A 918,260-nucleotide genomic window follows, 5' to 3' on the forward strand; every position below is an offset into this window, starting at 1 on the left:
GACGAATACTACTGGGGGTAGAGCACTGTTTGGACTAGGGGGTCATCCCGACTTACCAACTCCATGCAAACTCCGAATACCAGTAAGTACTATCCGGGAGACACACGGCGGGTGCTAACGTCCGTCGTGAAGAGGGAAACAACCCAGACCGCCGGCTAAGGTCCCAAAGTTCTGGTTAAGTGGGAAACGATGTGGGAAGGCTCAGACAGCTAGGATGTTGGCTTAGAAGCAGCCATCATTTAAAGAAAGCGTAATAGCTCACTAGTCGAGTCGGCCTGCGCGGAAGATGTAACGGGGCTCAAACCAGGCACCGAAGCCGCGGATTCACACTTATGTGTGAGTGGTAGGGGAGCGTTCTGTAAGTCTGCGAAGGTGTGTCGAGAGGCATGCTGGAGATATCAGAAGTGCGAATGCTGACGTAAGTAACGATAAAGGGGGTGAAAAGCCTCCTCGCCGGAAGACCAAGGGTTCCTGTCCAACGTTAATCGGGGCAGGGTGAGTCGACCCCTAAGGTGAGGCCGAAAGGCGTAATCGATGGGAAGCAGGTTAATATTCCTGCACGACTTGTAATTGCGATGGGGGGACGGAGAAGGCTAGGTGGGCCAGGCGACGGTTGTCCTGGTGAAAGTGCGTAGGTGGTGTTTCTAGGCAAATCCGGAGACACAACACTGAGACACGAGACGAAGCCACTACGGTGGTGAAGCCATTGATGCCCTGCTTCCAGGAAAAGCCTCTAAGCTTCAGATTACAAGTCATCGTACCCCAAACCGACACAGGTGGTCGGGTAGAGAATACCAAGGCGCTTGAGAGAACTCGGGTGAAGGAACTAGGCAAAATAGAACCGTAACTTCGGGAGAAGGTTCGCTCTTGACAGTGAAGTCCCTTGCGGATGGAGCAGTTGGGAGTCGCAGTGACCAGATGGCTGGGACTGTTTATCAAAAACACAGCACTCTGCAAACACGAAAGTGGACGTATAGGGTGTGACACCTGCCCGGTGCCGGAAGGTTAATTGATGGGGTTAGCGCAAGCGAAGCTCTTGATCGAAGCCCCGGTAAACGGCGGCCGTAACTATAACGGTCCTAAGGTAGCGAAATTCCTTGTCGGGTAAGTTCCGACCTGCACGAATGGTGTAACCATGGCCATGCTGTCTCCACCCGAGACTCAGTGAAATCGAATTCGCCGTGAAGATGCGGTGTACCCGCGGCTAGACGGAAAGACCCCGTGAACCTTTACTACAGCTTGGCACTGAACATTGAACCTACATGTGTAGGATAGGTGGGAGGCTTTGAAGGCGTGACGCTAGTTGCGCTGGAGCCGTCCTTGAAATACCACCCTTGTATGTTTGATGTTCTAACGCAGGGCCCTGAATCGGGCTCGCGGACAGTGCCTGGTGGGTAGTTTGACTGGGGCGGTCTCCTCCCAAAGAGTAACGGAGGAGCACGAAGGTTGGCTAATCCTGGTCGGACATCAGGAGGTTAGTGCAATGGCATAAGCCAGCTTAACTGCGAGACGGACAGGTCGAGCAGGTACGAAAGTAGGTCATAGTGATCCGGTGGTTCTGAATGGAAGGGCCATCGCTCAACGGATAAAAGGTACTCCGGGGATAACAGGCTGATACCGCCCAAGAGTTCATATCGACGGCGGTGTTTGGCACCTCGATGTCGGCTCATCACATCCTGGGGCTGAAGTCGGTCCCAAGGGTATGGCTGTTCGCCATTTAAAGTGGTACGCGAGCTGGGTTCAGAACGTCGTGAGACAGTTCGGTCCCTATCTGCCGTGGGCGTTGGATGATTGAAGGGAGTTGCTCCTAGTACGAGAGGACCGGAGTGAACGAACCTCTGGTGTTCGGGTTGTCACGCCAGTGGCACTGCCCGGTAGCTAAGTTCGGAATCGATAACCGCTGAAAGCATCTAAGCGGGAAGCGAGCCCTGAGATGAGTCATCCCTGACCCCTTGAGGGTCCTAAAGGGCCGTTGGAGACCACAACGTTGATAGGTGGGGTGTGTAAGCGCGGCGACGTGTTGAGCTAACCCATACTAATTACCCGTGAGGCTTAACCATACAACACCCAAGAAGTGTTCTGGGCCTTGTAGCAAGTGCATGAACTACTCAAATTCAGTGATAGTGATGAAGCAAACTAGCTAAGTCGTTATTCACGTCAGCTTTCCGGATGAAGTTTTTTGCCTGGCGGCCATAGCGCCGTGGAACCACCTGATCCCATGCCGAACTCAGAAGTGAAACGCGGTAGCGCCGATGGTAGTGTGGCATTCGCCATGCGAGAGTAGGACACTGCCAGGCACCCAACACGAAAAACCCCGCTCATCGAGCGGGGTTTTTTATTGCCTGAAAATCAGTGTGTTGACTGATAATTGACCTCGAAATTTGACTGCTTGTTCCCTCGACCCAAAAAACCAGCCCCTTTTCTGTTCGATATTCATCCATCGGCGCCGAGTGCTGGATATAAAAAGCACAGAATGTGATGACTCTACCTTTCTTGTGATGCCCGCTCTGCTTTAATTCGTCTGCCCAGGTTCGATGGGCCAAGGAATCACAATAATCTGAGGAATGGACACATGTTCAAAAGAACAGTAACGATGATGCTGGCGGCGGGAACCCTGGTATTAGGCGGTTGCGCATCCAATGGTGGTGCAGAGCAGGCGGCAGACAACAGCGACTTCGGTGGCAAGTCCATCTACCTGCGCGGGGAGATGAACGACTGGATGGCGACCGATGAGAGCAAGGTGGTCAAGGTGGCCGACAAGCTCTACATGGCCAAGGGCACGCTCAAGAAAGAGTGGGCTCCCTACAAGTTCAAGTTCGCCGATACCGGCTGGAGCTGTGGCACCAACTTCGGCTACAAGAGCCCGAGTGACGGTGTCGCCGTGCTGGGCGGAGAACCTGTGCCGGTCAACCCCTGCTCCAAGTATGAGGACATGAAATTCTCGCCGGATGAAGACGGCGTCTACGAGTTCTATCTGAATATGGCGGGTGAGACGCCGAGCGTGTACGTCAAGAAGCCCTGAGATCCCCTCTCCCGTTAAATTCATCGGGAAATGAACCGGTTAAATGCCCTGGCCCAAATATCTGCTGGCCGGGGCATTTTTTTAGGATAGAATCTGCGCCCCGTGAGAGAGATGCTATATATAGTGTTATCTGGTTGATATGAAACCTATAGGTTGTGTTTTTGACTCTGTCATGACGTTGTTGCATTCACATAAGGTGGCTTGAAAATGGCTAAATCCAACCCTGTGCTGGAGAGTGGACCCGGCTCTGCCCTCATCCCCATGCAGGAAACCTCCCTCGAGATCTGGGACAGCAAGTATCGCCTCAAGAGCAAGGATGGGGCGCCTATCGACGGCACCATAGACGAGACTTATCAGCGGGTTGCCCGTGCGTTGGCGGCGCAGGAGAGCGAGCCCGATGCATGGTATGAGCCCTTCCTGTGGGCGCTGCGCAATGGGGCCATTCCAGCGGGCCGCATCACCTCCAATGCCGGGGCGTTTGAGCACAAGCCTGCCACCTCGACCATCAACTGTACCGTCTCCGGTACCATCGAAGATTCGATGGATGACATTCTCGGCAAGGTGCACGAGGCCGGTCTGACCCTGAAAGCGGGCTGTGGCATCGGCTATGACTTCTCGACCCTGCGTCCGCGTGGTGCCTTCGTCTCCGGTGCCGGGGCCTATACCTCGGGCCCGCTCTCCTTCATGGATATCTACGACAAGATGTGTTTCACCGTCTCGTCGGCGGGCGGTCGCCGTGGCGCCCAGATGGGCACCATGGATATTCGGCATCCCGACGTGATCGAGTTCATCCAGGCCAAGCGGGAAGATGGTCGCCTGCGCCAGTTCAACCTCTCCCTGCTCATCACCGAAGAGTTCGTCAAGGCGGTGAAGGAAGATGCTCCCTGGCGACTCATCTTCCCCTACACCGCCAAAGAGGTGGAGCAGGATGGCATTGCGCTGGACGATCCCGCTCAGGTGCTCTGGGCCGACTGGCCGAACAAGGAGGGGGTGGTGATCAACGAGCTGGGCCAGGTGGCTTGCAAGGTCTACAAGACCCTGCCCGCGCGCAAGCTGTGGAACGTCATCATGACCTCCACCTATGACTATGCAGAGCCCGGCTTCATCCTGATCGACAAGGTCAACCAGATGAACAACAACTGGTTCTGCGAAGAGATCCGCGCCACCAACCCCTGTGGCGAGCAGCCCTTGCCCCCCTATGGCGCCTGCCTGCTGGGGTCGGTCAATCTGACCAAGTTTGTGCGCGAGCCCTTCACCGAGCGGGCCGCCTTCGATTGGCAGGCGTTTCGCAAGGTAGTGGCCATCTTCACCCGCATGCTGGACAACGTGGTAGAGATCAACCAGCTGCCGTTGCCCAAGCAGCGCGAGGAGATCACAGCCAAGCGCCGTCATGGCATGGGCTTCCTCGGTCTGGGCTCGACCCTCACCATGCTGCAGATAAAATATGGCTCTGCGGCTTCTGTTGCCTTCACCGAGCAGGTCTCCCAGGAGCTGGCCATGACAGGTTGGCAGGAGTCCTTGCGTCTGGCCAAGGAGAAGGGCCCGGCCCCCATCATGGATCAGGAGTTCGAGGTGACCGGCAAGATGCTGCGGCTGCGCCCCGAGATGGCGGCCGATGGCATCAAGCTGGGTGACAAGGTGAAGGGCAAGGTGCTGCATGCGCGCTACAGCCGCTACATGCAACAGGTGGCCGAGGTGGATCCCGCCCTGGTGGCCGCGCTGGCCGAAACCGGTGGTCGTTTCACCCACCACAGCAGCATAGCGCCGACCGGCACCATATCTCTGTCACTGGCCAACAACGCCAGCAACGGCATAGAGCCGAGCTTCGCCCATCATTACAGCCGCAACGTCATCAAGGCGGGCAAGAAGAGCAAGGAGAGCGTGGATGTCTACTCCTTCGAGCTGCTGGCCTACCGGGAGCTTATCAACGCCGCTGCCATGCCTTACACCGAAGATGATGCCTGCCGGCTGCCGGATTACTTCATCACAGCCGACGACATCAGTCCGGCCCAGCACGTGGACATCCAGGCGGCGGCCCAGCGCTGGATAGATTCGTCCATCTCCAAGACGGCCAACGTACCGACCGACTTCCCGTTCGAGCAGTTCAAGGACATCTACATGTATGCCTCGGACTCCGGGCTCAAGGGCTGCACCACCTTCCGCTTCAACCCCGAGGCCTTCCAGGGGGTACTGGTGAAGGAGAAGGATCTGGAGAACACTCAGTACGAGTTCACTCTGGAGGATGGCTCCGTCATCACGGTGAAGGGGAACGAAGAGATCGAATACGATGGCGAGCTGCACACCGCCGCCAACCTCTATGACGCCTTGAAAGAAGGCTATTACGGCAAATTCTGAGAACAGATTATGGTCAAGAAGATCGACAGGAAAATCGTCGCCTACAAGGTGAAAATCCGGGATGAGCCGCAAGAAGCGCCGGCCCCCGAGGATGACGTGGTGCACATGCACGAGACTGTGCTGCGTCCGGAACGGCTGATGGGCACCACCTACAAGCTGAAGACGCCGGAGCATGTCTCCGAGCACTCGCTGTTCATCACCATCAACGACATCATTCTCAACGAGGGCACAGTCCACGAGACCCGCCGTCCGTTCGAGATCTTCATCAACTCCAAGAGCCTGGAACACTACCAGTGGATAGTGGCGCTGACCCGCATCATCTCCGCGGTGTTTCGCAAGGGCGGGGATGTCACCTTCCTGGTGGAGGAGCTGAGATCCGTGTTCGATCCCAAAGGCGGTTACTGGAACAAGGGCAAGTATGTGCCGTCGCTCATCGCCGAAATTGGCAACGTGATCGAGACCCATCTCACCGAGATAGGCATGCTCAAGGCCACCGGGCTGGATGAGCACCAGCAGGCGTTTCTGGCCGAGAAGCAGGCACAGATGCAGGCTGACACCGAGCAGTCAGGCAGCGGCTTCCCGGCCAGTGCGGCGCTCTGCTACAAGTGCCACACCAAGGCGCTGGTGCAGAAGGATGGCTGCATGACCTGCCTCAACTGTGGCGATTCCAAGTGCGGCTGACAGGCGCGGCCTGACAGACAGAAGTGAAAAATGACCGGCCAGAGTGCCGGTCTTTTCATTGCTGCTTTTATGTTCGAACGAGACTGCCTTGCAAGCGATTTGTTGCGCAGCGGTAAAATCGGGCGTAGCGTTGGGGGTAATAAAACTGTCACGGCCGTGTGGTTTCAATGACATCTGAGATTCACACACGTGGCACCTTCAGTGCCAAGGAGGATGCTTATGGACAACACGGACCGAAAGCTGTTTATCCTGGATACCAACGTTCTGCTTCACGAACCCCTCGCCATTTACTCCTTCAAAGAGCACGACGTGCTCATCCCCATGACGGTGCTCGAAGAGCTCGACAACATCAAGGATCGCCAGAAAGACGTCAGCCGTGATGCCAGGGTTGCCATCCGCGCGCTGGAAGATGTGTTTCGCGACGCCAACCCCGAACAGATAGTGCAGGGGGTGGCGCTGGCGGGCGAGGCGAGCGGTCATATCTCCATCTTCAGCGATCACCATCTGCCTCAGGATGCCGAGGTGTTTACCGACAAGGAGGCGGACAACCGCATCATCAACGCGGCCCTCTACCTGCAAAAGCACGAGATGAAACGCCAGGTGGTGCTGGTGACCAAGGACATCAACATGCGCCTCAAGGCCAAGGGGGCGGGCCTTGCCCATGTGGAGGATTATCGCAGCGACCAGCTGATCGACGACATCCGGCTGCTGGCCAAGGGCTTCCAGGTGGTGCCTGGCAGCTTCTGGGAGCGGGTGGGCGAGTGCGACAGCGAGACCCATGGTCGCGACACAGTTCACGTGATCGACTCGAACCTGCTGGAGGGGGTGCACGTCAACCAGTACCTGCTGGACGAGGAGAACTTCTTCGCAGCCAGGGTGCTCAGCCACGATGGCAACAAGATCCGCCTGAAAGATCTGGGCCGCGAGCGACTGATGTCACGCAAGGCCTGGGGGGTGCATCCCAAGAACATCTATCAGGGCATGGCCCTGGATGCCCTGCTCGATCCGCACATCGATCTGGTGATCCTGACCGGCCCGGCGGGTTGCGGCAAGACCTTGCTTGCCATGGCGGCGGCCCTGGAGCTGGTGATCGAGAAGGGGATCTACGAGAAGGTGATCGTCACCCGCAACACCCCGGAAATTGCCGAGAGCATCGGCTTCCTGCCCGGCACCGAGGAGGAGAAGATGATGCCCTGGCTGGCGGCGGTGACCGACACCCTGGAGGTGCTGCACAAGCAGGACGAGAACATGAGCGGGTCGCTGAGCTACATCATGGAGAAGGCCAATATCCAGTTCAAATCCGTCAACTTCATGCGCGGGCGCAGCATCCAGAACACCTTCGTGCTGCTGGACGAGTGCCAGAACCTGACCGCGTCCCAGATCAAGACCATCATCACCCGCTGCGGCGAGGGGACCAAGATCGTCTGCTCCGGCAACCTGGCCCAGATCGACTCCAACTACCTGAGCCCGGTGACCTCGGGTCTGACCTACATAGTCGAGCGTTTCAAGGACTTCGACGGCAGTGCCAACATCTTCCTGAACGGGGTTGTGCGCAGCCGACTAGCTTCGTTCGCCGAGGAAAATCTCTGATTTAACGCAATCTCTGCATGAGAAAGGGGAAGCCAGCAGGCTTCCCCTTTTTTGATCCCGTTCCCGTCATTACCCTTGTGTACGGCCAAGGTAGCGCAGCAGCCCGGGGTGCTCGCTGTCTTGCAGTATGTCGGGTTTGCCCTGCAGGGCGATGCGGCCCTCGTCGACGAAGAGCACCTGATCGGCGATGAGCTGGGCATCCTCAGGGTTGTGGGACACCATGAGCACTGTGATCCCCTGCTCGCAGGCGAGGCGGGCCACTTCGGCCAGCATCTCCCGGCGCAGGGCGGGATCCAGGGCCGAGAAGGGCTCATCCAGCAGCAGCAGGGGTTTTCCCCGCACCAGGGCGCGGGCCAGCCCCACCCGCTGTTGCTGGCCACCGGAGAGCTGCTCCGGCAGGCGGCTCAGCATGTCGCCAAGACCGACCCGCTTTGCGCCCTGTTTCACCTGCTCGCGCTGGGCCGGGCTCAGGCGCAGGCCCGGGTGCAGGCCGATGGCAATGTTGTCGAACACCGAGAGGTGCAGGAAGAGGTTGTGATCCTGAAACAGGGTGGTCACCGGCCGCTCGGCGGGGCCGAGCGGCAGCAGATCGACGCCATCGAAGCTGAGACTGCCGGACTCCACCGGCACGAAACCGGCGATCATCCCGAGCAGGGTGGACTTGCCGGCGCCGCTTGGCCCTATCAAGGCGGTGATCTCCCCCCTGGGCAGGGTGGCGCTGAAGCTGACGCGCCAGTCCGGGTAGCTGGTGACCAGCTCATCGATGTTCAGCATTTTTTCCTCTCAAAGAGTCCGTTCGACCAGCCAGAACAGCCGCAGAAACGGTAGCGCAGGGTTTGTACCTCAATGCTCGCCATTTTTTCCTCCAAGACCTCGCTCAACCAGCCAGAACAGGGAGAAACAGAGCGTGAGCAGCAGCAGGGCTGTGGCGGCCGCCTCGGTCAGCCGGTAGCTGCCAAGCTGCTGATAGAGCAGCCAGGGCAGGGTGGTGAGGGCCTGGCTGCCGAACATGGCGATGGCGCCGAGATCCCCGAGGGACAATATCATGGAGAGCGCCATGGCCAGCGCCAGCGGGCGGCGCAGCAGGGGCCACTCCACCAGCCGCAGGCGATGCAGACCGCGCACCCCCAGGCTGTCCGCCAGCCGGTCGTATTGACGCACCACCAGCTGCATGGGGGCGCTGAGGGTGCGCAGCACATAGGGCAGCGCCATCAGGGCGTTGACCAGTACCACCAGCCAGGGGCCCAGGGCAAAGACGTCGGCAAAGGGCATGAACATGATGAAGAGCCCTGTACTCAGCACCACAGCCGGGATCATCAGGATCATGGAGCCGCTGGCCTCCCACAGGGCGGCGGCTCGCCGCTTGCGCCCGCGCACCCTCAGGTGGCGGCTGGTGAGCAGCAGACCGGCGCCGAGCAGGGTCGCCAGCGATCCGGCAGCCAGGGCGATGGCCAGGGATTGACCGCCCGCCTGCCACAGTCCGGGGGATGCCAGCGCCGTCAGCAGGCCGGGGTTGAAACCGGCCACGACTATGGCCAGCAGGGGCGGCAGGAAGATGGCTAGCCCGGTGCAGAGCGCCACGGTATCCACCAGGCCTGTCCCCGGCTGATGGCGATCCGGCCGCAGGCAGGGGCGGCGGCTGGTGAGGCGGCTGGCAGGGGTGGTCTGCAGCCTGTGTTGCAGCAGGAGCAGGGCGACGGTCAGCAGTAGCTGTACCAGCGCCAGGCCGCCCGCGGTGGCGAGATCGAAATCAAAGCGCAGTGCCTGATAGACGGCGACTTCCAGGGTGGTGGACTTGGGGCCGCCGCCCAGCGCCAGCACTGTGGTGAAGCTGGTGAAGCAGAGCATGAAGATGAGGCTGGCGAGCCCCGGCAGTATGCCGCGGATGAGCGGCCACTCCAGCAGCAGGAAGATGTGGGATGAGCGCATGCCGAGCTGGCTGGCGAGGCGCCAGGAGGTCTCAGGGACGCTCTCTATGCTCTGCAGCATGAGGCGCGCCGCCAGCGGCATGTTGAAGAAGACATGGGCCAGCAGTATGCCGAACAGGCCGTACAGGTAGTTGCCAGGATCCAGCCCCAGGCCGCGCAGCAGCTGTGGCAACCAGCCCTGGCGGCCGTGCACCGCGACCATGCCGAAGATGGCGATGATGACGGGTAGCACCAGGGAGAGGCCGAACAATTTCAGCAGCAAGGCCCTGCCAGGGAAGCGGCGCCGCGCCAGGGCACGGGCCACCGGAATGGCGAGCCCCAGACTCAGCAGGGTGGAGAGCAGGGCCTGCCCCAGGCTGAAGCCCAGCACATGGCGCAGATAGGGATCGGCCAGCAGGGTGCGGGGAGACAAGGTGCCCGCCTGCCACAGCAGGGCCGCGAGCGGCCCGAGGGACAACAGCAAGATCAGCAGGGTGGCCGCACTGCCCGGCAGCCACCAGAGGGGACGAGAGCCTGCGTTCACTGGGTGACGGCTTGCAGCCATTCGCGGATCCAGTCCTTGCGATTGGCGGCCACTTCATCGGCGCTGAAGGCGAGCGGTTTGGCCACTGTGATCATCTGCTCGAAGCCCTTGGGCAGCGGCTGGTCGATCACCGGGTACATCCAGTTGCCGGCGGGGATCTCCTGCTGGAAGGCAGGGGTTATCATGAACTGCAGGAACTGGTCCGCCAGCTTGTCCTGGACAGCGCCTTTCAGCTTGGCGGCCACTTCCACCTGACGGTAATGCCCCTCTGCGAAGGCGGCCGCCTGATACTGGGGCTTGTTCTCGGCGATCAGATGATAGGCCGGGGAGGTGGTATAGGAGAGCACCATGTCCGCCTCGCCGTCGAGGAACATGCCATAGGCCTCGGACCACCCCTTGGTGACGGTGACCGTCTTCTTGGCCAGCTCTGCCCAGGCGGCGGGGGCCTGGTCGCCATAGACGGACTTCATCCACAGCATCAGCCCCTGGCCCGGGGTGGAGGTGCGGGGATCCTGATAGATCACCTTGAGATCGGGCCGTTCCACCAGCTCTTTCAGGCTCTTGGGGGGCTGCTTGAGTTTGTCCTTGTCGTAGACGAAGGCGAAGTAGCCGTAGTCATAGGGGACGAAGGTGTCATCCTGCCAGCCACCCGGCACCTTGAGGGCGTCTAGCCTGGTGTGATGGGGGGCAAACAGGCCGCTCTGCTTGGCCTCGCTGACCAGGGCATCGTCCAGCCCCAGCACCAGGTCCGCCTTGCTGTGCTGGCCTTCAAGCCGCAGCCGGTTGAGGATGGCGACACCGTCTTCCAGAGCCACCAGGTTGAGGGTACAGCCGCACTCCTTCTCGAAGGCTTGCTTGATCTTGGGACCCGGGCCCCATTCGGCTGCAAACGAATCGTAGGTGTAGACGGTGAGGGTGTCGGCGGCAAATGCCTGGGCAGAGAGCAGGCCGGTCGCGAGCAGCAGCAGGGTCTTCATCAATGGCACTCCTGTGGGTACTGAGGTGCCATGGGCAGCGGTCTGCTCATCAATGGCACGTCTCCTGTGGTGAGGGCCAGCGGATGAGGGCACAAAAAACGCGCGCCATGCCTCAAATTCCTCCGCCAGCATTATCTGGATCAGGTTCACGGGTATAATCTCAGCGGTAAACCGCACCCCGTTTGAGCAACGAACCGCATTGTATTGGCCTTCTTTGGGGGAGGCCAGCACTATGTTTTACGGGTCGCGCCGTGCGAGCCACCACCAAGGAGGATGCCCCCAGTGATCACCAGCACCAAGGAAAGACGTGCCTTCCAGCGCATGGTCATCAACGCCCCCGTCACCCTGTTCCAGCGCCAGCAGGTGCTTGAGGGAGTCTGCCGGGATCTCAGCGCCAATGGCATGGGGGTTGAGGTGAATGAGCATGGCTTCGATCTGGCTCACCCCATCAGGGTGAGCCTGGCCACCAGCAGCAACCTGCTGCCCCCCTTCGAAGCCCAGGCCCGCATAGTGCGGGTGCTGGAGGAGGAGGGCGGGCTCTTGCTGGCGCTGGAGTTCCTGCCGCTGACCTGAGCCCGCACGCCACCCTGTTCCATCGACCAGCCACCGGCTGGTCGATGCATTTTCGGCCCGGGCCAGCCTTGTCTTCCCGCCCGGATTGCAGCCCTGGGGGCCGCTCAGTTGCTGGCCAGCACGGGTTGGACGCTCAACTGCTTGCTGTCGACCAGCGTCTTGCTGGTGGGGGCGAGCTGGCCCATGGGAAGCTGGGCGGGGCCGGTCGGTTCCAGCAGCAGATAGCTTTCCCCTTGCCAGCTCAGGGTCGCCTGACCCGGGCCGGCCGGCAGCGCCACCCCCAGCAGGGCATGGCCCGGCACGAACACCATGGCCTGCTTCAGCTCGGGAAAGCGCTGGGCCAGCAGGGCCGCCATCAGGGTGACCTTGCTGTCACAATCCCCCCGGTTCTGCTCCAGCACCTGGCGCGGGCTCAGAAAGCCCTTGCCCGAGCGCCCCGACTGGCTGTCGAGCAGTTGATAGGGGATGGCCTGGATGAAGTCGAGCATGTGCGCCACCGTCTTCTGGCGCGCCTCCGTCTCTGTGGCTCCCTCCTGCTTGAGCTGTTCGGCCAGGGGCGCCAGTTCGGCGCGGCTCTCCAGGGCGATGCGCACATGATCCTGCTTGATGGCGGGGGCGCCGTCGGGCGGGGTGAAGGGCTGGAAGTAGTGCTGCTTGAGCCACTCTGCCTCCAGCCTGGCCTGCTCCGGCTTGACCCAGAGCGAGGCTTCCCTGGCCTTGTCGGCGTTGCGGCTCTTGAGGCTGAGGGCGAGGCTGGGACGGGAGAGGGAAAATTGCACCTCGGGGAACTCAAGGGCAGCCTGCTGCAGCAAGGTCTGCAGCACCTCCTCCTGCATCCTGGCCGGGCGATAGGCGATGAGCGGTGGCAGCTTGCCCGCCTCCAGCCGGTAGCTGAGTTGCTGGGGTTGGCCCTCCCTGTCCTGCCAGCCGACGTTGAGCTGACCGCCGTTGCTGTTGAAATAGGTCTGCCCGGCGCTGGTCGGGAGGGCGAGCAGCATGCCAAGCAGCAGGGAGAGGGAGCGGGTCGTCTTCATCATCCTTTCCTGTCGGTGAGCCCACTGTGCCTGGGCGGGACTGAGAATAAAACAGGGAGCCTGGGCTCCCTGTGGATTCTACTCGTTTTCTTGCCGCTGGCGCGTCAGATCCAGCTTGGCTGCCTTGGGTTGTCTCGAAGACGCCGATGCTGGGTTTGAGTGTACTTAGATCCAGCTCGGCTGTTTCGCCTCAAAGGCGCTGATTGCGGCCTCGTGCTGCAGGGTCAGGCCTATGGCATCCAGCCCGTTGAGCAGGCAGTAGCGACGGAATTCGTCGATCTCGAAACCGAAAGTGAGGGCACCGGCGCGCACCTGGTTCGCCTCCAGATCCACTTCGATCTGGGTGCCCGGATTGGCCGCGACCAGCTGGAACAGGGCCTCGACCTCTTCTTCTTTCAGGCGTACCGGCACCATGCCGTTGTTGATGGCGTTGCCGTAGAAGATGTCGGCAAAGCTCGGGGCAATGATGGTCTTGAAGCCGTAGTCCGCCAGCGCCCAGGGGGCGTGCTCGCGGCTCGAGCCACAGCCGAAGTTCTCCCGGGCCAGCAAGATGCTGGCGCCGGCGAATTGCGGCTGGTTCAGCACGAACTCGGGGTTGGGCTGCTGGCCAGCGTCGTCCAGGAAGCGCCAGTCGTGGAACAGGTGCTTGCCAAAACCGATGCGGTTTACCTTCTGCAAAAACTGCTTGGGAATGATGGCGTCGGTGTCGACGTTGGCGCTGTCGAGGGGGACGACGATCCCCTTGTGTTGCTTGAAACCTGTCATGTTAACTCCCTCTTACAGTGCGCGAATGTCGGCAAAGCGACCGGTGACGGCGGCGGCGGCGGCCATGGCCGGGCTCACCAGATGAGTGCGACCGGCACGGCCCTGGCGTCCTTCGAAGTTGCGGTTGCTGGTGGAGGCGCAGCGCTCCCCCGGTTGCAGCCGGTCGTTGTTCATGGCCAGACACATGGAGCAGCCGGGCAGGCGCCACTCAAAGCCCGCCTCGAGGAAGATCTTGTCCAGCCCCTCGGCCTCGGCCTGGGCTTTCACCTGCTCGGAACCCGGCACCACCAGGGCTTGCACCCCGGCGGCGACCTTGCGGCCACGAGCGATGGCGGCGGCGGCACGCAGATCCTCGATGCGGCTGTTGGTGCAAGAGCCAATGAACACCTTGTCGATGGTGACATCACAGAGCTTCTGGCCCGGCTGCAAGTCCATGTAGGCGAGTGCCTTGCGGGCGGACTGCTGCTCCATCAGATCGCTGAAGGATTCCGGTGCCGGAATGGGTTCATTGATGGCGATCACCTGGCCCGGGTTGGTGCCCCAGGTCACCTGAGGCGCGATATCGGCTGCGTTGAGCACCACCTCGGCATCGAAGGTGGCATCGGCATCGCTCTTGAGGGTCTGCCAGTAGGCGATGGCCTGCGCCAGTGACTCGCCGGTGGGGGCGAATACCTTGCCCTGGATGTAGTCGATGGTGGTCTGATCCGGGGCTATCATCCCCGCCTTGGCGCCGAGCTCGATGGCCATGTTGCACACCGTCATGCGCCCTTCCATGGAGAGACCCCTGATGGCATCGCCAGCGAACTCCACCACGTAACCTGTACCGCCGGCAGCACCGACCTTGCCTATGATGGCCAGCACCACGTCTTTGGCGCTGATCCCCTCGGCCAGCTTGCCGTTGACCGAAATGCGCATGGTCTTGGCCCGGCCCTGCTTCAGGGTCTGGGTCGCCATCACGTGTTCCACTTCGGAAGTGCCAATGCCAAACGCCAGCGAGCCGAAGGCGCCGTGGGTGGCGGTGTGGGAGTCGCCGCAGACTATGGTGGTGCCGGGCAATGTGATGCCGAGTTCAGGCCCCATCACGTGGACTATGCCCTGGTATTTGTGGTTCAGGTCATAGAGCCGGACCCCGAACTCCTTGCAGTTGGCGGCCAGCGTCTCCATCTGGATGCGGGCCATCTCGCCGGAGGCGGCGATGTCCTTGGTGGTGGTGGAGACGTTGTGATCCATGGTGGCCCAGGTCAGATCCGGGCGGCGCAGCGGGCGCTTCATGGCGCGCAGGCCGTCGAACGCCTGCGGGCTGGTCACTTCATGCACCAGATGGCGGTCGATGTAGATGAGGGGGGTTTCCCCTTCCACTTCCCGGACCACGTGGGCGTCGAACACTTTCTGATAGAGGGTCTTGGACATTGCTCTGTATTCCTTGTTATGTGCTGCGTGGCTCAGATCCGTGCGGCTATCTGGCTGCCCATCTCTGCGGTGCTCTGCACCGGATGCTGTGCGCTACCCTGATGCAGATCGGCGGTGAAGTAACCCTCGGCCAGGGCCTGGGCCACGGCCTGCTCTATGGCCTGGGCGGCGGCTTCCTGGCCCAGGCTGTAGCGCAGCATCAGGGCGGCGGAGAGGATCTGGGCTATGGGGTTCGCAATCCCCTTGCCGGCGATGTCCGGGGCCGAGCCACCGGCCGGTTCGAACAGGCCGAAGCCGGATTCGTTCAGGCTGGCGGAGGGGAGCAGCCCCATGGAGCCGGTGATCATGGCGCACTCGTCGGAGAGGATGTCGCCGAACAGGTTGGAGCAGAGCAGCACGTCGAACTGGGACGGATCCTTGATGAGCTGCATGGTGGCGTTGTCGATGTACATGTGGTTCAGCGCCACGTCCGGGTAGGACTTGGCAACTTGCGTCACCACCTCGCGCCACAGTATGGAGGAGGCGAGCACGTTGGCCTTGTCGATGGAGGTGACCTTGGCCTTGCGTACCCGGGCAGATTCGAACGCTATCTTGGCGATGCGTTCGATCTCGAAGCGGTGATACACCTCGGTGTCGAACGCCTTCTCGGTGGCACCTTCCCCTTCGCGCCCCTTGGGCTGGCCGAAGTAGATGCCGCCGGTCAGCTCGCGCACGCAGGCGATGTCAAAACCGCGATCCGAGATGTCGGCACGCAGGGGGGAGAACTGCTCCAGACCGGTGTAGATACGGGCCGGACGCAGGTTGCAGAACAGTTTGAAGTGGGCACGCAGGGGTAGCAGGGCGCCGCGCTCCGGCTGATCGTTCGGCGGCAGGTGCTCCCACTTGGGGCCACCGACCGAGCCGAACAGCACGGCATCGGCTGCCTCGCAGCCGGCTATGGTGCTCTGTGGCAGCGGGGTGCCGTGGTTGTCTATGGCGATGCCACCGACATCAAAGCGATCATAGTCGAGGGAGAAGCCGAATTTGGTCTGCACCTTTTCCAGTACCTTGATGGCCTCTGCCATCACTTCCGGGCCAATGCCGTCCCCCGGCAATACTGCGATCCGATAACTGCTCATACTCTCTCCGTCCTGATGTTGTGTTGAGTTCCATCTGTCCAGTGACCCGATACTGCGATCCTCTACCTGTTCAGACTGTCTCCGTCCTGATGTTGTGTTGAGCTCCATCTGCCCAGTGACCCGATACTGCGATCCTCTACCTGTTCAGACTGTCTCCGTCCTGATGTTGTGATTGCATTCCATCCGTTCAGCGAATCGATCGCTGTTCAGACGGTTTCCGATTTGATGTTGTTATTGCGTTCCATCTGCTCGGCGACCTGATCGGCGCGCCAGATGCTGTTGATGACATGGACCAGGGCCTGGGCCGAGGACTCTATGATGTCGGTGGCCAGCCCCATGCCATGGAATTTGCGACCCTTGTACTCGGCGACTATGTCAACCTGGCCGAGGGCATTCTTGCCTTCACCCTTGCCCTTGAGTTCGTACTTGTCGATGCGGATCTCGTAGCCGGTGATGCGGTTGATGCACTGATAGACAGCATCCACAGGACCGTTGCCGGTGGCCGCTTCGCAGATCAGATCCTGGCCCACCTTGAGCTTGACCGAAGCGGTGGCGAGCACAGAGCTGCCGCTCTGCACGCCCAGATACTCCAGCTTGAAGTGCTCGGGCTCCTCGTGGATCTGGCTGAAGAAGGCCAGCGCCTCGAGATCGTAATCGAACACCTGCCCCTTCTTGTCGGCCAGGGTCAGGAACTTGCCGTAGAGGTGGTCGAGATCGTAGCTGCTCTCGGCATAACCCATGCTCTCCATGCGGTGCTTGATCACGTGGCGGCCGGAGCGGGAGGTCATGTTGAGGTTGTTCTGGGTGAGGCCGATGCTCTCGGGGGTGATGATCTCGTAGGTGTTCTTGGCCTTGAGCACGCCGTCCTGGTGAATGCCGGAGCTGTGGGAGAAGGCGTTGGCCCCGACGATGGCCTTGTTCGGCTGCACCGGCATGTTGCACAGCTGGCTGACCAGCGTGCTGGTACGGTGGATCTCGTTGTGGCGGATGTTGGTGTGCACCCCGAGCAGGTCGGCGCGGGTTTTCAGGATCATCGCCACCTCTTCCAGAGAGCAGTTGCCCGCACGCTCGCCGATGCCGTTGATGGTGCACTCTATCTGGCGCGCCCCCATCTGCACGGCACTGATGGAGTTGGCCACCGAGAGGCCCAGATCGTCGTGGCAGTGCACCGAGATGATGGCCTTGTCGATGTTGGGCACCCGGTTGAACAGGGTGTGGATGATGCCGGAAAATTCGGTCGGTACCGTGTAGCCCACAGTGTCCGGGATGTTGATGGTGCGGGCGCCCGCCTTGATGGCGGCTTCCACCATGCGGCAGAGATTATCGATCGGCGTGCGACCCGCATCCTCGCAGGAGAACTCCACGTCATCTGTGTAGCGCAGGGCGTGCTTGATGGCGCCGACCCCCATCTCCAGCACGTCTTCGAAGCTTTTCTTCAGCTTGCTCTCCACATGGATGGAGGAGGTGGAGATAAAGGTGTGAATACGGAAGGCCTCGGCAACCCGCAAGGCTTCGCCTGCAGCATCGATATCCTTGGGCAGGGCGCGGGCGAGGGCACAGACCCGGCTGTTCTTGATGTGACGGGCTATGGTCTGCACCGATTGAAAATCACCGGGGGAAGAGACAGGGAAGCCCACTTCCATGATGTCGACACCGAGTCGTTCCAGCGCCTGGGCAATCTGCAGCTTCTCCTTGACCGTCAAGCTGGCCGACAGCGCCTGCTCGCCATCACGCAAGGTGGTATCGAATATGATGACTCGATCTGACATGTGACTTCCCTCTTCCTAAGTTCGGTGCGTGCATCCTGCATTGGCATAAAAAAACCCGTGCGGGGTGCACGGGTTTTTGTAAATTCCGGCTATGCCTTAGCCCGGCTACAAGGATCCCGCGCGAGGAGTCGCGATTAGGGGGAGCAGTAGTAGCAGAGCGGCAATATGCATGATGACTCAATCCTTCCAGTCGATAACGCTACTACCAATATCGAGATTTTTATGCTGTGTCAACTCGAAAGGACAGGTTCAATTCACTGTGTTATTTAATCGGATTGTAAAGGAGTGCAAATTTCCTTGTCCCATATTCGGTTCATGCCTGATTATCTGGTCGTTCCTGCTGTACTCGATCACCCGCACAATCAGATCGACTTATCAGCCCTTGCTGAATTATCTGAGGTATTCCATGGAAAAGCGCAGACCTGGCCGTCCGGTCGGACGTTCCGACATTCGTGACAAGCTGCTCGCCGCCGCACGCGAACGTTTTCTCAACACCCCCTACAGCAAGGTGACGACCCGTGAGATCGCCGAGCTGGCCGGCTCCAATCTGGCGATGATCCACTACTACTTCGGCAGCAAAGAGGGCCTCTACAAGGCGGTGCTGGGGGATGTGGCCGAGCCGCTGGATCAGGCCTGGCATGACGAGAGCAGCAACCGCAGCCTGACCGATCTGCTCAATACCTACTATCAGGTGATGGCGCCGAACAGCGAGCTGACTTCCGCCATCTCCAGCGCATTATCAACCGAAAAAAGCCCAGGGCGGGATTTTGTATTGAATCGTCTGCTGGAGCGTCAGCTGCCCCAGTTCGATGCCCTGCTCGAATCCATGCGCTCCAATGGTCAGCTGGGTGACAACCTGGATCCCGAGATGCTGAAGATCTCCTTCCTCAGCATGATGTGGCAGCCCTTCGTGATGAAGGATCTCTACGAGCAGGTGTTCGGCCTGACGGTGGACGAGAGCTTCATGAGCCGGTTGGCGGCCCACAACTGCCAGTTGATGGAGAACGGGCTGCGCGGTTCCCTGAACTGAGTCTTCCCGGGTAATAGCTGAAAAAGGGCCGCATGGCCCTTTTTTGCATGGTTCATGTCACAAATCTGTTATCTCTCCTTCAACCAAGTGTCACTGCGCCGCCCTAGTCTGCATTCAAGACTCAAGGGAAGGGGGCGTGATGAACAAGATCCAGCAATGGGACCTGCGGGTGTGCCGTGTCTGTCTGCTCCATCCCTACAACCGGCCACAGGCCAGGATCAGTCGGGTCATTTCTCGTACCGGTGACGGTCCCCTTTACGCCGTGCTGGCCGCCTTGCTCTGGTGGCAGGGGGAGGCGCAGCGGGAAGTGGTACAAGTCGCCCTGCTGGCCTTTGCCGCCGAGCTGCCGCTCTATCTGCTGCTCAAGAATGCCCTGAGACGCCAGCGCCCCGTGGGCTTGCCGGTCTTCATCACCCCCTCCGATCGCTACAGCCTGCCCTCCGGCCATACCGCCGCCGCCTTCCTGATGGCCACCGTGCTGGCGGCCAGCTTCCCGCTCTGGGCACCGCTGCTGTTTCTCTGGGCCATCCTGGTCGGGGCGTCGCGGCTGCTGCTCGGGGTGCACTATCTGAGCGATCTGGTGGCTGGCGCCCTGCTCGGGGGCGGCTGCGCCCTCTGGGCCCTTAACTGGAGCCAGGGATGAGGATACTGTTTGGAGTACAGGGAACCGGCAACGGTCATATCAGCCGCAGCAGGACTCTGGCGCGTGCCCTGAAGAGCAGGGGGATAGAGGTCGACTACCTGTTCAGCGGGCGCGCCGCCGACGGCTACTTCGAGATGGGGGAGTTCGGGGACTATCGCACCTTCCCCGGCATCAGTTTCGTCAGCCATCAGGGCCGCATCTCGGGCTGGCGCACCCTCAAGGGACTCTCTCCCCTTCGCTTCTGGCAGGACATGCGGGCCCTCGACTGCCGGGATTACGATCTGGTGATCAGCGATTTTGAGCCACTCAGTGCCCATGCCGCCCGGCGCTGGCAAAAACCCAGTCTGACCATCAGCCATCAGGCCAGCTTCGACTGGCCCATTCCGCGCTGGGGGGAAAGTGGTTTCAACCGCCAGCTGATGCGCCACTTCGCCCCGGTGCGCCGCTCTCTGGGGCTGCACTGGTTCCACTTCGGTCAGCCGCTGCTGCCCCCCATCATAGATCCCATGACCCCGGCCCCGGACAACCAGCAGATCCTGGTCTATCTGCCATTCGAGCAGACAGAGCAGATAGCTGCGCTGCTGTCGCGCTTCAACCAGCAGCGCTTCGTCTGCTTTCACCCCGGCCTTCGCAAGGCCAGCCAATGGCGCAACATCCGCTTCGAGCCTGCGGCCCGGGAAGGGTTCAAGCTAGCGCTGGCCGGTTGCCGGGGTGTCATCAGCAACGCGGGGTTTGAACTTGCCTCGGAGGCGCTGTCGCTCGGCAAGAAGCTGCTGGTCAAGCCGCTGGGCGGCCAGTTCGAGCAGCTGACCAACGGCAGGACCCTGGAGCTGATGGGGCTGGCCCAGTTGATGGAGACGCTGGATGCCAATGCGTTGAGAACCTGGCTCGAGGCACCGTCACCCGGGCGGATCCGCTACCCCGATGTGGCGGGGGAGCTGGCCGACTGGCTGCTGGTTGGTGCCAAGGAGGAGCTGGCCTCTCTCTCCCGCCGCCTGTGGGCCAGGACCCTCTTCCCGGAGGAGGTGTGCGATCGCCTCAGCGAACTGGCGGGCAATCCGGCATTGGCCCGTCCCTGGTTATCGCAACTCAGCGCCTTTGACTAGACTGAGTTGATCCCATCAAGGAGAGGACGGACAACATGCGCTTTACCAATGAAAACGGCGACACCATGACACTGGCAGACAATCTCACCCTGCATGAGCTGCTCGACATGGGGGTCAGCATCTCGGTCTGTGAAGAGGCGGATCCGGATCAGCAGATCTGGCTGGTGGAGCCGGAAGACGAGCACTAAGACGGGATGGTTTTGACGGCCCGCCCTCTGGGGCGGGCCATTTATTTCCATCCCTGCCCAGATTGGCAGCATGATCCGCTAGTTTCCCCCCCATACTCCCCGCTTTGTTTCCGGTCTGGTGACCAAGTCACTGAATGTTAATAGCTGTTTGAAATTTATGACTGTTCTGGTCAGACAAAGCCGTGGACAAGCGTTCACAAGCGGGTTAAGTTGGTTTTTCACCCGCTTTTCGGGTGAATGATGGAAAAAACCTATTTTTCTACTATCGACGGCTCCGAACTCGCCTGGTCTGGATGCAGACAACAACAAGAGACGGATCGGCGCTGCCGGGAAGCAGCGGACTGTCGGTAGCTTTCGCTTAACGGAGCAAAGCCTGGAGGGCTTTATCATGGAGATGTTATCAGGCGCCCAGATGGTGGTTAGAGCGCTGGAAGATCAGGGAGTTGAGCATGTCTTCGGCTACCCTGGTGGCTCAGTGCTCGACATCTATGACGCTCTCTTCGAAAACGGCAAGATGGAGCATGTCCTGGTGCGGCACGAGCAGGCCGCGGTGCACATGGCGGACGGTTACGCCCGCTCCACCGGCAAGGTGGGCACTGTGCTGGTGACCTCGGGTCCCGGCGCCACCAACTGCATCACCGGCATCGCCACCGCCTACATGGACTCGATCCCCCTGGTGATCCTGTCCGGTCAGGTGCCGACCAGCATGATAGGGGAGGACGCGTTCCAGGAGACCGACATGATCGGCATCTCCCGCCCTGTGGTGAAGCACAGCTTCCTGTGCAAGAAGGCCAGCGAGATTCCCGACGCCATCAAGAAGGCCTACTACATTGCCGCCAGTGGCCGCCCGGGGCCCGTGGTGGTGGACTTGCCCAAGGACGTGCAGAACCCGAAAGAGAAATTCCCCTACCAGTATCCCGAGTCCGTTTCCCTGCGTTCCTACAATCCGACCAAGGCCGGACACAAGGGCCAGATCAAGCGGGCCGCCAAGCTGCTGACCGAGGCGAGCCGCCCCGTCATGTACGTGGGCGGTGGCGCCATCAACGCCAATGCGGATCACCTGGTGACCAAGCTGGCAGAGCTGTTGAACCTGCCGGTGACCACCACCCTGATGGGACTGGGGGCCTTCAGCGGCACCCATCCGCAATTCATCGGCATGCTGGGGATGCATGGCACCTTCGAAGCAAACAAGAGCATGCACAACGCGGATCTCATCTTCGCCGTGGGTGCCCGCTTCGATGACCGCGTCACCAACAACGTGAGCAAGTTCTGCCCCAACGCCACCATAGTCCACATCGACATAGACCCCACCTCCATCTCCAAGACGGTACAGGCCCATGTGCCCATCGTCGGCTCGGTGGAGACCGTGCTGGAGCAGATGCTGGAAGTGATCCGCGAGTGCGGCTTCGACAACGACAAGCAGGCGCTGGCGGACTGGTGGAGCCAGATCGATCAGTGGCGCTCCCGCAACTGCCTGGCCTACGAGACCCACCCCACCCTGATCAAGCCGCAGCAGGTGATAGAGGCGCTCTACAAGGTGACCAAGGGGGAGGCCTTCGTCGCCTCCGACGTGGGTCAGCACCAGATGTTCGCCGCCCTCTACTATCCGTTTGCCAAGCCACGCCAGTGGATCAACTCCGGGGGCCTCGGCACCATGGGCTTTGGCATTCCGGCCGCCATGGGGGCCCAGTTTGCCAACCCGGATGCCGTGGTCTGCTGCGTCACCGGTGACGGCTCGGTGCAGATGAACATTCAGGAGCTCTCCACCTGCATGCAGTACGGGGTGCCCATCAAGATCATCTCCATCAACAACCGTGCGCTGGGCATGGTCAAGCAGTGGCAGAAGATGTTCTACGGCGGCCGTCACAGCCACTCCTACATGGAATCCCTGCCCGATTTCGTCAAGCTGGCGGAAGCCTATGGCCACGTCGGCATCGCGGTGAGCGATCCGGCCGAGCTGGAGAGCGCCATGGAGAAGGCCTTCGCCATGAAGGATCGGCTGGTGTTCATGGATATCTCGGTCGACCCGGATGAGCACGTCTATCCGATGCAGATCAAGTTTGGTGCCATGGACGAGATGTGGCTGAGCAAGACGGAGAGAACCTGATGAGGCATATCATTTCAGTACTGCTGGAGAACGAATCCGGCGCCCTGAGTCGCGTGGTAGGTCTCTTCTCCCAGCGCGGCTACAACATCGAGACCCTGACGGTGGCCCCCACCGAGGATCCCACTCTGTCCCGCATGACAATCGTCACCATGGGTGACGAGCGGGTGCTGGAGCAGATCCAGAAGCAGCTGCACAAGCTGGTGGATGTGCTCAAGGTGTGTGACCTGAGCGAAGGGGAACACATAGAGCGGGAGATCGCCCTGGTCAAGGCGCGCGCCGCTGGTGGTGCCCGCGACGAGCTGAAACGGCTGGCGGACATCTTCCGCGGCCAGATCGTCGACGTCACCCCGGAGCAGTACACGGTGCAGCTCGTCGGGACGAGTGAGAAGCTGGACGCCTTCATCAAGACTGCCGCCCAGACCAACGAGATCATCGAAGTGGTGCGCTCCGGCGTTTGCGGTATCTCCCGGGCCGACAAGTCCCTGCGTCCCTGATATCAGGGGCTGGTAACCTATCCCATAGGGGCTCTTCGGAGCCCTTTTTCATGGACGCAAGGGAAGGAGGGCGCTGGCTAGCGCTGTCATTTTCTTTCAAATGATCGGTAAACTATCCACAAAAGCTGTGGAAAACTCTGTAGATTAGCGGTGTGTCTGGCGTTAGTTAGCTGATCTTAAAGGGATATTCTGATTTGATCCTGACTGGATCGCAATTGTGCAATCCCCCTGCGCGGGTGTGAGTGTTTGCTTATCGCCGGCCCCTTGCCAGGAGGCGTTCGCGGCCAGTCCGGCGGATCCTGCGAGGATCCGGATTTGATCTCGCCGATCAACAGATCCCTGTCCGCCATAAAAAAACCCGCCTCTCGGCGGGTTTTTCACAGGGTCAGCGCTGGGCGATATTACTCGGCCTGGGCTGCCTGGATACCGGTCAGGGCTATGGTGTAGACGATGTCGTCTACCAGGGCGCCACGGGACAGGTCGTTGACCGGCTTGCGCATGCCTTGCAGCATGGGGCCGATGGAGACCAGTTCTGCGGAACGCTGTACCGCCTTGTAGGTGGTGTTGCCGGTGTTCAGGTCCGGGAACACGAACACAGTCGCTTTACCTGCGACTGGTGAGTTCGGTGCCTTGGACTTGGCCACGTTCTCCATGATGGCCGCGTCGTACTGCAGCGGGCCGTCGATGATGAGGTCGGGGCGCTTGGCCTTGGCCAGCTCGGTCGCTTCACGCACTTTCTCTACGTCAGCGCCGGCGCCAGAGGTACCGGTGGAGTAGGAGATCATGGCGACGCGCGGCTCTATGCCGAAGGCGGCAGCGGAGTCGGCGGACTGAATGGCGATCTCGGCCAGCTGTTCGGCGCTCGGATCCGGGTTGATGGCGCAGTCACCGTACACCAGCACCTGATCAGGCAGCAGCATGAAGAAGATGGAGGAGATCAGGGACGAACCCGGGGCCGTCTTGATGATCTGCATCGGCGGACGAATGGTGTTGGCTGTGGTGTGCACGGCGCCGGAGACCAGACCGTCCACTTCGCCACGCTCCAGCATCATGGTGCCCAGCACCACGTTGTCTTCCAGCTGTTCGCGGGCGACCACTTCGGTCATGCCCTTGTTCTTGCGCAGCTCGACCAGACGCGGCACATAGCGCTCGCGCACTTCCAGCGGGTCGATGATCTCGACGCGATCGGTCAGTACCACACCCTGCTGTTCGGCGACGCGACGGATCTCTTCCGGGTTGCCCAGCAGCACCGGACGGGCTATGCCACGCTCGGCACAGATGGCGGCAGCCTTGATGGTCCGCGGCTCTTCCCCTTCCGGCAGCACGACGCGCTTGTTGGCCTGACGGGCCAGCTCGGTCAGCTGATAGCGGAACGCCGGCGGGCTCAGGCGACGGGAGCGGGTGGACTTGGCAGAGAGAGACTCGATCCAGTGCTTGTCGATGTGGCCAGCCACATAGTCCTGCACCAGTTCGATACGCTCGCGGTCATCTTCCGGGATGTCGACGTTGAAGTTCTGCAGGCTGACGGCGGTCTGCCAGGTGTTGGTGCCGGTGATCATGATCGGCAGGCCGGTGGCCATGGCCTGTTGGCACAGGGCGATGACTTGCGGCTCAGGGTGGTAGTTGCCGGTCAGCAGCAGGGCACCCAGCTTGACGCCGTTCATGGCGGACAGGCAGGCGGAGACGATGACGTCGGAGCGATCGCCTGAAGTCACCAGCAGGCTGCCCGGACGGAAGTGCTCGATCATGTTGTGGATGGAGCGGGCACAGAAGGTCACGGTCTGCAGGCGACGGCTGTCCAGCTCACCCTTGTGCAGGATCTTGGCGGCCAGGTGCTTGGCGAGATCCTTGGCGCGCGGGGCGATCAGCTGGGTGTTCCAGGGGATGCAGCCGAGGATGCGCAGCGGGCTCTTGCCGAACACCTGCAGCACTTCCAGGTTGTGGGCGGTGTCGGAGGTGTGGTGATGGGCCTCGAACATCTCGGTCAGATCGGGGCGGGTCACGCCGTGCTCGTCAACCGGTGCACCCACCTTGTTGATGACGCAGCCCACGATACGCGGGTTGTTGACGCCACCGAAGTTGGAGCAGGCCAGCTCGATGCGCTCTTTCAGCTTCTGGCTGGAGTCATTGCCCGGATGGGTCACGAACACCATGTCGGCGTCCAGCGCCTTGGCGACGTCGTAGTTCAGCTTGTTGGCAAAGGGCTGCTTGTCGGTCGGCACCAGGCCTTCGATCACCACCACTTCGGCACCGCTGGTCTTCACATGCTCTTCGAAGCGAGCCACTATCTCTTCCAGCAGGATATCTGTGTTGCTGGAGGTGATCATGTTCTCGGCATAGGAGAGGGCGAACGGCTCGGGCGGGTTGATGTTGGCGGCGGCGCGGATCACGGCGGTGGAGCGCTCGGTACCGGTTTCACCCGGACGCGGCTGGGCAACCGGTTTGAAGAAGCTGACATTGACACCGTGACGTTCCATGGCGCGAACGACGCCAAGGCTCACGGAAGTTACGCCGACACCAGTGCCGACCGGGATGAGCATAATAGTGCGTGCCACTTATTACCCCTTGTTCATTTTTTGGGATCAGGAAAAGGCCGCCCTGGGGCGGCCTTGCTCTACAGCTAATTTATGCGCCGACCAGTTCCAGCGCGTCGTGGGCGATGACCCACTCTTCGTTGGTCGGGATAACCAGGGCCTTGGTGGAGCCAGCCTTGGTGATCTCGCCACCCTTGCCGAAGCGTGCCTTCAGGTTGGCGTCGTGGTCGACGTCAAAGCCCAGCAGGCCCAGCTTGTTCAGGGTGATCTCACGGATCGGGGCGGAGTTCTCGCCGATGCCGCCGGTGAAGACCACGGCATCCAGACGACCGTCCATGGCGGCGGCGTAAGCGCCGATGTACTTGGCCAGACGGTAGCAGTACACGTCCATGGCGCGCTTGGCTTCTTCCTTGCTGTCGTAGTTGTCTTCAACGAAACGGCAGTCGGAGGTGACTTCGGTCAGACCCTGCAGGCCGGATTCCTTGGTCAGCATGGTGTTGATCTCGGCGACGCTCATGCCCAGCTTGTCGTGCAGGAAGAAGATGATAGCCGGATCGATGTCACCGGAACGGGTACCCATCACCAGGCCTTCCAGCGGGGTCAGACCCATGGAGGTGTCGACGGATTTGCCGTTCTTGATGGCGCAGACGGAGCCGCCGTTGCCCAGGTGGCAGTTGATGATGTTCAGCTCTTCGACCGGCTTGTTCAGCTGCTTGGCGGCTTCCAGGCTGATGTAGTAGTGGCTGGTGCCGTGGGCGCCGTAGCGACGGATGCCGTTCTCTTTGTAGAGCTTGTACGGCAGGGCGTACAGGAAGGCTTCTTCCGGCATGGTCTGGTGGAAGGCGGTGTCGAACACGGCGACGTTCTTCTCGGCCAGCTCAGGGAAGACCTTGAGGGCGGCACGGATGCCGATCAGGTGAGCCGGGTTGTGCAGCGGAGCGTAAGGAATAGCGGCTTCGATACCGGCGATCACGTCTTTGCAGATCCGCACGGAAGAAGTGAATTGCTCGCCGCCGTGTACCACGCGGTGGCCGATGGCAATCAGGTTCTTGGACAGTTCAGGGTTGAGCGGCAGGATCTTGTGGACGATGTAGTCCAGTGCTTCCTGGTGAGCGGCACCGGCACCCAGATCGGCACTGCCCTTCTCGCCGTTGAGCTTCCACTTGATGCGGGCGTCGTCGAGGTTGAAGCACTCGGCCAGGCCGGACAGCAGATCATCACCGGTGGTTGCGTCAATGACAGCAAACTTCAGGGACGAGCTGCCACAGTTAAGAACAAGAACCAGCTTACTCATGAATAAATCCTATCGCAGATTGGGTTGGGTTGGAGGATGCGCCGGACGCGGTGCGCCCAAAAACTATCAACTTATCCTTATGAGGGTTGGCAATCTGTTGCTTGCCCCTTGTATAGTGATACAAGACCCGGAATTCTGACGTCCCTGACAGGCCAGCAGCAAACCACTGGCGTAAAAATTGGGCGTACAAAGGATAACCTGATTGTTGAAAAATAACAAAGTCATCCTCAACCTTTGTTATTGCCTCTCAAATATTGTCGAGGTTTTGCCGTTAATACGTTCAAAAAGAGCTCGGAGGTAGTATGAGCATGAACATTTTTGGAACTAAATTACAGCAAGGCCGTCATTATATGACTCTTTGGCCGCGCCGTCCCGAGCTTAATTCCATGTTCCCGGAGAATCGGGTGATCAAGGCCACCGAGTTCGCCCTCAGGGTCATTCCGGCGCTCGCCGTGCTCAGCGTCATGCTGCAGTTTCAGTTCGGCGAGTTGCACTACTGGCCCTCCGTGATGGCCTCTGTGTTGTTCCTGCTCAGTCTGCCGCTGCAAGGCTATTACTGGCTCGGCCAGCGTGCCGATACCCGTCTCCCGCCCTCCCTCGCCAACTGGTACAGGGAGATTAACGGCAAGATGAACGAGCAGGGCGGTCATCGTCAGCTGGTGGCCCGACCCCGTTACGAGGAGCTGGCCGACACCCTCAACGCCGCCTTCAAGCAGCTGGACAAATCCTTCCTCTACGAATAGCCCCGGCAGGGGAGCAAAAGGCGCCACCAGGCGCCTTTTTCACATTCAGGCGGCCAGTACCTTGCTGATCTCCTGGATGGAGAGCTTGTACTGACGGGGGCACTGACGCCAGGCCGCCAGCATGCGCTGGTACTTGTCGCGCATGGCGATGTCGCTGGAGAGCTCGTCACAGGGGCAGGGCAGCTCGGGGAAGCGCTTGTCCACCTCCAGCAGGAAGCAGACATAATCCGCCAGTTCCCGCTCCTGGCTGCGGCTGTAGCCGTTGAAGGCCAGGCGACTCTCGTTCACCTCGGCCCGGGTACCTGCGTCTAGGTTGCCCCAGGAGATGGCCAGCGCATGGTGCAGTTCCAGGGTGTCCAGTACCTCCTGGCAGGTGGCGAGATCCAGATGGCCGAAGCTCTTCTCCAGCTCGAGGATCTGCAGGCAGTAGCCACGCTCGACTATGGTGCTGGCCCGCTGGTAAAACGCCGCCTTCTCCGGGTTGAGTTTGGCCAGGATCTCGTACTGATTGCTCAGGATCAGGCGTTCGGTATGGCTCATGTTCATGGGCTGTCTCACTGGAAAATGAATCTGGGGCCACGTTAACCCATATCCAGGATGAATTTTTTGATCTGATAGGGGAGGTTGGCGAGAAAAACGGGGAGGAGGGCGCAATAGGGGCGCTGCTTTTGGCAGGAGATTCCCGGCGCTTGCGTGGCAGAATGGGGGCAAATGAACAGGGCCTGCATCTGCAGGCCCTGTTGTCGCCTCTGGACTGGCGGGGGTCAGCCCTTGACGAGGTCGAGCACCACCTGATGGTGATCGCTGGTCTTGAACTTGTCGAAGCGATGGGCCACCTTGCCCTCCTCATCGATGAGGAAGCTCAGCCGATGGATGCCATCGTACTCCTTGCCCATGAACTTCTTCGGGCCCCAGACGCCAAAGGCATCGGCCACGGCGTGATCCTCATCGGCCAGCAGCCGGAAGTTCAGGCTGTCGCGCTCCTCGAACTTCTTCAGGCGCTTGGCCGGATCCGGGCTGATGCCGAGCACGACCACGTTGAGAGCGGCCAGTTCGGCATTGACGTCCCGCAGGCCGCAGGCCTGGGTGGTGCAGCCCGGGGTCATCGCCTTGGGATAGAAATAGATGAGCACCTTCTTGCCCCGCAGGGAGGACAGACTGACCTGCTGACCATCCTGATCGGAGAGGGAAAAATCGGGGGCCTGAGTACCAACTTGTAGTGGTTGCATGGGGTCTCCTCGGATAAACGCCGTCAGGCGTATTTGTGATTGACGATGAACTCGAATGACTCGGCACCCAGTTCACGACAGAAATCGGCGAAGGCCGTTTTCGAGTCGGCCGCCTCGCCCTGCTTGGCCTGATTGAGCTGGAAATTGGCCTTGAGCAGGTTGAAGGGTTGCTGCTCGAGGGTGACGGTCTGCATGGCCTGGATGTCCCAGCCGTGATCGCTGAAGAACTGGGTGCACTGGCTTACGATGCCCGGCTGATCCCGGATCAGCACCTCGGCGCTGGCGCTGATGTCATATTGCAGGGAGTGGTGGCGCTCGGTGCGCTTCATCATGGTGATGAGATCCCACTCCTGGCTGCGCAGGGGGAGGCTTATCTCAAGCTGCATCAGGCTGTTCCAGTCACCGGACAACAGCATGATGAAAGTGAATTCGTTACCGAAGATGCCAAGACGGCTGTCGACAATGTTGCAACCGCAGCCACTGACGTGACGGGTAACCTCATTGACGATGCCAGGCCTGTCCGTGCCGATGGCCGTTACGACCAGGTAGTGAGTCATAAATCGTCTCTCGTCCATTTATTGCGAATGCGGTGAGAGCGAGCGCCTGATGGGCATGACGCCCTGCTCCGGGCCCTCTCCTGCCCTCGTGCATCCATACGTTTTGTGGCGGATGGTAACACGGCTTCTCCCTTGCCTCCCTTGTTTTTCAAAAGGGGCAGCTTTACCATTACGCCCCTGAAAATCGGGAGAAATATCCATGTTACGCGGTAGTATTGTTGCGCTCGTTACCCCCATGCTGGCCTCGGGTGACATCGATTGGACCAGTCTGGCAGCCCTGGTGGAGTATCATGTCGGTGCCGGCACCAGTGCCATAGTCGCGGTGGGCACCACGGGAGAGTCGGTCACCCTGAGCGAGCAGGAACATATCGCCGTCGTGGAAAAGACCGTCGAGTTCGCCGCCGGTCGCATTCCGGTCATCGCAGGTTGCGGCTCCAACAGCACTGCCCACGCCATCGACCTCTCCCGGCGTTTCGCCCAAACCGGCGTGGTGGCGGGCCTCTCGGTGACCCCTTATTACAACAAACCCACCCAGGAAGGTCTCTATCGTCACTATTGTGCGATCGCCGAGGCTAGTGGTCTGCCTCAAATTCTCTATAATGTGCCCGGTCGCACCTGTTGCGATCTCAAACCGGAGACCGTGGCTCGTCTGGCCAAGGTTCCCGGCATTATCGGTTTGAAAGAGGCGACGGGTGATTTGAGCCGCACCCCGCTGCTGCGCGAGTTGTGCGGGCCGGATTTCGCGCTTTATAGTGGCGATGATGCCAGCGGATGTGATTTTATGCTGCAAGGGGGCGATGGCGTCATTTCGGTCACCACCAATATTGCGGCGCCCCAGATGGCCGACATGTGTCGTGCTGCGCTGGCCGGTGATGCCGGGCAGGCTCATGACATCAACAATCGATTGATGCCGTTGCATCAGACTCTGTTCTGCGAACCGAGTCCCATCCCGGTGAAGTGGGCCTGTGCCCGACTGGGATTGATGGCGACGGCGACCTTGCGCCTGCCGCTGACCGACCTCACCCCCGAGGGGGAACAGGCGATGGCGCGAGCACTGACGACTGCGGAGTTGATGGCGAGTGTTTAAAGCAAATGGAAAGGGAAATGCAGTGCGCCTGGTGCTGAGTGTCGCGACTGTTGCCGTGTTGGCAGCCTGTAGCTCACCCCAGGATCGCAAGATGGCCAACCGTGGCTTCGAGTATGAAGAGAGCCGCCTCGAAGGTCGCGCCTTCCTCGTGCCCGCCGGGTTGAGTACCCCCGCCTTTAACAGTAATTTCGACATTCCGGCCCTGCCGGAGAGCAGCCGCGAAGGTGCCATCGGCGCCAAGGTGGACGTGCGTCCGCCAGCCCAGCTGCTGACGGTGGTCCCTGGCAGTCAGGTGGTGGCCAAGGCCGGCGAGCCTACTCTGGCCTTCTATGCTCTGAGCACCAGCCAGAGCGTGGAGCGCGATACCTGGGCCTTCCTGATGAACTTCCTGGCCCAGCACAAGGTCACCACAGAGAAGCTGGATCAGCAGGCCGGCGTGTTGCAGACCGGCTGGTTTGACAACTCCGCCGCCCTCGATGGCTGGGCGGAGGAGGACGAAGACTTCCGCATCCGTCAACGCTACCAGTTCACCCTCAGCAACGACCTGCAGCGTCACGCCGTCAACATGTCGGTACGGGTGCTGGATCATGAAGAGACCATAGACGGCGAGACCAGCACAGTGCTGACCCCGGCCGATGCCCAACGTTATGCGACCCGGGCGCTGAACCAGTTCTCCCTCTACTACGACAAGCAGCTCAAGGCCCGCGAACAGCACAAGTCCACCGATGGCATGGGCCTGGAGCTGGGTCTGGACAACAACGAGCTGAGTGCCTGGATCGCCGATGGTTCCTTCGAGCAGGTCTGGCGCCGTCTCAATCAGGTGTTGCCGGCCTACGGTTTCACCATCAAGGACACCCAGCAGTCCCTGGGCTGGATCGACGTCGAGTATGACGAGCCTAATGCCGAGTTCTGGCAGGCCAAGGGGGCCGAGCCGTTCAAGCTGGAGGAAGACCAGTATCGCTTCCAGCTGGGCGAGATGGCCGGAGGCAAGACCTCCATCACCCTGTTCGACAAGGACAAGAAGCCGGTCGCATCCGGTGTCATCTCCCAGATGTATATCAGCCTGTCCGAGGCCTTTGCCAAAGGCGTGGCCGATCAGGCCGCTAAAGCAGAATAGAAACAGGGGCCTGGTGCCCCTGTTTTGTTATGCGGAGTCCGCGCCAAGGGCCCTCCTGGGAGCCTGCCCCGGCAGAGGGGCCTAGCGCTGTTTAGCTGAATGAATCCCTCGTAGACAGGAGCCTGATGCGCCTGTCTTGTCAGTCCCACAACAGGAAGTGTTATTAGCCATGAGTCTTGCAGATCAAGTATTGGCGGTGAATGACGATTTGCCGATCCGTACCGATAAACCTGTCCATTCCGGCAAAGTGCGCAGCGTCTACTGGTTGACCCCCGCAGACAGTGCCCGGCTCATAAGAGAGAAAGGCTATGATGTGCCCGCGGATACGCCGCTCGCCCTCATGGTGATCAGCGACCGCATCTCGGCCTTCGACTGCATCTGGCAGGGTGTGGATGGCTTGAACGGCGTGCCGGGCAAGGGGGCTGCACTCAATGCCATCTCCAGCCACTGGTTCAAGCTGTTCAAGGAGAAGGGACTGGCGGACAGCCACATCCTGGATATCCCACACCCCTTCGTCTGGATAGTGCAAAAAGCCCGCCCCGTGATGATTGAAGCCATCGCCCGCCAGTACATCACCGGCTCCATGTGGCGTGCCTACAAGGACGGTGAGCGGGAATTCTGCGGCATCACCCTGCCGGAAGGGCTGAAGAAGGATCAGAAGCTGCCCGAGATCCTTATCACCCCCTCCACCAAGGGTGTGCTGAAAGGGCTGGACGGCGTGCCGGAAGCGGACGACGTCAACGTCTCCCGTGCCGACATAGAGCGCCACCATAATGCCTTCGGCTTCCGCTCCCCTGCGGACATAGACAGCTATGAAGCCCTGCTCAAGGACGGTTTCAACGTCATCAGCGAGGCTCTGGCCGCGCTGGATCAGATCTTCGTCGACACCAAGTTCGAGTTTGGCTATGTCCAGGATGCCGCCGGTCGCGAGAAGCTCATCTACATGGACGAAGTGGGTACCCCCGACAGCTCCCGCATCTGGGACGGCGCCGCCCTGCGCAATGGCGAGATCGTCGAGAAGTCCAAAGAGGGCTTCCGCCAGTGGCTGCTGAACCACTTCCCGGATCCGGACATCCTGCTCAACAAGAACCGCATGCCGGAACGCTTCGCCCTGGCCCGGGACAACAAGCTGCCCACCGAGGTGATGATGGACATCTCCCATACCTACGTGGGGATCGCCGAGAAGGTCATAGGTCACAAGCTGGTGCGCAGTGCCAATCCCAAGCAGGAGATCATCGAGGTGCTGCGCGAGCAGTACGGTCTGATCGACTGAGGCTGACCGCCTTTTTTTGCCTCCGGCGCACAAACGTTTGCCGGTGGTGAAGGCAACAAGCCGACAAACAGGCGGGCCCCATGACTGGGGCCCGTTTTTATTGGCGTCTGGCAGTGGGAGGCGGCGGCCTCAGCCATTGACCCTGAAGATCTGGCCGGTCTGTACCCCCAGCACCGACTTCTGGTAAGCCTGCGCCACCCTGGCGGCGGGCACAGGCACGAAGCCCGGGAAGAAGTCGGCGTATTTGCCCATGGACTCCTCCAGCACGGTCGGGCTCACCACGTTGATGCGCAGGCCCCTCGGCAGTTCGCAGGCGGCCCCCTTCACGAAGTGCTCTATGGCGCCGTTGATGGTGGTTGCACTGACCCCCCAGTGGATGGGCTCCTCGCTCAGTATGCCGCTGATGAGGGTGATGGATCCCTTGTCGTTGAGATAGGGAATGGCGGCCCGGGTCAGGTTGATCTGGCCCATCAGCTTGCTTTGGAGCCCCAGTTGCCACTGCTCGTCCGTCATCTCGGTCAGGGCGTTGAAGGCGACGCTGCCGCTGGCGACCACCAGGGCATCGAACCGGCCTATGCCCGCAAACAGGGCGGCGATGGAGGCGCCATCCGTCATGTCGACGGTGGCATCCCCTCGGCTGTGGCCGACCCGGATCACCTCCTGGTCTCTGGCAAGCAACTCGCTGACGGCGGAACCTATGGTGCCGGAGGCACCCACAATCACAATTTTCATCTTGGTCACTCCTGATGGGGATGTGTTGATGATAGCTGGATGAAAAAGGAGAAAAAGCGCTTAAGATGAACCCATTGTTTCCATATTGGAGCTAATGGATGGACATCGCCCATCTGAGCAGTTTCTACGAGGTGGTGCAGCGGGGCAGTTTCTCCGCCGCCGCCGATGCATTGGGGGTGAGCAAGGGGATGCTGAGCCGCCACGTCAGCGCCCTGGAGTCCGCCCTCAATGCGCAACTGTTGCAGCGCACCACCCGTCGCCTCAGCCTGACCGAGGCGGGCAGGACCCTCTATGTGCAGGCGGGTCAGATAGCCGCGCTGGCACGGCAGGCGGAGCAGGACATCCAGGCCCTGACCGAGGAGGACAGTGGTCGCCTGCGCTTCACCTGCCCGGTCAGTACCGGCGATCGCATGGTGAGCGAGCTGCTGGCGCGCTTCGCCGAGATCTGCCCCGGGGTCGAGGTGGAGCTCAACTTCACCAACGCCATGATCGACATGAGCCAGGGGGAGAATGACATCGCCCTGCGCGCCATGGATCAGGTGCCGGACAACCTGGTGGCGCTGCCCCTCGGGCAGCTGAAAGACGTGGTGGTGGCGAGCCCAGCCCTGCTGGCCCGGGAGGGGGTCCCCGCCACCCCCTATGAGCTGGGAGGGCGCCCCTGCCTGCTCCAGGGGCACAACCCGGCCTGGGAGCAGTGGCATTTTCGCAAGACAGGGGAAGAGGCCCACATCCTGGTGCAGGGCAAGATGCGGGCCAATCACTACAGCACTGTGCTGCAACTGGCCCGCTCGGGCATGGGGTTTGCCAAGTGCCCGCTGATGCTGGTGGAGACGAGTCTGGCCAGGGGCGAGCTGGTGGCGGTGCTGACGGACTGGCAGACGGCCCTGCACCCGCTCCACGTGCTCCATGCCCAGCAGCGCTGGGTGCCGCGCAAGATACGGCTGTTCAAGCAGGTGCTGTCCCAGTGGTTTGCCGAGCGGCCCCACTATCTGCTCTGAGCCCGTTATTTTTCTGTCATCTTTGGCTGCTAGCCTGCGCCCATCATAGCGAGCAGAGAGAGACAGGGAATGAAGGGTCATCAGGGTTGGGTTGGGGTCATGTTGCTGTGTGCCGGCTTGTCGTGTGTCAGCTCGGTGCAGGCCGAGGTCAGGGTCGAAGTACCCGGGGATTTCCAGATCCTGGCGGTGAGCGACGGCAAGGTGCAGGACGAGCAGCATGGGGTGCTGGCCGACGGGGCGCAGCAGTTGCTGGTGCGCTATGAGGGGGTGATCCCGAGTCGCAACAGCAGCGACAACGATCGCCAGATCCGCTCCGAGCCCCAGGTGATCCGCTATGAGGCCCGCGGACAGTCGGTGCGCCTGCAGGCCGCGGTGCCCAGCGATGAGAAAGGCATGGAGCGCTACGCCAAGGCGCCGGTCGTGAGCCTGCTGGCGGGGGACAAGCCCCTGAAGGCGCAACAGGAGGCCCTGGTGGTCAACGGCATGCAGATCGGCATGGACTGGCACGCCAGGCTGCAAGAGTACAACCGCGGCACGGGCAAGGCGGTGCTGGCGACCGGCGCCGTGGCGACCACGGCAGCGGCGACGGCGGCCCAGGCCCCTTCAGTACCTGCCAGCGAGCTGGAGGGGCAGTTGCAGCAGCTCTTCCTGCAGGCGGACCCCGAACTTCGCAAGCGCTTCATCGGTTGGGCCGTGCCCCGGCTTTAAGTTTGCCCCCCGTTGCAGTAACGTGGGCACACTCATCTCCTGATGTGCCCATGTTGACCAGCGAGGCCCCATGTTTGAATTGCATCCCCGCCTGCAGGCGGATACCCAGATACTCGGGGATCTCCCACTTTGCCGCGTGCTGCTGGCCAAAGACAGCCAGTATCCCTGGCTCATCCTGGTGCCCAGGGTCGCCGGGCTGCGGGAAATCCACCATCTCCTCCCCGAGCAGCAGCAACAGCTGATGCAGGAGTCCTGCGCCGTCGCCACCCTGATGGAGCACGCGCTCAATCCGGACAAGATCAACGTGGCGGCGCTTGGCAACCTGGTGCCCCAGCTGCACCTGCACCATGTCGCCCGCTTCAGCACCGATGCCGCCTGGCCCGGTCCCATCTGGGGTGCACACCCTGCCATTCCCTATCAGGCACAAGATTTGCGACAGCAGGCCGATAACTGGCGAGCCCGGTTGGCCACTCTGGGTGGATTTCAGCCGTTTCTGACTGACAATACGGTCAAGTGAGAGGCGGCTCGCGGTTTCAGCACCGGGATCACGCAATCTGTTAGCGTATCGGACGCGCGCGTGATGACATGGGCGGTGAGACAGACAAGCCTATTTTTTCGATCAGCAGGAAGGTTCCATGATAGTAACAAGATCCGAGGATGATGCCGTATTGACGACAGAGGACGTGCTGCTGAGCCTGTGCAATTCGGTCACGGGCGTCCTGAGCGCGGCGACCCAGACCCAGGTGCGCTTCTCCGGCATGGTGCAGCGGATCAGCAAGACCTGCCTCAAGCCGGATATCGGCTGCTTCGTGCTGTTTGATGGCGGCTTCTCCGGGCTGGTGGTGATCAACTTCTCCGCCGCCGCGGCCATGGAGCTCTACCAGAGCTACATGCTCAGCATGGGGCTCTCCAAGGAGGATCTCGCCATCTCCCACACCTCGGACGAGGTGAGCAACGTCATGGGCGAGCTGATGAACCAGATCCTCGGCAGCTTCACCGGCAAGGTGGGGCGCGAGCTGCAGACCCACATCACTCAGAACCAGCCCAAGATGCTGGCCCTGAACAAGCAGGTGATGCTGAGCGTGGATACCAACCTCGACAATCCCGAGACCCGCAGGGTCACCTTCTTCACTGCCAGCAACAACATCTTCTATCTGGAGCTGGCGATGGACGGCACCGAGTTCATTCGGCTGCACAACGAGGGCAGGGATCAGGAGGAGATTGACCCCGATGCGCTGATCGCCCAGACCAAGCTGGCGGCGACCAAGCCGGCCCCGGCGGTCGCGCCTGCGAGCAACGAGCACGACGATCTGCTGGATTCCCTCGGCATCTGACGCCGTCAGGAAGCGAAAAAGAGCGAGGCCACCCCTGGGGTGGCCTCGCTGTTTCCGACAGGGTTCGGCTTAGAAGTTGTACAGCAGGCCGGTGCTGAAGCGGGTGGCCTGGGTATCGTAGAAGTCGATGTCGGAGTCGGCGCCTGAGTAGGCTGCGGTGAAGGTCGCGGCCAGGGCCTTGACCCCGAACAGGTTATGCCAGAAGAAGGTGCCGTTGATGGCAAACTCGTCTGCATCGGCACGCTGGCCGAACAGGGGATTTGCCTCGTCATACTTGCGCTTGCCGGCATAGAGGTTGCTGACGATGGACCATTGCGGGCCCCGCTTGGCGTAAGTCAGCTGCAACCCTGTGTTGTCGAAGCTCTCGGCACTGCCATCCAGCCTGGCCTGCTTGTAGAGGATCGCCGGCTCCAGCAACTGGTTGCCGCCGAAGTGGAACTGGTAGGAGAGCGCCATGTCGTGCACCTTGCCGTTGCGATCCAGCATGGCGGCATACTGGGTGCCGTGGGTCTGGTCATACTGCTGACCGCTGCGCTCCTCGTCCAGATCCACTTCCCGGGTGGTGAGGGTGCCGTAGAAGTTGCTGCCCCAGATCTTGTCCCAGGCAAAGCGCACTCCCTTCGACTTCACGTCGGTGGCGCTGCGATCTACCCCGGTGGCGAAGGGATCGCTCCACAGCTCCACCGGCATGGCGTTGAACACCAGGGAGGTGGCCACTATGCCCTTGTCGCCCATCTCCTGGCGCAGGCCCAGCTGCTGGGTGAAGTCGAAGCGCACCGCATCCTGGATCAGGTTGCCGAGGAACACCTGGGTGCGGGTGTCGGCGAAGGTGTAGCGGATGTCGGCGTTGATAAGCGGCGTCAGGCCGCTCTCGCTGTCGGGAGAGCCGAGGTCGTTGATTCGACTGTGGTTGTCATCGCCGGCGTAGAAGTTGGACTCGTAGCTGACGACATTGACCCCGCCGAGCAGGAAACCGGACCAGCCGGACTCTCTGGGGATCTCGCCAAGATCGGCGTGGGCGGCATTGGCGGCTAGCAGACCAAGACTCAACAGGACATGATTGCGCATGGGGTGTGCTCCTGACACAGGGGATGACAAGGGTGGCAGTGCGGCTCGGGATCCTTTGCTGAACCGGAGCTGACTGACTCAGGCGGGAATGCTACCCCAGTCGGAGTGTGACGTTAATCAATAATTTAAGGCGCAAGGGGCAAGAGTTCAGGGCGCCGTACTGGTATTCTGTTTGCGCAATAACGGGGAGAAAACAACGAGATGAAGCAAATCAAATCCTGGGCGCAATACTATGTCGACCTGATGACCAAGCTGGGACTGGTGCGCTTCAGCATGTTCCTGGCGACCGCCATCATAGTGCTGGCGGTCTCCATCCAGATGGGGGTGACCCTGTTTCTGCGCGGCACTGTGGACATAGTCGACCTGGTGCGCTCTGTCTTCTTCGGCCTGCTGGTGACCCCCTGGGCCGTCTATTTCCTCTCCATAGTCGTGGATCAGCTGGAAGACTCCCGCCAGCGGCTGACCCGCATGGTGCGCAAGCTGCAGGACATGCGCGAGCGCGACCTCGAGCTCAACAGCCAGTTGCAGGAGAACATCAGCCGCCTCAATGCCCAGATAGCCGAGACCAACAGGGCCGAGACCCTGCGCCAGCAAGCCATAGAGGATCTGGAGAACGAGGTGTTCCAGCGGGAGAAGGCCCAGCTGCACCTGGGGGAGCGTACTGCGCTGCTGCGCTCCTTCATCGACTGCTCCCCGGATCTGGTCTACTACCGCAACGAGGACGAGCAGTTCTCCGGCTGCAACCGCGCCATGGAGGAGCTCACCGGCAAGGTGGAGGCCGAGCTCATCGGGCTGACCCCGTTTGATGTCTACAAGCAGGAGATAGCCAACAAGGTGGTGGAGACCGACAAGCAGGTCTTTGCCAGCAACGAGCCCCTCACCTATGAGCAGTGGCTGGAGTACCCCGATGGCCGCAAGGCCTACTTCGAGCTGCGCAAGGTGCCCTTCTTCGACAGGTTCGGCAAGCGGCTCGGCCTGCTCGGCTTTGGCCGCGACATCACGGAGCGCAAGCAGTATCAGGACAAGCTGGAGAAGGCGAGCCGGGACAAGACCACCTTCATCTCCACCATCAGCCACGAGCTGCGCACCCCGCTCAACGGCATAGTGGGGCTGAGCCGCATGCTGATGGACACCCCCCTCGATGCCAAGCGGCAGCAGCAGCTCAAGACCATCCACCTGAGTGCGGTGACCCTGGGCAACATCTTCAATGACATCATCGATCTGGACAAACTCGATCGCCGCCGCCTCGAGATAGCGCCTGCCCCCATGGATCTGCCCGCCTTCCTCGACGAGCTGGAGATGCTGTCGCGCATCCAGGCGGAGCAGAAGGGGCTCTATCTGCATTTCGACAGGGATGGCGACATGCCGCAGTTCGTGATGGCGGACGGTACCCGGCTGCGTCAGGTGCTGTGGAACCTGGTGGGCAATGCGGTCAAGTTTACCGACGAGGGCGGGGTGACGGTGCGCTGTCTCGCCCACGCCGCCGATGAACCGGGCAAGCTGGCGCTGCACTTCGAGGTGGAAGATACCGGGGTCGGCATTCCCCGCGCCCAGCAGGAGAAGATCTTCGCCATGTACTATCAGGTGCAGGGCAAGAAGCACGCCACCGGCACCGGCATCGGCCTCGCCGTCTCCCGCCAGCTGGTGCAGGCCATGGGTGGTCAGCTCTATGTGGACAGCGACCCGGGCGAAGGCTCCTGCTTCACCGCCGAACTGGAGGTGGATTGTGTCGCGCCGCAGGCGACCCCGTCTGAGCCCGAGATGCCCTCCCTGGATATTCTGCTGGTGGAGGACGTGGAGCTCAACGTCACCGTCGCCTGCGCTCTGCTGAACAAGCTCGGCCATCAGGTGCAGGTGGCGCGGGACGGCACCCAGGCGCTGGCCATGGCCAACCCGGATGACTTCGACCTCATACTGCTGGACATCCAGCTGCCGGACATGACCGGCTTCGACGTGGCGGCCCAGCTGCTTGCCCGTTACGGCGACAGCCTGCCCCCCATGGTGGCACTCACCGCCAACGCCACCGGCGATCGCCAGTACTATCGGGATCACGGCATGCAGGATGTGATCAACAAGCCGCTCGGCTCCAAGGCGGTGCGGGAGGTGATAGGCCACCTGTTCGCGGATCTGGCGGACGACGAGGCCGATGAGCAGGCGGACGCGGGCAACCAGGATGCACTGCTGGACCTGCCCTTCCTCACCGATTACGCCAGCACGGTCGGCAAGCCGGTGCTGCTCTCCAGCGTCGATCTGTTCGAGAAGATGATGCCGGACTACATGGCGGTGCTGGACTCCAACATGATTGCCAAGGATCAGGCCGGTGTGGTGGAGGAGGCGCACAAGATAAAAGGGGCGGCGGGCTCCATCGGCCTGCGCCGTCTGCAGCAGACGGCCCAGCTGATCCAGAGCCCGGATCACCCCGCCTGGTGGGAGAACGTGGAGGACTGGATTGAGACACTGCGCCGTGAATATCCCGGCGACATCGCCCGCTTGCGGCGCTGGTTGTTGTCGTGAACCTGACGGACGTCGCAGGCAAGGAGCCGCACCATGTATGACAGTCTGATTACCCCGGCGCGCATTCACCCCTGGGGCAGCGAGGAGCTGCTGGAGGCGACCGAGCAGGATCGTGCTCGCATAGTACAGGCGGCGCCGGTGCGCCGGTTGCAGCAAAAGACCCAGGTCTTCCCGCTGGATGTGAAGGCCTCGGTGCGCAGCCGCCTCACTCACTCCCTGGAGGTGCAGGAGACGGGTCGCCAGATCAGCCGGCGCATCCTGGCGGCCCTGCCGGCGGGCACCGTCTGCGAAGGGGCTTTCATCAATCTGGTGGAGATGGCCTGCCTGCTGCACGACGTCGGCAACCCGCCGTTCGGCCACTTCGGCGAGCAGGTGATGAGCCAGTGGCTGGCACAGTCGCTGGATGAGCTGTTCGCCAGCGCCCATGAACAACTGCCGAGCCCGCAGTGGGCCGAGTTGCGCCAGGACCTGCTGGTGTTTGACGGCAATGCCCAGAGCCTGCGGCTGGTGCACAGCCTGCACGAGATGAACCTCACCCTGGGCCAGCTGGCGGCCCTGTGCAAATACCCGCAGCAGCCCCTGCTGCACAGTCCCCAGGGCTATGGCCAGCACCATGGCTGGACCAGCAAGCGCGGCATCTTCTTCAGCGAGCAACCGCTCTACCGCGCCCTCGGCCAGAGTCTGGGGCTGGCGCCGGGATGCCGGCATCCGCTGGTCTACATCATGGAGGCGGCGGACGACATCTCCTACTGCATCGCCGATCTGGAGGACGCGGTGGACAGGCGCATCCTCACCCAGGGGGAGCTGCTGGCGGCGCTGCGCAGTGCCGATGAGGGAGACTACATGGCCACCTTGCTCGAGGAGGCGCTGGCCTCGGAGCGGGGCTTCTTCCCCCATTTTCGTCAGCACCTGACTCGGGATCTGGTGGCGCTCGCGGCCCACACCTATGTGAGCGATCACGAGGCCATACTGAGCGGCGCCTACCCCAGGGCGCTGCTGCACGGTCAGGCCCCGGCGGCGCAGGTGCTCGACACCCTCAAGCAGGTGGCCCGCGAGCAGGTATTCATGCGCCCCGAGGTCGAGGCACTGGAGCTGGAAGGCTATGCCGCCCTGCGCGGTGTGCTCTCCACCTACGCCTGCCTGCTGGCACTGCCGGCCGCTCAATTCGAGCGGCTGCTGGCCGGTAACGGCGGGAGCGAGCTTTTCTTCGCCTGGCGGTTGTTCCACCGGTTGTCGGCCCGCCACCTCAAGGCCTACCGGCTGGCGGTGGCCAGCCGGGATCCGCGCTTTGACAATGGCGCCGAGCAGGAGTGGTACTACAGGGTGCGGCTGCTGCTCGACTATGTCAGCGGCATGACGGATACCTATGCGCTTGAGGAGTTCAGGCTGTTGTCCGGGATTTGACCGGGGCCGGTTCTGGCCGCATTCCACCCATATGGGTGGGGGAGATATTGCGTAAAATTCGGTGTTTTTTTAGACTGTGGCAACTTGTTCAACTTTCACACGGTAAGGAGACGATCATGCAACATTCCATGTTCAACGTTGCGTTCGATCGCTGCAATGGCAGCGCGAAGACTCGTGCTCTTTATTTACCGCGTGGAGGGAACAGGTAACACCTGCTTTTTCATCACCCGCGGTTGTCCCGCAGGGTGATGCCTCTCTCCGGGAGAACCGCACGTTCAACTGGAGAATATTATGTCTATCGAACTCGCCCTGCTGCGCCGCGTCGAAACCCTGGTTCAAAAACGGATCACCCGGCTGGAACGTCGCGTCAGCTATCTGCATCTCTCTCCCGCCCTGCTCAAAGACATCGGGCTGGAAGGGCACAATGTGCAGGTCGCCCACCTCCGTGAGCGGGAGTTTCAAACCGGTTTCCGACTCGGGAATCGAATAACCTGAGGCGAGGGGCTCCGGCCCCCGACTCCTGGATGGCAGGCCTCGGCCTGCCATTTTTCTTTCCTGATGAGCATTATCTCAATTTTGTTGTCGCACATTTAGCCAGACACATTATGATCCCCCTCCTATCCATACGGGAGTTAACTATGCTTTGCCGCTGCTATCGCCTCATCCTGTTGTGCTGGCTGGCCTGCTGTAGCCAGGGGGTGACAGCGGTCGAGACGCTGCTGGACAGGAGCGCCTTCGCGCCCTCCGGGCAGCAATGGCTCTTTACCCACGATGAGCTGGTGGTCGGCATGCCGGCGACGGCCTGGCCCCCCTATATCTATACCGATGGCCGGGGAAACTTCACCGGCCCCCTGGATGCCTTTGCCTCGCAGATTGCGGGCAGCCTGGGTCTCGAGCTGCGTTATCGCACCTATGCCAACAATACGGCGGTCCAGCAGGCGTTGCTGGACGGCAAGATTGACATGGTGATCGGCGTGGCCCCCAGCCCGATCCGCAAGCTGCAGATGCTGTTTACCTCAGAGCTGATGGCGCTGCCCCGCGCCGTCCTGTTGACCGGAGGGCGGGAGAACCTCTCCCTGGAGGAGGCCTACGGGGTGCGCTGGGTCTGCGTCTTCGGTGTCAGCGCCTGCGATGAGCTGCTGCGCCTTGGCATCTCGAACCTGGTGACGGTGGACAGCCGGGATGAGGCGATCTTCATGCTCAAGGAGGGGAAGGCGGACGCCTATCTGGCCGAGCTGCCCATGTTGAGCCGCCTGCAGGCCATGGCGGGCATGGCGGTCACCACAGTGGACTGGATGAAGGATACCTCCCTCGCCATGGCGGTGGCGCCGGGCAACGAGCCGCTGCAGGAGCTGCTCGAGCGGGCGCTGGATGACATCTCGCCCGGCGAGCGTCGCCGCATCCTGGAGGCGGGGGGCATAGTTGACTATGAGCTGGTGAAGGGCAGCAAGGAGGTCGTCTTCAGCGCGCCGGAGCAGGCGTGGCTGCAGCAGCACCCTGTGCTCAAGTATGGGGTCGCCCCGGACTGGCCCGGGATGAGCGAGATCGACGACAAGGGCCGGCTCAAGGGGCTGGTTGCCGATCTGCTGGCGATGTTGAACCAGCGCGCCGGCCTGCAGTTCACCCTGGTGCAGACCAGGAACTGGGCCCAGACACTCGAGCTGTTCCAGGCTCGCAAGCTGGATGTCATCCCGGCCATGACCCCGACCATGGAGCGCCAGCAGTTTGCCCGCTTCACGCCCAATTACGTCTCTTTGAATCGAGTGATAGTGGGCAGGCATGGCATGGCGGAGCTGACCAGTCCCAGGGAGTTGAAAGGGTACAGGGTGGGCATGGTGGGGGGCTCGGTGGAGAAATCCCTGCTGAGCGAGGTGGGGGCCGAGGCCGTGACGGTCGCAAGCGATCCCGAGCTGCTGCCGCTTTTGGATCAGCAGAAGGTGGACTATTTGCTGATGAGCATGACCACCCTGGAGCAGTCGTTGCAGCGGGGCTTCAGCGATCGCTATCAGGTAGTCTTCTCCGGCAGCGAGTTGCGGGTTCCCATCGCCATGGCGGCCCACCTGCATGATCCCATGTTGCAGCAGATCCTGACCAAGGTGCTGCTTTCAATCCCCCCGGCGGAGCTGGTCGCCCTGGAGAAGAAGTGGCTCTCCCTGACCATACAGACGGGGTTGGATCCGCGTAAAGTGCTGCTCTGGTCCTCCCTGGGCGGGGGGATTTTTCTGCTCTTCCTGCTGCTGTTCGTGGGCTGGAACCGGACTCTGCGTCGCCAGATCAGTCAGCGGCGGGAGGCGGAGCGCCGGCTCGAAGAGCAGCTGGTGTTTGTCCAGATGATGCTGGACGCCCTGCCCAACCAGGTGGTGCTGACCAATGAGCACTATGAAATCGCGATGACCAACCTGGCATATCGGCAGATGTTCCTGGGGGGCGAGAACCTGAACGGCTCCTATGAGCGCTTGCTCAAGGACCGGCTGCCGGAGGCCATTCGGGCCAGGGTGATCGAGGAGGATGCCAGGGTCTGGGAGAGTGGCGAGGAGCTTCACGGCCGCGGCGAGATCCAGCTCGCCGACGGAGTCGAGCATCAGATGATCTACACCAAGCGGCTGTTCGTCGGCCCCGACGGCAAGCGGCTCGGGATCCTGACCGTACTGACGGACGTCACCGAGCTGAGGCAGGCGCGTTCCGCGGCGCAGGAGGCGCAGACCCGACTGACCCAGATCACCGACAGCATGCCGGGGCTGGTCTATCAGTATCACTGGCTGGGGCCGGGCAACGGCAACTTCCTCTACACCTCCCAGGGGCTCAAGGAGATGCTGGGATCCGAGGAGGCCGACGACAGCCTTCTGGGGCTGACGGGGCAAGCCCTGCATGACTTCGTGACCGCGGTGGAGCGCCATGCCCTGACCATGCAGCCGCTGGATCTCGAGGTGGAGATCAAGCGCCAGGGACAAGCGGGCTACCTGCAGATCCGGGGCCACTTCGTGCGACAGGAGGGGCTGGAGGGGGTCATCCTGAACGGGGTGGTACAGGACATCACCAAGCTCAAGCGCCAGGAGCTGGAGCTGCGTGAGGCTAGACGGGTGGCGGAAGACGCGACCCAGGTGCGCAGCCGGTTCCTCGCCACCATGAGCCACGAGTTGCGCACCCCCATCTCCGGCATGCACGGCATGCTGGAGCTGCTGCAGATGAGCTCCCTCGATGACGACCAGCGTTACATGCTGCGCAACATCTCGACCTCCACCAATCACCTGCTCTATCTGGTGAACGACATCCTGGACTTCTCCAAGATGGAGGCAGGGCAGCTGCAACTCAATCCCCATCCCTGCCGGTTGACCTCTGTCATCTGCGACGTCATCCGGGGTCATGCCACCCTGGCCTATGGCAAGGGGCTCAACGTGACGCTGGCGTGGGGGCCTGAGGTGCCGGATCACGCCAGCATGGACGCGGTGCGGGTGGGTCAGGTGATCTCCAATCTGCTCAACAACGCGGTGAAGTTCACCGAGGCGGGGGAGATTGCCATCCAGGTGGGCTATCAGGACCATCGGCTGACATTGAAGGTGCGGGATACGGGGATCGGCATAGCCCGGGAGAAGCAGGTCAATCTGTTCACCCCCTTCAAGCAGGTGGAGTCCGACATCACCCGGCGTTTCGGCGGCACCGGACTCGGGCTCGCCATCTGCCATCAGCTGACCCTGAAGATGGGGGGTAGCCTGGTGCTGGAGAGCGAGGGGGGGGTAGGCACCACTGTGACCTTCGCCATTCCCCTGGCCGAGTGTCGGTGGGATGCCCCGCCGCTGGCAGGGCAGAGCTGGTGGTGGTTCGGTGAGGACGAGGTACTGCAAGCCGTGATGGAGCAACTCGGCGCCACACTTCACCCCCTGACCGCAGATCAGTGGCGTCATCCCCTTGAGGGCTACCTGCTGGCGCAGGAGAGCCGCCTGGAGCAGGCCCTTGGCAGTGGCTGGTTGCAGCATTTGCAGCAATCTTCCCTCAAGGGCATAGTACTCTCCCCCCATGAGGCATTGCGTGGCCGCATGGGCAGTGACGCCTGGTGGCGGATAGGCCAGTCTCCCATCTACCCGGACCTGCTGCTGGAGACCTGTCGCCAGCTGTCGAGCGAGCGGCCGAGCCAGCCGATGCAGATGCAGGGAGAGCGGCTCAGGGGCAGGGTGCTGGTGGCGGACGATCATCCCGTCAACCGCGCGCTGCTGACCCGCCAGCTCGCCATCCTCGGCATAGACCCCGAGGTGGTTGATGATGGGGAGAAGGCGCTGCGCGCCTGGCAGGGGCAGGAGTTCGCCCTGCTGCTCACCGACTGCCACATGCCGGTGATGGATGGCTATACCCTGGCGCGCACCCTGCGGGCGGCCGGTGACGAGGCGCCCATCATAGGTGTCACCGCCGACACCTCGGAGGAGGCCAGCCAGCAGATGCTGGAGGCCGGCATGAACGACATGCTGTTCAAGCCCTACAGCCTGGAAACCCTGCGCCAAACCCTGGTTCGCTGGCTACCGGCGGCCAGCCCGCAACAAGAGACAATGGCTCCCCGGCAAGCAGAGGTTCAGGCACCGGGAATAAGCTGGTTGACCCTGTTCGGGGACGAGGCGGTGGCGCGCAGCATGGGGAGGGAGTATCTGGAGGCCAACCGGCAGGATGGCGATGACATGATGCTGGCGCTGGCCAGACAGGATACCCAGGCGCTGGTGGAGACGGCGCATCGCATCAAGGGGGCCGCCCGCATGGTCGGGCAGCAGGCCCTGGCGACCGAGGCCGCCCAGCTTGAGGCGGCGGCCAGGTTGAAGCAACTGGACAGACTCGACGAGCTGGGCCAGACGGTACAGGCATTGATGGACTCTATCAGAGGTGAAATGGAGTTATGGCTCGATGAATAGTGCACGGCATGAGTTGGTGATCATGGTGGTGGAGGATCACAACTTCCAGCGCAAGGCCCTGATGCACCAGATCCGCGGGCTTGGCTACGGCAACCTGCTGGAAGCCCAGGACGGAGAGGAGGCGCTGACCCAGTGTCAGCACCATCAGGTCGACATCCTGTTCTGCGATCTGCGGATGCCGGGCATGGATGGCATGGCTCTGCTGCGCCGCCTCTCCCTGGGTGGCTTTCGCGGCGGCATAGTGCTGTGCAGCGCACTGGAAGACGATGTGGTCGACGCCGTGCTGCGCATGAGCCGCGCCTACGGCCTGCAGGTGCTGGGGCGCATCGACAAACCCGCCAGTCATCAGCAGATAGCCCAGTTGATCGGCGCCTGGCAGCCCCAGCAGGCGCGCAGCCAGGAGGAGGACGGCCACAGTCTGAGTCTGGATGAGCTGTGCCGGGCCCTGGAGCAGGACCAGCTGCTGCCCTGGTATCAACCCAAGGTGAGTTTTGAAAACGGTCAGTGGGTCGGCATGGAGGCGCTCGCCCGCTGGCAGCACCCCGAGTATGGGCTCATCTCGCCGGCCCGCTTCATCCCGCTGGCGGAGCACAACGGGCTCATGGATCCGCTGACCGAGGTGATCATCGGCAAGTCACTGCGCGACGGCCACCTGTGGGAGAAGACGGGGCTCTCCCTCAACCTCTCGATGAACCTCTCCACCACCTCGCTTATCGAGGGGGATCTGTGCAATACCCTGCTCAATCACTGCCAGCGCTGGAGCATCAACCCCGAGCTCATCACCCTGGAGGTGACAGAGAGCGCCTTCGTCAAGGATCTCGGCAAGTCGCTGGAGGTGCTGACCCGCTTGCGGATGCACGGCTTCGGCCTCTCCATCGACGACTTCGGCACCGGCTACTCCTCCATGCAGCAGCTCGCCCTGCTGCCGTTCACCGAGCTGAAGCTGGACAGATCCTTCGTCGATCGCTGCTATGAAGATCCCTCCCGCCTCGCCATTATCGAATCCAGTATCGAACTGGCGCGCAAGTTGGGGTTAAAATCGGTGGCAGAGGGGGTCGAGGACGAGGCCACCTGGCTGCTGCTGGCCAGGCTGGGGTGCGATCAATGCCAGGGGTTCTTCTCCGCACGCCCCATGCCACGCGAGGAGTTGCTCGTCTGGCATGACACCTGGCGCGAACGATTGCCCGCATTGATCGGGCGCTAATCAAGGGCAGGATGCCCGCTGCGACACAAGGATGGTCATGAAAATATCAAGCAAGCTGTTGTTGAGTTTCTGTTTTATCAACCTGCTCATCATTCTCTCCTCCGCCCTTGTCTACCATCAGCTCGGCCGGATTGAAGCCTCCCAGGAGGCCTTGCTGGGCCAGGCCCTGCCAGCCCTGCAACGGGACGAGGCGAGCCAGAAGGCCCTGATCGCCACCGTCTCCTCCCTGCGGGCCTACCTCATCCTCGGCAAGGATCCCGCGCAAGGTGCGCGCATCAAGCAGGAGTGGGAGCAGGCCTGGCGAGCCATAGAGCAGCAGGGATTCACGCCCGCCCTGAGCCGCTCCCTCAAGAGCTTCAAGGGGGCGCAGGAGAAGGTGTGGGCCCTGGCCCATACCGAAGAGAACCTGCCGGCCCACACCCTGATGCTGCTGGAAGCCGGTCCCCTGGCGGAGGCTGCCCTCGATCAGCTGCAATCCATTGCCAACGAAGAGGTGGCGACGCCCCAGGAGACGCTGCCCGGCGATCGCCGCCTGCTGCTCAAGCAGGTGGGGGATGCCTACAACGGGCTGGCCAATGCCCTCTCCGCCCTGCGGGACTTCCTCATCTCGGGGGACAAGGAGTATCGCGACAAGTACCAGGACTACTACCAGTTCCATCTGCAGCGGGTGGCCGAGCTGAAACAGCAGCAGGCCAACTTCACCGAGGCGCAGAAGGGGTTGTGGACGCTCTTTGAGGAGATGTCTGCCCCCTTTGCCGAGCTGGTGGGGCAGGTGATCGCCAGACGGCAGGCGCCGGACTGGGATCAGGCCAACCACCTGATGGCCACCGACATTGAACCTGCGTTGACCCAGCTGGCCAGTCAGCTGGCGAGCCAGGTGACCCAGACCCGGGGAGAAGTGGACAAGATAGCTGGCAAGCTGGCCGGTGCCAGTCAGGCCATCCACCGTACTCTGCTGCTGGCGACCACCAGCGTCATCTTGCTCGGCACCCTGGTGGCCCTGCTGTTCAGCCGCCGCCTGACCCGTGACATCGCCAGCCTGGTGAACCGGGCCGGGCAGGTCGCCGATGGCCGCCTGCCGAGGGAGCCCCTGCCGGTGTTGCGCCAGGACGAGCTGGGCGGATTGACCGGCTCCATCAACCGGATGTCGAGCCAGCTACGCCAGCTGGTGGGGGAGATCCAGGGGGCTGTGGCGCAGGTGGAAGGGGCCGGCCGCGAGGTGGGTCAGACCACCAACGCCATAGTGGACGATCTGGCGAGTCAGAATCAGCGGCTGGATACGGTCGCTGCCGCCATAGAGCAGATGTCCGCCAGCACCCGGGACGTGGCGGGCAACATCGCCGACGCGGCCGGCGCGGCGCGGCAGACCGAGCAGCAGGCCAGGCAGGGGGAGCAGGCCCTCGCCCGCATGAGCGTCACCATGGCGCAGATTGCCGCCATGATCACCCAGGCCAATCAGGCGATGTCGCTGCTTCGCAGCCAGAGCGAGCAGGTGGGCCGCGTCACCGAGGTGATCGCCACCATAGCCGAGCAGACCAACCTGCTGGCGCTCAATGCCGCCATAGAGGCGGCGCGCGCCGGGGAGCAGGGGCGGGGGTTCGCCGTGGTGGCGGACGAGGTGCGCCAGTTGGCCAGCCGTACCAGCCAGTCGACGGCGGAGATCAACCAGACCATTGCCAGCATACAGCAGCAGACCCGGCAGACGGCCGATACCGTGGGCAGCGGCACCCTGTTGGTGGAGCAGGGCAGGGGCGCCGTGGCCTCGGCCACCGAGACCCTGGCGGCCATGTCGGCGCTGGTGCAGGATCTCTGCGGCCAGCTCGCCGCCATCGCCACCGCGACCGAGCAGCAGTCCAGGGTGGCCCAGGAGGTGGCGGGCACTGTGGAGGAGATCGCCGGGCTCAGCCATCAGTCCAGCGAACACAGCCAGCAGGGGGAGCTGATCGCCGCCAGACTGACCCGGGAGACGGGCCAGTTGACCGCGGCCATCAGCCGCTTCGAGCTGGATGCCTGAGCAAGGCAGGGATGACAGAAAAGCGGGGCAGGCCTATGGGCCTGCCCCGTTTTTTTTCAGTCCAGACGCTGGATGGTTAGTCCAGACGCCGGAAGGCCTGATTGTCGACGCTGCTGCTGGTTTCCTGATTGAGCAGGCTGACCAGCAGGGGTATGGGCGCTTCTCGCTGCCAACTCAGACCTGATGCTGGATGGTTAGTCCAGGCGCCGGAAGGCCTGGTTGTCGAAGCTGCTGCTGGTTTCCTGATTGAGCAGGCTGGCCAGCAGGGGTATGGGCGCTTCTCGCTGCCGACTCAGTCCAGACGCCGGAAAGCCTGATTGTCGAAGCTGCTGCTGGTTTCCTGATTCAGCAGACTGACCAGCAGGATGGCCCGCTTCTCCCCATCCGGCTCCAGGTAGATGGCCTCGAACCCGGCCAGGGGGCCAGATTCGATCAGTACCTTGTCCCCTTGCGTCGGCAGGCAGGCGTAGCTGGCGCGCGCCTCGTCGCTGTCGTCCCGGCTCATCAGCCGGTAGATCAGCTGGCTGCTGACGGGGCTCCACTCCTTGCCGAAGTGAATGATGCGGCTGATGCCGCGGGTGGACTTCAGGGTGACCGGGGTGACCACTTCCAGATCCACGTAGATGAACAGGTAGTTGGGAAACATGGGTTCACGCTGCGGGACCCGTTTGCCACGCCGCAGTTTCTCCACTTCCACCATGGGGTAATAGGATTCGACGCCTTGAGCCGCCAGATGGGCGCGGGCGCGGGCCTCTTCCTTGGGCTTGCAGTAGGCCAGATACCATTTCTTCATTGTTGTTCTGTTTTTTCGTGTTGCCGTGCTTCTGGCTATGATAACGGGGGCAAAAAAAAAGGCCACGCTTGGCGTGGCCTTTTTTACAGAGTGAGTGATTACCAACCTTTCACCAGGCCGCCCTTGAACAGCTCGGTTCCCTTCTTGTAGACCTCGTCGGTCTGGAAGGCCTGGACGAACTCCTTGACCTTCTCGTCGTCCTTGTTGTTCTCGCGGGCAACGATCAGGTTGACGTAGGGGGACTCCTTGTCTTCGACGAAGAGGCCGTTTTCGGTCGGGGTCAGGCCAATCTGACCGGCGAAGGTGTTGTTGATGATGGAGAGATCAACATCTTCCAGGGAGCGGGGCAGCTGAGCGGCTTCCAGCTCGACGATCTTGAAGTTGCGCGGGTTGCTGGCGATGTCCAGCACGGTCGCTTCCAGACCGGCGCCTTCCTTCAGCTTCAGCAGGCCCTGCTTCTCCAGCAGGATCAGGGAGCGACCCAGGTTGGTCGGATCGTTCGGCACCGCGATCTGGGCACCGTCTTTCAGCTCGGACAGGGCCTTGATCTTCTTGGAGTAACCGGCGATCGGGTAGACGAAGGTGTTGCCAACCGGCACCAGCTTGAAGCCGCGATCACGGATCTGGGCATCCAGGTAGGGCTTGTGCTGGAAGGCGTTGACGTCGACGCTGCCGTCGTTCAGGGCCACGTTGGGAGTGACGTAGTCGGAGAAGGTGACGACCTCGACGGTCAGGCCGTATTTCTCCTTCGCCACCTTGGCCGCAGTCTCGATCAGTTCGGTCTCGGGGCCGGCGATGGCGCCGACTTTCAGGGTCTTGCTCTCTTCCTTCTGACCGCAGCCGACCAGTACCAGAGTTGCCAGCAGCGCAGCTGCCGCGGATTTAATGCCCAATTTCATAAAAACCTCCTGTCAGAAATCGACGATTAACGATGATCACATTGTTTGACCAGGCGCTCACCCGCGCTCTGGATGAGTTGAACCAGTACCACCAGAATGACCACGGTGACCAGCATGACGGTAGGGTCGAAGCGCTGGTAGCCGTAGCGAATACCCACATCACCGAGACCACCACCACCGATGGCACCGGCCATGGCGGAGTAGTTCACCAGCGTGACCAGGGTGATGATGATGCTGTTGAGGATCCCGGGCAGGGCCTCAGGCAGCAGCACCTTGGCAATGATTTGCAAGGGTTTGGCACCCATGGCCTTGGCGGCTTCGAGCAGGCCGTCCGGCACTTCCATCAGGGCACCTTCCACCAGACGGGCGATGAAGGGGATGCAACCGACGGTCAGCGGCACTATGGCGGCTATGGTGCCTATGCTGGTGCCGACGATCAGCCGGGTCAGCGGAATGATGGCAACCAGCAGTATGATGAAGGGCACGGAGCGGCCGACGTTGACCACGATGCCGAGGATCTTGTTCAGCAGCGGGTTGGCCAGGATCTGGCCGGCCTTGGTCACGTGCAGTGCCACGCCCAGCGGCAGGCCGAGCAGGCAGCCGAACAGGGCGGAGGCAAACACCATGATCAGGGTGTCGCCGAGGGCTGTGATGAGCAGATTAATCATGGCTTCGGACATAGCCCATTACCTCCAGCTGAATGTGGTTGTCGATGAAGAACTGCTGGGTGGCCTCGCACTGGGCCTCATCCCCGAACAGTTCCGCCAGCAGGAAGCCGAACTTGACGCCACCGGCGTATTCGATGTCTGCGCTCAGTATGCTGATGTCGATGTTGAAACGGCGGCTCACCTCGGAGATGAGCGGCGAATCGACGGTGGCGCCGGTGAAACCGAGCTTCACCAGGGGATAGCTGTTGGCCACCCGCTCGCGGCTCATCCTGTCCTGATACTCCTGGGGCACTTCCAGGTGGATGGTGGAGTGGATGAAGTCACGGGCCAGCTGGGTCTTGGCGTTGCTGAAGAACCAGGCCACTTCCCCCTGCTCGATCAGGCGACCGTCGCTGATGATGGCCACTTCGTCACAGATCCCCTTCACCACGTCCATCTCGTGGGTGATGAGCAAGATGGTGAGCCCCAGCTTGACGTTGATCTCCTTGAGCAGGCTCAGGATGGATCGGGTGGTCTGGGGGTCGAGGGCCGAGGTGGCCTCGTCACACAGCAGTACCTTGGGGGCCGGTGCCAGGGCGCGGGCGATGGCGACGCGCTGCTTCTGGCCGCCGGAGAGCTCGGACGGATAGGCGTGGGCACGGGCTTCCAGCCCGACCAGGGCCAGCAGCTCGTCGACCCGGGCCTGGATCTGCGCCTTGCTCCAGCCCGCCAGCTCCAGCGGGAAGGCGATGTTGGCGAACACGGTGCGGGAGGCCAGCAGGTTGAAGTGCTGGAAGATCATGCCGATCTGGCGGCGAGCCTGGGTCAGATCCCGCTCGCTCAGGGCCACCAGATCCTGACCATCGACGATGACCTGCCCCTGGGTGGGGCGCTCCAGCAGGTTGACGCAACGAATCAGGGTGCTCTTGCCGGCCCCGGAGGCGCCGATCACCCCGAAAATCTTGCCTTGTGGCACATGCAGGCTCACGTCACGCAGGGCGTGCACGGCGTCACTGCCTTTACCGTAGACTTTGTTGAGACCGATCAACTTAATCATGGATTCTTCCGTGCTAACAGCCTTAAAGCACAGGGCGCTACAGGCGGGTGAATTGGGCAGAGGTTTCACTGGGTTGCTCTGCCATCATGGAGGATGATGCTAAGATGTCCGGATGGCTGTGTCAACGCATGTTTCTACGTCTAGACGTCTAAAAAATGGATAAGGATTCCCGCTTCCTGACTAAGGGAAGAGGGGTAAACCGGCGGCTTCAATATTAGATTCTGATTTGAATTCATCCGTCCGAATATAACCTGGATAATCCTCCTTAACTCGATGATTCCCCCGTTTTGTCACGACCTCTCCCTGGGCGCTGGCGGCCAGTTGCCAGCATGACAGGGAGGAATCTCTTCGCCCCTTTCTCTTCGTTTTCTCCTTTTTCTTTCCCATCCCTTTGATGTAGAACAAAAATTGACCGCTTTTATCCGGGGAGGGGGCGGCGTTTTTTTATACTGGCAGGAGGTGGACGGCAGGAGGAAGCCAAGATGCGATTTCAACAGATCAAGGACCTGATGCTTTACCTCGAGCAACTGCATCAGCAGCAGGGGCGCAGTTACGGGCGCCTGATCCCCCAGGTGGATGGGGAGCGCAGCCGGATGTTGCTGGCCTATCTGCAAGGGCGGGAGGACGCTGCGGCGGCCCACCTGCACGACTATCGGGAGCAGATGGGGAGCGGGGTCAAGGAGACCTGGCTGGATCAGGGATTTGGCGTGGATCTGCTGGCCGATTGCCCGCGTCTGGCACTGCCCGCCGGTGCCCAGCCCGACGAGATAGTGACCCTGGTGTCGCGGCAGGAGGAGAAACTCGTTGGGGAGCTGGGGCGCCTGGCCCGGGAGTGCCCCACGCCGGACACGGCCGCGCTGCTAGCATCACTGGCGTCCATGGCGCAATCCCGGTTGACCCGGCTGGTGCACGGGGCCCATCGGCTCGACGACCTCTAGGGCGCCATGGCAGAGGCCCGCTCAGGGCCTCTTGCTCCTTTGCTGGGGTAGGCTTAGCCCTCTTGCCGGGCCGCGCCGTAGAGGGCGGCCCCTATGATGCCGGCCTGGTTGAGGTTGGCCGCCGCCACCAGGGGGGCCCGGGTCTCTATCCGGTCGATGAACTTGTCGAGCTTGGCGGCGCTGCCGCCTCCCAGGATGAAGAGATCGGGGGAGAAGAGGAACTCGAGGCGGGCCAGGTACTTGTTGAAGCGCTTGCCCCAGCGGTTCCAGGAGAGATCCTCGCGCTTGCGCACCGCATCCGAGCAGTAGTGCTCGGCGACCATGCCTTCCAAGATGAGATGGCCCAGCTCGGTGTTCGGCAGCAGCTGGCCGTTGACGAACACCGCAGTGCCTATGCCGGTGCCGACGGTGATGAGGATGATGACCCCCTTGCGATCCCGGCCCGTGCCGAAGCGCATCTCGGCCAGCCCGGCAGCATCGGCGTCGTTGAGCACGTGGCAGGGCAGGCCGGTCACGTCGGCGAACAGGTGGGCGGCGTCTGTCTCGATCCAGCTCTTGTCGATGTTGGAGGCATTCTTGGCGATGCCGTTGTGGATGGTGGCGGGGAAGCCGCACCCTATGGGCCCCTTCCACTGGAAATGCTCGACCAGCGCCTTGAGGGTGTGCGCCACGGCGGCCGGGGTGGCCGGTTGCGGCGTGGCAATGCGGTGGCGCTCGCCAATCAGTTCGCCAGTCTCGGTGTCCACCAGGCAGCCCTTGATCCCGGAGCCGCCAATATCTACTCCCAACATCTGCATCCGCATCTTCCTTTTATTGTGCCTATGGTCAATGGTCGGCAGAGCATGAAAAAAGTGCTGTCATCCGGCAAGGGCCAGATCACTTATGCGTGATCCGGCAGGCCTTTTTCGATGCAGCGGATCAGCAAACGGGTCTTCTTGTTCTCTTTCTCCTGGCGCGCGGCCAGGGTCGCCAGCGCCCATTCGATGTGTTCGGCCACCATGGGCTCGGCGCCGGGAAGCGCCTGCTGCAGGGCCGCCATGGCATCGCTGCTGGCCGGGCCGTTGCCCAGCGCCACTGCCAGGTTGCGGCGCCAGCGTTGATAGCCGATGCGGCGAATGGGGCTGCCTTCGGTGTGCTTCAAAAATGCCGCCTCCGACCACTGCCAGAGGTCGAGCAGGGGTGGGCGGTGCAGATTGGGGCGGGGACTGAAGTCGGGCTCGGGGCTCGCATCCGCATAGCGGTTCCAGGGGCAGATGAGCTGGCAGTCGTCACAGCCATAGATGCGGTTGCCCATCAGCGGCCTGAACTCTTCCGGGATGGGGCCGTCGTTCTCTATGGTGAGATAGGAGATGCAGCGCCGCCCGTCCACCACATAGGGGGCGATGATGGCGCCGGTGGGGCAGATGTTGATGCAGGCCACGCACTTGCCACACTGCTCTTTTTCCACCGGGGCATCGACGGGCAGCGGCAGGCTGAGCAGCAGCTCCCCGAGAAAGAAGAAGGAGCCGGCCGATTCGCTCAGCAGCAGCGAGTGCTTGCCCACCCAGCCCAGCCCCGCCTTGGCCGCCAGGGGGCGCTCCAGTATGGGGGCCGAATCGACGAAGGGACGCCACTCCCCCGGGGTTTCCTGCGTGGATGGCAACAGCGCCTGGCAGCGCTGCTCGATGCGCTCCCCCAGCTGCTTGAGCCGGTTGCGCAGCACCTTGTGGTAGTCGCGTCCCAGGGCATAGCGGCTGATGTAGCCCAGGGTCGGGTCCTTCAGAGTGGCGGCAAAGCCCGCCTCGAAGGGGAGATAGTTCATCCGCACCGACAGCACCCGCAGGGTGCCCGGCAGCAGCTCGTGGGGCCGGGCCCGCATCATGCCGTGGCGCGCCATGTAGTCCATGGTGCCGTGATGGCCCGCATCCAGCCAGGCCTGCAATCTGGGCTCCTCAAGGGCGAGATCCGTGTCCGTGATGCCGACCTGGTCAAATCCTAGCTCCCGTGCCCAGAGCTTGATATCGTGGGCCAGTTGCGCGAGTTCGGCGGCCGTCATTGTGTCTCACCTGCCTGCTGGCAGCGGCATGGCGCCCGCGGCATTGAGGGTAACGAGGGCCGTGCGCCGTCATGGCACGCCATATGCCAGGCCAGGAGTCGGGCCAGTGGATGATGAAGGTGGGGAGCCGTCATGGTACAGGTTATCGAGGACGCTATCGGCAAAAAACAAGGCATCAGTCTAGCACAGCCCCTGTGGCGGGCCGAACAGATCCGCAAGATGGAGCAGTGCTGGGCCGAGCGTGAGGGGCAAGCCCTCTACGCCCTGATGGAGCGGGCCGGTGCCGCCCTGTGCAACTATGCCCGCCATCACTGGCCCCAGAGTCACCACTGGTGGATCTTCGTCGGCCCGGGCAACAACGGGGGGGATGGCTATGTGCTGGCCCGCCTCGCCCGCCGACTCGGCCTCGAGCCCCTGGTGATAGCCGCCCGGGCGCCAGGCTTGCTCAGAGGGGACGCCAGGCGGGCCGCCGACGAGTGGCTGGCGGCGGGGGGAGAGGTGATGATGGCCGATGCGCTCGAGGGGGCGCCGCTCCCTCCGCCGGATCTGGTGATAGATGCACTGCTCGGCACCGGTGTCCAGCTCCCCCTCTCCTCGCCAATGACAAAGATCGTCGCAACAATCAATGGCTTGAATGCTCCGGTTCTGGCGGTGGATCTCCCCTCCGGGCTCAATGCCGACACCGGCCGCGCCATGGGGGCCCTGGTGCACGCCACCCGCACCCTCAGCTTCATCGGCATCAAGCAGGGCATGCTCACCGCCGACGGGGTGGACGGCGTCGGCCAGCTCGACTGGGATCCCCTCGGGGTGATGCCCGAGGCCGACCAGGTGCCCGCCGCCGAGCGCCTGGATTATCCCCGTATAAAGAACCTGCTCACTCCCCGTCCCCGCTCGGCCCACAAGGGCAAGCACGGCAAGGTGCTGCTGGTGGGGGGCAACCTGGGGATGCAGGGAGCCATACTGCTGGCGGGGCAGGCCTGCCTGCGGGCGGGGGCGGGTCTGGTGCGACTGTGCCAGCATCCGGACTCTCCTCCCGCCAGCCTGGTGCAGCCCGAGCTGATGGGATGCCCGGCCGGGAGTGACGAGGGGTGGGCCACTGTGCGGGTTCTGGGGCCCGGGCTCGGTCAGGATGAGTGGGGAAGGGCCCAGTTCGAACACTACCTCAGCGCCAGTCTGCCCCTGGTATTGGACGCCGATGGATTGAATTGGCTGGCGCAGGCACCCCGTCATCAGGATAATTGGGTGCTCACGCCCCACCCCGGGGAGGCGGCCCGCCTGCTGGGCTGCGCCGTCGCCGAGGTTGAGGCGGATCGTTTCGCCGCCGTTTCCCGGCTGCAGCAGCGATACGGCGGCGTGGTGCTGCTCAAGGGGGCGGGCTCGCTCATCTGCGATGGCCAGTGCATCAGCCTCTGCGATGAAGGCAACCCCGGCATGGCCAGTGGCGGCATGGGGGATCTGTTATCTGGTATAATCGCCGCCCTCCTGGCCCAGGGCTGGTCTGCCAGCATGGCCGCGCGACTGGGGGCCGTGATCCACGCAGAGGCCGCCGACCTGGCCGCCGCCGAGGGTGAGCGGGGCATGTTGGCATCGGATCTGCTGCCCTGGATCCGCCGTCTGGTCAATCCGACACCGTAACAAGTAACAAGAAGAACATGGCAAAAACCTTGATGATGACACTGCCGGACGAGGCAGCAACTGTGGCACTGGGTGGCCGTCTGGCGCAGGCGTGCCAGCAGGCCACTACCGTATTTCTGCACGGCGCCCTCGGGGCCGGCAAGACCACCCTGACCCGCGGCTGGGTGCAAGGGCTTGGCCATCAAGGCAAGGTCAAGAGTCCTACCTATACACTGGTGGAGCCCTATGAACTGGCCGACTGGCAGGTCTATCACTTCGATCTCTATCGACTGGCGGATCCGGAAGAGCTGGAATTCATGGGCATTCGGGACTATTTCGGCGCCGACACCCTCTGTCTGGTGGAGTGGCCGGAGAAAGGGGAGGGCTGGCTGCCATCCCCCGATCTCGAGATTACCCTGACGTATGTGAACGAGCAGCGCGAGGCCCTGATTGCGGCCCGCACTGCTATTGGCGAAGCCATTCTGGAACGGTTGTCATCTCAGTGCGCTTGATCCTTGTTATTGCCCTCTCCCTGATGGCCTTACCCTCCTGGGCGAATCAGCTCAAGAGTGTGCGGGTCTGGCCATCACCGGATAACACCCGGGTGGTGCTCGACATGAGCAGCGCCCCCAATTTCAACTACTTCACCCTGAGCGGCCCGAGTCGCCTGGTGATCGATCTCAAGGGGGCGAGCAACGCCGCCAACCTGGCTCGCATCGAGAACAAGAGCGAGCTGGTGCGCAAGATCCGCGAGAGCACGCCCCTCGAGAAGGGCAGTATGCGTCTGGTGCTGGATCTCAGCTCCGCCATCAAGCCGGTGGTGTTCCCGCTGGCACCGGCCGGCCCCTATGGCCATCGCCTGGTGATCGATCTGCCTTATGAAGAGAAGGGCGGCGCCACGGCGCAGCCCGCTCCCGTCGGCGGTCAGGGCAAGGCCATCGTCATCGCCATCGATCCGGGCCATGGCGGGGAAGATCCTGGCTCCATAGGCCCGCGCCGCACCTACGAGAAACGGGTGACCCTGTCGGTGTCCCAGAAGCTGGCGGCGCTGATCGATCGCGAGCCGGGCATGCGTGCCGTGATGACCCGTCGTGGTGACTACTTCGTCGACCTCAACAAGCGCTCCGAAATCGCCCGCAAGGCCAAGGCGGATCTGCTGGTGTCCGTGCATGCGGACAGCTTCCACAACTCCACGCCGCGCGGCGCCTCGGTCTGGGTGTTGTCGACCAATCGCGCCAACCGCGAGATGGGCAGCTGGCTGGAGAAGCAGGAGAAGCAGGGGGAACTGCTGGGCGGGGTGGGCAAGGTATTGGCCGAATCCGACCCCAATCCCTATCTGGCGCAGACCTTCCTCGATCTCTCCATGGACAAGTCCAGGGCCGAGGGCTATGAGGTGAGTCGCCAGATACTGCGCTCCATGGGACGGGTGGCCCGGCTGCACAAGAAGGCACCGGAGCACGCTAGCCTGGCGGTGCTCAAGGCGCCGGACATTCCCTCCGTACTGGTGGAAACCGGCTTCATCTCCAACCATGCGGAAGAGAAGCTGCTGGCTACTGCCAGCTACCAGGATCAGCTGGCCCGGGCCATCTTCGAGGGGATCCGCAGCTACTATCGCAGCCACCCGACCAAGGGCCCCATGATGACCGGCAAGGGGCAGCGAGTGGCCAGCGCCAGCCAGCCTGTGGCGAGCAAGGCGGCGGTTGCCCCCGCGCCCCGGCAGCAGGTGACCAACCGCATGCCGGCGACAGTGCCGAGCCGCAGCAGTGATGGCGGCGCCCCGGTCAGCAGCGTCGGCAGCGCCTCCGGTGCCGGGGTGATCAAACCCTATAAGGTGGCGGCCAAGGAGCCGAGCGTGCCGGTCGCAAGCGTGCAGAGCGACGACAAGTCCCAGATGATCCGCCACGTGGTCACCCGCGGCCAGAGCCTCTCCCGCCTCGCCGAGAAGCACGGCGTGAGCCAGGCGCGGCTGGTGGAGATCAACAAGCTCAAGTCACGGGATATCCAGATAGGGCAGGTGCTCTATATCCCGAAATAAATGGGTTGTTTTAGTGATTGTTCGGGCGGATAGCCCATCGAAAACACTGTTGTCGTTGGGCTAACCCCCTCCCAGCCTCCCCCTTCAAAGGGGGGGAGTCTTGTGCTCCCTCCCCTTATGAAGAGGAGGGCTGGGTGAGGTTGATGTGTTCATCTTTTCCATGTTGGGCTTCGCTCAGCACCAACCTAGATCCCCAAGGTTAAAAAGCAGGAGTCAGCCATGCCGATCCGTATATTGCCTCCTATCCTGGCCAACCAGATTGCTGCCGGCGAGGTGGTGGAGCGGCCCTCCTCGGTGGTGAAGGAGCTGGTGGAAAACAGCCTTGATGCGGGGGCCGACCGGGTCGAGATCGACATCGACAAGGGGGGCGCCAAGCTCATCCGCATCCGTGACAACGGCAGCGGTGTCGCCAGGGACGAGCTGGTGCTGGCGCTGTCGCGGCACGCGACCTCCAAGGTGGCGACTCTGGATGACCTGGAAGGGATCAACAGCCTCGGCTTTCGCGGCGAGGCGCTCGCCTCCATCAGCTCTGTCTCCCGTCTCACCTTCACCTCCCGCACCGCGGAGCAGTCCGAAGCCTGGCAGGCCGAGGCGCAGGGACGCGAGATGAACGTCACCGTCAAGCCGGCGGCCCATCCGGTGGGCACCACAGTGGAGGTGGTGGATCTCTTCTTCAACACCCCGGCGCGGCGCAAGTTCATGCGCAGCGAGAAGACCGAGTTTGCCCACATCGACGAGCTGGTGCGCCGCATCGCGCTCTCCCGCTTCGACATCACCCTGATCCTGCGCCACAACGGCAAGGTGGTGCGCCAGTACAAGGCCGCCAATACGGTGCCTGAGCAGGAGCGTCGCCTCGCCGCCGTCTGCGGCACCCCCTTCATGCACCACGCGCTGGCGGTGGAGAGCGAGCACAGCGACGTGCGTCTGTGGGGCTGGCTGGCGCTGCCCGCGGGGGCCAGACCGCAAAACGATCTGCAATATACCTATGTGAACGGCCGCATGATGCGCGACAAGCTCATCAACCACGCCATCCGCCAGGCCTATGACGAGCTGCTGCCCGCCGGCAGCTTCGCCGCCTATGTGCTCTACATAGAGCTGGATCCCCGTCAGGTGGATGTGAACGTCCATCCCGCCAAGCACGAGGTGCGTTTCCATCAGGCGCGGCTCATCCACGACTTTATCTTCCAGGCGCTCTTTACTGCTCTGCGCCGGGAAGGGGCGGGAGCCAGCGAGCAGGACGGGCCGCTGGCCGAGAGCCTGGTCGAGCTGCCGGCCAGCCCGCAGATCGAGTATCCCGGCCAGGCGCCACGCCCCGAGTGGTATGGCGCCGAGCACAGCTATAGAGCCCCCGCCCAGACGCGGGATGGCGGTGCCGTGCGCGAAGGTGCCGGCCGCGCGGGCAACTACCAGCCCCCCGAGCCCCCCAGCCGGGAGGCGATGCGCGGCATGGGCGCCCTGCTCACCACATTGCCGGTGGTGGGGGAGGCGTCTCAGGCTGCTCCCGTCACCCCGGCCGGTCTGTCGCCCCAGGGGACTCGCGCCCTGACCCTGGTGGAGCAGGCCTATCTGCTGATCGAGCGGGAGGGACAACTGGCGCTGCTCTCTCTGGTGCGGGCCGAGCGGGTGCTGCTGCGCCACTGGCTGCTGGAGACCTGGGGCCAGGGGCTGGCGGCGCAACCCCTGCTGCTGCCGGTCTCCTTCAAGCTGCCAAAGAACCTGATTGCGCTGGCAGAGGAGCAGGAACGTTTGCTCAAACGCATGGGGCTGGAGTTGAAAAGCGGGGGGCGCGACACCATGATCCTGACTCGGGTGCCCGCCTTGCTGCGCCAGACCGATCTGGTGCGTCTCTTACCCGAATTGCTGCAATTGATCGAGAGCGGATATGACAGTGATGCCGACCAGCAGGCTGAAGTACTATGCCAGTGGCTGGTGGAGCAGGGGATAAGCACCGAAAAAATATATGATTTTTCAACGGCCAGCCGGCTGCTGACGGAACTTGTGACCGATTACGGTGACCAACTGGCAGACATTCGCATGGTGCGCCCTCTGTCGTTGGCGGCCGTGCTGGAGGGGTTTGCACGGGGCGATTGAACCGCCGGGGCTGACCTCTTCAACTAATTGAACACTATTTGCATGGGGCGCCTCCCGACGGGGCTACCGTGCCAGAGGAACATGAAAGTGGCTGACTTGCCGACTGCAATTTTTCTGATGGGGCCGACGGCCTCCGGCAAGACGGATCTCGCCATCGCTCTGTGTCAGGCCCTGCCCTGCGACATCATCAGCGTGGACTCCGCGCTCATCTATCGCGGCATGGACATTGGCACCGCCAAGCCGACTGCCGCCGAGCTGGCCCAGGCCCCTCATCGCCTGATCGACATCCTGGATCCGGCCATGAGCTATTCGGCAGCGGATTTCTGCCGCGATGCCCTGCGCGAGATGAAAGAGATCGCCGACCGCGGCCGCATCCCGCTGCTGGTGGGGGGCACCATGCTCTACTTCAAGGCGCTGCTGGAGGGGCTCTCTCCGCTGCCCTCCGCCGATCCGGCCATTCGCGCCGAGATTGAGGCAGAGGCCGCTCGCCTCGGCTGGCAAGCCCTGCACGACGAGCTGGTGCGCATCGATCCTGTGGCCGGCGCCCGCATCCACCCCAACGATCCGCAGCGGCTCAGCCGGGCGCTCGAGGTCTATCGCATCAGCGGCAAGACCCTCACCGAGCTGACCCAGGTGCAGGGGGAAGGCTTGCCCTACCGGGTACACCAGTTTGCCATCGCCCCCTCCGATCGCGCCGTGCTGCATCAGCGCATCGAGCTGCGTTTCGACAAGATGCTGCAGGGGGAGTTCGAACAGGAGGTCAGGGCGCTCTATGAGCGGGGTGATCTTCACCCGGATCTGCCAGCTATTCGTTGCGTTGGCTACCGCCAAATGTGGGACTACCTGGCAGGGGAAGTGGGATATGATGAGATGCGTTATCGTGGCATCGTGGCCACCCGTCAGCTGGCCAAGCGCCAGATGACCTGGTTGCGTGGCTGGCCCGACCTGACCTGGTTGGAATCTGGTGAGTCTGGCAATGTGGCCAGGGTGGTCGCCCGAGCTGGTGCGGCTTGACACTCCCTGTATAATCAGGTTGTTATATTGATATCCGGTGTTTAAAAACAACAAACTATAAGGAAAAGAAAGATGGCTAAGGGGCAATCTCTCCAAGACCCGTTTTTGAATGCGCTGCGCCGTGAGCGGATTCCTGTTTCTATCTATTTGGTGAACGGCATCAAACTGCAGGGTCAGATCGAATCGTTTGACCAGTTTGTCATTTTGCTGAAGAACACCGTGAGCCAGATGGTCTACAAGCACGCCATTTCCACCGTGGTGCCGGCCCGTGCCGTCAACCATCACCAGCACGCCCCGGGCGCCGCCGGTGAAGAGCAGGGTGAAGCCGAGGCGTGATATCCCGCGGCGAGCCCACTCGCCAACTCAGAATCATCATGATACCTGTCAAGGAGCAAGCGCTTGTTTGACCGTTACGAAGCTGGTGAACAGGCCGTTCTGGTACATGTCAACTTCAGCGATGAGGGTGAGCGGGAGGATCTGGACGAGCTCAAGATGCTGGTGAGCTCGGCCGGGGTCAATGCGCTGGGGGTGATCACCACCAGTCGCAGCGCGCCCAGTGCCAAATATTTTGTCGGCAGCGGCAAGGCGGAAGAGATCGCGTCCCAGGTCCAGATGCTGGGTGCGGACGTGGTCATCTTCAACCATGCCCTGACTCCTGCCCAGGAACGCAACCTGGAGCGTCTGTTCCAGTGCCGTGTGGTGGACAGGACAGGCCTCATCCTCGATATCTTCGCCCAGCGCGCCCGTACCCACGAAGGCAAGTTGCAGGTCGAACTGGCCCAATTGCGCCATCTTTCTACTCGCCTGGTGCGAGGCTGGACCCACCTCGAGCGTCAGAAGGGCGGCATAGGTCTACGCGGCCCGGGTGAAACCCAGCTTGAAACTGACCGACGCCTGCTGCGAGAGCGCATCAAGGCGATTTTGCGCCGGCTCGACAAGGTGGCGAAGCAGCGGGAGCAGGGTCGTCGCGCCCGTAACCGCAACGAGGTGCCGACCGTGTCGCTGGTGGGCTACACCAACGCCGGAAAGTCCACTTTGTTCAACCAACTTACAGATGCCAGCGTGTATGCTGCCGACCAATTGTTCGCAACTCTGGATCCCACCCTGCGTAAATTGGTGATCCAGGATGTGGGTGATGTGATCCTGGCGGATACAGTTGGATTTATTCGGCACTTGCCCCATGATCTGGTCGCGGCCTTCAAGGCGACGCTGCAGGAGACCCGCGAAGCGGACCTGCTGCTGCACGTCGTGGACTGTGCCGATGAGCAGATGCAGGAGAATGTCGATTCGGTGCAGACAGTCTTGGCCGAGATCGAGGCGGACGACCGTCCCCAGCTGATGATCTGCAACAAGATCGACAAGCTGACCGATCGTCCGGCCGGTCTGGAGCGGGATGACGAAGGGCGCCCGCAGCGGGTCTGGCTGTCGGCCCAGACAGGTGAAGGCAGTGAATACCTGTTCCAGGCCCTGACCGAACTGCTGGCCGGATCCATGGTCCATCACACCCTGCAGTTGCCGCCCTCGGCCGCGAGATTGCGCAGTGCGCTCTATCGGCTGAAAGGCATCGAGCAGGAAGGTTTCAGCGAGGAGGGGGATTTTGTCCTGGAGGTACGCTTGCAGCTTGCCGACTGGAACCGCCTCATGAAACAAGAAGGTGAGAGTTTACAACGCTTTATCAGGCATTGATCCGGCGATGAAGACAGACTTCGTCAAGGGTTGATGGTCCGATAGAGATGATATCCATCCGCATGTATTAATGGAGACGCTGATGGCTTGGAATGAGCCTGGTAACAACGGCAAAGACCGTGACCCTTGGGGGAACAACGGCAAGAATCAGGGACCCCCTGATCTGGATGAGATGCTGCGCAAGGTGAGCCGTCGTTTCGGTGGCCTGTTCGGTGGTGGCAAATCGGGTGGTGATGTGGGCAAGTTTGGCCTCTCCATCGCCCTGGTTGTGGCCGTGGTGGTGTGGGTCGTCAGCGGCTTCTACACCATTCGCGAAGCCGAGCGGGGCGTGGTGCTGCGTTTTGGGGAGTACTCCCATAACGTGGATCCGGGCCTGCGCTGGAAGCCGACCTTCATCGATCGGGTGATCCCGGTGGATGTGGAATCGGTGCGCTCCCTGCCTGCCTCCGGCTTCATGCTGACCCAGGATGAGAACGTGGTCCGGGTCGAGATGGACGTGCAGTACCGCGTGGTCGATCCCGAGCAGTATCTGTTCAGCGTCACCAATGCCGACGAGAGTCTGAGCCAGGCCACCGACAGCGCCCTGCGCTATGTGGTGGGTCACACCAAGATGGATGATGTCCTGACCACAGGTCGGGAAAAGGTCCGTCAGGAGACCTGGCAGGTGATCGATGGCATCATAGAGCCCTACCAGATGGGTCTGCAGATCGTCGACGTCAACTTCCTGCCGGCGCGTCCGCCGGAAGAGGTGAAAGATGCCTTCGATGACGCCATCTCCGCCCAGGAAGATGAGCAGCGCTTCATTCGTGAAGCAGAAGCCTACGCCCGTGAAGTCGAGCCCAAGGCCCGTGGTCAGGTCAAGCGTCTGGAGCAGGAAGCCGAAGGCTACAAGTCCCAGATCGTGCTGAAGGCCAAGGGTGAAGTCGCTCGCTTCAACGAGCTGCTGCCCCAGTACCAGTCCGCCCCCGAGCTGACTCGTGAGCGTATCTACCTGGAAACCATGGAAGAGCTCTATCAGCAAGCCAACAAGGTGCTGGTCGACATGCCTGCTGGCAACAACAGCATGATCTACCTGCCGCTCGACAAGCTCTCCGGCAAGGCGAATGCCGTGCAACCGGCGCGTCCGGCGGGCACACCTGCGGTGGAGCCGGCCCAGCCGTCCAACGAAGGGGCCAATTCCACTCCGACCCCGCTGCGTGGCGGTGATCGTTTCAGCACAGGGAGAAACTAATAGATGAAGAAAATAGCTATTGGTGTCATCGCTGTGGCCGCCATGGTCTGCTTCTCTTCCGTCTTCATCGTCGATGAAGGTCAGAAGGGCATAGTGGTGCAGTTTGGCAAGGTGAAGCGGGTTGACTCCGGCGAGCCGCGCCTCTACGAGCCGGGCCTGCACTTCAAGGTGCCGCTCATAGATCAGGTTCGCAAGATGGATGCCCGCATCCAGACCCTGGAAGGCCAGGCGGATCGCTTCGTCACCTCAGAGAAGAAAGACCTCATCATCGACTCCTACGTGAAGTGGAAGATCGAGGACTTCTCCAAGTACTACCTGGCAACCGGTGGTGGCAACAAGATCCAGGCCGAAGACCTGCTCAAGCGCAAGATCAACAACGGTCTGCGTTCCGAGATCGGTAACCGCACCATCAAGGACATAGTCTCCGGTGAGCGTAGTACCGTGATGGAAGATGCCCTGATGAAGATGGCGCGCTCCTCCGAGCTAGGCATCAAGGTGGTGGATGTGCGGATCAAGCAGATCAACCTGCCGGTGGAAGTCTCCAGCTCCATCTATCAGCGGATGCGTGCCGAGCGGACTGCAGTAGCCCGTGAGCACCGCTCCCAGGGTCGCGAGCAGGCCGAGATCCTGCGTGCCGACATCGACCGCAAGGTCACCGTCATGATCGCCGACGCCGAGAGTAATGCGCGTCAGCTGCGTGGTGAAGGGGATGCGGAAGCCGCCAAGATCTATGCCGACAGCTACAAGAAGGACCCCGAGTTCTTCAGCTTCGTGCGTAGCATGGAGGCCTATCGCAAGAGCTTCGCCGGTGGCAACGACCTCATGGTCCTGAAGCCTGACAGCGAGTTCTTCCGCTACCTCAAGTCGCCTCACGGTGACAAGCAGTAAGCAGGCATAGCGCCATAACCCAAAGGGCCTGATGATTCAGGCCCTTTTGCTTGATGAGACAAGGGCCCCGAGGGCAGGAGGAGTCATGCTGACAGCCATCTTGATGGGAGTGGGGCTGTTGCTGCTGTTTGAGGGGCTTGGCCCCTTGCTGGCGCCTAGGGCCTGGCAGCAGATGCTGAGACTGATGAGCGATCAGCCGCCGGAGCAGTTGCGTCGCATCGGCGGCTGTCTGGTGGTGGCGGGTGCCGTCATCCTCTGGGCGCTGGCCCATTGAGCAGTCAAGAGAGTGCTGACGCCTGAGCGCAAAGCGCAGACCATAAAAAAGAGGCCTATGGCCTCTTTTTTCTTGGATGCTGACACATTGACTCAGGCGCTGCGCTGTACCGCCATCTGGGCCAGGGTCTCCAGCGCCTGCCTGTGCTGGGAGTCCGGCAGGATGGCGAGGGCGGCAATGGCCTTGTCGGCCTCTTCCCGGGCTCGCTCGCGGGAGTACTCCAGGGCACCGGTGCTATCCAGGATGGCCAGGATGCGGTCGAGATGCTCCATGCCGTTGCGGTGCTCGATGGCGTCGCGGATGAGCTGACGCTCTTCCGGGGTGCCCACGGCCATGGCGCGCAGCAGTGGCAGGGTGGGCTTGCCTTCGGCCAGGTCGTCACCGACGTTCTTGCCCATCTCATCACTCTGGGAGCAGTAATCCATGACGTCGTCGATGATCTGGAAGGCGGTGCCCAGGTACTTGCCGTAGTCGGTCATGGCCTGCTCGACGGGCTCGGGCTGATGGGTCAGCACGGCGGCGAGGCGGGTGGCGGCTTCAAACAGCTTGGCGGTCTTGCAGTAGATGACCGTCATGTAGCTCTCTTCCGTGGTGTCCGGATCGTTGCAGTTCATCAACTGCAACACTTCCCCCTCGGCTATGGTGTTGGTGGCATCCGACAGGATTTCCATCACCCGCAAGTTGGAGAGCTCGCTCATCATCTGGAAGGAGCGGCTGTAGAGGTAGTCACCGACCAGGACGCTGGCGGCGTTGCCGAACAGCGCATTGGCGGTCTCCCGGCCGCGGCGCAGGTCGGATTCATCGACCACGTCGTCATGCAGCAGGGTAGAGGTATGAATGAATTCGATGATGGCGGCGAGCTTGAGATGGTCCTGACCTTGGTACCCCAGTGCGCGGGCGGCCATTACCGTCAGCATGGGGCGCATCCGTTTTCCGCCTGCACTGACAATGTAGAAACCCAGCTGGTTGATCAGGCTGACATCGGACTGGAGTCTGGCCAGGATCAGTTCATTGACCGCCGTCATGTCGGCGGCACAGAGCGCACGGATAGTCTGTTGGTCCATAAGTCTCGTAACGTGACGGCAGCAATTACTGCGTTTTTAGCAATGGCGGGGATTCTACACGATTTCACAATGGGTTACAGTTAAGCGTTTATTCACGGCGGCAGATATGCGCACAAAATAAACTTTTTGCTAAATTGGCCTTGCCTAGGCAAATCGTTCTGCGTAGAATGCCCGCCCATTGTTATAGGTTTTTGCGCGTGTCTGGCCTTGAGCAAAAGACACGCCTTTACGGAGTTAATCAAATGTACGCGGTATTCCAAAGCGGCGGAAAACAACACCGTGTGGCCGAAGGTCAAATCGTTCGTCTGGAAAAGCTGAACGTTGAGACTGGCGCTACTATCGACTTCAACGAAGTTCTGATGGTTGCTGCAGGCGACACTTTTAAAGTAGGTGCTCCTTTCGTTGAAGGTGGCAAGGTTGTAGCTGAAGTTGTGGCTCACGGCCGTGGCGAGAAAGTGACTATCGTCAAGTTCCGTCGTCGTAAGCACCATCGTAAGCAAGCGGGCCACCGTCAGTGGTTCACTGAAGTCAAAATCACTGGCATCAGCGCTTAATTAGAGGAGTCCGATAAATGGCACATAAAAAAGCTGGCGGTTCATCCCGCAACGGTCGCGATTCTGAAGCTAAACGCCTTGGCGTTAAGCGTTTCGGCGGCGAAACAGTTCTGGCAGGCAGCATCATCGTTCGTCAACGTGGTACCAAGTTCCACGCTGGCACCAACGTTGGCCTGGGCACGGATCACACCCTGTACGCGAAAGCGACTGGCAAGATCCTGTTCGAAGTTAAAGGTCCGCTGAATCGTAAGTACGTCAGCATAGTTGCTGAGTAATTACGGACCGCAAGGATCCGAAGCCCCGCCAACAGGCGGGGCTTTTGTTTTTCTGATGAGTTTGACGAAAAAACGGCACGCGGATGAGCCGGCGCAGACGGGCCTCATCGGCCAGTTGCGTCTCGCCCCAAGGGGCCTGTACCACTATAATTGCGTATCGGTTTTTCGAATTAAGGTGACGGTTACCTATGAAGTTTGTTGATGAAGTCCAGATTCGAGTCGATGCCGGTGACGGTGGTAACGGTTGTGTGAGCTTTCGCCGTGAAAAGTACATCCCGAACGGTGGCCCGGACGGCGGTGATGGTGGTGACGGCGGTGATGTCTATCTGATCGCCGACGAGAACCTGAACACCCTGATCGACTACCGTTTCGAACGTTTCCATGCCGCCGAGCGTGGCGAGAACGGCCAGAGCGCCAACTGTACCGGCCGTCGCGGCAAGGATCGCACCCTGCGCGTCCCGGTCGGTACCCGAGCCAGCGATGAAGATACCGGTGAACTGCTGGGGGATCTGACCACCCACGGCCAGAAGCTGCTGGTCGCCAAGGGCGGTTTCCACGGCCTTGGCAACACCCGTTTCAAGAGCTCGGTCAACCGCGCCCCCTATCAGAAGAGCAACGGCACCCCGGGGGAAGTTCGCACCCTGAAGCTGGAGCTGCTGCTGTTGGCGGACGTCGGCATGCTGGGTCTGCCCAACGCGGGCAAGTCCACCTTCATTCGCGCCGTCTCTGCCGCCCGCCCGAAAGTGGCCGACTATCCCTTCACTACCCTGGTGCCGAATCTGGGTGTGGTGCGTGGGGAGAACTCCCGCTCCTTCGTGATAGCCGATATCCCGGGTCTGATCGAAGGTGCCGCCGAAGGCGCTGGCCTCGGTATCCGCTTCCTCAAGCACCTGGAGCGTTGCCGCGTGCTGATCCACCTGGTGGATATCTGCCCGGTTGACGGTTCCGATCCGGCTGAGAATGCCGTGACCATAGTCCGGGAGCTGGAGAAGTACAGCCCCGAGCTGGCAGGCAAACCGCGCTGGCTGGTGTTCAACAAGATGGATCTGATCCTGGAAGAAGAAGCCCAGGAAGTAATGGACAGAGTCAAGGCCGCGCTGGCCTACGAAGGCCCTGTCTACCAGATCACCGCCATCAGCAAGGAAGGTACCAAGAAGGTCTGCTACGACATTCTGGACCTGCTGGACACCATGCCCCGTCAGCTGGAAGCCGATGCCAAGGCCGCCATCGAGAAGGTCGAGTTCAAGTGGGACGACTACCACAAGAACCAGCTGGCTCAGGCCGAAGCGGAAGCCCTGGCAGCCTCCAAGGCCTTCGATGAGGCGCTGGACGAGGACGACGACTGGGATGACGAAGACGACGACGGCGTCGAAGTGATCTACGTACGCGACTGAGCCTCTCTCTCGTGACAAGACCGGAGCCCCGACAGGCTCCGGTTTTTTTATGGGAGGATCGACGGGATCACCATATAGATATATTTCTCATGCCACTTATTGCCTGCCAACCGCAACTGATTATACTGCGCCCCTGAACGTAACCAATTTGAAACATTATGCTAACCAGTAAAACTGAATTGATATGCATGACTGTTTTGGTTTGTTCTTATGGATGGTTCGCCTGATAAAATATTTATGCTTGAAATAATCCATTAAAAGCTTGTTTGTGCAGTTTTTTGGGTTATTCTTGCGCCCGTTTGCCGGGCGAGGGCATGAATATGCAGGCTGCCTGGCTGAAGGAAAAGTCATATTTAAGGCTGTCTATCATGTTGGAAAAGACCCTGGAAGCACCGGCGATCCATACTCGCCGCAACGTGCTGATGTTTTTGATCCCGTCGCTCATCGGGATCCTGCTGTTCATGACTCCCGTCATCTATGACGGCAATGTCACCATCCCCGTCGCCGTGCTGGCGAAGCTGGTACAGACGGTGTTCGCCGACTATCTGGTGGCCATGGTCAGCGCCATCATTACCACCACCATGCTGATGACGTTGATCGCCTGGTTGTTCAAGCCGGCGATCCTGGTGAGACGCCCCTTCCTCAACAGCCTGTTCAACGTCTCCCCCTTCTGGGCCTGCGTGCGGGTGCTGGGGGGCCTCTTCGTGCTGCTGACCTTCTTCGAGGCCGGCCCCGAGGTGCTGCGTTCCGGGGCGACCGGTGGCCTGGTGCTGCACGATCTGCTGCCGGTGCTGTTCTCCGTCTTCATCTTCGCCGGCTTGCTGCTGCCGCTGCTGCTGGACTTCGGTCTGCTGGAGTTTGTCGGCACCATGATGACCCGCATCATGCGCCCTGTGTTCCGCCTGCCGGGTCGCTCCGCCGTGGATTGCTTCGCCTCCTGGCTGGGGGACGGCAGCGTCGGCATCCTGCTCACCAGCAAGCAGTACGAGGGCAAGTTCTACACCCAGCGTGAAGCCGCCGTCATCGGCACCACCTTCTCGGCTGTTTCCATCACCTTCTGTCTGGTGGTGATCTCCCAGGTGAAGCTGGAGCACATGTTTGTGCCCTTCTATCTGACCGTCTGCCTGGCCGGCGTGGTGGCCGCCATAGTGGTGCCGCGCCTGCCCCCGCTCTCCTGGAAGAAGGATGTCTACAGCGACGGCACCCCCCTGTGCCGCAAGCAGGAGGCCATTCCCCATCAGCACAGCGTGCTGAGCTATGGCTATCAGCGTGCCCTGGCCAAGGCCGACAGCATGACGGATCTCGGCGCCGTGGCGCGGGAAGGGGTTAAGAACGCCCTGGACATGGTGTTTGGCGTGTTGCCTGTGGTAATGGCGATCGGGACCTGCGCCCTGATGCTGGCCGAGCATACCCCCATCTTCAACTGGCTGGGTGCTCCCTTCGTGCCCTTGCTGGAGTTGCTGCAACTGCCGGAGGCCGAGGCGGCGTCCAAGACCATCATGGTCGGCTTCGCCGACATGTTCATCCCGGCTGTGCTGGCCTCGACCATAGAGAGCGACATCACCCGCTTCGTGATCGCCGCCATGTCGGTGACCCAGCTCATCTATATGTCGGAAGTGGGCGCCCTGCTGCTGGGCAGCAAGATCCCGGTCAAGCTGTGGGAGCTGTTCGTCATCTTCCTGCTGCGCACCCTGGTCACCCTGCCGGTCATCGCCGGCGTGGCGCACCTGCTGTTCTAAGGGCTGCCTGGAGATGAAAAACGGTCAACCTCGGTTGACCGTTTTTTTATGGGCGCTCGGGAATAGCGGCTAGCGCGGCTCCGCCAGCAGGGCCTGACAGGCTGCCTCGTCCAACTGCTCGGGGGCGAGGAAACGCAGGGCTCCGCTAGCAGGGCCTGACAGGCTGCCTCGTCCAACTGCTCGGGGGCGAGGAAACGCAGGGCATAGTCCCGCCAGACACCGCTGTCGACGAAGAGCTCGAAGAGCGCCCCGTCTATGTGCCGCTCCTGCACCATGCGCAGCATTATGGTCAGCGACTGGGAGACCGTCTTGCCCGACTTGTAGGGGCGATCGCTTGCGGTCAGGGCCTCGAAGATGTCGGCGATGGCCATGATGCGGGCAGGAATGCTCATCTGTTCACCCAGAAGCTGGCGCGGGTAGCCGGTGCCATCCATCCGCTCGTGATGGCCCCCCGCTATCTCCGGCACCTTGCGCAGGTGACGGGGGAAGGGGAGCCGCTCCAGCATGCGGATGGTCTGGATGATGTGATCGTTGATCTTGTAGCGCTCCTCCTCGGTGAGGGTGCCACGAACGATGGCGAGGTTGTAATGCTCCCCCCGGTTGTAGAGATGGGTGGGGACCCTGACCTTGAAGCCCCAGGGATTGTGCCTGGCCAGGTTGTCGTGGACGGGGCGGGGAATGAGGTGGACCGACTTGTCGGCCAGCAGCGGCTCGCGGCAGGGCAGCGGAGCCGCCTCCCCGGGATGGCGTCTGAGTTCCTCCGGGCTGACGCCGAGGCGATCATCCAGGGTTCGCAGCCAGGTGCGGCTGGCGATGGCATCGAGCCGTGCCAGTTTTTCCGGTGCCATCCACTCGCCCCCCAGATTGCACTCGGCGACGAAGGCGAACTCCTGATCCAGCATCTGCCAGGTCGGGGCCACGGCCTCGAGGGCTGCCTGTTGCTCGGGGGCAGGTAATCGGGCCGCCAGCGCCTCTATATGGGCGTCGCGCTTGAGCACCTCGAAGCGGGTGCGGATCTCGTGGATCCTGTCGTAGATGGTCTCCAGCTTGGTGGCCTTGTCCACCACGAACTCAGGTGTGGTGACCTTGCCGCAGTCGTGCAGCCAGCTCGCGATATGGATGGCCTCCCACTCCTCGTCGTTGAGGGTGAAATCGCCAAAGGGGCCCTGGCGTTGGGCGCAGGCCGCCTCCGTCAGCATGCGGGTCAGCTCGGGCACGCGCTGGCAGTGGCCTCCGGTGTAGGGGCTCTTGGCGTCGATGGCGCCGGCGATGAGCTCGATAAAGGCCTCCAGCAACTGCTTTTGCTCCTCCAGCAGGCGCTGATTCTCGATGGCGGAGGCGGACATGCCCGCCAACGCCTCGATGAGGCTGATGCGCGACGCCAGCTCCCGTGGCGCGCAGTCCGGCAGGATCAGCAACAGGCAACCGATCAACTCCTGGCGGTGGTTGTAGAGGGGCTCGGCCAGCAGCTGGCGGGGGCCGGGGAAGGGGCCCCAGTCGGCGAGGTAGTGCGACCACTGCTCGGCATCGAGGGGCAGGCTGAGCCGCTCGGAATGATAGAGGCCGCCGAGCAGGGACTCCTGCCAGTGCACCCGCTCACAATCCAGGGGCTGCCGTTGCCAGATGGCCTGAACCGCCTTCATCTGCTTGTCCTGGGCCAGATAGAGGCAGCCGCCCTCCGCCTGGGCCGCCGCCACCGTCTCGTGCAGTATGCGGCTGAGCAGGGAATCGAAGCGGTGCTCGGCCGCCAGCGCCAGACCCATGCTCATGAAGTTGCCCAGGGTCAGCCGCATGCTCGACATGGCGCGGGCGAGATCGTCTATCTCGCGGATCGCCGAGTCAGGCCGCTCGCTCTCGCCGAAGTCGAAGTGCTGGATCCGCTCGGCCTCTTGCGTCAGTGCCAGCAAGGGGGCGGCGGTGCGCCTCGCCACCAGCCAGATGACGGGCAGCAGCAACAGCAGACCGGCCAGGGCCCAGGCCAGGTTACGCAGGGCATCGTGGCGGGCCGGGGCGGTGAGCTCGTCCGCCGGTACCAGCAGGGCCAAGTAGAAGGGGGAACCCTCGTCGAGGGAGGAGAGGTTGACCAGCCAGTCGCTGCCATCCTCGGCGGCCAGGGTCAGCTCGGTCGGCGCGTGCAGCAGGGTGGGCCTGGATGCCATCTCCTGCTGCAGCTTGGCCAGTATGGGGTGCTTGAGCGCCGACAGCATGGGCAGGCGACTCAGCTGTTCGAAGCTGGGCAGCCGCTTGGGATCCGTCGCCAGCAGGGTACCGAACTCATCGAACAGCACCAGCTGGCAGTGGCTGGGCAGGGGCAGCTCGCCGATGAGGGAGGAGAGCCCCTCCACGCCGGCATCCAGCCCTATCACCGCCCGGCGATCGTCGCTTTCCACCGCCAGCGTCATGCCCGGCTCCCTAGTGGTGAAGAAGAGATAGGGGTGGGTCACTATGATGCCCGTGCCCCAGCGAGCCTCCTTGTACCAGCCGCGATCGCGGGGATCGAACTGGTAGTCCGGCATGGGCCGCCGCTCCAGCAGCCGCAGGCGCTGGTTGAAATAGAGGAACTCTCCCCGGCCCTCAGTCAGACTCTGCACCAGCAGGTGGCTCCCGGGAGGGGGGGTGTCCAGCACCCCCCTGGCCCGCTCGGTCAGCTTGCGTACCAGGAAGAAGTCGCCGTTCTCGTAACCGGCATAGATGGCGCCATAACTGGCGCTGTTGGCCAGCACCTCGGCCAGCTGGGGCAGGTAGCCGAGGCGGGACTCCAGGCTGGTCATGGCGGCCAGCTGGCCACTGCGCAGCAGGCTCAGGGACATGCGGGCCGGGCGCTGGTTCAGCTTGATGGCGAGCGCCAGCTGTTCCCTGTACTGCTGGAAGTTTTGCCGTTCGTGCTCCAGCCCCTGCTGCATGCCCTGCTGGAACTGCAGCATGATGAGGGCGCCCCCCAGCACGGAGAACAGCAGTATGAAGAGGGTGGCAATGTGCACGTAAAAGGGCTTGCTGCCGAGGCTTGCTTTTGTCATGGACCTATCCTTGTCCTAGGGGCGCTCCCCGCGATGATCTGCCAACAGTGTGCTCGCAAGATGACAAAAAGCATAGGAGGTGGGGGCCAGAAGAGGAACCGTTATCTTCCGGCGTTCCCCTTGTCGCGAGCTGCATGGCGCGGGTCCTGACAGCCTGGTCAGGTGATTCATTCAGATATCTCGTGCTACATTGCTCCACTGGTGAATCGCCTGTGAATCAATGGAGTGTCCCATGTCTGCCATCCCCTATTCCGTCCTGGATCTGGTGCCCGTCCCCGAAGGAAGCCAGCCGGCCGAGTCGTTTCGTCATTCGCAGGATCTGGCCCGCCATGCCGAGCGCTGGGGCTACCACCGCTACTGGCTGGCGGAGCACCACAACATGCCGGGGATCGCCAGTGCCGCCACCTCGGTGCTCATCGGCCATCTGGCCGGTGCCACCAGCACACTGCGGCTGGGGGCCGGCGGCATCATGCTGCCGAACCACTCCCCTCTGGTTATCGCCGAGCAGTTTGGCACCCTCGCTTCTCTCTACCCGGATCGCATCGATCTCGGTCTCGGTCGTGCGCCCGGCACGGATCAACGCACCATGCAGGCGCTGCGCCGCCAGCGCAGCGGCGAGGTGGATGACTTTCCGGCGGACGTGCGCGAGCTGATGGGCTACTTCGGTGACGAGGTCGGCGCCGTGCAGGCGGTGCCCGGTCAGGGGCTGCATCTGCCGATCTGGCTGTTGGGATCCAGCCTCTACAGCGCTCAGCTGGCGGCTGCCATGGGGTTGCCGTTCGGCTTTGCCTCTCACTTTGCCCCCGGCCTGCTGTTGCAGGCACTCGAGATCTACCGTACCCAGTTCCGCCCTTCCGCGCGCTGGCCCAAGCCTTATGCGGTGGTCTGCATCAATGTGATCGCCGCCGACACAACCCGGGAGGCCCGCTTCCTGTTCACCACGCTCCAGCAACAGTTCCTGCGCCTCTATCGGGGGGATGCCGGCAAGCTGCCGCTGCCGGTGCAGAGCCTGGGAGAGGAGTGGTCGCCCCGGGAGCTGATGGCGATGGAGCAGACTCTGGCCCGCTCCCTGGTGGGGGATCCGGATCAGGTGCGTCACGGCCTCAAGGCCCTGTTGGCCGAAACCGGGGCCGACGAGCTGATGTTCAACGGTCCCATCGTCGATCATCAGGCCAGGTTGCGCTCTTTCGAGATCGCCGCCGAGCTGATGCGGAGCCTGTGAAGGCCTGACCGGGCGCGCTGGTCTGTGCGCCCGGGCATAGGTACCAATCCAACAGCTAGTTACAACTGATTGATTTTAAAGAATAGTCAGGTGGATGTCGGCCCTCTGTCGTGTCACCTCTGGCCTCACCGGCCCTATGCTGGCCCTGTCAGTCACCACAAGGAGTTCGAGATGATCGTCAGGAAGTTGAGATTGCAACGGGGTTGGTCCCAGGATCAGTTGGCGACCCTGACTGGCTTGAGTGTCCGCACCATACAGCGGATCGAGCAGGGCCAGCAACCTGGACTGGAATCCCTCAAGGCCCTGGCCTCCGTCTTTGAGCTCGATGTGACTCAACTGCAGGAGAGCGAGATGAAAGGGAACGAGACAGATAGTCAGGGGACAGTGCATGTGGCCAGGGATGAGCGGGAGGCGATGAAGTTCGTCGAGGGGCTCAAAGGCTTCTACGGCCACCTCATCAGCTATGTGCTGGTGATAGGGGGGCTGTTTGTCATCAACTACCTGAGCAACCCGGACTATATCTGGGCCTGGTGGCCCATGCTGGGCTGGGGGCTGGGCCTGATATCCCACGCCATCAACCTGTTCCAGCCGTTCAAGCTGTTCGGGCCCGACTGGGAGCGGCGCCAGGTCGAGAAACGGCTGGGGCGCAAGCTGTAAGCCGCTACCTCACCCCATAAGGAACGGGCCCGGCAATGCCGGGCCCGTTTTATTGTCCGTCTATCGCCTCACTCGGTGCAGGCTGGGCGGCTGCACCGACGGCTTATTTGGCGTAAGCGGGGCAGGGGGTCGCTATCAGGGCGTCGTCTTCATACCGCCACATAGTGAGGCTGTTGCCCCAGACGCAGCCGGTGTCCAGCCCCTTGATGTCTGCTTTACCGGTGGCCCCCATCAGGGCCGCCCAGTGGCCGAACACCAGTATGGGATCGTCCACGTGGTGCTCCCGCTGCTCGAACCAGGGGCGCAGGCCAGGGGTGGACTCCGTGGGCCCCTTCTTGCACTTGAAGTCGAGTCGGCCATCGAAGTAGCAGAAGCGCATCCGGGTGAAGGTGTTGATGATGTAGCGGTAGCGCTCTATCCCCAGCAGATTTTCGTCCCAGGTATCGGGCTGATCGCCATACATGTTGTGCAGCAGCCAGCTGTACTGATCGCCGCGCAGCAGCGTCTCCACCTCGCGGGCGCAGCTGCGTGCCGTGTGGGCATCCCAGGCCGGAGAGAGACCGGCATGGACCATCATGATGGGCAAGTCCGGGTGCTCCGCCAGCAGGGGACGGTGGCGCAGCCACTCCAGCAGCTCGTCCCGATCCGGGGCCTCCATCAGGGCCTGCAGCTTGTCTTTCTTCTTGAGGGGGGCGACCCCATGAGCCACCGCCAGCAGGTGCAGATCGTGGTTGCCGAGCACGGTCACGGCGCGGCTTCCCAGTGACTTGACGAAGCGCAGGGTGTTGAGAGAGTCCGGTCCGCGGGCGACCAGGTCGCCGCACAGCCAGAGGGTGTCGTTGTCGGGGTCGAATTCGGCAAGATCCAGCAGACGGCGCAGATCGTCGTAGCAGCCCTGGATATCACCGACGAAACAATTCGCCATGAAACCTCAGTTGATAATGTTGGGAACGGCCAGTGTGAAAGGGGCTATGGGGGCCTCAAACTGCTGCCCCGATTCGTCTTGCAGGGTGTAACTGCCTTCCATCACGCCGAAGGGGGTGGCCAGCGGGACGCCACTCTGATAGCTGAAGGTCTCGCCGGGGGCGATGAAGGGCTGCTCGCCCACGACCCCTGGACCTTCCACTTCCAGCATCTTGCCATTGGCATCCGTGATGAGCCAGCGCCGGTGCAGCAGTTGCACCTTGCCCGGCCCCAGATTCTCTATCTCGATGAGATAGAGAAAATGGTAAGGATCCTCGGTGCCCGCCACATAGCTGGGGTGCGGGCGAACCACTATCCGGGGGGATGCCATGGGATCAGGCCTGCTGCTGATCGGCCAGCCAGTTGGCTATCATGACGAACTGCTCGAGGGAGAGGTTCTCCGGGCGCAGGTTGCCATCTATGCCAAGCTCGGTCAGCTGAGCGTCTGTGATGAAGTTGGAGAAGCTGTTGCGGATGGTCTTGCGACGCTGGCCGAAGCCCTCGGTACAGACCCGGCTCAGGCAGCGCAGATCCTTCGCGACTATGGTCGGGTTCTTGTGTGGCACCAGTCGCACCACGGCCGAGTCCACCTTGGGGGCCGGCTTGAAGGCACCCGGGCCCACTTCCAGTACCGGGATCACCTGGCAGTAGTACTGGACCATGACGCTCAGGCGGCCATAGGCCTTGCTGCCCGGGCCTGCGCACATCCGCAATACCACTTCCTTTTGCAGCATGAAGTGCATGTCCTCCACCCGGTCGGCGAACTCGCACAGGTGGAAGATGAGCGGGGTGGAGATGTTGTAGGGCAGGTTGCCGAAGATGCGCAGGGGCGGTTTGCCTTCTCCCATCAGGGTGCCGAAGTCGAAGCGCATGGCGTCGGCCTCGATCACCGTCAGCTTGTCCTTGAGGGTCGGGTGCTCGCGCAGGCGAGCCGCCAGATCCCGGTCAAGCTCGACCACAGTCATCTTGTCCATCTGGGAGGCGACCGGTTCGGTCAGTGCCGCCAGACCCGGGCCGATTTCCACCAGGTTCTGACCCGGCTGCGGGTTGATGGCGGCGACTATCTGATCGATCACATAACGGTCGTGCAAGAAGTTCTGACCGAAACGCTTACGGGCCGTGTGGCCCATGTGCACCTTGTTGCTCTGCACCTTACTGCTCATATCTTTTTTTCTCTACCATCTGGATGGCGTGGTTAATCGCGGTGATCAGGCTGCCTGAGTCTGCCAGGCCCTTGCCTGCCAGATCCAGCGCTGTGCCGTGATCCACCGAAGTACGGATGAAAGGAAGTCCGAGGGTGATGTTGACCGAGTTGCCAAAGCCCTTGTATTTGAGCACCGGCAGCCCCTGGTCGTGGTACATGGCGAGTACCGCATCCGCATCCTTGAGGTATTTCTCCTGGAACAGGGTATCGGCAGGCAAGGGGCCGACCAGATCTATCCCTTCCTGGCGCAGACTGGCCAGGGCAGGTTCGATCACGTCGATCTCTTCACGGCCGAGATGGCCCCCTTCCCCTGCATGGGGGTTGAGGCCGCAGACGTAAATTCTGGGGTGTGCTATGCCGAACTTGCCCTTGAGATCCGCATCCAGGATGCGGATCACCTTGGCAAGGCGCTCCTGGGTGATGGCCATGGCCACGTAGGCCAGCGGAATGTGGGTGGTCGCCAGCGCCACCCGCAGCCCTTCGGTGGCCAGCAGCATCACCACGTCTGCGGTGTCTGACTGCTGGGCGAAGAATTCGGTGTGGCCGCTGAAGGAGACGCCCGCCTGATTGATGATCCCCTTGTGCACCGGACCTGTCACCACGGCGGCGAATTCGCCGCTCAGGTTGCCGTCGCAGGCGCGCTGCAGGGTGGCCAGCACATAGGCGCCATTGCCCTCGTCGAGCTCGCCCGGCACCACGGGGGCGCCGAGAGGGATGGGACACACCGTCAGGGTTCCCGCCCGCTGACCCCTCACGGGGGCAGCGGCATCATAGGGTTCCAGCTCTATGGGCAGCCCCAGCAGGGCGGCGCGCTCGCGCAGCAGCGCCGGGTCGGCGATCACCACCAACTGGTGCGGCCAGTCCCGCTGGGCTATCTGCAGCACCAGATCCGGGCCTATGCCGGCGGGTTCACCCGGGGTGATGGCAAGACGATGGCTGTTCATCTGCTCATCGCCCATTAATTGGGTTCAATCTGGATGTAGGCTTCGTCGCGCAGCTCATCCAGCCAGGCCTGGGACTCTTCGGTGAAGCGGCGGTTGAAGATGAGCTGATAGGCGCGCTGCTCCTGGGCCTTGCCGGTGGCATCCTGGCTGCGGCGATCTTCCAGCTGCACTATGTGCCAGCCGTGGCTGGTGCGGAAGGGCTCGCTGATCTGGCCCGGTTGCAGGCGGTTGACCATGTCGCGGAACTCAGGCACATAGACGTTGGGATCGGACCAGCCCAGCTCGCCACCCTGCACCGCAGAGCCCGGGTCTTCGGAGTACTTCTCCGCCATGCTGGCGAAGCTGGCCTTGCCGCTCTTGATGTCATGCAAGATGCCGTCCAGGGTCCCCTTGGCCTTCTCCTCGCTCAGTATAATGGAGGGCTTGATCAGGATGTGGCGGGCCTTCACCTCGGTCTGCATTACTTGCTGCTGACCCTTGGTGTCGAAGATCTTGATGATGTGCAGACCGGCGCCCGAGCGCAGCGGCCCGACAATGTCACCCTTGCCGGCGCCCTGTACCGCCTCTGACATCAGGGTGGGCATCTCCTGCGGGCTCATCCAGCCCCAGTCACCCCCTTCCAGGGCCTTGGGACCGTTACTCTCTGCGATGGCCAGCTTGCGGAAGTCTGCCCCTTCCTTCAGGGCGGCAAGGATGCGCTCTATCTTGGCCTTGGCGGCGTTGAGCTGCTCGGCGCTCGGGTTGTCAGGCAGGGCAACCTGGATGTGGCCGACGTGGTATTCGGTCTGTTGCTGACCCTGCTTGCTCAGGGCCTCGACCACCTGCTTCACCTCCTGCTCGGAGATGTTGATGCGGCGACGCACCTGGCTGCGGCGCACCTCGTTCATCAGGATCTCGCGGCGCACCTCTTCCCGGTACTGGGCATAGGTCAGCCCTTCCCGTTCGAGCTGGGCACGGAGCTGCTCCAGGTTCATCTTGTTGTCGGCGGCTATGCTCTGGATGGCCTGCTCCAGCTGGGTGTCACTGATCTTGAGCCCCTGGCGATCCGCCAGTTGCAGCTGCAGGCTCTCCTGGATCAGGCGATCCAGCGCCTGCTTGCGCAGGGTGACGTCATCGGGCAGGGATTGGCCGCTCTCCTGGGCAGAGGCCTTCACCTTCTGCACCAGGGCTTCCTGCTGACTGGCCAGCACCACGTCCTTGTTGACCACGGCAAGCACCTTGTCCACCAGTTCGGGCGCGGCGAGGGCGCCCTGGCTCATGACTCCAAACAGGCCTGCGGTCAGCAGGGAAATCAACGTCTTCTTCATATCCATCTCTCAAGGCGTTTGCCAGACCCGTTATTGGTCTCGCAGGTTAAACGGACGAATGTAAGGCAGTGCTTCGGTGTCAAGGGAGGTGCCCTTGGAGCCGGTACCCACGCTACCCAATCCTTTCATTTCAAATTGAATGCCGAGGCTGCGCTCGGACGTCGGGGCCAGGTTCACGTTGTCCGGCGTATTGACCCACTCCAGGTTGAAGTTGATGCTCCAGCAGCAGGAGTCATATTTCAGACCCACCTTGCGGTCAACTTTGACGTTCTGGTCGAGCTCCTGATAGTAGCCGCCATAGAGGTGCCACTGATCGTTGAGCGGTGTGGTCAACAGCAGGCCGATCTGGTTGAGATCCGTCACCTCGCCCTTGCGATCCAGATCGTAGTTGGCGTCCCGTACGAAGCGGTGGCTCAACTGGCTGATCAGCTTCTCGTGACGGTATTCCAGGGCGCTGTTGGAGGAGCTTATCTGACGCTGCTCCAGGTCGTATTGCGCCCCGGCATGGGCATACCACTGTTCGTTGATCTTGGCGTCTCCCTCGAACGAGAGCGGGGAGCGGGTATTGGTGCTCAGCGCGTCGCTGGAGTAGAGCTTGACCCTGGGGGCCACGAAGTCGAAGGCTTGGGCAACGGCCAGCCGAATTCGTTCATCCCCGGCCGGATCATAGATACGGGTGGTGACGCCGACCGAGAGCCGGTTGGAGTCGCTGATGCGGTCCAGGCCGGCGAAGCGGCGATCGCTGAACAGGCTGTAGTAGTCCTGACGCATGGTGGTGGAGTCGTAGACACCTATGTTGTCCTGATCCTTGTAGGGCACATAGAGGTACTGGAACTCAGGCTCCAGGGTCTGGCTGGCCCCTTCGCCGAACCATTGCTGGTTGCGCTCGAAGGTCATGCCGCCCTTGAGGCGAAACGAGGGCAGAACCCGGGTGATGATGCCCTCTTCCAGGGTGACATCCCCCCCACCTTGCGGGGTGAACCTGTTGGTGAAGGTGCTGCTCATGTCATCCGGCACCGTCTGATCGTAACGGGTGTACATCAGCTTGTACTGGCTGTCGAGGAAGTAACCGGCTTCGTCGATGAGCGGTATGGTCAGAGTGGGCGCAGTGTAGACCCGGGTGCCCGTGTAGGCGCTGCCCTTGTTCTGCTCGATAGCCTGGTCGTTGTTGTAGCCAAAGTTGGTCAGCTCAGTGTTCCAGGCCAGATCGTACCAGTTGCCCTGCTGGTAGTAGTTGTGGTTAATGCGCGGCATCAGCTCGTGGGGCTGCTGGGCGCTGGCCAGCAGAATTTGGTAGGTGCGCACCTCGGCATTGAGGTTCCAGCTCTGCTGGTAGTAGCCGGCTCTCAGGGATTGCTGCAACTGGTTGTCGACCTGGGTCCCCACCTTGGGGGAGAAGTCGTTGAAGTAGTTGTAGTCCTGATCCCGCACCTTGGTGTAGTCCACCGACACCCGCATGGCGTTGTCCATGAACATGGAGGTGTGGCGGGCACTGAGCAGATAGCGGTGACCGTCCGAGAGGTGATCGTTGAGGCTGTCCGTCTCGTCGTACTGCTTGTCATCCGCCAGGTTTTCGAAATAGAGGCTGCCCACGTGGGCCGGATCCGGCATGTAGCGGAACTCGACCTGCTCCATCAGGCCTCGCCTGTCCATGAAGCGGGAGGTGATGGTCGAGTCGTAGTTGGGGGCTATGTTCCAGTAGAACGGCTGGGTGATGTCCATGCCGTTCTTGGAGCTTTGGGTATAGCCCGGGTAGAGCAGGCCCGTCTTGCGCTCATCCTTGATGGGGAAGTTGATATAGGGGAAATAGAAGACCGGATAGTCATAGAGCCAGAGGCTGGCGTTCCAGGCTTCCCCGAACACCTCGGACTGATCGATATCTATGCTGCCGGCTTTCAGGGTCCAGGCTTCCTGACCCGGTGGGCAGGTGGTGTACTGGGCCCCCTCCAGGGTGATGTTCTGGTTGTTGTTGGTCATGGTGACTTTCTCGGCAAAGCCGCGCACCGGTGACCCATGCACCTGATACTTGCCCTCTTCCAGCTCGGAGTTCTTGGTGTCCAGGTTGGATTTGAGGGTCTTGTCGCTGGTGACAGTAATCTGGCCATCGTTGTAATAGATGTTGCCGATGGCGATGACATCCCGGCTCTTCTGATCCAGCTGGGCGTAGTCGGAGTCAAACTTGCGCACGCCCTGACGCACCTTGACGTCACCTTCATAGACGGCGGTACCGCCCTGCTTGGCCTCCAGGCGATCGGCATCCACTTCGACGGGCTGGGCATTGGCGTCCTGACTCGCGCTGGGTTTCTCGACCTTGGGGACATAGTCATAGCAGAGGCTGTTGAGGATCCCGGTGGCCGGTGGCGCGTTGAGGGGCGCCGCCTGGACCGTGAGCGGACTCAGGGCAGGAACAAGGCTGATGGTCAGGGCGATGGGATAAGAAGACCCCAGTGTCCATTTTGTCATGTGAAGGGCTCGCGCAATCCGTAGTAAAAACGGTTGATTCAGGGCATGCATTTTATGTCAGGATCCATCGAGTTGACATTGCATGTCATTGCTTTATGTTAGCCGGCAATGATAAAGCATTATTGCGGCCAGGGCTAACAGCCAAGTGCTGCTTTCCAATTTGGTTCCCGACTCATGCACGATCGCACTTCCCTGCTATTGCAATGGGCACGCCGGATTACCGGTGATGCCAACCTCCAGTTGACCCTGATCTCCGGTGACGCCAGTTTCCGCCGCTACTTCCGTGGTGGTGGCCTGGTGTGGGTGGATGCTAATCCGAAAACCGAAAAAAATCATGAATTCGTTCGCAATGCGGCCGCCCTGCACGCCGTGGGGCTGCTGGCTCCCGAGGTCAGGGCGGTGGACTACGAGCAGGGCCTGCTGGCGGTCAGTGACCTTGGCGATACCCAGCTTATCGGCTGCCTGAACGATGGCAACGTGCTGGCCTGGTATGGCAAGGCCATAGGGCTGCTGCCTCGGCTGGGAGCTGTCGGGCTGGCGCTCGATCCCTTCGACGAGGCCTTCATGGCACGCGAGAACGCCATCTTCCCCGAGTGGCTGCTGGGTCATCACCTGAACCTGAGTCTCGACGAGACCGAACAGCAACTGCTGGACGAGATGTTCGCCTGCCTAACCGAGAACAACCTGGCCCAGCCCCAGGGGGTGATGCACAGAGACTTCCACAGCCGCAACTTGATGGTGTGTGGCGGCGATACGCCGGACGACAGCCGGCTTGCCGTCATCGACTTCCAGGACATGGTCATGGGGCCGCTGAGCTACGACCTGGTCTCCCTGCTGAAAGACTGTTACGTGCGTTGGCCCGATGAAGTGATCGAACAGGGCATGGGCCATGGCTTCGACACCCTGAGCCGGGCGGGCCTGCTCGGCGGGCTCGATTATGCCAGCTTCCGTCGTCACGCCGACCTGACCGGCATGCAGCGCCACCTGAAGGCGGCCGGCCTCTTCACCCGTCTCTACCATCGCGACGGCAAGTCTGGCTACATCAAGGACATCCCCCGCACTCTGGGCTATGTGGTGGATGTCTGCCACACCCATGGTGCCGAGCATCCGGTGCTGGCCCGCTTCGGCCTGTGGCTGGAGCAGGTGGTGCTGCCCGGTCTGGCACGCACCGGGGTGGCCTCATGAAGGCGATGATCCTGGCCGCGGGTCGTGGGGAGCGGATGCGCCCGCTCACCGACCTGCTGCCCAAGCCGCTGCTGGCGGTGGGGGGCAAGCCCCTCATCGTCCACCACATCGAGAAGCTCAAGGCGGCCGGGGTGACCCGGCTGGTCATCAACCACGCCTGGCTCGGCCACAAGCTGGTGGAGGCGCTCGGCGATGGCCGCCAGTTCGGGGTCGAGATCCTGTGGTCGGCGGAGGAGAGCGCCCTCGAGACCGCGGGCGGCATAGTGCAGGCATTGCCCCTGCTGGGCCCAGAACCCTTTCTGGTGATCAATGGCGATACCTGGATTGACGGGGATTATGGCGCTCTGGTGAATCAGTCGCTGGCGGATGACCAGGCACATCTCTGGCTGGTGCCCAATCCGCCCCAGCACCCTCAGGGGGATTTCTCCCTGCAAGGCGGCCGGGTGCTGGATGCGCCGGCCCTGACCTTCAGCGGCGTCGGCCTCTATCACCCGGCGGCTTTTGTCTCCCTGCCTTACGGTGCCCGCAAGCTGGCACCCCTGCTGCGCGACTGGATGGCGCAAGGCCGGGTCGGTGGCAGCCTGCTGACCGGCGAATGGCGTGACATAGGCACCGTCGATCGGCTGCGCGAGCTGGATGACCAGCTGCTTGCCGGCACTCATTAACATCACGAGGTCTTGAACCATGCGTATTTGGGGTAAGGTGCTTGGCGCCTTCTTCGGTTTTCTGCTCGGCAACATCTTCGGCGCCCTGCTTGGCCTCTGGATCGGCCACCGCTTCGATCGGGGCATGGGCATTCGGGGGGCGTTCCAGCGTGCCCCCAGCCAGCAGCAGCAGGCGGTCTTCTTCCACGCCACCTTCGCCGTCATGGGCCACATCGCCAAGGCGAGCGGTCAGGTCACCGAGCACGAGATCCGCGTCGCCTCCAGCCTGATGGACAGGATGCGCCTCTCCGGCGAGCAGCGGGTGCGGGCCCAGGAGTCGTTCCGCCAGGGCAAGGAGAGCGATTTCCCGCTGCGGGAAACCCTGGCGGAATTCCGCCGTGCCAGTCTGGGGCAGCGCGACATCTTGCGTTTCTTCCTCGAGGTGCAGCTGCAGGCCGCCTTTGCCGATGGCAAGGTGGAGGCCAACGAGCGTGCCATATTGCAGACCATAGCGGACGAGCTCGGCTTCAGCCGTATAGAGCTGGGGCGGATCCTGGCGATGGCGGAGGCGCAGATGAACTTCTTCCACCGCCAGCAGCAGGGTGGACAAGGGCAGCAATACCGGCAGGAGGCCCCCTCCCAGGATCGCCTCAAGGATGCCTACCAGCTGCTGGGGGTGAGCGAGAGCGACAGCGATCAGGAAATCAAGCGCGCCTATCGCAAGGAGATGAGCAAGCATCACCCGGACAAGCTGGCCGCCAAGGGGCTGCCGCCCGAGATGATGGAGATGGCCAAGGAGAAGACCCAGGAGATCCAGCAGGCCTGGGAGTGGATCCGCGAGGCCCGCGGCATCCGTTGAACCTTGCCCTTTGCCAGCCATAAAAAATGCCCGTCGATGACGGGCATTTTTGTGTGCGCAAGCCGGGGTTAGTGGCTGTCGACCCAGACGAACTTGAGCACGAACAGCAGGGCCACTACCAGCACGCAGGGGTTGATCTCGCGCCAGCGGCCGGTGCCCGCCTTCATCACGCAGTAGGAGATGAAGCCCACGGCTATCCCCTCTGTGATGGAGAAGCTGAACGGCATCATCACCGCTGTCATGAAGGCCGGAACCGCTTCGGTCAGGTCTTCCCACTTGACCCGGGTCAGCTCGGAGCACATCAGCACGCCCACGTAGATGAGGGCCCCCGCCGCGGCGTACGCCGGCACCATGGCGGCGACCGGGGAGAAGAAGATCGCCAGCAGGAACAGCACGCCGACCACTATGGCGGTCAGGCCGGTACGGCCGCCGACGGCCACCCCCGAGCTGCTCTCGATATACGCCGTCACGGAGGAGGTGCCCATGAAGGCGCCGCCCACCGAGCTCACGCTGTCCACCAGCAGCGCCTGCTTCATGCGCGGGAAGTGGCCCTTGTCATCCGCCAGCTTGGCGCGGTTGGTGACCCCGATCAGGGTGCCGGAAGAGTCGAACAGGTTGACCAGCATGAAGGAGAAGATGATCCCCGCGAGACTGATGTCCAGCGACCCCATCAGGTCCAGCTGACCGAAGACGGGGGTGATGCTCGGCGGCACAGAGACGAAGCCCTTGAAGGTCACGTCGCCGAACAGCCAGCCCAGGGTGGTGGTGACCACTATGGCGATCAGCACGGCGGAGTGCACGCCGCGGGCGGAGAAGATGCAGATCAGGAAGAAGCCGAGCAGCCCCAGCAGGCAGGGCAGTGAGGTGAGGTCGCCCACCGTCACCATGGTGGCGGGGCTCGCTACCACTATGCCTGCGTTGTGCAGGCCGAGCAGGGCGATGAGCAGGCCTATGCCGGCTGTGATGCCGACCCGCAGGGTGAGCGGGATGTTGGCAATCAGCCAGTAGCGCACCCGCAGCAGGGTGAGGATCAGCAATCCTAAGGCACCCCAGAAGATGGTGCCCATGCCGATCTGCCAGGAGTAGCCCATGCCAGCCACCACCACGAAGGCGAAGAAGGCATTCAGTCCCATGGCGGGGGCCAGGGCGATGGGCAGGTTCGCCAGCAACCCCATGAGAATGCTGCCGATGCCGGCGATGAGGCAGGTAGTGACGAATACCGCCTGGGTGTCCATGCCCGCCGCAGAGAGGATCTGCGGGTTGACGAACACTATGTAGACCATGGTCAGGAAGGTGGTGATGCCGGCGATGACCTCGGTGCGGGCCGTGGTGCCATGGCCTTTCAGGGCAAACAGGCGCTCGAGCAATCCTTGCCCGGCGGCCTGGCTGGCAGCTTGGTGTTGTTGATTCATGTTGGATTCCAATGGGTGACGTGAAATAAGCAGCAGGCGAACGGCCAATCCCATCCATGCGGGGTAAATGGCCCTGTTTCTGGCGACTGAGTGACCAGACTCGTCCTGATACCGTGACAGCGCGCACATTTTTACACAGGCCGCGACGTTTACAAACCCCGGATCTGCGAGGGGGATCAATGAATAGAGTAAAAATTCAAACGTTTGCCCATCGAGAGGTAAAAACAAGGTTCGATAGAGGCTTGTGCTGCGATGGCGACCCTCAGAGGCTCTTGAGGTAGCGCTCCACCAGCTGGGCCAGCACGGCGTCGCTGTGCTCCTGCAAGGTGGCGAGCGTCAGCCCCATGCGCTGCAGCAGCAAGCTGGCCTGCTCTTCGCTCAGCTTGCGCCCCTCAATGAAAAACTCCTGTTCGGGCAACTGCTTGTCATGACGCGGCAGCAGCACCCAGCTCACCCGTTCGGGTTCGATGGCGGCAAAGATACGGCCGGCCGCAGCGCAGAAGGTATCGATGTGGCGCTTGCCATCCGGGCCCAGGCAGCCGGGTTCGATCCGGATCTGGATGGTGAGTCTCTTCGGGGGGGCGCTGGTCTGGGTCATCGGTGAGTGCCGGTAGGGGTAAGCGGGAAGATTGTAAGCGAAAAGGCAAGAGAAAGGGGAGCCCGGGCTCCCCTTGTGACGTTGCAATCACCCCGATGGGGCGATGCGCTTGTCTATCTGGAGCGGTGCGGTTGGTCCGCCTCACTCCATCGCCAGACGCAATTACTTGGTAATGCGTTTGTACTTGGCGCGGTGTGGCTGAACCGCATCGGCGCCATAGGTCTTCTTCTTCCACTCTTCGTATTCGGTGAAGTTGCCCTCGAAGAAGGCAATCTTGCCCTCGTCCTGATAGTCCAGGATGTGGGTGGCGATACGGTCGAGGAACCAGCGATCGTGGGAGATGACCATGGCACAGCCCGGGAACTCCAGCAGGGCGTTCTCGAGGGCGCGCAGGGTTTCGATGTCCAAATCGTTGGTCGGTTCATCCAGCAGCAACACGTTGCCGCCGGTCTGCAGCAGCTTGGCCAGGTGCAGACGGCCGCGCTCGCCACCGGAGAGCTCGCCGACCCGCTTCTGCTGATCGGCGCCCTTGAAGTTGAAGCGACCAATGTAGGCACGGCTCGGGAACTCGTAGTTGCCGATGCGAAGGATATCCTGGCCGTCGGCGACCTCTTCGAACACCGTCTTCTTGTCGTTCATGCTGTCGCGGAACTGATCCACGGAGGCCAGCACTACGGTATCGCCCAGGGTGATGGTGCCGGAGTCCGGCTGCTCCTGGCCCGACATCATGCGGAACAGGGTGGATTTACCAGCGCCGTTCGGACCTATGATGCCGACGATGGCCCCCTTCGGAATGGCGAAGGAGAGATCGTCGATCAGCTGCCTGTCACCATAGGACTTGCAGAGGTTCGCAACCTCGACCACCTTGTCGCCGAGACGGGGTCCGGGCGGAATGAACAGCTCGTTGGTCTCGTTGCGTTTCTGGTAGTCGTTGGTGTTGAGCTCCTCGAAGCGAGCCATACGGGCCTTGGACTTGGCCTGACGGCCTTTCGGGTTCTGACGAACCCACTCCAGCTCCTTCTCGATGGACTTGCGACGGGCCGCTTCCGAGCTGGCTTCCTGAGCCAGACGGGCGTCTTTTTGCTCCAGCCAGGAGGAGTAGTTGCCTTCCCAGGGGATACCCTCGCCGCGGTCCAGCTCCAGGATCCAGCCCGCCACGTTGTCGAGGAAGTAGCGATCGTGGGTGATGGCGACGACTGTGCCCTCGTAGTCGTGCAGGAAGCGCTCCAGCCAGGCCACGGATTCCGCATCCAGGTGGTTGGTCGGCTCGTCCAGCAGCAGCATGTCCGGCTTTTCCAGCAGCAGACGGCACAGGGCTACCCGGCGGCGCTCACCCCCGGAGAGGTGCTTGATCTGGGCATCCCAGGCCGGCAGGCGCAGGGCGTCGGCCGCGCGCTCCAGCTGGTTCTCCATGTTGTGACCACCCTGGGCGGCTATGATGGCTTCCAGCTCGCCCTGTTCGCGGGCCAGCTTGTCAAAATCCGCATCCGGGTCGGCATAGGCCGCATAGACCTCATCCAGGCGAGCCATGGCGCGTTTCACCTCGCCGACCGCCTCTTCCACCGCCTCGCGGACTGTCTGCTCCGGATCCAGCTTCGGCTCCTGGGGCAGGTAGCCGATCTTGATGCCGGGTTGCGGACGGGCTTCCCCTTCGATCTCGGTGTCTATTCCCGCCATGATGCGCAGCAGGGTGGATTTACCGGCGCCGTTCAGACCCAGCACACCGATCTTGGCACCCGGGAAGAAGGAGAGGGAGATGTTCTTGAGGATATGACGCTTGGGCGGCACGACCTTGCCGACCCTGTTCATGGTGTAAATAAATTGAGCCATTGGCTAATTCTCTTCCTTTTCAGCAGCTTAATGTCTTTGCATTAACAAACTGACGTCGTGGTGGGGCCTGGTCGGCAGGGGCCGACCCGGTTCCAAAAAACCCGTCGATTGTAAACCAATGGGAAGAGGGCGGCAAAGTGGACAACCGGGGGCATGTGGTGCAGGGAACCCCTCCGGCAGAGGGAGGAAAAGAGGCAGGCATCTGGCAGGTGGTCGATCAAGGTTCCGGGTCGAGCTGGCTTAAGACTTCCTTAACTCTGGCTCGATAGGATTCATCAGCTGACCTTGAAAAGCCGTGGGGTCAGCGGGGCTGCCTGGTGCTCTTGGCCGGGTCCTGCCCCGAGTAGTAGAGCACCCGCTGCACATACTCCTGGGTCTCCTGGTAGGGCGGTACGCCGCCATGGCGGATCACGGCCTGTTCGCCGGCGTTGTAGGCGGCGCTGATCCTGACCCAGTCGGGGCCAAACTGCTTCTCCAGCCACTTCAGGTAGATCATGGCGCCGCGGATGTTCTGCTGGGCATCGAAGGGGCGGGTCACGCCGAAGCGCACCTGGGTCTCGGGAATGAGCTGCATGACCCCTTGTGCCTGCTTGGGGGAGACGGCTGTGCTGTTGAGATTGGACTCGGCGATGGCGATGGCGAGCGCCAGCTGGGGATCGACCTGGTGACGGTGGGCGGCCTGGCGGATCATGACGGCCAGCTTCTGTTTGGTGAGGGATTGCCGGGCCAGATAGCTATCCTGATCGAAGGGGGTGCTGGGGCGTACCCAGGGTGCGCCTCCTCCGCCCCCGCCGATACCGCAGGTGCCCAGGGGGGCATTGCCCACCCGCTCGTTGTAGTAACGAGCCGCTTGCTGATTGCCAAGGCGCATGGCCATGGCGAGGTAGGCGTTGGCGTGGCGGGGGCTGCGGATCCCCTGAGGCCCGCGAGCCAGCAGGCGGCCGATGCGATAGTAGGCCTCCGGGTTACCCATGCTGGCCGCGGTGCAGTAGTGGGCTATGGCTCGCCGCGGGTTGCTCTGTTCCATGGCGGCGCCCTGGCGCAAGGCACTCATCGCCTTGGGGGCCTGACGAAAGGCGTCGGCATGGGTGTAAGTGGCAAGCAGTAGCAGGACTCCCCAGCCCCAGGTGCAGAGTCTCTGCATGATGGATACCTCGAATTTCGTATCCGCAAGATATAGGCCCGATATGGGGGGGACGCCAGCCAGGGGATGGAACATCTGGTTATGTGTCAGGCCATCAGAGATGAAATCGGTCTGGAACTTTTGGCAGAGAAAAAAAGGCGCTCTTGGTGAGTGTGAAGGGGAGCCTAGTGGTTGTGCGACCAGGCCCTCTGATCGCGGCACAACTCAAATTGATAGATTTATTACTTTTGGGGCAATAAACTGCCGTGCTTGCTGTCTAACGCCTTGTATTTGCATGATGTTAGTCCGCTTGTCGAGAGAATGTTAATGAGGAAGGCGGTCGAGGCGACTGCGTTCCTCGTCATGGTCGGGAACTTCATATGCTTGATTCAATCGATGTCTCTGTCGTCGTGCCCGCCAAGGATGAGCGGGACAATCTGGCCCCCCTCATCGGCGAGATAGATGCCGCGCTGGCGGGAAAATACAGCTACGAGCTGATCTATGTGGACGATGGCAGCGAGGATGACAGCTACGCCGTCTTGTGCGAGCTGAAGAGACGTTATGCCGGGCTGCGCGTGATCCGCCATGCCAGGGCCGTCGGCCAGAGCATGGCGGTGCTCAGTGGCGTGCGCCACGGTTGCGGCGACTGGCTGGTGGTGCTCGACGGGGATGGCCAGAACGATCCGGCCGACATTCCCGCCATGCTGGAAGAGGCCAAGCGCCGCTTCGCGCAGGATCCCACGCAAGTGGGACTTATCGGTCACCGGGTCAATCGCCGGGATGATTGGGTCAAGCGACTCTCCTCCAGACTGGCCAACGGGTTTCGCGATCTGCTGCTGCGGGACGGCATCCCGGATACCGGCTGCGGTCTCAAGGTGGTGCGGCGCGACTGGTATCTGCGCCTGCCCGGTTTCAACCACATGCACCGTTACATTCCGGCTCTGATCCAGGCCCAGGGGGGCCGCATGTCCCCCTGGCCGGTCAACCACAGGCCACGGCAGGCGGGTGTCTCCAAATACGGGGTCTGGAACCGGCTCTGGGTCGGGCTGGTGGACGTGGTCGGTGTCTGCTGGCTGCAACGCCGCTCCAAGGTGGTCGAAGTCAGGGAGACACTCGAGTGATCGACTCTCTGCTCTCGATGCCGTTGGAGTGGCTGATATGATCGATGCCCTGCTCTCCATGGAGCTGGCCTGGTTCGACTGGACCGGCCTGCATGTCACCGGCTGGAAGCTCATCGGCTACACCGGGGCGCTGATGTTCGGCGGCCGCTGGCTGGTGCAGTTCCTGGCCTCCAAGCGGGCCGGCAAACCCGTCATACCCCGGATGTTCTGGTACATGAGCGTGCTCGGCAGCCTGATGACCCTGAGCTATTTCGTTTTCTCCCCGAAGCAGGACTCCGTCGGCGTGCTGCAGAATCTCTTCCCCACCTTCACCGCCCTCTACAGCCTCTACCTGGATATCCAGCACCGGGGTTGGAAGCGGGACAAGCTCGTCGATGACAACGAGATCCACCATGGCAAATGAGCATGTCCTGATCAGCCGCTTTCCTCTGGTCATCCCGCTCCAAGGCTGGAGACGTGGCAAGCTCGTCGATATCAATGAGGTCCGCCATGGTAAATGACCGCTTCCTGCTCAATCAGAGCTCCCTCGGCTGGCTGCTGCTGATCGCCCTGATAGTGCTGGGTGCCGGCCTCGGGCTGCGGGATCCCTGGCCCGCCGACGAGCCGCGCTTCGCCCTGATCGCCAAGGAGATGGTGGAGAGCGGCCAATGGCTCTTCCCCATGCGTGGCGGCGAGATCTACCCGGACAAGCCCCCCCTGTTTATGTGGGGGATAGCGATAGGATATTTGCTGACCGGCTCCATCAAGGTGGCTTTTCTGCTGCCCTCCCTGCTGGCGGGTCTGCTGACCATATTGCTGGTGTGGGACCTGGGCCGCCGTCTGTGGAACCCGGCGACAGGCTTCATGGCCGGGCTGCTGCTGCTGCTCACCGTCCAGTTCACCCTGCAGGCCAAGACGGCCCAGATCGATGCGCTGGTGACCTGCTTCATCACCCTGGGGGTCTACGGTTTCGTCCGCTTCCTGCTCTGCGGGGGAGGCTGGCGCTGGTACTGGCTCGGCTGGTTTGCCGCCGGGCTCGGCATCATCACCAAGGGTGTGGGGCTGCTGGCCCTGCTGATCCTGATCCCGGCTGTCTGGACCCACAAGGAGAAGATCCGCGCCGCCTCCCGTGCCGACTGGTTGAAGGCGCTGGCGGGGCCGCTCTTCATGCTGCTGGCCATCGGCCTGTGGCTGGTGCCCATGCTGAGCGCCGTGGCCCAGAGCGGGGACCCAGTGCTGCAGGCCTATAGAGACAACATACTGCTGCGCCAGACGGTGACCCGCTATGCGAATGCCTGGCATCACGTCAAACCCTTCTGGTACTACCTCAGCTCGGTGATCCCGCCGTTCTGGCTGCCCCTCTCCCTGCTGCTGCCCTGGCTGGTGCTGGCCTGGCGCAAGGCTATCCAGGAGCAGGACAAACGCATCATACTACTGCTCGGTTATCTGGTGCTGGTGGTGCTCTTCTTCTCCCTGTCGCCGGGCAAACGCGGCGTCTATGTCACGCCGGGCACGCCGGCCCTGGCCCTGCTGACCGCTCCCTACATGGGGACGCTGCTGGCGCGGGTCTGGCCCGGGCGTCTGCTGGGCGGGCTCGGCTGGCTGCTGGGGATCGTCTGCGTGGGTGGCGCCGGTGCCCTGGCCGTCAGCGACAAGCTGGCGAACCGGTTGGGGGATCTGGGACCGGCCCCCTGGCTGCCTCTGCTGGTGCTGGGGGCGGTGCTGCTGCTGGTCAATGTGCTGCTGCGCTGGGCGCCGCTCAGCGCCATCCTCTGTTCGCTGTCGGTGGGTTGGCTGCTCTACTCCTGCTGGATCTGCGTGCGCCTCAACGACATGCGCACGCCGCAGGGGGTGATGGCGCTGGCGGCCCAGAAGGTGCCAGCGGGGGAGGAGCTGCTGCTTGCCGGTTTCAAGGAGCAGCACCTGCTGTTCGCCCGGCAACCAGTGCAACATTACCCCTACCTGCTGGGGGATGGGGAGCAGGCCCGCGAGGCTGCGGCCTGGGTGGCGGCCGCACCCAGGCGTCATGTGCTGGGCAGCGCAGATCTGATGGTGCAGTGTTTCGAGCCCGAGAAGATGGAAAACCTCGGCAACCGCCATCGCACCGACTGGCTGCTGGCGGGGGCTGAGGCCCTCAAGCCCGCATGCCAGGGGCTGACTCCCAGGCTCGAACCCTTTCGCTATACCCCGGGCCCCTGAGGCCGGGACCCAGCAAAAGGGGCTGCCACTGGCAGCCCCTTTTCATCTCGGGCGATGGGGTCAGACCCCGTAGTAGGCCCTGTACCAGTCGACGAAGCTGGCAACTCCCTCTTCAAGCCCGACTCCGGCTCTGTAGCCGGTGGTATCGAACAGCGCCTGGGTGTCGGCCCAGGTCGCCAGCACGTCCCCGGCCTGCATGGGCAGCAGGTTGCGGATGGCCCGCTTGCCGAGCGCCGCCTCTATGGCTTCCACGAAATCCATGAGTCGCACCGGGCTGCCATGGCCGATGTTGAAGAGGCGGTAGCGGGCCGGGCTGGCATCGGCCGCTCCCTGCCAGGCCGGGTCGCCTTGCGGGGGCCTGTCCGCGACCCGGATCACCCCCTCCACTATGTCGTCTATGTGGGTGAAGTCCCGGCTGAGCTGGCCCTGGTTGTAGATGTCGATGGGCTCACCGCTCAGGATGGCGCGCACGAACTTGAACAGCGCCATGTCCGGTCTCCCCCAGGGGCCGTAGACGGTGAAGAAGCGCAAGCCCGTGGTGGGCAACCCATAGAGGTGGGAGTAGGAGTGGGCCATCAACTCGTTGGCCTTCTTGCTCGCGGCATAGAGGGAGACGGGGTGATCCACCCCGTCCGAGGTCTTGAACGGCATCTGCTCGTTGAGGCCGTACACCGAGCTGGAGGAGGCGTAGACCAGGTGCTGCACCCCATGGTGGCGGCATCCCTCGAGGACGGTGAGGGTGCCGTTGAGATTGCTGTCGGCGTAGGCAAAGGGGTTGTCCAGCGAATAGCGCACCCCGGCCTGGGCCCCCAGGTGGATCACCCGATCGAACCGCTCGCGGGCAAAGAGCGCCGCCATGGTTGCGCGATCGGCGAGATCCATCCGCTCGAAGCGAAAACCGGGCAGTGGCAGCAGCAAGGCCAGCCGCGCCTCCTTCAGGCTCACCTCGTAGTAGTCGTTGAGGTTGTCCAGGCCAACCACCTGATGGCCGTCGCGGCAGAGCCTGCGCGCCACATGGAAGCCGATGAAGCCGGCGGCGCCGGTGACCAGATATTTCATTGTTGTTGCTCCTCGCACAGCCCCGCGGCCAGGCTGTCGCCCCGGCCTATGGCGTAGTAGGTGAAGCCGCGCTGGCGCAGGCGGGCCGGGTCATAGAGGTTGCGGCCATCGATGATGACGGCCTGCTTCAGGGTCTGCCGCACCAGCTCGAAGTCCGGGGCGCGGAACTGCTGCCACTCGGTGCAGATGAGCAGGGCGTCGGCCCCCTTGAGGGCGGCCTCCTGGGTACCGCACAGGGTCAGATCGTCCCGCAGGCCATAGAGGCGCTGGGCCTCGCTCATGGCCTCGGGATCGAACGCCTGCACCTTGCCACCGGCGGCCCAGATCGCCTCCATCAGCACCCGGCTCGGTGCTTCGCGCATGTCGTCGGTGTTGGGCTTGAAGGCCAGCCCCCAGAGGGCGAAGGTCCGCCCTGTCAGATCGGCACCGAAGTGCTGCCGCAGGCGGGCCATGAGCTTGTGTTTCTGGCCGTCGTTGACCCGCTCCACCGCGTGGAGCAAAGGGGCATCACAGCCAATCTGGCTGGCGGTGTGGATCAGTGCCTTGACGTCCTTGGGGAAGCAGGAGCCGCCATAGCCGCAGCCGGGATAAATGAAGTGATGGCCGATGCGGGGGTCGGCGCCTATGCCCTTGCGCACGGCTTCGATGTCGGCCCCGAGTTTCTCCGCCAGGGTGGCCATCTCGTTCATGAAGGAGATCTTGGTGGCCAGCATGGCGTTGGCGGCGTACTTGGTCAGCTCGGCGCTGCGGGTATCCATCTGTATGATGCGATCCCGATTGCGGTTGAAGGGGGCATAGAGCTCTTCGAGCAGGGAGATGGCGTGGGCCGAGTCTGTGCCTATGATGATGCGATCCGGCCGCAGGCAGTCGGCCACCGCGGCCCCCTCCTTGAGAAACTCCGGGTTGGAGACCACCTCGAGGGGCAAGTCGACCCCGCGATCGCGCAGGATGGCTGCGATATGCTGGTGCACCCGGTGTGCGGTGCCGACCGGCACTGTGCTCTTGTTGACCACCACCTTGCCGTCCTGCATCAGCCGCCCTATGGTGCCGGCCACCGCCAGTACGTGCTGCAGATCGGCCGAGCCGTCTTCATCCGGCGGGGTGCCGACCGCGATGAAGATGAGCTCGGCGAACGCCACCCCCTGGGCGACATCTGTGGTGAATTGCAGGCGACCGGCTTGATGGTTGGCCTGCACCAGGGGGGCGAGACCGGGCTCGAAGATGGGGATCATGCCCTCTTTGAGGCGCTCGACCTTGGCGGCGTCCACGTCCACGCAGGTTACCCTGTGGCCCATCTCGGCGAGCACGGCGGCCTGAACCAGCCCCACATAACCTATTCCGAATACGCTGACTCTCATCTGCTGTCGCTCCGCAGCCTGTGGCAAGGGGTTCATTTTAGAACGATTCCCGCCTGCTGGCAGCGAGATAGCCCGGGTTTTTCAGGCGCGCTTCAGGCTGGCTTCAGCTTGAGAGGGGGAGGGCGTGACATATTTTGGTGCAAGGGTTGTAACGCGGCGCTGACGCGCACCATTTCGGCGCATTCGATCCCGTACTTGTGATCCGGGTCACTCAAAATGGACACTGTGACCATAACGAAGTCCCGACTCACGGGGCTCGCGCCCGTCACCGGGCCTCAGACACTCTTTTCACTTCGCTACTGGACATAAGGTTATGGACAACACCCCCCGTTCGGCTCATCCGCTCTATGAGGATGTGCTCGCCCTGCTGACCGCGGCAGGCTTCGTTTCCCTCGGCATCTTCCTGTTTCATCAGGTCGGTCTGCTCACCGGCGGCACCGCCGGGCTGGCGCTGCTGCTGCAGCAGGTCACTGGCCTGAGCTTCGGTCTGCTCTTCTTCGCCATGAACCTGCCCTTCTATGCCCTGGCCTGGCTCAGGATGGGGCCGCGCTTCACCCTCAATACCTTCGCCGCCGTGGCGACCGTCTCCTTCATGACGGATCACCTCAACGCCGTGCTGCAGATAGGCAAGATAGAGCCCGTCTATGCGGCCCTGATCGGCGGCACCCTGATCGGTATGGGGCTGCTCATCATGTTCCGCCACAAGGCGAGCCTGGGCGGTTTCAATATCCTGGCGCTGTTTATTCAGGACAAGTTCGGCATCCGTGCTGGAAAGCTGCAAATGGGGCTGGATTGCGCCATCGTCATCGCTTCCTTCTTCGTGGTCTCCCCCTGGCTGCTGGCGCTCTCCGTGGTCGCGGCCATCATCTGTAACCTGGTGTTGACACTCAATCACAAGCCGGGCCGCTACCAGATCGCCTGAGCCCCCCTTCACTTTGCAAACAAACAGAGCGCCTTTGGGCGCTCTGTTTGTTTCTTCTCATTAGCTAATTGCACCACCATGGGTTGCTCCGTGTCGGGACGATGGCTGAACGGCTCACACCACCATGGGTTGCCCCGTCTCGGGGTGGTGGATCACCTGGGCGGGATAATCGTAGAGGCGGGCGATCAGTTCGGGGGTGAGCACCTCTGCCGGGGAGCCGTCAGCCATCAGCCTGCCCTGCTCCAGCATCACCAGCCGATCGGCGTAGCGCGCCGCCAGGTTGAGGTCGTGCAGCACCACCAGCACGGCGGTGTTGCGGGCGGCCAGGGCGCGGGCCATGGTGAGCAGCTGATGCTGGTACTTGAGATCGAGGGCCGAGGTGGGCTCGTCCAGCAGCAGCAGCCGCGGCTGCTCGGGATCCGACAGCCGTCCCGGTGACGGCTCCTGCCAGATCTGGGCCAGTACCCGGGCGAACTGCACCCGCTGGCGCTCCCCTCCGGAGAGGCCGGGATAGAGGCGGCCGGCCAGGTGCTCGACCCCGGCATGGATCATGGCGGCCTGAACTATCTGGTCGCGGCGGCTGACGGGCTCGCTGTGGGGCAGCCGCCCCATGGCCACCACCTCCTCGCACAGGAAGGGGAAGCTCAAGGACGAGCTCTGGGGCAATACCCCGACTCTGTGGGCCAGGGCATCGCTGGCCCACTCTTGCCGCTTGCGACCGAACAGGGAGATGGTGCCGTCATAGGCCAGCTCGCCGGTCAGGCACTTGAGCAGCGAGCTCTTGCCCGCCCCGTTCGGGCCGAGCAGGGCGGTCAGGCTGCCCCCATGCAGGTCGAGATCCAGGCTGTCCAGGATGAGGCGATTGCCCCGGGTGAGGCTGACGCTCTGGCAAGTGAGCGGGGGGGAGGGGGATCCGGGCAAGATGGCGTTCTCCTGTTACAGCGTCCGGCGACTCTTGACCAAGAGCCAGATGAAGAAGGGGGCTCCCAGCAGGGCCGTGATGATGCCCACCGGCATCTCGGCCGGCGCCAGCAGGGTGCGGGCCAGCATGTCTGCCCCCAGCAGCAGGGCGGCGCCGAGCAGGGCGCTGAGCGGCAGCAGCCTGACGTGATTGGGGCCGGCCAGCAGCCGCACCAGATGGGGCACCACCAGACCGACGAAGCCGATCATGCCGGCCACCGCCACCGCGACGCCGACCCCGGCGGCGGTGAGCAGAATGAGGCGCCGCTTGAGGCATTGCACATTCACCCCCAGATGCCGGGCCTCACCTTCCCCCAGCAACAGGGCGTTGAGGGGATTGGCATCGCGCATGAAGAGCCACAGCAGGGCGGCCAGGGTCGCCAGCGCCAGCCCCACATCCACCGGCTTGCCGGCGGCCAGGGAGCCCATCTGCCACAGGCTCAGGTTGCGCAGCATCTGATCGTCCGCCAGGTAGGTGAGCAGCCCTATCACGGCCCCTGACAGCGCCGTGATGGCGACGCCCGCCAGCAGCATGACGGTGACCGAGGTGCCCCCCTCACGGGTGCCGAGCAAATACACAAGCGTGGTGGTGAGCGCCCCGCCGAGGAAGGCGAGCAGGGGCAGCAGACCGAGGCCGAGCAGGCTCTGCAACTGCTGGCCGAGGGGGGCCAGCAGCACTATGGCCAGGGCGGCACCGAGCGCCGCGCCGCCGGAGACCCCTATGATGCCGGGGTCGGCCAGGGGGTTGCGAAACAGCCCCTGCATCACGGCGCCACAGAGGCCGAGAATGCCCCCCACGGCGATGCACAGCAGGGTACGTGGCAGGCGGATCTCCTGCACTATCAGCAGCTTGTGTGCCTCTATCCCGCTCTCTTTGCCGGCAAACAGGGCTTGCAGGCTCTCGGCCAGGGAGAGCGACATGGGGCCGGTGGCGAGGGAGCCGACCAGCAGCAGGGCGAGCGTGCAGCCGGTGAGCGCGAGCAGCCAGGGCAGCGGCAGACGCATCATGAACCCTGCTTGATCCACTGGGCTATCTGGTTGGCCTGCTGCAAGGATCTCAGGCTGAGACCCCCTTGCAGGGCGTGACCGTCGATGGCGTGGATGGCCCTGTTCTTGCCTGCCGGGGTGGCGGCCAGGGCCGGCACCTGGGCCAGCACGTTGTCGACGCTCTGGTATTGTTGCCAGTCACGGCCGCTCACCAGCACCAGATCCGGCTGCAGTTCGATCAGGGATTCGGTGGCGACGGGCTTGTAGTCGTGCAAGCGGGCGACCGGGTTGACGCCGCCGGCCAGGGTCACCAGGGCGCTGGCGGTGGTATTGCCACCGGCTATGCTGGTGGGCTGGCCCTTGTGCAGCAGCAGGAAGGCGACCTTGAGGGGTTTGTTCTGTTTCGCCAGGGCCGCCAGCTGGTCGCTCTGGACGGCGATCTCGGCCTTCAGCCTGGTGCCGGCGGCTTGATTGCCCAGCAAGCTGGCCAGGGTGTCGATCCGCTCGTTGAGGTTGGCCAGGGTGGGCGCCGTCGGTAGCACTGTCACCTCGACGCCGGCCCGGCGCAGCTGTTCCAGGGCCGGTGGCGGCCCCATCTCGTCGCTGCCGACCAGTCGGGTCGGGGCCAGACTCAGTATCCCTTCGGCGGCCAGGGCGCGGTGGTAGCCGACTCTCGGCAGCCCCTTGGGTTCAGGGCTGCTGACGTCGGTGGCAATCAGGCTCTGTTCGCCCCCCAGGGCCATAATGAGCTCTGTGGTGGCCGGGCCTATGCTGACGATACGTTCCTGCGCCACGGCAGGCAGGGAAATGGCTGAACAGCCGAGCAGGCTGAGTGCGAGGGCAAAGCGACGGCCCATGCGAACCTCCGAAGGGTGTATGAGAGTGGGATTGCCGCCGAGAATATCAAGCCGGTGAAAAAAATGCACTGATAATGAAAGCGATTATCAATTGCGTTAAGGGGGCCGCTTTATTACAGTATCCGCCGCGAGACTGAGCACCATCGCCAGATCATCCAGGGAGAACCGATGAGCATTGCACAACGCATTCATGCGCTGCTGGAACAAGATCCCAGCGCCCATCCTTCCAGCATTGCCACCGAGCTGGCCGTCAGCGAATGGGAGGTGGTGCGCCACCTGCCCGCCGAGCTGATGACGCTGGTGCCGAGCGATCAGGCCGAAGCCCTGCTGGCGGATCTGGCCAGCTGGGGTCAGGTGACCACCATTGTGGAGTCCGACGGCTCCATCTTCGAGGTGAAGGCCCCCTTCCCCAAGGGCAAGACGGCCCGTGGCTACTACAACCTGATGGGTCGGGACGGCGAGATGCACGGTCACCTCAAGCTCGACAACGTGGTCGGCATTGCCCTGGTCAGCAAGCTGTTCATGGGCAAGGAGGGGCACTCCTTCCAGTTCTTCGGCCACAGCGGCCGCTGCATTTTCAAGATCTACCTGGGGCGTGACGAGCAGCGTCAGCTGCTGCCTGACCAGGTGGAGCGTTTCAAGGCCCTGCGCCACCAGTATCAAGAGGAAGTGAAAGCATGAGTGAACGTCAGGAGCGTCTGCAGAACCGCCTGCAACCGGAGATCCGCGAATTTCGTGACGGTTGCCGTACCCTGCAGCTCGCGACCGTGGATGGCGAAGGCAACCCCAATGCCAGCTACGCCCCCTTCGTGCTGCAGGAAGATGGCTACTATGTGCTGATCTCCGAGATAGCCCGCCATGCCCGCAACCTGCAGCAGGTGCCCAAGGTCTCCCTGATGCTGATCGAGGACGAGACCGGCGCCCGTGAACTGTTCGCCCGCAAGCGGCTCACCTTTGACGCCGTGGCCGAGGTGGTGGCGCGGGATGACGAGCGCTGGGGCAAGGCGATAGCGGCGCTGGAAGGGCGTTTTGGCGAGATCGTCAAAGGGCTCTCCAACCTCAAGGACTTCGTGTTGTTTCGCCTCAAGCCCGAGCAGGGGCTGTTCGTCAAGGGCTTCGGCCAGGCGTTCCGGGTCTCCGGTGACGAGCTGGTGGACTTCGTCCACCTGGTGGAGGGGCACAAGCGCGTCGACAACGGCGCCGAGTTGACCAGCGAGACGGACGCACCTGTCTGAGGATCGAGGTCATGAGATGAAAAACGGGCAGCCAGGGCTGCCCGTTTTGTTACCTGTCCCCAAATCGGGATCACTCCTGCCAGGAGGCCTTGTTGGGGAAGGCGTCGCGATCGGCCTGGGTGGCTGTCTCGTTGCACTCCCCCCGGATCTTCCAGGAGGTCTGGCTGAGGACTATGTAGCCGGTGCGGCAATAGTTGCGCGCCGCCAGCGTCTCGGTCAGTTGCTCGTCCTGCAGGGCCTCGCGGCGCTCCAGCAGGCTCTTGCTGTTGCGGCTCAGCCGACTGTCATCCTCCTGCAACCGACTCGGCAGGACGTCGAGGGGAGCGGCTTCGAAGGTGAAGCGCTTGCTCCCCTCTTCGTTGATGTTGGTATGAAACAGGGGGGCCGGGCCGTCGGGCGTGGTGCCCGGCATGCCGGAGCAGGCAGTGATCGCCGGTAACAACAGCACAAGGGCAACGGCAGAGAATAGACGCACGCAAGACTCCAATCAGGTGATCACTTCAAGGCGGGCAGATTAGCACGCCAGCGCGGGTTGAGCCGCCTCGAGCAGCTGATCCGTGGTGAGCAGGGTTATGCTTCTGCCCTCTGGCAGGCTCAGGTGCTGCCACATCCAGTTGTGGTGCTCGATGATCTTCTCGGCGCTCAGGTGGGGACGATCGGCTGTGGTGTGACCATCCTTCAACACCAGCACCTCAAAGCCATGAGCTGCGGCACTGCGTACCGTGGTATCGACGCAAAAATCGGTGTTGCTGCCACAGAGGATCAGCCGGTCGACGGACTGCTCGGCCAACAGGAAGGCCAACTCGGTCTCGAGGAAGCTGTCGCACGCCGTCTTGCGCACCCGGCTGTCCCCCTTGGCGGGTTGCAGCGCCGGGTGAAGTTGCCAGCCCGGGGTACCGGGCTCCAGCTCGTCCCCTGGCAGGTCGTCATGCTGGATGTAGATGACCCGGCCATGATGCTGTCTGACATGGGCCGCGGCCCGGTTGATGTTGGCCAGAACTTGTGGCTGTTGGTGATGGGTCGCTTTCATGACCCCTTGCTGCACATCGATGATCAGTAACACGTCCATATTTTACCCGCCGTATCCTGGAAGATTAGGGTTGCAGCCACTGGCTGCAGTCACGGCTGCGGGATTGATGCAGCGCGCCCATATCTTGCTTCATTTCCTCTGCATTTAGCCAGCGTTCCGGCAGGGGGGCTATGTGCACCCGCACGTCGGCACTCCGTCCGGGGGCGGCCTTGCCATCCTGGGAGCCAGTCTCAGGCACAACAAGGGCGACTTTCAGCGCCGGATTGCGGCTGGCGATGCGGCTCGCGATACCCAGCCCCCCCTCCACGTGGAAGTTGCCGGCGATGTGCATGATGCGCCGGCCGGGATGCTGCTCGAGATAATCGACCATGCTCTCGGCCATGGTGTCGTCCCAGCTGGTCTGGGCGGCGAAGCGGCGGGCATTGCCGTCCGCATCCCCATGATGCATGGAGGCCATGAACTTCTGGCGATAGGGATCCTCTCCCAGGGTGAGCTCGCGGGCGAGCTGGCTGCGGCGGCTGGCGGGCAGTTTGTCGAGCCACTCGGGGCCTTCCTGACCGACACAGCTCACCAGCGGCTTGGGGGCATTGGCGGCGATCACCGTCAGCTGCTGCGCCTTGGCAAATTCCACCAGGGGGCGGTAGTCGCTCGGGTAGTTGGGCCAGGCATGGCCCTCGCGGATCAGCGTGGATTCGCCGATGCGCCCGGCCAGGTAGGCATCCAGCACGGGTTGATCGGCGCGGGTGAACTGCTCCATGGAGAGTACCAGCCCCCGGCCATCGGCGCGCGACATCCCGGCAAGCTCTGCCAGCAGGTTTGCCTGCAGCAGGTGCACGGCCGGGTGGCTGTGGAGCTCGCCCACCAGCACTATGTCGGCATCCCTGACCTTGTCCACCGCCTGGGCGAGGCTGAGGGGCCTGTCGTCCGTCCCCTCGCCAAGCTGGTAGTGATAGAGGGTCTGGGGAGGCTGGTTCTGCGGCGGGGTGGCGCAGGCGGCCAGCAGCAGGGGCAGGGCGAGCAGGGGGAGTCGTCGAGTCATGGCATCTCACTCACAGAGGCAGAGATTGGCAAAGGCACTGCACCATACGATGGCAGCATGGCGAGCAGGAAAAAAGAGGCGCTAGTGTAAAACCGTTTAGAAGCAAAAGAAAATGAGAATGATTCACTTTATTATTGATCTTTGTCGCGGGCTGGGTAAGATGCCGTTCGGTTGATAATGATTCTCAATAAGGACTTTGCAGTGGCGCACAACAACACCCCCTCTCTGATTGCCCTCGCCGTGGCGGCCGGGCTGGTATCCCCTGCTTTCGCCGCAGACAAGAAAACGGATGAAGTCATGGTCGTCAGCGGCTCCCGCATGGAGCAGAAGCTGGAAGACGTCTCCGGCCCCATCGCCGTCATCACCTCGGAGCAGATCGAGGAGCAGGTCGTCAGCAATGTCGCCGATCTGTTCCGTTATGAGCCGGGCGTGAGCGTGCAAGGGGGGGCGGGGGATGCCCAGACCTTCACCATTCGCGGCATGAGCGAGAACCGGGTCAAGGTGGTGCAGGACGGGGTGCGCCAGAACGATGCCTACAAGAACGGCGGTGTGGGCCAGACCTACTTCGACACCGACATGATCAAGCAGGTGGAAGTGGCCAAGGGGCCGGCGTCCGCGGCCTACGGCTCCGATGCCCTGGGGGGCGTCATCGCCATCACCACCAAGGATGCCGGCGACTTCCTCAAGGGGAAGGACAGCTATCTGGACGCGACCACGGGGTATGCCTCCAGCAGCCACCAGAAGATGGCCGGCATCACGGGGGCGCTGCGCACCGGCGAGTTCGAGAACCTGTTGCGCTACACCTGGCGTGATGGCGGTGTGACCCAGAACTACGACAGCGACAAGGACGAGTTTGACATCGTCAGCCAGGCGGTGCTGCTCAAGAGCAAGTGGAACCTCTCCGATGATCAGTTCCTGAAGCTGACGGTCGACTACTTCACCGAGGGGCAGGATCCGGATGCCATCGATCTGACCAAGGCGGGCTCCGTCTTCAATCAGCCGATCACCGACAAGGAGACCGACAACCTCTCCCTGGTGCTGGATCACGGCCTCGCCCTGAACGCCCCCTGGGCGGATCGGGTGGACAGCAAGATTTACTACACCCGTACCAAGCAGACCCTGGATCAGTACGCCTCCTCCAAGTATCCGGTCAATCCGGGCAACCCCTATGTGACCAAGAACTCCCTGGATCACAACGGCTTCGAGCAGGAGAGCCTGGGAGCCCAGGTGAAGTTCAGCAAGGCGCTCGCCAACCAGCGTCTGGCCTGGGGTGTCGAGTATGAGCACACCGACAACGAGCGTACCCGCTTCAAGGGGCCGACCACCCCGGGTGACTTCGTCGGTTACAGCGAGCTGAGCTTCCCCTCCACCACCAGCGAGCGCAGCGCGCTCTGGGCCTTTGACGAGATCAAGTTTGGCGAGCGCTGGGTGCTGACCCCGGGTGCCCGTTACGACTACTACAAGATGACCCCGGACCAGGATCCCGCCTACACCGGCGAGAACATGCAGAAGATCTCCGAAGGGGAGTTCTCGCCCAAGCTGGGGCTGGTGTTCAAGGCACACGAGGCGGCCAACCTGTTCGCTCAGTACAGCCACGGCTTCAAGGCGCCCATGTATGACAACGCCTTCTCCACCCTGAACCATCAGGCCTACGGCTATCGCATCGAGCCGAACCCTAACCTCAAGCCCGAGAGCAGCGACGGCATCGATCTGGGGGTACGCGGCAGCAGTGGCGGCTTCAGCTATGAAGTGGCGACCTTCTACAACCAGTTTGATGACTTCATCGAGCTGACGGCCGTGGGGACCGAAGGGCGCACCGCCATCTATCAGTACCAGAATCTGGACAAGGCAACCACCAAGGGGGCCGAGGTCAAGGCGGACTACTGGCTGAACGAGCTGGTGAACGTCTGGGGCAACCTGGCCTACATAGAGGGCAAGGACGGCGACGGCAACTACATCAACAGCCTGAGCCCGTTCAACGGCAGCCTGGGTGTGCGTCTGGAGCAGCCGAACTGGAACATCAACACCGTACTGCGCTTCGCCGACGACATGGACAAGGTGGGCAAGGACGCCAGAGGCAACGACAACATCAAGAGCGCGGGCTGGGGCGTGGTGGATATCTACGCCCAGTTCAAGCCGATGCAGGATCTGCAGCTCAACGTGGGTGTGTTCAACCTGTTTGACAAGGAGTACGTCAGCTACGAGAGCATCACGGGCCTCGCCGCCACCACGGACACCAGCAACCAGACCGAGCCGGGCCGCAACCTGAGCGCAAGGGTCAAGTACGTGTTCTGATCTTTGCCAACGACGATGATGAAGGGGCCCCAGGGCCCCTTCTCTGTTTCTGGCGGCTCAAACCGGCCCCAAAAAGAAACCCGCCAGGGGCGGGTGTAAGGATTGCAACACTCATCAGGAAGCGGTGTTAACCAATAGACAGGGGGATGTGACAAAGGTTCAACTTTATTGATATTTATCGTTTTTATCTCTTCTTACCCCTGGGGATCCCCGCGCCAAAATCGGTTATCATTTGTGCCCCTTGTCCCGCTGCCGAGCCCCTATGCCCGCCTTCTCCTGGTTAGCCCTGTTCTTTGGCGCCTTCTACTTCGTCTACGGCGCCTATCTGCCGTTCTGGTCCCTGTGGCTCGAGGGCAAAGGGGTGAGCGCCGAGCAGATAGGCTTGCTGCTGGGGGTCGGCATGGCCATCCGCTTTGCCGGCAACCTGATGGTGATGGGACGGGTCAAGGGGGCCGGTCAGTTGCTGCCCGTCACGCGGCTGCTCTGCCTGCTGAGCCTGCTGGCGTTTCTGGGCTTCTACCTCAGCCACAGCCTCTGGTGGCTGGTGCTGCTGACCCTGGTGGCGAACTTCATCTACCCGACTCTGATGCCCATGGGGGAGGCGCTCGCCACCCGCATGGTGGTGCAGACGCACCTCGACTATGGCAAGGTGAGGCTGTGCGGCTCCTTCGCCTTTATCGTCGCCTCCACCCTGGTCGGCGCCCTGGTGAGCAACTTCGGCAGCGACTGGGTGCTGCACACCATGGTGGCGGGACTGCTGGCCATGCTGGCGCTGAGCGTGCTGCCGCTGCGGCCGGTGCCCCAGGAACTCAAGGGGGAGCGGGCTCGGGCCTCCCTGCTCGTTACTCTCAAGTCGGCGCCGGTGCGCCGCTTCCTGCTCATCACCGCCCTGTTGCAGGGCAGTCATGCCGCCTACTACGGCTTCAGCGCCATGTACTGGAAGGGGGCAGGTTACAGCGGCACCCTGATCGGCTACCTGTGGGCCCTGGGGGTGGTGGCGGAGATCGCCGTGTTTGCCGCGGACAAGCGCTTCTTCCACCGCTTCGGGGCCCAGACCCTGTTTCTGGTGGGGGCTGTCGGCTGCGTGGTGCGCTGGGTGTTGCTCGGCGCCTCCACCGAGCTGGCGGTGCTGGTGCTGGGTCAGCTGCTGCACGGGGTCACCTTCTGCATCAGCCACCTCGGCGCCGTGCGCTTCATGACCCGGCAACTGCCCGCCGAGCAGCAGATCCCCACCCAGGCGCTCTATGCGGCGCTCGGCCTCGGCATGACGGTGGCGGCCCTGATGGCGATCTGCGGTGTGCTGTTCGAGCCGCTTGGTGGGGGCATCTTCTTCATCATGGTGCTGGTGGTGCTGCCGGTCTTCGTGCTGCGGCTGCGCGGGGAGCATGAGGGCGCCGCCGCCTGAGCGGGCGCACTTAATGACGGTTGCCCGTCGGCACGCTGAGCCGGCGCGGCGTTCAACACATCTGAACAAGGGAAGAATGTAGATGCACCAAGGATGGCTGCTGATCGGGTTGTCGCTCGCCTATCTGGGCTTGCTGTTCCTCATCGCCTATGTGGCGGACAAGAGCAAGCGCCGCCGGCTCAAGGGCCAGCCCCTGCTCTACAGCCTGTCGCTCGCCGTCTATTGCACCTCCTGGACCTTCTTTGGCACAGTGGGCCAGGCCAGCGAATCCCCCTGGTCGCCGGTGCCCATCTATCTTGGCCCCATGCTGGTGTTCCTGTTCGGCTGGCGCCTGCTGGCCCGCCTCATCCTGGTGGCCAAGCGCGAACACATCACCTCAATCGCCGACTTCATCGCCGCCCGCTATGGCAAGTCCCAGCGTCTGGCCATGGTGATCAGCCTGATCGCCGTCATGGGGATACTTCCCTACCTGGTGCTGCAGCTCAAGGCCATAGTCACAGGGCTGGATCTGCTGATGGCCAACTCGGTGCCGGCGGGGCCCACGGGCAACACGGCCGAGCTGGCCCTCGGCGTCGCCCTGTTGCTGGCGCTGTTCAGCATACTGTTCGGCACCCGCAACCTGGATGCCACCGAACACCATCGCGGCATGGTGGTGGCCATCGCCTTCGAGTCCGTGGTCAAGCTGCTCGCCTTCATGGCGGTGGGGGGCTTCGCGCTCTGGCTCATCATCGCCAGGCCGAGCGAGGCCCGCACCCTGGTGGCCACCGACTTTCTCGATGCGGTGGTGGCGGTCACGCCGGGCAGCCTGCTGGAGCTCGCCATCTATACCCTGGTGGCCATGTGCGCCGTCATCTGCCTGCCGCGCCAGTTCCACGTGACTGTGGTGGAGAACAATCAGGGCCAGGATCTGCACTGGGCGCGCTGGCTGTTCCCGCTCTATCTGTTCCTGATGGGGCTCTTCATCTGGCCGCTGGCGCTGGCGGGCAAGCAGTGGGTGGGGGCCGACATGGCCTCGGATACCTATGTCATCAGCCTGCCCATGTCGCTCGGCTTCGACGGCATGGCGATGCTGGCGTTTCTCGGCGGCACCTCGGCGGCCACCGGCATGGTGATCGTCTGCACCATAGCCCTGGCCATCATGGTCAGCAACGATCTGGTGCTGCCCGTGCTGCTGCGCCGCTTCTGGCAGCAGGGGCGGGATGAACGCCTGATGCGGCTGCTGCTGCAGGTGCGCCGGGGCGCCATTTTGCTGATCCTGCTGGCGGCCTGGGTGCTCTATCTCTGGCTCGGGGACCTCACCAGCCTGTCGCGCATCGGCTACCTGTCGTTCGGCGCCGTGGCCCAGTTCGCACCGGCCCTGCTGCTCGGCCTCTACTGGCGGCACGGCAATCGCAAGGGGGTCTACCTCGGGCTGGCGCTGGGGGTCAGCCTCTGGTTCCTCACCCTGCTGGCCGAAAGCGGCCTGCTGGCGGGCTCGCCCCTGGAGGCGCTGCTGGCGCCCCCTGACTGGCCCGCATTCCGGGAGCTGAGCCTGGGGGCCTGGTGCATCTTCCTGAGCCTCTTGCTCAACCTGCTCGGCTACGTGGCGGGCTCCTTGCTGTCACGGGCGGCGGTGAGCGAGCGGCTGCAGGCCGCCAACTTCGTCGGCAAGCCGAGCCGGGACACCACGGCGCTCTACCAGGCGCGGGTCTCGGTCAAGGAGCTGGAGATGCTGGCGGCCCGCTTCGTCGGCTCGAGCCGGGTCAAGCGCGCCTTCGGTCGCTTCGCCGGCGAGCACGGCGGCACCCTGGCGCCCCAGATGCAGGCGTCGGCCGATCTGATTGCCCATACCGAGCGGTTGCTGGCCGGGGTGTTTGGCACCTCGTCCGCCCGGCTGGTGCTGGCCTCTGCCCTGCAGGGGCGCAACATGCAGCTGGAGGAGATAGCCACCATAGTGGACGAGGCCTCGGACGTGTTCCGCTTCAACCGCGGCCTGCTGCAGGGGGCCATAGAGCACATGGGGCAGGGGATCTCTGTGGTGGACAGGGAGCTCAAGCTGGTGGCCTGGAACCGGCGCTACATAGAGTTGTTCCATTATCCGCACGGGCTCATCCAGGTGGGGCGCTCCATCGAGGAGATCATCCGCTACAACGCCGAGCAGGGGCTCTGCGGCCCAGGGGACATAGAGGCCCAGGTGGCGCGCCGGGTCGCCTTCATGAAGCGGGGCAGCCCCCATGTCTCGGCGCGGGAGCGACCGGATGGCCGGGTGATCGAGATGCAGGGCAATCCCATGCCGGCGGGGGGCTTCGTGATGACCTTCACCGACATCACCCCCTTCCGGGCGGCGGAGCGGGTGCTGCGCGAAGCCAACGAGCACCTGGAGGCGCGGGTGGCCGAGCGTACCCACGAACTCTCAGAACTCAACCGCCAGCTGCTGCTGGTGAACCAGCAGGTGGAGCGGGCTAACCACTCCAAGAGCCGCTTCCTGGCGGCGGTGAGCCACGATCTGACCCAGCCGCTCAACGCGGCCAAGCTGTTTACCTCCTCCCTGCTGGAGATGCTGCCGCAGGGGGGAGGGCAAGGGGAGGAACAGCGAGCGGAGCAGGTCCGCATCGCCCGCCACATCGACGATGCCCTAGGGGCGACCGAGGATCTCATCACGGATCTGCTGGACATCTCGCGCCTCGAGGCGGGCAAGTTCAAGGCCAGGAAGCTCGACTTCGCCCTGAGCGACGTGCTGGGCAACCTCAAGGCGGAATTCGGGGTGCTGGCCCAGGCGGGGGAGATCCAGTTCTCCGTGGTGGAGAGCCGCCTCGCCGTTTACAGCGACGTGCGCCTGCTGCGCCGGGTGTTGCAGAACTTCCTCACCAATGCGTTTCGCTACAACCCGGGCGGCCGGGTGCTGCTCGGCTGCCGTCGACTGGGGGACAAGGTGCGCATCGAGGTGTGGGACAATGGCCCCGGCATACCGCTGGACAAGCAGGAGGCGATCTTTGACGAGTTCTCCCGCCTCGATCACTCCCGCACCGCCAGGGAGCAGGGGCTTGGCCTCGGGCTCGCCATCGCTCGCGGCATCTCCCAGGTGCTGGGTCATCAGCTCTCCCTGCGCAGCTGGCCCGGGGCGGGTTCCGTGTTTGCCATCACCCTCAACCTCGCGACCCGGCCCGTGATGCCGAGTCCGGTGGCGGTGCCCGCCGTGCGGGACAGCCAGCTGGAAGGGGTCAGGATCCTCTGCATCGACAACGAGGAGGAGATCCTCATCGCCATGGCATCCCTGCTGGGACGCTGGGGCTGCGAGGTGCGCTGCGCCCAGAGCCTGGAGCAGGCAGAGGAGATCATAGGGGCTGGCTTCCTGCCCCGGCTGGTGCTCTCCGACTACCATCTGGATGACGGCAAGACGGGGCTGCAGGCGCTGCACATGATCCGGCTGGCCCATGGCAACGGCATCGGCGGCATCATCATCAGCGCGGATCGCAAGAGCGAGCTGCAGACCCAGATCCGCGAGCATGGGTTTGGCTACGTCAGCAAGCCGGTCAAACCCCTCAAGCTGCGGGCATTGATGAACAGCCTGCTGCTGCCAATAGAGTGAGGCAGTTCACAGAATCAGCAAGTGGAATGCAGATGGTGGATCTGGGTTTTAAGCGGTGTATCGCCACTAATGTCGCCACATTCGCGTAATATGGCGGCGTTTTGCATGAATCACCACCCATCGGTGTCATTTCTGCCAGGTGGTGGTGCCCGAAGGCTCATCTATAGTCATTCGGCGATTATTTTTGTCGCAAATCAAGTTGTGCAAAAAGGCAAACCGGACGAAAGTCCGGGACGCAAAGCCTCCGGTCTAAGGGTCAAAGTACCTAGGATAGCGGGGTCACCACAGGTTGTATCGTCCATGGGCCAAGCCATGGTGGCGATGATGTCTGCGTTACCTGGCAGGTTGCGTTGCCTTTTTCGTTGTTAATTCCAATAACGAAATAAGGAAGTTCAAATATGTTAAGTCCAAAACTTTCCCTGCTGGCGCTCCTGGTCGGGGGACTCTGCGCTACCTCCGCCTTCGCCGCTGCCCCGGGCAAACCCACCATAGGTTCGGGCCCCACCAAGTTCGCCATCGTCGAAGTCAATCAGGCTGCCTCTGCCTACAACCAGCTGGTGACAGTCCACAAGGATGGCGCTCCCGTCAGCGTGACCTGGAACCTCTGGTCCGGTGACGTCGGCCAGACCGCCAAGGTGCTGCTCGATGGCCAGGAGGTATGGTCAGGCCCGGCTTCCGCCGCAGGCACCGCCAACTTCAAGGTGACCAAGGGGGGCCGCTATCAGATGCAGGTCGCCCTGTGCAACGCCGACGGCTGCACCCTCTCCGACAAGAAGGAGTTGATGGTCGCCGATACCGACGGCAGCCACCTGGCGCCGCTCAATGCGCCGCTCAAGGAGAACAACAAGCCCTACGCCAACAAGTCCGGCAAGGTGGTGGGGGCCTATTACGTGGAGTGGGGCGTCTATGGCCGCAAGTTCACCGTGGACAAGATCCCGGCCCAGAACCTGACCCATATCCTCTACGGCTTCACCCCCATCTGCGGCGGCAACGGCATCAACGACAGCCTCAAAGAGATCTCAGGTAGCTTCGAGGCGCTGCAGCGCTCCTGTGCCGGTCGTGAGGACTTCAAGGTCTCCATCCACGATCCCTGGGCGGCTGTTCAGATGTCCCAGGGTAACCTCAGCGCCTGGGATGAACCCTACAAGGGCAACTTCGGCAACCTGATGGCCCTGAAGCAAGCCCATCCGGACCTCAAGATCCTGCCGTCGGTCGGGGGCTGGACCCTCTCCGATCCCTTCTACTTCCTGGGGGACAAGACCAAGCGCGACACCTTCGTCGCCTCGGTCAAAGAGTTCCTGCAGACCTGGAAATTCTTCGACGGGGTGGACATCGACTGGGAGTTCCCAGGCGGTCAGGGGGCCAACCCCAGCCTGGGCGGCCCGAGCGATGGCGCCACCTATGTGGTGCTGATGAAGGAGTTGCGGGCCATGCTCGACGAGCTGGAAGCCGAGACCGGCCGCCAGTATGAGCTCACTTCGGCCATCAGCGCCGGCGGTGACAAGATCGCCAAGGTCGATTATCAGGCGGCCCAGCAGTACATGGACCACATCTTCCTGATGAGCTACGACTTCAGCGGCGCCTTCGACCTGACGAATCTGGCCCACCAGACCAACCTCTTCGCCTCCAGCTGGGATCCGGCTACCAAGTACACCACCGACAAGGGCGTCAAGGCGCTGCTGGGTCAGGGGGTGACACCGGGCAAGATAGTGGTGGGGGCGGCCATGTATGGCCGTGGCTGGACCGGAGTGAAGAACTACCAGGCCGGCAATCCCTTCACAGGTACCGCCACCGGGCCGGTCAGCGGCACCTGGGAAAACGGCGTGGTGGATTACCGCGACATCGTCAACAACCGCATGGGCGCAGGCTGGGAGCAGGGCTATGACGAGTCGGCCGAGGCCCCTTATGTGTTCAAGGCCAGCAGCGGCGATCTCATCAGCTTCGACAACGATCGTTCGGTCAAGGCCAAGGGGCAGTACGTTCTGGCGAACCAGCTCGGTGGCCTGTTCGCCTGGGAGATAGATGCGGATAACGGCGACATCCTCAACGCCATGCATGAGGGGCTGGGCCACGGCGAGGGCACACTGCCGCCGGTCAACAAGCCGCCGGTGGCCAATGCCGGCAGCGATCTGAGCGTCACAGGCCCGGCCGAGGTGACCCTCAACGGCGCCGCCTCCCACGATCCGGAAAGCGGCGTGCTGACCTACAGCTGGAAGCAGGTCTCGGGTCCGCAGGCTGGCTTGCTCGATGCCACCCAGGCCAAGGCCCGGGTAGTGCTGGATGCTGCCACAACCGACGTCAATCTGGTGTTCGAGCTGACAGTGACCGACGATCAGGGGCTCTCGGCCAAGGATCAGGTGGTGGTGACCAACAAGGCGCCGCAGCCGAACTTGCCCCCCGTGGTCAGCGTACCGGCCAGTGCGACCGTCGAGTCCGGCAAGCAGGTGACCATCAAGGCCACGGCGTCCGATCCGAACGGTGATGCCCTGAGCTACCAGTGGAGCCTGCCAGCGGGTCTCACCGCCACCGGCCAGGACAGCGCCACCCTGGTGGTCACAGGCCCGAGCGTCACCAGCGACACTGTCTATGACCTGACCCTGATGGTGACAGACGGGGCACTGGACGCCAGCGCCAGCACCCGCCTGACCGTCAAGCCAGCGAGTACAGGTGGCGGCTGCGAGGCAACCGATCCGGATGCGGCCAACTGGCCGGCCTGGAGCGCCGGCACCGTCTACAACACCAATGACAAGGTGAGCCACCAGCAACTGGTGTGGCAGGCCAAGTACTGGACCCAGGGCAACGAGCCAAGCCAGAGCGCCGATCAGTGGAAGCTGGTGAGCCAGGTGCAGCTCGGCTGGAATGCCGCTGTGGCCTACAACGCCGGGGATCTCACCAACCACAACGGACGCAAGTGGAAGGCCCAGTACTGGACCAAGGGCGATGAGCCCGGCAAGGCCGCCGTCTGGGTAGATCAGGGGGCTGCCAGCTGCAACTGATGGTCATAAGGAATGGGGCCTGGGCCCCATTCCTTTCTCCTGTGGCGCTTGGCGGGCTGACCTCAGCTCGGGGCGGATCAACCGCCAGCCATGGCCATCAGCGTCAGCCTTTTCTAAGAAATTAATCATCCCCCTAAAGTTGAAAAAATATTTTCATCTTGAAATCGCTTTCAAGAGAGTGAGTTAGATGGTTGACATCCGCTCTCACGCCGAGCTTAACCCTGCCTTCAGGGGCATTTCTTGATAGAACACCCAGTCAAGATCCCGCTCTGCCATTTGCAGTGACTGCGCCTATGGAGAATAATCGCGACGCACTACTGATTAATTTGTGTATAAGGGCAAACCGGTCGAAAGGCCGGGACGCAAAGCTTCCGGTCTAAGGATCCATGATCTAGGACAGCGGGGCCGCCACAGGTCGTATCGATCTTCTGCCAAGGGAAGACCCTGCCCATCTGCTGGTTGCCTTGTCCTTATCGTATTGACTAATAACGAAAAGGATTATTCGCCATGCAAAGTCCACCCCTCTGTATTGTCGACCACCTTGGTTGGCGCCTCCTTCCTTTATGTCGCCTCTCCCGGCAAATCCGACCTCGGCTGGGGTGAGACCCGGTTCGCCATCACCGGGCTCAACCCGTCCGCTCACGCCCCCGGTCAAGGTGATCGCCGCCAGTGGCGGCAGAGGAGGGGATTGAACTCTGTGTTCATGTCAACGCAATAACAACGACGCGCCTGCCACCTTGGCAGGCGCCAATAATAGGGAAATCACGGAATGCAGATGAAGAAGAACAAGGGATATCTGGCGGTGCAGGGGGGCGTGCTCGCCCTGCTGGCCGTGGGTACCGGTGCCATGGCAGAGTACAACACCGTCACCGGGGAGTGGCGCAAGGATCAGACGCCGCCACGCCTCTACAACCAGCAGGCCTGGGTCAACAACTTCGCCCTGCAACTGCCGCTCGGAGCGACCTTCGCCCCCCAGATGACGGCCTGGGACGAGAACGACGGGGATCTCAGCGGCCGTATCAAACAGGTAGGCAGCGTGAACACCCAGCAGGTCGGCAGCTATCTGGCGAAGTTCGAGGTTAGCGATAATGGTTTACCCAAAGGGGTGGGCTATATGGGGTGGGGTTTTCGCACCACGACCTTCTCGTTGCCCGTCACCGTCTATGATCCCGCCGTGGCCGTGCCGAGTCTGATTCAACCGCTGAGCACCCTCTGGCAGGAGGCCCCTGTCGGCAATGGCCTGCTGAAACAGCGTCCCGGTCAGAGCCTGAGCCGAACGATCCGTATCACCTCAACCGAGCACCCCCTGAGCGGGGGTGAACTGGAGATCACCCTGTTCAGGGTGCAGGAGGGGCTCTGGGGCGGTAACAACCGCCAGTTCAGCCTGCGCCTCACCGACAAGGAGAGCGGCGAACCCGCCTACGAGGGCAGCGTTTTGCTCGGCTCGGGCAAGGTGTTGACCCCGACCGCCCCCATCAAGGTGCGGGCGGATCAAGACTATGAGTTCCGTCTGACCTATGTTTCCGGTCCGAGCGAACAGGGCTTTCGTGCCAACGAGGAGGGGGAGCTCTGGCTGGCGGCTGAGGGGCGGCAGGTGCATGAGGCGAACCCCTATGCCCAGGTGTTGCCCGATCCAGCCAACAAGCTGGCTTTCGACCCGGGCTTAGACTCAGCCATGAAGCAGAAGCTGCTCAGCAGCCAGGGCGTGCCGGAGGCGCTGCTGATCGGCAAGGTGCCGAACCAGCAGGTCGCGCTGAGCTATCGCATTGCCAACCCCGCGCTGGCGAGCCTGCAACTGGTGCAGGGCGAGATCCAGGATCGGCTGCAACTGCAGGGGCTAACAGAAGGAGAGACCTGGCTCGAGATCCTGGCAGATGGCCAGCTGGTGGAGCAGGTGCGGCTGTTTATCACCTCCCCCAAGGCGATCAGCCTCTCCTATAGCTACATCGCCTTCCCTGGTGAGCGCAAGAGCCACCTGTGGGACGACGGTGCCATCATAATGGCGGACATGAGCCGCCGCTTGGCCCCCTACAACATTCGGGTCAACTGGGTGGACAACGGCGTGCTGGTGCACGAGTGGGACAAGAATGGCAATGGTCAGGCTAACGAACCCGATCGCTCGGAGATGGAGGCTCCGTTGAATGAGGGCTGGATCCCGAATGCGGATCAGGTCTTCTCCAACCTCTATGTACTGCGCGGCTACAAGAATGACGCCAAGGCGTGCAGTTACATGGGGAGTGCTTCCTCCATCGGTATGGGAGCCACCGACGGTGCGCCGCGCGTCGGTTATCGATACGCCTGTCCCGGCAACCTCACCGTCCATGGTCAGTCGCTGACCTTGACCCATGAGCTGGGTCACAATCTGGGGCTGTGGCACACAGGGGATGAGGAGCCTTACCGGGCCAGCAACCTGATGACGGCGGGACGGTTCGAGGGGGTTTTCTTCGCTGACCAGTGGCGCACCATGCACCAGACCATAGAGGCCAGAATCGCGGCCGGAGATGCCGGTGTGAGCGAGGTGAATGCCGAGCCAGAGCTGCCGCCACCAGCCACCAATCAGCCACCCCTGGCCAACGCCGGTGGCGATATGCGTACCACGGGCCCGGCCGAGCTGGTGCTCGACGGTTCCGCTTCCCGGGATCCGGAGAACGGTGCCCTGCGTTATCAATGGCGCCAGGTCGGCGGTCCGCAGGCCTCCCTGAGGGATGCGGAGCAGGCACGAGCCAGGCTGAGTCTGGGCACCATCGCTCAGGATACCCAGCTGGCGTTCGAGCTGACCGTCACCGATGAGCAGGGGCAGGCAGGTGTGGACAGCATGGTGGTGACCCACCAGGCACCACCGCCCAACCAGCCACCCGTGCTGGCGGCACTGGCTCCCGCCTCGGTACAGGCGGGCAAACAGGTGAGCATCACCGCCAGCGCCACAGATCCCGATGGGGATGCACTCAGCTACCAATGGACTGTTCCGGCCGGTCTCAGTGCCAGCGGCCAGAACAGCAAGACCCTGGTGGTGACAGGCCCGAACGTCGCCAGCGACACCCTCTATGACCTGACCCTGATGGTGACCGACGGGGCGCTGGACGCCAGCGCCGGCACCCGTCTGACCGTCAGGCCGCTCAGCTCGGGTGGCGGCTGCGAGACAAGCGATCCGGATGCGGCCTACTGGCCAGCCTGGAGCGCCGGCACCGTCTACAACACCAATGACAAGGTGAGCTACAAGCAACTGGTGTGGCAGGCCAAGTACTGGACCCGGGGCAACGAGCCAAGCCAGAGCGCCGATCAGTGGAAGCTGGTGAGCCAGGTGCAGCTTGGCTGGCATGCCGCTGTGGCCTATAGCGCCGGTGAGCTTGCCAACCACAAGGGTCGCAAGTGGCAGGCCCGCTACTGGACCAAGGGCAACGAGCCCGGTACGGCCGACGTCTGGGCCGATCAGGGGGTTGCCACCTGTCACTGATTGTCTGCGGGAGTGGGGCCTGGGCCCCACTCCTTTATCCACGCCGGTGTCAGTCTGCGGTCATGGCGCCGCAGGGCAAGCTGAACCGAATTCGCCGGGTGCAGGACCCGGCAGCCGGCGTCCATGCTGTCACGCTTCCTGCAACAGGGCATGTGGACATGCCCATCACAATGAGAACCATAACAATGAAAAAAACACAGTTAGCCAGCCTCATCATGGCCGCCCTGGCGAGCGGCCCTCTGTTGGCTGCCGTTCAGGCTCCCACCTCCTTGCCCTTCAATACCCAGCCACCGACCAACGATCTGCAAGGATCCTTGGCGGCGCAGGTTCAATTAGCCCAGAGCCAGATCCTGCCGGCCCATGCCGCAGAAGGGGACAGCCAGCCCAGGCTGACCGCCCTGCGCAAGAGCCTGCTGCTGGTCAGGCCCTTGCAAGCCGAGACCGGCGTGCCTATGACGGTGACGGCGCGAGATGGCGCCGGACAGACCCTAGGGACGCTCAGCCTCAACCCGCCCGAGCAGTTGCCGAAGACGGCCTATTACCTCGATGGTTCGCCGGAAGAGGGGGTCGACTTCACCCCGGCGGCGGGGACCACCAATGTCATCAGCAGCAGTGCCGAGTTGGCCCGGCTGGGTGATGCCACTGCGACCTTGCTGCGGGATCGCCTGGGGCAGCATGCCCTGGTGGAGGTGAAGACCGCCGATGGCCGATGGGTCAGGGATATCTATCTGCCAGAGGGTGCCGCCCTGGAAGGAAAGATGGTGCGTGCAAGTTCCAATGCCGGTTACACCTCGACGGTGCGCTACAGCGGCCGCCAGGTGACCCTCTCCCGCGGTCAGACGCTGCAATTCAAGTTCGTGGGCGGCCAGTGGATCCGTGAAGGGGAGCTCGAGAACAACGGCATCCGCTATGCGACCGACACCTGGAGCGTCGTGCTGCCAGCGGACTGGATCCGCCCAGGCCTGAGCCTGCAGTTCAATCAGGGAAGCCTCAGCGGCGAGCTGACGGACTTGCAGGTCGGTGCCCCGAGCGAGCTGCTCATCCACACCATAGACCTTGGCATGCTGACTACTCCCCGAGATCAGTTTGCCTTCGCCAGGGATCCCGAAGCCCATCGCGAGTACTTCCAGACGGTGCCGACCAGCCGGCTGATTGTCAGCCAGTATGCTCCCCTGTCGCTGCCGGAGGTGATGCTGCCAAACGGCACCCTGCTCACCGACTTCGATCCCGGCCAGGGCGGCTGGCACGAGGGCACAATGCGCCAGCGCATCGGCAAGGAGCTGATCTCCCACGGGATAGACAATGCGAACTACGGCATCAACAGCACCGCCGGCGAGGGGGAGAGCAGCCATCCGTATGTGGTGGCCCAGCTGGCGGCCCATAACAGCCGTGGCAAGTACGCCAACGGCGTGCAGGTGCACGGTGGTTCGGGCGGGGGCGGCATAGTCACGCTCGACGCCTCTCTGGGCAACGAATTCAGCCATGAGGTGGGCCACAACTATGGCCTAGGCCACTATGTCGGCGGCTTCCAGGGCTCGGTGCACCGCAGCGCCGAGGCAGTCAATTCGAGCTGGGGCTGGGATGGGGATCGCAATCGCTTCATTCCCAACTTCGGCGTCACCCGCAGCGGCCAGAGCGCCTGCCTCGACGGTCAGTGCCAGCCGCCTTTCGAGGGGCACTCGTTCGGTTTCGATGCCATGGCGGGTGGATCGCCCTTCTCCGGCTTCAACCGCTTTACCCTCTACACCCCGAATTCGGCCGCCATCATCCAGCGCTTCCTCGAGAGCAAGGCGGTGTTCGATGCCGCTTCCCCGACCGGATTTCGCAAGTGGGATGCTGCCACCGCCACCATGGTGCCCTATCAGCACAGGGTCGAGCAGCTGGAGCAGATCAGCGCACCTATCAAGGATCTGAGCGAGGTGAAGCTGGCGGCCCTGCTGGCGGAGTATGATCTGGTCAAGGTAGCCATGTGGGACGGCAACTGGACGCGCAACATCCAGGTGCCCCCTGCTGCTGCCGGGAATGCGGGGCGTATCCTGACCCTGGAGCACGGTGCCGGCTACAACAGCATCCTCTTCATCAACGGTCAGCAGATCACCCTCTCCCGCGGTTTCAAGAAGAGCTACACCTCGGACGGCAGCCGCTGGAACGAAGGGCCGGTGGCGGATGCACGGGTATCGCGTAAGCCACAGGCATTCGGGGTGCCGGTGACGACCCTGGTGGGCTACTACGATCCTCGCGGGCTCTTGCCGAGCTACCTCTATCCGGCCCTGCATGGCGCTTACGGCTTCAGCTATGGGGATGACGGCGAGCGGATCGGGGCGGGAGATTGCCAGCTGCAGGTGGAGACCCGAGAGGGCTTGCTGCACTTCCGGCTGGCCAATCACCGGCTAAATGCCAACCTGATGAACAAGTTCCATGTCAATGTGCCCACGGCCAGCGAGCCACGGGGCGCCGCCGTGATCTGCGCCGCCGGGACCCTGGATCAGAGGCCCGTCTCGGCGCCGGAAGTGGATCTCTCCTTCACCGTCAACGGGCGCCCGCTCGAGTAAGGGGGTCGCTCCTTCATTGCCGTGAGAGAACGCATTGCCACTGGCTGAGACGCCAAATAAAAAAAGGCCCGTACGGGCCTTTTTTCATGGGATTCAGAGCGGTTTTTGCCACAGGCTCAGCAGCAGATCCTGTTCAAGCTCGTCCGGCCCCTGCTGGGTGAAGGCGTGACGCTGTTCACCGCCAGCGCGCCAGCCGAGGCGGCTGGTTTCCAGCACATGGGCGCGCAGACTCTGATCCATGGTCATGGAGAACTGGCAGCGTTGCCGCTCGACGGGGACTAGCCCGGCCAGGGCTGGCCAGCTGAGGGGGTGCTCCATGCTCACCGGGTTGAGGCTGACCCTCAGCTGCCACTGGTGGCGCGGGCCGGGTTGCAGGTGAAGCAGGTAGCCGCCCGGGGTCAGCAGGCTGACCAGCAGCTCTGTCTTGATCTTGAGGTCGTTGACCAGCAGCACCTGGGCTGAGCCGGCCAGCAGCGGTGCCTTGGCCGGATCGGCAATGACGAAATGGCCGTCGGGTTGCGCCTTGTTGGCGGCGAAGATGGCGTTCTTGGCCAGATCGAGGCCGCCAAATTGCCAGCCCGGCAGGCGCTCTGCCAGGGCGCGGCAGTAGTACCCCTCACCACAGCCGAGATGGATCAGTTCGCGCTCGCCGAGCGGAGCCAGCAGGGTCGCCATGGCCTCCACCAGAGGCAGCTGGTGTCCCTGCTCCAGGAAGCGGCGCTTGGCGCGCAGCAGGGCACGGCTGTCGCTGTCCTTGGGATCCTTCTTGCCCGGGATGAGATCCAGATAACCTTCCGGGGCCGGATCGAAATGGTGCTTGTTGTCGCAATAGACCCCGCGGGAGGCTTCATGAAGATGCAGGGGGCTGCGGCACAGGGGACATTGAAGTTGCATACACACTCGCTTGGTTGAAGCCGGGGAAGGGCGTGCGGGATTATAGGGGAGGAGATCAGAAAAGGCTGCCGTGGCAGCCTTTTTTATCCAACGGCCCTGTGCTGAGCCGTCGGGGAACCCGGTCAGCGGGTGCCAAACACCACTATGGTCTTGCCGTGGGCCGAGATGAGCTCCTGCTCTTCCAGCATCTTGAGGATGCGGCCGACGGTTTCGCGAGAGCAGCCGACGATCTGGCCTATCTCCTGGCGGGTGATCTTGATCTGCATGCCATCCGGATGGGTCATGGCGTCCGGCTGCTTGGCCAGGTTCAGCAGGGTCTGGGCAATCCGGCCGGTCACGTCCAGGAAGGCGAGGTTGCCGACCTTCTGGCTGGTGTGCTGCAGGCGCTTGGCCATCTGGCCGGAGAGGCGCAACAGGATGTCCGGGTTGACCTGGATCAGCTGGCGGAACTTCTTGTAGGAGATCTCGGCGACTTCACAGGCGCCTTTGGCACGTACCCAGGCGGAACGCTCCGGATTCTCGTTCTCTTCGAACATCCCCATCTCGCCCAGGAAATCCCCCTGATTCAGGTAGGAGAGGATCATCTCCTTGCCCTCGTCATCCTTGATCAGGACGGCGACTGTACCCTTGACGATGTAGTAGAGGGTTTCCGCTTTTTCACCGGCGTGAATAAGGGTGCTCTTGGCGGGATACTTATGAATGTGGCAATGCGACAAGAACCACTCGAGGGTGGGATCGCTTTGCGGTTTGCCAATGATCATGAGACTTCCTCTGTAGTGTCATTTTTATGGACTGTGCGTCCAGGCAAGTTGCCAAGCTTGCCATTCCTTAGTCTTTGGTCGCAGTAGAATAAGAGCCTTTGTCTGTGCTGACAAGGCTTTGGGACTTTGGTGTCCATCTGTGTGCATCGATCTGCTGCGCCATCCGGGCCATTCTAGGCAAGAAGGGGGGGAGATATGTTGATTTCGATCTATTTCCTTCAGGGTCTGCCGCGGTTTCGGAACAAGTCGCGGCGCCGGGACTCGGCGGTCATGAAACCGGGAGTGGCGCAACGTGACGGGGCATGTGCCACTCGACCCCTGCTTGAGGTATGCTATGGGCGTCAGAACCGTCGTCATTGAGAGGAAATGTGAGATGAAAGCCAAGGTCAGCTGGGTGGAAGGCATGAAGTTTGTGGGCGAGAGCGAGTCCGGTCATCAGGTGACGCTGGACGGCGCCAACCCGGGCGAAGGTGCCAGCCCGATGGAGATGATCCTGCTGGCTGTCGGTGGCTGCAGCTCCATCGACGTGGTCTCCATTCTGGAGAAGGCGCGCCAGAGCGTGACCGCCTGTCATGTGGAGCTGGAAGGGGCCCGTGCTGACTCAGTGCCCCGGGTGTTCGAGAAGATCCACCTCAAGTTCGTCGTGACCGGCAAGGGGCTGGCCGAGAAACAGGTTGCCCGCGCGGTCGACTTGTCGATGGAGAAGTATTGTTCCGTTTCCCTGATGTTGGAAAAAGCGGTAGAAATTACCCATAGTTATCAAATCGTTGAAGCTTGATAGTTGTAGTTTGTCCCGTCGATAACGCCATGACATAAGGAAAGTGCGATGAAAAAGATAATGATGTTGCTTCCCCTGTTCGGGCTGGCTGCCTGCAGCATGCCGCAGCCCACCCAGTATCAATACAGCCAGTATCAGTGCGGGGAAGAGTTGTTGGCCATCACCTATGATGCCCAGGCCGACATGGTGCAGTTCCCTTATGCCGGGGTCTATCACAAGCTGAGTCGCATCGAGTCACCCAAAGAGACCGCCAGCTATTCCGATGGGGTGACCACCTTCTCCCACCAGGAAAAACAGGCCACCCTGGTCAAGAACGGCGTGACTCTGCTGACCTGCGAACTGAAGTAATCGTCATGCCGTGCAACGGCGTGTATCCACAACGGCCTGCTTGAAGCAGGCCGTTGTGTTATGGGGCGCTCATTGAGCGGGCAGGGAGTCCAGGAGTTGAGCGGCGAGCTGCTGGCTCAGCTGGCTGCGCTCGTCCTCGGCGACGGGCACGTCGCTGGCGAGCTGGATGGCGCTGCTCCAGACGCTTTGCTGGGTGCGCCTGTCGATCAGCAGTATGGCCAGGGTGCCCTTGCGGGCATCGGCGGCGGCATTCAGGCCAGGGGTCATGCCGATGCGGGAGAATATCTCCCCATCGCTCATGTCCTGGCTGCCCGCCACCCCGATGGCGACCCAGACGTCGGCCTCATCGAGGGGCACGCTGCGCCAGCCCTTGCCATCGAGCGCCTGGGTGACGGCCTGCTGCACCGGTTCCAACCAGGGCGCGGCGCTGTTGCCCGCGTACTGGAACTGCTCCGCCAGCGCATAGCGTGGCGTCGCCCCGTAGGCCCAGTTTTCTGCCGGACGGACCACCATGGTGCCCGTCTCGACCGTGGGGGCGGCGGGGCCAGTGCTGCAACCGCCCAGCAGGGCTGCCAGTGTGAATGAGAGAAGTGCACCGCGCATCATAAGCTCCTTGGCTCAGGTGATCTTGCCGGTTTCTAACAGTTGCTGGATCAGGGGACGCAGGATCAGCTCCATCGCGAAACCCATCTTGCCCCCCGGCACCACTATGGTATTCATTCTGGACATGAAGGCCCCGTCTATCATCGACAGCAGATAGGGGAAGTCCACCTGCTTGATGCCCCGAAACCGGATCACCAGCATACTCTCGTCCAGGCTGGGTATCACCTTGGCGCTGAAGGGGTTGGAGGTGTCCACCGTCGGCACCCGCTGGAAGTTGATGTGGGTGCGGGAGAACTGCGGGGTGATGAAGTTGATGTAGTCATCCATGGAGCGGACTATGGAGTCGGTCACCGCCTCGCGCGAATGCCCGCGCTCCGAGGTGTCGCGAATGAGCTTCTGGATCCACTCCAGGTTGACGATGGGCACCACGCCGATGAGAAAGTCCACGTGACGGGCCACATTGTGTTCGCCGGTCACCACGCCGCCGTGCAGTCCTTCGTAGAACAGCAGATCCGTCTCTCCCGGCAACCCCTGCCAGGGGGTGAAGGTGCCCGGCATCTGGTTGAAGGGGACTGCCTCGTCGAAGCTGTGCAGGTAGCGTCTGTACTGGCCGCTGCCGCTCTGACCGTACTCCTGGAAAAAGGATTCCAGCAGGCCGAAGTCGTTGGCCTCGGGACCGAAGTAGCTGATGTGGCGCCCTTGCTCGCGCGCCTTGCGGATCGCCACGTCCATCTCGGGCCGGGTATAGCGGTGAAAACTGTCCCCCTCGACCACGGCCGCCTTGTATCCGAGCTGATGGAACATGGAGCGGAAGGCGTTGGTGGAGGTGGAGGTGCCGGCACCGGACGAACCGGTAACCGCAATGATGGGATGCTTGGCCGACATAGAATTCTCTCTTCCTTGGGAGTTCCGTTATAAAGGCAGGTTCAAAGTGCGGTCAAGTGCAGCCTTGCTGCGTGGGCGCCATCATGAGCCCCCATGCCCCTCGGCGGCTGGTCTCCATCGGCGCCGAGGCAGTCGGTGACGGAGGCAAAAAATAAGCCTATTTGAAACGCCAGCCTCATCGGGCGAGCCGCCCCTCTTCCCCCTGAACTGAGCGCCGCACCGCTGTGCTTGGCGGGGCCCGTGCCGGACGTTGTTCAGCTTGAGTTCCTTCTCTTGTGTCATTCTGCCGGAAAGTCGTCGCTCGGCGCATTGCTCAAATGCGTCTTGGGCACGACGTTGACACTCTCGTGCAACTCGCTGTAGACGAGCACGGCACTACCTTGTAGTAATTGTTGTCTGACCTCTTCAACCTTGTCGGCCAGGCTGACATCCTGTTCGCCGTATTCGGTGCCTTCTTGCAGGACGAAATGCTCGAGCAGGTTGTTGAGGGTATCTGGATCCAGTTCTTGCCAAGGGATAATCATGATTTCATCTTCAGTCATAGCGATACGGATATTGTCGGTGTCTGACCGGCAAGCGCAAGGAGTTTATCTGGACCTGAGCGAGGGTTCCCATGGCATCAGCTGAACAGCGCCGCCCCACCAGTCAGTTCGACCAGCACCTTAATGATACGCGTCGGCGTGCCCTGAGCGCAGGGCTGCGCTGGTTCTGGGTCATCAATCAGCTGGCGATCCTCTATCTGCTGGCGCGCTTCTATCTCTATCAGGATGCCCGGCTGGTGGCGATCAATGGGCTGCCCTGGCGCTATGAGTATCAGATTGCCCTGGTGCTGCTGGCGAGCGTGCTGCCGCCCCTGGGCTGGCGCTGGTTCTCTCGCCAGGGAACACAGAGATGGCAGCCCTGGCTCTGGGGCTGCGCCATGTTGTGGGGACTGGCCTGGGCGATGACGGCCTATGCCATTGCCACCATAGAGCTCAGAGGGGGGTTCAGCCTGGCATTCAACATGGTCAGCCTGTTGCTGCTGACGGCCCTGATCGCCTTCTATTACGAGTGGCGCGTCTTCTATAGCCTGAGTGCCCCGCCTCTGATCTTCCTGCTGTTCGAGGAGCACTGGGTGATGGTGCCGTCCGTCACTGTGCACTGGCTGGCGGCCGGTGGCTTGTTGATCATCCTGGAGACGGGGCGGCGGATGCTCAACGGCTGGTTCGAGCTGGCGGTGTCGCGCGAATATGACAACCTGATGCTGGCGCGCAAGATGAATGCCATGGCCCACAGGGATCCCCTGACCGGGCTCGCCAACCGCCGACACTTCGATCAGGTCTGCAAAAACGCCATCGCACAGGGCACGACGCTGGAGACACCCTTCACTGTGATCCTGCTGGATGTGGATTTCTTCAAGCGATACAACGACCACTACGGCCATCAGGCGGGAGATGAGTGCCTGATCCTGGTGGCAGAGTGCCTGGAGGAGAGCGTGCGGGAACCCGGCGATCTGGTGGCCCGTTACGGCGGGGAGGAGTTCGTGGTGTTGCTGCAGGAGACGGACCTGGCCGCCGGCGAGCGGGTCGCACAGCGGATCCGCGCCACCCTGGCCGCCCGGGCGCTGCCTCACGCAGCCTCAGAGGTGGATCCCCATCTCACCCTGAGCCAGGGGATAGCCCAGTGGCGTCAGGGGGAGAGCCTGGTCATGCTGCTCGAGCGGGTGGATGGCGCCCTCTATGAAGCCAAGGGGGCAGGGCGCAACTGCTACCGCCGGGCATCCTGAGTCTGTTCCCGCAGCCACTGGCTGATGCGCTCCTCCAGCCAGAAGCGGGGGCGCCAGGGGGTACCGTGCAGGAAGCCCACGTGGCCACCGCGCCGGCTCAGCTCGTAGCGCACCATGGGAGAGAGCTGCTCCGGTCTGGGGATCACGGCCCCTGTCATGAAGGGATCGTCGGCGGCGTGGATGATCAGGGTCGGGATGGTGATGCGGGCCAGGAGATCAAGGCCGGAGCAGGTCTGATAGTAGTGATCGGCGCTGTCGAAGCCATGGAGCGGGGCCGTGACCTGCTCGTCGAAGTCGCGCAGGGTAGCGATGCGACTCACCTGCTCCGGTTGCCAGCGAGCTGCGGCTTGTTGGCGGATCTTGCGCAGCAGATTGGCTCTCATGGTGCGCAGCAAGTAACTCTGATACACCCGTGAGAACCCCTGATTGACCCTGTCGGCGCAGCTCGCCAGCTGCAGCGGCGCCGAGATCACCACGGCGGCGGTCAGTTCATCCGGACAGGCCCGCGCCAGCAGATTGACCAGCATGTTGCCCCCCAGGGAGTAGCCGATGGCGACCAGCGGCTTGCCGGGAAAACGGCGACCCAGCTCGGCGATCAGCGCCTCTGCATCCTCGATGGCGCCGGAGTGATAGGCCCGCAGCAGCCGGTTCGGCTCGCCGCTGCATCCCCGAAAATGCATCAGCACGGCGTCGTTCCCCTGCCGCTGCAGATGGGCAAACAGTCCCTTGGCATAGTGGGAGTGAATGCTGCCCTCCAGACCGTGAAACAGCACCAGCAGCGGCCGCTCATCCTGGCTGATGGCCCCGCTCCAGGCGAGGTCGACGAAGTCCCCATCCGCGAGTTCGAACCGTTCCGGGATGAAGCGGGCCGGCGTGCGGCGCAGCCACTTCGGCAAGATGGTCTGCAGGTGGGCATTGCGGGCCCACCAGGGGGCGTGGAAGTGGCTTTCTGTCAGCATGCAACGACTCGGGGCAGCAGAAGAGGAAAGGGGCGGCGAGCCCATGGCCCGCCGCGGTATCAGGCGGGCAGGCGGTCGTGGTGTTCGGCGCCGCGCAGCATGGCCTGGATCAGCTCGTTGGCTTCAAACTTGGTCAGCGCCTCGTGGGCGCCGACCTGATGGGCCCGCTCCACGCTGATCTCGCTGGAGAGGGAGGTGTGCAGGATGATGTAAGCCTCCGCCAGCCTGGGATCGCTCTGCACCTCGAAGGCCAGCTCGTAACCGTCCAGCCCCGGCATCTCTATGTCGCTCACCAGTATGTCTATCCGGCTGCCCTGGGCGACCCTGGCCTGCATCAGGCTGAGGGCGTCGCGCCCGTTGGTGCACACCTCGTAGGGAATGTTGATGTAATCGAGGGCCGCCATCAGCTGGCGGCGGGCGACGGAGGAGTCGTCCACCAGCAGGATCCGCATCGGCTTGAGCCGTTCGCGCTGCACATCGGTCAGCACTGGGTAGAGGTGGCTGGGATCGTCCGGATAGACCCGGGACAGGATCAACTCCACGTCCAGCAGCTGGATCAGCTGCTCGCCCACCTTGGTCACCCCGGTGACGAAGACGTTCTGACCGAGGGAAGGGGGCGGCGGCTCTATGTCACGCCAGTTGCACTCGGTGATCTTGTCGATGCCCCGCACCAGGAAGCCCACCAGGGTGCGGCGGCAATCCGTGATGATGATGAAGCAGTTGGGCATCTCCTCCCGGCTGATCGGGCGATAGCCCACCGCCATCGCCATGTCGATCACGGGGATGGTGGTGCCCCGCATGCTGGCCGCCCCGAGTACGGTCGGGTGCGAATGGGGCAGGGCGGTGAGCTGGGTGTAGGGGACGATCTCCTTCACCTTGAGGGTGCCGATGGCGAAGGATTGCCTGGCAGAGAGGTGAAACAGCAACATGCCCTGGGATTGGTTGGCCTTGCTCGTCATGGCGGATGTCCTGTTGATCTAATCGGTGACGGTCAATCTGGTGTTCAGCATAGAGGATGGTGACAAGGATGACTCCTTTGTTATTAGCGACCGCGAGCCGCAAAACTGGACCCTGTCACCACCATTTATTTTCTCGTCCGGCTCACTGGGCGTAGGCCACCGCCTCCAGCGTCAGTCCGAGCCAGCGCTGGCACGCCTGCGCCAAATCCTGTTCATCCCGGTAACCGAGCTTTGCCACCACCTGGGCTGGCTTGCTGCCACTTCTGAGCAGGCGTACCCCCTGCAGCAACTGCCACTGGGCACCGAGCGCATCGGCCGCCAGGGCGGGATCCTCGATGCCGCGCTCGGCGAGGCAAGCCTGCCAGGCCGCGGCGCTGCCTTCAGACTGACTGGCCAGGGCGCGCCAGGCACCTTGCAGCGGCTGATCCGCCTGCGCCAGGATGGTGCACGCCTGCAGCTCGTCCCCGATGACCCGCAGACGGTGGCCATAGGCCTCCTGCCAGTCACGGGGCCTCGACCAGTTGGCCAGGCTGTCCAGCAGGGCGTCCATCAGCGGGGTGGGTTGCAACCAGCCTGCCTGGGCCGGTTGCGCCACCCGCACCGAGCAGGTCAGCCGATCATGCTGACAACCCGCCAGGGGAGTGAAGGCGGCGAGGGCATCGGCGCACAGCCAGAAGTGGCTGCCCGCCGTCAGCAACAGCTCATGGGAGCCGAGTCTCAGCAGTGCCGCACCCCGGGTGACGCGCAGCAGCTGACCCAGGGGGGAGCGTTTGCGGGGGCCGACCTGCAGACAAGGAGTGGAAAAATGCTGATATTCGATGGCGTGATGCATGTAAAAACCCTGATATGATGCTGCCTGGAGGTAACAAAAATGGAAACCAGACGTAAAAAACGCTTCATTGCCGGTGCGGTTTGCCCGGCGTGCGGCAAGATGGACACCATGATGCTGTATATGGAGCATGGAGTCGAGAAGGTGACCTGTGTCGACTGCGGGGATACCCAGGTGCAGACCCAGGCCGAGGTGGACAAGGCGACCCGGGAGGCCGAACAGGTCATAGGGGTGTTCCGCCCCGAGTAAGAGAGAGCCGGATGGCCGAGGTTGACAAGGCTATCCGCGAGGCCAAACGGGCAATCAGCGTGCTTAGCCCCGAGTGTTGGGCCTCTTGGTAATACCCGGGGTGGGACAAGGCTCGTTCTGGACTGCTGACTTTTTCAGCATGGCGGAGCGGGGCAGATCATATGCTTGGCCACCTTTTTAAGGTATTCTGGGCCCGTTTTTTTCTATCCGCAGGATCCCTGACATGAAAGTAGCTCCCCTGAGCGTGGTTACGCTGGAATACACGGTCACCGACGAACACGGTGAAGTCATCGACACCACTGTCGGTAAAGAGCCTCTGGTGTATCTGCACGGTACCCGTTATCTGGTCTCCGGCCTCGAAGCCGAGCTGGAAGGCCGCAGCGTGGGCGAGGCGTTCGACGTCACCCTGACGCCGAGCCAAGCCTATGGCGAGTATGACGAGAACCTGGTGCAAGAAGTGCCCGGCGAGCTGTTCGATGGCATGGAAGTGTCTGAAGGGGATACTTTTGTGGCCGAGACCGACGATGGCCACCGTCCGGTGACCGTCATCGAAGTCTCCGAAGAGTTCATCAAGGTGGATGGCAACCATCCGCTGGCCGGTGTGACCCTGGGCTTCAAGGTCGAGATCAAGGACGTGCGTGCCGCCACTGCTGAAGAGCTGGCTCACGGCCACGTGCACGGTGCCGGTGGCTGCGGTCACGATCATGGCCATGGCCATGGCCATGACCACGGTCACGATCACGATCACGACCATGACCACGGCGGTTGCTGCGGCGGTCACGGCCACGATCACGGTCATGACCACGGCGACGAGCAAGGTCACGGCGGTTGCTGTGGCGGCGGTGGTTGCGGTGGCAAGGGCCATCAGCACTGATCTGCCGACTGGCAAGATGAAAAAACCCGCTGCGTGCGGGTTTTTTTATGGCGGCGCACTCAGTAGTGCGGTGGGGGCGTCTCTTCGGCCATGCTGGCGATCTGGCTCGGCTGCACGCTCTGCAGCTTGTCCACCAGCAGCTGGATCTGATGCTTGAGCCGATCGAGTTCACGGCCCTGGGTGGTCACCTCTTCGTTGAGCTGCTCCACCGTGTATTCGGCATAGGCGAGACGGCTTTCCAGGGTCTCGAGACGATCGTTAACTTGCTGACTCATGGGCCTTTTGGTCCTTACTTGATAGTCCAGATTTCGGCCAGGCCACTGGAGCTGGCGCTGACGAGGTGGCCATTGTCGCGCAAAGCCACGCCATAGACCACAGCGCTCGGTGGTTTCACCTTGGGATGGGGAGAGACGCGCCAGCTTTGCAGCAGGCTGCCATCGCTCACCCGCCACAGGGAGAGCTGGCGGGAGGGGGCGCCGGTGACGAGCCAGTCGCCATCCTTGACGAACCGGGCGCTGGTGTAGACCTCGAAGCGGTGATCGAACTGCAGCCGGCTCACCTCCTTGCCTGTCTTGAGATCCCAGATGCTGGCCTGACGGCTGTCGGCGGTAAAGGCGAAGCGCCCCGCCGGATCCAGCCTCGCCATCACCACCCGGCCACCATGGTTGAAACGCCACACCACCTGGCCGCTGCGGGTATCCCACAGATAGGCGCTGTAGTCGTTGCCGCCGGTGAGGGCGTAGCGGCCATTGGCGGAGAGATCCACCGTATTGACCTGCTCGGTATGGCCGAGGAACTGCAGCCTGCGCCCGGTGCGGGTATCCACCAGCTCCGCCTTGCCATCTTCGCGACCGATCAGCACCAGACGGCCATCGGCCGAGAGTGCCGCATCCCTCAGGCTGGATTCAGGAAGTGAATAGTAGCCTTGGGAGCGACCATCTTGCAGGCGCCAGATGGCAAAGGTGCGCTGGGTGGCCGTGATGGCGTGGCTGTCGCCCGGGGAGAAGCGGGTGAGGGTGACGAACTCTTCCTGGTCCTCGCTCTGGCGCCAGCGCCAGCGCTCCTTGCCCTGTTCCAGATCCCACACCACTGTGCCCTGGCCCAGGCTGGAGACTATGGCCTGCTTGCCGGAGCTCGCGAGATCAGCACTCAGCAAGCCCTGGTTGGCGAGGCGGATCTGCTGGCCGGGAAGTGAGCTCTGTTCGCACCCTGTCAGCATCAGGCAGATACCGATGAGATAAATGGCACTTTTGATCATTTTTCCTGTCTCATGCTTTCGTTACCTGCGATCACGGCGTTAGTATAAGGCGCTTATCACGATAAACCTCTCATTTCACGAAGGAACCGAGAGCGGTATTTAGAGTTTTGGAGAAACTGATGAACAATTTTCTGAAGGTGTCCCTGTTGGCTGCGGCCGTTGCCGTGAGTCTGACTGCTTGCCAAAAAGATGAGAAGCCTGCTGCCAATACCGCAGAGGTCAAGGCAGAAGCCAGCAAGCCGGCAGAGGCCCCCAAGGCAGCAGCCAAGAGCTTTGAAGAGCAATCCGGCTATGCGATCGGCCTCTCCATGGGTCGTTATATCGCCAATACCCTGGAACGTCAGCAGGAGCTCGGCATCAAGCTGGACAACAGCGTCATCCTCAAGGGTGTGACCGACGGTCTGGGCAAGGAAGCCAGCATGACTGACGAGGAGATCCAGAAGGTCCTGCAGGAATACGACGCCAAGATCAACGAGTTGACCAAGGCCAAGGCTGACAAGGATGCGGTGGACAACCTGAAGAAGGGTGAAGAGTACCTGGCCGCCAACGCCAAGAAAGAGGGCGTGAAGAGCACCGAATCCGGCCTGCAGTATCAGGTCGAGAAGATGGGTGACGGCGCCAAGCCCAAGGCCACCGACATCGTCAAGGTACACTACACCGGTACCCTGACCGATGGCACCAAGTTCGACAGCTCCGTCGATCGCGGCGAGCCGGCTACCTTCCCGCTCAACCAGGTGATCCCGGGCTGGACCGAAGGCGTGCAGCTGATGCCGGTCGGTTCCAAGTTCAAGTTCTTCCTGCCGTCCAAGCTGGCCTATGGCGAGCACGGTGCAGGCTCCATCCCGGCCAACGCCGTGCTGGTATTTGACGTCGAGCTGCTGGCCATCGAAAAGCCGGCTGCCGATGGCGCCGATGCGAAGAAATAAGCAGTCGATGCGATAAAAACGGCTCCCCAGGGAGCCGTTTTTACTTGTGTCGCGCCAGGATAGGCCGGAGAAAGCAGGGACCCGTCTTGAGTGTGTGGCGGCTAGCCCCCAGAATAGACAACAAAATCAATCGCAAGGATGGATCTCGTGGCTGAAAGCAAACCCCGTGTCCTGCTGGTGGAAGATACCCGCAGTCTGGCCGTCGTCTATGAGCAGTACCTGGTTCAGGATGGCTATGAGGTGCTGCTGGCCGATTGCGGCCAGCAGGCACTGGCGCAGTTGCTGACCAGCCCGCCCCCCGTGGTGCTGCTTGACCTCGAACTGCCCGACATGTCCGGCATGGCCATATTGCAGCAGATCACCGAGCAGCAACTGCCCTGCTCAGTGGTGGTGATCACCGCCCACGGCTCGGTGGACGTGGCGGTGGAGGCGATGCGCTGCGGTGCCTTCGACTTCCTGACCAAGCCGTTCGACGGCAAGCGGCTGTGCGCCACCGCCCGCAACGCCTTCAAGCATCAGCAGCTCAGCTCGCTGGTGGCCCAGTACAGGGAGAACTTCGAGCGCAGCTCCTTTGCGGGCTTCATCGGCGCCTCCATGGCGATGCAGGCGGTCTATCGCATCATAGAGAGCGCGGCGCCGAGCAAGGCGACCGTCTTCATCACGGGGGAGAGCGGTACCGGCAAGGAGGTCTGTGCCGAGGCGATCCACCAGTGCAGCCCGCGCCGGGATCAGCCCTTCATCGCGCTCAACTGCGCCGCCATTCCCCACGATCTGATGGAGAGCGAGATCTTCGGCCATGTGAAGGGATCCTTTACCGGTGCCCAGGGGGATCGCAAGGGGGCGGCCAGCCTGGCGGACGGCGGCACCCTCTTCCTCGACGAGATCTGCGAGATGGATCTCGACCTGCAAAGCAAGCTGCTGCGCTTCATCCAGACCGGCACCCTGCAGCGGGTCGGCAGTGGCAAGGTGGAGACGGTGGACGTGCGTTTCGTCTGCGCCACCAACCGGGATCCCCTGGTGGAGGTCAAAGCGGGGCGCTTTCGCGAGGACCTTTACTACCGGCTGCACGTGATCCCGCTCTCTCTGCCACCCCTGCGCGAGCGCGGCGAAGACATACTGCTGCTGGCCCGCGACCTCCTGCTGCGATATGCCAAGGAGGAGCACAAGCGCTTCCGGGATTTCGATGCAGACGCCGTGCGGGTGCTGCTCGATTACCCCTGGCCCGGCAACGTGCGCGAGCTGCAGAACGTGGTGCGCAACATAGTGGTTCTCAATGATCGCGAGCTGGTGAGCAAGGAGATACTGCCGCCGCCGCTCAACGGCGGCCGTGCGCTCGCGGTGCCTGCCCCCGCCGAGGACCCCCCCGAGACTCTGGCCGAGCCCATGTCGATCCCGCTGCCGGTGCGCCCGCTCTGGCTGGTGGAGAAGGAGGCCATAGAGCAGGCTATCGCCAGCTGTGACGGCAACATCCCCAAGGCGGCGGCGCTGCTGGAGATCAGCCCCTCGACCATTTATCGCAAGAAGCAGGGCTGGGAAGAGGCGAGCCTGGCTTAGGGCTTAAGGCCGCGAGGTTGGAGATCTACCCTTCACTCCCTCATTTACCGCAAGAAGCAGGGCTGGGAGGAGGCGAGCCTGGCTTAAGGCCTAAGTATGGCTGGGCTCAGCCCTTCCTTTATCTATCGCAAGAGGCCGAGTCGGGAAGGGGGGCTGGCCTGAGTGACGGGCGGCGTGAGCCACCCGCTCTTTTTGTGGCGCGCAGTCAGAGCTTGGCGAGGCGCTTGAGCCTGGCCAGCCGCTCCGCCTCGTTGGCCTGCAGCCAGCCATCCCGCGAGAGCAGGAACCAGGCGCGGGCGAAGTATTCGGGGGCGGCCGGATCGTCCAGCATGAGGCCGTTCTCCCCCAGCTCCTCGAACAGGTAGCCATCTTCCGGCGCGCTGGCCTCGGCCATGTCGGCCTTCAGCTGGCTCAGCTCGGCCATCGCCTGTTCGTGCAATCCCTGCGCCCGGCTCAGCCGTGCCAGGCTCCAGCGGGCGATAAAGGCCTTGTTCTGATTGCTGTGTTGCTGGTGCCAGGCCAGGCACTTCTGCTGGCAGGCCCTGGCCTCCTCAAAGCGACCCAGCTCAAACAGGGTCCAGCCCTGATTGTTGTAGAGGCTGGGCAGCCAGCCGCGCACCTTATCGTCGGCACTGCGCTCGGCCAGGGTCATCGCCAGTTGATGCCAGCGGCTCTGCTCCTCCAGCGGGGCGGCGATGGCCACCATGTGGGCCGCGTCTATGGCGAGCCCTGTCTCCCCCAGCTTGAGCCCGAGTTGCCACCCCTGCTCGAACAGCGTCCTGGCGCTGGCCTTGTCGCCGGCCGAGTTGAACGTCCGCCCCCGTTCCAGCAAGGTGCGCAGCCGTGCTCGCGGCGTGGCGTCGGTGAGGCGGGGTTCTATCTCGTCGAGCAGTTGGTGCGCCTGTGCAAACTGGCGCTGCAGCGAATGGGTGCGGGCCAGCTGGGTCAGCAGCTCCAGCTCGTATTGCAGGTCGTGGTGCACCTCTTCGAGCAGGCGTCGAAAACGCAGGGCAGTGGCGGCGGGATCCTGATAATCCCACTGCGCCATGAAATCGGGCGGATTGTCCATCTGGCCTCCTGGCTGGTTACCCTCTCACCAAGATGCCTATCGCCCATTGTTTGTACAAGGGGCGCCCGTCACAGGGCGCCCCTCAGGTCATGAAAAAGCTAGTGCAATCGAAATCAATAGACCATGGCCAGGCTCATCAGCATCAGGCCCAGGGCGGCGAAGGCCCCCTCCTTGATGGCCAGGCGCGGCACCAGCGCCTTGGGCAGTGCCGGGAACAGGCAGAGCGCGAAGCCAAGCCCCGGCATCAGCCAGTGAAAGCCGGGACTGCGCAGGGTCGGATCTGCCGCCCCGTTGATGATGATGAGCAGGATGAAGAGGGTGAAGGCGGGCAGGATAAACCAGCGGGCGTTGCCGGCGGCGACCGCTCTCAGGGGCGAGATGCGATAGAGCACCAGGGTCACGATAAAGAGTACGAGGGGGGCCAGCAGATAGAGGGGGGCCGGATTCATGATGGGGGTCTCCAGACAACGGGGGGAAGAGTGTAAGCAGCCGGGGCTAGGGATGACCAGCGCGCCAGCCCCGGGCTGTGAGGCCGATCCCAGGGCAAAGGTTTGCCTGGCAAGGGATCAGCGCAGCCAGATCCAGGCACAGCCAAATGCCAGCCAGCTCAGCACCAGCAATACCCATGGCAACGGGTGCTGGCGGCTGATCTCGACAAGCTCTATCTCCTGGGCCTCTTCCTCATGCTCGCCCTGCTGTGGCTGCTTCGTCCTGGCTTGCTGCTTCTTCTGGCGGCTCGCCTCCCTGGCCCGCGCCTTCATCTGTTTCTTGTATTCGTCTATGCCCTTCTGGATCCCCTGGGCGATCAGCTGGGTCTGCTCCTTGGTCTGCCCCGGTTTCTGGTTGGCGCGGGCTACCTTCATCGCCTCCTGCTGGGTCTCGGGGGAAATTTTGTCGTACTTTGCCATTCACGGCTCTCCTTGGCATCGATTGGCGGGAAGTATGCCATAACTGTTTCCGGCAGGCTGCCATCCCTGCGGGGGAAATGAGGCGGCAGGAGATTGGCTAGTGATGGAAATATGAGGAGACAGGTTGCGTTGGTGATCACATTTGGCGGAATTTGTGAGTCACCGATGAAAAAGCGTCACATGTTGTTTGTTATATTAGCGCCCGACCTAATGGCTTGGGTCGTCCAATAACAAAATAACAAGGTGATATGGAAATGAATTATAAATTTGTCAAAGGAACTGTCGCGCTGGCTGTGCTAGCCGCGCTGAGTGGCTGTAATACCTCACAAAATGAAAGTGTCGCCCCCTGCAGCGAAAATGTCTGCAAGCTGACCATTTTGCACACCAATGATACCCACGGTCGTTTCTGGCACAACGACAAGGGTGAATATGGCATGGCCGCCCAGAAGACCCTGGTCGAACGCCTGCGTGGTGAGGCCAAGGCTGCGGGCAGCGAGGTGCTGGTGCTCTCCGGTGGCGACGTGAATACAGGGGTGCCGGAGTCGGATCTGCAGGATGCGGAGCCGGACTTCATGGCCATGAACAGCATCCGCTACGATGCCATGGCGGTGGGCAACCACGAGTTCGACAACCCCCTGAGCATCCTCGAGAAACAGCGTGAGTGGGCCAAGTTCCCCATGATCTCCGCCAACATCTACGACAAGGCCAGCGGCAAGCGCTACTTCGACCCCTACAAGGTGTTCAAGCTGGAGAACGGCCTCAAGGTCGCCGTGCTGGGCCTGACCACGGAAGACACCGCCCAGCTGGTGGATCCCAACAACGTCCAGACCCTGGAGTTCCGCGATCCGACCACGGAAGCGGCCAAGCTCGGCAAGCAGATCCGCGACAGCAAAGAGGCGAACCTGGTCCTGGCCATCACCCACATGGGTCACTACGAGAATGGCCAGCACGGCAGCAATGCCCCTGGGGATGTGGAGATGGCGCGCGCGCTGCCGGCCGGCACCCTGGACGCCATCATAGGTGGTCACTCCCAGAACCCGGTCTGCATGGAGCCGGGCACGGCGGACAAGTACGCCGACTTCAAGCCGGGTGACGATTGCCTGCCGGATCAGCAGAACGGCACCTGGATCATGCAGGCCCACGAGTGGGGCAAGTATGTGGGCCGCGCCCAGTTTGACTACCAGAATGGCAAGCTGACCCTGACCCAGTACGATCTCATCCCGGTCAATCTGAAAGACACTGGCGGTGCCTTCATTCAGGAAGAGATCACCAAGGATCCAGAGCTCTACAGCACCCTGCTCACCTATCAGGAGAAGGGTCAGCAGGAGCTGGGCGTGGTGATAGGCTCCACCGACGGCGTGCTGGACGGCGAGCGTGCCAACGTGCGCAACAAGCAGACCAACCTGGGTCGCCTCATCACCACGGCCACCGCCGAGAAGCTGAGCACCGACTTTGGCATCGTCAACTCAGGCGGCGTGCGTGCCTCCATCGCGGCTGGCGACATCAGCTATCGCGACGTGCTGACAGTGCATCCGTTCGGCAACACGGTCAACAAGGCGACCATGAGCGGCAGCGAGCTGGCAACCTATCTGGGCCTGGTGGCGACCAAGACAGTCAACACCGGCGGCTATGCCCAGTTTGGTGGCATCAACATGGCGGTGGACTGCCAGGCCAAGAGCGTGACCATCACCAGCGTGGGCGGCAAGGCCTTCGATCCGGCGGCCAGCTACAGCTTCTCCATCCCGAGCTTCAGCGCAGCCGGTGGCGACGGCTATCCGAAGATCAATACCATCAACGCCGGTCTGGTGGATGCCGGGGTGTTGAAGGATTATATCGCGGCGAAGAAGACCATACAGGTGGCCGATTATCAGCCGGCCGGCGAGGTCAGCTATGTGAATTCCGCCTCGACTGATGGCTGCAAATAATAGATCGGCCTTGGGCCAATAACAAAAGAGAGGCAGCCATGGCTGCCTCTCTTTTTTATTTTCAAGGTCATCAGCATGGGCTGAAGGCGATTATTCTCGGCCCCTCACAGGGAGGGGGGAATATTCCATTGCCAGCTGTGATGAGTGCGATGGCAATAAAAAGGCGACCCTGGGGTCGCCTTTATCATGCTTGCCGGACGAGCCTGCTTAGAGCTGCTCGATACCTACGATGTGCCAGGGGGCATTGTCCTTGGCCAGGTTGCGCTCGAGGTGCCACACCTCCTTGATGTCCTCCTCGACCTGCTCCTGACGGTCCATGTAGCGACCGCTGAAGCGCACGCTGACCTGGGCCCAGTCGCTGCCGTAGTCGGCACGCACCAGCTGGGTGTCCACATACATCACTTCGGTATGCTGCTCGCCGGTCAGTTCGGCGCGCTCGGCCTGAAGGTGCTGGAACAGCTCCGGGCTCACGTACTCGCGTACCTTCTCCAGATCGTTCTTGTTCCAGGCCTCTTGCAGGGTGCGATAGTGATCGCGGGCGCCGGACAGGAAACCGTTCATGTCAAAGCCTGGCGGCAGGCGGAAGGGGACGTCGCTGTCGGCAAAGCCGGTCGCCTGCGGGGCGCCGTTGCTCTGCTCGAACTGCTGCGGTGCCGACGGTGGCTGATAGCCCGCATAGGCCGCCTGTGGTGGGGTCGCAGCCGCCTTGTTCTTGCGCAGGGCGCGGATCAGGAACACGGCACCGAGCGCCAGCAGGGCGATCAGCAGGAAGTCCATGCCCTGCAGGCCTTCGAAGGCGCCGCTGCCCAGCAGGTAGGCGAACAGGCCACCGGCCAGCAGGCCGCCCAGCAGGCCACCCATCATGCCGCTCTTCTTGGGCGCCGCAGCCAGGGTAGGGTTCTTGCCATTCACGGGAGCTGCAGTCGGAGCCGGTTGGGCCGGTGCCGTCTTGTAGCTCTTGCCAAAGGATTTGCCGCCACCAAATTTCTTGGCCTCGGCTATGGGTGCCCCAAGGCCAATGGCCAGGATCACGGCAAACAGGGTCAGCATCTTTTTCATTTTGACTCTTTCACTCTCATGTAGGTGGGGGCATGCTCTGCTTGTGCAAGCTCAGCGAGGCGCATGGCAGGCTGCCGGTCCCTTTTTGTGTTGCAGCTTGCGGGTATGATTAACATGTCTGGCATGAATTATTCATGAACAGATTGCCCCTCCCGGGGGCGCCAAGGAGGATGCCCATGAGAAACAGACGACCGAGTCGTTCGGTGCGCAGACTGCGCAACAAGCTCAAATCCAAGGCGAAGGATCAGACTCTGGTCTGGCCCTTCCTCGTGCTGTGAGGGGCAAGGAGGTCCCCAGGACCCGATGAGCCGGCCACCCGGAAGCAGGCAGGCCAACGGATGAGGTGAATAGCGCGCATTAGCGCTCGCGATGGCGGGGTTTCTTTTGTAAAATTCCCGTCCCCTTCCCGCTGCGGTTTTTATGTGTATGGCAGAGCAAGTGACGGCGAAAAAAGACGCCAAGACACAACAGCTGAAAGTTCCCCCCCACTCTTTTGAGGCCGAGCAGTCCGTACTGGGCGGCCTGATGCTGGATAACGAGGCCTGGGATCGGGTGGCCGAGCGGGTAATCGACAAGGATTTCTACAGCCGTCCCCACCGCCTGATCTTCCAGGCCATGACCCGCCTCTCCAACGCGGGCAACCCCATCGATCTCATCACCTTGCAGGAGGAGCTGGAACGCTCCGAGCAGTTGGAAGAGTCCGGTGGCTTCGCCTATCTGGTGGAGATCGCCAAGAACACCCCGAGCGCCGCCAACATCAATGCCTACGCCGAGATAGTGCGTGAGCGGGCCGTGGTTCGGGAGATGATCTCGGTCGCCAACGAGATAGTCGAAGCGGGTTACGAGCCCCAGGGCCGTACCTCAGGCGATCTGCTGGATCTTGCCGAGAGCAAGGTGTTCCAGATTGCCGAGCAGCGCTCCAGCGCCAACGAGGGCCCGCAGCCCCTGAAGCTCATTCTGGAGCAGACGGTCGACAAGATTGAGGAGCTGTTCAAGACCCCTCACAACGGGGTGACCGGGGTTTCCAGCGGTTACGGCGATCTCGACAAGATGACCGCCGGTCTGCAGCGTTCGGATCTGATTATCGTGGCGGCCCGTCCCTCCATGGGCAAGACCACCTTCGCCATGAACCTGTGCGAGCACGCAGCCCTCACCGCCGACAAGCCGGTGCTCATCTTCTCTCTGGAGATGCCCTCCGAGCAGATCATCATGCGTATGCTCGCCTCGGTGGGGCGCATCGACCAGACCAAGGTGCGGACCGGCCAGCTCGACGACGAAGATTGGGCGCGCCTCTCCTCCACCATGGGGCTGCTGCTCGAGAAGGGCAAGATGTACATAGATGACGCCTCCGGCCTGACCCCGACCGACGTGCGCTCCCGTGCCCGGCGCATCGCCCGCGAACACGGCGGCCTCTCCATGATCATGATCGACTACCTGCAGCTGATGCGGGTGCCGGCGCTGTCTGACAACAGAACTCTGGAAATCGGTGAAATCTCCCGCTCCCTCAAGGCCCTGGCGAAAGAGCTGCAATGCCCTGTGGTGGCGCTCTCCCAGCTGAACCGAAGCCTGGAGCAGCGGGCCGACAAGCGGCCGGTCAACTCGGACCTTCGTGAATCAGGCTCCATCGAGCAGGACGCGGATTTGATCATGTTCATCTACCGCGACGAGGTGTATCACGACGACAGTCCCGACAAGGGGATTGCCGAGATCATCATCGGCAAGCAGCGTAACGGCCCCATAGGCCGGGTGCGCCTCACCTTCCAGGGCCAGTTCTCCCGGTTCGACAACTATGCCGGTCCGGCGTTTGATGATGACTACTAAGCCGGGGTCGAGATCGCCCCGGATACCAGACACAGTTTTCCCGGTTCGACAATTCTGCCGGTCCGGCCTTAGACGATGACTATTAAGGGATGACACCACTCGGTGCCTGGCGCAGGTGCGCCATCATGCCCTCGTAAGGGAAAACAGATGAAAGCGGCTATTGCCCAAATCGATACCTCGGCCCTGCGCCACAACCTCGCCGTGGTCAAGCGCCACGCTCCTTCCTGCAAGATCATCGCCGTGGTCAAGGCCAACGCCTATGGCCATGGCCTGCTGCCGGTGGCCCGCACCCTGGTGGATGCGGACGCCTATGCGGTGGCCCGCATCGAGGAGGCGCTGATGCTGCGCTCTTGCGCCGTGGTCAAACCCATAGTGCTGCTGGAAGGCTTCTTCTCGAGCGCAGACTTGCCCGTGCTTGCGGCCAACAACCTGCAGACCGCGGTACACACCTGGGAGCAGCTCGAGGCGCTGGAGCAGGCCGAGCTGCCGGCCCCCGTGGTGGCCTGGCTCAAGCTCGACACCGGCATGCACCGGCTCGGGGTGCGGGCCGAGGAGATGCCCGCCTTTATCGAGCGGCTGGCCCGCTGCAAGAACGTGGTGCAGCCGTTCAACATCATGACCCACTTCAGCCGCTCCGATGAGCTGGATCAGCCCACCACCCGTGAGCAGATCGATCTCTTCAGCCGCCTGACCGCGCCGCTCAAGGGTGAGCGCGCCATGGCGAACTCGGCGGGCATCCTGGCCTGGCCGGACTCCCATTGCGACTGGGTGCGCCCCGGCGTCATCCTCTACGGCGTCTCCCCCTTCCCGAACACTGTGGCGGCGGATTATGACCTCAAGCCGGTGATGACCCTCAAGACCCAGCTCATCGCGGTGCGGGATCACAAGGCTGGCGAGCCTGTGGGCTATGGCGCCAACTGGGTGTCGACCCGTGACACCCGGCTCGGCGTCATCGCCATCGGTTACGGCGATGGCTATCCCCGCATGGCGCCCAACGGCACCTCTGTGCTGGTCAATGGCCGCATAGTGCCCCTGGTGGGCCGCGTCTCCATGGACATGACCACAGTGGATCTCGGCCCAGGCGCCACCGACAAGGCTGGCGACGAGGCCGTGCTCTGGGGCGAAGGTTTGCCAGTGGAGCGGGTCGCCGACGAGATTGGCACCATTCCCTATGAGCTGATCACCAAGCTCACTTCTCGGGTATTTATGGAGTACGTTTAACCCCCCTCATCCCCAACCCTTCTCCCGCGAGGGGAGAAGGGAGTGACGACCACAGTTTTCTCTCTGCTGGGAGAGGGATTAATCAATGAAAAGGCCGCTCGCGTGATATCGCGAGCGGCCTTTTTGATCGGCGAAGGATCATAAAAAGCCCCGCGTCTGCGGGGCCTGGGTCTCTTTCACTATGTGGCGCTTAGCCTATGGTCATCAGGCTGGCGTTGCCACCGGCGGCGGCGGTGTTGACCGAAAGGGCGTGCTCGATCAGCAGGCGCTCCAGGGGGATGTCGGTCTCGCCACGGTGCAGGCCGTGCACGCCGACGATGGCGCCAGCACGGGCGGCGGCAAGCTTGGCCACTTCCCGCAGCTGATCCGAGTCGCCGTGGTGCAGCAGGGCATCGAAGCCAACCTCGCTGTTGGCCCAGTCTGCCACCAGCTGGATACGCCCTTGTACCTCGCTGGGCAGGCTGGCCAGCAGGGTGCGGTTCTGGGCATTGTCCTGCCACAGCACTTGCGTCCCGACCGCCAGACAGGCTGCCAGCTGGGCCAGCAGATCTGTTTTGGCTTCTTGATCGTCGGCGGCCAGACAGAGCACCCGCTCCCGGGGTAGCAGGCTGTAGCTGTTGCGCTCGCCGGTGGGGCCGACCAGCAGTTGGGTCAGGCCGCTCAGCGCCAGCTCGCCGTAGCGATCGCACAGGGCCACCAGTGCCGGGGCCTGCTTGGCTGCCCAGCCACGCAATGCCTGCAGTGCCGGTTTGGCGGCCTCGGCTTGCGGGGTTGCCCCCTGCTCCTGGCGAAGCTGGCTGGTCACCGCCTCCTGAGGGCGCGCCCCAAGCAGACGGTACATGTAGAGCGGGCCGCCCGCCTTGGGACCTGTGCCGGAGAGCCCTTCGCCGCCGAACGGCTGCACCCCGACCACGGCGCCCACTATGTTGCGGTTGACGTAGAGGTTGCCGACTTTGGCGGTGTTGACCACCTGGGCTATGGTCTCGTCGATGCGGGTATGGACCCCCAGGGTCAGGCCGTAGCCGCTGTCATTGATCTGCGCGAGCAGCTCGCCGAGCTTGGCGCGGGGGTAGCGCACCAGGTGCAGCACCGGGCCGAACACCTCTGGGCCCAGCTCATCCAGGCTGTCGAGTTCGATCAGGGTCGGCAGCACGAAGGTGCCGCGGTTGCAGGCGCCCTCTTGGGTGCGGGCAATCTGGTGCACCCGGCGACCCTTGTCCCCCATGGCCTTGATGTGGCGCTCTATGTTGGCCTTGGCCTCGGCGTCGATGACAGGGCCTATGTCGGTGGAGAGGTGCTCGGGGCTGCCGACCTTGTACTCGGCCATGGCGCCCTTGAGCATGCGGATCACCCGCTCGGCCACATCGTCCTGCACGCACAGCACCCGCAGGGCGGAGCAGCGCTGGCCGGCGCTGTCGAATGCCGAGGAGATGACGTCCATCACCACCTGTTCGGTCAGGGCGGAGGAGTCGACGATCATGGCGTTCTGGCCGCCGGTCTCGGCGATGAGCGGTATGGTGCGGCCCTGGGCGTCGAGGCGACCGGCCAGGTTGCGGGAGATGATGCCCGCCACTTCGGTGGAGCCGGTGAACATGACGCCACGGACCCGCTCGTCCGCTATAAGGGCTGCGCCCACGGTTTCACCGCGGCCAGGCAGCAGTTGCACCGCACCGGCGGGGACGCCGGCCTCACGCAGGATGCGCACCGCCTGGGCGGCGATGAGGGGGGTCTGCTCCGCCGGTTTCGCCAGCACAGTATTGCCGGCGGCGAGCGCCGCGCAGACCTGGCCGCTGAAGATGGCCAGCGGGAAGTTCCAGGGGCTGATGCAGACCACGGGGCCGAGCGGTCTGTGGCTCTCGTTGGCGAAGTGGTTGCGCGCCTGGGCGGCGTAGTAGCGCAGGAAGTCCACCGCCTCGCGCACCTCGGCGATGGCGTTGGCGAAGGTCTTGCCGGATTCGCGCACCAGCAGGCCCATCAGGGGTTGCAGCTCGGATTCCATCAAATCGGCGGCGCGCTCCAGTACGGCGGCCCGTTCGGCCGGCGGAGTCGATTGCCAGATCTGGCCGCTGGAGAGAGCGCAGGCGAGGGCCTTGTCCACCAGCTCTACCGTGGCTTCGCTCACCTGACCGACGACGTCGCGGTGATCAGCCGGGTTGACGACGTGCTGGAACTGGGTCGGTGTCTCGGTGTCGCAGCCCGGCTGTTCATTACCCAACATGGGCACGGCCTGATAGACGGTGTTGGTGCTGGCGAGCAGGGCGGCGGACAGCGACCCGAGTCTGTGCTCGTTCGCGAGATCCAGACCGGCGGAGTTCGGGCGGGCTTCACCGTACAGCTCACGGGGCAGGGGAATGCGCGGGTGGGGCAGACCCAGGCTGCCTTCACGGGCCGCCATCTGCTCGATCTGCTGTACCGGATCCTGCACCAGATCCTGCAGGGAGATGCTGTTGTCCGCGATGCGGTTAACGAAGGAGGTGTTGGCCCCGTTCTCCAGCAGGCGGCGCACCAGGTAGGCGAGCAGGGTCTCGTGGCTGCCGACCGGCGCATAGATGCGGCAGGGGCGACCCAGCTTGCCATCGGCGACCTTGCCGACCACCTGTTCGTAGAGCGGCTCACCCATGCCGTGCAGGCACTGGAACTCGTACTGGCCCGGGTAGTAGTTCTGCCCCGCCAGCTGGTAGATGGCCGACAGGGAGTGGGCGTTGTGGGTGGCGAACTGGGGATAGATGGACTCGGGCACCGCCAGCAGCTTGCGGGCGCAGGCGAGATAGGAGACATCGGTGTAGGGTTTGCGGGTATAGACGGGGTAACCCTCCAGGCCATCCTGCTGGGCGCGCTTGATCTCGCTGTCCCAGTAGGCGCCCTTCACCAGCCGGATCATCAGGCGGTGACGGCTGCGCTTGGCGAGATCGATCACATAGTCGATCACATAGGGGCAGCGCTTCTGATAGGCCTGGATGACGAAGCCGATGCCGTTCCAGTCCGCAAGGGACGGGTCGAAGCAGAGCTTCTCCAGCAGGTCAAGGGAGATCTCCAGTCGATCGGCCTCCTCGGCGTCTATGTTGATGCCGATGTCGTACTGCCTGGCGAGCTGGGTCAGGCCCAGCAGGGTGGGGTAGAGCTCTTCCATGACGCGATCGTACTGGGCGCGGCTGTAGCGCGGGTGCAGGGCGGAGAGCTTGATGGAGATGCCCGGGCCCTCATAGATGCCGCGGCCGTGGGAGGCCTTGCCGATGGCGTGGATGGCCTGCTCGTAGGAGGCGAGATAGCGCTTGGCATCCTCCTCGGTCAGGGCCGCTTCCCCCAGCATGTCGTAGGAGTAGCGGAAGCCCCGGTTTTCCATGTTGCCCGCGTTCGCCAGCGCCTCGGCTATGGTCTCGCCGGTGACGAACTGCTCCCCCATCAGGCGCATCGCCATGTCCACACCCTTGCGGATCAGCGGCTCGCCGCCCTTGCCGATCAGCCCCTTGAGGGAGCTGTTGAGGCCAGCCTCGTTGTGGGTGGCCACCAGCTTGCCGGTGATGAGCAGGCCCCAGGAGGCGGCGTTGACGAACAGGGAGGCACTCTGGCCCAGATGCTGGCTCCAGTTGCCACCGCTTATCTTGTCGCGGATCAGGGCATCGCGGGTCGCCTTGTCGGGGATGCGCAGCAGCGCCTCCGCCAGACACATCAGGGCTACCCCTTCCTGGGAGGAGAGGGAGAACTCCTGCAGCAGACCCTGCACCAGGCCCTGACGGCCGCTGGCGCTCTTCTGGTTGCGCAGCTTCTCGGCGATGCCGAGGGCCAGCTTCTGGGTGGCCTCGGCCTTCTCCTTGGGCAGGCGTGCCTGCTCCAGCAGCATGGGCACGGCCTCGGTCTCGGGGCGGCGATAGGCGGAGGTGATGGCGGCACGCAGCACGGACTGCGGCAAGATGCTCTCGGCAAACTCGAGGAAGACCTGGATCCCCTGCTCGGTGAGGGTCTCGATGGCCTCTTCCCCGGCGGCAGCGGCCAGACCGGACTGCTCGGGCGGGGTCAGGCCGCGCTCCAGCTGCTCCAGATAAGTGAAGATCGCCTGCTTGATCAGCCAGTGGGGGGTGCGATCCAGGGTCTGGGCGGCCTGCTTGAGACGGTCGCGGGTCGCTTCATCGAGTTTAACGCCGAGGGTGGTAGTGGCCATGGGACTTCCTGTGTCTAGAAGGTAACAATATTACCGGACGGTTAAATTTTGCCGAGAATGGCGCAACCAGGTGCAACCTTCAAGCAAGAAATTTTAATGTCCTGGCTACATTGTTGAATTTTCCTATGGCAAATGACTCGGTGGATTGAGCCTATGAATAGGACTCGATACAGGTTTTCACCGAAATATTAATGGGTTGTATACATGTTTTCGGGATGGGTAACGAGGTGCAACCCTCGGTGGGGTCGGGTTGCTCTTTTTTCATGAAATATCAGCCAGGTACTCATGGGGAAACGAGGGAAACCACCAATCAGGACTCACTGGTGTAGTGAACGACCTGGGTGGCGTTGGCTCTTCTATGCTGATAGCTGGCCTCGAAATCCGCTATCAATGACCAAGGAGCTCATCATGGCGCGTGTCAGTACCTATCTCAATTTTGCCCGGGAGACGGAGGCGGCCTTCCTCTTCTACCGCGAGGTGTTCGGCGGCGAGTTCAACGGCCCCCTCCACAGATTCAAGGAGTCCCCCGGCTGCCCGGGTCAGCCGCCCCTGTCACAGGAAGATGGCGATCTGGTGATGCATGTGGAGCTGTCCATCCTCGGCGGCCATGTGCTGATGGGCACGGACGCCCCCGCCAGCATGGGATTCACTCTGGTGCAGGGCAACAACAGCTACCTCAACCTGGAGCCGGACAGCCGGGCCGAGACCGACCGTCTGTTTGCGGCCCTGGGGGAGGGCGGCCAGGTGGAGATGGCGCTGCAGGAGATGTTCTGGGGTGACTATTTCGGTTCTCTGGTGGACAAGTTCGGCACCCGCTGGATGTTCAACTGCCAGAGCAAAAGCTGAGACGGCTTTGCTAATGAAAAGGGCGCCTTGGCGCCCTTTCTGTTTTTAACCGCCTCCATTTACCTGGTCCCACCATCTGGGCAGGCACCGGCATCTGACTCCCGGGGGCTGAGATGGCCTATGGCTGCCGTCCTACCATGTCGGCGGGCACCACCCAGGCATCGAACTGCTGGGCCGTGAGGTGGCCGGAGGCGATGGCCGCCTCCCGCAGCGTCAGCCCCTGGTGGTGGGCTAGTTTGGCGATCTCGGCGGCCTTGTCATAGCCGATGTGGGGGTTGAGCGCCGTCACCAGCATCAGGGAGCGGGCCAGCAGCTCGTCGATGCGAGCCCGGTTCGCAGCTATGCCGAGGGCGCAGTGATCGTGGAAGCTCTGCATGCCGTCCGCCAAGAGCCGCACGCTCTGCAGGAAGTTGTAGGCGATCATGGGCCTGAACACGTTCAGCTCGAAGTTGCCGCTGGCGCCGCCGATGTTGATGGCCACGTCGTTGCCCATCACCTGGGCACAGAGCATGGTGAGCGCCTCGCTCTGGGTCGGGTTGACCTTGCCCGGCATGATGGATGAGCCGGGTTCGTTCTCCGGAATGTTGAGCTCCCCGAGCCCGCTGCGGGGGCCGCTCGCCAGCCAGCGCACGTCGTTGGCGATCTTCATGAGAGAAGCCGCGAGCGTCTTGAGGGCGCCATGGGCATGAACCTGAGCATCGCTTGCCGCCAGGGCCTCGAACTTGTTGGGGGCGCTCACCAGGGGCAGGCCTGTCTGCTCGGCCAGGGTTTTGGCCACCGCCTCGGCAAAGCCGGGCGGGCAGTTGAGACCGGTGCCGACCGCGGTACCGCCGAGGGCCAGCTCACACAGATGGGGCAGGGTGGCACTCAGGTGGCGCTCCCCCTGAGCGAGCTGGGCGACCCAGCCGGAGATCTCCTGACCCAGGGTGAGGGGGGTGGCGTCCTGCAGGTGGGTGCGGCCAATCTTGATGATGTCCTCGAAGGCGGCAGCCTTGCTGGCCAGGGTCTGTTTGAGGGTGATGAGAGCCGGCAGCAGCTGGCCGGTGATGGCGGTGACGGCCGCCAGGTTCATGGCGCTCGGGAAGACATCGTTGCTGGACTGGCTCTTGTTCACCTCGTCGTTGGGGTGCACCAGCCGCGCCTCTCCCCGTGCGCCGCCGAGCAGCTCGCTGGCCCGGTTCGCCAGCACCTCGTTGAGGTTCATGTTGGTCTGGGTGCCTGAGCCGGTCTGCCACACCATCAGGGGAAACTCGGCGTCGTGCAGGCCGCACAGCACCTCGTCGGCGGCGGCCATGATGGCCTGGGCCTTGCGGGCGGGCAGCAGCCCCAGGGCGTGGTTCACCCTGGCGCAGGCGGACTTGATACGGGCGAGGGCATGGATGATCTCCATGGGCTGGCGCTCCCCCGAGATGTTGAAGTGGTGCAGGGAGCGCTGGGTCTGGGCGCCCCACAGTCTGTCCGCCGGGACGGCTATCTCCCCCAGACTGTCCCGCTCCATCCTGATATCCATGATGTTTCTCCTGCCGTTGAGGTGGTGGTCCCCAGCATGAACCCAAACGGCGGCCGGGGCCAGTTTGCATATGTCGGCTCATGGCTTATAATAAGCAAAGCTTACTATATAGGTTGCATGCTATGAACAAACAACCCGACTCCCTCGGATTCCTGATCGGCGACGTACAGCGTCTGATGCGCCGTCAGTTCCAGCAGCAGCTGGAAGGCAGCTGTCTGACCCTGGCCCAGGCCCGCGCCTTGGTGCACATAGCGCGCCGCGAGGGGATCCGTCAGGTGGAGCTGGCCGACGGTCTGGATATCCAGCCCATCACCCTGGCCCGCCAGCTGGATCAGCTGGCCGAGAACGGTCTGGTGGAGCGGCGCAGCGATCCCGGCGACCGCCGGGCCTATCAGCTCTACCTGACCGAGGCCGCAACCCCCTATCTGGCGATGATCAAGCAGGCGTCCGATCTGGTGCACCAGCGCGCCATCGGCGAGCTGGGGGAGGAGGCGACGGATGCGCTCTGTCACTCCCTCAAGATACTGCGCGCCAACCTCTCTCATCCCTGATTTCTCACTTTGACGCAACACACAGCGGAGCGATTTTATGACCACTGACTCACCCTCCTCCCCCCGTCCCAAGATGAACCGGCGCCGTACCCGCCTGCTGCTGCTGGTGGTGGTACCGGCACTGGTCCTGGTCGGGGCGGGCGCCATTTACCTCCACGGCGGACGCTATGTGGAGACCGACAATGCCTATGTGAAGGCGGACAAGGTGCCCATCAGTACCGAGGTGCTGGGCCGGGTGGCCAAGGTATTCGTCGCCGAGAACCAGCAGGTCAAGGCCGGTCAGCCACTGTTCGAGCTGGACCCCGAGTCCTTCCGGGTCGCCGTGACCAAGGCCGAGGCCGAACTCGCCAAGGTGCGCACCGATCTGGTGGCGCTGCAGACCAGCTATCGCGGTCAGCAGGCGGAGATAGACGTGGCCCGCACGCGCCATGCCTATGCCCTGAAGGAGGAGCGTCGCCAGGCGGATCTGGTGGCCAAGCACTTCACCTCCACTGCCAACTACGATGACGCCCGCCAGCTCACCATACAGACAGCCCAGCAGCAGGTGGCGCTGGAGGAGGGGCTCAAGAAGATAGAAGCCTCCCTGAACGGTGACGTGAACCTGCCGGTGGAGCAGCAGCCCGCCTATCAGGAAGCCGCCGCCGGTCTGGCCAAGGCCAAGCTGGATCTGGCCCGCACCACCATCTATGCCCCCGCCAACGGCATCGCCAGCCAGTTGCCCAAGCCCGGCCAGTACAGCCTGGTGGGCATGACAGCCATGATGCTGGTGGAGACCGACAGCCCCTGGGTGGAGGCGAACTTCACCGAGACAGAGCTGACCCATGTGCAGCCGGGCCAGCAGGTCGACATCAGCGTGGACACCTACCCGGACGCCCGCTGGCACGGTGTGGTGGAGAGCCTGAGCCCGGCCACCGGCTCCGAGTTCTCGGTGATCCCGGCCCAGAACGCCACCGGCAACTGGGTCAAGATAGCCCAGCGCGTCGCGGTGCGGATCAAGCTGGAGGACGGGGCGGATCTGCCCACCCTGCGCGCCGGCCTGAGCGCCACCGCCGAAATCGATACCGGCCACCAGCGCACCCTGCCCGGCTTGTCAGGTCGAGGTTGATATGACGACAACAGATACGGAGGGCACAGACCAGGTCTCCCGCCGCACCTTCATCACACTGTCGGTGATGCTGGCCACCATAATGCAGGCGCTGGACACCACCATAGCCAACGTGGCCCTGCCCCATATGCAGGGGGCCATGGGGGCGACCCAGGATCAGATCTCCTGGGTGCTCACCTCCTACATAGTGGCGGCCGCCATCTTCATGCCACTGACCGGCTTTATCTCGGCAAGAATTGGTCGGAAAAGACTGTTTATGTGGTCGGTGGCGGGCTTTACCGTCGCCTCCATGCTGTGCGGCGCGGCCCAGAGCCTGGATCAGATAGTGCTGTTCCGGCTGCTGCAGGGGATCTTCGGCGCCAGCCTGGTGCCCCTCTCCCAGGCGGTGCTGCTCGATACCTATCCTCCCGAGAAGCACGGCTCCGCCATGGCGATGTGGGGCATAGGTGTCATGGTGGGCCCCATCCTCGGGCCGTCGCTGGGGGGCTGGCTCACCGAGTACTACAACTGGCGCTGGGTGTTCTACATCAATCTGCCGTTCGGCCTGCTGGCCTGGTTCGGGCTCGCCGCCTTCATCGAAGAGACCAGACTCGATGCCAGCCGCCGCTTCGATCTGCTGGGCTTTGCCCTGCTGAGCCTGGGGATAGGGGCGCTGCAGATGGCGCTGGACAGGGGGGAATCCCAGAACTGGTTCGCCAGCCGGGAGATAGTGATCGAGACCGTCATGATGGTGATGGCCTTCTATCTCTTCGTGGTGCACATCTTCACCCATCCCCATCCCTACATAGAGCCGGCCCTGTTCAAGGATCGCAACTTCAGCGTCGGTCTGGTGTTCATCTTCATCGTCGGCATCATCTTGCTGGCGACCATGACGCTCTTGCCCCCCTTCATGCAGGGACTGATGGGCTACCCGGTGATCGACGTCGGCTATCTGCTGGCACCGCGCGGGGTCGGCACCATGTTCGCTATGATGCTGGTGGGCAGGCTGTCGGGCCGGGTGGACGTGCGGATCCTGATCCTGCTGGGGTTGCTGCTTACCAGCTTCTCCATGTGGGAGATGACGCTGTTCAACACCGACATCAGCAGTTGGGACATAGTGCGCACCGGCATAGTCCAGGGGTTGGGGCTCGGCTTCATCTTCGTGCCGCTCTCCACCATCACCTTCGCGACCCTGGCGCCGCGCTATCGCAACGAGGGGACGGCGCTGTTCAGCCTGGTGCGCAACATCGGCAGCAGCATCGGCATCTCTGTGGTCATCACCTACCTGGCCCAGCGCACCCAGATGAACCACGAGGTGTTCGCCTCCTACATCACTCCCTTCAATGCCGGTCTGCAGCAGGGGATGGGGACGGCGGCGCTGGTCACCCCCAAGGGGCTCGCCATGCTCAACGGCGAGGTGACTCGCCAGGCCAGCCTGCTCGCCTATCTGCAGGACTTCCGCCTGATGATGTGGGTCAGCCTGTGCGCCATTCCGCTGGTGTTGTTGCTAAAGGCCCCCAAGCGTGGCGGCGGCAAGGAGGCGCTGGCGATCCTGGAGTGAGGGCCCTTGCGGGATCTCACCCCGGTGCGAGCGGGCAAACGAAAGAGGGATGGCCTTGGCCATCCCTCTTTTCATTGCAGCGCCCCAGACTCAGATCTTGGGGATGAAGGGGGTGAGGGCGGCCAGGGGAGCGGCGTCCTCATACTCCTGGGTCGTCTCGCCGTGCTTGAAGATCTTGAAGCCTTCGCCGCGCACGCTCCAGTACTCGACTGTCTCGCCGTTGCTCTCGCCGCTGATCTGCAACAGGCTGGCTTCGCGCAGGGCCACCACGGATTCGCTCGGGTTGATGGCGCAGAACTCGGCGAGCCGCTCGTCCCGGGTCTCCCCCATGTGGCCGCTGATGCTGGCGTCCAGATAGTGGGGATTGATCTGCAGCGGGAACAGGCCCAGCGCCGGCAGCACGGCGGCACTGCACACCGGCATGTCGTTGGTGGTGCGGATGCTCGGGGTCGCCACGTTGCAACCTGCGCTCCAGCCCACATAGGGCACGCCCCGTTCGCGCACGGCCCGCTGTATGGGCACCACCAGACCGTATTCGTGCAACAGCTGGTTCAGGCGCCAGGTGTTGCCGCCGCTGATAAAGATGGCGTCTGCCTGGTTGATGGCCGCCACGGGATCGTCGAACTGGTGGATGCTGATGGTCTCCACCCCCAGGCTCTCGGTGAGATCCTGGGCGCGGGCATCCCAGTCGCTGCGGATCACCGCATAGGGAATGAGCAGGATGCGTTTGACCTGTTTGCGGGCGAGCAGGGTTTGCACCCGGTCGCGGGCCCAGCCGAGCAGGCCCGGGTGTTCGGTGGTTTTGCCATTGCTGAGCAGAAGCAGTTCCATGATGTCTCCTCGAAATAATGCGCAGGACCTAGGTCGGCCCTGATAAAGGGAAGGGGCTACTCTACCCCCAAGGCGGCGCCAAGTGTGTGATCTCGCCACCTTTTATGTCCCGGGGTTGGGGTTTGCCCATGGCGTGAGCGATTCAGGGCCGCCCATTGACCGCCGCATAGCGCAGCATCAGCTCGGCCAGGGAGCTCACTTCGAGCCGCCTCATCAGGCTGGCGCGGCACACCTCGACGGTGCGCACCGAGATGCAGAGATCCTGCGCTATCTGCTGGTTCTTGTGGCCTTGGGCGATGAGCTGCAACAGCTGGTGTTCGCGGGGGGTGAGCCGCTCGAAGGCGTGTCTATGGGCTAAACGGGTGGCCGCACTCTGCGTCGCCTGCTCGCCCCGCGCTATGGCGGCGAGCAGGGGCGCCAGCTGCACCGGCTTTTGCAAGAAATCCACCGCCCCCTGCTTGAGGGACTCCACCGCCAGGGGCACCTCCCCGTGGCCGGTGAGAAACAGTATGGCGATGGGGCTCTGGGCCGCCTTCAGCCGCTGCTGCACCTCGGGGCCCGACAGCCCCGGCATGCGGCAATCCAGGATGAGACAGGCGGGCAGGCGCAGATCGACCTCTTCCAGGAAGCGCTCGCCGTCGGCAAAGCAGCGCAGCTGGCGCTCGTCGCAGCTCTCCAGCATGAAGCGCAGGGAGTCGAGCACGGCCTGATCGTCATCGACCAGGTAGAGGGGAGGGCGGTCAACGGGTTGCATATCAGCTCCTTGGATTGGGATGGGAAGCGGCCTCAAGCGGCTGCTGAGGGGCGGGCAGGGTCACCCGGGCCAGGCAGCCATGGGGGCTCAGGTTGCTCAAGGTGAGCTGACCGCGATGACACTCGACCACGTCCCGGCAGATGGCGAGCCCCAGCCCCATGCCGTCGTCCTTGTCGCTGTGAAACGCCTGTTGCAGCCAGGCCTGTGGCATCCTCAGGCCGGGGCCGTTGTCGCGGATCTCCAGGATCAAGAGCGCCGCCTCGAAGCAGACAAGCAGCTCGACCCGGCCCGGCTCAGCCCTTTGCGCCGCTGGGCCGTCCGTTCGGGCCGCGCTCTCGGCGCCATTCTTGATGAGGTTCATCAGCAACTGCTCTACCCCTATGCCATCCAGGGGAAGCAGGCGCGGCTGCCCCTGCCAGCGCAGGGTGAAGGTGACGCCGAGGGGGACCAGCATCTGACCGAGCAAGGGCTGCAGGCCCTCCACCAGGGCGACCAGGTCCGTGGGCTCGGCTTGGCGCGGGCGCTTTTGCAGCCGGGATCTCAGCCGGTTGACTGTCTGGGTGATGCGCTGGACCTGCAGGCCAATCTGCTCCAGGGCCTGGCGCAGGGGCTCCTGTGATGCGGTCGTGGCCGGATCCTGCCCCTGCCTCGCGAGGCGCAGCAGGGCACCCTGGCTGTAGTTGGCGATGGCGGTGAGGGGCTGGTTGATCTCGTGGGCCATGTTGGCGCCGAGTTCGCCGAGCTCGGCGAGGCGTCTGGCCTGCTCGAGCTGGCGCCCCTTCTCCTCGAGTTGCTGGCGGGTGGCGAGCAGTCGGCGCTGGCTGCGGTTGAACAGGTATTGCAGCAGCAGGTGGTGGCCGCCGAGCAACAGCACCAGCGCCAGGGCGCCCCAGCCCCACTGCTGATGCTGGCGCAGCCAGTGCCAGGCCGATTGCCACCAGGGGCCCTGCAGGGGGTGGCGATCCAGCGCCTTGAGCAGGCGGTCGATGCCAAGCTGGCTGGTGGGCACTGTCCAGCCCGCCGAATCGGCGGCCATGGCCGCCTCGCTGTCTGCTGGCAGGTCGAACAGGGCTCGCGTCACCGCCAGGGCAAGCGCAGGGGAGGCCTGCTCCGTCTGGGCGAAGGCCCAGTTCGGGTAGAGCCGGGTCGAGCTCTGGCAGCCAAAGCCCGCCGGCGCCTGGTTGTCCAGCACCCGAAAATCCGAGTCGGCGACCTTGCCCTCCCGCACCATGCGCTCCAGCTGGCAGACCGGCACTATGGCGGCGGCCACCTGGTCCGCCGCCAGCTGCTCGATGAGCCGATCTAGGGGAAAGCCGGTGAAGCGCACGGCGGAGAAGAAGCGCTCCAGCCTGATCCCCTGCTCGTCTGCCTCGAAGCGGTAGGCGAGGTAGCCACCAAAGGCGTTTTCCGACACGGCGGCAACCGGCCGCCCCTCGAGATCCTGCCAGTGCCGGTAGGGGGCATGGGCGCGCACCACCAGGGCTGCGCCTATGGCGAGGTTGTCACCCCCCGCAGGGCTCTTGAGGGTGGCGAGCCAGGCCAGCGGATACTGGCGCGCCAGACTCACCGACTGGCCCGGGTTGGTGATGACAAAGTCGAGCCTGCTTTGCGCGACGGCCTCGGCCAGGGCATCGAGCTCCAGGGGCACCAGCGCGAAGCGCCGCTCTGGCACGCGCTTATTCAGCCAGCCCATCAGCGGCTGCCACTGGGCCTGCGCAAGCGCCGGGCCACGGGTCGCCAGCACCCCTATTCGGACCGGTTCGGCCAAGGCCTGCTCCGGCTCGGTCGGTGGGGGCACAGGCCCGGCCAGGGCAGGGGCGACCCAGATCCAGAGCAACAGGGCCAGCAGGGGCTGGCGGGCGGGTGATGAGGGGACGTGACGGAACAGGGCGCTCTCCTTGGGCGGCTGATGGGGATGGGGAAGCCAGTCTATCACCGGGGCGGTGCGCTGGGCCGCCCAGGCGCCATGATGGGGTGGCGAATGGGGCTTTGGTCACAGTTTGGCGGTTATGGGGCCGGTTTTATTGCGCTGGATCAACCCGGCTCCCGGTATGTGGAAAACCACAATAGAGGCGACTTGCTGCGTTGCGGACAATCAGCCCAACCCCCCTCTTGGGGGAAGCCAGCTCAGCAGAAGGAAAGAAGCCATGGAGCTCAGCAAGCGCCGATTGTTATCCGGGATCGCCGCCCTCACCGCAGGGGCGGCCCTGATCCCCGTGACTCAGGCCCAGTCCGTCCCCGTTCCCCGCAATGGGCGGGCGGCCATCAGCCGGGGGGATGGCCGCAAGCGCTACGGCATGCTGATCGACTTGCACCGCTGCGTCGGTTGTCAGGCCTGCACAGTGGCCTGCACCATAGAGAACCAGCCCCCTCTCGGCCAGTTTCGCACCACCGTCAGCCAGTACGAGGTGAGCGACCTGGCGGCACTCGATGCCCCCGCCTCCCTCTTGATGTTGCCCAGGCTCTGCAACCACTGCGCCGAGCCCGCCTGCCTCGATGTCTGCCCCACGGGCGCCACCTTCCAGCGCGATGACGGCATAGTGGTGGTCAACAACGACTGGTGCGTCGCCTGCGGCTACTGTGTGCAGGCCTGCCCCTATGACGCCCGCTTCATCAACCACGAGACCAACACCGCCGACAAGTGCACCTTCTGCGCCCACCGGCTGGAGGCGGGACTGCTGCCCGCCTGCGTGGAGAGCTGCGTCGGCGAGGCGCGCATCATAGGGGATCTCAACGATCCCAAGAGTCAGATAAGCCGACTGCTGCGTGAGCACGAATCCGCCCTCAAGGTGCTCAAGCCCGAGGCCCATACCCAGCCGCGGGTCTTCTATCTGGGCATGGATGAGGCGTTTGTCAGCAAGATCGACGGCCATCCGGCGCAGCGCACCCTGCTTGGCGACGACGGCAAGGAGATAGCCCATGACCATTAACGAACTGCTGGCCCCGGATCAACCCATCACCTGGCTGCCCTGGGCGGTGCAATATTTCTTCCTCATAGGCCTCGCCTATGGGGCCCTCTGGCTGGGCGCGGCCGATCTGTGGCGCAAGGCACCGGATCGGCGGCTGCAGACCCTGGCCGCCGTGCTGATGATGGGGGCTGGGGTGGTGGCGCCCATAGCCCTGACCGCGGATCTGCACCAGCCCGCCCGGGCCTGGCACTTCTACGCCCAGACCCGCTTCACCTCCATCATGTGGTATGGCGCCTACCTGCTGCCGCTGTTCAGCCTGCTCTCCATGCTGCTGGGCTGGCTGCTGATAAGGCCCAACCTGGCCAGGCGCGGCGAGGAGCATGACAGGGTCGCCGCCCTGGCGCGGCTGCTCTGCCTGGGGAACTGGTCCGGCGAGCCCTGGCTCAAACCGCTTGCCCTGATGGCTATTTTAAGCGGGCTCAGTATCGCCCTCTACACCGGGCTCGAGACCATGGTGGTAGCGGCGCGTCCGCTCTGGCACACCCCCTGGCTCCCCTGGTTGCTGGCGCTGAGCGCCCTGCTGGCGGCCCAGAGCGCCCTGCTGCTGCTCAACCGCCTGCTGGCGGGCTGGCAGCAGGGCACGGAGGCGGGGCTGCTGCGCCAGATCCGCCCGACCCTGGCGCTGCTCGCCTTCTCCCTGCTGGGCTGGGCCCTGCTCGGCGGCGCCTCGGCGGCGGAGGCGAGTGCCCTCTATCGGCTGGATCCTAGCTGGCGGCTGGCGGCCCACTGGTTGCTGCTGACCCTGGCCCTGCTCGGCCTGTTGCTGCTGGCGGGGCACCGATTCTCCCCCCGCCTGCAAGCCTGGGGCCTGGGGCTGCTGGCACTGCACCTGGTGTGGGGCCTGCGCTGGCTGGTGCTTATCCAGGGGCAGTTGGCGCCGAAATATGGCGCCGGTGTCTATGTCTACCAGATAGCCTGGGGGCCGGCCGGGGTGCTCGGCATCCTCGGCACCTTCGGCCTGCTGCTGGCCCTGCTGGTGGCGCTCTCCGAGCTGGTGCGCGCCCCGGCTCTGCCATCCGCCACAACGTCATCTGCCACCCAGGCAGCCACCACCCATTGCGCTCGCGAGGCACTCTGATGGATCACAGCAAACGCAAATTTCTCAAGGGAGCCGCCATCGCCGGGGGCACGGGGCTCTTCGTGGCCGGTTACAGCGACACCCTCAAGCAGGTGGCGAGCGGGGTGGCCACCGGCAGCTCGGGCAAGCCGACCCGGGATCCCATCCACGGCAACTCCCTGGCGGTGGAGTACAGGGTCGATGAGCGAGGGGAACTTCACCCCAACCCGGCGCAGCGCCTCGCCAACACCATGTGCCTCGGCTGCTGGACCCTGTGCGGGGTGCGGGCCCGCATCGACAACGAGAGCGACAAGATAGTGCGTATCCTCGGCAACCCCTATCACCCCCTCTCGGCCCTGCACCACATCGACTTCAAGACGCCGGTCAAGCAGGCGCTGCTCGCTACCAGCGGCTATCAGGAGGGGGGCCTGGATGGCCGCTCCACCGCCTGCGCCCGGGGCAACGCCATGCTGGAGCAGCTCGACAGCCCGCACAGGGTCACCCGCTGTCTCAAGCGGGTCGGCCCCCGTGGCAGCGGCCGCTGGCAGAGCATCCCCTTCGAACAGCTAATCGAGGAGGTGGTGGAGGGGGGAGATCTGTTCGGGGAGGGCCAGGTTGAAGGGCTCAGGGCCATCCGCAACCTGGCCGAGCCGCTCGATCCCGCCAACCCGGAATATGGCCCCAGGGCCAACCAGCTGCTGGTGAGCAACGCCTCGGACGAGGGGCGCGACGCCTTCATCAAGCGCTTCACCTTCAACAGCTTCGGCACCCGCAACTTCGCGAACCACGGCGCCTACTGCGGCCTGTCATTCCGGGTCGGGGCCGGCGCCCTGCTGGACGATCTGGAGAAGAACGCCCACCTCAAGCCAGACTGGGACGAGAGCGACTTCCTGCTGTTTATGGGCACCTCTCCCCAGCAGTCCGGCAACCCCTTCAAACGCCAGTCCCGCCAGCTGGCGGCGGGGCGGGCACGGCAGGGCAAGCCCTTCTCCTATGTGGTGGTGGCGCCGAGCCTGCCGAACACGGTGAACATGCCGTCCGCTCCCGCCAACCGCTGGCTGCCCATCAGGCCCGCCACGGACTCGGCCCTGGCCATGGCCATGCTGCGCTGGATCATCGACAACGAGCGCTACGCCGAACCCTTCCTGGCGGCCCCCAATGCCGAGGCCGCCGAGCGGGCCGGCTATCGCGGTTTCAGCAACGCCAGCCATCTGGTGGTCTGCGACGAGTCGCACCCCCGCTTCGGCCAGATGTTGCACGCCAGCGATCTGGGGCTGCCCTTTGAGGGCGAGGCCTATGGCGAGGGGGATGCCGTGCTGGTGGTCGAAGAGGGGAGTGACGAGCCGACACCGGCCGGGCAGTGCGAGCGGGCCCGACTCTGGGTGGCGCGCAGCATTTCGACCCCGGGCGGGGAGTTGGCGGTCAAGAGCAGCTTCCAGCTGCTGGCCGAGGCGAGCCGGGAGCATACCCTCGAGCAATACAGCGCCGAGTGCGCCGTGCCGGTGGCCGACATCGAGGCCCTTGCCCGGGAGTTCACCAGCCACGGCACCCGGGCGGCGGTGATCACCCACGGCGGCACCATGAGCGCCAACGGCTTCTACACGGCCTGGGCCATCATGATGCTCAACGCCATGATAGGAAACCTCAACGCCAAGGGGGGCGCCGTGGCGAGCGGCGGCAAGTTTGACCCCTTCGGCGCAGGGCCGCGCTACGATCTGGCGAGTTTCCCCGGCATGGTGAAACCCGCCGGCGTCTTCCTGTCCCGCTCCAAGTTCCCCTACGAGAAGACCTCCGAATATCGCCGCAAGAAAGAGGCGGGGCAGAACCCCTATCCGGCTCACGAGCCCTGGTTCCCCATCTCGGGCCCCCTGCTCGGCGAGCACCTGACCGCGGCGGTGAGCGGTTATCCCTACCGTGCCAAGGCCTGGATCAACCACATGGGCAACCCCCTCTACGGTCAGGCCGGGCTGCACCAGGCCATAGGTGAGCAGTTGAAAGACCCCAAGGTGCTGCCGCTCTTTGTCAGCATCGACAGCTTCATCAACGAATCCTCGGCGCTGTCGGACTACATAGTGCCGGACACCCTGACCTACGAGTCCTGGGGTTGGGCCACCGCCTGGCACGGGGTCATGACCAAGGTCTCGACCGGCCGCTGGCCCGTGGTGGAGCCTCGTGTCGTCAAGACAGCCTCGGGGGATCCGGTCTGCATGGAGTCTTTCCTCATCGCCGTGGCGAAACGCCTGGGGTTGCCGGGTTTTGGCGAGGGGGCCCTGAAAGGGGCGGATGGCAAGCTGCACGGTCTTCATAAGGCGGCGGACTTCTCCCTCTACGGCGCGGCCAACGTCGCCTATCTGGGTGAGCCCGTGCCCCCCATAGAGCCTGAGGATCTCGCCTGGTCTGGGGTGGAACGCATCCTGCCGACCCTCAACGCCACCCTGAGCACCGAGGAGGCGAGCCGCGCCGCCTATCTCTACGCCAGGGGCGGGCGCTTCGAGCCGGTGGCCAAGGGACGTGACGAGGCGGGGCAACCGAGCAAGCGCTGGCCCAAGCCGCTGATGTTGTGGAACCCGGCGGTGGGCAGCCGCCGTCACAGCCAGAGCGGCCAGTTCCTGAGCGGCACCCCGCGCTTCTTCCGGGCCCAGCTCGCCGACGGCACGCCGCTCAATGAGGCGTTCAAGCCGGCCCAGTGGCCCCTGCTGCTCACCAGCTACAAGTCCCACACCATGAGCTCCATGAGCATAAGCTCGGATCGCCTGCGCCAGGTGCACCCCAGCAACGGGGTGCGGCTCAACGCCCAGACGGCGGCGCGCCTCGGCATAGTGAGCGGGGACAGGGTGCGGGTCAGTACCCCCAATGGCAGCGTGATCGGGCTGGCCGAGTGCGTGGCCGGGGTGCAGGAAGATGCCATCGCCATTGAACACGGCTTCGGTCACAAGGAGCTGGGGGCGCGGGAGCACTGGGTAGACGGCCAGCCGGTGGCGGCCAGCGCCCTGCGCGGCGCCGGGGTGAACCTCAACGATCTGGCGGTGCTGGATCCCAGCCGCCACGGCCGCTACCCCCTGGTGGACTGGGCCATCGGCTCCTCGGCCCGCCAGGGCTTGCCGGCCCGGGTCGAGAAGCTGGTCTAGCGCCAGCTGCAAAAAAGCGGGGCCATCATGGCCCCGCTTTTCATTGAGTGATCCTGAACATCACTTGTCCAGTTCGAAGTCCACCCACACCAGGCGGTGATCCGAGCTCACTCCCTTGGCGATGCCGAGCTGTGCGTCATACACCAGGTGGTAGCCGGGCTCGAAGCTGGCGGGCCAGAACACCCCCGAGGCGACCGCATTGAGGTTGGCGGAGGGGAGCAGGTGATCGAGCTGCAGGCCGCTGCTGCTGCTGATGCGCTCCGGGGTGGTGCGGCCGTTGTTGCGCTTGCACTGATCCGGCTGGCTGGCGAGGCACTCGGGGCCACCCTGGCTGACCGGGATCAGGGCGCCGTTGGTGACTGCCTGGTTGACCAGCGCATGGTTGTGCAGGTCCTGGATGGCACTGAGATCCCCGTCCCCCGCTTGCGGATCGGCGTTGAGATCCCCGGCGATGACGAAGCGGGCACCCGCCGGCAGACCACCCGCCTTGCCCCCATCGTCCACCATGTAGCTGGCGCTCTCCACATAGTCCTGCCAGAAGGCGACCTCGGCCCTGTTGTGCTTGACGTTGTGGCGCGCCGCATTGCCGAAGATGGGGGGCGTGGGGTGGGAGATGAGGAAGTGGACCACCACCTCCTTGTTGCCCTGTTTGATGCGCACCGGCACGTCCGCGTGGTTCTTGGAGGAGAGCGGGAATTGCGCCCAGGCCGCGGCGTCATACCAGGGCTCGCCACACTGACGGCCGGCCGGGATCGGCGCCTTGGGGTTGTTGCAGTCGTCGATGATGGGGTTGACTTCGCCCGGCATGTCCTTCCACTTGAAGTGCTGGAAGGTGCGGATCTGTTTGGTGTCGATGGGATATTTCGACATCACCGCGAAGGCGTACTGGCCGTGGTAGTTGCCAAAGCCCCAGGCGTCGTCCGGCCCGCTGCTGTGCTTGCCGTCCAGGTTGAGATCATGACCGCTCATCAGGCCGGTGTTGGTGGCGAAATTCTGCATCACAGGGTAGCTGATGGCCTGCGCCTCGCCGTGCTGGGCATGGGCCAGGTAGTTGTCGTTGAACGCCTTGAGATCCGTTGTGCTCTCGCCCTTGCCGTCGTTGTCGAATTCGTTCAGCAGGAACACATCCGGCCGGGTGCGCTGCACTATCTCGGCGATATTGCGGATCTGCTGCACGTTTTTGGCCTGGGTTATTTCGGCCTTGCCGAGGCTGGTGTCGCCCTCCTGGTAGCGGGCCAGCAGGGTGTCCTGGGCGGCGCGGTCCAGCGCCAGTTCGCCGGAGAGCATGCCGGGGGCGGTGCGATCGAAGGAGAGGTTGAAGGTAGCGAAGCGAACCATGGGATCTGGGGCCTTGGAGTCATTGTTGCTGTGACAGCCTGCCATCAATCCGAGGGAAATGGCAGCGGCGAGCAGGGTCTTGTGGCTATTTTTCATTGTAATATTCCGTAGCATCAACAGGTTATGCCAGGGCACCGAAGAGGCCCAGGCGGGCCCATTATAGAGATGCTGATCTGAAACGGGCTCTGAATGAGCCAAAGTGTGAGTCCATTCACAGCCTGAAGAAGAGGAAGGGGCAGCCAGGCCCTGTGGTGGTACGGGCCTGGCCGTTCTGGATAAGTGCGAGGGCAAAAGAAGCTGGCGCCCTGGCCCCGGTTGACCCTCTGGTCCCGGGTGCCTAGGACCAGCGGGAGAGGGGGGAGGGCATGGCGTAGGCGTAGCCCTGCTGATAGTCGCAGCCGAGGCGGTTCGCTATCTCGACATGGGTCTGGGTCTCCACCCCCTCGCACACCACGGCCATGCCGAGGCGCTGCAGGTAGGCCACCAGGCCCACCAGCATCTTGAAGGCGTGTGAGGTGCGTGCCGCCTGCAGCAGCAGGGAGCGGTCCAGCTTGACTACCTCGTAGGGCAGGGCCATCAGGCGCTGAAAGTTGCACTCCCGGGAGCCGAAGTCATCGCAGGCGATGTGGGCGCCATGGGCGCGCAGCACCTCTATCAGCTCCCTGTATTGGCTCTCCAGCCGGGCGTATTCCAGCACCTCGAACCAGATGTCGATCCCCACCTTGCGTGCCTGCATCAGCACCAGCAGCAACAGGTTCTGATAGGTCGGGCTGGAGAGTGCCGGGTTGAGGTTGATGGAGAGCGTATAGGGCCCCCCCTTCGCCAGGACAGGCAGATCCCTCATGATGGCCCTGAGCATGACGATATCCAGATGCAGGGATTCGTCCTGGCTGAGGGAGGCAAAATCGATGCCTTTGTAACACTGGGCCACCGGATCCCAGCGCCTGGCCAGCGCCTCATAGCCCTTGACCTGACGGTCCCGACCTATGATCGGCTGGTAAAAGGGAACGGCGACATCCGCCATGGCCATCGTGGCCATGGCACTCATCGGATACTCTTCTTTGAACGCAAACATGGCTCTCACCTGATGGCGATGGATGGCTGCGCATAATACAGGGTGCAGCCACCCGGCAGCTGTAGGAATTATCTGATAATGAGCCTGCCGCCTGAAATTCAATATAGGATTATTCCGATTAACATCCCCCGGCAGGCTGCATAAACTGGCCCCAGTGATATTCGAACGGCTCATTAATAGCTTGTTCAAGAAATAGTGCCGCAATAAATTCAGTCTGGAATAAAGATGAGAAACCTATTTTTTATTTTGTTGCTGATGCTCAGCGGCAACGTATCGGCATCGGCCGAAATCAGCATAGGCACCCTTTTTGACTATATGTCAGGTCAGCAGGGAACTTATTTGAAGCGGATCCGAAATCAGGGCGATACCACCGCCTTCGTCAAGGTAGCCATTCACGAAATAACCTATGACGGCGCCGGCCAGCCCCGTGAGTCGGCGGAGCTGACCGAAGGCAACCGGGCCCTGATTGCCAGCCCGTCGCGCCTGATCATCCCGGCCAAAGGGGTACAGGCTACCCGCTTGCTCTATATGGGGGCGCGGGACAAGGAGCGCTATTTCAGGGTTCGCTTTATTCCCGTGCTGCCCAGGAAAGAGGATGGATTCGATATGGATGGCCAGAGTATTGATGCTCAGCAACAAGTCTCTGCCGGCGTAAATATATTGACCGGGTTCGGCGCCATTATTTTTGTCATGCCAAAAGAGACCCGCTTTGATACGAAATTGATAGAGACCGACACCATGACCACAGTCGTGAATAACGGTAATGCCACCATAGTGCTGGACTTTTTCGAGGAGTGTGATGGACGGGCAAAAAACTGTTCAACACCAGGAAAAATTCATCTGTTGCCGAGCATGAAGAAGCAACTTGTGAAACAGAAAGATCACCTCTATCGCTTTGCGCTGATTGAGGGTGACCAGAGTAGAAACATGGTGATTGGACACTGATGTTTCTTGTTTATACAGAGGAGAGAGTAATGAAAGTATGGATTGTTGCGCCCCTGGCGATGCTGGTATCGGCCCATCTGATGGCGGCAGAACGCATTGAACATCAGGTCACAGTGACCGCCCAGATCCCGAGCGAGGCCTTCTATGTGCAGCCGACCGGTGGCGACAACTGGATGAGCACGCCGCAGAAGCTGGCCTACAACCCCTACACCAAGAAGCTGGACACGCTGAGCAAGCAGCTGGATGCCAAGAGCACCATAGGCGCCATCACCGGCTACCTGACCAACCCGGCCGTGATGGCCAGCGGCAACGACAACATTCCCCTGACCATCAAGGTGGGTGGTGTCGCCCTGTCGACCACCTCAGTCGAGGTGATGAAGGCAGAGGATGCCAAGACCGGCAAGTTGCTGGGACTGGAAGTGATCCCCGCCGACGCCCCTGTGGCCGGCTATCAGCCCGGCAACTATCAGGGCGTGGTGAACATGATGTTTGAATCGGAAGCGCCCAAAAAGCCCTAAGCAAATGACGGCGATTAAGTTCGGCTCCCTGTATCGGGGGAGCCTTTTTTGTTTGCGCTGATGCCAAGAGTGAGATGACCCGTGCCCTATTTCTCTTTCCTGCTGGCGCTGGCCCTGGCCCTGCTGGGCCAGCCTGTCTGGGCAACTGAGAGTCGTGCCACCCAGCCCCTCGATGTGTTGCAACAAGCCCAAGACTTGCCTGATGGCTTTGCCGATCACTTCTTCGACGTCCCGCTGGCGGTGCGCATCCTAGTGGATGGGCAACTGCTGGGGGAGGGCGAGATAGTGCTGGGCAAAGACACCAGCGTACAACTGCTGACCCTGACCGACGGCCACGAGAGTGAGCTGGACGAGCGCACACGCCAGCGCTGGGTCGAGGTGTTGGCCGTGCCCCACCGCCTGGGCCCGTGCCAGGGCGAGTGTGCCAATGGCGTGCTGGCCCTGGAGTACAGCCTGGAGAACTCCCAGCTCTCGGTGCTGACCACCCGGGTGGAGAGCGGCTCACAGCAGACCCGCTACCACCAGTTGCCCACCGCGGGCAGCTATGGCGCCCTGATGCGCCATCAGCTGAACCTGACCCTGGGGGAGGAAGAGCAGCGCAGCGGCCGCTACAACCTGACGGCCCAGGGCAGCCTCGGCCAGTGGACCCCCTTGCTGGAAGGGGAGCTGAGCCAGTTTTCCGGCCAGCCTGCCCAGCACCATGTGCAGCAGCTCTATGCCGAGCATGAGGGAGAGGGGCGCTTCTACCGGCTGGGCTATTTCTCCCCCTATGCCCAGGGGCTGGTGCGCCAGCCTGCCCAGTTTGGCGGCGGCACGCCGACCGTGCTCGGGGTCATGCTGGGGGATTCGGACACCCTGCTGGTGGAGCAGGGCAAGGCCAGCACTGTCCCGCTCTATGTCACCCCGAGTCGGCCCGGCATGGTCGAGATCTACAAGGATGGCTTGCTCATCAACTCCCAGCAGGTGGGCTCTGGGCTGCAGGCCCTGGATACCCGGGTGCTGCCCACCGGCATCTACGAGGTGGAGCTGCGGGTGCTGGAAGATGGCCAGGTGACCGAGCGGCGGCGGGAGATGATCTACAAACCGGGCAACTGGCAAAACCCGGAGGAGGCCTGGCGCTTCAACCTGTTTCTGGGCCAGCAGACCCGGCTGCTCAGCGACCGGGAAGAGAAGCGCCCCGAGAGCACGAGCGGCGGCGTCATGCTCAACCACCTGCTCACCCCCTCGGTGATCCTGGGGGCGTCCAGCCAGTACATAGACCAGCGCTGGCAGCATGGTCTCTCGGCGGACTGGAGCCCGGGCAACCAGTGGCGGCTGTTTGGCAACCTGATGGCGACCCAGGGGGTGGGCACCGGCTTCGATCTGCAGGCGCTGTATCACTATGGGGATGGCAGCCTGGTGCTCAGTCATCAGCAGCAGCGCTATCAGGAGCTGCGGGGGGGGGAGGCGCGTGACCTTGCCCAGAGCAACCTGTCGTTGCAGCAGCGACTCGATGAGCATCACTCCGCCAACCTCTATCTGGCGTACCGGGAGGGGCAGGGGCTGGGGGCCGATCTGGGCTGGCGTTACAACGGCGAGCTGCTCGGCCAGGGGGTGAGCTGGAACCTGACGGTGTTCGACCGCCCCGGCAGTATCAGCACCGACAATGCGCGGGACAGGGGCAGCATGCTCTCCCTGAGCATGAACCTTGGGGGAGAGCGCAGCCAGCTTGCCATCGGCATTGGCAGCCGGACCTCCCGCTCCGGCGGGCAGGAGCGCAATGCCTCCCTCGGATACCAGCAGTGGCTGGAGTGGGGCGCCTTGCAGAGCGTCGGGGCCAACCTGACCACAGACAGCTATGGGGTCGGGATGGCGGGCCATGCCCGCTTTCAGGGGGCACTCGCCAGTGGCGACGCCCACCTGCTCTCTTCTTCCTACAACCGGGCCTTGAGTGGCGGGCTCAACCTCGACAGCACCCTGGCCTTTGGCGATGAGGGCAGCCTGACCCTGACCGGTCAACCCCAGGGGTATGAGGCGGGCATGATAGTGGATCTGGAGTCCGACCTTCCCGAGCTGGCCCTGCGCGCCTATGACGATCAGGGAGGGAATGTGGTGCTGCGCCCCGGCCGCAACCTGGTGCCCGTCACCGCCTATCGCGGCGGTGCCGTGCAACTGGACATGGCGGGCGCCGAGTCGCCGTCGGTGACCATTCGCCCCAACCTGCTGCCCTATCACCTCAACAAGGGGGGGGTGGCCTATCACAGGGTGCGGGTGATGAAGACGGTGACAGTGATAGGTCGCCTGCTGGATGGGCAGGGGACACCGCTCAAGGGGGCCATGGTGGTCAACCACGCGGGGCGTACCGTCAGCGAGGCCGATGGCTTCTTTGCGGTGGAGATGAGCGAGCGAAACCCCAGCCTGCAGGTGGAATTCCATGGTGCGCAGCAGTGCGATCTGGCGCTGGATACGGCCCGTACCGAGCGTCAGCAGGATCTGTTGTTGCTGGGGGATCTGGTGTGCAGCCCCGAAATTTGGGCCAGCCAATAGGCCCTCGAACAGGAGTCGAAGATGAGAGTGGAGATGAGGCGTTGTGGCTGGTGGCTGGCCCTGTTGATCGGGGGGGCCGCCCAGGGCGCCACCCTGAATGTGACGGCGGAATATAACCCGGCGACCTATGAGGCGGGGGGAGCCAAGTTCATCAACACCACCCCCTGCACCCAGTTTCCGGACGCGACCGGCTTCTGGTGCAGCACCACGGCCACAGTGGAGACGCCCCAGGCCGTTCGGTTCGATGCCAATATCAAGCGAAAGGTGAAGGAGAGCCGCGACAGCCGGGAGGGGGTGCACTATCTCGGTTTTCCGGGCGCCCGTGACGTGACCCTGGTCAAGCAGGGCGGGGGAGCCTCCTACACCCTCAAATTTATCGTGACGTCGGTCGGCTCCGAGATGAATGTGGGCTCGGTGCCCGCAGACACCACTATCTCGGAAAAAGGGGATTGTGCTTACGTCAGTGCATGGAAGAACAGCTCGTCTCTGTTCGTCTATCGCAACGTCAAAGAGTCCGCCAGCGCATCCGGTGGCCGCTGCCATGGACAAAACACGGGCTCGGTGGGCAAGGATCTCAATATCAGTTCGATTTACCTGGGGTATAAATTGAAAGCCCCCAATCCACTGGCGATGGAAAATGGCACCTATACCGGCAAACTGACTTTATCCATGGGGCATAACCTGGACTTCGATTTCGGCGCCGGCACTTATACGGACAATCAGCTGACCGTGAATTTCACCATCAAGGTTCGCCATCAAATCAAGATTGATTTTCCGGCCGGCGGGAATCGCGTCGTCTTGCAGCCCCCAGGGGGATGGCTTCACTGGATTTATCGTACCCCGGATTATCTGGATGCGGTGCTGCCGGCGCGCTTCTGGGTCGCAGTTCCTTATCATGCCAGCCTGAGCTGCCAATATCTGAATGCACAGGGGGATGGTTGTCAGATAAAGAACGACAAGAATGGCCATAAAGTACCAGTCAAGGTGTATGGCACCGGCATCCGAAATCAGGAATGGCCTATCTATGCAGGAAAGAAAGACCTGTATTCATATCATAAAATATTGGCTGATAGTAATAGGCCATTCAGATTCGTCGTGGAAAAGAAATCCGTGCAAGAGATGATGAAATATTTTGGCAGCACTTATAAAGGTGATATCACCATTATCATCGATGTGGCCATCAATTAACCCTTATTACAGTCCCATCTCTTTTGCATAGTGAAACAGGGCGCTGTCGCTTTGCAGGCCGAGCCGCAGCATGGCGCTCTTTTTCTGGGTGCTGATGGTCTTGACGCTGCGATTGAGGTACTCCGCCACCTGGGTGACCGACATGCCGCTGGCCAGCAGGCGTACCACCTCGTTCTCCCTGGGGGTGAGCTGCACTGCGGGGGGCTGGTGCAGCAACCCGGCCTCCGCCAGCACGGCGTTGACCGAGTTGCCTATATAGTGCTGGCCTGTCTTTATCTGGCGAATGGCGTCCGTCAATTCATTGAGCACGGCCTTCTTGAGAATGATGCCGCGCACCCCCGACTGGGCAAGTGATTGCAAGATACCGGCGTTGTGTATCTGGGTCAGCACTATGATGGGCAGCTCGGGATATTCCCGTCGCAATTGCTGGATCATGGCCAGACCATCGCAGCGTTCATCCCCCGGCATGCTGAAATCGGTGATCAGCAGGTCGCAGCTATGTTGTTGTAATGTTTTCAATAATTCAGAAACCTGATGGGCTTCGGCAACAATATCGCAACCAATGTGACTCTGGGTAATGAGGCTGCGGATCCCGGCCAGTATCAACGGATGATCATCGGCGAGAATGATTTTAAAAGACATGATTGAGCCTCATATAAATCAATGAATAATATTCAGGGTGTTAAACATGTGGATTATATAATACTTTATGCGCCGATTTTTTCCGAGCAATAAAATGAAACATGTTTCCCAGCTTGCTGACAGGGTGAGATGTTACCCATCGATATTATTTAGACTTGCCACCTTAGTGCTGCTATTTAAATTTGTCCTATATTGCCACTCTGCCATCGCCGCCAGCAAGCCCCCTTTGCAAGTGATAAAAGTGGGGGTGCTGAAAGGCGGCTGGGGGCCATTTCAGCAATGGGATGGAAATAATGGCAGCGGCTTCAGTGTGGAGCTGATGGCCTTATTGGCCAAGAATCTTGACTATCGCATCGAGTGGAAAGCCTATACGGACTGGCGTCATCTATATAAGGCGAGCTGTCGCGGTGACGTCGATATTTTGCTGGATGCCTTTCGCGCCGACGAGCGCAAGTGTATCTCCTACAGCCGTCCCTATTATTCATCCCCGACCGTGGTGGTGGTGCGCCACGACAGCCCCCTGTTTCGGGATGTCAGTGGCCTGAGTCAGGCCAGGATCGCCGTCGAGATCGGGTTTCTGACGGACAAGCTGGTCCGGCTGCACTATCCGTCGGTCTCCCGCATCCTGTTTTCCGATTCGAGCTCGGCCCTGCGCGCCGTGCTGGAGGGGAAGGCCGATGCCTACATTGGCAACCTGCATGTCACCAACGAGTTTATCGGGCAGCACCCTGAGCTGGCCGTGGTGGCCCAGTCCCCCCTCTTGATGGAGAGCCTACATCTGGGAGTCAGCAGGCATAAACCCAGTCTGGGGGTGCGGCTCGACACCGCCATCCAGGCCCTGACTGTGGAGGAGCGTACCGATCTTGAACGGCGCTGGCTGGGGGATAGCCGCCTGAGCTTTCAAGGTCATAGCGGCTTCTTGCTGCGACCGGATGAGCGGGAGTGGCTCGCTCAGTTGCCCCCGCTCAGAGTCGGCCTGCTCGAGGGCTGGGCACCTTTCTCGTTTTTGGACAGTCAGGGGCGGGTGAGCGGGCTCATCGACGACTACCTCGGCCTGTTCAAGGAGAAGCTGGGTCTGGCCTATCGCCATCGAACGGACCCAAGCCGCTCGGCCCTGTTGCAGGCGCAGATCCACCAGGAGGTGGATCTGATAGTGCTGCCCCTTCGCGTCAGCCAGCGGCTCGCCGGTTGGCAGGTGAGCCGGCCTATTGCGTCCTTCCCCGTGGTCATCGCCACTGCCCGTGGCAGCAACAGCATAGGGGGCTTTGCCGAACTGGCGGGCAAGCAGCTGATCGTGACCGATCGCATGCTGGTGAGCGAGCTGAAGGCACGTATCCCCCATGTCATCGTCACCGTGGTGTCCGGCCCTGAGGAGGGGTTGGCCATGGTGGCCGCCGGTCGTGGGGATGCCTATGTGGGCAACCTGGCCGTGCTCTCCCGGGTGATTGATGAGCGCTTCGGCGACAACCTGCACATAGTCGCACCCACCCCGTTTCGGGACGAGCTGGTGGTGGCGGTGCGGGAGTCCTATGCCCCCCTGTTGCCGCTGATCAACCGGGTGCTGGTGAGCATGAGCGACAAGGAGAAACAGCAGATCCGCAATACCTGGCTGGCCTTGAACTACAGCGAAGGTATCCCGTGGCAGAAGCTGCTGCGCACCCTGGTCCCCCTAGGGGCCGGAGTCCTGCTCTTCATCCTCATCCTCAGCATCGCCTACTGGCGCCTGCACCGGGAGATAAGGCGCCGCCGCGAGGTGGAGGCGGCACTCGCCCATGCCAAGGAGCTGGCGGAGCGGGCCGCCAGCAAGAAGGCCGAGTTTCTGGCGACCATGAGCCACGAGATCCGCACCCCCATGAACGGCATCCTCGGCATGGCGGAGCAGTTGAGTTTTACCCCGCTGGATCTCGAGCAGCGCCAGATGGTCGCCATCATCAACCAGGGGGCTGAGGGGCTGCTGCAGCTCATCGGCAATGTGCTGGATTACGCCAAGCTGGATGCAGGCAAGATGCAGCTGGCGCCCACCTCCTTCCTGCTGCGGGAGCTGGCCGACAATGTGCTCACCATGATCAGCAGCGAGGTGGAGCGCAAGGGGTTGCAGATCTATCTGCGGGTGGACGATGAGGTGGGAGCGCGCTTCAACGGGGATGTTCTCAGGCTCAAGCAAGTCTTGTTCAATCTGGTGAGCAATGCGGTCAAGTTCACCGAGCGTGGTTTTATCGAGCTGTCGATAAGTCAGGAGTGGCAGAGTGCCGGTGAACAGCGGCTGCTGTTCGGGGTGCAGGACACCGGCATCGGCATGAGCGCCGAGGTGCAGGCCCGTATCTTCAATGCGTTTGAACAGGCCGACGGCGCCACCACCCGCAACCATGGCGGCACCGGGCTTGGGCTCAGCATCAGCCACACCCTGGCGGAGTTGATGGGGGGAACGCTCAGGCTGGAGAGTGCCCCCGGGGTGGGGACCTTCATCGGCCTCTCCGTCACTCTGGGGCTCGAGCGGCAGAAGGAGTGTGATCCTCTCCTGGCCGGATTGCGGGCCTTCCTGGCCGTGGATGATGAGAGGTTGCGTCATACCCTGCGCCAGCAGCTGCTGTCACTGGGGGTGCAGATGTGGGAGGAACCGGGAGGGGCCGATCTCATCTTCGGCGAGGCGCGGGATCTGCCACACAACGGCATCTGCATCGCCCCCCTTGGCAATGTGCTGGGCTATCAGCGGCGAGACAGAGTCTACTGGCTCAACAGCAATCCTCTGACCTGGCAGGCGGTGCGGGAGGTCTGTCATCGTCAGCTCGGCCTGGGCGAGGTGGCCCCCTTGCCTGCGGCTTCGCCCCTGACAGAGGCCTCCCTGCCGCTGCCCGCTCGGGTGCTGGTGGTGGAAGACAATCCCCTCAACCAGACCCTGATCCGGCGTCAGCTCAGGCAGCTGGATCTGGGGTGCGATCTGGCTGAGCATGGCGGGCAGGCACTCCTCATGCTGGAGCAGCAGCCATATGAGCTCATCCTGTGCGACTGCCAGATGCCGGTGATGGATGGCTACGACTTTACCCGAAGGGTGCGCGCCACCCGGGACCTGGCCTCCCTTCCCATCATCGCCATGACCGCTAATGTGATGCCGGAGCAGGGGCAACGCTGTCTGGCCGCCGGGATGAACGATGTGCTGGGCAAGCCGGTGCTGCTGGAGGGGCTGCGCTGCATGCTGATGAAATGGCGCCTGCTGCCGTCCCCCGGCCTGCTTGACCTGGCCGCGTTGCAGCGCCTGTTCGGGACGGGTGAGCCCTTAGCGCAGATGCTGGGCCAGTTTTGCGAGGAGCTGGTGCAATCCCTGGCACAGGTGCAGGAGAACGACAAGGCGCTGGCAGACTGGGTGCATCGCCAGGCGGGCACCATCTCCATGATGATGGTCGAGGATCTGGCGCGGCAGGCCTGGCATCTGGAGGAGAAGATCCGCCAGCAGGGGGCGAGGGCGTGCGAAGCCGAATTGAGGGAATTCAGGGCACTGCTTGGACGTATAGTCGAGGAGCTGAGGGGGCATCTCCCTCGTGCCTGAGGCTGCCTCAGCGGGCCGCCATGGCCTGCTGGGTGTGCTGGCTCGGAACCGCATGCATGGCTTGGGCCAGCCACTCCCAATCGAGTTTGGGGGATCCTGCCTTGAAGCGCTGGTAGGCCTGGCCCTGCGCAACGGTCAGGAACAGGGTGCTCGGCAGGCCGAGGCGGTTGAGATAGCGCACCATGACATCACCCTGATAATGGCGCAGCCGTTGTTGCAGCTCGGGCAGCGTCAACCCTTGCTCCCGGCCCCTTTCATCCCAGATTTCAAACATGTGAGGGCGTTCCTTGCGATTCGAGGCATTCACTGTTTCGAAAAAGCGGGGGCAGGGCAATTGTCAGATCTGACAGTGTAAAATGACCACTGGCCATAAATGCGAAAACCCGGCGCCAGGCCGGGTTTTCTGAATGATGGTGGAGGGAGAAGGATTCGAACCTTCGAAGGCAGAGCCGTCAGATTTACAGTCTGATCCCTTTGGCCGCTCGGGAACCCCTCCACAGGGGTACTACTTTTTACAGGCCTTTCACGCAATGCAGGAAGATGGTGGAGGGAGAAGGATTCGAACCTTCGAAGGCAGAGCCGTCAGATTTACAGTCTGATCCCTTTGGCCGCTCGGGAACCCCTCCACGGGGTATTTTCCTGATTGTTCGCACTTGAATGGTGGAGGGAGAAGGATTCGAACCTTCGAAGGCAGAGCCGTCAGATTTACAGTCTGATCCCTTTGGCCGCTCGGGAACCCCTCCCCAAGTGCGAGGCCGCATACTACCAGATCCGGCAAGGTTGTGAACCCCTTGGCCGCATTCTGACGACAAAAAAGTGTCAACTGGTTATTTTTTGATATGTTTCGCTCAAAATTCACGCTTTTCAATGACTTTTATGTCGATGTCCTGGGGGGCCGGCAGGGAGGGCATGGACAGAGGAGCCACGATGGGCTCCTCTTTTTTATGCGGGAAAGGGTGGTCGTGGCGAGGTTCAGGCTTCTGAAGTGCGCGCCTGCTGGCAGCCCTGAACTGCGTGGGCGATGAGCTCGAGGGCGTTCTGTTCGCAGGGGGGCAACTCCTCGTCGCATTGGCCGAGCGGGGTGACGCGAGGGCCCCATTTGATGAGGGCGGCTCCCCAGGTCAGACCGGCCCCGAAGGCGGCGGTCAGCAGATAGCTGCCCGGCTTGACCCGGCCCTGTTCCAGCGCCTCGCACAGGGCGATGGGCACGGTGGCGGCGGAGGTGTTGCCGTACTGCTCTATGTTGACCATCACCTTCTCCATGGGGGCGTTCATCCGCTTGGCCAGGGTCTCTATGATGCGCACGTTGGCCTGGTGGGGGACTATGAGGTCGACTTGCTCGGGGGCTATGCCGGCCTGGGCCAGCACGGCACCGGTGGCCTCGCCCATGCCGCGCACGGCGCGCTTGAAGATCTCCTGCCCCTCGAAGTTGAAGGTGAAGAGGCCGTCGATGTCGGCGAAACGCACCCGATCCGTCCCGAAGTTCGGCACGTGCAGTATCTCCCGTGCCTCGCTGTCACAGCCGAGCTTGCTGGCAATCAGGCCGCTCTTCTGCTCGCTCGCCTCTATCACCACGGCGCCCGCGCCGTCGCCAAACAGCACAGCAGTGTCGCGCTTGGCCCAGTCCAGCAGCTGGATGAGACGCTCGGCGCCTATCACCAGCACCTTCTGCATCATGCCGGTCTGCACCAGGGAGGTGGCGACCGAGAGCGCATAGACGAAGCCGGTACAGGCGGCATTGAGGTCGAACACCGCCGCCTTGTGGGCGCCCAGGGCCTGCTGCACGGCAGAGGCACCGTTGGGCACGAGCGTGCCCGGGGTGGCGGTGGCCAGTATGATGCCATCGAGTTCACCTGCGTCCAGACCGGCGCAGGCCAGGGCGCGGCGGGCGGCCAGGGTGGCGAGCGCCTGGGTGCTGACGTGGGAGACCCGACGGGCCTTGATGCCGGTACGCGGATAGATCCACTCATCCGAGGTATCCATGATGGTGCTGAGGTCATCGTTGGTCAGCACTGCGGGGGGCAGGCATTTGCCCCAGCCGGTGATATTGGCGTATTTCATCTTGTTATCGCTTCTTGTTGTAGATCGCCCGCGGGCGGAAAAGTGCGCAATTATGTCGTACAGGCTTTCCAGTGTCATCCCGCGGGGAGGGGAGCGCAAGGGGGCGCAGGGAGAACAAGGTGGTGATTTTGCTTAAATTCCCGCTTCTCCATGTCTTAAGATGAGAGCCCGACCCAGGCTCTCCCTTCCCGAGGTGTTGTCAGTGCACAAAGCGAATCTCAACCTGTTGCCCACCCTCAAGGTGTTGCTGGAGACCCGCAACATCAGCCGGGCGGCGGAGCTGCTGCATCTGAGCCAGCCCTCCATCAGCAAGCAGCTCGGCCAGCTTCGCAGCGAGTTTGGTGACGAGCTGCTGGTGCGGGAGGGGCAGCGCTGGCTGCTGACCCCGCGGGCCGAGAGCCTGGCGACGGCGCTTGCCGATTCCCTCGGTGCCCTGGAGCGGCTCTATGCGGCGCCCGAGTTCGCCCCAGAGAGCTGCGAGCGGGTGTTCCGGCTCGCCTCCTCCGACTACGTGGCCCAGCACATACTGCCCGACATCTGTGCGGCCCTGGCCAGAGCCGCCCCCCTGGCGGCGCTGGAGTACAGCCTGTGGGACAAGCGCCAGCTGCCGCAGCTGTGGCAGTCCGAGCTGGATCTGGTCTCCACCATCACGGAGCTGGTGCCGGATCAGATCCGGGGGCTGCACCAGGGGGAGGACAGGCTGGTGATGCTGATGGGGCGCCACCACCCGCTTTCGGGCACGGCGCCCAGCCTGGATGACTACCTCGCCTGGCCCCATCTGCAGGTGAGCGGTGGTGGCGACAAGGACAGCCCGGTGGAGCAGGTGCTGGCGCCCCTGGGGCTCTCCCGCCGCTGGTTCGCCCGGGTGCCCTTCTTCCAGGCTGCGGTGGAGGTGCTGCTGCGCACCGACTGCCTGATGACCACCCCCGCCCACATCGCCTGGCAGCTCTCCCGGGAGCACGCCCTGAGTTTTTGCGATCTGCCCTTCGCCACCCGGGTGCAGCAGTATCATCTGCTGTGGCACCAGCGCCACCACCTGGATCCGGCCCACCGCTGGTTTCGCGAACTGGCCTACCCCTTCCTGCGGGATCACCTGCAGCGCACCCTGGGGGAGAGCCGCAAACAGCTGGATCTGAAGGCAGACCACCTCAGCCAGGGGTAGTCGGTTATGCCAGCCTATAGCCGTTGGCTATGGGATCTATTCATAACTTTCACTTCTGGCATAGCTGGCCACCTCCTACCCTGATCACAGTGAGATACATTCGGCTTGAGAGAAGGAAAGGGTATGGAAATGACGAGTTGGCTGGCGCTCGCCGCCATTTGCGTGATGGGGGCCATCAGTCCGGGGCCCAGCCTGGCGCTGATCATCCGCAATACGGTGCAGGGGGGACAGGGCCACGGGGTGGCCACGGCGCTCGGCCACGGCCTGGGAGTGGGGATCTACGCCCTCATCACGGCGCTGGGTCTCTCTGTGCTGATCACCCAGACCCCGCTGCTGTTTGATCTGATCCGCTACGGCGGTGCCGCCTTCCTCGCCTGGCTCGGGATCAAGGCGCTGCTGGCCAAGCCCGCCAGTGGCGACTCTGCCGACGAGACGGTGCACGCTGCCCGTGGCCGCCAGGGGGCGTTCGAGGGCTTCATGGTCGCCTTCCTGAACCCCCAGCTCGCCATCTTCTTCATCGCCCTGTTCAGCCAGTTCGTGCACGCCGATACCGGCTGGCGCGAGGGGAGCATCATGATGCTGACCGCTGGGGGCATAGACGCGCTCTGGTACGTGCTGGTGGCCCTGGTGCTCTCCCGGGGGCCTGTGCTGACCTGGCTCAAGGCCAAGTCCTTCGTGATCGACAAGATAAGCGGCCTGGTGTTGCTGGGATTGGCGCTCAAGGTGGTGATCTGAGCTCTCCCGCGGTCTGTCCATGGCTCGCCTGGCTCAAGGCCAAGTCCTTCGTGATCGACAAGATAAGCGGCCTGGTGCTGCTGGGATTGGCGCTCAAGGTGGTGATCTAGACCAGCGTCTGGTGCCAGTGTCGCCAGCGTAATCTCTCTGCTCCCTTCTCCCCTTGCGGGAGAAGGGTTGGGGATGAGGGGCGACTACATAGGCTTGTCTCGGCCCGGCGAAAGCCCCATCTCCTGCTTAGGGATGTCGACCTGTCCAATCCTGCATTCTGCGGTGATCTTAAGCGGGATCAAGGCGGGGGGCGCCGGGGCTCGCTAGAGTGACGGGCATTTCTCGTCCGCCTTCAGACCAGACCCATGCAGGATCACACCCAGACTAACCGCCTCGAGCTGCTGGCTCCGGCCAAGAACCTCGCCTATGGCATCGAAGCCATCAACCATGGCGCCGATGCCGTCTACATGGGCGGCCCCGCCTTCGGTGCCCGCAGCGCGGCAGGCAACTCCCTCGAAGATATCGAAGCGCTGGCGCGCCACGCCCACCGCTTCGGCGCCCAGGTGTTCGTCGCCTTCAACACCTTGCTGCACGACCAGGAGCTGGAGCAGGCCCTGCGCCTGACCCACCAGATCTACGAGGCCGGGGCCGATGCGCTCATAGTGCAGGACATGGGGCTGCTGGCGCTCGACCTTCCTCCCATAGCGCTCCACGCCAGCACCCAGACCGACAACCGCACGCCGGAAAAGGTGAAGTTTCTGCAGGATGTGGGCTTCTCCCAGGTGGTGCTGGCGCGCGAACTCTCGCTCGAGCAGATCCGCGAGATAAGCGCGGCGACCAATGTGCAGCTGGAGTTCTTTATCCACGGAGCCCTCTGCGTCTCCTACAGCGGCCAGTGCAACATCAGCCACGCCCGCACCGGCCGCAGCGCGAACCGCGGCGAGTGCGCCCAGCTCTGCCGGCTGCCCTGCTCCCTGCAGACCCCAGGGGGGGAGGTGCTGGTGGAGAACAGCCACCTGCTCTCCTTGAAAGACATGGATCAGAGCGCGAACCTGGAGGCGCTGATCGCCGCGGGCATCCGCTCCTTCAAGATTGAGGGGCGCCTCAAGGGGCTGGACTACGTCAAGAACGTCACCGCCTGGTATCGTCAGAAGCTGGACGCCATTCTCGAGCGCCGCCCCGATCTGGTAGCCTCCTCGGCCGGTCGCTGCTCCTACGGCTTCACACCGGATCCCAAAAAGAGCTTCAACCGGGGCAGTACCGACTACTTCCTCCATGGCCGCCAGCCGGGCATCGACTCCACCAGGAGCCCGAAATACGTGGGTGAACCCCTGGGCCGCGTCAGCAGGGTGACCCGCGACGGCATAGAGATAGACGGCAAACCCGTGAGCCTCAACAACGGCGATGGCCTCGGCTTCTTCAAGCCGGGGGGCGAGCTGGTGGGGATGCGCCTCAACAAGGTGGAAGGTAAGCAGTTACTGCTGTCGGAGCGCATGCCGGGTCTGAAGGTGGGCACCGAGATCTTCCGCAATCACGATCAGGCATTCAGCAAGTTGCTGGAGAAGCCGAGCGCGGATCGCCGGATCCGGGTCGATATGCGGCTCTCTGAGTGCGACCAAGGCGTCCGGCTCGTGCTCACCGACGAGCAGGGCATCGGCGCCACCGTCACGCTCCCCTGCGACAAGCAGCCGGCTGACAACCCGGCGCGGGCGCTGCAACAGGCGCGGGACCAGCTTGGCAAACTGGGTAACACCCTGTTTGTGGCACGCCAGATTGAGTTGGTATTCACTCACCCGCTATTCATTGCCGCATCCATGCTCAACGGTCTGCGCCGGGATGGTATTGCCGCCCTGGAGGCGGCCCGTCTGGCCGCCTACCGGCGACCCGAGCGGCGCATCCCTCTGCGCGACGCCACCTATCCCCAGCACCGGCTCTCCTACCTCGGCAACGTGCTGAACAGTGCGGCCGAGCAGTTCTTCCGCGAACACGGGGTGGGGCGCATAGCCCCCGCCTATGAGGCGAACAAGGAGCAGGGGGAAGTGGTACTGATGACAACGAAGCACTGCATCCGCTACAGCCAGCACCTCTGCCCAAAAGAGGTGCCCGGCCTCAAGGCCGAGCCGCTGGAATTGAAGATGGGTAAAGATACTTTCCGTCTGCGCTTTGACTGCCATCGCTGCGAGATGCAGGTGATGGGCAGTCTCAAGGGGTGATGGCTGCCCGTGTGGGCATAGGGCGGGAGCGAATTTGATGGCAGTATGGGGTGCTGCCTTGTCACGGATATCCCCTGGTGAGCAGCCTTCCCCAAGCCTTCTTATGCTGACAAAGGATCTGTCATGAACATCAATAACCTGCCATTTTGCACGACCCGCTGGGCCGACATAGCGCCGACCGAGCACAAGGGGGAACGCGGCGTCGCCCGCTGGCACAGCCAGCAGTTTGGGGATCTTCGGGTGCGGATGGTGGAGTACTCCCCCGGCTATCTGGCGGATCACTGGTGCAGCAAGGGCCACGTGCTGCTCTGCCTCGAGGGGGAGCTGCACACCGAGCTGCAGGATGGCCGCGTCTTCACCCTGACCGCGGGCATGAGCTATCAGGTGGCCGACAATGCCGAGCCCCATAGATCCTACACAGAACAGGGCGCCCGGCTCTTTATCGTCGACTGAGCCGCGCCCTTTCCTATTTCCCCTTATCTTCCAGGATCTTGCCCATGCTTGAGCTCAGACCCAACTGTGAATGCTGTGACCAGGATCTGCCCGCCGACACGGCGGTCGCCTATATCTGCTCCTTCGAGTGCACCTTCTGCGCCGAGTGCAACGATCAGTATCTGCACCTGACCTGCCCCAACTGCGGCGGCGAGCTGGTCAGGCGCCCGCGCCGCCCGGCGGCCAAGTTGGTGAACAACCCCGCCTCCATCAAGCGGGTCTTCAATCCGGCCCTGAAAGCGGCCTTGAGCAAGGGGCGCTAGGGCCGCCAGCCCCCTCAGGGGCCATGTCTGCCAACCGCGTCTCCTCAGGCCCTTGACCTTCTCACGGCTGATGGCGCAGCGGCGTTAGCGCCGGATTTATCCAGAACCTTGGCTCAAAGGCCTTGCAGCGCCCAGCCAGAGCGATACAGCCCCAGGCCGAACACCCCATGGGTGATGAGGCTGTGGAGTCGGGACGAAGTGGGATGCGGGAGGCGGCGATACCGGCCCCCATGCAGGGCTGCATGAGCAGGAAGGGAGCCACTACTGTGCCGATTCCCATGGCGTCATGCGGGGGCGCAGGCAGAAGCGGCGTAAACCAGGGGCCCCCGCCGCTGAGCCCTGCTCGGGAGGTCTATAGGCCCGTGTTCAGCACTCGATCCCTTCGAGTTTCAGCAATGCCTGCTTGATGGGCAGGCCCCCCGCATAGCCGGTCAGGCTGCCGCTTTGGCCGATCACGCGATGGCAGGGCACTATGATCGACAGCGGGTTGCGACCGTTCGCAGCCCCGACGGCGCGGCTCGCACTCGGCTTGCCGATGGCGCGGGCTATGTCGCCGTAGCTGCGGGTCTCGCCATAGGGGATGTCGCACAGCGCCAGCCACACCGCTTGCTGAAACGCCGTGCCCCGCGCCGCGAGCGGCAGCGTGAAGCGTTGCAACCGGCCCGCGAAGTAGTCTCGAAACTCGACGAGGAAGGGGGCGAGCGCCTCGCCGTCCTGCCGCCAGTCGCTCATGTCGGGCAGTGGCCGCAGCCCTGCCACAAAGTCCACGTGCACCAGACCGCGCTCATCGATGGCGACCAGCAGATCGCCGCAGCGGGTGGGTAGAATATCGTAGCGGATCATGGGGTTGTCTCCTTGGGGTCGTTGTCTGGGTGCTCCCGGGCCGGGTCTGTCAGCAGCGCGGGCTGCTCACTCATGGCGTGCCACAGCCAGCTCGCGGCGTAGGCGCGCCACGGCTGCCAGGAGGCACTTCGCGCCTCCACCTCTTTTACGGGCAGCTTGGTGCCGCCGCCGAGCGCCTTTTGCAGTACGAGATCCGAGGCGGGGAAGGCGTCCGTGTCCAGCCCGCAGCGCAGCCGCCAGTAAGCGACCGTCCAGGGGCCTATGCCCGGCAGCGCGAGCAGTTGCTCGTCACTCGCGCTGCCCAGGGTGAGGGCGCCGCACGCGAGCGCCGAGGCCAGCCCCTGCAGCGTGCGGATGCGACTGCCCGGCATGCCGATGCCGTCCAGATCCAGCTCGCACAGCTGGGCAGACGTGGGCAGTTGTGCCACCCCGAACTGCGCCAGGGTGCGCGACACCAGGCGCCCCATGATGGTGATGGCGCCCTTGACCGACACCTGCTGGCCGACGATGGCGCGCAGCATCACCTCGTATTCGTCCCAGCCCCCAGGCAGCCGCACCCCGGGCCAGCGCCCCTGTATCCGCGCCAGCAGCGGATCCTGCCCCAGCAGTTCGCCGATGCGCCCCATGTCCGCGTCCAGATCCCACATGCGGCGCACGCGATACAGTATGTCCGGCAGCGCACTCGGCGGCAGATCCTGCACCGTCAGCCTGAGCCTCTCCCCCTCGAGGGGCTCGATGCGAACTAGCCCCTCCAGCTCGCCGACCCTGTGGCGGCGCTCGTAACCGTGCTCATCCACCCGCTCCAGCCCCGGAATGGCGCGCAGCCGGTAGAACGCGAGCATGGCCCGGGCATCGAATGGCGGGCGATATTGCAGGTGCAGTTGCAGGCTCGTCTGCGGCGTCTCGGCTGGCGCACCGCCCTCCCGTTTGCGCAAGGCGCCCGGCGTCAGCCCGTAGGCCTGTTGCCAGGCGTCGTTGAAGCGGCGAATGCTCGCGAAGCCAGACGCGAACGCGACGTCCGTGATGGGCAGATGTGTCTCCGTCAGCAGCCGCTTCGCGAGCAGCAGGCGGCGCGTCTGCTCCACCTGTTTTGGCGAGGCGCCGAGGTGTTGCTCGAACTGGCGCCGCAGCGTGCGCTCAGTGATCCCGGCCTGCGCCGCGAGCGCGCCCAGGCTGCTTTCCCCGAGTTCACCGCGCTCTATGCGCGCCAGCACCTGGGCGACCAGGGGCGGCAGATCCCCGCTCTGGGACGGTGCCAGCTCGGGGCGACAGCGCAGGCAGGGGCGCAGCCCGTGCTGCTCCGCCGCCGCCGCGAAGCGAAAATATTGCACATTGTGCTCGTGAGGCGCCCGCGCAGGGCAGATGGGGCGGCAATAGATGCCGGTGGACAGCACCCCGGTGAAGAAGCGGCCGTCGAAACGTGCGTCTCGTGCGAGCCGCGCGGCATGGCACTGCTCGCGGGTGAGGCCTGGGATGATCTCGTCCTGGGGCGATGAGACGGGGGGCGCTGTGTTCATTACATGACTCGGCTGAGGGGGTGCATGTCCCAGAGACTAAGCGGGTGCAAGGGGAGTGACTAGCCAAAAACGGACAGGGATAGCAAAAAAAGTCGGGCGCTCGGGGAGGGGATGAGAGGGCGCAGCGCTGGGCCGCGCCCCGGGAGCGGTTATTTCAGGTAGCGCTGTTCCAGGTGCTTGCGCAGCCACTGCGGATTGAGTGCCTCGCCGGTCGCGCGGCGAATGAGCTCGTCCGTGCCGTGCAGGCTGCCCTGGGACCAGATGTGGCGGCCGAGCCAGCCAAAGATCTCCGGCAGGCGACCCGCTTCGATGAGCTGGCCCATGTCGCCGAGTTCACGCTCCAGCGCGAAGCGCAGCTGCGCCGCGTACATGGCGCCGAGCGTGTAACTCGGGAAGTAGCCAAACGAGCCGTCCGTCCAGTGAATGTCCTGCATGCAGCCATTCTGGTAGTTGCCCTGGGTGGACAGCCCGAGCCACTGCTGCATCTTGCCGTCCCACAGCGCGGGGATGTCCGCGACCTCGATGCGCCCCTCGATGAGATCGCGCTCCAGCTCGTAGCGCAGTATGACGTGCGCCGGGTAGGTCACCTCGTCCGCATCGACGCGGATGAAGCCGGGCTCGACCCTGTTGTACAGCTTCTCGAGGTTCGCCGGTGCGAGTGCGGCCTGCTCGCCGAAGTGCGCGCGGATGCGCGGCGCTATCTGCGAAAGGAACGCGGGCGCATGGCCGAGCTGCATCTCGCAGAACAGGCTCTGGCTCTCGTGAATGCCCATGGATCGCGCCTCGGCGACCGGCTGACCGAGCAGATGGCGCGGCAGCCCCTGCTCGTAGCGTGCGTGGCCCGTCTCGTGGACTATGCCCATCAGGCTGGAGACGAATTCGTCCTCGTTGTAGCGCGTGGTGATGCGCACGTCCGTCGGCACGCCGCCGCAGAACGGGTGGCTGCTCACGTCGAGCCGGCCGTGGGCAAAATCAAAGCCGAGCAGCCCCATTACCTCCTGGCCGAGCGCCTGCTGGGTCGCGATCGGGAAAGGACCCTGCGGGATCAAAATGGTGTCGCGTTTTTGCTGCTCGCTCACCTGCTGGATGAGGCCGGGCAGCCAGCTCGTCAGATCGCCGAAGATCTGATCCAGTCTCTCGCTCGTCATGCCGGGCTCGTACAGCGCCAGCATGGCGTCATAGGGGCGCACCCCGAGCGCCTCGGCGCGAAGCCGTGCCACCTCCCGCGACAGGCGCACCACCTCCTCGAGGTTAGGGGCAAAGCCTGCCCAGTCGTTCTCCTTGCGCTGGCGGCGCCAGGCGTGCTCGCACTTGCTGCCGGCCAAGGAGAGCGCCTCCACCAGCTCGCCTGGCAGCAGGCTCGCATCCTGCCAGTGGCGCTTGATCTCCGCGAGGTTGGCGCGCTGGATCGCGTCCAGCGGTTCGCTCTCGGCCTTGGCAATCCAGTCGCCCAGCTCGGGGGCGGTGCGCTTGCCGTGGATCAGCACGCCGAGCTCCGCCATCGCCTCGGCGCGGGCCTCGTTGCCCCCCTCCGGCATCATGGCGGCCTGATCCCAGCCGCAGATGGCGGACAGGTGGGAGAGGCGGTGCAGTTGTTGCTGATGTTGTTCGAGTTTCTGGTATGACATGGGATTGTCCTTGTTATCGTCCCTGATGGTATGCACCCCGTACCTGGCATGATCGGGGCAGCCCGATGCTAGCACTCTGCCGCGGGTGGGGGCCACCCTCAGGCGGTCAGCCGAGGCGCTTCTGGTGACGTTCGCGGTTCTCGGTCTTCTTGCGCTCGCTCTTTCGCAGCAGCACATAGAGCGCGCCGCTGCCGCCGTGGCGACGCTCGGCACTGTGGATGGCCATCACCGCGGGCAGTTGCGGCAACCAGGCGCTGACATGGCTCTTGAGCAGGGCGCGCGGGGTGCTGCGCTCCCCCTTGCCGTGCAGGATCAGCAGGCAGCGGATGTCCCGCACCTCGCACTCCGCAATGAACTGCACCAGGGCGGTTCGCGCCTCCTTGATGGTCTTGTGGTGCAGGTCGAGGGAGCCTTGCAGCTCGTACTTGCCGAGCCGCAGCTTCTTGTAGACCCCCTCCTGCACGCCGTCGCGCTTGAAGCCGACGATGTCGTGGGGGTCCAGCATGGGGACAGCCTCCATGCTGAGGTGATCCAGGGTGAGCTGTTCGGCGGTGGCGGCATGGCGGCGCGCGAGTTGCGCCTCGGTCGGCAGGCTGTTGCCCGCGCCGGGGGCTATGTGGTCGCTGCGCAGCGGCCGCACATCGGCCACTTCCTGCAGGAACAGTGAGAGTTCGTCGTCATGAGACACGGCAGGCTCCCCGCATGAGAATGAGGGGGCATTATAGCGGGCCTGGCCTGTGCTTAGAATGGCGGGGGCGCGGCGGGCTCAGGGGCCCGCACCTGGTGTCGCCGTCGGGTTATTGACCCTCTTTCGGCGGCTCGGCGTGCATCACCTTGTAGATGAAATAGACCGCATAGGCGCTGATCAGCAGGAAGGTGCCGATAATCACCAGCATGGACATCAACCCCACGCTGTTGCCGAACATCAGGTTCATCCAGAATTCCATCTCGTTCACTCCTGTCATTGCGCGATGACAGGCATGATAGATACCTCTTTGGGTGGGATGAGATGATCTCGATCAAGTCCCTTCGTGGTTAGTTAATCGGCAACCCATTCTGTGAGCGACCTCGCACCCGGCGCCCCGCACGGCGGCAGGGCGCCGGTCTGGCGGCCTTAGTCTGCCGCTGCGGGCTCGGTGAGCGGCGTGATGCGCCAGCCTTGTTGCTCCAGCAGGGCGAGCAGCCCCTGCTCGCCGTAAAGGTGCAAAGCCCCTACCACGATAAAGCTCTCGTTTGGCAGGCCGGGCCACTTCTTGACCCAGTTGCGGTTGCGTTCCGCCAGCAGGGTCTGCTCCAGCCAGGCTTGCAGCTTGGGCGGCGCCATCTCCTCTTTGAGCAGGTTGATCAGGGTGGCCTGATCCCCGTTCTGCCAGGCCGCCATGACCTCGGTGAACCCCTTCTCGAGCTCCGGCAGCTCATCCAGGGTGCTCTCCAGCATCAGGGTCTGGTTGTCACCGACGCTCGCCAGATAGCCGAGCTGCTCCAGCAGGGTTTCCAGCCCGACTATGGGTTTGCCGCCGTCGTTTGCCCGCTTGGCGAAGTGCTGATCCACCCCGAATTCACCGCGATAGCCGGTACGCTCCAGCGCCGCCTGGGTCAGGGTGATGGCGGCAAACCAGGGGCGCAGCGGCGCCAGCATGGCCTCGGTCAGGCCGTTCTGGCCGGCGGCGATCAGGGTGCGTCGGTAGAGATCCATGGGCAGGTGATCCTTGAGGGTCTTGCCATCCACCAGCCGGGTGATGGCCCCCATCTCCTGCCACTGCGCCTGGCTGATGTGGGTCATGTCGACCTCCATCACCAGGGCGCGACTCTGCTGCCAGGCGCGCTCGACGGGTTCGGGCAGGGGGTAGAGCGAGGGCTTGCCCGCATGGATGGACCCCAGCAACCAGTGCTGCTCATTGCCCTTGCTGATGCGATAGAAGGCCGGATCGGCAAAGGCGTTCAGCGGCAGCAGCAGCCAAAGCAGTAAGGAAAGCAGCGTGCGATGGAATCTCATGAGGCACCTTATGTGAGCGGGATGAGTGCTCTATGATAAGTCCTCATTTGTCACAGCCAAGAGGTTTCCCATGCCCCACCTTCGCTTTCGGGCAGTTTCTGTCGACACCCTGCAGCAGATAAGCACGCCCCTGCTGGCGGATCTCTGCGCCCTGACTGGCGGCAAGCCGGAGTTCGTCACCCTGGAGTGTGTCGACAGCATCCAGGTGAGAAACGGCGAGCGAGAAGCCGGTTTCCCCTTCGTGGAGCTGGTCTGGTTCGAGCGTCCGCAGGAGGTGCAGGATGCCGCCGCTGCCCTCATCACCCGCCACCTCAAGGCGGTGCTGGGGGAGCAGACCTATGTGGTGGTGCAGGTGCTGCCCATCGTCAAGAGCGCCTACTACAGCAACGGCCAGCACTATTGATTAGATGCTGGCGCTCGGGCGGGGATCAGTCCCCGCCGTGGATCACACCGACTTGCCGAGGATCCGGTCAAGCCAGCGGCTCGGCAACAGGCGGCGCAATATGCTGAACAGCCTGGTGGGCAGGGTGACAGGGTAGCGGTGCTTGGGACGCTTGCTCTGCAGCGCGTGCAGCAGCGGCGGTATGCAGGCCTCGCTCGGCAGGGTGAAGCCGCTGGTGGAGCCCTCTTTCTCCAGCCGGGTCAGGGTCTGGCGATAGGCGCCCTGATGGCGGCTCTGGGCCGGATCTATGTGGCGCACGAAGGCGTCACGGGCATTGGCGCGAAACCGGGTGTCGATGGGGCCTGGCTCTATCAGGCTGATGTGCACGCCGCTGCCCTCGAGCTCGAGGCGCAGGGTGTCGGTGTAGCCTTCCAGTGCGAACTTGCTGGCGTTGTAGGCGCCGCGATACTTCATGGCCACCAGGCCAAGCACAGAGCTGTTCTGGACTATCCGCCCCTCGCCCACGGCCAGCATGGCCGGCAGCACCTGACGAATGAGATGGTGCCAGCCAAACAGATTGGTGTTGAACTGCGCCTTGAGCGCCTCCGTCGGCAAGTCTTCCAGCGCGCCGGGTTGGCCATAGGCGCCGTTGTTGAATAGCCCGTACAGACGTCCCCCGGCCAGCGCCAGCGCCTCTGCCGCCCCCCGCTCTATGCTGGCGGTGTCCGCCAGATCCAGCTGCACAGCCAAGAGACCCTGCTGTTGCAACTGGGCGACATCCTCGACCTTGCGGGCGGAGGCGATCACGGTGAAGCCGTGGGCGCCGAGCGCCTTGGCGGCGGCGAGGCCGATGCCGCTGGAGCAGCCGGTGATAAGCACGAAGGGGTGGGGCATGAAGATCATCCTGATTGGCGGCCAGCACAGGGCCGAAGTGGGCATGGTAGCCCGAGCGCCACCAAAAACAAAACCGGGCCACGTGGCCCGGTTTTCGGTCAGAACAGATGCCTGATTACATGATGGTGAACGGCATGATGATGTGGAACTTGACGTCATGCTCGGAGCTGAACATGTTCGGGTAGTACCAGCTGCCCTTGTCGTCCTGCTCGTTGTTGTAATCGGTGTAGTGCAGCTTGAACAGAGTGCCCTTCAGCTTGCCATCCTGCACCGTGTACATGACGTCGAAGTTGACGGCCCACTCTTTGCCCGGCTCCAGGGTGCCGTCGCCATTGTTGGCATCCCAACCGTAGGCACCGGAGACACCAGCGGCCCAGCCCGGAGCACCGACCAGATCATCCAGGGTACGAGTGGTACCGAAGAAGACGGCCTTCTCTTCGTTGTGGTTCCAGTCTGAGCGGGAATCCCACCAGATCTCGTTCGCACCCTGGGAGTTGCCGTAGCCACGGGTCAGACGGGGCAGGTAGTTGCCCAGATCCCCTTCGGCCTTGGTGTACATACCTTCCAGGCGGAAGGAGTAGGGACCGGCTGCCCAGCTTGCGGTCAGGGCTTGTTGCCATGCCAGACCGTCATAGTCTTCGTTCTCGGTGTCGGAACCGTAGAACTGGTAGCTGGTGTTCAGGCCACCCAGCACGTCAAACTTGTGAGCCAGCTTGAAGTGGTAGCTGTCCATGTAGCCTTCGGCCTGACCGAAGCCACCTGTGATGGCGGTGCCATCTTCGAAGGTGTAACGGGCTGCCAGACCGTGGATGTAGTCGATCTTGTTCGCATCGGTGAAGGGATCGCTGGCATAGGGGCTGCTCTTGGAGAAGCCGGCGGTGTTCTTGAACCAGGGCGCCTTGTACTCATCGGCGATGGCGTAGGTCAGGTAGAGGCCACCGAAGTTGCCCTCGATCTGGCCACCACGGTAGGTACCGGGTTGATAGGACCAGTTGACGCCTATGATGCCGGGTACATACAGCTGGGTGTAACCACCCTTGGCGGTGACAGAGTCACCGAACTTGAGCTTCAGGGCGGCGGTGGAGAGGCTGAAGCCATTCTCGGGAACACCGTCACCACCTGAACCCCACTGGTCGCCCCAGAAGGAGAATTCGTTCTCTTCGTTGACGCCGTTGCTCTCGTCAACAGCCAGGTCATAGGCACCAAAGCCGCCGACATCCAGCCCGACCATGCCCCAGGCATAACCGGAGTTGTAGTTCAGGGCCGCCTGGGTGGTGGCATGGCTCAGGTTGGAGTGGTATTTGCCATCCTGACCCGGACCGGCCTGGACGCGATCACGCTCACGCTGGAAGTAGAACAGGCCGCCTGTCAGCTTGCCTTCGTCGATGAAGGCTTCATAGGACTTGCCATATTCCGGGCTCATCATGTCTTGAGCCGCGGATGCCATGCCGGGGGCGAGCAGCGCCGCAACCACGGCGGCACTCAAAGAGGCGCGCTTGAAGATCACTTTTTCCATTTGTTATTGCTCCTGATTTTATGGACTTAGCTTTTTTTTCCGGCAGTCAGGCAGAGGCCCGCCGCTCGGTATTGGCATTGCAATCAACACCCCGCAGGGCAAAAAGAAACTGTTCTGTGTTGTGCCCGTCTGCCCGGACGCCTTGGCGCATCACTGAAGGGCAATCTGCATCTTTACAGTCATTATTTTTTAGGTCTCGATCCTTGGCGATCTGACACCACCAAGAGTACGTTCGCGGTGCGAAATATCAACCGGAAGTTCCCGCCAAGTTTCAAAAATATGACCGAGTGCAAAGAATCATGATTCTTGGTGTGGGCACTCTCAGCCCGCTCATGTCGGTAATGAGAGCGTTTTCAGGTGGTTTTTTCCGTTTAGCTGGGGGGATCTTGGCGCGGAAGCAGAACTTTCTTTGTTAACCCGATGGCAACATATAATTTTGTGTCACAAAAAAAGATATCCGCCCTACCGGGGCTGCGCCCTCTGGCCGGGCGGCGTCGAGCCGACTCCATGGCAGGGGGTCACCGCATCCGGCAGGGCAGCGCGGGGGCGGACTTGAATGAGGGCATATGAAGGGGTTGGCCCGGCGCAAACAGGGACGCCGGGCCTGATGAGGAGCGGGTGACTCAGGCCTGGCTCAGGATCCGGGGGATCTGCTGGGCCTGGTGGTGGATGTGCTCCGACACTTGCACAGAGAGGCGGCTGCCCTGGCGGGCGTGCTGGCTGATGCGGCCGATGAGGGCGGCGAAGCTGGCCAGCCTGTGCTCCTGGCTCCTGGCGTTGTCGGCCCCCTGCAGGGCGATGACGGCAGTGCTGCGCGCCATCTCCCGCACCGTCTGGGTGGTCTGGCGCAGCTGTTCGGCCTGCTGGCGCTGCCCGGCGGCTTCTGTCGTGATGCGGGTCAGCACTGTGGCGAGCTGATCCCCCGCCTGGGTGAGGCTGGACAGGATCTCGGTGATCTGGCCGAGGGAGCGCTGGGTGTCGGCTGAGAGGTGGCGCACCTCGTCGGCCACTACCGCGAAGCCGCGTCCCTGCTCACCGGCGCGAGCCGCCTCGATGGCGGCGTTGAGCGCCAGCAGGTTGGTCTGCTGGGAGATGTGGCCGATGACATCGACGATGGCGGTCACATCCTCCACCGAGCGGGTCAGCTGGGCCAGGGCGCCGCTGCTCTCGTCGATGGCGAGGCCGGTCTGGGCGGTGGCTGCCAGCATGCCCCCCACCAGCAGCTCGCTCTGGCTCATGGAGTGCTCGTTGTGCTGGGCGTGCTCCGCTATCTCGGCGGCGACCTGGTGTACCTCGCTGGCGAGCTGATTGAGCTCCTGCATCATGGTGTCGCTCTCATCCACCGCCTGCTCTGTGGTGCGGGTGCTGTGATGGATCTCCTGCACCTGCGCCACCATCTCCTGCAGGCTGGAGGAGACGCTCGAGAGCTGGCCCGCCTTCTGTTGCTGATCCTGCTGCAGGCGCTGGATCAGGCGGTTGTAGCTCGCGACTATGTCGGCCAGCTCGTTGCGTTCGCGCCCCGTTGCCAGCAACTGGGCCTGACCTGTGGCATCGAGCTGCAAGAAGGCGGCCCGCAGTCGCAGCAGCGGCCTGACCAGCCAGCGGCGCTGCACCAGGGCAAACAGCAGGGCGACCACCACCAGGCAGAGCGCCAGGGAGCCGAGTATGGTGGCGAGCTCCCGGTTCATGGTCTGGCGGGCGGCGGCGAGCCGCTCCCCCAGCTGCTCACCGGCCTGCAGCAGCTGCGTGATGTCCTGCTGCACCATCTGGCGCGCCAGCTGCTGCTGTTGCAACGCCTTGCGGCTGCTCTCCAGCTCCTGGGGATAGCGTTTGAGCAGTGAGACCAGCTCGGCTTTGGGCTGCTCACCCAGCTCCTTGCGCACCGGCTCTCCCAGGGTGAACTCATCGGCGGCGGCCTCTTCGAAGAGATTCAGGCTCGGCAGGGCCGCCAGCGCGTCCGCCTGTTTTTGCAGGGCGGTGAGCTCGAACTGCAGCCCTTCAAGGCGCTTGGCGCTGGCCTGCTCCATGTAGTTCTGACGCTGATGGGCGAGGGCGGGCAGGGTCGCCAGTATGTCGGCGGCCCCCTGGCGATAGGCCTCGGCGCTGGCCGGATCCTGATCTGCCCCCTGCTGGCCGTAACGCAGCAGCGCCCGGGCCTGGGTGGTCAGCTCGTTCTCGGCGTTTTGCAGCAGCCATTGGCTGTTGCCGGAGAGTTTGCCCGCCGCCAGATAGTCCCCCTCGATGCGCGCCCCCATCTGCTCGAGCTGGGCGTGCAGCGGACCGGCTTGCTGCCCGTCCAGTTGCGCCAGCAGCGCGAGCGCCTGCTGACGCACACCCTGGGCCTCGGCCAGGCGCAGGGGATCGCCGCTGCCAAGGTAGTCGCGAAGGGCCCCCTGCAGGGGGCCGCTCAGTTGTTGTTGCAGGCGCTCCTGCTGGCGTTGGGCCTGTTCGGCCCGATTGAACTGCTGCCAGCCGTGAAACAGGGCGGCGGCCTGAACGCCGGCCACCAGCAGCAGTACCAGAGAGGAGAGGGAGGCATAATGGGCAATTTTCACATCTGAGTCCTGCTTGAAGCACGCAATGGGCGTGAGCTTAAGCAGGGGAGATGGCGTTTTTATGACAGCGGTTGCGCCGCTTTGTGGCTCCCGGGCGTCTTCACCAGCAAACCGAGCAGGGCACCGCCCATGATGAGGGCCCCCGCCAGCAGGTGGCGCGGGGTGAGCTGCTCACCGTTGAGCCAGACCAGCAGCAGGGTGCTCAGCAAGGGGGTGAGGTAGGCCAGGGCCCCGATGCGGCGCGGATCCCCGTCCCGCAGCGCCAGATACCAGGTGACGAAGGCGGCCCCCATGGGACCAAGGGCCAGTCCGGCGATGAGCAGCCAGTCCCCCTGGGGGATACGGGCGAGGGGCAGCGGTCCCTCCAGCCCCCAGGCGAGCAGCAGGGCCAGGAGCCCCGCGGGCAGGCAGGCGGCCGCGGTGACAACGGCGGGGGCGGGGGGCAGGCGGCGGGAGAGCACTGAATAGGCGCCCCAGACGATGGCGGCGCCGAGCGCCAGCAGATAGCCCGGCAGATGGGCCTGCTGCAGTTGCAGCTTGCCATCGACCATCACCAGCACAGAGCCGGCGAGGCCCAGGGCCCCGGCCAGCAGATGATGCAGGCGCAAGGGGTGGCCCGGCAGCAGCAATGGGGTGAACAAGATGATGCACAGGGGCCAGAGGTAGTTGATGAGGTTCGCCTCCAGCACGGGGGCGTGGCGAAAGCTCATGAACAGCAGCAGGTGATAGAGCAGCAGGGCTGTGATGGTCACCAGCCAGGTGACGGGCCTTGCCCGCCACTGGCGCCAGAACGGCAGTGTGCCCGCGCCGCAGAAGAAGAGCACCAGCCCTACCAGCACCAGGGGCGAGACGCTGGTGATCCGGGAGGTGAGGGCCGCGAGCGAGGCCCACAGCAAGATGGTGAGCAACGCAAAACCGGTGGACTTGTCCCACCAGGAAGAAGCAGACATCCAACACTCCTTTGCAAGATGAATAAAAAAAGAGGGCCAGTCTAGCAGACTGGCCCTCGTCACACAGCGTTGCCGTGCCGCCGTTATGACTCCCGGCTCGGCACTACGCTGGCCGCCGGGGTCAGGGACTGGCCCCTGACGTACCAGACGATGAGCGCCAGCACCAGCAGCGGCAGGACGGGGTCGAACCAGGTGCCGCCGGAGCCGAACACCAGGTTCAGCAGGGCGACGCCGGTGCCGCCTATGGCCCAGGCTATGGTGGTGGGGATGGACCAGACGATCATCTGCTGCTTGACGTCCGAGATCCCCATCATGCGGTTGACCACCCAGAACAGGCTGTCGTTGAAGTAGCCGAAGAAGAGCGACCCCATGGTGGCAGCCTGGGCGGCCAGCAACATGTTGACCCCGGGGATCTGCGCCAGTATGGGGGCGGAGATGGAGGCCGCCGTCACCATGGCCACTGTGCCGGATCCCTGGATGAGGCGCACCAGGGTCGCCACTATGAAGGGGATCAGTATGGGGGAGATGGGCAGCTGGGCTATCTGTTCGGCGAGCTGCTGGCCCGCGCCGCTGTCGCGCAGCACGGCACCCAGGGCGCCGCCGGCCCCTGTCACCAGCAGTATGATGCCGGCCGATTGCAGCCCCTCTTCCAGCCGGGCGGCGGTGGCGTGTCTGTCCATGTGCGGCACTAGCGTATAGACAGCCAGCAGCACGCTGATGGCGAGCGCTATGATGGGGGTGCCGATGAAGTTGACGCCCTGCACCAGGGGGTTCTCCATCAGGCCGCCCATCCCCTCCAGGGTGGCGAGGGTGGTGAAGATGGCCTTGACGAAGATCAGCACTATGGGCACCAGGATCGGCAGCAGCGACAGGGTCAGGCTCGGCAGACTCTTGCCCTCCTTCTCCTTGATGTACTGCTCGTAGGTGGACTGCAGCTCATCCGGGGTCTGGGCGGCCTTGGCGCCGAACTCGGGGTACTTCTTGTCGAGCCACTGGGCGTAGAAGACGATGCCGAGCACGCAGGGGATGGCCAGGGCCATGCCCATCAGCAGCATGGCGCCTATGTCCACGCCGAACAGACCGGCGACGCCGAGGGGCCCCGGGGTCGGCGGCACCGTGTGGTGGGTCACCACCAGGCCTCCCGCCAGGGCGACCCCCAGGGTCAGGATGGAGCGCTTGCCGCTTTTTGCCAGCGCCTTGGCCACCGGATAGAGGATGACGAAGGCGGAATCCACGAAGATGGGGATGCTGACGATGTAGCCGGTGATGGCCAGGGCCCACTCTTCACGGCGCTTGCCGAGCCACTTGATGAAGCTGTAGGCGATCTGCTCTGCGGCCCCCGACACCTCCAGCAGGCGGCCCATCATGACCCCGAGGCCGATGACGATGCCGATGCTGCCGAGGGTGGAGCCAAAGCCCTGGGTGATGACGGTGAGGGTCTTGTCTATGGTCATGCCGCCAGTGATGCCTGCGATGCAGGCCGCCGCCAGCATGGCGATAAGGGCGTGCACCCGGGTGCGGACCACCAGGAATACCAGTACGAAGACGGCGATGACAAGGCCGATGATGGGGGTAGGGATGTCGCTCATGATGCCTCCTGCATGTCATGGGTGATGAAACTGTCGATGATGTCGGCAAAGGTCCTGTCTGCCACGAAGCCGAGGGCGCTGGCGCGCTGGTTGTCGATGCGCCCCGGCCAGCTCGCGACTATGCGCTCGACGGCCGGATCGGCGGCAAACTGCACCCGCTCGCGGGCGCTCGCGCCTCCCGTCAGGGTGAGGGTCTCCAGCATCTCGCCGACGGTGACGCTGATGCCGGGCAGGTTGACGCTGCGCCAGTCGCCGGTGGCGGGGAGTCTGGCCGCCAGCAGGAAGTTCGCGACTACGGTGGCGGGGCTCGAGAGCCAGAGGCGCAGATCCGGGCTCACCGGGCAGATGGCGTTCTCACCCTGCAGCGGCTCGCGGATGATGCTGCTGACGAACGACGAGGCGGCGCGGTTCGGTTTGCCCGGCCGCACGCAGATGGTGGGTAGGCGCAGCACCAGACCATCCACATAGCCCTTGCGGCTGTAGTCGTTGACCAAAAGCTCCCCCATGGCCTTCTGGGCGCCATAGGAGGAGGTCGGGGTCAGCGCGGTGCCGTCGTCCACCAGGGCGGGCAGGGAGCCGCCGTAGACGGCCAGCGAGCTGGTGAAGATGAAACGGATGCCGGGTCTGGTGTGGCGGCAGGCCTCCAGCAGGGTGCGGGTGGTGTCCAGGTTGACCTTCCAGCCGAGATCGAAGTCCTGCTCCGCATGGCTGCTGACGATGGCCGCCAGGTGGTAGACCACGGCGGTCCGCTCGGTGATCAGGGACTCGGCGACCCCGGCCTCGGTGAGGTCGGCCTGAAGGCAACGTACCCTGGGGTCCGCCATGGGGGCCTGCGGCTGCTGTATGTCCACCAGCAGCAGCTCGGTGAAGGGTTGTGTGCTCTGCAGCAGGGCCCGGGCCAGTTTCTGGCCCAGGAAGCCACCGCCGCCGGTGATGATGATCTGCATCTCGTTATCCTCAGACTCGTTCATGTGTAGGGTGTCGTCGTTGTTATTGTTGTGTGAGCCAGCCCAGCCCTTCCCGGGTGCCGGCTCTGGGGTTGTATTCGCAGCCTATCCAGTCGTGGTAGCCCGCCTGCGCCAGTGCCTTGAACAGGTGGGGGTAGGCAAGCTCCCCCTCGTCCGGCTCGTGGCGATCCGGTACCGAGGCTATCTGGACGTGGCCTATGGCCGGGCCCAGCTTGCCGATGAGGCGAGTGAGATCTCCGTCCATGATCTGGGCGTGGTAGAGGTCGAGCTGCACCCCCACGTTGGGCCTGTCTATCTGCTGCACCAGGGCCAGGGCGTCGAGCTGGTGGGCCAGGAAGTAGCCGGGCACATCCCTATCGTTGAGGGGCTCCAGCAGCACCCGGATGCCATCCGCTGCCAGGTAATCGGCGGCGAAGCGGATGTTGTCCACCAGGGTCTGACGGTGGGCCTCCATGCTGTGTGCCGGGTCGACTATGCCGCTCATGGCGTGCACCTTGGTGCAGCCGAGCGCCAGGGCGTAGTCCCGCACGCATGGCAGGTGGGCGCGAAACTCTGCTTCCCGCCCCGGGATGGCGGCCATGCCGCGCTCCCCCGCGCCCCAGTTGCCCGGCGGCATGTTGAACAGGGCCTGAGAGAGGCCGTGCTCGCGCAAGCGGCGGCCCAGCTCGGCGGCCGGCCACTCGTAGGGGAAGAGGAACTCCACCGCTTTGAAGCCTGCCTCGCGGGCGGCGGCGAAGCGCTCCAGGAATGGCAGCTCGGTAAACAGCATGGTGAGATTGGCGGCAAACTTGCTCATGGTTTCATCCTCCTCAATTCATCAATTTCGGGTTCGCTCAGGTAGCGGATGGACTGGCCATGGAGCATCAGCGCCAGGCGCGCCGTCTCCTCCAGCTCCTCCATGTTGTTGACCGCATCCACCAGATCCTTGCCCGTCACCACGGGGCCGTGGTTGGCCAGCAGGAAGGCGTTGCCTTCGGGGGCGCGGCGCCCCAGCTCCTCGGCGATGCGGGCATCCCCCGGCTTGTAGTAGGGGATGAGCGGCAACTGGCCGACCCGCATCACGTAGTAGGGGGTGAAGGGGCGGATGACGTTGGTCGGATCCAGCCCCTCCAGGCAGGAGAGGGCGGTCAGGTGGGTGCAGTGCAGGTGCACCACGGCCCGGCAGTCCGGATTGTTGTGGTAGATGGCGAGGTGGAAGGCCACCTCCTTGGAGGGGCGATCGCCCCCCAGGTGCTCCCCCTGCAGGTTGACATGAGAGAGCCTGTCAGCGCTCAGACGCCCCAGGCAGGAGCCGGTGGGGGTGGCGATCAGGGTGCCGTCCGGCAGCAGGGCGGAGAGGTTGCCGGCGCCCCCGGTGGCATAACCGCGCTGGAAGAGGGAGGCTCCCAGCATCACCATGGTGTCGCGCAGTGCCTGTTCAGTCATGGAAGTACTCCTGAGCCTTGTCGAAGAAGTCGTCGCTCCCGAAATTGCCGGATTTGAGGGCCAGCGACAGGGGGGCGTCGATGGCCCGCACCCAGGGCACACCGGGGGCGATCTGCGGGCCTATGTGGAACGCCTTGACGCCGAGGGCCTGGGTGACCCGGCTCGAGGTCTCGCCACCGGCGATGATGAAGCCGTCCACCCCGGCGCCTTGCAGCAGTTGGGCGAGGCGGGCAAAGCAGTGCTCCACGGCGTCGCTGGCCGCCTGCTGGCCGTGGCTCTCCTGAATGCGGGCCAGCTCCCCCGGGCTGGTGGTGGCGTAGACCAGCGGCGCCGGGGTGAGGGGCTGGGCCAGTACCCACTGGGCCAGCTCGGCCGGGTAGTCGGCATCCTCGAGGCAGCGTGCCACGTCCAGCGCAAGCGCAGGGGCGTGCTGGCGATAGCGGGCCACCTGGCGGTTGGTCATCTCGGAGCAGGAGCCCGACAGCACCACGGCGCGCGAACCTCTGGGCCAACCCGCCTCGCGGGCACCCTGCAGATCACCGCTCCCAAGCTGGCGGGCCAGACCGATGGCGAGGCCGGAGCCGCCGGTCACCAGGGGCAGGTGGAGGGCGGCGGTGGCGATGTCCAGCAGGTGCTGCTCGGTCAGGGTGTCGACCACGGCGTAGCGCACGCCGTCCTCTGCCAGCTGCTCAAAGGCTCCTGCAATGGCGGCGGCCCCCTTGTCTATGGTGGCAAACGGCACCAGACCGGCGCGGCCTTGCGCCTGCCCCTCCATCAGCCGCAGCAGGTTGCTGTCCTGCATGGGGGTGATGGGGTGGTGTCGCATGCCGGACTCGGCGAGCGGCAGGGCCCCCACGAAGAGATTGCCCTGATAGACGGTGCGCCCGTTGACCGGCAGGGCCGGGCAGATCAGGGTGAAGTCCTGGCCGAGCGCCGCCAGCAGGGCGTCGGTCACCGGCCCTATGTTGCCTGCCGCCGTGCTGTCGAAGGTGGAGCAGTACTTCTGGTAGATGCGCGGGCAGCCGCGGGCCTGGAGCCAGGCCAGGGCCGCCAGGGAGTCGCGCACCGCTTCGCCCGCCGGGCAGGAGCGGCTCTTGAGACTGATCACCACGGCGTCGACCTGGGGCAGATCGCCGTCGTGCTGCGGCACGCCGGAGAGTTGCAGGGTGGAGAGGCCGTTCTCCACCAAGAAGCCGGCGATATCGGTGGCGCCGGTGAAGTCGTCTGCGATGACACCGAGTTTCATGGCCGCTCCTCCTGACCCGGTAGGGTGATGCCGGAGAACGTCTTGATGACGGCGCTGTCATCTTCCTGGCCGTGCCCCGCGTTGCTGGCGCTGAGGAACATGTTGAGGGCGGTGCTCGCGAGCGGCAGCGGGAAGCGCAGCGCCTTGGCGGTGTCCGCCACCAGGGTGAGATCCTTGACGAAGATGTCCACCGCGGAGCGGGCCTGGTAGTCGCCGGTCAGTACCCGGGGCATGCGGTTTTCAAACATCCAGGAGTTGCCGGCGGCATGGGTGACCACGTCATACATGAGATCCAGCGGCACGCCGGCCTTGCTGGCGAGCGCCATGGCCTCGGCGGCAACCGCTATGTGCACCCCGGCCAGCAGCTGGTGGATGATCTTGACCGTGCTGCCCTGGCCCGGCTCGCTGCCGACGCGGTAGAGCTTGCCGGCCACCGCATCCAGCACAGGGGCCAGCTTGTCGAAGGCGGCGTCTGCGCCTGCGGCCATCACTGTCATCTCCCCCGCGTCGGCCTTGATGGCGCCACCGGAGATGGGGGCATCCAGCATCGGCAGCCCGAGCTGTGCCAGCTCGGCGGCCAGGGAACTCGCCTCCTCGGCCGCTATGGTGGAAGAGACCATGATGGCGGTGCCCGGTTTGAGGTGGCGGGCCAACCCCTCGTCGCCGAGCAGGATGCGGCGCACCTGGGTGGCGTTGACTACCAGCAGCAGCACGGCGTCCAGGGTCTCGGCCAGGGGGCGGGCATCGGCCATGACGGCGGCGGCACCGGCCTGTTGCAGCTGGTTGCGGGCCTGCTCGCTGAGATCTATGCCGTAGGTGGTGAGCCCGGCCCGCAGGCAGGAGCGGGCGGCGCCCATGCCCATGGCGCCAAGGCCGATGACGGCGACATGATAGGAAGTGCTCATCTCGTGATTCCTCGATAACGACTGATGAGCCGATAGTAGAGGCTTGTGGCGGTGAAATATCAGGCAGGCATCACAAAAAATAACTTAAGTGGTGTTAATTTTTGTTATTTAAGCAGGTTGAGATTCTTTTGAATCAACTTTTGATGCTTTTTATGTGAATAAATGTGATTTGTGAGCCCCTTCGAGGTTATTTATCATTTTTTACCAGATCACTGGGGTAGAATGGCGCCTCTTTTCCCCGAGGGGCGAGCCAAGATGATTCCCGTAGAGCGACAGCAACGTATCCTGCAACTGCTGGCAGAGCGCGGCGTGGTCAGCATAGTGGAGCTGACCGAGTGGTTGCAGGTCTCCCACATGACCATCAGACGCGACATCCAGAAACTGGAGGAGCAGGGGCGGGTGCTCTCCGTCTCGGGTGGGGTCAGTCTCTCCCAGCGGATCAAGAGCGAGCCTTCCCACGCCACCAAGCGCAGCCTGATGCAGGGGGCCAAGCTGGCCATAGCCCGGCTGGCCGCCGACCAGGTGGCCGAGGGCAGCACAGTCTACCTGGACGCCGGCACCACCTCCCTGGAGCTGGCCCGGGAGCTGGCGCTGCGGGAAGATCTGATGATAGTGACCAACGACTTCATGGTCTGTGCCTACCTCATCGAGCACGGCCGTTGCCGCCTCTATCACACCGGTGGCCAGGTCATTCGCGAGAACCAGTCCTGCGCCGGGGAGGCCACAGCCCACTTCCTGCGCAACCTGCACCTGGACGTTGCCTTCCTGTCCGCCTCCTCCTGGGACGGGCAGGGGATCTCGACCCCGAGCGAGCAGAAGGTGCCGGTGAAGCGGGCCGTGGTGGAGTCGGCGGCGAGCCGCATCCTCATCTGCGACTCGTCCAAATATGGCAAGGTCGGCACCTTCAACGTGGTGGGCTGGGATGCGATCGATCAGGTGATCACCGACGAGCAGTTGCCACAGAGCGCCCGTGAGGCGCTGGCCCAGCACGGGGTCAGGGTGACCATGGCACCGCTGGCCAGTCTGGCGTCCGGCGTCGAGTGACTGTGCCAGCCTGAGGTTGTCACTCTTTGCCGGCCTGAGGCTCGCTCGTCAGGTTGGCGGATCCCTGGATCACCTCGCCCGCCTTCTCTATGTCCCGTCCCACCCCGTGTATGGTGTTGCAGCCCAGCAACCAGAGGCTGGCACAGAGCACCAGCAGGGTTCGATTCATGTTCATGCTTCCTCCTCGCCGGCGCCTGGTCCGGGGCCGGCCTCAATGTCATGGGGTCAGTTTGAGCAGGCGCCCCTTGCCTGAGTCCGTCAGCAGATAGAGGGCGCCATCCGTGCCTTCCCGTATGGTACGGATCCGCTCCCCCAGATCGGTCAGCAGCCGCTCCTCCGAGATGATCTTGTCCCCCGCGAGGCGAAGGCGCAGCAAGGCCTGACCGCGCAGGGCACCGACCAGCAGATCTCCCTGCCACTCTTTGAACAGCTCCCCTTGGTAGAAGTGCATGCCCGAGGGGGCTATGGAGGGCACCCAGATCCAGAGCGGCGGCGTCATGCCGGGTGCGCTCTGGCCCACGCCAATCTTGCCACCCCCGTACTCCTCGCCGAAGGTCACGACCGGCCAGCCGTAGTTGTGCCCTGGCAGTATGAGGTTGACCTCGTCCCCGCCCTGGGGGCCGTGCTCGTGGGCCCAGAATTGCTGGCTAACCGGGCGCAGGGCGGCGCCCTGCATGTTGCGATGGCCCAGGCTCCAGATCTCCGGCAGGGCCCCCGCCGTCTTGACGAAGGGGTTGTCGGCGGGCACCCGGCCATCCTTGTGCAGGCGCACCGTCTTGCCGAGGTGGTTGTCCAGCGTTTGGGCCCGCGCCCGCTCGCTGTAACGATCCCCCAGGGTGATGAAGAGATAGCCGTCATCGGTCAGCACCAGACGCGACCCGAAATGGGCGCCGCCGGCCACCTTGGGCTCTTGGCGAAACAGCAGTTGCCAGTCGATGAGGGTCTCCTTTTGCAGTCGGGCCCGGGCCACGGCGGTACCGGCCCCGCCGTCGCCGGGTTCGCTGTAGCTGAGGTAGAGCCAGCCCTCGTCGTCCAGGGCGAGATCGAGCAGGCCCCCCTGACCTTGATTGGCGATGGGGGGCAGACCCGAGATGAGATGGCGCTCGCCCCCGGCGTCGATGCGCAGCAGGCGGCCCGGGCGCTCGCCAATCAGATAGCCACCTTCCGGTAGCAGGGCCAGCCCCCAGGGATGGTTGAGCCCCTCCACCAGGGGGGTCAGTGTCAGCGCCCGGAGCGGGCTCACCAGGCAGATCAGCAGCAGTACAAGCAGTCGCAACAAGGGGGATCTCCTCTTGGAAATGGGGAAGGCCGGCGGCTCAACGTCGCTGAAGTATAGGGGGTTGCCAACAGGCCAAGAGAGATGGCCCTGTCTGCGGGCCTTCCCTGCCGCGACGCTCAAGGCATTCAGCCCGACGCAAGGCGGTGCGCGTACACTTGATGGTGTGAAGAGACATGGTCCGCACGCCCAGGCGGGCGGCCATGGTCATAGGTTGGCAGCGGTCTCTTGAGCGCCGGTGCAGCATCAGGGCCCATGGGGCCTGTGTTCATGGAGGATAAGATGTCATCACCCGCGTCGGCGCCAAGGCGCTCCCTGTCTGATCTGCTGGCCGGTGTCACAGCCGCAGCCGTCGTGCTGCCCAAGGCCATGGCCTATGCCAGCGTGGCCGGTCTGCCGGTGGCCGTCGGTCTCTACACCGCCTTGGTGCCCATGTTGCTCTACGCCCTGCTGGGCTCCTCCCGGGTGCTCAGCGTCAGCTCCACCAGCACGCTGGCTATCCTGACCGCAACCCAGCTCGGGCTGGTGGTGCCGGATGGGGATCCCGGTCGGCTGCTCACCGTGACCGCCACCCTGACCCTGCTGGTGGGGGCCATGCTGATGCTGGCGGCGGTGCTGCGGCTCGGCTTCGTGGCCAACTTCATCTCCCTGCCGGTGCTGGTGGGATTCAAGAGCGGCATAGGGTTGGTGATCATCCTCGATCAGCTGCCCAAGCTGTTCGGGGTGCACATCCAGAAGGAGAACTTCTTCCTGGATCTCTACCACCTGGCTCAGGCCCTGCCCCAGAGCTCCTGGCTGACCCTGGTGGTCGCCCTCGTCACCCTGGTGGTGCTGGTGTTCATGGAGTGGCGCTTCCCCCATTCCCCCGCCCCCTTGCTGGGGGTGGGCATAGGCATAGCCCTGGTGTGGGGTTTTGGCCTGAACGATGTGGGTGTCGCCATCGTCGGCAGCATTCCCACCGGCCTGCCCGCCCTGACGATGCCGGACCTGACTCTGGTGTTGCAACTGCTGCCGGGGGCGGCGGGCATAGCGCTGATGAGCTTCACCGAGACCATAGCCGCAGGGCGGGCCTTCGTGGGCAAGGGAGAGCCCGAGATCAATCCGAACCGCGAGCTGGTAGCCACCGGGCTGGCCAACCTGGGGGGCGCCTTCTGTGGCAGCATGCCAGCGGGAGGCGGCACCTCCCAGACCGCCGTGGTGCGCTCCGTCGGGGGCCTGAGCCAGTGGGCCTCCGCCGTCACCGCCGCTATGGCGCTGGCCACCATGATCTTCCTCGCCCCGCTGCTCTCCTGGCTGCCGAGCGCCACCCTGGCGGTGGTGGTCATCGTCTATTCGGTGGGGCTCATCCAGCCGGGGGAGTTTCGCAAGATAGGGCAGATCCGCATGATGGAGTTTCGCTGGGCCGCCATCGCCTGTCTGGGGGTGCTGCTGTTTGGCACCCTGGAGGGGATAGTGGTCGCCATCCTGGCCTCTCTGCTGGGGCTCGCCAGCCAGACGGCGCAGCCGCCCGTCTATGTGATTGGCCGCAAACCCGGAGAGGACGTGCTGAGGCCGCTGGCCGCCCGCCATCCCGATGACGAGACGATCCCGGGCCTGCTTATTCTGCGGCCTGAGGGGCGTCTGTTCTTCATCAATGTGCAGCATGTGGCGGCCCGGATCCGCGAACTGATCGAGACTCACCAGCCCGAGGTGGTGGTGCTGGACATGAGTCGGGTACAGGACGTGGAGTACTCGGCGCTGATGATGCTGATGGAGGGGGAGCAGCAGGCGCGCGCCCGGGGCGTCAGCCTCTGGCTGGCCGGGCTCAATCCCGGGGTGCTCGAGAACGTGCGCCGCAGCGGGCTGGCCGACCAGCTGGGGGAGAGCCGCATGCTGTTCAATGCCAGGGCGGCCATCCGCCAGTATCAGCAGAGCAGAGAGTAGGGGACGGGCCAGAGGCCCCCCAATGCCCTGTTCAATGCCAGGGCGGCGATTTGCCAGTATCAGCAGAGCAGGGCGTGAGGGAGCAGGGCAAGGGGCGAGCCAGAGGTTCCCCAATGCCCTGTTCAATGTCAGGGCTGCCATCCGCCAGTATCAGCAGAGCAGGGAGGGAGCAGAGCAAGGGGCGAGCCAGAGGCTCCCCCTTGACGGTGATCAGAAGAGTTCCGGGATCACCCGGAACGGGTGCTCCGAGGCCTTGACCTTGCCAATCTTGCGCTTGGGCAGCTTGACCGGCTCGGCTGGCAGCTCCTCGTAGGGGATGTGGCTCAGCAGGTGGGAGATGATGTTGAGCCGCACCCGCTTCTTGTCCTCGGAGCGGGCCAGGAACCAGGGGGCCCAGGCGGTATCGGTGGCGGTGAACATGGCATCCCGCGCCCGGGTGTAGTCATCCCAGCGATCGAAGGACTTGATGTCCATGGGGGAGAGCTTCCAGATCTTGCGCCCATCGTCGATGCGATCCCGCAGCCGTCGCTCCTGCTCCTCTGGCGTCACCTCCAGCCAGTACTTCAGCAATATGATGCCAGAGTCGACCATGGCCTGTTCCACCATGGGGGCCCCTGCCAGGAATTTGTCGCTCGCCTCCTGGCTGCAAAAGCCCATGACGCGCTCCACCCCGGCCCTGTTGTACCAACTGCGATCGAAGATGATGATCTCGCCCGCCGCCGGCAGGTGCGGAATATAGCGCTGGAAATAGAGCTGGCTCTTCTCCCGCTCTGTGGGGGCCGGCAGCGCTATGACCCTGAATACCCGGGGGCTGACCCGCTCGGTGATCGCCTTGATGGTGCCCCCCTTGCCGGCGCCGTCGCGCCCCTCGAAGACGATGCAAACCTTGAGCCCCTTGTGCACCACCCATTGCTGCAGCTTCACCAGCTCCACGTGCAGGCGACGCAGCTCCTTCTCGTATGCCTTGTTGCCAAGGGGCTTGGGCTCGGCGACCGGTACCGGCTGTTCAGCTTTGGATTTTTTTTTGCTAGCCATGATGTCCTTCTTGTTTCTCAAACGGATGAGGAGTGGCCGTCATCCTGAACGGCGCACTTCAAGCGTAGATGACGGCGCGCCGCCACCGGACGCGGCAAGCATCAGGGATGATCGGGATCATGGTTGATGGGGCTCACTGGGATTGTTGGTGGCAGGGAAATATTGAAGAGGGGGCGGGACGCAGCCGCCATGGATGCAGGTGGCGAAGGTCGGGAGAAGGCCAGAAAGGATCAAGGGGTTGGCATCTTGCGATACCAACCCCTTGTTTTGTTTGGCGTTCCCGACTGGAGTCGAACCAGTGGCCTGTCCCTTAGGAGGGGACCGCTCTATCCTGCTGAGCTACGGGAACCTTGTGGCGGGCATTATACAAGAAGCATTGTGCTTTTAAACCCTTGATTCCTATTCCAATACGGCCAGATCGCCGATTTGGACATTAAACGGCGAATATTTGTTCTGACTGCTGATGATGGCGCCATCCTCGAACACCTGCACCACCTCGAACAGGCCGTCGGCGGGGTTGCGCATCACCCTGGACTTGCCGTAGGGGTCGATGAAGTCGGCGCTGTGCTGGACCCGGAACTGATCCCCGAGCTTGACCCCGTTGCGACGGCCCAGGCTGATGTGGGGGCCCCGTTCGTGCTGGGCGACGATGCGGGCGGTGACGGGGGCGCAGGCGAGCTCGGCGATGATGTCCTGGGCCGCCTCCTTCAGCTGGTAGCTCACCTCCTGACCGTAGCTGGACTGCCAGAACTGGCCGCTGTTGCTGCCCACCAGCTCCCGCTTGGAGAAGGTCCAGTTGGCCCGGCCCTGATACTCCTTGCGCCCGAGCAGGCTGCCGTTGATGCCGTCGAACAGGTAGAGCTGCATGCGGAAGTTGCGGATCGGATCCTTATACCAGCTGGTCAGCTGGTTGCCCTGGGGCTCGAGGGAGAGATCGTCGATGCTGCCGAGCACCAGATACTGGCTGTCGGTGCGCAGGCTCAGGGCCTTGATCTCCTCGAGGGCGCTGCGATCTCCCTGCTGCAGGTGGAGCGGGTCTATGCGCAGGTTCTCGTCCAGCCACTGGCGGGCGACCACCCCCTGGGGCGCCGCCGCCAGGGTCTCGAACAGGCGGCGGGAGAGATCCGCCGGCATGTCGTCGAGGGCGCCCGTGCTCGCCTGATCCGGGTAGCGCATGCGCAGGCGCACCAGCGTCAAATCCTTGGCGTAGTGCTGGGTCTGGCAGATCTGGCGCTCGGCCTGGATGTCGGCCACCAGCGTGATGTACATGCGGCCGTTGCGCACCTCCTCGCGCTTGAGGCGGTACTGGCGAATGTCGCCGCCGGAGCGGATCTGGATCTGCTCCGAGCGCAGGCTGCCGTTCTCCAGGCGCTGGATGCTGGAGACGGACGCGCCGCTGGCCAGCAGGGCCTGACGCAGCGCATCCCGGGTCGCCTGCTCGCGGGCATAGACCTCGTCGCCTCCCAGAATGGCGGCACTGCCCTGGGCCTCTATGAGCTCGGCGCGGGCCGACAGACTGGCCAGCAACAGGGTTGACAGCAGTACAACTTTCATAACGTACACCTTGAATAGATGAACCCCTCTTGCGCCCCAGGGGACGGGTGAGCGGCTTCATGGACACTGGCCTGGTTTGCACCGGGTGCGCAAATAAAAGCAAGATCCATGCCTTGTTCCGGCGAAAGAGTGCGTGGCTCGCCGCATTTCCCGGTCCCAGCCTCTTTATTGGCGCCGCCCAAGGCCCTCTGGCGGATCATCGGGTGATCCTTCGCGCATTCCCGTCTCAAGTGTTGGCCGCTGCGACCGATAACAAGTCAGGTGTAGATACAGGAACAGGTATCCATGAACAGAATTATCACGGCGCTGGCGGTTGCGCTGGCGCTGGCCGGCTGCGGCTCGGCCGACCCCATCAACCGGGATCAAGGGGATCCTCGGCAGGCGGCCAAGGGGATGGAACTCAACTGGCTGGTGGCCCGCATGACGGATCAGCTGATGGAGCGCAAGTCGCTCACCACCCTGAGCGAGCCCATCGCCGTCGCCTCCTTCGTCGATCTCGACACCCTGAAAGACACCAACTGGATGGGTCTGCAGATCGAGGAGAGCTTCATCTACGAGCTGAACAGGCGCGGGGAAGTGGTGGTGGACTTCAAGACCACGGGCAGCATTCAAGTGACCCCCAGTGGCGACTTCGTGATGAGCCGCAACTACCGGGATCTCTCCGCCCGTCTGCCCATCTCCCGGATCCTGACCGGCACCTTCAGCCGCAATCAGCAGGGGATCCTGGTCAATGCCCGGATCATCGATCTGCGTACCAAGATGGTGGAGACCACGGCCCAGAGCCTGATCCCGCAACAATATCTGTCCGGCGCCAGCAACTCCTTTGGCCGGGCATCGGTCAACCGGGGTTATCTGATGCGGGGCGGCCAGAGCGCGTCCGGCCATCTGGTCAACCTGACCCCCTGAGGAGTAGACAGCCATGAGAATCCTGTTTGGCCTGATGATGGCCCTCTTGCTGACGGCGTGCAGCGGCAACCGGGTGGTGAACTATGACGTGGCCGAGAAGCCAGATGACTTCCCTGTGCTCAAGGCGGTGGGCTACGCGGTGATCGACATCCAGCCAGGCCCCTCCCAGTCGGAGAAGATGTTGCAGGCGATCCGGGCGTCCAAGATGGATGCCTACCGGGAGCTGGCGGAGCAGCTCAACGGCCAGCAGGTGCGCGGCCAGAGCAGCTACAAGGACTTGACCCAGACCTCCAACTCCCTGGATGTGTCTGTGGCCGGTATGGTGCGCGGTGCCCGTGTGGTGGCGACCTATCCCCGTGGCAACACCTATGCCACCGAGCTGGAGCTCGATACCCGCAACCTCTATCACCTGAACCAGCTGATGGCAGGTCAGTTCTAGCGCCAGAAGCAGGACTCCATCCTCTATCACCTGAACCAGCTGATGGCGGGTCAGTTCTAGCGCCAGAAGCAGGACTCCATCCTCTATCACCTGAACCAGTTGATGGCCGGTCAGTTCTAGCCCCGGAAGCGGGGCTCCATCCTCTATCACCCTGGCTGGCAAGTTATGAGCCAGCCGACAGGGGTAACAAAAAGGCGAGCTATGGGCTCGCCTTTTTGTTGTCCGGGGGCCGGGTCGGCTGGGGGCAGGAGCGGGGTTGGCAATCCGTCAGCTTGAGTCTGGGGCCCGGTTGGCGACCTAAGTCGTATACCTGGAGTGAATGATATTTGTGTGTCGTTCAGTTTTTCAGAACGCTTAGTCGGGGGGCTGGGTAGCCGATGGCGGTCAATGTGGCTGTGGCGCCTCCCGCGAGAGTTGGGAGGCAGAAAAGAGAGAGGCGAGCCTGATGCTCGCCTCTTGCCGTTCGGGGTGGCTTAGCTGCCCATCAGTACCGGCGGCACTGCGGTCGGCTTGACGTCTTCGCTCGGGTAGCAACCCAGCACCTTGACGTAGCGGGTGATCTTGGTCAGCTCCAGCAGGGCGGCCTGCATGGCCGGGGTCTGCAGGTTGGCGGAGACATCGAGATAGAACATCTCTTCCCAGGGATTGCCCTGCACCGGACGGGATTCCAGCTTGGTCATGTTGATCTCGTGGCTGCGCAGCACCAGCAGCGCCTCCACCAGGGAGCCCGGCTTCTGGGAGGTGGACATGATGAGAGTGGTCTTGGCCGGGATCTGGGGCGCCACGTCTATGGGCTTGCGCGCCACCACGATGAAGCGGCTGTAGTTCTCCTTCTGGTTGGCGAGCTGCTCGGCCAGCACGTCCAGCCCGTAGAGTTCGCCGCCTGCGGCGCTGCCGATGGCGGCCGCATCCGGGCTCCCCAGCTCCTTCACCTTCATCATGGCGCTGGAGGAGGAGTCGCAGATCTCGTGGCGCGCCCCTTCCAGCTTGCTCAGATAGTGGGAGCACTGCTGGAACACCTGGGGGTGGGCGTAGAAGGTCTTGATCCGGGATAGCTCGGTCGGCACTGCGGTGAGGATGCAGTGCTCTATGGGGTAGGTCAGCTCACCGACGATGGAGAGGGTGGTGTGCTGCATCACGTCATACACCTCGTTGATGGAGCCCGAGCTGGTGTTCTCTATGGGCAGCACCCCGAAGGCGGCGCGCCCCGACTCCACTGTGTCCAGCACCTCGCGGAAGTTCTGGCAGTTCACCTCTATCACCTGATCCTTGTAGCGCGCCAGGTACTTGCGGGCGGCCAGGCTGGAGTAAGAGCCGCGCGGGCCCAGGTAGGCGACGCTGGTCATGGGCTCCTGCTGCTGGGGGTTGAGCAGGCTCTGCAGATAGGCCTGCTGGGAGAGCACGGAGTCTTCGATGATGGTGTGGTAGATGCGGGTGATGTACTGGGCATCCAGCCCGAGGGCACGCCCCTTCTGGATCAGGGCAACCAGCAGGTCCTGTTCCCGCTGGGTGTCGCGGATGGGACGGGGATTGGCCTGCTTGGCGCGGGCAACCTCGATGCTGAGGGTCTTGCGCTTGGCCAGCAGGGCGAGCAGCTCCTGATCCAACTGGGTGATGTCTTGTCTGATCTCGTCGAGCGTAGCCATGGTGGTTCCCTATCCAAATAATCGAGTGTGGTTGCTGCAAAAAAAAGCCTCCGCTGGGGGAGGCTCGATTCGTCTTTGCTTTCTGTTGATGCGACGACAGGGCCTTCCCTTATGAGGGCCGGATAAACGAGAAAGCAAAGAAGAATGTTGTGTGCATGATGTTGTCCTGAAGGTAACGTCATAACCATTAAGGGATTTGGCACGCCGATGCAAGTAAAACTTGCCCGGGGGCGTTGAACGGGGCAGGGTAGGTGGTCGGGATCCATGGCCAAATGAGTGCCACACCGGTCCCGTTGTTTCTGGTCAATGAGAGGGGAGACGAGAGGATGGCGATTATCTTCGATCTGGGACGGGTGGTGGTGAGCTGGGACCCGGTTGGCATAGTGCGCTCGGTGCGGGGACCGGATGGCGCCGAGGCCCTGGCGGAGCTGCTGTTCAACCACCCCGACTGGCTGGAGGTGGACAGGGGCACCCTCTCCCTGCACGCCATGGCCCGCCAGGCAGAGGAGCGCACCGGCTTGCCGGCGGCGGAGAACCTCGCCATCTTGCAGGCGGTGCCCGCTTCTTTATTGCCGGATCCCGCCATGGTGACCCTTATCGAGGCGCTGCACAGTGCCGGTCACCGGCTCTACGCCCTCTCCAACATGGGCCATGCCAGCATCGACTGGCTGGAGCAGCAGGATTTCTGGCGCTTCTTCAGCGGCAAGGTGGTGTCGGCCCGGGTGCGGATGCTCAAGCCCGAGCCCGACATCTACCGCTATCTGCTGGTGTCGTTCGACCTCAAGGCTGGGGAGTGCTTCTTCATCGACGACAGCCCGGCCAATGTGGCGGCGGCCCGGGCGCTCGGCCTGCAGGGCATGGTGTTCACCGACGCCCCCGCATGCCGCCGGCAGCTGGTCGAGCAAGGATACTTGCCCGCCTGAGGGGGATGGGGCCCTTCGCCGGGCCCGGAAAATTAAGGGGGCTGATTCGCATCTTGAGCGAATAAAGAACAACTTTGTCCCCATTCTTTAAGTGTCTATTCAGCTTTGTCATCGCAAAATAACATCCTATTCATCATCCGGAGCCGTTGTTATGGATGCCAATGTAGTCGCGCTGAATCGGGGATACGATCAGCTTTTTCAGGCCAGGGAACAGAGGCTCATCAATACCCTGGCCGGTTACGGCGAACTGCTTGTCTCCTTCTCCGGCCGACTGGAGTCCTGCTACAGCATGGATCTGTGCCGGGCCAGCGGGGTCCGCTTTCGGGCCATCACCCTGGACAACCCGACCCTCAGCCGCAAGGCGGTGGCCCGGGCCAAGCGCTATTGCAAGCACTACGGCATAGCCCATCAGGTGATCAAGACCAACGAGATGATCTTCAGCGTGCACCTCGGCCACCTCGCCGAGGTGACGGATCCGGTGCGCTACCTCTGTCAGCAGCTCGAACACGATGACGGCCCCCCTATCCTGATGTCGGCCTCGGCGGAGGAGATGCGGGAGTATCTGCGGCGTTTTGACAGCGTGCCGGCCAATACCCTCTGGATCTTTGCCGAGCAGGGCATGACCAACCGGGACTTTCGCTATGGCTTCCACAAGCGCCAGCTGGCCCTGTGGGGAGCGGGGGGAGAGGCTTGCCTGAGCCAGCGCTTCTCCGATATCGAATCCCTGGACCGGCGTCACCTGCGCATGGTCGACATGGCCGAGCAGATGCTGTTCGACATGGGACTGGACGGAGCCCAGGTCTTCTTCCATACCCTGGCGGACAGGGTCACCACCCTGGCCAGGGTCAGGGTGCCCCAGCGCATGCGGGCCCTGGTGTTCGACATGCAGCCGAGCATCCAGAAGGCGCTGCAGAGCGCCCAGTTCGATCTGGTGACCCTGGACATGGTATCGGGGGAAGATCCCCAGCTGCTGGTCATCTGATCCCGGCCTGGCCCGTAACGTGAGTCGGGTCATAGGCAAGGGCAGCCCGACTCTTTATACTGCTCCCTCTGCATCCCTATCGAGTCATCTGCCCATGAAACCCTTGTCCAGACTGCTGCTTGCCCTCTGCCTCTCCCCCATGCTGGCCCAGGCCGCGCCCCTGACCCAGGTCACCCTGGCCGATGGCCGTCAGGTGCAGCTCAACGATGATTTCACCTGGGAATACCTGCTGGTCAAGCCCGCCGAGGCGAGCCCAGGCAAGACGGTGACGGCGAGCGTGGCGGCGCCCGTGCTGACCGAGCAGGCCCTGGCCAATCCCGACCTGCTCGCCCAGGCGACCCGGGACGGCATCACTGTGACCCTGAACCAGGTGGAGGGCGAGGATCCATTGCGCCTGCAATTCATGGTGAGCAACACCGGCAGCCGCAACGTGGTGCGGGTCAACGGCAGCCTGACCCTGTTCAGCGCCGAGGGCGTGCAGCTCTCGACCCAGCCGGTGCGCTTCTGGGTCGGGGAGAACCGTCTGCCGGAATCCTATCTGCGCAAGGGCGAGCAGCGTCCGTCGCGGGCCATCGAGCTGGCCCGTCCGGCCAATCTGACCGGCAAGCCGCTGGTGCGGGTGCAGATCGACGAAGTGGAATTCCGCTAGGATGGCGGCGGGGACGGGCAGGCCCGTCCCCCATGGAGTGTTGCTCCGGTAACCGCCAGCAATATCTGCTTACATCTGACATGGTTTGGCAACAGCTTGCCGCTCGGCACCTCCCCCCTTGCCCGTCACAATGACTCCATTCCAGTTAGGTTCCGCCTAACTCAACAATCGGAGTCAACAAAATGCAAAAGCTCGCACTGTCTGTTCTGGTTCTGGCCGGCCTCTCTTCCACCTCTGTCCTGGCGCAAGATGCGTTCAGCTACGCCAAGGGTGCTGCCACCTGGGCACACACCAAGTCCGACTACGTTGGCGGCAAGGACAGCAACAACCGCGATTTCGGTGGTCTGAGCCTGGATCTCTCCAAGAGCTTCGGCTCCAACTTCTACGGCCGTTTCGGCTCCGAATACAGCTCCCGCAACAGCGGCAATGACAGCATGGCCATCTCCAATCTGGGTATGGGGGTCTTCACTCCCCTCAGCACCGGCCTGAACCTGTATGGTGAAGCGGGTCTGATGGGCTACAGCATGGAGCGCGAGCTCGCCTCCAACGTGAACGACAGCGGCTGGGACAACATCACCCGCAAGAGCAGCGGCAGCCTCTACGGCGAAGTGGGTCTGCGCTACGACATCGGCGCCGTCGAGCTCTCCACCGGCTATCGCTACGCCAACATGACCGACGACATGCATGACTTCAAGGCGGGTGCCGCCTACAAGGTGAGCCAGAACCTGGCCCTCACCGCCGATTACACCTATCGCAACTGGGATCTGCAGAAAGGATCCATCACCAGCCTGGGTGTGAAATACAGCTTCTGATTTCCCTGTCTGTCGTGACCTCCATCTTGCCCATGACCCCGGTCATGGGCTTTTTTATTTTCCGGTGATCCTGTTTCCCCCCTTGTGTCGTATCGGTCCGCAATAGTTATACAACTTTCTTTTCTTTGTATAACTGCTATAACTGGTTCAATGCTTATACAAGGGGCGTCATCATGTACAAGATCAAGGTCGGTATCAGTGCCTGTCTGCTGGGGCAGGAAGTGCGGTTCGACGGGGGCCACAAGCGCTCCAGTTTCTGCGAACGGGATCTTGGCGCTCACTTCGAGTATCACCCCGTCTGCCCCGAGATGGCCATCGGCCTCGGCGCCCCCCGCGCCGCCATCCGCCTGGTCAAGCGCCATGGGGAGGTGCGGGCCGAGGCGAGCAACGGCAGCTTCGACGTTACCGACAAGCTGATTGCCTTCAGCGAGCAGAAGGCTCGCCAGCTCGACTTCCTCTCCGGCTACATCCTCTGCGCCAAGTCACCCAGCTGCGGCATGGAGCGGGTGCGCATCTATGGCGCCAACAACGAGGGGAGCGCCAAGGAGGGAATTGGTCTCTTTGCCAAGGCCTTGATGGAGGCCAACCCATTGCTGCCGGTGGAGGAGGATGGCCGCCTGTGCGATCCCATACTGCGGGAGAACTTCGTGCTGCGGGTCTTTGCCTATCACGACTGGCAGCAGCTCTGCGCCAGCGGGATCACCGCCGCCGCCCTCATCCGCTTTCATTCGCGCTACAAGTATCTGGTGCTCTCCCACGCCACCACCCACTACCGCACCCTCGGCAAGCTGCTCGGCAACCTCGGCAAGGCCAACCTGCAGGAGGTGGCCGACAGCTACATCAAGGGCTTGATGGCGGCCCTGACCCTGCGGGCAAACCGCCGCAGCCACACCAATGTGCTGATGCACCTGCAGGGCTATTTCAAGCGGGTGCTGACCCCGGCCCAGAAGCAGGAGCTTGCCGACACCATAGACAAGTACCGCACCGGCATCTTCCCGCTGCTGGTGCCGCTCACCCTGATCCGCCACTACCTGCGGGAATACCCCAATACCTATCTCGCGGAGCAGGTCTATCTCAATCCCCATCCCGATACGCTCAAGCTGCGTTACGGGCTTTGAGAATGGCCAGATCAGGTCTACCCAAACCCCATCCCGATACGCTTAAGCTGCGTTACGGGCTATGAATATTGGGCTGATTACGTGGGTTCAGGTCTATCCAGAGACCCGCATCCCGATACGCTCAAGCTGCGTTACGGCCTCTGAATTCGCTTGTTGCCCCGACGCTGGCCCTGCGTCGGGGAGCTTCACACCTCTGTTTGATGGACGTTGTCATGTCTGATTTACCGCAAGAAGTTGCTCCTCTGCCTGAGGAGGGGATCTACCCCATCCGCGAGGTCTCCCGCCTCACCGGGGTCAATGCCGTCACCCTGCGTGCCTGGCAGCGCCGCTACGGTCTGGTGCAGCCCGCTCGCACCGACAAGGGGCACCGCCTCTATAGCGAGCAGGATATCCGCCAGATAGGCGAGATCCTGAGTTGGCTGGAGCGGGGAGTGAGCATAGGCCAGGTCAAGGGGCTCCTGAGCGATCCCCAGTCCCAGCCGGTGAGCGATCACTGGCAGCAGACCCTGGAGCAGTTCAGCCAGGCGTTGCTCGTCTTCAACCAGCGCAAGGCGGAGGCCGAGCTCAACGATCTGCTGGCGAGCTATCCCTTCGAACTGGTCCGCAGCAGGGTGCTGCAGCCGCTGGTGGAGCGGCTGCTGGGCCTGTGGCGCGAGCGACCGGATGGCGAACTGCTGCAACAGGTGTGGCTGGGCTGGCTTCACACCCGCTTCGCCCGCCACCTCATAGAGCAGGAGAAAGGCGTGCCGGTCACCCTGGCAAGCTGGGGCCAGGTAGGCCCGCTCGATCTGGTCTGGTGCGCCTACGAGCTGATAGGTCAGGGCTATGAGGTGCAACTGCTGGGGGCGGTGGAGCCGCGCCACGTCGCCCTGCTGGAGGGACGGGCTGCCACCCCCTGGCGGGTGCTGCTGGGGGCCGGGCTGGGCAAGCCGGCGCTGGCCGCCGACTGGCCTGCCGGTACCCGGCTCTTTGGCGAGCTGGGGCGACTCTATGACGCTGAGTGGCTGGCCGCCCACGGCTGGCGGGCGACCCTGGCCGAGGTGATGGCAGACAAGCCTGCCGCGCGCGGCTTGGGCGGGCGCGGGAGCAAAAAATCATGAGGCTGGTCTGGTTTCGCAATGACTTGCGCCTGGCCGACAACCCGGCCTTGCGTCATGCCGGCGCCGATGAGGAGCCGGTAGCGGCCCTCTTTGTCATCTCGCCGACCCAGTGGCGGCAGCACAAGATGGCCCCCATACGTCAGCGCTTCCTCCTGGCCCAGGTCGATGCGCTGGGCCTCGAACTGGCGGCCCTCGGCATAGAGCTTCATCTGCTGCGGGTCGAGACCTTTGCCGAGGTGCCTGCCGCGCTTGCGAGCCTCTGCCGCGAGCTCGGCGTCACCCGGCTCTACGCCAATCAGGCCATCGAGCTTGACGAACAGCGCCGGGACCATGGCGTCACCGCAGCGCTGGCAGAGCAGGAGGTGAGTTGCCACTGGCTCAACGGCTGCTGCGTGCTGCCACCGGGGCGGGTGCTGACCGGTTCGAGGGAGATGTTCAAGGTCTTCACCCCCTTCAGTCGCGCCTGGCTCAAGGCCCTTGATGAGGATGGCTTCGTCATCCACAGAGCCCCGGCGCCGCGGGGCGACTCCCTGCCCTGGCAGCCGCTCGCCGAGCGGGGCTTTATCGATGAGGCGCTTGGGGAGACGACCCCGGATCCCCGCTGGCCCGTGGGGGAGGCCGAGGCCCTGCGGCGACTGCATGCCTTCCTGGATCAGGGGGTGCTGGACTACGGCGAGACCCGGGATTTTCCGGTTATGGCGGGCACTTCCGTTCTCTCTCCCTATCTGGCGGCGGGCATCATAAGCCCCCGTCAGTGCGTGGCAGCCTTGCAGCAGCGGCTCGGCGGCCGGCCCCAGTCCAAGGCGCAGCCCGGTTTCGTCTGGCTCAACGAGCTCATCTGGCGCGAGTTCTATCGCCACCTGCTGGTGCTGGTGCCAAGCCTCTCCATGAACCGGCCCTTCAAGCCCGAGACGGCGGCCCTGCCCTGGAGCTGGGATCCGGATGCCTTCGCCGCCTGGTGCGAGGGGCGTACCGGTTACCCCATAGTCGACGCCGCCATGCGCTGCCTCAACGCCACCGGCTGGATGCACAACCGGCTGAGGATGATAGTGGCGAGCTTCCTCACCAAGGATCTGCATATCCACTGGCGGCTCGGGGAGGATTACTTCATGAGCCGGCTGATTGACGGGGATCTGGCAGCCAACAATGGCGGCTGGCAGTGGGCGGCGGGCACAGGCGCCGATGCGGCCCCCTATTTTCGGGTGTTCAACCCGACGACTCAGGGGCAACGATTTGATCCACAAGGGGACTTTATCCGTACCTGGGTATCTGAGCTTGCCGATCTGCCAGCCACCTATGTGCACCAGCCCCACGACTGGTTGCGGCTCAAGGGGCGGCAGGACTACCCGGCGCCCATGGTGGATCATGCCGTTGCACGGGTGAGGGCCATCGAGATGTTCCGTGACCTGGAGAAGAAATAACATGAACGACGCGCTGGCCCACTTCATCGTCCTCTATCTGCAACTGGACAAGCATCAGTTGCACCGCCTGCCGGAGATCTATGCCGATCAGGTGGTGTTCATCGATCCGGCCCACCGCATCGAGGGGCTGGCCGCGCTCACCCGCTATTTCTCCTCCCTCTACGGGCGGCTCAAGGAGTGCCGTTTCGAGATCACCAGCCGGCAGCAGCAGGGCAATGAGGCCTGGCTCAGCTGGGTCATGATCTTCGCCCATCCCAGGATCGCCGGCGGGCGACCCGTGCGGGTGGAGGGTGCCACCCGGCTGCAGTTCGATGCCTGGGGCAAGGTCTGCCTGCACCGGGACTACTTCGATCTCGGCGCCATGCTCTACGAGCAGTTGCCGCTGCTCGGGCCCGTGGTGCGCACCATCAAGGGGAGGCTGGGGACATGAGCGGACGTGTGCTGATCACCGGGGCCACCTCCGGCATAGGTCGCCAGCTGGCGCTTGACTACCGACGCTCTGGCTGGCAGGTGTGGGGCTGCGGCCGCGACGGCGAGCGGTTGCAGGCATTGGCGCATGAGGGGATCACCCCCCTGCAGTTCGATGCACGGGACAGCGCCGCCACGGCAGAGGTTGCCGCCGGCCTGCCCACGCTGGATCTGCTGATCCTCAACGCCGGCAACTGCGAGTACATGGATGTAGCCGAGGGATTTGATAGCGCGCTGTTTGCCCGGGTGATAGAGACCAACCTCGTCGCCACCGGTCACACCCTGGCCGCCTTCCTGCCGCGGTTGGCGGCAGGATCACGGCTCGCCATCGTCAGTTCCTCTGTCAGCTGGCTACCCCTGCCAAGGGCCGAGGCCTATGGCGCCTCCAAGGCCGCCCTCGACTATCTGGCCGCCACCCTGCGTCTGGATCTCGCGGCTCTGGGCATAGGGGTGACCCTGATCCGCCCGGGCTTCGTGCAAACGCCACTCACCGCGAAGAATGATTTTCCCATGCCCTGTCTGGTGACGGTGGAGGAGGCTTCCCGCGCCATCATGGGCGGGCTGGCCGCCGGTCGTCACCAGATCCACTTCCCCCGTCGCTTCATCTGGCTGCTGCGCCTGCTGGGGGCATTGCCGACCGGGCTCTGGCTGCGGCTGGGGCGCACTCTCATCTCGAAAGGATCCCCTTCATGAAGAAAAAGATTGCCATCATAGGTTCCGGGATCTCGGGTCTCAGCGCAGGTTTTCTGCTCCACAAGCTGCACGACATCACCTTGTTCGAGGCGGCCCCCCTGCTCGGCGGTCATACCGCCACAGTGGATGTCAGCCTGGCCGGTCGCAGCTATGCCATCGACACCGGCTTTATCGTCTTCAACGATCGCACCTACCCGAATTTCCTGAAATTGCTGGAGCGGATCGGGGTGGCGCGCCAGCCCACCGAAATGAGCTTCTCGGTCAAGAGCCCCCAGGGGCTGGAGTACAACGGCCACAATCTGGATACCCTGTTTGCCCAGCGCAGCAACCTGCTGAGCCCGCGTTTCTACCGCTTCGTCGCGGAGATACTGCGCTTCAACCGGGAGGCTCGCGCCTGGCTGGCGGAGCTTGGGCGCCACGGCGGTGGCAGCGAACCTACCCTGGGGGATTTCCTGCAACTGGGGGAGTTCAGCGACTACTTCGCCCGTCACTACATACTGCCCATGGGGGCGGCCATCTGGTCCTCCACCCTGGCGGACATGCGCGCCTTTCCGCTGGGCTTCTTCCTGCGTTTCTTTGCCAACCACGGCCTGCTCGATGTGGCCAATCGCCCCCAGTGGTACGTCATTCCGGGCGGCTCGCGGGAATACATAGGCCCGCTCACCGCAGGCTGGCTGCCGCGGATCCGGCTGGCCTGCCCGGTGCAGGGGATAAGGCGCACAGCCGAGGGGGTACTGGTCCAGAGCGGCTACGGGGAGGAGCAGTTTGACGAGGTGATCCTCGCCTGTCACAGCGATCAGGCGCTGGCCCTGCTGACGGATGCGAGCGAAGGGGAGCAGGCCATTCTCGGGGACATGGCCTATCAGGCCAACGACGTCTGGCTTCACACCGATGTGAGCTGCCTGCCTGCGCGGCAAAAGGCCTGGGCCAGCTGGAACTATCAGCTTGGGGATGACGACGAGGCACGCCCCCTGGTGAGCTACAACATGAACATCCTGCAGGGGATAAGCTCGCCGCAGCCTTTCTGTGTCAGCCTCAATCCCCAGGGCCGGGTGGATGAGAGCAAGGTGCTGCGCCGCTTCGTCTATCATCATCCGGTCTTCAATCAGGCCTCCATCGCCGCCCAGCAGCGGCGGGCCGAGATCTGCGGCCGGCAGCACACCCATTTCTGCGGTGCCTACTGGTACAACGGCTTTCACGAGGACGGGGTGCGCAGCGCCCTGGACGTGGCCAGTCGCTTCGGAGCCAGCCTATGAAGGCCGCCGGCGACACCATGGACACCATCAGCGCCATCTGGCAGGGCTCGGTGCGCCACCGCCGTTTCGCGCCGCGCAGCCACGCCTTCTCTTACGGCCTCTTCATGCTGGGGCTGGATCTGGACGAACTGCCGGGGCTCAGCCAGGGGCGCTGGTTTGGCGTGGAGCGGGCGGGGCTGCTCTCCTTTCGCCGAAGCGATTATCTGAGTGGCAGCGAGGGCAGCCTCAAGCAGGCGGTGTGGGACAAGGTGGCCGCCCTTGGCGGCAGTGCCGAGCCGGACGGTCGGGTGCTGCTGCTTGGCAACGTGCGATGCCTGGGCTTCTACTTCAGCCCGGTCAACTTCTACTTCTGCTACCGGGAGGGGGAGGCGCGCTATCTGCTGGCGGAAGTGTCGAACACCCCCTGGAACGAGCGCCACTACTATCTGCTGGATCTGGCGGCCCTGGCGCCCCAGGACAAGGATTTTCACGTATCCCCCTTCATGGGGCTGGCCATGCGCTACCACTGGCGCATCCGGGCGCCGGCGCAGGAGACGCTGATCCATATCGAGAGTCATCCGACGTCCGGCGAGGCCAAGCTGTTCGACGCCACTCTGGCGCTGCGCCGCGAGCCGCTGTCGCGCAAGGGGCTGGTGGCCCTGCTCGCCCGCTGGCCCTGGATGACCCTCAAGGTGCTGCTCGGTATCTACTGGCAGGCCCTGCGTCTTTTTATCAAACGAACACCTATATTCACCCATCCGGAGAGCCGCTAATGGAACTTGCTCAATCAACCCTCTCTGCCTCCTTCATCGACAAGGGGGCCAGGCAACTGCTGCTCAGCCTGCTGGGACGCCTCGAACAGGGGCAACTGCTGCTGCGGGACGGCAACGAGCGCCACAGCTTCGGGGTGGCGGGCACAGATCTCCATGCCGAGGTGATAGTGCAGGATCCTGCCTTCTATCGCCGCCTGTTGCTGGGGGGCAGCATTGCCGCCGGTGAGACCTGGGTGGAGGGGCTCTGGACCAGCCCGGATCCTGTGGTCCTGGTGCGGCTGCTGGCCCGCAACCTGACGCTGCTCGACACCCTGGAGCGGCGGCTAGGCTGGCTCAGCTTCCCCTTCAACAAGGTGCGCCACTGGCTCAATCGCAATACCCTGACCGGGTCGAGATCCAACATCGCCGCTCACTATGATCTCGGCAATACCCTCTATCAGGGCTTCCTCGACAGCCACATGCAGTATTCGAGCGCCATCTACCCGAGCGCCGAGGCCAGCCTGGAGCAGGGGCAGCAGGCCAAGCTGCGCACCATCTGCGAGCGGCTCGAGCTGGGGCCGGAGGATCACCTGCTGGAGATAGGCACCGGCTGGGGCGGCCTGGCTGTCTATGCCGCCCGCCATTACGGCTGCCGGGTGACCACCACCACCATCTCCCAGGCCCAGCATGACTACGCAAAAGAGTGGATTGCCCGGGAGGGGCTGGGGGATCGCATCACCCTGCTGCTGGAGGATTATCGCAAGCTGGAGGGGAGCTTCGACAAGCTGGTCTCCATCGAGATGATAGAGGCGGTGGGGCACGCCTTCCTGCCGGACTACTTCCGCCAGCTGTCGCGCCTGCTCAGACCCGGCGGCCGCCTGCTCATTCAGGCCATCACCATAGCCGATCAGCGCCACGCCCAGTATCTGCGCGGTGTCGACTTCATCCAGCGCTACATCTTCCCCGGCGGCTGTCTGCCGAGCGTCTCCCAGATGGCGGGGCTGCTCGCCCGGGAGACCGACATGCAGCTGGTGCGGCTGCACGATCACGGCCACCACTACGCTCGTACCCTGGCCCACTGGTGCGAACGCTTCCTGGCGCTGGCCCCGGAGTTGCCAAGGCTCGGCTACAGCCAGGATTTCATCCGGTTGTGGCACTTCTATTTCGCCTACTGCGAGGGGGGCTTCTGGGAGCGGGCCATCAGCCTGGTGCAGCTGGAGGCGGCCAAGCCGGGCCCGCTCGGCTGGTCCGGTGATCTGCCAGTGAGCAGTCACTGACCATGTGGCAGTGGGCCCAGCTGCTGGGGTTCAACCTCTACTGGTTGCTGGCGGTGAAATGGCAGCAACCAGGCCCGCTGCTGCTGATGTTGTTGCTTCATTTCCTCTTCTCTCCTCGTCGCCGGCAAGACTGGCGGCTCATTCCCGTTGCCCTGGCAGGTTGTCTGCTCGACATCCTGCTCTGGCTGCTCGGTCTGTTCCAGTTTCCGTCCGGCTTCCCCCTCTGGCTGTTGCTGCTCTGGTGCGGTTTTGCCCTGACCCTCTCCCACGGTCTGCGCTGGCTTCGGCCCTTGCCCCGCTGGCAGCAGGCGCTCTTTGGCATGGTGGGGGGCGCCAGCTCCTATGTGGCGGGGGCTGCCATGGGGGCCGTACACTTACCCTGGGGCATCTGGATCAGCACGGCGCTGCTGGCGGTGATCTGGATGTGGTGGTTACCCGTACTGCTGTGGGTAACGGTGACGATGGAGGGTGAGCCGAGATGAACACCTTTTCGACCGACGCCTTGTTGTTTTCCAAATGGACCAAGGAGAGCCAGTACGAGCTGGCCGACCGTTTCTACCTGGTGGTGGCCTGCCAGCGGGATGCGCGAGGTCAACTGGCGAGCGTGGTGATGCAGGATATCAATACCCTGCAGGAACAGGAGATGGACTGGCATGAACTGGAAGATCCCGCCCATTGGCACATGGGGTGGAATTAGCACCTTGCTGGCGGCGCTGATGCTGCTTGTGGCCACTGCCGTGCAGGCCTCTGCCGCTCCCTGGCAACAGCTGCGCCCGGTCGGGCAGGGGGAGATGAGCTGGCTCTGGTTCAAGCTCTATGACGCCACCCTCTACAGCGCAAGCGGACGCTACGAGCCCGGTCGCTATCCGCAGGCCCTCACCCTGACCTATGCCAGGGCCATAGAGCGGGAAGATCTTTTGAGCGCCACCGCCGCCGAGTGGCAGCGGCTCGGGCTTGGCAGCGAGACGGATCGCCAGCGCTGGCTCGGCCGGCTCGCCGCCCTCTGGCCCGACGTCGGGGCGGGGGACAGACTCACCTTCTATGTGGACAGTGCGGGAGCCGGTCACTTCTGGTGGCAGGACAAGCCCCTGGGTTCCCTTGCCGATCCGCAGTTTTCTGCCGCCTTTCTGGCCATCTGGCTCGCCGACAACAGTCGCGATCCCGCCCTTACCCGCCGCCTGCGCGGCCAACCCTGACACTGGAGTCCCTCATGCCTCTCTACCGCACATGGCGCCTTCTGCTGCTGTGGCCACTTCTGCTGCTGGCTGGTTGTGGCACCAGCCTCGATGACTACAGAGGGCAGGGTCCGAACTGGGATCTCGCCCATTTCTTCAATGGCAAGCTGGTGGCCCATGGCCTGGTGACAGACCGTAGCGGCGAAGTGACCAGTCGCTTTCGGGTCGAGATGCAGGGGCGCTGGCGAGAGGGCAAGGGGGAGCTGTTCGAACAGTTCTATTTCGATGACGGTCGCCAGCAGACCCGCACCTGGTTTTTGAGCAAGGGAGCGGATGGGCACTGGCGTGGCACTTCCTCGGACGTGGTGGGGGAAGCGGTGGGCAAGACGGCAGGCTTTGCCCTGAACTGGCGCTATCAACTCGATCTGGCCCTGCCGGACGGGGAGGTGGTGCGGGTGAGCTTCGATGACTGGATGTATCTGCTGGATCAAGATCGCCTGATCAATCGCGCCGAGATCAGCAAGTTCGGCATTCATCTGGGGGAGGTGATCCTCTATATCGAGCGGCTTGAGCGATAAAAGCTGGTATTTTGCCCGCTGACGATAGCCAGTCGCTATCAATGGGCAAGGTATAAGCAATTGTCCTTTGAGTCTGTATGGGGATATGCTGACTCCGTTCCCAAACATGTTTACCACCTGGAGGTGAATGATGAAGAGCCCCATTGGTCTTGATACCGTTCAATCACAAGCCCTGGCCGCCGAGCTGAACAACTTGCTGGCCAGCTACCAGATCCTCTACATGAACGTCCGTGGTTTCCACTGGAACATCCGCGGCAACCAGTTCTTCGAGCTGCACCTGAAATTCGAAGAGATCTACAACGATCTGCTGCTGAAAGTCGATGCCCTGGCCGAGCGCATCCTCACGCTGGATGGGGTGCCCCTGCACAGCTTCAGCGACTACATCAAAGTCTCCGCCATCCCCGAGCAGAAGGGACTGCATGACGGCCGCGCCTGTGTCGAATCCCTGCTGGAGAGTTTCCGCGAGTTGCTGGTGGCCCAGCGCCGCATCCTGGCGCAGGCTGCCGAAGCCGGTGACGAGGGCACCGCCTCCATCCTCTCCGACTATGTGCAGCAGCAGGAAAAGCTGGTCTGGATGCTGCGGGCCTACCTGGACTGATGACATGCAGGGCCGGATGCCACGAGTGGCGCCGGCCCAGCCGTTCTCTTATCCCTTATCCCTTGTTGCTGCAATCCTGAATTGTCTTTGATGTTATCCACCCGCTTGCCGCCCAGTTTGGGCGGCTTTTTTGTTTTTGATCTGCATCAATGAAAACTTAATTGGTAAATTGAATGCCTATTAAGTTTTTCGCGAGGGGCATAGAATCGCCACAAAACAAGCAACTGAAATGTCCAATTAGGAGAGGCATGATGTTTTGTGTGCAATGTGAACAGACAATTCGTACCCCGGCAGGCAACGGCTGCGCTTACGCACAAGGCATGTGCGGCAAGACGGCTGAAACCTCGGATCTGCAGGATGTGCTGATCTATGCGCTGCAGGGCCTCAGCGCCTGGGCGCTGGCCGCCCGCGAGCACGGCGTCATCGACAACGAGATCGATGCCTTCGTGCCCAAGGCCTTCTTCGCCACCCTCACCAACGTCAACTTCGACTCCGCCCGTATCGTCGGCTATGTGAACCAGGCGCTGGCTCATCGTCAGCAGCTGGCCGACCGTCTGGCCGCGCTGGCGGTGCAAGTCAGCGAGCTGCCCGCCGCCGCCCGCTTCGAGCCGGGTACCGAACTGCTGGAACAGCTGGCCCATGCGCCCCAGACCGCGGTCAATCGCGGCAAGAGCGAGGTCAACGAAGACATCATGGGGCTGCGTCTGCTCTGCCTCTACGGCCTCAAAGGCGCCGCTGCCTACATGGAGCACGCCCGGGTGCTGGGTCAGCAAGACAGCGCCGTGGCGGCCGAATTCCACCGCATCATGAGCTGGCTCAGCACGGATCCGAGCGATCTGGATCCCCTGTTCAAGTGCGCCATGGAGATAGGTCTGCTCAACTTCAAAATCATGGAGATGCTGGATCTCGGCGAGACCACTGCGTTTGGCCACCCTGAGCCGACCCAGGTGCGCGTCACTCCGGTGCCGGGCAAGTGCATCCTGGTCTCAGGCCACGACATGATGGATCTCAAGCTGATCCTGGAGCAGACCGCGGGCACAGGCATCAATGTCTACACCCACGGCGAAATGCTGCCGGCGCTGGCCTATCCCTTCTTCAAGCAGTACCCCCATCTGGTGGGCAACTACGGCTCCGCCTGGCAGAACCAGCAAAAAGAGTTTGCCAACTTCCCGGGCGCCGTTGTGATGACCTCCAACTGCATCATCGACCCCAACGTGGGCGACTACAGCGATCGCATCTTCACCCGCTCCATCGTCGGCTGGCCGGGGGTGACGCACCTGGAAGGGGATGATTTCTCCGCCGTGGTGGCGAAGGCGCAGGTGCTGGAGGGCTTCAAGCACACCGAGCTCGAGCACTTCATCACCATAGGCTTTGCCCGCAACGCCCTGATGCAAGCCGCCCCCGCGGTAATCGACAAGGTCAAGGCCGGCGAGATCAGCCACTTCTTCCTGGTGGGCGGTTGTGACGGCGACAAGGCCGAGCGCGCCTACTTCACCGAGTTTGCCAAGGCCGCCCCCCAAGACAGCCTGTTGCTCACCCTGGGCTGCGGCAAGTACAAGTTCAACAAGCTCGATTTCGGCGATATAGGCGGCATTCCCCGTCTGCTGGACGTGGGCCAGTGCAACGATGCCTACTCCGCCATCCAGCTCGCACTGGCGCTCTCCGAGGCGTTCGAGTGCGGCGTCAACGATCTGCCGCTGACCCTGGTGCTCTCCTGGTTCGAGCAAAAAGCCATTGTCATTTTGCTCACCCTGCTGGCGCTCGGGGTGAAGGACATCCGCACCGGCCCGACCGCCCCGGCCTTCCTCACCCCGGCCCTGCTCAAGGTGCTGGAGGAGCAGTTCGGTCTCAAGGGAACCACCACGGCCGAAGCAGATCTGGCCGAGATACTGGCGGCCTGATCAAGGTGCTGGAGACATAGTCCGGTCTCAAGGGAACCACCACGGCCGAAGCGGATCTTGCCGAGATACTGGCGGCCTGATCCGGGCTTGGCCCACCATGTTGTAAGCCTTTGGCGAGCCCCCGGCTCGCCTTTTTTCACTGAGATGCCTTTTATAAAAGAGGAGCCTTGCGATGACCTCCACCTCTCTTTCCCTGCGCTGCATTGGCCGTCGTGCGGATACCCACGACGTGACCAGCTGGCAGTTTGTCGCCACCGAGGGTTCGCTGCCCCCCGTGCTGGCCGGCCAGTGTGTGACCCTGCACACAGAGATAGACGGCCAGCCCCTGTGCCGCGCCTACACTCTCTCCTCCAGCCCGCAAGATCCTTTCTGGCAGGTCACCATCAAGGATGTGGGGCTGGTGTCCCATCATCTGCACCAGAGTCTGCAGGTGGGGGACGAGATCCGGGCCGACGGCCCCTTCGGTGACTTCCATCTGACCGCCTTGCCCTGCGAGCGACCGCTGTTGCTGAGTGCGGGCTCCGGCATCACCCCCATGTGGGCCATGCTGCGAGACGAGCTGGTCAAACGACCGGAGGCGGACATCCGCTTTGTCCACAGCGCCCGCTCACCCCAGGATGTGATCTTCGCGGATGAATTGGCCGCGCTGGCCGAGGCTCATGCCGGGCTGCGCCATGCCCTAGTACTGGAGAGAGTGCTGGAAGAGACTCCGACGGCTCACCCCTGGGTGGGGCGTCTCACACCCTCCATGCTCAAGGAACTGGCGCCGGACTTGCTCGGCCGCCACGTCTATCTCTGTGGGCCCGCCCCCTATATGGCGGCGGTGAGCACCATGCTGGCAGAGCTGGGGCTGCCGGCGGCGCAGCTGCATCAGGAGTCGTTCGGCTTGCCTGCTGTTACATCGGACGCAGCGCCAGTTGCCGCCGGGGGTGACCATTTCTGGCTGACCCTGAAAAAGAGCGGCAAGAAGGTGAAGATACTGCCGGGTCAGACCCTGCTGGCCGCGCTCGAGGGGGCGGGGCAGACCATGATGGCCGCCTGCCGCGCCGGGGTGTGCGGGGCCTGCCGCTGCACCACGACTGGCGAGATCGAACGCCAGAGCGTGATGACTCTCAGCCCGCAGGATCTGGAGAGCGGGGTAGCGCTCGCCTGCTCCTGCACCGCAAGGGGGGATGTCGGCCTCGACTACTAAGGGGCGTCATAGGTATCCCGAGCTTTTCCCGCGCGGGCAGGGCGGGTAGACTCAGCTCCAGTTTCCTCAAAGCACGGGATAAAAAATGACAATTCTGGTCACGGGCGGTGCCGGTTATATCGGCTCCCACACCTTGGTTGAGCTGCTGGGCGCCGGCCAGCAGGTGGTGGTACTGGACAATCTCTCCAACTCCTCCCCCGAATCCCTCAGGCGGGTCGAGCGGATCACCGGCAAGGCGGTCACCTTCGTCGAGGGCGACATTCTGGACAGGGACTGCCTGCAACGGCTGTTCGCCGCCCACAAGATCGAGTCTGTGATCCACTTCGCCGGCCTCAAGGCGGTGGGGGAGTCCAGCCAGATCCCGCTCACCTACTACCAGAACAACGTGACCGGCACCCTGGTGCTGTGCGAAGAGATGGCCAAGGCCGGCGTGTTCCGCCTGGTGTTCAGCTCCTCGGCCACCGTCTATGGCGATCCCGCCTCTGTGCCCCTGCGGGAAGATTTCCCCACCAGCGCCACCAACCCTTACGGCCGCTCCAAGCTGATGGTGGAGGAGATACTGCGGGATCTCTCCCAATCCGATCCCCGCTGGGCCATAGTGCTGCTGCGCTACTTCAACCCGGTCGGTGCCCACGAGAGCGGCCTCATCGGCGAAGATCCCAACGGCATTCCCAACAACCTGCTGCCCTATATCAGCCAGGTCGGTGTCGGCAAGCTCAAGGAGCTGGGGGTGTTTGGCAACGACTACCCGACGCCGGACGGCACCGGGGTGCGCGACTACATCCACGTGGTGGATCTCGCCATAGGTCACCTCAAGGCGCTGGCCCGCATCGGGAGCGACACCGGGGTCTTCACCTACAACCTGGGCACAGGTCAGGGTTACTCAGTGCTGGAGATGGTCAAGGCGTTCGAAACCGCAAGTGGTCGCCCCATTCCCTACCAGATCAAGCCCCGTCGCCCCGGCGACATCGCCGAATGCTGGGCCGAGCCTACCCTGGCCCGGGACGAGCTGGGCTGGCAGGCGGAGCGTGGACTCGAGCAGATGATGGTGGACACCTGGCGCTGGCAAAGCAACAACCCCAACGGCTATCAGGCCTGAGGGACTGGAGCCTGAATGACAAAACGCCCCGGCATCGCGATGCCGGGGCGTTTTTTACGAGCGAAGAGCGGGTTACTGAATGCTCTTGCCGGCTCGCACGTCCTTGATGAAGCCTTTCAGGCTCGCCAGATCGCGGGGGGCACCGCGCAGGATCTGATCGCCGATGATAAAGGCCGGGGTGCCGGAGATGCTCATGGCCTCGGCCAGCGCACGGTTGGTACCCAGGTTCTGATCTATGCTGCCGTCCTTGATCTTGGCCTCGACCTTGCTCCAGTTGACGCCTGCCGCCTCCGCAAGCTGCTTCACCTGGGCTTCGTCGGAGAGCGGGCCCTGATGGGCATAGAGCTTGTCGTGGAAGGCCTGGTACTTGTCAGGCTGGCCGAGCTTCACCGCCAGCGCCGCGCGGGCGGCATAGTAGGAGGTCTCGCTCAGTATGGGGAACTGCTTGTAGATGTAGCGGATGTCCTTGTCTTCAGCGAGCAGTTGCTGGATGAGGGGGTGGGCCCGCTTGCAGTAGCCGCAGTTGTAGTCGAAGAACTCGACCACGGTCAGGCTGCCTTTGGGGTTGCCGGTCTCGGGATCCTGGTTGGCGAAGAGCTGCTTGGCATGGGCCTCGATCAGCGTCTTGTCGTTCTCGGCCTGCTGGCTCTCCTGCTTGGCGCGCAGGGCATTGGACATCTCGACCAGTATTTCCGGATTCTTGACCAGATAGTCGCGCACGATCTGCTCGACGTCGCTCTTGGTCAGCTCGCTCGCCTGCACCGGCGCCGCAAGCAGGGTCGCGCCGGTCAAGGCGGCGAACAGGGCATGTTTGATTCTCATATGTCCATCTTGCTGGGAATATCGTGGAGGCCACTATAGTGGGTGAGTCTGTTTTCAAGTCAAGCCATCCGGTTGAAAAAGCACGGTTTGGGCCGAGTCTGCGGGTTTTGTTGGTCATTTAGCCCAATAAATCGGCAAACGAACAGAGCGGGGATTTACAAGGGGGATCGTCATGGGTAATATGCGTCGCACTGCTGCGGAGGGGTGGCAGAGCGGCTGAATGCACCGGTCTTGAAAACCGGCGATGGGCGACCATCCGTGGGTTCAAATCCCACCTCCTCCGCCATTTATACGGCCCATCTCAATCATTGATTGAGATGGGCTTTTTCGTATTCGCGTGCCACAGACCCAGCGCCATGGCGCGCTCATCCTGGTCTTCGAAGGTGCGACTTATGGTGCCAAGCACGCAGGGCATGATCATCGCGCCCCCCAGGGCCAGCAGCACCCGTGCGCCTATGAGCATGGCGGGCGTCGGCGCAAAGGCGGCAAGCAGGGAAGAGACCCCGAAGATGACCAGCCCGGTGAGCAGCAGACGCCGGTTGCCGATGCGGTCCGCCAGTGTGCCCATGGGCACCAGCAGCCCCGCCATCAGCAGCGGATAGATGTCGATGATCCACAGTACCTCGGTCGCGGATGCGCCCAGGGCCTGGGTCAGGGAAGGCACGGCTATGTGCAATATGGTCATGTCGATGACCACCGGCAGGAAGGCCAGCATGACGGCCAGCAGCACCAGCCAGCGGCGTTGGGTGTCAGAGAACATGGATTGACTCCTCCGTAATGATGAATGAACGGGGGCTGGCTGCGCTGACCTCAACCCCCGCTGTCTGGCTGCCCTCGTTCAGGCCGCAGGGCAGGAAGGTGGGCTGCAACACTGGCATCATTGCTCCCCCCTGTGCACTCGCCGGGCCCGCCAGACCTGAAAGCGCTCCTGGGTGCCGATGACGAAGACAAAGAAGACCGGCACGAAGAAGATGGCCAGCAGGGTGCCGCTGATCATGCCGCCGAATACGCCGGTGCCGATGGCATGCTGGGTCTCCGCGCTGGCGCCGCTGGCGAGCATCAGCGGCATCACGCCCAGGGTGAAGGCCAGCGAGGTCATCAGGATGGGGCGCAGGCGCAGGCGTGCGGCAGTCACAGCCGCGTCTATCAGCGTGCGCCCCTCGGCGTGCAACTGGCGTGCAAACTCGACGATGAGGATGGCGTTCTTGGCCGACAGACCGATGATGGTGATCATGCCCACCTTGAAGAAGACATCGTTGGGCATATCGCGCAGCATCACGGCGGCGACGGTGCCGAGTAACCCCAGCGGTACCACCAGCATCACCGACAGCGGGATGGACCAGCTCTCGTAGAGCGCCGCCAGCACCAGGAAGACCACCAGCGCCGACAGCAGCATCAGCATGGGGGCCTGGGCCGCTGACTGACGCTCCTGCAACGACTGCCCCGTCCAGGCCAGGGCGAAGCCTTGCGGCAATTGCGCCACCAGGCGCTCCATCTCCTCCATGGCGGCGCCGCTGGATATCCCGGGTGCGGCACTCCCGGAAAGACGCACGGCGGGGAAGCCCTCGAAGCGCATCATCTGCTGCGGGGATTCGCTCCATACCGGTGTCACCACCTCCCGCAGGGGCACCATGCCGCCGCTGGCATTGCGCACCCGCAGGCCGAGCACGTCGTCGAGCTGCATGCGGGCCTTGGCGTCGGCCTGCAGAATGACCTGCTGCATGTGCCCGCCGTTGGGGAAGTCGTTGACGTAAAGCGACCCCATCGCGGTCGACAGTGTGCTGCTCACACTGGTAAACGAGAGCCCCATGGCCTCGGCCTTCTGCCGGTTGATCTCGAGGTGAATGCTCTCGCCGGGGGGCAGGCTGTCCGGGTAGACATCGCTCACCACCTCGCTGTTGGCGGCCAGCGTCAGCAGTTGTGCCTGGGCGGCCAGCAGCGCGGCTTCCCCCCGATTGGCCCTGTCCTGCAGGAAGAGCGTGAAACCCGAAGAGGTGCCCAGTTCGTCGATGGCGGGCGGCAACAGACTCATCACTGTGCCCTCCCTGCTGTTGGCCATGGCCGCCTGTGCCAGCTCCGCCTCTTCGGCGGCTGTGGCGCCATGGCGCTGATCCCAGTCTTTGAGCATGGTGAAGGCCATGGCCGCATTGGGGCCTGCGCCGGAGAAGCTGAAACCCTGCACCACCAGGTTGGTGTCCAGCGCCTCTCGAGAGGCGACGTGGGCCTCGAACTCCTTGATCACCGCCAGGGTGCGCTCGCTGGTGGCGCCGGTCGGCAGCTGGATGGAGGTCATGAAGTAGCCCTGATCCTCGTCCGGCAGGAAAGAGGAGGGCAGCTGGGCGGCGGCGACGGCCAGCACGGCGCAGAGGGCGGCGAAGGCCGCCATCATGCGTCCGCTGCGCCCGACCAGCCGGGTTACCCGGGCGCCGTAGCCCGCGGTGAGCCGCTCGAACCCCCGGTTGAAGGCACCGAAGAAGCCGCGCTTCTCATGATGATCCGGGCTGACCGGATGCAGCAATGTGGCGCAGAGCGCCGGCGTCAGGGTCAGGGCGAGGAAGGCCGAAATGAGGATGGACACCGCCATCGACAGGGTGAACTGCTGGTAGATGACCCCCACCGAGCCGCTGCCGAACGCCATGGGGATGAACACAGCCGTGAGCACCAGAGTTATGCCGATCACCGCCCCGGTGATCTCCTTCATGGCCTGCGAGGTCGCCTCTCGGGGCGACAGTCCCTGGGTGGCCATCAGGCGCTCGACGTTCTCCACCACCACTATTGCGTCGTCGACTATGATGCCGATGGCCAGCACCATGCCGAACATGGTCAGGGAGTTGATGGAAAAGCCGGCAAGCAGCATCACCGCGAAGGTGCCGAGCAGGGCTATGGGGGCGACTATGGCCGGGATCAGGGTGTAGCGCAGGTTCTGCAGGAAGAGGAACATCACCAGGAACACCAGCACCATGGCCTCCAGCAGGGTGTGGATCACCTTGTCGATGGAGACCTTGACGAAGGGGGCCGAGTCAAACGGGATCGAATAGACCATGCCCGCCGGCAGGGTAGGGGCTAGCTGGGCGAGACGGGTGCGCACCGCATCGGCGGTACGCACGGCGTTGGCACCGGGAGAGAGCTGGATGGCGGCGCTGGTGGCGGCCACGCCGTTCTCCCGGTTGGCAAAGGTGTAGGATTGCGCCCCCAGCTCGACCCGGGCGACATCACCCAGCACCAGCTTGGCGCCATCGGCGCCGGCCCGCAGCACTATGGCGGCGAACGCCTCGGGGGTTGTCAGCTGTCCTTGAACCGTGAGGGGAACCGTCAGGTGCTGCCCCGGCAGGGCGGGTTCGTCGCCGATGCGCCCCGGCGCTATCTGGACGTTCTGCTGCTCTATGGCCTGCGCCACCTCGCCTATGGTCAGCCCGTAGGCGGAGAGCTTGCCCGGATCCACCCAGATGCGCATGGCCTGCTCGGCGCCAAACAGCTGCACTCGTCCCACGCCGTCGATGCGGCGCAGCTCCTGAACGATATTGCGCGCCATGTAGTCGTTCAGGGCTACTTCATCAAAGCGGCCATCCGGCGAGGTCATGCCGACCATCATCAGAAAACCCGACGAGGCGGACTCCACCTGCAGGCCGTTCTGCCGCACCGCCTGTGGCAGGCGAGGTTCGACCGCCTTGATGCGGTTTTGTACGTCCATCTGGGCCAGCTCCGGGTCTGTGCCTGGCTTGAAGGTGGCGGTGATCTGCGCGCTGCCCGAGGCGTCCACCGATGACTCGAAGTAGAGCAGGTTCTTCACCCCCGACAGCTCACGCTCGATAAGGCTCACCACCGCATCGTTCAGGGTCTGCGGCGTGGCGCCCGGATAGGTGGCATAGAGGGTCACCGACACCGGCGCCACCGAGGGATAGCGGGAGATGGGCAGCTTGGGGATGGCGATGACCCCCGCCAGCACGATGAAGAGGGCGATCACCCAGGCAAATACCGGGCGATGAATAAAAAACTGCGGCATGGAATGTCTCCGATTCAGCGGATGTCTGCGTCGGCCTGCTGGCTGACGGCGGGTGGTTGCCAAGGGTGGGCAATGACCTGCGCCCCCGGGGTCAGGCGGTCGATCCCTTCGATCACCACCCGTTGCCCGGCGCTGAGCCCGGACGCGATGCGGTACTGGCGATCCACCAGTTCAGCGGTGTTGACCGGGACCTGCTGTGCCTGCCCCTGGCCATCCACCACCCACACGCAGGTCTGACCCGATGTGCGCACCAGGGCCTGCTGGGGCACGCTCAGGGCGCTGGCGTAGTGAGCCCGGGGAATGCGCGCCTGCACGTAGAGGCCGGGCAACAGGCGCCGCTCCGGGTTGTCTACCAGCACCCGCAGCAGCACGTCACCGGTACCGGCATCCACCTCGATGCCGGAGAAGAGGATGTGCCCCTGCATGCCGAGCGGCTTGCCATCGCTGCCGAGGATCTCCACCGCCAGTTCAGGTGCCGTTGAGCCTGCCTGCTGGCGCAGGGTTTCCAGCACAGAGGCCGGTTGGCGGACATCGACATAGACCTGATCGATCTGCTGGATCCTGGCCATGGGGGTGGCATCGGTGGGCGACACCAGGGCCCCTTCGCTCACCAGGGCCTGATCGATGCGCCCGGCGATGGGGGCCTCCACGCTGGCAAATTGCAGGTTCAGCTTGTGCCGTGCCAGGGTCGCCTGGGCCTGGGCCACGTCGGCGGCCGCCTGATCCCGCAGGGAGAGGGCGTCGTCATAGGTCTGGCGACTGATGGCCTCGGTGCGCAGCAGCGGCACCAGGCGGTCAACCTGGATGCGGGCGCGCGCCAGCACGGCCTCGGCCCGCTGCAATGCCGCGGCGGCGCTGTCGACGTCTGTCTTGAAGGGGGCCGGGTTTATCTGGAACAGCACTGTACCCGCGCTGATCTCGGCGCCCTGCTCGAACAGGCGGCGCTGCACTATGCCGCTGATCTGGGCGCGAATTTCGGCGCTGCGCAGTGCCGCCACCCGGGCGGGCAGATCCTCGCTGATGACAAGATCTTCTCCTGCCAGCGTCATCACCGACACCTGAAGGGGGGCCGGCGCATCTTGCGCTTGCGGCGCCCTATCACAACCCGCCAACCCGAATACGGCAATGACTACAAGCAGGGTGCCCGCATACCGCTGTCTGACAAACATCATCCATTCACCTCGTTAAACCGTCTCCCCGGCATGGTGTTGCCGCGAGAGCACATCGAGCGGGCATTATGGAGAGGGGCTATTGCGAATGATTCGAGGCTTTGTGGAGAATCCATGGAGGCGGTGATAAAGTTCAAGCCCACCATTTTCGAGTCCGACCATGTCGTATCTTCCTGCTTCCGCCAGCCCGGCGGCCCAGTCACTGGTACTGATTGCAGAGGATGAAGCCGAGATCGCCGAGATCCTCGCCGCTTACCTGCAACGTCACGGATTGCGTACTCTTCATGCCGCCGATGGCCGCGAGGCGCTGGCCATGCACCAGGCATTCAAGCCCGATCTCCTGCTGCTGGATGTACAGATGCCGCAGCTCGATGGCTGGCAGGTGCTCAGCGAGATCCGGGCCCGTGGCGACACGCCTGTGATCATGCTGACCGCCCTGGATCAGGACCTCGACAAGCTGATGGGGCTGCGCATGGGGGCGGATGACTATGTGGTCAAACCCTTCAACCCGGCCGAAGTGGTGGCCCGGGTTCAGGCGGTGCTCAGGCGCACCAAGGCCGCAACCCCCGCCACTGCCCGGGTGCTGCGGGTCGGCCCCTTCCAGATCGATCTGGAGAGTCACGAAGCCAGCATTTGCCGCGATGACGGACAACAGCGGCTGGATCTGACCCTGACCGAGTTCAAGTTGCTCGCCTCTTTGATGCGGGCGCCGAAACGGGTGTTCAGCCGCGCCGAACTGCTGACCCACTGCCTGCCCGAAGGGGATACCCAGGAACGCACTGTGGACAGCCACATCAGCAAGCTGCGCAAGAAATTCGAGGCCCACGGCATCCAGGGGGTACCTGCCAGTGTCTGGGGGGTCGGTTATCGCTTCGGTGGCGACGCATGAAACCGGCTCCCGGCCTGCGCAGGCAGATCATCCACGCCCTGGGCCTGATGGCGCTCGGCATCATCTCCCTCGCGGTGATCGGCACCTATGTGTTCTATGCCATCGCCGTGACCTACCTGCCCGGCAGCATCTCCGAGAGCTGGATACCCTCCAGGGTGGAGATGATCTGGGTCGGCTCTACCATTCTCATCGCATTGGGTATGGCGCTGTACGTGGCGGTTCGCCTCTCTCGCCGCATCCTGACCCCCCTCAACTCGGTGGCAAACAGCCTGCGAGAGGTGGCACAGGGCAGGCTCGACGCCCGCGTGCCGATCGATGAACAGGCAATAGGGGAGACGGCGCAACTGGTGCGCGACTTCAACACCATGGCCGAGCGGCTGCAGAGCATGACCCGCGAGCGAGAGTTCTGGAATGCCGCCATCGCCCACGAATTGCGCACTCCCGTGACCATTTTGCGTGGCCGCTTGCAGGGGCTGGCCGAAGGGGTATTTTTGCCAGAGCGCGAACTCTTCGAAAGCTTGCTGCGTCAGGTGGAGGGCCTCACCCACCTGATCGAAGACTTGCGGGTATTGAGCCTCAACGACAGCGGCCACCTGGAGCTGCAACGCTCAGAGGTCAGGCTGGCAGACGAGCTCAGTGTGGTGCTTGACGCCTTTGCCAGCCCCCTGGCCGCGAGCGGTTTCATGTTGAAGCGGGAGCTCGATGCCGAACTCCCTGTCTGCTGCGATGCACTTCGCATCCGTCAGGCCCTGATGGCGCTGTTGGAAAATGCCCAGAAGCACGCCGTGCCGGGCCTGCTGACAGTGCGCCTGCAACGCTCGGGTGCCCTGTGCACTCTGAGCGTGGAAGACGAGGGGCCAGGGATCGGCGAGGAGGTTGCTGCCTATATCTTCGATGCGTTTCGCCGGGGGGATCCGTCGCGCTCGCGCAAGAGCGGCGGCAGCGGGCTCGGGCTCGCCGTGGTCAAGGCCATTGCCGAGGCCCACGGCGGCAGTGCCCTCTGCCAGCCCAACGGGCGGGGCGGCACCACATTCCTGCTTTCCTGGCCCATTCAGGTCGCTGACGACAGGCCATGACTCCTGCCAACCTCCTCCTTTATCTGTTGCGGGTGTGGTGCGGTAAGCCTGATCCGCGGAGATGGGTGAGCGAGAGTATGCCCTTCTCCACATATCCAAGTTCATCCGATTGATTGGGATGGCTTTTTCTGGTCTGTGAGTTTTCAGCTCCCGTCCCTTCGCCCACGCCATTCTCTTGCTCCATCTCACAGCGTCGGTGCGGCCGATCTCAGGCCAGGGCCGCAGACAGTCCTTGTGCCAGGTAACCCATCAGGATGGCCATTCCCAGGATCACGGTGAGGAATGCCACCATCATGGGGGTTCTGAACATCGACTTGAGCAGGATCACCTCGGTTAGGCTGGCCCCCGCACTGCCGATGATGAGTGCCATCACAGCCCCCATGCCCATCCCTTTGCCCAGCAGCACAGATGCCAGAGGGATCACGGCCTCTGCCCGGATATAAAGCGGAATGCCCACAACGGCGCTCAATGGGATCGCCAGCGGGTTGTCAGCCCCGGCGTGGGCGGCTATCCACTCAGCCGGAATAAAACCGTAGATAAATGACCCGACGAGCACCCCCAGCAGCAGGTAGGGCAGCACCTCCCTGAATTGTTGCCAGGCATCCGCCCGCGCCTTGGCGAAGGCCGTGGGAATGGCTGGGGCCTGAGTCAGGGCCCCAGTGCCGTCTGAGCAGCAAGAGAGGGCTGGCGTGGCCTCGGGTTGTGCGGGCCGGCAAGATGCCTGAGCCTTTAGCGGTGTGACTGACTTGATAGCCTTGCTTGAGCAGCAAGGGGTTGCGCTCACACTGGCAGGTTCACTCGTCGTGGTGCCACAACCCGTGCCACAGCTGCTTTGCTTGGCCTCTTTGGGGTCAATCACATGACGCTCGAATCCCAGCATGTCCAGCAGCATGCTCGCCAGTACAGAGACGCTGGCGGCGATAACGGCATACAGGACCGTCAGTTTCCAGCCGAAGGTGACCCACATCAGGCCGACGATGATCGGATTGAGCAGCGGCGAGACGAACAGGAAGGTCAGGGTTGGCCCGAAACCGGCTTTGGCGGACAGGAGTCCGCGCAGCATGGGGATGGTCGAGCAGCTGCAAAAGGGGGTCAGGGCACCCAGTAGAGCCGAAATCAAATAGCCTCTGCCTTTTCTAGCCCCCAGCATGGCCTGGATCTTGGCATCGGGGATCTTCTGGCGGATCAAGCTGACCCCAGCACTGATCACCAGAAACAGCACAGAAAGCTCGAAAGCCAGGAACAAAAACATCCGAGATGCATCCGTCAGCATGGTTAACCAGTCATTCATCTTCATATCCTCTTGGGTTTTACTATATTTCTAAAATAATAGAAGTATGTGGGTGGTCAAGATATTTCTGGTAATATCGAAATGTCATCTATGAAGAGGGTTGGAGCATGGAGTTGGAAGCGGTCGCCAAGGCATTGAAAGAGTTGGGTCACCCGACTCGCTTGTTTATTTTCAAGCACCTGGTCAAGGCCGGGGAGCAAGGCCTGCCCGTGGGAGACTTACAAAAGCAGCTCGCCATTCCCGCCTCGACCCTGAGCCATCATATTGCGGCCCTGGTCTCGGTCGGGCTGGTCAAGCAGAACCGGGAGAGCCGCACCCTGCTGTGCGTCTCTCAATACGAGGTGCTGGAAGAGATCATCGCGTTTTTCCGCGAGGAGTGCTGTGTGAACGACAAGAGGGAGTGAGGAGATCGACGATAGGCTCTGGTCATGTTGATCATTTCAATAATTCTTGTATAGTTGAAATCATGAAGTGAATGAAGGGGAAGTTCCATGAACAAAGAGATCGCCACCAAGGTATTCGAGTCCCTCGCATCCGGCATTCGCCTCGATGTGTGGCGTCTGCTGGTCAAGGCCGGGTTGGAAGGTCAGGTTGCCGGCCAGTTGGCCAGCGAGCTCGACATAGCCCCCAACACCCTCTCGTTTCACCTGAAAGCCATGCTGCACGCGGGTCTGCTCTCGGTGGAGCAGGAGGGGCGCTTTTTGCGCTATCGCGCCAACATTCCCCTGATGCTGAGTCTTATCGGCTACCTCACCGAGGAGTGCTGCGCCGGTCATCCGGAAGCCTGCGGGGTGATGAGAGCCGAATCCGGCTGCTCGCCCCATGTGTTGCCTGCGCAGCCTTGCTGCAATGAGGAATAGATCATGAGACTGATACAAGTATTCGACCCGGCCCTGTGCTGTTCCAGCGGGGTATGTGGCGCAGAGGTTGACCAAAATCTGGTGGCCTTTGCCGGCGATGCCGAATGGCTCAAGCAACAAGGTGGCTCTCTATACCGATTCAACCTGGCACAACAACCCCTGGTCTTCGCCGAGACTCCGGCAGTGGCCTCCTTCCTGGAACTGACCGGGGAAGAAGGACTGCCTGTGACCCTGGTGGATGGTCAGGTGGTACTCACCGGTCGTTACCCCAGCCGCGCTGAACTGATCCGTTATGCGGGACTGGCATTACCTAAAGCCCCGGGAAGCGATGGCACAGAAGTCGAACCGCCAGATGTCGAGCCAAGCAAAGCGGGCGTCGTCAAGAGTGGCTGCTGCTCCGGCAGCAGTGGTTGCTGCTAAGGGTGATCCTTTAGCGGGCAAGCGCTCTGCTCGGTCAATTGCCTCGTTGTTTCTGATAGGAGTCTCTCATGTCCCCGTTTCTGAACTACTCGTTTCTCCATGATGCACCGCCGTTTCTCTTCTTCACCGGCAAGGGCGGGGTGGGCAAGACCTCGCTGGCCTGTGCCAGTGCGGTTGCCTTGTGTGACAGTGGCAAACGGGTACTGCTGGTCAGCACGGATCCGGCCTCAAACGTAGGCCAGGTATTCGATACCCAGATAGGCAACAAGATGACCGCCATAGCGGCGGTCAGTGGGTTGTCAGCACTGGAGATTGACCCGCAAGCCGCCGCACAAGCCTATCGGGAACGTATCGTCGGCCCGGTGCGCGGCAAGCTGCCCGAGAGCGTGGTGCGCAGCATCGAGGAGCAACTCTCCGGTGCCTGCACCACAGAGATCGCCGCCTTCGACGAATTCACGGCCCTGCTTACCGACAAGGCGTTGCTGGCAGAATATGACCATATCGTCTTCGATACGGCCCCCACCGGCCACACCATACGTCTGTTGCAGTTGCCGGGTGCATGGAGCGAGTTTCTGGAGCAAGGCAAGGGGGATGCTTCCTGTTTAGGGCCCTTGGCAGGGCTGGAAAAACAGCGCAGCCAATACGCCGAGGCCGTTGCTGCCTTGTCCGATGCAGAGAAAACCCGGCTGATTCTGGTCGCCCGGGCGCAAGCCTCGACCCTTCGGGAAGTGGCGCGAACCCATGACGAACTGGCGACCATAGGCCTTGCCAATCAGCAACTGGTCATCAATGGCATCTTCCCGGAAAGCGAACTGGTTGATGACCCCTTGGCGACTGCCCTGTGGCAACGAGAGCAGCTGGCTATGGCTCAAATGCCAGCGCTGCTGGCCAGCCTGCCACAAGACAGAGTGCCGCTGTTGGCGACCAATCTGGTTGGGGTGGACAGCCTGCGCCAGTTACTCGGCGCAGCGCCTGTCAACGGGAACCTCGAGGTCGAACGCCCGGCCGCCGAGTCACAGGACCAGCAACATCCCGGCTTGAAGCAACTGGTCGATGAGCTGGCCAGCGATGGTCATGGGCTCATCATGCTGATGGGCAAGGGCGGTGTGGGTAAAACCACTCTGGCGGCGGCAGTGGCGGTGGAGCTCGCCAGCCGGGGGCTACCGGTTCACCTGACCACCTCAGATCCCGCAGCCCATCTGGGAGAGACACTGGCAGGGGCACTGCCGAACCTGGCGGTGAGTCGTATCGATCCCCACGCCGAGACCGAGCGTTACCGTGCCCAGGTGCTGGCCACCAAGGGGGCGAGTCTGGATGCACAGGGCCGCGCCCTGCTGGAAGAAGATTTGCGTTCCCCCTGTACCGAAGAGATCGCCGTGTTTCAGGCCTTCTCGCGGATCATTCGCGAGGCGGGCAAGCGCTTCGTGGTGATGGATACGGCGCCGACCGGCCACACCCTGTTGCTGCTCGATGCGACCGGTGCCTATCACAGGGAAATTGCACGCCAGATGGGGGGCAAGGGGATGCACTTCACCACCCCCATGATGCAACTGCAAGACCCGAAACAGACCAAGGTGATGATAGTCACCCTGCCCGAGCCCACCCCGGTGCAGGAGGCGGCCAATCTGCAAGCCGACTTGCGCCGCGCCGGTATCGAGCCCTGGGCCTGGGTAGTGAATCACATGCTGGTCCCTGCCAGCGTCAGCTCCCCCCTGCTTGCCCAGCGAGCCTATCGCCAGCAGCCCCATATCGAAGCGGTCAAGGAGGAGCATGGGAAGCGTTATGCCGTGGTGCCCTTGCAAGCTGTCGAGCCGGTCGGCGTCAAGGCTCTGCAAGACTTATGTCACCCTGCCCACAAGGAGGGGTGAGACAGAGCGCCCTATGATGCTTGCGTCGTCGCGGCTTGCGGCCACCAGCACTGGGTACCAACAACCTATTTTCACCAACCAATCTGATGTTCTCAATGAGACATGGAGCCGCTGCTTATCATGCACCCCTTTGACATCCTGAACCTGGATAATGGCGCCCGCCTTATCTTCACCCCCTGCCCTGGCACCAAGGAGGCTTCCCTGCAAGCCTCCCTCAAGACCCTGCAAGCCGCCGGGGCCGATGCGGTAGTCACCATGATGCCCGATGCCGAGCTTAGCGAGTTCAAGGCCGATAGCTTACCCGCCGAGTGCAATGCACTGGGGCTGGCCTGGTTCCAGCTGCCGGTGGAGGACGATTGCGCCCCCGAGGCGCCCTTTGCCGCTGCCTTTGCCAACCACAAGACGGCGCTGCTGGCTCGCCTGGCCTCTGGTCAGACCCTGGCCATTCATTGCCGTGGTGGCTCGGGGCGTACCGGGCTGATGGCAGCCATCTTGCTGCTGGAGGCGGGCTACGCCCCCACACAGGTCAAGTCGCTGGTGCAAGGGCTGCGCCCCAAGGCGCTAACCCTGACACCACACGTTGACTACCTCAATACCCACTACTCATTCGCCGGTTAAGGAAAACAGCATGACTATCAAAGTGGGTATCAACGGTTTTGGCCGCATGGGCCGTCTCTCATTTCGCGCCGCCTTCGACTGGGCGGATGTGGAGTTTGTGCGCATCAATGACCCGGCTGGCGATGCCGCCTCTCTGGCACACCTCATCACCTTCGATTCCGTCCATGGCCGCTGGCATCATGAAGCCAGCGCCGATGGTGACCAGATGGTGATAGGCAACCATCGTATCCTCTGCACCCGCAACAAAGAGATCGGTCAGACTGACTGGTCTGGTTGTGATGTGGTGATCGAGGCTTCCGGCAAGATGAAAACCAAGGCCCTGCTCAATGCCTATCTGGCGCAGGGGGTGAAGCGTGTTGTGGTGACTGCGCCGGTCAAGGAAGAGGGTGTGCTCAACGTCGTCATGGGGGTCAACCACCACCTCTACGACAAGGCGCAGCACCCCATAGTAACGGCGGCCTCCTGCACCACCAACTGCCTGGCGCCCGTGGTGAAGGTGATCCACGAGCAGCTCGGTATCAGGCACGGCTCCATGACCACCATTCATGACATCACCAACACCCAGACCATACTGGATGCCCCCCACGCCGACCTGCGCCGTGCCCGCGCCTGCGGTCTGAGCCTGATCCCCACCACCACGGGTTCTGCCACCGCCATCACCCACATCTTCCCCGAGCTCAAGGGCAAGCTGAACGGTCATGCGGTGCGGGTACCGCTCGCCAACGCCTCCCTCACCGACTGCGTGTTCGAGGTGAGCCGCCCCACCACAGAAGCCGAGGTCAATGGCTTGCTCAAGGCCGCCGCCATGAGTGAGCTCAAGGGGATCATGGGCTATGAGGAGCGCCCGCTGGTGTCGGTGGATTACAAGACGGATCCGCGCTCCTGCACCATAGATGCGCTCTCCACCATGGTGATCAATGGCACCCAGGTGAAGATCTACGCCTGGTATGACAACGAGTGGGGCTATGCCAACCGCACCGCCGAGCTGATGCGCATGGTCGGCCGGATGGACAAGGCGCAAGGATAACCCGGCCATGGCACTGACCCGACTCTCCCCCGAGGCTCGCCAGTATCTGCTGGTGACCGGCAACTACTGGGCCTTCACCCTGACCGATGGCGCTTTGCGCATGCTGGTGGTGCTCTACTTCCATGGGCTCGGTTACAGCCCCCTGGCCATCGCCTCCCTGTTTCTCTTCTACGAGATCTTCGGGGTGGTGACCAATCTGGTGGGGGGCTGGCTCGGCGCTCGCCTTGGGCTCAACCGCACCATGAACATAGGGCTGGCCCTCCAGGTGCTGGCATTGGGCATGCTGCTGGTGCCACCGCTCTGGCTGACGGTGCCCTGGGTGATGGGGGCGCAGGCGCTCTCGGGGATAGCCAAAGACCTCAACAAGATGAGCGCCAAAAGCTCCATCAAGTTGCTGGTGCCGGGGGAGGCGCAGGGTCAGCTCTACCAGTGGGTAGCACTCTTGACGGGCTCGAAGAATGCCTTGAAAGGGATGGGCTTCTTCCTCGGTGGCGCCCTGTTGACCCTGCTCGGGTTTCAGGGGGCCGTTCTGGTCATGGCCCTGGCGTTGGCGCTGGTGTGGTGCGTCAGCCTGCTGACCCTGAAACGGGATCTCGGCAAAGCCAAGAACAAGCCCAAGTTCAGCGAAATCTTCTCCAAGAGCCGCGCCATCAATTACCTGTCGGCGGCCCGCCTCTTCCTGTTCGGTGCCCGGGATGTCTGGTTTGTGGTGGCGCTGCCTGTCTACCTCGCCTCCAGCTTTGGCTGGGATCACTGGTATGTGGGGGGCTTCCTGGCGCTCTGGATCATCGCCTACGGTGTGGTTCAGACCCAGGCCCCCCGCTTTACCGGCAAGCGGGAGGGGCGGGTACCCGATGGCAAGGCTGCAATGCGCTGGGCATTGGTGCTGGCCCTGACTCCGGCTCTGATTGCCCTGGCGCTCCACTATGAGGTGCATCCGGCCATCAGCCTGGTGGGAGGGCTTATGGTGTTTGGCGCCCTGTTTGCCATCAACTCCTCCCTGCACAGCTACCTTATCGTCAGCTATGCCGGTGCAGATGGGGTATCGCTGGATGTGGGTTTCTACTACATGGCCAATGCCCTGGGGCGTCTGCTCGGCACCCTGCTCTCCGGGCTGGTGTTCCAGCTCTATGGTCTCGAGGCCTGCCTCTGGATCTCCACCCTCTTTATCCTGTTGGCGGCGTTGATTTCAATCGGTTTGCCCCGCCATCAGCCGCCCGTTTCATCCAATCCTCATGGAGTCTCGTGATGAGTACAACAGCCTGCGGCGATCTGCCCGTCAGCAAAAAAATGAGTTTTCTCGACCGCAATCTCACCCTCTGGATCTTCGTCGCCATGGCGATTGGGGTGGGGATTGGTTATCTGTTCCCCCAGGTGGCCCAGTGGAACGAGGCGATGTCGGTCGGAACCACCAACGTTCCGCTGGCCATAGGCCTCATCCTGATGATGTACCCGCCGCTCGCCAAGGTGAATTACGGCACCATGGGCGCCATGACCCGGGATCGCCGCGCCATCACCCTCTCTCTGGTGATGAACTGGATCGTCGGCCCCATCCTGATGTTCGTGATCGCTCTGACATTCTTGCATGATTACCCCGACTACATGGTTGGTCTTATTTTGATTGGCCTGGCTCGTTGTATCGCCATGGTACTGGTATGGAACGACCTCGGTGGTGGCAACAAGGAGTACGGTGCTGGCCTGGTGGCCCTCAACAGCGGTTTCCAGATCCTCACCTACAGCTTCATGGCCTGGCTGTTCATTACAGTGCTGCCGCCGCTGTTCGGGCTGCAGGGCTTCGCGGTGGATATCACCATGCTGGATATCGCCGAGAGCGTGCTCATCTATCTCGGCATCCCCTTCCTGGCAGGCTTCCTGAGCCGCCATTACCTGGTCAAGGCCAAGGGGGATAAGTGGTACAGCGAGCGCTTCATTCCGGCCATCTCCCCCATCACGCTTATCGCCCTGCTGGCCACCATAGTGCTGATGTTCAGCCTCAAGGGGGAGATGATAGTCGAGCTGCCCATGGATGTGGTTCGCGTTGCTATCCCGCTGGTGATCTACTTTGTGCTGATGTTCTTTACCAGCTTCCTGGTGGGCAAGAAGCTGGGCATTCCCTATGACAAGAACGCCTCCATCGCCTTTACTGCGACCGGCAATAACTTCGAGCTGGCCATCGCTGTCTCCATCGCCGTGTTCGGGCTGAGCTCGGATCAAGCCTTCGCCGGTGTAATCGGCCCCTTGGTAGAGGTGCCCGTGCTGATCGGTCTGGTCAACGTGGCCCTGCGTATGAAGCGCCACTATGGCAAAGCGGAGGCGCAAGCATGAGTGACACCGCTATCACCATCTACCATAACCCGGCCTGTGGCACCTCACGCAATACGCTGGCACTTATCCGCAACTCAGGTGTGGAGCCGACCGTCATCCACTATCTGGAGATGCCGCCGAGTCGCGAGACCCTGGTCGCACTGATTGCTGCCATGGGGATACCGGCGCGCGGGTTGCTGCGCCAGAATGTGCCCCCCTACGAGGCGCTGGGGCTGGCTGGGGAGGGATTCAGCGACGAGGAACTGATCGACGCCATGTTGTCCCATCCCATCCTGATCAACCGCCCCATAGTGGTCACCCCGCTTGGTACCAGGCTGTGCCGTCCGTCAGAGGTGGTGCTGGATATACTGCCGAACCCACAGCAAGGTGCCTTCACCAAGGAAGACGGGGAGCGGGTGGTGGACGAAAAAGGGCGGCGCATCGAGTGAGGGGGCATGAGCCCGTATAAGGAAGAAGGGGGTGGCCATGGCCACCCCCTCGCTCTTTATCTCCGCAGGAGCACGGCAGCGCCGTGCCGGTCGAGGCCCAGGCGGCGCCGCCTGGGCAGGTGAGCCGTCGATCCCGGCAACAATGCTTGTCATGATGGATCCCGTCTTGTGATCAGTGGCCAGCCAGCAGCTTTTCCACTTCTTCCGGTTTGTCGTGTACCCCGAAGCGGTCGACTATGGTGGCACTTGCCTCGTTCAGGCCGATGATCTCCACCTCGGTGCCCTCGCGGCGGAACTTGAGGACCACCTTGTCCAGCGCAGTGACGGCGGTGATGTCCCAGAAGTGGGCATGGGTGAGGTCGATCACCACCTTCTCCACCACCTCCTTGAAGTCGAATCCGGCAAAGAACTGCTCGGCACTGGCGAAGAACACCTGGCCCCGCACCAGATAGGTGCGTACTTCTCCTTTTCGCTCGCTGTCGCTCTTGACCAACATGAAGCGGGCGACCTTGCTGGCGAAGAACAGGGAGGCGAGCAGTACCCCGACAAATACTCCGAGCGCCAGGTTATGGGTAGCCACTACCACGGCGACTGTGGCCAGCATCACGATGCTGGTGGAGAGGGGGTGGGTTTTCAGGTTGCGCACCGACTCCCAGGAAAATGTCCCGATAGAGACCATGATCATCACGGCCACCAGGGCCGCCATGGGGATCTGGCGGATCCACTCATCCATGAACACCACCATCAGGATCAGCAAGGTGCCCGCCACAAAGGTGGAGAGGCGACCACGGCCACCGGACTTGATGTTGATGATGGACTGGCCAATCATGGCGCACCCCGCCATGCCCCCCATCAGGCCGGCGCCTAGGTTGGCGATCCCCTGGCCCTTGCACTCGCGGTTGCGATCGCTTGGGGTATCGGTCAGGTCATCGACGATGGCCGCCGTCATCATGGATTCGAGCAGACCCACCACGGCCAGACCCGCAGAGTAAGGGAAGATGATCGCCAGCGTCTCGAGATTGAGCGGCACCTCGGGCCACAGGAAGATGGGCAGGGTATCGGGCAGCTCGCCCATGTCGCCCACGGTGCGAATATCTATCCCCATGGTGATGGCCACCGCCGTCAGTATGACGATGCAGAGCAGCGGGGAGGGCACCAGCTTGCCCACCACGGGGATGAGCGGGAACAGATAGATGATGCCAAGGCCGGCCGCCGTCATGGCGTAGACCTGCCAGGTGACGTTGGTGAGCTCGGGCAGCTGGGCCATAAAGATGAGGATGGCCAGCGCATTGACGAAGCCGGTGACAACGGAGCGGGAGACAAACCGCATCAGGCTGCCGAGCTTCAGGTAGCCCGCCGCTATCTGGAAGAGGCCGGTGAGCAGGGTCGCCGCCAACAGATACTGCAGGCCATGCTCCTTGACCAGGGTCACCATCAGCAGCGCCATGGCGCCGGTGGCGGCGGAGATCATGCCGGGGCGGCCGCCGACGAAGGCGATGACCACGGCGATACAGAAGGAGGCATAGAGGCCAACCTTGGGGTCTACTCCGGCGATGATGGAGAAGGCGATGGCTTCCGGGATCAGCGCCAGGGCGACCACGATACCGGCCAGCAGGTCGCCACGTATGTTGGAGAACCACTCTTGTCTTGCACGTTCCAGCATGGGGGATTTTCTCGCTTGTTGAGGATCCATGGTCGCAAGTCGCCACAGACCCGGGGTCAGGTGGCATTCTGGCAGGATCACATTGTTGTATTGGTATATGACAGATGAACAAAAACGCTCCGGTTGTGACAACCAGAGTCAGGCGGCAGGCGCCGCGAAGGGCGGGGTTAGGGCGGCGTGACGGTCACGCCAGAGCGCAAAACAGGCATAGGGGGCGCATGTTAGCAGTCAAGGCGGCGGCAGGAAAGCCCGAGGTTTTTGCGAAAAGGTTGCCTGGGAGGCTCAGGCACTGCGGTGATCAGGATCTCTGTTTTAAGCGAAAAAGGCTTGTTTTTAGTGCAATCACTATATTAATCATATGTAATTAATATAGTTTCACATATTAGATGCTGCCTGTTTACCATTGGTAGCATTTTTCTCTATTGGTTATCCCTGTTCTGTTGGGGCCTGCCATCTCGCCGCCTCTTCCGGGTCGCCCACACTTCAGGCCTAGGTTGCGTGTCATTTCCACTTGTTGGCATGTGATTCAGCCCCTATTGGGATTCATGCCAAACAATATGGTCACCGTTTATAAGCAACTCGATCACATGAATACAACCTACGCATTAGACCTTATCGCCCGGTTCGAGCAGGCCAGCGATGAACGCACCATAGTGGCGTTGCTGCGCCAGTTGACGGTACAGGCAGGCTTTGACTATTTCCGGCTGGCTCTGTTGCTTCCCAGCACCATACAGCGCCCGGATGTCATCATCTTCAATGGCTGCCCCCAAGAGTGGGTGGATGCGTATACCCAGGCAAATTTCTTTGCCATAGATCCCGTCGTGCAGCGTGGCATGGTGCAGAGTACGCCCATTCTGTGGGCCGAGCTCATGGCGCAGGGGGCATGTGATGAGCAGAGCCTGGCAGTCATGACGCTGGCGCAGGAGGCAGGGCTGCGTGACGGCATCACCTTCCCCTGGCATGGCGCCAACGGGCATGTGGGTCTGCTCTCCCTGATCACCCGTGAACCGCGCAGCGAGCAGGAGTGGCTGGCGGCCGTGCCTTCACTGACCTGGTTGTCCATGCATATCTTCGAGGCCGTGGTACGGATCTGTCTGGTGGGGTCGTCACCTCACGATGCCCTGAGCCTGCGTGAACTGGAAGTATGCCGCTGGGCGGCGGAGGGCAAGCAGGTGAGCGATATCGCCCAGATCCTGGGGATCACCCCTCGTACGGTGACATTTCATCTGAACAATGTGGTGATCAAGCTGGGGGCGAGCAGCAAGTGCCAGGCCATCTCCTGGGCGCTCAAGCAGGGGGTCGTCCGCTTGAATGTGGAGCTGGCATCCGTTGCCAATGTGGATGAGCAGCAGTGATCTCTTCCGCATGGCGCAACGAATTGCTCAAAAAACGGAATATTGAACTGGTCAGGCAATAATTGGTGGACGAAAACGTTGAATAACACAAATTGTTGCGCTGGATATGCTGCGGCATTATCGTGGTGAGATGGTAACCTATTGAAATTGCTCAATTTAAAAGAATGGCATGGTCACTGCTAATGGTTTCGGTCGAGTGTCATTACCGTTCAACCCATCAGGAGCAAACTCATGCCAACTCCATGTTATATCAGCATCGAAGGTAAAACCCAGGGCAACATCACCGCTGGTGCCTTCACCTCCGACTCCGTCGGCAACATCTTCGTGCAGGGTCACGAAGACGAGATGCTGGTACAAGAGTTCCAGCACATCGTCACAGTCCCGACCGATCCGCAATCCGGTCAGCCCGCTGGCCAGCGTGTCCACAAGCCGTTCAAGTTCACCGTGGCCCTGAACAAGGCCGTGCCGCTGATGTACAACTCCCTGGCCTCCGGCGAGATGCTGCCGAAAGTGACCCTGAAGTGGTACCGCACCTCGGTGGAAGGCAAGCAGGAGCACTTTTTCTCTACCGTGCTGACCGATGCCACCATAGTCGACATCGACTGCCAGATGCCCCACTGCCAGGATCCGGCGAAGTCTGACTTCACCCAGCTGATCCAGGTCTCCATGGCCTATCGCAAGATCGACTGGGAACACACAGTGGCCGGCACTTCTGGCGCCGATGACTGGCGTGCCCCCATCGAGGCATAAGCCCCGATTTTTTATCAACGTTATTCCTTTGTAGTGCACCCCAGGGTTCTGGCGCCTTCAGTGTCAGCGGTCGCCAGACCCGTGCAAGCTTTCTCCGACCCGTTCAACCGGATGTGGTCGGAGCTTTTGTGTTTTGCCATATGGCCGCAAGGCGGCTTGATGGCAAAACACAACAGAGGCCGGCCTTGATGTGTCCCACCATGGCATTGCTCGGTGACATAGGTGCCGACCACTAAGGGTTTCCCCTCTCAGCTAGTTGTCGCCAGTCCGGATCTGCTCCTCGATGGCAAACCCGTCGCAATGGGAGCTTCGCCATCGCTTGCATGGTGATAGGCGCAAGCAGCGGACAGGCAGGATAAGGAGTCACTGATGGCAGACAGCACAGGATTACAATTTACCGTCAAGGTGGGGGCCCTGCCCGAGAGCACCTTTGTGGTGGCCGAGTTTGCCCTGGAAGAGGGGCTGAACCAGCCATTTCGCCTGCGCCTTGAGCTGGCAAGCCCCGAGCCCGATGTGGATTTCGGCGCCGTGCTGGACCAGCCGTGCGAGCTCGTGGTGTGGTACAACGGCGAGCTGCAGCGCCGGGTGTGCGGTGTGGTGAGCGACATGGCGCAGGGGGACAGCGGCTTTCGCCGCACCCGCTACCAGCTGCTGGTGCAACCGGCCCTGTGGCGGCTCTCCCTTCGCCAGAACTCCCGCATCTTCCAGGCGCAGAAGCCAGACGAAATCCTCAGCATCCTGCTGCAAGAGCACGGCATCACAGATTACGCCTTTGCGCTCAAGAACGAGCACGCCAAGCGGGAATACTGCGTCCAGTACCGGGAGTCCGACCTCGACTTCGTCAATCGCCTCGCCGCCGAAGAGGGGGTGTTCTACTTCCACGAGTTCGAGCAGGGCAAGCACCGCATCGTCTTTGCCGACGATGCGGCGGCCCTGACCGCCGGCCCCGAGCTCTTCTTCAACTTGGGCAACCGCTCCCTGGAGCAAGGGCCCTATGTGCGGCAGTTCCACTACCGCGAAGCGGTGCGCCCCTCGGATGTGGAGCTCAAGGACTACAGCTTCAAGACCCCGGCTTACGGCCTCTCCCACAAGAAGATGGGGGCAGAGCTTGCGCACCAGCGCGATACCTACCAGCACTTCGACTACCCGGGCCGCTACAAGCTGGACCCGAGCGGCAAGGCCTTTGCCCAACACCGGCTGGATGCCCTGCGTAACGACGCCGTCGCCGGCAGTGGCAAGTCCAACTGCGCGGCCCTGCTGCCGGGCCAGACCTTCGCCCTCACCGAACACCCGAACGGGGCGCTCAACACCGATTGGCAAGTGGCGCGCATCAGCCACACCGGCTTGCAGCCACAGGCGCTGGAAGAGGAGGGAGGCAGCGGCCCCACCGTCTACCACAACGAATTTGGCGTAGTGAAGGCGAGCACCACCTGGCGAGCGCTGATGCCGGCCAGGCCCATGGTGGATGGTCCGCAAATCGCCATAGTGGTGGGGCCGGAGGGGGAGGAGATTTACTGCGATGAGCACGGCCGGGTGAAGCTGCAGTTCCCCTGGGATCGCTACGGTTCTAGCAACGATATGAGCTCCTGCTGGGTACGAGTGAGCCAGGGCTGGGCGGGTGGCCAGTACGGCATCATGGCCATACCGCGCATCGGCCACGAGGTAATCGTCTCTTTCCTCGAAGGGGACCCGGACCAGCCCATCATCACGGGCCGCACCTTCCACGCCACCAATCGGCCGCCCTATGAACTGCCAGCCAACAAGACCCGCACAGTGCTGCGCACCGAGACCCATCAGGGGGAGGGCTTCAACGAGCTGCGCTTCGAAGACCAGACGGGGCAGGAAGAGATCTATATCCACGGTCAGAAAGACCTGAACCTGCTCATCGAAAATGATGCGGCCTGGCATATCAAACACGACGAGCACAGGGACATCGACAATGAGCGGGTGACCCGCATCAAGGCCAATGACCACCTGACGGTGGAGGGGGAGAAGCGGGACCAGATCAAGGCGGACTACTCCCTGACCTTGGATGCCAGTCTGCACCAAAAGCTGGGCCAGTCCCTGCTGGTGGAAGCGGCCAGTGAAGTGCACCACAAGGCGGGCATGAAGATAGTGATGGAAGCGGGGGCTGAGCTGACCCTCAAGGTGGGGGGGAGTTTTGTCAAAATCGACCCGAGCGGCGTCACCCTCTCGGGCGGTTCCATCAAGATGAACTCAGGTGGCAGCCCGGGGTCGGGTTCTGGCTGGGGTGGCCAGATGCCGATCCAGCCCGGCGCGGTTGAAGTGGTGGCGCCGCCGCCTCCCATGGACCCCGCACGTCAGATTGCGACGCTCAAGTCTGCCGAACCTGTGTGCGAAATTTGTGAGCAACTGGCCAGACAGGTGAACCCGTAATGGTTTTGCCCGCATTTGAGCTGGCCACAGGGGAGCACCTCTATCTGTTGCTCGATGGCGGGCAGATCCCCGAGCTTGAACGGCAGCTGTTTGAGGTAACCGATAGCCCTGTTTATCAACCTATATATCTTTATGCACCTTGGGATGCCCTGCGAGAAGCCTCTCCCTGCTTGGTTGAGGCGTCACCAGCACTGCTTAACTGGTATTCCCACGGAGAAGAGGAGTGGGGATACCTCCTTTCCTCTCGTCTCCCGTTATTACCACTCGCTGAGCGGCTACGCCAATTGATCGAGGTTGAAAGCCCCTACGGTAGTCGCATTTTGCTCAAGATGGCTCAACCCGATGGCATGTTCCGCTTACTGATCGATGACGAGCCTTGGCTTTGGCAGGGTATTGAGCAGGTATGGATCCCTGTGCACAGACTTCGACGCCCACACTCCCCTGCCGAATGGTGGAACAAAAAGGTTTCCAAGTTGGAGCTGCCAGTTGGCAAGTCGCTGCGTCTGAGTGACGCCCAGTGGGCACGTCTTGGAGAGGTAACCTGGTTGAACACCCTAAATGATGTCTGGCGCCATATGGAGAAATGGTTCCCCGAACGTCTTGGTGAACAGGTTGATGCTCCTCAGTGGGTCGCAGAGTGGGCTGAATGGGGCTATGGCAAAGGGTTCGAAAGTACAAGGGACCTGCTGTTTTTCTTCAATGTACTGGGCTACCTCGGCACTGCCTGGAAGGAGAGTGACGCTTATCCCGCCATCACTGTACTGATCATGCGTGTTTCATCACTTACCCCCTCACAGAGAATTGAGCAAGCAGCCGAACTTGCCGAAGCGCAACACAGAATGGGAACTGAGATATGAGTGCAAATCAAGATGCTGCTGCTGCCAGCAGTGCCAATGCTCAGGGGGGCGCCAAAGCTTGCCCATTGAAGAAAAACAAGATTCAACTATTGCCGGTTCGTTATGCGTTGGTTGAACAGAAAACGGTCCACCCGGCCATAGCCAGCAACCATGCTGCCAACATCAAGTACCGCCCCGTCGGGATCCGATTGATTGATGAGACGAGCTATCTCTACCTGATCCACAGCAAGCGCCCAGATATCATCCATGCCTATCAACTGGCGGATAACGGAGTCGTCGCCAAGCTGGAGCAGAAAGGGCTGACATCCGCCTCGGACAAGGAGGAGTTTGTTTATCAGGAATCGGATTCCACCATAGTGGTCAGTCGTTCCGGCTCTGTGCAGGTGCTCTACAGTCGCACCAAGATCTCGCCCAAGCTGCAAGGCCAGTTACTGCGCTCCTCAAAGCTGCGTCAAAAGATGATGCAGAGCTGTCAGCTGGGTAGCTTCGATTGTCAAAATGGATCTCGACATCTGCTGCCGCCTGAGCAGCTTGAGAAGCATCTTGCAGAGGTACACCCGCAGCAAAGCACTCATGCCAAAACCGAGCAATGGTGTTGGTTGACCCAATTGCCAAAAACGCAAAGTGCTAGCGTATTGACCAGCAAAATACTGCCTGCTTACCAGGGGGAGGCCGCCATCCTGCTGCTGGAGGATCCGATCGGTCTGATGACCGAGTTGGCCAGCGCCTATCAGGCGATGGTGGAGCAAGAAGAACAATGGATGGCCGAAGGTTATAACCGGGCTGATTACTTTGCCGCCGCTCAGTTGCTTCAGCTGATTGAGATGAGCGATGACCTCTTGTTGATGCAGTCGGCGGACAATCAAAAGCTGGCCGAATACAGCAAGGCCCATCCCAACGCGTTGGAAAATCGCTATCGCGACTACTGGAAGGCCAAGCAAGACTATGAAGCCGCATTGGAGAAGATGAATCGCCCCAGTGCCTCGCCGTTTGGCGATAAAAAGACGTTCGAAGCCTATCGTTCCGAGCTGGCCAAGAACGACGTGATGGCAAAGGAGGCAGGCGTCTCCAGTCAAGAGCTAAAGGCGATGTTTGACCGCGCCGGTGAGCAGAAGCAAGACCTGCTCTACGGCGAAAGCTGGATGGGCATGCGGGTAGCTCGAGGGATCCTGGAGCGTATCGACGAGGAGGCCATGAGCGCCTGGTACGGGCCGGCTCAGGCCAAGATTACCCATTGGCGGGAAACCTGTTTCCAGCTCGAAACTGACAGGGTTGCCATGCTGCCAGCGGCCTACACGGCCATTCCCGTCTATGACAAAGAGGTGCAGGAGCAGTTCAAACGTCGGCTGGATCTGGAGTATCACTGGTTGCTCGGTCTGGGGGACGATCCGGAACACAGGCAGAAAGTCAGTGCATTTTTCGCCACTCTGGGTGAGCAGACCACCCATCTCTGGGTCTCCAACGCCGACAATATCGCCACCGTTGAAGACTATGACGGGCTTGCAGGGGACATCAACAACGCGCTGGGGGTCAAGGATAGCACCAGTGCACTGATCGATGGCCTGGCTGGCCTCAAGGAGTTTCAGGCGCAGATGGCAGGGGTGCATCTCAAGCTCATAGACAGCGTCCCTGCTGAGTTGCAAGGCTCCATGGGCAGGCTGGCGTCGGAACTTGGCCGTCTGGCGATCCCCGAGCTGAAAAAGATGGCCGAGCGGATACATGCGGCCCAGGGGCAGGCAGATAGCCTGCTGCGCCATGTCAGACCCGGCACCATTGCCATGCTGCTGGGTCAGGCGAAGAATGCAGCCGTTACCCTCGATATTGGCGCTCAGAGTGACGCTGCTTACGCGCAGTGGCAGCAAAAAACCTTGGGCACGCTGGAGACGCTGCGCAAACGGGCTGAGTCTGCCACCCGCGAATACAACAAGGCGAGCAAGAGTACGCCCACCGACAGCAAGATTAGAGCTCGCGCCAATGCCGAGTGGGCCGCGGTGCAGCGTGAAAGTGCGGCGCTGCGCGAGCAGGTGTTTGCACACAGCCAGCCGGTTGCCCGCCCCGGCGAGCCCCACCCTTTATCCCATATCGTGATCAAGGCCAGCGGCGCGCCCCTGACCGAGATAGAAGAGCACTTGCGTTTGAGTCGCGCTGCGTTGCGTAATCAGGTGCTGTTTGGCAATGCAGCCAGACCCGCCTTGGGCGGGGCGACCCTCAGCGGCAGCTTGGGTCTGGTGGTGCTGGTGGCCAATTGGTTCAACTTTGCCAAGACGGCAGGGGATCTGGCACATAAGAGTAAGAAAAATAGTACTCAGAATGCTGACTTCATCTCCGCCAGCGTGGGGCTGGCTGGCGCAGCACTGGCACTTGGCGTCGAGGTGGTGCGCACCGTTGCCTATTGTCGCTGGCTCAAGGAGGGAGCAGAGAGCAGTCTCAAAACCGCTGGCCGAATCGTCACCTTAGGTACTACAGGGGTGGCGATCTTTGGTATGTTCTCGGCCACAGCAGATGGTTATAAGCAAGCGTCACAGATAGCTCGCCACTGGAGTCGGGGGGAGTGGGAGCCCATGGTCGCCTCTGCGATCACTCTGAGCGGCGATGGCTTGCAGGCATACGCCAGCGGAAAGGTTGCTCTGGCCGGGGGCCGGATGACCATGGCCGCCATCGCCGGAGAGATCAGCTGGCAGCGGGCCGCCGCCGTCACGCTGCGCTTCGCGGTGCGCTTCAACCCCTATATGTGGCTGGCCAGCGCCCTGATCTTCGGCGGCGAACTGGCCTACAACTTCCTCACCTCGACCCCGCTGATGCGCTGGGTCAGCGAGTCCCGCTGGGGCAAGCGCGGCATGCTGCCATTTCTGCATGCCAACCAGGAGTGGGAGTACGACATTCAGCTGCGCAAGTGGCAAGAGGTGATGCAGACCCCGCGCCTGAGGATTAAGTACAACACCGAGACCAAGACGCAGCAGCGGTTGATGGTGGGCACCATCGTCGATGTGCCAGTACAGCAGCGGGTGTTGACCCAACTGCGTATCCTGCTGCCCATGACGGCCCCCGAACAGGTTCGCCTCGCCGTCCTGGTGCAAAGCGAGGGCAAGCTGGTCGATTTCACCAACCACTTTCGCCAGACCGCACCTGTGGCTCAGGAAGGGTTGTATACCCGCCTCGATTTCGACTGGCCCCAGGATGATGTCAGCAGACGTCGCATGGAGTGGCTGCATCTGGTGCTCTCTGTCACCACGGTGGAGGGAAACAAGTTGTTTGAGGAGCAAGGGGGGCTGCGCTTCTCCCTGAATCTCCAGCAGCTTCAGGGGCTGGAAGAGGCCACGCTGGCCGGGGATGAGCCGGGCTGGAGCCAGGTTGAGGCGCTGGATGAGGATGACAACTTCCCCCTGGCCCGTGGCAAGATAGTGGCCCAGCTGCAACCCCTGCTGAACCGATAACGAGGACGTATGAAACACTCAGCATTACCGTTTTTTGCCGGGCAGCACCGGCAGGAGCGCCTCGGCGCCCGCACCGTATTCAGCCCCCTGCCGGTGATGACTAATGTGCCGCCGGTACGGCGCACCGACTGGCTGACCAAGAAGCTCCCCCACTATATCGAGCTGGGTGGGGCTGGTGGCTCTCTCTTTCAAACTCAGTTGATGTATTCGGTCTGGGTGCTGGGATTCGTTCTTTTCTCTTTTGCATTTTGGGGGCCACCCGACAATGGGATGAGTGATGGACAGGGCTGGGCTGGCGTCTGGGCTGGATTATATAAGGAGGTTTGGGTCGGGGCAGACCAATGGGTGATGGAGTTTAGCTGGATGAATCTGCTGGGTGCCGTTGTGTTACTAGGAATGGGGCCCGGTTTTGCCTTGCTATTTACAGGCAAGTTGATATGGGAGCATCAGCAGCAGCTGCGCCGGGTGTTGCCCTTTCGCTTTCACCGCCAGCGCCGCGAGGTGATGCTGTCTCGCTGGGACAAGCGCACCAAGCGCACCGAAGTCCGGATTTTCCCCTGGGAAGAGATGTGCGCCATGGTGGGGGAGGGCTCAGCCGTTTCGGTCAGTGGTGTCATGACCATGGCGAGCCTGTTTTTCGGTATCAACTCGGACGAGCGACCCGGCCACTTCTGGTCCGGCATGAATGTCGGCACCCTCAGCAAGGAGGTGGGGGCCGGCGAGTGGGAGATGATCCGCCGTTATATGGAAGAGGGGCCCGAGGCCATCGACGAGCCGGCCCCGGTCACCTTTGACGGCATGATTGAGGAGTTCTGCCGGGAGCGGAAGATATCCCGCAGCGCCTTCTCCCCCTTGCGCCGCCTCTGGTGGGAACTCAACGGTACTCGCTTTGGCATACTGCGCATCAATATCCAGAGCCGCTTGCAGCAGCGCTTTGCTGAGCGCTACTTCGCTGCCCATCCCGAGCTGGCAGCCTGGAGTGAGCCATTGCCACCCGAACAGTGGGCCAAGCCGAGCGAGCGGCTGACCCGTTGCAACCAGCTGCTGGCGGAACAATATGCCCAGGGCCGGAACATCTTCACTGTGGGTGACGTGCGTGAATTGTTGGGGGAAGAGATAACCCCGCAGGCCGCTCAGGCGTTGACACCCTAATGGATACCATCGTTGGCGGGATGTGACTGCCACCAACCTGACAGCATCGATATAGAGAACGGATGAAACACTCAGCATTGCCGTTTTTTGCTGGCCAGCACCGGCAGGAGCGCTTCGGCGCCCGTACCGTATTCAGCCCTCTGCCGGTGATGACCAATGTGCCGCCGGTGCGCCGTGCCGACTGGCTGACCAAGAAGCTCCCCCACTATATCGAGCTGGGTGGGGCTGGTGGCTCACTTTTGCAAACCCAATTGATGTATTTGTTCTGGGTTCTTGGATTGATTCTTTTCTCCGTTGTATTTTGGGGACCCCCGACAATGGGATGAGTGATGGACAGGGCTGGGCTGGCGTCTGGGCTGGATTATATAAGGAGGTTTGGGTCGGGGCAGACCAATGGGTGATGGAGTTTAGCTGGATGAATCTGCTGGGTGCCGTTGTGTTACTAGGAATGGGGCCCGGTTTTGCCTTGCTATTTACAGGCAAGTTGATATGGGAGCATCAGCAGCAGCTGCGCCGGGTGTTGCCCTTTCGCTTTCACCGCCAGCGCCGCGAGGTGATGCTGTCTCGCTGGGACAAGCGCACCAAGCGCACCGAAGTCCGGATTTTCCCCTGGGAAGAGATGTGCGCCATGGTGGGGGAAGGCTCAGCGGTGTCGGTCAGTGGTGTCATGACCATGGCGAGCCTGTTTTTCGGTATCAACTCGGACGAGCGACCCGGCCACTTCTGGTCCGGTATGAACGTCGGCACCCTCAGCAAGGAGGTGGGGGCCGGCGAGTGGGAGATGATCCGCCGCTATATGGAAGAGGGGCCCGAAGCCATCGACGAACCGGCCCCGGTCACTTTTGACGGCATGATTGAGGAGTTCTGTAGGGAGCGGAAGATACCCCGCAGCGCTTTCTCCCCCCTGCGCAGGCTCTGGTGGGAACTTAACGGGACCCGCTTTGGCATACTGCGCATCAATATCCAGAGCCGCTTGCAGCAGCGCTTTGCCGAACGCTACTTCGCCGCCCATCCCGAGCTGGCGGCCTGGAGTGAACCATTGCCGCCCGAGCAGTGGGCCAAGCCGAGCGAACGGCTGACCCGTTGCAACCAGCTGCTGGCGGAACAATACGCCCAGGGCAGGAACATCTTCACTGTGGGTGACGTGCGCGAGTTGCTGGGGGAGGTCATCACCCCGGAGATGGCGCAGGCGCTGACACCCTAGACCGCAAGAGAGCGTGGTTTTGCAAGCGGGTAATCGGTGCCAGAGTTTGCCAGTCTGCCCATAACAGAGCCCCCCTTGCCAGTGGCAAGGGGGGCTCTGTCGTTCCAAGGGGAATGCTTGGTGCGGTTATGGCAAGACCGAGGGGGGCAGCACCATGGGCCCGGCCACCGCGCGGGCGGCTTCATCACCGCGTAGCACCCGCACCAGCTCGAGGGCAAACTCGATGGCGGTGCCTGGGCCCTGGCTGGTGATGAGACCATGGGCATCATCCCGCACCACCCGGGCCGTGCTCAGTTGCGCGGCGGGCAGGCGGGCCTGAAAGCCCGGGTGACAGGTGACGCTGGCATCCCCCAGCAAGCCGTGATGGTGCAGTACCACGGCGGGGGCGGCGCAGATGGCCGCGCGCCAGCGGCCGAGGGCCGCCTGTTCTCTCAGCAGGTCGATGGCGAGGGGAGTGTCGCGGATCACTTCGCTGCCGGGCAGGCCGCCCGGCACGACCATGGCATCGAAGTCACGGCTGGTCAGCTCATCGAGATGGCAGTCCGCCACCAGCTGTACCCCGCGGGAGGCGCGGATCTGGCGCGCTCCCGCCGGGCAGCAGGAGGCCAGCACTACCTCTATGCCGCCGCGCACCAGGGTGTCGACGATGGCGACCGTCTCTATCTCTTCCGACCCCGGGGCTACCAATACCAGTACTGTCATCCTGCACTCCTTCGTCGCCCGCAGTGCCGCTCTGCTCAGCGCTTCTCTTTGACGGCCTGATAGAGGCCCTGATTGACCGGCACCGCTATGCCGTGGGCGGCGGCCTTGCCGAGCAGGAAGCCGGTGATGGCCTCGATCTCGGTCTCACGCCCCTGCTCCATGTCCTGATACATGGAAGAGTAATTGTCGGCGGTGAGTTCCACCACAGTCATCACCCGGCGCAGCAGCTCGTCGCTGCCGGTCGGCTGGCCTTCGGCCTGCATCACGTCAGCCACTTCCACGCAGATCTGTTGCAGCACATCGGCGAAGCGCGGGCCGGCCAGCTCGCCATTCTTGAGCTTGTAAAGCGCAGTGAGCGGATTGATGGCGCAGTTGATGGCGAGCTTCTGCCACTGGCGGGTCAGGATCTGCTCATCCCAGCCGGCTTGACCGAGAGCGGTGGCGAGCTGGTCTGCCAGGGCGGAATGGGCCTTGGCGGCCTCATTGATCGGGCCGAGCCAGGTTTCGCCCTTGCCAGTATGGCGGAACACGAAGTGGCCATTTTGCATGGCGCCGTGGCTGGTGACACCGGCAATGACGGGGTTATGCGGAAACAGCTGCACCACCTGTTCGGCTATGCCCATGCCATTGTGCAGCAGCACTATGGGAACCCCTGCCGCCAGCTTGCCTACCAGGGGCGTCAGGGCCGACACCACCTGACCCGCCTTGGTCATCACCAGCAGTCGCTGGATGGTGCCGGGCTTGTCGATGAAACCCCGCTCGATGGCGAGCAACTGGGTGTGGCCCTCGAGGGAAGTGAAATCGATGCCGGGGTGCAGGGTGGCGCGGTGCCGCTCGCTCAGCAGGACACGGGTCGGCTGGCCACTTTGGGTCAGCAAGGAGGCGAAGACGCCGCCCAGGGCACCGCAGCCCAGCAATGACCAGTGAGGGGAGGAGGGGTGTCGGCTGTTTTTCAGGTTGTTGTCGCGTAATCCGCTTGGCATGGAGAGGCTCAATCAGGGTAGTGGCTGCGTTCCGAGCAACTCGCTACCGGGGATAAGTGAAGATGTCGCTCGGCGGACACTAACGGGTCTCGCCATTCCTGTGCGCAGGGGATTCTAGCAGAGCAATCCCATTGAAATCAGCAAATTTGCCGGTTTTCTGGTAGATTTGCCCCTTTGTCAGCACAACCTGAAGTACAGCATGAGGAGCCCGGCTATGCCGTCATTCGATATTGTCTCTGAAGTCAAAATGAACGAGGTGTTGAACGCCGTCGATAACGCCAATCGTGAACTGGCGACCCGTTTCGATTTTCGTGGTGTGGAAGCCAGCTTCGAATTGAACAAGGAAGAGGTCAAGCTGGAAGCCGACGCCGATTTCCAGCTCAAGCAGATGGTCGAGATCCTGCGCGCAGCCCTGCTCAAGCGCAACATCGAGAACAGCTCAATGGATGTGGGTGACAGCGTTCACTCCGGCAAGCGTTTCCACCTGAACGTCAAGTTCAAGCAGGGGATCGAGAAAGAGATCGCCAAGAAGCTGGTGAAGCTCATCAAGGATTCCAAGATCAAGGTGCAGGTCGCCATCCAGGGTGACGAAGTGCGCGTCACCGGCAAGAAGCGTGACGATCTGCAGGAGACCATGGCACTGGTGCGTGGCGCAGAGCTGGGTCAGCCGATGCAGTTCCAGAACTTCCGCGATTGATGATGAAGGGGGAGGCCCCTGGCCACTCCCCTCATCGAGGAAGCGCCATAAAAAAACCGGAGCAGATGCTCCGGTTTTTTGTGTCCGTGTGACGAGTTCGATTAGAACTTGTAGGTCACGGAGAAGTAGTGGCCGAAACCAGTGGTCTTCAGACCGTAGGAACCGTTCTGGATGCCATAGATGTCGTTGAAGTACTTCAGACCGTAACCGACGGCGTAGCGGTCGGAGTGCCAGTACAGGCCGTTGAACATGGCGGTACCGTCGGTGGAAGTGTCCTTGGCATCAAACAGGTGATCCAGGTAACCCTGATAGGCTACGAAGCTGCCGTTGGAGAAGGTGTAGAAAGGCTTGAACCAGTTCATGGAGAACTGATAGCCGTTCCAGCCCTGCTCGCCGCCGCCTTCGTTGACGTGACGGGCATACAGGTTCATGCCAACCTTGCCGAACCAGGGCACTTGTACGTCTGCACCCAGACCGGTCATGGCTTCAAACAGACCATCCGGACCACCCACGTTGATCAGGTTGGCGATGTAGACTTCCTGCACCGGGCCGAAGGAGAGATCTTTGCCGGTCATGGCATCGATGGAGATACGCGGTGCGAACTTGATGAACAGGTTGTCTTGGTTGTGCTTGTCGTCGTGACGGTTCTGGAAGATGTCGAAGACGTCGACGTAACCGTACAGATCGAAGATACCAGAGCGGCCACCAAACTCCATTTCGAAGTAGGTATCGTTGTAACCACCTTCAGATTCGCTGTAGGGCAGCTGATCGATGGTGTGCATCACGTTGAACTGGAACCACTTGTAGTCGTTCTTGTGGATGTCGCCGCTGTAATCGGCAGCAAGGGCCGGAGTGGCGGATGCAGCCAGCAGACCGGCAGCGATCAGAGTCTTGGTAAATTTGGCCATTTTATTGGTCTCTTGTGCGTTAGTTGAGGTTTTCCGTAGCCTGCCCACAAGGAGCGGAAGGGATTCTAGCCAAATAAATTCATCGGATAAACAAGAGCCAGGGAACTTTGTCCGGTTTTGTGAATCTAATCACCCCCAAAATGGCGCAAACGCTTGCTATTTGTCCGCTTGTGGTAACAAAGCATCGCCTCGTTTGGCAACCATGATGATCAGTATCATGACAGGGATGCCGAGCAGACTGGTGCCGACGAAGAAGCTGCTGTAGCCGATCTGCTCGACCACCTGACCGGAAAAACCCGCCAGCAGCTTGGGCATCAGCAACATGATGGAGCTGAACAGGGCGTACTGGGTCGCCGAGAAGGCGACGTTGGTCAGGCTCGACAGATAGGTCACGAAGGCCGCCGTCGCAATGCCGGCGCTGAGGTTGTCCAGGGAGATGATCAGGGTCAGCAGCTCCAGATCGTGACCCACTTCGTTGAGCAGGGCGAACAGCAGATTGGTGCTGGCGGTGAGCACGGCGCCGAGAAACAGGATGCGCAAGGTACCGAAGCGCATCACCAATACGCCCCCCAGGGCCGCCCCCACCAGCGTCATGATGACGCCATACACCTTGGTGATGGTGGCCACCTCCGTCTTGCTGAACTGCAGATCCACATAGAAGCTGTTGGACATCACTCCCATCACCACATCCGAGATGCGATAACAGGCGATGAGCCCCAGGATCAGCAGGGCCGAGCCGCCGTAGCGGCGGAAGAAATCGGCAAAGGGGCACCAGATGGCTTCATAGGTCCAGGCGCCCAGCCCGGCCAGGGTCTTGGGCCAGCCCCGCTCGAGCAGCAGCGCCTTGCGCTCCATCTGTTGCTCGTTCTGGCGATGGAGGTCGATATCCGGCTCGTGGCTGAGCAGTGTGGTGATGACGCCGAGGGACATGAGTCCCGCCATCAGCAGGTAGGTGAGCTGCCAGCCGCGGTAGTCGTAGCTGTCGTTGCTGCCAAGCCAGGCCGCCAGCGCCAGCGCGCCCGCCCCCGCCATTATCATGGCGAGCCGGTAACCCGTCATGTAGGAAGCCGCCATGGCCGCCTGCAGCCGCTCAGGTGCCGACTCGATGCGGTAGGCATCGATGACGATATCCTGCGTCGCGGAGCAAAACGCCACCAGCAGGGCGAACAGGGCGAGCTGGGCGAGCTGGGTCTTGGGATCGCAATTGGCCATGCCCACCAGGGAGAGGGCGATCAGCACCTGGGAGAGCAGCATCCAGCTGCGTCGTCGTCCCAGCAGCCGGGAGAGCAGCGGCAGCGGCAGTCGATCCACCAGGGGGGACCACAGCCATTTGAAGCCATAGGCCAGCGCCACCCAGCTCATGTAGCCGATGTCGGTCAGGCTGACATCGGCTTCGCGCAGCCAGAACGAGAGGGTGCCGAAGACCAGCAGCAAGGGCAGGCCGGAGGAGAAGCCCATGGCAAACAGAGTGAGTACCCGCGCTTCCAGATAGACGGCGAGGGCGTCTCGCCAGCTTGTGGCGCGGTCCGGGGTGTGGCTGGGCGGGCGGAGATTGTTCAACTGCCTGACTCCTCAGAGAAAAGGGGGTCATTTTGTCAGGTTCGAGGGGGATAGCCAAGGCAAGCCGAACGGGGCGGCCCGGGATTCAGGGTCGTGAGCCGATGCAGTGACGCGGACAGGGCCCTTCGGCCACGAGGAAGCTGGCGCAGGCCATCAGTTGCTGACGCAGCCAGGTGTCTGTGATGAGCTGATGCTCGTCCCACAGGTGCAGGCTGTGGAGCAGGTGCCAGAACACCCCCTCCTGCTCGGTGGCGGGTACTTTGTCAATGGGGATGGCGGGCAGCGCCTGCCAGCGCGAGAGGAGTTGCCAGCTCAGATCCTCGAGCTGCCGATAGGGCATTTCTCGTGCCAGAAAGTGACGAACCGCCTGAGCCAGCTCAATGGCGTGTTGGGCAATGTAATCGTGACAAGTCACCGGAACCTCCTTTCTCTGCCTGGCCATGTCCCGCGCACATCGGACAAGGCCAGAGTATAGAAAGGGGCGCCGGTGACCCGGGCAACGCGGTGGTGGAATGTGATCCGCCCCGCGTTATTTGTCCGCCAGCAGCACCACTTTTTTCAGGATGATGGGGCTGGTCGGCACGTCGTTGGCGCGCAGTATGGAGCTGTAGCCGGTCTGGACCTGAGCCAGCTTGTCCAGCACCTCCATGCCCTGCACCACCTGGCCGAACACCGTATAACCGGCGCCGGCATTGGCGTTGAGGTTGTCGTTGTCCACCAGGTTGAAGTAGAACTGGCGGGTGGCGCTGTCGACCGCCTGGGTGCGGGCCATGGCGATGCTGCCACGCTTGTTGGGCAGGCCGCCCCTGGACTCGTTGACCACGGGATCGAAGGTCGGCAGCGGCTGGAACTGCTGATTGTAGCCCCCGCCCTGCACCACGAAGTTCTGGATCACCCGGTGGAACAGGCTGCCGTCATAGCTGCCATCCGCCACGTAGCGCAGGAAGTTCTTCACCGTCTGCGGCGCCTGCTTGGGGGCCAGCTCCACCACTATGTTGCCGTGGTTGGTCTCCATCTGGACTTTTTGTCCGGCGAACGCCAGGGGGGCGATCAGGGTGGCCAGTAACCAGAGTTTCTTCATTTATATGCTCCTTGCTCAGCTAGGCTGGCCTTTGAGATAACCGCGCAGTGCCTCGTCGGCCATGATCTGTTGCAGCACGCTGCCCAGTTGCTGGTTCAGGGTGGACTCCAGATCGGCCATGGTCGGCTCACCCGGCTCTTCCTTGCTGGATGACATGTTGAACTGCTTGGTCAGCTTGTTGCCCTGGAAGTCGGCGATCACCTGCAGGCTGACCTTGGACTTGGTGACATAGGTGAAGGTCTTCTCTTCGACCGTGACCGCGGCGGTGGAGATGGCCAGGGTCAGGTTGGTGGTGCCGCTGTTACCCACTTCGAGGCCCTGGCTGCGCAACCCTTCCGCCAGTTTTTCCGCCAGCAGGTTGTTGAGGGGCTGGCTGCTGTTGACCAGCACGGGAGCCTTTTCTTTCTTCTTGATGGAGAAGACATAGGCGGCCTCGCGCTTGTCTACTCCTTCCATGGTGATGCGGTTGCCAGAGTAGTACTGCTGGTTGGAGGGGATGACTTGCGGATTGAGCAACGCCGTCTCCGGCCAGTGGGTGGCACAACCACCCAGTATCAGGGCGGCCAGCAGCAAGAGTGACTTTTTCATCATGGGTTTCCTTTAGCTTTATCTTTAGCGTTTGATGGCTTTCAAAATAACGAATTTGCTGTTCGACGCAACGACTTGTGCGTTGGCAAACAAGCGCTTAAGTTTGTTGTGATAGTCCAGATGACGGTTGCCTACTATCCAGAGTTCACCCCCCTGAGGCAACACCCGGTGTGCGTCGGTGAACATCTGCCAGGCGATGTGATCGGTGATCGCCTGCAACTGATGGAAGGGGGGATTGCAGAGGATCCGATCCGCTGCCCCGACCGCTACGCCGTCGAGACAGTTGTTGACCATGAAGTGGGCCCGCGGCAGGGCGTCCGGCAGGTTGTGCTCGACGTTGAGCCGCGCCGAGGCGACCGCCATGTGGGATTCGTCGATGAAGGTCACCTCCACCTCGCTGTCTTTTGCCAGCAGCGAGAGACCCAGCACCCCGTTGCCGCAGCCAAGGTCTATCACCTTGCGTGCGCTGTGGATCGGCAAATTGTCCAGCATGAAGCGGGCGCCTATATCCAGGCTGGTGCGCGAGAAGACGTTGGCGTGGTTGTGGATGAGCATGTCGCTGCCCTCCAGCGGCCAGACGGTCGGGAAGGGGTTGGTCAGGGCAGGGCGATCGGCCTGCGGCTCGCAGTGAATGAGGCGCGCCTTCTTCCAGGCCAGCGAGGTGCGAGTCTCCCCCAGGTATTTCTCGAACAGCTTGAGGGTGGAGCTGTGGATGTCTTTCGCCTTGCCTGCGGCCAGGATGCGGGTGGCCGGGGTGACCACCGCACGCAATGCCAGCAGTTGCTGCTCCAGCAGCGCCTGATACTTGGAGACCTTGATCACCACCAGCGCAGGGGCAGCAGGAAGCGGGGCCAGGGCATCCTGCAGGGTGATCCCGCTCGCCTCAAGCCCGTTTTCCGCGAGATTGGCCAGGGTGGCTTGCTCGCTGATGTAGGAGTCGCTCACGCAGACCGGGCCATGGCCGTGCAGATAGGCGGCCAGGGCGCCGAAGCCGTCGTTCATGATGATGACGGGGCCATCCTGCTCGAGCGGATCCTCGGCCAGGGTGTTGATCAGGTACTCGTCCGCCGCATCCCAGGCCTGCAGGGGATCCTGGCTCTGCCGTGGGTAGCGATACAGGGTCAGACGACAATGGGCAGTGTCGAGCAGGGTTTGCATAAGAGAGAGTCCAACGTGTTGCTGATAGATGACGCCTGCCCGCACCGTGTTGCCCGGCAGGCAGGGAAAGTGGCGCTATTCTAGCGGCGACGGAGAATTTCACCAGCCCGCAGCGAGGAGGCACCGGCCTTCCTCTATTTAAAGCTGGCCTGATGCATCCGGCATGCAACCCTGGCTACAATGGCCGGATATCCAACGAGGGAGTCTTGCCCGTGAGCATGCAACAACAGATAGAGGCCAAACTGGCCGCCGCCTTGTCCCCCAGTCATCTGGAAGTGATCAACGAGAGCTACATGCACAGGGTGGAGCCGGGATCCGAGAGCCACTTCAAGGTCATAGTGGTGAGCCAGGCCTTCGAGGGGCAGCGCCTGCTGGGGCGCCATCGTCAGGTCAACGGCGTGTTGGCAGAGGAGCTGGCAGGGGCCATCCATGCGCTGGCGCTGCATACCTATACCGAGGCGGAGTGGCAGGCCCGGGAGCAGGCCCCCAAGACTCCGGGCTGTGTCAGCAAGTCCCCCTTTGCCTGAGCCATTGACCTTTTCATTACCCAATTGTCGATTAATTAACAAAATTATCACGACAGGGCCGGGGCGCTAGCCCCCGGCCCAGAGCGCATTGGATCGGGGTAATGATTACTTTTTCTAATCAACCTTTGAGGCAAGTGAAATTACCTCCATATGGGTAGTAAAACAAAGAATCCTTTAAAACCACGGGTTGCAGGGATGGAAGGGAAATATTCATTGGAGGTTAATTTTGTGATAGGACGGGGATTTTCCCCATTTGGCGTGGCGACCGACTTGTCTAAGGTGGTAAACTCAGTCGCTTTTGAATGATCCTGTATGTTGCTGATTTGTTTGTTTTATCGACATTTTACCGCGATGTTGACGGGCTCATTCAACAACTCGTCGTGATGTATTTCTCGGCGCTAACCAACCTGTCTTCCCTTAACGGTAGTGCAAGTGAGTATGATTACAATTAAAAGAGGACTGGACATCCCCGTGCTGGGTGCTCCGGAGCAAGTAATCTACGATGGCCCGGCCATCACCCGTGTTGCTACACTCGGCGAAGAGTTCGTGGGGATGCGTCCTACTATGTTCGTCAAAGTAGGTGATCGCGTCATTAAAGGTCAGGAGCTCTTCGAAGATAAGAAGAATCCCGGCGTTAAATTCACGGCCCCTGCCACCGGTGTGGTTTCTGAGATCAACCGTGGTGCCAAGCGTGTTCTGCAATCCGTTGTCATCGACATCGATGGTTCTGACGAACAGGTGACCTTTGAACACTTTGCGTCTGCCGAGCTGGCACAGCTCGAGCGCAGCAAGGTGCAGGAAATCCTGGTCGCATCAGGCCAATGGACCGCATTGCGTACCCGTCCATTCAGCAAGGTGCCGGCAGTGGGCTCTGCCCCGCGTGCCATCTTCGTCACCGCCATGGACACCAACCCGCTGGCCGCCAACGCCGAGATCATCATCAAGGAACAGGCCCAGGCCTTCCTCGACGGTCTGGCCGTGCTGAGCCGCCTGACCGATGGCACAGTCCACGTCTGCAAGGGCGAAGCCAGCCTGCCGCACGCCTCCCTGGCCCAGGTCAAGGAAGCCGTGTTTGTCGGCCCGCACCCTGCCGGCCTGCCCGGTACCCACATCCACTTCCTGGACCCGGTCGGTGCCAAGAAAGTGCAGTGGCACATCAACTATCAGGATGTGATCGCCTACGGCAAGCTGTTCACCACGGGTCAGATCTTCACCGACAAGGTGATCGCCCTGGCCGGCCCGAACGTGATCAAGCCGCGCCTGCTGCGCACCCGTCTGGGCGCCTGCATCAGCCAGCTGACCAACAACGAGCTGCGTGCGGACGAGAATCGCATCATCTCCGGTTCCCTGCTCAGCGGTGCCAAGGCCGAAGGGGTTCATGACTACCTGGGTCGCTACCACAATCAGGTGAGCGTACTGGGTGAAGGTCGTGAGAAAGAGTTCCTGGGCTGGGTCAAACCCAGTGCCGACAAGTTCTCCATCACCCGTACCACCCTCTCTCATCTGATGAAGGGCAAACTCATCAACTTCACTACCACCACCAACGGTAGTGATCGCTCCATGGTGCCTATCGGCAACTATGAGCGCGTGATGCCGCTCGACATCCTGCCGACCCTGCTGCTGCGGGATCTGGTCTCCGGCGACACCGACAGCGCACAAGCGCTCGGCTGCCTGGAGCTGGATGAGGAAGATCTGGCGCTCTGTACCTTCGTCTGCCCAGGCAAGACAGAGTACGGCCCAGTCTTGCGTGAGTGCCTGACCAAGATAGAACTGGAAGGTTAAGCGATGAGTTTCAAGCAACTTCTTGAAAATATGGAACATCACTTCGAGCCGGGTGGCAAGTACGCCAAGTACTATGCCCTGTTCGAGGCGGCGTATACCCTGTTTTATACCCCCGGGTCCGTGACCCGCAATGCCGCCCACGTCCGTGATGCGATCGATCTGAAGCGCATGATGATCATGGTGTGGCTGGCCGTGTTCCCGGCCATGTTCTGGGGCATGTACAACGTCGGCAACCAGTCCATCGCCGCCATCGCCCATCTGGGCAGCGCGGCCGGTGCCGATACCTGGCAATACACCATAGCGACCCTGCTGGGTGCCTCGCTGGATCCGGCCGTGGCCAGCATCGGCAGCAAGATGCTGATCGGTGCGGCCCACTTCCTGCCCATCTACCTGACCGTGTTCCTGGTCGGTGGCTTCTGGGAAGTGCTGTTCGCCATGGTGCGCAAGCACGAGATCAACGAAGGCTTCTTCGTGACCTCCATCCTGTTCGCCCTGATAGTGCCGCCCGAGCTGCCCCTGTGGCAAGCCGCGCTCGGCATCACCTTCGGCGTGGTGCTGGCCAAGGAAGTGTTCGGCGGTACCGGCAAGAACTTCCTGAACCCGGCCCTGGCGGGTCGTGCGTTCCTGTTCTTCGCCTACCCGGGCCAGATCTCCGGCGATGCCGTCTGGGTGGCCGTTGACGGCTATTCAGGCGCGACTGCGCTGAGCCAGTGGGCTCAGGGCGGCCAGATGGCGCTGATCAACGGTGCCACCGGCGAAGCCATCAGCTGGATGGATGCCTTCCTCGGCAACCTGCCGGGTTCCATCGGTGAAGTCTCCACCCTGATGATCCTCATCGGTGCGGCCATGATCGTCTACATGCGGATCGCCTCCTGGCGCATCATCGCCGGCGTCATGATCGGCATGGTGGCGACCTCCCTGCTGTTCAACGTCATAGGTTCCGATACCAACCCCATGTTCAGCATGCCGTGGCACTGGCATCTGGTGCTGGGCGGCTTCGCCTTTGGCATGGCCTTCATGGCGACCGATCCTGTCTCCGCCGCCTTTACCAACAAGGGCAAGTGGTGGTACGGCGCCCTCATCGGCGTCATGGTCGTGCTGATCCGTGTCGTGAACCCCGCGTTCCCGGAAGGCATGATGCTGGCCATTCTGTTTGCCAACCTGTTTGCCCCCTTGTTTGACCATTTCGTGGCGCAGGCGAACATCAAGCGGAGGATCGCACGTGGCGTTTAATAAAGACTCTACCATCGGCACTCTCGCCGTAGTGACCGGTCTGTGTCTGGTCTGCTCCATCGTGGTCTCCGTGGCCGCCGTGGGTCTGCGTCCGGCTCAGCTGGAAAACAAGGCGCTGGACAAGCAAAGCAACATACTGTCCGTTGCCGGTGTCGATGTCAGCTCTGTGGCCAAGCGTGACCTGGCCCAGCTGTATGGCGACAAGATTGAAGCGCGTCTGGTGGATCTGGCCACCGGTGAGTTCGTTGACGGCGATGCCGACAACTTCGACACCAAGCTGGCGGCCAAAGATCCGGCCAAGAGTGTTCGTCTGGCACCTGCCGACGACAAGGCCGGTCTGCGTCAGATCTCCAAGCTGATCCCGGTGTTCTTCGCGAAGGATGCAGAAGGCAAGGTCGACAACATCATTCTGCCGATCTACGGCCAGGGTCTGTGGTCCACCATGTATGCCTTCGTGGCGGTCGCGGCCGATGGCCAGACCATCAAGGGCATCACCTACTATGACCACGGTGAAACCCCGGGTCTGGGCGGCGAGATCGAGAACCCGGCCTGGCGCGAACTGTTCGTCGGCAAGAAGCTGTTCGATCAGGACGGTCAGCCTGCGCTGCGGGTGATCAAGGGCCATGCTCCGGCTGGTTCCGAGCATGAAATCGACGGCCTGTCTGGCGCAACCCTGACCGGTAATGGCGTACAGCACACCTTCGACTTCTGGATGGGCCCCAAGGGCTTCGGTCCCTTCCTGGCCAAGGTACGTGCAGGAGAAATCAACAATGGCTGACAAGAGCGAAATGAAAAAATTGCTGTTGACGCCTGTGCTCGGCAACAACCCCATCGCACTGCAGGTGCTGGGTGTCTGTTCCGCGCTGGCCGTTACCAGCCAGATGAAGACGGCGTTCGTGATGACGCTGGCCGTTACCGCGGTCACCGCCTTCTCCAACCTGTTCATCTCCCTGATCCGCAACCAGATCCCGAACAGCGTGCGGATCATCGCCCAGATGGCGGTGATTGCATCTCTGGTTATCGTGGTTGACCAGGTGCTCAAGGCCTATGCCTATGACATCTCCAAGCAACTGTCGGTGTTCGTCGGCCTCATCATCACCAACTGTATCGTGATGGGTCGTGCCGAAGCCTATGCCATGAAGAGCGCCCCGCTGCCCTCCTTCCTGGACGGCATCGGCAACGGTCTGGGCTATGGCGCCGTGCTGCTGGCCGTGGCCACAGTGCGCGAGATCCTGGGGTCAGGCACCTGGTTCGGCATCGAGCTGCTGCCGCTGGTGAACAATGGTGGCTGGTATGTGCCTAACGGCCTGCTGCTGCTGCCGCCGAGTGCATTCTTCATCATTGGTCTGATCATCTGGGGCGTACGCACCAAGGATCCCAAGCAGGTGGAGGCAAAGGATTAAGGTATGGAACACTATCTGAGTCTGTTGATTCGTTCGATCTTCATCGAAAACCTGGCGCTCTCCTTCTTCCTGGGGATGTGTACCTTCCTGGCGGTGTCCAAGAAGGTCAAGACCGCCATGGGTCTGGGTATCGCCGTCATTGTGGTGCAGACCGTTGCCGTTCCGGCCAACAACCTGATCTACAACTACGTGCTCAAAGACGGTGCCCTGGTCTCCGGCCTGGATCTCAGCTTCCTGAGCTTCATCACCTTCATCGGGGTGATCGCGGCCCTGGTGCAGATCCTGGAGATGGCGCTGGACAAGTACTTCCCGGCGCTCTACAACGCCCTCGGCATCTTCCTGCCGCTCATCACGGTGAACTGCGCCATCTTCGGCGGCGTCTCCTTCATGGTGCAGCGTGACTACAACTTCGTGGAGTCTGTGGTCTATGGCGTGGGGTCGGGTGCAGGCTGGATGCTGGCCATAGTCGCGATGGCAGGGATCCGCGAGAAGATGAAGTACTCCGATGTTCCGGAAGGCCTGCGTGGCCTTGGCATCACCTTCATCACTGCGGGTCTGATGGCGCTGGGCTTCATGTCCTTCTCTGGTATTTCCCTGTAATCGGAAAGGAAATATAGATGGAAATTATTCTGGGTGTGGTCATGTTCACCGTGATCCTGCTGGCCTTGGTGGCAGTCATTCTGTTCGCCAAGTCCAAGCTGGTGACCGCAGGTGACGTGACAATCAGCATCAACGGCGACCCGGCCAAGGCTGTGACCAGCCCGGCGGGTGGCAAGCTGCTCGGCGTGTTGGCCGGCAGCGGTATCTTCGTCTCCTCCGCCTGTGGCGGCGGTGGCTCCTGTGGTCAGTGCAAGGTGCGGGTGAAAGCCGGCGGCGGCGACATACTGCCGACCGAGCTGGATCACATCAGCAAGGGCGAAGCCCGTCATGGCGAGCGTCTGGCCTGTCAGGTCACCGTTCGTTCCGACATGGACATCGAGCTGCCGGAAGAGATCTTCGGCGTGAAGAAGTGGGACTGTACCGTCATCTCCAATGACAACAAGGCCACCTTCATCAAGGAACTCAAGCTGCAGATCCCCGATGGGGAGAGCGTGCCGTTCCGTGCCGGTGGTTATATCCAGATCGAAGCCCCTGCTCACCACGTGCAGTACAAGAACTTCGATATTCCCGAGGAGTATCGCGGGGACTGGGATCGCTTCAAGATCTTCGAGCTGGAGTCCAAGGTCAACGAGCCAATCATCCGTGCCTACTCCATGGCAAACTATCCGGAAGAGTTCGGCATCATCATGCTGAACGTGCGGATCGCGACCCCGCCGCCCAGCAACTGGACTGCGCCTCCCGGCCAGATGTCCTCCTACATCTTCAGCCTGAAAGCTGGGGACAAGGTGACCATCTCGGGTCCGTTCGGTGAGTTCTTCGCCAAGGACACCGACGCCGAAATGGTGTTCGTCGGTGGTGGTGCCGGCATGGCGCCGATGCGTTCCCACATCTTCGACCAGCTGCGTCGCCTGAAGACCAAGCGCAAAATGAGCTTCTGGTACGGTGCCCGTTCCAAGCGCGAGATGTTCTATGTCGAGGACTTCGACATGCTGGCCGCCGAGAACGACAACTTCCAGTGGCACGTCGCCCTGTCGGATCCGCAACCGGAAGACAACTGGGATGGCTACACCGGCTTCATCCACAACGTCTTGTTCGAGAACTACCTCAAGAACCATGAGGCACCGGAAGATTGCGAGTTCTACATGTGTGGACCTCCCGTGATGAACGCTGCCGTCATCAACATGCTGAAAAACCTCGGCGTTGAAGACGAGAACATCCTCCTGGATGACTTTGGTGGTTAATCCATGCACAGTGTTGTAAAGACCTGGCTAGCCTTCGGGCTAGCCTTTTTCTTGACTGGGTGTGGTCAGGAATCGGTCCAATCCAAGCCGGAGATCCACATCACCGGCAGCACCATGGGCACCTACTACTCCATCAAGGTGGCGGATGCCGCCGTCACGGATGCCGCCAAGCTTCAGGCCGAGGTGGATGTCCTGCTGGAGCGGGTCAACGATCAGATGTCCACCTACCGCCCGGATTCCGAGTTGTCGCGCTTCAACCAGCACAAGGGCAGTACCCCGCTGGTGGTCTCCCGTGACACGGCCCGGGTGGTGACAGAGGCCATTCACATTGGCCGCGAGAGCCGCGGGGCGCTGGACGTCACCGTGGGCCCCCTGGTCAATCTGTGGGGCTTTGGGCCGGATGCCAAACCGACCAAGGTGCCATCCGACGAGCTTATTACCCAGACCCGGCAGAAGACGGGCCTCGGCAATCTGCATGTGGTAACCTCGGTCGACGCCGACACCCTGCAGAAGGACATCCCGGATCTCTACGTGGATCTCTCCGCCATCGCCAAGGGCTTCGGGGTGGACAAGGTGGCCGAGTATCTGGAATCCCTGGGGGCGCGCAACTACCTGGTGGAGATCGGCGGCGAGCTGCGGATCAATGGCATCAACGGCAAGGGTCATCCCTGGCGCGTGGCCATCGAGAAGCCGACCGCCAATGCCGGCTCGGTGCAGGAAGTGATAGTGCCAGGGGATAACGGTGTCGCCACCTCGGGGGATTATCGCAACTACTACGAGTTGGATGGCAAGCGCTTCTCCCACACCATAGATCCGCTGACGGGCAAGCCCATTACCCATCGCATGGTGTCGGTCACAGTGATCCACCCCTCCTGCATGACTGCAGACGGGCTGGCCACGGCGCTGACCGTCATGGGAACGCAGAAGAGCCTGGCCTATGCCAAGGAGCGGGGTCTGGCCATCTTCGTCATCACCAAGACGGACCAGGGCTTCGAGGAGGCTTACTCGGATGCCTTCAAACCCTACCTGGCCAAGCAGCCCGGTTAACAGTGCAGGCGCCGCCATCACTCACCGGGGTGGCGGTGCCTGAGAATCTTGTCGCCGGATGCCGTTGAGCCGTATCTGGTTAAACAGTAAAGGGGTAATACCATGCAGATCTTTCTGATCACCTTCGGGGTGTTTCTGGTGGTGGTGGTGGCCATGGCCATCGGCTACATCTTCCAGAAGAAGACCATCTCCGGCTCCTGTGGCGGCCTTGGCACCATAGGGATCGAGAAGGAGTGTGACTGCCCGGAGCCCTGCGACAACCGCAAGAAGAAGATGGCCAAGGAAGAGGCCCGTCGCAAGATGCTGGTGGACAACCGCATCCTCTGAGGGCGAGCACCCGCGTGCGGGTGCATCGAATGCACGTGAGCCGACCCAGGGTCGGCTCACGTTTTCATGGCGCTCAGTAATCGTATTTGTGGCAGGATTTCTTGCTAAATTCCGCTTTCCTCTGCGCCAGCTCCTCCCTGGTGCCCAGCTCGTCCCCCTGCTTGATGGCCTTCTCCAGTATCTCTATGCGCTCAAACAGCCAACTGCACTCGGCGGTCGGATGGTCCTTGGTCATGCCTGTCAGCGGCAACAGCAGCAGGCAGAGTCCCGGCCAGATTGCTCTCATCTCTCTCCTCCTTGAGTCTCATGTGGATGGTGCCTTGAGAGTCTATCCGCCCGTCTCCTCCCGTGCGCTGGCAGAAATGACAGGGCTGGGGTAGCATGGGGTCTTGACTGGTTATTCATACAGTAGTGTTGCCGCCTCGTCATGACAGCGGCGGGGGCACCCAACCACGCGGCAGGCGCCGACAGCTCAACAGACTCTGGCATGCGCAAGATCATTCACATCGACATGGACTGCTTCTTCGCCGCGGTGGAGATGCGGGACAACCCGGCCCTGCGGGAGGTGCCGCTGGCCATCGGCGGCTCGGCCGACCGGCGCGGCGTCATCTCCACCTGCAACTATGTGGCGCGCCGCTTCGGGGTGCGCTCAGCCATGCCGAGCGCCCTGGCCAGGAAGCTCTGCCCGCCGCTGGTGCTGCTGCCGGGGCGGATGGCCGTCTACAAGGAGACTTCCCGCCAGTTGCAGACCATCTTCCTGCGCTACACCGACAGGGTGGAGCCGCTCTCACTCGATGAGGCCTACCTCGATGTCACGGACAGCCCCCACTGCGGCGGCAGCGCCACCCTGATGGCGGCCGAGATCCGCGCCGCCATCGCCCTCGAGCTGGGACTGACCGCCTCGGCCGGGGTGGCGCCGAACAAGTTTCTGGCCAAGCTCGCCTCCGAGCAGCGCAAGCCGGACGGCCTCTTCGTGATAAGGCCCCGGGAGGTGGACGAGTTCGTGCGCCAGCTGCCCCTCGGCAAACTACCCGGCATAGGCCGCAAGACGGCCCAGCGGCTGGAGTCCCTCGGGCTCTACTCCTGCGAGGATGCGCGCCAGCTCGGCAACGAGGAGCTGGTGAGCCGCTTCGGCAAGCTGGGGGAGATGCTTGCCGGTCGCATCTGGGGGCACGATGAGCAGCCGGTGCAGGCCCAGCGGACCCGCAAGACCATAGGGGTGGAGACGACCCTGGCCAGCGACGTGCTGGATGAAGCCGCCTGCTGGGAGGTGCTCAGCCGGCTCATCCCCGAGCTGGAGCTGCGCTTTGCCAGGGCCTGCCCTGCGGAGGCGCTGATGGGGCAGGGGATCAAGCTGAAGTTCGCCGATTTTCAGCAGACCACAGTCTATCGCAAGGGCAGTTATCAGGCTGCCCGCTTCCACGATCTGCTGCACGAGGGGTTGCTGCGGGCTCAAGGAAAACCCATTCGCCTGCTCGGTCTGGTGGTAGGACTGCCCGGGGCCGGGGAAATCAATCAACTGAGCCTGGATCTCAGCTGATTTAGTTAAGTTTTTGTGTCCAAAACCGATACAGTGTTCACATCTGTAGACGTTAGGAAATCGTGGCATGAGTTCTCTTTCTGTTCAGGGACGGATCACCCTGATTGCCGGTTGTTGCCTGTTGGCCAGTGCCGCCGCACTGGTCGCCTCTTCCCTCTTCAATGCGGCCCGTATGCAGGAGCAGGTGCTCACCTCCACCACCCTGGAGGGGCAGCACGCGGCAGAAAACTGGATGAAGGCCATGGGGTCCACCCAGGCGGCCAGAGTGACCAGCTACCTCGACGAGGCCTATTTCAGAGCCACTCTGCTGGCGGAGGGCATTTTGTTCCAGCGCAAGAACGCGGCCGACAACTTCGTTCACTCCGAGGCGCTGCGCAATGCCGTGAACCAGCAGTTGCAGGACGCGGCGGAGTCATCGGCCAATCTGCTCGGGGTCTATGCGGTATTCGAACCCAATCAGCTCGACGGCGAAGACGACAACTATCAGGGCTCGACCGCGCTCGGGGCCAACGACAAGGGGCGCTTCTCCAGCTACTGGGCCAGAGTTGACGGCAAGGTGACCCTGGAGGTGATGGACGAGGCGCTGCTGGCCAACGACAAGCCGTCCGAGCACGGTGGCCTGGAGAATGACTGGTACAGCTGCAGCATTCGCAGCCGTGCCCTCTGTTTGCTCGATCCCTATGTGGACGAGGTGGGCACCCGGCAGGTGCTGATGACCTCGGTAACGGCCCCCTTGCTGGATCAGGGGACCCTGCTCGGCATGGTCGGGGTTGACATCTCGCTGGCCACCTTGCAAAGCCTGGTGGAGGAGATGGACAAGACGCTCTATGAGGGGCAGGGCAAGGTGCTGCTGCTCAGTCACGAGGGCCGGGTGGCCGGGGTCGAAGGGTTCAAGGTCGCTCTTGGGGATACCCTGGATCAGCAGGGGCTGTCGACGGATCTCAACGGCTGGCTCGCCAAGGGGGAGGTGGTCACGCGCTGGAGCCCGGATGGCGCCCTGCTGCAGACCTTCGTGCCGGTCAGCATGCGCGGGACGGATCGCCAGTGGGGCATCTACATCGAACTGCCCCGCGCCGTGGTGCTCGCCTCTGCCCTGCAACTGCAGGATGAGCTCGAGACCCAGTCCCAGCGCAGCGTCGCCACCCAGCTGCTGATCGGCGGGGCCATCTCGGCCCTGGCCCTGCTCTGCATCTGGCTGATGGCTCAGCGCATCGTCGCCCCCATTCGCACCGTGGTGGCCCGCCTCAAGGACATCGCCAGCGGCGAGGGGGATCTGACCCAGCGCATCGACCTGCACCGTGATGACGAGATCGGCGAACTGGCGAAGTGGTTCAACAACTTCCTGGACAAGCTGCAATCCACCATCAGCCAGGTGATCGATACGGTGGCCGGTACCCGGGCCAGCGCGTCGCTGGCGGCGCAGGGGGCCGAGCGAACCAGCGCCGGCATGCAGTCCCAGTATCAGGAGGTGGATCTGGTGGCCACGGCGTTCGAGGAGCTGAGCGCCACCGCCCTGCAGGTCGCGGGCAATGCCAGCTCGGCGGTGAGTGCGGCCAACCAGGCGGACATGGCGGCGCAGGAGGGCAAGTCCGTGGTCGCCGATACCCAGCAGGCCATGTCCAGGCTGATGGCGGTGATCAGCGACGCCAAGCCGGTGGTGGAGCGGCTGGCCGCCAACAGCGACAACATCAACGACATCCTCATCGTGATCCAGGGGATAGCCGAGCAGACCAACCTGCTGGCGCTCAATGCCGCCATAGAGGCGGCGCGGGCCGGTGAACAGGGCCGCGGCTTCGCCGTGGTGGCCGACGAGGTGCGCAACCTGGCCGGCCGTACCCAGAATGCCATCGTCGAGATCCAGACGCTGATCACCGAGCTGCAGTCGGGCACAGAGGCTGTGGTCAAGGCGATCATGACGGGCCACAGTCAGGCGGGTCTGACCCTTGGCAAGGTGGAGCTGTCGGTCAGCGTGCTGGAGCAGATCATCCATGCGGTGGCCACCATCCATCAGATGAACGAGCAGATAGCCAGGGCGGCGCAGGAGCAGAGCGGGGTGGCGGACGAGATCAACCGCAACGTCAGCAACATCCGCGACGTGAGCCACACCATCAGGGCCGAGGCGGCCACCTCGGCCGACAACGGACGCGAGTTGTCGCAACTGGCGGACAAACAGCAGCAACTGGTGGGGCAATTCAGGGTATAGAGATAAGAAAAAAGGCGCCATCCAACCGGAGGCGCCAAACACATTCAGATGACAGACTGGGTTAAATCGCATTGATTTAGCCCTTCTTCCCGCAGAGGAAGAAACACAACACCACAATCGCTGTCGGCCCACTCACAAAAACCACATGTAAACCAACATGGAAGAGAAGGTGTGAGCCATATGGCAACGGATTGCGTGGCGAATTATGTTTATTCACTGGTCGACCCGCAACCGACAATTTATAATGCGCCCCATTAGAAAAACTCATCGTCGGCTGGTGTCATGTCTCGTCGTTTACCCCCGCTCAATGCCCTGAAAGCATTCGAAGCAGCGGCTCGCCACTTAAGCTTTACCCGCGCAGCAGAAGAGTTGTTTGTGACTCAGGCCGCCATCAGCCACCAGATCAAGGCGCTGGAGGAGTACCTCGGCATCAAGCTGTTCCGTCGCAAGAACCGCTCCCTGCTGCTGACCGAGGAGGGGCAGAGCTACTTCCTCGACATCAAGGACATCTTCGCTTCCATCTCAGAGGCCACCGACAAGCTGCTGGCCCGCAGCGCCAAGGGGGCGCTCACCGTCTCCCTGCAGCCGAGTTTCGCCATCCAGTGGCTGGTGCCCAGGCTGGTGAAGTTCAGCGAGCGCCACCCCGACATCGATGTGCGGATCAAGGCGGTGGACATGGACGAGGGATCCCTGACCGACGACGTGGACGTGGCCATCTACTACGGCCGTGGCAACTGGCCAGGGCTGCGCTGTGACAAGCTGCACACCGAGTACCTGATCCCGGTCTGCTCCCCCCTGTTGCTGACCGGCCCCAAGCCCCTGCGCACCCCGGAGGATCTGACCAGGCACACCCTGCTGCACGACACCTCCCGGCGCGACTGGAAGGCCTGGTTCCGCCAGCTCGACATCGACGCACCGAACGTCAACCAGGGGCCCATCTTCAGCCACTCCACCATGGTGATCCAGGCGGCTATCCACGGTCAGGGGGTGGCGCTCGGTCACAGCGTGCTGGCCCAGCCCGAGATCGAGGCGGGTCGCCTCATCTGCCCGTTCGAGCAGGTGCTGGTGAGCAAGAACGCCTTCTACCTGGTGTGCCAGGAGCAGCAGTCCGATCAGGGCAAGATAGTGGCCTTCCGCGACTGGATGCTGGAGCTGGTGGAGCAGGAGGAGGCCCGTCGCCGGGCCCGTCTCGCCGATGGTTGAGGGGATGGATGTGACAAGAGAGGGGGCGAGCGACGCCCCCGTTCGCATTCTGCTGGCCCACGGCGCGGGCGCCGGCATGGATCATGCCTTTCTCGCCGAGCTGTCGCGGCTGCTGGCGGGGCCGGATATCGAGGTGGTGCGCTTCAACTTCCCCTACATGAGCAAGCGGGCCCAGGATGGCAGGCGCAGGCCGCCGGACCGGCAACCCGTGCTGCTCGCCCACTGGCGCGAGATGGTGCGCGGGTTTGCCCATCCCCGCTTGTTCCTGGCGGGCAAGTCCATGGGGGGGTGGATGGCGGCCGAGCTCTATCACGAAGGGGGCGACGAGATGAATGCTGCAGGATTGCTCATTCTCGGGTATCCTTTCCACCCCCCGGCCAGCCCCGACCGCTGGCGGGGTGAGGTGCTCAAGCAGATCACGACGCCGACCCTGCTGCTGCAGGGGGAGCGCGACACCTTTGGCTCTCGCGCCGAGCTGGCCGATTTCCCCTTCTCCCCCGCCGTATCGGTCCACTGGCTGACCGATGGGGATCATGGCTTCAAGCCGAGGAAGGTCCGCGGCGTGAGCGAGCAGGAGAACCTGCGACAGGCTGCGGAGCGGATCAAGGGGTTTATCGCGGCGACTCCGTCCCGGTGTGCCTGAAGGGATGGCCGCGCGCAGAGAACGAGGAGAGAGGATGCAAGTCCATCGACATTGGCTGGTGCTGGCGGGTTGTTTCGGCCTGACGGCCACCATGCTGGGAGCCTATGGGGCTCACGGGTTGGCGGCGACCGGCATAGCCCCTCCACTGCTGGCGGCGTTCAACACAGCGGTGCAGTATCAGTTTTTTCACGCCCTGGCCCTGCTGGTGCTGGGGTGGTGCGGCGTGCGCAGCAAGGTGATTACCTTCGCGGGCACCGCCTTTGTGCTGGGGATCCTGGGATTCTCCGGCAGTATTTACGCCATGGTGCTGCTTGGCAGCAAGGGGCTGGGGCTCATCACCCCGGCCGGTGGCCTCTGTTTTATGTTGGGATGGGCGGCTCTGATATGGGCCGGCTGTCGTCTTGGAGGAAAAAATGAATAATCTGCTGCTTTATTGCCGCCCGGGTTTTGAGAAAGAGGCGGCGGCAGAGATCACCGAACGAGCCAGCAACATGCAGTGCTACGGTTTCGCCCGGGTCAAGGACGACAGCGGTTACGTGATTTTCGAGCTGTATGACGAGGAGCAGGCCGATCTGCTGGCCCGCAAGCTGCCGTTCCGTGAGCTCATCTTCATCCGCCAGATGCTGGTGGTGACCCATGAGCTGAAGGATCTGGACCTCTCCGATCGGGTTTCCCCCATCATAGAGGCGACCAGTGACTATGCCATCTGTGGCGATCTGCGGGTGGAGACAGCCGACACCAACGAGGCGAAGGAGCTCTCTGCCTTCTGCCGCAAGTTCACGGTGCCGCTGCGCCAGGCGCTGCGCAGCAACGAGATCCTGACCAAGAAGGAGACGCCGCACCGTCCGGTGTTCCACGCCTTCTTCATGGCCAATGATCACCTGTTGCTGGGGTACTCCTACTCCTTCAACAACTCCGAATTCCACATGGGCATTCCGCGCCTGCGCTGCCCGCCGGATGCCCCGAGTCGCTCCAGCCTCAAGCTGGAAGAGGCCTTCTATGTGTTCGTGCCGCGGGAAGAGTGGGAACTGCGCCTCACCTCCGGCATGAAGGCCGTCGATCTGGGCGCCTGCCCGGGCGGCTGGACCTATCAGCTGGTGCGCCGTGGCATGATGGTGACCGCGGTGGACAACGGCTCCATGGCCCAGTCCCTGATGGATACCGGCCAGGTCAAGCACATTCGCGACGACGGTTTCGTCTGGCGGCCAGGCAAGAAGAACACCTACTGGCTGGTGTGCGACATGGTGGACAAGCCGGCGCGGGTGGTCCACATGATTGCCGACTGGTTCCGCGAGAACGACTGCCAGGAGGCCATGTTCAACCTCAAGCTGCCGATGAAGAAGCGCTATGCCGAGGCGGTGCACAACATAGAGGTGCTGCGGGAGATGCTCAAGGAGATCGACAATGCGTTCGTGATCCAGGCCAAGCAGCTCTACCACGATCGCGAAGAGATCACCGTGCACGTCTACAACAAGTTCTGGGTCTCCAAGCTCGAACCCAAGTCCTGAGCAGGGCACCCACGTCACCTGGTGTGACGCCAAATAAAAACCGGACGGCTAGCCCCGTCCGGTTTTTTGCTTTCTGGCGCCATCAGAAGCGGTAGTCGAAGCGCATCATGGACTCGTCATCGGTGATCTTGAGCTCGATCTGGAGCGGAATTGTCTTGTCGGTGGGGTTGAACTGCATCTTGACGCCGTCCCCCCTGAGCTTGACCGAGGTATGGATGCCACCGGCGTTGAACTTGATCCTCGGTTTGTGCTTTTCGAACGAGAGGCTCACGCTCTTCTCGGCCGTCAGGTTCAGTTTCTGGTAGGGGGTGACCCGCTGGGTGCCGTTGCTGTCGGTCATGATATCCACGCCGAGGGAGAGCGGCTTGGGGCTCTTGAGCAGGTCGTTGGTATCGATATTGGACTGCCAGGTCTGCTTGGCCGGCGGCTCATGCTGAGGGGGCGGTGTCAACCAGGCGTTGTCGATGGGCCTGTCTAATGCCATGGTACTGCTGCTGAAGATCAGCACGATGAAAGTAGCACGCATGATGGATCTCCTTATCCCTCATATGAACATAGTATTCATCTGACAAGGGAGATAGGGGGATCCGGTATAAAACGAAGGGAGCCGAAGCTCCCTTTTTAAATCAATCAGTTAGATATGATTTATAGACGGTCTATGATGGCCTGGGTGAATTCGCTGGTGGAGGCCGTGCCCCCCAGATCCCGGGTCACCCGATCGCCGGACTCGATGGTCGCCCGCACAGCCTCGCGGATGCGTTCGGCCTTGTCCTGCATGCCCAGATACTCCAGCATTTGGATGGAGGCGAGGATCACCGAGGTCGGGTTGGCGATGTTCTTGCCGGCGATGTCCGGCGCCGAGCCGTGCACCGCTTCGAAAATGGCGGCGCCCTCACCTATGTTGGCACCTGGGGCCATGCCTAAGCCCCCCACCAGACCGGCGCAGAGATCCGAGAGGATGTCGCCGAACAGGTTGGTGGTGACCATGACATCGAACCGCTCCGGGTACATCACCAGATTCATGCAGGCGGCGTCGACTATCATCTCTTCGTTCTGGATATCCGGATAGCGGGCGGCCACCTCGCGCGCCACTTCCAGGAACAGGCCCGAGGTGGACTTGAGGATGTTGGCCTTGTGGATGATGGTGACCTTCTTGCGCCCTTCCTGGCGCGCCAGCTCGAAGGCGAAGGTGACGATGCGTTCAGCCCCGTCGCGGGTGATGATGCTCATCGCCTCGGCGCTCTGGTTGTCATCGCTGCGCTTCTGGCCGGCGCCCGAGTACATGCCCTCGGTGTTTTCACGCACAGTGATGATGTCGATGTTGTCGTAACGGCTCCTGGTGCCCTTGAAGGAGATCACCGGGCGCACGTTGGCGTAGAGGTTGAACTTCTTGCGCAGGGAGACGTTGATGGAGGTGAAGCCGCCGCCGACCGGGGTGGTGAGGGGGCCCTTCAGGCTGACCTTGTTCTTCTCAATCAAATCGAGGGTGGACTGGGGCAGCAGCTCGCCGTGCTTCTCCAGCGCGACCAGACCGGCATCGGCATAGTCATAGTCAAAGTCACAGCCGGCGTGGGTCAGGATCTGGATGGCGGATTCGATGATGCTGGGGCCTATGCCGTCGCCCGGAATGACGGTAATTTTTCTTTTTGACATGAGACGTATCCACTTCTAGGGAACAGAGGGGGAGGATTCGGCGGTTTTATACCATTTTTGCACCACCTCCTCCATGTTTCTTTACATTTTTCCCATTTATGTCAACAGGTACGGCCTGTTTCGGGGAATAGTGTGCAGGGGATCACGCCCCCGAGTCGGGCTCGGGCGGGTAGCGGATCTCTCTCAGGTTGAAGCCTAAGGGGATGTCTTGCTGCAACCGCACCAGCCGCTGGGCCAGCAGGGCCTCATCCTTGTGCTGGCGCAGCTTGAGCAGAGGCTTGCCGGCGTCTTCCTGCTGGCAGGCGTCCAGCATGGCGGCCAGATCGCCATATTGCTGCAGCAGCTGGGTCGCCGTCTTTGGCCCTATGCCCGGCACCCCCTTGATATGGGAGCCGCCGATGCCGGTCAGGGCCCAGAAGTCCACCAGCTGCGCCGGGACGACGCCATATTGCTGCTGGACGAAGGCCTCATCCAGCCAGCGCTTGTTGAAGTAGTCGCGGACCCGGATCTGCGGGCAGATGAGCTGGCAGAAGCCCTTGTCGGTGGAGATGATGGTGGCCCTGGCGCCGTGCTGGGCAATTCCACTGGCTAACGTGGCGATAAGATCGTCCGCCTCGTCGGTCTGGGAGAGCAGGGCATCCACACCGCACTCCCAGAAGGCGTCCTGCAGGTCAGCCAGTCCCTCCCTCAGCTCCTGTGGCATGGGGGTGCGCCCCTCCTTGTAGGCCGGATAGATCTCCTTGCGCCAGCTGTGCACCTCGCCGTCAAACACGGCGATGGCGTGGGTCGGTTCGCTGCCGGCCAGCAGTTTCTTGCAGGTGTTGATGAGGTTGGCGCGGGTGGCGATCAGGGCCTGGGCCGGGGTCAGCGCCTGCTGGGCCTGCACCGCGTGCAGTCGGCGGATGAGGTTGAGGGCATCGATGATGAGCAGGTGTGGCCTGGGGTGTTGCATGGCAGGGAGCACTCTTGGCGGTCGGGACGGCCCATTGTAACAAGGGATGGGCATCATGCTAACCCCGGACGCCAGGGCCGGGAAGTGAAGGAGGGGTCTGGGGCCCCTCCTGTCATCACGGGCACTGCGCCCTTATTATTTCACGATTTCGTAGCAGGGAATGTACTGGCTGCCAGGCAGCTTCATCCGCTGCTGCCTGACGAAGCTCTCCAGCAGCCTGTCCATCAGGTGCATCAGCTCCTTGTCGCCGTGCAGCTTGAAGGGGCCCTTCTTCTCGATGGCGCGAATGCCCCCTTCCTTGACGTTGCCCGCCACTATGCCGGAGAAGGCGCGCCTCAGGTTCGCCGCCAGCAGCTGGGGCGGCTGGTTGCGGTGCAGATCCAGGCTCGCCATGCTGGCGTGATCCGGCTCGAACGGCAACTGGAACTCCGGCTCTATGCGCAAGGACCAGTTGAAGGAGTAGGCATCGCCCACCGACTTGCGGTATTCGCGGATCTTCGGCATCGCCTCCTTCATCACCCGCGCCACTTCCGGGGCATCCCCGACAATGATGCGGTAGAGGCTGGTGGCCGGCTCACCCAGGGTGGCCTTGACGAAGTCGTCGATGGCGCGGAAGTAGTCGGCGCTCTCCTTCGGACCGGTCAGTATGATGGGCATGGGCTGCCGCTCGTTGGCCGGGTGCATCATGATGCCGAGCAGATAGAGCAGCTCCTCGGCGGTGCCGACCCCGCCCGGGAAGATGATGATGCCGTGGCCCAGACGTACGAAGGCCTCCAGCCGCTTCTCGATGTCCGGCAGTATCACCAGCTCGTTGACTATGGGGTTGGGGGGCTCGGCGGCGATGATGGAGGGCTCGGTGAGACCTATGTAGCGGCCGTTGCGCACCCGCTGCTTGGCGTGGCCGACGGCGGCCCCCTTCATGGGGCCTTCCATGGCACCCGGGCCGCAGCCGGTGCAGATGTTGAGCTCCCGCAGACCCAGCTCGCTGCCCACGGCGCGGGTGTACTGGTACTCCACCTCGTTGATGGAGTGACCGCCCCAGCAGACCACCAGGTTGGGATCGGCGCCGGGCAGGATCGCCTTGGCGTTGCGCAGTATGGCGAACACCACGTTGGATATATGGGTGGAGCTGGTCAGGTTGACCAGGCGATTGGACTCCAGCTGGGTCGAGACATAGAGGATGTCGCGCAGCACGGAGAACAGGTGCTCCTGGATGCCGCGGATGATCTCGCCATCGACGAAGGCGTGCTCGGGGGCATTGAACAGCTCGAGTTTGACCCCGCGCTCGCGCCGGATCACATGAATGTCGAAGGACTTGAAGCGCTCCAGTATCTCTTTGGAGCTGTCGGTGTGGCTGCCGGAGTTGAGCACCGCCAGCGAGCAGTTGCGAAACAGTTGATAGATATCGCTGGAGGCGGTCTGCTTGAGGCGATCTACCTCAAGTTGGGACAGCAGGTCCATGCTGCCCACGGGATTGATGTGTGTAATCATAATTTCCCCTTTCACTCGCTTGTTATCGTTGTGCTTTCCCTGGGGAGAAAACGGGATGCCATGGCATCCCTCGATTTCGATAGTAGAGGCAAGGGGTGGGGCAGGGGAATAGGGGGGCGGTGCGTTTGCCTGTTTTTTAGCCGCAGTTCAACCCGGGTTCAGGCCAGATTGACCTGATCCCGGCCCAGATTCTTGGAGCTGTAGAGTGCCTTGTCGGCGCGCTCGAATGCGTCCGTGGTGTGGTCCCCTTCGCGAAACAGGGTGGCGCCGATGGAGATGGTGATCTCGACCCTGGCGTCTCTGAACCGGAACGGAATGCTCTTGACCGTCTGGCGCAGGTTCTCCAGGGGTTTCTGGTACTTGTCCGGATTGATGTTCGGCAGCAGCACCACGAACTCCTCCCCACCGAAGCGGGCGATGAAGTCGGTGTCACGCAAGGCGTTCTGCAAGGCCTTGGCGACCACCTTCAATGCCTTGTCCCCGGCCATGTGGCCGTAGTTGTCGTTGATGTTCTTGAAGTGGTCTATGTCGATGATGGCCAGGCACAGCGGGGTGCCGTAGCGCAGCCAGCGCTTGTACTCGAGCTCGAGCCGCTCGTCGAGGGCCGCCCTGTTGTGCACCTGGGTCAGGCTGTCGAGGAACAGCTTGTGCTTCTGGATGGTGAGCCGCTTCTTGTACTCGGCCGTCTCCTCCTTCATCAGTCGCAGCTTGGCTTCCATGTTGGAGAGGTGGGTGAGCAGGTGACGCTCGCGGCTGGCCATGGCCTCCCGCTCCTGCTGCAGGCGACGTATGGTGTCCAGATGGCTGGAGATGGCGCCCTTGAGGGACAGCGGGGAATTGTGGGTCGCCATGGTGTGGTCGATGGCGGCGAGTTCCCGCTCCAGCGCCTGGCCGCTGAGGTGGGTGGCATTTTGCAGCGCCCGCCCCTCGTCCAGGGACTCGGTAAAGTTGAAATGTACCGCGGAGAGGCTCTCGTTGAGGGAGCTGAGGAAGGCCTGGGAGGATTTACGCTCCTCCCGCGTCCCCTCAATGATGAGCTCGATGATCTGCAGGCAGATCTCCGCCAGCAGGGGTGGGGTGATCCCCCCCAGCAGCTGGCGGCGTATGTCCGCCAGGCTCTCCCCCACGGCGCCGGCAAAGTCGAGCTCTGTGATGAGCCGCTGCAGCTCATCGGAGATCTGGGCGTGGGCCTTGATATCGAAGGAGTCGGTGGGCGCCGGGTTGGAGAGCTCGGTGGCCACCTCGGGGGCGAGCAGCGGCTGGCGTGGCAGCAGCTGGATCTTGATGGCCTGCTGGTAGAACTCCAGCAAGCGGATCACCTTCTTCTGGTGATCGCCTATGCCGTAGCCCTCGGGGCTCGCGAGAAACTCCTTGAGGGAGCGACGGGTATCTTCCGGGAAGCCCTTCAATGACTTGAGCTGCTTGCTGCCGAGATCGATGGCGGCTCGAGTCAGACTGATGGACTCCTCCATGGCGTGGCCATGTTGCTGCAACAGCTTCTCGATGACGGCGAGATCGGCGTCGAGCGACGAGAGGGGAGGATTGCCATCGAGCTTCTGCTTGAGCTTGGCGAGCCGGCTGTCCAGTTCACGATCGTGACCACGGCAGGCCTGCATCAGCTTGCCGATAAACTGGATGCTGCGGGTGCGTTCGGCATCGGAGAACGTGGCCATGCCATCGAGCTCCTGCTGTTTTTGCTGAAGGGATTCCCTGAGTCTTGCCAGTTGTCCTGTTACGGCAGCGATATCATTCATTGTGCAGGTCGCCCTGTTGTCATTATCGTTTTTGTGTCGTCCAGCAACAGTAAGCCAATGAAAGACCCCGTTGAGTACCTTTTTGTTATGGGTTATCCGGCACTTTCGTCCGTGAAAGCAAAAGCCAATTAACCCATTGCTTTTCATGAGAAGAATTTACTTTTACCAGTCCCTTGTCAATTGCCATCAAGCAGCATTGCCACACATCGCCATTAAAAAATGCGGCCTGTTGGCAATCGATGGCCGCCAGCTCCAGCCAGACGCTCTGCTGGTATTTGTCACTGAGTTGCATGGCCCCCGAGAGCGCCAGATAACAGAGGTCGAACAGGCCGTGATGATCGAGGGCCATGGCCGCCTTGGGCAGGAAGGGATGGCTGACGATGCCGAGGCTGATGTGCCTGTCCAGCGGGTATTCGCAGGGGAAGGCGGCCAGGGTCTCCAGCAACTCCTGCGCCAGCTGGTGCAGCTGGGCCACGTGACGTTGAGGCACCACATAGAGCAGGTGTCCCTCGCGCAGGTCGTAGATGCGGCCATCCTGAGGGGTCAGCTGATTGACGTAGCGGCCGAAGGCCTGCTCAATCTCGCGGCTGACCTGATATCCATGCTGCTCCAGGCTGTTGACCAGGAAGGGCACCCGGAACAGCAGGTAGTGGAGCTTGTCGTCAAACTCGCTGGTGGGGCGCTCGCTCAGGTACCAGCGATCGGATTTTTGCTGGCGCTTGGCCATCTCGCGAGGCCAGCGGCTCATCAGTCGCTGCCAGTTGGCAAGGCCGCTGCGCGGCTCGATGAGCAGGGCTTCGCCCAGCTGTCTGGCATTGAGGCGGGCGACCCGCAGCTTGAGCCAGAGGGTGAAGAAGAGGTAGATGAACAGGACCAGCAGCAGGCCAGTGCTGACGCTGGTCCAGAGATAGCGCTCCTGCTGATGCTGGCTCTGGTCGAGGCGCTGCTCCAGCTCCTTGACCTGCTGGACGCGCTCCACCTGGGCGTAGTTGTCGCGGACCGCCTCCTGCTCCAGATCGAGCTGCTGCTGGCGGACCAGCTCGCTGCGCTGGTGATAATTCTTGTAGCTCTCGAGGGCCTGCTGGAGGTAGCCCTTCTGCTCGTAGGCGATGGCGAGCAGCCGGAAGATTTCAAACTGGCGGCGGATGTCGCCAATCCGGTTGGCCAGGGTCAGGGCATTCTCCAGCTGCAGGATGGCGATGCCCGCCTCCTGCTGCTTGAGGTGCAGCTCTCCCAGCAGCAACAGGGTATCGATCAGCGACTCCTTGTCGTCCCCCAGCTCGTGGGACTGGCGCGCCGCATTGAGGTAGTTGCGGGCCAGGGTCAGGTTGCCGGTCTGCAGATAGGTCTTGCCTATCTCGAACTTGAGGTGGGCGATGCGGGTGCGGTTGTTGTTCTCGCCCAGCAGATCCAGGGCGTTGAAGAAGTAGACCAGCGCCATGTTCATCTCCCCCTGATCCCGGTTGAGCCGGGCGAGCACTATCAGGGCGTCGCTCAGCAGGGAGGGGTTACCGAGGGCATGGAAGTAGTTGGCCGCCTCGTTGGCATACTGCAGCGCTTTTTGCGGCTCCTGCTCCGCCTGATAGAGGCTGATCATCTGGTTCGACAGCAGGCCGAGGAAGAGGGGATCCTGCAGATTCTTGGCCTGCTGCTGGGCGTCGATATACTCCCCGAGGGCGAGCTGGGGCTGTCCGAGCGCCTGATAGAGATCCCCTCCCACGGCGCTGACCCAGGCCCTGGCCAGGGGGTTCTTGGCCTGTTCCGCCCATTGGCGCGCCTCTGTCAGCTGGCGCTTGGCCAGATCGAACTGGCGCCCCTCCATGCTGGCATTGACGTGCAGCAGGCGGCTGTAGACCTGCAGCTGACTTTCTTTGAGGCCGGGGTTGGTCAGCAGCTTGTCCAGCTGTTCGAGCGCCATAGTGCTGGCGCCAGGGGCATGCTCCTGCATCTCCCGGCTGCGGATCTTGAGGTAGAGACCATGGGCCTGCAGCTCGAACTGCTGCTCCTTCTCGGCCATGGCGATGCCCTTGTCGAAGGAGTCCTGGGCCGGCTGGCTCTGTCCCAGCTGTTGCAGGCACTCGCCCTGAAGCAGATAGGCACCCGTGGTCTGGGTCGCAGTGCCATAGCTCAGGATTGGCTCCCGATATCCGTATTCCTGACGGTTGCTGATGATTTGCTTGGGGTTATTGGCCGTGCGTTCGAGGAAGGAGGTGGCAATCTGGACACATCTGGCGGGATCGGTCAGCACCAGGGTCTGTGCCTGCTGCAGATCGATAGACAACTGCTCCTTGGCCAGATCCAGATCCGGAGCCGACAGGGAGGACATCATCATTGCCAGAAAAAACAGTTGATTCATTGGATTAAGAACGGCACCGAGGTGCAGGCATGTTATCCAAGCCCACCCCCGCCCGTCCAGAGTTCATTGATGACATGGGTGATGGGCCTGATCCCCCGGGTTGTGGCGCCGGGCTTACTGGCGGATGAGGCGCAGGTTGGCGGGCACCGGCTCCCAGTCGCTGCGGAAGGGGTTGATGTCCAGCCCCCCGCGGCGGGTGTAGCGGGCATAGACGGTCAGCTGCTGCGGGGCGCAGAAGTGCTTGAGATCGATGAAGATGCGCTCAATGCACTGCTCGTGGAACTCGTTGTGCTGGCGGAAGGAGATGAGATAGCGCAGCAGCTTCTCCCGATTGAGGCGCGGGCCGCGGTAGTGGATCACCAGGGATCCCCAGTCCGGCTGGCTGGTGACCAGGCAGTTGGACTTGAGCAGATGGCTGTGGAGTGTCTCTTCCACTATGTCCGCCTCTGCGGCCCCTTGCAGCAGGGTCTGGTCAAACTCGTAGCCGTCGATCTCGATGTCCTGTTCGTCGATACACTCCCCCGGCAGCGCCGCTATCTGATGGGGGGCCTGATCGAGGGAGAAGAGGGTGACGCTCACCTCCGCCCCGGCACAGGCGCTCAGGTCTTTGGCCAGCAGTGCCTGCACCGCTGCCAGCGAGTCGCAACGGGTCTGGTTGAAGGAGTTGAGGTAGAGCTTGAACGACTTGGATTCGATGAGGTTCGGGCTGGTGGCGGGCACGGCCACTTCGCCGAGCGCGACCACGGGCTTGCCCTTGGCGTTGAGCCAGGAGAGTTCATACAGGGTCCAGACGTCGCAGCCCTGGAAGGGCAGCGTTTCGCCAAGGCCGAGATCGTCGCGGTTCAGACTGCGTGGCACGGGTTGCAGCAGGGACGGGGTGTACTGGCTGATGTAGGCAGACTGCTGCCCCAGGCTCAGGCCCTGCAACGCGCTGGCGCCTGCGTATCTCTCTTGTTTGCTCATGCTTTTTTGCTCACGCTTGTCTGATAAAGGGTTTGATGGTGCAATGCCCGGATTTTTCGGTCAGGTTCTTGCGGCGATCAGAGGCCGCTATTGTGGGGAATATCGATGTCGGATCAAGTCCTGTCTGCCCTGGAGCAGTTCTTTTTACGCTGGCAGCGCGATGGCGAGGCGAGGCGAGGGCTGCCTCTGTGTGAGTGGGAGGCCGACTGGCGCTCCCCTTGCGAGCTGGATGAGCCCAGAGAGGGGCGGGTAGCCTGGCGCCCGCACCGGCGCCCTGTGCCCGCCGACTTTACGGCCATGGCCGATGCCCTGGAGCTGACTCTGCACCCGAGCACCCTTGCCCTGTTTGGCCACTGGTTCAGCCGCCCGCTCCCCTGCTCCTACAAGGGGCTGCGCATCGAACTCATACTGCCGTGGAACGAGGCGGATCTGGACTTGCTCAGGGAGAACCTCATCGGCCACCTGCTGATGCTGCGCAAGTTGAAGCGCACCCCTTCGCTCTTCATCGCCACCACCCGCAACGAGATGACGCTGGTGTCGCTCGATAACGAGAGCGGTCAGGTGTGGCTGGAGTGGCTGGACTCCGGTCGCCGTCTGGTGCTGGCTCCTTCCCTGCCCGATTTTCTCGCGCGGCTGGAGACCTTGCCGCAGTAAGCGGACCCGTTTTCCCTCGCCCTGTATGAACGAGAAGGGCCTTGCCAGATTGCAAGGCCCTTCTTTCATGGGGGAACGGCGCAGGAGCTAGTCCTTGAAGTCCCAGGAGAGGTTGGAGACCAGCCGGCAGGGATCGCACTTGAAGTCGAAGATCTCGTGCAATGGGGCTGCCAGTGCCCAGTCGCCGCCACAGCCTGGGCAGGGGCGTGCCAACTCCGCCGCCTTGCTCAGGCCGCCGACCCTATAGAGGTAGTAGTAAGTCGGGATCCCGCAGAGCCCCTCCAGTCGTCTGGCCAGATCGCTGCCCCGGCGCTGTAGGCGGCTGCCCACCTCGCTGATTTCTTGCAGCACAGCGTGCTCGGCGATGGAGCCGTTCATCTGCAACTGATCGCAGGCCTCCCAATCCTCCTGCCACTTGATGATCTGCTTGTGGTCGCCGTTGGCGATGGCGGGCAGACAGTAGAGCGGAATGGGGGCGAAATGATCGCCGCAGCGCAGGGGGGAGCAAGTGTGCACAAAGCTGGTGTAGAGCAGCATCCAGCTTGGCCGTTCTCCCTCCTGGCCGCAAGGATCCGTGCTGTCGGAGAGCAGATCCATGCCGAGCAGATGGGGCTTGGGGGCCAGCAGCCCCGCCTGGTGCAGGCCCTGTTCGGCCAGCGCGACCTGCTCGCTCTGGTTGTCCGGGTGCAGGCTGTCCTGCTCCGGGCAGACCACCCGGCTGACGAAGCCACCATCCTGCATGCTGGTGGGAAACTCCCGTCCCAGGATCTGTCCCTGGTAGCGCAGCATGTCGAGGTAGTTGACTATGGCCGGCTCGGCCTCGCCGAGGGAGGTGTCACGGTAGCATTCAAAGTTGAGTTCGAGGATATACATGGGGAGGCATCAATCCTGCTGCTGTTTGAGCAGCAGGGCGGTCAGGCGATCGACCTTCTGCTCGAGACGGTTGAGCTGCTCGCTCAGCTGTTGCAAATCGATGGCCTGGGCCGGGGCGGCAGCGGCGGGTGCGCTGGCCGGGGCTGGGTCTGCCGACTGGGGCTGTTGCTTCCACTGGCTCAACACCTTGAGCAACTCGGCCATGGGCACGGGGTGACTGAGGCGGGCCTTGACCATGGCGGTGGAGGGGGTGATCCCCCTGGCGCTCAGTTCGTTGGCTATCTGGATGATCTCTTGGGCTGACATCTTGGCTCCTGCGCTGCTGTCTTGCTGCTTGCGGATGGTGGCACAGAGCTTAATCAAAGCCTGTCCATCAGGAAAGCGGCGCCAAGGGGGTAGGCTCAGTTTGTTGAGGTGGGGGAAGCCAGGGCGATTGAGATCTGAATCAGTGGCACAAAGCTCAAACCCCGGCCCTCGGGAAAGCGGGGGACGCGGGCCGCTCAGTTTGCCTGACGCAGCATCACGTCCAGTTGATCGATGGCTTCGGACCAGTCGGAGTCGTTCCAGAGTGCGTCGCGCAGGAACACGGCCTGGGAGGGGCTCCAGAAGCTGGCCTCTGGCAACAGGGTCTGGTTGTCCAGATGGTGCTCGCGGATGAAGCGATGCAGGCTTATCTCGTCATTGGCCAGGCCCAGCTGGGCGAAGAGGGCAGGCATGTCATGGGTCAGCAATTCCATCTCGTGTCTCCTTGAAGGGCGATTGTCGAGAATTATAGCCAGCCGCCACGGCCTTGCCCTTATGGGCTAGGAGGGGAGGCGATGGGGCGGCAGCTCGACCCCGGCGACATGCAAGCCCTGCATGCAGAGCTGACCCTGGTAATGACTCTCCCCGTCGCTTGAAAACTCGAACTGGTAATAGGTCAGCAGGCGCAGGGGCCTGTGCCCCAGGGCGCGATGGGTGCGAGCCAGCGACAGCAGTTGCAGATCGTGATGCTGGCAGTAGCGCCGCATATATTGCCAGGCCAGCTCCGCCTGGCGGCGCTGTTGCCAGAAGGCCCAGCCGATGGCTCCCAGCAGCAAGATTCCAAGCATTTCTCCCATCAGCGGGTTCCTTCTGTGATGTATGGCCTGGGCCATGCTTCCCCGGGAAAGCACAGCCCCACCTAGAGTGGTTATACCGAGGCGAACAGTCGGCCTATGGCCTGGCCGAGGGCCTCGCTGCGCTCGGGGTCACGCAGTCTTGCCAGCATATCATTGCGCAGGGCGGGCAGTGTCACCAGCTCGGCAAAGACCTGATTGAAGAACTGGGTGGGCTGCAGGGCGAGCTGCTCCAGAAACAGTCCGAGCAGCTCGGGGTTTTTCAGATCGGGCCAGAGACGGCCTGCGATGGCGAGCAGCAGGGCCGGGCTCGGTCGGGTGTGCAGCAGGGTCAGCAACTTGTTGCTGCGCAAGGCATTGCCTGAGCAGGAGGCCAGTGCCCGGCACAGGTAGGCCAGGGTCTCGGCACTGGGGTCGGCGCACTCCTGCTCCTTGCCGATGCGCTCGAGCAGGGCACCTTGCAGCGCCGGGGGCAGGGGGGCGTTTTCCAGGCTCTGGCACAGGGCGTAGAGCGGCTCCTGAGGCAGCCTTGGCAGCGCCTTGCACACCAGGGCCAGATTGCGTTCATCCTGCAGCCGCTCCGCCAGATCGGCGAAGCCTTGCAGCCCCAGGGCCTGCCACCCCTCTTCCCCCGGCGCCGCCAGGTAGTGGCAGAGGGCCTCGTAGTAGGCGGAAGGCGCCTGCTCCAGCTGACGGGCCAGCTTGGCATGCAGGCTGGCCATCTTGGCCTCGGCCGGCCGGAAGGTGTAGGGATTGTCGGCCAGTCGCTGCGCCTTCTCCTCATCCAGATCGCCGGTGAGCTTGTAGCCCAGGGTCTCGACCACCTGATCCATGAAGTGCTTGGGGCCGCTGGCGATGAGCAGGCCATGCTCGTCGAGGGCAAACTTGAGGAACCAGAGGTAGTGCCTGGATTCGGCTGGCTGGAAGAAGTGCACGCCGAGCCAGGCATGCTGTTGCAGTGGCCAGGGGTAGGGCTCCTGCTGCTGTTCGATGCGAACGAAGAGATCGCTCGCCAGCGGGCGCACCTGGCGGCCCATGTCGAACAGCTGGAACTGGGTCTCGGCCTGGGTCAGGAATTCGGTCAGGGTATTGATGGCAGACATGAAGGCATCCGGCTAAATGTGATGCGGGCGATTATAAGGAGGCTGCATCAGATAGCCAGTGGTGCAGGTGCGGGCCATGAAAGTGATGGCAGCATGGCAGCCACCCCGGGGGCGGTGTATAGTAACGCCCCTTTTTGGCACGCGTGTTTGAAGAAGACGGGATCCCTGCCCTCTGGCAGCGGGATGATCGTCGAGACGAGGAAGAGGACGAGATGAATCAATATTTGCTGGTCGCCGGTCTGCTGGGTGAACTCACCGCCGAGTTGCAACGCCTCGAACGCTGGCAAGCCGAGCATCCGGGGGCCGAGGCGCTGGCGAGCGAGCTGCCGTTTTGCGTCGATACCCTGAGCTTCGATCAATGGTTGCAGTTCGTGCTGATACCGCGCATGGAGCAACTGGTGCTGCTGCAGGCGCCGCTGCCCACCAGCGTATCCCTCTATCCCATGGCGAGCGAAGTCTACAAGGACGAGCTGGCCGAGGTAGCCGGGTTGCTGCGCCTCATCGGTCGTTTCGATCTGCTGCTGACCGGAAAAGTGGTGGAGCAATGATCAATCCCATGCCTGCCCAGCCAAGGGCCCTGGCCGCGGCGTATTTCATTGGCGATACCCGGGTGGCGGCATGAAACTGACCCTGCTCTATCAGGATGAGTGGCTGGTGGCGGTCAACAAGCCGTCGGGCCTGCTGGTGCATCGCAGCTGGCTCGACAAGGCCGAGACCCGTTTCGCCATGCAGATGACCCGGGATCTTATCGGGGGGCGTCACGTCTACCCAGTGCACCGGCTCGACAGGCCCACCTCAGGGGTGTTGCTGTTTGCCCTCGATCCCGCCGTGGCCCGGACCCTGACCGAGGCCTTTGCCGCCCGTCGGGTACACAAGGAGTACCTGGCGCTGGTGCGGGGCTGGGCCCCCGAGCAGGGGCTGATCGACTATCCCCTCAAGGAGCAGCTGGACAAGATAGCCGATGCCATGAGCAGCCCAGATCGCCCCGCCCAGGAGGCGGTGACGACGTTCAGTCGTCTGCATCAGGTCGAGCTGCCCCACGCCGTCTCCAAGAAGCATCCTACCAGCCGCTACAGTCTGGTTCGGCTCTTCCCCAAGACGGGTCGCAAGCATCAGCTGCGTCGTCATCTGGATCACCTGTTCCACCCCATAGTCGGTGACACCACCCACGGCGATGGCCGGCATAATCGCTTCTTTCGCGAGCACTATGGCTGCGAGCGGCTGCTGCTGGTCGCCCACCGCTTGAGCTTCGAGCACCCTGTGCTCAAGGTGCCGATGCGGATCCAGGCGCCACTCGGCCCGGAAGTGCTGAGCCTGTTCGCCAGGCTGGGGTGGCCCGCCAGCGAGAGCGACTACGGCGCCTGATACCCGTCATCATTTGTTGCCTCTGACCGGGCTGTGGCATGCTGTAGGCCACGCCCGTCAGAGGAACCACTTATGGCTCAACGAGATACCCCGCCAGCAACCCCGCGCACCCAGACCCTGTCCGGGGCCAAGACTCCGGGCATGATGCCAGAGTCGGGCCCTCTCCTTCGTTCGAGGAGTTGCTGATGGCCGACATCGATATCCTGGTCGGCACCGTCTACGGCTCGGCCATGCTGGTGGCCGAGACACTGCGGGATCACCTGCAAGCCCAGGGGCATGTCTGCCAGCTCTTCGACGAAGCCGAGCTGACCGACATAGACCCATCCCGCTTCTTGCTGATCGTCAGCGCCACCACGGGGCAGGGGGATATTCCTCCCAATCTGCAACCCTTCGCCACGGCCCTGGCCGATCGCGCTCCTTATATGAAGGGATGGCGTTATGCCCTCATCGCCATGGGGGACAGCAGCTATGAACACTTCTGCGGTGCCGGACGCAGGCTCGATGAGCTGCTGCAGGAGCTGGCCGCCGACGCCCTGGTACCACGCCTTGAGATAGACGCGACACTGGAAGATGAGCCTGAGGTCGCGGCGCTGGCCTGGTTGAAAAGCTGGGAAAATAGACTCTAGCCGGATTGCCTTCGTATTTTAAATTTCTCTCCCGTGAGCGTGCTGACGGGGGAGTGTTATTTTGGGACTCACTTAACCTTCCTTGAAATATATCCCGCATTTTATCGGGTTATTTTCCCCCGTCAGATCGGATTCCTCAGACCCATATTCATCAGAACGGCGACACATCAGAAAATTAAAAGTTCCGCACTGAAAGCGATTTCAATCATGTTTTCGTCACGGCGTGACTGATTATTCACTTAATCTTCATCGCAAATTAATAGCTGAAAGCGCTTTCTTTGGCTTTGTTTTTCTTTTTGTGGGTTATTGTTGGTGTTTTATTGCTTGTTTTTGCTTTTTTTATCTTGATATGCGTCCTCAGGGGTGGGGGCGCGCGATTTGTCACCGTTTTGTGAATCAGCTCATGTTTGTCGCGAAATTGGCTACATATAATCGACCCCGGTTATCGCTGAAACGTTTTTCAGTGATAAGAACTTGAATATCAGGATCACACTCCCAGCGGGAATAAGGAAAATGAAAATGAAAGCAAAGTGGCTCCCGATTGCAGCAGCAGTAACCGCTGCCCTGGCTTCTCAAGCCGCCTTCGCCGTTGATTTCCACGGCTACTTCCGTTCAGGTGTTGGTGTTTCCGGTGACGGGGACATGGTTAAATACAACGTCAACAAGGTTGGCCGTCTGGGTAACGAAAATGATACCTACGGCGAAGTGCAACTGGGTCAGGAAGTCTTCAACAAAGATGGCAAGACTTTCTATGTAGATTCCATGTTTGCCATGGCATCCAACGGTTCCAATGACTGGGAAGGCACAGGTACCGTCTGTAACTTCGACGCCAAACAGTGCAACGGCGACTCCGATTTCGCACTGCGTCAGTTCAACGTACAAGCCAAGGGCCTGCTGGGCTTTGCACCGGAAGCCACCCTCTGGGCCGGTAAGCGTTACTACCAACGTCACGACATCCACATCTCTGACTTCTACTACTGGAACATCTCCGGTGCCGGCGCCGGTATCGAAGGCATCCAGGCTGGTCCTGGCAAGGTCTCCTTCGCCTGGGTTCGCAACGACCGCAGCGCGGCCGATGTGTTCGGTCAGTACACCCAGACCGGTGTAGATGCCAACGGTGATCCGACTTATCAGAAGAATGAAGATCTGAACGTCAACACTCTGGACCTGCGTTATGCCGGTATCCCGCTGTGGCAAGACGGCTCTCTGGAACTGGGCGTTGACTATGCCATCGTCAACGAGACCGAAGCCCAGAAAGATCTGAAAAACGACAACATGAAAGACGGCGTCATGCTGACTGCCGAACTGACCCAGGGCATCTTTGGCGGCTTCAACAAGACTGTGCTGCAGTACGGTACCGAAGGCTACTCCAAGACCATGGCCTACTACGGTGACGGCTCCTGGTACGGTGCCGAAGCCAAGGGCGGTGCCGACGGCTACCGTATCATCAACTGGGGCGTCATCCCGATGGGCAACTCCTGGGAGATGGGTCACCAGTTGGTCTACGGTGTAGGCAACGAGATGTGGAGTGGTCACGACGAGACTCAAACCTTCTCCGCCGTTGTCCGTCCTATGTACAAGTGGGATGACTTCAACAAGACCATCTTTGAAGGCGGTATCTTCAAAGACAAGACCAGCTACACCAGTGGTGGCAGCGACAAGGATGGCGGTTACAAGCTGACCCTGGCCCAGGCCTGGTCTGCCGGTTCCAGCTTCTGGGCCCGTCCTGAAATCCGCGTGTTCGCTTCCTATCTGGCTGATACCGAAGCCGATGGCTCCGGTAGCAAGAACAGCTTCGAAAGTGGCACCTCCGATGACACCTGGCAAGTTGGCGTCCAGGCAGAAGCCTGGTGGTAAGCAATATCTTCAGTTAAGTTAGTCACTGCCCCCTGATGGGGGCAGTTTTGTTTAGCAGGATTTGGCAACCGGGTTATGGAGATAAGAAGAATGAAACTGGTAAAGATGTCTATCGCGGCCGTGGTTACCGCGCTGTTGGCCGGTTGTTCCGGTAGCATGGTAGTGCCCGTGCAAGAGCACGCCTCCATCCTGAGCAATGCCGACCAGGCCAAGCAGGCACTCGCTCAGACGACGAGCTGCTGCAAGGCATTCAACGAATTCAATTATGTCTCCCTGCCGGAGGGGGACACGCTGCTGACTCTGGATGGCAAGCAACCCAGCTATCAGTTTGACGAGGGGATGAGCTATTTTGCCGCCTATCGTCTGCCGGCCAATACCGGCAATCTGGCCATCACCCTGGCCTCCCAGGTGAGCAAGACGGTACTCGTGCCCAAGGTGATCATGCTGGATGCCCAGTTCAAGGTAACCCGCGTGCTGGGTGAATCTGTCTTCACGTATCAGCCAGCCCACCTGCTCGACAATGACAGGATCGAAGGCAAGGTGTTCGTGGACCGCAGCATGCCGGGCAATCCCGCGACCGAAACCTACATGGTGATCTATGCCCCGGCCGACGAGCTGTCCGGCAGCACCACCATATTGCATCCCGCCAAGGCGTTTGCCCGTGCCAATGGCACTGTCGAGCCGGATATCAAGGATCCCGTCATCCCACATTCCCCCTGGGGCCTGCTGCAACTCGAGGTCGTCGACATGGCCAAGGGGCAGGGCCTGGAAGCCGTGTTCAAGCCCGAGTATTCGGACAAGGTCGCGATGAGTCAGGCCAAGCCGGCCACGACGGCCGTGGCTGCGACTACTGCCGCTGTTGCCGCGACCCCCAGCACACCGGCCCCCGCCATGCTGAGCGAGACCGAGACCTTCTACAACAGCCAGATCGAGAAAGCGGTCAAGGCCGGGGACATCGACAAGGCGATGCAGCTCGTGAGTGAAGCCGAGCGTGCCGGTTCAACCAAGGCGAAATCTGTCTTTATTGATGCGGTGAAGCGTTCACAAAAAAACTGAATGACTGAATATATGTAGACTAATATTTATTTCAGGCCTCCCTTGTTGGAGGCCTTTTTAATCGGTAGACTGGATAATATAAAACATCAATGTGTTACATTGAGTTACAATAAGTTTCCTTTGGTATTGTATCGTTTCTCTGTGATTTATTTTGAAGTGATTCTTTTCTTTTTGCCGCGTGACTATAACAATACGAAATAATATTCAAGATTCCCTCCCTCCCCCTTATTTAATTATCTTGTGATCTCTCCTCCAAATTTATTATTCCCTTGGGTGCGGTGCAGGCATTTTAAAAGCTGCTGGGTTATATTCTGTTGGTCAAAATAAGCAACCCGGGAAACGCATCCAGTACAACGTCAGATGAAGAAGGTCGTCATCTATAGCTGCACTGAGTCGTTGACGGAAAAAAATCCATTCAGGAGCGCACACATGTTAAAAAATGCTTTCTCTAATCTGCAAAAGGTCGGTAAGGCGCTGATGCTGCCCGTATCGGTCTTGCCCGTTGCAGGTATTCTGCTGGGGGTGGGCGCTGCTCACTTCAGCTGGTTGCCGGAAATTGTCTCCCAGCTGATGGAGCAGGCCGGTGGTTCAGTGTTTGGCCAGATGGCCCTGCTGTTCGCCGTCGGCGTGGCACTTGGCTTTACCAATAACGACGGTGTATCCGGTCTGTCTGCCATCGTCGGCTACGGCATCATGGTCGCGACCCTGAAGGTCATGGCACCTGTGATGGGCGTCGAGAGCATAGATACCGGTGTGCTGGGGGGTATCCTCGCCGGTGGTGTCGCTGCCTGGGCGTTCAACCGCTTCTACAAGATCCAGCTGCCCGAGTACCTTGGCTTCTTCGCCGGTAAGCGTGCCGTGCCCATCATCACCGGCTTCGTTTCCATCGGCCTGGGTGTTGTGCTCTCCTTCATCTGGCCGCCGATCGGTGGTGCCATCGGGGCCTTCTCCGACTGGGCTGCCAACCAGAACCCGGTACTGGCCTTCGGTATCTACGGCGTGGTCGAGCGCTCCCTGATCCCGTTCGGTCTGCACCACATCTGGAACGTCCCCTTCTTCTATCAGGCGGGTACCTGTGTCAACGCCGCTGGCGAAACCGTACACGGCATCATGACCTGCTTCCTGACTGCTGATGACGCTTCCCGCGCTGCCGGTAACGGCTTCGGTCAACTGGCCGGTGGTTACCTGTTCAAGATGTTCGGTCTGCCTGCTGCTGCGTTTGCCATCGCTCACGCTGCCAAGCCGGAAAACCGCGCCAAGATTGTTGGTATCATGGCCTCCGCTGCCCTGACCTCCTTCCTGACCGGTATCACCGAGCCTATCGAATTCTCCTTCCTGTTCGTGGCACCTGTACTGTATGCGATTCATGCCCTGCTGGCCGGTCTGGCTTACGTCCTGACCAACTCCCTGGGTGTCGTACACGGTCACACTTTCTCTAACGGCTTCATCGACTTCGTGGTGCAATCGCCCCGTGCCGACAACATGCTGCTGCTGGTCGGTCTGGGTCTGGTCTACGCCGTCATCTACTACGTGGTCTTCACCGTGGTGATCCGTGCCATGAACCTGAAAACCCCGGGTCGCGAAGACGAAGCTGCCGAAGAGACAGTTGGTCAAAGCAAAGACGAGATGTCTGCTGCCCTGGTGTCTGCCTTCGGTGGTAAAGAGAACATCGCCTCCCTGGATGCCTGCATCACCCGTCTGCGTGTCGGCGTGAAGGATGTGGCCAAGGTTGACCAGGCTGGTCTGAAGAAGCTGGGCGCCGCCGGTGTGGTGGTTGCTGGCTCCGGTGTGCAGGCCATCTTCGGTACCAAGTCCGACAACCTGAAAACCGACATGGACATCTGGATGAAGAGCAACTAATCCTGTTGCCTGAATATCAGAGTTCTTGAAAAGGGAGGCGCAAGCCTCCCTTTTTGCTGGGCGCTTGTCAGCCCGCTGGGCGAGGGACCAAGCAGATCCGGGGGGAGGGCGTTGGCATATCCCTGTGCATCGGCATTAAAAAAGGCGCCTGATGGCGCCTTGTGCTGGGGGGGAAACTGCCTAGAGTTTTTCCAGGTCCCGCTCTATCTCGCTTATCTTGTTCTGCACCACTTTTTCCAGATGGCGCAGGTCACGCAGGATTTTCTGCTTGATGTCCTGATCGATCTCGACGTGTACGCCCTGGGTCAGGTTATCCAGTTCATCCACCACGTACTTGAGGTTGGCGTTGATCTCGGTGACATCCTTGTACTCATGGGTGCCCGAGTCTATCAGCATGGTCTTGCGCTGACGGGGATACTTGAATTTGACGCTCTTGGCGAAGAACTCTCCCTTCTGCTTCTTGAAATAGATCTTGAGGATGTCGTGGTTGGCTTCCTGGCGCAGGGTATAGCTGTCCACTGAGGTGGGCTCCTGGATCCCCAGGCTCTTCAGATTCTCGTACATCGGGCTTCCTCGGTTTGAAACGATCCTGACCCATCTATCTTAACCGAGTCACAGTGGCTTGCCTGTGACAGGAACGCCAAAATCAAAAGGGGCCCAAAAGGCCCCTTTTACCATGATGGCTGGTCGATCACTCGTCGATGGAACGCAGCAGGGCGTTGATGCCGACCTTGGCACGGGTCTTGGCATCCACCTTCTTGACGATGACGGCGGCATACAGGCTGTACTTGCCGCACTTGGAGGGCAGGGAGCCTGAGACCACCACTGAACCGGCCGGCACGCGACCATAGTGGATCTCGCCGGTTTCGCGGTCATAGATACGGGTGGACTGACCGATGAAGACGCCCATGGATATGACGGAACCTTCCTCGACGATCACCCCTTCAACCACTTCTGAACGGGCACCGATGAAGCAGTTGTCCTCGATGATGGTCGGGTTGGCCTGCAGCGGCTCCAGTACGCCGCCGATGCCGACGCCGCCGGAGAGGTGCACGTTCTTGCCGATCTGGGCGCAGGAGCCCACTGTGGCCCAGGTATCGACCATGGTGCCTTCATCGACGAAGGCGCCGATGTTGACATAGGAGGGCATCAGCACTGTATTGGGGGCGATGAAGGAGCCCTTGCGAGCGGTGGCCGGCGGCACCACGCGCACGCCCGCCGCCTTGAACTGCTCGGCGGTGTAGTCGGAGAACTTGAGGGGAACCTTGTCGTAGTACTGGGCGTCGTCGCCCTTGATGATGCCGTTGTCATTGATGCGGAAGTAGAGCAGCACGGCCTTCTTCAGCCACTGGTGGACGACCCACTCACCGGCAATCTTCTCGGCGACCCGGGCCTTGCCGGAGTCCAGCAGATCGATGGCCTCCAGGATGGCGGCCTTGGTGGCGGCATCGACGGAGCCGGGGGTGATGGAATCACGGCGCTCGAAGGCCGCTTCGATGGTCTGTTGCAACTGGGTCATGACAGGTTTCCTTTAAAAAATTCTGTTTGTTGTATCACACTTTTCCAATCGTTTTTAAGGGCTCTGGCCGATTTCTTCAAAAGAAAGGCGGTTTATTGTACTTGAGTGGCCCAACCACTTGTTCTGATTGATAAATCAGAACGATAAACGGCGTCTTGTGAAGCCTTTCCCGGGTCTTATCGCCCCTCCTCATCCCCCTGCTCCTGCGGGTTGAGCTGATTGACCAGTCGCTCCTCCAGCGCCTGCTGTTCGGCCTGGTTCAGCGGCTCGCCTTCGAGGGTGGTGAGGCTGAAGAAGTCTTCTACCCGCTCGCCTATGGTGGTGATCTTGGCGGCATGTAATTCGATGCCGCACTGCTGGAAGACGGCACCGATGCGGGCCAGCAGGCCCGGGGTATCCAGGGCGGTCAGCTCCAGCAGGGTGTGGCGGCTCTCCCCCTTCGTGGGTGAAGTGCGGGGCAGGAAGACCACCCGGGTCGGCACGCTGAACTGGCGGTGGCGCCGTGACAGGGGCTTGTTGCGCAGCACCAGCTTGCCCGGCTCTTGCAGCGCCTTCTCCAGCGCCTTCTTGATGGTGGCAGTGCGGTTGGGGCTGATGGGCTCGCCATTGGGCTCGAGCACGATGAAGGTGTCCAGCACATAGTCGTTGCGGGAATTCATGATCTGGGCGTCGTGGATGTTGAGGTTCTTCTGATCCAGCGCCGAGGCCACGGTGGCAAACAGATTCGGGGTGTCGCGGCAATAGATGAACACCTCGCTGCCGCCCCGGATGGGGTGCTTGCCGATGAGCACCAGGGGGGCCGGGTTGTCGCCGTGCGCGATGATCTTGCGGCAGTGCCAGGCGATCTGCTCCGGGCTGTGGCGCAGGAAATAGTCGGCCTTGAAATCATTCCAGAGGGCGCTGACTGCCTCCTCCGGCACCTCGCGCTGGGCCAGTATCTGCCTGGCCTGACGCTGGTTCTCGCGGATCTTGAGGCGCATGTCCGGCGGGTTTTCCAGCCCCTGGCGCAGCGCCTTCTGGGTGGCGAAGTAGAGCTCCCGCAGCAGGGTGCCTTTCCAGTCATTCCACAGGGTGTCGTTGGTGGCGCAGATATCGGCCACGGTCAGGCAATAGAGCAGATCCAGGTGCAGTTCGTCGCGCACCTTGTGGGCGAAGTCGGTGACCACCTCGGGATCGTAGATGTCGCGGCGCTGGGCGGTGACCGACATCAGCAGGTGATGGCGTACCAGCCAGGCCACCAGGCGGCTCTCGTAGCGATCCAGCCCGTGCAACTGGCAGAACTCCAGCGCATCGACGGCGCCGAGCTCGGAGTGATCCCCCCGCCGTCCCTTGGCGATGTCGTGGAACAGGGCGGCTATGCTGAGCAACTCCGGCTTGCGCAACTGGGTGAACACCTCGTGGCAGAGCGGGTGGGTCTGGCGGCTGGCCGGGTTGGGGAAGCGATGGATGTTCTGGAGCAGGCGATGGGTGTGCTCATCCACCGTGTAAGCGTGGAACATGTCGAACTGCATCTGGCCGACGATGAGGTTCCACTGGGGCAGATAGGCCGCGAGGATCCCGTACTTATGCATAAGAGTGAGGGGCTGGCCGATGCCGTTGGGGTGGCGCAGCAGCGCCATGAACAGACGACGACATTCGGGCAAGTCCTGCAGCCAGCAACTGAGGGTGCGTCTTGCCTCCCGCAGCTGGCGCAGGGTGGCGGAGTGGATGCCGGCGATGTCCGGGTGCTGGGCTATCTGGTAGAAGAGCCGCAGTATGGCGGCGGGGTCGCGGCCAAACAGCTCGGAGTCCACCGCATCGATGAGGCGGCCACGGAGCTGGAACTCGTCGCTGATGCGGCGTACATCCATGGCGGTGTTGCCGAGGATCGCCTCGTCAAACAGCTGCAGCAGCATCTCGTTGAGCTCGGCCACCCGCCTGACCGTCTGATAGAAGCGCTTCATCATCTGCTCGACCGGGCCGTTGCCTTCCCCCTCGAAACCCAGCATCTGGGCCACGGTGCGCTGGCGATCGAACAAGAGGCGGTTATCCCCCTTGTTGATGGCCATGTGCAGGGCGAAACGCACCTTCCACAGGAAGTTCTGGCAGTCGAGCAGCTCGCGGTACTCGGCCCGGTTGAGAAAACCGTGGCTGGTCATCTCGAACAGTGTGGTAGCGCCGAAGTGGCGGCGGGCGACCCAGGCCAGGGTCTGGATGTCCCGAAGGCCGCCGGGATTGCTCTTGAGATCGGGTTCCAGCTTGTAGGCGGTGCCGAGAAACTGCTGGTGGCGCAGGCTCTGCTCCTCGCGCTTGGCGCGAAAGAAGGCCTCGCTCGGCCAGAAGTGCTGGGGCTGGGTGGCGGCCTGCAACTGCTCGAACCCCGCCTGGTGCCCGGTGATGTAGCGCGCCTCGATGAGGTTGGTGGCGACAGTGATATCACTGCGGCCCTGCTCGATGCACTCGCTCACGTTGCGCACCGATTGCCCGACTTCCAGTTTGAGATCCCACAGCAAGGTGATGAACTCGCCGATGCGCAGCCCCAGCACTTCGTCCAGCTCGTCCCCTTCATAGAGGATGAGCAGGTCAATGTCGGAGTGGGGGTGCAGTTCGCCCCGGCCATAGCCGCCCACCGCGATCAGGGTCAGGCTGGTCTTGTCGAAGCCGAACTTGTGCCAGAGCCTTGTCAGCAGCGCATCCATGTATTCGGAGCGGGTGGCCACCAGTTCGATGATGTTGTCGCCGGCATCGAAGCGCTCGTGCAGCCAGACAAGGAAGCGGCTCAGATACTCCTTGCAGTTGTCACGGGTGAGCTGGTCGTCGGGTAACAGGTGGGGGGAAAGCAGACTGGCATCCATGGCATCTCACACACAAGTGGCAGGCAAACGGCTGGAACGGGCAGTAAAAACCCCGGCGCTTTGAGGTCAGGGCCGGGGCTCGATGTTAGCTGTGTTTGATGACGCGGTCGATAGTGTCATCGGGGCGCAGGGTGAGCACCTCGCAGCCATCCTCGGTGACCAGCAGGGTGTGTTCCCACTGGGCGGAGTCGCCGCCGTCCTTGGTGGTGACGGTCCAGCCATCCTTGGGATTGATGCGGCAGTGGTACTTCTTGCTGTTGACCATGGGCTCTATGGTGAAGCACATGCCCGGTTTGAGTTCCAGCTTGCCGCCGTTGCGGTAGTGCAGGATCTGCGGCTCTTCGTGGAACTCGCTGCCGATGCCGTGGCCGCAGTAGTCACGTACCACGGAGAAACCGGCCTGCTCGACGATGGGCTGGATCACGGCGCCTATCTCTGTGATGCACATGCCGGGACGCACCTGCTTGATGGCGGCGTACAGGCTCTCTTGCGCCACCTTGCACAACTGGCGACGTAGGGGCGTGGTCTGGCCCACAATGAACATGGCGGAGGTGTCGCCGTGGTAGCCATCCTTGATGACGGTGATGTCCAGGTTGATGATGTCCCCTTCCCGCAGCTTCTTGTGATTGGGGATGCCGTGGCAGATCACATCATTGACCGAGGTGCAGATGGACTTGGGGAAGCCGTGATAGTTGAGCGGCGCGGGAATGGCCTGCTGTACCTCGACGATATGGTTGTGGCACAGGGTGTTCAGCTCGTCTGTGGTGACGCCAGCCTTGACATGGGGGGCGATCATGACCAGCACATCGGCGGCCAGCTGGCCGGCAATGCGCATCTTTTCAATCTCTTCCGGTGTCTTGATTTTAATGGACATGGGATCTCTCTTGGGGCCCGACTGCGCATCCTGCCGATGCCCAACAATCAGGTAATGAAAAATAGATGCGTTTGCAATCAGGGCAAAATTTTATCCCCAACCCCCGTTTACTTCCAGTGTGATCGTCATCGCAACGTCATCCAGCAGTCGCAGCCCCGCCGGGATCCATTTTTAGCGGTCCATCTGGTGGTGTCCTGACCAAACTTATGGTATAAAGCGCGCCGGAATGGGGAACTTGTGTCCTCATGCCATCACCCTTAATCAATAACACACACACATCGACACCTGTACCGGGGTGCCCCTTTGGGGTCGGTTACATGGGATGTGTGGAGGCCTAACCCCAATACAGAGGTATAAAATGGCTAAAGTTTCTATGCGCGACATGCTGCAAGCCGGCGTTCACTTCGGTCACCAGACTCGTTACTGGAACCCGAAAATGAAGTCCTACATCTTCGGCGCCCGCAGCAAGGTTCACATCATCAACTTGGAAAAAACCGTTCCGATGTTTGACGATGCCATGAACTTCATCAGCTCCGTAGCTGCCAAGAAGGGCAAGGTCCTGTTTGTAGGTACCAAGCGTGCCGCGTCTGAAGCCGTAAAAGAAGCCGCTGAGCGTTGCGACCAGTTCTATGTTAACCACCGCTGGCTGGGCGGCATGCTGACCAACTGGAAAACCGTTCGTCAGTCCATCAAGCGCCTGAAAGATCTGGAAACCCAGAGCCAAGACGGTACCTTCGACAAGCTGACCAAGAAAGAGGCGCTGATGCGTACTCGCGAAATGGACAAGCTGGAGAAGAGCCTGGGTGGTATCAAGAACATGGGCGGCCTGCCTGACGTTCTGTTCGTTGTCGATGCCGACCACGAGCACATCGCTATCAAAGAAGCCAATAACCTGGGTATCCCGGTAGTTTCCATCGTTGATACCAACTCCAACCCGGACGGCGTTGACTATGTCATCCCGGGTAACGACGACGCTATCCGTGCCGTACAGCTGTACCTGAATGCTGCTGCTGACACCGTACTGGAAGCTCGCGCTCAGGACATCGTTGTTCAAGCCGAACAAGATGGCTTCGTTGAAGCTGAGTAATTGATAAGGACTGTAAAGCCCTTATTAACCAAGCTGATGTAATTGGTTAGCAGGGGCCCTTGTGGCCCCTGTTTCTTGTCAATTCAAGACCGAGGATACTGGACATGGCTAACGTTACTGCCGCCCTGGTAAAAGAACTGCGCGAGCGCACTGCCGCTGGCATGATGGATTGCAAAAAAGCGCTGGAAGAAGCCGCTGGTGACATCGAGCTGGCAATCGAGAACATGCGCAAATCCGGTCAGGCCAAGGCCGCCAAGAAAGCGGGCCGTATCGCCGCTGAAGGCGTGATCTTCGCCCGTACCGAAGGCAACATTGCCGCCATGATCGAGCTGAACAGCGAAACCGACTTCGTCGCCAAAGACGCCAGCTTCATGGCCATGGGCCAGAAGATCGCCGACATCGCCGCGACCCAGAAAATTGCTGACATCGACGCCCTGAAGGCCGCCGATTTCGGTAACGGTGAGTCCGTCGAGCTGACCATCACCAACCTGATCGCCAAGATCGGTGAGAACATGAACCTGCGTCGCGTGATGCTGGTTGAAGGTGACAACCTGGGTACCTACGTACACGGTTCCCGTATCGGTGTTATCACCAAGCTGACCGGCGGTACTGCCGACCTGGCCAAAGATCTGGCCATGCACGTCGCTGCCAACAGCCCGCAGTTCGTCAAGCCTGAAGACGTGTCTGCTGAAGTCGTTGCCAAAGAGCGCGAAATTCAGATCGACATCGCCATCAACTCCGGCAAGCCGAAAGACATCGCCGAGAAGATGGTTGAAGGCCGCATGAAGAAGTTCACCGGTGAGGTTTCCCTGACTGGTCAACCCTTCGTGAAGGACCCGTCCATCACTGTGGCTGAGCTGCTGAAGAAAGAAGGCGCTGACGTTGTTTCCTTCACCCGTTTCGAAGTGGGCGAAGGCATCGAGAAGCAAGAGACCGATTTCGCGGCTGAAGTTGCAGCCCAGATCGCGGCCGCTCAGAAGGCCTAATCGAACCGGTTTTTCCGTTTCCCCAGACCGCGACTTATGTCGCGGTCTTTATATGACCAGGAATCAGTGACATGAGTACCAATCCCAAGCCTGCATACAGACGTGTTCTTCTGAAGTTGAGTGGTGAAGCCCTGCAAGGATCCGAGGGTTTTGGCATTGATCCAGCGGTGCTGGAGCGGATGGCCCAAGAGATCAAAGAGCTGGTTGAGCTGGGTGTTCAGGTCGGTCTGGTCATTGGCGGCGGCAACCTGTTCCGTGGTGCCGGTCTTGCCAAGGCGGGCATGAACCGCGTGGTGGGTGACCACATGGGCATGCTGGCGACCGTCATGAACGGCCTGGCAATGCGTGATGCCCTGCATCGTGCTTATGTGAATGCCCGTCTGATGTCTGCCATCTCCCTGCAGGGTGTCTGCGATTCCTACAGCTGGGCCGAGGCCATCAGCCAGCTGCGTGCCGGCAAGGTGGTGATCTTCTCCGCCGGTACCGGTAACCCCTTCTTCACCACCGACTCCGCAGCCTGCCTGCGCGGCATCGAGATCGAAGCCGACGTGGTGCTCAAGGCCACCAAGGTCGATGGTGTGTTCACCGATGATCCGGTCAAGAACCCGGATGCAGTGCTCTATCAAGAACTGAGTTATGATGAAGTTCTTGAAAAAGAACTCAAAGTGATGGATCTTGCTGCTTTTACCCTGGCCCGCGACCACGATCTGCCGATCCGGGTGTTCAACATGAACAAACCGGGTGCATTGCGTCGGGTTATCATGGGTGAGCCGGAAGGTACCCTGATCCACCACGTCAGCAAGTAAGACAAGCCTGAGCCGCCTGGCGCGCTTGTCCATTACGCCAGTAAACAAGATAGATACGGGCCGCATGCCGGCTCGTTCGCCAAAAGGAAAACCACTGTGATCAACGAGATTAAAAACGACGCCAAGGACCGCATGGCCAAGAGCGTAGAATCGCTCAAGACCCAGATGTCCAAGATCCGTACCGGCCGTGCTCACCCGAGCCTGCTCGACGGTATCCAGGTGGAGTATTACGGTGCCGCCACTCCTCTGAAACAGTTGGCTAACGTAGTGGCAGAAGATGCCCGCACCCTGTCCATCTCCATCTTCGATCGCTCCATGATCCAGGCGGTGGAAAAAGCCATCCTGACCTCAGATCTGGGCCTGAACCCGTCCAGCAATGGCCAGACTCTGCGCGTCCCCTTGCCTGCGCTGACCGAAGAGCGTCGCCGCGATCTGACCAAGATAGTCCGTGCCGAAGCCGAAGGTGCCCGGGTTGCCGTGCGCAACATCCGTCGCGATGCCAACGCCGACCTGAAGGCGCTGCTGAAGGACAAGGAGATCTCCGAGGACGACGACCGTCGTGCCCAGGAAGAGATCCAGAAACTGACCGACGCCTTCGTCAAGCTGGTGGATGACGCCCTGGCCGCGAAGGAAAAGGAGCTAATGGAAATCTAAGCCTCCGACAGGTATATTACGAGCGCCGTGTAGTGCCCCTGCACGGCGCTTTTGTCTTTGTGGGAGAAATGAATGTCGCTTTTGGCAGCGCTAGGCGATAGCGCCAGCTCGTCCTTGCCTCGTCACGTCGCCATCATCATGGATGGCAATGGTCGCTGGGCTCAGAACCGTGGCAAGATGCGGGTCTCTGGCCACAAGGCGGGCGTGAAATCCGTGCGTGAGGCCGTGGCCTTTGCCGCCCGTGCCAAGATGGAGGCGCTGACTCTGTTCGCGTTTTCCAGTGAGAACTGGCGCCGCCCGGAAGGGGAGGTCAATGCCCTGATGGAGCTGTTCATGACGGTGCTTGGCCGCGAGGTGAACAAGTTGCACAGCAATGGCATCCGGCTCAAGGTGATCGGCGATACCGCCCGTTTCAGTGAACGGCTGCAGGCCAAGATCGCCAAGGCCGAGGCCCTGACCGCCGGCAACCAGGGACTGACTCTCAACATCGCCGCCAACTATGGCGGTCAATGGGACATAGCCCAGGCGGCCCGCAGGCTGGCTCGCGCCGTGGCAGCGGGCGAGCTGGATGCAGAGGCGGTCGATGAAGAGGCACTGGCACGCCAGGTCTGCATGGCCGACCTGCCTCCGGTGGATCTGCTGATCCGTACCGGCGGGGATCATCGCATCAGCAATTTTGTGTTATGGCAGCTTGCTTATGCCGAGCTCTATTTTACCCCGGTCTTGTGGCCCGACTTTGACGAGGCCGAGTTCAGCGGGGCAGTTGCCTCCTTCGTTGCTCGCGAGCGTCGTTTCGGGTGTACGGGTGAACAGATACGGGAATTGATCGCCGCGCAACAGACCGGCTAAACCCCGCTCCCAAGAGAGAGGTTTCTTTTGCTAAAACAACGAATTATTACCGCATTACTGTTAGTACCCCTGGTGTTGGGGGCACTGTTTTTCCTGCCATTGAAATTCTTTGCCCTGCTCGCTGCCCTGGTCTTTCTGCTGGCCAGCCGTGAGTGGAGCGCCTTCGTCTCTGCCCAGCCGCAACAATGGTTGCCGCTGGTGTTCTGCCTGTTGCTCGGTGCCAGCCTGTTCTGGGTGCCGGTAGAGCAACTCTGGATCCCCCAGCTGCATCCGCTGGTGATGGGCGTGCTCTGGACCGCCATCAGCTGGTGGCTGCTCGGGCTGCTGCTGGTGCTGCGCTACCCCCGCAGCGCCAGGTTGTGGAAAGAGTCCGTCTGGCTCAAGTCCCTGTTCGGTCTGGTGACCCTGGTGCCCTTCTTCTGGTCTCTGGTGGCCATCCGTGGGTACAACTTCTATCACGACCCCATGATGGGGGCCTGGATCCTGCTGTTCGTGATGGGCCTGGTTTGGGCGGCAGATTCTGGCGCGTATTTTTTCGGCAAGGCGTTCGGCAAGCACAAGCTGGCCCCGGCCGTCAGCCCGGGTAAAACCATAGAAGGTATGCTGGGCGGCCTCTTTACCGCCAGCGTGCTGGCCATAGGCGTGACCTGGTTCATGGGCTTCGTGCCGGCCAAGATGGGGGTGGTACTGCTCTGCTCCCTGCTGGCGGTGCTGGCGTCCGTGCTCGGCGATTTGACCGAGAGCATGTTCAAGCGTGAGGCCGGCATCAAGGATTCCGGCACCCTGCTGCCGGGCCACGGCGGCATCCTCGATCGCATCGACAGCCTGACGGCGGCGCTGCCCGTCTTCCTGCTCAGCTATCTGCTACTCGGTCAGGAGTTCTGATGCGCAATCTGGTCATTCTGGGAGCCTCCGGCTCCATCGGTCAGAGCACCCTCAAGGTGCTGCGGCAGAACCCGGGGCGCTGGCAGGTGCTGGCGCTGACCGCGGCTCGCAGCGTGGATGCCATGGTGCGGGACTGTCTCGAATTCTCCCCCCGTTTCGCCGTCATGGTGGATGAGAGCGCCGCCAGCGATCTGGCCGGTCGGCTCAAGACCCACGGCTGCCCCACCCGGGTACTCTGCGGTCAGGCTGCCCTGTGCGAAGTGGCCGCTCACCCTGACGCCCACAGCGTCATGGCGGCCATCGTCGGTGCGGCGGGTCTGGCACCCACCATGGCCGCCGTGCGTGCCGGCAAGCGGATCCTGCTGGCCAACAAGGAGGCCCTGGTGATGTCCGGCGCCTTCTTCATGGAGGCGGTGCGCCACCATGGCGCCGAGCTGCTGCCCATCGACAGCGAACACAATGCGATCTTCCAGTGCCTGCCCGAGGCCATTCAGCGCGAGCCTGGTTTCTGCGATCTGGCCGGGGCGGGCATCAGCAAGATACTGCTGACTGGCTCAGGCGGCCCCTTCCGCTATACCGACATCGACGAGCTGGCCAGGGTCACGCCGGCCCAGGCGGTGGCGCACCCCAACTGGTCCATGGGGGCTAAGATCTCGGTGGACTCCGCCACCATGATCAACAAGGGGTTGGAATACATAGAGGCGCGCTGGCTGTTCAACGCCCTCCCTGAGCAGATCCAGGTGGTGATCCACCCCCAGTCGGTGATCCACTCCATGGTGCAGTACAAGGACGGTTCAGTGCTGGCCCAGCTGGGTAACCCGGACATGTGTACCCCCATAGCCCACGCCCTGGCCTACCCGGCCAGGATTGAGTCCGGTGTGGAACCTTTGGATTTCTTCAGTGTCGGAGAGTTCAGCTTTATCCGCCCCGACTACGCCCGTTATCCCTGCCTGGCACTGGCCATGGCGGCCTGCCAGCAAGGACAGGCGGCGACCACCTCTCTCAATGCCGCCAATGAAGAGGCCGTCGCGGCTTTTCTTGCAGAGCGCATTGGATTTATGGATATTGCCAGAGTCAACGAATCCATCATGACGACACTGGGCACCAGTGCCGCAGGTTCGCTGGAGGATCTGATTGCGCTGGATGGCAGGGCCCGTGCCCATGCCCAGCAACTGATAGAGGAGCTTGCCGTATGAACGGACTGTGGTGGCCTGGTGCCGCTCTCTACGCCCTCGAGCGCCTAACTGGACATGACCCCGAGGTGATCGGCTGATGGGCGCCTTGTTATGGAATATTGGTGCCTTCATCGTGGCCCTGGGGCTGCTGGTGGCGGTGCATGAATTTGGCCACTTCTGGGTAGCCCGCCGCTGCGGCGTCAAGGTCGAGCGTTTCTCCATCGGCTTTGGCAAGGCTATCTGGCGCCGCATCGGCAAGGATGGCACCGAATATGTGCTGGCCCTGATCCCGCTGGGTGGCTACGTCAAGATGCTGGACGGCCGGGTCGATGAACTCAAGCCGGGGGAGGAGGCACAGGCCTTCAACCACAAGAGCGTCTGGGCACGGATGGCCATAGTCGCGGCCGGCCCCATGGCAAACTTCGTGTTTGCCCTGTTCGCCTTCTGGCTGATGTTCATGATAGGGGTGCCCAGCGTCAAGCCGGTGGTCGGCGAGGTGCGCTCTGCGTCCATAGTGGCCCAGGCCGGCATAGAGCCTGGCATGGAGATCGTCGGCGTCGGCGACGAGGCCACCGGAGACTGGGAGAGCGTGACCTATGCCCTCATCAGCCATCTCGGTGACAAATCGGTACAGCTCAAGCTGAAGGCGCCAGGCGCCAGCTACGCCGTCGACAAGACGCTGATGCTGGATAGCTGGACCTTCGATCCGGACAAAGAGTCCCCCATCGGCAGCCTGGGGATAGTCCCCCTCGGCGGCAAGGTGCTGCCGGTGGTGCAGGCCATAGTGCCCTCGAGCGCCAGCGAGAAGGCGGGTCTGCAGGTGGGCGATCGCATCAAGGGCGTGGGTGATCAGGCGATCACCGAATGGACCGAGTTTGTCGAGCGAGTGCAGCAATCACCGGAGCAGCCACTGCAGGTGACGGTGGAGCGCGAGGGCAGCGATCTGACCCTGACCTTGACCCCGGATGTGAAAAAAGTACGGGGCCAGCTGGTCGGTTTCGTCGGCTTGTCGCCGCAACTGGTTCCATTACCGGATGAGTATCGAGTTCTGTTACAGTATGGGCCTTTGCAAGCCCTGTGGCATGGGGTCCAGAAGACCTGGAGCCTGATCACGCTGACCTTTGACATGATCGGCAAGCTGATCGGTGGCATCGTCTCCCTGGACAACCTGAGCGGCCCCATCTCCATCGCCAAGGGGGCTGGCAGCAGCGCAGATTACGGGTTGGTCTATTTCCTCGGTTTCCTGGCGCTCATCAGCGTCAACCTGGGGATCATCAATCTGTTCCCCCTGCCGGTGCTGGATGGGGGCCATTTGGTCTACTTCCTCATCGAGGCAGTCACCGGCAAGCCGGTACCAGAAAAAATTCAGGAAATTGGGTTCAGGATAGGCGCCGCCATTCTGATGTTACTGATGGGCATTGCGCTGTTTAATGATTTCGCTCGCCTCTGAGGCTAGAGCATCAACAAGGACACATAAGAACAAAATGGCTGTTAAAAAAGCATTGGTGTTGAGTTGCCTGCTGGGAGCCAGCTTCCTGGCTCAGGCGGCCCCTGCCTCTTTTGTGGTGCAAGACATTCAGGTCGAGGGTCTGCAGCGGGTGACCCTGGGCGCCGCCCTGTTGAATCTGCCGGTCCGGGTCGGTGACTCCGTGGACTCGGTGGCCCTGGCCAACGCCATCAAGAAGCTCTATGCCTCCGGCAACTTCGAGGACGTCAAGGTCTATCGTGACGGCCAGGTGCTGCAAGTCGTGGTGAAGGAACGCCCGACCATCTCCAGCATCGAGTTTTCCGGCAACAAGGACATCAAGGAGGAGCAGCTGACCCAGAGCCTGGAGTCCTCCGGCATCCGCGTCGGTGATCCCCTGGATCGCACCGTGCTGAGCTCCCTCGAGAAGGGACTGGAAGATTTCTACTACGGCGTGGGCAAGTACTCCGCCAAGGTCAAGGCCATAGTCACCCCGCTGCCTCGCAACCGGGTCGACCTCAAGTTCACCTTCGTGGAAGGGGAAGCGGCCAAGATCCAGCAGATCAACATAGTCGGCAACCAGGTGTTCCCGGAAGAGAAACTGCTGGCCCAGCTCTCCTTGAAGGACGACGTGCCCTGGTGGAACTTCACCGGCGATCAGCGCTATCAGAAGCAGAAGCTGGCCGGTGACATCGAAGTGCTGCGCTCCTACTACATGGACCGCGGCTACATACGTTTCGCCCAGGAGTCCACCCAGGTCTCCATGACCCCGGACAAGAAGGGCGTCTACGTCACCCTGAACATCAAGGAAGGGGATCAGTACAAGGTCTCCGGCGTGCAGCTCAAGGGCGATCTCATCGACCGTGGCGGCGATATGAAGGGGCTCATCCCCATAGAGGCGGGCAGCGTCTACTCCGCCAGCCAGGTGACCCACACCGAAGAGGTGCTCTCCAAGTTCCTCGGCCGTTATGGCTATGCCTACCCCAAAGTGGTCACCTTCCCCCAGGTCAATGACCAGACCAAGGAAGTGGAGCTGATCGTCAACATAGAGCCGGGCCCCCGTGTCTATGTGCGCAACATCAACTTCAGCGGCAACGTCACCACCAAGGACGAAGTGCTGCGTCGCGAGATGCGTCAGATGGAAGGCACCTGGCTCTCCTCCGACAACGTCGAGCAGTCCAAGACCCGTCTCAACCGCCTCGGCTTCTTCGAGACCGCGGAAGTGGATACCAAGCGGGTGGCGGGGAGCGACGATCAGGTCGATCTCGACTTCAAGGTCAAGGAGCAACCGGCAGGTTCCATCAACGCCGGCATCGGCTACGGTACCGAGTCTGGTCTGAGCCTGCAGGCGGGCCTGCAGCAAGACAACTTCATGGGGACCGGCAAGAAGATCGGCATCAATGCCAGCACCAACGACTACTCGAAGAACATCGATCTCAGCTACAACGATCCCTACTTCACCGTCGATGGCGTCAGCCTGGGCGGCCGCCTCTACTACAACAAGTTCAGCGCGGCCGATGCCAACATAGTCGACTACGAAAACACCACCATAGGCTTCCGCCTCTCCAGTGGTTTCCCGGTCAACGAGAACAACCGTCTCGACTTCAGCCTCGGCTACGAGAACAACAAGCTGTCCCAGCCCAACCCCTATGTGCAGGTGGATGAGTTCTGGAAGGTGTACCAGGCCAACCTGGACGGCGACAACCGCATGGTGTTCAACACTGTGGATGTCACCGCCGGCTGGACCCGTTCCACCCTCAACAAGGGTCAGTTCCCGACAGCGGGTGACCGTCAGCGGGTGAACGCCAAGGTGACTGTGCCTGGCATGGATTTGCAGTACTTCAAGCTCAACGCCGAAGACTCCCATTACTTCCCGTTTGATGCGGACCACCAGTGGGTCATGCTGGCCAAGGCCCGCGCCTCTTACGGCAATGGCTATGGCAGCAACGGTGACTACGACCACGTGCTGCCCTTCTTCGAGAACTACTATGCCGGTGGCTTCGATACCCTGCGCGGCTTCAAGAGCAACACAGTCGGTCCTAAGGCGCTCTACTACTACAACCTGGGCGGTAACGACGTGATCCAGGGCACCGACAGCTCTGTGGGGGGCAATGCCCTGGCGGTGGCCTCCCTCGAGATGATAGTGCCGACGCCGTTCGCGTCTGAAAGCTACCAGCCCCAGCTGCGGACCAGCTTCTTCATCGATGCCGGTACAGTGTGGGACACCACCTTCGAATATGGTCAGTACCAGAACCGTTGCTTCAGTGGCTGTAACTATCTGATGGACTATTCTGACCCCACCAATATCCGGATGTCGGCGGGTCTGTCACTGCAGTGGCTCTCCCCCATGGGCCCCCTGGTGTTCGTGATTGCACAACCGCTCAAGAAATACGAAGGGGACGATACCGAAGTCTTCTCCTTCAACATCGGCCGTACCTTCTAAGGGCGCGGACGCTCCCCCACTTCGGTGGGGGTATTCAATGATGGGACGCGCAGCTTGCGTGCCTCACCAGGTAACAAGCCGGTCCCAGAGATCGCTTGCACAATCAGGTAAATCAGGTAGCCCTCAACCGAGGGACCAAGGAGTAAGTGTGAATAAAGCGTTGAAAGTAGCTGGTTTGAGTTTTGCACTGATGGCTGCCGGTATGGGCTCCGCCTGGGCTGAGACCAAGATCGCCGTGGTAGACATGGGCGAAGTCTTCCAAAAGCTGCCCCAGCGTGAAGCCGTGGCCAAGAAGCTGAAGGGTGAGTTCGAGCCGCGCATGCGCGAGCTGCAGAAACTGGAATCCGACGGTCAGGCTCTGGTCGAGAAGTTCAAGAAGGACGAAGCCTTCATGAGCAACGAGCAGAAGAAGCAGAACCAGGAGAAGCTGGCCAAGCTGCAGATGGAGTTCAATCAGAAGCGTCAGGCGTTCGAGCAGGACAACGGTCGTCGTCAGGCTGAAGAGCGCAACAAGATCCTGACCAAGGTACAGGCTGCCATCGATTCCATCGCCAAGAGCAATGGCTATGATCTGGTGCTGGAGCGCAATGCTGCTCCCTATGCCGCCAGCAAGCTGGACATCTCCAGCCAGGTTATCTCTCAGGTAAGCAAGAGCAACTAATTGATGGCATTCACTCTCGCACAGCTGGCCCAGCAACTGGGGGCCGAGGTCCATGGGGATGGGACCCGGGAAATCCGCAAGGTAGCGACACTGGAAAAAGCCGGGGAGGGGGAGATTGCCTTCCTGTCCAACAAGAAGTACCGGCATTTCCTGGAGCAGAGCAAGGCGACTGCCGTGCTCATCACTGAGGCGGACCTGCCGTTTTGCCCCACCAATGCCCTGGTGCTCAAAGATCCCTATGTGGGGTTTGCCCGGGTAGCCCAACTGCTGGACACCACACCGCAGCCGGCCACGGATATACATCCGAGTGCCGTCATAGCGGCGGATGTGCAACTGGGCGAGAGAGTGGCCATCGGCGCCAATGCGGTCATCGAATCCGGCGTCGTGCTGGGGGATGATGTCCGCATAGGTCCGGGCTGTTTCGTTGGCAAGAATACCCGACTGGGAGCACGCTCCCGGTTGTGGGCCAACGTCACCCTGTATCATAACGTGACCCTGGGCACGGACTGTCTGGTGCAAGCCGGCACCGTGATCGGGGCCGACGGTTTCGGTTATGCCAACGAGCGTGGCGAGTGGATCAAGATCCCCCAGCTCGGTGGCGTGACCATAGGCAACCGGGTGGAAATCGGTGCCTGCACCACCATAGACCGCGGTGCCCTGGAAGACACCCGCATCGCGGACAACGTCATCATCGACAACCAGTGCCAGATCGCCCACAACGTCGAGATTGGCTACGGCACCGCAGTGGCGGGCTCGACCGTGATGGCCGGTAGTCTCAAGGTCGGCAAATACTGTATCATTGGCGGCGCTTCCGTCTTTAACGGGCACATGGAGATCTGCGACCAGGCCACCGTCACCGGTATGGCCATGGTGATGCGACCCATTACCGAGCCCGGCATCTACTCTTCCGGCATTCCCCTGCAAACCAATAAAGAGTGGCGTAAGACCGCCGCCCGGGTGATGCGTATCGAAGAGATGCACAAGCGGTTGAGCCGACTTGAGAAAAAGCTGGATCAAGAATAATCACGATTGGTATAGGGTACTGTTTTGACTACTGAAAAGAAAAGCCTGGGGATCCAGGAAATCATGGATCTGCTGCCCCACCGTTATCCGTTCCTGATGGTGGACAAGGTGGAAAATTATGAGATCAGCGATGAGCGCAAGACCCTGCGCGCCATCAAGAACGTCTCGTTCAACGAGCCGATCTTCCAGGGGCACTTCCCGGCCAAGCCGGTGTTCCCCGGCGTGCTGATCCTGGAGGCCATGGCCCAGGCGACCGGTATCCTGGCCTTTACCATGGTGGGCAAGCCGTCCCCCAATGAGCTCTATTACTTCGCCTCCATCGACAATGCCCGCTTCAAGCGTCCGGTCGGCCCTGGCGATCAGCTGGTGCTCGACGTAGAGTTCCTGAAGGAGCGTCGCGGCATCGCCAAGTTCACCGGCGTTGCCACCGTCGACGGTGAAGTGGTTTGTACCGCCGAACTGATGTGCGCCAAACGCGAGGTGTAACCGTGATTGACCAGACTGCCATCATCCACGATACCGCCATCGTCCATGAGTCTGCCGTGATCGGCAAAGGGGTTGAAATCGGCCCCTTTACCGTCATAGGTGCCGAGGTGGAGATAGGTGACGACACCTGGGTGGCTTCCCACGTGGTGATCAAGGGCCCGACCAAGATAGGTCGCGGCAACAAGATCTTCCAGCACACCTCCATAGGTGAGGATTGCCAGGACAAGAAGTACGCCGGTGAGCGTACCTTCCTCGAGATCGGCGACAACAACGTGTTTCGCGAGAACTGCACAGTGCACCGCGGCACCACCCAGGATCAGAGCCTGACCCGGGTCGGCAGCGGCAACCTCTTCATGGTCAACGTCCACGTGGCCCATGACTGCATGATCGGTGACAACTGCATCTTCGCCAACAACGCGACCCTGGCGGGCCACGTTCACATAGGTGACTTCGTGATCTTCGGCGGTCTGTCTGCCATTCACCAGTTCGGCCGCGTCGGCTCCCACGCCTTCGTCGGTGGCTGCGCCGCCCTGAACAAGGACGTGCCGCCCTACGTGATGGCCGCCGGCAACTACGCCAAGCCGTTCGGGGTCAACTCCGAAGGGCTGCGTCGTCGTGGCTTCAGCGCGGAAGCCATTTCGGCCGTCAAGCGTGCCTACAAGGAGATCTTCCGCTCAGGCAAGACCATCGAAGAGGTGCTGCCGGTACTGAGCGAGATGGCGGCTACCGAGCCGGCCGTCCAGCTCTATGTGGATTTCCTCAAGGGCAACGAGCGCGGGATCATCCGTGCCTAAGCCTATCCGCATCGGCATAGTCGCCGGAGAGACCTCCGGCGACATCCTGGCTGCCGGTCTGGTGCGCGAGCTGCTGGCTCGCTATCCCGATGCCCAGTTCGAAGGGATCGCCGGGCCGCGGATGCAGGCCCTGGGCGTCAAGGCCCTGTTCGAGATGGAAGAGCTTTCCGTCATGGGCATCAGCGAGGTGCTGGGACGTCTGCCCCGGATCCTCCAGGTGCGCCGCGAGCTGCTGCGCCACTTTATTGCCAATCCTCCTGACATCTTCGTCGGGGTGGATGCACCTGATTTCAATATCGGGGTGGAGCTGAAACTGCGCCGCGCCGGTATCAAGACGGTCCACTATGTCAGCCCCTCTGTCTGGGCCTGGCGTCAGGGCCGTATTCACAAGATCAAGGCCGCCACCGACATGGTGCTCGCCTTCCTGCCGTTCGAGAAAGCCTTCTACGACCGTTTCGATGCCCCCTGCCGCTTTGTCGGGCACACCATGGCGGACGACATTCCCCTGGTGCCGGATCAGCAGGAGATGCGCGAGGCACTCGGCCTGGAGCCGGGCCGCCGCTGGCTGGCGGTGTTGCCGGGCAGCCGCAGCGCCGAGGTCGGCTTCATGTCCCCCGTCTTCCTCGAGGCGTGCAAGCACCTGACGGTGCACTGCCCGGATCTCGGCTTCATAGTGCCGCTGGTGAACGAGACGCGGCGCGAGCAGTTCCTCGCCATCAAGGCCGAAGTGGCGCCGGATCTCGACATGGTGCTGCTGGACGGTCAGGGCCGTGAGGCCATGATAGCCGCCGACGTGGTGATGCTGGCCTCCGGCACGGCCGCGCTGGAAGCCATGCTGGTGAAGCGGCCCATGGTGGTGGGTTACAAGCTCAAGCCGCTCAGCTACTGGCTGGCCCAGTGGCTGGTGAAGACGGAGTATGTCTCCCTGCCGAATCTGCTGGCAGACCGGATGCTGGTGCCCGAGCTCATCCAGCATGAGTGCACCCCGGCCAATCTGGTGGAAGAGGTCAGCAAGTTGCTGGAGCACGACAACAGCGAGCTCATCGCCACCTTCACCAAGTTGCACCAGAAGATCCGCTGCAACGCCGATGTGCAGGCCGCCGAGGCGGTGGCCGAGCTGCTCGACAGCTAGGGTGGCTGGCGGCGCGCTTTTGGCGTTATGTTGTGCTGATACTGGCCCTGCGGGGCCGGTTTTGATTCAAGGCCTGTGATATGACGATCGATATTCCACAAGACAAGCTGGTAGCAGGGGTTGACGAGGTGGGCCGTGGCCCCCTGGTGGGTGACGTGGTCACCGCCGCGGTGATCCTGGATCCCGCCAATCCCATTGAAGGCCTCGCCGACTCCAAGAAGCTCTCCGAGAAGAAGCGCCTCGCCCTGTATGGCGAGATCAAGGCAAAGGCCTTGGCCTGGTCCATAGGCCGCGCCACCCCGGATGAGATCGACCAGCTCAACATACTGCACGCCACCATGCTGGCCATGCAGCGCGCCGTGGCGGGCCTCTCCATGACACCCGAGCTGGTCTTTATCGACGGCAACCGCTGCCCAAGCTTGCCCATGGAGGCGCGCGCCGTGGTCAAGGGCGACAGCCTGGTGGCCGCCATCAGCGCCGCCTCCATCCTCGCCAAGGTGACCCGTGATGCCGAGATGACCGAGCTGGACAGCCGTCATCCCGAGTACGGCTTCGCCCGTCACAAGGGTTATCCCACCGCCGAACACCTCGCCATATTGGCCGAGCGCGGCCCCTTGCCCGAATATCGGCAGAGCTTCAAACCGGTGCGCCGGGCGCTGGGGATCGAATAACCATGGCCGATCCTCGCTTCGTCCACCTGCGGGTCCACTCCGACTTCTCCATGGTCGATGGGCTGCAAAAGATTGGCCCCATCGTCTCGGCCGCCGCGGCCAACAACATGCCGGCCCTGGCCCTGACCGACCAGATGAACATGTGCGGCCTGGTGCGCTTCTATGGCTCGGCCCATGGCAAGGGGATCAAGCCTCTGGTCGGGGCGGATTTCTGGGTGCAGAGCGATGAGCTCGGTGACGAGCAGTTCCGCCTCACCCTGCTCGCCATGGACAACGACGGCTACCAGAACATCACCCTGCTCATCTCCCGCGGCTACCAGCGCGGTCACGTGCAGGGGCGCCCCGTCATCGACAAGGGCTGGCTGGTCGAACATGCCAAGGGGGTGATAGTGCTCTCAGGCGGTCGCGAGGGGGATCTGGGCAAGTTCCTGCTCAAGGGCAACCGCCAGATGGTGGAGCAGAGCCTCGCCTTCTACCGGACTCACTTCCCGGATGCCTACTACCTGGAGCTGCTGCGTACCGGTCGACCCGATGAAGAGGTCTACCTGCACATGGCGGTGGCCATCGCCGCCGAGTTCGAGCTGCCGGTGGTGGCCACCAACGAGGTGGTGTTCCTCGGGGCTGACGACTTCGATGCCCACGAGATCCGGGTCGCCATCCACGACGGCTACACCCTGATGGACAAGCGCCGTCCACGCCGCTACAGCCCGCAGCAGTACCTGCGAAGCCAGGAGGAAATGTGCGAGCTGTTTGCCGACATTCCCGAGGCGCTGGAAAACACGGTGGAGATCGCCAAGCGCTGCAACGTGACTGTGCGTCTGGGCGAATACTTCCTGCCCAACTTCCCGACCGGTGACATGAGCACCGAAGACTTCCTGGTAATGAAGTCCAAGGAGGGGCTGGAGGACCGTCTGGCCTTCCTGTTCCCGGATCCGCAAGTGCGCGCCGCCAAGCGCGGCGAGTACGACGAGCGCCTCGACATCGAGCTCAAGGTGATCAACCAGATGGGTTTCCCGGGTTACTTCCTCATAGTGATGGAGTTTATCCAGTGGTCCAAGGACAACGGCATCCCCGTCGGCCCGGGCCGGGGCTCGGGGGCGGGATCCTTGGTGGCCTACGCCCTCAAGATCACCGATCTGGATCCCCTCGAGTTTGATCTGCTGTTCGAACGTTTCCTCAACCCCGAGCGGGTCTCCATGCCCGACTTCGACGTTGACTTCTGCATGGACAGACGGGACGAGGTGATCGAGCACGTCTCCGAGATGTATGGCCGGGAGGCGGTGTCCCAGATCATCACCTTCGGCAGCATGGCGGCCAAGGCGGTGGTGCGGGACGTGGGCCGGGTGCTGGGTCACGCCTATGGTTTCGTGGATCGCATCTCCAAGCTGATCCCGCCGGATCCGGGCATGACCCTGGCCAAGGCTTTCGAGGCCGAGCCCAAGCTGCCCGAGCTCTACGAGCAGGACGAAGAGGTCAAGGACCTCATCGACATGGCGCGCCGGCTGGAAGGGGTGGTACGCAACGCCGGCAAACACGCCGGTGGTGTAGTAATAGCGCCTACCAAGATCACCGACTTTGCGCCGCTCTATTGCGACGACTCCGGCAATCACCCTGTCACCCAGTTCGACAAGAACGACGTGGAATACGCCGGGCTGGTGAAGTTTGACTTCCTGGGGCTGCGTACCCTGACCATCATCGACTGGGCGCTCGGCATGATAAACCCGCGCCTGGCCAAAGAGGGCAAGCCGCCGGTCGACATCGCCGCCATCCCGATCCACGACAAGAAGTCGTTCGATCTGCTGCAGCGGTTCGAGACTACTGCGGTATTCCAGCTCGAATCCCGCGGCATGAAGGATCTGATCAAGCGGCTGCAGCCCGACTGCTTCGAAGACATGATCGCCCTGGTGGCGCTGTTCCGGCCGGGCCCGCTCCAGTCGGGCATGGTGGACAACTTCATCGAGCGCAAGCACGGCAAGGAGGCGATCTCCTATCCAGACGAGAAGTGGCAGCACGAGAGCCTCAAGCCAATCCTTGAGCCCACCTACGGCATCATCCTCTATCAGGAGCAGGTGATGCAGATAGCCCAGGTGCTGGCGGGCTATACGCTGGGTGGGGCTGACATGCTGCGCCGGGCCATGGGCAAGAAAAACCCGGCAGAGATGGCCAAGCAGCGATCGGGGTTTGAGGAGGGCGCCGTCAAGAACGGCGTTGACGGCGAGCTGGCGGTGAAGATCTTCGATCTGGTGGAGAAGTTTGCGGGCTACGGCTTCAACAAGTCCCACTCCGCCGCCTATGCGCTGGTCTCCTACCAGACCCTCTGGCTCAAGACCCACTTCCCGGCCGAGTTCATGGCGGCGGTGATGACAGCCGACATGGACAACACCGACAAGATAGTGACGCTAGTGGACGAGTGCCAGCGCATGGGGCTGACCGTCATACCCCCTGACGTGAACACCGGCCGCTATCGCTTCTCGGTCAATGAAGATGGCCATATTGTCTACGGCATAGGCGCAGTGAAAGGGGTCGGCGAGGGCCCCATAGATGCCATTCTCAGCGCGCGGGATCAGGACGGCCCCTTCCGGGATCTGTTCGACTTCTGCAACAGAGTCGACATCAAGAAGCTCAACAAGCGGGTGATGGAAAAACTCATCCTCTCCGGCGCCATGGACCGACTGGGCCCGCACCGGGCGGCGCTGATGGCGACGCTGGAAGAGGCCATGCGCGCCGCCGAGCAGCACGCCAAGGCGCAGGCGGTGGGGCAGGTCGACATGTTCGGGGTGCTCACCGAGGAGATAGACGACGTCAAGAAGGCGTTCGCCAACGTGCCGCACTGGCCCGACAAGGTGTGGCTGGAAGGGGAGCGCGAGACCCTCGGGCTCTACCTCACCGGTCACCCCATCAACCAGTACAGCAGCGAGCTGCGTCGCTACACCTCGGGCCGTCTGTGCGATCTGCATCCCACCTCCCGGGATACGGTGACCACGGCCGCCGGGCTGGTGATCGCGGCCCGCAGCATGGTGACCAAGCGCGGCAACAAGATGGGGATCTTCACCCTGGACGACAGATCCGGCCGTCTGGATGTGACCCTGTTCAGTGAAGCGCTGGAAAAATACGAAGAATTGATGCAAAAAGACCGTATTTTAGTGGTTTCTGGACAGGTCAGCTTTGATGACTTCTCCGGTGGCCTTAAAATGTCGGCCCGCGAATTGCTGGATATCAACGATGCGAGGGAGCGTTTCGCCAGGGCGATCCGCATTTCCCTCGATGAACAACGCATTGACGAACGCTTTTTCCCGCGTTTGTGCGAGATTTTGGAGCCCGCCCGTGCCGGAGTCTGTCCGGTTCAGGTAAACTATCGTCGGCCCGGCTCCCGGGCGCGATTGACGCTCGGTACCGAGTGGCGGGTGACGCCCACCGATCAACTGATAGATGACTTGCGAGTCCTGCTTGGACGAGAGCGGGTTGAATTGGTTTTTGATTAGAGGATCTATTGTCCCTATGAGTCTTTTTCTGGATTTTGAACAGCCGATCGCCGAATTGCAGGCTCAGATCGATGAACTTCGCCATGTGAGCGAGCACAACAGTGCCGTGGATCTCAGCGAAGATATCCGTCGGCTGGAGAAGAAAAACGAAGAGCTGACCAAGAAGATCTTCGGCGATCTGGGGGCCTGGCAGGTGTCCCAGATGGCGCGTCATCCCCAGCGCCCCTACACCCTCGACTACATCGAGCAGATCTTCACCGACTTCGACGAGCTGGCCGGTGATCGCGCCTACGCCGATGACAAGGCCATCGTCGGCGGCATAGCCCGCCTGGACGGCGAGCCCGTGATGGTGATTGGTCAGCAGAAGGGTCGCGAGACCAAGGAGAAGATCCGTCGCAACTTCGGCATGCCGCGCCCGGAAGGGTACCGCAAGGCTCTGCGCCTGATGCAGATGGCCGAACGCTTCAAGATGCCGATCATCACCTTCATCGACACCCCGGGCGCCTACCCCGGCGTGGGTGCCGAGGAGCGTGGCCAGTCCGAGGCCATCGCCCGCAACCTGAAAGTCATGGCCGGTCTGACAGTGCCGGTGGTCTGCACAGTGATAGGTGAAGGCGGCTCCGGCGGCGCGCTCGCCATCGGCGTGGGTGATCGGGTCAACATGCTGCAGTACTCCACCTACTCCGTCATCTCGCCGGAAGGCTGTGCCTCCATCCTGTGGAAGAGCGCCGACAAGGCACCGGTGGCTGCCGATGCCATGGGCATCACGGCCCAGCGCCTGAAGGAGCTCAAACTCATCGACAGCATCGTCGAAGAGCCCCTCGGCGGTGCCCACCGCAACGTGGAGCTGATGGCCCAGCGCCTGAAGGATCGCATCAAGCAAGACCTGGCTGCCTTGCGCCCGCTGGACAGCGACCAGTTGCTGGAGCAGCGCTACCAGCGCCTGCTGGGCTACGGCTACTGCTGATGCCCGGCCTTGTGCCCTGAAGAGTGCCTGAAAAGTGCCGGAAGGCCCCTGCTGATGCGGGGGCCTTCTTTTTTGGGCTGAACCTTGGGGTCTTGCTGGCGGGGGGCCTTATCGCCCTTGATGGTGCGCACCATGGCATGGATTGCGTTCGGCGAAGCCTGAGTGGGAAAAGTGGGGCGGGTATGGGACGGCTGTGTTCGCCAGCGTACAGACGGGAAGGGGGAAGGGGAATAACCTGGCTGTCAGGTATACAGGTTGCCGTCAATGCGCCAGTCAGCGTGCAGCAACGGTAACAGCTCTGTGGTGTGAGAGGCAGGGCGCCATGGCTGGTCATTCTCCAGATGTTGCCAGCGTCATGTTCACTCGAGAGGGAGTCAGATCGTCATGAAAAACCCTAACCATGTTACCAATGCCTTCGTTGCCGCCCTGTTGCTGGCTGCCATCGCCATGGGCTGCGCCTCAACGGCCAACAAGGAAGGAACGGGAGAATATATCGATGATTCCGTGGTCACCACCAAGGTGATCTCTGCGATATTTTCCGACCCTGAACTCAAATCGGCAGAAATCAATGTGGAAACCTTCAAAGGGGTGGTGCAATTGAGTGGCTTTGTCAGCTCCAAGGCGAGCATCGACAAGGCCAGCAGGGTGGCCAGCGGGGTCGCTGGAGTCACCTCGGTGAAAAATGATCTGCGTTTGAAGTGATGCCGTAAACGCAGCCACCAAAAATACAAGGGGCGGGTATAGCCGCCCCTGATCCACATATATCCCCAGACTCATCCCTGCTGTCGCTTTGCTGATGCTGGGATCTCTTTTGCTTGCGCCACAGGCTGAATGACATGGCCCCCGGACCCAGGAGATGGGCCCGGGGGCTTTTTGCTAGAAAATGGCGGCCAGCAGCCAGCTGGCGATAAAGCCGATGGCGATCGCTATGCCGATGCTGCCCATGGGGTTGCTCTTGATCTTGCCGCGCAGGTCCTTGAGGTTGGAGGCTCTGGCCTCCTTTATCTCATTGCCTTTCTCGCTCAAGACGTTGGCGGTTGAATTGACCGCCTTGGCGACTTTGTCGACCGCCTCGTGGGTGTTCTCCGTCATCTGCTTCACCGTGGAATTGATGTTGTGAGCGGCATGGTCTGCCTCTCTCTTCTCCCCGGCAGGGATGACGCTGGTGTCCTCTTTGGTGACTGAGGCGCTTTTTTCAGCTGGGCTCATGATATTTCTCCATATCCGCTGTGTACCGGGGGAGGGGCGCTCCCTCTGGCATCTCTAGGTGGATGGGGTGGCAGTCCCATTGCGCCCTGATGTCGAGCAATGACTGCGATTGGCTGTGCGATGCAGTGGCACCCGAACAAGCATGCCGCCCACTGCGTCTGTGGGTGTCAGAACGACCTCAATATGCCTCATCCGTATTGTTGTGTCGGTACGTTAGGACACATAACAGGGAGTGTGTGAATGACGGACATATGGCCGCTCGGGTATTGCGGGCGGTTCAGTGGTGATGGCGCCGATACGTTAGCCCAGGTCGTGGGTTTGCCCTATCTTTAGCCTTGATTGAATTTTCGTGTGAGTCGCCACCTGGAGAGAGAGACATGCCTGAGCATCATCCGCGGTTGAACCATTTGCTGGCGGCCCTGCCCCCCGAGGTCTACACGCGTCTGCTGCCGCACCTCGAATACATAGATTTACCCCTGGGCAAGGTCTTGTACGAATCGGGCGATGCCCTGCGCCATGTCTATTTCCCCATCGACTGCATCGTCTCCCTGCTCTATGTGATGAAAGACGGCGCCTCGGCGGAGATCTCCGTGGTGGGCAACGAGGGGCTGATCGGGGTGGCCCTGTTCATGGGGGGCGAAAGCACCACCAGCCGCGCCCTGGTGCAGAGTGCTGGCCATGCCTACCGCCTGAAGGGGCAGTTGCTCAAAAGCGAATTCAATCTGCACGGCGACATGCTGCACCTGGTGCTGCGCTACACCCAGGCGCTCTTGACCCAGATGGCGCAGACGGCGGTGTGCAATCGTCACCACTCCATCGATCAGCAACTCTGCCGCTGGCTGCTGCTCTCCCTCGACAGGCTCTCGGGTGACAAGCTCTCCATGACCCAGGAGCTGATCGCCAACATGCTGGGGGTCAGGCGGGAGGGGGTGACGGATGCGGCGAGCAAGCTGCAAAAGCTGGGGGTGATAGAGTACCGCCGTGGCCACATCACAGTGCTGGACAGGCCCAAGCTGGAGCAGCTCAGCTGCGAATGCTATGCGGTGGTCAAGGCCGAGACGGACCGGCTGCTGCCCTACCTGCCCATAGTCCCCAAACCCTGAATACACCCTCCGATAGCCTCCCCTGACGACCATGGGGTGGCCGTCAGCGCGCCAGCGTGATCTCGACCCTGTGCTGCCCCTCCTGAAGAGGGATGCGCAGTGGCAGGGGGGCGGGCGCCAGGAGCACGCCATCGAGTCGCACGCTTCCCCCTTGCTGCCCTGATGGGGGCTCGGCACTCACCTCTATCCTGTAGTGGCAGTTCTCCAGGGTGATCGCCACGCTGAACCCGGGCCAATGGCTGGGCAGCCTGGGGGTGATGAGCAGAGCCTGCCCCTCACGTGTGATGCCCAGTATGCCGTCGAGCCCTGCCTGATACATCCAGCCTGCCGCCCCCGTGTACCAGGTCCAGCCACCCCGGCCCTGATGGGGGGCAACCGAGTAGATATCCGCCGCCATGACATAGGGCTCCACCTTGTAGCGCGCCATGGCCGAGCCATTCAGGGCGTGGTTGATGGGGTTGAGCAGGGCAAATTGCCGGCAGGCCTTGTCTGTCTCCCCCAGACGGGCAAAAGCCAGGACTGCCCAGACGGCGGCGTGGGTATATTGGCCGCCGTTCTCGCGAAGTCCGGGGGGATAGCCGCGAATGTAGCCGGGGTCCTGGGTCAGGGTATCGAAGGGCGGGCTGAACAGCAGGGAGAGGCCCTCCTCGTAGCGCACCAGATGGCGCTCCAGGGACTGCATGGCCATCCTGGCCCGGGCCGGATCGGCGGCGCCGGAGAGAACGGCCCAGGATTGGGCGATGGCGTCTATCTGGCACTCGGGGCTCTTTCTCGCTCCCAGCCAAGTGCCGTCGTCGAAGGTGGCCCGGCGATACCAGGCACCATCCCAGGCATGCTGCTCCAGGGCTGCCCCGACCCGCTCGGCGTGAGCCAGCCAGCGATCGGCACGGCCGTCGTGACGGGCCCGGGCCAGGGGGGCGAACAGACTGATGGTGCGCAGCAGCAACCAGCCTAGCCAGACACTCTCTCCCTTGCCGGCACTGCCGACCCGGTTCATGCCATCGTTCCAGTCCCCCGATCCCATGAGCGGCAGCCCCAGGCTGCCGGTGAGCGCCATGGCCTGATCCAGGCCGCGAGCACAGTGCTCATAGAGGGAGGCGACCTCCTCGCAGACCTGGGGCAGGAAGAAGGCATCCTGCTGATCCGGCCCAAGGGAGGGACCCTCCAGGAAGGGGATCTGCTCCTCGAGAACAGCGTCATCGGCGCTGCTGCGCACATAGGTGGCCGTGGCGAGTGCCAGCCAGACCCTGTCATCCGAGATCCGGGTGCGCACCCCCTGACCGGAGTGGGGCAGCCACCAGTGCTGCATGTCCCCTTCCACAAACTGGCGAGCCGCCGCCCGCAGCAGGTGTTGCCGGGTATCCCGGGGTGCGGCGAACCCCAGGGCCATGCCGTCTTGCAGCTGATCGCGAAAACCATAGGCCCCTCCCGCCTGATAGAAGGCGGAGCGGGCCCAGAGCCGGCAGGCCAGGGTCTGGTAGAGCAGCCAGCCGTTGAGCATGAAGTCCATGGCCAGATCGGGCGTCTTGACCTGCACGGCGCCAAGCAGCCCCTGCCATTGGGCTTCGACCTGTTCCAGTACCTCATCGAGATCCTGGCGATAACGCAGTATGAGGGCAGAGGCCTGCTCATCCGGCTCCCCCTGACCGAGCAGCACCAGGATCTCCAGCCGTTGGCCTGGCGCCAGATCAACGTGAGTCTGCAGCGCCGAGCAAGGGTCTATGCCGGCCCCTGTTCTGCCGGACAGGGGTCGGCCGCCCTGCAGCGCCGCCGGGGCGGCGAGCTGGCCCTGGTATCCGAGAAACTCGCTGCGATCGCCGGTCCAGCTGGTCTGTCTGCCACCGAGGTCGAGGAAGGCCACCCGCTCGGGGAAGGCGGCGTTCCAGGGATTGCGGGCCAGGATGGCCCCGGTCTGCTCGTCAATCCGGGTGGTGATGAAGGGGGCGCTGGCAGCGCGGGAGGCCCCCAGCACCCACTCCGCATAGCAGGTGATGCAGAGCCGGCGGGCGTTGCCGGTCAGGTTGTGCAGCGTCAGGCGAGAAATCTTGACGGGATCCGCCACCGGCACGTATTGCAGCAGCTCGCTGTGGATGCCATGGGCCTGGTGTTCAAAGCGGCTGTAACCAAAGCCATGGCGGGCGACATACTGGCCCCCGTCGTGGATGGGCTGGGCTGTGGGGCTCCACAGCGCCAGGCTGTCCTCGTCGCGAATGTAGATGGCCTCGCCGGCGGGATCCGTCACAGGGTCATTGGACCAGGGGGTCAGCTGGTTCTCCTTGCTGTTGTCGGCCCAGGTGTAGCCACTGCCGAGGGTGGAGGCCTGGAAGCCAAAGCCGGGGTTGGCGATCACATTGATCCAGGGGGCCGGCGTGGTCTGCTCGCCGCTGAGCAGGGTGACGTATTCGCGCCCCTCCCTGGCAAAGCCCCCCAGGCCATTGAAAAACGCCAGCTCGGGGTGATGGGGGGGCTTGATGGGCGCCTGGCCGTGGGCCTTGGCGGGGGTGACCGGGAAGGGCCGCGGTGGTGGCTCCTTGAGGCGGGCGAGCTGCTCTTGCAGGGGGCCGCGGCGCGCTATCAGCACGACCCGCGCCGCGGCGTACAGCAGCTCGCACAGCTCGCCGCTCATCAGGTCGCGGCGCACCGTGTAGACGGAGCCCTGGGCCAGCTCGGCATGGAAGCGCGGCCGGGACTGGCTGCTGCGCACTGCGGTGTCTATGCCGTTTTGCAGATCCTGCACATAGGTGGAGACATGCTCGTTCATGATCACCAGATCCACGGCCAGCCGCTTCATCCGCAGGTATTCGTGGGCCAGCAGCAGCTCATGCACCTGGGCCAGATCCTCCACATCGTCGATGCGCAGCAGCATGATGGGCAGATCCCCGGAGATGGACTGTTGCCAGAGGGCCGATTGCCGCGTCAGGCCACGGGCTATGGTGGCCGAGGCGGCGCGGAATCGGGCATCCCCATAGAGCAGGGGGGCGGCCAGCCGCTGGAAGTTGGCCCCGTCGGAGGGCTGGATGTTGAGATGGTGCAGTTGCACCTGGGCCTGGGTCCAGGCCAGCGTCTTGGCCCGCTGGAAGGCGTGGCGGTTGTGGTGCTGGTCGATGAGATCGAGCAGTGCCGGCCGAGAGGGGGCCACCAGGGTCCAGAAGGCGACATGGGTGCTGCTGCCAGGCAGGACATGGACCCGCTGGCGCAGGGCGAAGATGGGGTCGAGCACCGTGCCCGTGGTGTTGGAGAGGGGGACATGGCGCTGCAAGGCGTGGGCGGTGGCCAGGGTGCGCCCCTGGCCGATGAATCGGGCACGGTCGGATTCATATTGCAGGGTCCCGGCCAGATGGTCCTCGACGATGATGAAGTGGGCGGCCCACACCTCCTCCTCCTCGGGGGATCTGGGCCGCCGGGTGGCGATCAGGGCCCCCAGCTCTGCCAGGTATTCGGTGACCACAAAGAGCTTGCTGAAGGCCGGGTGGGCGCGATCCGCCTCCGGTGTGGTCAGCACCAGCTCGGCATAGGAGGTGAGCTCGATATGACGAAGGCGGCGACCGCGGTTGCTCAGGGAGATGCGCCTCACTTCCCCGTCCGCCTCACCGGAGACCAGCACCTCCAGGGTGGTGGTCAGGCGATCGTGATGATGAACGAACTGGGCGCGATCCTCGGCGAAAACCACCTCTCCCTTAGGATCCGAGTTGCCAAGAGGATGAGCGCAGGGGGACCAGGTCTCACCGCTCTGGACATCATGGAGGAAGAGGAAGGAGCCCCAGTGGTCGCGGGTGGCGTCCTCCTGCCAGCGGGTGATGGCGATGTGGCGCCAGCGGCTGTAACCCGCTCCTGCCCCGGTGAGCATGACGCAGTAGCGGCCATTGGAGAGCAGGTGGGTGACAGGGGCTCCCAGGCTGGCCGAGGAGAGGCGGCGCACCGAGCTCACCTCGAAGCCGCTCTGGGTGAGGGAGGCCTTGATCTCGGCGGCGTGGGGCCGAACGATGGCCATGTCCTGGGGGATCCGCTCCTGCAGCAGCAGATCGCAGGCCTGCACCATGGGGTCTTCATGGAAACGGGCGCGCATCTGCCCCCCGTGGAGGGCGTTGGCGAGGGCCACTATGGTCATCCCCTGGTGGTGGGCCATGAAGCTCTGCACTATGGCAACCTGCTGGCTGTCGGGCAGGCGCGAGGGGGTAAAGTCGAGGGCCTCGTAGAAGCCGTAACGGCCGCGGCCTCCCATGGCGGCCAGCCGCTGGAAGTTTGTCAGGGCCGCCCCCGGGTTGATCATGGCGGCCAGCCCGGTGGCATAGGGGGCGACCACTTTGTCCTCGGCCAACCCGCGCTTGAGGGCGAGCTGGGGGATGCCGAAATTGGAGTACTGGTAGGTGAACTCCATGTCCCTGGCGTTGTAAGCGGACTCCGAGATGCCCCAGGGGATGCCGAGGGCGTGGCCGTAGCGGATCTGGGCGTCGACGATCAGCCTGCTGGTCTGCTCAAGCTGCGAGCCGACCGGGGCCCGCATCACCAGGGCGGGCATCAGGTACTCGAACATGGAGCCGGACCAGGAGATGAGGGCGGCCCCTGTGCCCAGGGGGGTGGCCGCCCGTCCCAGCCTGAACCAGTGGCTGGTGACGACATCCCCCTTGGCGATGGCAAACAGGCTGGCCAGCCTCGCCTCCGAGGCGAGCAGATCGTAACAGCTGCCGTCGAGCCGGTTGTCGGAGAGGGAGTAGCCGATGGAGAGCAGGCGGCGCTCCTCATTGAGCAGGAACCCGAAGTCCATCCCCATGGCGAGGGCGCGGGCCTGGGCTGCCAGGGCGTGCAGCCGTCGCTGGCGCATCTCGGGGTCGGCGGCCTGATCCTGCAGATGTTCGGCCACCACCCGCTTGAGGGCCTCCAGCCAGAAGAGGAGCTCCTCTCCCTCCCGTTGACAGGCCTGCAGGTCGAGCTGGTGCGCCGTGTTGCTGGCTTGCACCGTCAGCCGGGCGAGCACCGGGAGCTGGTGGGTTGCCGACAGGGGGCGGGCGAGCTGGCCACGGATCTCCTTGAGGCTGGCGCCGAGGGCCTGCACCTGGCCGCTCTCCTTCATGGCGTAAGCCTGCAGGGCCTGCTCCGCCAGCAGGCAGGTATCCAGGATGCCGCTGCAAATGGCGCTGTCCCCTTCCTGTTGCTGCCAGCGCTCGCAGCCGGTGGCGACCACCAGCAGGTGGCCGGCCAGGTTGCCGCTGTCCACCGAAGAGACATAGGCCGGCTCCAGGGTGAGCAGGCTGCGGGTATCGTACCAGTTGAAGAAGTGACCCTTGAAACGGGGCAGACGCTGCATCACGGCCAGGGTGGTTTCCAGCCGCTTGAGGGTGGCGCAGCACCCGGCCCAGCCAAAATCATTGGCCGCTAGGGCGGAGAGCAGATAGAGCCCCATGTTGGTGGGGGAGGTGCGATGGGCGATGACCTCCTGCGGACTCTCCTGCACGTTGTCCGGCGGCAGATGATTGTCCAGATCGGTGACCAGGGTCTCGAAATAGCGCCAGGTCTGGCGGGCGACCAGGCGCAGCTCGGCGGCCTGGGCGGGAGTGCAGCTCATCTGTCTGGCGAGGTCGGGGGGGCGGCTGGTCCAGTAGGCCACCAGCGGGGCCAGCAGCCAGAGCAGGCTGACCGGCAGCACCAGAGGCCAGGCGGTGGGGGTTCCCAGCAGGGTGAGGCCGCTGACCCCAATGGCAAGCAGCACCCCGGCCATCATCAGCCGATAAAACCCGGTCCAGGCCAGGCGCGGTGAACCCGAACTCTGGGCCGAGGTGGTCCACTCCAGCAGGTGGCGATGGGAGAGGAAGAGGCGAAACAGGGTGCGCACTATGGCATCCGTCATGCGCCAGGCCTGATCGGCCAGAAACACCAGGCTGAGCAGGGCCTGCATGAAGGCCCGTTGCAGCCGCTGGCCGACCATCCCCAGGTAGTGGCGCCACAGGATATCCCGCTTGCGAGGGATCAGGGTGAAGAGCAGCGGCAGGAAGAGGGGCAATGCCTGGGCAGCGAACAGCAGGAGGCTGGCGATTGTTGCTGTGCCCAGCGGCAACTGCCAGCCGGCCAGCAGTGCCAGCAAGGTGCTTGGTGCCAGCAGGGAGCGGCAGAGGTTGTCAAACATCTTCCAGCGCCCGATGAGCGGCAGGGCGTCCTGTCCGCGTCTGCGCCGGCAGATCCAGGCGAGCAACTGCCAGTCCCCTCGGGTCCAGCGATGCTGGCGCTTGGCACTGACGTCATAACGGGAGGGAAACTCCTCGACGACCTCGATATCCGAGGCGAGCCCCGCCCGGGCGAAGATCCCCTCGAACAGATCATGGCTCAGGTGGCTGTTGTCCGGCACGCGCCCCGCCAGGGCGGCGGTGAAGGCATCCACGTCATAGATGCCCTTGCCGGTGAAGGAGCCCTCCCCGAACAGATCCTGATAGAGGTCGGAGACGGTGGCGGCATAGGGATCCATGCCCCCGGGCCCGGAGTAGAGTCGCTGATAGTAGGAGCCGTCCTGACCCAGCGGCAGCGAGGGGGTGACCCGGGGCTGCAGTATGCCGTAGCCATGGGGGACACGCTGGCGCCCGGCGTCGAGGTGGGGGTGATTGAGGGGGTGGGCCATCTTGCCAATGAGCCGGCTGGCGGCATCCCTTGGCAGGCGGGTATCCGCGTCCAGGGTGATGACATAGCGCACCCCCTGGGGGATGGCGGGGGGCTGGCCGTCCGTCGTCATGAAGCTGGTATCCGCCGCGCCGCGCAGCAAGCGGTTCAGCTCGTAGAGCTTGCCCCGCTTGCGCTCCCACCCCATCCAGCACCCCTCGCCCGGGTTGAACCTGCGGTGGCGATGGAGCAGCCAGAAGCGATCCCCCGAGGGGCCAGGGCCATATTTTTCGTTGAGCCGGGCAATGGCCTGGCGTGCCGCCGCCAGCAGGGCCTCATCTCCCGGCAGCCGCTCTTGCTGCGCATCCACACCGTCGCTGAGCAGGGCAAAGCTGATATCGCCGCTGACCCCGGAGAGATGATGCACCTCCAGCTGCTCGACCTGTGCCAGCAGCTCGGATGACGACACCAGCAGGGTCGGCATGACCACCAGGGTGCGCAGCGAGGGCGGGATGCCGTGGGTGAGATCCATGGCGGGGAGGGGGCTGGGAACCAGGTGCGCGCTGATGAGGTAGTTGACCAGGGCCAGGGCCACGGCATGGGCCGGCAGGAGTGCAAACAGGAAGAAGAGCCCCATCCAGAGTGACCAGGGTTCATCTGGGGAGACCAGCAGGCGATGGCTTAGGGCCAGCAGAAAGAGGGTCACCAGGGTGATGATGCCGATGTAACCCTGGATGCCGAGCCGGGCGTAAAAGCGGTGCAGGCGAAGGCGCAGGGGAGGGCGAAATCCGAGCTCGGCCTCGAGGGCGGGTCGCCCCTCTGCGATCAGGTGATAGCCGGGCTCCGCTGCTCTTCGCCGGATCTCGTCCTGCTGCTCCTCCGGTGGGAGCCGGGTCGCGGCCAGGACCCTGGCCGTGACCGCCAGCTCGTCGTGGTCGGAGTAGCGGGCCAACTCTTCTATGGCCTGGCGATAGAGGTTGCGGGTGGGGAAGTCCATCTCGGCAAAGGGGCTCTCTGCGCGCAGCTGATGATCCACCAGGCTCATCCCCTCGACGAGTTCACTCCAGTCCATGCCGGAGATGAGGCGCATGCTGGTGATGACGTTGCGAATGGTGACGTTGGAGGCGCCCTGGCGCTGCTGGGCATGCTGCACCACCTCCTCCACCGACAGGCCTTGCCGGGTGAGGCGCTCCTCCAGCCAGCCGAGTGCCGGTGTGGTGTTGGGATCCTGATCCCGCAGCTGCTTGACCAGCTGGGCGGCAAACAGCTCGGAGAGCGGGCCGCTCGCCCGGGAGGCGATGTCTTCGTTGAGTGCCGAGACGGCGCAGCCCTCCACGAGCAGGCGGGTGCAGAGGGCATCGGCATCGGCTCTGATCTGCTGGGCCAGGGTGATCTGCTCCACCAGGCGGCGCAGGTTTTCAATGAGCACGATCCTGAGGGTGATGGGCACGGCCCAGAGCTCCCCAATGGTCAGGGGCTGCACGCGCTGATAGGCGAGGATGAAGCGGCTCAGGATCTCGGCGTCGAAGTGGCTGTCGTTGTGGGCGATGAAGGCCCAGGCGATGCCAAAGACCCTGGGGTAGCCCGCGAAGGGGCCGGCGGCGAGCTTGGGCAACTGACGGTAGTAACCGCCGGGCAGGCTGCTGCGGATCTCGTAGAGCTGGGCCTCGACCAGGTGATAGTTGTCGAGGAACCACTCGGCCGCGTGGGTCAGATCATGACCCAGCTCGAGCTCGGCGGCGCTGCTCCGGTAGGCGCGAGAGAGGACGGCCTCGTTGGCCTTGAGCCGCAGATGCAGGGAAGGCACAGAGATGGGGGTCGCCGTCACCGGCTGCGCCTCGGCCAGGGTAGTGGCATGGAGTTCCAGCCGCTCTATGCCGAACAGCTCTTCACGAATGGGCTCCTTGCTCTGCCAGGGGCCGGTGGCGCTATGCACGCCAAGCCATCCGGCTAACCACTCATTCATGGGCCGTCTCCTGCTCGTTCAGGGCGGGGGCAGACTCGCCACTGCATGGCCGTTGGGACATGGGCAATCCTCGCTGGCAAGGGGTGACGGGGCTGCTGTCATCGGCATGCCGGATGAAGTGAAAACCCCGTCCTGGTCATGGGCAAGGGGGGCTGCCACAGTGCCTGGGCTATGGGCTCCCGGGCCGGCAACCGCGATGGGTCGCCGCGCCCCCGGCCTGACAAACGCAGGGGAAGGGGGCTGGCAACATTGAGACTATGGGGGAGGGGAAGGGGGCTGTCTGTTCGTTAACGTACATAAGGTGAGGGGCAGTTCACCACGCCGCCTCAGCCGTCAGCCGAGATCGGTCGAGGCGAACCGCTCCCCCCTGGCCAGCGCCCGGCTGGACTCTACGGGGCTGTGCTGGTGGTGGAGGGGCCTGGCCTGCGCGAGGCGATGCCACTCCCGCCACAACAGCCAGCACAGCGGCGGTGTCAGCAGCAGCACGGTCGCGGGCTGGGCCAGCAGCACGCCGTCGCGGCCCCACCAGAGCGGCAGCAGGAAGATGAGGGGCAGCAGCAGCGCCGTCTTGGCGGCCGAGATGACCAGGGCCTGACGGGTGCGCGCCATGGATTGCAACAGCACTATGCCGAACATGATGATCCCCTCCAGCGGTATGGCGGCGAGGTTGAGGGTCAGGCTGCTGACGGCGGCGGCCAGCAGCTCGGCATCCTGATCCCCGGTGTAGAGCATGGCGACCTGGCGCGGCAGCAGCTGGATCAGCAGCCAGACTCCCATGCCATAGACCAGCGTGATCTTGAGCCCCATGGCCATCAGGAATCTGAGATCCCGCAGGCGCCCGGCCCCGGTGGCCTGGCTGATCAGCGGCTGGATGCCGAAGGCCAGCCCCTGCAGGATCACGATGAACACCGCCTCTGTGTAACCCGCCACAGTGAAGCCCGCCAGATCCTTGACCGAGCCGTGCACCATCAGCTGGCTGTTGTGCAGCAGCAGCAGCAGCCCCAGGTTGAACTGGGCAATGAGGCTCGGCAGCCCGGTGAACAACAGCTTGGGCATGGCCGGGAAGCTGGGCACCAGCTGGCGCCATGAGAGGCGCAGCCTGGCGTGGGAGCTAAAGAAATAGCCAAGGCCAAGCAGGCTGACCACCCCTTCCGAGATGAGGGTGGCCTGGGCCGTGCCCACCAGCCCCAGCCCCAGGCGGCCGACCATGATGTAGTTGAGCAGTATGTTGAGCAGGGCGCCGCAGCTCACCAGCACCATGGCGAGGCGGGGGCGACCGTCGTTGCGCAGCAGATAGGGCACCGCCAGGTTGCTGGCCAGCAGCAGGGTGCCGCCCCCTATCCAGCCGAGGTAGTCGCTGGCCTGTTGCCAGGTCTCGGTATCCGGTGCTATGCCCAGGGCCAGCAGGATGTCGGTGTGCCAATGGTGCAGCAGCAGCGGCGCCACTATCCCCAGCAGCCCCAGCAGCCAGAATGCATTAACTAGGGCCTGACGGGCCAGGGCGAGGTTTCTGGCCCCCTGCTGGAGGGAGATGGCGGTCGCCGCCCCCATGGCGACCATGGCGGCGAGGCCGATCAGCACCATGATGACCGGGTAGACCAGGTTGATCCCGGCGAGACCGGCGGCCCCCACATAGTGGCCGACGAAGATGCCATCCACCAGGTAATAGGCGCCGGAGACCAGCATGGCCATGATGGAGGGGAGGGCATAGCCCCAGAAACGGCGGGTCATGGCCCGCTGACGGCGAATGAAATAGGCTGACATATCTGTGCTTCAGCCGGGTCGGGGATCGAAGCCACAGTGTAGATTCTTAGCTTTCCATTGATAATCTGGTGTTTATTTGATGGATTAATGAATATTGCTCATTAGTCTCGCGGGCTATGGTGGGCCTTCAACATGTCTATCAGGGCCCGCAGGCCGTGGCCCAGCTGGTGGCGGCTGGGGTAGAAGAGATTGAAGCCGGCAAAGGTGGGGCTCCAGTCGGCCAGCACAGTCACCAGCCGACCCGCCGCCAGGGCCTCGCTCACCTCCTCCTCATAGCAGTAGGCCAGCCCCAGGCCCGCCTCGGCCGCCCCCAGATAGAGGGCGGGAGTGCTGGTGGTCAGCGGCCCGCTCACCTCTATCTCCAGCAGCTCGCCGTCGGCGGCAAAGGCCCAGCGATAGTGGTGATGAGGGGTGAGGCGATAGCCGATGCAGTCGTGCTGGCTGAGCTCGGAGGGGTGCAGGGGGATGCCGCGCCTTGCCAGGTAGTCGGGGGAGCCCACCACCAGATAGCGCTGCAACGGGCCCAGGGGCACGGCTATCATCTCCTGGGGCAGCAGATCGCCGTAGAAGAGGGCGGCGTCATAGCCATCCTCGATGAGACGGGGCATCAGCTCCTGCTCCACCACCTCCACCTGCATGCGCGGATAGCGCACCAGATAGTCGATAAGCACCGGGGCCAGCACCTCCTGGATGGCGGCTCTGGGGGCACAGATCTTCAGCCTTCCGACCGGCTCATCCCCATGACGCGTCAACTCCTCCAGCGCCTCCTCCAGCTGACCCAGGGTCGGCAGCAGCTGCGTCAGCAATCGCTCCCCCGCATCGGTCGGCACCACGGCTCTGGTGCTGCGATTGAGCAGCCTGACCCCCAGACGACTCTCCAGCCCCTTGAGGGAGTGGCTCAGGGCCGAGGCCGAGACCCCGAGCTCGAGGGCGGCCCGGCTGAAACTGCGGTGGCGGGCGACGGCGGCAAATACCGCCAGTTCGGCGAGATCGGTGCGGGTGATGGTCATGTTCAGCAAGGGGCAGTGGGGGAAAACCAAGGGTACGCCAAGGGGGCACGGGAGACAATCGGCACGCTGTCGCGGGGATTGTAACTGTTTTGTTGCTATTTCCAGGGGGCTGAAAATCACCACCTATTTTTAATTTGTTAAAAAATTTTCGCAACACGGGGCCTGTAATGTGATCTTGCTCGTTTGAAAGGCGACTGAAGTCAAACTTTGGTTGATTAATTCAAAAAAACGCTGTGATTAATAGGGCCTTTTAACTAGAGTCAGCTCATCGGATGAGGTGGCCGTTGCCAGTTTGTTAAATGGCGCGAGCAACACCCTCAGCATCACGATCTCATGCCTTCGTTTGTTGCAATTTGGTTGTCACATGGAGTGATGGCCGGATAGCCGGGGCCTGAGAATAAAAAAAGGACGAACAGCAGGTGTTCCAGGGAGAGGAACCGGGCCCATGCCCACTGACTAGTAAGAATCCACCTTCCTTGATGACAGGAACATCCCTATGTCTGACATGAATATTGCAGTTGAAGGCAGCTTGAGCAAAGCCTCCTCCCGTGGCATCAACAAGGCCGATCTGGTCTGGATGCTGGGCCTGTACGGTACCGCCATCGGTGCCGGTGTCCTCTTCCTGCCGATCAATGCCGGCGTCGGTGGCCTCTGGCCGCTGGTGGCCATGCTGGTGCTGGCCCTGCCGCTGACCTTCTTCGCACACCGCGGCCTGACCCGCTTCGTGCTGTCCGGCTCCACCCGTGATGGCGACATCACCGAAGTGGTGGAAGAGCACTTCGGCAAGACCGCAGGCAAGTTCATCACCCTGCTCTACTTCTTTGCCATCTACCCCATTCTGCTGATGTACTCGGTCGCCATCACCAATACCGTCGAGAGCCTGATGGTTCACCAGCTGGGCATGACGGCACCTCCCCGTGCCATTCTGTCGCTGGTGCTGATCCTGGGTCTGATGGCGATCGTTCGCCTCGGCGGCCAGGTGATCGTCAAGGCGATGAGCGTGCTGGTATTCCCCTTCGTGATCACCCTGATGGGCCTGGCGCTCTACCTGATCCCGCACTGGAACGGTGCCATTGTGACCGAAGCGCCTGCGCTGTCCGAGGCCTTCAACGGTGACTTCATCAAGACCCTGTGGCTGGCTATCCCGGTCATGGTGTTCTCCTTCAACCACTCCCCGATCATCTCCTCCTTCGCGGTGGACAATAAAGGTCGTTACGGTGAAGGTGCCGAGAAGAAGTGCAGCAACATACTGCTGGGCGCCCACGTCATGATGGTGATGACTGTGATGTTCTTCGTATTCAGCTGCGTACTTAGCCTCTCCCCGGCTGATCTGGCGGCTGCCAAGGAACAGAACATCTCCATCCTGTCCTACCTGGCCAACCACTTCGACAACCCGGTGATCGCCACCGTGGCACCGCTGATCGCCCTGGTTGCCATCAGCAAGTCCTTCCTGGGTCACTACCTGGGTGCGCAAGAAGGCATGAACGGCCTGATGGCCAAGGCGCTGCGCGAGAAGGGCAAGAAGGTCGAGATCAAGCAGCTGAACAAGGTGACCGCTGTCTTCATGATCCTGACCACCTGGGCCATCGCCACCATCAACCCGAGCATCCTCGGCATGATCGAAGACCTGGGCGGCCCCATCATCGCCATGCTGCTGTTCCTGATGCCGATGTACGCCATCGCCAAGATCCCGGCCATGCGCAAATACGCTGGCAACCTCAGCAACGGCTTCGTGACCCTGATTGGCCTGATCGCCATGTCCGGCATCATCTACAAGCTGATTGCCTGATAATTCCGGTTACGCCGTTGAATGAAGAAGCCGCCTCCCAAGAGGCGGCTTCTTTATTTGCGGCGCAGAGTGCTTAACAAAGCCGTGGCGGCGGCCTAACATGGCGGGATGTTTTTTCTAGACAGGACAAAAGGATATGTCTGGGTTGAAAAAGGATCTCGGGCTCTGGCAGGGGATGGGGCTGCTCGCCACCTCATTGCTCGGCACCGGGATCTTCGTGGTGCCGGCCACCGCAGCGTCGCTGGCGGGGGGCGCGTCGCTGTGGGCCTGGGTGCTGCTCATCGTACTGGTACTGCCCATCGCCTTCACCTTCGCCCGCCTCGGTCGCCGCTACCCCCATGCGGGCGGGGCGCCGCACCTCATCGGGCTCGCCTTTGGCAACGGCGCCGAGCGCTTCTCCGCCTTCCTGTTTCTGGCGGTGCTGCCGGTGGGGCTGCCCGCCGCCCTCACCATAGCCGCCGGTTTCTGGCACGCCCTGTTCGACATGGGAGAGTGGACCCTGTGGGCCATCCAGCTGCTGACCCTGCTTGGGGTCTTCCTGCTCGGCCTGCGGGGGGCGCGTTCCTCCGGCAACCTGCAACTGCTGATTGCCCTGGCCATATTGGGGCTGACCCTGCTCATCTGGTTCAAGGGGGATCTCAGCTGGCGTGACGGGGCCCAGCCGCTGCCGACGGCCGCCGAATGGCCCGCCATGGGCACGGCGCTGGCGGTGATGTTCTGGTGCTTCGTGGGGCTGGAAGCTTTCGCCCACATGGGGGAGGAGTTCAAGCGACCGGAGCGGGACTATCCCCTGGCCCTGCTCGGCGGCGTCTTGCTGGCGGGGCTCATCTACTGGGTGCACTCCCTGGTGGTGCTCAAATACGGTCTCTATGGGGACGAGGCGACCAATGCCACCGCCATCCCGGCCCTGCTCTCCCTGCTGTTCGGCCCCACCGCCAAGTGGTTGGTGGCGGTGCTCGGCTACCTCTCCTGCTTTGCCAGCATCAACATCTATCTGCAAGGGTTTGCGCGCCTTATCTGGAGCATGGCGCGGGAGGGCAAGCTGCCCGCCTCCCTCTCCCGCCTCTCGGCCCGTGGTGCGCCCCTCAATGCCCTGTGCTGGGTGCTCGCCATCTGCCTGGTCTCCATCACCCTGATCCTCTGGCTCAAGCTGCCGCTCGATGAGCTCATCCGCTACGCCAACGGCAACTTCGTGCTGGTCTATCTGCTCTGCATGGCGGCGGGCTGGCGTCTGCTCGGCGGCATGGGCAAGGGGCTGGCGGGGGTGAGCGTCTTGCTCTGCGCGGCCGTGCTGGTGGCGCTCGCCTCCCAGGTGCTCTATGCGGTGGTGCTGAGCGCGGGCTACGGCTGCTTCTCCCTGTGGCGGCGCAGACGTCGCCGCACCCGGGCCACGGAGAACATCTGCGCCATCAAGTAGCCACCCGAAAAGAAGCCCCGCAGTGCGGGGCTTTTTACTGGCTATCAGATGTGGTGGTGCTCAAAGGTCTGGCAGGTCGCTGCGCAGCAGGGCGTAGTGGCGAAGGGAGATGAAGCCATCTCCCTTCCACTCGCACTCCCGCGCCGTGCCTTCGTAGCGAAAGCCGGCTCGCTCCAGCAGGCGGGCGGAGGGGAGGTTGGGCTCCTCCACTACCGCCAGCAGCCGGTGCAGCGCTGTTGTGCGGTAAGTCAGCGGGAGCCACAGCCGCAGCGCCGCGATCATCACCCCCTTGCCCCAGTGTTCGGGATAGAGCCAGTAGCCGATCTCGGCCCCTTTGTGCTGCGGGTCGGCATCGTTGTAGCCGATGGCTCCCAGCGGCTCTTTGGTGCGCGTATTGCGAATGAGGTGCCAAGCACCGCGGCCCGTGCGGGTCAGCTCGGCGTACCACTCCATCTGGGCCTGACATTCTGCCAAGCTGTCGTAGCTGATGCCGTAGCAGGCGATGACTCGCGGATCCGACAGGCCACGATAGATGTGCGGCAGGTCGGCATAGATGACGGGATCCAGCCTGATCTCTGGCGGTGTAGTTGATGTCATGGTGGCTCCTTGCGGCCAGTCGTGGCTGGCCGCGTGTGTTGAGTCAAACTGGGGTGGATGGCCAAGGTGGTTTATGGGTGCGCTCATGATTCGACAAGCCCGAGCAAGCCGGCAAGCCTTGCCAGCTCATGGCGCCACTCCTGCTGCAGCCGCGGGGTCTGATGCCTGGGCTTGCGGGCGAGATCGGCGGCCAGCAGGGCATCGAGCTCATACCAGCGGGCCAGCAGCGCCTCTTCGTCATCCACCGTGCTGGCAGGAGCCTGGCGGGCGTCATGCCCGGATGGCCCCTCAGCCACCACTCTCTGCTGGTGGTCGATCAGCTCGGCATAGGCCCGCTCGGCACTGTGGGCCTCCTGGATGCGTCCATCTCTGATCAGCCAGAAGCGGTTGCAGCTGCGCTCGATCAGATCCCGGTCGTGGGAGACCAGCAAGACGCCCCCGGGGAAGGCGTTCAAGGCCTCGGCCAGCTCCTCCTTGCCCGCCAGATCCAGGTGGTTGGTGGGTTCATCGAGCCAGAGCAGATGGTGGCTCGCCAGGGAGAGGGCGAGAAACAGCAGCCTGGCCCGCTCTCCCCCGCTCAAGGCGTGCACCCGCTGGCCATGGCGGGAGTAGGGGAAGCCCGCGCGGATCAGGGCCTGGCGCAGTGTCACCTCCGGCAAGGGCGCCAGGGGATAGAGGGCGTCGCTCAGGGTGGCGTCGCCGTCCAGCTGCTGCAGGGACTGATCGTAGTAGGCGATGCTGGCGCCGGGGTGGCGATACCAGCCCTCACCCGGCTGTTGATCACGCACCTCGCCCCAGCACTGGCGCAGCAGGGAGGACTTGCCGGTGCCGTTGGCGCCGAGCAGGGCGACCCTGTCGCCGGCCCGCAACCAGAGATCCTCGGCCCGCAGCAGGGGCGGCAAGCCCGGGGCGGGGCGCACCTCCAGGGCTTCCAGTCGCAGCAGGGCATCGGCGGGCAGTGCCTGCCCGTGCAGCTCGAGGCGCCAGGGGGCTGGCGCCGCGACCTGGCTCTGCTCCTCCTGCAGGCGGGTGATGCGTTTTTCCATGGATTTGGCCTGGCGCACCAGCTTCTCGTTGTCATGCTCCCGCCCCCAGATGGCGAGGCGCTTGCTGCTGGCACTCAGGCGGTCAATCTCCTTCTGCTCGTCGGCCCGGCGCAGGCGGGCCTGCTCGTCCTCCTCGGCCAGCGCCACCCTGGCCTGACTGCAGGGCAGGGCGAAGCGATGGAGTCGTCCATCCCGCAGGATCAGGGTCTCGCGGGTCACCCGATCGAGCAGGCGGGCATCGTGGGAGACCAGCACCAGGGCGCCCCGCCAGCCCAGGAGGAACTGCTCCAGCCAGAGCAGGGCGGGCAGATCCAGGTGGTTGCTGGGTTCATCCAGCAGCAACAGGTTGGGCTGGCGCAGCAGGGCGCGGCCTAGTTGCAACCGGGTGTGCTGGCCGCCGCTCAGGGCGCTGACGGGGAGCTCGGCCTGCTCTTCGAGCTGCAGCTCGGTCAGCATCTTGTCCACCTGCCAGTCGGCGGCGGGGTCACCCGCCAGGGCATCCTGCAGCACGGCGCGGGTGCCTAGCCCTTGCAGCCTTGGGGGCAGGTGCTGGGCCACGAACTCGCAGCGGCAGGGGGCGGCCTGCTGCACCCGTCCGTCATGGGGTTGCAGCTCACCGGCCAGCAGGGCGAGCAGTGTGCTCTTGCCGCAGCCATTGGCGCCAATCAGGCCCAGGCGATCGCCGCTCTGGATGCCGAGATTTATGTTGTCAAACAAGGGGAGGTGTCCCGCAGTCATCTGCAGGGAGTGGGTACTCATCAGTGTCGTCATGCTCTTGCTCTCTTAAATGGCGGGATCGGAAATCCCTGTCATCAGGAGTGCTGGCGACAACGGTCGAGAAAGGTCTCGGTGTGGAAGGAGTCGGCTTTGCTCGAACCCGCTATCGCAGCGCGATGGTATGCAGGCAAGAGCGGGCGAATGTGCCGAACAGGCGAGCCGAGAACATCGGACACGCTTGGATAACCATTTTTTACCTCCTTATGTTCAGTGATGGCTGGGTGAGGCGAGTATAGGCGTATAAAAAATAGCCGTCTATCGGGGAATAGGGGGGATATCGGGCTGTTATGGGGGCATCTGGCAGTGAAAAGGGGTCTTCATCGTAGCCTCCGGCAAAACAAGAGCCCCGCAGGGCGGGGCTCTTGAATCAGGTATGCGGGTGCATCAGATGAGAGGGATCAGTCGCGGGGGGTCTTGAGCGCCTGGATCACATCGTCACTGGGGGCCAGCCCCTCCACGTGGTTGAAGCTCTCCAGCCCCTCCTGCGCATTGATGGTGAAGGCGTCGGCGCTCTGGTAGCTGCCGCTGCCGGCGCTTTCGACCAGGACGATGAGCTCGGGCTGCTTGTCACCGTTGAGATCCAGCAGTTTGAGCGCCTTGATGCTGCCATCACGGGGCATCACCTTGCCGTCGATGAACTGATCCAGGGGAAACTCGGGGTTGGCGCCTGAGTAGAGGCGCACGTCGTAGCTGCCGGTGGAGGCGGGCTCGCCGCGCCCCTCGCTGACTGTGAGCACCTGGCCCGTGGGCAGCGTCAGCTGCTGGAAGAATCCCTCCGCCGCCTGGGTGGTCAGGGGCAGGCTGAGCAGGCCGAGAGTAATGAGTAAGGCTTTCATGGATGTGACCCTTGTTGCTGCTTGTGTTGCGGTGTCAGTGGGCAGGGGCCTGGCCCCCGCCTTGTCTGTGGCCGACCGGGGGCTGGCGCTTGGCCAGCCCCTGTCGACCTCGTGTTTACCATATCTTGACCCGTTTGGCCGGGTCCAGATAGAGCTTGTCACCCGGCTGTATGTTGAACGCCTCGTAGAAGGCGGGGATGTTCGGCACCACGCCATTGACCCTGTACTCGGGGGGGGAGTGGGGATCCGAGGCGAGCAGCATCTGCATCAGCTCGGGACGATACATGCCCTTCCATACCTGGGCCCAGCCGAGGAAGAAGCGCTGCTCGCCGGTGAAGCCGTCCAGCACAGGGGCTTCCTTGCCATCCAGCGACAGCAGATAAGCCTTGTGGGCTATGGTGAGGCCACCGAGATCGCCTATGTTCTCCCCCAGGGTGAACTGGCCGTTGACGTACTGCCCCTTGATAGGCTCGAAGCGGTTGTACTGGGCCACCAGCCGGCTGGTTCGGAAGCGGAACTCCTTGAGATCCTGGGGCGTCCACCAGTCGCGCATCACGCCGTCACCGTCGGATCTGGCCCCCTGATCGTCGAAACCGTGGCCCATCTCGTGGCCTATTACCCCGCCGATGGCGCCGTAGTTCACAGCGTCGTCCGCGCTCATGTCGAAGAAGGGGGGTTGCAGTATGGCGGCCGGGAAGACGATCTCGTTGTTGCTCGCGTTGTAGTAGGCGTTTACCGTCTGGGGCGACATGTGCCACTCGTCCCTGTCCACCGGCTTGCCGAGGCGGGCCAGGCTGTCGGCATATTCGAAGGCGCGGGCGCGCTGCAGGTTGCCCACCAGGTCATCGGCGCGGATCTCGATGGCGCTGTAGTCCTTCCACTTGTCCGGATAGCCTATCTTGGGCCTGAACTTGGCGAGCTTGGCCAGGGCCTGGGTCTTGGTGGCTGGCGACATCCAGTCCAGCTCCTGGATGCTCTGGCCGTAGGCGGTGCGCAGGTTCTCCACCAGCTGCTCCATGCGTGCCTTGGCCTCTGGCGGGAAGTAGCGCTCCACATAGAGCTTGCCCACCGCCTCCCCCAGGTTGTTGTCCAGTACGCCAAGGGCACGCTCCCAGGGGGCGCGCTGCTTGGGCGTACCGCTCAAGGTGGTGCCGAAGAAGGCGAAGTTCTGGGCATCGGTCTGGCTGTCGAGGTAGGGGGCGAAATCGGTGATGAGCTGCCACTTGAGGTAGGCCTGCCAGTCGCCCATGGAGGTCTGCTTCATCACCTCGTCCAGGGCCGTCAGGTAGCTCGGCTGACCTATGATGAGGCTCTGCTGGCCGCTCAGGCCGGCCTGATCCAGATAGCTGTTCCAGTCGATGCTGGAGGCGAGGCGCGTGAGCTCGCCGATGGGGGCCTTGTTGTAGTTCTTCTGCCGATCCCGCAGGGCGACGTTGTCCCACTGGATCTGGGCGAGCCGGGTCTCGAGAGCCAGGATGCGCTTGGCCTTGGCCCCCGCATCTGCCTCGCCGAAGCGGCTCAGCATGCCGGCGATGTGCTGTTCGTATTTCTGCCGCAGCGCCTGGCTGGCGGCATCCTGCTTGAGGTAGTAGTCCCTGTCCGGCAGGCCGAGCCCGGATTGATAGAGGTAGACCGCATAGCTGTCCGGCGCCTTGGCATCGGCATCTATCCAGAAGCCGAAGGGGGCGCTGCCCCCCAGCTTGCCGGCGCGGGCGAAGGCCTGGGCCAGACCCTGCTTGTCATGGATCTGATCTATGTCGCCGAGTAGGGGCAGCAGGGGCGTGGTGCCCCTGGCGTTGCGGGTCTGCTGATCCAGATAGCTTCGGTAGAGGTCGTGGATCTGCTGGGCCGGGGTGCCGGTGGCGGCCTTGCCGTCCAGCCCTTCCACCAGCACCCGCACGTCTGCCAGAGACTTGTCCCGCAGCAGGTAGAAGGCGCCGTCGGCGGGCCTGTCATCCGGGATCTTGGCGGTGGCCAGCCAGTGGCCGTTCACGTAGCGGAAGAAGTCGTCACCGGGCTTGACCCGGGTGTCCATGTTGGCCAGCGCGAGGCCGGAGTGCTTGTCTGCCTGGTCCGGCCCCTGACTGCAACCGGCCAGCAAGGCCAGCCCGATGAGGGCGGCCAGTATGCTTTTCTTATTGTTCATTGTCTTATTCCAATTCGGGTTACTCAGCGTCCCGGCCCAGGTCGGGAGGAGACTCACTCTAGCAGTCGGGTTAGCGCTTGATAAGCCCGACTCTGCTAAGATCGGCCTGGTCGTATAGGGGAAGCCTATGATTTCTCGTGTTTATTCTCGTTTTTGTCAGACTCTGCCCGCGCCAGAAGGTTCCCGGGGCCTGCTGGTAGCCTTCAGTGGCGGGCTCGACTCCACTGTGCTGCTGGTGCTGGCGGCACGTTTTGCCCAGGAGCAGGGCCTTGCCCTGCGTGCCCTGCACGTCCACCACGGCCTGAGCCCTCATGCCGACGACTGGGTGGCCCATTGTGAAGGGGTGTGCCAGCAACTGGCTGTGCCCCTCATGGTCGAGCGGGTGCAGCTGGTGCGTGGCAACGGCGACAGCCTGGAGGCCCAGGCGCGGGAGGCCCGCTACCAGCGCCTGGCCGCCAGCCTGGGGGAGGGGGAGTGGCTGCTCACCGCCCATCATCAGGACGATCAGCTGGAGACCCTGCTGCTGGCGCTCAAGCGGGGCGCCGGATTGCGGGGGCTGGCGGGCATGGTACCGAACCAGCCCTTTGCCAGCGGCCGCTTGCTGCGCCCGCTGCTCGAGGTCAGCCGGGCCGAGCTGGCGGCGCTGGCGGAGACCCTGCCCTATGGCTGGGTGGAGGATGAGAGCAACCAGGACGTGAGCTACGATCGCAACTTCCTGCGCCAGCAGCTCATTCCCCAGCTCAAGGCGCGCTGGCCCGCCATGGCCCAGACGGCGGCGCGCAGCATGGCCCTGTGCGCCGAGCAGGAGGCGCTGATCAGCGAGCTGGCGGAGGCGGACTGGCAACAGGCCGGGGAGGGGGAGGCGCTGCGCATCGAGGCGCTGCAGCCGCTCTCCCCGGTGCGGCGCAACAACCTGCTGCGCCACTGGATCCGTCGCCAGGGGGGAGAGATGCCGTCCAGGGAGCTGCTGGGGCTGCTCTGGCAGGAGGTGGCGCTGGCGCGGGAAGACGCCAACCCCAGGCTGAGCCTGCAGGGGCTGGAGTGTCGCCGCTTTCAGGGGCGACTCCACCTGGTGCCGCCCGGCCTTGCCCCCCGTGAGGAGGTGTTGCCCATCCGGGTGGGGGAGACGCTCTGCCTGCCGGACGGACTGGGGGCCTTCAGGCTGCTGTCATCGGATGGGGGGGAAGGGCTGCGCCCGCCACGGGAGGACGAGCCCCTGTCGGTGCGTTTTCAGGTGGCGTCCGGCGTCATGCTCAAGCCGGTGGGGCGGGTTGGCAGCCGGCGCCTGAAGAAGTTGCTGCAAGAGTACGGGGTGCCCTCCTGGCAACGGGGGCGTATTCCCATCCTCTATTACGGGGAGCAGGTGGCTCTGGTGGCCGGACTCTTCGTCTGCGACGGATTTCTGGCGCCCGAAGGGGGCATCAAGGGAGACTGGCGGCGAGCCGTCACCCCGGAACTTGACTGAACGCCACCGAGGGACTGCCAGGCCGCCCTATTCGGACGGCCCTGTCACGCCGGCCTTCTTGCGGGCGTAGAGGTGGGCATCCGCCGTGGCATAGAGGCGCTGCACGTCCATGCCCGAGTGCCAGCTGGCGGCCCCCAGGCTGCAGCCCACCGAGAAGGCGCTGAGCTCCTTGTGGCTGTGCAGCACATGTTGCAGCCGCAGCCAGACCGGGCGCCAGGCCTCGGGATCGGCGGGTTGCAGCAGCAGGGCGAACTCGTCGCCGCCGAGGCGAAACGCCTGATCCGTGCCGCGAATGCAGCCCTGCAGCAGTTGGGCGAAGCGGCTCAACACCAGATCCCCCACCGGATGACCCCAGGTGTCATTGACCTGTTTGAAGCGGTCGAGATCCAGCAGCACCAGCACCAGACCGTGGGGCTCCCGGCAGTGTTGCTCCACCGCCCGGCCAATGGCCTCGTCGAAATAGGAGCGGTTGCCAAGCCCGGTCAGGTGATCGAGCCGCACCTGCTGCTCCAGCCGGCTCAGCCGCAGATAGAGCGGCAGGGGCAGGCAGAAGAGCTGGTGATATTGCCCCAGCTGCCGCCGCTGGCCGTCGCTCAGGGGCTGCTCCAGCTCGTATTGCAGCTGTCCGAGCAACTGCTCGTGCTGGCCGCGCAGCTCGAAGCGGTAGCTATGCAGCACCTGCCTGGCCTGGGGGGCGTGGGCGATGAGGCTGTGGGGCTGACCGCAGTCGAGGTGGAGCGTGTGGATCCGGACAATCTTTGCCACCCGCTCGGCAAAGATTGCCAGCAGGGCGTCAAGATCCCGTTGTCTCAGCAGCTCCTGAAGCTGCTGATAAGTATCCTGCCCGGTCAGCGGCGTGAGCCGCTCCATCTGCTGTACCCACTGCTCTATGCCATGTCCGAAGCCGTTCAAAGACGATGTGTTTTCCACGTTGCAGCCTTACACCTCTCCACTCATTGGGCGGGTTCTTGCAATCCCCGTGCCCAAAATATGTTCGATGGAAAACAAAGGGGCTGGCTAGGCTTAGCAACATGAAATAGGAGGGCAAACAACCCCGTGCGCCGCTGGCCGCGCGCCCGCGGCAAGGGCTGGATCCAGCCCCGCAGCGACGAGGGCCGGAGGGTGCCAGGGGCCTGAGGCGCCGCTTCTTAGGGCCATGGGGACAGATAAAAGGGAGGGATGTGTGTACGCCGATGTGTTGATCCTGCTGCTCTCCGCCGTTCTGCTGGTGGCCATCTTCCGACGCCTGGGCCAGCCGGTGATCCTCGCCTATCTGTTCGTCGGCATGCTGCTCGGCCCCCATGGGGCGGCCATCGTCACCGGGCAGGCCATGATGCAGACCATAGGGGAGCTTGGCATCGTCTTCCTGATGTTCTCCCTGGGTCTCGAATTCTCGCTGCCGCGCCTGCTCGCCATGCGCAAGCTGGTGCTGGGGGTCGGCGGCCTGCAGGTGCTGCTCACCTCATTGCTGTTCTTCTGGCTCGGCTGGTGGTGGGGGTTGAGTCTCTCCCAGGCGCTGGTGGTGTCCGGCACCCTGGCGCTCTCCTCCACCGCCGTGGTGATCAAGCAGCTCGGGGAGTTGCAGCAACTCCATACCCGACGTGCCCAGCTCGGGGTGAGCGTCTTGCTGTTTCAGGATCTGGCGGTGGTGCCGCTGCTGGTGATGATCCCCATACTGGCCAGCCCCGAGGTGCAGGGCAGCGCCCTGCTGGCGGAGGTGGCCTGGGCCTCCCTCAAGGGGCTGTTCGCCCTGATCGTCCTGCTCGCGGTGGGAAAGTGGCTGCTGCCCATGGTGTTTCACGAGGTGGCGCGGGCGCGCTCCGACGAGCTGTTCGTGCTCAGCACCCTGCTGGTGGCCCTGCTGGCGGCGTCGCTGACCCAGTGGATGGGGCTCTCCATGGCACTCGGGGCCTTCCTGGCCGGCATGATGCTGGGGGAGTCCCACTATCGCCATCAGCTGGAGGTGGACATCAAGCCGTTTCGGGATGTGCTGCTGGGGCTCTTCTTCATCACCATCGGCATGACCATGGAGTGGGCGCTGGTGGCGAACGCCTGGTGGCAGGTGCTGCTCTGCGTGCTCGGGCTCATCCTGTGCAAGTCGCTGCTGGTGTTGCTGGCGGGCCGGCTGATGGGGGAGCGCAAGCGTGATGCCATGGCCGCCGGCATCATGCTGAGCCAGGTCGGCGAGTTCGGCTTCGTGCTGCTGGCGCTGGCGAGCCACCATGGCCTGCTCGGCCACGAGATGGTCTCCCTGCTCATCGGCGTCGGCGTCATCACCATTTCTCTCACCCCCTGGCTGGTGCAGCGGGCCCTGGGGCTGGCCCACTCCCTTACCGATGCGACCCTGCTGTCCCGCGCCGGGGTCGCCCAGTCGGGGCTCAGCAAGCACCAGCATGTCATCATCGCCGGCTTCGGGCGCACCGGGCAGACCTGCGCCCGCTTTCTCAAGCTTGAGGAGATCCCCTTTCTCGCGCTGGATCTCGATCCCGAGCGGGTGAGCGAGGCCAAGCTGGCGGGGGAGCAGGTGGCGTTCGGCGATGCCAGCCGGCGCGACATCCTGCTGGCGGCCGGTCTGATGCGGGCCCGCCTGGTGATCATCACCTTCGACGATCGCAAGCGGGTCGATGCCATGCTGATGCAGATCCGGGCACTGGCGGGGGATCTCAAGGTGCTGGTGCGAACCCGGGACGACAGCTTCCTCGAGCACTACAAGCAGGCCGGGGCATTCGAGGTGATCCCCGAATCCCAGGAGGGGGCCCTGATGCTGGTTTCCCACCTGCTGGTCAACTGCGACATCCCCATAGGTCGGGTGATCCGGCGTATGGAGCACGAGCGCAGCAGTCAGTACCGCTTCCTCCACGGCTTCTACTGGGGGGATCAGAGTGCGGGCAACCTGGAGACGGATCAGTTGCTGGAGCGGCTGCACCCCGTGCTGCTGCACGATCAGGCCTGGGCTGTGGGGCGCCGGGTGCGGGAACTGCCCCTTGGGGAGGTGCGCATCAAGGCGGTGCATCGCGGGGAGCGCAGCCTGGAGCCTAAGGCCGACCTGAGGCTGGTGGCGGGGGATCGGCTGGTACTCTTTGGGACGGCCGTGGCGATGGAGCAGGCGGAGCAGCGCCTGCTGGAGGGGCACTAGGCTGTGCTCTCAACACGCTCAGGGGCCTTGGCCGGGTGGCGGCTCCCCTGGTGGAAGCAAGCCTGTTCAGGCCTCCTCGCGGATCCGCTCTTCGATGTCGAGGAAGGACTCGATGCGCTGGCGCTGATCCAGCGCGTCCTGATACCCCAGCCTTATCAGCTGCTGACAGTAACCCGGGTGAAACATCAGGAAGCTGGCCAGGCTGCTGCTCTCCTGGCCGTTCACCCCCAGCACCCGGAGCAGGCGGCGCAACTGGGTCGGCAGCTTGGGCAGGTAGTCGAGGGCGATAAGATCCAGATCCTGGCTCGGCCTGATGACGCAGGTCTCCACCTGACGCAGCTTCAGGCGGTTACGTTCCCGCGCCGGGATCAGCGACAGGGTCTGGTTGATGCGCCCCAGCCGCTCCAGATCCGAATTGAGGGTGTCGGAGAAGACGGTGTTGAGCAGGTGGCTGGCGATGTTGGAGCTGGTCAGGTGATCCTGACGGGGGGCCGCGCTCCCCTGATGGGGGGAGTCGAGGGTCACCAGCAGGATCCGCTCCGCCCCCAGGTGAATGGCGGGGCTCAAGGGGCTCAGCTGGTGGATGGAGCCGTCACCGTAGAAGCGTTCGCCGATGCGGGTGGCCGGAAAGACGAAGGGCAGGGCCGCCGAGGCCATCAGGTGATCCGAGGTAAGCAGGGTGCGCAGGCCGCGCCGCCTGGCCCGCTCCCAGGGCAGATGCTCGGCCCGCCCCTGGAAGAAGGTGGTGGAGAGGCCGTCGTCATAGTCGGAGGCGGTGATGGCGATGGCCTCCAGACTGCCGTAGAGGATGTTGTCATCGATGCGGTGATAGTCGATGAGCTGATCCAGCAGGCGGCGCAGGGGGGCGTTGTCGAACAGGTGGAAGGCGCGGTTGCTCTGGGGGCTGATGAGACCGGCCGAGCCCTGATACAGGGTGCGCCACAGCAGCTGGCAGGGGCGGAAGTCGAAGATGTGATGGGTCTCGAAACGGCGCCAGACCCACTCCAGCTTGCGCACCCCCAGGTGAAAACAGGAGGCGTAGCACGCCAGTGCCGTGATGTTGAGGGCCCCCGCCGAGGTGCCGCACAAAATGGGGAAGGGGATGCCGAGGTTGCGGGGATAGAGCTCGGCCACTGCCTTGAGTACGCCGACCTGATAGGCGGCGCGAGCACCACCACCGGTGAGCAGAAGAGCTGTATTGGGTCTGGCCATGATGGTGCGCCTTATTGTGATTGCAAGGGCGGGTTGCCACCGCGCAATTTAACTATAAGACGTTGTATCCCGGATAAAAATGGGCCGCCTCATCATTTTTTGAGGCGACCGGTGCGGCGGGATCAGGCCGTGCCCCGGGACTGGGTCAGCTGATCGAAGGCGGCGAAAACGGGGGGGCTTGCCAGGATGCGGCCATGGCCGAGCCCCCGGGTACTCACCAGCCGGGTACGGCCGTCCTCTGCCGCCCGCAACGAGTCTTTATGGGGGGCAAACCTGTCCTCCTCGTCGTGGACGATGAGGGCATGGCCGGCGCGATTGGCGAGCCGGCCGAGGGGATCCACAGTGCTCAAGGGATGCTGGTATTCGTGCTCGATCTCCTTGACCACTGCATCGAACAGCCGGATGGAGTAGCCGGAGCGGGCCACCATGCCATAGAGCTGGGGCACGTAGTCGAGCACGGGGGAGATGAGCAGCAGCGGCAGCGCGTCTAGGGCGGGGTGGCGGCTGCTGAGGGTGACGGCGCCCCCCATGCTGTGGGTGATGACCCCCTGAACCGGGCCGACGCGGGCGAGGATCTCGTCGAAGGCACGCACGAAGCGGGGCAGGTGACCCGTGCTGCCCTCGCTCTGGCCGTGGGCGGGGTGATCATAGGCCAGCGCCGTGAAGCCCTGGGCGGCGATATGGCTCATCAGCGGATAGAACTGGCTGGCACTGCCGGACCAGCCGTGCATCAGTAGCCAGACCGGTCCCTGGCCGAGGCGATAGCTCATCAGGGTGCCCTCACCGGTGTGGATGGCCTGCTGCACCAGCCCGGCGGGGGCGGCGACCTCACGGGTGGGGCGCTGCGGGGTGAGCAGCAACTTGCTGGCGGTGCGTTTGGCGTGGGCCGGGGCCAGCGCGTGGTGCAGACGGGTGCCAAGCCCCAGCAGCAACTTGCTCGGGCTGACGCGGCGGGTGTTGAAATAGATCTTGCTGCTCATGGTCATCCTGTGGTTTTTATGTGCGAACGGTCGTGCTTTTTTGTCTGTTTTTAAAAAGAAGAGCCGAAACCTCAGCGCCAGCTGGCCAGCAGATCTTCCACCTCGGGCCAGAAGTGGCGGCCCGGATCCTGACACAAGTCCAGCGCGTTGAACACCTGATCTCCCAGATAGAGGCCATAGAGCCGGTAGACGGCGCGCCAGGGATCCAGGTCTCCGCGCCACTCTCCCTTCTCCTGGCCCTGCACCACCTGGCGAGCCAGGTAGTCGAGCCAGAAGCGCACCAGCTGGCGGGCCGCCTGCTGCACCTCCCCCTCCTGGGCCGAGGTCCAGGCGTCGAGGAACATGCAGCGTCCGGCAAAGCTCTGGTTCCAGGCCAGCCAGGCCCGCAGCAGGGCCAGCAGTTTCTCCTGCTGGGTGCCGTGCTGTTGCTGACGCACCGGCTGGATCACCCGCTCCCGGAACACCTCGGCGGAGTAGGTGAGCACGGCGATCTGCAGGTTGTCGCGAGACTGGAAATGGGCGAACAGGCCGCTCTTGGACATCTCGCACGCACTTGCCAGCGAGCCTATGGTCAGGCTCTCGAGCCCCTGCTGGCTCGCCTGCTCGAACGCAGTCTGCAAAATGTTGTCGCGGGTCAGGCGGCCCTTGCTCATCGCACTCTCCTCTCTAGGTCTTGCAGCATAAAGTACGATCGTGCTAATTGTCGAGCCACAAACCGCCATTGTGCTGGAGAGAAGGCGCTGACTCAGTTGCCCTCGGCGTCGAACGTGCGATGGGTTTGTGGCTACGGCTCAGTTGTCCTTGATGTCCATCTGCTGCAGGGCGATGACCGCCTGGGTGCGATTCTTGACGCCGAGCTTGCGGAAGGTGGGAGTGATATGGGCCTGAGGGTGGCAAGAATCTCAGTTGTCCTTGATGTCCATCTGCAGCAGAGCGATGACCGCCTGGGTGCGGTGTTTGACGCCGAGTTTGCGGAAGGTGGAAGTGATATGGGCCCTGAGGGTGACAAGAATCTCAGTTGTCCTTGATGTCCATCTGCTGCAGGGCGATGACCGCCTGGGTGCGGTTCTTGACGCCGAGTTTGCGGAAGATGGCGGTGATGTGTGCCTTGATGGTGGCCTCTGAGACGTTGAGCTCCCAGGCGATCTGCTTGTTGAGACTGCCGTCCCGCAACATGATCAGCACCTTGTACTGCTGGGGGGTGAGGCTGGCCAGCTTGCTGGCAAAGTCGGGACCATCCTCGGACTCGGGGTGAAGGGAGATCCCTTCCGGCACCCAGTTATCTCCCCCGATCACCGTATTGAGGGCGCTGACCAGCTCCTTCATGGGAACCGACTTGGGAATGAAGCCCAGGGCCCCGAGGCGCAGCACCTGCTGGATGATGGCGGCATCTTCCGAAGCGGAGACCACGACGATGGGCAGGTCCGGGTACTGGCCGCGCAGATAGGCCAGTCCCTCGAAGCCGTTGGCCCCCGGCATCTTGAGATCGAGCAGCAGCAGATCGACTTCGGGGTGCTCCGCGAGCAGGTGGGTCAGGCTGTCGATGGAGTCGGCCTCCAGCAGCCTGGCCTCGTCGATGGCCATGTGCACCGCTTGATAGAGGGCGCCCCGAAACAGGGGGTGGTCATCTGCGATGACGATGGTAAATTGGCTGTCCATTGCTCACATTTTTGCTAACTGATTGTTTTGAAAAATCAAACTAGCACTGCTCCCCAAGGGGGTCAAACTCGCAGGTGTGCAAATGTGAGGCGACCATGAGATGTCGTGCCCGCGGGGCCGATGCCGGGTCACGAACAACCCCAACGCAGGAGGCAATAAATGGGATCCTTGGTATTGACGGTAGGCACAGGTTCCACCTGGGCGATGCGGGCGTCGCTGGTGCTCGCCATGAGCGGGCTGGAGTGGCAGGAGCAGGTGTTCGATCTGGAGGATGCCAAGGCGTTGGCGCGGCTCAAGCGCACTGCGCCGGCCGGGCTGGTGCCCTGGCTGGATGACGGCGAGCTGCGGATCCACGACTCCCTCGCCATCGCCGAGTATCTTCACGAGCTGTGCCCGGCGCGCCACCTCTATCCGGTGGATAGGGCCGAGCGGGCATTGGCCCGCAGCCTCTGCGCCGAGCTGCACTCGGGTTTTGGCCAGATCCGCAGTCGCCTGCCCTTCTTCCTCGGCGCGCCGACCCAGAGCGAGCCCCCGGTGGAGACCCTGGGGGAGCTGGCCCGGCTGCAGACGCTCTGGTCCCAGGCGAGGGGGCCCTTCTACTTTGAGGAGGCGGGGATCCTCGATGCCTTCTATGCCGTGATGGCCTATCGGCTGGCGAGCTACGGCATAGGCTTGCCCGGTCAGGCGGGGGCCTATCAGCAAGCCTTGCTGGCCTGGCCCCTGTGGCAGGAGACCCTGGTCAAGGCGCGGCTGCAGTGGCCGGCTATCGCCCGGCAGCCGGCATGAGGTGAAGGGGCCTGTGCAATGAGAGAGGGGAGCCACTGGCTCCCCTCTCGTTTGTCTGGTGCGGGACCTGTTACGGCTGCCGACCGGCGAACACCACTACCACCTTGTCCTCCCCCTTCTCCCGCACGAAGCTGTAGGGAACATCGGACAGCTTCTTGTGGCTGCCTGCCGCCACCGCCGGATGGGCGGCGCGGAACTGGCCTAGCCTTTGCCAGTGCTTGACCAGCTCGGCCTTCTCGCCGCTCCCCAGATCCTGCCAGTTCATGTCGGATCGCACGCTCTGATCGAACACCCCGCCATCCTTGGCCAGACCCCGGCCAGACTCGTCCCCGTAGTAGAGCTGTATGCCCCCCGGCAGCAGCATGAAGCTGTTGGCGACTCTGCGTTGCAGCGGCACGTCCTGATAGTCGCCGAAGAACAGCTTGGTGTCGTGGGAGCTGATGTAGCTCAGCACGTTGAACTCGGGATCCTGGTTGATGCGGCTGGCGTAGCTGGCATAGGTCGGCTCGGCACCGGCCATGCACTGGGCCTGGGGCAGGGCGAACTCCCGCTGATAGTCGAAGTTGATCAGGGAATCGAAGCCGTTCTGGTACCAGAAATCCTTGGCGACCCCGTGATCCCACACCTCGCCCACCATGTAGAAGGGCAGATCGTCGAGCGCCTTGTCCGGGTTGGCGGCCTTCCACTCCTTGAGCGCCGTAGTGCCCGCCTGCTTGAGCCTGGCCCAGACCGCGGGCTCCAGGTGCTTGACGGTGTCGGCCCGGAAGCCGTCGATGCCGAAGCGGCGTACCCAGTCGGTGTGCCAGGCGATGAGGTAATCGCTGACGCTTGCGTTGGGGAGCGCCTTGGCCCGGGTATCCTGCTTGGCGGTGAGCAGGGGTGGCAGCCCCACCGGCTTGGTGGACTCGGTCAGGAAGTCCGGCAGCCCCGCCACCGAGCCGGTGACGTCGTCGGTGCCGGGTTGCGGGTAGCCGGGCAGGCCGGCGCGCACCCAGTCAGGGCCCCACCATTTGCTCCACTCGCTCGATTGGTAGTCGATAAACTGGTTGTAGCCATGCCAGTTGAGGCCACCGCTCGGGCGCCACTGGTTCCAGGTGGTCGGCAACTTGCCGCTGTTCTGGGTGAGGTCGGTGAGCCCCAGATCCTGCAGATCCGCCAGGGTGGCGTAACCTGCGTGGTTCATCACCACGTCCAGGATGATCCGCATGCCGCGCTTGTGGGCCTCGTCCACCAGGGTCTTCAGGCTCTCCTCGTCGCCGTAGTTGGGATCTATCTTGGTGAAGTCGAGCGCCCAGTAGCCGTGGTAGGCGTAGAAGGGGAAGTTGCCCTGCTCGCCGCCGCCGATGAAGCCGTGCACCTGCTCCACCATGGGAGTGATCCAGATGGCATTCATGCCGAGGCTCTTGATGTAGTCGAGCTTCTCGGTCAGCCCCTTGAAGTCGCCGCCATGCCAGGTGGCGACCTCGTCCTGACCATCCTTCTGGCGGCCGAAGCTGTGATCGTTGGCGGGATCGCCGTTGTGGAAGCGGTCGGTCAGGAGGAAATAGACGCTCGCCTGATCCCAGCTGAAGGGGGCCGCCTTGGCCGCCTTGACCGGTTCGAGCAGCAGCAGGCCGCCGCTCTCCTTGCTCGGGGTCAGGGTCAGCTTGCCCTGGGTGACCACGGCCTCCTGTCTGGAGTAGGCATCCCGCAGCCGGGTGCCGTCGGGCCAGACTCCTTTCAGCGACACAGTCACCGGGCCACCATCCCAGGCGATACAGGGCTCTGTCGGGGGCTGGCGTTTGAACTCGCTCTTTTTGGTCGCCCGCAGCACCTTGAGGCTGGGGGTGTCCGGGTTGAAGGTGAACTCGTAGTCCCCCGCCAGCATCACCCTCAGGTTGAAGCTTGCCCCCTTGCTGCACTTGTCCATGGGTTGGGCTGTGCCGAAGGGGAGCGCTTTGACCTCGGTCGGCCCGAAGCTGGTGCCGCAGCTGTTGCCGGCATCGGCGATGCGGATCTGGTGGCTGCCCTTGTCCAGCTTGTGGGTCAGGGTGATGGTGCCCTTGTCCAGCGTCAGCGCCTCGGCCACCGGTTTGCCATCCACATAGAGATGCACCTCGGGGGCGGCCAGCGCCTGACCGACGAACAGTGGCGTGACCAGCAGGGCGAGCCACAGGGAGGAGGGGCGGAGATCGAAACGAGGCGAGGGACGCATAGGCCATTCCTTGAGCTGAGTGGGGTCCGTTGAGGCACTCATTCTAGGGGGCGCAGGGCCGGGGTTGGACCGGTAAAACACCGATTTGTGACGTCAGTTCAAATGGTTACGTTTTCAAGAATGGAAAAGTGTGAAGCGGGTGTCGCGGCCATAAAAAATGCCGGTCGATGGACCGGCATTTTCAGGTGGGGCTGTTCGCCTGCAGGCGAGCGTTCGTCAGACGGTAAAGAACTTGAAGTTGACGAAGGCCACCGCGATGAAGGAGGCGACCATGCCGCTGATGCAGAGCACCGCAGGGCGGATGGCGGGCCAGCGATGGGCCAGCAGCACTATGGCCAGCAGAGTCGGGTAGAGGCCGAACATGTAGCGGGGCATGGCGTTGAGCCCTGTCATCAGCGGTATGGTGCAGCAGATGAACATCAGGGTCGCCTCGGCCCAGCGCTTCTGGCTGAACAGGTAGCCGTTCAGGCACCAGCCGAAGATCACCATGATGGAGAGGTAGGCCTTGCGACCGCCCAGCTCGAAGCCGCTCAGCCACCAGTCCAGGGGGCTGTCCATGTAGCGACCCCAGGCGACCTGGATGTGCTTGAAGGCGAGCGCATCACCGGTCAGATGGTAGAGGTAGACCATGTAGGAGAAGAGGCCGAGGGGGATGAGCCAGAGGGTGAACACCACCTTGAAGGCCCGCTCGGTGAAGCGGAAGAACTCGCGCCAGCCATAGGCCTGCAGCGCCAGGATCAGCACGGGGAACACCATCATGACCCCCAGGTTGCGGGTCCCGGAGATGAAGATGCCGAGGAAGGCGACCATCAGCCACTGCTCGCGGTAGGCGAACAGGAACATGCCCAGCATCAGCGCCATGAACATGGGCTCGGTGTAGCCGGAGACGAAGTAGGCGGAGAAGGGGGAGAAGGCCAGCAGCCAGACCCCGAAGCGGGCAGTCTCATCCCCCAGCTTGAGCTGGCGCAGCACCAGCAGCATCAGCGGCAGGCTGATGAAGAAGGCAATGTTGGCCACCAGCATCAGGCCGATCAGGCTCTCCATGTTGAGCAGGCTGGAGAGCCCGCCGGCGAGCATGGGGTAGAGCGGCATGAAGGCCCAGTTCGCCGCGTTGCCCTTGCTCAGCCAGCGCGGGTAGAGGTCGTAGCCGTTCTCTATGATGCGCTGGAACCAGACGCAGTCGAACTGGCAGTAGGCTTGCAGCGGGCCAATGTCGGGGGCGCCGTAGAGCTGGACACCGAAATAGCCCATGCCGTACAGGGCCACCCGGCTCAGTACGAAGGCGGCGATGATCATCAGCCAGTCGCGGCTGCTGATGCGCAGTGACGGGCGATAGGGGAGTGCATCCCCGGCGAGGGGAGGAGTATTGGTCATGTCATTCATCAGGCAAAAACCCAGACGCGAGAGAGTATGTAGGTGAGTACGGTAACGGTCAGGGTGGCAATCACCACCGGCAGCAGTCCGGAGAGACCCGCAAACAGCAGGCCGCTCAGGATGAGGTTACGCACCGCCAGGGAGAAGAGGGCGACCAGCAGAAACTTGCTGGCGGCACCTTGCTTCTGGAAGGTGATGTAGCGATGGCCGAAAAACGAGAACCAGAACGCGATGGCAAAGGCCAGGGTCGTGACCAGATGCTCAGAGATGGCGGGCCAGGTGTGGAACAGGGCGATGGAGGTGCCCAGATCGACGAGGGTGGCACCCCCGCCGACAAAACCGAAGCGAACCAGCCGCCAGAATTCCTCGCGGGAGATCATTGGGACGCCGGCTCCTGCTTGTCCGCATCCTGCGCCTTTTCACCCTGGGGGGCCGCCGCATCCGGCTGCTTGCCCGCGTCCTGCTGGGCATACTGGCCGTAGATCCCCTCGATGAGGTAGACGGGGCGCTGCTTCACTTCCACGAACATGCGGCCTATGTACTCGCCTATGATGCCGAGAGACAGCAGCTGAATGCCGCCGAGGAACAGCATCACCGACATCAGGGAGGCGTAGCCCGGCACGTCTATGCCGAAGAAGAGCACCTGGGTGATGATCTTGAGGATATAGAGGAAGGCGATGAAGGAGACGCCAACCCCCACGTAGCTCCACACCCGCAGCGGCCAGCTGGAGAAGCTCATCAGGCCGTCGAGGGCGAAGTTCCACAGCTTCCAGTAGTTGAACTTGGTCTCGCCAGCGTGGCGGGCGGGACGCTCGTAGGGGACGCCGACGGCACGGAAACCGGCCCAGGCGAAGAGCCCCTTCATGAAGCGGTTGCGCTCCGGCAGTTGCTTGAGGGCCTCGACCACCTTGCGATCGATGAGTCGGAAGTCACCGGCGTTCTCCGGCAGCTTGGTGCTGGTGGAGAGGGCGTTGAAGAAGCGGTAGAAGCCGCCGGCGGTGAGGCGCTTCATCGGGGTGTCGGCGCTGCGATCGACCCGGATGCCGTAGACGGTGTCGTAGTCACCAGTCTGCCACAGTTTGACGAACTCCAGGATGAGGGAGGGGGGATCTTGCAGATCCACGTCCATGGGGACCATGGCATCGCCCTTGGCCTGATGCAGACCTGCGGTCATGGCCGCTTCCTTGCCGAAGTTGCGGGCCAGGTTGACCAGGGTCACGCGCGGGTCGCGGGCGATGGCCTGCTCGACCACTTCGCGGGTACGGTCGCGGCTGCCGTCGTTGACGAACACGATTTCAAGCCGGTCTTTGAGGGGGGCCAGTTCGGCATCTATCGCGCTGATGAAGGCGTCTATGCTCTCTTCCTCGTTGTAAACGGGCACGACCAGAGAGAGTCGAAAATCGGCATGCGACATGGGAACTTCCTTATTGGAAAATGATGTTATAAAACAATATTTTATATTTATAGATTCACTGAGCGACGGTCAGACGTACCGACTGGACGTTGAGCGGTGTCGGAGCGGAGAGCGCCAGGAAGTTGGGATGCTTGGGATCGGCCGTCAGGGAGTCGCCCGGCAGGTTGAGCCGGATCTCGTTGATGCCCGCCTTGGCCAGCTTGACCGTGGTAGTGAAATCATGACCCAGGGCCACCTTGAGCAGGGTGCCTGCTTCCGGGCTGTTGATCCTGGCCTGGATGGTGAGCTGCTCAGGTTGCGCCTGCTGCTTGGGCAGCACGAAATAGAGGCCTCCCTTGCCACTGAGCTGGGTGCCTTCGGCACTGGGCTTCTTGGCCCAGCCTTCGCTCGAGAGGAAGCGGCTCGGTTTGGTCAGGTTGAGCTCGTTGCCCGGCTGGTAAGTCATGCTGGAGTTGTGCTCCCAGAAGCGGGTCTTGCCTTCCAGGTAATAGAGCTTGTAAGCCAGGCTCACGTTGGGGTGAGCGGCCAGGTAGAGGGTGTAAAGGTAAAAACCGCTCAATGCCAGTATGGCAGCCAGAAAACCGAACTTTTTGTAGGTCATATTACTCACTCGACGCCCGACGGATAGGTAGGCTGGATTCGCGCATATGCTAATCCAATTGCAAAAAAAGCATAGTGGATCACAAAAATAAATTTGCTCACATATTAACCCCCAATGCCCCTGCAGACCAAGGGACTTTGGGGTCGTGCGCATCCTGCCTTTGCGGTGGGCTTGCAGCGTGGCCTGGGGCCCCGTCCTGCCCATGGCCTCATCAGGCAAATGGCTGATATTGCGCATTGCTGTGGCAGGATCTGTCGCCATTTCGCGTTGGCAGAATTAAGATGGGCCGTCCCGCCGTCAAGGATGACTCATGAGACTGCTAGTTCTGTGCCTGCTCTGCTGCCTGCCCCTTCACTCGCTGTTGGCCCAACCGCTCTGTACTTCTCCCCTGCGCGTCGGTTTCGACGACTGGCCCCCTTATCACTATTACCAGCAGGAGAACGGCCACCGGGAGCTGCGTGGCTTCGCGGTCGACTATCTCAACGCCGTCTCGGCCAGGTTGGGCTGTCGTCTCGTCTATCTGGAGCGTCCCTGGAAGCGGGGACTGCACGATCTGGAGCAGGGCCGGCTGGACATCGCCATGGAAGCCTATTTTGTTGAAGACAGGGCGCGCTATGCCTGGTTCTCCAACGCCTACAACCCGGGGCGCACGGCACTCTGGGTGCGCAAGCCCGGTGACAAGGGGGAGCAGGATCTGGCGAGCTGGCTGGCCAAGGGCAACAGGCTGGGGGTGACCAGGGACTACAACTATGGCCCCGAGATAGCCCGTCTGCTGCAGCGCTACCGCACCCAGGTGAGCGAGGTCAATGACGTGCAAAACTATCGCAAGTTGCAGCTGGGACGGATAGACGGATTTCTTGGGGATATTCTGGCCACCCCCTGGGGTCTGAAGAGAGAGGGGCTGGCAGAGGAGGTCGTCCCCCATATCATGGGGGTCTATGAGACGCCGACCTTCTTCATGCTGAGCAAGAAGACCTTGTCGGGGGAGTTTGTGCGGCGTTTCAACCAGGCGCTCGAGGCCGTTGGCAAGAGCGAGGAGCATGCGCTCATTTGGCGCCGTTACCTGCCCGCCCGCTAGCAAAGTCGCCAGCATTCACGCATCATGGGCACCTGACCGTGGCGCCTGACAGGCCGAAGTGAACCGATATGAGGTAAGCGTGGTAAGAAGCATGGGTAAGAAGTATTGGTTGGCATTGGCAAACCTTATCTGGCTGGGCTGCTGGCCGGCGGGCATGGTCCACGCCAGCACAGAACAGATGGTGGTGGCCAGTCCCAGCATCCAGCATGACTGGTATCAGAACAGCACCGCAGAGCAGGCGCGTCATGAGCTCGAACTGCAGCTGCAGGAGGCGGTGCTTGCCCAGTTGCACCCGGATTTCTACCGGCTCTGGCAGCAGTTGCAGAAGACCCCGGCCGACAGGCGCGGCGCCCTCTATGACGAAGCCTTCGGCAAGCTGGCACGTTTCCAGCAAGCCTGGCGCGCCATGGACCTGGTCGCCCGCGAGCAGATGCAGACCCTCAAGCTGGATCTGACCAAGCCCCTGGCCCATGAGCCCCTGGGTGACAACCTGCTGGATCAGGTCAAGCAGCTCAGGCCCCAGGTCGCCGAATACGAGGCCGTGCGCGACGAAGTGCGCAAGCTGCTGGCCATGCCCATGGCCAAGCATTGGCCGACCCTGGACATGCCGACTCTGCGAGCCGGGGAGAGCGCCACCGAGCTGGGGCAGATCCGCTCCATCCTCAACGAGCTGGGGGATGGTGCCCCCACCCATCAGGACAGCCTCTACGACGCGGACACCGAGCAGGCCATCAAGCAGTTCCAGCGCCGCCACGGCCTGACCGCAGACGGCATCATAGGCCGCCAGACCCGCTCCTGGCTCAATACCGGGCCGCAAGTGCGTGCCAGCCTGCTGCTGCGCAACCTGTGGCGACGGGATCTGGTGGATCACCTCGCGGGTCGCTACGTGCTGGTCAACATCCCGGATTATCGCCTGAGCGTGGTGGAGTCCGGCAGCGAGGTCTTCACCAGTCGGGTCATCGTCGGCAAGGAGCAGCGGGCCACCCCCATACTCGCCAGCGAGATCCGCTCCATAGTGCTCAACCCCGCCTGGCATGTGCCGCGCTCCATCCTGAGCAAGGACATTCTGCCCAAGCTGGGTCGGGATCCCGCCTATCTGGACCGCGAGCAGTTCGAGGTGATCGACGGCGAGGGTAACCCGGTGCAGTTCAGCGAAGATGGCTGGCACCATGCGCTGGCGTCCGGCTTCCCTTACCGGTTGCGGCAAAAGCCGGGGGATCACAATGCCCTGGGGCGCTACAAGTTCTATCTGCCGAACAATGACGCCATCTACCTGCACTCGACGCCGCGCAAGGCCTTGTTCGAGCAGGGGGCGCGCGCCTTCAGCTCCGGCTGCATCCGGGTCGAGCACGCGGACGATCTGGCCGAGCTGCTGCTCGCCGACTCCCGCTATCAGCCGGACAAGGTCGCCAGCATATTGAAAGAGACCCAGACCAAGTGGCTGCCGTTGACCACTCCTATCCCTGTCTTCACCGTCTACTGGAGCAGCTGGATCGACGAAGAGGGGCGCCAGCAACTGCGCAATGACATTTACGGATTCGATCGAGTGAGCTTCCAGAGCCGCTTGCTGTGATCCCCGCCACAGAGTGAAGAGCCCGGCTCATGCCGGGCTTTTTCATGGGCGCTTGCGGTTTGACATGACTTTTACGGGCGGGTAGTTTCGGCCTCTGTATCATTTTCATTCACCACTGTTACTTCACTCTGGAATGGACGGACAACGGATGCTGGAACAAGAGATAAGCCGACGCCGTCTGCTGCTGGGGGCCGGTTGCCTGATGGGGGCCAGCCTGCTGTCGTTCCCGGCCGCGGCGAGCCGCAGTACGACAGGGCGTGAACTCAGCTTCTTCAACCTCAATACCGGCGAGCGGGTCAACGCCAGCTATTGGGAGAATGGCCGTTATCTGAACGATGGCCTGGCGGAGCTCAACCATATCTTCCGCGACTATCGCCGCAACGAAGTGTTCAACATCGACAGGAAGCTGTTCGATCAGCTGTTTCTGCTGCAGCACAAGCTGGGCCGCAAGGGAGAAATTCAGCTCATCTCGGGCTATCGCTCCCCGGTCACCAATCGCCAGAAGCGCCAGCGCAGCCGTGGGGTCGCCAAACACAGCTACCACACTCTGGGGCAGGCGGTGGATGTGCGCATCCCCGGCGTGCAGCTGGCGCACCTGCGCAAGGCGGCCCTGAACCTCAAGGTCGGCGGCGTGGGTTACTACCCCTCCGACAACTTCGTCCACCTCGATACCGGGCCGGTACGGAGCTGGTAACGGGTTGGCACAGGGTGGCCCCGAGCTGCTAGGCTCTGGACACTATCCAGAGGAGAGACAGATGAAGCATATTTTGCTTGGCGGGCTGATCGCCCTGCTGCTGACCGGGTGCAGCAAGCTGAACCGGGAAAACTACGACAAGCTGAAGATGGGGATCACCTATGCCGAGGCGAGCGCCATCTTGGGCAAGGCGGAGCGTTGCGACGATGCGCTCGGCACCACCAGCTGCGTCTGGGGCGGAGACGGCAAGAACATCAAGATCCGTTTCATCGCCGACAAGGCCACCTTCTTCAGTTCGGAAGGAATCAACTGAGTCAGTTTTTCACTGTCATCAGCAACAAAAAAGCGCCATCCGGCGCTTTTTTGTTGCGTGCAATCCAGCCAATCTGGCCAGAAACTGGCGCGCTCAATGGGTGGCGTACTGGTAATTGAAGGTGGGGAGTCCCCACTTGAAGCGCACCGCCAGCAGCCGCAGCACGAAGCCGATGCCGATGGCCCCGAAGGCGGCCCAGTCATTGGGCAGGCCCTGATCCAGTGCGAAGCAGTAGAGGGCGGCTGTCACCAGGGAGACGGCGGCGTAGAGCTCGCGCTTGAACACCAGCGGGATGCGCTGGCACAGGAGATCCCGCAGCACGCCGCCAAAGACGCCTGTCACCACCGCCATGATGCAGGCGATGCCGGCCCCGTGCCCCATCTCGAGCGCCCGGGCGGCGCCAAAGATGGAGAAGACCACCAACCCCAGGGCATCGAGCGCCAGGAACAGCTTGCCGAGATAGCGCATCAGCGGTGCCGAGATGACCCCCACCATGGCCGCCCCCGCCACCAGCACCACATATTCGGGGTGCTCCACCCAGAGCAGGGGATAGTGGCCCAGCAGCACATCCCGGATGGTACCTCCCCCTATGGCCGTCGCCGAGGCGATGATGACGACACCAAACAGATCCATCCGCCGCCGGCCCGCCGCCAGCGCGCCAGTCATCCCTTCGGCCACCAGGCCGAGCAAGAAGAGTGCATGTAACATGAGTTATCCCAGGGTGCGAGAAAGGCCCGCATCCTAACAAGCCTGGTCTGGCACGACAAGCACTCTCACCTTTGCATTAGATTAAGTAATGCAAAGGGGGCCTATGCCCCCGTTTTTGGTTATGACTGCGTGGCTCAGCGGCGTAGCTGCTCGCTGCGATACTGATCCACCCACATGGCGGTGGCGCCACAGATGGCGACCGGCATCACGAACAGATTGACCACGGGAATGGCGGAGAAGAGGGTGACCAGGGCGCCGAAGCTCAGGCACTTGCCGCGGCGCTGCTTCAAGGCATCGCGCATGGTGATGAAGCTGATCTTGTGGTTGTCGAACGGATAGTCGATGTACTGGATCGCCATCATCCAGGCGCTGAACAGGAACCAGAGCACAGGGGCCAGGGTCTGGCCCACCACCGGAATGAGGAACAGGATCAGGCAGCCGATGGCCTTGGGCAGGTAGTACTTCAGCTTGGTCCACTCCCGGCTGAAGGTGCGCGGCACGTCCTTGACCACGTCCAGCATGCCGGTGTCGCTCACCGCCTCGCCGGTGAGGATCTGCTCCACCTTCTCCGCCAGCAGGCCGTTGAAGGGAGCCGCTATCCAGTTGATCACCGAGCTGAAGATGAAGGAGAACACCACCAGTATGGTGATGAGGGCGATAGGCCACAGCAGGTAGTCGAGCCAGGAGAGCCAGGCCGGGATCTGCTGGTGCAGCCAGGCGAACAGGCCGTCGAGTTGCAGCAACAGGGCATAGAAGGCGCCAGCGAACAGCACGAAGTTGACCAGCAGGGGGATCAGCACGAAGGTGCGGATGCCCGGCTGGCGGATGAGGGAGAAGCCGCGCAGGAAGTAGTCTGCGCCGCTGACCGAATCTTTGACCATGTGAGGGGATTGGCTCATCTGAGATCCATCAATGAAGGGGTAGGGTGCCAGCATATTACAAACAAGCCTCCAATTTGGTAAAGTCGCCTGCCCGCCTCCTCTTTATTTCGCTACCCACATAGGCCGCCATGCGTCTGAAACTGATCAAACTCGCCGGCTTCAAGTCGTTCGTCGAGCCGACCCGCATCGAACTGTCGGCCGACATGACCGCAGTGGTGGGCCCCAACGGCTGTGGCAAATCCAACGTCATCGACGCGGTGCGCTGGGTGCTGGGGGAGAGCTCGGCCCGCCACCTGCGCGGCGAGAACATGACGGACGTCATCTTCAACGGCTCCATCAACCGCAGCCCCCATGGCCGCGCCTCGGTGGAGCTGGTGTTCGACAATCCCCACAACCGGGTGCCCGGTGAATTTGGCCGTTATACCGAGATCTCGGTGCGCCGCGAGGTGCTGCGGGACGGCTCCAACCACTACCAGATCAACGGCCAGAAGTGCCGTCGCAAGGACGTGACCGATCTCTTCCTCGGCACCGGCCTGGGCCCGCGCAGCTACGCCATCATAGAGCAGGGCACCGTCAGCCGGCTGGTGGAGTCGCGCCCGGCGGACCTCAAGCTCTTCATGGAGGAGGCGGCGGGGGTCTCCCGCTACAAGGAGCGGCGCCGGGAGACGGAGCAGCGCATCCGCCACACCCAGGAGAACCTGGAGCGCCTCGGCGACATTCGTGGCGAGCTGGGCTCCCGCCTCGAGCACCTCAAATCCCAGGCCGAAACTGCCGAGCGCTACAAGCAGCTCAAGGGCCGCTCGCGCGCCGCAAGGGCCGAGCTCATCGGCTCCGAGCTGTGGGCGCTGGAGACCCGCCTCGGCGAGGCCAAGAGCGAGCTGGCCCAAGCAGAGCAGGCGCTGGCGGCCCTCGATGCCAAGCGTACCCAGGATGAGGGGCGCCACGTCACCCTGTCGGTGGCCCGCCAGGAGGCCCAGGCCGAGCAGGCGAGTCGCCAGCAGCAGATCTTCCTCGGCGGCCAGGCCATCGCCCGCCTCGAGCAACAGCAGCTTCACCAGACCGAGCTCGGTCGCGACTGGCAGGTGCGGCGTCAGGCCCTCGGCGAGCGCATCGACGGCATCAAGGCACAGCTGGCCAGCCAGCAGGAGCAGCAGGCCGAGGGCGTCCTCCAGGGAGAGGTGGAGTCGGCGCGCCTCGAGCAGTGTGAGCAGTTACTCGCCGACCAGCAGGCCGTTCGCATCGCGGCCGGCGAGCGGCTGGAGCTGGCTCGCCAACGCCAGCAGCAGTGGCAGCAGCAGCTCGGCCAGGCACAGGGCAGGCTCAACCAGACCCGCACCCAGGTGAATGGCCTGCAGGAGCTGCAGGCCAAGACCCGGCTGGCGCGACTCAAGCTGGCGGATGAACAGGCCGGCCCCCTCGGCGGGGAAGGTGAGAGCCTGCAACCCGCGCTGGATGCCTTGTCAGCCGAGCTGGCGCTCTCCCGGGCCCGCCACGGGGAGCTGGAGGCGCAATGGCAGGCCAGCCTGGCCAGCCACGAGGCTCTCAAGGGAGAGCGGGATCGGCAGGGCGGCCTGCTGCGCGAGCTCGGCGCCCGCCTCACCACTCTTAATCAGATGCTGGGGGAGCAGATGCTGGGCGCCACCCTGGCGGATCGGCTGCAGGTCGCCCCCGAGTGGGCCCAGGCGCTGGACAAGGTGCTCGGGCGCTGGCTCACCGCCCAGCCGGGGGACCAATGCAACCTCGAGCAGGGCGGGCTCTGGATAGGCCCGGCTCACCCTGCGGTGCCTGGCACCCTGGCGGCCCGGCTCGAGGGGGATCACATCCCCGCCTTCCTCAACGTCATCTGGCTGGCCGATGACAGGGACGCGGCGCTTGCCCGCCAGTCATCCCTCTTGGCCGGTGAGTCTGTGCTGACCCCGGCGGGGGAGTGGTTTGGCCCGAACTGGGCCGATCTCGGCCAGGGGGGCGCCCTCGGCACCCTGGCGCTGCTCGGTGAACGTGAGCGGTTACACACCGAACTGACCGCAGGGGAGCAGGCGCTGGTTCAGCTGGATGCCCAGTTGAAGGCAGCAGATGCCGATCGTGCCCATTTGCACAGCGCCTTTGAGGCGAGCCAGCGCACCCTGCGCGAGCAGGAGCAGCAATGGCAGCAACTGCGGGAAGCCTGGAGCCTGCAGCAGGGTCAGCGTCAGGAGCGGCTGCTGCGCCTCGGCCAGCTTGGGGAAGAGCTGATCCGGCTGGACCAGGAGCAGGCCGAGGAGGCCGAGCGACTGGCTGCGGCCCAGCAGCGGCTCGAGCTGGAAGAGGCGCACCTTGCCGAGCTGCAGGAGCAGGGAGAGCCCCTTGCCGAGGCACTCTTGCTGGCCCAGGAAGGGGTCACAGGTGCCGAGCGGGCGCTGGAGGAGGCGCGTGCGCGCCGGGAGCAGCAGCAGGCAAGCTGCCAGCGCTGGCAACTGGCGCAGCAAAATCTGGCGCAGCTCATCGCCCTGCGCGAACAGGAGCTGGCCCGGCTCGGGCTGGAACTGGCCGAGCTCAAGGGACCGGACGCCCAGGCGGTGCAGGACATCTCGCCCCTGCTGGCGGAGCAACGCAACCTGGAGGCACAGCAGCTGGCCTGCCATCAGCGGCTCGCCGAGCTGGAGCGTCAGCTGACCGAGCTGGAGCAGGCCAGAAGCGCCGACCACAAGCAGCTGGTGACCCTGCAGGAGAAGCTGGCTCAGCTCAGACTGGAGCGGGAGCGCAACCTGACCCGGCGACAGGGGCTGCACGAGCAGTTCGAAGAGCTGGGAGTACGCCTGGTGGATCTCGATCAGGCGGTGCTTATCGCCGCCGATCGCGGCAAGTTGCGCCAGGAGATCCAGACCCTGGAGACACAGGTGGAGGCACTTGGCGCCATCAACCTGGCGGCGCTGGAGGAGTATGAAGAGGCGAAAACCCGCGCAAGCTACCTGGAAAACCAGTGCCAGGATCTGGAGCAGGCGCTGGAAACCTTGAGCCAAGCCATTAAAAGAATTGATAAAGAAACACAAATACGCTTCCGCGACACTTTCGATAAGGTCAACGAAGATTTAAAATCCCTGTTCCCGAAAGTGTTCGGGGGGGGGAGTGCCTGGCTTGAGCTGACCTCGGACGATCTTTTGGAAGCCGGAGTGAGCATCATGGCAAGACCTCCGGGCAAGAAGAATGCTACCATTGCCCTGCTTTCCGGGGGGGAGAAGGCGCTAACCGCCCTTGCGCTGGTTTTTGCCATCTTCAGACTCAATCCAGCACCCTTCTGTCTGCTGGATGAGGTGGATGCACCGCTCGATGAAGTGAACGTGGGTCGCTTCTGTTCTCTTGTCAAAGAGATGTCGAGCACAGTACAGTTCGTTTACATCAGTCATAATAAGGTCTCCATGGAGATGGCCGAGCAGCTGATAGGCGTCACGATGCAAGAGCCCGGGGTTTCTCGCATCGTGTCGGTTGACATCGGTGAAGCCGTCGCTTTGGCTGAGCAAAACTAGAAAGAGAAGCAGCTAATGCAGGAATTGCGTTACATCTTGGTTGCCCTGGGCGGTATTGCCATCGCGGCATTGCTCATTCACGGGTTGTGGAGCAACAGAAAGAACCGTCAGGCACCGATCAAGGAAAAACCCCTGGGTCGGATGGAATCCAAGTCACGGGATCGTGACAGCGATGCGTTTGACAGCGATGGCATTGGCCAGGTGCGCGTGGTCAGCGGTGGCCGTCGTGCCGAGCCCAAGCTGCGCAGCGACGAGGCCCATCAACCGGAACCCCGCCGTGCCGCCACAGTGCCCGCCTTCGATGACGACGAGGATGACGAGCTGCCGCCGCCCGTGGTTCGCAAGCCAGCCCCTCGTTCGGTGACGCCGCCGCCCGTCTATGAAGAAGAAGACGAGTATGACGAGCCGAGCGCAGAGCCTGTCGAAGAGGTGCCTGCCGCGCCGGTACGCAAGCCTGCCCAGGTGATCCGCCGTACCCCGGTGCACCGCTCCCGCCCCCAGCGCGAACCCATGATGCAGCCACTGGACGACGAGCCGCTGGTGGAGCCGGCCTACGCCCAGGCGCCGACCTTCGGTGCCCGCGAGCCCGCGCCGCAGCAGCAAGCCCGCTATGCCCAGCCCGTGTCTGCGTATGAAGAGCCCGATTATGATGACGAGCCCGCCTACGAAGAGCCGGTCCAGGTGGCCGAGCCCGTCCAGGAGCTGCCGCCGGTCGAGAAGATCTGGCAGGACGTCTATGTCATCAACCTGATGGCCCGTCCTGGCCACGATCTGCAAGGGGCTACCCTGCTCTCCTCCCTGCTGGCGCTGGGCTTCAAGTTTGGCGAGATGGACATCTTCCACCGCCATGAAGATCTCAACGGCAAGGGTGAAGTGCTCTTCTCCATGATCAACATGGTCAAGCCGGGTACCTTCAATCCCTATCGTATGGAGCAGTTCAGCACCCCGGGTGTGTCCCTCTTCATGCAACTGCCCCTGCGCAGCAATGCGGCCTTTGCGTTCGAGCACATGTTGCAGGCGGCGGATCAGCTGGCGAGCGACCTCGATGCCATGCTGACCGATGCCTCGCGCAGCCCGCTCAGCGACGACGACATTGCCCGTTATCGCCATGAGCTGGCGGCCTACGAGGCCAGCCGCGACTGATGCGCCGTGGGGCCTCAGCAATGAAAAGTGCGGTACCCCGGTGCCGCATTTTCATTTCTGCCCCAGACTGATTGTTCCATCACACTTCGAGACTTCTTCATGAGCGACATCCTCTCCCGCCACCGTCAACTGTGTGAGCTGCTGACCGAATACGGTCATCAGTACTATGTGCTGGATAACCCCACTGTGCCGGACGCCGAATACGATCGCCTGATGCGCGAGCTAATTACGCTCGAGGCCGAGCACCCCGAGCTGAAAACCCCGACCTCCCCCAGCGTGCGGGTCGGCGGCCAGCCGCTCTCGGCCTTCAGCCAGGTGCGCCACGAGATCCCCATGCTGAGCCTGGACAACGTCTTCAGTGACGAAGAGCTGCAGGCCTTCGAGCAGCGCATGCGCGATCGCCTCAAGCGCGAGCTGAACTTCACCTTCTGCTGCGAGCCCAAGCTGGATGGTCTGGCGGTCAGCCTGCTCTATGTGGACGGCCAGCTGGTGCAGGCGGCCACCCGGGGGGATGGCACCACGGGGGAGGAGATCACCGAGAACGTGCGCACCATCAAGGCCATTCCGCTCGTCCTGCGGGGCTCGGGCTGGCCCGCCCGTTTCGAGGTGAGGGGGGAGGTCTTCATGCCCAAGGCCGGTTTCGAGGCGATGAATGCCAAGGCGCTGGCGGCAGGGGAGAAGGTGTTCGTCAACCCGCGCAACGCCGCCGCCGGCAGCCTGCGCCAGCTCGATTCCCGCATCACCGCCAGCCGTCCCCTGAGTTTCTACGCCTATGGCGTGGGCGTAGGCGGCGACGAGCTGGGGAACTCCCACTATCGTCGCCTCACTCAGCTCAACGCCTGGGGGCTGCCGCTCAGTCCCGAGGTGAAGCTCAAGGAGGGGGCTGCCGGCTGCCAGGCCTTCCACGACGATATCCTGGCCCGCCGCAGCGAGCTGCCCTACGAGATCGACGGCGTTGTCTACAAGGTCGACGATATAGCGCTGCAACAGGAGCTGGGCTTCGTGGCCCGGGCCCCGCGCTGGGCCACGGCCCACAAGTTCCCGGCAGAAGAGGAGATGACGGAGCTTGAGAACGTCGAGTTTCAGGTCGGCCGTACCGGCGCCGTGACCCCGGTGGCCAAGCTTAAACCGGTGTTTGTCGGCGGCGTCACCGTCTCCAATGCCACCCTGCACAATGCCGACGAGATTGAACGCCTCGGCGTCATGATCGGCGACACCGTGATAGTGCGCCGGGCGGGGGATGTGATCCCGCAGATAGTGGCCGTGGTAGAGGCCCAGCGCCCAAGCGACGCTCGGGAGATCCTCTTCCCCACCCAGTGCCCTGTGTGCGGCTCGGCGGTGGAGCGGCTGGAGGGGGAGGCGGTGACCCGCTGCTCCGGCGGCCTGTTTTGCGAGGCCCAGCGCAAGGAGGCGATCAAGCACTTCGCCGCCCGCCGCGCCATGGATGTGGACGGTCTGGGTGACAAGATAGTGGAGCAGTTGGTGGACAAGGGGCTGGTGAAGACACCGGCGGATCTGTTCAGTCTCAACGCCATCCAGCTGGCCGGTCTCGAGCGGATGGGGCAAAAATCTGCCCTCAATCTGGTGGCGGCCATCGACAAGGCCCGCAGCACCACCTTGCCCCGCTTCCTGTTTGCCTTGGGCATTCGCGAGGTGGGGGAGGCGACCGCCCTCAATCTCGCCAACCACTTCCTCACCCTGGATGCCCTGCGTGCCGCCTCGGTGGAGCAGCTGCTCGAAGTGGCCGACGTGGGCGACATAGTGGCCAAGCACGTCTACTACTTCCTGCGTCAGCCCCACAACATCGAAGTGCTGGAGGCCCTGCTGGCGGCCGGTATCCACTGGCCGGCCATCGAGAAGAAGGAGGCAAGCGATCAGCCCTTCGCCGGCAAGACCTTCGTGCTGACCGGTACCCTCACCACCCTGTCGCGCAACGATGCCAAGGCGGCGCTGCAGGCCCTGGGGGCCAAGGTGGCGGGCTCGGTGTCGGCCAAGACCGATGTGCTGGTGGCAGGGGAAGCCGCCGGCTCCAAGCTCGCCAAGGCGCAGGAGCTCGGCATCACAGTCTGGACCGAAGCCGAGTTGCAGGCGGCGATCCAGCCCTGAGTCGGCAGGCACACAATAAAACAGACCCGGCCATCTGGCCGGGTCTGTCGTTTTCGGGCTCAGTCGACATAGGTCACCCGCCCCTGCCATCTTGATGGCGCCTCAAGCTGCCAGCGTGCCAGCTCGCTCTTGCTGAACAGGTATTCGCCACGCTGGGCGGCGCGGGGCGAAAGAGCCTGTGGCGCCGTGCCCGCCAGTATGGCATTGGCCAGCTCGGCCGCCTTCTCCCCCTGGGTGTGGCCATCGAGCACCAGGCCGCCTATGGTGCGGTGCGGCCCCACCGCAAACTCCCAGAAACCGAACAGGGGCACAGGGCTGTTGGCGCTGGTCCAGGCCAGCACCTGCTGCTCGCTCACATGCAGCCCCTGCTCGTCCGTGAGGGTGTGATAGAGGCCGAGGAAGATAGCTTCATAGCCGTTCTGCCGACTGGCGAGCACCACCTCCTGCCAGCGCCGGTAGTCATCGATCTGCTGGTTGTTGACCCTGGTCTGGCCGACCCGCTGCTCGTCGGGGGTCGTGAACTCATCCTCGATGGCGGTGCGTGACACCTCGCTCGCATCGAACAGCACCAGCGCCTTGCCCAGCCCCCCCATCAGCTGGCTCATCTCGCTGATGTTGCGCTTGAGCAGAGGCCGCTCCAGCACGCCTGTGATCTGGGGATGACCGACCAGCCCCTTGGGGCGGGGATTCTCGTTCATGCCGAGAAACACCACAGGGGTGCCCAGGGCGGCGATGGGGCGGGCGAGGGCGTTGATGGCGTTGTCATCGCCGAGCACCACCAGGGCCGGCTTGCGCGCCTGATAGTCCGCCATTCCCTGGCTGACGAGCTGCTCCCGGGTCTGGTGAGGCTGACGCTTGGTATCCAGGTAGAAGTGGCTGATGTGGTGCTCGCCCTTGAGGTGCTTCTTCAGGCCGGCGCTGTAGCTCTGATCCCACAGATTGGCCTGATGGTAGCTGCTGATCACCAGGATCTCTGCGGCCATCAACTGGAGCGGGAAAAGGGCTAGCAGGAGCAACACCTTGGTCACGTTCATCTTCCATTGGCAGGACACTGCACCCATTATGTGCGTTCCGGCTCCTTGATGCCTTAGTCAATTGTTGTCAGATGGTGCCATTCTTTCTTGGCACCCCTCATCGGGCGCCAGCCCGCACCCCGTCTGGGATGCACGAAAATAGCCTCTTTTGGCGCTGGTTGTGAACTGCGCCACTCCTTCCAAAACCTGTCCTGGATCAAGAAACGGGCAATCGCTTTGGGGCCTAATAGCTACCACATATAGGGGTTAGCATAAAAAAAATACCCATATATAGTGTTATCAAGCTGTGCATAAGTCGTCTCTCTCTCAGCGTCAGCCCGGGCCTCTCACGCCTCGGCTGAATGCATGTGCGCCGGGGATAGGGTGTGGAGAAGGGGACTCAACAAGGGTGAGCCCAGGGTGGCTGCCAGGCCTTTAATGCGGGGAAAATCGATGAAACCGGTAGTGATCAAACGTGATGGATGTCGCGCACCATTCAATGGCCAGCTGATCGCCGAGGCAGTGAGCCGGGCGGCGGAAGCGGTCAATCAGGCCAATCCGGCGCTGGCCGAGCGTATCTCAAGCGCGGTCAGTCAGGAGCTGGAAGGGCGGGGTGAGGTGGATATCCACGAGATCCAGAACCGGGTCGAGAACCACCTGATGGCTTCCGACGACAAGGCCATCGCCCGTGCCTACATCGAATACCGTCACGACCGGGATCAGGCTCGCGAGGCCCGCGGCCGGCTGGCCCAGGAGATCCGTGGCCTGGTGGAGCAGACCAATGCGGCCCTGCTCAACGAGAACGCCAACAAGGACTCCAAGGTGATCCCGACCCAGCGCGACCTGCTGGCGGGCATAGTCGCCAAGCACTACGCCATCAGCCACATGCTGCCCCGCGAGGTGGTGCAGGCCCACGAGAGCGGCGATCTGCACTTCCACGATCTCGACTACTCCCCCTTCTTCCCCATGTTCAACTGCATGCTGATCGATCTGCAGGGGATGCTGACCCACGGCTTCAAGATGGGCAATGCGGAGATTGATACCCCCAAATCCATCAGCACGGCCACCGCCGTGACCGCCCAGATCATCGCCCAGGTGGCGAGCCACATCTATGGCGGCACCACCATCAACCGCATCGACGAGGTGCTGGCCCCCTATGTGACCATCAGCTGGCAGAAACACAGGGAAGTGGCCGAGGAGTGGGGTATTGCCGACGTGGACGCCTACGCCATGGCCCGCACCGAGAAGGAGTGCTACGACGCCTTCCAGTCCCTGGAGTACGAGGTCAACACCCTGCACACCGCCAACGGCCAGACCCCCTTCGTTACTTTCGGTTTCGGCCTGGGTGACAGCTGGGAGTCGCGGATGATCCAGGGGGCCATCCTCGGCAACCGCATCGCCGGCCTTGGCAAGAACAAGAAGACAGCCGTCTTCCCGAAACTGGTGTTCGCCATCAAGGATGGCCTCAACCACAAGCCGGGGGATCCCAACTACGACATCAAGCAGCTGGCGCTGGAGTGCGCCTCCAAGCGGATGTACCCGGACATCCTCAACCATGACCAGGTAGTGAAGGTGACCGGCTCCTTCAAGACCCCCATGGGCTGCCGCTCCTTCCTCGGCGCTTATGAGGAAAATGGCGAGCTCATTCATGAAGGGCGCAACAACATAGGGGTGGTGAGCCTCAACCTGCCGCGCATCGCCCTCAAATCCCGTGACGAGGCGGATTTCTGGGACAAGCTGGATGCGGCCCTGCGAGTGGCCAAGCAGGCACTGATGTATCGCATCGAGCGACTGGATGGCGTCAAGGCGCGGGTCGCCCCCATCCTCTACATGGAAGGGGCCTGCGGTGTGCGGCTGAAAGCGGACGACAACGTCAGCGAGATCTTTAAAAATGGCCGCGCTTCCATTTCCTTGGGCTATATCGGGGTGCACGAGACCATCAACGCCCTGTTCGGCACGCAGACTCATCTGTTCGATAGCGATGTGCTGCGGGAGAAGGCCATCGCCATCATAGCGCGCCTCAAGGCGGCCACCGACGAGTGGAAGGAGGAGACAGGCTACGGCTTCAGCCTCTACTCCACCCCGAGCGAGAACCTCTGCACCCGCTTCTGCCGCATCGACGCCAAGGAGTTCGGCGTGGTGGCAGGGGTGACCGACAAGGGTTACTACACCAACAGCTTCCACCTGGATGTGGAGAAGCAGGTGAACCCCTACGACAAGCTGGACTTCGAGGCGCCTTATCCGCCCATCGCCAGCGGCGGCTTCATCTGCTACGGCGAGTACCCCAACATCCAGCACAACCTGGAAGCGCTCGAAAACGTCTGGGACTACAGCTATGACAAGGTGCCCTACTATGGCACCAACACCCCCATAGACGAGTGCTACGACTGCGGCTTCACCGGCGAGTTCGAGTGCACCTCCAAGGGCTTCACCTGCCCGCGCTGCGGCAACCACGATCCGGCCAAGGTGTCGGTGACCCGCCGTGTCTGCGGCTACCTCGGCAGCCCGGATGCGCGCCCCTTCAATGCGGGCAAGCAGGAAGAAGTGAAGCGCCGGGTCAAGCATATGTGAGCCGAGCCCTCACCCTGGCCCTCTCCCAGAGGGAGAGGGAACCGATAGCTGAGCTGTGGGGGCCGAAGAGCGACAGTCATCTCTTGTTCTGATTGGCAAGCTGGTTTCCTCGGGACTATCCGCAATACGTCGCTCTGCACCCTTCTCCCGCTCACGTTGAAAAGAGTGGGAGAAGGGCTGGGGATGAGGGGGCTGAAAATCCATCATCACTTGCCTGCCAAACAGTGAACCGAGAGAAAAGATGCACTACCACCAATACTACCCGGTCGATGTGATCAATGGCCCCGGCACCCGGGCCACCCTGTTCGTGTCGGGCTGCGAGCACCAGTGCCCGGGCTGCTACAACCAGAGCACCTGGCGCCTCGATGGGGGCAAGCCGTTTGATGAGGCGATGAGCGATCGCATCATTGGCGATCTCAACGACACGCGCATCAAGCGGCGAGGTCTGTCGCTCTCGGGCGGCGATCCGCTTCACCCTGCCAATGTGCCCCAGGTGCTGGCGCTGGTGAAACGGGTGCGCGCCGAGTGTCCGGGCAAGGACATCTGGTGCTGGACCGGCTACCTGCTTGGCGAGCTCATCCCGGCCCAGCGCGAGCTGGTTTGCTTGCTGGATGTGCTGGTGGACGGCAAGTTCGAGCAGGGGCTGGCCGACCCCGGCCTGCTCTGGCGCGGCAGCAGCAACCAGATCATCCACGATCTCAACGCCTGGCGTGAGCAGGAGTACAAAAGCCGGATCCCCTGCCAGCTGCTGGCCTGATGATTGCGCTTCCTGGGTGCGCCGACCTCCGTCAGCTGAACCCTGGCTCAATCCCGGGTGAGAAAGGCGCGAAAGGTGTCCGCTGTGGTTTGCAGTTGTGGGCAAGGCTGTTTATGGTTAGCCCATCCGAATCACATGACATCTTTCATGAGGAACCATGAGATGAACAATCTGCTCAAGATCCTGCTGGCCATCTTCCTGCCGCCGGTCTGTGCCTTTATCCAGGTGGGCTTAAGCTTGCACTTCTTCATCAACATAGTGCTGACCCTGCTCGGCGGCCTGCCCGGCATGGTCCATGCGCTCTGGCTGGTGGTCAGCGACAAGCGCGCCTGAGTCATTCCCTTGCAGCAGAGGCCAACCTTAGGGTTGGCCTTTTTATTGCCTGCGAGACTCGCCCGCCAGATGGGGGATTCCTGAATGAGGCTGATTGGTTGACACTGCCCCCTGGCCAAGCCGACCGCTCAGGGAGCCGAGCGGTCACAGGACAAGGAGTGTTGAATGAACTTGAAGATAGTGCTGCTGGGGGCCGCCCTGATGCTGGGGGGCTGCGCCAGCCCCAGTCCCACCGTGAAGCTGAACCAGCCGCCACGGGAGGTCTCCGAGGAGGATCTGTGTCTCTACTGGGTGCAGGAAGGGGAGATGACGCAATTCAACCTGCCCCTCAAACGGCCTATGAAGGCGCCGGTTGAGGGGTTTGTGGATATTCGCTACCTCATCGACTCCAACGGCAATCTGTTCAGCCCCGAGATACTGGCGGCGGAGCCGGCTGGGGTGCTGGAGCTGGCCGCCCTGACGGCACTGTCAAAGATGCGCTATCGGGTCGCCGAGCAGAATCCGGAGGCTATCCCCGTCCAGGTGGTGCAGCGCTTCCGGCTCAAGGGGACGCCCCAATGACAAAGACCCCGGCCAAGGCCGGGGTCTTTGTCATTGTGCGGGGGAGCTGTGGCTGTCGGAGCTTATTGCTCCTTGCAGTCGTTGTAGCGGCTCTGCCACTCCCCGGCTTCATCGCGCATCTCCATGAAGCCTTCCTTCCCCTTGTTCCACCAGACCACCTCGTGATCGTCGGTGTAGCGGGCCCCGGAGGCGGAGACCGCCTGGGGCAGGGTGTAGTCCTTGCCATCGGGCAGGGAGAGCTTGACGAAGTTCAGGCTCTCGTCCGACAGGGAGAAGTAGCGCACCTGCACCTTCTGGTTCTGCTCGCACAGATAGGTGACAGGATCGCCCCCCGTGACCCCCAGCTTGCCGGCCCCCAGATCGCAGCCGCTCAGCAGGGTCAGGGTACCCAGACCCAGTAGTGCCAAATTGGCCTGTTTCATGTTGTCTCCTTAATCGGCGTCATATGGCATTGAGCCTAACAGTTTGGGCCAGCGTCGCAATCTTGATGAGTGCTGGCCGCGTCGGTAAGTGTCCGGATGCATCTATGAGTCAGGCCGGTACGGGCTGGCGGATGTCCGGTGTGGCGAGGGGGCACATCATGGCGCGCTCCAGTATATCCAGGATGTCGCTGTCTATGGTCTCGTCAAACTTGCGGGCGAACAGGTGCTCGCTTTGCTGCAGGGCGTCAGCGTCATCCACCGTGTAGTCGCGCGGGCGCAGCTTGATGTCACCCATGGGGATCCAGTCGATGGCGCGCTTGTCATCGTTGACTATCTGGCCCTGATAGCTGGTGTTCATGATCACCGTCTGGAAGAAGCCCTCGTCGGCGATCAGGGTGTGGCGGTAGAAGGCCTTGAAGCGATCGACCTCGGGGCTATGGCTGACGAACTCGCAGAAGGCCCGGCTCAGTATCATCCACTGGTTGCCAATATAGGGGGTCACATTGTCCAGATAGGGGCGGGTCTTCACCGGCTCGCACAGCAGCTCCTGGGCGGTCTCGGTCACATAGTGATCGATGCGGTGCAGGGTGTCGGGTCTGTGCTGGCGCTGATCCGCGATCTTGAGGAAATCCTTGCCCCTGTGATCGCGCAGGAAGTCGTGAATATCGCGCTGGGAGCGTAGCGGGAAGTCCTGGGCGCTCAGGTTGATGAAGAACTCCCACTCCTGGTTCTGCTCCAGCAACGCCGCTATGCCGCGCAGCTCCGCATCCACCAGGCTGTAACCGCCCCAGAGCGCATTCTTGCTGGGCAGCATGGCGGCGTTGGGGTAATCGGTCAGAAAGTCGGCTATCTCCTGCTGCAGCTCGGGGCCAGAGCGCTTGTCCACGTGGATCAGGTAGTGGTTGCTGTGGTGGTAAATCGCCTTGAACAGGCGCTTGAACTGATCGGGATAGCGATGAACCAGAATGAGGTAGGCAATCATGTCTATGTGTCCTGTGTGGGCGGCAGGGCGGCGCCAACCAGAACACAGCCTCAGGCCGCAGGCTTGATGCCGGTTCTCGTGGTCTGGCCGCTGTCGCAGAAAACGGATGGATGCAGATAACAACAGTGAGAGCCGGCTGCGACAGGGAGGGATGCGCCTTATGGCATCGGGTCGATACAGCGGGTCTGGCGACATCAGGTTGAGGGTGAGAGGTGGGCAAGGGCTGCCCTGGCTGGCGACTCTTTTGCATGACAAGCCTGTCATCAGGTGCAGAGCGCAATCGGCCGGTGAGTGAGGGGCCACAGTAGCACGGTTCCGGCCAGGTTCGGCATTTATCGCCTGTGCTGCCAAATCCTCACTCAATGGAGCCAAGATCAGCTCTCCATATTCACCGCAGTCTCATAGGCCAGCACCTTTGCCACAAAAAAACGCCCCGCAGGGTTGCGGGGCGAAAGACAGCACATCCTTGGCCATTGGAAAGGGGATCAATAACCGAATCGGGTTGCCTCGAAACGGTTGAGCAGACGGTGGATCAGGTAGCAGGCCAGCAGGGTGGCGACGATGGCGAACAGGATGCTGCTGACCCGGTAGAGGGCGCTGAACACCAGATCGTTGCCCGGGGTCAGGTACTGGCCAAACAGAATGCCGAGGGTGGTGAGGGCGCCGAAGCCGACCCCGGAGCCGCTCGCCTCCTTCACGTGGGCATGGCTGAACAGCATGGCGCCGAGCCAGAGCAGGGGGGTCACCAGCAAGAGCAAACCGGACCAGTCATAGAGCACCAGCTGCCCCAGGATGCCGAAACTCACCCCCAGCAGGGTGCCCATGGCGCGCTTGCGGGCGTAGCTCAGGGCACCGTCCCAGTGCATGGGGAAGAGCACCAGCAGTGTGGTCGCCTGGGCGGACATGGAGTCGCGCAGATCGAACAGCTGGAATACCAGGAACGACAGGGTGGCGATGCTGGCACCGAGCAGGGCCTCGTGGCGCATCCGGTGGGGGGCCTTGGGAGAGGGTGCGGGGGCGGGCCGCGGCTCCACATCCGGGATCAGGGCCGTCATCAGGTAGGCGATGAGCACCGACAGTATGCTGGCCCAGAGGTTGCTGAAGATGAGATCGTTCAGATCTGTCCCGGGGTAGCTGGCAAAGTGCAGCATGATGCTGAGGCTGAGCACGCCGTTGGCGCCAAACAGGAAGAGGCTGCCCCGGGACATGGCGGCGAAGCGGTAGAGGAACAGCAGGAAGACGAGGGGGGTCATCAGCCCGGGATGGCCGCCGAACAAGCCGCCCAGCAGGCCGACCTCCAGTCCGCACATGGCGGCGGAGGCGATAAGCTGGCGGGCGGCGTGGCCGTTCATCACCGGGATCATGCCGAGCAGCAACACCGGGGTGACGGTGAAGAAGACCCCGTTGCTCCAGCCGAAGATCTTGCACAGTACAAACCCCAGGGTGCAGCCGAAGGCGATGCGCAGACACTGGCGCAGCTCGTTGGCGGTGAGGGGTCTGTGCCACAGGTTCATGGTCGTCATCTCAGTAGATGTAGTGCAGCAGGCTGAGCAGGCGGATCTGGCCGCGGGCAAAGAGCGCGCTCAGGGCGTTGTCTGGCAGCAGCTGGACGGTGGCGCGGGCCCCGGCCGGCAGATGGGCGGGCAACTGATCCAGGGTCAGGTGCAGGCGCAAGCGCTGGGCATCCCGCACCCAGCGATCGGACTCGATGGGGTTGGCCAAGAGGCCGTTGGCGTCGAACTGGCCGGCGCTGACCCCGGCGTCCAGGCTGGCGACCCGGGCCGGATAGAGGCGGCCTGGCTCGCCGTCGAAGGCGACCAGCGCGCGGCTCTGCGGGGTGATGTTACGCAGGCTCTTCTCGCGAAAATCGGCGATCACATCCACCTGCTCCGAGACCAGGGCCAGCAGGGGAGAGCCCGCCGTGGCCACGCTGCCCGGCTTGAGCTGCAGGTTGGTGATGATGCCATCCTGGCTCGCATGGACCTGGCTATAGGTGAGGTTGAGCTCTGCCTGGGCGAGACGGTTGCGCGCCTGGCGCAGCAGCAGGTTGTCATCACCGGCCAGGCCACGGTTGACGCGAGCCTGTTCCATGCGGGCCTGGCTGGCCAGCAGGTTGGCACGGGCGGTGCGGGCGGCGCTGTCCGCGTCATCTTTCTGCTGCTCAGAGACCATGTGACGGCGATAGAGGGTATCGATGCGCTCGGCCTCCCGCTGTTTCTGGGCGGTCTGGGTCTGCAGCGAGCTGAAGTCAGCGGCGGCGGCGTTCAGGGTCGCATCCAGCTGGCGATTCTGTTGCTCGGCCTGATCCAGGGCGAGTCTGGCCTGCTCGACCGCGAGTTCGAACGGCGCGGGATCCAGCACGAACAGCAGATCCCCCTGTTTGACATGCTGGTTGTTCACCACTGCGACCTCGACCACCTTGCCGCTGACCTGGGGCGCCATCCTGGTGACGACCCGGGTGGCCATGGCCTGGGGGGTGAGGGGCATCTTGATGTCGGCCAGCAGGAAGTAGCCGAACACCAGGATGAAGCAGGCCATGGCCCACTTGATCCAGCGTTTGAATTGTTGATCCGGGGTCATCTTATTCTCTCTCTTCATGCTGGGCACCGATCTTGCCGAGGGCATTGGCGGAGATGCGGTGCACTATCTCTTCAAACTGGGCCAGCTCCTGCTGGCTGATGCCGCTGAGCAGCTCCCGACGCACCCCTATGATGCGATCCTCGATCTGATCGAGCAGCGCCTTGCCGGCCGGGGTCAGGGTGACGATGCGGGCGCGCTTGTCCTGGCTGCAGCAGTGGCGCTCGATCAGCGCCAGCTCTTCCAGCTGACCCAGGGTGCGCATCAGGGAGGGCAGCTCTATCTCCAGCGCCTCGGCCAGGGTCTTCTGGCTGAGGTGGCCGCCGAGGCGGCTCAGCTTCCAGAGCGCGGTCCAGCGCGGATGGGTCAAACCCAAGGGGGCCAGCTCGATATCGGCCACGGTGCGCCACAACCGGTGCAGTCGCCCCAGCTGTTCGGCGAGGGAGAGCTCGCGCAACATCTCCAGATCCTTTTTCATGGCAGACACCTCATATACTTAGCCTGCTAAGCATTATATTTATTTCGCAGGCTAAGTAAAGCGTGATTCAGCTCACATTCAGTTTCGGGGGCAGGGGACGCGGGGAGGGCAATGGTGCTTAAGGTTTCAATGTTTTTATATGGCTTTGCAGGCCCGCTAACCGACAGCAGAGGAGGGGATACGTAGAGTGGCGCCACACCACAAGCTGGAGCATAACAATGAAAAACCTCTCTACCCCCGAAGTACAGATGAAGGGCGCCTGGAGCGACCAGCAGATCGCCGGCATGCCCATGATGATCTTCCTCGGGCTGGCCACCTGCGTCCTCTACGCCGGCTGGAACGGCTCCCTGCCGCTCGGCATGGTCGGCGCCCTGGCGCTGATGTTCGTGCTCGGCACCCTGCTGAGCGAGCTGGGCGAGCGGATCCCCCCCATACGGGAATACCTGGGGGGCGGCACCATACTCGCCATCTTCGGCGGCGCCGCGCTGTTCGAGTACCGGATTCTGCCGGTCGAGGCCGGTGAGGTGATCACCCGCTTCATGAAGGAGGGGGGCTTTCTCAACTTCTTCATCGCCAGCCTGGTGACCGGATCTGTGTTCGGCATGAGCGGCGCCCTGCTCAAAAACGCCGCCATGCGTTACCTGCCGGTGATCCTGGGGGGCGTGGCCCTGGCGCTGCTGAGCGTCGGCCTGGTCGGCTCCCTGATGGGGTACGGCTTCAAGAATGCGGTGCTGCTCATCGGCCTGCCCATCATGGGTGGCGGCATGGGCGCCGGCGCCGTGCCCCTGGTGGAGATCCTCTCCGGCCCCTTGCAGATGTCCAGCGCCGACCTGCTGTCGCGTATGGTGCCCGCCGTGGTGATCGCCAACACCCTGGCCATCCTGGTGGGCTCCCTGCTGGCGCGCCTCGGTCGTCGTTACCCCTCCCTGACCGGCAACGGCAAGCTGATGGTCAAGGAAAACAGCCAGAGCGTCGCCGACGAGCAGGCCGAGGCACCGACCCTGCAGAGCCTGGGTCTCGGCCTCTTCATCAGCTCCAGCATGTTCGTGCTGGGATCCTTGCTCGGCAACTTCATCCCCATGCACCCCTTCGCCCTGATGATACTGGCGGTGGCCTTTATCAAGGTGAGTGGTGTATTGCCCCGTCGTTATGAACAGGCGGCCGCCGACTGGTATCAATTCGTGGTGAGCAACCTCACCCCCTCCCTGCTGGTGGGCATAGGGGTGGCCTACACCAGCATCCCCGAGCTCATCGGCGCCTTCTCGGTCAACTACTTCATCATGGTGCTGACCACTGTGGTCGGTGGCGCCCTGGGGGCGGCCCTGGTGGGGCGCATGATAGGTTTTTATCCCATAGAGGCGGCCATCACCGGCGGCCTGTGCATGGCCAACATGGGGGGCACCGGCGATGTGGCCGTGCTGTCGGCAGCCCAGCGCATGAAGCTGATGCCCTTCGCCCAGATCTCCTCGCGTCTCGGCGGGGCCGTGATGCTGATCCTGGCCACCGCCCTCATCTCTCTGCTCGCCTGACGACCGGATACAGGAAAACGACATGAACGACATCATGATGGGCACCAGCCTGCCCTATGCCGAACGCAAGCGTCAGGGGCTGATGGGGCGCATGCCCCACAAGGAGGAGTCCCTCTCCCAGCAGCGCCGCCGCATCTACCGCCTGGTCTCGGCCATGCAGAGCCCCTTCGATCAGCACCTGCTGCTGCGCCAGTTGCAGGAGGACAACCCTGTGCTGTTTTACGATCTGGTGCGCCACCACCTGCCCGAGCTGCTGCCCATCATCTACACCCCAGTGGTGGGGGAGGCCTGCCAGCGCCACAGCGATCTCTACCTGCGCAGCCACGGTCTCTACCTCTCCTGGCACGACAGGGACGAGTTGGACGCCATCTTCGCTGCGGTGGAGCAGGAGGTGGACGTCATCGTCATCTCCGACGGGGAGCGGGTGCTGGGACTCGGGGATCTCGGCATCGGTGGCATGGGGATCTGCATCGGCAAGCTGGCGCTCTACAGCGCCGCCGGTGGCATCAACCCGGCCCGCACCCTGCCCCTGTGCGTGGATGTGGGCACCAACAACCCAGCGCTGCTGGAGGATGACTCCTACCTCGGCTGGCAGGCCCCGCGCATCGACGGCGAGACCTACTACCACTTCATGGACAAGGTAGTGGCGGCCATCCATAAACGCTGGCCCCAGGTGGTGCTGCAGTTCGAGGACTTTGCCGGCAAGCATGCCGCCAACCTCCTGGCCCGCTACCGGAACGAGCTCTGCATGTTCAACGACGACATCCAGGGCACGGCGGCGGTCGCCTCCGCCTGCGTGCTGGCGGGGTTGCAACAGGCGGGAAGTACCCTTGCCGACACGCCGGTGCTCATCGTCGGCGCGGGCTCGGCGGGCTGCGGCATCGCCGCCATGCTGGCCCGGCTGGCGGGCAGCCCAGAACGGGTGCAGTTGTTCGATCAGGACGGCCTGGTCTGCCTGGACAGGGCCAACCTGACCCCCTCCCAGCAGCCCTTCGCCCGCCCGGCAGAGGAGGCCTGCGGCTCCCTGCCCGAGCTCATCGCCCGGCTGCGCCCCGGGGTGCTGATCGGGGTGAGCGGCCAGGGCGGCCTCTTCACCGAGCAGGTGCTTGGCGCCATGGGGGAGGCGTGCGAGCGCCCCGTGATACTGCCGCTCTCCAACCCGACCCGCAGCGCCGAGGCGACCCCGGAGCAGGTGTGGTGGACGACCGAGGGGCGTGCCCTGCTCGCCACCGGCAGCCCCTTCGCCCCGGTCGAGGTGGCGGGGGAGATGCGGGTGGTCTCCCAGTGCAACAACGTCTATGTCTTCCCGGGCATTGGCCTGGGGGCCTGCGCGGTCAAGGCGCGGCGCATCAGCGATGGCATGCTGCTGGCCGCGGTGCGGGCTGTGGGTGCCTATCCGCTGGTGACGGGTCGGCTGCTGCCCCCTATCGAACAGGTGGGAGAGGTGGCCCGCGCGGTTGCCAGGGCCGTGGCCCTGACCGCCCGCGAGGAGGGGTTGGCGGATTTTGACGGTGATCCCGCGCCGCTCATTGACCAGACCTGGTGGCGCCCGCACTATTGGTCCGCCTCCTGAGCTTGCAAGGTTAATCGATGAAACTGCGCCACCAACTGGTCACCCTCTCCCTCGGGCTGTCACTGCTGCTGATCCTGATCCTGGGTGGGCTGCTCGCCCTCTTCATCCGCCACCTGCTGGAGAGCAACCTGGAGGAGAAGGGGAGCGATCTGGCCCGGGTGCTGGCGGCGGACAGCCGGGTGGTGCAGGCCCTGCAGCAGGGCAATGATCCCGGCCTGCGGGACTATGTGCAGGGGATCTGCAGCCGCACCGATGCCGCCTACATGGTGGTGACGGACGAGCACGCCCGCCGCCTGAGCCACCCTTCTCCCGAGCTGGTCGGTGCGACCTTCCGTGGCGAGGACATCTGGCCGGCGATCCAGGAGCGGCGCAGCTACTGCTCCAGGGACAAAGGCACGCTTGGCCCGGCCATCCGCTGCTTCTCGCCTGTGATAGGGGCGGACGGACGCGCCATAGGCGCGGTGGCGGTGGGCTATCTGATGCGGACTGTGGAGGGCATCTATCTGGAGCGGATAGCCCTGCTCATCAGCGCCATCGGTGCCGTGCTGGGCTGCGGCCTGCTGCTGGCGCTCTGGTTGCAGCACCGGCTGCGGCGCACCCTGCTGGATCTGGAGCCGGAGACCATAGTCAACCGCTTCGCCCAGCAGGATCTGGTGCTGGAGGGCATCTCGGAGGGGATAGTGGCCCTCGATGGCAACCATCGCATCAAGATGCTCAACAGCGCGGCCTTCTACCAGTTGCGGCTACCTGGCACCGGCCGCCACGCCCTGCTGGGGCAATCCCTGGCCGAGCTGGCCCCCAGCCTGTTGCCAGCCCTGAACCAGCAGGGGGGGGTGAACTTCACCGTGCAGGGGGAGGCGTTCGTCGGTCACTGGCAGGATCTCAGCGGCCGCGAGCCGGGCCGCATGCTGATCTTCAGCCGACCGGATGGCACCGGCAGCCTCGGCATGCAGGTGACCCATCTGCGCCAGTATGCCGAGATGCTGCGGATCCAGACCCACGAGTTCGCCAACAAGCTGAGCAGCCTCTCCGGCCTGCTGCAGCTCGGTCATGTGGATCAGGCGGTGGAACTGATCCAGCAGGAGAACGAGGCCTGCCAGACCATGCTGCAGGATCTGCTGCGCTCCATCGAGAACAAGCCGGTGGCCGGCCTCATCCTCGGCAAGTTCAGCCGGGCGCGGGAGCTGGGGGTCGAGCTGGTGCTGGATCCCGGCTCGGCCCTCGGGGAGTACCCGGCCGAGGTGTCGGCGGATCTCATCACCTGCATCGGCAACCTGCTGGACAACGGCATCAGGGCCGCCTGGGCGAACCGCCAGCGGTGCGCTCCCCGGGTGCTCATCTCGGTGGATGACTTCGGGCGTCGGCTGGTGATCGAGGTGGAGGACAGCGGTGAGGGGGTGGACGAGGCGCTGGCGGATCACCTGTTCGACTATGGGATCAGCCGCCAGACCGGCGATCATGGCGTAGGTCTCTTCCTGGTCAAGAAGACGGTGGCCCGCCGTGGGGGTGTGATAGAATGGCGCCGCACCGCCGAACAGACCACTTTGTTCGGTATCTATTTGAATAAAAACCAATTGGTGTGAGTCATGAAGCCAATTTTCACTCTTGTTATCGAGGACGACGAGCGGATCGGCGCCATCCTGGCCGAGCTTATCTCCTCGACCCCGGGCTACTCCCTGCTGGGGCGGGCCGAGAGCCTGGCCCAGGCCGATCTCATGATGCGTGCCGCCGAACCCCAGTTGCTGGTGGTGGACATCTCCCTGCCGGACGGCTCGGGTCTCGAGTGGGTGAACCGGCTGCGCAGCCACAATCGGGAGGTCTTCGTGGTCATGGTGACCGCCTCCTGCGACGTGGAGACCATACAGCAGGCCCTGAATCTCGGTGTGCAGGACTACATCATCAAGCCGCTGCGGTTGTTTCGCATCCAGCAGAGCCTGGACGAGATCCTGACCCTGCATCGCCGCCTGTGCGAGCGCGGCCTGCTGGAGCAGAGCGATCTCGATCGCCTGATGGGCAAGGGGCGCATTCAGCCGAGGGAGGTGCGCGACACCCCCAAGGGCATAGACGCCATCACCTTGCGCCAGGTGCTGGAGCTGCTGGCGGGGGAGCCGGACACCGCCTTCTCCACCGATACGGTGGCGCTGCGCCTGTCGCTCAGCCGCACCACGGCGCGCCGCTACCTGGAGTTTCTGGAGTCCGAAGACAAGCTGGACGTGGATCTCAACTACGGCCAGCGCGGTCGCCCAGAGCGGCGCTACCACTGGCGCCGGAGCAGCTGAGGCCGCTCTAACCCGCTGATGAAAGAAGGGAGCCCGAGGCTCCCTTCTTTCATTGCGCAGCAACGGCGTTCGCCGGCTTATGCCCCTTCCACCAGGGCGGGGCGTGCCCTCGGCTTGAACTGGGAGATCATGACGCCGGTCAGGATCAGGCCGCCGCCTATCAGGTGATGGCCATGGATGGGCTCCCCCAGGGAGATGACGGCGATCAGCGCCGTGCACAGGGGCATCAGGTTCATGAACACAGAGGTGCGCTCCGCCCCCATGCTTGCCAGGCCGCGCATCCAGCAGTAGGCCGCCAGCAGGGAGGAGGCGAGCCCGGCGAACAGCACCAGACCCCAGCCTTCGGCGGGCACCGCCAGGGAGTCCGCACTCAGGGCGACCGGGATCAGCAGCAGCACCGCCAGCAGGATCTGCAGATAGAGGTTGAGCCAGGGGCCGAACGGCAGTTGCCAGCGGCGGATCAGCAGGCCATAGAGCGCATAGCTGGCGGAGCCCAGCAGCATGAGGCCATCCCCCGGATTGATGCCGTCGTGCAGCAAGGCCAGGGGGTTGCCCTGACCCAGCAGCCAGAGCACCCCGAACAGGGAGAGGCTCATGCCGAGCAGCGCCTGCTTGCCCGGGCGCTGGCCGAAGAAGAGGGCGCTCTGCAGCAGGGTCAGCAGCGGTATGAGGGAGCCGATGACCCCCATATTGGTGGCCGAGGTGCTGTGGGCGGCGTAGTAGGCCAGGCACTGGTAGAGCACCATGCCAAGGGCCGCCAGCACCAGCAGCTTGCCGAGCCAGGGGCGGATCTCGGCGCGGCGGCGCCACAGTTGCGGCAGGCAGAAGGGGGAGAGCGCCAGGGCGGCGATCACCCAGCGGTAGAAGGAGATGGCGGCGGGATCCAGCACGCCGGCGGCGGCCTTGGAGACCACTGTATTGGCGGCCCAGATCAGGATGGCGAGCAGGGGGAAGAGAAAGGGCATAGGCACTCCTTGATACGATGACGAGAGTCTAGCCTTGTCTTGAACGATGCAAGTAGCGTAAATAAGACATGTCATAACCGCTTTGGGACAATCTTCATGGGCAGCCTCACCCTGGCCGAGCAGGATCGCCTACTGGCCGACCCCAACCCCCTCTATTTTCGCTACCGCCAGATCCAGGGGGGCAACGCCTGCGCCGAGCATACCCACCCCTGGGGCCAGCTCAGCCTCATCAGCCTGGGGGTCATGGTGGTGGAGGTCGGGGGAGAGCGACTGGTGGCGCCGGCCGACTACCTCATCTGGGTGCCGGCCAACCTGCCCCACAGCGCCTTCAACGAGCAGACCCTGGACTACACCTCCATCTACGTGAGCCACGCGCTGGCTCCGCGCCTGCCAAGGGACCCCCAGTTGCTGGAATTGACCCCCTTGCTGCGGGCCCTGCTGGAGGACTTTACCCAGCGCCGGGTCGGCCATCTGGAGGACGAGTGGGACGCGCGCCAGGGGGAGCTCTTCATCGAGAAACTGGCCCGCACCCGCTGCCAGCCGAGCTACCTGCCCCAGAGTCGCGACCGCCTGCTGGCCCCGCTGCTGGCCGCCCTGCACGCGGCTCCCGAGGACAACCGCACCCTGGCCGAATGGGCCAAGGTCTTGCACACCACCGAGCGCACTCTGGCGCGGCGTTGCCAGAAGGAGCTGGGCATGAGCCTCGGCCAGTGGCGCACCCGGCTGCGCATGGTCAAGGCGCTGGACTGGCTGCGGGGGGAGATGCCGGTGCAGGAGATAGCCTGGCGCCTCGGTTACACCTCGACCTCGGCCTTTATCGCCATGTTCCAGCGTGAGCAAGGATGCGCCCCCCAGCGTTATCGCCAGCAACTGGGCCAGCCAGGGGGCTGATGAGCCTGGTGGAAAAAGAGAGGGCGCCCGCAGGCGCCCTTGTCATCAGAGGTGGCAGGATCAGAAGAAGCCGAGGGGGTTGATGTCGTGGCTCACCAGCAGGTTCTTGGTGTTCTGGTAGTGGTCCAGCATCATCTTGTGGGTCTCGCGGCCTATGCCTGACTTCTTGTAGCCACCGAAGGCGGCGTGGGCCGGGTAGGCGTGGTAGCAGTTGACCCAGACCCGGCCAGCCTGGATGCCGCGCCCCATGCGCCAGGCCAGGTTGCTGTCCCGGGTCCAGAGCCCCGCCCCCAGGCCATACTGGGTGTCGTTGGCAATGGCCAGGGCATCCGCCTCGTCCTTGAAGGTGGTGACCCCGAGGGCCGGCCCGAAGATCTCCTCCTGGAACACCCGCATCTTGTTCTGACCCGAGAAGATGGTGGGCTGGATGTAGAAGCCCCCCTCAAGGCCGCTCACCTTGGCCGGGCCGCCGCCTATCAGCATCTTGGCCCCCTCGCCGCGGCCAATCTCCATGTAGCTCAGTATCTTGTCAAACTGCTCCCGGGACGCCTGGGCGCCCACCTGGGTGGCTGTGTCCAGGGGGTTGCCCTGCACTATGGTGCGGGCGCGGGCCAGCACCCTGTCCATGAAGTCGTCATAGATGCTGGCCTGCACCAGGGCGCGGGAGGGGCAGGTGCACACTTCGCCCTGGTTGAAGAAGGTCATCAGCATGCCTTCCACCGCCTTGTCGATGTAGCTGCTTTCATGCTGCATCACGTCGGCAAAATAGATGTTGGGGGACTTGCCGCCGAGTTCGACTGTGGAGGGGATCAGCTTGTCGGCGGCGCAGCGCAGTATATGGGCGCCGACTTCGGTCGAACCTGTGAAGGCGAGCTTCTGGATCCTGTCGCTGGTGGCCAGCGCCTGACCTGCCTCGGCGCCGAAGCCGTTGACCACGTTGACCACGCCGGGAGGCAGTATGTCCTTGATGAGATCCATCATCAGCATGATGGTGACCGGGGTCTGTTCGGCGGGCTTGAGCACGCTGCAGCAACCGGCCGCCAGCACAGGGGCCAGCTTCCAGGCCGCCATCAGCAGCGGGAAGTTCCAGGGGATGATCTGGCCGACCACGCCTATGGGCTCCTTGAAGTGGTAGCTGACGGTGTGCTGATCCAGCTCGGCGGCCGAGCCCTCCTGGGCACGGATGCAGCCGGCGAAGTAGCGGAAATGATCCACCACCAGCGGCAGGTCGGCGGCCAGGGTCTCGCGCACCGCCTTGCCGTTCTCCCAGGTCTCGGCGACGGCGAGCACCTCTATGTTCTGCTCGATGCGATCGGCGATGCGCAGCAGCAGGTTGCTGCGCTCGGTGACGCTGGTCTTGCTCCAGCTGGCAAAGGCCTTGTGGGCGGCGTCCAGCGCCAGCTCGATGTCGGCGGCGTCGGAGCGGGCCACCTCGCAGAACACCCGGCCATCCACCGGCGAGACGTTCTCGAAATAGCGGCCGGCGCGGGGGGCTACCCAGTCGCCACCGATGAAGTTGTCGTAACGGGACTTGAAGCTGACCAGGGCGCCTGCCTGACCGGGAGCGGTGTAAATCATCTCATCATCCTTATGTGTGTGGTCCTGACCGGCCCGGGGCCGGTGACCAGCTGCTATCGCAAGGGCCGTGCCAGAGGGTCTGACCAGCGGGATAAAAGTTAATAAAACGTTATCAAACGGGGTGCGGCGGCGTATCTTGATTAACCAGTGACCCCGGCCGTGGCGATGAGACTGTGCCGTTTCTGGACAGTGGTCGTGACACTGTGCCCTTTGTGAACAGGAGGCGTGATGAGCGAGTTACCCCAATCCAGCCCCGGCCCTATTCATGTTCTGTATGAACAGGAGGCGTGATGAGCGAGTTACTTCAATCCAGCCCCAGCCCGATCCAGCGCTCCTGGCAGCGCTGCCTGCATCAGGGCCTGCTCCGCCAGCAGAGCGCCGAGCTGGACTTGCTGCCCCAGGGAGAGCTGTCGGCCCGCCAGGAGCAGCACAGAACGCTTATCACCTGCTTCCAGCGCTTCGTGTTGCCGCTGTTTGCCCAGTTGCTGGCGGGCAGGCCCTGTCGCCTGCTGCTGTGTGACGGCGAGGGGGCCATTTTGGCCGCCAGCGGTGACGATGGCTTCGCCCGCCACGCCGAGCGGATCTTCTTGCGCAGCGGCGCCCGCTGGGGGGAGGCGAGCAAGGGCACCAATGCCATAGGCACAGCGCTCGCCGAGCAGAGCGAGGTACAGGTGCTGGGGGCCCAGCACTTCTTCGCCCAGCACAGCTTCCTCAGTTGCAGCGCCTGCCCCCTGCTCGGGCCGGACGGGCAACTGCTCGGGGTGCTCGACATCTCCACCGATGCAGCCCACCACGACGGCGACATGCTGGGCACTGTGCGGCTCCTGGCCATGACCCTGGAAAACGCCCTGCTGGCGCGTCAGCCGGGCTGGCTGGTGGATCTCGATCCCCAGAGTCTCTGGTCCGCCCGCCTGTTGCTGGGGGAGGGGGGCGAGCTGCTCGGGGCCAACCGGGCCGGACGGCTCTGGCTCGGCCAGCACCCGTTTGACGGCAAGCAGCTGCTGCGGGATCGCCGCGGCCTGCGGCTGGAGCCAGAACCTGTGGTGATTCAAACCGAAAACCAGCCCCAGCCAGCCGTTACCGCCGGGGTGCCTCTCAAGATGCTGGAGCGGGGCATCTCGCTGCTCATCGAGGGGGAGACCGGCAGTGGCAAGGAGCACCTGGTGCGTGCCCTGCACAGTCAGTCGAGCCGACGGGACAAGCCCCTGGTGTGCGTCAACTGCGGCGCCCTGCCCGCCGAGCTGGTGGAGGCCGAGCTGTTTGGCTATGTGGGCGGGGCCTTCAGCGGCGCCCGCAGCCAGGGCAGCCAGGGTTATCTGCGCGCCGCCCACGGCGGCATCCTGATGCTGGACGAGATCGGCGAGTTGCCGCTGCTGGCCCAGACCCGGCTGCTGCGGGTGCTGCAGGAGCGCAGCGTGACGCCGGTTGGCAGCCACAAACCAGAGCCGGTGGATTTCTGGCTGGTCAGCGCCAGCCACCGGGATCTGGCGGCCATGGTGCAGGATGGCGGCTTTCGCGAAGATCTCTATTACCGCATCTGCGGCTGGCGCCAGCAGCTTGCGCCGCTGCGGGCCTGGCCCCAGGGCGAGCGCCTGGGACTGATCCGGCGCCTGCTCTCGGAGATGGACCCGGCCCTGCAACTGACGCCGCAGGCGGAGCGGCAACTGCTGGCCCACCCTCTGCCCGGCAACGTGCGCCAGCTCAAGCAGGCGCTAGAGGTGGCCTGCGTGCTGGCGGAAGGGCAGGGTTGGATTGAACCCGCCCACCTGCATCTGCCCGAGGTGGTCGCCATGCCGGCTCCCCGAGGCGCCACCACCTTGCGCGAACAGAGCCGGCTGCGGGTGCAGCAGACCCTGACGGAGTGTGGCGGCAACGTGAGCGAGGCGGCGCGCCGCCTTGGCATCAGCCGCACCACCCTCTACCGGGCGCTGCGGGAAGAGGGATAGGGGTGTTGCCGCACCGCTTGCTTGTGTAGACTGGGGCTCTGCGATGATTTTTCTTTATTTTTCCATGGCATGGAGCGCTCAGTGGTGAAAGGAATGATGACATCGGGAACCCGTTTCCCCAGGAGCTGGCGTCCGCCTCTTGCGGTGCAATGCCGACAGGATTCAGCCCGGCGGATGGCAGGCGACGCCCTGCACACGGGCTGAGCCGACCAATGCCCCGGCGCCCATGAGGGCGCGTGTAATAACCTTGGATCTGGATCAGCACGGTGCAGAATTACAAGGTGTAGAGTAAAAGCTCTTTTTCAGGTGTGATCGTCATGACCCCATCCTATTCCCGCGTGACCAATATGTTGTTCTGGAGCCTGCTGCTCGGCAGTCTGCTGGCCATACTGGTGTTCGAGTTCGGGCCAGAGCGGCGGCTGGACATCCTGAGTCAGGCCAGCCTGGCCGCCAGGGCCCAGGATGATCGCGCCCATGGCGGCCAATCGGTCACCACGCTGATCCCTGGGGGCGACAAGCCCGCCATCGACTGCAAGCTGCGCGCGGGCCACAGCTCCCCCTTCTGTGAACTGATCCTGACCCTGTCTGCCCCCGAGTGGGGGCTGGATCTCTCCCACTTCAGCGGCGTGCGGGTCAAGCTGAGGGTGGAGGGGAGCGAGCCGCAGAGCTGGCGCCTCTATCTGCGCAACTATGATCCCGCCTACTCGATAGCCGGGGACGAGATCTCCCACAAGTTCAACGAGGTGCTCTTTCGTCCCGACGATTACGGCCGCATCCAGGACATCCCCCTCAAGGTGTTCGCCCCCAGTTCATGGTGGGTGCAGCAGTACCGGATCCCGCTGGCGCAGCAGGGGGCGGATCTGCACCATGTCTATGCCATCGAGCTTGCCACAGACGACAGGATGCAGCCCGGGGACTACAGGTTGATCCTGGAAAAGCTGGAGTTCTATGGCCGCTGGGGCAAGCCGGGGGACTTCTACCGCCAGCTGCTGCTGGGCTGGCTGATATACGGAATACTGCTGTTTCTGACCCAGTACCTGCTGATGGGAGACAAGCTGCGCAAGGCTCGCGAGGCGCGGCTGGCGGCGGAGGCGCTCAGCCAGAGCCTGTCCGAGCAGTACCGCCGCACCGAGGAGGAGGCCCGCTACGATCCCCTGACCGGGGCCCTCAACCGGCTCGGTGGCGAGAAGCTCTTGAGCGAACTGGGGGAGATGCCGCTCTCCTTCATCTATATCGACATCGATCACTTCAAGGGGGTCAACGACACCCACGGTCACCCCATGGGGGACGAGGTGCTCAAGCACATGGTGAGCGAGCTGCTGCGCCATTGTGACAGCCTGTGCCGCCTGGTGCGCTGGGGAGGAGAGGAGTTCGTGCTGGTCTGCCTGCACTATGAGCAGGCGAGGGCAGAGCGGCTGGCCGAGCGGCTGAGGGGGGGGCTGGAGGCCTACAGGGACTGGCCCCTCGGGCTCAGGATCACCGCCTCCTTCGGGGTGGCGGAGCGGCGCGGGGACTCCCTTGAGCTGACCCTCAAGCGAGCGGACGAGGCGCTCTATCAGGCCAAGGAACGGGGGCGCAACCGGGTCGAGGTGGGCTAGGGCGCAGCCCTGCCCACCGACTAAGGGCCTTGCCTTCGCTAAGGTGATTGCGGCTGGAGCCTCGGCCTCCCAGCCGTTATGATGCGCGCCAGCCGGGGCGCGGGGCCCCCTCATCAGTCAAGGAGTTTCCCATGTCCCAACACCTAGGTGCCCTGACCCTGCTGGTGGCCGACTACGATCAGGCCATTCGCTTTTTTACCCAGGGGCTCGGATTTGAGCTGCTGGAAGACACGCCCCTCGACGAGCCGGGCAAACCGGGCAAGCGCTGGGTGCGGGTCGCCCCGAAAGGTGTCCCAGGGTCGGCCCTGCTGCTGGCCCAGGCTGCCAATGCGCAGCAGCAGGCCGCCATCGGCCAGCAGGGGGGCGGCCGGGTCTTCCTGTTTCTCGAGACCGACGACTTCTGGGGCGACTACCAGCGCATGCAGGCGTACGGCGTGCATTTTTGTGAACAGCCCCGCCACGAGCCCTATGGCAACGTGGTAGTGTTCGAGGACATCAGTGGCAACCGCTGGGACCTGCTGCAACGCATTGCTGCCAACTGAATCTGAAAACGTTTATCATCCCGCCTGTCATAAAGTCATAAAAGTGTCACAGAAAGTTCTAATAATTGGCGCACCCATCTTCACAGAGGAGAGAGAAGGGATATGGCTAAGCGAATTCTGGTGGTCGAGGACGAGGCACCAATCCGCGAGATGCTCTGCTTCGTGCTCGAGCAAAAAGGATATGAGACGGTTGAGGCAGAAGATTATGCCGATGGACTGGCGAAGGTGCGTGAACCTTACCCCGAGCTCATCGTACTGGACTGGATGATGCCAGGCGGCAGTGGCATCCAGTTCATCAAGCAGCTCAAGCAGGACGAGGTGACCCGCCAGATCCCCGTGGTGATGCTGACCGCCCGTGGTGAGGAAGAGGACAAGGTGCGCGGCCTCGAGGCGGGCGCCGACGACTACATCACCAAGCCGTTCTCTCCCAAGGAGCTGACCGCCCGGCTGCACGCCGTGATGCGCCGGGTCTCCCCCACCTCGGTGGACGAGGTGATCGAGGTGCAGGGGCTCAAACTGGATCCTGTCTCCCACAGGGTCAGCGCCGAGGAGAAGGCGCTGGACATGGGGCCGACCGAGTTCAAGCTGCTGCACTTCTTCATGACCCATCCCGAGCGGGTCTACAGCCGCGAGCAACTGCTCAACAACGTCTGGGGCACTAATGTGTATGTGGAAGACAGGACGGTGGACGTGCACATCCGTCGTCTGCGCAAGGCGATCGAAGAGACCGGGCACGACAGATTGATCCAGACGGTGCGTGGAGCCGGATACCGCTTCTCAACCCGTCTCTAGGGGATAACATGTTGCAACCTTACGCCTGGCGGCGACAGTTGTGGCGAATGGCGTTCTTCTACGCCCCCTTCGTCTTGGTAGGTTGGTTGATAGAACACCTCTCCCTCTGCCTGCTGGTGGCGACCGTGCTGCACCTGGGCTGGCACTACCGCTTCCAGAAGCGGCTGTCGGACTGGCTGTGGCACGATCGCAGCCTGGTGCCGCCCCATGGCAGCGGCAGTTGGGAATACATCTTCAATGGCATTTACAAGTTGCAGCAGCGCCACCGTGCCCGGCGCCGCGAGCTGGCGGGGCTCATCCGTCGGTTCCGGGAGGGGGCCGAGGCCCTGCCCGATGCCGCCGTGGTGTTTCGCACCGACGGCAGCATCCTATGGTGCAACCGGCTGGCGGAGCAGTTGCTCGGTTTTCGCTGGCCCGAGGATGCCGGCCAGCACATCGGCAACCTCATCCGTCATCCCGGTTTCGTCGCCTACCTCGGCAAGGGGCAGTATGACGAGCCGTTCGAGATGAGCTCCCCCATCAACGAAGAGAAGTTTCTCGAGTTTCGCATCATGCCCTATGCCGAGGATCAGGCCATGCTGGTGGTGCGGGACGTGACCCGGCTGCGCAGCCTCGAGAAGACCCGCAAGCACTTCGTCTCCAACGTCTCCCACGAGCTGCGCACCCCGCTCACAGTGCTAAAGGGGTACCTGGAGATGACCGAGGAGCCACCGCCCCCCGCCATGTGGGCCAAGGCGCACAGGGTGATGATGGAGCAGACCATCCGCATGGACAACCTGGTCAATCAGCTGCTCACCCTGTCGCGCATCGAGGCGGCCCCGACCGTGGATCTCTCCCATCTGGTGGACATGCCCGCCATGCTGGGGCTGCTGGAGCAGGAGGCGCGGGCCCTGTCGGGAGAGAATGCCCATCAGATCGAGTTCCAGGTGCAGCCCAATCTGTTCGTGAAGGGGGACAGGGACCAGCTGCGCAGCGCCGTTTCCAACCTGGTCTACAACGCCATTCATTACACCCCGGCCGGTCGCAAGATCACTGTGGAGTGGCGCAAGCAGGGGGCCATGGCGCTTTTTGTGGTGCAGGACCAGGGGGAGGGGATAGCCCCGGAGCACCTGGCGCGGCTCACCGAGCGCTTCTATCGGGTCGACAAGGCGAGATCCCGCCACACCGGCGGCTCCGGCCTTGGCCTCGCCATCGTCAAGCATGCCCTGAGCCATCACGATGCCCAGCTCGAGATAGAGAGCCGGGTCGGCCAGGGCAGCCGTTTCAGCTTCCTCATTCCTGCCAGGATGGTGGTGGTAAAATAGTCTTTATTGACAACTGGTTAGCAATAAAAAAGGGGGCGGCGAGAGCGGCCCCCTTGGCATTTGTTCCGCGCTGGGCCCATGTCATCAAAGTGTCATATAAATTCCATAAATTTGTCACTGCCAGGTCAGATACTGGCGCCGTCTTAAGAACAGACCCAGCGTCACCTTGGGAACGAGGGGACGGAATACAACTCAACAAGCTGACTGACGCAGTCAGCTTGATCACCGCAAGACAGTGTTAATCGGCGCCATGTATTGGCAATTGCCTTCTGTAACTTTGGAGAGATTGGATGAAACTCAACAAACTGGCTGGTGTAATCGGATTCACCGCAGCAACCCTGTTTTCTGTCAGCGCCCTGGCTGCCGGTGTGGATAAAGATCTGCCGGATTACACCCCGACCAGTGGCATCTCGGGCAACCTGTCCTCTGTCGGCTCGGACACCCTGGCCAACATGATGACCCTGTGGGCCGAAGAATTTAAGCGCGTCTACCCCAACGTCAACGTGCAGATCCAGGCCGCCGGTTCTTCCACTGCCCCGACCGCACTGACCGAGGGCGTCGCCCAGTTTGGCCCCATGAGCCGTGCCATGAAGGCCGGTGAAGAGGAAGCATTCGAGAAGCGCTACGGCTACAAGCCGACCGCCATCCGCGTCGCGGTCGATGCCCTGGCGGTGTTCGTGAACAAGGACAACCCCATCAAGGGGCTGACCATGGAGCAGGTTGACTCCGTCTTCTCCAGCACCCTCAAGTGCGGCGAAGCCAAGGCCGCCACCAAATGGTCCGATCTGGGTCTGGATGGCAACTGGTCCAGCAAGGACCTGCAACTGTTCGGTCGCAACTCTGTCTCCGGTACCTATGGCTACTTCAAGGAGCACGCCCTGTGCAACGGTGACTTCAAGAGCGGCGTGAACGAGCAGCCGGGCTCCGCCTCTGTGGTGCAATCCGTCTCCGCTTCCCTGAACGGCATCGGCTACTCCGGTATCGGCTACGTCACCTCTGGCGTGCGCGCCGTACCGCTCTCCAAGGATGGCAAGACCTTCGTTGAAGCGACCGCAGAGAACGCCTTGACCGGCAAGTACCCGCTGTCGCGCTTCCTGTACGTTTACGTGAACAAGGCTCCGAACAAGCCGCTCTCCCCGATGGAGCAAGAGTTTGTGAAGATGATGCTCTCCAAGGCCGGTCAGACCATAGTGGCGAAGGATGGCTATGTGCCGGTCCCCGCCAAGATTGTCCAGGCCGACCTGAAGAAGCTGGGTATCATGTAATCCCGCTTTCGCTCAGCAGACAAACTAGCCTCCAAACGAGCCCAAGCGGGCTCGTTTTTATTTTGGCGCCACGGGATCTTTTTGGTCGCATGGGGTGGCGCCTGGCTTGCACCGGACGGCGGCATTCCCGAGAATAGGGCAACTTCACGGTAAAGGACCCTCTCATGCGTGCATCTTCCCTGTCCAAATTCGGCCTGGCGGCCTTGTGCAGCGCCCTGCTGGCCAGTTGTGCCCAGTCGCCGACCGGCCGCAGCCAGATGCTGCTCTTCTCCCCCCAGCAGATGAACCAGCTGGGGGCCGACTCCTTCGAGCAGATGAAGAAGCAGGAGAAGGTAAGCAAGGATGCCAAGGTGAATGCCTATGTCTCCTGCGTGGCCAAGGCGGTCACCGCCCAGGTGCCTGCCAGCTATGGCATCACCAGCTGGGAGGTGGTGGTGTTTGACTCCAAGGAGGTCAACGCCTTCGCCCTGCCCGGGGGCAAGATCGGCGTCTACAGCGGCCTGCTCAAGGTCGCCAAGAATCAGGATCAGCTCGCCACCGTCATCGGCCACGAGCTGACCCACGTGCTGGCACAGCATTCCAACGAACGCCTCTCCCGGGATCAGCTGACCGGCATAGGGCTGGCGGTGGCCGATGCCGCCATCGGCAGCAGCCAGGGGGGCGGTGCCACCATGGCGGCGCTCGGGCTCGGGGTTCAGGTGGGGATCGCCCTGCCCTATGGCCGGGCTCAGGAGAGCGAGGCCGACCGGTTGGGGCTGGATCTGATGGCTCGCGCCGGCTTCAATCCGGCCGAGGCGATTCCCCTGTGGCAGAACATGAGTGCCGCCGCCGGGGGCAAGGCGCCGCCCCAGTTGCTCTCTACTCACCCGAGCGATGAGAACCGCATTACCGAGTTGCAGGCCCAACAGGCTCAGGCAGAGCCCCTGTATCGGCAGGCCCGTGCCGCTGGGTTGACTCCCCAGTGCAAGGCATAACACTGCGTCTGGCCCGTCCCGCCGATGCCGCCGCCATGACGGTGATGCAGCGGGCCAGCTGGCTGGCGGCCTATGGTGGCGTGCTCGGTGAGGATCTGCTGGCCCAGCTGGCGGTCACCGAGCATCTGCAGATCTGGCGCCGCCGGCTCGCCGAGCTGGCCCCCATCCCCATGCTGCTCTGTCAGGACGAGGTCGTCATCGGCTTGCTCTATTGGCACCCTGTCCACGAGGAGGGGCTGATGACGGCGCGCATCCGGGCGCTCTATCTGCACCCGGATCACTGGCGTCGGGGCCATGGCAAGCGGCTGTGGCAGGCGGTGGCGGTGCAGATGCGCCGGGCCGGTTGCGAGTGCGTCAGGCTATGGCTGCTCGATGGCAATCACATCGGCGAGGGGTTCTACCTGCGTCGCGGCTTCGTGTTTGACGGCCAGGAGCGCACCCTGACGAGCCTGGGACAACCCTGTCTGCAGCGGCAAATGTTCCGTTTGCTTTGAGCTGGCTCCCGTTTTTCGCCCATGGTTACTTTATTTTTTTTGCGAATTAATACAATGTGCCCCATCTGGACAGACTGAGGTGACTAGGTTCACCGGCAAGGGAGTGTGGCATGTATTACGGATTTGATATTGGTGGCACCAAGATTGCCTTCGCTGTGTATGACGGAGGCCTGAATCTCTGTCACGAAGAGCGCATGAGCACTCCCGGCAATGATTACGAGGGGCTGTTGCAGCTGATCCTGACGCGGGTCGAGGCGGCGGACGCCCGCTTCGGCGCGAAAGGCGCCGTCGGCATCGGGTTTCCCGGCATAATCAATCGCCTGGATGGGAGCATAGTGGCGGCAAACCTGCCCGCCATTCACGGTCGTCATCTGGGCGCGGATCTGGCCAGCCGACTGGCACGCACCGTCAGCGTCGACAACGACGCCAACTGCTTCCTCTGGTCCGAAGTGCACCAGGGGGCCGCCGCCGCGGCCGAGAGTGCGCTGGGAGTGACCATTGGCACCGGCATAGGTGGCGCCGTCTATCTGGCGGGCAAGCTCATCCAGGGCCGCAACTGGCTGGCGGGGGAGATAGGCCATTACCCGCTGCCGGCCACCATATTGATGAAGTATCCCGACCTGCCCCGTCCCCGCTGCGGCTGTGGCCGCCTGGTCTGTTTCGAAACCTACGCCTCGGGCACCGGCCTGGAGCGGCTCTATCACCACTTCAACGGCGAGCGCGCCAGTGGTCACCAGATAGTCGCCCGTGCCGAGGCCCGGGAATCCGCGGCGCTCTCGGCCATCGACTGCTGGCTGGAGATCCTGGCCGCCGGGCTCGCCACCGCCATCTCGGTGATAGACCCCGAGGTGGTGGTGCTGGGGGGCGGCCTCAGCGGGCTGCCTGCCCTGTATGAAGAGCTGCCCAAGCGTCTGCCCGGCCACCTGCTGCCCGGCGTCGCCCTGCCGGCTATCCGCCAGGCCCGCTTCGGCGGCGCCGGTGGCGTGCGTGGCGCAGCCCTGCTGAATTTATGAGATCAGGCACTGGGTCTGATCTCCCCGGATAAGGAGTCATCATGACCCGTCTTGAAATCTGCATCGACAACCTGGAATCCCTGTTCACCGCCCAGCAAGCCGGGGCGGATCGCATCGAGCTCTGCTCTGCGCTGGGACTGGGCGGTCTCACCCCCTCCTATGGTTTCATGCAGCAGGTGGCGCGCCACGCCACCATTCCCGTCTACGCCATGATCCGCCCCCGTGCCGGGGATTTCTGTTTCAGTGCCGCCGAGTTCGAACTCATGTTGCTGGACATCGCCGCCGCCCGGGCAGCAGGCTTGCAAGGTGTGGTGGTGGGTCTGCTGGACGAGGGGGGCAGAGTGCCTGCCGCCCAGTTGCAACAACTGGTCGAGGCGGCCGGTCCCCTGGGGGTCACCTTCCATCGCGCCATCGATCTCAGCTCCAACTGGCGCGCCGATCTGGAGACCATAGTGGCAGCCGGCTGTGAGCGTATTCTGAGCTCCGGCCATGCCCCGACCGCCCTGGCGGGTCTGGAGACACTGCAGGCGATGCAACAGACCCTGGCGGGCCGCGCCAGCCTGATGCCCGGCGCCGGGGTCAATGCGGACAACGTGCGCACCATACTCGAGTTCACCGGGGTGAGCGAAGTACACATGTCCGGCATGGGCTGGCGCGGCGGCATGGTGCCCCACGGCGTCAACATGGGTACCTCGGACGATGGCCGGGTCAATATCACAGACGGCGCCAAGGTGGCAGCGGTGCGGGCCCTGCTGGATCGCGCCTGAGTCAGCCTGTGGTTGTCGTCTCCTCTCCCTTCTCCCCTTGCGGGAGAAGGGCCGGGGATGAGGGGGATGTGAACTCTCTCCCACCGGCGGGGAAATCAGGGCCGGCGCCGGCAGCACCCCGGGAAAAAGTCTGATATCATCCCGTCTCTTTTACATGCCTCATTACTTGGATCTGGAGCTACATCTCAATGTCCCAATACGACTCTATCGAACAGAAGGCCAGCTATGGCATCGGCCGCAACATGGGTGATCAACTGGCGCAGCAAGCGTTCGCCGGTCTGGATATCCCGGCCCTGCAACAAGGTCTGGCAGATGCCCTGAATGGTCTGGAGTTCGCGGTCAGCCGTGACGATATCAATGATGCCTTCCAGGTCATCACCGCCCGCATGCAGGAAGAGCAGGAAGCCGTTGCCAAGGCCGCCGCCGCCGATGGCGAAGCCTTCCTTGCCGACAACGCCAAGCGCGCCGACGTGAAAGTGACCGACTCCGGTCTGCAATACGAAGTCATGGTAGAAGGCAAGGGCGCCGTGCCTGTGGCCGGTCAGTCCGTACGCGTGCACTACCACGGTACCTTCACCCACGGTGGCGTGTTCGACAGCTCTGTTGCACGCGGCCAGCCTGCCGAGTTCCCGGTCACCGGCGTCATCGCCGGTTGGGTGGAAGCGCTGCAGATGATGCCGGTTGGCTCCAAGTGGAAGCTCTACATTCCGCAGGATCTGGCCTACGGTGCCCGTGGCGCCGGCTCCATCCCGCCCTACTCCGCACTGGTATTCGAAGTGGAGCTGCTGGACATCCTGTGATCCGGCTGGCGTGATGCAAACGGCGACCCCTGGGTCGCCGTTTGTTTTTGCGCGCTGCCACGCCCAGGTGGATGAGCCATGGTCTTCTCGGAAGATTTGGATATAGTCAGGACGTCGCACTCTCGGCCACCCAGGGAGACAGGCCATGGCCGCCATCATAGAAGTCGTCGATCTCATCAAGCACTTTCCCGGTGTCAGGGCGGTGGACGGACTCAGCTTTGCCATTCCCGCCGGTAGCTGTTTCGGCCTGCTCGGTCCGAACGGGGCGGGCAAGACCACCACCATAGAGCTGCTCGAGGGGATCCTCACCCCGGACAGCGGCCAGATCCTGTTTCATGGCGCCCCCCGTGGCCCCGACTATCGCTCCCGCATCGGCATCCAGTTCCAGCACACCGCGCTGCAGGATTTTCTGACGGTGCGTGACACCCTGCGCCTGTTTGCCAGCCTCTATCCCAACCCCCTGCCACGGGAGCTGCTCATCGATCTATGCGCCCTTGGCGAGTTCATCGACAGGGACAGCCGCAAGCTCTCCGGCGGCCAGCGTCAGCGCCTGCTGCTGGCCCTGGCCCTACTCGGCGACCCTGAACTGCTGTTTCTGGACGAGCCCACCACAGGGCTGGATCCCCAGGCTCGTCACCACTTCTGGCAGCGGATCGAGGCGATCAAGGCCCAGGGCAAGACGGTGGTGCTCACCACCCACTACATGGACGAGGCGCAGCAACTGTGCGATCGCATCGCCATCGTGGATCACGGTCATCTGCTCAGCCTGGACACGCCGGCGGCCCTGCTGGCGCGGCACTTCGACGGCGTGCTGGTGCGCCTCTCGGATCACCCGGCCCTCGCCAGCCTGGGTTATCCGCTGCGGCCCCATGGCGAGCAGGTGGAGCTGAGCTGCCCCGACGTGGCGGCCTTGCTGCCACGGCTGCTGAGTCTGGGGGTACCGCTGACCGGCATGCAGGTGCGCTCCCCCAATCTGGAAGATCTCTTCCTGCACCTGACCGGCCACAGCCTCCGGAGCGGCGCATGAAAAATCCCATCAAGCGCAGTGTCGTTGCGCTCTGTTACCCGCGAGCCTTGTCATTTCGACGGGGTTCTAGCTCGAGGAGGGGAACATGAAGGGCGCCATCAAGCGCAATGTCGTTGCGCTCTGTTACCCGCAAGCCTTGCCATTTCGACGGGGTTCGAGCCCGAGGAGGGGAACATGAAGGGAGCACTCAAGCGCATAGGTGCCCTCTTTTACGCCCGCACCCTGGAGTTCGTGCGCGACAGGGCGGCCCTGGTCTGGAACCTGCTTTTTCCGCTCTTGCTGGTGATCGGCTTCTCCCTCATCTTCTCGGGCCCCCCCAAGCCGCTGGTGCAGATAGGGGTGGTGGGGGAGCTGACGACGGCCTATCAGCCCCTGACCCATATCCCGCTGCTCAAGCTGATCCCCTATGGCGACGAGGCGAGGGGCGTCCTCAAGGTGCGCCACCATCAGCTGGACTTGCTGCTGGCACCGGCGCGCGGCCACTACTGGGTCAACCCGGATGCCCCCCAGGGGGCCATGGCCGAATACCTGCTGCGCCAGGCGGTGCACGAGCCCTTGCAAAGAGAGGCCCTGAGCGGACGGGCCATCCGCTATGGTGACTGGTTGCTGCCCGGGGTGATCGGCATGAACCTGATGTTCTCCGGCCTGTTCGGGGTGGGGTTCGTCATAGTGCGCTATCGCAAGAACGGGGTGCTCAAACGCTTGCGAGCGACCCCGCTGTCGGCGGCCGAGTTTCTCTGCGCCCAGTTGCTGTCGCGGGTGCTGATCACCCTGGTGGTGAGCCTGCTGGTCTTCCTGGTGGCTTACTGGCTGCTGGATGTACCCCTGCTCGGCTCCGGCTGGCTGCTGCTCTTTATCGCCCTGGTCGGCGGGACCGCCATGGCCTCCCTCGGGCTGCTCATCGCCGCCCGCATTCAGAACGAGGAGCTGGCGAGCGGTTTGCTCAATCTCATCAGCTTGCCCATGATGTTCTTATCCGGCGTCTGGTTCTCGCTGGAAGGGTCTCCCCCCTGGTTGCAGGCCGTGGCAGCCCGCTTGCCCCTCAGCCAGATCATAGAGGCGGCCCGCGCCGTCATGCTGGAAGGGGCGGGCTGGCAGGCGGTGGCGGGGATGCTGGCCCAGGTCATGGTGTTTGCCCTGGTGTGCATCACGCTAGGGGCGGCGTTATTCAAATGGAGCGCAAAATGAAGCCAATACTGTGGTTGCTGCTGGTGGCGACGCTGCCGGTGGATGCCGGCACCCTGCGCTGCAAGAGTGCCCTGCTGACCGAGGGGGACACCACGGCCGAGCTGCTGATCCGCTGCGGTCAGCCGATGCTCAAGGAGGATCTGACCCGTTTTGAGGAAAACGGCTTCGGGGCGCGGATGACGGTCAAGTATGCCGAGCGCTGGACCTACAACTTTGGCAGGAGCGAATTCATGCAGTTCGTCACCGTCGAAAACGGCGTCATCACCGAGATTGAAGACGGTCCCCGCGGCGGTTGAACCACGTACCGATCTAGGGTCGGCGCTCCGATCTTGAGGCTCCTTATCCCGGCCTCGTTTCCTGCCAGAAGATAGGCTGCTTGAGCCTGTGCGCCCCCCGCCATAGCACCATATCGACGCCGCCCAATATTTGCCCCAGCTTCCCCGCGTTGGGGCTTGCCGAGAGAAAAGTGAGCCTGATGAGTCAGTTGGAGTCCGATTTCGCTGCCCCATCCCGGTGCGTCCTATTTTTTTGCGAAAATAATCCTCACAGTGGGAATGGCTTTTAACAGCAGGCTATTTGGTGAATAAGGGTCTACTTTTGATTCTGAGAGTGCATATCGCCCCGCGCGAACATTTTGTGCTGTTGCACCACTGTTGTGCCGGGTTGCACCGATTGACAGGTTTTTGAAGCGCTGGATAAGCTGCAAAAAAGCAGGGAAACGATGGCATCTTGCTCGGTTTGGGTGCCAATTCGAATCAAACCACAGGGAAGAGTGACATGAAGCAGATACACAAGGCGGGTATGGTGATAGTGCTGTCGCTGGCGGCAGCCAATGTCTGGGCAGAGGGTACTCTGGATGCCGTGAAGAAGAAGGGGTTTGTGCAGTGCGGGGTCGGTGATGGCCTGCCCGGGTTCTCCAACCCGGACGCCAAGGGCACCTGGACCGGGCTGGATGTGGATGTGTGCCGCGCCGTCGCGGCGGCCGTGCTCGGGGATGCCGGCAAGGTCAAGTATGTCTCCCTCACCGCCAAGGAGCGTTTCACCGCCCTGCAATCCGGTGAAGTGGACTTGCTGTCGCGCAACACCACCTGGACCCTGACCCGGGATGGCTCGCTGGGCCTGACCTTCGCCGGAGTGAACTACTACGATGGCCAGGGCTTCCTGGTCAACAAGTCCCTCGGGGTCAAGAGCGCCAAGGAGCTGGACGGAGCCGCCGTCTGCATCCAGTCCGGCACCACCACCGAGCTCAACCTGGCGGATTACTTCCGCGCCAACGGCGCCATGAAATATACCCCAGTGGTGTTCGACACCTCGGATCAGACCGTCAAGGGTTTCGAGGCGGGGCGTTGCGACGTGCTGACCTCGGATCAATCCCAGCTCTACTCCCTCAAGATCAAGCTGACCAAGCCGGAGGATGCCGTGGTGCTGCCCGAGGTCATCTCCAAGGAGCCGCTGGGCCCGGCGGTGCGCCAGGGGGACGAGCAGTGGTTCAAGGTGGTGCGCTGGAGTCTTTACGCCATGCTCAACGCCGAAGAGGCTGGTGTGACCAGCGCCAACGTGGACGAGATGCTCAAATCCACCAACCCGGACATCCGTCGCCTGCTGGGGCTGGAAGAGCCCAAGGGCGCTGTGCTGGGGCTGGATGACAAGTGGGCCTACAACATAGTCAAACAGGTCGGCAACTACGGCGAGTCCTTCGATCGCAACGTCGGCGCCGGCTCTCCCCTCAAGATCGACCGCGGCATCAACGCGCTCTGGAACAAGGGCGGCCTGATGTACGCGCCACCCATCCGCTAAATAGACTGCTGTCGGGGGGCCTGGCCCCCCATTTTCCCCTTGCCCTGGCTTTGTCGGAGTCATCCTCATGGCGATACAAGCATCAAACCATAGGAAAGAACAGGGCCGCTGGTGGTATGACGCTAAGGTGCGGGCGCAGATCTTCCAGTGCCTGGCCATTGCCGCCGTTCTCGCGTTTCTGTTCTACATCATCAACAATGCCCTGACCAATCTGGCGACCCGTGGCATCACCACTGGTTTCGATTTTCTGGGCAACACCGCCGGGTTCGGCATCTTGCAGAGCCTGATCCCCTACGACGAGACCTATACCTTCGGTCGCACCTTCGTGGTCGGCCTGCTCAATACCCTGCTGGTCTCGGTGCTCGGCATCCTGTTTGCCACCCTGCTTGGCTTCGTGCTCGGGATAGCGCGGCTGTCCCGCAACTGGCTGGTGGCCAAGATTGCCACCGTCTACATAGAGACCTTTCGCAACATTCCGCTGCTGCTGCAGATCTTCTTCTGGTACTTCTCGGTGCTGCGCACCCTGCCATCTCCCCGTGAGAGCGTGGAGCTGGGAGGGCTCGCCTTCTTGAACGTGCGGGGCTTCTATCTGCCCAAACCCTTGTTTGAAGAGGGATTTGGCTATGTGATCTGTGCCCTGCTGCTGGCAGTCGTCCTGAGCTGGGGGCTGAGCCGCTGGGCAAGGCGCCGTCAGGCACTGACCGGCAGGATCTTCCCGTTCTGGCGCTGTGTGGCCGCTCTGGTGATCCTGCTCCCCGCCATCGCCTTCCTGCTGGCAGGCAGCCCGCTCTCCTGGAGTGTGCCCATACTGCAAGGCTTCAACTTCCGGGGCGGCTTGACGGTACTGCCCGAGCTCGCGGCGCTGCTGCTGGCGCTCACCATCTATACGGCGGCCTTCATCGCCGAGATAGTGAGATCCGGCATACTGGCCATCAGCAAGGGGCAGACCGAGGCCGCTTCCGCCCTCGGGCTCTCGCCCACCAAGACGCTGCGGCTGGTGGTCATTCCCCAGGCGATGCGGGTCATCATTCCCCCGTTGACCAGCCAGTACCTGAACCTCACCAAGAACTCCTCGCTGGCCACCGCCATCGGTTATCCGGATCTGGTCTCTGTGTTCATGGGCACCACCCTCAACCAGACCGGGCAGGCCATCGAGGTGATCGCCATGACCATGGGGGTCTATCTCATCATCAGTATCACCACCTCAGTCCTGATGAACATCTACAACCGCAGGATGACGCTGGTCGAGCGCTAGGGAGCTGTCATGTTTGTGAACGAGTTGCAGGAGGCGTTGCCGCCTCCCAATCATCGCCGGGGGCTGGTCGCCTGGATCAGGCAGAACCTCTTCCCCAACTGGTGGAACGGCCTGCTGACCCTGGTGCTGGCCTATCTGCTGCTGCCACTGCTCTGGTCGGCGCTGGACTGGGCTATCTTCTCCGCCAACTGGCAGGGGAGCAGCCGTGCCGACTGCGTGCAGGGTGGTGCCTGCTGGGTCTTTATCGAGAGCCGTCTGGGGCAATATCTCTACGGCTTTTACCCGGTCGACCAGTATTGGCGCATCAATCTGGCCTTCGCCGGTCTGGCCGTGCTGCTGGCACTGCTGATCTGGCCGCGCACCCCGCGCAAGGGCTGGCTGGCGCTCTTCACCCTGCTGGTGTTCCCTGTCATCGCCTTCGTGCTGATCCACGGCGGGGCGGGTCTCGAGGTGGTGGAAACCAACCGCTGGGGCGGCCTGATGCTGACCCTGGTGCTGGCGGTGGTGGGCATAGTGGTTGCCCTGCCATTCGGGATCCTGCTGGCGCTGGGGCGCCGCTCCCACATGCCGGTCATCTCCAGCCTCTCCACCGTCTACATCGAGTTCTGGCGGGCGGTGCCGCTCATCACTGTGCTCTTCATGGCCTCCGTCATGCTGCCGCTGTTCATGACCAGCGAGGTGGAGCTCGACAAGCTGCTGCGGGCGCTTATCGGCATCATTCTGTTCCAGGCGGCCTACGTGGCGGAGGTGGTCAGAGGGGGGTTGCAGGCGATCCCCAAGGGGCAGTACGAGGCGGGTGAAGCCTTGGGGCTCTCCTACTGGAAGGTGATGGGACTGGTCATCATGCCCCAGGCCCTCAAGATCACCATTCCCTCCCTGGTGAACACCTTTATCTCCCTGTTCAAGGACACCAGCCTGGTGTTGATCATAGGGCTGTTCGATCTGCTGGCCATCTCCAAGGTGGCACTGGCGGATCCGGCCTGGCTGGGCTTCTCCACCGAGGCCTATGTGTTCATCGCCATGATTTTCTGGATGTTCTGTTTTGGCATGTCCCGCTACTCCATCTATCTGGAGCGCAAACTCAACACCGGTCACAAGCATTAGGAGTAGTTTCGAGATGAAAACGGACGCTGTGGTAGAACTCAAGGACGTCAACAAGTGGTACGGTGAGTTTCATGTGCTGCGCAACATCAATCTGCAGGTGGGCAGGGGGGAGAAAATCGTCATCTGCGGGCCCTCGGGCTCGGGCAAGTCCACCATGATCCGCTGCATCAACCGGCTGGAGGAGCATCAGAGCGGTGACATCCTGGTCAAGGGCACGGCCCTGACCTCGGATCTCAAGAACATAGAGACGGTACGCCGCGAGGTGGGCATGGTGTTCCAGCACTTCAACCTCTTCCCTCATCTGACGGTGCTGGAGAACTGCTGCCTGGCCCCCATCTGGGTCAAGCAGCTGCCACGCAAGGAGGCCGAGGAGATCGCCATGACCTTTCTGCGCCGGGTCAGGATCCCGGAGCAGGCCCTCAAGTACCCGGGCCAGCTCTCCGGTGGCCAGCAGCAACGGGTCGCCATCGCCCGCAGTCTCTGCATGAATCCCCAGGTGATGCTGTTTGATGAGCCGACCTCGGCGCTGGATCCCGAGATGGTGCGCGAGGTGCTGGATGTCATGGTGGAGCTGGCCCACGAGGGGATGACAATGCTCTGCGTCACCCACGAGATGGGCTTTGCCAAGCAGGTGGCGGACAGGGTGATCTTCATGGACCGCGGCCAGATCATCGAGGAGAACGTGCCGGACCAGTTCTTCGACCATCCCCAGTCGGAGCGGACCAAGCTGTTTCTCTCCCAGATCCTGCAGCACTGATGCGGATAAGACGCGGCCCGTCCCATGGAAAATAGCCCGCACGCTCGGTGAGCTGCGGGCAAAGACATGCATGAAAGCAGACTACAAACGGAAAGGAGTATGTCAGCCCGGCAACAGGGTGGTGGTGCGCAGATCGCGCACGGCCAGATTGATCTGCCGGGCCAGGCTCAGCGCCTGACGGCAGTCCAGCGTCTTCACATCGATGACTCCCCCTTGAAACTCGAATCGTCCCAGTGCCTCGATCATGAAGCTGCCGTGATGGAAGCTTTTGATATAGCGGGCAATTCGACGAGGAGACAACTGCTTGAACACCTTCATGGCAAGACACCCTGTTGTTTGGACAGGGCACACTATGCCGTCTCACCGTGACACTGATGTGACACTTTATAAAGGTTTGTATGAATCCTTGTTATGGCGGGCTGGCGTCCTGTTCCCGGCGTTGAAAAAGTAGTGCCGCCCCCGGCCCCGGCCCCGATATACTGCGGCCATCGCTGTATGGACAAAGGGACCGCACGTGGAGTGGGTGGACGTAGTAGACGAGCAGGACAGGGTGATCGGGGTGGCCGAGCGCGCCCGGGTGCGTCAGGAAAATTTGCGCCATCGCGCCAGTTACATCCTGGTGTTCGATGAGGCCGGTCGAATCCTGGTGCAGCGGCGCACCCCGAGCAAGGATTTCTGCCCCGGCATGCTGGATGCCTGCGCCGGTGGCGTGGTGACCACTGGGGAGGCGATGGAGCCTTCCGCCCGGCGCGAGCTGGCCGAGGAGCTGGGTATCTTTGATGTGCCCCTGCACGACTTCGGCACCTTCTACGCCGAGGGGGAGGCGAGCGGGGGAGGCTATCGGGTCTGGGGCGGTCTGTTCAGTTGCCAGTATCAGGGGCCGCTGCAACTCCAGGCGGAGGAGGTGAGCGAGGTGCACTGGATGAGCCTGGCCGAGATAGCCGAGCGGGCCGCCGAGTTCACGCCGGATTCCCTCCTCGCCATCGCAACCTGGCAGGCACGGCGGCACGGGTGAGGCAGCGATGTGAGACGTCGAGTTCACCCTGGGTTTCCTGCTCGCCATCGCCACCTGGCAGGCGCGGCGCTCGCAATAAAGGCGAGGTGCGGGCGGCGACAGGGGAGCCGGTGTCGTCTCTTTCCGGGTTGGAGTAGACTGGGCCTCTTTCAGTCACTTAAGGACGAGACATCATGATCACGGTCGGACAATCCCTGCCAGCGGGGGAATTTACCTTCATCACCGCCGAGGGCAAGCAGGTACAGGATATCCAGGCCCTGTTTGCGGGCAAGAAGGTGGTGCTGTTCGCGGTGCCAGGGGCCTTCACCCCCACCTGCTCCAACGCCCATCTGCCAGGCTATGTGGTGCTGGCGGACGAGTTTAAGGCCAAGGGCGTCGATGCCATTTGCTGCCTCTCGGTCAACGATGCCTTCGTGATGAAGGCGTGGCAGGTGGCCCAGAATGCCGATGCCATCACCATGCTGGCGGATGGTGACGGCAGCTGGACCCGGGCCCTGGGCCTTGCCAAGGAGACAGGCGCCTTCGGCGGTCTGCGTGCCCAGCGCTTTGCCCTGATTGCCAATGATGGCGTGGTTGAGCGGTTGTTCGTGGAGGCTCCCGGCAAGTTCGAGGTGTCTGATGCGCAGAGTCTGCTGGCCGCCTTGTGAATTGTTAATCATCGTTTGATTTCAGCTTGAAATAGCAAGGCGGCTCGCTACACTGAGCCACCTTTGGATGGAGCCAGGCTGACCCCTGGCTCTCGTGTTTGCAGCCGATGAGATGGAAGAATATGACCCTGGCTTTTGTTGCCCTGATTGCCGGACTGGCGTTGCTGGTCTGGAGTGCGGATAAATTTGTGGATGGCGCCGCCGCCACTGCCCGTTATGCCGGCATGCCGCCGCTCTTGATCGGCATGGTGATCATCGGTTTTGGTACCTCGGCCCCCGAGATGGTGGTCTCGGCCCTGGCATCCATGCAGGGTAACCCGGGCCTGGCCCTGGGCAATGCCTATGGCTCCAACATCACCAACATCGCCCTCATTCTCGGTCTGACAGCCCTCATCAGCCCCATCGCCGTCTCCTCCCAGGTGGTGCGCAAGGAGATCCCCATACTGCTCGGCATCACCCTGCTGACCGGTGCCTTGCTCATCGATGGTCACCTGGGGCGTGGCGACGCCCTCATTTTGGGTGGCGTCTTTATCGTGCTGCTGGGCTGGTCCATCTGGACCGGGATCAAGGGCAAGGGAGACGCCCTGGACGAAGATGTGAACGTGGAGATCGACAGCGAAGCCATGCCGCTCAAGAAGGCCATCTTCTGGTTGATCGTGGGCCTGGTTCTCCTGGTCGGCGCTTCCCGCCTGCTGGTGTGGGGCGCTGTGACCATAGCCCAGGCATTTGGCATCAGCGACCTGGTCATCGGTCTGACCATAGTGGCGGTGGGCACCTCGTTGCCGGAGCTGGCCTCCTCCCTGATGGCCATCAAGAAGAAGGAACATGACTTGGCCCTCGGCAACGTGCTTGGCTCCAACCTGTTCAACACCCTGGCCGTGGTCGGCATAGCCGCCGGCATAGCGCCCCTGGATGTGGATCCTGCGGTGCTCTCTCGCGACTGGAGCCTGATGATGGGGCTGACCCTGCTGCTGCTGGTGATGTGCCTGGGCCGCAAGGGACAGGGCCGCATCAACAGGGTGGAAGGGGGCATCTTGCTCTGCATCTTCGTCGCCTATACAGGTTGGCTGTTGACCAGCCAGTTCTGATGCAGGCACGACGATGCACACAAGAAGGGGAGCCAATGGCTCCCCTTCTCTATGCTGCTGGCGTGGTCAAAGCGTTCAGGCCACCGCCACCAGCTTCTGCTTCTGGGCGCTGTCCAGGATGAGGATGCTCGCCTTGGGGAAGAAGTTGAAGGTGGAGGCCGACGCCCAGGTGTAGGCCCCCATCACCCGGCCTATGACCAGCTCGCCGATGGCCAGATCCGGCAGCATGATGCCGTCGCGAATGACATCCACGCTGTCGCAGGTGGGGCCGGAGAGCACGGCATTGTGCAGCGGGCCTTGGGCGTAGGGAGTGCTCACCGGGTAGGTGACGTGGTCATAGAGCTGACCGTTGTAGCTGCCGTAGAGGCCGTCATCCAGGTAGTACCAGATCTTGTCGCCGCGGTGGGCCTTGCCCATCACGCTGGACACCGAGGTCATGGCTGGCGCGCTGATGAAGCGGCCCGGTTCGGCAATCTTCTGCACAGTGGCGGGCAGCTTGGCAAGGGCCTCGCGGATCGGCGCGCAGAAGCCGTCGATGTCGAACTCGCCGCCGTCATAATCCACCGGGAAACCACCACCGATATCCAGCACCCAGGGCTTGAGCCCCAGATCCCAGGCCTGCTCCATGATCTCGCGGCAGGCGTCGATGGCCTGCACGTGGCGACGGGCGTGCGGCACCTGGGAGCCGACGTGGAACGACAGCCCCATCACCTTGATCCCCTTGGCCTGCGCCAGTTGCAGCAGCGGCAGTGCCTGCTCCGGGGTGCAGCCGAACTTCTTGGAGAGATCGACCTTGGTCTCGGGATTCGGGAAGCTGACGCGCAGCAGCAGCTTGACCTCATCCTTGTAGGGCAGGAACTTCTCCAGCTCCAGCGGGTTGTCATAGACGAACACTGTGCAGCCGAATTCCAGCGCATAACGGATGTCGCTGTCGCGCTTGATGGGATGGGTGTGAATGCAGCGTCCCGGGCGAACCCCTTGGCTGCGCACCAGATCCACTTCGCCATTGGTGGCCAGATCGAAACAGGCCCCCTCTTCCTTCAAGACAGAGACCACGGCCTCATGGGGCAGGGGCTTGAGTGCATAATGCAAGCGCACATCGGGCAGGGCGGCGGCCAGGGCCCGATACTGTTTGCGGACGGCTGCCTTGTCGAGCAGCAGCAGGGGGGAGCCAAATTGTTCAACCAGCTGACGGTAATCTTGTGCGACCAGGGTCTCGTTCATTCTCTTTTGATCATCCTTAGGGGGCGTGATATGCCCAAGCCATATGCGATTGAACCGGCGACGGCCGGCTCAGGCGAGTGGTCCGGAGGGACCGACCAGGCACAATGCATAACTCCCTTGCAAAGTGCTTAGTTATGCGCGGGATTATCGACTTATTGAGTTTGTGTGCAAGCATTTTGATTGGATATGTTGGCAAGTATTTCTGGTCGAGACGAAACATCATCTTGATATGGGGCAGTCTGCCCCAGCCGGTGCGCGCCATTGGCAGAGAAGTCCTCATAAGCTATTGATAGTTAACGAGCATTTAACATGTGTTCCGCTCATGGTCGGGGCAGAAAAAAGCGGCGCTGAGGCTGGCCGAGTGGGAGACAGCTCACATTTTTTGGATTAACATGCCCGCTTCCTAATCCAAACTAGTTCGGATGAAGGTAGCAGGAGAGCGATGGGGGACCATCCACCGAAGAAGTGAATCTTTCAGGTACCGGGCAACCGGTGTGGACTGCTACTGGACGATACTCTGGAGAGACCCGTTAGATCGGGCGCCGAAGGAGCAAGGCATCATGACTACCCGCAAGGGCTGGCTGGCGCCGGAAACTCTCAGGCAAAAGGACAGAGGGGATGGGATGGTTGTACCTGGGCTTGGAACTGTTCACGATCTGTAACGAGAGGTCGTCAGCAAGGTAAAGAGCAGCGCAGGAACCGGAGCGTATAGACATACGTGAGGATTCCGAGCAGCGCATGAGCCTTGATCACGGCCTCGCAGTAAGAGTGTGAACACGTTCTTGGCCTGCATCCGATCGCCTCTGGGGATCGCGACACCTATGGGAAGATCATCCTTCTCCTCCTTAATTTTTGTTTTTTAAGGAGGATGCATGTCATCAATTCAATCGGCGCTCGCCGCCATCGATAGCTTTGTCTGGGGTCCGCCCCTGCTGATCCTGCTGGTCGGGACCGGTATCTATCTCACCCTGCGTCTGGGTCTGCTTCAGGTGGTGCGCTTGCCGCTCGCCCTCAAGCTGGTCTTTGGCCGCGATCAGGGCCAGGGCAAGCAGGGGGATGTCTCCAGCTTCGCCGCCCTCTGCACCGCTCTCTCCGCCACTATTGGTACCGGCAACATCGTCGGGGTGGCCACCGCCATAAAGCTCGGCGGCCCCGGAGCCCTGTTCTGGATGTGGATGGCGGCCCTGTTCGGCATGGCGACCAAGTACGCCGAGTGTCTGCTGGCGGTCAAGTATCGCGAGCAGGATGCCAACGGCCAGATGGCGGGCGGCCCCATGTACTATCTGGAGAAGGGGCTCGGCTCCAAGCCGCTCGCCAAGCTGTTTGCCCTGTTTGGCATAGGTGTGGCCTTCTTCGGCATCGGTACCTTCCCCCAGGTCAACGCCATCTCAGACGCCATGAGCCTCTCCTTCTCGGTGCCCCGTGAGGCGACTGCCGTGGTGCTGACCCTGATAGTGGCCCTGGTGACCCTGGGGGGGATCCAGTCCATCTCCAGCGTGTCGAGCAAGGTGGTGCCCTTCATGGCCATCTTCTACATCCTCGCCTGCGCCGGTGTGTTGGTGAACAACGCCAGCGCGCTGCCCGATGCCGTCATGCTGGTGATCGAGAGCGCCTTTACCGGCCATGCGGCCACCGGCGGCTTCGTCGGGGCCGGCATCATGCTGGCGATCCAGTCCGGGGTGGCGCGCGGGGTCTTCTCCAACGAGTCAGGGCTGGGCTCGGCGCCCATAGCGGCGGCGGCGGCCAAGACGGATTCCTGCGTGGAGCAGGGGCTGGTCTCCATGACGGGTACCTTCATCGACACCATCATCATCTGCACTATGACAGGCCTGACCCTGGTGGTGACAGGGGTGTGGAGCGGGGACTTGAGCGGCGCCGCCATGACCAGCCAGGCCTTTGCCCAGGGGCTGGATGCTCACATAGGCCAGTATCTGGTGAGCATAGGGTTGCTGTTCTTCGCCTTTACCACCATCCTCGGCTGGAACTATTACGGTGAGCGCTGCACCGAGTATCTGTTCGGGGTCAAGGCGATCAAGCCCTATCGCCTCATCTATCTGGCGCTGGTGGCGAGCGGTGCCTTCCTTCATCTGGACATGATTTGGCTCCTGGCCGACATAGTCAACGGCCTGATGGCGGTGCCGAACCTCATCGGCCTCATCGGCCTGCGTCACGTGGTGATCGCCGAGACCCGGGCCTACTTCAGCCGGGACCAGGACACAGGATCGGAGCCCGAGCCGCAGACAGCCTGAATCTGTGCCCGTCCAATCAGGAAAAGCAAAGCCACGACTCGGGTCGTGGCTTTTTTGTGCGCGGCGTTATTTCCATGGACGGGGGTTTTCCCTCTCCCTCCGGGAGAGGGTCAGGGTGAGGGAGATAGCCCCTCGCTCAGCAGGCTATCCAGACGTGCTCGCACCTTGTCCACCAAGGCCTGGTCGCCACCGCGCCAGCCAATGCAGCTTGCCAGCGTGGTGGAGGTTCCCGTCATAAAGCGCAGCTCCCCGCCCGCCAGCTCGTAGAAGCGGCTCGCCATCTTTGTGCCCTCGTCCACGTCGCCCCCTACCAGCAGCATGGCTTGCGCCAGCACGGCGCCGCCATGATCCTGGCCCGGCGCCAGCCAGCGCTGGGCGGTGCCGGTGATCTTGCGACCCCCGATCACCAGATTGTACTGACCGTCGCAAAAGGATCCGGGCACGAAGTCATAGCTCCCCTCAAGGCCATGCTCCGCCAGCAGGGCCAGCAGCGGCGCCCCCAGCAGTCGGTAGTAGTGGGCCAGATCAGTGGTGGTACGGGGCAGCAGCAGGGAGAGGTTGAGGATGCCGGCCCCGTGGGGCACTGCGGTGCCGCCGCTGTCACGCACATGAACGGGCCAGCCTTCGGCGGCTAGCTGCTCGCAGGCCGCCTGATAGCGGGGCAGACGCATGTCCTTGCGGGTGACAATCAGGCACTGGGGCGCCTGCCAGAGGTGGGCGCGGGGCAGGCCGTCATGGGCACAGTCCCGCAGCCAGCGCTGCTCCTCGGCCAGTATCTGATCCGGGGTGTGGCGGGTGGGCAGGGGGGGAAGCAGGGTATAGGGCATCAAGGGCATCCTGGGCAGAGGCTGCCCTGCACAGTACCCGGGGCGGCAAACAAGGTAAAGCCCCGCACGGCGGGGCGCTACCTGCTTGTTGACGAGAGAGTCAGGCCTGCGCGGCGGCGCGCTTGGGCAGCAGCAGGTTCATCACTATGGCGGTGATACCGCCGGTGGCGACGCCGTAGGAGAGCACGCTCCTGGCCAGCTCCGGCAGGTGTTGCAGCACCTCCGGCACTTGCGCGACCCCCAGCCCCATGGCCAGCGACACCGCCAGTATCATCAGGGCGCGGCGGTCGAGCTCCTCGCGGGAGATGATGCGCACCCCGGCGGCGGCTATGGTGCCGAACATGACGATGGTGGCACCGCCCAGCACGGGTTCGGGGATCTGCTGCACCAGGCTGGCGACCGCCGGGAAGAGGCCGAGCAGGGCCAGCATGGCGGCGATGAACAGACCGACATGGCGGCTGGCGACCCCGGTCAGCTGGATGACGCCGTTGTTCTGGGCGAAGGTGGACATGGGGAAGGTGGAGAAGAGAGCCGCCAGCATGGAGTTGGCGCCATCGGCCAGCACGCCCCCCTTGATCCGCGCCATGTAGACGGGTCCGTCCAGCGGCTCGCCCGAGATGTCCGAGGTGGCCGTCATGTCGCCTATGGCCTCCAGCGCCGTCACCACGAAGATGATGGCGAGCGGCACGAACAGCTGCCAGTCAAAGCCGATGCCGTAGTGAAGCGGAATGGGCACCATCACCAGGGGGCCCTCGAAGGTGGGAGGGCTGACCTTGCCCAGCAGCAGGGCGACGGCATAGCCCGCCAGCATGGCGATCATGATGGCGGAGAGGCGCAGCCAGGGGTTGCGGCTGCGCTGCAGCAGTACGATGAGGCCGAGCACCAGCAGGGAGAGGAAGAGGTTGGTGTGGCTGGCGAAGCTGCCGTCAGAGAGGGCGGCATAACCGCCCCCCATGCTGATGAGGCCTACCTTGATCAGGGTCAGGCCGATGAGCAGCACCACTATGCCGGTTACCAGGGGGGTGATGATGCGCTTGACCAGGTGCAGGAAGCGGCTCATCACCACTATGGTGAGGGCCGCCGCCAGCATGGTGCCGAACAGGGTGCCCAGTAGATCCTCGGTGGGCATGGCGGCCTGTTTGAGAGCGAGACCGGAGGCGATGATGGGGCCGAGGAAGTTGAAGCTGGTGCCCTGCACCGAGAGCAGGCCCGAGCCGAGGGGGCCGAAGCGGCGGGTCTGGATGAAGGAGGCGATGCCGGACATGACCAGGGACATGGAGACTATGTAGCGAGTGTCGGCGGCCGGGAGGCCCAGGGCATTGGCGATGATGAGGGGAGGGGTGATGATGGCGACAAACATGGCGAGCATGTGCTGAAGGGCGGCGAACAGGGTCTGGGGCAGGGGGGGGACTTCGTCGATGCCGTAGATGAGTTCGCTGTGGGCTCGCCTGGGGGGGTGGGTCTCTGGGGTCGCACGCACGGCGGCAGCCTGTTCCATAAATACCTCTAAGTGTGGGGAGGGGGAGAAAATTGGGCGCTATTCTAGTGGCTGAGTCTGGGCTGACCAGCGCTAATTGGAGCAATAAAGGGTTTATTTTTCGATGGGTTGAAACGTTTGCGAGCGGCGATTATGATCCGCCGGTTTGTGTGAGGCAGTTCTCGTTATAAATAGGTGACATGCTGATGCATCCAGGGAGGGACGGTGTAGAATGAGCCCTCAGTTGTAAAATGGAGGCTCTGGATGCTGAAGCTGTCGGAGTTCTGGAGTGCCCGTGCCCACTCCGAAGATTTCACCCTGACCCGCATGGGCTTTATGACGGTGCGTCTGCGCCTGCTCACCTGCCTGCTGATGGTGGGGCTGCCCGCCTGGGCGCTGGTGGATTGGCTGACCCTGCCCGCCACCCAGTTTGACGAACTGTTTCAGGTCAGGATCTTCTGCCTGCTGGCCCTCTCTCCCCTGATCCCTCTTTCGTATCTCATCCACTTCAAGCGCGAACGCATGAGGCTGGCGCTGGGCTACCTGATGGCGGTGATGATGCTGTTCTCCCTCATCTGTCTGCACAGCTTCGGGACGGATCAGGAGCTGCAGGCGGGCTACATGGCCTTCCCCTATCTGCTCATCAGCCTGTTTGCCATCTTCCCCATACCGCTCTCCCTCAGCCTGCAACTGGCGGGGGGCATTCTGATCACCATGCTGGCGGGCAACTGGCTCCTGGTGGGCCAGCCGCTGCTGAGCGTGCAGACCCTCAACCAGGTCTGGCTGCTGGGGCTCTTCACTGTGGCGAGTGCCTGGGTGCAGTGCGGCCAGCTCAACATGCTGCTGCAGCTCTATCGGGAGTCCACCACGGACGAGCTGACCGGCATGATGAACCGCCGCCTGCTGATGAAGCAGCTCGAGAAGGCCAGGGTCACCATGATCCGCAAGCAGGCATCCTTTGCCGTGCTGCTGCTGGATCTGGACAGATTCAAGCGCATCAATGACAGCTTCGGCCATCTGGCGGGGGACGCCGTGCTCAAGGAGGTGGCGGCGACCCTGGCGGAGCAGCTGGAGCCCGGCATGGTGCTCGGTCGCTACGGTGGCGAGGAGTTTGCCATTCTGCTGCCCAACTGCGCCGATCTGGCCCAGGCGAAACGGGTCGCCGAGCGACTGCGGGTGGCGGTGGAGGCGCGGCTGGTGAAGAGCCCGACGTCGGATGAGCTGCTGGAGGTGACGGTGAGCATAGGCCTGACCCTGTCCCTGCGCGGGGAGAGCGTCGAGGAGCTGCTCAACCGGGCGGACGAGTGCCTCTACATGGCCAAGATGGCGGGGCGCAACTGCGTGGTGGGCGAGCTGGCGAAGACGCCGGGCAAGCCCGGGCCCACAAAGACGGATGCCGCCTGAGGGCGGCATCTTGTCTGGAGGGCTATATCAGTTCAGCCGGTACTTGCCTGACAACTGCTGGGCCAGCAGCTTGAACATGTTGAACACCGCCATTGTCTTGCCGGTCGGGGTGCCATCCTCGGCCAGGAAGAACTCCCCCTTGAACACCAGGATCTCCCCCTTCTGCTCCACCGAATCGGCACGCATGCCGTGGATGAAGTCTTCGTGGCTCTTGATGATGCCGTTGGCCATCTCCAGCAGGGCAGTCTCGGTGATCAGCTCTTTTTGTGGTTGCATGTGCGTCTCCTTAAACGACTACTGGCAGGGCGTGGTGTGCCCCGCCGCTGATTGAAGAGGCGGTTAGCATACTGCAAGGGGGGATTTTCTGTCATTGATATAACCCCGCTTTTTGCCCGGCTGCGGGCAGCCGTCACCCCATCACCAGATTCTTGAGCCAGTGACGCTGGCGGATCCTGCGCTGCACCAGCAGCACCTTGCACAGCTCCTCCAGCAGCACCACGGCCACCACCCAGGAGAGAGGCCAGCCCAGCAGGCTGACTGCCGCCCAGGCGAGCGGCAGGCCTATGCACCACATGGCGACTATGTCGATGAAGATGCTGTAGTTCACGTCCCCCCCCGAGCGCAGCACCCCGACTATGCCCACCATGTTGAACACCTTGAGCAACATGCCGAGGCACATGATGGCAAGCACCTGACCCGCTTCTCCCATCAGTTCGCCCGGCAGGTTGCCGACCCACTGCAGCAGGTTGGTCTGCAGCAGCCAGACGGCTATCCCCACCAGCAGGGCGCCTATGGGGGCGAGCAGCAGGAACAGCTGGGAGTGCTGCCAGGCCGCCTCGTACTCCTCGGCCCCGAGCCGGTGGCCGAGCAGGGTGGAGCAGGCCACCGCCAGCCCGAAGAAGAGGGAGATGAGGATGCTCTCCAGGGTGCCAAGCGTGGTCATGATGGCCAGGGAATCCGTGCCGAGGTGGGCATAGAGGAAGCCGTAGAGTAGCATGCCGAAGGCCCAGAGCCCGTCGTGGAACAAGAGCGGCAGGGCGATCAGGGTGAAGCGCACCACCTCCTTGCGCCGAAAGGCGTCCCACCAGTCCTGTTTGCGCGGCACCAGACGTGGCTCCTGGCGCCACACATAGGCAAGCAGCAGCGCCGTCTGCAGCAGTCGTGAAATCGTGGTGCCCCAGGCCGAGCCCGCGACCCCCATGGCCTCGAAGCCGAAGTTGCCGAAGATGAGGGCGTAGTTGAGGATGACGTTGGCGATGATGGCAATGATGCCGATCCGGGTCGGTGCCGCCGCGTTGCCCACGGAGCGCAGGGCCGCCTCCAGGGGCACGACTATGGCGGTGCAGAGGATGGTGGCGCCGGTGATCATCAAAAACTCGTCGGCCAGCAGGCGCAGTGCGGGGTCCTGGCTGGCAAAGCCGAGCACGCTGCCCGGCGAGAGCACATAGATGAGGGCAAACGGCAGGCTCACCAGCAGGGCGCCCACCAGGGCCAGCGCCAGGGAGCGGCGCACCCCGGCCAGCTCGCCCCGGCCATAGTATTGCGCCGCCAACACCGAGACCCCGCCAGAGAGCCCCGCTATCACCAGCAGATTGAAGAAGAAGACCCGGTTACCCAAGCCGACCGCCGCCACAGCCGTGGTGCCAAGCTGGCTCACCATCATGATGTCGATGAGACCGAGCAGGGAGAACATCATGGATTGCAGCGACACCGGCAGGGCCAGTCGCCACAGTCGGGTCATGAACTCACGATCGGTGGTTTGTTTTAAAATCGCTTGCCAATAATTCATTTATGTTAACCGGGTATGTGAAAAGCAAGGTTTGTCATGGGTATGATAGGGGCTAGTGCGGGTGCTCTCACTGTGAGCAGCTCTCTGCTTTCTTGTTCAAAACTATCATGTTGAGGCATTATGGCATTTGTCAGCGAGTGTCTTGAGATAGCTCCTGGCTGCGAGGAGCGGATGCTGGGGCGTGAAGGCTTGCCCCTGCTGGGGGAGGCAGGCATCTTCCTGACCGGCCTCTCCCGCTTGCGGGATCACTACCTCATTCGCCGCAACAGACCCGAATTTCACATTCTGATGGTGAGCCACGACGAGGGAGGAGCCCTGCTGACGGATCAGGGGGAGCAGCCCATCCCCGCGGGCTCGCTCATCTTTCTGCCGGCGGCCGTGCCGGGGGGGCTCAGGCTCATCGGCGAGCGCTGGCAGATCAGCTGGATCCTGCTGGACGATGTGCCGCGCTGGCAGCACCTGCACCGGCTCGGCCACCGCATCTGGCAGGGGGAGGAGGGGGAGCAGCTCTACCATCTGCTCAGCCTGATGCAGGGGGAGGGAGTGCGATCTCCCTTGCAGCCCCAGCTGCTCAGTCTGTTGCTGGCCCTGCTGGACAGAACCCTGCAAGGGGAGGTGCGTGGCACCCCTGAGCTCAGGCTGCAGGCGCTGTTTCGCCGGGTGGAGGCGCGCCTCGATGAGCCCTGGAGCGTGGCCCTGCTCGCCAGCCAGATGGCCTGCTCTGTGCCCCATCTGCATCGGCTCTGCCAGCAGGTGTTCGGCATGGGGCCCATGGCCTGGCTGACGGGGCTTCGAATGAATAAGGCTCGCCAGTTGTTGCTCTATACCAACTGGCCCCTCGGCGAGCTGGCGGCCCGGGTCGGTTACAGTGACGGCGCCAACTTTGCGAACCGTTTTCGCCGCCTCACTGGTCAGACCCCCGGCGCCTTTCGTCGCCTGGGTCGCAAACCTGTTGCCACTGATGTTCAAACCCTTTGAAATTGTTGGCCCAAGCCCATAGGATCGGCGGGCCACACAGTCAAGGTACAGATCCATGTTTGAAGATAATAATCAGAAACGTCCCCTCTACATTCCCTACGCCGGCCCGGCCCTGCTGGAGACCCCGCTGCTCAACAAGGGCAGTGCCTTCACCAGCGAGGAGCGCAGCAGCTTCAATCTGGAAGGCCTGCTGCCCCAGAACATAGAGACCATAGAAGAGCAGGTGGAACGCGCCTATCGCCAGTTCATGGCGTTTGGCAACGACATGGACAAGCACATCTATCTGCGCAACATCCAGGACACCAACGAAACCCTGTTCTATCGCCTGCTGACCAACCACCTGACCGAGATGCTGCCGGTCATCTACACCCCGACCGTGGGCAAGGCGTGCGAGGAGTTCTCCAACATCTACCGCCGTGCCCGTGGCCTCTTCATCTCCTATCCGGACAAGGACAGGATCGATGACATGCTGCAAAACGCCACCAAGCAGAACGTCAAGGTGATAGTGGTCACCGACGGCGAACGGATCCTGGGGCTGGGGGATCAGGGCATAGGCGGCATGGGCATTCCCATCGGCAAGCTCTCCCTCTACACCGCCTGTGGCGGCATCTCCCCCGCCTACTGCCTGCCGGTGGTGCTGGACGTGGGCACCAACAACCAGCAACTGCTCAACGATCCCTTCTACATGGGCTGGCGCCATCCGCGCATCTCCGGGGAGGAGTACGACGAGTTCGTCGATGCCTTCATCCAGGCGGTCAAGCGCCGCTGGCCCGAGATCCTGTTGCAGTTCGAAGACTTCGCCCAGGGCAATGCCACCCCGCTGCTCAACCGCTACAAGGACGAGCTGTGCTGCTTCAACGATGACATCCAGGGCACGGCCGCCGTCACCCTCGGTAGCCTGATCGCCGCCTGCAAGGCCTCGGGCGCCAAGCTCTCCGAGAAGCGGGTCGCCTTCCTCGGTGCGGGCAGCGCCGGTTGCGGCATCGCCGAGCAGATAGTGGCGCAGATGAAGGCCGAAGGACTGAATGATGCGGAAGCTCGCGGCCGGGTCTTCATGGTGGACAGGTTCGGCCTCATCACCGACAAGATCCCCAACCAGCTCGACTTCCAGCGCAAACTCTCCCAGCCGCTGGAGCGGATCAAGGAGTGGCCGGTGGGGGACAACATCTCCCTGCTGGAGGTGATGGAGCACGGTCGTCCCGACATCCTGATCGGGGTCTCGGGCCAGCCCGGCCTCTTCACCGAAGAGGTGGTCAAGACGATGCACAAGCATTGCAGCCGCCCCATCATATTCCCGCTCTCCAACCCCACCTCCCGGGTGGAGGCGACGCCGGCGGATCTCATCCGCTGGACCGACGGCCAGGTGCTGGTGGCCACCGGCAGCCCGTTCGCGCCGGTGGAGTACAAGGGCAAGCGCTACGTCATCGCCCAGTGCAACAACTCCTTCATCTTCCCGGGGATAGGTCTTGGTGTCATCGCCTCGGGCGCCACCCGGGTGACCGACGCCATGCTGATGTCCGCCAGCCGGGCGCTGGCGGAGTGCTCCCCCCTGGTGAAGGGAGAAGAGGGCTCCTTGCTGCCGGATCTGGCGGATATTCATCGGGTGTCCCGCTACATCGCCAAGATGGTGGCCAAGACCGCCATGCTGCAGGGCAAGGCAGTGCAGACCCCCGATGATGTGATAGACCAGGCCATAGAGGCGAACTTCTGGCGGCCGGAATACCGCCGCTATCGTCGCACTTCGTTCTGAGCGAAGAGGCCGCAAAAGCAGAAGGGATGCGCAAGCATCCCTTTTTTTGTGCACGGCAGAGGCGGATGAGGGGTTATTGTGCCGGTTGCTCGGCAGCGGGTTCGGCCGCGGGCTCGGTGGCCGCTGGTGCGGCGGCCTGCACGCCGGTCACCCGGATCTCGACCCGGCGATCCGGGGCCAGGCAGTCGATGAGGGCGGCTCTCGCCTTGACGTCATCGCACTGGGTGCCGGTGACCGGATTGCTCTCGCCATTGCCCTGGATGCTCACCTTGTCGGCGGGCAGGCCCTTGCCGATCAGGAAGTTGGCGACCGTGCTGGCGCGGGCCTCGGACAGCGTCAGGTTGTTGGCATCCGAGCCGATGCGGTCGGTATAGCCCATCACCACGGCGTTGCCATCCTTGGGCTTGACGTCGACTATCTGCTGGTAGAGGTCGTCCAGGGCGGCCATGCCTTCCGGCTTGAGCTCGGCCTTGCCAAAGGCAAACAGCACGTCCGAACTCAGGTTGAAGGTCTGATCCACCGGCTCGGGCGGCGGCGGGGTCACCACCAGGGGGGCGGCCACCGGCACGGCGGCCACGGTGCGGTTGGGGTGCAGCACCAGCTCTATGGTGGCGGTGCTGATGTCGCTGACCCAGCGCTGGGTGCCGCTGCCCAGCTTGTCGTTGTCAGGATCGTCCCCGACCCGCACCAGATAGCGGTAGCGCGCCTGGATGTCGACCCAGTCGGTGAGCCTGGCGGTCAGCCCCAGACCCGCCAGGGGGGCCAGGTTGTCATCGCCGCCGTTGACGGAGTCGACGTGGTAGAGATAGCCGCCACCTTCGGCGAACACCGAGAAGATGTCGCCAAGGGGCAGTCTGCCTATCACCGACAGGGTGGCACCCTGACTGTTGAAGTCGTTGCCGGCGATGTCCCAGTCACCGGTCGACAGATAGCCGAGTTCGGCGCCCAGGTTCTCGGTGAAGTTGTAGCCGACAAAGGCGTCGATGGCGGTGGCGTCCTTGTCGACATCCTGACTGAAATCATTGATGTCGTGGGCAATGGCCCAGCCTCCCCCAGCCCCTATATACCAGTCGTGAACAGGCGCCGCCTGGGCGCCACTCGCCGCCAATGCCAATGCAATCCACACGGGTTTCAGTCTTATGTTCATCGCGTATCCTCGTCGATGTTGGGTGTTATAGGGCTCCCAGCCCTTTGCTATGTATAGCCACCATTATGTATAGGCGATATGAGAGGTTTAACCACTTAAGTGGCGCATCTATATGGAGAATTTGTGAGGAAGCAGGCAAGAGTGGTGCCTTGGACACCGCCCCTGGCTGGCGGGGAGGACAACAAAAAAAGGGGCCGTACGGCCCCTTTTTTTTCAGGTGCGGATTGACCGCATGCAGCTGAACTTACTGTTTGACTTCCTGCACGCCGGTGACGCGCACTTCGACGCGACGATCCGGCGCCAGGCAGGCGATCAGCTCGTTCTTGCCCTTGACGCCGTCACACTGGGTGCCGGTGACCGGATTGGCTTCGCCATGGCCTTCGATGGCGACCTTGCCTGCCGGCAGACCCTTGCCGACCAGGAAGTCGGCCACGGTGCGGGCACGGGCTTCGGACAGCTTCTGGTTGTAGGCGTCAGAACCGATGCGGTCGGTATAACCTACCACCACGGCGCTGCCATCTTTCGGCTGAACGTCAACAATCTGCTGATACAGGGTGTTGAGGGCGGCAGTACCTTCCGGCTTCAGGGTGGATTTGCCGAAGGCAAACAGCACGTCAGAGCTCAGGGAGAAGTTCTTGTCGACCATGACAGGCTCGGGCTCGGCGACCACGGGGGCGACCACAGGTGCCACATAGGAGGTGCGGTTCGGGTGCATCACCAGTTCTAGGGTCGCGACGCTCATGTCGGTTTTCCAGGTCTTCTGCTCGTCACCCAGATCCCAGATGTAGCGGTAGCGGGCCTGCAGATCGATGAGGTCGGAGACCTTGGCGGTCAGACCCAGACCGGCCAGGGGCGAGGTGCCGTTGTCGCTCTCGCCATTGCCGTTGACATGGTTGAAGTAGGCACCGCCTTCGGCGAACACGGAGAAGATGTCACCCAGCGGCAGACGGGCAAGACCGGACAGGGTCGCGCCTTGTGTCTTGAAGTCGACGCCATCGACGCCACCCTTGCCGGCGTAGAGGTAGCCGAGCTCGGCCGCGTAGTAATCGTTGAAGTTGTAACCGCCGAACAGGGAGATCGCGGTGGCGTCCTTGTCAGCATCCAGACCGAAGGAGTCCAGGTCATGGCCATAAGCCCAACCTGCACCCATACCTGTGTACCAGTCATCGGCCGCTTGGGCGGTGGAGGTTCCCATGGCTGCAATAGCCAGAGCAATCAGGGTTGGAGCCATTTTCATTTTCATCATTTTATCCTCGTTGAGTTGCCGTGCTATGGGCGTACTGCGCACTCTTTGTTATACCGATCGCAGATGACACTTCATGTTGTCATGTTGCGATTCCGTGACCTGGTCACGGACGGCTTGAATAAAAAATGGATGGTAACCTGGATTCTCATGAAGCTGTTTCTCCATGGACAACTAACCGGGCAATGGGCACTTTTAATAGTTCATCCAATGTCTTACAAGCGCAGCTACTGTATTCTTTTGAATCGGCTTGATCAAGTTTCTGCACAGATATGCAGCTACTATGGTGGCGCGACGGGGGCGGGGCCTGAGCAGAGAGGGGGGCAGGTACAGCGTGATGAGACAGAGGGTGACGTTTGAGGCGACAGACATGCAAAAGGGGATGCCGTGGCATCCCCTTTTTGCGTTATCTGAGTGAATCAGATTACTGCTGAACTTCCTGTACGCCGGATACGCGCACTTCTACGCGACGGTCCGGGGCCAGGCAGGAGATCAGCTGAGCCTTGGCGGTTACGCCGTTGCACTTGGTGCCGGTAACCGGGTTGGCTTCGCCACGACCTTCGATGGCAACCTTGCTGGCAGCCATACCCTTGCTGACCAGGAAGTTGGCAACGGTGCGGGCACGGGCTTCAGACAGCTTCTGGTTGTAAGCGTCGGAACCGATACGGTCGGTGTAACCAACAACAACGGCGTTACCGTCTTTCGGCTGGAACTCAACGATCTGCTGGTACAGGGCGTTCAGGGCTTCCACGCCTTCGGCCTTCAGGCTGTCTTTGCCAAAGGCAAACAGCACGTCGGAGTTCAGGGCGAAGTTCTTCTCAACGATCTGCGGAGCAGGAGCCGGAGCTTCTTCAACAACAGGAGCCGGAGCCGGTGCTACGTAGGAAGTACGGAACGGGTGGTAAACGGCTTCCAGGGTCGCAACGCTCTGGTTGGACTTGTAGCGTACGTTGTCGGCGTGCAGGTCAGCCACGTCCCACATGTAGCGGTAACGAGCTTGCAGATCCAGCGCGTCGTTGACCTTGTAGGTCACACCGGCACCGGCCAGCGGGGATACCTTGGTATCGCTGGTGCCCATACCGTCGGTGTGGCCCCAGTAGGCGCCAGCTTCACCGAACAGGGAGAAGTCGTTGCCCAGCGGCAGACGAGCGATACCGGACAGGGTGGCACCCTGGCTCTCGTAACGGTTGCCATCGGTGTTACCACGGCCGGTGTACTGGTAGCCCAGCTCGGAACCGAAGTACTCGTTGAAGTTGTAACCGACGAAGGCATTGGCAGCAGCCGCGTCTTCTTCACCAGCGTTCACGCCTTCGATCTTGTTCAGACCGTTGAAGTGAGTTGCACCGACACCGGCACCGAAGTAGATATCATCAGCGGCGTGTGCAGCAGTTGCACCCATGGCAGCCATGGCGATGGCGATCAGGGAAGGAGCCATTTTCATCATAAAATTAATCCTCGTTGAGATGGCACGTTGTTCACGTGCTTCGCACTTTGTAATTTATGTAAGCTGCTGGCTCTGCCGGGCAACAAGGGTTGCGCCGAGCAGGGATCCTAGATCCATCCAGGAGGCACGTTATCTGGGTGCACAAGTGAGCGAGTTGCACTATCGAGAGCGCATACTTCGCCACGAACAGCCGATGTCATTCCGATGACGTGGCGCACTTTATGCTCATTTCAAAACATGATCAAGCTCACAGATAATCTGTGGGGCAGATTGTGTCGTATGGATAACTGGCTGTTTATCTGGATTTATTAGTGATCCAAGTAGGCGCGATGCAGCTTTCGCTCAAGCTTCATATAGGCCTCAACCCAAGCGTGCTGCGGGGTCGCGATGGCGTCCCTGGCCGCAAAAACCGCGAGATAGTCGGCCTCGGTTGCTTCGCACAGCAAGGGTGTGAAGCCGAGTAAAAAATGACGGGCGAGATAGGGGTCCAGGGGCCAGATATTGAGGATGGCCCTGGCCACCGGCTGAATCGCGGCTGAACAGATGAAATGTTGATGGCCCGCTTCCAGCCACTGGGCCATCTCCTGCAGGCCCTGCTCGGGCACCAGTCCACCATCCCCTTTCTCCGTCGCCAGCGTCATGTGGTTACCATTGCCAAGCAACAGGCTGCCATCTTGCTGCAGGACGCCGTCGTGGCTGCGCAGGGGCAACGGGGTAGCTTGCTCGAGATAGAGGCTGCACTTGTCCGGGAGGGAAGCCAGTACGGATGCGGCCTCGCTCTGCATGGCGGCGGGCAGCCAGAGTGCCTCGGCCCGGGTTTGCTGACTCTGACGGAGCTGACGGGGGAGGGCATCCGGGTCTGAATCCGGATGAAGTCGGGAGATGATGCCGGGAAATGCCATGCTGAATACTCTTTAAGGGATAACCGGCGAATTATACGAGTTATGGCCGTGGCAACAATAAAGGTTTCTCTTCGAGACTGTTTACCTGAAGCGACTCTGCGATTACCATCCCCGAGGTTTGTTAGGGTTGTCGTCGAAAGACGCTTATTAAAGATAGAGGCTCGACCATAACGAGTCCGTTCAAAACTGATACACTTGACTACGAGTCGTCGCGAAAAATAAAGGTGGAGTGAATCCGCCGAACGGAGTATGGAACACATGAATTCAAATATCGTAACTGTTGGCAAGAAGATCCGTCAGATCCGCGAAGCGGTTGGCCTGAGCCGTCCCAAGTTTGCCGATCTGCTGGGCGTCCCCCCGACTACCCTGAAGAACTATGAACTGGGTTACCGTGAAGTTGGAGGCGCCTTCCTGGTCGCCCTGGCTCATCACCCGGAACTGCACAAGTTCACCCTCTGGCTGCTGGCCGACAAGAAAGTCGCCGAAATCGGTCAGATCGGTCCGGACGATATTGCCAAGGCTTGATTGCCTGAGCCTTGATAAAAATGCCGCCCTCGAGGCGGCATTTTTTATTTGTCAAAACAGGCATTTATTTAAATAAAGAGTGCGTTGTGTGCTTCATGTGGCGATTTCAACTAAATCACCTTGGCAAGCTGGATTAATCCCCGGAAAATTCCGACCCTTTAATTTCAGGCCCTTGATCCACAAAGCGAGACACGCATGAGCAATACCCTTCCCAAAGCCAGAGATGGCTTTACCAGCACCTTCGGCGTGCTTGCCGCGACCCTGGGCTCGGCGGTCGGCCTTGGCAACATCTGGAAATTTCCCTATCTGACCGGGGAAAACGGGGGCGCCGGTTTTCTGCTGGTTTATGTCATCGCCACCCTGCTGGTGGGGCTGCCGGTGATGATCTCGGAGATCATGCTGGGGCGTCAGGCAAAATCCGATGCGGTGAGCGGGCTCATCAAGCTGGCGCCCAAGGGGCAACCCTGGTGGCTGATCGCGGCCATGGGGGTGACGGCGGCCTTCCTCATCATGTCGTTTTACTCCGAAGTGGCGGCCTGGGTGTTTGCCTACATCTTCAAGGCGGCCAGCGGCGAGATCCTCTCGACCGATCCCGCCGTCACGGGCGCGGCCTTCAATTCGCTCATCACGGATCCCTTGCAGAGCCTGCTGTGGCAGTGGCTGGTGCTGGCACTGATGGGGGGCATATTGCTGATGGGGGTGTCGAAGGGGATAGAGGCCGTCACCAAGCGACTGATGCCGGTGCTCTTCATCCTGCTGCTGGTGATCGGGGTGCGCAGTCTGACCTTGCCCGGGGCGAGCGAGGGGCTGCATTTCCTGTTCTCCCCTGATTTTTCCAAGGTCACCGCCGGCGTGGTGCTGACGGCCATGGGGCTGGCCTTCTTCAAGCTCTCCATCGGCATGGGCTGCATGATGACCTATGGCAGCTACTTTCGGGACGATCAGCACATACCGCTCACCACTGTCCGGGTGATGTGCGCCGATCTATTCGTCTCCATGCTGGCGGGGATCGCCATCTTCCCGGCGGTGTTTGCCTTCGGTTTCGAGCCGACCGCCGGTCCCTCCCTGCTGTTCATCACCATTCCGGCGGTGTTTGCCAGCATACCGTTCGGTCACCTCTTCATGGTGCTCTTCTTCGTGCTCTCCGCCATAGCGGCAACGGGGGCCATGCTCTCCATTCTGGAAGTGCCGGTCTCGGTGCTCTCCGAGCGTTTCCACATGAGCCGAAGAAGGGCGACCCTGATCAACCTGCTGGTGCTGGGGGCGGTCGGATCGACCTGTGCGCTCTCCAACAGCACGTTGGCGGACGTGCAGATAGCGGGCAAGACCTTCTTCGATCTGTTCGACTTCGTCTCTTCCAACGTGTTGATGCCCCTTGGCGGTATCTTCCTCTGCCTCTTCGTGGGCTGGGTCTGGGGCTTCGAGCGGATGAAGACGGCGCTGACCAATGGGGGCGAGTTGGAGTTGGCCATCCTCAAGCCGCTGTTCTTCATCATCCGTTACGTGTCGCCGCCGCTCATCCTGATCGTCATGCTCAAGGGGCTGGGGCTGTTCTGACCCGGGGTCCGGACAGCAAAAGAGCGCCTTATGGCGCTCTTTTTCATTGGCGTGTCCCGATGGCGCCGTCAGAGTAGGCCGAGTCGGGAGAGCTCTTCCTTGAGCTGGTCCAGGTTGCGCTCGACGCAAGCCTCCCCCTCGTTGATGGCATCGCTGGCGCGGTGGAAGTCCATGATGGAGAGGCTGCCAAGGCGCGGACAGAGCTGGATCTCGGGGGGATCCCCGGCCATGCGGGCACGGGTGATCCGCTCCTGCATGATGTTGATGGAGCCTGTCATCACCCCCCACATGCCGGGGGTGCTGGGTTCTCCCCGGCCGAGCCACTGGCTGAATATCCCTCCCGGGGCGGGTTCGTCCGGCTCGTCTGTCCAGGGCTGATGCAGGTCGGTGTTGAGATTGACGGCGATCACCACCTCTGCCCCCATGGCCCGGGCCAGGGAGATGGGGACCGGGTTGACCACGGCGCCATCCACCAGCCAGCGATCATCAACCCGGGTCGGGGTCAGAATGCCGGGCATGCCGCAGGAGGCGCGCACGCACTGGCGCAGGGGCCCCTCTTGCAGCCAGATCTCGCGGCCGGTATCGAGCTCGGTGGCGACGCAGGCGAAGGGCAGCGGCAGGCTCTCGATGGCGGGATCGCCGAGGTGGTTGGCGGCGATGCCAAACACCTTGTCACCGCGGAACAGGCCGCCGGAGAGGGCGGGATCGAGCAACCCCATCACCTGCAAGCGGCTGAAGCCGCGCACCCAGGACTCCAGTTTGTCCAGCTCGCCGGCGGCATAGGCGGCACCGACGAAACTGCCGATGGAGCAGCCGGCCACCAGATCCGGTTTGACACCGAGGCGCTCCAGCGCCCGTATGATGCCGATGTGCGCCCATCCGCGGGCGGCGCCGCTGCCAAGGGCCAGGCCCAGGCGGGGTTTTCGTGCCACTGTGCGTCTCCTGTTGTGAGTTGGGGTTCCAGCTTACTCCTGCTTCTCCTGTGCGTCACCCTGCCAGCCTTCGCTGCGATTGCGGCCATTGGCCTTGGCCTGATAGAGGGCAATATCGGCACGGCGAATGACTTCCTGCAAGCGAACGTCGGGGCCCTGGCGGCAATGGCCCAGGCTGACGGTCACCCTCAGTTCGGGGGCTATCTCGGTCCAGTCGTGTTCCGCAATGCGCAGCCGCAGCTGTTCGGCAAGCTGAGCCAGGGGGAGATCCTTGCCTGTGACCAGCAGCAGAAACTCCTCGCCGCCCCAGCGGATCAGGGTGCAGCCCAGGTCCTGCAGAGGCTGGCAGAGCTGAACCAGACGGATCAGCACCTGATCCCCCACCCCGTGACCGAAGCGATCGTTGACCAGCTTGAAGTGATCGCAGTCGAACATGATGGCGCCTATGTGGCGGCTGCCCGCCAGTATGTGGCGGCGCTCGAAGGCATCGAAGTGGTGGCGGTTGAAGGCGCCGGTCAGCGCGTCATGGCTGGAGAGGTAGTTCAACCGACGATTGAGACGGCGGGATCGCAGGCTGGAGAAGATGGCCACCACCAGACAGAGCAGGGTGAGCAGCGCCGTCGCCGATTGCCACAGCAGCATCTCGAGCAGGGGCAGCAGCGCGATGCGGTGGATCAGGATGAGCGGCGTGTCCGGGACGGGATGGACGAGCTGGAAGGCGCCCTGCTGCCAGTGATAATCCGCCCGTGATGCCTCCTGTTTCAGGGGCGGCGCCGTGCCGGACTGGCTGCTGGCCAGGATCTGCCGGTGCTGATTGACCAGAAACAGAGTGCCGCTCTGGGGGGAGAGTCGGCGCAGGGTCTGCTCCAGGGTCGCTATCTCTATGTCGATGCTGAGCAGGCCTATGATCTGCCCGATCTGGGTGATGGGCTGGGACAGGGTGATCATCTGTCCTTTGCCGGCAAAATCCTGATAGGGGCGCGACAACGTGGCGTGCTCGGCGGGCGGGTGGCGGGTCAGTGCCTCCTGCCAGTAAGACTTGTGGTAGATGCCGGGGTCGAAACGAAATTGATTGGAGGGCACCCAGGGGTAGAGATAGATGAAGTTGTCGGTGCTGGTGAAATAGATCCAGGCCACGGCCTTGTCCAGCAGCTTGCTGGCGGTCGCGAGCAGGGGAGAGAGGCTGAGCGCCAGGTGTATTCTGGCCTCCCGTTCGCTGCCCGGGGCGGGCAAGGGGCCCAGCCCGGTCAGGTTGCCGATGAGGGCGGGGGGCAGATCGACGGGGATGCGATCCAGGCTGAGGTTGCCGCTCGAATCGGCTTGTAGCGCCGGATAAAGCTGGCGAGAGAGGGCCGACTGGGGGTTGCTGCGCAGCCGCTCTTCGGCCTGGCCGCGCATGGCCTCGAGAAAGGCCTCCATCCTCTGGTGCTGGCTGCTGAGCTGGGCCGCGGCATTGATGACGTCACGCCTGTTCAGCTCGGTGATCTGGCGCAAGGCGTGCTGCAGGGCGAGCAGCAGCAACAGCATGCTCAGTCCCAGCAGCAGCCACTGCAACCGATATTTGGCAAAGGCATGGGGCAATGTGGGCATGGGGCACCGGGAAGATGACGGGAGCGGCACATCAGTGTAAGGCAGAAAAAAAGCGCAGTCTCAACTGGATGTGATTTTGATGATCTATCCCCCGGGCTGTTACGTTTTGTCACATTTATACATAGTCACGGCATAGTCAGGGGGTAACATGATGCCATCATTGATGAAGTTCCCTCTTCTCCTTATCTCTTACCTTGCATGGATTGTTTGATGAAAATGCGCGTATGGCTGTGGCTTGTTCCTCTTCTCCTGCTGCTGGGAGCCGGCACCTGGTATTTCCGGCAGGCCAAACCGGTCAGCAAGCCCGAGCCCAGACAGGTCAACATCAGGGCGGAAACGGTCAGGCAGAGCCTGGCAGAGCCCTCCATCAAGCTGGTCAGCAAGCTGGCGGCCAATCGCTCCGTGGTGGTCAGCCCCGAGGTCACGGGTCGCATCGTCAGGATTGCGGTGCGCTCCGGTCAGCGGGTCAAGCAGGGGGAAACCCTGATCGCCCTGGATGCGGGCAAGCAGCAGGCTGAACTTGCCGAGCAGAGTGCCAGCGTGCGCGACGAGAGCCGCAAGCTGCGGGACATGCGCCGCCTGGTGGCGCGCGGAGCCATCACCACCTCGGAGCTGGAAGGGCAGGAGGCGACAGTGGCCCAGGCTCAGGCCAGGGTCGACGCGGCGCGCTATGAGTTGTCATTGCGTACCCTGGCGGCCCCTTTCGACGGCACCGTCAGCCTGATCGATCTCAGCGAAGGGGCCCTGGTCAACAGCGGCGACGTGCTGCTTCACCTGGACGAGCTGGCCAGATTGCGGCTCGATCTGGCGGTGCCGGAGCGCTACCTCTCCCTCCTCAAACCCGGCATGACGGTGACGGCCACCAGCTCTGCCTGGCCGGATCAATCCTTCTCCGGCGTGCTGGAGACCCTCGACAGTCGGGTGTCCAACGATACCCAGAACATCAAGGCGCGGGTCATACTTCCCAACCCCGGCGGCCAACTGAGGCCCGGCATGCTGATGAATGTAGATCTTTCCCTGCCTGCCCAGAAGATGACCCTGATCCCCGCCCAGTCGGTGGAGTATGCGGGGGAGCTTCGCTTCGTCTACCGCCTGGAGGCGGACGGCCGGGTGAAACGCATTCCGGTGGAGCTTGGCGATACCCATGGCGAGGAAGTGTGGGTGCTCAAGGGGCTGAACGTCGGCGATCGCATCGCGGTGGAGGGGCTGGTCAACCTGCGTGACGGCGCCCTGGTCCGCGATCTGACCGAGGTAAAAGGCTGATGTGGCTCTCCGATATGTCAGTGCGCCGCCCCCTGGTGGCGGTCGTCATCAGTGCCCTGCTCACCGTGTTCGGCCTGGTGGCCTTCGCCAAGTTGACGGTGCGGGAGATGCCGGACGTGCAGACGCCGTCCGTCTCCATCACCACCACCTATGAGGGGGCGGCCCCCGAGGTGATGGAGAGCCAGGTCACCAAGCCCATCGAGGATCAGCTCTCCGGCATCAGCGGCATCAAGAACATCAACTCGGTGACCCGCAAGGGGCGATCCTCCATCACTGTGGAGTTCAAGCTCGGCTGGAACATGCTGGAGGGCACCTCGGATGTGCGTGACGCCATCTCCCGCGCCCGGCCCAAGCTCCCGGACGAGGCGGACGAGCCCATGGTCACCAAGGACAACGGCAACGGCGATGTGGCTATCTGGCTCAACTTCAGCAGCACCCAGATGGACCGCACCGCCATGACAGACTACGTCAACCGCATGCTGGTCGACTCCTTGAGCCTGGTGGACGGGGTGAGCGAGGTGTCCCTCTCAGGTGACTTGACTCAGGTGATGTATGTGAGGCTGCGCCCCGCCGACATGGCGGCTCGCGGCATCACGGTGGCCGATGTGCAGGATGCCCTCAAGCGGGAGAACATAGAGCTGCCCGGGGGGGAGATCCGCAACAACAGCATGACGATGGCGGTGCAGATAGCCCGCCTCTACCACAGCGCCGAGGATTTTCGCGGCTTGCCGGTGAAGACGGCCGTCAATGGCCAGAGCATCTACCTGGCGGACATCGCCGATGTTGAGGTGGGGGCCAAGAATGAAGACAGCGCCTATCAGCGCAACGGCCGCGAGAGCTTAGGCATTGGCATAGTCGCGCAATCCACCGCCAACCCACTGGCGGTGGCCCAGGGCATAGAGCGCAAGATGACAGAGATGCAGCGCTTCCTGCCAGCGGGGGCCACCCTGGAGGTGGACTACGACTCCACCGTCTTCATCAAGCAGGCCATCGACGAGGTGTACGAGACCCTCGCCATCTGCGCCCTGCTGGTGGTGGCCGTGCTCTACCTCTTCCTGGGGCAGGCGCGCACCACCCTGATCCCCGCCATCACTGTGCCGGTGTCGCTCATTTCGGCCTTCATCGGCGCCTGGTATCTCGGTTTTTCCATCAACCTCATCACCCTGCTGGCGCTCATTCTCGCCATCGGCCTGGTGGTGGACGACGCCATAGTGGTGGTGGAGAACATCCACCACCACCTGCAGCGGGGTGAATCTCCCCTGATGGCGGCTTGGCACGGCACCCGGGAGGTGGGCTTTGCCGTGGTGGCCACCACCGCCGTGCTGGTGATGGTGTTCGTTCCCATCGCCTTCATGGAGGGCATGGTCGGGCGACTCTTTACCGAGTTTGCGATCCTGCTATCGCTAGCCGTGCTCTTCTCCTCCCTGGTGGCGCTCACCCTGACCCCGGCCATGGGCTCCTGGCTGATGCGTGCCGTCGACAAGCCCAATGCCCTGACGGCGGCGCTGGATCGGGGCCTTGGCCGGGTGGAGACACAGTATCGCCGGTTGCTGGGCTGGGTGCTGCGCCGCTCCGTCTGGATGCCGCTGGTGCTGCTGCTCTGCCTTGGGGGCATAGGTGTCCTGTTTGGCAAGCTGCCCGCCAGCCTGACCCCGACCGAAGACCGGGGTGTCATCTATGTGTTCGTGAAAGGGGCAGAGGGCACCAGCATAGAGCGGATGAAGCGCAACATGCAGCAGGTGGAGGCAGCCATCATGCCGCTGCTCGGCAAGGGGGTGGTGCAGGCCATGAGTTTCAGCACCCCGGCCTTCGGGCGCGGCGGCGATCAGACCGGCATGGTCATCATACAGCTCACCGACTGGGCGGTGCGGGACGAGACCGCCACCGAGTTTGGCCGTAGCTTGAGCGGGCGGTTGGCTGGTATTCCGGATGTGATGATCCGCACCTTCCAGCCAGGATTCAGGGGAGGCTCCACCGCCGCTGTGCAGTTTGTGCTGCAGGGCTCCGACTATGCGGAGCTCTATCAGCAGGGGCTGGCGCTGCAACAGGCCGCCGGCCAGAGCGGATTGATGTTGACCCCGGATCTCGACTACGCCGAGAAGACCCCGGAGCTGCAGGTGACCATAGAGCGGGAGCGGGCCAGCCAGCTCGGCATTCCTGTCTCCACAGTAGCCAGCTCCCTGCAGGCCCTGCTCGGCGGCGTCAGCCAGACCACCTATGTGGACAGGGGGGAGGAGTATGACGTCTACCTGAGGGCCAACCAGACCCAGTTCAATGGCATCTCGGACGTCAGCCGCATCTATCTCAAGGCCGCCAATGGGGAGATGGTGAGCCTCTCCACCCTGGCCACGGTCACTCAGGTGGCGAGCCCGCAGCGGCTCAACCACTACCAGCGTCAGAAGGCGATTGCCCTGACCGCAGACGTGGCCCCCGGCCACACCCTGGGGGAGGCGCTCGACTTCCTCGATGGCTGGGCAGGGGAGCATCTGCCGAGCGGCATGACGGTGGATTACGCCGGTGAGTCCAAGGATTATCGCGACAACCAGGGGGAGATGGTGATGGTGTTCGGCCTCGCCCTGCTGGTGGTCTACCTGGTGCTGGTGGCGCAGTTCGAGAGCCTGCTGACCCCGACCGTGGTGATGGTGACTGTGCCGCTTGGCATCTTCGGCGGCCTGCTCGGCCTCTGGCTGACGGGACAGGAGCTGAGCATCTACAGCCAGATAGGGATGATCATGCTGATCGGCATGGTGACCAAGAACGGCATCCTCATAGTGGAGTTCATCAACCAGCTGCGCCAGCGGGGGGAATCCTTCGAGGAGGCCATCATAGCCGCCTCGGTGCGCCGTCTGCGGCCCATCCTGATGACCTCACTCACCGCCATCATAGGCGCAGTGCCCCTGATGGTCTCCATGGGGGCGGGGTATGAGAGCCGGATGGCTGTGGGGACCGTGGTCTTCTTCGGGTTGTCGCTCGCGACCCTGGTCACCCTGCTGATAGTGCCGGCCATCTATCACCTGATCGCCAGACGGGCGGGGATGACGGGGGCGCGGGATCTGCTGGTGGACGAGGCGCTGGCCGAGGGGAACGCCCGGGTCAGCGAGGCCGCCCCCGAGAGCCGGGACAAGCCGGCGGCCTGATCCTGCCCCCCATCCGGGGGGCGGGATGCAAAAGAGGTGGCGGCCTAGGCCGGGCTGGTTAGCATATGACCAGTTCCCACAGGGGTCATCCTTCATGCTGCCATCCGCCATCTACGAGCCGTTGCCTTTTCTCTATCTGGGCAGCGGCTTGCTGCTGTTGAGCCTTGCCGGGCAGCCTGCGCTGCTGCTGGCCGGGCTGGCCTTCTATCTGGCCGGGTCGCTCGCCTGGTTCAGGCGAAGTGCCCATCGCAGGCCAGACAAGTCGCGCCAGCCGCGGCGGCGAGGTTGGCCGCAGTGGCTCTACGAGAGTCGCCCTTTCGCCCTCATCCTGCTGGGCCTGTTGATGCTGCGCCTCGCCACTCACCCCATCTTCCTGGCGCCAGCCTTCATCTGGTGCCTGCTCGGCGGCTATCAGCTGCTGCTGCGCCACCACCACAGGTTTATGCCGGCCCGCCCCTCTCTCTGAGGGCGGCCGCTTCTCCCCTTGTTCTATGGGGGCAAAAAGCCATCGCCCCCGCCTTGCTCTGCCGGTATAATGCGCGACCCGAATTGTTCCAGGTGTTCAAAATGCAGCCGGTTACCCACCTTTTCTCCTATCCCCGCTACTGGGCCGAGTGCTACGGCACTGCGCCCTTCCTGCCCATGTCCAGAGCGGAGATGGACAAGCTCGGCTGGGACAGCTGTGACATAGTCCTAGTGACCGGTGACGCCTATGTGGATCACCCGAGCTTCGGCATGGCGGTTATCGGCCGCATGCTGGAGTCCCAGGGCTTTCGGGTCGGTATCATCGCCCAGCCGGACTGGTCATCCAAGGATGACTTCATGCGCCTGGGCAAGCCGAACCTCTTCTACGGGGTGACCGCGGGCAACATGGACTCCATGATCAACCGCTACACCTCCGACAAGAAGCTGCGCCACGACGACGCCTACACTCCCGGGGATGTGGGCGGCAAGCGGCCGGACAGAGCCACCCTGGTCTACACCCAGCGCTGTAAAGAAGCTTTCAAAGAGGTGCCCGTGGTCATCGGCGGCATAGAGGCATCGCTGCGCCGTATCGCCCACTACGACTACTGGTCCGAGACCATACGTCGCTCCATACTGCTGGACGCCAAGGCCGACATCCTCATCTATGGCAACGCCGAGCGGCCCCTCATCGAGGTGGCGCACCGCATCGCCAACGGCGAGACCATCGACACCATGCAGGACATTCGCGGCACCGCCGTGATCCGCAAGGAGCCGCTGCCGGGCTGGCGCGGGGTGGATTCGAGCAAGCTGGATCAGATTGGCCGCATCGATCCCATCATGAACCCCTATATGGAAGGGGCGCCCTGCTCGGATGACGAAGGCACTGCGCCGGTGGAACAGGAGGCCAAGCCGGTGCTGGTGCAGCCGCCCAAGCAGAAGCCGTGGGAGAAGACCTACGTCAAGCTGCCGGCGTTCGAGCGGGTGAAGGAAGACAAGGTGCTCTACGCCCATGCGTCGCGCATCCTGCACCATGAGACCAACCCGGGCTGTGCCCGCGCGCTCTCCCAGGCCCACGGCGATCGCATCATCTGGGTCAACCCGCCCGCCTTCCCGCTGGAAACCGATGAGATGGACGGGGTGTTCGGCCTGCCGTACCAGCGGGTGCCGCACCCGGCTTATGGCAAGGAGAAGATCCCGGCCTACGAGATGATCAAGACCTCGGTCAACATCATGCGTGGCTGCTTCGGCGGTTGCTCCTTCTGCTCCATCACAGAGCACGAGGGGCGCATCATCCAGAGCCGCTCGGAAGAGTCGATCATCAAAGAAATCGAAGAGATCCGCGACAAGGTGCCGGGCTTCACCGGCGTCATCTCGGATCTCGGCGGCCCCACCGCCAACATGTACAAGCTGCGCTGCAAGAGCCCCAAAGCCGAGCAGACCTGTCGCCGCGCCTCCTGCGTCTGGCCGACCATATGCCCGCACATGGACACCGACCATACCCCGACCATAGATCTCTATCGCAAGGCGCGGGATGTGAAGGGGATCAAGAAGATACTGATCGCCTCCGGGGTGCGCTACGACATAGCGGTGGAAGATCCGCGCTACATCAAGGAGCTGGCCAAGTACCACGTCGGCGGCTACCTCAAGATCGCACCCGAGCACACCGAAGAGGGCCCGCTCTCCAAGATGATGAAGCCGGGCATGGGCAGCTACTACAGCTTCAAGGAGCTGTTCGACAAGTATTCCAAAGAGGCGGGCAAGCAGCAGTACCTGATCCCCTACTTCATCTCGGCCCACCCGGGCACCACGGATGAAGACATGGTGAACATGGCGCTCTGGGTCAAGACCAACAGCTTCAAGCTGGATCAGGTGCAGAACTTCTACCCGTCGCCGCTCGCCAACGCCACCACCATGTACTACACGGAGAAAAACCCCCTCAACAAGGTGAGCCGCCAGGGTGGGGATGTGTTCGTGGTGAAAGGAGAGCGTCGTCGCCGCCTGCACAAGGCGCTGCTGCGTTACCACGATCCGGCCGGCTGGCCCATGATCCGCGAAGCCCTGCTCGAGATGGGCAAGGGTCACCTGATCGGCAACGGCCCCAACTGCCTGGTGCCGCCGGAAGGGCGCGGCGAAGCCAAGGCCGAGCGCAGCATCAACAAGGGGCTGAAACCGGCCCTGACCCGCCATAGCGCCATCACCCATCAGCGCAGCAATGGGGCTGGCAACAAGGCCACTGGCGGTAAGGGGGCAGGCGCGCAAGGGGCCGCCGCCGCCCAAGGCAAGCCTCGCAGCGACACCCCTGCCGCCAGCAAGGGCGGCAAGGCGGGTAATGGCAAGCCGGTAGGCTCCCAGCTCAGCAAAGGGTCTGGCAACGGCAAGCCCGCTGCTCAAGGGGCAGCTCAAGGCAAACCGGCTGGCAAACCCGCCCATAAGGGCAAGGCCCCGACCCGTGCAGGCTCTGCCAAGCCGGGTGCCAAACCTACAACCCAAGGCGGCAAGCCTGCCGCAAAAGGCGGGGCAGCCAAGCGACCGGCTCGGTGAGTTTTCCTGATTGGAAAGCAATAGAAATAAAAAGGCGACCATTTGGTCGCCTGGGGAGCAAATCAGTTCTTAGTGGATAACGAATAGAGACATGTTTTGTGGTATATCATCGGCATTCATGAAATATTCTTCATTACCTAGATGTCTGAATGCACCAGCCATAGTGTATCCAGAATCCAAAGATGCTTTCTCAAGCTCTTCAATGGCTCCAACTGACACAAACTCATTTCTTCCGAGGCCATAAATCTTCTCCATAGAAATAGTGTCATATTCTATTGTATAGTCACCGACTGAAATTTTGTCAGTGCCACGTTTGGTACACGCATCAATAAATTCACTATGTCCTTTTAGGTGGAAAAGAATGTAGTTTGTATCACCATCACTTTCATCAATGATGTGACCCAATGTATCTCCATCTATTATTGGGATCGTGTTTTCTGGGAAAAACATACCTGTGCTTTGAGATGATATTATTATTGTGTCGACAACGACACATATTCCATGAGGGAATAAAAGTTCTATGTTTAGTTGAGGGAATGCTTTGGTAGAGAGCTCATGAATGAACGCTAATCCATCATGTGTTTTTAAGAAATTATTTATAATCTCTATCTGCGATATAGCTTTTGTAATGAATCCTTTTACCCCACTTGCTTTGAGATAGTCTCTGCCCCAGACGGCAGGTAAATTGTTTTTCACTTCTCCAACAAAAACGTGAAACCCAAGTGATGGCTCATAAGATATCGCTAATAAATCGATGTCTGGGAGTTTCGGGTCAAATTTATCAAGTTTCACATCACTATGTACTTTGTAATATGGGTATTGTTCTAACTTTGATTTAATTTCCTCAACCAACCCCTTACCCATTATTCCAGAAATATTATTTGAGAAACCATCTGGATCAGTCTTAGCGAAGAGCCTTAGCATATTTGTGATGCCATCTACTAATGAAAAACAAGTAGGGTTCAACATGTACAAATTTTCTTGTGAGATATAGTTGAAGGTAGATCTAGATGACTTAGATATGTCTCTGAATATTTTTATTAATAACTCTTCTTTTTCTTCTGGATACTGCTGCATAGCTTGCCCCAAAAGTTCATCTTCTCTATAGGTGATGACTCCAGAAACATCATTTGCTTTAGAAAAATAGCGTTCATATAATGCTAGTGCTAACAGCGATTTGTAAACTCCAATGAATATAGAGTACTTATATCCATCAAGCATGACATCGCTATCTTCTGGTATATAAGAAAAATAGAACTGTATTTTCCAATCAACAATTTTGTCTATTGTAGCAAAGGCTTTTTCTACATTTGCATCAGAAAAATCGAAATGGTTAGTACCTCTGAGTAATTTTTCTGGACAATCATGTACTGAATCGTAAGGCGTGTCTCGTGAATTAAGACCAAAAGTCATCGCCTCCGAAGCATATTGGCGTAAAATTGAATCATCATTTAAAATAACCTTGATGTTATTATGCTCTATATTCCATGTTACGGCTACATCGTTGTCAAATGAGTAAAATATTGTATCTCTTAAAGTTAAGAATGTTCTCAGGAAGTCAAATAGCTCTATGTAATCTAAAGGGGTGTATTTTTTTTGGGGGAGAACATTGTGTTTATACTCTTTTAATAGAAGAGGAACAAGAAGTTCACTTGCGGTTCTAATGTGTTCTCCTTCTTTGAAGCGATTTTGTCTATACATAAACTCTGCAGCTTCACCTAACATGTGAAGAGTATCGGAGTTCGCACCTATATCAGTTACTACGGCTTGTAATTTTTTCTCGAAAATAGTAGTTACTAAGGTTCTAACAGGATTTTCTTTTTTCATGTTTATCTATTATGGCTAGAGTGATAAATAAATCTGGTAATAAATCTGGGACATCCACCTTTCTGAGCAAGGAGTAACGCCACCAATCCCACGCTACCGCCCGTGGATTGCAGCTTCCAATATGCTCCCTTGACCCGCGCTGGCAGTAACCCATCGCAGTTCAACAGGTTCTGGATGGCTATGGTAAGTCAAATGAAGCTGGGCCAGCGAGCATAAAACGGAGGTAACCATCAGGAAATCATCGTTTTTTGAACTGCGTCATCAATGTGTTTAAGCAGGTGCGATTAAGGCAGGCAAGCTGGTGTGGTTGGCTATCGTGTTCGGCCTATGGGGAAGGGGGTGGATGATGGCTTCCCTTGCGGAGCTTTTGCGAGAGTCGGAAAATATGGGGTACCACCTCTTGCTCACATGCTCAAACCTGATGCCAGGCGGCTGGCTCGCCGATATCTCTGATCTGGGCAGCGATGGAAATAACAAGGGCGACCAGTTGGTCGCCCTTGTGTCATTGGATGGGAGCCGCGAGGCTCACCCTTGAATGTCACTCTTATTGCAGATCCGTGCTCAGGCTGGGGGCACCGAAGTTCACCAGGCTGGCATGGGAGTGCTCGAAGTACTGTGACCAGAAGTCACCGAGGGCATCCATGGTCTTGCCGGAACGATAGGCGTGTTTCACCGCGTCGGTAACCAGTCCGGCCCCCGTGACATAGACGCGAGCCCCTTGCAGATCGGCAAACAGCCCCTTGCTCTTGGCCTGTTTGAGCTCGTCACCGACATTGAGCTGCTTGATCTTGTTGGTGGCATAGAAGCTGGTGTAATCGGAGTGTTCCAGCATGTCCGAAATAAGGAACACGACCCTATCGTTGACGCCTTGCTCGGCCTTCATATCCTCACCCACCTTTCGCAGCGAGTTCATGATCTCGCTCTTGGGGATGTCTTGGCGGGCATCACGCAGCGCTTTCACGAACTGTTTGCCAAAGCCGTTACGAAAGACTTTCGTTTGTGTCGCCAGGCAGCTGTCCAGACTGCGCAATTTGCGCATGTTGACATCGTCCCGGATCTCTCCGTTCAGCGGCATATCCAGTTGCCCCGCGTAGGCCAGGCGAAGGTATTCGCCAGGCAAGAAGGCGGAGAAGGTATAGAGCTTGACGCGATCTCCGGCCTGCACGAACCGTTCGATCTGCCCCCAACTGCTGCGTTGCAGATCGTCGGGCATCGGAATGGTCTGGTCTATGATGACCACCAGCTCACGGCCTGTGCCCGCAGGCTTGATGTCGGTCAGGCCATTGCGCTCATAGCAGCTCTGTATGTCGTTGCGGTCGGCGGCCAAGGCTGCGCAAGGCAGCGTCAACGCCAGTAGTAATACCTGGGTGATCTTCACGGTTAGGCACTCTGCTTGATGGGGAAGAGGCCCAGGGTCTTGAGGGCCATCTGCTGTTCACGGATATCGCGCAACTGCGCTTCGTCCACCCCCAGTGCGCGACTGGCCGCGGCCAGGCTCTCTTCGGGCAGGCCAGTGACATCATGGAAATCGGCGGCCTTGACGACAGTGCCGGCCTGGCCGGGGGCATCTGTGGTGGACGGGAGCGCCGCCTCTGCCTGAGCAACTGCCGGTTGCACGGCAGGCGCCGGCTCGGCTTGCACAGTCTGTGCTGCCTGAGGCGCCGCCTGAGGGGCGGGCTTGGGTGGCACAGTGCCCGCTTTGTACTCGATAAAGGCCAGGAAGTTACGATGGGCGGACTTTTCCCCTTCCAGCGCACCCAGCACACCTGAGTTGGTATGGTCACGGCTCGACAACAGGGTCTGCAAGCGGCGGAGCTTGTCATCGGCATGACTGGCAATGGCGGTGCGTTGCTGGTCCATGGCGTCCAGCATCTCTTCGGCGGTCGCGTATTCGTGAGTCAGACGCCAGGCAGTCTGTGAGTGGGTACCGGCAAAGTAGTATTTGCTGGCAAGCCAGATGCTGATCCCCTGGATGGCGATGTAGATGAGCGACAGCATGACGTAGGTGGTCAGGCTGGCCTCACGGATGGCCTGCATCTTGTCGTCTATGGTGGCCTCTTCCGCCTCGCTGTTGATTGCCTGGGACTCCTCCGGCAGATCAAAGGGGGACGCCATGCTGCTGTCACTCTGTGCCGTCGCCTCTGCACGCATGCTGTTCACCATCTCGGTCTCTATGCTGTCGAGGGTGGCTGAACGGACCACGAAGGCACCAACGGCCATGCAGGCGACAAATACAGCGCAGACAATTAGCCAGACAAACTTGCGGGTAACCCCCGAGTTCACGTCTTTCAGTCGTGCCAGCAGCTGTTCATAGTCGGGTTTGTCAGAGTCCGAGAAGGAGTCTTCCAGGTTGATGGCCTTGTTTGCCTTGAGGGTACGAGAGCGTTTGGAAGGCTCTTCCCCTTGCCACCAGTGGCGGGCGCGGGCGATCAGGCTGTTGTGATGCAGGGAGTGACCGGCCACTTCGGCGAAGAACGCCGATGCGACGGCGAGCAGCAGTGCCGTACCTGCCGTCAGCAGATGGCGGTCATTGGTTGACGCATCCATGTTCATCCAGCCTGCGAGCACGTAGGCAAACCCCATTGCCTCGACCAGCACCAGTACCAGCACCAGGGCCAGCACCCATGCCGGGCGCGGGGAGCGACCTGCCTCTCCTGCCTTGGCCAGGTAGTCGAGGGAGGCATTGTAGGCATCCGGCCCTTTCAGGTGTTTCTTGTACTCGCGGTAGTACACATTCGACAGGGTCACTTCATGGTTGATCCAGCCATCACCATCGACCGAGGCGGGCTTGCGCGCGAGGCGAGCCACAGTGCCGATCAGAGGCAGGCTGTGCCATACCCGGATCAGGAAGTAGGAGACATTCTCCCAATGCCGCCACACAACAACGGCGCTGATGAGGAATGAAATAATGCCAACGGTCAGCATCTGGTTGGCGAGGATCAGCGCTTTGAGCGCTGCCAAAGAAAAGTCTTCCACTAAGTTTCTCCGTTTTCTTATTTGGAATGGGTGGCGGGAATGGGCATGTAGGAAGCCACATAAGCCTCGGAACCTGCCGGATAGAACAGGGCTCCCTGGCTGACCTTGGCGTTGCCTTTACTGAACACGAGATCCATGCAGGAGACGGGCGCCTTGGGATCGCTGGTGAAGACGCGGTAAAGCACTTCACTCTCGCCCTCGTAGGTGTTGGCCACCGCCTTGAGGGATTGGGCTTTCTTCTGGTTTGAGGACTTGTAATCCTGAACCACCTGCAGGAGCGGCTGGCGATCGACCTTGGCGTTATCCCGCAGGATGGAAACCGGAGAGACAGTCACCAGGTGGCCGTTGACGGTATTGGCCCAGACGCGGTTGTTGTAGCCGGGCATGTACTCCTTGGTGGCATGGCGTGGGAGAGGCTTGTCGTCTGCCATGCTCAGCACCTGGCCCGCACTGCGCGGCTTATCCGCCTCACAGCTCGACATCGGCATGTCGCTCGCGTAGGCGCTGCTGATCAGCGCAAAGCCGCTCGCCTTGGGCTTGATGTTCTGGGCCATGTTCCACTGGTAGGTATTGGCAGGTGCGCCGCCAAAATCCACCGCTGCCTTGGCGTTGGGAGCCGCCTTGGCCGTGTTGCTGTCAGGTGCGCTCTGTTTGGCTGTGGCTTGACGAGGGGTGGTTTTCGACGTGGCAGCCACCTTGCTTGCACTGCTTGCGGACTGCGCGGCTGGTGTGGCAGCAGCCACACGAGGCTTGGCAGCATCGGAAGCGCCATAACGCAGATATCTTGTGTTGCCCTCTTCGGACTGAGCCCGCATCACCAGGGCCTGCTCGTTCGCGAGTTCAACGATCTCGACCCGGCGATTCTGACCGCGCAGCAAGGGGTCACTGTTGTCTGCGATGGGGCGCGAAGAGCCCGCTCCTTGGTAATAGATGGAGGTGGCCGGGATCCCCGCTTTTACCAGGACCTTGCCGACAGCCCTGGCCCGTTGCTCGGACAGTTTCAGGTTGAATTCTGCAGGGCCGGTCGCATCGCTATGACCGACGAGGAGAATGCGGCGCTCTTGACGCTCACTGGATGCCTCAGCTTGAGTGGCGGAGGGGGGATTGGCATACACCTGAGCCAGTTTGGTCACCACCCGTTGACCGCTTTCCGTCAGCTGGTCAGAACCAATGGCGAACATGCCCGAATCGGGTATCTGGGCAACCAGACCCGCATTCTGGGGCACATTGGTCGCCACTGCGGGTTCGGCAAGGGTCAGCTGTTCTGTGGTGATCTTGAGATTCTCTTCCTTCGCGATACGGTCAAGCTCTTGCAGCCGGGATTGCCACATATAGCCTGCCGCACAGCCCAGTACGCCGCCGATGGCCAGCCCTGCGACGGCCCCTTTTTCCCCGTTAAGAGCGTAACCTGCGGCCCCACCTGCGATCATGCCTGCGCCACAGAGCACGGGCATACCATAATCTTTGCCGATGTCATTGACCGTCGATTTGAAACTCTGCATCTGCTGAGAGCTGCAGCCAACGGCAGCAATCAATACACAGCTGAGGGGCGCAAGACGAAACGATTTATCCATAGCTATTCCTTGCCATTCTTATTTAATGCCGAGATGCAGGCATGCAAAAAATGCGCAGAGAAAGTGATCTCTCAATACGCGGTAAAATAATCGACGATTATTGATACGAAAGGCATTAGTGGTGAGTTTTTTGAATATCGGCCCACAACGCGCTAATTCTCGTAAATAACGGCTTCCTGTTTGCCCTATTTGTCAGCAGAGGCAATCGCCCATGTCGTTGAATAGGCATCAAGTGGCAATGATAAGCCAAACGAGGCTGATCAAGCGAGCGCAAAAATGATGCAAGCATCAGAAAAACATCGTTTTTTAAATAATGTTACCAAGTTGTTTCTTTCTCGATGATAAAGGGGGCGAGTGGCTGTCAGGCTGTTTGTGAGGGGGAGATCTGCCGTTGTGCTCTATTGGGTCGCGGCACGGCAAGATGGAGAACAGGAGGTGACATCTGGCGTTCTTATCGCTATGTGTTGGTGAAAAAACATGCGTCAACAGGATAAAACATGGCATTGATCGCAGTTGGTGAATTAATTATCGAGAGAGGCTGTTTGGCGGTGGCGGCGTTGCTATCTTGTGCTGCTAAATAATATCGATAGAGAGAGGCCGCATGCTTGCCTCTCTTGTAAATCCTTCACGAACACTTCAGCAGGCTTATCTGCATTGGGAGACATAGATGGCGGTTAAGGTCAGATCCAGAAGAGAGAAGATAGGCAGCGGGCTCGGGCTGGTGCTCGGGATCATTGCCTTCAACCTCATGGTGCCCCTGCTGTTTGAGAAGCAGGCGAACTTTGATTTCAACCAGCTGCTCTGGGCTGTGGTCAGCGCCATGCTCTGCTCCGAGCTGGGGGCCAGAGTGGGCAAATGGCTGGATGCCAAAGAGCAGGCCAAGGGGCTCTCGAAAGAACCCGAGTAGGCAAGGCCGAATGTTACCCTGTGCCATCGCACTCATCACAAGGAGTTCCCATGCGCATTGCCCTGATTGGCCTCGGTGATATCGCCCAGAAGGCCTATCTGCCACTGCTCGCCAGCGACGAGCGGGTCACTCCGCTGCTCTGCACCCGCAATCCCCAAGTGCTGGACAAGCTGGCCCGCCAGTACCGGATCGCCGAGTGCTTCACCGAGGTGGACGCACTGCTGGCTAGTCGCCCGGATGCCGTGATGATCCACGCCGCCACAGCCGTGCATGGCAAGCTGGCGGAGCAGTGCCTGCGCGCCGGCATCCCCACCTTTGTCGACAAGCCGCTCTGTGACAACGCCGCCGAGGTGGAGGCGCTCGCCAACCTCGCCATCGCGCAGGATTGCCCGCTCTTTGTGGGCTTCAACCGCCGCTATCTGCCTGCCATGGGCGCTGCCCGCAGCCAAGCGCTCACCGAACTTAACTGGCAGAAACACAGGCATGCCCTGCCTGGGCTGCCGCGCCAGTTCCTGTTCGACGACTTTATCCATGTGCTCGACAGCCTCTGCTTCTATGGCGGCGCCCCGAGCGGGGATCTCCATGCGGTGCTAAGGCGCAGTGCCCAGCAGCCCGAGCTGCTGGCCGGGGTGAGCGTCGCCTGGCAGAGCGGGCAGGTGGCGGTGAGTGGCAGCATGAACCGCAGCGCCGGCCTCACCGAGGAGCGCATCGATGCCTATGGCGACAACCTGTCGCTCCACCTGGAGAACTGCACCAGAGGCACCCTGGCCCAGGGCAAGGTGGTGCAGACCCTGACCCCCGATGACTGGCAGCCGGTATTGGCGAGCCGGGGTTTTGTCGCCATGCTGGCCCACTGGTATCAGCAAATTGAAACAGGCAAGGCAGATGGGGGACTTATCGAGAGCTATCTGCACAGCCACCGGCTGGCGGAGCGACTGGTTGAGCTGGCGGGGAGTGAACCCGGTTTGCCTTTCCCACGGGCTGCCGATGGGCCACAGGGGCGAGAAAACAACCAGAGTACTGTACAAGATGACGCATCCCTGCGCGGTTGACAGGGGAGGGCGCCGCCGCGCGAGCCAAGGGGGCGCTTGTTTGCTATCTTGGCGCCCATGAAAGATCTGCAGAGCAACAGAGTGTGATGAGCAACGTTTCGCAAATGGCGCCGGGTTTGCCACGGGCCGCTGATGAGCGCCCGGTCGCGGCGGACAAGGTGATCCCTTCATGAGCATTATTCTGGGTATAGACCCCGGTTCGCGGATCACCGGCTACGGCGTCATCCGCATAGTCGCGGGCAAGGCGGAGTATCTGGGTTCCGGTTGCATTCGCACCGACCTGGGCGAGCTGCCGTCGCGCCTCAAGCAGGTGTATGACGGGGTGAGCGAGATCATCACCCAGTTCAAGCCCGATGACTTTGCCATAGAGCGCGTCTTCATGGCCCGCAACGCCGATTCGGCCTTGAAGCTAGGTCAGGCACGGGGCAGCGCCATAGTGGCGGCGGTCAACGCCCTGCTGCCGGTGAGCGAATACTCGGCGACCCAGATCAAGCAGGCGGTGGTGGGCACGGGCGGGGCAGCCAAGGAGCAGGTACAGCACATGGTGACCCATCTGCTCAAGCTCTCTGCCACCCCTCAGGCGGATGCGGCGGATGCCCTCGGGGTGGCGCTCTGTCACTTCCACACCCGCCAGAGCCTCATCAAGATGGCGGGGCGTGCCACCAGCTCGGTGCGTGGCCGTTACCGCTGATCCCCAGACGGGCTCTGCGAGGGCGCCCCACTGCGCCTGGCACGAGCCTGTTGCCCGGCGTGCTGTTGTCAAAAGCGCTGATTGGGTCACAAGCTGTCGCAGGATCAGGGGGGACTCTGATGAGAAATGGGGGCGACTCGGGTGCAGAAGCTCCCGTTTAATCAACAACTTGTGATGCACATCACACATTTTGCGTAAATAAAGCCGGCTTCGTCTTACTCCACCACACTCCCATAATATGGCGCCTGTTGAATAGCAGTGTCCGTATGAGCCTTTTCCAGGCTCCTGTTCTAGTCATCATCGGGAGATATGAGAGTGAAACCATTTGCAGCTGAATTTATGGGCACCTTCTGGCTGGTGCTGGGGGGCTGTGGCAGTGCCGTGCTGGCTGCCGCTTTCCCGAATGTGGGGATAGGCCTGCTGGGTGTGGCTCTGGCGTTCGGTCTGACCGTGCTGACCATGGCCTTCGCCATAGGTCACATCTCTGGTTGTCACCTGAACCCGGCCGTGACCCTGGGTCTGTGGGCCGGTGGCCGTTTCCCTGCATCGGGTGTCGTGCCTTACATCGTGGCTCAGGTCCTTGGCGGTATCGCGGCAGGTGGCGTGCTCTATGTGATCGCCAGCGGCCAGGCCGGATTTGACGTGAGCGCCGGCTTCGCCTCCAACGGTTATGGTGAGCACTCACCGGGCGGTTACAGCCTGCTGGCGGCACTGGTGTGTGAAGTGGTGATGACCGGCTTCTTCCTGTTCGTCATCATGGGAGCCACCGACAGCCGTGCACCGGCGGGCTTTGCCCCCATCGCCATCGGTCTGTGTCTGACCCTTATCCACCTCATCAGCATCCCGGTGACCAACACCTCGGTGAACCCGGCTCGCAGCACGGGTGTGGCACTGTTCGTGGGTGACTGGGCCGTCAGCCAGCTCTGGCTGTTCTGGGTCGCTCCCATCGTCGGTGCCATTCTGGGGGCATTGGCCTATCGCGTGATCGCCACCAAAGAGTGAGCTGTTACTGAACTATGTGTGGTATCGACACGCCTGCGGGCGTGTTTTTTTGTTTCTGGAGGGCAGCAAAACCGGGATGACCCCGGTTTTTCTTTTTCTAAGGTAGAGGATGAGGGGATCATAAACCCCGGGCGCTCAGCATCTCTTTATTGCGCTGGTGCAGCAGCTTGATCCGCGCCACCTAGGCCCGGGTTTCGGCAAAGATGGGAGGGGATGCCGCCGTGCTTGTGTCTTGCAAAGGACTTACAAGCCCCGTGCGCTCAGCATCTCTTTATAGCGTTGGTGCAGCAGCTTGACCCGCGCCACATAGGCGCGCGTTTCTGCATAGGGCGGTATGCCACCGTGCTTTTGCACCGCACCGGCCCCGGCGTTGTAGGCGGCCGTGGCCAAGGCAACATTGCCGTCATACTGCTTGAGCAGGCCCGCCAGGTATTTCACCCCGCCGAAGATATTCTGCTCGGCCATCAGGGCATTGCCGACCCCGAGCTCGCGGGCAGTCGCCGGCATCAGCTGGGTTAGCCCCATGGCCCCCTTGCGGGAGACGGCCAGCGGGTTGAAGGCGGATTCGGCGTGGATCAGCGCCCGGATGAGGGCAGGCTCCACCTGATAGGTCTTGGCCGCCGCCTGTATGGTGCTGGCATAGTCGTAGAGGAAGAGGCCTGTGGTGCGCCAGTTGACCCTGGAGGCGGGATCGCAGGCGTAGCAGTCGTTGAACAGCAGCAGCTCGTAATGACCCTGCTCCGGCATCATGTCGGAATAGCGCACCACACCGTTCTTTTGCACCGACTTGTAGACCTGGATCTGGCGCGCGGCAGGGGGCGGTGCGGGCTCTGTCACCTTGGGTGACGGGATCGACTCGGATGTCAGGACCACCACCTCGGCCGGTGGCGGCGTCTGACTCCAGGCACTGAGGGGGAACAGCAAAATGGCTCCCAGCAACATCCATGCTTTCAACGGCTTGCTCCTTAAGCCTTGTTAGCCACGTTGAGTAAAGCATCCGGGGCGAGGCAGAACAAGGGCCCCGACGAGGAGTCACAAGAAAAGCCCGGGCAGAAGGGGGCCACTGGCTCCCCGAGGCGGGTGCCGCAGCCTCGCAAGAGGCAATGGACGACGCCGCAACTCCCCTGCTGGCTATTGGCTTTTTTGTAAGTTAAAGGCGTGTTATCTTGCTGTTGCTCCACTCTGGTCTGATCTCTTCGTGGGGCCGGTTGATGGGTCAAGAGAGGGCCAGGTGGCCAGAGCGAAATGGGTATGAGAAGCAGGCGGGCGATGGAGCTCAGATTCGAAGAGTACTGTGATGCGGATCTTTCCCTGATCAGGGACTATTACGAGACGACGTTTTCCCACTATGTACCGGATCTGGCCGAACGGATCTTCGTGGTACGGGATGCCCATTGGCTGGTGGGGGCCGTGCGCCTGCGCGACGAACAGGACTATTACCACCTGTGCGGTTTCCGGCTGTTGCCGCACTACCAGTCATTGGGGCTGGGTTCCCGGCTGCTGCAGCACGCCTGCAGCGATCTGCTGGACAAGCCCGTGATCTGCCACGCCTTGCCCTTCGAGAAACCCTTCTACCTCAAGGCGGGCTTTGCCCACCTTCCCCTGCATGAACTCGACGGACCGCTTCATACCCTCTATCACCAGCAGCGCGAACAGGGTTATCAGATCGAGCTGCTGGTGCGTCAGGCGATGGCCACTGTCTACAACTGATCCTTCGGCTTGGTCAGCAGGTGGATCTTGCCCGGTGACAGCTCCAGCCCCAGCAGGTTCTCCTTGAGCCAGGCTTGGTTGGGATCCTTGTCGTCGAGCTTGTAGACGGGCTGGGTCTCCAGCCGCTTCTCCATGCTCTGCAGCAGCATCCTCAGCATGAAACCGAACTTCTGCTCCGCCGCCGCGGGCTCCAGCTTGTAGTCAATCAGCTTCATGTTGTCGAGAAAGAGCGCGCTCTGGGCCTTGTCGTAGCGCGGCCTCGCCTCATAGGTCATGTTCAGCAGGGCATCGTACTGGGTCTGGTCCGGCAGGGAGATCTTCAGTTTCCCCTTGCCAAAGACCCTGGCGGTATCCGGACTCTGGCGACCGATCTGGACATCGCTCTGCTCGAGCTGGACATGGGCCTTGATGATGCCGGGCAACTCCAGCTGTTTGTCGACTTGCACCTGGGATTGCAGGTACTGGTTTATCTGTTGCTCATTGATGTCATATGAGCCTTGACCTAGCATGGCCAGACTCAGCAGCATAGATTGCAGGATCATGCTAACGACCTGATAGAATGGGTTTGTCCCACAGCATACCATTGTGGCCCTGTGGGATCTGCCCATGCCCTTTGTTCATAACACCAAGGAGTCGTCTTGCTCGACGGTCTGGAATACGACATTCAGTTGCTGTTCTCCCGCTTTCTCGGCTGGCTGTTGCTGTTGTTTCACACCGTGATAGTCGCGGGGATCTCCCTGCGAGTGGTGATGAAGCGGCGTCCCATAGGGGTATCCCTCGCCTGGCTGGCGCTCATCTATGCCATTCCCTTCGCCGGGGTCGGCTTCTATGTGCTGTTTGGGGAGATACGGCTCGGCCGCAAGCGGGCCGAACGTGCCCAGGCCATGTATCGCCCTTACGCCATCTGGATCCGCCAGCTCGCCCGCCTCTTTCCCCAGCACTGCTGCGAGGTGGGCAGCAAGGCTCGCCCGCTCCATGATCTGATCCAGGGACGGCTGGCCATGCCCATGCTCTCGGGCAACCGGATGACGCTGCTGCACAGGCCCGACACCATCATTCAGGAGATAGTGCGCGACATCCGCGGCTCCTCCCAGTCCTGCTACCTGGAGTTCTACATCTGGCATCCAGGCGGGGACGTGGACGCGGTGTGCGAGGCCCTTGTCGAGGTGGCGGCGCGCGGCGTGGATTGTCGCGTGTTGCTCGATTCCGTCGGCAGCAAGACCTTCTTCCGCTCCGGTTGGCCTAAGTCGCTGCGCGCGGCCGGGGTCAAGGTAGTGGAGGTGCTGCCGGTGGGTGCCTGGCGCATCCCGTTCCAGCGCCAGGACTTGCGCATGCACCGCAAGCTGGTGGTGATAGATGACAGGGTCGGTTACACCGGCTCCATGAACATGGTGGATCCCCGCTTCTTCAAGCAGGATGCCGGTGTCGGTCAGTGGGTCGACATCATGATCCGGGTGCAGGGGCCAGTGGTGCCCCTGATGTGGTCCACCTTCGTCTGGGACTGGGAGATGGAGACCGGCGAGCGGCTGCTCGACAGCCTGCAGCACGAACCCGAGGCCTGGCCGCAAACCAACTATCGGGCCCAACTCATCCCCTCAGGCCCCTTCGTCGGCGGTGACTGCATCCAGCAGAGCCTGCTGCTGGCCATCTACCAGGCACGCCACCACCTGGTGCTGACTACCCCCTATTTCGTACCGGACGACCCCTTGGCGGCGGCTCTCTCCTCGGCTGCGGCGCGGGGCGTGCTGGTGCAGCTGGTGCTGCCGGCGCGCAACGACTCCCTGATGGCCAACCACGCGAGCAACTCCTTCATGGAGGATCTGCTGGCGGCCGGGGTCGAAATTTACCGCTATGATGCCGGTCTGCTGCACACCAAGAGCGTGCTGGTGGACGACGACTTCGCCCTGGTGGGCACGGTCAATCTCGACAGACGCAGCCTCTGGCTCAATTTCGAGATCACCCTGCTCATCGACAACCCGGTGTTTGTCGCCGAGATGAATCAGCTGGTGCAGGGCTACATGCTGGAGGCGACCCCCATGTCGCTGACCCAGTGGCGGGCCCGTCCCTGGTACAAAAAATTGCTGGAGAACATCTTCTACCTGTTCAGCCCCTTGCTGTGACAGTCGAGAATGGGCCATGAGCCGGGATCTGGCTTGCTTGTGTTCCCATCCTCCCCGTAGAGTGCGCCTATGCACCCGCCATAGAAAAATCAGGAGTAAGAGAGCAGATGAAAAAGACAGTGGCCATGGCTGCCGGAGCGGCATTGGTGGTGGGGGGGCTGGGCGCCTGCTGGTACACGGGCAATGCCTTCGATCGCATCCTGGGGGAGCAGATCGTGAGGGCCAAGCAGGAGAGCGGGGTCGAGATCACCTGGTTACCCACCAGCGAGAACCTGTTCACCCGTGATGGGGTGCTCAAGGTGGTGGTAACACCCCAGACGCTGGCGAGTTTCGATCCCCAGATGGCGGGAAGCGAGCCCATAGAGCTGCAGCTGCGCGTCAACAGCCGCCTGCTGCCGCTCTATATCAAGAGCAACATGCTGCTCGACACCTCGGCGGGGACCCTGGCCCCGGTCTTCACCGCCCTCGGCATGCAGCAGTGGCAGCTTGGCCTGGAGTCGGCCAGCAGCCTCTGGACCATGAGCAACAGCTCCCGTTTCTGGGCCAGCGACTTCAAGGTCAAGGAGGGGCTCAACGAGTTCAGCTTCCTGCCCCTGAGCGGGGATTATCGCGGGGATCTCGATGGCAATGGCCACCTGGTCTTCCAGTGGCTGGGCATGACGGTCCACGATGCCCAGAGCAAGATGGATCTGGCCCTGGCGGATCTCAAGGGCAGTGCCGACATGGCCGAAATCAGCGGCATCTGGCTCTCTCCTAACAGCGAGATGACGCTGTCCGCTCTCTCCTTGCAACTGCCGGAGAGCGTCAAGCTCTCATTGCAGGGGGTCAGCACCAACACCCAGCTGGCGGGGGATGATGCCCAGACCCTCTCCAGCCGCTATCAGATGAAGGTGGCGACCCTCAACCTGGAGAACGAGAGCGACAGCCTGGCTCTGACCCAGGGAAGTCTGGATCTGGCGCTCAAGGGGCTGGATCTGGAGGGCTATCAGACCCTGCAGGAGGCCAGCAGCCAGCGGGTGGACGAGGCGGCTATCCAGCAGGCGCTGGACAAGATGCTGCAACGGGGCGCCACGCTGGAGCTGACCGATCTCAGCGCCCAGCTCAACGGCGAGCCCGTCAGCCTGAAAGGGGAGGCCAAGCTGGCGCCAACGACCCTGGCACAGCTGATGGGAAGCGAGGAGGGGATGCAGGCCCTGTCCGGGCTGCTCAATGCCAGCCTCGGGGACCAGCTGGGCAAGGCGGTGCCGCAGCTGGCGCCCATGCTGGCCCAGTTCACGGCCCTGGGTTATCTGAAGGCGGAGCCGGCGCACCTCAATGCAGAGCTCAAGCTCGACAAGGGGCTGGTCACCATCAACGGTCTGCCCCTGCCTCAATAAGCGCAGCCAGACGAAAAAGGCTCCCTCGGGAGCCTTTTTGCTGGGCGTCGAACGACGGACAGGGTTACTTGAACACCACAGTCTTGTTGCCGTAGACGAAGACCCGCTCGTTCAGCACCAGCTCCAGGGCACGGCTCAGCACGGATTTCTCCACATCCCGTCCCGCCTTGGCCATGTCGTCGGCGCTGAAGGCATGGCCCACGTGGATCACGTCCTGCTCTATGATGGGACCTTCATCCAGGTCGTCGGTGACGAAGTGGGCGGTGGCACCGATCAGCTTGACCCCGCGATCGAAGGCCTGACGATAGGGGCGGGCACCGATGAAGGCGGGCAGGAAGGAGTGATGGATGTTGATGAGCTTGCGCGGATAGGCCTCCACGAAGCTCGGGGTCAGCACCCGCATGTACTTGGCCAGGATCACGTAATCCGGCTGGTAGCCGTCGATGAGGGTGCGCACCTGCTCTTCATGCTCGGTGCGGCTGAGATCTTCATGGCTCACGGCATGGAAGGGGATGTCGAACTTGCCCGTCAATTCTGCGAGCGTGTCGTAGTTGCCGATCACCGCCACTATGTCCATGTCCAGCGCACCGGCGTAGTTTTTCATCAGGATGTCGCCGAGGCAATGGGTCTCCTTGGTGACCAGGATGACGATGCGCTTCTTGCCCGCCTTGACCAGACGGCGCTGGGCGCCCGCCGGCAGGGCGTCGTCGAGATCCGCCAGCAGGGTCTCGTCATTGAAACGCCCCTCCAGCTCGGTACGCATGAAGAAGCGGCCGTTTTCGTGATCCACGAACTCGTCGTTCTTGTTGATGTTGAGCTGGTGCTTGTAGCAGATGTTGGTGATCTTGGCGATCAGCCCCTTGGCGTCGGGGCAATCGGTCAGCAGTATTTTCTTTTCCATCTCTGTCATGATTCCGTTTGTGGTGTTGGCGCCCGAGTCTGCGCGGGCTGCACGTTTTTGCTGGCACTATGCCATAAACAAAATCAGAAAGGACAGCGCGCCGTGCAGCTGAGTGGCAAGTCGCCAGCGGGCGGCGGTGCGCGGCATCCTATTCATCTTTGATGGGTTTTGGGCTGGTATCCTGCGTTTTTTTTCTTTAGGCTGTCTGCGCTTATTCTCAGGGCGGGGTGAAATTCCCCACCGGCGGTATCCCGATCTGACTCGGGGAGCCCGCGAGCGCCCGACCCGGTATTGCACCGGGACGGGGTCAGCAGATCCGGTGAGATGCCGGAGCCGACGGTCACAGTCCGGATGAAAGAGGATAAGACAGATATTGCAGTCATGGCTCCCGCGGGCCGGCTGCTGCATACCTATCTCTGTCTGCCTTTCCATGCCCTGATTCTGGTCCTTGTCTTGTTTAGGAGTCTTACCATGAATCAGTCTCTACTCAGTGAATTTGGTGATCCCATTGCCCGCGTCGAAGCCGCGCTGGCCGCATTGCGTGCCGGCCGTGGCGTGCTGGTGGCCGATGATGAAGATCGGGAGAACGAGGGCGACCTCATCTTCGCCGCAGAATCCATGACCAACGAACAGATGGCCATGATGATCCGCGAGTGCTCCGGCATCGTCTGCCTCTGCCTGACTGACGAGCGGGTACGCCAGCTCGAGCTGCCCATGATGGTGGAGGCCAACTCCAGCCATTATCAGACCGCCTTCACCGTGACCATAGAAGCGGCCCAGGGTGTCACCACGGGTGTCTCCGCCGCCGACCGCATCACCACCATCCAGGCCGCCATCGCCGACGGCGCCCGGCCATCGGATCTACATCGCCCAGGCCATGTCTTCCCGCTGCGTGCCCGCACCGGCGGCGTGCTGACCCGGCGCGGCCATACCGAAGCCACTGTCGATCTGATGCAGCTGGCCGGCCTCAAGCCTTACGGGGTGTTGTGCGAGCTGACCAAGGCCGATGGTTCCATGGCCAGGTTGCCCGACCTGGTAGCCTTTGGTCGCCAGCACCGGATGCCGGTGCTGACCATCGAAGATCTGGTGCAATATCGTCAAATGCTGTCAGAACGTTCGGCTTAAGCTTCATACGAAATTGTAATAAGGGCATTTTTTGGTTACGCTTGGTGCGAACCTCATCCAGAGCACTCGTTTTTGACTTAGATTTGCACAGAAAGTGTGCGTTTAAAAAAAAATGAGGGTTTTAATGCATTTATCTGTGATGGGGCCTATCCAAACTCGTATTTATTTGTGCCATAATCACGCCGCTTGCTAAACGTCTGGCGAGTTAAAGGGAGCTTTAAAAATGAAGAAAATGTTGTTGGTAGGTGTTGTTGGTCTGTCTGCCCTGCTGGGCGGTTGTGCAAACACCAGCGAACTGGAAACTTCCGTTCAGAATCTGTCTAACAAAGTTGACCAACTGGCTCAAGATGTTAGCGCAGTTCGTGCTGATCAATCCAAGATGGCTGCTGATATCGCAACTGCTAACCAAGAAGCAGCTCGTGCTAACCAGCGCATCGACAACATGGCTACTTCCTACAAGAAGTAATCCATGCGAAAAAATGGCGCATTTTAATGCGCCATTTTTTTTGCCTGAAATTCGTCATTTCCCTTATTACTGCACTGCCCGCCTGAACAAGGCAATGCCGATTGCTCGGCATCCCCTGATATCTTCATCGATCAATAAAGCAGGCTATAGAGCTTGCGACGATAACTCTGCGCAGCCGGGTGTGCCCCCATTGTGGTCAGGATATCGAGATAGATCTTCTTGGCATCGCCAAACGCCAGATCGCGCTTGAGAATGTTGAACAGCAACGCCAGGGCTTCTTCCTGACGGCCAACCTGACTGTATTGCACCGCCAGCTCCTGGCTGAGGGCGTCGTCGTCCGGTGTCTCGGCGTGACGCTGCTCCAGGGCGCGCAACTCGGGGCTGTCGCTAGCTTGCAGCGCCAGGGCCAGGCGGGAACTCAGGGTCTGATAGTGATCATCCTGTGCCACCATGGGAATGGTCGCGAGCAGGGCCTGCGCCTCATCCAGCAGAGCCAGATCCAGCGCCGCCTGCACCAGCCAGAGGCTGATGTCGTGACGCTCGGGGGCCAGTCGGTGGGCCTGGGTGAGATGGGCATGGGCCACATCTGCCTGACCCTCAGCCAGGGCTTGCTGACCCTGCTCGAGCAGCAGCTCCTCTTCCTTGGCGGCGAAGGCGGCGAAGTACTGGCGCAATGTGGCCTCATCTTGCGGGCCTTCCAGGATGGCCTGCTCGTCCGGGCGCCCCTGATGGAACAGCACCAGTGCGGGCAGCGCGCGCAGACCCAGCTGGCTGGCCAGGGGTTGCAGCTGGGGATCGTTCATGTCGACCTTGGCCAGGGTGACTGCGGGATTGGCCGGGCCGACCAGGGTTTCCACCAGCGGGGTCATGCCCTGGCATTCTGGCATCTGCGGGGCGTGGAAATAGATGACGACCGGCTTTTTCATGGACGCATCGATCAGTTCGGCGTGGAAGTTCTGGGGATTGATGTCGACGATCATGAGGCTGACTCTCGGAAAATGGTGTGGATCAACATGGGGTCCAGGGGCGTGGATTTCAAGCGCTCGTCCAGCAGGTAGCCATTGATCTGGCGAGTCGGAGCGGCGAGGCTCAGCCAACCGCTGCCAAAACGCCAGTCCAGCACCTGATAGCTCCGGGTATCGAGCCGGTTGTCCAGCCGCCACCCCTCTTTTGGCACAAAACGCACCTTGTCGAGCCCGGCGGCAATGCCGGCCCCCTGGGCTTTCAGCACCGCCTCCTTGCGTGACCAGAGCCGATAGAAGGCCGAGGCCTGCTCCCAGGATGGCAGGGTGCACAGCCACTGATATTCGTCAGGGGCATAGAAACGCTGGGCCAATGGCAGGACGGGGCGCTGGCGCAAGCCCATTTCGACATCCACGCCGAGGGGGCCTTGCTGGCAGAGGGCGAGCACCAGCCAGTCCCCGCTGTGACTGAGATTGAACTGCCAGTCATGGCTGACCAGGGTGGGCTTGCCGTGCTCGCTGGTGCGAAACAGCAGCATATCGGGCGGACAGCCAAGCCGCTCGGCCAGCAGGCGGCGCAGCAGTATCCGGCCGAGCAGGTACTCTCGCTGGCGGCCAGGCTGGCGGATCTCATGCCAATGGCGATATTCGTCCGGCGAGAGCTCTGATTGCAGCCTGATCAACTGCTCGGCGTCGATGAGCGCCGGTTTTAACAAATAGAGATCCACATAGAGCATAATATTTCACTTTAAAATGAGGTCGAAACAGCGATAACGATCCGTTTTGACAGGGCAAAACCGCTACTTTTGCGATTGTATATTGTTTGGCCATGATCACATTAATCATGCAAAACAGTGCATTTCCTTGCAAAAATGTGAGGTCGATAGGGATTTTCGCTTGCCTCGATAGAATTCTTGGATATAGTCGGGTGCTGTTGCCTTATAAATTGCCCTGTCGGGCTGCATTTTAACAAGTTTCACTCTATTTGCGGGGATAAAGGATTGCGCCACCTGATGCTACTGCTGGTCGCGCTCGGAATGGTGGGTTGTGCTTCTGCACCCCAGACCGAGGTCGCGAGCAAGATCGAGGTTTCCATGATGGAACCCGTGATTGAACCTGAAGTTTCACCCACACCAGATGTCAACGAAATCCTGACCGTATACAAAGAGTGGCGTGGTGTCCCTTACCGCATGGGGGGCAGCAGCCAGCGAGGCATAGATTGCTCCGCCTTCGCCCGTGAAGTGTTCCGCAATGCCGTCGGCATCGAATTGCCCCGCGATACCCGCTCCCAGGTTCATGAAGGCACCCGCGTTTCCAAGCAGGATCTGGTGGAAGGGGATCTGGTCTTCTTCAAGATCAACCGCCGCCTCAATCATGTGGGCATCTATGTCGGCAACGGTGAATTCATCCACGCCTCCACCCGCGCCGGGGTGACCCGCTCCAAGCTAGACAACTCCTATTGGCGCAGCAAGTTCTGGCAGGCACGCCGGATCGAGATCTGAGTCAGGCTGGACAAACGGCTCGCAGTACGGACTGTTTTTCCAACCTCACTTGAACCGGGCTCCTCGAAGCCCGGTTTTTTATGGCTCTCGTTTAGACTTTCCCTGACCGACTCTCTATAGTGTGGCCCCTCGATCCTCGGCAGGCCCAGCATGAAGACCCAGCACAAATCCGGATTGCACCCGCGCAATCGCCACCAGACCCCTTACGATTTTGACGCCCTCTGTCAGCGTACTCCCGAGCTGCTGCCCTTCGTGTTCGTCAACGAGCATGGCACCCGGACTCTGGATTTCGCCGATCCGGCCGCCGTCAAGGCGCTTAACCGGGCCCTGCTGGCGTTGCACTACGGCATCCAGCACTGGGATCTGCCGCCGGGCTACCTCTGTCCTCCCATTCCGGGCCGGGTCGATTATCTGCATCGGGTGGCGGATCTGCTGGCCGAGAGTGCGGGGGAGGTGCCAAAGGGCAAGGGGGTGCGGGTGCTGGACATAGGTGTCGGGGCAAACTGCATCTATCCCCTGCTGGGGGCCCGTGAGTATGGCTGGCGCTTCGTGGGATCGGATATCGACCCTGTGTCGGTCAAGGCAGCGACCCTGCTGGCGGCGAGCAATGGCCTGGGCAGCCAGATAGCGTGCCGCCATCAGGACAACCCCAAGCAGATCTTTCGCGGCGTCCTGGGGCCGAAGGAGCGCTTCGCCCTGACCCTGTGCAACCCGCCGTTCCACGCCTCTCTGGCGGAGGCGAGCAAGGGGACTGAGCGCAAGCTGCGCAACCTCGGCAAGGCGCTGACGGGGGCTCCAGTGCTCAACTTCGGCGGACAGAAGGCGGAGCTCTGGTGCGAGGGCGGCGAGGCGGCGTTTCTGGCCGGCATGATAGAGCAGAGCAAGGAGTTTTCAGGCCAGTGCCTCTGGTTCAGCTCGCTGGTGTCGAAAAAAGAGAATCTGCCTGCCGCACGAAAGGCGCTGGCTCGGGTGGGGGCTCAGGATGTCAGGGTGATCGACATGGCGCAGGGCAACAAGGTGAGCCGGATCCTGGCCTGGAGCTTCCTGGACGAGGCGAGCCGCACCGCCTGGTGGTCTGCCCCCGGCCGCTGAGTGAAAGGGGGTGTTGAGAGCAAAAACACCCCAGATAGCCTCCTTTTCCTGCCTTGACGGTTTCCGTCCAGGAGCCGTCACTGCAATCGTTTTTCTGCTTTGTTCCTGCCCGTTATTCCCTGCGTGTTAGTGACCACTTTCATCCCCGGTACAGTTGTACGCCGAGATTTTTTTGTACTTACCTGTGAAACTTTCATAAAATGGGACTGGTTAGACCTCTTTACAGGCTTTGAATCGAATAGGGATCGGTACATGAAAGTTGTCGATTTTCTGAAGCACAAGCGCGAAATCCTGGCGCAGCACCCCTTTGAGCTCAAGGATTGGCTCTCTCCGGCGATCCGTGACTACTGGCGTGAGTTTCAGCAAAAGGCACATCTTCACCCTTTGCTGGGACGGGTGCTGGATCTCCAGGCGGAGCAGTCGCAGGTGCGGCAGCAGCGCGCATCCCAGGCTCAGGCGGTCAACAGCCAGCCGACCCTGATCGAAGAGAATGCGGTGGAGCTGAGTGGCGAAGCCGCCACCCTCTACGCCGAGCTGCAGGCCCGGATCGGGGAAGAGACCCATGTGGGTGAGTGGTTGCAGATAAGCCAGGGGTTGATCGATCAGTTCGCGGCGGTGACCGGGGACCATCAGTGGATCCACACCGATCCCGAGCGTGCGGCGGCCGAGTCGCCGTTCAAGACCACCATTGCCCACGGTTTCCTGACTCTGGCCCTGCTGCCCCAGCTCACCGGCTCGGTGGACGAGGCGACGCCGGAATTCCCGAGCGCCCGCATGGTAGTGAACTTCGGTCTGGAGCAGGTTCGCTTCCCGTATCCCATCAAGGTGGACAGCAACATCCGCGCCCGTACCAAGCTGTCCAGAGTGACCCCCATCAAGGGTGGGCTCGAGCTGCTCAAGGAGATCAAGATAGAGATCGAGGGGATCCGCCGCCCTGGCTGCGTCATCGAGTCGGTCACCCGTATCTATTTCTGACGCCCGTCCCTCACGGCGATACACACAGGCCCACTTCGGTGGGCCTGTGTCGTTTCCGGGTCCCTAGAAGCTGGCGCCCAGGGTGATGATATGGCGCCACTCCTTCTCGCTCAGGCTGGTTCTTGCGTCCTGATAATCGAGCCAGGCGTCGTCCCAATCCAGCTCGCTCGACCAGGAGAGGCGCAGGTGATCGTTGAAATAGTAACGAAGCCCCAGGCTGCCGCTGATGGACTGCCGTCTGGTCAGATAGGGTGAGGGCTGGTCGATGAACTTCTCATAGCGCCCCTTGCTGAAGAGTTCAAACTTCTCCTGCCACAGCTCGAGGGGCTGGCGATAGTCCCACCCTAGGCTGAGGAAGGGGTAGTTGATGATCCGCTCGTCGAACAGATCCGAGTTGCTCCACACATCAGGGGTGAAGTAGGCCCGCTCCAGACCCAGCTGGCTAATAAGCTCCAGACGGCGTCGATTGTCATTCCAGAAGCGGTAGCCGGGGCCGGAGGCATAGTCTATTTCAAGGTATCCGGCCTCGATCAGGTTGTAGTCGATGTCGATGGAGGAGCTCAGGAACCAGTGGTCGTCGAAGAAGAAGTCGAGCTTGGGCTTGAGCTTGTATTCGTGGCTGTCGGTGATGTTGTTCGCCGTCTCGTAGATATATTCGCCATCCAGGCTGTAACGCCAGTCCAGATTGGCCAGCTCGGTGGAGACCTTGAGGTTGACGTTGTTGGTCTTCTTGGTGTTCTCCTTGAGCTTGATGTTCAGGTCGCTGGTACCGGTCAGGAGCCAGGCATTCACTTCGTCAGGGGAGTCCAGCAAGGGGATCCCCGTCTTGGTCAGCGGCTTGGGTTTCTCCTGTTTGTCCAGGCGCCAGCGCTTGATGGCATGGCGCTGGACTGTCAGGGCCTTGCTATAGGATGGCTTGATGCGGATCTGATCGTCCGTGATCTCTTCTATGGTGCCGGTCAGGCGATCGCCGTTCTGCATCCATAGTATGTCCGCCAACGCCGCTGAGCCCGGCAGCAGGGTCAACAGGAGCGCCAGCAGGGGAAGGCCGCATCTCGTCATGGTGATCTCCGGGAGAGTCTTAGCCGCTGATGGGGCGGGGCAGCCCGTTCTTGTCGTCGAGCAGGGCCGTCACCCGGGAGCCATCTATCTCGGGGGCCGCGATGAACTGCTCGACCTCGGGGGAGAGCACCAGCGGGGCACCCTCGGACATCTCCTCCTCGGTGCGGGAGAGGGGGGAGTGCACCTCCAGCCAGCGGCGACCGTCCGGCTCCAACGCCGTCTTGACCGGCTGGTTGATCACCTGTACCCGGGTACCGACAGGTACCAGGCTGAACAAGGTCTCTATGTCGTCCGGGCGCAGCCGGATGCAGCCCGCGCTGACCCGCAGACCGACCCCGAACTCCTTGTTGGTGCCGTGAATGAGGTAGTCCTTGTTGCCATAGCCCAGGCGCATGGCGAACTTGCCGAGGGGATTGTCCGGGCCCGGGGGCACCACGGCCGGCAGGTCTATGCCCTTTTGCTCCAGCCAGGACTTGCGCACCATGGGGCCGGGTACCCAGGTCGGGTTCGGATTCTTCGCGATGACTGTGGTGGTCATCTCAGGGGTCTCGCGGCCTATGTCACCTATGCCGATGGGTAGCACCATCACCTCCGCCTTGTCCTTGGGGAAGTAATAGAGGCGCAGCTCCGGCAGATTGATGACGATGCCCTCCCGCGGCACATCGGGCAGCAGCATCTGGGTCGGCAGGGTCAGCCGGGTGCCTGGGGTGGGCAAATAGGGATCTACCCCCGGATTTGCCTCGAGCAGCGCCAAAAAGCCAATCTGGGTATGTTTGCCAACCAGCTCCAGATGATCGCCAGGTTGGACTATGTAGTCTTCCAGCTCACCGATGAGACGGCTGTCCGCTGGCGGAAGCGGATAGGTTTTCGACCAGGCCGGCGTGGTCCAGAGGCTGGCAACGGCCAGCAGCAGTGAGACGATACGGGTATTGTGCATGGTGTTTCCTATCGGCAGTTCTCGAGGGAAGCGCTTCCCTCCCCAAAAATGAGCGGAGATTGTCAACCAATCGACCGGGGATTACCAGCGCCGGACCACCCTTCTCCCGGGCCGGATTGAGGCATGTCGAGGGGGATTCTCGGCCCTCAGCCCCCGGTTTGTCGGGGAAAGGCGGATAAGCCTGAGTCGGTGCCGGGGTGGTCGGCCCTGAGACCATGTCTGACACCTTGGCGCCGCACGTCGGCAAGCAGGCCTGGGCCTGGCAAGGGGAGGGGGAGTCGGCACAGGCTGACGGTTTAATAGCCAGTCGTCTGATCTGCAACGAGATTTACGTTGATTTCCCGACTCGGGTTGGGTCAATATGAGGGCCCGCGGAGAGATGCCGGAGTGGCCGAACGGGATTGACTCGAAATCAATTGTGGCAGCAATGCCACCCAGGGTTCGAATCCCTGTCTCTCCGCCATTTACCAAACCCAACTTGTCAAACAGGTTGGGTTTTTTGTTTATGTGCTGTTTATGGTGCGCGGCCATAGTGCATGGCATTGAGCCTGAGGCATGACACCCGCGAGGAAGTGGTGGTAATACCGGCGCATACTGCCGTACTCGGTTCTGTGAAATCCACATATCTTCATCGCCAGCGCACCCTCACTCACCAGAGGGCTGCCCCTTTGCCATCGGCAAGCGGCAAAAAAACAGCCGCAAGGCGGCTGAAAAAATCGAGTCATCGACCATGACCCGGCTGTAGGCATTCGATCAAACCGGTTGCACTGCGGCGCGCCAGGGCATCGGCATGCGATGGGGGCCTGCTCCAGGCCCCTTGAATATCAGAGATGCCATGACTGTGCAGATCATGGCTTCACGGCGATCGCCACTGTGTGACTGTGCGCTCTTCTTCTCATGTGCGAAGACCCGAGCGGCCGCCACCTCGGGAGGCCGCCCGGGATTGTCAGACTTCCACCTTGAGGGAGGCCATGTCGATGACGAAGCGGTACTTCACATCGCTTTTGAGCATCCGTTCATAGGCATCGTTGATATCTTGCATGGCAATCACTTCCACATCCGACACTATGTCGTGTTGGCCACAGAAATCGAGCATCTCCTGAGTCGCAGCCATACCACCAATCATGGAGGCCGCTACCGCCTTGCCGCCGATCACCATGGGCATGCTGTCCAGGGCCGGTTCGAGCGGGCCAAGATAACCCACCAGCACCAGAGACCCCTTGAAACGCAGGGTGGAAATGTAGGCATTGAGATCGTGCACATAGGGCACGGTATCGACGATGAGGTGGAAGTGACCCGCAACCTGAGCCATCTGGGCGGCATCGGTCGAGATAACGACCTTGTCGGCGCCGAGCCGATGGGCATCCTCTTCCTTGCCGGGCGAGCGGGTAAACAGCGTCACTTCGGCACCCATCGCCTTGGCCAGCTTGATGGCCATATGGCCGAGACCGCCGAGTCCCACGACGGCGACCCGGCTGCCGGGGCCGATGTCGGCGTTTTTCAGGGGTGACCAGGTCGTGATGCCGGCGCACAGCAGCGGCGCCGCCCCCTGCAAGGCGAGGTTATCGGGAATGTGCACGACGAATCCCTCCTTGACCACGACCTTCTCGGAATAACCGCCTTGGGTCAGGCTGCCATCGATACGGTCGGGGGCGCCGTAGGTGTAGGTTGCTGTCTCGCTGCAGTGTTGCTCATGGCCCTCTTCGCACGCCTCGCAATGACCGCAGGCGTCCACCATGCAGCCGACCCCGACCCGGTCGCCAACCTTGAATCTGCTGACCTGGCTGCCGATGGCAACCACCCGGCCGATGATTTCATGGCCCGGCACTATGGGATAGCGGGTCCAGCCCCAGTCATTGCGGGCGGTGTGCAGATCCGAATGGCAGACGCCGCAGTAAAGAATGTCGATCTCCACATCATCGGGGCGTGGCAGTCGGCGAGTGATGGGATGAGGTGCCAGCGGTGCCGTGGCCGAGGCGGCCGCATACGCGTTGACGGATTTAATCATGGTGTTCTCTCCGATGGGGTGGCAACAGTTGCCGGGGTATCTCTGTGCAACGCAGGGGCTGCACGGCGTCTTGAGCGGGTTGAGTCACGGGATCGGAGCATCATCCGTTCACCTGGGAGGGATGGAGCCGCTTGCCGCTGCCGACCACCAGCGTGGCCACCATCAACAGGGCGGCGCTGCCAATCAAGGTGGCGCCTATGGTGTAGTGATCGAGCAGCCAGCCACCGATGCCGGCCCCCAGCATGATGGAGAGCTGGATGGCGGCAACGATGAGGCCGCCGCCACTCTCGGGGGCATCGTGGATCCCCCGGGCTATCCAGGCTGACCAGGCAACCGGAATGGCGGCATTGATGGCACCCCACAGGGTCAGCATCAGCGCGACGCCCCAGAAGGAGTGCTGCATGGCGAGCAGGCCAAGGGTGATGAGTGCAAGCATCAGGGGCAGCCATCGCAGCAGCCGATAGAGGTGACGATGCAGGGTGGCGCTGGCCACAGTGGTGCCCACGAATCCGGCCATTCCCAGTGCCAGCAGCAGGGAGGAGAGTTCCGGCAGGCTGGTTTGGGTACGCGTCTCCAGAAACGGTCGGAAGTAGGTAAACGCACAGAAGGCGCCAGCAAAGGTGAGCATGACGCCGAGCATGGCCATCGCCACATTGGGCCGTTTCAGCAGCCCCAGCACTTGTGCCACGCGGCGATCGCTTTGCATCGAGGGCAGGCTGACGGCCATCCACAGCAGGTTCAGCACCACCAGCGGTGTAAGCAGCCAGAACACGCCCCGCCAGCCGATGATGCCACCCAGATAACTGCCGAGCGGAGCGGCAAAGGCGGTGGCGACGGCATTGCCGGTGTACATGAGGCCGAGGGCCCTAGGCACCGAGTCGGGGGACACCAGCCTCATGATGGTGGCGGTGGCCAGTGCCCAGAATCCACCGACCACCACGCCCAGCAGGGCCCGGGCCAGCATCAGCAGCGCAAAGTTGGGGCTTAGCGCGATCAGGATCAGGGAGAGCAGCATCACCAGTGCCAATACCATCAGCACATGACGCCGCTCATGGTGGGCGCAGACCCGGGTGACCAGCAGGCTGGCGACGACGGCGAAGAGACCCGAGATGGAGATGGCAAGGCCCGCCTGGCCATCGCTGGCACCGAGATCGCGGGCGATCGGGGTCAGCAGGCTGACCGGCATAAACTCGGCGGCGATCAGCAGAGTCACGCAGAGGGACATGGCCCCCACGGCCCCCCAATGTTCTTGTACTGCGGGGAGGGATTCGACAGCGGCATGATGAGTCTTCATTTTACGACCTGATATTGAAGGATGGAGGTGCGTCATTTGACGGCTTCAATGGTGAGGGTGCCCGAAGGCTGGGCGGTCAAGGCATCCAGACCCGATGCAAGGCGTCCCAGTCGGATTAGGCCGCTCGAGTAACCGAAGTCCCGGTAGTAGATCGCCAGATTGCCCCAGGGTGCGTAGTAAGCGATGTCTCCGACTTGCGGGTCTATCCCCTCTGGCGCCGCCTGAGTCGTCAGCTTGCGCGGCAGGTAGGCAATTTTTTCCGTCTGCGCGTACTCCTCCAGTGCCAGGGTCAGGGGGAGCAGGGAGAAAAAGTCCCGGGCGCTCGGCGTATCGTCGAGCGTCGCCACGGCGGTGCGGCCATTGATGGTCATCTTGATGCGCATGTTGTCTTGTCCGTTGAGGCTGAGGGTGACGTTTTGAGCGAACTCCTGCTGCCACCAGGCCGTGGTGTCGGGGAGGCTAGCCATGGCGAGGGGCTGGCCGATTCGTGGTGTCAGCAAGCGATAGGGCTTGCCGTCGCTGGCAAGGCTGATCCGATCCAGCGGCGCCATCCAGGGGTGGTTGGCCAGGGCAAATTTGCCCAAATGAGCCGGCATCAGGGCACGGGCTTGCAGATCCTCTGCTGCCTTGGCAGCTTCCTCCGGTGTCATGTGGATCAGTGGCCAGCGCGGGTCGTATTGCCCCATGTCCAGCACGGCCAGGTCGATTGGCCCCAGGCGCCGGCCGATATCGGCAAAGTGGCGACCGTAGCCGCTGTCACCGCTGAAGAACAGGGTTTGCCGGACACTCTTAAGGGCGAAGGCGACCCAGAGCGTCTGATTCTTCTTAAACAATCGCCCGGAGTAATGACGTGCAGGCAAGAGATGGATGGTCAGTTCGGGATCCAGTTGCAGGGTGCTGTTCCAATCCGCCTCATGGATGCGGGCCTGTGGGTAGCCAAAGCGCTCCAGATGAGCGCCGACACCGAGTCCGCTGACTACCGCCTTGACCCTGGGCAGCAGTGTCTTCAGGGTTGGGTAGTCGAGATGATCCCAGTGATCGTGGGTGATCAGCAGGTAGTCAATGTCGGGGAAATCCCCGGCGCTATACGGATTACTGCCTGCAAAAGCTTTATTGGCATAGGGCAGGGGGGCAGCATTGTCACTAAAGACGGGATCAATCAGGATGCGCTTGCCCGCCAACTGGACGTAATAGGAGGAGTGTCCGAGCCAGATCACCAGATCCGCATGGCGGTCGAGACGGTGAAGGTCGGTCTTGACGGCAATGAGGAGGGTGGTGGGAGTCAGATCTTTGGCAGGATTCAGCCACCCCGACAGGATGATCGAGAGGGTACTGCTGTCACCGGTCAGTACAGGTGTGGGCTCTAGATTCTGAAATTCACCGCCTCGGTAATGGGGTGAGCGGGTGATGGCATCAAGGCGTGCGCCTGAAGGGATGGCCCCCATCTGCGGTTGCCCGATAAAGAGCATGGCCGAGGCGGCCAGTGCCGCCGCGATCAACAGCAAGGCCGGCAGTATGGTGCGTGTTTTAGTGGTCATTGCCGATCTCCCGACATCAGCTTTCGTGCAGCAGACACGTCATGTGACACCGCATCCGATGGAAAACGCGCGGCGGTATGGCCCGCCGCGTGCTTGGTCTTTACTTCAGGTTGGTCTTGAAGAACTGCTCAAACTGACCAAAGGGGATCTTGCCTGCCACGTTATCGTAGAGATCCACATGGTTGGCGCCCGGTACCACGACCAGTTCTTTTTGCTGACTTCCCACGGCCTTGAAGGCATCTTCGGCAAAGTAGCGCGAGTGGGCGTTCTCGCCGGTGACGACAAGCGTAGGAATCGTGATCTCGCTGGCATAGCTCAACAGCGGCATATTCATAAACGACAGCGGCATGGTGGTGGTCCAGGCTCCGTTAGAGTTCACCGAGCGAGAGTGGAAGCCGCGCGGGACACGGTAGTAATCGAAGAACTCCTTGAGGACCGGATGCGGATTGTCCGGCAGTGCCTCTGGCAGGGTCCGGCTGGCTGCCGTGACCTTACCCTTCTGATCGACATAGAGATCGTGATTGCTATGGGCAAAAGAGCCACTTTCTGCGTCTTGCCAGCGTTGTTCGTTCAGGTGTTTCAATATGGCGCGGCGATCGGCAGTGGTGTAACGATCCTTGCCATCGCCCACCCCATGCCCCATGGCTCGACTCATGTCATACATCACGCTGGTCGCCACGGCTTTGACGCGAGTATCGGCGGCGGCGGCATTGAGGGCCATACCACCCCAGCCGCAGATCCCCAGCAGACCGATCCGGGTACGGTCCACCTCCCCTTGCAGGCCAAGGAAATCGACGGCGGCACTGAAATCTTCGGTGTTGATGTCGGGTGAGGCCACATCGCGGGGTTGGCCGCCGCTTTCGCCGGTGTAGGAGGGGTCAAACGCCAGAGTGACGAACCCGCGCTCGGCCAGGGTTTGGGCATAGAGACCGCTCGACTGCTCCTTCACCGCGCCAAAGGGACCGCCCAGGGCAATGGCCGCCAGCTTGGCGTTTCCCCGGTTCTTCGGCAGATAGAGGTCAGCGACCAGGGTGATGCCATAACGGTTCTTGAAGGTCACCTTGCGATGCTCGACTTTGTCGCTCTGGGCAAAGGTCTTGTCCCATTGGGTCACCATGGAGACGGGTTCAGTGGGATTGGCAGTTTGGGCATGGCTCATGGTGGAGACTCCGGTCAATGCGGCGCCCAGCAGCAGGGCAGACGCGATAGCGGTCAGCTTCTTGGGGATAACATTCATGGTATAGCTCCTTGAAATCGGATTTCTGATTCGTGGTCCTGAGGGGGGCTTGATGGTGTTGTGAACCATGAGCTGCATTCTAGTTAGAACTATTGATGATGATTAGATCGGGTTTTTTGATAACATTGATGCGCTTTTGTTCTTAATTAGGGCGTCCAATGGACGTTGAACAAACTCTGGCTGGCTGAAAAATGTGGGTGGAACAAGATGACAAGCCGCGAGAATTACAACGATCTCCACGTCTTCATGCTGGTTGCCCGGGAAGGCAGCTTTACCCGGGCGGCTGCCAGGCTGGGGCTAGCCCAGTCCGGGATCAGCCGCACCATCCGGGATCTCGAGGCCAGGCTCGGGGTGCAACTGCTGGTGCGCACCACCCGCAGCCTGTCACTGACCCAGGCTGGCGAGCAGTTATACCGCACGGCACAAAGCGGCTTTCAGTCCCTGGATGCTGGGCTCGCCAACCTAGCCCATTTTCGCGACATCCCTTCCGGCACTGTGAGGATCAACGCCAGTCAGCACGCCATCGACAAGGTGCTGTTGCCCAAGCTGGCCATCTTCAGACAGCGTTATCCTGACATTCGACTGGAGCTCATCAGCGAAAGCCGCTTCGTGAACATCATCGACGAGCGCTTCGATGCCGGTGTGCGACTGGGCGGCGAGGTGGGCGAGGGGATGGTGGCCGTGCGCATTACCCCTGATATGGAGATGGTGATGGTGGCGACGCCGGATCATTTTCTGCAATACGGCTTTCCGCAGACACTGGCCGAGCTGGCGGTGCATCCCTGCATTGCCTATCAGTTTGCCGATGGCAGCCTCTATCAGTGGGAGCTGTGGCAGGAGGGCAAACTGGTCAAGCATAGGCCCCAGGGACAGTGGGTCTTCTCCGACAGCTACATGGAAGCGGCGGCAGCAAGAATGGGGTTGGGATTGGCCTATGTCCCTGAGGAGCTGGTCGCCGATGAACTGGTGCGCGGAACCCTGATCCGGGTGTTGCAGCGGTTCAGCCACCGCCTGGATGGCCTCTATCTTTACTACCCCCATCGCAACGTGTCGCCCGCCTTGAGAGCCCTCATCGACACGCTGAAACTGTGAGGAGAGAAGCCAGATGCCTTGGCATATGGCGCCGACAGGGTGAACGCCATGATGCCTCAACCCTGCTCGCAGGATGGACTCGGGCACGGGCGCTGATGGCGACATCGCCCATCAGGGCGTTTTTGGACAAATACCAGAGGAAACAAACTCCTGGTCAGGGGCAAGGCCCCTGGATAGGCGCAGGATTCAGGCCAAGTTCAGCGCTACCCCGGTATGGTGCTCGGCGTCGATGGGAGGCAACGAATGGCAAGCGAGGTGGCTGAAGGTTGAGCCCTGCCCGTTTCTCTTCAAGCCCGCCAAGACGCTGAGGGACGGCGGCATGGGGTGACATCCTGACTCGGGCTTGCTCTCACGGACGACGTCCCTTTTCTGCCGCGACGAGCGGCCGTCCCCATGCCGGTCCCATGATCTCTTTCTGCCGCACCGGCGGCCCCCCATTCTCATGCCGTCCAGGAGGACATATGACCGAATGCCATCTGCCCAAGTGCAACCCCGCCTCTCTCATTCGCCAGATAGGGATAGGTCTGGCGGCTGGCGCCCTCTGCTTGCTGATGTTGAGCTATGTGAGCCCGGCTCGACAAAGCGCGCCCGAGACGGCCTCCGCGCCAGCAGAAGCCTCCTCGCTCCAATCCCGGACGAGCGGCGCCGCGGCAACCGCCCGCCAGGGGGATGAGGCGAGCTTCCCCCTGCCGGCGCTGACGGCCGGGGCTGATGGAGAGAAAGGGGAGGGGATGACCGCCGGGGTGACAGTCACCCCCATGATGGGCGAGCCGAGCGCGGCCGCCTCCACAGCGCAGCAAGAGATAGCGGCGCAAGAGAAGGCGGTCCATCAGCCGCCCATGGGGATACCGGCGAGCCTCCCCCCAGCAGCGCCTCAGCCTGCGGCCAAGGATCCCGTCCCCTCCGAGCCTGGGCCCAAGCCCGCTGCCAAACCGGCGCCCACGTCTGAGAGCAAGCCCGAGATAAAGCCTGCGGCCAAGGCGCAAGCCACGGCACCCGGCAAGGTGAGTCTGACGCCGGCCAAGGTCCTGCAACAGAAGAATGGCAACCACCTCAGCGTTCAACTGATGGGGTCCCGCAGCCTGGCGGCCATAGAGCAGTTTGTGCTCGCCAACCGGCTCGCTGGCCAGGTGTGGGTCTATCAGACCCGGTTCAACGGCAGCCCCTGGTTCGTGGTGCTGAAGGGGGAGTATGCCGGCATGAGCCAGGCCCAGGCGGCCATTCGCACGCTGTCGCCAGCCCTGCAGAAGGCGGATCCCTGGCCCAAGTCATTCGCCCAGGTGAAGCGCGAATTGCAGCAGTAGCCCTGCTGCCTGGATGACGGGGCTCACCCCTTGCGGCTGGCGAGCTGACGCAGCAGCTGGGTGCTCTGGTGCAGGCTCTGCTGCTGCACCTCGCTCAGGGGGCACTGCTTGAGCACGTATTCGGCGCTGGCCACCACCGTCTTCCAGCGCGGTGCCTTGGGCAGGGTGTCCAGGCTCAGGTATTTGTCGAGGGTGCGGGTCTGGGGGCTGGATCTGTCCATGTAGACGCGCCACAGCTTGCTCTTCTCAGCCAGCACTATCTTGCCCTTGCCGGTGCTCTGCTGCCAGGTCTCCAGGGTGAGGCGCATGGTGTCCACCAGGGCCCGGCGCAGGGGCTCGTCATCCTGCTGGCGAATGAGGTTGTCGGCCAGCGATCTGAACTCCCCTCCCAGCCGGCTCAGTTCCCCCAGCAGTTGGCCATCTTCGATGATGGCCTGGCGCGACAGGCTCTTGAGGGCGTTCTCCAGGGCCATCACCCTGTTGTCGTCCTGGCGCTGCTCGGTGCTGAGGGTGAGGGCGAAGGCGTGCTGTCCCCCCAGGCTGATGGGCAGAGCCCGTGCATTGAGCCCGTCCTTCTGGCCCGCCACCAGGAAGCTCAGATCCTGCTCCGGCCGCGCCACCATGTCGGGCCACTGGCTCGCCAGCGGGGTCGCCAGCCACTCGTCCAGCGGCAGCCCCTCCATGGCTTCCGGCTCCTGGCCCAGCAAGCGGGCCAGGGCGCGGGAGGCAAACAGCACCATCCCCTGCTCGTCGATGAAGACCATGGGATCGGCCCCCTCCCCGAGCAGCGCCAGCAGCCGCTCCTGATCCTGATGCAGCTGGGCCTGCAGGCGCAGGCGGTGCTCTATCTCCTGCTTGAGCAGATGATTTTCCACCAGGGAGGCGCGGCCGGCACTGGCCTCCAGCAGGGCCCTGACCCGGGCAAACAGCTCCTCCTTGCAGAAGGGCTTCACCAGATAGTCGTTGGCCCCGGCGTTGAAGCCCTCTTCGATGTCCTTGGGCTGGTTGAGGGCGGTGAGCAGCAGCACCGGCAGCTTGTCCTTGGGATGCTGCTGGCGCAGGCGACGGCAGACGTCGAAGCCGGACAGGGTCGGCATCATCACATCCAGCAGTATGAGGTCCACCGGCTCCTGGGCCAGCTTGGCCAGGGCGTCGTGGCCGTCGCTGCTCGGCAGTATGCGATAGCCGCAGGGCTGCAGCAGGTGGCGCAGTATGTGCAGGTTGATGGGCTCGTCATCCACCACCAGGATGAGGGGCGCGTCTGGTGGGGGCGGGGGCAGATCGTCGCTCTCCCAGTCCGGCAGTATGAGGGGCTGCTGGCGCACCAGCTGATGCTCTATCTGGCGGCTGTCGAGGGTCAGGCTGCCCGCCTTGCCGCTGGCGAGCGGCAGGGTGAAGGCGAAGGTGGAGCCGACGCTCGGCTCGCTCTCCACGAAGAGCTCACCCCCCATCAGGTGCACCAGCTGGCGGGTGATGGAAAGCCCGAGCCCGGCCCCCTGCTTGCTCACCTCCGGGCTCATCTGCACCAGGGGTTCGAAGATGTGCTCCAGATGGTCCTTGGCGATGCCGATGCCGGTGTCTGTCACCCTGATGCGCAGGAAGTTGCCCTCCACCAGGGCGCTCAGCACCACCTTGCCCTGGGGCGTGTACTTGATGGCGTTGCCCACCAGGTTGTAGAGCACCTGTTCGAGGCGCTGCTCGTCCGCTAGCACCGGCGGCAGCTCCGCCGGGCTTATGTCCACCAGGGTGAGGGGCTTGGCCTGCACCAGGTGCTGGCAGAGATCCAGCACCAGCCGGATCACCCCCTTGGAGGAGACGGGCTGGGGGTGTATCTCCAGCTGGCCGTAGCGCATCTGGTGGTAGTCGAGCAGATCGTCCACCAGCCGGGCCAGGCCGTCGGCGCTCTTGATGATGAGGCCGAGCTGTTTCTGCTGGCCCTCGGTGAGATCCTGCTGGCTGGCGAGCATGGACTCGGCCATCCCCTTGATGCCGTGGATGGGGGTGCGCAGCTCGTGGGAGGTGTTGGCCAGCAGCTCGTCTTTCAGCTTGTCCGCCTGTTGCAGGCTGAGGTTCTGCTTGTGGGTCAGCTTGACCTGCTGTTGCAGCTCCTGGGTCTGGCGCTCGATAAGCTCAATCTTGTCTTTCACCGAGCGCTGCATGTGGCGGAACGCCTGGGCCAGCCGGTCGATGTCGTCGTCGGTGCGCGGTATGGTGATGGGGTGCTCCAGGGCGCCATCCGCCACCTGCTCGGCGGCGGCAGTGAGGGAGCGCAGCGGCGCCGTGATGGAGTGGGAGAGCCAGCGCGAGAACAGGATCAGCAGCAGCAGGGATCCCGCCCCCAGCAGGATCACCAGCGTCTCCAGCTGGCGTATGGGGGCATAGGCCTCGCTGGTGGAGACCTCGGCGATGAAGGCCCACTCGGTGTCGAATACCTTGACCTGGGTGTAGGCGGCCAGCACCTCGTCATCGTGATAGGAGAGGAAGGGGCCGACCCCCTGCTCGCCGGAGAGGGCCTTGATGACGAGCGGCGTCTGCAACGGCCGGAAGTTGGGGCTGAAGCTGTTCTCCACGCTGAATTCGGGGGCCAGCCAGGCGTTGGCGCGCATCCGCTTGTCCGGGCCTATGAGGATGGTCTCGCCGGTCTCGCCGAGCCCCTCCCGCTCCGCCATGATCTGGTTGAGCTTGTCCGGCAGCAGCTCGAAGATCACCACGCCGCGCACATAGTCGTATTGCATCACGGGGGCGGCCAGATAGGCGACCACCTGGCCGGTCAGCTCGTTGCGGCCAAAGTCGGTGAACTCGAAGATCTGCTGGGGTTTCTGGCCGCCGTCGAGGCGACGCTTGATCTTGGCGAAGGTGTTGCCAAGACCGCTGGCCTGATAGGGGCCGGAGAGCAGGTTGGTGGCGAAGTTAGGGTGCTTGGTGACCGAATAGACAACGTCACCGTTGAGATCCACCAGGAAGATGTCGCTGTAGTTGGACTTGCGCACCATGTCGGCGTAGCCGCGGTGAAAGCGCTGGTGCACCCGGCCATACATCTCGTCTGCCAGGATCAGGGCGCTGATGGAGGGCTCGATCTCCACCTGGCTGTCCGGTTGTTGCAGCTTGTCCCAGGAGCCGGGCACATAGCGGGCCTGGGCGCGGGCGCGGGCCTCCTGGGGCGTGGTGCCGAGCTTTTCGAAGGCCCCGGTGAAACCGTAGAAGCGACCGATACTGTTGCCGGCAAAGTCCTGCTGGGAGAAGTTGATGATCTGCTCTTTGAGGTTGCCGAAGTAGTCTTCCAGCTGGCTCTTCTTGATGTTGCGCACCGAGACCAGATGGTTGGAAGTCTGGGTGGTGAGGTCCTTGCCGTGGCTGTAGAGGAAAAACAGGGTGACGACCAGGAAGGGCACCAGGCCCAACATGAAGAAAGCCAGCATCAGCTGCGGTCTGAGCCCACGAGGCCTGAAGATCCATTTCATTGTGTGATTTTCAATTGAGAATCCAGTTACTAAGCGCAGTGAGTTTCTGACTAAAGACTAACTATTTCAATGGCTTTATCTTAAATTCGCTCGTCGGGTCACAGGGAGTGGCGGGATTTTTGAGCAAGGCGTTTAAAGCCTGAGCAAACGCTCCGGAAAAGCGCGCAAAGTCATAAAAAAGGGTTGTGCCCGGGCTCGGGGTACGTATAATGCGCCTCGTTGTCAGGCAACTGGCACACGGCAGTCAGGCGGGAATAGCTCAGTTGGTAGAGCACGACCTTGCCAAGGTCGGGGTCGCGAGTTCGAGTCTCGTTTCCCGCTCCAATTTTCCATCGCACCAACGATGGATATCACTTTCAAGACAATCAGTCTTGTCAGCATGGCGCGTTAGCAAAGCGGTTATGCAGCGGATTGCAAATCCGTTTAGTCCGGTTCGACTCCGGAACGTGCCTCCATCTTCTTCCTCAGTTTCATTCTTGTTCCATGCCCTGTTTCATCCCGGAAACGTGTTTCGGCATATCCCCTTGCGTTCAATATCCTTGCTGGGTCAATAACAGCTCGCAGCCCTGCTTGCGCCACTCTCTTTGCAGATAGTGACTTATCTCGTCGAGGGATTGCCCCCGATACTGAAGTTGCAGCTCGGCGGCGTGGTCGGTCAGATCGGCCATCTTCTGCTTCAGCTGACCGCACTGCCACAGGCTGACGACAGGCACTCCCTGGTACGCCAGCGTGATGGCGTCATCCCGATTGAGTCGCCACTCCTGCCACTGTGACCAGGCGAGCAGACCCAGCACGCTCAGGACAGCAACATCTGCCAGTTTCATGCGCTTCTCCCCCCATTCATCTGCCCATGTTCTAACTCTTGCCCAAGACGTAGCTTTTGCCAGCCTTGTTATTTTTTGGTTAAATAATGTAACCCAGTTTCACTTTCTGGTTTTTAGGCGGTTTTTTTATAAAAAAAGGGGCTTGTTGGTGTAGTAATCCTACAGCTTGTGGAGTAATCTTTGCTCAGTGGTCTTACCAGTGAGGCGTTAAATCATGTTTCATCCCTTCTCCCTGACTCAGATAATCCTTCGCCGCATCTTCGTACTGATGGTGGGTCTGCTCGCTTTCCCGGTGATGCTGTTTCGCCGCGATCGCGCCCGCTTCTACAGCTACCTGCACCGGATCTGGAACAAGACCAGCACCAAGCCGGTGTGGCTCAAGATGAGCGAACGGGGTGAGCGGATCTTCTACTGATCCCCTGCCCACAATGAAAAAAGACAGCCCAGGCTGTCTTTTTTTATGGCCGGCCCCTCGCATGGGCCTCTTTCCCGCATGGCTGAGAAGTCAGCCCCTGGCTTGCTCCCTGCCGAGTTCGGCCAGCGCCGCGCGCAGGCGGGCTAGGCCTATGGGCTTGAACAGGCAGTCGTTCATGCCGGCGGCCAGGCAGAGCTCCCGCTCGCGAGGCAAGGCGTGGGCGGTAAAGCCCCAGACCGGCAGCTCATGGCCACGGGCGCGCAGGTTGCGCGTCAGTTCGAAGCCGTCCATCACCGGCATCTGGCAGTCGGTGATGGCGAGATCGAAGGGGTTGCTGCCGACGGCACGCAAGGCCTCCAGCCCGTTGCTGCGCACGCTGACCTCGTGTCCCAGGTGCTTGAGCTGCTGGCGCAGCAGGATCTGGTTGGCATGGTTGTCATCCACCACCAGTATCCGCAGCCGGGGCCCTGGCTCCCGGGGAGGGAGGGGGGCCGTCACCTGCGGGAGATCCGGGGTGGCCAGGGTCAGGGGCAGTTTTATCTCGAGGCGGGTCCCCCGTCCCGTCTCGCTGTCGATGCCTATCTCTCCTCCCATCATCTGGCACAGGATGCGGGCCAGGTTCAGGCCAAGGCCGCTGCCCGGGTACTGCTGGGGGGAGTGTGCACGGTAGAAGGGGGTGAACAGCTGGGGCAGCTTGTCCGTCGGGATGCCGACTCCGGTATCTGCGATGACCAGGTGCAGCATGGGGGCCTGTTGGGGATCTCCCGCCAGGGAGGCGCTGATGCTCACCTCGCCCTGCTCCGTGAACTTGATGGCGTTGCCGATCAGGTTGAAGAGGATCTGGCGCAGTCGAAGGGAATCGATCAGCACAGTCGGCAGGGGGGCGACGGGCAGCTCGACACTATAGGCCACCCCCTTTTGCCCGGCCATGCCATCGAACACCCGGGTGACCGACAGCAGCAGCGGCGTCAGCTCGCAGGGGGTCGGGGTCAGGGTCATCTGGCCCGCCTCTATGCTGGCGATATCCAGGGTATCCCCGAGCAGATCCAGCAGACCGTTCGCCGAGTCCGCGGCGATGCGCAGCAGCTCGGCGCTATGGCGACTGAGGGCGGGATCTTCGGTGGCGAGCTCCAGCATACCGAGGATGGCGTTCATGGGGGTGCGGATCTCGTGACTCATGGTGGCGAGAAAGTCGCTCTTGGCCCGGCTCGCGCTGTCGGCCTGCAGCTTGGCCTGGCGCAGGGCCTCCTCCAGCTGCTTGCGGTCCGTGATGTCGATCCAGCCGTCGATCACCCCGCTGATGGCCCCCTCGCCATCGAAGTAGGGCACCATCCAGTGATAGATGTGGGTCTGGCTCCCTTCGCGATTGAAAATCCGATCGGCAAAGATGGGCTGGCCATGCTGCACCACCTTCGCAAAGTCCTGCTCCAGGGCTGAGATGCTCAGGGAGTCGATCAGCCCTTCCAATCCCTGAGCGAAGGGCTGACCCATGACCTTTTCCGGGCGGGCACCGAGCTGGGCCAGGTATTTGCTGTTGCACAACAATACCTTGCCGCTCTTGTCCCGCACCACTATGGGGTGGGGCTGACTCTCCCCGAGCGCCTTGATGAATCTCACGTGGGCCTCCAGTTGCTGGCGGGAGGCCTGCTCGGCGCGGGCCAGCCGCTTGAGCATGAGGTTGCGATAGATCAGCACCAGGGCCAGGGCGAGGAGCACCGCAAACAACAGGTAGAAGGCGTGGGCGTGGCGCTCGATGAAGCCCGGCACCGGCAGTTTGCGGTTGCGCCACTCGTAGCTCGTCATGGCCAGCTCGTTGGGCGGGATGGCGAGCAGGGTCTTGTCGAGGATATTCATCAGCATCTCGTTGCCGGGCTGGCTGGCAAAGCCCATCCGGATGGGTTCGTCATCGGCGGGCCCCGCGATGCGCAGCCGGGTTCGCGGATCATTGTCCAGGGCGTGGCGGGCAAAATAGAGCGGCACTATGGCGGCATCCAGCCTGCCCCCCTCGACGGCCTGCATCGCCTCCTCGGCGCTCTCCATGATGGTGAGCCTGCTGTCCTCCAGCTGATCGGCGAGCGGGTTGTAGCGGGTGATCCCCAGGCGCTTGCCCGTCAGACTCCGCAGCGAGTCCATGCTCTCCTCCCCCTGATGGGTGAGGATCACGTAGATGTCGTCCGTGGCATAGGGGACCGAGGGGCGCAGGCCATAGCGCTCGGCCACGGGCCGGGAGATGGCACCGATGAGATCGAGGCGCCCCGATCGGATGGCCTTGTCCCGCTGCCGGTCGGAGTCGAAGCGGATGAACTCGAAGGAGAGGCCGGTGCGCTTGCTCACCTTGGCCAGCATGTCGACCGTCATGCCGGTGAGCTGGCCGTCGTGATCCATGGCGCCATAGGGGTAGAGGTTGTCCATCAGCCACACCCTGATGGGGGGAGACTGACGCATCCAGGCCAGCTCGGCGGCGTCATAGCGCTCGCTCGCGCTGTCATTCATGTCACGTATGGGCCCGTTCCACTGGCTGAAGATGGCATTGCGGGTTCCGTCGTCGATGGCCTCCAGGCCGCGATTGATGAGGCCGAGCAGGGCCGGTACGCGGGCGGAAACTGCGAAGCGAAAGTCGGCCGGTGCCAGGCTGGGTTGTGCCTCGCCGCGCTGCCTGAGGTGGTCGAAGCGCTCGCTGTTGAGGTAGTGCATGGCGTGGGCGTCGCTGAGCAGTATCTCCTGGCGGCCGAAGAAGACGGCGTCGAAGGCCTCCATGTTGGAGGGATGGGTCACCAGGGTGAGGGTAGGGTAGTAGAGCCTGAACCTCTGGGTATCAATCTGCCCCGCTACGGCGGCGACGCGCTGGCCCGGGGCCAGCAGGGGGCCCTGATAGGGTTTGGGGGTCGAGAAGACCAGGGCGCTGCTGAAGTAGGGGTTGCTCAGCCGGATCCCGGAGGCCTCGGTGTCCGCCAGGGTCAGGTTGCCGAGGTTGACCAGATCGATCTCTCCCCGGCGCAGGGCGAGCAGGGCGCTCTCCTTGTCGGCGAAGCGGTGCAGTGACAGGGGCTTTTGTAGTAGATGGGCGAGGATGCCGAGGTAATCGGCGGAGATCCCCTCGAACCTGTGCTTTGAGACGATCATGCTGAAGGGGCGGTAATCCTCTGCGAGGAGGCCGACCCGCAGTTGCCTTGCCTGCCGCAACCAGGCCTGCTCGGCCTTGGACCAGCGGGGAGGGGCTATCTCGGGGTCGTGACGGCTGTGCAGCGTCAGCGCCAGCGCAGGCTGGATGAACAGCAGACAGAGCAGGATCAGTGATCGATAGAGGTTCATCATGCCACCTGGAACGGGACAGCCATCCTTGCCGGGTCTGGGCCAAAGGCGGCCATTCTACCGGAAAATGGCTATAACGAGTCCCTTATTTGGCCGCAGCCAGCATGAAAGGCACAAAGATGGCGGCGTGAGCCGCCATTCGTACCCAGGGGTTGCCGGGATCAGCCGAACCTGTAGGCGCCCATGTAGAGGCTGCCATAGTCCCAGCTCTGGTGCAGCCTGGTCGGTCTGTCGCTCCCCGCCGCCCCGAGCGCCACGAACAGCGGACGCAGGTGATCGTCATGGGGATGGGATTCCACGGCGCCAGGGGCCTGGGCCCGATAATCTTCCAGCGCCGCCCTGTCACCCTCATCCATGGTCTGCTCCAGCCAGTGCACGAAGGCGCTCGCCCAGCGGGGCACAGGGCTGTCGTCCGGCCCGAGCGCCCTCAGGTTGTGGGTGATGGCGCCGGAGGCGAGGATGGCGATGCCCTGCGCACGCAGGCCCTGCAGCGCCTCCCCCAGTTGCCACAGCTGGGCCGGGGTGAAGCCGGCCGGGATGGAGAGCTGCACCAGGGGGAGTTCGCTCTGGGGATCCATCAGGGAGAGGGGCGACCAGACCCCGTGATCCAGCTCGCGGTTTACCGCGGTGGCGGGCAAGCCCGCCAGCAGCAGCTGATCGCTCACCGCCTCCTGCAGCCATTGTGGACTCTTGGCCGGCCAGCGGATCCGATAGAGGGGCTCGGGGAAGCCGTAGAAGTCGTACATCAGGGCCGGGTTCGGCTCGACGTTGAGCTGCAGCTCGCTGCGGCTGAACCAGTGGGCCGAGAGAACCACCAGCCCCCTTACGCCCTCAAGGCGCAGCTGTTTCAGGAACCGGGTGGCAGGCTGATCCCGCAGCACCAGATCCGGGGCGCCGTGGGAGATAAACCAGACGGGGGCGATAGCCATGACAGACTCCATATGCGTTGTGCCGATGCGTGCTGCGCACCGAAAACCCGAGGTCAGGGCGACATGCCGCTGACGATGTGGTCATTATCTGCCCCAATGGTTGGGTTAACAATCAGGCTTTATGGATAAGCACCGTTCACTTTTGGTTAATAGTCTGAGCTGTAAGGGCGAACGAAATGGCGCAGAAACGACAAAGCCGGCGCACTGCGCCGGCTTTGTCGTCAAGGCCCCGTCGGGCGGCGGCAGCTTACTGGATACCCAGCAGCTCAACGTCGAAGATCAGCACCGAGCCAGGTGGAATTTTACCAGCGGCACGGTCGCCGTAGGCCAGATTGGCGGGGATGTAGAAGCGGGTCTTCTCCCCTTCCACCATCAGCTGCACCCCTTCGGTCCAGCCCTTGATCACCTGATTGAGGCCAAACTCGATGGGCTCGCCGCGGGCGACCGAGCTGTCGAATACGGTGCCGTCCAGCAGCTTGCCCTCGTAGTGCACCTTCACCTTGCTGGTGGCGGTGGGGTGAACAGTGCCGCTGCCCTGGGTCAGCACTTCGTACTGCAGGCCGGAGGCCGTGGTGGTCACCAGGGGCTTCTCCTTGTTGCTGGCGAGGAACTCGGCGCCCTTGCGCACGTTCTCTTCGGCCAGTTTCTTGTTGTTGCTGCTGGAGTAGAAGTAGTAGGCCACCCCGGCGACGAGCAAGGCGATCAGAATGAATTTCATCGGTTTTCCTATTCCCTGAAATGCAAAGAGTGCAATGAGAACGGCATCTTATCCCAGTCGGGGAGGGAGGGCGAGTGGGACGCAGGAGGATGTGACGGGGCTGACAGAGGACCAGGGGGCCAGAACCTAGCCCCCTGGTCTCATGTGGCGGATTACTTCACCGCCACCATCATCAGGGCGGGCAGGGCGAAGAAGAGCCCGGCCACATAGCCCAGCGCCAGCAGCTTGTTCTCGCTGCCGACCCGGGCCAGGGTCTCGGCGGCCTTGATGGGCAGCTCCCGCAGGAAGGGAACCCCGTAGATGAGTACCACGGCAAACAGGTTGAACAGCACGTGGACCAGGGCTATGGTCAGCGCCAGCTGGGCACCGGCACCGCTGATGGCGGTGGCGGCCAGCAGGGCTGTGATGGTGGTGCCTATGTTGGCCCCCAGGGTGAAGGGGTAGAGCTGACGGGTGGTGAAGACACCGCCGCCGGCCAGGGGGATCATCAGGCTGGTGGTGGTGGAGGAGGACTGCACCATCACAGTCATCAGGGTGCCGGAGGCGATGCCGGTCAGCGGGCCACGGCCCAGCGCCTTGTGCAGCAGCTCCTTGGCGCGGCCCACCATGACCCGTTGCAGCACCTTGCCGAGGCTGGTGACGCAACCCAGGATCAGCAGTATGCCGATGACGATTGTGGCGATGGCAGGGCCCTTGCCCGGCAGGAAGGCGACGGCCGCGTCGATGAGATCCAGCGACGGCGAGATGAGGGGTTTCATGAAGTCCATCCCCTTCATCGACATGTCGGCTGAGCCCATCAGCAGGCCGGAGATCCACTCAGCGCTCTGCTGCAGCAGGCCGAACATCAGCTCCAGCGGCAGGAAGATGAAGACCGCCATCAGGTTGAAGAAGTCGTGTACTGTGGCGGCGGCGAAGGCGCGGCGAAACTCTTCCCTGTCCCGGATGTGACCGAGGGAGACTATGGTGTTGGTGATGGTGGTGCCGAGGTTGGCCCCCATCACCATGGGGATGGCCATCTCCATGGGCAGGCCACCGGCCACCAGGCCGACGATCACCGAGGTGACTGTGCTGGAAGATTGCACCAGGGCGGTGGCCAGGATGCCGAGCAGCAGGGCAACGAAGGGGTTGTTGGCGAAAGCGAAGATCTGGGCAGCGCCCTCGGCGCCGCCGGAGAAGCCCTTGAAGCCGTGGGAGACGGCGCCAACGGCGACCAGGATCAGGTAGATCAGCGTGATCACCGCGAGCCAGTTGAACAGGGGGCCGGGACGGCGGGTCTGCTGGGGTGCGGAAGATGCGGTGCTGTGCATATGGCCTCTTGGGGTCGTTCTGCGTTGAAATGGACGGGCGCATTACAACAAGGCTCCATGACAGAAATATGACAAAGTGACACTTTTATGATGTTTTGGTGACAGGGCGGCAGGGGGCGTCGCAGACAAAAAGTGTCGGAGCAAACGGCGATATGGCGCCATCCGGCTCAGAGTTGGCCCCTGATCTTGCACTGAGATCCCAGGGTTATATGCTGCCAGGCTTTCCTGTCTTCAAACTGAGGAAGTGATGATGCGTGCATGGGTTTTGTGTCTTTCCCTGGGTCTGCTGTCTGCCGGTGCGCAGGCCAGCGTGTTCAAGTCCGAGTGCAACCTCGACAAGGCGGCCAGAAACGAGGCGATGAATGCGACCCTGGGGGTCAAGGGCAACTGCGATGCCGACAAGTTGGTGCGTCAGCAGAAGGAGAAGGCCAAGGCCGAGGTGAAGAACACCACCACTGACGTGCTGGACAAGAAGACGGCGGGCCTGAAAGAGGCAAAGCAGAACACCAATGCGGCCCTGGACAAGCAGACCGCCGATCTGAAACAGACTCAGGACAAGGTCAACCAGACTCGCAAGGATGTCAAAGCCGTAGCCAAGGATCCGGTCAAGGCGGCCGCCACTGCGGTGATCAACCAGGGGTGAGGGATAGTCCTACGCAGGTCTGCATGCAAGAAGGGGAGCCATGGGCTCCCCTTCTGTTTGGCTGTCATCCGGCCGGACTTACTGGCCGTCGGCCGTTTCCTCGTACTGACGGAAGGGGATGCGGAACACCGCCAGGCGCAGGAAGAGGTAGGTAACCCCGATCCCCGCCCAGATGAGGCCAAGCTCCAGGGAGCTCTGCTCCAGGTTGATCCAGAGCGCCCCTATGGTGGCGGCCCCCAGCAGCGGCAGCACCAGGAACAGCAGGTGATCCTTCAGGCTCTTGTTGCGTTTCTCGCGCACCCAGAACTGGCCGATGACCGACAGGTTGACGAAGGTGAAGGCCACCAGGGCGCCGAAGTTCACCAGCGCCAGCGCCATATCCAGATCGAACGACACCGCGGAGAGGGCCAGGGCCCCCACCAGCAGCACGTTGATGGCCGGGGTGCGCCAGGTGGGGTGGATATAGCCGAACACCCGCTCCGGTATCATGCGATCGCGACCCATCACGTAGAGAATGCGCGACACGCCGGCGTGGGCCGCCATGCCGGAGGCGAGCACGGCCGCCGTGGTGCACACCAGCACCACGCTCTGGAACAGGGTGCCGCCGACGTAGAGGGCGATCTCCGGCAGCACGGCGTCCGGCTCCTTGAAGCGGGCCAGATCCGGGAAGAAGAGCTGCAGGCTGTAGGAGACGGTGACGAAGATGATGCCGCCGATGAGCGCCGTCAGCACTATGGCGCGCGGGATCACCTTGCCGGCGTTCGGGGTCTCTTCCGACAGCGAACTCAGGCCGTCGAAGCCGAGGAAGGAGAAGCAGAGAATGGTGGCGCCGGTGAAGAGCGGCAGCATGCCGGCGGACTCCAGGTGGAAGGGGCGGCTGCTTAGCAGGGTGCCTGTCCCTTCGCCGTGCAGCAGTCCCCAGGCGATGAGGCCGAGGAAGGTGAGGATGATGGCAACCTGGATAAAGACGATGAAGCCGTTGAGGTTGGCCACCAGCTTGATGCCGCGCAGGTTCAGGAAGGTCATCACTGTCACCAGGCCGAAGATGAAGATCCAGGGATCGACGTTCGGGAACATGGCGGTCAGATAGATCTTGGCCAGCAGTATGTTGATCATCGGCATGAACATGTAGTCGAGCAGGGAGGACCAGCCCACCATGAAGCCCACATAGGGGTGGAACACCTTCTGGGCATAGGTGTAGGCGGAGCCTGCGGACGGGAAGCGGCGCACCAGATGGCCGTAGCTGAAGGCGGTCAGCAGAATGCCGCCCAGCGCCAGCAGGTAGGCGGTGGCGACCCGGCCCTCGGTGATGTCACCGACGATGGCGAAGGTGTCGAACACTGCCATGGGGGTCAGATAGGCCAGGCCCATCACCACCACTTGCCACATGCTGAGGGTTTTTATCAGACGAACGGGTTGCTGGCTCACTCAGGCTTCCTCCTTGCACGGCAGGCAGGAGGTGGAATGGCGTGAGGCCATGGGACTGGTTTCTCGCATCCGCAGCGGATCGGTATGCAAACCACAGACGTTGGTCGCGCGGCGACCAAAGCAGGTTCCGGCGACAACCGGAGACAAAGCCAATAAGAGCCCCATGTTTTTCCTCATTGCGGCATTAGGTCCATCTGAACCTAGATATCATTTCCGGAGTGGTTCCGGCCTCGAAGTAGACACTTGTTTTCAAAATGAAAAATAACCGATGTGAGGATCACATCGGTTATTCAAATCGGCGCGCATTTTGCCCCAGATGGGGGGGGATGACAAGCCAGGATCGGCATTCCCGGCAAGAGAATGCGCAAGGACAGGGTTTACATCAATAAACCGCGCCTATTCCGGTGTCGACGGCAGGGGTGCCAGCCCGCTGCTGGCAAGGCTTTGCGCCGGTTGGCTCGGCAGCGATACGCGCCAGACGGTGGTGCGCAAAAACAGGTAAATTCCGCCGATGGCGGCCCAGATCAGCCCCAGCATCAGGGAGGTCTGCTCCAGGTTGAGCCACAGGATAGCCACTGTCCCGGCTCCGAGCAGGGGCAGCACCAGGTATTGCAGGCGATCCTGCCAGGTTTTGTTGCGCCCCTGACGCAGGTAGTAGCAGGAGATCACCGACAGGTTGACCACGGTGAAGGCCACCAGGGCGCCGAAGTTGATCAGCGCCAGGGCGATCTCCAGATCGAAGCTGATGGCCGACAAGGCCAGCAGACCCACCAGCAGTATGTTGAACACGGGGGTGCGCCACTTGGGATGGATATAGCCAAAGGTGCGCTGGGGCAGCACCTTGTCCCGTCCCATCACGTAGAGGATGCGGGAGACCCCGGCGTGGGAGGAGAGCCCCGAGGCCAGCACCGCCACGCAGGCGCAGACCAGCACCACGCTCTGGAACAGCTTGCCGCCGACGTAGAGGGCGATCTCCGGCAGCACGGCGTCCGGCGCCTTGAAGCGGGAGGCATCCGGGAAGTAGAGCTGCAGGGCATAGGCCACCACCACGAAGATGAGGCCGCCAAGCAGGGCGGTCAGGATGATGGCTTTGGGGATCACCTTGCCGGCCTCCGGGGTCTCCTCGGAGAGGGCGCTCAGGCTGTCGAAGCCGAGGAAGGAGAAGCAGAGGATGGTGGCCCCGGTCAGCAGCGGCAAGATCTCTGTGCTGCTGCTGTAGATGGGCTGCAGGCTGAGGGTGCCGACCCCTTCCCCCTGATAGACCCCATGAGCGATCAGGCCGAGGAAGACCAGCATGATGGCCACCTGGATGAAGATGATGAGGCCGTTGAGGTTAGCCACCAGATCGATGCCGCGCAGGTTGATGGCGGTCATCAGCACCGTCATGCCGAGGATGAAGATCCAGGGCTCGACGCCGGGGAAGAGGGCGCTCAGATAGATCTTGGCCAGCAGCATGTTGATCATCGGCAGGAAGATGTAGTCGAGCAGGGAGGACCAGCCCACCATGAAGCCCACCACGGGGGAGAACTCCCGCTGGGCATAGGTGTAGGCCGAGCCCGCGATCGGGTAGTGACGCACCATCTTGCTGTAGCTGGAGGCGGTGAACAGCACCCCGACCAGGGCCAGCAGGTAGGCGGTGGTGACATGACCCTGGGTGATGTCGGTGACGATGCCGAAGGTATCGAACACCACCATGGGGGTCATGTAGGCCAGGCCCATCACGACCACTTGCCACAGGGTCAGGGTTTGTTTCAGTCGCGCAGGGCGTGGGGCCATGGGGCCGTCTCCTAAGAATGCAGTGGTGAAGGGCCCGCCTGCCGAGCAGGGGCGGGGCCCCATGACAGGGTGACTGGTCACTGAGGGAGCCAACTGCTCCTGCCATCATTTTTGGGGGCGAGATGATACCGTATAAGCAGGCCATCCGCGATGGACGGCCTGTCGTTATCTGACGATATTGTTCGTGCCAGCGAGAAACGCGGACACTAACCTTGACTGGCGGCGGCCAGCGCCTGCTCCAGCAGGTCGAGTCCCTCGTCGATCAGCGCCGGGGAGGCGGTGAGGGGGGCGAGGAAGCGGATGACGTTGGCACGCACGCCGCAGGCCAGCAGCACCAGGCCCCGTTTGCCTGCCTCTGCCACCAGCCGTTTGGTGAGATCCGGATCCGGTTGGGTGGCATCGCGCCCCTTGACCAGCTCCATGGCCACCATGGCGCCGGGGCCGCGGATGTTGCCTATGCTGTCAAACCGCTCCGCCAGCTGGTGCAGGCGCGCCTTGATCTGCTCCCCCTGCACCAGGGCCTGCTGGTTCAGGCGCTCCTCCTCAATGACCTCCAGCACCGCCAGGGCGGCGGCGCAGGCGATGGGGGAGCCCGCATAGGTGCCCCCCAGGCCACCGGGCTTGGCGGCGTTCATGACTTCGCTCTTGCCCACTACGGCAGACAGCGGGAAGCCGCCGGCCAGGCTCTTGGCCAGCGTCATGATGTCCGGCTCGACGCCGCTGTATTCGGTGGCGAAGGTCTTGCCGGTGCGACAGAAACCTGTCTGGATCTCGTCGCAGATGAGCAGTATGCCGTGCTGATCGCAGATCTTGCGCAAGGCTTGCAGGAAGCTCGGGGAGGCGACATAGAAGCCCCCCTCACCCTGCACCGGCTCTATGATGATGGCGGCCACCCGGGCCGGTTCGATGTCGGCGCTGAAGCAGAGATCCAGCGCCCCCAGGGCATCGGCCTCGCTCACCCCCAGGTAGTCGGCCGGGAAGGGGAGGTGATAGACCTCCCCCGGGAAGGGGCCGAAGCCGGTCTTGTAGGGCACCACCTTGCCGGTGAGCGCCATCCCCATCATGGTGCGGCCGTGGAAGCCGCCCTTGAAGGCGATGGTGCCGCTGCGGCCGGTGTGGGCGCGGGCTATCTTGATGGCGTTCTCCACCGCCTCGGCGCCGGTGGAGAGGAAGAGGGTACGCTTGGGGGTCGGGCCCGGCACCAGGGCGTTGAGCTTCTCGGCAAGCTCGATATAGCCTGGGTAGGGGGTGACCTGGAAGCAGGTGTGGCTGAACTTCTCGAGCTGCTCGCGCACGGCGGCGACCACCTTGGGGTGATTGTGGCCGGTGTTGAGCACGGCGATGCCGGAGGCAAAGTCGATGTAGCGGTTGCCCTCCACGTCCCACAGCTCGGCGTTTTTCGCCCGGTCGATGAAGACCGGCAGCAGGGTGCCGACGCCCTGTACCACGGCCGCTTCACGGCGCGCTTGCCACGCCTGGTTTGAATGCTGTTCTGACTGACTCATCTTTCCTCCCTGAGGGGCATGGGCCCCTGATATTCCTGTGCAATCTGCTCGTCGATTGAACCGCGCACTGCCATCTGGCAGGGCGGCATGTCTGGTGCGGGGCGCGGGTGGCGTACCGCAGGGCGCCGTCGAGGCTCTCGTGAGGCCGAGCTGGCGCCCATGTCTATCTATAAAAACGATGGACTGGTGTCAGAGGCATCTTTTTCAACGATGCCTCTGCGGGACATGGGCATCAACGGATGCCGCCAAAGCAGAGGTATTTGGTCTCGAGGTACTCCTCCAGCCCCTCTGCCGCCCCTTCCCGACCCAGTCCCGACTCCTTGATGCCGCCAAAGGGGGCCAGCTCGGTCGAGATGATCCCCTCGTTGATGCCCACCATGCCGTATTCCAGCTGCTCGGCCACCCGCCACACCCGGGCAATGTCGCGGCCATAGAAGTAGGCGGCCAGGCCATAAGGGGTGTCGTTGGCGATGGCGATGGCCTCGGCCTCGGTCTCGAAGCGCACCAGGGGGGCGACGGGGCCGAAGATCTCCTCCTGCAGTATGGGGTTGTCCCGGGTCACGCCGGTCAGGATGGTGGGGTGGTAGAAGAGCGGGCCGGCGGGATGGGCTTGCCCCCCCACCAGCACGCTGGCCCCGGCGGCCTCGGCCTGGCTGACCAGGGAGGCGACCTTGTCGGCGGCCGCGGCATTGATGAGGGGGCCGATCTGGGTGCCATCACCCATGCCATCCCCCACCTTGAAGGCGCGCACCGCGGCGGCCAGCTTCTCGGCGAAGGCGTCATGGACACTGGCCTGCACCAGGATGCGGTTGGCGCAGACGCAGGTCTGGCCGGCGTTGCGGTATTTGGAGGCGAGCGCCCCGGCCACGGCGGCGTCGAGGTCGGCATCGTCAAACACGATGAAGGGGGCGTTGCCACCCAGCTCCAGAGAGAGCCGCTTCATGGTGTCGGCGCACTGGCGCATCAGCAGCTTGCCGATGCGGGTGGAGCCGGTGAAGGAGAGCTTGCGCACCTTGGGGTTGCGGCACAGCTCGTCGCCCACGACCGAGGCCTGATGGGAGGTGACTATGTTGATGACCCCGGCGGGAATGCCCGCCTGCTCGGCCAGGGCTGCCAGCGCCAGCGCGCACAGGGGCGTCTCGGCGGCGGGCTTGATGACGATGGTGCAACCGGCGGCCAGTGCAGGTCCGGCCTTGCGGGTGATCATGGCGATGGGGAAGTTCCAGGGGGTGATGGCGGCCACCACGCCCACCGGCTGCTTGATGGTGGCCAGGCGCCGGTCGCCGGAGAAACCGGGAATGGTGCGGCCATAGGCACGCTTGCCCTCTTCCGCGAACCACTGGATGAAGCTGGCACCGTAGGCCACCTCGCCTTTGGCTTCGGCGAGCGGTTTGCCCTGCTCGCAGGTCATGATGCGGGCCAGTTCATCCTGATTGGCCATGATGAGTTCGAACCAGGCGTGAAGCCTGCTGCCGCGCTCCTTGGCTGTGAGGGCGGCCCAGGCGGGCTGGGCATTGTGAGCCGCCGCGATGGCGAGCCGGGTGTCCGCCTCGTCCATGTCGGGTACCTGAGTGATGAGCTGGCCGGTCGCCGGGTTCAGGACCTCGAAACTTTGTCCGCCATGGGCCTCGCACCAGCGGCCATCTATATAGGCAAGGGACTTGATCAAGGAGAGTGCGGGTTGTGATGCTGACATAGATAGGAAGCCTCGATTGTGGGTCTGGGTGGCCAACTCATCCCGTGGTGCCACCGTATAGAATAATAAGCACGTAACGACCATAAAGTGAGCCGAAATGTTTTTCAAGTGTTAAATATATTTGAGTGAATGGTGCGGCGCATGCTAGAAATGGGGCTCTCAGGACGATTCTAGCGTTTCTCATTCGGTGAGGTGTGCAAAATAATGAACGCTCTCGGCTGTGCAGGATAGCGAACAGGGTGCCGGGATTGACGCATTATTTTAACCAGCCGCCACAAGGTATTCGAATGGCCATACAAGGAGGTGGGGATGCAGCAACCACAAGGTGAGGTCCAGTGGCAGACCATGACGGATAACCCCTTGTCTGACAAAGGGATGGATAAAACCATGGGGGAGCGGCTCGCCCTCCTTCGCCGTCGCCTCGGGCTCTCCCAGCGCCGGGCCGCCGAGCTGAGCGGCCTGACTCACGGCGCCATCTGCATGATAGAGCAGAACAAGGTGAGCCCCTCGGTCGCCTCGTTGCAGAAGCTGCTCAGCGTCTACGAGCTGCCGCTCTCCCGCTTCTTCGCCGAGGAGGAGGCGCGGGCGCCGAGCGTGGTGATCAAGGCCGAACAGCTCATCGAGCTGGGCAGCCAGGGGGTCTCCATGAAGCTGGTGCACAACGGCAACAATCGTCGCCAGCTCGGCTTCATGCTGGAGACCTATGCCCCAGGCACGGATACCGGGGGGCAGGTCAAGCATCTGGGGGAGGAGGTGGGCACAGTGCTGGAAGGCTCTGTCGTGCTGAGTCTGGCCGGGCAGACCTATCAGCTCTGCGCCGGGGACAGCTATGTGATCGACACCGGCGAGCCCCACAGCTTCAGCAATCCGTCTGGGCAGGTCTGCCGCATCGTCAGCGCCCACACCCCCGCCAGCTTTTGACATTGAACAGCGCGAATATTGGAAACGAACCGGTAAGGAAGCAGGGATCATGACCGAACATGTAAAGAGTTACTACGCAGCCAGTGCCAACCAGCACGCCCCCTACCCGATGCTCACCGAGCAGCTTGAGTGCGACGTCTGTGTCATAGGGGCCGGGTATACCGGCCTCTCCAGCGCCCTGCACCTGGTGGAGAAGGGCTACAAGGTGGTGGTGCTGGAGGCGGCCAGGGTGGGGTTTGGCGCCAGCGGCCGCAACGGCGGCCAGATAGTCAACTCCTACAGCCGTGACATCGACACCATAGAAGCGAACTGCCCGCCGGATCAGGCCAGGCTGCTCGGCTCCATGTTGTTTGAGGGGGGAGACATCATCCGCGAGCGGATCCAGCACTACAACATCCAGTGCGATCTGCAGCAGGGGGGGGTCTTTGCCGCCGAGACCCAGAAGCAGCTCCACGAACTCAAGGCACAGCATGCCCGCTGGCAGAAGTGGGGCAACGATCAGCTGGAGCTGCTCGATGCCGAAGGGGTGCGCGAGGTGGTGGCAAGCGATCGCTACATCGGCGCCCTGCTGGACAAGCGCGGCGGCCATATCCACCCCCTCAACCTGGCGCTGGGGGAGGCGGAAGCCATCCGCACCCTGGGTGGTCGCATCTTCGAGCAATCCGCCGTCACCAGCATCACTCCGGGCCAGATTGCCCTGGTGAAGACGGCCAAGGGGGCGGTGAAGGCGCGCTTCGTGGTGGTAGCTGGCAACGCCTATCTCGGCAACCTGGTGCCTGAGCTGGCGAGCAAGAGTATGCCGTGCGGCACGCAAGTCATCGCCACCGAGGTGCTGGGGGAGGAGCGGGCCCGCGCCCTGCTGCCGCAGAACTACTGCCTGGAAGATTGCAACTACCTGCTCGACTACTACAGAACCACAGGTGATCACCGGCTGATCTATGGCGGCGGCGTTGTCTATGGGGCGCGGGATCCGGCAGACATAGAGCGGCTGATCATCCCCAAGATGCAGAAGACCTTCCCCCAGCTGGCGGACGTCAAGGTGGAGTACACCTGGACCGGCAACTTCCTCTTGACCCTGTCGCGCCTGCCGCAGTTTGGCCGTATCGGTCACAACATCTATTACATGCAGGGTTACAGCGGCCACGGCGTGACCTGTACCCATCTGGCGGGCAAGCTGCTCTCTGAGGTGTTGAGTGGTCAGGCGGAGCGCTTCGACGCCTTCGCCAAACTGCCGCACTACCCCTTCCCGGGTGGACGGCTGTTCCGCATCCCCTTCACCGCCGCGGGGGCCGCCTGGTATACCCTGCGAGACAGGCTGGGGGTGTGACGCCCATAAAGGGCATAGCGCTATGGCGTCATGACGGCCGAACGGTGAAGGGCATGAGCTTCTGGTGATACGGTTGTCGCATAAGGGGGGGGCACGCCATTTCCTGCACCGCAGGAGGCTGCCTACCCTGCTGGGCAAACTGGGGGATCCCATAACGGCGCCCGCGTTATAGCGTCATGACTGCCGAGTGGTGAAGGACATAAGCTTCTGGTGATTCGGTTGTCGCAAAAGGGGGAGTGGCAAGTCATCCCCTGTACCGCAGAGGGGCCGCTTACCCTGCAAGAAAAACTGGGGGCGCTCATAAACGATGATCGCACTATGACGTCATGACTGCCGAATGGTGAAGGATGTGCGCTTCTGGTGATACGGCGGTCGAATAGGGGGAAACCACTCCCTTTTTAGGCGGAGGTGAGTTGAGTACGAGGGCACCCTAGGCACTCCTTTCACGGAGACGCGGCTGCTCTCTGGCAGCCAGAAGGCAGATGAAACGACAGAGGGAGGCATCATGCCTCCCTCTGTTCTGGGTGAACAACCTGGATCAGCTTCAATGGTGTGGCGCCATTATCTGCCAGCTCAGGCTGCATCGACTCGCCGGTCTCAGAATCTGTAGGGGAAGCGCAGCCCTATGCTGTAGTCGGGCGCATCCGTGGTGAGCCCTGCTGACCAGTTGACCGCCATGGAGAGCTTGTCAGTGATGGCCCAGGTTGACCCCATGCCGAAGCTGGCGGCGTTGGCATCGGAGCCGGTGACCTTCTCCATGTCAAAGCCTTCGGCTCCCTGGCTGGATTCGAGGGTGATGCGCTGGTTGATGTTGAAGGAGAGGCTGAAGCGCTCGTTCAGTGCAAACGCGACCCCCAATCCATATTCATACCAGTCACCGAGCTGGATGCTGCCTGGCTGATCGCCAGGCTGGTAGGAGACATCGTCAAAGTCTTGCTTGAGGCTGTGACCATAGTTGAGGTTGGCGAACAGTATGGCGGGGTCCATGGTCTTGACCAGGGAGAAGCCAGTGGACAACTGCCAGAGCCCGTTGCCGGTGGCGAGGTCCTTGGGGACCATCAGGTTGCCGGACTCCGAGGTCATGATCTCTATCCCGTAGGGATCCTTGCCGGTCGGCGCCTTGGCCCGCAGGTTCCAGACCAGATCCGGCCAATCTTCATCCTCGGCCAGGACTCTGTAGTAGATGGCGAGGCTGAGATCGCCGAGCCCGCCATCGCTGACGGTCTGCTCCTCAAACTCACGGCTGGAGTTCTCCTTGCCGGTGCTCTGGTAGTTGGTGTTGCGGTACATATAGGGCACGGCCAGTTCCAGCTGCCAGCGATCATTGAGGGTGTAACGGGTCACCAGATCTGCCGTCCATTGATCGGAGCGGACTCTGTCGAGATTGATTTCACCCAGGAAGATGGCGTCCAGGGCAAGAAAACCGCGCAGGGCGAGATCCTTGCGATTGTAGTGCTGATAAGAGAGGCCAAAATCGAGGGTCAACGCACGATCGAATACGTTGTGCTGCTCGATCATCAGGTCTTCGGTACTGCGACCGACTTCGGGGGCCCGGCGAGCCGGGTCAGGTTGGGAGGGAGCCGCGGCGGCAGCCCCTTCTGCGGCGACCGCGGTCGCACCGGTGGCCTTGACGGCCTCCAGGCGGGCCTGTAACTGATGGAGTGCCTGATTTTGCTGGATCAATTGCTGACGCAGCTGATCAAGCTGTTGTTGTAGGGCCTCTTCCTCTGCGGTCGCGCCCCAGCAGGCGAAAGGGGTCAGTGCAATCAACAGCACGGTAGACTGTTTCATCGAGATACGTCCTTGTTGTTTATTATCCTTTTTATAGTTCAGTCCATGGGATTCATCTGTTCTCAGCGAGAAAGCCAGATCCTGGTCTGATTGAGCGTCTGCAAACCGTCACCCCTGACTCTATTGAGTTGCAGCAGACCCCGACTGAAATCGGTTCCTCTCAAACTCTGTTCCAATCGGACTCGTCCATCGGACGAGTTTAGTTGCAGCCCGGCATAATTGCCTGAAACGCGGTAACTGGCAGTACCAAGGTTCCCCTGATGCTCGTAGTTGCCCGCGGAGACGATCTGCCCCGTCATTTCGGGGGCCGTCAGTGTAATACCCGCCTGGTTCACCGAGCTGTTGCCGCTCCCCTCCAACTGCACGACCTGCACCAGGCCCGCGCCTTGTACGGGAGCACTCGGAGGCGTCGTTGTTACTGTCTTGACCTCATCCTTGATGCGTACATCCAGTTTGGGTTTATTTTGCACCACGCTCAGGGCCAGGTTCATGGCGGCGGTTTGCTGGGCCTGAGCAGTCGTCAGGGTTGAAATGAACTCGATGCCGAAATAGCTGATCCCGTGGGTACTGACATAGCGACCGCGTAAATGGGCCAGCTCTCCATCGGCCAGTTCAGGAGCAAAATGGTCTGACAGCAGTGCCAGAGGATCCGAATCGGCCAGCAGTGGGCAGGCAAAGCCACCCAGACTGCAGATGAGGCATATAGCGGGTCGGGTATTCATGATGACCTCACATTAGCTCTTTGTGCTGAAAACCAAATTCCAGCAAGGATGATTCATTGACGGGGGCGAACAGCCCATCTTTTCCTCTGGCAGAGAGTGGAGGAGAAGGATTGGCCAGAGGCGCATCCGGGCGATAACCGGCACCAATAACGGCGAGCAATATGCCGTTCCAGCTTTCCTTGAACTCCTGGAACGTAATGACACGATTTCCGAGGGCCGGATCTGCCAGATAGACACGGTCGTGGCGATCGATGGCACGCAGCACGGCAAAGTGCTGATAGCCGCGAATATTGAGCAGCACTATGGTGGGTACTCTCACCTGCCGCAATTTTTCATCTCCCAGGCGATACCCTCTGACGCGCATGCCGAGCATTTGCAAATATTGCTTCATGTCGAGCATGGAGAAGCCATAGTGTTTGACCTGTGCCGGGTCTGCCATGGCCAGCATGCCATCCATCACCCAGCGTTCATTGGTTACATGGCCGTAGGAGTAGCGCAGTATGGTTGCGACGGCGGCAGCCCCACAGCTGAAATCAGTATGTTGGCGCTCGATATTGGCATAACGGCGCTCCAGAATGCTCTGTACCGGTTTGTTGAGATCCCCCAGTGCCGGGAGATGTTCTCCCAATGGCATATTGGCCGACCAGGCAGCAGGGCAGAATAACAACAGCAGTAGCCAGCGCATTGAGACCTCCATGTCCTGAAAAAAGGGGGCGCAAAGGCCCCCTCTGAAGTGCATTACTTGGCAAAACCTGCGGCCAGCGAGAGGTTGTTCGCTTGCAGGTTGTTGGTGCCTGACGACACGTTCACCCCGATGTTGCCCACGGCTCCGTTGAAGGCGCCGCCATCGATGGTTGCCCGGTTGAAGGTTTCGCGGCTGGTGTAGGTATTGACCACGGGAATGAAGCCAGTTGCATAGCCACTGAGCTTGATATCACCCTCTTCCTCGAACTTGAACTTGGAGTCCTTGCTGCCATCATCGTCCTGATTGTCATAGTCGATGTGGCCCCAGAGACTGCCGCCATTGGGATGATCACCATCTTTCCAGATTTCCGGATAGACGTTGTTGGTCTGCTTGCTCGTCCCTTCGTACTCACCCTCGGCTTTGAGTTTGAGGAAGATGGGGTTGTAGTCCACGGTTCTGGTGGCGCTCAGGCTCTTGTTCTCGGTCATGTTCTTGGACACGCTCTGGCTGTTTGCCACTGTGGCTACGGCCATGTTGCCGGTGGACACCGAGGCCGCCATGTTGTTGGCCTGAACATTACCCGAGCCAGACGTCACGTTGGCACCTATGTTGCCCGCGGCATCCTTGAATGCCCCATCGCCGATCCCGGCCTTGTTCTGATGACCGTGGTTGGTAGTCCAGTTTTGGCTGGCACTTTGGGTGGAGAAGATCTCGGCATCCGAAGATCCACCAGGCATGCCTTGTTGTTGGCCGCGGCCCATGATGAACTCGGCATCGACTTCGTCATAGGCTGCCAGGGAAGCGCTGTTGCCTTGTACGTTGGAGTCACCGGCTGCTACGTTGGCGCCGACGTTACCGGATGCACCCTTGAACGAGCCGTCAATCTTGCTCGTGTTTTCTGTTCTTGAATTACCAGTGCCGATCATGGAGCTGGATTGTTGGTTGTCCACCACCGCCATGCCGAGTTTGTTGACATTGATGTAGCCGCCGACACGGACAGTGCCTTCGTACTCTACATCGACCTCTGCCTTGACCTTCTTGGTCAAGGTTGCCCCTGTCTCATCCCTGTCACCGCGGTAATCGGCGGAGGCGGTGCCCGACATGGCCATGACAACCGCAGCGGCTAATGAGCTATAAATAAGTCCACGCATAATGAGTCTCTCCATTGAACTTTCTGTGGAAGATTTGCCCATCGGCTGAACCTACGCCCCCGGACTCGGCTTCCGATCCCTGCGACATCATGGGGATGTCGTTACTGCGCCAGCCAGAGGCAGGGAGACCATGTTGACTGCCTGGTTTCCCTGTCCTGTGACCTGGTTCACCTGGATGACGCCTTTACTGCCCGTCAGGGCGTTGTCATCCAGATAGATACTGGTGGTTGTGTTGGGGGGCACCTTGCCTGAAGGTGTCTTTGCAACACTGGTGCTGAGGTTGATGTCGGTCACCACGCCGATGCCGCTGTCATCCAGCGACAAGGCGAAGGCATTGAGCTGCTGGTTGGCTTCACCTGCGCCCTGATTGATCCCGACCAGCCCCTGACTCTGGCTGAGCGCCGAGCCCAGAATGGCCACGCTCTGGTTGCCATTGAGATTGGTAGTGGATTGATTCTGCTGGCTAAATTGAACGATGGCCGGCCCTGATAGCGCTATGGCGGCGAGGTTGCCCTGCTGGTTGTTATTACCGGCAACCATATTGACACCCATGGCGCCACGAATATTGCTGAGCGCTTGCGAGCCGAGATCAACACGATTCTCTGCTTGTGACTGTTGTGCGAATGCGGAAAGGGAAATAATTGCCAGTGCAATATATGTTTTCATGCTCTGTCTCCATATGCCAGGAGGGCTTATTAGAGAGAGCAATGAATGTGCCAGTTAGTAACTTATTGATATATATTGTTTTTGTATTTGAGCTATTTGTGTTTAAGTCTCAGTTTTGATAATGAACTTTTATATGATTCATCAACATATTGTTTATCAATGACTTTATTGTTTCTCACCGTTAATTTTGCTGTCTCATTATTGTGGTGTCATCAGTCTAAATGCGGGATGGTTTATAGTTATCATCGTCTGGTTACCTTGAGTTGGCGTCATTTGATGATCGTCATGCTCTTCCCAGATGAAAGAGTGAGCCTCAAAGAGCAATGGTCAGACTCTCTCATGCAGAGGCTATAACAAGGAGTTTTCCCTATGACAGAAACGGCATTGTTACTTATCAACTCATGTGCCGTGCTGGAAAGCCTGCTGATAAAAAGCGAATGGCAAGTGGAGCAGGCAAGTTCCCTGGCGGTGGCAGAACAGAAATTGCAGGAAAAGACTTATCCCCTGGTGCTGGTGGCCATCAAGCCGGATCAGCATGACGCCTTGTATTCCCTGATTGGCCAACACTCCAGCAGCCTGTGGATTGGCCTGATCGAGCGTGATTGCCTGGCCAGCGAGGCCCTGCGCAACCTGCTTGCAGCCTGTTTCCATGATTTCCACACCTTCCCGCTCGATCAGGAAAGACTTTCCCACAGCCTGGGTCATGCGTTGGGAATGGCGCAGCTCATCCGGCGCCATCGCCCCAAGATGCCGGCTCAGCTGCGCTTCATCCAGGGTGAGAGCAGCGCCATTCGCCAGTTGCGCGAGCAGATCATGCGGCTGCAACATTGTCGCCTGCCCGTGCTGGTGACCGGGCCCAGCGGAACCGGCAAGGAGCTGGTGGCTCGTGAGTTGCACTACAGCACCTTCGGCGAAGACAGTCCCTTTGTGGCCGTCAACTGCGGCGCCATGCCCCATCAGCTGATCCAGTCCGAGCTGTTCGGCCACGTCAAGGGCGCCTTCACCGGTGCCCAGAGCCGCAAGATAGGCAAGATTGAAGCGGCCGATGGCGGCACCCTGTTCCTCGACGAGATCGGGGAGTTGCCACTGGAGGATCAGGCGACCCTGCTGCGCTTCTTGCAGGAGCAGAGCATAGAGGCCGTGGGCAGTCATCTGACACGGAATGTGGACGTAAGGGTCATCGCCGCCACCAATATCGATGTGGAGCAGGCGGTGGCCAGCGGTGGATTTCGCATGGACCTCTACTATCGGCTCAACGTGGTGCGGCTGCGCACCCCTGCCTTGTGCGAACGGGCGGAGGACATCCAGCTGCTTGCCGACGATATCCTGGCAGAAGTGCGGGGAGGGAGGATGCTGAGTTTTACCCACAAGGCGCGTCAGGCCATGCAGTCCTATGGTTGGCCTGGCAATGTCAGGGAGCTGCGCAACCGGGTACAGCGGGCAGCCGTCATGAGTTCTGGCCCCTTCATCGAGGCCGATGACATGGAGCTGACCAACATGGACTCCCTGTTGCTCGATGGCTCGCTCAAGGCCGTGCGTGAGGCGGCAGAGCGCCAGGCGCTGCAACGGACGCTGGCCCGTTTCCCTGACCAGCTGGAGGAGGTGGCGCGCACCCTGGACATCTCGCGCGCCACCCTCTACCGGCTGCTGGACAAGCACGATCTGCTGTAGTTTCCGTCATTGCGTGCATGGCGGCCTTTGCCCCTGCCGTTCAGTGCCAAGCCCGGGCAACAGGCCCGGGTTTTTATTGGTGCAAATGTGCGCAAACCGATTTGGCGGCGGATGCGCTAGGGGGGATGTCGCCGTCAGGGGGCGTGCGTTGCCAGTTGGCACAGACGGCGCGCCGCTTCCTCTTCACTTTGGACCACCTGATGGGCACCGCGGATCAGCAGGTGATGCACCTCTTCCGCCTGGTGACCACAGGCGGCAATGCGCAGCAGGTCTCCCTGCTCACGGGCTCTCGCGGCAATTTCTCCGGCCAGCAGGCTGTCATCCAGGGTGATGAGCAACCAGCTGGCATCGGGGAGCGCCACCGAGAGCAGGTCGTTCTGGATGGGGTGGCCTGTGAGACAGCGGATCCCCTGAGCGCGCCAGGGTTCCAGCAACTGCTCATCCGGATCTATCACCACCATCTCCCTTCCTTGTTCATGCAACTGCCGAATCAAATGGCTGCCGATGGCGTCGGCCCCGACCACCACCACATGACCCTGCAGGGGACAGAGGGAAGTACCGGGCTCGACCCGGGGCTCAGGCTTGCTTCTTAGCCAGCGCTCGACCTGGTTGAACACCAGCGGATTGAGCATGATGGAGAAGCAGGCGCCCACCAGCACCAGATCGCGTGCCACATCGGGTACCAGACCGAGCATGGCACCCAGCCCCATCAGGATGAAGGAGAACTCCCCCACCTGGGCCAGGCTGGCCGAGATGGTCAGTGCCGTGCGCACGCTGTGGCCAAACAGGCGCACTATGGCGAAGGCCGCCACCGATTTGCCGATGACGATGACAAAGATGGTTGCCAGCACTGCCAGCGGTTCGCGCAGCAAGATGGTGGGGTCAAACAGCATGCCCACAGAGACGAAGAAGAGCACGGCGAAGGCATCCTGCAGTGGCAGGGTATCGTTGGCGGCCTTGTGGCTGAGGTGGGAGCTGTTCATCACCACCCCGGCGAAGAAGGCGCCGAGGGCGAAGGAGACCCCGAACAGCTTGACCGCCCCGAAGGCGATCCCCAGGGAGCAGGAGAGCACGGCCAGGGTAAAGAGTTCGCGGGAGCCGGTGGCGGCGGTGCGGGCCAACATCCAGGGGATGAGGCGGCGGCCCCCTATGGTCATCAGTGCGATGAAGGCGGCCACCTTGGCCAGGGTGAAGCCCAGATCCCGGAGCACATGGGCCAGGGTCAGGGTCTCGCCTCCGGTCTGCAGGTTCGCCAGTATGGGGAGCAGCACCAGGGCCAGCACCATCACCAGATCCTCGACGATGAGCCAGCCGATGGCGATGCGCCCCTCCTTGGTATCCAGCTGCCCCCGGCTCTCCAGCGCCCGCAGCAGCACCACTGTGCTGGCGGTGGAGAGTGCCAGCCCGAACACCAGGCCGGCGGTGATGCTCCAGCCGAGCAACTGGGAGAGACCGAGCCCGAGCAGGGTCGCCAGGGTGATCTGCACTATGGCGCCCGGGATGGCGATGTGTTTGACCGAGAGCAGATCCTTCAGGGAGAAGTGCAGGCCGACGCCAAACATCAACAGAATGACGCCGATCTCCGCCAATTCGGGGGCGAGTCTCAAATCGGCCACATAGCCGGGGGTGAATGGGCCGCACACGACCCCGGCCGCCAGATAACCCACCATGGGGGAGATGCGCAGGCGTTGAGCCAGCATGCCAAAGAGATAGGCGAGCACGAAGCCGCCAACCAGGGTTGTGATAAGGGGGAGTGAGTGGTCCATGTCGTCACCTCGCTAATGGCAGTCAGGGGCTACCAGATCACCCGGAGGCGAAGAGGGCAGCTGTCAATGAGCAGGGGGCGAAAGAGACAGAAGTTGGCCGCATCAAGCACAATATCTTGGGGGCAACAGATGCCGTTTCCATTGAAAAATAATGTAATTTTACTGCTCGAGCAACACTTATCCAAGTTTCAGATCTAATTTGACATTAAACATATATAAACCATTGTTTTGTGAGTGGTTAAAAAGTCTTTCCCGGTAAATATTGGCAGGAGTAATCAATCCTTGATGGGTTTTGGCTCGCGGGGGAGCCCAGATGATTGAGGCGGCCTTCGGGCCGCCTCCGTTGATATGCGCCAGGGGATCACTCGCCCCTGGCAACCCCCTCCCGCCTCGGGTCTGCGGCGCCAAACCAGCCACCGGCATTGCGTTGCACCCCCTGCAAGCCCGAGGTCTGCTCGCTGAGCACTATTTCGTGCCCCCTGGCCTTGAGCCCCTGGATAACGGACTCGGGCGTGCGTCCCTGCTCCAGCTCGGTGGGGCCGTTGCGGCTGCCGAAGTTGGGCAGGTCGATGGCCTGCTGCAGGTTCATTCCCCAGTCCTGGGTGCCGAGCAGCGCCTTGCCCACGTAGTTGATGATGGCCGAGCCACCGGGGGAGCCCAGGCTCATCTCCAGCTGCTTGCTCTGCTTGTCGAACACCAGCAGGGGCGACATGGAGGAGCGCGGGCGCTTGCCAGGCTCCACCCGGTTGGCCACCGGCAGACCGGCGGCATCCACCGAGGTGAAGGAAAAATCCGTGAGCTGGTTGTTGAGCAGGTAGCCGTTGACCATCAGCCGGGAGCCGAAGCCATCCTCGATGGAGCTGGTCATGGAGACCGCCATGCCGTCCCCATCCACTATGGAGACGTGGCTGGTGGAGGGTAGCTCAGGGGTGGCATCCTGACCACGGGTCAGCGCCAGTGGCGGCGTGCCCGGTTGGGCGACGCCCATGGACTTGGCGCCGATGAGCCGACCCCGCTCGGCGAGGTAGCCCTTGTCCAGCATGCCGCGCACCGGCACCTCGACAACGTCGCCGTCCGCCACGTACTGGTTGCGGTCGGCGAAGGCGAGCCGCGCCGCCTCGCTGTAAAGGTGGATCGCCTCGCTTGAGGCGGCCAGCCTGCCGTCCGCCCCTTGCACCGGCCTGAGGGCCGCCATGTCGCGGCTCTCCAGCATGCCGAAGATCTGGCCGAGGGCCAGGGTGCCCGAGGAGGGAGTCGGGAAGCCGCACACCTCGCTCTGGCGATAGTCAAAGCAGAGGCCGTCCCGCAACCTGGCGCTGTAGCTGGCCAGATCCGCGACGCTCAGCACCCCGGGGTTGGTGGGATGGGCATGGACTTTGGCCACCATGGCCCCGGCGATGGGCCCTCGATAGAAGGCATCGCCCCCATCCCGTGCCAGCGTTCTGAGTACCCCTGCCAGTGCCGGGTTGGTGAGCCGGGTGCCCGCCGCCTTGGGGCTGCCATCCGCCTGATAGAAGTAGGCCCTGGCCTCGGGGTCTTTGGCCAGATAGGGATCCTTTGCCAGCAAGGTGGCCAGACGAGGGCTGATGATGAAGCCCTGCTCGGCGAGGGTGATGGCGGGCTCGAACAGGCTGGCCCAGGGCAGCTTGCCATAGCGGGCGTGGGCCAGCGCCAGGGCACGCACAGTACCGGGGGCGCCGACCGAGCGACCGCCCACAACGCCGTCATAGAACGCCATCGGCTTGCCGTCCTTCATGAACAGCTGATCCGTGGCTGCCGTCGGTGCCGTCTCCCGGCCATCCACGGCCGCCACCTGCTTGCCATCCCACACCAGCATGAGGGAGCCGCCGCCGATCCCGGAAGATTGCGGCTCCACCAGAGTCAATACCAGCTGGACGGCGACGGCCGCATCGACGGCGCTGCCTCCCGCCTTGACGATCTGGTAGCCCGCATCCACCGCCAGCGGGTTGGCCGCGGCCACCATGAAGTCGCGCCCCTGCCAGCCCGGCTTGTCGGTCCAACCGCTGGCCGCCTCGGGGGCTGTCAGGGTCTGGGGAGGGGGGACATAATGAAAGGCACTCTGGGGGGCGCAGCCGGTGAGCAGGCCGAAGGCCACCAGCAGGGCGAGGGGTTTGAGGGACATGACAGGCTCCTTGTCGGTTTCTTGTACAGTCATCGGAATGTGGCACAGTTGGAGCCCGATTGAAAGATTGTCTTTATACTCATATGGTTACAAAAATATCAAGGAGGGGCCCAGGATGCACAAGGAGGGACTGGTGAGGCGTTGCGTGACGGGGCTGCTCTGTCTGCTGCTGACCGCCTGTGGCGAGCCGGGGTTCAGACCCCTGGCGCCGGGGGAGACCATATTGGCCTTTGGTGACAGCCTGACCGAGGGGCGCGGGGTCAGTCCGGCCCAGAGCTACCCCAGCGTACTGGCGAGCCTGAGCGGACACCCCGTCATCAATGGCGGGGTCTCGGGGGAGTTGAGTCAGGCGGGCAGGGCCCGCTTGCCGGCGCTGCTGGCCGAGCACAGGCCCGCCCTGGTGATCTTGCTGGAGGGAGGCAATGACATGCTGCGCGGCAGCGGGGAGGGGGCGCTCAAGGCCAATCTCGCCGCCATGATAGAGGCGGTGCAGGGCAGCGGCGCCCAGGTGCTGCTGGTGGCCGTGCCTCGCAAGTCCCTGTTTGCCGATGGTGCGCCCCTCTACGGGGAGCTGGCACAGCAGTACGGACTGGTGCTGGACAACGACAGCATTGGCGAGCTGCTGCGCACTCCCGGGCTCAAGTCCGACGCCGTGCACTTCAACGCGCAGGGATATGGCGCCCTGGCCGAGCGGCTTCACCGGCTTTTGCAGGCCAGCGGCGCTCTATGAGGCCGCTGCTCCTGCCGCGTCGGCGGGGCCGCCCGGGATCAAAAAAAACCGCCGAGGCGGTTTTTTTTACGGGCAAGGGACAACTCAGAGGGACTGCTCTTCGCCACCCAGGGCGGCAAACAGCGCCGGGATGAACTGGGCCAGCTCGGCGGTCACCAGGGCAAAGTCCGCATCCAGGCGGGCGGCGGGATCCTCGCTGGTGACGTCGTCGTTCTGCTCGCGCAACTCTTCGCTGAATTTCAGGCGCTTGATGGAGAGATCGTCCCCCAGCACGAAGCTCAGGGTCTCGCCCCAGTTCAGGGCCAGCTTGGTCACCAGCTTGTCGTTGGCCAGGTGATTCTTGATCTCGTCGCTCATCAGATCCTGCTGCTTGCAGCGGATGATGCCGCCGTGCTCCATGGCACTGCGCAGCTCGGCCTCGTCTTCCAGGGTGAAGCTGGCGGGCAGATTGCCCTCGTTCAGCCACTCGGTCATGGTGATTTCGGGCGGGTTCTTGAGGGCCACCGGCACCACGGGCAGGGTACCTATGCTCTTGCGCAGCAGCGCCAGCAGATCGTCCGCCTTCTTGGCGGAGCCGGCGTCCACCACCATCAGGTTGTCGGCCGGGTTGATCCAGGCGAAGGTCTGGCTGGTGCGGCTGAAGGCGCGGGGCAGCAGGGTATGCATGATCTCCTCCTTCAGCGCCTCCTTCTCCTTCTTCTTGAGGGCGCGGCCCTGCTCGAATTCGATCGCTTCGACCTTCTCCGCCAGCATCTCCTTGACCACCGTGCCCGGCAGCATCTTCTCTTCCTTGCGGGCGCAGAGCAGGATATGGCCAGAGGCGCTGTGAGTCAGGGTGGAGCCGAATTTACCGAGGGGCTTGACCCACCCGAACCGGGAGATGTCCTGACTGCCGCACGGGGTGAAGGCACAGGCCTCGAGCTGGGTTTCCAGCTGATCCACGGTCAGGTCAAAGGGGCGGGTAAAGCGATAAATCTGCAGGTTTTTAAACCACATGGCGTCCTCGGTCTCATAGATTGTCCGGCGGGCATTGTACTAGAGAGGCGCTTTGTGATCAGCCAATCATTCTCGCTAAATAAAGGGCGATCGACTTCACATGGCCTCATCTTGACCGCCCGTCTTGTCATCGAACTCCCCTAGACTGCGAGTGTTCAAATTGTTAACAAGGATGCGAATATGTTGAGAGCGAGCCGGCCGGAAGACATGGAAGAGATCGTCGAGATCTGGCTGCTGGCATCCTTGCAGGCTCATGATTTCGTTGACGCTTCCTGCTGGTGGCAGGCTCAGGAGGAGCTGCGTACCCGCTACCTCGACCACGCCCGCATCTGGGTGTTTGAAGAGCGCGGGGAGCTGCTCGGTTTCATGGCCCTGGTGGATGACTACCTGGCCGCCCTCTTCGTGCGACCCGACCGCCAGGGGCGCGGGGTCGGTCATGCCCTGCTGCAGGAGGCCAAGCAGCAAGAGGGGGCGCTCCATACCCGGGTCTTCGTGGAAAACGAGCCGGCGGTGCGCTTCTATCGCCGCCACGGTTTCAGGATAGGGGGTGAGGTCTCGGATCCCCTGACCGGTCATCCCCAGTACCAGATGCATTTCCAAGCCGTCTGAATCTGACGTCACCGGCCTGTTTTGCTTGAAAAAAGAGGGGCGTATCCTCATCTTGTCCTCATCGGGTACCACTGGCCCCCCCTCTTATCTTTCGAGCCGCTTTTCATGAAGATCCTGCACACAGCCGACTGGCACCTTGGCCATCAACTCCATGGCCATGAGCGCCGCTTCGAACACGATGCCTTTCTCGACTGGCTGACCGACACCATCAAGACGCGGCAGATCGACGCCCTGCTGGTAGCTGGGGATCTGTTCGATACCGCCAATCCTCCCGCCAGCGCCTGGCAGCAGCTCTATCGCTTCCTGGCCAGGCTGCGCGCCGAGATGCCCCGCCTCAACATGGTGCTGATCGGTGGCAACCACGACTCTCCCTCCAAGCTGGACGCCCCCCACGAGCTGCTGCGGGCCTTCGACCTGCATCTGGTGGGCAGCATCAGCCGGGACGGGGAGGGCAAGCTCGAAACCGATCGCCTGCTGGTGCCGCTGCAAGACAGGGAGGGCAAGGTTGCCGCCTGGTGCGCCGCCGTGCCTTTTCTTCGCAGCAGCGACCTGAGGGTGGAGCCGCTCGAAGAGGGGCAGGATCGGCTGATCGAAGGGGTTCGCCAGATCTACCAGGAAGTGCTGGCGCAAGGCCGTGCGCGCTGCGAGCCCGGCCAGGCGCTGATCGCCATGGGCCACGCCTACCTGGCGGCGGGCCAGCTCTCCGAGCTCTCCGAGCGGCGGGTGCTCGGCGGCAATCAGCATGCCCTGCCCGCCGACATCTTCGCCACTGCCGACTACACCGCCCTTGGCCACCTCCATCTGGCCCAGAGCCCGGCCGAGGGCGTGCACTACAGTGGCTCGCCGCTGCCGCTCTCCCTCGCCGAGGCCAACTACAACCATCAGGTGCTGGAAGTGACGTTTGAGGGGGGCAAGTTGGTGGGGCTGGAGCGGATCCCTGTGCCCCGTGCGGTGGAGATGATCCGCCTGCCCCAGAGCACACTCGAGGAGGCGCTCACCGCCATAGAGGCGCTCTCCCTGCCCGATTGCCCCCAGGAGGCACAACCCTTCCTCGAGGTGCGCCTGCTGCTGCCCAAGCCCGAGGCCCGCATCCGCGAGCGCATTCTGGCGGCCATGGCGGGCAAGCCGGTGCGTCTGGCCCGCATCAGCACCCAGTATCAGGGCTCGGGGGAGGGGCTGGCCGATGGCCGCGAGCGGCGCAGGTTGGATGAGCTATCCCCCACAGAGGTGTTCCGTCTCTGCTATCGGCGGCAGTTCGAGGGGGAGCCGGCGGCCGAACTGGTGGCGTCGTTTGAAGAGATCCTGGAGCAGGTCAAGGAATCCAACACATGAAAATCTTGTCTCTTGCAGGGGAAAACCTGGCCAGCCTGACCGGGGCTTTCACCATCGACTTCGCATGTGGCACTTTGGGGGCTGCCGGGCTCTTTGCCATCACGGGCAATACAGGCGCAGGCAAGAGCACATTGCTCGACGCCATCTGCCTCGCCCTCTATGACGAGATGCCGCGCTTTATCGCCAATCGCAAGAATGTTGAGAAAATTGGCCGAGCGGATGAAGACGAAAAAGAAAAATTAACCGCCAATGATGTGAAAAATATCCTCAGCCGCGGCCACGCCAGCGGCTATGCCGAGGTGCAGTTCCGCGGCTGTGACGGCCGCATCTACCTGGCGCGCTGGGCGGTGCGGCGGGCACGCAATCGCTCGGAAGGGCGCTTCCAGGCCCAGGAGCGCAGCCTGACCGACGTCGAGTCGGGGCAGGTCTTTTCCGGCAGCAAGCGGGAGCTGCAGGATCGCATCGACGAGCTGGTGGGCCTCTCCTGGGAGCAGTTCCGCCGCGCAGTGATACTGCCGCAAGGGGAGTTTGCCGCCTTCCTCAAGTCGAGCGCCGATGAGCGCTCCGCCCTGCTCGAGCGGATGACGGGCACAGAGCTCTACTCCGCCATCTCCATCCAGACCCATGAGCGGGCGCGGGCCGAGCAGCAGGCGCTGGCGACCATACAGCAGCGGCTCGGCGACGTGGCCCTGATGGACGACGAGACACGCGAGCACTGGGTCGCCCGGCAGCTGAACCTCTCCACCAGCCTCAAGCACGAACAGCAGCAGCGTCAGCTGTTGCAGGACTTGCGGGATCTCAACGGACGGATTGCCGCCCAGTTGCAGGCCTGCCGGGAGGGGCAGGAGGCGCTGGCCGCCGCCGAGGCTGCCCACGGCGAGGCGGCGTCCGGCCGGGAAGAGTTTGCCCGCGCCGAACAGGCCCAGGTGGCCCGCGCCGATCACGACGAACTCGCCCGCCTCACCCTGGAGGTGCAGCAGCAGGAGCTGCAGATAGGCCAGCTTGCCCCCCAGCTGGAGCAGGTTGAACCTGTGTTGCAGCAGGCCGCGCTGCGCGAGCAGCAACTGCTTGCCGACAAGATTGCCGCCGAGCGGGAGTGGGGGGCCCTGCAACCCGAGCTCAAGCGGGCGCAGGAGCTCGATACCCGGCTCAAGGAGAAGGGCCAGCAGTTGCAGGAGACCCGGCAGCAGGGGACCCAGGCACGGGCCCTGCAACTGGCGCTGCAGCAGGAGTGGCAGCAGCAGGCTAGTCGGGTCGAGGCCCTGACGGTGCGCCGTCAGCAGTGGGCTCTCTGGCTCGAGGAGCGCAAGGCCCTGGCCCCGCTGGCGCGCCAGTGGCAGCCTTTGCTGGCGGCCATCCAGGACTGGGCGGCGGACAGGGAGTTGTTGCAACGGGTGCTGCAAAGCCGTGAGCACAAGGGCCATGCCCTGAAGGATCTTGCCAGCCGGCTGGAGCAGGGGCAGCAGGAGCGCGACTACTGGCAGCAGGAGCGCACCCGATTGCAACAGCTGCACGATGAGCTGCAGGCGCAGGAGTGGGACGCCGAGGTCGCCAGGGCGCAGGAGCAGCGTCAGGCCCAGACCGAGCAACTGGCCCGGATTCGCCAACTGCTGGAGCTGGCCCAGGCGGGCCGCAACCACAGCGAACAGCAGGAGCGGTTGCTGCAGGAGATGACGCTGCTCGAGCAGCATCTTGCCCGGCTGAAGGCCCAGCATGAGGAGCTGGCTCCGGCGCTGGCGCGGCTCGCCACCCAGCGCGGCGAGGCGCGCCATGCCCTGGAGCAGGCCCGTGCCGTTGCCAGCTTCGAGCAGTACCGCCACGTGCTCAGCGACGGGACGCCCTGCCCGCTCTGTGGCGCCGAGGAGCACCCCTACACCCGGAGCCAGCCCCAGGTGGCCGGCATACTGGCGCAACTGGCCGAGCGTGTCCGCCAGCTGGATCTGGAGTGGGAGCAGCTCAACCATCAGAATATTCAGGGGGAGAGCGAGCGGGTCGAGCTGGCGCGTCAGCTGGTCGCCCGTCAGCAGCATCAACCCGAGCTGGAGGCGCGCTTCGAGCAGATGGTCCAGCGTTGGCTGCAACTGGGAGGGGATGCCCTGCCGGGGCAGGGGCTGCCCTTGCGGCAAAGCCCGGCGCAGTGGACCGAGCTGCTGGCTCGCCTGCTGGCGCAGGGGGAGGCTCTGGAGTCGGATCTCGTGGCCGGGCAGCGGAAACTGCAGCAGGCCCAGCAGGGGCAGCAAAGACTGCTGGGGCTGCGCAACCAGCTGACCGAGCTGACCGCCCGTCATCAGCAGTTTGAGCAGCAGTGGCAGGAGGCCGAGCGGCAGAAGATTGAGTGGGAGGCCGCGCTGAAGGCGCTGGCCGAGCAGGAGGCGTCATTGCGCCAGCGCCTGGCACTGGGGGAGGCCCGCCTCGATGAACAGATGGGGGCCGAGCCCTGGCGCCAGTGGCTCGGCAGCCGGCAATGGCAGGAGTGGCAGCAGACCTGCGAGGAGTATCTGCGCGGGCAAAGTGAGTGGGAGCAGCTGGGCGGTGAACTGGCTACTCTGACCCCTGCCTTGAGCGCCCAGGAGGCGCGGGTGCAGAGCCAGAACGAGCTGTTGCACAAGCTGGAGCGCGACTACAAGGAGCATGAGCAGCAGCGTCAGGGACTGCTTGCCAGCCGGGAAGCCTGCCTCGGAGGCCGTGCCATCGCCCTGGTCGAGCAGGAGTGGCAGCAGCGGCTGCAACTGGCGGCCAGTCAGCTCGAGGAGGCGGTGACCGCGCTGCGGGTCGCCCGGGAGAAGCAGACCGAGCTCAAGGCCAGGTTGACCCATCTCGAGCAGGACAGGCAGGTGAGCAGCCGTCGTCGCCGCGAGGCGTTGGGGCGCTGGGCGGCCCATGCCGGCACCCTCGGCATCGCCGAATATGATCTGCGTCGGCTGTTGGCCATCACGCCGGAGGAGCTCAGGGCTCGCCGCAGCGCCTTGCAGCGTCTGGACGATGCCCTGGCCGAGGCCCGCACCCGGCTGACCGAGCGTCAGCGGGCGCTGGCTCAGGAGGAGGCCAAGCTGGCGCGCTATCGGGAGCATCATGGGGAGCTGGCCGCCCTCACGGCCGATGCCCTTGCCGAGCGTCTGGGGGCCTGCGAGGCCCGCTGCGGCGAGCTGGAAGAGCAGCTGTTCCAGTGCAAGAGCACCCTGGCTCAGGCCGAGGCGGCGGCGCTGAAGGCGGGGAGCCTGCAGGAGGCGCTGACCGCCCAGCAGGCGGTGGCGGATCACTGGCTGCAACTGTCCGAGCTTATCGGCTCCGCCAGCGGCGCCAAGCTGCGTACCTTCGCCCAGAGCCTCACGCTCGAACGTCTATTGTTGGAGGCCAATGCCCAGCTTGGCGAGCTGTCGCCGCGCTATCGGCTGGAGCGGGTGCCCGGCACGGATCTGGCGCTGCAAGTGGTGGATCTGGACATGGGGGACGAGGTGAGGTCTGTGGACTCCCTCTCCGGCGGCGAGAGCTTCCTGGTGTCGCTGGCGCTGGCGCTGGCCCTCTCCAGCCTCTCCTCCCGCCAGACCCAGGTCGAATCGCTGTTCATCGATGAGGGGTTCGGCACCCTGGATCCGGACAGCCTGGATCTGGCGCTCTCCAGCCTGGACTCCCTGCAGGCGGCGGGCCGCCAGATCGGGGTCATCTCCCACGTTCAGACTCTGGTGGAGCGGATCGGCGTGCAGATCCGGGTCGAGGCCCTCGGCGGTGGCGAGAGCCGGGTGGTCTTGCCCTGAGGGTGACGCTTCAGCCATAACAAAAAGGCTCCGGTATCGGAGCCTTTTTGTTGCTGTTGTCCGCCCGGGCTATTTTTTCTCGGGCAACATATTGGTCAGTGTGTTGTCCTTGAGCACATGATGGTGATAGATGGCCGCCGCAGCATGCAGGGCTATAAGGGCATAGCCTATGTTGGCCAGCGTCTCGTGCAGCTCTTTTATCGTTCCCTTCAAGCCATCATCCGGCGCGATAAGGGCGGGCAGTTCTAATCCGAAGAAGGGGATGGGCTTGCCACCCGCGCTCAGCAGCAGCCAACCCAGCAGCGGCGTCAGGATCAAGAAGCCGTACAGGGCCAGATGGGCGAGGTGGCCGAGCTTGAGCATCAGGGGGGAGGGGGCGGGCACTATGCGCGGTGAGGGGCTGCCAAAGCGCACCAGCAGTCGCGCCACCACCAGCGCCAGAATGAGCAAGCCCACCATGAAGTGGCACTCCTTCATCAGGTCGCGTCCGGCCGAGCCCTTGGGGAAAATATCCCTGAACTCCATCAGCCCATAGACGGCCACCATCAGCAGCAGGGTCAGCCAGTGCAACCCTATGCTCAGGCTGCCATAACGTTGTTCCGTATTCTTCAGCATCTTCATCTCCTTCCGGAGGGCGCATTGCATCGCCCTGGTCCATCCCGTCACGCACGGCGCCGGGATCCCGTGGTTTCCACACCCATGCTACAAGGCTGGCCGGACAATGCCTTGATCTCGAACGCGCTTTTGCATCGGATTGCCCTTGCCCGGTCAGGGAACCAGCTAGCCCCAGATGGCTGAGAGGCTGGCGGGCCCAAGGTGTTGCCCATAAAAAAACCGAAGCCCAGGGCTTCGGTTTTTTGTTGCAGCAGCTGGCACCAGCCAGCGTCGCATTATTTCTTGATGCGGATAACCGGGGTCTCGCCCACGGTCACTGCGCCAGTCATCTTGATCAGCTCTTTGATCTCGTCCATGTTGGAGATGACGACCGGAGTCAGGGTAGACTTCGCCTTGGCTTCCAGTACGGCCAGATCGAACTCGATGATGGTATCACCGCGCTTGACCTTCTGACCTTCCTGGGCGATGCGGGTGAAGCCTTCGCCTTTCAGCTCGACGGTGTCGATACCGAAGTGCACGAACAGCTCGATACCAGAGTCGGATTCCAGAGAGAACGCGTGGTTGGTCTCGAAGATCTTGCCGATGGTGCCGTCGCACGGAGCAACCATCTTGTTGCCAGCCGGCTTGATGGCGATGCCGTCACCGACGATCTTCTCGGCGAAGACAACGTCAGGCACATCTTCGATGGGCACGATTTCGCCAGACAGCGGAGCGAAGATTTCGATGCCGCCGGTGTCAGAACTGTCATCGGAGACCAGTTTCTTCAGTTTATCAAACAGACCCATAGTAAAAGCTCCTAGAGATGATTGTCGCTGTTTGCAGCCGATCTTAGCAGACTGCCTTCTGCTTAATAAAGTTATCTACACAGGCTTCGATTTCGGCGGCGGTCGCATAGCTCAGAGCCTGGTCTGCCATTGCCTTCACATCTTCGAAGTTGGTGTTGCGGATAAGCTTCTTGATACGCGGTACAGAGATGGCGCTCATGGAGAACTCATCCAGACCCATACCCAGCAGCAGCAGGGTGGCGCGTTCGTCACCAGCCAGTTCACCGCACATACCGGTCCACTTGCCATTGTCATGGGAAGCGTCGATTACCATCTTGATCAGGGTCAGGACGGAGGGTGACAGCGGGTTGTACATGGCGGAAATCATCTCGTTACCACGATCGACAGCCAGGGTGTACTGGGTCAGGTCATTGGTACCGATACTGAAGAAATCCACTTCCTTGGCCAGATGATGAGCCATCACGGCAGCAGCCGGGGTCTCGATCATGATACCCACTTCGATGGATTCATCAAAGGCTTTGCCGTCGGCACGCAGTTCGGCCTTCAGCTGTTCCACGGTTGCCTTGAGGCTGCGGAACTCTTCGACGGAGATGATCATCGGGAACATGATGCGCAGCTTGCCGAAGGCAGAGGCGCGCAGTATGGCCTTCAGTTGGGCGTGCATGATGTCTTCGCGATCGAAGAAAATACGCACGGCACGCCAGCCCAGGAAGGGGTTCATCTCTTTCGGGAAATTCATGTAGGGCAGTTCTTTGTCGCCGCCGATGTCCATGGTACGGACGATGATCGGCTGATCCGGCATGGCCTCTGCCACTTCTTTGTAGGCCTTGAACTGCTCATCTTCGGTCGGCAGTGCATCACGGTCCATGAACAGGAACTCGGTGCGGTACAGACCCACGCCTTCGGCGCCATTGCGGATGGCACCCTCGGTATCCTTGACGGTACCTATGTTGGCGCAGACTTCGACCTGATGACCATCCAGCGTGATGGCGGGCAGGTCTTTCAGCTTGGCCAGTTCGTCCTTCTCGGCCTGGAACTGGGCCTGGAATTTCTTGGCTTCAGCCAACTGCTCGGCGGTCGGGTTGATGATGATCTGGTTGTTGATGCCATCCAGAATCAGCATTTCACCGTTGTTGACGCGCTCAGTGATGTCGTTAGTGCCCACTATGGCCGGCAGCTCCAGGGAGCGGGCCATGATGGAGGTGTGAGAGGTACGGCCACCGATGTCGGTAACAAAACCCAGCACGTATTTCAGGTTGATCTGAGCGGTTTCGGACGGAGTCAGGTCTTTGGCGACCAGGATAACCTCTTCGTCTATGGTGCTCAGGTTGACAACGGCGATGCCCAGCACGTTCTTCACCAGACGGGTACCGATGTCACGGAAGTCGGTGGCGCGCTCGCGCAGATAGGGGTCATCCAGCTCGGCCATCATCTTGGCGTACTGTTCGATCACCTCATAGATGGCTTTGTCGGCGGACGCCTTGTTGTCTTTGATGAAGGATCTGATATCCCCTTCCAGCTCCTCATCTTCGAGCAGCATGATGTGGCCTTCGAAGATGGCCTCTTTTTCTTCACCGAAAGTACGACCGGCCATCTCTTTGATGGCTTCCAGCTGTGCGGCTGACTTGGTGCGGGCTTCGAGGAAGCGGTTGATCTCGACGTCAATCTGGTCAGCAGAAATCTTGCCCTGATTGATAACGATTTCATCTTCTTTCAGAAGAAGCGCCTTACCGAATGCGATACCGGGGGACGCAAGAATGCCAGATATCATAATCCTTCCTATTAAAACGACTGTGGGGGAGGAATAAAGCTGGATTACTCCAGCTCGTCCATCAGGGCAACCAGCTTCTCAACGGCTTTCTGAGCGTCCGGGCCGTCGGCCTGGATGGTCACGTTGGTGCCTTTGGTCAGGCCCAGGGTCTGCAGCTTGAACAGACTCTTGGCGCTGGCGGATTTGCCACCGGAGACCACAGTGATCTCGCTTTGGAATTCTTTGGCTTCTTTCACGAACTGAGCTGCGGGACGGGTGTGCAGGCCGTTTTCAGCAGTAATAACAACAGACTTCTCGTACATGGTTTCACCCCATATTATTGATATTGTGTGGAGAGATGGTCGCTAATGAGGCTTCCTGTCTCACCGTGTCAGTATGGATATGTTGTAAAGTAACGAAATCAGACCTGCAATGGTTTAATCCAGGTCAATTTTCTGTGCAGTATTCGGCGTCCAGGCTAAGTCTTTTCGTTATCGGGCTGAAAGCCGCGTCAGGACTGGCCTGAAATTAATTTATAACGAAAAATAACACTTTGTTACCTTGTGATACCTAGCCGGTAAACACCTCGTGACGCGGCACAGGATATGAGATTTATCACAGAATGTCTGCTTTTTTTGTCAGGCCCAAGTTTGTTATTTTACCCCAAAAAATAAGGGGCCGACTGACACTGATGGCTACTGAGTTTAGCGCATAATGAAAACGGCGCCCCAGAGGCGCCGTTGTTTTGATGTAAGACGATCAATTACTGCTGCAGTTCCTGCTCGCTGAACACGCCGGCGAAGAGGGCGCTGGAGAGGTAGCGTTCGGCGGCGCTCGGCAGCACGACGACTATGGTCTTGTCCTTGAACTCCGGCAGCTCGGCCAGACGGGCGGCAGCCACCACGGCGGCGCCTGAGCTTATCCCCGCCAGTATGCCTTCCTCTTCCATCAGGCGGCGAGCCATCTCGATGGACTCCTCGCTGCTCACCTGTTCGACGCGATCCAGCAGTGTCAGGTCCAGGTTGCCCGGAATGAAGCCGGCGCCTATGCCCTGGATCTTGTGGGGGCCGGGCTTGATCTCTTCACCCGCCAGTTTCTGGCTGATGACGGGGGACTCGGCCGGTTCGACCGCCACGGAGATGATGGCCTTGCCCTTGGTCTGCTTGATGTAGCGGGAGACCCCTGTGATGGTGCCGCCGGTGCCGACACCTGCCACAAACACGTCCACCTCGCCGTCGGTGGCGTCCCAGATCTCGGGGCCAGTGGTCTGCTCGTGGATCTCGGGGTTGGCGGGGTTTTCGAACTGCTGCAGCAGCACATACTTGCCCGGCTCGGATTCCAGGATCTCGTTGGCCTTGGCGATGGCGCCCTTCATGCCGAGGGGGCCTTCTGTCAGCACCAGATTGGCACCGAGTGCCTTGAGCAGCTTGCGGCGCTCCAGGCTCATGGTGGCCGGCATGGTCAGGGTGATGGGATAGCCACGGGCAGCCGCCACGAAAGCCAAGGCAATGCCCGTGTTGCCGCTGGTAGGCTCGATGATCTCCTTGCCCTGGGTCAATACGCCGCGTTTCTCGGCATCCCAGATGAGATTGGCGCCGATCCGGCACTTGACGCTGAAGCTCGGGTTGCGGCTCTCGATCTTGGCCAGCACGCGGCCCTTGGTAACACGGTTGAGACGAACCAGCGGGGTGTTGCCTATGGTCTGGCTATTGTCCTCAAAAATTTTGCTCATGGTGCTATCCCTGTGTTTGTTAAGGCGATGAAACAAGATTACCCTGTGGTTTCTGAATGAGAAGTGACGAATCGTTATAACAATATGTTATTACAACATATAGAACTTATTCTCTCTCGCCGAAGGACCCTGAGGTTCTCCTGCGACCAAAGGAATGGATCTCATGGGATTTGCAGGAAGCGATCGCTATCTCGCATCAAGGTCACTGAGTATGGCCGTCAATGCCGCCATAGTGCTGGAGAAGCCGCTGCTGATCAAAGGTGAGCCGGGCACCGGCAAGACGGTGCTGGCCGCGGCGGTCGCCGAGTCGCTCGGTGCTGACCTCATCAGCTGGCACATCAAGTCCACCACCAAGGCCCAGCAGGGGCTCTATGAATATGATGCGGTGGCCCGGCTGCGGGACTCCCAGCTCGGGGATCCGAGGGTGGGGGAGATCCACCACTACATTCGTCGGGGCAAGCTGTGGCAGGCGTTTTGCGCCGAGCAGCGCCCTGTGCTGCTCATCGACGAAATTGACAAGGCCGACATCGAGTTTCCCAACGATCTGTTGCTGGAGCTGGATCGGATGGAGTTCGACGTCTATGAGACAGGGGAGCGCATCAAGGCCCGCCAGCGTCCCGTGGTCATCATCACCTCCAACAATGAGAAAGAGCTGCCGGACGCCTTCCTGCGCCGCTGCTTCTTCCACTACATCCGCTTCCCCGACAAGGCCGAGATGCAGGCCATAGTCCAGCTGCACCATCCCAACCTCAAGGAGAGCCTGCTCTCTGAGGCGATGGATCTCTTCTTCGAGCTGCGTAATGTGGAGGGGCTGCGCAAGAAACCCTCCACCTCAGAACTCTTGGACTGGATCCGCCTGCTGCTGGCCGATGACATAGCCCCCGAGGCGCTGCGCAGCCGGGAGCCGGGCAAGCTGGTGCCCGCCCTCTATGGCGCCCTGCTCAAGACGGAGCAGGACTTGCATCTGTTCGAGAAGCTGGCCTTCCTGGCGCGGCGCGGCGGCTGAATGCTGATCGACTTCTTCACCCATCTGCGCCGTCACAAGCTGCCCTGCAGCCTGCGCGAGTTGCTGGATCTCCATGGTGCCCTGGCGGCCGGGCTCTCCAGCGTGGACATGGACGACTTCTATCGCTTGTCCCGCTGCCTACTGGTGAAGGACGAGGCCCACCTCGATCGCTTCGATCGCGCCTTCGCCGAGTACTACCAGGGGCTGGAAGCCATCCCCCTGCTGCCTGAGACACTGCCGGATGACTGGCTGCGCCAGGAGTTCGAGCGGCTGTTGAGCGAGGAGGAGAAAGCCTTGCTCAGCTCCCTCGGCGGGCTCGAGAAGTTGCTGGAGACCCTCAACCAGCGCCTGCGGGAACAAAAGGCGCGCCACGCCGGCGGCAACAAGTGGGTGGGCACAGGGGGCAGCAGCCCGTTCGGCCATGGCGGCTTTCACCCGGAGGGGATCCGCATGGGAGGGGAGGGCCAGCATGGCAAGGCAACCAAGGTGTGGGAGGCGCGCTACTACCGCAACTTCAGCGACGACTCGCCGCTCGGCCAGCGGGCCATCCAGCTGGCCCTGCGCAAGCTCAGGCGCTGGGTGCGCAAGGGCAATCCCTCGGAGCTGGATCTCGACGACACCATCAGCAGCACGGCCCGTCAGGGCTGGCTCGATGTGAAGCTGCGCCCCGAGCGCCACAACGGGGTCAAGCTCTTGGTGTTCTTCGATGTGGGGGGCTCCATGGATGCCCACGTGGCCGAGGTGCAGCGCCTCTTCAGTGCCCTGCGCCACGAGTTCAAGCACCTGGTGTTCTTCTATTTTCACAACTGCCTGTACGATTTCGTCTGGCAGGACAACAGCCGCCGCGCCCAGGAGCGCGTCGATACCCTGAGCTTGCTGCGCACCTACGGCAGCGACTATCGGGTGATTTTTGTGGGGGACGCCAAGATGGGCCCCTACGAGATCACCTGGCCCGGCGGCAGCGTGGAGCAGTGGAACGAGGAACCCGGCCAGGTGTGGCTCGAGCGTCTGCAGCACCACTTCCCCAAGCTGGTGTGGATCAACCCGGTCCCCAGGCAGGAGTGGCTCTGGCACCCTTCCATCAAGTTGATGAATGACGTGATTGGCGGGCGTATGCACCCGCTGACCCTGGCTGGTCTCGCTGGAGCGATCGATCAGCTATGAACCTCTGACCCCTAAAAAAACAGACAAGCCGGGATTGCACCCGGCCAGGAGCAAAGATGACCTCTATCGTAATCAGTGGCTCAGGCCTCTATACCCCGCCCTTTGCCGTCAGCAACGAAGAGCTGGTGGCGGCCTTCAACCAGTATGTGGATCTCTACAACGAGGAGAACGCCTCCGCCATCGACGCCGGCCAACTGCCCGCCAAGCAGCATTCGAGCTGCGAGTTCATCGAGAAGGCCTCGGGCATCAAGAGCCGCCATCTGGTGAGCAGGGAGGGGGTGCTGGATCCCGACATCATGCAGCCCCTGCTGGCGGAGCGCCCCGATGACCAGCCCTCCATCATGGTGGAGATGGCGGTGGCCGCCGCCGAGCAGGCGCTGATCGCCGCCGGTCGCGAGCCGGGGGAGATAGATCTGGTCATAGTGGCGGCCTCCAACATGCCGCGTCCCTATCCGGCGCTCTCCATCGAGCTGCAGCACTACCTGGGGGCGAGCGGCATGGCCTTTGACATGAACGTGGCCTGCTCCTCCGCCACCTTCGGCATCAAGACGGCGGCGGATCTGCTGGCGGCCGGCACTGCCAGACTGGCCCTGGTGGTGAACCCCGAGATCTGCTCGGGGCACCTCAATTTCCGGGATAGAGACAGCCACTTCATCTTCGGAGACGCCTGCACCGCAGTGCTGCTGGAGCGGGAAGAAGATTGCAAGGTGGCCAACCCCTGGCAACTGGTGGCCAGCAAGCTGGTGACCCAGTACTCCAACAACATCCGCAACAACTTCGGCTTCCTTAACCGCTTCAGCCCGCGCACCCGCTATGGGGATGACAAGCTGTTCCGCCAGCAGGGGCGCAAGGTGTTCAAAGAGGTGCTGCCCCTGGTGTGCGACCAGATAAGCACTCAGCTCGATGAGCAGGGGTGGGCGGCAGACTCTTTAAGCCGGCTCTGGCTCCATCAGGCCAACCTAACCATGAACCAGTTCATCGGCCGCAAGCTGCTGGGCCACGACGCCAGCCAGCAGGAGGCGCCGGTGATCCTGGACAGCTATGGCAACACCAGCTCGGCGGGCTCAGTCATCGCCTTCCACCTGTTCAACCAGGACTTGCCGAGCGGGGCCCGCGGCGTGCTCTGCTCCTTCGGCGCCGGTTACTCCATCGGCAGCCTGCTGTTGCAGCGCCTCTGAGTGCCGCCATCCGGCGGCAGCAAAAAACCACCCGGGCGGGTGGTTTTTTTATGGGCCTGGGCTGGCGAAGATCAGGCGGGCTCTATGGCCGATACCAGGCAATCGGGCTCGCTGATGCGAAAACGCACATTGAGGTCGAACAGCCTGACGCCGTACTCCTTGTCGTCCGTCTTGCCCTTCTTGTAGGCGGGGCGGGGATCCTGGGCCAGTACCTCGCTCACCAGCTGGCGCAGCTCGGGGTGGGCCTTGAGCCAGGGCATGAGCTGCTGCTCCGCCTCCGGGGTGAAGCTCACCGCCAGCGGCGGTGTGGGGGCCTCGGGGGCGAAGCCGCCCCGGGCGTGGGGCAGGCTGTCGGCATAGGGAATATAGGGCTTGATATCGACCACTGGGGTGCCGTCCAGCAGATCCACGGCGCCGAGATCGAGCCACAGCTTGCCACGCTCTCGGCCCACCCCGTGCAGCTCGACCACGGAGAGACCGAGGGGATTGGGGCGGAAAGTGGAGCGAGTGGCAAAGACCCCGACCCGCTCGTTGCCGCCGAGGCGCGGCGGACGCACCGTCGGGTGCCAGCCCTGATCCATGGTCTGGTGAAACACGAAGCTGAGCCAGAGGTGGGAAAACTGCTCTATGCCGCGCAGCACGTCCGGCTGATCGTAGGGAGGCAGCAGCTCCAGGCGGGCGCGGGCCGATTTGACCAGGCCGGGCTGGCGGGGGATGGCGAACTTCTCCTTGTAGGGAGAGCGGATGATCCCTAGGGTGTCGATGTCGAACTTCATGGCGGATCCTGGCTGAAAACCCCGGCAATGTAGCACAGGCGGACCGAAAACGCAGGCGTCGCCACAGGAGGGAGCCCTTGCCGCCCGCTGTGATCCCGGTCGCAGTGCGCGGCATCTGAGGCTGTGCCCTGGCGTCAACTTGCGTAGGGTGGGGGGAGGAAAGGGATTGGCCGGGGTCATGGCACCGCGGCGCACAGGAGAGACAGGGATGAAACTGCTTATTATCGGCGGTACCGGGTTCTTGGGCCGCCACCTCACCTCGCTGGCCCTGGATTGGGGTCATGAGGTGACGCTGTTCAATCGGGGTCACCGTCAGCACCCTGACTGGCGCGAGCTGACCCAGCTGCAAGGGGACAGGGATCAGAGTCTGGACCCCTTGCTGGAGGAGGGACTGCACTGGGATCTGGCCATAGACACCTGCTGCTATGACCCAGCGCAGGCGGCCAGCCTCTCGGCGGCCCTGCTCGGGCGCTGCGAGCGGCTCATCTTCATCTCCACCATCAGCGTCTATCGGGACTTCGCCCGGCCCGAGATGGACGAGTCGGCGCCGCTGCACGAAGTGGCCCCCGGCGAGTCAGCCAGTGACTATGGTCCGCTCAAGGTCTTGTGCGAGGCCGAGTATCGGGCCCGCTGGGGGGAGCGGCTCTGCATACTGCGCCCCGGCGTGCTGTGCGGCCCCTTCGACCCGACCGGCCGCCTGGCCTGGTGGGTGCAGCGGGTGCAACAAGGAGGATCCTGGCTGTTGCCGGGGGAGGGGCAGGACAGGCTGCAATACCTGGACGTGCGCGACTGCGCCGAGTTCGTGCTGCGGGCCGCCGAACAGCGGCTGGAGGGCTGCTTCAACCTCGTCAAGCCTGGCATCTTGCTGGTGGACTGGGTGGAGCGTCTGGCGGCCCGCCTGATACCGGCCTCCCCCCTGCAACCGGAGTGGACCCCCTGGCCCGCCCTGATCGCGGCCGGGGTCGAACCCTGGCAGAGTTATCCCACGCTGCTGCCCAACACCCAGGCCGAGTTTGCCGGCTATGGCAGCATCAGCGCCGAGGCCGCCATCGTTCACGGTCTGAACTTCCGGCCGCTGGAGGAGACGGTTGCCGATCTGGTGGCGTGGCTGGAGATCAATGAGCAGACGCCCCTGGCTGGCATGACCCTGGCCGAGGAGGCGGCGTTGCGGCAGCGGGTGCGGGAGTTCTCACCGTCATAGGTCGGGAGGGGGGAGCGCAGAGGCAAACGAGAGAGGGCACCCCTGGGTGCCCTCTCTCGTTTTGCCCTGGCGTCAGCGCAGCAGCGCGCCGCAGCCGACCAGCAGCTCTTTCAAGATGCTGCGATGACAGCGGGACTCCTGCTCGCAATAGCAACCCACCGACAGCTGGGTGTGGTGGGAGAGGGCCGCCAGCAGCGCCAGATCGTGGCGGGCAGCGGGGCTCGCCATCTCGGCCTTGTACTGCTTGCAGAAGGCGGCCCACTGGGCCGGGGTCTCGGCGGCCTGGCCCAGCTTCATGGTTTCGGGACTGGGGGCCAGGTTGGGGAACCAGACGTCGTACCAATCCTGGCTGGCAAAATCGCTCTTGGACACGCCGCGAGGCGGACGGCGCACTGTGCCGATGCGCAAGCCTTCACCCTCGAGACGGGGGCTGCCGAGGCGGACTATGGCGATTGCCATGCCGAGACCTTACTTCTCTTCGGCCACTTTCAGCGCCTGGCCGTAGCAGATCACCTGCTTCAGGCAGCCAGGCACGTCGCTGAATTCGGCGCACTTGTCGAAGCTGACGCCGTTGCCGCCCATGTCGGCCACGCGGCGACGAGCCAGGGTGCGGGCCTCACCGGCATTGGGCACCGCCTGGTTGGCGTCGGCCTGGCAGGATTCGCCCTCGACTGTGCCGAGGTAGAGGTAGTTGAGGTCGGCGAGCTGGTTTTGCTCATAGATCCGGACGCCGCCCGGCTTGAAATACTCGTCGAAGTTTTCCTTGTCCAGATTGCTGTTGAAGGCGAAGTCGGCACAACCGGAGGCAATCAGGGGCATCATCAGGATCAGGCGTTTCATGTCGAGGTCTTGTTGAACAGTGAGGGGGGCCATTATAGGGGTCAGTCGCTGCCTGCGACCAGCCCCATTTTTCGCCCGGGAGGCGAGGTGTGACGGGGATCTTGGCACTATCCACAAGACAAGGGGCACATCAGTGCCCCTTGTTCATTTGCTTTCATCAGGCGGGAGCCAGCCGCTGGTGCAGGCTGCGGTAGTAGTCATCTTCCAGCAGCGCCCGGTGCGGGGCGCAGAGGCGGATCTTGCCCTCTTCCATCAGGGCTACTCTGTCCATCTGCTCCAGCCCCAGCAGGCGGTGGGAGATGAGCAGCAGGGAGCGCTCTGCCCCCAGCTTGAGCAGCAGGGCCATGATCTCCCGCTCGGTCTGGCTGTCGAGGCCTTCGGTCGGCTCATCCAGCAGCCAGAGCGGGGCGTCGTGCAGCAGGGCGCGGGCGATGCCGATGCGGCGGCGCTCGCCGCCGGAGAGGGGGCGGCCGCCATCCCCGAGCCAGGCATCCAGTCCGCTCTCGGCCTCTTCATCTTCGCCTGCCAGCAGGGTGGCGAGACCCACCTGAGTGAGAACCTCGGTCAGCCGCTCGTCGCTGGCGTCGGGGGCGGCCAGCTTGAGGTTGCCTCGCAAGGTATCGGCAAACAGATGCACCCGCTGGCTCACCACTGAGCAGGAGGCGCGCAGGGCCCCTTCGCCATACTGGGTCAGCGGTTTGCCATCCAGCAGTATCTCGCCGGTCTGGGCCGTCCACTCCCGGGTCAGCAAGCCCATCAGGGTGGACTTGCCACACCCTGTCTGCCCCAGCAGCGCCAGTTTCTCGCCGGGGTTCAGTTGCAGGGTGCAGCCTCGCAGCACGGGGCCGTCCTGGCCCGGGTAGGCGAAGTGGAGATCCCGTATCTGCAAGGCGCCTTGAGTCGCGGGCGCATGCTCCTCTCCCCACTCTGGCGCCTTGGCCTCTTGCAGTATCTCGTTGAGACGACGGGCCGAGGTGAGGCTGGTGGAGAGGTGCTGGAAGGCACCCGCCAGGGGCAGCAGCGCCTCGAAGCTCGCCAGGGTGGCGAACACCATGAGCGCCGTGATGGGGTCCGGGGTGCCACCGCCGACGCCGTGACCGGCGAGCCACAGCATCAGGGTCAGGGTCCAGCCGCTGAGCAACTGCACCGAGAAGCTGGCGAGGCCGCTCACCCTGGCCATGCGGGCCTGGGCCTGGATCAGGGCCTGCTCGGCCTGTTGCAGCTCGGCCAGCGCCTTGGGAGCAGCGGCGAACATCTGCAGCTCGGCATGGCCGTCCAGGTAATCCACCATGCGGGTGCGCATGGTGGATTTTTCGGCGATGAGTCGACGACCGGGGGCCCGACCGGCGAAATAGAACACCAGCGGCAGGGCCAGCATGCCGAAGAGCAGTATGGCCCCCAGGGTCAGCGCCAGGCGGCTGTCAAAGAAGGAGAGGAAGAACACCAGCCCGGCGCAGCTGAGCAGGGCCGCCCCTATGGGGGTGACGAGGCGCAGGTAGACGTGATCCATGGCGTCGATGTCGGCTACCAGACGGTTGAGCAGATCCGCCTGACGAAAACCGGCCAGGGTGCCGGGGGAGAGGGGGGAGAGTCGTTGCCAGAACCAGACTCGCAACCGGGTGAGCACCCGGAAGGTGGCGTCGTGGCTCACTACCCGCTCACCCCAGCGGCTGGCGGTGCGCACTATGGAGAAGAAGCGCACCCCGCCGGCCGGGGTCATGTAGTTGAAGGTGTCCCGGCTGGCGACCGCCAGCCCCGCCACGGCGGCGGCGGAGAGGAACCAGCCTGATAAAGAGAGCAGCCCCATCCCGGCCACCAGGGTGACCAGGGCCAGCAGCAGACCGAGGGAGAGGCTGAGCCAGTGCTGGCGGTAGAGACGCAGGAACGGCAGTAGATCAGTCATCGAGAGAATCCCCTGAACGTTGGGATAGCAGACGGGCGAAGGGCCCCTGTGCCTGGCAGAGTTGTGCGAAGTGGCCTTGCTCCACCAGCTGGCCGCGCTCCAGCACCAGTATGTTGTCCATCTGGCTGAGCTGATCGAGGCGGTGGGTGATCATCAGCAGGGTCTGGCCCACTGCTGCCTGTTCGAGTGTGCTCATGATGGCGCGCTCGGAGTGGCGATCCAGGCTGGCAGTGGGTTCATCAAGCACCATCAACTGAGTGGACTTGAGCAGGGTGCGGGCCAGGGCGAGGCGCTGGGCCTGACCGACGGAGAGGCCACCGGCCTGATCCCCGACCGGGTAGTCGAACCCCTTTTCTTTGGCAAATTCCCAGGCCTGGGCCCGCACCAGGGCCGCTTCCAGCTCGGCATCGCTGGCCGTGGGCCTGGCCAGCAGCAGGTTGTCTCTCAGGGAGGCGTGGAACAGCTGGGGGTTCTGGGAGAGCCAGCCCAGTTGCAGCCGCCACTGGCTCATGTCCAGCTCGGCGAGCTCCTGGCCGTTGACGCAGAGCGAACCGCGATAGGGGGCAAAGCCGAGCAAGGCGTTGACCAGGGAGCTCTTGCCCGCCCCGCTGATCCCGACCAGCGCAGTGCGCGTGCCTGCCTCAAGGGTGAAATCGATGGGGCCGACCAGCACCTTGCCCTCGGCGCTCAGCACCTCCAGGGCGCGGGCCTCTACCCTGATGGGGCCATCGGCCTGGAAGGGGGCACTCCCTGAGGCCGGTTCGCTGACCTCGGCCTCGAGAAACTCCAGCAACTGCTCGGCGGCGCCAATGGCCTGCGCCTTGGCGTGGTAGTGGGCGCCGAGTTCCCGCAGCGGCGCGTAAAACTCGGGAGCGAGAAACAGCACGAACAGGCCTGTAAAGAGCGTCACCTTGACGCCATAGTTGCCGAAGTTGAGGTGATCTATGTAGGAGAAGCCGAAGTAGACCGCCACCAGGGCCACCGCGATGGCGGCGAAGAATTCCAGCACGGCTGTGCTCAGGAAGGCGAGCCGCAGCACCTCCATGGTGCGCTCCCGAAAATCTTCCGAGGCGTCGCGAATGGCCTCACCCTCCGCCTGGGTGCGCATGAAGAGCTGCAGGGTACGCAAGCCCTTGAGGCGATCGAGGAAGTGGCCGGAGAGCCGCGCCAGGGACTGGAAGTTGCGGCGGTTGGCATCGGCGGCGCCGACACCCACCAGGATCATGAAGAGCGGGATGAGGGGCGCTGTGCCGAGCAAGATGATGCCGGCGGCCCAGTTGACCGGGAACACGGCCACCAGGATCACCAGGGGGATGAAGACGGCTATGGCCATCTGGGGCAGATAGCGGGAGAAGAACTCCTGCATGTCTTCAATCTGCTCGAGCAGCAGGCTGGCCCAGCTGCCGGCGGGGCGGCGCTGGATATAGGCAGGGCCGAGGCGGGCGAGGCGGGTGAGCACCAGCTCGCGGATGGCCTGGCGCACCGCACTGCCCGCCTTGAAGCTCGCCACCTCACGGCCATAGGCCAGCGCGGCCTTGGTCAGGGTCACCAGCAGCAGGGCAATAAAGAGGGGAATGGATTGCTCGGGCGTGGTGCCCTCTATGATGAAGCCGTGGAGCAGGGTGGCCAGCAGCCAAGCCTGCATCACCATCAGTATGCCCTGACCCATGCCCAGACCAATGGAAAGGCCGATCCAGCGCCGGCCATGGCCCGATTGTTTGCGCAACCAGCCATAGAGATGTTTCTGCTTGTTCTTGTCCATTACCACCCTCCTCGGTCGAGTGGCGCAAGACTATCGTCGCCCCCACGGCTTGGCAACCTCGCAGATCCGGGAGTGTGAACGTCTTTGTTTGAAAAAGCAGCTTCATGCTCAATAGTTGGTCGAACAGCTTGATTTATGGCAAAAAACACGAAGGCGGTGATTGCGCTCGCCGGCAAAATGCATATAGTAGAGGCCACTGACGCGGGTGTAGTTCAATGGTAGAACGGTAGCTTCCCAAGCTGCATACGTGGGTTCGATTCCCATCACCCGCTCCACATTCTGATACCCGGCACCTGTCCCGTCTTGTTGCTGCCTCCTTCTGGCACGTCTCTTCAGACGCCGATTCCATGCCTTGTATCTACTGCGTTCTTGATGCCTTGCGGGCATCGTATAATGGCTATTACCTCAGCCTTCCAAGCTGATGATGCGGGTTCGATTCCCGCTGCCCGCTCCAGCTTTCATGCAAAAAGCCCACTCGACTGAGTGGGCTTTTTGTTTTGGCGGGCTCGCGCGGTGGCGCCCGCCACAAACAGAAGAGGCGCCCACAGGCGCCTCTCGCTTCACCGGGCAGGGGATTATTCCTGCTCCAGCTCGCCACAGAAGCGGTAGCCTTCGCCATGAATGGTGGCGATGATCTCCGGAGTGTCGCCCACGCTCTCGAAGTGCTTGCGAATGCGGCGTATGGTGACATCCACTGTACGGTCGTGGGGCTTGAGCTCACGGCCCGTCATCTTCTTGAGCAGCTCGGCACGGGTCTGGATCTGGCCCGGGTTCTCGCAGAAGTGCAGCATGGCACGGAACTCGGAGCGGGGCAGCTTGAACATGTCGCCCGCCGGGCTGACCAGGGCACGGCTGTTGATGTCCAGCGCCCAGCCATTGAACAGGTAACGCTCTACCAGCTTCTTCTCTTCGCCACCGGCGGCCACGTTCATGGTGCGGCTCAGCAGGTTGCGGGCACGTATGGTCAGCTCGCGGGGGTTGAACGGCTTGGTGATGTAGTCATCGGCGCCTATCTCCAGCCCCAGGATCTTGTCCACTTCGTTGTCACGGCCGGTCAGGAACATCAGGGCTATGTTGTCATCTTCACGCAGCTCGCGTGCCAGCAGCAGGCCATTCTTGCCCGGCAGGTTGATGTCCATGATCACCAGGTTGATGGTGTGGCTGGTCAGGGCTTGATGCATCTCGTCGCCATTGTTGGCTTCCAGCACTATGTAGCCTTCGGCCTCGAAGATGCTCTTGAGGGTGTTGCGGGTGACCAGCTCGTCTTCGACGATCAGAATATGTGGTGTTTGCATGAGTATTCCCAGATTCTTATCAGTTAATTATCGAAATTTTAACACTCTTTGGCGTTATCCGACCGGTCCTGAAAATTTATTACGTCATCCTGGGTATGAATATCAGGTCGAATCATCGCGAATTTGGTATCTATGTTGGCAAACATCCCTGTGCCGCACATAGGCTCTCAACAAGTCTGATCGAGAGAAGCCTGGAAGGGTAGTCCATTACAAAAGTTGCTGCATTTTATCAGTTAACAGGCGCATAACAACACTCTTTGCCGTCAGATAGCAACTTTTTAACTCAGGTTTGATATAAGTCAATCCCGAGGTTCGCTGCATCATACTTGGGCTGGCCCGCTTTTTCGTCCTTAAGAAATGTAATGGGATGCAACATGTGGTTGACATGACTTTGTGGGAAAACTACAGAAATGTGTGTTTTATTGCCCCCTTCGCCCCGCCCCCCTGGCCTGCCTACGCCATCGTCACGGCATGGAATCCGGCCAGTCAGTGGGTGGGGGCGCGCCGCAACGCCCGGCGTCAACGTGCCTTGTCACGCCAGCTTGCCGATGTGCTGGTGATGGGGCCCGTGTGGGGCAGCGATCCGGATGAGTGCTGGCAGGAGGCGTCCCTGCTGCTGCGTCTCTCTCGGGCCGAAGCCATGCGGCTGGCCGCCCGCTTCGGGCAGAACGCCCTCTACTGGGTGGAGGAGGGGGAACTCTGGCTGGTGCCCGTCCTGCTGAAGGGGGCGCCATGCCACCTTGGCAAGCTGGCGTCCCGCTGGACTCTCAGATCCCCAGCATGATGAGAGGCTGTACGGGTCACACCATACGGGGATAGCGGCGGCTCGCTGGATTGTCAGCCTGTCCACATGATGAAAGAATGAGCGGACTCATTCACTCCATGGAAGGATGCTGACAATGCTGGATCTACTGCCCGACCTTTGCGATCAACATGGCGATGCCCTGCAGGTGGCAGAGCCGCTGTTTCACGATTATGGCGGCAAGCCGCTGTTTTACGGCCAGGCGGTCACCCTCTCCTGCTTCGAGGACAACAGCCTGGTGCGCGAACTGGTTAACCGTCCAGGTCATGGCAAGGTGATGGTGATCGATGGGGGCGGCTCCCTGCGCCGGGCGCTGCTGGGGGACCAGCTGGCCATCAAGGCGGTGGAGCAGGGGTGGGAAGGGATCCTTATCCACGGTGCCGTGCGGGATCTGGGTACCCTGGCGACGCTGGCGCTGGGGGTCAAGGCACTGGCGGCCTGTCCGGTCAAGACCGAGAAACGCGGACAGGGGGAGCTGGATGTGGTGCTGTCGTTTGCCGGGGTCAGCATAGCGCCAGGGGATTATGTCTACGCCGATCTCAATGGCGTGCTGGTCAGTGGCGCCAGGCTCCTCTGATCCCTCAGAAGTTGAAACCTACCCCCAGGGTGAGGAATTGCTCTGTGCTGAAGGCACTGAGGCCGTAGTTGGCCGTGATGGCCAGCTGCGGCGTCACCAGCAGGCTGCTGTTGAGCTCCACCAGGGTGCTGGCCTTGCTCACTTCCAGCTGTTTGAGCTGGCTGCCGATGTTGAGCGAGGGGGAGAGGCGGTAGCGCACCCCCGAGCTGATATTGAAGCCGGCCTGTTCGCTGTGGCGCCCCACTGCGGGCCCGGCCTCCATGTAGAGGCTGATGTCATCCTCTACCGGATACTGGTAACCGGTGTTGATGAGCCAGATATCGAAATTGTCGCCGGTATGGGTTTGGTTGCCGAGCAATACGCCGGAATAGCTTTTCACGTAGAGCTGGCTGTCTGATTCGGTCTGGAGAAAACTCCAGTCGGCAGCCTGGGCCGAAAAGGCGAGGCTTGATGCGAGTGCGATGACGAGAGACTTGACCATTCGTTTCCCCTCCCTGGGTCCGAACAGGACTACAAGCATGGCACATGCCAGCAGGGAGTAAAGGGAACCCCGATCACAATAAAAGAGTTTTAATCGACGCCAGAGTCGTGATAAACAAGCCCCCTCACTCTGTGTCTTCACGACTTTCTCCATCACGAGGTGAACTCATGAACAAGAAACTGACCCTGCTGGCCGCGCTGGCCCTGGGAGGCTGCGCCATGGCAACGGGTTCCACCCTGGCAGAGCTGCAAGCATCCACCTGGCAGCTGCAAGGGGCGAGCGGTGATACCTTCACCCTGCAGGTCGCCGGTGACAAGGTGGCGGGCAAGGGCGGCTGCAACCGCTACTTTGGCGGCATCACCCAGCAGGGCGACGGCGTATTGACGCTGGGCGCCATGGGCTCGACGCGCATGATGTGCGCAGGGGATCTGGCCGGCAAGGAGATGAACTACCTGCAGACGCTGGAGAAGGTGGCAAGCTTCCAGATAAGCGGCAAACAGCTGGTGCTGAAGGATGCGGGCAAGGCCACGCTGCTGACCTTCGATGCGGTGAAATAAGCGGGTTTGTCGTCAGGGGCTGTCGCAGCCTGACGCCAGAAAAAGGGACGCCACGGCGTCCCTTTTTGCTGCTCATCCCCCCCGTTGAAAACGAAAGCGCTTCTTGCGCCTGTAGGGATAGACATCCTCGAACACCCCCTCCTTGATGTTGCCCTGCAGCATCTTCCAGTAGTTGGCATCGAACAGCTCCTTGTGTACCTGCATCATGATCTCCCGCACCTGGGGCTTTTGCAGCAGGAAGGTGGCGAACTCCTCGGGGAAGATGTCGTTCGGGGCCACCGAATACCAGGGCTCGGCGCTCCACTCGTCCTCCGGGTAGCGCGGCGGCGGGATTTGGCGAAAGTTGCACTCCGTCATGTAGCAGATCTCGTCGTAGTCATAGAAGACCACCCGGCCGTGGCGGGTCACGCCGAAGTTCTTGAACAGCATGTCACCCGGGAATATGTTGGCCGCCGCCAGCTGGCGGATGGCGTTGCCGTACTCCTCCAGGGCGAGCCTGGTCTGCTGCTCGTCCGCCTGATCCAGATAGAGGTTCAGCGGGATCATCTTGCGCTCTGTGTAGAGGTGCTTGATCACCAGCTTGTCGGCTGTGATGGTGAGCGCCGAGGGGGCCACCGACTTGAGCTCGGCCAGGAGCTCGGGGGAGATGCGGTCCAGGGGAAACTCGAAGTTGGTGAACTCCTGGGTGTCGGCCATGCGGCCCACCCTGTCGTGCTGTTTCACCAGCCGGTATTTCGCCTTCACCTGCTCGTGGCTCACATCCTTGGGCGGGGTGAACTCGTCTTTGATCACCTTGAACACCACATCGTAGGAGGGGAGGGTGAACACGCTCATCACCATCCCCTTGATGCCGGGGGCGATGACGAACTGCTCCCGGCTCTGGGCCAGGTGCTGCTGGTAGTGGCGATAGAGCTCTGTCTTGCCGTGCTTCTGGCAGCCGATGGCGTTGTAGATCTCGTAGTCTGGCTTGCGGGGCATGATCTGGCGCAGGAAGAGCACGAACAGGGCCGGCACAGGGGCATAGACCATGAAGTAGGCGCGGGCGAAGCCGAATACGATGGAGGCCAGCTCAGGCTCGAAGATGACGGTGTCCACATAGATGCTCTGGCCCGTGCTGAGCAGGGGCAGGATGAAGGGATGCACCTCGCCTTTCACCCGAATGAGCCCCACCAGATAGGCCCCCTTGTTGCGGTAGAACACCTCCTTGAGCAGCTCGATGGCGAACGGCTCCTCGTGCAGTATGGCCGGGCCGCTCTCCGCCAGATGACGGTGAATGTCGATGATGTCCCGCTGCTTGTCCTCAAAGGGCAGGGTGAAGCTGTAATCCCCGAGCAGCTGGCTCAGGGTCTGGGGCAGGTGGGCAAGGTCGGTGCGATAGACTCGCAGCAGAGCGCTCAGATCCGGGTGCTCCCCCCGGCTGCGAAAGGGGTGGATGTAGAGGTTCTCGTCGCGGATGTTGCGATGGCGGAAGATCCGGCGATAGACGGAGTTGAAGAAGGACTCCGCCACCTCGAAGTTGTCACAGCGGGGCAGCAGATCGCTGAAGGCCCCCTTCACCTGCTTGAGCAGGGCCTGGGTCGGCAACTGCTCCCCCATCATCTGCTTGATGAGGGCCGTGGTGGCGCCGACGTGATGATCATAGAGGCGAATGCGCTCGCGCCCGGCGAGCTGCACCCCCAACCAGTCGCTGTTCTCGAAGCGGCTCTTGCTGCCCTGGGTTATCTCGAGAAAGCGGCTGTAAAACGATTCGAAACGCTGCAAGATCGTCTCGGCGACCGCCTGTTCCAATGGCTGCTGCATCTCTCTCTTCCTTGTGATGTATCGGGCCCATGGCGTCTGTGCCGCTAGGCAAGGGGCTCACTCGTCCGGCCACTATGGCAACATCCAAACATCTGTTCAAGTGGCAATGTTCGGGGATAAACGGTAGATTGCGCCCCTGTTTTGCCGGCGGTTTGCTGCAGTTCGCGGCGTCGGCCCTGTTCAGGAGAAACCCGATGAAACTCTATTTTGTACTGGTGGCCCCCGCTCGCGCGGCGAACGTGGGTGCGGCCGCCCGCGCCATGAAAACCATGGGCTTCGATGCCATGCGACTGGTGGGGAGCCGGGTACACGAAGAGGAGGAGGCGAGCTGGGTCGCCCACGGCGCCCAGGAGATCCTGGCCGAGGCAGAAGCCTTCGACACCCTGGAAGCGGCCCTGGCCGACATGGATCTGGTGGTCGCCACCACGGCCCGCCAGCGTGGCCGCTATCAGCACTACCTCACCCCGGCCGAGATCCGCGATCAGATCCGCGCCAAGCCTTCCCTTGGGAAGGTGGCCATCGTCTTTGGTTGCGAGGAGTCGGGTCTCTCCAACGAGCAGCTTGCCCAGGTGGATCTCATCAGCTACCTGCCCCTCAAGGTGAGTTATCCCTCTTTGAATCTGGGGCAGGCGATCATGCTGTATGCCTACGAGATGAGTCCGCTGCTGGACGAGCCTCAGGCGGTAGCAGAAAATTTTGATGGTGCCGGGCAGGTTCGCGTACTCAAATCAAAAACAGCAGAATTACTTGGTGAACTCGGAGTTTATCAGGATGAAAAACTGCATCAATGGGTAATGGACCGAGTGCCCATGCTGCCACAGCGGGATCTGAATATGCTGCATCTGCTCTGCAAAGACCTTGCGCGCCGATTTGGGCGTGAGTAGCAAAGAGGTTTAGGTTGACAGCCCAAGGTCCGGCAAGGTATTGCTAACAACCAGTTTCGTTCAAGAGTGTTCGTCATGCAGCTATTCACCAACATCATCACCACCACCATTATTACCGGTACCACCACAGGTGGCACTGGGGCCGGTTGATGCGCTGACGAACAAGCACAGAAATCTTAAAAGGCCCGTACCCACCCAGTACGGGCCTTTTTGTTGGATTGGTTTTTAGATTGAATTTCATAGATTTACAGGGAGAGAAAGCGATGAGAGTGTTGAAATTTGGCGGGTCGTCACTGGCCGACGCAGAGCGTTTCTTACGGGTCGCCGATATCGCGGTGAACACCCACGGCCAATCCCAGGTTGCCCTGGTGCTGTCGGCACCGGCCAAGGTGACCAACCACCTGGTCGCCCTGGTGGAGCAGACCAGTCGCGGCATGGATGCCAGCGCCACCCTGTTCGAGATCAACGGCATCTTCTCCCGTCTGCTGGCGGGCTTGAAGGCGGCCTACCCGGCGCTGGATGACAAGGCGCTGCAGTCTCGTCTCACCAATGAGCTGGATCAGGTCGAGCGCCTGATGCAGGGCATCCGCCTGCTGGGTCTCTGCCCGGACAACGTCCAGGCCCGCATCCTGAGCCGGGGGGAGAACCTCTCCATCGCCTTCATGCACGAGCTGCTGCGGGTACGCGGCCTCGAACTGGATCTCATAGTGCCGGAGCAGTTGCTGGTGACCGACGGCGGCTACCTCGAAGCCCATGTGGACATCGAGGCCTCCCGCCTGCGCTTTGCCGCCAAAGGCTTGCGCACCGATTGTCTCTACCTGATGCCGGGCTTCACCGGTGGCAGCGACAAGGGCGAAACTGTGCTGCTGGGCCGTAACGGTTCGGATTACAGCGCCGCCGTCTTGGCCGCCTGCGTGGACGCCGAGTGCTGCGAGATCTGGACAGACGTGGAAGGTTGCTACAACTGCGACCCGCGCCTGGTGCCGGATGCCTATCTGCTCAAAACCCTCTCCTATAAAGAGGCGATGGAGCTCTCCTATTTCGGTGCCAAGGTGCTGCACCCGAAAACCATCGCCCCCGTGGCCCAGTTCCACATTCCCTGCCTCATCAAGAACAGCTTCAACCCTCAGGGGCCTGGCACCCTGATCGGGGTCGATCAGGGGGATGATGATCTGAAAGTGAAGGCCATCTCGGATCTCTCCGGCATGTGCATGTTCAACGTCTCCGGCCCCGGCATGAAGGGCATGGTGGGCATGGCGGGCCGGATCTTCTCCGCCGTCTCCCGCGCCGGGGTCAGCATAGTGCTGATCACCCAGTCATCTTCCGAGTACAGCGTCAGCTTCTGTATCCACAGCTATGACAGCGACAAGACCCGCAAGGTGCTGGAGCGCGAGTTCGAGCTGGAATTCAAGAACCAGCTGCTGGATCCGCTCGAGATCATGAGCGATCTCGCCATCATCTCCCTGATCGGTGACGGTATGCGCACCAGCAAGGGGATGGCGGCGCGCTTCTTCACCTCCCTGGCCCAGGCCTCCATCAACATAGTCGCCATCGCCCAGGGCTCGAGCGAGCGCTCCATCTCGGCGGTGGTGCGGGATCGCAAGGTGGCGGAAGCCATCAAGGCGTGCCACCAGAACTTCTTTGGCAGCCAGCAGTTCATCGATCTCTTCGTGGTCGGTGTGGGCGGCGTCGGCGCGGCGCTGGTGGATCAGATTGCCCGCCAGCAGCCGGTGCTCGCCGAGCAGGGCACTGGCCTGCGGGTGGTCGGCATCGCCAACAGCCGCCAGATGGCGGTCAACAAGGATGGGCTGAGCCTCGCCAACTGGCGTGAGCAGCTGGTGGAAGCCCGTGACAGCTTCAGCCTGGAAGCGGTGAAGAAGCTGGTGGAAGAGAGCCATCTCATCAACCCGGTGATCGTCGATTGCACCTCGAGCGAGGCCGTCGCCGTCCAGTATGCGGACTTCCTGGCCGCCGGTTTCCACGTGGTCACCCCGAACAAGAAGGCCAACACAGGGTCGCTGGATTACTACAAGGCGCTGCGCCGCACCGCCCGCCAGACCCGCCGCAAGTTCCTCTACGAGACCAACGTCGGCGCGGGCCTGCCGGTCATCGAGAACCTGCAGAACCTGATCAAGGCCGGTGACAAGCTGCGCGCCTTCGACGGCGTCCTGTCCGGGTCGCTCTCCTTTATCTTCGGCAAGCTGGATGAGGGGATGGCTTTCTCCGAGGCGACCAAGATTGCCCGTGGCAACGGCTTCACCGAGCCGGATCCCCGCGACGATCTCAATGGCATGGACGTGGCTCGCAAGCTGCTCATCCTGGCCCGCGAGGCCGGCATGGCACTGGAGCTCTCCGATGTGGAAGTGGAGCAGGCGCTGCCACCTGGCTTTGATGTGAGTGGCGATGTGGAGTCCTTTATGGCTCGTCTGCCCGAGGCTGATGGCTGGTTCCGCGATCAGTTCGCCCTGGCTCAGAGCGAGGGCAAGGTGTTGCGCTACGTGGGCTCCATCGAAGGAGGCAAGTGCAAGGTCGCCATCAAGGCGGTTGGTGCCGACGAGCCCCTGTTCAAGGTGAAAGACGGGGAGAACGCGCTCGCCTTCTTCTCCACCTATTACCAGCCCATCCCCCTGGTGCTGCGCGGCTATGGCGCAGGGACCGAAGTGACTGCCGCCGGTGTCTTCGCCGACGTGCTGCGCACCCAGAACTGGAAGCAGGAGCTGTAACATGAGTTCAGCGATGAACCCCGATTTTGAACAAGATGCCATGGCGCAGGGCGGCAGTGTGGTCGCCTATGCCCCGGCCTCCAGCGCCAACCTGAGCGTGGGCTTTGACGTCCTGGGGGCGGCGCTCGCCCCCGTGGATGGCTCCCTGCTGGGGGATCGCGTCCAGGTAAAGGCTGCCGATGTGGCGTTTGCCCTCTCCTCCGTGGGCCGCTATGCCCACAAGCTGCCGGATGATCCCAAGAAGAACATCCTCTATGACTGCTGGCTTGCCTATGGGGAGGCCCTGGAGAAGCGCGGCCTGACCCTCAAGCCGCTGGCGATGGTGCTGGAGAAGAACCTGCCGGTGGGATCCGGTCTGGGCTCCAGCGCCTGCAGCGTGGTGGCGGCACTGGAAGGGCTCAACGCCTTCCACGGTGAGCCGCTTGATGAGCACGATATGCTGCTGCTGATGGGGGAGATGGAAGGCAAGATCTCCGGCTCGGTCCACTACGACAACGTCGCCCCTTGCTATCTCGGCGGCATGCAGCTGGTGCTCGAAGAGCACGGCGTCATCAGCCAGGGCATTCCGGTGTTCGAGCAGTGGTACTGGGTGGTCTGCTACCCGGGCACCGTGGTTTCCACCGCCGCCGCCCGCGCCATACTGCCGGCCCAGTATCGCCGTCAGGATTGCCTCACCTACGGCCGTCGGCTGGCGGCGTTTGTGCACGCCAGCTACACAGGGCAGGAGGGATTGGCCGCGAGCGTGCTCAAAGACGTGATTGCCGAACCCTACCGCGCGGCGCTGATCGAAGGTTTCAACGAGGTGCGGGCTCAGGCGGCCCAGAACGGGGCCCTGGCCACCGGCATCTCGGGCTCGGGCCCCAGCGTCTTCGTGGTGATGAAGGATCTGGCCCAGGCCGAGCGGATGAAGGATTGGATGGATGCACATTTCGTGCAGAACGAAGATGGATTTGCCCGGGTCTGCAAACTGGACATGGCCGGGGCACGGGTAACAGGAAGCGAGCTATGAATCTTTACAATATCAAGGACAAGAGTGAACAGGTGAGCTTCGCCCAGGCGGTGCGCCAGGGTCTGGGCCGCGAGCAGGGGCTCTTCTTCCCCGAGGTGATTGCGCCCTTGGCCGATGTGGATGCCCTGCTGGACTTGCCGCTGGCCGAGCGCTCCGCTCGCATCATCAGCCACCTGCTGGGGGACGAAGTACCTGCCGCTAAAGTGAGTGAGTTGATCGACGCCGCCTTCACCTTCCCGGCGCCCCTGGTGAAGCTCAAAGACGGCACCTATGCCCTCGAGCTGTTCCACGGTCCGACCCTGGCGTTCAAGGACTTCGGCGGCCGCTTTATGGCCCAGTGTCTGGCCACCTTCCGCACCAATGACAAGATCACCATACTCACCGCCACCTCGGGTGACACTGGCGCCGCCGTGGCCCACGCCTTCTATGGCCTGGAGGGGATCGAGGTGGTCATTCTCTATCCCAAGGGCAAGATCAGCCCCTTGCAGGAGGCGCTCTTCTGCACCCTCGGCGGCAATATCCGCACCATCGCCATCGACGGCGACTTCGATGCCTGTCAGGCGCTGGTCAAGGATGCCTTCGATGACGAAGGGCTCAAGACCGCCATCGGCCTGAACTCCGCCAACTCCATCAACATCAGCCGCCTGCTGGCCCAGGTCTGCTACTACTTCGAGGCGGTGGCCCAGTTGCCCAAGGCCGACCGCGCCAAGGCAGTCATCAGCGTGCCGTCCGGCAACTTTGGCAACCTCACCGCGGGCCTGATTGCCAAGGCGCTGGGGCTGCCGGTGAAGCGCTTTATCGCCGCCACCAACGCCAACGACACTGTGCCGCGCTACTTGAAAACCGGCAGCTGGGAGCCGCACCAGACGGTCGCGACCCTCTCCAACGCCATGGATGTGAGCCGCCCCAACAACTGGCCGCGCGTGGAAGAGCTATGCCGCCGGGAAGGCTGGGCGGTGGAGACCTTGGGGTCCGGCATGCGCAGCGATGCCGAGACTCGCGATGCGTTGCAGCGCCTGCATCAGCTCGATTACCTGTGCGAGCCTCACGGCGCCATCGCCTGGGATCTGCTGAACGAGCAGCTTAGGCAAGACGAGGTAGGGGTCTTCCTCTGCACCGCTCACCCGGCCAAGTTCAAGGAGTCGGTAGACGAGATCCTGGGGTTGGATGTGCCGCTGCCCGGCCCGCTTGCCAAGCATGCCGCCCTGCCGCTGCTCTCCCACGACCTGCCCGCAGACTTTGGCCGCCTCAAGGCCTTCCTGCTGGCTTGAACTGCCGCAGTGAGCTAACCGATAGAAATAAAAATCCCCCGACAATGGGGGATTTTTATTTCCGGATCGGGGCGTCTTACTGTGACTGGTTGATGCTGACTCTTCTTTATTTATCCAATACAGAGAGTCGATAATTATTACTATGCATCATTTATTAAGCCTTTCTCATATATGGGGTTGGATTTGTCAAATCGTTTTACTAAATGATATTCTTGTTTTTCAAGGCAGGTTGGTAAATCATTATCAACTATAATAATCTGATACTTTTTATCTTTTGCTACATTTGATATGTCCATTATTTTTTTATAAATTTCTTCGTATATTGATGGATCTGATATATTATCATCATCACGTTCTTCATCTTTTCCTTTGCGTGCATATCGCCCAATATTTTGTCCTGGAGTATCAAGCATTAATGTCGCTGGTAAATATGCGCCGTTTTTAATTACATAAGATAATCTTGATAGGTATAAATAAACTGACAATATTGTCCTTACCCCGCCAGATGAAATATGGTCATATTGTCTATCTCTAAAGATAGGCATGAACTTCCTATCAATTTTAGAACCATAGTTGTTAGTGAGCTTGGATGTCTTTATAAGTTCGCTAAATATAATGCTTAGTTCTGAAATTATTTCTTCAATATCTCCTAACTGTGCTTCAATTTTGCTTATGTCACGTCTTATATTGGACATGTTAATTTTTTTGTTATCGATGAGGGAGTAATATTCTTCAAATATTTTAAATGTTTTCCGATTACGTTCAAGCATGGCACAGTTAACAGATAGTTTTTGCTTCAAAGCCATAGCCTGCATTAAAGAGGTAATTGTTGGTGATAAATTTTCTAGATGTTCTTTGTCAAAATTAGCTCGCAGAGCAGATAGACTTTCTTCTATAGACTGAATTCTCTCTCTCTTGTCATCAATATCTATAATTGTTTTTTTAATAGTAGTGCTACACCCCTGAAGACGATTTTTTATGGAGTTTGTTTCATAACCAATAGTCTCTGAATTTATAGTGGGATGCGACACCGTCAGTTGTGAAGAGCAAACAGGACAATTAGTATTAATTTCACTTTGTTCATTGTGATTGAGCACCTGTCTGGCTTTAGCAGAAAGCTCTAAGCATGAAAGATCGCGTTCATATGTGCTCTTGAGCTTTGAGTAATCAGCGAGTTCCTTTGATTTTTTAATTATTGATTCTTCAAGATGTTTTTTCTCTTCTTCCAATAAGTTAATTTTTTTATTTATCTGGTTGGACACAATTTGTGCGTGATTTCTATTAGATTTGAGTTGTTTAATTTCATTGTCTACATTTTCTATTTCTTCCTTTAGCTCTAATAATACATCATCATCAATAGCCATTGAATCAGTTGTGGCTAAGAAATTTTTAATATTTTCAGTCCTTATTTCTAAAGACCTTAAGTCTAGAGCTTCTTTTTGTAATAAGTTATTGAGGGATGACAGTTGTTCATCATGGACACCATAAACAAACTTTTGTATCTCAACATTTTTATTATGCACGAATGGATTCGATGCATCCATTAAAGAGTCACTAGCTACTTTTTTCTGTTTTAAATAAATTAGTTTGATCAGATCTCTAAAACTAAGTCTATCAGCTCCAGAATCTTCCTTGTATTTTGATTCTTTTATCTTAACCTTTGGTATTCCTAATTGATCTAAAATTAGATCAGATATCCATCCATCAGGCTCTATTCTATCTGACGAGGCACTGCACAATAGTGGGTAGGTCGATGAAATCATCTCATGAGATGATGGATATGCCTTTATTATATTGGCATCGTGAGATAACACTCGTTCAAGAGTAAAGACGTTACCATTAAAGTCGACTTCCAGTTGAACTAGTCGTCCTTTATTCCTAAGTTCATCATAGTCCAGTTGTAGTTTGTTAAAATCTCCCCCCAAAGAAAAATCAATTAGGTTTAGGATGCTCGATTTTCCAGAGTCCATGTCACCCCAGATTATGTTTAATCCTGGTTTAAATGAACATTCATACGTTTTATTTATGCCGACTATGATTAGTTTTTTGAATTCAAGATATATATTTTCCATTGTCGTCAAGCCTTTAATATCGCCTTTAATAATTTCGTTTCAGGTTGAGATGCTAATTTTTTTATCAGTTTTAAATTTTCAAATATAAATTTATTTTGAGAATCAAGCTCTTCTGGTTTTATACTTGTCTCAATATAAAAGCATCCATCATTATTGCTGATGGTGATGGAACCGTTAGACACCAAAAAGGAAATCTCAGTACCAAGATGTTCGAGATCATCATTTATTCTAAGAGCATCATCATAAAGTGTTGATTCGTACTTCACTAATGCACCAAGATTTAGATTTTCTATTACGTATCTCATTAGAGTATGGTTTTGTAGAAGAAAAAAAATAGACTCTAATTTTTTAATGGTGAGTATTTTTTTTCCTTTGTTATTGTATTGACAGTTTGATGTTATGATCAGTATTAAAAAAACTCTATAAAAAAATTCATCTCGAAAGTCATACATTTTCTTGCCTTTTATTTTCGATGTCATCTAAAGTTATTGTGTCAGACCAATTTATGTCTAGATTTCGTTCATTGGATTTATGATGAAGAATCCCCTTTTTATGCAAGAAATTTAGGTATGTCGCTGCACAATCCAATGATGTTTTATCTAGTTCAATAATTTTTTGATGTATATCTCTCACGATTTCACTATTTGACTTCCCTACTTGGCATGAGGAGTATGTCTTATATAAATTCACTATAAGAATTTTTAGTTTTTCAAATGCATCCTTGTCTTTTTTGGGCGCTGATTTTATGGCTATCTCAGCATGGAAAAAGGATTCTTTTGCATCAGATATTAACTTTTCTTCTATTCCAGCTAGTAGCATTTTTATTACAAATATTTCTTTGTCATATATATTGCTATTGCTTGGGTATTCTTTTTTTAAATCACTATCAAAATCTATTAGCTTTATTGTTTTTGTTAGAAAATCTGTTATGACATTTATTATGGTTGATTCGGAGGAATCTGGTTTGCAGATGGAGTTGTGATTTTCTTGTACTCTAGCTGTTTTAAATACATTTTTTTTACTTGATGGGGTTGCGCTTACATTGGTTACGAACTCATCGTATGATGCTATAACATAAATAGAATGTGGAAGGTTATTTGAATATTGAATCCAGTCTTCATTTAATTTGGTGATGTCTTCATTAAATGGTGCAAGTTCATTTGCATTTAAATTGAATTTTCCAAGAATTGCAGCAGGTGTTGAACCATGATGGGGTGATGCTATAGATATATACCCGGTGATTTTACTTTGGATATCTTGGTGCTCACCTAAGATTATATCTAAAATTAATTTCTTGGCGATTAGACCACCCATGCTGTGTGCACATATAATAATATTCTCATAGGATGAACATTTGAATTGGATAAATGTTGCTAGTTCATCTGACAATTGAGATATCGAAGTGTTCTTTTTTCTTTTGGAGACCTTCACTTTAGGGGTGAAAGAGTTAACTAGTGATGTGATGGCTTTAGCAATAAGAGAATTTTTTATATTTATCAGTTTTGTGAAATAGTCAAATTCAATACAGTCATAACTTTTAGACAGATTCTTGTTAAGCAGCAACAGTTCACTAAGTGATTTACCATGGGAGTTGACCCAAGTTTCTTTTCCTCCAGTAAACCCATGTATGAAAATTACTAAATTCTTTTTCATATTTAACCTTTCTGAATATAATAAAACTGAATTATCATAGTTTTATTATGACAATTAAAAAATTAATAATTGTCAATTAAATAGCCGAGTTGTGTTCTTTAAAATGTTATATGCTCGCCAGTTGAGCCGCACTTTTCTTCACTCTGCATCAACTAATAAGCGCATTAAACTAATGCTACCGCCCCTGGATTACAGCTTCCAATATGCTCCATTGACCAGCGAGGGCAGCAACCCATCGAAGCAATAGGCACTGGATGGCTATGTTAAGCCAATCGAGTCTTGGTTAACCAGTCAAAAAATGACGTAACTATCAGGAATATCTGCATTTTATGCGCTGGCTCAAGAAATCGAAATTGTCGGGAACAGGATTCCCATGGCCCTTGGTTATATTGGGGTTGGCGGGCGTGGCGAAGAAGTTGGGGCGGGCTTGTCGTTAAGGAAGGGTTGGCTGGGGGCAATCCCGCTTAGCCAATCGGCGCTATAGTGCGGCTATGGTGCTCTGTTCTCCGTGGCCCTTGCTGGCGAGGTGGGGGATCTGCGGCAACAATCAGCTGTTGCAATAACAGCTATTTGCAAACCATCACCATGCCAACACATCACAATAAGGAACGTCATATGAAGCGTATTGCCATCCTGTTCGGCCTGCTCTGCGGCAGTGTGCTGCTGGCCAATCCGGTCTTTGCCAACGATGCTGCCCAGTTGCAGTGCGAGGCGCAGGCCGCGGCCAAAAAGCTGAACGGCGCCGCCAAGACCAGCTTTGTGGGCAAGTGCGTCAAGGATGCTGCCGCGACTGCACCGGTCAACGCCAAGGCAGCCCAGTGCGAGAAGGCCGCGGTCGACAAGAAGCTGGCGGGGGCTGCCAAGAACAGCTTTATCCAGAAATGCGTGAAGACGGACGCCGCCGCCGACAAGATGGCTCAGTGCGAGAAGGCGGCGGCGGACAAGAAGCTGGCCGGGGCGGCCAAGAACAGCTTCGTGCAAAAGTGCGTCAAGACCACCTGAGCCCTGGGGCCAGGGGTGAGCGAGCGCCTTGGGAAGGGGCTCGCCTAAGGGATAGAGGGGGGCCATGGGCCCCTCTCTTGTTGTGATGCCGGTCTGTGGTGCCCAAGCAAGATGGACGTTATCCCGGCGCCCTCGGCAAGGGCGGCGCAAGGCCCCTTGGTGAGGGATAGCCGCGCCGATCTGCCTCTTTTTTGATTAAATATATATCCCTTAATAAACAATTACTTGCTGGTGATTTGTTGGCTTTGTTTCAGGTTTTTTCAATTTTTGGGAAATCTTTTCTCCCCTCGGCCGGTTCTATTGGACGTAACCGGATGAGATGCGCCGGAGACACCACTCTCGACAACAAGGAATAGGGATATGAACGTGAAAAAGAGTACTGCCATCGCCTCTGCCATGACGGGTCTGCTGGCCCTGGGTGCCCAGTTCATCGCCGCGCCAGCCATGGCGGCGGACGACAAGGAGAAGTGCTACGGCGTGGTCAAGGCGGGCAAGAACGATTGCGCCACCAAGGGCGGCTCCTGCGCCGGTACCGCCAAGATGGATGCCCAGGGCGATGCCTTCGTGGTGATGCCCAAGGGCCTGTGCGAGAAACTGGCGGGCGGGTCGCTGCAACCCAAGTAAGCCCAGTGCCATGGTGTGGCGCCCGCCACATCATGGCCCCTTCTTTTGAGAGAGCCCCGCCATGAACCCCTTGATCGGTATAGGTTTACGCCCCCCCCACTACGACGAGATCCGCCAGACCCTGCCCGGGGTAGGCTGGCTCGAGGTGCACAGCGAAAACTACTTCGAGCGCCACAGCAAAGGCTTTGAGGTGCTGGCCGAACTCGCCGGGCACTACCCAATCAGCCTGCACGGGATCGGCATGTCGCTGGGCTCCGCCGACTCGATCGACCCTGCGCACCTGCGCCAGTTGGCGGCCCTGGTGGCAACCATAACGCCAGTGCGGGTCTCCGAGCACCTGAGCTGGGGCAGCATAGGCGGGCGCTATTTCAACGATCTGCTGCCCATGCCCTACACCCGTGAGGCCCTCTCGCACATGAGCGACAAGGTAGACAGGGTGCAGCAGGCACTGGGCCGGCAACTGCTCATCGAAAATCCCTCTTCCTATCTGCAACTGCCCGGGGAGATGGGGGAGGCGGCGTTTCTGGCCGAGCTGGCGCAGCGCAGCGGCTGCGGCATCCTGCTCGATCTCAACAACCTCCATGTCAGCAGTGTCAATCACGGCTTCGACTGCGCCGACTACCTGGCCGCCATCGACCTCGAGACGGTCGGGGAGATCCACCTGGCCGGTTTTACCGACAAGGCGTTGCCCCAGGGGCACCTCTATATCGACACCCACAGCACCCCGGTGGCGCCCCCAGTGTGGGCGCTCTATCGGCAGCTGTGCCAGCAGCGCGCCATCCCCACCCTGATAGAGTGGGATCTGGAGATACCCCCGCTGCCGGTGCTGCTGGGGGAGGCGCAACTTGCCAGCGAGATCCTGAGCGCGGCGCAGCGAACATCCGAGGAGCCCGCCCATGTCTGAGCTTGCTTCCCTTCAGAGCGCCTTTGCCAGCGGTCTGCTCGGCCAGGATGACGCCATCCTCGGGCACATCCAGCCGGGGCGCTTTGCCCCCGACGCCGTGCTGCAGATCTATCGCAACAACGTCATCCTCGGCCTCACCGAGGTGCTCGCCAGCAGCTATCCCGCCGTCGCGGCCATGGTGGGGGAGGCGTTCTTCGCCGCCGCGGCCCGGGGATTCGTGCTGGCCGAGCCCCTGGAGGAGGGGAGCGTCATGCACTATGGGGAAGGCTTTGGCGACTGGCTCACCCACCTGCCGACCACCAGTGCCCTGCCCTGGCTCGGGGAGCTGGCCCGCTTCGAGTGGCTGCTGGAGCGCGCCTCCCTGCTGGCGCCCGAGGCAAGGCGCTGGCCTGCCGAGCGGCTCGCCGCCGTCCCTCCCGAGCGCTGGGAGCAGCTGGTGCTGCTGCCCGCCGGCGACCTCCTGCTGTTCGAGAGTTCCTACCCCGTGCTGGGGCTGTGGCAGATGGCCCTGCATCAGGGGGCCACCGTGACCGAGCTGGCGGCGCCTTGCCACTTGGTGCTGAAGAAGCAGCGGGATCACAGGGTCATGCCGCTCCCCCTGGATCTGGCTGCCTGGAGTCTGCTGCTGGGCTGCCGGCAGGGTGAACCCCTGGCCAGGCTGCTGGCGCAGACGCCCTCTGCGGCCGAGCACCTGACCCCACTCATTACCCTCGATCTGCTGGTCGATCTGGAGCTAATGCCATGACGGAACACCAGCTCTCCAAGCCGCTCTGCCTGTGGGCCGGGCGCATCCAACCCTGGCTTAGCGGCGGCGTGCTGCTGCTGGCCCGGCTCTGGGTGGCCTCGGTCTTCCTGCGCTCGGGCTGGCTCAAGTTCACGGCCTGGGATTCCACCCTCTACCTGTTCGAGTTCGAGTACCAGGTGCCCCTGCTGCCCTGGCAGTGGGCGGCCTACGCGGGCACCGCGACCGAGCTGCTGCTGCCGCTCTTCCTGCTGGCGGGACTCTTCACCCGCCCGGTCGCCTTGCTGCTGTTTGGCTTCAACGCCATGGCGGTCATCTCCTATCCCACCCTGTGGGCGGGGGGCTTTCACGATCACCAGCTGTGGGGCTGGATGCTGCTGACCCTGGCGGTGTGGGGCGCAGGCCCGCTGGCGCTGGATCACTGGCGCCTTGCCAGGGGGGCGGGCGCCCATTAACGTGGGAGTCAAATGAAGGGGCCTGCCGGCCCCTCTCGTCATGGTGACAGGGGGCGAGCCGCCCCGGTCGTGCAACCCGAGGAAGAGACATGATAATTCGCGAGGCCAAGGCCGCCGATATTCCCGCCCTGGTGCGTCTTCGCATGGCGCTGTTTGGTGAACTGGGGGAGCTCGATGATCCGCAGGCGAGCGATGCGCTGTGGCAGGCGACCCAATCCTATTTCAGCTCGGCACAGGCAGATGGCAGCGCCCGCTCCTGGCTGGTGGAGGTCGAGGGAGAAGCGGTGGCGTGCGGCACCCTGGCCCTCTTCGTGCGCCCACCCTATCCGGGCAACCTGGCGGGGCGCGAGGCCTATCTGCTCAACATGTATACACTGCCGGCCTGGCGCAAGCGGGGCATGGCGAGCGCCCTGCTCGATGCCATGGCGGCCCATGCCCGGGAACAGCGACTGGGCAAGCTGTGGCTGCACGCCAGCGAGCAGGGGCGTCCGCTCTACGAGCGACTCGGTTTTGTTTCCAATCCGGCCTGCCTGGAGTGGTGTCCCGCCCCCTGAACTAGCCGCAGTGATCCTCGGCAGATTCTTTTACGTACTGGCAGCCCTTGGCGGCCTAGTCGCTTTTCTATACACTGCGCGCCCCCCATGACCCAAGGTCATCTGACCACTCATATTGGGACTTGCGGGGCCGATACAGTCAGTGGGGGGAGGCTGTGGTGCCGATCCGGATCGTCAACGAGGTAGGAGTGTCATGTTCAATCACAAACTCAAGGCGCAGTTGCAGGCCTGTCAGGCCCGGCTCGATGAAGAGCAGGGCTTCGCCCAGGGGATCAAGGGTGGTGCCGCGACCATCATCTTCAGCCCGGACGGGGAGATCCTGGAGGTCAGCGACCCCTTCCTGAGCCTGATGGGATATGGCGCTGGCGAGCTGCTTGGGCGTCACCACAGCCTGCTCTGCCCTAAGGGCTGGACCGGCTCCACCGACTATCAGCAGTTCTGGAGCCGCCTGCGGCAGGGTCAGCCCCAGTCTGGCATCTTCGAGCGGGTCAACCAGAAGGGCGAGACCCGCTGGCTGGAGGCGAGCTATTTCCCGGTGAAGACCCAGGGCAGGGTGACCCGGGTAGTGAAGCTGGCCAGCGACGTGACGGCCCGGCATCAGCGGCTGCAACACCTGGAGGCGCTCTCCCAGGCGCTGGACCGCTCCCGGGCCATGATAGAGTTCACCCCGAGCGGCGAGATCATCGGCGCCAACGCCAACTTCCTCGATGCCATGGGCTATCGCCTGAACGAGATTGCGGGCAAGCATCACAGGATCTTCTGTGACGAGGCCTTCCTGCGCGAGCAGCCCAAATTCTGGGAGGAGCTGGCCCGTGGCCAGTTCAAGTCCGGCCTCTTCATGCGCCACAACAGCCGGGGGGATTCCGTCTGGCTGGAGGCCACCTATAACCCTATCCGTGACCAGAGCGGCAAGGTGGTGAAGGTCGTCAAGTTCGCCAGCGACATCACGGCCCGCATCGAGCAGAACCACGCCACCCGGGAAGCGGCCCGCCTCGCCCACAGCACGGCGCAGGAGACCTTGAGCAGCGCCGAGGCCGGTGCCGAGCTGCTGCGCGCCGTGGTCGATACCTCTTCCCTGATCGCCGCCCAGGTGGATCAGGCCATCGCCCTCATCGGTCAGCTCAACGAGCAGTCCAGGAGCATAGAGGCCATCGTCTCCACCATCAGCGCCATCGCCGATCAGACCAACCTGCTGGCCCTCAATGCGGCCATAGAGGCGGCGCGGGCGGGGGAGCAGGGACGGGGTTTTGCCGTGGTCGCCGACGAGGTACGCCAGCTGGCGGCCCGCACCTCTCTTTCCACCGCCGAGATAGCCAAGGTGGTGCAGAAGAACCGCGAGCTGACCGCCAGGGTGACCGACGACATGGCCGGGGTGGCGGGCAGCGCCGAACTCGGCAAACAGCAGATAGCCGAGGTGGACAAGCTGATGAGCGACATCCACCAGGAGGCGAGCCGGGTCTCGCAGACGGTCTCGGCACTCTCCATCTGAACCCCCTGCTCTGGCGACACCCTCTGACGAGATCGCCAAAAGAGTGAGCGAACGAGCCCCCAAGCTGAACCCTGGCTGTATGACCCCGGCCTTGTGAATTGTGGCGATTCGCCGCCTTGTTTAGGCTGCCGCCTCATTTTTCATTGAGCGGGTAGAAAACAATGGCAGTACGACACAAAGGCAGGGCCCTGGCCCTGCTGCTGGGGACGGTGGCGAGCATGGGGCTCAGCGGTTGCATGGGGCAGATGGGGCTCTCCTCCATGGTGACCAAGGGCAACCTCAGCGTGGTGGACAATCGCTACGGCCGTGCCGGTGTCTTCGTGCTGCTCTCCCCCGTCTATGGCCTGGCGGCGACGGCGGATCTGTTCGTGTTCAACACCATCGAATTCTGGTCGGGCAAGAACCCCATCACCGGCAAGTCGCCGGCCCTGGTGGATCACAAGGCCGATGCGGTGATCAAGGTCAACCAGCATCTGGATCCGGCCCTCAACAAGGTGCCGCTCGCCATGCTGCCGCAAGGGGTGCGCGAGGTGAAGGTGAGCTACCCGGACGAACGTACGGCCCAGATGGAGATCCACTACATCGACGGTCATCGCGACATGATGCGCGGGGAGATGCGCGGCGAGCTGCTGGACATCTACCTGGATGACAAGCTGGTCTCGACCCTGACCCGCAAGCAGCTGGACGAGAAGGCAAGCGCAGGCAAGGTGGCGGTTTAACCTCTTCAGAAAGCTGATCTTTTTTTCTCTGAAAAGGGTATAAACAAGCTGCTGGCAAGATCGCCATTATGTCTAAGGGAGTAGGCTATGACGGTGACCGGATTGCGGTTGGCTGAATTGATTGGTTCCCTCAGCCATGCCCTGGACATGACTGAGGGTCAACCACGGGGGCACTGCATCCGCTGTTGCTGGATAGGTGCCCGTCTGGGGGAGCGGCTGGGACTGGATGCCCGGCAGCGCCATGACCTCTATTACACCCTGCTGCTTAAAGATCTGGGGTGCAGCAGCAATGCCGCCCGCATCTGCGAGCTCTATCTCACCGACGATCTTCACTTCAAACGCGACTTCAAGCTGGTGGATGGCTCCCTCTCCGAGGTGGTCAACTTCGTGCTGGGTCACACCGGCTTGCAGGCGGATCTGCTCGGCCGTTTTCGCAGCCTGTTCCACATCTTTCGCAACGGCGATCAGATAGCCAACGAGCTGATCCAGACCCGTTGTCACCGGGGGGCGGACATAGCTCGCCAGCTGCGCTTCAGTGACGAGGTGGCCAACGGCATCCTCTCCCTCGATGAACACTGGAATGGCAAGGGGCGGCCGCTGCAACTGGTGGGGGAGGCTATCCCCCTCTTCTCCCGCATCGCCCTGCTCTGTCAGGTGGTGGATGTGTTTCACGCCGCCGCAGGCCCGGATGCGGCGCTGAGGGAGCTGCGCGAGCGCAGCGGCAGCTGGTTTGATCCCGCCCTGGTCGGCGAATTTGAAGCGCTGGCGGACGAGGATTTCTGGCAAGGGCTGGTGGACCCCAGGCTGACCGAGTGGGTCTTCGACCACCCGGCCGGGCAGGGGGAGGTGGCGCTCGATGAAGATTATCTGGACGAGATAGCCGCGGCCTTCGGTCAGGTGGTGGACTCCAAGAGCCCCTATACCGCGGGCCACAGCGGCAGGGTGGCGCTCTATACCGACATTCTTGCCGCCCAGATGGGGCTGTCTGAATCGAGACGGCGCTGGCTCAAGCGGGGTGCCCTGCTCCACGATGTGGGCAAGCTTGGGGTGAGCAACGCCATCCTCGACAAGCCGGGCAAGCTAGATGCGCAGGAGTGGGCCGCGGTGCAGATGCATGCCGCCTATACCGAGGAGATCCTGGGTCGCATAGGGGCGTTCAGGGAGCTGGCCCAGGTGGCCGGGGCCCATCATGAACGGCTCGATGGCAAGGGCTATCCAAGGGGGCTCAGCGGCGCAGAGATTGCTCTCGAGACTCGCATCATCACCACCGCCGACATCTTCGACGCCATCACCGCCAAGCGCCCCTATCGCGACGCCATCCCTGTGCCCCAGGCGCTGGAGATGATGGCCGAGCATCTGGGCAGCGCCATCGATCCCGACTGTTTCGCCGCCCTTCAGGCGGGGATCCGGGACTTCTCCCTCTACCTCAGCCCCGAGCAGCCCTTGGCGCAGGCCGGTTAAGGCCGACGGCGTCGTCATGGCCCGGGTGGCCGGAGACCAAAGACAGGAACGCCCCGCATTGCGGGGCGTTTTGTTAGCTCGACTTGTTGCCCTGGCTGCGGGGCGGGTTCATCACCAGCCCCAGCAGGCGGTGGAGGTGGGCTATCTGCTCGGTGAGCTGCAGGTTGAGCCAGAGGTAGCCGCTGATGGTGGCCTCGTCATCGGCCCCCGGGCGCACCTCGGCCTGCACCTCTGCGGCCGCCGCCTGCAATCTGGCTATGGCCTGCTCGGCGGCGCTGCTGTCGCCGCTCTTGAGCATGAGGGCGAGCTGGATGATCACCGCCTCGGTGGCCTGCTGGCAGGCGCGCAGTCCGGGGTGGCTCTGCATCAGGAAGTGGCTCTGGCGATCGCGCCAGTAGGTGTTGGCCAGCATCTCCAGGGTGCAGAAGGTGTTGCGCATCGTGGTCTGGACGGCCTCGAACAGGGTGCTGTTGAGGCGGGTCTCCTTGACGGCGGGTGCCAGCAGGGGGCGCAGGCTGACTATCTTGGTGAGCAGGCGGGCGTGGCTTTGGGCCAGCCTGGGGCGCTCCAGAATATTGGGGGAGAGGTGGGTGTGATAGAGACGCCCGGCCTGCTGCAGGCTGTCGTGCATCTGCAGTCGCCAGTGGGTGTAGGCCCGCTGGGGGTAGATGCTGCAAAACAGCAGGGCCAGCATGGAACCCAGGATGACGTCGCCGCTGCGCCAGAGCGCCGTCTCTATGTCTCCCGGCACCCCGCCGACTATGACTCCCAGGGTGATGCCGATGAGCAGCCCCACATAGGGGCGCTTGCCGAGCGCCAGGTAGCCGCACAGGAACATGATGGCGCAGCACCAGACCAGCATCAGCGGCAGGGAGTAGAGCTCCAGATAGAGGGCCACCACACCGCAGGCGGCGCCGAAGATGGTGCCGACCACCCGTTGCAGCGCCCGGGAGAGCACGTTGCCCCAGAACGAGATGGGGCCCATCACCACCACTAGCGTGATGAGGGGCCAGGTGCTCTCCGGCAGCTTGAGCTCCCGGGTCAGCAGGAAGGTGAGGGTGAAGGCCAGGGCGATGCGCAGGCCGTGGACCAGGCGGTAGCGACCATAGATCAGCAGATCGAAGCGGGAGAGCGGCGTGTTCAGGCGCAAGGGAGTCGTCTCATGTCAGGTTGATCTTCTCGTGTTGCCGTGCCGGCTGACGCTCCCCATCAGGGCAAGAGGCGGATCCGGACCCGCTCACCTGGGATGATGGCCGATCGGGCGGGGCATTCGATCACGCAGTTGGCCAAGGGCAGGGCAGAGGGCATGAAAGCACTTGCCGGGCGCACCTGCAAGCAGCCGCTGGCATCCTGGCTGAGGTGGCCGGGCAGGTAAGCCTCCCCCGCCGGATTGGCAATGGCCTCCAGGGCCAGGGCGAGCAGGCGCAGCGGCGGCGACAAAGTGGGCTGGCCATGGCCATCCTGCCGGGGCAGCCGGGCGCAGATGAAGTCGGCGATGGCGTCCAGGGCCTCGAAACGAAACTGGGGCAGGGTGGTTGCCTCGGGCTCATCGCTGATGAGCGCCACTATGTCCGGGTCGTCCGGGAACAGCAGGGGCCTCCCGAGGGCGCGGCGATGGAGCTCTATCTTGGGAAAATGGTGATGCTTGAACCCCTCGACCAGCAGCAGATCGAGCCGCTCCCAGTCGAAGCGGGCCAGCAGTGCCTCCAGGGAGGGCTCTTGCTCCGGGGTCTCGCAGATCAGGGCGTGGCGCAGGGAGGAGGCCGCCATCACCTGGCGGGCACCGGCCTGGCGCAGGCGATGGCTGTCCTTGCCCGGCTTGTCCATGTCGAAGTGGTGATGGGTATGCTTGAGCACCCCGAGCCGCAGGCCGCGCTGGCCGAGCAGCGGGATGAGGCGCTCCAGCAAGGTGGTCTTGCCGGTGCCGCTCCAGGCGACGAAGCCGAGCAGGGGCCCTGGGGCGCTCATGGTCGCAGGCCCCCCCCCGCCAGCGGCTCCTGATGTGACAGGCTGGCCTCGTAGGCGGCGAGCTCGGCCGGGCTGTTGAGATTGACGAAGGCATCAGGCGCATCGGCAAAGGGCACCACCGTCATCCGGTGGCGGGCAAACCAGGCCCCCGTCTTGCGCTCTCCCTCTGCCAGGGCCAGTTGCAGTGAGGGCAGCAGGGCGCGATGGAGCAGGGCGACCACGGGTTGCAGGTGCTGGCCGTCGTGGGCCACCACCAGCTCGCTCTGCGGCGTCATGGCGGCGCGAAAACGGGCCATCAGATCCCGTGGCAGGGCGGGGCCGTCACAGGGCACGAACAGCACCCAGTCGTGGCGGGCGGCGGCAAGGCCAGCCTGCATGCCCGCCAGCGGCCCCTGAAAGTCGGCCTGCGCATCGCCGATGACGGGGGCCAGCGCCCGGTAGCGCTCCTCGCTGCGGTTGGCGTTGATCAGCACCTCGTCCACCTGGGGGCGCAGGCGCTCGAGCACGTGGACTATCAGGGGCTTGCCCGCCAGGGGCACCCAGCCCTTGTCGTCGCCCCCCATGCGGGTGGCACGGCCGCCGGCCAGGATCACGGCGGAGACGGGGAAGGTGAGATCGCTGCGGCTCATGGGGCTCCAGGGGTCTGTGAGGTGATATGCCGCCTGTTCAGCGTCTGCTCTAGCAAGGGCGCTTGCGGCATCGAGTGTCTGCCGATCTTGCGCCAAGCGCCCCGCCGGGGCAAGCCCGGCGGCCATGAGCCCGGCAGGAGAGGGGGCTTTGGCCGCAGGGTATGCCCAAGCTCACAAAACCGAATCCCCAAACGTCATATGATCCCCTGCAATCTGAGTCTTGCTCTCCTGCCTAATGGCAACTTCATGTAAATCAAAGAGAATGACTATGGCTACCGGACAATATCTGCTGTGGAAAGACGCACAGGGAGAGGATTTTCGCCCCGTTGCACTGACAGGCACCGATCTGCTCAACGATCGCAATCTCAACAAGGGCACCGCCTTCACCGAACAGGAGCGGGCCGACTTCGAGCTCGATGGCCTGCTGCCGCCCCAGGTGCAGACCTTCGAAGCCCAGCTGGAGCGGGTCTATCAGGGCTTTTTGAGCGCCTGCAGCGACATCGAGAAGTACCAGAACCTGCGGGCCTTGCAGGATCGTAACGAGACCCTGTTCTACGCCCTGCTGTCACGCCACGTGGAGGAGATGACCCCCTACATCTATACCCCGACCGTGGGCAAGGCCTGTCAGGAGTTCAGCCACCGCTTCCAGAAGCCGCGCGGCCTCTACATCACCCCGAAGAACGTCGATGACATGGGCTCCCTCGCCCGCCACATGGACGCCAAGGCGGTGCGCATCATAGTGGTCACCGACAGCCAGGGGATCCTCGGCATCGGGGATCAGGGGGTGGGGGGCATGGGCATCCCCATCGGCAAGCTCTCCCTCTATACCCTGGGGGCTGGGATCCATCCCGCTTGCTGTCTGCCCATAGCGCTGGACGTGGGCACCGACAACCAGGCGCTGCTGGATGACCCCATGTACCTGGGTCAGCCCCACAAGCGCATCCGCGGCAAGGAGTACGACGACTTCATCGACAAGTTCGTGGCCGGGGTTAAGCGCCACTTCCCCAACGCCGTCTTGCAGTGGGAGGACTTCAGCAAGTCCAACGCCTTCAACAACCTCTCCCGCTACCAGCAGACGCTGCCGTCCTTCAACGACGACATCCAGGGCACAGGGGCCGTGGTGCTGGCGGGCATCATAGGGGCGGTCAAGTCCAAGGGCGAGACCCTGGGCCAGCAGCACTACCTGGTCTATGGGGCCGGGGCCGGCGGGGTCGGGGTGGCGGATCAGATCTGCGCCGGGATGATCCGCGAGGGGCTGGACCCGCAGGCGGCCCGGGATCGCATCTACATCCTGGATACCCAGGGGCTGGTGTGCGACAACCGCGAGGGGCTGGATGAATACAAGCGTCGCTACGCCAAGCCTGGCCTGCTGCTGGCCCAGTGGGATCTGCAGGGCAAGGCGGGGCTGACCGAGGTGCTGCGCCACGTGCCCATCAGCGTGCTGCTCGGCACCAGCGGCGCCGGTGGCGCCTTCCAGGAGGAGCATATCCAGCTGATGCTGGCCCACTGCGAGCGCCCCATGGTGTTCCCCCTCTCCAACCCCACCGCCAACTGCGAGGCGCTGCCGGAGGACATCTTCCGCTGGAGCCAGGGCCGCGCCATAGTCGCCACCGGCAGCCCGTTCAAGGACGTGCACCATGAGGGCCAAACGTTCAGAATCGGGCAGGGCAACAACGTCTTCATCTTCCCGGGGGTGGGGCTGGCCGCCATCGTCAGCCAGCTTCGCGAGATAAGCCCGGAGATCTTCACCACAGCCGCCTTCGCGCTGGCCGAATGCGTGGATGAGGCGGATCTGGCCCGGGGCACCGTCTACCCGCGGATCAGCGAGCTGCGCAGCATCTCGGTACACGTGGCGACCGCCGTGCTCAAGGACATAGTGCGCCGCGACCCCTCCCACCCGCTGATTGGCCAGGATCTGCAGCAGCACATCCTGAGCCACATGTGGGAGCCCGTCTATCTGCCCTACCGCAGGGTCTGAGGAGCGCGCCGGGCCTGATGGCCGCGCGGATAAAATGAAAGAGGGTGGCCCTGGCCACCCTCTTCTTGTTGACCCGGTCGCTCCCCTCAGGGGCTCGGGCCGCTCGCCACTCAGGGCTGACTGGGCGGTGGCAGCAGGCTGTCGTCGACGCTGCCGTCACCTCTTAGCTTGTTGCCATTGGCATCGACGGCGTCCACGCCGTTGTCATCGACGCTGCCGTCACCTCTTAGCTTGTTGCCATTGGCATCGACGGCATCCACGCCGTTGTCATCTATGCTGCCATCGCCCCTGAGCTTGTTGCCATTGGCATCGACGGCGTCCACACCGTTGTAATCTATGCTGCCGTCACCCCTGAGCTTGTTGCCATTGGCGTCGACGGCATCTCTGCCCTTGTCATCCCCCCGCCCGCCGGCATCTTCGCCCCTGCCGCTGTCATCGCTGCCGTGGCCGCCGCTGCGGTCATCGCCCCCACCATTGTTTCCGTTTTGGCTACTATTGCCGCCACCGCCACTATTGTTTCCAGAATTGCTACTATTGCTCCCGCCACTGTGGCCGCCACCTCCGCTGCCACTGTTGCTGCCGCCTCCACCACTGTTGCCGCCTCCGCTACCACTGTTGCTGCCGCCTCCAGCACTGTTGCCACCTCCACCACTGTTGCCACCTCCACTGCCACTATTGCCGCCGCTTCCGCCGTCACCCCCTTTGTTGTGAACGATCAGCGAGTTGGCGATATAGCTGTGGCTGCCATCCAGAATGAGGTTGAACAGCGCCGTCGTGGGCGGGCTGTCGACCCAGTAGAGAGACTCGACCAGCAGCTCGGCGGGTTGGGCCGCCAGCGCCAGATTGCCAGTGAGCGCGACCGCTGCCGGTCCGCACAGGATGCGCATGCCGGTAAAGAGCGGCTGCACCGCCAGGGTGGGCTGCTCGGCGCGGGTCATGGCGGGTGCGATGGCCACCCAGCCGCGGGTGCTCAAGAAGGGGTGCTCGGCGGTAAAGAAGGGGGGCAGACGATTGAGCCCGTAGAGTCTCCGGTTGCCCAGGATGACGCGCTCGACCGCCAGGATCCTGTTGCTCTGACCATGCTGATCCAGCACCCGTTCACCGGCTTGCAGCGTTTCGATGGGGCGCTCGCTGCCATCGGCCATCAGGATGCGGGTGCCAGCGACGAAGCAGGACTTGGCGTGGGCCTGGTTCGGCTGCCATTGGTGATGGTCGAAGTCATAGCTGAAGGGGGTGGCAAACAGGGCCAGGGCGATGGCCGATCCCAGCAGCAGTCGGCGCTGGCTGGGTTTGAACGAGGGCAGTGACATGGGGAGCTCCTTGTCTGGCTGGATTCACGCAGTCAAGTATAGAGGCCAGCTCGCTGAAACCCTTGCCATGCTATCTCGCCAGAAAAACGATTGGCGTCGGCCACAAAAGTGCGTAAAATCGCATACTCGATGCTTGTAGCAACGAATCCCGCCTAAAAAGCCAGTTTCATGCCCTCCCCAAGCAGTGAAAGGTAACGAATGACGCCGAATAGCGCATCTAATGCCTTGAAAAAGTCTTGTGATGACTGAAAAGTGTCAATTATCCCTGTCAGTTATCAAAAAATTAAGGATACCCATGTTTTCCTTGGTCAAGCAAAGCGTCGCCGGGCTGCAAATTCTGTTTGTTGCCTTTGGTGCCATGGTTCTGGTGCCCCTGCTCACCGGATTGAACCCCTCCATGGCCCTGCTTGGCGCCGGTGTAGGCACCCTGCTGTTCCAGCTCTGCACCCGTCGCCAGGTCCCGATCTTCCTCGGCTCCAGCTTCGCCTTCATCGCCCCCATCATCTATGCCACCCAGACCTGGGGCCTGCCCTCCACCATGTTCGGCCTGTTTGCCGCCGGCTTCATGTACTTCATCCTGGCGGCACTCATTCGCGTGCGCGGCATGGGTTTCGTGCACAAGCTGCTGCCGCCCGTGGTGATTGGCCCGGTGATCATGGTGATTGGCCTGTCGGTGGCCCAGGTGGCCTGCAACATGGCCATGGGCCGTGCCGGGGCCGAGCAGGTGGTGGCGCCTGCCACCGCGCTGACCCTGGCGGGGATCTCCCTGGCGGTGACCCTGATCGCGGCCGTGTTCTGCAAGGGCTGGATCAAGCTCATTCCCATCCTCTCCGGCGTCATCGCCGGCTATGTGGCCGCCGTGCTGATGGGTCAGGTGAGTTTCGATGGCATGGTCAACGCCCCCTGGCTGGCGCTGCCCCACTTCGAGACCCCGGAGATCAACTGGGCCGCGGCGCTCTTCATGCTGCCGGTGGCCATAGCCCCCTGCATAGAGCACATTGGTGGCGTGCTGGCCATCGGCGGTGTGACCGGCAAGGACTACACCAAGGATCCCGGCCTGCACCGCACCCTGGCCGGTGACGGCATCGGCGTCTGCTTCGCCGGTTTCATCGGTGGCCCCCCCGTCACCACCTATGCGGAAGTGACAGGTGCCGTGATGATCACCCGCAACTTCAACCCGGTCACCATGACCTGGGCCGCCGTGTTCGCCATCATTCTGGCCTTCTTCGGCAAGTTCAACGCCCTGCTCACCTCCATCCCCATGCCGGTGATGGGCGGCATCATGCTGCTGTTGTTCGGATCCATCGCCGCCATCGGTCTCAAGACCCTGGTGGAGTCCAAGGTGGATCTGGGGCTGGCCCGTAACATCGCCATAGTCGCCGTGACCCTGACAGTCGGTGTCGGCGCGCTGGAGATGAAGATAGGTGACTTCGCCCTGGCCGGTGTCGGCCTGGCCTCGGTGGCCGCTATCCTGCTCAACCTCATCCTGCCCCAGCACTCCGAGGAGGGTGCCATGGAGTCGGCCAAGGACTAAGCGCACTGAGCGACGACCCCTCAGCCACAGCTATCACAAGAGGCCACCCCAGGGTGGCCTCTCTCTTTCCCGGCTCAACCTCATCTTGCCCCGGCACTGCGAAGAGGGTGCCATGGAGTCGGCCAAGGACTAAACGCCCCCTCAGCCGCAGCGATGACAGGAGGCCACCCTTGGGTGGCCTCCTGCTTTTGTAGTGCCCGGCCGGGAGGGCCTTGATCCCTCGGGGCTCGGCCTGGCGACTACAATCAGTGGCGTTGTTCACAGTCAAGGAGACGAACATGAAGACGAGATGGATCCTGGCCCTGCTTGGGCTTATCTGGGGGGGCGCGGCCCAGGCCGGTGCTGTGCGCTACCAGGTCGACGGTCAGCCCTTCGAAGGATATTACCTGGCTGCTGCCGACAAGCAGGCGCCCCTGGTGGTGCTGGTTCACGACTGGGACGGGCTGACGGATTACGAGGTGAAGCGGGCCGAGATGCTGGTGGCGCTCGGTTACAGCGTGTTCGCGGTGGACCTGTTCGGGGCAGGGGTCAGACCGACCGCCGTGGAAGAGAAGAAGAAGCTCACCGGGGCGCTTTATCAGGACAGACCCAGGATGCGCAAACTGTTGCAGGCAGGGCTCGCCGAGGCAGGCAGGCAGGGCGGCCGGCTCGACAATGCGGTGGCGATGGGCTACTGCTTTGGCGGCGCCGCCGTGCTGGAGCTGGCCCGCAGCGGCGCTAGCCTCAAGGGGATCGTCAGCGTCCACGGGGGGCTGGAGACCCCGGCCGGTCAGAACTACGAGCAGACCAGGGCCAGCCTGTTGATCCAGCATGGCAGCGCGGATCAGGCGGTGTCGCTGGGCCAGTTCGCGGCCCTCATCACCGAGCTGGAGAGCGCTGGCATCCGGCATGAGGCGACCAGCTACAGCGGCGCCCCCCATGCCTTCAGCGTCTTTGGCTCGGACAATTACCGCGCCGATGCCGATGCCAAGTCCTGGCGGCGCTTCACCGAGTTTCTCGGCGAGGTGACCAAGGGGTAGGGCAGCCTTAGGCGGCGAAGCGGGATCATGCCGCCAATAGCCCCGCGTGGCTGGGCACCACTGCTTGCCGGGTCAGCAGAAGTTCAGTGGCGCTGGTTATACTGACTCGATGAGGTACTTGTATCTGGCCAGCGCCCCCGGGGCACCGGACGGTGAATGCTGATAACGGGTCACAGGGATGGCCTCTGACCCGATTCTGGCGCGGGAGGCCCCCTCAGCCCCCGCACACGAGACACGAAGGAGTAATGACATGCGTCTATGGACTCATATTCTGGCCGTTCTGCTGCTGGTTGGTTGTGCCAAGGGGGATACCCCCGCCGAGCAACGCAACCACATTCAACAGATGCGCCAGCAGACCCTCTCCACCCTGTATGGTCAGGATGCGGGCACCAGACAGGAGGTGGCAAGATCCAAGGGTTATGCCGTCTTCACCAATGTGAACAACAACCTGCTGGTACTGAGCGCCGGCAGTGGTTATGGGGTGCTTCGTGACAACCGCACCGGTCGCGACACCTACATGAAGATGGCGACCGCCGGCATGGGGATCGGCATGGGGATCAAGAAATTCCAGGCCGTGATCATCTTCAACGATGCCGCTGCCCTGGACAGATTCATCACCACAGGGTTCGATGCCAGCGCCCAGGCGGATCTGGCCGCCAAGTCGGCGGACGATGGCAAGGTGGTGGTCAGCGAGGCGGCCAATGCCGACTTCCAGAAGGTGAAGATGTACCAGCTCACCGAGAAGGGGGTGGCGGTGCAGGCTACCATGCAGGGCTACAAATACTGGCCGGATGACGATCTCAACGGCACCAAATAACGCCCAGACATTAATGGCCACTGCGCGGCGCTCATCAGAGCGCCGCGAGCATTTCTGCGGCCTTGAACCGCGCTAGGCGGGCTTGTCCAGCGTCAGCACCCTCACCCACATGGCCCCTTCCCCCACATGTTGGCGGGATGAGAGGCTGAGCTCCCCCGTCTGCGCCGCGATGCGGTGCACGGCCAGGCTGTGGGACTTCTGCCCTGTGGCGATGAGATAGTGGCCGCTGTGGTCGATGGCAAAACCACGGGGACAGGATTCGGTCGGGAAGTGGCCCAGCAGGGTCAGGGCGCCGTCCTCCTCGTCGACCCCGAACAGGCTGAGCAGGCTGCTGGCCCGCTCGCTGGTGTAGAGAAAACGCCCATCCGGGGTCAGGTGGATGTCGGCCCCCCAGCGCTCTCCCTGATAACCCTCGGGCAGCATATCCAGGCTCTCCCGCGCACCGATGCAACCATCCGCCTCCCTGTGGTAGCGGTTGAGGGTGCAGTCGAGCTCGTTCAGGCAATAGAGATCGCCATTGGTGGGGTGCAGCGCCAGATGGCGGGGCCCGGCGCCGGGGGCGGTGTGGATGTCACCGAGGGGATGGGGGCTCAGGTGACCATCCTCTCCCAGGGTGAAGCGGCGAATGACATCCTCCTTGAGGCAAGCCACCAGCAGCTCCTGCTCGCCCTGCTCCGTTGTCAACAGGGTCACCGAATGGGCAGCCATCAGCCGGTCGATGCGCTGGTGGGGCGCCAGCACCCGGCCAGCGTCGTCCATGGGCGAGACGCTGACATGGTCGAAGGCGTAGGAGGCGGCAAAGAAGAGGCGCCCGGTCCCATCGGTGCAGCTGTGGGAGGCGCTGCCATCGAGCGGCGCCGAGCTGGGCGCTCCGAGCCGGCCATCCGCGGCTATGGGGTAGCTCAGCACCCGAAAGTCGGGGCGTACCCCCGCATAGAGCCAGTTCTTGTCCGGGCTGATGACCAGGGGCTGCACCTCGCCGCCGGTCTGGACTTGCTGCAGCGGGGCCAGCTCGCCTTCTTCCAGTCGAAACACATGGATCAACCCGCTCACCGGGTTGGCCACATACACCACTTGTTCCATTGCACGCTCCAGAGAAAAAGAGTGCCCAGCGAGGGGCAGGGAGATAAGGCATGGTCCCATGGATGGCGCCCGCCATCCACAGCCTCATGGCGCCGCGTCAGGGTCGGCTCAGGATCTCTTGTATGACGGGCACCACCGAGAGGGCCAGCAGGGCCGCCATGGCATGGTTGAACCGGCGGCGGGCGAGGGCATTGGTCAGCCAGCGCTTGAGCAGGGTGCCGCACAGGAGCCAGAGCCCGACGCAGGGGAAAGAGACGATGAAGAAGGTCAGGGCTATGGTCAGGTTCTGCTGGTGGAAGTCGGCCCCCGCGCTGGTGAAGGCGGCGATGGCGCCGGTGGCGACCACCCAGGCCTTGGCATTGACCCATTGGAACAGGGCGCCCTTGAGGAACCCCAGGGGGCGGGCAGAGGCGTCTCCCGTCACCTCGTCGGCGGAGCGGGCAATCAGCCAGGCGAGATAGAGCAGATAGAGGGTGCCGACACACTTGATGACGAGGTGCAGGCTGGGGAAGAGGGTGAACAGCTGGCCAAAACCCAGCCCCACCAGCAACAGCATCAGGGTAAAGCCGACGCAGATCCCCATGAGCAGCGGCAGGCTGCGCCTGATCCCGAAGTTGGCGCCGGCGCTCATCACCATGATGTTGTTCGGTCCCGGGGTGACAGATGCCGAGATGGCAAAGAGCACCACGGCGTAGAGATAGTCCATGAGATCCTCGTGGGTGACATTCCGTTGTCTTCCCTATATTGGGGGCCTGCTCCCGCTTTCAAGTCCGGCTGCCCGGGTAAAAAAAACAGGCTCCAATGAGGAGCCTGTTTGCAGGGGCAGGAGGTCGGCATCAGGCCGGCTTGCCACCATTGGGCGGCGGCAGGGCCGGGCGGGACTCTATCTTCTGCTCGTCCCCTTGTCGGTTCTTGATGTGGACGTCCATCTGGTTGAACGCGATGTCGATGCCGTGTTCACGGAACAGTACGTCGATGCGGCGGTTCAGCTCATCGATGGCCGGGTTGCGATCCCCGAGCTCGCTCACGAAGAAGCGCAGCTCGTGATCCAGGGTGCTGGGGCCGAAGGTGAGGAAGTAGACGATGGGGGCTGGGTCCTTCAAGACCCGGCTGTTCTCCGTGGCCGCCTGCATCAACAGCTTGCGGGTCAGCTCCAGATCCGAACCATAGGCCACCCCGACCCGGGCGATGACCCGGGTGACGGTATCGGACAGGGACCAGTTGATCAGTCGCTCTATCATCAGCTGCTGGTTGGGGATGATCACCTCCTTGCGGTCGAAGTCGGTGAGGGTGGTCGAGCGGATGCGGATCTTGTTGACCGTGCCCGAGATGGTGCCGATGGTGACAGTATCCCCGATCCGTACCGGGCGCTCGAACAGTATGATGATGCCCGAGATGAAGTTGGAGACTATCTGCTGCATGCCAAAACCGATACCGACCGAGAGACCGGCGGCCAGCCACTGCAGCTTCTCCCACTGGACACCCAGCATGGCCAGCGCGGTGAGCGAGCCCATCCCGATCAGCACATAGTTGAGCATGGTGGTGAAGGCGTAGGCGGTGCCCTGGGCGAGGCGCAGCTTGGAGAGCACCAGCACCTCCAGCAGGCCTGGCAGGTTGCGGGCCAGCGACAGGGCAGCCCCGAACAGGAAGAGGCCGGTCAGCACATCGCTCAGGCTGATGGGATAGAGCACGGCGTTGGCACCTGTGCCCTCGCTCTTGTGCCACAGCACCACGCTGTCGAGGTAGGTGAAGACAGCGACCAGATCGGACCAGAGCCAGTAGAAGGCGACGCCGAACACCAGCAGCAGCATGATGCGGGTCAGGCGCAGGGACTGCTGGCTGACCTCTTCCAGATCCATGGGCTGCTCTTCGATGGCCTCGCCCCCTTCCGCATCTTCCGAAGGCTTGTGCTCGCGCTTGGCGACGGCGCGGCGGTAGGCCAGACGGCGGGCCGCCAGCTCCAGACCACGCAGGGCGGTGCGATAAACCAGGCTCCAGATGATGATGAGGTAGAAGGATTCGATCAGGCGACCGGTCAGCTTCAGGGCCGTGTAGTAGTAGCCGAGCGCCGCCAGCACCATCAGGGCCACAGGCGCCAGCGCCAGGGCGACTGCCGTCATGGTCTGCAGCATGCTGGCCTCGCCCTTGATGCGGGCGCGGGAGATGGGCAGCACCAGGTAGGCGGTCAGACCCAGCAGCAGCATGGTCAGCGCCTGGCCGATGACGTCATTGCCCAGCGATGATGGTTCCACCACCGCCTTGGTCGACAGCATGATGAGGGGCAGCAGGGGCAGCCAGAGGTAACGCATGCTGGTGCGCTTGGCCTGCAGCTCGTCCCGCGGGATGCGGAAGTGGCTCTCGCCAATGCCGCCGGGGCGCATCACCGACAGGTAGACGCTGAACACCAGGTAGCCCAGTGCCAGGTTCAGGGTGATCTGGAAGATGAGGCGCGGGCTCAGCAGGCCGCAATAGGCCAGCAGCAGGCCGGCGGCCAGGATGAAGAGGGTACCCGGCAGGCGCTGCAGCACGGTGTAGAGCAGGGCGCGCGGGGTGTGCCACTGGCTGTCTTGGCGGAAGCGGCCGAGATCCTTGGCGATCTTCTGCTGGCGCTTGACCAGGGTCGGACGTTTCCACAGCAGCAGGCCACCCACCAGCAGCAGCGGGAAGGCGAGCAGGGAGACCGCCAGCAGCATGTCGCCCCAGCCTTGCCAATCCGGCTTGAGCACCCAGTCGGAGACCTGCTTGTAGGCATGACCCGGCCAGTTGATGAACCACTTGCCATCGATGGGCTTGTTGCTGCTGACCCAGAAGATGTGCTGTTGCAGGGTGAATTCGATGGAGGCATAGATGCGCGTCAGCTGCTGCTGGGTGAGCTGCAGGCTGATGGCGTTGGTGAGCTGGGCATCCATCTGGCGGTTGAGCTGATCCAGCAGGCTGATGCGGGTATCGATCAGCTTGACCAGGTTAGCCTTGTCCTCTTCGCTGACGGTCTCCCTGCTGTTGGCGATCAGGTTGTCCAGATACTGGCCCTTCTGGAACAGCTGATCCCGTTGCTGGCTCAGTTCAAACTGGGCCAGGTGCAGGTCGGCTATCTGCTCTTCCAGGTTCTTCACCAGGGTGGAGGGGGCGGCCTCCAGCTGCTGGTAGAGCTGATAGAGGATGCGGGAGAGCAGCAGGTTGCCCTTGAGCATCTGCACCTGTTCGTTCAGGTTGCGCTCGGTCTGGGTGCCGCGCTCCAGCCAGCTCTTGGCCTGCAGGTTTTTCTGTGCGAGCAGGTTGAGGTTGGTGGTGGCGCTGATGAGCTGCTGGCTGAGCTGGTGGTTGATCTCCTGCTCTTTTTGCACCAGCGGGTTGTCCTGGGTGGCGACCAGTTCGCCGGTCTGCTCGGCGGCCTTCTCGGTGTCGCCGAGGCGCTTGGCGCTGCTCTGCTCCTGCAGGGCCTGCAGTTTTTGCTCCTCATGAGCGAGGCGCGCACTCTGGTAGTCGCGCTGCTTGACCGCCAGATCCTGCATGCTGGTGCGGTTGTCCAGATCCTTTTGCAGGTTGGCCAGTTGCAGGTCCAGCAATGCCAGCTCGGTATTGAGCTTCATCTTCTCGGCGCTGCTCACGCCGTCCCCGGAGTTCAGGCGAGTGCGGATCTCCTGACTGCGTTGATAGGCGCGGCTCATGTTGGCCTGGGCCCGCTCCGGCAGGGTTTGCAGGCTGGTGATCTGGCTGCCTATGGTGCCGAGGGCCTCCTGGGCATCCTGCATGTTGGCCAGCACTTCCGGCTGACGGCTCTCCAGCTCCGCCAGGCTCATGCTGGCGTATTCACTCTTGAGCTGCTCAGGACCCTTGTCCTGGGCCAGGGAGTCTATCTTGGCGCCTATCTCTTTCATTTCGCCGGGCAGGGAGCGTACCCGCTGTGTCAGCGCCTTGGCCTTGGCCTGCTCCTTCTCGATGCTGTCGAGCAGGGCTAAGGTATCGGTCAGCAACTTCTGATCCGCCTGCTGGCTGACGGTCAGGGTCTCTGATTTGCCGAGGGCATCGAGCGCCCGCTGTACCGTGGCGCGCTGGGGCAGATCCTGCGCCATGGCTTGGGGGGCGCAGAGGCTGATGAGTAAACAGAGCAGCGGCAACAGGGTGGCCGAGGCTCTTCTGAACTGTATTGAGGGCATAAAACGTCCGGGTGATTATGCGAGATTCGGGAGGTTTCCCACTGGGGGGAAATCCGCGTGGATTCTAGCACCGGCGCGAGAGAGGCAGCAGGGGGGAGAGATAAAAAAAACGGCGCCCCAAGGCGCCGTTTTATCGGTTCAAGACTGATTAGAGTACGTGAACGGAGGCGGTGTTGGTGGTACCGCTCGGTACCAGGGCACCGGAGACCATGACGACCACGTCACCCTTCAGGCCCATGCCGCTTTGCAGTGCCGCTTCTTTGCCGATGCGATAGAAATCGTCGGTAGAGGCGATGCTGTCAACCACGTGAGCAACCACACCCTTGGTCAGGACCAGCTGGGCAGCAGTTTTCTTGTTGGTGGTGATGGCCAGGATCCAGGCTTTCGGGAAGTACTTGCGAATGGCCTTGGCAGACTTGCCGCCTTCGGTGGCAACCACGATCAGCGGGGCATCCAGCTTCTCGGAGGTCTCGACGGCGCCTTTACAGACGGCTTCGGTGATGCGCAGCTTGTTGCTGTCGTTGGCAGCAGACAGGTTGGACGGCATCACGGCGTCGGTACGCTCGCAGATGGTGGCCATGATGGTCACGGCTTCCAGCGGGTACTTGCCCTTGGCGGATTCGCCAGACAGCATGACGGCGTCGGTACCATCCAGGATGGCGTTCGCCACGTCACCGGCTTCGGCGCGGGTCGGACGCGGGTTCTTGATCATGGAATCCAGCATCTGGGTGGCGGTGATGACCACTTTACGTGCCTTGTTGCACTTGGTGATGATCATCTTCTGGGCGAAGATCACTTCTTCAACCGGAATTTCCACACCCATGTCGCCACGAGCAACCATGATGCCGTCGGAGACAGCTAGGATGTCGTCGAAGTTGTCCAGGCCTTCCTGGTTTTCGATCTTGGAGATGATCTGGATGTTCTCGCCACCGTGGGCCTTCAGGTGCTCACGGATTTCCAGCACGTCTTCTTTCTTGCGGATGAAGGAGGCGGCAACGAAGTCCACACCCTGCTCGCAACCGAAGATCAGGTCACGCTTGTCTTTCTCGGCCAGGGCCGGCAGCTTGATGGAGACGCCCGGCAGGTTGACGCCCTTGTTCTCGCCCAGATCACCGTTGTTCAGCACCTTGCAGATGACTTCACGTTCGGTGATTTCGATGACGTCCAGACCGATCAGGCCGTCATCCACCAGGATGCGGTTGCCGACGCGCAGGTCGTTGGCGAAGCCGGCGTAGGTCACGGCGACTTTGTCCTTGTTGCCAACCACTGTCTGGTCGGTGGTGAAGGTGAAGGTCTGGCCGGCGACCAGAGAGACATCGTTGCCACCTTCCAGCTTCATGGTACGGATTTCCGGACCCTTGGTATCCAGCAGGATGGCTGCGTGCTTGCCGGTCTCGGCCATCACTTCACGCAGGTTGCGGATACGGGTGCCGTGCTCTTCGTAATCACCGTGAGAGAAGTTCAGGCGCATGACGTTCATGCCGGCGTCGAGCATCTTGCCGAGCATTTCTTTGGATTCGGTCTTGGGACCTATGGTGCAGACGATTTTGGTCTTTTTCATGTCAGTCTTCATGGTTAAGGAGTTTCCGCCGTGCAATATACACCAGTTTTTGGATACTTTTTATGATCCAGAAACAACGTTTTGAGCTAAAAACGCCTCAATTTGAAAGATAACGTTTTCGCTCACAGCTGATTTTAGGGGCTAAAATAATTGATTTTCCGCGAGTGAGGCCATTTGGTTCCCATTCCTCGCTCCCTCGATGGCCTGATCCCATGTAGTTAAATGACCAACAAGGGATGAGACCGCCAGCGAGGGAACCTGGGCCCCCTTCCCCCTCTGGCCGTCACCCAGTGTAGTCATTGGGCCGCCACAACGCAGGACGGGCGTCAGCGTCCGACCTGGCGCGTCGCCCATGCAGGCGGCGCGCCTGTTGCGCAGGCTTAGCCGAAGAACCAGTAACCGCGGTTGATGAGACGGGTCAGCAGTTGCAGGAAGCCAGCCTGATCGGCGAGCTCCACCATGTCGGCCTGGGTGATGATGTCCTTGTCGCACAAGAGCGAGATGGCGGCGGCGTCCTCGCTCGGCAGGGTCCAGGCCTCGCCGTCTATGTAGCAGCTACGGCTCTCGCCGCTGAACCAGACAGAGCGCAGCCCCGGCACCTTGATGGCGGGCTCGCCCTGGGTCAGCAGATCGGCCACTTCCTCGGCGCTGTAGTCAGGCTCCATGGGGCTCACGTCCAGATCGTGCTTGGCCTCGGAGATCATGGTGCCGAACCACTCCTTGAACAGGGTCTCGTCATCCAGGGCCTGTTGCATCAGCTCCCGCAGGCGGTGCAGCTCATGGGGCTGGATCTCGCCGTGACGGGTGCGGGGCTTGAGATCCGGGTCGCCGTAACGCTCGGTGCGCAGATCGTTGTCGATCAGGTGATCGGCAAAGGACGAGATAAGCGCTTTTGCGTCCGGTGCGCGGAAGCCCACGGAGAAGTTCAGGGAGGGCTCGATGGCGTAGCCCTCGTGGGGGAATCCAGGCGGAATGTAGAGGATGTCGCCCGGCTCCATGATGACGTCGATGATCGCCTCGAACGGCTCGCAGTGCAGCAGGGCGGCGTGGGCGGCAAACTCGTTGAGGGGATTGGCATCGCCGACCCGCCAGTGACGCTTGCCCTGGCCCTGGGTGATGAAGACGTCGTAGTTATCGATGTGGGGGCCGACACCGCCGTGAGGGGTGGAGAAGCTCACCATCACATCGTCAAAGCGCCAGCCCGGGATGAACTGGAACGGCAGCGCCAGCTCGTGCACCTCGGGGGCCCAGTGGTTGCAGGCCTGCACCAGCACTGTCCAGTTCTCTTCCCCCAGATGATCGTAAGACTCGAAGGGGCCGTGGGCCGCTTCCCACTTGCCGTCGAAACGGGTCACCAGGCGGGATTCGATGACCTCCTCCATGGCCAGGCCCGCCAGCTCGTCCGGGCTGATGGGATCCTGAAAGTCTTTGAAGCCGCCCTTGATGAGGAGCGGGCGCTTCTGCCAGTAATGCTCGAGGAAGTGGGCAATATCCAGATTGAGTTCGTACATGGTGCTTCTCGTATCTTGTGAGAGATCTTGCCCAAACTTGGCTTGGGCAAGGGCTCTGAAATGGCCCGATAGCCTATGACGCTATCGAATGGGCCAAAATCAACGGGGGCCCTGCCGTCATGACAGAGCCCCCGCCGGTTCGGTTTAGCCGCTTACTTCAGCAGATCGACCAGGCGCTGGGCCTGACCGAGGTAGTTGGCCGGGGTCAGCTTCTTCAGTTCGACCTTGACGGCCTCGGGCAGTTCCAGGGTGTCGATGAAGGTGCGCATCCCTTCGGCATCCACGCGACGGCCGCGGGTCAATTCCTTCAGCTTCTCGTAGGGCTTCTCGATGCCGTAGCGGCGCATCACTGTCTGGATGGGCTCGGCCAGCACTTCCCAGTTGGCGTCCAGATCGGCGGCCATGGCATCGCTGTTGGCTTCCAGCTTGGAGATGCCCTTGAGGGTCGCCTGATAGGCAATCAGGGAGTAACCCACGGCCACACCCAGGTTGCGCAGCACTGTGCTGTCGGTCAGATCACGCTGCCAGCGGGAGATGGGCAGTTTGCTCGCCAGGTGCTGGAACACGGCGTTGGCCAGCCCCAGGTTGCCTTCGGAGTTCTCGAAGTCGATGGGGTTGACCTTGTGCGGCATGGTGGAGGAGCCGATCTCGCCCGCTATGGTGCGCTGCTTGAAGTGACCCAGGGAGATGTAGCCCCACACATCGCGGTCGAAGTCGATCAGTATGGTGTTGAAGCGGGCCATGGCGTCGAACAGCTCGGCGATGTAGTCGTGGGGCTCGATCTGGGTGGTGTAGGGGTTCCAGGTCAGGCCGAGGGAAGTCACGAACTCCTCGGAGAACTGGTGCCAGTCCACTTCCGGGTAAGCGCTCACGTGGGCGTTGTAGTTGCCGACTGCGCCGTTGATCTTGCCGAGGATTTCGACCGCCATGATCTGCTTGTACTGGCGCTCCAGGCGATAGGCGACGTTGGCCATCTCCTTGCCCATGGTGCTCGGGGTTGCCGGCTGGCCGTGGGTGCGCGACAGCAGCGGCATGTCGCGGTACTCATGGGCCAGGCGCTTGAGCTCGCTGATGAGCTTCTCGCAATAAGGCTTGATGACCTGGTCGCGGGCGGTTTTCAGCATCAGGCCGTGGGAGTTGTTGTTGATGTCTTCCGAGGTGCAGGCGAAGTGGATGAACTCAGCGACGGCGGCCAGCTCAGGGTTCACTTCCACTTTCTCTTTGAGGAAGTACTCCACCGCTTTCACATCATGGTTGGTGGTGCGCTCTATCTGCTTGATGCGCGCGGCGTCCGCTTCGTTGAAGTTCAGGACTATGCCGTCCAGCACGGCATTGGCGGCCGCACTCAGGGCAGGGACTTCCGGGATCCCGGCGTGGCTGGCCAGTTTTTGCAACCAGCGCACCTCGACTTCGACGCGAAAACGCAGCAGACCGAATTCGGAGAAGATGGGACGCAGGGCATCGGCCTTGTCGCCATAACGACCGTCAATCGGGGAAACAGCAGTCAGCGCGGACAGCTCCATGGGGTGAACTCCTGATGTGTGTGGGGGGTTAGAAACTCAAAAACGTTTGGCCAGTTCCACCATCTTCTTGCGAGCGAAGATGATCTGGGTACGGCTGCCGCCAAGCTGGCGCCACAGCACGGCGGCGCGGATGCCCGCCAGCAGCAGGGCGCGCACCTTGTGCTGCACCAGGGGCTGCTGCAGGAACAGCGGGGTGCCCGCTACCTGGATCCTGGGGCCTATGGGGCTGATAAGATCGCTGTAGATGCTCGCCATGTTGGCCAGGATCTGCTCGTCGAGCAGATCGAAATGCTGTTGCTGGCGGCCGATCTGTCCGATCCGCTCCCCCAGCATGTTGAGAATGTCCTTGCGCTTGGCCAGCTTGCGCTCCAGCGCAATCAGGCTCACCACGTAGCGGGTCAGCTCGGCGTTCTTCTGGCTGCCGTCGGCCCCCAGCTGCTCCACCAGGGCGCGGTAGCCGTCGCGGATGGCGAGGTGGCTGCCGAACACTTCCAGGGGTTGCTTGGGATTGGTCACCAGCACGCTTTGCAGGCTCTCGCGCAGGGAGGCCTCGTCACAGCTGCCGTCACGGGCCACTTTTTGCACCAGATAGGCCGCCTGGCAGATGCCGGCGAAAGCCATTGTTCTGTCTTGGAATTTGTCGCTCACGTCTGCTGCCTTCTGTTAAGGATTCAAACCGGATGGCTGAAACGCTGTTCTATGATGCCGCCGCCCAGGCAGACTTCCCCGTCATAGAAGACGGCGGACTGGCCCGGGGTCACCGCAGCCTGTTTCTCGTCGAAGATGACACGAATGGTCTCATCGTCGATGGGCTGGATGAGGCAGGGGATGTCCTGCTGGCGGTAACGGGTCTTGACGGTGCAGCGAAGCGGTGCCCGGATCGGGGTGCGATCCACCCAGTGCAATTGGCTCGCGATCAGGCCATCGGAGTAGAGGCGGGGATGCTCCCCTTGCGCCACCACTAGCGTGTTGCGCTCCACCTCTTTGTCCACCACATACCAGGCCTCTTCGGTGGCATCCTTCATGCCGCCGATGCCGAGCCCCTTGCGCTGGCCCAGGGTATGATACATCAGGCCCTGGTGCTCGCCGATGACCTTGCCATCCACGGTTTCGATGGGGCCGGGCTGGGCGGGCAGGAACTTGGCCAGGAAGTCCTTGAACTTGCGCTCACCGATAAAGCAGATACCGGTGGAGTCCTTCTTCTTGGCGGTGATGAGCTCGAGCTGCTCGGCGATGCGGCGCACCTCCGGCTTCTCCAGATCGCCGACCGGGAACAGGCTCTGACCCACCTGGGCTTCGCTCAGGGTGTAGAGGAAGTAGCTCTGATCCTTGTTGTTGTCGAGACCGCGCAGCAGGCGCGGGCGGCCTGTGCTGTCGTCACGGCGCACATAGTGGCCGGTGGCGATGTAGGTGGCACCCAGCTCTTCGGCGGCAAACTCGAGGAACGCCTTGAACTTGATCTCCTTGTTGCACAGGATATCCGGGTTCGGGGTGCGCCCCGCCTTGTACTCTTCCAGGAAGTGCTCGAACACGTTGTCCCAGTACTCGGCGGCGAAGTTGATGGTGTGCAGCTTCATGCCCAGCTTGTCGCAGACGGCCTTGGCATCAGCCAAATCCTGGGAGGCGGAGCAGTACTCGTCCGTGTCGTCTTCTTCCCAGTTCTTCATGAACAAGCCTTCGACCTGATAACCCTGCTGCTGGAGCAGGTAGGCCGAGACGGAAGAATCCACGCCGCCGGACATGCCGACGATCACCTTGATTTGGCTGTTGTCTGTCATTAGTCGAAGTTACCAGTTCGTTTAAACGGGGCGTATTCTACCAGAGTTTTGCGCCCCCGGTCACATCTCCCTGCCGTCGTTCCCCTCGGGAGCCCGGCGGCGGGAAATCGTTTTTCTGCTGCTGGCCATCGAGGCCAAAAAAGAGTGTCAAATGACCTCAAATAAAGGCCTTGAGCGCCGACAGGGGCAGGCGGGTGCCCCCCAGATAGTCCTGGATGCACTGCCACACCAATGGGCTGCGCAGGGCCGGCTTGCACTCGGCTATCTCCGCCAGGGTGAGCCAGTGGCAGGCCAGCACATCGCCGTCGGGATCCTCTGGATGGTGCTGACCCGGCGCCTTTTCAAGGTCGAAGATGACGGCGGTGCGCACGAAGGTGGCCTCGCTGTCCGCTGGTTTGAACAGATAGACCCCGAGCCAGGCGCTGGGGGTGGCAGTCAGCCCCGTCTCCTCTTTCAGCTCGCGGCAGGCCGCCTCAATCAGGTTTTCCCCTGGCTCCACGTGGCCGGCGGGCTGGTTGAAGCGGCGCTGCCCCTTGATCTCCTCTTCCACCAGCAGGAAGCGACCCTGCCAGTGCACCAGGGCGGCCACCGTCAGGCGGGCGGGCAGGGGCGGGTGTTCGATCATGATGACTCCTTGTCGCCGGGATGACGGGCGGGTCTGCGGGCCGTGCCCCGGCCGCTGCTGCGGGGTTTGTTCTCGCCCGCCGTGGGTGATCCGGGTTTGCCCGTGCCGCGCGGCTTGTCCCGTTGCTGGGGCTGGCTCGCCCGGCGCGGGGCTTCGCCTGCCGGTTTGGCTGCGCTGCCACTCGCTCGGGGTGATAACGGTTTGCGCCTGGCCGGTGCCAGCTCGGGGGCGGGCAGGCTGCGGCTCTGGCCGGGTGCCAGCCCGTCTTCTTGCCAGTTACCCAAGGTCCAGTCGCCGATGGCGTAGCGGATGAGGCGCAGGGTGGGGTGGCCTATATGGGCCGTCATGCGCCTCACCTGGCGGTTGCGCCCCTCCACAATTTTGATCTCCAGCCAGCTGGTGGGGATCTCCTTGCGCATCCGTATGGGCGGGTTGCGCGGCCACAGCTCGGGTTCATCCATAATGCGCGCCCCGGCGGGCAGTGTCATGCCGTCGTTGAGCTCGACCCCGGCGCGCAGGGCAGCCAGTGCCTCCTCGCTCGGCACCCCTTCCACCTGCACCCAGTAGGTCTTGGGGGTCTTCTCCCCCGGCTGGGTGAGGCGCGCCTGCAGCTTGCCGTCGTTGGTGAGCAGCAAGAGCCCCTCGCTGTCTCTGTCGAGCCGCCCTGCGGCATAGATGCCGGGCTCTTTGATGTAATCCTTGAGGGTTTCGCGCCCCGCCTCGTCAGTGAACTGGCAGAGCACCATATAGGGCTTGTTCAGCAGCAAGAGCTTGCGCTCTGCCGGTGCCACCTCTGGTTTTTGCCCCGCCACTCTGGCGTCGCCCGCCTGCCGGGTACCGGCCCGTGAGCGGGCAAGGCCGGGCTTGTGGGCCTCATCCTGTGTGGGGCGGCCAGCGGCGCTGGTGCGGCCGGAGAGGGAGAGGCGGGGACGGGCAGGTTTCATCGCGTGCATACCAAAAACAGGGGATGCCGGAGTGTATCACGGAGGCGCCCGCCTTGGGTCATAGGGGCATAGGGGCATAGAGGGAAAGGGTTCGGCAGACCCCCTCCCTGCCTCCCCTTTGCTGGTAGAGGGGGGCTGGGAGATTCAGCTCAGCAGGCTGTCGATGACGATGGCCTGGCGGGCGGGGGCCGAGCTTGCGTGCAGCAGCGCCGTGCTGACCACCTCGTTCATCAGGGCGCGGGCCAGCCGGGTGAGGGGGCGCAACTGTTCGGGGGCCAGAGCGGCCGGAATGGCCAGCAATATGATGATCTGCACAGGCCCGAGCGCCGATCCCCACTCGAGGGGCTCATCGCAGCCAAGCAGCGAGAGGGCGGGTTTGGTGATGGCGGGACAGATCACATGGGGCATGGCGAGGCCCGGCCGGATGATGGTGGCGGCGAGTTGTTCCCGCGCTGCTATGGCCTGCTCCAGCGCGGCTCTGTTACGCACCCGCTCCGCTGGCAGCAGATCCACCAGAACCTGCAACGCCAGGGCCTTGTCGAGGGGCGCCGAGCTGTGGCCGAGCTGGGCGAGGGAAAAGCCGTAGTCGGGCAGGGCGGCGGCGAGACGCTGCTCGGCCCGGGCCGAGGTGGCGGGGCGCCCCAGCGGCTGGCCCAGCTCCACGCACCAGCAAGTGAAGGCCATGTGGGCCAGCTCCGCATCCAGCCCTTCGATCAGCAGCTGGCAGAGATCCCCGGGCTGGGTGGCCAGGGTGAGCAGGGCGAGCTGGCTGCTCGCCTCTGCCCGCTGGCGACGGCTGATGTTGATGAAGAGGATCTGGGATTTGAACAGCCCGGCCAGTCGACAGAGCTGTTTGGCCTGGGTGATGGTCAAGCCCTGGTGGCAGCAGAAGGTGAGCTCGCGGCGGAGCATTCAGGCGCCGGGGGTGGCGGCTTTGAGCACGGCGGCGGCGTCCAGCAGCACGGACTCCAGGGATACCTGGCGCACGGCGCAGCCGAGGAAGCGTTCCTTCTGCTCTATCTCGATGTCGGAGGCGATGAGCACCAGATCCGCGCTGGCGATGTCCCTGGCGGTCAGCACGTTCTCCAGTCCCATGGCGCCCTGGGTCTCCACCTTGATCTTCAGTCCCAGCTTGTCGGCGGCGTTTTGCAGCGCCTCGGCGGCCATGTAGGTGTGGGCTATGCCGGTGGGGCAGGCGGTGACGGCGAGGATCTTCATGGGCTCTCTAGGCAGGTGGGGATGGGGCCACAAGATAGCGCCAAGGGCGCGGGTTTGCCAAAGGTGCGGGGTGAAAGTGGGATCTTGGCCGCCCTGTGGTGCCTGCGTGCACAGGGGATGGCAAGAGTATGGATTCATCTGTTGCTGATTGGGGCGGCAATAAAAAACCGGCCCCACCAGAAGGCGGGGCCGGTTGCATTCAGTTAACGCGGGTTCAGGCGGACTGGGTGGCCAGCTCGGCGGCGCGCAGTTCGCGCTTGATGCGGCGTATCTTGCGCTCCTCGGCGACGGCCACGCAGGCCATCAGCACCAGGCAGGCGGCGGCGGCCATGTCCAGCGCCGCGAAGGTACCGGTCCAGCCGGTCAGGCCGAAGATGGGGGTGCCGTCGGCGATCATGCCCAGACCCAGCTTGGCGAAGCTGTCACCGATGAGGTAGGCAAAGGTGCCCTTGACCCCGTCGGCCACGCTGATGCCCTGCTTGGGCACGAAGCCCACGGCGGCCACGCCGATCAGCAGTTGCGGACCGAATACCAGGAAGCCCAGCAGGAAGAGGGAGCCCAGGAACATGAACTGGGTGGTGGCGTGCTGGTAGAGCCCCAGGGTGGCTATGATGAGCGCCAGTGCCACGCAGGCCACCAGACCACGGCGACCGTTCGCCAGATCCGAGAGGTAGCCCCACATCAGGGTGCCGACCAGGGCGCCCACTTCGAAGAAGGTGAAGCCCTGGATGGCGACTTCCTTGGAGAAGCCGAGCTCCTGGTGGGCGTAGACGGTGGACCACTGGTCGATGCCGATGCGCACCACGTAGAGGAAGATGTTGGCAAAGCAGAGCAGCCAGATCACCTTGTTCATCAGCACGTACTTCACGAAGATCTGACCCTTGGTCAGTTTCTGCTCTTCGGTGGCTATGTCCTCTTCGCTCGCGACTTCGTCAAACAGCTCTTCCACCTTGCCCAGACCATAGGCTTCCGGCGAGTCGCTGCCAAAACGCAGGCCGACGAAGCCGACGATGAGGGCGATGATGGACGGGAAGATAAACATGCCGAGCACGTTGCCATCGAACAGGTAGTTGGCACCGAACAGCGCCACACCGGCCGCCCCGGCGCCGCCCACGTTGTGGGAGAGGTTCCACATGCCGAGGTAGGTGCCGCGCTTGTTGCGGGGGGTCCACTTGGTGATGGTGGAGTAGCTGCAAGAGCCACCACAGCTCTGGAAGAAGCCGCTCAGGGCATAGAAGAAGATCATGAAGTAGAGGCTAAAACCCGTGCCCCCCATGCTGGCACTGAAGCCCAGCATGCAGAGGGCGGAGAGGATCAGCATCAGCGGCAGGAACTGCTTGGTGTTCTTGCCGTCGGCATAGTAGGAGACGACCGTCTTGCCCACCCCGTAGGTGATGGAGAAGCCGAGGCCTATCATGCCGAGCTCGGTCATGGAGAGACCGTACTCCTGGATCATGTCGTTCTGGGCGATGTTGAAGTTCTTGCGGATCAGATACATGGTCAGATAGCCAATGAATACAACCAGATAAGATTGCATGAATGGCTTGAACCAGAGCTTGCGCCGGGCTTCGACCGGCAGGTCCAGGGTGGGGATCCGGACCTGTTCGAGCAGTTTAAACATCTTCGTTCATCCTCTGCGAGATAGACGCTATTCCCGCCGCGTTCCTCATTTGTGTATTGAACTCGTTCAATCTGTTATGGGAGGTCACGCCACGGGAAGGGCGACAGGAAGAGGGCGAACTGCAGAGCGCTCCCCTGTCGATTGAACCCATGCCCGAACGCACCATGGCGTGCCGGGTAACTACATCAGGTAGGTCGACTGTAAAGAGGCGGGCTGTGGATGGCGTGAGAGTCATGCCTAGGGGACTTAAGAAAATTTCCTAGTTTGGCGGCTTGTGGCCGTGAAGCGTGAAGGGGATCACAGAGTTTGCTCAAGAGCCCGAGAGCCTGGATGGGTGCGCCGCTGCAGGGGCAGGCGCCGTCAGGCTCGCAAAAAGGGGGCTAGCGCGCAAAAAACAAGGAGGCCACCCGGGGGTGGCCTACTGTCATCTCAAGTGCCTGTGGTGGACAAGATTCATGCCGCCTTGGCCAGTTCCACCTGGTCGGTTTTCTTCACCCGCAGTTTTTTCAGGGCAACCGCCACCACGCCGGTGACTATGGCGCCACAGATCATGCAGAGAAGCGCCAGCAGCGGCTTGTTGACCGCGCCCAGCAGGGCGACGATGGGGCCACCGTGGGCGACGCTGTTGGTGATGCCAAACAGGAAGGCCATCACGGCGGCTGTCATGCTGCCCAGCACGTTGGCGGGAATGACGGCGAGCGGATCGCGGGCGGCGAACGGAATGGCTCCCTCGGAGATACCCACCAGACCCATGGCACCGGCGGCTTTGCCCGCCTCGATTTCGGAGGCATCGAAGATCCCCAGCTTGCGACCGAGCACGGTAGCGAGCGACATGCCGAGCGGCGCCGCCGGTATGGCGCAGGCCATGGCGCCCATGAACTGGGTCTGGCCGGAGGCGATCATGCCGACCGAGAACAGGAAGGCCACCTTGTTGACCGGGCCACCCATGTCGAAGCCCGCCATGCCCCCGAGCACTATGCCCAGCAGCACCAGGCTGCCACCGCTCATGGAGAGCAGCATGGCGTTGAGGCCGGTCATCATGTCGGCGATGGGCGCACCAATGATGAAGATGAAGACGGCGGCGATAAAGAGCGACCCGACGATGGGGGCGATCAGGATCGGCACCAGGGGTTGCACCATCTTGTGGTAGTGGCGGGTGGCTATCCAGCGCACCAGATAACCGACCAGGAGGCCTGCGATGATGGCACCGATAAAGCCGGTGCCGGCGTCGGCGCCGTAGAAGCTGCCGTTGTTGGCGATCCAGCCGCCGATAAAGCCCGGCGCCAGGGCGGGTCTGTCACCTATGGCGTAGGCGATATAGCCCGCCAGAATGGGGATCATCAGGGTGAAGGCGGCCACGCCCACGTTGAGGATCTGGTTCCACATGCTCCCTTCCGGGATCTGCATGCCGCTCGGGGTCGGATCGCCGCCGATGGCGAGCGCCAGGGCGATCAGCAAACCCCCCGTGACGACAAAGGGGATCATATGGGAGACGCCGTTCATCAGGTAACGGTAGAGGTCGGAACTGCCGCCCGCGCTCTTCTCCTCGCTCTTGCGCTCATCCTTGTCCGCCACATAGGCGGGGGCCTTGAGGGCCTGCTCGATCAGTCCCTTGCCATCCTTGATGGGGGCCTTCACCCCGGTCTTGATGAGCGGCTTGCCGTTGAAGCGGGCCATGTCCACCTGCTTGTCACAGGCCACGACTATGGCGCTGGCGCGGGCAATCTCGGCAGCGGTCGGGCTGTTCTTGACGCCGATGGAGCCATTGGTCTCCACCTTCACCTCGTACCCCAGCTCCTTGGCGGCACGCTCCAGGGATTCTGCCGCCAGATAGGTGTGGGCGATCCCGGCCGGGCAGCCGGTGACACCTATGATGAAGCCCTTGTCGGCGGCGGGGGCGGCTTGCTCCTCTCTCTTCTCAAGCAAGAGTGCCAGCGCGGCGGCGGGGGTCTTGGCCGCCAGCAGGGCGTCGATAAAGCCCTCTTCGATCAGCTTGGCGGAGAGCTCGGCCAGCACCTCGATATGGTGGTTGGCGCCGCCCGCCGGGGAGGCAATCATGAAGAACAACCGGGAGGGCTTGCCATCCTCGGCGCCGTAATCGATACCGCTGCGGCTGATGCCGATGGCCACCGCCGGAGTGCTCACCGCCGCGCTCTTGGCGTGGGGCAGGGCTACGCCTTCCTCGAAGCCGGTGTTGTCCAGCTCTTCCCGGGCCCACAAGTCCTTGATGAACTGCTGCTCGTCGCTGACCTTGCCTTGGGCGACCAGCAAGCGGGTCATCTCGCTGAAGACCTCCTCCTTGCGGCTGGCCTTTAAATCGAGCGCGATCAGTTGCTCGTTGATAAGGGTGGTGATCATGGCGTTCTCCCTGCTCCCTTGATGGAGCCTGTTGGCATGCCGTGCACACGGCATGCAGACAAAATTGACACGACTATTATCGCGCCGGGGCGCAAGCCACCCTATCGGACAAATGTGCGAATGACTGGATTTTTGTGCGGTAAAATCCCGAGTGTGAGCCGGATCCCAAAGCGAGGAGTTGGGCAGCAGCAGCGAATTTAATTGGTTTTTACATATAAAATCATGTTGTTGGCAGGAATTTCCTTGTGACCGTATTGCCGTGGCCCTACTAGTCTGGACGGGAGAGAGAAGCTTATTCTGTAAATTTGTGAGGGTTTATGATGGGGCTAGATGTGAGCCAACGCACATAAATGGCTGTCATCAGGGGAGCTTGGGGGAGTGCAAACTGGAGAAATGGGCTTGGCGAGCGGGATTTGTGTGGGCAACATACGGAACCGTTATCTGGCGTGGTGGCGCTGTATTAGCCAGCCAATTCCCACCATAACGGCCGCGACACCGATCGCGATCTGATAAAGGCGTCCCACCGCCCGCTAAAGTAAATCCATATGAAAATCCTGCCGGATAAGTTCCGGGGTCAAGCCGAGTGGCGCCGCAATGGCCAGGCTGGATATGAATTTCACAAGCAATCTGGTTTAGTTATTGGGGGACGTCTGTATAGATTCATTCTTGTATAATTCAGTTAGCTCTATTGGCGCAAGTAAGGACATGCTTTAATTTGGATGCTTTTCAGTTTGCCATTTCTAAATGAACATGAGGTGCCATTGAATTAAGCATCCATCTACTCCGCTGAAGGTTGCCGTGGCGTTCGAAAATTCAATATCCAAGATATGCCAATACCCGAATCAGCTTTGCTAGTCGAACCTACGGGCTTGATTATTTACGTGGCATCATCATCCATAGACCGCAGAGGGCGACACCCATGCCCAGCAATCGAGTGACTGAAAAGGCTTCTCGAAAAAACAAGAGTCCAATAGGTAAAAGCAAGAGTGTACCTGCTGCATTGGTCAGGAATGAAGATATCCCCAGATGGCCACCGGCTCGATATAGCAACAAGAATCCAAGCTCAATTCCTAAAATTCCCAGCGCCACGCCCGCAACACTCCAGTTTAATATTTGGAAACTGCGACTACCGTCATAAAAATAAATGCCAGGTAAACATAATAAAAGGGCGATGCCATAACTCAAGGACAAAGATAAAAATGGATTGACACCACTAGGTACAAATTTAATCGAAAGGTGGTATACGACCGAACCTGCGATCGCAAGAATGACAGCTAAAACATACATCGTGAACTCCAGCTAAAAAATAAAAGCATGCTCAGTCTAGCGGATGCCACAGTTCATAGGTAGACTGCAAAAATGAATGGCAGCTATAAGATTCCTTTATGACAAATGACTTTGATACCGCACTGCTGCGCTCTTTCGTGAGTGTTGTACGATGTGGCAGCATTAACCGGGCCGCAATATTGCAAGGGAAAACACAGCCAGCGCTTAGCCAGCAAATTCAGCGTTTAGAGCAGCAACTAGGCCATGCATTGCTGCTTCGCTCCAACAGAGGAATACGTTTAAGTACTGAGGGGGAGGCGTTATTACCTTATGCAGAACGTATTTTGAGTCTGACCGATCAACTGAGTCTAAAGCCTGCATCACAAGGTAAGCTGCATTGCAGTATTGGTTTGGTTGAAGATCTTGTGAGTAATCACTTTACCCGCGTACTAGCAGACTTTGCTTGTGTGCATCCTGGATTAAGCTTGCGGGTTGAGGTTGCGAACAAGCAGTCACTATTTGCTGCGTTTGAACGTGGTGAGTTGGATGTGTTGGTCAGCATGCCGATTGCCAATGCGCCAGCACCCATTCAGGAATTCAGTTTTCCACTTTATTGGTTTGCAGCGCATGGGTTCGAACATCAAGGTGAATCATTACCTTTAGTCATTTTCAGTCAACCCTGCTCATGGCGTAATCGTATATTAGAGGCATTGAATAGAGAAGGTATTCCTTGGCATATAGTATTTGAGAGCAGTAGCCTTGCAGCTTTACAGGCTGCTACAGAGGCCGGGCTGGGCGTCGTCGCTTTATTTTCTCAAACACCCCCAAAGCATAGCCAGAGATTGACTCAGCTCCCTGCACTCCCAAATATTACAATTGCAGTTTATCGCCAGCGGGGAGATATGGATGGAACAGTTCAAGATTTAACCAATCTGTTTCTAAGAGAAATGCAGCATAATGTTGTAACACCAAATGATGGTGAAGGACAGTAGAGCATTGAATAAAGGGGGCTCAGCCCGGTTTGTGCGATCAGGAAGCGCTTCATGGGCAAGGTGCCGTCGTTTCGATTGCCGTCTCGTTGGATATATGGCTCATCTCGTATCCTGGGCTAAAAATCATGGGCTGGTGCTGAACGAAGTGAAGCCAAGGTTTACCGCAAAATGTATCGTTAATTCTGGTGTGCCAATCTATTGCATCCACGTTTATTCCGCTCTGGCTGGCGCAATAATGCTTGCCTGTCGGGCTTCACTACGCTCTGCGCCAACCTAAAAACCACGCTACCACCAGTGACGACAGCTTCCAGTCTGCTGCGGTCAATCGGTGATATAGCGGGACATGGCCGCTCGATTACCTTGTTGCGGCACAGGCAGCGATCCCGAGGAAGCCTGGTTGCAAGCGGGGCATAGCAAGCTGTGGTGGAAGGGGGTAAAACGGCCCTTTGCGAGAAACCGGTCGGGGATCAACAAATGAGTGAGAGTGCGGGCATATTTGTGCGGCAGCAGGCTGGCTATCGCCCCTTGCGGGGGCAACAGGTACTCAATACTCGAGAAATTTCTCGCCGCAGCGCTCGCAAATCAGGTGCTTCACATGGGTGGCCTGGTAGGCCAGGGTCGAGCCGAATGCCCAGTTGGTGATCGTGCTGGCGCGAAAGGCGTGCCAGAAGGCCTTGCGCGGCTCCTTGGGCATCACATCCTGGCTGTGGTCGCGGGGCACCAGCACCACCAGATGGCGGGTGCGCTCCCCGCACTTGTCGCAGGGATGGATCTCGCTCTGCGCCTGCTGTTCGTTCTGTTTTTGCTGTTCACGCTGGGCTGTCATGATGCACTGGCTCCTGTTCTGGATGGTGCGCTCATCATATTCCTCTCCGCTTGGCTCTCCTACCCCCATGTGGTGTTGGTCCACTGAGTGAGGGAGACCCTTTCTTTGTCGGGGCAGGGGCGACCCGTTTTCACTGGCTAAAGCCTGCCGCATCACGCTGCGCCAATGCCCGCTCCACATAGAGATAGCCGATGCCCATCACCTGCTGGGGGCGGCTGAGCTCGCCGAAGCGCAACTGGGTCGCATTGACGGCGTCGCTGCAGTCGAAGGGGTTGGCACCGGTCTGACTGATGATGGTCTGCAGCCAGGGCTCGCCGAAGTCGCAGCTGCGGCCATACAGGTAGATGCGGTTGATGTTGAGGATATTGAGGAAGTTGTAGAGGCTCAGGCCAATGGCACGGGCCCCCTCGTCCACCAGGGCGCGGATCATGGCATCCCCCTGATGGTAGAGCGCGAGCAACTGGGCCGTGTCGAGCTCCCCGCCCGCCGGCACCGGGTTGTCGGCACTGGCTTGCTGCTTGAGAAAGACCCTGGCCCGTTTCTTGATGGCAAACAACGAGGCGACCGTCTCCAGGCAGCCGTAGCGGCCGCAGGCACAGGCGCTGCCGTCCGGGTTGATGATGGTGTGGCCTATCTGGCCGCTGCCAAAGAGGGCACCTCTGTAGATCTGGCCGTTGATGATAAAGGCGGAGCCGATGCCGTAGTCGACGTTGATGACGCAAAAATCTCCGTTTCCTTCCCGGCCTTGCCACTTCTGGGCCAGCGCCAGCATGATGCAGTCGTTGTCCACCATCACCTCGCAGCCGAGGCGCTCCTCCAGCAGGTACTTGAGCTCGACCGGCGCGTGCCAGGGGGCCTGCGGCATGGTCTGGGATACCCCGGTGGCCGGGTTGACCTGGCCGTGCACCGCCAGCGCCAGCCGGATCGCCAGCCCCTTGTGGCGGCGCTTGTGCTGGTAGTAGTGCGCCTCGATCAGGCGCAGCAGCTCCTCCGGGGTCTGCGGGGCTATCTTCTGGCCGCTGAACTCATCCAGCGGGGTGATCAGGTTGTCCACCAGTATGCTCTCCAGGCTGGTGGGGCTGATGTTGAGGCAGAGGATAGCCCCCTTGCCGCTGGCGATGCGGTAGCTGCCGCCGTTGATGCCGCGCAGGGAGAGGTTTTGCTCGCTGTGGCTGATGGCGCCATCGGCTACCAGCTCGTCGAGGATCTTGCTGACCGCCGGGATGGAGAGCTCGCAGTGGCGGGCCAGGGTGGACTTGCTCGACTCCTTGAGCTGGTAGAGCAGCGCCAGCAGCACCTGCTTGTTGTGGTGGCGTACCTTCTGGTTGTTCAGGCCGATGATCATCTGTTCACTAAACTCCGCTTACTGTATTGCGTGATCTTTAAGCGAAAAACGCTGTCATCGCCATCTTAAACTGGCTTCATCGAAACGTTTACTAATAAATGTTGAATGAGGCGAGATTGATGAGAGCTGATGTAAGAGTCTGGGTAGAAGCCGTCACCCTGCCGACCTACGAGGTCGGTGCCGAAGATCCCAACCCCATGTTTCTCGAGAAGCGGGTCTATCAGGGCTCCTCGGGGGCCGTCTATCCCTATGGGGTGATCGACACCCTGACCGGCCAGAAGCAGATGAAGTCCTATCAGGCGGTCTGGCTGGAGAACGACTTCATCAAGGTGATGCTGCTGCCGGAATTGGGCGGGCGCATCCATCGCGCCTACGACAAGGTGATGCAGCGCGATTTTGTCTACTACAACGAGGTGATCAAGCCGGCGCTGGTGGGGCTGGTGGGGCCCTGGATCTCCGGCGGCATCGAGTTCAACTGGCCCCAGCACCACAGGCCCACCACCTTTATGCCGGTGGACTTCACCATCCAGGAGCACGAGGGCGGCGCCAAGACCGTCTGGCTCGGCGAGGTGGAGGCGATGCGCGGCCTGCAGGTGATGGCGGGCTTCAGCCTCTACCCGGACAAGGCGCTGATCGAGATCACCGGCAAGGTGTTCAACGGCAACGACACCCCGCGCCACTTCCTCTGGTGGTCCAATCCGGCGGTGAAGGGGGGCGATGCCCATCAGAGCGTCTTCCCGCCCGATGTCACTGCCGTCTATGACCACGGCAAGCGCGACGTGAGCGCCTTCCCCATCGCCCGTGGTACCTACTACAAGGTGGATTACTCCGCCGGGGTCGATATCTCCCGTTACCGCAACATCCCGGTGCCCACCTCCTATATGGCGGACAAGTCTGATTACGACTTCGTCGGTGCCTACTGCCATGACGAGCGGGGCGGCCTGCTGCACGTGGCGGATCACCACGTCTCCCCTGGCAAGAAGCAGTGGAGCTGGGGCAACTGCGACTTCGGTCTGGCCTGGGATCGCAACCTGACCGACGACAACGGCCCCTATATAGAGCTTATGACAGGGGTCTACACCGACAACCAGCCCGACTTCACCTGGCTGGATGCGGGGGAGGAGAAGGTGTTCGTGCAGAACTTCCTGCCCTACAACACCCTGGGCACCCTGCAAAACGCCAACACCCGCGCCGCCATCAAGCTGGAGCGCACCGATGACGGCCTGCTGTGCGGCGTCTATGCGGTGGCGCCGCTGGGCGGGGCGCGCTTCGAGGTGAGTGACGAGGGCGGCGTGCTGTTCACCCAGACGCTGGAGTTGCAACCGGGCCAGGCCTGGCTTGAGCCGCTTGCCATCACCGGCGAGGGACGTTTGCAGGTGCGGCTGCTGGATGAGCAGGGCCAGCCGATCCTGAGTTATCTCGAGCATTTGCCCGCGGGCGAGGCCCTGCCGGATCCGGCCACGGCACCTGAGCCTGCCGTCAATCTCGACTCGGTCGACGAGCTCTACTTCATCGGCCAGCATCTTGAGCAGTATCTGCACGCCAGCCGTTCGCCCTTTGATTACTACCTGCGGGCACTGGAGCTCGATGGCGGCGACTATCGCTGCAACCTGGCGCTGGCGACCCTGGAGTACAACCGCGCCAACTATGAGCAGGCGCTGGCCTACGTCAATCAGGCGCTGGTCCGTGCCCATCGGCTCAACAAGAACCCCCAGTGTGGCAAGGCCAGCCTGCTGCGGGCCCATATCGAGGAGCGCCAAGGCCAGCTGGACGCCGCCTTCGATGACTTCTACAAGGCGACCTGGAGCGGCAACTGCCGCGACGGCGGCTTCCTCGGGCTGGCCCGCATCGCCATGGTGCGCCGTGACCCATCGCAGGCGCTGCCCTTTGTCGAGCGCAGCCTGGCGGTCAACGGTACCCACTACGGTGCCATCGCCCTCAAGGGGCTGGCGCTGCTGGAGTCTGGTGAGCGGGAGGCGGCCCTCGCCTACATAGACGAGCAGCGAGTCCGTTATCCGCTCCACTATCAGCTGGCCTTACTGCGCTGGCTGGCGAGCGAACAGGAGGCGGATCTCGAGGCGCTGCGCACCCTGTGCAACGGGCGCGGGGTGAACCTCTGTTTCCTCGCAAGTGACCTGCTGGCGCTGGGTCGCCCCGAGCTGGCGCAGCAACTGCTCTCGCTGCTGCCGGTGGAAGAGACCCTGCCGCTGCTGTTCCAGGCCAGTCTGTTGCCGGAAGGTGAGGCGCAGTATGCCCTGCTGCAACGGGCCGAGCAGGCCTTTGGCCGTAAGGTGCGCTTCCCCAATACCCTGGGGGAGGTGGCCATGCTGGCACAGTTGCCCCACAGCTGGTTTGCCAGCTATCTGCTGGGCTGCTTCCACTACAGCAAGCGCAACTACCCGCAGGCCATCGCTCTGTGGCAAGGGGTGTGCGAGCAGGCGCCCGGGTTTGCCCCTGCCTGGCGCAACCTTGGCATCTATCACTTCAACAAGAGCGGCGATCTGGCGGCGGCCGAGCAGTGCCTGAGTCGCGCCTTCGCCCTCAAGCCGGATGATGCCCGCCTCTTGTTCGAACTGGATCATCTGCACAAGCGCGGCGCCATGGCACCCGCCGAGCGGTTGGCGCTGCTGGAGGCACACAGTGAGGTGGCCCTCAAGCGCGACGATCTGACTGCCGAACTGCTCAGCCTTTATCACATCACCGGCCAGCTGGATGCGGCGGCCGAGATCTTGCGGCTGCGCGAATTCCATCCCTGGGAGGGAGGCGAGGGCAAGGTGACAGGTCAGTACCTCATCAACCAGCAGCGCCGGGCGCTGGTGTTGATGACCCAGGGGCGCCATGAGCAGGCAATACCGCTGCTGCAACAGGCGCTGCACTACCCCCTCAATCTGGGGGAGGGGCGTCTGGTGGGGCAGACCGACAACGACATCCACTACCTGCTGGCGCTCTGTCACCTCGCCTGTGACAACCAGAGTCTGGCGGCCCAGTGCCTGCAACAGGCCTGCCTCGGTCAGGGGTCGCTGGGGGCCAGCCGCTACTACAACGATCAGCCGGTGGATTACCTCTTCTATCAGGGCATGGCGCTGGCGCGCCTTGGCCGCGCTGCTGAGGCGCAGCGTCTGTTTGAAGGCATGGTTGGCTGGGCCGAGCAGGCCATGGGCGAGCGGGTCGAGGCGGACTTCTTCGCCGTCTCCCTGCCCGACCTCATCGTGCTCGATGACGACCCCCAGCACAAACACCGCCAGCACTGCCTGCTGGTCAGGGCGCTCGGCCTCTTGGGGCTAGGTCAGCATGATTGCTGTGAACAGAGCTTGCGAGAGCTGCTCACCCTGAACCCGGCCCACGACAAGGGGCACCTCTTTGCCCTGATCTGCCGTGATCTTTCACTCAACTCATAACACTCATAACAAAAACCGGCGCTTCGCCACGGTGCGAAGCGCCCCAGTACCCTACAATCGACAAGATAGAGAGAGTGCGTCATGAAAAGTTCGCGAAATCAATTGGATACGGGTGGGCTCAATATGGGCTACATCTGGATGATCTGCCTGGTAGCCGCCTGCGGTGGCCTGCTGTTCGGCTACGACTGGGTGGTGATAGGCGGGGCCAAGCCCTTCTATGAGGCCTACTTCGCCATCACGGATCCGGCCCAGTCCGGCTGGGCCATGAGCTCGGCGCTGGTGGGCTGCGTGCTGGGGGCGGCCATCTCCGGCTGGACCGCCGATCGCTTCGGTCGCAAGAAGCCGCTGATCCTGGCCGCCATCCTCTTCACCATCTCGGCCTGGGGCACGGCCGCTGCCGGCAACTTCGATCTGTTCGTGGTCTATCGCATCATAGGCGGCATAGGGATAGGTCTGGCCTCTGCGCTCTCCCCCATGTACATCGCCGAGATAAGCCCGGCCGACAAGCGGGGCAAGTTCGTGGCCATCAACCAGCTCACCATAGTCCTGGGGGTGCTGGCGGCCCAGCTGGTGAACCTGATGATCGCCGATCCGGTGGCGAGCAACGCCACCCAGGCCGACATTCTGGCGACCTGGAATGGCCAGTCCGGCTGGCGCTGGATGTTCGGTGCCGAACTGGTGCCCGCCCTGGCGTTTCTGGTGCTGATGTTCTTCGTGCCGGAGTCCCCGCGCTGGTTGGCCAAAAATGGTCACTATGAGAAGGCCTCCCGCATGCTCGGCAAGATTGGCGGCGATGCCTATGCCAAGCAGACCCTGGCCGAGATCCGCCAGACCCTGGTGGGTGAGACCCACAAGGTGTCGCTGTCGGATCTGGGCAAGCCCTCGGTGCGCCCCATCCTCATCATCGGCATTGTGCTGGCGGTCTTCCAGCAGTGGTGCGGCATCAACGTCATCTTCAACTACGCGCAGGAGATCTTCGCCTCCGCCGGCTTTGACATCAACAGCACCCTCAAATCCATCGTCGCCACCGGTCTTATCAACCTGCTGTTTACCCTGATCGCGCTGCCCATGGTGGACAAGATCGGCCGTCGCAAGCTGATGCTGATTGGCTCGGCCGGTCTCACCATCATCTACGGCATAATGGCGGCGGCCTATGCCAGCGGCGTGCTGGGACTGCCGGTGCTGCTGCTGGTGCTGACGGCCATCGCCATCTATGCCCTGACCCTGGCGCCGGTCACCTGGGTGCTGCTCTCCGAGATCTTCCCGAACCGGGTGCGGGGTCTGGCGATGTCGGCGGGCACCCTGGCGCTCTGGATTGCCTGCTTCGTGCTGACCTACACCTTCCCGCTGCTCAACGCCGGGCTGGGCGCCGCTGGCAGCTTCCTGCTCTACGGCCTCATCTGTTTCGCCGGCCTCATCTTCATCTATCGCAAGGTGCCCGAGACCAAGGGGGTCACCCTGGAAGCGCTGGAAGCCCAGCTGGCTCAGGGCAAGGTCGAGCTGACCCCCGCCAAGGTGAGCACGGCGGTATGACTGTATACACATTGGGTAACCCGCATCTTCGGATGCGGGTCTCTGCATTGGGGGCCTGCCTGCTGGGGCTGGAGGATGACCAAGGGCGCCCGCTGCTGCGAAGCACAGACCCGGCGCAGCCCTGGCATCCCGGGCAGAGCGCCCTGTTTCCCATGTTGCCCCTGGCCAATCGGGTGGCCGGCAACCGGTTCGAACTGTGGGGAGAGGACTATTCGTTGCCCGAAAGCGAGCGCGATCCCGACTTCTTTTTGCACGGGGATGGATGGCTACAGCCATGGCAGCCGGTGGCGCTGACCGACAGCTCGATGACCTTGCAGCTCACCAGCCAGAATGGCCCTTTTCACTATCTGGCGGAGATCGACTATCGGCTGCAGGGGGCGAGCCTGGTGGCGCGCCTCGGCTTGACCCATCTGGGGGAGGTGCCCTGCCTCTATGGTGCGGGTTTCCATCCCTTCTTCTGGCGTGACGAGCAGACCCGCATCCGCTTTCTGGCGAGCGGCGTCTGGCAAGAGGGGCCGGATCATCTGCCAACCGACTGGGCAAGCAGACTGGCTCCTCACCTCGATTTTCGCCAGTGGCAGCGGCCACAAGGGTGGCTCAATCACTGTTACGGCGGCTGGCGCGGTCAGGCGGAGATTGACCAACCTGCCCGCCAGCAGCGCCTGCTGGTTTCAAGCGAGTGCGCCTTCCTGATGCTCTATCAGCCCGACGAGGGGAGCGGCTTCGTCTGCCTGGAGCCCCTGAGTCACGCTGCCAATGCCCACCACCTGGCCGGTCACCCCGGTTTGCGGCTGCTCGACCGAGGGGATCGCATGAGCCTTGGCATGACCCTCAGCCTGCGCCCGGCGCCATGACTCCGGGCAGGCAATGACAGGGGCCCGAAAGGGCCTCACTCCTTGGCGCCCGGCGGGGTTCGGCGACGGATAAAGGGCGGCTGGTCAGGGACTTGGGGGCGGGTTGCCGGGTTTCATCGCGGTTTTCTTAACCCAGGCTGTCTGCGCCGTGGCTTTCGGTGGACGGTAAAATACCCCCTTGCTCTACTCCCCGTCAGGTTCAAACAACCGCAGCGACAGGCGGCCCCGGCAGGCTAAGCGCACCGGGCAAGGGAATGGTTTAGGGAGAAATGGGCATGGCAGTGGGCAAGTGGTTGATAGCAGGATTGGCAGCGCTGGCGCTGCTGGGGTGTGGCAGCGATGACGAGGAGGGCGCAACGGGGGAGGGTCCCACCCTCGCCTCGTTGCGGATTAGTCCGGAAGAGATCAGGGTGCCCGTTGGCGTCGAGCAGCAGTTCCAGGTACAGGCGACTTGGGATGATGGCGCCGTGCAGGATGTGACCGGGCATCCCGACATTGTCTGGAGCAGCAGCGACACCGCCGTGGTCAGGGTGGATGAGCAGGGCCTCGCCACGGGGGTCGGCCCGGGCACGGCCACCCTGACCAGCACGGGCACAGTCAATGGTGAGTCTCATATCGCCACCGCCAGGGTGGAGGTGATCGATGCCTATGTGACAGAGCTGCAACTGACCCCGGTCACGGCCAGGGTGCCGGTGGGATTGAACCAGCCCTTCGTGGCCATCGCCACCTTCTCCGACGGCCAGTCGCGAGACGTGACCAAGGCCGAAGGCCTGCAGTGGCGCAGCAGTGACGAGGGCAGCGCCCTGGTCAGCAACGAGACCGGCAACAAGGGGCTCGCCACCGGGGTGGCGGTCGGGGAGCCTAACATTGAGGCCAGCGGCACCCTCAACGGCGTCTCCTTCCAGGCGTCGGCCCCGCTGACGGTGACGGATGCGGTGATCACCGGGCTGGACATCCATGCCCCCGAGGATCCGCTGCCCATGGGGTTGAGTGCGCAGTTGCACGCCTTCGCCACCCTGTCCGATGACAGTGATCCCATAGAGGTGACCGAGCATGATGCCTTGACCTGGCACAGCAGCGATCCGGCGGTGGCGAGCATCAGCGAGACAGGGCTGGTCACCGGGCTGACTCCGGGGAGTGCCACCATAGGGGTGAGCGGCATGATCAACGGTGTCTCCCTCGAGGCGACCGAGCCGCTCAGGGTGAGCTCGGCCGCCGTCATCGGGCTTGAGGTGCAGTCCATGGGGAGTGCCATTGCGGCTGGTCTGCAAACACAATATGTCGCCACGGCCTATCTCACCGATGGCACCTCGTTCGATGTCACCGACAACGCCCTCATTCAGTGGCAAAGCAATCAACCCGGGATAGCGAGCGTCAGCAACCAGGCGGGCAGCAAGGGGCTGGTGACGGGCCAGACGGTGGGAACTGCCACCATAATGGCGAGCGGCACCCTGGATGGCACCGCCTTCACCGCCTCTGCCCCGGTGACCGTCTCATCCGCCGTGGTGACCAACCTGGAGGTAACGCCGGCGGCTGCCTCCGTCATGGTGGGGGACAAGGTGCAATATCAGGCCATGGCCAGCCTCTCCGATGGCAGCAACCAGGAGGTGACGGACGACGACGCCATCCTCTGGTCCTCCGATGCGCCCGCCATCGCGCTCATCAGCAATGCCTCTGGCAGCCGGGGGGAGGCAAGCGGCCTGAGCGAGGGGGTGGCACTCATCAGCGCCAACCTGGGGGGCGTCACCAGCACGGCGGCCCGGCTGAGCGTGATGCCAACGGCCCCCGAGGCCCCCATCATCATCGAGCCACGGCAAAACCAGCTGGCCTCGTTGCAACTGAGCCCGGAAGCCTTTGCATTCTGGAATACGACCTCCATCAACTCCCTCGAGGGGCAGAGTGCCCTGAAGGAGCTGACCGGACAGGTCTACAACCAGTTCAGCGATGCCTTCGACTTCATCACTGTGGTGATGAACAACGACGATGTCCCCCCGGACATGCCCACAGGTGAATATGCCCACGTCAGAAACGATGTGGCGGGCATAGGCCTGGGTATGTTTGATGAGACGGCGGCGTTTCACTCGGATGGCAAGCTGCAGGGGGTTTTCTTCCTCTACAAGAAGAAGTACCTGTCGACCTCGACCTATGGCCCCATACTGCACGAGATGGCCCATCGCTGGGCGAACTGGGTGGTGCCACCCGTTACCGGGCACTGGGCTCCCTGGCTCGGCATCGTCGGCCAGCTGAACAACGTGAGTGCCAACTACGCCGACATCGAGCTCTACCTGATGGGATTGATGGACGCCTCCGAGATGACGGATCCCGCCAGCCTCGATGCCTATGCCCTGATCCCGGCCGACCAGAAGCCCAGGGTGCCGAGCGCGGCCACCTCGCAGAGGGCGTTTCGTACTCTGCTGTTGATCCTGTCTGATCGGCCGCTCACCGCCACCGAGATCCAGAACTACAACAACGGGGCCACCCTGCTGACCCGGACAGACAACCCGTCCCAGCAAGGCACCAACTTCCACAAGATGACCAGAGGCAGAGGCACCCTGACGGTGAACGGGCTGGATACCCTGGTCAAGCCGACCCCTTAATCCGGCTGTGTGACAGGCGCGAACGGACGAGTGACACGGCCGATGCCGCCCGCCCGTGAGGGACAATCATCCGGAGCCAGTCACTGGCGCCGGATTTTTTATGGGGCTGGCAAGGGGGGCTTGGGGGAGGCGAGCTTGCGCCCTCATCTTCTGCCACCGCAAAAAGGGGCCTGGCGGCCCCTTATGTTCAGAACGGCAAACCCGGTCTCGTCAGGCGACCTTGCTGTTGCAAGCCAGGGTGCGGGCCAGCAATCCATCTGGATTGTGGATAGCATCCTTCGTTTTGACATCGATTATTTCGATATTTGCGAAGCGCTCCCTGTGCTTGATGGCCACGTCATGGGCCAGGATGACGCAACGGGCGTTGGCCACGTCTTTGGGGGTGATGCGGTTGATGATGCCGTTGGCGCCTTGTGTCTCCACTTTCAGCTTGATCCCCGCCTTGGCCGCCGCCTTTTGCAGGCTCTTGGCGGCGAGGAAGGTGTGGGCCACCCCTGAGGGGCAGGCGGTGATGGCGAGCACGTCTGCCTCACCTTCCGCTTCGATGACCTCATAACCGCCATCCGGGGTGGTGACCTCTTCCTCGTCGGTCACCGGTTTTTTCAGCAGGTTGACGATAAGGGCCGTGGTCAGGGCGCCGAGCACGGTTCCCAGGATGTAACCCATCTTGCCTTCCACCACAGGCAGCACTATCCAGCCGCCCCAGGGGGCGTGGTTGATGCTGTGCATCATGAAGCCGGTGATGTTGCCGACTATGCCGCCCGCGACTATTGCCGGGATGACGCGTACCGGGTCGGCGGCGGCAAAGGGAATGGCCCCCTCGCTGATGCCTATCATGCCCATGATGGCGGCAGCCTTGCCCGCTTCACGCTCTTCCTTCTTGTAACGACGGGGGGAGAGCAGGGTCGCCAGCGCCATGCCAAGGGGCGGCACGCAGATGGCGATACCGACCCCGCCCATCAGCCAGGGCTGGGTGTTGACCTGGGTCTGGGCGAACAGGGTCGCTACCTTGTTGACCGGGCCGCCCATGTCAAAGGCGGTCATGCCGCCGAGGATGGCGCCCAGCATCACCTTGCCGGAGCCCGCCATGCTGGAGAGCCAGTGGTTCATCCCCTCCATCATGGCGGCGATGGGCGCCCCTATCACCCACATCACTATGCCGCACACCAGGAAGGTGCCGATGAGTGGGTAGATGAAAATGGAGCCGAGCGAACTCATGGAGTCCGGTAGCTTGATGCGTTTGAGCTGATTGACGATGAGGCCGGCGATAAAGCCCACCAGGATGGCGCCGAGAAAACCTGTGTGGAACTGCTGCACCGCAATCCAGGAGCCGATCATGCCGGGCGCCAGGCCCGGTTTGTCCGCCATTGAGTAGGCGATGTAGCCGCCGAGCACGGCGGTAAAGAGGGTGAGCCCGGCGATGCCCATGTCGGCCATGTCCTTGAGCACACCCGCCTCGGGCACTGCGCCCTTGCCGCTCATCATCACCGAGAGCGACAGCAAGACGCCCCCCGCGACTATGAAGGGGATCATGTGGGAGGTGCCAAACAGCAGGTGCTGCTTGAGGGTGTTGAGCTGGCCCTTGATGCTGCGATCCTGGGGTTCGGGTGCGCTGGGTTGCGGCGCCCTGATCTGGGCTGGCTTGCTGCCGGCCGCACTGGCGGGAGCCTGGGCCGCCAGCAGCTTGAGCACCTCGGCCTTGCTGGTGGCTGCTTGCACCTGCGGGATAAAGCCCGGCTCCAGCAGCTTGGTGGAGAGCTCGGCCAGCACCTCGATATGATGGTTGGCGCCCCCTGCCGGGGAGGCAATCATGAAGAAGAGTCTGGAGGGCTGCCCATCTTCGGCGCCGTAGTCTATTCCCTGGCGACTGATGCCGATGACGATGGCGGGCTGCAGCACGGCCTCGCTCTTGGCGTGGGGCAGGGCGACCCCCTGCTCAAACCCTGTGTTGTCGAGGTTTTCCCGCGCCCAGAGGTCGCGCACGAACTGATCCTGATTGGCTATCTTGCCGCAGGCCTTGAGCCGGGCTGCCAGCTCGACAAAGAGCCCCTGTTTGTCGTTGGCCGCTATGTCGAGGCAGATCAATCCTTCGTCTATCAATGAGGTGAGCATAGGTGTCTCCTGGCTCCTTCTTGGAGCCGTTGCGATGGGTAACAATTGACCCGCCTATTGTTTCGCTCTTGCCCCAGAGTCGAAATCGGAGATATGTGCCCTTTACTGGATTTTTGTGTCAGCACCCCCGTCCTGTGACCCCGCTCGCATTTTTATGTCGTTTTTACAGTTTGGCTGTCTGGTTTTTAATTCATTTAAAAACAATTAGTTAAGTGTGTTTTTGATGCAGTTGTCAGAAGTGGGCGACGATATACCTATCCCACACCAGGAGTGGGGGTTGGAGATTTGTGTGCTGTGGCCGCACCCTGAAATGTGAGCGGCCCGGCAAAAGTGCAGCCCGGGAGCGGCTTCGCATGGGCAAGGCGGGCCCAAGCGGAGGTCGTGAAAAAAATGTGCATAACCAGAAGCCCCGGGCAAGGGCGGCGACAAGGCCGAGGTGGATAATTTCAATGTATTGATAATCAAAGAAAATATTGAGTTTAACCAGATCGCTTCAGGTGGCTTTTATATGGTTTCATAAGGGGCCTGAAACTGTTTTTTAGATTGGTTTTTGCATAATAAATCGTTTATTTAGTTGGACAATCGGGGAAGACTTGGTGTCCAATCGGGTAGAGCAGGTTGGCCAACAGTGCCGTCAGCCAGTGTGTAACCCGAGATGTAAGGAGACATCCTGATGGAAAAACTTGACCAAGAAATCGACACCATGCGCCAGGAATTTGAGTCACAGGGGCAAAAACAGGCCCATGACAAATGGCAAGCCAGGGTCGATGAACTGCAGCGGGAACGCTCGGAAGTTCCCCAGCCGGAAGCGGCAGAACACTAGCCCCCGACGGCCATGATGGCCATCGGTTGAGCAGATAATGAAAAACCACCGCCCTGACTCAGGGCGGTGGTTTTTTTCAAGGTGAAAGGGTGCCCTGATTTACAGGCGGTAGACATTCTGGGCTATGTCGAAGTGCGCCGCACTCTCCCCCGTGCCGCCGTTGAGCACAGTGTGGAAGAAGGCCGCCACCTTCTTGTTGGTGATGGCATCCCCCTCGAAGTAGGCGTGGGAGTCCCCCACCTGGGGCTGATCGGTGAAGTCGACGTAGGTGGCCGTCTTGGAGTCCAGTTGCTTGGTGTAGTGACCGAGCCGCGCTTTCTGCTGCTCCCCCATCTTCATCCGTGACGCCAGGAGGGCGCTGTCTCTCTCATTGATGGTGATGTAGAGGCGGTTGCGACACTGGATCCGGTCGACCCACTCGGCGTGGTGCTCGTTGTTGGTGTCCGCGGCCACCATGACGACATTGTCGAACAGCAGGTGATTGGCGTTGTAGGTGGTGCTGCCGAGCAGGTGCTTGAACAGGTAGTTGCCCATGCTGTGCAGCATCAGGTTGATGGTGAAGGGACAGCGCTTGTTCACCTCCTTCGAGAAGTAGCGATCCCAGGCCTCGCCGTTGCCGGCGAACTTCTTCTGCGCCTTGTCCTCCAGCGCGGCCACATACTGGGCATTGAACTCCTCGAGCAGTACCTTCATCTTCTCCAGCACCCGATCCAGAGCGCCGACAGAGGCCAACGCATCACGCTTGTCGCTCTTGTAGCTCAATACCCCCTCGGCGTCGCCCCCGCCATTGGCGGGCCAGCTGAAACAGAGCACCTCGACCCCATACTGGGCCTCGAGACGGGCTGCCCGCTCCAGCACATCCTGCAGATCGTTGTTAAAGCCATGGACGAACAGCAGCAGGTGCTTGCCGGTCTTGAGCTTCTGTTTGCCCGTCCCTGTGCCGGCGCAGCGCTCCAGCAGCTTGCGCGCCACATAGGCGCTGGCCGGGTAGCTGGCGGCGGGATCCAGCCCCACGCTCTCGGCCATCTCGGGGGTGATCTGGTCGGGCAGCAAGTCCAGCTGCCATTTGTCTCCCTGGCGGCTGGCCTCCGCCAGTCGCAACTCATTCGGGCCTGCCTCCGGCCTGTCGCCGAAGACGCCAAGGGGGCTCTTGCTCCCCTCGTTCACCACACGGTTGGTCACTATAAACACTCTGCTCTCCTTCTCTCGTGCCCTCGTCAAGTAGTCAGTGACTCGTTTGAAGTCCTGACCGATGGAGAAGAGCCTAGTCGGGATCCGGCCACTCTTCCTTGGGGCAGAAACGACAAGGGCCATCCGAAGATGGCCCTTGTGGATTCAGGGGGTCATGGAACCCCTTAGCAGCGGTTGCCGGCGCGGGCGACCCGCCCCTCGGCCAGCAGCCGGTAGCTGCCGGTGGCGGCGGGGACGAAAGCGGATTGCCCCTTCTCCAGGCGCAGTGACTGCTCACCTTGCTGGAGGGTCACTGTGCCATCTATGGCAAATAGTATCTCGGCGCTGGCGGTGGTGAGTGCATGCTCACCGGCCGGGTAGACGCTGAAGGTGAAGTCAGGTACCGGCACCTCGAAGTGCTGCACAGCCCCTTCAAGGTGGGGGGCCAGCAGGATTTGATCGTCCGGCTTGGGCAGGCAGCGGGTGCAATCCAGCAGTTCTGCCACGTCTATGTATTTGGGGGTGAGCCCGGCGCGCAGCACGTTGTCGGAGTTCGCCATGATCTCAAGGCCGGTGCCGCGCACATAGGCGTGGGGGGTGCATGCGTCCAGATACATGGCCTGACCCGGCTTGAGCGTCACCACGTTCAGCAAGAGCGGCGAGAAGAGACCGACATCCCCCGGGTACTGGGCGGCCAGGCTGGTGATCAGCGCAAAGGTCTCGTCATCCTGACGGGCGGCGGCATAGGCCAGCAGACCAGTCAGGGCCTCTTCCTTGCGCGCGCCGTCCAGGATCAGCATCTGGTGGAAGAAGTGCTGCAAGCCAGCCTCATCCTGTGACTGGCGCAGCGCCGCGGTCAGCTCGGAAAGCGCCGGCAGCGCCATGGCATCGAACAGCGCCAGTATGGCCGGAATGGCGCGAAAGCCGTTCATCGCCTGATAGGGGGTGAGGGCAAACACCAGCTCCGGCTTGTGGTTCGGATCCTTGTAGTTGCGATTGGCTGCCTTGGGCGAGATGCCGGCGGCCTCTTCTTTGGCAAAGCCCGCTTCGGCCTGGGCCTTGCTCGGGTGCACCTGGATGGAGAGGGCCTTCTCGGCGCACAGCACCTTGAACAGGAAGGGCAGGCTGCCGAAGCGGGCGACGGTGGCGTCCCCCAGCACGGCGGCGGGGGCGCTCTCTATCAGGGTCGAGAGTTTCTGCACACCTCCCGCCAGGGTCACCTCGGAGCAGCCGTTGGGGTGGGCCCCCATCCAGAGTTCCGCCTGGGGTTTGCCAGCCGGATTGGGGATGCCAAACAGGGTGGTGAGGGCGTCATGGCTGCCCCAGTCATAACCTTGAATCGGATTTTGCATCAACAGAAAGGAGGGCAGATCTCGACTGCTCATAAGGGACGCCTCATTTGTCGTGAAGAAAGTGGTTTGAAGAAAAGGGTGGAATTGACGGTCCGGCCCGGACTATAACATGGGCGGCCTTTGCCGCCGCAATCGCTTGCCTCTCTCTTGATCGGGATCATCATGTCACTCATCTTCAGCCAGCTGCTCGACGGCGCCCTCCACGACCAGGTTCCCTTCGAACAGATCTGGTTTGCCCAGGATCAGGGGGTGCCGCCCGGCTTCAGCTACCAGGTCAACTTTCCCCGCCTCGAGCTGGTATTCAGCGGCGAATACCTCAACCAGATCTGGGACAGGGAGTCGGGTTGCCAGGAGGTCAGCGTGCTGCCGGGGCAGGCGCTCTACATACCCCCCAACGGCTGGAACAAGCCGCTCTGGACCACGGATTGCTCTGTGCTGAGCCTGCTGTTTGGCAAGCGCCAGCTCGGTTTCAGCCTGGTGAGCAAGCGCCGGGAAGACCCGGATTTCTTCGATGTGCAAAAGCACAGCATCATGGCCCGGGCCGGCCATGTGAATGAACACATACTGGCGGCCCTCAACGTGCTGGTGGAAGATCCAGGCCGCTCCCCCACCGACAACCACCTGTTGCAGGCGCTGCTCACCAGTGCCCGTCAATTGCTGGCGGAGTCCACCTTCGAGCGGCCGAGAGGGGCTGACCTGTTTCACGGCATCTGCATCTATATCCAGGAGAACTTTCACCGCCCCATCACCCGTGACTCCATCGCCCACCGCTTCAACGTCTCGGCCAGCCATCTCTCCCACCTGTTTCGCGAGCAGGGACACATGCGCCTGGCGGACTACATCAGCTGGGTTCGCATCGATCGGGCCAAGTTCATGCTGAAAAAATACCGCTTCCGGCTGGAAGAGGTGGCCAGCCGCTGTGGTTACAGCGATGTGAACTATTTCTGCCGGGTGTTCAAGCAAAAGACAGGGCTGACCCCCTCCCAGTACCGCGCCCTGAGCCAGCCCCAGGGGCAGAGCGAGAGCCTGACGCCATGACGGCGGCGCTCGCCATGGCGGAACTGCACGGGCTTGAGCCTCATGGGGCGCGGACAGAAGTGGCGCATTGTGATCCAGTCCCCGACTATGGTCGGACATGCACGCCCGCCATTTGATTATGCAAATGGATGGGCTAAGATGGCCGCGCGCAACGATCAGATTGATAACAAACGGAAGTTAGGAGATGCCGATGGAAAGCAAAGTAGTTATCCCGACCCAGGGTCAAAAAATCACAGTCGATGCCAGCGGCAAGCTGCACGTTCCCCACAACCCCATCATTCCGTTTATCGAAGGGGATGGCATAGGTGTGGACGTGACCCCGGCCATGCTGAACGTGGTGAACGCTGCGGTCGAGAAAGCCTACAAGGGCGAGCGCAAAATCGCCTGGATGGAGATTTATACCGGCGAGAAATCGACTCATATCTATGGCGAAGGTGCCTGGCTGCCGGCCGAAACCCTGGATTTCATTCGTGAATACTGCGTGGCCATCAAGGGCCCGCTGACCACCCCGGTCGGTGGCGGTATTCGCTCCCTCAACGTGGCCCTGCGCCAGGAGCTGGACCTCTATGTCTGCCTGCGCCCGGTCCGTTACTACGAAGGGACCCCGAGCCCGGTCAAACACCCCGAGCTGACCGACATGGTGATCTTCCGCGAGAACGCCGAAGACATCTACGCCGGCATCGAGTGGAAGGCGGACAGCGATGAAGCCAAGAAGGTGATCGCTTTCCTGCAAAACGAGATGGGCGTGAAGAAGATCCGCTTCCCCGAGTCCTGCGGCATCGGCATCAAGCCCATGTCCAAGGCCGGTACCGAGCGTCTGGTCCGTGCCGCCATCGAGTACGCCATCGACAACGATCGCGACTCCGTGACTCTGGTGCACAAGGGCAACATCATGAAGTTCACCGAAGGTGCCTTCAAGGATTGGGGCTATGCCCTGGCCCAGAAAGAGTATGATGCCCAGCTGATTGACGGCGGCCCCTGGTGCTCCTTCAAGAACCCGAAGACCGGCAAGACCATCATCGTCAAGGACGTCATCGCCGATGCCTTCCTGCAACAGATACTGCTGCGTCCGGCCGAGTATGACGTCATCGCCTGTATGAACTTGAACGGTGACTACATCTCCGACGCCCTGGCCGCTCAGGTCGGTGGTATCGGCATAGCCCCGGGCGCCAACATCGGCGACGGCGTGGCGCTGTTCGAGGCGACTCACGGCACCGCGCCCAAGTACGCAGGTCAGGACAAGGTGAACCCGGGCTCCCTCATCCTCTCCGCCGAGATGATGCTGCGCCACCTGGGCTGGACCGAAGCGGCCGACCTCATCGTCAAGGGCATGGAAGCGGCCATCGCCAACAAGACAGTCACCTATGACTTCGAGCGACTGATGGAAGGCGCCACCCTGCGCTCCTGCTCCCAGTTCGCCCAGGACATGGTCGACCAGATGTGATCGGAAATACGAAAAAGCAAAACCGGCGCCATGAGCGCCGGTTTTTTTATGGGTGACAGGCCAGAAAGCCTGAAGATGCCGCCCTCAGGTGGTCTTTTCCACGTGCTGCTGGTAGAGCTGCTGCCATTTGCTGCTTTCGGCCTCATCCCCCTGCGCCTGCCAGAACTCGCAGATGGAGTTGGCGAGTTCGGAAGCCATGGCGTGATCGCCATCGCGACGGCTCATCAGATATTGTCCAAGCCAGCTTTGATACTGTTTCATAGCCCGATCTCCTTATCTAAGGTGCCCCTGGTGTCGTTCGCCGGCACAGGCCGCCAGCATTGACTCAACCGGGTCACTTGTGGTGCTGCGCCCAAGCTCGTTGTGCCCACCGGACTGGGTGGTGATCTTGCAGGATCAAGGCGACAACGGGGCGCAGATGTCAAAAAACGGCCTCTATCGTATCACAAAATAACCAACTTGGGGGGATTGACGGCAAGGGGAGGGGCACGGGGGGTAGCCAAGCTTGGGCAAAGAGCATGCCATCTTGCTGATCCCAGAAGAGAAAAACCCGCCAGGGTGGCGGGTTTTTCGGTTGAAAAAAAGATCAGAGCTGGGCGGTGGCGAGGTATTTCTCCATCTCCTCGGCGGGCACCATGCCGCCGCCGGTAGCCCACACCAGGTGGGTGGCCTGCGCCATGCGCCCGGCATCCAGAGCGCGCGATGCCTGCCAGTCGCCATCGGCGCTGACCCGCCAGGGGCCCGGCATTCCGGCCAGGGCCGAAGGCTCGAGGCGGATCTGCTCGTCCCGGGCCAGCAGCCCCAGCAGGTCATACATCTCCTGATCGCTCAGGGTGTAGAAGCCATCGAGCAGCCGCTCCATGGCACGGCCGACGAAGCCGGAGGCGCGTCCCACCGCCAGGCCATCGGCGGCGGTAAGGTTGTCTATGCCCAGATCCTGCACCGCAATAGCGTCGTGCAATCCGGTGTGGACCCCGAGCAACATGCAGGGAGAGTGGGTGGGTTCTGCGAAGAAGCAGTGGACGTTGTCCCCGAACGCGAGCTTGAGGCCAAAGGCCACGCCCCCCGGGCCACCGCCGACGCCGCAGGGCAGGTAGACGAAGAGCGGGTGCTCGGCATCCACCACTATGCCCATCTCATCGAACTGCTTTTTCACCCGCTCGCCGGCCACCGAGTAGCCGAGGAAGAGGGTGCGGGAGTTCTCGTCGTCGATGAAGAAGCAGTTGGGATCGCGCTCGGCCTCCTTGCGCCCCTGCTCCACAGCTACCCCGTAATCTTCGGCGTATTCCACGACGATCACCCCGTGTTCGCGCAACTTGCGCTTCTTCCACTCCCGCGCATCGGCGGACATGTGGACGGTGACGGTGAAGCCGAGCTTGGCACTCATGATGCCGATGGACATGCCGAGGTTGCCGGTCGATCCCACCGCAATGCTGTACTGGCCGAAGAACTGGCGGAACTCGTCCGTGAACAACTTGCGATAGTCGTCCTCTTCACAGAGCAATCCGGCCTTGATGGCCAGCCGTTCGGCATGGGTCAGTACCTCGTAGATGCCGCCACGGGCCTTGATGGAGCCGGAGATGGGCAGGTGGCTGTCTTTTTTAAGCAACAACTTGCCGGTCAGCTCGACCCCATAACGCGCATTGAGCGTTGCCTGCATCGCCGGGATAGCCGCTATCTCGGACTCCAGAATGCCCTTGCTGGCGCGGGTCTCGGGGAAGGCGTCGCACATGTAGGGGGCGAAGCGGGCCAGGCGGGCGGAGGCATCCGCCACATCGTTGCTATCGAGCCCCACATAGGGCAGACCGACCGCCAGCGTAGTGGCATTGGGGTTGAACCAGGTGACAGGCTCGAGTGCTATCAGGGATTGCACCAGCGGGAATTGGGTAATGAGCTGTTGGACGTCGATGTTTTTCATGGGATGTCTCTGTCTTTTACACGATATAGGAGAGCAGGAAGGTACCGGCCAGCGCCATCAGGGAGGCGACAAAGGTGGCACTGGTGTAGTACTTGAGCGTTTCGTTCAGGGTGGCGCCGCAATACTGTTTGACCAGCCAGAACAGGGAGTCGGTCACCATGGTGCAGCCGATGGCGCCTGAGCCGATGGCCAGGGTCATGATTTCGGGGCTGATGTTCGGGTAGTGCACCATGATGGGGGAGACGATGGCGGTGGCCCCCATCATGGCGACGGTGGCGGAGCCCACGGCGGCGTGCAGCACTATGGCCACCAGCCAGGCGAGCAGTATGGGGTGCATGTCCAGCTGGGAGAGTATGGTGGCGAGGCTGTCCCCCAGGCCGCTGGCCTTGAGCACGCCGTTGAAGGCACCGCCCGCGCCGATGATGAGCAAGATGTTGGCGATGGAGGAGAAGCACTCCTCGGTCTTGTCCAGCAGCCCTTCCATCTTCATGCGCTGACGGATCCCCAGCACGTAGTAGGCGGTGAAGGCGGCGATGAACATGGCGGTGATGGGGTTACCGATAAACTCCAGCACTGTGTAGAGGTGGCTTGCATGATCCATGTTGAGCTCGGCCACCGTCTTGGCCAGCATCAGCAGTATGGGCAGCAGCACGGTGAAGAGGGAGGCGCTCAAGGTCGGGAGGCTTGCCTCATCCCGGGCCTTGATGTCGGCAAAGGCGGCGGGCACCTCCTTGAACGGCACCCGTTTGCCCAGCAGTTTCAGGAACAGGGGGCCGCCCACCAGGGAGGCAAAGAGCCCGACCGCGAGGCCATAGACGATGACGGAGCCTATGTCGGCACCCAGCTGATTGGTGACATAGAGCGCAGCGGGGTGGGGCGGCACTATGCAGTGCACGGCCATCAGTGCGGTGCAGAGCGGAATGGCCAGGGTCAGCAGCGAGGTCTTGGTCTTGCGGGCGATGGAGAAGGCCAGCGGAATGAGCAGCACCACACCGACTTCGACAAACAGCGTGATGCCACACACCAGACCGACCAGCACCATGATGACCTGGGGCGAGAGCCAGCGGCACTTTTGCAGGGCGAGACCTATGCGCTCCGCCGCCCCCGACACCTCCATCATCTTGCCGAGTATGGTGCCAAGGCCGATGACGGCGGCGAGAAAGCCCAGGGTGCCGCCTATGCCCTCTTCCATGGCATTGACCATCTTGACCGGGTTCATCCCCATCATGGTGCCGACATAGAAGCTCGCCAGCAGCAGGGCGAGGAAAGGATGCACCTTGCCCTTCACTATGGTGAAGACAATCAGAATGATGCTAGTCAGCAAGGTACCGACGACCCACACTTCAGAATTCATACTGCGCCTCGACAAGGATGGTAAGAGATGAATGATGGACCTATTGAACGGCAAGGGCGCCGGGCTGACAAATGATGAAAATGGCCTCTTGGGTGAGCTGGGTTGATGCAAAGGTGCCACATTCATCACATTTAGCGGTATTTATGTGACTTGGGTTCGGTTACATCATCCTAAATAGGGTCATCCGGGATATCATGACGGCGATGTTGAGCCTGTGATGGGGAAGGCGCATGTATACCGAAGACAACTATGTATCGAGAAACAAGCTGCTGAGCGGCTATCAGCTCTCCAAGCTGCACACTTTCGAGGCGGCGGCCCGCCACAGCTCCTTTGCCCTGGCGGCGGATGAGCTGGCGCTCAGCCCGAGCGCGGTGAGCCACCGGATAGGTGCGCTGGAAGAGGAGCTCGGCTTCAAGCTGTTCCAGCGCTTTCACCGCAAGGTGATGCTGACGACTGAGGGGCAAAGGGTCTTCTGGGCACTCAAGTCGTCGCTCGAGTTCATCAATCAGGAGATCCTGGAGATCAAGAATCAGGAGCTCTCCGGTTCCCTGACCGTCTATTCCCGCCCCTCCATCGCCCAGTGCTGGCTGGTGCCGCGGCTCGCGGATTTTTCCCGCCTGCATCCCCAGATCGATCTCAACATCATGACCGGCAACGAGAACGTCAACCTGCACGGCTATGGCATCGACCTGACGATCTATTTCGATGACAAGGTGCCGGAGCGGCTCGCCATCCACCCGCTGATGGATGAATACATGGTGCCTGTGTGCAGCCCCGAATATGCCGAGCGGCACCAGTTGCTCGATAACCCGGATAACTTGAACCACTGCCGCCTGCTGCACGACAGGCAGGCCTGGGGATATGACTCCGATACCGACGAGTGGTGCAGCTGGGCTCGCCAGGCCGGGATCTCCCTCGATGGCTGCCAGTCGAGCATGGGCTTCGATCGCTCCGATCTCGCCATCATCGCCGCCATGAATCACGCCGGCGTGGCCATGGGCCGCAAGAACCTGGTGCGCCAGCGGCTGGAGCGCAACGAACTGGTGGAGCCCTTCCCGGGCAAGGCGGTTCGCTGCAATCAACGCTACTACATGGCCACGCTCCCCCATCGTCAGTGCCCCAAGATCCAGGCATTCATCGAATGGATAAGCGCCCAGGCAAAGGAAATTGATTGAATCAGGGAGAGGGATACAGAGAGCTGCCCGGTCTCGCTCTCATTTCATTCGCCGTTAGAATGAGGTGGCCAATATTTGTACATTCTGTGCTGGCGGCTGTGGGCAACGGTATGGCTTGTTATATATGAATGCAGGTTCTTGGATGACACCCCTTTTATCTCTGTGACAAATACCTGGGGAAGTGGGACCGATTAACCCATGTTGAAGAAATAATGTCTGTTGAGCGGTGATCCGATAAGATCCCTGATGTGAATTAACCACAGTGAATAATCACCATGAGATTGTCAGGAATAGCGTTGGCGCTATAAAATCATTATGTTGTTATCGAGTGGACATGCTATTCTCAAAATGAGTTATCCCTGTGACATACAAAAATAATTCTGTGAGGAAGTAATGAACGAGTTTCTGAAGGTTCTGCTGAACATTCGCAGCTTGCGCGCTGCCATTCGTGAACTGCCGTTTGAGCAACTGCAAGAAGCGAAAGAAAAGTTTGATCTGGTATATAACGAGCGTGCCGAGTCCGTAGAGCAAGAGCGGGCCGAGCAGGAAGAGCGTCAGCGCAAGCTGAGCGAGTTTACCGAGATGCTGCAACAGGCTGGCATAGATCCGCGCGAGCTGATCGGCAGCGTGGCCACTCCGGCCGCTGCTGGCGCGACCAAGAGCAAGCGTGCTCCGCGTCCTGCCAAATACAAGTATCAGGAAGATGGCCAGGAGAAGACCTGGACCGGCCAGGGCCGCATGCCCAAAGCCATTGCCGAGCAAGTTGCGCTGGGCAAGGATCTGAACGACTTCCTGATCTGATTGCCAGGATAGCGTCGTCAATAATGCCGCCCAAGGGGCGGCATTATTATTTTCAGGATCCTGTCTATCTATTGCCCATCCAGGAAGTCACCTAATTTGGGTCGCCCGTCCACAATAGCCATGACCATCATGGGCCAATAAAAAGTATCCATTGGCGGTAAGCCAATCGCTGTCGCACCCCCCTGTGACACAATGAGGACTCATACAGCCCATTTGTTATCTCTGATGACACAAGATGACAAATAATGGCCCATCGCTGTGGGATGAAATAGATGGATTTGCGGGCATGCCTCCCGCTTTGCCTGGTCGCGCATTTTTCTATCAATGGGGAAGTTCTTGTCCCGCTCGCACTATTTTTCTTTCCCCATGACTGCCCTATTTGACACCCCTGTTCAGACAATATGTGAATGTCATTTCTCGGGTTGGAGATTGAATAGGGGCCTGGCGACCCCGCTGCGAATAAATAGGAAATAGGTCAGCTGACCGGCTGGCCGAGATCATTGCGAAGGGGAATGGAGCGACTGTGTGCAAATTGACGGCGCGCCATGACCCCATCGGCCAGCATGGCCAGCAGGGTCTCACTCTCTTGCCAGCCGAGGCAGGCATCGGTGACCGACAAGCCATATTGCAGCTCACTCAGTGGCGCCGGTTTCTGGCTGCCCCCTTGCAGAAAGCTCTCGACCATGACGGCAGCAACGGCAGTGCTCCCGCCTCGCAACTGGCGGCAGAGCTCCCCGGCGACCAGGAGCTGGTTCTGGTGCAGCTTCTGGCTGTTGCCGTGGCTGCAATCCACCATCAGCCGAGGGTTGAGCCCCTGGCGCGCCAGGCGTTCGGCCGCGTCCATCACGTCGCTCTGGTGATAGTTCGGCAGGGTGCCGCCGCGCAAGATGATGTGGCCGCCCGGATTGCCTTCGCTCTTGATCACCACCATGCCCCCCTGGCTGCCAGGAGCGGTGAACAGATGGGAGGCCTCGCTGGCCAAGATGGCATCGATGGCCACCCGGATGTTGCCGTCTGTGCCGTTCTTGAAGCCGACCGGGCAGGGCAGGGCCGAGGCCAGCTGCCTGTGTACCTGGGATTCGGTGGTGCGGGCACCGATCGCCCCCCAGCTGATGAGATCCGCCAGATAGAGGAAGCTGGTGGTATCGAGGAACTCGGTGGCGGTGGCCAGCCCCAGACGGTTGATGTCGAGCAGCAGCTGACGGGCCAGGTGGAGCCCGTGACCTATGTCGTTGCTGCCATCGAGATGAGGGTCGAATACCAGCCCCTTCCAGCCGACAGTGGTGCGCGGTTTTTCGAAATAGGTGCGCATCACTATCTGCAGGCTCTCCTGATACTCGGTGGCGAGCCGTGCCAGCCTTTTCGCATAGTCGAGGGCGGCGACGGGGTCGTGGATGGAGCAGGGGCCTATCACCACCAGCAGGCGATCGTCCGCCCCGCTCAGGATCTGGCGCACCTGGTGGCGGTGCTGGTCAATGTGCTGCGCCATATCGGCCGAGCAGGGGTGCTGTGCCAACAGGTCGGCAGGGGTGGGGAGCGCCTCCACCGCGAAGGCGCGCATTACCGAATTCAAAACAGCCATCTGGGATTACCTTGCTGTGGAAATGGGGTCGATGATGGGCCCGTAACGCTCGGGTGCCTGGTTCAGGGGATCTGCGCCCAGCCACATCATCTTTGTTGAGAGTGATTATCATTATCTTGCTGTCAGTCTCAAATGCAAGCACTACCGAGAGGATTACCAGAGATGGGGGGGCGGGCCGTAAGAGCGGAGGGGAGAATGGCAATCAGGCCCGCTCCCGAGCGGGAGAAGGCCTGATAAGTACAAGGAATACAGGTGGTTATCAGCTATCCATCACGACGTGGCGATCCTGATGGTAGGCGTCTTCATCCTTGCCGCTGCGCCAGTAAGGCACCGCATAGACCTGTGAACGATCTACCTCCAGCGCACGCCTGACATGACGGCGCAGAGGCACCACCAGACCCTCTTCCCCCCCGAACCAGAAATAGCTCCCCTCGGCGGCCATGGGCAGGGCGGTGAAGTGCTCCACCAGAGGGCCGGTCTGGTCCGGCGTGCCGACAAACCAGCGCAGGCTGACCCCTTCGGGCAGCGACAGATCCTGCACATCTTCCTGATGGGGCACCAGCAGCGCGATATGGCCCCGGGCCTCTGTCGGCATCACCTCGGCCATGGCGCTGATGGCGGGCAGTGAGGTGAGATCGCCGGCCATGTAGTAGTGATCGGCCAGCTGCAACATGGGGTCCGGGCCGCCCGGGCCCGAGATGGCGAGCCTGTCCCCCGCCTTGGCGTGGAGGGCGAAGCGGCTGGCGGGGCCGACATCACCGTGCAGGGCGAAGTCGATGTCGATCTCCAGGGCCTCGCGGCGGAAGGCGCGGATGGTGAAGGTGCGGATGATGGGCTTCTGGCTCGGATCCTCCCAACGGGGACCCTTGGGGGTCGGGGTTGGCAGCACTATCTCGCTCTGGCCCGGTCGGGGCAGCATGATCTTGATATGGGCGCCGCCACAGCTGAAGGGGTAATCCGCCAATTCGGGGCTGGTCAGGCAGACTCGGCGCAGATGAGGGCTCACATCGTGGACATGTTTGACGGTGAGCAGGCGAGGGCGATTGACCGGGGCGGACTGTGACATTTGAGTACTCCTGACAGACGAGAGCGCTCATTTTTCATTAAATGAAAATTATTATCAATTGCTTTGTGGCAGGGAAGGGGCAAGGGCAGCCAGCATGGAGGCCATGCCGGCTGCCCTGTGGGCTGACCGGGCTCTAGTTCCGATCACTGCCTCCCAGCGCCCGGTAGATCCCGGCCATGGTCTTGAGCTGGCTCTGTTGCTGGGCCAGCACGCCGAGCTCCGCATCCCACAGTCGATTCTGCTCGTCCAGCCAGGGCTGAACCCCGGTGGCGCCCGCCAGGAAGCGGGCCCCCGCCAGTCGCTCGGCCTCTTTGGCATAGGCCAGTTGCTGCTCGAGATAACGCAGCCGCTGCTCCCCCTGCTGACGAGCGGCCAGGCCGTCCTCCACCTCCAGTAGGGCCGTATAGAGCTGCTTGCGAAACTCGGTTTCGGCTATCTGATAGTCAATCTCGGAGCTCGCGATGGAGAGCCGGGTCTTGTTGTACTCGAGGAAGGGGAGCGCCAGGGTCGCGCCCAGGGTCCCCACCGGGTTCTGCAGCACCTGGGTCAGGGTGTCCGAGGTGGTGCTGGCGCCGCCGGTGAGGCTGAGGGTGGGGTAGAAACCGGTGCGGATCTCGTCCCCTCTGGCCAGCGTCTTGCGAAGGCGCAGCTCGGCGGCCCGCACGTCTGGGCGTCTGGCCAGCACATCGGCGGGGATGCCGACCGCCAGCGTCGGTATGGGGCCCATGGCGAGGGACGTCGGGGCAAACTCCAGCGGGCCGCTGCTGCGACCGAGCAGCAGGCGCAGGGCGTTGCCGGCCTGCTCCCGTTGCAGAGTGAGGGAGGCGAGCTCCGCCTGCTTGCCGGCTTTCTGCTGGCTGGCCTGCACCAGATCGAGGCGGGTGACGGCCCCGGCGTCATATTTTGCCCGGGTCAGCCGCTCTATCCGCTCGTAGTTGGCCAGCTGACGCTCGCCAAGGGAGAGGGCCGAGCCGAGGTAAGCCAGCTGCCAGTATTGCTCCAGGGTCTTGCCTACCAGCATCAGGCGGGTGGCGGCGCTATCCTGCTCGCTGGCCTCTGCCTCCCACTGGGCCTGATCCCGCACCGAGGCGAGCCTGCCCCAGAGATCCACCTCATAGCTCAGGTTGAAGGAGGGGCCCAGGTTGCTGCTGGCGCTGCCGTCCTTCATGTTCTTGTTGCCGCTCGCCCCCAGGCTGGCGTTGACCGACGGGGTGAGGTTGGTGTCGGCGAGATCGGCGCCGAGCAGGGCACTTTTGAGCCTGAGCCCCGCCACCTGCATGTCCGGGTTGGCCGCGAGCACCTCATTGACCAGCTGATCGAGGGCGGGATCCTGGAACCCCTGCCACCAGAGTCCGGCCTGCTGGCTGCCAAGATCCCGGGCGTCCTGCTGCCACGCTGGCGCCACGTCCAGCTCGGGTCTGTGGTAGGTGCTCTGCTGGCTGCAGGCACTGAGACAGGCGGTGAGCACCAGGCTAAGCGCCGTTCTTGACGAGAGGCGCTGCCCCCGGCCGGATAAGTTGTGCATCATCATTCCCTCGCCAGTGCCTCGACCGGATCGAGCCGGGCCGCATTGCGGGCGGGCAGGTAACCAAACAGGATCCCGATGAGCGAGGAGCAACCGAAGGCCATCAGGATGGAGAAGAGCGAGAAACGCATCTGGAAGCTCTCCACGAGCAGGGAGAAGATAAAACCGATAAACATGGCCAGGCCGATGCCGAGCAGGCCCCCCAGCAGGCTGACCATCACAGCCTCGATCAGAAACTGCTGCAGGATGTCGGACTGGCGGGCGCCGACCGCGATGCGGATCCCTATTTCGCGGGTGCGCTCCACCACAGACACCAGCATGATGTTCATCACCCCGACCCCGCCGACGATGAGGGAGATCACCGCGATGGCGGAGACCAGCAGTGTCAGGGTGGCTGTGGTCTTCTCCACCGACTTGACGATGCTGTCGCTGCTGAAGGTGAAGAAATCCTTCACCCCGTGGCGCTGGGTCAGCAGTGCCACGGCGGCCTGCTCGGCCAGCGCGGGCTGGACCCCGTCCTTGACCCTTATAGTGATCTGGCTGAAGTGATTCTGGGAGATGAGGCGACTCATCACGGCGCTGTAAGGCAGCCAGACGTTGACCGACTGGCTGCTGGGGCCAAAGCCGGTCTCCTGGGCCACCACGCCGACGATGCGCACCGGCAGGGTGCCGACCAGTACCACCTGGCCGACGGGATCCGTCTTGCCGAGCAGGCTCGCTATGGTCTTGCCATCCACCACGGCCACCGCCGTCCGGCTGCGGATGTCCCGCTCATCGAGCAGGCGACCCTGGGTGAGGGTCATCCCCTTGACCCGGAAAAAGTCGCTGCCGACCCCCACCACGCTGCCGCTGCTGGTCTTGTTGCGATAGCGCAGCTGGCCCGAGGTGGCGATCTGGGGGCTGGCCCCCTCCAGATAGGGCTGGCCGAGCAGGGCGTCGAGATCCCGCTCGTTCAGGGTCTGGATGCTGGCGGCCTTCTCGTCGCCCCAATCCTTGCCGGGGAAGATGTCGATGGTATTGGTGCCCATGGCGTTGATGTCGTCGATCACCTTGGCGCGGGCCCCCTGGCCCAGCGCCACCACGCTGACCACGGCGGCGATGCCGATGATGATGCCGAGCATGGTGAGGAAGGTACGCATGCGATGGGCCAGCATGGCGTGCAGGGCCATGCGACCCGCCTCCCGGTAGCGATCCCAGCCCTGGCTGCCCCGCCTGGCGACGGAGGCAGTGGCGATCCGGTCCGGCGCTGGCTCGCGTGCTTCCAGCACCGCTGCTTGCCCAGGGAGGCCGGAAGATACCTGATCGACAGCGGCCTGCGGGCTCTGCTGACTCTCCTCCCCGTGGGCCTGGCTCGCAGAGATGACGGGGCTGGCAGCCGGTTGACCGCTGTCTTCCACCACGCGTCCGTCCCGCAGGGTGATGATGCGATTGGCGTGGTTGGCCACCGCCATGTCGTGGGTCACCAGAATGATGGTGTGACCCTGTTCGTGCAGCTCCTTCAGGATGGCCATCACCTCCTTGCCGCTGTGGCTGTCGAGGGCGCCGGTGGGCTCGTCCGCCAGGATCACTTCGCCGCCATTGGCCAGTGCCCGGGCTATGCTGACCCGCTGCTGCTGGCCGCCGGAGAGCTGGCCCGGCCTGTGGTGGCTGCGATCGCTCAAGCCCAGGCGGGTCAGCAGGGTGCGGGCACGTATCTGGCGCTCGGGGCGGGATGTGCCGGCATAGATGGCGGGGATCTCCACGTTGGCGGCCGCATCCAGATGGGGCAGCAGATGGTAGCGCTGGAAGATGAAACCGAAGTGGTGGCAGCGCAGCCGCGCCAGGGCCAGGGCATCCAGGCCGGCGGTGTCCTGACCGCGAAACAGATACTGGCCGCCGCTCGGGCGATCGAGGCAGCCCAGCAGGTTCATCAGGGTGGACTTGCCGGAGCCGGAGGCACCGACTATGGCCACCATCTCCCCCGCCGCTATGGTCAGATCCAGCGGGTGCAGCACAGTCACCTCGTGCTCCCCGCTCTGGTAGCGGCGCTCTATGCCCTTGAGCTGGATCAGGGGCTCGCTCACGGAACCATCTCCATCTCGTCGTTCTGGACGGGCTTGCCCTGCTCCAGAGTCACCTTGTCCTGCTCGTCGAGGCCGCTCACCACCTCTATCTTGATGTCATCCTTCATGCCGGTCTTGATGCGGCGAGTCTCTTTCTGCCCGTCCTCCTTGAGCAGGGTGACCTCATATTCGTTCTCCCCCAGCTTCTTGCCGAGGGCTGTCTGGGGGATGGCCAATACCTGTTTGCGTTCACCCAGCACTATGGTGACCTGGGTCGTCATGGCGACCCTCAGCTGATGGTCGGGGTTGGGCACATCGAACAGGGCGTAGTAGTAGATGGCCGCATTGCTGGTGGTCGTGGTGTTGGCGCTCTGCTCGTTGATGTTGGTGGGGGCCAGCTCGACAGTGCGCAAGGTGCCGTGATAGCGGCGGTCCGGGTCTCCTATCAGGGTGAAGTAGACCGGCATGCCGGCCCTGACCTTGGTGACATCCGCCTCCGAGATCTGCGCCTTGACCGTCATGGTATCCAGGTTGGCGAGCTTGAGCAGGGTCGGGACCGTCTGGCTGGCGGCCAGGGTCTGCCCCTGGCGGGTCACTATGCTGACGACTGTGCCATCCATGGGGGCCTGAATGCGGTTATAGCCGAGCTCCGTCTTGGTGCGCTCCACCTTGATCAGGGCGTTGTCGATGTCCGCCTGGGCGCTCTGCAACTCGGCCCGGGTGACGGCCAGCTGCGCCTCTGCACTCTCCAGATCGGCCCGGGAGCTCGCCTCCTGCCTGAACATCTGCTGCTGGCGGCGCCAGGCCAGCTCGTTCTGCTTGAGCTGCGCCTGCTTGATCTTGAGCTGGGCACGGCGGCTGGCCAGCTCGGCCTCGGCGGTCTTGAGGTTGTTCTGGGCTATCAAGGGATCTATCTCTGCCAGCAGATCCCCCTGCTTGACCTGTTGCCCGGCCTCCACCGCCAGATAGGTGACCTGACCCGAGACCTGGGCCCCCACATCCACCTGCTCTATGGCCTGCAGGACGCCGCTGGCCAGCACCGTCTGCTCCACGTCCTGACGGGTCACGGTCGCAGTCAGCACGGGGTCCGGGGTCTTGCCGGGCCAGGCCAGCCAGACCACTAGGGCCAGCAGTGCCAGGGCAAGCAGGGCATATTTGCCTGGTTTTGGAAGAGTCTTCATTTATCACCTGAACGAAACGAGTGAAGGCGTGCAAGGGCGATATCCTGCAGCAAATGGCACTTAAAAAGAAGCGAGCAATGTGTAAGAAATCATGTAGATGAAGTTGTCAATTAAGAGGGTCTGAATGTCGGCAGAGGGAGGGAAGGCCAGACCTGCATGATACCCGTGGGGGCGGAGCAAGGGGCTTGGGAGGTCTACGAGGGGATAAATACAGGAAGCCCGCTCGTTGAGCGGGCTCCCGGGTACTCAGCTGACGGCCTTGAGCTGCTCGGCATAGGGCTCGTGGCAGATCTGGATATCGACGGGCAGCTTGTAGATGAGCAGGCGTGCCAGCGATCCCTCCATCCAGTGGTGGCGGCTGCCGACCAGCAGGAGCGAGGTCGAGTGGGCGTTCAGCCACTGGCCCAGATCCCTGACCACGTCATCGACCACCAGGCAGTGGTAATCCACAGGATGAGGCAGCAGGGTGATGAGTTCGCTGATGATGGCCTTGGCATCCAGCGTGCCCTGGGCACTGCGTTCCTCCTCGGACAGCGACAGGCTCTTGCGGCGCACCTTGCTGCTGTGCGTCAGGTGCAGCAAGGTCAGGTCGCAGCCCAGCCCTTGTGCCAGGCGGCTCGCCTTGGCCAGCGTCTCCTGCTCGTAATCCTTGCCTTCCAGCAACAGCACTATGTTGGTGTGGGTCATAAGCAGTTCTCCTTGGCATGGCGCGGGTCACCGGGGACAAAGGAGCTGTCCCCTACCACAGTGATCCCGCTCTGTATTGCATGGTACTCACTTGTCTGTGGGCGCCAGACGTCATCCTTTGTCGGTGAGGGCGCGCAAGATCATCTTCGTTTACATCAGCATAACAGACGCAGTTGAACGGAGAATGAAGACATGCGGCCCATGGCTCCCTTGATGGAGGAATAAGATGGGAAAATGGTCTATGGGCAGCACAGCAGTGGGGTTTGTCTTGGATGTGCCTGGTGATCATGCTGCTCGCCCGGCTTCAAGCCAAGGTGCCGGGATCTGGTGTCTAAGGGCGGGCAATCACAGTGGCGGTCGGCGGGCCGCCACAGTGACAGGGCTTAGCGGGGCACTTTTGACAGCTGCTGGGTCAACCAGGGAAGCCCCTCTTTCTTGCGGCTGAGGGCCCCCGCCAGCTGGACCGGCTCGGCGGGCAGTATGCCCCTGCTGGCAAAGTGGAGCTCACTGCTTCCCTTGGCCAGATCGGTCAGCATCAAGACATAGCCATCCAGCGAGTCCAGGGTCAGCCTCTGCGCCATGGCCTGATGCAGCTCCTCCATCCGGCTGTGGATCTGGCTAGGGTCCATCACGCAGATCTGGCTGACCATGAGGGAATGGCCCGCTATCTGGTAAGCCTTCTCGTCGGCCACGAGCAGCTCGCACAGGGGGGTATCGCCCAACTGGGTGCGCCGCTCCAGCAGGGTCTGGGCAAAGGGGGCCAGGGCCAGATCGGCGATGGGCAGCAGCCGGTCGACCGCTAGCCTGTCCTCTGCCGTGGTGGTGGGGGAGGTGAAGCTGAAGGTGTCGCTGATGATGGCCCCCAGCAACAACCTGGCCTGGGCGCGGGACAGACTCTCATGGCCCATCAGCTCCAGCAGCACGGTGGCACTGCACCCGACCGCCCTCACCCAGGCATCGAGGGGGCCACGGGTGATGAGGGTGCCGATGCGGTGGTGATCGATGAGGCCCTGCACATCGGCCTCGGCCAACCCCTCAGGTCCCTGCTCCAGCTCGCTGAAATCCACCAGAAAGACCGGCTTGTTGGCGACGCTGCCCGTCAGAACCGGGGGGGCCTCCACCCCTGCCGTCTCCAGGATGAAGCGGGTCTCGGCAATGGGGTCACCCAATGCATAGGCCTGGGCGGTGCGACCCTGACGGTTGAGCCAGTCGGCGGTGACCAGCGCGGTGCAGATGCTGTCGCTGTCGGGATTCTTGTGGCCAAAGACATGAAGCATGAGGCGGTTCCTGATGTGGGGTGATGGGCTCGGCCGCATGTCGCGGCGCCGGGCCAGAGAGGGCCATGGGGCCCGAGTCGGTTCCACTCTACTGTCTGGCGGTGATGGGGGCAAATCCGGCCAGGCTCTGGCCTCTGGCCTGGGGCACCGAGAGTCGGAGAAGGAGAGGGTGCACCGCCGTCATTGATCAGGGCCGCTGGCGGCGGGTCCGGGGCATGGGGTCACTGCGTGGGAGTGTTTGGGTTCGTGATTTCGGGCAGATACCCGAAGGAATTGAAGACCCGCCACTTTGGGCATGCGGCCAAAGCGGATACTTCACCTTTCCAGGCAGATTGCCGGAGAGGTTTGCTACTCGTCTTCCCGGTCAGGTCACCGATAGGATTGAAGGCCCGCCTCTCCGGACGAGCCGCCGAGGAGGATGATTTGCCTCTCTGGGCAGGTTGCTTGAGAGGTTTGCTACTCGTCTTCCCGGTCAGATCCCCGAAGGAATTGAAGACCCGCCAATTTGGGCATGCCGCCAAAGGGGATGGTTCGCCTTTCCGGGCAGGTTGCTTGAGAGGTTTGCTACTCGCTTATCCAGTCAGGTGGCCGAAGGCTGGATGGCTCGCCACTCAAGGCAGGCTGCCGGAGAGTGGTTACTCACCTCCCCGGTCAGGTCACCGAAAAGGTTGATGACCTGACACTTAGAGCTGGCGCCGTAAGGCTGATGACTCACTCCCGGTCAGGTCATCGAAGGGGCTGATGGCTCGCCGCCTCAGGGGCGGCGAGAGGCCTTGATGTCTTGCCGCACAGCCCTCAGGAGGCAAGCAGCTCGCGGGCGTTGGCCAGGGTGTTGTCGGTGATCTGATCCCCCCCCAGCAGACGGGCCAGCTCGTTGAGGCGGGCACCCTGGTTGAGCGCCTGCATCTGGGTCTCCGTGGTCTTGCCGTCCGTGTGCTTGCTGACCACCATGTGCTGGTGGCCCTTGCCGGCCACCTGGGGCAGGTGAGTGACCACCATCACCTGGGTTGATTCGCCGAGCTGGCGAAGCAGACGGCCCACCACGGCCGCCGTCGGGCCGCTGATCCCCACATCCACCTCGTCGAAAATCAGGGTGGGGGTAGAGATCTTGCGGGCACTGATCACCACTATGGCGAGGCTGATGCGCGACAGCTCGCCGCCGGAGGCCACCTTGCCCAGCGGCTGTATGGGTTGCCCCGGGTTGGTGGTGACCATGAATTCCACTCGATCGATACCGAGTGGCGACAGGCTGCTCTGGGCGTCGGGGCGCACCTCGATGGCGAAGCGGCCATCGGGCATCGCCAGCTCGTGCATGCTGGCGGTCACCTGGGTGGCCAGTTCCTGGGCGTAACGCTGACGGCTCTGGCTGAGCACCTCTGCCGCCTGGACAAAGGCCTGGCGGGCCTCGGCCAGTTCATCCTCCATCCCTTCTAACCTTTCCTCATCGGAGTGGAGGCGGGCGAGATCCTTGGCCAGCTCCTGATGGTGCGACGGGAGATCCGCCGGCTTGACGTGGTGCTTGCGGGCCAGATTGATCGCCTTGGAGAGGCGGGCCTCCAGCTCGTTGAAACGCTCGGGATCCAGCTCCAGCAGATCCAGATAGCTGCGCAGCTCGCTGTGGCTCTCCTGCACCCCGATCAGGGCTTCGTTCAGCATGCCGAGCACGTTGCCAAGGCGGCTATCCATGCCGGCCAGGGTCTCGGCCCTGTCCACCGCCACCTGCAGCAGGCCGGCTATGGTGGTCTCCTCGTTGTCATAGAGCAGGTCGAGGCAATAGCCGCACTCCTGCATCAGCTCGGTGCCGTTGGCGAGGCGCTGGTGCTCCTCTTCGATGGCCTCAAACTCCCCGGGTTGCAGGGCGAACTCGTCCAGCTCCTGTACCTGATACTCGATGAGCTGGCGACGGGCTTCCCGCTGCTGCTGTTCGGCCTTGAGGCGGTTGAGCTCGTTTTGCAGCTGGCGCCACAGCTGATAGTGCTGGCGCACCTCATCGAGCAGCAGGTGGTGACCGGCATAGCCATCCAGCAGGGCGAGCTGATAGTCGGGTTTGAGCAGCAGCTGATGTGCGTGCTGGCCGTGAACGTTGACCAGCAACTGACCCAGGCTCTTGAGCTGCACCAGGGGGACGGGGACTCCGTTGATGTAGCTGCGCGAGCGCCCCTCGGCGGAGAGCACCCGCCGAACTATGCACTCCCCATCGTTCTCCAGCTCGTTGGTGGCGAGCCAGGCGCGGGCGGCGGGGTTGCCGTCCAGCAGGAAACGGGCACTGACTTCCGTCTTGTCGCTGCCCGGCCGCACCATGCTGGCTTCGGCCCGCTCGCCGAGGCAGAGGCCGAGGGCGTCGATGGCAATGGATTTGCCTGCCCCCGTCTCCCCTGTGATGCAGGTCATGCCGGATTGCAGATCGAGTTCGAGAAACTTGACGATGGCGAAGTTGTTGACGGTCAGCTGGGTCAGCATGGTCTCATCCTGTATGGGTCAACATTACTGTGTATGCATCCAGTATATACTGGTCTTATATACAGTAAAGTGTGCGGGGCGGGATTTTTTGCCGGGCAAGGGGATGAGGAGTCGTGCGAGGGGCTGCACAGGGAGAGGCACAGAGCCGTCATGGCATCCCATGGATGATGTGTCCCTGGAGGGCAGGCGCGCGATCAGCCTGTATTCGTTCACCTTTTTGAGGTCTTGTCGAGGCAGTGAACTTGTGGAGTCGGGGTGGCTGAGACACACTCGAGACAGGCCTGGCTCAGGTTCAGCGGGCAGGCCACCATGCTCTTCACCAAGGATGCGTCTAGATGATCCACACCCCGACCCTGCTGTTGATCTCCCTGGCAATCAATCTGATGTCGGCATTGCTCATGTTGTTCATCCACTTCTTGAAGCCTGGTCGGCGCAACTTCCTGTTCTGGTCCCTGTCTGCCTTCCTCTTCTCCCTCTCCATCTTGCTGCTCAGTCTGGGGATAGGGAGTGGCCATCCGGCCCTGGGGATCAGGGTCGGTGGCCTGGTCTCCCTCATGAGCATATTGCTGTTGCTGGCCGGCTTTTATGCCCTCTACGGCCTGTCCTGGCGCCCCCGCACCCTGTGGGGAGGGGTTGCTCTGTTGCTGCTTGCCTATCTGGGGTTGTCGAGCCATTTCGAGGTGCGCATGGTGCTGGCCCTGATGGAGTCTGTGGTCTACCTCTGGTGTGCTTGTCTCATCGTCTCCCTCAGCCGCCACCAGAAGCGGGTGCTCCATGCCGTCGCCGTCATCTACCTGCTGCATTTCACCATATTGCTGAGCCAGGGGTTGCTGCTCTTGCTGGGGACCAATGGCCCCGTGAGTGAGGGAGACTGGCTGCTCGATGCCATCTTCTTCATGCACATGGTGCTGACCATAGGCTCGGTATTGCTGCTGCCCCTGGTGGCCTATGTGGAGGCGGAGCAGGCGCTGCTGGCCCTCTCGGAGCGGGATCCCCTCACCGGGGTGCTCAACCGGCGGGGCCTGTTCAGACAGGGGGAGCGGGCGCGGCCGGGGCAGATGCGCTGCGTGGTGGTGCTCGACATCGATCACTTCAAGAGCGTCAATGACAGATTTGGTCACGGCTGTGGTGATGAGGTGATCCGGTTCGTGGCCAGGGTGCTGGTGGCCGAGGCGCGCAAGGATGATCTGGTGGGGCGCATAGGTGGCGAGGAGTTCGCCATCATCATGGGAGGGGTGAACGGCCAGATGGCCCATGACATCTGCGACCGGATCCGCCGCCAGATAGAGACGGGCTCCCGTCAGGGGGCCTGCCCGCCGTGCGAGGGGGTGACTGTCAGTGTGGGGGGCGTCTGCGCCTGTGCTGATACAGGGTTGGCGCACTTGCTGACGAAGGCCGACGAGGCAATGTACAGGGTCAAGGCGGCGGGGCGAAATGGCGTGCTTCTGCAGCTCGAACCCGGACCGCTTCGGCTGGTTGAGGGCGGCGAGGGCTAGGCTCTCGCCGCCAGCCTTGCTGCGGCCCGGGCCCGCTGGCTAGAACAGCTTGCTACCCCAGCCGAGCTTGTTGCGCAGCACGTGGAAGTAGCTGTAATCCAGCGGGTGCACCAGATGCAGCTTGTGTTGGCTCTTCTTGATGAGGATCTCGTCCCCCGGGTGGACCGCCAGGGTCACCTGGCCGTCGCAGCTCACCTGCATGGCGTCGTCCTGATTGTCGGGGGAGACCAGCAGCCGCACCTCGCTGTCCGCATCCAGCACTATGGGGCGGCTGCTCAGGGTGTGCGGGAACATGGGCACCAGCGTGATGGCGTTGAGCTTGGGGGTGAGGATGGCGCCACCCGCCGATAGCGAGTAGGCGGTGGAGCCGGTGGGGGTGGCGACAATGATGCCGTCCGAGCGCTGGCTGTACATGAAGCTGCCATCGATATAGACCTCGAACTCTATCATGTGGGCTATCTTGCCCGGGTGCAGCACCGCCTCGTTGACCGCCAGGTTGCTCGACTTGCGCTCGCCGTGGCGATAGACGGCGGCCTCCAGCAGGAAGCGGTGCTCGCTCTTGAAGTGGCCGGAGAGCACCTGCTCCAGGGGCAGCAGGTAGTCCTGGGGGGAGAGATCGGTCAGGAAGCCGAGGTTGCCCCGGTTCACCCCTATCACAGCCACATCGAACCGGGAGAGCACTCGGGCCGCCCCCAGCATGTTGCCGTCACCGCCGACCACTATGGCCAGATCCGCCTGCTCACCGAGCTGCACCAGATCCATCACGTTGTCACCCAAGAGCCCTAAGGTCTGGGCGACCCGGCTCTCCAGCAGCACCCGAAAACCGCGGGTACTCAGGTATTGATGCAGGCCGCTGAGGGTCTGGTTGGCCCCTTCATGATGGGGCTTGCCGATGAGGGCAACGGTTTTGAACGGAGAATCCATAGGTTATCGGGTCTGGGGAAGTCTTGCGGGGAGTATACCGCGCTTTGCCGGGGATTTGTCTGTCTCCATGCCCCTTGGCGCAATCGGCCCCGAAAAGCGGCAAGTTGGCCGGCTGGCAGGAGGCATTGTGCCTGATATGCCCTTTTCCCCTTGAAAGCCGGGGCTGCGTCCCCATAATAGCGCCAACACAGGGTCCGTTGACGCGTGTCGCTTACCTGAACGTCAGCAACCCCTCGTAAGTAACCCCTGAATATTGGAGATGTCATGAGCCACGAAGAACAAAAGGTTGAAGCGATGGAGCAAGTGGAAGCCCAGCCAGTCGAGCCGACCGATGTAGACAGTGAAGTGACAGCCGAGCAGGCCCGCATTGCCGAGCTGGAGGCCCAGTTGGAGGCAGCCCAGCAGGCCTCCCTGGAAGAGCGTGAGCGCGCCGTGCGTGCCGTCGCCGAGATGGAAAACCTGCGTCGCCGCGCCGCTCAGGACGTGGAGAAGGCCCACAAGTTCGCGCTGGAGAAGTTCGCCGGCGAGCTGCTGCCGGTGCTGGACAACCTGGAGCGTGCCATCGAGCTGGCCGACAAGGAAAATGAGGCGCTCAAGCCGATGATCGAAGGGGTCGAGCTGACCCTCAAATCCATGCAGAGCTCGGTAGCCAAGTTTGGCCTGCTCCCGCTGGATCCGCTGAACCAGCCGTTCGATCCCAACGCCCATCAGGCGATCAGCATGATCGACAATGCCGAAGTGGCAGCGAACACCGTCATCGCCGTGATGCAGAAGGGCTATGAACTCAACGGTCGGGTGATCCGTCCGGCCATGGTGATGGTCTCCAAGGCCCCGGTCTGAGTCCCGTCGCTGTGCTGAGCCCGCCGCTCGGCGGGCTTTTTATTGGTAGCGGCGCCATCAGCGTATTTTCTGGCGCCATTTGGCAAGCACTCTTGCGCCCAAGGGGCAAGAATGCGCGGTTTTTTAAGGTCAGGGCTTGAAGCGTCGGCTCGAGACCCCATATAGGTGGCAAGGCCACGGCGGCATCTGATTTCAGTGGCATGGAAACTTAGGTGACACGGAAAGAATTTGATGTCGGGTGCTTGAAAGCCACAGTGGCAGGCCCCACCTAGCCGTTAACGTATTTAAGGCGAGCCCCTCGCCAGTTTATTCAAAGTATTTGGAGATTCGTCAAATGGGTAAAATCATCGGTATTGACCTGGGTACTACCAACTCCTGCGTTGCTATTCTGGATGGCGACCATGCTCGCGTGATCGAGAACGCGGAAGGCGACCGTACTACTCCGTCCATCATTGCCTATGCCGATGACGGCGAAATCCTGGTTGGTCAGCCGGCCAAGCGCCAAGCCATCACCAACCCGAAGAACACGCTGTTCGCTATCAAGCGTCTGATTGGCCGTCGTTTCGAAGATGAAGAAGTACAGCGCGATCTGAAGATCATGCCGTACGCCATCGCCAAGGCTGACAACGGTGACGCCTGGGTAGAAGTCAAAGGCAAGAAAATGGCACCGCCGCAGATCTCTGCCGAAGTGCTGAAGAAAATGAAGAAGACCGCCGAGGATTACCTGGGCGAGCCGGTGACCGAAGCGGTCATCACAGTACCGGCTTACTTCAACGACGCCCAGCGTCAGGCTACCAAGGATGCCGGTCGCATCGCCGGTCTGGATGTAAAACGCATCATCAACGAACCGACTGCTGCGGCCTTCGCCTATGGCGTGAACAAGGTCAAGGGCGAGCGCAAGGTTGCCGTCTATGACCTGGGCGGCGGTACCTTCGACATCTCCATCATCGAGATCGACGAAGTAGAAGGTGAAACCACCTTCGAAGTGCTGGCGACCAACGGTAACACCCACCTGGGTGGTGAAGACTTCGACAACCGCGTCATCAACTACCTGGTAGACGAGTTCAAGCGTGAGCAGGGCATCGACCTGCGCAACGACCAGCTGGCCCTGCAGCGTCTGAAAGATGCCGCCGAGAAAGCCAAGATCGAGCTCTCTTCCGCCCAGCAGACCGACGTCAACCTGCCGTACATCACTGCAGATGCCACAGGTCCGAAGCACATGAACATCAAGGTGACCCGCGCCAAGCTGGAATCCCTGGTGGAAGACATGGTGAAAGACTCCCTGGAGCCGGTCCGTGTCGCCCTGAAAGACTCCGGTCTGGCGGTTGGCGAGATCGACGACGTCATCCTGGTGGGCGGTCAGACCCGTATGCCGCTGGTTCAGAAGACCGTTGCCGACTTCTTTGGCAAAGAGCCGCGTAAAGACGTCAACCCGGACGAAGCCGTGGCCATGGGTGCTGCCATCCAGGGTGCCGTACTGTCCGGTGACAAGACAGACGTACTGCTGCTGGACGTGACCCCGCTCTCCCTGGGTATCGAAACCATGGGCAGCGTGATGACTGCGCTGATCGAGAAGAACACCACCATCCCGACCAAGAAGTCCCAGGTGTTCTCCACTGCCGAAGACAACCAGTCTGCCGTGACCATTCACGTGCTGCAGGGTGAGCGCAAGCGTGCCAGCGACAACAAGTCCCTGGGCCAGTTCAACCTGGAAGGCATCCGTCCGGCACCGCGCGGTCTGCCGCAGATCGAAGTGACCTTCGACATTGACGCCAACGGTATCCTGCACGTCTCCGCGAAAGACAAGGAGACCAACAAGGAGCAGAAGATCACCATCCAGGCCTCCTCTGGTCTGTCTGATGACGAGATCGAGCGCATGGTACGCGAAGCCGAAGCCAACGCGGCGGAAGACAAGAAGTTCGAAGAGCTGGTGCAGACCCGCAACCAGGCTGACGGTCTGGTCCACTCGGTCCGCAAGCAGGTCACCGAAGCCGGTGACGCCCTGCCTGCCGACGACAAGACCAAGATTGAAACCGCACTGTCCGAGCTGGAAGCCGTCATCAAGGGTGACGACAAGGCTGCCATCGAAGCCAAGCAACAGGCCCTGATGGAAGCGTCCCAGAAGCTGATGGAGATTGCCCAGCAGCAGGCTCAGGCGCAAGGCGCCGGTGCCGAGGCTGGTCACTCCTCTTCTTCCGCCAAGGCTGACGACGACGTGGTCGACGCCGAGTTCGAAGAAGTGAAAGACGACAAGAAATAAGCCCAACCCAGATGGGCAGAGCAGACTCTGCCCATCGGCTCAGAATCTGTTCGCGGTCTGTCGCGAGAGGACGTCAGCAAGGTAAAGAGCAGCGCAGGAACCGGAGTGTATGTGAATACATGAGGATTCCGAGCAGCACATGAGCCTTGATCACGGCTTCGTAGTAAGAGTGTGAGCAGATTCGTCAATGAATTTACGGGCGTTGGGTAACCAACGCCCGTCTGCATAACGGCTCAAGTAGAACAGGATGAGTATGTCGAAGCGCGATTTCTACGAAGTGCTCGGGGTATCGAAAGGTGCCGACGAGCGCGAGATCAAGAAGGCGTACAAGCGTCTGGCGATGAAGTATCACCCGGATCGCAATCAGGGTGATGCCGCATCGGAAGAGAAGTTCAAAGAGGTCAAGGAAGCCTACGAGGTCCTGACCGACGAGAACCTGCGTGCCCGCTATGACCAGTACGGTCATGCCGGCGTGGATCAGAGCCAGGGCGGCGGCCACGGCGGTGGTGCCGATTTCGGTGACATCTTCGGCGATGTGTTTGGTGACATCTTCGGTGGTCGTGGCGGTGGTCGTCGCGGCCCGGCCCGTGGCTCCGACCTGCGCTACAACATGGAGCTGACCCTGGAAGAGGCGGTGCGCGGGGTCTCCAAGGAGATCAAGATCCCGACCCAGGTCCATTGCGAGGTCTGCAACGGGTCCGGTGCCCACACCGGCAGCCAGGCCCATACCTGCCCGACCTGCCACGGCTCCGGTCAGGTGCAGATGCGCCAGGGCTTCTTCGCGGTGCAGCAGGCCTGCCCCCACTGTCACGGTCGCGGCAAGATCATCAAGGATCCGTGCCGCAAGTGCCATGGGGAAGGGCGCTACCAGAAGACCAAGACCTTGTCGGTGAAGATCCCGGCGGGCGTCGATACCGGCGATCGCATCCGTCTCTCCGGCGAAGGGGAAGCGGGGGAGGCCGGCGCACCGGCAGGCGATCTCTACGTACAGGTCCACGTCAAGGAGCACGAGATCTTCGTGCGTGACGGCAACGATCTCTACTGCGAGGTGCCCATCAGCTTCACCACGGCAGCGCTCGGCGGCGAGATCGAAGTGCCGACCCTGGATGGCCGGGTCAAGCTCAAGGTCACGGCGGAAACCCAGACCGGCAAGCTGTTCCGCCTGCGGGGCAAGGGCGTCAAGTCCGTGCGCTCCGGCCAGGTGGGGGATCTGATGTGCAAGGTGGTGATCGAGACCCCGGTCAAGCTGACCGAGACCCAGAAAGATCTGCTGCGCCAGCTGGATGAGTCCTTCAGCGGTGCCGCCGCCAAGACCCACAAGCCGAAATCCGAAGGCTTCTTCGAAGGGGTGAAACGCTTCTTCGACGATCTGACCAAGTAATCGCTACCCGCGTGACCCAAGCCGGCCTCTGTGCCGGCTCTTTTTTTGCCTGCCTTTTGCCCCGGGTCCGCCCTATTGAGTGGATCCCGATGAGGGATCCTCCTCACAACTCCCGGCGGTTTTCCCTGTGCAAACGTTACTCTGATCACAAGTGGCTGAAACGGTTTAGCTGGCATATTGAGTTAGCTAAAGCGGTTTAGCTATTCTCTGCTCGTCCATAACAACAGCGCCCGGACGGGCGGCAGATGACAGGTGAGGAAGATGACGATGTTCAAGAGCAAGTTGGCGCTGGCGGTGGCGCTGGGATTGGGGATGAGCAGCCCGCTGTGGGCGGCCGAGGGCGGTATCGAAGCGCGTCTGGCGGCGCTGGAGGCACGGGTGCAGGCGGCTGAGTCTCGCGCCGCCGCCGCCGAAGCGCGGGCCGACGAGGCCCAGAGCAAGGCGAGCGAGGCCCGGGAGACAGCCGTGGTGGCCAAGGCCCAGAGCGAGAAGGTGGACAAGCAGACCGCCGGTGCCCAGGGCTTCGAGTTTCACGGCTATGCCCGCTCGGGCCTCCTGGTCAACAGCAACGGCAACGGCGGGCGCGGCGGCCCTTACGTGACGCCGGCCGGCTCTGTGGGCGGGGCCGTGGGTCGCCTTGGCAACGAAGACGACACCTACATGGAGGCGAATCTGCTGAAGACCCAGACCTTCGATGACGGCAGCTGGGCCCGCTACAAGCTGATGCTGGCGGACGGGGTGGAGACCAGCAACGACTGGACCGCCAGCGATTCCAGCCTCAACACCCGTCAGGTGTTTGCCGAAATCGGCGACCTGGCGAGCTTCAGCGGCCCCTTCCAGCACTCTGTGCTCTGGGCGGGCAAGCGCTTCGATCGGGACAACTTCGACATCCACTGGCTCGACTCGGACGTGGTCTTCCTGGCCGGGACAGGTGGCGGCGTCTACGACGTGCAGCTGGCCGACAGCTGGAAGGCGAACTTCTCCCTCTACGGCCGTGACTACGGCGACATCAGCGCCAGCGGCCTGTCGGACATAGAGAGCTACATCCTCACCATGAACAACCGCGTCGGCAACTGGCAGTGGATGCTGAACGGCGTCTCCGCCAAGGACAACGAGGCGCGCATCAACGACGGCGGCGTTGGCAGCGAGGCGGCGAACAAGGGGGCGCACACCCTGGTGGCCTACCACGGCGAGAGCTTCTTCGGCATCAATCCCGGCTTCTCCAAGGCCGCCGTGCTCTACGGCCATGGCCTGGGGGCCGAGCTCAAGGGGTTGGGCTCCGACAGCGAGCTGCTGCCGGATGCCGACGCGGTGCGGGTCGCCGTGTTTGGTGCCACCGATCTCAACCCGCGCTGGCGGCTGGCTCCGGCCCTGCTGGCGGAGCAGAGCCAGGATCGCTACGTGAAGGGGGACGAGTATCAGTGGCTGACCCTCAACACCCGGGTGGCCCAGGTGCTGAGCCAGAACGTCGAGCTGGTCTACGAGGCCGCCTGGCAGTACATGGACTTGGATCCCAAGGGCTACAAGGGCCGGCAGGCGGTGAGCGGCAACTTCACCAAGCTCACCTTCGCCCCCACCTTCAAGGCGCAGACCGCCGGCTTCTTCGAGCGGCCCGAGCTGCGGGTATTCGCCACCTGGATGGACTGGTCCTCCGAGCTCGACAACTACGCCAGCACAGATGCCATGGGCCAGAGCGATTTCACCGCCGGTGGCGAGTGGAACTTTGGCGTGCAGATGGAAACCTGGTTCTAGTTCGTTATCCCGATCACAAAAATGGCAGACGGCGCCGGGATCTATTGGTTAGCTAAAACGGTTTAGCTGATAATGCCGACCAAGAGAACAGAGCCCGGCTCTGGCAGTGGATCCGATGCAGCAGTGGAGTAGCAAGGTGGGGAATCGTGTGTGGGTAATGGGGGATGCGGTGGTGGATCTTATCCCGGAAGGGGAGCTGCACTACCTCAAGTGTCCGGGTGGTGCCCCCGCCAACGTGGCGGTGGGGGTGGCGCGGCTCGGCGGTGAATCGGCCTTTATCGGCCGGGTCGGCGCCGATCCCTTCGGCCGCTTTATGGCCGATACCCTGGTGGCAGAGGGCGTCGACATTCGTCATCTGACTCAGGATCCGGCCCACCGAACCTCCACGGTGCTGGTGGAGCTCGATGAAGAAGGGGAGCGCAGCTTCACCTTTATGGTGCGCCCCAGTGCCGACCAGTTCCTCGAACCGGCTGACTTGCCCCGCTTCGAGGCCGGTCAGTGGCTGCTCTGCTGCTCCATCGCGCTCGCCAACGAACCTGTGCGCAGCAGTTGCCTGCAGGCCATGGCCGCCATCAAGGAGGCGGGAGGGCGGGTCTGCTTCGACCCCAACCTGAGGCCCGAGGTGTGGGGCAATCCCGCCGAGATGCTGCCGCAGGTAAGCGCGGCCATGACCCTGGCGGATGTGGTCAAGCTCTCGGTGGAGGAGCTGCAACTGCTGAGCGGCGAGGATGATCTGCTCGCGGGGCTTGCCACCCTCTCGGGCCCGGCCCTGGTGCTGGTGACCCGGGGGGCGGCCGGTGTGGTGGCCCGCCTCGAGGGCGAGCTGCTGGAGTGGGTGGGGCAGAAAGTGACCCCGCTCGACACCACGGGGGCGGGAGATGCCTTCGTCGCGGGTCTGCTGGCCGCCCTGGCCGGGCGTTCGTCACTGCCGACGCTGGCCGAGCTGCCCGCCATCCTGGCTCAGGCCCACGGCTGCGGGGCGCTCGCCACCACCGCCAAGGGGGCCATGACGGCGCTGCCGACCCGCACCGAACTGGATGCCTTTTTGCGATCGAGCATAAGCGGCCGTTGATCTGCGGCTAGAAGCCCGGGTCAACAGCCCCTACTCTCATGTGACAAGGGCCCGCCAGCCGGCGGGTCATAAGAGGAAGATTATGAATATCAGTGCGATAGCCAAGGATCTGGTGCCCCTGCTCGGGGGCAAGGAGAACATCGTCAGCGCCGCTCACTGCGCCACCCGGCTGCGGCTGGTGCTGGCGGACGACAGCAAGGTGAACAAGGCCGCCATCGACAAGCTGGACGGGGTCAAGGGGTGCTTCAGCAACGCCGGCCAGATCCAGGTGATCTTCGGCACCGGCCTGGTCAACAAGGTCTATGCCGAGTTCGTGGCTATTACCGGGACCGGCACCGCCAGCAAGGCGGAGCTGACCGACCTGGCGACGGCCAAGCTCAATGTGGCCCAGCGCCTGGCGCGGACCCTCTCCAACATCTTCGTCCCCATCATCCCGGCCATCGTCGCCTCCGGCCTGCTGATGGGGCTGCTCGGCATGGTGCGCACCTACGGCTGGGTCAACGCCGACAGCGCCCTCTTCGTCATGCTCGACATGTTCAGCTCGGCAGCCTTTATCATACTGCCCATCCTGATTGGCTTTACCGCGGCGCGGGAGTTTGGCGGCAACCCGTACCTCGGGGCGACCCTTGGCGGCATCCTCACCCACCCGGCACTGACCAACGCCTGGGGCGTGGCCGGTGGCTTCAAGACCATGGACTTCTTCGGGCTGGATGTGGCCATGATCGGCTACCAGGGCACCGTCTTCCCGGTGCTGCTGGCGGTCTGGTTCATGTCCCACCTGGAGAAACAGCTGCGCAAGCGCATCCCGGACGCCCTGGATCTTATCCTCACCCCCTTCTTGACCGTCATCATCACCGGCTTCGTGGCGCTGCTGTTTATCGGCCCGGCGGGACGGGTGCTGGGGGATGGCATCTCCTTTGGTCTGAGCGCCCTCTATGAGCAGGCTGGCTGGCTGGCGGGTCTGGTATTCGGCGGGACTTATTCCCTTATCGTCATCACCGGCATCCACCACAGCTTCCACGCCATAGAGGCGGGGCTGCTCACCAACCCGGCCATAGGCGTCAACTTCCTGCTGCCCATCTGGGCCATGGCCAACGTGGCCCAGGGCGGGGCTTGCCTGGCGGTCTACTTCAAGACCCGGGATGTGAAGATCAAGGCGATTACAGTGCCGGCGGCCATGTCCTGCCTGCTGGGCATCACGGAAGCGGCCATCTTTGGCGTCAACCTGCGCTACATCAAACCCTTCCTGGCCGGTCTGTTCGGCGGTGCCTGCGGCGGCGCCTACGTGGTGGCGGCCAAGGTGGGCATGACGGCGGTGGGCCTGACCGGCATTCCGGGCATGGCTATAGTCCAGCCCATGAGCCTCATCCACTACGTCATCGGGCTGGTGATCGCCTTCGGTGCCGCCTTCGCCGCCTCCTACCTGCTCAAGTACAAGGTGGAGTGATGAAGGAAAGCCATCTCCTCAACCAGGTTGTCCGGTCCCTGCTGGCCGGACAGCTCAAGGCGGCGGCCGATCCCCATAGGCCCCGCTGGCATCTGGCAGCCCCTGTGGGGCTGCTCAATGACCCCAACGGCTTTATCGAGCACGACGGACGCTACCACCTCTTCTACCAGTGGAATCCGCTCGGCTGCGAGCACAGCAACAAGGGCTGGGGTCACGTCACCTCTACCGATCTGCTGCACTGGCAGCACGAGCCGGTGGCGCTCCTGCCCACCGAGGCCTATGAGAGCCACGGCTGCTATTCGGGGTCGGCGGTGAGCGACGAGCAGGGGCGCCTGACCCTCGTCTACACCGGCAACGTCAAATACCCGGATGGCAGCCGCACCGCCTTCCAGTGTCTGGCCCGCGCCGACGGTGAGGGCGGTTTCGACAAGCTGGGCCCCGTGCTCGATCTGCCCCAAGGCTACAGCGGCCATGTGCGCGACCCCAAGGTGTGGCACGACGGCCAGCAGTGGCTCATGGTGCTGGGGGCCCGCACCCTGGACGACAAGGGTGAGGTGCTGCTCTATCGCGGCGACGCGCTTGATGCCTGGACTCTGGTGGGCCCCATCGCCGGCAGCGGGCACGGTGGTCTCAGGGACTTTGGCTATATGTGGGAGTGCCCGGACCTCTTCCCCCTAGGGGAGCGCCATCTGCTGATCTGCTGCCCCCAGGGGATAGCCCCGCAAGGGGAGTATTATCGCAACCTCTACCAGTGCGGTTGGCTGGCGGGGCAGTTCGATGGCGAGCAGTTCGAGCACGGGGCCTTCCACGAGCTGGACAGGGGCTTCGAGTTCTATGCGCCCCAGACCACCCTGGACAGTCAGGGGCGCCGCCTGCTGTTCGGCTGGCTGGGGCTGCCGGAGGAGAACGAGATGAGCCAGCCCACTGTCGCTCACGGCTGGATCCATCAGATGAGCTGCCCGCGGGAGCTGTTCTGGCAGGACGACTGGCTCTGCCAGCGGCCTGTGGCGGAGCTCGCGACATTGAAGGGGGAGCAGACCCGCTTCGAGGGGACGCTCAGGGAGTTTCCGGGGCTCGCCATCGACTCGGCCTGGCTCGATCTGGCGCTTTGCGGTGAGGGCAGCCTCTGGTTCGGCGCCGTGGCCGAGCTGGTGTGGCAGCCGGGGCGCATCACACTGCGACGCCAGAACTGGCAGAGTGGGGCCTGGGAAGAGAGAGCCGCCCCCTGGCTTGGAGGCAAGATCACCGTCCTTTGCGACAGCTCCAGTCTGGAGTGCTTCGTGGATCAGGGTCGCCAGAGCCTGTCGGCGCGCTACTTCCCCGGAGAAAAGCCGCAACTTTCATCGGGTAACGGCGATGATGGCTGCAAAATTTGCCTTGATCACTGGCCGCTGGCGGCTTGCCTAGTACAATAGCCCGGTGCTAGTCAGCCGGGAGGCCAGGTGGAGAAGAAGAAACGGATCACTATTGCCCAGATAGCCGAACTGGCGGGGGTCTCCAAGGCCACCGCCAGTCTGGTGCTCAACGGCAAGAGTGCGGAGTACAGGATTGCCGACGATACCCGCAAGCGGATCCAGGCGGTGGCGGATGAGTGTCACTACCAGCCGAGCTTTCATGCCCGCTCCCTGCGCGAGACCCGCAGCTACACCTGGGGGCTGGTGATCCCCGATCTCACCAACTTCGGGTTCGCCAGCATAGCGCGCGCCCTCGAGGCCCACTGCCGGGAGGCGGGGATCCAGCTGCTCATTGCCTGCTCCGAAGATGATCCCACCCTGGAGCAGCGGGTGGTGGACAATCTCATCAGCCGTCAGGTGGATGGGCTCATCGTTGCCTCCAGTGGCCACAGCGATGACATCTATGCCCGCATTCACGACCGCCTGCCGGTGGTGCAGCTCGACCGCCATATCGGCGAGTCGCGCCTGCCCATGGTCATTTCGGACGCCTGCAAGGCGACCGCCGAGCTGGTGCAGGACATGGCGATCGATTGCGACGAGGAGATCTACTACTTCGGCGGCCTGCTGGATCTCTCCCCCAGTCGCCACCGACTGGCGGGCTATGAGCTGGGGCTCCATCGCGTCGGCTTTGAGGCGGATGCCGCCCGGGTGCGCCATCGCGACTATCAGCCGCGCTCGGGTTATCAGCTGATGGCCGAGCTGGTAGAGGAGCTGGGAGCGCCCCCCCGCGGGCTATTCACCGCCTCTTTTACTCTGCTGGAAGGGGTGCTGCGCTACCTCAACGAGGCGGGCCTGATGGAGACGGGGATGCGGCTCTGCACCTTCGACGATCACGATCTGCTCGACTGCATTCCCATGCGCATCGACTCCGTGGCCCAGGATTGTCCGGCCCTGGCCCGGGCCGCCTTCGAGCTGATGCAGCAGCTGATCGCGGGCAATCCCCCCGCACAGACCGCCCAGGTGATCCTCCCCAGAGTGCGCTGGCGCAGCCGCCGCTAGTCGCCCATCACGTCTCATATGAAAAAGCCCCGCCAATACTGGCGGGGCTTTTTGCTGTTGGCGGCGGGCTCAATCCGTGGTGCTGGCACGCCAGAAGATCTGCTTGATGCGGGGATGCTCCCCCAGCGTCTTCATCAGGGCGTCCAGCTCGTCGCCGTCGATGGAGGTGGCGAGCAGCACAGCCGAGATCTCGATGTCCTGCTCCCCGAAGGGTTCTATATCCAGCTCGCTCAGGGGGTAGTTGGCCTGCTCCAGCTTCTGCTCCAGCCAGGGGAGCACCTCTTTCTGATGAGTACGGCGGATGAGCGCCGTCACGCGGTAGGTCACCTCGGTGTCGGTATTGTCCACCGGATGACGGTTGATCTGATTGACCAGGGGGCGCAGCAGGGTGTTGGCCGCCAGCACGAAGAGCGCGCCGAGCACTGCCTCCATGGCGAAGCCGGCACCGCTGGCCGCCCCCACCGCCGCCACACCCCAGAGGGTGGCGGCGGTGTTGATGCCGCGGATGTTGCCGGACTCGCGCATGATGACACCGGCGCCGAGAAAGCCGATGCCGGAGACGATATAGGCCACCACGTGGACCACCCCATAGCTGCCGCCGTGCAGGTCATAGATGCGCTGGGCCAGGTTGACGAAGAGGGCCGCCCCCACGGCGACCAGCACGTTGGTGCGAAGGCCGGCGGTGCGCTGGCGGTACTGGCGCTCCAGCCCGACCAGGCTGCCGAGCACGAAGGCGAGCAGCAGGCTGGCCAGGGTGTCGAGCAGGGCAAGCAGATCAAATTGTTGCCACATTCTCATGGGGTACTCCTTCTGATGCGTGATGGCTGCGCGCAATCCATGATGAAACGCCGCACAAGAGGGCTGAAAAACCCGGCGATGATTGCGCTGCTGGCCAGCAAAAAATGAAACAAGGCGTGCGGGGCGTCCCCTGCGCATGCCTCATAGGGCGTCGCTGACAGTTCAGGGGGCCAGCATGGCCGGCCCCCTGAACGCTGGTTGACAGAGTATGGTGCTGTCAGGTGCGCTCGGGATCATCACCGCGAGGGCGCAGTTCCCAGCGAACCGGGTGAGCAGCCCCGACCTGATGGACAAACTGCACCAGATAGCGGCGCTGGGGCGGGGTGCACCGCAGGTTGAGCACCAGCTCACGCCCGCCGCTGCGACCCGGTGTCATGGACTGCACCGGGTGCAGCCCGGCCGGTTGCAGGGTGTGGCTCACCATCTCCAGCACCAGCTCCAGATCGGCGCGATCCTCGCAGCGGATCTGCAGCCGGTAGTGGTGCTGGCGCTGTTTGCCCCGCAGCCAGCGCGGCAACATGCCAAGGCCCAGCTTGTTCAGCAGGGGGTGAGTCGATACAGACTGGGTTGATATCAAACGCATAGCAGCCTCCTTGTGGGAAGCAGAAACTATGCAGGCAAGGCGCCCATGGCCGTTGGCCAGGAGTCACCCGACGTCAAGTGTAAAAAGAGAAGAGGGGAGTGGATTTCCGCTTCTCGCAGGGCTGCGAGTTGCGGCAGAGGGACTCTGCGGCTAGCTCGCGACCTGGGTGCCGACGACAGGAGTCGGCGTGGATCTGTCACTTGATGAGTTGCCCACCGACGGTCTCCGCTATTGATTAGAGGCGACATGGTAGCCGATACGGCCGCCGGGGTAAACCCTGGGCCCCCGGCAGCAACATATTGAAACAAAATGAGGTTTTAGCAAAAGGGAGCCAGAGCCCCCTCGTTTTTATCGTCCGCTCGGGGCTATTTCATGCCCAGGCGCCTCAGGATCATGGCGGCGGGGCAGAAGCCGGTGAAGGCGCTCTGGATCAGGTTGGCCCCGACAAAGACGCTCAGCCAGACGAAGCCCGGGTGGACCCAGGCGGTGAGCAGCAGCGAGAGCAGCAAGATGCAGCCCGCGACCACCCTGACTCCGTTATCAACTGTCATGTCTCTCTCCCTTCCCTCTATTATTTAGTAGTTGCTAATTTAGTGTTGATTTATACAATAGACTAAATATCAGCAATTGCTAATTTATGCTTATGAGCCCATTCGACGAGATGAACGGACACGCGACGGCCGCCGCCGCCCTGCTCAAGGCGTTGGCTCATCCCGAACGCCTGATGGTGCTCTGTCAGCTGGTGGAAGGAGAGAAGGGAGTCGGGGAGCTGCTGGCTCACAGCCAGCTGGGGCAGTCGGCCTTCTCCCAGCAACTTTCGGTATTGAAGCGCCACGGCCTTATCCGTTCGCGCAAGGTCTCCCAGCAGATCTACTACTCCCTGGTGAGCGAGGCGGCCGCCGATGTGCTGGCGGCGCTGCAAACCCATTTTTGTCACGCAGATGAGGAAATTCGATGATTGAAAGCCAATGGCTGCTCTCTTTGGGCGGCGGCATGCTGGCGGGGCTGTCGGCCCTGATCCTGATGTTGTTCAACGGCCGGGTGGCCGGGATCAGCGGCATTCTGGCCGGTGCCTTGCAACACCGTGCGCCGTGGCGGGTGCTGTTTCTGCTGGGGCTGGGGGCCGGCGCCTGGCTGGCGCTGACCCTGGGTTGGGCCAGCATGCCTGCATTCACCAGCCTGCCCGTTTGGCCGGTGGTGTTGCTGGCCGGCCTGCTGGTGGGCATAGGCACTCGCCTTGGCAATGGCTGCACCAGCGGTCACGGCATCTGCGGCATGGGGCGGCTCTCCCTGCGTTCCATAGTCGCCACCCTGACCTTTATGGCGGCGGGCTTTATCACCGTCTTCGTTACTCATCATCTGTTGTAAGAGGCTGATCGCCATGAAGTTGCTGACAAGTTTGTTTGCGGGCCTGCTGTTCGGGCTGGGGATGGCCATCTCCGGCATGGTGGATCCGGCGCGGGTCACCGGTTTTCTCGATCTGGCAGGGGCCTGGGATCCCAGCCTTGCCTTCGTGATGGGGGGCGCCCTGCTGGTCTTTATGCCGGGTTATTTTCTGCTGGTGAAACCCCGTCGCCGGAGTCTGCTGGGGGAGCCCATAGTCGCCATACCGGCCCCCAGGCTGGATCGCCGTCTGATCGGTGGGGCCGCGCTGTTTGGCATAGGCTGGGGGTTGGTGGGCATCTGTCCCGGGCCGGCCTTGAGCCTCATTTCCAGCGGCCAGCCCATGATACTGTTGTTCATTGCGGCCATGGTGGCCGGGATCCTGCTGGTCGATCGGGGGCTGGTGCGCGTGCGGAACAAGGCTCGCCAGTCCCATACCGCCTGATCCCGTGAAGTGACTGATGACGCCAGGGAAGGAGAGTGATGATGGAAAAGATCCGGTTGCTGGGGCTCACCTTGTTGGTGATGACATCGCAGACCATGACATCCGCCCTGGCCGCAGAAGGGGAGAGTCAGGCCCCGTTGACAGTAGCGCCACAGCCGGTGACCGACTGGCTGACCCTGGATGGTACCGTCAGTGCCATCAATCAGGGGACGGTGGCGGCCCAGACCAGCGGCCGGGTCTCCCGCATGCTGGTGGATGTGAACGACGAGGTGCAGGCGGGGCAACCGCTGCTGGAGATCAGCGGCAAGGAGCAGTTTGCCGCCGTCACGGGTGCCGAGGCACGGCTGGCCCGGGCGCAGGCCCAGCAGGTGGAGGCCGAGCGCCAGCTTGCCCGTTTTCAGGCGCTGATTGCCAAGGGAGTGATCACCCGCGCCCAGCTCGATAATGCAGAGGCGACTGATCGCGCCGCCCGCGCCGAGGTCAATGCGGCCGAGGCGGCCCTCACCCAGGCCCGCGAGGCCTACGGTTATACCCGCATTCTGGCCCCTTACGCCGGTGTGGTGACCAAGCGGCTGGTGGAGCTGGGGGAGACGGTCGCCCCCGGTACCCCGCTGCTGTCGGGCTTCTCCCTCGATACCTTGCGGGTGGAGGTGGAGCTGCCCCAATCTGCCCTGACGCTCGCTCGCCAGCCTGCGGATGTGCAGGTGCTGCTACCTGATGGCAACACCGTTACCCCAGTCAAACTGACCCGCTTCAACTACGCCGACAGCCAGAGCCACGCCTTCAGGTTGCGCCTCGACTTGCCGCCGCAAACCGCCGGGGTATTGCCCGGCATGTGGCTCAAGGTGCAGCTCAAACAGGGTGAGCGTCAGGTGCTGCAGGTGCCGGATCGCGCCCTGCTGCGGCAAGGGGAGTTTAACGGCGTCTATCTGCAGCAGCCCGCTGGCTGGGCCCTGACGCCGGTGCGGGTCGGCCATTGCGTCGAGGGGCTGTGCGAGATCCTGGCCGGGCTGCAAGCCGGCGACAAGCTGGCTCCCGATGCTTGGGCGCAGCAGCAGGAGCTGGCCCATGAGTAACGAGCTGAACGGCAACAAGGAGAGGTTGGGGCCTGCGGGTCGGCTGGCGGCGCTGTTTCAGGGCTCTGCCATCACCCCGCTGCTGGCGTTGGTGGGGCTCTTGCTCGGCCTCTTTGCGGTGCTGGTGACCCCGAAGGAGGAGGAGCCGCAGATCGATGTCACCTTCGCCGATGTCTATATCCCCTTCCCGGGGGCCACCCCGGCTGAAGTGGCCTCTCTCGTCACCACCCCTGCCGAGCAGGTGGTCTCCCAGATAAAGGGAATTGATACCCTCTACTCTTTCTCCCAACCCGATGGCGCCCTGCTGGTGGTGGTGTTCAAGGTGGGGGTGAGCCGCGAGCAGGCCATCGTCGATCTCAACAACCAGCTCGACTCCCACCGGGACTGGTTGCCACAGGGGATTGGAGTCGGCCAGCCACTGGTGAAACCCCGGGGGATCGATGATGTCCCCATCGTCAGTTTGACCTTATGGAGCAAAGAGGGGAGTAAGCAACTGGGGGCACCCGAGCTGACCCGGGTCGCCCATGAGCTGGAGACCGAACTCAAGCGCATTCCAGGTACCCGCGATATCTACACGCTGGGCAGCCAGAGCAGCGTACTGCGGGTGATACCGGATCCGGCGGCCCTGAGCGCCCACGGCATCAGCTGGGGCGAGCTGAGCCAGCGACTTGCGGCCGCCAATCAGGTGGGCCCGACACAGGCCATCGAGCAGGACAACAGCGAGATCAAGGTGCAGGTGGGGCAGTTCCTGCAAAGCGAGCAGGAGGCTAGAGAGCTGGTGGTGGGGCTGCACGACGGCAAGCCTGTCTATCTGGGGGATGTGGCAAAGGTTTCTCTGGGTCAGGAGACCCCGACCAGACGCAGCTGGATGGGGCAGGGGCAAGCCAGTTATCCGGCGGTGACCCTGGCCATCGGCAAGCAGCCGGGTCAAAACGCGGTCGATGTGGCCAGGCGGGTGGAGGCGCGGGTCGAGAGTCTCAAGAACCGGCTGATCCCGGCCGGGGTCGAGGTGACGGTGACCCGTGACTATGGCGTCACCGCCGAGACCAAATCCAACACCCTCATCGGCAAGCTGATCTTTGCCACCACGGCTGTGGTGCTGCTGGTGCTGGTGAGCATGGGTTGGCGCGAGGCGCTGGTGGTGGGGGTGGCCATCGTCATCACCCTGGCGCTGACCCTGTTTGCCAGCTGGGCCTGGGGCTTTACTCTCAACCGGGTGTCGCTGTTTGCGCTGATCTTCTCCATCGGCATTCTGGTGGATGACGCCATAGTCGTGGTGGAGAACATCCACCGTCATCGCGGTTTGGGCAAGGGAGCGCTCAAGGATCTGATTCCGGGGGCGGTGGATGAGGTGGGGGGGCCGACCATACTGGCGACCCTGACCGTGATCGCGGCACTGCTGCCGATGGCCTTTGTCAGCGGTCTGATGGGCCCCTACATGAGCCCCATTCCCATCAATGCCAGCATGGGGATGCTCATCTCCCTGCTGGTGGCCTTTATCTTCTCCCCCTGGCTGGCGAGCCATTTGCTCAAAGGGGAGGCGCAGGCTGCCCACGGTGAGGCCAAGGCCGGCCTCTTTCACCGGTTGATGACCCCTTTCCTGATCGGTGATGGCGCCAAGAGGGCTAGACGCAAGCTCTGGCTGGCGGTATTGCTGCTGGTCGGGGCGGCGACTGCCATGCCGGTGGTGCAGTGGGTGGTGCTCAAGATGCTCCCCTTTGACAACAAGTCGGAATTTCAGCTGGTGCTCGACATGCCGGAGGGGGCGACCCTGGAGCAGACCGAGCGCACCCTGCTGGCGGTCGGGCGAGAGCTTGCCAAGGTGGGGGAGGTGAAGGATTACCAGATCTACGCCGGCACCGCCGCCCCCATCAACTTCAATGGCCTGGTGCGCCACTACTTCATCCGCAGCGGCGCCAATGTGGGGGATATTCAGGTCAATCTGGTGGACAAGCATGAGCGGGATCGCAGCAGCCACCAGATTGCCCAGTCGGTTCGGGCGCCGCTGCAGGCCATCGCCAGTGCGGCAGGGGGCAACCTCAAGGTGGTGGAGGTGCCCCCCGGTCCGCCGGTCTGGTCCCCCATAGTTGCAGAAGTGTATGGCCCGACGCCGGCCGCCCGTGAGGCGGCGGCGCGCGCCGTACAGGCCCGCTTCGTGGCCACCGCGGATCTGGTGGATGTGGATATCTATCTGACCGACCCCCAGCCCCAGTGGCGGCTGGTGGTGGACCGCAGCAAGGCGACCCTGCTTGGGGTCGATCTCGGGGATCTGGTGGCCACCCTCAATGGCGGCGTGGGCTATCAGGATGCCAGCTGGCTGCAGGGGAACGGCGCCAAGTATCCGGTGCCGATCCGCATCGAGCTGGCCCCCGGTGACAAACGGGATCTGGCGGGTGTGCTGGCCCTCAAGGTGCGCAGCCAGAGCGGGCAGCTCATCCGGGTATCCGAGCTGGTGAGTCGCCGTGATGAGCTGGCCCCCAGCTACCTCATGCACAAGAACATGCAGCCCATGGTGATGGTGGTGGCCGATATGGGGGGCCATACCGACAGCCCGCTCTACGGCATGTTTGCCGCCGGTGCCGACATCGCGCTGCCCCAGTATTACGTGCAGCAGCCCGACAAGCTGGGGGAGGTGGCGCTCTTGTGGGACGGGGAGTGGAAAATCACCTACGAGACTTTCCGCGACATGGGTATCGCCTACGGGGTGGGGATGATCCTCATCTACCTGCTGGTGGTGGCCCAGTTCCGCTCCTATCTGGTGCCGCTCATCATCATGGCGCCCATTCCGCTCACCCTCATCGGGGTGATGCCGGGCCACGCCCTGCTGGGTGCCCAGTTTACCGCCACTTCGATGATCGGGATGATAGCGCTGGCCGGGATCATAGTGCGCAACAGCATACTGCTGGTGGACTTTATCGAGCAGCAGCGCCGCGCCGGAGTGGCGTTCGAGCAGGCGGTGATCGAAGCGGCGCAGGTGCGGGCCAAACCCATCATGCTGACGGCGCTGGCGGCCATGATAGGTGCCCTGTTCATCCTCGATGATCCCATCTTCAACGGACTGGCCATCAGCCTGATTTTCGGGATCCTGGTCTCCACCTTGCTCACCCTGGTGGTGATACCCTTGCTCTATTACGCCCTGCTCTCCCGACGCTGATGACGGGAGTCACTAGCTAAGGCGAAATGATGCCCTGCTCTCCCGTCAGCCGTGACGGGGGTCGATAGCGAAAGGATGCGCGATGAAGAGAGGCTGGCTGTGGTGGGCGGCGGGCGCCGGTGTGGCGCTAGCGGCCCTGACATTGTGGTGGTGGCCGCAGGCGACGTCGGTCAAGCTGGTGGCGGTCGGGCGGGGGGATGTGCTGGTGACCCTGGTCAACACCCGGGCCGGCACCATCAAGTCGTGCCAGCGGGCCGGGCTCAGTCTGCCCGGCGGCGGCGTGGTGGCGCAGATCGCCGTCAAGGCCGGGGACAGGGTGGCCCGGGGTGATCTGCTGCTGACCCTCTGGAGCGAGGACATTCGCGCCGATCTCAGCCGCGCCCGCGCCCAGCAGGCCCTCGGCAAGACCCAGCGCGAGGAGCGCTGTAGCGAGGCCACCTACTACGAGCGGGAGGCCCAGCGGCTGGCCACCCTGCTCGCCAAGAACCTCACCTCCCGCACCCTGGCCGAGCAGGCCCAGAACCTGGCCCATACCCGCCGCTATATCTGCCGCGCCTCCCGCCAGCAGGAGCGGGTCGACGAGGCGCTGGTCGCCCAGGTGGAGGCCCGCCTGGCCGAGCGCCGCCTGCAGGCCCCCTTTGCCGGCGTGGTGGCCGAGGTCAACAGCAAGCTGGGTGAATACATGACCCCCTCACCCCCAGGGGTGGCCATGCCCCCCGTCATCGATCTCATCGACGATCGCTGCCTCTACGTCTCAGCCCCCATAGATGAAGTGGATGCCGCCCGCCTCAAGGTGGGCCAGTCTGCCCGGGTCTTGCTCGACGCCATGCCCGGGCGCGACTTTGCCGCCACAGTCACCCGCATCGCCCCCTATGTGAAGGAGCTGGAGAAACAGGCCCGCACCGTGGAGGTGGAGGCGGTACTCACAGCCCCGCCCGGCGACGTGCCCCTGCTTATCGGCTACAGCGCCGATCTCGAGGTCGAGGTGACCCGCGCCACCGATGTGCTGCGGGTGGCGGCCAGCAGCCGGGCCGACGATGGCAGCGTGCTGCGGCTGGAGGGAGATAAGCTGGTGCGGGTCCTGCCCCGCTGGGGCGTGGAGAACTGGAACTGGATTGAGGTGGCAGAGGGGCTCGCCGCCGGTGACCGGCTGGCGGCCCAGCCCGGCCAGATAGTCGGGGAGGGGCCCTTCAGTGCCGCCACGGAGCCGGCGGATGAGTGAGCTCATTCGCCTGGATGCCGTCAGCCGTCGCTTCACCTTGGGGGGCACTGAGGTGGCGGCCCTCGAACACGTTTCTCTGCGGGTCGCCGAGGGGGAGTATCTGGCGGTGATGGGCCCCTCGGGCTCCGGCAAATCGACCCTGCTCAACGTGCTGGGGCTGCTGGACAGGCCAGACGAGGGGCAATACTGGCTGGGGGGCCAGGACATTGCCACCCTGTCAGAACCGGCGCTGGCCCTGCTGCGTGGCCATCGCATCGGTTTCGTGTTCCAGTCGTTTCACCTCATCTCTCGCCTCACCGCCCGTGAAAACGTCGAGCTGCCACTGATGCTGTGCGGCGTCCTCCCCGCCGAGCGCCATCGCCGCAGTCAGCAGTTGCTGGGAGAGCTGGGGCTGGAGAATAGGGCCGACCACAGACCCGCCGAGCTCTCCGGTGGTCAGCGCCAGCGGGTGGCCATAGCCCGGGCCATGGCCATGGCGCCGCGCCTCATCCTGGCGGACGAGCCCACTGGCAATCTCGACTCCCGCTCCGGGGAGGAGGTGATCACCCTGCTCGAGGGGCTCAACCGGGAGCAGGGGATCACCCTGATGGTGGTGACCCACGATCCCCGCCTCGGCGAGCGGGCGGGCAGGTGGATCTCGATGGATGACGGCCGCATCAGCAGCGACAGCGGTGGGGGCTGAATGCGGCGCCCCGATGCCCTCCGCTTCGCCGCCGTGGCGCTGCTGCGCCAGCGCTCACGGGCGCTGGTATTGATCATGGCGGTGAGTCTGAGCGTCACGTCCGTGCTGCTGCTCACCGCGCTGGGGGAGGGGGCGAGGCGCTATGTGGCCGAGCAGTTCAGCTCCCTTGGCAAGGATCTGCTGGTGATGTTCCCAGGGCGCAAGGAGACCACCGGCGGGCTGCCGCCGGTGACCGGCAACAGCCTGAGGGAGATCACTCTGGATGACATGCACTACCTGGGCCAGCATCAACCCCAGCTCAGGCTGGTGCCGTTGGTGATGGGCTTTGCCGAGGCCAAGCAGGGGGCCCGGGTGCGCCAGACCATGCTGCTTGGCAGCAGCAACGGGCTGCGGCATACCCATGGACTTGAGCTGCTCTCCGGCCGCTGGTTGCCGGGGGACGCAGGGGAGGACAGGCCGGTGGCCCTGCTCGGGGAAGTGGCGGCCCGGGAGCTGTTCGGTCAGGCCGATCCCCTCGGCCAGTGGCTGCGCTTTGACAATCGCCGCTTTCGGGTGGTGGGGGTCTTCACCAGCCAGAGCAGCAATCTGGGGATGGACATGGCCGAGGCGGCGCTGATCCCGGTGGGCAGCGCCATGGGGCTGTTCAATACCGAGGGGCTGTTTCGTCTGCTGATCCAGCCGCTGGGAGGGCAAGCTGTGCCCCCGCTGATAAAGCGACTGGAGCAGCTGATGCAGGCGCGTCACGGGGTGCTCGATGTGACTCTGGTAAGGCGCGACGCCATGCTGGCCACCTTCTCCACCATTCTGGCCACCCTGACCCTGGCGGTTGCCGGCATTGGTGCCATCAGCCTGCTGGTTTCCGGCATCATGATGATGAATCTGGCGCTCATCAGCACCCGCCAGCGAACCGGAGAGATCGGCCTGCTCAAGGCGCTGGGGGCCGACAGTCGCCAGATCCGCCAGCTGTTTTTGTGGGAGGCGCTGCTGCTGAGCGGCGGTGGCGCCTTCATCGGCACCCTGCTGGGCTATGCCCTGGTGGCCCTCGCCGGGCTGATCTGGCCCGGCTTCCCGGCGGCCGTGCCCTTGCTCGCGACCCTCTGCACCATACCGGCGGCCCTGCTGACCGGGCTTTTCTTCAGCTGGCTGCCCGCCTCCCGGGCGGCGCGGCAGGATCCGGTCACCAGTCTGCGCAGCGGACAATGGAGTTGAGGCTGATGAATCTGATGGGGCGCGAACCAGTGACCAACGTAGCGGACAATGGCGTGGTGGCCGATGCGCCTCGCTGATCTGCTGTTCTGGCTCTGGCGTGCCTTGCTGGCAGGGCGCAGTCGCAGCCTGTTGTCGGCGCTCGGCATCGCTATCGGGATCGCCTCTGTGACCCTGCTCACCGGCATAGGCGAGGGGCTCAGGCTCTATCTGCTCGACAGCTTCTCCCAGTTCGGTACCCGGCTGATTGCCGTGACCCCGGGCAAGACCGAGACCGCCGGCGGCCCGCCCGGCATCCTCTCCAGCAGCCGTCCCCTGCTGCTGGAGGATGCCGATGCCCTCGCCAGATTGCAGGGGGTCGAAGCGGCCCTGCCGGTGGTGCAGGGGCAGGGGGAGGTGCGCAGCCGCGGGCTGACCCGCAGCACCGCCATTCTGGGCACAGGCTCGGCGGCGCTCTCCGGCTGGCGCCTCACCCTGGTGCAGGGGCGTTTTCTGCCCGCAGATGACAGTGCCATGCCCCGCGCCTATGCGGTGCTGGGCGCCAAGGTGGCCGCTGAGCTGTTTCCCGGCGGCGATGGGCCTGGGAGTCTGCTGCGGGCCGGGGATCGCCGCTTTCGGGTGGCCGGGGTGCTGGCCCCCAAGGGGCAGTTTCTCGGCTTCGATCTGGATGACATGATCTATCTGCCCGCCGCCCATGCCCAGGCGCTGTTCAACAAGGAGGGGTTGCAGGAGATAGACGTCATCTATGGTGCCGGGCAGGCGGAGCCCGAGATCACCGCCCAGATCCGGCGGGTGCTGATCGCTCGCCACGGCGCGGAGGATTTTACCCTCACCTCCCAGCAGGACATGCTGGCGAGCCTCGATAAGATACTCTCCATCATCAAGCTGGCGGTCGGTGGGCTGGGGATCATCTCGCTGTTGATCGGGGCGGTCGGCATCTTCAGCATCATGAGCATCGCCCAGCAGGAGCGGATCCCAGAGGTGGGGCTGCTGATGGCGCTGGGCTGCCCACGGCGCCGCATTCTATTGCTGTTCCTGCTGGAGGCCGTGGTGCTGGCACTGCTGGGGGGAGCCATGGGGCTGGCCCTGCTCGGCGGGCTCAAGCTGTTGTTCGCGCTGCTGGCGGCCGGCTTGCCGCTCACCCTCCATCCTCTCTATCTCTTGCTGGCGCTCGGTTGCAGCGCCCTGGTCGGTCTGCTGGCCGGGGTCGCCCCCGCCCTGCGGGCGGTGCGCCTGGACCCCGTGGTCGCCCTGCGGGGTGACTAGGCGAGCGCCGTGCGCCGCGAACAGCACGAAGTAGCGGCTGCCCGTCGGAGCGTCTCTTTGCGCCGCCGCTGCGGCAGGCTGTCAGGGGACTACGCCCCGGGAGCAGGGGGTTATGGTAATCTCCCCCTTTTTCAATGAGGTCCCCCTATGTCTCCTCGCATCTCTCAGTTACGCCTGCTCGTTTCCGACTCTCAGGATCCCCTGTTCAACCTGGCGGTGGAGGAGTGCATCTTCCGCCAGATGGATCCCGCCCAGCGGGTGCTCTTCCTGTGGCGCAACGCCAATACGGTGGTGATAGGCCGGGCGCAGAATCCGTGGAAGGAGTGCAACACCCGCCGCATGGAAGAGGACGGCGTGACCCTGGCGCGGCGCAGCAGCGGGGGCGGGGCCGTGTTTCACGATCTCGGCAACAGCTGCTTCACCTTCATGGCGGGCAAACCCGGTTATGACAAGAGCGTCTCCACCGCCATAGTGCTGGATGGCCTCAAGCGGTTGGGGATAGCGGCCTTTGCCTCGGGGCGCAACGATCTGCTGGTGGCCACGGCGGACGGGGAGCGCAAGGTGTCGGGCTCGGCCTACCGGGAGACCCAGGATCGCGGCTTTCACCACGGCACCCTGCTGCTGGATGCAGACCTCGGCCGACTCGCGAACTACCTCAACCCCGACCCCAAGAAGCTGGCGGCCAAGGGGATCACCTCGGTGCGCAGCCGGGTCGCCAACCTCTGCGAGCTGCTGCCGGGGATAGATCACCAGCAGGTGAATGACGCCCTCATCGAGGCCTTCTTCCACTACTACGGTGAGCGGGTAGCGCCCGAGCATATCTCCCCCGAGCAGATGCCGGACCTGCCCGGCTTCGCCGAGACCTTCGCCCGCCAGCGCAGCTGGGAGTGGAACTTCGGCCATGCCCCGGCCTTCAGCCATCAGCTGGACGAGCGTTTCGGCTGGGGCGGGGTGGAGCTGCACTTCGACGTGGAGAAGGGGGTGATAGGACGGGCGCAGATCTTCAGCGACAGCCTGGATCCGGCGCCCCTGGATGCCCTGGCCGAGCGGCTGGTGGGGGCGCCCTACCGACCCGAGGCGATGGCGGCGCTGCTGCACTCGCTGATAGGGGATTTCCCGTCCAAGGCCCATGAGCTGGCGGAGCTGGAGGCCTGGCTGGTGACTGCCCTGCGCTAAGGGGCATGACCCGGATCACGAAACGGAGCACGGGCTCCGGCGCCAGGGTGCCGCCACCCCCCGACTGCCGTGGTCATGATAAAAAGTAGGGCAGGCCATTAGTTATTGTCGCTGTCTCCTGCGCCGCCCCGGGGGTATAACCGGGGCACATTTGCAGTACTAATGGTCTTATCATGAGCGATCTTGTCTATCTGAAAGATGACGGCGTCAACGCCGTCCACCCCGAGTTCTCCGCCCGTTTCGCCACCGTCAAAGCCAACTTCTTCTCGCGCAATCCCGATCTCTGGCCTGTGTTTCGTGAACCGGGCTTTGCCACCCTCAACGAGTTTCGCGCAAGGGGGCTGGCCCCGGATGCGCGCCTGAACGCCTGGCCAGATGGCCGCGCCCGCCTCGCCGATCTCTGCGAGACCATGCCGGTGCCCGCGCAGATGCGCACCCCAGGGGAGCCCATGACGGAGCTGCTGTTCGCCGGCGCCCTGTCGAAGGATTGGGAGAACCCCTCCAGCGTCGAGAACGTCATCACAATGTCGGCGGATCCCGCCATCTACGGCGCCCAGATGGGGATCCTCGCCAATCCCAACCTGGTCTACTCCGAATATGCCGGGGTGGCCGAGGAGCTGGAGAAGAAGGTGGTGCGCCAGATAGCCTTGCTGGCGGGTTACGACCCGGCCCGCGCCACCGGCATCTTCACCCAGGGAGGGACCTTCTGTAACCTCTACGGTTACCTGCTCGGCATTCGCAAGAGTTTGCCGGAGGCCAAGCACAAGGGGCTAGGTCACTATCAGGATTACCGCATCATCAACTCCCAGGGCGGCCACTACTCCAACATCACCAACCTCTCCCTGATCGGGGTCGACATAGAGAACAAGACCATCCGCATTCAGGTGGGGGAGAACAACGACATCGATCTGCTGGATCTCGAGCGCACCCTGACCGCCTGCTTCGCCCTGAAACACGTGGTGCCTACCATCATGCTCACCATGGGGACCACGGACACCTTCGGGGTGGACCAGGTCAAACCTGTGGTGGACCTGCGGGACAGGCTCTGCGAGCGCTTCGAGGTGGCGGTCAAGCCCCATATCCACGTGGATGCCGCCATCGGCTGGTCGATGATCTTCTTCCTCGACTACGATTTTGCCGCCAACCCGCTGGCCATCAACGGCGCCACCCTGGCGGGCATAGAGCGCAACGTGGCCCGCTTTGCCGAGCTCAAATACGCCGACTCCTTTACCGTCGACTTCCAGAAGTGGGGCTATGTGCCCTACACCTCCAGCCTGGTGATGATCAAGGAACAGGAGGATCTCAAGGCGATGGAGAACGATCCGGAGAACTTCTCCTACTTCGAGCGGGACATCCAGGGCCAGACCCACCTGCAGTCCACCATTGAGTGTTCCCGGGGGGCGAGCGGCCTGTTCGGTGCCTATGCGGCCCTCAACTACCTGGGGGTCGAGGGCTATCGCACCGTGCTGGCCCACTGCCTGCAAAACGCCAACTACTTCCGCTTCCGTCTGAGCCAGCTCGGCAACGTCAAGCTGGTGGCCCAGGAGAACCAGGGGCCTAGCGTGGGCTTCAAGATCTACAACCCCGAGTGGGTGCAGGATCCGGAAGCCGAGTTCGCCTTCGAGCTGGCCCGCAGCCCGGATGCGGCCTACAAGGCGCGGCTGGCCCGCAACACCGAATACCACCGCAACCTGTTCAAGCAGCGCGGCAAGGTGGGACTCTACACCAACTGGGTGGAGGCGGTGGCGCACTCGGAGTACGACGCGCGCGGCAAGTACTCCTACATCGCCGGGGAGAAGGCGGTCTTTATGAACCCCGCCTGCACCCGCGAGCAGATCGACGCCTTTATCGACCATATTCGCGGCTGACTCCGGCCGAGATCGCAGATAAAGAAACGGCGGGCATGGTGCCCGCCGTTTTTATTGTTGTGGTGAGCCGTTACTGCTTCTGGATGGCCGTCACCGTCAGCTTGCCCGCCGGGTTCTCGGCGTGGAACAGGACTGCATCCCCCACTTTCAGCCCCTGAAGCTGGGCCGGATCCGCCAGCAGGAACACCATGTTCATGGGGGGCATCTTGAGATTGGCGATGGTCTCGTGCTTGATCCCGACCTTCTGGTTCGCCTCGTCGACGCGAGTGATGACCCCTCTGGTCATCGTCATCTCGCCCATCTCGTTCATGCCTTCCATTTGCCCCATCTGGCTCATGTCATGGCCTTCATGATTCATCATCTCCTCGGCCTGCAGGCCGGTGTGGGTAGCAAGGCCGAGCAGCAGGGTCAGGGTCAGCGTCTTGTAGTTCATGGTTTTTACTCCTCATTCTCATTGATTCAACAGTGGTGGTCAGTCGGCTTGCCGGGTTTCGGCCTTGCCAAGGCTTCGGCTGCGCCACAGGTAGTAGGCCGCAGGTAGCACCAAGAGGGTCAGCACCAGCGCGCTCACCATGCCGCCGATCATCGGCGCGGCGATGCGCTGCATCACCTCGGAGCCGGTGCCCTGGCTCCACATGATGGGCAGAAGGCCGGCGATGATGGTCACCACAGTCATCATCTTGGGGCGCAGGCGCAGGGCGGCGCCGTGAATGACTGCCTGGTGCAGGCCCGCCTTGTCCGGCTTGCCGCTGGCGATGAGGTCATCCCAGGCGTGGTTGAGGTAGACCAGCATCAAGACGCCCGTCTCCACCGCCACCCCGGCCAGAGCGATAAAGCCCACCCCGACCGCTACCGAGAGGTTGAAATCGAGCAGCCAGAGGGTCCAGATCCCGCCCACGACCGCCAGCGGCAGTGTGGTGAGAATGAGCAGCACCTCCTGGAAGCGGCGAAACGCCAGATAGAGCAGCAGCACTATGATTGCGACGGTCAATGGCACCACGTAGGCGAGGCGCGCCTTGGCCCGCTCCATGTACTCGTACTGCCCTGACCAGGTGAGGGCGTAGCCCGCCGGCAGCACCAGCTGCTTGTCCACTTGTGCCTTGGCCTCTGCCACAAAGGAGCCGATGTCGCGGCCGCGAATATCGACGTAGACCCAGCCGTTCAGGCGCGCATTCTCGCTGCGCAGCATGGGGGCTTCGTCGCTGATATAGACCCGGGCCACGTCCGCCAGGGCGATGCGCGCACCGCTCGGGGTGACCACCGGCAGCAGCTCCAGGCTGGCCACGGAATCGCGATAGCTCTGGGGGTAGCGCAGGTTGATGGGGTAGCGCTCGCGCCCCTCTATGGTCTGCCCCACCTCCATGCCGCCCACCGCGGTGGCGAGCACCGCCTGTACGTCGGCGATGTTGAGGCCGTAGCGGGCCGCCTTCAGCCGGTCGATATCCACCTTCACATAGCGGCCACCCGCCACCCGCTCGGCGTAGACCGACGCTGCCCCTTCCACCTTGCCGACGATCTGCTCCAACTGCTGGCCTAGCCCCTGAATGACCTTGAGATCCGGCCCCGCGATCTTGATGCCGACCGGGGTCTTGATGCCGGTGGCCAACATGTCGATGCGGGTCTTGATGGGGGGCACCCAGGCGTTGGTGAGGCCGGGGAAGCGGATGAGGGAGTCGAGCTCTTCTTTGAGCTTCTCCGGGGTCATGCCGGGGCGCCACTGATCCCGGGGTTTCAGCTGGATGCTGGTCTCCATCATCACCAGGTCCGCAGGGTCTGTGGCCGAGTCGGCGCGCCCCGCCTTGCCGAACACGTTCTGCACCTCGGGCACTGTGCGAATGAGTTTATCGGTCTGCTGCAAGATCTCTCGCGCCTTGCCCACCGAGATGTTGGCTGCTGTGGTGGGCATATACATGATGTCCCCCTCATCGAGCGGCGGTATGAACTCCGAGCCCAGGTACTTGAGCGGCCAGAAGCCCGCCACAGTGACAATAGCGGCCAGCACGAGGGTGGTTTTCGGGCGCGCCAGCACGGCCTTGAGCAGCGGCACATAGCCCTGACTTAAGCCACGGTTGAGGGGGTTGGCCTGCTCGGCCAGCACCTTGCCGCGGATAAAGTACCCCATGATCACCGGCACCAGCGTGATGGCGAGCGCCGCGGCGGCGGCCATGGCGTAGGTCTTGGTGTAGGCGAGGGGGTGGAACATCCGCCCTTCCTGCGCCTCCAGCGCAAACACCGGCAGGAAGCTGATGGTGATGATGAGCAGGGAGAAGAAGATGGCGGGCCCCACCTCTATGCTCGCCTCCGTGATGATGCGCCAGCGGTTCTTGTCGGTGAGCGCCTCCCGCTCCATATGTTTGTGGACGTTCTCGATCATCACGATGGCGCCATCCACCATGGCGCCGATGGCGATGGCGATGCCCCCGAGCGACATGATGTTGGCGTTGATCCCCTGCAGGTGCATCACGATAAAGGCCGCCAGAATGGCGATGGGCAAGGTGATGACCACCACCAGGGACGAGCGCAGATGGAACAGGAAGGCGAGGCAGACCAGCACCACCACCGCAAACTCCTCCAGCAGCTTGCCGGAGAGGTTGTCGATGGCGCGCTGGATAAGGTCAGAGCGGTCGTACACGGTGACGATCTCCACCCCCTGTGGCAGGCTGCTCTTCAGCTCTGCCAGCCGCGCCTTGACCCCGTCTATGGTGTGCTGGGCATTCTCGCCGTAGCGCATGACTATGATGCCGCCCACCACTTCCCCTTCGCCGTTGAGCTCGGCGATGCCGCGCCGGCTCTGGGGGCCGGTGACCACATCCGCCACGTCACCCAGCAGCAGCGGGGCGCCGCGCACAGTGGTACCGAGCGGGATCTGCTTCAGATCCTCCACGCTCTTCAGATAGCCGTTCGAGCGCACCATATACTCCGCTTCCGCCATCTCGATGACGGAAGCGCCTGTCTCCTGATTGCCCTGCTTGATGGCCGTCTCGATAAGGGAGAGCGGTATGCCGTAGGCGCGCAGCTTGTCCGGGTCGACCCGCACCTGATACTGGCGCACCATGCCGCCGACGGTGGCGACCTCGGAGACGCCATTGACGGTTTGTAGCTCGTACTTGAGGAACCAGTTCTGCAGGGAGGTGAGCTCGCTCAAGTCATGCTTGCCGGTTCTGTCCACCAGGGCGTACTGATAGACCCAGCCCACCCCGGTGGCATCTGGGCCGAGTTGGGGGCGGGCGGAGGCGGGGAGACTCGGGGCCACCTGGCTCAAATACTCCAGCACCCGGGCGCGGGCCCAATAAAGGTCTGTGTCGTCGTCAAACAGCACATAGACGAAGGAGTCGCCGAAGAAGGAGTAGCCGCGCACCGTGGTCGCTCCCGGCACCGCCAGCATGGCGGTGGTGAGCGGGTAGGTCACTTGATCCTCCACCACCTGGGGCGCCTGCCCCGGGTAGGCCGTCTTGATGATCACCTGCACATCGGAGAGATCCGGCAGGGCATCCACCGGGGTCTGCTTCACCGACCAGAGCCCCCAGGCGGTGAGCATGAGGGTCAACAGCAGCACCAGAAAGCGGTTGCCCACGGACCAGCGAATGATGGAAGGGATCATGGCTTGGCTCCCATATCGTGCTGGCTATGGTCCATGCCTTCCATCTTGTCCATCTCACCCGCCGCAGGCTTGGCTGCGTCGCCGCTTGCGGGTGCTTTCTCCTGATGGATGCTGGTGATGCGGTACTCGTCCCCCTCCTGCATCACCTGCAGATGGAGGGGCTGCCCTTGGGCGAGCCGGGAAATGTCCACACCGTCCGCCACGATGAATTCCATTTCCATGGCGGGCCACTGCCACTCGGGGATGGGCTGGTGGGCCACCATCAGGGTGCGGCTGGCCAGATCCATGCTCTGCACGGTCCCCTGGGTCCACACCTGGGCCGGGCGCACCGCCGTCATGCGCTGGAAGTCCGAGTCGATGGCAGATTCCGAGTCGAGCAGGAACTGGGCCGAGCTGACTATGCTGTCCCCCGCTTCGACTCCCGCCTTGATGGCCACCTTGTCACCAAACTGGGGGCCCAGGGTGACGGCGACCGACTTGAAGTTGCCATCCCCCAGGGCCAGCACCAGCCTGTCCTGACTGCCGGTGCGGATCACTGCTTCGCTCGGCACCACCAGCTGAGGCTCTCCCTTGCCCGCCTGAATCGTCACCTTGGCAAACATATTGGGTTTCAAGAACTCGTCCGGGTTGTCAAAGCGCAGCCGCACCTTGAGGGTGCGGGTGGCGGCGTCGAGCGTCGGATAGAGGTAATCCACCCGGCCCTGCCAGCGGCGGCCCGGGGCGTAGTCGAGGGTCATGGTGACCGGATCCCCCACCTTCAGCTGGGCGGCCTGGCGCTCGAACACCTCGGCACTGACCCACACCTGCTTGAGGGTGCTGATGTTGAACAGGGCGGCGGCGGGCTCCACATACTGGCCCTCGCGCACCTTCAGCTCAGAGACATAGCCGCTGCTGGGGGCATAGATGCCAATGGTTTCACGCACCTGACGGCTGCCCTTGAGGGCGGCAATCTGATCCGAAGGGACTTGCAGTGACTTCAGTTTTCCCTCGGCGGCGCGCAGCAGCAGGGGGTTGCTGGTGTTGAGGGCGAGCAGGTACTCATGCTGGGCGTTGACCAGGTCCGGGGCGTAGATCTCGTAGAGCAGGGTGCCTTTGGCCACCTTCTGCCCCTCGCTCTTGATGGCCAGGGTGCGGATCCAGCCCGCCATGCGGGCGTTGATGGCCTCGAGCCTGTCCTCGTCATAACCGACATAGCCCACCGTCTCGATCTGCTGGTGGATGGGCAGCTTTTCGACCTTGGCCAGCCGCACCCCCAGGTTCTGCTGGATCTCGGGGCTGATGGTGACTGTGCCCGGCGAGCCGTTTTTCTGCTCCTCATAGACGGGGATAAAGTCCATCCCCATGTTGTCCTTGGCCGGGCCGTCGCGCCTGTCGCGGGGATCCATGGGGTTGACCCAGTAGAGCGGCGTCTTCTCTTTGACGGTGGCGCCATCAGTGCTCTGTTTGGCGGCCCAGTAGCCGCCACCGGCGCCGAGGGCGAGCAGCAGGGCCGACATCAGGACTGTCTTGTTCATGACTGGCCTCCGGCGCGGATCTGCATGCAGAAAGTGCAGGAGGAGAGGGCGCCCGCTAAGGCGGCAACCTGGTTGGGTGAACAGTGGGCTGGTGACATCATACGTCTTCTCTTGTGCAGGCCGCCGGGCGGGTGATGGGCAAGGCATCACCAAAAGGGCTGGCGGCAAACGGGGCGCTGCTGACGAATCAGCGGACGCACGGCTCCCTGCTGCTGGCGGGGCCAGTGGTCACAGGGTCAGGCAAGGTGTGCAAATAGGGCTAGCCCATGCACGGGAGAAGATCGTTCTAGTGACGCAGCACCGACAGCATCAGGTGTCGGCGCGGCCAGGAGGGAGGGTGGGTACCGCGACTGCGCAGGAAGGGATCCCGCAGCCAGTTTTCCAGCTGTTGGCTGACGGTCCCGGGGGGCAGCAGCAACAGGGGCAGGGCGAGCAGGGTCAGCAGGGCGGCCAGCAGTGGCAGGCCGGCACCCATTGGCGAGGTGAGGCCGCCGTGCATCTGGCACTCGTCCTGATTGAGGTCGGCGGCAGCGTAGCCATCACCGCCGTCGTGGCAGGGGAGCCCCTGCATGGCCGCGGGCAGATTGGCGGCACTGGTCATGGCGAGGGATGGAGACGTCGCCTCCTCCCTTGCCGCCGCACCATGCCAGCTGATGCAGAGGGTGAGATTGCAGACGAGCAGCAGCCCCAGCAACAGCCGGGCGATGAGCACTGTGGGCAATCTCGATGACAACATGGGCGGTTTCCCTGCGACGGATGAGCCGAATGTAAACCTTGCCGAAAGGTGAAGGTCAAGGCGTGGCAAACCCCGTCTGCCAAAGAGTTGATATGGATTAAGAAATGGCGTGCTGTGAACAAAAAAGCCCCCGCATCGGCGGGGGCTGGGTCTCTTTGCTAAGGCGTGCCTGGCGCCGGGATCAGGCGAAGCAGGCCCAGATAGGGGCGTGATCCGAGGGTTTCTCGATGCCGCGCAGCTCGTAGTCGATGCCGGTCTCGGTCACTTTGTCCTTGAGGGCATTGGACGCCATGATGAGGTCGATGCGCAGGCCCCGGTTCTCGTCAAAGCCTTTGGAGCGGTAGTCAAACCAGGAGAAGCGCTCGCACTCGGTGGGGTTGGCGGCGCGGAAGGTGTCGGTCAGCCCGAACCCCTTGAGGCGCTCCATCCACTCCCGCTCTATGGGCAGGAAGGAGCACTTGCCATCCCGCAGCCAGCGCTTGCGGTTCGCCTCGCCGATGCCGATGTCGAGATCCGTGGGGGAGATGTTCACATCGCCGATCAGCACCAGGGGATCGTCCGGGGTGTGGTGGGTCTCGAGGTAGTGCTGCAGGTCCTCATAGAACTTCTGCTTGGCCGGGAACTTGGTCTCGTGATCCTGGCTCTCCCCTTGCGGGAAATAGCCGTTCATCACCTTGATGAGGGAGCCGTCTTCCCGTTTGAAGCTGGCCATGATCATCCGGCGCTGAGCATCCTCGGGATCGGTGGGGAACCCCTTCTGCACGTCGAGGGGCGGCTGCTTGCTCATGATGGCGACCCCGTAGTGACCCTTCTGGCCGTGGAACACCACGTGATAGCCCATGGCCTCCACGTCCGCCACCGGGAAGGCTTCGTCGTGAACCTTGATCTCCTGCAGGCCGATCACATCCGGCTGGTGCTTGTCGATGATGGCTTGCAACTGATGAAGACGGGCGCGCAGGCCATTGATATTAAAAGAGATGATCTTCATGTCAGGGATGCTCATGTCGTTTTTATTAGTCGCTATTGGACTAGGAATCCGGTCTGGATGCAAGAGGGGCCAGGGGAGGGGGCGTGCAGCCTCCCTGTGCCCCGGCCCCGGGCTTAGCGGGTCATCTTCTTGACAAACACCACCACAAACAGCGCCAGGGTGAAGCTGCCGGTGAAGGCCTCGAAGGCGGCGAAGATCCGCGAGAGACCGACCGGGGTGAAGTCGCCGTAGCCCAGGGTGGTGAAGGTCACCACGCTGTAGTAGAGGCATTCGAGCAGGAAGATGGCGTTCTCTTCGAGGGTCGCCTCCGGGCGGTAGATGAGGTGGTTGCCCGCGAAGTTGAGGCCGCAGAAGAAGTAGAAGATGCTGCAGATGAAGATGAGCAGCAGGGAGAAGAGCACCACCCGCATGGGGGCCTCGCCGTAGCCGCAGAAGAGATCCACTATCCAGGAGGCGAAGCGGTGATAGGACCAGAACGGCATCTGCAGACGGCGCATGGTGAGCTCCTGCTGGATGTAGCGGCCTGACATGGTGAAGATCCCCTGGGCCTCCGAGGCCTTGCGCAGATCCCGGTAGGTCTCTTCCGCCTCCTTGAACCAGACGCGGGCCTGCACAGGATCCCGCTCGCTTCGCCCCTTCCTGTCCTGCATCAGCCGCCTGCCGGTATCCAGGTTGTCGAGCCGGGTGTTCTTCCAGCGGATGCCGAGCAGGTTGACGTCATGCAGCTCGGCGCAGTGCAGGTTGGCGTCACTGACGTCGGCCTTCATCAGGCTGCCGCCCTTGATGCGAATGCCGTAGAGGTGGGCGCCCCGCAGGTTGGCGCGATAGAGGTTGCACTGCTCCAGCAGGAATCCCTGGGGGCCCTCTCTGTTCACCAGGTTGAGACCGGCGAGATCGGCGCGGGCCAGTTGCAACCCGTGGCACAGGCCCCCCTGGCGCACATAGTGCTCCAGCGCCGCGGCTGTGTCTGGGGATGAGTGAGAGGCGTGGGGGTCGTGCCAGTGGCACAGGTCGTGATCCCCCGCCTCTTCGCTGCAGTGGCGGCCATCTGCCACCAGGTATCGGCACATCGCCATGCTGTCGCCCCTCCTTGCCTGAGTCTGTATCAGCATAGGTGAGGGAGAGGCGCCGCTGGCTAGGCGAGCTGGTTAAATTCCTGGCGCAGCTTGCGAAAGCGGTCCTGCTGGGCGGGATTCAGGGGGATGCCTTCCAGCACCTCCAGGGTCTCCTTGCATTCGGCGCCGAATTCCGGGCTCTTGCGGTTCTTCTGCATCAGTTGCAGCAGCACCTGGATCTTGTTGAGGGCGGCGCCGGTATTGGCGGGAGCCCGGCGCAAGGCCTCGCGGAAATGGCCGAGGGCCTGCTCCAGCTCCCCGCTCTGGTAGGCCTTGATGCCGAGATCGTTGAGCTGCTGGTAGCGCTGACGGCGCTCCTGCACCGTCTTATCGTCCCGGGTCACCTGGATGCAGGTGGTGAGCAGCCGGTCTTCATCCTCCGCCAGCAAGGATTGCAGGCTCTCGGCGTACTCGAACTCCCCGAGCTGGTAGAGGGCGAGTATGGTCTCGCCGAGCAGGGCGGGGGGCATGGTCTCGGGCTTGTCCAGCCAGTTCTGGTTGGCGCGATAGAGCATCTTCTTGCCCTTGAGCAGCTCCCCCAGGGCGATGCGCACCCTGGCCTGACAGATCTGCTCGAACACCGGGTAGTTGAACTCCGACATCATCAGGGAATCGCGGATGCGCGACAGGGCCGAGTTCACCTGCTTTTGCAGGTTGGCGATGTGATAGCCGTCGTTGCTGTTGAGGGCGTAGAGGGTCAGGGTCTGGATGTAGGCCCCCAGATAGTGGGGGGTGCGGTGGATGGAGTTGCGCGACAGATCGATGAGGGCGAGCAGCACATCCTTGGCCTGGCCGTAGTCGTGGCGCTGCAGGCACACCTCTGCCAGCCGGCGGGAGAGCTGCACCGACTGGGGGGAGATGTCCGCCGCCCGCCGCAGCTCCTGCTGGGCCAGCTCCTCCTTGCCAAGGGAGAGCAGGGACTCCGCCAGCCAGAGGTGGGCCTCCACCATCAGGGGGGTGTTCTTCAGGGTCGCCTGCAGGTGGCTCACCGCCTCGTCATAGAGCGCCAGACGGTAGCAGGCCTTGCCCAGGGTCAACCTGGCCCAGCTGTTCTCCTGGCCGGCCAGCAGTTGGCGCATCAGGCTGCGCGCCTCCTTGGCCTGGCCGAGCTTGAGCTGGGTGTCGGCCTGCAGGCAGCGGCAGAAGTTGGCAAAGCGCGGCACCGCATCGGCCTGTCTGGCACAGGCCTCGACCAGGGCCGGCAGATCGTTCTGGGTGAGGGCGATGAAGACGCTCTCCAGGGACTGGCGGCGGGCGAGGGCGCGCTTCAGGCGAAACGAGAACTGCTCCTGGGAGAAGGGCTTCATCAGGTATTCGTCGGGCTCGGCCTCCAGCGCGCTCAGCACCATGGCACGGGAGCTGTCGCTGCTGACCATGATCACCACGCTCTGGGGCGGGATCAGCTGCTGGTCCCGCAGGCTCTCCAGCAACTGACGACCGTTCTCGCCCGCCCCCAGCTCGTAGTCCAGCAGATAGATGTCGAAGCTCTCCTTCTGGCAGCGGCGGCGCGCCTCGTCGGCGGAATTGATGTAGGTGATGCGGTTGATGCCGATGTTGATCAGCATCGCCTTCATCATCATCTGAAAGGAACGCTGCTCGTTGACCAGCAGGATGCGCCTGGGTTTGGGCTGGGCTTTCTTCTCTGGTGCGGGATCCGGTGTCTGCATCTGTCTTGCATCGAGGCGCTGCGGGCTGGTGGGAGAAGTGTGCCACCAAAGTCCGCAGACAGGCAATTGAACATGGGAAGGGGGCCCCGTTTTTCCCGCCAAGACAAGAGGCGGCCTGCAAAAAATCATGGCGCGCCCTTGATCTTCGTCAACCGGACGCGAGATGGCAGTGGCGCGGTTCGGCCCGCTTTTTAGACTTGAAGGGAGGCAGATCCCGGCGCCCCATCGCGTTCCCATCGAATAGCGCGCCGTCATGAAAAGGCCCCGCATTGCGGGGCCTCGTCGTTCATGGCTGCCTGCGTACCAGGTAGGGGGCGAACTCGGGAGTGTGCTGCGCCGCAAAACCCGTGGACGTCTTCTCGATGAGATAGACCGCCAGCTTGTGCTCGGTGGCAAAGGCCATCGCCTGCTCGGGCCCCATCACCATGAGGGCGGTGTCGAGGGCATCGGCCTCCAGCGCCGTGGGGGTGATGACGCTGGCGGAGACCAGCTTGTGGGTGACGGGCTCGCCAGTGGCGGGATCTATGATGTGGGAGTAGCGCCGGCCATCGAGTTCGTAATAGTTGCGATAGCTGCCGGCGGTGCTGAGGGCCATGCCGTTCGGGGTGACCACGTCCTCGATGGCGCCCGGCCTGTCCGAGGGCTCGACTATGGCCACCCGCCAGGGGTTGCCCTTGTCGTTGTGCCCCTTGCTGCGCACGGCGCCCGCCACCTCGACGAGGTAGTTGTGCACCCCCTTGCGCTCGAGCAGCGCCGCGATGTCGTCGGACGCCGCCCCTTCCCCCAGGGTGGAGAGATCCAGATAAAGGTCGGGGATCGCCTTGCCGAGCAGGAAATGCTCCCCTTGCGGGGTCAGGCTGAGCTTGTCGATGCCGACCCGCTCCCGCGCCTTGGCAATCTGCTCTGCGGTGGGCCGCTTGACCGGGCGCTTGTCCGGCCCGAAGCCCCACAGGTTGACCAAGGGGCCCACTGTGACGTCCAGCTTACCCTGGGTGAGGCGCCCCGCATCCATACCCTGCTGCACTATCCTGGCCATGCTGGCCGGTATGACCATGGGAGCCTTGCCTGAGCCCTGATTGAAGCGGGAGATGAGGGAGCCAGGATCATAGGTGGAGATCTCCTGGTTGATGCGCGCCAGCAGGGTATCGAGCTCCCCCTGCAGCGCGGCCTGGCCACCGGGGAAGGGGTCGCTCAGGGTCACCGCATAGTAGGTGCCCATGGTGTTGCCCTGAATGCGGGTCTGGGTCGGCGCCGGCTGACAGGCGGTCAACAGCAGCATCAGGGAGAGCAGCAGGCCGCGGGGGGCCAGGGAGAGGGTCTTCATCTTGCATTCTCGCGGGAGTCATCGACGGGGGAGCAGCTTAGCCAAGGGCGCCGCAATTGACGAGCCCCGGGCGCCGGGCCTGGGTGGAAATAATTAAGCCGAGCCGGGGTGACGCCGGCAAATCTGTTCCACAGTTCAATGGACCCCGGGAGTGACCTGGTCCGCAGCTTTGAGCAAAAGCCGCTGCCATCCGGTGACATTTGGGTACAATGAAGATCGATCATGACAGCATCTTTGCGTGTCGCCGTGCGATGCGACAGACAAGGGGGTTGCCATTCCTCGCCAATCAAAGGAGAAGATGATGAAAAAGGTGTTAACCCTGCTGCTGCTGAGTTCCCTGGCTGCCCCGGCGCTGGCCGATGAGTGCGCCTTGGTCATCGAAGGCAATGACGCCATGCAGTTCAACCTCAAAGAGATGAGCGTGCCGGCCACCTGCAAGGAGGTGACCATCACCCTCAATCACACGGGCAAGCTGCCGGTGGCCAACATGGGTCACAACTGGGTGCTGGCCAATACCGCCGACTATCAGGCCGTCGCCACCGCGGGCATGAGCGCCGGCGCAGATCACGACTACCTGCCCAAGGACGATGCCAGGATACTGGCGCACACCAAGCTGGTGGGGGGCGGCGAGAGCACCAGCGTCACCTTCAAGACCGACGGGCTGGCAGGCAAGGATCTCACCTTCTTCTGCTCCTTCCCCGGCCACTTCGCCATGATGAAGGGGGCCTTCAAGGTCGGTTGAGCCGCGCTGGCCTGACAGGAAAAAGCCGGGATATCCCGGCTTTTTTGTCCCCGCTATCTGGCTTGCAGGGTAAAGAAGGCTAGTGTGGTCTTTTTCCCGCACTCGAAGCGGATGCTCTCCTCCCCCTTGACCACCAGGGTCTCGTTGATGGCCACGGCCTGGCCTGCCACCGTCAGCTGGCCGCTCAGCAGGTGGCAGAGGTAGGTCTTGTCCGCCTCCAGGGTGAGGGTCAGGGGGAAGGGCACATTGAGCACCCGCACGTTGGCGCTGATGCGCGCGGGATCGTAGATGAGCCCCAGATCCGTCACCTCTTTTTTCAGCAGCTCGCAGTGGGTCTCGTCATCCCCGCTGAAGTGGGCCGCCTCGAAGGTGGCATAGGGGTGGCCGTTGAGCACGAAACCGGCCCCGCTGACGGGCAGCAGGATGCGCTGATAACCGGGAAACTTGGAGAAGGGGCCCGCCGCCTTGATGGGGGCCGAGCTCAGCCGGTAGTCAAAGTCGAGTTTTTCCAGGCTCGAGCCCGGGGGGGAGACCAGGATCTGGGCCGTGGTGCCCTGCTTGTTTTTCCAGGGCATCTTCAGCTGGTCAGACTCTTTAATCAGGGTGATCACGTTGGCGCCTCGGCGGGGAGTGGGGAGAGTGAGGCCAAGTGATACCATCACGCAGGCCCGGCCACAAGGCGCGGGGGCCTGGGGGCGGGTCGACTGCCCAGAATGTCGCCACTGCGGCCCCTGATCATGACGGGCCCCCGGATGAGGTGCTCAAGATGTCGCCGGTCGGCGGGGGGATGGCAGGCCAAACGCCGAGGCTGTGATCCTGACGCTGTTAAACGGGCCCGAGGTCGCTACACTGGCACTTCTGCCGTATGGAGGCCCCATGACCCACAAGATCATTCTGGATACCGATCCCGGTATCGACGACGCCATGGCAATACTCTTTGCCGAGGCCCACCCCGTCATCGACTTGCTCGCCATCACCACAGTGTTTGGCAACGCCACCATAGAGAACGGGACCCGCAACGCCCTCTGGCTCAAGCAGAAATACGGCATGAAGGCGGATGTAGCCCAGGGCGCCGCCGCGCCATTGCTGCGCGAGCCCGTGGGGCCGACGACAGTGGTGCACGGCCCGAGCGGGCTGGGTGACGTGGAGGCGGGGGAGGTGACCCTGACCCCGGATCCCCGCCCGGCCTGGCAATACATAGTCGAGACGCTGAAGGCCAACCCCGGCGAGATCACCCTGGTGACCATAGGGCCCCTCACCAACCTGGCGCTGGCGCTCGAGGCCGCCCCCGAGATCACCGCGCTGGTGAAGCAGGTGGTGGTGATGGGGGGCGCCTTTGGCGTCAACGGCCATCGCGGCAACGTGACCCCCTATGCCGAGGCCAACATTCACGACGATCCCGAGGCAGCCGACCGGGTGTTCACCGCCCCCTGGCCCGTGGTGATCATAGGGCTGGATGTGACCCAGCAGAGCTTCTTCAGCAGCGCCTACCTGGATGCCCTGCGGGACGATGCCGGTGAGCCCGGTCGCTTCCTGTGGGCGGTGAGCCGCTTCTACCTGCGTTTCTATTCCGAGCGCATCGGCCTCAATGGCTGCCACGTGCACGATCCGTCCGCCATCGCCTATGTGATCGATCCCGAGCTGTTCACCCTGCGGGAGGGCCCGGTGCGGGTCATCGACCATGGCCCCGCCATAGGCCACACCCTGCAGAAGTTCGACGGCAAGTCCCATCCCCACGATGAGTGGGCTGACTACCCGGCCCAGCGGGTCGGGGTGGCGGTGCGGGATCAAGCCCTGCTGGCGCTCTATCGCGACACTCTGGTGGCCTGGGGCAAGGATTGCTGACTCGGGGATGGGCAAAACGTGATGTCCGCCCACTCCTCGCCGGCCGTCGCCACATATACTGACGCACATCGAGGCTGGCAAAGGGAGAGATAGATGGCCTGGTTGTCGTTGTTGGTGGCAGTCGCCCTGATTGGGTGGTTGATGACCCTGGGGCGCGGCGCCCTGTTCGAGATCCGGCTTGCCCCTGGCAAGGTGCAGGTGAAGCGAGGCTCTGTGCCGCCGCGCTTCCTGGCCCAGGCCAAACAGATCCTGCAGCAGGAGCCGGTGCGAGGGCGCATCCTGGGTCAGCGCGATGGCAACGGGGTCAGGCTCGTCTTCTCCCGCTCCATCCCGGAGCCCGTGGCCCAGCGCCTGCGCAACGTCTTTCCTTACGGGGACTATAGAGGCGCGGCCCAGACCCCGGATGGGCGTAATTCTCGCTGACCGCTTTCTCTTGATGCTGTCGTTCACTTCCGGCGCCGGGCACTTTGCCCGGCGTTTTCATTTCCCATAAGCCCTGGAGAGGCCGCCGCTATCAGCGCGGCCCCTGCAAGGGCTTCATCACCTCTATCAGAAAGTCGATGAAGGCGCGGGTCTGGGGCTTCAAGAAGCGGCCGCCCCTAAACACCGCATGGATCTCGTCATGCCGATCCTCGTACGGGGAGGCCTGCCACTCTGACAGCAGGGGTTGCAATGTGCCGTTGTCCAGCCCCTGTTGCACCATCCAGCTCGACAGCAGCAGTATGCCGGAGCCCGCCTCGGCCGCGCACAGCAGGGGCGTGCCGCCGACCGAGGCGAGGTTGCCCCGCACCGGGACTTTGTGCCGCTGGGCCCCTTGCCGGAAATACCAGTGCTGGCGCTGACGGCCATGGCCGCGGATCAGGCAGTTGTGGTGCGCCAGCTCATCGGGATGGGCGGGCTCGCCATGGCGGGCCAGATAGGCGGGGGAGGCGACCAGCAGGGTCCGGTTGGTGAGCAGGTGGCGGCTATGGAGGCCGCTGTCCACTGGGCGTCCGACGCGTACCGCCACGTCCACGTTTTCGGCGTCGAGATCCACCAGCCGGTTGTCGAGTTCGATCTCGAGCCGCACCCCGGGGTAGCGGGCCAGGAAGGCCGGCAGGCGCGGCGCCAGCCAGCTGGTCCCGAAGCTCTCGAACACCGAGACCCGAAGTGGGCCCTCTGGCGCCACCGGCAGGGGTTGTAGGGATTGCACCAGCTGATCCGCCTCCTCCAGCAGGCGCACCGAGCGGGCAAGGAAGTACTCTCCCTGCTCGGTCAGCACCAGCTGGCGGGTGCTGCGCTTGAACAGCGGGATCCCCAGCTGTTGCTCCAGCGCATCTATGGTGCGGGTCACCGAGGAGGGGGCCAGGTTGAGGGCGCGGGCGGCCCGGGAGAAACTCCCCGACTCCACCACCTGAGCCAGGATACGGACGCGATCCAGCATGGGAGCACCTTTGCGGTAAATGCAAAACTGTTGCAGGTTATGGCGGTATTCTATCCATGGATGAAAGCGTGAACAATGTGCTCATCGCCCATGGGGGCGCTCATCCAAGGAGTCTTGCCATGTCAGAACGTATCCAGCTTGCCAGCCAGGTGCCCGCCGCCATCTCGGCCATGATGGGCCTCGAGTCCTATCTCGGCGGGACCGACATTCCGCTGTCGCTCAAGGAGCTCATCAAGTTGCGGGCCTCCATGCTCAACGGTTGCGCCTACTGCATCGAGATGCACGCCGAGGTGGCGATGAATCATGGGGAGAGCCCCCAGCGCTTGCTGGCGTTGTCCGCCTGGCGCGAATCCCCGTTGTTCGATGCGCGGGAGCGGGCGGTGCTGGCCCTGACCGACGAGGTGACTCTGATAGCCGAAAACGGGCTCACCGAGGAGACCTACCAGCAGGCCCTGACCCTGCTGGGGGAAACCCTGCTGGCCCAATGCCTGATGCAGGTGGTCACCATCAACGCCTGGAACCGCATCGCAGTGGCGACCCGGATGGAGCATAAACACCCCTGAGGAAGACCCTGCGGTGGGGAGTCGTCTTAAACGGGCCTATCCGAGGCCCGTTTTTCATGGTGGGTCTCAGACAGGGCAGCACTTTCTGCGCTTCCGTCGGCCCCGGGAAGTTAATCATACATTCGTTTGATTAATTATTTTTTTATTCCCCCTCGGAATATGCGCATCCAGATCAAGGAATGGAGAGGACGTCTGTGCATCAAGAGAGGTCTGAATGGCTCTTTTTTGTCCTGTTTCTCCCTCAAAAAATAAGGGCAATGAGCCTGATTGATTAATTGGTGAACGATTTTGGCGGGGAGATAAATTAACGGGAGATGAATCGAGTGTCTGTGAATTTAATAAATTGGTCGCTGTCAAGCGATTAACATCTGATACCTGTTTTCACCACCCTTGGAACATTTTTGGGATTAATTTTTCATGTTGTTCACATGCCGGTCTGATGCAATAAAATGCGGCATTTTTATTATACCAATAAGCCTTGAAACGATGAGGACATTGCATGAGACCTTTTGAAGTAAAGAGGGGCTTGGGCGCTTTGCTGTTGATGGCAACCGCTGGCTTGCTGAGTGGCTGCGACATGGCTCTGATGAGCCCCAAGGGGCAGGTTGGTCTGGAGCAGAAGTCACTGATATTGACCGCACTCGGGTTGATGTTAATCGTGGTGATTCCTGTGATTATTATGACGGTGGCATTTGCTCGTAAATACAGAGCATCCAATACCACTGCCAAATACACCCCGGATTGGTCCCACTCCAACAAGATTGAAGCGGTCGTCTGGACCGTGCCCGTCATTATTGTTGCCATCCTGGCAGTGATTACCTGGAAAACCTCCCACTCCCTCGACCCCTACAAGCCGTTGGAATCTGACGTCAAGCCAATTCAGGTCGATGTCATCTCCCTCGACTGGAAGTGGTTGTTCGTCTATCCGGAGCTGGGTATCGCCTCGGTCAACGAGCTGGCCTTCCCGGTCAATACCCCGATCAACTTCCGGGTGACCTCAGACACTGTGATGAACTCCTTCTTCATCCCCCAACTGGGCGGTCAGATCTACGCCATGGCCGGGATGCAGACCAAGCTGCACCTGATTGCCAACGAGGCGGGTCAGTACAAGGGGATCTCCGGCAGTTACAGCGGCGCCGGTTTCTCTGGCATGAAGTTCAAGGCGATCGCCACCCAGGACCAGGCCGGTTTCGATGCCTGGGTCGCCAAGGTGAAACAGTCTCCCAAGATGCTGAGCACCATGGGTGAGTTCGATGCCCTGGCCAAGAAGAGCGAAAACCACCCGGTTGAGTACTTCGCCAGCGCCGATCCCAAGCTGTTCGTCAACGTGATCAACAAGTTCATGGGCGGCATGTCCCATGGCGGCCATGACGCTGCAAAAGACGGCGCCATGGACCACGAGGCCATGAAGCATGACGCTGCAAAAGACGGCGCCATGGACCACGAGGCCATGAAGCATGACGCTGCAAAAGACGGCGCCATGGACCACGAGGCCATGAACCATGACGCTGCGAAAGAAGAGACCATGGACCACGCGGCCATGAGTCATGACGAGCATGCCGGACACATGGCCACGTCTATGGCTGACAAGAGTGTGAAAGCAGGATCCGAGGAATAATCGATGTTTGGAAAATTGACACTCGAGGCTGTTCCGTACCATGAACCCATCATCATGGTCACGATAGCCGGTATCATCTTGGGTGGGCTGGCGATTGCCGGTCTCATCACTTATTACAGCAAGTGGCAATATCTGTGGAAAGAGTGGTTCACCTCGGTGGACCACAAGCGCCTCGGTATCATGTATCTCATCCTGGGCATGGTCATGCTGCTGCGCGGCTTCGCCGATGCGGTCATGATGCGTGGTCAGCAGGTCATGGCCTCCGCCGGTAGCGAAGGCTACCTGAACGCGCACCACTACGATCAGATCTTCACCGCCCACGGCGTCATCATGATCTTCTTCGTGGCCATGCCGCTGGTGATCGGCCTGATGAACATAGTGGTGCCGCTGCAGATCGGTGCCCGTGACGTCGCCTTCCCCTTCCTGAACAACCTGAGCTTCTGGTTTACCGCCGCGGCCGTGGTGCTGATCAACGTCTCCCTCGGGGTCGGTGAATTCGCCCAGACCGGCTGGCTGGCCTATCCGCCCTTGTCGGGGCTGGAGTTCAGTCCTGGGGTCGGGGTCGATTACTGGATCTGGAGTCTGCAGATTTCGGGTCTGGGTACCCTGCTGACCGGTGTCAACTTCTTTGCCACCATCATCCGGATGCGTGCCCCCGGCATGACCATGATGCGTCTGCCGGTGTTCACCTGGACCGCCCTGTGCGCCAACATCCTGATCATCGCCTCCTTCCCGATCCTGACCGTCACCATCGCCCTGCTGACCGCAGACCGCTACCTGGGTACCCATTTCTTTACCAATGACATGGGTGGCAACATGATGATGTACATCAACCTGATCTGGGCCTGGGGTCACCCCGAGGTGTATATCCTGGTGCTGCCGGTGTTCGGGATCTTCTCCGAAATCGTGGCGACCTTCTGCAAGAAGAAGCTGTTCGGCTACACCTCCCTGGTGTGGGCCACCGTGGCCATTACCGTGCTCTCCTTCGTGGTCTGGCTGCACCACTTCTTCACCATGGGGTCTGGCGCCAACGTGAATGCCTTCTTCGGCATCACCACCATGATCATCTCCATCCCGACCGGGGTGAAGATCTTCAACTGGCTGTTCACCATGTACCGCGGTCGCATCGAGTTCAGCTCCCCCATGCTGTGGACCGTCGGTTTCATCATCACCTTTACCGTGGGTGGCATGACGGGGGTACTGCTCTCCGTGCCGGCCGCCAACTTCGTGCTGCACAACAGCCTGTTCCTGATCGCCCACTTCCACAACGTCATCATCGGCGGCGTGGTGTTCGGTTGCTTCGCCGGTATCACCTACTGGTTCCCGAAGGCATTCGGCTTCAAGCTGGATGACGTCTGGGGCAAGCGTGCCTTCTGGTTCTGGATCACCGGCTTCTTCGTGGCCTTCATGCCGCTCTACGTGCTGGGCTTCATGGGCATGACCCGTCGTGTCAGCCAGAACATAGATCCCGAGTTCCACGGCTGGCTGGTGGTTGCCGCCTGCGGCGCCGGCCTCATCGCCATCGGCGTCTTGTGCCAGCTGATCCAGGTCGTGGTCAGTATCCGTGACCGCGAGAAGAACCGTGACTGGACCGGCGATCCCTGGGGTGGCCGTACCCTGGAGTGGGCCACGTCCTCTCCGCCCCCCTTCTACAACTTCGCCATCGAGCCTAAGGTGAAGGGTCTGGACGCCTTCTGGGAAGCGAAAGAGGACGGCAGCGCCTATCGCCAGCCGGCCAAGTACGCTCCCATCCACATGCCGAAGAACTCAGGTGCCGGTGTCATCATCGCCGCCTTCAGCGTGGTGTTTGGCTTTGCCATGATCTGGCACATCTGGTGGATGGCCATCGCCGGCTTCGTCGGCATGATCGCCACCTGGATCATCCACAGCTTCAACGACGATGTGGACTACTACGTACAGGTTGACGAAATCGAGCGCATCGAAGGTCAGCATTTCGACAATATCAACAAGGTGGCTTAATTCCATGGCGACTGACGTTCTACATCACTCTCACGGTGCCCATGAGGATGGGCACCATGATGCCGGCGCCACCAAGGTGTTCGGTTTCTGGATCTACCTGATGAGCGACTGCATCCTGTTTGCGACCCTGTTCGCAACCTATGCAGTCCTGGTCAACGGCACCGCCGGCGGCCCCACCGGCAAGGACATCTTCGAACTGCCGTTCGTGTTTGCCGAAACCATGCTGCTGCTGCTGAGCTCCATCACCTTCGGGTTCGGCATGCTGGCCATGAACAAGAACAAGGTCTCCGCGGTCAACACCTGGCTGCTGGTCACCTTCATTCTTGGCGCCGGCTTCATCGCCATGGAGATCTACGAGTTCCATCATCTGATCGTCAATGATGCGGGCCCGGATCGCAGCGGCTTCCTGTCCGCCTTCTTCACCCTGGTCGGTACCCACGGTATCCACGTGACCAGCGGCCTTATCTGGATCATCGTGATGATGGTACTGATCAGCAAGAAGGGGCTGACCGAGCGCAACCGCACGCGCCTGATGTGCCTGAGCCTGTTCTGGCACTTCCTGGACGTGGTGTGGATCTGCGTCTTCACCGTGGTTTATCTGATGGGGGTCATGTAAATGAGTCATTCTGTTGACAATCACGGCGCCAGCCACGGCAGCGTCAAGTCCTACATGACCGGCTTCGTGCTGTCACTCATCCTGACCGCGATCCCGTTCTGGATGGTGATGGACGGCTCCGCCTCCCATGCCATGGTGCTCGGCACCGTAGTGGCCATGGCGGTGGTGCAGATCTTCGTGCACCTGATCTACTTCCTGCACATGAACACCTCCTCCGAGGAGCGGTGGAACCTGGTGGCACTGGTCTTTACCGTGCTCATCATCGCCATCGTGGTCGTGGGTTCCCTGTGGATCATGTACAACCTCAACATCAACATGATGGTTCACTGAGCGGCTTGATGTGATGATGAAGCAATACCTGCAAGTGACCAAGCCGGGCATCATCTTCGGTAACCTCATCTCGGTTATCGGCGGCTTCCTGCTGGCCTCGAAGGGGAGCCTGGATGTGCCCCTGTTCATCCTGACCATGGCGGGGGTGTCACTGGTGGTCGCCTCCGGTTGTGTGTTCAACAACTACATCGACCGGGACATCGACTGCATCATGGAGCGCACCAAGAACCGCGCCCTGGTGAGGGGGCTCATCGCCCCCGGTGTGTCGCTCTGGTATGCGAGCGCGCTGGGCGTTGCGGGCATTGCACTGCTCTACTTTGCGGCCAATCCGTTGGCCGCCTTGCTGGCGGTGCTGGGCTTCCTGGTCTATGTGGGGGTCTACAGCCTCTACATGAAGCGTCATTCTGTCTATGGCACCCTGGTCGGCAGCCTCTCCGGCGCCGCGCCACCCGTCATCGGCTATTGCGCGGTGAGCGGCCAGTTCGACACCGGTGCGCTTATCCTGCTGGCGATCTTCAGCCTGTGGCAGATGCCGCACTCCTATGCGATTGCCATCTTCCGCTTCAAGGATTACCAGGCCGCCAACATCCCTGTGTTGCCGGTGGTGAAGGGGATATCTGTGGCCAAGCACCACATCACCCTCTACATACTGGCCTTCATGGTGCCGACCCTGATGCTGTTCCTCGGCGGCTACGCCGGTTACAAGTACCTGATAGTCGCCACCGCGGTGAGCGTCTGGTGGCTGGGGATGGCGCTGTCTGGCTACAAGGCGGCGGTGGATGACTCCCTCTGGGCCCGCAAGCTGTTCATGTTCTCCATCGTCACCATTACCTGCCTGAGCGTGATGATGTCGGTGGACTTCCAGCCGGATGCAGCGCCTGTACTGGTGAGCATGCTGCCCTGATGGCCCGCGTCGCCGGACCCCAAGGCTGTGATGCAACACAGGAAAATCAATAGAATCCAGAGCCGGGAACCTTCCCGGCTCTGTTATTATGTGGCCCGCCCCACGGGGCGCATTGTCGGCTTTTTCGGGTGTGGCGTGCCTTGTCATCCGCCCCTTTGTATCTCCTCTCTCTGACCTATCGAGGCCATCATGAATGATTTCACCATGACGAGGGGCGAGCGCCGCGCGACCTGGGCGCTCGGCTCCGTCTTCTCGTTGCGCATGCTCGGCATGTTCATGGTCCTGCCGGTGCTGACCACCTACGGCATGTCCCTGGCGGGCGCCTCGGAGGCGCTCATCGGTCTGGCCATCGGCATCTACGGCATGACCCAGGCCCTGTTCCAGATCCCCTTCGGGCTGCTCTCCGATCGCATCGGCCGCAAGCCCCTCATCGTCGGCGGCCTGCTGATGTTTGCGGCAGGTAGCGTCATCGCCGCCCTGAGCGACTCCATCTGGGGGGTCATCGTCGGCCGCGCCCTGCAGGGGAGCGGCGCCATCTCCGCCGCGGTCATGGCACTCCTGTCTGATCTCACCCGGGAGCAGAACCGCACCAAGGCCATGGCCTTCATCGGGGTGAGCTTTGGCATCACCTTCGCCATCGCCATGGTGACAGGCCCCCTGATCACCCAGGCGGTGGGATTATCCGGCCTGTTCTGGCTCATCGCCCTGCTGGCGCTGGCGGCCATCGCCATGGTGATCTGGGTGGTGCCGACCCCGGCTGCCCACCTGCAAAATCGCGAGTCCGCCATGGTGCGCGGCGGTTTTCGCACCGTGCTCACCAATGGGCGTCTGCTCAAGCTCAACCTCGGCATCCTCTGCGTCCACACCCTGCTGATGTCGAGCTTTGTGGCGCTGCCGCCCCTGCTCGAACAAGCGGGCCTGGCCCGGGAGCACCAGTGGCAGGCCTATCTGGTCACCATGTTGATCGCCTTCGTGAGCGTGGTGCCTTTCATCATCTATGCCGAGAAGCACCGCCAGATGAAGCGGGTGTTCCAGGCCTGTGTGCTGGTGATGCTGGCCGCCGAGCTGGTGCTGTGGCAGGCAGGCCTGCAGCTCTGGGGGCTGCTGCTGGGGCTGCAACTCTTCTTCGTCGGCTTCAACGTGATGGAGGCGCTGCTGCCGTCGCTCATCAGCAAGGAGTCACCCCCGGGTTACAAGGGCACCGCCATGGGGGTCTACTCCACCAGCCAGTTCCTCGGTGTCGCCATCGGCGGCAGCCTGGGGGGCCTGCTCTACAGCCTGGGGGGCGGCCCCCTGGTGTTTGGCGGCTGCGCCGTCCTGGCTTTGCTCTGGTTCGGCGTCAGCCTCACCATGGCCGAGCCCCCCTACGTCAGCAGCCTGCGCATAGTGCTGCCGGAAGGGGTGGCCGCGACCCCCGCCCTGGAGCAGAAGATCCGCGCCTGCGAGGGGGTGAGCGACGTGCTGCTGGTGCCTGAGGAGCACTCCCTCTACGTGAAGGTGGACAGCAAGCGCCTGACCCGCAGCGATCTGGAGCAGCTGGTGTCCCTCTGAGGGCAGCCAGGGGCGCGACTGCTATGCTGAGATCCTCAATCACAGGAGGAAAGGCTCATGTCATATGTGGACGGATTTGTGATCGCCGTGCCCACGGTCAACAAGCAGGCCCTGATCGACCATGCGGGGCTGTTTGATCCCATCTTTCTCGAATATGGGGCCACCCGGGTGCTGGAATGCTGGGGAGATGACGTGCCCCATGGCAAGCAGACCGACTTTTACCGCGCGGTGGCGGCCAAGGAGGACGAAAGCGTGGTCTTCTCCTGGGTGGAGTGGCCGAGCAAGGCGGTACGTGACGAGGCCATGACCAGGATGATGAAGGATCCCAGGATGGATCCGGCCAGCCCCATGCACCAGACCATGCCCTTCGATGGCGCCCGGATGATCTTCGGGGGCTTCACCACAGTGCTGGAGCTCAAGGGCTGAGGGCCCGCCAGAGACACAAAAAGCCCGCCTGCTCTGGGGGGCTTCACTATTGTGGCTGGAGCTCAAGGGCTGAGGGGCCGCCAGAGCCAAAAGCCCGACTGGTCTTTGAGGGCTTCACCATTGTGGCTGGAGCTCAAGAGCTGAGGCACGCCAGCGACGCCTAGGCCCGTCAGATGATGAAAAAGCCCGCCATTCGGCGGGCTTTTTCATTGGGCCGGGGAGGGGATCAGCGCTCCAGCAGGGGGGCCGAGCGGTAACTCCAGAGGCCATAGGTGCGCAGGGCATCCCGGTAGATGCCGAGCAGCTCCTCGGGGCTCGCCTTGGCCAGGGCCGAGAGGGGCTTGTCCGGGTAGGCGACGCTGTCGATGCGGATATTGGCCGGGCCGCTCTGCCAGCAGGCGATTTCCAGCAGGGTCTGGCCCCGGCGCACGTGGCTCGCCGAGCTCACCAGGGTGGCGTACTCAATCTCGTGGCGGGCGAGGGCATAGCCGCTGTAGAGGGCGTTCTCCACCGTGCTGGTGGCGTAGTTCTCCTCGATGATGCGGGATCTGTCTATGCCCTTCTTCGCCAGCCAGTCCGCCATCAGCTTGCCCTCGGTCTGGCGGTTCTGGGGCACGCCGCCGGTGAGGATGATGAGGGCCGCCGGGTTGGCCTGGGCCAGGGCGCGGGTGGTCTCGAGGCGCCCCAGCAGGATCTCGTGCATGGAGCCATCTGGGTTGAGGGCATAGCCCAGGGTGACGATGGCCTGTCGCCCCTTCTTCTCGCCGCGCCCCTGGCGCTCCTTGAGGGGGGTGGCAACCACCCGGTCGACGGTATCGAACAGCCGCTGCAGATCGGCGGCCCGACCGGCATTGAGCTCGCCGACCCGCTTGACGTAGCCATCGGATTTGGCCTGGTTGCCCTTGAAGCGCTGCCAGGTAGCCAGATAGGTGTTGAGATCCAGATCGTCAGGCGCCGTGCTGAGGGCCTGCTCGAACAGGGCGATGGCTCTGTCCACGTTGCCGTTGTAGATCTGGGCGTTGGCCGCCGAGATGAGCAGATCGGTGCGGTAGGGTTCGAGCTGATGGGCTTGCAGCAGGAGCTCGGTGACCTGCTCCATGTTGCTCGGCATCTTGGCGGTGAAACCGGCATCTGAGACCCGGGCGGGGGAGTGGAAGATGCGGGCGGCATCCGCCAGCAGCTGATCCACCACCTGGCGTTTGCTGATGTACTGGTCGTAATTTTGCTCCTTTTGCAGGGAGCGCACCGGGGCGGCCCAGGCATCGGAGGCGGTGACCACCGGCAGCGCCAGCAGGCTGGCCAGGGTCAGGGCAATCGCAGTTTTCTTCATCATGGCGTTCCACCTAGGGGGAGGGGCGCTATGCCATGGCATGCTCCCCTGGAGCCTTTTTCAATTAAAACAGGCGCTTGGTAATTGCCTACTCTACTCCTTTCCCGATGAAAAAAACGTGAACCGCTTCGGTTATCCCGGTAACCCCCTAGCGCAGGCTCAGACGCTCGTGGAGAAACCCCAGCCAGGCCTCCACCTTGGCGGGCAGGTGGCGGCGCTTCGGATAGAGGCACCAGATGCCGTGCTCGGGCAGGGCGTAGTCTGGCAGCAGGGGCACCAGCCGACCGGTGGCGAGATCCCGCTCCACGATAAAGTCCGGCATGTTGCCTATGCCGAGCCCCGCCAGCAGCGCCGTGTGGATGGCGTCGCTGTTGTTGACCTCGAAATTGCCCCGCGGGGTGATGGCCACCTCCCCCTCGGGGCCTTGCAGGCGCCACTGGGTGCCACCGCGAAACAGGGAGTAGAAGAGGCAGTTGTGGCGCTCGAGATCGGCCGGGGTGCGGGGCGTGCCGGCCCGCGCCAGGTAGGCGGGGGCGGCGCACAGGGTGCTGTGACAGGGGGCGAGGCGGCGGGCGACCAGGCTCGAATCTTCCAGCTCGCCGATGCGCACCGCCACGTCGAACCCCTCGGCCACCAGATCCTGTAGGGCGTCGCTCATCTCCAGTTGCAACTGCAGCTCGGGATAGAGGGCGAGAAATTCGGGGATAAGGGGAGCTATGTGGCGCCGACCATAGACCATGGGCACAGTCACCCGCAGCAGGCCGCGGGGCGCCGATTGCAGGGCGCCGATGGCATCTTCCCCCTCGCTTGCCAGGCGCACCGCATGGCGCACCGTCTCGAAGTAACGCTCCCCCGCCTCGGTCAGGGCGAGGGAGCGGGTGGTGCGGTAGATAAGCTGGCAACCGAGGGTTTGCTCGAGCTGGCTCACCTTCTTGCTCAGCACCGACTTGCTGAGGCCGAGCTGGCGGGCGGCGCCGGAGAAAGTGCCCGCCTCCACCACGGCGACGAAGGCGGGGAGCAGGGCGAAGGCATCCTGGTTCATGTTGTTCTCAATGCGGAAACAATGTTGTTCCATAAGGGTAGATTATCCCCATATCGAAAACAATTTACCCTGCTCCTCAGTTCAACCAAGGAGTGACCCCATGTTCCCCCCGCTTATCGACCGCCGCCCCGGACGCCTCGCCCTCGGCCAGACAGTTGGCCAGACCATAGGTGCCCTGGCCGCCTTCGCCGCCGGCCTGCTGCTGGCGCTGATGATCGCCCAGAACGGCGCCCTGGCCCGCGCCACCGATCCCTGGCTCGGGAGCTGGCTGGCCCACGGGGTCGGCACCCTGGTGGCCGCGCTCCTGTGGTGTCTCGCCCCCCGATCTCCGACGCCGGAGGCCGCCCCGCACTGGGCCTGGCTCGGCGGCCTGCCGGGGGCGCTCACCGTGGTGCTGGCGGCCCTCTGCCTCAACTCCCCCCTGGGCATGGCGGGCACCCTGGCCCTGCTGCTGCTCGGCCAGCTGCTGTTTGGTGCCCTGTGCGACGCCAGAGGCTGGTTCGGGCTGACCCGCCGCAGCCCCTCGGGGAAGGACGCGCTCGCCGCTCTGCTGGTGATGGCCGGCGCCCTATTCATAGTGCTCGGTTAGGAGAAACACCATGACCTTCTTGATCCTGTTGGGACTACTGAACGGCGTGGCGGTGAGCCTGTCGCGCACCCTCAATGGCCGCCTCGCCAGCGCCCGGGGCGCCATGACGGCCTCCCTTGCCAACCACCTGCTCGGCTTTGGGCTGCTCGGCGCCCTGCTCATCCTCAAGGGGGCGCCCTGGGAGCGGCTCGCCGGACTCGACCCCTGGCTGCTGCTCGGCGGCGTGCTGGGGGCGCTCTTCGTGGCCATCAGCAGCTGGGCCATAGGCCGGGTCGGCGCCCTGGCCTGCGCCCTGCTCATCGTCGCAGGGCAACTGCTGGGGGGCGCGCTGCTCGATGCCCTGGCCGGGCGGCTGGCCGCGAGCGATCTGCTCGGCATTCTGCTGGTGCTGGCCGGCGCCGCGCTGCAACGCTGGCAGGCCGGCAAGCCGCGCTCCTGAAAAGCAGAACACCGGCGCTTGGCCGGTGTTCTGAAATAAAGGTCGCGCCCCTGCTCGGGGCATCGCAGGCATACGCAGCTTAGGCGTAGAAGGCCTCGACGGCGCCCTTGACGGTGATCAGCATGGGGTTGCCGTAGCGATCCTTGGCCTTGGGGGAGGGGATCTTCACCCAACCTTCGCTGATGCAGTACTCCTCGACATTGGTGCGCTCCTTGCCGTTGAGGCGAATGCCGATCTCGTGCTCGAAGCACTCTGCCACGTGGTGTGGGCTGCGCGGGTTGGCCGCCAGACGGTCGGGCAGTGCAGGTTTGTTGTCGCTCATTTTATAGACCTGAGTGTGATAAAAAGTGGGTCATTGTAGGCAATGCCCGCCACGGGCTCAAGGCTGGGTTGCGTCCCATGGGGGTGGACAAGGTCCGGCTACAGTTGCAGCTCGGGCAACAGCGCCGCCTGCTCCTGAAAATGGTGGCAACGGCGCTCAACGTCATCTCTGTAACGCGCCAGATAAGCCAGCTCGGCGGGATTGTCTGTCTCAACCAGGGCGATGGCGGTATCAAGATGATGCAGTATGTCGCTGGCTATCTTGTGCAGGGTTTGCTGCAACAGGCGTTTGGGCAAATCACATGCTTCGGCCATCTCCAGCAACTGCCATGCGTTGACCGCCTCGGGAGCAAACTCGTCGCCGATGGCCATGGCCAAATGCTGGTTGAACTCGGGGTAAAGCCCCACATTGACCAGATCGTACCAGGGGGTGGGCATCAGCCCTGCTTTTGATACGAAGAAGCTGTAGTTCTTGCCGTGGGCATCGTGATTGTTGACGCAGAGGTTGAAGAGCAGCCATTGCAGCATGTCCAGTCTGGCCTGCGCCGGATTGACGCAAAGGGCGCTGAGACTGAACAGCCGTGGCAGGCTGACCCCTTCCCGAATATGGGCCACATCCCGCCCGTCACCGAAGTTGCGTTCATATTTTCGGGCGACGGTAAACCCCAGCCCCTGACAGGCATCGATCATGTGGCGACGGCGCACCCTCAAGCCATCCTCATCGAGGCGCCGATCGAAGCGTTCCACCAGCAAGCCTCGGTGGGACTTATCGCCTTGGCCGACCCTGTGCAGTTCGACCTGTGCCACCGGCATGCCCAGCAGTGCGGCCAGCCGCATGGTCACAAATTCATTGATCACCAGATGAGGATGGTGCTCGAACTTGAGGAGGTGGGTGGAACAGAGCTCGCCCTCGCCAAATCCCAGCGTCCCCTCGAGTCGCAGCAGGTTGAGCTTGGCCTGCACGCCCGCAACCGAGAGGCGGGGGCGACCATCCCAGATTTCCAGCGGCCAGATCTCGGGCTGATCGAGGCGCAGCAACAATTCCTCTGGGGTGATGGGGCGAAAACGGGTGGGGACGTCGGGCTCTGTGGGCAGGGTAAAGGTGACCGCCCCTGAGACATCGCGGCCGATGCCGTGGATCAGGGCAAAGAGATTGCTGCGCGAAACGGAGAGCGCCTCAATCAGATGGTCCAGCCCGCGATTTTCAGGCAGCAAGTTGCCGAGATACGCCCGGATCTGGGCGCTGCTGGCCGAACCATCCAGCGCCAGCGGCGGGGAGAGCGGGAATCCGCGCGCCTGCCACGCAGGTGTATAGCCGAGCTGAAACGCATCCCGGCTGGAGTCATATTCGAGATGGCCGATCAGCTGATTACCCAGCCGAAGTTCCAGCCGATGGTGCTCAGAACCACTCATCATCACCGACCTCGGGTTGGCTGTTGCCGCTCGTTACCTGTGAACCCACTTCCTGCACCAGTTGCAAGCGCAGCCCCAGCGCTTTCATCACCTGCAACAGGGTCGAGAGGTAGACATCCCCCCCTTTTTCAATCTTGATCAGGGTCTTTTTGGATATGCCGCACAGTGAGGCCGTCACCTCCTGCGTCATCCTGGCGGCCTTGCGCCTCTCGCGTATCGCCAGCCCCAGCGAGGCGGGATCCAGTTCTTTCGGGCCGGTTTGCAACGATGTGTCTGCCATCATGATCACGAAAAAAAGTGTAGGTTGTTACACCTTAACTCATGGTAAGAGCAGACAGCAATAAAAAGTGTACGATAGTGCACTTTTTATGGTCCTGGTACTGGTTGCGAGAGAAAAGTGTAGAGGAGTTCACTTTTTAGAGCGGGAAGGTGGTGAGGGCTGGTCTGGGGGATGGTCGAGGGGCCGGGAGGATGTCGCTTGCAGAGCAGTATTGAACTTCATGTTCACTTCACCGAGCGGGGGTAGGGTAGGAAACAGTTTTCAGTTGGAGCTTCACCCTGTGCCCACCATAGTCACTCACGCCGCCGTACCCCTCTGCCTTGGGCTCGGGCTCGGCAGCCGGATTATTCCGCCGCGCTTGCTGCTGGCGGGGGTTGCCATCGCTATGCTGCCCGATGCCGATGTGCTCGCCTTCAAACTGGGGGTCGCCTACGGCCATGTCTTTGGCCACCGCGGCTTTACCCACTCATTGCTGTTCGCCTTTGCCCTGCCCACTCTGGCCATGCTGTTTCACCGCCAATTTCGGGCCAGCGCCGCCACCGTCTGGTCGTTTCTGCTGGTCTCTCTGCTCTCCCACAGCCTGCTCGATTCGCTCACCACAGGCGGCAAGGGGGTGGGCTGGCTCTGGCCGTGGCGTGACGAGCGTTTCTTCGCCCCCTGGCAGCTGATCCGGGTCGCCCCTTTCAAGCCGGAGGCCTATCTCACCGCCCGGGGCGAGGCGGTGATCCTCTCCGAACTCTACTGGGTCTGGCTGCCGGGGGTTGTATTGATGCTGATTTTGATGGGATGGCGGGTTTGGGAAAGGTGGCGGTAGGCGTGGGATCGTAGAGGGTTGTTGGAGATATCGTGGTTGAGCAAAAAAATAAAAACTTGGACACCCATCTCTTGGCTCTGGCTATGCAACGCCTTGTTCAGAAAGATCGGGGGGCTGATTTTTCCACTCTGGTGGTGATCTTTATCTCACTGGCCTGATGGCTTGGTGCAATATCCGGTTAGTCAGTGTCAAAAACAAAAGCCCCCCCTCTTGCTATTGGGCAAGAGGGGGCGGACACTTACTAAATTAATTGCAATTAAAGGATTTATATTGTAATTCGCTTATTATAATAACCCCAAGTTGTACTTTATCTAAAGTAAGGAGTCATCAATTCATGATAATTAGTACGTGAACCAAACATATCAATAATAAATTTAGATCTGTCGTTTTCTCCATTAATAATAAACTGTGATCCATGTTTGTTGGTTAATTCTGTATGGGTGAATTTTAAAAGCTCTATAGGATAAGAAAAAATAGCGTGGTCTTTGTCAAAGGCATATGTAAAACTCACATCCAATATGTAAGCCTTTAATAAGGCGAAGACGCCTGATTGATCAATCATTTTCATTGAGTCCATGGGTAATGGATCTTTGAAATAGCATTCTCTATAGTTAGCAGTCTCTCGTTCTCTCATCATCCATTCTGTAGGATATAAGTCATCAATATCTTGAGAGAGTAGAGCATTATTCTTCATCACCTCTTCGAATAAATAAAGAACCGCTCCATGTGTTCCAGACAATATTTTTTTATCATGATTTGCATCGAATGAAACAGTTCGTTTCTTAGGAAATGTTTTTAAGTCTTGTGTATTGTCTGATTTTATCCACTTTTCTGATTTACCTAGATAGCAAACAGCATACCCATTTATAGCCAAAATAGAGCGACATAGAAAAAAAATAGAGTAATATAATTTTATTACACTCCAGCTCCAAGACTTATTAATAGATCCATTAATTGCATCGCATATACTAACAAAACCATTGTAATAGTACATTTCAGCATCTTGTTTTAATACTCTTTCCAATTCAGCTGCTTGTAGTGCAGTTAACGGGGGGGTATTGCATTTATGAATATCATCGTTACTGATGCTGTTCCATATATTAACTAGATATAGGCGTGCGCCATGAGTATTTGTATGAGCCATTATGTTTTAACTACACCAAGTACGTTATTGGTTGCATATGCCTCAACAAGCAACTCCATGATGTGTCTGGAAGCACCCTTACCTTGTAATCCTTTTACTTGCTCCTGATAGATTAACCCTATTCGATCAAAGTCAATTACCAATGACATATTTTCTTTTCTAAAGTCTTTTCCTGAGTTATCGCAATAGTGCATTAGTTTTGATTTGAAAAAATCGATTGCACCTGTGAATCCGGATGCATATAAAAAAGCATTTTTAGGATCTAGCCATTCGCTACCATAGGCATCCATTATTACATTGAAAAAATTAAAAATTATATTCTTCTGATCCTCAAAAGAGTATATTCCAATTAATTCAAAATCACCTTTTGTTTCAACTAGAGGTTTCAATGCACTGACTGCAGTAGAAAGTAGAATGCCACCTTTTCTTCTTGGTGTTCCAGGTTTTTTAATCTGCTGATAGTAAGGTGAGGATTGCTCATCATTTAAATAATCAACAATATCTCTTGCTCTATTGACCGCCGGGTCGGCCATATGCTCTGTTGCAAGCTGATATAAGTCGTAAACTAAACTTTTTGGTACAGGCTTTTGCTCAGTATTAATAGAAAGAAAAATGTTTGCACAGTCATTTGTATCTAGGCCATCGTATATAGAAACGGGTATTTCAAGTTCTCCTATATCAGGGTTTTCACTAATGGCCTCTTTGAGGCCCGCAACTCGATGCTGTCCATCTATTAATTGTGCCGCTCTCTCAACATTTGGAATTTTAAGTGTGTTGTTAGTGTCATCATAAAGCAACTCTTGATCCGAAACCCAGTTCATTATAATTGTCGCAGGTAAATCACCATCATTCATGATAAATGATTTTATTCCTGAAATCCTTTTTGTATTTAGCATTCTTTGAACTGCGCCTACTTCATCATCTTTACCTCGGATAGAGACATATGAAATGTCAGCAATATCACGGGCTCTCATTTTTATGAGATAAAAAACACGGTTGCTTTGTTCAACTTTTATAGCATTTGATGTGATGATAGTCATGTCGCCTCATAATTATTCATATTTCTAGCTCATGGGGAGTTAATTGTAATGATTATTATGCATTATGCATTATGCCAGCTAGTGGTTAGTATGATACCCCTTGGGGTGGCCAAGGGAAGTTGTTTATCTTAGAAAAGTGATGTATCTCGTATATTAGGCTGAAAATCGTAGGTTGGTGCTGAGCGAAGTAAAGCCCAATGGTTACTGCAGAAATATATCTGTAAATATGTTTTCCGGATCTGCCACTCCCATATTTACCCCGCTCTGGGTTGAGTAATAATGCTCGTATGTTGGGCTTCGCTACACTCTGCGCCAACCTACAAAAGACCAAGCTACCGCCCCTGAGTTTCAGCTCTCAGTCCGCTGTTTTTCACCTGTGAGATAGCAACAATCGCTACCATGGTGCTCTGCCAGGGGGATGATTGTCATTCGGGTATCTTAATGGCGTTGGTGGATCGTTGAGAAGAAGTTTTTGCAAAATCAGTGTTGGATCAATAAATTAGTCGTCAGTAGCATTCAATGTGAGCAAATTCGGTGGCCCTGAATTCCCTCACCCCAACCCTCTCCCAGAGGGAGAGGGGGGAAAACTGCCGGGAGCTGCAAGTGGGGGCATGCAATAAAAAGAAAGGGAGCCGGTCAGGCTCCCTTTTACGTGGTTATGCGAATTGGCATATCAGGTCCACAGACAGCTGACCCTATTCCTAACCTTATCGATTAGTCGCCGCCTTCATCCCTTCCACAAACTCCTTGAGGCGGGTGAGCATATGCTCCGGGTTCTTGTGGTGGGTCTCGATGATCTTCACCACGGCGGAGCCGGAGATGGCACCGGCGGCGCCGGCCTTGATGGCCTCACGCACCTGGGCCGGTTCGCTGATGCCAAAGCCGAGCAGGGCGGGGGGGGCATTGAACTCGCGCAAGGTGTTGATGAGGCCATCCACCGGCATGCCGGCCTTGGTCTCGGCGCCGGTCACGCCGGCGCGGCTCACCAGGTAGGTGTAACCAGAGCCAAGCTCGGCAACTGCCTTGAGGGTCTCGGTGTCACCGTTGGGCGGGGCGATAAAGATGCTGTCGATGCCGAACCTGTCGGCTGCCGCCTTGTAGGGGGCGCACATCTGCACCGGCACGTCGGCGACCAGTACCGAGTCCACTCCAGCCTGCTGGCACTTCTCGTAGAAGCCGTCGATGTGGCGCACATAAACGAGATTTGCGTAGACCAGCAGGCCAATGGGCAGCTCCGGGTACTTGGCGCGGATGCGGCCAAGCAGGCCGAAGCAGTCGTCCGGGGTGGTATGGCTGGCAAAGGCCCGCAGGGCCGCCCCCTGAATGGTGGGGCCGTCCGCTACCGGATCGGAGAAGGGAATGCCCAATTCGAGCGCATCGGCGCCCCCTTCGACCAGGGCATCGACGATGGCCAGGGAGAGTTCGGGGGTGGGGTCACCCAGCATCACGAACGGCACGAAGGCGCCCTGATTGACGGCATCCAGACGGGAGAAGAGTTGTGCGTAGCGATTCATGACAGGGTTCCTTCTTTCTCGAAAATGTCGGCAACGGTGAAGATGTCCTTGTCGCCACGGCCGGAGAGGTTGACGATCAGCACCTGCTCTTTCTCAGGTTCGCTGCGCGCCATCTTGAGGGCGTGGGCCAGGGCGTGGGAGGACTCCAGCGCAGGGATTATCCCCTCGGATTTGGCCAGCTCCTGGAAGGCGTCCAGCGCCTCCTTGTCGGTGATGGAGACATACTCGGCGCGGCCGATGGCGGCCAGGTGGGCATGCTGCGGGCCGACGGAGGGGAAGTCGAGCCCCGCCGAGACGGAGTAGGACTCCTGAATTTGCCCCTGCTTGTCCTGCATCAGGTAGGAGTGCATGCCAAAGAAGACCCCCTTGCTGCCGTGCCCCAGGGGTGCACCGTGCTCGCCGCTCTCTATGCCGTGGCCACCGGGTTCGACCCCGATAAGGCGCACTTCCTTGTTGTCAATGAAGTCAGCAAACATGCCGATGGCGTTGGATCCGCCGCCGACGCAGGCGATCACGGCGTCGGGCAAGCGCTCTTCTTTTTCGAAGCACTGGGCCTTGGCCTCCTCGCCGATCATCTTCTGGAACTCCCGCACTATTGTGGGGAAGGGGTGAGGGCCGGCGGCGGTGCCGAGCAGATAGTGGGCGCTGTCGTAATTGGCAGCCCAGTCACGCAGCGCCTCGTTGCAGGCATCTTTCAGGGTGGATGAGCCCGAATGCACAGGTATCACTGTGGCCCCCATCAACTTCATGCGAAACACGTTCGGCTTCTGGCGCTCGCAATCCTTGGCACCCATGTAAACCCGACACTTGAGGCCGAGCAGGGCGCAGGCCAGGGCAGTGGCGACGCCGTGCTGACCGGCGCCGGTCTCGGCGATGATCTCGCTCTTGCCCATGCGCTTGGCGAGCAGGGCCTGACCCAGCACCTGGTTGGTCTTGTGGGCGCCGCCGTGCAGCAGATCTTCACGCTTGAGGTAAAGCCGGGTCTTGGTGCCCTTGGTCAGATTGCGGGTCAGGGTGAGGGGGGTCGGGCGACCGGCATACTCGGTGAGCAGCTCCTCAAACTCGGCAACGAAGGCCGGGTCATCCTTGGCATCGACGAAGGCCTTCTCCAGCTGGAGCAGGGCGGGGATCAGGATCTGGGGCACATACATGCCACCAAATTCACCAAAAAACGGATTGAGCAGGGTCATGGTTATCTTCCTTTACATTCTGCAATTGAGATCAGGTATGAGCCTTGGCGGGCTGAGGCGTATGGCTGGGGCACATACATGTCATCGACGAAATTCACCGAAAAACGGGTTGAGCAGAGTCATAGATTATTCCTTGTGCTTATAGGCAAATGCAGTTCATTAATTTGGTGCATGTTCAGAGGGCGCGCAGGGCACTCTTACAGTTGGCGCAGGGCGCCAAAGGCTGCCGCTATCTTGTGCGCATCCTTCTGGCCCGGGGCACTCTCCACCCCGGAGTTGAAATCAAGGCCGAGGCAACCCACCTGGGCGGCCTGCAGGGCGTTGTCGGGATTGAGCCCCCCCGCCAGCATCAGCTTGCTCTTGTCGAGATTTGCCAGTATGGCCCAGTCGAACGCCTGACCTGTGCCGCCGCTCTGGCTGCCGACTTTTGTATCCAGCAGCAGGCGATCCGCCGGGTAGTCGAGGGCGGGTAGCGGCTCGCCGCTCGTGACTCCGACCGCCTTCCAGATCTGGCAACCCTCGGGCAGCAGAGCGCGCAGGCTCTCGATATAGGCGCCGTCTTCATCCCCGTGCAGTTGCACGGCGGCGAGGTTCAGGGCCTCCACCGTCTTGGCGATGGTGGCGGGCTGGGCATTGCGAAACACCCCGACAAAGATAAGCGGCGCCCCGGCCATGACGGCGCGGGCGGCGGGGATGTCCACATAGCGCGGGCTCTTGGCCACGAAGATAAGGCCGCCAAATACCGCACCTGCCTGATGGGCGGCGGCGGCATCTTCGGGGCGGGTGAGGCCGCACACCTTGTTCTGGCCCAGCACAAGCTTGCGTACCGCCGCCTCCAGATCCGGCTCGCTCATCAGGGAGGATCCCACCAGGAAGCCCTTGGCATGGGCACGCAGATCCGCCACCTGGGCGCGGTGGTTGATGCCGGACTCGCTGATGACCACCCGATCGCTCGGAATATCTTTAGCCAGCTGCTTGGTGCGGGCGAGATCCACGCTGAGATCCCGCAGATCCCGGTTGTTGATGCCAATCACGGGGGCGCCGAGGGCCAGGGCGCGATCCCGCTCCTCTGCATTGCTCACCTCGGTCAGCACCCCGAGGCCCAGCTCCTTGGCCACCTTGAACAGGGCGCGATAGCCCTCGTCGGTGAGCACCGAGAGCATCAGCAAGATGGCGTCCGCCTGATAGTGGCGGGCCAGATAGACCTGATAGGGGTCAATCATGAAGTCCTTGCACAGCACCGGCTGCTTGACCCGGGCGCGTACCCTGGGCAGGAAGGCGAAATCCCCCTGGAAGAACTGCTCGTCGGTCAGCACCGAGATGGCGGTGGCGTAGTTGCCATAGATGTCGGCGATGGCCTCGGGGCTGAAATCGTCGCGGATCAAGCCCTTGGAGGGGGAGGCCTTCTTGCATTCGAGAATGAAGCGGGTGGAGCCTGCGCGCAGGTCACCCTCGAAGTCACGATCGCTTGGCACCAGGGCGCCCTGGAAGCTCTCCAGGGGCTGGGCCAGCTTGCGGGCCGCGACCCACTCCTGCTTGGCGGCCACGATCTTGCCGAGAATGGTCTGGTTGATGGAAGCCCGATTCAGGAAGGCATCGGGGGAGGAGAGGGGGTCGAGCATCTCGATATCCTTGCTAAGAGTGGTACTGCCTTGTTGGCTGCCGTGAGTGGTGACTGACATCATGCCTCCTGATGGCTCAGGGTGGCGAGTGCCTGGGCGAGCAGGCGGGTTTCACCGCTTGCAAGCTTGGCCAGCACCTGCGCGGCCGCCTGCTTGAAGTCCGGGGCCTTGCCCGCCATCACCAGCAGCGGCGCCACGTTGGCGGCGATGGCGGCGTTGTGGGCCGCGGTGCCTTCACCCGCCAGTATGGCGTCCGTGATGGCGCGGTTCTCTTCCGGCTCCCCCCCTTGAATGGCGCTGACCGGATAGGTCTCGAGGCCAAAGTCTGCCGGGGTGAGCAGGTACTCGCGAATTTCGCCGTCACGGATCTCGGCCACCTGGGTCGGTCCGTGAATGGCCACTTCGTCCAGCCCCGCGCCGTGTACCACCATACCGGTTTTCAGCCCCAGTGCCAGCAGGGTTTCTGCGATGGGACGCACCAGCTCGGGGGCATAGACCCCCATCAGTTGGTAGCTGGGGCGGGCGGGGTTGATAAGCGGCCCCAAGACGTTGAATAGCGTCCTGGTTTTCAAGGCCTGGCGCACCGGCATGGCGTGGCGCACCCCGGCGTGGTACTGGGGGGCGAACAGGAAGCAGATGCCGAGCTGGTCCAGACAGCGGCGGGCCTGCTCCGGGCTCATGTCGAGCTTGATCCCCATCTTGTCCAGCAGATCGCTGGAACCCGACTTGCTCGAGACCGAGCGGTTGCCGTGCTTGGCCACCTTGAGGCCGCAGGCGGCGGCCACCAGGGCCGAGGTGGTGGAGACGTTGATGGTGTTGAGGCCGTCGCCACCTGTGCCGACTATGTCGCAGAACGCATAGTCCGGGCGCGGGAAATCACGGGCCTCCGCCAGCAGCGCCTCGGCGGCGCCGGCGATCTCCTCCGGGGTCTCCCCCTTGATCTTGAGAGCAGTCAACAAGCTTGCGAGGACGATGGGATCCACTTCGCCACGGACCACCTGACCGAAGGCGTCGCGGGCGGCGTCGCGGGTGAGAGACTGCCCCTGATAGAGGGTGTTGAGATGATGATGCATGGGGTCTCCTTACCGCACGTGGCTTTCTGGACGGGTGATGTGGGCGAGGGCCTGGGTCAGCAGGCGGGCCCCTTCCGAGGTCATGATGGATTCCGGGTGGAACTGGAAGCCCAGCACCCGCTCGTCCCGTTGCTCTATGGCCATGGGCATGCCCTGATAGTGGGCAATCACCTGCAGCTCTTCCGGTACATAGGTCGCCACCAGGGAGTGATAGCGGGCCACCGGCAAGGGGCTTTGCAGCCCCGCGAAGGCGCCGTGGCCGTTGTGCTCAATCAGGGATCGCTTGCCGTGGACTATCTCTCCGGCAGCCCCGACGGTGCCGCCGTAGGCTTCGCACAGGGCCTGATGACCGAGGCAGATGCCGAGGATGGGCACCCGGCCGCGGGCCAGCTTGATGAGATCGATGAGGCAACCGGCCTCATGGGGGGCGCCCGGTCCCGGGGAGAGCACCAGCACAGCATCGCCGTCACAGGCTTCTATCTCCTGCATGATGCGGGTCGCCGGCAGGCTGTTGCGGTAGATGCGTACCGGATAGCCCAGGGTGCGGAACTGGTCAACGAGGTTGTAGGTGAAAGAGTCGAAGTTATCGAGCAGGAAGATGTTAGTCATGGCTCACGTCCTTATGTTGCTCCTGCTGGGCGCTCAGGGCTTGCAGGGAGGTGCCATGGCTGGCGGCGATGGCGGCCAGCACGGCGGCCGCCTTGGCACGGGTCTCGTCCGCTTCGGCCTGGGGCTTGGAGTCATAGACCACGCCGGCACCGGCCTGGACATGGGCCAGACCCGCTTTCACGAAGGCGGAGCGGATGACGATGCAGGTGTCCATCTCCCCCGCGCCGTTGAGGTAGCCCACGGCGCCGCCGTAGCTGCCGCGGCGCTTGCCTTCCACCATGCGGATAAGCTCGCTGGCCCGCAGCTTGGGGGCGCCGGTCAGGGTGCCCATGTTCATGCAGGCCTGATAGGCGTGCAGGGCATCGAGATCCGAGCGAAGTCGGCCCACCACCCGGGAGACCAGGTGCATCACGTGGCTGTAGCGATCCACTTTCAGCAGATCCTTCACGTAGCGGGTGCCGGGCTCGGAGATGCGGGCGATGTCGTTGCGACCCAGATCCACCAGCATCAGGTGCTCTGCCACCTCTTTCTCGTCCTGGCGCAGTTCGAGCTCGATGCGACCGTCCAGATCCAGATTGATGCTGCCATCGGGGTTGAGGCCGCGGCGGCGGGTACCGGCGATGGGATACATCTCCACCTGGCGGCTGGCGGCGCAGAACTTGACCGCGCTCTCCGGGGAGGCGCCAAACAGGGTGAAGCCCTCATCCTGCACATAGAACATGTAGGGGCTGGGGTTGGTCTGCTTGAGGCGGCGATAGGCGGCCAGCGGGTCGGGGCAGGGCAGGGAGAAGCTGCGGGACGGCACCACCTGGAAGATGTCGCCGCGGCGGATAAAGCCCTTGAGCTTCTCCACTTCGGCGCAGAACTGCTTGTCGCTCTTGTCGATATGGAGGTTGCCGGTGAGGGGCTTGGCGCCCTGCGCCACCGGTTGTGGCTGCTGGCAGGCCTGCTTGAACGCCTCGAGGCGCGCAGTCAGCTGTGCGTAACGCTCATCGAGCTGGCTCTCGTCCTGCTCGCCGCCAAAGAGGCAGGCCAGCAGCGCCGTGCTCTGCTTGATGTGATCTATGGTGATCAGGGTCTCGGCCACATAGAAGCAGTAGTCGGGGCAGTCGTTGCTCCCTTCCGGCACCTCGGGCAGGTCTTCAAAGGAGGCGATGAGGTCGTAGGCGAAGCTGCCTCCCATGAAGAGGGCCTCTTTACCCTGCTGGCACTGCAGCTCCTGTTGCAGGGTGCGCAGCACGTCCAGCACGCTGCTGCCCTTGAGGCGGCTGTCTTCGTCAAGGGTGCGGTCGGAGGCCGGGAAGTCGAGCTGCAGCTCGTCCGCCACCCGGGTCTGGGTGATTATGGCGGGTAGGCGCTGCTCGAGCAGGCGCTGCAACTGGATGCCGTTGCGGGTGAGGGCGCGGACCCGCACAGTGCGGCCACGGCACTCGATGCGCAGGCAGGCATCCACCAGCAGCAGGCTCTGGGTGCCGGCCTTGGAGTCTATCTCCACCGATTCCAGCAGCAGGTTGTTGGGGTTGTGCTGGCAGAGCCGGGTGTAGAGCGCCAGGGGATCTGTCACATAAGGGGCATTGAGCCTGATGGTATCGAATTCGCCCAGGGGTAACCGGGTCTTGTTGCCTGTCATAATGCCTTCCCTTGCATGTGTTGTGTGTAACCGATGGTCATGGCGTTTCTCTCGAATTGGGATTGGGTTTTCGTCACGTCAGCGAGTTCGCCATCGCCATGTCAGTGCACTTGTCTGAATTGTCGGTTTCATCACAGGTCCATTTGCCGGATAATAAAAAAGCCCGCTGGGGTCAGCGGGCTTTTTCTTTGGGTTCTTAATTTGCTGTCAGATTACAGGTACAGCAACGACCACACGCCCGCATGTCAGGGAGTGTGCCACCACCAGATGGTCAGGATGGAAGTCGTTTGCATGATAGAGTCCTGTAAAAAGATGTTTGCAATGAAGTGCCTACAGAAAACGATAAAGCCGCGGCCAAGTCAAGTCGCTTTTTTGCCTTCTTTTTCCCAAGCAGGCCCCCTGATGAGAGCGAAACAAGCCGATGAGATTCGATCTTCACTGTCATACCACGGCCTCGGATGGCGTGCTGAGCCCCGCCGATCTGGTGCGCCGCGCCGCCGAGAAAGGGGTGGAAGTGTTAGCGGTCACTGACCACGATACCCTTGACGGGCTTGATGAAGTCCGCGCAACGATCAACGCCGAGCAGTTGCCGCTGCGACTGGTGAGCGGGGTCGAGATCTCCAGCGGTTGGGAGCACCACGAGATCCACATAGTGGCGCTCGGGGTGGATGAAAAAAATCCGCAGCTGGTCGCTTTCCTGGCCGGTCAGCGGGCCCGCCGCGAGGCGCGTGCCCTGGAAATAGGGCGTCGTCTGGAGAAGTGCCAGATCCCGGGCACCTATGAAGAGGCCAAGGCCCTGGCCGGCGATGCCGCCGTGACCCGGGCCCATTTTGCCCGGGTGCTGGTGGCGCGCGGGGTGGCCGACAACATGCAAAAGGTATTCAAGAAGTACCTGAGCCGGGGCAACAAGGGTTATGTGCCCGCCGAGTGGCCCGAGATGGGTGAGGCCATCACCGCCATTCACGCCGCGGGCGGGCTGGCGGTGCTGGCCCACCCCAGCCGCTACAGCCTCACCGCCAAGTGGATCAAGCGGCTGCTGGTGGCCTTCAAGGCGGCCGGTGGCGATGCCATGGAGGTCTCCCTGCCCCAGCAGAGCCCCCAGGAGCGGGCCAACCTCGGCCAGTGGGCCAAGGATCACGACCTCTATATCTCGGTGGGATCGGATTTTCATTTCCCCTCCAACTGGACCGAGCTGGGCCGCCATCTGTGGCTGCCCAAGGAGGGCATGCCACTCTGGCTCGGCCACCCCGATCACTTCGGGCTCAGCCAGGAGCAGCATGCCAGCCTGTTGGCCAGCCGCTGACAGGAGGAGGCCGATCCGGTCGGATCGCGTCTTTGGTACGGGCGAGTCTGTGCCAAACAGGTTAAGGTAGTGTCATGGGCCAGGCGGCCCGTGACCATGAAGTGGGCACCCGGTGTGCCCCTATCGCGAGAAGAGCATATGAGTCAGCATTTTTACGTACATCCGGATAATCCCCAGGTTCGCCTCATCGGTCAGGCGGTGCAGATACTGCAAAACGGCGGCGTCATCGTCTATCCCACCGACTCCGGCTATGCCCTGGGCTGCCAGATGGGCAACAAGGACGCGCTGGAGCGCATCTGCCGCATCCGCCGCATCGATCCGAACCACGACTTCACCCTGGTGTGCCGGGATCTCTCCGAGATCTCCACCTACGCCAAGGTGGACAACACCGCCTTCCGGCTGGTGAAGAACAACACCCCAGGCCCCTACACCTTCATCTTCAAGGCCACCAAGGAGGTGCCGCGCCGCCTCATGAACGAGAAGAAGAAGACCATCGGCATCCGGGTGCCCGCCAACAACATAGCGCTGGCCCTGCTGGAGGCCCTGGGTGAGCCGCTGCTCTCCACCACCCTGATCCTGCCGGGCTCCGAGATGGCGGAGTTCGATCCCGAAGAGATCGCCGACAAGCTCGGCAAGCAGCTGGATCTGGTGGTCAACGGTGGCTATCTGGGCGAGCAGCCCACCACTGTGGTGGACTTCTCCGACGACGAGCCCGTGTTGCGCCGCCGCGGTGCCGGGGATCCGACGCCGTTTGAGTGATAATGCCGAGCCCGTACCCGAGGCGATGATCTCGCCGGGTGCGACGGGGGAGGGCCTGCTTCCCCCGCCTATGGCCCCCTCGCCCATCGCCAAAGTGCTGGGGCAGCCCTACCATGAGCTGCCCCAGGATCTGTTTATTCCGCCCGATGCGCTCGAGGTGTTCCTCGACACCTTCGAGGGGCCGCTGGATCTGCTGCTCTACCTCATCCGGCGTCAGCAGCTCGACATCCTGAACCTGCCTATCCTGCAGATCACCGCCCAGTACATGGAGTACGTGGAGCTGATGCAGGGGCTCAATCTGGAGCTGGCGGCGGAATACCTGCTGATGGCGGCCTGGCTCGCGGAGATAAAATCCCGTCTGCTGCTGCCCAAGGCCCCGGAGCTGGAAGACGAGGAGGAGGGAGAAGACCCTCGCGTCACCCTCATTCGCCGGCTGCAGGAGTACGAGCGCTACAAGCTGGGCGCGGAGCGGGTCAACGCCTTGCCGAGGCTGGAGCGGGAGATCTTTATCGCCACCGCCCTGCCACCGGATTTTGGCGCCTTGAAGCCGCTGACCCCCGATGTTTCGCTGGTTGAGCTCGCCCTTTACATGCAAAGTGTGGTAAAACGCGCGACTCATTTTGAACATCACCAGATCCGCCGCGAGCAGATCCCGACCCGGGTGCGGATGGCGGAGATCCTCGCCATGCTCTCCTTGGGCCAGACCCTGCGGCTGGAGCAGGTGCTACGGGCCGAAGAGGGGCGCATGGGGGTACTGGTGACCTTTCTGGCCTTGCTGGAGCTGTGCAAGGAGCAGCTTATCTGGATCCTGCAGGCCGAGCCGCTGGGGCCGATCCATTTTGCCCTGGCGAGCCAGGGGGAAGGGGGAGAGCATGAGCAGGTACACTGAGTGGCGGTTCGCTCCGGGCAGTCCGGACGGGGAGGGCAACCGTGGCGCTGCCCGCTGAACGACTCAAGACCCGGATTCAGGGAGGGATGCGTGATGGCGCTGCCTGCTGAACGCTTAAAAACCCTGATCGAGGCGGCGCTGTTCGTGGCCGGTCGTCCGCTCAATGTCAGCGAGCTGAAAAGCAGCGTACTGGCGGATTATCCGGTGACCAGCCGCTATGTGCAGCTGCTGCTGGCGGAGCTCAGGCAGGACTACAGCGAGCGGGGGGTGGAGCTCAAGGAGGTCGCCTCCGGCTGGCGCTTCCAGGCCCGCCAGGAGTATGCCGAGGAGCTGTCGCGCCTGTGGAGCGAACGGGCGCCCCGCTATTCGCGCGCCGTGTTGGAGACGCTGACCCTGATTGCCTATCGTCAGCCCATCACCCGGGCCGAGATAGAAGCCATCCGCGGGGTGGCGGTATCGAGCCAGATCATCAATACCCTGAAAGAGCGCGGCTGGGTGCGCAGCATAGGTCACAAGGAGGTGGTGGGTCGCCCCGAGCTGCTCGCCACCACCCGAGAATTTCTGGACTATTTCAATTTGCAGAGTCTGGAGCAGCTCCCCGAGCTGGATCCTGAACTGCACTCCCCCTTGCCGGTCATGCTGGGCGAGGGGAGCGACGGTCAATAAGCGGCAGGCCGTCTTGCGCATTAACGTGGTGGCGATGCCCAGAGGGCGCGTCACAGGAGTCAATGTTGTCCGCTATGTCAGCGGGCAGCGATCAACAATCAGGTAAACCCGATGAGTGAAAAACTGCAAAAAGTATTGGCCCGCGCGGGTCAAGGCTCCCGTCGTGAGATGGAGGCCCTGATCACCGCAGGTCGGGTCAGCGTGGATGGCAAGGTCGCCATGCTGGGGGATCGCGTCGAAGTGAACGCCGTGATCCGGGTGGATGGTCACCAGGTCAAGACCCGTGCGGCCGAGGAGCAGATCTGCCGCGTGCTGGCGTATCACAAGCCCGAAGGGGAGATGTGTACCCGCCACGATCCGGAAGGTCGTCCCACCGTGTTTGATCGTCTGCCCAAGATGGACGGGGCCCGCTGGATTGCGGTCGGCCGCCTCGACGTCAACACCTCCGGCCTCTTGCTGTTCACCACAGACGGCGAGCTGGCCAACCGGCTGATGCACCCGAGCCACGAAGTGGAGCGGGAATACGCGGTGCGCGTCTTTGGCGAGATCACCGAAGCCATGCTGCAGCGCCTGCGCAAGGGCGTGCAGCTGGAAGACGGCATGGCCAGGTTCAACAAGATAAAGCCGGCCGGCGGTGAAGGGCTGAACCAGTGGTTCAACGTCACCCTGACCGAGGGTCGCAACCGTGAAGTGCGCCGCCTGTGGGAATCCCAGGAAGTGCAGGTGAGCCGCCTGATGCGCATCCGCTACGGCGACGTCACCCTGGATCGCGGCATCCCCCGCGGTGGCTGGCAGGAGCTCAAACTGCCCGAGGTGAACTACCTGCGCGGTCTGGTCAACCTGCCCAACGAGACCGAGTCCAAGGTCGACCTGCAGCAGGATGGCAAGAGCACCCGCCACAAGCAGGCCGCCCAGATCCGTCGCGCCGTCAAGCGCCACAAGGATATGCAGGGCAAGGAGCCGCGCGCTCGCAGCACCACTGCCCGTCGCAAGCCGCAAGCCTCGACCCGCAACTCCGGCACCGGCAGCAAGTAAGCCGATGCCTGTGGCATGACGTGGTCGGCCCGGGCAAGGCAAAAGCCCGCACCCTCTGGTGCGGGCTTTTTGTTTGTGGCGATTCTCCTCCCCCCTTTTGAAGGAGGAGGTCGGAAAAGGGTGGCTGCGGGAGAATGGGCGTCAGCAAGGTTGCCCTGGCGGGGCGGGCTTGTTAGCCTTTCCCGCACTGAATACAGGAGATAAGAATGAGCAAGGTACTGGATGAGCTGCTGGCACTGCTGGCGCTGGAGAAAATAGAGGAGGGCCTGTTTCGGGGCCAGAGCCAGGATCTCGGTCTGCGGGCCGTGTTTGGCGGACAGGTAATGGGGCAGGCCTTGTCAGCCGCCAAGCAGACGGTGGCCGCCGATCGCCAGGTCCACAGCTTCCACTCCTACTTCCTGCGCCCCGGGGATGTGACTCGTCCCATCGTTTATGACGTTGAGAATATCCGCGACGGTCAGACAGTCTCCACCCGCCGGGTCAAGGCCATTCAGGGCGGCAAGCCCATCTTCTACCTCAATGCCTCGTTTCAGGTGGAGGCCAGCGGCTTCGAGCATCAGGCCCAAATGCCGGTGGGGATCACCCCGCCTGAACTGCTCAAGAGCGAGCTGGAGCTGGTGCGTCCCTACGAGCAGCTGATCCCGGCCACCCTGCGCGACAAGATCCTCTGCGAGCAGCCCATCGAAATCCGCCCGGTGACCCTGGTTGACCCCATCCGTCCGGCGATAGAGGCGCCCCTGCGTCACGTCTGGTTCAAGGCCAATGGGCAGATACCGGATGACCAGCGGGTGCACAACTACCTGCTGGCCTATGCCTCTGATTTCAACTTCCTGTTGACCGCCCTGCAGCCCCACGGGGTCTCCTACTGGGAGCCGGACATGCAGGTAGCGACCATAGATCACTCCATGTGGTTCCACCGGGAGTTCCGGCTGGATGACTGGCTGCTCTATGTGGTGGACAGCCCGAGCGCCAGCGGCGGCCGTGGTCTGGTACGCGGTCAGTTCTTCACCCGTGACGGCGTGCTGGTGGCGAGCACAGCGCAGGAGGGGGTTATCCGTCGCCGGGGCTGAGCCTTCCATCACAGGCAGTCCATCAACAAAAACGGGAGCCAGTAGCTCCCGTTTTTTTTATTGCGGCGCAGGCCCTCAGGCGGCGTCCCGCTGTGGGGCGGCCAGGGTCTCTTCGCCCTGGGCGAAGCGATCGGCCCAGAGGGCGATGACGCCGTCACCGGTGACGTTGCAGGCGGTGCCAAAGCTGTCCTGGGCCAGGTAGAGGGCGATCATCAGGGCGATGGAGGCTTCCCCGAAGCCGAGCATGGAGGTGAGCAGGCCGAGCGCCGACATGACGCCGCCGCCGGGGGCACCCGGCGCAGCAATCATGATGACGCCGAGCATCATGATGAAGGGCAGCATGGTGCCATAACCCGGGATGGCCAGGTGCTCGGAGAGGAACATCACAGCGGTGGCGCAGGTTACCAGGGTGATGGTGGAGCCGCACAGATGAATGGTGGCGCACAGGGGCACGGTGAAGTTGGCGATGCCGTCGCTCACGCCGTTGTTCTTGCTCGCCTGCAGGGCCACCGGGATGGTGGCGGCGCTGGACATGGTGCCGAGCGCGGTGAAGTAGGCGGGCAGCATGTTCTTGATGAGCATGGCGGGGGAGCGGCCCAGCGCCAGCCCGGTGCCGATGAAGAGCACGGAGAGCCAGAGCCAGTGCATGACGATGGCCATCACCAGCACCACGCCGAAGGTCTTGAGGGTGGCGAACACTGTGCCTTCCACCGTCATCTCGACGAAGACGCCGGCGATGTAGAAGGGCAGCAGCGGGATGATCACGCGGGCCAGCAGGCGGTCTATGATGTCACGGCCCTGATCGGCGACCCGGCGCAGGTCGGTGGCCTGGGTAGCGCTGATGCCGATGCCGAACACGAAGGCGGCGGCCAGGGCCGACATCACCCCGAACAGCGGCGGTATCTCGAGATTGATGTAGGAGCTGAGCTTGATGGCGGCTTGCGCCGTGGGCTCGGCTGCCGTGGTCAGCTGCGGGATCAGCTGGCTCGCCACCGTGAAGGCGAACAGGCCCGCCAGTATGGTGGAGCAGTAGGAGAGGGCCACCGTCTTGCCGAGCAGCTTGCCGGAGTTCTTCGGCAGGCTGGCGATGCCGCTCATGATGAAGAACAGGATGATGAGCGGAATGGTGAAGGTGATCAGCTGACCTATCACTGTCTTGGCCGTGAACAGCACCCGTGCGACCCATTCCGGGGCGTAGAGGCCGAGCAGGAGACCGGCGAGGATGCCGGCAATCAGATTGAGGACGAGTTTCATGGGGAATCCAGGTGTTGGTGTCTGTTTTGTTATTTAATCTTGATTTTAATGCCGCTTTTTAACACAAATGCCGCATCTTGTCTGCCATCACCTGGTTAACTCAGAGTTAAATATTGTTACCTGGATGCTGAATCACGTCGGGCACCCTGTCTGGATCGACGGCCGCGATATTGATTAATTGTGGCGGTATTGGGGTCGCGGATCAGCAGGGCATGGAGCCAGCGGCCGTGTACCGCATCCTGGCTGCACCAGCTCTGGTGCAACTCAAACGGCAGGGGGGCGATCAGCTGCGTCAACCGGGCCTCATCGAGCCGGGTCAGCAGCGGATATTCCTCCTGTGAGGGGGGCAAGGAGCTGCCGGGTTCACTCTTGCCATAGGGGAAGGAGCAGTAGAGGGGCCCCTGGGGTTTGAGCAGGCCGGCGAGGTGCATCAGGGCAGGGGCCAGCTCCTCCTCGGTCAGGCAGGGCAGCGAGCCGCTGGCCCAGATGCCGTCATAGGGCAGCACGTTGTGCATCTGCTCGAAGCGGCAGACCCGCACCGGTTGGCCGCACAGGCGCGAGGCGGCGCTGGCCTGACTCAGGCTGGCATCGAAGGCGGTGACCATGAACCCCAGCTCCCGAAAATGGTGCAGATCCTCCCCCGCGCCGCAGCCGGCTTCCAGCAGGTGAGCACCCGGCTGCAAGTGGGCCAGGAAGGGGGAGTGGGCCTGGCCGATGAGGGCGGGGCGGGGCGCCTGAAGGACAGCACCTTGGGTGCCTTGGGCGGGTGAGAGTGACAGTGGCATAGGGCTCGTCTCTAAGGTGGGCGGCTACTCTAGCAAATTTGCCCCGCTCTGTTCAGATCTGCTGAGGATCCTCCCCGGCCCTGCGTGCAACCAGCGTCATCATGGACGGCGCAGAAGCGAGGGAGAGGGGTTGGCTAGCAGGCCGAACAGGGTGTCGAGCAGGAAGTCGGCCTCCTGAACAAGGTTGATGCGCTCCGGGAAGTGCAGCCAGTTGATGATGTAGCCATCCAGGGTGCAGTGCAGCAGCGTGGTGGCGCGGCGCAGATCCAGCCCTTGGGGCAGGTGGCCGAGGCGTACTGCGTTGCCCAGGGTGATCTCCAGATCCCGGAAGAAGTTGATGGATTGCTGACGCATGTGATCCCGCAGGGAGATGGCCTCTCCTTCCAGCGACTCCAGATTGAACATGATGGTGAACATCTGCTGGTGGGCGGGTTCTGTGCTGATCTTGCATATCACCTCCTTGAGGAAGAGGCGCAGCTTGCCGAGGGGATCCGGCTCCTGCTCATCCACACAGGCATCGAGCTGGTGGGAGAGGGGGGCGCACAGCTCCTCCCACAGGGTGACGAACAGCTCCTCCTTGTTCTTGAAGTGCCAATAGATGGCCCCCCGGGTCAGGTCTGCCGCCTTGGCGATGTCGGTCAGGTTGGTCTTCGCCAATCCCTGTTGGCAGAACAGATTCAGGGCCGTGCTCATGATGTGGCAGCGGGTCTGCTGCGCTTCTTCTTTGGTTCTTCTGGCCATCGGATCTGTACCTGTTAAAAGGGGAAAAAGTTACTTACATACATTTATGAATGTATGTATATTGCCTCATCTTCGCAGTTTTACCAACAGGGGCCCTATAAACCCTGTGGTTTTGTGGTTTTTTTTGTTTGAAACAGAGGCTCAGAAACTCCATGCATAAACACATTCTCGCACGTTCGGTGGGCCTTGCCTTGTTGGCAAGCGGCCTGCTGGCTGGTTGTGGCGACAAGAGCGAGGCCGGGCAAGGGGCGGGCGAGATGCCGCCTGCCGCCGTGGACGTGGTCACTCTCCATGCCGCACCGCTGCAACTCATGTCCGAGCTCACCGGCCGCACCGCCCCCCTGCGGGTGGCCGAGGTGCGTCCCCAGGTGAATGGCATCATCCTCAAGCGCCTGTTCACCGAAGGCAGCGACGTCAAGGCCGGCCAGTTGCTGTACCAGATCGATCCCGCCGTCTATCAGGCCGCCGTCGCCAGCGCCAAGGCGAACCTGGCCAAGGCACAGGCCAACGAGCAGAGCGCCCGTCTCAAGGCCCAGCGTTATGCCGAGCTGGTGAAGGTGAAAGCCATCAGCCGTCAGGAGTATGACGACGCCGACGCAGCCTGGAAACAGCAGGTTGCCGAGATCGGGGCCGCCAAGGCCGCCCTGCAGAGCGCCAACATCAACCTGGCCTATACCAAGATCACCGCCCCCATCAGCGGCCGCATCGGCAAGTCTGCGGTGACCGAGGGTGCTCTGGTCACCGCCCAGCAGGCCGACAGCCTCACCTCCATCTCGCAGCTCGATCCCATGTATGTGGACGTGCGCCAGTCCACCGCCGATCTGCTGCGCCTCAAGCGCCAGGTCGCTGCCGGCAAGCTCGTCCAGGACGAGAGCAAGGGCGCCAAGGTGCGCTTCCAGCTGGAAGATGGCAGCCAGTACAGCGAAGAGGGCTCATTGCAGTTCTCCGACGTGACAGTGGACGAGACCACCGGCATGGTGACCCTGCGGGTCCTGGTCCCGAATCCCCATGATCTGCTGCTGCCCGGCATGTTCATGCGCGCCACCCTGCAAGAGGGCGAGCGCCCGCAAGGCTTGCTGGTGCCGCAGACCGCCGTGACCCGCACGCCCAAAGGCGGCGCCACCGTCATGGTGGTGACCGCGGACAACAAGGTCGAGCTGCGGGAAGTGCAGCTCAGCCGCGTGGTTGGCGACAGCTGGGTGGTGGAGTCCGGCCTCAAGGCCGGCGAGAAGGTGATAGTGGCTGGTCTGCAGAAGGTCAAACCCGGTGCCCTGGTGGCGCCCGCTGAGCGCGCCAGCAACACCACGACAGCACAAGCCGATCAGACCCAGGTCACCAAGCAGTAGGATGGAGTAGTCGCCTCATGGCACGATTTTTCATAGACAGACCCATTTTCGCCTGGGTGATTGCCCTGGTGATCATGCTGGCCGGGGCCATGGCCATCATAGGCCTGCCGGTCGCCCAGTACCCGACCATAGCCCCGCCGGCCGTCGGCATTTCCGCCAGCTACCCGGGGGCGTCCGCCAAGACGGTGGAAGACTCGGTGACCCAGATCATCGAGCAGAACATGACGGGGCTGGATCACCTGCTCTACATGTCTGCCCAGTCGGATTCTTCCGGTAACGTCAGCGTGACCCTCACCTTCAAGCCGGGCACGGATCCCGACATCGCCCAGGTGCAGGTGCAGAACAAGTTGCAGCAGGCCATGTCGCTCCTGCCGCAAGAGGTGCAGCAGCAGGGTGTGCGGGTTCAGAAGACCTCCAGCAGCTTCCTGATGGTGGCCGCCTTCATCTCCACCGATGGCAGCATGACCAACGACGATCTCGCCGATTACGTGGTCTCCAACATCAAGGAGCCCCTGAGCCGGCTGGATGGGGTGGGTGACATCACATTGTTCGGCAGCCAGTACTCCATGCGTGTCTGGCTGGATCCCCACAAGCTCAACCGGGTACAGATGACCCCGGGAGACGTGCAGGCCGCCATCCAGGCCCAGAACGCCCAGGTGGCCTTCGGCAAGCTGGGGGGCACCCCTGCGGTGAACGATCAGCAGTTCACCGCCACCATCATGGGGCAGACCCGTCTCTCCACCCCGGAGGAGTTCAACAACATACTGCTGCGGGTGAACCAGGATGGCTCCAAGGTGCTGCTCAAGGACGTAGCCCGGGTCGAGCTCGCCGGCGAAAGCTACGATGCCTCCGCCCTCTACAACGGTCAGGCCACGGCGGCGCTGGCGATCAAGCTGGCCACCGGGGCCAATGCCCTGGATACCGCGGACGAGGTGCGCGGCAAGCTCGATGAGCTGTCGGGCTACTTCCCGGCCAACATGAAGATCGTCTACCCCTACGACACCACGCCCTTTGTGAAGATCTCCATCGAGGAGGTGGTGCAGACGCTGATCGAGGCCATCTTCCTGGTGTTCTGCGTCATGTATCTGTTCCTGCAGAACTTCCGGGCGACCCTGATCCCGACCATAGCGGTGCCCGTGGTGCTGCTCGGTACCTTCGGGGTCATGGCGGCCTTCGGCTTCTCCATCAACACCCTGACCATGTTCGGTCTGGTACTCGCCATCGGCTTGCTGGTGGATGACGCCATCGTCGTGGTGGAGAACGTGGAGCGGCTGATGAGCGAGGAGGGGCTCTCCCCGCTTGAAGCGACCCGCAAGTCCATGACCCAGATCACCGGCGCCCTGGTGGGCATAGCCCTGGTGCTGTCGGCGGTATTCGTGCCCATGGCCTTCTTCGGCGGCTCGACCGGCGCCATCTATCGCCAGTTCTCCCTCACCATAGTCTCGGCCATGGTGCTCTCTGTGCTGGTGGCCCTGATCCTGACCCCGGCGCTCTGTGCCACCCTGCTCAAACCCATGAAACACGGGGAGTTCGGTGCCCAGCGCGGCTTCTTCGGCTGGTTCAACCGCTTCTTCGACACCAATGCCAACCGTTACCAGAACGGCGTGCGCAAGGTGATCAAGCAGGGGACCCGTTACAGCATCATCTATCTGGCCATGCTGGCGGTGCTGGCGGTGCTCTTCATGCGCCTGCCCACCTCCTTCCTGCCGGAAGAGGATCAGGGGGTCATCATGTCCATGGTGCAGCTGCCGGTGGGGGCCACCAAGGAGCGTACCGAGGTGGTGCTGGCCGACATGCGCGACTACTTCCTCAAGAACGAGAAGGACAACGTCGATTCGGTGCTGACGGTGGCGGGCTTCAGCTTCGCCGGTAGCGGCCAGAACAGCGGCATGGCCTTCATCAAGTTGAAGGACTGGAGCGAGCGTAAAGGCGAGGAGCGCAGTGCCAATGCCATCATAGGCCGCGCCATGGGCTATCTGTTCAGCATCAAGGAGGCCCAGGTGTTCGCCTTCAACCTGCCTCCCATTCCTGAGCTCGGCACGGCCACCGGCTTCGACTTCTTCCTGCAGGACCGCGGTGGTCTGGGGCACGAGAAGCTGATGCAGGCCCGTAACCAGCTGCTCGGCATGGCGGCGCAGGATCCCAACCTGGTGCGGGTACGCCCGAACGGGATGGAAGACACCCCCCAGCTCGACATCAAGATAGATTACGAGAAGGCGCTGGCCCAGGGGCTCTCCATCAGCGACATCAACAACACGTTGTCGGCGGCCTGGGGCTCTTCTTACGTGAACGACTTCGTCGACAGAGGCCGGGTCAAGAAGGTCTATCTGCAGGCGGATGCCCCCTTCCGGATGAACCCGGAGGATCTGAAGCTGTGGTACGTGCGTAACAGCGCGGGCCAGATGGTGCCCTTCTCCGCCTTCGCCAGCACAGAGTGGAGCTTCGGCTCGCCTCGTCTGGAGCGCTACAACGGCGTCTCCGCCATGGAGATAGTCGGTGAAGCGGCCCCGGGCAAGAGTACGGGTGACGCCATGGCGGCCATAGAGCAGATGGTGAAACAGCTGCCGGAAGGTATCGGCATCGAGTGGACGGGGCTCTCCTTCCAGGAGCGTCAGGCAGGCTCCCAGGCGCCGGCGCTCTACGCCATCTCGCTGCTGGTGGTCTTCCTCTGTCTGGCGGCGCTCTACGAGAGCTGGAGCATTCCGTTCTCTGTCATGCTGGTGGTGCCGCTCGGGGTGCTGGGCGCCATACTGGCGGCCACCCTGCGGGGCCTGGAGAATGACGTCTACTTCCAGGTGGGCCTGCTCACCACTATCGGGCTCTCGGCCAAGAACGCCATCCTGATCGTGGAGTTCGCCAAGGAGCTCCATGACAAGGGGATGAAGCTCGGCGATGCGGTGGTGGAAGCCTCCCGCCAGCGTCTGCGTCCGATCCTGATGACCTCCCTCGCCTTCATCCTCGGCGTCTTGCCGCTGGTGATAAGCACTGGTGCCGGCGCCAGCAGCCGCAACGCCATCGGCACCGGCGTCATGGGGGGGATGATCACGGCCACAGTGCTCGCCATCTTCTTCGTGCCGCTCTTCTTCGTGCTGGTGATGCGTTACTTCACCAAGCAGAGTTCAGTCGAGGAGCGCGCCGCGCTGACCAAGGAGACCCAACATGACTAAGACCCTGGTCGCCCTGAGTGTGACGCTGCTGCTGGGGGCCTGCTCCATGGCCCCCGATTACCAACGCCCTGAGGTGCCGCAAGGCGCCTCCTGGCAAGAGAACCTCGCCACCCAGGGGGCGCTGGCGCCCTGGCAGCAACAGTTCCTCGATCCGGCGCTGCAAAAGCTGATCGACACCGCCCTTGAGAACAACCGGGATCTGCGGCTCGCGGCCCTCAACGTCGAGGCCTATGAGGCCAGATACCGGATCCAGCGGGCGGCCCAGTTGCCGACCCTGGCCGCCAGCGGCTCAGGCACCCGTCAGCAGGGATCCGACGATCTCAGCAGTACGGGGCAGGGGGGCATCAGCAGCCAGTACGGCGCCGACATCGGCATCACCGCCTATGAGCTGGACTTGTTTGGCCGGATCCAGAGCCTGAAAGATCAGGCGCTGGAGAACTACCTGGCGCAAATCGAGACCCAGCGCAGCACCCAGATAGCGCTGATCGCCTCGGTGGCGAATGCCTACCTCACCCTGCTGGCGGATCAGGAGCTGCTGGCGCTGAGCCAGGCGACGCTGGCGACCGAGCAGGAGAGCTATGCCCTGACCCAGCACAAGTACCGGTTGGGGGCGGCCTCCGAGATGGAGTTGGCGCAGGGGCGCACGGCCCTTGAGAACGCCCGGGTCAGCCAGGCGCAATACCAGCGTCAGGTGAAACAGGACAGAAACGGTCTGGCCCTGCTGCTCGGCACAGAAGTGCCGGTGCTGGAGGGGCAACCGGCGACCCTGGCCGAGGTGCAACTGGCGGCCATCCCGGTGGGGGCCCCTTCCAGCCTGCTGCAACAGCGGCCAGACATACTGGCGGCGGAGCACAGCCTGAAGGCGGCCAACGCCAATATAGGCGCGGCCCGTGCCGCCTTCTTCCCGACCATCTCGCTCACCGCGACGGCGGGCACCGCCAGCAACCAGCTGAGCGGGTTGTTTGACGGCGGCACCGGCACCTGGACCTTCATGCCCCAGATAAACCTGCCCATCTTCGACGGTGGCAAGCGGGTGGCTGATTTGGACGTGGCCGAGGTCGGCACCAAGCAGGCGGTGGCGAGCTACGAGAAGAGCATCCAGACCGCCTTCAAGGAGGTCGCGGATACCCTCGGCGCCCAGGCGGACTACCAGCAGCAGCTGCAGGCCCAGCAGGATCTGGTGGATGCCAACCAGACCTACTTCAAGCTGGCGGAGTTCCGCTACGAGCAAGGGGTGGACAGCTATCTGACGAGGCTGGATGCCCAGCGCTCCCTGTTCAGCGCCAGACAGGGGCTGATCAGCACCCGCCTAGCCCAGCTCAGCAACCAGGTCGCCCTCTACAAGGCGGTCGGTGGCGGCTGGCAGGCACCCAAGGAGGCCCCGGTGGCCTTTGAAGGGCAGGGCTAGTCTCTCTCGCTGACAACGTGACAGCCACAGGGCGAACCATCTGGTTCGCCCTGTTTTTTTAGGTGCGATTGATCATGCAAAGCCCAGCCTGGTTGCGGGGAGAAACCCGCCCAGACCGGGAGCAAGCCTGCACAAGCGCCTTCTAGGATGTGCACCAGCCCTTACCGTCATCACCGGCCAGAGAAAACCGGCGACCGACTCGCAGCCGGCATCCGGCTCGTTCGCTGAGTCCGGCCGAGGGATGCCATTAATCGCATAAGCTGCACACTAATTATTCTTTCAAAGAATAAATGGGTGGCTCTTATAGTTGGTCACTCGACTCTCATTCCAAGGACGTGCAATGAAACGACTCCTGCCCGCCACCCTGCTCGCCGCAGGACTGGCCCTGGCCCCGCTGGCCCAGGCCGCCACCCTGCTCAACGCCTCTTACGACGTGATGCGCGACTTCTACAAGGACTACAACGCCGCCTTCCAGAAACACTGGCAGGCGGAAGGCGGCGAGCCGCTGCAGATCAATATGTCCCACGGCGGCTCGAGCAAGCAGGCGCGGGCAGTCATCGACGGCCTGCCCGCCGATGTCATCACCATGAACATGGCCACCGACATCAATGCCCTGGCCGAGCATGGCGGCCTGGTCCCGAAAGAGTGGGCGGCCCGCCTGCCGGACAACAGCGCGCCCTTCACCTCGGCCACGGTGTTCATCGTGCGCAAGGGCAACCCCAAGGGGCTGAAGGACTGGCCTGATCTGCTCAAGGAGGGGGTGCAGGTGATAGTGCCCAACCCCAAGACCTCGGGGAACGGCCGCTACACCTACCTGTCGGCCTGGGGCTATGCACTGGAGCAGGGGGGCGATGAGAAGGCGGCCAGGGCGTTCGTCGGCAAGCTGTTCAAGCAAGTCCCCGTGCTCGACACCGGTGGCCGCGCGGCCACCACCACCTTCATCCAGAACCGCATAGGCGACGTGCTGGTCACCTTCGAGAACGAAGCCGAGATGATAGCCCGCGAGTTCGGCCGCGGCAGCTTCGAGGTGGTCTACCCGAGCGTCACCGCCGTGGCCGAGCTCCCGGTGGCGGTCGTCGACAAGGTGGTCGACAAGCAGGGCACCCGCAAGGAGGCCGAGGCCTACCTGACCTACCTGTGGTCTGACGAAGGCCAGCGCATCGCCGCCAACAACTACCTGCGTCCGCGAAGCCCGGCTATCCTCGCCGAATTTGCCGACCGCTTCCCGAACGCCACCTTCCTCAACGTGGTGAAGACCTTTGGCGAGTGGCCTGTTATCCAGAGCACCCACTTCAAGGAGGGCGGGGTGTTCGACCAGATCTATGCCGTGCAATAAGACGCACCCGAGCGGCCAAAGCCCGGCCAGGTGCCGCCATCTTGGGGCCATTCGCCTGGGCTCACACCTTGACTGCTCAGCCTCCCGGCTGGGGTGTCAGGGGCAGAATGGAAGATCCGGACATCGCCGGTATATGAAAGAAATAGGCTGGGTGCTCGCGGGGACAATCAGGGGCCCTAGCGGGGGCCCACATCACAAAAAGCACAAAGGGTTAGCGTCTGAACGAAGCTAACCCTTTGTTTTACCTGGTGCCGGAAACAGGAGTCGAACCTGCGACCTTCGCATTACGAATGCGCTGCTCTACCAACTGAGCTACACCGGCTTGTCCCTAGATTCCCGAAAATGTGCTGGCAAGTCAATGAGCCAGGACTGTTTTTATGAGCCTGCTCATGGAGTTACGGGCGCACCTCAGAGATCGACAAATTCCGGAATGTGGGCGCGGCCACGGCTCTCGAGAAACGTGAGCAGGGCACGGGGGGTGCGAGCCAGGATCCGCTCCTCGGGGAAGCCTGCCTCTGTCACCAGCCGGTGGCAGTGGTCAAAATCCCCCAGGCTGAAGGCCACGTGGGAGTCTGAGCCGAAGGTGAGGTAGGCACCCAGATCCCTCGCCGCCTCGACGATGGCGCGGCAGTTGCCTTCACTGCCCGGACGGGAGTGACTGAAGGAGGAGTTGTTGATCTCCAGCGCCACCCTGTACTCGGCGGCAGCCCTGACCACGGCCTGGATGTCGATGGGGAAGGCGGGGTTGCCCGGGTGGCTTATCATGTCGACCCGGCCGCTTCGGATGGCGTTGATCATGGCCTGGGTATGGGTTGCCTGATCGCAGGGGGGGAACACGGGCTCATGAAAGCCGGCCATGATCATGTCGAGGCGCGACTCGTAGCGTTCGGGGAAGTCTATTTCGCCGTCTATGTTCTTGATGTTGGCCTCGATGCCGCGCAGTATGCCGACCCCGTCCACCACCCGTGGCAGGACGTGCAGATTGACGAAATGCCAGAAGTGGGGCGCATCGGCCATGTCGGGACCGTGATCCGTGGTGGCAAAGAGCTTGATCCCCTTGGCCTTGGCAATGGGCAGGTAATCGTGAATGGTGCTGTAGGCGTGGGTGCTGGCGACGGTGTGCGTGTGGGTATCGACCTGGTACTTCATCTTTTCTCCCCTCTGGCATGAGGCGCCAGCATAGCAAGATTGGCGGAGTCGGGCCATGTGGCGGCCTGCCATACTTTGTCACAAATTACGCCATGACTGACAAAGTCTGACCATCTTTGTCTGCGAGCATAGCCCCATCGATGCAAGCCTGAACTCTCATCGATGAGTCGAAACTGGATGATTCGACTCACTTTTCCCCACCGTCGCCCCTGCGACGGTTTTTTTTCGCCCGCAATTCTCGCCGCCATCCGGATAAAAAAATGCCCAACTAGCATGGCGCAAGTTGGGCGAGACTTAATGTTTAATTGCAGTGGCATAGATATAGAGTCCTGCCTGGCCGCTAAGTTCCCATCTTGTTCCCGCTTTTTTGGTTGAAAACATTTCGCCAACACCTGTTCACATTCTCTTGACATGACTGGGCGTGAAACGTACTTTTTAAACATTCGTTTAAGTGAGGTGTCCAGTGAGTAAAATCGATACCAAAAACCGTATTCTCGATGCCGCCGAGGTGCTGTTTGCCGAGCGGGGATTCGCCGATACCTCGTTGCGTCTGATCACCAGCGAGGCCGATGTGAACCTGGCCTCGGTCAACTATCACTTCGGCTCCAAAAAGGAGCTGATCCAGGCGGTGCTCGATCGCTACCTGAGTATCTTCATGCCTGAGCTGGATGCTCGCCTGCAGACCTTGATGGCCCAGGAGCAGCTGACCCTGCTGCAGGTGTTCGAAAGTTTCGTCGAGCCCCTGATGAAGCTGGTGGCGGTGCGGGCCAACGGCCCGGCGCTCTTCATGCAGTTGCTGGGGCGCGGCTACATCGACAGCCAGGGCCACCTGCGTCGCTTCATCACCACCCACTACGGGGCGACCCTGCACGGGATCACCCAGGCGATTTCCAAGGCCAACCCGGCCCTGTCACCGGCGGATCTCTTCTGGCGCCTGCACTTCACCCTGGGCACAGTGGTGTTCACCATGGCTTCCGCCGATGCCCTGCGTGACATCGCCCAGGCCGATTTTGGCCAGCAGCTCGATGTGGAAGGGCTGGTGCGCAACGTTATTCCTTATCTGGCGTCCGGTGTCGGGGCGCCCGTGGAGTCGACCAGGCTCTCCCTGGCCGTGTAACACCTAACAATAATCAACGGAAACAGTGAAATAGAAGGAACTTCGGTATGATCACATTGCTTGTCCTGCTGGTGCTGGCGATAGCCGTGGTACTCGGCGTGCCCGCCATCCGTAAAAAGGTGGTGACCCGTCCTGTGTTCGGCATCTTCAAGAAGATACTGCCGCCCTTGTCGGCCACCGAGCGGGAGGCCATGGAAGCCGGCTCCGTCTGGTGGGATGGCGAGCTGTTTCGCGGCAACCCGGACTGGAAGAAACTGCACGGTTACGGCAAGGCCGAACTGAGCGCCGAGGAGCAGGCCTTCATCGACAATCAGGTCGAGACCCTGCTCGCCATGGTGGACGACTTCAAGATCGTCAACGAAACCAAAGACCTGCCAGAGCCGGTCTGGGACTATCTGAAGAAGGAAGGCTTCTTCTCCCTGATCATTCCGAAATCCTATGGCGGTCGCGAGTTCTCGGCGATTGCCAACTCCACCATAGTCACCCGCATTGCCACCAAGAGCCTGAGCGTGGCGGTCACCGTCATGGTGCCGAACTCCCTTGGCCCGGGCGAGCTGCTGATGCACTACGGTACCCAGGCCCAGAAGGACTTCTGGCTGCCGGGGCTGGCCAACGGCAAGGAAGTGCCCTGCTTCGCCCTGACCGGGCCGGAAGCGGGTTCCGATGCGGGCGCCATCCCTGACAAGGGGATCGTCTGCAAGGGGATGCACAAGGGTGAAGAGGTGCTGGGCATTCGCCTCAACTGGAACAAGCGCTACATCACCCTGGCGCCGCGCGCCACAGTGCTGGGGCTGGCGTTCAAGCTCTATGACCCGGAGAAGCTGCTGGGTGACAAGGAAGAGCTCGGCATCACCTGCGCCCTCATCCCCACCAGCCACCCGGGCGTGCGGGTCGGTGATCGCCACTACCCCATGGGGCTGGCGTTCCTGAACGGCCCGACCTTCGGCAAGGATGTGTTCATTCCGCTCGACTGGATCATCGGTGGCCCGGATTACGCCGGCCGCGGCTGGCGCATGCTGGTCGAATGCCTCTCCGCCGGTCGCGGCATCTCGCTGCCTGCCCTCGGCACCGCTTGCGGTCACATGGCGAGCCGCACCGTGGGCGCCTACTCCTACGTGCGCAAACAGTTCGGCATGTCCATCGGCAAGTTTGAAGGGGTGCAGGAAGCGCTGGCCCGCATCGGCGGCCTCACCTATCAGCTGGAAGGGGCCCGTCGCATGACGGCCGGTTCCCTGGACTTGGGTCAAGCCCCGGCCATTGTCACCGCAATTTCCAAGTACCACATGACCGAAATGGCGCGCCAGATCATGGATGACTCCATGGACATCCACGCCGGTCGCGCCATCCAGCTCGGTCCGAAAAACTACACCGGCTACGCCTACATGGGCATTCCGGTGGCCATCACGGTGGAAGGGGCCAACATACTGACCCGCAACCTGATGATCTTCGGGCAGGGGGCCACCCGTTGCCATCCTTATGTGTTTGCCGAGCTGGAAGCCGCCGCTGACACCGATGTGGAGCGTGGCCTCGAGAAGTTTGATGCCCTGCTGATGAAGCACATCGCCTTCGGTACCGGCAACTTCTTCGGCGCCCTGTTCCAGGGGCTGACCCTGGGTCAGTTCAACAATGCCCCTGTGGCTGGCGAAACCGCCCGCTACTACAAGCAGCTTTCTCGCATGAGTAAAGGGCTGGCCCTGTGCGCCGACGTCTCCATGCTGATGCTGGGTGGCGATCTAAAGCGTAAGGAGATGATCTCCGCCCGTCTGGGCGACGTGCTGAGCCACCTCTACCTGGCCTCCGCCACCCTCAAGCACTACGAGGATCAGGGCCGCATGGTCTCGGATCTGCCGTTCGTGCAGTACGCGGTGGAGCGCAACCTCTATCTCATCGGCAAGGCGTTCGAGGGCTTCTTCCAGAACTTCCCGAACAAGGTGGTGGGTGCAGTACTCAAACGCGTGGTCTTCCCGTTCGGCGTGGGCTACAAGATGCCGGCAGACGAGCGTTGCCACGCCATCTGTCTGGCCATGATGACCCCGGGCGAGTTCCGCGACCGTCTGACTGCACTCTGCTACGTGGGCAAGGATGACGCTGATCCGGTGGGTCTGATGGAGCGTGCCTTCCAGGCTATGGTGGCGGTGCAGCCCATCGAGAAGAAGCTGGTACAGGCCCAGAAAGAGGGCAAACTGCCCCGCAAGATGGCCCTGCCGGAGCTGGTGGCCGCGGCCCTGTCCCAGTCCATCCTCGGCAAGGAGGAGGCGGACAAGCTGCTGGCAGCCGATGCCCTGCGCTACGAGGCCATTCAGGTGGACAACTTCGCCCCCGGCGAGCTGGAAGGGCTGTCTCAACCGAACCCGGTTGTGCACGCCGCCTGATCCCGAGAGTAAACCGACAACCGGCCCATGTGGCCGGTTTTTTTGTTTGTTAACCAGGCATTTACAACCTCGATTAATTCCAGTTAAATGCAATGGCCCCCACCCTTGGGGCAGGAAGCAAGGCCAGCGGAATGGCCGATAACAACAACTCAGGAAGAGTGAATGAACCTCGCCAAAACGGCGATCGAACGCCCCATCTGGGTGGCGGTCTCGGTCGTGCTTATTTTTTTGCTGGGCCTGCTCAGCATCCGGGGACTGCCTGTCCAGCTGTTTCCCGACATCGATCGTCCTCACCTCAACATCTCGGTGGACTGGCGCTCGGCCTCGCCCCAGGAGATGGAGTCGGAGATAACCGACCCCATAGAGCAGGAGATGCAGGGGGTACAGGGGCTGAAAAACCTCACCAGCAACAGCTATCCCGGCTTTACCGAGATCGACATGGAGTTTGCCCTCGGCACCGACATGCAGCGGGCCCAGCTCGACGTCATCTCGCGCCTGAACCGGGTCTCCGGCCTGCCGGACAAGATCGGCGGCCCCTACGTCAACAACTACAGCAGCAACGACACCCTCACCTTCTTCTTCATCCAGCAACTGCCGGGTGCCAAGGGGGCGATCGACGATCACCAGGCGCTGATCGAGGCGAGGGTCAAGCCTGAGCTTGAGCGCATCCCCGGGGTGTCGACCGTGGAGGTGGAGGGGATCAACGAGCGTCAAATCCAGATCCGCTTCGACCCCTATCGTGCCGCCGAACTGGGGGTGGAGATACCCGTGCTCGCCAGCCGGGCAACCACTGGCTGGGACGTGTCGGCCGGCACCCTCGACATAGGACGCTGGGAGTACAAGTTGCGCTTCGCCGGTCGCTACGACGTGGCCACCCTGGGGGACAAGGTGGTGGACTGGCGCGACGGCCTGCCCATCTACCTGCGGGACGTGGCGGAAGTCAGGGTTGCCCGGGAGGAGAACCCTGTGCTGCGCATCCAGAACGGCAACACCGCCATAGCGGCGCAGATCTTCAAGGAGAGCGGGGCCAATGCCCTAGCGGCGCTGGAGGGGATCAAGCTCAAGGTGGAGGAGCTCAACCGCGAGGTGCTGGAGCCGGTCGGGCTGCACATGGAGCAGTCGTTCGACGCCTCCCTCTACATCAACCGGGCGGTGGGCATGGTGACCGCCAACCTGGGGCTGGGTGTGTTGCTCTCCTGCGCCATCCTCTGGGTCTTCCTGCGCCAGCTCAAGGCGACCCTGATGATAGCGATCGCCATCCCCATCAGCATCATGCTCACCTTCTGCCTGCTCAAGGTGATGGGCAGGACGCTGAACATCATCTCCCTGGCGGGGATCGCCTTCGCCGTCGGCATGGTGCTGGATGCCGCCATAGTGGTGCTGGAGAGCATCTACCGGCGCCATGAGCGGGGGGATCTCGGCAAGGCCGAGGCAGCGCTGGAAGGCACCAGCCGGGTGTGGACCGCCCTAGTGGCCTCCACCCTCACCACTGTCGCCATCTTCCTGCCGGTGCTCTTGCTCAACGATGTGGAGGGGCAGCTGTTTGCCGACCTTGCACTCACCATCGCCTGCGCCGTCACCGTCTCCATGCTGGTGGCGGTGACAGTGCTGCCCGCCGTGGCGGCGCGCTGGATGGGGCGCGAGCGGCTGGTCGATCCCTATGACGGACTCTGGCAGCGCACCACCCGCCACGTGATCCGCTGGACCGGCACTGCCCCCCGGCGCTGGACCCTCATCGTCCTGATGATGAGCGGGCCCGTGCTGGCCAGCTGGCTGCTGCTGCCCAAGATGAACTACCTGCCGGATGTGAAGCGGGATGCCATCGATGTGTGGATGAGCTTCACCCCAGGGGTCAACCTCAAGGCCCAGCGGGAGGAGGTGATAGACACGCTCATTGCCAGGCTGGATCCCTACATGAAGGGGGAGCAGGAGCCGGCCCTCAAGAACTACTACATATTGCGCTACCCGGGCGGCGCCCAGATCGGGGTGCGCCCCAGGGACGAGACCCGGATCAAGGCGCTGGAGCAGCTCCTGATGAAACAGCTGCTGGTGGGCATACCCGATACCCGGGTCTTCGGTGGTCAGGGCTCCCTGTTTGGCGGCTTCGACAGCGAGAACGGCATCTCGTTGCTGATCCAGGGTGGCGAGTTGCCAGCGCTCTATCAGGCGGCCAGAGAGAGCATGGCCATGGTGCAGCGGGACTTGCCGGGGGCCCAGATAAGGCCTGAGCCCGGGCTCGACTTCACCGCCCCCGAACTGCGGCTGGTGCCCCAGGACAGGCGTCTTGCCGAGGTGGGTTGGGATCGCAGCCCCTTGCCCGCCATCATCCAGACCTTCGGCGATGGCCTGCGGGTCGGCGAGTATTTCGACGGGGAGGAGCGGCTCGACATCCTGCTGATGGGCCAGGCCTCCGCCAACCCGGACGAGCTGAAGGCGGTGCCGCTCGCCACCCCGTCCGGGCGCATAGTCCCCCTCGGCGAGTTGCTGCGGGTGGAGCCTGGCCTCGGGCCTGAGAGCATCTTTCGGGCCGACGGGCGGCGCAGCATCAGCCTGCAGATCACCCCGCCTGAGGGGATGAGCATGGAGCAGGTGCTGGAGACCCTGCAGACCAAGAGCTTCGCCGCCATCCGGCCGCTGCTGCCAGTCGGGGGCGAGCTGAGGGTTGCCGGCAATGCCGACAGCCTGCAGCAGGCGCTGGACAACCTCGGCGGCATCTTCCTGTTCGCCGTGATGATACTGCTCATCTTGCTGTGGGGGGTCTTCGCCTCCCTCAAGGATGCCATCCTGGTGCTGCTGACCCTGCCGCTCGCCACAGTGGGCGGCGTGCTGGCGCTGCACCTGAGCGGCCTGCTGGTGCCGCTGCCGATGGACCTGCTCACCATCATCGGCTTCGTGATCCTGCTGGGGCTGGTGGTCAACAACGCCATCCTGCTGGTGCACCAGACCCGCATGGCCGAGCGGGAAGGAATGAGCCGCCAGTCGGCGGTGGCCGATGCCCTGCAAAGCCGGATGAGGCCCATCGCCATGACCAGCCTCACCAGCATCTTCGGCATGCTGCCGCTGATGTTGAGCCCGAGCGAGGGCAGCGAAATCTATCGGGGGCTGGCCACCGTCATCGTCGGCGGCATGAGTTGCAGCACCCTGTTTACCCTGATCCTGTTACCCGCCTTCCTGCGGCAGGGTGAGCGGGTCGACGCCCCCCACGCCATCCGGCAGCGGGCCTGAGAAGGAGCCTATCGATGACGCATGTGTTCACAAGGATGATGATGGCTGTGGCCCTGCTGGCAGCAGGGCCTGCCGGGGCAAAGGTGGTGACCCTGGCGGCCGTGACCCAGGGGGAGGCGGGGGCCAGCATCTGGGTCAGCGGCACTGTCGCGAGCCGCCAGCAGGCGGCCCTCAGCGCAGAGGTGAGCGGCCGGGTGGAGTGGATTGCCGAGTTCGGCAGCCGGGTGAAGGCGGGGGACGAGCTGCTGCGCCTGGACACCGCCACCCTGCGCCTCTCCCTCGAGCAGTCCCGGGCCGAGCAGGGGAGGGAGGCGAGCAAGCTGCGCTATGCCCGCGCCGAGTTCCAGCGCCTGGAGCGGCTGCACCAGCAGAAGAGCGCCTCCCAGAGCCAGTACGACAAGGCGCGCTATGAGGTGGAGCAGGCCGAGCTGGCGGAGCAGCTGGCCCGGGTACAGGTGCGCCAGATCGAGGCACAGTTGCAAAGGACCCACATCTTCGCCCCCTTCGATGGGGTGGTGAACGAGCACTTCATCCAGCCGGGGGAGCATGTGGACGCGGGGGAGCGGGCGCTGGAGCTGGTCAACCCGGATCAGCCGGATATCCGCCTGCAGGCCCCCATTCTCTGGGCCCAGCAGCTGGCGCCGCAAACCCGACTGCGGGTAGAGGGGGAGCAGCTGAGCGGTCACGGAGTCTATTACCAGCGGGCTGCCAGTGCCGATCCCAAATCTCGGCTGATTGAGCTGCGCCTCAAACCGGAAGCGGGCAACTTCATCATCGGCTCGCCGGTGCGGGTGGCACTGCCGCTCGGGGAGCAGCAGACCATGTTGCTGCCGCGGGATGCCCTGGTGCTCGGCACCGAGGGAAGCGTGGTCTATCAGGTGGAGCAGCGCGGCGAGGCGCTGACCGTGAACCGGGTGCCGGTCACAGTGCTGTTCGGGGACAACCGGCAGGTGGCGGTGAGCGGGGCGCTCAAGCAGGGGGACAGGGTGGTGGTACGCGGCGCCGGCAGCCTGCAGGATGGGGACAAGGTGGAGCTGTTTCGTGGCTGAACCTGGTCTGGCGCCATAAAAAACGGCTCCCGCGGGAGCCGTTCTTGTCGATGTCCAAGCGAGGGATTACTCGACCATCATCACCTTGCAGGTGTTGGTACTGCCCACGGTTTCCATCTTGTCGCCGTGGGTCAGCAGCACCATGTCGCCGCTCTGGACCAGGCCCTTGGCCTTGAGCACGTCCAGCGCCTCGCGGCACACCTCGTAGACCGGCTTGCTCTCGTCGCCGTCGAACAGCACAGGGGTGACACCGCGGTAGAGGTTGGTCCAGGCTAGCGTCTTGTTGTGGGGGGACATGGCGAAGATCGGCAGGCCGGAGCTGATGCGGGACATCAGCAGCGGTGTGGTGCCGGACTCGGTCAGTGCCACTATCGCCTTGACCCCTTCCAGGTGGTTGGCGGCATACATGGTGGACATGGCCACGGCCTCTTCCACCGAGGTGAAGGTGTAGCTCATGCGGTGGTTGGAGACGTTCAGGCTAGGATGCTTTTCGGCGCCCACGCAGACGCTGGCCATGGAGGTGACCGTCTCTATGGGGAACTGGCCGGCGGCGGTCTCGGCGGAGAGCATCACAGCATCTGTGCCATCCAGCACGGCGTTGGCCACGTCCATTACCTCGGCGCGGGTCGGCAGCGGGGCGTTGATCATGGACTCCATCATCTGGGTCGCGGTGATGACGACGCGGTTCAGGCGACGGGAGTGACGAATGAGCTTCTTCTGCACGCCTACCAGCTCGGGATCGCCGATCTCGACGCCGAGATCGCCACGGGCCACCATGACGGCATCGGAGCCGAGAATGATGTCTTCCATCGCCTCGTCGCTGGCGACGGTTTCGGCACGCTCGACCTTGGCCACTATCTTGGCGTTGGATCCGGCTTCGCGGGCCAGTTCGCGGGCGTAGCGCAGATCATCGCCGCTGCGGGGGAAGGAGACGGCCAGGTAGTCCACGTTCATGCGGGCGGCGGTCTTGATGTCTTCCTTGTCCTTCTCGGTCAGGGCCGGTGCGGAGAGACCGCCCCCTTTCTTGTTGATGCCCTTGTTGTTTGAGAGAGGCCCGGCCACTGTGACCGTGGTGTGAATGCGAGTGCCTTCGACCTGCTCGACTTTCAGTTGCACGCGGCCATCGTCCAGCAGCAGGATGTCGCCGGCCACCACGTCGTTTGGCAGACTCTTGTAGTCGATGCCGACCTGCTCCTGGCAGCCTTCCCCCTTGCCGAGGGCGGCATCGAGAATGAACTTGTCACCGATGGCGAGGTAGACCTTGCCATCCTTGAAGGTGGAAACACGGATCTTGGGGCCTTGCAGGTCCCCCATGATGGCCACATGACGGCCCAGCTTGGCGGCGATTTCACGCACCTGGTTGGCGCGCAGGATATGATCTTCAGGAGTGCCGTGAGAGAAGTTCATCCGCACCATGTCGGCACCGGCGCGGATGATCCCCTCGAGGATGCCGTCGCGATCGGTCGCCGGACCGAGTGTGGTTACAATCTTTGTACGTCTTGGCATGAAAGACTCCAATGTGAAGTTGATATGACTTGAAATACTGCCCCGTCAAGCATGTGGCATGGCGCCTGCTGGCAGGCCATCTGGGTGGCCTTGTGTTATTAAATTACGATACTACACCAAGCCCGGTGGCATAGACAGTCGGGGGCGGACCCCCGAATGATTCAGGAATTATGCGGGGTATCAAAGCGGGATTCGCGCAAACCTTCTTTGACTTTCTTCAGGTTTTCGCGAAATTTCATGCCACGGCGCAGGGTAAAGCCGGTTGCCAGCACGTCCACCAGGGCCAGCTGGGCGATGCGCGACGCCATCGGCATATAGACGTCGGTGTCTTCCGGCACGTCCATGGAGAGCACCAGGTTGCACTCCCGGGCCAGGGGGGAATCCTTGGCGGTCATGCCGATGACGGTGGCATCGTTTTCACGGGCCAGGGCCGCGATTTCCACCAGCGCCTTGGTGCGGCCGGTGTGGGAGATCAGCACCACCACATCCCCTTCGCTGCTGTTGATGCAGCTCATGCGCATCATGACGATGTCGTCGAAGCTCACCACGGGAATGTTGAAGCGGAAGAATTTGTTCTGGGCATCGCGGGCCACGGCGGAAGAGGCGCCCAGGCCGAAGAAGCTGATCTTCTTGGACTGGGTCAGGATATCGACGCAGCGGTTGATGGCGGAGATGTCCAGGCTGTTCTTGGCGGCATCGAGACAGGCCATGGTGGATTCGAAGATCTTGGCGGTATAGGTGTCTGGCCCGTCTTCCGCTTCCACGTGGCGGTTCACATAAGGGGTGCCGTTGGCCAGGCTCTGGGCCAGGTGCAGCTTGAAGTCGGGGAAGCCCTTGGTATCGAGACGACGGCAGAAGCGATTGACGGTCGGTTCGCTGACATCGGCCAGCTTGGCGAGGGTGGCAATGCTGGAGTGAATGGCGGTCTGGGGCGACGCCAGGATCACTTCAGCCACCTTACGCTCTGATTTACTGAAACTTTCCAAATTGTTCGTAATTTTATCGAGGGTATTCATCATTACCACCAGGCATTTTTGTAATTTAACTTCAGTGTCTGTGCACTAAATTCACAGCTCAAGCAGGTTTCCAATCTACTTGATGACTATACAAGACAAGCGCTTATCGGAACTAATCTCGTCCCCACAAAGTATGACTCATGTCTAATTATTTCGTGCTTTTGGTTACAAACTTCCATCCGACCCTTGAAAACGCTTACAAATGTTGCAAAGCAACAACACTGTGAGCGGGCGCACAGTTGCATTCATCCGACGCGCCGCAAGGGAAGGGGCTCGGGTAGTATTGCAACCAAATAACAATGTCGGGACGGTAAGGGCCGCCCCGAGTCGGTAACGAAGGAGTTTGTTATGCAGCATACCCATGCGCTGGTGGGCGACGTAGGCGGTACCAATGCCCGGCTGGCCCTCTGCGAGTTGGCGACTGGCGCCATTTCCCAGGCAAAGACCTATTCCGGGCTGGCCCACCCCAGCCTCGAGGCTGTGGTGCGTCTCTATCTGGAGGAGCATGGCGTCAAGGTGGGCGAGGCCTGCATCGCCATCGCCTGTCCCATCAACGGCGACTGGGTCGCCATGACCAACCACAGCTGGGAGTTCTCCATCCGCGAGATGCAGAGCAACCTGGGCCTGGATCGCCTGCAGGTGATCAACGATTTCACCGCCGTCTCCATGGCGGTGCCCGTGCTCGGTGAGAGTGACCGCATCCAGCTCGGCGGCGCCGCCCCGGTGGCTGGCAAGCCCATCGCCATCTATGGCGCAGGTACCGGCCTTGGGGTGGCGCACCTGGTGCAGGCGGGCGAGCAGTGGCTCAGTCTGCCGGGGGAGGGCGGTCACGTGGATTTCGCCGCCAACACGGAAGAGGAAGATGCTGTGCTGCAGGTGATGCGTGGCGAGCTGGGCCATGTGTCTGCCGAGCGTTTCCTGTCGGGCCCGGGGCTGGTCAACCTCTATCGCGGCCTGGTCAAATCCGACGGCCGCGAGCCCGAGCCCTTTGCCCCCAAAGACATCACAGAGCGGGCGCTGGCGGGCTCCTGCCTCGACTGTCGCCGCACCCTGAGCCTGTTCTGCGTGCTGATGGGGCGCTTCGCCGGCAATCTGGCGCTCAATCTGGGCACCTTCGGCGGCGTCTACATCGCCGGTGGCATAGTGCCCCGCTTCCAGGAGTTCTTCATCGGCTCCGGTTTTCGGGTCGCCTTCGAGGACAAGGGTCGCTTCAAGCCTTATCTGAAGGACATCCCGGTGTTCCTCATCACCCATGAGGGCCCCGGCCTGCTGGGAGCGGGCGCCTATCTGCGCCAGTCCCTCGGGATACGCCTCTGAGGCGGATAAAGAATGCACAAATGGTTCAGTCCCGATTCAGTGACCCTGGCGTAGAGTGACATCACGTACTCAAGAGGGCAGGGTTTCACAGGGAATTGGAAGCTGTCTTCATCCGCTGGGTGCGAATTGTCACCTGACAAGCCTGAACTGTTTCACCGGCCCTTGCGGCCGGTTTTTTTATGTCCGCCATTTCATCCATGGGGCCTAGAAGCCGCTTTCCCGCAGCAGCACGGCGAGCAGCCAGGTGCTCCCCTCGGCCAGCAGGCTGCGTCGGCTCCCCTCCAGCACCAGGGTACCGCGGGTCTCCCGCAGGGTGGCCGGGGCCTCATCCAGCCGGATCCGCACCAGGAACAGGGGATGGGCAGGTTGCAGCTCCTCCCCTTGCGGGCTGGTGGTGATGGGGCCTCCGAAGCGGGCGCTCAGCATGGGGTGCTTGAGCTTGGCGACCCGGGTGGTGCCCAGATCGACCAGGGTGCCATGGAGGGGCGAAAGGGCGCCGTCCGGATAGAAGCGTACCGGATCGCCGACCCGCAGACGCGCTATCTCATCCGCCGCCACATAGGCATCGACCTGCCACTGGCCGGGATCGATCAGGACGCCTATGGGGTGCTGGCTGTTGAGCCACTGGCCGGGCCGCTGCTCGGGATCCACATCCAGCCAGAGGCCGCTGAAGGGGGCCGCCAGCCTGAGCCTGTCTATCTCAGCCCGTGTCGCATTTGCCTCTCTGTATTGCACCCTGAGCCGCTCACGGGTCGCTATCTGTTCACTGAGCCCGAAGGGGTCATCCAGCATGCCGCCCAGGCGCGCGCCATAGGTCTGGATGCTCTGGGTGTTGCCCTGCACCTTCCAGTCGAGATCGGGATCCACCAGTTGCAGCAGGGATTCCCCCGCCTTGACGGGCCCGGCGGCCCGCAGGCTCTCCAGGCGGGCGGGGAAGGGGGTGAACACCTGCAGCTGGCGCTCCGCCCGCGCGACCCCGACTCCCTTGATTTGGCTATGCCAGGGCAGGGCCAGCAGGATGAGCAGGGTGAGCAGCCCCAGCGCGAGCCCGACCCGGCGTGGACGGGTCACCCTGGCGCGGGCCCGCCACCAATGGGTCAGCTCCCGCCAGACGGGAAGAAGGATGAACCAGCCGATTTCGACCATGAACAGGAGTATCCCCAGCAGTTTGAAGAACAGAAAGTAGACGGCGACCGCGATGCCGAGGAACAGCACCAGGCGATAGAGCCAGGTCAGGATGGCAAAGCCGATGAGCGCCCGGCGCTGGCGCACAGCAAAGGGCTCGGGCCAGGGCTCCATCAGGCCGAGCAGGGAACGACGCAGGGCCACCCTGGCCAGGGCCGAGGCCCGCTCGTGCAGGTTCGGGAAGTTGAGCAGATCCGAGACGATGAAGTAGCCATCGAAGCGCATGAAGGGGCTGGCATTGAGGGCGAGGGAGAGGATCCAGCTGGTGGTGGCGAGGTAGAGCAGGCCGTTGCGCAGCGCCCCTTCCGCACACAGGGCCCAGCCCAGGGTTGCCAGCCCGGCCAGGGCCAGCTCGGTCAGTATGCCGGCGCTGGCGATGGCGAGCCGCTGGCGGGAGCGGGCCAGCTTCCAGCTCTCGCTGGTATCCGTGTAGAGCATGGGCCAGAGCACCACGAAGGCGATCCCCATGTGGGCCACCCGCACCCCGAGCCGGGTGGCGACCAGGGCATGGCCCAGCTCATGGAGCGTCTTGGCCAGGATCAGGGCGAGGGCGAAGCTCAGCAGGCCGTCGAGGGAGAAGGACTCCACCACGGCGTGGGTGAAGCTGTCCCACTGCTGCAGGGTCAGCAGTATGCCGAGCAGGCTGGCCCCCGCCACCAGCCAGGCGGTGAGGGGGCTGAACAGCCAGTCAAGCCGTGCCGCCAGCCGCTGGAGATGACCCTGGGGGCGCAGCAGGGGGACGCGGAAAAACAAGTAGTGATGCAACCACCACTGTCCCTTCAGCCAGGCCCGGCCTTCGCTCGCCTGGCGCAGCCTGTCCACTGCCTGGGGGCTGGGACGCACCAGCTGATGGCGCTCGAGAAACTGGCTGAAGGCGAGGATCTGCTCCACCTCGGGATGCAGGGCCGTCTCGTGCGGCAGCGCCTGCTGCAGGCGGCGGGGCGTCTGCCCGGTCCAGCGCACCAGACACTCGAACTCGAACCAGCCGATGCGGTAGAAGCGGTTGATCACCATGTCCTGAATGAGCCAGGCCGGCTCGCCGTTGGCGGTTCTGTCCGCCGGGCAGAGTCGCAGATCATCGCGCAGGCTCGGCAGGGGCAGGTCGGCGGGATCCAGCATCAGAGGCCGCTCCAGGCGCGCAGGGCCGCCAGGGGACGGCGCAGCAGATAGTAGCCGAGCAGCACGCGCTCGCCATAGAGCTTGGCGGTGCCGTGCAGGCCGAGACGGGCATGGGAGGGAGGCGACTCTATGGTGGCGAGCAGCCGGTAGGCGACCACGCCGTCAGCCCCCGGCTGGGCCTGATAGCTAGTCTCCAGGATCTTGCCGCGCAGGGGATCCAGGGGATAGGCGCTCAGGAACAGGGTGACGTCGGCCCCGGGTTCGAGGGCGATGGCATCGGCCACCGGCAGCAAGATGCGATGGCGGGCTGGTGGGGATCGGCCAGCTGCATGATGCGCTCCCCGGTCACCACAGGTTTGCCGAGCCAGTCGTTGGCATCGCTGAACACGGCGACCCCGTCCCGGGGGGCCGTCACCTGGCTGCGGGACAGTTGCAGCTCGACCCCCGCCAGCTCGGCACGCTTTTGCTGGGCCCAGCCGGTGAGCAGGGTCAGCTCGCGCCGGCTCTGGGGATTGTCGAAGGCGCGCTGGCTGGCGGCGAGCAGTTCGGCATCGGCCACGGCCACCTCCTGGGTCAGCACCTCAGCCCGGTTGCGCAGCGTGGTCTCGTCCAGGCGAAACAGGGGAGCCCCCGCGGCCACCGCCTGATTCGGGCGCACCGCCATCTGCTCTATGACACCGGCGAGGGGGCTGCTGATCACCAGGCTGGTACGGGAGACCACTTCGGCCGGCGCCAGGGCGCTCTGGCGGATGGGGATGAGCAGCATGACGCCGGCGGCCAGGGCCAGCAGGATGAGCTGACGTCGACTGGGCCGCCAGCCGAGCAGGGGCGGCTTATGGGTCAGGCTGTGCCAGCAATAGGCCCAGGTCTGCCAGAGACCTTGCAGCAGGGGCAGCAGGGGGGCGGGTGGCTCGCTCTCGCGCAGCAGGCAGAACAGGCCAAGCCGCTCGCCATCGTCGCGCTGGATGGGGACGCAGAACACCCCCTCCGGCCACCACTCGGCCCAGCCTTCGGCCAGATCCTCCGGCAGGGAGAGGGTCTCGCGCGCCAGCCAGACGGGGTCATGACCCGAGATCTGGGTATCGAGCCAGCGGCTCATCCTGCCGGGCCAGATGAGATAGGGGGAATCTTCGCTGGGCCTGGCCAGTCCGGAGACGCAGAGCAACTCCTGGGCCTGGCCATGGCGGGCAAACACCAGCGCCTGATGAAACGGCAGCAACTGGTAGAGATCGTTGGCCATGGAGAAGGCGAGGGCATTGAGACTTCGGGCGGCCAGGGCCCGGTCACGCAGGGCATGCAAGGCCAGCAGCAGTTGAGGCGGCGGGAGCGATTCAGTCATGGGACTCCAGAATGCGGGCCACGCCACTCATGCCCGCGACCAGTTCGGGATAAGGGGCGTCCAGTCTGGCCTCCAGCTCGACGGTCTGGGCCACGGCGTCGACCCGGGCATTGATGTGGCTGATCCTGGCCTGGTAGGGCTTGCCCGTTTCCAGCACGTTGATCTCGAGGGCCTGCCCCTGTTGCAGCCCGGACAGCAGCCGGGAGGGGACGTTGAGGCGGACCTTGAGGGGGCCGTCACTGACCAGATCGAACAGGGGGGTGCCGGCGGTCATGGTCTGATAGGGCTTGGCCTGCACCTGGGCGATGCGCCCCGCGAAGGGGGCCCGCACGTCGCAGTAGCTGGTGCGCGCCTGGGCCAGGGAATGGGCGCCCTCGGCTTTTTGTACCCCGGTGGCGGCGATGGCCACCTCGAGATCGCCCACCGCATCGAGCTTGCGCAGGTTGCGTTTGGCGGCGAGGTCCTGGCGGGCCATCTGCAACTCCGCCTGGGCGACGCGGGCCTGGGCCTCGCCTTCCCGGCAGTCGAAACGGGCGAGCAGGGCCCCCTGCTTGACGGGCTGGCCGAGACTGGCTTGCAGTTTGCCCAGGGTGCCGCTCATCTGGCTGGAGAGGGTCGTCTCCAGGTTGGCGGTCAGCAGGATGCGAATGGCATTGGGATCGTCCTGCAAGGTGCCTGTGGCCGGTGCCAGGGCGGGGCTGGCCTGCGCGGCCAGCGGCAGCAGCAGAAGCCACCAGGGGCTGGCGCTAGTTGGGAAGGGCATAGGGCACTCCGCCATTGGAAGTCAGCAAGGCCTGGTTCTCCTGTTTCTTGATGGTTTGCTCGATGGCCTTCGCCAGGGTCTGGACGTCGTGCTGGGCGATGGCCTCTGGCTGCACGTCCAGGCCGACCGAGTTGTAGAGCCGGCCCCAGGCGGCCTGGGCTTGGGAGTAGGCGGCCTCGCGCTGATAGCGGGAGAGCAGGTAGCGCCCTTCGGTGCGGATGACCTCGAGCTCGGACCCCTGATCGCTGGTACGGGCGGCCTGGGCATAGCGGAGCAGGCTCTCGTCAACCCGCAGGCTCTCGTCGGCGAAGGCCACTTCCTGGGCGGCCAGGTTGTAGCGCAGCACGCCGACCCTGACCTGGGTCAGCACGGCCATGGAGAGGGCGACACGTCTGGCATCATCCGTGACCTTCTGGGAGACCTCCAGGTTCTGGATGGCGGGCAGCCGCAGGAACTTGAGCAGGTTGATGGAGACCTGCAACCCTGTCTCGGACCAGTGGTTGTTGTACAGGTACTGGTTGGAGTCGTAGTTGTAGCCCCAGTTCAGGCTCACGTTGGGCCAGAGTTCGGCCTTGGCTATCTTGATGTCCTGCTGGTTGGCGCGCTTGCGATACCACTCCTCCATGATCTCGGGGCGGTTTTCCAGCGCCATCAGCTCCAGGTTGTCGATGCTCTGGGCCAGGGTTGGCAACTGGGGTTCGGGGGTATCATCGGCCAGCACCATCTTGCTGCCGGAGGGCAGGGAGATGAGGGCGGCGAGTTCGGCCCGGGCGAACTCGAGATCCTGGCGGCGCTGATTGAGCAGGGAAACGGAATCGATTAGGGCGCGTTGGTAAGCCAGCGCCTGCTGGCGCGGCAACAAGCCTTGCGTCTCGGCCTGGCGGGCAGAGTCGAGGGCCACCCGGGTTCTGGCCAGCAGCTTGTCAACCTCGGGCAGCAGGCGCTGGGCCCCCAGGGCACGCCAGTAGGCGCTGCGCACATCTTGCAGCACGTTCTGGGCCACCTTGCGACGGCGCTCTTCGGCCATCAGCACCTGATCCCCCTTCTGCTGGTTGCGGTAATAGGCGACGCCGAAATCGAGCAGACTCCAGCTCAGCCCCAGACCGCTCAGATCGCGGTAGCGCTCCTGGGAGGTGGAGGCGCGCAGGCTCTCCTCACCGTCCTCGATCCCGATCGAGGTGCCACCTGAGTCGTTGCTGCGTCCGGCCAGCCCGGCGGAGGCGACCAGCTGGGGCAGCATCTCATGGCTGGAGAGATCCCGCAGATCCGCCGCGAGCGCGCCCTCCATCAGTTTGAGGCGGTAGTCCAGGTTGTATTTGAGGGCCCTGGCCGCCGCTTCATAGAAGGTGAGGGGGTGGATCACGGGCTCTTGCTGATCGTACATCAGCTGACGATCGAAGCGGATCCGGTCTGTCTTGTCCTGCTCCGTGTAAGTCTCGGGTGGCAGGGTGCTGCAGGCACAGAGCAGCAGGCTGGAAGTCAGGGTCAAGGGGCGGGGAGCGAGTCTGGGCATCATCTGTCCTTAGAATCAAGTGCCTGATTTGGTGGCAAGGGTGGCTGTGCGCGCAGTGCCTGTCATGGCGCGGCCTGCCGCATCCTGCAATTGCCTGGTAAAACTGCTGGCCTTGCCAGCGGGATCGGGGGCGCCATGAGGCCGCATATCCTGTGGCGTCATGGCAAACACCGACTCATCGCTGAGCAGGCCGTCGGCGCTGAGGCTGACCCGGCCGTGACGACCGAGGAAGCTGGCCAGATCCTGTTCCTGGGCCAGCCAGCTCTCCTGCACGCTCTGGCTGACGAAGGTCCCCTCCAGCTGGCCCAGGCCCTGGCCTATGCTCTGGCTGTGGATCTCCGGGGTCAGGCCGAAGAACAGCAAGCTGCCGTCGGTGCGCTCTGAACTGGCGCCGAGCAGCCTGTTGATGTTCTGCACCACTGGGGTGACGAAGATGGCCGGGGTCAGGTCGGGGAGCGGCGCACCCAGATCCCCCATTGTCCCCTGATCGAGATCATGAGGGCCGGCGCCTCTGGTGTCGGGCGGGGGCACATAGGGGGCTGAGATGTCCAGGTGGATCACCAGCTGGGCCTGATCGGTGGCCCCGCTGCCATCCCCCAGGGTGTAGGTAAACACATCCTGCAACACCTGGCCGAGGCCGGCGGCGGCCAGCACTTCCGGGTTGGTCAGATCTATGGTGTAGCTATAGCTGCCATCCTGGTTGAGGGTCAGCCAGCCGTAGCGCCCGGCGAGCGGCTGGCCGAGGGTGCCCCCATTGCCGCTGCCGTCCTCGGTGCCGCTGCGCACCCCGGTGACGCGCAGGGGATCATCGCCATCGACATCACCATCGTTGGGCAACACCTGGCCCGAGGCATGGGGGGCCTGCACCTGATCGTTTGCCACCGCGCTGTCATCCTGGGCGACCGGGTTGTCGTTGGCCCCCTGGATGACGACGGTCAGGCGTGCCTCGGAGAGGGCTCCCCCCTGATCGCGCATGCGGTAGCTGAACACCTCGGTGAGGGTCTGGCTGGCCAGTCGCAGCGCCTCGACCTCGGGGTTGTCATTGTCAATCAGGTACTGGTAGCTGCCATCGGCATTGAGGATGAGCTGGCCATAGCGTCCCTGCAAAACCTGACCCGCATTGACGCTGTTGCCGAGCGCGTCGCTGACGGTGAGCACTGTCCTGGTCTCGCCATTGGCCTGGCTGTCCACGTCGCTGTCGTTGTCCAGCACATTGCCGACGGGATCCAGCCCCGCCGCCGTGTTGTCAATGCCGCCGGCTTCGAGGGCATTGGCCTTGTCATCCACGGCGATCGGCGTGTCGTTGCTGCCGCGAATGGTCAGGGTGAGCGTGCTGGCGCTGGCGGCGCCCCAGAGATCCGCGATCTGGTAGTTGAAGAGCTCGGTCAGGGTCTGGTCAGGCCCGCGCAGGGCCTGCACCTCGGCGAGGCTGTTGTCCAGACGGTAGTGCCAGCTGCCATCGGCATTCATCACCAGCTCACCATAGCGCCCCTGCAGCACAGTCCCCGGGGCGGCACTCTGGCCATCGGCATGCTGAACGCCCGTCACCGTCAGGGCATCGCCCTCCAGATCGCTGTCATTGCCGAGCACATTGCCGCCGGGATCCAGACCGGGTTGCCCGTTATTGAGTCCGCCCGCCTCGATCACCTGGGCCTGATCCGGGTTGGCGACCGGGGCATCGTTGCGCCCCCGTATGAGGATGGTGAGCTGGGCAAGATCGACAGCACCCGCCAGATCTTGCGCCTGGTAGGTGAAGTGGTCGTTCAGGGTCTGCAGGGGCCCCAGCCCCTGAACGGTGGCATTGCCGGTATCGAGGGCATATTGGTAACGGCCATCCTGATACAGGGTGAGGGTGCCATAGAGCCCGGTCAGGGTGAGGGGAAGGACCTGGGTGACGGCGGCCAGCGTGCCGCCTGCGGCTTCAGTTCCCGCTCGCCCACCGCTGAGGATCAGGCTGTCGCCGCTGTCGATGTCGGTATCGTTGCCCAGCAGGTTGCCGTTGGGATTGACCACATTGCCGGCACCATTGTCGGCGACGGCGATCCCGATGTCGTTGCTGGCCACGGGGGTGTCGTTGGCCCCCTGGATACGAATGGTCAGGGTGGCTGAGCTGCTGGCACCGTTGGCGTCCGTCATGCCGTAACCGAAGCTGTCGGTCAGTGTGTCGGCACTGGTTCGCAGGGCCTGGACCGCGGCCAGGCTGTTGTCGATCACATAGGTGTAGCTGCCATCCCCGTTGAGGGTGAGCCAGCCATAGTTGCCCCTCAGCTGGCTGCCGAGAGTGCCGGCTGTGCCAGCGCCGGTCCGCACTGTGCTGACCGTCTTGCGCTCGTTGGGGTTGCCCGATTCGGGATCCGTGTCGTTGCCGAGCACGTTGCCGGTGGCGTTGCTGCCCAGGGTGCTGTTGTTGACGCCCCCCGCCTCGACGGCGGTGCCGTTGTCGGCGACTGCCACCGGGGTGTCATTGCGCCCCTGGATGCTGATGGTCAGGGTCTGGGCACTGACGAGGCCCCCGAGATCCGTTATCTGGTAATCGAACTGCTCGGTGAGGGTTTCCCCCGGCAGCAGTCGCTGCACTGCGGCATTGGCATTGTCCAGCACATAGCGGTAGCTGCCGTCGGCGTTGAGGGTGAGGGTGCCATAGAGACCGTTGAGCCCGCTGCCAATGATGCCGCTGGTGGCGCCTGTGCTGACCCCGGTGACGGTGAGCTGCTCCCCGTTGCGATCCGGATCAGTATCGTTGGTGAGCAGGTTGCCGGTGGGATCTGTCCCCAGTAGGCCGTTGTTCAGGCCGCCGGCCTCGATGGCGGTGGCGGTATCGGCCGTGGCGACGGGGGCATCGTTGGCTCCCTGGATGGTGATGGTGACGCTGGCCTGGCTGGTCGCGCCATTGGCATCCTGCATGGTGTAGCCGAAGCTGTCGGTCAGGGTATGGCTGCTCAGGCGCAGGGCCTGAACCGCCGCCAGGCTGTTGTCGACCACATAGGTGTAGCTGCCATCCCCGTTGAGGGTGAGCCAGCCATAGTTGCCTCTCAGCTGGCTGCCGAGAGTGCCGGCGGTGCCGGTGCCTGTCCGCACGGCACTGACCGTCTTGCGCTCGTCGGGGTTGCCCGATTCGGGATCCGTGTCGTTGCCGAGCACGTTGCCGGTGGCGTTGCTGCCGAGGGTGGTGTTGTTGGCCCCCCCCGCCTCGACGGCGGTGCCAGTGTCGGCCACCGCCAGCGGGGTGTCGTTGCGCCCCTGAATGGTGATGGTCAGGGTCTGGGCACTGACGAGGCCGCCAAGGTCGCGCATCTGATAGTCAAACGCTTCGACCAGGTTCTCGCCGGGCAGCAGTCGTTGCACCGTGGCATTGGCATTGTCCAGTACATAGGTGTAGCTGCCGTCAGCGTTGAGGGTGAGGGTGCCATAGAGGCCGCTTATTGCACTGCCGACGGTGCCGCTGGTGGCCCCGAAGCTGACGCCGGTGACGGTGAACTGTTCCCCGTTGCGATCGGGATCCGTGTCGTTGGTGAGGACGTTGCCGCCTGGATTGGTGCCGCTTGCCTGATCGATGCCTTCGATGGCGATGGCCGCATCCGGGACGGCGGTGGGGGTATCATTGGCCCCCTGGATGGTGATGGTGATGGTGGCCAGGCTGCTGGCGCCGGCGGCATCCACCAGGGAGTAGGTAAAGCGGTCGGCCAGGGTATCGGTCGCCAGACGCAGGGCCTGCACCGCCGCCAGGTCGTTGTCGATCACATAGGTGTAGCTGCCATCCCCATTGAGCAGCAGCCAGCCATAGTCGCCCCGCAACTGGGAGCCCAGGGTACCAGCAGTGCCCGTGCCCCCTGTGGTGCCGGTGCGGACAGTGGCGACATGCCGGGTTTCATCGGGGTTGCCGGCGTCGGGGTCGCCGTCGTTGGCGAGCACGTTGCCGGTGGCATTGCTGCCGAGGGTGGTGTTGCCGAGTCCCCCGGCCTCGACGGCGGTGCCCGTGTCATCCACCGCCACAGGGGCATCATTGCTGCCGTTGATGGTGATCACCAGGGCGGCGATGTCGTGGAGGTTGCCCAGATCCGTGACCCTGTAGCTGAAGGTCTCGGTGAGGGTGTCCCCCTGCCTCAGGGCCTGGACGGCGGCATTGCTGTTGTCCACCAGGTAGCGATAGCTGCCGTCGGCCCCCAGGGTCAGGGTGCCGTAGAGCCCGACAATGACGGCACCATTGGCGCTGGTGCTGCCGCCGGGCACATCGGTTATCTGGCTGAGGTTGGTGTCCGGTCCCAGGGCGACCTTGCTGACTCCCTTGCCGTCTCCCGCATCGATGTCAGTGTCGTTGGTGAGCACATTGCCGATGGCGTCCGTGCCGGCCTGGCCGACCCCCTGCTCGGTGGCGCTGCCTGCATCGTCGCTGCCCAAGGGGGCGTCGTTGGCGCCCTGGATGGTGATGATGAGACTGGCCTGGTTGCTGACGCCCTCGTCATCGATCACCTGATAGTCGAACTGCTCGGTCAGGGTGTCACTGCCAAGGCGCAGCCTCTCCACATCGGGGTTGTCGTTGTCGAGCACGTAGCGATAGCCACCCCCGAGCAGCACATAGAGGGTGCCGTACTTGCCGGTAATGCTGGCCTCGACATCGACCGAATTGGTGGTGGCACTGTTGCCGGTGGCCGTACTGGTCACCTGGCCAAGGTGCAGGATGTCGCTGTTGGTGGCGATGTCCACGTCGGTGTCATTGCGCAGCAGATTTCCCTGGGGCGAGGTGCCGGGCAGGTTGTTGGCGGTACCGCCCGCTTCCCGCGCCGTGGTGGTGTCGTTCTGGGCGACGGGGGCATCGTCGACCGGGTTGAGGGTGATGAGGACGCTGGTGGTGGCCGTCAGGGCATCCTCGGCATTGCCGGGGATGCCGTCGCCGTTGAGCTTGTCACCCAGTTGGCCGTTGTCGTTGATCAGCACCGAGAGGGTGTCGCTGCCGTTGTAATCCTGGTTGCCACGGTAATTGAGGGTCAGCAGGGCGGCATTGAGGGCGGCCAGATTGCCGGTCAAGACCAGCTGGCCACCGCCGTTGTTGGTGACCACGCTCAGGCCGGTTGCGCTCCCCAGGGAGAGCACGCCCTGGGTCACCGTCAGGGTGAGGGTGAGGGTACCGCTGCCCGCGTCCATGTCGGCTACCGAGAGCCCGACCAGCTGGAGATCCTGATCTTCATCCACGCTCTGGGCCGGGGTCGTGTTGCCCAGGGTGGGTGCATCGTTGAGCTCCACATAGCCGATGTTGGCTCCGGCTTCGAACTGGCCAGCGTCGATGCCGGCCCCGGTGAGCACTAACCCGATCTGCCCCAGGGTGCCGCCGTCGCTGTCGATGCGAACCTGCAAGGTGCCATAGCCTGCGTCCGTGATGGTGCTCCCCGCCGGCCCATCGAGTCGATAGACGCCCGCCGGCAAGATGCCAAAGGAGAAGCGGCCACTGCCATCCGTGGTGGTGGTGAAGCTCTGGTTGTCCCCGGCGGTGGCGAGGTCCCCATCCAGCCCGCCCCAGACCAGGGTGACCGTCTGGCCCGCGAGCCCGGGTCCATCCGGCTGGGTGCTGGCGGTGGCGCTGGCGGTGTCGTTCCACAGGGTGCCGCTGACGAGGCCAAGCCCGGCTGTGCTGGCGAGCACATAGTTGTTGAGGGTGTTGCCCTGGCCATCCTGGCCGGTGCGCTCGCCGCTGGCGCTGCCGTCCGTGCCGACGGTGGAGCCGCCCCAGCCGCTGAAGTCTTCCGGCAGGCTGGACCAGGTCAGGGTGGCGTCGGTGCCGGCAATGGTGGCGCCATTGGGCAGATCGACGCTATAGACCAGGGTCACCTCTGCGCCGCCATCGAGCCGGGAGAAGTCGACCGCGAAGCTGGCGCCCTGGGTGACCATGACGGTGACGCCCGGCGGCAGGCCATAGTTGTTGGCACTGTCGCCGCTGTCGTAGGTATAGAGGGTCCCCCCCAGGGTGATGGTCAGGCTGGTCAGCGCATAGTTGCTGCCGCCGGGGAAACCGTCGGTCAGGCGCGGCTCGAAAGCGGCCAGGCCCCCGGACTGCGCGAAGCTTATCTGGACCTGGGCGCGGCCGGTGTTGCTGTCGATGGCCCTGGGGTCGAAGGCGATCACCGTCTTGTCCAGGCCGCCCAGGCTGGGCTCTATGATGTCCTGATAGAGGGTCTGGCTGGCCCCGCGCTGGATCAGATTGCCCGGATCCGCGCCCACATAATCCCTGGCGAAGACCCCGAGCTGGGCGCCGGCCTGATTGCCCGCACTGTTGTCGACCCGCACGTTGAACTCGATGGCAATGCCCTCGAGGTCGCCGTCCGCATCCAGGTTGGAGATATCCCCCAGCCGGAAGATGATGGTCTGGTTACCATTGGCGTCGGTCACTATCTCGATCTGGGCCGCGTCGAGCAGGCCCTGCAAGCCATTGGCCAGGGTCGGGGAGATGGCCTGGGCGGCGCTGCTGGTCTCGTTGCCCGCCACGTCGGCGCCCGTGATGGCGCTACCGCTCAGGCTGCTGGTCAGCCCTCCGCTGGAGATGAGGGCGAGACGCACCTGCCCCTTGTCGAGGAAGCTCAGCCCCTTGGGCAGGCTGACCCTCAGCTCATAGTTGTCGTTCTCCCCCTCGGGGATCAGGGCCACCACCTTGTAGCGGATGATCTCGCCGACAGTGACCTGTTCATGGCTGGCATCGGTGGCACCGCCCCCGGTGTCATCCACGCCGCCGACCCGGGAGATGAGGATGCCGCTGGCGATGGGGATCAGTGACTGATTGATGGCGCGGTAGTCGTTGAGCACCTGGCTGGCGGGCAGGCCGTCGGCACCGGTACGTTCACCGGCGGGATCGGCCGCGGTGCCGAGGTTGCCGTTCAGACTGGTCCACTGCACCTCGGCCTGGTTGGTCAACTGGGCGAAGTTGGTGGCGCTGGCATTGACCACACCGCTTAGCACCAGGGTCAGCTGCTTGCCCACGGCGATATCCAGGTTGGCATCGGCCCTGGTCTGCAACTGATTGCCTACCAGTTCGAACTGGCTGCTGACATCGACGCCATCATAGATGACCGACACCAGGTTATAGCCACTCAGCTGGCCGGGCAGCAGATCGCTTAGCCGGATGTCGAAGGCGTCGAGGGGCCGTTGTTGCTGATCACTATGTTGAAGCTGACCGCATCCCCTTCCTCAAAGCCGTAGGGCGGCGGGATCGTGATGAGGTTCTGGGCTATGGTGAGCACCGGCTCCTGGATGAAGGCGGAGGGAGCGGGGGCCGTGGTGACCTCTCGCGTCAGGGCGCTGCCGCCGGCGACGTCACCGTCGGGATCCAGGTAGTGCAGGGTAGCGCCATTGCTGAGGCCGGTGCCGGCCTGGTTGGACGCGACATTGTCGGCGACCAGGCGCAGCCGCAGGGTGAAGCTGTTGTTGCCCTCATTGTTGTCGGCGTTGGCGCCGCTTGCGCTGAAGCTGAAGAGGGCATCAGCGCCATTGGTGCCGACCCCGGCGCCCCCCAGGGTGGGCTCGCTGATGCTGCCGGCAAAGCCGGTGGTGATGAGCTCATAACCCTTGCCGCCATTGAAGCTGGTGTCGAGCCTGAAGCCGGGGGGAATGAGATCGCTGATGTTGAGCTGCTGGGTGCTCCCCTCCGGCAGGGTCACCCGGATGTCATAGCCCATGCTCTCGCCAATCACCAGATTGGCCCCCGAGGTATGGCCAGCACTGGAGGCGGAGGCGGCATCGCCATTGCTGAAGTCGATGGTGAGGGTCGGGACGGCGATCTGCGCGTTCCCCTTGTCGGTCAGATCGACGGGGGTGAAGTCTTGCCCGTTGTTGACGCTGGCGTAATTGCTGAGGATGGCGCTGGTCTCCAGCGTGCTGCTGGCCCGGATGTCGCTGGCGACCTCCACCTCATAGGTGATGACGATGAGATTGCTGCCCCCATTGGCCGCCGCAGTGCCATCCCGTCCCGGCAACAAGGTCGCCACATTGCCGGCATCCAGGAAGCTGATGGTGTTGCCGCTCACCTGGTAGTCGGTCCCCAGCACCAGCGGGGTGCCATCGCCCCGATAGATCTGCAGGTTGGCCGCCGCCAGCGAGCCGTTCAGGAAAGAGAGGCCGGCGGGCAGGGTGATGCTGGTGACCACATCGAAGGCCCCGCCACCGCCCCGGTTCTCGATGGCCGTCGCCAGGCGCAGCCTATCAGCGCCATCTATGTCGGTGACGCTGCCATTCATCGCATTTATGTCGGTGACCGGGCCGGTGAAGGGGACCCCGCCGCTGCCCGGTGTCTGCCAGCTGCCGGTGGTGCCGGTCACTGTGCCGTTGCTCGATGAGACGACCCCGTGGCCGATGGCGAGATCCGGCTCGGCGATGGAGGTGATGACGGTAACGTCAGAGCTGCTGAGCTGGGTCTTGTTGAGGGTGGTCACCTGGCTTGATTGCGCCAGCACGTCCAGGGTGCGCTGATCGGCGAAGGGTTGATCACCGACCCTGAGGGTGAACTCCACCTCGATGCGGCTGCCCCCCAATGCGCTGGTGGCATAGCTGCCGAAATCGAAGACGAGGGAGTTGCCGGGGCCATTGCTGATGCTGACCAGATTGCCGAGGTTGGTGTCACCGCTGCCGAAGTGCCACTGGCCGACGCCGCTTCCTTCGCTCCAGTTGATGCCCGTCAGATCGAACAGCGGCAAGGGCAGGTAAGCCGTCAGCTTGAACTGTTCGTAGTCCCCGGTGACCAGATCGTAACTGAGCCGGAAGGTCACCAGATCCCCCGGACGCAGCTCGATGGCGCCCCCCGGGCTGCCGACCCCGTTGATGTTGGTCAGTGCGATCTCGACCTGGCTGGTGGGGATGCGCGTCGTGGTCTGGGAGCTGTCTGACTCGGTACCGCCGGTCAGGTTGGTGCCATTTTCAAGGACGCTGGCGGTGACGCTGGCGCTGTTGCCGATGGCATCCCCCTCGTTGATCTCGCTCTGGGGGTTGCCGGCCGGCGGTGTGTAGCTCTGGCTTATCAGGGCGCTGTAGCTCAGCAGCGCCAGGGTGGCCCCCTGCTGGTCGTCATCGAAGGCGAGATCCCCGGCAAGCCAGCTCAGCAAGGGGAAGGCGTTGGCCAGGGACTGGCCGATGTCGAAGCTGATGCTGGTGGAACCGTCGGCATTGACCGTCGTGGTGTAGACCAGGGCAATGGTCTCGTTCGCGCCATTGCGCGTCAGGGTCAGGGTGGGGGCGCCGGTCAGGGTCTGACCGTCCCCAAGGGTGTCGGTGACGACGAACTGACCCTCGCCAAACAGATTCTTGCCGAAGGCGAAGTAGTCGGAGAGGGTCATCTTGATGCTGTAATCCAGGGTATCGCCCGGCGAGATCCCGGCCTTGCCGCCGTCGATGGCGAGGCTGACCTCTTTTTGCAGGGCGATGGAGCGGGCGGTGAAGCCGATGGGGTCACCCTGGCCGGCGAAGTCGATGCTGGTGGCGGGAGGCGTCAGATCCCGGCTGTCGAGCGGGGTCCACTCACCGCTGGCGGTGGGGGCCGCAATCGTGATCTGTACCGCATCCCCACTGTTGGGGTTGATCACCTGCTGACCGTTGGCATCGGCCTCGGGTACGTAGAACTTGACCAGGGTATCGGTGGCGGCGGCGAGGCTGCTGTAGGTCACGGTAAAGGCCTGGATGAAGAGGCTGTCGCTGTTGATGGCCGCCGTGATGAGGGCTGGGTTGGTGAGGACACGACCATCCGAGAGGGTGACCGAGGTGAGTATGCCATTCTGCCCCGGGGTGATGGCGGTGACCTGGATGGTGGCGGGCAGGGTCTGGCTGATGACGACGTTGTTCAGGGTCTGGCCATCGGCCGGGATGGCCGTCAGGACCAGGGTGTGGTTGAAGTTGGGGCCGGTCGCCGTCTCGCCTTCGGGCATGTCGAGGCTGTGCTCGAAGCGGATGACGGTCGGTTTGACCACAAAACTGTGCAAGTCTCCCTCGACCAGGCTGGGATCGTCGAGGGGATTGTTGAGGGCGTCATTGCCATACTGGAAACCGCTGCGAATGCCGATGGTCAGATCCGGCGACGCCGCCGAATAGCTGGTGTCGGCCAGATTGCTCAACTGGGCGGTGATCTGGATAGGAATATCCGGTTGACCCTGATTGACGCTGCCAAAGGGGATCTCGACGACCACCAGGGTGTCACCGGCACGCAGGCCGACGTCAGCCGCCCGGATGACGAGGGGGTTGCCGCTGTCATCGACCGCGAGGGGATGGGTGGCATTGCCAGACGCGTCGAACACCACGCTGTGGGTCTTGAGTGCCTGGCCCAGATAGCTGGCCTTGATGAAGCTGACCCCATCGTCTCCGTCCTTGCCGGTGCCGGGCAGGTAGAGATCCAGATAGGGGGCATAGCCGGTCTGGCTCGCCTCGTTGCTGACGGTGACAGTGAATTCGAACCGCTCGCCCAGCAGGACATTGGCGCTGCCAAGGGGCAGGCTGCTGCTGGGGTCGGCGTTGGCGAGCAGCCGATCGTAACTCTGCATCGCCGCCCGATCGAGTGAAAGGGGTTGACTGATGAGGCCCTTGCTCACCTCCAGCTCCCAGTCCCCCCCCTTGCTGCTGGCGCCGGTATCATCGCTGGATGCCGCCACATCGGCGCCGGTCCACTTGGCGAGGGCACTGACCAGCGCTCGTCCCGACTCCCCGGCACCGACCCGGCAGCCATACAGCTGGATGTCGGCTTGCTCGCTCAGGTGGGATTGCCAGCCTTGCAACTGCTGGCTGATGCTGGCCAGGTTGTCGGCCGTCAGGGTGCGGTTGCCGAGGGTGAACTGGCCGGCCGCGCCGTGGGAGAGGATCTGGACGGCATCAACCTGACCCAGCTCCGCCAGTTTGGCGCCGATGGCGGCCAGGGCGTCGGTCTGCTTGTCAATGAGCAGCAGGCTGACATGGCTGTCTAGGTTCTTGGTCAGCTGGCTGGCCTGCTCGATGCGGGAATCGATGACCAGCAGTTGGCGAGGCTGGGCCGTCTGCGTAGGCGCCCCATGATCCGGGGCGTCAGCCGGGGTGGCCTGGTTATCCTGGTTCTGATGCTCGGCGGCGACGGCGGCGGCGCCATCAAACAGAATGCGCGGCTCCAACGCCAGCATCTGCTGTTGGGGCCTGAAGAACGGGTTGGCAGGCTTGTTGACCATGGCTATCGCATCCGTGCGTTAGTTAATGGTGTTAAGTTATGCCACAACCTTGGTTAAGTTTCTAATGCAGCCAGATGATAAATATGTATTTTTTGAGACCAAATGGGTCTGGAAATCACCTCTGGTATTCGGCCCCATATCTGGGGCCTGGGGTGTCAGGGGAGGGTGATATGGAACCTGGCGCCACCGAGTGGTGACTCGTCAACCCGGATCTTGCCGCCATAGCTGTGCACGATTTCGGTCACCACCGCTAGCCCTATTCCCTGGCCGGGGGAGCTGTCTGCCCGCACGCCGCGCTGGAAGATCTGCTGCGATTTGCCGGGGTCTATGCCCGGGCCGTCGTCTTCCACCACGATGAGCAGGCCGCTGCCCTGGCGGTTGACCCGCACCTGGATCTCGCTGATGGCGAACTTGCAGGCGTTGTCGAGCAGGTTGCCCATCAACTCCATCAGGTCGCCCTGTTCACCGTGAAAGAAGACGTCGTCATCAAACTGGAAGACGGTCTGCAGCTTCTTGTGGCGGTAGACCTTGGTGAGGCTGGCCAGCAGCTTCTCGATGAGGGGCACCGGCTCTGTACCCTTGCTGGCAAGGCGTTTTCGTCCGGTGACGGCCCGGCGCAGCTGGTACTGGATGATCTGATCCATGGTGGTGATCTGTTCACTGATGTTGTCATGGATATCGTGGCCGAGCTTGAGCTCCTGGGCGGTGATCTGGATGAGCGCCAGCCGGGTTTTCAGGCTGTGGGCCAGATCGTTCAGGGCGTGCTGATAACGCTGGGTCTGCTGGCGTTCATTCTCCAGCAGCTGGTTGACCGACTCGGTCAGCGGTGTCAGCTCCCGCTCGTAGTCGTTGGAGAGCGACTCCCGGGAGCCTGCGCGGATCTCGTCAATCTGCCGCGCCATGGTGCGCAGGGAGGAGAGACTCCAGAAGCTGGTGAGCAGCAGCAGGGCCCCGAGCAGGCAATAAGAGAGCAGCGCCTGACGAATGCAGCGGTAGAGATACTCCCGGGTCTGGGCCTGGTAACGCTTGGCGGAATCGACCATGACCACGTAGTAGGTGGTGGGGCCGTCGCCGTGGTTGCGCAGGAAGCGCAGGCTGTAGATGAAGTAGCTCTCACCATTCTTGATGGTGTGCAGCTTGAAGAAATAGTCTTGATCCAGGCCGCCAAGGTATTTCATCAGATCCCGGCAGATGGTCCCCTTCATGGTGATCACCTCGGGCATGTGCAGGCTGGACCAGCTCAGCTCACCGTCGGAGCGGCAGATCAGGGTGTCGAGATTGGGGTCGATGGCATCCGGGGTGATGTTGCCGAGATCCGTGATGGCATGGGGATCGGGCTGTTTGGAGGAGAAGAGCTTGGAGAGATTCTCCTGCATGCGGATGCTGGCCTTCTGCGCCTGCTCCTCGGCGTGACCAAGATAGAGGATATAGACGGAGAAGGTCATGATGAGCGCGATGACCAGCATGGCGCTCAGCATCAGCTTGAGGTGCAGCGAGCGGCGGATCAGTTGCATGGGGTGCAGCATGAAACGGGGCATCAGCTGCAGGAGAGGTTGAAGATGTAACCCTGACGGCGGATGGTGGAGATGGGTGATATGACCCCTTCCGGATCCAGCTTCTTGCGCAGTCGGCTCACCATCACCTCTATGGTGTTCGGGTCCCCTTCGCCATCACCATAGAGCTGATCCAGCAGCTGTTGCTTGGAAACCACCTGGCGGGCGTTGCGCATCAGGTATTCCAGGATCAGATACTCGAAACTGGTGAGCACTGTGACTTCGCCGGCGACGGTGAGCTCCTTGCGGGAGAGATCCAGCTCGTAGTCACCCGCCTTCACCCGGGGGGAGATGAAACCGGCGCTGCGACGAACCAGGGCATTGAGGCGGGCCAGCAGCTCGTCTTTCTGGAACGGCTTGACCAGATAGTCGTCGGCGCCAGCCTCCAGACCCTCCACCTTGTCTTGCCAGTTGCCCCGGGCCGTCAGGACTATGATGGGGAAGGGGATCTGCTGTTCGCGCAATCGGCTGATGAGCTGCAGGCCGTCCATGTCCGGCAGGCCCAGATCGATGATGCCAACGTCGATGGGGTAGTCGGCCGCATAGTGCAGCGCCACCTGGGCACTGTCCGTGCTGTGGACTTGATTCTGGGCCTCGGTCAACAGCGTGGTGAGGTGATGATTGAGCAGCTTGTCGTCTTCGACCAGTAGGATTTTCATAAGATGCATGATGATAAGGGTCCAGGCTGTCAATTAGAGGGTGTCTAAGGGGGAGAGTCAACGAGGATCCTACATAACCCCCCTGTATCGGGACTGAATCGTGTCTGCCTTTATTATCATCGCTCCGCCTCACTCCGTGACCAGGCGGATTCATGACCCCTCAACCAAAGCTAACGGCAACCTTGGGCTCACCCAGCACTTCAGTACCAAGGGTTGCGACCGTTCCTATCGCACGGGCCGGGGCTTGGCATATATATAGGCGCACTATCAGGGGTCATGGTGTCGTTATGGTTACCTCATCTTGACGACCAGACCACTACAGGTGCATAGATTTAACCTTATGAATTAATTTGATTTTCATCTTATTGTCAGAGGTTGGATAACACAGTCTGGCGGGATGTATACATGTCTCCTGAAGCGATCTGGGTGGAAAGTTCGATGAACGGTTTTTATTGAATCCTGGACGGCATGGGGGGTTTCCTGTTGTTTTGACTGTTCATCCTTGGGGCAAACAAGATAGAATCTGGCCCAAAATCGGGTTTGGGGCACTTAACTGCCCAAGATGTGAACAATGCTGGGCCGGGAGTGCCTGAGCGAGCAATGTGATGTGATGCCATTGTGAAACATCAACCAAAACAAGAAGCTGGAGGATATGATGACCAACAGCGCGCACAATCAGGTTAAAAGCAGCGTGTTGGGAGCTGTAACTCAAGGGCGGTAGCTAACGTAGTTGCCAGAAAACGGCGTGTTTTGACTACTTGGTATTTATTGCTCTGTCGGCACTGAAACGTGTGCCTTGTATCCAAAATTCTTGTTACCCGCCATTCACTGGCCTTACATGAATATCTACTGATATGAAGATTCTTGTTACCGGAGGTGCCGGCTTTATCGGCTCGGCTGTGGTACGCCATATCATTGGTCATACTCAGGATCTCGTCGTCAACCTCGATAAACTGACCTATGCAGGCAATCTGGCATCCTTGACGAATGTGGCCGATAGCGAACGCTATGCGTTCGAGCAGGTAGATATCTGCAATCGTGCCGAGCTGGATCGCGTGTTTGCTGTGCATCAGCCAGATGCCGTGATGCATCTGGCGGCAGAGAGTCACGTCGATCGCTCCATTACCGGACCTGCCGCTTTCATCGAAACCAATATCGTCGGCACCTATATGTTGCTGGAAGCTGCCCGCGCCTATTGGAGCGGTCTGGATGAGGTGCGCCAGCGCATTTTTCGTTTCCATCATGTCTCCACCGACGAAGTGTATGGGGATCTGCCCCATCCAGATGAAGTGAGTGCTGGCCACCCTCTGTGGAACGAACCGCTGCCGCTCTTTACCGAGAGAGCGCCCTACGCGCCCAGCAGCCCCTATTCTGCCGCCAAGGCATCGAGCGATCATCTGGTGCGCGCCTGGCACCGAACCTATGGGCTGCCAATTTTGGTGACCAACTGTTCAAACAATTACGGGCCTTGGCAACATGCAGAGAAGCTGATCCCGCAAACCATCAGTCATGCCCTGGCTGGCAAATCTATCCCCCTCTATGGCAAGGGAGACCAGATCCGTGACTGGCTCTATGTGGAAGATCATGCCAAAGCGCTGCTGCTGGTGCTGACCAATGGTCGGGTGGGAGAGACTTACAACATCGGTGGTCACAACGAGAAGCGGAATCTGGAGGTGGTGCTGACCATCTGCGATTTGCTCGATGACTTGGTACCCAAGGTTGGCTCTTATCGGGAGCAGATCATTCACGTGGCGGACCGTCCCGGCCATGATCGTCGCTATGCCATCAATGCCAGCAAGATGGCCTCGGAGCTGAAATGGCTGCCGCAGCACAGCTTTGAGTCAGGAATACTTAAGACAATCAGCTGGTGTCTCGCTCAAGTTTGAGAAGTTGATTGAATTCATTGTTGACGTATTTACATGTCCTTCCCGGACTGAACTTCAGATTGGTATCTTTAATATGAAGAATAATATTTTGAGTCTCATTGGTCGTAATAAAGACCTGTTCGTTGATGACATTGGTAAAAATGAGCAAAAGCTGTCTGAGATCGTCAGCCAGTCCCGTTTTCTGGTTCTTGGTGGCGCTGGTTCTATTGGCCAGGCGGTGACCAAAGAGATCTTCAAGAGAAGTCCACGTAAATTGCATGTTGTCGATATCAGCGAGAACAACATGGTTGAGCTGGTGCGCGATATCCGCAGCTCGTTCGGGTATATCGATGGTGATTTCCAGACGTTCGCGCTGGATATTGGTTCCATTGAATATGATGCTTTTATCAAAGCCGATGGCGCTTACGACTATGTGCTCAATCTCTCCGCGTTGAAGCACGTGCGCAGCGAGAAAGACCCTTTCACGTTGATGCGCATGATCGACGTCAATGTATTCAACACCGACAAAACCATCCAGCACTCCATCGACATGGGTGTGAAAAAGTATTTCTGTGTTTCGACGGACAAGGCGGCCAATCCGGTCAACATGATGGGGGCTTCCAAACGCATCATGGAGATGTTCCTGATGCGCCGCAGCGAGCAGATTGCCATTTCAACCGCGCGCTTTGCCAACGTGGCCTTCTCTGACGGTTCCCTGCTGCACGGCTTCAACCAGCGGTTGCAAAAGCGTCAGCCCATCGTCGCCCCCAGTGACATCAAACGCTATTTCGTGACGCCCCAGGAGTCCGGTGAGCTGTGCCTGATGTCCTGCATCTTCGGTGAGAATCGGGATATCTTCTTCCCCAAGCTCAGCGAGTCCCTGCACCTCATTACCTTCGCCGAAATCGCCGTGAAGTATCTGGAACAGCATGGCTACAAGCCTTATCTGTGCAAGGACGAGGATGAAGCCAGAACCCTGATGGCAAATCTGCCTGAGCAGGGGATGTGGCCTTGCCTCTTTACCGAAAGCGACACCACGGGTGAGAAAGACTTCGAAGAGTTCTTCACTGATAAAGAAGTGCTGGACATGGATAGGTTTGAAAACCTGGGCATCATCAAGAATGAACCCGCCTATCAGAATGACCTGCTCAATCATTTTGAGCAGACTATCGCGGCCATGAAAACGAAACGCGCCTGGGACAAGAAAGAGATCGTCGAGCTGTTCTTCGCCATGATCCCGGACTTTGGTCATAAAGAAACAGGCAAATATCTCGACGGCAAGATGTAAGGAATCGGTATGCATACCCAATTGATTCGTTTTATTCGTGATACCTACAAAACCGATGACTTTATCCCTCTTCACGCCCCGACCTTTGCCGGCAATGAACGTCAATATGTGCTCGATACCCTCGAAAGCACCTTCGTTTCCAGTGTCGGTGCCTATGTTGAGCAGTTCGAGCAGCAAATAGCCACCTTTACCGGTTCAGCCCGTGCCGTTGCCACCATGAATGGCACGGCGGCGCTGCATATCGCGCTCTACATGGCAGGGGTGCAGGCAGGGGATCTGGTGATCACCCAGCCCCTGACCTTCGTGGCGACCTGCAATGCCTTGTATCACATGGGCGCAGAACCCGTGTTCGTCGATGTATCACGCCAGAGCCTGGGTTTGTGCCCCGTTGCCCTGGCCAACTGGCTGGAAGAGCATGCGTCTCGCACCGAGACAGGTGCCATCCACAAGGCAAGCGGACGCCGCCTCAAAGCCGTCGTGCCCATGCATACCTTTGGTCATCCGGTTGAACTCGATGAACTTCAGGCCGTGTGCGAGGCCTGGGGCATCGCCCTGGTGGAAGATGCTGCCGAGAGCCTGGGTTCCTACTACAAAGGCAAACACACGGGGACGCTGAGTGCGTTTTCCGCCCTGAGTTTCAATGGCAACAAGATCATCACCACGGGTGGTGGTGGCATGGTGCTCTGCCAGAATGCCGAACAGGGGGCGCGCACCAAGCACATCACCACCACGGCCAAGGTGCCGCACCCGTTCGAGTTCTATCATGATGAACCCGGTTTTAACTACCGGATGCCCAATCTGAATGCGGCCCTCGGATGTGCCCAGATGGAAGCCCTGCCGCAATTCCTGGCGCAAAAGCGGGCGCTTGCCATGCACTATGCCGAGTTCTTCAAGGGACAGGCATGCCAGTTTGTGACCGAGCCTTCTTATGGACGCTCCAACTACTGGCTCAATGCGATTGTCTGTGAAGATCAGGCCCAGCGGGATACGTTGCTGACCGAGCTGAACAAGGCTGGTGTCATGACCCGGCCTGTATGGAAACTGATGCATCGCCTGCCCATGTTCTCTCATGCCTTGCGTGGGGAGCTTAACAATGCCGAATGGTTGGAAGCCCATCTGATCAACCTGCCCAGCTCGCCTGTCGAGGTCTGAACATGACCAACACCATTGCCGTCTTTACCGGTACCCGTGCCGAATACGGGCTGCTCTATTGGTTGATGAAAGACATTGCCGCGGATCCCGATCTGGAGCTCAAGCTGATCGTCTCGGGTACGCACTTGTCCCCCGAGTTCGGCCTGACCTATCAGCAGATAGAGCAGGATGGCTTCAAGATCGATGAGCGCATCGAGATGCTGCTCTCCTCCGATACCTCTGTCGGTGTGGTCAAAAGCATGGGCGTGGCCTTGCTCGGGCTGGCAGATGCATTGGCCCGGTTGCAACCGGATATGTTGGTGATCCTGGGGGATCGCTTTGAAGCGCTGGCGGCAGCCCAGGCGGCCATGTTGCAGCGCATTCCGGTAGCACACCTCCATGGTGGCGAGATCACCGAGGGGGCTTATGACGACGCCATTCGCCATGCCATTACCAAGTTGAGCTACCTGCACTTCACAGCCGCCGAGCCCTATCGACAGCGTGTCATTCAGTTGGGTGAGGCGCCTGAGCGGGTGTTCAACGTGGGTACAATAGGGAATGAGCATTTGCATCGTACACCGATGCTGAGTTTGGAGGAGCTACAATCCTCGCTCCAGTTTGCTCTGGAGAAACCTTTTTTTATAGTGACATATCATCCCGTTACAATAGCTGATGAGCCTGCTTTGCAGAGCTTTAAAAATATATTGGATGCATTGGAGCAGTTCCCTAATCATCAGATTATTCTTACATATCCAAATGCAGATGATGGTGGTCGTAGTCTTATACCTGTATTAGAGGCTTACGCTAATGAGCAGCCCACGCGAGTACTTGCAATTAAGTCACTTGGTCAGCAGCGTTATCTGAGCGCAGTAAAATTAGCTGCTGCTGTTATCGGTAACTCATCAAGTGGCATATCTGAAGTTCCATCTCTTGGTGTTCCGACCATTAATATTGGGCAACGTCAAAAAGGCAGGCTATCAGCTTATAGTGTTCTTCATACTGATACGAGAACCGATGATATCGTTAACTCGATTAAAATTGCCTTGAAAGGAATAGACAAAAAACAGTTCAACAATCCATATGGTGAAGGAAGTGTGAGTGAAAAAATAATTACCATAATTAAAACTCACAAGATATTCCAAACTAAAAAGTTTCATGATTTGTAAAGGTGGATTATAAATGACTTATATAATAGCTGAAGCTGGTGTAAATCATAATGGTAGCGAAAAATTAGCAATTGAACTCGTCGAGTCAGCGTATAATTCAGGGGCTAATGCTGTCAAATTCCAAACATTCAAGGCAAGCAAATCAATAACGCAGAAAGCAGTCCAAGCCGATTATCAGATACAAAATACAGGAAAGGTAGAGAGTCAGTTGGAGATGGTGTCTCGGCTGGAGCTATCATATGACGCTCACCATCATCTTATCGCACGGTGCAATGAGCTAGGTATTGATTTTTTATCCACGGCATTTGATGACGAAAGCCTTGATTTTTTGGTAAATGAACTTGGATTGAAGACGCTTAAAATTGCTTCTGGTGAGTTAACTAATGCACCATTTATTTTGAAACATGCGCAAACTGGTTGCAATCTTATTGTATCAACAGGGATGGCTAGCTTAGGTGAGATTGAGATGGCTTTGGGTGTTATCGCTTATGGCTATCTCAATCGTAATGGGAAAGAACCAACACAAGACGATTTTGTCGCTGCATATACTTCTAGCGAAGGCAAAAAAGTTCTCAAAGAAAAAGTATATATTTTGCATTGTACCACTGAATACCCGGCTCCTGTTGAGGATGTTAATCTTTCTGCAATGGACACAATGCTAAATGCATTCAAGTTGCCTGTAGGGTACTCTGATCATACCAAGGGAATAGTGATCCCCATTGCAGCCGTGGCTAGAGGTGCGCGTATTATAGAGAAGCATTTTACTCTCGATAGAAACATGGACGGGCCTGATCATAAAGCTTCTCTAGAGCCTGATGAGCTTGCCCTGATGATTTCGTCGATTCGAAGTGTTGAACAGGCTATTGGGGATGGCATCAAAGGAGCTCAGAAGAGTGAAATTAGAAACAAATTGATAGCCAGAAAAAGCCTAGTTGCAGCAACATTTATCCAGGCTGGCACGGTGTTCACTGCTGCGCATTTAGCTGTGAAACGACCAGGAACAGGTATCAGCCCTTACTCCTATTGGGATATTATTGGCACCCAAGCAACAAAAAATTACAGCCCAGATGATTTAATCTAAAGTTCAATGTGAGGATGTATTTAAGATGATTGATAATCTGTATGGTATTTTTGGTGCAAGCGGTTTTGGTCGTGAAGTGCTTCCCCTTGTCAGAGGAAAACTTGGTGAAGATGATTTCATTTATTTTGTTGATTTGGAGCGTGGTAATGACAAGGTAAATGATGTTGATGTCATCACATATGAAGACTTTTTGAGTGTTAAGGCAAAAAATAGAAAAGCAGTAATAGCAATTGCAGATGGAATTATAAGAGAAAAAATTGAGCGGGATTTGATGGCTGCTGGAATCGAGAATATAAATGTCATTGCAGATAACGTTGTTGTTATGGATGAGGTTTCTATTGGGGCTGGCGCAATACTTTCACCTTTTGTTACGTTAACATCTAATGTCAAGATTGGAAGGTCATTTCATGCCAATATCTATAGCTATGTAGCCCATGATTGTGTTATCGGTGATTATGTCACTTTTGCCCCCTCTGTTAAGTGCAATGGTAATGTAGTAATTGAAGATAATGCATATATTGGTACTGGTGCCATGATAAAGCAAGGTTTACCTGAACGACCACTCGTTATTGGCAAAGGTGCCGTGGTAGGTATGGGAGCGGTTGTAACTAAGAATGTAAAAGCAGGTGATGTAGTATTTGGATGCCCCGCTAAATCTATCAAGCGAGGAGCATGAATATGTACCCAGGAAATATAAAGTTTGAAGACATTGTGATCGGTATGACGGCTTCATATTCACAAACGATAACAGACTATGATGTTAAGAATTTTGCTGGTCTCTCGGGTGACCATAACCCCGTTCATGTAGATGATGAGTACGCTAAGAATTCTAGATTTAAAAACAGGATAGCTCATGGTTTAATATCAGGAAGTTTTTTCTCTGCTCTATTTGGGACTAGATTACCTGGCCCCGGTTGCGTTTATGTATCCCAATCATTTCAATTTAAAAAGCCAGTTTATCTTGGTGACACGGTGAAGGCGATTGTTGAAGTGATTGGTATTGATGAAAAAAAAAGAAGAGTGAACTTTAGAACAATTTGTAAAGTAGGACATCGCACAGTGATTGATGGCCAAGCTGAACTTTACGTCCCCTGATTAGTGAGTGTGTTAAATTATATATATGGAATTGTCAATGATTGGGTGAAAATAGCACAGTAATAATTGTGTTTTATTTTTATGATTTTATCTCTTGTTTTTTTCATTGATAAGTATATTTAATATGATTTCCGTATTTACTGGAAATATTGCTCTTGTGTGAGAGCATAAGGGGCCTAAGTGGAAAAAAACTGGAAGAAAGTAGTGCTGTCGCCCGAACGCTCGGTGCGTGATGCCCTGGCCGTGATCAATGAAGAGGCGCTGCGAGTCTGTCTGGTCGTGGATGAGGAGCAGCACCTGCTGGGGGTCGTGACTGATGGCGATGTTCGCCGCGCCATCCTGAACAATGTCTCCCTGACGCAAAGCGTCACGGCCGTGATGAACCCTACCCCCATCACCGTCTCGGCCAAACTGACCCGCGCGCAGTTGCTGGAGACCATGCGTGAACGTAGTGTTCTTTCTCTGCCGGTGGTCGATGATGCGGGCAAGCTGATTGGGCTGGAAACCTGGGAGCAGGCGGCGAAAGCGCCGAGCTATGGCAATCCCGTCTTCATCATGGCGGGTGGATTTGGTACCCGGCTGCGCCCGCTGACTGACAACTGCCCCAAGCCCATGCTCAAGGTGGGTGACAAGCCCATACTGGAGACCCTACTGAATCAGTTCCTCAAGGCCGGTTTCAAGAACATCTATATCTCTACCCACTATATGCCCGAGCAGATCACCGATTATTTTGGCGATGGCTCAGCCTGGGGGGCTAATATTCGTTACGTCTACGAAGAGACTCCTCTGGGAACAGGTGGCGCCCTGGGTCTGCTGCCAGCCGACATTCCAGCTCTACCACTCATCATGATCAATGGCGATGTGCTCACTACAGTGGATTTCAATCGTCTGCTCGATTTTCATGTTGAAAACGGCGCTGATGCCACCATGTGTGTGCGTGAATATGATTATCAAATTCCTTACGGCGTAATCACGGGTGAGGGAAACAAGATCACCAGCATGATTGAAAAACCGGTACATCATTTCTTTGTCAATGCCGGAATTTATGTCGTTGACCCCCATATTGTCCAATCTGTGCTGAAAAGTGAGCGCGTCGATATGCCGACGCTGCTCGAACGACACATGCAGGCAGACAAGCAGGTATTGATGTTCCCTATCCATGAGTACTGGTTGGATATCGGTCGAATGGAAGACTTCAATCGTGCTCAATCGGATATATCTTCACTTGGATTGCACTGATAATGGAACGTATTGCTGTCATTGGCCTCGGTAATATCTCGGTTCGTCACAGAAGAAATTTAAAGCACCTTTATCCATCCGCTTCCATCTATGCCATGTCTGCCAGTGGTCAGGTTGCTGCAGCGGATATCAGTGATTGCGATGTGCTGGTCTCTTCAGTAGACGCGCTTATCCAGCATCGGATTGAATTTGTGATCGTCGCGTCCCCTGCGACATTGCATGCTGTTCATGCGATTCCTCTGATAAAAGCAGGCATTCCTGTTCTGATTGAAAAACCCCTGGCGGCATCACTTGCCGATTGTGAGGCCATTCTGGCTGCCAGCCATGAGCACAATACTCCGGTGGCTGTCGGATATTGCCTTCGTTATTTGCCATCGGCCATGCTCATGAAAAATCTGTTAGCTGAGCAGAAAATGGGCCGCTGCTACCATGTCCAGGTTGAAACCGGGCAATATCTGCCTGATTGGCGCCCCAGCAAAGATTTCCGGCACAGCGTTTCTGCTCGTGCGGAGCTGGGGGGAGGGGTATTGCTGGAGCTCAGTCACGAGTTCGATTATATTCAGTGGCTGCTTGGGCCACTTCAAGTCAAATATGCAAGCTTGTCTTCCTCCGCAGAGCTTGGCCTGTCGGTTGAGGACATGGCTGATATCATGCTTGGCGATACAACGGGCGCCATTGCCACTGTTCATCTGGATTTTCTCCAACGAAAAGCACATCGTAAATGCCGAGTAATTGGCAGTGAAGGTACGTTGGAATGGGATCTTATTAAAAATTCGATCTCATTGAGCTCAGCCAATGGTATTGAGGTCATTTATTGTGATCCCGCCTGGGATAAAAATCAGGTATATCTCGGTATGATCACCGATTTTGTCCATCTTATTCAGGGTGCAAAGAATCACTGCATCTCTATAGACGATGCCACACGAACTGTTGCATTGATTGAACAAATCAAAGCGTACTCTCATCATCGATAACACCTAACCGGATCTCGAATCAGATGAAAAATTTTGCGTTCATTTTCGCCCGGGGCGGCTCAAAAGGGTTGCCAGGAAAAAACATTCGTCCATTGGCGGGAAAACCTTTGTTGCAATATTCCATAGATACGGCGCTGGCATCACCATCGATTAGCCAGGTGTTTGTGTCTACGGATGATGCTGCCATTGCTAGCGTTGCAATCTCATCCGGCGCGGTGGTTATCGAGCGCCCATCCGAATTGGCGACAGACACCAGCCCGGAGTGGTTGTCCTGGCGACATGCCATTGAATGGGCGACCGCGCATTATGGGGCATTCGATGGTTTCATCAGCTTGCCGGCAACCAGCCCGCTGCGCAGCGTGAGTGATGTTGAAGCGGCCATTGCCAAACGTCGTGAACAAAATGCCGATATCTGTATCTCCGTCACGCCAGCCAACCGCAGTCCCTATTTCAACATGGTAAAAGAAACGGTAGATGGCTGGGTCGAATTGGTCAATAAACCAACCTGCGATGTCGCTCGACGTCAGGATGCGCCTTCGGTTTTTGATATCACGACAGTAGTGTATGCGACGACACCTGCCTTTGTGCTTGAACACTACGGGCTGTTCTCGGGGAAAGTCACCAGTATCGAAGTGCCTAAAGAACGAGCGGTGGACATTGATGATATTTATGATTTCAAATTGGCAGAAGCTATCGTAGGGGAGTGGAAATAATGGAACAGCTGTTGAATGAAAAACGCATTCTGGTGGCCGGTGCCGGCGGCTTGCTGGGCTCCCGTCTGGTGCCTGCCATTCTGGCCCAAGGGGGCAAGGTGATCGCGGCAGATATCAATGTCGATGCCATGGCCCAGCGTCTTGCCACTCAGGGTGTCGATACGGCAGACGACAATCTGACATTGATCCAGCTGGATGTGACCAGTGAGGAAAGCCTTAAAGCATTCTTTGCGCGACAAGAGCATATGGATGGTGCTGTCAACGCGACCTATCCGAGAAATAAAACCTATGGCGCACATTTTTTTGATGTGTCTCTCGCCAGTTTCAATGAAAATATTTCACTTCATCTCGGCAGTGCTTTTCTATTTACTCAGCAATGTGCTTCTTATTTCAAAGCACATGAAACAGCCTTTTCATTAGTCAATATTTCATCCATATATGGTGTTGTTGCACCTAAGTTTGATATTTACAACAACACCAAAATGACCATGGCAGTTGAATACGCTGCAATAAAGTCAGCCATACAGCACTTGAGCAAGTATACAGTAGCCTACGTCAATGACAGTCGCTTCAGAATTAATTTAGTTAGCCCTGGTGGTATATTTGATAATCAACCTGAGGTTTTTTGTCAGGCATATAAGAAGCAGACTCATGGTGCAGGAATGCTGGAGGTTTCAGAAGTTATCGGTAGCATTCTATTCCTGCTGTCAGAGCAGGCTAGGTATGTAACGGGGCAAAATATTGTAGTGGATGATGGCTTCACTTTATGAATTTTAAAACGATAAAAAAAATATTTATTAAATTATTTTTCAAATATAAAATATCTCCGGAAGAAAAAAGATTCATTGAGCTAAACCAAAAACATTGGCCACAAAAATATAATGGTGACGTCGGAATATTGGTAGAGGGTTTTCTGGACTCACCAACGAGCATTGTTGAAAAATCTCGTCTGGCAAATGCTGCAAGGGAGGCTTCAGGGCTCAATGTTAAGGTGCTTGTCAGGGGCATAAAGCAAAAGGCAAGTAACGTCATTCCCATTTATCGCTCTTTTGGGATAAATAACTTTTTCTGCTGGTGGTTGAATTATATTAATCCTGGTGTGGTATTTTTTTCACTTTGTTCTTTCTTCTATGTACTGTTTTTTTTGAAGAATGGAAATAAACTTGTTGATTACCGTAAAGATGACATTTTAATTGGTGATCTTATTTATGATTCATTAATTAGAAATATACCTAACAGCTACACTATTGATAGACTGTCTCTTTTTTCACATGGTAGAGTTATATTTAGATCACTATGCTTTTATTATGGTAACAAAAACATTTTAAAGAAAAACGATATTCGGTTCGTTGTATCTAGCCATAATGTTTATGCGGAATATGGCATGTTATGTCGACAAGCGCATGCTAGAGGGGCAACTATTTTATTAAAGGATATGGATGTATACAAAATGTATACTCCACAAATGAATATAAATGAGCACTTTTTAAAGGCAGATAAAAAGGTCATTGATGAAGCATTCCGCTGTTCAGACTTGACAGGTGAGATATCATATTATCAATCACGAGTGCTAGGCATATCTACTCAGATTGATATTCAAAATGCTTTTAAAAACAAAAAAACATATACGAAACAGGAAAGTCTCAGCTTACATTCCAGCTTTAGTGATAAAAAAAATTGTGTGTTTGTAATGGCTCATGCGTTTTCGGACGCGCCCCATGTCGGCGAGGGTTTACTTTTTAAAGATTACTATGATTTTCTAGAGAAAACGTTAATAACCCTTAATGGTAATAACGATATTAACTGCTTTGTGAAAGCCCATCCAAGTTCATATATGTGGGGGGAGAAAGGAGGGGTTGAAGCTATTGTAGAGAAGAACAAGCTTAATCATGTTTGCATTCTTCCCATGGATTACAATACCAATTCAATCATTGATATTGCAGATGTTATTGTCACAGCGAAAGGAACAGCCGGACTTGAATTTAGTTGCGCAGGTATACCAGCAATAACAGCAGGAAAAGGATACTATCATGGTTTTGGTATCTGTTTCGAACCGGAATCCGTGAGCGAATTTTATAAAATGCTATCTGAAATAAAAGATATAAAACGACTGGATGACGATAAAATCCGTAAGGCACTCATTGTTTTATATCATAGTTTTAATAACTTGTTCCATTCTGATGTGCTACCAAAAGTACAAATTAGACCAGGGGATAACTATCAATTATTATACCGTGGGAAATTTGCTGAGATGGTTTTTAATATGGAGAATGGAGTTCTAATGAAAGATAATTTCTATTACATGGTTTTAAGCGATGCAGAGCGGTGCATCAATGAGAAGTAAAATAATTTATATTTTTTTGAGTTATTCAATACAACTTTTGAATATACTTCTTAATTTAGTCTTTATGCAACGTCTTCCCGTGTCATTATTGGGTGATGTGGCTATCGCCAAAATTTGGTTACAAACTTTTGATTATACTCATTTAGGCACTAGATTCGCTCTCGACCGTTATCTTCCTATGACCAAAAGCGATGGTCATAGGAGCGCGTACCTTCTATTTTCTTTATTAGTTTCTTTTTTTGGCTCTTTAGCAATATTGCTTATCTCACTAATAATTGAGAATGCTAATATAACTATATTTTCATTCTGTTTGGTTGGCATATCTCTTGCGATTACTAATGTAATAAAAGCCTACTTCAGGGCAACAGAAAATATAAAGTCAGTAAATGTTTTGATGGGATGGCTTTATGCCTTCCCTCTTACAATATCGCTCTTAGCATCTTTATATTCATTCAATGCTTTTATTTTAATATACCCTATTTCTTTCTGGGTTTTATTAATTATCCTACTTTTAAAATATGGTTTTAATATAACTTTTGATATAAGGTGGAGGTATATTTTAGCAATAAAGAGGAAGATGATTGGAACGTCTAAACTTTTATTTTTAAATTCAGTAATTATATACCTCAGTTTCGTTATAGATCGTTTATTTGTGGATTGGAGCTTGGGGAGAGATGCCCTTGGTACTTATAGTATTATTATGTTTGTCTTTGCTTCCATCTTTTCTATTCCATCAATATTGACAGAGTTAATCTATCCCAAAATAATTCGTAGTACAGTAAAAGAAAAAAAGCTATTTCATTGGAAGGAATCAGCACTCGTTTTCTTTGGAACATGTGTGGTTATTCTGATTGCGAATGTTAGTATGTATTATTTAGTCGAGCGTTTTACTAAATATTCTGAGCTTGTCCCATTGATGCAACTTGCAGCCATTGGTGTGATTCCATATTCATGTATTGCAATTTTAAACCATGTATTCAATGCATTAGATAAGCGATGGTTATTGTTTATCATAAATTTAGTGTCTTTGCTTATTTATGTTTTGTTTTTATTCGTTGCACACTCATTTAAGCAGATGGATATTTTTGTATTCGCAAAAATTACATATGGATTTGTTCTGCTTGGGGCTATGGCACTCACATTAAGATACTGTAAAATATGAGCGAAATATACTTCCTGCTGGCTATATCTCTCTACTTGATATTAGCAGTCCTAAATAAGGACTATTATCATCCAGGAGCTATGCTTGTTTTACTTTGGCTCTTATCTTCTGCCTTGGCTAGCTATGAACCTTTGTATAACTCAGATATTCAGTCACCAATTTCATTTGAAGCGCATGCTAGTATATTAACCGCAGGAATGTCACTGTTTCTCCCTGCTTTCATTATGTCATTTTCTTCGAAAAAAATAAATAATGACCGTCTTGAGTCTTTTTACTTTAGCAATAAATATGCTTTGTTTTTGGATTTTTTTATATGCTTATCAATATTTGCATTCATAATTAGATTTGGAGCAATTATATTCCAACCCCCAATACTCTATTTCGGATTCAGTGATCTTAAAGAAAGTGTGCCAAGTGGTATTCCTGTAATTCATTATTTCGATTTACTTACCCCATTTCTAGCAATTACAGTCATTCATGCACTTCTTTTTTCTGAAGGAATGAATAGATTCAGAGTGTGGTATTTTAGGCTGTTTATTGTTTTTTCTTTGACTACTATTATTTTTTATAAAATTTCAAGAGGGGAGCTTCTAATAATAATATTAGGGTGGCTCTATTTGATATATTACAAATATCGATTTTCTTTAGCTAAAATGCTATCAGTTGTTGTGTGCATAATTATAGTATTTTTGCTGTTCACTTACCTGCGGCTTTCAACCGGAGGTATGGTTGCAAGTTACCTTGGGGATGGTGCTGCATCATATATCAGCCCCATTTATACATATGTAGCGATTAATTTTGAAAACTTCAATAAGTTGACGTTGTCAGAAGGATTTAACTATACATATTATCTTTCTTCTCTCAAGTTCATTATTTATCCCTTTTATCCAGAGTTGTACAATTCAAAATATAGTGATATTAAAGACTTCAATACGTTATTTTTTAATGCGAAACCATTTATCTATTATTTTTATCATGATCTAGGGTTGTTTGGTGTGGCATTATATTCTTCCTTAATCTCATCTCTAGTTAGTTTATTTCATCTTGTCAGTAAAAGGGATGTGAGATATTCATTAATGCTGTCTTTTATGCAGAAGGCTATATTTTTTCTCTTTTTTGGAAATTACTTTTTTGGCGAAATGGTTATATTTTTTCCATATGTATTTGGCATGCTTGCGATAATCGCAATGCATAAGAGAGTTAGGGTCTTTAATTGAATACGTTGATCTTTGCAGGTAATATTCATACCGGTGGAGGGGTTCAAGTTGCAACCTCCTTTATTAGTGAACTAGTCACTTTAAACCAAGTGAGTAAGAGCACAATTATTAATTACGATGTTGTCGTATCCTCAGTTGTAGCTAATGAACTAGCTAAATTGAATTTAGATATGAAAATGTTTAACTCATATCAAGTAAAAGATTATTATGGACTGAAAAAATCAAAGGATCATGGGGATATGTTAAAGCAATACGAGCGATGCTTTGTCATATTTGGTCCGATATATTATCCGTTAAACTCAAAAGAATATATAGTAGGTTTTGCTCAACCTTGGATTGCTTATGCTAATAATGACGCATATAGAAAATTATCACTCATTCAGAAGCTCAAGAATAAGGTGAAATTTTTAATTCAAGATTTTCTATTTAGGCGATATCATCACCTGGTCGTTGAACACCAACATGTGAAAGATGCCTTGCTCAAGAAAGGCTATACTATGCCAATCAGTATAGTCTCAAATAGTTATGCAAGTATTTTTGACAACCCAGAAATGTGGGTGCCGATTGATTTTCCAAAGTTTGATAATAATAATGCTCCGGTTGTTGGGTTTGTAGGTAGGGCCTATCCACACAAAAATCTAGACATTCTTATTCCCGTTAATAAAATTCTTTCATCACGCTATGGATTTAATGTGAATTTCTTATTTACATTGAATGCTGATGAGATGAAATATCTCAAGTTTGATAAAATAGATAATTTCTATACCACAGATTCTATCTCATTGGTACAGTGCCCAGCTTTTTATCAAAAAATAGATGCCTTAATTTTTCCCAGTCTACTTGAGTGTTTTTCGGCCACACCACTTGAAGCCATGAAAATGCAAAAACCAATACTTGCTTCTGACTATCCATTTGTAAGTGGAATATGCAAAAATGCCGCAACTTATTTCGATGCTAATAATGCCGAAGATATCGCGAAATCGATATATGAACTATTCATTTCTCCAGATAAAATAGCCCTACAAGTTGAAACTGGAAATCAGTTAATAAAAAATATCCCCACAGCACAACAGCGTGCAGTAGCTTATTGGCAGTGTTTGAATCAAAAATGAGAAAAATTATGTTTACTGATAAAATACTTTTGATTACTGGTGGTACGGGCTCATTTGGTAATGCAGTGCTGAATCGTTTTTTAGAAACAGATATAAGAGAAATTAGAATATTCTCTCGTGATGAAAAAAAGCAAGATGATATGCGTAAAAAGTATAATCATCCAAAGTTGAAGTTTTATATCGGTGATGTTCGTGACTATAACAGCGTGCTCAATGCAACCAGAGGTGTTAATTTTATCTACCATGCTGCGGCTTTGAAGCAAGTGCCTTCATGTGAGTTTTACCCCATGGAAGCAGTAAAAACGAATGTTCAGGGCACTGAGAATGTGCTGGAGGCTGCGATTGTAAATGGTGTTGCTCGTGTTGTTTGTCTCAGTACTGACAAGGCTGTTTATCCGATAAATGCGATGGGTATTTCCAAAGCGATGATGGAAAAAGTGATGATAGCCAAAGCTCGTAATTTAGATCCTCATAAAACGGTTATCTGTGGTACTCGCTATGGTAACGTCATGGCATCACGTGGCTCAGTGATCCCGTTGTTCTTGCGCCAAATCATCAACGGCGATCCGCTGACCGTCACTGATCCAAATATGACCCGTTTTATGATGACGCTCAATGACGCGGTCGATCTGGTATTGCACGCTTTTGAACATGGCACCAACGGCGATATCTTTGTGCAGAAAGCGCCTGCGGCTACTATCGATGTGCTGGTCAACGCATTGCTGCAAATAACTAAAAAGCCTGATCACCAGGTTAATGTGATTGGCACCCGCCATGGTGAGAAACTTTATGAGGCCCTATGTAGCCGTGAAGAGATGTTTGTGGCTGAAGATCAAGGCGGTTATTACCGTATTCCATCCGACAATCGCGATTTGAACTACTCCAAATATAGCGAAGAGGGTGAAAAGGATTTGTCGAGCGTTGAAGATTATAACTCTCACAATACTGAGCGCTTGGATGTGGCGAAGATGATCAAATTGCTGCATAAACTCGACTTTATCAGGGATATAGAGGCTGGTAGCCTGGTTGTGCCAGAAGGGGTATAAATGAAAATTCTTGTCACCGGCGCCAACGGTTTTATTGGTAAAAACCTGCGAATTTTTTTAGCCGAAGCAGGTTTTACGAATGTGACATGCTTTGAACAAGGCCATTCTCTAGCAGATCTAGCTGATATGGTTGCCGAAGCCGAATTTGTATTTCATTTAGCCGGTGTGAACAGGCCTAAAGATGAAATTGAATTTCATCAAGGTAATACTGATTTAACCCAACACCTGGTTTCCTTGTTAGGCGCGACTGGCCGACACATTCCTCTGGTATTAACGTCATCCATTCAGGCTGATCGCGATAATGCCTATGGCAAAAGCAAAGCGGCGGCAGAGCAAGTCGTTTTTGATTATATGCGTCAAACGGGTAGCCCTGTGTATGTGTATCGCTTGGCCAATGTTTTTGGTAAATGGTGTCGCCCAAACTATAACTCGGCAGTTGCTACTTTCTGTCATAATACCGTGCATGATTTGCCCATCACTATTCATGATGCCAAAGCGCCATTGGCGCTGGTCTATATTGATGATGTATGTGCCAGCTTTATCTCTTTACTAAGAGATGATTATCAACCATGCGGTTATAAAGAAGTTGAACCTGTTTATCATACCACAGTAGGGGAAGTGGCTGAGGCTTTGCAGAAATTTAAACAAAGTCGTATTAACTTGATAACTGAAGAGGTGGGCACCGGGCTAATGCGTGCTCTTTATGCTACCTACTTGAGTTATTTTTCACCCAGTGACTTTTCCTATACTGTACCGGGTTATAACGATCCGCGTGGCAGTTTTGTTGAAATGTTAAAAACCCCATCAGCGGGGCAGTTTTCATTTTTCACTGCTCATCCCGGAGTGACTCGAGGTGGTCATTATCATCACACTAAAAATGAAAAATTTTTAGTTATTAAAGGCACTGCGAGCTATCGTTTTAAGCAGATGATTACCGGTGAGGAATATTCAATTACCGTTGATGCTGGGGAGTATAAAATCATCGAAACTGTCCCAGGTTGGACGCACGACATTACTAATATCGGTGAAGAGGAATTAATCGTAATGCTGTGGGCAAATGAAATTTTTGACCGTAGCAATCCAGATACCATCGCCAGCCCATTAGCATGAGTCATATTAGCCATGAAAAGTAAAATGAAAGTAATGACAGTAGTGGGTACACGCCCAGAAATTATCCGTTTATCACGAGTGCTAGTTGCGTTAGATCAATATTGTGAGCATATTTTGGTACATACTGGCCAAAATTATGATTTTGAATTAAACCAAGTCTTTTTTGATGACCTTGGCGTTCGTAAGCCGGATTACTTTTTAAGTGCAGCAGGCAGCACCGGTGCAGAAACGATCGGTAATGTGATCATTGGCGTGGATAAGGTATTGGCCGAGGTGAACCCCGATGCCATGCTGGTGCTCGGAGATACCAACAGTTGTATGGCGGTGATCCCAGCTAAGCGCCGTAAAATTCCCACCTTCCATATGGAAGCTGGTAACCGCTGCTTTGATATGCGAGTACCGGAGGAGATTAATCGCCGCATCGTGGATCATACGGCTGATATTAACCTCACATACAGTACTATTGCGCGTGATTATCTTCTTGCTGAGGGACTACCTGCAGATAGGATTATTAAAACTGGCAGTCCGATGTTTGAAGTGCTCAACCATTATATGCCGCAGATAGATAGTTCAGATGTATTAAGTCGATTGAAACTTAACGTGGGTGAGTTTTTTGTAATCAGCGCTCACCGTGAGGAGAATGTTGATTCACCTAAGAATCTCGTTAAGTTGTGGCAGGTTCTGAATGGGTTGGCGGAGAGATATGGTTATCCAGTAATTGTCTCAACTCATCCGCGCACTCGTAAACGGATTGAAGAGCAAGGACTTGAATTTCATCCATTGGTGCAACTGCTTAAGCCATTGGGTTTTCATGACTACAATAAGTTGCAAAAATCAGCCAAGGTGGTGCTATCAGACAGCGGTACCATAAGTGAAGAGTCTTCCATCATGAATTTTCCAGCATTGAATATTCGTGAGGCTCACGAGCGTCCTGAAGCGTTTGAAGAGGCTTCGGTAATGATGGTTGGTCTTGAGATAGAGCGTGTATTTCAAGCGCTACAAGTGTTGGAGTCTCAACCAGTGGGTGATCAGCGGTTGTTACGTCCAGTCGCGGATTATAGTATACCTAATGTGTCTGATAAAATTGTACGAATTGTGCACAGTTATCGTGATTATGTGATGCGAGTAGTTTGGAAAAAATATTAATGCGACTAGCTTTGTTGATTGATGACTATTTGCCTGGCAGTACGCGTGTTGGAGCAAAGATGTTTCATGAGTTGGCTTTATATTTGCAGATGCAAGGCCACCAAGTTACAGTGATAACACCTGATGCTCGCCAAACATCATTGCTTATGTGTGATGAACTCGATGGTGTGACCATTTGGCGCTTCAAAAGTGGTGAGATTAAAGATGTAGGTAAATTTAAGCGTGCTGTTAACGAAAGCTTGCTGTCGCTACGTGCTTGGTGGGCGGTGAGAGAAAAAATTGATGAGTATAAATTTGATGGAGTTGTGTATTACTCTCCTTCTATTTTTTTCGGTGGTTTGGTACGCTGGCTGTGCCAACGCTGCCAATGCCCAGCCTATTTGGTACTACGTGATTTGTTTCCCCGTTGGGCAATTGATGCGGGGATGATTGGTGAACGTTCAATCATAACTCATTATTTTCGTTTTTTTGAACACTTTAGTTATCGCCAGGCCAAGATGATCGGCCTGATGTCAGATAATAATGTCAAGGTATTCAAAGAAGATGGCAATTATTATCCCACCGAGGTATTACGTAACTGGGCTGCGCTCACACCGATTAGTCAATTGCCTTCCGATTATCAGCCGCTTCGCCAACGATTAAAGCTACAAGATAAAGTAATTTTTTTCTATGGAGGAAATATTGGCCATGCACAAGATATGGCCAATTTAATGCGTTTGACCAGAGCTATGAGCTGCTATTCTAACGCACATTTTTTATATGTTGGTCAAGGCGATGAGGTTGAACTAATAAATAAATTAGCTAAGGAATGGAACCTAAGTAACTTCACTTATTTATCATCGGTAAATCAACAAGAATTCAAGTGTATACTTACTGAAATAGACATTGGATTGTTTTCACTTTCTGCTGACCATTCCAGTCATAATTTTCCTGGAAAGTTGCTTGGCTATATGGTGCAAAATATCCCTATTCTTGGGAGTGTGAATAGCGGTAATGATTTGATGGAACTAATAAATACGCATGGAGCAGGTATTATTAGAATAAATGGTGATGATGAAGGTTTGCATGAAGCGGCTGAGCGGTTACTAAATGATGTTAATTTTCGTCATCAGCTAGGCCAACAGGCAAATAACTTGTTGCAGCAAGAGTTTTCGGTCTCAACGGCTGCCGAGGTGATTCTAAAAGAATTTGGAAACACTGATCTTTGCTCTAAGGTTTTGCGATGAAAGTTTTAGAATCAGCATTATTAAATCAACTATATCACGATGCATCTGGAACAGAGCGGTTACGCAGTCACTATATGTTACATGCTAGCCATGCGGAGAAAGTACAGAGGCTGCTAATCGCTATGCTCAAAGGTAGTTATGTTGAGCCTCATTATCATGAACTACCTCATCAATGGGAAATGTTTATTCTTTTGCGTGGCAAAATTCGTGTTTGCTTATATTCAGTCACAGGGGCAGTATCACGCGATCTTATTATAAGTGAGAATGATTCCTTACCCCTGATTCAGTTCTTTCCTGGAGATATTCATAGTGTCGAGTGTCTATCAGATAGGGCTCTATTACTAGAAGTTAAAGAGGGGCCTTTTGAACCACAGTATGCCAAGATACTATGGAAAGGAGGGAGGTAGTCGGATTATGACCAAACCAGATAAGTAGCGATGTTTTTAAAATATTCGAAGCCCATATTTCTATAGGGCTAAAACATATAATTATAATTTTATATTTACGGAGTTTGGGATGGAGTATATCTTATTCTTTCTTGTTTCTTTTATTATTCTATTCTTTTTTAGGAAATTAGCAAAGAGGATAAATCTGGTTGACCGTCCGAATGAACGAAAACTACATCAAGGGGTTGTTCCTTTGGTGGGAGGGATTTCAATTTATTTTACTCTGATGCTGGTGCTATGGTTTAAACCAGAATTGCTTATTAATTCGGATGTATATGTGCTTTGTGCCTCAGTTTTGGTGATGATGGGGGCCATTGATGATAAGTATGACGTTGATTATCGTGTCAGGTTAGTGGTACAAATTCTTATCTCCTGTGCAATGATTTTTGCGGCTGGACTTTCGTTAAAAAGCCTTGGTTATATTTTATTCGGCCATGAGATAAATCTGGGGCCTCTTGGTTATATTTTTACTATTTTTGCTGTTCTTGGCGCTATTAATGCGTTTAATATGGTGGATGGTATCGATGGGTTATTGGGTGGGTTGACGATGGTCACCTTTGGTGCGCTATCTTATATCCACTACGCCGATGGGCAACTGCCGTTAGCCCGCTTCTGTATATTGATAATGATCGTAGTGATCCCATATATCTGCCTGAATTTAGGTTTCCCTTTTGGGGGGAGAAAAAAGGTTTTTATGGGGGATGCGGGTAGCATGCTGATCGGTTTTACCGTGATTTGGGTATTGTTGCAGGGAACTCAAGGGCCAAAGGCGCAAATGACTCCTGTTACTGCGCTTTGGCTTATTGCCATCCCGCTGATGGATATGACTTGCATTATGGTTCGACGTATACGTAAAGGTGCCTCACCATTTAAGCCTGACCGCGAACATTTACATCATATCTGCTTGCGGGCCGGGCTCTCATCCCATCAGGCGTTGGTGGTTATCTGCGGTGTTGCGACATTGCTGGCTGTCGTGGGTATTGCCCTTGAATATGGTGGTGTGCCTGAGTGGATTAGTTTGTTGCTTTTTGCTCTGGTGTTTTTCCTCTATTACCAGTTGCTGAATAATATCTGGCGTATTCTGGCAACGCTAAGGCCAAAAACTACCAATGAGTCTAGTTGAATCACCTTCACCTTTTATTGTCCAATCATCACCCTTGGTATTGTTGGGAGGTAATGGTCAGCTCGGATGGGTAATACGCCAACAATTAGAATCTGTTCCATTGTCAGCACCTTTGCGGACAGAGGCAGATTATTTGCAACCTGAACGATTGGTTGCTTTGGTGGCGCGACTACGGCCACGAGTGATCATTAACGCTGCCGCTTATACCCTGGTCGATCAAGCGGAAACTGAACCAGAGTCGGCCTATCAAATCAATGCGCATGCGGTGGCGGCATTGGCTGAAGCCGCCAAGCGGGTCGGTGCTCTATTGGTGCACTTTTCCACAGACTATGTCTTCGATGGCTATGGTAAAAAGCCTTGGCGAGAAGAGGATAAACCTGCCCCCCTGAATGTTTATGGATTGAGCAAGTTGCAAGGAGAGCAATCCATCTTAGCAAGCGGTTGCCAACATCTGATATTCAGGACTAGCTGGTTGCATAGCCCATATAGGCAGAATTTTTTAAAAACCATGTTACATCTAGGACAAGAAAAAAAATCTCTTTCTGTCGTATGTGATCAGATTGGTTCTCCAACATCTGCTGCTATGCTGGCCCAAGTTACTCTGCAGGCAATCGATAAAGTACTTTTGGATTCCCGCCTTTGTGGTCTCTACCATGTATCTGCAAAAGGGGAAACTAGCTGGTATGACTATGCTTGCTTTATTTTCGCGGAGGCTAGGGCATTGGGCATCGAGCTCAAGGTAAACGAAGTAAAGCCAATGCTAAGTCATGTTTATCCCGTCGTAGCCACTAGGCCGTTAAATTCTCGTCTTAACACTGCGAAGTTTCGTACAGTCTTTGGTATTGAACTACCGGATTGGCGAGATGGAGTGAGAGATACATTGAGGAAAATCATCAAGTGATTTAGAGGAACGATATTGATAACTTCTTCATCAATTGAGACGCGTAAAGGGATCATCTTGGCCGGTGGTTCGGCCACCCGGCTCTATCCGGCGACTTTGGCCATCAGCAAGCAACTGCTGCCCGTCTACGATAAACCCATGATCTATTACCCCCTGTCGACCCTGATGCAGGCGGGTATCCGTGACATCCTGATCATCAGCACGCCACTGGATCTGCCCCGTTTCGAATTGCTGCTGGGGGATGGCAGCCAATGGGGGATGCGTTTCAGCTACTCGGTGCAGGATGAGCCCAATGGACTGGCACAGGCCTTGCTGATTGCAGAGCCTTTTCTGGCCGGGAGTCCCTGCTGCCTTATTCTGGGCGACAACATCTTCTATGGCACCGAGTTGCCTCGTCAGCTTCAAAAGGCCAGCGCCAGGACGGAAGGAGCTACTCTGTTTGCCTATCATGTGCAGGATCCCGAGCGATACGGCGTCCTGGAGTTCGATGAAGAGGGGAAGGTGCAAACGATCGTCGAGAAGCCCGCCTCCCCGGCGAGCCAGTATGCGGTGACGGGCATCTATTTTTATGATGGCGATGCGAGCAAGATAGCCCGAACCCTGCACCCCTCGGGGCGGGGGGAGCTTGAGATCACCGATGTCAATTTGTGTTATCTGAAGCAGCAGCGCCTGGATGTCTGCTTTATGGGGCGAGGCTCAGCCTGGCTCGATACCGGTACCCACGACAGTCTGCAGGAGGCCAGTAGCTTCATTCAGACCCTGGAAAAACGACAGGGGCTTAAGGTTGCTGCTCCCGAGGAGATCGCCTGGCGCCGTGGCTGGGTATCAGATGAACAGCTTCGGGCCTTGGCATACCCTCTGGCAAAGAGCGGGTATGGCACCTATCTGCTGCGTTTGTTGCAAGCGCCGTTTGGCAAGACTCATTCCGATTGGGATTGATAAGGTTGTCTATTGGGTGATATATCCTTTCCCATCTTATCAAAGACATCACCTATGCACTTTATTTCATTGGGTATTCCGGATGTGTTACATATCCAGCACAAGCGTCATGAGGATGAGCGAGGCTGCTTCATGGAGCTGTTTCGCCACCAGGACTTCACGCAACAATGTGGCGATCTTTGCTTCGTTCAGGACAACCTGAGTCGCTCTCGGCAGGGGACGCTGCGTGGCCTCCATTATCAGAGGGAGAGACCACAGGGCAAGCTCGTACAGGTAATCACCGGCACCATCTTCGATGTGGCGGTCGATGTGCGCGTGGGGAGTCCGACTCAGGGTCAATGGGTTGGCACGCAGCTCTCGGCGGAAGACGGGGGGCTGTGGATCCCTCCCGGGTTTGCCCACGGATTCTATGTACAGAGCGAATGGGCCCATGTGCTGTATAAATGCACCGACTATTATGTTCCCGAGCTGGAAGCATCTCTCAACTGGTCGGATCCGACGCTGGCTATTGCGTGGCCCCTCATGGACAATGTGCCATTAATCTTGTCTGACAAAGACCGTCACGCCCCTTTCTGGAAGTAACTTCATCATCTTTAGAGCTCAGTATGAACAAACAGGTATTCGATAATTCAGGCAATCAGTTGCCTCAGGGTTGGCAAGCATCCTCCGGCGATGAGATCGATCTGCGTGAGCTGATCATGGTGTTATGGCACCAGAAGATCCTGATCCTGCTGGTCGCAGGGGTATTCGCAGCAGCAGGTATAACTTATGCCCTGCTGGCGCCTCAGGTCTGGGTCAGCCAGGCCGAGATCAAGTCGCCCACCCTCAAGGAGGTTGAATCACTCGAGCTCAACATCAACCAGCTGATTAACGCTCAGGTGCCGGCGGCGGCTTTCACCTCCTTTGACAAGAAGGCGCTCTACGGAGATTTCGTCAACAATTTCAACAGCTTCAATAACAAGCGTCAGTTCCTGATGGAGAAAGGTTATCTGGATGCCGAGGCGGCGCAGTCCGGAGTAACGGACGCGAAAGGCAAGCGACTGCTGCTCAAGAAGATGACCGAAGGGATCAGTGCCAAGGCCACGGACAAACTGCGCGAAGATGTCACCCTCTCCTTCGCCGCAGACACGGCGGCCGAGGCCAAGGAGCGCCTGGAGCATTATATCGCCTTCATCCAGCAGCAAGAGTCAGCGATCAAGGGCAAGGAACTGGGCACCATCTGGCAGAACAGGATCAAGACGCTGCAGACCCAGTATGAGAGCGCGCGAGCCGATACCCTCAAGCAGTTGCAAGACGATATTCTACGTACCGAGTACGGTCTGCGCATCGCCCAGGTGGCTGGGCTGGAGGCGCCGGTACAGAACCTGCAGGATCAGGGGAGTCTTCCCATCGACCTGGGGGCTCGCGCCCTGGCGGAGAAGCTCAAGATCCTCAAGGAGATCCAGAATCCAGAGTTCCTCAATCCGGCGCTGAGCGATCTGCGTCTGCAACTGAGCAGTCTCCAGGCCATCAAGCTAGAGGAGCTGCCGTTCCAGTCCTTTGCCTATCTGGCCTCGCCGAGTGAACCTCTGAGTCGCGACAAACCCAAGCGCTCACTGGTCGTGGTCTTGGCTACCCTGCTCGGCGGCATGCTGGGAGTGGGCATAGTGCTGGTGCGTCATGCGTTTCGCAGGCCAGAGTCGGCATGATCGCAATGAAGTGAACAAGGGGGCTGTTGCCCCCTTTTACGTATTGGCTGCTTGGTGACGAAACAATGGGAATGACACTGCAGGGATCAGGGACGATGAGGACAACAGGGATCTTTAGTTTGGTCAGCATCCTCTATTGGCTGCTGGGCATGCACTTTTTCATGCACAACCCGGGCGGGGCCGGGCTCTATCTGCCCTTCAACGCCTGGGGCTGGATCTTCGCGAGCCTGGTGATGGCGCTGGGACTGTGGCAGGTCACCCTCAGCCAGCGGCTGGTGGTCTCGCCGTTGCTGACGGTCCTGTGGCTGGGGGCCTTGCTGCTGCTGTTGCCCATGGCCTATCCGGGCTTCGAGCTCAAGGACTATGCCATTCCCCGCCTGTTGGGGCTGTTTGCCGGTCTGCTGTTTCTCGCTTGCCTCTATCAATGGCGACTGGATCGTCAGATGCGGGATCGCTTGCTCTACCTGCTGCTGGGGGCGGTAGCCATAGAGGCGCTGCTCGGCCTGGTGCAGTACTACCTGCTGGTGCCGGGCAACTGGATAGGCTACGACACCAGGACCAATCGCCCTTACGGCATCTTCCAGCAACCCAACGTGATGGCGACCTTTATGGCGACCGGGCTTGCCTTGGCGATATGGCTTCAGATGCGGGGGCACGCCAACCCCTGGCTCAAGGGGCTGCGTCATGGCGTGATCCTGGCGACCGCCTTGCTGCTGGTGGTGTTGCAGTCCCGGGTGGGCCAATTGGGCGGGGTCTTGGCTCTGATCCTGCTGCTGCCGCAGTTGCATCGCGAGCGACAACTGGGTCGGGTGTTGGGGCTGGTTGGGCTGGGCATAGCGCTCGGGCTGGCATCCCAATACTGGATGGCGGGGGCCAGGCGGGGGCTGGAGATATATCAGTCCGGCGGCATGAGATCCATCTACTGGCCCTATGCCGCCAGGCTGATTGCCGAGGCGCCCTGGACCGGCTGGGGCTATGGCAGTTTCGAGTCGGTGTTCCTTCAGCATTACATGGCGGACAAGGCGCTCAATCCCGCCATGGTGCAGATCGAGTACAACCTGGATCACCCCCACAACGAGTTTCTCTACTGGGCGGTGGAAGGGGGGCTAGCCCCCATGCTCGGCATGGCGCTGATGGGCGGGGCTCTGCTGTGGCGACTGGGTAGGGCTGGTTGGGTGAAGGGGGCGGCCTTGCTGGCGCTGGTGATCCCCATACTGCTGCACACCCAGACCGAGTATCCCTTCTACCACGCCATCGCCCTGTGGTGGGCGCTGCTGCTGCTCATCCATGTGCTTGATGCGGAAGTGGAGGAGGGGGGAGCGGCTGGCCACGCCAACTGGCGGGAGTATGTCTACCGCCCCTGGCTCTTGCTGCGTTTCCTGGCCATTGGCATTCCCCTGATCGTCGTCCCCTTCATGCTGACGGCTCTGCATACCGCCTGGGTGGTGACCAAGTATGAGCGCGGCGGCTACAAGCAGCCTGCGTTGCTGCTGGACATCGTCAACCCCATGGCCTGGCTGACCCGGGTGGAGTTCGACGTCAACGCGGTGCGCCTGATGGTGGGCTTGCAGGCCAACAACAAGTCAGAACTGGAAGCCTATCTCGACTGGGGGCAGGCGTTCGTGCGTCATACCCCCAGGGCCAACATCTACGCCAACATGGTGATTGCCCTCAATGCGCTGGGACGGACCGAAGAGGCCGACCGCCTGCGCACCCAGGCGCTGATGCTCTATCCGGGTGAGCCCTTGCTCACCGCCTCGGCGGCCAAGTCGGTTGCCACGACCCTGGAGCCCAAGCCCTCCTCATGAGCAGGCCGGGCACCGCTTTCCCTTCTCCCATCACGGCCGCCTTGCGGCCGTGATCATTTCCACCTCAGGCAAGCTCACAGTCAGGATCGGCGGTGTAGTCTCCCGAATGGGGATGGCGGGGCCGCGCAGGTGCGGTGCCGGCGCCATCGGGTCTCAGTCGTCATCGGAGTCGACATAGTGAAGAAGATTGCATTCATGGTTACCAGCCTGCTCATTCTGATGGGCACACCGGCCCTGGCAGGCACCAGCGCCCAGGTGGAATACGGCACGGTGCAAGAGAGCCGCATCCTGACCCAGGAGGCGGCACCCCAGCAGGGCGGAACCCGGCCACTTCGCACCATAGGGGCCGCCGCCCTGGGGGCGGCAGTCGGCAGCCAATTTGGTGGTGGCTCGGGCCAGACTGTCGCCACCACTGTGGGGGCAGTGGCGGGGGCCGAGGCTTCCCGTCGCCGTCAGGGCAACCAGCAGAGCGTGCAGGGCAAGCAGACGGTCGAGCTGCTGATCAAGACCGAGGCGGGAAAACTGCTCAACGTCGTGCAGGATCAGGATCCCGTGCTCAGGTTCAACAAGGGGGACAAGGTGCGCATCCTGACCACGGGAACGGATACCCGGGTCGACAAGTCCGTCTAGGGGGCTGCCTGGCGGTATGATGCCAGGGGCTAGCCACCTGGTTGCGGCCGGATTGTACGATGTTTCATCAAGGGTTTCATCGGCTCGCAAAAATGCGGTTCAGTGCTGGACGGCGAGAGCGCCTTGGCTAAGATAACCGTCTTAACGTCTTGTTTGGCAAGGGAGTATGAAATGGAGATAGTACTAGGCCCATTAGAGGCTCGCGTGATCGGCTGCCTGATAGAGAAAGAGATCTGCACGCCGGATCAGTACCCTCTCTCTCTCAATGCACTGGTCAATGCCTGCAACCAGAAGAGCAACCGCGAACCCGTGCTCGAGCTCGCCGAGCTGGATATCCGCGCCGTCATCGACGAGCTGATCCGCCGTCGTCTGGTGGTCAACACCGCCGGCTTCAATGCCCGGGTGCCGCGCTATCAGCACCGTTTCTGCAACACCGAGTTCGGTGAACTGAAATTCAGCGCCCAGGAGCTCGGCATTATCTGCGAGCTCTTGCTGCGGGGCCCCCAGACCCCGGGTGAGCTGCGCTCGCGCACCAACCGGCTGTGCAGCTTCGACGATGTGACCGAGGTGGATGCGGTGCTGGCCGCGCTGGTTGAGCGCGGCCCCTATGTGGTCAAGCTGCCCCGGGAGCCGGGCAAGCGGGAATCCCGCTATGCCCACCTGTTTGGTGGCGAGATCGATCTGGAAGCCCTGGCCGAGGCCGCCCCTGCCAGCAGTTATGCCTCTCCTGCCGCCGATCGCCTGAGCCAGCTGGAAGAGGAGGTTGAGCGCCTCAAGTCGCAGTTGCAGGCCCTGGAGGCCCGTCTGGCGCACCTGGAAGGCTGAATCCTGCGAGTTTGCTTACCCTATCAAGAGGCGCTGCGGCGCCTTTTTTCATGGCCCGTTGCCCGCCCGCAGAGCGCCTCGCAGAGGATGGTCCGCCGGCCCCCTGTCCCCGCTTTTATGAGCCTGGCCGCTTTTTTTGTACTAATTCGCGGTTAAGGGTCGAGCCGCCGCCGCTTTCCCGTTAAAATTCCGCCTTTGCACCTGCCCGCGAGTTCTGATGTCAGCCTTTACCCTCTCTTCGGATTGCCATGCCCTGCTCAGCGAGCTGCAACTGCAGCGCGCCGCCAGTACCCGTTATTTGCAAGACACGCTGTACGCGCAGCGCTCGCCCGGGCAGGCGCTGACGGACGCGCTGAACCAGTTGCAGCAACAGGGACTGATACGGCTGCGCAACGAGCAGCAGTGGAGCCTGACGGCGGAGGGCACCCTGACCCTGATCCTGGCGGTGCGGGGAGGGGCCTGCCCCATGCCGGACTGGACCCGGGTCCCCTCGGTCACGGGTCAGGAGATGGCACAAGGGGTGGTGCGCGAACTCTGTCTGGGGGAGGCGGGGCAGATCCCTGCCTACTACCAGAGCGCGGATCTCTTGAGCCTGCTGGACCTGCCCGATGCCCACCGCCTGCTGCCGGGCTCAAGCCCTGCCTGGCAACAACTGTTGCTGGAACACTTCGCCCTGCAGACCCTGCTCGATGCCGAGCCCGAAGCGCACTGGCCGCTGGCGTCCGTGACCGCGGCCTGCGCCCCTGCGCTGGCAAGCCGGCTTGAGGCGCTGGCCAGCGAGTGGGACTGGCTCTGCGGCCCGCTGGCCGGCGAGGTGACCACTCACTGGCCGGCCCTGCAGCAACTGGCCGAGCGGGGGGATGAACAGCCCCTGGCGGAGCGGCTGCTCGGCGCGCTGGGACAGTGGCAGGCCGCGGCGGCGCAAGAGCCCTGGCCCAGGATGTTCAGCGCCCTGCTCTGGCTTGGCTGGCTGCAGCAGGCCGATCCCGTGCTCGCCAGCGAGCAGCGCAAGAAGTGGCAGCGCAGCCTTGGCAACCATTTCCCCCTGCTTTCGGATCTGCTGGGACAGTGGGCCGGTGATCGCCACGGTCAGGCGATAGGCCTGTTCGATACCCTGCAACTGCCGCTGGAGGAGCTCCACTGGGGCTACCTCTGGCTGGATCTCTGCGCCCTCGCGCGCCACGGCGAGCAGAGCCCCCAGGTGGCCATACTGCACAAGTGGGATCTCTCCCATGTGCTGGAGGCCGAGCCCCGTCATCGCCTGATGGCCTTCTGCCAGGATCTGTTGCGCCTCTTGCTGGGAGAGGGGGCCGAGCGTCCCCCGTTGCAGCAACTGCGTGCCACCCCGGCCCCCGAGGCGGCCAGCGACGTAGAGGATGAGGACAAGACCCCCGCCTCGGCCAGCTGGCTCAACTGGCTGCAGGGGCTGGGGCGCTCCAGCGGCGTGCGCAAGGCGCAGGAGCGGCTGGTATGGTTGCTCCATGCGGAAGGGCCCGAGCTCGAGTGCAAGATCCAGAAGCAGAGCACCAAGGGGGAGTGGACCGCCGGGCGCCGGGTCGATCCTGCCTTGCTCTCCACCCAGTATGCCGCCCTGCTAGACGAGGCGGACTGGGCTCTGGTGCGCACCCTGCCACGGGGCATGAGCAAGCTGCCGCGGGACGCCTGGGCCCCCCTGGCCAGCCATCCGCGCCTGTTCAACGCCAAGGGGCAGAAGCTGCAACTGGCCATCAGCGCCCCCTTGCTGCAGGTGGTCGCCACCGAGCAGGGCATGAGCGCCGTCCTGAGCCCGGCCGCCGCGGCGCGAGGAGCGCACATAGTGCCGCTGGCCCAGGATCTGTGGCAGCTCATCCTGACCCCGCAGGCGCTGCTGGACAGACTGCCTGCGCTGGAATCCATTCCGCTGCTGCCAGCGGACGGGCTCGCCGAGCTGCAACGCACCCTGGACGCCATTCCCGAGCTGCCCTGGCACAGCCAGGTCGAGGGGCTCAGCGGCAATGCCGAGCTGACCCCCTGGCCAGGAGTGCCCTCGGTCCAGCTGGACTGGCAGGATGGTCAGCTGCTGGTCCAGCTGGTGACCCGGGAGGGGGAGCTGCCGCCGCTGCCCCTTGGCAAGGGGGAGGCCATAGTGCGCCAGGGCGTCAGGGACTATCACTACTGGCAACGGGATCTGGCTGCCGAGAAGGCCGAGGCCCAGCTGCTGCGCAACCAGCTGCCCATCGGCCTGCCGGGCAACGAATGGAAGCTGGACGGTGAGCAGGCACTGACCCTGGTCAATGCGCTGCCCGAGCTGGTGGACGCCGGAGTGGTCGTTCACTGGCATCAGGACAGCGCCCGTCTCAAGAGCCTCGACGAGGCGGCCCTGAGCCTGCGCATCGAGCGTCGCCAGGACTGGTTCCAGGTGGAGGGGGCACTGGCGCTGGATGAGCACCAGATCCTCGACTTGCGCCTCATCCTGCGCCAGCTGACCCCGGGCCAGCGCACCGTTCAGCTCGACGAGAAGACTAGCCTGATGCTGAGCGACAAGCTGGTGGAGCGCCTCACCATGCTGGGGGCCATGCTGGACACCGAGCAGCGCATCAACAACAAGCTGGCCTACCCCCTGGCCCGCCTGCTGTCGGCAGTGACCACGGCCGGGGATGATGCCTGGCACTCCCTGCAGCAGGAGTGGCAGCAGGAGGTGGAGTGTGCCCCCGAGCTCTTGACGGCGCTGCGGGACTATCAGAAGGACGGGGTGCGCTGGATGGCGACCCTGGCCCACCATGGCTTTGGCGCCTGTCTCGCCGATGACATGGGCCTTGGCAAGACGCTGCAGGCGCTCATGGTGCTGCGCATGCGCCAGCACCTCGGCCCCGCCCTGGTGGTAGTGCCCAAGTCCGTGGTCACCAACTGGCAGGAGGAAGTGACCCGGTTTGCCCCCGAGCTGGAGGTGGTGGTGTTCGAGAATCCCGCCGAGCGGGAGACCCTGATCCAGGAGGCCAAGGCGGGCCAGATCATCCTGGTCAACTACGGCATGCTCGGCAGCCTGGCCCAGTCCCTCAAGTCCCGCCGCTGGGCGAGCATGGTGCTGGACGAGGCGCAGCAGATCAAGAATGCCGGCACCCAGCGTGCCAAGCTGCTGTTCCAGCTCGAGGGGGATTTTCGCCTGGCCCTCTCCGGCACTCCCATCGAGAACCACTTGGGGGAGCTGTGGAGCCTGTTCACCTTCATCAACCCGGGCCTGCTCGGCAGCCTCGGCGAGTTCAAGCGCCGCTTCGGCAAAGCGGTCAAGGATCCCCAGCACATGGCGCTGCTGCGGGCGGTGATCAGCCCCTTCATCCTGCGGCGCCTCAAGCAGCAGGTGCTGACCGAGCTGCCGGACAAGACCGAGATCATCCACCACATCAGCCTCTCCCCCGAGGAGCGTCAGCTCTACGAGGCGACCAGGCGCGAGGTGGTGCAGCAGGTGCAAAGCGCCGATGGCCGCGCCCTGATGCACGTGCTGAGCGGCCTGACCCGCTTGCGGCGGCTCTGCTGCTCCCCCGAGCTGGTGATGCCGGAGTGGTCCCAGACCAGCAGCAAGCTGGACGAGGCCATGGCGCTCCTGGAGGAAGCCATCGATGGCGGCCACCGGGTGCTGGTGTTCAGCCAGTTCGTCGATCTGCTGAGCCTGTTGCGAGCCCGCATCGAGCTCAAAAAATGGGACTACTGCTATCTGGACGGGGGCTGCTCCGCCAAGTCCCGCCAGGAGTCCATACTGCGTTTTCGTCATGAACCGGTTCCCCTGTTCCTCATCAGCCTCAAGGCGGGGGGCACAGGCCTCAACCTGACCCAGGCCGATACAGTGTTGCACCTGGATCCCTGGTGGAACCCGGCGGTGGAGGATCAGGCGAGCGATCGGGCGCACCGCATGGGCCAGACCCAGCCGGTGACAGTCTATCGACTGGTGTGCGAGCAGACGGTGGAGGAGAAGATAGTGGCGCTGCACGACGAGAAGCGGGCCCTGGCCGATGGCCTGCTGAGCGGCCAGTCCGAGGTGCGTGGCCTGGACGTGGAGAGCCTGCGCGCCCTGCTGATGAGCTAGGAGCGGTGCTGCCTGCCTGGGTGCGAGAGGGGGATGGTCCTGGTGACCATCCCCCTTCTCTGTTTCAGGGGCTCATTGCCCGCGTCTGGGGCCCCTCTCATGGGTCTGATTAAGAGGCGCTAGCCCTGATAGCGATAGAGGTGCAGCCGCTCTATGATGGCCTCGCCGCCAATCTTGCGATCCCGCCGCGCCTGGCGCAGCTTGGGCGGATAGTGGCCGAGGTGGGTGACGCTGGGCGGGTTGTCCGAGCAGAGCAGCAGGGGCAGGCTCGCCTTGAGCTGCTGCTTGCGCGGCTCCCTGTCCAGCCAGAGCAGGTTGATCATGGGGTGGGTCTTGACCGGTCGGCGGATCCGCAGCTGCGCATCCGCCGGCAGGCGGCGAATGTCATACACCTCCTGATCCACCATCTTGCTCCACTCCTCGTTGCTGGAGAGCGCCGGTACATAGCGGCGGCTGCGCTCCAGCATCTCCAGCACCTGCTCGCGGCTGAGGCGGCTGATGCTCTGCTTGTCGGCCCAGGTGAAACCGAGGGAATGCAGCTCTCCGGTGAGCAGGGTCAGCTTGCGATAGACCTGCAGGGTGATGACCCCGGGCAGTGCGCTGTGTACCAGTTCGAACTTCTCGTCTCGCCCGCCGGCGGCCTGCACCAGGGCCTTGAAGGCGAGCTTGTGGCCGTTGATCTCGTCGAGCAGCGGGTGCAGCAAGGAGGCGCTGGCGGTGGGGAAGCGCAACCAGCCAGGCAGGCGGTGAGTCGCCTTGGTGGAGCAGCCGGGGCGGGCGCTGTGATCCTGAAAGGCCGTCACGGCCGCGGCCAGTGCCGCCTCGCCCGAGAGATAACCCACCTCGATGGCCTCGATGGGATCATGCTCTTCCCCTTGCGGTACGGCGGGCAGGGGATAGACATGGGCCTCCAGCAACTCGAGCTGGCCGAGCTGCCTGGCGAGACGGGCAAGGGCCTCTTCCAACGCGTCCATCTGTTGACGCAGGGCGGCGGTGGGGGTAAAGGTGTCCATCGGCATATCCTGTGTGTTCCCTCAATCCGTCGCCCTAAAGGCGGCGATCAGGGGGCATGATTAAACCACTGTATAAATAACCATACCAGCATGACGGGAAGGCGCCAAGTGTCGCCTTTCAAGCGCGGTGCAAGGGCGGCAGCCGTGGCCGCCTTTCGGGGGTTGCCTGTCTGTATTATCTTGTTAAATAACGATCTTTAAGTGATCCAATGGTTAACAATTGGCGGTGCGGCAGGGGTGGCAGCGTCCTGTCTCGAACTCGGGCTCTGCATAGCTAACGTGGGAAACTGCATAGTTAGAAGCCGATGCGGCAGGAGAAAATGCTGCACGGCTGGGGGAGGGAATATCTGGTCAGGATTTTACATATAAATCAATCAGTTGTATTTTACCCCATGGCGAGATCAGCCATTACTTTTACTAATCTCATGTATCAAAATTCGTCAATTGAGGCACCTCCTCGCCCTGACTAAGCTTTGCGCATCAAATCCGAGCCTTGCGCAGAACTAGAGAGAGGAGCCATATCATGGCCAACATGACTTATACCGAAGCCGGTTACCAGGATTCCAGCGAATCGAATCTGGTTGCTCGCGTCAAGATGACCGTCCTGACCTGGCTGGAACGCAGCCGCAGCCGTCGCCAGCTCTCCGAGCTGCCCGCCTACCTGCTCAAGGACATCGGTCTGAACGAAGCTGACCGCTATCAAGAGACCACCAAGCCGTTCTGGCGTGGTTGATATACCGGGCATGGATGCCTCGTTTTCTTGCTGATCTGAACTGCTCTGCCTGTGTTTTTCGCCCTCAAACGGGCCTGACTTTTCCCCTGTTGCCGCTTCCCCTCATTTCCCCTTGTCTGTTTTTCCTTCTGTTTGCCCCGTGCGGCATGAGTTGTCATCATCCCTCGCCAACTTTGTATCCTTACTGTTTGAATTTGTTTAAAAATTGATTTTAAGCCCGCCTGCCTTGCGTATAATCCGGCCATAGCATTCCAGACAAGAGGGTGAGATGGATGATTCCCCAGCATGACTTTTTGGCCCTGACCCGCCGCCACGAGTGGCAGCTCGAGCCTTTTGCCTTCGACCTGGCCAACGGTACCCGGGTGAGCGTGTGGGATACCGGCGTGCTCTGCCTGGAGCCCATGGGTGAGTCGCCTGGCGGGCGCAAGGACATAGTGCTCTCCTGCGGCATTCACGGTAACGAGACAGCCCCCATCGAGATCTGCAACCAGTTGCTGACCCGGTTGCTCGGCGGGGAGCTTCAGGCCCGCCACCGGGTGCTCTTCCTCTTTGGCAACCCGGCCGCCATGAATCAGGGGGCGCGCGAGGTGGAGGAGAACATGAACCGGCTCTTCAGTGGTGCCCACAGCAAGGGGGAGGGGCTGTGCAACAGGGAGCGCATTCGCGCCATGCGCCTGGAGCAGTATGTGAGCCGCTTCTTTGCCGATCCCGCCCGGCCCCGTTATCACTACGATCTGCACACCGCCATTCGCGGCTCCCGCCACGAGAAGTTTGCGGTCTACCCCTTTCCTCACGAGCGGCCGCACTGCAAGGAGCAGGTGCAGTTTCTCGGGGCCTGCGGGGTGCGCACCATACTGCTCTCGAGCGGCCCGACCACCACCTTCAGCTATTACAGCTCGCATCAGCATGGCGCCCATGCCTTCACGGTGGAGCTCGGCAAGGTGCGCCCCTTTGGCGAGAACGACATGACCCGCTTCATCGAGGCGCGTCAGGCGCTGCAGGAGCTGGTGACCCAGTATGAGGTCGTGCTCGAGCCCTGGCGGGCGGATGACTTCACGATTTTTGCCATCGATCGGGTGATCAACAAGCAAACGGCCGAGTTTCGTTTCCTGTTTGCCAGCGATGTGGACAATTTCACCGAATTTCCCCAGGGGTTTGTGCTGGCGGAAGATGGAGATCGGCAGTACAGGGTAGAGAAAGCGCGGGAGGCGGTGGTCTTCCCCAATGCCAACGTGGCCATCGGCCAGCGGACCATGCTGCTGGTGGTGCCGACCCGTCTGTGGGAGTGATCTGAGCCTATCTTTTCACGTCAACCCTGCGCCCCAGGCGGCGTGGCCAGGATGGACGTGATCCCGAACTCGCCCTGACAGGGAGCCCGAAAGGGCTCCCTTCTTCGTTTCTGCTCGCCGAAAATCTCATCTTCTTTCTGAAATTAAAGAAGTTTCTACTGGTCTTACCTGACTGAATCACCTTGTCCTTTGCTTAACATCTTATTTACATTCTAAGGGTCACCTCATGGTGGTGACGCTGACAACGGCAAGGAGCCAGTTATGACCCATGTCGACATCCCCTTCCTTCGTTACCTCGATGAGGAGGGGCGCCCGGTCGCGACACTGCCGACCTGGCTGGACAAGGCGATGCTGCACACCTTCTACCGCAACATGGTGATGGTGCGCAGTTACGACAAGAAAGCGATAGCACTGCAGCGAACCGGCAAGCTCGGCACCTTTCCCTCCCATCTGGGGGCTGAGGCGGTGGGAATCGGGGTCGGTCTCGCCATGCGGCCAGAGGATGTCTATGTGCCCTACTACAGGGACATGCCCACCCTCTATGTGCGGGGCGTGCCCATGGAGCAGAACCTGCAATATTGGGGCGGGGATGAGCGGGGCAGTGTCTTTTACAAGGCCGATGGCGAGTTGTCGGAAGACTTGCCCATCTGCGTCCCCATCGCCACCCAGATCACCCATGCCGCCGGCATAGCTGCCGCCTTCAAGCTGCGCAACCAGCCCAGGGTCGCCGTGGTGACCATAGGCGATGGCGGCACCTCCAAGGGAGATTTTCTCGAGGGGCTCAACTGCGCCGGCGTCTGGCACCTCCCCATGGTGATGATCATCAACAACAACCAGTGGGCCATCTCGGTGCCGCGCAAGCTGCAGTCGAGCGCGCCTACTCTGGCCCAGAAGGGGATAGGGGCCGGAGTGCGCAGCCTGCAGGTCGATGGCAACGACGTAGTGGCCGTCTATGAGGCGACCCGCGCCGCCATAGAGCGGGCCCGCAGCGGCAAGGGGCCGACGCTTATCGAAGCCGTCAGCTACCGGCTCGGGGATCACACCACCGCCGATGACGCGACCCGCTATCGCGAGGCCGCCGAGGTGGAAGCTGCCTGGGCCAAGGAACCGGTCAAGCGGCTGCGCCAGTTCATGGCCGATCAGGGCTGGTGGGACGAGCATCAGGAGCAGGCGTTGCTGGCGGAGGCGAGCCGGGAGGTCGAGCGTGCCGTGGCCGCCTATGAAGGTATGGCACCGCAGGCGCCGGAAACCCTGCTCGATTACCAGTTTGCCGAGCTGCCGAGGGAGTACCGTGCCCAGCGTCAGCGCATCATCGCCAAGGGCATGCAGCAGCGCGGCGGGGAGACACACCATGAGTGACATGACACTGCTCGAAGCGATTCACCTGACATTGCATCACGAGATGGTTCTGGGTCTGGGGAGGCTGCATGAGTGAAATAACGCTGCTCGAAGCGATCAATCTGGCGCTGCATCACGAGATGGAGCACGACCCCGACGTGGTGGTGCTGGGTGAGGATGTGGGGGTCAACGGCGGTGTGTTCCGTGCCACCGTGGGGCTGCGCGACAAGTTCGGCTTCAAGCGGGTGATAGACACGCCGCTGGCGGAGGGGCTGATCGCCGGGGTGGCGGTCGGCATGGCGACCCAGGGGCTCAAGCCAGTGGCCGAATTCCAGTTCCAGGGCTTCATCTTCCCCGGCATGGAGCAGATCATCTGTCAGGCGGCGCGGATGCGAAACCGTACCCGTGGCCGGCTCTCCTGTCCCATCGTCTACCGCTCCCCCTATGGCGCCGGCATCCATTCGCCCGAGCACCACAGCGAGAGCGTCGAAGCCCTGTTTGCCCATATCCCGGGTCTGAGGGTGGTCATCCCTTCCAGCCCGAGACGGGCATATGGCCTGCTGCTCTCGGCCATTCGCGACCCGGATCCGGTGATGTTCTTCGAGCCGGATCGCATCTACCGCTCCATGAAGTCGGATGTGGTGGATGACGGTGTCGGCCTGCCGCTGGATGTCTGCTTCACCCTGAGGCCCGGACGGGATCTCACCGTGGTCGCCTGGGGGGCCTGCATCCAGGAGGTGATGCGGGCCGCCGCCCTGCTGGCGGAGCAGGACATCCAGTGCGAAGTGCTGGATCTTGCGACCATCAAACCCCTGGACATGGAGAGCATCCTGACCTCGGTGCGCAAGACCGGGCGTCTGCTGGTGGTGCACGAGGCCTGTGGCAGCTTCGGGGTGGGTGCTGAAATCGTGGCGCGGGTCACCGAGGAGGCGTTGACCTCCCTCAAGGCGCCGCCAAGAAGGCTCACCGGGGTGGATGCCGCCGTTCCCTACTATCGCAACGAGGAGTATTACCTCATCACCGAGCAGGATATCGCGGATGCGGCTCACCAACTGATGGAGAACAAGTGGCTATGACGTTTATCAACTGTTGGCGCCCAGGCGCCCGAGCAAGGAAGAGCCATGAAGTCGGTCAACCTTTGGTGATGTTCCCGTGGATGGAGAACTGGTCATGAAATTTTTCAAATTACCGGATCTGGGCGAAGGCTTGGCCGAGGCCGAGATAGTCGAATGGAAGGTCAGCGCCGGCGATACCGTGAGTGTCGATCAGGTGCTGCTGTCGGTGGAAACCGCCAAGGCGCTGGTGGATGTGCCCTCGCCGGTGGCAGGGGTGATCGCCAGGCTGTGCGGCCAGGAGGGAGACATACTCCACATCGGCGCTCCCCTGGTGGAGTTTGAGGGGGGGGAGGACGACGGCACCGTGGTGGGCAAGGTCAGCGCCCATCAACAGCACATCGAGGATCACTTCGTGGTGGGTGCCATGGCGCCCGGTGGCGCTCTGGTGCAGGCCATGCCGGCGGTGCGTCTGCTGGCGCAAAAACTGGGGCTGGACATCGACAGGCTCAAGGGCACTGGCAGCGCCGGCATGGTGACCGAGCAGGACGTGCAGAGCGCCTTCGAAGCGTTGCAGAGCAGCGGCAACGAGTTCCTCAAGGGGTCGCGCCGGGCCATGGCCAAGGCGATGGAGCACTCCCATCAGACTGTGGTGCCGGTCAGCATCACCGACGAGGTGGACCTGCGTCACTGGCGGGCAGACGAAGACGTGACGGTGCGTCTCATCAAGGCCATCGGGGTGGCGTGTCGTGCCGAGCCCTCCATGAATGCCTGGTTTGACGGGGATACCCTGTCGAGACGGCTGTTCAGGGAGGTCAATGTGGCCATCGCCGTTGACTCCAAACACGGGCTCTATGTACCGGTGATGGAGAACGTGGCCGAGCGGGAGAGAGCGGACATTCGGCACGGGCTTGATCGGATGATCGCCGATGTGAAGGCGCGCGCCGTGCCGCGGGAGATGTTGCAGGGGGCGACCATCACCCTCACCAACTTTGGTGCCATCGCAGGTCGCTACGCCAGCCCCATAGTCACGCCACCCCAGGTGGCCATCATAGGGGCGGGCAAGCTGTTCGAGAAAGTGGTCTTCATCCATGGGGAGGCACGGCCGGTCCGGGCACTGCCCTTGTCGATGACATTTGACCACAGAGCCTGTACCGGCGGAGAGGCGGCGCGCTTCCTCAAAGCCCTGGTTCAGGCACTGGAAGCGGCGGATGCGTAAGTGATTGCACCCTGCCCCCGGCGGGGTGCAAATTTGGTTGCGTAATCGACAAAGGCACGTATAATCTAAACCAGCTTGAAAGGGCGTTAGTTATGTCAATGAATATGATGTTTTGCATCTTTTCCTGTTGTTCATAAGTTAATCCCGTTTTTGAGCTTTATCCGCTGAAAAGCATAAGTAATTATTTTGAATACAGGTTAAAGATATGTCTAACATGATCACCGGTACCGTTAAGTTTTTCAACGAAACCAAAGGTTTTGGCTTCATACAGCAAGAAAACGGCCCGGACGTTTTCGTTCACTTCAGCGCTATCAGCGGTAACGGTTTCCGTACCCTGGCTGAAGGTCAGCGCGTACAGTTCTCCGTGACCCAAGGTCAGAAAGGCCCGCAGGCTGAGAACGTAACTGCTCTGTAATTCTTACAGAATTTAAGAAAGCCGTGGTACCTCTGGTGCCACGGCTTTTTGTTTAATGGCATATTCATAAACCACGTTTGCCAATGACCATCATCATGCTCCCATCACTCTTGTTGACAGTGGCGCTTGCCAATACTCCCGTGCCGGATCCCGCGGCAAACGAGGCCGTGACAGTGTGCCAGCAATTCGTGCAGGTCCGTTTGGGCAAGGCTGAGCAGCCCGAGGAGATCAAGGCGCAGCCTGTCCCGAAGCGGACGGGGGAGTGGTTGATCGATGGCAAGGTAAAAGGACCCGAAGGTCCTTTGTTGTTTGCTTGTCTGCTGCGGCAGGGAAAGCGCTGGGAATTGCTCAACTTCTCGCTCTGGGCGCCGCAGGAACTCAATTCGGCTTGAGCGCCACCAGCAGGTGTTGAAGATGCTCCAGCATGGTCATGCCGAAGGGGGTCAGATAGCCGCCATCGACGGCACTGATCATGCCTTGTTGATGCAGACGTTGCGCCGCCAGGCACAACTCTTCAGACATGTCGCTGCGTAACTTGATCCCCAAACTCATGTTCGCCGGATCAAAGCATGCCAGTATTTTCAGCTCATTCACAAAATCGTCAGAAACCTGGTCGATCCCACTCATGGATGCACTCCTTACGCTAAAGATGTATGCAAACTAGCATTCCCGGTTTGACTTTAGTGGGCGCTGGCTCAAAGTATTGGGCTTTCTCTGGACCGGCAGTACCCGAACGCTGCTTTTTTGGCCGGAAGCGTCATGTCCCGGCTGGTTGGACTAGCAGAGTCCGTGTGCCGGCAAACATGGTAGAATAGCCTCTCTTTTGTCCTCCTGGCCAGGTATGAACCCAGGTCTTCCAGCTCAAGGCGCGTCTCATGATCACTGTCACACTGGTATCTCTGCTGCACACCCTAGGTCCCCGCTTTCCTGTTTATGCACCGTCCTTGTTGCTCCCCTTGCTCGATGAGTATCAGGGGGATCTCTGGCTGCCATCCATCAAGGGGGCAGATGTCACCGCCCTGCGCCAACATGCCAAGGGGCGCGAGGCGCAAAGTCTGGCTCCTCTGGCGGCGGGATGGTGCGATTTCGGGGCTGGCGGCCAGGGTGAGACTCCCGAGCTGGACGCGCTGGCGAGTTACGACGAAGAGATGCTGGACAACTTGCTGATGTACTGGCACAGCCCTGGCAAGATCAACAGCCCGATCACCGATAACCTGTTCGAGTTGCGCCGTGGGGTGGTGGATGAAGCCCATGGCTCCAAGCTGGCGGTCGTCTGGGAGCAGCAGCAGCAGAGACGCTTCGAGCAGATCATGGCAGGGGCTTGGGCCGGTCGGGATCAGCTCTGCTTCGTGGAGGTGGAGTCCGCCTACTGGCTGCGCCAGCGTTTCTGCGAGACGGCGGAGATCACCCTGGTGACCCCGGCGCTGGGCTGAGATAACCGAAACAGGAGCGACTGAGCACTCTTGCTGGACAAGGCGCCAGCAAGATGTGAACATGTCGCCCTTTATTGAATGAGAGACTTGACCAATGAGCTATGAACTTAGCGACACCGAGCGCAATGCCGCGCTGCAACTGAACGCCGACTACCGCTTTGATCACTTCATCAGCAAGCTGGTCGAGCACGAAGAGCTGTTTGTTCTGACCGACGAGCACGGCGTCATGATGCTGACCACCGAAGACGAAGACTGCATCCCGGTCTGGCCGCATCCGGAATACGCCAAGGCGTGGGCCGAAGGCGAGTGGGCAGACTGCAAGCCGCAGTCCATCACCCTCAAGGTGTGGCTGGATCGCTGGGTCGACGGCATGGAGCAGGACGAGCTCTGCGTGGCCGTGTTCCCGACCCCGGAGCAGGAAGGCATAGTGCTGGATCCGGCCGACGTGGCCGACGCCATCGCGCAAAAGCAGGCCAAGCGCGGCTAAGTCCCGCCCAGGCGCTGCTGCCACAAAAAAGACCCCGCCACAGTGCGGGGTCTTTTGTTTGTGCCGAGCCAGTACGTGGAGAGGACTCAGGGCTTTTGATAGCGGGTGTCGATCAGGGTGACGGGAGGGAAGGTCTTGCCCTGCTTGATGGCGGCTTTCGTCTCCGCTTTCAGCTCCTCGTCAATCCAGAGCAGGCCACCGAAGCTGTAGCCCGAGTTGGCGCCATCCAGGGGCCAGTAAAGCAGATCGCTCTGGGGGGTTGCCGGAATCTTGGGCAGTTTTATCCAGCGCCAGGCGCCTGCCCGGGTATAGGGGACCTGATAGGCAGGGACGAAGCTGGCCAGCTCATAGAGCCGCTGCTGGATCTGCCGTGAGAGCTCGGCCTTCTTGCCGAAGTCGAAGGCCTTGTCGTATTGCTCCACCAGGGCCGAGATGGCGTCGTCATCGAGGTTCATGATGTTGTTGGTCTGGGGCTTGTTGGCGTTGACCTTGTGGAAGTGCTCCCAGTAGGCGGGATAGCGGCCACTGCTCCAGGCCATCCAGGCGCTCTGATGCTTCTTCTCCAGCATGGATTTGAAGCCGGCGGAGGCATCCATCAGGTTCAGCTCCAGATTGAGACCCGCCTTCTTCGCCTCTTCCCGCAGCAGGGTCAGGCGCTGGGCATGCTCGGCCGTGGTGTAGGTGATGCTGAGGGAGAGGGGTTGGCCCCTGTCGTTTTGCAAAATGCCATCCGGCCCCGTCTTGGTGAAGCCCGCCTTGGCGAAGTAGTCCCGTGCGAGCCTGGGATCGAAGGGGCGTGCCTTGATGTCGGTGTTGGTGAAGGCCCCCTGGCCCGAGCCGTAGCTGTTGAGGCGCTGGTAGTCCCCCCGCAGCAGGGTGGCGATCATCTTGTCGAGGGCGAGGGCATGCTGGATGCCGAGCCGCACATTGAGATCCTTGAGCAGCGGGTCTGCGGTGTTGAGGTAAAGCCCCATGGGGGACTGCGGGGTCTGGTTGTAGAACCAGAGCCGTTCGATATAGCCCTTCTCGAATTCGGCTGTCTTGCTCTTGTCGTGCCACCAGTTGGGCATGACCAGCGGGAAGCTGTCGAGATCGCCACGCAGGAAGTGCTGCCAGGCGATGTTCTGATCCCTGAGCACCTTGATCTCTATCCGGTCCGGGTTGAAGCGGTGCTGGAAGTAGCGCTCCCCGTCACCCCACCAATCCTTGACCCGGTTGAAGGTGACCGACTTGCCCTTCTTCAGCTCGCCAATCTGGTAGGCACCGGTGACCGGCAGCACCTTCCAGTTGTACTCCTTGACCCAGTTGGCCGTGAGCTTGATGGCATGGCTCGGCTCCGGGCTGAACGGCAGGGATTCCAGCAAATCCTCCCGGCTCTTCTCGGTGCCGCTGGTGATGGCGAGGGTGTGATCGTCGAACCTGGTCACCTCGCTTATCTGGGTGCTGTAGTAGTTGTTGTACCAGGGATCGCTTATCTCCTTGCTGCGCATCATCTTGAGGGTAAAGAGCCAGTCATCGGCGGTGACGGGTTGGCCGTCCGACCAGCGCGCCTTGGGGTTGAGGCGAAAATAGAGGGTCTTGTGATCGGCGCCGAAGGCCCACTGGTTGGCCAGCATGGGAATGGGATTGCCGGTCACCGGATGGGTGGCGAGCAGGGGCAGATTGGTTTCACGAACGTAACCGGCGAAGCTGCCGTTGGAGTCGGGCCCGTACTTGCGCAAGGTGAGCGGGAAGCTCGACATGAAGTCACGGAAGGTGCTTCCCCGTTTGGCCTGTGGATCGGCATAGACGGGGTCTGTGTCGTTGCTCTCCCACTTGAGATCCGCCGGCAGGGTGGCGCTCCAGCCGAAGGCGCTCCAGCAGAGGGGGAGCATCACGGCCGCGACCCGCATGACACGCGGCAAAGTGGGAATGACCGAGGGTGAACTGTGCTGCATGTCCTTGCTCTCCTGATGGTTGGCGTCCTGCCGGGTCAAGCTGTGAGGCCCGTGAGGGCCTGATCCATCATGGGAAGTTTCCCCATCGAGGTCAATGTTCGGCTTGTGCCTTGAACAGCCTCATTTTTCCGCCCAGCAGATGGACCACGAAGCCGAGCAGCACCAGGCCCGAACCCAGCCACTGCAGGGTCGTGGGGTGCTCATCGAGCAGCAGGGCGGCCGCCACCATGCCGACGCAGGGCACCAGCAGGGAGAGTGGCGCCACCTGGGCCACCGGATAGCGCATCAGCAGACGCCCCCAGAGGCCGTAGCCAAGCCAGGTGGCGACCAGCGACAGATAGAGCACGCACAAGAGCCCCTGCCAGCTGAAGTTGAGCAGGCTGGTGGCAATGACATCGGGCCCCTCGAACAGCCAGGAGAGCGCGAAGAAGGGCACTATGGGCACCAGGCCGCCCCAGGCGATGAGGCTGGGTAATGAGGTCTGATAGCGTAGCCCAATCTGGCGATTGATGACGTTGCCAAGGCCCCAGCAGGCGGCGGCGCACAGGGTCAGCACGAAGCCGAGTAGGGTCAGGTTGCCCTCGCCGTTGGTGGCGATGAGATAGAGGCCGGCCCCCGCCAGCGGCAGCGCCACCCAGTGGTGGGGCTGCCAACGCTCTCCCAGCCAGATCATGGCGAACAGCAGGGTGAACACCACCTGGGATTGCAGCACCAGGGAGGCCATGCCCGCCGGCATGCCGAACTTCATGGCACAGAACAGGAAGGCAAACTGCCCCAGGCTGATGGCACCGCCATAGGCCAGCAGCCAGCGCCAGGGCATGGCGGGTCTGGGCACCAGCAAGATGGCGGGGAAGACAACGCCGACGAAGCGCAGCGCCCCCAGCAGCAGCGGCGGTATGCCCTCCAGCCCCCATTTGATCGCCACGAAGTTGAGTCCCCAGCAGAGAATGACCAGGGCGGCCAGACACTTGTCCTTGGCTTGCATACAGCGTCCTTGTGTGAGAAGCAGAGCCATGAGATGGCGCCGGAAGGCAACGAGCATACCCTCGATGGGGTGGTCGGCGTCAAGCCGCATGCGGGGTGGCGTGCGAGCGCGCCGGGTGGTTCGGGAGGAGAGGGCGGCATGTCGGGGGAGGACTAAGCTAGTAGGAGAGCGCTCGATGTGACGGGCGGGTTTCTATGGCTGACTGGAGGTGTACCATGAGCGACCATACCCTGCTGCCCCATGGTGAGGATCTGCGCCGCGCCGTACGCTGGCTCAGCGAACACCATGAACACGACATCCGGGCCATCGAAGAGGCCTGCGTCCGCTTCGATCTCTCCCCGCTGGATGAGGAGTTTCTCCTCCGCTACTGCCGCGAGCAGGCACCTGAGTCCCAGGCTCGCTAGACGAAGTTGGCCAGGTTGATGCCAAACTCCTTGGGATCGACCGTGCTCTCTATGCTCTCCTGCCCCCCGTTTCTGGCGAGATCCAGCCACTGCACCTCGAGGTAGTGGCGCTGGGTGGCGTGATAGATCACCTTGACCACCGGCTTGAGAGGCTGCTGTTCGTTGCGTTGCATCACGACCGCCAGCCGCTGGTTGGAGAGCTGCACCAGGGTGCCCACCGGATAGACCCCCATGCACTTGATGAACTTGGTGACCAGCTCGGCATCAAAGTGCTGATTGATGCCTTTGAGCAGGATGCGAAACGCCTGGGTCGGTTGCATCCCCTGCTTGTAGACCCTGTCTGCCGTCACCGCATCGTAGACATCGACGATGCCGCTCATGCGGGTGTAGAGGGAGAGCTGGTCCGCCTTGAGCCGCTGGGGATAGCCGGTGCCATCGAGGCGCTCGTGGTGGTTGGCGGCCACCTCCAGCATGGTGGGGGTGATGCCGGCGGTATTGCTGAGGATGTCGTAGCTGTGCACCACGTGCTGGCGCATCACGCCAAACTCCTCGTCGGTCAGTTTGCCCGGCTTGTTGAGCACCTCGTCCGGGGTCATGATCTTGCCCACGTCGTGGAGCAGTCCGCCCAGGGTCAGCTCCTTGAGCACGCTGCGCTCAAGCCCGAGATAACGGCCGAAGTTGGCGAGCAGTATGGCCACGTTCATGGAGTGTTCCATCAGGTAGGCATCCTTGGCCCGGATCCGCGCCAGACAGAGCATGGCGTCGCCATGGGTGAACATGGTGTCCACCATCTCCTCGGCGACCGCCGCCAGCGGGGTGATGTCGATGGGTTCCCCGGCCTTGAGGTGGCGAATGAACTTGCCTTGCAGCTCGCGCGCCTCCTGATAGAGACGGCGGATCTTGAGCTCGCGCCCTTCGCCACTGCCTGCGGGACGCGCCGAGCCGGCGCTGTGGGACGGGCTCGGGGAGACGACCTGCTCTATCCCGGGCAGCTTGCTGCGGGCGAGGTCCACCCGCACCGTCAGCACGCCGCGCCGGATCAGCGCATCCACCTGCTGACGGTTGGTCACCAACCCCGTCTGGGCGATTTCCATGGCACCGGTCTGACTGGCGATGGCTAGCACGTACATGCCAGGTTGCAACTGGTTGACGGGGATGACGGGATGAGGCTGAGTCGGCTTCATGGGGGCTTCCTGGGATTATTATTATGCGTGGTGTCGGCGCTCTGTCGGCAGTCTATCACCGGCACATCATGGCGTCAGGCGCCATCTGCCTAACTTCTCCCTTAGTGCTGGCGTTGTGGGGTTCGGCCTATATAATGACGCCCCTTGATAACGTTGGATTCCGAGGTTTTGTGCATGCGGCTCGATAAATTTCTTTGCGATTGCTCCGATTTGACCCGTTCCCAGGCGGGCAAGCTGATCCGTCAGGGGGAGGTGATGGTGGACGGTATCCTGGTCAAGCAGCCCGCCTTCCACATCAATGAGCAGAGCCTGATCGAGTTTGATGGCGTGACCTTGACCCTGAATCAGCAGAATCGCTACTTCATGCTGCACAAGCCGGAAGGCTACGTCTGCTCCAACGAGGACCCCGATCACGCCACCGTCTTCCACCTGCTGGATGAGCCCGCCATGGGCAAGCTGCACGTGGTGGGCCGGCTCGATCTCGACACCACAGGCCTGGTGCTGATCACCGACGATGGCAAGTGGTCCCACCGTATCACCTCGCCGCGCCACGAGTGTGCCAAGACCTATCATGTCTGGCTGGCCGACCCCGTGAGCGAAGAGGCCATCTCGCTGTTTGAAGACGGCGTCTACCTGCGCAACGAGACCGACAAGACCCGCCCCGCCCAGCTGGAGATCCTGGGGGAGTGCGAGGCGCGCCTCACCATTCACGAGGGCAAGTACCACCAGGTGAAGCGGATGTTTGCCGCCATCGGCAACAAGGTGATAGGGCTGCATCGGGAGCGGATCGGGGCGCTCGGCCTGGACGACGAGCTGGCTCCGGGGGAATACCGGGAGCTGACCGCCGAGGAAGTGGCCCAGTTCTAATCACACCATCCGACGGCGAACGTTCGCAATGATGTTACCGCGTCCGATTACGCCGCGACGCGGCTAATCGAACCTGCAGAACCAATTGAATTTTGTAGGTTTGAATAGCGAAGCCTGTTCGGACGATCCTGAGGATTGGGCGTAGGTTGGCGCGAAGCTAAGCCCAACATCAACCCCCGACTTACCCCGCTCCCAACACCATGGCCGTGCCCAGGGTGGCCAGCAGGGCACCGGCCCAGGCGGGCAGGGCGGGGCGCATCCCTGAGTGCCACCACAGCAGGGGCAGCAGTATGACCGGGGTGGTGGAGGAGAGGATGGCCACCATGCCCACGTCCCCCTGGCGCAGGGCAACCAGGATGAGCGTCATTCCGAGCGCCATCGCCAGGAAACCGTTGATGCCTATCATGCCCAGCACCTGGCGGTTGATGGGGTTGTGCGGCATGGCGAGCGGCACCCGCAGCACCCGCAGGGCACAGTGCGCCAGCAGGGCGCTCCCCATGCGGATGCCGGAGGCACTTACCGCGTCCACGTTGCCAGCCATCATCACAGGTTTGGCGATGATGGCCCCCAGGCTCTGACAAAGAGCCGCGGTCAGGCCGAGGGCGATGCCGACGGCGAGGTGGCCGCGCACCTGCTCCCACTCGTTGTGCTGTTGGGCCTGCTGCGGGTTGCCACGGCGGCCGAACAGGATGGCGAGCATGACCCCGGCCAGCACCAGCAAGGCCCCCACCAGACGCCAGCCACCGAGTTGTTCCCCGAACAGCCAGAGCCCGAGCAGGGCGGAGAAGAGCGCATGGCAGGAGAACAGCAAGCCGCTGCGCCTGGGGCCCAGCCGGTTCATGCAGGCGAACAGGGCGGTGTCACCGACGAAGATGCCGATGAGCCCCGACAACGCCAGCAGTGGCAGGGCGCTCTCGGTGAGGGTCTGCCAGCCCCCCGTGATCAGGCTGGCGCTGGCCAGCATCAGGCTGACCAGAAACATCCGCCAGCGGCTGTAGGCAAAGGCCCCCAGATGGCGCGCCGGTTTGACGGAAATCAGGGCCGCGACTGCCCATAAACTGGCGGCAGCCAGCGCCAGCCACTCATACCCCATAAAGACCCCTGAAACGGTAAAAATCAGCCGGGCTGATGCCAGCATCGAGCGCCATGGCGGCCTGACTGACCTTCATGCGAGGCGAGTCGAGGGTGCCCTCAGGCGATCTTGCGCATCCGTGGCTGATAGTTGGGAAAAATCCCCTGAAAAAAATAGCCCGAAAGACTCCATCTGCCGGGCAAGCCCGATACAATACGGGGCGTCTTCGGGGATAACAAGCGCGGCATCATGCATTCGTTTTAAGGCGCGCCGCCGGCCTTCCCCTTCTTGAAATAAAGTGAATTGAACGAGGTTGATGTCATGCTTTACCGTTTCGCCGCCCGGCCAGCCCGTCGCTGGCTCTCTCCCTTGCTGCTCGGACTGATGCTGGCGCCGCCGTTGCAGGCGACCACAGTGGTGCAGCAGCCTGCCCTCTCTGACAGGCAGACCCTGGTCAAGGGCAACGGCGCCGAACCCGAGTCCCTCGACCCTGCCCAGATCCGCTCCGGTTTCCCGGGGGAGGTGGTGCTGGTGGACTTGTTCGAGGGACTGGTCAGCGAGGATGGGCAGGGCAGGATAGTGCCGGCTCAGGCCCAGCGCTGGGAGACCCGCGAGGATGGCCTGGTGTGGCGCTTCTTCCTGCGTCCGCAGCTCAAGTGGTCCAACGGCGAGCCGCTCACCGCCCGGGATTTCGTCTACGCCTGGCGGCGTCTGCTGAGCCCGGCGCAGGCCTCGCCCTCCGCCGGTCTCTTGCTGGCGACCGGCATCAACAACGCCCAGTCCATCTATGCCGGTGCCCTCGATCTCGATGCCCTGGGGGTGGAGGCCGAGAGCGATCAGATCCTCAAGGTAACCCTGGAGCGGCCCGTACCCTACTTCCTGCAGCTCATCAGCCAGCGCCCCTTCGTGCCGGTCAACGAGCGGGCCATCACCCAGTTTGGCAAGCAGTGGACCCAGCCTGGCAAGCTGGTCAGCAACGGCCCCTACCGGCTGGTGAATTGGGTGCCGAACGAGCGTATCGAAGCCGAGCGCAACGCTCAGTACTGGGATGATGCCCACACCCGGATCCAGCGGGTGACCTATCTGCCCCTGGCTTCCCAGCACGCGGAGCGGTTGCGCTACGAGGCGGGTGAGATCCAGCTCACCAACAAGGTGGCGCTGGAGTATTACCAGAAGACCATGGAAGAGACACCGGAGCGGATCTGGGGTTTGCCGCTGCTGGGCACCTACCTCTATACCTTCAACCTGCGCCGCCCCGAGCTGCAGGATGTGCGGGTGCGTCAGGCGCTCTCCATGGCCATAGATCGCCGCCTGCTGACCGAGAAGGTGAGCGGTCAGGGGGAGCGGCCGGCCTGGTCCCTGCTGCCCGGCATGCCGGATTACGAAGAGCTGGGTTCGGCGCTGGCCCTGGAGGACATGCCGACCCGTCTGGCCAGGGCTGCCGCCCTGCTGACGGAGGCGGGCTACAACAGTGCCCATCCCCTCAAGCTGACCCTGACCTACAACACCTCGGAGAACCACAAGAAGCTGGCCCTGGCGGTCGCGGCCATGTGGAAGCCGCTGGGGGTGGAGGTCAGCCTCAACAACATGGAGTGGAATGCCTATCAGGTGGCCAAGGACAGCGGCGACTTCATGCTGGCCCGCTCCTTCTTGTTTGGTGACTATGTGGAGCCCTCGTCCATGCTGGGCAGTTTCCGCTGTCAGGATCCCCAGAACGAGAGCGGCTACTGCAATCCGGCCTTTGACGGCCTGTTGCAGCAAGCGGCGGACACCCTGGATGGCGCCGCCCGAACCGGGCTCTACCGCAAGGCCGAACAGCTGTTGATGGAGGAGATGCCTGTCATCCCCGTATATCACTACAACCAGATGAGGCTGGTGGACCCCGCCCTGCGCGGCTTGCCGAGCAGCAACCTGAAGGGGGCCATCGCCACCAAGGATCTCTACTTCAGCCAGCCATGAGGAGTGCGCGATGAAGATAGCCATCATTTCCGATATGCACGGCAGCCTGCCTGCCCTGGAGCATGTGCTGGCGCAGCTTGCACCCTGGCAGCCGGATCACTATCTGTTGCTGGGGGATCTGCTCAACCACGGCCCGCGCAATCCGGTGCCGGCGGGTTATGATCCTGCCGCCGTGGCGGCGCGGCTCAACCAGCTGGCCCCCCGGATCATGGCGGTGCGGGGCAACTGCGATTCCGAAGTGGATCAGATGCTGCTGCACTTCCCCATCACGGCCCCCTACAACCAGTTGCTGGTGGACGGGCGGCGCTGGTTCGTCAGCCATGGACATCTCTATGATCCCGAGGCGGTGCCCCTGCCGGCGGGCAGCCTCTTCATCAGCGGCCATACCCACCTGCCCGTATTGCGACGAGAAGCGCGGCAGGAAGGGGAACTGGTGCTGGTGAACCCGGGTTCCATCTGCTTTCCGAGGGGAGAATGGGCGGCCAGCTATGGCCGGTATGAGGATGGCGTCATGAGCATTCATGCCTGCCGCGATGGGGCAAGGCTGATGGAACTGGTGCTCTGACGGCAGGGTATCAAGAGAAGGAAGGAGAGAGAATTAGGCCTTGATCCCCAGGGAGCGGGTACCGGAGCGGGTATTGCCCTTGGCGTCATAGGTCAGGGAGTTGCTGTCTCGCAACTTGCTGAGAAAGCTCGCCAGGCGGCGATTGGAGATGATGCTGAGCTCGAGCAGCCGACCGTTGAGGTTGTTCTGCTCCTGACAGGCTTCCAGCTTGGCTTGCAGGGCCTGCAACTGGGTCGGGAAGGCGCCGAGTTGTTGCTGCAGATCGGGCAGCTCGGCCAATGTCTTGTCCAGGGTCTCGATGGCCTCAAGCAGTTGCTGCTTGCGCTCGGCCAGCGCTGGCAAGGCCAGGGCCCGGTGTGCCTTGAGCAGGTCAAATTCCTCTGCCAGCAAACCTTGCATCTGGGAGAGGTTGTCGTCCTGGGCGTGCAGCAGCGAAGGCAGGTCCATCATCCCAGCCGTTTGTCCAGATCCGCTTCGAAGCTGAACATCTTCCTGGCCACGGCTTCGCTGTTGACCTTGTATTCACCACTTGCCACGGCCTTCTTCAGGCTTTCGACGCGGCTCTCGTTACCGGTGGAGGCGGTGTTGAGGGTCTTCTGCATCTGTTGCAATTGCTGCGCCTCACTGGTCAAGGAGACAGAGTCGGTCTTGACGGTCGCCGCGCGATTGCTCTCGGCAGAGGTCGCGGACTTGGTGGCTACACCTTGACTGGTCCCACTGTTTTGCAACCGGCTGTTTGCCAAGTTGTTGATATTGTTGATAGCCATACGGTTTACCTTCGTCTGCTTTGCTGTTCGCTTACCTGTTTATCGGTGACGGCGGTCAGAACTTTAGAAAAAAATTGCTGCATTAATAAAGCAGTCAGAATGTGACCACCACAGAGCCGACGGCACTCACCTGGCCCTGCACCGCTCTGCCCGAACGAATGTTGACGAGCCTGATCATGTCTCCGAAGCTGCCATCTTGCAAGGCTCGGGCCATGGTTTTGATCTGCATGCTGCTGTTTTCCGCACTCAGGGTGACCTGGTCCCCCTTGCAGACCACGCAGACCTGGGTGAGCCTGATGGGCTGGCCCGGCTTGAGTTCACGCTTGCTGCGCACCCCGATAAGGGAGGCCGGGTCGGTGAGATAGTCACCGCGGATCAGGGTCTGATCCTGGTAGGCCAGGGTCAGCATGGACTCGCTCAGTATGTCCCCTTTGGCTACGGGAGCCGCGACTGTGACATAGGGTTTCTGGATGCTGACCCGCACCGGGAGATAGAGATCCCAGGGTTTGTCTCCCTCGCATTTGAGGTAGACGGTGGTGTTGCGGCGGATCTCCATCTTGGCCGGAAGGGAGATAGTCAGCCCCTCTTCGCAGTGGTTCAGGGGGAGGCGCTCATCTATGGTACCGGCGGTCACCTCGGCCTGGGCATCGAGGGGGACATCCAGCTGGTCGAGGACGAACGTCTGTGCCTGCTCCTGCAGATAGTCGGTCACCTCGGATGCCATGGCGTGAGAGAGGCTGCAAAACGGCAGTAAGATGAGGAAAAGTCTATTAATCATTTTTGCTTACCGGTCGATAAGTTGTTCACGTACACCATCGCAGTTAACTATGCTTGCTGCAGATTTCGGTTGTCGAGACATCGATAGTCTGATGCAAGCCAATGTGCATGCACACACAACATGCACGATCAGTGCCAAGCGTTTTTTAGGGAGTGTTTATGGCGAGTATTCTGGACTCGGTCAACCAACGGACCCAGCTGGTGGGACAAAACCGGTTGGAGCTGCTGCTGTTTCGTCTCAACGGACGTCAAAGATTTGGCATCAACGTATTCAAGGTACGTGAGGTGCTGCAGTGCCCTCCCTTGACCGTCATGCCCAAGCTCAACTCCTGCATTCGCGGTGTGGCGCACATTCGCGGCCAGACCATCTCGGTGATCGATCTCAGCATGGCGATGGGCAAGCGCCCCATCCAGGACATCTCCAAGTGCTTCATCATCATCTCCGAATACAACAGATCCGTTCAGGGATTCCTGGTCCATTCGGTCGAGCGCATCATCAACATGAACTGGGAGTCCATACTGCCGCCCCCCAAGGGCGCCGGTCGCATCAACTACATGACGGCGGTGACCGAGGTGGATGGCGAGTTGGTGGAGATCCTGGATGTGGAGCGCATTCTCAACGAGATCTCGCCGGTCTCCACCGAGGTGAGTGCCGAGCTGGTGGAAGCCAGCGTGGAGCGCAATCCCCACGGCCGTCCTGTGCTGGTCGCCGACGACTCTTCGGTGGCGCGCAAGCAGGTACAGCGGGCGCTGGAGGCCATAGGGGTGCAGTGCGTGCTGGCCAAGGATGGACGGGAGGCCCTCAACATGCTGCTGGAGATGGCCAAGCAGGGCCCCATCCTCGATCAGATTGCCCTGGTCATCTCCGACATCGAGATGCCGGAGATGGATGGCTACACCTTCACCGCCGAGATCCGCAACAATCCCAACCTCAAGGATTTGCATGTTATCCTGCACACATCCCTCAGTGGGGTGTTCAATCAGGCCATGGTGCAGAAAGTTGGCGCGAACAACTTCATTGCCAAATTCCAGCCTGATGAATTGGCCAAGGCCGTACAAGGCGCTCTCTAATAAAGAAGAACAACTGCATGAAGACACTTTCGGACGACTTATACAGGCAATTCAGCAATTTTCTGGCGCAGCAGAGCGGCATAGTGCTGGGTGACAACAAACAGTATCTGGTCAAGAGCCGTCTGTCGCCCTTGATGACTCAGTTTGGTATCGAGAGTCTGTCTGAACTGGTGACCCGGGCGATGAACGTGCGTGAACGGGAGCTCAAGATGGCCGTGGTCGATGCCATGACCACCAATGAAACCCTGTGGTTTCGCGATACCTACCCGTTCCAGCTGCTGAGTGACAAGATTTTCCCCGAGCTCGGCAAGAGTGGTCGTCCCATCAAGATCTGGTCTGCGGCCTCCTCCTCCGGGCAGGAGCCTTACTCCATCGCCATGACGGCGCTGGAGCAGCAGGTCAAACGTCCCGGCACCTTGCCGGGCGGGGTGCAGATAGTGGGGACCGACATCTCCAGTACCATGCTCAACCAGTGCAAGGAAGGGGTCTACGACAGCCTGGCACTGGCTCGCGGCCTGTCACCCGAGCGCAAGCGGCTGTTCTTTGAGCCCTGCGGCGACAACAAGATGCGGGTATCGGAGCGTGTCAGAAAATTGACCAGCTTCCGGCCCCTGAACCTGCTGGAGAGCTACAGCCTGCTCGGCAAGTTTGACATCATCTTCTGCCGCAACGTGCTCATCTACTTTGCGCCAGAGGTGAAGTCCAAGATCCTCAACCAGTTCGCCAGCAGCCTCAATCCTGGCGGCTATCTGATGCTGGGGGCCTCGGAGTCCCTGGCGGGCCTCACCGACAAGTTCGAGATGATCCGCTGCAACCCCGGCATCGTCTACAAGGTCAAATAACTCCCCCCTCGTCCCTCTTTGGCACACCTCTTGCTAAACATTCGTGAAGCAGGAGGTGCGCTATGGCAATTTCATTCGACAAGGCATTCGGTGTTCACCAGTACACGCTGAGCGTTCGCGCCAAGCGTGCGGAGGTGTTATCGAGCAACATCGCCAACGCGGATACGCCGGGCTTCAAGGCCCGTGACATCAACTTCTCCCAGGCGTTGCAGGATGCCCAGAGCCAGCAAGGGTTCGGGCTGTCCACCACCAGCGAGAAGCATTTCGCCTTGCAGATGGATGCCCCCGGGTCGACCCAGTATCGCAACCCCCTGCAACCGGATACAGGTGACGGCAATACGGTGGATGTGCAGCAGGAGCGCAGCGAGTTTCTGCGCAACAGCCTCGAGTACCAGGCCTCCCTCGAATTCATGAATGGCAAGATAAGCGGCCTGCTCAAGGCGTTGAAAGGAGATCAGTAATGAGTTTGTTCAAGGTCTTTGACATTGCAGGCTCTGCCATGAGCGCGCAGTCCGTCCGTCTCAATACGGTGGCCAGCAACATGGCCAACGCCGACAGCGTCAGCTCCAGCGTGGAAAAAACTTACCATGCCAGGCGGCCAGTCTTTGCCGCCCAGCTGGATCAGGCCATGTCAGACAAGCAGGCTTCGGTAGGGGTGGATGTGAAGGGCATAGTCGAGAGCGATGCACCGCTGCTCAAGGAGTACAACCCGAACCACCCCATGGCGGACAAGGATGGCTTCATCTTCAAGCCCAACGTCAACATGGTGGAGGAGATGGCGGACATGATAGCCGCCTCCCGCAGTTACCAGACCAACGTCCAGGTGGCGGATGCGGCCAAGAAGATGCTGCAGCAGACGCTCGGCCTCGGCAAGTCCTGATAGAGGTGAACCCGGATGAGAGAGATCAGTGACGGTCTGCATGACCGCGACCATGGGTTCGACCTGAACGGCGCCCGGCAAACCCGGACAGAGGGGGGATCATAAGTGGCAGATACCTATGACAGCCTGCTGGGGGTCAACCGGACGTCGTCCGCCCAGACCAATACCACCAACACCCCGACCCAGAAGAAGGAGCTGGATCAGGAGTCTTTCCTGAAGCTGCTGACCATGCAGCTCTCCTACCAGGATCCCTTCAAGCCGGTGGATAACGCTCAGATGCTCTCCCAGATGACCTCGATGTCGACGTCCCAGGGGATCAGCAGCCTCTCCACCCAGATGGAGAGCCTCAACAGCCTGATGACCTCCAGCCAGGCGCTGCAGGCTTCGGCCCTGGTGGGTCAGAACGTGCTCATACCCTCCAACACCGGTTATCTGGAGAAGGGGAGCACCCTCTCCGGCGTCATCGCCACCGGGGACGGTGGCAGCAACGTCAAGGTGACGGTGAAGGACGAGAGCGGTCAGGTGATCAAGGAGTTCTCCATCGAAGGGGACCAGAAGGGGAACGTGGCCTTCGAGTGGGATGGCAAGGACAAGGACGGCAACCTGGCCAAGAGCGGCAAGTATTCGATAGAGGCGCACGCCACCGTCAATGGCAAGTCCGAGAGCGTGCCGGCCCTGACCTATGCCAAGGTGGAGAGCGTCACCCTGGGTACCAGCACCAACCCCAGCACCCTCAAGCTCAAGGGACTGGGTGGCATCTATCTGACCGACGTATTGGAAATTGGCGGGACGACCGGCAAGTCGACTGCGACACCGACGCCGACCCCTAACGCAGTGATCTAAGGAGAAAGACATGTCATTCAACAATGCCCTCAGCGGCATCAATGCGGCTCAAAAAGACCTGAACGTCACCGCGAACAACATTGCCAACGTCAACACCACCGGCTTCAAGGAGTCCCGCGCCGAGTTCGCCGACGTCTACGCCAACTCCATCTTCGTCAACGCCAAGACCCAGGTCGGCAACGGGGTGGCGACGGGGGCTGTGGCGCAGCAGTTCCATCAGGGGGCGCTGCAATTCACCAACAACGCGCTGGATCTCGCCATCCAGGGCAACGGCTTCTTCGTGACTTCCGATGGCCTGACCAACCTGGATCGCAGCTACACCCGCTCCGGCGCCTTCAAGCTCAACGAGAGCAGCTACATGGTCAGCAACTCCGGCGGTTACCTGCAGGGGTACGAGATCAACGCCGATGGCACCCCCAAGGCGGTGAGCATCAATGCGACCAAGCCCATCCAGATCCCGGACAGAGCCGGTGAGCCGGTCCAGACCTCGAAGATAGAGGCCAGCTTCAACCTGCCGTCCACCGCCTCGCCGCTGGCGGCAGGCAACGGTGCCGCCGATGCCTCCAAGTTCGATCCCAAGGATTCGAGCACCTACTCCTCCTCCACCTCTGTGGTGGTCTACGACTCCCTGGGGGAGCCGCACACCATCACCCAGTACTTCGTCAAGGAGGCGGATCCCGCGAACCTGACCCAGCCTGCGAGCCCGACGGCCTGGCGCATGTACATGTATGAAGGGGACAAGCCCATCGACGTCGTGGGCGGGCAAGCTACCACCATGGCCACCGGCGTCACCCAGGCCCCCTTGAGTGCCCGCGTCACCTTCGATGCCTCCGGCAAGATGCAGACCCCCACCACGCCGGCCGTCATCAAGACAGAGCCGCTGGGCACCCCGGGCGCCGGCATCATCACCAATGGTGCCGATGGCACCCAGGATATAGAGCTGAAGCTCGGCACAGTGACTCAGTATGCCTCGCCGTTCGAAGTCAACAAATTGACCCAGGATGGCTCCACCGTCGGCCGGTTGACCAAGGTCGAAATCACAGCTGACGGCATAGTCTCGGCGACCTACAGCAACGCCACCACCGTCAAGGTGGCCATGGTGGCCATGGCCAAGTTCGCCAACTCCCAGGGGCTGACCCAGGTGGGGGACACCTCCTGGCGCCAGTCCCTGCTCTCCGGTGATGCCCTGCCGGGCACCCCGAACTCCGGCACCTTCGGCTCCATCAAGTCGTCTGCTCTGGAGCAGTCCAACGTGGATCTGACCACTGAGCTGGTGGACCTCATCACCGCCCAGCGCAACTTCCAGGCGAACTCCCGTTCGCTGGAAGTGAACAGCTCACTGCAGCAGAACATACTGCAGATCCGCTAAGGTTTTTCGCGGTGACAAGGGGCGCTCATGCGCCCCTTGTCGTTTCCGATGCGGCGCTTTTTCCTCCGCTGTTTCGCCCTTCCCATTCCTCTTGGCACTCAATTTGCAGTTGTCCTGCGAGAGTCATCTGTTTGACGGAGGATCCCATGGATCACCTGCTTTATATCGCCATGTCCGGGGCCAAGGAGAACATGAACAGCCTGGCTGTGCGTGGCAACAACCTGGCCAACGCCAACACCATCGGCTTCAAGTCTGACTTCGAGCAGGCGCGCAGCATGCAGGCGTTTGGCGAAGGACTGCCCACGCGGGTGTTCGCCATGACGGAGCGGCCGGGTCAGAATCTGCAGCACGGCCTGCTGCAGACCACGGGGCGGGATCTTGACGTCGCCGTCGACGGTCAGGGCTGGATTGCGGTGCAGGATCCCAATGGGGCAGAGGCCTATACCCGCATGGGCAATCTGCAGCTCAATGCTACCGGCAATCTGCAGACCTCCACCGGGCTCAACGTGGTGGATGACGCCGGTCAGCCCATAGTGCTGCCGCTGCCCATGGAGAAGATCGAGATCAACCGGGATGGCACCATCAGCGGCCGTCCCGAGGGTGCCGCCGCCAACCTGCCGGAGGATTTCCAGCGCATCAAGCTGGTCAATCCGCCGAGCGATGCGGTGGAGAAGGGCCAGGATGGCCTGTTTCGTCGCAAGGATGGCCAGAAGGAGGCAGCCTCTGCCGAGGTGGGCCTGATCGCCGGCTCCCTCGAGGGAAGCAACGTCAACGTGGTCGACGAAATGACCAACCTTATTCGCTTGCAACGTCAGTTCGAAACTCAGGTCAAGATAATGAAGACCGCCGAGGAGAATGACGAGGCACAAACCCAGCTGCTGCGTATCAGCTAATCAAGGAGCATGACATGAACTCTGCACTCTGGATTCGCACATCAAAAGATGACATGACCCTGCACCCTAGATCCGCTAATTAAGGAAGATGAAATGAATCCTGCACTCTGGATCAGCAAGACCGGCCTCGATGCCCAGCAGACCAACATCTCGGTCACCTCGAACAACCTGGCGAACGCCAGCACAGTGGGTTACAAGAAGGCCCGCGCCATCTTCGAGGATCTGCTCTATCAGAACATCAACCAGCCAGGTGGTCGCTCTTCGGCGGATACCGAGCTGCCCTCCGGCCTGATGCTGGGGGCGGGGGCCAAGGTGGTCGCCACTCAGAAAAACCACAGCCAGGGCAACGTCCAGACCACGGACAACTCCCTGGATCTGATGATAAGCGGCCGCGGCTACTTCGAGATCCAGCTGCCGGACGGCAGCGCGGCCTACACCCGCAACGGCCAGTTCACCCTCAATGACGAGGGCACCATAGTCACCCCGGGCAACGGCTACCCGCTGCAGCCGGAGATCCAGATCCCCGAGAACGCCCAGAGCGTGACAGTGGGGGAGGATGGTCAGGTGTCCGTCCAGCTCAAAGGGGATGGTCAGTCACAGGTGGTGGGCCAGATCAACACCACCGACTTCGTCAACCCGACCGGCCTGCAACCCATGGGGGAGAACTTGTTCCTCGAGACCCAGTCGAGCGGCGCCCCCATCCAGGGCACAGCCGGTGCGGACGGCCTGGGGGTCGTCAAGCAGGGGATGCTGGAGACCTCCAACGTCAACGTGACCGAGGAGCTGGTGAACCTCATTCAGGCCCAGCGCGTCTATGAGATGAACTCCAAGGTCATCTCGGCAGTAGACTCGATGATGTCCTTCCTGACCCAGCGCACCTAATCCTGAAACATAAGCGGAGGCCCATGATGAAAGCCCTATGGATGCTGGGCCTGCTGACACTGGCAGGCTGTACCAGCACCCCCAATACCGCCAGACCCGACGACCCCGAATTCGCCCCCGTGTATGGCGAGTCGGAGCCGGTGTCGGTGCGCCCGACCGGGGCCATCTTCCAGCCCGAACAGGTCAACGGCATCTACTCGGACATCAAGGCCCATAGAGTGGGTGACATCATCACCATAGAGCTGGCGGAATCGACCTCGGCGTCGAAGAAGGCCAATACCCAGAGCGGCAAGGACAACAAGATGGAGCTGGAACCCGTCACTCTGGGCGGGGTGCCGGTGACGGCAGGCGCCTATGATCTGTCGGCTTCCATCGGCCAGAGCAGCGCGTTCAAGGGCCAGGCCAAGGCGGATCAGAGCAACAGCCTGCAGGGCAACATCTCGGTCAGCGTGATTAAGGTATTGCCGAACGGCAACCTGCTGGTGCGCGGCGAGAAGTGGATCATGCTCAACAACGGCAACGAATACATCCGCATCACCGGCCTGGTGCGCCCGGAGGACGTGAGTTCGGAGAACAGCGTCTCGTCCCAGCGGGTCGCCAATGCGCGCATCCATTACGGCGGCACCGGCGATCTGGCCAACACCCAGGAACAGGGGTGGCTGACCAGCTTCTTCAACGGTCCCTGGTGGCCCATTTAATACTCGGGCTCCGGATCGTCAGTGGCGACCCGAAGCCGGAATGGTTTAGTTAGGAGATGTCATGAACCGACTCCGTTTGCTCGGCCTGCTGTGCTGTATCTTGCCGCTTGGGCTGGCGCACGCCTCCCGCATCAAGGATCTCAGCTCGGTGGAAGGGGTGCGTAGCAACCAGTTGATCGGCTACGGTCTGGTGGTGGGCCTGCCCGGCACGGGCGAGAAGAACAACGCCTTCACCGAGCAGACCTTCAGGACCATGCTCAACAATTTCGGCATCAAGGTGCCGGACAACATCAAGCCCAAGATCAAGGACGTGGCGCCCGTGGCCATTCACGCCGATCTGCCCCCCTTCTCCAAGCCGGGCCAGACCATAGACGTCACCGTCTCCGCCATCGGCGAGGCGAAGAGTCTGCGGGGCGGCACCCTGCTCCAGACCTTCCTCAAGGGGCTGGACGGCCGCGTCTATGCGGTGGCCCAGGGCAGCCTGGTGGTCGGTGGTCTCGGGGCCGAGGGGGCAGATGGCTCCAAGGTAGTGGTCAATACCCCGACAGTGGGGCGCATCGCCAACGGGGCGACAGTGGAGCGTGAAGTGCCGAACTCCTTCTCCCAGGGGGACACCATCACCTTCAACCTGAACCGGCCCGACTTCACCACAGCCCGCCGGGTAGCCGACGTGGTCAACGATCTGGTGGGTCCCAATACGGCCCAGGCCCTGGACGCCACCTCCATCAAGGTGTTTGCCCCGCGGGATCCGAGCCAGCGGGTCGCCTACCTCGCGACCATCGAAAACCTGGAAGTGGATCCGGCCACCGAGTCTGCCAAGATCATCGTCAACTCGCGCACCGGCACCATAGTCATCGGCAGCGAGGTCAAGCTGCGGCCCGCCGCCATCAGCCATGGAGGCCTGACGGTCACCATAGCCGAGAACCAGCAGGTCTCCCAGCCCAATCCGCTGGCGGGGGGCGAGACGGCGGTCACCAACAACTCCACCATCAACGTGCAGCAGGATCCGGGGCGTATGTTCAAGCTCGACACGGGGGCGACCCTGGACGATCTGGTGCGGGCGGTGAATCAGGTGGGGATAGCCCCGGGGGATCTGATGGCTATCCTGGAGGCCCTTCAGCAGGCGGGCGCCATTCAGGGACAGCTGGTCATCTTGTAACAGGCTGTCCCGGCGAGTCTCTGGGTTGGCGGCGCAGCAGCCAGCCCAGAGAGCCAATAGGTAATACAGTCATTTCTTGAGCGGCAAGAGGTTGCCACGGGCGGCAAAGAGGAAGGTTATGGCAGAGTTCGACACCCAGAGTGGTATCAATCTTGGCATGGTGCAGGACGTTCAGAACCTGGACAAGCTGCGCCAGATGAGCCACAGCAAGGAAGGGAAGCAAGAGGCACTGATGGCGGCGGCCCGCCAGTTCGAGTCCATCTTCACCCAGACCCTGTTCAAGGGGATGCGCCAGGCCAACTCGGTGCTGACTGAAGACAACCCGATGAACAGCAGCTACACCCAGTTCTACGAGGGGATGCTGGACGAGCAGCGGGTCTCCGATATGTCGAGCAAGGGGGGTCTTGGCATCGCCGAGATGGTGGCCAAGCAGTTCTCTCCCGAGAAGACCTTCACCCATAACGACGGCCGGGTTCTCAAGCTGCCCCAGCGCACCGAGCGGGTCTACAAACCCTATGAAGCTCCCAGCGCCTCCAACGATCTGATCGCTGCCTCCAAAGTTGGCAAAGATTTTGCTGATAATGAAATGAAGGGTGAGCTGAATGGGGCCGAGTCTCCGTTGAACCTGCCCAGACGCCCCCATCGCACCGTGCCTCCCATGGGCAGCAGCCCGCGGGCCTCGGCCCTGGATGAGAGCGCCAAGGTGTTCGACAGTCCGGAGGAGTTCGTCGAGCGCCTGATGCCGCTGGCCAAGAAGGCGGCGGACAAGCTGGGACTGAGCCCGGCGGTACTGGTGGCCCAGGCAGCCCTTGAGAGCGGCTGGGGCAAGCGGGTGATCAAGGATGGGGAAGGGCAGATGAGCCACAACCTGTTCGGCATCAAGGCCGATCCCCGTTGGGAAGGGCCCAAGGCCGTGGTGAGCACCCTGGAGTACGAGCAAGGGGTGGCGTCACGCCAGAAGGCGGCGTTTCGCTCCTACGAGTCGTTTGAAGAGAGCTTCAATGACTATGTGGACTTCCTGACCTCGGGGACCCGCTACAAGGGGGCGCTGGCCAAGGTGGACAGCCCGGATCGCTACTTCGAGGCGCTGCAGCAGGCCGGTTATGCCACCGATCCCCAGTACGCCAGCAAACTTAAACAAGTGTTGCGCAGTGATGCCATCGCCGGCTACTCGATGCCCGGCAACGCTGCGACCAGGAACACAGAGATGGAGCTGTAAGCTATGGCAAGCGATCTGCTTGGAATCGGGACTTCGGGTGTATTGGCCCAGCAGCGACTGCTGCAGACCACCAGTAACAACATAGTGAACGTCAACAGCCAGGGCTATGTACGTGAACGCACCCTGATCTACACCAATTCCGTCGGATTGGGCACGGGCGACATGGTGAGCGAGCGGGTCATCAACGCCTACGCCCAGGCTGAGGTGCGCCGCGATACCTCCGCCTACCATGCCGCAGGCTCGCGCTACGATCAGCTGTTCCAGCTCGACAGCCTGCTGGGGGACGCCAGCAACAGCGTGGGCACCACCATCACCTCCTACTTCAAGGCCTTCCACACCGCCAACGAATCGCCGGCGGAAGTGGGCGGGCGCAAGACCACCCTGAGCGAGCTCAGCGGCATGGTTGATCGCTTCCACACCCTCTCCGCCCAGCTCGACAAGCAGAGCGACACCATCAACTCCACCATAGGGGACGAGACGGACAGGGTGAACAGCCTGCTGAACAGCATCAACGATCTGAACCAGGCCATAGTCCGCACCCAGGGCTCGCCGGAGGAGAACCTGATGCTGTTCGATCAGCGTGACGAGGCGATCCGCCAGCTCTCCGAGAAGATGGAAGTCCGCACAGTGACCCAGCCCAACGGCAGCATGCTGGTCAACATGAGCACGGGACACTCCCTGGTGCTGGACGGCGGCGTGGCCCAGTTAAAGGTGGTGCCGGGCAGCCCGGACTCCCGGGATGCGAGGCTGCAACTCACCCTGGGGGCCAACCAGGCCAACATCAATGACAAGGATCTGGGGGGCGCCATCGGCGGCCTCTTCACGGCGCGCAACGATCTGGAGCCCGCCAAGCGGGAGCTGGGGCAACTGGCGGCCGCCATGGCCGATGCCATGAACCAGCAGAACCGCCTCGGCATGGATCTGGACAACGAGCTGGGGGGGGATCTCTTCTCCCTCAAGGGGAGTCAGGGGCTCCCCTATGCCGGCAACCAGGGCAACGGGGCGGCCAGCGTCAACTTCGTGCCCGGCAAGGGCTCAGAAGTGACCACCTTCGATTACGAAGTGCAGTTCAACAGCGCCACCGGTTATGAGGTCTTCTCCATCGACGGCTCCGGCCAGCGGACCTCGGTGGCGACCGGCACCACACCCCCCGCCAAGTTCGAGGTGGCGGGGCACGGCATCGAGATCGACCTGTCCGGCACCCCGGTCGGGGGCGACAAGATAGTGCTGCAACCCACCAAGCACGCCGCCGCCGGCATGGAGCAGGCCGCCACCAGGCCGGAAGACATTGCGCTGGCATCCCCCATCAAGGCGGACAAGAATTCCCAGAACCTGGGCTCGGGCGAGATCAAGGTGAACAGTGTCTACAACACAGGCACGGGGTCTGGCTTTGGTGCCAACACCCTGGACCCGAACGCTCCCCAGGTCATCAAGATCGACGGCAGCGGCAACTACGAGGTCTATGACAAGAACAACAATCTGCTCGGGGTGGCTCCTGCCTCCAGCAAGGGGCAGAACCTGATGTCCGCCCTCGAGATGCCGCTGGGGACGCCCATAGTGCCGGCCCTGACCCCGGGCTACGACTTCAGCATCACCGGCAAGGTGGAGGCAAACGACAGCTTCACCCTGAGCTACAACAAGGATGGCTTTGCCGACAACGGCAACGGGCTGGCGCTGGCGGAGCTGCAGAACAAGGAGCTGGTGCGCAAGAACAACAACGCCGCCACCAGCAACGACAAGATGACCTTCAACGACGCCTACAGCGCCCTGGTGACCGGGGTGGGCAACAAGGCCAGCCAGGCCAAGACGCTGCTGCAGGCCAATGAGGCCAAGCTGACCCAGAGCACCGCCATCTTCGAGAGCGTCTCCGGGGTCAACCTGGAGGAGGAAGCGGCCAACCTCATCCGCTTCCAGCAGTCCTATGCGGCCTCGGCCCAGATAGTCAATACCGCCAAGACCATCTTCGATACCCTGTTGTCTTCCGTGAGGTAAGTCATGCGCATCACCACCAACATGATCTATGACCGCAACCTTGCTTCCATGGGCAAGGTCAGCGAGCGCCAGAATACCGCCTATGAGCAGCTGATCTCGGGGGACAAGTTCTCCCGGGCGGGGGAGGACCCCGCCGGCATGAGCCAGAAGCTGGCGCTGACCAAGGAGATCGATCTCTTCAAGCAGTACGGCGTCAACGGCAGCCTGCTGGAGAACAGCCTGGGCCACGAGGAGACTGTGCTCACCTCTCTCAACAACGCCATGCTAAGTGCCCAGACCCTGATCCAGAAGGCGAACAGCTCGGCCATGGGCTCGGAGGAGCGCAACGCCATCGCGAGCGAGCTGGAGGGGCTGCAAAAGCAGATGTTCGATCTGATGAACAGCAAGAACTCCCAGGGGGAGTTCATCTTCGGCGGCAACCAGAGCAAGACCCAGCCCTTCGTGAAAGATGCGAGCGGCAACTATGTGTTCCAGGGGGACACCGGGCAGCGCAGCATCCAGGTCTCCTCCACTGTGCAGATCCCGGCCAATGACTCCGGCTTCGATCTGTTCGAGATGGTGGCGACCCGGCGCACCGCCAGTGGTACCAGCGCCAACATCAAGGTGGGGGTGGGGGATCAGGGGAACTTCGAGAGCTTCTATCGCAACAACTACGATTCGTCTCTTGCCAGCAACCAGTTCACAGTGAGCACTCAGGTGGGACCGCCGGACAGGTACGAGATCCGGGACAGCGGCGGTGGTCTGATCCAGGACGGGGACTACAGCGCGGGCAACAAGATCACCTTCAACGGGCTGGAGCTGACCCTGGACCTGCCGGCAGGGGGCGCGGATCAGACCTTCGTGCTGGACAAGCCGAAGAACGACAGCGTGCTCAACGGCATGTCCGATTTCCTCACCGCCCTGCGCGACCCCAGCCTCTCGGCTGACGGCTTCCAGCTGGCGGTGGCGGATGCCACCACCCACATGAACAACGCCAGGACCAAGATAGACAGAGGGCTCGGCGAGCTGGGTGGCCGGATGAACAGCCTGGAGCAGGTGATGGGGTCGAACGATGGCCTCAGCACCCTGAACCAGCAGGCGCGGGCCAAGGTCTCCGAGGCGGACATGTACGAGGTGATTGCGGCGCTCTCCAAGGAGGACGCGGCCATGAGCGCCTCCCAGCTCGCCTTCGGCAAGATAAGCAAGCTGACCCTGTTCGATTACATCCGCTGATGGCTGGCTCCCCCGGGCAGGGGGAGTCAGCTCTCCTTCAGCCCCTTTCCCCTCCAATTTGTAACAACCCGTTGCCAGCAGCCCAATGGCCTTGACTCGGGGAGGCCCCGGACAGATGATGCCGCCCGCACCACCCAGGTGGCGCGCATTTTTCGCAGCATCTCGTTAGGCGAGGCTCCTGCATAAACACAGGCCACTGATCTCACGACGTCCAGAGACGCCCAAGATCAGGACAGTTTTCATCGGATTAAGGTGTCAACCCAAGTGGCTTCCGGCGTGCCGGATACGTTATGCAGTGCTAAAGCTGGTACGTGGGGATGAAAACACGCCGGACGGCGTCATTTCCTGCCTGTTACTCGTCAATCAAATTGCTGTTTTCTTGTCGACAGCGACCGGTGCGAGCCGGTTGCCTTCAGGCCCTGCCTGAAATCACATGAGGATATCTGTGATGAAGAAAACACACACCCTGCTCAACCGTCATCAACTGCTCGATCTCGCCGCCCTGCAGGGCTGGCTAGACCACAACCTGGACCCGGTGCAGCGTGCCGATCAACTGCTGACCCTGCGCCCGGAAGAGCTCAATTGCGTCTTCGATACCCTGCCTGCGCCGCGAGGGGCCGCCCTGCTCGCCTCCCTGTCGGCGGAGAGCGCAGGCCAGCTGCTGCTGCGCCTGCATGGCAGCATAGTGGGCGTGCTGCAGGAGGCCATTCCCCGGCGCGATATGGTGGCCATCTTGCGCAAGCTGGGCTCTCAGGATCGCACCAGGCTGCTGGCCCGCTTCCCGACCCAGGCGCAAGCCATCTACGCCTCCCTGCTGGACTGGCCGAGCGAGTCGGTCGGTGCCAACATGCGCCACGAATACCTGGCCGTCGACCAGGGGACCACGGTGGAAAGCGCCAAGCGGCTGATCCACGACGCCTGGGACAAGGCCCAGCTGTTTCAGCACCTCTATGTGGTCGACGGCGAGCGGCGCCTGCTCGGCAGCGTCTCCCTCAAATCCCTGCTGATCGCCGATCCCCTGCGGCCGGTGAGCGAGCTGATGGAGCGGGAGGCGGTGCGGATCAACGCCCGGGCGGATCAGGAGCTGGCCGCCCGTCTGCTGATCGATCGCGACATCTCGACCCTGCCGGTGGAGGATCAGGGGCGTCTGGTGGGGGTCTTCCACGTGGATGACGCCGCCGACATCCTGGAGCTCGAGTCCACCGAGGATGCGGAGTTGCAGGGGGGCTCATCCCCCCTGGATACCCCCTATCTGCAGGCCACTCCCTGGCAGCTTTGGCGCAAGCGGGTGGGCTGGCTGCTCATCCTGTTCGTGGCGGAGGCCTACACGGGCACAGTGCTGCGGGCCTTCGAGGAGCAACTGGAGGCGGCTATCGCCCTGGCCTTCTTTATCCCGCTGCTCATCGGCACCGGCGGCAACAGCGGCACCCAGATCACCACCACCATAGTGCGGGCCATGGCGGTGGGGGAGGTGAGTCTGCGCAATCTCGGCACAGTGCTGAAGAAGGAGCTCTCCACCGGTCTGCTGATCTCGGTGGCCATCGCCATCGCGGCCTGGGTGCGGGCCTGGAGCCTGGGAGTGGGCCCCGAGATCGGCATGGTGGTCACCCTCACCATCATCGCCATCGTACTCTGGAGCGCGACGGTCGCCTCCATCATCCCCATGGTGCTGCGTCGGCTGCGCATCGATCCGGCCGTGGTGTCGGCCCCCTTCATCTCGACCCTGGTGGATGGCACCGGCCTCATCATCTATTTCGAAATCGCCAAGTGGCTGCTGCCCGAGCTGCAGTGACAACGACAGAAAGCGAAAAGGCAGCCATTGGCTGCCTTTTTTCGTTTGAGGTGAACGATCACCCAAGCTGGAACAGCAGGGGCCAGCCCTGCTCCTGGCAATAGCGGTGCTCCTTCTCCAGGTTCTGGATCAGCAAGCGGTTCTCCTCGCACCAGTCGGTTGGCAGGGTGACCACCAGCTGATCCCCGGCGGCCTGCACTCGCCACTCTGGCAGCAGGTTGTCCTGGCGCCTGTGGTGGGCGGCCACCGCGAGGCGCAGTATGCGGATGCAGCGCAGCACCGTCTGCTCGTCGTGGTTGGGCAGGGCGGGCAGCTCGGAGAGCTTGAGCCCCTTGCGCTGGAAGCGCACCAGGGCGGCCAGCAGGGCCTGATCGTCCTGGTTGAAACCGGGCAGATCCGTGTTCTGCAGGATGTAGGCGGAGTGGCGATGGATGCCGCTGTAGTTGATGGCCAGGCCAATCTCGTGCAGCCGCGCCGCCCAGCCGAGGATGGCGCGATAGGGCTCGATGGGCATCTCCCAGGGATCGCTCAGGGCATCAAACAGGGCTAGCACGCTCTGCTCCACCCGGGTGGCCTGGCGCTTGTCGATGTGGTAGTGGGAGCTGAGGGCCAGGGCGGTGCGCTCGCGAATGTCGTGGTGCTGCAGCCGCTCCTCGAACTCATAGAGCAGCCCCTCGCGCAGGGCACCGTCGGAGTACTCCATCCGATCGATGGGCAATGAGGTGAAGAGCCCGAGCAGTATGGCCACGGCGGCGGCAAAGACCCCCTGGCGCTCCTCGGTGAGGCCGGCGAGTTTGAGCTGGTCGACCCGCTTGTGCCTGAGCATCTCCTCTTTCAGCCGCTCCAGTCCGGCCAGGGTGATGGCGCCATCGGTCCACTCTTCCCCCTGCAAGACGTCGCGCACTGTGCGAATGGAGCCCGAGCTGCCGAGGCAGCTCTGCCAGCCTAGCTTGCGGTACTGGTTGATGATGGGGGCGAGCTGATGCTGTGCCTCCAGCACTGCGCTGTTGAAGGCTTTCTCGCTCAGCTTGCCGTTGCCAAAGAAGCTCTGGGTGAAGCTGACGCAGCCCATCTTGCGGCTGGTGAGGGCCTTGTGTTCGAAGCCCTCGCCTATGATGAGTTCTGTGCTGCCGCCGCCGATATCCACCACCAGCACCTGGCCTTCGATGTGCTGGGTATGGGCGACCCCCTGATAGATGAGGCGCGCCTCTTCCTGGCCGCTGATGATCTCGATGGGATGGTTCAAAACCTCGGCCGCCTCGCGCACGAAGTCGCGGGCGTTGCTGGCGCGGCGCAGGGTGTAGGTGCCGGCGATGCGGATCTGATCCGGCTTGATGTTGGTCAGCCGCTCGGCGAACAGGGCGAGACAGTCGAGCCCCCGGGCCATGGCTTCCGCCGACATGCGGCGCTGTTCATCCATCCCTTCGGCGAGGCGAACCCGCTCCTTGATGCGATCGACTATCTGCATCCGCCCCTCGTTGAGGCGGGCGATGACCATGTGGAAGCTGTTCGACCCCAGATCGACAGCGGCGTACAGACTATTGTCCATTGTTTGACTCGATACGTTTGAGATAGTCGTAAATCGCCACCTGAGAGCGGATCTTGCGGCGGTTGCCCCGCTTCACATACTCGTTCTTCTGGTCGGCATCGATCACCCGCGCCTTGCAGGTATCGCTCAGTTGTAGCTCGAGAATATCCATGATGCGCTGCTTGAGCCGCTCATCATAAATGGGCGTACCCACCTCGATCCGGCCGTCGATATTGCGGCTCATCCAGTCGGCGCTGGAGATATAGAGCTGGGGGTTGCCCTTGTTGTGGAACACCATCACCCGCGGGTGCTCGAGGAAGCGGTCGATGATGCTGATCACCTTGATGTTGTCACTGAGGCCAGGCACCCCGGGACGCAGGGCGCACATGCCGCGGATGATCATCTGGATGGGCACCCCCGCCTGGCCGGCCGCATAGAGGCGGTTGATGAGGTCTCTGTCCACCAGGTTGTTGATCTTGAGCGTGATGCCGCTGGGCTGGCCCGCCTTGGCGTTGGCCAGCTCGCTGTCGATGAGACGATAGAGCTGGCGGCGGCTGTTGATGGGGGAGACCAGCAGGTGGTTGAATTTGTAGCGTTTATAGGGGTACTCGATGTATTCGAACACCCCCTCCACCTCGGCTGTGATGTCCGGGTGGCGGGTCAGCAGGGAGAAGTCGGTGTAGATCTTGGCGGTCTTCTCGTTGAAGTTACCGGTGCCGATATGGGCGTAGCGCACCGCTTCCCCATGCTCGTGCCGGGTGATGAGGCAGAGCTTGGAGTGGATCTTGAGGCTGGGTACCCCGAACACCACCTTGACCCCCGCATCGGTCAGTATGTTGGCCCAGTCGATGTTGGCCGCCTCGTCGAAGCGGGCGCGCAGCTCCACCACCACTGTTACCTTCTTGCCGTTGTTGGCGGCGTCGATGAGGGAGTGGATGATCCGTGACTTCTTGGCGACCCGATAGATATTGATGCGAATGGCGCTCACCGCCGGATCGAACGCCGCCTGGCGCACCAGCTCGGTGAAGTGGTGGAACTTGTGATAGGGGTAGTAGAGCAGTATGTCCTGCTTGGTGATGGCGTCGAAGGCGTTGACGAAACCGTCGAAATCGCGGCAATCGAGGGCCGGCAGCTTGGGGTTTTCCAGATAGTCCCGGCCCACGTTGGGGAAGCCGATGAAATCCTTGAAGTTGTGATAGCGCCCACCCGGCATGATGGCGTCGTAGGAGCTGATCTGCAGCTTGAGTTTCAGGAAGCTAATCATGGCGGCGGGCATCTCCCGCTCGTAGACGAAGCGCACCGGCATGGCGGTGAGGCGCTGCTTGAGGCCATCACTCATCTTGTCCACCAGGCTGAGGTCCAGCTGGTCGGAGAGATCGTATTCGGCATCCCGGGTCAGCTTGACCGCATAGGCCGCTATCTCGTCGTAGTCGAAGAAGCCCTTGAAGATCTCGTCGAGACAGAAGCGGATGACGTTGTCCAGGATGATGATCTGCTTCTTGCGGCGGGTCCCCTCCGGCGGCAGCTGGAAGAAGCGGGGCAGATCGTCGGTCGGCACCTCCACCAGGGCGTACTGGATCACCTGGCCGTTCTTCTTCATCTCGATGGCGAGATAGGTGTGCTCGTCTTTGAGGAACTTGACCGGGTTGACCTCTTTGTTGAGGAGGATGGGGATGATGTGGCGCAGCACCTTCTCCCTGAAGAAGACCCGCAGCCACTGCTGGATCGACTCGGAGAGCTGGTTCTCGTTGACCAGGAAGATGTTGTGGCGGGCCAGGGCGATCAGCAACTCCTTGTAGGTGTTGTCAAACGCCTCGCCGAGCGCCATCACCTTCTGCTGGATGGCGCGCAGCAACACCTTGGCCTCGTCATCGCCACCGTGCACCTCGTTGATGAGGATGCGGCGCTTGACGTCCGAGACCCGTACCTTGAAGAACTCATCCTGGTTGGAGGAGAAGATCCCCAGAAAACGGACCCGCTCGATGAGGGGGACCGTCTTGTCCATTGCCTCTTGCAACACCCGTTCATTGAATGAGAGCCAGCTAAGCTCTTTCTCTTCATACTGCTTGTCGGTGCTCATCTGGTGCCTCTGTACTCAGGTTGCGTCTGCGCGGAAGTTATGGCGTCAAACCATGACAAATTTATGACAACCCGCGTTATTCGGTCAGATCGTGATCGATGTCGACCACCAGATCGTCGGAGAGGGACTCCAGCGCCGTGATCAGATCGTCGAGTTCGAGCTGGGGCGGCAGGGCCACCAGGGCATGGGCATAGAAGAGCGGAGCCCCGGAGTGGGGGGCTGGCTCGCACCCCGTGGTGAGGTCGGCGACGTTGATGTTGAGCTGGCGCAATATGCTGGCCACCTCGTGGACTATGCCGGGCCTGTCGTTGCCGGTGACGCTCAGCATCAGCTGATGGGCGGGCTCCGGGCTGAGCTGGCCTTCGGCGAAGCTCACGGTGAGACCCGGCAGCATCACCAGCGCCTCGCACAGGCTGCGGTAGTGTTCGTCCGGCACGGCGACGTGCAGGATGCCGGCAAACTGCCCCGCCAGTTCGCTCATGGAGCTGGCCAGCCAGTTGCCCTGCTGCCGGGTGATGGTGTCGGCCAGGCTCTCGACTATGCCGGGCTTGTCTGCGCCGATCACGGTGACGACCAATTGCTTTTGCATCCTGCTCTCCTTGAATGGGACTGCCTGGGGTCGGTTGACGTCTGGCTGCGACTCTGTGCGCCGAAACGTCCATAGGCTCTAGCATTGTGCCTGCTGCGACAGGCCATATGAAGCCCGCCCCACGCAAATTTAGTGAAAAAACGCGAATGCCGGAGCGGCGGTGATTTCAGCTCTGCCTGCCGGGGTTCCCCCGTGGTAGAGTGTTGCCCCTTCGTGTTTGATGAACTGGATATGTCTTGTGAACGGGGTATGTGTTTATGAATAGCCTTGTCGTATCGGGATCCGTGTTGTTGGTGCTGCTCCTGCTGGTGATCCTCTGGCGCAGGAGCAAGCGGGGCAAGGCCGAGCCCTATGAGCTGCAGGAGACCCTGTTCAGTCCGGCGGAGCGCGCCTTCCTCGGGGTGCTGGACTTGGCGGTCGGCGATCAGGCCCGGGTCTTTGCCAAGGTCAGGGTGGCGGATGTGCTGACCCCCCAGGCGCGCCTGGGCAAGGGCAAGTGGCAGCAGGCGTTCGACATGATCAGCGCCAAGCGCTTTGACTATCTGCTCTGCCACCCGACGGATCTCTCCTTCCTCTGCGCCGTCGAACTCGATGACAGCGCCCATCGCCACCAGAAACGCAAGGTGCGGGATCTCTTGCTGAAGTCCGCCTGTGACAGTGCCGGCCTGCCGCTGCTGCAGATCCCGGCCAGCAGCCACTACCAGGTCGACGAGCTGCGCGAGCAGTTGCTGCCCCTGCTGGTCAAGACGAGCCTTCCGGTGGAGGATCTGTTGCCGGGGGCGCGCCGCGAGCCGACCTTCAACCCCTTGCTGCTCGATGGTGTGGACTTGAGTGCATCCCACCACGGGGGGCGCATGCCCAGGGCGCCACAGGCCGAGCCGCCCCAGCTTGACGAGCAGGAGCCGGTGCTGATGGACAATCCCTTCATCGGCCTGGATGAGGAAGAGGAGGAAGCGTCTGCCTCGGTGCCTCATTGCCCCCGCTGCGCGGCGCCCCTGGTGGCCAGGGAAGCGAAAAAGGGTCCCCATGCCGGCCGCCTGTTCCTGGCCTGCAGCCGTTTCCCCGAGTGCCGTTACGCCGCTCCCCAGGAGCAGGCCAGGCACTGAGCCCCTCTCTGGCGCCGGCTGCGGCCGGCGCCTTGCACCTCCTGCACCGTTTTCCACCCCGTCCCAGGGCGTCTGGCCGACAGAGGCTGTCTGAGTGTGATCCCCATCCCGGTCGGACCGCGCTGATCGCGACAAGTTTTGACAAACCGCCAGAATTTTGGCACTTTGTGCCCTCTGCAACACAGTGCATAGCTCAATATCATAAGCACTTAAAAAACAATAACTTGGCGTCAGGTGTGTAAGGAAGATAAATTATGATGGCTATGGGGGTGTTGATCGTTGATGCCGATGAACAGCGGCGTCAGCAACTGGGAACCGTGCTCTCCTTCATGGGGATCCCCTGGCAGGAGGTGGTGGAAGCCGATCTCGATGTGGCCATCGAATCCTCCGGCCCGCTGCAAGGGATACTGACGGGCAAGCTGCTGGAGCGCACCCTCGGCGAGCTGCTGGCCGCCTTCCCCCGCATCCCCTTCCTCTCCCTGATGCAGGCGGATCACCCCAACAGCAACTTCATCGGCGGCAGCGACGAGCCCTATACCTATGAGTCCCTGACGCGCCATCTGCACTTCTGTCAGGCCTTCATCTCCCTCCATCCCCGCCAGCAGGTGCACGACAAGGGCCAGACCCTGTTGCGACTGCTGGTGGGCAAGGGGCGGGGGATCCAGGAGGTGCGCCGCCTCATAGGCCAGGTGGCACAGACAGACGCCAACGTGCTGATCCTGGGGGAATCCGGGACCGGCAAGGAGGTGGTGGCCCGCGCCATCCACGAGCTCTCTGCCCGTAGCGCCGGCCCCTTCGTGCCCATCAACTGCGGTGCCATTCCGGCGGAGCTCCTGGAGAGCGAGCTGTTTGGCCACGAGAAGGGGGCCTTCACCGGCGCCATCGCCGCCCGTCGCGGCCGCTTCGAGCTGGCCCAGGGGGGTACCCTGTTCCTCGACGAGATCGGCGACATGCCGCTGCCGATGCAGGTCAAGCTGCTGCGGGTGCTGCAGGAGCGACTGTTCGACAGGGTCGGGGGCGGCAAGCCCATCCAGGCCGATGTGCGCATCATAGCGGCGACCCACAGGGATCTGGAGGCGATGATCCGCACCCAGGGTTTCCGTGAGGATCTCTACTATCGCCTCAACGTCTTCCCCATAGAGACGCCGCCCCTGCGCGAGCGCTGCGACGACATCCCCTTGCTGCTGCAGGAGCTGCTCAACCGCCATGCGGAGCAGCACAGGGGGATCATCCGCCTGACCCAACGGGCCATGGAATCCCTGATGCAGTACCCCTGGCCTGGCAACGTGCGGGAGCTGTCGAACCTCATCGAGCGGTTGCTGATCCTCTACCCGAACCAGATCATCGACGTGGCGGACTTGCCAGGTCGCTACCGTCTGCTGCCAAGCGAGCCCAGGGACGAACGGCTCACCGAGATGGACGAGCGGGATGCCCTGGCCGCCGTGTTCCAGACACCTCCCGTGCTGGATCCCGGCCTGGCCGCGCCGCTGCCCATGCAGTTGCCCCAGGAGGGGCTCAATCTCAAGGAGATGCTGGCGGATCTCGAGGTGGAGCTGATCCGTCAGGCCCTGGAGTCCCAGGACGGGGTGGTGGCCCGCGCCGCCGACCTGCTGAGCATGCGCCGCACCACCCTGGTTGAGAAGATGAAAAAATACGGCATGAGCAAGGACAACTGAGGTCAATGCTTTGACGGCTATAGTCAAGGTATTGATATATAACTAGTAATTTACTGGCATGGAAATTGAATAAGCTGACCCAATCGCCAGTTTGAGGTCAGCTTTATGACAATCTCGCAGCAGGACAATCCGCTCCAGTCACACGAAGTGAGTCAGCTTTATGCCATCTTCACGGCACTGCCGACCGGCGTGCTGCTGCTCGATGGGGAGGGGCGGATCACCCGCGCCAACCCGGCCGCCCTGACCCTGCTGGGGGAGCCGCTGGAGGGACAGGCCTGGCGCCAGATCATCGCCCGCTGTTTCCAGCCCAGGGAAGACGATGGTCACGAGATCTCTCTGCGGGATGGGCGCCGGGTGCAACTCTCCACCCAGCCACTGCCGGATCAGCCCGGCCAGCTGGTGTTCATCACGGATCTCACCGAGACGCGCCAGTTGCAGGACAGGGTCAACCACATGAAACGGTTGTCGGCCCTTGGCAACATGGCGGCCTCCCTGGCACACCAGATCCGCACCCCCCTCTCCGCCGCCATGCTCTATGCGGCAAACCTCGCGAATCGCACCCTGAAACCGGAATCCCGCACCCAGTTCCAGCAAAAATTGATGGCCCGGCTGCAGGATCTCGAGAAGCAGATCAACGACATACTGCTGTTTGCCCGCAACGGCGACAACCAGGTGGTGGCCCCGGTCTCGGTACAGGGGCTGCTGGCTGAGGTGCAGGCCGGTGCCGAGGCCTTCTGCCAGCAGCAGGGCTGCGCGCTGCACATGGAGGCGCCTGAGCCCGACCTCTGCCTGCTCGCCAACAGCAGCGCCCTGGCCGGTGCCATCAACAACCTGATCGCCAACGCCAGACAGGCCGGGGCCGATTCGCTCTTGGTGAGCGCGGTGCGCAGCGGCAACCGGGTGGAGATGCGCATCCTCGACAATGGCAAGGGGATGCCTGCCCAGTTGCTCAGCCAGATCTTCGAACCCTTCTTCACCACCCGCTCCCAGGGCACAGGCCTCGGACTTGCCGTGGTGCAATCCGTGGTGCGTGCCCATCAGGGGGAGGTCAGCGTGGCCTCGGTCCCCGGAGAAGGGACCTGTTTTACCCTGTCGTTCCCCCTGCATCAGCAAGCGGTGCAGCTTGGAGGTGTAGCATGAATCCCATCTTGTCCCTGTGGTGCAAGGCCTGCGGGCCGGTGGTTGGAGGTGTGGCATGACCCAGGCCCGCATTCTGGTGGTGGAAGACGACAACGGTCTGCGCGAGGCGCTGGTGGATACCCTGCTGCTCGGCGGTTACGAGTGCCGCGAGGTGGACAGCGGCGAGCGGGCCCTGCTGGCGCTCTCCCGCCAGCGCTTTGACATGGTGATCTCGGACATTCAGATGGGAGGCATGGACGGCCTCACCCTGCTGGCCAACATCCGCCAGCAATATCCCCAGGTGCCTGTACTCCTGATGACCGCCTACGCCAACATCGACGGGGCCGTGCGCGCCATGCGGGAAGGGGCCATCGACTATCTGGCCAAGCCCTTCTCCCCCGAGGTGCTGCTCAACCAGGTCAGCCGCTATGTGCCGGCCCAGAAGGTGGAGAAGCGTGCCGTGGTGTACGGGGATCCCAAGACCGCCGAGCTGTTCCAGCTGGCGACCCGGGTGGCCAGAAGCGAGGCCACCGTCATGGTGACAGGCCCGAGCGGGACGGGCAAAGAGGTGCTGGCCCGCTACATCCACGACCACTCCAGCCGCGCCGAGCAGGCCTTCGTCGCCATCAACTGCGCTGCCATCCCGGAAAACATGCTGGAGGCGACCCTGTTCGGCTACGAGAAGGGGGCCTTCACCGGCGCCGTGCAGGGGTGCCCGGGCAAGTTCGAGCAGGCCCAGGGCGGCACCCTGCTGCTCGACGAGATCACCGAGATGGATCTGGGGCTGCAGGCCAAGCTGCTGCGGGTGCTGCAGGAGAAAGAGGTCGAGCGGCTCGGCAGCCGCAAGATGATCCCGCTGGATGTGCGGGTCATCGCCACCAGCAACCGGGATCTCAAGAAGGCGGTGCAGGATGGCCTGTTTCGCGAGGATCTCTACTACCGTCTCAACGTCTTTCCCCTGCGCTGGACCTCCCTCTGGGAGCGGCCCGGCGACATACTGCCGCTGGCGGAGCACCTGCTGGCGCTCCATGCCAGTCAGCAGGGGCTGCCGACGCCGCAGCTGGCCGATGAAGCGCGCGAGCGCCTGCTGGCCCACCCCTGGCCCGGCAACGTGCGCGAGCTGGACAACGTGGTGCAGCGGGCCCTGATCCTCTGCCCCGAGGGGCTCATTGGTTGCGAGCATCTGATCCTGGAGGAGACGGACGAGGAGCTGGTGCGCCCTCTCGAGCGTCTGTCGGGGGAGGGGCTGGGGGGCGAGCTCAAGCAGCAGGAGCACCAGATCATCCTGGACACCTTGCAGGAGTGCAACGGCAGCCGCAAGGAGGTAGCCGACAAGCTTGGCATCAGCCCGCGCACCCTGCGCTACAAGCTGGCTCAGATGCGTGACGCTGGCATAGAGCTGCCCGCCTAGCCCCTGTTGCCGGTGTCATGGCCTTGCCGGCCCGGCTCGATTATCATGGGGCCCTCGGCATCATGAGCCTGGGCCCCGTTGTCACTGCAGACAAGAGCCTGATCGCAGACAAGGGGGAGCAGCGCCTTTACAAGGGACTCCTATGATCTCTCATCGCAAACTGGAAACCGTGCTCAATCACCTGCTCGAGCCTCACGCCATCAAGGACTACTGTCCCAACGGGCTGCAGGTGGAGGGGCGCGAGCGCATCCGCCGGGTGGTCACCGGCGTCACCGCCAGCCAGGCCCTGATCGATGCGGCCGTGGCCCTGGATGCCGATGCCATCCTGGTCCATCACGGCTACTTCTGGAGCGGGGAACCGCCCCAGATCACCGGCATGAAGCAGCGCCGTCTCAAGACCCTGCTGACCCACGACATCAACCTCTTCGCCTACCACCTGCCGCTGGACGTGCACCCCGAGGTGGGCAACAACGCCCAGCTCGCCAGGCTGCTCGGCATCAAGGTGCGCCGCGGCCTGGAGCCCTGGAACAGCAAGAGCGTGGCCATGGTGGGCAAGCTGGAAACCCCCATGAGCGGCAGCGACTTCGCCAGGCTGATTGCCGAGCGCCTCGGCCGCGAGCCACTCCACTGCGGCGACAGCGGCCCCGAGCTCATCAGCTCGGTGGCCTGGTGCACCGGCGGTGGCCAGAGCTACATCAATCAGGCGGCCGAGCAGGGCATAGATGCCTTCATCTCGGGGGAAGCCTCGGAGCAGACCATACACACCGCCCGCGAGATGGGGATGCACTTCTACGCCGCCGGTCACCACGCCACCGAGCGCTACGGCGTCAAGGCGCTGGGGGAGTGGCTTGCCACAGTACATGGCCTGGATGTGACCTTTATCGATATCGACAATCCGGTGTAAGTTCGATTGGCCGCGTGGCGGCGTCATCGGACATGACTGCAGTCATGGCGTTGATATGTAGAAATGACAAGGGAGGCCTAAGCCTCCCTTGTTACATTTTGCATGCAGCGAGTAGCGATTACTCGCTGGCATAGCCCGCGGGGCCGAGTTCGGCGCCATCCAAGAGGGCGGCGCCCTCCTGCATCTTGAGGCGTCCCTCGCAGAACCACTGCACCACCAGGGGGTAGATGCTGTGCTCCTGGGCCTGGACCCGGGCCGCCACCTCGTCGGCACTGTCACCTTCGAAGATGGGGACGCGAGCCTGCAGGATCACCGGGCCGCCGTCCAGCTCTTCGGTGACGAAGTGGACGCTGGCGCCGTGTTCACTGTCACCGGCCTCGATGGCGCGCTGGTGGGTGTGCAGCCCCTGGTATTTCGGCAGCAACGAGGGGTGGATATTGATCATCCTTCCCGCGAAGTGACGCACCAGATCGGCACTCAGGATCCGCATAAAGCCGGCCAGTACCACCAGATCCGGCTGATAGTCCGCCATCAGCGCCAGCAGGGCGGCGTCATACTCGGCCCGGCTGGCAAACTGCTGCTGGGCCAGGATGGCGGTGGCCACCCCGGCTTCCCTGGCGCGTACCAGCCCATAGGCATCGGCCCTGTTGCTGATGACGCCGACCACATCACCGGCAATCTTGCCGCTGGCGCAGTGGTCGAGAAGGGTCTGCAGGTTGCTGCCGTTGCCGGAGATCAGCACCAGGATCCGTTTCATAGGGGAGGTCATTTTATGATGACTTGTTCTTCGCCATCGGCAGCCTTGGCGATATGGCCTATGTGCCAGGCGTTCTCGCCTTCGGCCTTGAGCAGGGCCAGCGCCTTGTCCAGCTGATCCGCCGGCAGGGCGACTACCATGCCGACGCCGCAGTTGAAGGTGCGGTACATCTCGTGGCGGGTGACGTTGCCGGCCTGTTGCAGCCAGCTGAACACCGCCGGCCACTGCCAGCTCTGCTCGTCGATCACCGCCTGGGTATTGGCGGGCAGCACGCGGGGGATGTTCTCCCAGAAGCCACCGCCGGTGATGTGGGACAGGGCGTGGATCTCGCACTCCTTGATGAGCTTGAGCACCGGCTTCACATAGATGCGGGTCGGCTCCAGCAGAGCGTTGGCCAGGGTGGTCTCACCCAGCGGCTGATGCACGTCGGCCTGGGAGACCTCCAGGATCTTGCGCACCAGGGAGAAACCGTTGGAGTGGGGGCCGCTCGCGGCCAGGGCGATCAGGGCATCCCCTTCGCCGACCTTGCTGCCGTCGATGATGTCGCTCTTCTCCACCACACCGACGCAGAAACCGGCGATGTCGTAGTCTTCCCCTTCATACATGCCTGGCATCTCGGCGGTCTCGCCGCCCACCAGTGCGCAACCGGACTGCTCACAGCCTGCACCTATGCCGGTGACCACGGCGGCGGCGGTGTCCACATCCAGCTTGCCGGTGGCATAGTAGTCGAGGAAGAACAGGGGTTCGGCGCCTTGCACGATGAGGTCATTGACGCACATGGCCACCAGATCGATGCCCACAGTGTCGTGCTTCTTCAGGTCGATGGCCAGACGCAGCTTGGTGCCCACACCGTCGGTACCGGAGACCAGGACCGGCTCCTTGTAGCCAGCAGGGATTTGACACAGGGCCCCAAAGCCGCCAAGACCACCAAGGACTTCAGGACGACGAGTGCGCTTTGACACGCCCTTGATACGTTCAACCAGTGCATTGCCGGCATCGATATCTACGCCAGCATCCTTGTAGCTCAGTGAGGTTTTGTCAGTCACGCGTATTCCCCGTCATATAGAGAAGTGGAGGGTAAAATTCGGGGCGTATTCTACCAGCGGGCGGGTAAAAGCAGAAAGAAAATCGTTTGCGCGTTTTTACGTGGAAAAGCTCTACAAGCCGCGGCTTTTGTTGTATGATTCCGCGATTTTTTGGCGCCGGTTCGAGGAGATAATAATGAAAGTCGTTGAAGTCAAACACCCCCTGGTCAAGCACAAGATCGGCCTGATGCGCGAAGGCGACATCAGCACCAAGCGTTTCCGTGAACTGGCCAAGGAAGTGGGCAGTCTGTTGACCTACGAAGCGACCTCTGACTTCGAAACCGAGAAAGTTACCATCGATGGTTGGAACGGGCCAGTGGAAGTTGACCAGATCAAGGGCAAGAAGGTCACAGTCGTGCCCATACTGCGCGCCGGTCTTGGCATGATGGATGGCGTGCTCGAGCACATGCCGAGTGCCCGTGTCAGCGTGGTCGGCATCTACCGCGATGAAGAGACCCTGCAGCCGGTTCCCTATTTCGAGAAGATCGTCAGCAACATCGAAGAGCGTCTGGCCCTGGTCATCGACCCCATGCTGGCCACCGGCGGCTCCATGATAGCCACCATCGACCTGCTGAAGAAGAAGGGCTGCCAGTCCATCAAGGTGCTGGTGCTGGTTGCCGCCCCGGAAGGGATCAAGGCGCTGGAAGCCGCTCACCCCGACGTGGAGCTGTTCTGCGCCTCCATCGACCAGGGGCTGAACGAGAAGGGCTACATAGTCCCGGGTCTGGGGGATGCCGGTGACAAGATCTTCGGCACCAAGTAACCCCTGACGCCATAGCCGCTCTCTCTGAGCGCAAACGGAGCCGGCACCTTGCCGGCTTCGTCGTTTATCCCGCCCTCCGGCTTGCTGCCATACGCGCCTTGCCGCTACCATAAGCAGCATCCCCCATTTCGAGAATCTTCTTTATGCTGAAACGCTTAGCGACTCTCCTCTGCTGTCTGCCACTCATGGTGTCGGCTGCCCAGGTGACCGACCTCTATCAGGGCAAGGCGCCTACCAGCGGCGACATGACGGCCGCCCAGTCCCAGGCACTGGGGGAGGTACTCGTCAAGGTGACAGGCAGGCGCGACATCCTCACCCAGCCCGAGGTGGCCAAGGCGCTGGCGGCGCCCGGTGACTATGTGCAGCACTACGGCTATCAGGATGTGGGGCCGGTCAAGTTTCTCAAGGCCGATTTCAACGTGGCCAAGGTCAATGCCCTGGTAGGCCAGAGCAAGTTCCCCCTGCTCGGGCCCGTCCGCCCGCAAATGGCGATCTGGCTGGTAATAGATGAAGGGGAGCGCCGCATTCTGCCGGATCAGTCCAGCGACGGCTGGTCCGCCGCCCTGCGCGGTCAGGCCCAGGCCATGGGGTTGCCGGTCAGCATCCCGCTGATGGACCTCGATGACAACATGGCGGTCAGCGCCACCGATGTCTGGGGCCGTTTTGCCGACCCCATCCTCAAGGCTAGCGAGCGCTATGGCGCCGAGATGGTGGTGCTGGGCAAGCTGACGCCGGAAGGGGAGAAGTGGAGCATCGACTGGGGGCTCTATGGCGCCAAGCCGGGAGCTTCGGGCGGCGCAGAACTGACCGAGCTGACCAAGGGGGCCGGCTCAGGCACCCAGGCCGAGGTGGCGCAGGGCATGGCCGATGCGCTGGCGGGCTGGCTGGTGCAGCAGTACGGCACTCGCCTGTCGGGGGTCGTCTCCAGCCAGACTCTGGTGGTGGAAGGGTTGTCCGGCATCGACGGCATGATCCAGATACAGAAGATGTTGCAGGGCATGGCCAGCGTCACCAAGGTGGCGATCGGCAAGCTGGAGGGGGACAAGGTCACCTTCAACCTGTCGCTTCAAGGGGACAAGGCCGAGCTGGTAAGGGGCCTGCAACTGGAGAGTCGCCTGCACCAGATCGAAGACAATGAGAGCGGTCTGCGTTACCAATGGTCGCAGCCCTGATCCTAGGGGAAGTTCCAGACCGCCCGGCATGACCCGGGCGGTTCTCTATCTGCCGCTCTGGTGATACACTTGCCCGCAAATATCACAGTCAAAGCCCAACGAGTGAAGCAACCGGCCCAACTGTCTTTAGCCGTACAATTACCGGATGATGAAACCTTCGTCAGTTTCTATCCCGGCAACAACGCCCATCTGATCACCGCCCTCAAGAATGCGGCCATCGGTCAGGGCGCTCCTTTCCTCTATTTCTGGGGAGCCAAAGGCTCCGGACGCTCCCACCTGCTGCACGCCACCTGCGCCGAGGTCAATGCCCGCGACGCTGCCGCCGCCTATCTCTCCCTGGATCAGTTCGAACAGCTGGATCCCAGCATGCTCGACGCCCTCGAAAGCCTGCCCCTGGTCTGTCTTGACAGCCTGGAAGCCATCGCCGGCAATGGGCTCTGGGAGCGGGCCCTGTTCGATTTTTACAATCGCTGGCGGGAGAAGGGGGAGGGGACCCTGGTGGTCACCGGCTGCAGCGCGCCGCGCAAGCTGGGGCTGCAACTGCCGGATCTCGCCTCCCGCCTCGACTGGGGAGTGAGTTTCCATCTCGACGAGCTCGATGACGAAGGCAAGCTCAGTGCCCTGCAGCTGCGTGCCGAGCTGCGGGGCTTCAAACTGCCCATAGACGTGGGCCGCTTCCTGCTCAACCGCTTGTCCCGCGACATGCGCACCCTGCTCACCACCCTCAATCAGCTCGACAACGCCTCCTTTCGCGCCAAGCGCAAGCTCACCATCCCCTTTGTCAAAGAGATCCTCGAACTCTGAGCCAATGGGGATTGCCTGTCTGCGCCACATCCTTGAGTGGCGAGCAAAAAGAAACCCCGGCCTCAGGCCGGGGTTTTGCTATCTCATGGGGGCTCTGCCTATCAGTGGAACTGATCTTCTTCGGTGGAACCCGTTAAAGCGGTCACCGAGGATTGGCCACCCTGAATGACGGTGGTCACCTTGTCGAAGTAACCGGTACCGACTTCCTGCTGGTGTGCCACGAAGGTGTAGCCACGCTCGGCGGCGGCAAATTCCGGCTGCTGTACCATCTCGACGTAGTGCTTCATCCCTTCGCCACGGGCGTACTGGTAGGCCAGCTCGTACATGTGGAACCACATGTTGTGGATGCCCGCGAGGGTGATGAACTGGTACTTGTAGCCCATGTCGGACAGCTCCTGCTGGAAGCGGGCGATTGTGGCATCGTCCAGGTTCTTCTTCCAGTTGAAGCTCGGGGAGCAGTTGTAGGCCAGGATCTTGTCCGGGTACTGGGCCTTGATGGCTTCGGCAAACTGACGTGCCTCGTCCAGGTCCGGCTTGGCGGTTTCACACCACACCATGTCGGCGTAAGGGGCGTAGGCCAGGCCGCGGGAGATGGCCTGTTCGATACCGGCCTGCACCTTGTAGAAGCCCTCGGCGGTACGCTCCCCGGTCAGGAAGCCGGCATCGTAGGGATCGGCGTCCGTGGTCAGCAGGTCGGCGGCGTTGGCGTCGGTACGGGCGATCACCAGGGTGGTGGTGCCACAGACGTCGGCTGCCAGACGGGCGGCGATCAGTTTTTGCACCGCTTCCTGGCTCGGCACCAGCACCTTGCCACCCATGTGGCCGCACTTCTTGACCGAGGCCAGCTGATCTTCGAAGTGCACGCCGGCGGCGCCCGCTTCAATCATCCCCTTCATCAGTTCGAAGGCGTTCAGCACGCCGCCGAAACCGGCTTCGGCATCCGCCACTATCGGCAGGAAGTAGTCGATGAAACCGGCATCCTGCGGGCCCACCTTGTTGGCCCACTGGATCTGGTCGGCACGGGCGAAGGAGTTGTTGATGCGCTCCACCACGGACGGGACAGAGTTGGCCGGGTAGAGAGACTGATCCGGGTACATGGTGGAGGACAAGTTGTTGTCCGCCGCCACCTGCCAGCCGGAGAGGTAGATGGCCTCTATGCCCGCCTTGGCCTGCTGCACCGCCTGGCCGCCGGTCAGGGCGCCGAGGCAGTTGACATAACCCTTCTTGGCACCGCCGTGGATCAGCTCCCACAGCTTGTCGGCGCCGCGCTGGGCCAGGGTGTGTGCCGGCTGCAGGCTGCCACGCAGGTTCACCACGTCTTCGGCGCTGTAGCCGCGTTTGATCCCTTTCCAGCGGGGGTTTTCTGCCCAGTCTTTCTCGATAGCCTGGATCTGTTGCTCACGGGTCAGTGCCATATCAGTTCCCTCTTTCATTGATTTCACGTTTCCATTGATTTGTTATGGACGAGTCCCTCTCGGGGCCCGGATTCAGAGCCGCTCGTAACCGGGCAGCGTCAGAAAATCGATCAGGGTGTCGGCGCAGGTGATCTGCTCCATCAGCTCGCTCGCCTCGGCAAAGCGGCCTGACTGCCAGCGGGTCTCGCCCAGCTCGCGTTTGACCACCTGCTGCTCCTCGGCCAGCATCTGGCGGAACAGCGCCTTGGTCACCACCTGGCCGTTCGACAGGCTCTTGCCGTGGCGGATCCACTGCCAGATGGAGGTGCGGGAGATCTCGGCGGTGGCCGCATCTTCCATCAGGCCGTAGATGGGCACGCAGCCGTTGCCGTTGATCCAGGCCTCCAGATATTGCAGGGCGACCCGGATATTGGTGCGCATGCCCGCCTCGGTGCGTTCGCCCTCGCAGGGGGCCAGCAGCTCGGCGGCGGTGATGGGGGCATCCTGCTCGCGCAGTACGCCTATCTGGTTCTTGGCGCCAGCCGGGATGGCGGCGTTGAACACCCCCATGGCGGTATCGGCGAGGCCGGGGTGGGCGACCCAGGTGCCGTCGTGGCCGTTGTTGGCTTCACGCTCCTTGTCCGCTTTCACCTTGGCAAAGACCTCGGCGTTCACTGCCGGATCCTTGGCCGGAATGAAGGCGGCCATGCCGCCCATCGCCAGGGCGCCGCGCTTGTGGCAGGTCTTGATCAGCAGCCGTGAGTAGGCACTCAAGAAAGGTTTGTCCATGGTCACCACCTGGCGGTCCGGCAGAACGCGATCGGGGTGGTTCTTCAAGGTCTTGATGTAGCTGAAGATGTAGTCCCAGCGGCCGCAGTTGAGGGCGACTATGTGATCCTTCATCTGATAGAGCAGTTCGTCCATCTCGAACACCGCAGGCAGGGTCTCGATGAGGACCGTGGCCTTGATGGTGCCGCGGGGCAGGCCGAACTTGTCTTCGGTCCAGGCGAACACCTCGCTCCACCAGCGCCCTTCCAGATTGCTCTGCAGCTTGGGCAGGTAGAAGTAAGGGCCCGAGCCCTTGGCCAGCAGCGCCTTGTGGTTGTGCAGGAAGTAGAGAGCGAAGTCGAACAGGCCGCCAGGGATGGCGTCGCCATCGAAGGTGACGTGTTTTTCCGGCAGGTGCAGACCGCGTACCCGGCAGATAAGCACTGCGGGATCGGGATTGAGGGTGTAAGCCTTGCCTTCCGGACTGGTGTAAGAGACGGTGCCGTTGACCGCATCGCGCAGGTTGATCTGACCCTCGATCACCTTGTTCCAGGCGGGGGCCAGTGAATCCTCGAAGTCCGCCATAAAGACTTTTACGTTGGCGTTGAGGGCGTTGATGACCATCTTGCGCTCGACCGGTCCGGTGATCTCCACACGGCGGTCTTGCAGATCGGCGGGGATGCCACGCACTGTCCAGCTGCCTTCGCGGATGTGGGCGGTTTCGGGCAGGAAGTCCGGCAACTCGCCGCCATCGATGCGGGCCTGGCGAGCCACCCGTTGTTTCAGCAGTTCATTGCGCTGAGGAGCGAAGCGTTCCACCAGTTCGGACACCAGGGCCACCGCATCCGGCGTCAGGATCTGCGCGTAATCGGGAAGCATCTCGCCTTGGATGCGCAGACGGGTGCTGCTGATGGTCTGGGCCGGTGCCGACATAGGTTTCACTCCTTTGAAAGTTACATTTTGAACTTACTAACTACGACTAACGTCTATATCCGTTTCTCTTAAACTCCCCGTAACAGCGGGGTAACACGACTCATAAGGTGCAAAATAATGCTTGGTTCGTCAACTTGATTTTTAAAACAGGTGTTTTTGGTTGGTATTTAAGTTGATGTTTTTAAAGTGTTTATGTGATTAGCATAAAAGCTCTACGCAGATGGTTATGCTCTCGGCTGGCAAGGCCGTCAGGGGGGATGAAAGAGCCAGGTGCGGCACATCAAAAATGTAATTAATTACGTAATAAAATTACCAATGCAAAAACAAATCCCGACCTTACTCCAGGCTTTGCGAAAACAGCTGTATGAAATGCCTGCTGCCAACACAGTCGGCATCTGGCGTGTGAAGCCATTGACAGGTGAACTGCTGTTTAAAACCAAATGGTCAAATCTTGCGAAGCGGGGGCAGCGCAGAGCGTGTGGTGGAAATGACGAGCAATAACGTAGGTTTGTATCAAGGGGCAGGAGCAGGGGGGAGGGAGATGACGGGGAGCGGAGTAGTGAATAACACCAATCCCTGGATGTTTATCAGCATTTTATGGTTATTTTCGTTGACGGCTTTTTAGCCGGGTCGGGACGGGGTGCCGGACAGCAAAACCGGCCTTTCGTCCGCAGGGTTGGAGAGGGACTGGGCCAGATCCGCCTCAGTAGTCATCATCCGGCGCGGCGAGATCGATCACGTCCAGATGCACAGTGCCGCCGAGGCCGGTGTCGGTGGATTCGGGATCGGAATGGGGTGAGGAGAGAAGGGGCTGATCGGGCTGTGTGTCGACTGCTTGGTTCATGGGTGCTTGCCTCAATGGATTGCAAGCCGGTTGGTGATTCCCTCACCCTGACGCCACCTCCCTGTCTGATGGCCGGCGGAAAAGTTGCGTATCCTAGCGGGACTTTATGAAAGCTTCAAGTGGTTCTGTATAAAATTTATGCCGGCATGGCCTCTGTGCAAGATACAGGGGAGAGATAAGAAGAGGGCGTGCAGGGAACGGGCAGAAAACAGGCAAAAAAATAGCCCAGTCGTTTGACTGGGCTATTTCTCGGGGAAAATGGTCGGTGTGAGAGGATTCGAACCTCCGACCCTCTACACCCCATGCAGATGCGCTACCTGGCTGCGCTACACACCGACGGAGTCAGCTCGGCTGACGGGAAAGGAGTCTAATAGGATGATCCTAAGGGTGCAACTCCTTTTTTATCAGGGAGATGCCGATTGCTTCTTTATTGCTCAACCAAGATGCAACTTGGGCCTTGGCGGGAGTTTTGGCATAATCGCCGCCCACCTCGCCCGGTGCCGATGCCCTGTATCCGGGCCGAGCGGACAGGGCCGTCTTTGATGATGAATACAGATAAATGAGAGGAACGGCCGTGGAGCCAGCACAGAAGAACGCAGCCGAGATGCAGATCACCCAGGACGAGCGCTGGATGCGTCATGCCATGGCCTTGGCGGCCAGGGCGGAAGGGATAGGCGAAATCCCGGTCGGTGCCGTGCTGGTGCTGGGGGACGAGGTGGTCGGCGAGGGGTGGAACCGCTCCATCAGCGCCCATGACGCCTGCGCCCATGCGGAGATCATGGCGATCCGCGCCGCCGGCATCACGCAGCAGAACTACCGGCTGCTCGATACCACCCTTTATGTGACGCTGGAGCCCTGCTGCATGTGTGCCGGCGCCCTCATCCACAGCCGGGTGAAGCGGGTGGTCTACGGGGCCCGCGATCTCAAGACGGGGGCGGCGGGCTCGGTGTTCGACATTTTGCAGGACCCGCGCCACAACCACAGGGTGGCGTTGACGGGGGGCGTGCTGGCAGAGGCCTGCTCGGCCCAGCTGTCGGACTTCTTCAAGCGGCGGCGCGCCGAGAAGAAGGCGGCCAGAGAGGCGCTGAAACAAAGTGGTGGCCCCGCCCTCTGAGGCGGACGGGGGGCATCATCTTGCCCCCGCTCTGAATTTTTTTCACACATCCTCATATAAAACAGAGGGTTGGCACTGCTGCTTGCCCTCATCCTCCTGCCTGTATCCCCCCTGAAATAACCTCTTCACAGAGGCTCCTGATGTAACAAAACTGTCATGCAACCGCCATATAATGCCGCCAAGCCTAGCTCACATTGAGGTCTTGCATGTCATCGGAATCGTTAAACCTGGTCATGGCGGGCAGTAGAAAACGCCGGATCAAGGATAAATTGGCCAAATACGGCGTCACCACAGGGGGAGCCCTGGTACTGGTGGCCCTGCTGCTTATCTTCTTCTACCTGCTCTATGTGGTGAAACCCATCTTCAATGGCGCCAGCGTGGAGGCAACCTCCTCCTTTACCCTGCCGACGCAGGGCAAGACCGCCTGGCTCGGGGTCGAGGAGCAGAACGAGATAGGGTATCGCTTCAACGACCAGGGTCAGGTCAGCTTCTTCGCCGTCAAGGCGGATGGCGGCGTCAAGGTGGGCCAGGTGCTGGGCCAGGCCAGTGTCGCCGGTGACGTCACCGCCGTCGCCGTGCCGGCGCCGGGCCAGAAGCTCATCGCCTATGGCTTTGCCGACGGCAAGGCCACTGTGGTGCAGCCCTCTTTCAAGGTCTCTTACCCGAACGACGTGCGCGTCATCGAGCCCAGCCTGCAATATCCCTTCGGCGAAGAGCCTGTGGTGATAGATCCCCAAGGCAAGGCGCTGACCCGCATGGTGTTCGAGGCGACCAAGGACAAGATGGCCACCGCCGCTGTGACCGAGGATGGCCGCGGCGTGATGACGGTGATGAGCGGTGAGGAGAACTTCCTCTCCGGGGAAGTCGAGTGGAGCAGCCAGAACTACGCCATTCCTTCCTTGCCTCGTCACGTGGATCAGATGCTGCTGACCCCCAACCTGCGCATCCTGTTCGTGCGTGAAGGCAATCGCCTGTCGGTCTATGACATCCACAACCTGAGCGACATCTCCCTGCGCGACGTCATGGAGATCAATGCCCCCAACGCCGACGTGACCCAGGTTGCCCTGCTCTCCGGCGCCTCCTCCCTGCTGGTGGGCAATGACAATGGCGTCATCTCCCAGTGGTTCGAGGTGGCGAAGGATGGCAAGCGCCAGTTCACCCAGATTCGTGACTTCAAGGGCGACGGCCCGGTCGCGCTGCTGACCCCGGAGCACTTCCGCAAGGGCTTCATCAGCGCCGCCAAAGACGGGACCATCAACTTCTTCCACGCCACCGGCGAGGCCAAGCTGCTCGGCGAGACCATAGAAGGCGGCGCCCTGGCGGCCCTGGCCATCTCTCCCCGCCACAACCTGCTGCTGACCCAGCAGGGGAATGACTTCAAGGTCTTTGAGGTGGAGAACGATCACCCCGAGGTGACCTGGTCGGCCCTGTGGCAGGAGGTGTGGTACGAAGGTTATCCCGAGCCCATGTATGTGTGGCAGTCCACCTCTGCCAGCAACGACTTCGAAGCCAAGCTGAGCCTGGTGCCCCTGGTATTCGGGACCCTCAAGGCCTCCTTCTACGCCATGCTGTTTGCGGTACCGCTCGGCGTGGCCGGTGCCATCTACACCGCCTACTTCATGTCGGCGGGGCTGCGCAAATACGTCAAGCCGACGGTGGAGATCATGGCGGCGCTGCCGACAGTCATCCTCGGCTTCCTGGCGGGTCTGTGGCTGGCGCCCATCATCGAGGGTGCGCTGCCCGGGGTGATCCTGCTGCTGCTGTTGCTGCCCATGGGCATGTTGCTCACCGCCCTGGTGTGGAACTACCTGCCGGAGCGCGGCAAGTCCTGGTTGCCGGAAGGCTGGCACGCCATCCTGCTCATTCCTGTGCTGCTGCTGATTGGCTGGGGCGCCTTCGCCTTGAGCCCGCTCATCGAGAATGCCTTCATGCACGGTGATTCGCGCATCTGGCTGACCCACGAGATGGGCATCAAGTTTGACCAGCGCAACTCCCTGGTGGTCGGTATCGCCATGGGCTTCGCCGTCATACCCACCATCTTCTCCATCGCCGAAGATGCGGTCTTCTCGGTGCCCAAGCATCTGACCCAGGGGTCACTGGCGCTCGGTGCGACCCCCTGGCAGACCCTGAGCCGTGTGGTGATCCTGACCGCGAGTCCGGGCATCTTCTCGGCGGTGATGATGGGCCTGGGCCGCGCCGTGGGCGAGACCATGATAGTGCTGATGGCCACCGGCAACACCCCCATCATGGACTTCTCCATGTTCCAGGGGCTGCGTACCCTGGCGGCGAACATAGCGGTGGAAATGCCGGAGTCGGAAGTGGGCAGCTCCCACTACCGGGTGCTCTTCCTCGCGGCCTTCGTCCTGTTTGTATTCACCTTTATGTTCAACACCCTGGCCGAGTTCATTCGTCAGCGGTTGCGCGAAAAATACAGCTCTCTGTAATGAGCCGTTCTCTTAAAAAGCGGCGTTCTGTATATGGACAAGGAATCAACAATGGGTAAGTGGTTTAAATCAGGGGCCCCCTGGATCTGGATGACAGGCGGCGCCGTCAGCCTGAGTCTGGTAGCCGTACTGGGTCTGTTGCTGCTGATCGGCTGGCGTGGTCTGGTCTACTTCTGGCCGCACCCCATCTATGAGTGGCAGCTTGAAGACGCCAGCGGCAACAAGAGCGTGCTGATCGGCGAGATCAACGACCGCGAGATGGTACCTGTGGAGCGGCTGCGCGCCGCGGGCCAGGCGCTGGAGGGGGAGGAGCGCGAGCTGCTGACCCGTTATCTGGTCAAGACCGGCAACCGTGAGTTCGTCGACCTCGATTTTCGCTGGGTGCTGGAGACCGACATCAAGTCCCGTACCCAACCGGCCGAGCTCGCCATGGTGGAGCGTGCCACCAACGGCAACTTCTACGGCTACATCACCTCGGTGAAAGAGGATGGCAAAGAGCTGACTACGGATCTGCATCCTGCCCTGCAGCGGGTGCTGGCACGAGCCAACGCCCTGTCGGAGCAGGCCAACGATCTGCAAAAGGGAGACATCGGCGGCATCAACTACCAGCTGGAGCGACTGCGTCTGAAAGAGCGCAAGGCGGAGCTGGAAGGGGAGCTGACCGAGGCGCTCAAGGCGGATCTCGCCGCCCAGCGCCAGGCCCTGAACGATCGTTATCTGGTGCTGGAGAAGGAGCTCTTCTCCCTGCGCGCCCAGGCGGATCGTGACGCCATCACCGTCAAGGATATGCGTGGCGAGCTGGTGACCATGCCCATGTCCAAGGTGCTGGACGTGGTCTGGCCCAACGACATGAGCCTGCCCGCCAAGGTAGGTCATTGGTTCCACCAGATTGGCAAGTTCGTCTCCGACGATCCCCGTGAGGCCAACACCGAGGGCGGCGTCTTCCCCGCCATCTTCGGCACCGTCTTCATGGTGTTGCTGATGGCCATCATAGTGACCCCCCTCGGCGTGGTGGCCGCTGTCTACCTGCACGAGTACGCGGGCAAGAACAGCCTGACCAAGATCATCCGCATCGCGGTGATCAACCTGGCGGGTGTGCCCTCCATCGTCTACGGCGTGTTTGGCCTCGGCTTCTTCGTCTACACGCTCGGTGGTTCGTTAGACCAGCTGTTCTACCCGGAAGCGCTGCCGAGCCCGACCTTTGGCTCCCCCGGCGTCATCTGGTCGGCGCTGACCCTGGCGATCCTGACCCTGCCGGTGGTGATCGTCTCCACCGAAGAGGGGCTGGCGCGGATCCCGAGCACCATACGCCAGGGCTCCCTGGCCCTGGGGGCCACCCAGGCCGAGACCCTGTGGCGCATAGTGCTGCCCATGGCGAGCCCGGCCATCATGACTGGCCTCATCCTGGCGATAGCCCGGGCCGCCGGTGAAGTGGCACCGCTGATGCTGGTGGGGGTGGTGAAGCTTGCTCCCACGTTGCCGATGGATGGCAACTTCCCGTACCTGCACGTGGAGCGCAAGTTCATGCACCTGGGCTTCCACATCTATGACGTCGGCTTCCAGAGCCCGAACGTCGAGGCGGCGCGGCCCCTGGTCTATGCCACCTCCTTCCTGCTGGTGACTGTGATCGTCGGCCTCAACCTGACGGCTATCGGTATTCGTAACCACCTGCGCGAGAAATTCCGGTCGCTGGAGCATTAATCCGGCCACCTGACTGAGACAAGAGATGCGCGGCCCAGCGGCCGCCATCAACAGCATGATGGTCGCCGGAGTGTATCCGGCCACCCCAGAGAGATTTGAGGTAACAGATGATCAACGTAACACCGACTTCGACCCAGCATACCGCCCTGGACCTGCTCAACCTGAGCCCGGAGCAGACCGCCCTTGAGGTCAAGGATCTCAACCTGTATTACGGCAACAAGCAGGCGCTGTTCAACGTCAACATGAAGATCCCGAAAGGGCAGGTGACGGCCTTTATCGGCCCGTCCGGCTGTGGCAAGTCGACCCTGCTGCGCTGCATCAACCGGATGAACGATCTGGTGGAGATCTGCCGCATCGAGGGGGAAATCCAGCTGCACGGCCACAACATCTATGACAAGAGCGTGGATGTCTCCGCCCTGCGCCGTCAGGTGGGCATGGTGTTCCAGCGCCCCAACCCCTTCCCCAAATCCATCTACGAGAACGTGGTCTATGGCCTGCGTCTGCAGGGCATCAACGACAGACGCACCCTGGACGAAGCCGCCGAGCGCTCACTGCGCGGCGCAGCCCTGTGGGAAGAGGTGAAGGATCGGCTGCACGACAACGCCTTCGGCCTCTCAGGTGGTCAGCAGCAGCGTCTGGTGATCGCCCGTGCCATCGCCATCGAGCCGGAAGTGCTGCTGCTCGATGAGCCGACCTCGGCGCTCGACCCCATCTCCACCCTCACCATCGAGGAGCTGATCAACGAGCTCAAGAGCCAGTTCACCGTGGTGATAGTGACCCACAACATGCAGCAGGCGGCGCGGGTGTCGGATCAGACCGCCTTCATGTACATGGGTGAGCTCATCGAGTACTCGAACACCAATACCATCTTCACCACCCCGGCCAAGAAGAAGACCGAGGACTATATCACCGGTCGTTACGGCTAAGAGATGAGGATGACTGACATGAACCACAAGAAACAGATTGGCGGTCGGTTCAACGGCTAAGGCATGGTTGGTGCAACAAGGGTTATTGGTATGAACAAGATGAGCATCAATAAACAGATTACCGGTCGGTTCAACGGCTAAGGCATAATCGGAGCAACAAGGATTATTTGTATGGACAATATGAACCTCAATAAACACATCTCCGGTCAGTTCAATGCCGAGCTCGAGAACGTGCGCAACCAGGTGCTGGTGATGGGCGGTCTGGTGGAGCAGCAGCTGACGGACGCCATCTCCGCCATTCACATCCAGGATCTGGATGCGGCGCGCAAGATAGTGGCCAACGACCACAAGGTCAACGCCATGGAAGTGGCCATCGACGAGGAGTGCACCCGCATCATCGCCAAGCGCCAGCCCACCGCGTCCGACCTGCGCCTGGTGATGGCCATCATCAAGACCATCACGGATCTGGAGCGCATCGGCGATGTGGCGGACAAGATAGCCCGCATGCTGACCGACAACGCCAACAAGCCGCAGCCGCCGCTGGTGTCCCTCGAGAACATGGGCCGTCGTACCATCAAGATGCTGCACGACGTGCTCGACGCCTTCGCCCGCATGGATCTGGAGGCGGCCATCGCCGTCTACAAGGAAGACGACAAGGTGGACAGGGAGTACGAGTCCATCATCCGCGAGCTGATGACCTACATGATGGAAGATCCGCGCACCATTCCCCAGGTACTGAACGTACTGTGGGCGGCGCGGGCCATAGAGCGGGTCGGCGACCGCTGCCAGCACATCTGCGAATACATCGTCTACTACGTCAAGGGCAAGGACGTGCGCCACACCAAGGCGGACGAGCTGAGCGACCTGCTGGGCAAGCATTGAGACAGAAATGAATAAAAAGGCGCCTTGAGCGCCTTTTTTATTGCATTGGGGGGCGGCTTAAGATAACGCGCCCCACGGGGCGCTTTTCTGCTAGAATATGGCCCCTGTGTGAGTCCCGGATGGAGTCACGGTCCGGTTTCCCGGGCCCAGTTTGCCGTCTTGTGCTAAGGCGGCTGTAGCAATAGGTTAATCATGAGTTTTGCCGATAGTTTGTTCTTTTTGATGCTGCTGGTCGCCGGCAGCGTGTTCTTCTCGCTTTCCGAGATCTCTCTCGCCGCCTCCCGCAAGATCAAGTTGCAGGTGATGGCCGACGAGGGCAATCGCCATGCCGAAAAAGTGCTGGCACTGCAGGCCCAGCCAGGTAACTTCTTTACCGTGGTGCAGATAGGCCTTAATACCGTCGCCATCCTGGGCGGCATCCTGGGCGAATCCGCCCTGAACCCCGCCATCAAGTCGTTGATCTCCGGCTTCTATCAGGGCCCCTGGCTCTCCCAGATAAGCTCGATCGCCTCCTTCGTGTTCGTCACCGGCATGTTCATCCTGATAGCGGACTTGATGCCCAAGCGCCTGGCCATGACGATGCCGGAACGGGTTGCGGTGGTGGTGGTACGCCCCATGCTGTTGTGCGTGACCCTGCTGATGCCGCTGGTGTGGTTCTTCAACGGCCTGGCCAACGCCCTGTTCCGCCTGCTGCGGGTCTCCATGGTGCGCAACGACGAGATCACCTCGGACGACATCTATGCGGTGATGGATGCGGGCGCCGAGGCCGGCGTCATCCAGCGCGAGGAGCACCAGCTCATCGAGAACGTGTTCGAGCTGCAGTCCCTCGGCGTCACCTCCGCCATGACGGCCCGCGAGAGCCTCATCTACTTCACCCTGCAGGAGGGCGAAGAGAGCATCAAGGCGAAGATTGCCGAGCACCCCCACAACAAGTTCCTGGTCTGTGACCACAACCTCGACAGCATCAAGGGCTTCGTCGACGCCAAGGAGCTGCTGATCCGCGTCATCAGCGGCCAGAGCATAGATCTCAACAGCGGCTCCCTGGTGCAGAACGTCATCATCATTCCCGACACCTTGAATCTCTACGAGGCGATGGAGTACTTCAAGAACCACAGGGGCGACTTTGCCGTGGTGATGAACGAGTACGCCCTGGTGGTGGGCATAGTCACCATGAATGACCTGATGAGCACCGTCATGGGCGAGTGGGCCACCCATGCGATGGAAGAGCAGATAGTGCAGCGGGACGAGAACTCCTGGCTGGTGGACGGGGTCACCCCCATCTCCGACGTGATGCGGGCCTTCGACATAGAGGAGTTCCCGGGGAACCAGAACTACGAGACCATCGCCGGTTTCATCATGTTCATGCTGCGCAAGATCCCCAAGCGGACGGACTCGGTGAAATACGCGGGCTACAAGTTCGAAGTGGTCGACATCGACAGCTACAAGATCGATCAGTTGCTGGTCACCCGGGTGGAGCCTGTGCTGGCCGAGAAACCCGCCCTGGAATCGTGAAAGGAGTTACCAAGGAGTCATGAAGATGCCGTCTTATTCCCGTGCGTTGAGCTGTGTGGCGCTCGCCCTGGCGCTGGGGGCCTGCAGCCAGAGCGCTCCCCGCAAACCCGCCGCCGCTCCCAAGCCCGTGGCCCCCAAGGCCGCTGTGGTGGCGCCGCAGCCGGACCCCGATGCCGTGGTGCAAAGCGCAGTGGCAGAGCCGAGCCCTGTGTTCGATGAGGAGTACCATGGTCCGGATCAGGGGTCGCTGGAGTCGGTGACCGCCCTGTTCGCCCGTGGCTACATAGAGTCGGCCATGCGTGAGACCATGCTGGCGGCGGTGCACAGCGATTACCCCTTGCTCGGCATGCGGGATGTGCGCCTGACCGATCCTGTGGCCAAGTTCCTCACCTCGGCCCAGGCCCGCACCACGGCTCACGACTACCTCTATGCCGGTGTGCAGCGCAGGTTGGGCCGCCCCCTGAGTCCGGCCCAGTGGGAGCAGATCTGGCAAGGATTCCCCCAGCAGGGGCGAGTCTCCGACTGGGTCAAGCAGACCAAGCGGGTACTGGCAGGGCGCTGAGTCGCCAGCCTATCCATGCTTCACAAGAGGCCACCCACGGGGTGGCCTCTTGTCGTTCATGCCTGTGTACCCGGGCCTTGGGTGGCAAGGACGCGGGGCCTCCCTTTGCCGCTATCATCCTGAGCTTGCTCAGATTTGTTCCTAGTTCCCGATTGCCTCTCCCTCTGCTTTGCGCCATGATGCACAAGACTTATAGCCGTCTAGATGTTTTGATGGCTTAATGTTTTTTCACACAATAAACACCCGTCATGACGGGGACACGCAGAGAGACAGAGATGGATACACAGGATTTGTGGGTACTGGATGGTGGCATGGGGCGTGAGCTGGCACGACGGGGCGCGCCGTTTCGCCAGCCGGAGTGGTCGGCCCTGGCCCTGATGGAGGCACCAGAGACGGTGAGCGAGGTGCACCAGGCCTATGTGGCGAGCGGGGCCAGAATCATCACCACCAACAGCTATGCCCTGGTGCCGTTTCATATCGGTGACGAGCGCTTCGCCGCGGATGGCGAGCGGCTTGCAGCCCTGGCCGGGCAGCTGGCCCGCGACGTGGCCGACGGGCAGGCTGGTGCCGTGCAGGTGGCCGGCTCATTGCCACCGCTGTTTGGCTCCTACCGCGCCGACCTGTTCGAGGCGGACAGGGTGAGCGAGCTGGCGACCCCGCTTATCCGGGGCCTCTCACCTCATGTGGATATCTGGCTGGCCGAGACCATGAGCCTGATCGCCGAGCCGCTGGCCCTCAAGGCTCTGCTGCCAAGTGATGGCAAGCCGTTCTGGGTCTCCTTCACCCTGGAGGACGAGGCGCCGGGCAGCGAGCCGACTCTGCGCTCCGGTGAGCGGGTGGCCGATGCGGTGACCGCGTTGGCGTCGGCCGGAGTGAGCGCCATCCTGTTCAACTGCTGCCAGCCCGAAGTGATTGAAGGGGCGCTCAAGGTGGCGAGCGCCGGCTTGCAGGCCCTGGGCCGCACCGACATTCGCCTCGGCGCCTATGCCAACGCCTTCCCGCCCCAACCCAAGGAGGCCACCGCCAACGACGGGCTGGACGAGATCCGCGCCGATCTGGGGCCGCAGGATTACCTCGGCTGGGCCGAGCGCTGGCGCGCGGTCGGAGCGAATCTTATCGGCGGCTGCTGCGGCATAGGCCCGGAACACATTCAGGCCCTGAGCAGCCGGCTGCGCTAAGGAGAGTCCATGAAAGAGAGCAAAATAGGCCTCTGGTCCCTCACCGCCCTGGTGTTCAGCTCCATGGTGGGGGCGGGGATCTTCAGCCTGCCCCAGAACATGGCCGAGGTGGCCGGGGCCCGCGCCGTGCTGATCGGCTGGGGCGTGACCGGGGTGGGCATACTGGCGCTCGCCGCGAGCTTCCTCTACCTGTCGCGGCTAAGGCCCGATCTCGACGGCGGCATCTACAGCTACGCCCGCGCCGGTTTTGGGGATCTGGTGGGCTTCTTCTCCGCCTGGGGCTATTGGCTCTGCGCCACCATAGGCGTGGTGGGCTATCTGGTGATCGCCTTCGCGGCGCTGGGCAGCTTCGTCGATACCCCCGAACAGATCTGGTTTGGTGACGGTAATACGCTGGCGGCCTTTATCGGCGAGTCCTGCATCCTCTGGGCCGTGCACCTGCTGGTGGCCCGCGGCGTGCAGCAGGCGGCCCTGTTCAACCTGGTGGCGACCCTGGCCAAGAGCCTGCCGCTGCTGCTGTTCATCCTGTTCGCCTGCTACTGGTTCGATCCTGTCACCTTCGCGGCGGATCAGCAGGGCAGCACACTGGCGGTGCCGGTTTCCGAGCAGGTGCGCAACACCATGCTGATCACCCTCTGGGTCTTCACCGGCATCGAGGGGGCGGCCGTGCTCTCGGCCCGGGCGAGAAACAAGCGGGACGTGGGCACGGCCACAGTGCTCGGGGTGGTGCTGGCACTGCTGCTCTATGTGCTCATCTCTGTGCTGGCGCTCGGGATATTGAGTCGCCCCGAGCTCGCGGCCCTGCCCAACCCCTCCATGGCGGGGCTGATGGCCCAGATGACGGGCTCCTGGGGCAAGGTGCTGATAAGCGTCGGTCTCATCGTCTCGGTGCTCGCCTCCTACGTGAGCTGGACCCTGTTCTCGGCCGAGGTGCCCTTCAGCGCGGCGCGCCACGGCGCCTTCCCGGCCATCTTCCGGCGCCAGAACCGCAACGGCACCCCCATAGCCTCGCTCTGGCTCACCAGCCTGACGGTGCAGGGCTGCCTGCTGCTGGTGTGGCTGCTTGGCAAGGGGTACACCAACCTGCTGCTCATCTCCACCTCCATGATACTGGTGCCCTACCTGCTGATCGGCCTCTTCCTGCTCAAGCTCTCCTTAAGCGGGCAGGGCAGTGGCCTGGTGCGGGTGGTGGCCCTGGTGTCGAGCTGTTACGGTCTCTGGCTGCTCTATGCCGCCGGGGTGGAGTATCTGCTGCTCTCCTTGCTGCTCTACGGGCCGGGTCTGCTGCTGTTTCTCTACAGCCGCCGCCAGCTCGGGGCGGATCAGCGGCTCAGCCTGCGCGAGCGGCTGCTGGCCGGGATCACCCTGGTGAGCCTGGTGCCGGCCATCTGGTCCTTTGCCCATGTCTGAGTGAGGTGGTGACCCGATGAAAAGAGCGCCCTGGTGGCGCTCTCTTTTTTGGTGGCGGGTGGCGCGCAACTCAGGCGTCCCCCGGGCCCGCCGGTTTGCCAAACAGCACGGCGAGTTTTTGTCGCCACGGCAGGCCACGGGCGTCATGCAGCATGTCGCGCCACTCGTGGAAGGTGAGGGTGAGGGGATTGAAGCTGTGGACGGGCTTGGTGATACCGAAGCGACAGGGCTCGCCCAAGTCTTCCTCCACGAAGGTGCCAAACAGCCGATCCCAGATGATCAGCACCCCGGCGAAGTTGCGGTCTATGTACTTGGGGTTGCTGGCGTGGTGCACCCTGTGGTGGGAGGGGGTGTTGAAGACCCGCTCCAGCCAGCCCAGCTTGCCCACCACCTGGGTGTGAACGAAGAACTGAAAGCCCAGGCTCAGCAGCACTGTGGCGACCACGGCCTCGGGGGGGAAGCCGATGAGGATCATGGGGATCCAAAACAGCCACATGCCGGAGACAGGGTACATCAGGCTCTGGCGAAAGGCGGTGGAGAGGTTGAGCCGCTCCGAGCTGTGGTGCACCACGTGGGAGGCCCAGAGCCAGCGCACATGGTGGCTGGCAAAGTGGAACAGCCAGTAGCAGAGATCCTGCAACAAGAAGAGCAGCAAGAGGCTCCAGAGGTTCAGCTCTATGTCGAACAGTCGCCAGCCCCACAGACCCTCATAGAGGTAGGCGATGGCGATGGCCGCCAGGGCATCGCCCCCCTGGTGCATCAGGGCCAGGGCGGCGTTGGCGAATAGGTCCCGCCATTGGTAGGTGGCGGTGGGAAAGGCTGCCCCGTGTTTGCGCAGATAGAGCATCTCCCAGCCGACGAAGGCCAGAAAGAGAGGGGAGAGGTAGAGCAGCAGCAGTTGCACATCCATGTGAGGCATCCGGTTGGACCAGTTGGGTTCCAGCATACCGAATGGATTTAAAAATTCATTAACATTTGATGACCCAGGTGTGCCTGCCGCTACCGGGACCGAGATCCAATGGCTTGTTTTTGCTGACAAAGTCTGGCCGTTGGCGATAAGCCCTGGATGAGCCAGCTCTGGGCGGCACCCGTCGTCCGGCGGGGCCTCGCATACACTGGGAGAACGAGGTTGCCAGGGGCGGCAGGGTGTCGTCAGTGGAGGGGAGAATGAGAGCGGTTCATCTGTGTGTCATGTTCGGCCTGCTGAGCGCGAGTGCGCAGGCCAATGACAGCTTCAACAGCGAGCTGAGCCATTTCGCCGGGGGCGCGGCCATGGGGGCGGGCTTCACGGCCGTTGTCGATCATTTCGGCTATCGGGAGCACAGGGGCTGGATTGGGTTCGGGATCTCCACCGGGATCGGGGTGGTGGGGGAGCTGGCGTCGAGAAACGGCGACTTCTCTGCCCTGGACGCGGGCGTCAATGCGCTGGGAGCGGCGCTTGGCGCCTTTGCCACCGATCGCTGGATCCTGGCCCCCCTAGTGCTGCCCGAACAACACTACGCCGGGCTGATGGCCGGTTATCGATTTTGAGGGGGGGGCTTCCGATCGGCCTCAACAACAGAGGGAGCCCAGGGCTCCCTCTGTTGTATCTCTTTCCCTTGCAACACCTGACGCAGTCACTGGCGCAGGCGCTCTGGGTTGTCGAAGCTTGCGGTCACAACACCTGACTCAGGAACTGGCGCAGGCGCGGTGAGGGAGGGTTGTCGAAGAAGTCGGTGGGCTTCTCATCCACCAGCAGCTCGCCGCTCTCCATGAAGAGCACCCTGTCTGCCACTTCCCGGGCAAAGCCCATCTCGTGAGTCACCACCACCATGGTCATGCCTTCCCGGGCCAGGCCCTTCATGACGTCCAGCACCTCACCCACCATCTCGGGGTCGAGCGCGCTGGTGGGCTCGTCAAACAGCATGATGCGTGGCTGCATGGCGAGCGCCCGGGCTATGGCCACCCGCTGCTGCTGGCCGCCGGAGAGCTGGGACGGGTAGCTCTGGGCCTTGTTCGACAGCCCCACTTTCAGCAGCAGGGCCTTGGCCCGCTCCTCGGCATCCTTGCGGGACAACCCCCGCACCTTCTGGGGGGCGAGGCTGATGTTGTCCAGCACGTTCAAGTGGGGGAAGAGGTTGAAGGACTGGAACACCATGCCCACCTCTTCCCTCAGCTTGTTGACGTCGCCCGGCTCGGTCAGGCTGATGCCATCCACCTCGATATGGCCGTCGTTGATGGTCTCGAGCTGGTTGAGGGTGCGCAGGAAGGTGGATTTGCCAGAGCCGCTCGGCCCCACTATCACCACCACTTCCCCTTCGGCCACCTGGGTGCTGACGTTCTTGAGGGCGTGCACCTCGGTGCCGTAGAATTTTTCCACGCCGCTAGCTTTGATAATGGGATCAGTTGCTGCGCGCATATTTCACCTCCAGATGTCGCACCGGGAAGGCGCGGGGCGTGCCGGTGATGGCTGCACTTCTCGACTCCTGTTGAGCCTTGATAATGGGATCAGTTGCTGCGCGCATATTTCACCTCCAGACGACCTACCAGGAAGGGGCAGGGTGTGCCGGTGATGGCACCATTTTTCGACACCTGTTGTGCCTTGATGACGGGGTCAGTTGCTCTTGGCATATTTCACCTCCAGACGACGCACCAGGAAGGAGAGAGTGCCGGTGAGCACCAGGTAGAGCAGGGCCACGGTGAACCACACCTCGAACGGGCTGAAGGTGGAGCTGACCACCTCCCGCCCCGCCTTGGTGAGATCCGTGATGGAGATGACCGAGACCAGGGAGGAGTCCTTGATAAGGTTGATGAACTGACCCGCCAGGGGGGGCAAGACCCGCTTGAACGCCTGGGGCAGGATGACGTAGCGCATGGTCTGGGCCGAGGTGAGCCCCAGGCTGCGGCCCGCCTCCATCTGCCCCTTGTGGATGGAGCTGATGCCGGCGCGCACGATTTCGGCCACATAGGCGCCGGTGAAGACGGCCAGCGCCGCTACCCCGGCGGTGAATCTGTCGAGGTTGAGCACAGTGCCGATAAAGAAATAGACGATGAAGATCTGCACCAGCAGCGGAGTGCCGCGAATGAGCTCCACATAGGTGACCGCCAGGTTGCGCAGGGCGGGATTGGGGGAGAGGCGGGCGAGGCCGGCCAGGGTACCCAGTAGGATGGCGAAGATGCCCGCGACCAGGGAAAGCTTGACCGTGACCCAGACGCCCCAGGCGATGGGGCCTGCGGTCCAGCTCAGTTGGGTGTCCAGGGTGTCGCCCTGGAAGACGGTATCCCCTTCGGCAACCTGGGCGCCTGTGCTGGCGATGGCCTGGCGACGGTTGGGGTCGAGATCGTCTTGCAGGAAGAGTTGTCCCTTCTCTGCGGCAGTGGTGCCGGCCACCACTGTGCCGTCAAATTCTGCGTACTGTTTCTGTTCGGCCTGGTAGGCGATGTACTGGGGAATGCGTTCCCAGCGCCAGGTGTAATCCACCGCCTGCACGGCCTTGTAGATGCCAAAGATGGCGGCCAGCAGCATCAGCAGGAAAACCCCGTGCCAGAGCAGCAGGTTGGGCTGTTTTTCCATCTGTCTTGTGATTTTGGGGTTGATCACTGTCACAACCTCTCTTGTCGTTATTGTGTGGGGTCTGCGTGAAGGGGCGGCGAACCGCCCCTTGAGAGGTTATTTGAGCTGGTTGAGCCAGGCGTTGGATTCAAACCACTTCTTGTAGAGACGGTCGTAGCTACCGTCGCCCTTGATCTGGCGCAGGTAGTTGTTGAACCAGTTGAGGGTGTCCTGATCCCCCTTGCGGATGGCCCAGGCCAGCGGCTCGAAGGTGAAGGGTTTGTCCAGGTGCACCACGGCGCCGGTGTTCTGGGAGGCGAAGATGGCGTTATAGGGCAGGTCGTAGACGAAGGCATCCACCTTGCCGTTGATCACTTCCAGCTTGGCGTCGTCCTGGGTTTCAAACTGCAGCAGGGTGGCCTTGGGGATCAGGCGCTTGACCGCCTGCTCGCCTGTGGTGCCGAGCTTGACCGCGATCTTGTACTTGGGATCGTTCAGATCGCTGAAGGACTTGATCTCCCCCGCCTTGTCCTTGCGAAGGACTATGGTCTGGCCCACGACTATGTAGGGGTCGGCGAAGTTGACGCGCAGGTTGCGCTGGGGGGTGACCGTCATGCCGCCCATGATGACGTCGAACTTGTCGGTCAGCAGGGCCGGGATGATGCCGTCCCAGGCGGTGTTGACGAACTCCACCTTCACGCCCATCTCCTTGGCGACCATCTTGGCCAGATCCACGTCGAAGCCGATGTACTGGCCCTGCTTGTTGGTCATCTCGAAGGGTTGATAGCCGGCGTCGAAGCCGACCCGCAGCACACCGCGCTCCAGCACGGCGTCCAGGGTGGAGCTGGGGGCCGCATTGGCGAGCCCGCACAGCAGCAGGGTAGAGAGAATGAGTTTTTTGATCATAAGTGACGTCTCTGTCGAAAGTGTGTTCGGCCTTGAACCTGCTCCGTGCGACTCCATGGCACAAGAGACTGCTGCATCCGGCAGCAGGCAAGACAGGATTATTGTCTTGATTGAGGCAAAAGCCCCATATGAGATTCTACTCCCCATTCATTGAGTGAAAAATGTACCAAAATCCGATTGTGTCAGACGACTCAATAGGTTAGTGGCGCTTTTTCCTCGCGGCACGGCTCATAAAACCACATGAAAACAACATATCTATCTAATGGCGCGGGTTCAAGTGCAAAAATAGTTGGCAGGCATTTTGCTGTGTGGTCGGTGGGAAATCTGGGTCCGAACGAACCTTGAGTGCCAGGCATCGGGTCAGCTGGGGAGCCGGAAAATATTTCATCGCGCCAGAAGGCTCCCTCTGTGTCTTGTCATGGGCTTCCCATATACTCAGCCATCCCCAATGGAAGGCTCGGGAATGGACACCTCAATTCTGCTCAATCTGGATGTATTCACGCTGATGCTCATGGCCCTCGGGGGCTACAGCCTGGGATTCATCACCCTCTCCATCATCTGGTCGACCCACAGGGAGATCCCCGGCCTCGGGCTCTGGTGGTGGTCCAGCCTCTGTGCCCTGGCGGCCCAGTCGCTGTTCTTTATGCAGGCGTTCGCCCCCCACATCGCGGGGATCTGGCTGGCCAACCTGCTCATCACCCTCTGCATAGCGCTGATGCCGCTGGCGCTGCAGCGTTTCTTCGGCGAGCCGCCGAACTGGCGGGCCTTTGCGATCTTCATGCTGGTCTACTTGCTGATCCTCTGCTGGAGCGTGCTGTTCAACGACGAGATGGCCCCCCGGGTGCTGCTGGCCTGCCTGAGCTACATGGTGCTGGGGGCCGTGGTGGTGCTGCTCATCTGGCGCCATGGCTATCCGGCCTACCTGCCGGCCGTGCTGGTGTTTACCGTGGTCAATATCCTGCTCTATGGCTTCAACCTGGTGCGCATGGGGGCCCTGCTCAGTGGCGAGGTGCGGGTGCTGATGGATCCGCACGTGGTCAATGTGTTGCCCTTCCTCTCCATGTTGATGGGCAACTACCTCTCCACCTTCGGGGTGCTGCTGCTCTGTACCCAGTACCGGGCCCTGGCCCTGCGCCGGCAGGCGAGCCAGGATCCTTTGACGGGCCTGCTCAACCGGCGTGGCTTTATGGAGCGCTGTGTGACTGCGCCCAAACAGGGGGCGCTGGTGGTGCTGGATCTCGATGACTTCAAGCAGATCAACGATCGCCACGGTCACGAGGCGGGGGACAGGGTGCTGGCGGCGGTAGGCGCCTATCTGGCCGGTCAGGGGGATCTGGTGGCCAGCCGCTTCGGCGGCGAGGAGTTTGTGCTGCTGCTGCCCGAGGGGGATGCCCTGGCCCAGCAGGCCCGTTGCGAGCAGATCCGTCAGGGCATAGCGACGCTGCCCCTGGACGGCATCCAGGTCACCGCCAGCCTGGGGTTGGTGCCCTATGCCCGGGGCTGGCATCTCGACACCCTGTTCGGGCAGGCGGATCGCGCCCTCTATCATGCCAAGCGCAGCGGCAAGAACCGGGTCTGCCTGCCGGCCTGAGCCGTGATGCTCAGCCCGGTTCGGTTGCGAGGGTCCGCGGTGCCTGGGCCTTGAGGAAGGGCAGTAGCAACAGGGCCGAGACCCCGGCCGCCACCGAGATGACCACGAAGAAGCCGTTCCAGTGCCAGATCTCCATCACCTTGGCCAGCGGATACCCCGACAGCGCCGCCCCCATGTAGGCAAAGAGCCCGACGAAGCCGGTGGCGGCCCCGGCGCAATCCTTGTGGGAGCACTCCGCCGCCGCCATGCCGATCAGCATCTGGGGACCGAACACGAAGAAGCCGATGGTGAAGAAGCAGGCCGCCTGCATCACGTAGCTGAAGAAGGGCATCAGCCAGAGTGACCCCACAGAGAGCAGTATCCCCATGGCGAAGATGAGGTTCATGGGCCCCCGGTTGCCGTTGAACAGCTTGTCCGAGCCCCAGCCCGCCACCAGGGCGCCGATAAAGCCCCCCACCTCAAACATCGAGATGGCCGAGTTGGCGCTCATCAGGTTGAAGCCGCGCTGCTCTGTCATGTAGAGGTTGCCCCAGTCATTGATGGCGGTGCGCACCACGTAGACCAGCACGTAGCAGCAGGCGAGCAGCCAGATGTAGGGATTGCCGAGCACGTATTTGCGCAGGATCTGGCGCGGATCCAGGCCGACATCCTGGGTCTGCTGGGCCATCTCCAGGGCGTCCTGGCGCCACTGTCCGACCGTGGGCAGCCCCAGGGTGCTCGGGGTGTCCCGCAGTCGCCAGCACAGCAGCAGCCCGGCCAGTATGGCGATGAGGCCGGGCACTATCATGCCGTAGCGCCAGCCGTGCTGCAGGGCTATGGTGCTGACGATAAGCGGGATCAGGGCCCCGCCCACGTTGTGTGCCGTGTTCCAGGCCGACCACCAGAAGCCGCGCTCGGTCCTCGAGTACCAGCTGGTAAGCAGCTTGGAGCAGGGGGGCCAGCCCCAGCCCTGGAAGAAGGCGTTGGCAATCCAGAGTGCCACGAACATCCAGAGGGCCGACGAGAGGCCGAACAGTATGTTGATGACCCCGGTCGCCATCAGCCCCAGCCCCATGAAGTAACGGGGATTGGCCCGATCGCTTATGATGCCGGAGACGAACTTGGAGCAGCCATAGGTGAGGTAGAACAGGGTCCACATCATGCCGATGTCGGCCTTGTCCAGGATGCCGCTCGCCAGCATGTCCGGCATGGCGAAGTTGAAGCTTTTGCGGGTGAAATAGAAGACCGCATAGCCCAGGTACATGGTCAGCAGTATGTGGAGGCGCCAATGGCGATAGCTGGCATCGATCTCGGCCTGATCCCGCACCAGAGGGGCCGCCGGGCGGCTCTTCATAAAGCTCAGCATGGGGCGCCCTGCCTTCTGGATCCTGGATCAGTCATGGGACTCCTCCCGTTTGCGGCTGGGGAGGTTGACAGTCAGCTGGGTCCCCTGGACGCAGGAGAGCCGCAGCGTCCCCCCCAGCGCCTGCACCCGCTCGCGAATGCCGAGCAGGCCATAGCCCTGGGGCGTCTGCTCGGGCAGGCCGCAGCCGTCGTCGTCCAGTTGCAGCAGCACCCGATCGGCCTGCTGGCGGGCCAGTATGGTGACAGCGCTGGCATTGGCGTGCTTGACCACGTTGTTGAGCCCCTCCTGACAGACCCGAAACAGGGTGACTCGCTGGGCGTCCGAGAGCGCCTCATCCGCCAGCCCCCACTCCAGCCGGGTGACGATGCCGCGCCGCTCCAGCTCCAGCTCCCGCAGCAGGCCGCGCACCGCCTGCTCCAGGCTCATGTCGTCGAGCTGGCGCGGGCGCAGGCGACCGAGCAGGCCGCGCACCGCATCGTAGATCCCGAGCGACAGGGTCTCGATAAGGGCGCTGCTCTGGCCGACATGGGTGTTGTCCGGCGCGAGGCGGCGCACTATGCCCGCCTGGGTGCGGATGGCGGTGATGGTCTGGCCTATGTCGTCGTGCAGCTCCCGGGCCACCTCCTTGCGGATGCTCTCCTCTGTCTCCAGCAGCCGCTCGGTGAGCTGGCGGTTGTGGGCGAGCTGGCGGGTCAGCGCCTGGTTGAGCTCGCGCTGGCGCTGTATGCCGGCGCCCAGCAGCAGGCCGGTCAGGCTCTGGGCCAGCAGGGAGAGCAGCAGATCCAGGGGATGTTCGTGCCAGGCCTGGCCCGCCATCAGAGCCACCGTATTCATCAGGGTGGCGAGCAGGGCCCCCTGCCAGCCGTAGCGCCAGGCCATGGCCATGATGGGAATGGCGAGGCAAAAGGGGGTGAAGCGCACCAAAGAGTCCGGCAGGCCGAGCTGCAGCCCCAGGCTCAGCACGAACAGCAGTAGATACCAGACCAGATGGCGAAAGCGCCAGTCCACCGGCTGATCCACCAGCGCAGGGCCGAGCGGCACCCAGGTGGCGCGGGTCAGATAGTGCCAGATCAGCATGCAGGTAGAGGTGAGGGTCAGGCCGCCGGTCAGGGTGAGCAGCAGGGCGGTGAGGCCATCTTCCCCTGCCAGATGCCAGAGCAGGGATTGCAGGGCCGCCGCCACAGTGACGGTGGCGAGCAGCACCAGCAGTTGCTGCCAGTCGTCTCGCACCCGTTGGCGGCGGGCGATGAGCAGCGGCAGCAGGGTGAGCAGGCTGCCAGCCAGGATGAGGGGCCACAGGGGCATGCCCACCTCCCGATCGAGCCAGTGGAGCAGCAGGGCTTCACAGAGCAGCAGGGGCGGCCAGTAGGGGAGGGGGCTCTGCAGAAGCAGACCCAGCCGCAGCCCGAAGGGGAACAGCAACACCGCCAGCACCGGGCTCTCCACCAGATGCAGGCCGATGCTCCAGAGGCAGAACCAGCCGGCGGCGAAGATGAAGCAGGCCGCCAGCGAGATGGCGACATAGCTGGCAAGGCGGGAGATCACCAGCTGTCCAGCATGCGGTGGGCCAGCTCCACGTTGTTGTTGACGTTGAGCTTGTCCATCAGGTTGGCGCGGTGCACGTGCACCGTCTTGGGGGAGAGGCCGAGGCGCTCGGCGATGGCCTTCACCTCCATGCCGCCGGCCAGCAGCTGCGCCACCTCCCGCTCCCTGTTGGTGAGGGGATCTCTGTGGCTGCTGGCGAGCTTGTGGGCTATGTCAGGGGTCAGGTAGCAGCCACCCTGGGCGGCGGTGCGTACCGCGGCGATCAGCTCCTCCGGGCTGCAGCGCTTGGAGAGAAACCCCTTGGCACCGGCCTGCAGGGCCTGCTCGATGAGGGCCGGGCTGTCGTGCACCGACAGCATCACCACGGCGAGGCCGGCGGGCAGTTGCCTGAGCAGGTCCAGCCCGGATTGATCCGGCATTGAGATGTCGCACACGCACAGCTGTACACCGCTGCCCGGCAAGCCGGCGAGGGCGTCGGCGGCGCTGCCAAATTCGGCGACGACCCGCAGATCGGGTTCGAGATTGAGCAACTGGGCAAAGCCGGAGCGGACTATCTGGTGATCGTCGATGAGGGCAATTTTTATCATGGTGTCAGCCTGAGATCTGCGGCCAGGGCGCTGGCGCGGCCAACAAGATACTCCCGCTCGCCCCCTGGCTCAAGGGGGAGGAGAGCCCCAGCGAAGGAGACGCGGCTATGGGTGCTTCACCTGAGTGCGTGATTCAGGGCGGCAATGTAAGGAGAGGCACGCTCTGCTCGCCGGGGCGGCAGAGCGTGCCCGGCCCTGTCAGCGGTGCAGCTCACCCGCCCGCTCCGGCTGATAGACCACTTCCAGTATCTCCACCTGTATGGTGCGCCCGGCCGGGCCCGGCCAGGCGATGCTGTCACCCACCTTCAAGCCCAGCAGGGCGCTGCCGACCGGCGCCAGCACGGAGATCTTCGACTCGTCCCCCTGCACGTCCTTCGGGTAGACCAGGGTCAGGCAGAAGTCATTGCCGCTGTTTTGCATCTTGAAGCGCACAGTGCTGTTCATGGTCACCACGTCAGGCGGCATGTCGGCGGGGTCGCGGATCTCGGCGCGGTTCAGCTCCTCCTGCAGGGCCAGGTGTTGCGGGTGGTTGCCGAGCAGTTGCTCGATGCGATCCAGATCCAGATTGGAGATGACGAGATGTGGCTGTTGCATGGGGTATTCCTTATCAATGGCTGAAAGGACCAGGATGACGGACAAGCTGGTCGAAAAAGGGTTCGGATTGTGAGAATAGATCGCAAGCGCGATGCCCCCGAGCGACTCGCTGTCAGGGGCGAGGGCGGGGGCTCAACGGGGTGTGAGCAGACTGGAAAAAATCATGAGCGCTTTCATGGGGATACCATAACCATTCTGAATGGCTTTGGCAAATGCCCGGCCGGGGGTCAGGGCGCCTGGTAATCGTACTGCCGCAGGATGCGCGCCAGGCTGCCATCCTCGCGCATCTCCTCAATCGCCTTGCGCCAGCGCAGCGCCTCGGCCGCAGGAAACTGCGGGCTGGCGGCCAGGTAGAGGGCGCTCTCTTGCAAGGTGTCGCCGCGCACCAGATCCGCCAGGGGCAAGCCGGCCCGTTGCTGGTTGTAGCGGGCGGTGTTCCAGGCCACGGCCCAGCCCTGGATGCGGCCCAGCGCCAGCTTGCTGGCATTGTTGACCTCCTCGGTGACCAGCTCCCGGGTCACTCCCTTGAGGGGCTGGATCAGGCTCTGACCATGAGAGCCGCGCATCGCCCCCAGGGTCAGGCCGGACAGCGCCTTGACCGAGAGGGGAGCCGGGTGGTGCTGGCGGTGGCTGACCAGCACGAAGGCCTCCTCCAGCAGGGGGGCAATCCAGAGGAACAGGGGCTCGCGCTGGGGACTCCTGGCCGGTGGCAGCAGCAGGACGTCCGCCCGGTGGCGGGTCTGGCTGAGGGCGCGGGCCAGCGGCATCAGCTCTATCTCAAGCGGCTCCCGAAGGCGGCGGGCAGCCTCCTCCAGCACCTCGATTGCCATGCCGCTTGGGGCCCCCTGTTGGGAGCGAATCACATAAGGGGGAACGTCTGCGGCCAGGACCACCACGGCGTGGGCGCCTGGACCCGGGAAGAGGAGGGCGCAGCAGAATAGAAGCAATAGGGGAAGACGCATAGAAGACCGGGTCAGGGATGAGTACACAGAGTGTAACATCCCGTAACCCCAAGTCAGTCAACCCATTGGGGGGAGCGGGCCGTCAGTCGAAGAAGTCCCGCAGATCCAGGGTCTGGTAGCTATCGAGCTGCTGCCAGGGCAACTGCCTTGGCAAGGGCTTGAGGGTCACCTCCATCCGGTAGCTGCGATAGCCGTCCAGGCTCGCGGACTCCACCACCAGGGGCAACTGCCATTGGCTCGACCAGAGGATGCGGGTGCGCTGCTTGCCCTCGCGTTTTTCGTACCAGAGCGCCTGCTCGGGGGCCGCCTCGTCGAGGGCGGTCATGCCCTGCAGCAGGGCCGGGTCTACCAGGTGGCGAAGGCGTGCCCAGTCCGCGGTGAAGGCTACTTGGCCATACTCCTCCGGCGGCACCTCCACCAGCTGGTTGTGCCAGGCGTCGGCGTAGCGCAGTTGCAGCTCCCCCTCATCACTGCGGCTGACCCAGCGGGCCGCCATCTGGTGGGTGAAGTGCTTGTGGCCCGGAGTTGCATCGTGGCTGGCGTGATAGGCGCGGGCGAGCGGCAGGGGGATGAGCCGCTGGCTCCACACCTGGTTGCCGACCCGGATCCATTTCTCCTGCCAGTGGTTCTCCCGGGCTATGCCGTCGCTGCTGGTGATCCTGTCCTGATAGCGGATGCGGGCGGCCAGATCGGGGGCCTCATCGGCCAGCAGGGGGAAGCTGAGGGTGCTGCCAAGGAGCCATAACGGAAGTAACAATCGCATCATGGGTGATCGCTCGAAAGAAGGGGGCTCGGCGTGACACCGGGCCCTCTTTCTTACAGGCCGAGCGCCTCCCTGAGCTTGCCGAACACCAGGGTGTTGTCCAGGGTGCCCTTGAAGCGGCCGCTGCCCGCGCCATCGGCAAACAGCATCACATCGCCGCCGCCGTGGGTCTCTGAGCCCAGCTTGACCCCTGTCTCCTGCAGGTAGTCATCCCCCATCACCTGGTTGCTGGTGAGGGTGGGGCGCAGGTCCGCGCGGTTCGGGCCGTTGCCGAACACCAGCGTGGTGAAGGGCTTGCCATCCACGTCGTTCTGGGTGGAGCCGTCGCCATTCTTGACCAGATCCAGCACAGGGTTGCCCTTGGCGGAGTAGCCGTTGATGGTCATGGTGTGGTCGTGATCGGCGGTGACCACTATCAGGGTATCGGTCAAGTCCACCTTGCCGAGCGCCGTCTTGACCGCCTCGTCCAGCGCCACCGCATCGGTGAGGGATCGTTTGGCGTTAGTGGCGTGCAGGGCGTGGTCGATGCGGCCCCCTTCCACCATCAGGAAGTAACCCTGGCTGTTCTGGCTCAAGAGATCGATCGCCTTGGCGGTCATCTCGGAGAGGGACGGTTGGGTATTGGCCGCCCCCTTGGCGACGCGGTCCAGCTCGTAGTCGAGGTGGGACTTGGCACTGAACAGACCCAGCACCTTGCCGCTCTCTATCTTGGCGAGATCGCTCTGGGTGGTGACGTACTGATAGCCCTGGGCACTGAGCTCGGCGGTGAGATCCCGGCCATCGGCCCGGCCCCCCTTGTTGCTGGCGCTGTAGGGGGTCCAGTGGTTGGCACCGCCCCCCATCAGCACGTCCACCCCGTCTCCGAGCGCGGCGTTGAAGCCGGCACCCCCCGGGACCGCCTGCTCGGCGATGGCGTAGGCCGCGTCACGGTGGCAGATGTGGGAGTAGGTGGCCGCCGGGGTGGCGTGGGTCAGCTCCGTGGTGGTGACGGTCCCCACCGACTTGCCCGCCGCCTTGGCCAGCTCGAGTATGGTCGGCACCGGGGTGCCGTTGTCGCCGCTGCAGTTGTTGATGCCCTTGTTGCCGTTGATGTCCTTGGACGGCGCCACGGCCTGGGTGTCGCTGCTCATGGCGATCACCTCGTTGTTCATCTTGACCCCTGTGGTGTAGGCCGCCATTGAGGGGGCCGAGTCCGTGGTCTGGGCGTCGTGGGAGAAGGTCTTGATGCGGGCGCTGCGTGGCAGCTTCATCATCTCGAGATCCCCCTCTTCCCCCACCTTGTAGAGGCGGGTGGCGGTGAGCACGCTGGGGCCCATGCCGTCGCCGATAAAGAGGATGACGTTCTTGGCGTCGCTGGCCTGGGCCTGGGACAGGCCGCCGAGGGCGGCGAACAGGGCGGTGCACACCAGGGTTTTGTTCATGGTTTTTCTCACGGGAATGATCCTCACAGCTTGGCCGCAGCCTTGACCTTGCCGAAGACGGCGGTGTTATCGAGGGAGCCGTGGAAGCTGTCAGCCCCCTGGCCTATGGCGCCGAGGAAGACGTCGGTGCCGCCGTGGGTCTCGTTGCCTAGCTCGCCCACCTTGACCGCCACCTCCTGGTGATAGTCGTCGGCCGAGACGGTGGCATCGTCGAGCGGTGCCACGCTGCTGCGCGGGCCATCCACCCGGTTGTAGCCGTTGCCAAAGCCGATGATGGTGTAGGGCATGCCGTCGCTGTCCTTGCTCGGCTCGCCGGTCTCGTAGTTCTTTACCAGCCCGAGCACGCCGGGGTTGCCAGCCGTGGTCTTGCCGGTGCGCTTGGCGTAGCCGTTCAGCACCAGCGTATGGTCATGGTCGGCGGTGACCACTATCAGGGTGTTTTTCAGCTCGGGGTCGGTTTTCTTCACCTCGTCGATGGTGGCCTTGATGGCGTCGTCGAAGGCGAGGGTATCTTGCAGGGCGCGCTTGGCGTTGGTGTCGTGCAGGGCGTGATCGATGCGGCCCCCTTCCACCATCAGGAAGTAACCCTTCTCCTTGTCCTTGAGCTGCTTGATGGCAGCCAGGGTCATCTGGGCAAGGGAGGGCTCGCTGGCGGGCCTGTCCAGGTCATATTTCATGTGGCTGGCGCCAAACAGCCCCAGCAGCGGCTTGCCCGCCTCGGCCTGGTTCAGCTCGTCCAGGTTGCTGGCAAACTGGTAGCCCTTGGCCTGCATCTCGCTGATGAGGTTGCGGCCATCCTCCCGCTTGCCCTTGTCGGCGGTGGGCAGGAAGAAGCTGCTGCCGCCACCGAGCACCACGTCCAGCCCCTCTTTCAGGGCGCCGTTGTAACCGGCGCCGCCCGGTACCAGCTGGGCGGCGATGTCGGCTTCCAGATCCCGGTTGCAGATGTGGGCATAGGTGGCGGCCGGGGTGGCATGGGTCACCCGGGTGCTGGTGACCACGCCGGTGCCGCGGCCGTCGGCCTTGGCCAGCTCCAGCAAGGTGGTGACCGGCTTGCCGGCGCTCTGGCTGCAGTCGCTCTCATAGGTAGCGTCGCTGTCCATGCTGATGACGCCGTTGTTGCTCTTGACCCCTGTCATGTAGGCCGCCATGGAGGGGGCCGAGTCGGTGACCTGGGCGTCGTGGGAGAAAGTCTTGATGAAGGCCGTTTCCGGCAGTGTGTCTATGGTGAGGCTGCCCTCTTCCCCCACACCGTAGATGCGGGCGGCGGTCAGGGTGTTGAGGCCCATGCCGTCGCCGAGGAAGAAGATGACGTTTTTGGCGCTGGGCTCCGGGGTGCTGCTGTCATTGTTGGAGTTGCAGCCGGCGACCAGGGTGGCGCCTATCATCACTGCAAGTCCTGCCATGTTTCTCATTGGGGTTCGCTCCTTGTAAAACCTGAGCGCAGCCTAGAGGGGGCAGATGACACTTTTAGTGAGTCTGGATGACAATACGGTGAAGGCACTATATAAATGTTATGTTGTATCAACCACTTATTGATTGCTGCCTGCCCTTCTGCCCCAGGCCGTCGTGGTGGCACCGGCGCCGCTGCCGTGCACGCCTGTGGCCACAATGGCCTGTCAAATCAGGGCCGCAGCAGGTAAAATGTGCCCCCTTGCGATGAGTGCCAGCGGTTTGGCGCATCACCAGGCGCCCGCAGCCCCCAGCGGGGGCCAGCATCCCCAATGAGAGAGTAACGGATATGTCCATCAACTGGTTCCCCGGCCACATGCACAAGGCCCGCAAAGAAATTGCCGAGGTCATGCCCCAGGTCGATGTCATCATCGAGATGCTCGATGCCCGCATCCCCTTCTCCAGCGAGAACCCCCTGGTGCCCGAGCTGCGTGGGGATACCCCTGTCATCAAGGTGCTGAACAAGGCGGATCTGGCCGATCCGGCGATCACCGAGCTGTGGGTGGCGCACATGGAACAAGAGAAGGGGATCAAGGCGTTGCCCCTGACCCAGCAGGAGCCGGAGAAGATCAAGGCGCTGCTGACCCTGTGCCACGAGATGCTGCCGGAGCGCAACTTCGACCTGCGCGGGGTGCGGGCCATGATCATGGGCATCCCCAACGTGGGCAAGTCCACCCTGATCAACACCCTGGCGGGGCGCATCATAGCCCGGACCGGCAACGAGGCGGGGGTGACCAAGTCCCAGCAGCGGATCAAGCTGGACAACAACGTCATCCTGACCGATACCCCGGGGTTCCTCTGGCCCAAGCTCAACCCGCCCTCCTGCGGCTACCGGCTGGCCATCACCGCGGCCATCAAGGACACCGTCTTTGACTACGCCGACATCGCCATGTTCGCCGCCGATTACTTCATCAAGGCCTACCCCGAGCGCATCAAGGCCCGCTACCAGATAACCGATCTGCCCGAGACCGAGATCGAGCTGCTGGAGATGATCGCCCGTCAGCGCGCCTTCGTGCGCAAGGGCGGCCTGGCGGATCTGCACAAGGCCTCCGAGATCCTGGTCAACGAGTTCCGCTCAGGTATGCTGGGGCGCATCTCCCTGGAGACCCCTGAGATGGTGAGCGCCGAGATCATACTGGCGGCAGAAGAGGCTGAGGAGAAGGCCAAGGAGAAGGCCGAACGGGAAGAGGAGCGCCAGGCGCGGGCCCGTCGCAAGTACGCCAAAAAGCGTCAGAAATAGCCGATGTTGTGGCAGCTATAACGAAGAGGCGACCCCGGGGTCGCCTCTTCTGTTATGACGCCAATGGCCGGGCCGGGGCAAAACCTGGCTGCGGCTCGTTCAGTGCCGATTGACAATGGCATTGGCGGTGGCATGATGCGCTCGCATTTTGCCTCTCCCCAGGGTTTTATCCATGACCACATACTCCCGGCCAGTGCAGTTATTGCTCTGTGGCCTGCTGCTACTGACCCTGGCCATAGCAGTGTTGAATACCCTGGTGCCGCTCTGGCTTGCCCATGACAAGCTGCCGACCTGGCAGGTGGGCATGGTCGGCTCCGCCTATTTTTGCGGCAACCTGCTGGGGACTTTGCTGGCGGGGGCGCTGATCAAGCATGCCGGGTTCAACCGCAGCTACTACCTGGCTTCTGCGCTCTTCGCCGCAGCCTGTGTCGGGCTTGGGCTCACCCTGGGGTTCTGGAGCTGGCTTATCTGGCGATTCATCGCCGGCATCGGCTGCGCCATGATCTGGGTGGTGGTTGAGAGTGCGCTGATGTGCAGCGGCAACGCGCGTAACCGGGGGCGCCTGCTCGCCGCCTACATGATGGTCTATTACATGGGGACTGTGCTCGGGCAACTGCTGGTCAGCACGCTGCCGACCGGTCTGATGGATGTGCTGCCCTGGGTGACTGGCCTGGTACTGGCCGCCATCCTGCCGCTGCTCTTTACCCGCATTGTCAACGAGCAGGGCGAGCAGCAGGGGGCAACCCGGGTGTGGCCCATGCTGCGCCTGCGTCAGGCACGCCTTGGGGTCAATGGCTGCATCATCTCCGGCATAGTGTTGGGGTCGCTCTATGGCCTGATGCCACTCTACCTGAACCATCAGGGAGTGAGTGATGCCGGTATCGGCTACTGGATGGCGGTCATGGTGAGCGCCGGCATCCTGGGACAGTGGCCTGCCGGCCGTCTGGCAGACAGGTTCGGTCGCTTGCCGGTACTGCGGCTGCAGGTGCTGGTGGTCATCCTGGGCGCCTTGGCTATGCTCGGCAACCTGGCGATGGGTCCGGCGCTCTTCATCCTGGGCGCCGCCGGTTTTACCCTCTATCCGGTGGCCATGGCTTGGGCCTGCGAGAAGGTCGAGCAGCATCAGCTGGTAGCGATGAATCAGGCGCTGCTGCTGAGCTACACCATAGGCAGCCTGCTCGGCCCGGCCTATACCTCGCTCTTGATGCAGCACTACTCGGATAAGCAGCTGTTTATCATGATCGCCAGCGTGTCCTTCATCTATCTGCTGATGCTGCTGCGCCCCGTGGGTGAGCATCCGACCCCGGTGGCACATGCCTGATGGCGAGTGTCTGATAGAAAAGAGCGTCGAGAGCCATGCATGACGCCCTGTCCTGTCTCTGGTGACAGGCGCTGCAAAACGCAGCTGTGCCCTATATAAGAAGAGGCGGCCCCGGGGCCGCCTTGTTGTTATCAGAGACTGGCGAGGGGGAAAGGGGCGCTAGCCGTAGCGCTTTTTCGCCTCTTCGAACAGGGAGAGGTGCAGCGGGATCAACTGCCGCCAGTCGCGCCGATAACCGCCTCCCGGTACGGCGGCGATGGGCAGGCCGTGGCTTATCGCACAGTCAAACACCATGGCGTCCCGCTGGCGCACCCCGGCGTCGCTCAGGGAGAGATAGCCGAGCTCATCGGCCTGGTGCACGTCGACCCCGGCCTGGTAGAGGATGAGGTCGGGGCGGTAGAGGCGCAGCGCCAGTGACAGCGCCTGGGTCAGGGTCTCGAGGTAGGCGTCGTCCTCCATGCCGCTTGGCAGGGCAAAGTCCAGATGGGAGGCCGGTTTGTCGCGGGGGAAGTTGTGCTCGCCATGCAGGGAGAGGGTGATGATGTCCCGGCTCCCCATGCACAGGGCGGCGCTGCCATCCCCTTGGTGGACATCCAGATCCACTATCAGCACCTGCTCGCAGCGCCCCTCGTCGAGGCAGGCCCGGGCCGCTATCACCAGATCGTTGAACAGGCAGAAGCCGCTGCCAAAGTCCCTGTGGGCGTGATGATAGCCGCCGGAGACCTGCAGGCCGCAGCCCTGCTCGAGGGCGTGGCGGCTGGCGGCTATGGTGGCCCCGACCGAGCGCAGGGTGCGTTCAATCAGCAGGGGTGACCAGGGAAAGCCGAGTCTGCGGATGGCGCCGTCATCCAGGGTGCCGGCAAGGGCCGCCGCTACATAGTCGGCGTCGTGGACCCGGGTTATCTGCTGGCGGCTCGCGGCGGGAGCCTCTGCCAGCGGATAGCCCAGTGTTGCCAGGATCTGGTAGAGCGCCTGGTACTTGGCCAGGGGAAAGCGGTGACGCTCGGGCAGCGTCAGGGAGGAGTAATGGGGGTGATAGAAGATGCGCAGGGACATGGCAATCGGCCTGAACTGATATGAAAAAGGGGAGCCAGGCTCCCCTCTATGCATAAAGCGACGTGCTGCGCCTTATTGCTGCTGGATCACCCAGATCTGGAAGGCTTTGCGGGTTTCCGCATCCGCCTTGTTGTACCAGTTTTGCAGCTGGGTCAGGGCTTCCGGATTGCTCTGGGCCTTGCTCGGCGCCACTTCGACCGGCGCGCTGGCGGCGGCCATCACGGCAGCGGTGGAGACGGCAACGGTCGCTGGCTGGTTGAAGGCCTTGCCCATCTTGAGCAGCTCCTGCTGGTAGTCACGGGTCAGCTGGAAGCCACCCACTTTCGGCATGACGAACTGCTCGCTGGCCAGGGCCTGACCGCTGACCTTGTCCTTGAGAACGACCTTCTGCTCTTTCACGAATGCCTTGGCTTCGTCTTCGTTACGGGGCTTCTTGAAATCCAGCACCAGGGTCTGGTTGTCGGCGGCGGTGAAGTTGATCACCAGAGGCTCGGCGGTCACCAGCTTGATGTCGTTGCGGTTGGAGTAGTTGCCCTCGAAGGCCACCACCAGCTGGTGCTTGCCGGCACTGATGGGGAAGCTGCTGGTCTTCTCCAGCAGCTTGGGATTGATGGACTCGCCATCGATCAACTGCACCACATAGGGATTGTGTATTTCCAGTTGGCTATCAGCCAGGGCGCTACCTGCCCACAACAGACCAGCCAGAGCCGGCACCAGAACAGTCAGTTTCATTTCATCTCCTTGAACAGTCAGGCGATTGCCCACTGAAAAATAGGGGCTCATTTTTACAGGTTTGCCCCAGAGCGGCAATAGCCGTTTGTGGCGCCGCCCGGCAGGCAGCTTGCTGACTTATCTGTCAAATAAACCCGGCATGGCTCACTCGATACGCCGGGTGAAGGGGGGGAGGGCATCGAGCAAGCCCTTGCCGTAGCGTTTGGTAAGAAGGCGCCGATCGAGAATGGTTACTCGGCCCCGATCGGCCTCCTTGCGGATCAGACGACCACAGGCCTGAATGAGTTTTCGGGACGCCTCCGGCACCGTCAGCTGCAGGAAGGGGTTGCCACCGCGTTTTTCGACCCACTCGGCGGTCGCCTCCTCCACCGGGGAGTTCGGCACCGCGAAGGGGAGCTTGGTGATCACCAGGTTGGTGAGGTAGTGGCCGGGCAGGTCCAGCCCCTCGGAGAAGCTGCCGGTACCAAAGAGGATGCTGGCCTGGCCGCCGTCGCACTTCTGTTTGTGCAAGGTCAGCAGGGCGTTGCGCGACGCTTCCCCCTGCACCAGCAGGGAGAGCCCCTTGGCCCGCAGCCCCACCGCCACCTCGTTCATCTGCCGGTAGGAGGAGAAGAGCACAAGGCTCGCCTCCTTGCCCGCCAGCAGCCGGGGCAGGGTATCGACCAGCTCCTGGGTAAAGCCGGGAGCGCTGGGTTCATGGGTCATCTTGGGCAGATAGAGCTCGGCCTTGTGGTACTCGAAAGGAGAGCGCAGCCGCAGATAGCGGGTGCCGTCATGCTCCTTGAGCCCCACCTGGTGGCGGAAATAGCTGAAGGAGGAGAGGGCGGTGAGGGTGGCCGAGACCAGCACGGCGCCCAGGCACCTAGACCAGAGCCACTCCTCCAGCAGATAACCCACCTCTATGGGGGAGGCGTGCAGCCAGATGTCCCCATCCTCGCTCCTGGCCATCCAGCGGGCCAGCGGTGTCTTGCCCGTCGGCACGTGGCGACTCAGCATCTCCCACAGGGCGCAGAAACTCTCCAGTCGCTGCAGGTGAAAACCGCTCTCCGCCAGCAGGGGCTCGGCCTCCTTGCGACGGATTTCGCCGTCTTTGAGCGCCTCGCCGATGGCGCCCTGCATCCTGTCCAGCGCCCGCAGCGCCTTCTTGCTCGCCTCCTTCAGGTTCTCCGCCAGCATGGGCAGGGGATCGGGCAGCACCCCCTCGGCAAACCTGTGGTGCTGCTCGGTGCCAAACAGCTGATCGTTGCCGGCGAGCCACTGCTCCAGCGCCTTGAGATCCGGTTGCAGGGAGGCCAGGGCATCCTGCAGCTTGAGTTGGGGGTCGAGCAGGCTCTCCTTGTTCAGCGCCCTGGCCAGCTTGCCGGCGCTCTGCACCAGTTTTTCCAGCCAGCGGCGAGAGCCCTTGACGCTGGCAGAGGCGGCGCCGTGATCCCGGGCTATGGTCGGCAGGTGGTGAGCCTCATCCAGCACATAGATACACTCGTCCGGTGGCGGCAATATGATGCCGCCGCCCATGGTGAGGTCAGAGAGCAGCAGGGCATGGTTGACCACCAGCACATCGGCGGCGTCCATGTCATTCCTGGCACGGTGGAAGGGGCAGTGCTGGTGGTGGCTCAGCGCCTTGTTGCAGCTGTGGCGATCGGCGGCGATGCGATCCCAGCACAGATCCGGAATCGGCTTGGACCAGTTGTCCCTGTCCCCGTCCCACTTCCCCTCGGTGTAGGCCTGCCACAGCGCCTGATAGCGCTCCTTGTCAGAATCTGACGGCTTGTGTTTGCTCAAGCTGCCGAAATCGAGTTCGAAATTGGCCATATCGGCGCCGCTTGCCGCTTGTTCAAGCAGATGCTCGCAGCAGTAACGCTGGCGCCCTTTGACCAGCATGAAGCGAAACGGCAGCTCGCTGTGGCGATGGTAGAAGGGCAGGTCCTTGTGGATCAACTGCTCCTGCAGGGCGACGGTGGCGGTGGAGATCACCAGCTTCTTCTGGGTGAGCCGCGCCACCGGGATGGCGCCCTGGGCATAGGAGAGGGACTTGCCGATGCCGGTGCCCGCCTCGGCCACCAGGATGCGGCGACTCTTTTCATACTCTCCGGTGAGGGTCTTGGCGATTTCGGCCACCAGAAAATTCTGCTCCTTGCGCGGCACAAAACCGGGTAAACCATCGGCAATCTGTCGATAGGTATTGCGAATGGTGGCTTTGAGGCGAGTCGATAGCATGAATGGGGCGTGACCGTGTCTGGAATGAATGACCACAGGATACCCGCAACAGGCGGCCTGGGTCGAGGCAAGGTGAGGCAGGGGTTATGGGCCGGGATCCGCACTTATGTCATCGGGTGGATTGTGCGTGCAATAAACCACCAAAAAAGGGCGTTTCAGGCAGCGCGTATCGCTGTAAACGTTTTCCCTGAGAGGGCAAACAATATGGGATTCAGCTCACAATTTTTTCCCTATGACTATGGTTTTCTCAAAAAGTTCCAAGTTTTTTCGTTGCGGATCGGAAAACCCGGTGATAGTCTCGGCGGCATAGTGATGCAAAGAACATCGCTAACACAGGGAATAACAAGGACTTAGTGTTTAATTACAGTAGGCATTGGAAACAACTATGAAAAAGACAATTCTGGCTATCGCTATCCCGGCTCTGTTCGCATCTGCCGCTAACGCCGCAGTCGTTTATGACAAAGACGGTACCTCCTTTGATATCTACGGCCGTGTTCAGGCTAACTACTATGCTGACGCTGACGACGCCAGCCCCATCACTGCCAGCAACGCTGGTGATGCCGAGCTGATCGGTTCCTCCCGTCTGGGCTGGTCCGGTAAAGTTGCGCTGAACAACACCTGGTCCGGTATTGCCAAGACTGAGTGGCAGGTTTCCGCCGAAAACTCCGACAACAAGTTCAACTCCCGTCACATCTGGGTTGGCTTCGACGGTACCCAGTACGGCAAGATCATCTTCGGCCAGACCGACACCGCGTTCTACGACGTGCTGGAGCCGACCGATATCTTCAACGAGTGGGGTGATTACGGTAACTTCTACGACGGTCGTCAAGAAGGCCAGATCATCTACTCCAACACCTACGGTGGTTTCAAGGGCAAAGTGTCCTACCAGACCAACGACGACGAAGCCGTCAAGGTTTCTGACATGGGTGGCCAAACCGTCACTACCGTATTCCCGGACCTGAAGCGTAACTACGGCTACGCAGCTGCCATCGGTTATGACTTCGACTTCGGTCTGGGCCTGAACGGCGGTTACGCTTACTCCGACCTGGAAAGCACCACCAGCACCAACACTGGTGACAAGTCCGAGTGGGCCCTGGGCGCACACTACGCCATCAACGGCTTCTACTTCGCCGGTGTCTACACCGAAGGCGACCTGAAGAACGACACCACCGGTTACAAGGGTGAAGGTCGTGGCTACGAGCTGGCTGCTTCCTACAACGTTGATGCCTGGACCTTCCTGGCTGGCTACAACTTCAAGGAAGGCAAGGACAACTCTGCCGGTTCTTCCTACGAAGACATGGTTGACGAAACCCTGCTGGGTGTTCAGTACAACTTCACTTCCAAGCTGAAGGCGTACACCGAGTACAAGATCCAGGGTATCGATGACATGGACGACGAGTTCACTGTTGCCCTGCAATACAACTTCTAATCCAGTCTTAGTACGGATTTAGTTGATAAACGGCCAAGCTTGCTTGGCCGTTTTGTTTTATCTGCCTTTCACCTTCTTCATTCCCCCGCCGTTTGGCCCTGCGCCAGGTCACGTTGTCTCTTTTCCGCCCTTGGCTCCTTAGTCGTAAATCGCTAGATTATTCAATTCGTTGAAAGATGGTCTGCAGACAGGGAAGGATGCGTGTGATCGATTTCAGTCACCCCGAGTGGCGAGCGCTGGCTCAGCAGTTGCTGGACGAGGCGCCCCAGGTTATCCGCGGTCGCCAATGGCAGCCCCTCATCGGCATGCTCAGGGACAACCAGCTGCTGCTCCCCCTTGGCAATCACCGCTATGAGCTGACCCCGGCCGGACGGCGCTATCTCACCCGCGAGCTGATGCTGGCCGAGCTGGCCTGTGCTCCCCCCGAACCCGAGGAGTGGCTCCATGCCCAGGGTTGGCAACTGGGGGAGCGGGTCAACGAGCGGGTGCTGGCGGCACTCTATCGCAAGGGGGAGGCGAGCTTCAGTCCGGTCGAGCAGATCAACTTCGAAGACAAGGGGATACGGCTGTGCAGCGATCTGCCGCTGCGCCTGAGGGCCGCCCGCCCGTTCAGCCTGTTCTTCAGCGGCGGTACCCTGCTCGATGCGGCCCCCTGGCTGCACACCCTGGGAGAGGTGGCGCTGCCCGCCCGCACCCTGGCGGGGCTTGGCAAGATCCTCTGGGGCGAGGGGGAGATCCAGCGGGTGATCAGCACCGACTCCGTCGGGGTCTTCGCCGAGCTGAACCTCCCGGACGACGCCTTGCTGGTCTGGCTTCCTGCCCAGGATCCCGGCGCCCTGCAACCCCTGATTGCTGCCTTGCCGCCCCAGACCCTCTGGAGCCACCTCACAGCCCTGGATCCGGCCGGTGTCGACAGGGTCCTGGTATTGGCCCAGCGGCTGGGACGCCCGGCCAGCTGGTGGCTGCCCCGGGACCTGGCTCCCATCAAGGAGGCCTATGCCGCCCCTCTGCAGGACGCTCGCCCCTGGGAGCCGAGCCGGATCCCTCGTCCATTGCGGGCCCTGTGCAGCGATCTGGTGGAGTCGAACCGCGGCCTGTCGGCAGAGGTATGCGCCCTGGCATCGGGCTGGCATGCCATCGGCTGAGGGGGCCCGTCATCACCCTTGAGAAAGCGGTTTTCCCCTATGGAAGGCAGTGGTATAAAGAGTTGACGGAGCGCTCGCCAAAGGAGCGCTTTTGTTTGCCAACCTAGTTTGCCAGCCAATGAACTCAACGGAATACAGGGAATACCATGTTTGAAAAGGTTGTTGCCGCCCCAGCGGATCCGATCCTGGGCCTGACCGAAGCCTTCCGTGCCGACTCTCGCAGCCACAAGATCAATCTGGGGGTCGGGATCTACAAGGATGAGACCGGTGCCACTCCTATCCTTCATTGCGTCAAGAAAGCCGAGCAGAAGCTGCTCACCGACGAGAAGACCAAGAACTACCTCGGTATTGAAGGCAATATCGAATATGGCCGCATAGTGCAGCAACTGCTGTTCGGGCAGGATTCTGCCCTGATTGCCAGCGGCCGCGCCAAGACAGCCCAGGCGCCGGGTGGTACAGGTGCCCTGCGCATCGCCGCCGAGTTCGTGGTGCGCAACGGTCTGGCCAAGACCATCTGGATCTCCGATCCCACCTGGGCCAACCACGTCAGCGTGTTCCAGGCTGCCGGCCTCACCGTCAAGTGGTACAAGTACTACGATGCGGCGACCAAGGGTCTCGACTTTGCCGCCATGCAGGCCTCGCTCTGCGAAGCGCAGGCCGGCGATCTGGTGCTGCTGCACGGCTGCTGCCACAACCCGACCGGTATCGACCCCACAGCTGATCAGTGGCGCACCCTGGCCAAGCAGAGCGCCGCCGCCGGCTGGCTGCCGCTGTTTGACTTCGCCTATCAGGGTTTTGCCCGTGGTATAGAGGAAGATGCCGAGGGGCTGCGCATCTTCGCCGAGTGCCATGACGAACTGCTGGTGGCGAGTTCCTTCTCCAAGAACTTCGGCCTCTACAACGAGCGGGTCGGTGCCTTCACCCTGGTCAGCGCGACCAAGGCGATTGCCGATGTGGCCTTCACCCAGGTCAAGACCGTCATCCGTGCCAACTACTCCAACCCGCCGTCACACGGCGCCGCTGTGGTGACCACCATAGTCAGCGATCCGGCCCTCTATGCCGAGTGGGTGGAAGAGGTGGCGGCCATGCGGGTGCGCATTCGCGAGATGCGTGAACTGCTGGTAGAGAAGTTGGCTGCCCTCGGTGTGAGCCAGGACTTCAGCTTCATCCGCGAGCAGAACGGCATGTTCTCCTTCTCCGGTCTCTCCAAGGATCAGGTGGAGCGTCTCAAGAGCGAGTTTGCCATCTATATCGTCGGCTCCGGCCGGATCAGCGTGGCCGGTATTACCCGCGCCAACATAGATCCCCTGTGCGACGCCATCGCCAAGGTGCTGTAACTGAGGCGAAGAGGTTCTATGCGGGAGTCACCCGCGTCAATATCATAGATCCCCTGTGCGATGCCATCGCCAAGGTGCTGTAAGCACAACCATCGGCATCCGCTCAGTAAAAAGCCCGCCATGTCGGCGGGCTTTTTCATGTCTGTTTTCCGGCATCAACGGCGCCGTTTGCTGCCCCCCAGCAGGGAGCCCAGCACGCCCCGTACCAGCTGGCGCCCCACCTCGTTGCCCAGGGTACGGGCCACGCTCTTGGCGGCGGTCTGCACCACGCCGTCATGCTGGCCACCGCGCGGGCCTGTGCGACCGAACAGGATACCGTTGAGGGCGTCGAGCAATCCGCCCCCCTGCTCCGACGGGGTCTGGGAGACATCATCCGAGGCGGCTGGTGCCCCGCCATTGAGGCGCTCGAAGGCGGATTCGCGATCCTCGCGGGTCTCGTATCGGCCGTGGAGCACGGATCCCTGGATCAGGGCCTGCCGCTCGGCGTCGCCCAGGGGACCTATGCGACTGGCGGGCGGGGCGATAAAGGCGCGCTCCACCACGCTTGGGCGCCCCTTCTCATCGAGCAGGGAGACCAGGGCCTCGCCCACCCCGAGCTCGGTGATGACGCCGGCCGCGTCGAAGGTCGGGTTGGCCCTCAGGGTGTTGGCGGCGATGCGCACCGCTTTTTGGTCGCTCGGGGTAAAGGCGCGCAGGGCGTGCTGCACCCGGTTGCCGAGCTGTCCCAGCACGCTGTCGGGAATGTCGGCCGGGCTCTGGGTCACGAAATAGACGCCCACTCCTTTTGAGCGGATGAGGCGCACCACCAGCTCTATCTTCTCCAGCAGCGCCTTGGGGGCGTCGTTGAACAGCAGGTGAGCCTCGTCGAAGAAGAACACCAGCACGGGTTTATCGGGATCCCCCACCTCGGGCAGTTGCTCGAACAGCTCGGACAACAGCCAGAGCAGGAAGCAGGCATAGAGGCGGCTGGATTGGGTGAGCTTGCCGGCCGCCAGCACATTGATGTGGCCGTGGCCGGCCCCGTCGGTCTGCAGCAGATCCTGAATATCCAGCATGGGCTCGCCGAAGAAGTGGTCCCCTCCCGCACTCTCCAGGGTGAGCAGGTTGCGCAGTATGGCGCCGATGGAGGCGGTGGACACATTGCCATAGCGGGTGGTAAGGGATTTGGCGTTGTCTCCGGCAAACTGCACCATGGCGCGCAAGTCTTTCAGATCGAGCAGCAGCAAGCCCTCGTCGTCCGCCACCTTGAACACCAGCTCCAGCACCCCGCTCTGGGTGTCGTTGAGGCAGAGCAGACGGGCCAGCAGCAGGGGCCCCATGTCGGAGACGGTGGCCCGCACCGGGTGCCCCTGCTCCGCAAACAGGTCCCAGAACAGGGTCGGACTGGGGGCGAAGGCGGGGGCCGGGATGCCGAGCTGGGCCAGACGGGCATCCAGCTTGCTCGACGGGGTGCCGGCGGCGCCGAGGCCGCTGAGATCCCCCTTCACATCCGCCAGAAAGACCGGCACCCCGAGGCGGGAGAACCCCTCTGCCAGCACCTGCAGGGTGACTGTCTTGCCGGTCCCCGTGGCACCTGTGATGAGGCCGTGGCGGTTGGCCATGGCGGGCAGCAGTGAGATGGGTTGGCCATTGGCATAGGCCAGCGTCAGGGGTTGGGCCATGGTGAACTCCTTGTCTTTGCAGGTAGCGGCAAGCTGAGGGCTACAAGGAGTGTGGTGGCAGAGCCAAACGATGGCAAGGCGGCGCGAATTGCGCACTGTGGCTAAGCCGAAGGGCGGGCAGGAGGCTCAGCGGGCGCCGGTCAGTCTGCCCAGTTGCAGCATCAGCAGGGTGAGCAGGGCCCCGGTGGCGGCGGTCAGCACCGCCAGCAACAGGCTGCCGAGCAGGAAGGGGGGCACCAGGGTCGCCGCTTCGTACTCCAGCCAGTGCAATGACCAGGTGAGGTGGAAGGGCTCCGGCGTCTGGTGCAGCACCAGGCAGCCGGTGCGATAGGCATAGAGGTACATGAAGGGCAGCGTCAGCGGGTTGTTGAACCAGACCGCCAGCAGGGCCAGCGGCAGGTTGAGGCGAAACGCCAGCGCCAGTCCGACCGCGACGAGGGAGTGCATGGGGATGGGGATCCAGCTGGCGAAGAGGCCGGCCGCCACGGCGCCGCTGAGTGCCCGGGTGCCGCCCTGCCAGAGGGTGGGGGTCAGCAGGCGCTCACCAAAGAGGGCGAACCACTTATGCTGGCGCAGGGTGTCCGGGTCTATCTTGATACGGGCCAGCCAGCGGCTCAGCATGCCCGCGCCTCCTTGCGCTTCTGCCATTGGCGCACTGTGTTGATGCGCCACAAGGTGCGGATGAAGGCGTAACCCATAAAGGCGCTCAGCAGCGCGAGCACCAGGGAGCCCAGCAGCAGCGGCGGGGCCAGGGTTTCAAATACCGAGACAAGCCACTCCCAGGTGAACTGGATATCGATGTGCTGGGCGGGGTGCCCGAGCAACTGGCAGCCCACCAGGTAGGCGCCATAGAACAGCGGCGGCATGGTGAAGGGGTTGGAGAGCCAGACCAGGGCGACCGAGAGGGGCAGATTGACCCGAAAGAGGATGGCGCCACCGGCCGCCAGCAGCATCTGGCAGGGGAGGGGGATCCAGGCCATGAAGAGGCCGACCGCAAAGGCTCCGGCGGCGGAGCGGCGGTTGAGGTGCCAGAGGTTGGCATCGAGCAGCAGCTTGCCGAACAGCCGCAAGTGCTTGTGTTCCTTGAGCTTGTCCTGATCGGGCAGCCAGCGTTTTATGAGTCGTTTGGGCATGTTTGAAACCTTGCTAAATACTTGCTCCATGGATCTGCGTCTGTTGTCGTTTGCCCTGGGGGCAAGCTCCTCACTGCTCTGGCCCTGGTTACCCTCTACTGCATGGGGCGGCGCGCTGCTGGCCCTCGCCATCCTGCTCGCCCATGGCCGTCATTGGCGGCTCATGTTTCTGGTGCTCGGCGTGCTCTGGATGCAGCTGAACCTGCAGTATCGGTTGGCCTGGCTGGACAAGCTGGAGACACAGACCAGCCACATCATAACCGCACGGGTGCAAAGTACGGAGTCCTCGGGCGATAAACCGCGAGATAAATTTGCCCGCCTGCTGCTGCGGGTCGAGACGCTGGACGAGCAGCCCCTCGCGATATCCCCCCTCGTCAGGGTCAACGCCTATCAGGCCCTGCCGCCCCTGCCCGCAGGCAGTCGCATCACCCTGGTGAGCTCCCTCAAGCCCGCCCATGGGCTGGCCAACGAGGCGGGCATGGACGGGCGGCGCCTGCTGCTTGGCAAGGGGATCACGGCGACCGGCAACCTGCGCCGGATCGTCGAGGTCCAGGAGACGGCCCCGGGGATGCGGGAGCGCTGGCTTGCCGCGGCCAGCAGCGCCTGGCAGGGGCTGGAGCAGGCCCCCTTGCTGGCGGCGCTCAGCTTCGGGGAGCAGGGGGGCATCACGGATGCCCAGTGGGATCTGTTTCGCGGCAGCGGCCTGACCCACATCATCATTTTCTACTGTTACTAACTTAATGAGAAAAATAATAGAATATAAATACAAAACAATAAGTTAAATGCTTTTCACACTTTTCTCAAAAAATGAAGTTTTCGTTGTACATTTTGCTAAATAGTTTGAAGGTTTCAACTTTTTTATTTTATTTATTTGAAATGATCTATTGAGTTTAATGGTGGGGTTATAAAAAAAGAATTTAAGTTATTTAACTCATATCTAAAAATGAGAGTGAGATCGTAATGGTATACCTACCGAATGAAATAATACTGAGAAAGTAGCTGCTTTTGGAATGTGCATGTTGAGATGTAATCTCGTTCCATTTTATGGGGGGGGTAATTTAAAAATATTGAAACATTAAGTGATTGTTCTAAAACTAGTCTTTATCATTTAAATCGATAACATTTGATTCCCGAAGCTTGCTAAGTTCTATTTGTAATTCAAAGCATCTAAATAACAGTTCATTTTCACGTTTCACTGCCGCATCAGATAAAGACTGTAAGTGGTCTCTTTGATTACGATAATCGCACTTCAGCTGTTCTTGCTTGTTGCGTTCTGATTTAAGCCTGGAAATTTTATCGGCATCTTTATAGATATTATCTTGAAACGCATTTTGCTGAAGTTTATCCTTGTGTTTCGCTATTTCAATTTTTGCATCACTAATAAAAAGTGGATAACTATAGATTAAACCATGGCTGCATCCAGCTTCACGATTTATTCGTGAGAGATTTATTTTGTTGTCTGCTTTGGTTCGCTCAGGTGTGCCTTCTAAGAGGCGTTTTAATGCATCACGAAGACGTTGCTCGGTAGCCTGAGATTTTATAATCATAAAATATCCTCTATACTTGGAGACTTGACCTGATCTGTAAATGGTTCAAATGATATATTGTGTTCACTAAACGATTTTTCAATACAGTGTATATGTGTTTTTAGGTCTATAAGGATAGCTTTTAAGTAATAGCGACCGGTATTGAGCATACGGAATTTTCTTACTAAACGTTGATGTCTCGGTAAGGCTTCACGTGCTTTTTCTGGCGTTATTACCTCGTGTTTACAGGTCTGTGTGGATTTGTCAGTAGCACAGACTCGGTCACAACTGGGATTGAAACAGAAACCAGTTGGGTGCTCAACTATCGAAGTCGTATTATTTCGTATGCTGATACGAATCTCATCCATAGTCATATAAATCTGGCCAGGATATTTGTCTTGATAAGCTCTACGAGAAGTGATTATTCTGTTCCCCTCAAAACCACTTAAAGTTTCAGCCTCATTATATATATAGAAAAGAGTGTTTTCATGTATTTCTTGGTTGGCAGCAAGAACCATCTGATACAAGTCCTCATCTAGACGGAGATCAAGTATAGCTGCAAGTGATGCTCCATTCTGATACCACTCAGTCATTAGTATATTATGATGTTTGAATTGAGCTCGAAGGGACATCAGGTTTCCAAATCTATTTCTCATAAAGAAGACGGCATAGCTTCTTCTGAGATCATGGTTCGAAAGTTTCGGTAGAAAATCACCCACAGTTAATTCACCTTTACGTGTTGGGTTTAACACGTTAAATTCTGGAACATCTTCATTTGTTGCTCTAACACTATATTTTTCTGCGAATGGGTATATGGTATCACCAATATGACACCGAATTATTCCTTTTCCTCTTTTATTAATACATAGTATTATGAATGCGGATAATGTTTCATTTAATAGTCGTGTTTTCAATGAACTGGAAGGCAATAACATTAATTTTTTTCGATAGTAGATACGAGCATAGTTACTCATGTCGTAAGCTAGCTCTAGTGCTTTTTTAACAATGGGATGTGTTATCCATGATTCATTTTTTGGCTTTCCGGCAGGTTGGTTTTTAGTTATATAACCATGTATCAATGGCACAATAACACCATTGTAGCTACGGCTATCATCATAACTTTCTGGGTTCATCATTAAACCCTCACGAGTTCTAATTCCACTAAAGCCTAATAATGTCAGCCAACAAGCAGTTTGAATCTCATTAACTCCCGTTGCATGACCATTTATTATGAACTTTTCACCAGGTATTTTATGGTTTATGTTTTTATCAGCCCATGACACCATCGAGTTTATATCAATATCATTATCTTTTCTGCGTTTATACTCAGTAAAAAAAACATCGTACACTGAACTTATTTCATGGCGAAATGGGTGATAACACTCTACAATATCTATTGCTTTTGAGAGCAATTTGCTCATCATCTTTTCAGGTAAAGCTATATTTTGTTTCACTTTCCAATCACTTGAGCAGTTTTGAGAGAAATTTTCATAAGTTGAAACACAGCGCTGTGTTAAACCACAATCAAACATAGCATTTAAGGTTGCTTGTATGTCTTGAATCGAACTCTCGCTAAGATTCTTACATTTTAGAGAATCCTTAAATGTATTGTATTTTTTATCTTCATTAAGGGTTTCCCAGTTGGTACTTCCAATTAGTTCAGCGATATCCTGTAAGCAAGAACGATAATTTGAAATTGTAAAAAAACTCCAGTTCTTACCTATAGAAATTCGATGTAATGCGTGCTGAATTCCAAGCCTGTGTTCTACACAAATATGCCCAAAATTAAGATAAAGTGCTTTCCCATTCGAATTGGAAAACATTCCATTATAATCCCATGTTAGTTCATCAACGTAACTACATGGTGTTCCATCTGTATGCGTGGTTGCAATGATCCGTGTGCTCTGTTCAGGTTGTATAGTATAAGCGTTTAATGTATTCATTTATAGAACCTCAGAATGTCATCAATCGAATCACTATCATCATATAGTGGATGTGGCATAGAACGGTTTAAATCTACTGCTTGATGATAATAATCAGGTGCAGCGTCTCTAAGTTTATCTAGAATGATTTTTGTTTTGTGCTCAATACGGTGAAATTTATCAGAAGGTAAACTATTATAAGCCGATCTTGTCATCGCTTGTCGTAACGAGTCATAAAATGAGAGCATCATCCATATATTGTCCACCTCCGCAACCACAGCGTGAGATGGGCAGTTAAAACATTCCAAGAAGTCTATGCATATATCTAAGTCTGGATTGACATTCCTATATTTAATTCTTTCTTTTGATATTTTATCTTCTAATGGTTGTAAGCAGCATAGTCCAGTTTGAGTAACGACTGGCTGATGTTTATATTTTAAGTGCTCTAAATGAGTAAGTGGATCCTTGCCGTTAGCCTCAAAGTCAGCAATTATTACAGACTTGTCCTCTCCTTTTGATAGTCTAAATAGTGCAATTGATGCACTAGCATTTGCTAATTCATGGTGTGCTTGTACACCATTAATATAGTGTTTGCTAGTGGTTGCAATACTATTATTATTAGCGTCTGCGACTTCATAGATATCGTTCAGAGTTCTCATTAACATCTGAGAGCGCGTCTGACGAAATATTCTGGAATGTACTCTTGGTAAACCATGAGCAACTAATACTTTATTGATTGGTTGTTGTGGTGCCGGAGCTTTATACCAAGTTGTTACATCACCTCTTGATGTAAAGTATGGAAAAACAAGTCTATCTGGGTCGTCTGACCAATGCTCAGTGGCAAGTAACCATGATTCAAAAAAGTTCTTACTATAATTGGTAAAACCTAACTCATTTGTTTGCTTTTGCCCAGCAGCACGATTCTTAATAGTGTTCAGTATATAGTGATCTCCTGCGCTTTTTTTGAATGTAACATCCCGATGCTTTAATAAGAACAATGGCGATGGATTGATTCCGGTGAACATATAAGTCAATAATATTGCTATTCTGATAAGTGAATTTCGCCAGTCACCGTTTGATAGTTTAACACGCTGCTTAGCAAGTTTAGATTCATATTCGATTTCTTTACTAGATAGATTCAGTTCGATTAAACGTTGTTTATCGAATAGTGGACATATGACGGGCGGTACACCTCCCATAATAGTTGCCATATAACCGCGATACCCTCTGTGCAAAAATTTTCCAATCGCAGTAAAGCCATCATCATCCAAGCTGGTGTTAGGAGTGCTATTATCTTTTGAAATGGTTGGAAGAAGTCTTGCGAGATTGCTTTTTCCTGAGGACTTCAAAATGTTTGAGATACAGGTCTTTGTCCTTTCGGCTGATATAGTCGATAGCCCACCCTGACATTTGTCAAGCTTCATTAAGCGATTAAGTTCTTTAGCAAACAATAATATGGTTTCCTCAGAGAAATTAAAATTAATGCCTGCTGCATCAAGAATTCGCACGTAATATGTTAAGTAGTTAAAGTTACTATATAGTGTTGTATTTTTTGGCCATTCACTAAAAATAAGATATACTTTTCTTATCTCTTCATCACGTTGCATATCAATTAAGTGTTGTGATGGTTTGAACATCCGTATACGCTTAGGGCCATATGAGTGTGTATTGGGACATCCTTTATATTTTAGTCGTATAAAATTACAGTTTCCTTTAGTGGTTCCGATTACCATCAATTCAATTGATATTGGCATCGGCGGTTGTGAGTCAATAATATTACTCTTGGGTAGCTTTCTATTACTTATCTTTTTGAAGGCCATTACTGTGAGTCCTTCTTCGAAAACAACCCTTGCTGAAGGTGATAGTCAACTATATTTTCCCAGACCGCCTGTGGACTTCGTCTTCCCTTGCGCCTATCCTGTGCCTGAGTTAGATAGTGTAGGGTTGTATCTTCATTTTCATGCCCAAGATATCCCTGTATATGCCGGAATGCCTTTCCTTCACTGATGTTGTGATCAAGTAAATTTATAAATCTTTCAACTGCATATGTTGCTCTCAAATTATGAGGTTTATGTTCGAATGATTCTCCCAACCCCAATTTGGGATCTTCAATAGTTCTCCTAATATCTGACCATCGAGAATTAAGTGTGCTGAGAGAGTAATTATCTCCACTTTCACTTATGAAAGCCAAGTCATTTTCAAAATGATTCTTGTTGCATATTTTTCGATATTTTTTTCGTCGAGTAATATAGCGGCTAGATTGCAAGTAGTTGTAGATGCTAGACATAAGTTGGCTAGGCATTTCAATTGTTCTATCTTTGCCGAATTTGGTATTAGTACCAGTAGTTGGGCCTATATCAATTTCAACATAACCATTAAGTAGTTGATGGTAGTTTGGTTTAAAAAAATGCGTAGTACGCAATGTTAAGACTTCTTCACGTCGCATTCCAGTCCATCGCATCAGGAGTAAAATCCACGTAAATTCTTCAGGAAGGTTAGTTAATATTAATCCTCCATCTCGCATCGTCAGCACTTGGCGTGTAATAAGGATGATTTTTTGTATAGCTTCCCACTCTGTTTCAGTTAATGCAGTCAGTGGACAAGGGCGCTTACGTAAATCCTTACCAAGATTTAGACGCAAATCTGTCGTATGCACGTATATGCGACGTTGTGGTCTCATATAGTTATACTTACTGGCTATACTAATTGGGATTAACTCATACTGAAAAGGGACGTTTTCAAAGTAGTAGTTATTTTCTATATAATACTTATAGAAGTTCACAATACGATTCATATAGGAATTACAAGTACTTCGGGCCAAATGGACTTGTGGATCATCAGAGTTATAACAGCCTTCTAGGCACTTCCTATATCTATATGTTGGCCGCTGACTTTCACGAATAGGCATTTTATCCCAGAGTAATTCGGGTTGATTATTGATGTATCGAAGCTTATTTTCATCTGCCATAAAACTAAAAAAATGTTTTAATGCTCGTGATGATACTGATGTGCATTTTAGATTTCTTTCAATTTTAAGATACATCAAGTAAATATTGGCAACTTCTAACGGCTCGGAATGGACGATGTTGTTATTGTTGTCAAACTCAACCAAGTAGAGGAGTGTTATCGGACCAATTTGTTTTTTCTCACCAACAACGTTTGAGCGCAACTCTCCATTCTCATCGATGTAGCTCTCTGGCTCGCAATATTCCCAGTCTTTCAGTTCGTAGCTGATCACAACAGTGTCATTAGTGGGGGCTGTGGTCATAGTGCTAAAGACTCCAGATGAAGCACCTGTGCAGCGAAGAGTGCTGAGGTCATCAACATCTCCACTCCCTTTTTCTGCCCGTTTCTGAGAGACTATTTCCATGAGAAGGTCGCCTATTTGTATCGCGGAATGTCTTATTAGTTCAATGATAAGGACGAAAAAGACGATAAATCAAGCACGAACGGACATTTTTTCTTTTTGTGTTGGTTGTTAATTTTGTGATGGGCATCTTAATTTCATAAAGTGCGTAAAAAACAATAACTTGGTGAATGCTATGGCTCTAGATAAACTCAAAGCTGTGTCCGATTCTCTCGATGAGAAGCAATCTTCATGGGTAACGGCAAAGGAACTTTCTGGCAAGGCAGGTATGCCAACTACTGATCGGCGTACAAGGGACATACTGGACGGTTTAGCGGATGGAAAAGATTGGGCAAAACGAAAGCGAGCTGGTACGAAAGCTTTTGAATATCACATCTCGATACTGCCCAAACATTTGAGGTTTTGGTTCGAGGAGCACTTGGAAGAAAGCCCAGAGCATGATGTAGACAAAAAAGTTCGATCATTAAATGATATTGAATACACGAATGAAGATGGTATATTTATCATTAGCAATTGCCTTAGTGATTTAGATAGTAATCTGGATGATATTAAAACCTCTGTTCCAGTACCAATTAGCTGGTTGAAAAAGAGAGGTATTGAACCCGAAAACTTAGCATTTTATGTGCAGACAGGTTCAAGCATGTCGAATAAAATAAATCAATTCGATATTGTTATTGTCAATATTGGAGATAATCGTCTAGTTGATGGTTGTATTGTCGCAGTCCTGCTAGATGAATACGTTGTAATTCGTTATGTACAGAAAATCCCTGGTGGCTGGGCTCTGCGTTGTGAGAATTCTAGTTATCAGCCTACTAAGTTACCAAATGGGGCCAACTACAATTATAAGATATTAGGCCATGTAGTGCGTATTATCCATGAAGTATGATCGTGAGGATTAATTGATATGTCATACGCCTTTATTTTTAGTTGTGTATTGTATTAATGTGTTTAATAAGGGGAGGGGACTATTACCTGTGCAGATCTAGTTATCACCTGATACCGGACTCAAACCGGTGCCTTGTTTACCCTACTTTTATGCGCAGTTCCTTTGATATCAATGTTAGAACCTTGCCACTGTACTGTAGGGGCTTTCCTTTCATCATCCTATCCCTAATAGCCAGCTCGCTCCTGCGAGTCCCCTAAAGTCCCATGAATCGGCCTGGTGAGCGAGCCATCGATGCTTCCCTTTGCAACCTAGACTTTGGCACTTATAGGTCTGGTAATTACGATGGATTTCGTAGAACTGCTGGCGGCTGTAGCCGATGAGTTTGCATGCTTAGCTGGCGCAATTGAGTTCCTTGGCGAGCTCTAATAGACGCGCTACATTTCTTGTCGGTGGTCATACGGTGACCCCAGATAGCACAGTAGGAGAGCCATTTTGGCATCCAGCTTGAATCCGTATGACCACAATCTTTAGTGAGCGGCTGTCAGGTGAAAACCATCTCCATACACCTTAGCTATACATCCAGAAAATCACTTATGATGAATAGCGATTCCACGATGGAGTTCCCCTAGCAAAGTTATTCAGGTTACTCCACCTTTGACCTCTGTCCTCTACATAATGATTTAACGAATTATTTTGAAGGTGTTTTGTTACAACGGGATAAAGGCCAAGATACTCTTGTCCTTCAAAGCTTTGATTTTCGAAATCTACAAGTGGGAGAATCGCTACCTGATTAGGCTTATACCCATCAAAGAAACCTAGTTCCCAAGGCATCCATTTTGAGCTGGAAGCATTGTCGGTGGCGATATACATCATAGAACTTGATGACTTCATCCGCTCCCGAAGTACCGCAGCCGTCTCCTTATTCACCGAATCGCGATTTAATTGACGGTCAACAACCCAATCAACATAGACGCGCAGACCTTGCTTTTGCAATAGAGTCATAACCCCTAACACCAGGTCGGCATCGTCCATTGAGTGAGAAAGAAATACATCAAATTTATCATGTACTGTGTATTTCTCCATACCTTCCTTCAGAACCGTATTAGCGGCTTTATAGCCGCGAGCAGATGCGGCAGCTGCTCGTGCCTCACTTTTAGTAAAATAGGCCATCTTATCTCCCTATTGATTGCTTATTGCTTTATTGCATTTTCTATCCAAGTTGCCAAATTATTCTTGATATCGTTATAAGCATCGTTGTAGTTGGGTTCATAAACCAGTGGTGTAATTACTTTATCGCCACGCTTGAAAGTGAATTTATCGAATGGATTAGCTCCTTTCTTGTCATATCCATTACGAGGGCAATTAAGTCGATGGATATAAATACCCACTACGGCCTTCCCTTGGCTCCAGGCTCTTTCAATCTCGTACTTAACCCAAGGTCGATTAGCTGTTTGGCTCCCGATAAGCACAACCAGGCAGGATTTACCTTCTATATTTTTGTTGATCCAGTTCTTAACCCCTTGTTCAGAACGTTTAATCTCCTCCCAAGTATTAGCACTAACAGGTTCATCACCTTCCAGCAGACCCATGTTGCGGATCTGCTGCACTCGCATAACATCATTATCAAAATGAAAACTGTAGAAAACCTTCCTTTTCATATCTAACCTCCTAATTTCTTCAAAATAGAAAGAATATCCTGGTTGATTTTAGTTCTATCAATTGCTGGGTCTAAAAGTCTGGCTACTTCCTTTTCCAGCCAAGGATACTGAGTAAAGCTTTTCCCTGGTTCTCTCAGCATCTCCTCAGCCAACTCTTTAGCCATATAGCCTGTTACGCCAATTGGAAGTACAGCGACTCCTGTACCTTGGGCGATCTCAAATTCTTTACGCACACCTCCAGCATTGATGACATTGCTGTCCTCGTTAAGCTTGTTGCCGAATAGAAACAATGCAATGCCAGAAAGGCCGATCATGCGATGTCGATACTCATTCCATAATTCAGCCAACTCTTTACCGTTTGATGGATGCTGTGGAAATGGACGCATGATAAGTTGTTCTTCGGAGTATTTATCTGGTTTAGAGTAAATGGCATCAAGTGCTCCATTAATGACTGCACTGCCAATCCCCCAACCAAAACCATTGACAACTCGATAGCCAGCTTTCACTAGCGATGCTGAGAGTGTATGTACAAAACTCAACGCATCCTGTTTGTCCCAATCACCATATTCTTCTGCACTACCAGAGATAAAAATAGTTTTCTTACGGAACCGGCTCTCAATCTCTTTCAAGATCACCGGAATGTCATCGTATTCTTCAACAAGCACAGCTTCGATGCCGAATCTGAGTAGATCACGAATATGATGATCTTGCCTACGTTGTCTATAAATTGCACCAGCTTCATCCTCATCATGCTGCTTAGTCGCAGGCTCCTTACGAAGGAAGCAATAGTGAGTTCGCCTATGACGATCAGGCACATGTAAACGGCTCAGTATGTAGTCAAGATTAGGGTCGGTGAAACTAAAGCCAATAAAGAGAAATGTTTTTGAAATCAGATCGCCACTTAATGCGGTTACAAAACCCTCATGAGTTTTATAGTACTGTTCATATTGAGCTTTGTAGAGTACTGCTGCACCTGGTGAATCCACATCACCATGCATTTTGTAAACAACAGCATCTCGCTTCGGACGAGTAAGAATAAGATCATCAACCTTGCGTTTGACATCTGCAACCCGATAATTTTCTTTGAGACTATCCTCAATCAAAGTATCATAATTGGTTGTCCAGTATGTTCTTATCGGGAGTCTAGCTAGAATCTTATGGGCTTCGGATGGTTCAGCTTGCTCTGAAAACTCTTCCAGAATTTTCCTAGATAATCCTGTTGCACTATTTTTCTTATTAACGTGATATTGCGCAACGGAAATAAGATCGTGTTCAAACTCAACAGATAATTCCAACTCCTCCGCAATTTCACGAAGCAGTTCTTTCCAGTTAACAAACCCGCAAGTTCTAGATAAACCTGCACCTGCAAACACAGCAGCAGCGCCTTCCTCCAAATCTTTTACATATCTTTTTATGAAAGCTTCAACTTCAGCAGAAAACTGAGAGCTCATTTTTTAGCCTTAATTGTTAAAGGATTGTAATAAATGACATGTCAAAAATTTGTCATTTACGTCCCTTTAGAAGCACTTGTACAGATCCAAACACATCCACACACTCTACTCCCAAAGGACTGTTTTTTAAACTTCTTCCGTGCTAGAAAACAATATCTCTCTACCTTCCTAGACACTTCAAGCACCTCAGACTGAGGTCATTCAGGAGGTGTTGCGGACAAGCAGCAACGTGACGCAGAAGGATTCATTCTGCCGCCGTCAATTCTGTACAGCTTCGATATCAACTCAATACCAAGCTATGAAATTTAACTCGCACAACCTCGTAGGAGCATAAAGCCCACAATTATAATAAAAAGCCATCCTCCCCAACCTAAGCCAGATGACTTCCTATTAGTACCGACTGGGTTACTCCTTGCAGAATTACCCATGTTTGAAGATAGATGTACGGGGGGCGCACTCGTGTATGTTACCTGAGGTACTTGCTGAGCCCGCATCTTCTCAAGCAGTTGCTGATTTGAACTATTCTGGGGGACTGAGGGTGCTCGTGTTATTTGAATGGGTGAAGTTTGAGCACCAGTCCCTTTCGTCATCGTTGAGAGAATATTAGCATTTTGACTCGCAGCCCCCTTTGTAGGTGTTGCGATGCCCCCAAGAAGGCGATATCTGGCTTCCTGTTCTGGTATCTGCTGTATCTGACCTGGTGCAGTTATAGTGATCGAGATATGTGTGTAGGTAGTCGATTTTGCATGCCCATGATAAGGCGCATCAACGAGGCCTGTAACGGATAGCCAACGACCGACCCAAGTCTGGTCAGGTACATTAGTACCAATCGCATTCATGCCATCAGACCAGATAGCTAGCTTGACTGCTTTTCCACGCCAATCAGAAAAATTCACGAATACATAAGGTTTTCTATTCGCTCCCCACCCACGGCGAACCGAATGGATTTTACCTATAAGCTCTATTCTGCTCCCAACCTGCTCAAATACTTTTTCATATTTCAAAGCATCACAAACTACATATGCACCTTGATAGCCAGCTTTGGTCAAGGTAGCACCCTGGCCAAATATAATTTCCTCGTGGTAGATCCCCTTGTTCTGAAGGAAATCCACAAGTGTAGGAACTTTATTAAAGTCCCCAACAGCTACTCTAGCTAAGTTTTTGACATGTAAACCCACGCCAGTGATTTTTAAAACCTCTTTAAAAATCACTGAAGAGCCAGGATCTAGAAAATCATTCCGCCTAAATACAACGGCACTCGGTTCAGAGCGAGAAATAGTCCAAATTGAAGAAGATGCTATCAATGCTTGAAGTGCGACATCCAGCGTCAAAAATGAAAAGCGATCAAGCTTTTCATTGAAATCATTAGCAGTACGTTTGGGATGCTGAAAGTTTACCTGTCCTAGTTCAGTTGCTTTAGATGATTGCAATGACTCAACATACATTCCATCATAATCGATAAGTTGAATCGTGCTACCACCTGCACTCACCATTATATTTTCTGGCTGAATATCACCATGAGAGATCTGATTTTGCTCTAGAAAGGATGCTAGATTAGCAAGTGCTTGCCGTAGTTTTTGAAGAGCCTGAGGATTACGATGCTCACTCTCCAAGAATTCAGCTAATGTTTGTCCTTGTGCCCAAGCCATCTTAACGATGGGATATATAGCACCCTGAATTCGAATACCCGCAGGGATGAACTCAAATGGTAGAAAGTAAGGGCTAGCCAGTTGCTTAATTCGAACAGATATAGCTTGATATCGCCTCTCTAACTCACGTGATTCCTTGTGAAAACAACGAAGCGCAAATTTTTTACCTCCAGCCTGTACAGTATACGTAAGTGCAAATCCACCACATAAAGCCAGAGGAAGTCCTAAGCCAGTTGTCTTCAATGTACCATGCTTTAACTCTACATCTTGTAATACGAGTTGTGGGGATTGTAGAGCCTCGTTATATTGCTCAAGGGTTGGATATGCCATGGCTTAAACTTCACTGGTCAGGCTAATGAGAATTAAAGTGATGTCATCTCGTCGGAGTTTTCCAGTTGCGCGTTCTGTTTCAACAAGCTCCTGAAGCTCCTGCTGGCTTCTGATACTAATAAGTCTCTCAAGGGCCGAGCTATCACCATGCTCCTGATGGTGCAGTAGCCATGCCCCGAGAGCATCAGTCATACAGAGAAGCAAATGCGTTTGATTGTCCTCGTAGCTCCACTCCTTTTGAGTCAAAAAAACACTATTGGTATCGCTCAATAAAGGATTTAACTCATTGCGCGTTGCTAGAAGAGTCGGTTTTTGAGTGAATTGCTCTGCACAAGAATACGGCGTTGTATCTAGCAGGTTATGACCATCGCTCCAAACAGCAAGACTATCTCCTAGGGCACTAACATTGACGTTTTCATGAATGGGGTCATCTTGAACAATCAACATCGTGGCAAAACTGCCTCTTTCGTAAGCAGCTGCTTTTGACCAAGATAGAGTGCTCGGATCATGTAGAAGGTTATACTTTTGGATGCATGAAGAGAGCGCCTCATCCAAAGGCGCTGTATCTATGCATTCATCCACAAGAAGATTAGCCCAGCTTTTAGCATCAAACGACTCAGAAGCCCCATCTGACAGCACCACGCGGCCTCGTTCTTGGTTTATGCGGTAAGCATCTTCGTTATCGTTTGGCTGCTCAATATGCTTGGCTACGGTTCCATCAAACAGGATGTGAAATTCCATAGTTAACGTAGCTGGGCGGCACGGGTGCCAATATCAAAGAAGTCCACAACCTCAGTAATTTCGCCATTGAAAACAAAACCACGAGATTCCATCGTTGCTTTGATCCCTTTCTCTTCTGCAACTTTTTGAAGGTGTACAGGTAAAGGGCTGGACATACTGAAAAGGAGTCTTGCATAGCTGTCACTTAGACCAGCGTCAGAGATAGGGAATTTTACGGGGTCACCACCACTAGAACTCACATGAAGATTGAATAGCAGAACGTTGCCATCGTTGGTACTAATCTGTTGGAGTTGTTGTGCCAGGCTCCCAGGTTCGCCATCCGTAGACTCACCATCAGTGATATGCAGAACAGTCGGTGGATAGCTGTCTGGGTGTGCATCACACCAAGCAACTAACTGTTCAGCAGCACTGGTAATTGCGTTACACATAGGAGTTCCGCCCGAAGCCTTTGGCTCAAACCATACTGGGAATTTGATAGCTTGCTCGACTAGACCACCTGCACCGTCATCTACTCGCTTAATCCGGTCTTCTACACGCAGTGGATTGGCTTCGATTTGAGAGATGGGATGAAGAATTGTCCCTGATAATGCTCCAGCAAGACCATTCTCTGCGGTAGAGCCGCTGTATCCTAAAACCCCAACCTCGAAGTAGTCACGAGTACCCTCTGATTTAGTACAGCGAGTAATGAGGGTGGCTAATGTCCGATTCAGAACATCGGCTACAAATTGGGCTTTGGACTTGCCATTGGTCATGGAATCTTGCATCGACCCAGATTGGTCTACCAAAAACAAGAACGCTGTAGGACTGGTACGGCTGATTTCGGCACTGTAGCTCATAGGATCCTTCAATGATGAGTTTTATCAAAACGATAAGATAAAATAATGAGCAAGGATATTTGTTAACTCAGGTCACATTTTTCAACCAACCAACAAACAACACAACCAAGCGTTGCTTGATCTTAAACCTCTTGCCGCCCACCACCCTGGGTGGGGTGAAGCTCTATCGGTTCACGGCAAGTAATGACGATTGCAGCTGATGTCGCTATCGCTGCAACCTTCCTTTCCGCCGCCCCCCTACGCAACTCGAAGCTCAAGACCCAACGTATTACCCAGTGAACCGTGTTATTCGGCTTACGCTAAAAAATAAATGTGGTATTTATGATGTATATACAACATTTATTGTTTCCGCCATGATATGTGCATCGTCACTTAGGAGCTCATTCATATGGGAAGAACATCGTTTGTCATCAATCCTGAAAGGCTGAAGGGTCTGCGCGTTGAATCAGGCCTGACCCAAGAAATGTTGATGAGTAAGGCTTACAAGATTTTGGGACGCTCTCCAGAGGCCGCACCAAAAACCCTCATTGGTCATTACCAACGAGTAGAAAAGAACGGACATACCAGCAAGGCTTTGGCTGATGCTCTAGCTCAAGCGCTTGAAACAACTGTAGAGGTATTACAAGGAAAAGACACCCCTGAGTCTTACCATTATATAGATAAATTAGTCAAGCAACTAAAATCACAGCTGGAACTTGGCAATAACCAAGCACTTAATAATGAGTTTTCTGAGTGGCAAAGAAAATATAATAGTCAATGTCCTGATATGAACGAAGATATCTATGATTTTGCAAGAGATCTTGGCATCCAAATAGAACTGGCTCAATTGATTGGTCAACCTGACGAATTAATAAAACTTCGAGATATTACTGGTTGGAGTAGCGAGCAAATTCTAAATCCTGCCAATGTACATGGTCACTGGTTTATCCGTAAGACTGTAATGGATTCAATAAGTACAAGTTTTGAGTATGGCCTTAGTGAGATTATGTGGGAGGTACAAGATGTCATCAAGAAGGTGGGCCATTTCTATACAGATGATATGCATGTCAACGTTAAGCATGCATATCCCTGGATACACATAGATCTTATCCATCCAAGAATTAGTGATTTCCATAAAACCACCTTCATTTTCTCAAGGACATTACCGAAGCCTGATGGACTAAAATGGGTATCACCCAGTGAGGCTGATAAATGGATGTTGTCTGAGCTAGACCGAATAGCATTTGATGAAGCTAATTTTGTAACCTTAAATGATGGTTTTAATTATCCATCAGACATAACAAATTTAAGACTGAAAATCATTGAGATAACTGATCATGCTAAGAGCAGGATTGCATATTCCGAAGGTTGGTTAACTGACCAAGAAGATTCGGTGTTTGACAGCTTTTTAGCTAGTGGTAGAGCTCACTACTGGATTGTTAATAAGCTTACTGGTTGTCTAGCAGAGGGGTTGCGTGCTCATATTAATCATCTCCCCGAGGTCTCATGGAAAGTCGATGCTAATAATGGAAGAATTACTTTAACCTGTGACTCGTGTAGGTTATCTGCGGAAAAACGTGCAAAACTTGGCTTTTACAATCTAAGTTACACTATTTCGTTAGTTGAACTAATGCCTGATGGTAGCTATCGAGCTGCACCGTGGTCTAAAAAAGGCATAGAAGATGCTGCTAATAATATAACAAGACAATTACAGTGGACATGGGCATCAGATGATTTTGTTTCTGATGATGAGCAAATAAAACTTCACTTTAAGGAAATAACCAAACCTGGAGAAACAGCTGTAGATTTAACTAACGCATCCTCATTGGGGGAGTCATGAGATATTCAGCTTCTAAAGAAATTGATGATGTTGTGCGGAAATATATAAGACGTAACTGGATATACAAGCGAGGTAAAAAACATGGTCTGCTATATCCCCCAAAATGTGGCTTATTCATCGTAGTGCCTGGATCCCCGAGTGATAGCCTTGCAGGGTGCATTTTTAGTCAAGAGATAAGGAGACTAGAAAGGCGTGTACAGATCTAGTTATCACCTGACACCGGCTTTAAACCGGTGTCTTGTTTACGCTACTTTAGAGTGTACTTCCTTCGGTATCAATTTCAGACCCTTTTCAACATGCTGTAGGGGGTCTGCCCCTCCATCACCCTTCTCTGGCCTGTTCTTGCGCTCCCATTAAAGGGCCATGATATGGTTTGGCGAAGGTGTAATCGATCCCCTTTGTAACCAAGCAACTTGTAGAGCCAACCATTGGCTCCATAGGTCTGATAATTGCGGCAGATTTCGTATAACTGCTGGCGGCAATGCCGATGAAATTGAAGGTTTTAACGTTATTGAGCACTTTGGTAAGGTCTAGCGGGCTGAGTCTATGATATGCGACTTCCTCGCTGGGGTGACATATGGCTTCATTATCCGTTTTGAAGACGGATGATTACTCCCTTTTGTAGGCTGTTGTAAGGTGAATACAATCTCCAAATAAAAAAGAGAAAAACCCTGACCAGAAAGCATGCCAGGGCTTGGATTAAAATTTTTATATGACAATGTTTTTTAAATAAAAATCTGTTCTTAGTGTTTAGATTTTTCTTTTCTTAAAAACGCATAAACGGTGAAGGCCCATGCAACTGGAGAAAACAACACACAGAGAATGAAGTTAGCAAAAGCTATCTTTTTCTCTTTCTTATAGATAAACAATATAATGCTGGTTATCAATCCAATCAGCGTAGCAACTGCAAAGTAAATGTTATTGTTAATATCCATCTCTTCACCTCATCCAAAATAGCATTTATACACTTTGCCCTCAAATCCACATTTGAGTGGAGAAGATGAACCGCCTGGGCCGATGTTGCTTCCCCCTCCAAACGAAACGGGAACATTAAGTCTATCCAATGCTTTAATGAACTCTTGGAACGTACCTGGATCACCAGAGAATTTATATTCGTTGTTAAGATACGTTTTATCTAGAGGTAATTTATTACCATCCTTGTCACGTGAATCAGTTAGATCGAAGGTTAACTCACCGATATGATTAAGACCGGATATTCGGAAGTTTGCAATTGTACCGTCGGAGAACTTAACTGTTGCGTTCAAACGCACGCCATGTAATTTCCCTGCTATATTTATAATTAGTGACAAATAATCCACAGCATTCTGTCCATAGCTGGACGTTGTGAAGTAATATTGTGAAACCTGGCTCTCCAAATATGGCCTTGCAACGAGGGAATATGCACTTGGAGCAATTTCGGCAGGTATTGAAATCGATGTATCAATGAATTTTTGATAGTCATTCTTTAACCGTTTCTGCACTACCATGTTAGACGCCATTGGTGCGTCAAGTGGAATGGCATCATATGCAAGAGAGTAAATTGGATCACCAATCTTATTGTATCTCACACTTTGGTAAACTGAATATTTCTTTGCAACACTTGTTTCAAAGTTAATAACATAAACCGTGTGAGAACCATTAAAATTACCAACTTCTTTTTTTGCAGCAGCAAGAAAGTTCCCATCAGTCACACATGTATTACAGACTGTTCGAAACTCTAAGGCATTTGCGCTCGTTGATGCTATTAGCATAGCCACTACTAACAACCACTTTTTCATTTATATCTCCTTATTTTATTTGCTTCCATGGTTTCAATCGGAAAACAAACTACAATCAAGAATCAGGAAACGCAATAACAAGGATATAATTGGGGGTAAAATTTCATGAAGAACAAATAGCATGCAATAAAATACTTTCAAAGAGCCATTAATTAGTGATTGATATTGGGGGGCCTCCTCTGAAAGCACCACAACTGGCTCTGACTAGACGCCCAGGCCTACTCAACCTCATCTCGCACATAGCAGCGTTGGCTACTACACATTTTCATATCTTGCACCACTCGTGGTGCATACGCCCCAGGTATCTGGCCCGCTCGTTAAAGTCATCATCAGGCACCATTACTCTCTGGAAGGTCTCTAATCGTCCTGGGATTAATGCCATCCTCCTACTGAATTATCTGCGTGCCCGAATCAAAAACACAGTGTGATGATGTCTTCACTCATCAACCGATACGGTTCAATCGATCCAGATTGCATACTAGGTCATGTGCATCTCGGGAGTGACCAGGCTGGGGGGCCCACCATTACAGCTAGGCTGTTTGTCGAGCAAGCCCTTGTGCCATAGGTCTGATATCGTTTCAAACTATGAATAGTATTTTTAGTGACAAACTGAGAGTGGCTATTTGTTTGATCTATTAGCTGGCGGGATGTTATTTTCTAATGAATAAGATATCCCAACCTGTTTAAGAGCATTAATAATGCTATCGGTATATCTTGTGAGAGTTACCGTTTTACCCGAAGGAAAGTTAATTTTAAGAATCATAGATTATCCCCTTTTAGTTGATATGGTGTAATCACTATAGCCGCCCTCCAAACATAAGAATAATGAATCGAAATCATAGAAAATAAGCATAGCTTGTATATAAAAAAACATTAAAATCAATGACTTAATCATTAGCGCGATAACATTTAGGTACTAGGTTGACCGATGGCAACCAAACTTAATAAGTTTAGCTAATGATAACTTAGTTTTAATCATTTGAGCTTATGGATAATTTTATGCAGTATATTGGTTATTCGATAACGTCAGCCTCTCTGCAATCTTGGAGATAAGAGATTGAGTATTCAAAAGTTCATTACAGAAAAAATCAATGAATTGAAAGTGAATTTGAGGGTGATTTACTCTAATCTTATTGATTTTGGTAATGCTCAGGAAGAGTATAATATGAGAGGGTTGAAGAAGAAATGATAGATGGAGGCATTGCATGTCAGTTATACCTTTGATTAGTCCAAAGATATTTGAGATTGCCCCTGGGTTTAGAGCTATAAGCATAACTGTCTTGGCATCAGAGATAATTGATTCTGATGTAGCGACTCAGGCACTTTTAGACTCATATAAATGTGTGCATGAGAATAATCCTACTTGGGCCGAAGTGCACCTTGCTGCATGGGGAGAGGCATTCAAGAAGTTTGGCGCAAAACCGAAAAGAACGCCATGCTCTGCTGAGGCTTTACGTAATAGAGTCCTAAAGGATGGTGGGATCACAAGTGCAGATCCTATCGTTGATCTCTATAATGCCATCAGCATTAAATATGCAATTCCTGTGGGTGGTGAAAACTACGAAGCATATGTAGGGATACCACACCTAACAATTGCTGAAGGTACAGAAGCATTTGATACAGTTAAATCAGGTCAGCCAGCAAATGAGCCACCAGAGAAAGGTGAAGTCATTTGGAGAGATGAAGCTGGGGTAACCTGCCGTAGATGGAATTGGCGTCAAGGTGTAAGGACTCGACTTGATGAACATGCAAAAAAGATGTGGTTCATTTTAGAAAGTCTGCCAGAAATGCCACTTGAAGCCTTACAGGCTGCCAGTGATGAACTCATCTCTGGTCTCAAGAAAATGATGCCAGATGCGCAAATTGAATTTACATACGTTGAAGCTAAAGCCTAACCCAATATAGCTATAGTAGATTTTTCAACCTCCTTCTAAGATGAAAGAGGTTGAATTGTTATCAATTCATATTGCCAGACAGTATCGCAGCTTATTACTTAGTGGTCATTTCACTCTTACAGCATCAATACTCATTCTTAAATCACCCACAATCTTTTTTATTTTAACAGTATCTAGCTTTGAGATAGTGACTCGGATTGCATGAGTTTTCTTTTGAACATCAAATGCAGAGCCACGCCGGATTAACCATCCTCTCTTTGCCATTTCATAGGCAACATTGTTTGAGTCTACATCAAGTGGAATCCAGACATTTAATCCATCCTGAATATTTGGGGTGAAAATATCATTCTCTTGCAATGCGCATATCAATCCCTTACGTAAGGTAGAGTATTTGATACAGGTGTCATGCAACGATTTCTCAATCTCTGTTGATGACAGCAAAGACCAAGCAATCCTTTGTATAATATGGCTCACCCAATTTACCCCAGGTGCAAGCCTTGTTCTCAACTGCCCAGCAGTGGTTTGATCACAAGCCACAATGGCCAATCTGAGATCCGGCCCTAGTGCTTTTGAAAGGGAACGAATAACAACCCAAGATATTGTTGTGGATGGCAAAATGGAAAAGTACGGCGTCTCCGAAAGAAGAGCAAAGTGATCATCAATGATAACTAGTACATTGGGATACGATGATAGTACAGCCTTGATCTCTAGTGCTCGTTGTCTACTTAAGCTGCATCCTGTTGGGTTTTGCGCACGGGGAGTAATGAGGACGGCTCTGGCTCCATTACTTAGAGCGTGTTCAAGAGCATCAGGCTTCATCCCATGCCCATCAAGTTCAACCCCCAACATTTGCATGCCAGACAGTCTGAACGCATTGATTGTGCCAAGGAAACATGGTTCTTCGACTGCAATCTTGTCACCCGACACTAAGTGAGCATTTGCCAATCTTTCGACTGCATCGACAGCACCGTAGGTTAACTCAAGCTCAAACTCAGAAGGACAATCCTCAGTAAACCACCTTCTACCAAACTCAAGCAGCTCTGGGATGACGGTTTTCTCTCCATAGAGTACAGCCTTAGGAAAACACCCTGGAGATACCTCCTGTAGATTGGGTAACCAATCAGGATTCGGGTTTCCATCAGCCAGATCTACAAGCGATGAAGAGGGGGTCAGTCCTTCAACCTCTCCAACCTTTCTTGGTTCACTAACAATCGTGCCTAGTCGGCCTTGTGTTGTAGCTACATTGGCTTTCACCAGTCGTTGGTATGCGGAAGATACCGTGTTCCTATTAACTCCAAGTATTTCAGCAAGTTCCCGTACTGGAGGCAACGATTCACCTGGTGCAATCTCCCCACATAAGACCAGTTCTCGGATGCAATCAGAGATCTCTAATGCAGTTTTACCTTTGATCTTCATTTTGTCCTATGCCAAAGATTGTTATTGTCTTAGTATTATATGGGAACTATGAACAACGTTCATCCACAACGAAGGAGCAAGAGAGATGTTCTCAGGACTAAGTGCTTTTCCCCTGACGCCCGTCAACCATCATGGCATCGATGACAGGGCCTATATCCAGCTGATAGAACGATTAGCTCAAGCCAATGTTGACTCGATTGGAGCACTTGGTTCTACAGGAAGCTATGTCTACCTCAGCCGTGAGGAAAGAGCCAAGGTTGCTTCCCTTGCAGTCAAAAATGCAGCGGGTATTCCTGTCATTATTGGCATCGGCGCTTTGAGAACTGATGATGTTCTCAGGTTGGCAGAAGATGCCCAAAGATCTGGAGCTAAGGGGGTTCTACTGTCCCCAGTCTCATATCAAAAGCTGACAGATGATGAAGTTTTTGGTCTATATGAGACAGTAACTTGCAATCTGTCAGTCCCCCTGGTTGTTTATGACAACCCTAGTACAACCAACTTTACGTTCAGTGATGAACTACATGGACGAATTGCTCATCTACCTAATGTTGCATCAATTAAAATCCCAGGAGTCCCAACAGATGCTAAAGCAGCATCAGAAAGGATATTGAGACTACGAGATAAAATACCTAATCATGTAACAATTGGTATTAGTGGTGATGCTCTTGCTGCAACTGGGTTAAATGCCGGATGTGAAATTTGGTATTCTGTAATTGGTGGAATATTCCCCAATGTAGCTTTGGCACTTACTAAAGCAGCGCGTACTGGCGATGCAGCTTTAGCTATTCAGCTTTCTGATAACCTAACAGCTCTATGGAATTCATTTAAAAACAATGGTGGAAGCTTAAGAGTAGTGGCAGCTATAGCGGAGGAGATGGGGTTGGTTTCGGCACCTAGTCTACCCTTACCTTTGTATTCTATTCAAGGTGATGAACGAGAGAGGATAATGTCGTTGATTCGTACATTGAGCCTATCTTGATGAGTCATTCTATATGCTTGAAAGAAAATCTACTGAAGTTGAAAATGTACGTGGGCTTTTAAACTATGTATTGGCTGCATCATTAGCGAGAGCCGCTGATGGTGGTGCGGTTGTCGGTGTTGTCCTATTAGCCATGTCAAATGGAGCATCAGGGGTGATTACAGGCATTCTTGGTGCCTGTATCACTGCCCCTCACTTTCTTGGCCCCTTTGTTGCCAGGAAAATTGATACATCAGATGATGGGCGAAAAGTGATTGCATTGGCATGTCTTGTGTATGCAGTTGTAATGACAATTGCTGCATTAAGCTATGGGCATATATCATGGATTCTTAGTGGAGTATTATTTTCAATTGCTGGTATCTGTGGGCCATTACTAACAGGGGGAATTAGTAGTCGGCTATCGACTGTTGCTGGGGAAACACAGCAATTACAAAGACGTTCCCAAGGCTGGGATGTGGCGTCATATGGCATTGGAGGGACTATTGGGCCATCCATAGTTGCGGGGATGTCAGCTTATGCATCCCCTGCTATAGCTGTTATCAGCCTGGCTATTTCAACCATCTTAGCTGCGATTCTGATAATGAGGTTACCTTACTCCCCCCCTCAACATGGTGGGGATCTGAGTAAGGTTCCTAGTACATGGGCTATCATATGCGTGATGTTGAAAGATATTCGACTTAGACAGACGCTATATTTGACTATGCTAGTTGCATTTGCTGTTTCTGCACTACCAATAACTGCGGTAAAAGTTAGCTCTTTATTAGGTGAGCATGCAGCAAGTGCAGCTGTATTAACAGCTGCATATGGGATCGGTAACTTGGCTGGCTCTGTATTTATAATGAGGAAGCCACTCTACGGTGATCCCGACAAGCTCATGATAACTTACTCCATCTATATATGTGGGGGGTTGTTTGCGATTATCAGTTGCTCCTCTATAGCTGTTTCTGCTATCGCTTTTTTGTGTACAGGTATCCTCAACTCATACTTCTTTGCAGCAACACTAATTGCTCGAACAGAATATGCTCCAGCACAAGGAAAAGGGCAGGTGTTTTTGTGGGTGGCTGCAATGAAGATCTCTGCTGGTTCGGCAGGTACTGCGATTGCAGGCACTTTAATTGAAAGCGATGTAAAGACACCTATTATTGCTGGCATGATTTTAGTGATTATAGGCGCAGTAGTTGCCTGGAGTTCAGGAAAAAAATACAGGGTGTCAACATAGCTAACAGAGAATAGGTTACAAATCACATTCAGAAATTTCAAATGGGCATGGCTTTAGTTATGTCCATTTTTTATGATGTGTTGAATCAGCGTTTAGAAGTGCATAATAATTTCAGGGAGTTATTATGTAAGGGAATTCAACCCATTAATGTTTTTCAAGATTAAAGTTGTAGATGTTTCAGATACACAAGGTATTGCTTGTAACACTGATGGGATGAACTCAGAAAGGGTAGGAATATCCTTCACCCATAGACGTATCATATAGTCACTATCCCCTGAGACCATCATACACTCTGTAATTTCCGGCCTCATTCTAATTGCATCTATAAACTGAGAGTGTCCTTCTGGCGTTTGCAAAGACAGTTTAATTGATACAAATACACAAATGCCAAGCCCTAATGCCTCTTCCGAAATCTTGGCTGTATACCCTTCAATAATTCCGGCATCCTCAAGTTGCTTAATTCTTCTGCCGCATGGTGTTGGTGACAAACCGACTTGTTCGGCGATTTCAGCAACTGTCATTCGGGCATTGAGCTTGAGCGACTCCAGAATTCTTCTATCAATCGCGTCAATGACAAATTTTGAAGTTTTCATTTAAGATTACCGAGATTTTAGAGTTATCGTGCACATACAGCATCATCATTGCTGATATTTGCATCTTTTGCAATGTAGATGTCTGGTAGATTTGTTCTGTATGTCTAACATGGAATTAATATAATGCGTCACACACAATACTTCCCCATTGGAGCAGCTCTACTATCTATAATCTCCCTACAAACTGGGGCTGCCTTAGCAAAGACAGCGTTTACTACAGTTGGTCCAGAGGGAATGTCAGCGCTTAGAGTTGGTATTGCTGCAATAATATTATGTTGTTTCACCAAGCCATGGAGAATAAGATGCAATCTCTCTGATCTTGTAAATATGCTCTTTTTTGGGGTAACACTAGGCTTAATGAATTTGTTCATATATATGGCTTTCAAGTATATGCCTGTAGGTATTGCTATTTCAATGGAAGTGATTGGCCCATTGACAGTTACACTGCTCAGCTCTCGCCAACCCAAAGACTTGATTTCCATTTTGTTCGCACTTACCGGGCTAACACTTCTTCCTATTGGCGGTAATAATGCATCAATAGAATTTCTTGGTGTGGTATATGTAGGGGCATCTGCACTTTTCTGGGGGCTGTACGTTAGTTCAGGTAGCAAGATTGCTTCCTTTGGAAGTCAAGGCTTCTCACTGGGTCTTATTGTTGCGTCTATGTTTATCGTTCCACTTGGCATCAATAGTGGAGTTATAGAAAAAATCAATATAGATGTTTTTGTTATTGGATGCACGATTGCGATCATGTCTACAGCACTTCCACTGATATTTGATAGCTTTGCATTAAATCATGTTCCCAAGAGCATATTTGGTGTTCTGATGAGCGCGTCACCCGCAGTTAGTGCATTAGCTGGAATGGTAATCTTGGATGAAGTGCTTACCCTCTATCAATGGGTTGGCATTTTACTAATATCACTTGCATGTATGGGGGCAACGATGAGCTTCAAGAGTAATGTTGTTGCTACAAACTAGATGATTATCTACTAATAATCATTAGAGCATACCGCCATTGCCGGCGGTATGCTTGTCTTGATTACGTCCTACTGACTGAATTTTTCTTTCTCACGGCTGTCACTATGAATGAAGAAATAAATCATAGCTGAAATTACAAATACAACACCAACAGCCACTACCCAATATCCAGGGCCAAAAGGAGCTGGGTTCAAAACCATGTACACTAGTGAGCCGATTGTGCAGAACACAACTGCTATGCGCAGCAACATTTGGATTGTTTTATTATGACTATCTTTTAAAAGATGCTGTGCAAATAGCATGACAACCATAATCGCTGGGAATAGCATCAGACTGACATCAAGATGCAGCATTCTAAACGCGAAGCCAAAGTCTCCTAGCGGTACATCCTTGGCCGAGTTATAAAGGTCGGCTCTATACTCCTCCAAGAACCCCATGCCTGCAACAGTTAACAGTATGCAGCTCCAGGTGAGGAAAATACCACCCAAGGTATATTTGGCAGACTTACTCAATTCATTGCCTTTGTCCTTATTTCCAAACAATATTGCGCCAACAACGACAAGACCACCATGTAGTATAAAGGTGCCTATCACAAAATCTGCCAGGTCAATCCCCGCTACACTGTGACCACGAAGGGCAAAAAATCCTTTTTCAGTAAATATGTGGGGAATCTGTAAGTCAGAACCCCCAAAGCCTGAAACAACAAGAATGATGACAAGCAACACCAAGCCAATGATTGTCATCCATTCACCAAGGAGTTTGAGCTTTAATGCAGCACCGATTAAGTTTCGACCATATTTTTTGCTTATGATGGAAAGGATTAGACTAATAACGGCCACAACAATCATATCAGAGTGAGATCGAAGTAGGCTATCTTGCCACTCTGGCAACGTATATCCAATCTTACCTGCGTACCAACTAAAGGCACCTAGCACGTCACCAAAGTCCAAAATGAAACCAGCTAAGTCACCAATGAGCGCAGCAGTTACCGCAGTACATGATGCAGCTATGGCTAAATAGTGAGTGCATGATTTTCTAATCTCACGGTCTTTCAGCACTATTATTCCAAATGTCATTACAAACAAAATCACATCAAGAGAAATAAATGCAAGTATTTGATACCATAGCATTAGCTTGGTATATTCCATTGAGCGGTTTATTGCCCCACCTGTAATGCCAAAAAATACTGTCGCAACAGTGCAATAAAAAATTATACGTTTAAGCTTGTCATCTACATTGTAAGTTTGACTTACAATTAAGGCTGTAAGCCCAGCAAGACCGACAGACAGACCATGGAAATACATTATTCTTGAGTAATCAACTGGCGTGTAGCGGTCAACAAAAATTGAGAATGGGTTAGCTATAAATACACTACCAATTGCATAGATAACTAAAGCAATTAAGAGCCATCTTATTACCTGCGGCCAGGTATATTTACCCAGCCCCATTTCATGGCTGGTCACATCTTGCTTTAACATATTTTCCCCTAATAAAGTTTAGTACATTGCTGCTCATTCAAAAAGTGGCATCTTAGTTATATGTACACTTAAATAGCTTTTGTCATCACCAAGTGTCTCAATAGGAAGTTTCACCTATGAGTTAGGCAGGCAAAAATGATGCTAGTTCTCCAAAGGAGATTAACTGTTTTGTGCTTTATAAAAAGCATGCCATTGGTTGAAGCCACCAATTAATATCACCTACCCATTTATAAGTAAAATTAATTTAAGTCATTATGTATTAGCATCTCTTATGGACAGGGGATCAAGATTCTAACTACTATGATTATGCGACTGGGTGAAAAATTCTATCTTTTGTTAATAGATGAATAAATAGAGCCTGGCGTTATGAATTCTAGCTTATTTATATTTAGGCTCTTCCATGAAGAGAGTCTAGATGAACGAGATTCTTAGTAGGTAGCCATCATGAGGCTGTTCAAGAAGATTTATATTTATTCCGCACTAAAGTACGGATGTATCCAGCTGATAATGTATTGGTTATATCTTCTACATTGAGTAGAAATTGCTCTGAAGGCACAGCCTTATTCTATGCTATACCAAAATTTTATTAAAAGTTGCTAAAAGTGGGGGGAACCTGGGTTCTCTCCGCTGCGTAGCAGCGGAATGTTGAAATTTTCTTTTGTGCTCATAAGTATTAAATGGACAGTTTTTCAGTTTTTTCAAGTGGTACAAATGAAATAAAGTCGAAAAAGCATTGCTTTGCTTGCTTTTTAGTCATCCTATTGGGTTATGGCTGTGCGTGCACAGACTGTCCAACATAAACGCGTCGCTGTAGGAAGAGGGACATCACCAATCCTCGATATCCGAGACGCCATGCGTGGTTCAAGCAACTCATCAGGCCGAAGTTGAACTTGCGACACCAAAACACTTGGGTTGCTAGCCCCTGGCTGGAGTGAGGCTGGTGTACAAGTTGATAGGGTTTGGTATGCCTGTTCTCAAGCCAGTGAATAAAGGGGGCAACGGATTGGGTAAGGGTGATCTGACTTGGATTTTGATCAACAACGCTGGGTTGTATTCCGTTCTTACTAGTGGTTTGATATGTGCATCAATTAGCGCATGTATTCTCAACTCATCTTCATTATGGAGCACACTAATGGCATCACCGTCAATAGAGGTTTTCCCCGTAGGTAACGGAGACATGACCTTAATCACCACTAAAAATAACAAAAAGATTTTGATTGACTGCTATCGAAAATCAGGTGGTGACTACGATTACCTAGAAGATCGTCTGAGAGAGCGCCTGAACACTGACGAAGATGGCCGCCTCTATGTGGATGTGTTTGTTCTTACCCACCCTGATGCAGACCACATAACCGGATTTGACACCATGTTCCATACTGGTGATCCAGATGGCTGGAGTGATAAGCTCAATAAAATTTTCATCAACGAAATTTGGTCATCACCTCGTGTATTCCGCCGAGCTACAGCAAAAGGAGCAGATGGCAACAACCCTCTTTGCCCTGATGCCAGAATATTCAATACAGAAGCTAAGCGTCGAGTTCAACGCTATCGGGATAGCAAGCACATTGGCGATGTAGGCAATCGTATTATCATCCTTTCTTCCGATGAAGATGGCAAAACAGATGATATCCAACCTATTGTTGCCGATCTTTATACCTTGTTCGGCGACATGTCCGGTATAGATGACAACTCTCTTGATGCTTTCTTGCTTGCTCCTGCCGATAAACAGGAGGTTGCCGAAGATGAAGAAGAGCTTACAAAGAACAATTCCAGCGCAATCATCCGCTTTGACTTGACTAATACTATCTACAATGACGAACTTGGTTGCAATACCACCCACACGCACTCAGTTCTCATCGGCGGCGATGCAGAAGTTAAGTGCTGGGAAGTTCTTCATGACAAACTGAAGGCTACGGGTCAACTTGATGAGCTTGCCTATGACGTTCTTCTGGCTCCACACCACTGCTCTTGGCGCTCACTCTCTAATGACAGCGAATCGCAATGCGAAGATCCTCAACTTAATGAGTCCGCCCATGCTGCCTTGAGCTTAGCAAACCCAGATGCATTAATTCTATGTAGCAGCCAAGAGTTTGGTGAAAAGACACCTCCATCACAACGTGCTAGGGATGAATACGAAAAAATTCTCAAGGACAAAAAGGGAAGCGAGTTTTTGGCTGTAGTGGAACAAGGTGAAGATGCTGATGGCAATCCGAATTCACTCATGATCACTTTCACTGAAGGCAAGCCAAAGAAAACAAAAAAAACACAAAAGCGTGACTTCTCGACGGTTGCTAACCCCGCTGCGGTTTCTAAGGGCGGAAAAAGCACGTATGCCTAATGTTCAGCTGACCTCAATTGAGGTACTAAGTGAGTACCTTTCTGACAGGTATTCGGCTGAGCGACTATCTGAAGGGGAGTTGCAGGGCTTGGGGATTACCTCAAGCCCCTATGCAGCCAGTTGGCGTATCCAAACCGACATCAGGCACCCAAAATGTGGTTGTGAGATTCAATTGATTGTTGCGGCCAGACCTACTTTTCCCTTCAGTGTTCCGCACATCTATACTCACCCCAAACTGGAAGTCTTAAAGTACCCTCATGTTGAAGAGCAAGGTAGGCTTTGCGTATGGGGAGATGAGGTCTCCTTTGACCCGCAAAACATTGCTTATGTTGAACACCTAATCAATGACAGTCACTCTCTGGTAGAAAAAACAATCTCAGGTGAACTCGATGAGGACTTCTACACCGGGTTGTTAAGTTATTGGGCTCGTTCTTATTCCGCCTCTCCAAAGGAACAGAAGGCCACCAGTTTATGTAACGTCAAGAACCTTACATCTCGACAGATCCATGTAGCTTATGACAGCACCAAAGGTATCATATTTGCTGATACCAAAGATGAGCTCAATGCCTGGTTGAAAAATATTGGCCTCAAACCGAACCACAAACACTGTTCTACCACACTCCTTATTAATCTGACTGAAGCTTGGCGGCCATCGGAATATCCAACGACACTTGGTAATATTTTGTCGATACTGGAAGCCCAATGTGTCAATCACGACCAGGCGTTAGCTGCAATCGCATGTATCTTGGGTTCTAGTCTCAATAATCCTGCATTCTTAGTACAAACCAATACAGCCAATGGTGCAATTGTCACTGCGATGAGATGCGTGGGTGGCATCAGTACAAGAGGTCATGCTGGACAAGATCATCTGCCTAAAGCAAAAGCTGGGAATGGATTTAGAGATAGCCGTATCCCTTTACAATATCTAAAAGCTAGGTGTTCGCAAATCGCTATCCGTGGAATAGATGTTGAACGCAGAGACCCATCATGGGTTCTAGGCAGAGACTCGAACCCATACATCCCAATAACCAGTGGAACTACTATTGGAATTATTGGACTTGGCTCTGTAGGTTCAAGTCTTCTCCCCCTACTTATTAAAGCTGGGTTCAGTCAGTTCGTTTTATGCGATGGCGATTCGGTTGAGGCCGCAAATGTCGGCAGGCACCTTCTTGGCATGAACTACGTTGGCACCAATAAGGCGGAAGCTTGCAAAAGCTATATTCAGAAGAGCTACCCATGGGTAGATGTTTTGTATGCTGGGTGTCGTAAATGGTTTGACGACGATAAGGCTATAGAAGCACTTACAACAGAATGTGATTTGGTCATAAGCGCAACAGCAGAATGGGCATCAGATAAAGCCATACAGGAAATGATAGAAAATGATAGATTATTATGTAGTGTTGTCTTCTGTTTTACCGAAGCACATGCTGTAGCTACCCATTGCTATGTAAATATGGCCGGTAGTTTTAGCTACGGGTCTCTATTTGATAACACAGGAAAGCTCCAAGAGAGTTGTGCCAAGTTTGACCATCAAACCACTAAGAAAACACATTTTTGTGGTGGCGTATTCCAGCCATACGGCGGTGTAGAACTTAGCTTCGGGCATAGCATGATAGCTGAGACTGTCACTGAGCTTGCTTGTGAAGGCATTCATGAGGATTGCTATCGTGTATGGGTAGGGAGCCGAAAACTTCTGCAATCAGTAGATGGCAAATGGAATCCAGGTTGGGAAGAAAAGTATGGAGAGATTGGCGATGGCTCTAGAATCCTCAGAGTTATCTAGTCAGGCGGCGTCTGTTGAGTTCACATCCCTCTCTTTACATGGGCTATCAGTGTATTTTTCGGAAAACGCGATCAACCAGTTATACCAGCACAAGCAAACTGGCAATAAAGATGAAGCCGGTGGCTTTCTGTTTGGGGAAATCGGTTCAGGTGTGGTGACAGTCTTATCTGTATCCTCCCCCAGCTGCGCTGACAAGAGGTCTCGCTTTGGCTTTTCATGGAATAAGCGAGAAGCCAACAAGACAATACAGGAGAGATTCAAAAAGGGATTACACTATCTCGGTGATTGGCATACTCACCCTTGTAGTAATCCAACCCCTTCTTGGGATGACACTCAATCGATCCGAAGTACCTTTCTAGAATCTGAACATCAGCTTAATTATTTCATCATGCTGATTCTTGGAACTGCGGGGTTCGAACAAAGCTATGTCGCTTTAACCGATGGGAAAAAGGAATATCGATTTAATGCAAAATGAAATTATACAAGAGCAGCTAAACACCAGAAAAGAGCCGCCCCTACAACATAAAACCTACACAAGAAGAGATTTTTTCTGTGCTATCGCTGTTAGCATCTATCTTCTTTTGCTACTAATACCTTCCATTGGGTACTGGTACATGGTCACAACTAATGCACCCCCTCCTTGGGTTGTGTCGATTAAGCAAGTTATCGAGTGCGTGCTGGTAGCTGTTAGTGGGGGGGTACTGTATTGCTTGCGAGCGGTCTATCTTAATTATAGTGTCAGAAAACAATGGGATGAGGTCTGGGTTGTTTGGTATTTATTACGGCCATTTGCGTCAGGCCTGATGGGTTTCGCCACTTATTTGATTATCTCTGCTGGTCTTGTCGCCGTAGGTTCGCCTTCAGCTGAGCACCCAGAGAAGTTACTATATGTCCTATCATTTTTTGCTGGCCTGAATGTAGATGGATTTTTGAAAAAATTTGAGGGACAGGTGTCCAGCTCGGTAAAGGTTAAAGAAAGCAGACAAACACAAGGTTCGTAACCTTCAGTATTGTTGTGGTCAACTAAATCCGGACACTTGGTTCGAGCGATACTCAGATTCTGAGGGCGGTATCCCATCATTATGATGTTGTGGGCGCCGCCAGTTGTACTAATCCATCAGATAATTGCTGGTATCCCGCTTCGTTTTATAGGCACACCCCATGCTCAATCCGTCCCACCAGATCGACAACCGCCTGAACCCCCATCGGTGTATTCAGTAGCTGTGCTGGCGCTACGCCACCGAGGCCCCAATCTCGTCGGTGCAACCATGACAATGCCCTTGTGGTGTCGAACTCGTGTAGGGAGAGTGCCGCATCGAAGGCCTGTACAACACCGTATATCCTGGTTCCCTGTGATGTTGACAGGGGAGTCCCTGTCTTGAGCTTGCGGGCAACGGTGCTCCGGCTTATGCCTACTAATCGGCATATGGAACCCACGTCTGTCTTCACCGTTTCTGCCAGGTGATAAATCATGGTCGGTGCAACTCCGGCCACGATCCATAGATGTGCCCCCAACGGGTTGCTCGGTATGCCAAGAGTGCTAAAGAGCGTCATAGTAGTAGCCTCAGCCTTGCCTGGATGATAACTGGTATAGGACATAATGACTCTCCACTGTGATTCCCACATCCTATCTGTTCAGTGCGGCGGTGGCGATGTGTCTGAGAACAATGTTGGATGAGGCACTGGAAGCAGAGGTTGATGAGCCCCCTGCGGGTAACATCAACTTTTTCGTGAATCTCTGGGCATTATTCTATCCGAGGTCTTTATGAGGCCCTTTTTCTGATGTATTGACTATGTTCTAACCATCATATTAGCTAGCGCCGTATACAAAGGATGACCTCATGGGTAAAGAACCGTCAGCACATGAACTGAAACAGACGTGGGGACTACCTGCTCACGCAAAGATGCTGGGGTGGCTACTGCATGACCCCTACAAGGACGAGTTTCTGGTTAAGTACACATCAAACTCTGATATGACGGGTATGTGGTGGGGGCTGAGTCCTGAAACCGCCAAAACTTTTAAAACGCTAAAGAAGGCAGCTGCCGTCCTCGCATCATTGGATCTTGCAGGGCGAGCGGTTGCAGCCCCAGCTTTTGATATAGGAAAGCAGATCATCGTTCTCACGGATGATATTGGTGTTGAAAACCCGCTTAGGAAAGTGACTCGTTTAATTGAAGAAGCGAAACGTGATGATGCTAATGACTAAGCATCAGGTTGAGAGAAAACTATATGACCATCAATTTTGATTATCGTTGTGGCATCTTAGAGGCTGCCGACACAAAAACTGGCCGAGAATGGTGTTGGTATAAGGGTGATCCTGAGGTTACCAGAACTGAAAATGGCGAGTTATTGAGTTCGATAGGTGTTCCTATCGGAGCTACTGTTGTCGAGGTGAAAACCCTTATTCGCATGGATACCAAAAAGTAACCAAAAACAGGTTGCATCATATATAGTCAGTCCGCGTATGATAACTCCTATTCTCATCAGATTAGGAGCTTAGCATGCTCGTAAAAGGGATTGTGCCAACAGAGCAGGTTATTGACATTCTCTGTGATGTTTGTGGTCGTAGTACAAAAACGAATTTTGGAACCAATCAATACGGCTCGTTATCGGCGGATTTTGGCTATGGTTCCCGTCACGATGGTGAGCGTTATCAGGTGCATCTGTGTGAAATGTGCTTTTTCGGCACCCTCGCAACAGTGAGGGAGATGCATCGCGGGGATCATATATTTGACGATGACTATGAGGCTGCAAACCCAGACACATTTGGGCGTGATTATTCTAATAGGGAAATAATATGAATGATATGCTCCCATACTCTAGTTTGTGTGGAGAGAAAATTCTCTTATCATCGACTCATTCTGTGAGCCAATGATATTCTCCAATCGGCTCATTTCGTGAGCCGATCAAGATCCTTCATCGGCTCATCTGGTGAGTCGGTCTCAACGCTCACGACCACCTAGATTTAGTTTTTGGCTACATAGTTTCATAGCAGATTGGAGCTAGGCCACTAAACAGATCCAAACACAATTTAGCTCACGATTTTTAAAAGATGCTAATTTTCGAATCATCTTGGTGCCAAAAACAGTGGAGCTGATGCTGGGATTGAGAGATAATTTTCCTGATATAAAAATGTGACACATGAGGATAAAAATGAACGATTTTTTGAAAATTCTGCTGAATATCCGTAGCCTTCGTGCTGCATTGCGCGAACTCTCTTTTGAGCAGTTGGTCGAGGCTAAAGAGAAATTTGACGAAATTTATGCTGAGCGTGAGCAGCAAGAGAGCAAATTGAGAGAAGAGTCTGCCGAGCGCCTGCAAAAACTGGCAGAGTTTACCGAGATGCTGAAAACAGCAGGCATCGATCCGAGCGAGCTGGTTGGTACTGCAACCACTGCAAAAGCAGAGGGTACGGTGAAGAGCAAGCGCGCTCCTCGTCCTGCAAAATACAGATACACCGAGGATGGTTTGGAAAAGACCTGGACCGGTCAGGGCCGCATGCCTAGGGCCATCGCGGCAGCGGTTGAGGGTGGCAAGGCTCTGGAAGATTTCCTTATCTGAGGCTGAGAGCCCATGCCAGATCGGCGTGGGCCTTTCATTCTGTTTTTAGTAGGAGCTCCGTATGGGGAGTACAAAGCAATCCGAGCTATTGCTTTCTGAACCAGCCTAACAGAATGTGTCATTATTCCTAGTCAGACATAGAGGTGTAGCAGGTCTGACGCAGAGCATCAATAGTCGCTGACTCCATCGACACAACAGACATAACACTAACAGCAATGCTGTTAATAATTTCCCCTCTTGGGCCCTTGCGCCAACTATCGCTTTGGTAAAAGGCATCAAGAGATTTTTCCCTATGCTCAGGGTTATCAAAAGCTCGAACCAAAATATAGCTGTCTGGATCATGTTGCGACTGACCATAAGTGACTACATCAATTCCAGCGGCCTGATGCAAAGGAACGCTGATACTTCGCATGATCTGATGAAATCCATTACCTGCACTTGGCTGTAAAGTGTACTGGAGAAACTCGACAGTTCTCATTAAAGATCCTTCATATCAACTTAAATAGATACGGATACTGTACATGAGGCTACTCAAAAATACATTAAATGGTGAGATGCCGGCAGCTAGATTTATCGGGGGGATTACCGTAGCTTGCGCTGCATGGGGCCACACCCAAGATAATGCCATCTTATCAGCTCATTCATATACCTAACGGCGCTCATCATGGCGTCATAATTTAGTTTATGCGCTTTATTTGTTCGTCAATCGAGGCTCTAATCCTCCAAATGAAAACAACTCCCCCAGGGAGAGTCCGAACAAGTTAAAAGATAGAGTCTTTTCAGACTCCCACTGTGGGCTCTACATCATCCAAGCGGATCTGATAGCGTGTATTGCGTCCGCCACCAGGTAATTTCTCAATGCACCCCCTACCCACCAACTCCGCCAGATGCCGTGTAGCCGTGGGCTTACTGACTCCGGCGACTTTTTGATATTGACTGGCGTTGATGACATTTTCAAAACCCTGTTCGCCGCCATCCAGTAAACGATTCAGCACTTTGGTTTGCTCTGGACTCAGGCCGTCATGACAGTGCCGCTGCCAGAAAGATGCCTTGGCAAGGCCGCGAGCAATACTCTGTAATGCCAGCTCTATGGAGTAATCCAGTGTGTCGAGAAACCAACAGATCCAGGAGGTAATATCTAGCGAGCCCCTCTGCGCTGACTCAAGCGCCCGATAGTAGTCACCCCTTCGCTCTAGAATAGCAACTGACATGGCATACAGCCGGATGCTTTGGCTGTCAGCCTGTGACAGTGCGAGATCGGTCAGTGCCCGCGTGAGCCGCCCATTACCATCATCAACGGGATGCAGGGTCACGAACCAGAAATGGCAGATCGCCGCACGAAACAGTGGATCCATCGTGGGGTCATGCTGAGTCTGGTTAAACCAGAAGATAAACGCGGCCAGTTGATCGTCAAGGGCAGCTCTGGGTGGTGCCTCAAAATGCACGATGGGGCGATCAACACGCCCAGAGACAACCTGCATCGGCTCATCTCCTCGCAACAGCCCTACATTCACTGGCTGTACCGACCATTCGTTGACAGGGAACAGCCAACGATGCCATTGGTAAAGGCGTTCTATACTCAGCGGCTGTTCATGATTGTCGATGGCATCCAGCATCATGGCCGCGAGCCCCTCTGAGCGATCTGACACGGGATAGGACGGAGTTTCTGATCCCCCTAACCGCCTAGCCAGGGAAGAACGCACGGATTGGGCATTGAGACGCTCACCCTCAATAGCGGATGAGGCGATGATGTTAGCAAGTAACATATCTAACGTTTGGTCGGGGTTCCCCAACCTGGAATGACTACCTAGTAAAATTCCCAGCCTGCGTTGAACACGCCGTAATCTGGGTAATATCTCACTATCCTGCCAACGAAAATGGGGCCAATCTGCTTGTTGCCAAATCCAAAATGGTTCCATTATTTCCTCATCCAACGTGCTAGGGTCTCAATAATGAGCCGACCCAGCCCATCATTCAGCTCAATGTTTGAGCCGAATATAACACATGCAGCAGACCAGCAGAGCTGGTAATGAGGATGGAGATACAGGCTGAAAATCTCAGACCGGAGCTAATGAAAAACTGGAAGTATTGTTGCTGTGTGGCGCTACAGCAACCAGTAGATAGACAAGGTGGGAACTCATTGTCGTTTCGAATAGATCTTGTGAGCTTGCAGCTTACGCTGCATGAAGCGACGCCCAAGAAAAGGCCGTCTGGTCTGCTCATTCATGTGCTTGATGATACTCACTAATATTGGGATGCCAGTCTAAGCCACCAGAAGAGAAGAATTGAACCACCGAGTAGATTGCCTGCGAGGTATTTCCAAGATCGATCTGACAAGAACAAAATCGCCCCCAGTATTGTTATCAAACCCCAGAGATAGGGCATGAGCAGTACATATAGGCCAGTCAGGGAGTATTCATCGTTAAACCAGTCATAGACAGGCTGAATGAACAGAATCGATGCATTCAAGAGGTGATAGAGCATGAACAACACGAATACCCATGTTCTCTCTGTCTTCACTACTGCGCTCACTTTAGTTCCCCTTGGAATGGATAGCTGAGTTCAATGACGGTCAAAAATGGCTTGTAGGCAAAGCGCTTGTAGTGTTGAAGAACAAACCAGCTTCTGAAACCGGACGCCAGGCCGTAGAACTTGACTCTTCCGGTCGTGGGGTCAGGGCCAATGTCAGGATAATCGAGACCGAAGTGGTCATATAGCGTTACTTTGATCGTCCCTTTGTAGAAGTCGCCAAATTTTTCATATGTCGTGATTTCCGCCTTGCCTGCCCAGACATCGTTAACCGCAATTGTGAGACCCTGCACCTTATCCGCCGCAGAGTTGAAGATGGGTAACCTAAAGCCGGAGGTCTTGCTGTATGGCTGCATCAAGTCACTCAGAACAAGCTTATTCACATCACCATCAACTTCGGCCAGCTTTGCCTTCACTTCCTTGATAAGGGTATCTGAGAACTTCATCGTGGTTGGGTGAGCTCGCGCTGCTCTCGTCAATGCTTGGTTCCGGTATTCACCCCCCTCAGATTTCTCGAACTTGGCGATCATGGCCAGAATATTCATCTTCAAGTCGCCAGTTGCAAACAATGTAGCCATGTTGCGGAAGCTACTAAAGAACACCTTGGGGTCAGTCTTTTCGAGAGCACCAATAAAGCCGTCATCTCCCATCTTCCCTACAAACATGGGGATAGCCTTAATCTGCTCTGCTGTCATCGTGCCATAGGTCATATCTTCGGCGGGAGTGCCATCAATGTTCTTACCTGGCTCACGCTTCGACTTGTAGATGAGCACTGGCACACGATAGGTTGTGGCTGACGTTGTATCGGTTTTTGGCTTGAGAGCAGGAGGAATGGTTTCTGCCTTCGGGCGCTCTTTCTCTGCCGAACCAAACCACATTGTTGGCTTGGCCTGGGCATATGCCGACTTGATGGCCTGCTCAAACCTGGGCGTCCCCCTCACCGAGATTTGGTCTCCCTGAATAGTACAGCAAGCAAACACATCAGATTGCATCCCCAATACGACCTTTGAACCGTCATCAAGGCTTCCAGCCACAGGGCCTAGAATGCGCTTGAACTCGTCCTTGGTGAGTTGGTGGATGTCTCTGAGGTCTGGTTTCTGCATGTATAGAGGGCTCGATGAAGAGTAGTTAGAGGATCACTTTATCATCAATGCGCCAATCGAGACCATGTAGGCATTTTCTGAAAACGGCAGTTTGTGACGCTTTCTATAGATAGGCAACAGGGGGTAGCTTAATAGCTAATAGGCAAATGCTAAAGCTGGCAATGATGCTAATTGCCATCACTGTGAATAATTATAGGGAAATTTAGTTTTATCTGGGTGAAGAGTTAATTATTTGGCAAATATATCTATGGCAGCAAATCGCGAATATCACACCCCATTACCCTGGCAAGACGATAAGCCTTTTCCAGGGTGACATTGACCTCACCACGCTCAATTCGTCCTACGTAGCTTCTATCAATTTCGGCTGCATGTGCGAGAGCATCTTGCGATACGCCCAATTGAAGCCGTCTATCACGTACAGCATCACCAAATTTTTTTGCTAGCTCTTGCATGTCTCGCCTCTCTCTGGCGAGCACTATCTCTGGTTGTCTGGCTTACGGCCACGGACTATAATCCGCAGCCGAGTTTAGATTTCCACTAATTGTTTTCGTTCGAGACCGAGGATTGCTTATGAGTTCCCAGACTGTGTGGTTACCAACCGCACTCTACACCGCACTCATTCGATTGCAGATGGATGATTTCACTACAACGGAGTGCTTGAACGTAGTCTTTGGTGACTCAGAGTACAATCAGGCCCATAAGAGGCGATACGGCCTCGTTTATCGTAATCTGATGAAGTTGGTCAACGCGGGTTTCTTGGAACGGAGAAATGTTGATGATGTGCGATTGTATCCAAGCTTTGTGAAAACCCCCCAGTTTCATGATGTGATCTTTCAGGAGGAACTGAGTGATCCAGAGGTTCAGGAAACTCCGGAGGTTCAGGAAACTCCGGAGGTTCAGGAGGTTCAGGAGGTTCAGGAGGTTCAGGAGGTTCAGGAGGCTCAGAAGATTCAGGAACACAAAGGCGGGGCGAACGATGCTCTCTTAGATGAGTTAAAAACGAAGGCAAATATCTACCGCATCGAAATTCAGGAGTGCCAGGCAGCAATTGCTGAATACAATATGCTGCAAGCAGATTTCCCTGCTTTGGATATGGCTATTGAGAATGCTCTCCATCGCTCCTATGAGGAGTTTCACGGGTTGCGAGGCAAGCTTGGTGCTGTTGAGGCAGTGATGAAGAAGTTAGGAGAAAGCGGAACTGTTTGAAGCATCACACGGCGTTGTTGCCCAAATCTTTCATACAGCTATGACTTTCTCAGCCCTTGGTGACCGCTACACTCGGGGCTTTCTGACAGGTAGACCCAGAGTATTTAGTTTGTTTATGGCGCTTACATACGCCATTACCTCTCCCACTTGGGCGTTATAGTTACGCAGACAGACTTTCTCCGCCAGCAACTTCTTGAACCGATACATCGACGTCTCTGCCAGCTAGGGATGGTGATACCCCGATATCTTCTTCCTATGAGCCCGCCCTTTCTTGCGCACAACCAAAACGGCTTCATGTTTTGGGTGTCCTTTTTCCATCATCCCGCGTTCTTGCGAGGCGGAACACCGCCTCCTCAGTTAGTTCTATTCAAGCCACATCGATTTGCGGAACAGCGTCGCTTCGCATACCAATGCGTTTTTTCTCTTAATTTCAAGGATTCATGAACAACCGGAAGCTATGGGCTTTTTCACACATCCTGATACGTAAGGGTGCTTATTCACAGAATTCACGTAGTGGTAGCCATCTCGGGTCAGCATATCGCCCTGGTGGCGGTGCTCGGCTGGTGGCTGGGGCGGCTGCTGGGGTTGCGGGGGGCCATTGTGGTCTCCCTCTTGTTTGCCGCCGTCTACAGCTGGCTGGCGGGATTTGCGGTGGCGACCGAGCGGGCCCTCATCATGGTGCTGGTGTGGAGCCTGCTGCGCTGGTTGAATCGGGACTGGCCCAGCCACCGCATCTGGCTGTGGGCCTTCGTGGTGATAGTGCTCTGGGATCCTTTCGCCCTCTACTCGGCCGGTTTCTGGCTCTCCTTCATGGCGGTGGCCCTGCTGTTGCTGGCGCCGCTCTCCACCGCCCTGGCTCATGCTCTTTTCTGGCTGTCCGATCTGGGGCTGACCTGGGTGTTGTGGGGACTCGGCTTGCTGGCGGACCATCTGCAGCTCTGGTGGCCTGTTCCCGGCTGGCTGATGCCCGTCAGCGCCTTGCTGGTACTGCTGTGGGGGGCCTGGCAGTTGCCGGGATGGCGCGGTCTGCTGCTCCCTGTGGGGGCCGCCCTGCTGCTGGGTGTCTGGCCTGCTCCCACTCCCTGGCAGGTGCGGGTGCTGGACGTGGGGCAGGGCTTGTCTGTGCTCGTCACCCGGGGCGAGCGCGGCATCCTCTATGACACCGGGAATAGCTACCCCGGCGGCTACAACATGGCGGAGGCCGCCATACTGCCCGTGCTGAGCCGCCTCGATGTGCGGGTGCTCGATGCCCTCATCATCAGTCACAAGGACAGGGATCATGCGGGCAACAGGCGCGCCATGCTGCAGGCGATGCCGGTGCGCCGCGAGCTCTCCTCGTTCGGCTTCGCCCGCAGCACTGCGCTGTGTCGCCGCGGTCAGCGCTGGCACTGGCAGGGGCTGGAGGTGCGCGTGCTCTGGCCCGAGCGGCCGGGGGCGGGGCGCAACAACGACAGTTGCGTGGTGCAGATAAGCGATGGCCGGCATCGCATCCTGCTCAGTGGCGACATAGAGCAGGGGGCGGAGCGCCGTCTGCTGGCCCTGGAAGAGCAGGGAGAAGGAGAGGAGCTCGCCAGCACGTTTTCCAGCATTCCCCTCAGCACTCTTTCCAGCACTGTGCTGGTGAGCCCTCACCATGGCAGCCGCACCTCCTCGACCCCGGGCTTCGTGGCGGCGGTGAACCCAGATGTCGTCATCCACAGCGCCGGCGACAGGAACCAGTGGCAGTTTCCCCGCCCCGAGGTGGTGGCAAGATACCAGGGGGCCCGTCAATGGGTGACGGGGCAGGATGGCGCCATCCTGATCGAGGCGGGGGAGGGTGGGCTCAAGATCCGGGCCGAGCGCGAGCAGGGCCCCTGGTACAGGCGCAATGGCCACTGGTGGCAACCCAGGTTATGGCGCTAGAACCACTCCCTTAACTGTCATTTCGCTTTGGGGTGGGGCCGGAGTTATGGCAACGCTTGGTGTAATCCTGCGCTTTGGCCAGGGCAATAATCCGTCATTTCCCTATGAGGAAGGGGTAGGGAGATGGTCAGGCTATGGCAACGCTTGGTGTAATCCTGCGCTTTGGCTAGAATACCCCGTCATTTCCCTTATTAACGGCTATTCATGCAACAAGAAACCTCACAAGAGAGCTGGCCCGTCTTCAAACGCCTGCTCGGTTATGTCCGGGATCGCAAACTGGGGCTGGTGGGCGGCATCATCGGCATGCTGGGTTATGCGGCCGTGGATACCACCTTCGTCTACTCCATCAAGCCGCTCATCGATCAGGGCCTCAACGGCAACGACAGCAGTGTGCTCAAGTGGATGCCCTTCTTCGTGCTCGGCATCGTCGCCCTGCGCGGTTGTGCCGCCTTCCTCTCCAACTACTGCATGGCCTGGGTCGGCAACCATGTGGTGATGCGGCTGCAGCAGCAGGTGTTCAGCCACCTGATGGCCATGCCCATGAGCTTCTTCGACCGCCAGAATACCGGCAACCTGCTCTCCAAGGTGACCTATGACGCCGGTCAGGTGTCGTCCGCCGCGAGCTCCACCCTGGTGTCGCTGGTGCGCGAAGGCGCCACCGTCATCGGCCTGCTCGGCCTGATGTTCTGGCACTCCTGGCAGCTGTCGGTGATCTTCCTGGTGGTCGGCCCCGTGGTGGGTGTGCTGATTGGTCTCATCAGCCGTCGTTTTCGCAAGATCAGCCGTCACATACAGCAGGCGGTGGGTGACATCACCACCTCCACCGAGCAGATGCTCAAGGGCCATAAAGAGGTGCTGATGTTCGGTGGCCAGCAGGTGGAGGACAAGCGCTTCTTCACCGTCAGCAACCGGATGCGCCAGCAGACCATGAAGATGGTGGCGGCGGATGCCATCGGCAGCCCCATAGTCCAGATGGTGGCCTCGGTCGCCCTGGCGGTCTTCCTCTACGTGGCGACCATAGATTCGGTCAAGGCGACCCTGACTGCGGGCACCTTCACCGTCATGGTCACCTCCATGATGATGCTGCTCAAGCCGCTGAAAAGTCTGACCGACGTGAACAACCAGTTCCAGCGCGGCATCACCGCCTGCCAGAGCCTGTTCGGTCTGCTGGACTCCACCCCGGAGCAGGACACCGGTACCCGCACCCTGGAGCGGGCCCGTGGGGAGATAGAGTTTCGCAATGTCACCTTCACCTACCCGACCAAGGAGACCCCGGCGCTGCACAACATCAGCTTCAAGGTGGAGGCGGGCAAGTCCGTGGCCCTGGTGGGTCGCTCCGGCTCCGGCAAGAGCACCATCGCCAGCCTGTTGACCCGCTTCTATGACATAGAGCAGGGGGAGATACTGCTGGATGGCGTCAACATCCGCGAATACAAGTTGAGCGAGCTGCGCAAGCAGTACGCCCTGGTTTCCCAGCATGTGCATCTGTTCAACGACTCCGTGGCCAACAACATCGCCTACGCGGCAGAAGACAAGTACAGCCGGGAAGAGATACAGCATGCGGCCCGCATCGCCCATGCCGACGAGTTCGTGCGCAAGATGCCGGAAGGCTATGACACCGTCATCGGCGAGAACGGCGCCTCCCTATCTGGTGGTCAGCGTCAGCGCATCGCCATCGCCCGCGCCCTGCTGCGGGACTCCCCCGTGCTGCTGCTGGACGAGGCCACCTCGGCCCTGGATACAGAATCCGAGCGCCACATCCAGGCGGCCATCGACGAGCTGTGCAAGGCGCGCACCTCCCTGGTCATCGCCCACCGTCTCTCCACCATAGAGAAGGCGGACGAGATCCTGGTGATCGACGAGGGTCATATCGTCGAACGCGGCAACCATGACGCCCTGATGGCCCAACAGGGCACGTATGCCCAGTTGCGGGCCATTCAGTTTGGCAACGTCGCCGTGAGTAACAAGGGCTGATGCTGGAGCGTCTCTGGTACGGCAAGAGTGGCTGGCGCTGGGCGCTGGCCCCCCTGGCCCTGCTGTTTGCCCTGATCAGCGGCGGGCGCCGTTTCGCCTACCGCCGAGGCTGGCTCAGCCGCTATCGGGCCAGCCTGCCTGTGATAGTGGTGGGCAATATCTCGGTCGGCGGAAACGGCAAGACCCCTGTGGTGGTCTGGCTGGTGGAACAGCTGCAAGCCCGTGGCTGGCGCCCCGGCGTGGTCAGTCGGGGTTATGGTGGCAAGGCGCCCCATTACCCATATCGGCTGGACGCCACCAGCACCACAACCCAGGCGGGGGATGAGCCTGTGCTCATCGCCCGGCGCTGCGGCTGCCCCGTGGTGGTGGCACCCAAGCGCGCCGATGCGGTGCGTCTGCTTGAGCAAAGCGGCGAGGTGGACATCATCATCACCGACGACGGCCTGCAGCACTACGCCCTGGCACGGGACATCGAGTTGGTGGTGGTGGATGGGGCCCGGCGCTTTGGCAATGGCTGCCTGCTGCCCATGGGGCCGCTGCGCGAACCCATGACCCGCCTCAAGCGGGTCGATGCCATCATCTGCAACGGCGGGACCCCGGCCCAGGGGGAATATCCCATGGCACTGGTGGCGGCCGCGCCGCGCCGCGTATGCGACGATGCCCCCCTCGAGGCTCCCCTCGCCGGACCTGTGGACGCATTGGCGGGCATAGGCCATCCTCCCCGCTTCTTCGCCACTTTGACCGGGCTCGGTTATGAGTTGGTAGAGAGTGTCGGTTATGCGGATCATCAGGCCTTTGATCGGGATGAGCTGCTCGCCCGCTTCGGCGAGCGCCCCCTGCTGATGACGGAGAAGGATGCGGTCAAGTGCCGGGCCTTCGCGCCGGCGCACTGGTGGTATCTGCCGGTGAGCGCCGAGTTGCCCGCCTCACTGCTCGACACCTTGCTGCAGCGGTTGACCCCGCCGCAAGCGCCCGGCCCTGACCATGCACATTGAATGGCACAAGATCATCGCCTGCACGGCATTATAGCCCGTGCGGCGCCGTTGCAAGGAGCCGGCTTCCGGCTCCGGCGATGGACCATTAAACTGCTCGGCAGCATAGCCCGCTCGAGAGCGTCGCTTGCTCGACATCGTTGAAGGAGTTTCGTTTTGGCACTGGATATCAAATTGCTCGACATCATCGCCTGCCCGGTTTGCAAGGGGAAGCTGCACTATCAACCGCAATCGGACAAGGCCGCCCATGAGCTCATCTGCCGCTTCGACAGACTGGCCTATCCGCTGGAGGAGGGGATCCCCGTCCTCTTGGAGAACCGGGCGCGCCATCTGCCCCTGGAAGAGCTGAAGCCATGAGTTTCGTCGTCGTCATTCCGGCCCGCTACGCCTCCACCCGCTTGCCGGGCAAGCCGCTGGCGGACATCCATGGCAAGCCCATGGTGCAGCACGTGGTGGAGAAGGCCCTGCAATCGGGCGCCGATCGGGTGATAGTCGCCACCGACGACGAGCGGGTGCAGCAGGCGCTGCAAACCACCGGCGTCGAGGTGTGCATGACATCGAAGGATCACCAGTCCGGCACCGAGCGCCTGGCCGAGGTGTGCCGTCACTACGGCTTTGCCGCCGATACTATCGTGGTCAACGTGCAGGGGGATGAGCCCCTGATCCCGCCCGCCATCATCCGCCAGGTGGCGGACAACCTGGCCGCCGCCACGGCGCCTATGGCCACCCTGTCCGTGCCCATCCAGGACGCCGAAGAGGCGTTCAACCCCAATGCGGTCAAGGTGGTGACGGACAAGGATGGCTACGCCCTCTACTTCAGCCGGGCCAGCATTCCCTGGGACAGGGATCGCTTCGCTCAGAGTCAGGAGCGGATCGGGGCACATTATCAGCGCCACATCGGCATCTACGCCTATCGCGCCGGCTTCATCCAGCGTTACGTGGACTGGGCGCCGAGCGCGCTCGAGCAGGTAGAGGCGCTGGAGCAGCTGCGAGTGCTCTGGTACGGGGAGAAGATCCACGTCGCCCAGGCGCTGGAAGCCCCCCCGGTCGGGGTGGATACCCAGCAGGACCTGGACAAGGTGCGTGCGCTGCTGGCCCACTGAGGCTGGCGGCACCAAAGTTGACCGATACGGCGCCTTCAGGCGCCGTTTTTTCGTTGATTATTTATATAATAAGTTGATTTAAAACGGCTTTTACGAGCGATTTCAAACTTTTCCCGGCCATGGTTTGCCAAATCATCGAGTTTGGTTATGATGCAAGACGCCGTGTTAACCCTAACTGGCATATAACGAGATAAAAAACGGGGTGTTTGGGTGATTAATGTATTCCTGGTCGATGATCATGAGTTGGTGCGTACAGGGATAAGACGCATTTTGGAAGATGTCCGCGGGATCAAGGTGGTGGGCGAGGCACAGAGCGGGGAAACCGCCGTGGCCTTCTGTCGACAGCATCACCCCGACGTGATCCTGATGGACATGAACATGCCGGGCATCGGCGGTCTGGAAGCGACCCGCAAGATCCTGCGGCTGCGCCCCGATGTGCGCATCATAGTGCTGACCATTCATTCCGAGAATCCGTTCCCCACCAAGGTGATGCAGGCGGGCGCCGCCGGATACCTCACCAAGGGGGCCGCGCCGGACGAGATGATCCACGCCATTCGCCTGGTGCACTCCGGCCAGCGTTACATCTCCCCCGAGATAGCCCAGCAGATGGCGCTCAGCCAGTTTGCCTCGGCGGACGAGAACCCCTTCAAGTCCCTCTCCGAGCGCGAGCTGCAGATCATGATGATGATCACCAAGGGGCAGAAGGTGACCGACATCTCCGAGCAGTTGAACCTGAGCCCGAAGACGGTCAACAGCTATCGCTACCGCCTGTTCAGCAAGCTGGGGATCAATGGGGACGTGGAACTGACCCATCTGGCCATTCGCTATGGCATGCTGGATGCCGATACCCTGTAAGGGAATATCTGTGCCCACCCAAGGCGGCGAGTGCCGCCTTTTTGCTTTTCGCAGGCCCGGCGCAGTATGCTCTCTTGGTCCGTTTTCGCCCTTAGTGTTGAGTCGAGTCGCCGATGATCCCCTCTCCCGAACCCCTCTTCGACAGCCAGGCGTCGTCAAGCGCCGTTGCCTGCCATGTGGATCTCTGCCGCCGGAGCCCGCATGACGACCTCTGAACCTCTCTTCGACAGCAAGGCGTTCCTCGGCGCCGTCACTCACCAGAGCGGCGTCTACCGCATGTACGACGGCGGCGGCACCGTCATCTACGTGGGCAAGGCCAAGGATCTTAAAAAACGGCTCGCCTCCTACTTTCGCACCAATGTCGACAGCATCAAGACCCGCACCCTGGTGCGCCAGATAGCCGACATTCAGGTCACTGTCACCCACACAGAGACAGAGGCGCTGATCCTCGAGCACAACCTCATCAAGCAGTACCAGCCGCGCTACAACGTGCTGCTGCGGGATGACAAGTCCTACCCCTGGATCATCATCACGGCGCACCAGCATCCCCGCATCGGCGTGCATCGCGGTGCCCGCAAGGTGAAGGGGGAGTACTTCGGTCCATACCCCTCCGGCGGCGCCGTGCGCGAGAGCCTGCACCTGATGCAGAAGATCTTCCCGGTGCGCCAGTGCGAGGACGCCGTCTATGCCAACCGCACCCGCCCCTGCCTGCTCTATCAGCTCAAGCGCTGCGCCGGCCCCTGCGTGGCGGGGCTGGTGAGCGAGTCGGAATATGCCCAGCAGGTGGAGCTGGCCAAGTTGTTCCTGGCGGGCAAGAACCAACAGGTGATAGGGGAACTGGTGGGCAAGATGGAGTCTGCCAGCGGCGATCTGCGCTTCGAGGAGGCGGCCCGCTACCGGGATCAGATCCAGGCCCTGCGCCGGGTCACCGAGCAGCAGTCGGTGAGTGGCAACGTGCTGGACGAGCTGGATGTGGTGGGGGTGGCCTTCGATCAGGGGGCAGCCTGTATCCACGTGCTCTTCATCCGTCAGGGCAAGGTTCTCGGCTCGCGCAGCTACTTCCCCAAGGTGCCGGCCGATACCCCCCTCGACGAGGTGGTGCAATCCTTCCTGCTGCAGTTCTATCTGTCGGGGCAGGGGGGCAGGCAGATCCCGAGCGAGGTGCTGCTGGATGTGGCGCTGGAAGACGAGGCGGTGATCGCCGAGACCCTGAGCCAGACAGCCGGTTACAAGGTGCGGGTGCAGAGCCGCACCCGCAGCGAACGGGCCCGCTTTATCAAGCTCGCCTCCATCAACGCGCAGACGGCGCTGCGCTCGCGCTTGGCACACAAGAGCACCATCACAGCCCGCTACGACCAGCTGGAGGAGTTGTTGGAGCTCGAGCGACCCATAGCCCGCATGGAGTGTTTCGACATCTCCCACACCATGGGGGAGCGCACCGTCGCCTCTTGCGTGGTGTTCAACCGGGAGGGACCGCTTTCATCCGAATACCGCCGCTTCAACATCGACGGCATCACGGGGGGCGATGACTACGCCGCCATGGAGCAGGCGCTGGAGCGCCGCTTTGGCAAGCAGCAGGAGCCGGACAAGGTGCCTGACGTGCTGTTTATCGACGGCGGCCTCGGCCAGCTGCGCCGCGCCGAGGAGATCCTGACTCGCCAGCTGGAGTTTCTCGGCGGCAAGTACCCGCTGCTGGTGGGCATCGCCAAGGGGGTGACCCGCAAGGCGGGGCTGGAGACCCTGATCCTGGGAGATAGTCACGAAGAGCTGCACTTGCCGGCAGATATGCCCGCTTTGCACCTTATTCAGCACATTCGCGATGAATCCCACCGTTTTGCCATCACGGGCCACAGGGCCCGCCGAGCCAAGGCCCGCACCACCAGTACCTTGGAAGATATTCCCGGGGTGGGGCCCAAGCGGCGGCAGGCACTGCTCAAATACCTGGGCGGCCTGCAGGAGGTGAAGAAGGCGGGAGTGGACGAGCTTGCCAAGGTGCCCGGCATCAGCCAGGAGCTGGCCCAGTCCATTCACGACGCCCTGCACTCGCTCTGACCCGGGATAAAGGTTGCTGTTCAGGAGAGGTGATACCCAGGAGCGGGTCTGACCCGGGCCACCTTGAGTGGGTGGCATTTGATGTGGATCCCGCAAACCGGCCCCGGCAGCACAAGAGCCGTGACGCAGGGGGCCCGCAAATGCCATAATGGCATGCATCCTGAGGTTATTGATGGATTAATAGACCAAGGCGGGCGCCTGTCCGGTTGCAACGGTGATCGGCTTGGGGCTACCATGTAGCGGCATACAAGAAGTGGCTGAAAATAATGACAAATATTCCTAACCTGCTGACGTTTTTTCGGATTTTGCTCATCCCCGTCTTCGTCATCCTGTTCTACCTTCCCTATCAGTGGTCCTACATGGCGGCTGCGCTTGTCTTCATCCTGGCGGCCGCGACCGACTGGTTTGATGGCTATCTCGCCCGCAAGCTGAACCAGTCCACCGCCTTCGGTGCCTTCCTCGATCCCGTTGCCGACAAGATAATGGTGGCGGCCGCCCTGGTGGTCATCGTCGAACACTACAACACCATCTGGGTCACCATACCGGCCATGACCATGATTGGCCGCGAGATCATCATCTCCGCCCTGCGGGAATGGATGGCGGAGCTCGGCAAGCGCTCCTCGGTGGCGGTCAGCTGGATTGGCAAGTGGAAGACCATGATCCAGATGGTGTCGCTCACCGGCCTCATCTGGCAATACGACATCTGGATGGTGTGGCTCGCCTACGTGCTGCTCTATGTCGCCACCGTGCTCACCTTCTGGTCCATGTTCCAGTACATGAAGGCCGCCTGGGGCGATCTGACCTACCACTCCCGCTTCTAGTCCGCCCATGGGCAAATGGCCGTTTCCTTGCCGTTGGGGCAGAGAAACGGCCATGAGTGGCAAAAGTGTGGGAGAAGGGCAAAAAATGCCCGAACGATCAGAGTATTAAATGTTTTTGGTTGACTGGACGAGGAACATCGCTAGAATGCGTTCTCGTAGTCAGGCAGTCAGCCAGACCGATGCGGGAATAGCTCAGTTGGTAGAGCACGACCTTGCCAAGGTCGGGGTCGCGAGTTCGAGTCTCGTTTCCCGCTCCAAATTCAGACAATAGAGAGCCAGCTCTCTTTTGCATGGCGCGTTAGCAAAGCGGTTATGCAGCGGATTGCAAATCCGTTTAGTCCGGTTCGACTCCGGAACGTGCCTCCATATTGACAAGCCCGCGGCGCGGACTTGATACCGATTGCGGTGCCCGAGTGGTGAAATCGGTAGACACAAGGGATTTAAAATCCCTCGACGTTCGCGTCGTGCCGGTTCGATTCCGGCCTCGGGCACCATTAAAATCAAAGACTTATGAAGGCCACTAGCGATAGTGGCCTTTTTGTTTTCATCTCAGTGTCCACATTTGATCCACACAGATTTATTCCGGTAGCTCTTCCAGCTTCACTTCGAGTTGGATGCGGTTGGTGTAGCCCTGATTGGTGAGATCGTGCACCACCTGGGTGAGCAGCCAGTCGGCCTCGTCAATCTGGGGCTTGAACCCTCTGACCGTGGTGGGTTGCTCTGGGTAGAGTTCGGGGCGCCCCATCGCCAGGGTGATCTGGAAGTCGGCCACGCCGCGTTGCAGCTTCTCCCATTCTGCCCGGGCGGCCCGCATGGCATTTGCCTGGCTGGCATAGACATGTCGCAACTCTTTGACGTTCTCGCTGCTACCGACCAGCAGTTCGTTCTCTTGCTTGTTGACCATGACACCCGGAGGCAAGGGCCGTTCCTGCTTCGGCTTGCTCTTCTTCTTGCGCTTCACCTCGACTTTCTTCTTTTCCGCCTCCTTGTTGTCTTGCCAGTAGGCGGTCACGCCGGTGTAGGCATCCCGGTCGGCAACCGAGAAGCGGTGTTGATCGCCATCCCGACGGGTGATGGTGATGGCCGGCAGAGGCTGACCGCTGGCGGTGGTTCCCTGGCCTGCTTTGATAAACAGCAGGCGGCCATTCTTGACGGTGGCGATGCCATCGCACTGACCAGCCAGGCGGGTGAGGAAGGCGAGATCGCTCTCGTTGGTCTGGTCGATGTGGTCGATCAGCAGGCCCTTGAGTGAGTCACCTACGCAGGGGGTGAGCTGGTAGGGTGCCGCGACTTGTTCGACGATGCCGTTAACAGTGGTCTGGTGCCAACTGCGCTCGCGCAGCTTGTTCATGCCGCCGCGCAGGTCGGCCGCTTTGCCTCGGATGGTGAGCACATCGGGGGCTCCGTTGTGTTCTACCTCGTCGATTTTGTAGGTGCCCTTGTCGACTAGGGCCTGGCCTTGCCAGCCGATAAGGGCGTGCAGGGTGGCCCCACGGCGTGGCATATCGAGCTGGCCATCGCTGTCATCGAGGGTGATCTCGATGGTGTCGGCGGTGAAACCCCGGTTGTCGGTGATGGTCATCGACATCAGGCGCGGACGGATGGTAGCTGAAATGTCTTTGCCATCGACCAGCACCTGGTAAGCCGGTACCGGGTGGCCTTGGCGCAAGGCGTCGAGCGGATTGGTTAGCCCCAAATTCTCGGCCAATCGCGTACCGAACTGGTCGAATTCCCCCATCAGAGAAGCCCCCCGAGCTTGTTGCCGATGCTGCCGACCAGCTTGCCTAGGCCCAGGCGACCGAAGAGGTTGCCCGCGGTGCGTCCCAGCAGGGTCTGGCCAAGGGATCTTTCGTTGTCATCTACCCGCTTGAGCTTGATGGTGAACTCGATTTTGCGGGCGGTGCCATCGCTGAAAAACTCGCTGCGGGTGGTGCTGATACCCTCTATCACGAATGACCCACGCATGACGCCATCGCCCTGGATAAGCGGGAAGGCCTGGCCGCTGTCGCCCATCTGGTTGAGCATGTCTAGGGAGACGGGGCCGCCAGTCACCTCGGGCAGCAGCACCCCGCTCAGGGTGCTGGTTTCGTCATCCGGGCCGACGAACTGGTAAGCCGGGCGAGCACCAATCCGGTTATTGCCCGGATGGCGCCATGCACGTTCGTCTTGTTGTGAGAGGGGGGCCACGGTCGAGCGCATAAACACGAACCAGCCCAGGGTCATCATCATGGTGGTTGCTCCTTAATTGCGGTCGGTCAGGGAGGCGCGGCCATTGGCAGCGGCCTGCCGTTCGCGTCTGTCCAGTTCGCGGCGAACCTCTTGCGCCACATCCGCGCCGGATTGCCCGGGTTGCTGGACGATGTGGATCGGTGCGCTAATCTGGGTGGTGGTGTTGCCTCTGGCGACCGGGCGCGGCGGCGTCACGATGCGCGGGCCGTAACCGGATCCCCCGGCCATGGCCGGGGTGTTGTAGTTTCCGGTGAGGTAGCCTGACGGGTTGACGTTGGCCGTGACCGAACCACCCCCTTTCATCCAGTCCGGCAGCAGGTCGGTGAGGGCCTTTATCTTGGCTTTCAGGCTCTCCCACTTCGCAGTGATGCCACCAATCAGGCCGTCGATGATGGCCTTGCCCTTGTTGGCCGCCCCGGCTGGCAGGGTATCGAAGAAGGCCCAAATCTCGCCCCAGTGCATGATGAGCAGGCCGATAGGCGTCCATGAGAAGAGCTCTTTCAGGAGCTCCCAGAAGGCGAACGCAGGGGCTTGGCACTGCGCCCACAATCCGCTGAACCATGCGGCGACGCCGTCCCAGTTTTTGTAGAGCAGGTAGGCCCCGGCGGCGATGGCCACAATACCCATGATGAACCAGCCTATGGGGTTGGTGAGCATGGCAATGCCGAGTCTGACCATGCCCATGGTCAGCGCCTTGATGAAGGTCAGCAGGGGGCTCCCATAGACCAGCAGCATCGACATCCCCATCTTGATAGCCGCCAGCGGCCCCAGCAGGCCAGCCACGACCAACAGCAGTGAACCGCCGGCGGCAGCGGCCACGGCGGTGACCGCCGCGATACGTGTCAGGGTGGAGGTCAACTCAGGGTTGGCCCGCATCCAGTCTCCTGTGACCTGGATAATCTCGGTGACGCGCTGGATGATCCCGCGCATCGGACCGTTCTCGGTCTCCATCATCTGGATGCCTACGTCGTCCCACGCGGAGGTGAGGTTATCCAGGTCACCAATGGCGTTATCTGCCATGACCTTGGCGACCTTGCCGGCTTCCCCCTGGGTTTGCTTCAAGGTGGCGATGAGCTCCTGCAGCTTGCCGGATCCCGCCTGTTCGGTCAGTACGGCCAGGGCGGCGAAGGCTTCCTCACCGGCGATGGCCTTGAAGTAGCCCGAGCGGGTGGTATCCCCCATCTTGCTGGTCTTCTTGTAGAGCTCATCCAGAATATCGGGCAGGGCGCGCAGGTTACCCGCCGCATCGGCGGTCTTCACGTTTAGGGCGGCCAGCGCGTCGTGTGCGGCCTTGGGAGGCGCCGCCAGGCGGCCGAGAATGGCCCGCATGGCGGTACCGCCCATGCTGCCCTGGATGCCAGCATCCCCCAGCTTGCCCGCCATGGCGGAGGCGGTTTCAAGATCGACGCCGAGGCCGGCCGCCACCGGGCCCACGTACTTCATGGTTTCACCCAGCATCTGCAAGTCGACGTTGGCACGGGTAAAGGTGCCGACCATTACATCCCCGAGCCGGTTCATCTGGTTTGCTGGCAGCTTGAAGCCGGTCAGGATGTTGGATCCGATATCCGCTGCGGCGGCAATCTCGACACCGCCCGCCTTGGCGATGTCGAGCACCCCAGGCATGGCGTCACGGATCGCCTTGGGGGTAAAGCCAGCCATGGCGAGGAAGCCCTGGCCCTGCGCCGCTTCGCCCGCCGTGAAGGCGGTATTGGCGCCGAGCTCCCGCGCCTGAGCCCGCAGAGCAGCCAGTTCGCTGCTGCCTTTGTCCAGCCGGGTGATTGCCTGCACCTTGGACATATCGACATCAAAGCCCATGGCCTTGCTGGCGATGTTGGTGCCCTTGTAGATAGCCGCGGCACCGGTTGCCATGCCTGCGGCGCCATAGCCCGCCATGGTGCCGCGCATGGACATGGTCTTGTCATAGTTCGCCTTAACCTGGTTGAGGCGCTTTTGCTGGTCGGCCAGTTGCCCCAGCTTGGCGCGCTGCTGGTCGAGCTGGGTATTGGCGGAAGCCAGATCGGTCTTGAGGCGGCGCTGGTGTTCGCCGAGCTGCTTGGTGTTGATGCCTGCCTCGCCCATGGCCCGTTTCAGGCTGCCGTGACGGGCGACCATTTCCCGCTCTTGTTGGGAGAGGTCGCGCACTTTCTGCTTGGCCTGCTCCATGGCGCGGGTCATGGCCTTGGTCGGTTGCTCGACCTTGGCAAACTGCTGGGCCATCTGCTGGGCATCGCGCTGGGCTGCTGTGAGTTGGGCACGGGTGGCACCAATCTGCTGGCCGAGGGTGCGATAGCCGTCAATCTGGCCGCTCTGGGTTTCCAGCTCCTTGATGCGTTTTTTCGTGTCGACCAGGTCTTTGGCGGTGATGCGGCTCTGGCCGCTGACTGCTTTGAGGGGGGCGGTCAGTTTGTCGACCGCCCCGATCAGGATTTGAAGTTTGAGAGGGTTCATTGTTCTTCTGCCCCGTTGATGCGGTTGTGAATCTCAACGAGGCGTTGGTGCCAGCCCATCAGCTCGCTGATGTCCATGGCCGCCATCTCGGACGGCGGCCAGTGGGCGATGATGGCGATCTCTGCCATCAGGTCATCTATGCAGTGAGGTAGGCCTCCTGCTGCGAGCCCATCAAAAAACCGACCACCACGACCCCGGCTTTGAGCAGGTCAGCCGGGTCCATGTCGTTCACCTCTTTTTCGGTCAGGTCAGTGATGCGGGGCAGCAGTTTGATGAGGGTATCCACGTTCATCTGGACGATGTCCATGGTGTTGAGCCCGCGCAGATGGCCTGCCTTTTTGGGGCTGCGGATGGTCAGGCTATTGAGAGTGTTCTCGCCGCGCTGGATCGGGGTGTCCAGGGTGATTTCTTTCTGTTCCATGGTGCTTGTTCCTGTTGTTGATGTGGTGAGGGCGGCAGTGTGCCGCCCGTTGGGTTGTGGGGTGGGTTAGAGGCCGATGGCTTTGCGGTGTTCGGCCATACGGTCGACGCCATCGGGGCCGATCTCGATCATGTTGAGCAGGTCAATCTCGTGCATCACCTGGCCGTTGATGGTCTCTTTGTAGTAGGTGTTGACCATGCCGACCTTGGCCTGGGTGTTGTCGCCCGCCTTGAGGGTGCCGCGGTCGAGTTCTTTTAAGCGGCCACGACAGACGATCTCGACGGCAACCACTTCTCCGGTGTCGTCACGCTGGAGTGAACCTGCAAAGCGCATGCTGGTGCCATCGGCCTTGGGCTCACCCATACAACGCAGCAGGGGTTCGCCGTAGCCACCGAAAGTGAACGAGACATCGAGTGCGCTGTCATCGAGCCCCATGTCGATATTGACGGCGCCGCCCATGCCGCCGCCGCGATAGGGCTCGAACTTGCGGGAGAGTTTGGCCGGGGTGAAATCTTCCGCTTCACCCACCCAGCTCTCACCGTTGAGAAAGACGTTCAGTCGTTTGAGTTTGCGTGGCAGTGCCATGGTGGCTCCTTATGCTGCGGCCGCGACGCGGGCGCCGAAGTCGATGAGGTAGGTGTCGGTGATGCGCTGGATGAAGCCGAGGTCTTCGAGCGGCGGCACCGGGGTGTAGTTGTAATCGATGCGCAGCTTGCCGGCCTTGAGGGTGTCTTTGTCGTTGAGTTCCTCGTTGTACCAGCAGTCAAAGCCGAGCAGGTAACCGCCCGCCACCAGTTCGCGACCCTTGGCCTTGATGCCCTCGATGATGTCTTTCACCAGGGTGGGGGTGAGCGGCTTGTCGTTGGCCCACATGTGCGCCTCGGCCATGGTGTCGGCCAGGATCTGGGCGGTGCGGGTGTAGTTCTCGAACTGGAACAGGGGATCATCGGAACAGGTCCGGTTGCCCCAGTAGCGGAAGCCGTCCGCCCGGATGAGGGCGGTGATCTCGTTGGCGTTGAGCAGGCCGACTTCGGTGTCGGGGTCTTGCAGATCCCAGAACAGGGCCTTGGTCATGCCGTCGACCCCGGTCACGCCGACGTTCGACAGGGTCTTGTGCCAGCCGATTTCCTTGTCGATGAATGCCCGCATGGCGGCCGCCTTGAGGCAGGCATCCAGTTTGATACTGGCATTGGCGGTGGTGTCCCAGGCTGTCCAGTCGCCGTGGATTGGCATCAGCTCGCGGCTGGAGAAATTCTCGCGGTAGGCGAGCGCCGCCTCGACGGTGTCGGCAATGGTCGGCACATAGGCGAAGGCGCGCAGCTTCTTGGCCGCACCCGCCAGGGCGGTGGCGATGGGCAGGGTGCAGTTGTCCGGCACGCAGAGGATGCGGGGCTTGACGCCGGTGGCCGGGGCGGCCCGCTCCAGCGCCTTGAGGCCGGTATAGCTGCCATCCGGCAGTATGGTGCCGATGATGTTGCTGGTCAGCTCTGCCGCGTCGGCGCCATCGGCCACGCGCACGGCGATGACGATGGTGTTGACGGTGCCATAGATGGTTTGCAGCGAGCGCTTGAGGTTGCCGGTGCTGCCCGCCTTGGCGATGGCCGCCGGCAGGTTGGCAATCAGCACGGGTTTGTTGAGGGGGAAGTAAGCGGCATCCGCATCGCTGCCGGTGCAGATGATGCCGATCACCGCCGTGGCGACGGTGCGGATGGTGCGCGTGCCCTCGTTGACTTCCACGACGCGCACGCCGTGGTGAAATTGGTCCAGTGCCATAGGTTCTCCTGTTGTCCGGACGGAGCATTCTGTGCGTAGGTAATGCATGTGATGCGAGCAGGGTCAGGATGCAGGGGCAGGGGATGACAGGCGAGCGGCGGCCAGTGTGTGAGGGCCGTACACACTGGCGAGACGGTGACAAGGTGACGGACGACGGCAGTCACGAAGCACCCCGCACAGGGCGGGGTGGTGGTCGGACTCAAGGGTTATTCGGTGGCGGGATCGCCCGGGCTCGGTGGCCAGGTGATGGTATGGGGATAGCCCGCCTGCTGGTCGACCTTGGAAAGAGCGACGCGGTAAGCCTTCCAGGCGATGAGTTTCACCTGGTCATCGGCTGACGGTTCGCTGATGACATCGGGATCCAGTGCGTCGGTGAGCACGGCGATCTCCTGACTGGCTTCGCTCATCAAGGCCTGACGTTGCTGCTGCGCTTGCTGTGCCAGCACAGCATCTTCCTGCTCCAGGTCTTTCACCCAACGCAGCAGGTCCACATCCCACACGTCGAATGGGGATGACGGAGGGGTGAGCGTGAGGGCCAGCGGCAGTTCTCCGAGCTCCTTGATAACGACAGATTGGCGTGTGTGCTTGTCGTAAGCCGTCTGACCGCGATAATCATCGACGGACGTCCAGCCTGACTGGCTACGAACAATGGCTTTCCCTGGTTCTGCTTCAGCAGGTTCATCCAGATAGGCACCAGCAGGGAGACCCGTTCCCACGGATACCCAGACTTGCTGCTGCGACAGGTATTCACCAGTAATCGGATTGGCGGCAAATACCGCGGCCCAACCGGAAGATGAAGCAAACCCATCTTCTCCCCATACGACGAGCGGTTCGTTCATTATGCTGCCCTCACGATGTAGTTGAACGCGATGTTTCTTGGACGAACCCGGAAGCGAGCCCCCTGCGTAGAGCCAAAACTGCTCATGTTCGCCATAGGATAAGCCCCTGTGGCTGCGATGGAGTCTTGTGAGTCATAGTCGGCAGTGGCGTAGTTGGTGCCCCCAGCGGAGATAGTTGAGATAGGCCGTGTTACCAATCTAAACGCCCCGGAAGTTTCATTTATCCCGTATGACTCGACCCCTGTTGCCAGTTGTTTACTCAACATGGCGCGCCCCTGATCAATGCCGCGTCCCGCATCCCAACCCCGAATAAACTCCGCCCGCATATCCGGCAGTACCAGCGCCGGGTATGCGAGCGCCAGCTTGGGGTAAGTCGTCGCACTGAACGACTGACCTGTCATCATCAGATAGCCGTCAGGTGGTGTTTCAAGCGGCCACGGGATCGGGGCGCCCGCCGGATAGCCATTCGCCGCGATGTCTTTGTTCAGCGCGGCCATCAACTTTTTGGCCGTCACAAACTTGCTGTCATCGATCCCCGCGTCTACCTCGGCCTGGGTGGCGATCTGTGCCTTACCCTTGCCCCCTTCGGTAGCTGAGGGGAGAACAACTGCCCCGGTCATACCATCGACCGACTGCACCGAGTCGGTGGGGGTGAGCAGCTCTTGCCAGTTGGCCAGGGTCGAGGCGCCCGCCACCCGCAGGATGAAGCTCTTGTTCAGGTCGGTGCGCACCGCGACATCGCCGGTTTCAGCGGTCAGGGCCAGCATGGCGGCCTGGGTGCCGACGACAAAGGTGTCGGTGATGGCGGTGGCCGGGATCTGGGCGACGGGCACCTTGCCGCCACTGTCCAGGGTGGCGACCCCGTTGGCGGCCCCCTTCTGGCTGCTGGGCACGGCATCGGTGATGCCATATCCCGACAGGGTGGTGGGGTTGCTGCCGGCAGTGACGTTGCCCTTGGCATCGACGGTGACGGAGCGATAGGTCCCTGCCACCACCCCCGAGTTTTTATAGGTGGCGGTGATGGAGATGTTGCCGCTGCCATCGAACGAGGCCTGGCCGGTCACATCCCCGGCCACGGTGATGGTACGCGCCGTGGTGAGCTTGTTGGCCTTGCCCGCAGCGGTGGTGCCACCTTCCAGGTCATCCATGTGCTTTTTCAGGTAGGCGGTGCGGTTCGCCAGCGCCTGGGCCTGCTTGTTGGAGGTACCCCCCGGGCCGCCGAGCACCGGGTCGCTGGTTTCGAGCTGATAGACGCCTGCGTCCCAGCTCACCACCTCTTGTAAATTCGCCATATCAGGAGGCTCCGTGGTTGTAGTTGCCGTTGTAGGTTGCGGCGCCGTTGTAGGTGATGGGCGCCTGGGTGTAATCGAGGGCCGCCAGATGGCAGCGGGCCGGGGCCATCTCTGCCAGCAGGCGCCGGATGCGGTTCGCCTGCACGGTGGTGACCGGGCGGGCGAGGATGACGCGATAGACGGCCCACTGGGACGGATCCCCGTGGGGTTCGTTGCCGTTGTAAGCGAGGGTGCCGTCATAGCGGCGGCCCGTGGCGCGTTCGATGATGGTGCTGTCGCCAAACCCCAGCACGGCCAGCGCCTCCTTGATGGCCCAGGGGGTGCCTTTGCGCTGATGCAGGCGGAACGAGGCGCTGATGAGGGCTCGCTGCTGGTCTTCTGACTCGGCCAGCTCCCACCAATCCACCGACCTGGCCCAGGCGAGCCAGGGCAACAGCGGGGCCGGGCAGGTGTCAGCAAAGCGGGTGGTGGTGATCACCACCGGCGTCACTGTGCTGGCCAGGGTGGCAGCAGCGAGGTGCTCCAGCCGGGTGGCAGAGGGCGGCAGCAGATCCCGGGTGGTCGGCAATGGCAGGGGCAGGCGATGCACCTTGGCCGCGCCGAAGGTGCAGCCATCAAAGCCCCGTGTGGTCAGGCGGGTGGTGCTGGCAACCGGCGAGAGTGCCGAAGGCAGCAGCGGGGCCGGGACCAGTGCGGCGGTGATGGCGGGCAGACCGGGGAGCGGTACCGCCGGGGCCAGCGGATAGAGGATCCGCGCGTACTTGGCGACGGGGCTCCCCACTGCGCCAGTGAAGGGGGTCGCGGCCTGCGCCAGCCGGGCATTGAGCCGGTGGGCGCCGCTCTGGCCGTCAGACAGGGCGCCGACAATCTGGCGCACTCGTGCCCGGTGGCTGCCCAGGGCGCCAAGATCGAAGCCGGCAGGAGCGAGGCGCTGCCCAATGGTCGGTGCCTCGATGGCATCAGGCTGCACGCCGCCTGCCCCGAGTCGGGCCCTGACCGTGGCCACTCCCAGTGCGCCCGCACTGAACCCCACCAAGGTGATCTGGGTGGACATCTCGGGGGCTCCCATGGCGAGCAGATCCCCCATGCTCCCCACGCTGGTGCGGGCTGTGGTGTCCGGGGCGCCATTGGCGCCAACCTCGATGGCGCTGGGCGCGGTGCGGTGGGTCAGCTTGCCCGTGCCTGCTGCGAACTGACTGATCCCGGCGGGTCTGGCGCGCTGTAATGCCGCCATGCTGCCGATTTGCCCTGCTGCTATCCCGCCCGTTGACAGGCCGATACTGACCCCGGCAATGGCGACCGGCGCGGGGTCATCGTCACCCGGCAGGGTGCCCCGGTAGATCGCCGCCCCGTCGAATGACAGGGTGCCGTCGTGATCGGTCAGTGACCCGCGCCAGACGGGATAGAGGGTTGCCATCAGAGTTTGAAGATCTTATTGGCGCCGGGGTCCCAGGCGATGATGATGTCGCCGCCGTTGGTGCTGACCGGCAGGCCCGCCGCCGTGTCGAACAGGGCGATCAGCGGGCTGGTCGCGGCGCTGCCGGTGTCTTTGTAGATGGCGCAATACTTCACCGCCGCCGTGGGCACGGCGCTGAAGGTGACGTCGGCGGCGTCCAGCACCCCGCCGGTGACTGTCTTGCTGGTCAGGGTCTGAGGGGTGCCGACTACGTGGGACGAGAGCGTGCTGAAAAACTCGTCGCTGCCCAGGGTAGGGGCGTAGGTGTCTTTGATCAGCGCGCACTTGAGGGTGTCGGCACTGGCGTTGATGGCGCCGGTGAGAAACTTCTCGCGGCCTTTGTCATAGAGGGCGTTTGCCATGGTCTGGTCCTTAATCGAGGTGGAGGGTGGTGAGTTTGGCGGCCTGCTGCGCCGTGCAGGTGACATCTGCCAGCGGTGCGCGCAGGGTGACGCTGTCTATCCCCGGCTGGTGCAGGGCGGCATAGATGGCCGAGAGCGGGACAGTGGCCCCGACCCGGTAATAAGCGGCAGCGGTCTGGTTCATGGCAGCGGTGGCCGCTGCAATGGCCTGCTCTTTGCCAAGGCCGGTGGCGTTGAGGGTGGCATCGACGGCATAGGGCTTGATCTGGGCGGGCTCGACGGCCACCAGATCGCACAGGGGGCGCACATCATCGGCCGAGAGCGCCTGGCTGACCCGATTGAGGGTGTCGGCACTGGGTTGGCCGGCAGGGGAGAGCAGGGTCACCCGCACGGTACCCGGCGAGGGGCTGTCGACGGCCACATCCGCCACCTCGGCACTGGCCGACAGGGCGTGAAACTTGTAAGCATTGACCGGCCCGGCGGTGGTCCGCCCCTCAAAGGCCATCTGGCCGCGCAGGCGCAGACGGTCATCCGACTCATAGACAGGCTCGACAGGCGGATTGGCCGCCGGATCCCCCGGGGTGACCAGCAGGCGGGCGATGTTGTATTCACCAACCACGTGGTCGAGGGTGGTACCGCTGGCAAAGGCGAGCAGCGTTTGCTTGGCGGCATCGTTGATGCGGGCCCGCAGTACCACCTCCCGATAGGCGTTCTCTTGCAGCAGCTTGTTGAGCGGCTCGGATTCGAGCTCCAGCGTGGCGGCGATGGCGGCTTGCTGGTCTGCCGGGTAGTAGCTCACCAGGGTGGCCTTGCGCTCGGCCAGGATGGTCTCAAAGTCGAGGGGATCCACCACCGAGGGGGGCGGGAGCTGGGTCAAATCCACATTGCTCAATTGGCGGCTCCTGTGGGAATGGCGATAGAAGCAGACTCCGGCGCGCCGCCGTCCTTGCGCTGCCAGGTGAATTCGACGGTGAGGGCGCCATCCATGCCGCCGCCCAGCACATCGACCCGGGTGATGGTGATGCGGGGTTCCCAGTTGATAAGGGCCTGCACGGTGGCGGCCATCAGGCGCAGGCGGGTGGCCTGATGCTGGGGCTGGTCGATGAGGTAAAAAAGCTCGCTGCCGTAGTCGCGGCGCATGACCCGGGAACCCACCGGGGTGATCAGGATGTCGCGCACCGACTGGATAATGTGGTCGGTGGCGCTGATGGCGCGCCCGCTCGCAGCGTTCATGCCGAGCCAGTTCATTGCGGGCCCCCGGAGGTGCCGCTGCCGGTGCTGACGTTGCCGTGCTTGTGGGTGGTCACCTCGATGCCGCCAATCTTGGCGGTGGGGGCGGTTATCTTGCCGCCCGCCTCGATGGTCGAACCGACCTTGAGCGCCTGGGTGCATTCCACCAGGGGGGTAATGAGTTTGACGGTGACGGAGGCCGAGAGGGTGGCGCTCTTGATGCTGCTGGCGTTGAGCGCGCCGGTGGCCGGGTTATATTCGATGACGGCGCCATCGCTGTATTCGGTGCGGTCGAGATCCGGGTTGTCATCGTCTGCCAAGGGTTCTGGGAAGGCTGCGCAATTGATGGGGCCGACGATGTAGGCATTGCGCAGATCGCCGCTGACCGACAGCAACAGCACTTGCTCGCCGATGGAGAGGCGATGGCGGGTACGATTCTTCCCGGCCCGCGCAGTTGCGTAGGGCCGCCAGTTGGTGATGAGGTCGCCGGTCTTGACGCGACATTCCCCTGATCGCACGGCGGTGACGGTGCCGATTCGGATCAGGTTGTCGATCAGGCGTTGGAGTTCAGTCGGGGTCGGTTGCATGGGGCCATTGTTTTGGGCAATGGCCGGGAAGGCGATGAGGAGCTAGTGTGCAGCAGCTTTACACAATGGCGGGATGATTATATTTATCTGGCGTGGTGGAGTTATTTTAATGTCTAGCTTATGAACTGAGCCCTCATGAAATAATTGATTTCATGTAGTCCCCAATAGCTTTGTAAAATATGTCTACTTGTTTTTTTCGTTGTGATTTATATTTTTCGCACTCTTCAAATGTGGGCATTTTTCTATCAAAGAAAACAATTCGCCTAAATTCACTAAGTGCTTCATTGTGCACGATCAATGCTTCTTCGGCTGCCAGGATTGAGAGGATTTTTATTTTTGATGCAGCTTTATTCCTTGATGAGAGAACGTCTCTGAGTTCTTTCTGAGTGCTTTGGAATCGGTCTAATTGTGCTTTGGTTAGTGGTTCTCCTACGTTTTTAGCCGTATGTTGTGCGCCACGGACATTATTGGATAGCATAGTGCAAAAATAAAAATACTCTTCAGCATGCACAGAGATTTCCTCGAGCATGCTTATCTTTTTATTGACGATGCTTTTGTGTACATCCTTACTATGGTTCAGGGCAGAGACTTTATATGTAGCAATGCCACTGATAAGAGCGCCCAAGCCAATTTTAACTGCGGAATCAACTACATCAATCCATTGTGCTGGCATTTTAGAAAGCCTATTGAATAAATGAATAGTGTAATAATACCTGTCGTTAAATAAATGGTCACGCACCGCGATGCGTGACCGATCACATTACCAACCAATCGCTTTGGGTTCGCGGCGCAGGTGGGGGATCAGCTTGGGCCAGTCGCTGTCGCCGTGGGTGTTGGGTTGGATATGCCGGGTGCGGTCGGCCAGGATCTTGCGGGCCTGGTTCAGGGTGTAAGGGTACTCGTGGATGATGGAGTAGTAGCGGCCGGCGTCGCGGTGTTCGGCGACCTCGAGCAGGGGGTAGATGCTGCGGGCGGC

Annotated in this window: 785 protein-coding genes, 15 tRNA genes, 2 rRNA genes, 9 pseudogenes, 6 riboswitches and 1 other annotated feature (2 of these 818 only partly in view); of the genes and pseudogenes, 444 read left to right on the top strand and 367 right to left on the bottom strand. The window is 61.0% G+C overall.

The window, feature by feature from the left end; translation table 11 throughout:
- The 6 genes from ACFWHB_RS03960 to ACFWHB_RS03985 form a co-directional block, all read left to right on the top strand.
- Positions 1-2,060: ribosomal RNA gene (locus ACFWHB_RS03960) — 23S ribosomal RNA — on the top strand (it extends 830 nt beyond the left edge of the window).
- 122 nt (positions 2,061-2,182) lie between these two features.
- Positions 2,183-2,297: ribosomal RNA gene (gene rrf / locus ACFWHB_RS03965) — 5S ribosomal RNA — on the top strand.
- Positions 2,298-2,572: 275 nt separating this feature from the next.
- Positions 2,573-3,022: a pullulanase gene (locus tag ACFWHB_RS03970; protein ID WP_289982035.1), complete on the top strand. Its 450-nt coding sequence runs from the start codon at positions 2,573-2,575 to the stop codon at positions 3,020-3,022.
- 207 nt (positions 3,023-3,229) lie between these two features.
- A complete protein-coding gene (locus tag ACFWHB_RS03975; protein ID WP_395949502.1) occupies positions 3,230-5,377 on the top strand; it encodes an adenosylcobalamin-dependent ribonucleoside-diphosphate reductase in 2,148 nt (715 codons plus the stop codon).
- Between the two features lie 9 nt (positions 5,378-5,386).
- Positions 5,387-6,058 carry a TSCPD domain-containing protein gene (locus ACFWHB_RS03980; protein ID WP_395949503.1) on the top strand — a complete coding sequence of 224 codons (672 nt, stop codon included), beginning with the start codon at positions 5,387-5,389 and terminating at the stop codon, positions 6,056-6,058.
- A 219-nt stretch (positions 6,059-6,277) separates the two neighbouring features.
- Positions 6,278-7,648: a PhoH family protein gene (locus ACFWHB_RS03985; RefSeq protein WP_106885887.1), complete on the top strand. Its 1,371-nt coding sequence runs from the start codon at positions 6,278-6,280 to the stop codon at positions 7,646-7,648.
- 69 nt (positions 7,649-7,717) lie between these two features.
- Here the strand turns inward: ACFWHB_RS03985 and thiQ are convergent, their stop codons facing one another.
- The 3 genes from thiQ to thiB all read right to left on the bottom strand — a co-directional run bounded on the left by thiQ (position 7,718) and on the right by thiB (position 11,076).
- Complete coding sequence (gene thiQ, locus ACFWHB_RS03990) at positions 7,718-8,422, bottom strand: thiamine ABC transporter ATP-binding protein (RefSeq protein WP_139744547.1); 705 nt, start codon at positions 8,420-8,422, stop codon at positions 7,718-7,720.
- A gap of 69 nt (positions 8,423-8,491) precedes the next feature.
- Positions 8,492-10,120: a thiamine/thiamine pyrophosphate ABC transporter permease gene (gene thiP / locus ACFWHB_RS03995; protein ID WP_395949504.1), complete on the bottom strand. Its 1,629-nt coding sequence runs from the start codon at positions 10,118-10,120 to the stop codon at positions 8,492-8,494.
- Complete coding sequence (thiB, locus tag ACFWHB_RS04000) at positions 10,096-11,076, bottom strand: thiamine ABC transporter substrate binding subunit (protein WP_395949505.1); 981 nt, start codon at positions 11,074-11,076, stop codon at positions 10,096-10,098. Before thiB ends, thiP begins: the two co-directional genes overlap by 25 nt.
- Positions 11,077-11,176: 100 nt before the next feature.
- Positions 11,177-11,267, bottom strand: a riboswitch (TPP riboswitch).
- Positions 11,268-11,358: 91 nt separating this feature from the next.
- Between thiB and ACFWHB_RS04005 the strand changes: the two genes are divergently transcribed.
- Positions 11,359-11,649: a PilZ domain-containing protein gene (locus ACFWHB_RS04005; RefSeq protein WP_111912247.1), complete on the top strand. Its 291-nt coding sequence runs from the start codon at positions 11,359-11,361 to the stop codon at positions 11,647-11,649.
- 104 nt (positions 11,650-11,753) lie between these two features.
- Here ACFWHB_RS04005 and ACFWHB_RS04010 read toward each other — a convergent pair whose 3' ends face one another.
- The 5 genes from ACFWHB_RS04010 to leuA form a co-directional block, all read right to left on the bottom strand.
- Complete coding sequence (locus tag ACFWHB_RS04010; RefSeq protein ID WP_395949506.1) at positions 11,754-12,683, bottom strand: transglutaminase domain-containing protein; 930 nt, start codon at positions 12,681-12,683, stop codon at positions 11,754-11,756.
- Between the two features lie 165 nt (positions 12,684-12,848).
- Entirely contained in the window at positions 12,849-13,448 is a 600-nt protein-coding gene (gene leuD, locus ACFWHB_RS04015; protein ID WP_395949507.1) for a 3-isopropylmalate dehydratase small subunit, read from the bottom strand.
- Between the two features lie 12 nt (positions 13,449-13,460).
- The gene (gene leuC, locus ACFWHB_RS04020) at positions 13,461-14,858 is read right to left on the bottom strand and encodes a 3-isopropylmalate dehydratase large subunit (protein WP_395949508.1); all 1,398 of its coding nucleotides are present in this window, start codon (positions 14,856-14,858) and stop codon (positions 13,461-13,463) included.
- A gap of 32 nt (positions 14,859-14,890) precedes the next feature.
- Positions 14,891-15,976 carry a 3-isopropylmalate dehydrogenase gene (leuB, locus tag ACFWHB_RS04025; protein ID WP_392417573.1) on the bottom strand — a complete coding sequence of 362 codons (1,086 nt, stop codon included), beginning with the start codon at positions 15,974-15,976 and terminating at the stop codon, positions 14,891-14,893.
- Positions 15,977-16,182: 206 nt separating this feature from the next.
- Complete coding sequence (gene leuA, locus ACFWHB_RS04030) at positions 16,183-17,745, bottom strand: 2-isopropylmalate synthase (RefSeq protein WP_289983395.1); 1,563 nt, start codon at positions 17,743-17,745, stop codon at positions 16,183-16,185.
- A 406-nt stretch (positions 17,746-18,151) separates the two neighbouring features.
- Here leuA and ACFWHB_RS04035 point away from each other — a divergent pair, with 406 nt between their 5' ends.
- The 6 genes from ACFWHB_RS04035 to ilvN all read left to right on the top strand — a co-directional run bounded on the left by ACFWHB_RS04035 (position 18,152) and on the right by ilvN (position 23,313).
- Positions 18,152-18,775 carry a TetR/AcrR family transcriptional regulator gene (locus ACFWHB_RS04035; protein ID WP_005323843.1) on the top strand — a complete coding sequence of 208 codons (624 nt, stop codon included), beginning with the start codon at positions 18,152-18,154 and terminating at the stop codon, positions 18,773-18,775.
- A 139-nt stretch (positions 18,776-18,914) separates the two neighbouring features.
- Positions 18,915-19,418, top strand: coding sequence for a phosphatase PAP2 family protein (locus tag ACFWHB_RS04040; RefSeq protein ID WP_111912257.1), 504 nt, complete (start codon positions 18,915-18,917; stop codon positions 19,416-19,418).
- Complete coding sequence (locus tag ACFWHB_RS04045) at positions 19,415-20,524, top strand: MJ1255/VC2487 family glycosyltransferase (protein ID WP_395949509.1); 1,110 nt, start codon at positions 19,415-19,417, stop codon at positions 20,522-20,524. The genes ACFWHB_RS04040 and ACFWHB_RS04045 overlap by 4 nt, the downstream gene beginning before the upstream one ends.
- Before the next feature lie 35 nt (positions 20,525-20,559).
- Positions 20,560-20,712: a hypothetical protein gene (locus tag ACFWHB_RS04050; protein ID WP_163155678.1), complete on the top strand. Its 153-nt coding sequence runs from the start codon at positions 20,560-20,562 to the stop codon at positions 20,710-20,712.
- A 388-nt stretch (positions 20,713-21,100) separates the two neighbouring features.
- Positions 21,101-22,819, top strand: a complete 1,719-nt coding sequence (locus ACFWHB_RS04055) for an acetolactate synthase 3 large subunit (RefSeq protein WP_111912261.1) — start codon at positions 21,101-21,103, stop codon at positions 22,817-22,819.
- On the top strand, positions 22,819-23,313 hold the full coding sequence (gene ilvN, locus ACFWHB_RS04060; protein ID WP_025328160.1) for an acetolactate synthase small subunit: 495 nt from the start codon (positions 22,819-22,821) through the stop codon (positions 23,311-23,313). The genes ACFWHB_RS04055 and ilvN overlap by 1 nt, the downstream gene beginning before the upstream one ends.
- A 401-nt stretch (positions 23,314-23,714) precedes the next feature.
- On the opposite strand, the gene pta is transcribed toward ilvN, so the two are convergent.
- Complete coding sequence (gene pta, locus ACFWHB_RS04065; RefSeq protein ID WP_106885900.1) at positions 23,715-25,868, bottom strand: phosphate acetyltransferase; 2,154 nt, start codon at positions 25,866-25,868, stop codon at positions 23,715-23,717.
- A 70-nt stretch (positions 25,869-25,938) separates the two neighbouring features.
- Positions 25,939-27,141: an acetate kinase gene (locus ACFWHB_RS04070; protein ID WP_025328158.1), complete on the bottom strand. Its 1,203-nt coding sequence runs from the start codon at positions 27,139-27,141 to the stop codon at positions 25,939-25,941.
- A 302-nt stretch (positions 27,142-27,443) separates the two neighbouring features.
- Between ACFWHB_RS04070 and yfbV the strand changes: the two genes are divergently transcribed.
- Positions 27,444-27,884: a terminus macrodomain insulation protein YfbV gene (gene yfbV, locus ACFWHB_RS04075; protein ID WP_025328157.1), complete on the top strand. Its 441-nt coding sequence runs from the start codon at positions 27,444-27,446 to the stop codon at positions 27,882-27,884.
- A 45-nt stretch (positions 27,885-27,929) separates the two neighbouring features.
- Here yfbV and ACFWHB_RS04080 read toward each other — a convergent pair whose 3' ends face one another.
- The 3 genes from ACFWHB_RS04080 to ACFWHB_RS04090 form a co-directional block, all read right to left on the bottom strand.
- Positions 27,930-28,430, bottom strand: coding sequence for a YfbU family protein (locus ACFWHB_RS04080; protein WP_005323826.1), 501 nt, complete (start codon positions 28,428-28,430; stop codon positions 27,930-27,932).
- Between the two features lie 218 nt (positions 28,431-28,648).
- The gene (bcp, locus tag ACFWHB_RS04085) at positions 28,649-29,113 is read right to left on the bottom strand and encodes a thioredoxin-dependent thiol peroxidase (RefSeq protein ID WP_106885901.1); all 465 of its coding nucleotides are present in this window, start codon (positions 29,111-29,113) and stop codon (positions 28,649-28,651) included.
- A 23-nt stretch (positions 29,114-29,136) separates the two neighbouring features.
- Positions 29,137-29,670 carry a glycine cleavage system protein R gene (locus ACFWHB_RS04090; RefSeq protein WP_025328154.1) on the bottom strand — a complete coding sequence of 178 codons (534 nt, stop codon included), beginning with the start codon at positions 29,668-29,670 and terminating at the stop codon, positions 29,137-29,139.
- A 199-nt stretch (positions 29,671-29,869) separates the two neighbouring features.
- Between ACFWHB_RS04090 and dapA the strand changes: the two genes are divergently transcribed.
- The 3 genes from dapA to ACFWHB_RS04105 all read left to right on the top strand — a co-directional run bounded on the left by dapA (position 29,870) and on the right by ACFWHB_RS04105 (position 33,147).
- On the top strand, positions 29,870-30,757 hold the full coding sequence (dapA, locus tag ACFWHB_RS04095; RefSeq protein ID WP_163149587.1) for a 4-hydroxy-tetrahydrodipicolinate synthase: 888 nt from the start codon (positions 29,870-29,872) through the stop codon (positions 30,755-30,757).
- On the top strand, positions 30,750-31,874 hold the full coding sequence (bamC, locus tag ACFWHB_RS04100; RefSeq protein WP_395949510.1) for an outer membrane protein assembly factor BamC: 1,125 nt from the start codon (positions 30,750-30,752) through the stop codon (positions 31,872-31,874). The genes dapA and bamC overlap by 8 nt, the downstream gene beginning before the upstream one ends.
- Positions 31,875-32,043: 169 nt before the next feature.
- A complete protein-coding gene (locus ACFWHB_RS04105; protein ID WP_395949511.1) occupies positions 32,044-33,147 on the top strand; it encodes a phosphoribosylaminoimidazolesuccinocarboxamide synthase in 1,104 nt (367 codons plus the stop codon).
- Positions 33,148-33,276: 129 nt separating this feature from the next.
- Here ACFWHB_RS04105 and ACFWHB_RS04110 read toward each other — a convergent pair whose 3' ends face one another.
- Positions 33,277-33,879, bottom strand: a complete 603-nt coding sequence (locus ACFWHB_RS04110; protein ID WP_395949512.1) for a short chain dehydrogenase — start codon at positions 33,877-33,879, stop codon at positions 33,277-33,279.
- A gap of 98 nt (positions 33,880-33,977) precedes the next feature.
- On the opposite strand from ACFWHB_RS04110, the gene ACFWHB_RS04115 reads away from it, so the two are divergent.
- The 4 genes from ACFWHB_RS04115 (at position 33,978) to ACFWHB_RS04130 (ending at position 36,919) form a co-directional block, all read left to right on the top strand.
- Positions 33,978-34,877, top strand: coding sequence for a LysR family transcriptional regulator (locus tag ACFWHB_RS04115; RefSeq protein WP_395949513.1), 900 nt, complete (start codon positions 33,978-33,980; stop codon positions 34,875-34,877).
- 69 nt (positions 34,878-34,946) lie between these two features.
- Entirely contained in the window at positions 34,947-35,585 is a 639-nt protein-coding gene (locus ACFWHB_RS04120) for a DUF2057 domain-containing protein (protein ID WP_395949514.1), read from the top strand.
- 70 nt (positions 35,586-35,655) lie between these two features.
- On the top strand, positions 35,656-36,102 hold the full coding sequence (locus tag ACFWHB_RS04125; RefSeq protein ID WP_393936199.1) for an HIT domain-containing protein: 447 nt from the start codon (positions 35,656-35,658) through the stop codon (positions 36,100-36,102).
- Between the two features lie 118 nt (positions 36,103-36,220).
- On the top strand, positions 36,221-36,919 hold the full coding sequence (locus tag ACFWHB_RS04130) for a DUF3334 family protein (RefSeq protein WP_163149599.1): 699 nt from the start codon (positions 36,221-36,223) through the stop codon (positions 36,917-36,919).
- A 69-nt stretch (positions 36,920-36,988) separates the two neighbouring features.
- On the opposite strand, the gene ACFWHB_RS04135 is transcribed toward ACFWHB_RS04130, so the two are convergent.
- Positions 36,989-37,987 carry a DUF2860 family protein gene (locus tag ACFWHB_RS04135; protein ID WP_163138083.1) on the bottom strand — a complete coding sequence of 333 codons (999 nt, stop codon included), beginning with the start codon at positions 37,985-37,987 and terminating at the stop codon, positions 36,989-36,991.
- A gap of 201 nt (positions 37,988-38,188) precedes the next feature.
- On the opposite strand from ACFWHB_RS04135, the gene arcB reads away from it, so the two are divergent.
- The 6 genes from arcB to ACFWHB_RS04165 all read left to right on the top strand — a co-directional run bounded on the left by arcB (position 38,189) and on the right by ACFWHB_RS04165 (position 50,015).
- On the top strand, positions 38,189-40,501 hold the full coding sequence (gene arcB / locus ACFWHB_RS04140; protein ID WP_163149603.1) for an aerobic respiration two-component sensor histidine kinase ArcB: 2,313 nt from the start codon (positions 38,189-38,191) through the stop codon (positions 40,499-40,501).
- A gap of 33 nt (positions 40,502-40,534) precedes the next feature.
- Positions 40,535-41,905 (top strand): dGTPase, encoded by a 1,371-nt coding sequence (gene dgt, locus ACFWHB_RS04145; protein WP_395949515.1) that lies wholly within the window; start codon positions 40,535-40,537, stop codon positions 41,903-41,905.
- Between the two features lie 291 nt (positions 41,906-42,196).
- Positions 42,197-42,400, top strand: a complete 204-nt coding sequence (locus tag ACFWHB_RS04150) for a hypothetical protein (protein WP_106885912.1) — start codon at positions 42,197-42,199, stop codon at positions 42,398-42,400.
- Between the two features lie 143 nt (positions 42,401-42,543).
- Positions 42,544-46,797, top strand: a complete 4,254-nt coding sequence (locus tag ACFWHB_RS04155; RefSeq protein ID WP_395949516.1) for a transporter substrate-binding domain-containing protein — start codon at positions 42,544-42,546, stop codon at positions 46,795-46,797.
- Entirely contained in the window at positions 46,790-48,001 is a 1,212-nt protein-coding gene (locus tag ACFWHB_RS04160) for an EAL domain-containing response regulator (RefSeq protein ID WP_162520174.1), read from the top strand. Before ACFWHB_RS04155 ends, ACFWHB_RS04160 begins: the two co-directional genes overlap by 8 nt.
- A 37-nt stretch (positions 48,002-48,038) precedes the next feature.
- Positions 48,039-50,015, top strand: a complete 1,977-nt coding sequence (locus ACFWHB_RS04165; RefSeq protein WP_395949517.1) for a HAMP domain-containing methyl-accepting chemotaxis protein — start codon at positions 48,039-48,041, stop codon at positions 50,013-50,015.
- 292 nt (positions 50,016-50,307) lie between these two features.
- Here ACFWHB_RS04165 and rfaH read toward each other — a convergent pair whose 3' ends face one another.
- From rfaH to metN, 4 genes are all read right to left on the bottom strand, one after another.
- Complete coding sequence (rfaH, locus tag ACFWHB_RS04170) at positions 50,308-50,808, bottom strand: transcription/translation regulatory transformer protein RfaH (protein ID WP_106885915.1); 501 nt, start codon at positions 50,806-50,808, stop codon at positions 50,308-50,310.
- Positions 50,809-50,906: 98 nt separating this feature from the next.
- Positions 50,907-51,707: a methionine ABC transporter substrate-binding lipoprotein MetQ gene (gene metQ / locus ACFWHB_RS04175; protein WP_106885916.1), complete on the bottom strand. Its 801-nt coding sequence runs from the start codon at positions 51,705-51,707 to the stop codon at positions 50,907-50,909.
- A 26-nt stretch (positions 51,708-51,733) separates the two neighbouring features.
- Positions 51,734-52,387, bottom strand: a complete 654-nt coding sequence (locus tag ACFWHB_RS04180) for a methionine ABC transporter permease (protein WP_005327310.1) — start codon at positions 52,385-52,387, stop codon at positions 51,734-51,736.
- A complete protein-coding gene (gene metN / locus ACFWHB_RS04185) occupies positions 52,368-53,411 on the bottom strand; it encodes a methionine ABC transporter ATP-binding protein MetN (RefSeq protein ID WP_111912285.1) in 1,044 nt (347 codons plus the stop codon). The genes ACFWHB_RS04180 and metN overlap by 20 nt, the downstream gene beginning before the upstream one ends.
- A gap of 482 nt (positions 53,412-53,893) precedes the next feature.
- On the opposite strand from metN, the gene ACFWHB_RS04190 reads away from it, so the two are divergent.
- Entirely contained in the window at positions 53,894-54,349 is a 456-nt protein-coding gene (locus ACFWHB_RS04190; RefSeq protein ID WP_395949518.1) for a hypothetical protein, read from the top strand.
- A gap of 53 nt (positions 54,350-54,402) precedes the next feature.
- Here the strand turns inward: ACFWHB_RS04190 and ppgK are convergent, their stop codons facing one another.
- Together ppgK and queG are read right to left on the bottom strand one after the other, a co-directional pair.
- Positions 54,403-55,146: a polyphosphate--glucose phosphotransferase gene (ppgK, locus tag ACFWHB_RS04195; RefSeq protein WP_106885919.1), complete on the bottom strand. Its 744-nt coding sequence runs from the start codon at positions 55,144-55,146 to the stop codon at positions 54,403-54,405.
- Positions 55,147-55,229: 83 nt separating this feature from the next.
- Positions 55,230-56,384: a tRNA epoxyqueuosine(34) reductase QueG gene (gene queG / locus ACFWHB_RS04200; protein ID WP_395949519.1), complete on the bottom strand. Its 1,155-nt coding sequence runs from the start codon at positions 56,382-56,384 to the stop codon at positions 55,230-55,232.
- A 132-nt stretch (positions 56,385-56,516) separates the two neighbouring features.
- On the opposite strand from queG, the gene ACFWHB_RS04205 reads away from it, so the two are divergent.
- From ACFWHB_RS04205 to ACFWHB_RS04250, 10 genes are all read left to right on the top strand, one after another.
- On the top strand, positions 56,517-58,019 hold the full coding sequence (locus tag ACFWHB_RS04205; RefSeq protein WP_395949520.1) for an NAD(P)H-hydrate dehydratase: 1,503 nt from the start codon (positions 56,517-56,519) through the stop codon (positions 58,017-58,019).
- Between the two features lie 17 nt (positions 58,020-58,036).
- Positions 58,037-58,510, top strand: coding sequence for a tRNA (adenosine(37)-N6)-threonylcarbamoyltransferase complex ATPase subunit type 1 TsaE (gene tsaE, locus ACFWHB_RS04210; RefSeq protein ID WP_041206351.1), 474 nt, complete (start codon positions 58,037-58,039; stop codon positions 58,508-58,510).
- The gene (locus tag ACFWHB_RS04215; RefSeq protein ID WP_168235742.1) at positions 58,501-60,033 is read left to right on the top strand and encodes an N-acetylmuramoyl-L-alanine amidase; all 1,533 of its coding nucleotides are present in this window, start codon (positions 58,501-58,503) and stop codon (positions 60,031-60,033) included. The genes tsaE and ACFWHB_RS04215 overlap by 10 nt, the downstream gene beginning before the upstream one ends.
- Positions 60,034-60,252: 219 nt before the next feature.
- Positions 60,253-62,124: a DNA mismatch repair endonuclease MutL gene (gene mutL / locus ACFWHB_RS04220; protein WP_395949521.1), complete on the top strand. Its 1,872-nt coding sequence runs from the start codon at positions 60,253-60,255 to the stop codon at positions 62,122-62,124.
- 81 nt (positions 62,125-62,205) lie between these two features.
- Positions 62,206-63,138: a tRNA (adenosine(37)-N6)-dimethylallyltransferase MiaA gene (gene miaA, locus ACFWHB_RS04225; protein WP_202047099.1), complete on the top strand. Its 933-nt coding sequence runs from the start codon at positions 62,206-62,208 to the stop codon at positions 63,136-63,138.
- A 72-nt stretch (positions 63,139-63,210) separates the two neighbouring features.
- Complete coding sequence (gene hfq / locus ACFWHB_RS04230; protein ID WP_011704864.1) at positions 63,211-63,474, top strand: RNA chaperone Hfq; 264 nt, start codon at positions 63,211-63,213, stop codon at positions 63,472-63,474.
- 63 nt (positions 63,475-63,537) lie between these two features.
- Positions 63,538-64,824, top strand: a complete 1,287-nt coding sequence (gene hflX / locus ACFWHB_RS04235; protein ID WP_139435032.1) for a ribosome rescue GTPase HflX — start codon at positions 63,538-63,540, stop codon at positions 64,822-64,824.
- An 82-nt stretch (positions 64,825-64,906) separates the two neighbouring features.
- Positions 64,907-66,055, top strand: coding sequence for an FtsH protease activity modulator HflK (hflK, locus tag ACFWHB_RS04240; RefSeq protein ID WP_025328125.1), 1,149 nt, complete (start codon positions 64,907-64,909; stop codon positions 66,053-66,055).
- Positions 66,056-66,058: 3 nt separating this feature from the next.
- A complete protein-coding gene (gene hflC, locus ACFWHB_RS04245) occupies positions 66,059-66,943 on the top strand; it encodes a protease modulator HflC (RefSeq protein WP_106885927.1) in 885 nt (294 codons plus the stop codon).
- A gap of 85 nt (positions 66,944-67,028) precedes the next feature.
- Positions 67,029-67,217: a DUF2065 domain-containing protein gene (locus ACFWHB_RS04250; RefSeq protein WP_025328123.1), complete on the top strand. Its 189-nt coding sequence runs from the start codon at positions 67,029-67,031 to the stop codon at positions 67,215-67,217.
- Positions 67,218-67,309: 92 nt separating this feature from the next.
- On the opposite strand, the gene ispB is transcribed toward ACFWHB_RS04250, so the two are convergent.
- The gene (gene ispB, locus ACFWHB_RS04255; protein WP_111912299.1) at positions 67,310-68,281 is read right to left on the bottom strand and encodes an octaprenyl diphosphate synthase; all 972 of its coding nucleotides are present in this window, start codon (positions 68,279-68,281) and stop codon (positions 67,310-67,312) included.
- Positions 68,282-68,523: 242 nt separating this feature from the next.
- Between ispB and rplU the strand changes: the two genes are divergently transcribed.
- The 4 genes from rplU to ACFWHB_RS04275 all read left to right on the top strand — a co-directional run bounded on the left by rplU (position 68,524) and on the right by ACFWHB_RS04275 (position 72,243).
- A complete protein-coding gene (gene rplU, locus ACFWHB_RS04260) occupies positions 68,524-68,835 on the top strand; it encodes a 50S ribosomal protein L21 (RefSeq protein ID WP_005304210.1) in 312 nt (103 codons plus the stop codon).
- A gap of 17 nt (positions 68,836-68,852) precedes the next feature.
- Complete coding sequence (rpmA, locus tag ACFWHB_RS04265) at positions 68,853-69,110, top strand: 50S ribosomal protein L27 (RefSeq protein ID WP_005311678.1); 258 nt, start codon at positions 68,853-68,855, stop codon at positions 69,108-69,110.
- Positions 69,111-69,298: 188 nt separating this feature from the next.
- Positions 69,299-70,504 (top strand): Obg family GTPase CgtA, encoded by a 1,206-nt coding sequence (cgtA, locus tag ACFWHB_RS04270; protein ID WP_005327243.1) that lies wholly within the window; start codon positions 69,299-69,301, stop codon positions 70,502-70,504.
- A 368-nt stretch (positions 70,505-70,872) separates the two neighbouring features.
- On the top strand, positions 70,873-72,243 hold the full coding sequence (locus ACFWHB_RS04275; protein WP_025328120.1) for a YjiH family protein: 1,371 nt from the start codon (positions 70,873-70,875) through the stop codon (positions 72,241-72,243).
- On the opposite strand, the gene ACFWHB_RS04280 is transcribed toward ACFWHB_RS04275, so the two are convergent.
- Positions 72,240-75,260, bottom strand: a complete 3,021-nt coding sequence (locus ACFWHB_RS04280; protein WP_395949522.1) for an HD domain-containing phosphohydrolase — start codon at positions 75,258-75,260, stop codon at positions 72,240-72,242. The genes ACFWHB_RS04275 and ACFWHB_RS04280 overlap by 4 nt on opposite strands.
- A gap of 232 nt (positions 75,261-75,492) precedes the next feature.
- Between ACFWHB_RS04280 and ACFWHB_RS04285 the strand changes: the two genes are divergently transcribed.
- Both ACFWHB_RS04285 and ACFWHB_RS04290 read left to right on the top strand, forming a co-directional pair.
- Positions 75,493-76,482 carry a luciferase-like monooxygenase gene (locus tag ACFWHB_RS04285; RefSeq protein ID WP_163155730.1) on the top strand — a complete coding sequence of 330 codons (990 nt, stop codon included), beginning with the start codon at positions 75,493-75,495 and terminating at the stop codon, positions 76,480-76,482.
- 171 nt (positions 76,483-76,653) lie between these two features.
- Entirely contained in the window at positions 76,654-77,139 is a 486-nt protein-coding gene (locus tag ACFWHB_RS04290; protein ID WP_163148703.1) for a 2TM domain-containing protein, read from the top strand.
- 103 nt (positions 77,140-77,242) lie between these two features.
- On the opposite strand, the gene ACFWHB_RS04295 is transcribed toward ACFWHB_RS04290, so the two are convergent.
- The 6 genes from ACFWHB_RS04295 to lptD are packed head-to-tail and all read right to left on the bottom strand — an operon-like array spanning position 77,243 to position 84,020.
- The gene (locus ACFWHB_RS04295; RefSeq protein ID WP_303807554.1) at positions 77,243-78,064 is read right to left on the bottom strand and encodes a symmetrical bis(5'-nucleosyl)-tetraphosphatase; all 822 of its coding nucleotides are present in this window, start codon (positions 78,062-78,064) and stop codon (positions 77,243-77,245) included.
- A gap of 6 nt (positions 78,065-78,070) precedes the next feature.
- Positions 78,071-78,433 (bottom strand): Co2+/Mg2+ efflux protein ApaG, encoded by a 363-nt coding sequence (gene apaG / locus ACFWHB_RS04300; protein WP_041206340.1) that lies wholly within the window; start codon positions 78,431-78,433, stop codon positions 78,071-78,073.
- Between the two features lie 4 nt (positions 78,434-78,437).
- Complete coding sequence (gene rsmA, locus ACFWHB_RS04305; RefSeq protein ID WP_043130439.1) at positions 78,438-79,265, bottom strand: 16S rRNA (adenine(1518)-N(6)/adenine(1519)-N(6))-dimethyltransferase RsmA; 828 nt, start codon at positions 79,263-79,265, stop codon at positions 78,438-78,440.
- On the bottom strand, positions 79,255-80,250 hold the full coding sequence (gene pdxA / locus ACFWHB_RS04310) for a 4-hydroxythreonine-4-phosphate dehydrogenase PdxA (RefSeq protein WP_171276775.1): 996 nt from the start codon (positions 80,248-80,250) through the stop codon (positions 79,255-79,257). The genes rsmA and pdxA overlap by 11 nt, the downstream gene beginning before the upstream one ends.
- Before the next feature lie 14 nt (positions 80,251-80,264).
- A complete protein-coding gene (gene surA / locus ACFWHB_RS04315; protein ID WP_139745985.1) occupies positions 80,265-81,557 on the bottom strand; it encodes a peptidylprolyl isomerase SurA in 1,293 nt (430 codons plus the stop codon).
- Between the two features lie 30 nt (positions 81,558-81,587).
- Positions 81,588-84,020 carry an LPS assembly protein LptD gene (gene lptD, locus ACFWHB_RS04320; protein ID WP_395949523.1) on the bottom strand — a complete coding sequence of 811 codons (2,433 nt, stop codon included), beginning with the start codon at positions 84,018-84,020 and terminating at the stop codon, positions 81,588-81,590.
- Between the two features lie 174 nt (positions 84,021-84,194).
- On the opposite strand from lptD, the gene ACFWHB_RS04325 reads away from it, so the two are divergent.
- The 3 genes from ACFWHB_RS04325 to djlA are packed head-to-tail and all read left to right on the top strand — an operon-like array spanning position 84,195 to position 86,708.
- Positions 84,195-85,205, top strand: a complete 1,011-nt coding sequence (locus tag ACFWHB_RS04325) for an aminoglycoside phosphotransferase family protein (protein ID WP_395949524.1) — start codon at positions 84,195-84,197, stop codon at positions 85,203-85,205.
- Complete coding sequence (gene murU, locus ACFWHB_RS04330; protein WP_395949525.1) at positions 85,202-85,870, top strand: N-acetylmuramate alpha-1-phosphate uridylyltransferase MurU; 669 nt, start codon at positions 85,202-85,204, stop codon at positions 85,868-85,870. The genes ACFWHB_RS04325 and murU overlap by 4 nt, the downstream gene beginning before the upstream one ends.
- Before the next feature lie 19 nt (positions 85,871-85,889).
- Entirely contained in the window at positions 85,890-86,708 is an 819-nt protein-coding gene (gene djlA, locus ACFWHB_RS04335; RefSeq protein WP_234677109.1) for a co-chaperone DjlA, read from the top strand.
- Between the two features lie 68 nt (positions 86,709-86,776).
- Here djlA and ACFWHB_RS04340 read toward each other — a convergent pair whose 3' ends face one another.
- The 4 genes from ACFWHB_RS04340 to ACFWHB_RS04355 form a co-directional block, all read right to left on the bottom strand.
- Positions 86,777-88,120, bottom strand: coding sequence for an NCS2 family permease (locus ACFWHB_RS04340; RefSeq protein WP_139745139.1), 1,344 nt, complete (start codon positions 88,118-88,120; stop codon positions 86,777-86,779).
- Between the two features lie 262 nt (positions 88,121-88,382).
- On the bottom strand, positions 88,383-88,718 hold the full coding sequence (locus ACFWHB_RS04345; protein ID WP_106885938.1) for a hypothetical protein: 336 nt from the start codon (positions 88,716-88,718) through the stop codon (positions 88,383-88,385).
- A gap of 162 nt (positions 88,719-88,880) precedes the next feature.
- Positions 88,881-90,548 (bottom strand): energy-dependent translational throttle protein EttA, encoded by a 1,668-nt coding sequence (ettA, locus tag ACFWHB_RS04350; RefSeq protein WP_106885939.1) that lies wholly within the window; start codon positions 90,546-90,548, stop codon positions 88,881-88,883.
- A gap of 301 nt (positions 90,549-90,849) precedes the next feature.
- Complete coding sequence (locus ACFWHB_RS04355; protein WP_240455306.1) at positions 90,850-91,692, bottom strand: lytic transglycosylase domain-containing protein; 843 nt, start codon at positions 91,690-91,692, stop codon at positions 90,850-90,852.
- Positions 91,693-92,051: 359 nt separating this feature from the next.
- Here ACFWHB_RS04355 and ACFWHB_RS04360 point away from each other — a divergent pair, with 359 nt between their 5' ends.
- The 3 genes from ACFWHB_RS04360 to ACFWHB_RS04370 all read left to right on the top strand — a co-directional run bounded on the left by ACFWHB_RS04360 (position 92,052) and on the right by ACFWHB_RS04370 (position 94,970).
- Positions 92,052-92,792: a glycosyltransferase family 2 protein gene (locus tag ACFWHB_RS04360; RefSeq protein ID WP_395949526.1), complete on the top strand. Its 741-nt coding sequence runs from the start codon at positions 92,052-92,054 to the stop codon at positions 92,790-92,792.
- 37 nt (positions 92,793-92,829) lie between these two features.
- On the top strand, positions 92,830-93,195 hold the full coding sequence (locus ACFWHB_RS04365) for a lipid-A-disaccharide synthase N-terminal domain-containing protein (protein ID WP_395949527.1): 366 nt from the start codon (positions 92,830-92,832) through the stop codon (positions 93,193-93,195).
- 86 nt (positions 93,196-93,281) lie between these two features.
- A complete protein-coding gene (locus ACFWHB_RS04370) occupies positions 93,282-94,970 on the top strand; it encodes an ArnT family glycosyltransferase (protein WP_395949528.1) in 1,689 nt (562 codons plus the stop codon).
- Positions 94,971-95,030: 60 nt separating this feature from the next.
- On the opposite strand, the gene ACFWHB_RS04375 is transcribed toward ACFWHB_RS04370, so the two are convergent.
- Both ACFWHB_RS04375 and ACFWHB_RS04380 read right to left on the bottom strand, forming a co-directional pair.
- Positions 95,031-96,029, bottom strand: a complete 999-nt coding sequence (locus ACFWHB_RS04375; RefSeq protein WP_395949529.1) for an NAD-dependent epimerase — start codon at positions 96,027-96,029, stop codon at positions 95,031-95,033.
- Positions 96,026-97,387 carry a UDP-glucose dehydrogenase family protein gene (locus tag ACFWHB_RS04380; protein ID WP_395949530.1) on the bottom strand — a complete coding sequence of 454 codons (1,362 nt, stop codon included), beginning with the start codon at positions 97,385-97,387 and terminating at the stop codon, positions 96,026-96,028. The genes ACFWHB_RS04375 and ACFWHB_RS04380 overlap by 4 nt, the downstream gene beginning before the upstream one ends.
- A 313-nt stretch (positions 97,388-97,700) precedes the next feature.
- Here ACFWHB_RS04380 and ACFWHB_RS04385 point away from each other — a divergent pair, with 313 nt between their 5' ends.
- Positions 97,701-98,309 carry a YitT family protein gene (locus tag ACFWHB_RS04385; protein WP_106885945.1) on the top strand — a complete coding sequence of 203 codons (609 nt, stop codon included), beginning with the start codon at positions 97,701-97,703 and terminating at the stop codon, positions 98,307-98,309.
- Between the two features lie 114 nt (positions 98,310-98,423).
- On the opposite strand, the gene ACFWHB_RS04390 is transcribed toward ACFWHB_RS04385, so the two are convergent.
- Genes ACFWHB_RS04390 through ACFWHB_RS04400 form a run of 3 tightly spaced genes read right to left on the bottom strand, consistent with a single transcriptional unit; the run spans position 98,424 to position 101,113 of the window.
- Positions 98,424-99,230 (bottom strand): heme ABC transporter ATP-binding protein, encoded by an 807-nt coding sequence (locus ACFWHB_RS04390; RefSeq protein ID WP_395949531.1) that lies wholly within the window; start codon positions 99,228-99,230, stop codon positions 98,424-98,426.
- Positions 99,231-99,245: 15 nt separating this feature from the next.
- A complete protein-coding gene (locus ACFWHB_RS04395) occupies positions 99,246-100,277 on the bottom strand; it encodes a FecCD family ABC transporter permease (RefSeq protein WP_393936157.1) in 1,032 nt (343 codons plus the stop codon).
- Positions 100,274-101,113: a heme/hemin ABC transporter substrate-binding protein gene (locus ACFWHB_RS04400; protein WP_395949532.1), complete on the bottom strand. Its 840-nt coding sequence runs from the start codon at positions 101,111-101,113 to the stop codon at positions 100,274-100,276. The genes ACFWHB_RS04395 and ACFWHB_RS04400 overlap by 4 nt, the downstream gene beginning before the upstream one ends.
- Positions 101,114-101,281: 168 nt before the next feature.
- Between ACFWHB_RS04400 and hutX the strand changes: the two genes are divergently transcribed.
- Together hutX and hutZ are read left to right on the top strand one after the other, a co-directional pair.
- Positions 101,282-101,794, top strand: a complete 513-nt coding sequence (gene hutX / locus ACFWHB_RS04405; protein ID WP_005329147.1) for a heme utilization cystosolic carrier protein HutX — start codon at positions 101,282-101,284, stop codon at positions 101,792-101,794.
- Positions 101,791-102,348, top strand: coding sequence for a heme utilization protein HutZ (hutZ, locus tag ACFWHB_RS04410; protein WP_139434984.1), 558 nt, complete (start codon positions 101,791-101,793; stop codon positions 102,346-102,348). The genes hutX and hutZ overlap by 4 nt, the downstream gene beginning before the upstream one ends.
- Before the next feature lie 70 nt (positions 102,349-102,418).
- Here hutZ and ACFWHB_RS04415 read toward each other — a convergent pair whose 3' ends face one another.
- Genes ACFWHB_RS04415 through ACFWHB_RS04425 form a run of 3 tightly spaced genes read right to left on the bottom strand, consistent with a single transcriptional unit; the run spans position 102,419 to position 104,417 of the window.
- Positions 102,419-102,823, bottom strand: a complete 405-nt coding sequence (locus ACFWHB_RS04415) for a hypothetical protein (RefSeq protein ID WP_025328092.1) — start codon at positions 102,821-102,823, stop codon at positions 102,419-102,421.
- Between the two features lie 39 nt (positions 102,824-102,862).
- Positions 102,863-103,417 carry a cysteine hydrolase family protein gene (locus ACFWHB_RS04420; RefSeq protein ID WP_106885948.1) on the bottom strand — a complete coding sequence of 185 codons (555 nt, stop codon included), beginning with the start codon at positions 103,415-103,417 and terminating at the stop codon, positions 102,863-102,865.
- A gap of 25 nt (positions 103,418-103,442) precedes the next feature.
- Complete coding sequence (locus ACFWHB_RS04425) at positions 103,443-104,417, bottom strand: ChaN family lipoprotein (RefSeq protein ID WP_234568344.1); 975 nt, start codon at positions 104,415-104,417, stop codon at positions 103,443-103,445.
- 201 nt (positions 104,418-104,618) lie between these two features.
- Between ACFWHB_RS04425 and ACFWHB_RS04430 the strand changes: the two genes are divergently transcribed.
- From ACFWHB_RS04430 to ACFWHB_RS04455, 6 genes are all read left to right on the top strand, one after another.
- On the top strand, positions 104,619-106,712 hold the full coding sequence (locus tag ACFWHB_RS04430; RefSeq protein WP_395949533.1) for a TonB-dependent hemoglobin/transferrin/lactoferrin family receptor: 2,094 nt from the start codon (positions 104,619-104,621) through the stop codon (positions 106,710-106,712).
- 262 nt (positions 106,713-106,974) lie between these two features.
- The gene (locus ACFWHB_RS04435; protein WP_163157895.1) at positions 106,975-108,117 is read left to right on the top strand and encodes a 3-phenylpropionate MFS transporter; all 1,143 of its coding nucleotides are present in this window, start codon (positions 106,975-106,977) and stop codon (positions 108,115-108,117) included.
- A gap of 82 nt (positions 108,118-108,199) precedes the next feature.
- Positions 108,200-111,685 (top strand): hybrid sensor histidine kinase/response regulator, encoded by a 3,486-nt coding sequence (locus tag ACFWHB_RS04440; RefSeq protein WP_395949534.1) that lies wholly within the window; start codon positions 108,200-108,202, stop codon positions 111,683-111,685.
- Positions 111,686-111,885: 200 nt separating this feature from the next.
- Positions 111,886-111,972, top strand: a riboswitch (cyclic di-GMP riboswitch).
- Positions 111,973-112,083: 111 nt separating this feature from the next.
- The gene (locus ACFWHB_RS04445; protein WP_395949535.1) at positions 112,084-114,681 is read left to right on the top strand and encodes a glycosyl hydrolase family 18 protein; all 2,598 of its coding nucleotides are present in this window, start codon (positions 112,084-112,086) and stop codon (positions 114,679-114,681) included.
- Positions 114,682-115,008: 327 nt separating this feature from the next.
- Positions 115,009-115,094, top strand: a riboswitch (cyclic di-GMP riboswitch).
- Positions 115,095-115,456: 362 nt separating this feature from the next.
- Positions 115,457-118,135, top strand: coding sequence for a PKD domain-containing protein (locus ACFWHB_RS04450; protein ID WP_395949536.1), 2,679 nt, complete (start codon positions 115,457-115,459; stop codon positions 118,133-118,135).
- A gap of 185 nt (positions 118,136-118,320) precedes the next feature.
- Positions 118,321-120,687, top strand: a complete 2,367-nt coding sequence (locus ACFWHB_RS04455; protein ID WP_395949537.1) for a M66 family metalloprotease — start codon at positions 118,321-118,323, stop codon at positions 120,685-120,687.
- 93 nt (positions 120,688-120,780) lie between these two features.
- Here the strand turns inward: ACFWHB_RS04455 and ACFWHB_RS04460 are convergent, their stop codons facing one another.
- Positions 120,781-121,581 (bottom strand): putative RNA methyltransferase, encoded by an 801-nt coding sequence (locus tag ACFWHB_RS04460; RefSeq protein ID WP_106885954.1) that lies wholly within the window; start codon positions 121,579-121,581, stop codon positions 120,781-120,783.
- Between the two features lie 122 nt (positions 121,582-121,703).
- Positions 121,704-122,342, bottom strand: a complete 639-nt coding sequence (gene crp, locus ACFWHB_RS04465) for a cAMP-activated global transcriptional regulator CRP (protein WP_025328082.1) — start codon at positions 122,340-122,342, stop codon at positions 121,704-121,706.
- Between the two features lie 373 nt (positions 122,343-122,715).
- Here crp and ACFWHB_RS04470 point away from each other — a divergent pair, with 373 nt between their 5' ends.
- Together ACFWHB_RS04470 and ACFWHB_RS04475 are read left to right on the top strand one after the other, a co-directional pair.
- The gene (locus ACFWHB_RS04470; protein ID WP_106885955.1) at positions 122,716-123,120 is read left to right on the top strand and encodes an OsmC family protein; all 405 of its coding nucleotides are present in this window, start codon (positions 122,716-122,718) and stop codon (positions 123,118-123,120) included.
- A 48-nt stretch (positions 123,121-123,168) separates the two neighbouring features.
- The gene (locus ACFWHB_RS04475; RefSeq protein ID WP_395949538.1) at positions 123,169-123,468 is read left to right on the top strand and encodes a hypothetical protein; all 300 of its coding nucleotides are present in this window, start codon (positions 123,169-123,171) and stop codon (positions 123,466-123,468) included.
- A 69-nt stretch (positions 123,469-123,537) separates the two neighbouring features.
- Here ACFWHB_RS04475 and ACFWHB_RS04480 read toward each other — a convergent pair whose 3' ends face one another.
- From ACFWHB_RS04480 to ACFWHB_RS04490, 3 genes are all read right to left on the bottom strand, one after another.
- Positions 123,538-124,071, bottom strand: a complete 534-nt coding sequence (locus tag ACFWHB_RS04480) for a DUF4136 domain-containing protein (protein WP_106885956.1) — start codon at positions 124,069-124,071, stop codon at positions 123,538-123,540.
- Between the two features lie 15 nt (positions 124,072-124,086).
- Positions 124,087-124,956, bottom strand: a complete 870-nt coding sequence (locus ACFWHB_RS04485; RefSeq protein ID WP_106885957.1) for a phosphoribulokinase — start codon at positions 124,954-124,956, stop codon at positions 124,087-124,089.
- Positions 124,957-125,234: 278 nt separating this feature from the next.
- Complete coding sequence (locus ACFWHB_RS04490) at positions 125,235-125,480, bottom strand: YheU family protein (RefSeq protein ID WP_111909821.1); 246 nt, start codon at positions 125,478-125,480, stop codon at positions 125,235-125,237.
- An 89-nt stretch (positions 125,481-125,569) separates the two neighbouring features.
- On the opposite strand from ACFWHB_RS04490, the gene ACFWHB_RS04495 reads away from it, so the two are divergent.
- A complete protein-coding gene (locus ACFWHB_RS04495) occupies positions 125,570-126,721 on the top strand; it encodes a GGDEF domain-containing protein (RefSeq protein WP_395949539.1) in 1,152 nt (383 codons plus the stop codon).
- Here ACFWHB_RS04495 and ACFWHB_RS04500 read toward each other — a convergent pair.
- From ACFWHB_RS04500 to ACFWHB_RS04510, 3 genes are all read right to left on the bottom strand, one after another.
- On the bottom strand, positions 126,703-127,680 hold the full coding sequence (locus ACFWHB_RS04500) for a hydrolase (protein ID WP_139745961.1): 978 nt from the start codon (positions 127,678-127,680) through the stop codon (positions 126,703-126,705). The two genes, ACFWHB_RS04495 and ACFWHB_RS04500, sit on opposite strands and share 19 nt — an antisense overlap.
- Before the next feature lie 59 nt (positions 127,681-127,739).
- Positions 127,740-128,639 carry a chemotaxis protein CheV gene (locus ACFWHB_RS04505; RefSeq protein ID WP_025328075.1) on the bottom strand — a complete coding sequence of 300 codons (900 nt, stop codon included), beginning with the start codon at positions 128,637-128,639 and terminating at the stop codon, positions 127,740-127,742.
- A gap of 142 nt (positions 128,640-128,781) precedes the next feature.
- Positions 128,782-129,471, bottom strand: a complete 690-nt coding sequence (locus ACFWHB_RS04510; RefSeq protein WP_395949540.1) for a hypothetical protein — start codon at positions 129,469-129,471, stop codon at positions 128,782-128,784.
- Positions 129,472-129,510: 39 nt separating this feature from the next.
- On the opposite strand from ACFWHB_RS04510, the gene ACFWHB_RS04515 reads away from it, so the two are divergent.
- Positions 129,511-129,717 carry a YheV family putative zinc ribbon protein gene (locus tag ACFWHB_RS04515; RefSeq protein ID WP_033130616.1) on the top strand — a complete coding sequence of 69 codons (207 nt, stop codon included), beginning with the start codon at positions 129,511-129,513 and terminating at the stop codon, positions 129,715-129,717.
- 223 nt (positions 129,718-129,940) lie between these two features.
- Positions 129,941-130,591, top strand: coding sequence for an FKBP-type peptidyl-prolyl cis-trans isomerase (locus ACFWHB_RS04520; protein ID WP_395949541.1), 651 nt, complete (start codon positions 129,941-129,943; stop codon positions 130,589-130,591).
- A 59-nt stretch (positions 130,592-130,650) separates the two neighbouring features.
- Here the strand turns inward: ACFWHB_RS04520 and ACFWHB_RS04525 are convergent, their stop codons facing one another.
- Both ACFWHB_RS04525 and ACFWHB_RS04530 read right to left on the bottom strand, forming a co-directional pair.
- Positions 130,651-130,866, bottom strand: a complete 216-nt coding sequence (locus tag ACFWHB_RS04525) for a SlyX family protein (RefSeq protein ID WP_005330500.1) — start codon at positions 130,864-130,866, stop codon at positions 130,651-130,653.
- 14 nt (positions 130,867-130,880) lie between these two features.
- Entirely contained in the window at positions 130,881-131,849 is a 969-nt protein-coding gene (locus ACFWHB_RS04530) for a WD40 repeat domain-containing protein (RefSeq protein ID WP_106885963.1), read from the bottom strand.
- Between the two features lie 119 nt (positions 131,850-131,968).
- Between ACFWHB_RS04530 and fkpA the strand changes: the two genes are divergently transcribed.
- Positions 131,969-132,775, top strand: a complete 807-nt coding sequence (fkpA, locus tag ACFWHB_RS04535; RefSeq protein ID WP_106885964.1) for an FKBP-type peptidyl-prolyl cis-trans isomerase — start codon at positions 131,969-131,971, stop codon at positions 132,773-132,775.
- Positions 132,776-132,922: 147 nt separating this feature from the next.
- Positions 132,923-134,329: a sigma-54-dependent transcriptional regulator gene (locus ACFWHB_RS04540; RefSeq protein ID WP_106887871.1), complete on the top strand. Its 1,407-nt coding sequence runs from the start codon at positions 132,923-132,925 to the stop codon at positions 134,327-134,329.
- 205 nt (positions 134,330-134,534) lie between these two features.
- Here the strand turns inward: ACFWHB_RS04540 and ACFWHB_RS04545 are convergent, their stop codons facing one another.
- From ACFWHB_RS04545 to ACFWHB_RS04555, 3 genes are all read right to left on the bottom strand, one after another.
- Positions 134,535-135,398, bottom strand: a complete 864-nt coding sequence (locus ACFWHB_RS04545; protein WP_395949542.1) for a tetratricopeptide repeat protein — start codon at positions 135,396-135,398, stop codon at positions 134,535-134,537.
- 113 nt (positions 135,399-135,511) lie between these two features.
- Complete coding sequence (locus ACFWHB_RS04550; RefSeq protein ID WP_163148731.1) at positions 135,512-135,847, bottom strand: hypothetical protein; 336 nt, start codon at positions 135,845-135,847, stop codon at positions 135,512-135,514.
- Positions 135,848-135,964: 117 nt separating this feature from the next.
- Entirely contained in the window at positions 135,965-136,306 is a 342-nt protein-coding gene (locus tag ACFWHB_RS04555; protein ID WP_139745955.1) for a DUF2956 domain-containing protein, read from the bottom strand.
- A 254-nt stretch (positions 136,307-136,560) separates the two neighbouring features.
- Between ACFWHB_RS04555 and ushA the strand changes: the two genes are divergently transcribed.
- Positions 136,561-138,231, top strand: coding sequence for a bifunctional UDP-sugar hydrolase/5'-nucleotidase UshA (ushA, locus tag ACFWHB_RS04560; RefSeq protein WP_395949543.1), 1,671 nt, complete (start codon positions 136,561-136,563; stop codon positions 138,229-138,231).
- A 207-nt stretch (positions 138,232-138,438) separates the two neighbouring features.
- On the opposite strand, the gene ACFWHB_RS04565 is transcribed toward ushA, so the two are convergent.
- Positions 138,439-139,290, bottom strand: a complete 852-nt coding sequence (locus ACFWHB_RS04565) for a Tim44 domain-containing protein (protein ID WP_106885968.1) — start codon at positions 139,288-139,290, stop codon at positions 138,439-138,441.
- Between the two features lie 426 nt (positions 139,291-139,716).
- On the opposite strand from ACFWHB_RS04565, the gene dnaB reads away from it, so the two are divergent.
- Positions 139,717-141,111, top strand: coding sequence for a replicative DNA helicase (gene dnaB, locus ACFWHB_RS04570; protein WP_005330482.1), 1,395 nt, complete (start codon positions 139,717-139,719; stop codon positions 141,109-141,111).
- Between the two features lie 147 nt (positions 141,112-141,258).
- Positions 141,259-142,332, top strand: coding sequence for an alanine racemase (gene alr / locus ACFWHB_RS04575; RefSeq protein ID WP_395949544.1), 1,074 nt, complete (start codon positions 141,259-141,261; stop codon positions 142,330-142,332).
- A gap of 190 nt (positions 142,333-142,522) precedes the next feature.
- On the opposite strand, the gene putA is transcribed toward alr, so the two are convergent.
- Entirely contained in the window at positions 142,523-146,491 is a 3,969-nt protein-coding gene (putA, locus tag ACFWHB_RS04580; protein ID WP_395949545.1) for a trifunctional transcriptional regulator/proline dehydrogenase/L-glutamate gamma-semialdehyde dehydrogenase, read from the bottom strand.
- Positions 146,492-146,899: 408 nt separating this feature from the next.
- On the opposite strand from putA, the gene ACFWHB_RS04585 reads away from it, so the two are divergent.
- Entirely contained in the window at positions 146,900-147,337 is a 438-nt protein-coding gene (locus ACFWHB_RS04585) for a VOC family protein (RefSeq protein WP_395949546.1), read from the top strand.
- A 118-nt stretch (positions 147,338-147,455) separates the two neighbouring features.
- On the opposite strand, the gene fumC is transcribed toward ACFWHB_RS04585, so the two are convergent.
- Complete coding sequence (fumC, locus tag ACFWHB_RS04590; protein ID WP_395949547.1) at positions 147,456-148,847, bottom strand: class II fumarate hydratase; 1,392 nt, start codon at positions 148,845-148,847, stop codon at positions 147,456-147,458.
- 122 nt (positions 148,848-148,969) lie between these two features.
- Here fumC and ACFWHB_RS04595 point away from each other — a divergent pair, with 122 nt between their 5' ends.
- From ACFWHB_RS04595 to ACFWHB_RS04605, 3 genes are read left to right on the top strand one after another with little or no spacing between them, the layout of a single operon-like run.
- Positions 148,970-149,398 carry a MarR family winged helix-turn-helix transcriptional regulator gene (locus ACFWHB_RS04595; RefSeq protein WP_106885974.1) on the top strand — a complete coding sequence of 143 codons (429 nt, stop codon included), beginning with the start codon at positions 148,970-148,972 and terminating at the stop codon, positions 149,396-149,398.
- A gap of 37 nt (positions 149,399-149,435) precedes the next feature.
- Positions 149,436-150,503, top strand: a complete 1,068-nt coding sequence (locus tag ACFWHB_RS04600) for an HlyD family secretion protein (protein ID WP_163156221.1) — start codon at positions 149,436-149,438, stop codon at positions 150,501-150,503.
- A gap of 1 nt (position 150,504) precedes the next feature.
- On the top strand, positions 150,505-152,043 hold the full coding sequence (locus ACFWHB_RS04605) for a DHA2 family efflux MFS transporter permease subunit (protein WP_303807484.1): 1,539 nt from the start codon (positions 150,505-150,507) through the stop codon (positions 152,041-152,043).
- A 90-nt stretch (positions 152,044-152,133) separates the two neighbouring features.
- Here the strand turns inward: ACFWHB_RS04605 and pepE are convergent, their stop codons facing one another.
- The 3 genes from pepE to ACFWHB_RS04620 all read right to left on the bottom strand — a co-directional run bounded on the left by pepE (position 152,134) and on the right by ACFWHB_RS04620 (position 155,465).
- Positions 152,134-152,874: a dipeptidase PepE gene (gene pepE, locus ACFWHB_RS04610; RefSeq protein WP_234677634.1), complete on the bottom strand. Its 741-nt coding sequence runs from the start codon at positions 152,872-152,874 to the stop codon at positions 152,134-152,136.
- Positions 152,875-153,016: 142 nt separating this feature from the next.
- On the bottom strand, positions 153,017-153,628 hold the full coding sequence (locus ACFWHB_RS04615; RefSeq protein ID WP_395949548.1) for a response regulator transcription factor: 612 nt from the start codon (positions 153,626-153,628) through the stop codon (positions 153,017-153,019).
- 1 nt (position 153,629) lies between these two features.
- Positions 153,630-155,465 carry a sensor histidine kinase gene (locus ACFWHB_RS04620; RefSeq protein ID WP_395950171.1) on the bottom strand — a complete coding sequence of 612 codons (1,836 nt, stop codon included), beginning with the start codon at positions 155,463-155,465 and terminating at the stop codon, positions 153,630-153,632.
- Positions 155,466-155,775: 310 nt separating this feature from the next.
- Between ACFWHB_RS04620 and dsrO the strand changes: the two genes are divergently transcribed.
- From dsrO to ACFWHB_RS04635, 3 genes are read left to right on the top strand one after another with little or no spacing between them, the layout of a single operon-like run.
- A complete protein-coding gene (dsrO, locus tag ACFWHB_RS04625) occupies positions 155,776-156,558 on the top strand; it encodes a sulfate reduction electron transfer complex DsrMKJOP subunit DsrO (RefSeq protein WP_395949549.1) in 783 nt (260 codons plus the stop codon).
- Positions 156,548-157,675, top strand: coding sequence for an NrfD/PsrC family molybdoenzyme membrane anchor subunit (gene nrfD, locus ACFWHB_RS04630; protein ID WP_395949550.1), 1,128 nt, complete (start codon positions 156,548-156,550; stop codon positions 157,673-157,675). Before dsrO ends, nrfD begins: the two co-directional genes overlap by 11 nt.
- Positions 157,675-160,782 carry a tetrathionate reductase subunit A gene (locus ACFWHB_RS04635; RefSeq protein WP_395949551.1) on the top strand — a complete coding sequence of 1,036 codons (3,108 nt, stop codon included), beginning with the start codon at positions 157,675-157,677 and terminating at the stop codon, positions 160,780-160,782. The genes nrfD and ACFWHB_RS04635 overlap by 1 nt, the downstream gene beginning before the upstream one ends.
- A gap of 60 nt (positions 160,783-160,842) precedes the next feature.
- Here ACFWHB_RS04635 and ACFWHB_RS04640 read toward each other — a convergent pair whose 3' ends face one another.
- Positions 160,843-162,216 (bottom strand): endonuclease/exonuclease/phosphatase family protein, encoded by a 1,374-nt coding sequence (locus tag ACFWHB_RS04640; RefSeq protein ID WP_395949552.1) that lies wholly within the window; start codon positions 162,214-162,216, stop codon positions 160,843-160,845.
- 241 nt (positions 162,217-162,457) lie between these two features.
- Positions 162,458-163,195 carry an EAL domain-containing protein gene (locus tag ACFWHB_RS04645; protein WP_395949553.1) on the bottom strand — a complete coding sequence of 246 codons (738 nt, stop codon included), beginning with the start codon at positions 163,193-163,195 and terminating at the stop codon, positions 162,458-162,460.
- Between the two features lie 225 nt (positions 163,196-163,420).
- Here ACFWHB_RS04645 and ACFWHB_RS04650 point away from each other — a divergent pair, with 225 nt between their 5' ends.
- From ACFWHB_RS04650 to ACFWHB_RS04665, 4 genes are all read left to right on the top strand, one after another.
- Positions 163,421-164,140, top strand: coding sequence for a hypothetical protein (locus ACFWHB_RS04650; RefSeq protein WP_290030187.1), 720 nt, complete (start codon positions 163,421-163,423; stop codon positions 164,138-164,140).
- Between the two features lie 29 nt (positions 164,141-164,169).
- Positions 164,170-164,658, top strand: a complete 489-nt coding sequence (locus ACFWHB_RS04655) for a CS1 type fimbrial major subunit (protein ID WP_111909846.1) — start codon at positions 164,170-164,172, stop codon at positions 164,656-164,658.
- An 81-nt stretch (positions 164,659-164,739) separates the two neighbouring features.
- Complete coding sequence (locus tag ACFWHB_RS04660) at positions 164,740-167,184, top strand: fimbrial biogenesis outer membrane usher protein (protein ID WP_395949554.1); 2,445 nt, start codon at positions 164,740-164,742, stop codon at positions 167,182-167,184.
- A 21-nt stretch (positions 167,185-167,205) separates the two neighbouring features.
- Positions 167,206-168,372 (top strand): hypothetical protein, encoded by a 1,167-nt coding sequence (locus ACFWHB_RS04665; RefSeq protein ID WP_395949555.1) that lies wholly within the window; start codon positions 167,206-167,208, stop codon positions 168,370-168,372.
- Between the two features lie 6 nt (positions 168,373-168,378).
- Here ACFWHB_RS04665 and ACFWHB_RS04670 read toward each other — a convergent pair whose 3' ends face one another.
- Positions 168,379-169,014: a response regulator gene (locus ACFWHB_RS04670; RefSeq protein ID WP_234690550.1), complete on the bottom strand. Its 636-nt coding sequence runs from the start codon at positions 169,012-169,014 to the stop codon at positions 168,379-168,381.
- A gap of 94 nt (positions 169,015-169,108) precedes the next feature.
- On the opposite strand from ACFWHB_RS04670, the gene ACFWHB_RS04675 reads away from it, so the two are divergent.
- Complete coding sequence (locus ACFWHB_RS04675) at positions 169,109-172,558, top strand: ATP-binding protein (protein ID WP_395949556.1); 3,450 nt, start codon at positions 169,109-169,111, stop codon at positions 172,556-172,558.
- A 7-nt stretch (positions 172,559-172,565) separates the two neighbouring features.
- Here the strand turns inward: ACFWHB_RS04675 and ACFWHB_RS04680 are convergent, their stop codons facing one another.
- From ACFWHB_RS04680 to ACFWHB_RS04700, 5 genes are all read right to left on the bottom strand, one after another.
- Entirely contained in the window at positions 172,566-172,832 is a 267-nt protein-coding gene (locus tag ACFWHB_RS04680) for a hypothetical protein (RefSeq protein ID WP_111909851.1), read from the bottom strand.
- Between the two features lie 137 nt (positions 172,833-172,969).
- Positions 172,970-173,054 (bottom strand) — tRNA-Tyr (locus tag ACFWHB_RS04685).
- Positions 173,055-173,099: 45 nt separating this feature from the next.
- Positions 173,100-173,184: transfer RNA gene (locus tag ACFWHB_RS04690), tRNA-Tyr, on the bottom strand.
- 32 nt (positions 173,185-173,216) lie between these two features.
- Positions 173,217-173,301, bottom strand: a tRNA-Tyr gene (locus tag ACFWHB_RS04695).
- Positions 173,302-173,530: 229 nt separating this feature from the next.
- Entirely contained in the window at positions 173,531-174,619 is a 1,089-nt protein-coding gene (locus ACFWHB_RS04700) for a ketoacyl-ACP synthase III (protein ID WP_395949557.1), read from the bottom strand.
- A gap of 202 nt (positions 174,620-174,821) precedes the next feature.
- Between ACFWHB_RS04700 and ACFWHB_RS04705 the strand changes: the two genes are divergently transcribed.
- From ACFWHB_RS04705 to ACFWHB_RS04725, 5 genes are all read left to right on the top strand, one after another.
- On the top strand, positions 174,822-175,781 hold the full coding sequence (locus ACFWHB_RS04705) for a LysR family transcriptional regulator (RefSeq protein ID WP_395949558.1): 960 nt from the start codon (positions 174,822-174,824) through the stop codon (positions 175,779-175,781).
- 123 nt (positions 175,782-175,904) lie between these two features.
- A complete protein-coding gene (locus tag ACFWHB_RS04710) occupies positions 175,905-176,516 on the top strand; it encodes a LysE family translocator (protein WP_168235684.1) in 612 nt (203 codons plus the stop codon).
- Between the two features lie 356 nt (positions 176,517-176,872).
- Positions 176,873-178,720 carry a peptidase U32 family protein gene (locus ACFWHB_RS04715; protein WP_395949559.1) on the top strand — a complete coding sequence of 616 codons (1,848 nt, stop codon included), beginning with the start codon at positions 176,873-176,875 and terminating at the stop codon, positions 178,718-178,720.
- Between the two features lie 123 nt (positions 178,721-178,843).
- Positions 178,844-179,173: a DHCW motif cupin fold protein gene (locus ACFWHB_RS04720; protein ID WP_168235682.1), complete on the top strand. Its 330-nt coding sequence runs from the start codon at positions 178,844-178,846 to the stop codon at positions 179,171-179,173.
- Between the two features lie 44 nt (positions 179,174-179,217).
- Positions 179,218-179,475, top strand: a complete 258-nt coding sequence (locus tag ACFWHB_RS04725) for a DUF1272 domain-containing protein (RefSeq protein ID WP_168235681.1) — start codon at positions 179,218-179,220, stop codon at positions 179,473-179,475.
- Positions 179,476-179,536: 61 nt separating this feature from the next.
- Here ACFWHB_RS04725 and ACFWHB_RS04730 read toward each other — a convergent pair whose 3' ends face one another.
- The 7 genes from ACFWHB_RS04730 to ACFWHB_RS04760 form a co-directional block, all read right to left on the bottom strand.
- Complete coding sequence (locus ACFWHB_RS04730; protein WP_210428238.1) at positions 179,537-179,755, bottom strand: DUF2938 family protein; 219 nt, start codon at positions 179,753-179,755, stop codon at positions 179,537-179,539.
- Between the two features lie 86 nt (positions 179,756-179,841).
- The gene (locus tag ACFWHB_RS04735) at positions 179,842-180,318 is read right to left on the bottom strand and encodes a methylated-DNA--[protein]-cysteine S-methyltransferase (RefSeq protein ID WP_395949560.1); all 477 of its coding nucleotides are present in this window, start codon (positions 180,316-180,318) and stop codon (positions 179,842-179,844) included.
- Positions 180,315-181,835 carry a DNA-3-methyladenine glycosylase 2 family protein gene (locus ACFWHB_RS04740; RefSeq protein WP_395949561.1) on the bottom strand — a complete coding sequence of 507 codons (1,521 nt, stop codon included), beginning with the start codon at positions 181,833-181,835 and terminating at the stop codon, positions 180,315-180,317. The genes ACFWHB_RS04735 and ACFWHB_RS04740 overlap by 4 nt, the downstream gene beginning before the upstream one ends.
- A gap of 149 nt (positions 181,836-181,984) precedes the next feature.
- Positions 181,985-183,463: a carboxypeptidase M32 gene (locus tag ACFWHB_RS04745; RefSeq protein WP_395949562.1), complete on the bottom strand. Its 1,479-nt coding sequence runs from the start codon at positions 183,461-183,463 to the stop codon at positions 181,985-181,987.
- 106 nt (positions 183,464-183,569) lie between these two features.
- The gene (gene smrA / locus ACFWHB_RS04750; protein WP_395949564.1) at positions 183,570-184,151 is read right to left on the bottom strand and encodes a DNA endonuclease SmrA; all 582 of its coding nucleotides are present in this window, start codon (positions 184,149-184,151) and stop codon (positions 183,570-183,572) included.
- A 109-nt stretch (positions 184,152-184,260) separates the two neighbouring features.
- A complete protein-coding gene (locus ACFWHB_RS04755; RefSeq protein ID WP_081805766.1) occupies positions 184,261-184,410 on the bottom strand; it encodes a DUF3149 domain-containing protein in 150 nt (49 codons plus the stop codon).
- A gap of 167 nt (positions 184,411-184,577) precedes the next feature.
- A complete protein-coding gene (locus ACFWHB_RS04760; RefSeq protein ID WP_395949565.1) occupies positions 184,578-185,459 on the bottom strand; it encodes a TraB/GumN family protein in 882 nt (293 codons plus the stop codon).
- A 70-nt stretch (positions 185,460-185,529) separates the two neighbouring features.
- Between ACFWHB_RS04760 and ACFWHB_RS04765 the strand changes: the two genes are divergently transcribed.
- Positions 185,530-185,862, top strand: coding sequence for a DUF1904 family protein (locus tag ACFWHB_RS04765; RefSeq protein WP_163137155.1), 333 nt, complete (start codon positions 185,530-185,532; stop codon positions 185,860-185,862).
- Between the two features lie 42 nt (positions 185,863-185,904).
- Here the strand turns inward: ACFWHB_RS04765 and ACFWHB_RS04770 are convergent, their stop codons facing one another.
- The 10 genes from ACFWHB_RS04770 to ltnD all read right to left on the bottom strand — a co-directional run bounded on the left by ACFWHB_RS04770 (position 185,905) and on the right by ltnD (position 197,889).
- Positions 185,905-186,735 carry an SDR family oxidoreductase gene (locus tag ACFWHB_RS04770; RefSeq protein ID WP_106885998.1) on the bottom strand — a complete coding sequence of 277 codons (831 nt, stop codon included), beginning with the start codon at positions 186,733-186,735 and terminating at the stop codon, positions 185,905-185,907.
- 115 nt (positions 186,736-186,850) lie between these two features.
- Positions 186,851-188,251: an OprD family outer membrane porin gene (locus ACFWHB_RS04775; protein WP_106885999.1), complete on the bottom strand. Its 1,401-nt coding sequence runs from the start codon at positions 188,249-188,251 to the stop codon at positions 186,851-186,853.
- Between the two features lie 623 nt (positions 188,252-188,874).
- Positions 188,875-190,806 (bottom strand): methyl-accepting chemotaxis protein, encoded by a 1,932-nt coding sequence (locus ACFWHB_RS04780; RefSeq protein WP_395949567.1) that lies wholly within the window; start codon positions 190,804-190,806, stop codon positions 188,875-188,877.
- A gap of 59 nt (positions 190,807-190,865) precedes the next feature.
- On the bottom strand, positions 190,866-191,756 hold the full coding sequence (locus ACFWHB_RS04785; RefSeq protein WP_163148758.1) for a DMT family transporter: 891 nt from the start codon (positions 191,754-191,756) through the stop codon (positions 190,866-190,868).
- A gap of 83 nt (positions 191,757-191,839) precedes the next feature.
- Positions 191,840-193,345 (bottom strand): GntP family permease, encoded by a 1,506-nt coding sequence (locus ACFWHB_RS04790; protein WP_163156899.1) that lies wholly within the window; start codon positions 193,343-193,345, stop codon positions 191,840-191,842.
- Positions 193,342-194,292 (bottom strand): D-erythronate dehydrogenase, encoded by a 951-nt coding sequence (gene denD, locus ACFWHB_RS04795; RefSeq protein ID WP_395949569.1) that lies wholly within the window; start codon positions 194,290-194,292, stop codon positions 193,342-193,344. Before denD ends, ACFWHB_RS04790 begins: the two co-directional genes overlap by 4 nt.
- A 43-nt stretch (positions 194,293-194,335) precedes the next feature.
- Positions 194,336-195,109, bottom strand: a complete 774-nt coding sequence (gene otnI / locus ACFWHB_RS04800; protein ID WP_395949570.1) for a 2-oxo-tetronate isomerase — start codon at positions 195,107-195,109, stop codon at positions 194,336-194,338.
- Positions 195,106-195,738, bottom strand: a complete 633-nt coding sequence (locus ACFWHB_RS04805; protein ID WP_395949571.1) for a 3-oxo-tetronate 4-phosphate decarboxylase — start codon at positions 195,736-195,738, stop codon at positions 195,106-195,108. The genes otnI and ACFWHB_RS04805 overlap by 4 nt, the downstream gene beginning before the upstream one ends.
- Entirely contained in the window at positions 195,731-196,984 is a 1,254-nt protein-coding gene (otnK, locus tag ACFWHB_RS04810) for a 3-oxo-tetronate kinase (protein ID WP_395949572.1), read from the bottom strand. Before otnK ends, ACFWHB_RS04805 begins: the two co-directional genes overlap by 8 nt.
- Positions 196,981-197,889, bottom strand: a complete 909-nt coding sequence (gene ltnD, locus ACFWHB_RS04815) for an L-threonate dehydrogenase (protein WP_395949573.1) — start codon at positions 197,887-197,889, stop codon at positions 196,981-196,983. Before ltnD ends, otnK begins: the two co-directional genes overlap by 4 nt.
- Positions 197,890-198,144: 255 nt before the next feature.
- Between ltnD and ACFWHB_RS04820 the strand changes: the two genes are divergently transcribed.
- Positions 198,145-198,933, top strand: coding sequence for a DeoR/GlpR family DNA-binding transcription regulator (locus tag ACFWHB_RS04820; protein WP_106886006.1), 789 nt, complete (start codon positions 198,145-198,147; stop codon positions 198,931-198,933).
- Between the two features lie 19 nt (positions 198,934-198,952).
- Here ACFWHB_RS04820 and ACFWHB_RS04825 read toward each other — a convergent pair whose 3' ends face one another.
- Together ACFWHB_RS04825 and ACFWHB_RS04830 are read right to left on the bottom strand one after the other, a co-directional pair.
- Complete coding sequence (locus tag ACFWHB_RS04825; RefSeq protein ID WP_106886007.1) at positions 198,953-199,108, bottom strand: entericidin A/B family lipoprotein; 156 nt, start codon at positions 199,106-199,108, stop codon at positions 198,953-198,955.
- A 42-nt stretch (positions 199,109-199,150) separates the two neighbouring features.
- Positions 199,151-200,212 carry a PQQ-dependent sugar dehydrogenase gene (locus ACFWHB_RS04830; RefSeq protein WP_395949574.1) on the bottom strand — a complete coding sequence of 354 codons (1,062 nt, stop codon included), beginning with the start codon at positions 200,210-200,212 and terminating at the stop codon, positions 199,151-199,153.
- Positions 200,213-200,491: 279 nt separating this feature from the next.
- On the opposite strand from ACFWHB_RS04830, the gene ACFWHB_RS04835 reads away from it, so the two are divergent.
- Positions 200,492-202,132: a SulP family inorganic anion transporter gene (locus ACFWHB_RS04835; RefSeq protein WP_368170482.1), complete on the top strand. Its 1,641-nt coding sequence runs from the start codon at positions 200,492-200,494 to the stop codon at positions 202,130-202,132.
- 210 nt (positions 202,133-202,342) lie between these two features.
- Here the strand turns inward: ACFWHB_RS04835 and ppk2 are convergent, their stop codons facing one another.
- The 3 genes from ppk2 to ACFWHB_RS04850 all read right to left on the bottom strand — a co-directional run bounded on the left by ppk2 (position 202,343) and on the right by ACFWHB_RS04850 (position 204,721).
- On the bottom strand, positions 202,343-203,167 hold the full coding sequence (ppk2, locus tag ACFWHB_RS04840) for a polyphosphate kinase 2 (protein ID WP_106887873.1): 825 nt from the start codon (positions 203,165-203,167) through the stop codon (positions 202,343-202,345).
- 272 nt (positions 203,168-203,439) lie between these two features.
- Positions 203,440-203,516: transfer RNA gene (locus ACFWHB_RS04845), tRNA-Arg, on the bottom strand.
- A 50-nt stretch (positions 203,517-203,566) separates the two neighbouring features.
- A complete protein-coding gene (locus ACFWHB_RS04850; RefSeq protein WP_106886010.1) occupies positions 203,567-204,721 on the bottom strand; it encodes a flagellar assembly protein FlgT in 1,155 nt (384 codons plus the stop codon).
- A gap of 285 nt (positions 204,722-205,006) precedes the next feature.
- On the opposite strand from ACFWHB_RS04850, the gene ACFWHB_RS04855 reads away from it, so the two are divergent.
- Positions 205,007-205,627: a FlgO family outer membrane protein gene (locus tag ACFWHB_RS04855; protein ID WP_106886012.1), complete on the top strand. Its 621-nt coding sequence runs from the start codon at positions 205,007-205,009 to the stop codon at positions 205,625-205,627.
- 13 nt (positions 205,628-205,640) lie between these two features.
- A complete protein-coding gene (locus tag ACFWHB_RS04860) occupies positions 205,641-206,066 on the top strand; it encodes an LPP20 family lipoprotein (RefSeq protein ID WP_139745389.1) in 426 nt (141 codons plus the stop codon).
- A 473-nt stretch (positions 206,067-206,539) separates the two neighbouring features.
- Here the strand turns inward: ACFWHB_RS04860 and pheA are convergent, their stop codons facing one another.
- The gene (gene pheA, locus ACFWHB_RS04865) at positions 206,540-207,712 is read right to left on the bottom strand and encodes a prephenate dehydratase (RefSeq protein WP_234567745.1); all 1,173 of its coding nucleotides are present in this window, start codon (positions 207,710-207,712) and stop codon (positions 206,540-206,542) included.
- A 38-nt stretch (positions 207,713-207,750) separates the two neighbouring features.
- Positions 207,751-207,873, bottom strand: a sequence feature (Phe leader region).
- A 165-nt stretch (positions 207,874-208,038) separates the two neighbouring features.
- Here pheA and ACFWHB_RS04870 point away from each other — a divergent pair.
- The 20 genes from ACFWHB_RS04870 (at position 208,039) to galE (ending at position 225,685) form a co-directional block, all read left to right on the top strand.
- Positions 208,039-208,635, top strand: coding sequence for an HAD family hydrolase (locus ACFWHB_RS04870; protein ID WP_395949575.1), 597 nt, complete (start codon positions 208,039-208,041; stop codon positions 208,633-208,635).
- A 151-nt stretch (positions 208,636-208,786) separates the two neighbouring features.
- Entirely contained in the window at positions 208,787-209,617 is an 831-nt protein-coding gene (locus ACFWHB_RS04875; protein ID WP_395949576.1) for a hypothetical protein, read from the top strand.
- Between the two features lie 94 nt (positions 209,618-209,711).
- Positions 209,712-210,266, top strand: a complete 555-nt coding sequence (locus ACFWHB_RS04880) for a DUF3157 family protein (protein ID WP_106886017.1) — start codon at positions 209,712-209,714, stop codon at positions 210,264-210,266.
- 182 nt (positions 210,267-210,448) lie between these two features.
- Positions 210,449-211,078, top strand: coding sequence for an autotransporter (locus ACFWHB_RS04885; protein ID WP_106886018.1), 630 nt, complete (start codon positions 210,449-210,451; stop codon positions 211,076-211,078).
- A 173-nt stretch (positions 211,079-211,251) separates the two neighbouring features.
- Complete coding sequence (locus ACFWHB_RS04890; RefSeq protein ID WP_106886019.1) at positions 211,252-212,196, top strand: YbgA family protein; 945 nt, start codon at positions 211,252-211,254, stop codon at positions 212,194-212,196.
- A gap of 212 nt (positions 212,197-212,408) precedes the next feature.
- On the top strand, positions 212,409-213,296 hold the full coding sequence (locus tag ACFWHB_RS04895; RefSeq protein ID WP_395949577.1) for a MerR family transcriptional regulator: 888 nt from the start codon (positions 212,409-212,411) through the stop codon (positions 213,294-213,296).
- Positions 213,293-214,717: a deoxyribodipyrimidine photo-lyase gene (phrB, locus tag ACFWHB_RS04900; RefSeq protein WP_395949578.1), complete on the top strand. Its 1,425-nt coding sequence runs from the start codon at positions 213,293-213,295 to the stop codon at positions 214,715-214,717. The genes ACFWHB_RS04895 and phrB overlap by 4 nt, the downstream gene beginning before the upstream one ends.
- 1 nt (position 214,718) lies before the next feature.
- Positions 214,719-215,147 carry a nuclear transport factor 2 family protein gene (locus tag ACFWHB_RS04905; RefSeq protein WP_168235653.1) on the top strand — a complete coding sequence of 143 codons (429 nt, stop codon included), beginning with the start codon at positions 214,719-214,721 and terminating at the stop codon, positions 215,145-215,147.
- The gene (locus ACFWHB_RS04910; RefSeq protein WP_395949579.1) at positions 215,144-215,878 is read left to right on the top strand and encodes an SDR family NAD(P)-dependent oxidoreductase; all 735 of its coding nucleotides are present in this window, start codon (positions 215,144-215,146) and stop codon (positions 215,876-215,878) included. The genes ACFWHB_RS04905 and ACFWHB_RS04910 overlap by 4 nt, the downstream gene beginning before the upstream one ends.
- On the top strand, positions 215,875-217,134 hold the full coding sequence (locus ACFWHB_RS04915) for an NAD(P)/FAD-dependent oxidoreductase (RefSeq protein ID WP_262111372.1): 1,260 nt from the start codon (positions 215,875-215,877) through the stop codon (positions 217,132-217,134). Before ACFWHB_RS04910 ends, ACFWHB_RS04915 begins: the two co-directional genes overlap by 4 nt.
- Positions 217,131-217,886 carry a DUF1365 domain-containing protein gene (locus ACFWHB_RS04920; protein WP_395949580.1) on the top strand — a complete coding sequence of 252 codons (756 nt, stop codon included), beginning with the start codon at positions 217,131-217,133 and terminating at the stop codon, positions 217,884-217,886. The genes ACFWHB_RS04915 and ACFWHB_RS04920 overlap by 4 nt, the downstream gene beginning before the upstream one ends.
- A complete protein-coding gene (locus ACFWHB_RS04925; RefSeq protein ID WP_395949582.1) occupies positions 217,886-219,142 on the top strand; it encodes a class I SAM-dependent methyltransferase in 1,257 nt (418 codons plus the stop codon). Before ACFWHB_RS04920 ends, ACFWHB_RS04925 begins: the two co-directional genes overlap by 1 nt.
- A gap of 2 nt (positions 219,143-219,144) precedes the next feature.
- Entirely contained in the window at positions 219,145-219,624 is a 480-nt protein-coding gene (locus ACFWHB_RS04930) for a DUF2878 domain-containing protein (RefSeq protein WP_395949583.1), read from the top strand.
- Positions 219,621-219,839, top strand: a complete 219-nt coding sequence (locus ACFWHB_RS04935; protein ID WP_025327995.1) for a TIGR02450 family Trp-rich protein — start codon at positions 219,621-219,623, stop codon at positions 219,837-219,839. Before ACFWHB_RS04930 ends, ACFWHB_RS04935 begins: the two co-directional genes overlap by 4 nt.
- Positions 219,796-220,338, top strand: a complete 543-nt coding sequence (locus ACFWHB_RS04940) for a chalcone isomerase family protein (RefSeq protein WP_395949584.1) — start codon at positions 219,796-219,798, stop codon at positions 220,336-220,338. The genes ACFWHB_RS04935 and ACFWHB_RS04940 overlap by 44 nt, the downstream gene beginning before the upstream one ends.
- A 14-nt stretch (positions 220,339-220,352) precedes the next feature.
- Positions 220,353-220,895, top strand: coding sequence for a DUF3833 domain-containing protein (locus tag ACFWHB_RS04945; RefSeq protein ID WP_395949585.1), 543 nt, complete (start codon positions 220,353-220,355; stop codon positions 220,893-220,895).
- A gap of 130 nt (positions 220,896-221,025) precedes the next feature.
- Positions 221,026-221,493 (top strand): Dps family protein, encoded by a 468-nt coding sequence (locus ACFWHB_RS04950; RefSeq protein ID WP_106886029.1) that lies wholly within the window; start codon positions 221,026-221,028, stop codon positions 221,491-221,493.
- Between the two features lie 251 nt (positions 221,494-221,744).
- Positions 221,745-223,394 carry a hydroxylamine reductase gene (gene hcp / locus ACFWHB_RS04955; protein ID WP_395949586.1) on the top strand — a complete coding sequence of 550 codons (1,650 nt, stop codon included), beginning with the start codon at positions 221,745-221,747 and terminating at the stop codon, positions 223,392-223,394.
- Between the two features lie 172 nt (positions 223,395-223,566).
- Positions 223,567-224,586, top strand: coding sequence for an FAD-binding oxidoreductase (locus ACFWHB_RS04960; RefSeq protein WP_395949587.1), 1,020 nt, complete (start codon positions 223,567-223,569; stop codon positions 224,584-224,586).
- A gap of 85 nt (positions 224,587-224,671) precedes the next feature.
- A complete protein-coding gene (gene galE, locus ACFWHB_RS04965; protein ID WP_163137177.1) occupies positions 224,672-225,685 on the top strand; it encodes a UDP-glucose 4-epimerase GalE in 1,014 nt (337 codons plus the stop codon).
- A 72-nt stretch (positions 225,686-225,757) separates the two neighbouring features.
- Here the strand turns inward: galE and ACFWHB_RS04970 are convergent, their stop codons facing one another.
- A complete protein-coding gene (locus ACFWHB_RS04970; protein WP_106886032.1) occupies positions 225,758-226,507 on the bottom strand; it encodes a DsbA family protein in 750 nt (249 codons plus the stop codon).
- A gap of 198 nt (positions 226,508-226,705) precedes the next feature.
- Between ACFWHB_RS04970 and ACFWHB_RS04975 the strand changes: the two genes are divergently transcribed.
- Positions 226,706-226,793: transfer RNA gene (locus ACFWHB_RS04975), tRNA-Ser, on the top strand.
- Between the two features lie 15 nt (positions 226,794-226,808).
- Here the strand turns inward: ACFWHB_RS04975 and ACFWHB_RS04980 are convergent.
- The 3 genes from ACFWHB_RS04980 to ACFWHB_RS04990 form a co-directional block, all read right to left on the bottom strand.
- On the bottom strand, positions 226,809-227,267 hold the full coding sequence (locus ACFWHB_RS04980; protein WP_205598832.1) for an MFS transporter: 459 nt from the start codon (positions 227,265-227,267) through the stop codon (positions 226,809-226,811).
- A 117-nt stretch (positions 227,268-227,384) separates the two neighbouring features.
- The gene (locus ACFWHB_RS04985; RefSeq protein ID WP_395949588.1) at positions 227,385-230,510 is read right to left on the bottom strand and encodes a multidrug efflux RND transporter permease subunit; all 3,126 of its coding nucleotides are present in this window, start codon (positions 230,508-230,510) and stop codon (positions 227,385-227,387) included.
- Between the two features lie 14 nt (positions 230,511-230,524).
- Positions 230,525-231,682, bottom strand: coding sequence for an efflux RND transporter periplasmic adaptor subunit (locus tag ACFWHB_RS04990; RefSeq protein ID WP_395949589.1), 1,158 nt, complete (start codon positions 231,680-231,682; stop codon positions 230,525-230,527).
- 157 nt (positions 231,683-231,839) lie between these two features.
- Between ACFWHB_RS04990 and ACFWHB_RS04995 the strand changes: the two genes are divergently transcribed.
- Both ACFWHB_RS04995 and ACFWHB_RS05000 read left to right on the top strand, forming a co-directional pair.
- Positions 231,840-232,568 carry a response regulator gene (locus ACFWHB_RS04995; RefSeq protein WP_395949590.1) on the top strand — a complete coding sequence of 243 codons (729 nt, stop codon included), beginning with the start codon at positions 231,840-231,842 and terminating at the stop codon, positions 232,566-232,568.
- The gene (locus ACFWHB_RS05000) at positions 232,565-233,644 is read left to right on the top strand and encodes an ATP-binding protein (RefSeq protein ID WP_395949591.1); all 1,080 of its coding nucleotides are present in this window, start codon (positions 232,565-232,567) and stop codon (positions 233,642-233,644) included. Before ACFWHB_RS04995 ends, ACFWHB_RS05000 begins: the two co-directional genes overlap by 4 nt.
- Positions 233,645-233,852: 208 nt before the next feature.
- Here ACFWHB_RS05000 and ACFWHB_RS05005 read toward each other — a convergent pair whose 3' ends face one another.
- The gene (locus ACFWHB_RS05005) at positions 233,853-234,935 is read right to left on the bottom strand and encodes a permease (protein ID WP_395949592.1); all 1,083 of its coding nucleotides are present in this window, start codon (positions 234,933-234,935) and stop codon (positions 233,853-233,855) included.
- 107 nt (positions 234,936-235,042) lie between these two features.
- Between ACFWHB_RS05005 and ACFWHB_RS05010 the strand changes: the two genes are divergently transcribed.
- From ACFWHB_RS05010 to arsC, 9 genes are all read left to right on the top strand, one after another.
- Positions 235,043-235,339 (top strand): ArsR/SmtB family transcription factor, encoded by a 297-nt coding sequence (locus tag ACFWHB_RS05010; RefSeq protein ID WP_025327982.1) that lies wholly within the window; start codon positions 235,043-235,045, stop codon positions 235,337-235,339.
- Between the two features lie 87 nt (positions 235,340-235,426).
- On the top strand, positions 235,427-235,795 hold the full coding sequence (locus ACFWHB_RS05015; protein ID WP_025327981.1) for an ArsR/SmtB family transcription factor: 369 nt from the start codon (positions 235,427-235,429) through the stop codon (positions 235,793-235,795).
- Positions 235,796-235,798: 3 nt separating this feature from the next.
- Positions 235,799-236,215, top strand: coding sequence for an arsenite efflux transporter metallochaperone ArsD (gene arsD, locus ACFWHB_RS05020; protein ID WP_395949593.1), 417 nt, complete (start codon positions 235,799-235,801; stop codon positions 236,213-236,215).
- 68 nt (positions 236,216-236,283) lie between these two features.
- The gene (gene arsA / locus ACFWHB_RS05025; protein WP_395949594.1) at positions 236,284-238,083 is read left to right on the top strand and encodes an arsenical pump-driving ATPase; all 1,800 of its coding nucleotides are present in this window, start codon (positions 236,284-236,286) and stop codon (positions 238,081-238,083) included.
- A gap of 120 nt (positions 238,084-238,203) precedes the next feature.
- On the top strand, positions 238,204-238,701 hold the full coding sequence (locus ACFWHB_RS05030) for a phosphatase domain-containing protein (protein ID WP_241343470.1): 498 nt from the start codon (positions 238,204-238,206) through the stop codon (positions 238,699-238,701).
- A 10-nt stretch (positions 238,702-238,711) separates the two neighbouring features.
- Positions 238,712-239,728, top strand: a complete 1,017-nt coding sequence (locus ACFWHB_RS05035) for an ArsJ-associated glyceraldehyde-3-phosphate dehydrogenase (protein WP_395949595.1) — start codon at positions 238,712-238,714, stop codon at positions 239,726-239,728.
- 7 nt (positions 239,729-239,735) lie between these two features.
- Complete coding sequence (gene arsJ / locus ACFWHB_RS05040) at positions 239,736-240,977, top strand: organoarsenical effux MFS transporter ArsJ (RefSeq protein ID WP_395949596.1); 1,242 nt, start codon at positions 239,736-239,738, stop codon at positions 240,975-240,977.
- Positions 240,977-242,053 (top strand): ACR3 family arsenite efflux transporter, encoded by a 1,077-nt coding sequence (arsB, locus tag ACFWHB_RS05045; protein ID WP_395949597.1) that lies wholly within the window; start codon positions 240,977-240,979, stop codon positions 242,051-242,053. The genes arsJ and arsB overlap by 1 nt, the downstream gene beginning before the upstream one ends.
- Positions 242,050-242,481, top strand: coding sequence for a glutaredoxin-dependent arsenate reductase (gene arsC, locus ACFWHB_RS05050; protein WP_368169534.1), 432 nt, complete (start codon positions 242,050-242,052; stop codon positions 242,479-242,481). The genes arsB and arsC overlap by 4 nt, the downstream gene beginning before the upstream one ends.
- A gap of 172 nt (positions 242,482-242,653) precedes the next feature.
- Here arsC and ACFWHB_RS05055 read toward each other — a convergent pair whose 3' ends face one another.
- Positions 242,654-244,144, bottom strand: a complete 1,491-nt coding sequence (locus ACFWHB_RS05055; RefSeq protein WP_290030462.1) for a SulP family inorganic anion transporter — start codon at positions 244,142-244,144, stop codon at positions 242,654-242,656.
- A gap of 587 nt (positions 244,145-244,731) precedes the next feature.
- Here ACFWHB_RS05055 and ACFWHB_RS05060 point away from each other — a divergent pair.
- From ACFWHB_RS05060 to ACFWHB_RS05095, 8 genes are all read left to right on the top strand, one after another.
- On the top strand, positions 244,732-245,499 hold the full coding sequence (locus tag ACFWHB_RS05060) for a LuxR family transcriptional regulator (RefSeq protein ID WP_392416671.1): 768 nt from the start codon (positions 244,732-244,734) through the stop codon (positions 245,497-245,499).
- Positions 245,500-245,730: 231 nt separating this feature from the next.
- Positions 245,731-246,249, top strand: coding sequence for a type VI secretion system effector Hcp1 (hcp1, locus tag ACFWHB_RS05065; RefSeq protein ID WP_025327970.1), 519 nt, complete (start codon positions 245,731-245,733; stop codon positions 246,247-246,249).
- A 369-nt stretch (positions 246,250-246,618) separates the two neighbouring features.
- Positions 246,619-248,646 (top strand): type VI secretion system Vgr family protein, encoded by a 2,028-nt coding sequence (locus ACFWHB_RS05070; RefSeq protein WP_395949598.1) that lies wholly within the window; start codon positions 246,619-246,621, stop codon positions 248,644-248,646.
- Positions 248,646-249,503, top strand: coding sequence for a DUF4123 domain-containing protein (locus tag ACFWHB_RS05075; protein ID WP_395949599.1), 858 nt, complete (start codon positions 248,646-248,648; stop codon positions 249,501-249,503). The genes ACFWHB_RS05070 and ACFWHB_RS05075 overlap by 1 nt, the downstream gene beginning before the upstream one ends.
- Positions 249,500-252,937, top strand: a complete 3,438-nt coding sequence (locus ACFWHB_RS05080) for a toxin VasX (protein WP_395949600.1) — start codon at positions 249,500-249,502, stop codon at positions 252,935-252,937. Before ACFWHB_RS05075 ends, ACFWHB_RS05080 begins: the two co-directional genes overlap by 4 nt.
- A gap of 363 nt (positions 252,938-253,300) precedes the next feature.
- A complete protein-coding gene (locus tag ACFWHB_RS05085; protein ID WP_395949601.1) occupies positions 253,301-254,089 on the top strand; it encodes a hypothetical protein in 789 nt (262 codons plus the stop codon).
- A gap of 62 nt (positions 254,090-254,151) precedes the next feature.
- Complete coding sequence (locus tag ACFWHB_RS05090) at positions 254,152-254,415, top strand: hypothetical protein (RefSeq protein WP_395949602.1); 264 nt, start codon at positions 254,152-254,154, stop codon at positions 254,413-254,415.
- Between the two features lie 89 nt (positions 254,416-254,504).
- Entirely contained in the window at positions 254,505-255,293 is a 789-nt protein-coding gene (locus tag ACFWHB_RS05095) for a hypothetical protein (protein ID WP_395949603.1), read from the top strand.
- A 126-nt stretch (positions 255,294-255,419) separates the two neighbouring features.
- On the opposite strand, the gene ACFWHB_RS05100 is transcribed toward ACFWHB_RS05095, so the two are convergent.
- Together ACFWHB_RS05100 and ACFWHB_RS05105 are read right to left on the bottom strand one after the other, a co-directional pair.
- On the bottom strand, positions 255,420-255,995 hold the full coding sequence (locus ACFWHB_RS05100) for a DJ-1 family glyoxalase III (RefSeq protein ID WP_395949604.1): 576 nt from the start codon (positions 255,993-255,995) through the stop codon (positions 255,420-255,422).
- Positions 255,996-256,030: 35 nt separating this feature from the next.
- A complete protein-coding gene (locus ACFWHB_RS05105) occupies positions 256,031-256,978 on the bottom strand; it encodes a ketopantoate reductase family protein (protein ID WP_163136486.1) in 948 nt (315 codons plus the stop codon).
- Between the two features lie 214 nt (positions 256,979-257,192).
- Between ACFWHB_RS05105 and ACFWHB_RS05110 the strand changes: the two genes are divergently transcribed.
- On the top strand, positions 257,193-257,675 hold the full coding sequence (locus tag ACFWHB_RS05110) for a YajQ family cyclic di-GMP-binding protein (protein ID WP_106886048.1): 483 nt from the start codon (positions 257,193-257,195) through the stop codon (positions 257,673-257,675).
- Between the two features lie 101 nt (positions 257,676-257,776).
- Here ACFWHB_RS05110 and ACFWHB_RS05115 read toward each other — a convergent pair whose 3' ends face one another.
- The 6 genes from ACFWHB_RS05115 to ACFWHB_RS05140 all read right to left on the bottom strand — a co-directional run bounded on the left by ACFWHB_RS05115 (position 257,777) and on the right by ACFWHB_RS05140 (position 262,970).
- Positions 257,777-258,583 (bottom strand): nucleoside-specific channel-forming Tsx family protein, encoded by an 807-nt coding sequence (locus tag ACFWHB_RS05115; RefSeq protein WP_025327958.1) that lies wholly within the window; start codon positions 258,581-258,583, stop codon positions 257,777-257,779.
- 156 nt (positions 258,584-258,739) lie between these two features.
- Positions 258,740-260,143: an AmpG family muropeptide MFS transporter gene (locus ACFWHB_RS05120; RefSeq protein WP_395949605.1), complete on the bottom strand. Its 1,404-nt coding sequence runs from the start codon at positions 260,141-260,143 to the stop codon at positions 258,740-258,742.
- A gap of 85 nt (positions 260,144-260,228) precedes the next feature.
- Positions 260,229-260,558 carry a hypothetical protein gene (locus tag ACFWHB_RS05125; RefSeq protein ID WP_106886049.1) on the bottom strand — a complete coding sequence of 110 codons (330 nt, stop codon included), beginning with the start codon at positions 260,556-260,558 and terminating at the stop codon, positions 260,229-260,231.
- A gap of 114 nt (positions 260,559-260,672) precedes the next feature.
- Positions 260,673-261,224, bottom strand: coding sequence for a peptidylprolyl isomerase (locus ACFWHB_RS05130; RefSeq protein WP_106886050.1), 552 nt, complete (start codon positions 261,222-261,224; stop codon positions 260,673-260,675).
- Positions 261,225-261,239: 15 nt separating this feature from the next.
- Positions 261,240-261,812, bottom strand: coding sequence for a YajG family lipoprotein (locus tag ACFWHB_RS05135; protein WP_106886051.1), 573 nt, complete (start codon positions 261,810-261,812; stop codon positions 261,240-261,242).
- A gap of 24 nt (positions 261,813-261,836) precedes the next feature.
- Complete coding sequence (locus ACFWHB_RS05140; RefSeq protein ID WP_395949606.1) at positions 261,837-262,970, bottom strand: methyltransferase; 1,134 nt, start codon at positions 262,968-262,970, stop codon at positions 261,837-261,839.
- Between the two features lie 218 nt (positions 262,971-263,188).
- Here ACFWHB_RS05140 and ACFWHB_RS05145 point away from each other — a divergent pair, with 218 nt between their 5' ends.
- The 9 genes from ACFWHB_RS05145 to nqrM all read left to right on the top strand — a co-directional run bounded on the left by ACFWHB_RS05145 (position 263,189) and on the right by nqrM (position 271,130).
- Complete coding sequence (locus tag ACFWHB_RS05145) at positions 263,189-263,497, top strand: BolA family protein (protein ID WP_041204526.1); 309 nt, start codon at positions 263,189-263,191, stop codon at positions 263,495-263,497.
- A 438-nt stretch (positions 263,498-263,935) separates the two neighbouring features.
- A complete protein-coding gene (locus ACFWHB_RS05150) occupies positions 263,936-265,279 on the top strand; it encodes a Na(+)-translocating NADH-quinone reductase subunit A (RefSeq protein ID WP_111909909.1) in 1,344 nt (447 codons plus the stop codon).
- A 3-nt stretch (positions 265,280-265,282) separates the two neighbouring features.
- On the top strand, positions 265,283-266,512 hold the full coding sequence (locus ACFWHB_RS05155; RefSeq protein WP_395949607.1) for an NADH:ubiquinone reductase (Na(+)-transporting) subunit B: 1,230 nt from the start codon (positions 265,283-265,285) through the stop codon (positions 266,510-266,512).
- On the top strand, positions 266,502-267,290 hold the full coding sequence (locus ACFWHB_RS05160) for a Na(+)-translocating NADH-quinone reductase subunit C (protein WP_106886054.1): 789 nt from the start codon (positions 266,502-266,504) through the stop codon (positions 267,288-267,290). Before ACFWHB_RS05155 ends, ACFWHB_RS05160 begins: the two co-directional genes overlap by 11 nt.
- Entirely contained in the window at positions 267,283-267,915 is a 633-nt protein-coding gene (locus ACFWHB_RS05165) for an NADH:ubiquinone reductase (Na(+)-transporting) subunit D (RefSeq protein ID WP_042654098.1), read from the top strand. Before ACFWHB_RS05160 ends, ACFWHB_RS05165 begins: the two co-directional genes overlap by 8 nt.
- Positions 267,916-267,918: 3 nt before the next feature.
- Positions 267,919-268,515, top strand: a complete 597-nt coding sequence (gene nqrE, locus ACFWHB_RS05170) for an NADH:ubiquinone reductase (Na(+)-transporting) subunit E (RefSeq protein WP_005330713.1) — start codon at positions 267,919-267,921, stop codon at positions 268,513-268,515.
- A gap of 17 nt (positions 268,516-268,532) precedes the next feature.
- Positions 268,533-269,756, top strand: a complete 1,224-nt coding sequence (gene nqrF / locus ACFWHB_RS05175; RefSeq protein ID WP_042654097.1) for an NADH:ubiquinone reductase (Na(+)-transporting) subunit F — start codon at positions 268,533-268,535, stop codon at positions 269,754-269,756.
- A gap of 3 nt (positions 269,757-269,759) precedes the next feature.
- Positions 269,760-270,803: an FAD:protein FMN transferase gene (locus tag ACFWHB_RS05180; RefSeq protein WP_168235626.1), complete on the top strand. Its 1,044-nt coding sequence runs from the start codon at positions 269,760-269,762 to the stop codon at positions 270,801-270,803.
- 102 nt (positions 270,804-270,905) lie between these two features.
- On the top strand, positions 270,906-271,130 hold the full coding sequence (nqrM, locus tag ACFWHB_RS05185) for a (Na+)-NQR maturation NqrM (protein ID WP_005330718.1): 225 nt from the start codon (positions 270,906-270,908) through the stop codon (positions 271,128-271,130).
- A 73-nt stretch (positions 271,131-271,203) separates the two neighbouring features.
- Here nqrM and ACFWHB_RS05190 read toward each other — a convergent pair whose 3' ends face one another.
- Positions 271,204-271,416 carry a hypothetical protein gene (locus ACFWHB_RS05190; protein ID WP_005330720.1) on the bottom strand — a complete coding sequence of 71 codons (213 nt, stop codon included), beginning with the start codon at positions 271,414-271,416 and terminating at the stop codon, positions 271,204-271,206.
- Positions 271,417-271,617: 201 nt separating this feature from the next.
- On the opposite strand from ACFWHB_RS05190, the gene dinB reads away from it, so the two are divergent.
- The 6 genes from dinB to rlmM all read left to right on the top strand — a co-directional run bounded on the left by dinB (position 271,618) and on the right by rlmM (position 278,227).
- Positions 271,618-272,670 (top strand): DNA polymerase IV, encoded by a 1,053-nt coding sequence (gene dinB / locus ACFWHB_RS05195; protein ID WP_168235625.1) that lies wholly within the window; start codon positions 271,618-271,620, stop codon positions 272,668-272,670.
- Between the two features lie 67 nt (positions 272,671-272,737).
- Positions 272,738-274,873 (top strand): methyl-accepting chemotaxis protein, encoded by a 2,136-nt coding sequence (locus tag ACFWHB_RS05200; protein WP_395949608.1) that lies wholly within the window; start codon positions 272,738-272,740, stop codon positions 274,871-274,873.
- 282 nt (positions 274,874-275,155) lie between these two features.
- Complete coding sequence (locus ACFWHB_RS05205) at positions 275,156-276,076, top strand: transcriptional regulator GcvA (protein ID WP_262111294.1); 921 nt, start codon at positions 275,156-275,158, stop codon at positions 276,074-276,076.
- Positions 276,077-276,080: 4 nt separating this feature from the next.
- The gene (locus ACFWHB_RS05210) at positions 276,081-276,719 is read left to right on the top strand and encodes an alpha/beta family hydrolase (RefSeq protein WP_395949609.1); all 639 of its coding nucleotides are present in this window, start codon (positions 276,081-276,083) and stop codon (positions 276,717-276,719) included.
- A gap of 34 nt (positions 276,720-276,753) precedes the next feature.
- Complete coding sequence (locus ACFWHB_RS05215) at positions 276,754-277,140, top strand: DUF423 domain-containing protein (protein WP_395949610.1); 387 nt, start codon at positions 276,754-276,756, stop codon at positions 277,138-277,140.
- Complete coding sequence (rlmM, locus tag ACFWHB_RS05220) at positions 277,133-278,227, top strand: 23S rRNA (cytidine(2498)-2'-O)-methyltransferase RlmM (protein WP_395949611.1); 1,095 nt, start codon at positions 277,133-277,135, stop codon at positions 278,225-278,227. The genes ACFWHB_RS05215 and rlmM overlap by 8 nt, the downstream gene beginning before the upstream one ends.
- 82 nt (positions 278,228-278,309) lie before the next feature.
- Here the strand turns inward: rlmM and ACFWHB_RS05225 are convergent, their stop codons facing one another.
- From ACFWHB_RS05225 to queF, 7 genes are all read right to left on the bottom strand, one after another.
- The gene (locus tag ACFWHB_RS05225) at positions 278,310-278,753 is read right to left on the bottom strand and encodes a hypothetical protein (protein ID WP_163147683.1); all 444 of its coding nucleotides are present in this window, start codon (positions 278,751-278,753) and stop codon (positions 278,310-278,312) included.
- 119 nt (positions 278,754-278,872) lie between these two features.
- On the bottom strand, positions 278,873-279,880 hold the full coding sequence (locus ACFWHB_RS05230) for an isocitrate dehydrogenase (protein WP_025327939.1): 1,008 nt from the start codon (positions 279,878-279,880) through the stop codon (positions 278,873-278,875).
- Positions 279,881-280,022: 142 nt separating this feature from the next.
- Complete coding sequence (gene xni / locus ACFWHB_RS05235; protein ID WP_395949612.1) at positions 280,023-280,832, bottom strand: flap endonuclease Xni; 810 nt, start codon at positions 280,830-280,832, stop codon at positions 280,023-280,025.
- Positions 280,833-280,967: 135 nt separating this feature from the next.
- Complete coding sequence (ppnN, locus tag ACFWHB_RS05240; RefSeq protein ID WP_106886059.1) at positions 280,968-282,323, bottom strand: nucleotide 5'-monophosphate nucleosidase PpnN; 1,356 nt, start codon at positions 282,321-282,323, stop codon at positions 280,968-280,970.
- Between the two features lie 158 nt (positions 282,324-282,481).
- Positions 282,482-284,077: a GGDEF domain-containing protein gene (locus tag ACFWHB_RS05245; protein ID WP_395949613.1), complete on the bottom strand. Its 1,596-nt coding sequence runs from the start codon at positions 284,075-284,077 to the stop codon at positions 282,482-282,484.
- An 85-nt stretch (positions 284,078-284,162) separates the two neighbouring features.
- A complete protein-coding gene (locus tag ACFWHB_RS05250) occupies positions 284,163-286,433 on the bottom strand; it encodes a hypothetical protein (RefSeq protein WP_106886061.1) in 2,271 nt (756 codons plus the stop codon).
- Between the two features lie 114 nt (positions 286,434-286,547).
- Entirely contained in the window at positions 286,548-287,396 is an 849-nt protein-coding gene (gene queF / locus ACFWHB_RS05255) for an NADPH-dependent 7-cyano-7-deazaguanine reductase QueF (RefSeq protein WP_303806258.1), read from the bottom strand.
- Between the two features lie 105 nt (positions 287,397-287,501).
- Here queF and syd point away from each other — a divergent pair, with 105 nt between their 5' ends.
- On the top strand, positions 287,502-288,050 hold the full coding sequence (syd, locus tag ACFWHB_RS05260) for a SecY-interacting protein (protein ID WP_395949614.1): 549 nt from the start codon (positions 287,502-287,504) through the stop codon (positions 288,048-288,050).
- Between the two features lie 87 nt (positions 288,051-288,137).
- On the opposite strand, the gene ACFWHB_RS05265 is transcribed toward syd, so the two are convergent.
- The 5 genes from ACFWHB_RS05265 to ACFWHB_RS05285 form a co-directional block, all read right to left on the bottom strand.
- Complete coding sequence (locus ACFWHB_RS05265; RefSeq protein ID WP_395949615.1) at positions 288,138-288,923, bottom strand: Zn-ribbon-containing protein; 786 nt, start codon at positions 288,921-288,923, stop codon at positions 288,138-288,140.
- Between the two features lie 9 nt (positions 288,924-288,932).
- On the bottom strand, positions 288,933-289,229 hold the full coding sequence (locus tag ACFWHB_RS05270) for a hypothetical protein (protein WP_139745747.1): 297 nt from the start codon (positions 289,227-289,229) through the stop codon (positions 288,933-288,935).
- Positions 289,230-289,423: 194 nt separating this feature from the next.
- Positions 289,424-289,660, bottom strand: coding sequence for a DUF2789 domain-containing protein (locus tag ACFWHB_RS05275; protein ID WP_025327930.1), 237 nt, complete (start codon positions 289,658-289,660; stop codon positions 289,424-289,426).
- A 66-nt stretch (positions 289,661-289,726) separates the two neighbouring features.
- On the bottom strand, positions 289,727-290,023 hold the full coding sequence (locus ACFWHB_RS05280) for a DUF3301 domain-containing protein (protein WP_234569137.1): 297 nt from the start codon (positions 290,021-290,023) through the stop codon (positions 289,727-289,729).
- A 71-nt stretch (positions 290,024-290,094) separates the two neighbouring features.
- Positions 290,095-291,123 carry a DUF3549 family protein gene (locus ACFWHB_RS05285; protein WP_163147691.1) on the bottom strand — a complete coding sequence of 343 codons (1,029 nt, stop codon included), beginning with the start codon at positions 291,121-291,123 and terminating at the stop codon, positions 290,095-290,097.
- Between the two features lie 212 nt (positions 291,124-291,335).
- On the opposite strand from ACFWHB_RS05285, the gene ACFWHB_RS05290 reads away from it, so the two are divergent.
- From ACFWHB_RS05290 to ptsG, 6 genes are all read left to right on the top strand, one after another.
- Complete coding sequence (locus ACFWHB_RS05290) at positions 291,336-291,671, top strand: YqcC family protein (RefSeq protein WP_106886065.1); 336 nt, start codon at positions 291,336-291,338, stop codon at positions 291,669-291,671.
- Positions 291,672-291,741: 70 nt separating this feature from the next.
- Positions 291,742-292,488: a tRNA pseudouridine(65) synthase TruC gene (gene truC / locus ACFWHB_RS05295; protein ID WP_395949616.1), complete on the top strand. Its 747-nt coding sequence runs from the start codon at positions 291,742-291,744 to the stop codon at positions 292,486-292,488.
- 185 nt (positions 292,489-292,673) lie between these two features.
- Positions 292,674-293,114 (top strand): flavodoxin, encoded by a 441-nt coding sequence (locus ACFWHB_RS05300; protein WP_163147693.1) that lies wholly within the window; start codon positions 292,674-292,676, stop codon positions 293,112-293,114.
- A 519-nt stretch (positions 293,115-293,633) separates the two neighbouring features.
- Positions 293,634-294,971 carry a maltoporin gene (locus ACFWHB_RS05305; RefSeq protein WP_025327924.1) on the top strand — a complete coding sequence of 446 codons (1,338 nt, stop codon included), beginning with the start codon at positions 293,634-293,636 and terminating at the stop codon, positions 294,969-294,971.
- A 90-nt stretch (positions 294,972-295,061) separates the two neighbouring features.
- Complete coding sequence (locus ACFWHB_RS05310; RefSeq protein WP_395949618.1) at positions 295,062-296,027, top strand: MalM family protein; 966 nt, start codon at positions 295,062-295,064, stop codon at positions 296,025-296,027.
- Between the two features lie 429 nt (positions 296,028-296,456).
- Positions 296,457-297,887 (top strand): PTS glucose transporter subunit IIBC, encoded by a 1,431-nt coding sequence (ptsG, locus tag ACFWHB_RS05315; RefSeq protein WP_005330791.1) that lies wholly within the window; start codon positions 296,457-296,459, stop codon positions 297,885-297,887.
- A gap of 180 nt (positions 297,888-298,067) precedes the next feature.
- Here ptsG and ACFWHB_RS05320 read toward each other — a convergent pair whose 3' ends face one another.
- The 4 genes from ACFWHB_RS05320 to map form a co-directional block, all read right to left on the bottom strand.
- Entirely contained in the window at positions 298,068-298,451 is a 384-nt protein-coding gene (locus tag ACFWHB_RS05320; protein ID WP_005330793.1) for a DUF3461 family protein, read from the bottom strand.
- A gap of 127 nt (positions 298,452-298,578) precedes the next feature.
- On the bottom strand, positions 298,579-299,406 hold the full coding sequence (dapD, locus tag ACFWHB_RS05325; protein WP_005330795.1) for a 2,3,4,5-tetrahydropyridine-2,6-dicarboxylate N-succinyltransferase: 828 nt from the start codon (positions 299,404-299,406) through the stop codon (positions 298,579-298,581).
- A 176-nt stretch (positions 299,407-299,582) separates the two neighbouring features.
- On the bottom strand, positions 299,583-302,240 hold the full coding sequence (gene glnD / locus ACFWHB_RS05330) for a bifunctional uridylyltransferase/uridylyl-removing protein GlnD (RefSeq protein ID WP_395949619.1): 2,658 nt from the start codon (positions 302,238-302,240) through the stop codon (positions 299,583-299,585).
- Positions 302,241-302,325: 85 nt separating this feature from the next.
- Positions 302,326-303,114, bottom strand: a complete 789-nt coding sequence (gene map / locus ACFWHB_RS05335; RefSeq protein ID WP_106886071.1) for a type I methionyl aminopeptidase — start codon at positions 303,112-303,114, stop codon at positions 302,326-302,328.
- Positions 303,115-303,472: 358 nt separating this feature from the next.
- Between map and rpsB the strand changes: the two genes are divergently transcribed.
- The 18 genes from rpsB (at position 303,473) to ACFWHB_RS05425 (ending at position 323,382) form a co-directional block, all read left to right on the top strand.
- A complete protein-coding gene (rpsB, locus tag ACFWHB_RS05340; protein ID WP_025327917.1) occupies positions 303,473-304,201 on the top strand; it encodes a 30S ribosomal protein S2 in 729 nt (242 codons plus the stop codon).
- A gap of 104 nt (positions 304,202-304,305) precedes the next feature.
- Entirely contained in the window at positions 304,306-305,187 is an 882-nt protein-coding gene (gene tsf, locus ACFWHB_RS05345; RefSeq protein ID WP_025327916.1) for a translation elongation factor Ts, read from the top strand.
- A gap of 71 nt (positions 305,188-305,258) precedes the next feature.
- Positions 305,259-305,993, top strand: a complete 735-nt coding sequence (pyrH, locus tag ACFWHB_RS05350; RefSeq protein WP_025327915.1) for a UMP kinase — start codon at positions 305,259-305,261, stop codon at positions 305,991-305,993.
- A 96-nt stretch (positions 305,994-306,089) separates the two neighbouring features.
- Positions 306,090-306,647 carry a ribosome recycling factor gene (gene frr / locus ACFWHB_RS05355; protein WP_106886072.1) on the top strand — a complete coding sequence of 186 codons (558 nt, stop codon included), beginning with the start codon at positions 306,090-306,092 and terminating at the stop codon, positions 306,645-306,647.
- 72 nt (positions 306,648-306,719) lie between these two features.
- Positions 306,720-307,496: a polyprenyl diphosphate synthase gene (gene uppS, locus ACFWHB_RS05360; RefSeq protein ID WP_025327913.1), complete on the top strand. Its 777-nt coding sequence runs from the start codon at positions 306,720-306,722 to the stop codon at positions 307,494-307,496.
- A gap of 27 nt (positions 307,497-307,523) precedes the next feature.
- Positions 307,524-308,381, top strand: a complete 858-nt coding sequence (locus tag ACFWHB_RS05365) for a phosphatidate cytidylyltransferase (RefSeq protein ID WP_041206258.1) — start codon at positions 307,524-307,526, stop codon at positions 308,379-308,381.
- Complete coding sequence (gene ispC / locus ACFWHB_RS05370; protein WP_168235615.1) at positions 308,381-309,577, top strand: 1-deoxy-D-xylulose-5-phosphate reductoisomerase; 1,197 nt, start codon at positions 308,381-308,383, stop codon at positions 309,575-309,577. Before ACFWHB_RS05365 ends, ispC begins: the two co-directional genes overlap by 1 nt.
- Positions 309,578-309,653: 76 nt before the next feature.
- The gene (gene rseP, locus ACFWHB_RS05375) at positions 309,654-311,006 is read left to right on the top strand and encodes a sigma E protease regulator RseP (RefSeq protein WP_234677242.1); all 1,353 of its coding nucleotides are present in this window, start codon (positions 309,654-309,656) and stop codon (positions 311,004-311,006) included.
- Positions 311,007-311,040: 34 nt separating this feature from the next.
- Positions 311,041-313,464 carry an outer membrane protein assembly factor BamA gene (gene bamA / locus ACFWHB_RS05380; protein WP_111909928.1) on the top strand — a complete coding sequence of 808 codons (2,424 nt, stop codon included), beginning with the start codon at positions 311,041-311,043 and terminating at the stop codon, positions 313,462-313,464.
- Positions 313,465-313,612: 148 nt separating this feature from the next.
- A complete protein-coding gene (locus ACFWHB_RS05385; protein WP_025327908.1) occupies positions 313,613-314,125 on the top strand; it encodes an OmpH family outer membrane protein in 513 nt (170 codons plus the stop codon).
- Positions 314,126-314,128: 3 nt separating this feature from the next.
- Complete coding sequence (gene lpxD / locus ACFWHB_RS05390; protein WP_106887881.1) at positions 314,129-315,148, top strand: UDP-3-O-(3-hydroxymyristoyl)glucosamine N-acyltransferase; 1,020 nt, start codon at positions 314,129-314,131, stop codon at positions 315,146-315,148.
- Between the two features lie 24 nt (positions 315,149-315,172).
- Positions 315,173-315,634 (top strand): 3-hydroxyacyl-ACP dehydratase FabZ, encoded by a 462-nt coding sequence (fabZ, locus tag ACFWHB_RS05395; protein ID WP_010673414.1) that lies wholly within the window; start codon positions 315,173-315,175, stop codon positions 315,632-315,634.
- A 2-nt stretch (positions 315,635-315,636) separates the two neighbouring features.
- Positions 315,637-316,428 carry an acyl-ACP--UDP-N-acetylglucosamine O-acyltransferase gene (gene lpxA / locus ACFWHB_RS05400; protein WP_106886076.1) on the top strand — a complete coding sequence of 264 codons (792 nt, stop codon included), beginning with the start codon at positions 315,637-315,639 and terminating at the stop codon, positions 316,426-316,428.
- The gene (gene lpxB, locus ACFWHB_RS05405; RefSeq protein WP_111909930.1) at positions 316,421-317,560 is read left to right on the top strand and encodes a lipid-A-disaccharide synthase; all 1,140 of its coding nucleotides are present in this window, start codon (positions 316,421-316,423) and stop codon (positions 317,558-317,560) included. The genes lpxA and lpxB overlap by 8 nt, the downstream gene beginning before the upstream one ends.
- 80 nt (positions 317,561-317,640) lie before the next feature.
- Complete coding sequence (rnhB, locus tag ACFWHB_RS05410) at positions 317,641-318,231, top strand: ribonuclease HII (protein ID WP_111909931.1); 591 nt, start codon at positions 317,641-317,643, stop codon at positions 318,229-318,231.
- Positions 318,232-318,233: 2 nt separating this feature from the next.
- Complete coding sequence (gene dnaE, locus ACFWHB_RS05415) at positions 318,234-321,713, top strand: DNA polymerase III subunit alpha (protein ID WP_395949620.1); 3,480 nt, start codon at positions 318,234-318,236, stop codon at positions 321,711-321,713.
- A 16-nt stretch (positions 321,714-321,729) separates the two neighbouring features.
- Complete coding sequence (gene accA, locus ACFWHB_RS05420; protein WP_025327902.1) at positions 321,730-322,680, top strand: acetyl-CoA carboxylase carboxyl transferase subunit alpha; 951 nt, start codon at positions 321,730-321,732, stop codon at positions 322,678-322,680.
- 384 nt (positions 322,681-323,064) lie between these two features.
- On the top strand, positions 323,065-323,382 hold the full coding sequence (locus tag ACFWHB_RS05425) for a BON domain-containing protein (protein ID WP_111909933.1): 318 nt from the start codon (positions 323,065-323,067) through the stop codon (positions 323,380-323,382).
- A 174-nt stretch (positions 323,383-323,556) separates the two neighbouring features.
- On the opposite strand, the gene ACFWHB_RS05430 is transcribed toward ACFWHB_RS05425, so the two are convergent.
- On the bottom strand, positions 323,557-323,889 hold the full coding sequence (locus ACFWHB_RS05430) for a hypothetical protein (protein ID WP_395949621.1): 333 nt from the start codon (positions 323,887-323,889) through the stop codon (positions 323,557-323,559).
- A gap of 377 nt (positions 323,890-324,266) precedes the next feature.
- Here ACFWHB_RS05430 and ACFWHB_RS05435 point away from each other — a divergent pair, with 377 nt between their 5' ends.
- Entirely contained in the window at positions 324,267-324,992 is a 726-nt protein-coding gene (locus ACFWHB_RS05435) for a Crp/Fnr family transcriptional regulator (RefSeq protein WP_106886082.1), read from the top strand.
- A 43-nt stretch (positions 324,993-325,035) separates the two neighbouring features.
- Here the strand turns inward: ACFWHB_RS05435 and ACFWHB_RS05440 are convergent, their stop codons facing one another.
- The 3 genes from ACFWHB_RS05440 to ACFWHB_RS05450 form a co-directional block, all read right to left on the bottom strand.
- Positions 325,036-333,543: a GH36-type glycosyl hydrolase domain-containing protein gene (locus ACFWHB_RS05440; protein ID WP_395949622.1), complete on the bottom strand. Its 8,508-nt coding sequence runs from the start codon at positions 333,541-333,543 to the stop codon at positions 325,036-325,038.
- A 333-nt stretch (positions 333,544-333,876) separates the two neighbouring features.
- The gene (locus tag ACFWHB_RS05445) at positions 333,877-335,307 is read right to left on the bottom strand and encodes an MATE family efflux transporter (protein WP_395949623.1); all 1,431 of its coding nucleotides are present in this window, start codon (positions 335,305-335,307) and stop codon (positions 333,877-333,879) included.
- Between the two features lie 101 nt (positions 335,308-335,408).
- Positions 335,409-336,317, bottom strand: coding sequence for a LysR family transcriptional regulator (locus tag ACFWHB_RS05450; protein WP_106887882.1), 909 nt, complete (start codon positions 336,315-336,317; stop codon positions 335,409-335,411).
- Positions 336,318-336,813: 496 nt separating this feature from the next.
- Here ACFWHB_RS05450 and ACFWHB_RS05455 point away from each other — a divergent pair, with 496 nt between their 5' ends.
- Both ACFWHB_RS05455 and yjeH read left to right on the top strand, forming a co-directional pair.
- Complete coding sequence (locus ACFWHB_RS05455) at positions 336,814-338,106, top strand: HAAAP family serine/threonine permease (protein WP_162520220.1); 1,293 nt, start codon at positions 336,814-336,816, stop codon at positions 338,104-338,106.
- A 136-nt stretch (positions 338,107-338,242) separates the two neighbouring features.
- Positions 338,243-339,523, top strand: coding sequence for an L-methionine/branched-chain amino acid transporter (gene yjeH, locus ACFWHB_RS05460; protein WP_303809152.1), 1,281 nt, complete (start codon positions 338,243-338,245; stop codon positions 339,521-339,523).
- Between the two features lie 60 nt (positions 339,524-339,583).
- Here yjeH and ACFWHB_RS05465 read toward each other — a convergent pair whose 3' ends face one another.
- The 4 genes from ACFWHB_RS05465 to ACFWHB_RS05480 all read right to left on the bottom strand — a co-directional run bounded on the left by ACFWHB_RS05465 (position 339,584) and on the right by ACFWHB_RS05480 (position 344,925).
- The gene (locus ACFWHB_RS05465) at positions 339,584-340,120 is read right to left on the bottom strand and encodes a GNAT family N-acetyltransferase (RefSeq protein ID WP_303809154.1); all 537 of its coding nucleotides are present in this window, start codon (positions 340,118-340,120) and stop codon (positions 339,584-339,586) included.
- Positions 340,121-340,203: 83 nt separating this feature from the next.
- Positions 340,204-341,937 carry an ABC-F family ATP-binding cassette domain-containing protein gene (locus ACFWHB_RS05470; RefSeq protein ID WP_395949624.1) on the bottom strand — a complete coding sequence of 578 codons (1,734 nt, stop codon included), beginning with the start codon at positions 341,935-341,937 and terminating at the stop codon, positions 340,204-340,206.
- 404 nt (positions 341,938-342,341) lie between these two features.
- A complete protein-coding gene (locus ACFWHB_RS05475; RefSeq protein ID WP_106886086.1) occupies positions 342,342-342,779 on the bottom strand; it encodes a PliI family lysozyme inhibitor of I-type lysozyme in 438 nt (145 codons plus the stop codon).
- A gap of 115 nt (positions 342,780-342,894) precedes the next feature.
- Positions 342,895-344,925: a M13 family metallopeptidase gene (locus ACFWHB_RS05480; RefSeq protein ID WP_395949625.1), complete on the bottom strand. Its 2,031-nt coding sequence runs from the start codon at positions 344,923-344,925 to the stop codon at positions 342,895-342,897.
- 127 nt (positions 344,926-345,052) lie between these two features.
- On the opposite strand from ACFWHB_RS05480, the gene tilS reads away from it, so the two are divergent.
- Entirely contained in the window at positions 345,053-346,390 is a 1,338-nt protein-coding gene (tilS, locus tag ACFWHB_RS05485) for a tRNA lysidine(34) synthetase TilS (RefSeq protein WP_395949626.1), read from the top strand.
- Positions 346,391-346,417: 27 nt separating this feature from the next.
- Here tilS and ACFWHB_RS05490 read toward each other — a convergent pair whose 3' ends face one another.
- A complete protein-coding gene (locus tag ACFWHB_RS05490; protein WP_205597033.1) occupies positions 346,418-347,260 on the bottom strand; it encodes a GGDEF domain-containing protein in 843 nt (280 codons plus the stop codon).
- 313 nt (positions 347,261-347,573) lie between these two features.
- Here ACFWHB_RS05490 and ACFWHB_RS05495 point away from each other — a divergent pair, with 313 nt between their 5' ends.
- Positions 347,574-349,526, top strand: coding sequence for a monovalent cation:proton antiporter family protein (locus ACFWHB_RS05495; RefSeq protein WP_163147705.1), 1,953 nt, complete (start codon positions 347,574-347,576; stop codon positions 349,524-349,526).
- Between the two features lie 66 nt (positions 349,527-349,592).
- Here the strand turns inward: ACFWHB_RS05495 and ACFWHB_RS05500 are convergent, their stop codons facing one another.
- The 6 genes and pseudogenes from ACFWHB_RS05500 to ACFWHB_RS05525 all read right to left on the bottom strand — a co-directional run bounded on the left by ACFWHB_RS05500 (position 349,593) and on the right by ACFWHB_RS05525 (position 353,377).
- A complete protein-coding gene (locus ACFWHB_RS05500; RefSeq protein WP_111909940.1) occupies positions 349,593-350,738 on the bottom strand; it encodes a patatin-like phospholipase family protein in 1,146 nt (381 codons plus the stop codon).
- Positions 350,739-350,860: 122 nt separating this feature from the next.
- Positions 350,861-351,718 (bottom strand): alpha/beta hydrolase, encoded by an 858-nt coding sequence (locus ACFWHB_RS05505; protein ID WP_234570259.1) that lies wholly within the window; start codon positions 351,716-351,718, stop codon positions 350,861-350,863.
- Between the two features lie 71 nt (positions 351,719-351,789).
- Positions 351,790-352,371, bottom strand: coding sequence for a TetR/AcrR family transcriptional regulator (locus tag ACFWHB_RS05510; protein WP_395949627.1), 582 nt, complete (start codon positions 352,369-352,371; stop codon positions 351,790-351,792).
- Between the two features lie 138 nt (positions 352,372-352,509).
- Positions 352,510-352,584, bottom strand: a pseudogene (locus ACFWHB_RS05515) (DNA-binding response regulator); the annotation flags it as partial.
- 36 nt (positions 352,585-352,620) lie between these two features.
- A pseudogene (locus ACFWHB_RS05520) lies at positions 352,621-352,695 on the bottom strand (DNA-binding response regulator); the annotation flags it as partial.
- 37 nt (positions 352,696-352,732) lie between these two features.
- On the bottom strand, positions 352,733-353,377 hold the full coding sequence (locus tag ACFWHB_RS05525; protein ID WP_025327882.1) for a response regulator: 645 nt from the start codon (positions 353,375-353,377) through the stop codon (positions 352,733-352,735).
- A 159-nt stretch (positions 353,378-353,536) separates the two neighbouring features.
- Here ACFWHB_RS05525 and ACFWHB_RS05530 point away from each other — a divergent pair, with 159 nt between their 5' ends.
- Entirely contained in the window at positions 353,537-354,163 is a 627-nt protein-coding gene (locus tag ACFWHB_RS05530) for a glutathione S-transferase N-terminal domain-containing protein (protein WP_395949628.1), read from the top strand.
- 70 nt (positions 354,164-354,233) lie between these two features.
- Here ACFWHB_RS05530 and ACFWHB_RS05535 read toward each other — a convergent pair whose 3' ends face one another.
- From ACFWHB_RS05535 to ACFWHB_RS05555, 5 genes are all read right to left on the bottom strand, one after another.
- Positions 354,234-356,357 (bottom strand): alpha-amylase, encoded by a 2,124-nt coding sequence (locus ACFWHB_RS05535; RefSeq protein ID WP_106886095.1) that lies wholly within the window; start codon positions 356,355-356,357, stop codon positions 354,234-354,236.
- A 216-nt stretch (positions 356,358-356,573) separates the two neighbouring features.
- A complete protein-coding gene (locus tag ACFWHB_RS05540; RefSeq protein WP_163153525.1) occupies positions 356,574-357,740 on the bottom strand; it encodes a hypothetical protein in 1,167 nt (388 codons plus the stop codon).
- Entirely contained in the window at positions 357,740-358,111 is a 372-nt protein-coding gene (locus ACFWHB_RS05545) for a GtrA family protein (protein ID WP_005324511.1), read from the bottom strand. Before ACFWHB_RS05545 ends, ACFWHB_RS05540 begins: the two co-directional genes overlap by 1 nt.
- Positions 358,108-359,145, bottom strand: a complete 1,038-nt coding sequence (locus tag ACFWHB_RS05550; protein ID WP_111909946.1) for a glycosyltransferase family 2 protein — start codon at positions 359,143-359,145, stop codon at positions 358,108-358,110. Before ACFWHB_RS05550 ends, ACFWHB_RS05545 begins: the two co-directional genes overlap by 4 nt.
- Positions 359,146-359,200: 55 nt before the next feature.
- Positions 359,201-359,746: a hypothetical protein gene (locus ACFWHB_RS05555; protein WP_025327877.1), complete on the bottom strand. Its 546-nt coding sequence runs from the start codon at positions 359,744-359,746 to the stop codon at positions 359,201-359,203.
- A gap of 310 nt (positions 359,747-360,056) precedes the next feature.
- On the opposite strand from ACFWHB_RS05555, the gene ACFWHB_RS05560 reads away from it, so the two are divergent.
- The 4 genes from ACFWHB_RS05560 (at position 360,057) to ACFWHB_RS05575 (ending at position 363,404) form a co-directional block, all read left to right on the top strand.
- A complete protein-coding gene (locus ACFWHB_RS05560; RefSeq protein WP_395949629.1) occupies positions 360,057-360,824 on the top strand; it encodes a substrate-binding periplasmic protein in 768 nt (255 codons plus the stop codon).
- 91 nt (positions 360,825-360,915) lie between these two features.
- The gene (locus ACFWHB_RS05565) at positions 360,916-362,397 is read left to right on the top strand and encodes a L,D-transpeptidase family protein (RefSeq protein ID WP_106886099.1); all 1,482 of its coding nucleotides are present in this window, start codon (positions 360,916-360,918) and stop codon (positions 362,395-362,397) included.
- Between the two features lie 148 nt (positions 362,398-362,545).
- Positions 362,546-363,091, top strand: a complete 546-nt coding sequence (locus ACFWHB_RS05570) for a YcbK family protein (protein WP_106886100.1) — start codon at positions 362,546-362,548, stop codon at positions 363,089-363,091.
- 61 nt (positions 363,092-363,152) lie between these two features.
- On the top strand, positions 363,153-363,404 hold the full coding sequence (locus tag ACFWHB_RS05575; protein ID WP_106886101.1) for a DUF3862 domain-containing protein: 252 nt from the start codon (positions 363,153-363,155) through the stop codon (positions 363,402-363,404).
- A 93-nt stretch (positions 363,405-363,497) separates the two neighbouring features.
- On the opposite strand, the gene ACFWHB_RS05580 is transcribed toward ACFWHB_RS05575, so the two are convergent.
- Together ACFWHB_RS05580 and cysZ are read right to left on the bottom strand one after the other, a co-directional pair.
- The gene (locus tag ACFWHB_RS05580; protein WP_025327872.1) at positions 363,498-364,112 is read right to left on the bottom strand and encodes a trimeric intracellular cation channel family protein; all 615 of its coding nucleotides are present in this window, start codon (positions 364,110-364,112) and stop codon (positions 363,498-363,500) included.
- A gap of 134 nt (positions 364,113-364,246) precedes the next feature.
- Positions 364,247-365,011 carry a sulfate transporter CysZ gene (cysZ, locus tag ACFWHB_RS05585; RefSeq protein ID WP_139746297.1) on the bottom strand — a complete coding sequence of 255 codons (765 nt, stop codon included), beginning with the start codon at positions 365,009-365,011 and terminating at the stop codon, positions 364,247-364,249.
- A 110-nt stretch (positions 365,012-365,121) separates the two neighbouring features.
- On the opposite strand from cysZ, the gene ACFWHB_RS05590 reads away from it, so the two are divergent.
- The 3 genes from ACFWHB_RS05590 to ligA all read left to right on the top strand — a co-directional run bounded on the left by ACFWHB_RS05590 (position 365,122) and on the right by ligA (position 371,745).
- Positions 365,122-368,496 (top strand): AAA family ATPase, encoded by a 3,375-nt coding sequence (locus ACFWHB_RS05590; protein ID WP_395949630.1) that lies wholly within the window; start codon positions 365,122-365,124, stop codon positions 368,494-368,496.
- Between the two features lie 15 nt (positions 368,497-368,511).
- Positions 368,512-369,639: a cell division protein ZipA gene (gene zipA / locus ACFWHB_RS05595; RefSeq protein WP_395949631.1), complete on the top strand. Its 1,128-nt coding sequence runs from the start codon at positions 368,512-368,514 to the stop codon at positions 369,637-369,639.
- A 99-nt stretch (positions 369,640-369,738) separates the two neighbouring features.
- Positions 369,739-371,745: an NAD-dependent DNA ligase LigA gene (gene ligA, locus ACFWHB_RS05600; RefSeq protein WP_395949632.1), complete on the top strand. Its 2,007-nt coding sequence runs from the start codon at positions 369,739-369,741 to the stop codon at positions 371,743-371,745.
- Positions 371,746-371,804: 59 nt separating this feature from the next.
- Here the strand turns inward: ligA and ACFWHB_RS05605 are convergent, their stop codons facing one another.
- Positions 371,805-372,779 carry an ABC transporter substrate-binding protein gene (locus ACFWHB_RS05605; protein WP_395950173.1) on the bottom strand — a complete coding sequence of 325 codons (975 nt, stop codon included), beginning with the start codon at positions 372,777-372,779 and terminating at the stop codon, positions 371,805-371,807.
- Between the two features lie 432 nt (positions 372,780-373,211).
- On the opposite strand from ACFWHB_RS05605, the gene nrdD reads away from it, so the two are divergent.
- The 4 genes from nrdD (at position 373,212) to ACFWHB_RS05625 (ending at position 376,980) form a co-directional block, all read left to right on the top strand.
- Positions 373,212-375,329 (top strand): anaerobic ribonucleoside-triphosphate reductase, encoded by a 2,118-nt coding sequence (gene nrdD, locus ACFWHB_RS05610; protein WP_106886107.1) that lies wholly within the window; start codon positions 373,212-373,214, stop codon positions 375,327-375,329.
- 241 nt (positions 375,330-375,570) lie between these two features.
- Positions 375,571-376,086, top strand: coding sequence for an anaerobic ribonucleoside-triphosphate reductase-activating protein (nrdG, locus tag ACFWHB_RS05615; protein WP_395949633.1), 516 nt, complete (start codon positions 375,571-375,573; stop codon positions 376,084-376,086).
- Positions 376,087-376,248: 162 nt separating this feature from the next.
- Entirely contained in the window at positions 376,249-376,419 is a 171-nt protein-coding gene (locus ACFWHB_RS05620; RefSeq protein ID WP_025327864.1) for a YqaE/Pmp3 family membrane protein, read from the top strand.
- A 165-nt stretch (positions 376,420-376,584) separates the two neighbouring features.
- Positions 376,585-376,980 (top strand): energy transducer TonB, encoded by a 396-nt coding sequence (locus tag ACFWHB_RS05625; RefSeq protein ID WP_303809189.1) that lies wholly within the window; start codon positions 376,585-376,587, stop codon positions 376,978-376,980.
- A 62-nt stretch (positions 376,981-377,042) separates the two neighbouring features.
- On the opposite strand, the gene ACFWHB_RS05630 is transcribed toward ACFWHB_RS05625, so the two are convergent.
- From ACFWHB_RS05630 to slyA, 5 genes are all read right to left on the bottom strand, one after another.
- Positions 377,043-377,402 (bottom strand): MliC family protein, encoded by a 360-nt coding sequence (locus tag ACFWHB_RS05630; protein WP_163136555.1) that lies wholly within the window; start codon positions 377,400-377,402, stop codon positions 377,043-377,045.
- A 109-nt stretch (positions 377,403-377,511) separates the two neighbouring features.
- The gene (locus tag ACFWHB_RS05635; RefSeq protein ID WP_395949634.1) at positions 377,512-378,384 is read right to left on the bottom strand and encodes a beta-1,6-N-acetylglucosaminyltransferase; all 873 of its coding nucleotides are present in this window, start codon (positions 378,382-378,384) and stop codon (positions 377,512-377,514) included.
- A gap of 485 nt (positions 378,385-378,869) precedes the next feature.
- Positions 378,870-379,898, bottom strand: coding sequence for a DUF2955 domain-containing protein (locus ACFWHB_RS05640; RefSeq protein ID WP_395949635.1), 1,029 nt, complete (start codon positions 379,896-379,898; stop codon positions 378,870-378,872).
- Positions 379,899-379,908: 10 nt separating this feature from the next.
- The gene (locus tag ACFWHB_RS05645) at positions 379,909-380,964 is read right to left on the bottom strand and encodes an HlyD family secretion protein (protein ID WP_395950174.1); all 1,056 of its coding nucleotides are present in this window, start codon (positions 380,962-380,964) and stop codon (positions 379,909-379,911) included.
- A gap of 1 nt (position 380,965) precedes the next feature.
- Positions 380,966-381,439 (bottom strand): transcriptional regulator SlyA, encoded by a 474-nt coding sequence (slyA, locus tag ACFWHB_RS05650; protein WP_395949636.1) that lies wholly within the window; start codon positions 381,437-381,439, stop codon positions 380,966-380,968.
- Between the two features lie 218 nt (positions 381,440-381,657).
- Between slyA and ACFWHB_RS05655 the strand changes: the two genes are divergently transcribed.
- Genes ACFWHB_RS05655 through ACFWHB_RS05670 form a run of 4 tightly spaced genes read left to right on the top strand, consistent with a single transcriptional unit; the run spans position 381,658 to position 386,820 of the window.
- Positions 381,658-382,968, top strand: a complete 1,311-nt coding sequence (locus tag ACFWHB_RS05655) for a 2-hydroxycarboxylate transporter family protein (protein ID WP_042649492.1) — start codon at positions 381,658-381,660, stop codon at positions 382,966-382,968.
- A 22-nt stretch (positions 382,969-382,990) separates the two neighbouring features.
- Positions 382,991-384,541, top strand: coding sequence for an NAD-dependent malic enzyme (locus tag ACFWHB_RS05660; RefSeq protein WP_395949637.1), 1,551 nt, complete (start codon positions 382,991-382,993; stop codon positions 384,539-384,541).
- A 17-nt stretch (positions 384,542-384,558) separates the two neighbouring features.
- Positions 384,559-386,124 (top strand): ATP-binding protein, encoded by a 1,566-nt coding sequence (locus tag ACFWHB_RS05665; protein ID WP_042649490.1) that lies wholly within the window; start codon positions 384,559-384,561, stop codon positions 386,122-386,124.
- Positions 386,125-386,127: 3 nt separating this feature from the next.
- Positions 386,128-386,820, top strand: coding sequence for a response regulator (locus ACFWHB_RS05670; protein ID WP_395949638.1), 693 nt, complete (start codon positions 386,128-386,130; stop codon positions 386,818-386,820).
- 77 nt (positions 386,821-386,897) lie between these two features.
- Here the strand turns inward: ACFWHB_RS05670 and ACFWHB_RS05675 are convergent, their stop codons facing one another.
- Positions 386,898-387,785, bottom strand: coding sequence for a DMT family transporter (locus ACFWHB_RS05675; protein WP_290027620.1), 888 nt, complete (start codon positions 387,783-387,785; stop codon positions 386,898-386,900).
- Positions 387,786-387,881: 96 nt separating this feature from the next.
- Between ACFWHB_RS05675 and ACFWHB_RS05680 the strand changes: the two genes are divergently transcribed.
- Positions 387,882-388,676, top strand: a complete 795-nt coding sequence (locus tag ACFWHB_RS05680) for an AraC family transcriptional regulator (protein WP_290027621.1) — start codon at positions 387,882-387,884, stop codon at positions 388,674-388,676.
- A gap of 60 nt (positions 388,677-388,736) precedes the next feature.
- Here ACFWHB_RS05680 and ACFWHB_RS05685 read toward each other — a convergent pair whose 3' ends face one another.
- On the bottom strand, positions 388,737-390,254 hold the full coding sequence (locus tag ACFWHB_RS05685) for an acetaldehyde dehydrogenase ExaC (RefSeq protein ID WP_106886117.1): 1,518 nt from the start codon (positions 390,252-390,254) through the stop codon (positions 388,737-388,739).
- 290 nt (positions 390,255-390,544) lie between these two features.
- Here ACFWHB_RS05685 and ACFWHB_RS05690 point away from each other — a divergent pair, with 290 nt between their 5' ends.
- From ACFWHB_RS05690 to ACFWHB_RS05775, 18 genes are all read left to right on the top strand, one after another.
- On the top strand, positions 390,545-392,200 hold the full coding sequence (locus tag ACFWHB_RS05690) for a sigma-54-dependent Fis family transcriptional regulator (RefSeq protein WP_395949639.1): 1,656 nt from the start codon (positions 390,545-390,547) through the stop codon (positions 392,198-392,200).
- Between the two features lie 317 nt (positions 392,201-392,517).
- Positions 392,518-393,798 carry a GGDEF domain-containing protein gene (locus ACFWHB_RS05695; RefSeq protein ID WP_395949640.1) on the top strand — a complete coding sequence of 427 codons (1,281 nt, stop codon included), beginning with the start codon at positions 392,518-392,520 and terminating at the stop codon, positions 393,796-393,798.
- Between the two features lie 131 nt (positions 393,799-393,929).
- Positions 393,930-394,340: a VOC family protein gene (locus ACFWHB_RS05700; RefSeq protein ID WP_395949641.1), complete on the top strand. Its 411-nt coding sequence runs from the start codon at positions 393,930-393,932 to the stop codon at positions 394,338-394,340.
- A 102-nt stretch (positions 394,341-394,442) separates the two neighbouring features.
- Complete coding sequence (gene phoB, locus ACFWHB_RS05705; RefSeq protein ID WP_041206225.1) at positions 394,443-395,132, top strand: phosphate regulon transcriptional regulator PhoB; 690 nt, start codon at positions 394,443-394,445, stop codon at positions 395,130-395,132.
- 8 nt (positions 395,133-395,140) lie between these two features.
- Positions 395,141-396,436, top strand: coding sequence for a phosphate regulon sensor histidine kinase PhoR (phoR, locus tag ACFWHB_RS05710; RefSeq protein ID WP_395949642.1), 1,296 nt, complete (start codon positions 395,141-395,143; stop codon positions 396,434-396,436).
- Between the two features lie 290 nt (positions 396,437-396,726).
- A complete protein-coding gene (locus ACFWHB_RS05715; protein WP_025327848.1) occupies positions 396,727-397,701 on the top strand; it encodes a PstS family phosphate ABC transporter substrate-binding protein in 975 nt (324 codons plus the stop codon).
- A 164-nt stretch (positions 397,702-397,865) separates the two neighbouring features.
- A complete protein-coding gene (locus ACFWHB_RS05720; protein WP_042648620.1) occupies positions 397,866-398,675 on the top strand; it encodes a M48 family metallopeptidase in 810 nt (269 codons plus the stop codon).
- Positions 398,663-399,169, top strand: coding sequence for a GNAT family N-acetyltransferase (locus tag ACFWHB_RS05725; protein ID WP_395949643.1), 507 nt, complete (start codon positions 398,663-398,665; stop codon positions 399,167-399,169). Before ACFWHB_RS05720 ends, ACFWHB_RS05725 begins: the two co-directional genes overlap by 13 nt.
- A 110-nt stretch (positions 399,170-399,279) precedes the next feature.
- Entirely contained in the window at positions 399,280-400,182 is a 903-nt protein-coding gene (locus tag ACFWHB_RS05730) for an ROK family protein (RefSeq protein ID WP_395949644.1), read from the top strand.
- 41 nt (positions 400,183-400,223) lie between these two features.
- The gene (locus ACFWHB_RS05735; RefSeq protein WP_025327844.1) at positions 400,224-400,949 is read left to right on the top strand and encodes a copper homeostasis protein CutC; all 726 of its coding nucleotides are present in this window, start codon (positions 400,224-400,226) and stop codon (positions 400,947-400,949) included.
- 188 nt (positions 400,950-401,137) lie between these two features.
- The gene (locus ACFWHB_RS05740) at positions 401,138-401,749 is read left to right on the top strand and encodes an FKBP-type peptidyl-prolyl cis-trans isomerase (RefSeq protein WP_139744978.1); all 612 of its coding nucleotides are present in this window, start codon (positions 401,138-401,140) and stop codon (positions 401,747-401,749) included.
- Between the two features lie 145 nt (positions 401,750-401,894).
- Positions 401,895-402,776 carry an ABC transporter ATP-binding protein gene (locus ACFWHB_RS05745; RefSeq protein WP_395949645.1) on the top strand — a complete coding sequence of 294 codons (882 nt, stop codon included), beginning with the start codon at positions 401,895-401,897 and terminating at the stop codon, positions 402,774-402,776.
- Positions 402,777-402,950: 174 nt separating this feature from the next.
- Positions 402,951-403,964, top strand: a complete 1,014-nt coding sequence (locus ACFWHB_RS05750) for an ABC transporter permease (protein ID WP_395949646.1) — start codon at positions 402,951-402,953, stop codon at positions 403,962-403,964.
- Positions 403,961-404,260 carry a DUF2845 domain-containing protein gene (locus ACFWHB_RS05755; protein ID WP_106886124.1) on the top strand — a complete coding sequence of 100 codons (300 nt, stop codon included), beginning with the start codon at positions 403,961-403,963 and terminating at the stop codon, positions 404,258-404,260. The genes ACFWHB_RS05750 and ACFWHB_RS05755 overlap by 4 nt, the downstream gene beginning before the upstream one ends.
- 481 nt (positions 404,261-404,741) lie before the next feature.
- Positions 404,742-405,761: an amino acid ABC transporter substrate-binding protein gene (locus tag ACFWHB_RS05760; RefSeq protein WP_106886125.1), complete on the top strand. Its 1,020-nt coding sequence runs from the start codon at positions 404,742-404,744 to the stop codon at positions 405,759-405,761.
- Between the two features lie 67 nt (positions 405,762-405,828).
- Complete coding sequence (locus ACFWHB_RS05765) at positions 405,829-407,016, top strand: amino acid ABC transporter permease (protein WP_234571033.1); 1,188 nt, start codon at positions 405,829-405,831, stop codon at positions 407,014-407,016.
- A 9-nt stretch (positions 407,017-407,025) separates the two neighbouring features.
- A complete protein-coding gene (locus tag ACFWHB_RS05770) occupies positions 407,026-408,120 on the top strand; it encodes an amino acid ABC transporter permease (protein WP_395949647.1) in 1,095 nt (364 codons plus the stop codon).
- Positions 408,121-408,133: 13 nt separating this feature from the next.
- The gene (locus tag ACFWHB_RS05775) at positions 408,134-408,877 is read left to right on the top strand and encodes an amino acid ABC transporter ATP-binding protein (protein ID WP_005328952.1); all 744 of its coding nucleotides are present in this window, start codon (positions 408,134-408,136) and stop codon (positions 408,875-408,877) included.
- A gap of 102 nt (positions 408,878-408,979) precedes the next feature.
- Here the strand turns inward: ACFWHB_RS05775 and ACFWHB_RS05780 are convergent, their stop codons facing one another.
- Positions 408,980-409,195, bottom strand: a complete 216-nt coding sequence (locus ACFWHB_RS05780; RefSeq protein ID WP_111909975.1) for a DUF1107 family protein — start codon at positions 409,193-409,195, stop codon at positions 408,980-408,982.
- A 196-nt stretch (positions 409,196-409,391) separates the two neighbouring features.
- On the opposite strand from ACFWHB_RS05780, the gene yfcD reads away from it, so the two are divergent.
- From yfcD to ACFWHB_RS05795, 3 genes are all read left to right on the top strand, one after another.
- Positions 409,392-409,892, top strand: a complete 501-nt coding sequence (gene yfcD, locus ACFWHB_RS05785; RefSeq protein WP_395949648.1) for an NUDIX hydrolase YfcD — start codon at positions 409,392-409,394, stop codon at positions 409,890-409,892.
- Positions 409,893-410,065: 173 nt separating this feature from the next.
- Positions 410,066-410,539, top strand: coding sequence for a peroxiredoxin (locus tag ACFWHB_RS05790; protein WP_395949649.1), 474 nt, complete (start codon positions 410,066-410,068; stop codon positions 410,537-410,539).
- Between the two features lie 122 nt (positions 410,540-410,661).
- Complete coding sequence (locus tag ACFWHB_RS05795; RefSeq protein ID WP_111909978.1) at positions 410,662-411,627, top strand: calcium/sodium antiporter; 966 nt, start codon at positions 410,662-410,664, stop codon at positions 411,625-411,627.
- A 75-nt stretch (positions 411,628-411,702) separates the two neighbouring features.
- On the opposite strand, the gene ACFWHB_RS05800 is transcribed toward ACFWHB_RS05795, so the two are convergent.
- Positions 411,703-412,851, bottom strand: coding sequence for a type III PLP-dependent enzyme (locus tag ACFWHB_RS05800; protein WP_025327832.1), 1,149 nt, complete (start codon positions 412,849-412,851; stop codon positions 411,703-411,705).
- A 507-nt stretch (positions 412,852-413,358) separates the two neighbouring features.
- A riboswitch (glycine riboswitch) is annotated at positions 413,359-413,474 on the top strand.
- 249 nt (positions 413,475-413,723) lie between these two features.
- Between ACFWHB_RS05800 and ACFWHB_RS05805 the strand changes: the two genes are divergently transcribed.
- Entirely contained in the window at positions 413,724-415,100 is a 1,377-nt protein-coding gene (locus ACFWHB_RS05805; RefSeq protein WP_290027629.1) for an alanine/glycine:cation symporter family protein, read from the top strand.
- 110 nt (positions 415,101-415,210) lie between these two features.
- Here the strand turns inward: ACFWHB_RS05805 and ACFWHB_RS05810 are convergent, their stop codons facing one another.
- Together ACFWHB_RS05810 and ACFWHB_RS05815 are read right to left on the bottom strand one after the other, a co-directional pair.
- Entirely contained in the window at positions 415,211-415,927 is a 717-nt protein-coding gene (locus tag ACFWHB_RS05810) for a lipoyl protein ligase domain-containing protein (protein ID WP_395949650.1), read from the bottom strand.
- A gap of 100 nt (positions 415,928-416,027) precedes the next feature.
- Positions 416,028-417,425 carry a nucleobase:cation symporter-2 family protein gene (locus ACFWHB_RS05815; RefSeq protein WP_290071900.1) on the bottom strand — a complete coding sequence of 466 codons (1,398 nt, stop codon included), beginning with the start codon at positions 417,423-417,425 and terminating at the stop codon, positions 416,028-416,030.
- 243 nt (positions 417,426-417,668) lie between these two features.
- Between ACFWHB_RS05815 and ACFWHB_RS05820 the strand changes: the two genes are divergently transcribed.
- On the top strand, positions 417,669-418,808 hold the full coding sequence (locus ACFWHB_RS05820; protein WP_111909983.1) for a GGDEF domain-containing protein: 1,140 nt from the start codon (positions 417,669-417,671) through the stop codon (positions 418,806-418,808).
- 27 nt (positions 418,809-418,835) lie between these two features.
- Here ACFWHB_RS05820 and ACFWHB_RS05825 read toward each other — a convergent pair whose 3' ends face one another.
- Both ACFWHB_RS05825 and ACFWHB_RS05830 read right to left on the bottom strand, forming a co-directional pair.
- Positions 418,836-419,084, bottom strand: a complete 249-nt coding sequence (locus ACFWHB_RS05825; protein ID WP_025327828.1) for a DUF2498 family protein — start codon at positions 419,082-419,084, stop codon at positions 418,836-418,838.
- A 133-nt stretch (positions 419,085-419,217) separates the two neighbouring features.
- Positions 419,218-420,597, bottom strand: coding sequence for an MATE family efflux transporter (locus ACFWHB_RS05830; RefSeq protein WP_163136595.1), 1,380 nt, complete (start codon positions 420,595-420,597; stop codon positions 419,218-419,220).
- Between the two features lie 120 nt (positions 420,598-420,717).
- Here ACFWHB_RS05830 and ACFWHB_RS05835 point away from each other — a divergent pair, with 120 nt between their 5' ends.
- Together ACFWHB_RS05835 and ACFWHB_RS05840 are read left to right on the top strand one after the other, a co-directional pair.
- A complete protein-coding gene (locus ACFWHB_RS05835) occupies positions 420,718-421,575 on the top strand; it encodes a helix-turn-helix transcriptional regulator (protein ID WP_162627150.1) in 858 nt (285 codons plus the stop codon).
- Between the two features lie 55 nt (positions 421,576-421,630).
- Complete coding sequence (locus ACFWHB_RS05840; RefSeq protein ID WP_106886137.1) at positions 421,631-423,325, top strand: NAD-dependent malic enzyme; 1,695 nt, start codon at positions 421,631-421,633, stop codon at positions 423,323-423,325.
- Between the two features lie 73 nt (positions 423,326-423,398).
- Here the strand turns inward: ACFWHB_RS05840 and ACFWHB_RS05845 are convergent, their stop codons facing one another.
- The 4 genes from ACFWHB_RS05845 to ACFWHB_RS05860 form a co-directional block, all read right to left on the bottom strand.
- Entirely contained in the window at positions 423,399-424,472 is a 1,074-nt protein-coding gene (locus ACFWHB_RS05845) for an OmpA family protein (RefSeq protein WP_106886138.1), read from the bottom strand.
- Positions 424,473-424,716: 244 nt separating this feature from the next.
- Positions 424,717-425,715 carry a porin OmpA gene (ompA, locus tag ACFWHB_RS05850; RefSeq protein WP_106886139.1) on the bottom strand — a complete coding sequence of 333 codons (999 nt, stop codon included), beginning with the start codon at positions 425,713-425,715 and terminating at the stop codon, positions 424,717-424,719.
- A gap of 424 nt (positions 425,716-426,139) precedes the next feature.
- A complete protein-coding gene (gene ompA, locus ACFWHB_RS05855) occupies positions 426,140-427,159 on the bottom strand; it encodes a porin OmpA (protein WP_025327822.1) in 1,020 nt (339 codons plus the stop codon).
- A gap of 308 nt (positions 427,160-427,467) precedes the next feature.
- Positions 427,468-428,061, bottom strand: a complete 594-nt coding sequence (locus tag ACFWHB_RS05860; RefSeq protein ID WP_395949651.1) for a hypothetical protein — start codon at positions 428,059-428,061, stop codon at positions 427,468-427,470.
- A gap of 258 nt (positions 428,062-428,319) precedes the next feature.
- Between ACFWHB_RS05860 and ACFWHB_RS05865 the strand changes: the two genes are divergently transcribed.
- Both ACFWHB_RS05865 and ACFWHB_RS05870 read left to right on the top strand, forming a co-directional pair.
- Positions 428,320-428,586: a helix-turn-helix domain-containing protein gene (locus ACFWHB_RS05865; RefSeq protein ID WP_005298604.1), complete on the top strand. Its 267-nt coding sequence runs from the start codon at positions 428,320-428,322 to the stop codon at positions 428,584-428,586.
- Between the two features lie 195 nt (positions 428,587-428,781).
- Positions 428,782-430,143, top strand: a complete 1,362-nt coding sequence (locus tag ACFWHB_RS05870) for a sodium-dependent transporter (protein WP_163153459.1) — start codon at positions 428,782-428,784, stop codon at positions 430,141-430,143.
- Between the two features lie 68 nt (positions 430,144-430,211).
- Here ACFWHB_RS05870 and ACFWHB_RS05875 read toward each other — a convergent pair whose 3' ends face one another.
- Together ACFWHB_RS05875 and ACFWHB_RS05880 are read right to left on the bottom strand one after the other, a co-directional pair.
- The gene (locus ACFWHB_RS05875; RefSeq protein ID WP_163136605.1) at positions 430,212-431,075 is read right to left on the bottom strand and encodes a patatin-like phospholipase family protein; all 864 of its coding nucleotides are present in this window, start codon (positions 431,073-431,075) and stop codon (positions 430,212-430,214) included.
- A 33-nt stretch (positions 431,076-431,108) separates the two neighbouring features.
- On the bottom strand, positions 431,109-432,665 hold the full coding sequence (locus tag ACFWHB_RS05880; protein WP_106886143.1) for a sensor domain-containing diguanylate cyclase: 1,557 nt from the start codon (positions 432,663-432,665) through the stop codon (positions 431,109-431,111).
- A gap of 210 nt (positions 432,666-432,875) precedes the next feature.
- Between ACFWHB_RS05880 and ACFWHB_RS05885 the strand changes: the two genes are divergently transcribed.
- The 4 genes from ACFWHB_RS05885 (at position 432,876) to ACFWHB_RS05900 (ending at position 440,071) form a co-directional block, all read left to right on the top strand.
- Complete coding sequence (locus tag ACFWHB_RS05885; protein ID WP_234571167.1) at positions 432,876-433,928, top strand: efflux RND transporter periplasmic adaptor subunit; 1,053 nt, start codon at positions 432,876-432,878, stop codon at positions 433,926-433,928.
- Positions 433,928-437,065 carry an efflux RND transporter permease subunit gene (locus ACFWHB_RS05890; RefSeq protein WP_395949652.1) on the top strand — a complete coding sequence of 1,046 codons (3,138 nt, stop codon included), beginning with the start codon at positions 433,928-433,930 and terminating at the stop codon, positions 437,063-437,065. The genes ACFWHB_RS05885 and ACFWHB_RS05890 overlap by 1 nt, the downstream gene beginning before the upstream one ends.
- Positions 437,066-437,159: 94 nt before the next feature.
- On the top strand, positions 437,160-437,531 hold the full coding sequence (locus tag ACFWHB_RS05895) for a hypothetical protein (protein WP_163136619.1): 372 nt from the start codon (positions 437,160-437,162) through the stop codon (positions 437,529-437,531).
- Positions 437,532-437,632: 101 nt separating this feature from the next.
- Positions 437,633-440,071, top strand: coding sequence for a YgiQ family radical SAM protein (locus ACFWHB_RS05900; RefSeq protein WP_395949653.1), 2,439 nt, complete (start codon positions 437,633-437,635; stop codon positions 440,069-440,071).
- A gap of 69 nt (positions 440,072-440,140) precedes the next feature.
- Here the strand turns inward: ACFWHB_RS05900 and ACFWHB_RS05905 are convergent, their stop codons facing one another.
- From ACFWHB_RS05905 to ACFWHB_RS05920, 4 genes are all read right to left on the bottom strand, one after another.
- Positions 440,141-441,898, bottom strand: coding sequence for a hypothetical protein (locus tag ACFWHB_RS05905; RefSeq protein WP_395949654.1), 1,758 nt, complete (start codon positions 441,896-441,898; stop codon positions 440,141-440,143).
- Positions 441,899-442,442: 544 nt separating this feature from the next.
- Entirely contained in the window at positions 442,443-443,276 is an 834-nt protein-coding gene (locus tag ACFWHB_RS05910) for a hypothetical protein (protein WP_303808667.1), read from the bottom strand.
- Between the two features lie 2 nt (positions 443,277-443,278).
- Entirely contained in the window at positions 443,279-444,874 is a 1,596-nt protein-coding gene (locus ACFWHB_RS05915) for a hypothetical protein (protein ID WP_395949655.1), read from the bottom strand.
- Between the two features lie 17 nt (positions 444,875-444,891).
- Positions 444,892-446,448 (bottom strand): OmpA family protein, encoded by a 1,557-nt coding sequence (locus ACFWHB_RS05920; protein WP_395949656.1) that lies wholly within the window; start codon positions 446,446-446,448, stop codon positions 444,892-444,894.
- Positions 446,449-447,115: 667 nt separating this feature from the next.
- On the opposite strand from ACFWHB_RS05920, the gene ACFWHB_RS05925 reads away from it, so the two are divergent.
- From ACFWHB_RS05925 to aqpZ, 4 genes and pseudogenes are all read left to right on the top strand, one after another.
- Positions 447,116-447,355 (top strand): hypothetical protein, encoded by a 240-nt coding sequence (locus ACFWHB_RS05925; protein WP_395949657.1) that lies wholly within the window; start codon positions 447,116-447,118, stop codon positions 447,353-447,355.
- Between the two features lie 50 nt (positions 447,356-447,405).
- A pseudogene (locus tag ACFWHB_RS05930) lies at positions 447,406-448,308 on the top strand (Gfo/Idh/MocA family protein); the annotation flags it as partial.
- A gap of 268 nt (positions 448,309-448,576) precedes the next feature.
- Positions 448,577-449,098, top strand: coding sequence for a crossover junction endodeoxyribonuclease RuvC (gene ruvC / locus ACFWHB_RS05935; protein ID WP_106886154.1), 522 nt, complete (start codon positions 448,577-448,579; stop codon positions 449,096-449,098).
- 315 nt (positions 449,099-449,413) lie between these two features.
- The gene (gene aqpZ, locus ACFWHB_RS05940; RefSeq protein WP_025327805.1) at positions 449,414-450,100 is read left to right on the top strand and encodes an aquaporin Z; all 687 of its coding nucleotides are present in this window, start codon (positions 449,414-449,416) and stop codon (positions 450,098-450,100) included.
- 243 nt (positions 450,101-450,343) lie between these two features.
- Here aqpZ and ACFWHB_RS05945 read toward each other — a convergent pair whose 3' ends face one another.
- Positions 450,344-451,042, bottom strand: a complete 699-nt coding sequence (locus ACFWHB_RS05945; RefSeq protein ID WP_368170433.1) for a lytic transglycosylase domain-containing protein — start codon at positions 451,040-451,042, stop codon at positions 450,344-450,346.
- A gap of 327 nt (positions 451,043-451,369) precedes the next feature.
- Between ACFWHB_RS05945 and ACFWHB_RS05950 the strand changes: the two genes are divergently transcribed.
- Positions 451,370-451,810 (top strand): GNAT family N-acetyltransferase, encoded by a 441-nt coding sequence (locus tag ACFWHB_RS05950; protein ID WP_374048927.1) that lies wholly within the window; start codon positions 451,370-451,372, stop codon positions 451,808-451,810.
- On the opposite strand, the gene ACFWHB_RS05955 is transcribed toward ACFWHB_RS05950, so the two are convergent.
- Complete coding sequence (locus tag ACFWHB_RS05955; protein ID WP_162520035.1) at positions 451,801-452,352, bottom strand: DUF1439 domain-containing protein; 552 nt, start codon at positions 452,350-452,352, stop codon at positions 451,801-451,803. The two genes, ACFWHB_RS05950 and ACFWHB_RS05955, sit on opposite strands and share 10 nt — an antisense overlap.
- Positions 452,353-452,448: 96 nt before the next feature.
- Here ACFWHB_RS05955 and cls point away from each other — a divergent pair, with 96 nt between their 5' ends.
- The gene (cls, locus tag ACFWHB_RS05960) at positions 452,449-453,930 is read left to right on the top strand and encodes a cardiolipin synthase (protein WP_395949658.1); all 1,482 of its coding nucleotides are present in this window, start codon (positions 452,449-452,451) and stop codon (positions 453,928-453,930) included.
- 107 nt (positions 453,931-454,037) lie between these two features.
- A complete protein-coding gene (locus tag ACFWHB_RS05965) occupies positions 454,038-455,306 on the top strand; it encodes a DUF945 family protein (RefSeq protein ID WP_395949659.1) in 1,269 nt (422 codons plus the stop codon).
- Between the two features lie 64 nt (positions 455,307-455,370).
- On the opposite strand, the gene purU is transcribed toward ACFWHB_RS05965, so the two are convergent.
- Positions 455,371-456,207, bottom strand: a complete 837-nt coding sequence (gene purU / locus ACFWHB_RS05970) for a formyltetrahydrofolate deformylase (protein ID WP_042650512.1) — start codon at positions 456,205-456,207, stop codon at positions 455,371-455,373.
- Between the two features lie 209 nt (positions 456,208-456,416).
- Positions 456,417-456,574, top strand: a riboswitch (FMN riboswitch).
- 104 nt (positions 456,575-456,678) lie between these two features.
- On the opposite strand from purU, the gene ribB reads away from it, so the two are divergent.
- Together ribB and ACFWHB_RS05980 are read left to right on the top strand one after the other, a co-directional pair.
- On the top strand, positions 456,679-457,332 hold the full coding sequence (ribB, locus tag ACFWHB_RS05975; protein WP_106886160.1) for a 3,4-dihydroxy-2-butanone-4-phosphate synthase: 654 nt from the start codon (positions 456,679-456,681) through the stop codon (positions 457,330-457,332).
- Between the two features lie 223 nt (positions 457,333-457,555).
- Positions 457,556-457,798 carry an Lpp/OprI family alanine-zipper lipoprotein gene (locus ACFWHB_RS05980; RefSeq protein WP_025327798.1) on the top strand — a complete coding sequence of 81 codons (243 nt, stop codon included), beginning with the start codon at positions 457,556-457,558 and terminating at the stop codon, positions 457,796-457,798.
- A 131-nt stretch (positions 457,799-457,929) separates the two neighbouring features.
- Here the strand turns inward: ACFWHB_RS05980 and ACFWHB_RS05985 are convergent, their stop codons facing one another.
- Complete coding sequence (locus ACFWHB_RS05985; RefSeq protein WP_395949660.1) at positions 457,930-458,778, bottom strand: tetratricopeptide repeat protein; 849 nt, start codon at positions 458,776-458,778, stop codon at positions 457,930-457,932.
- The gene (locus ACFWHB_RS05990) at positions 458,775-459,497 is read right to left on the bottom strand and encodes a 4'-phosphopantetheinyl transferase family protein (RefSeq protein WP_395949661.1); all 723 of its coding nucleotides are present in this window, start codon (positions 459,495-459,497) and stop codon (positions 458,775-458,777) included. The genes ACFWHB_RS05985 and ACFWHB_RS05990 overlap by 4 nt, the downstream gene beginning before the upstream one ends.
- 276 nt (positions 459,498-459,773) lie before the next feature.
- Between ACFWHB_RS05990 and ACFWHB_RS05995 the strand changes: the two genes are divergently transcribed.
- From ACFWHB_RS05995 to ACFWHB_RS06005, 3 genes are all read left to right on the top strand, one after another.
- On the top strand, positions 459,774-460,262 hold the full coding sequence (locus ACFWHB_RS05995; RefSeq protein WP_025327795.1) for a C40 family peptidase: 489 nt from the start codon (positions 459,774-459,776) through the stop codon (positions 460,260-460,262).
- A gap of 150 nt (positions 460,263-460,412) precedes the next feature.
- Entirely contained in the window at positions 460,413-461,354 is a 942-nt protein-coding gene (rlmF, locus tag ACFWHB_RS06000) for a 23S rRNA (adenine(1618)-N(6))-methyltransferase RlmF (protein WP_395949662.1), read from the top strand.
- 252 nt (positions 461,355-461,606) lie between these two features.
- Positions 461,607-462,329 carry a MaoC family dehydratase gene (locus tag ACFWHB_RS06005; RefSeq protein ID WP_111910006.1) on the top strand — a complete coding sequence of 241 codons (723 nt, stop codon included), beginning with the start codon at positions 461,607-461,609 and terminating at the stop codon, positions 462,327-462,329.
- Positions 462,330-462,392: 63 nt separating this feature from the next.
- Here the strand turns inward: ACFWHB_RS06005 and ACFWHB_RS06010 are convergent, their stop codons facing one another.
- Both ACFWHB_RS06010 and ACFWHB_RS06015 read right to left on the bottom strand, forming a co-directional pair.
- Positions 462,393-463,391, bottom strand: coding sequence for a DUF481 domain-containing protein (locus tag ACFWHB_RS06010; RefSeq protein WP_395949663.1), 999 nt, complete (start codon positions 463,389-463,391; stop codon positions 462,393-462,395).
- Between the two features lie 19 nt (positions 463,392-463,410).
- Positions 463,411-464,328 (bottom strand): L,D-transpeptidase family protein, encoded by a 918-nt coding sequence (locus ACFWHB_RS06015; protein ID WP_106886166.1) that lies wholly within the window; start codon positions 464,326-464,328, stop codon positions 463,411-463,413.
- 373 nt (positions 464,329-464,701) lie between these two features.
- Here ACFWHB_RS06015 and ACFWHB_RS06020 point away from each other — a divergent pair.
- Positions 464,702-464,791 (top strand) — tRNA-Ser (locus ACFWHB_RS06020).
- 483 nt (positions 464,792-465,274) lie between these two features.
- Here ACFWHB_RS06020 and ACFWHB_RS06025 read toward each other — a convergent pair.
- The 4 genes from ACFWHB_RS06025 to ACFWHB_RS06040 all read right to left on the bottom strand — a co-directional run bounded on the left by ACFWHB_RS06025 (position 465,275) and on the right by ACFWHB_RS06040 (position 470,405).
- Complete coding sequence (locus ACFWHB_RS06025) at positions 465,275-466,336, bottom strand: NAD(P)-dependent alcohol dehydrogenase (RefSeq protein WP_395949664.1); 1,062 nt, start codon at positions 466,334-466,336, stop codon at positions 465,275-465,277.
- A 100-nt stretch (positions 466,337-466,436) separates the two neighbouring features.
- Positions 466,437-467,630 (bottom strand): MFS transporter, encoded by a 1,194-nt coding sequence (locus ACFWHB_RS06030; protein ID WP_392415520.1) that lies wholly within the window; start codon positions 467,628-467,630, stop codon positions 466,437-466,439.
- Positions 467,631-467,662: 32 nt separating this feature from the next.
- Entirely contained in the window at positions 467,663-469,168 is a 1,506-nt protein-coding gene (locus ACFWHB_RS06035; protein ID WP_395949665.1) for a cyclophilin-like fold protein, read from the bottom strand.
- A 100-nt stretch (positions 469,169-469,268) separates the two neighbouring features.
- Positions 469,269-470,405: an alpha/beta hydrolase gene (locus tag ACFWHB_RS06040; protein WP_289983891.1), complete on the bottom strand. Its 1,137-nt coding sequence runs from the start codon at positions 470,403-470,405 to the stop codon at positions 469,269-469,271.
- A gap of 207 nt (positions 470,406-470,612) precedes the next feature.
- On the opposite strand from ACFWHB_RS06040, the gene ACFWHB_RS06045 reads away from it, so the two are divergent.
- Positions 470,613-471,497 carry a LysR family transcriptional regulator gene (locus ACFWHB_RS06045; RefSeq protein WP_395949666.1) on the top strand — a complete coding sequence of 295 codons (885 nt, stop codon included), beginning with the start codon at positions 470,613-470,615 and terminating at the stop codon, positions 471,495-471,497.
- Between the two features lie 461 nt (positions 471,498-471,958).
- A complete protein-coding gene (locus ACFWHB_RS06050) occupies positions 471,959-472,801 on the top strand; it encodes an SPOR domain-containing protein (RefSeq protein ID WP_395949667.1) in 843 nt (280 codons plus the stop codon).
- Positions 472,802-472,824: 23 nt separating this feature from the next.
- Here the strand turns inward: ACFWHB_RS06050 and ACFWHB_RS06055 are convergent, their stop codons facing one another.
- Entirely contained in the window at positions 472,825-476,262 is a 3,438-nt protein-coding gene (locus ACFWHB_RS06055) for a hybrid sensor histidine kinase/response regulator (RefSeq protein ID WP_395949668.1), read from the bottom strand.
- A gap of 248 nt (positions 476,263-476,510) precedes the next feature.
- Between ACFWHB_RS06055 and ACFWHB_RS06060 the strand changes: the two genes are divergently transcribed.
- Both ACFWHB_RS06060 and ACFWHB_RS06065 read left to right on the top strand, forming a co-directional pair.
- Positions 476,511-476,586 (top strand) — tRNA-Gly (locus tag ACFWHB_RS06060).
- A 57-nt stretch (positions 476,587-476,643) separates the two neighbouring features.
- Positions 476,644-476,717 (top strand) — tRNA-Cys (locus ACFWHB_RS06065).
- Positions 476,718-476,792: 75 nt separating this feature from the next.
- On the opposite strand, the gene ACFWHB_RS06070 is transcribed toward ACFWHB_RS06065, so the two are convergent.
- Entirely contained in the window at positions 476,793-477,086 is a 294-nt protein-coding gene (locus ACFWHB_RS06070; RefSeq protein WP_111910060.1) for a hypothetical protein, read from the bottom strand.
- A gap of 214 nt (positions 477,087-477,300) precedes the next feature.
- Between ACFWHB_RS06070 and ACFWHB_RS06075 the strand changes: the two genes are divergently transcribed.
- A complete protein-coding gene (locus ACFWHB_RS06075; RefSeq protein WP_025327782.1) occupies positions 477,301-477,501 on the top strand; it encodes a YbfA family protein in 201 nt (66 codons plus the stop codon).
- A 90-nt stretch (positions 477,502-477,591) separates the two neighbouring features.
- Here the strand turns inward: ACFWHB_RS06075 and ACFWHB_RS06080 are convergent, their stop codons facing one another.
- The 4 genes from ACFWHB_RS06080 to ACFWHB_RS06095 form a co-directional block, all read right to left on the bottom strand.
- Complete coding sequence (locus ACFWHB_RS06080; RefSeq protein ID WP_395949670.1) at positions 477,592-480,813, bottom strand: ATP-binding protein; 3,222 nt, start codon at positions 480,811-480,813, stop codon at positions 477,592-477,594.
- A gap of 161 nt (positions 480,814-480,974) precedes the next feature.
- The gene (locus tag ACFWHB_RS06085; protein ID WP_395949671.1) at positions 480,975-481,742 is read right to left on the bottom strand and encodes a DODA-type extradiol aromatic ring-opening family dioxygenase; all 768 of its coding nucleotides are present in this window, start codon (positions 481,740-481,742) and stop codon (positions 480,975-480,977) included.
- 247 nt (positions 481,743-481,989) lie between these two features.
- A complete protein-coding gene (locus tag ACFWHB_RS06090) occupies positions 481,990-482,460 on the bottom strand; it encodes an FKBP-type peptidyl-prolyl cis-trans isomerase (protein WP_106886177.1) in 471 nt (156 codons plus the stop codon).
- Positions 482,461-482,612: 152 nt separating this feature from the next.
- Entirely contained in the window at positions 482,613-483,767 is a 1,155-nt protein-coding gene (locus tag ACFWHB_RS06095) for a Na/Pi cotransporter family protein (RefSeq protein WP_395949672.1), read from the bottom strand.
- A 250-nt stretch (positions 483,768-484,017) separates the two neighbouring features.
- On the opposite strand from ACFWHB_RS06095, the gene ACFWHB_RS06100 reads away from it, so the two are divergent.
- Positions 484,018-484,410 (top strand): hypothetical protein, encoded by a 393-nt coding sequence (locus tag ACFWHB_RS06100; RefSeq protein ID WP_106886179.1) that lies wholly within the window; start codon positions 484,018-484,020, stop codon positions 484,408-484,410.
- A 78-nt stretch (positions 484,411-484,488) separates the two neighbouring features.
- Here the strand turns inward: ACFWHB_RS06100 and ACFWHB_RS06105 are convergent, their stop codons facing one another.
- The 4 genes from ACFWHB_RS06105 to ACFWHB_RS06120 all read right to left on the bottom strand — a co-directional run bounded on the left by ACFWHB_RS06105 (position 484,489) and on the right by ACFWHB_RS06120 (position 490,815).
- A complete protein-coding gene (locus tag ACFWHB_RS06105) occupies positions 484,489-485,799 on the bottom strand; it encodes an APC family permease (protein ID WP_106887887.1) in 1,311 nt (436 codons plus the stop codon).
- Positions 485,800-486,234: 435 nt separating this feature from the next.
- Positions 486,235-487,614, bottom strand: coding sequence for an APC family permease (locus ACFWHB_RS06110; RefSeq protein WP_106886180.1), 1,380 nt, complete (start codon positions 487,612-487,614; stop codon positions 486,235-486,237).
- A gap of 206 nt (positions 487,615-487,820) precedes the next feature.
- Positions 487,821-489,119 carry a 4-aminobutyrate--2-oxoglutarate transaminase gene (gene gabT / locus ACFWHB_RS06115; RefSeq protein WP_163147317.1) on the bottom strand — a complete coding sequence of 433 codons (1,299 nt, stop codon included), beginning with the start codon at positions 489,117-489,119 and terminating at the stop codon, positions 487,821-487,823.
- A gap of 232 nt (positions 489,120-489,351) precedes the next feature.
- A complete protein-coding gene (locus ACFWHB_RS06120) occupies positions 489,352-490,815 on the bottom strand; it encodes an NAD-dependent succinate-semialdehyde dehydrogenase (protein WP_395949673.1) in 1,464 nt (487 codons plus the stop codon).
- A 309-nt stretch (positions 490,816-491,124) separates the two neighbouring features.
- Here ACFWHB_RS06120 and puuR point away from each other — a divergent pair, with 309 nt between their 5' ends.
- Both puuR and ACFWHB_RS06130 read left to right on the top strand, forming a co-directional pair.
- Entirely contained in the window at positions 491,125-491,736 is a 612-nt protein-coding gene (puuR, locus tag ACFWHB_RS06125; protein ID WP_111910023.1) for an HTH-type transcriptional regulator PuuR, read from the top strand.
- Positions 491,737-491,785: 49 nt separating this feature from the next.
- Positions 491,786-493,063 (top strand): NAD(P)/FAD-dependent oxidoreductase, encoded by a 1,278-nt coding sequence (locus ACFWHB_RS06130; protein WP_395949674.1) that lies wholly within the window; start codon positions 491,786-491,788, stop codon positions 493,061-493,063.
- Between the two features lie 597 nt (positions 493,064-493,660).
- Here the strand turns inward: ACFWHB_RS06130 and ACFWHB_RS06135 are convergent.
- The 5 genes from ACFWHB_RS06135 to ACFWHB_RS06155 all read right to left on the bottom strand — a co-directional run bounded on the left by ACFWHB_RS06135 (position 493,661) and on the right by ACFWHB_RS06155 (position 498,078).
- Complete coding sequence (locus ACFWHB_RS06135) at positions 493,661-494,854, bottom strand: transporter (RefSeq protein WP_163157837.1); 1,194 nt, start codon at positions 494,852-494,854, stop codon at positions 493,661-493,663.
- Between the two features lie 62 nt (positions 494,855-494,916).
- Positions 494,917-495,576, bottom strand: a complete 660-nt coding sequence (locus ACFWHB_RS06140) for a hypothetical protein (protein WP_106886186.1) — start codon at positions 495,574-495,576, stop codon at positions 494,917-494,919.
- Positions 495,577-495,583: 7 nt separating this feature from the next.
- Entirely contained in the window at positions 495,584-496,261 is a 678-nt protein-coding gene (locus ACFWHB_RS06145) for a C39 family peptidase (RefSeq protein ID WP_395949675.1), read from the bottom strand.
- Between the two features lie 53 nt (positions 496,262-496,314).
- A complete protein-coding gene (locus ACFWHB_RS06150; RefSeq protein ID WP_290027665.1) occupies positions 496,315-497,412 on the bottom strand; it encodes a hypothetical protein in 1,098 nt (365 codons plus the stop codon).
- Between the two features lie 87 nt (positions 497,413-497,499).
- Positions 497,500-498,078 carry a hypothetical protein gene (locus ACFWHB_RS06155; RefSeq protein ID WP_234570209.1) on the bottom strand — a complete coding sequence of 193 codons (579 nt, stop codon included), beginning with the start codon at positions 498,076-498,078 and terminating at the stop codon, positions 497,500-497,502.
- Positions 498,079-498,447: 369 nt separating this feature from the next.
- On the opposite strand from ACFWHB_RS06155, the gene ACFWHB_RS06160 reads away from it, so the two are divergent.
- Positions 498,448-499,749: a sigma-54-dependent transcriptional regulator gene (locus ACFWHB_RS06160; RefSeq protein ID WP_106886188.1), complete on the top strand. Its 1,302-nt coding sequence runs from the start codon at positions 498,448-498,450 to the stop codon at positions 499,747-499,749.
- Positions 499,750-499,883: 134 nt separating this feature from the next.
- Here ACFWHB_RS06160 and ybaL read toward each other — a convergent pair whose 3' ends face one another.
- Together ybaL and ggt are read right to left on the bottom strand one after the other, a co-directional pair.
- Entirely contained in the window at positions 499,884-501,515 is a 1,632-nt protein-coding gene (gene ybaL / locus ACFWHB_RS06165; protein ID WP_395949676.1) for a YbaL family putative K(+) efflux transporter, read from the bottom strand.
- A gap of 361 nt (positions 501,516-501,876) precedes the next feature.
- Positions 501,877-503,658, bottom strand: coding sequence for a gamma-glutamyltransferase (ggt, locus tag ACFWHB_RS06170; protein ID WP_395949677.1), 1,782 nt, complete (start codon positions 503,656-503,658; stop codon positions 501,877-501,879).
- A gap of 115 nt (positions 503,659-503,773) precedes the next feature.
- Here ggt and ACFWHB_RS06175 point away from each other — a divergent pair, with 115 nt between their 5' ends.
- Entirely contained in the window at positions 503,774-504,388 is a 615-nt protein-coding gene (locus ACFWHB_RS06175; RefSeq protein WP_395949678.1) for a GDSL-type esterase/lipase family protein, read from the top strand.
- Positions 504,389-504,472: 84 nt separating this feature from the next.
- Here ACFWHB_RS06175 and rdgC read toward each other — a convergent pair whose 3' ends face one another.
- Positions 504,473-505,384 carry a recombination-associated protein RdgC gene (gene rdgC / locus ACFWHB_RS06180; protein WP_106886192.1) on the bottom strand — a complete coding sequence of 304 codons (912 nt, stop codon included), beginning with the start codon at positions 505,382-505,384 and terminating at the stop codon, positions 504,473-504,475.
- 180 nt (positions 505,385-505,564) lie between these two features.
- On the opposite strand from rdgC, the gene ACFWHB_RS06185 reads away from it, so the two are divergent.
- The 3 genes from ACFWHB_RS06185 (at position 505,565) to ACFWHB_RS06195 (ending at position 511,080) form a co-directional block, all read left to right on the top strand.
- On the top strand, positions 505,565-505,993 hold the full coding sequence (locus ACFWHB_RS06185) for a GNAT family N-acetyltransferase (RefSeq protein ID WP_111910028.1): 429 nt from the start codon (positions 505,565-505,567) through the stop codon (positions 505,991-505,993).
- 105 nt (positions 505,994-506,098) lie between these two features.
- Entirely contained in the window at positions 506,099-507,325 is a 1,227-nt protein-coding gene (locus ACFWHB_RS06190) for an exonuclease SbcCD subunit D C-terminal domain-containing protein (protein ID WP_395949679.1), read from the top strand.
- The gene (locus tag ACFWHB_RS06195; RefSeq protein WP_395949680.1) at positions 507,322-511,080 is read left to right on the top strand and encodes an AAA family ATPase; all 3,759 of its coding nucleotides are present in this window, start codon (positions 507,322-507,324) and stop codon (positions 511,078-511,080) included. The genes ACFWHB_RS06190 and ACFWHB_RS06195 overlap by 4 nt, the downstream gene beginning before the upstream one ends.
- Positions 511,081-511,149: 69 nt before the next feature.
- On the opposite strand, the gene ACFWHB_RS06200 is transcribed toward ACFWHB_RS06195, so the two are convergent.
- The 5 genes from ACFWHB_RS06200 to cysK form a co-directional block, all read right to left on the bottom strand.
- Complete coding sequence (locus ACFWHB_RS06200) at positions 511,150-511,695, bottom strand: cytochrome b (RefSeq protein ID WP_163157852.1); 546 nt, start codon at positions 511,693-511,695, stop codon at positions 511,150-511,152.
- Between the two features lie 275 nt (positions 511,696-511,970).
- Complete coding sequence (gene crr, locus ACFWHB_RS06205) at positions 511,971-512,480, bottom strand: PTS glucose transporter subunit IIA (protein ID WP_005325875.1); 510 nt, start codon at positions 512,478-512,480, stop codon at positions 511,971-511,973.
- 43 nt (positions 512,481-512,523) lie between these two features.
- Complete coding sequence (ptsI, locus tag ACFWHB_RS06210) at positions 512,524-514,251, bottom strand: phosphoenolpyruvate-protein phosphotransferase PtsI (RefSeq protein WP_395949681.1); 1,728 nt, start codon at positions 514,249-514,251, stop codon at positions 512,524-512,526.
- A 44-nt stretch (positions 514,252-514,295) separates the two neighbouring features.
- Positions 514,296-514,553 (bottom strand): HPr family phosphocarrier protein, encoded by a 258-nt coding sequence (locus ACFWHB_RS06215; RefSeq protein ID WP_005303128.1) that lies wholly within the window; start codon positions 514,551-514,553, stop codon positions 514,296-514,298.
- Positions 514,554-514,993: 440 nt separating this feature from the next.
- Complete coding sequence (gene cysK, locus ACFWHB_RS06220; protein ID WP_106886198.1) at positions 514,994-515,962, bottom strand: cysteine synthase A; 969 nt, start codon at positions 515,960-515,962, stop codon at positions 514,994-514,996.
- Positions 515,963-516,125: 163 nt separating this feature from the next.
- Here cysK and ACFWHB_RS06225 point away from each other — a divergent pair, with 163 nt between their 5' ends.
- The 3 genes from ACFWHB_RS06225 to ACFWHB_RS06235 are packed head-to-tail and all read left to right on the top strand — an operon-like array spanning position 516,126 to position 519,310.
- Positions 516,126-516,968: an AAA family ATPase gene (locus tag ACFWHB_RS06225; protein ID WP_395949682.1), complete on the top strand. Its 843-nt coding sequence runs from the start codon at positions 516,126-516,128 to the stop codon at positions 516,966-516,968.
- A complete protein-coding gene (locus tag ACFWHB_RS06230; RefSeq protein ID WP_395949683.1) occupies positions 516,969-518,132 on the top strand; it encodes a vWA domain-containing protein in 1,164 nt (387 codons plus the stop codon).
- Positions 518,133-518,188: 56 nt separating this feature from the next.
- A complete protein-coding gene (locus ACFWHB_RS06235) occupies positions 518,189-519,310 on the top strand; it encodes a beta-ketoacyl-ACP synthase III (RefSeq protein WP_395949685.1) in 1,122 nt (373 codons plus the stop codon).
- 71 nt (positions 519,311-519,381) lie between these two features.
- On the opposite strand, the gene tsaA is transcribed toward ACFWHB_RS06235, so the two are convergent.
- A complete protein-coding gene (gene tsaA, locus ACFWHB_RS06240) occupies positions 519,382-520,086 on the bottom strand; it encodes a tRNA (N6-threonylcarbamoyladenosine(37)-N6)-methyltransferase TrmO (RefSeq protein ID WP_395949686.1) in 705 nt (234 codons plus the stop codon).
- A gap of 208 nt (positions 520,087-520,294) precedes the next feature.
- Here tsaA and ACFWHB_RS06245 point away from each other — a divergent pair, with 208 nt between their 5' ends.
- Positions 520,295-521,287, top strand: coding sequence for an NAD-dependent epimerase/dehydratase family protein (locus ACFWHB_RS06245; protein ID WP_395949687.1), 993 nt, complete (start codon positions 520,295-520,297; stop codon positions 521,285-521,287).
- Positions 521,288-521,359: 72 nt separating this feature from the next.
- Here ACFWHB_RS06245 and ACFWHB_RS06250 read toward each other — a convergent pair whose 3' ends face one another.
- The 4 genes from ACFWHB_RS06250 to cydD form a co-directional block, all read right to left on the bottom strand.
- Positions 521,360-521,746, bottom strand: coding sequence for a DUF488 domain-containing protein (locus ACFWHB_RS06250; RefSeq protein ID WP_395949688.1), 387 nt, complete (start codon positions 521,744-521,746; stop codon positions 521,360-521,362).
- Positions 521,747-521,755: 9 nt separating this feature from the next.
- Entirely contained in the window at positions 521,756-522,127 is a 372-nt protein-coding gene (gene rcsF, locus ACFWHB_RS06255; protein ID WP_005325859.1) for an Rcs stress response system protein RcsF, read from the bottom strand.
- A gap of 157 nt (positions 522,128-522,284) precedes the next feature.
- Complete coding sequence (gene cydC / locus ACFWHB_RS06260) at positions 522,285-524,030, bottom strand: heme ABC transporter ATP-binding protein/permease CydC (protein ID WP_395949689.1); 1,746 nt, start codon at positions 524,028-524,030, stop codon at positions 522,285-522,287.
- Positions 524,023-525,792, bottom strand: coding sequence for a heme ABC transporter permease/ATP-binding protein CydD (gene cydD, locus ACFWHB_RS06265; protein ID WP_395949690.1), 1,770 nt, complete (start codon positions 525,790-525,792; stop codon positions 524,023-524,025). Before cydD ends, cydC begins: the two co-directional genes overlap by 8 nt.
- A 201-nt stretch (positions 525,793-525,993) precedes the next feature.
- Between cydD and ACFWHB_RS06270 the strand changes: the two genes are divergently transcribed.
- Together ACFWHB_RS06270 and ACFWHB_RS06275 are read left to right on the top strand one after the other, a co-directional pair.
- Positions 525,994-526,067: transfer RNA gene (locus ACFWHB_RS06270), tRNA-Gly, on the top strand.
- Positions 526,068-526,171: 104 nt separating this feature from the next.
- Positions 526,172-526,246, top strand: a tRNA-Gly gene (locus tag ACFWHB_RS06275).
- Between the two features lie 121 nt (positions 526,247-526,367).
- Here ACFWHB_RS06275 and arcA read toward each other — a convergent pair.
- Positions 526,368-527,087, bottom strand: a complete 720-nt coding sequence (arcA, locus tag ACFWHB_RS06280; protein WP_010673581.1) for a two-component system response regulator ArcA — start codon at positions 527,085-527,087, stop codon at positions 526,368-526,370.
- 385 nt (positions 527,088-527,472) lie between these two features.
- Here arcA and ACFWHB_RS06285 point away from each other — a divergent pair, with 385 nt between their 5' ends.
- Together ACFWHB_RS06285 and ACFWHB_RS06290 are read left to right on the top strand one after the other, a co-directional pair.
- Positions 527,473-527,871, top strand: a complete 399-nt coding sequence (locus ACFWHB_RS06285) for a DUF3293 domain-containing protein (RefSeq protein ID WP_395949691.1) — start codon at positions 527,473-527,475, stop codon at positions 527,869-527,871.
- 115 nt (positions 527,872-527,986) lie between these two features.
- On the top strand, positions 527,987-528,466 hold the full coding sequence (locus ACFWHB_RS06290; protein ID WP_025327745.1) for a putative 4-hydroxy-4-methyl-2-oxoglutarate aldolase: 480 nt from the start codon (positions 527,987-527,989) through the stop codon (positions 528,464-528,466).
- A gap of 4 nt (positions 528,467-528,470) precedes the next feature.
- Here ACFWHB_RS06290 and ACFWHB_RS06295 read toward each other — a convergent pair whose 3' ends face one another.
- Positions 528,471-528,947, bottom strand: a complete 477-nt coding sequence (locus tag ACFWHB_RS06295; RefSeq protein WP_395949692.1) for a hypothetical protein — start codon at positions 528,945-528,947, stop codon at positions 528,471-528,473.
- Positions 528,948-529,114: 167 nt separating this feature from the next.
- On the opposite strand from ACFWHB_RS06295, the gene ACFWHB_RS06300 reads away from it, so the two are divergent.
- Positions 529,115-529,504 (top strand): META domain-containing protein, encoded by a 390-nt coding sequence (locus tag ACFWHB_RS06300; RefSeq protein ID WP_111910041.1) that lies wholly within the window; start codon positions 529,115-529,117, stop codon positions 529,502-529,504.
- A gap of 72 nt (positions 529,505-529,576) precedes the next feature.
- On the opposite strand, the gene aceK is transcribed toward ACFWHB_RS06300, so the two are convergent.
- Complete coding sequence (gene aceK, locus ACFWHB_RS06305; RefSeq protein ID WP_106886209.1) at positions 529,577-531,304, bottom strand: bifunctional isocitrate dehydrogenase kinase/phosphatase; 1,728 nt, start codon at positions 531,302-531,304, stop codon at positions 529,577-529,579.
- A gap of 194 nt (positions 531,305-531,498) precedes the next feature.
- Between aceK and ACFWHB_RS06310 the strand changes: the two genes are divergently transcribed.
- The 4 genes from ACFWHB_RS06310 (at position 531,499) to thrC (ending at position 537,191) form a co-directional block, all read left to right on the top strand.
- A complete protein-coding gene (locus tag ACFWHB_RS06310; protein WP_395949693.1) occupies positions 531,499-532,188 on the top strand; it encodes a tRNA/rRNA methyltransferase in 690 nt (229 codons plus the stop codon).
- A gap of 263 nt (positions 532,189-532,451) precedes the next feature.
- On the top strand, positions 532,452-534,911 hold the full coding sequence (thrA, locus tag ACFWHB_RS06315) for a bifunctional aspartate kinase/homoserine dehydrogenase I (protein WP_394294521.1): 2,460 nt from the start codon (positions 532,452-532,454) through the stop codon (positions 534,909-534,911).
- Positions 534,912-534,951: 40 nt separating this feature from the next.
- Positions 534,952-535,920, top strand: a complete 969-nt coding sequence (gene thrB / locus ACFWHB_RS06320) for a homoserine kinase (protein WP_025327739.1) — start codon at positions 534,952-534,954, stop codon at positions 535,918-535,920.
- Entirely contained in the window at positions 535,917-537,191 is a 1,275-nt protein-coding gene (gene thrC / locus ACFWHB_RS06325) for a threonine synthase (RefSeq protein ID WP_395949694.1), read from the top strand. The genes thrB and thrC overlap by 4 nt, the downstream gene beginning before the upstream one ends.
- Before the next feature lie 140 nt (positions 537,192-537,331).
- Here the strand turns inward: thrC and ACFWHB_RS06330 are convergent, their stop codons facing one another.
- Genes ACFWHB_RS06330 through ACFWHB_RS06340 form a run of 3 tightly spaced genes read right to left on the bottom strand, consistent with a single transcriptional unit; the run spans position 537,332 to position 540,916 of the window.
- A complete protein-coding gene (locus ACFWHB_RS06330) occupies positions 537,332-539,263 on the bottom strand; it encodes a hypothetical protein (RefSeq protein ID WP_395949695.1) in 1,932 nt (643 codons plus the stop codon).
- 5 nt (positions 539,264-539,268) lie between these two features.
- The gene (locus ACFWHB_RS06335) at positions 539,269-539,715 is read right to left on the bottom strand and encodes a hypothetical protein (protein WP_395949696.1); all 447 of its coding nucleotides are present in this window, start codon (positions 539,713-539,715) and stop codon (positions 539,269-539,271) included.
- Positions 539,708-540,916: an ABC-three component system protein gene (locus ACFWHB_RS06340; protein ID WP_395949697.1), complete on the bottom strand. Its 1,209-nt coding sequence runs from the start codon at positions 540,914-540,916 to the stop codon at positions 539,708-539,710. The genes ACFWHB_RS06335 and ACFWHB_RS06340 overlap by 8 nt, the downstream gene beginning before the upstream one ends.
- Before the next feature lie 615 nt (positions 540,917-541,531).
- On the opposite strand from ACFWHB_RS06340, the gene ACFWHB_RS06345 reads away from it, so the two are divergent.
- The 9 genes from ACFWHB_RS06345 (at position 541,532) to ACFWHB_RS06385 (ending at position 548,866) form a co-directional block, all read left to right on the top strand.
- Complete coding sequence (locus ACFWHB_RS06345) at positions 541,532-541,918, top strand: hypothetical protein (protein ID WP_395949698.1); 387 nt, start codon at positions 541,532-541,534, stop codon at positions 541,916-541,918.
- A 360-nt stretch (positions 541,919-542,278) separates the two neighbouring features.
- Positions 542,279-542,542, top strand: coding sequence for a BufA1 family periplasmic bufferin-type metallophore (locus tag ACFWHB_RS06350; protein WP_395949699.1), 264 nt, complete (start codon positions 542,279-542,281; stop codon positions 542,540-542,542).
- Positions 542,543-542,603: 61 nt separating this feature from the next.
- Positions 542,604-543,446 (top strand): MNIO family bufferin maturase, encoded by an 843-nt coding sequence (locus ACFWHB_RS06355; RefSeq protein ID WP_395949700.1) that lies wholly within the window; start codon positions 542,604-542,606, stop codon positions 543,444-543,446.
- Positions 543,439-544,191: an HvfC/BufC family peptide modification chaperone gene (locus ACFWHB_RS06360; protein WP_395949701.1), complete on the top strand. Its 753-nt coding sequence runs from the start codon at positions 543,439-543,441 to the stop codon at positions 544,189-544,191. The genes ACFWHB_RS06355 and ACFWHB_RS06360 overlap by 8 nt, the downstream gene beginning before the upstream one ends.
- Entirely contained in the window at positions 544,188-544,643 is a 456-nt protein-coding gene (locus ACFWHB_RS06365; RefSeq protein ID WP_395949702.1) for a DoxX family protein, read from the top strand. The genes ACFWHB_RS06360 and ACFWHB_RS06365 overlap by 4 nt, the downstream gene beginning before the upstream one ends.
- Positions 544,644-544,732: 89 nt before the next feature.
- Positions 544,733-545,197, top strand: coding sequence for a GNAT family N-acetyltransferase (locus ACFWHB_RS06370; protein WP_395949703.1), 465 nt, complete (start codon positions 544,733-544,735; stop codon positions 545,195-545,197).
- Positions 545,198-545,390: 193 nt separating this feature from the next.
- Entirely contained in the window at positions 545,391-546,686 is a 1,296-nt protein-coding gene (locus tag ACFWHB_RS06375; RefSeq protein ID WP_395949704.1) for a methyl-accepting chemotaxis protein, read from the top strand.
- A 161-nt stretch (positions 546,687-546,847) separates the two neighbouring features.
- The gene (locus ACFWHB_RS06380; RefSeq protein ID WP_171276551.1) at positions 546,848-547,405 is read left to right on the top strand and encodes a DUF3332 domain-containing protein; all 558 of its coding nucleotides are present in this window, start codon (positions 546,848-546,850) and stop codon (positions 547,403-547,405) included.
- 87 nt (positions 547,406-547,492) lie between these two features.
- On the top strand, positions 547,493-548,866 hold the full coding sequence (locus ACFWHB_RS06385) for an HD-GYP domain-containing protein (RefSeq protein ID WP_393937546.1): 1,374 nt from the start codon (positions 547,493-547,495) through the stop codon (positions 548,864-548,866).
- Positions 548,867-548,939: 73 nt separating this feature from the next.
- Here the strand turns inward: ACFWHB_RS06385 and ACFWHB_RS06390 are convergent, their stop codons facing one another.
- From ACFWHB_RS06390 to mobA, 3 genes are read right to left on the bottom strand one after another with little or no spacing between them, the layout of a single operon-like run.
- A complete protein-coding gene (locus tag ACFWHB_RS06390) occupies positions 548,940-550,016 on the bottom strand; it encodes an FUSC family protein (RefSeq protein ID WP_163147863.1) in 1,077 nt (358 codons plus the stop codon).
- A 59-nt stretch (positions 550,017-550,075) separates the two neighbouring features.
- Positions 550,076-550,834, bottom strand: a complete 759-nt coding sequence (gene mobB / locus ACFWHB_RS06395; RefSeq protein WP_395949705.1) for a molybdopterin-guanine dinucleotide biosynthesis protein B — start codon at positions 550,832-550,834, stop codon at positions 550,076-550,078.
- A complete protein-coding gene (gene mobA, locus ACFWHB_RS06400; protein WP_395949706.1) occupies positions 550,831-551,463 on the bottom strand; it encodes a molybdenum cofactor guanylyltransferase MobA in 633 nt (210 codons plus the stop codon). Before mobA ends, mobB begins: the two co-directional genes overlap by 4 nt.
- 268 nt (positions 551,464-551,731) lie before the next feature.
- Here mobA and ACFWHB_RS06405 point away from each other — a divergent pair, with 268 nt between their 5' ends.
- A complete protein-coding gene (locus ACFWHB_RS06405) occupies positions 551,732-553,441 on the top strand; it encodes an NAD-dependent malic enzyme (protein ID WP_106886227.1) in 1,710 nt (569 codons plus the stop codon).
- A 110-nt stretch (positions 553,442-553,551) separates the two neighbouring features.
- Here the strand turns inward: ACFWHB_RS06405 and ACFWHB_RS06410 are convergent, their stop codons facing one another.
- Positions 553,552-554,751, bottom strand: coding sequence for a Hint domain-containing homing endonuclease (locus tag ACFWHB_RS06410; protein ID WP_395949707.1), 1,200 nt, complete (start codon positions 554,749-554,751; stop codon positions 553,552-553,554).
- A 295-nt stretch (positions 554,752-555,046) separates the two neighbouring features.
- Between ACFWHB_RS06410 and ACFWHB_RS06415 the strand changes: the two genes are divergently transcribed.
- The 3 genes from ACFWHB_RS06415 to ACFWHB_RS06425 all read left to right on the top strand — a co-directional run bounded on the left by ACFWHB_RS06415 (position 555,047) and on the right by ACFWHB_RS06425 (position 558,121).
- The gene (locus ACFWHB_RS06415) at positions 555,047-556,285 is read left to right on the top strand and encodes a uracil-xanthine permease family protein (protein WP_162520060.1); all 1,239 of its coding nucleotides are present in this window, start codon (positions 555,047-555,049) and stop codon (positions 556,283-556,285) included.
- Positions 556,286-556,563: 278 nt separating this feature from the next.
- Positions 556,564-557,304, top strand: a complete 741-nt coding sequence (locus tag ACFWHB_RS06420) for a dienelactone hydrolase family protein (RefSeq protein ID WP_395949708.1) — start codon at positions 556,564-556,566, stop codon at positions 557,302-557,304.
- A gap of 250 nt (positions 557,305-557,554) precedes the next feature.
- Positions 557,555-558,121 carry a YSC84-related protein gene (locus tag ACFWHB_RS06425; protein ID WP_106886231.1) on the top strand — a complete coding sequence of 189 codons (567 nt, stop codon included), beginning with the start codon at positions 557,555-557,557 and terminating at the stop codon, positions 558,119-558,121.
- 72 nt (positions 558,122-558,193) lie between these two features.
- On the opposite strand, the gene ACFWHB_RS06430 is transcribed toward ACFWHB_RS06425, so the two are convergent.
- From ACFWHB_RS06430 to ACFWHB_RS06500, 15 genes are all read right to left on the bottom strand, one after another.
- Entirely contained in the window at positions 558,194-559,204 is a 1,011-nt protein-coding gene (locus tag ACFWHB_RS06430) for a 6-phosphogluconolactonase (RefSeq protein ID WP_395949709.1), read from the bottom strand.
- A gap of 97 nt (positions 559,205-559,301) precedes the next feature.
- Complete coding sequence (locus ACFWHB_RS06435; protein WP_289977066.1) at positions 559,302-559,910, bottom strand: LysE family translocator; 609 nt, start codon at positions 559,908-559,910, stop codon at positions 559,302-559,304.
- Between the two features lie 130 nt (positions 559,911-560,040).
- Positions 560,041-563,361: a mechanosensitive channel MscK gene (mscK, locus tag ACFWHB_RS06440; protein WP_111910242.1), complete on the bottom strand. Its 3,321-nt coding sequence runs from the start codon at positions 563,359-563,361 to the stop codon at positions 560,041-560,043.
- Positions 563,362-563,509: 148 nt separating this feature from the next.
- Positions 563,510-564,922 (bottom strand): pyruvate kinase PykF, encoded by a 1,413-nt coding sequence (gene pykF / locus ACFWHB_RS06445; protein ID WP_025327713.1) that lies wholly within the window; start codon positions 564,920-564,922, stop codon positions 563,510-563,512.
- 380 nt (positions 564,923-565,302) lie between these two features.
- Complete coding sequence (locus ACFWHB_RS06450; protein WP_303805877.1) at positions 565,303-566,433, bottom strand: ribosomal protein uL16 3-hydroxylase; 1,131 nt, start codon at positions 566,431-566,433, stop codon at positions 565,303-565,305.
- 152 nt (positions 566,434-566,585) lie between these two features.
- Positions 566,586-567,956 carry an adenylosuccinate lyase gene (purB, locus tag ACFWHB_RS06455; protein ID WP_395949710.1) on the bottom strand — a complete coding sequence of 457 codons (1,371 nt, stop codon included), beginning with the start codon at positions 567,954-567,956 and terminating at the stop codon, positions 566,586-566,588.
- 36 nt (positions 567,957-567,992) lie between these two features.
- Positions 567,993-568,604 (bottom strand): high frequency lysogenization protein HflD, encoded by a 612-nt coding sequence (gene hflD, locus ACFWHB_RS06460; RefSeq protein ID WP_042653881.1) that lies wholly within the window; start codon positions 568,602-568,604, stop codon positions 567,993-567,995.
- A 23-nt stretch (positions 568,605-568,627) separates the two neighbouring features.
- Positions 568,628-569,734 carry a tRNA 2-thiouridine(34) synthase MnmA gene (gene mnmA, locus ACFWHB_RS06465; RefSeq protein WP_106886237.1) on the bottom strand — a complete coding sequence of 369 codons (1,107 nt, stop codon included), beginning with the start codon at positions 569,732-569,734 and terminating at the stop codon, positions 568,628-568,630.
- Positions 569,735-569,891: 157 nt separating this feature from the next.
- Positions 569,892-570,359 (bottom strand): NUDIX hydrolase, encoded by a 468-nt coding sequence (locus ACFWHB_RS06470; RefSeq protein ID WP_395949711.1) that lies wholly within the window; start codon positions 570,357-570,359, stop codon positions 569,892-569,894.
- A complete protein-coding gene (locus ACFWHB_RS06475) occupies positions 570,356-571,303 on the bottom strand; it encodes a pseudouridine synthase (RefSeq protein WP_395949712.1) in 948 nt (315 codons plus the stop codon). The genes ACFWHB_RS06470 and ACFWHB_RS06475 overlap by 4 nt, the downstream gene beginning before the upstream one ends.
- Positions 571,304-571,447: 144 nt before the next feature.
- The gene (locus ACFWHB_RS06480) at positions 571,448-572,215 is read right to left on the bottom strand and encodes a PTS sugar transporter subunit IIA (RefSeq protein WP_395949713.1); all 768 of its coding nucleotides are present in this window, start codon (positions 572,213-572,215) and stop codon (positions 571,448-571,450) included.
- Positions 572,216-572,521, bottom strand: coding sequence for a PTS fructose transporter subunit IIB (locus ACFWHB_RS06485; protein WP_168234648.1), 306 nt, complete (start codon positions 572,519-572,521; stop codon positions 572,216-572,218).
- Positions 572,522-572,735: 214 nt separating this feature from the next.
- Entirely contained in the window at positions 572,736-574,142 is a 1,407-nt protein-coding gene (gene uhpT, locus ACFWHB_RS06490; protein ID WP_171276531.1) for a hexose-6-phosphate:phosphate antiporter, read from the bottom strand.
- 453 nt (positions 574,143-574,595) lie between these two features.
- A complete protein-coding gene (locus ACFWHB_RS06495) occupies positions 574,596-576,500 on the bottom strand; it encodes a fructose-specific PTS transporter subunit EIIC (protein WP_395949714.1) in 1,905 nt (634 codons plus the stop codon).
- Between the two features lie 873 nt (positions 576,501-577,373).
- A complete protein-coding gene (locus ACFWHB_RS06500; protein WP_080741044.1) occupies positions 577,374-577,787 on the bottom strand; it encodes a hypothetical protein in 414 nt (137 codons plus the stop codon).
- 98 nt (positions 577,788-577,885) lie between these two features.
- Between ACFWHB_RS06500 and ACFWHB_RS06505 the strand changes: the two genes are divergently transcribed.
- Positions 577,886-578,758 carry a LysR substrate-binding domain-containing protein gene (locus ACFWHB_RS06505; protein WP_395949715.1) on the top strand — a complete coding sequence of 291 codons (873 nt, stop codon included), beginning with the start codon at positions 577,886-577,888 and terminating at the stop codon, positions 578,756-578,758.
- Between the two features lie 544 nt (positions 578,759-579,302).
- On the opposite strand, the gene ACFWHB_RS06510 is transcribed toward ACFWHB_RS06505, so the two are convergent.
- Together ACFWHB_RS06510 and ACFWHB_RS06515 are read right to left on the bottom strand one after the other, a co-directional pair.
- On the bottom strand, positions 579,303-579,584 hold the full coding sequence (locus tag ACFWHB_RS06510) for a hypothetical protein (RefSeq protein ID WP_395949716.1): 282 nt from the start codon (positions 579,582-579,584) through the stop codon (positions 579,303-579,305).
- Between the two features lie 130 nt (positions 579,585-579,714).
- Entirely contained in the window at positions 579,715-580,929 is a 1,215-nt protein-coding gene (locus tag ACFWHB_RS06515; protein WP_395949717.1) for an ROK family protein, read from the bottom strand.
- 119 nt (positions 580,930-581,048) lie between these two features.
- Here ACFWHB_RS06515 and ACFWHB_RS06520 point away from each other — a divergent pair, with 119 nt between their 5' ends.
- The 4 genes from ACFWHB_RS06520 to ACFWHB_RS06535 all read left to right on the top strand — a co-directional run bounded on the left by ACFWHB_RS06520 (position 581,049) and on the right by ACFWHB_RS06535 (position 589,311).
- Complete coding sequence (locus ACFWHB_RS06520; protein WP_395949719.1) at positions 581,049-584,327, top strand: DUF5107 domain-containing protein; 3,279 nt, start codon at positions 581,049-581,051, stop codon at positions 584,325-584,327.
- Between the two features lie 81 nt (positions 584,328-584,408).
- On the top strand, positions 584,409-585,860 hold the full coding sequence (locus ACFWHB_RS06525) for a sugar porter family MFS transporter (RefSeq protein ID WP_395949720.1): 1,452 nt from the start codon (positions 584,409-584,411) through the stop codon (positions 585,858-585,860).
- Positions 585,857-586,714, top strand: coding sequence for an aldose 1-epimerase (locus tag ACFWHB_RS06530; RefSeq protein WP_395949721.1), 858 nt, complete (start codon positions 585,857-585,859; stop codon positions 586,712-586,714). The genes ACFWHB_RS06525 and ACFWHB_RS06530 overlap by 4 nt, the downstream gene beginning before the upstream one ends.
- A gap of 275 nt (positions 586,715-586,989) precedes the next feature.
- The gene (locus tag ACFWHB_RS06535) at positions 586,990-589,311 is read left to right on the top strand and encodes an Ig-like domain-containing protein (protein ID WP_395949722.1); all 2,322 of its coding nucleotides are present in this window, start codon (positions 586,990-586,992) and stop codon (positions 589,309-589,311) included.
- Positions 589,312-589,521: 210 nt separating this feature from the next.
- Here the strand turns inward: ACFWHB_RS06535 and ACFWHB_RS06540 are convergent, their stop codons facing one another.
- The gene (locus tag ACFWHB_RS06540; protein WP_395949723.1) at positions 589,522-591,423 is read right to left on the bottom strand and encodes a PTS fructose transporter subunit EIIC; all 1,902 of its coding nucleotides are present in this window, start codon (positions 591,421-591,423) and stop codon (positions 589,522-589,524) included.
- 673 nt (positions 591,424-592,096) lie between these two features.
- Here ACFWHB_RS06540 and ACFWHB_RS06545 point away from each other — a divergent pair.
- Complete coding sequence (locus ACFWHB_RS06545) at positions 592,097-592,246, top strand: hypothetical protein (RefSeq protein WP_106886253.1); 150 nt, start codon at positions 592,097-592,099, stop codon at positions 592,244-592,246.
- Positions 592,247-592,345: 99 nt separating this feature from the next.
- Here the strand turns inward: ACFWHB_RS06545 and ACFWHB_RS06550 are convergent, their stop codons facing one another.
- Positions 592,346-593,437: an alpha/beta hydrolase gene (locus ACFWHB_RS06550; RefSeq protein WP_395949724.1), complete on the bottom strand. Its 1,092-nt coding sequence runs from the start codon at positions 593,435-593,437 to the stop codon at positions 592,346-592,348.
- Between the two features lie 164 nt (positions 593,438-593,601).
- On the bottom strand, positions 593,602-594,801 hold the full coding sequence (gene manA / locus ACFWHB_RS06555) for a mannose-6-phosphate isomerase, class I (RefSeq protein WP_395949725.1): 1,200 nt from the start codon (positions 594,799-594,801) through the stop codon (positions 593,602-593,604).
- Between the two features lie 129 nt (positions 594,802-594,930).
- Here manA and ACFWHB_RS06560 point away from each other — a divergent pair, with 129 nt between their 5' ends.
- Together ACFWHB_RS06560 and icd are read left to right on the top strand one after the other, a co-directional pair.
- A complete protein-coding gene (locus ACFWHB_RS06560; protein WP_162520191.1) occupies positions 594,931-595,806 on the top strand; it encodes a helix-turn-helix transcriptional regulator in 876 nt (291 codons plus the stop codon).
- A gap of 190 nt (positions 595,807-595,996) precedes the next feature.
- A complete protein-coding gene (gene icd, locus ACFWHB_RS06565; RefSeq protein ID WP_139745922.1) occupies positions 595,997-597,250 on the top strand; it encodes an NADP-dependent isocitrate dehydrogenase in 1,254 nt (417 codons plus the stop codon).
- 84 nt (positions 597,251-597,334) lie between these two features.
- Here icd and ACFWHB_RS06570 read toward each other — a convergent pair whose 3' ends face one another.
- The 3 genes from ACFWHB_RS06570 to dsdX all read right to left on the bottom strand — a co-directional run bounded on the left by ACFWHB_RS06570 (position 597,335) and on the right by dsdX (position 600,522).
- Entirely contained in the window at positions 597,335-597,511 is a 177-nt protein-coding gene (locus tag ACFWHB_RS06570; RefSeq protein ID WP_106886258.1) for a hypothetical protein, read from the bottom strand.
- A gap of 325 nt (positions 597,512-597,836) precedes the next feature.
- Positions 597,837-599,168, bottom strand: coding sequence for a D-serine ammonia-lyase (locus tag ACFWHB_RS06575; protein ID WP_395949726.1), 1,332 nt, complete (start codon positions 599,166-599,168; stop codon positions 597,837-597,839).
- 16 nt (positions 599,169-599,184) lie between these two features.
- On the bottom strand, positions 599,185-600,522 hold the full coding sequence (gene dsdX, locus ACFWHB_RS06580) for a D-serine transporter DsdX (RefSeq protein WP_139745920.1): 1,338 nt from the start codon (positions 600,520-600,522) through the stop codon (positions 599,185-599,187).
- Between the two features lie 230 nt (positions 600,523-600,752).
- On the opposite strand from dsdX, the gene dsdC reads away from it, so the two are divergent.
- The gene (gene dsdC, locus ACFWHB_RS06585; protein ID WP_163154099.1) at positions 600,753-601,697 is read left to right on the top strand and encodes a DNA-binding transcriptional regulator DsdC; all 945 of its coding nucleotides are present in this window, start codon (positions 600,753-600,755) and stop codon (positions 601,695-601,697) included.
- 393 nt (positions 601,698-602,090) lie between these two features.
- Positions 602,091-602,498 carry an H-NS family histone-like protein gene (locus ACFWHB_RS06590; RefSeq protein ID WP_025327689.1) on the top strand — a complete coding sequence of 136 codons (408 nt, stop codon included), beginning with the start codon at positions 602,091-602,093 and terminating at the stop codon, positions 602,496-602,498.
- Between the two features lie 475 nt (positions 602,499-602,973).
- Here the strand turns inward: ACFWHB_RS06590 and ACFWHB_RS06595 are convergent, their stop codons facing one another.
- The 8 genes from ACFWHB_RS06595 to recN all read right to left on the bottom strand — a co-directional run bounded on the left by ACFWHB_RS06595 (position 602,974) and on the right by recN (position 614,318).
- On the bottom strand, positions 602,974-604,080 hold the full coding sequence (locus ACFWHB_RS06595; protein WP_395949727.1) for a 3-deoxy-7-phosphoheptulonate synthase: 1,107 nt from the start codon (positions 604,078-604,080) through the stop codon (positions 602,974-602,976).
- A gap of 259 nt (positions 604,081-604,339) precedes the next feature.
- Entirely contained in the window at positions 604,340-605,146 is an 807-nt protein-coding gene (locus ACFWHB_RS06600) for a siderophore-interacting protein (protein WP_395949728.1), read from the bottom strand.
- Positions 605,147-605,279: 133 nt separating this feature from the next.
- Positions 605,280-606,677, bottom strand: coding sequence for an efflux transporter outer membrane subunit (locus ACFWHB_RS06605; protein ID WP_395949729.1), 1,398 nt, complete (start codon positions 606,675-606,677; stop codon positions 605,280-605,282).
- On the bottom strand, positions 606,674-608,734 hold the full coding sequence (locus ACFWHB_RS06610) for a MacB family efflux pump subunit (RefSeq protein ID WP_395949730.1): 2,061 nt from the start codon (positions 608,732-608,734) through the stop codon (positions 606,674-606,676). The genes ACFWHB_RS06605 and ACFWHB_RS06610 overlap by 4 nt, the downstream gene beginning before the upstream one ends.
- The gene (locus ACFWHB_RS06615; RefSeq protein ID WP_163147891.1) at positions 608,731-609,894 is read right to left on the bottom strand and encodes an efflux RND transporter periplasmic adaptor subunit; all 1,164 of its coding nucleotides are present in this window, start codon (positions 609,892-609,894) and stop codon (positions 608,731-608,733) included. Before ACFWHB_RS06615 ends, ACFWHB_RS06610 begins: the two co-directional genes overlap by 4 nt.
- A gap of 246 nt (positions 609,895-610,140) precedes the next feature.
- Positions 610,141-610,581 carry a universal stress protein gene (locus ACFWHB_RS06620; RefSeq protein ID WP_395949731.1) on the bottom strand — a complete coding sequence of 147 codons (441 nt, stop codon included), beginning with the start codon at positions 610,579-610,581 and terminating at the stop codon, positions 610,141-610,143.
- Positions 610,582-610,964: 383 nt separating this feature from the next.
- On the bottom strand, positions 610,965-611,858 hold the full coding sequence (locus ACFWHB_RS06625; RefSeq protein WP_395949732.1) for a DHHA2 domain-containing protein: 894 nt from the start codon (positions 611,856-611,858) through the stop codon (positions 610,965-610,967).
- A gap of 795 nt (positions 611,859-612,653) precedes the next feature.
- A complete protein-coding gene (gene recN, locus ACFWHB_RS06630; RefSeq protein WP_139744909.1) occupies positions 612,654-614,318 on the bottom strand; it encodes a DNA repair protein RecN in 1,665 nt (554 codons plus the stop codon).
- A 335-nt stretch (positions 614,319-614,653) separates the two neighbouring features.
- Here recN and ACFWHB_RS06635 point away from each other — a divergent pair, with 335 nt between their 5' ends.
- Complete coding sequence (locus ACFWHB_RS06635) at positions 614,654-615,814, top strand: GGDEF domain-containing protein (protein ID WP_395949733.1); 1,161 nt, start codon at positions 614,654-614,656, stop codon at positions 615,812-615,814.
- Positions 615,815-615,853: 39 nt separating this feature from the next.
- Here ACFWHB_RS06635 and nadK read toward each other — a convergent pair whose 3' ends face one another.
- The gene (nadK, locus tag ACFWHB_RS06640) at positions 615,854-616,738 is read right to left on the bottom strand and encodes an NAD(+) kinase (RefSeq protein WP_106886269.1); all 885 of its coding nucleotides are present in this window, start codon (positions 616,736-616,738) and stop codon (positions 615,854-615,856) included.
- 264 nt (positions 616,739-617,002) lie between these two features.
- Here nadK and grpE point away from each other — a divergent pair, with 264 nt between their 5' ends.
- The 8 genes from grpE (at position 617,003) to ACFWHB_RS06680 (ending at position 627,943) form a co-directional block, all read left to right on the top strand.
- Complete coding sequence (gene grpE, locus ACFWHB_RS06645) at positions 617,003-617,578, top strand: nucleotide exchange factor GrpE (protein ID WP_289984054.1); 576 nt, start codon at positions 617,003-617,005, stop codon at positions 617,576-617,578.
- A 334-nt stretch (positions 617,579-617,912) separates the two neighbouring features.
- Complete coding sequence (dnaK, locus tag ACFWHB_RS06650) at positions 617,913-619,838, top strand: molecular chaperone DnaK (RefSeq protein WP_042649831.1); 1,926 nt, start codon at positions 617,913-617,915, stop codon at positions 619,836-619,838.
- Positions 619,839-620,091: 253 nt separating this feature from the next.
- On the top strand, positions 620,092-621,219 hold the full coding sequence (gene dnaJ / locus ACFWHB_RS06655) for a molecular chaperone DnaJ (RefSeq protein ID WP_042649830.1): 1,128 nt from the start codon (positions 620,092-620,094) through the stop codon (positions 621,217-621,219).
- 261 nt (positions 621,220-621,480) lie between these two features.
- Positions 621,481-622,971, top strand: coding sequence for a carbohydrate porin (locus tag ACFWHB_RS06660; RefSeq protein WP_111910211.1), 1,491 nt, complete (start codon positions 621,481-621,483; stop codon positions 622,969-622,971).
- Positions 622,972-623,086: 115 nt separating this feature from the next.
- A complete protein-coding gene (locus ACFWHB_RS06665; RefSeq protein ID WP_395949734.1) occupies positions 623,087-624,043 on the top strand; it encodes an aminoimidazole riboside kinase in 957 nt (318 codons plus the stop codon).
- An 82-nt stretch (positions 624,044-624,125) separates the two neighbouring features.
- Positions 624,126-625,490 carry a sucrose-specific PTS transporter subunit IIBC gene (locus tag ACFWHB_RS06670; protein ID WP_290027769.1) on the top strand — a complete coding sequence of 455 codons (1,365 nt, stop codon included), beginning with the start codon at positions 624,126-624,128 and terminating at the stop codon, positions 625,488-625,490.
- Entirely contained in the window at positions 625,490-626,905 is a 1,416-nt protein-coding gene (locus tag ACFWHB_RS06675) for a glycoside hydrolase family 32 protein (RefSeq protein ID WP_395949735.1), read from the top strand. Before ACFWHB_RS06670 ends, ACFWHB_RS06675 begins: the two co-directional genes overlap by 1 nt.
- 27 nt (positions 626,906-626,932) lie before the next feature.
- A complete protein-coding gene (locus ACFWHB_RS06680) occupies positions 626,933-627,943 on the top strand; it encodes a substrate-binding domain-containing protein (protein ID WP_395949736.1) in 1,011 nt (336 codons plus the stop codon).
- 69 nt (positions 627,944-628,012) lie between these two features.
- On the opposite strand, the gene ACFWHB_RS06685 is transcribed toward ACFWHB_RS06680, so the two are convergent.
- The 3 genes from ACFWHB_RS06685 to ACFWHB_RS06695 all read right to left on the bottom strand — a co-directional run bounded on the left by ACFWHB_RS06685 (position 628,013) and on the right by ACFWHB_RS06695 (position 629,875).
- Positions 628,013-628,741 (bottom strand): MgtC/SapB family protein, encoded by a 729-nt coding sequence (locus ACFWHB_RS06685; RefSeq protein ID WP_025327670.1) that lies wholly within the window; start codon positions 628,739-628,741, stop codon positions 628,013-628,015.
- Between the two features lie 217 nt (positions 628,742-628,958).
- Complete coding sequence (locus ACFWHB_RS06690) at positions 628,959-629,324, bottom strand: hypothetical protein (protein WP_395949737.1); 366 nt, start codon at positions 629,322-629,324, stop codon at positions 628,959-628,961.
- 365 nt (positions 629,325-629,689) lie between these two features.
- Positions 629,690-629,875 carry a YgaP family membrane protein gene (locus ACFWHB_RS06695; RefSeq protein ID WP_106886276.1) on the bottom strand — a complete coding sequence of 62 codons (186 nt, stop codon included), beginning with the start codon at positions 629,873-629,875 and terminating at the stop codon, positions 629,690-629,692.
- 92 nt (positions 629,876-629,967) lie between these two features.
- Here ACFWHB_RS06695 and ACFWHB_RS06700 point away from each other — a divergent pair, with 92 nt between their 5' ends.
- The 11 genes from ACFWHB_RS06700 (at position 629,968) to ACFWHB_RS06750 (ending at position 642,802) form a co-directional block, all read left to right on the top strand.
- Positions 629,968-630,282: an ArsR/SmtB family transcription factor gene (locus ACFWHB_RS06700; protein ID WP_395950175.1), complete on the top strand. Its 315-nt coding sequence runs from the start codon at positions 629,968-629,970 to the stop codon at positions 630,280-630,282.
- On the top strand, positions 630,279-630,692 hold the full coding sequence (locus ACFWHB_RS06705; RefSeq protein WP_395949738.1) for a YeeE/YedE family protein: 414 nt from the start codon (positions 630,279-630,281) through the stop codon (positions 630,690-630,692). The genes ACFWHB_RS06700 and ACFWHB_RS06705 overlap by 4 nt, the downstream gene beginning before the upstream one ends.
- 13 nt (positions 630,693-630,705) lie before the next feature.
- Entirely contained in the window at positions 630,706-631,152 is a 447-nt protein-coding gene (locus ACFWHB_RS06710; protein WP_395949739.1) for a DUF6691 family protein, read from the top strand.
- 41 nt (positions 631,153-631,193) lie between these two features.
- Positions 631,194-632,228 carry an efflux RND transporter periplasmic adaptor subunit gene (locus ACFWHB_RS06715; protein ID WP_395950176.1) on the top strand — a complete coding sequence of 345 codons (1,035 nt, stop codon included), beginning with the start codon at positions 631,194-631,196 and terminating at the stop codon, positions 632,226-632,228.
- Positions 632,221-635,382 (top strand): efflux RND transporter permease subunit, encoded by a 3,162-nt coding sequence (locus ACFWHB_RS06720; RefSeq protein ID WP_395949740.1) that lies wholly within the window; start codon positions 632,221-632,223, stop codon positions 635,380-635,382. The genes ACFWHB_RS06715 and ACFWHB_RS06720 overlap by 8 nt, the downstream gene beginning before the upstream one ends.
- An 82-nt stretch (positions 635,383-635,464) precedes the next feature.
- A complete protein-coding gene (locus ACFWHB_RS06725) occupies positions 635,465-636,604 on the top strand; it encodes an efflux RND transporter periplasmic adaptor subunit (RefSeq protein WP_395949741.1) in 1,140 nt (379 codons plus the stop codon).
- Positions 636,597-637,286: an ABC transporter ATP-binding protein gene (locus tag ACFWHB_RS06730; protein ID WP_395949742.1), complete on the top strand. Its 690-nt coding sequence runs from the start codon at positions 636,597-636,599 to the stop codon at positions 637,284-637,286. Before ACFWHB_RS06725 ends, ACFWHB_RS06730 begins: the two co-directional genes overlap by 8 nt.
- Positions 637,287-638,495 carry an ABC transporter permease gene (locus ACFWHB_RS06735; RefSeq protein WP_395949743.1) on the top strand — a complete coding sequence of 403 codons (1,209 nt, stop codon included), beginning with the start codon at positions 637,287-637,289 and terminating at the stop codon, positions 638,493-638,495.
- A 63-nt stretch (positions 638,496-638,558) separates the two neighbouring features.
- A complete protein-coding gene (locus ACFWHB_RS06740; RefSeq protein WP_395949744.1) occupies positions 638,559-639,758 on the top strand; it encodes an ABC transporter permease in 1,200 nt (399 codons plus the stop codon).
- 159 nt (positions 639,759-639,917) lie between these two features.
- Entirely contained in the window at positions 639,918-640,934 is a 1,017-nt protein-coding gene (locus ACFWHB_RS06745) for a lipoate--protein ligase A (protein WP_395950177.1), read from the top strand.
- 173 nt (positions 640,935-641,107) lie between these two features.
- Positions 641,108-642,802 (top strand): pyridoxal phosphate-dependent decarboxylase family protein, encoded by a 1,695-nt coding sequence (locus ACFWHB_RS06750; protein ID WP_395949745.1) that lies wholly within the window; start codon positions 641,108-641,110, stop codon positions 642,800-642,802.
- 70 nt (positions 642,803-642,872) lie between these two features.
- On the opposite strand, the gene ACFWHB_RS06755 is transcribed toward ACFWHB_RS06750, so the two are convergent.
- The 8 genes from ACFWHB_RS06755 to ACFWHB_RS06790 all read right to left on the bottom strand — a co-directional run bounded on the left by ACFWHB_RS06755 (position 642,873) and on the right by ACFWHB_RS06790 (position 653,747).
- Positions 642,873-643,235 (bottom strand): copper-binding protein, encoded by a 363-nt coding sequence (locus ACFWHB_RS06755; protein WP_395949746.1) that lies wholly within the window; start codon positions 643,233-643,235, stop codon positions 642,873-642,875.
- A gap of 39 nt (positions 643,236-643,274) precedes the next feature.
- The gene (locus tag ACFWHB_RS06760) at positions 643,275-646,403 is read right to left on the bottom strand and encodes an efflux RND transporter permease subunit (RefSeq protein ID WP_395949748.1); all 3,129 of its coding nucleotides are present in this window, start codon (positions 646,401-646,403) and stop codon (positions 643,275-643,277) included.
- Positions 646,400-647,917, bottom strand: coding sequence for an efflux RND transporter periplasmic adaptor subunit (locus ACFWHB_RS06765; RefSeq protein ID WP_395949749.1), 1,518 nt, complete (start codon positions 647,915-647,917; stop codon positions 646,400-646,402). The genes ACFWHB_RS06760 and ACFWHB_RS06765 overlap by 4 nt, the downstream gene beginning before the upstream one ends.
- Positions 647,918-648,203: 286 nt before the next feature.
- Entirely contained in the window at positions 648,204-648,653 is a 450-nt protein-coding gene (locus ACFWHB_RS06770; RefSeq protein WP_106886286.1) for a hypothetical protein, read from the bottom strand.
- 181 nt (positions 648,654-648,834) lie between these two features.
- Positions 648,835-649,641, bottom strand: coding sequence for an exodeoxyribonuclease III (xthA, locus tag ACFWHB_RS06775; RefSeq protein ID WP_106886287.1), 807 nt, complete (start codon positions 649,639-649,641; stop codon positions 648,835-648,837).
- Positions 649,642-649,754: 113 nt separating this feature from the next.
- A complete protein-coding gene (locus tag ACFWHB_RS06780) occupies positions 649,755-650,717 on the bottom strand; it encodes an ion channel (protein ID WP_234676884.1) in 963 nt (320 codons plus the stop codon).
- A 59-nt stretch (positions 650,718-650,776) separates the two neighbouring features.
- Complete coding sequence (locus tag ACFWHB_RS06785; protein ID WP_111910192.1) at positions 650,777-652,423, bottom strand: tetratricopeptide repeat-containing response regulator; 1,647 nt, start codon at positions 652,421-652,423, stop codon at positions 650,777-650,779.
- A gap of 286 nt (positions 652,424-652,709) precedes the next feature.
- The gene (locus tag ACFWHB_RS06790; RefSeq protein WP_395949750.1) at positions 652,710-653,747 is read right to left on the bottom strand and encodes an FAD:protein FMN transferase; all 1,038 of its coding nucleotides are present in this window, start codon (positions 653,745-653,747) and stop codon (positions 652,710-652,712) included.
- Between the two features lie 301 nt (positions 653,748-654,048).
- Here ACFWHB_RS06790 and azu point away from each other — a divergent pair, with 301 nt between their 5' ends.
- Positions 654,049-654,489: an azurin gene (gene azu, locus ACFWHB_RS06795; RefSeq protein ID WP_139744933.1), complete on the top strand. Its 441-nt coding sequence runs from the start codon at positions 654,049-654,051 to the stop codon at positions 654,487-654,489.
- Between the two features lie 53 nt (positions 654,490-654,542).
- On the opposite strand, the gene ACFWHB_RS06800 is transcribed toward azu, so the two are convergent.
- The gene (locus tag ACFWHB_RS06800) at positions 654,543-655,100 is read right to left on the bottom strand and encodes a HutD family protein (RefSeq protein ID WP_111910189.1); all 558 of its coding nucleotides are present in this window, start codon (positions 655,098-655,100) and stop codon (positions 654,543-654,545) included.
- 265 nt (positions 655,101-655,365) lie between these two features.
- Between ACFWHB_RS06800 and ACFWHB_RS06805 the strand changes: the two genes are divergently transcribed.
- Together ACFWHB_RS06805 and ACFWHB_RS06810 are read left to right on the top strand one after the other, a co-directional pair.
- The gene (locus tag ACFWHB_RS06805) at positions 655,366-656,334 is read left to right on the top strand and encodes a nucleoside hydrolase (RefSeq protein ID WP_395949751.1); all 969 of its coding nucleotides are present in this window, start codon (positions 655,366-655,368) and stop codon (positions 656,332-656,334) included.
- A gap of 93 nt (positions 656,335-656,427) precedes the next feature.
- Positions 656,428-656,757: a DUF3634 family protein gene (locus ACFWHB_RS06810; RefSeq protein WP_162627188.1), complete on the top strand. Its 330-nt coding sequence runs from the start codon at positions 656,428-656,430 to the stop codon at positions 656,755-656,757.
- Between the two features lie 91 nt (positions 656,758-656,848).
- On the opposite strand, the gene ACFWHB_RS06815 is transcribed toward ACFWHB_RS06810, so the two are convergent.
- Positions 656,849-657,757 (bottom strand): LysR family transcriptional regulator, encoded by a 909-nt coding sequence (locus ACFWHB_RS06815; protein ID WP_106886296.1) that lies wholly within the window; start codon positions 657,755-657,757, stop codon positions 656,849-656,851.
- Between the two features lie 119 nt (positions 657,758-657,876).
- Between ACFWHB_RS06815 and ACFWHB_RS06820 the strand changes: the two genes are divergently transcribed.
- From ACFWHB_RS06820 to ACFWHB_RS06855, 8 genes are all read left to right on the top strand, one after another.
- The gene (locus tag ACFWHB_RS06820; protein WP_395949752.1) at positions 657,877-658,320 is read left to right on the top strand and encodes a carboxymuconolactone decarboxylase family protein; all 444 of its coding nucleotides are present in this window, start codon (positions 657,877-657,879) and stop codon (positions 658,318-658,320) included.
- A gap of 499 nt (positions 658,321-658,819) precedes the next feature.
- The gene (gene cyoA, locus ACFWHB_RS06825) at positions 658,820-659,938 is read left to right on the top strand and encodes a cytochrome o ubiquinol oxidase subunit II (protein ID WP_395949753.1); all 1,119 of its coding nucleotides are present in this window, start codon (positions 658,820-658,822) and stop codon (positions 659,936-659,938) included.
- A 3-nt stretch (positions 659,939-659,941) separates the two neighbouring features.
- Complete coding sequence (gene cyoB, locus ACFWHB_RS06830) at positions 659,942-661,918, top strand: cytochrome o ubiquinol oxidase subunit I (protein ID WP_106886299.1); 1,977 nt, start codon at positions 659,942-659,944, stop codon at positions 661,916-661,918.
- Positions 661,839-662,534 carry a cytochrome o ubiquinol oxidase subunit III gene (locus ACFWHB_RS06835; RefSeq protein WP_163135288.1) on the top strand — a complete coding sequence of 232 codons (696 nt, stop codon included), beginning with the start codon at positions 661,839-661,841 and terminating at the stop codon, positions 662,532-662,534. The genes cyoB and ACFWHB_RS06835 overlap by 80 nt, the downstream gene beginning before the upstream one ends.
- A complete protein-coding gene (locus ACFWHB_RS06840) occupies positions 662,535-662,864 on the top strand; it encodes a cytochrome o ubiquinol oxidase subunit IV (protein WP_025327639.1) in 330 nt (109 codons plus the stop codon). It abuts the gene before it with no gap.
- Between the two features lie 10 nt (positions 662,865-662,874).
- Positions 662,875-663,768: a heme o synthase gene (cyoE, locus tag ACFWHB_RS06845; protein WP_290027793.1), complete on the top strand. Its 894-nt coding sequence runs from the start codon at positions 662,875-662,877 to the stop codon at positions 663,766-663,768.
- Between the two features lie 189 nt (positions 663,769-663,957).
- Positions 663,958-665,319 carry an MFS transporter gene (locus ACFWHB_RS06850; RefSeq protein ID WP_395949754.1) on the top strand — a complete coding sequence of 454 codons (1,362 nt, stop codon included), beginning with the start codon at positions 663,958-663,960 and terminating at the stop codon, positions 665,317-665,319.
- Between the two features lie 57 nt (positions 665,320-665,376).
- Positions 665,377-665,745: a DUF1428 domain-containing protein gene (locus tag ACFWHB_RS06855; protein WP_395949755.1), complete on the top strand. Its 369-nt coding sequence runs from the start codon at positions 665,377-665,379 to the stop codon at positions 665,743-665,745.
- A 226-nt stretch (positions 665,746-665,971) separates the two neighbouring features.
- Here ACFWHB_RS06855 and ACFWHB_RS06860 read toward each other — a convergent pair whose 3' ends face one another.
- Together ACFWHB_RS06860 and ACFWHB_RS06865 are read right to left on the bottom strand one after the other, a co-directional pair.
- On the bottom strand, positions 665,972-667,075 hold the full coding sequence (locus ACFWHB_RS06860; RefSeq protein WP_103244540.1) for an ElyC/SanA/YdcF family protein: 1,104 nt from the start codon (positions 667,073-667,075) through the stop codon (positions 665,972-665,974).
- Positions 667,076-667,223: 148 nt separating this feature from the next.
- Positions 667,224-668,150: a LysR family transcriptional regulator gene (locus ACFWHB_RS06865; RefSeq protein ID WP_395949756.1), complete on the bottom strand. Its 927-nt coding sequence runs from the start codon at positions 668,148-668,150 to the stop codon at positions 667,224-667,226.
- Between the two features lie 67 nt (positions 668,151-668,217).
- On the opposite strand from ACFWHB_RS06865, the gene ACFWHB_RS06870 reads away from it, so the two are divergent.
- Positions 668,218-668,706, top strand: a complete 489-nt coding sequence (locus ACFWHB_RS06870) for a DMT family transporter (RefSeq protein WP_395949757.1) — start codon at positions 668,218-668,220, stop codon at positions 668,704-668,706.
- 10 nt (positions 668,707-668,716) lie between these two features.
- Entirely contained in the window at positions 668,717-669,145 is a 429-nt protein-coding gene (locus tag ACFWHB_RS06875; RefSeq protein WP_395949758.1) for a DMT family transporter, read from the top strand.
- Positions 669,146-669,224: 79 nt separating this feature from the next.
- Here ACFWHB_RS06875 and ACFWHB_RS06880 read toward each other — a convergent pair whose 3' ends face one another.
- The 3 genes from ACFWHB_RS06880 to ACFWHB_RS06890 form a co-directional block, all read right to left on the bottom strand.
- Positions 669,225-669,467, bottom strand: coding sequence for a DUF3297 family protein (locus ACFWHB_RS06880; RefSeq protein ID WP_395949759.1), 243 nt, complete (start codon positions 669,465-669,467; stop codon positions 669,225-669,227).
- Between the two features lie 98 nt (positions 669,468-669,565).
- A complete protein-coding gene (locus tag ACFWHB_RS06885) occupies positions 669,566-670,882 on the bottom strand; it encodes a HipA domain-containing protein (protein WP_395949760.1) in 1,317 nt (438 codons plus the stop codon).
- Complete coding sequence (locus ACFWHB_RS06890) at positions 670,866-671,159, bottom strand: helix-turn-helix domain-containing protein (RefSeq protein ID WP_395949761.1); 294 nt, start codon at positions 671,157-671,159, stop codon at positions 670,866-670,868. The genes ACFWHB_RS06885 and ACFWHB_RS06890 overlap by 17 nt, the downstream gene beginning before the upstream one ends.
- 280 nt (positions 671,160-671,439) lie before the next feature.
- Here ACFWHB_RS06890 and ACFWHB_RS06895 point away from each other — a divergent pair, with 280 nt between their 5' ends.
- The gene (locus tag ACFWHB_RS06895) at positions 671,440-671,973 is read left to right on the top strand and encodes a metal-dependent hydrolase (protein ID WP_395950178.1); all 534 of its coding nucleotides are present in this window, start codon (positions 671,440-671,442) and stop codon (positions 671,971-671,973) included.
- A gap of 307 nt (positions 671,974-672,280) precedes the next feature.
- Here ACFWHB_RS06895 and ACFWHB_RS06900 read toward each other — a convergent pair whose 3' ends face one another.
- From ACFWHB_RS06900 to ACFWHB_RS06935, 8 genes are all read right to left on the bottom strand, one after another.
- Positions 672,281-673,117, bottom strand: coding sequence for a hypothetical protein (locus ACFWHB_RS06900; RefSeq protein ID WP_395949762.1), 837 nt, complete (start codon positions 673,115-673,117; stop codon positions 672,281-672,283).
- Positions 673,117-674,157, bottom strand: coding sequence for a DGQHR domain-containing protein (locus tag ACFWHB_RS06905; RefSeq protein WP_395949763.1), 1,041 nt, complete (start codon positions 674,155-674,157; stop codon positions 673,117-673,119). Before ACFWHB_RS06905 ends, ACFWHB_RS06900 begins: the two co-directional genes overlap by 1 nt.
- Positions 674,158-674,864: 707 nt before the next feature.
- Positions 674,865-675,671 (bottom strand): tryptophan synthase subunit alpha, encoded by an 807-nt coding sequence (gene trpA, locus ACFWHB_RS06910; protein WP_395949764.1) that lies wholly within the window; start codon positions 675,669-675,671, stop codon positions 674,865-674,867.
- The gene (gene trpB / locus ACFWHB_RS06915; protein WP_395949765.1) at positions 675,668-676,861 is read right to left on the bottom strand and encodes a tryptophan synthase subunit beta; all 1,194 of its coding nucleotides are present in this window, start codon (positions 676,859-676,861) and stop codon (positions 675,668-675,670) included. Before trpB ends, trpA begins: the two co-directional genes overlap by 4 nt.
- 197 nt (positions 676,862-677,058) lie before the next feature.
- Entirely contained in the window at positions 677,059-678,546 is a 1,488-nt protein-coding gene (trpCF, locus tag ACFWHB_RS06920) for a bifunctional indole-3-glycerol-phosphate synthase TrpC/phosphoribosylanthranilate isomerase TrpF (protein WP_395949766.1), read from the bottom strand.
- Entirely contained in the window at positions 678,543-679,556 is a 1,014-nt protein-coding gene (gene trpD / locus ACFWHB_RS06925; protein WP_163154004.1) for an anthranilate phosphoribosyltransferase, read from the bottom strand. The genes trpCF and trpD overlap by 4 nt, the downstream gene beginning before the upstream one ends.
- Positions 679,557-679,565: 9 nt before the next feature.
- On the bottom strand, positions 679,566-680,165 hold the full coding sequence (locus ACFWHB_RS06930) for an aminodeoxychorismate/anthranilate synthase component II (protein WP_262110879.1): 600 nt from the start codon (positions 680,163-680,165) through the stop codon (positions 679,566-679,568).
- Entirely contained in the window at positions 680,158-681,795 is a 1,638-nt protein-coding gene (locus ACFWHB_RS06935; protein ID WP_395949767.1) for an anthranilate synthase component 1, read from the bottom strand. Before ACFWHB_RS06935 ends, ACFWHB_RS06930 begins: the two co-directional genes overlap by 8 nt.
- Positions 681,796-682,216: 421 nt before the next feature.
- Here ACFWHB_RS06935 and ACFWHB_RS06940 point away from each other — a divergent pair, with 421 nt between their 5' ends.
- From ACFWHB_RS06940 to tesB, 6 genes are all read left to right on the top strand, one after another.
- Positions 682,217-683,098 (top strand): RNase RNM, encoded by an 882-nt coding sequence (locus tag ACFWHB_RS06940; RefSeq protein ID WP_394294450.1) that lies wholly within the window; start codon positions 682,217-682,219, stop codon positions 683,096-683,098.
- 138 nt (positions 683,099-683,236) lie between these two features.
- Positions 683,237-683,857: an L-threonylcarbamoyladenylate synthase gene (locus ACFWHB_RS06945; RefSeq protein WP_103244556.1), complete on the top strand. Its 621-nt coding sequence runs from the start codon at positions 683,237-683,239 to the stop codon at positions 683,855-683,857.
- On the top strand, positions 683,850-684,746 hold the full coding sequence (locus tag ACFWHB_RS06950) for a segregation and condensation protein A (protein WP_395949768.1): 897 nt from the start codon (positions 683,850-683,852) through the stop codon (positions 684,744-684,746). The genes ACFWHB_RS06945 and ACFWHB_RS06950 overlap by 8 nt, the downstream gene beginning before the upstream one ends.
- Positions 684,747-684,839: 93 nt before the next feature.
- Complete coding sequence (scpB, locus tag ACFWHB_RS06955) at positions 684,840-685,412, top strand: SMC-Scp complex subunit ScpB (RefSeq protein ID WP_025327615.1); 573 nt, start codon at positions 684,840-684,842, stop codon at positions 685,410-685,412.
- Positions 685,413-685,523: 111 nt separating this feature from the next.
- Positions 685,524-686,447, top strand: coding sequence for a 23S rRNA pseudouridine(2605) synthase RluB (rluB, locus tag ACFWHB_RS06960; RefSeq protein WP_103244558.1), 924 nt, complete (start codon positions 685,524-685,526; stop codon positions 686,445-686,447).
- 206 nt (positions 686,448-686,653) lie between these two features.
- The gene (tesB, locus tag ACFWHB_RS06965; protein ID WP_103244559.1) at positions 686,654-687,517 is read left to right on the top strand and encodes an acyl-CoA thioesterase II; all 864 of its coding nucleotides are present in this window, start codon (positions 686,654-686,656) and stop codon (positions 687,515-687,517) included.
- A gap of 75 nt (positions 687,518-687,592) precedes the next feature.
- On the opposite strand, the gene ACFWHB_RS06970 is transcribed toward tesB, so the two are convergent.
- The 3 genes from ACFWHB_RS06970 to ACFWHB_RS06980 all read right to left on the bottom strand — a co-directional run bounded on the left by ACFWHB_RS06970 (position 687,593) and on the right by ACFWHB_RS06980 (position 690,297).
- Positions 687,593-688,771, bottom strand: coding sequence for a dicarboxylate/amino acid:cation symporter (locus ACFWHB_RS06970; RefSeq protein WP_025327613.1), 1,179 nt, complete (start codon positions 688,769-688,771; stop codon positions 687,593-687,595).
- A 116-nt stretch (positions 688,772-688,887) separates the two neighbouring features.
- Entirely contained in the window at positions 688,888-689,556 is a 669-nt protein-coding gene (locus ACFWHB_RS06975; protein ID WP_395949769.1) for a class I SAM-dependent methyltransferase, read from the bottom strand.
- A 99-nt stretch (positions 689,557-689,655) separates the two neighbouring features.
- Entirely contained in the window at positions 689,656-690,297 is a 642-nt protein-coding gene (locus ACFWHB_RS06980) for a TetR family transcriptional regulator (protein ID WP_059168626.1), read from the bottom strand.
- A 152-nt stretch (positions 690,298-690,449) separates the two neighbouring features.
- Between ACFWHB_RS06980 and ACFWHB_RS06985 the strand changes: the two genes are divergently transcribed.
- The 4 genes from ACFWHB_RS06985 to ACFWHB_RS07000 all read left to right on the top strand — a co-directional run bounded on the left by ACFWHB_RS06985 (position 690,450) and on the right by ACFWHB_RS07000 (position 697,554).
- The gene (locus ACFWHB_RS06985) at positions 690,450-691,643 is read left to right on the top strand and encodes an efflux RND transporter periplasmic adaptor subunit (protein ID WP_395949770.1); all 1,194 of its coding nucleotides are present in this window, start codon (positions 690,450-690,452) and stop codon (positions 691,641-691,643) included.
- 17 nt (positions 691,644-691,660) lie between these two features.
- On the top strand, positions 691,661-694,810 hold the full coding sequence (locus ACFWHB_RS06990) for an efflux RND transporter permease subunit (RefSeq protein WP_103244562.1): 3,150 nt from the start codon (positions 691,661-691,663) through the stop codon (positions 694,808-694,810).
- Positions 694,803-696,218: an efflux transporter outer membrane subunit gene (locus ACFWHB_RS06995; RefSeq protein WP_395949771.1), complete on the top strand. Its 1,416-nt coding sequence runs from the start codon at positions 694,803-694,805 to the stop codon at positions 696,216-696,218. The genes ACFWHB_RS06990 and ACFWHB_RS06995 overlap by 8 nt, the downstream gene beginning before the upstream one ends.
- A gap of 340 nt (positions 696,219-696,558) precedes the next feature.
- Positions 696,559-697,554: a sulfate ABC transporter substrate-binding protein gene (locus tag ACFWHB_RS07000; RefSeq protein WP_395949772.1), complete on the top strand. Its 996-nt coding sequence runs from the start codon at positions 696,559-696,561 to the stop codon at positions 697,552-697,554.
- Between the two features lie 246 nt (positions 697,555-697,800).
- Here the strand turns inward: ACFWHB_RS07000 and ACFWHB_RS07005 are convergent.
- Positions 697,801-697,876 (bottom strand) — tRNA-Thr (locus ACFWHB_RS07005).
- 86 nt (positions 697,877-697,962) lie between these two features.
- Entirely contained in the window at positions 697,963-698,703 is a 741-nt protein-coding gene (locus ACFWHB_RS07010; protein WP_139744454.1) for a phosphatase, read from the bottom strand.
- A gap of 463 nt (positions 698,704-699,166) precedes the next feature.
- Here ACFWHB_RS07010 and ACFWHB_RS07015 point away from each other — a divergent pair, with 463 nt between their 5' ends.
- The 4 genes from ACFWHB_RS07015 to ACFWHB_RS07030 all read left to right on the top strand — a co-directional run bounded on the left by ACFWHB_RS07015 (position 699,167) and on the right by ACFWHB_RS07030 (position 706,466).
- Positions 699,167-699,820 (top strand): TetR/AcrR family transcriptional regulator, encoded by a 654-nt coding sequence (locus ACFWHB_RS07015; RefSeq protein WP_139744455.1) that lies wholly within the window; start codon positions 699,167-699,169, stop codon positions 699,818-699,820.
- Positions 699,821-699,867: 47 nt separating this feature from the next.
- Positions 699,868-702,192: an acyl-CoA dehydrogenase gene (locus ACFWHB_RS07020; RefSeq protein WP_139744456.1), complete on the top strand. Its 2,325-nt coding sequence runs from the start codon at positions 699,868-699,870 to the stop codon at positions 702,190-702,192.
- A gap of 162 nt (positions 702,193-702,354) precedes the next feature.
- Positions 702,355-705,417, top strand: coding sequence for an efflux RND transporter permease subunit (locus ACFWHB_RS07025; protein WP_395949773.1), 3,063 nt, complete (start codon positions 702,355-702,357; stop codon positions 705,415-705,417).
- Positions 705,418-705,431: 14 nt separating this feature from the next.
- Entirely contained in the window at positions 705,432-706,466 is a 1,035-nt protein-coding gene (locus ACFWHB_RS07030; protein ID WP_395949774.1) for an efflux RND transporter periplasmic adaptor subunit, read from the top strand.
- Positions 706,467-706,532: 66 nt separating this feature from the next.
- On the opposite strand, the gene pyk is transcribed toward ACFWHB_RS07030, so the two are convergent.
- Positions 706,533-707,972, bottom strand: a complete 1,440-nt coding sequence (gene pyk, locus ACFWHB_RS07035) for a pyruvate kinase (RefSeq protein ID WP_139744459.1) — start codon at positions 707,970-707,972, stop codon at positions 706,533-706,535.
- A 161-nt stretch (positions 707,973-708,133) separates the two neighbouring features.
- Complete coding sequence (locus ACFWHB_RS07040) at positions 708,134-708,991, bottom strand: MurR/RpiR family transcriptional regulator (protein WP_041204309.1); 858 nt, start codon at positions 708,989-708,991, stop codon at positions 708,134-708,136.
- A gap of 345 nt (positions 708,992-709,336) precedes the next feature.
- On the opposite strand from ACFWHB_RS07040, the gene glk reads away from it, so the two are divergent.
- Positions 709,337-710,305 (top strand): glucokinase, encoded by a 969-nt coding sequence (gene glk, locus ACFWHB_RS07045; RefSeq protein ID WP_395949775.1) that lies wholly within the window; start codon positions 709,337-709,339, stop codon positions 710,303-710,305.
- A 204-nt stretch (positions 710,306-710,509) separates the two neighbouring features.
- Here glk and ACFWHB_RS07050 read toward each other — a convergent pair whose 3' ends face one another.
- The 9 genes from ACFWHB_RS07050 to ACFWHB_RS07090 form a co-directional block, all read right to left on the bottom strand.
- Entirely contained in the window at positions 710,510-712,609 is a 2,100-nt protein-coding gene (locus tag ACFWHB_RS07050) for an HlyD family efflux transporter periplasmic adaptor subunit (RefSeq protein WP_395949776.1), read from the bottom strand.
- On the bottom strand, positions 712,609-712,902 hold the full coding sequence (locus ACFWHB_RS07055) for a hypothetical protein (RefSeq protein ID WP_395949778.1): 294 nt from the start codon (positions 712,900-712,902) through the stop codon (positions 712,609-712,611). Before ACFWHB_RS07055 ends, ACFWHB_RS07050 begins: the two co-directional genes overlap by 1 nt.
- Positions 712,842-713,948 carry an efflux RND transporter periplasmic adaptor subunit gene (locus ACFWHB_RS07060; protein ID WP_395949779.1) on the bottom strand — a complete coding sequence of 369 codons (1,107 nt, stop codon included), beginning with the start codon at positions 713,946-713,948 and terminating at the stop codon, positions 712,842-712,844. Before ACFWHB_RS07060 ends, ACFWHB_RS07055 begins: the two co-directional genes overlap by 61 nt.
- The gene (locus tag ACFWHB_RS07065) at positions 713,941-714,711 is read right to left on the bottom strand and encodes an efflux RND transporter periplasmic adaptor subunit (protein ID WP_395949780.1); all 771 of its coding nucleotides are present in this window, start codon (positions 714,709-714,711) and stop codon (positions 713,941-713,943) included. The genes ACFWHB_RS07060 and ACFWHB_RS07065 overlap by 8 nt, the downstream gene beginning before the upstream one ends.
- Positions 714,695-716,224: a TolC family protein gene (locus ACFWHB_RS07070; RefSeq protein WP_303805690.1), complete on the bottom strand. Its 1,530-nt coding sequence runs from the start codon at positions 716,222-716,224 to the stop codon at positions 714,695-714,697. The genes ACFWHB_RS07065 and ACFWHB_RS07070 overlap by 17 nt, the downstream gene beginning before the upstream one ends.
- 15 nt (positions 716,225-716,239) lie before the next feature.
- Positions 716,240-723,286, bottom strand: coding sequence for a VCBS domain-containing protein (locus tag ACFWHB_RS07075; protein ID WP_395949781.1), 7,047 nt, complete (start codon positions 723,284-723,286; stop codon positions 716,240-716,242).
- Positions 723,287-723,324: 38 nt separating this feature from the next.
- Positions 723,325-727,380 (bottom strand): DUF4347 domain-containing protein, encoded by a 4,056-nt coding sequence (locus ACFWHB_RS07080; RefSeq protein WP_395949782.1) that lies wholly within the window; start codon positions 727,378-727,380, stop codon positions 723,325-723,327.
- A 155-nt stretch (positions 727,381-727,535) separates the two neighbouring features.
- Entirely contained in the window at positions 727,536-728,918 is a 1,383-nt protein-coding gene (locus ACFWHB_RS07085; protein ID WP_162627184.1) for an ATP-binding protein, read from the bottom strand.
- Positions 728,918-729,592 (bottom strand): response regulator, encoded by a 675-nt coding sequence (locus ACFWHB_RS07090; protein ID WP_042649691.1) that lies wholly within the window; start codon positions 729,590-729,592, stop codon positions 728,918-728,920. The genes ACFWHB_RS07085 and ACFWHB_RS07090 overlap by 1 nt, the downstream gene beginning before the upstream one ends.
- Before the next feature lie 854 nt (positions 729,593-730,446).
- On the opposite strand from ACFWHB_RS07090, the pseudogene rfbB reads away from it, so the two are divergent.
- From rfbB to ACFWHB_RS07235, 29 genes and pseudogenes are all read left to right on the top strand, one after another.
- Positions 730,447-731,466 (top strand): annotated as a pseudogene (gene rfbB / locus ACFWHB_RS07095) (dTDP-glucose 4,6-dehydratase); the annotation flags it as partial.
- 85 nt (positions 731,467-731,551) lie between these two features.
- A complete protein-coding gene (locus ACFWHB_RS07100; protein WP_395949783.1) occupies positions 731,552-732,745 on the top strand; it encodes a UDP-N-acetylglucosamine 4,6-dehydratase in 1,194 nt (397 codons plus the stop codon).
- Between the two features lie 9 nt (positions 732,746-732,754).
- Positions 732,755-733,897, top strand: a complete 1,143-nt coding sequence (locus ACFWHB_RS07105) for a LegC family aminotransferase (RefSeq protein WP_395949784.1) — start codon at positions 732,755-732,757, stop codon at positions 733,895-733,897.
- Positions 733,898-733,899: 2 nt separating this feature from the next.
- On the top strand, positions 733,900-735,042 hold the full coding sequence (gene neuC, locus ACFWHB_RS07110) for a UDP-N-acetylglucosamine 2-epimerase (protein ID WP_395949785.1): 1,143 nt from the start codon (positions 733,900-733,902) through the stop codon (positions 735,040-735,042).
- A gap of 13 nt (positions 735,043-735,055) precedes the next feature.
- Complete coding sequence (gene neuB / locus ACFWHB_RS07115; RefSeq protein WP_395949786.1) at positions 735,056-736,123, top strand: N-acetylneuraminate synthase; 1,068 nt, start codon at positions 735,056-735,058, stop codon at positions 736,121-736,123.
- A 25-nt stretch (positions 736,124-736,148) separates the two neighbouring features.
- Positions 736,149-736,799, top strand: coding sequence for an acetyltransferase (locus ACFWHB_RS07120; RefSeq protein WP_395949787.1), 651 nt, complete (start codon positions 736,149-736,151; stop codon positions 736,797-736,799).
- A gap of 2 nt (positions 736,800-736,801) precedes the next feature.
- Positions 736,802-737,218, top strand: coding sequence for a MaoC family dehydratase (locus ACFWHB_RS07125; protein ID WP_395949788.1), 417 nt, complete (start codon positions 736,802-736,804; stop codon positions 737,216-737,218).
- 180 nt (positions 737,219-737,398) lie between these two features.
- The gene (locus ACFWHB_RS07130) at positions 737,399-738,457 is read left to right on the top strand and encodes a nucleotidyltransferase family protein (RefSeq protein ID WP_395949789.1); all 1,059 of its coding nucleotides are present in this window, start codon (positions 737,399-737,401) and stop codon (positions 738,455-738,457) included.
- Between the two features lie 2 nt (positions 738,458-738,459).
- Positions 738,460-739,431, top strand: coding sequence for a Gfo/Idh/MocA family protein (locus ACFWHB_RS07135; RefSeq protein ID WP_395949790.1), 972 nt, complete (start codon positions 738,460-738,462; stop codon positions 739,429-739,431).
- A gap of 23 nt (positions 739,432-739,454) precedes the next feature.
- Complete coding sequence (locus ACFWHB_RS07140) at positions 739,455-740,144, top strand: acylneuraminate cytidylyltransferase family protein (protein WP_395949791.1); 690 nt, start codon at positions 739,455-739,457, stop codon at positions 740,142-740,144.
- Positions 740,144-740,914, top strand: a complete 771-nt coding sequence (locus tag ACFWHB_RS07145; protein ID WP_395949792.1) for an oxidoreductase — start codon at positions 740,144-740,146, stop codon at positions 740,912-740,914. Before ACFWHB_RS07140 ends, ACFWHB_RS07145 begins: the two co-directional genes overlap by 1 nt.
- Positions 740,911-742,488 carry a capsular polysaccharide export protein, LipB/KpsS family gene (locus ACFWHB_RS07150; RefSeq protein WP_395949793.1) on the top strand — a complete coding sequence of 526 codons (1,578 nt, stop codon included), beginning with the start codon at positions 740,911-740,913 and terminating at the stop codon, positions 742,486-742,488. Before ACFWHB_RS07145 ends, ACFWHB_RS07150 begins: the two co-directional genes overlap by 4 nt.
- On the top strand, positions 742,460-743,650 hold the full coding sequence (locus ACFWHB_RS07155) for a hypothetical protein (RefSeq protein WP_395949794.1): 1,191 nt from the start codon (positions 742,460-742,462) through the stop codon (positions 743,648-743,650). Before ACFWHB_RS07150 ends, ACFWHB_RS07155 begins: the two co-directional genes overlap by 29 nt.
- A complete protein-coding gene (locus tag ACFWHB_RS07160; RefSeq protein WP_395949795.1) occupies positions 743,647-744,867 on the top strand; it encodes an O-antigen polymerase in 1,221 nt (406 codons plus the stop codon). The genes ACFWHB_RS07155 and ACFWHB_RS07160 overlap by 4 nt, the downstream gene beginning before the upstream one ends.
- The gene (locus ACFWHB_RS07165) at positions 744,864-745,979 is read left to right on the top strand and encodes a glycosyltransferase (RefSeq protein WP_395949796.1); all 1,116 of its coding nucleotides are present in this window, start codon (positions 744,864-744,866) and stop codon (positions 745,977-745,979) included. The genes ACFWHB_RS07160 and ACFWHB_RS07165 overlap by 4 nt, the downstream gene beginning before the upstream one ends.
- 8 nt (positions 745,980-745,987) lie before the next feature.
- Positions 745,988-747,025 (top strand): polysaccharide biosynthesis protein, encoded by a 1,038-nt coding sequence (locus tag ACFWHB_RS07170; protein ID WP_395949797.1) that lies wholly within the window; start codon positions 745,988-745,990, stop codon positions 747,023-747,025.
- Positions 747,026-748,135 carry a UDP-2-acetamido-2,6-beta-L-arabino-hexul-4-ose reductase gene (locus ACFWHB_RS07175; protein WP_395949798.1) on the top strand — a complete coding sequence of 370 codons (1,110 nt, stop codon included), beginning with the start codon at positions 747,026-747,028 and terminating at the stop codon, positions 748,133-748,135.
- A gap of 12 nt (positions 748,136-748,147) precedes the next feature.
- Positions 748,148-749,281 (top strand): non-hydrolyzing UDP-N-acetylglucosamine 2-epimerase, encoded by a 1,134-nt coding sequence (gene wecB / locus ACFWHB_RS07180; RefSeq protein ID WP_323912210.1) that lies wholly within the window; start codon positions 748,148-748,150, stop codon positions 749,279-749,281.
- A 59-nt stretch (positions 749,282-749,340) separates the two neighbouring features.
- Positions 749,341-750,507, top strand: a complete 1,167-nt coding sequence (locus ACFWHB_RS07185; RefSeq protein ID WP_395949799.1) for a glycosyltransferase family 4 protein — start codon at positions 749,341-749,343, stop codon at positions 750,505-750,507.
- Positions 750,504-750,914, top strand: a complete 411-nt coding sequence (locus ACFWHB_RS07190) for a WbuC family cupin fold metalloprotein (protein ID WP_395949801.1) — start codon at positions 750,504-750,506, stop codon at positions 750,912-750,914. The genes ACFWHB_RS07185 and ACFWHB_RS07190 overlap by 4 nt, the downstream gene beginning before the upstream one ends.
- Positions 750,915-751,023: 109 nt before the next feature.
- On the top strand, positions 751,024-752,076 hold the full coding sequence (gene wecA, locus ACFWHB_RS07195) for a UDP-N-acetylglucosamine--undecaprenyl-phosphate N-acetylglucosaminephosphotransferase (RefSeq protein WP_395949803.1): 1,053 nt from the start codon (positions 751,024-751,026) through the stop codon (positions 752,074-752,076).
- Positions 752,063-752,977 (top strand): dTDP-4-dehydrorhamnose reductase, encoded by a 915-nt coding sequence (rfbD, locus tag ACFWHB_RS07200; protein ID WP_395949804.1) that lies wholly within the window; start codon positions 752,063-752,065, stop codon positions 752,975-752,977. Before wecA ends, rfbD begins: the two co-directional genes overlap by 14 nt.
- Before the next feature lie 33 nt (positions 752,978-753,010).
- Positions 753,011-753,916, top strand: a complete 906-nt coding sequence (gene rfbA / locus ACFWHB_RS07205) for a glucose-1-phosphate thymidylyltransferase RfbA (RefSeq protein ID WP_395950179.1) — start codon at positions 753,011-753,013, stop codon at positions 753,914-753,916.
- A gap of 54 nt (positions 753,917-753,970) precedes the next feature.
- Positions 753,971-754,498 (top strand): dTDP-4-dehydrorhamnose 3,5-epimerase, encoded by a 528-nt coding sequence (gene rfbC / locus ACFWHB_RS07210; protein WP_395949805.1) that lies wholly within the window; start codon positions 753,971-753,973, stop codon positions 754,496-754,498.
- Positions 754,499-754,521: 23 nt separating this feature from the next.
- Positions 754,522-755,604, top strand: coding sequence for an LPS O-antigen chain length determinant protein WzzB (locus tag ACFWHB_RS07215; RefSeq protein WP_395949806.1), 1,083 nt, complete (start codon positions 754,522-754,524; stop codon positions 755,602-755,604).
- Positions 755,605-755,699: 95 nt separating this feature from the next.
- Entirely contained in the window at positions 755,700-757,412 is a 1,713-nt protein-coding gene (locus tag ACFWHB_RS07220; protein ID WP_395949807.1) for a PglL family O-oligosaccharyltransferase, read from the top strand.
- A gap of 177 nt (positions 757,413-757,589) precedes the next feature.
- Positions 757,590-758,042: a glycine zipper 2TM domain-containing protein gene (locus tag ACFWHB_RS07225; protein ID WP_395949808.1), complete on the top strand. Its 453-nt coding sequence runs from the start codon at positions 757,590-757,592 to the stop codon at positions 758,040-758,042.
- Positions 758,043-758,213: 171 nt separating this feature from the next.
- Positions 758,214-758,867 carry a YceH family protein gene (locus ACFWHB_RS07230; protein ID WP_042649459.1) on the top strand — a complete coding sequence of 218 codons (654 nt, stop codon included), beginning with the start codon at positions 758,214-758,216 and terminating at the stop codon, positions 758,865-758,867.
- Positions 758,868-759,084: 217 nt separating this feature from the next.
- Positions 759,085-762,927 carry an SNF2-related protein gene (locus ACFWHB_RS07235; protein ID WP_395949809.1) on the top strand — a complete coding sequence of 1,281 codons (3,843 nt, stop codon included), beginning with the start codon at positions 759,085-759,087 and terminating at the stop codon, positions 762,925-762,927.
- Between the two features lie 119 nt (positions 762,928-763,046).
- Here the strand turns inward: ACFWHB_RS07235 and ACFWHB_RS07240 are convergent, their stop codons facing one another.
- Positions 763,047-763,940, bottom strand: a complete 894-nt coding sequence (locus ACFWHB_RS07240) for a DNA replication terminus site-binding protein (protein WP_270823756.1) — start codon at positions 763,938-763,940, stop codon at positions 763,047-763,049.
- A gap of 523 nt (positions 763,941-764,463) precedes the next feature.
- Between ACFWHB_RS07240 and ACFWHB_RS07245 the strand changes: the two genes are divergently transcribed.
- The 7 genes from ACFWHB_RS07245 to ACFWHB_RS07275 all read left to right on the top strand — a co-directional run bounded on the left by ACFWHB_RS07245 (position 764,464) and on the right by ACFWHB_RS07275 (position 770,378).
- Entirely contained in the window at positions 764,464-764,673 is a 210-nt protein-coding gene (locus ACFWHB_RS07245; RefSeq protein WP_005331430.1) for a DUF1127 domain-containing protein, read from the top strand.
- Positions 764,674-764,945: 272 nt separating this feature from the next.
- Positions 764,946-765,962 (top strand): succinylglutamate desuccinylase, encoded by a 1,017-nt coding sequence (gene astE, locus ACFWHB_RS07250; RefSeq protein WP_395949810.1) that lies wholly within the window; start codon positions 764,946-764,948, stop codon positions 765,960-765,962.
- Between the two features lie 261 nt (positions 765,963-766,223).
- A complete protein-coding gene (gene pdhA, locus ACFWHB_RS07255; RefSeq protein ID WP_171276446.1) occupies positions 766,224-767,321 on the top strand; it encodes a pyruvate dehydrogenase (acetyl-transferring) E1 component subunit alpha in 1,098 nt (365 codons plus the stop codon).
- 68 nt (positions 767,322-767,389) lie between these two features.
- Positions 767,390-768,376 (top strand): alpha-ketoacid dehydrogenase subunit beta, encoded by a 987-nt coding sequence (locus tag ACFWHB_RS07260; RefSeq protein ID WP_106886346.1) that lies wholly within the window; start codon positions 767,390-767,392, stop codon positions 768,374-768,376.
- 94 nt (positions 768,377-768,470) lie between these two features.
- On the top strand, positions 768,471-769,571 hold the full coding sequence (locus ACFWHB_RS07265) for a dihydrolipoamide acetyltransferase family protein (RefSeq protein ID WP_005331437.1): 1,101 nt from the start codon (positions 768,471-768,473) through the stop codon (positions 769,569-769,571).
- A 205-nt stretch (positions 769,572-769,776) separates the two neighbouring features.
- Positions 769,777-769,986 carry a cold-shock protein gene (locus tag ACFWHB_RS07270; protein WP_005331438.1) on the top strand — a complete coding sequence of 70 codons (210 nt, stop codon included), beginning with the start codon at positions 769,777-769,779 and terminating at the stop codon, positions 769,984-769,986.
- Between the two features lie 95 nt (positions 769,987-770,081).
- Positions 770,082-770,378, top strand: a complete 297-nt coding sequence (locus ACFWHB_RS07275; RefSeq protein ID WP_395950180.1) for a hypothetical protein — start codon at positions 770,082-770,084, stop codon at positions 770,376-770,378.
- Here the strand turns inward: ACFWHB_RS07275 and ACFWHB_RS07280 are convergent.
- Entirely contained in the window at positions 770,365-770,613 is a 249-nt protein-coding gene (locus ACFWHB_RS07280) for a TIGR02647 family protein (RefSeq protein ID WP_025327553.1), read from the bottom strand. The two genes, ACFWHB_RS07275 and ACFWHB_RS07280, sit on opposite strands and share 14 nt — an antisense overlap.
- Before the next feature lie 248 nt (positions 770,614-770,861).
- On the opposite strand from ACFWHB_RS07280, the gene ACFWHB_RS07285 reads away from it, so the two are divergent.
- Together ACFWHB_RS07285 and ACFWHB_RS07290 are read left to right on the top strand one after the other, a co-directional pair.
- Positions 770,862-771,419, top strand: a complete 558-nt coding sequence (locus tag ACFWHB_RS07285) for a hypothetical protein (RefSeq protein WP_395949812.1) — start codon at positions 770,862-770,864, stop codon at positions 771,417-771,419.
- A 94-nt stretch (positions 771,420-771,513) separates the two neighbouring features.
- Positions 771,514-771,906: a DUF2750 domain-containing protein gene (locus ACFWHB_RS07290; protein ID WP_005331447.1), complete on the top strand. Its 393-nt coding sequence runs from the start codon at positions 771,514-771,516 to the stop codon at positions 771,904-771,906.
- Between the two features lie 86 nt (positions 771,907-771,992).
- Here the strand turns inward: ACFWHB_RS07290 and ACFWHB_RS07295 are convergent, their stop codons facing one another.
- Positions 771,993-773,798, bottom strand: a complete 1,806-nt coding sequence (locus ACFWHB_RS07295) for an extracellular solute-binding protein (protein ID WP_395950181.1) — start codon at positions 773,796-773,798, stop codon at positions 771,993-771,995.
- 136 nt (positions 773,799-773,934) lie between these two features.
- Positions 773,935-774,828, bottom strand: a complete 894-nt coding sequence (locus tag ACFWHB_RS07300; protein WP_163135165.1) for an EamA family transporter — start codon at positions 774,826-774,828, stop codon at positions 773,935-773,937.
- Between the two features lie 215 nt (positions 774,829-775,043).
- Here ACFWHB_RS07300 and ACFWHB_RS07305 point away from each other — a divergent pair, with 215 nt between their 5' ends.
- Positions 775,044-775,232 (top strand): hypothetical protein, encoded by a 189-nt coding sequence (locus ACFWHB_RS07305; protein WP_005331455.1) that lies wholly within the window; start codon positions 775,044-775,046, stop codon positions 775,230-775,232.
- On the opposite strand, the gene ACFWHB_RS07310 is transcribed toward ACFWHB_RS07305, so the two are convergent.
- Positions 775,229-776,416 carry an HD-GYP domain-containing protein gene (locus tag ACFWHB_RS07310; RefSeq protein WP_395949813.1) on the bottom strand — a complete coding sequence of 396 codons (1,188 nt, stop codon included), beginning with the start codon at positions 776,414-776,416 and terminating at the stop codon, positions 775,229-775,231. The genes ACFWHB_RS07305 and ACFWHB_RS07310 overlap by 4 nt on opposite strands.
- Positions 776,417-776,590: 174 nt before the next feature.
- On the opposite strand from ACFWHB_RS07310, the gene rsuA reads away from it, so the two are divergent.
- A complete protein-coding gene (gene rsuA, locus ACFWHB_RS07315; RefSeq protein WP_041206053.1) occupies positions 776,591-777,283 on the top strand; it encodes a 16S rRNA pseudouridine(516) synthase RsuA in 693 nt (230 codons plus the stop codon).
- A 181-nt stretch (positions 777,284-777,464) separates the two neighbouring features.
- On the opposite strand, the gene ACFWHB_RS07320 is transcribed toward rsuA, so the two are convergent.
- Positions 777,465-778,376: a DMT family transporter gene (locus ACFWHB_RS07320; RefSeq protein WP_163153919.1), complete on the bottom strand. Its 912-nt coding sequence runs from the start codon at positions 778,374-778,376 to the stop codon at positions 777,465-777,467.
- Between the two features lie 300 nt (positions 778,377-778,676).
- Between ACFWHB_RS07320 and ACFWHB_RS07325 the strand changes: the two genes are divergently transcribed.
- Together ACFWHB_RS07325 and yfcE are read left to right on the top strand one after the other, a co-directional pair.
- Complete coding sequence (locus ACFWHB_RS07325) at positions 778,677-780,314, top strand: peptide ABC transporter substrate-binding protein (RefSeq protein WP_395949814.1); 1,638 nt, start codon at positions 778,677-778,679, stop codon at positions 780,312-780,314.
- Positions 780,315-780,324: 10 nt separating this feature from the next.
- Positions 780,325-780,879 carry a phosphodiesterase gene (yfcE, locus tag ACFWHB_RS07330; protein ID WP_395949815.1) on the top strand — a complete coding sequence of 185 codons (555 nt, stop codon included), beginning with the start codon at positions 780,325-780,327 and terminating at the stop codon, positions 780,877-780,879.
- Positions 780,880-780,912: 33 nt separating this feature from the next.
- On the opposite strand, the gene ACFWHB_RS07335 is transcribed toward yfcE, so the two are convergent.
- The 3 genes from ACFWHB_RS07335 to flgA all read right to left on the bottom strand — a co-directional run bounded on the left by ACFWHB_RS07335 (position 780,913) and on the right by flgA (position 782,346).
- The gene (locus ACFWHB_RS07335) at positions 780,913-781,329 is read right to left on the bottom strand and encodes a flagella synthesis protein FlgN (RefSeq protein WP_163149750.1); all 417 of its coding nucleotides are present in this window, start codon (positions 781,327-781,329) and stop codon (positions 780,913-780,915) included.
- Entirely contained in the window at positions 781,326-781,646 is a 321-nt protein-coding gene (gene flgM / locus ACFWHB_RS07340) for a flagellar biosynthesis anti-sigma factor FlgM (protein WP_025327542.1), read from the bottom strand. The genes ACFWHB_RS07335 and flgM overlap by 4 nt, the downstream gene beginning before the upstream one ends.
- A gap of 94 nt (positions 781,647-781,740) precedes the next feature.
- Positions 781,741-782,346: a flagellar basal body P-ring formation chaperone FlgA gene (flgA, locus tag ACFWHB_RS07345; protein ID WP_316044153.1), complete on the bottom strand. Its 606-nt coding sequence runs from the start codon at positions 782,344-782,346 to the stop codon at positions 781,741-781,743.
- Between the two features lie 236 nt (positions 782,347-782,582).
- On the opposite strand from flgA, the gene ACFWHB_RS07350 reads away from it, so the two are divergent.
- From ACFWHB_RS07350 to mgtE, 14 genes are all read left to right on the top strand, one after another.
- On the top strand, positions 782,583-783,494 hold the full coding sequence (locus ACFWHB_RS07350; RefSeq protein ID WP_025327540.1) for a chemotaxis protein CheV: 912 nt from the start codon (positions 782,583-782,585) through the stop codon (positions 783,492-783,494).
- A gap of 17 nt (positions 783,495-783,511) precedes the next feature.
- Positions 783,512-784,336, top strand: a complete 825-nt coding sequence (locus ACFWHB_RS07355) for a CheR family methyltransferase (RefSeq protein WP_005329773.1) — start codon at positions 783,512-783,514, stop codon at positions 784,334-784,336.
- 62 nt (positions 784,337-784,398) lie between these two features.
- Positions 784,399-784,797 (top strand): flagellar basal body rod protein FlgB, encoded by a 399-nt coding sequence (flgB, locus tag ACFWHB_RS07360; protein ID WP_005329774.1) that lies wholly within the window; start codon positions 784,399-784,401, stop codon positions 784,795-784,797.
- Positions 784,797-785,216 (top strand): flagellar basal body rod protein FlgC, encoded by a 420-nt coding sequence (gene flgC, locus ACFWHB_RS07365; protein WP_005329775.1) that lies wholly within the window; start codon positions 784,797-784,799, stop codon positions 785,214-785,216. The genes flgB and flgC overlap by 1 nt, the downstream gene beginning before the upstream one ends.
- 105 nt (positions 785,217-785,321) lie before the next feature.
- Positions 785,322-786,059 carry a flagellar hook assembly protein FlgD gene (locus ACFWHB_RS07370; RefSeq protein ID WP_106886357.1) on the top strand — a complete coding sequence of 246 codons (738 nt, stop codon included), beginning with the start codon at positions 785,322-785,324 and terminating at the stop codon, positions 786,057-786,059.
- 10 nt (positions 786,060-786,069) lie between these two features.
- A complete protein-coding gene (flgE, locus tag ACFWHB_RS07375; RefSeq protein ID WP_234569705.1) occupies positions 786,070-787,428 on the top strand; it encodes a flagellar hook protein FlgE in 1,359 nt (452 codons plus the stop codon).
- 146 nt (positions 787,429-787,574) lie between these two features.
- Positions 787,575-788,321: a flagellar basal-body rod protein FlgF gene (gene flgF / locus ACFWHB_RS07380; RefSeq protein WP_111910120.1), complete on the top strand. Its 747-nt coding sequence runs from the start codon at positions 787,575-787,577 to the stop codon at positions 788,319-788,321.
- Positions 788,322-788,414: 93 nt separating this feature from the next.
- The gene (flgG, locus tag ACFWHB_RS07385) at positions 788,415-789,203 is read left to right on the top strand and encodes a flagellar basal-body rod protein FlgG (protein WP_033131136.1); all 789 of its coding nucleotides are present in this window, start codon (positions 788,415-788,417) and stop codon (positions 789,201-789,203) included.
- Between the two features lie 26 nt (positions 789,204-789,229).
- On the top strand, positions 789,230-789,901 hold the full coding sequence (flgH, locus tag ACFWHB_RS07390) for a flagellar basal body L-ring protein FlgH (RefSeq protein WP_106886360.1): 672 nt from the start codon (positions 789,230-789,232) through the stop codon (positions 789,899-789,901).
- 61 nt (positions 789,902-789,962) lie between these two features.
- A complete protein-coding gene (locus ACFWHB_RS07395; RefSeq protein WP_111910118.1) occupies positions 789,963-791,060 on the top strand; it encodes a flagellar basal body P-ring protein FlgI in 1,098 nt (365 codons plus the stop codon).
- A gap of 118 nt (positions 791,061-791,178) precedes the next feature.
- Positions 791,179-792,279, top strand: coding sequence for a flagellar assembly peptidoglycan hydrolase FlgJ (flgJ, locus tag ACFWHB_RS07400; RefSeq protein ID WP_395949816.1), 1,101 nt, complete (start codon positions 791,179-791,181; stop codon positions 792,277-792,279).
- Between the two features lie 3 nt (positions 792,280-792,282).
- The gene (gene flgK / locus ACFWHB_RS07405; protein ID WP_395949817.1) at positions 792,283-794,271 is read left to right on the top strand and encodes a flagellar hook-associated protein FlgK; all 1,989 of its coding nucleotides are present in this window, start codon (positions 792,283-792,285) and stop codon (positions 794,269-794,271) included.
- A 3-nt stretch (positions 794,272-794,274) separates the two neighbouring features.
- Entirely contained in the window at positions 794,275-795,483 is a 1,209-nt protein-coding gene (flgL, locus tag ACFWHB_RS07410; RefSeq protein ID WP_395949818.1) for a flagellar hook-associated protein FlgL, read from the top strand.
- Between the two features lie 154 nt (positions 795,484-795,637).
- Positions 795,638-795,807: riboswitch (M-box (ykoK) riboswitch) on the top strand.
- 124 nt (positions 795,808-795,931) lie between these two features.
- Positions 795,932-797,275, top strand: coding sequence for a magnesium transporter (mgtE, locus tag ACFWHB_RS07415; RefSeq protein WP_106886363.1), 1,344 nt, complete (start codon positions 795,932-795,934; stop codon positions 797,273-797,275).
- Positions 797,276-797,333: 58 nt separating this feature from the next.
- Here the strand turns inward: mgtE and ppx are convergent, their stop codons facing one another.
- From ppx to ACFWHB_RS07430, 3 genes are all read right to left on the bottom strand, one after another.
- On the bottom strand, positions 797,334-798,824 hold the full coding sequence (gene ppx, locus ACFWHB_RS07420) for an exopolyphosphatase (RefSeq protein WP_106886364.1): 1,491 nt from the start codon (positions 798,822-798,824) through the stop codon (positions 797,334-797,336).
- Positions 798,814-800,883: a polyphosphate kinase 1 gene (ppk1, locus tag ACFWHB_RS07425; protein WP_395949819.1), complete on the bottom strand. Its 2,070-nt coding sequence runs from the start codon at positions 800,881-800,883 to the stop codon at positions 798,814-798,816. The genes ppx and ppk1 overlap by 11 nt, the downstream gene beginning before the upstream one ends.
- Positions 800,884-800,959: 76 nt before the next feature.
- Positions 800,960-801,472: a glycine cleavage system protein R gene (locus ACFWHB_RS07430; protein WP_106886366.1), complete on the bottom strand. Its 513-nt coding sequence runs from the start codon at positions 801,470-801,472 to the stop codon at positions 800,960-800,962.
- Positions 801,473-801,729: 257 nt separating this feature from the next.
- Between ACFWHB_RS07430 and ACFWHB_RS07435 the strand changes: the two genes are divergently transcribed.
- From ACFWHB_RS07435 to ACFWHB_RS07455, 5 genes are all read left to right on the top strand, one after another.
- Complete coding sequence (locus tag ACFWHB_RS07435; RefSeq protein ID WP_395949820.1) at positions 801,730-802,578, top strand: DUF2726 domain-containing protein; 849 nt, start codon at positions 801,730-801,732, stop codon at positions 802,576-802,578.
- A 254-nt stretch (positions 802,579-802,832) separates the two neighbouring features.
- Complete coding sequence (locus tag ACFWHB_RS07440) at positions 802,833-804,254, top strand: sigma-54 dependent transcriptional regulator (RefSeq protein ID WP_289984541.1); 1,422 nt, start codon at positions 802,833-802,835, stop codon at positions 804,252-804,254.
- Positions 804,255-804,359: 105 nt separating this feature from the next.
- Complete coding sequence (locus tag ACFWHB_RS07445; RefSeq protein WP_163135139.1) at positions 804,360-805,394, top strand: sensor histidine kinase; 1,035 nt, start codon at positions 804,360-804,362, stop codon at positions 805,392-805,394.
- A gap of 55 nt (positions 805,395-805,449) precedes the next feature.
- The gene (locus ACFWHB_RS07450; RefSeq protein ID WP_025327523.1) at positions 805,450-806,784 is read left to right on the top strand and encodes a sigma-54-dependent transcriptional regulator; all 1,335 of its coding nucleotides are present in this window, start codon (positions 805,450-805,452) and stop codon (positions 806,782-806,784) included.
- A gap of 142 nt (positions 806,785-806,926) precedes the next feature.
- Positions 806,927-807,688 (top strand): Nif3-like dinuclear metal center hexameric protein, encoded by a 762-nt coding sequence (locus ACFWHB_RS07455; RefSeq protein WP_139744507.1) that lies wholly within the window; start codon positions 806,927-806,929, stop codon positions 807,686-807,688.
- A 118-nt stretch (positions 807,689-807,806) separates the two neighbouring features.
- Here the strand turns inward: ACFWHB_RS07455 and purN are convergent, their stop codons facing one another.
- Both purN and purM read right to left on the bottom strand, forming a co-directional pair.
- Positions 807,807-808,445, bottom strand: coding sequence for a phosphoribosylglycinamide formyltransferase (gene purN / locus ACFWHB_RS07460; protein WP_163153701.1), 639 nt, complete (start codon positions 808,443-808,445; stop codon positions 807,807-807,809).
- Between the two features lie 8 nt (positions 808,446-808,453).
- A complete protein-coding gene (gene purM / locus ACFWHB_RS07465; protein WP_303807856.1) occupies positions 808,454-809,491 on the bottom strand; it encodes a phosphoribosylformylglycinamidine cyclo-ligase in 1,038 nt (345 codons plus the stop codon).
- Positions 809,492-809,666: 175 nt separating this feature from the next.
- Between purM and upp the strand changes: the two genes are divergently transcribed.
- The 3 genes from upp (at position 809,667) to hda (ending at position 812,269) form a co-directional block, all read left to right on the top strand.
- Positions 809,667-810,293 (top strand): uracil phosphoribosyltransferase, encoded by a 627-nt coding sequence (gene upp / locus ACFWHB_RS07470; RefSeq protein WP_005302745.1) that lies wholly within the window; start codon positions 809,667-809,669, stop codon positions 810,291-810,293.
- Positions 810,294-810,436: 143 nt separating this feature from the next.
- A complete protein-coding gene (locus ACFWHB_RS07475) occupies positions 810,437-811,465 on the top strand; it encodes a DUF2066 domain-containing protein (protein ID WP_163149787.1) in 1,029 nt (342 codons plus the stop codon).
- Between the two features lie 102 nt (positions 811,466-811,567).
- Positions 811,568-812,269: a DnaA inactivator Hda gene (gene hda, locus ACFWHB_RS07480; RefSeq protein ID WP_162520047.1), complete on the top strand. Its 702-nt coding sequence runs from the start codon at positions 811,568-811,570 to the stop codon at positions 812,267-812,269.
- Between the two features lie 101 nt (positions 812,270-812,370).
- Here the strand turns inward: hda and aceA are convergent, their stop codons facing one another.
- Both aceA and aceB read right to left on the bottom strand, forming a co-directional pair.
- Positions 812,371-813,684 carry an isocitrate lyase gene (gene aceA / locus ACFWHB_RS07485; protein WP_111910109.1) on the bottom strand — a complete coding sequence of 438 codons (1,314 nt, stop codon included), beginning with the start codon at positions 813,682-813,684 and terminating at the stop codon, positions 812,371-812,373.
- A gap of 72 nt (positions 813,685-813,756) precedes the next feature.
- Positions 813,757-815,364, bottom strand: coding sequence for a malate synthase A (aceB, locus tag ACFWHB_RS07490; RefSeq protein WP_395949821.1), 1,608 nt, complete (start codon positions 815,362-815,364; stop codon positions 813,757-813,759).
- Positions 815,365-815,634: 270 nt separating this feature from the next.
- Between aceB and ACFWHB_RS07495 the strand changes: the two genes are divergently transcribed.
- A complete protein-coding gene (locus tag ACFWHB_RS07495) occupies positions 815,635-815,865 on the top strand; it encodes a hypothetical protein (RefSeq protein ID WP_171273565.1) in 231 nt (76 codons plus the stop codon).
- A 202-nt stretch (positions 815,866-816,067) separates the two neighbouring features.
- On the opposite strand, the gene ACFWHB_RS07500 is transcribed toward ACFWHB_RS07495, so the two are convergent.
- Positions 816,068-816,208, bottom strand: a complete 141-nt coding sequence (locus ACFWHB_RS07500) for a hypothetical protein (RefSeq protein WP_163135121.1) — start codon at positions 816,206-816,208, stop codon at positions 816,068-816,070.
- 259 nt (positions 816,209-816,467) lie between these two features.
- Positions 816,468-816,544: transfer RNA gene (locus ACFWHB_RS07505), tRNA-Pro, on the bottom strand.
- 268 nt (positions 816,545-816,812) lie between these two features.
- Between ACFWHB_RS07505 and tadA the strand changes: the two genes are divergently transcribed.
- The 9 genes from tadA (at position 816,813) to ACFWHB_RS07550 (ending at position 827,937) form a co-directional block, all read left to right on the top strand.
- Positions 816,813-817,322 carry a tRNA adenosine(34) deaminase TadA gene (gene tadA / locus ACFWHB_RS07510; RefSeq protein ID WP_395950182.1) on the top strand — a complete coding sequence of 170 codons (510 nt, stop codon included), beginning with the start codon at positions 816,813-816,815 and terminating at the stop codon, positions 817,320-817,322.
- Between the two features lie 206 nt (positions 817,323-817,528).
- Positions 817,529-819,766, top strand: coding sequence for an ABC transporter permease subunit (locus tag ACFWHB_RS07515; protein ID WP_111910105.1), 2,238 nt, complete (start codon positions 817,529-817,531; stop codon positions 819,764-819,766).
- Between the two features lie 51 nt (positions 819,767-819,817).
- Complete coding sequence (gene pstA / locus ACFWHB_RS07520; RefSeq protein WP_395949822.1) at positions 819,818-821,467, top strand: phosphate ABC transporter permease PstA; 1,650 nt, start codon at positions 819,818-819,820, stop codon at positions 821,465-821,467.
- Positions 821,468-821,574: 107 nt separating this feature from the next.
- A complete protein-coding gene (gene pstB / locus ACFWHB_RS07525) occupies positions 821,575-822,393 on the top strand; it encodes a phosphate ABC transporter ATP-binding protein PstB (protein ID WP_005328825.1) in 819 nt (272 codons plus the stop codon).
- A 171-nt stretch (positions 822,394-822,564) separates the two neighbouring features.
- Positions 822,565-823,275 (top strand): phosphate signaling complex protein PhoU, encoded by a 711-nt coding sequence (gene phoU, locus ACFWHB_RS07530; protein WP_025327511.1) that lies wholly within the window; start codon positions 822,565-822,567, stop codon positions 823,273-823,275.
- A gap of 192 nt (positions 823,276-823,467) precedes the next feature.
- A complete protein-coding gene (locus tag ACFWHB_RS07535; RefSeq protein WP_106886381.1) occupies positions 823,468-824,787 on the top strand; it encodes a hemolysin family protein in 1,320 nt (439 codons plus the stop codon).
- A 19-nt stretch (positions 824,788-824,806) separates the two neighbouring features.
- Entirely contained in the window at positions 824,807-825,349 is a 543-nt protein-coding gene (locus ACFWHB_RS07540) for a hypothetical protein (RefSeq protein ID WP_162627170.1), read from the top strand.
- 275 nt (positions 825,350-825,624) lie between these two features.
- Positions 825,625-826,527, top strand: a complete 903-nt coding sequence (locus tag ACFWHB_RS07545; RefSeq protein WP_395949823.1) for a homocysteine S-methyltransferase family protein — start codon at positions 825,625-825,627, stop codon at positions 826,525-826,527.
- A 9-nt stretch (positions 826,528-826,536) separates the two neighbouring features.
- Positions 826,537-827,937 (top strand): basic amino acid/polyamine antiporter, encoded by a 1,401-nt coding sequence (locus ACFWHB_RS07550; RefSeq protein ID WP_395949825.1) that lies wholly within the window; start codon positions 826,537-826,539, stop codon positions 827,935-827,937.
- Positions 827,938-828,007: 70 nt separating this feature from the next.
- Here the strand turns inward: ACFWHB_RS07550 and ACFWHB_RS07555 are convergent, their stop codons facing one another.
- Entirely contained in the window at positions 828,008-828,847 is an 840-nt protein-coding gene (locus ACFWHB_RS07555; protein WP_395949826.1) for a sterol desaturase family protein, read from the bottom strand.
- A gap of 257 nt (positions 828,848-829,104) precedes the next feature.
- On the opposite strand from ACFWHB_RS07555, the gene ACFWHB_RS07560 reads away from it, so the two are divergent.
- Positions 829,105-829,467 carry a hypothetical protein gene (locus ACFWHB_RS07560; RefSeq protein WP_395949827.1) on the top strand — a complete coding sequence of 121 codons (363 nt, stop codon included), beginning with the start codon at positions 829,105-829,107 and terminating at the stop codon, positions 829,465-829,467.
- Positions 829,468-829,591: 124 nt separating this feature from the next.
- Here the strand turns inward: ACFWHB_RS07560 and ACFWHB_RS07565 are convergent, their stop codons facing one another.
- From ACFWHB_RS07565 to ACFWHB_RS07580, 4 genes are all read right to left on the bottom strand, one after another.
- Entirely contained in the window at positions 829,592-830,335 is a 744-nt protein-coding gene (locus tag ACFWHB_RS07565; protein ID WP_163149812.1) for an amino acid ABC transporter ATP-binding protein, read from the bottom strand.
- 89 nt (positions 830,336-830,424) lie between these two features.
- Positions 830,425-830,547, bottom strand: coding sequence for a hypothetical protein (locus ACFWHB_RS07570; RefSeq protein ID WP_276208822.1), 123 nt, complete (start codon positions 830,545-830,547; stop codon positions 830,425-830,427).
- On the bottom strand, positions 830,531-831,490 hold the full coding sequence (locus ACFWHB_RS07575; protein ID WP_395950183.1) for an amino acid ABC transporter permease: 960 nt from the start codon (positions 831,488-831,490) through the stop codon (positions 830,531-830,533). Before ACFWHB_RS07575 ends, ACFWHB_RS07570 begins: the two co-directional genes overlap by 17 nt.
- Before the next feature lie 96 nt (positions 831,491-831,586).
- Complete coding sequence (locus ACFWHB_RS07580) at positions 831,587-832,375, bottom strand: transporter substrate-binding domain-containing protein (protein ID WP_162520050.1); 789 nt, start codon at positions 832,373-832,375, stop codon at positions 831,587-831,589.
- 463 nt (positions 832,376-832,838) lie between these two features.
- On the opposite strand from ACFWHB_RS07580, the gene ACFWHB_RS07585 reads away from it, so the two are divergent.
- Complete coding sequence (locus ACFWHB_RS07585; protein WP_395949828.1) at positions 832,839-833,966, top strand: GGDEF domain-containing protein; 1,128 nt, start codon at positions 832,839-832,841, stop codon at positions 833,964-833,966.
- Between the two features lie 10 nt (positions 833,967-833,976).
- Here ACFWHB_RS07585 and ACFWHB_RS07590 read toward each other — a convergent pair whose 3' ends face one another.
- From ACFWHB_RS07590 to ACFWHB_RS07625, 8 genes are all read right to left on the bottom strand, one after another.
- A complete protein-coding gene (locus tag ACFWHB_RS07590; protein WP_395949829.1) occupies positions 833,977-835,311 on the bottom strand; it encodes an MFS transporter in 1,335 nt (444 codons plus the stop codon).
- Between the two features lie 27 nt (positions 835,312-835,338).
- Positions 835,339-836,856, bottom strand: coding sequence for a signal transduction histidine-protein kinase/phosphatase UhpB (gene uhpB / locus ACFWHB_RS07595; RefSeq protein WP_395949830.1), 1,518 nt, complete (start codon positions 836,854-836,856; stop codon positions 835,339-835,341).
- Positions 836,853-837,443: a transcriptional regulator UhpA gene (gene uhpA / locus ACFWHB_RS07600; protein WP_139437025.1), complete on the bottom strand. Its 591-nt coding sequence runs from the start codon at positions 837,441-837,443 to the stop codon at positions 836,853-836,855. Before uhpA ends, uhpB begins: the two co-directional genes overlap by 4 nt.
- Positions 837,444-837,641: 198 nt before the next feature.
- Complete coding sequence (gene rnk, locus ACFWHB_RS07605) at positions 837,642-838,037, bottom strand: nucleoside diphosphate kinase regulator (protein WP_025327497.1); 396 nt, start codon at positions 838,035-838,037, stop codon at positions 837,642-837,644.
- 227 nt (positions 838,038-838,264) lie between these two features.
- Positions 838,265-838,999, bottom strand: coding sequence for a substrate-binding periplasmic protein (locus ACFWHB_RS07610; RefSeq protein ID WP_240453241.1), 735 nt, complete (start codon positions 838,997-838,999; stop codon positions 838,265-838,267).
- Positions 839,000-839,081: 82 nt separating this feature from the next.
- Entirely contained in the window at positions 839,082-839,765 is a 684-nt protein-coding gene (locus ACFWHB_RS07615; RefSeq protein ID WP_395949831.1) for a hypothetical protein, read from the bottom strand.
- A 50-nt stretch (positions 839,766-839,815) separates the two neighbouring features.
- Complete coding sequence (locus tag ACFWHB_RS07620; protein WP_395949832.1) at positions 839,816-841,183, bottom strand: alkaline phosphatase; 1,368 nt, start codon at positions 841,181-841,183, stop codon at positions 839,816-839,818.
- A gap of 23 nt (positions 841,184-841,206) precedes the next feature.
- Positions 841,207-842,598 carry an alkaline phosphatase gene (locus ACFWHB_RS07625; protein ID WP_395949833.1) on the bottom strand — a complete coding sequence of 464 codons (1,392 nt, stop codon included), beginning with the start codon at positions 842,596-842,598 and terminating at the stop codon, positions 841,207-841,209.
- A 326-nt stretch (positions 842,599-842,924) separates the two neighbouring features.
- Here ACFWHB_RS07625 and ylqF point away from each other — a divergent pair, with 326 nt between their 5' ends.
- Positions 842,925-843,875, top strand: coding sequence for a ribosome biogenesis GTPase YlqF (gene ylqF / locus ACFWHB_RS07630; RefSeq protein ID WP_106886395.1), 951 nt, complete (start codon positions 842,925-842,927; stop codon positions 843,873-843,875).
- Positions 843,876-844,047: 172 nt separating this feature from the next.
- The gene (locus ACFWHB_RS07635) at positions 844,048-845,196 is read left to right on the top strand and encodes an MFS transporter (protein WP_395949834.1); all 1,149 of its coding nucleotides are present in this window, start codon (positions 844,048-844,050) and stop codon (positions 845,194-845,196) included.
- Positions 845,197-845,355: 159 nt separating this feature from the next.
- On the opposite strand, the gene ACFWHB_RS07640 is transcribed toward ACFWHB_RS07635, so the two are convergent.
- The 3 genes from ACFWHB_RS07640 to dinG all read right to left on the bottom strand — a co-directional run bounded on the left by ACFWHB_RS07640 (position 845,356) and on the right by dinG (position 849,201).
- Entirely contained in the window at positions 845,356-846,252 is an 897-nt protein-coding gene (locus ACFWHB_RS07640) for a histone deacetylase family protein (RefSeq protein WP_289984586.1), read from the bottom strand.
- A 72-nt stretch (positions 846,253-846,324) separates the two neighbouring features.
- On the bottom strand, positions 846,325-846,984 hold the full coding sequence (locus tag ACFWHB_RS07645; RefSeq protein ID WP_106886398.1) for a YccT family protein: 660 nt from the start codon (positions 846,982-846,984) through the stop codon (positions 846,325-846,327).
- Positions 846,985-847,128: 144 nt separating this feature from the next.
- Positions 847,129-849,201 carry an ATP-dependent DNA helicase DinG gene (gene dinG, locus ACFWHB_RS07650; RefSeq protein ID WP_395949835.1) on the bottom strand — a complete coding sequence of 691 codons (2,073 nt, stop codon included), beginning with the start codon at positions 849,199-849,201 and terminating at the stop codon, positions 847,129-847,131.
- A 385-nt stretch (positions 849,202-849,586) separates the two neighbouring features.
- Between dinG and ACFWHB_RS07655 the strand changes: the two genes are divergently transcribed.
- The 3 genes from ACFWHB_RS07655 to ACFWHB_RS07665 all read left to right on the top strand — a co-directional run bounded on the left by ACFWHB_RS07655 (position 849,587) and on the right by ACFWHB_RS07665 (position 853,112).
- Positions 849,587-850,630, top strand: a complete 1,044-nt coding sequence (locus ACFWHB_RS07655) for a porin (RefSeq protein WP_106886400.1) — start codon at positions 849,587-849,589, stop codon at positions 850,628-850,630.
- 203 nt (positions 850,631-850,833) lie between these two features.
- A complete protein-coding gene (locus ACFWHB_RS07660) occupies positions 850,834-851,775 on the top strand; it encodes a hypothetical protein (protein ID WP_163153749.1) in 942 nt (313 codons plus the stop codon).
- Positions 851,776-851,921: 146 nt separating this feature from the next.
- Complete coding sequence (locus tag ACFWHB_RS07665; protein ID WP_395949836.1) at positions 851,922-853,112, top strand: amino acid aminotransferase; 1,191 nt, start codon at positions 851,922-851,924, stop codon at positions 853,110-853,112.
- 155 nt (positions 853,113-853,267) lie between these two features.
- Here ACFWHB_RS07665 and ACFWHB_RS07670 read toward each other — a convergent pair whose 3' ends face one another.
- The 3 genes from ACFWHB_RS07670 to ACFWHB_RS07680 all read right to left on the bottom strand — a co-directional run bounded on the left by ACFWHB_RS07670 (position 853,268) and on the right by ACFWHB_RS07680 (position 855,906).
- Positions 853,268-854,773, bottom strand: coding sequence for a helicase HerA-like domain-containing protein (locus tag ACFWHB_RS07670; RefSeq protein ID WP_395949837.1), 1,506 nt, complete (start codon positions 854,771-854,773; stop codon positions 853,268-853,270).
- 126 nt (positions 854,774-854,899) lie between these two features.
- On the bottom strand, positions 854,900-855,394 hold the full coding sequence (locus tag ACFWHB_RS07675; protein WP_395949838.1) for a DUF2062 domain-containing protein: 495 nt from the start codon (positions 855,392-855,394) through the stop codon (positions 854,900-854,902).
- Positions 855,388-855,906, bottom strand: coding sequence for a DUF2062 domain-containing protein (locus tag ACFWHB_RS07680; RefSeq protein ID WP_395949839.1), 519 nt, complete (start codon positions 855,904-855,906; stop codon positions 855,388-855,390). The genes ACFWHB_RS07675 and ACFWHB_RS07680 overlap by 7 nt, the downstream gene beginning before the upstream one ends.
- Between ACFWHB_RS07680 and ACFWHB_RS07685 the strand changes: the two genes are divergently transcribed.
- Entirely contained in the window at positions 855,905-856,642 is a 738-nt protein-coding gene (locus tag ACFWHB_RS07685) for a DUF4131 domain-containing protein (RefSeq protein WP_395949840.1), read from the top strand. The two genes, ACFWHB_RS07680 and ACFWHB_RS07685, sit on opposite strands and share 2 nt — an antisense overlap.
- A 358-nt stretch (positions 856,643-857,000) precedes the next feature.
- Here ACFWHB_RS07685 and ACFWHB_RS07690 read toward each other — a convergent pair whose 3' ends face one another.
- The 4 genes from ACFWHB_RS07690 to ACFWHB_RS07705 are packed head-to-tail and all read right to left on the bottom strand — an operon-like array spanning position 857,001 to position 862,724.
- A complete protein-coding gene (locus ACFWHB_RS07690; protein ID WP_395949841.1) occupies positions 857,001-857,453 on the bottom strand; it encodes a hypothetical protein in 453 nt (150 codons plus the stop codon).
- A complete protein-coding gene (locus tag ACFWHB_RS07695; protein ID WP_395949842.1) occupies positions 857,450-859,375 on the bottom strand; it encodes a hypothetical protein in 1,926 nt (641 codons plus the stop codon). The genes ACFWHB_RS07690 and ACFWHB_RS07695 overlap by 4 nt, the downstream gene beginning before the upstream one ends.
- Positions 859,372-861,174, bottom strand: a complete 1,803-nt coding sequence (locus tag ACFWHB_RS07700; RefSeq protein WP_395949843.1) for a hypothetical protein — start codon at positions 861,172-861,174, stop codon at positions 859,372-859,374. The genes ACFWHB_RS07695 and ACFWHB_RS07700 overlap by 4 nt, the downstream gene beginning before the upstream one ends.
- Positions 861,174-862,724: a tyrosine-type recombinase/integrase gene (locus ACFWHB_RS07705; protein ID WP_395949844.1), complete on the bottom strand. Its 1,551-nt coding sequence runs from the start codon at positions 862,722-862,724 to the stop codon at positions 861,174-861,176. Before ACFWHB_RS07705 ends, ACFWHB_RS07700 begins: the two co-directional genes overlap by 1 nt.
- A 172-nt stretch (positions 862,725-862,896) precedes the next feature.
- On the opposite strand from ACFWHB_RS07705, the gene ACFWHB_RS07710 reads away from it, so the two are divergent.
- The gene (locus tag ACFWHB_RS07710) at positions 862,897-863,607 is read left to right on the top strand and encodes a helix-turn-helix domain-containing protein (RefSeq protein WP_395949845.1); all 711 of its coding nucleotides are present in this window, start codon (positions 862,897-862,899) and stop codon (positions 863,605-863,607) included.
- A gap of 233 nt (positions 863,608-863,840) precedes the next feature.
- Here ACFWHB_RS07710 and ACFWHB_RS07715 read toward each other — a convergent pair.
- From ACFWHB_RS07715 to ACFWHB_RS07745, 7 genes and pseudogenes are all read right to left on the bottom strand, one after another.
- A pseudogene (locus tag ACFWHB_RS07715) lies at positions 863,841-864,064 on the bottom strand (IS481 family transposase); the annotation flags it as partial.
- Between the two features lie 134 nt (positions 864,065-864,198).
- Entirely contained in the window at positions 864,199-864,777 is a 579-nt protein-coding gene (locus ACFWHB_RS07720; protein ID WP_043158960.1) for a TIR domain-containing protein, read from the bottom strand.
- Between the two features lie 20 nt (positions 864,778-864,797).
- A complete protein-coding gene (locus ACFWHB_RS07725) occupies positions 864,798-865,265 on the bottom strand; it encodes a TIR domain-containing protein (protein ID WP_016351278.1) in 468 nt (155 codons plus the stop codon).
- A gap of 2 nt (positions 865,266-865,267) precedes the next feature.
- On the bottom strand, positions 865,268-866,716 hold the full coding sequence (locus ACFWHB_RS07730) for an SIR2 family protein (RefSeq protein WP_395949846.1): 1,449 nt from the start codon (positions 866,714-866,716) through the stop codon (positions 865,268-865,270).
- 305 nt (positions 866,717-867,021) lie between these two features.
- Positions 867,022-868,695, bottom strand: a complete 1,674-nt coding sequence (locus ACFWHB_RS07735) for a protein kinase family protein (protein WP_395949847.1) — start codon at positions 868,693-868,695, stop codon at positions 867,022-867,024.
- Between the two features lie 3 nt (positions 868,696-868,698).
- Positions 868,699-869,436, bottom strand: coding sequence for a hypothetical protein (locus ACFWHB_RS07740; protein WP_210599857.1), 738 nt, complete (start codon positions 869,434-869,436; stop codon positions 868,699-868,701).
- A 2-nt stretch (positions 869,437-869,438) separates the two neighbouring features.
- Complete coding sequence (locus ACFWHB_RS07745) at positions 869,439-870,272, bottom strand: vWA domain-containing protein (protein ID WP_210599858.1); 834 nt, start codon at positions 870,270-870,272, stop codon at positions 869,439-869,441.
- A 388-nt stretch (positions 870,273-870,660) separates the two neighbouring features.
- Here ACFWHB_RS07745 and ACFWHB_RS07750 point away from each other — a divergent pair, with 388 nt between their 5' ends.
- Positions 870,661-872,091: a hypothetical protein gene (locus tag ACFWHB_RS07750; RefSeq protein WP_395949849.1), complete on the top strand. Its 1,431-nt coding sequence runs from the start codon at positions 870,661-870,663 to the stop codon at positions 872,089-872,091.
- 944 nt (positions 872,092-873,035) lie between these two features.
- Here ACFWHB_RS07750 and ACFWHB_RS07755 read toward each other — a convergent pair.
- Positions 873,036-873,869: a hypothetical protein gene (locus ACFWHB_RS07755; protein WP_395949850.1), complete on the bottom strand. Its 834-nt coding sequence runs from the start codon at positions 873,867-873,869 to the stop codon at positions 873,036-873,038.
- 1,205 nt (positions 873,870-875,074) lie between these two features.
- Between ACFWHB_RS07755 and ACFWHB_RS07760 the strand changes: the two genes are divergently transcribed.
- A complete protein-coding gene (locus ACFWHB_RS07760) occupies positions 875,075-875,764 on the top strand; it encodes a B3/B4 domain-containing protein (RefSeq protein ID WP_395949851.1) in 690 nt (229 codons plus the stop codon).
- A 105-nt stretch (positions 875,765-875,869) separates the two neighbouring features.
- Here ACFWHB_RS07760 and ptsJ read toward each other — a convergent pair whose 3' ends face one another.
- Positions 875,870-877,180 (bottom strand): MocR-like B6 salvage transcription factor PtsJ, encoded by a 1,311-nt coding sequence (ptsJ, locus tag ACFWHB_RS07765; protein ID WP_395949852.1) that lies wholly within the window; start codon positions 877,178-877,180, stop codon positions 875,870-875,872.
- A gap of 85 nt (positions 877,181-877,265) precedes the next feature.
- Here ptsJ and ACFWHB_RS07770 point away from each other — a divergent pair, with 85 nt between their 5' ends.
- Together ACFWHB_RS07770 and ACFWHB_RS07775 are read left to right on the top strand one after the other, a co-directional pair.
- Positions 877,266-878,159, top strand: a complete 894-nt coding sequence (locus tag ACFWHB_RS07770) for a dihydrodipicolinate synthase family protein (RefSeq protein WP_395949853.1) — start codon at positions 877,266-877,268, stop codon at positions 878,157-878,159.
- Between the two features lie 13 nt (positions 878,160-878,172).
- A complete protein-coding gene (locus ACFWHB_RS07775; RefSeq protein ID WP_395949854.1) occupies positions 878,173-879,378 on the top strand; it encodes an MFS transporter in 1,206 nt (401 codons plus the stop codon).
- Between the two features lie 122 nt (positions 879,379-879,500).
- Here the strand turns inward: ACFWHB_RS07775 and ACFWHB_RS07780 are convergent, their stop codons facing one another.
- Positions 879,501-879,971, bottom strand: a complete 471-nt coding sequence (locus tag ACFWHB_RS07780) for an Lrp/AsnC family transcriptional regulator (RefSeq protein WP_395949855.1) — start codon at positions 879,969-879,971, stop codon at positions 879,501-879,503.
- A 123-nt stretch (positions 879,972-880,094) separates the two neighbouring features.
- On the opposite strand from ACFWHB_RS07780, the gene ACFWHB_RS07785 reads away from it, so the two are divergent.
- Positions 880,095-880,949, top strand: coding sequence for an EamA family transporter (locus ACFWHB_RS07785; RefSeq protein ID WP_395949856.1), 855 nt, complete (start codon positions 880,095-880,097; stop codon positions 880,947-880,949).
- 68 nt (positions 880,950-881,017) lie between these two features.
- Here the strand turns inward: ACFWHB_RS07785 and ACFWHB_RS07790 are convergent, their stop codons facing one another.
- A complete protein-coding gene (locus ACFWHB_RS07790; protein WP_395949857.1) occupies positions 881,018-882,427 on the bottom strand; it encodes a hypothetical protein in 1,410 nt (469 codons plus the stop codon).
- A 940-nt stretch (positions 882,428-883,367) separates the two neighbouring features.
- Here ACFWHB_RS07790 and ACFWHB_RS07795 point away from each other — a divergent pair.
- Genes ACFWHB_RS07795 through ACFWHB_RS07810 form a run of 4 tightly spaced genes read left to right on the top strand, consistent with a single transcriptional unit; the run spans position 883,368 to position 887,549 of the window.
- Positions 883,368-884,765, top strand: coding sequence for a hypothetical protein (locus tag ACFWHB_RS07795; protein WP_395949858.1), 1,398 nt, complete (start codon positions 883,368-883,370; stop codon positions 884,763-884,765).
- Entirely contained in the window at positions 884,758-886,548 is a 1,791-nt protein-coding gene (locus tag ACFWHB_RS07800; protein WP_395949859.1) for a ThiF family adenylyltransferase, read from the top strand. Before ACFWHB_RS07795 ends, ACFWHB_RS07800 begins: the two co-directional genes overlap by 8 nt.
- Positions 886,520-887,023 carry a Mov34/MPN/PAD-1 family protein gene (locus tag ACFWHB_RS07805; RefSeq protein WP_075384631.1) on the top strand — a complete coding sequence of 168 codons (504 nt, stop codon included), beginning with the start codon at positions 886,520-886,522 and terminating at the stop codon, positions 887,021-887,023. The genes ACFWHB_RS07800 and ACFWHB_RS07805 overlap by 29 nt, the downstream gene beginning before the upstream one ends.
- The gene (locus ACFWHB_RS07810) at positions 887,013-887,549 is read left to right on the top strand and encodes a hypothetical protein (RefSeq protein ID WP_395949860.1); all 537 of its coding nucleotides are present in this window, start codon (positions 887,013-887,015) and stop codon (positions 887,547-887,549) included. The genes ACFWHB_RS07805 and ACFWHB_RS07810 overlap by 11 nt, the downstream gene beginning before the upstream one ends.
- 18 nt (positions 887,550-887,567) lie before the next feature.
- On the opposite strand, the pseudogene ACFWHB_RS07815 reads toward ACFWHB_RS07810, so the two are convergent.
- Positions 887,568-887,747 (bottom strand): annotated as a pseudogene (locus tag ACFWHB_RS07815) (IS3 family transposase); the annotation flags it as partial.
- Positions 887,695-888,174, bottom strand: a complete 480-nt coding sequence (locus tag ACFWHB_RS07820; protein ID WP_395949861.1) for an antitoxin Xre/MbcA/ParS toxin-binding domain-containing protein — start codon at positions 888,172-888,174, stop codon at positions 887,695-887,697. The gene ACFWHB_RS07820 and the pseudogene ACFWHB_RS07815, both read right to left, overlap by 53 nt.
- 215 nt (positions 888,175-888,389) lie before the next feature.
- Here ACFWHB_RS07820 and ACFWHB_RS07825 point away from each other — a divergent pair, with 215 nt between their 5' ends.
- The 4 genes from ACFWHB_RS07825 to ACFWHB_RS07840 all read left to right on the top strand — a co-directional run bounded on the left by ACFWHB_RS07825 (position 888,390) and on the right by ACFWHB_RS07840 (position 890,110).
- Positions 888,390-888,755: a hypothetical protein gene (locus ACFWHB_RS07825; protein WP_395949862.1), complete on the top strand. Its 366-nt coding sequence runs from the start codon at positions 888,390-888,392 to the stop codon at positions 888,753-888,755.
- Between the two features lie 23 nt (positions 888,756-888,778).
- On the top strand, positions 888,779-888,976 hold the full coding sequence (locus ACFWHB_RS07830) for a hypothetical protein (RefSeq protein ID WP_139477667.1): 198 nt from the start codon (positions 888,779-888,781) through the stop codon (positions 888,974-888,976).
- 74 nt (positions 888,977-889,050) lie between these two features.
- Positions 889,051-889,350 (top strand): hypothetical protein, encoded by a 300-nt coding sequence (locus ACFWHB_RS07835; RefSeq protein ID WP_139463759.1) that lies wholly within the window; start codon positions 889,051-889,053, stop codon positions 889,348-889,350.
- A 352-nt stretch (positions 889,351-889,702) separates the two neighbouring features.
- Complete coding sequence (locus ACFWHB_RS07840; RefSeq protein ID WP_139463760.1) at positions 889,703-890,110, top strand: H-NS family histone-like protein; 408 nt, start codon at positions 889,703-889,705, stop codon at positions 890,108-890,110.
- Between the two features lie 127 nt (positions 890,111-890,237).
- Here ACFWHB_RS07840 and ACFWHB_RS07845 read toward each other — a convergent pair whose 3' ends face one another.
- The 5 genes and pseudogenes from ACFWHB_RS07845 to ACFWHB_RS07865 form a co-directional block, all read right to left on the bottom strand.
- Complete coding sequence (locus ACFWHB_RS07845; protein ID WP_395949863.1) at positions 890,238-890,588, bottom strand: NIPSNAP family protein; 351 nt, start codon at positions 890,586-890,588, stop codon at positions 890,238-890,240.
- A 301-nt stretch (positions 890,589-890,889) separates the two neighbouring features.
- The gene (locus tag ACFWHB_RS07850; protein ID WP_395950184.1) at positions 890,890-891,729 is read right to left on the bottom strand and encodes a Fic family protein; all 840 of its coding nucleotides are present in this window, start codon (positions 891,727-891,729) and stop codon (positions 890,890-890,892) included.
- A 66-nt stretch (positions 891,730-891,795) separates the two neighbouring features.
- Positions 891,796-892,029: pseudogene (locus ACFWHB_RS07855) on the bottom strand (DUF4172 domain-containing protein); the annotation flags it as partial.
- Between the two features lie 609 nt (positions 892,030-892,638).
- Positions 892,639-893,742: a DUF3289 family protein gene (locus tag ACFWHB_RS07860; protein ID WP_395949864.1), complete on the bottom strand. Its 1,104-nt coding sequence runs from the start codon at positions 893,740-893,742 to the stop codon at positions 892,639-892,641.
- 245 nt (positions 893,743-893,987) lie between these two features.
- On the bottom strand, positions 893,988-894,194 hold the full coding sequence (locus ACFWHB_RS07865; protein WP_125729573.1) for a helix-turn-helix domain-containing protein: 207 nt from the start codon (positions 894,192-894,194) through the stop codon (positions 893,988-893,990).
- 118 nt (positions 894,195-894,312) lie between these two features.
- Here ACFWHB_RS07865 and ACFWHB_RS07870 point away from each other — a divergent pair, with 118 nt between their 5' ends.
- Positions 894,313-894,948: a hypothetical protein gene (locus ACFWHB_RS07870; protein WP_395949866.1), complete on the top strand. Its 636-nt coding sequence runs from the start codon at positions 894,313-894,315 to the stop codon at positions 894,946-894,948.
- Between the two features lie 66 nt (positions 894,949-895,014).
- Here ACFWHB_RS07870 and ACFWHB_RS07875 read toward each other — a convergent pair.
- Positions 895,015-895,292 (bottom strand): annotated as a pseudogene (locus ACFWHB_RS07875) (IS5/IS1182 family transposase); the annotation flags it as partial.
- Between the two features lie 169 nt (positions 895,293-895,461).
- On the opposite strand from ACFWHB_RS07875, the pseudogene ACFWHB_RS07880 reads away from it, so the two are divergent.
- The 11 genes and pseudogenes from ACFWHB_RS07880 to ACFWHB_RS07930 all read left to right on the top strand — a co-directional run.
- A pseudogene (locus ACFWHB_RS07880) lies at positions 895,462-896,850 on the top strand (DNA internalization-related competence protein ComEC/Rec2); the annotation flags it as partial.
- 204 nt (positions 896,851-897,054) lie between these two features.
- Positions 897,055-898,824 carry a lipid A ABC transporter ATP-binding protein/permease MsbA gene (msbA, locus tag ACFWHB_RS07885; RefSeq protein ID WP_106886405.1) on the top strand — a complete coding sequence of 590 codons (1,770 nt, stop codon included), beginning with the start codon at positions 897,055-897,057 and terminating at the stop codon, positions 898,822-898,824.
- On the top strand, positions 898,824-899,819 hold the full coding sequence (lpxK, locus tag ACFWHB_RS07890) for a tetraacyldisaccharide 4'-kinase (protein WP_395949867.1): 996 nt from the start codon (positions 898,824-898,826) through the stop codon (positions 899,817-899,819). The genes msbA and lpxK overlap by 1 nt, the downstream gene beginning before the upstream one ends.
- Before the next feature lie 153 nt (positions 899,820-899,972).
- On the top strand, positions 899,973-900,173 hold the full coding sequence (locus ACFWHB_RS07895) for a Trm112 family protein (RefSeq protein ID WP_005331987.1): 201 nt from the start codon (positions 899,973-899,975) through the stop codon (positions 900,171-900,173).
- Positions 900,170-900,919 carry a 3-deoxy-manno-octulosonate cytidylyltransferase gene (kdsB, locus tag ACFWHB_RS07900; RefSeq protein WP_171273589.1) on the top strand — a complete coding sequence of 250 codons (750 nt, stop codon included), beginning with the start codon at positions 900,170-900,172 and terminating at the stop codon, positions 900,917-900,919. Before ACFWHB_RS07895 ends, kdsB begins: the two co-directional genes overlap by 4 nt.
- 210 nt (positions 900,920-901,129) lie before the next feature.
- A complete protein-coding gene (gene uvrY, locus ACFWHB_RS07905; protein ID WP_025327477.1) occupies positions 901,130-901,774 on the top strand; it encodes a UvrY/SirA/GacA family response regulator transcription factor in 645 nt (214 codons plus the stop codon).
- 201 nt (positions 901,775-901,975) lie between these two features.
- On the top strand, positions 901,976-903,826 hold the full coding sequence (gene uvrC / locus ACFWHB_RS07910) for an excinuclease ABC subunit UvrC (protein ID WP_395949868.1): 1,851 nt from the start codon (positions 901,976-901,978) through the stop codon (positions 903,824-903,826).
- A 266-nt stretch (positions 903,827-904,092) separates the two neighbouring features.
- Entirely contained in the window at positions 904,093-904,647 is a 555-nt protein-coding gene (gene pgsA, locus ACFWHB_RS07915; protein WP_025327475.1) for a CDP-diacylglycerol--glycerol-3-phosphate 3-phosphatidyltransferase, read from the top strand.
- A gap of 181 nt (positions 904,648-904,828) precedes the next feature.
- Positions 904,829-904,904: transfer RNA gene (locus ACFWHB_RS07920), tRNA-Gly, on the top strand.
- Positions 904,905-904,939: 35 nt separating this feature from the next.
- Positions 904,940-905,013, top strand: a tRNA-Cys gene (locus ACFWHB_RS07925).
- A 41-nt stretch (positions 905,014-905,054) separates the two neighbouring features.
- Positions 905,055-905,141, top strand: a tRNA-Leu gene (locus tag ACFWHB_RS07930).
- An 83-nt stretch (positions 905,142-905,224) separates the two neighbouring features.
- On the opposite strand, the gene ACFWHB_RS07935 is transcribed toward ACFWHB_RS07930, so the two are convergent.
- The 16 genes from ACFWHB_RS07935 to ACFWHB_RS08010 all read right to left on the bottom strand — a co-directional run.
- Positions 905,225-906,385 carry a phage late control D family protein gene (locus ACFWHB_RS07935; protein WP_395949869.1) on the bottom strand — a complete coding sequence of 387 codons (1,161 nt, stop codon included), beginning with the start codon at positions 906,383-906,385 and terminating at the stop codon, positions 905,225-905,227.
- Positions 906,385-906,876: a phage tail protein gene (locus ACFWHB_RS07940; protein WP_395949870.1), complete on the bottom strand. Its 492-nt coding sequence runs from the start codon at positions 906,874-906,876 to the stop codon at positions 906,385-906,387. Before ACFWHB_RS07940 ends, ACFWHB_RS07935 begins: the two co-directional genes overlap by 1 nt.
- Positions 906,877-906,888: 12 nt before the next feature.
- Positions 906,889-909,324, bottom strand: a complete 2,436-nt coding sequence (locus ACFWHB_RS07945) for a phage tail tape measure protein (protein ID WP_395949871.1) — start codon at positions 909,322-909,324, stop codon at positions 906,889-906,891.
- A complete protein-coding gene (locus tag ACFWHB_RS07950; RefSeq protein WP_025327470.1) occupies positions 909,321-909,452 on the bottom strand; it encodes a GpE family phage tail protein in 132 nt (43 codons plus the stop codon). Before ACFWHB_RS07950 ends, ACFWHB_RS07945 begins: the two co-directional genes overlap by 4 nt.
- A gap of 8 nt (positions 909,453-909,460) precedes the next feature.
- On the bottom strand, positions 909,461-909,745 hold the full coding sequence (locus ACFWHB_RS07955) for a phage tail assembly protein (protein ID WP_182787807.1): 285 nt from the start codon (positions 909,743-909,745) through the stop codon (positions 909,461-909,463).
- A gap of 66 nt (positions 909,746-909,811) precedes the next feature.
- Entirely contained in the window at positions 909,812-910,330 is a 519-nt protein-coding gene (locus ACFWHB_RS07960) for a phage major tail tube protein (RefSeq protein ID WP_395949872.1), read from the bottom strand.
- A 9-nt stretch (positions 910,331-910,339) separates the two neighbouring features.
- Positions 910,340-911,512 carry a phage tail sheath protein gene (locus ACFWHB_RS07965; RefSeq protein WP_395950185.1) on the bottom strand — a complete coding sequence of 391 codons (1,173 nt, stop codon included), beginning with the start codon at positions 911,510-911,512 and terminating at the stop codon, positions 910,340-910,342.
- Between the two features lie 212 nt (positions 911,513-911,724).
- Positions 911,725-912,357, bottom strand: coding sequence for a tail fiber assembly protein (locus ACFWHB_RS07970; protein WP_395949873.1), 633 nt, complete (start codon positions 912,355-912,357; stop codon positions 911,725-911,727).
- Positions 912,357-913,649: a phage tail protein gene (locus ACFWHB_RS07975; protein ID WP_395949874.1), complete on the bottom strand. Its 1,293-nt coding sequence runs from the start codon at positions 913,647-913,649 to the stop codon at positions 912,357-912,359. The genes ACFWHB_RS07970 and ACFWHB_RS07975 overlap by 1 nt, the downstream gene beginning before the upstream one ends.
- 1 nt (position 913,650) lies before the next feature.
- Positions 913,651-915,066: a phage tail protein I gene (locus ACFWHB_RS07980; RefSeq protein ID WP_395949875.1), complete on the bottom strand. Its 1,416-nt coding sequence runs from the start codon at positions 915,064-915,066 to the stop codon at positions 913,651-913,653.
- The gene (locus ACFWHB_RS07985; protein WP_171280088.1) at positions 915,066-915,467 is read right to left on the bottom strand and encodes a hypothetical protein; all 402 of its coding nucleotides are present in this window, start codon (positions 915,465-915,467) and stop codon (positions 915,066-915,068) included. The genes ACFWHB_RS07980 and ACFWHB_RS07985 overlap by 1 nt, the downstream gene beginning before the upstream one ends.
- Before the next feature lie 10 nt (positions 915,468-915,477).
- Positions 915,478-916,350 (bottom strand): baseplate assembly protein, encoded by an 873-nt coding sequence (locus tag ACFWHB_RS07990; RefSeq protein ID WP_395950186.1) that lies wholly within the window; start codon positions 916,348-916,350, stop codon positions 915,478-915,480.
- Positions 916,351-916,355: 5 nt separating this feature from the next.
- The gene (locus tag ACFWHB_RS07995) at positions 916,356-916,715 is read right to left on the bottom strand and encodes a GPW/gp25 family protein (RefSeq protein ID WP_395949876.1); all 360 of its coding nucleotides are present in this window, start codon (positions 916,713-916,715) and stop codon (positions 916,356-916,358) included.
- Positions 916,712-917,284 (bottom strand): phage baseplate assembly protein V, encoded by a 573-nt coding sequence (locus ACFWHB_RS08000; protein WP_395949878.1) that lies wholly within the window; start codon positions 917,282-917,284, stop codon positions 916,712-916,714. Before ACFWHB_RS08000 ends, ACFWHB_RS07995 begins: the two co-directional genes overlap by 4 nt.
- A gap of 133 nt (positions 917,285-917,417) precedes the next feature.
- Positions 917,418-917,957: a hypothetical protein gene (locus ACFWHB_RS08005; protein ID WP_395949879.1), complete on the bottom strand. Its 540-nt coding sequence runs from the start codon at positions 917,955-917,957 to the stop codon at positions 917,418-917,420.
- Between the two features lie 87 nt (positions 917,958-918,044).
- Positions 918,045-918,260, bottom strand: partial view of a Rha family transcriptional regulator gene (locus tag ACFWHB_RS08010; protein WP_395949880.1) — the 3' portion only. 420 nt of this gene lie beyond the right edge of the window; only the last 216 of its 636 coding nucleotides appear in the window; the start codon falls outside the window, past its right edge; it ends in the stop codon at positions 918,045-918,047.

The organism is Aeromonas mytilicola subsp. aquatica, from assembly GCF_044336385.1.
GTDB lineage: Bacteria > Pseudomonadota > Gammaproteobacteria > Enterobacterales > Aeromonadaceae > Aeromonas > Aeromonas rivipollensis.

Coding starts and splice junctions, on each gene's coding strand:
- ACFWHB_RS05995 (WP_025327795.1), top strand. CDS start 459,774: ATGCTACTGCTGGTCGCGCTCGGAATGGTGGGTTGTGCTTCTGCACCC.
- aceK (WP_106886209.1), bottom strand. CDS start 531,304: ATGCAGCAGCCATTGGAACAGGCGGTCGCCGAGACGATCTTGCAGCGT.
- ACFWHB_RS05805 (WP_290027629.1), top strand. CDS start 413,724: ATGTCATCAATTCAATCGGCGCTCGCCGCCATCGATAGCTTTGTCTGG.
- ACFWHB_RS05980 (WP_025327798.1), top strand. CDS start 457,556: ATGAAGAAAATGTTGTTGGTAGGTGTTGTTGGTCTGTCTGCCCTGCTG.
- ACFWHB_RS07145 (WP_395949792.1), top strand. CDS start 740,144: ATGGAACAGCTGTTGAATGAAAAACGCATTCTGGTGGCCGGTGCCGGC.
- ACFWHB_RS06075 (WP_025327782.1), top strand. CDS start 477,301: ATGTTTCATCCCTTCTCCCTGACTCAGATAATCCTTCGCCGCATCTTC.
- ACFWHB_RS05945 (WP_368170433.1), bottom strand. CDS start 451,042: ATGTTGCTGGGAGCCATTTTGCTGTTCCCCCTCAGTGCCTGGAGTCAG.
- ACFWHB_RS07870 (WP_395949866.1), top strand. CDS start 894,313: ATGAGTTCCCAGACTGTGTGGTTACCAACCGCACTCTACACCGCACTC.
- ACFWHB_RS05765 (WP_234571033.1), top strand. CDS start 405,829: ATGGCGATACAAGCATCAAACCATAGGAAAGAACAGGGCCGCTGGTGG.
- ACFWHB_RS06095 (WP_395949672.1), bottom strand. CDS start 483,767: ATGCACAGCACCGCATCTTCCGCACCCCAGCAGACCCGCCGTCCCGGC.
- ACFWHB_RS04730 (WP_210428238.1), bottom strand. CDS start 179,755: ATGGGAATCGGCACAGTAGTGGCTCCCTTCCTGCTCATGCAGCCCTGC.
- ACFWHB_RS05905 (WP_395949654.1), bottom strand. CDS start 441,898: ATGAAAAAAGAAAATCCTGTTAGAACCTTAGTAACTACTATTTTCGAG.
- ACFWHB_RS05895 (WP_163136619.1), top strand. CDS start 437,160: ATGCTGCCATCCGCCATCTACGAGCCGTTGCCTTTTCTCTATCTGGGC.
- ACFWHB_RS04505 (WP_025328075.1), bottom strand. CDS start 128,639: ATGACGAGCAAGGCCAACCAATCCCAGGGCATGTTGCTGTTTCACCTC.
- ACFWHB_RS06470 (WP_395949711.1), bottom strand. CDS start 570,359: ATGATCGAACACCCGCCCCTGCCCGCCCGCCTGACGGTGGCCGCCCTG.
- xthA (WP_106886287.1), bottom strand. CDS start 649,641: ATGAAGATCATCTCTTTTAATATCAATGGCCTGCGCGCCCGTCTTCAT.
- ltnD (WP_395949573.1), bottom strand. CDS start 197,889: ATGAGCACTTCCTATCATGTCGCCGTCATCGGCCTTGGCGCCATGGGC.
- ACFWHB_RS06690 (WP_395949737.1), bottom strand. CDS start 629,324: ATGCGTTTGATATCAACCCAGTCTGTATCGACTCACCCCCTGCTGAAC.
- ACFWHB_RS04480 (WP_106885956.1), bottom strand. CDS start 124,071: ATGCGCGGTGCACTTCTCTCATTCACACTGGCAGCCCTGCTGGGCGGT.
- ACFWHB_RS06310 (WP_395949693.1), top strand. CDS start 531,499: ATGAAACTCTATTTTGTACTGGTGGCCCCCGCTCGCGCGGCGAACGTG.
- glk (WP_395949775.1), top strand. CDS start 709,337: ATGCAGCATACCCATGCGCTGGTGGGCGACGTAGGCGGTACCAATGCC.
- ACFWHB_RS05225 (WP_163147683.1), bottom strand. CDS start 278,753: ATGCGTGCTACTTTCATCGTGCTGATCTTCAGCAGCAGTACCATGGCA.
- ACFWHB_RS06355 (WP_395949700.1), top strand. CDS start 542,604: ATGAACCCCTTGATCGGTATAGGTTTACGCCCCCCCCACTACGACGAG.
- ACFWHB_RS04940 (WP_395949584.1), top strand. CDS start 219,796: ATGAACTGGAAGATCCCGCCCATTGGCACATGGGGTGGAATTAGCACC.
- ACFWHB_RS04190 (WP_395949518.1), top strand. CDS start 53,894: ATGCGATTTCAACAGATCAAGGACCTGATGCTTTACCTCGAGCAACTG.
- ACFWHB_RS06420 (WP_395949708.1), top strand. CDS start 556,564: ATGAAGACGAGATGGATCCTGGCCCTGCTTGGGCTTATCTGGGGGGGC.
- ACFWHB_RS06705 (WP_395949738.1), top strand. CDS start 630,279: ATGATTGAAAGCCAATGGCTGCTCTCTTTGGGCGGCGGCATGCTGGCG.
- ACFWHB_RS07625 (WP_395949833.1), bottom strand. CDS start 842,598: ATGAGAAACATGGCAGGACTTGCAGTGATGATAGGCGCCACCCTGGTC.
- ACFWHB_RS04640 (WP_395949552.1), bottom strand. CDS start 162,216: ATGAAAAATAGCCACAAGACCCTGCTCGCCGCTGCCATTTCCCTCGGA.
- ACFWHB_RS04110 (WP_395949512.1), bottom strand. CDS start 33,879: ATGAAAATTGTGATTGTGGGTGCCTCCGGCACCATAGGTTCCGCCGTC.
- ACFWHB_RS07030 (WP_395949774.1), top strand. CDS start 705,432: ATGACGCATGTGTTCACAAGGATGATGATGGCTGTGGCCCTGCTGGCA.
- dsdC (WP_163154099.1), top strand. CDS start 600,753: ATGTATACCGAAGACAACTATGTATCGAGAAACAAGCTGCTGAGCGGC.
- ACFWHB_RS07445 (WP_163135139.1), top strand. CDS start 804,360: ATGACAATCTCGCAGCAGGACAATCCGCTCCAGTCACACGAAGTGAGT.
- ACFWHB_RS04720 (WP_168235682.1), top strand. CDS start 178,844: ATGAACATCAATAACCTGCCATTTTGCACGACCCGCTGGGCCGACATA.
- ACFWHB_RS05655 (WP_042649492.1), top strand. CDS start 381,658: ATGAAAAACCTCTCTACCCCCGAAGTACAGATGAAGGGCGCCTGGAGC.
- rpsB (WP_025327917.1), top strand. CDS start 303,473: ATGGCTAAAGTTTCTATGCGCGACATGCTGCAAGCCGGCGTTCACTTC.
- ACFWHB_RS07170 (WP_395949797.1), top strand. CDS start 745,988: ATGTTTACTGATAAAATACTTTTGATTACTGGTGGTACGGGCTCATTT.
- ACFWHB_RS07185 (WP_395949799.1), top strand. CDS start 749,341: ATGTTTCATGAGTTGGCTTTATATTTGCAGATGCAAGGCCACCAAGTT.
- ACFWHB_RS07560 (WP_395949827.1), top strand. CDS start 829,105: ATGAGAGCGGTTCATCTGTGTGTCATGTTCGGCCTGCTGAGCGCGAGT.
- slyA (WP_395949636.1), bottom strand. CDS start 381,439: ATGAAAAAGGATCTGGAGATGTTGCGCGAGCTCTCCCTCGCCGAACAG.
- ACFWHB_RS04760 (WP_395949565.1), bottom strand. CDS start 185,459: ATGAGATTCCATCGCACGCTGCTTTCCTTACTGCTTTGGCTGCTGCTG.
- map (WP_106886071.1), bottom strand. CDS start 303,114: ATGTCCATTAAAATCAAGACACCGGAAGAGATTGAAAAGATGCGCATT.
- ACFWHB_RS06560 (WP_162520191.1), top strand. CDS start 594,931: ATGTCACTCATCTTCAGCCAGCTGCTCGACGGCGCCCTCCACGACCAG.
- rlmM (WP_395949611.1), top strand. CDS start 277,133: ATGAATAATCTGCTGCTTTATTGCCGCCCGGGTTTTGAGAAAGAGGCG.
- ACFWHB_RS07620 (WP_395949832.1), bottom strand. CDS start 841,183: ATGAACAAAACCCTGGTGTGCACCGCCCTGTTCGCCGCCCTCGGCGGC.
- ACFWHB_RS04495 (WP_395949539.1), top strand. CDS start 125,570: ATGGCATCAGCTGAACAGCGCCGCCCCACCAGTCAGTTCGACCAGCAC.
- ACFWHB_RS07125 (WP_395949788.1), top strand. CDS start 736,802: ATGTACCCAGGAAATATAAAGTTTGAAGACATTGTGATCGGTATGACG.
- ACFWHB_RS07980 (WP_395949875.1), bottom strand. CDS start 915,066: ATGGCAACCCTCTATCCCGTCTGGCGCGGGTCACTGACCGATCACGAC.
- ACFWHB_RS06905 (WP_395949763.1), bottom strand. CDS start 674,157: ATGACTATCATCACATCAAATGCTATAAAAGTTGAACAAAGCAACCGT.
- trpA (WP_395949764.1), bottom strand. CDS start 675,671: ATGAATCGCTACGCACAACTCTTCTCCCGTCTGGATGCCGTCAATCAG.
- ACFWHB_RS06200 (WP_163157852.1), bottom strand. CDS start 511,695: ATGCTGAAGAATACGGAACAACGTTATGGCAGCCTGAGCATAGGGTTG.
- hflC (WP_106885927.1), top strand. CDS start 66,059: ATGAAGAAAATAGCTATTGGTGTCATCGCTGTGGCCGCCATGGTCTGC.
- ACFWHB_RS05685 (WP_106886117.1), bottom strand. CDS start 390,254: ATGATTTACACCGCTCCCGGTCAGGCAGGCGCCCTGGTCAGCTTCAAG.
- ACFWHB_RS07235 (WP_395949809.1), top strand. CDS start 759,085: ATGTCAGCCTTTACCCTCTCTTCGGATTGCCATGCCCTGCTCAGCGAG.
- ACFWHB_RS07190 (WP_395949801.1), top strand. CDS start 750,504: ATGAAAGTTTTAGAATCAGCATTATTAAATCAACTATATCACGATGCA.
- ACFWHB_RS07305 (WP_005331455.1), top strand. CDS start 775,044: ATGAGCGACCATACCCTGCTGCCCCATGGTGAGGATCTGCGCCGCGCC.
- ACFWHB_RS05695 (WP_395949640.1), top strand. CDS start 392,518: ATGACCCCATCCTATTCCCGCGTGACCAATATGTTGTTCTGGAGCCTG.
- ACFWHB_RS04055 (WP_111912261.1), top strand. CDS start 21,101: ATGGAGATGTTATCAGGCGCCCAGATGGTGGTTAGAGCGCTGGAAGAT.
- uvrC (WP_395949868.1), top strand. CDS start 901,976: ATGACGACCTCTGAACCTCTCTTCGACAGCAAGGCGTTCCTCGGCGCC.
- ACFWHB_RS07680 (WP_395949839.1), bottom strand. CDS start 855,906: ATGCCCAAACGACTCATAAAACGCTGGCTGCCCGATCAGGACAAGCTC.
- ACFWHB_RS04600 (WP_163156221.1), top strand. CDS start 149,436: ATGACCACTGACTCACCCTCCTCCCCCCGTCCCAAGATGAACCGGCGC.
- tadA (WP_395950182.1), top strand. CDS start 816,813: ATGCAGATCACCCAGGACGAGCGCTGGATGCGTCATGCCATGGCCTTG.
- ACFWHB_RS05155 (WP_395949607.1), top strand. CDS start 265,283: ATGAGTTTCAAGCAACTTCTTGAAAATATGGAACATCACTTCGAGCCG.
- ACFWHB_RS07150 (WP_395949793.1), top strand. CDS start 740,911: ATGAATTTTAAAACGATAAAAAAAATATTTATTAAATTATTTTTCAAA.
- ACFWHB_RS04835 (WP_368170482.1), top strand. CDS start 200,492: ATGTCATCACCCGCGTCGGCGCCAAGGCGCTCCCTGTCTGATCTGCTG.
- ACFWHB_RS07865 (WP_125729573.1), bottom strand. CDS start 894,194: ATGCAAGAGCTAGCAAAAAAATTTGGTGATGCTGTACGTGATAGACGG.
- ACFWHB_RS05625 (WP_303809189.1), top strand. CDS start 376,585: ATGAACTTGAAGATAGTGCTGCTGGGGGCCGCCCTGATGCTGGGGGGC.
- ppgK (WP_106885919.1), bottom strand. CDS start 55,146: ATGCAGATGTTGGGAGTAGATATTGGCGGCTCCGGGATCAAGGGCTGC.
- ACFWHB_RS04755 (WP_081805766.1), bottom strand. CDS start 184,410: ATGGAATTCTGGATGAACCTGATGTTCGGCAACAGCGTGGGGTTGATG.
- ACFWHB_RS04665 (WP_395949555.1), top strand. CDS start 167,206: ATGAGAGTGGAGATGAGGCGTTGTGGCTGGTGGCTGGCCCTGTTGATC.
- ACFWHB_RS04470 (WP_106885955.1), top strand. CDS start 122,716: ATGAAAGCCAAGGTCAGCTGGGTGGAAGGCATGAAGTTTGTGGGCGAG.
- ACFWHB_RS07970 (WP_395949873.1), bottom strand. CDS start 912,357: ATGAACGAACCGCTCGTCGTATGGGGAGAAGATGGGTTTGCTTCATCT.
- ACFWHB_RS04475 (WP_395949538.1), top strand. CDS start 123,169: ATGAAAAAGATAATGATGTTGCTTCCCCTGTTCGGGCTGGCTGCCTGC.
- thrB (WP_025327739.1), top strand. CDS start 534,952: ATGGCGCAGGGCGGCAGTGTGGTCGCCTATGCCCCGGCCTCCAGCGCC.
- lpxD (WP_106887881.1), top strand. CDS start 314,129: ATGGCATTCACTCTCGCACAGCTGGCCCAGCAACTGGGGGCCGAGGTC.
- upp (WP_005302745.1), top strand. CDS start 809,667: ATGAAAGTCGTTGAAGTCAAACACCCCCTGGTCAAGCACAAGATCGGC.
- ACFWHB_RS06700 (WP_395950175.1), top strand. CDS start 629,968: ATGAGCCCATTCGACGAGATGAACGGACACGCGACGGCCGCCGCCGCC.
- ACFWHB_RS05775 (WP_005328952.1), top strand. CDS start 408,134: ATGAAAACGGACGCTGTGGTAGAACTCAAGGACGTCAACAAGTGGTAC.
- ACFWHB_RS06985 (WP_395949770.1), top strand. CDS start 690,450: ATGCATAAACACATTCTCGCACGTTCGGTGGGCCTTGCCTTGTTGGCA.
- ACFWHB_RS05760 (WP_106886125.1), top strand. CDS start 404,742: ATGAAGCAGATACACAAGGCGGGTATGGTGATAGTGCTGTCGCTGGCG.
- ACFWHB_RS04205 (WP_395949520.1), top strand. CDS start 56,517: ATGGTACAGGTTATCGAGGACGCTATCGGCAAAAAACAAGGCATCAGT.
- gabT (WP_163147317.1), bottom strand. CDS start 489,119: ATGAGTCAGTCAGAACAGCATTCAAACCAGGCGTGGCAAGCGCGCCGT.
- ACFWHB_RS06035 (WP_395949665.1), bottom strand. CDS start 469,168: ATGACCACTAAAACACGCACCATACTGCCGGCCTTGCTGTTGATCGCG.
- ACFWHB_RS05745 (WP_395949645.1), top strand. CDS start 401,895: ATGGCCGCCATCATAGAAGTCGTCGATCTCATCAAGCACTTTCCCGGT.
- ACFWHB_RS05920 (WP_395949656.1), bottom strand. CDS start 446,448: ATGGATAAATCGTTTCGTCTTGCGCCCCTCAGCTGTGTATTGATTGCT.
- ACFWHB_RS04805 (WP_395949571.1), bottom strand. CDS start 195,738: ATGACTGAACAGGCACTGCGCGACACCATGGTGATGCTGGGAGCCTCC.
- ACFWHB_RS07475 (WP_163149787.1), top strand. CDS start 810,437: ATGCTGAAACGCTTAGCGACTCTCCTCTGCTGTCTGCCACTCATGGTG.
- ACFWHB_RS06540 (WP_395949723.1), bottom strand. CDS start 591,423: ATGCTCACCTCATTGATAGACGAAGGATTGATCTGCCTCGACATAGCG.
- ACFWHB_RS04550 (WP_163148731.1), bottom strand. CDS start 135,847: ATGAATCCGGCCCCCCTCTATCTGCTGGCCCCCCTCGTACTCTTTATC.
- ACFWHB_RS07760 (WP_395949851.1), top strand. CDS start 875,075: ATGTCAGTTATACCTTTGATTAGTCCAAAGATATTTGAGATTGCCCCT.
- ACFWHB_RS05245 (WP_395949613.1), bottom strand. CDS start 284,077: ATGAATGATATCGCTGCCGTAACAGGACAACTGGCAAGACTCAGGGAA.
- ompA (WP_106886139.1), bottom strand. CDS start 425,715: ATGAAAATGAAAATGGCTCCAACCCTGATTGCTCTGGCTATTGCAGCC.
- ACFWHB_RS06980 (WP_059168626.1), bottom strand. CDS start 690,297: ATGGCCAGAAGAACCAAAGAAGAAGCGCAGCAGACCCGCTGCCACATC.
- ACFWHB_RS04675 (WP_395949556.1), top strand. CDS start 169,109: ATGAAACATGTTTCCCAGCTTGCTGACAGGGTGAGATGTTACCCATCG.
- ACFWHB_RS04295 (WP_303807554.1), bottom strand. CDS start 78,064: ATGGCGAATTGTTTCGTCGGTGATATCCAGGGCTGCTACGACGATCTG.
- ACFWHB_RS04355 (WP_240455306.1), bottom strand. CDS start 91,692: ATGCAGAGACTCTGCACCTGGGGCTGGGGAGTCCTGCTACTGCTTGCC.
- purU (WP_042650512.1), bottom strand. CDS start 456,207: ATGGAAAAGAAAATACTGCTGACCGATTGCCCCGACGCCAAGGGGCTG.
- pepE (WP_234677634.1), bottom strand. CDS start 152,874: ATGGAACTGCTTCTGCTCAGCAATGGCAAAACCACCGAACACCCGGGC.
- ACFWHB_RS06290 (WP_025327745.1), top strand. CDS start 527,987: ATGCTGGATCTACTGCCCGACCTTTGCGATCAACATGGCGATGCCCTG.
- ACFWHB_RS07640 (WP_289984586.1), bottom strand. CDS start 846,252: ATGTCCCTGCGCATCTTCTATCACCCCCATTACTCCTCCCTGACGCTG.
- rseP (WP_234677242.1), top strand. CDS start 309,654: ATGGGCGCCTTGTTATGGAATATTGGTGCCTTCATCGTGGCCCTGGGG.
- ACFWHB_RS07850 (WP_395950184.1), bottom strand. CDS start 891,729: ATGATGCTGGATGCCATCGACAATCATGAACAGCCGCTGAGTATAGAA.
- ACFWHB_RS06350 (WP_395949699.1), top strand. CDS start 542,279: ATGAACGTGAAAAAGAGTACTGCCATCGCCTCTGCCATGACGGGTCTG.
- rsuA (WP_041206053.1), top strand. CDS start 776,591: ATGCGGCTCGATAAATTTCTTTGCGATTGCTCCGATTTGACCCGTTCC.
- dapD (WP_005330795.1), bottom strand. CDS start 299,406: ATGACCCAGTTGCAACAGACCATCGAAGCGGCCTTCGAGCGCCGTGAT.
- ACFWHB_RS06685 (WP_025327670.1), bottom strand. CDS start 628,741: ATGAGAATGTGGCAACAATTTGATCTGCTTGCCCTGCTCGACACCCTG.
- ACFWHB_RS06340 (WP_395949697.1), bottom strand. CDS start 540,916: ATGAAAAAGAATTTAGTAATTTTCATACATGGGTTTACTGGAGGAAAA.
- ACFWHB_RS07085 (WP_162627184.1), bottom strand. CDS start 728,918: ATGCCCCGTTTCATGCTGCACCCCATGCAACTGATCCGCCGCTCGCTG.
- pstB (WP_005328825.1), top strand. CDS start 821,575: ATGATCAACGTAACACCGACTTCGACCCAGCATACCGCCCTGGACCTG.
- ilvN (WP_025328160.1), top strand. CDS start 22,819: ATGAGGCATATCATTTCAGTACTGCTGGAGAACGAATCCGGCGCCCTG.
- ACFWHB_RS06740 (WP_395949744.1), top strand. CDS start 638,559: ATGCGCCTCGCTGATCTGCTGTTCTGGCTCTGGCGTGCCTTGCTGGCA.
- rplU (WP_005304210.1), top strand. CDS start 68,524: ATGTACGCGGTATTCCAAAGCGGCGGAAAACAACACCGTGTGGCCGAA.
- ACFWHB_RS04325 (WP_395949524.1), top strand. CDS start 84,195: ATGCACGATCGCACTTCCCTGCTATTGCAATGGGCACGCCGGATTACC.
- ACFWHB_RS06595 (WP_395949727.1), bottom strand. CDS start 604,080: ATGGCTGTTTTGAATTCGGTAATGCGCGCCTTCGCGGTGGAGGCGCTC.
- ACFWHB_RS06970 (WP_025327613.1), bottom strand. CDS start 688,771: ATGAAACTCGTCCTCAATCTGATTGCCGGCATCCTCGCCGGTCTCCTG.
- ACFWHB_RS05900 (WP_395949653.1), top strand. CDS start 437,633: ATGCAGCCGGTTACCCACCTTTTCTCCTATCCCCGCTACTGGGCCGAG.
- ACFWHB_RS06190 (WP_395949679.1), top strand. CDS start 506,099: ATGAAGATCCTGCACACAGCCGACTGGCACCTTGGCCATCAACTCCAT.
- ACFWHB_RS04340 (WP_139745139.1), bottom strand. CDS start 88,120: ATGAATCAACAACACCAAGCTGCCAGCCAGGCCGCCGGGCAAGGATTG.
- thiQ (WP_139744547.1), bottom strand. CDS start 8,422: ATGCTGAACATCGATGAGCTGGTCACCAGCTACCCGGACTGGCGCGTC.
- ACFWHB_RS05675 (WP_290027620.1), bottom strand. CDS start 387,785: ATGCCCTTTCTCTTCCCCCTGCTCGCCATCCTGATCTGGGCCGCCAAT.
- ACFWHB_RS06760 (WP_395949748.1), bottom strand. CDS start 646,403: ATGATCCCTTCCATCATTCGCTGGTCCGTGGGCAACCGCTTTCTGGTG.
- ACFWHB_RS07700 (WP_395949843.1), bottom strand. CDS start 861,174: ATGGCCTTCAAAAAGATAAGTAATAGAAAGCTACCCAAGAGTAATATT.
- ACFWHB_RS05005 (WP_395949592.1), bottom strand. CDS start 234,935: ATGAATGACTGGTTAACCATGCTGACGGATGCATCTCGGATGTTTTTG.
- ACFWHB_RS06890 (WP_395949761.1), bottom strand. CDS start 671,159: ATGGCAGACACATCGTTGCAAACCGGCCCGAAAGAACTGGATCCCGCC.
- ACFWHB_RS07450 (WP_025327523.1), top strand. CDS start 805,450: ATGACCCAGGCCCGCATTCTGGTGGTGGAAGACGACAACGGTCTGCGC.
- leuB (WP_392417573.1), bottom strand. CDS start 15,976: ATGAGCAGTTATCGGATCGCAGTATTGCCGGGGGACGGCATTGGCCCG.
- ACFWHB_RS06145 (WP_395949675.1), bottom strand. CDS start 496,261: ATGCGCTGGCTACTGCTGTTGTTATTCTGCCCTGCTGCCTGGTCGGCC.
- miaA (WP_202047099.1), top strand. CDS start 62,206: ATGAAAGTGGCTGACTTGCCGACTGCAATTTTTCTGATGGGGCCGACG.
- metN (WP_111912285.1), bottom strand. CDS start 53,411: ATGATTAAGTTGATCGGTCTCAACAAAGTCTACGGTAAAGGCAGTGAC.
- ettA (WP_106885939.1), bottom strand. CDS start 90,548: ATGGCTCAATTTATTTACACCATGAACAGGGTCGGCAAGGTCGTGCCG.
- flgE (WP_234569705.1), top strand. CDS start 786,070: ATGTCATTCAACAATGCCCTCAGCGGCATCAATGCGGCTCAAAAAGAC.
- ACFWHB_RS05580 (WP_025327872.1), bottom strand. CDS start 364,112: ATGTTACATGCACTCTTCTTGCTCGGCCTGGTGGCCGAAGGGATGACT.
- phoB (WP_041206225.1), top strand. CDS start 394,443: ATGGCTAAGCGAATTCTGGTGGTCGAGGACGAGGCACCAATCCGCGAG.
- ACFWHB_RS07785 (WP_395949856.1), top strand. CDS start 880,095: ATGCGTCACACACAATACTTCCCCATTGGAGCAGCTCTACTATCTATA.
- ACFWHB_RS05015 (WP_025327981.1), top strand. CDS start 235,427: ATGAACAAAGAGATCGCCACCAAGGTATTCGAGTCCCTCGCATCCGGC.
- rnhB (WP_111909931.1), top strand. CDS start 317,641: ATGACGATCGATATTCCACAAGACAAGCTGGTAGCAGGGGTTGACGAG.
- mnmA (WP_106886237.1), bottom strand. CDS start 569,734: ATGACAGACAACAGCCAAATCAAGGTGATCGTCGGCATGTCCGGCGGC.
- ACFWHB_RS04725 (WP_168235681.1), top strand. CDS start 179,218: ATGCTTGAGCTCAGACCCAACTGTGAATGCTGTGACCAGGATCTGCCC.
- ACFWHB_RS05425 (WP_111909933.1), top strand. CDS start 323,065: ATGAAAAACCCTAACCATGTTACCAATGCCTTCGTTGCCGCCCTGTTG.
- ACFWHB_RS07790 (WP_395949857.1), bottom strand. CDS start 882,427: ATGTTAAAGCAAGATGTGACCAGCCATGAAATGGGGCTGGGTAAATAT.
- ACFWHB_RS07800 (WP_395949859.1), top strand. CDS start 884,758: ATGCCTAATGTTCAGCTGACCTCAATTGAGGTACTAAGTGAGTACCTT.
- ACFWHB_RS05130 (WP_106886050.1), bottom strand. CDS start 261,224: ATGAAGAAACTCTGGTTACTGGCCACCCTGATCGCCCCCCTGGCGTTC.
- ACFWHB_RS04125 (WP_393936199.1), top strand. CDS start 35,656: ATGTTTGAATTGCATCCCCGCCTGCAGGCGGATACCCAGATACTCGGG.
- ACFWHB_RS08000 (WP_395949878.1), bottom strand. CDS start 917,284: ATGCAACCGACCCCGACTGAACTCCAACGCCTGATCGACAACCTGATC.
- ACFWHB_RS07355 (WP_005329773.1), top strand. CDS start 783,512: ATGAAGACACTTTCGGACGACTTATACAGGCAATTCAGCAATTTTCTG.
- ACFWHB_RS07695 (WP_395949842.1), bottom strand. CDS start 859,375: ATGAATACATTAAACGCTTATACTATACAACCTGAACAGAGCACACGG.
- ACFWHB_RS04500 (WP_139745961.1), bottom strand. CDS start 127,680: ATGCTGACAGAAAGCCACTTCCACGCCCCCTGGTGGGCCCGCAATGCC.
- ACFWHB_RS05140 (WP_395949606.1), bottom strand. CDS start 262,970: ATGCAAACCCTGCTCGACACTGCCCATTGTCGTCTGACCCTGTATCGC.
- arsC (WP_368169534.1), top strand. CDS start 242,050: ATGAGTGACACCGCTATCACCATCTACCATAACCCGGCCTGTGGCACC.
- ACFWHB_RS06380 (WP_171276551.1), top strand. CDS start 546,848: ATGGCAGTACGACACAAAGGCAGGGCCCTGGCCCTGCTGCTGGGGACG.
- ACFWHB_RS05575 (WP_106886101.1), top strand. CDS start 363,153: ATGAAGCATATTTTGCTTGGCGGGCTGATCGCCCTGCTGCTGACCGGG.
- ACFWHB_RS04905 (WP_168235653.1), top strand. CDS start 214,719: ATGAACGACGCGCTGGCCCACTTCATCGTCCTCTATCTGCAACTGGAC.
- ACFWHB_RS06930 (WP_262110879.1), bottom strand. CDS start 680,165: ATGACTAACATCTTCCTGCTCGATAACTTCGACTCTTTCACCTACAAC.
- ACFWHB_RS05840 (WP_106886137.1), top strand. CDS start 421,631: ATGTTTGAAGATAATAATCAGAAACGTCCCCTCTACATTCCCTACGCC.
- ACFWHB_RS07515 (WP_111910105.1), top strand. CDS start 817,529: ATGTCATCGGAATCGTTAAACCTGGTCATGGCGGGCAGTAGAAAACGC.
- yfcE (WP_395949815.1), top strand. CDS start 780,325: ATGAAGATAGCCATCATTTCCGATATGCACGGCAGCCTGCCTGCCCTG.
- ACFWHB_RS07160 (WP_395949795.1), top strand. CDS start 743,647: ATGAGCGAAATATACTTCCTGCTGGCTATATCTCTCTACTTGATATTA.
- ACFWHB_RS06215 (WP_005303128.1), bottom strand. CDS start 514,553: ATGTACGAGAAGTCTGTTGTTATTACTGCTGAAAACGGCCTGCACACC.
- ACFWHB_RS04360 (WP_395949526.1), top strand. CDS start 92,052: ATGCTTGATTCAATCGATGTCTCTGTCGTCGTGCCCGCCAAGGATGAG.
- ACFWHB_RS07570 (WP_276208822.1), bottom strand. CDS start 830,547: ATGCCAAGAGCAACTGACCCCGTCATCAAGGCACAACAGGTGTCGAAA.
- ACFWHB_RS06385 (WP_393937546.1), top strand. CDS start 547,493: ATGACGGTGACCGGATTGCGGTTGGCTGAATTGATTGGTTCCCTCAGC.
- djlA (WP_234677109.1), top strand. CDS start 85,890: ATGCGTATTTGGGGTAAGGTGCTTGGCGCCTTCTTCGGTTTTCTGCTC.
- ACFWHB_RS04770 (WP_106885998.1), bottom strand. CDS start 186,735: ATGCCCCACCCCTTCGTGCTTATCACCGGCTGCTCCAGCGGCATCGGC.
- ACFWHB_RS04935 (WP_025327995.1), top strand. CDS start 219,621: ATGAACACCTTTTCGACCGACGCCTTGTTGTTTTCCAAATGGACCAAG.
- ACFWHB_RS07975 (WP_395949874.1), bottom strand. CDS start 913,649: ATGGCGAATTTACAAGAGGTGGTGAGCTGGGACGCAGGCGTCTATCAG.
- ACFWHB_RS04485 (WP_106885957.1), bottom strand. CDS start 124,956: ATGTCGGCCAAGCATCCCATCATTGCGGTTACCGGTTCGTCCGGTGCC.
- ACFWHB_RS04105 (WP_395949511.1), top strand. CDS start 32,044: ATGAGTCTTGCAGATCAAGTATTGGCGGTGAATGACGATTTGCCGATC.
- ACFWHB_RS07070 (WP_303805690.1), bottom strand. CDS start 716,224: ATGCCCAGACTCGCTCCCCGCCCCTTGACCCTGACTTCCAGCCTGCTG.
- flgJ (WP_395949816.1), top strand. CDS start 791,179: ATGGCAGAGTTCGACACCCAGAGTGGTATCAATCTTGGCATGGTGCAG.
- hutX (WP_005329147.1), top strand. CDS start 101,282: ATGAGCATTGCACAACGCATTCATGCGCTGCTGGAACAAGATCCCAGC.
- uppS (WP_025327913.1), top strand. CDS start 306,720: ATGTCGCTTTTGGCAGCGCTAGGCGATAGCGCCAGCTCGTCCTTGCCT.
- ACFWHB_RS06605 (WP_395949729.1), bottom strand. CDS start 606,677: ATGATGATGCACAACTTATCCGGCCGGGGGCAGCGCCTCTCGTCAAGA.
- ACFWHB_RS04115 (WP_395949513.1), top strand. CDS start 33,978: ATGGACATCGCCCATCTGAGCAGTTTCTACGAGGTGGTGCAGCGGGGC.
- ACFWHB_RS07040 (WP_041204309.1), bottom strand. CDS start 708,991: ATGATGAATACCCTCGATAAAATTACGAACAATTTGGAAAGTTTCAGT.
- ACFWHB_RS06855 (WP_395949755.1), top strand. CDS start 665,377: ATGTCATATGTGGACGGATTTGTGATCGCCGTGCCCACGGTCAACAAG.
- tilS (WP_395949626.1), top strand. CDS start 345,053: ATGATTTCTCGTGTTTATTCTCGTTTTTGTCAGACTCTGCCCGCGCCA.
- ACFWHB_RS06230 (WP_395949683.1), top strand. CDS start 516,969: ATGCTGATCGACTTCTTCACCCATCTGCGCCGTCACAAGCTGCCCTGC.
- ACFWHB_RS05620 (WP_025327864.1), top strand. CDS start 376,249: ATGAACAATCTGCTCAAGATCCTGCTGGCCATCTTCCTGCCGCCGGTC.
- ACFWHB_RS06850 (WP_395949754.1), top strand. CDS start 663,958: ATGAATGATTTCACCATGACGAGGGGCGAGCGCCGCGCGACCTGGGCG.
- ACFWHB_RS04775 (WP_106885999.1), bottom strand. CDS start 188,251: ATGGAAAAAGTGATCTTCAAGCGCGCCTCTTTGAGTGCCGCCGTGGTT.
- ACFWHB_RS06285 (WP_395949691.1), top strand. CDS start 527,473: ATGACTTTGTGGGAAAACTACAGAAATGTGTGTTTTATTGCCCCCTTC.
- ACFWHB_RS06055 (WP_395949668.1), bottom strand. CDS start 476,262: ATGAAATGGATCTTCAGGCCTCGTGGGCTCAGACCGCAGCTGATGCTG.
- ACFWHB_RS04280 (WP_395949522.1), bottom strand. CDS start 75,260: ATGACAAAAGCAAGCCTCGGCAGCAAGCCCTTTTACGTGCACATTGCC.
- ACFWHB_RS05715 (WP_025327848.1), top strand. CDS start 396,727: ATGAAACTCAACAAACTGGCTGGTGTAATCGGATTCACCGCAGCAACC.
- ACFWHB_RS05925 (WP_395949657.1), top strand. CDS start 447,116: ATGGCGGTTAAGGTCAGATCCAGAAGAGAGAAGATAGGCAGCGGGCTC.
- ACFWHB_RS05530 (WP_395949628.1), top strand. CDS start 353,537: ATGGGATCCTTGGTATTGACGGTAGGCACAGGTTCCACCTGGGCGATG.
- ACFWHB_RS04875 (WP_395949576.1), top strand. CDS start 208,787: ATGGATGCCAATGTAGTCGCGCTGAATCGGGGATACGATCAGCTTTTT.
- ppx (WP_106886364.1), bottom strand. CDS start 798,824: ATGGACAATAGTCTGTACGCCGCTGTCGATCTGGGGTCGAACAGCTTC.
- ACFWHB_RS06520 (WP_395949719.1), top strand. CDS start 581,049: ATGAGAGCTGATGTAAGAGTCTGGGTAGAAGCCGTCACCCTGCCGACC.
- ACFWHB_RS05690 (WP_395949639.1), top strand. CDS start 390,545: ATGAGCGAGTTACTTCAATCCAGCCCCAGCCCGATCCAGCGCTCCTGG.
- thrC (WP_395949694.1), top strand. CDS start 535,917: ATGAATCTTTACAATATCAAGGACAAGAGTGAACAGGTGAGCTTCGCC.
- ACFWHB_RS05250 (WP_106886061.1), bottom strand. CDS start 286,433: ATGAATCAACTGTTTTTTCTGGCAATGATGATGTCCTCCCTGTCGGCT.
- leuA (WP_289983395.1), bottom strand. CDS start 17,745: ATGTCAGATCGAGTCATCATATTCGATACCACCTTGCGTGATGGCGAG.
- rdgC (WP_106886192.1), bottom strand. CDS start 505,384: ATGTGGTTTAAAAACCTGCAGATTTATCGCTTTACCCGCCCCTTTGAC.
- ACFWHB_RS04050 (WP_163155678.1), top strand. CDS start 20,560: ATGCGCTTTACCAATGAAAACGGCGACACCATGACACTGGCAGACAAT.
- ACFWHB_RS04785 (WP_163148758.1), bottom strand. CDS start 191,756: ATGTCTGCTTCTTCCTGGTGGGACAAGTCCACCGGTTTTGCGTTGCTC.
- ispC (WP_168235615.1), top strand. CDS start 308,381: ATGCGCAATCTGGTCATTCTGGGAGCCTCCGGCTCCATCGGTCAGAGC.
- ACFWHB_RS05490 (WP_205597033.1), bottom strand. CDS start 347,260: ATGGAGCGGCTCACGCCGCTGACCGGGCAGGATACTTATCAGCAGCTT.
- ACFWHB_RS06835 (WP_163135288.1), top strand. CDS start 661,839: ATGTGGACTACTACGTACAGGTTGACGAAATCGAGCGCATCGAAGGTC.
- ACFWHB_RS06525 (WP_395949720.1), top strand. CDS start 584,409: ATGAAAAGTTCGCGAAATCAATTGGATACGGGTGGGCTCAATATGGGC.
- dapA (WP_163149587.1), top strand. CDS start 29,870: ATGTTACGCGGTAGTATTGTTGCGCTCGTTACCCCCATGCTGGCCTCG.
- ACFWHB_RS05990 (WP_395949661.1), bottom strand. CDS start 459,497: ATGCTCTATGTGGATCTCTATTTGTTAAAACCGGCGCTCATCGACGCC.
- scpB (WP_025327615.1), top strand. CDS start 684,840: ATGGCGCTGCCTGCTGAACGCTTAAAAACCCTGATCGAGGCGGCGCTG.
- trpCF (WP_395949766.1), bottom strand. CDS start 678,546: ATGATGTCAGTCACCACTCACGGCAGCCAACAAGGCAGTACCACTCTT.
- arsJ (WP_395949596.1), top strand. CDS start 239,736: ATGGCACTGACCCGACTCTCCCCCGAGGCTCGCCAGTATCTGCTGGTG.
- ACFWHB_RS06990 (WP_103244562.1), top strand. CDS start 691,661: ATGGCACGATTTTTCATAGACAGACCCATTTTCGCCTGGGTGATTGCC.
- ACFWHB_RS05090 (WP_395949602.1), top strand. CDS start 254,152: ATGAAACACTCAGCATTGCCGTTTTTTGCTGGCCAGCACCGGCAGGAG.
- ACFWHB_RS05845 (WP_106886138.1), bottom strand. CDS start 424,472: ATGAACATAAGACTGAAACCCGTGTGGATTGCATTGGCATTGGCGGCG.
- ACFWHB_RS04035 (WP_005323843.1), top strand. CDS start 18,152: ATGGAAAAGCGCAGACCTGGCCGTCCGGTCGGACGTTCCGACATTCGT.
- xni (WP_395949612.1), bottom strand. CDS start 280,832: ATGCAACACCCCAGGCCACACCTGCTCATCATCGATGCCCTCAACCTC.
- nrfD (WP_395949550.1), top strand. CDS start 156,548: ATGACCATTAACGAACTGCTGGCCCCGGATCAACCCATCACCTGGCTG.
- ACFWHB_RS05800 (WP_025327832.1), bottom strand. CDS start 412,851: ATGAACGAGACCCTGGTCGCACAAGATTACCGTCAGCTGGTTGAACAA.
- ACFWHB_RS05060 (WP_392416671.1), top strand. CDS start 244,732: ATGAATACAACCTACGCATTAGACCTTATCGCCCGGTTCGAGCAGGCC.
- galE (WP_163137177.1), top strand. CDS start 224,672: ATGACAATTCTGGTCACGGGCGGTGCCGGTTATATCGGCTCCCACACC.
- ACFWHB_RS05590 (WP_395949630.1), top strand. CDS start 365,122: ATGCGTCTGAAACTGATCAAACTCGCCGGCTTCAAGTCGTTCGTCGAG.
- ACFWHB_RS05455 (WP_162520220.1), top strand. CDS start 336,814: ATGTCTGACATGAATATTGCAGTTGAAGGCAGCTTGAGCAAAGCCTCC.
- pdxA (WP_171276775.1), bottom strand. CDS start 80,250: ATGAACAGCCATCGTCTTGCCATCACCCCGGGTGAACCCGCCGGCATA.
- ACFWHB_RS04615 (WP_395949548.1), bottom strand. CDS start 153,628: ATGCAACCCGTTGACCGCCCTCCCCTCTACCTGGTCGATGACGATCAG.
- aceB (WP_395949821.1), bottom strand. CDS start 815,364: ATGTCGGCACCGGCCCAGACCATCAGCAGCACCCGTCTGCGCATCCAA.
- yfbV (WP_025328157.1), top strand. CDS start 27,444: ATGAGCATGAACATTTTTGGAACTAAATTACAGCAAGGCCGTCATTAT.
- ACFWHB_RS06040 (WP_289983891.1), bottom strand. CDS start 470,405: ATGAATGTTATCCCCAAGAAGCTGACCGCTATCGCGTCTGCCCTGCTG.
- mobA (WP_395949706.1), bottom strand. CDS start 551,463: ATGAGCCGCAGCGATCTCACCTTCCCCGTCTCCGCCGTGATCCTGGCC.
- neuB (WP_395949786.1), top strand. CDS start 735,056: ATGACTTATATAATAGCTGAAGCTGGTGTAAATCATAATGGTAGCGAA.
- hcp1 (WP_025327970.1), top strand. CDS start 245,731: ATGCCAACTCCATGTTATATCAGCATCGAAGGTAAAACCCAGGGCAAC.
- ACFWHB_RS04950 (WP_106886029.1), top strand. CDS start 221,026: ATGAAGAGCCCCATTGGTCTTGATACCGTTCAATCACAAGCCCTGGCC.
- ACFWHB_RS06345 (WP_395949698.1), top strand. CDS start 541,532: ATGAAGCGTATTGCCATCCTGTTCGGCCTGCTCTGCGGCAGTGTGCTG.
- mscK (WP_111910242.1), bottom strand. CDS start 563,361: ATGCCCTCAATACAGTTCAGAAGAGCCTCGGCCACCCTGTTGCCGCTG.
- ACFWHB_RS04090 (WP_025328154.1), bottom strand. CDS start 29,670: ATGACTCACTACCTGGTCGTAACGGCCATCGGCACGGACAGGCCTGGC.
- ACFWHB_RS06485 (WP_168234648.1), bottom strand. CDS start 572,521: ATGAAGATCCTCGCCGTCACCGCCTGCCCCACCGGCATAGCCCACACC.
- ACFWHB_RS06160 (WP_106886188.1), top strand. CDS start 498,448: ATGACAGAAACGGCATTGTTACTTATCAACTCATGTGCCGTGCTGGAA.
- ACFWHB_RS04155 (WP_395949516.1), top strand. CDS start 42,544: ATGCTTTGCCGCTGCTATCGCCTCATCCTGTTGTGCTGGCTGGCCTGC.
- uhpT (WP_171276531.1), bottom strand. CDS start 574,142: ATGTTTAAACTGCTCGAACAGGTCCGGATCCCCACCCTGGACCTGCCG.
- ACFWHB_RS07295 (WP_395950181.1), bottom strand. CDS start 773,798: ATGCGGGTCGCGGCCGTGATGCTCCCCCTCTGCTGGAGCGCCTTCGGC.
- ACFWHB_RS06840 (WP_025327639.1), top strand. CDS start 662,535: ATGAGTCATTCTGTTGACAATCACGGCGCCAGCCACGGCAGCGTCAAG.
- ACFWHB_RS07780 (WP_395949855.1), bottom strand. CDS start 879,971: ATGAAAACTTCAAAATTTGTCATTGACGCGATTGATAGAAGAATTCTG.
- ACFWHB_RS07280 (WP_025327553.1), bottom strand. CDS start 770,613: ATGAGTGGGATCGACCAGGTTTCTGACGATTTTGTGAATGAGCTGAAA.
- rfbD (WP_395949804.1), top strand. CDS start 752,063: ATGAGTCTAGTTGAATCACCTTCACCTTTTATTGTCCAATCATCACCC.
- mutL (WP_395949521.1), top strand. CDS start 60,253: ATGCCGATCCGTATATTGCCTCCTATCCTGGCCAACCAGATTGCTGCC.
- ACFWHB_RS06090 (WP_106886177.1), bottom strand. CDS start 482,460: ATGAAATTCATTCTGATCGCCTTGCTCGTCGCCGGGGTGGCCTACTAC.
- ACFWHB_RS06245 (WP_395949687.1), top strand. CDS start 520,295: ATGAAACTGCTTATTATCGGCGGTACCGGGTTCTTGGGCCGCCACCTC.
- ACFWHB_RS05535 (WP_106886095.1), bottom strand. CDS start 356,357: ATGCGTCCCTCGCCTCGTTTCGATCTCCGCCCCTCCTCCCTGTGGCTC.
- ACFWHB_RS07555 (WP_395949826.1), bottom strand. CDS start 828,847: ATGGATGTGCAACTGCTGCTGCTCTACCTCTCCCCTCTCTTTCTGGCC.
- ACFWHB_RS06900 (WP_395949762.1), bottom strand. CDS start 673,117: ATGGCTCATACAAATACTCATGGCGCACGCCTATATCTAGTTAATATA.
- ACFWHB_RS07935 (WP_395949869.1), bottom strand. CDS start 906,385: ATGGGGGAATTCGACCAGTTCGGTACGCGATTGGCCGAGAATTTGGGG.
- ACFWHB_RS05565 (WP_106886099.1), top strand. CDS start 360,916: ATGGGTAAGAAGTATTGGTTGGCATTGGCAAACCTTATCTGGCTGGGC.
- ACFWHB_RS04525 (WP_005330500.1), bottom strand. CDS start 130,866: ATGAGTCAGCAAGTTAACGATCGTCTCGAGACCCTGGAAAGCCGTCTC.
- ACFWHB_RS04670 (WP_234690550.1), bottom strand. CDS start 169,014: ATGTCTTTTAAAATCATTCTCGCCGATGATCATCCGTTGATACTGGCC.
- ACFWHB_RS07720 (WP_043158960.1), bottom strand. CDS start 864,777: ATGGCCTATTTTACTAAAAGTGAGGCACGAGCAGCTGCCGCATCTGCT.
- purB (WP_395949710.1), bottom strand. CDS start 567,956: ATGGAGCTGTCCGCGCTGACTGCTGTTTCCCCGATTGACGGTCGTTAT.
- ACFWHB_RS06885 (WP_395949760.1), bottom strand. CDS start 670,882: ATGATGAGTGGTTCTGAGCACCATCGGCTGGAACTTCGGCTGGGTAAT.
- dnaB (WP_005330482.1), top strand. CDS start 139,717: ATGGCAGAGCAAGTGACGGCGAAAAAAGACGCCAAGACACAACAGCTG.
- ACFWHB_RS05320 (WP_005330793.1), bottom strand. CDS start 298,451: ATGTACGAGAATCTGAAGAGCCTGGGGATCCAGGAGCCCACCTCAGTG.
- pyrH (WP_025327915.1), top strand. CDS start 305,259: ATGAGTACCAATCCCAAGCCTGCATACAGACGTGTTCTTCTGAAGTTG.
- ACFWHB_RS04160 (WP_162520174.1), top strand. CDS start 46,790: ATGAATAGTGCACGGCATGAGTTGGTGATCATGGTGGTGGAGGATCAC.
- arsB (WP_395949597.1), top strand. CDS start 240,977: ATGAGTACAACAGCCTGCGGCGATCTGCCCGTCAGCAAAAAAATGAGT.
- syd (WP_395949614.1), top strand. CDS start 287,502: ATGTCGGATCAAGTCCTGTCTGCCCTGGAGCAGTTCTTTTTACGCTGG.
- yjeH (WP_303809152.1), top strand. CDS start 338,243: ATGTCTGGGTTGAAAAAGGATCTCGGGCTCTGGCAGGGGATGGGGCTG.
- ACFWHB_RS05230 (WP_025327939.1), bottom strand. CDS start 279,880: ATGTCAAAAAGAAAAATTACCGTCATTCCGGGCGACGGCATAGGCCCC.
- ACFWHB_RS05290 (WP_106886065.1), top strand. CDS start 291,336: ATGAATCAATATTTGCTGGTCGCCGGTCTGCTGGGTGAACTCACCGCC.
- dinG (WP_395949835.1), bottom strand. CDS start 849,201: ATGCTATCGACTCGCCTCAAAGCCACCATTCGCAATACCTATCGACAG.
- ACFWHB_RS06425 (WP_106886231.1), top strand. CDS start 557,555: ATGCGTCTATGGACTCATATTCTGGCCGTTCTGCTGCTGGTTGGTTGT.
- ppk1 (WP_395949819.1), bottom strand. CDS start 800,883: ATGAGCACCGACAAGCAGTATGAAGAGAAAGAGCTTAGCTGGCTCTCA.
- rpmA (WP_005311678.1), top strand. CDS start 68,853: ATGGCACATAAAAAAGCTGGCGGTTCATCCCGCAACGGTCGCGATTCT.
- ACFWHB_RS05635 (WP_395949634.1), bottom strand. CDS start 378,384: ATGATTGCCTACCTCATTCTGGTTCATCGCTATCCCGATCAGTTCAAG.
- ACFWHB_RS06770 (WP_106886286.1), bottom strand. CDS start 648,653: ATGTTGTCATCGAGATTGCCCACAGTGCTCATCGCCCGGCTGTTGCTG.
- ACFWHB_RS05010 (WP_025327982.1), top strand. CDS start 235,043: ATGGAGTTGGAAGCGGTCGCCAAGGCATTGAAAGAGTTGGGTCACCCG.
- ACFWHB_RS07080 (WP_395949782.1), bottom strand. CDS start 727,380: ATGGTCAACAAGCCTGCCAACCCGTTCTTCAGGCCCCAACAGCAGATG.
- ACFWHB_RS04850 (WP_106886010.1), bottom strand. CDS start 204,721: ATGAAAGTTGTACTGCTGTCAACCCTGTTGCTGGCCAGTCTGTCGGCC.
- ACFWHB_RS06785 (WP_111910192.1), bottom strand. CDS start 652,423: ATGCAGACACCGGATCCCGCACCAGAGAAGAAAGCCCAGCCCAAACCC.
- ACFWHB_RS07845 (WP_395949863.1), bottom strand. CDS start 890,588: ATGAGAACTGTCGAGTTTCTCCAGTACACTTTACAGCCAAGTGCAGGT.
- ACFWHB_RS06025 (WP_395949664.1), bottom strand. CDS start 466,336: ATGATTAAATCCGTCAACGCGTATGCGGCCGCCTCGGCCACGGCACCG.
- lptD (WP_395949523.1), bottom strand. CDS start 84,020: ATGACAAAATGGACACTGGGGTCTTCTTATCCCATCGCCCTGACCATC.
- cysK (WP_106886198.1), bottom strand. CDS start 515,962: ATGAGCAAAATTTTTGAGGACAATAGCCAGACCATAGGCAACACCCCG.
- ACFWHB_RS07685 (WP_395949840.1), top strand. CDS start 855,905: ATGTTTGAAACCTTGCTAAATACTTGCTCCATGGATCTGCGTCTGTTG.
- ACFWHB_RS04655 (WP_111909846.1), top strand. CDS start 164,170: ATGAAAGTATGGATTGTTGCGCCCCTGGCGATGCTGGTATCGGCCCAT.
- ACFWHB_RS06625 (WP_395949732.1), bottom strand. CDS start 611,858: ATGCTTCATGTCTTTGGCCACAAGAATCCCGACAGCGACAGCATCTGC.
- tsaE (WP_041206351.1), top strand. CDS start 58,037: ATGGCAAAAACCTTGATGATGACACTGCCGGACGAGGCAGCAACTGTG.
- ACFWHB_RS05095 (WP_395949603.1), top strand. CDS start 254,505: ATGAATCTGCTGGGTGCCGTTGTGTTACTAGGAATGGGGCCCGGTTTT.
- ACFWHB_RS06150 (WP_290027665.1), bottom strand. CDS start 497,412: ATGCGTGGACTTATTTATAGCTCATTAGCCGCTGCGGTTGTCATGGCC.
- ACFWHB_RS06975 (WP_395949769.1), bottom strand. CDS start 689,556: ATGCCACTGTCACTCTCACCCGCCCAAGGCACCCAAGGTGCTGTCCTT.
- ACFWHB_RS07090 (WP_042649691.1), bottom strand. CDS start 729,592: ATGAAAATCCTACTGGTCGAAGACGACAAGCTGCTCAATCATCACCTC.
- ACFWHB_RS06810 (WP_162627188.1), top strand. CDS start 656,428: ATGGCCTGGTTGTCGTTGTTGGTGGCAGTCGCCCTGATTGGGTGGTTG.
- rfbC (WP_395949805.1), top strand. CDS start 753,971: ATGCACTTTATTTCATTGGGTATTCCGGATGTGTTACATATCCAGCAC.
- ACFWHB_RS06110 (WP_106886180.1), bottom strand. CDS start 487,614: ATGGCCCCACGCCCTGCGCGACTGAAACAAACCCTGACCCTGTGGCAA.
- ACFWHB_RS06135 (WP_163157837.1), bottom strand. CDS start 494,854: ATGAAACAGTCTACCGTGCTGTTGATTGCACTGACCCCTTTCGCCTGC.
- ACFWHB_RS04275 (WP_025328120.1), top strand. CDS start 70,873: ATGTTGGAAAAGACCCTGGAAGCACCGGCGATCCATACTCGCCGCAAC.
- ACFWHB_RS05275 (WP_025327930.1), bottom strand. CDS start 289,660: ATGGAATTGCTGACCCATGACATGCCTGCCCTCTTCGCCCAGCTGGGC.
- pheA (WP_234567745.1), bottom strand. CDS start 207,712: ATGGCTACGCTCGACGAGATCAGACAAGACATCACCCAGTTGGATCAG.
- ACFWHB_RS07300 (WP_163135165.1), bottom strand. CDS start 774,828: ATGCAAGCCAAGGACAAGTGTCTGGCCGCCCTGGTCATTCTCTGCTGG.
- ACFWHB_RS05570 (WP_106886100.1), top strand. CDS start 362,546: ATGCTGGAACAAGAGATAAGCCGACGCCGTCTGCTGCTGGGGGCCGGT.
- ACFWHB_RS07050 (WP_395949776.1), bottom strand. CDS start 712,609: ATGCTGGATCCCGCCGACCTGCCCCTGCCGAGCCTGCGCGATGATCTG.
- ACFWHB_RS06820 (WP_395949752.1), top strand. CDS start 657,877: ATGTCAGAACGTATCCAGCTTGCCAGCCAGGTGCCCGCCGCCATCTCG.
- ACFWHB_RS07285 (WP_395949812.1), top strand. CDS start 770,862: ATGATCACTGTCACACTGGTATCTCTGCTGCACACCCTAGGTCCCCGC.
- ACFWHB_RS06195 (WP_395949680.1), top strand. CDS start 507,322: ATGAAAATCTTGTCTCTTGCAGGGGAAAACCTGGCCAGCCTGACCGGG.
- ACFWHB_RS07750 (WP_395949849.1), top strand. CDS start 870,661: ATGGGAAGAACATCGTTTGTCATCAATCCTGAAAGGCTGAAGGGTCTG.
- ACFWHB_RS07825 (WP_395949862.1), top strand. CDS start 888,390: ATGGGTAAAGAACCGTCAGCACATGAACTGAAACAGACGTGGGGACTA.
- ylqF (WP_106886395.1), top strand. CDS start 842,925: ATGTCCATCAACTGGTTCCCCGGCCACATGCACAAGGCCCGCAAAGAA.
- ACFWHB_RS07820 (WP_395949861.1), bottom strand. CDS start 888,174: ATGTGGGAATCACAGTGGAGAGTCATTATGTCCTATACCAGTTATCAT.
- ACFWHB_RS04515 (WP_033130616.1), top strand. CDS start 129,511: ATGGAAACCAGACGTAAAAAACGCTTCATTGCCGGTGCGGTTTGCCCG.
- ACFWHB_RS04380 (WP_395949530.1), bottom strand. CDS start 97,387: ATGAGAGTCAGCGTATTCGGAATAGGTTATGTGGGGCTGGTTCAGGCC.
- ACFWHB_RS08005 (WP_395949879.1), bottom strand. CDS start 917,957: ATGCCAGCACAATGGATTGATGTAGTTGATTCCGCAGTTAAAATTGGC.
- ACFWHB_RS06050 (WP_395949667.1), top strand. CDS start 471,959: ATGACCGAATGCCATCTGCCCAAGTGCAACCCCGCCTCTCTCATTCGC.
- ACFWHB_RS06695 (WP_106886276.1), bottom strand. CDS start 629,875: ATGACAGTTGATAACGGAGTCAGGGTGGTCGCGGGCTGCATCTTGCTG.
- ACFWHB_RS06070 (WP_111910060.1), bottom strand. CDS start 477,086: ATGAAACTGGCAGATGTTGCTGTCCTGAGCGTGCTGGGTCTGCTCGCC.
- tesB (WP_103244559.1), top strand. CDS start 686,654: ATGAGCAAGGTACTGGATGAGCTGCTGGCACTGCTGGCGCTGGAGAAA.
- ACFWHB_RS07270 (WP_005331438.1), top strand. CDS start 769,777: ATGTCTAACATGATCACCGGTACCGTTAAGTTTTTCAACGAAACCAAA.
- ACFWHB_RS05560 (WP_395949629.1), top strand. CDS start 360,057: ATGAGACTGCTAGTTCTGTGCCTGCTCTGCTGCCTGCCCCTTCACTCG.
- ACFWHB_RS06185 (WP_111910028.1), top strand. CDS start 505,565: ATGTTGAGAGCGAGCCGGCCGGAAGACATGGAAGAGATCGTCGAGATC.
- ACFWHB_RS04990 (WP_395949589.1), bottom strand. CDS start 231,682: ATGATGTTTGTCAGACAGCGGTATGCGGGCACCCTGCTTGTAGTCATT.
- ACFWHB_RS06720 (WP_395949740.1), top strand. CDS start 632,221: ATGAGTAACGAGCTGAACGGCAACAAGGAGAGGTTGGGGCCTGCGGGT.
- ACFWHB_RS03980 (WP_395949503.1), top strand. CDS start 5,387: ATGGTCAAGAAGATCGACAGGAAAATCGTCGCCTACAAGGTGAAAATC.
- crp (WP_025328082.1), bottom strand. CDS start 122,342: ATGATCATTGGCAAACCGCAAAGCGATCCCACCCTCGAGTGGTTCTTG.
- ACFWHB_RS06415 (WP_162520060.1), top strand. CDS start 555,047: ATGTTTTCCTTGGTCAAGCAAAGCGTCGCCGGGCTGCAAATTCTGTTT.
- accA (WP_025327902.1), top strand. CDS start 321,730: ATGAGTCTTTTTCTGGATTTTGAACAGCCGATCGCCGAATTGCAGGCT.
- ACFWHB_RS05545 (WP_005324511.1), bottom strand. CDS start 358,111: ATGATCTCCCGCGAGGAATTCTGGCGGCTGGTTCGCTTCGGTTTTGTC.
- astE (WP_395949810.1), top strand. CDS start 764,946: ATGATTCCCCAGCATGACTTTTTGGCCCTGACCCGCCGCCACGAGTGG.
- fumC (WP_395949547.1), bottom strand. CDS start 148,847: ATGGATATCAGGATGGAGCGGGACAGTCTGGGGGAGATAGCCGTCCCG.
- ACFWHB_RS04370 (WP_395949528.1), top strand. CDS start 93,282: ATGGTAAATGACCGCTTCCTGCTCAATCAGAGCTCCCTCGGCTGGCTG.
- ACFWHB_RS05480 (WP_395949625.1), bottom strand. CDS start 344,925: ATGAACAATAAGAAAAGCATACTGGCCGCCCTCATCGGGCTGGCCTTG.
- ACFWHB_RS04120 (WP_395949514.1), top strand. CDS start 34,947: ATGAAGGGTCATCAGGGTTGGGTTGGGGTCATGTTGCTGTGTGCCGGC.
- ACFWHB_RS04880 (WP_106886017.1), top strand. CDS start 209,712: ATGAAACCCTTGTCCAGACTGCTGCTTGCCCTCTGCCTCTCCCCCATG.
- ACFWHB_RS07725 (WP_016351278.1), bottom strand. CDS start 865,265: ATGAAAAGGAAGGTTTTCTACAGTTTTCATTTTGATAATGATGTTATG.
- ompA (WP_025327822.1), bottom strand. CDS start 427,159: ATGATGAAAATGGCTCCTTCCCTGATCGCCATCGCCATGGCTGCCATG.
- flgC (WP_005329775.1), top strand. CDS start 784,797: ATGAGTTTGTTCAAGGTCTTTGACATTGCAGGCTCTGCCATGAGCGCG.
- arsD (WP_395949593.1), top strand. CDS start 235,799: ATGAGACTGATACAAGTATTCGACCCGGCCCTGTGCTGTTCCAGCGGG.
- ACFWHB_RS06005 (WP_111910006.1), top strand. CDS start 461,607: ATGAAAGTTGTCGATTTTCTGAAGCACAAGCGCGAAATCCTGGCGCAG.
- ACFWHB_RS07025 (WP_395949773.1), top strand. CDS start 702,355: ATGAACCTCGCCAAAACGGCGATCGAACGCCCCATCTGGGTGGCGGTC.
- ACFWHB_RS05215 (WP_395949610.1), top strand. CDS start 276,754: ATGCAAGTCCATCGACATTGGCTGGTGCTGGCGGGTTGTTTCGGCCTG.
- ACFWHB_RS07740 (WP_210599857.1), bottom strand. CDS start 869,436: ATGGAATTTCACATCCTGTTTGATGGAACCGTAGCCAAGCATATTGAG.
- ACFWHB_RS05890 (WP_395949652.1), top strand. CDS start 433,928: ATGTGGCTCTCCGATATGTCAGTGCGCCGCCCCCTGGTGGCGGTCGTC.
- ACFWHB_RS07135 (WP_395949790.1), top strand. CDS start 738,460: ATGGAACGTATTGCTGTCATTGGCCTCGGTAATATCTCGGTTCGTCAC.
- ACFWHB_RS06235 (WP_395949685.1), top strand. CDS start 518,189: ATGACCTCTATCGTAATCAGTGGCTCAGGCCTCTATACCCCGCCCTTT.
- ACFWHB_RS06870 (WP_395949757.1), top strand. CDS start 668,218: ATGTTCCCCCCGCTTATCGACCGCCGCCCCGGACGCCTCGCCCTCGGC.
- surA (WP_139745985.1), bottom strand. CDS start 81,557: ATGAAGAAGACGTTGATTTCCCTGCTGACCGCAGGCCTGTTTGGAGTC.
- ACFWHB_RS05430 (WP_395949621.1), bottom strand. CDS start 323,889: ATGAGCCCAGCTGAAAAAAGCGCCTCAGTCACCAAAGAGGACACCAGC.
- ACFWHB_RS05815 (WP_290071900.1), bottom strand. CDS start 417,425: ATGGAACAGGCTGCCGCCGTGCGTGCGACCCCAGAGACCCACCCCCCC.
- azu (WP_139744933.1), top strand. CDS start 654,049: ATGAAAAAGGTGTTAACCCTGCTGCTGCTGAGTTCCCTGGCTGCCCCG.
- ACFWHB_RS05700 (WP_395949641.1), top strand. CDS start 393,930: ATGTCCCAACACCTAGGTGCCCTGACCCTGCTGGTGGCCGACTACGAT.
- ACFWHB_RS04645 (WP_395949553.1), bottom strand. CDS start 163,195: ATGTTTGCGTTCAAAGAAGAGTATCCGATGAGTGCCATGGCCACGATG.
- ribB (WP_106886160.1), top strand. CDS start 456,679: ATGAATCAGTCTCTACTCAGTGAATTTGGTGATCCCATTGCCCGCGTC.
- ACFWHB_RS06365 (WP_395949702.1), top strand. CDS start 544,188: ATGACGGAACACCAGCTCTCCAAGCCGCTCTGCCTGTGGGCCGGGCGC.
- ACFWHB_RS06715 (WP_395950176.1), top strand. CDS start 631,194: ATGGAAAAGATCCGGTTGCTGGGGCTCACCTTGTTGGTGATGACATCG.
- flgK (WP_395949817.1), top strand. CDS start 792,283: ATGGCAAGCGATCTGCTTGGAATCGGGACTTCGGGTGTATTGGCCCAG.
- ACFWHB_RS07745 (WP_210599858.1), bottom strand. CDS start 870,272: ATGAGCTACAGTGCCGAAATCAGCCGTACCAGTCCTACAGCGTTCTTG.
- ACFWHB_RS06375 (WP_395949704.1), top strand. CDS start 545,391: ATGTTCAATCACAAACTCAAGGCGCAGTTGCAGGCCTGTCAGGCCCGG.
- ACFWHB_RS05870 (WP_163153459.1), top strand. CDS start 428,782: ATGAGCAATACCCTTCCCAAAGCCAGAGATGGCTTTACCAGCACCTTC.
- ACFWHB_RS05470 (WP_395949624.1), bottom strand. CDS start 341,937: ATGACGACACTGATGAGTACCCACTCCCTGCAGATGACTGCGGGACAC.
- ACFWHB_RS06335 (WP_395949696.1), bottom strand. CDS start 539,715: ATGTATGACTTTCGAGATGAATTTTTTTATAGAGTTTTTTTAATACTG.
- ACFWHB_RS05660 (WP_395949637.1), top strand. CDS start 382,991: ATGAACGACATCATGATGGGCACCAGCCTGCCCTATGCCGAACGCAAG.
- ACFWHB_RS06860 (WP_103244540.1), bottom strand. CDS start 667,075: ATGAAGAAAACTGCGATTGCCCTGACCCTGGCCAGCCTGCTGGCGCTG.
- flgF (WP_111910120.1), top strand. CDS start 787,575: ATGGATCACCTGCTTTATATCGCCATGTCCGGGGCCAAGGAGAACATG.
- ppnN (WP_106886059.1), bottom strand. CDS start 282,323: ATGATTACACACATCAATCCCGTGGGCAGCATGGACCTGCTGTCCCAA.
- crr (WP_005325875.1), bottom strand. CDS start 512,480: ATGGGTCTGTTTGATAAACTGAAGAAACTGGTCTCCGATGACAGTTCT.
- ACFWHB_RS07140 (WP_395949791.1), top strand. CDS start 739,455: ATGAAAAATTTTGCGTTCATTTTCGCCCGGGGCGGCTCAAAAGGGTTG.
- ACFWHB_RS06790 (WP_395949750.1), bottom strand. CDS start 653,747: ATGAAGACCCTCTCCCTGGCCCCCCGCGGCCTGCTGCTCTCCCTGATG.
- denD (WP_395949569.1), bottom strand. CDS start 194,292: ATGCAGATCATCATCACCGGCGGCGGTGGCTTCCTGGGCCAGAAACTG.
- ACFWHB_RS07950 (WP_025327470.1), bottom strand. CDS start 909,452: ATGGCAGAGATCGCCATCATCGCCCACTGGCCGCCGTCCGAGATGGCG.
- nadK (WP_106886269.1), bottom strand. CDS start 616,738: ATGGATTCTCCGTTCAAAACCGTTGCCCTCATCGGCAAGCCCCATCAT.
- ACFWHB_RS05075 (WP_395949599.1), top strand. CDS start 248,646: ATGGTTTTGCCCGCATTTGAGCTGGCCACAGGGGAGCACCTCTATCTG.
- ACFWHB_RS06710 (WP_395949739.1), top strand. CDS start 630,706: ATGAAGTTGCTGACAAGTTTGTTTGCGGGCCTGCTGTTCGGGCTGGGG.
- ACFWHB_RS06030 (WP_392415520.1), bottom strand. CDS start 467,630: ATGAAGACTCATCATGCCGCTGTCGAATCCCTCCCCGCAGTACAAGAA.
- rlmF (WP_395949662.1), top strand. CDS start 460,413: ATGAAGACCCAGCACAAATCCGGATTGCACCCGCGCAATCGCCACCAG.
- ACFWHB_RS06015 (WP_106886166.1), bottom strand. CDS start 464,328: ATGCACAATACCCGTATCGTCTCACTGCTGCTGGCCGTTGCCAGCCTC.
- ACFWHB_RS07985 (WP_171280088.1), bottom strand. CDS start 915,467: ATGGCAAACGCCCTCTATGACAAAGGCCGCGAGAAGTTTCTCACCGGC.
- ACFWHB_RS04890 (WP_106886019.1), top strand. CDS start 211,252: ATGTACAAGATCAAGGTCGGTATCAGTGCCTGTCTGCTGGGGCAGGAA.
- ACFWHB_RS07940 (WP_395949870.1), bottom strand. CDS start 906,876: ATGATGATGACCCTGGGCTGGTTCGTGTTTATGCGCTCGACCGTGGCC.
- ACFWHB_RS06140 (WP_106886186.1), bottom strand. CDS start 495,576: ATGAATACCCGACCCGCTATATGCCTCATCTGCAGTCTGGGTGGCTTT.
- ACFWHB_RS06675 (WP_395949735.1), top strand. CDS start 625,490: ATGAAGGAAAGCCATCTCCTCAACCAGGTTGTCCGGTCCCTGCTGGCC.
- cydD (WP_395949690.1), bottom strand. CDS start 525,792: ATGGACAAGAACAAGCAGAAACATCTCTATGGCTGGTTGCGCAAACAA.
- ACFWHB_RS05165 (WP_042654098.1), top strand. CDS start 267,283: ATGGCTGACAAGAGCGAAATGAAAAAATTGCTGTTGACGCCTGTGCTC.
- ACFWHB_RS04790 (WP_163156899.1), bottom strand. CDS start 193,345: ATGAGCGACATCCCTACCCCCATCATCGGCCTTGTCATCGCCGTCTTC.
- ACFWHB_RS06080 (WP_395949670.1), bottom strand. CDS start 480,813: ATGAACCTCTATCGATCACTGATCCTGCTCTGTCTGCTGTTCATCCAG.
- ACFWHB_RS05880 (WP_106886143.1), bottom strand. CDS start 432,665: ATGCCCACATTGCCCCATGCCTTTGCCAAATATCGGTTGCAGTGGCTG.
- mgtE (WP_106886363.1), top strand. CDS start 795,932: ATGAAGAAAACACACACCCTGCTCAACCGTCATCAACTGCTCGATCTC.
- rluB (WP_103244558.1), top strand. CDS start 685,524: ATGAGTGAAAAACTGCAAAAAGTATTGGCCCGCGCGGGTCAAGGCTCC.
- ACFWHB_RS05730 (WP_395949644.1), top strand. CDS start 399,280: ATGTATTACGGATTTGATATTGGTGGCACCAAGATTGCCTTCGCTGTG.
- ACFWHB_RS07610 (WP_240453241.1), bottom strand. CDS start 838,999: ATGCGTCTTCCCCTATTGCTTCTATTCTGCTGCGCCCTCCTCTTCCCG.
- nqrM (WP_005330718.1), top strand. CDS start 270,906: ATGCAGATCTTTCTGATCACCTTCGGGGTGTTTCTGGTGGTGGTGGTG.
- ACFWHB_RS05665 (WP_042649490.1), top strand. CDS start 384,559: ATGAAACTGCGCCACCAACTGGTCACCCTCTCCCTCGGGCTGTCACTG.
- ACFWHB_RS06875 (WP_395949758.1), top strand. CDS start 668,717: ATGACCTTCTTGATCCTGTTGGGACTACTGAACGGCGTGGCGGTGAGC.
- grpE (WP_289984054.1), top strand. CDS start 617,003: ATGAGCCACGAAGAACAAAAGGTTGAAGCGATGGAGCAAGTGGAAGCC.
- ACFWHB_RS04290 (WP_163148703.1), top strand. CDS start 76,654: ATGATCGTCAGGAAGTTGAGATTGCAACGGGGTTGGTCCCAGGATCAG.
- ACFWHB_RS06530 (WP_395949721.1), top strand. CDS start 585,857: ATGACTGTATACACATTGGGTAACCCGCATCTTCGGATGCGGGTCTCT.
- ACFWHB_RS04870 (WP_395949575.1), top strand. CDS start 208,039: ATGGCGATTATCTTCGATCTGGGACGGGTGGTGGTGAGCTGGGACCCG.
- ACFWHB_RS04130 (WP_163149599.1), top strand. CDS start 36,221: ATGATAGTAACAAGATCCGAGGATGATGCCGTATTGACGACAGAGGAC.
- ACFWHB_RS07690 (WP_395949841.1), bottom strand. CDS start 857,453: ATGATTATAAAATCTCAGGCTACCGAGCAACGTCTTCGTGATGCATTA.
- queG (WP_395949519.1), bottom strand. CDS start 56,384: ATGACGGCCGCCGAACTCGCGCAACTGGCCCACGATATCAAGCTCTGG.
- ACFWHB_RS05820 (WP_111909983.1), top strand. CDS start 417,669: ATGCTGAAGCTGTCGGAGTTCTGGAGTGCCCGTGCCCACTCCGAAGAT.
- ACFWHB_RS07010 (WP_139744454.1), bottom strand. CDS start 698,703: ATGAAGTACCAGGTCGATACCCACACGCACACCGTCGCCAGCACCCAC.
- ACFWHB_RS04595 (WP_106885974.1), top strand. CDS start 148,970: ATGAACAAACAACCCGACTCCCTCGGATTCCTGATCGGCGACGTACAG.
- manA (WP_395949725.1), bottom strand. CDS start 594,801: ATGAGCAGTCGAGATCTGCCCTCCTTTCTGTTGATGCAAAATCCGATT.
- ACFWHB_RS07100 (WP_395949783.1), top strand. CDS start 731,552: ATGAAGAATAATATTTTGAGTCTCATTGGTCGTAATAAAGACCTGTTC.
- ACFWHB_RS05985 (WP_395949660.1), bottom strand. CDS start 458,778: ATGATCGTCGACATCAATCCCCAGAACTTCCACGCCGAACTGATCGAT.
- aceA (WP_111910109.1), bottom strand. CDS start 813,684: ATGGCACTGACCCGTGAGCAACAGATCCAGGCTATCGAGAAAGACTGG.
- ACFWHB_RS06100 (WP_106886179.1), top strand. CDS start 484,018: ATGCGTGCATGGGTTTTGTGTCTTTCCCTGGGTCTGCTGTCTGCCGGT.
- ACFWHB_RS06620 (WP_395949731.1), bottom strand. CDS start 610,581: ATGACCCACACCAACATAGTGCTGTTGCTGGAAGGCAAGGATTACGAG.
- putA (WP_395949545.1), bottom strand. CDS start 146,491: ATGGCCACTACCACCCTCGGCGTTAAACTCGATGAAGCGACCCGCGAC.
- ACFWHB_RS07775 (WP_395949854.1), top strand. CDS start 878,173: ATGCTTGAAAGAAAATCTACTGAAGTTGAAAATGTACGTGGGCTTTTA.
- ACFWHB_RS06010 (WP_395949663.1), bottom strand. CDS start 463,391: ATGACGAGATGCGGCCTTCCCCTGCTGGCGCTCCTGTTGACCCTGCTG.
- ACFWHB_RS05270 (WP_139745747.1), bottom strand. CDS start 289,229: ATGTCAGCCCAAGAGATCATCCAGATAGCCAACGAACTGAGCGCCAGG.
- ACFWHB_RS06660 (WP_111910211.1), top strand. CDS start 621,481: ATGACGATGTTCAAGAGCAAGTTGGCGCTGGCGGTGGCGCTGGGATTG.
- ACFWHB_RS04745 (WP_395949562.1), bottom strand. CDS start 183,463: ATGTCATACCAGAAACTCGAACAACATCAGCAACAACTGCACCGCCTC.
- ACFWHB_RS06495 (WP_395949714.1), bottom strand. CDS start 576,500: ATGATCACCACCCTTATCAACGAGCAACTGATCGCGCTCGATTTAAAG.
- ACFWHB_RS07325 (WP_395949814.1), top strand. CDS start 778,677: ATGCTTTACCGTTTCGCCGCCCGGCCAGCCCGTCGCTGGCTCTCTCCC.
- ACFWHB_RS06995 (WP_395949771.1), top strand. CDS start 694,803: ATGACTAAGACCCTGGTCGCCCTGAGTGTGACGCTGCTGCTGGGGGCC.
- dsdX (WP_139745920.1), bottom strand. CDS start 600,522: ATGAATTCTGAAGTGTGGGTCGTCGGTACCTTGCTGACTAGCATCATT.
- trpB (WP_395949765.1), bottom strand. CDS start 676,861: ATGACCCTGCTCAATCCGTTTTTTGGTGAATTTGGTGGCATGTATGTG.
- pgsA (WP_025327475.1), top strand. CDS start 904,093: ATGACAAATATTCCTAACCTGCTGACGTTTTTTCGGATTTTGCTCATC.
- ACFWHB_RS05790 (WP_395949649.1), top strand. CDS start 410,066: ATGATCACGGTCGGACAATCCCTGCCAGCGGGGGAATTTACCTTCATC.
- ACFWHB_RS05605 (WP_395950173.1), bottom strand. CDS start 372,779: ATGAACGTGACCAAGGTGTTGCTCCTGCTAGCCCTTTTCCCGCTCCAG.
- ACFWHB_RS05070 (WP_395949598.1), top strand. CDS start 246,619: ATGGCAGACAGCACAGGATTACAATTTACCGTCAAGGTGGGGGCCCTG.
- ACFWHB_RS04070 (WP_025328158.1), bottom strand. CDS start 27,141: ATGAGTAAGCTGGTTCTTGTTCTTAACTGTGGCAGCTCGTCCCTGAAG.
- ACFWHB_RS05435 (WP_106886082.1), top strand. CDS start 324,267: ATGCCTGAGCATCATCCGCGGTTGAACCATTTGCTGGCGGCCCTGCCC.
- mobB (WP_395949705.1), bottom strand. CDS start 550,834: ATGAGCGCCCCAGGGCCCCTGCTCGGCTTCGTCGCCTGGAGCGGCACC.
- pykF (WP_025327713.1), bottom strand. CDS start 564,922: ATGAAAAAGACCAAAATCGTCTGCACCATAGGTCCCAAGACCGAATCC.
- ACFWHB_RS07955 (WP_182787807.1), bottom strand. CDS start 909,745: ATGGAACAGAAAGAAATCACCCTGGACACCCCGATCCAGCGCGGCGAG.
- ACFWHB_RS06805 (WP_395949751.1), top strand. CDS start 655,366: ATGACCCACAAGATCATTCTGGATACCGATCCCGGTATCGACGACGCC.
- ACFWHB_RS04650 (WP_290030187.1), top strand. CDS start 163,421: ATGAGAAACCTATTTTTTATTTTGTTGCTGATGCTCAGCGGCAACGTA.
- arcB (WP_163149603.1), top strand. CDS start 38,189: ATGAAGCAAATCAAATCCTGGGCGCAATACTATGTCGACCTGATGACC.
- ACFWHB_RS07945 (WP_395949871.1), bottom strand. CDS start 909,324: ATGAACCCTCTCAAACTTCAAATCCTGATCGGGGCGGTCGACAAACTG.
- rfaH (WP_106885915.1), bottom strand. CDS start 50,808: ATGAAGAAATGGTATCTGGCCTACTGCAAGCCCAAGGAAGAGGCCCGC.
- ACFWHB_RS07805 (WP_075384631.1), top strand. CDS start 886,520: ATGGCTCTAGAATCCTCAGAGTTATCTAGTCAGGCGGCGTCTGTTGAG.
- ACFWHB_RS07770 (WP_395949853.1), top strand. CDS start 877,266: ATGTTCTCAGGACTAAGTGCTTTTCCCCTGACGCCCGTCAACCATCAT.
- ACFWHB_RS05100 (WP_395949604.1), bottom strand. CDS start 255,995: ATGACAGTACTGGTATTGGTAGCCCCGGGGTCGGAAGAGATAGAGACG.
- ACFWHB_RS05830 (WP_163136595.1), bottom strand. CDS start 420,597: ATGAATTATTGGCAAGCGATTTTAAAACAAACCACCGATCGTGAGTTC.
- ACFWHB_RS04605 (WP_303807484.1), top strand. CDS start 150,505: ATGACGACAACAGATACGGAGGGCACAGACCAGGTCTCCCGCCGCACC.
- ACFWHB_RS04945 (WP_395949585.1), top strand. CDS start 220,353: ATGCCTCTCTACCGCACATGGCGCCTTCTGCTGCTGTGGCCACTTCTG.
- ACFWHB_RS07260 (WP_106886346.1), top strand. CDS start 767,390: ATGAGTGAAATAACGCTGCTCGAAGCGATCAATCTGGCGCTGCATCAC.
- ACFWHB_RS06615 (WP_163147891.1), bottom strand. CDS start 609,894: ATGAAGACTCTTCCAAAACCAGGCAAATATGCCCTGCTTGCCCTGGCA.
- ACFWHB_RS05885 (WP_234571167.1), top strand. CDS start 432,876: ATGAAAATGCGCGTATGGCTGTGGCTTGTTCCTCTTCTCCTGCTGCTG.
- ACFWHB_RS06505 (WP_395949715.1), top strand. CDS start 577,886: ATGACAAATGACTTTGATACCGCACTGCTGCGCTCTTTCGTGAGTGTT.
- ACFWHB_RS05440 (WP_395949622.1), bottom strand. CDS start 333,543: ATGAATGAGTGGTTAGCCGGATGGCTTGGCGTGCATAGCGCCACCGGC.
- ACFWHB_RS05500 (WP_111909940.1), bottom strand. CDS start 350,738: ATGGCCAGACCCAATACAGCTCTTCTGCTCACCGGTGGTGGTGCTCGC.
- ACFWHB_RS05030 (WP_241343470.1), top strand. CDS start 238,204: ATGCACCCCTTTGACATCCTGAACCTGGATAATGGCGCCCGCCTTATC.
- metQ (WP_106885916.1), bottom strand. CDS start 51,707: ATGAAATTGGGCATTAAATCCGCGGCAGCTGCGCTGCTGGCAACTCTG.
- ACFWHB_RS06295 (WP_395949692.1), bottom strand. CDS start 528,947: ATGGTCAAGTCTCTCGTCATCGCACTCGCATCAAGCCTCGCCTTTTCG.
- ACFWHB_RS04545 (WP_395949542.1), bottom strand. CDS start 135,398: ATGGACAATCCGCCCGATTTCATGGCGCAGTGGGATTATCAGGATCCC.
- ACFWHB_RS06225 (WP_395949682.1), top strand. CDS start 516,126: ATGGGATTTGCAGGAAGCGATCGCTATCTCGCATCAAGGTCACTGAGT.
- wecA (WP_395949803.1), top strand. CDS start 751,024: ATGGAGTATATCTTATTCTTTCTTGTTTCTTTTATTATTCTATTCTTT.
- ACFWHB_RS04080 (WP_005323826.1), bottom strand. CDS start 28,430: ATGAACATGAGCCATACCGAACGCCTGATCCTGAGCAATCAGTACGAG.
- ACFWHB_RS04635 (WP_395949551.1), top strand. CDS start 157,675: ATGGATCACAGCAAACGCAAATTTCTCAAGGGAGCCGCCATCGCCGGG.
- ACFWHB_RS07540 (WP_162627170.1), top strand. CDS start 824,807: ATGAAGATGCCGTCTTATTCCCGTGCGTTGAGCTGTGTGGCGCTCGCC.
- ACFWHB_RS06105 (WP_106887887.1), bottom strand. CDS start 485,799: ATGTGGCAAGTGGTGGTGATGGGCCTGGCCTATCTGACCCCCATGGCA.
- ACFWHB_RS05680 (WP_290027621.1), top strand. CDS start 387,882: ATGGGCAGCCTCACCCTGGCCGAGCAGGATCGCCTACTGGCCGACCCC.
- ACFWHB_RS06430 (WP_395949709.1), bottom strand. CDS start 559,204: ATGGAACAAGTGGTGTATGTGGCCAACCCGGTGAGCGGGTTGATCCAT.
- ACFWHB_RS04435 (WP_163157895.1), top strand. CDS start 106,975: ATGCCCGCCTTCTCCTGGTTAGCCCTGTTCTTTGGCGCCTTCTACTTC.
- ACFWHB_RS05795 (WP_111909978.1), top strand. CDS start 410,662: ATGACCCTGGCTTTTGTTGCCCTGATTGCCGGACTGGCGTTGCTGGTC.
- ACFWHB_RS07835 (WP_139463759.1), top strand. CDS start 889,051: ATGCTCGTAAAAGGGATTGTGCCAACAGAGCAGGTTATTGACATTCTC.
- ACFWHB_RS07860 (WP_395949864.1), bottom strand. CDS start 893,742: ATGCAGAAACCAGACCTCAGAGACATCCACCAACTCACCAAGGACGAG.
- ACFWHB_RS06725 (WP_395949741.1), top strand. CDS start 635,465: ATGAAGAGAGGCTGGCTGTGGTGGGCGGCGGGCGCCGGTGTGGCGCTA.
- nqrE (WP_005330713.1), top strand. CDS start 267,919: ATGGAACACTATCTGAGTCTGTTGATTCGTTCGATCTTCATCGAAAAC.
- murU (WP_395949525.1), top strand. CDS start 85,202: ATGAAGGCGATGATCCTGGCCGCGGGTCGTGGGGAGCGGATGCGCCCG.
- uhpA (WP_139437025.1), bottom strand. CDS start 837,443: ATGATAAAAATTGCCCTCATCGACGATCACCAGATAGTCCGCTCCGGC.
- ACFWHB_RS07635 (WP_395949834.1), top strand. CDS start 844,048: ATGACCACATACTCCCGGCCAGTGCAGTTATTGCTCTGTGGCCTGCTG.
- ACFWHB_RS03970 (WP_289982035.1), top strand. CDS start 2,573: ATGTTCAAAAGAACAGTAACGATGATGCTGGCGGCGGGAACCCTGGTA.
- ACFWHB_RS07020 (WP_139744456.1), top strand. CDS start 699,868: ATGATCACATTGCTTGTCCTGCTGGTGCTGGCGATAGCCGTGGTACTC.
- ACFWHB_RS06405 (WP_106886227.1), top strand. CDS start 551,732: ATGGCTACCGGACAATATCTGCTGTGGAAAGACGCACAGGGAGAGGAT.
- ACFWHB_RS06300 (WP_111910041.1), top strand. CDS start 529,115: ATGAACAAGAAACTGACCCTGCTGGCCGCGCTGGCCCTGGGAGGCTGC.
- ACFWHB_RS07000 (WP_395949772.1), top strand. CDS start 696,559: ATGAAACGACTCCTGCCCGCCACCCTGCTCGCCGCAGGACTGGCCCTG.
- hcp (WP_395949586.1), top strand. CDS start 221,745: ATGTTTTGTGTGCAATGTGAACAGACAATTCGTACCCCGGCAGGCAAC.
- ACFWHB_RS05300 (WP_163147693.1), top strand. CDS start 292,674: ATGGCCGACATCGATATCCTGGTCGGCACCGTCTACGGCTCGGCCATG.
- ACFWHB_RS04010 (WP_395949506.1), bottom strand. CDS start 12,683: ATGAAGACGACCCGCTCCCTCTCCCTGCTGCTTGGCATGCTGCTCGCC.
- ACFWHB_RS05150 (WP_111909909.1), top strand. CDS start 263,936: ATGATTACAATTAAAAGAGGACTGGACATCCCCGTGCTGGGTGCTCCG.
- ACFWHB_RS05105 (WP_163136486.1), bottom strand. CDS start 256,978: ATGCCAAGCGGATTACGCGACAACAACCTGAAAAACAGCCGACACCCC.
- ACFWHB_RS07275 (WP_395950180.1), top strand. CDS start 770,082: ATGCTCCCATCACTCTTGTTGACAGTGGCGCTTGCCAATACTCCCGTG.
- ACFWHB_RS04530 (WP_106885963.1), bottom strand. CDS start 131,849: ATGATCAAAAGTGCCATTTATCTCATCGGTATCTGCCTGATGCTGACA.
- ACFWHB_RS04040 (WP_111912257.1), top strand. CDS start 18,915: ATGAACAAGATCCAGCAATGGGACCTGCGGGTGTGCCGTGTCTGTCTG.
- ACFWHB_RS06575 (WP_395949726.1), bottom strand. CDS start 599,168: ATGAAAAACATCGACGTCCAACAGCTCATTACCCAATTCCCGCTGGTG.
- ACFWHB_RS05080 (WP_395949600.1), top strand. CDS start 249,500: ATGAGTGCAAATCAAGATGCTGCTGCTGCCAGCAGTGCCAATGCTCAG.
- hflK (WP_025328125.1), top strand. CDS start 64,907: ATGGCTTGGAATGAGCCTGGTAACAACGGCAAAGACCGTGACCCTTGG.
- ACFWHB_RS06450 (WP_303805877.1), bottom strand. CDS start 566,433: ATGTACGAACTCAATCTGGATATTGCCCACTTCCTCGAGCATTACTGG.
- flgL (WP_395949818.1), top strand. CDS start 794,275: ATGCGCATCACCACCAACATGATCTATGACCGCAACCTTGCTTCCATG.
- ACFWHB_RS04375 (WP_395949529.1), bottom strand. CDS start 96,029: ATGAAATATCTGGTCACCGGCGCCGCCGGCTTCATCGGCTTCCATGTG.
- ACFWHB_RS07960 (WP_395949872.1), bottom strand. CDS start 910,330: ATGGCACTGCCACGCAAACTCAAACGACTGAACGTCTTTCTCAACGGT.
- ACFWHB_RS04585 (WP_395949546.1), top strand. CDS start 146,900: ATGGCGCGTGTCAGTACCTATCTCAATTTTGCCCGGGAGACGGAGGCG.
- ACFWHB_RS06360 (WP_395949701.1), top strand. CDS start 543,439: ATGTCTGAGCTTGCTTCCCTTCAGAGCGCCTTTGCCAGCGGTCTGCTC.
- ACFWHB_RS07735 (WP_395949847.1), bottom strand. CDS start 868,695: ATGGCATATCCAACCCTTGAGCAATATAACGAGGCTCTACAATCCCCA.
- ispB (WP_111912299.1), bottom strand. CDS start 68,281: ATGGACCAACAGACTATCCGTGCGCTCTGTGCCGCCGACATGACGGCG.
- phoU (WP_025327511.1), top strand. CDS start 822,565: ATGGACAATATGAACCTCAATAAACACATCTCCGGTCAGTTCAATGCC.
- ACFWHB_RS07645 (WP_106886398.1), bottom strand. CDS start 846,984: ATGAAACTGACTGTTCTGGTGCCGGCTCTGGCTGGTCTGTTGTGGGCA.
- ACFWHB_RS04400 (WP_395949532.1), bottom strand. CDS start 101,113: ATGGGCCGTCGCTTTGCCCTCGCACTCAGCCTGCTCGGCTGTTCAGCC.
- ACFWHB_RS07590 (WP_395949829.1), bottom strand. CDS start 835,311: ATGCTGAGCTTTATGAAGAGCCGCCCGGCGGCCCCTCTGGTGCGGGAT.
- ACFWHB_RS05205 (WP_262111294.1), top strand. CDS start 275,156: ATGTCTCGTCGTTTACCCCCGCTCAATGCCCTGAAAGCATTCGAAGCA.
- kdsB (WP_171273589.1), top strand. CDS start 900,170: ATGAGTTTCGTCGTCGTCATTCCGGCCCGCTACGCCTCCACCCGCTTG.
- ACFWHB_RS05950 (WP_374048927.1), top strand. CDS start 451,370: ATGGAGCTCAGATTCGAAGAGTACTGTGATGCGGATCTTTCCCTGATC.
- ACFWHB_RS04765 (WP_163137155.1), top strand. CDS start 185,530: ATGCCCCACCTTCGCTTTCGGGCAGTTTCTGTCGACACCCTGCAGCAG.
- ACFWHB_RS07430 (WP_106886366.1), bottom strand. CDS start 801,472: ATGCAAAAGCAATTGGTCGTCACCGTGATCGGCGCAGACAAGCCCGGC.
- nrdG (WP_395949633.1), top strand. CDS start 375,571: ATGCACTACCACCAATACTACCCGGTCGATGTGATCAATGGCCCCGGC.
- ACFWHB_RS04440 (WP_395949534.1), top strand. CDS start 108,200: ATGCACCAAGGATGGCTGCTGATCGGGTTGTCGCTCGCCTATCTGGGC.
- ACFWHB_RS04365 (WP_395949527.1), top strand. CDS start 92,830: ATGATCGATGCCCTGCTCTCCATGGAGCTGGCCTGGTTCGACTGGACC.
- ACFWHB_RS05035 (WP_395949595.1), top strand. CDS start 238,712: ATGACTATCAAAGTGGGTATCAACGGTTTTGGCCGCATGGGCCGTCTC.
- phrB (WP_395949578.1), top strand. CDS start 213,293: ATGAGGCTGGTCTGGTTTCGCAATGACTTGCGCCTGGCCGACAACCCG.
- ACFWHB_RS04555 (WP_139745955.1), bottom strand. CDS start 136,306: ATGGCAAAGTACGACAAAATTTCCCCCGAGACCCAGCAGGAGGCGATG.
- ACFWHB_RS04450 (WP_395949536.1), top strand. CDS start 115,457: ATGAAGAAGAACAAGGGATATCTGGCGGTGCAGGGGGGCGTGCTCGCC.
- ACFWHB_RS07615 (WP_395949831.1), bottom strand. CDS start 839,765: ATGATGCGATTGTTACTTCCGTTATGGCTCCTTGGCAGCACCCTCAGC.
- rnk (WP_025327497.1), bottom strand. CDS start 838,037: ATGCAACAGCCACATCTCGTCATCTCCAATCTGGATCTGGATCGCATC.
- ACFWHB_RS07065 (WP_395949780.1), bottom strand. CDS start 714,711: ATGCCCTTCCCAACTAGCGCCAGCCCCTGGTGGCTTCTGCTGCTGCCG.
- ACFWHB_RS07840 (WP_139463760.1), top strand. CDS start 889,703: ATGAACGATTTTTTGAAAATTCTGCTGAATATCCGTAGCCTTCGTGCT.
- wecB (WP_323912210.1), top strand. CDS start 748,148: ATGAAAAGTAAAATGAAAGTAATGACAGTAGTGGGTACACGCCCAGAA.
- ACFWHB_RS07675 (WP_395949838.1), bottom strand. CDS start 855,394: ATGCTGAGCCGCTGGCTGGCCCGTATCAAGATAGACCCGGACACCCTG.
- flgG (WP_033131136.1), top strand. CDS start 788,415: ATGAATCCTGCACTCTGGATCAGCAAGACCGGCCTCGATGCCCAGCAG.
- ACFWHB_RS07320 (WP_163153919.1), bottom strand. CDS start 778,376: ATGGGGTATGAGTGGCTGGCGCTGGCTGCCGCCAGTTTATGGGCAGTC.
- ACFWHB_RS06765 (WP_395949749.1), bottom strand. CDS start 647,917: ATGAACAAGACAGTCCTGATGTCGGCCCTGCTGCTCGCCCTCGGCGCC.
- ACFWHB_RS04180 (WP_005327310.1), bottom strand. CDS start 52,387: ATGTCCGAAGCCATGATTAATCTGCTCATCACAGCCCTCGGCGACACC.
- ACFWHB_RS04165 (WP_395949517.1), top strand. CDS start 48,039: ATGAAAATATCAAGCAAGCTGTTGTTGAGTTTCTGTTTTATCAACCTG.
- purN (WP_163153701.1), bottom strand. CDS start 808,445: ATGAAACGGATCCTGGTGCTGATCTCCGGCAACGGCAGCAACCTGCAG.
- ACFWHB_RS06590 (WP_025327689.1), top strand. CDS start 602,091: ATGAACGAGTTTCTGAAGGTTCTGCTGAACATTCGCAGCTTGCGCGCT.
- pdhA (WP_171276446.1), top strand. CDS start 766,224: ATGACCCATGTCGACATCCCCTTCCTTCGTTACCTCGATGAGGAGGGG.
- ACFWHB_RS07060 (WP_395949779.1), bottom strand. CDS start 713,948: ATGACTGAATCGCTCCCGCCGCCTCAACTGCTGCTGGCCTTGCATGCC.
- ACFWHB_RS07705 (WP_395949844.1), bottom strand. CDS start 862,724: ATGGAAATAGTCTCTCAGAAACGGGCAGAAAAAGGGAGTGGAGATGTT.
- ACFWHB_RS05955 (WP_162520035.1), bottom strand. CDS start 452,352: ATGATCCTGCAATCTATGCTGCTGAGTCTGGCCATGCTAGGTCAAGGC.
- ACFWHB_RS04825 (WP_106886007.1), bottom strand. CDS start 199,108: ATGAACATGAATCGAACCCTGCTGGTGCTCTGTGCCAGCCTCTGGTTG.
- glnD (WP_395949619.1), bottom strand. CDS start 302,240: ATGGATGCCAGTCTGCTTTCCCCCCACCTGTTACCCGACGACCAGCTC.
- recN (WP_139744909.1), bottom strand. CDS start 614,318: ATGCTGACCCAGCTGACCGTCAACAACTTCGCCATCGTCAAGTTTCTC.
- ACFWHB_RS04460 (WP_106885954.1), bottom strand. CDS start 121,581: ATGCAACTTCAATGTCCCCTGTGCCGCAGCCCCCTGCATCTTCATGAA.
- ACFWHB_RS04960 (WP_395949587.1), top strand. CDS start 223,567: ATGACCTCCACCTCTCTTTCCCTGCGCTGCATTGGCCGTCGTGCGGAT.
- ACFWHB_RS05670 (WP_395949638.1), top strand. CDS start 386,128: ATGAAGCCAATTTTCACTCTTGTTATCGAGGACGACGAGCGGATCGGC.
- ptsG (WP_005330791.1), top strand. CDS start 296,457: ATGTTAAAAAATGCTTTCTCTAATCTGCAAAAGGTCGGTAAGGCGCTG.
- tsaA (WP_395949686.1), bottom strand. CDS start 520,086: ATGAAGTTCGACATCGACACCCTAGGGATCATCCGCTCTCCCTACAAG.
- ACFWHB_RS06545 (WP_106886253.1), top strand. CDS start 592,097: ATGGAAAAACTTGACCAAGAAATCGACACCATGCGCCAGGAATTTGAG.
- ACFWHB_RS06515 (WP_395949717.1), bottom strand. CDS start 580,929: ATGATCATCGGCCTGAACAACCAGAAGGTACGCCACCACAACAAGCAG.
- ACFWHB_RS07245 (WP_005331430.1), top strand. CDS start 764,464: ATGGCCAACATGACTTATACCGAAGCCGGTTACCAGGATTCCAGCGAA.
- bamA (WP_111909928.1), top strand. CDS start 311,041: ATGGCTGTTAAAAAAGCATTGGTGTTGAGTTGCCTGCTGGGAGCCAGC.
- ptsI (WP_395949681.1), bottom strand. CDS start 514,251: ATGATATCTGGCATTCTTGCGTCCCCCGGTATCGCATTCGGTAAGGCG.
- ACFWHB_RS05720 (WP_042648620.1), top strand. CDS start 397,866: ATGCGTGCATCTTCCCTGTCCAAATTCGGCCTGGCGGCCTTGTGCAGC.
- ACFWHB_RS05180 (WP_168235626.1), top strand. CDS start 269,760: ATGCACAGTGTTGTAAAGACCTGGCTAGCCTTCGGGCTAGCCTTTTTC.
- rsmA (WP_043130439.1), bottom strand. CDS start 79,265: ATGAGCAGTAAGGTGCAGAGCAACAAGGTGCACATGGGCCACACGGCC.
- ACFWHB_RS06250 (WP_395949688.1), bottom strand. CDS start 521,746: ATGGCAATCGCCATAGTCCGCCTCGGCAGCCCCCGTCTCGAGGGTGAA.
- ACFWHB_RS04455 (WP_395949537.1), top strand. CDS start 118,321: ATGAAAAAAACACAGTTAGCCAGCCTCATCATGGCCGCCCTGGCGAGC.
- ACFWHB_RS07655 (WP_106886400.1), top strand. CDS start 849,587: ATGAAAAAGACAATTCTGGCTATCGCTATCCCGGCTCTGTTCGCATCT.
- ACFWHB_RS06330 (WP_395949695.1), bottom strand. CDS start 539,263: ATGGAAAATATATATCTTGAATTCAAAAAACTAATCATAGTCGGCATA.
- ACFWHB_RS07350 (WP_025327540.1), top strand. CDS start 782,583: ATGGCGAGTATTCTGGACTCGGTCAACCAACGGACCCAGCTGGTGGGA.
- ACFWHB_RS07265 (WP_005331437.1), top strand. CDS start 768,471: ATGAAATTTTTCAAATTACCGGATCTGGGCGAAGGCTTGGCCGAGGCC.
- rcsF (WP_005325859.1), bottom strand. CDS start 522,127: ATGAAACGCCTGATCCTGATGATGCCCCTGATTGCCTCCGGTTGTGCC.
- ACFWHB_RS04995 (WP_395949590.1), top strand. CDS start 231,840: ATGTCGTATCTTCCTGCTTCCGCCAGCCCGGCGGCCCAGTCACTGGTA.
- dnaJ (WP_042649830.1), top strand. CDS start 620,092: ATGTCGAAGCGCGATTTCTACGAAGTGCTCGGGGTATCGAAAGGTGCC.
- ACFWHB_RS07580 (WP_162520050.1), bottom strand. CDS start 832,375: ATGATCAAAAAACTCATTCTCTCTACCCTGCTGCTGTGCGGGCTCGCC.
- otnK (WP_395949572.1), bottom strand. CDS start 196,984: ATGAAACTCGGTGTCATCGCAGACGACTTCACCGGCGCCACCGATATC.
- ACFWHB_RS06815 (WP_106886296.1), bottom strand. CDS start 657,757: ATGCTGGATCGCGTCCGTATCCTGGCTCAGGTGGTGGAGTCGGGGAGT.
- ACFWHB_RS05135 (WP_106886051.1), bottom strand. CDS start 261,812: ATGAAAAAGTCACTCTTGCTGCTGGCCGCCCTGATACTGGGTGGTTGT.
- ACFWHB_RS05475 (WP_106886086.1), bottom strand. CDS start 342,779: ATGAAAGCCTTACTCATTACTCTCGGCCTGCTCAGCCTGCCCCTGACC.
- ACFWHB_RS04425 (WP_234568344.1), bottom strand. CDS start 104,417: ATGACTCGACGACTCCCCCTGCTCGCCCTGCCCCTGCTGCTGGCCGCC.
- ACFWHB_RS07310 (WP_395949813.1), bottom strand. CDS start 776,416: ATGAAGCCGACTCAGCCTCATCCCGTCATCCCCGTCAACCAGTTGCAA.
- ACFWHB_RS04565 (WP_106885968.1), bottom strand. CDS start 139,290: ATGAAAAAGATGCTGACCCTGTTTGCCGTGATCCTGGCCATTGGCCTT.
- cysZ (WP_139746297.1), bottom strand. CDS start 365,011: ATGAGCCAATCCCCTCACATGGTCAAAGATTCGGTCAGCGGCGCAGAC.
- ACFWHB_RS06935 (WP_395949767.1), bottom strand. CDS start 681,795: ATGACAGGCAACAAGACCCGGTTACCCCTGGGCGAATTCGATACCATC.
- ACFWHB_RS05965 (WP_395949659.1), top strand. CDS start 454,038: ATGAAAAAGACAGTGGCCATGGCTGCCGGAGCGGCATTGGTGGTGGGG.
- ACFWHB_RS05450 (WP_106887882.1), bottom strand. CDS start 336,317: ATGACCATCACCCGCACCGATCTCGCCGAACTGGCGGTATTTGCCGCC.
- nrdD (WP_106886107.1), top strand. CDS start 373,212: ATGAAACCGGTAGTGATCAAACGTGATGGATGTCGCGCACCATTCAAT.
- ACFWHB_RS05285 (WP_163147691.1), bottom strand. CDS start 291,123: ATGTCTGCCATCAATACCCTGACCGAATTCCTGACCCAGGCCGAGACC.
- dsrO (WP_395949549.1), top strand. CDS start 155,776: ATGGAGCTCAGCAAGCGCCGATTGTTATCCGGGATCGCCGCCCTCACC.
- otnI (WP_395949570.1), bottom strand. CDS start 195,109: ATGAGCAAGTTTGCCGCCAATCTCACCATGCTGTTTACCGAGCTGCCA.
- ACFWHB_RS04930 (WP_395949583.1), top strand. CDS start 219,145: ATGTGGCAGTGGGCCCAGCTGCTGGGGTTCAACCTCTACTGGTTGCTG.
- cyoB (WP_106886299.1), top strand. CDS start 659,942: ATGTTTGGAAAATTGACACTCGAGGCTGTTCCGTACCATGAACCCATC.
- leuD (WP_395949507.1), bottom strand. CDS start 13,448: ATGACAGGTTTCAAGCAACACAAGGGGATCGTCGTCCCCCTCGACAGC.
- ACFWHB_RS06475 (WP_395949712.1), bottom strand. CDS start 571,303: ATGAAACCTGCCCGTCCCCGCCTCTCCCTCTCCGGCCGCACCAGCGCC.
- ACFWHB_RS04420 (WP_106885948.1), bottom strand. CDS start 103,417: ATGGACGTGTTACTGATCATCGATGTGCAGCAAGGGGTCATGAAAGCG.
- ACFWHB_RS04895 (WP_395949577.1), top strand. CDS start 212,409: ATGTCTGATTTACCGCAAGAAGTTGCTCCTCTGCCTGAGGAGGGGATC.
- ACFWHB_RS07155 (WP_395949794.1), top strand. CDS start 742,460: ATGCAGAGCGGTGCATCAATGAGAAGTAAAATAATTTATATTTTTTTG.
- ACFWHB_RS06410 (WP_395949707.1), bottom strand. CDS start 554,751: ATGTCACTGCCCTCGTTCAAACCCAGCCAGCGCCGACTGCTGCTGGGA.
- ACFWHB_RS07335 (WP_163149750.1), bottom strand. CDS start 781,329: ATGATGGACCTGCCTTCGCTGCTGCACGCCCAGGACGACAACCTCTCC.
- ACFWHB_RS05055 (WP_290030462.1), bottom strand. CDS start 244,144: ATGCTGGAACGTGCAAGACAAGAGTGGTTCTCCAACATACGTGGCGAC.
- ACFWHB_RS04395 (WP_393936157.1), bottom strand. CDS start 100,277: ATGATGCGTCTGCCGCTGCCCTGGCTGCTCGCGCTCACCGGCTGCACG.
- nqrF (WP_042654097.1), top strand. CDS start 268,533: ATGGAAATTATTCTGGGTGTGGTCATGTTCACCGTGATCCTGCTGGCC.
- ACFWHB_RS05825 (WP_025327828.1), bottom strand. CDS start 419,084: ATGCAACCACAAAAAGAGCTGATCACCGAGACTGCCCTGCTGGAGATG.
- msbA (WP_106886405.1), top strand. CDS start 897,055: ATGCAACAAGAAACCTCACAAGAGAGCTGGCCCGTCTTCAAACGCCTG.
- ACFWHB_RS06940 (WP_394294450.1), top strand. CDS start 682,217: ATGAGATTCGATCTTCACTGTCATACCACGGCCTCGGATGGCGTGCTG.
- ACFWHB_RS05465 (WP_303809154.1), bottom strand. CDS start 340,120: ATGACATCAACTACACCGCCAGAGATCAGGCTGGATCCCGTCATCTAT.
- ACFWHB_RS07670 (WP_395949837.1), bottom strand. CDS start 854,773: ATGGCCCAACCCCTGACGCTGGCCTATGCCAATGGCCAACCCATCTCA.
- ACFWHB_RS04700 (WP_395949557.1), bottom strand. CDS start 174,619: ATGAAATACGCCAATATCACCGGCTGGGGCAAATGCCTGCCCCCCGCA.
- ACFWHB_RS04510 (WP_395949540.1), bottom strand. CDS start 129,471: ATGCATCACGCCATCGAATATCAGCATTTTTCCACTCCTTGTCTGCAG.
- flgH (WP_106886360.1), top strand. CDS start 789,230: ATGAAAGCCCTATGGATGCTGGGCCTGCTGACACTGGCAGGCTGTACC.
- ACFWHB_RS06120 (WP_395949673.1), bottom strand. CDS start 490,815: ATGTCAGCATCACAACCCGCACTCTCCTTGATCAAGTCCCTTGCCTAT.
- bcp (WP_106885901.1), bottom strand. CDS start 29,113: ATGCAACCACTACAAGTTGGTACTCAGGCCCCCGATTTTTCCCTCTCC.
- ACFWHB_RS06730 (WP_395949742.1), top strand. CDS start 636,597: ATGAGTGAGCTCATTCGCCTGGATGCCGTCAGCCGTCGCTTCACCTTG.
- ACFWHB_RS07575 (WP_395950183.1), bottom strand. CDS start 831,490: ATGGAAAAACAGCCCAACCTGCTGCTCTGGCACGGGGTTTTCCTGCTG.
- ppk2 (WP_106887873.1), bottom strand. CDS start 203,167: ATGGCTAGCAAAAAAAAATCCAAAGCTGAACAGCCGGTACCGGTCGCC.
- ACFWHB_RS07710 (WP_395949845.1), top strand. CDS start 862,897: ATGGCTCTAGATAAACTCAAAGCTGTGTCCGATTCTCTCGATGAGAAG.
- ACFWHB_RS04445 (WP_395949535.1), top strand. CDS start 112,084: ATGTTAAGTCCAAAACTTTCCCTGCTGGCGCTCCTGGTCGGGGGACTC.
- ACFWHB_RS06750 (WP_395949745.1), top strand. CDS start 641,108: ATGAGCGATCTTGTCTATCTGAAAGATGACGGCGTCAACGCCGTCCAC.
- hfq (WP_011704864.1), top strand. CDS start 63,211: ATGGCTAAGGGGCAATCTCTCCAAGACCCGTTTTTGAATGCGCTGCGC.
- ACFWHB_RS06510 (WP_395949716.1), bottom strand. CDS start 579,584: ATGACAGCCCAGCGTGAACAGCAAAAACAGAACGAACAGCAGGCGCAG.
- icd (WP_139745922.1), top strand. CDS start 595,997: ATGGAAAGCAAAGTAGTTATCCCGACCCAGGGTCAAAAAATCACAGTC.
- ACFWHB_RS05280 (WP_234569137.1), bottom strand. CDS start 290,023: ATGGGAGAAATGCTTGGAATCTTGCTGCTGGGAGCCATCGGCTGGGCC.
- trpD (WP_163154004.1), bottom strand. CDS start 679,556: ATGCATCATCATCTCAACACCCTCTATCAGGGGCAGTCTCTCACCCGC.
- ACFWHB_RS05755 (WP_106886124.1), top strand. CDS start 403,961: ATGAAGCCAATACTGTGGTTGCTGCTGGTGGCGACGCTGCCGGTGGAT.
- ACFWHB_RS06175 (WP_395949678.1), top strand. CDS start 503,774: ATGCACAAGGAGGGACTGGTGAGGCGTTGCGTGACGGGGCTGCTCTGT.
- flgM (WP_025327542.1), bottom strand. CDS start 781,646: ATGGCTATCAACAATATCAACAACTTGGCAAACAGCCGGTTGCAAAAC.
- ACFWHB_RS07565 (WP_163149812.1), bottom strand. CDS start 830,335: ATGCGCGCAGCAACTGATCCCATTATCAAAGCTAGCGGCGTGGAAAAA.
- ACFWHB_RS05445 (WP_395949623.1), bottom strand. CDS start 335,307: ATGTCAGCCTATTTCATTCGCCGTCAGCGGGCCATGACCCGCCGTTTC.
- ACFWHB_RS07220 (WP_395949807.1), top strand. CDS start 755,700: ATGAGGACAACAGGGATCTTTAGTTTGGTCAGCATCCTCTATTGGCTG.
- ptsJ (WP_395949852.1), bottom strand. CDS start 877,180: ATGAAGATCAAAGGTAAAACTGCATTAGAGATCTCTGATTGCATCCGA.
- ACFWHB_RS03975 (WP_395949502.1), top strand. CDS start 3,230: ATGGCTAAATCCAACCCTGTGCTGGAGAGTGGACCCGGCTCTGCCCTC.
- ACFWHB_RS04985 (WP_395949588.1), bottom strand. CDS start 230,510: ATGCCGCAGTTTTTTATTCATCGCCCGGTATTTGCCTGGGTGATCGCC.
- ACFWHB_RS04920 (WP_395949580.1), top strand. CDS start 217,131: ATGAAGGCCGCCGGCGACACCATGGACACCATCAGCGCCATCTGGCAG.
- dnaE (WP_395949620.1), top strand. CDS start 318,234: ATGGCCGATCCTCGCTTCGTCCACCTGCGGGTCCACTCCGACTTCTCC.
- ACFWHB_RS04045 (WP_395949509.1), top strand. CDS start 19,415: ATGAGGATACTGTTTGGAGTACAGGGAACCGGCAACGGTCATATCAGC.
- dgt (WP_395949515.1), top strand. CDS start 40,535: ATGTATGACAGTCTGATTACCCCGGCGCGCATTCACCCCTGGGGCAGC.
- puuR (WP_111910023.1), top strand. CDS start 491,125: ATGCAGCAACCACAAGGTGAGGTCCAGTGGCAGACCATGACGGATAAC.
- ACFWHB_RS05735 (WP_025327844.1), top strand. CDS start 400,224: ATGACCCGTCTTGAAATCTGCATCGACAACCTGGAATCCCTGTTCACC.
- thiP (WP_395949504.1), bottom strand. CDS start 10,120: ATGGCTGCAAGCCGTCACCCAGTGAACGCAGGCTCTCGTCCCCTCTGG.
- ACFWHB_RS04680 (WP_111909851.1), bottom strand. CDS start 172,832: ATGTTTGAAATCTGGGATGAAAGGGGCCGGGAGCAAGGGTTGACGCTG.
- ACFWHB_RS04820 (WP_106886006.1), top strand. CDS start 198,145: ATGATTCCCGTAGAGCGACAGCAACGTATCCTGCAACTGCTGGCAGAG.
- ACFWHB_RS07730 (WP_395949846.1), bottom strand. CDS start 866,716: ATGAGCTCTCAGTTTTCTGCTGAAGTTGAAGCTTTCATAAAAAGATAT.
- apaG (WP_041206340.1), bottom strand. CDS start 78,433: ATGGCATCCCCCCGGATAGTGGTTCGCCCGCACCCCAGCTATGTGGCG.
- pyk (WP_139744459.1), bottom strand. CDS start 707,972: ATGCCAAGACGTACAAAGATTGTAACCACACTCGGTCCGGCGACCGAT.
- ACFWHB_RS07175 (WP_395949798.1), top strand. CDS start 747,026: ATGAAAATTCTTGTCACCGGCGCCAACGGTTTTATTGGTAAAAACCTG.
- ACFWHB_RS07290 (WP_005331447.1), top strand. CDS start 771,514: ATGAGCTATGAACTTAGCGACACCGAGCGCAATGCCGCGCTGCAACTG.
- hutZ (WP_139434984.1), top strand. CDS start 101,791: ATGAGTGAACGTCAGGAGCGTCTGCAGAACCGCCTGCAACCGGAGATC.
- ggt (WP_395949677.1), bottom strand. CDS start 503,658: ATGTCCCTCAAACCCCTCGCCCTGCTGGTGGCCTTCGGCCTGCTCACC.
- ACFWHB_RS07230 (WP_042649459.1), top strand. CDS start 758,214: ATGGAGATAGTACTAGGCCCATTAGAGGCTCGCGTGATCGGCTGCCTG.
- ACFWHB_RS04915 (WP_262111372.1), top strand. CDS start 215,875: ATGAAGAAAAAGATTGCCATCATAGGTTCCGGGATCTCGGGTCTCAGC.
- ACFWHB_RS05310 (WP_395949618.1), top strand. CDS start 295,062: ATGAAACTGGTAAAGATGTCTATCGCGGCCGTGGTTACCGCGCTGTTG.
- ACFWHB_RS05810 (WP_395949650.1), bottom strand. CDS start 415,927: ATGCCCTATACCCTGCTTCCCCCCCTGCCCACCCGCCACACCCCGGAT.
- ACFWHB_RS06865 (WP_395949756.1), bottom strand. CDS start 668,150: ATGGAACAACATTGTTTCCGCATTGAGAACAACATGAACCAGGATGCC.
- leuC (WP_395949508.1), bottom strand. CDS start 14,858: ATGTCCAAGACCCTCTATCAGAAAGTGTTCGACGCCCACGTGGTCCGG.
- ACFWHB_RS06880 (WP_395949759.1), bottom strand. CDS start 669,467: ATGAGCGACAACAAACCTGCACTGCCCGACCGTCTGGCGGCCAACCCG.
- ACFWHB_RS06085 (WP_395949671.1), bottom strand. CDS start 481,742: ATGGCTATCGCCCCCGTCTGGTTTATCTCCCACGGCGCCCCGGATCTG.
- ACFWHB_RS06480 (WP_395949713.1), bottom strand. CDS start 572,215: ATGCTCCGCCGCGAGCTCACCTTCTGCTGCCACCAGGGCTTGACCATC.
- ACFWHB_RS07535 (WP_106886381.1), top strand. CDS start 823,468: ATGAGTTTTGCCGATAGTTTGTTCTTTTTGATGCTGCTGGTCGCCGGC.
- thiB (WP_395949505.1), bottom strand. CDS start 11,076: ATGAAGACCCTGCTGCTGCTCGCGACCGGCCTGCTCTCTGCCCAGGCA.
- ACFWHB_RS06155 (WP_234570209.1), bottom strand. CDS start 498,078: ATGAAAACATATATTGCACTGGCAATTATTTCCCTTTCCGCATTCGCA.
- ACFWHB_RS04250 (WP_025328123.1), top strand. CDS start 67,029: ATGCTGACAGCCATCTTGATGGGAGTGGGGCTGTTGCTGCTGTTTGAG.
- ACFWHB_RS06500 (WP_080741044.1), bottom strand. CDS start 577,787: ATGTATGTTTTAGCTGTCATTCTTGCGATCGCAGGTTCGGTCGTATAC.
- ACFWHB_RS04285 (WP_163155730.1), top strand. CDS start 75,493: ATGTCTGCCATCCCCTATTCCGTCCTGGATCTGGTGCCCGTCCCCGAA.
- phoR (WP_395949642.1), top strand. CDS start 395,141: ATGTTGCAACCTTACGCCTGGCGGCGACAGTTGTGGCGAATGGCGTTC.
- cgtA (WP_005327243.1), top strand. CDS start 69,299: ATGAAGTTTGTTGATGAAGTCCAGATTCGAGTCGATGCCGGTGACGGT.
- ACFWHB_RS04710 (WP_168235684.1), top strand. CDS start 175,905: ATGGAAATGACGAGTTGGCTGGCGCTCGCCGCCATTTGCGTGATGGGG.
- ACFWHB_RS06665 (WP_395949734.1), top strand. CDS start 623,087: ATGCAGCAGTGGAGTAGCAAGGTGGGGAATCGTGTGTGGGTAATGGGG.
- flgB (WP_005329774.1), top strand. CDS start 784,399: ATGGCAATTTCATTCGACAAGGCATTCGGTGTTCACCAGTACACGCTG.
- ACFWHB_RS04970 (WP_106886032.1), bottom strand. CDS start 226,507: ATGAGAATCAAACATGCCCTGTTCGCCGCCTTGACCGGCGCGACCCTG.
- ACFWHB_RS04520 (WP_395949541.1), top strand. CDS start 129,941: ATGAAAGTAGCTCCCCTGAGCGTGGTTACGCTGGAATACACGGTCACC.
- ACFWHB_RS05640 (WP_395949635.1), bottom strand. CDS start 379,898: ATGAACCTGTGGCACAGACCCCTCACCGCCAACGAGCTGCGCCAGTGT.
- fkpA (WP_106885964.1), top strand. CDS start 131,969: ATGAACAATTTTCTGAAGGTGTCCCTGTTGGCTGCGGCCGTTGCCGTG.
- ACFWHB_RS04855 (WP_106886012.1), top strand. CDS start 205,007: ATGAACAGAATTATCACGGCGCTGGCGGTTGCGCTGGCGCTGGCCGGC.
- ACFWHB_RS05865 (WP_005298604.1), top strand. CDS start 428,320: ATGAATTCAAATATCGTAACTGTTGGCAAGAAGATCCGTCAGATCCGC.
- ACFWHB_RS07545 (WP_395949823.1), top strand. CDS start 825,625: ATGGATACACAGGATTTGTGGGTACTGGATGGTGGCATGGGGCGTGAG.
- ACFWHB_RS05190 (WP_005330720.1), bottom strand. CDS start 271,416: ATGAGAGCAATCTGGCCGGGACTCTGCCTGCTGCTGTTGCCGCTGACA.
- ACFWHB_RS06635 (WP_395949733.1), top strand. CDS start 614,654: ATGATCCACACCCCGACCCTGCTGTTGATCTCCCTGGCAATCAATCTG.
- ACFWHB_RS05210 (WP_395949609.1), top strand. CDS start 276,081: ATGGATGTGACAAGAGAGGGGGCGAGCGACGCCCCCGTTCGCATTCTG.
- ACFWHB_RS07215 (WP_395949806.1), top strand. CDS start 754,522: ATGAACAAACAGGTATTCGATAATTCAGGCAATCAGTTGCCTCAGGGT.
- ACFWHB_RS07105 (WP_395949784.1), top strand. CDS start 732,755: ATGCATACCCAATTGATTCGTTTTATTCGTGATACCTACAAAACCGAT.
- ACFWHB_RS07665 (WP_395949836.1), top strand. CDS start 851,922: ATGTTTGAAAAGGTTGTTGCCGCCCCAGCGGATCCGATCCTGGGCCTG.
- truC (WP_395949616.1), top strand. CDS start 291,742: ATGAAACTGACCCTGCTCTATCAGGATGAGTGGCTGGTGGCGGTCAAC.
- ACFWHB_RS04135 (WP_163138083.1), bottom strand. CDS start 37,987: ATGCGCAATCATGTCCTGTTGAGTCTTGGTCTGCTAGCCGCCAATGCC.
- ACFWHB_RS04980 (WP_205598832.1), bottom strand. CDS start 227,267: ATGTTCTCTGACACCCAACGCCGCTGGCTGGTGCTGCTGGCCGTCATG.
- neuC (WP_395949785.1), top strand. CDS start 733,900: ATGACCAACACCATTGCCGTCTTTACCGGTACCCGTGCCGAATACGGG.
- ACFWHB_RS05305 (WP_025327924.1), top strand. CDS start 293,634: ATGAAAGCAAAGTGGCTCCCGATTGCAGCAGCAGTAACCGCTGCCCTG.
- ACFWHB_RS05630 (WP_163136555.1), bottom strand. CDS start 377,402: ATGAAACAGGCCAATTTGGCACTACTGGGTCTGGGTACCCTGACCCTG.
- ACFWHB_RS05540 (WP_163153525.1), bottom strand. CDS start 357,740: ATGAATGACATGACCAATACTCCTCCCCTCGCCGGGGATGCACTCCCC.
- ACFWHB_RS04490 (WP_111909821.1), bottom strand. CDS start 125,480: ATGATTATCCCTTGGCAAGAACTGGATCCAGATACCCTCAACAACCTG.
- ACFWHB_RS07755 (WP_395949850.1), bottom strand. CDS start 873,869: ATGAAAAAGTGGTTGTTAGTAGTGGCTATGCTAATAGCATCAACGAGC.
- ACFWHB_RS05200 (WP_395949608.1), top strand. CDS start 272,738: ATGAGTTCTCTTTCTGTTCAGGGACGGATCACCCTGATTGCCGGTTGT.
- ACFWHB_RS05860 (WP_395949651.1), bottom strand. CDS start 428,061: ATGGCATTTCCCGGCATCATCTCCCGACTTCATCCGGATTCAGACCCG.
- ACFWHB_RS06435 (WP_289977066.1), bottom strand. CDS start 559,910: ATGGACTATCTCTACGCCGTGGTGCTCTTTGCCATCTCGGCATCTGTC.
- ACFWHB_RS05550 (WP_111909946.1), bottom strand. CDS start 359,145: ATGTCGCATGCCGATTTTCGACTCTCTCTGGTCGTGCCCGTTTACAAC.
- ACFWHB_RS04885 (WP_106886018.1), top strand. CDS start 210,449: ATGCAAAAGCTCGCACTGTCTGTTCTGGTTCTGGCCGGCCTCTCTTCC.
- ACFWHB_RS05145 (WP_041204526.1), top strand. CDS start 263,189: ATGCAACAACAGATAGAGGCCAAACTGGCCGCCGCCTTGTCCCCCAGT.
- ACFWHB_RS05835 (WP_162627150.1), top strand. CDS start 420,718: ATGGCATTTGTCAGCGAGTGTCTTGAGATAGCTCCTGGCTGCGAGGAG.
- ACFWHB_RS04925 (WP_395949582.1), top strand. CDS start 217,886: ATGGAACTTGCTCAATCAACCCTCTCTGCCTCCTTCATCGACAAGGGG.
- ACFWHB_RS06670 (WP_290027769.1), top strand. CDS start 624,126: ATGAATATCAGTGCGATAGCCAAGGATCTGGTGCCCCTGCTCGGGGGC.
- ruvC (WP_106886154.1), top strand. CDS start 448,577: ATGAGCATTATTCTGGGTATAGACCCCGGTTCGCGGATCACCGGCTAC.
- ACFWHB_RS05000 (WP_395949591.1), top strand. CDS start 232,565: ATGAAACCGGCTCCCGGCCTGCGCAGGCAGATCATCCACGCCCTGGGC.
- ACFWHB_RS07240 (WP_270823756.1), bottom strand. CDS start 763,940: ATGGACACCTTTACCCCCACCGCCGCCCTGCGTCAACAGATGGACGCG.
- ACFWHB_RS05645 (WP_395950174.1), bottom strand. CDS start 380,964: ATGACCCCGGATCAACAATTCAAACGCTGGATCAAGTGGGCCATGGCC.
- ybaL (WP_395949676.1), bottom strand. CDS start 501,515: ATGGACCACTCACTCCCCCTTATCACAACCCTGGTTGGCGGCTTCGTG.
- ACFWHB_RS07395 (WP_111910118.1), top strand. CDS start 789,963: ATGAACCGACTCCGTTTGCTCGGCCTGCTGTGCTGTATCTTGCCGCTT.
- cydC (WP_395949689.1), bottom strand. CDS start 524,030: ATGACTGATCTACTGCCGTTCCTGCGTCTCTACCGCCAGCACTGGCTC.
- thrA (WP_394294521.1), top strand. CDS start 532,452: ATGAGAGTGTTGAAATTTGGCGGGTCGTCACTGGCCGACGCAGAGCGT.
- ACFWHB_RS05115 (WP_025327958.1), bottom strand. CDS start 258,583: ATGGCCAAATTTACCAAGACTCTGATCGCTGCCGGTCTGCTGGCTGCA.
- ACFWHB_RS06535 (WP_395949722.1), top strand. CDS start 586,990: ATGGCAGTGGGCAAGTGGTTGATAGCAGGATTGGCAGCGCTGGCGCTG.
- ACFWHB_RS05555 (WP_025327877.1), bottom strand. CDS start 359,746: ATGACCTACAAAAAGTTCGGTTTTCTGGCTGCCATACTGGCATTGAGC.
- ACFWHB_RS03985 (WP_106885887.1), top strand. CDS start 6,278: ATGGACAACACGGACCGAAAGCTGTTTATCCTGGATACCAACGTTCTG.
- ACFWHB_RS06130 (WP_395949674.1), top strand. CDS start 491,786: ATGACCGAACATGTAAAGAGTTACTACGCAGCCAGTGCCAACCAGCAC.
- ACFWHB_RS06045 (WP_395949666.1), top strand. CDS start 470,613: ATGACAAGCCGCGAGAATTACAACGATCTCCACGTCTTCATGCTGGTT.
- zipA (WP_395949631.1), top strand. CDS start 368,512: ATGCAGGAATTGCGTTACATCTTGGTTGCCCTGGGCGGTATTGCCATC.
- ACFWHB_RS07435 (WP_395949820.1), top strand. CDS start 801,730: ATGAATAGCCTTGTCGTATCGGGATCCGTGTTGTTGGTGCTGCTCCTG.
- ACFWHB_RS06370 (WP_395949703.1), top strand. CDS start 544,733: ATGATAATTCGCGAGGCCAAGGCCGCCGATATTCCCGCCCTGGTGCGT.
- arcA (WP_010673581.1), bottom strand. CDS start 527,087: ATGCAAACACCACATATTCTGATCGTCGAAGACGAGCTGGTCACCCGC.
- ACFWHB_RS06600 (WP_395949728.1), bottom strand. CDS start 605,146: ATGTCACAGTCCGCCCCGGTCAATCGCCCTCGCCTGCTCACCGTCAAA.
- pstA (WP_395949822.1), top strand. CDS start 819,818: ATGGGTAAGTGGTTTAAATCAGGGGCCCCCTGGATCTGGATGACAGGC.
- ACFWHB_RS04345 (WP_106885938.1), bottom strand. CDS start 88,718: ATGACCCAGACCAGCGCCCCCCCGAAGAGACTCACCATCCAGATCCGG.
- ACFWHB_RS05770 (WP_395949647.1), top strand. CDS start 407,026: ATGTTTGTGAACGAGTTGCAGGAGGCGTTGCCGCCTCCCAATCATCGC.
- ACFWHB_RS07810 (WP_395949860.1), top strand. CDS start 887,013: ATGCAAAATGAAATTATACAAGAGCAGCTAAACACCAGAAAAGAGCCG.
- ACFWHB_RS05505 (WP_234570259.1), bottom strand. CDS start 351,718: ATGAGCAGCAAGATCTATTTCAACACCCGCCGCGTCAGCCCGAGCAAG.
- lpxK (WP_395949867.1), top strand. CDS start 898,824: ATGCTGGAGCGTCTCTGGTACGGCAAGAGTGGCTGGCGCTGGGCGCTG.
- cyoA (WP_395949753.1), top strand. CDS start 658,820: ATGAGACCTTTTGAAGTAAAGAGGGGCTTGGGCGCTTTGCTGTTGATG.
- dnaK (WP_042649831.1), top strand. CDS start 617,913: ATGGGTAAAATCATCGGTATTGACCTGGGTACTACCAACTCCTGCGTT.
- ACFWHB_RS05780 (WP_111909975.1), bottom strand. CDS start 409,195: ATGAAGGTGTTCAAGCAGTTGTCTCCTCGTCGAATTGCCCGCTATATC.
- ACFWHB_RS06735 (WP_395949743.1), top strand. CDS start 637,287: ATGCGGCGCCCCGATGCCCTCCGCTTCGCCGCCGTGGCGCTGCTGCGC.
- ACFWHB_RS04740 (WP_395949561.1), bottom strand. CDS start 181,835: ATGAACACAGCGCCCCCCGTCTCATCGCCCCAGGACGAGATCATCCCA.
- ACFWHB_RS05110 (WP_106886048.1), top strand. CDS start 257,193: ATGCCGTCATTCGATATTGTCTCTGAAGTCAAAATGAACGAGGTGTTG.
- ACFWHB_RS05740 (WP_139744978.1), top strand. CDS start 401,138: ATGTCCCAATACGACTCTATCGAACAGAAGGCCAGCTATGGCATCGGC.
- ACFWHB_RS07585 (WP_395949828.1), top strand. CDS start 832,839: ATGGACACCTCAATTCTGCTCAATCTGGATGTATTCACGCTGATGCTC.
- ligA (WP_395949632.1), top strand. CDS start 369,739: ATGAGCGACATCCTCTCCCGCCACCGTCAACTGTGTGAGCTGCTGACC.
- ACFWHB_RS07500 (WP_163135121.1), bottom strand. CDS start 816,208: ATGAACCAAGCAGTCGACACACAGCCCGATCAGCCCCTTCTCTCCTCA.
- ACFWHB_RS04150 (WP_106885912.1), top strand. CDS start 42,197: ATGTCTATCGAACTCGCCCTGCTGCGCCGCGTCGAAACCCTGGTTCAA.
- ACFWHB_RS04385 (WP_106885945.1), top strand. CDS start 97,701: ATGGACAACACCCCCCGTTCGGCTCATCCGCTCTATGAGGATGTGCTC.
- ACFWHB_RS06755 (WP_395949746.1), bottom strand. CDS start 643,235: ATGAACTACAAGACGCTGACCCTGACCCTGCTGCTCGGCCTTGCTACC.
- dinB (WP_168235625.1), top strand. CDS start 271,618: ATGCGCAAGATCATTCACATCGACATGGACTGCTTCTTCGCCGCGGTG.
- ACFWHB_RS05085 (WP_395949601.1), top strand. CDS start 253,301: ATGAATCTGCTGGGTGCCGTTGTGTTACTAGGAATGGGGCCCGGTTTT.
- ACFWHB_RS04735 (WP_395949560.1), bottom strand. CDS start 180,318: ATGATCCGCTACGATATTCTACCCACCCGCTGCGGCGATCTGCTGGTC.
- ACFWHB_RS05510 (WP_395949627.1), bottom strand. CDS start 352,371: ATGAGCAAGGGCCGCCTGACCCGCGACAACATTTTGCAGACTGCGTTC.
- ACFWHB_RS06780 (WP_234676884.1), bottom strand. CDS start 650,717: ATGGCGATGTGCCGATACCTGGTGGCAGATGGCCGCCACTGCAGCGAA.
- ACFWHB_RS07830 (WP_139477667.1), top strand. CDS start 888,779: ATGACCATCAATTTTGATTATCGTTGTGGCATCTTAGAGGCTGCCGAC.
- ACFWHB_RS04715 (WP_395949559.1), top strand. CDS start 176,873: ATGCAGGATCACACCCAGACTAACCGCCTCGAGCTGCTGGCTCCGGCC.
- ACFWHB_RS07440 (WP_289984541.1), top strand. CDS start 802,833: ATGATGGCTATGGGGGTGTTGATCGTTGATGCCGATGAACAGCGGCGT.
- ACFWHB_RS05265 (WP_395949615.1), bottom strand. CDS start 288,923: ATGTATATCCTCGAACTCAACTTTGAATGCTACCGTGACACCTCCCTC.
- arsA (WP_395949594.1), top strand. CDS start 236,284: ATGTCCCCGTTTCTGAACTACTCGTTTCTCCATGATGCACCGCCGTTT.
- ushA (WP_395949543.1), top strand. CDS start 136,561: ATGAATTATAAATTTGTCAAAGGAACTGTCGCGCTGGCTGTGCTAGCC.
- ACFWHB_RS04910 (WP_395949579.1), top strand. CDS start 215,144: ATGAGCGGACGTGTGCTGATCACCGGGGCCACCTCCGGCATAGGTCGC.
- tsf (WP_025327916.1), top strand. CDS start 304,306: ATGGCTAACGTTACTGCCGCCCTGGTAAAAGAACTGCGCGAGCGCACT.
- ACFWHB_RS07550 (WP_395949825.1), top strand. CDS start 826,537: ATGAAAGAGAGCAAAATAGGCCTCTGGTCCCTCACCGCCCTGGTGTTC.
- ACFWHB_RS07995 (WP_395949876.1), bottom strand. CDS start 916,715: ATGAACTGGCTCGGCATGAACGCTGCGAGCGGGCGCGCCATCAGCGCC.
- queF (WP_303806258.1), bottom strand. CDS start 287,396: ATGAGCAAACAAGAGAGATACGCAGGCGCCAGCGCGTTGCAGGGCCTG.
- ACFWHB_RS05750 (WP_395949646.1), top strand. CDS start 402,951: ATGAAGGGAGCACTCAAGCGCATAGGTGCCCTCTTTTACGCCCGCACC.
- ACFWHB_RS07455 (WP_139744507.1), top strand. CDS start 806,927: ATGATCTCTCATCGCAAACTGGAAACCGTGCTCAATCACCTGCTCGAG.
- ACFWHB_RS05525 (WP_025327882.1), bottom strand. CDS start 353,377: ATGGACAGCCAATTTACCATCGTCATCGCAGATGACCACCCCCTGTTT.
- alr (WP_395949544.1), top strand. CDS start 141,259: ATGAAAGCGGCTATTGCCCAAATCGATACCTCGGCCCTGCGCCACAAC.
- ACFWHB_RS06570 (WP_106886258.1), bottom strand. CDS start 597,511: ATGAAACAGTATCAAAGCTGGCTTGGACAATATCTGATGAGCCGTCGC.
- ACFWHB_RS07120 (WP_395949787.1), top strand. CDS start 736,149: ATGATTGATAATCTGTATGGTATTTTTGGTGCAAGCGGTTTTGGTCGT.
- ACFWHB_RS04860 (WP_139745389.1), top strand. CDS start 205,641: ATGAGAATCCTGTTTGGCCTGATGATGGCCCTCTTGCTGACGGCGTGC.
- ACFWHB_RS06945 (WP_103244556.1), top strand. CDS start 683,237: ATGAGTCAGCATTTTTACGTACATCCGGATAATCCCCAGGTTCGCCTC.